The 922,746-nt window shown below is 35.4% G+C and carries 830 protein-coding genes, 16 tRNA genes, 3 rRNA genes, 3 pseudogenes and 2 riboswitches (2 of these 854 cut by a window edge); of the genes and pseudogenes, 446 read left to right on the top strand and 406 right to left on the bottom strand.

Features of this window, described 5'->3' with window-relative positions; translation table 11 throughout:
* The 3 genes from LNQ34_RS05675 to LNQ34_RS05665 form a co-directional block, all read right to left on the bottom strand.
* Window positions 1–230: the 5' end (the start) of a YqjF family protein gene (locus LNQ34_RS05675; protein WP_202703390.1), read on the bottom strand. Its footprint begins 508 nt before the window's first position; the window shows 230 of its 738 coding nt (coding positions 1–230); it begins with the start codon at window positions 228–230; its stop codon lies off the left edge, out of view.
* Between the two features lie 407 nt (window positions 231–637).
* Window positions 638–976: a hypothetical protein gene (locus tag LNQ34_RS05670; protein WP_202703389.1), complete on the bottom strand. Its 339-nt coding sequence runs from the start codon at window positions 974–976 to the stop codon at window positions 638–640.
* A 57-nt stretch (window positions 977–1,033) separates the two neighbouring features.
* Window positions 1,034–1,537 carry a GbsR/MarR family transcriptional regulator gene (locus LNQ34_RS05665; RefSeq protein WP_202703388.1) on the bottom strand — a complete coding sequence of 168 codons (504 nt, stop codon included), beginning with the start codon at window positions 1,535–1,537 and terminating at the stop codon, window positions 1,034–1,036.
* Between the two features lie 332 nt (window positions 1,538–1,869).
* Between LNQ34_RS05665 and LNQ34_RS05660 the strand changes: the two genes are divergently transcribed.
* From LNQ34_RS05660 to LNQ34_RS05575, 18 genes are all read left to right on the top strand, one after another.
* Window positions 1,870–2,529, top strand: a complete 660-nt coding sequence (locus tag LNQ34_RS05660) for a hypothetical protein (RefSeq protein ID WP_202703327.1) — start codon at window positions 1,870–1,872, stop codon at window positions 2,527–2,529.
* An 88-nt stretch (window positions 2,530–2,617) separates the two neighbouring features.
* Window positions 2,618–2,794: a DUF1843 domain-containing protein gene (locus LNQ34_RS05655; RefSeq protein WP_017495081.1), complete on the top strand. Its 177-nt coding sequence runs from the start codon at window positions 2,618–2,620 to the stop codon at window positions 2,792–2,794.
* Between the two features lie 74 nt (window positions 2,795–2,868).
* Window positions 2,869–3,042, top strand: a complete 174-nt coding sequence (locus tag LNQ34_RS05650; protein ID WP_017495080.1) for a DUF1843 domain-containing protein — start codon at window positions 2,869–2,871, stop codon at window positions 3,040–3,042.
* Window positions 3,043–3,225: 183 nt separating this feature from the next.
* Complete coding sequence (locus tag LNQ34_RS05645; protein ID WP_202703325.1) at window positions 3,226–4,656, top strand: radical SAM/SPASM domain-containing protein; 1,431 nt, start codon at window positions 3,226–3,228, stop codon at window positions 4,654–4,656.
* Between the two features lies 1 nt (window position 4,657).
* Window positions 4,658–5,224 carry a tRNA (guanine-N(7)-)-methyltransferase gene (locus LNQ34_RS05640; protein WP_229998928.1) on the top strand — a complete coding sequence of 189 codons (567 nt, stop codon included), beginning with the start codon at window positions 4,658–4,660 and terminating at the stop codon, window positions 5,222–5,224.
* Window positions 5,225–5,294: 70 nt separating this feature from the next.
* The gene (locus LNQ34_RS05635) at window positions 5,295–6,107 is read left to right on the top strand and encodes a hypothetical protein (protein ID WP_202703323.1); all 813 of its coding nucleotides are present in this window, start codon (window positions 5,295–5,297) and stop codon (window positions 6,105–6,107) included.
* Window positions 6,108–6,155: 48 nt separating this feature from the next.
* Window positions 6,156–7,382, top strand: a complete 1,227-nt coding sequence (locus tag LNQ34_RS05630) for a hypothetical protein (protein ID WP_229998927.1) — start codon at window positions 6,156–6,158, stop codon at window positions 7,380–7,382.
* 7 nt (window positions 7,383–7,389) lie between these two features.
* Entirely contained in the window at window positions 7,390–8,304 is a 915-nt protein-coding gene (locus tag LNQ34_RS05625; RefSeq protein WP_229998926.1) for a glycosyltransferase family 2 protein, read from the top strand.
* A gap of 11 nt (window positions 8,305–8,315) precedes the next feature.
* Window positions 8,316–9,512: a phenylacetate--CoA ligase family protein gene (locus LNQ34_RS05620; RefSeq protein WP_229998925.1), complete on the top strand. Its 1,197-nt coding sequence runs from the start codon at window positions 8,316–8,318 to the stop codon at window positions 9,510–9,512.
* A gap of 259 nt (window positions 9,513–9,771) precedes the next feature.
* On the top strand, window positions 9,772–11,616 hold the full coding sequence (locus LNQ34_RS05615) for a hypothetical protein (protein ID WP_229998924.1): 1,845 nt from the start codon (window positions 9,772–9,774) through the stop codon (window positions 11,614–11,616).
* A 104-nt stretch (window positions 11,617–11,720) separates the two neighbouring features.
* The gene (locus LNQ34_RS05610; protein ID WP_202703318.1) at window positions 11,721–12,134 is read left to right on the top strand and encodes a DUF1842 domain-containing protein; all 414 of its coding nucleotides are present in this window, start codon (window positions 11,721–11,723) and stop codon (window positions 12,132–12,134) included.
* A 184-nt stretch (window positions 12,135–12,318) separates the two neighbouring features.
* Entirely contained in the window at window positions 12,319–14,139 is a 1,821-nt protein-coding gene (locus tag LNQ34_RS05605) for a hypothetical protein (protein ID WP_229998923.1), read from the top strand.
* Between the two features lie 671 nt (window positions 14,140–14,810).
* Complete coding sequence (locus LNQ34_RS05600; protein ID WP_229998922.1) at window positions 14,811–15,482, top strand: helix-turn-helix transcriptional regulator; 672 nt, start codon at window positions 14,811–14,813, stop codon at window positions 15,480–15,482.
* 369 nt (window positions 15,483–15,851) lie between these two features.
* Window positions 15,852–16,073, top strand: coding sequence for a hypothetical protein (locus tag LNQ34_RS05595; RefSeq protein WP_229998921.1), 222 nt, complete (start codon window positions 15,852–15,854; stop codon window positions 16,071–16,073).
* Between the two features lie 163 nt (window positions 16,074–16,236).
* Entirely contained in the window at window positions 16,237–16,947 is a 711-nt protein-coding gene (locus LNQ34_RS05590) for a hypothetical protein (protein ID WP_202703315.1), read from the top strand.
* Between the two features lie 91 nt (window positions 16,948–17,038).
* Complete coding sequence (locus LNQ34_RS05585; protein ID WP_229998920.1) at window positions 17,039–17,764, top strand: hypothetical protein; 726 nt, start codon at window positions 17,039–17,041, stop codon at window positions 17,762–17,764.
* Between the two features lie 259 nt (window positions 17,765–18,023).
* Window positions 18,024–22,172, top strand: coding sequence for a glycosyl hydrolase family 18 protein (locus LNQ34_RS05580; RefSeq protein ID WP_229998919.1), 4,149 nt, complete (start codon window positions 18,024–18,026; stop codon window positions 22,170–22,172).
* 216 nt (window positions 22,173–22,388) lie between these two features.
* The gene (locus LNQ34_RS05575) at window positions 22,389–25,787 is read left to right on the top strand and encodes a T9SS type B sorting domain-containing protein (protein ID WP_229998918.1); all 3,399 of its coding nucleotides are present in this window, start codon (window positions 22,389–22,391) and stop codon (window positions 25,785–25,787) included.
* Window positions 25,788–25,823: 36 nt separating this feature from the next.
* Here the strand turns inward: LNQ34_RS05575 and LNQ34_RS05570 are convergent, their stop codons facing one another.
* From LNQ34_RS05570 to LNQ34_RS05545, 6 genes are all read right to left on the bottom strand, one after another.
* The gene (locus LNQ34_RS05570) at window positions 25,824–26,483 is read right to left on the bottom strand and encodes a SanA/YdcF family protein (RefSeq protein ID WP_229998917.1); all 660 of its coding nucleotides are present in this window, start codon (window positions 26,481–26,483) and stop codon (window positions 25,824–25,826) included.
* A 144-nt stretch (window positions 26,484–26,627) separates the two neighbouring features.
* Window positions 26,628–28,655: a M3 family metallopeptidase gene (locus tag LNQ34_RS05565; RefSeq protein WP_229998916.1), complete on the bottom strand. Its 2,028-nt coding sequence runs from the start codon at window positions 28,653–28,655 to the stop codon at window positions 26,628–26,630.
* Window positions 28,656–28,783: 128 nt separating this feature from the next.
* Window positions 28,784–29,266, bottom strand: coding sequence for a 5-(carboxyamino)imidazole ribonucleotide mutase (gene purE / locus LNQ34_RS05560; RefSeq protein WP_111285019.1), 483 nt, complete (start codon window positions 29,264–29,266; stop codon window positions 28,784–28,786).
* A 104-nt stretch (window positions 29,267–29,370) separates the two neighbouring features.
* Window positions 29,371–29,589 carry a hypothetical protein gene (locus tag LNQ34_RS05555; RefSeq protein ID WP_202703308.1) on the bottom strand — a complete coding sequence of 73 codons (219 nt, stop codon included), beginning with the start codon at window positions 29,587–29,589 and terminating at the stop codon, window positions 29,371–29,373.
* A gap of 103 nt (window positions 29,590–29,692) precedes the next feature.
* Window positions 29,693–30,841 (bottom strand): 5-(carboxyamino)imidazole ribonucleotide synthase, encoded by a 1,149-nt coding sequence (locus LNQ34_RS05550; protein ID WP_229998915.1) that lies wholly within the window; start codon window positions 30,839–30,841, stop codon window positions 29,693–29,695.
* 137 nt (window positions 30,842–30,978) lie between these two features.
* On the bottom strand, window positions 30,979–31,530 hold the full coding sequence (locus LNQ34_RS05545; RefSeq protein ID WP_229998914.1) for a hypothetical protein: 552 nt from the start codon (window positions 31,528–31,530) through the stop codon (window positions 30,979–30,981).
* A 213-nt stretch (window positions 31,531–31,743) separates the two neighbouring features.
* On the opposite strand from LNQ34_RS05545, the gene LNQ34_RS05540 reads away from it, so the two are divergent.
* From LNQ34_RS05540 to LNQ34_RS05520, 5 genes are all read left to right on the top strand, one after another.
* Window positions 31,744–32,274 carry a phosphoribosyltransferase gene (locus tag LNQ34_RS05540; protein ID WP_229998913.1) on the top strand — a complete coding sequence of 177 codons (531 nt, stop codon included), beginning with the start codon at window positions 31,744–31,746 and terminating at the stop codon, window positions 32,272–32,274.
* A 75-nt stretch (window positions 32,275–32,349) separates the two neighbouring features.
* Window positions 32,350–32,922, top strand: coding sequence for an adenylate kinase (locus LNQ34_RS05535; protein WP_229998912.1), 573 nt, complete (start codon window positions 32,350–32,352; stop codon window positions 32,920–32,922).
* Window positions 32,923–33,133: 211 nt separating this feature from the next.
* Complete coding sequence (locus tag LNQ34_RS05530) at window positions 33,134–34,408, top strand: hemolysin family protein (protein ID WP_202701713.1); 1,275 nt, start codon at window positions 33,134–33,136, stop codon at window positions 34,406–34,408.
* Window positions 34,409–34,550: 142 nt separating this feature from the next.
* Entirely contained in the window at window positions 34,551–35,552 is a 1,002-nt protein-coding gene (gene obgE / locus LNQ34_RS05525) for a GTPase ObgE (RefSeq protein WP_229998911.1), read from the top strand.
* 227 nt (window positions 35,553–35,779) lie between these two features.
* Entirely contained in the window at window positions 35,780–37,924 is a 2,145-nt protein-coding gene (locus LNQ34_RS05520; RefSeq protein WP_229998910.1) for a S46 family peptidase, read from the top strand.
* 176 nt (window positions 37,925–38,100) lie between these two features.
* Here the strand turns inward: LNQ34_RS05520 and LNQ34_RS05515 are convergent, their stop codons facing one another.
* On the bottom strand, window positions 38,101–44,622 hold the full coding sequence (locus LNQ34_RS05515) for an alpha-2-macroglobulin family protein (RefSeq protein ID WP_229998909.1): 6,522 nt from the start codon (window positions 44,620–44,622) through the stop codon (window positions 38,101–38,103).
* Window positions 44,623–44,833: 211 nt separating this feature from the next.
* Here LNQ34_RS05515 and LNQ34_RS05510 point away from each other — a divergent pair, with 211 nt between their 5' ends.
* Entirely contained in the window at window positions 44,834–46,189 is a 1,356-nt protein-coding gene (locus tag LNQ34_RS05510; RefSeq protein WP_229998908.1) for a UDP-N-acetylmuramate--L-alanine ligase, read from the top strand.
* Between the two features lie 75 nt (window positions 46,190–46,264).
* On the opposite strand, the gene LNQ34_RS05505 is transcribed toward LNQ34_RS05510, so the two are convergent.
* Window positions 46,265–46,894, bottom strand: coding sequence for a DUF1287 domain-containing protein (locus LNQ34_RS05505; protein WP_229998907.1), 630 nt, complete (start codon window positions 46,892–46,894; stop codon window positions 46,265–46,267).
* A 127-nt stretch (window positions 46,895–47,021) separates the two neighbouring features.
* Here LNQ34_RS05505 and radC point away from each other — a divergent pair, with 127 nt between their 5' ends.
* From radC to LNQ34_RS05490, 3 genes are read left to right on the top strand one after another with little or no spacing between them, the layout of a single operon-like run.
* Window positions 47,022–47,759, top strand: a complete 738-nt coding sequence (gene radC, locus LNQ34_RS05500) for a RadC family protein (protein ID WP_229998906.1) — start codon at window positions 47,022–47,024, stop codon at window positions 47,757–47,759.
* Between the two features lie 3 nt (window positions 47,760–47,762).
* A complete protein-coding gene (locus LNQ34_RS05495) occupies window positions 47,763–48,449 on the top strand; it encodes a YjjG family noncanonical pyrimidine nucleotidase (RefSeq protein ID WP_229998905.1) in 687 nt (228 codons plus the stop codon).
* Window positions 48,450–48,451: 2 nt separating this feature from the next.
* On the top strand, window positions 48,452–49,198 hold the full coding sequence (locus tag LNQ34_RS05490; RefSeq protein ID WP_202701701.1) for a hypothetical protein: 747 nt from the start codon (window positions 48,452–48,454) through the stop codon (window positions 49,196–49,198).
* 15 nt (window positions 49,199–49,213) lie between these two features.
* Here the strand turns inward: LNQ34_RS05490 and LNQ34_RS05485 are convergent, their stop codons facing one another.
* The gene (locus tag LNQ34_RS05485) at window positions 49,214–50,491 is read right to left on the bottom strand and encodes a replication-associated recombination protein A (protein WP_229998904.1); all 1,278 of its coding nucleotides are present in this window, start codon (window positions 50,489–50,491) and stop codon (window positions 49,214–49,216) included.
* Window positions 50,492–50,710: 219 nt separating this feature from the next.
* Between LNQ34_RS05485 and LNQ34_RS05480 the strand changes: the two genes are divergently transcribed.
* A complete protein-coding gene (locus tag LNQ34_RS05480) occupies window positions 50,711–51,475 on the top strand; it encodes a rhomboid family intramembrane serine protease (protein WP_202701697.1) in 765 nt (254 codons plus the stop codon).
* Window positions 51,476–51,633: 158 nt separating this feature from the next.
* Here the strand turns inward: LNQ34_RS05480 and rlmB are convergent, their stop codons facing one another.
* From rlmB to LNQ34_RS05440, 8 genes are all read right to left on the bottom strand, one after another.
* Window positions 51,634–52,368, bottom strand: a complete 735-nt coding sequence (rlmB, locus tag LNQ34_RS05475) for a 23S rRNA (guanosine(2251)-2'-O)-methyltransferase RlmB (protein ID WP_229998903.1) — start codon at window positions 52,366–52,368, stop codon at window positions 51,634–51,636.
* 86 nt (window positions 52,369–52,454) lie between these two features.
* A complete protein-coding gene (locus tag LNQ34_RS05470) occupies window positions 52,455–53,897 on the bottom strand; it encodes a SusD/RagB family nutrient-binding outer membrane lipoprotein (RefSeq protein WP_202701695.1) in 1,443 nt (480 codons plus the stop codon).
* A 17-nt stretch (window positions 53,898–53,914) separates the two neighbouring features.
* On the bottom strand, window positions 53,915–56,995 hold the full coding sequence (locus LNQ34_RS05465) for a SusC/RagA family TonB-linked outer membrane protein (protein ID WP_202701693.1): 3,081 nt from the start codon (window positions 56,993–56,995) through the stop codon (window positions 53,915–53,917).
* Window positions 56,996–57,544: 549 nt separating this feature from the next.
* Complete coding sequence (locus LNQ34_RS05460) at window positions 57,545–58,978, bottom strand: SusD/RagB family nutrient-binding outer membrane lipoprotein (RefSeq protein ID WP_229998902.1); 1,434 nt, start codon at window positions 58,976–58,978, stop codon at window positions 57,545–57,547.
* Between the two features lie 15 nt (window positions 58,979–58,993).
* Window positions 58,994–62,179, bottom strand: a complete 3,186-nt coding sequence (locus LNQ34_RS05455) for a SusC/RagA family TonB-linked outer membrane protein (RefSeq protein WP_229998901.1) — start codon at window positions 62,177–62,179, stop codon at window positions 58,994–58,996.
* Window positions 62,180–62,493: 314 nt separating this feature from the next.
* Entirely contained in the window at window positions 62,494–63,996 is a 1,503-nt protein-coding gene (locus LNQ34_RS05450; RefSeq protein ID WP_229998900.1) for a SusD/RagB family nutrient-binding outer membrane lipoprotein, read from the bottom strand.
* Between the two features lie 11 nt (window positions 63,997–64,007).
* Window positions 64,008–67,220 (bottom strand): SusC/RagA family TonB-linked outer membrane protein, encoded by a 3,213-nt coding sequence (locus LNQ34_RS05445; protein ID WP_229998899.1) that lies wholly within the window; start codon window positions 67,218–67,220, stop codon window positions 64,008–64,010.
* A gap of 275 nt (window positions 67,221–67,495) precedes the next feature.
* Entirely contained in the window at window positions 67,496–69,211 is a 1,716-nt protein-coding gene (locus LNQ34_RS05440; protein ID WP_229998898.1) for a BamA/TamA family outer membrane protein, read from the bottom strand.
* A gap of 169 nt (window positions 69,212–69,380) precedes the next feature.
* Between LNQ34_RS05440 and rpsL the strand changes: the two genes are divergently transcribed.
* The 37 genes from rpsL to ctlX all read left to right on the top strand — a co-directional run bounded on the left by rpsL (window position 69,381) and on the right by ctlX (window position 93,146).
* Window positions 69,381–69,764 carry a 30S ribosomal protein S12 gene (gene rpsL / locus LNQ34_RS05435; protein ID WP_007136570.1) on the top strand — a complete coding sequence of 128 codons (384 nt, stop codon included), beginning with the start codon at window positions 69,381–69,383 and terminating at the stop codon, window positions 69,762–69,764.
* A 119-nt stretch (window positions 69,765–69,883) separates the two neighbouring features.
* Entirely contained in the window at window positions 69,884–70,360 is a 477-nt protein-coding gene (rpsG, locus tag LNQ34_RS05430) for a 30S ribosomal protein S7 (protein ID WP_017495022.1), read from the top strand.
* Between the two features lie 11 nt (window positions 70,361–70,371).
* Window positions 70,372–72,528: an elongation factor G gene (gene fusA / locus LNQ34_RS05425; protein WP_202701687.1), complete on the top strand. Its 2,157-nt coding sequence runs from the start codon at window positions 70,372–70,374 to the stop codon at window positions 72,526–72,528.
* Between the two features lie 11 nt (window positions 72,529–72,539).
* On the top strand, window positions 72,540–72,845 hold the full coding sequence (gene rpsJ, locus LNQ34_RS05420) for a 30S ribosomal protein S10 (RefSeq protein WP_007803605.1): 306 nt from the start codon (window positions 72,540–72,542) through the stop codon (window positions 72,843–72,845).
* A gap of 405 nt (window positions 72,846–73,250) precedes the next feature.
* Window positions 73,251–73,868: a 50S ribosomal protein L3 gene (rplC, locus tag LNQ34_RS05415; protein WP_017495020.1), complete on the top strand. Its 618-nt coding sequence runs from the start codon at window positions 73,251–73,253 to the stop codon at window positions 73,866–73,868.
* Window positions 73,868–74,497 (top strand): 50S ribosomal protein L4, encoded by a 630-nt coding sequence (gene rplD, locus LNQ34_RS05410; RefSeq protein WP_089055327.1) that lies wholly within the window; start codon window positions 73,868–73,870, stop codon window positions 74,495–74,497. The genes rplC and rplD overlap by 1 nt, the downstream gene beginning before the upstream one ends.
* A gap of 7 nt (window positions 74,498–74,504) precedes the next feature.
* Window positions 74,505–74,795, top strand: a complete 291-nt coding sequence (gene rplW, locus LNQ34_RS05405) for a 50S ribosomal protein L23 (protein WP_017495018.1) — start codon at window positions 74,505–74,507, stop codon at window positions 74,793–74,795.
* Between the two features lie 9 nt (window positions 74,796–74,804).
* On the top strand, window positions 74,805–75,629 hold the full coding sequence (rplB, locus tag LNQ34_RS05400) for a 50S ribosomal protein L2 (protein WP_017495017.1): 825 nt from the start codon (window positions 74,805–74,807) through the stop codon (window positions 75,627–75,629).
* Window positions 75,630–75,635: 6 nt separating this feature from the next.
* On the top strand, window positions 75,636–75,914 hold the full coding sequence (rpsS, locus tag LNQ34_RS05395) for a 30S ribosomal protein S19 (RefSeq protein ID WP_031456039.1): 279 nt from the start codon (window positions 75,636–75,638) through the stop codon (window positions 75,912–75,914).
* 6 nt (window positions 75,915–75,920) lie between these two features.
* Entirely contained in the window at window positions 75,921–76,334 is a 414-nt protein-coding gene (gene rplV, locus LNQ34_RS05390; RefSeq protein ID WP_007803631.1) for a 50S ribosomal protein L22, read from the top strand.
* Window positions 76,335–76,339: 5 nt separating this feature from the next.
* Window positions 76,340–77,101 (top strand): 30S ribosomal protein S3, encoded by a 762-nt coding sequence (gene rpsC / locus LNQ34_RS05385; protein ID WP_007803635.1) that lies wholly within the window; start codon window positions 76,340–76,342, stop codon window positions 77,099–77,101.
* Window positions 77,102–77,120: 19 nt separating this feature from the next.
* Window positions 77,121–77,546, top strand: coding sequence for a 50S ribosomal protein L16 (gene rplP, locus LNQ34_RS05380; protein WP_017495016.1), 426 nt, complete (start codon window positions 77,121–77,123; stop codon window positions 77,544–77,546).
* Between the two features lie 13 nt (window positions 77,547–77,559).
* Entirely contained in the window at window positions 77,560–77,751 is a 192-nt protein-coding gene (gene rpmC / locus LNQ34_RS05375; protein ID WP_007803639.1) for a 50S ribosomal protein L29, read from the top strand.
* A 17-nt stretch (window positions 77,752–77,768) separates the two neighbouring features.
* Window positions 77,769–78,029, top strand: a complete 261-nt coding sequence (rpsQ, locus tag LNQ34_RS05370; RefSeq protein WP_007803646.1) for a 30S ribosomal protein S17 — start codon at window positions 77,769–77,771, stop codon at window positions 78,027–78,029.
* 2 nt (window positions 78,030–78,031) lie between these two features.
* The gene (gene rplN, locus LNQ34_RS05365) at window positions 78,032–78,400 is read left to right on the top strand and encodes a 50S ribosomal protein L14 (RefSeq protein ID WP_007803649.1); all 369 of its coding nucleotides are present in this window, start codon (window positions 78,032–78,034) and stop codon (window positions 78,398–78,400) included.
* 11 nt (window positions 78,401–78,411) lie between these two features.
* A complete protein-coding gene (rplX, locus tag LNQ34_RS05360; protein WP_007803650.1) occupies window positions 78,412–78,726 on the top strand; it encodes a 50S ribosomal protein L24 in 315 nt (104 codons plus the stop codon).
* A gap of 2 nt (window positions 78,727–78,728) precedes the next feature.
* A complete protein-coding gene (gene rplE / locus LNQ34_RS05355; RefSeq protein WP_017495015.1) occupies window positions 78,729–79,280 on the top strand; it encodes a 50S ribosomal protein L5 in 552 nt (183 codons plus the stop codon).
* Between the two features lie 3 nt (window positions 79,281–79,283).
* Window positions 79,284–79,553, top strand: a complete 270-nt coding sequence (rpsN, locus tag LNQ34_RS05350) for a 30S ribosomal protein S14 (protein ID WP_008464305.1) — start codon at window positions 79,284–79,286, stop codon at window positions 79,551–79,553.
* Window positions 79,554–79,657: 104 nt separating this feature from the next.
* Entirely contained in the window at window positions 79,658–80,056 is a 399-nt protein-coding gene (rpsH, locus tag LNQ34_RS05345; protein WP_017495014.1) for a 30S ribosomal protein S8, read from the top strand.
* Window positions 80,057–80,074: 18 nt separating this feature from the next.
* Entirely contained in the window at window positions 80,075–80,617 is a 543-nt protein-coding gene (gene rplF / locus LNQ34_RS05340; RefSeq protein ID WP_202701685.1) for a 50S ribosomal protein L6, read from the top strand.
* 11 nt (window positions 80,618–80,628) lie between these two features.
* Window positions 80,629–80,979 (top strand): 50S ribosomal protein L18, encoded by a 351-nt coding sequence (gene rplR, locus LNQ34_RS05335; RefSeq protein ID WP_017495012.1) that lies wholly within the window; start codon window positions 80,629–80,631, stop codon window positions 80,977–80,979.
* 3 nt (window positions 80,980–80,982) lie between these two features.
* Entirely contained in the window at window positions 80,983–81,507 is a 525-nt protein-coding gene (gene rpsE, locus LNQ34_RS05330) for a 30S ribosomal protein S5 (RefSeq protein ID WP_085950926.1), read from the top strand.
* A gap of 12 nt (window positions 81,508–81,519) precedes the next feature.
* Complete coding sequence (rpmD, locus tag LNQ34_RS05325) at window positions 81,520–81,702, top strand: 50S ribosomal protein L30 (protein ID WP_017495010.1); 183 nt, start codon at window positions 81,520–81,522, stop codon at window positions 81,700–81,702.
* A gap of 11 nt (window positions 81,703–81,713) precedes the next feature.
* Entirely contained in the window at window positions 81,714–82,166 is a 453-nt protein-coding gene (gene rplO, locus LNQ34_RS05320; RefSeq protein WP_017495009.1) for a 50S ribosomal protein L15, read from the top strand.
* A gap of 13 nt (window positions 82,167–82,179) precedes the next feature.
* The gene (gene secY / locus LNQ34_RS05315; protein ID WP_017495008.1) at window positions 82,180–83,526 is read left to right on the top strand and encodes a preprotein translocase subunit SecY; all 1,347 of its coding nucleotides are present in this window, start codon (window positions 82,180–82,182) and stop codon (window positions 83,524–83,526) included.
* Between the two features lie 7 nt (window positions 83,527–83,533).
* The gene (infA, locus tag LNQ34_RS05310) at window positions 83,534–83,749 is read left to right on the top strand and encodes a translation initiation factor IF-1 (RefSeq protein WP_007136545.1); all 216 of its coding nucleotides are present in this window, start codon (window positions 83,534–83,536) and stop codon (window positions 83,747–83,749) included.
* A gap of 84 nt (window positions 83,750–83,833) precedes the next feature.
* On the top strand, window positions 83,834–83,950 hold the full coding sequence (ykgO, locus tag LNQ34_RS05305; protein ID WP_002987490.1) for a type B 50S ribosomal protein L36: 117 nt from the start codon (window positions 83,834–83,836) through the stop codon (window positions 83,948–83,950).
* Window positions 83,951–83,952: 2 nt separating this feature from the next.
* Window positions 83,953–84,327, top strand: coding sequence for a 30S ribosomal protein S13 (gene rpsM, locus LNQ34_RS05300; protein WP_012022478.1), 375 nt, complete (start codon window positions 83,953–83,955; stop codon window positions 84,325–84,327).
* A gap of 8 nt (window positions 84,328–84,335) precedes the next feature.
* Window positions 84,336–84,719, top strand: coding sequence for a 30S ribosomal protein S11 (gene rpsK / locus LNQ34_RS05295; RefSeq protein WP_007803677.1), 384 nt, complete (start codon window positions 84,336–84,338; stop codon window positions 84,717–84,719).
* A 91-nt stretch (window positions 84,720–84,810) separates the two neighbouring features.
* Window positions 84,811–85,416: a 30S ribosomal protein S4 gene (gene rpsD, locus LNQ34_RS05290; RefSeq protein ID WP_008464326.1), complete on the top strand. Its 606-nt coding sequence runs from the start codon at window positions 84,811–84,813 to the stop codon at window positions 85,414–85,416.
* A gap of 21 nt (window positions 85,417–85,437) precedes the next feature.
* Window positions 85,438–86,430 carry a DNA-directed RNA polymerase subunit alpha gene (locus tag LNQ34_RS05285; RefSeq protein ID WP_026109818.1) on the top strand — a complete coding sequence of 331 codons (993 nt, stop codon included), beginning with the start codon at window positions 85,438–85,440 and terminating at the stop codon, window positions 86,428–86,430.
* Window positions 86,431–86,466: 36 nt separating this feature from the next.
* The gene (gene rplQ, locus LNQ34_RS05280) at window positions 86,467–86,955 is read left to right on the top strand and encodes a 50S ribosomal protein L17 (RefSeq protein WP_202701683.1); all 489 of its coding nucleotides are present in this window, start codon (window positions 86,467–86,469) and stop codon (window positions 86,953–86,955) included.
* Between the two features lie 249 nt (window positions 86,956–87,204).
* Entirely contained in the window at window positions 87,205–88,323 is a 1,119-nt protein-coding gene (gene carA, locus LNQ34_RS05275) for a glutamine-hydrolyzing carbamoyl-phosphate synthase small subunit (protein ID WP_017495006.1), read from the top strand.
* A gap of 102 nt (window positions 88,324–88,425) precedes the next feature.
* Window positions 88,426–89,718 carry a phosphopyruvate hydratase gene (gene eno / locus LNQ34_RS05270; protein ID WP_017495005.1) on the top strand — a complete coding sequence of 431 codons (1,293 nt, stop codon included), beginning with the start codon at window positions 88,426–88,428 and terminating at the stop codon, window positions 89,716–89,718.
* Between the two features lie 158 nt (window positions 89,719–89,876).
* Window positions 89,877–91,154 (top strand): citrate synthase, encoded by a 1,278-nt coding sequence (locus LNQ34_RS05265; RefSeq protein WP_017495004.1) that lies wholly within the window; start codon window positions 89,877–89,879, stop codon window positions 91,152–91,154.
* A gap of 66 nt (window positions 91,155–91,220) precedes the next feature.
* Window positions 91,221–92,135, top strand: a complete 915-nt coding sequence (locus LNQ34_RS05260; protein WP_202701679.1) for a dimethylarginine dimethylaminohydrolase family protein — start codon at window positions 91,221–91,223, stop codon at window positions 92,133–92,135.
* Between the two features lie 75 nt (window positions 92,136–92,210).
* Window positions 92,211–93,146 (top strand): citrulline utilization hydrolase CtlX, encoded by a 936-nt coding sequence (gene ctlX / locus LNQ34_RS05255; RefSeq protein ID WP_229998897.1) that lies wholly within the window; start codon window positions 92,211–92,213, stop codon window positions 93,144–93,146.
* 76 nt (window positions 93,147–93,222) lie between these two features.
* On the opposite strand, the gene LNQ34_RS05250 is transcribed toward ctlX, so the two are convergent.
* On the bottom strand, window positions 93,223–93,852 hold the full coding sequence (locus tag LNQ34_RS05250) for a MarC family protein (RefSeq protein ID WP_173967247.1): 630 nt from the start codon (window positions 93,850–93,852) through the stop codon (window positions 93,223–93,225).
* Window positions 93,853–94,004: 152 nt separating this feature from the next.
* Between LNQ34_RS05250 and LNQ34_RS05245 the strand changes: the two genes are divergently transcribed.
* The 67 genes from LNQ34_RS05245 (at window position 94,005) to LNQ34_RS04920 (ending at window position 165,939) form a co-directional block, all read left to right on the top strand.
* Window positions 94,005–94,370, top strand: a complete 366-nt coding sequence (locus LNQ34_RS05245; RefSeq protein ID WP_202701675.1) for a CoA-binding protein — start codon at window positions 94,005–94,007, stop codon at window positions 94,368–94,370.
* Window positions 94,371–94,455: 85 nt separating this feature from the next.
* Window positions 94,456–95,076, top strand: coding sequence for a recombination mediator RecR (gene recR, locus LNQ34_RS05240; protein ID WP_202701673.1), 621 nt, complete (start codon window positions 94,456–94,458; stop codon window positions 95,074–95,076).
* 70 nt (window positions 95,077–95,146) lie between these two features.
* Entirely contained in the window at window positions 95,147–95,941 is a 795-nt protein-coding gene (locus LNQ34_RS05235) for a polysaccharide biosynthesis/export family protein (protein ID WP_202701671.1), read from the top strand.
* A 15-nt stretch (window positions 95,942–95,956) separates the two neighbouring features.
* Complete coding sequence (locus LNQ34_RS05230) at window positions 95,957–98,398, top strand: polysaccharide biosynthesis tyrosine autokinase (protein ID WP_229998896.1); 2,442 nt, start codon at window positions 95,957–95,959, stop codon at window positions 98,396–98,398.
* 10 nt (window positions 98,399–98,408) lie between these two features.
* A complete protein-coding gene (locus tag LNQ34_RS05225; protein ID WP_229998895.1) occupies window positions 98,409–99,392 on the top strand; it encodes an SDR family oxidoreductase in 984 nt (327 codons plus the stop codon).
* A gap of 28 nt (window positions 99,393–99,420) precedes the next feature.
* Window positions 99,421–100,812 (top strand): UDP-glucose 6-dehydrogenase, encoded by a 1,392-nt coding sequence (locus tag LNQ34_RS05220; protein ID WP_229998894.1) that lies wholly within the window; start codon window positions 99,421–99,423, stop codon window positions 100,810–100,812.
* 82 nt (window positions 100,813–100,894) lie between these two features.
* The gene (locus tag LNQ34_RS05215; protein ID WP_229998893.1) at window positions 100,895–101,359 is read left to right on the top strand and encodes a UpxY family transcription antiterminator; all 465 of its coding nucleotides are present in this window, start codon (window positions 100,895–100,897) and stop codon (window positions 101,357–101,359) included.
* 269 nt (window positions 101,360–101,628) lie between these two features.
* Window positions 101,629–102,942 (top strand): nucleotide sugar dehydrogenase, encoded by a 1,314-nt coding sequence (locus LNQ34_RS05210; protein ID WP_229998892.1) that lies wholly within the window; start codon window positions 101,629–101,631, stop codon window positions 102,940–102,942.
* Between the two features lie 31 nt (window positions 102,943–102,973).
* Complete coding sequence (locus tag LNQ34_RS05205; RefSeq protein WP_229998891.1) at window positions 102,974–103,981, top strand: mannose-1-phosphate guanylyltransferase; 1,008 nt, start codon at window positions 102,974–102,976, stop codon at window positions 103,979–103,981.
* Window positions 103,982–103,993: 12 nt separating this feature from the next.
* On the top strand, window positions 103,994–105,040 hold the full coding sequence (gene rfbB / locus LNQ34_RS05200) for a dTDP-glucose 4,6-dehydratase (RefSeq protein WP_229998890.1): 1,047 nt from the start codon (window positions 103,994–103,996) through the stop codon (window positions 105,038–105,040).
* A 49-nt stretch (window positions 105,041–105,089) separates the two neighbouring features.
* Entirely contained in the window at window positions 105,090–107,609 is a 2,520-nt protein-coding gene (locus LNQ34_RS05195; protein ID WP_229998889.1) for an SLBB domain-containing protein, read from the top strand.
* A gap of 8 nt (window positions 107,610–107,617) precedes the next feature.
* A complete protein-coding gene (locus tag LNQ34_RS05190) occupies window positions 107,618–108,691 on the top strand; it encodes a Wzz/FepE/Etk N-terminal domain-containing protein (protein ID WP_229998888.1) in 1,074 nt (357 codons plus the stop codon).
* A 150-nt stretch (window positions 108,692–108,841) separates the two neighbouring features.
* A complete protein-coding gene (locus LNQ34_RS05185) occupies window positions 108,842–110,383 on the top strand; it encodes a lipopolysaccharide biosynthesis protein (protein ID WP_229998887.1) in 1,542 nt (513 codons plus the stop codon).
* 4 nt (window positions 110,384–110,387) lie between these two features.
* Complete coding sequence (locus LNQ34_RS05180) at window positions 110,388–111,380, top strand: glycosyltransferase family 92 protein (RefSeq protein WP_229998886.1); 993 nt, start codon at window positions 110,388–110,390, stop codon at window positions 111,378–111,380.
* Window positions 111,381–111,388: 8 nt separating this feature from the next.
* Window positions 111,389–112,507, top strand: a complete 1,119-nt coding sequence (locus LNQ34_RS05175) for an EpsG family protein (protein WP_229998885.1) — start codon at window positions 111,389–111,391, stop codon at window positions 112,505–112,507.
* 3 nt (window positions 112,508–112,510) lie between these two features.
* On the top strand, window positions 112,511–113,326 hold the full coding sequence (locus tag LNQ34_RS05170) for a glycosyltransferase family 2 protein (protein WP_229998884.1): 816 nt from the start codon (window positions 112,511–112,513) through the stop codon (window positions 113,324–113,326).
* Between the two features lie 2 nt (window positions 113,327–113,328).
* Complete coding sequence (locus LNQ34_RS05165) at window positions 113,329–114,219, top strand: glycosyltransferase family 2 protein (protein WP_229998883.1); 891 nt, start codon at window positions 113,329–113,331, stop codon at window positions 114,217–114,219.
* Window positions 114,220–114,225: 6 nt separating this feature from the next.
* Complete coding sequence (locus tag LNQ34_RS05160; RefSeq protein ID WP_229998882.1) at window positions 114,226–115,272, top strand: glycosyltransferase family 4 protein; 1,047 nt, start codon at window positions 114,226–114,228, stop codon at window positions 115,270–115,272.
* 2 nt (window positions 115,273–115,274) lie between these two features.
* Window positions 115,275–116,312 (top strand): polysaccharide biosynthesis protein, encoded by a 1,038-nt coding sequence (locus tag LNQ34_RS05155; RefSeq protein ID WP_229998881.1) that lies wholly within the window; start codon window positions 115,275–115,277, stop codon window positions 116,310–116,312.
* Window positions 116,313–116,353: 41 nt separating this feature from the next.
* Window positions 116,354–117,475, top strand: coding sequence for a non-hydrolyzing UDP-N-acetylglucosamine 2-epimerase (gene wecB, locus LNQ34_RS05150; protein WP_229998880.1), 1,122 nt, complete (start codon window positions 116,354–116,356; stop codon window positions 117,473–117,475).
* Between the two features lie 19 nt (window positions 117,476–117,494).
* Window positions 117,495–118,340 (top strand): sugar nucleotide-binding protein, encoded by an 846-nt coding sequence (locus LNQ34_RS05145; RefSeq protein ID WP_229998879.1) that lies wholly within the window; start codon window positions 117,495–117,497, stop codon window positions 118,338–118,340.
* 3 nt (window positions 118,341–118,343) lie between these two features.
* Window positions 118,344–119,546: a glycosyltransferase family 4 protein gene (locus tag LNQ34_RS05140; protein WP_229998878.1), complete on the top strand. Its 1,203-nt coding sequence runs from the start codon at window positions 118,344–118,346 to the stop codon at window positions 119,544–119,546.
* Window positions 119,547–120,446, top strand: coding sequence for an NAD-dependent epimerase/dehydratase family protein (locus LNQ34_RS05135; RefSeq protein ID WP_229998877.1), 900 nt, complete (start codon window positions 119,547–119,549; stop codon window positions 120,444–120,446).
* Window positions 120,446–121,417 carry an MraY family glycosyltransferase gene (locus LNQ34_RS05130; RefSeq protein WP_229998876.1) on the top strand — a complete coding sequence of 324 codons (972 nt, stop codon included), beginning with the start codon at window positions 120,446–120,448 and terminating at the stop codon, window positions 121,415–121,417. Before LNQ34_RS05135 ends, LNQ34_RS05130 begins: the two co-directional genes overlap by 1 nt.
* On the top strand, window positions 121,407–121,832 hold the full coding sequence (locus LNQ34_RS05125; RefSeq protein WP_229998875.1) for a cupin domain-containing protein: 426 nt from the start codon (window positions 121,407–121,409) through the stop codon (window positions 121,830–121,832). The genes LNQ34_RS05130 and LNQ34_RS05125 overlap by 11 nt, the downstream gene beginning before the upstream one ends.
* On the top strand, window positions 121,825–122,964 hold the full coding sequence (locus LNQ34_RS05120) for a DegT/DnrJ/EryC1/StrS family aminotransferase (RefSeq protein ID WP_229998874.1): 1,140 nt from the start codon (window positions 121,825–121,827) through the stop codon (window positions 122,962–122,964). Before LNQ34_RS05125 ends, LNQ34_RS05120 begins: the two co-directional genes overlap by 8 nt.
* Before the next feature lie 29 nt (window positions 122,965–122,993).
* The gene (rfbC, locus tag LNQ34_RS05115; protein WP_229998873.1) at window positions 122,994–123,542 is read left to right on the top strand and encodes a dTDP-4-dehydrorhamnose 3,5-epimerase; all 549 of its coding nucleotides are present in this window, start codon (window positions 122,994–122,996) and stop codon (window positions 123,540–123,542) included.
* Window positions 123,542–124,387, top strand: coding sequence for a dTDP-4-dehydrorhamnose reductase (gene rfbD, locus LNQ34_RS05110; protein ID WP_229998872.1), 846 nt, complete (start codon window positions 123,542–123,544; stop codon window positions 124,385–124,387). The genes rfbC and rfbD overlap by 1 nt, the downstream gene beginning before the upstream one ends.
* 70 nt (window positions 124,388–124,457) lie before the next feature.
* Complete coding sequence (gene rfbA / locus LNQ34_RS05105; protein ID WP_229998871.1) at window positions 124,458–125,342, top strand: glucose-1-phosphate thymidylyltransferase RfbA; 885 nt, start codon at window positions 124,458–124,460, stop codon at window positions 125,340–125,342.
* An 85-nt stretch (window positions 125,343–125,427) separates the two neighbouring features.
* A complete protein-coding gene (locus LNQ34_RS05100) occupies window positions 125,428–127,398 on the top strand; it encodes a polysaccharide biosynthesis protein (RefSeq protein WP_229998870.1) in 1,971 nt (656 codons plus the stop codon).
* A gap of 202 nt (window positions 127,399–127,600) precedes the next feature.
* Window positions 127,601–128,464 (top strand): ABC transporter permease, encoded by an 864-nt coding sequence (locus LNQ34_RS05095; protein ID WP_229998869.1) that lies wholly within the window; start codon window positions 127,601–127,603, stop codon window positions 128,462–128,464.
* A 23-nt stretch (window positions 128,465–128,487) separates the two neighbouring features.
* A complete protein-coding gene (locus LNQ34_RS05090; RefSeq protein ID WP_229998868.1) occupies window positions 128,488–129,771 on the top strand; it encodes an ABC transporter ATP-binding protein in 1,284 nt (427 codons plus the stop codon).
* Window positions 129,772–129,774: 3 nt separating this feature from the next.
* On the top strand, window positions 129,775–130,728 hold the full coding sequence (locus tag LNQ34_RS05085; RefSeq protein WP_229998867.1) for a glycosyltransferase family 10 domain-containing protein: 954 nt from the start codon (window positions 129,775–129,777) through the stop codon (window positions 130,726–130,728).
* A complete protein-coding gene (locus LNQ34_RS05080; protein WP_229998866.1) occupies window positions 130,725–131,324 on the top strand; it encodes a CatB-related O-acetyltransferase in 600 nt (199 codons plus the stop codon). The genes LNQ34_RS05085 and LNQ34_RS05080 overlap by 4 nt, the downstream gene beginning before the upstream one ends.
* A complete protein-coding gene (locus tag LNQ34_RS05075) occupies window positions 131,314–132,243 on the top strand; it encodes a GDP-L-fucose synthase family protein (protein WP_229998865.1) in 930 nt (309 codons plus the stop codon). Before LNQ34_RS05080 ends, LNQ34_RS05075 begins: the two co-directional genes overlap by 11 nt.
* On the top strand, window positions 132,240–133,334 hold the full coding sequence (locus LNQ34_RS05070) for an acyltransferase family protein (protein WP_229998864.1): 1,095 nt from the start codon (window positions 132,240–132,242) through the stop codon (window positions 133,332–133,334). The genes LNQ34_RS05075 and LNQ34_RS05070 overlap by 4 nt, the downstream gene beginning before the upstream one ends.
* Window positions 133,331–134,506, top strand: a complete 1,176-nt coding sequence (locus tag LNQ34_RS05065) for a DegT/DnrJ/EryC1/StrS family aminotransferase (RefSeq protein WP_229998863.1) — start codon at window positions 133,331–133,333, stop codon at window positions 134,504–134,506. The genes LNQ34_RS05070 and LNQ34_RS05065 overlap by 4 nt, the downstream gene beginning before the upstream one ends.
* Window positions 134,507–135,328 carry an alpha-1,2-fucosyltransferase gene (locus LNQ34_RS05060; protein ID WP_229998862.1) on the top strand — a complete coding sequence of 274 codons (822 nt, stop codon included), beginning with the start codon at window positions 134,507–134,509 and terminating at the stop codon, window positions 135,326–135,328. It begins immediately after the preceding gene.
* A 3-nt stretch (window positions 135,329–135,331) separates the two neighbouring features.
* Window positions 135,332–136,405 carry a GDP-mannose 4,6-dehydratase gene (gene gmd, locus LNQ34_RS05055; RefSeq protein ID WP_202703968.1) on the top strand — a complete coding sequence of 358 codons (1,074 nt, stop codon included), beginning with the start codon at window positions 135,332–135,334 and terminating at the stop codon, window positions 136,403–136,405.
* Window positions 136,405–137,430 (top strand): glycosyltransferase family 2 protein, encoded by a 1,026-nt coding sequence (locus LNQ34_RS05050; RefSeq protein WP_202703967.1) that lies wholly within the window; start codon window positions 136,405–136,407, stop codon window positions 137,428–137,430. The genes gmd and LNQ34_RS05050 overlap by 1 nt, the downstream gene beginning before the upstream one ends.
* Window positions 137,427–138,269, top strand: a complete 843-nt coding sequence (locus LNQ34_RS05045) for a glycosyltransferase family 2 protein (protein WP_202703966.1) — start codon at window positions 137,427–137,429, stop codon at window positions 138,267–138,269. Before LNQ34_RS05050 ends, LNQ34_RS05045 begins: the two co-directional genes overlap by 4 nt.
* Entirely contained in the window at window positions 138,270–139,181 is a 912-nt protein-coding gene (locus tag LNQ34_RS05040; RefSeq protein ID WP_229998861.1) for a glycosyltransferase family A protein, read from the top strand.
* A gap of 25 nt (window positions 139,182–139,206) precedes the next feature.
* Entirely contained in the window at window positions 139,207–140,352 is a 1,146-nt protein-coding gene (locus LNQ34_RS23525) for a glycosyltransferase family 4 protein (RefSeq protein ID WP_229998860.1), read from the top strand.
* Window positions 140,345–141,289 (top strand): glycosyltransferase family 2 protein, encoded by a 945-nt coding sequence (locus LNQ34_RS05030; protein ID WP_229998859.1) that lies wholly within the window; start codon window positions 140,345–140,347, stop codon window positions 141,287–141,289. The genes LNQ34_RS23525 and LNQ34_RS05030 overlap by 8 nt, the downstream gene beginning before the upstream one ends.
* Before the next feature lies 1 nt (window position 141,290).
* Entirely contained in the window at window positions 141,291–142,295 is a 1,005-nt protein-coding gene (locus LNQ34_RS05025; RefSeq protein WP_229998858.1) for a glycosyltransferase family A protein, read from the top strand.
* A gap of 4 nt (window positions 142,296–142,299) precedes the next feature.
* Entirely contained in the window at window positions 142,300–143,205 is a 906-nt protein-coding gene (locus LNQ34_RS05020) for a glycosyltransferase family 2 protein (protein WP_229998857.1), read from the top strand.
* A gap of 34 nt (window positions 143,206–143,239) precedes the next feature.
* Window positions 143,240–143,908 carry an acylneuraminate cytidylyltransferase family protein gene (locus LNQ34_RS05015; RefSeq protein WP_229998856.1) on the top strand — a complete coding sequence of 223 codons (669 nt, stop codon included), beginning with the start codon at window positions 143,240–143,242 and terminating at the stop codon, window positions 143,906–143,908.
* Window positions 143,909–143,923: 15 nt separating this feature from the next.
* A complete protein-coding gene (gene neuB / locus LNQ34_RS05010) occupies window positions 143,924–144,964 on the top strand; it encodes an N-acetylneuraminate synthase (RefSeq protein WP_229998855.1) in 1,041 nt (346 codons plus the stop codon).
* Between the two features lie 45 nt (window positions 144,965–145,009).
* Complete coding sequence (locus LNQ34_RS05005) at window positions 145,010–146,119, top strand: acyltransferase family protein (protein ID WP_229998854.1); 1,110 nt, start codon at window positions 145,010–145,012, stop codon at window positions 146,117–146,119.
* 10 nt (window positions 146,120–146,129) lie between these two features.
* Entirely contained in the window at window positions 146,130–147,257 is a 1,128-nt protein-coding gene (gene neuC / locus LNQ34_RS05000; protein ID WP_202703957.1) for a UDP-N-acetylglucosamine 2-epimerase, read from the top strand.
* Window positions 147,257–148,198 (top strand): polysaccharide deacetylase family protein, encoded by a 942-nt coding sequence (locus tag LNQ34_RS04995; protein ID WP_229998853.1) that lies wholly within the window; start codon window positions 147,257–147,259, stop codon window positions 148,196–148,198. The genes neuC and LNQ34_RS04995 overlap by 1 nt, the downstream gene beginning before the upstream one ends.
* Entirely contained in the window at window positions 148,192–148,986 is a 795-nt protein-coding gene (locus tag LNQ34_RS04990) for a hypothetical protein (protein WP_229998852.1), read from the top strand. The genes LNQ34_RS04995 and LNQ34_RS04990 overlap by 7 nt, the downstream gene beginning before the upstream one ends.
* A gap of 66 nt (window positions 148,987–149,052) precedes the next feature.
* Window positions 149,053–149,961: a polysaccharide deacetylase family protein gene (locus LNQ34_RS04985; RefSeq protein WP_229998851.1), complete on the top strand. Its 909-nt coding sequence runs from the start codon at window positions 149,053–149,055 to the stop codon at window positions 149,959–149,961.
* The gene (locus tag LNQ34_RS04980) at window positions 149,958–150,794 is read left to right on the top strand and encodes a GNAT family N-acetyltransferase (RefSeq protein WP_229998850.1); all 837 of its coding nucleotides are present in this window, start codon (window positions 149,958–149,960) and stop codon (window positions 150,792–150,794) included. Before LNQ34_RS04985 ends, LNQ34_RS04980 begins: the two co-directional genes overlap by 4 nt.
* 6 nt (window positions 150,795–150,800) lie before the next feature.
* Window positions 150,801–152,189: a hypothetical protein gene (locus LNQ34_RS04975; protein ID WP_229998849.1), complete on the top strand. Its 1,389-nt coding sequence runs from the start codon at window positions 150,801–150,803 to the stop codon at window positions 152,187–152,189.
* Window positions 152,186–153,247: an acyltransferase family protein gene (locus tag LNQ34_RS23620; RefSeq protein ID WP_428979058.1), complete on the top strand. Its 1,062-nt coding sequence runs from the start codon at window positions 152,186–152,188 to the stop codon at window positions 153,245–153,247. Before LNQ34_RS04975 ends, LNQ34_RS23620 begins: the two co-directional genes overlap by 4 nt.
* Window positions 153,240–154,328, top strand: coding sequence for a glycosyltransferase family 4 protein (locus tag LNQ34_RS04970; protein WP_202702440.1), 1,089 nt, complete (start codon window positions 153,240–153,242; stop codon window positions 154,326–154,328). Before LNQ34_RS23620 ends, LNQ34_RS04970 begins: the two co-directional genes overlap by 8 nt.
* Before the next feature lie 18 nt (window positions 154,329–154,346).
* Window positions 154,347–155,780, top strand: coding sequence for an MBOAT family O-acyltransferase (locus LNQ34_RS04965; RefSeq protein ID WP_229998848.1), 1,434 nt, complete (start codon window positions 154,347–154,349; stop codon window positions 155,778–155,780).
* A complete protein-coding gene (locus tag LNQ34_RS04960) occupies window positions 155,780–156,661 on the top strand; it encodes a hypothetical protein (RefSeq protein ID WP_229998847.1) in 882 nt (293 codons plus the stop codon). The genes LNQ34_RS04965 and LNQ34_RS04960 overlap by 1 nt, the downstream gene beginning before the upstream one ends.
* 3 nt (window positions 156,662–156,664) lie before the next feature.
* On the top strand, window positions 156,665–157,816 hold the full coding sequence (locus LNQ34_RS04955) for a glycosyltransferase family 4 protein (protein ID WP_202702442.1): 1,152 nt from the start codon (window positions 156,665–156,667) through the stop codon (window positions 157,814–157,816).
* Between the two features lie 4 nt (window positions 157,817–157,820).
* The gene (locus tag LNQ34_RS04950) at window positions 157,821–159,359 is read left to right on the top strand and encodes a glycosyltransferase (protein ID WP_202702443.1); all 1,539 of its coding nucleotides are present in this window, start codon (window positions 157,821–157,823) and stop codon (window positions 159,357–159,359) included.
* Window positions 159,360–159,362: 3 nt separating this feature from the next.
* The gene (locus tag LNQ34_RS04945) at window positions 159,363–160,358 is read left to right on the top strand and encodes a glycosyltransferase family 2 protein (protein WP_202702444.1); all 996 of its coding nucleotides are present in this window, start codon (window positions 159,363–159,365) and stop codon (window positions 160,356–160,358) included.
* A 9-nt stretch (window positions 160,359–160,367) separates the two neighbouring features.
* Window positions 160,368–160,922 (top strand): serine O-acetyltransferase, encoded by a 555-nt coding sequence (locus LNQ34_RS04940; RefSeq protein ID WP_202702445.1) that lies wholly within the window; start codon window positions 160,368–160,370, stop codon window positions 160,920–160,922.
* Window positions 160,922–162,040, top strand: a complete 1,119-nt coding sequence (locus LNQ34_RS04935; protein WP_229998846.1) for a glycosyltransferase — start codon at window positions 160,922–160,924, stop codon at window positions 162,038–162,040. The genes LNQ34_RS04940 and LNQ34_RS04935 overlap by 1 nt, the downstream gene beginning before the upstream one ends.
* On the top strand, window positions 162,037–163,122 hold the full coding sequence (locus tag LNQ34_RS04930) for a glycosyltransferase (protein ID WP_229998845.1): 1,086 nt from the start codon (window positions 162,037–162,039) through the stop codon (window positions 163,120–163,122). The genes LNQ34_RS04935 and LNQ34_RS04930 overlap by 4 nt, the downstream gene beginning before the upstream one ends.
* 16 nt (window positions 163,123–163,138) lie before the next feature.
* On the top strand, window positions 163,139–164,488 hold the full coding sequence (locus LNQ34_RS04925; RefSeq protein ID WP_229998844.1) for an O-antigen ligase family protein: 1,350 nt from the start codon (window positions 163,139–163,141) through the stop codon (window positions 164,486–164,488).
* A 56-nt stretch (window positions 164,489–164,544) separates the two neighbouring features.
* A complete protein-coding gene (locus tag LNQ34_RS04920) occupies window positions 164,545–165,939 on the top strand; it encodes a sugar transferase (protein ID WP_202702449.1) in 1,395 nt (464 codons plus the stop codon).
* Window position 165,940: 1 nt separating this feature from the next.
* On the opposite strand, the gene LNQ34_RS04915 is transcribed toward LNQ34_RS04920, so the two are convergent.
* The gene (locus tag LNQ34_RS04915; RefSeq protein ID WP_229998843.1) at window positions 165,941–167,077 is read right to left on the bottom strand and encodes a lipoprotein N-acyltransferase Lnb domain-containing protein; all 1,137 of its coding nucleotides are present in this window, start codon (window positions 167,075–167,077) and stop codon (window positions 165,941–165,943) included.
* 37 nt (window positions 167,078–167,114) lie between these two features.
* Entirely contained in the window at window positions 167,115–168,182 is a 1,068-nt protein-coding gene (locus LNQ34_RS04910; RefSeq protein WP_487312997.1) for a putative type IX sorting system protein PorV2, read from the bottom strand.
* Between the two features lie 212 nt (window positions 168,183–168,394).
* Here LNQ34_RS04910 and LNQ34_RS04905 point away from each other — a divergent pair, with 212 nt between their 5' ends.
* Both LNQ34_RS04905 and LNQ34_RS04900 read left to right on the top strand, forming a co-directional pair.
* Entirely contained in the window at window positions 168,395–169,111 is a 717-nt protein-coding gene (locus tag LNQ34_RS04905; RefSeq protein ID WP_229998842.1) for a CDP-alcohol phosphatidyltransferase family protein, read from the top strand.
* A 10-nt stretch (window positions 169,112–169,121) separates the two neighbouring features.
* Window positions 169,122–169,982, top strand: a complete 861-nt coding sequence (locus LNQ34_RS04900; protein ID WP_202702452.1) for a glycoside hydrolase family 25 protein — start codon at window positions 169,122–169,124, stop codon at window positions 169,980–169,982.
* 21 nt (window positions 169,983–170,003) lie between these two features.
* Here the strand turns inward: LNQ34_RS04900 and LNQ34_RS04895 are convergent, their stop codons facing one another.
* The 5 genes from LNQ34_RS04895 to LNQ34_RS04875 all read right to left on the bottom strand — a co-directional run bounded on the left by LNQ34_RS04895 (window position 170,004) and on the right by LNQ34_RS04875 (window position 173,257).
* Window positions 170,004–170,228, bottom strand: coding sequence for a DUF5808 domain-containing protein (locus LNQ34_RS04895; RefSeq protein WP_202702453.1), 225 nt, complete (start codon window positions 170,226–170,228; stop codon window positions 170,004–170,006).
* 74 nt (window positions 170,229–170,302) lie between these two features.
* Complete coding sequence (lptB, locus tag LNQ34_RS04890) at window positions 170,303–171,043, bottom strand: LPS export ABC transporter ATP-binding protein (RefSeq protein ID WP_202702454.1); 741 nt, start codon at window positions 171,041–171,043, stop codon at window positions 170,303–170,305.
* Between the two features lie 87 nt (window positions 171,044–171,130).
* Window positions 171,131–171,484 carry a carboxymuconolactone decarboxylase family protein gene (locus tag LNQ34_RS04885; protein ID WP_017494918.1) on the bottom strand — a complete coding sequence of 118 codons (354 nt, stop codon included), beginning with the start codon at window positions 171,482–171,484 and terminating at the stop codon, window positions 171,131–171,133.
* Window positions 171,477–172,292, bottom strand: a complete 816-nt coding sequence (tatC, locus tag LNQ34_RS04880; protein ID WP_202702456.1) for a twin-arginine translocase subunit TatC — start codon at window positions 172,290–172,292, stop codon at window positions 171,477–171,479. The genes LNQ34_RS04885 and tatC overlap by 8 nt, the downstream gene beginning before the upstream one ends.
* Window positions 172,292–173,257 (bottom strand): KpsF/GutQ family sugar-phosphate isomerase, encoded by a 966-nt coding sequence (locus LNQ34_RS04875; protein WP_202702457.1) that lies wholly within the window; start codon window positions 173,255–173,257, stop codon window positions 172,292–172,294. The genes tatC and LNQ34_RS04875 overlap by 1 nt, the downstream gene beginning before the upstream one ends.
* Before the next feature lie 87 nt (window positions 173,258–173,344).
* On the opposite strand from LNQ34_RS04875, the gene recQ reads away from it, so the two are divergent.
* The 3 genes from recQ to LNQ34_RS04860 are packed head-to-tail and all read left to right on the top strand — an operon-like array spanning window position 173,345 to window position 176,731.
* Entirely contained in the window at window positions 173,345–175,540 is a 2,196-nt protein-coding gene (gene recQ, locus LNQ34_RS04870) for a DNA helicase RecQ (RefSeq protein ID WP_202702458.1), read from the top strand.
* A gap of 8 nt (window positions 175,541–175,548) precedes the next feature.
* Complete coding sequence (locus LNQ34_RS04865) at window positions 175,549–176,307, top strand: hypothetical protein (protein ID WP_229998841.1); 759 nt, start codon at window positions 175,549–175,551, stop codon at window positions 176,305–176,307.
* Window positions 176,308–176,311: 4 nt separating this feature from the next.
* Window positions 176,312–176,731 carry a hypothetical protein gene (locus LNQ34_RS04860; protein WP_229998840.1) on the top strand — a complete coding sequence of 140 codons (420 nt, stop codon included), beginning with the start codon at window positions 176,312–176,314 and terminating at the stop codon, window positions 176,729–176,731.
* A gap of 111 nt (window positions 176,732–176,842) precedes the next feature.
* Here LNQ34_RS04860 and LNQ34_RS04855 read toward each other — a convergent pair whose 3' ends face one another.
* A complete protein-coding gene (locus tag LNQ34_RS04855; protein ID WP_017494914.1) occupies window positions 176,843–177,082 on the bottom strand; it encodes a hypothetical protein in 240 nt (79 codons plus the stop codon).
* Window positions 177,083–177,584: 502 nt separating this feature from the next.
* Between LNQ34_RS04855 and LNQ34_RS04850 the strand changes: the two genes are divergently transcribed.
* Window positions 177,585–179,144: an NAD(P)/FAD-dependent oxidoreductase gene (locus LNQ34_RS04850; RefSeq protein WP_229998839.1), complete on the top strand. Its 1,560-nt coding sequence runs from the start codon at window positions 177,585–177,587 to the stop codon at window positions 179,142–179,144.
* Window positions 179,145–179,414: 270 nt separating this feature from the next.
* Complete coding sequence (locus LNQ34_RS04845) at window positions 179,415–180,497, top strand: DUF6630 family protein (RefSeq protein ID WP_229998838.1); 1,083 nt, start codon at window positions 179,415–179,417, stop codon at window positions 180,495–180,497.
* An 87-nt stretch (window positions 180,498–180,584) separates the two neighbouring features.
* Here the strand turns inward: LNQ34_RS04845 and LNQ34_RS04840 are convergent, their stop codons facing one another.
* From LNQ34_RS04840 to msrB, 3 genes are all read right to left on the bottom strand, one after another.
* On the bottom strand, window positions 180,585–181,544 hold the full coding sequence (locus LNQ34_RS04840; protein ID WP_229998837.1) for a quinone oxidoreductase family protein: 960 nt from the start codon (window positions 181,542–181,544) through the stop codon (window positions 180,585–180,587).
* A gap of 148 nt (window positions 181,545–181,692) precedes the next feature.
* Window positions 181,693–182,310: a peptide-methionine (S)-S-oxide reductase MsrA gene (gene msrA / locus LNQ34_RS04835; protein WP_229998836.1), complete on the bottom strand. Its 618-nt coding sequence runs from the start codon at window positions 182,308–182,310 to the stop codon at window positions 181,693–181,695.
* Between the two features lie 8 nt (window positions 182,311–182,318).
* Window positions 182,319–182,873 (bottom strand): peptide-methionine (R)-S-oxide reductase MsrB, encoded by a 555-nt coding sequence (gene msrB / locus LNQ34_RS04830; RefSeq protein ID WP_229998835.1) that lies wholly within the window; start codon window positions 182,871–182,873, stop codon window positions 182,319–182,321.
* Between the two features lie 292 nt (window positions 182,874–183,165).
* On the opposite strand from msrB, the gene idi reads away from it, so the two are divergent.
* The 6 genes from idi (at window position 183,166) to LNQ34_RS04800 (ending at window position 185,328) form a co-directional block, all read left to right on the top strand.
* The gene (idi, locus tag LNQ34_RS04825; RefSeq protein ID WP_229998834.1) at window positions 183,166–183,693 is read left to right on the top strand and encodes an isopentenyl-diphosphate Delta-isomerase; all 528 of its coding nucleotides are present in this window, start codon (window positions 183,166–183,168) and stop codon (window positions 183,691–183,693) included.
* 22 nt (window positions 183,694–183,715) lie between these two features.
* On the top strand, window positions 183,716–184,129 hold the full coding sequence (locus LNQ34_RS04820) for a 6-pyruvoyl trahydropterin synthase family protein (protein ID WP_017494907.1): 414 nt from the start codon (window positions 183,716–183,718) through the stop codon (window positions 184,127–184,129).
* Window positions 184,130–184,588 (top strand): peroxiredoxin, encoded by a 459-nt coding sequence (locus LNQ34_RS04815; RefSeq protein WP_202702467.1) that lies wholly within the window; start codon window positions 184,130–184,132, stop codon window positions 184,586–184,588.
* Between the two features lie 143 nt (window positions 184,589–184,731).
* Complete coding sequence (locus tag LNQ34_RS04810; protein ID WP_202702468.1) at window positions 184,732–184,998, top strand: hypothetical protein; 267 nt, start codon at window positions 184,732–184,734, stop codon at window positions 184,996–184,998.
* A 78-nt stretch (window positions 184,999–185,076) separates the two neighbouring features.
* A tRNA-Thr gene (locus LNQ34_RS04805) sits at window positions 185,077–185,150 on the top strand.
* A 104-nt stretch (window positions 185,151–185,254) separates the two neighbouring features.
* A tRNA-Thr gene (locus tag LNQ34_RS04800) sits at window positions 185,255–185,328 on the top strand.
* 151 nt (window positions 185,329–185,479) lie between these two features.
* Here LNQ34_RS04800 and LNQ34_RS04795 read toward each other — a convergent pair.
* A complete protein-coding gene (locus tag LNQ34_RS04795; protein WP_428979061.1) occupies window positions 185,480–186,433 on the bottom strand; it encodes an ISAon1 family transposase in 954 nt (317 codons plus the stop codon).
* Between the two features lie 22 nt (window positions 186,434–186,455).
* Entirely contained in the window at window positions 186,456–186,803 is a 348-nt protein-coding gene (locus LNQ34_RS04790; protein WP_229998832.1) for an ISAon1 family transposase N-terminal region protein, read from the bottom strand.
* A 372-nt stretch (window positions 186,804–187,175) separates the two neighbouring features.
* Between LNQ34_RS04790 and LNQ34_RS04785 the strand changes: the two genes are divergently transcribed.
* On the top strand, window positions 187,176–187,634 hold the full coding sequence (locus tag LNQ34_RS04785) for a hypothetical protein (RefSeq protein WP_202702469.1): 459 nt from the start codon (window positions 187,176–187,178) through the stop codon (window positions 187,632–187,634).
* Window positions 187,635–187,694: 60 nt separating this feature from the next.
* On the opposite strand, the gene LNQ34_RS04780 is transcribed toward LNQ34_RS04785, so the two are convergent.
* From LNQ34_RS04780 to htpG, 3 genes are all read right to left on the bottom strand, one after another.
* Window positions 187,695–188,411, bottom strand: a complete 717-nt coding sequence (locus LNQ34_RS04780) for a DUF4369 domain-containing protein (protein WP_229998831.1) — start codon at window positions 188,409–188,411, stop codon at window positions 187,695–187,697.
* Window positions 188,412–188,542: 131 nt separating this feature from the next.
* Window positions 188,543–189,373: a hypothetical protein gene (locus tag LNQ34_RS04775; RefSeq protein ID WP_229998830.1), complete on the bottom strand. Its 831-nt coding sequence runs from the start codon at window positions 189,371–189,373 to the stop codon at window positions 188,543–188,545.
* A 187-nt stretch (window positions 189,374–189,560) separates the two neighbouring features.
* Window positions 189,561–191,444: a molecular chaperone HtpG gene (htpG, locus tag LNQ34_RS04770; RefSeq protein WP_229998829.1), complete on the bottom strand. Its 1,884-nt coding sequence runs from the start codon at window positions 191,442–191,444 to the stop codon at window positions 189,561–189,563.
* 204 nt (window positions 191,445–191,648) lie between these two features.
* Here htpG and LNQ34_RS04765 point away from each other — a divergent pair, with 204 nt between their 5' ends.
* The 3 genes from LNQ34_RS04765 (at window position 191,649) to LNQ34_RS04755 (ending at window position 193,922) form a co-directional block, all read left to right on the top strand.
* Window positions 191,649–192,152: a lipocalin family protein gene (locus LNQ34_RS04765; RefSeq protein ID WP_026109809.1), complete on the top strand. Its 504-nt coding sequence runs from the start codon at window positions 191,649–191,651 to the stop codon at window positions 192,150–192,152.
* Window positions 192,153–192,170: 18 nt separating this feature from the next.
* Window positions 192,171–192,866, top strand: a complete 696-nt coding sequence (locus LNQ34_RS04760; protein ID WP_202702473.1) for a YiaD family glycine zipper/OmpA-like lipoprotein — start codon at window positions 192,171–192,173, stop codon at window positions 192,864–192,866.
* A 105-nt stretch (window positions 192,867–192,971) separates the two neighbouring features.
* Window positions 192,972–193,922 (top strand): ABC transporter ATP-binding protein, encoded by a 951-nt coding sequence (locus LNQ34_RS04755; RefSeq protein WP_202702474.1) that lies wholly within the window; start codon window positions 192,972–192,974, stop codon window positions 193,920–193,922.
* A 97-nt stretch (window positions 193,923–194,019) separates the two neighbouring features.
* Here the strand turns inward: LNQ34_RS04755 and LNQ34_RS04750 are convergent, their stop codons facing one another.
* Window positions 194,020–196,431: a S9 family peptidase gene (locus LNQ34_RS04750; RefSeq protein ID WP_229998828.1), complete on the bottom strand. Its 2,412-nt coding sequence runs from the start codon at window positions 196,429–196,431 to the stop codon at window positions 194,020–194,022.
* Between the two features lie 264 nt (window positions 196,432–196,695).
* On the opposite strand from LNQ34_RS04750, the gene LNQ34_RS04745 reads away from it, so the two are divergent.
* The 4 genes from LNQ34_RS04745 to LNQ34_RS04730 all read left to right on the top strand — a co-directional run bounded on the left by LNQ34_RS04745 (window position 196,696) and on the right by LNQ34_RS04730 (window position 200,485).
* Window positions 196,696–197,703, top strand: a complete 1,008-nt coding sequence (locus tag LNQ34_RS04745) for a 3-oxoacyl-ACP synthase III family protein (RefSeq protein ID WP_229998827.1) — start codon at window positions 196,696–196,698, stop codon at window positions 197,701–197,703.
* A 469-nt stretch (window positions 197,704–198,172) separates the two neighbouring features.
* Complete coding sequence (locus tag LNQ34_RS04740; RefSeq protein WP_229998826.1) at window positions 198,173–198,496, top strand: GIY-YIG nuclease family protein; 324 nt, start codon at window positions 198,173–198,175, stop codon at window positions 198,494–198,496.
* 575 nt (window positions 198,497–199,071) lie between these two features.
* Window positions 199,072–199,743, top strand: coding sequence for a copper homeostasis protein CutC (locus LNQ34_RS04735; protein WP_229998825.1), 672 nt, complete (start codon window positions 199,072–199,074; stop codon window positions 199,741–199,743).
* 529 nt (window positions 199,744–200,272) lie between these two features.
* Window positions 200,273–200,485 (top strand): SymE family type I addiction module toxin, encoded by a 213-nt coding sequence (locus LNQ34_RS04730; protein WP_202702479.1) that lies wholly within the window; start codon window positions 200,273–200,275, stop codon window positions 200,483–200,485.
* Window positions 200,486–200,607: 122 nt separating this feature from the next.
* Here the strand turns inward: LNQ34_RS04730 and LNQ34_RS04725 are convergent, their stop codons facing one another.
* Together LNQ34_RS04725 and LNQ34_RS04720 are read right to left on the bottom strand one after the other, a co-directional pair.
* Window positions 200,608–203,022 (bottom strand): TonB-dependent receptor, encoded by a 2,415-nt coding sequence (locus LNQ34_RS04725; RefSeq protein WP_229998824.1) that lies wholly within the window; start codon window positions 203,020–203,022, stop codon window positions 200,608–200,610.
* Window positions 203,023–203,407: 385 nt separating this feature from the next.
* Complete coding sequence (locus LNQ34_RS04720) at window positions 203,408–205,822, bottom strand: TonB-dependent receptor (RefSeq protein WP_229998823.1); 2,415 nt, start codon at window positions 205,820–205,822, stop codon at window positions 203,408–203,410.
* Window positions 205,823–206,136: 314 nt separating this feature from the next.
* Here LNQ34_RS04720 and argS point away from each other — a divergent pair, with 314 nt between their 5' ends.
* Window positions 206,137–207,915 (top strand): arginine--tRNA ligase, encoded by a 1,779-nt coding sequence (argS, locus tag LNQ34_RS04715; protein ID WP_202701589.1) that lies wholly within the window; start codon window positions 206,137–206,139, stop codon window positions 207,913–207,915.
* A 422-nt stretch (window positions 207,916–208,337) separates the two neighbouring features.
* Window positions 208,338–209,030: a YgdI/YgdR family lipoprotein gene (locus tag LNQ34_RS04710; RefSeq protein WP_229998822.1), complete on the top strand. Its 693-nt coding sequence runs from the start codon at window positions 208,338–208,340 to the stop codon at window positions 209,028–209,030.
* Between the two features lie 506 nt (window positions 209,031–209,536).
* Here the strand turns inward: LNQ34_RS04710 and LNQ34_RS04705 are convergent.
* Window positions 209,537–210,439, bottom strand: a complete 903-nt coding sequence (locus LNQ34_RS04705) for a DUF6607 family protein (protein WP_202701587.1) — start codon at window positions 210,437–210,439, stop codon at window positions 209,537–209,539.
* A 104-nt stretch (window positions 210,440–210,543) separates the two neighbouring features.
* Between LNQ34_RS04705 and LNQ34_RS04700 the strand changes: the two genes are divergently transcribed.
* The 12 genes from LNQ34_RS04700 to LNQ34_RS04645 all read left to right on the top strand — a co-directional run bounded on the left by LNQ34_RS04700 (window position 210,544) and on the right by LNQ34_RS04645 (window position 227,711).
* Window positions 210,544–212,697, top strand: a complete 2,154-nt coding sequence (locus tag LNQ34_RS04700) for a TonB-dependent receptor plug domain-containing protein (RefSeq protein WP_229998821.1) — start codon at window positions 210,544–210,546, stop codon at window positions 212,695–212,697.
* An 8-nt stretch (window positions 212,698–212,705) separates the two neighbouring features.
* A complete protein-coding gene (locus tag LNQ34_RS04695; RefSeq protein ID WP_229998820.1) occupies window positions 212,706–214,112 on the top strand; it encodes an HmuY family protein in 1,407 nt (468 codons plus the stop codon).
* Between the two features lie 77 nt (window positions 214,113–214,189).
* Entirely contained in the window at window positions 214,190–215,485 is a 1,296-nt protein-coding gene (locus tag LNQ34_RS04690) for a T9SS type A sorting domain-containing protein (protein ID WP_229998819.1), read from the top strand.
* A 249-nt stretch (window positions 215,486–215,734) separates the two neighbouring features.
* Window positions 215,735–217,219: an SGNH/GDSL hydrolase family protein gene (locus LNQ34_RS04685; RefSeq protein ID WP_229998818.1), complete on the top strand. Its 1,485-nt coding sequence runs from the start codon at window positions 215,735–215,737 to the stop codon at window positions 217,217–217,219.
* Window positions 217,220–217,301: 82 nt separating this feature from the next.
* Window positions 217,302–218,633, top strand: a complete 1,332-nt coding sequence (locus tag LNQ34_RS04680) for a GDSL-type esterase/lipase family protein (RefSeq protein WP_229998817.1) — start codon at window positions 217,302–217,304, stop codon at window positions 218,631–218,633.
* Between the two features lies 1 nt (window position 218,634).
* A complete protein-coding gene (locus LNQ34_RS04675; protein WP_017494883.1) occupies window positions 218,635–220,320 on the top strand; it encodes an MBOAT family O-acyltransferase in 1,686 nt (561 codons plus the stop codon).
* A 781-nt stretch (window positions 220,321–221,101) separates the two neighbouring features.
* Window positions 221,102–222,454: a signal recognition particle protein gene (gene ffh, locus LNQ34_RS04670; protein ID WP_017494882.1), complete on the top strand. Its 1,353-nt coding sequence runs from the start codon at window positions 221,102–221,104 to the stop codon at window positions 222,452–222,454.
* Between the two features lie 130 nt (window positions 222,455–222,584).
* Window positions 222,585–223,469, top strand: coding sequence for a bifunctional 5,10-methylenetetrahydrofolate dehydrogenase/5,10-methenyltetrahydrofolate cyclohydrolase (locus tag LNQ34_RS04665; protein ID WP_017494881.1), 885 nt, complete (start codon window positions 222,585–222,587; stop codon window positions 223,467–223,469).
* A gap of 656 nt (window positions 223,470–224,125) precedes the next feature.
* Window positions 224,126–224,743, top strand: coding sequence for a hypothetical protein (locus tag LNQ34_RS04660; RefSeq protein WP_202701581.1), 618 nt, complete (start codon window positions 224,126–224,128; stop codon window positions 224,741–224,743).
* Window positions 224,744–224,751: 8 nt separating this feature from the next.
* Window positions 224,752–225,042, top strand: a complete 291-nt coding sequence (locus LNQ34_RS04655; protein WP_017494879.1) for a winged helix-turn-helix domain-containing protein — start codon at window positions 224,752–224,754, stop codon at window positions 225,040–225,042.
* A 144-nt stretch (window positions 225,043–225,186) separates the two neighbouring features.
* A complete protein-coding gene (locus LNQ34_RS04650; protein ID WP_229998816.1) occupies window positions 225,187–226,572 on the top strand; it encodes a DUF4153 domain-containing protein in 1,386 nt (461 codons plus the stop codon).
* Window positions 226,573–226,784: 212 nt separating this feature from the next.
* Entirely contained in the window at window positions 226,785–227,711 is a 927-nt protein-coding gene (locus LNQ34_RS04645; RefSeq protein WP_202701579.1) for a magnesium transporter CorA family protein, read from the top strand.
* A 73-nt stretch (window positions 227,712–227,784) separates the two neighbouring features.
* Here LNQ34_RS04645 and rluF read toward each other — a convergent pair whose 3' ends face one another.
* From rluF to LNQ34_RS04620, 5 genes are all read right to left on the bottom strand, one after another.
* On the bottom strand, window positions 227,785–228,597 hold the full coding sequence (gene rluF / locus LNQ34_RS04640) for a 23S rRNA pseudouridine(2604) synthase RluF (protein WP_017494876.1): 813 nt from the start codon (window positions 228,595–228,597) through the stop codon (window positions 227,785–227,787).
* A 285-nt stretch (window positions 228,598–228,882) separates the two neighbouring features.
* A complete protein-coding gene (locus tag LNQ34_RS04635) occupies window positions 228,883–229,230 on the bottom strand; it encodes an antibiotic biosynthesis monooxygenase family protein (RefSeq protein ID WP_202701577.1) in 348 nt (115 codons plus the stop codon).
* Between the two features lie 133 nt (window positions 229,231–229,363).
* Window positions 229,364–230,218, bottom strand: a complete 855-nt coding sequence (locus tag LNQ34_RS04630) for an alpha/beta fold hydrolase (protein WP_202701576.1) — start codon at window positions 230,216–230,218, stop codon at window positions 229,364–229,366.
* 193 nt (window positions 230,219–230,411) lie between these two features.
* Window positions 230,412–231,191, bottom strand: a complete 780-nt coding sequence (locus tag LNQ34_RS04625) for a zinc ribbon domain-containing protein (RefSeq protein WP_026109806.1) — start codon at window positions 231,189–231,191, stop codon at window positions 230,412–230,414.
* A 4-nt stretch (window positions 231,192–231,195) separates the two neighbouring features.
* Window positions 231,196–232,290, bottom strand: a complete 1,095-nt coding sequence (locus tag LNQ34_RS04620; RefSeq protein WP_229998815.1) for a Nif3-like dinuclear metal center hexameric protein — start codon at window positions 232,288–232,290, stop codon at window positions 231,196–231,198.
* Window positions 232,291–232,416: 126 nt separating this feature from the next.
* Here LNQ34_RS04620 and lpxK point away from each other — a divergent pair, with 126 nt between their 5' ends.
* Complete coding sequence (gene lpxK, locus LNQ34_RS04615; RefSeq protein ID WP_229998814.1) at window positions 232,417–233,433, top strand: tetraacyldisaccharide 4'-kinase; 1,017 nt, start codon at window positions 232,417–232,419, stop codon at window positions 233,431–233,433.
* Window positions 233,434–233,464: 31 nt separating this feature from the next.
* Here the strand turns inward: lpxK and LNQ34_RS04610 are convergent, their stop codons facing one another.
* The 3 genes from LNQ34_RS04610 to lipA all read right to left on the bottom strand — a co-directional run bounded on the left by LNQ34_RS04610 (window position 233,465) and on the right by lipA (window position 237,657).
* The gene (locus LNQ34_RS04610) at window positions 233,465–235,633 is read right to left on the bottom strand and encodes a tetratricopeptide repeat-containing hybrid sensor histidine kinase/response regulator (RefSeq protein WP_202701573.1); all 2,169 of its coding nucleotides are present in this window, start codon (window positions 235,631–235,633) and stop codon (window positions 233,465–233,467) included.
* Window positions 235,634–235,659: 26 nt separating this feature from the next.
* A complete protein-coding gene (gene gap / locus LNQ34_RS04605) occupies window positions 235,660–236,658 on the bottom strand; it encodes a type I glyceraldehyde-3-phosphate dehydrogenase (RefSeq protein ID WP_229998813.1) in 999 nt (332 codons plus the stop codon).
* A gap of 132 nt (window positions 236,659–236,790) precedes the next feature.
* Window positions 236,791–237,657 (bottom strand): lipoyl synthase, encoded by an 867-nt coding sequence (gene lipA / locus LNQ34_RS04600; protein ID WP_202701570.1) that lies wholly within the window; start codon window positions 237,655–237,657, stop codon window positions 236,791–236,793.
* 331 nt (window positions 237,658–237,988) lie between these two features.
* On the opposite strand from lipA, the gene LNQ34_RS04595 reads away from it, so the two are divergent.
* Window positions 237,989–238,852, top strand: coding sequence for a M48 family metalloprotease (locus tag LNQ34_RS04595; protein WP_202701569.1), 864 nt, complete (start codon window positions 237,989–237,991; stop codon window positions 238,850–238,852).
* Between the two features lie 65 nt (window positions 238,853–238,917).
* Here the strand turns inward: LNQ34_RS04595 and LNQ34_RS04590 are convergent, their stop codons facing one another.
* The 7 genes from LNQ34_RS04590 to hisC all read right to left on the bottom strand — a co-directional run bounded on the left by LNQ34_RS04590 (window position 238,918) and on the right by hisC (window position 245,422).
* Window positions 238,918–239,298, bottom strand: a complete 381-nt coding sequence (locus tag LNQ34_RS04590) for a PH domain-containing protein (RefSeq protein ID WP_070907786.1) — start codon at window positions 239,296–239,298, stop codon at window positions 238,918–238,920.
* Between the two features lie 165 nt (window positions 239,299–239,463).
* Window positions 239,464–240,285, bottom strand: coding sequence for an energy transducer TonB (locus LNQ34_RS04585; RefSeq protein WP_202701568.1), 822 nt, complete (start codon window positions 240,283–240,285; stop codon window positions 239,464–239,466).
* Window positions 240,286–240,440: 155 nt separating this feature from the next.
* Complete coding sequence (locus LNQ34_RS04580) at window positions 240,441–240,992, bottom strand: RNA polymerase sigma factor (RefSeq protein WP_017494864.1); 552 nt, start codon at window positions 240,990–240,992, stop codon at window positions 240,441–240,443.
* Window positions 240,983–242,089, bottom strand: coding sequence for a glycosyltransferase (locus LNQ34_RS04575; RefSeq protein ID WP_202701567.1), 1,107 nt, complete (start codon window positions 242,087–242,089; stop codon window positions 240,983–240,985). Before LNQ34_RS04575 ends, LNQ34_RS04580 begins: the two co-directional genes overlap by 10 nt.
* An 83-nt stretch (window positions 242,090–242,172) precedes the next feature.
* Entirely contained in the window at window positions 242,173–242,787 is a 615-nt protein-coding gene (locus LNQ34_RS04570) for an FMN-binding negative transcriptional regulator (RefSeq protein ID WP_089077495.1), read from the bottom strand.
* Window positions 242,788–243,178: 391 nt separating this feature from the next.
* Window positions 243,179–244,192: a UDP-N-acetylmuramate dehydrogenase gene (murB, locus tag LNQ34_RS04565; protein ID WP_229998812.1), complete on the bottom strand. Its 1,014-nt coding sequence runs from the start codon at window positions 244,190–244,192 to the stop codon at window positions 243,179–243,181.
* A 129-nt stretch (window positions 244,193–244,321) separates the two neighbouring features.
* Window positions 244,322–245,422, bottom strand: a complete 1,101-nt coding sequence (hisC, locus tag LNQ34_RS04560; RefSeq protein ID WP_202701565.1) for a histidinol-phosphate transaminase — start codon at window positions 245,420–245,422, stop codon at window positions 244,322–244,324.
* A 122-nt stretch (window positions 245,423–245,544) separates the two neighbouring features.
* Here hisC and LNQ34_RS04555 point away from each other — a divergent pair, with 122 nt between their 5' ends.
* Window positions 245,545–246,255 carry a hypothetical protein gene (locus tag LNQ34_RS04555; protein ID WP_229998811.1) on the top strand — a complete coding sequence of 237 codons (711 nt, stop codon included), beginning with the start codon at window positions 245,545–245,547 and terminating at the stop codon, window positions 246,253–246,255.
* A 103-nt stretch (window positions 246,256–246,358) separates the two neighbouring features.
* On the opposite strand, the gene LNQ34_RS04550 is transcribed toward LNQ34_RS04555, so the two are convergent.
* From LNQ34_RS04550 to recF, 4 genes are all read right to left on the bottom strand, one after another.
* Window positions 246,359–247,420, bottom strand: coding sequence for a glycosyltransferase (locus LNQ34_RS04550; RefSeq protein ID WP_229998810.1), 1,062 nt, complete (start codon window positions 247,418–247,420; stop codon window positions 246,359–246,361).
* A gap of 344 nt (window positions 247,421–247,764) precedes the next feature.
* On the bottom strand, window positions 247,765–248,442 hold the full coding sequence (locus tag LNQ34_RS04540) for a DUF2461 domain-containing protein (RefSeq protein ID WP_229998809.1): 678 nt from the start codon (window positions 248,440–248,442) through the stop codon (window positions 247,765–247,767).
* Window positions 248,443–248,452: 10 nt separating this feature from the next.
* A complete protein-coding gene (locus LNQ34_RS04535; RefSeq protein WP_229998808.1) occupies window positions 248,453–249,151 on the bottom strand; it encodes a thioredoxin domain-containing protein in 699 nt (232 codons plus the stop codon).
* A gap of 143 nt (window positions 249,152–249,294) precedes the next feature.
* Entirely contained in the window at window positions 249,295–250,389 is a 1,095-nt protein-coding gene (gene recF, locus LNQ34_RS04530; RefSeq protein WP_202701557.1) for a DNA replication/repair protein RecF, read from the bottom strand.
* 387 nt (window positions 250,390–250,776) lie between these two features.
* Between recF and LNQ34_RS04525 the strand changes: the two genes are divergently transcribed.
* The 6 genes from LNQ34_RS04525 to LNQ34_RS04500 all read left to right on the top strand — a co-directional run bounded on the left by LNQ34_RS04525 (window position 250,777) and on the right by LNQ34_RS04500 (window position 257,165).
* The gene (locus LNQ34_RS04525) at window positions 250,777–251,556 is read left to right on the top strand and encodes a tetratricopeptide repeat protein (RefSeq protein WP_229998807.1); all 780 of its coding nucleotides are present in this window, start codon (window positions 250,777–250,779) and stop codon (window positions 251,554–251,556) included.
* An 81-nt stretch (window positions 251,557–251,637) separates the two neighbouring features.
* Window positions 251,638–252,210, top strand: coding sequence for a 6,7-dimethyl-8-ribityllumazine synthase (gene ribH, locus LNQ34_RS04520; protein WP_202701555.1), 573 nt, complete (start codon window positions 251,638–251,640; stop codon window positions 252,208–252,210).
* 218 nt (window positions 252,211–252,428) lie between these two features.
* The gene (mutL, locus tag LNQ34_RS04515) at window positions 252,429–254,381 is read left to right on the top strand and encodes a DNA mismatch repair endonuclease MutL (RefSeq protein WP_229998806.1); all 1,953 of its coding nucleotides are present in this window, start codon (window positions 252,429–252,431) and stop codon (window positions 254,379–254,381) included.
* Window positions 254,381–255,193, top strand: coding sequence for a rhomboid family intramembrane serine protease (locus LNQ34_RS04510; protein ID WP_202701591.1), 813 nt, complete (start codon window positions 254,381–254,383; stop codon window positions 255,191–255,193). The genes mutL and LNQ34_RS04510 overlap by 1 nt, the downstream gene beginning before the upstream one ends.
* 43 nt (window positions 255,194–255,236) lie before the next feature.
* The gene (locus LNQ34_RS04505) at window positions 255,237–256,100 is read left to right on the top strand and encodes a rhomboid family intramembrane serine protease (RefSeq protein ID WP_202701553.1); all 864 of its coding nucleotides are present in this window, start codon (window positions 255,237–255,239) and stop codon (window positions 256,098–256,100) included.
* 18 nt (window positions 256,101–256,118) lie between these two features.
* Window positions 256,119–257,165, top strand: a complete 1,047-nt coding sequence (locus LNQ34_RS04500) for an endonuclease/exonuclease/phosphatase family protein (protein ID WP_487312996.1) — start codon at window positions 256,119–256,121, stop codon at window positions 257,163–257,165.
* A gap of 412 nt (window positions 257,166–257,577) precedes the next feature.
* Here the strand turns inward: LNQ34_RS04500 and LNQ34_RS04495 are convergent, their stop codons facing one another.
* Window positions 257,578–258,423, bottom strand: coding sequence for an AraC family transcriptional regulator (locus LNQ34_RS04495; RefSeq protein WP_229998805.1), 846 nt, complete (start codon window positions 258,421–258,423; stop codon window positions 257,578–257,580).
* A gap of 178 nt (window positions 258,424–258,601) precedes the next feature.
* On the opposite strand from LNQ34_RS04495, the gene LNQ34_RS04490 reads away from it, so the two are divergent.
* The 9 genes from LNQ34_RS04490 to LNQ34_RS04450 all read left to right on the top strand — a co-directional run bounded on the left by LNQ34_RS04490 (window position 258,602) and on the right by LNQ34_RS04450 (window position 276,419).
* The gene (locus LNQ34_RS04490) at window positions 258,602–259,516 is read left to right on the top strand and encodes a dihydrodipicolinate synthase family protein (protein WP_229998804.1); all 915 of its coding nucleotides are present in this window, start codon (window positions 258,602–258,604) and stop codon (window positions 259,514–259,516) included.
* A gap of 246 nt (window positions 259,517–259,762) precedes the next feature.
* Window positions 259,763–261,349: an aldehyde dehydrogenase (NADP(+)) gene (locus LNQ34_RS04485; RefSeq protein ID WP_229998803.1), complete on the top strand. Its 1,587-nt coding sequence runs from the start codon at window positions 259,763–259,765 to the stop codon at window positions 261,347–261,349.
* Window positions 261,350–262,360, top strand: a complete 1,011-nt coding sequence (locus LNQ34_RS04480) for a 4-hydroxyproline epimerase (protein WP_229998802.1) — start codon at window positions 261,350–261,352, stop codon at window positions 262,358–262,360.
* A 72-nt stretch (window positions 262,361–262,432) separates the two neighbouring features.
* Window positions 262,433–263,668 (top strand): NAD(P)/FAD-dependent oxidoreductase, encoded by a 1,236-nt coding sequence (locus tag LNQ34_RS04475; RefSeq protein ID WP_202701543.1) that lies wholly within the window; start codon window positions 262,433–262,435, stop codon window positions 263,666–263,668.
* Window positions 263,669–263,671: 3 nt separating this feature from the next.
* On the top strand, window positions 263,672–264,967 hold the full coding sequence (locus LNQ34_RS04470) for an aminopeptidase P family protein (RefSeq protein WP_229998801.1): 1,296 nt from the start codon (window positions 263,672–263,674) through the stop codon (window positions 264,965–264,967).
* Window positions 264,968–264,970: 3 nt separating this feature from the next.
* Window positions 264,971–267,133: a S9 family peptidase gene (locus tag LNQ34_RS04465; protein WP_229998800.1), complete on the top strand. Its 2,163-nt coding sequence runs from the start codon at window positions 264,971–264,973 to the stop codon at window positions 267,131–267,133.
* A gap of 262 nt (window positions 267,134–267,395) precedes the next feature.
* Window positions 267,396–270,602 carry a SusC/RagA family TonB-linked outer membrane protein gene (locus LNQ34_RS04460; protein WP_202701540.1) on the top strand — a complete coding sequence of 1,069 codons (3,207 nt, stop codon included), beginning with the start codon at window positions 267,396–267,398 and terminating at the stop codon, window positions 270,600–270,602.
* 12 nt (window positions 270,603–270,614) lie between these two features.
* The gene (locus LNQ34_RS04455) at window positions 270,615–272,072 is read left to right on the top strand and encodes a SusD/RagB family nutrient-binding outer membrane lipoprotein (protein WP_229998799.1); all 1,458 of its coding nucleotides are present in this window, start codon (window positions 270,615–270,617) and stop codon (window positions 272,070–272,072) included.
* Window positions 272,073–272,570: 498 nt separating this feature from the next.
* The gene (locus tag LNQ34_RS04450; protein ID WP_229998798.1) at window positions 272,571–276,419 is read left to right on the top strand and encodes a M43 family zinc metalloprotease; all 3,849 of its coding nucleotides are present in this window, start codon (window positions 272,571–272,573) and stop codon (window positions 276,417–276,419) included.
* 76 nt (window positions 276,420–276,495) lie between these two features.
* Here LNQ34_RS04450 and LNQ34_RS04445 read toward each other — a convergent pair whose 3' ends face one another.
* Complete coding sequence (locus tag LNQ34_RS04445; protein WP_229998797.1) at window positions 276,496–277,716, bottom strand: M24 family metallopeptidase; 1,221 nt, start codon at window positions 277,714–277,716, stop codon at window positions 276,496–276,498.
* Window positions 277,717–277,890: 174 nt separating this feature from the next.
* On the opposite strand from LNQ34_RS04445, the gene LNQ34_RS04440 reads away from it, so the two are divergent.
* Entirely contained in the window at window positions 277,891–279,201 is a 1,311-nt protein-coding gene (locus LNQ34_RS04440; protein WP_229998796.1) for a S28 family serine protease, read from the top strand.
* 157 nt (window positions 279,202–279,358) lie between these two features.
* On the opposite strand, the gene LNQ34_RS04435 is transcribed toward LNQ34_RS04440, so the two are convergent.
* From LNQ34_RS04435 to LNQ34_RS04400, 8 genes are all read right to left on the bottom strand, one after another.
* Entirely contained in the window at window positions 279,359–279,976 is a 618-nt protein-coding gene (locus LNQ34_RS04435; protein WP_202701533.1) for a WbqC family protein, read from the bottom strand.
* A 90-nt stretch (window positions 279,977–280,066) separates the two neighbouring features.
* A complete protein-coding gene (gene lepB, locus LNQ34_RS04430; RefSeq protein WP_202701531.1) occupies window positions 280,067–281,620 on the bottom strand; it encodes a signal peptidase I in 1,554 nt (517 codons plus the stop codon).
* A 66-nt stretch (window positions 281,621–281,686) separates the two neighbouring features.
* Window positions 281,687–282,388: a 4-hydroxy-tetrahydrodipicolinate reductase gene (gene dapB / locus LNQ34_RS04425; protein ID WP_229998795.1), complete on the bottom strand. Its 702-nt coding sequence runs from the start codon at window positions 282,386–282,388 to the stop codon at window positions 281,687–281,689.
* Window positions 282,389–282,428: 40 nt separating this feature from the next.
* Window positions 282,429–282,989, bottom strand: a complete 561-nt coding sequence (locus tag LNQ34_RS04420) for a DUF5683 domain-containing protein (protein WP_202701530.1) — start codon at window positions 282,987–282,989, stop codon at window positions 282,429–282,431.
* Entirely contained in the window at window positions 282,989–283,891 is a 903-nt protein-coding gene (locus LNQ34_RS04415) for a ParB/RepB/Spo0J family partition protein (protein ID WP_202701529.1), read from the bottom strand. The genes LNQ34_RS04420 and LNQ34_RS04415 overlap by 1 nt, the downstream gene beginning before the upstream one ends.
* A gap of 5 nt (window positions 283,892–283,896) precedes the next feature.
* Window positions 283,897–284,664, bottom strand: coding sequence for a ParA family protein (locus LNQ34_RS04410; protein WP_202701528.1), 768 nt, complete (start codon window positions 284,662–284,664; stop codon window positions 283,897–283,899).
* 237 nt (window positions 284,665–284,901) lie between these two features.
* A complete protein-coding gene (locus tag LNQ34_RS04405) occupies window positions 284,902–286,134 on the bottom strand; it encodes a hypothetical protein (protein ID WP_229998794.1) in 1,233 nt (410 codons plus the stop codon).
* On the bottom strand, window positions 286,121–288,646 hold the full coding sequence (locus tag LNQ34_RS04400) for a DUF2339 domain-containing protein (protein WP_229998793.1): 2,526 nt from the start codon (window positions 288,644–288,646) through the stop codon (window positions 286,121–286,123). Before LNQ34_RS04400 ends, LNQ34_RS04405 begins: the two co-directional genes overlap by 14 nt.
* Before the next feature lie 201 nt (window positions 288,647–288,847).
* Here LNQ34_RS04400 and LNQ34_RS04395 point away from each other — a divergent pair.
* The 5 genes from LNQ34_RS04395 (at window position 288,848) to LNQ34_RS04375 (ending at window position 300,648) form a co-directional block, all read left to right on the top strand.
* A tRNA-Pro gene (locus LNQ34_RS04395) sits at window positions 288,848–288,922 on the top strand.
* A gap of 872 nt (window positions 288,923–289,794) precedes the next feature.
* Window positions 289,795–292,185: a cadherin-like beta sandwich domain-containing protein gene (locus LNQ34_RS04390; protein ID WP_229998792.1), complete on the top strand. Its 2,391-nt coding sequence runs from the start codon at window positions 289,795–289,797 to the stop codon at window positions 292,183–292,185.
* Between the two features lie 411 nt (window positions 292,186–292,596).
* Window positions 292,597–293,538 (top strand): pentapeptide repeat-containing protein, encoded by a 942-nt coding sequence (locus LNQ34_RS04385; protein WP_229998791.1) that lies wholly within the window; start codon window positions 292,597–292,599, stop codon window positions 293,536–293,538.
* 441 nt (window positions 293,539–293,979) lie between these two features.
* Entirely contained in the window at window positions 293,980–296,376 is a 2,397-nt protein-coding gene (locus tag LNQ34_RS04380; RefSeq protein WP_229998790.1) for a cadherin-like beta sandwich domain-containing protein, read from the top strand.
* A gap of 531 nt (window positions 296,377–296,907) precedes the next feature.
* A complete protein-coding gene (locus LNQ34_RS04375) occupies window positions 296,908–300,648 on the top strand; it encodes a cadherin-like beta sandwich domain-containing protein (protein WP_229998789.1) in 3,741 nt (1,246 codons plus the stop codon).
* Window positions 300,649–300,818: 170 nt separating this feature from the next.
* On the opposite strand, the gene LNQ34_RS04370 is transcribed toward LNQ34_RS04375, so the two are convergent.
* Window positions 300,819–302,708, bottom strand: coding sequence for a carboxylesterase family protein (locus LNQ34_RS04370; protein ID WP_229998788.1), 1,890 nt, complete (start codon window positions 302,706–302,708; stop codon window positions 300,819–300,821).
* Window positions 302,709–303,034: 326 nt separating this feature from the next.
* Here LNQ34_RS04370 and trxB point away from each other — a divergent pair, with 326 nt between their 5' ends.
* Window positions 303,035–303,982: a thioredoxin-disulfide reductase gene (gene trxB, locus LNQ34_RS04365; RefSeq protein WP_202704381.1), complete on the top strand. Its 948-nt coding sequence runs from the start codon at window positions 303,035–303,037 to the stop codon at window positions 303,980–303,982.
* A gap of 366 nt (window positions 303,983–304,348) precedes the next feature.
* Here trxB and LNQ34_RS04360 read toward each other — a convergent pair whose 3' ends face one another.
* The 5 genes from LNQ34_RS04360 to LNQ34_RS04340 all read right to left on the bottom strand — a co-directional run bounded on the left by LNQ34_RS04360 (window position 304,349) and on the right by LNQ34_RS04340 (window position 308,819).
* Window positions 304,349–305,224: a GIN domain-containing protein gene (locus LNQ34_RS04360; protein ID WP_229998787.1), complete on the bottom strand. Its 876-nt coding sequence runs from the start codon at window positions 305,222–305,224 to the stop codon at window positions 304,349–304,351.
* Window positions 305,225–305,310: 86 nt separating this feature from the next.
* Window positions 305,311–306,045 carry a head GIN domain-containing protein gene (locus LNQ34_RS04355; RefSeq protein ID WP_229998786.1) on the bottom strand — a complete coding sequence of 245 codons (735 nt, stop codon included), beginning with the start codon at window positions 306,043–306,045 and terminating at the stop codon, window positions 305,311–305,313.
* Between the two features lie 3 nt (window positions 306,046–306,048).
* Entirely contained in the window at window positions 306,049–307,782 is a 1,734-nt protein-coding gene (locus tag LNQ34_RS04350; protein ID WP_229998785.1) for a PspC domain-containing protein, read from the bottom strand.
* 3 nt (window positions 307,783–307,785) lie between these two features.
* On the bottom strand, window positions 307,786–308,118 hold the full coding sequence (locus LNQ34_RS04345) for a PadR family transcriptional regulator (RefSeq protein ID WP_017498072.1): 333 nt from the start codon (window positions 308,116–308,118) through the stop codon (window positions 307,786–307,788).
* Between the two features lie 221 nt (window positions 308,119–308,339).
* Window positions 308,340–308,819: a DUF4870 domain-containing protein gene (locus LNQ34_RS04340; protein WP_229998784.1), complete on the bottom strand. Its 480-nt coding sequence runs from the start codon at window positions 308,817–308,819 to the stop codon at window positions 308,340–308,342.
* Window positions 308,820–309,050: 231 nt separating this feature from the next.
* Here LNQ34_RS04340 and LNQ34_RS04335 point away from each other — a divergent pair, with 231 nt between their 5' ends.
* Window positions 309,051–309,503, top strand: coding sequence for a DUF4442 domain-containing protein (locus LNQ34_RS04335; RefSeq protein WP_229998783.1), 453 nt, complete (start codon window positions 309,051–309,053; stop codon window positions 309,501–309,503).
* A 354-nt stretch (window positions 309,504–309,857) separates the two neighbouring features.
* Here LNQ34_RS04335 and LNQ34_RS04330 read toward each other — a convergent pair whose 3' ends face one another.
* From LNQ34_RS04330 to LNQ34_RS04305, 6 genes are all read right to left on the bottom strand, one after another.
* Entirely contained in the window at window positions 309,858–310,052 is a 195-nt protein-coding gene (locus LNQ34_RS04330; protein ID WP_229998782.1) for a hypothetical protein, read from the bottom strand.
* 198 nt (window positions 310,053–310,250) lie between these two features.
* Window positions 310,251–312,488, bottom strand: a complete 2,238-nt coding sequence (locus tag LNQ34_RS04325; RefSeq protein ID WP_229998781.1) for a multicopper oxidase family protein — start codon at window positions 312,486–312,488, stop codon at window positions 310,251–310,253.
* 469 nt (window positions 312,489–312,957) lie between these two features.
* The gene (locus tag LNQ34_RS04320) at window positions 312,958–313,518 is read right to left on the bottom strand and encodes a helix-turn-helix domain-containing protein (RefSeq protein ID WP_229998780.1); all 561 of its coding nucleotides are present in this window, start codon (window positions 313,516–313,518) and stop codon (window positions 312,958–312,960) included.
* 2 nt (window positions 313,519–313,520) lie between these two features.
* On the bottom strand, window positions 313,521–314,051 hold the full coding sequence (locus LNQ34_RS04315) for a DUF3347 domain-containing protein (protein ID WP_229998779.1): 531 nt from the start codon (window positions 314,049–314,051) through the stop codon (window positions 313,521–313,523).
* Between the two features lie 165 nt (window positions 314,052–314,216).
* On the bottom strand, window positions 314,217–314,603 hold the full coding sequence (locus tag LNQ34_RS04310; RefSeq protein WP_229998778.1) for a hypothetical protein: 387 nt from the start codon (window positions 314,601–314,603) through the stop codon (window positions 314,217–314,219).
* Between the two features lie 67 nt (window positions 314,604–314,670).
* Window positions 314,671–315,504, bottom strand: coding sequence for an AraC family transcriptional regulator (locus LNQ34_RS04305; RefSeq protein ID WP_229998777.1), 834 nt, complete (start codon window positions 315,502–315,504; stop codon window positions 314,671–314,673).
* Between the two features lie 102 nt (window positions 315,505–315,606).
* Between LNQ34_RS04305 and LNQ34_RS04300 the strand changes: the two genes are divergently transcribed.
* The 4 genes from LNQ34_RS04300 (at window position 315,607) to LNQ34_RS04285 (ending at window position 324,230) form a co-directional block, all read left to right on the top strand.
* Entirely contained in the window at window positions 315,607–316,773 is a 1,167-nt protein-coding gene (locus tag LNQ34_RS04300; protein WP_202701505.1) for an MFS transporter, read from the top strand.
* An 824-nt stretch (window positions 316,774–317,597) separates the two neighbouring features.
* A complete protein-coding gene (locus LNQ34_RS04295) occupies window positions 317,598–320,828 on the top strand; it encodes a SusC/RagA family TonB-linked outer membrane protein (protein WP_202701504.1) in 3,231 nt (1,076 codons plus the stop codon).
* Window positions 320,829–320,846: 18 nt separating this feature from the next.
* On the top strand, window positions 320,847–322,643 hold the full coding sequence (locus tag LNQ34_RS04290; RefSeq protein WP_202701503.1) for a RagB/SusD family nutrient uptake outer membrane protein: 1,797 nt from the start codon (window positions 320,847–320,849) through the stop codon (window positions 322,641–322,643).
* A gap of 33 nt (window positions 322,644–322,676) precedes the next feature.
* Window positions 322,677–324,230: a DUF5123 domain-containing protein gene (locus LNQ34_RS04285; protein WP_229998776.1), complete on the top strand. Its 1,554-nt coding sequence runs from the start codon at window positions 322,677–322,679 to the stop codon at window positions 324,228–324,230.
* Between the two features lie 149 nt (window positions 324,231–324,379).
* Here LNQ34_RS04285 and LNQ34_RS04280 read toward each other — a convergent pair whose 3' ends face one another.
* From LNQ34_RS04280 to LNQ34_RS04215, 14 genes are all read right to left on the bottom strand, one after another.
* Window positions 324,380–324,580, bottom strand: a complete 201-nt coding sequence (locus LNQ34_RS04280) for a hypothetical protein (protein WP_017498086.1) — start codon at window positions 324,578–324,580, stop codon at window positions 324,380–324,382.
* 70 nt (window positions 324,581–324,650) lie between these two features.
* Entirely contained in the window at window positions 324,651–325,571 is a 921-nt protein-coding gene (locus tag LNQ34_RS04275) for a helix-turn-helix domain-containing protein (protein ID WP_229998775.1), read from the bottom strand.
* Window positions 325,572–325,574: 3 nt separating this feature from the next.
* Window positions 325,575–326,138, bottom strand: a complete 564-nt coding sequence (locus LNQ34_RS04270; RefSeq protein WP_202701519.1) for a DUF6642 family protein — start codon at window positions 326,136–326,138, stop codon at window positions 325,575–325,577.
* A 179-nt stretch (window positions 326,139–326,317) separates the two neighbouring features.
* Complete coding sequence (locus LNQ34_RS04265) at window positions 326,318–326,716, bottom strand: hypothetical protein (protein WP_202701496.1); 399 nt, start codon at window positions 326,714–326,716, stop codon at window positions 326,318–326,320.
* Between the two features lie 451 nt (window positions 326,717–327,167).
* Window positions 327,168–327,425: a hypothetical protein gene (locus LNQ34_RS04260; RefSeq protein WP_017498092.1), complete on the bottom strand. Its 258-nt coding sequence runs from the start codon at window positions 327,423–327,425 to the stop codon at window positions 327,168–327,170.
* A 519-nt stretch (window positions 327,426–327,944) separates the two neighbouring features.
* Window positions 327,945–328,688: an adenylate/guanylate cyclase domain-containing protein gene (locus LNQ34_RS04255; RefSeq protein ID WP_229998774.1), complete on the bottom strand. Its 744-nt coding sequence runs from the start codon at window positions 328,686–328,688 to the stop codon at window positions 327,945–327,947.
* Between the two features lies 1 nt (window position 328,689).
* A complete protein-coding gene (locus LNQ34_RS04250) occupies window positions 328,690–329,211 on the bottom strand; it encodes a Pycsar system effector family protein (RefSeq protein ID WP_229998773.1) in 522 nt (173 codons plus the stop codon).
* An 84-nt stretch (window positions 329,212–329,295) separates the two neighbouring features.
* The gene (locus LNQ34_RS04245) at window positions 329,296–329,655 is read right to left on the bottom strand and encodes a hypothetical protein (protein ID WP_229998772.1); all 360 of its coding nucleotides are present in this window, start codon (window positions 329,653–329,655) and stop codon (window positions 329,296–329,298) included.
* Window positions 329,656–329,657: 2 nt separating this feature from the next.
* Window positions 329,658–330,197, bottom strand: a complete 540-nt coding sequence (locus tag LNQ34_RS04240) for a hypothetical protein (protein ID WP_229998771.1) — start codon at window positions 330,195–330,197, stop codon at window positions 329,658–329,660.
* 590 nt (window positions 330,198–330,787) lie between these two features.
* Window positions 330,788–331,045 carry a hypothetical protein gene (locus LNQ34_RS04235; protein ID WP_017498092.1) on the bottom strand — a complete coding sequence of 86 codons (258 nt, stop codon included), beginning with the start codon at window positions 331,043–331,045 and terminating at the stop codon, window positions 330,788–330,790.
* 388 nt (window positions 331,046–331,433) lie between these two features.
* Window positions 331,434–331,715 carry a helix-turn-helix domain-containing protein gene (locus LNQ34_RS04230; RefSeq protein WP_229998770.1) on the bottom strand — a complete coding sequence of 94 codons (282 nt, stop codon included), beginning with the start codon at window positions 331,713–331,715 and terminating at the stop codon, window positions 331,434–331,436.
* Between the two features lie 4 nt (window positions 331,716–331,719).
* Window positions 331,720–332,139 carry a hypothetical protein gene (locus tag LNQ34_RS04225; RefSeq protein ID WP_229998769.1) on the bottom strand — a complete coding sequence of 140 codons (420 nt, stop codon included), beginning with the start codon at window positions 332,137–332,139 and terminating at the stop codon, window positions 331,720–331,722.
* A gap of 11 nt (window positions 332,140–332,150) precedes the next feature.
* Window positions 332,151–332,591 carry a hypothetical protein gene (locus tag LNQ34_RS04220; protein WP_229998768.1) on the bottom strand — a complete coding sequence of 147 codons (441 nt, stop codon included), beginning with the start codon at window positions 332,589–332,591 and terminating at the stop codon, window positions 332,151–332,153.
* A 61-nt stretch (window positions 332,592–332,652) separates the two neighbouring features.
* Window positions 332,653–333,339 (bottom strand): LexA family transcriptional regulator, encoded by a 687-nt coding sequence (locus LNQ34_RS04215; protein ID WP_229998767.1) that lies wholly within the window; start codon window positions 333,337–333,339, stop codon window positions 332,653–332,655.
* A gap of 377 nt (window positions 333,340–333,716) precedes the next feature.
* Between LNQ34_RS04215 and LNQ34_RS04210 the strand changes: the two genes are divergently transcribed.
* The 30 genes from LNQ34_RS04210 (at window position 333,717) to LNQ34_RS04065 (ending at window position 354,281) form a co-directional block, all read left to right on the top strand.
* Window positions 333,717–333,998, top strand: a complete 282-nt coding sequence (locus LNQ34_RS04210; protein ID WP_229998766.1) for a hypothetical protein — start codon at window positions 333,717–333,719, stop codon at window positions 333,996–333,998.
* 28 nt (window positions 333,999–334,026) lie between these two features.
* Window positions 334,027–334,257, top strand: a complete 231-nt coding sequence (locus tag LNQ34_RS04205; protein ID WP_229998765.1) for a hypothetical protein — start codon at window positions 334,027–334,029, stop codon at window positions 334,255–334,257.
* Between the two features lie 102 nt (window positions 334,258–334,359).
* Window positions 334,360–334,581 carry a hypothetical protein gene (locus LNQ34_RS04200; RefSeq protein ID WP_229998764.1) on the top strand — a complete coding sequence of 74 codons (222 nt, stop codon included), beginning with the start codon at window positions 334,360–334,362 and terminating at the stop codon, window positions 334,579–334,581.
* A 74-nt stretch (window positions 334,582–334,655) separates the two neighbouring features.
* Window positions 334,656–334,877: a hypothetical protein gene (locus tag LNQ34_RS04195; RefSeq protein ID WP_229998763.1), complete on the top strand. Its 222-nt coding sequence runs from the start codon at window positions 334,656–334,658 to the stop codon at window positions 334,875–334,877.
* A gap of 229 nt (window positions 334,878–335,106) precedes the next feature.
* On the top strand, window positions 335,107–337,113 hold the full coding sequence (locus tag LNQ34_RS04190) for an ATP-binding protein (RefSeq protein ID WP_229998762.1): 2,007 nt from the start codon (window positions 335,107–335,109) through the stop codon (window positions 337,111–337,113).
* 208 nt (window positions 337,114–337,321) lie between these two features.
* Window positions 337,322–337,531 (top strand): hypothetical protein, encoded by a 210-nt coding sequence (locus LNQ34_RS04185; protein WP_229998761.1) that lies wholly within the window; start codon window positions 337,322–337,324, stop codon window positions 337,529–337,531.
* Between the two features lie 4 nt (window positions 337,532–337,535).
* Window positions 337,536–338,273 (top strand): phage recombination protein Bet, encoded by a 738-nt coding sequence (gene bet, locus LNQ34_RS04180; protein WP_229998760.1) that lies wholly within the window; start codon window positions 337,536–337,538, stop codon window positions 338,271–338,273.
* On the top strand, window positions 338,273–339,016 hold the full coding sequence (locus tag LNQ34_RS04175; protein ID WP_229998759.1) for an MBL fold metallo-hydrolase: 744 nt from the start codon (window positions 338,273–338,275) through the stop codon (window positions 339,014–339,016). The genes bet and LNQ34_RS04175 overlap by 1 nt, the downstream gene beginning before the upstream one ends.
* A 10-nt stretch (window positions 339,017–339,026) precedes the next feature.
* Window positions 339,027–339,467 carry a hypothetical protein gene (locus LNQ34_RS04170; protein ID WP_229998758.1) on the top strand — a complete coding sequence of 147 codons (441 nt, stop codon included), beginning with the start codon at window positions 339,027–339,029 and terminating at the stop codon, window positions 339,465–339,467.
* Window positions 339,464–339,751: a helix-turn-helix domain-containing protein gene (locus tag LNQ34_RS04165; protein WP_229998757.1), complete on the top strand. Its 288-nt coding sequence runs from the start codon at window positions 339,464–339,466 to the stop codon at window positions 339,749–339,751. The genes LNQ34_RS04170 and LNQ34_RS04165 overlap by 4 nt, the downstream gene beginning before the upstream one ends.
* A 14-nt stretch (window positions 339,752–339,765) precedes the next feature.
* Window positions 339,766–340,359, top strand: coding sequence for a hypothetical protein (locus tag LNQ34_RS04160; protein WP_229998756.1), 594 nt, complete (start codon window positions 339,766–339,768; stop codon window positions 340,357–340,359).
* Entirely contained in the window at window positions 340,359–341,519 is a 1,161-nt protein-coding gene (locus tag LNQ34_RS04155) for a DEAD/DEAH box helicase (protein ID WP_229998755.1), read from the top strand. The genes LNQ34_RS04160 and LNQ34_RS04155 overlap by 1 nt, the downstream gene beginning before the upstream one ends.
* A 5-nt stretch (window positions 341,520–341,524) precedes the next feature.
* Window positions 341,525–342,238, top strand: coding sequence for a DUF7833 domain-containing protein (locus LNQ34_RS04150; RefSeq protein ID WP_229998754.1), 714 nt, complete (start codon window positions 341,525–341,527; stop codon window positions 342,236–342,238).
* A gap of 11 nt (window positions 342,239–342,249) precedes the next feature.
* A complete protein-coding gene (locus tag LNQ34_RS04145; RefSeq protein WP_229998753.1) occupies window positions 342,250–343,227 on the top strand; it encodes a P-loop NTPase family protein in 978 nt (325 codons plus the stop codon).
* Between the two features lie 53 nt (window positions 343,228–343,280).
* Window positions 343,281–343,505: a hypothetical protein gene (locus LNQ34_RS04140; RefSeq protein ID WP_229998752.1), complete on the top strand. Its 225-nt coding sequence runs from the start codon at window positions 343,281–343,283 to the stop codon at window positions 343,503–343,505.
* On the top strand, window positions 343,498–343,935 hold the full coding sequence (locus tag LNQ34_RS04135; protein ID WP_229998751.1) for a hypothetical protein: 438 nt from the start codon (window positions 343,498–343,500) through the stop codon (window positions 343,933–343,935). The genes LNQ34_RS04140 and LNQ34_RS04135 overlap by 8 nt, the downstream gene beginning before the upstream one ends.
* Before the next feature lie 68 nt (window positions 343,936–344,003).
* A complete protein-coding gene (locus LNQ34_RS04130) occupies window positions 344,004–344,258 on the top strand; it encodes a hypothetical protein (RefSeq protein WP_229998750.1) in 255 nt (84 codons plus the stop codon).
* Window positions 344,242–346,839, top strand: coding sequence for a DNA methyltransferase (locus tag LNQ34_RS04125; RefSeq protein WP_229998749.1), 2,598 nt, complete (start codon window positions 344,242–344,244; stop codon window positions 346,837–346,839). Before LNQ34_RS04130 ends, LNQ34_RS04125 begins: the two co-directional genes overlap by 17 nt.
* Window positions 346,820–348,292, top strand: a complete 1,473-nt coding sequence (locus tag LNQ34_RS04120) for a DNA cytosine methyltransferase (protein WP_229998748.1) — start codon at window positions 346,820–346,822, stop codon at window positions 348,290–348,292. Before LNQ34_RS04125 ends, LNQ34_RS04120 begins: the two co-directional genes overlap by 20 nt.
* A 75-nt stretch (window positions 348,293–348,367) precedes the next feature.
* Window positions 348,368–349,483, top strand: a complete 1,116-nt coding sequence (gene dnaN, locus LNQ34_RS04115; RefSeq protein ID WP_229998747.1) for a DNA polymerase III subunit beta — start codon at window positions 348,368–348,370, stop codon at window positions 349,481–349,483.
* A 57-nt stretch (window positions 349,484–349,540) separates the two neighbouring features.
* Entirely contained in the window at window positions 349,541–350,074 is a 534-nt protein-coding gene (locus LNQ34_RS04110) for a DUF1643 domain-containing protein (protein ID WP_229998746.1), read from the top strand.
* A gap of 4 nt (window positions 350,075–350,078) precedes the next feature.
* The gene (locus tag LNQ34_RS04105; protein ID WP_229998745.1) at window positions 350,079–350,423 is read left to right on the top strand and encodes a coiled-coil domain-containing protein; all 345 of its coding nucleotides are present in this window, start codon (window positions 350,079–350,081) and stop codon (window positions 350,421–350,423) included.
* Entirely contained in the window at window positions 350,416–350,694 is a 279-nt protein-coding gene (locus tag LNQ34_RS04100) for a hypothetical protein (RefSeq protein ID WP_229998744.1), read from the top strand. Before LNQ34_RS04105 ends, LNQ34_RS04100 begins: the two co-directional genes overlap by 8 nt.
* 10 nt (window positions 350,695–350,704) lie before the next feature.
* Window positions 350,705–351,145 (top strand): hypothetical protein, encoded by a 441-nt coding sequence (locus LNQ34_RS04095; protein ID WP_229998743.1) that lies wholly within the window; start codon window positions 350,705–350,707, stop codon window positions 351,143–351,145.
* Complete coding sequence (locus LNQ34_RS04090) at window positions 351,138–351,518, top strand: YopX family protein (protein WP_229998742.1); 381 nt, start codon at window positions 351,138–351,140, stop codon at window positions 351,516–351,518. The genes LNQ34_RS04095 and LNQ34_RS04090 overlap by 8 nt, the downstream gene beginning before the upstream one ends.
* Window positions 351,519–351,722: 204 nt before the next feature.
* On the top strand, window positions 351,723–351,989 hold the full coding sequence (locus tag LNQ34_RS04085) for a hypothetical protein (RefSeq protein ID WP_229998741.1): 267 nt from the start codon (window positions 351,723–351,725) through the stop codon (window positions 351,987–351,989).
* Between the two features lie 4 nt (window positions 351,990–351,993).
* Window positions 351,994–352,284 (top strand): hypothetical protein, encoded by a 291-nt coding sequence (locus LNQ34_RS04080; protein WP_229998740.1) that lies wholly within the window; start codon window positions 351,994–351,996, stop codon window positions 352,282–352,284.
* Window positions 352,281–352,754, top strand: coding sequence for an ASCH domain-containing protein (locus LNQ34_RS04075; RefSeq protein WP_229998739.1), 474 nt, complete (start codon window positions 352,281–352,283; stop codon window positions 352,752–352,754). The genes LNQ34_RS04080 and LNQ34_RS04075 overlap by 4 nt, the downstream gene beginning before the upstream one ends.
* A 659-nt stretch (window positions 352,755–353,413) precedes the next feature.
* Window positions 353,414–353,920, top strand: coding sequence for a hypothetical protein (locus tag LNQ34_RS04070; RefSeq protein ID WP_229998738.1), 507 nt, complete (start codon window positions 353,414–353,416; stop codon window positions 353,918–353,920).
* A 22-nt stretch (window positions 353,921–353,942) separates the two neighbouring features.
* A complete protein-coding gene (locus tag LNQ34_RS04065) occupies window positions 353,943–354,281 on the top strand; it encodes a hypothetical protein (RefSeq protein WP_229998737.1) in 339 nt (112 codons plus the stop codon).
* A gap of 11 nt (window positions 354,282–354,292) precedes the next feature.
* Here LNQ34_RS04065 and LNQ34_RS04060 read toward each other — a convergent pair whose 3' ends face one another.
* The 7 genes from LNQ34_RS04060 to LNQ34_RS04030 all read right to left on the bottom strand — a co-directional run bounded on the left by LNQ34_RS04060 (window position 354,293) and on the right by LNQ34_RS04030 (window position 357,927).
* Window positions 354,293–354,607 (bottom strand): hypothetical protein, encoded by a 315-nt coding sequence (locus LNQ34_RS04060; RefSeq protein WP_229998736.1) that lies wholly within the window; start codon window positions 354,605–354,607, stop codon window positions 354,293–354,295.
* A 12-nt stretch (window positions 354,608–354,619) separates the two neighbouring features.
* Window positions 354,620–355,249: an SOS response-associated peptidase gene (locus LNQ34_RS04055; protein WP_229998735.1), complete on the bottom strand. Its 630-nt coding sequence runs from the start codon at window positions 355,247–355,249 to the stop codon at window positions 354,620–354,622.
* A 35-nt stretch (window positions 355,250–355,284) separates the two neighbouring features.
* The gene (locus tag LNQ34_RS04050; RefSeq protein WP_229998734.1) at window positions 355,285–355,596 is read right to left on the bottom strand and encodes a hypothetical protein; all 312 of its coding nucleotides are present in this window, start codon (window positions 355,594–355,596) and stop codon (window positions 355,285–355,287) included.
* A gap of 759 nt (window positions 355,597–356,355) precedes the next feature.
* Entirely contained in the window at window positions 356,356–356,550 is a 195-nt protein-coding gene (locus LNQ34_RS04045; RefSeq protein ID WP_229998733.1) for a hypothetical protein, read from the bottom strand.
* A gap of 95 nt (window positions 356,551–356,645) precedes the next feature.
* Entirely contained in the window at window positions 356,646–357,290 is a 645-nt protein-coding gene (locus LNQ34_RS04040; RefSeq protein ID WP_229998732.1) for a DUF3560 domain-containing protein, read from the bottom strand.
* Between the two features lie 59 nt (window positions 357,291–357,349).
* Window positions 357,350–357,571, bottom strand: coding sequence for a hypothetical protein (locus tag LNQ34_RS04035; protein WP_229998731.1), 222 nt, complete (start codon window positions 357,569–357,571; stop codon window positions 357,350–357,352).
* A gap of 50 nt (window positions 357,572–357,621) precedes the next feature.
* Entirely contained in the window at window positions 357,622–357,927 is a 306-nt protein-coding gene (locus LNQ34_RS04030) for a hypothetical protein (protein WP_229998730.1), read from the bottom strand.
* Window positions 357,928–358,076: 149 nt separating this feature from the next.
* Here LNQ34_RS04030 and LNQ34_RS04025 point away from each other — a divergent pair, with 149 nt between their 5' ends.
* The 17 genes from LNQ34_RS04025 to LNQ34_RS03945 all read left to right on the top strand — a co-directional run bounded on the left by LNQ34_RS04025 (window position 358,077) and on the right by LNQ34_RS03945 (window position 376,586).
* A complete protein-coding gene (locus tag LNQ34_RS04025) occupies window positions 358,077–358,703 on the top strand; it encodes a terminase small subunit (RefSeq protein WP_229998729.1) in 627 nt (208 codons plus the stop codon).
* 70 nt (window positions 358,704–358,773) lie between these two features.
* Window positions 358,774–358,876, top strand: a tRNA-OTHER gene (locus LNQ34_RS04020).
* A gap of 318 nt (window positions 358,877–359,194) precedes the next feature.
* The gene (locus LNQ34_RS04015; RefSeq protein WP_229998728.1) at window positions 359,195–359,497 is read left to right on the top strand and encodes a hypothetical protein; all 303 of its coding nucleotides are present in this window, start codon (window positions 359,195–359,197) and stop codon (window positions 359,495–359,497) included.
* Between the two features lie 39 nt (window positions 359,498–359,536).
* Complete coding sequence (locus LNQ34_RS04010) at window positions 359,537–361,006, top strand: phage terminase large subunit (protein ID WP_229998727.1); 1,470 nt, start codon at window positions 359,537–359,539, stop codon at window positions 361,004–361,006.
* A 2-nt stretch (window positions 361,007–361,008) separates the two neighbouring features.
* Complete coding sequence (locus tag LNQ34_RS04005; protein WP_229998726.1) at window positions 361,009–362,454, top strand: phage portal protein; 1,446 nt, start codon at window positions 361,009–361,011, stop codon at window positions 362,452–362,454.
* Window positions 362,455–362,593: 139 nt separating this feature from the next.
* Entirely contained in the window at window positions 362,594–363,244 is a 651-nt protein-coding gene (locus LNQ34_RS04000) for a hypothetical protein (RefSeq protein WP_229998725.1), read from the top strand.
* An 18-nt stretch (window positions 363,245–363,262) separates the two neighbouring features.
* Window positions 363,263–363,661, top strand: a complete 399-nt coding sequence (locus tag LNQ34_RS03995; RefSeq protein ID WP_229998724.1) for a hypothetical protein — start codon at window positions 363,263–363,265, stop codon at window positions 363,659–363,661.
* A gap of 3 nt (window positions 363,662–363,664) precedes the next feature.
* The gene (locus LNQ34_RS03990) at window positions 363,665–364,951 is read left to right on the top strand and encodes a major capsid protein (RefSeq protein WP_229998723.1); all 1,287 of its coding nucleotides are present in this window, start codon (window positions 363,665–363,667) and stop codon (window positions 364,949–364,951) included.
* 1 nt (window position 364,952) lies between these two features.
* The gene (locus tag LNQ34_RS03985) at window positions 364,953–365,531 is read left to right on the top strand and encodes a hypothetical protein (RefSeq protein ID WP_229998722.1); all 579 of its coding nucleotides are present in this window, start codon (window positions 364,953–364,955) and stop codon (window positions 365,529–365,531) included.
* 3 nt (window positions 365,532–365,534) lie between these two features.
* Entirely contained in the window at window positions 365,535–366,053 is a 519-nt protein-coding gene (locus LNQ34_RS03980; RefSeq protein ID WP_229998721.1) for a hypothetical protein, read from the top strand.
* A gap of 16 nt (window positions 366,054–366,069) precedes the next feature.
* Entirely contained in the window at window positions 366,070–366,954 is an 885-nt protein-coding gene (locus LNQ34_RS03975; protein ID WP_229998720.1) for a hypothetical protein, read from the top strand.
* Complete coding sequence (locus tag LNQ34_RS03970; protein WP_229998719.1) at window positions 366,954–367,169, top strand: hypothetical protein; 216 nt, start codon at window positions 366,954–366,956, stop codon at window positions 367,167–367,169. Before LNQ34_RS03975 ends, LNQ34_RS03970 begins: the two co-directional genes overlap by 1 nt.
* Window positions 367,105–367,554, top strand: a complete 450-nt coding sequence (locus tag LNQ34_RS03965; protein ID WP_229998718.1) for a hypothetical protein — start codon at window positions 367,105–367,107, stop codon at window positions 367,552–367,554. Before LNQ34_RS03970 ends, LNQ34_RS03965 begins: the two co-directional genes overlap by 65 nt.
* Window positions 367,551–368,144, top strand: coding sequence for a hypothetical protein (locus LNQ34_RS03960; RefSeq protein ID WP_229998717.1), 594 nt, complete (start codon window positions 367,551–367,553; stop codon window positions 368,142–368,144). The genes LNQ34_RS03965 and LNQ34_RS03960 overlap by 4 nt, the downstream gene beginning before the upstream one ends.
* A 1-nt stretch (window position 368,145) precedes the next feature.
* The gene (locus LNQ34_RS03955; protein ID WP_229998716.1) at window positions 368,146–372,303 is read left to right on the top strand and encodes a hypothetical protein; all 4,158 of its coding nucleotides are present in this window, start codon (window positions 368,146–368,148) and stop codon (window positions 372,301–372,303) included.
* Window positions 372,303–374,543: a hypothetical protein gene (locus tag LNQ34_RS03950; RefSeq protein WP_229998715.1), complete on the top strand. Its 2,241-nt coding sequence runs from the start codon at window positions 372,303–372,305 to the stop codon at window positions 374,541–374,543. The genes LNQ34_RS03955 and LNQ34_RS03950 overlap by 1 nt, the downstream gene beginning before the upstream one ends.
* Window positions 374,544–374,546: 3 nt before the next feature.
* The gene (locus LNQ34_RS03945) at window positions 374,547–376,586 is read left to right on the top strand and encodes a hypothetical protein (RefSeq protein WP_229998714.1); all 2,040 of its coding nucleotides are present in this window, start codon (window positions 374,547–374,549) and stop codon (window positions 376,584–376,586) included.
* 39 nt (window positions 376,587–376,625) lie between these two features.
* On the opposite strand, the gene LNQ34_RS03940 is transcribed toward LNQ34_RS03945, so the two are convergent.
* A complete protein-coding gene (locus tag LNQ34_RS03940; protein WP_229998713.1) occupies window positions 376,626–376,949 on the bottom strand; it encodes a hypothetical protein in 324 nt (107 codons plus the stop codon).
* A gap of 419 nt (window positions 376,950–377,368) precedes the next feature.
* Between LNQ34_RS03940 and LNQ34_RS03935 the strand changes: the two genes are divergently transcribed.
* From LNQ34_RS03935 to LNQ34_RS03915, 5 genes are all read left to right on the top strand, one after another.
* Complete coding sequence (locus LNQ34_RS03935) at window positions 377,369–379,231, top strand: hypothetical protein (protein WP_229998712.1); 1,863 nt, start codon at window positions 377,369–377,371, stop codon at window positions 379,229–379,231.
* Window positions 379,232–379,311: 80 nt separating this feature from the next.
* Window positions 379,312–379,836, top strand: coding sequence for a hypothetical protein (locus LNQ34_RS03930; protein WP_229998711.1), 525 nt, complete (start codon window positions 379,312–379,314; stop codon window positions 379,834–379,836).
* Between the two features lie 2 nt (window positions 379,837–379,838).
* The gene (locus LNQ34_RS03925; protein WP_229998710.1) at window positions 379,839–380,306 is read left to right on the top strand and encodes a M15 family metallopeptidase; all 468 of its coding nucleotides are present in this window, start codon (window positions 379,839–379,841) and stop codon (window positions 380,304–380,306) included.
* 4 nt (window positions 380,307–380,310) lie between these two features.
* Window positions 380,311–380,958 (top strand): hypothetical protein, encoded by a 648-nt coding sequence (locus LNQ34_RS03920; protein ID WP_229998709.1) that lies wholly within the window; start codon window positions 380,311–380,313, stop codon window positions 380,956–380,958.
* Between the two features lie 79 nt (window positions 380,959–381,037).
* Window positions 381,038–381,244 carry a hypothetical protein gene (locus LNQ34_RS03915; RefSeq protein WP_229998708.1) on the top strand — a complete coding sequence of 69 codons (207 nt, stop codon included), beginning with the start codon at window positions 381,038–381,040 and terminating at the stop codon, window positions 381,242–381,244.
* A 12-nt stretch (window positions 381,245–381,256) separates the two neighbouring features.
* Here the strand turns inward: LNQ34_RS03915 and LNQ34_RS03910 are convergent, their stop codons facing one another.
* Both LNQ34_RS03910 and LNQ34_RS03905 read right to left on the bottom strand, forming a co-directional pair.
* Complete coding sequence (locus tag LNQ34_RS03910) at window positions 381,257–382,483, bottom strand: tyrosine-type recombinase/integrase (RefSeq protein ID WP_229998707.1); 1,227 nt, start codon at window positions 382,481–382,483, stop codon at window positions 381,257–381,259.
* A 122-nt stretch (window positions 382,484–382,605) separates the two neighbouring features.
* A tRNA-Met gene (locus LNQ34_RS03905) sits at window positions 382,606–382,679 on the bottom strand.
* A 155-nt stretch (window positions 382,680–382,834) separates the two neighbouring features.
* Between LNQ34_RS03905 and LNQ34_RS03900 the strand changes: the two genes are divergently transcribed.
* A complete protein-coding gene (locus tag LNQ34_RS03900) occupies window positions 382,835–383,227 on the top strand; it encodes an START-like domain-containing protein (RefSeq protein ID WP_017498093.1) in 393 nt (130 codons plus the stop codon).
* Between the two features lie 54 nt (window positions 383,228–383,281).
* Complete coding sequence (locus tag LNQ34_RS03895) at window positions 383,282–384,121, top strand: aminotransferase class IV (protein ID WP_229998706.1); 840 nt, start codon at window positions 383,282–383,284, stop codon at window positions 384,119–384,121.
* On the opposite strand, the gene LNQ34_RS03890 is transcribed toward LNQ34_RS03895, so the two are convergent.
* The 6 genes from LNQ34_RS03890 to LNQ34_RS03865 form a co-directional block, all read right to left on the bottom strand.
* Complete coding sequence (locus tag LNQ34_RS03890; RefSeq protein ID WP_202701492.1) at window positions 384,118–384,678, bottom strand: YqgE/AlgH family protein; 561 nt, start codon at window positions 384,676–384,678, stop codon at window positions 384,118–384,120. The genes LNQ34_RS03895 and LNQ34_RS03890 overlap by 4 nt on opposite strands.
* Before the next feature lie 128 nt (window positions 384,679–384,806).
* Complete coding sequence (locus tag LNQ34_RS03885) at window positions 384,807–385,079, bottom strand: HU family DNA-binding protein (RefSeq protein WP_017498096.1); 273 nt, start codon at window positions 385,077–385,079, stop codon at window positions 384,807–384,809.
* Between the two features lie 179 nt (window positions 385,080–385,258).
* Window positions 385,259–386,206: a methionyl-tRNA formyltransferase gene (fmt, locus tag LNQ34_RS03880; protein ID WP_229998705.1), complete on the bottom strand. Its 948-nt coding sequence runs from the start codon at window positions 386,204–386,206 to the stop codon at window positions 385,259–385,261.
* A complete protein-coding gene (locus LNQ34_RS03875) occupies window positions 386,206–388,101 on the bottom strand; it encodes a RecQ family ATP-dependent DNA helicase (RefSeq protein WP_229998704.1) in 1,896 nt (631 codons plus the stop codon). The genes fmt and LNQ34_RS03875 overlap by 1 nt, the downstream gene beginning before the upstream one ends.
* Window positions 388,102–388,166: 65 nt before the next feature.
* Complete coding sequence (locus LNQ34_RS03870; RefSeq protein ID WP_229998703.1) at window positions 388,167–388,700, bottom strand: AAA family ATPase; 534 nt, start codon at window positions 388,698–388,700, stop codon at window positions 388,167–388,169.
* Between the two features lie 390 nt (window positions 388,701–389,090).
* On the bottom strand, window positions 389,091–390,002 hold the full coding sequence (locus tag LNQ34_RS03865; protein WP_229998702.1) for a carboxylesterase family protein: 912 nt from the start codon (window positions 390,000–390,002) through the stop codon (window positions 389,091–389,093).
* 288 nt (window positions 390,003–390,290) lie between these two features.
* On the opposite strand from LNQ34_RS03865, the gene LNQ34_RS03860 reads away from it, so the two are divergent.
* From LNQ34_RS03860 to LNQ34_RS03845, 4 genes are all read left to right on the top strand, one after another.
* On the top strand, window positions 390,291–390,587 hold the full coding sequence (locus LNQ34_RS03860) for a DUF493 family protein (RefSeq protein ID WP_202701482.1): 297 nt from the start codon (window positions 390,291–390,293) through the stop codon (window positions 390,585–390,587).
* A 3-nt stretch (window positions 390,588–390,590) separates the two neighbouring features.
* Window positions 390,591–391,313 (top strand): DUF4290 domain-containing protein, encoded by a 723-nt coding sequence (locus LNQ34_RS03855; protein WP_202701480.1) that lies wholly within the window; start codon window positions 390,591–390,593, stop codon window positions 391,311–391,313.
* Window positions 391,314–391,410: 97 nt separating this feature from the next.
* Complete coding sequence (gene murA / locus LNQ34_RS03850; RefSeq protein ID WP_202701478.1) at window positions 391,411–392,724, top strand: UDP-N-acetylglucosamine 1-carboxyvinyltransferase; 1,314 nt, start codon at window positions 391,411–391,413, stop codon at window positions 392,722–392,724.
* A 99-nt stretch (window positions 392,725–392,823) separates the two neighbouring features.
* On the top strand, window positions 392,824–393,699 hold the full coding sequence (locus tag LNQ34_RS03845; RefSeq protein WP_229998701.1) for a cation diffusion facilitator family transporter: 876 nt from the start codon (window positions 392,824–392,826) through the stop codon (window positions 393,697–393,699).
* Window positions 393,700–393,933: 234 nt separating this feature from the next.
* Here the strand turns inward: LNQ34_RS03845 and LNQ34_RS03840 are convergent, their stop codons facing one another.
* The 3 genes from LNQ34_RS03840 to LNQ34_RS03830 all read right to left on the bottom strand — a co-directional run bounded on the left by LNQ34_RS03840 (window position 393,934) and on the right by LNQ34_RS03830 (window position 397,850).
* Window positions 393,934–396,423: a DUF5686 and carboxypeptidase regulatory-like domain-containing protein gene (locus LNQ34_RS03840; RefSeq protein WP_229998700.1), complete on the bottom strand. Its 2,490-nt coding sequence runs from the start codon at window positions 396,421–396,423 to the stop codon at window positions 393,934–393,936.
* Window positions 396,424–396,697: 274 nt separating this feature from the next.
* Complete coding sequence (gene aroQ / locus LNQ34_RS03835) at window positions 396,698–397,111, bottom strand: type II 3-dehydroquinate dehydratase (protein ID WP_230000574.1); 414 nt, start codon at window positions 397,109–397,111, stop codon at window positions 396,698–396,700.
* Window positions 397,112–397,289: 178 nt separating this feature from the next.
* Window positions 397,290–397,850, bottom strand: a complete 561-nt coding sequence (locus tag LNQ34_RS03830; RefSeq protein ID WP_229998699.1) for a porin family protein — start codon at window positions 397,848–397,850, stop codon at window positions 397,290–397,292.
* Between the two features lie 403 nt (window positions 397,851–398,253).
* Between LNQ34_RS03830 and LNQ34_RS03825 the strand changes: the two genes are divergently transcribed.
* The 3 genes from LNQ34_RS03825 to LNQ34_RS03815 all read left to right on the top strand — a co-directional run bounded on the left by LNQ34_RS03825 (window position 398,254) and on the right by LNQ34_RS03815 (window position 401,481).
* Entirely contained in the window at window positions 398,254–398,832 is a 579-nt protein-coding gene (locus LNQ34_RS03825) for a porin family protein (RefSeq protein WP_202701472.1), read from the top strand.
* Between the two features lie 79 nt (window positions 398,833–398,911).
* Window positions 398,912–399,808, top strand: a complete 897-nt coding sequence (xerD, locus tag LNQ34_RS03820) for a site-specific tyrosine recombinase XerD (RefSeq protein WP_202701471.1) — start codon at window positions 398,912–398,914, stop codon at window positions 399,806–399,808.
* A gap of 152 nt (window positions 399,809–399,960) precedes the next feature.
* A complete protein-coding gene (locus tag LNQ34_RS03815; RefSeq protein ID WP_202701470.1) occupies window positions 399,961–401,481 on the top strand; it encodes a PAS domain-containing sensor histidine kinase in 1,521 nt (506 codons plus the stop codon).
* A 320-nt stretch (window positions 401,482–401,801) separates the two neighbouring features.
* Here the strand turns inward: LNQ34_RS03815 and rny are convergent, their stop codons facing one another.
* From rny to LNQ34_RS03800, 3 genes are all read right to left on the bottom strand, one after another.
* Window positions 401,802–403,364, bottom strand: coding sequence for a ribonuclease Y (gene rny / locus LNQ34_RS03810; RefSeq protein WP_202701469.1), 1,563 nt, complete (start codon window positions 403,362–403,364; stop codon window positions 401,802–401,804).
* 209 nt (window positions 403,365–403,573) lie between these two features.
* Window positions 403,574–403,867: a cell division protein ZapA gene (locus LNQ34_RS03805; protein WP_017498112.1), complete on the bottom strand. Its 294-nt coding sequence runs from the start codon at window positions 403,865–403,867 to the stop codon at window positions 403,574–403,576.
* A 10-nt stretch (window positions 403,868–403,877) separates the two neighbouring features.
* The gene (locus LNQ34_RS03800) at window positions 403,878–404,168 is read right to left on the bottom strand and encodes a hypothetical protein (RefSeq protein WP_202701468.1); all 291 of its coding nucleotides are present in this window, start codon (window positions 404,166–404,168) and stop codon (window positions 403,878–403,880) included.
* 179 nt (window positions 404,169–404,347) lie between these two features.
* Between LNQ34_RS03800 and LNQ34_RS03795 the strand changes: the two genes are divergently transcribed.
* From LNQ34_RS03795 to LNQ34_RS03785, 3 genes are all read left to right on the top strand, one after another.
* Window positions 404,348–406,042, top strand: a complete 1,695-nt coding sequence (locus tag LNQ34_RS03795; protein ID WP_229998698.1) for a M23 family metallopeptidase — start codon at window positions 404,348–404,350, stop codon at window positions 406,040–406,042.
* A gap of 11 nt (window positions 406,043–406,053) precedes the next feature.
* Entirely contained in the window at window positions 406,054–408,513 is a 2,460-nt protein-coding gene (locus LNQ34_RS03790; RefSeq protein ID WP_229998697.1) for a TonB-dependent receptor, read from the top strand.
* Window positions 408,514–408,652: 139 nt separating this feature from the next.
* Complete coding sequence (locus LNQ34_RS03785) at window positions 408,653–409,375, top strand: hypothetical protein (protein WP_229998696.1); 723 nt, start codon at window positions 408,653–408,655, stop codon at window positions 409,373–409,375.
* Between the two features lie 194 nt (window positions 409,376–409,569).
* Here the strand turns inward: LNQ34_RS03785 and LNQ34_RS03780 are convergent, their stop codons facing one another.
* The 6 genes from LNQ34_RS03780 to LNQ34_RS03755 form a co-directional block, all read right to left on the bottom strand.
* Window positions 409,570–410,271, bottom strand: coding sequence for a DUF2971 domain-containing protein (locus LNQ34_RS03780; RefSeq protein WP_202701464.1), 702 nt, complete (start codon window positions 410,269–410,271; stop codon window positions 409,570–409,572).
* Between the two features lie 132 nt (window positions 410,272–410,403).
* The gene (locus LNQ34_RS03775; RefSeq protein ID WP_229998695.1) at window positions 410,404–412,233 is read right to left on the bottom strand and encodes an ABC transporter ATP-binding protein; all 1,830 of its coding nucleotides are present in this window, start codon (window positions 412,231–412,233) and stop codon (window positions 410,404–410,406) included.
* Window positions 412,230–413,270, bottom strand: coding sequence for a PDDEXK nuclease domain-containing protein (locus LNQ34_RS03770; RefSeq protein WP_202701461.1), 1,041 nt, complete (start codon window positions 413,268–413,270; stop codon window positions 412,230–412,232). Before LNQ34_RS03770 ends, LNQ34_RS03775 begins: the two co-directional genes overlap by 4 nt.
* 4 nt (window positions 413,271–413,274) lie before the next feature.
* Window positions 413,275–415,002 carry a phospho-sugar mutase gene (locus LNQ34_RS03765; protein ID WP_230000573.1) on the bottom strand — a complete coding sequence of 576 codons (1,728 nt, stop codon included), beginning with the start codon at window positions 415,000–415,002 and terminating at the stop codon, window positions 413,275–413,277.
* 129 nt (window positions 415,003–415,131) lie between these two features.
* Window positions 415,132–416,088 carry a glycosyltransferase family 2 protein gene (locus LNQ34_RS03760; RefSeq protein ID WP_070907617.1) on the bottom strand — a complete coding sequence of 319 codons (957 nt, stop codon included), beginning with the start codon at window positions 416,086–416,088 and terminating at the stop codon, window positions 415,132–415,134.
* 9 nt (window positions 416,089–416,097) lie between these two features.
* Window positions 416,098–416,628, bottom strand: a complete 531-nt coding sequence (locus tag LNQ34_RS03755) for a DUF4199 domain-containing protein (protein WP_202701459.1) — start codon at window positions 416,626–416,628, stop codon at window positions 416,098–416,100.
* A 261-nt stretch (window positions 416,629–416,889) separates the two neighbouring features.
* Here LNQ34_RS03755 and LNQ34_RS03750 point away from each other — a divergent pair, with 261 nt between their 5' ends.
* The 3 genes from LNQ34_RS03750 (at window position 416,890) to LNQ34_RS03740 (ending at window position 420,497) form a co-directional block, all read left to right on the top strand.
* Entirely contained in the window at window positions 416,890–417,144 is a 255-nt protein-coding gene (locus LNQ34_RS03750) for a type B 50S ribosomal protein L31 (RefSeq protein WP_008464817.1), read from the top strand.
* Between the two features lie 287 nt (window positions 417,145–417,431).
* Window positions 417,432–418,607, top strand: coding sequence for a GlmU family protein (locus LNQ34_RS03745; protein WP_202701457.1), 1,176 nt, complete (start codon window positions 417,432–417,434; stop codon window positions 418,605–418,607).
* A gap of 255 nt (window positions 418,608–418,862) precedes the next feature.
* Window positions 418,863–420,497 carry an ABC-F family ATP-binding cassette domain-containing protein gene (locus LNQ34_RS03740; RefSeq protein WP_017498126.1) on the top strand — a complete coding sequence of 545 codons (1,635 nt, stop codon included), beginning with the start codon at window positions 418,863–418,865 and terminating at the stop codon, window positions 420,495–420,497.
* Window positions 420,498–420,573: 76 nt separating this feature from the next.
* On the opposite strand, the gene LNQ34_RS03735 is transcribed toward LNQ34_RS03740, so the two are convergent.
* Genes LNQ34_RS03735 through LNQ34_RS03725 form a run of 3 tightly spaced genes read right to left on the bottom strand, consistent with a single transcriptional unit; the run spans window position 420,574 to window position 424,082 of the window.
* Window positions 420,574–421,731, bottom strand: coding sequence for an ABC transporter permease (locus LNQ34_RS03735; protein WP_229998694.1), 1,158 nt, complete (start codon window positions 421,729–421,731; stop codon window positions 420,574–420,576).
* Between the two features lie 2 nt (window positions 421,732–421,733).
* On the bottom strand, window positions 421,734–422,687 hold the full coding sequence (locus tag LNQ34_RS03730; protein ID WP_229998693.1) for an HlyD family secretion protein: 954 nt from the start codon (window positions 422,685–422,687) through the stop codon (window positions 421,734–421,736).
* Between the two features lie 12 nt (window positions 422,688–422,699).
* Window positions 422,700–424,082, bottom strand: a complete 1,383-nt coding sequence (locus LNQ34_RS03725) for a TolC family protein (RefSeq protein WP_229998692.1) — start codon at window positions 424,080–424,082, stop codon at window positions 422,700–422,702.
* A 267-nt stretch (window positions 424,083–424,349) separates the two neighbouring features.
* Between LNQ34_RS03725 and LNQ34_RS03720 the strand changes: the two genes are divergently transcribed.
* The 3 genes from LNQ34_RS03720 (at window position 424,350) to LNQ34_RS03710 (ending at window position 428,169) form a co-directional block, all read left to right on the top strand.
* A complete protein-coding gene (locus tag LNQ34_RS03720; protein WP_229998691.1) occupies window positions 424,350–425,540 on the top strand; it encodes a DUF3300 domain-containing protein in 1,191 nt (396 codons plus the stop codon).
* A 98-nt stretch (window positions 425,541–425,638) separates the two neighbouring features.
* Entirely contained in the window at window positions 425,639–426,718 is a 1,080-nt protein-coding gene (locus LNQ34_RS03715) for a porin (RefSeq protein WP_229998690.1), read from the top strand.
* Window positions 426,719–426,738: 20 nt separating this feature from the next.
* Window positions 426,739–428,169 carry an anion permease gene (locus LNQ34_RS03710; protein WP_229998689.1) on the top strand — a complete coding sequence of 477 codons (1,431 nt, stop codon included), beginning with the start codon at window positions 426,739–426,741 and terminating at the stop codon, window positions 428,167–428,169.
* On the opposite strand, the gene LNQ34_RS03705 is transcribed toward LNQ34_RS03710, so the two are convergent.
* Window positions 428,166–428,450 carry an N-acetyltransferase gene (locus LNQ34_RS03705; protein ID WP_413614494.1) on the bottom strand — a complete coding sequence of 95 codons (285 nt, stop codon included), beginning with the start codon at window positions 428,448–428,450 and terminating at the stop codon, window positions 428,166–428,168. The genes LNQ34_RS03710 and LNQ34_RS03705 overlap by 4 nt on opposite strands.
* A 317-nt stretch (window positions 428,451–428,767) precedes the next feature.
* Between LNQ34_RS03705 and LNQ34_RS03700 the strand changes: the two genes are divergently transcribed.
* A complete protein-coding gene (locus LNQ34_RS03700) occupies window positions 428,768–429,427 on the top strand; it encodes an alpha/beta hydrolase (RefSeq protein ID WP_017498816.1) in 660 nt (219 codons plus the stop codon).
* Window positions 429,428–429,763: 336 nt separating this feature from the next.
* Here LNQ34_RS03700 and LNQ34_RS03695 read toward each other — a convergent pair whose 3' ends face one another.
* Window positions 429,764–430,279, bottom strand: a complete 516-nt coding sequence (locus LNQ34_RS03695; RefSeq protein ID WP_202701444.1) for a DUF2892 domain-containing protein — start codon at window positions 430,277–430,279, stop codon at window positions 429,764–429,766.
* Here LNQ34_RS03695 and LNQ34_RS03690 point away from each other — a divergent pair.
* The 3 genes from LNQ34_RS03690 (at window position 430,271) to carB (ending at window position 433,611) form a co-directional block, all read left to right on the top strand.
* Window positions 430,271–430,492, top strand: coding sequence for a hypothetical protein (locus tag LNQ34_RS03690; protein WP_202701524.1), 222 nt, complete (start codon window positions 430,271–430,273; stop codon window positions 430,490–430,492). The two genes, LNQ34_RS03695 and LNQ34_RS03690, sit on opposite strands and share 9 nt — an antisense overlap.
* Complete coding sequence (rpmH, locus tag LNQ34_RS03685; RefSeq protein WP_008464848.1) at window positions 430,446–430,607, top strand: 50S ribosomal protein L34; 162 nt, start codon at window positions 430,446–430,448, stop codon at window positions 430,605–430,607. The genes LNQ34_RS03690 and rpmH overlap by 47 nt, the downstream gene beginning before the upstream one ends.
* 148 nt (window positions 430,608–430,755) lie before the next feature.
* A complete protein-coding gene (carB, locus tag LNQ34_RS03680) occupies window positions 430,756–433,611 on the top strand; it encodes a carbamoyl-phosphate synthase large subunit (protein WP_229998687.1) in 2,856 nt (951 codons plus the stop codon).
* Between the two features lie 67 nt (window positions 433,612–433,678).
* Here carB and LNQ34_RS03675 read toward each other — a convergent pair whose 3' ends face one another.
* From LNQ34_RS03675 to LNQ34_RS03645, 7 genes are all read right to left on the bottom strand, one after another.
* The gene (locus LNQ34_RS03675; RefSeq protein ID WP_229998686.1) at window positions 433,679–434,776 is read right to left on the bottom strand and encodes a T9SS type A sorting domain-containing protein; all 1,098 of its coding nucleotides are present in this window, start codon (window positions 434,774–434,776) and stop codon (window positions 433,679–433,681) included.
* A gap of 221 nt (window positions 434,777–434,997) precedes the next feature.
* Complete coding sequence (locus tag LNQ34_RS03670) at window positions 434,998–436,131, bottom strand: T9SS type A sorting domain-containing protein (RefSeq protein ID WP_229998685.1); 1,134 nt, start codon at window positions 436,129–436,131, stop codon at window positions 434,998–435,000.
* A 251-nt stretch (window positions 436,132–436,382) separates the two neighbouring features.
* Complete coding sequence (gene yiaA / locus LNQ34_RS03665; RefSeq protein WP_017498692.1) at window positions 436,383–436,781, bottom strand: inner membrane protein YiaA; 399 nt, start codon at window positions 436,779–436,781, stop codon at window positions 436,383–436,385.
* 162 nt (window positions 436,782–436,943) lie between these two features.
* Window positions 436,944–437,483: a DUF4252 domain-containing protein gene (locus LNQ34_RS03660; protein ID WP_070907610.1), complete on the bottom strand. Its 540-nt coding sequence runs from the start codon at window positions 437,481–437,483 to the stop codon at window positions 436,944–436,946.
* Window position 437,484: 1 nt separating this feature from the next.
* Window positions 437,485–438,060: a DUF4252 domain-containing protein gene (locus LNQ34_RS03655; RefSeq protein ID WP_229998684.1), complete on the bottom strand. Its 576-nt coding sequence runs from the start codon at window positions 438,058–438,060 to the stop codon at window positions 437,485–437,487.
* A gap of 17 nt (window positions 438,061–438,077) precedes the next feature.
* The gene (locus LNQ34_RS03650) at window positions 438,078–438,536 is read right to left on the bottom strand and encodes a P-loop NTPase family protein (protein WP_202701437.1); all 459 of its coding nucleotides are present in this window, start codon (window positions 438,534–438,536) and stop codon (window positions 438,078–438,080) included.
* Window positions 438,523–439,032 (bottom strand): RNA polymerase sigma factor, encoded by a 510-nt coding sequence (locus LNQ34_RS03645; protein WP_202701435.1) that lies wholly within the window; start codon window positions 439,030–439,032, stop codon window positions 438,523–438,525. The genes LNQ34_RS03650 and LNQ34_RS03645 overlap by 14 nt, the downstream gene beginning before the upstream one ends.
* 162 nt (window positions 439,033–439,194) lie before the next feature.
* Between LNQ34_RS03645 and LNQ34_RS03640 the strand changes: the two genes are divergently transcribed.
* Entirely contained in the window at window positions 439,195–440,667 is a 1,473-nt protein-coding gene (locus tag LNQ34_RS03640) for a S41 family peptidase (RefSeq protein ID WP_229998683.1), read from the top strand.
* Between the two features lie 61 nt (window positions 440,668–440,728).
* Here LNQ34_RS03640 and LNQ34_RS03635 read toward each other — a convergent pair whose 3' ends face one another.
* The 7 genes from LNQ34_RS03635 to LNQ34_RS03605 all read right to left on the bottom strand — a co-directional run bounded on the left by LNQ34_RS03635 (window position 440,729) and on the right by LNQ34_RS03605 (window position 448,524).
* Window positions 440,729–441,781 (bottom strand): YncE family protein, encoded by a 1,053-nt coding sequence (locus LNQ34_RS03635; RefSeq protein WP_202701431.1) that lies wholly within the window; start codon window positions 441,779–441,781, stop codon window positions 440,729–440,731.
* Between the two features lie 4 nt (window positions 441,782–441,785).
* Window positions 441,786–443,639, bottom strand: coding sequence for a TonB-dependent receptor plug domain-containing protein (locus LNQ34_RS03630; RefSeq protein ID WP_229998682.1), 1,854 nt, complete (start codon window positions 443,637–443,639; stop codon window positions 441,786–441,788).
* Window positions 443,640–443,666: 27 nt separating this feature from the next.
* Window positions 443,667–443,869, bottom strand: a riboswitch (cobalamin riboswitch).
* 67 nt (window positions 443,870–443,936) lie between these two features.
* A complete protein-coding gene (gene cobC / locus LNQ34_RS03625; RefSeq protein WP_229998681.1) occupies window positions 443,937–444,470 on the bottom strand; it encodes an alpha-ribazole phosphatase in 534 nt (177 codons plus the stop codon).
* The gene (locus tag LNQ34_RS03620; RefSeq protein WP_229998680.1) at window positions 444,455–445,240 is read right to left on the bottom strand and encodes an adenosylcobinamide-GDP ribazoletransferase; all 786 of its coding nucleotides are present in this window, start codon (window positions 445,238–445,240) and stop codon (window positions 444,455–444,457) included. The genes cobC and LNQ34_RS03620 overlap by 16 nt, the downstream gene beginning before the upstream one ends.
* Window positions 445,241–445,297: 57 nt before the next feature.
* Window positions 445,298–446,977: a nicotinate-nucleotide--dimethylbenzimidazole phosphoribosyltransferase gene (gene cobT, locus LNQ34_RS03615; protein WP_229998679.1), complete on the bottom strand. Its 1,680-nt coding sequence runs from the start codon at window positions 446,975–446,977 to the stop codon at window positions 445,298–445,300.
* Window positions 446,978–447,096: 119 nt separating this feature from the next.
* The gene (gene cobU, locus LNQ34_RS03610; protein WP_229998678.1) at window positions 447,097–447,606 is read right to left on the bottom strand and encodes a bifunctional adenosylcobinamide kinase/adenosylcobinamide-phosphate guanylyltransferase; all 510 of its coding nucleotides are present in this window, start codon (window positions 447,604–447,606) and stop codon (window positions 447,097–447,099) included.
* A 555-nt stretch (window positions 447,607–448,161) separates the two neighbouring features.
* Complete coding sequence (locus LNQ34_RS03605) at window positions 448,162–448,524, bottom strand: C1orf53 family protein (RefSeq protein WP_017498679.1); 363 nt, start codon at window positions 448,522–448,524, stop codon at window positions 448,162–448,164.
* Between the two features lie 178 nt (window positions 448,525–448,702).
* Between LNQ34_RS03605 and LNQ34_RS03600 the strand changes: the two genes are divergently transcribed.
* The 3 genes from LNQ34_RS03600 (at window position 448,703) to LNQ34_RS03590 (ending at window position 451,776) form a co-directional block, all read left to right on the top strand.
* A complete protein-coding gene (locus LNQ34_RS03600; RefSeq protein WP_229998677.1) occupies window positions 448,703–449,845 on the top strand; it encodes an ABC transporter substrate-binding protein in 1,143 nt (380 codons plus the stop codon).
* Window positions 449,846–449,910: 65 nt separating this feature from the next.
* Complete coding sequence (locus LNQ34_RS03595; RefSeq protein ID WP_428979060.1) at window positions 449,911–450,879, top strand: iron chelate uptake ABC transporter family permease subunit; 969 nt, start codon at window positions 449,911–449,913, stop codon at window positions 450,877–450,879.
* 120 nt (window positions 450,880–450,999) lie between these two features.
* Window positions 451,000–451,776: an ABC transporter ATP-binding protein gene (locus LNQ34_RS03590; protein ID WP_229998675.1), complete on the top strand. Its 777-nt coding sequence runs from the start codon at window positions 451,000–451,002 to the stop codon at window positions 451,774–451,776.
* 62 nt (window positions 451,777–451,838) lie between these two features.
* Here the strand turns inward: LNQ34_RS03590 and LNQ34_RS03585 are convergent, their stop codons facing one another.
* The 4 genes from LNQ34_RS03585 to LNQ34_RS03570 all read right to left on the bottom strand — a co-directional run bounded on the left by LNQ34_RS03585 (window position 451,839) and on the right by LNQ34_RS03570 (window position 453,767).
* Complete coding sequence (locus tag LNQ34_RS03585; protein ID WP_229998674.1) at window positions 451,839–452,297, bottom strand: tRNA (cytidine(34)-2'-O)-methyltransferase; 459 nt, start codon at window positions 452,295–452,297, stop codon at window positions 451,839–451,841.
* Between the two features lie 106 nt (window positions 452,298–452,403).
* Window positions 452,404–452,985: a pseudouridine synthase gene (locus LNQ34_RS03580; protein ID WP_229998673.1), complete on the bottom strand. Its 582-nt coding sequence runs from the start codon at window positions 452,983–452,985 to the stop codon at window positions 452,404–452,406.
* Between the two features lie 53 nt (window positions 452,986–453,038).
* A complete protein-coding gene (locus LNQ34_RS03575) occupies window positions 453,039–453,251 on the bottom strand; it encodes a hypothetical protein (RefSeq protein WP_229998672.1) in 213 nt (70 codons plus the stop codon).
* A 39-nt stretch (window positions 453,252–453,290) separates the two neighbouring features.
* Window positions 453,291–453,767, bottom strand: a complete 477-nt coding sequence (locus tag LNQ34_RS03570) for a copper resistance protein NlpE (protein WP_229998671.1) — start codon at window positions 453,765–453,767, stop codon at window positions 453,291–453,293.
* A gap of 507 nt (window positions 453,768–454,274) precedes the next feature.
* On the opposite strand from LNQ34_RS03570, the gene LNQ34_RS03565 reads away from it, so the two are divergent.
* Window positions 454,275–457,610: a T9SS-dependent choice-of-anchor J family protein gene (locus tag LNQ34_RS03565; RefSeq protein ID WP_229998670.1), complete on the top strand. Its 3,336-nt coding sequence runs from the start codon at window positions 454,275–454,277 to the stop codon at window positions 457,608–457,610.
* Window positions 457,611–457,722: 112 nt separating this feature from the next.
* Here the strand turns inward: LNQ34_RS03565 and LNQ34_RS03560 are convergent, their stop codons facing one another.
* The 5 genes from LNQ34_RS03560 to LNQ34_RS03540 are packed head-to-tail and all read right to left on the bottom strand — an operon-like array spanning window position 457,723 to window position 461,973.
* A complete protein-coding gene (locus tag LNQ34_RS03560) occupies window positions 457,723–458,244 on the bottom strand; it encodes a MepB family protein (protein WP_229998669.1) in 522 nt (173 codons plus the stop codon).
* Window positions 458,245–458,295: 51 nt separating this feature from the next.
* Window positions 458,296–460,092 (bottom strand): hypothetical protein, encoded by a 1,797-nt coding sequence (locus tag LNQ34_RS03555; RefSeq protein WP_229998668.1) that lies wholly within the window; start codon window positions 460,090–460,092, stop codon window positions 458,296–458,298.
* The gene (locus LNQ34_RS03550; protein ID WP_202702918.1) at window positions 460,089–460,640 is read right to left on the bottom strand and encodes an RNA polymerase sigma factor; all 552 of its coding nucleotides are present in this window, start codon (window positions 460,638–460,640) and stop codon (window positions 460,089–460,091) included. Before LNQ34_RS03550 ends, LNQ34_RS03555 begins: the two co-directional genes overlap by 4 nt.
* A gap of 50 nt (window positions 460,641–460,690) precedes the next feature.
* Window positions 460,691–461,089, bottom strand: coding sequence for a hypothetical protein (locus LNQ34_RS03545; protein ID WP_229998667.1), 399 nt, complete (start codon window positions 461,087–461,089; stop codon window positions 460,691–460,693).
* 8 nt (window positions 461,090–461,097) lie between these two features.
* The gene (locus tag LNQ34_RS03540) at window positions 461,098–461,973 is read right to left on the bottom strand and encodes a protease complex subunit PrcB family protein (RefSeq protein WP_229998666.1); all 876 of its coding nucleotides are present in this window, start codon (window positions 461,971–461,973) and stop codon (window positions 461,098–461,100) included.
* 181 nt (window positions 461,974–462,154) lie between these two features.
* On the opposite strand from LNQ34_RS03540, the gene LNQ34_RS03535 reads away from it, so the two are divergent.
* The 5 genes from LNQ34_RS03535 (at window position 462,155) to LNQ34_RS03515 (ending at window position 465,682) form a co-directional block, all read left to right on the top strand.
* Window positions 462,155–463,528: a DNA recombination protein RmuC gene (locus tag LNQ34_RS03535; RefSeq protein WP_202702921.1), complete on the top strand. Its 1,374-nt coding sequence runs from the start codon at window positions 462,155–462,157 to the stop codon at window positions 463,526–463,528.
* 63 nt (window positions 463,529–463,591) lie between these two features.
* Window positions 463,592–464,140: an acyl-CoA thioesterase gene (locus LNQ34_RS03530; protein WP_026110234.1), complete on the top strand. Its 549-nt coding sequence runs from the start codon at window positions 463,592–463,594 to the stop codon at window positions 464,138–464,140.
* Window positions 464,141–464,174: 34 nt separating this feature from the next.
* The gene (locus LNQ34_RS03525) at window positions 464,175–464,369 is read left to right on the top strand and encodes a hypothetical protein (protein ID WP_229998665.1); all 195 of its coding nucleotides are present in this window, start codon (window positions 464,175–464,177) and stop codon (window positions 464,367–464,369) included.
* An 81-nt stretch (window positions 464,370–464,450) separates the two neighbouring features.
* Window positions 464,451–464,843 (top strand): VOC family protein, encoded by a 393-nt coding sequence (locus LNQ34_RS03520; protein ID WP_229998664.1) that lies wholly within the window; start codon window positions 464,451–464,453, stop codon window positions 464,841–464,843.
* A gap of 269 nt (window positions 464,844–465,112) precedes the next feature.
* On the top strand, window positions 465,113–465,682 hold the full coding sequence (locus LNQ34_RS03515; RefSeq protein WP_202702923.1) for a YceI family protein: 570 nt from the start codon (window positions 465,113–465,115) through the stop codon (window positions 465,680–465,682).
* Here LNQ34_RS03515 and LNQ34_RS03510 read toward each other — a convergent pair whose 3' ends face one another.
* Entirely contained in the window at window positions 465,683–466,594 is a 912-nt protein-coding gene (locus tag LNQ34_RS03510) for a TIGR01777 family oxidoreductase (RefSeq protein ID WP_229998663.1), read from the bottom strand.
* Window positions 466,595–466,692: 98 nt separating this feature from the next.
* On the opposite strand from LNQ34_RS03510, the gene LNQ34_RS03505 reads away from it, so the two are divergent.
* Complete coding sequence (locus LNQ34_RS03505) at window positions 466,693–467,352, top strand: TetR family transcriptional regulator C-terminal domain-containing protein (protein WP_202702925.1); 660 nt, start codon at window positions 466,693–466,695, stop codon at window positions 467,350–467,352.
* Entirely contained in the window at window positions 467,352–468,656 is a 1,305-nt protein-coding gene (locus tag LNQ34_RS03500) for an ABC1 kinase family protein (protein WP_229998662.1), read from the top strand. Before LNQ34_RS03505 ends, LNQ34_RS03500 begins: the two co-directional genes overlap by 1 nt.
* Window positions 468,657–468,801: 145 nt before the next feature.
* On the opposite strand, the gene LNQ34_RS03495 is transcribed toward LNQ34_RS03500, so the two are convergent.
* The 13 genes from LNQ34_RS03495 to LNQ34_RS03435 form a co-directional block, all read right to left on the bottom strand.
* A complete protein-coding gene (locus LNQ34_RS03495) occupies window positions 468,802–470,097 on the bottom strand; it encodes a cryptochrome/photolyase family protein (protein WP_229998661.1) in 1,296 nt (431 codons plus the stop codon).
* A 51-nt stretch (window positions 470,098–470,148) separates the two neighbouring features.
* On the bottom strand, window positions 470,149–470,613 hold the full coding sequence (locus LNQ34_RS03490) for an SRPBCC family protein (RefSeq protein ID WP_202702928.1): 465 nt from the start codon (window positions 470,611–470,613) through the stop codon (window positions 470,149–470,151).
* Between the two features lie 645 nt (window positions 470,614–471,258).
* Window positions 471,259–471,699 (bottom strand): sterol desaturase family protein, encoded by a 441-nt coding sequence (locus LNQ34_RS03485; RefSeq protein ID WP_229998660.1) that lies wholly within the window; start codon window positions 471,697–471,699, stop codon window positions 471,259–471,261.
* Window positions 471,700–471,764: 65 nt separating this feature from the next.
* A complete protein-coding gene (locus LNQ34_RS03480; protein WP_202702930.1) occupies window positions 471,765–472,604 on the bottom strand; it encodes a phytoene/squalene synthase family protein in 840 nt (279 codons plus the stop codon).
* A gap of 3 nt (window positions 472,605–472,607) precedes the next feature.
* Complete coding sequence (locus tag LNQ34_RS03475; RefSeq protein WP_202702931.1) at window positions 472,608–474,074, bottom strand: phytoene desaturase family protein; 1,467 nt, start codon at window positions 474,072–474,074, stop codon at window positions 472,608–472,610.
* Between the two features lie 37 nt (window positions 474,075–474,111).
* Window positions 474,112–475,011, bottom strand: coding sequence for a MerR family transcriptional regulator (locus LNQ34_RS03470; RefSeq protein WP_202702932.1), 900 nt, complete (start codon window positions 475,009–475,011; stop codon window positions 474,112–474,114).
* 72 nt (window positions 475,012–475,083) lie between these two features.
* Window positions 475,084–476,046 (bottom strand): ion channel, encoded by a 963-nt coding sequence (locus tag LNQ34_RS03465; RefSeq protein WP_202702933.1) that lies wholly within the window; start codon window positions 476,044–476,046, stop codon window positions 475,084–475,086.
* A 128-nt stretch (window positions 476,047–476,174) separates the two neighbouring features.
* The gene (locus tag LNQ34_RS03460; RefSeq protein WP_026110192.1) at window positions 476,175–476,675 is read right to left on the bottom strand and encodes a tetratricopeptide repeat protein; all 501 of its coding nucleotides are present in this window, start codon (window positions 476,673–476,675) and stop codon (window positions 476,175–476,177) included.
* 126 nt (window positions 476,676–476,801) lie between these two features.
* Entirely contained in the window at window positions 476,802–477,746 is a 945-nt protein-coding gene (locus LNQ34_RS03455) for a DUF4421 family protein (protein ID WP_229998659.1), read from the bottom strand.
* 272 nt (window positions 477,747–478,018) lie between these two features.
* Window positions 478,019–478,091 (bottom strand) — tRNA-Lys (locus LNQ34_RS03450).
* A gap of 38 nt (window positions 478,092–478,129) precedes the next feature.
* A tRNA-Lys gene (locus LNQ34_RS03445) sits at window positions 478,130–478,202 on the bottom strand.
* A 521-nt stretch (window positions 478,203–478,723) separates the two neighbouring features.
* The gene (locus LNQ34_RS03440; protein ID WP_202702935.1) at window positions 478,724–479,920 is read right to left on the bottom strand and encodes a DUF4374 domain-containing protein; all 1,197 of its coding nucleotides are present in this window, start codon (window positions 479,918–479,920) and stop codon (window positions 478,724–478,726) included.
* Between the two features lie 34 nt (window positions 479,921–479,954).
* Complete coding sequence (locus tag LNQ34_RS03435; protein ID WP_229998658.1) at window positions 479,955–482,300, bottom strand: TonB-dependent receptor; 2,346 nt, start codon at window positions 482,298–482,300, stop codon at window positions 479,955–479,957.
* Between the two features lie 692 nt (window positions 482,301–482,992).
* On the opposite strand from LNQ34_RS03435, the gene LNQ34_RS03430 reads away from it, so the two are divergent.
* Window positions 482,993–484,132 carry a PepSY-associated TM helix domain-containing protein gene (locus tag LNQ34_RS03430; RefSeq protein ID WP_229998657.1) on the top strand — a complete coding sequence of 380 codons (1,140 nt, stop codon included), beginning with the start codon at window positions 482,993–482,995 and terminating at the stop codon, window positions 484,130–484,132.
* A gap of 101 nt (window positions 484,133–484,233) precedes the next feature.
* Here LNQ34_RS03430 and LNQ34_RS03425 read toward each other — a convergent pair.
* From LNQ34_RS03425 to LNQ34_RS03415, 3 genes are all read right to left on the bottom strand, one after another.
* Window positions 484,234–484,316 (bottom strand) — tRNA-Leu (locus tag LNQ34_RS03425).
* Window positions 484,317–484,357: 41 nt separating this feature from the next.
* Window positions 484,358–484,430 (bottom strand) — tRNA-Lys (locus tag LNQ34_RS03420).
* A 38-nt stretch (window positions 484,431–484,468) separates the two neighbouring features.
* Window positions 484,469–484,541, bottom strand: a tRNA-Lys gene (locus tag LNQ34_RS03415).
* Between the two features lie 127 nt (window positions 484,542–484,668).
* Between LNQ34_RS03415 and LNQ34_RS03410 the strand changes: the two genes are divergently transcribed.
* Window positions 484,669–485,187 carry a shikimate kinase gene (locus LNQ34_RS03410; RefSeq protein ID WP_229998656.1) on the top strand — a complete coding sequence of 173 codons (519 nt, stop codon included), beginning with the start codon at window positions 484,669–484,671 and terminating at the stop codon, window positions 485,185–485,187.
* Here the strand turns inward: LNQ34_RS03410 and LNQ34_RS03405 are convergent.
* Window positions 485,179–485,679, bottom strand: coding sequence for a phosphoribosyltransferase domain-containing protein (locus tag LNQ34_RS03405; RefSeq protein ID WP_202703885.1), 501 nt, complete (start codon window positions 485,677–485,679; stop codon window positions 485,179–485,181). The genes LNQ34_RS03410 and LNQ34_RS03405 overlap by 9 nt on opposite strands.
* Window positions 485,680–485,708: 29 nt before the next feature.
* Window positions 485,709–486,098: an RNA-binding S4 domain-containing protein gene (locus LNQ34_RS03400; RefSeq protein ID WP_202703884.1), complete on the bottom strand. Its 390-nt coding sequence runs from the start codon at window positions 486,096–486,098 to the stop codon at window positions 485,709–485,711.
* A gap of 79 nt (window positions 486,099–486,177) precedes the next feature.
* On the opposite strand from LNQ34_RS03400, the gene bamM reads away from it, so the two are divergent.
* Entirely contained in the window at window positions 486,178–487,383 is a 1,206-nt protein-coding gene (gene bamM, locus LNQ34_RS03395; protein ID WP_229998655.1) for a BamM family beta-barrel-assembly machinery protein, read from the top strand.
* A 304-nt stretch (window positions 487,384–487,687) separates the two neighbouring features.
* Here bamM and LNQ34_RS03390 read toward each other — a convergent pair whose 3' ends face one another.
* The 3 genes from LNQ34_RS03390 to LNQ34_RS03380 all read right to left on the bottom strand — a co-directional run bounded on the left by LNQ34_RS03390 (window position 487,688) and on the right by LNQ34_RS03380 (window position 490,626).
* Window positions 487,688–488,641: a transketolase family protein gene (locus tag LNQ34_RS03390; RefSeq protein ID WP_017498449.1), complete on the bottom strand. Its 954-nt coding sequence runs from the start codon at window positions 488,639–488,641 to the stop codon at window positions 487,688–487,690.
* Window positions 488,642–488,716: 75 nt separating this feature from the next.
* On the bottom strand, window positions 488,717–489,565 hold the full coding sequence (locus tag LNQ34_RS03385; protein WP_229998654.1) for a transketolase: 849 nt from the start codon (window positions 489,563–489,565) through the stop codon (window positions 488,717–488,719).
* A 200-nt stretch (window positions 489,566–489,765) separates the two neighbouring features.
* Entirely contained in the window at window positions 489,766–490,626 is an 861-nt protein-coding gene (locus LNQ34_RS03380; RefSeq protein WP_229998653.1) for a polysaccharide deacetylase family protein, read from the bottom strand.
* Between the two features lie 504 nt (window positions 490,627–491,130).
* Between LNQ34_RS03380 and tgt the strand changes: the two genes are divergently transcribed.
* From tgt to LNQ34_RS03320, 12 genes are all read left to right on the top strand, one after another.
* Window positions 491,131–492,261 (top strand): tRNA guanosine(34) transglycosylase Tgt, encoded by a 1,131-nt coding sequence (tgt, locus tag LNQ34_RS03375; RefSeq protein ID WP_017498446.1) that lies wholly within the window; start codon window positions 491,131–491,133, stop codon window positions 492,259–492,261.
* 66 nt (window positions 492,262–492,327) lie between these two features.
* Window positions 492,328–493,416 carry an LptF/LptG family permease gene (locus tag LNQ34_RS03370; protein ID WP_202703879.1) on the top strand — a complete coding sequence of 363 codons (1,089 nt, stop codon included), beginning with the start codon at window positions 492,328–492,330 and terminating at the stop codon, window positions 493,414–493,416.
* The gene (locus LNQ34_RS03365; protein WP_229998652.1) at window positions 493,403–494,296 is read left to right on the top strand and encodes a DMT family transporter; all 894 of its coding nucleotides are present in this window, start codon (window positions 493,403–493,405) and stop codon (window positions 494,294–494,296) included. Before LNQ34_RS03370 ends, LNQ34_RS03365 begins: the two co-directional genes overlap by 14 nt.
* A 47-nt stretch (window positions 494,297–494,343) precedes the next feature.
* The gene (locus tag LNQ34_RS03360) at window positions 494,344–496,275 is read left to right on the top strand and encodes an LTA synthase family protein (RefSeq protein ID WP_229998651.1); all 1,932 of its coding nucleotides are present in this window, start codon (window positions 494,344–494,346) and stop codon (window positions 496,273–496,275) included.
* Window positions 496,276–496,347: 72 nt separating this feature from the next.
* Entirely contained in the window at window positions 496,348–496,935 is a 588-nt protein-coding gene (locus tag LNQ34_RS03355) for a dual specificity protein phosphatase family protein (RefSeq protein ID WP_229998650.1), read from the top strand.
* 142 nt (window positions 496,936–497,077) lie between these two features.
* Window positions 497,078–498,031 carry an acetyl-CoA carboxylase carboxyltransferase subunit alpha gene (locus tag LNQ34_RS03350; protein ID WP_017498443.1) on the top strand — a complete coding sequence of 318 codons (954 nt, stop codon included), beginning with the start codon at window positions 497,078–497,080 and terminating at the stop codon, window positions 498,029–498,031.
* Window positions 498,032–498,170: 139 nt separating this feature from the next.
* Window positions 498,171–499,715 carry a replicative DNA helicase gene (gene dnaB / locus LNQ34_RS03345; protein ID WP_202704264.1) on the top strand — a complete coding sequence of 515 codons (1,545 nt, stop codon included), beginning with the start codon at window positions 498,171–498,173 and terminating at the stop codon, window positions 499,713–499,715.
* Window positions 499,716–499,853: 138 nt separating this feature from the next.
* On the top strand, window positions 499,854–500,231 hold the full coding sequence (locus tag LNQ34_RS03340) for a hypothetical protein (protein WP_202704265.1): 378 nt from the start codon (window positions 499,854–499,856) through the stop codon (window positions 500,229–500,231).
* 144 nt (window positions 500,232–500,375) lie between these two features.
* A complete protein-coding gene (locus LNQ34_RS03335; RefSeq protein ID WP_202704266.1) occupies window positions 500,376–500,876 on the top strand; it encodes a hypothetical protein in 501 nt (166 codons plus the stop codon).
* A 1-nt stretch (window position 500,877) separates the two neighbouring features.
* Window positions 500,878–501,669, top strand: a complete 792-nt coding sequence (locus LNQ34_RS03330) for a sensor histidine kinase (protein WP_229998649.1) — start codon at window positions 500,878–500,880, stop codon at window positions 501,667–501,669.
* 114 nt (window positions 501,670–501,783) lie between these two features.
* Window positions 501,784–502,449, top strand: coding sequence for a response regulator transcription factor (locus LNQ34_RS03325; RefSeq protein ID WP_017498438.1), 666 nt, complete (start codon window positions 501,784–501,786; stop codon window positions 502,447–502,449).
* Window positions 502,450–502,787: 338 nt separating this feature from the next.
* A complete protein-coding gene (locus LNQ34_RS03320; protein ID WP_229998648.1) occupies window positions 502,788–504,047 on the top strand; it encodes an asparagine synthetase B in 1,260 nt (419 codons plus the stop codon).
* Between the two features lies 1 nt (window position 504,048).
* On the opposite strand, the gene LNQ34_RS03315 is transcribed toward LNQ34_RS03320, so the two are convergent.
* The 12 genes from LNQ34_RS03315 to thrS all read right to left on the bottom strand — a co-directional run bounded on the left by LNQ34_RS03315 (window position 504,049) and on the right by thrS (window position 514,413).
* The gene (locus LNQ34_RS03315; RefSeq protein ID WP_202704269.1) at window positions 504,049–504,852 is read right to left on the bottom strand and encodes an endonuclease/exonuclease/phosphatase family protein; all 804 of its coding nucleotides are present in this window, start codon (window positions 504,850–504,852) and stop codon (window positions 504,049–504,051) included.
* A 132-nt stretch (window positions 504,853–504,984) separates the two neighbouring features.
* Window positions 504,985–505,239, bottom strand: a complete 255-nt coding sequence (locus LNQ34_RS03310; protein ID WP_346432358.1) for a hypothetical protein — start codon at window positions 505,237–505,239, stop codon at window positions 504,985–504,987.
* 80 nt (window positions 505,240–505,319) lie between these two features.
* Window positions 505,320–505,988 (bottom strand): DNA-binding transcriptional response regulator, encoded by a 669-nt coding sequence (locus LNQ34_RS03305; RefSeq protein WP_229998647.1) that lies wholly within the window; start codon window positions 505,986–505,988, stop codon window positions 505,320–505,322.
* Window positions 505,989–505,998: 10 nt separating this feature from the next.
* A complete protein-coding gene (locus LNQ34_RS03300; protein WP_229998646.1) occupies window positions 505,999–506,520 on the bottom strand; it encodes a sensor histidine kinase in 522 nt (173 codons plus the stop codon).
* Window positions 506,521–506,528: 8 nt separating this feature from the next.
* The gene (locus LNQ34_RS03295; RefSeq protein ID WP_229998645.1) at window positions 506,529–507,626 is read right to left on the bottom strand and encodes a hypothetical protein; all 1,098 of its coding nucleotides are present in this window, start codon (window positions 507,624–507,626) and stop codon (window positions 506,529–506,531) included.
* 155 nt (window positions 507,627–507,781) lie between these two features.
* Complete coding sequence (locus LNQ34_RS03290; protein WP_229998644.1) at window positions 507,782–509,512, bottom strand: tetratricopeptide repeat-containing sensor histidine kinase; 1,731 nt, start codon at window positions 509,510–509,512, stop codon at window positions 507,782–507,784.
* Window positions 509,513–509,676: 164 nt separating this feature from the next.
* Entirely contained in the window at window positions 509,677–510,111 is a 435-nt protein-coding gene (locus LNQ34_RS03285; protein WP_017498431.1) for a carboxymuconolactone decarboxylase family protein, read from the bottom strand.
* 215 nt (window positions 510,112–510,326) lie between these two features.
* Window positions 510,327–510,899: a Crp/Fnr family transcriptional regulator gene (locus LNQ34_RS03280; RefSeq protein ID WP_229998643.1), complete on the bottom strand. Its 573-nt coding sequence runs from the start codon at window positions 510,897–510,899 to the stop codon at window positions 510,327–510,329.
* Window positions 510,900–511,033: 134 nt separating this feature from the next.
* Window positions 511,034–511,378 carry a 50S ribosomal protein L20 gene (rplT, locus tag LNQ34_RS03275; protein ID WP_007810721.1) on the bottom strand — a complete coding sequence of 115 codons (345 nt, stop codon included), beginning with the start codon at window positions 511,376–511,378 and terminating at the stop codon, window positions 511,034–511,036.
* Between the two features lie 183 nt (window positions 511,379–511,561).
* Window positions 511,562–511,759: a 50S ribosomal protein L35 gene (rpmI, locus tag LNQ34_RS03270; protein ID WP_007810722.1), complete on the bottom strand. Its 198-nt coding sequence runs from the start codon at window positions 511,757–511,759 to the stop codon at window positions 511,562–511,564.
* Between the two features lie 133 nt (window positions 511,760–511,892).
* Window positions 511,893–512,444 carry a translation initiation factor IF-3 gene (infC, locus tag LNQ34_RS03265; RefSeq protein WP_072974136.1) on the bottom strand — a complete coding sequence of 184 codons (552 nt, stop codon included), beginning with the start codon at window positions 512,442–512,444 and terminating at the stop codon, window positions 511,893–511,895.
* Between the two features lie 22 nt (window positions 512,445–512,466).
* The gene (gene thrS, locus LNQ34_RS03260; protein WP_229998642.1) at window positions 512,467–514,413 is read right to left on the bottom strand and encodes a threonine--tRNA ligase; all 1,947 of its coding nucleotides are present in this window, start codon (window positions 514,411–514,413) and stop codon (window positions 512,467–512,469) included.
* Window positions 514,414–515,525: 1,112 nt separating this feature from the next.
* On the opposite strand from thrS, the gene LNQ34_RS03255 reads away from it, so the two are divergent.
* The 6 genes from LNQ34_RS03255 to pafA all read left to right on the top strand — a co-directional run bounded on the left by LNQ34_RS03255 (window position 515,526) and on the right by pafA (window position 523,708).
* Window positions 515,526–517,039, top strand: a 16S ribosomal RNA gene (locus tag LNQ34_RS03255).
* Between the two features lie 126 nt (window positions 517,040–517,165).
* A tRNA-Ile gene (locus tag LNQ34_RS03250) sits at window positions 517,166–517,239 on the top strand.
* Window positions 517,240–517,386: 147 nt separating this feature from the next.
* Window positions 517,387–517,460 (top strand) — tRNA-Ala (locus LNQ34_RS03245).
* Between the two features lie 214 nt (window positions 517,461–517,674).
* Window positions 517,675–520,555 (top strand): 23S ribosomal RNA (locus tag LNQ34_RS03240).
* Between the two features lie 177 nt (window positions 520,556–520,732).
* Window positions 520,733–520,842, top strand: a 5S ribosomal RNA gene (gene rrf / locus LNQ34_RS03235).
* Together the 16S, 23S and 5S rRNA genes with 2 tRNA genes alongside form the textbook arrangement of a ribosomal RNA operon.
* 1,249 nt (window positions 520,843–522,091) lie before the next feature.
* The gene (pafA, locus tag LNQ34_RS03230; RefSeq protein WP_202704482.1) at window positions 522,092–523,708 is read left to right on the top strand and encodes an alkaline phosphatase PafA; all 1,617 of its coding nucleotides are present in this window, start codon (window positions 522,092–522,094) and stop codon (window positions 523,706–523,708) included.
* 124 nt (window positions 523,709–523,832) lie between these two features.
* Here the strand turns inward: pafA and ald are convergent, their stop codons facing one another.
* Complete coding sequence (ald, locus tag LNQ34_RS03225; protein ID WP_202704483.1) at window positions 523,833–524,948, bottom strand: alanine dehydrogenase; 1,116 nt, start codon at window positions 524,946–524,948, stop codon at window positions 523,833–523,835.
* A gap of 200 nt (window positions 524,949–525,148) precedes the next feature.
* Between ald and LNQ34_RS03220 the strand changes: the two genes are divergently transcribed.
* Entirely contained in the window at window positions 525,149–525,607 is a 459-nt protein-coding gene (locus LNQ34_RS03220; RefSeq protein WP_017498637.1) for an Lrp/AsnC family transcriptional regulator, read from the top strand.
* Between the two features lie 118 nt (window positions 525,608–525,725).
* On the opposite strand, the gene LNQ34_RS03215 is transcribed toward LNQ34_RS03220, so the two are convergent.
* Window positions 525,726–527,174 carry a glyceraldehyde-3-phosphate dehydrogenase gene (locus tag LNQ34_RS03215; protein ID WP_229998641.1) on the bottom strand — a complete coding sequence of 483 codons (1,449 nt, stop codon included), beginning with the start codon at window positions 527,172–527,174 and terminating at the stop codon, window positions 525,726–525,728.
* A 304-nt stretch (window positions 527,175–527,478) separates the two neighbouring features.
* Complete coding sequence (locus LNQ34_RS03210; RefSeq protein WP_229998640.1) at window positions 527,479–528,879, bottom strand: trypsin-like peptidase domain-containing protein; 1,401 nt, start codon at window positions 528,877–528,879, stop codon at window positions 527,479–527,481.
* A 140-nt stretch (window positions 528,880–529,019) separates the two neighbouring features.
* Between LNQ34_RS03210 and dapF the strand changes: the two genes are divergently transcribed.
* The 5 genes from dapF (at window position 529,020) to LNQ34_RS03185 (ending at window position 533,110) form a co-directional block, all read left to right on the top strand.
* Window positions 529,020–529,802 carry a diaminopimelate epimerase gene (gene dapF, locus LNQ34_RS03205; protein ID WP_229998639.1) on the top strand — a complete coding sequence of 261 codons (783 nt, stop codon included), beginning with the start codon at window positions 529,020–529,022 and terminating at the stop codon, window positions 529,800–529,802.
* A 53-nt stretch (window positions 529,803–529,855) separates the two neighbouring features.
* The gene (locus tag LNQ34_RS03200) at window positions 529,856–530,389 is read left to right on the top strand and encodes a GNAT family N-acetyltransferase (RefSeq protein ID WP_202701029.1); all 534 of its coding nucleotides are present in this window, start codon (window positions 529,856–529,858) and stop codon (window positions 530,387–530,389) included.
* Window positions 530,390–530,399: 10 nt separating this feature from the next.
* Window positions 530,400–531,440: an endolytic transglycosylase MltG gene (gene mltG / locus LNQ34_RS03195; protein ID WP_229998638.1), complete on the top strand. Its 1,041-nt coding sequence runs from the start codon at window positions 530,400–530,402 to the stop codon at window positions 531,438–531,440.
* A 2-nt stretch (window positions 531,441–531,442) separates the two neighbouring features.
* Window positions 531,443–532,363, top strand: a complete 921-nt coding sequence (locus tag LNQ34_RS03190) for a DUF2279 domain-containing protein (RefSeq protein WP_229998637.1) — start codon at window positions 531,443–531,445, stop codon at window positions 532,361–532,363.
* Window positions 532,364–532,462: 99 nt separating this feature from the next.
* The gene (locus tag LNQ34_RS03185) at window positions 532,463–533,110 is read left to right on the top strand and encodes a peptidoglycan-binding protein LysM (RefSeq protein ID WP_202701034.1); all 648 of its coding nucleotides are present in this window, start codon (window positions 532,463–532,465) and stop codon (window positions 533,108–533,110) included.
* 335 nt (window positions 533,111–533,445) lie between these two features.
* On the opposite strand, the gene LNQ34_RS03180 is transcribed toward LNQ34_RS03185, so the two are convergent.
* The 12 genes from LNQ34_RS03180 to dnaA all read right to left on the bottom strand — a co-directional run bounded on the left by LNQ34_RS03180 (window position 533,446) and on the right by dnaA (window position 544,772).
* A complete protein-coding gene (locus tag LNQ34_RS03180; RefSeq protein ID WP_229998636.1) occupies window positions 533,446–533,760 on the bottom strand; it encodes a GIY-YIG nuclease family protein in 315 nt (104 codons plus the stop codon).
* 396 nt (window positions 533,761–534,156) lie between these two features.
* Entirely contained in the window at window positions 534,157–536,295 is a 2,139-nt protein-coding gene (gene scpA / locus LNQ34_RS03175; RefSeq protein ID WP_255664149.1) for a methylmalonyl-CoA mutase, read from the bottom strand.
* A gap of 296 nt (window positions 536,296–536,591) precedes the next feature.
* Window positions 536,592–536,828, bottom strand: a complete 237-nt coding sequence (locus LNQ34_RS03170; protein WP_202701038.1) for a hypothetical protein — start codon at window positions 536,826–536,828, stop codon at window positions 536,592–536,594.
* Between the two features lie 44 nt (window positions 536,829–536,872).
* Complete coding sequence (locus LNQ34_RS03165; protein WP_202701040.1) at window positions 536,873–538,237, bottom strand: methylmalonyl-CoA mutase subunit beta; 1,365 nt, start codon at window positions 538,235–538,237, stop codon at window positions 536,873–536,875.
* Between the two features lie 16 nt (window positions 538,238–538,253).
* A complete protein-coding gene (locus LNQ34_RS03160) occupies window positions 538,254–538,586 on the bottom strand; it encodes an FtsB family cell division protein (protein WP_202701042.1) in 333 nt (110 codons plus the stop codon).
* 132 nt (window positions 538,587–538,718) lie between these two features.
* Window positions 538,719–539,327 carry a uridine kinase gene (udk, locus tag LNQ34_RS03155; protein WP_017498626.1) on the bottom strand — a complete coding sequence of 203 codons (609 nt, stop codon included), beginning with the start codon at window positions 539,325–539,327 and terminating at the stop codon, window positions 538,719–538,721.
* A gap of 218 nt (window positions 539,328–539,545) precedes the next feature.
* Window positions 539,546–540,427, bottom strand: coding sequence for an SDR family oxidoreductase (locus LNQ34_RS03150; RefSeq protein ID WP_202701043.1), 882 nt, complete (start codon window positions 540,425–540,427; stop codon window positions 539,546–539,548).
* A gap of 77 nt (window positions 540,428–540,504) precedes the next feature.
* Window positions 540,505–541,632 carry a methionine aminotransferase gene (locus LNQ34_RS03145; RefSeq protein ID WP_229998635.1) on the bottom strand — a complete coding sequence of 376 codons (1,128 nt, stop codon included), beginning with the start codon at window positions 541,630–541,632 and terminating at the stop codon, window positions 540,505–540,507.
* Window positions 541,633–541,682: 50 nt separating this feature from the next.
* Window positions 541,683–542,099: an energy transducer TonB gene (locus LNQ34_RS03140; protein WP_202701046.1), complete on the bottom strand. Its 417-nt coding sequence runs from the start codon at window positions 542,097–542,099 to the stop codon at window positions 541,683–541,685.
* Between the two features lie 20 nt (window positions 542,100–542,119).
* Complete coding sequence (locus LNQ34_RS03135; RefSeq protein ID WP_017498622.1) at window positions 542,120–542,833, bottom strand: SAM-dependent methyltransferase; 714 nt, start codon at window positions 542,831–542,833, stop codon at window positions 542,120–542,122.
* 34 nt (window positions 542,834–542,867) lie between these two features.
* A complete protein-coding gene (locus LNQ34_RS03130) occupies window positions 542,868–543,335 on the bottom strand; it encodes a low molecular weight protein-tyrosine-phosphatase (RefSeq protein ID WP_202701050.1) in 468 nt (155 codons plus the stop codon).
* 9 nt (window positions 543,336–543,344) lie between these two features.
* A complete protein-coding gene (gene dnaA / locus LNQ34_RS03125) occupies window positions 543,345–544,772 on the bottom strand; it encodes a chromosomal replication initiator protein DnaA (RefSeq protein ID WP_017498620.1) in 1,428 nt (475 codons plus the stop codon).
* A gap of 187 nt (window positions 544,773–544,959) precedes the next feature.
* On the opposite strand from dnaA, the gene LNQ34_RS03120 reads away from it, so the two are divergent.
* Window positions 544,960–545,364: an acyl-CoA thioesterase gene (locus LNQ34_RS03120; protein WP_070907522.1), complete on the top strand. Its 405-nt coding sequence runs from the start codon at window positions 544,960–544,962 to the stop codon at window positions 545,362–545,364.
* Between the two features lie 31 nt (window positions 545,365–545,395).
* Here LNQ34_RS03120 and LNQ34_RS03115 read toward each other — a convergent pair whose 3' ends face one another.
* The 3 genes from LNQ34_RS03115 to ribD form a co-directional block, all read right to left on the bottom strand.
* Complete coding sequence (locus LNQ34_RS03115; RefSeq protein ID WP_202701051.1) at window positions 545,396–546,028, bottom strand: IMPACT family protein; 633 nt, start codon at window positions 546,026–546,028, stop codon at window positions 545,396–545,398.
* A gap of 183 nt (window positions 546,029–546,211) precedes the next feature.
* A complete protein-coding gene (locus tag LNQ34_RS03110; protein ID WP_229998634.1) occupies window positions 546,212–546,814 on the bottom strand; it encodes an HAD family hydrolase in 603 nt (200 codons plus the stop codon).
* Window positions 546,807–547,856: a bifunctional diaminohydroxyphosphoribosylaminopyrimidine deaminase/5-amino-6-(5-phosphoribosylamino)uracil reductase RibD gene (gene ribD, locus LNQ34_RS03105; protein ID WP_230000571.1), complete on the bottom strand. Its 1,050-nt coding sequence runs from the start codon at window positions 547,854–547,856 to the stop codon at window positions 546,807–546,809. The genes LNQ34_RS03110 and ribD overlap by 8 nt, the downstream gene beginning before the upstream one ends.
* Window positions 547,857–547,965: 109 nt before the next feature.
* On the opposite strand from ribD, the gene LNQ34_RS03100 reads away from it, so the two are divergent.
* Together LNQ34_RS03100 and prmC are read left to right on the top strand one after the other, a co-directional pair.
* Complete coding sequence (locus LNQ34_RS03100; protein WP_202701053.1) at window positions 547,966–548,451, top strand: GNAT family N-acetyltransferase; 486 nt, start codon at window positions 547,966–547,968, stop codon at window positions 548,449–548,451.
* A gap of 85 nt (window positions 548,452–548,536) precedes the next feature.
* Complete coding sequence (gene prmC, locus LNQ34_RS03095; protein WP_229998633.1) at window positions 548,537–549,391, top strand: peptide chain release factor N(5)-glutamine methyltransferase; 855 nt, start codon at window positions 548,537–548,539, stop codon at window positions 549,389–549,391.
* A gap of 194 nt (window positions 549,392–549,585) precedes the next feature.
* Here the strand turns inward: prmC and LNQ34_RS03090 are convergent, their stop codons facing one another.
* Window positions 549,586–550,830: an ABC transporter permease gene (locus tag LNQ34_RS03090; protein WP_202701058.1), complete on the bottom strand. Its 1,245-nt coding sequence runs from the start codon at window positions 550,828–550,830 to the stop codon at window positions 549,586–549,588.
* Window positions 550,831–551,181: 351 nt separating this feature from the next.
* Between LNQ34_RS03090 and LNQ34_RS03085 the strand changes: the two genes are divergently transcribed.
* From LNQ34_RS03085 to LNQ34_RS03020, 14 genes are all read left to right on the top strand, one after another.
* Window positions 551,182–551,901, top strand: a complete 720-nt coding sequence (locus tag LNQ34_RS03085; protein ID WP_202701060.1) for a helix-turn-helix transcriptional regulator — start codon at window positions 551,182–551,184, stop codon at window positions 551,899–551,901.
* Window positions 551,902–551,950: 49 nt separating this feature from the next.
* Window positions 551,951–552,499: a GyrI-like domain-containing protein gene (locus LNQ34_RS03080; RefSeq protein WP_229998632.1), complete on the top strand. Its 549-nt coding sequence runs from the start codon at window positions 551,951–551,953 to the stop codon at window positions 552,497–552,499.
* Window positions 552,500–552,685: 186 nt separating this feature from the next.
* Window positions 552,686–554,113, top strand: coding sequence for a histidine--tRNA ligase (gene hisS / locus LNQ34_RS03075; protein ID WP_229998631.1), 1,428 nt, complete (start codon window positions 552,686–552,688; stop codon window positions 554,111–554,113).
* 730 nt (window positions 554,114–554,843) lie between these two features.
* A tRNA-Trp gene (locus LNQ34_RS03070) sits at window positions 554,844–554,914 on the top strand.
* A 469-nt stretch (window positions 554,915–555,383) separates the two neighbouring features.
* Complete coding sequence (locus tag LNQ34_RS03065) at window positions 555,384–555,962, top strand: nucleotide exchange factor GrpE (protein WP_017495096.1); 579 nt, start codon at window positions 555,384–555,386, stop codon at window positions 555,960–555,962.
* Between the two features lie 108 nt (window positions 555,963–556,070).
* Window positions 556,071–557,183, top strand: coding sequence for a molecular chaperone DnaJ (gene dnaJ / locus LNQ34_RS03060; RefSeq protein ID WP_229998630.1), 1,113 nt, complete (start codon window positions 556,071–556,073; stop codon window positions 557,181–557,183).
* A gap of 169 nt (window positions 557,184–557,352) precedes the next feature.
* Window positions 557,353–558,273 carry an ABC transporter ATP-binding protein gene (locus tag LNQ34_RS03055; RefSeq protein ID WP_202701068.1) on the top strand — a complete coding sequence of 307 codons (921 nt, stop codon included), beginning with the start codon at window positions 557,353–557,355 and terminating at the stop codon, window positions 558,271–558,273.
* Between the two features lie 102 nt (window positions 558,274–558,375).
* Window positions 558,376–559,692, top strand: a complete 1,317-nt coding sequence (locus LNQ34_RS03050) for an ABC transporter permease (RefSeq protein WP_229998629.1) — start codon at window positions 558,376–558,378, stop codon at window positions 559,690–559,692.
* Between the two features lie 108 nt (window positions 559,693–559,800).
* Entirely contained in the window at window positions 559,801–560,964 is a 1,164-nt protein-coding gene (locus LNQ34_RS03045; protein WP_202701071.1) for a sigma-54-dependent transcriptional regulator, read from the top strand.
* Window positions 560,965–561,067: 103 nt separating this feature from the next.
* The gene (locus LNQ34_RS03040; RefSeq protein WP_229998628.1) at window positions 561,068–561,730 is read left to right on the top strand and encodes a DEAD/DEAH box helicase; all 663 of its coding nucleotides are present in this window, start codon (window positions 561,068–561,070) and stop codon (window positions 561,728–561,730) included.
* A gap of 59 nt (window positions 561,731–561,789) precedes the next feature.
* Window positions 561,790–562,569 (top strand): alpha/beta hydrolase, encoded by a 780-nt coding sequence (locus tag LNQ34_RS03035; RefSeq protein ID WP_229998627.1) that lies wholly within the window; start codon window positions 561,790–561,792, stop codon window positions 562,567–562,569.
* A 31-nt stretch (window positions 562,570–562,600) separates the two neighbouring features.
* Window positions 562,601–562,822: a putative signal transducing protein gene (locus LNQ34_RS03030; RefSeq protein ID WP_017495103.1), complete on the top strand. Its 222-nt coding sequence runs from the start codon at window positions 562,601–562,603 to the stop codon at window positions 562,820–562,822.
* An 89-nt stretch (window positions 562,823–562,911) separates the two neighbouring features.
* Window positions 562,912–563,715, top strand: coding sequence for a Cof-type HAD-IIB family hydrolase (locus tag LNQ34_RS03025; protein ID WP_229998626.1), 804 nt, complete (start codon window positions 562,912–562,914; stop codon window positions 563,713–563,715).
* Between the two features lie 5 nt (window positions 563,716–563,720).
* Window positions 563,721–564,248: a GNAT family N-acetyltransferase gene (locus LNQ34_RS03020; RefSeq protein ID WP_229998625.1), complete on the top strand. Its 528-nt coding sequence runs from the start codon at window positions 563,721–563,723 to the stop codon at window positions 564,246–564,248.
* 113 nt (window positions 564,249–564,361) lie between these two features.
* Here LNQ34_RS03020 and LNQ34_RS03015 read toward each other — a convergent pair whose 3' ends face one another.
* On the bottom strand, window positions 564,362–564,877 hold the full coding sequence (locus LNQ34_RS03015; RefSeq protein WP_026109828.1) for a hypothetical protein: 516 nt from the start codon (window positions 564,875–564,877) through the stop codon (window positions 564,362–564,364).
* Between the two features lie 501 nt (window positions 564,878–565,378).
* Between LNQ34_RS03015 and mtaB the strand changes: the two genes are divergently transcribed.
* Window positions 565,379–566,713 carry a tRNA (N(6)-L-threonylcarbamoyladenosine(37)-C(2))-methylthiotransferase MtaB gene (mtaB, locus tag LNQ34_RS03010; protein WP_202701077.1) on the top strand — a complete coding sequence of 445 codons (1,335 nt, stop codon included), beginning with the start codon at window positions 565,379–565,381 and terminating at the stop codon, window positions 566,711–566,713.
* Window positions 566,714–566,894: 181 nt separating this feature from the next.
* On the opposite strand, the gene LNQ34_RS03005 is transcribed toward mtaB, so the two are convergent.
* The 9 genes from LNQ34_RS03005 to LNQ34_RS02965 form a co-directional block, all read right to left on the bottom strand.
* Window positions 566,895–567,404, bottom strand: coding sequence for a hypothetical protein (locus tag LNQ34_RS03005; RefSeq protein WP_202701078.1), 510 nt, complete (start codon window positions 567,402–567,404; stop codon window positions 566,895–566,897).
* A gap of 92 nt (window positions 567,405–567,496) precedes the next feature.
* Complete coding sequence (locus tag LNQ34_RS03000; protein ID WP_202701079.1) at window positions 567,497–568,213, bottom strand: 3-ketoacyl-ACP reductase; 717 nt, start codon at window positions 568,211–568,213, stop codon at window positions 567,497–567,499.
* Window positions 568,214–568,324: 111 nt separating this feature from the next.
* Window positions 568,325–568,912, bottom strand: coding sequence for an LURP-one-related family protein (locus tag LNQ34_RS02995; protein WP_202701080.1), 588 nt, complete (start codon window positions 568,910–568,912; stop codon window positions 568,325–568,327).
* 131 nt (window positions 568,913–569,043) lie between these two features.
* Window positions 569,044–569,364 carry a hypothetical protein gene (locus LNQ34_RS02990; protein ID WP_229998624.1) on the bottom strand — a complete coding sequence of 107 codons (321 nt, stop codon included), beginning with the start codon at window positions 569,362–569,364 and terminating at the stop codon, window positions 569,044–569,046.
* Window positions 569,365–569,372: 8 nt separating this feature from the next.
* Entirely contained in the window at window positions 569,373–571,538 is a 2,166-nt protein-coding gene (locus tag LNQ34_RS02985) for a VWA domain-containing protein (RefSeq protein ID WP_229998623.1), read from the bottom strand.
* Between the two features lie 92 nt (window positions 571,539–571,630).
* Window positions 571,631–572,596 (bottom strand): hypothetical protein, encoded by a 966-nt coding sequence (locus tag LNQ34_RS02980; RefSeq protein WP_229998622.1) that lies wholly within the window; start codon window positions 572,594–572,596, stop codon window positions 571,631–571,633.
* A gap of 2 nt (window positions 572,597–572,598) precedes the next feature.
* Window positions 572,599–573,099, bottom strand: coding sequence for an RNA polymerase sigma factor (locus LNQ34_RS02975; protein WP_202701084.1), 501 nt, complete (start codon window positions 573,097–573,099; stop codon window positions 572,599–572,601).
* A 362-nt stretch (window positions 573,100–573,461) separates the two neighbouring features.
* Window positions 573,462–574,298, bottom strand: a complete 837-nt coding sequence (locus LNQ34_RS02970; protein WP_229998621.1) for a DUF6929 family protein — start codon at window positions 574,296–574,298, stop codon at window positions 573,462–573,464.
* A gap of 24 nt (window positions 574,299–574,322) precedes the next feature.
* Entirely contained in the window at window positions 574,323–574,808 is a 486-nt protein-coding gene (locus LNQ34_RS02965; protein WP_229998620.1) for a hypothetical protein, read from the bottom strand.
* Window positions 574,809–574,954: 146 nt separating this feature from the next.
* Here LNQ34_RS02965 and LNQ34_RS02960 point away from each other — a divergent pair, with 146 nt between their 5' ends.
* The 6 genes from LNQ34_RS02960 to LNQ34_RS02935 all read left to right on the top strand — a co-directional run bounded on the left by LNQ34_RS02960 (window position 574,955) and on the right by LNQ34_RS02935 (window position 582,247).
* Window positions 574,955–575,836, top strand: a complete 882-nt coding sequence (locus LNQ34_RS02960; protein ID WP_229998619.1) for a PPK2 family polyphosphate kinase — start codon at window positions 574,955–574,957, stop codon at window positions 575,834–575,836.
* A 196-nt stretch (window positions 575,837–576,032) separates the two neighbouring features.
* The gene (locus tag LNQ34_RS02955) at window positions 576,033–577,484 is read left to right on the top strand and encodes a PhoX family protein (protein WP_229998618.1); all 1,452 of its coding nucleotides are present in this window, start codon (window positions 576,033–576,035) and stop codon (window positions 577,482–577,484) included.
* Between the two features lie 94 nt (window positions 577,485–577,578).
* Entirely contained in the window at window positions 577,579–579,351 is a 1,773-nt protein-coding gene (locus tag LNQ34_RS02950; RefSeq protein ID WP_229998617.1) for a cytochrome-c peroxidase, read from the top strand.
* Window positions 579,352–579,521: 170 nt separating this feature from the next.
* Window positions 579,522–580,115, top strand: a complete 594-nt coding sequence (locus LNQ34_RS02945) for a porin family protein (RefSeq protein ID WP_229998616.1) — start codon at window positions 579,522–579,524, stop codon at window positions 580,113–580,115.
* A gap of 124 nt (window positions 580,116–580,239) precedes the next feature.
* Window positions 580,240–581,289 carry a sensor histidine kinase gene (locus LNQ34_RS02940; RefSeq protein WP_229998615.1) on the top strand — a complete coding sequence of 350 codons (1,050 nt, stop codon included), beginning with the start codon at window positions 580,240–580,242 and terminating at the stop codon, window positions 581,287–581,289.
* Between the two features lie 244 nt (window positions 581,290–581,533).
* Window positions 581,534–582,247, top strand: coding sequence for a LytR/AlgR family response regulator transcription factor (locus tag LNQ34_RS02935; RefSeq protein ID WP_229998614.1), 714 nt, complete (start codon window positions 581,534–581,536; stop codon window positions 582,245–582,247).
* A 2-nt stretch (window positions 582,248–582,249) separates the two neighbouring features.
* On the opposite strand, the gene LNQ34_RS02930 is transcribed toward LNQ34_RS02935, so the two are convergent.
* The 5 genes from LNQ34_RS02930 to LNQ34_RS02910 all read right to left on the bottom strand — a co-directional run bounded on the left by LNQ34_RS02930 (window position 582,250) and on the right by LNQ34_RS02910 (window position 586,845).
* Window positions 582,250–583,185 (bottom strand): DUF6268 family outer membrane beta-barrel protein, encoded by a 936-nt coding sequence (locus tag LNQ34_RS02930; protein ID WP_229998613.1) that lies wholly within the window; start codon window positions 583,183–583,185, stop codon window positions 582,250–582,252.
* A gap of 221 nt (window positions 583,186–583,406) precedes the next feature.
* Window positions 583,407–584,033 (bottom strand): hypothetical protein, encoded by a 627-nt coding sequence (locus tag LNQ34_RS02925; RefSeq protein WP_229998612.1) that lies wholly within the window; start codon window positions 584,031–584,033, stop codon window positions 583,407–583,409.
* A gap of 11 nt (window positions 584,034–584,044) precedes the next feature.
* Entirely contained in the window at window positions 584,045–584,671 is a 627-nt protein-coding gene (locus LNQ34_RS02920; protein WP_229998611.1) for a hypothetical protein, read from the bottom strand.
* Window positions 584,672–584,673: 2 nt separating this feature from the next.
* Window positions 584,674–586,077 carry a hypothetical protein gene (locus tag LNQ34_RS02915; protein WP_229998610.1) on the bottom strand — a complete coding sequence of 468 codons (1,404 nt, stop codon included), beginning with the start codon at window positions 586,075–586,077 and terminating at the stop codon, window positions 584,674–584,676.
* Window positions 586,078–586,341: 264 nt separating this feature from the next.
* The gene (locus LNQ34_RS02910; protein ID WP_202701104.1) at window positions 586,342–586,845 is read right to left on the bottom strand and encodes a hypothetical protein; all 504 of its coding nucleotides are present in this window, start codon (window positions 586,843–586,845) and stop codon (window positions 586,342–586,344) included.
* A gap of 189 nt (window positions 586,846–587,034) precedes the next feature.
* On the opposite strand from LNQ34_RS02910, the gene LNQ34_RS02905 reads away from it, so the two are divergent.
* The 4 genes from LNQ34_RS02905 to LNQ34_RS02890 all read left to right on the top strand — a co-directional run bounded on the left by LNQ34_RS02905 (window position 587,035) and on the right by LNQ34_RS02890 (window position 591,439).
* A complete protein-coding gene (locus tag LNQ34_RS02905; RefSeq protein ID WP_202701106.1) occupies window positions 587,035–588,420 on the top strand; it encodes an MATE family efflux transporter in 1,386 nt (461 codons plus the stop codon).
* Between the two features lie 104 nt (window positions 588,421–588,524).
* Window positions 588,525–588,752, top strand: a complete 228-nt coding sequence (locus tag LNQ34_RS02900; protein WP_017495128.1) for a hypothetical protein — start codon at window positions 588,525–588,527, stop codon at window positions 588,750–588,752.
* Window positions 588,753–588,789: 37 nt separating this feature from the next.
* On the top strand, window positions 588,790–590,730 hold the full coding sequence (locus tag LNQ34_RS02895) for an LTA synthase family protein (protein WP_229998609.1): 1,941 nt from the start codon (window positions 588,790–588,792) through the stop codon (window positions 590,728–590,730).
* A gap of 172 nt (window positions 590,731–590,902) precedes the next feature.
* Window positions 590,903–591,439, top strand: coding sequence for a hypothetical protein (locus LNQ34_RS02890; RefSeq protein ID WP_229998608.1), 537 nt, complete (start codon window positions 590,903–590,905; stop codon window positions 591,437–591,439).
* 21 nt (window positions 591,440–591,460) lie between these two features.
* Here LNQ34_RS02890 and meaB read toward each other — a convergent pair whose 3' ends face one another.
* The 5 genes from meaB to LNQ34_RS02865 form a co-directional block, all read right to left on the bottom strand.
* Window positions 591,461–592,552, bottom strand: a complete 1,092-nt coding sequence (gene meaB / locus LNQ34_RS02885; protein ID WP_202701110.1) for a methylmalonyl Co-A mutase-associated GTPase MeaB — start codon at window positions 592,550–592,552, stop codon at window positions 591,461–591,463.
* 178 nt (window positions 592,553–592,730) lie between these two features.
* On the bottom strand, window positions 592,731–593,372 hold the full coding sequence (locus LNQ34_RS02880) for an NAD(P)-dependent oxidoreductase (RefSeq protein WP_229998607.1): 642 nt from the start codon (window positions 593,370–593,372) through the stop codon (window positions 592,731–592,733).
* Between the two features lie 57 nt (window positions 593,373–593,429).
* Window positions 593,430–593,837: an Rrf2 family transcriptional regulator gene (locus LNQ34_RS02875; RefSeq protein WP_202701114.1), complete on the bottom strand. Its 408-nt coding sequence runs from the start codon at window positions 593,835–593,837 to the stop codon at window positions 593,430–593,432.
* Between the two features lie 128 nt (window positions 593,838–593,965).
* Window positions 593,966–594,445: a DoxX family protein gene (locus tag LNQ34_RS02870; RefSeq protein ID WP_229998606.1), complete on the bottom strand. Its 480-nt coding sequence runs from the start codon at window positions 594,443–594,445 to the stop codon at window positions 593,966–593,968.
* A 53-nt stretch (window positions 594,446–594,498) separates the two neighbouring features.
* Window positions 594,499–595,065 (bottom strand): Crp/Fnr family transcriptional regulator, encoded by a 567-nt coding sequence (locus LNQ34_RS02865; protein WP_202701118.1) that lies wholly within the window; start codon window positions 595,063–595,065, stop codon window positions 594,499–594,501.
* 106 nt (window positions 595,066–595,171) lie between these two features.
* Here LNQ34_RS02865 and LNQ34_RS02860 point away from each other — a divergent pair, with 106 nt between their 5' ends.
* The 4 genes from LNQ34_RS02860 (at window position 595,172) to LNQ34_RS02845 (ending at window position 599,338) form a co-directional block, all read left to right on the top strand.
* Window positions 595,172–596,083, top strand: a complete 912-nt coding sequence (locus LNQ34_RS02860) for an AEC family transporter (protein WP_202701120.1) — start codon at window positions 595,172–595,174, stop codon at window positions 596,081–596,083.
* Window positions 596,084–596,195: 112 nt separating this feature from the next.
* Entirely contained in the window at window positions 596,196–596,834 is a 639-nt protein-coding gene (locus LNQ34_RS02855) for a peroxiredoxin (RefSeq protein ID WP_017495137.1), read from the top strand.
* A 383-nt stretch (window positions 596,835–597,217) separates the two neighbouring features.
* Window positions 597,218–598,165, top strand: a complete 948-nt coding sequence (locus tag LNQ34_RS02850; protein ID WP_202701122.1) for a hypothetical protein — start codon at window positions 597,218–597,220, stop codon at window positions 598,163–598,165.
* Between the two features lie 9 nt (window positions 598,166–598,174).
* Window positions 598,175–599,338, top strand: a complete 1,164-nt coding sequence (locus LNQ34_RS02845) for a chitinase (protein WP_202701124.1) — start codon at window positions 598,175–598,177, stop codon at window positions 599,336–599,338.
* A gap of 84 nt (window positions 599,339–599,422) precedes the next feature.
* On the opposite strand, the gene LNQ34_RS02840 is transcribed toward LNQ34_RS02845, so the two are convergent.
* The 3 genes from LNQ34_RS02840 to LNQ34_RS02830 form a co-directional block, all read right to left on the bottom strand.
* A complete protein-coding gene (locus tag LNQ34_RS02840) occupies window positions 599,423–601,660 on the bottom strand; it encodes a cation:proton antiporter domain-containing protein (RefSeq protein ID WP_202701128.1) in 2,238 nt (745 codons plus the stop codon).
* Window positions 601,661–601,888: 228 nt separating this feature from the next.
* Window positions 601,889–603,235 (bottom strand): adenylosuccinate lyase, encoded by a 1,347-nt coding sequence (gene purB, locus LNQ34_RS02835; protein ID WP_017495141.1) that lies wholly within the window; start codon window positions 603,233–603,235, stop codon window positions 601,889–601,891.
* 132 nt (window positions 603,236–603,367) lie between these two features.
* Complete coding sequence (locus LNQ34_RS02830) at window positions 603,368–604,066, bottom strand: SIR2 family NAD-dependent protein deacylase (RefSeq protein ID WP_229998605.1); 699 nt, start codon at window positions 604,064–604,066, stop codon at window positions 603,368–603,370.
* A 175-nt stretch (window positions 604,067–604,241) separates the two neighbouring features.
* Here LNQ34_RS02830 and cysC point away from each other — a divergent pair, with 175 nt between their 5' ends.
* The 8 genes and pseudogenes from cysC to LNQ34_RS02790 form a co-directional block, all read left to right on the top strand.
* A complete protein-coding gene (gene cysC, locus LNQ34_RS02825; RefSeq protein WP_202701132.1) occupies window positions 604,242–604,775 on the top strand; it encodes an adenylyl-sulfate kinase in 534 nt (177 codons plus the stop codon).
* Between the two features lie 122 nt (window positions 604,776–604,897).
* On the top strand, window positions 604,898–605,578 hold the full coding sequence (locus tag LNQ34_RS02820; RefSeq protein ID WP_202701134.1) for an aspartyl/asparaginyl beta-hydroxylase domain-containing protein: 681 nt from the start codon (window positions 604,898–604,900) through the stop codon (window positions 605,576–605,578).
* A gap of 13 nt (window positions 605,579–605,591) precedes the next feature.
* Window positions 605,592–606,560, top strand: a complete 969-nt coding sequence (locus LNQ34_RS02815; RefSeq protein ID WP_229998604.1) for a sulfotransferase family protein — start codon at window positions 605,592–605,594, stop codon at window positions 606,558–606,560.
* 108 nt (window positions 606,561–606,668) lie between these two features.
* Window positions 606,669–607,337 (top strand): TrmH family RNA methyltransferase, encoded by a 669-nt coding sequence (locus tag LNQ34_RS02810; RefSeq protein ID WP_202701138.1) that lies wholly within the window; start codon window positions 606,669–606,671, stop codon window positions 607,335–607,337.
* 1,093 nt (window positions 607,338–608,430) lie between these two features.
* Window positions 608,431–609,312, top strand: coding sequence for a hypothetical protein (locus LNQ34_RS02805; protein WP_229998603.1), 882 nt, complete (start codon window positions 608,431–608,433; stop codon window positions 609,310–609,312).
* Between the two features lie 163 nt (window positions 609,313–609,475).
* The gene (locus LNQ34_RS02800; RefSeq protein WP_229998602.1) at window positions 609,476–610,024 is read left to right on the top strand and encodes a hypothetical protein; all 549 of its coding nucleotides are present in this window, start codon (window positions 609,476–609,478) and stop codon (window positions 610,022–610,024) included.
* A gap of 49 nt (window positions 610,025–610,073) precedes the next feature.
* Complete coding sequence (locus LNQ34_RS02795; RefSeq protein ID WP_229998601.1) at window positions 610,074–610,343, top strand: hypothetical protein; 270 nt, start codon at window positions 610,074–610,076, stop codon at window positions 610,341–610,343.
* A gap of 146 nt (window positions 610,344–610,489) precedes the next feature.
* Window positions 610,490–611,006 (top strand): annotated as a pseudogene (locus LNQ34_RS02790) (TrmH family RNA methyltransferase); the annotation flags it as partial.
* A gap of 1,150 nt (window positions 611,007–612,156) precedes the next feature.
* On the opposite strand, the gene LNQ34_RS02785 reads toward LNQ34_RS02790, so the two are convergent.
* The 12 genes from LNQ34_RS02785 to LNQ34_RS02730 form a co-directional block, all read right to left on the bottom strand.
* Window positions 612,157–613,044 carry a YARHG domain-containing protein gene (locus LNQ34_RS02785; protein WP_229998600.1) on the bottom strand — a complete coding sequence of 296 codons (888 nt, stop codon included), beginning with the start codon at window positions 613,042–613,044 and terminating at the stop codon, window positions 612,157–612,159.
* Window positions 613,041–613,676, bottom strand: a complete 636-nt coding sequence (locus tag LNQ34_RS02780; protein ID WP_229998599.1) for a DUF2306 domain-containing protein — start codon at window positions 613,674–613,676, stop codon at window positions 613,041–613,043. The genes LNQ34_RS02785 and LNQ34_RS02780 overlap by 4 nt, the downstream gene beginning before the upstream one ends.
* A gap of 588 nt (window positions 613,677–614,264) precedes the next feature.
* Complete coding sequence (locus LNQ34_RS02775; RefSeq protein ID WP_229998598.1) at window positions 614,265–615,224, bottom strand: transporter family protein; 960 nt, start codon at window positions 615,222–615,224, stop codon at window positions 614,265–614,267.
* A 166-nt stretch (window positions 615,225–615,390) separates the two neighbouring features.
* Window positions 615,391–616,452, bottom strand: coding sequence for a cytochrome-c peroxidase (locus LNQ34_RS02770; protein ID WP_229998597.1), 1,062 nt, complete (start codon window positions 616,450–616,452; stop codon window positions 615,391–615,393).
* A gap of 3 nt (window positions 616,453–616,455) precedes the next feature.
* Window positions 616,456–617,238: an MbnP family protein gene (locus tag LNQ34_RS02765; RefSeq protein ID WP_202701150.1), complete on the bottom strand. Its 783-nt coding sequence runs from the start codon at window positions 617,236–617,238 to the stop codon at window positions 616,456–616,458.
* A 28-nt stretch (window positions 617,239–617,266) separates the two neighbouring features.
* Entirely contained in the window at window positions 617,267–618,307 is a 1,041-nt protein-coding gene (locus LNQ34_RS02760) for a cytochrome-c peroxidase (protein ID WP_202701152.1), read from the bottom strand.
* Window positions 618,308–618,536: 229 nt separating this feature from the next.
* Window positions 618,537–619,340: an MbnP family protein gene (locus LNQ34_RS02755; protein ID WP_229998596.1), complete on the bottom strand. Its 804-nt coding sequence runs from the start codon at window positions 619,338–619,340 to the stop codon at window positions 618,537–618,539.
* A gap of 280 nt (window positions 619,341–619,620) precedes the next feature.
* Complete coding sequence (locus LNQ34_RS02750; protein WP_229998595.1) at window positions 619,621–619,965, bottom strand: hypothetical protein; 345 nt, start codon at window positions 619,963–619,965, stop codon at window positions 619,621–619,623.
* A gap of 239 nt (window positions 619,966–620,204) precedes the next feature.
* Complete coding sequence (gene secA / locus LNQ34_RS02745; RefSeq protein WP_229998594.1) at window positions 620,205–623,546, bottom strand: preprotein translocase subunit SecA; 3,342 nt, start codon at window positions 623,544–623,546, stop codon at window positions 620,205–620,207.
* Between the two features lie 87 nt (window positions 623,547–623,633).
* A complete protein-coding gene (locus LNQ34_RS02740) occupies window positions 623,634–623,855 on the bottom strand; it encodes a DUF2795 domain-containing protein (RefSeq protein WP_007138072.1) in 222 nt (73 codons plus the stop codon).
* A gap of 214 nt (window positions 623,856–624,069) precedes the next feature.
* Entirely contained in the window at window positions 624,070–624,639 is a 570-nt protein-coding gene (locus tag LNQ34_RS02735) for a cob(I)yrinic acid a,c-diamide adenosyltransferase (protein WP_089076597.1), read from the bottom strand.
* A gap of 70 nt (window positions 624,640–624,709) precedes the next feature.
* Window positions 624,710–625,414 (bottom strand): ABC transporter ATP-binding protein, encoded by a 705-nt coding sequence (locus LNQ34_RS02730; protein WP_017495157.1) that lies wholly within the window; start codon window positions 625,412–625,414, stop codon window positions 624,710–624,712.
* Between the two features lie 302 nt (window positions 625,415–625,716).
* Here LNQ34_RS02730 and LNQ34_RS02725 point away from each other — a divergent pair, with 302 nt between their 5' ends.
* Window positions 625,717–626,376 carry a DUF6565 domain-containing protein gene (locus LNQ34_RS02725; RefSeq protein ID WP_229998593.1) on the top strand — a complete coding sequence of 220 codons (660 nt, stop codon included), beginning with the start codon at window positions 625,717–625,719 and terminating at the stop codon, window positions 626,374–626,376.
* A 75-nt stretch (window positions 626,377–626,451) separates the two neighbouring features.
* Here the strand turns inward: LNQ34_RS02725 and LNQ34_RS02720 are convergent, their stop codons facing one another.
* From LNQ34_RS02720 to LNQ34_RS02700, 5 genes are all read right to left on the bottom strand, one after another.
* Entirely contained in the window at window positions 626,452–627,306 is an 855-nt protein-coding gene (locus LNQ34_RS02720; RefSeq protein WP_229998592.1) for an alpha/beta hydrolase family protein, read from the bottom strand.
* A 50-nt stretch (window positions 627,307–627,356) separates the two neighbouring features.
* Window positions 627,357–628,148 (bottom strand): class I SAM-dependent methyltransferase, encoded by a 792-nt coding sequence (locus LNQ34_RS02715; RefSeq protein ID WP_229998591.1) that lies wholly within the window; start codon window positions 628,146–628,148, stop codon window positions 627,357–627,359.
* A 158-nt stretch (window positions 628,149–628,306) separates the two neighbouring features.
* Window positions 628,307–628,765: an FKBP-type peptidyl-prolyl cis-trans isomerase gene (locus LNQ34_RS02710; protein WP_229998590.1), complete on the bottom strand. Its 459-nt coding sequence runs from the start codon at window positions 628,763–628,765 to the stop codon at window positions 628,307–628,309.
* 163 nt (window positions 628,766–628,928) lie between these two features.
* A complete protein-coding gene (locus LNQ34_RS02705) occupies window positions 628,929–629,297 on the bottom strand; it encodes a four helix bundle protein (protein ID WP_229998589.1) in 369 nt (122 codons plus the stop codon).
* Window positions 629,298–629,457: 160 nt separating this feature from the next.
* On the bottom strand, window positions 629,458–631,320 hold the full coding sequence (locus tag LNQ34_RS02700) for an ABC-F family ATP-binding cassette domain-containing protein (protein ID WP_017495162.1): 1,863 nt from the start codon (window positions 631,318–631,320) through the stop codon (window positions 629,458–629,460).
* Between the two features lie 520 nt (window positions 631,321–631,840).
* On the opposite strand from LNQ34_RS02700, the gene LNQ34_RS02695 reads away from it, so the two are divergent.
* Window positions 631,841–636,205 carry a PKD domain-containing protein gene (locus LNQ34_RS02695; RefSeq protein WP_229998588.1) on the top strand — a complete coding sequence of 1,455 codons (4,365 nt, stop codon included), beginning with the start codon at window positions 631,841–631,843 and terminating at the stop codon, window positions 636,203–636,205.
* Between the two features lie 8 nt (window positions 636,206–636,213).
* Window positions 636,214–637,203 (top strand): PorP/SprF family type IX secretion system membrane protein, encoded by a 990-nt coding sequence (locus LNQ34_RS02690; protein WP_202700879.1) that lies wholly within the window; start codon window positions 636,214–636,216, stop codon window positions 637,201–637,203.
* A gap of 62 nt (window positions 637,204–637,265) precedes the next feature.
* Here LNQ34_RS02690 and LNQ34_RS02685 read toward each other — a convergent pair whose 3' ends face one another.
* Window positions 637,266–638,231, bottom strand: coding sequence for a T9SS C-terminal target domain-containing protein (locus LNQ34_RS02685; RefSeq protein WP_229998587.1), 966 nt, complete (start codon window positions 638,229–638,231; stop codon window positions 637,266–637,268).
* 160 nt (window positions 638,232–638,391) lie between these two features.
* On the opposite strand from LNQ34_RS02685, the gene LNQ34_RS02680 reads away from it, so the two are divergent.
* The gene (locus LNQ34_RS02680) at window positions 638,392–639,810 is read left to right on the top strand and encodes an undecaprenyl-phosphate glucose phosphotransferase (protein WP_202700877.1); all 1,419 of its coding nucleotides are present in this window, start codon (window positions 638,392–638,394) and stop codon (window positions 639,808–639,810) included.
* 6 nt (window positions 639,811–639,816) lie between these two features.
* On the opposite strand, the gene LNQ34_RS02675 is transcribed toward LNQ34_RS02680, so the two are convergent.
* Window positions 639,817–640,554, bottom strand: coding sequence for a tyrosine-protein phosphatase (locus LNQ34_RS02675; protein ID WP_229998586.1), 738 nt, complete (start codon window positions 640,552–640,554; stop codon window positions 639,817–639,819).
* A 115-nt stretch (window positions 640,555–640,669) separates the two neighbouring features.
* On the opposite strand from LNQ34_RS02675, the gene LNQ34_RS02670 reads away from it, so the two are divergent.
* Complete coding sequence (locus LNQ34_RS02670; protein ID WP_202700875.1) at window positions 640,670–641,854, top strand: DUF5009 domain-containing protein; 1,185 nt, start codon at window positions 640,670–640,672, stop codon at window positions 641,852–641,854.
* A 99-nt stretch (window positions 641,855–641,953) separates the two neighbouring features.
* Here the strand turns inward: LNQ34_RS02670 and LNQ34_RS02665 are convergent, their stop codons facing one another.
* Together LNQ34_RS02665 and LNQ34_RS02660 are read right to left on the bottom strand one after the other, a co-directional pair.
* Complete coding sequence (locus LNQ34_RS02665; protein WP_229998585.1) at window positions 641,954–642,343, bottom strand: hypothetical protein; 390 nt, start codon at window positions 642,341–642,343, stop codon at window positions 641,954–641,956.
* A gap of 12 nt (window positions 642,344–642,355) precedes the next feature.
* On the bottom strand, window positions 642,356–642,937 hold the full coding sequence (locus LNQ34_RS02660; RefSeq protein WP_229998584.1) for a hypothetical protein: 582 nt from the start codon (window positions 642,935–642,937) through the stop codon (window positions 642,356–642,358).
* Between the two features lie 219 nt (window positions 642,938–643,156).
* Between LNQ34_RS02660 and LNQ34_RS02655 the strand changes: the two genes are divergently transcribed.
* The 10 genes from LNQ34_RS02655 (at window position 643,157) to ftsY (ending at window position 650,971) form a co-directional block, all read left to right on the top strand.
* Window positions 643,157–644,320 (top strand): glycosyltransferase family 2 protein, encoded by a 1,164-nt coding sequence (locus LNQ34_RS02655; RefSeq protein ID WP_229998583.1) that lies wholly within the window; start codon window positions 643,157–643,159, stop codon window positions 644,318–644,320.
* 84 nt (window positions 644,321–644,404) lie between these two features.
* Entirely contained in the window at window positions 644,405–645,718 is a 1,314-nt protein-coding gene (locus tag LNQ34_RS02650; RefSeq protein WP_202700871.1) for a dihydrolipoamide acetyltransferase family protein, read from the top strand.
* 217 nt (window positions 645,719–645,935) lie between these two features.
* Window positions 645,936–646,706: a 3'-5' exonuclease gene (locus LNQ34_RS02645; RefSeq protein ID WP_229998582.1), complete on the top strand. Its 771-nt coding sequence runs from the start codon at window positions 645,936–645,938 to the stop codon at window positions 646,704–646,706.
* A gap of 90 nt (window positions 646,707–646,796) precedes the next feature.
* Window positions 646,797–647,408 carry a fumarylacetoacetate hydrolase family protein gene (locus LNQ34_RS02640; RefSeq protein ID WP_202700869.1) on the top strand — a complete coding sequence of 204 codons (612 nt, stop codon included), beginning with the start codon at window positions 646,797–646,799 and terminating at the stop codon, window positions 647,406–647,408.
* A complete protein-coding gene (locus LNQ34_RS02635; protein ID WP_140505522.1) occupies window positions 647,408–647,752 on the top strand; it encodes an Hpt domain-containing protein in 345 nt (114 codons plus the stop codon). Before LNQ34_RS02640 ends, LNQ34_RS02635 begins: the two co-directional genes overlap by 1 nt.
* A gap of 122 nt (window positions 647,753–647,874) precedes the next feature.
* Window positions 647,875–649,128 (top strand): CinA family nicotinamide mononucleotide deamidase-related protein, encoded by a 1,254-nt coding sequence (locus LNQ34_RS02630; RefSeq protein ID WP_202700868.1) that lies wholly within the window; start codon window positions 647,875–647,877, stop codon window positions 649,126–649,128.
* A gap of 71 nt (window positions 649,129–649,199) precedes the next feature.
* On the top strand, window positions 649,200–649,436 hold the full coding sequence (gene rpmB, locus LNQ34_RS02625) for a 50S ribosomal protein L28 (RefSeq protein WP_008468080.1): 237 nt from the start codon (window positions 649,200–649,202) through the stop codon (window positions 649,434–649,436).
* A gap of 27 nt (window positions 649,437–649,463) precedes the next feature.
* Window positions 649,464–649,646, top strand: coding sequence for a 50S ribosomal protein L33 (rpmG, locus tag LNQ34_RS02620; protein WP_017495179.1), 183 nt, complete (start codon window positions 649,464–649,466; stop codon window positions 649,644–649,646).
* 50 nt (window positions 649,647–649,696) lie between these two features.
* Window positions 649,697–649,849, top strand: a complete 153-nt coding sequence (locus LNQ34_RS02615) for a DUF4295 domain-containing protein (RefSeq protein ID WP_008468081.1) — start codon at window positions 649,697–649,699, stop codon at window positions 649,847–649,849.
* 168 nt (window positions 649,850–650,017) lie between these two features.
* Window positions 650,018–650,971 (top strand): signal recognition particle-docking protein FtsY, encoded by a 954-nt coding sequence (gene ftsY, locus LNQ34_RS02610; RefSeq protein ID WP_017495180.1) that lies wholly within the window; start codon window positions 650,018–650,020, stop codon window positions 650,969–650,971.
* Between the two features lie 271 nt (window positions 650,972–651,242).
* Here the strand turns inward: ftsY and LNQ34_RS02605 are convergent, their stop codons facing one another.
* The gene (locus tag LNQ34_RS02605; RefSeq protein ID WP_229998581.1) at window positions 651,243–652,313 is read right to left on the bottom strand and encodes a serine hydrolase domain-containing protein; all 1,071 of its coding nucleotides are present in this window, start codon (window positions 652,311–652,313) and stop codon (window positions 651,243–651,245) included.
* Between the two features lie 262 nt (window positions 652,314–652,575).
* On the opposite strand from LNQ34_RS02605, the gene LNQ34_RS02600 reads away from it, so the two are divergent.
* Both LNQ34_RS02600 and LNQ34_RS02595 read left to right on the top strand, forming a co-directional pair.
* Complete coding sequence (locus LNQ34_RS02600; protein ID WP_202700866.1) at window positions 652,576–653,016, top strand: hypothetical protein; 441 nt, start codon at window positions 652,576–652,578, stop codon at window positions 653,014–653,016.
* Complete coding sequence (locus LNQ34_RS02595) at window positions 652,997–653,293, top strand: DciA family protein (protein ID WP_017495184.1); 297 nt, start codon at window positions 652,997–652,999, stop codon at window positions 653,291–653,293. Before LNQ34_RS02600 ends, LNQ34_RS02595 begins: the two co-directional genes overlap by 20 nt.
* A gap of 170 nt (window positions 653,294–653,463) precedes the next feature.
* Here the strand turns inward: LNQ34_RS02595 and LNQ34_RS02590 are convergent, their stop codons facing one another.
* The 3 genes from LNQ34_RS02590 to bshC form a co-directional block, all read right to left on the bottom strand.
* Window positions 653,464–653,883, bottom strand: coding sequence for a nucleoside-diphosphate kinase (locus tag LNQ34_RS02590; RefSeq protein ID WP_017495185.1), 420 nt, complete (start codon window positions 653,881–653,883; stop codon window positions 653,464–653,466).
* Window positions 653,884–654,093: 210 nt separating this feature from the next.
* Window positions 654,094–655,365, bottom strand: coding sequence for an acyltransferase family protein (locus LNQ34_RS02585; protein ID WP_229998580.1), 1,272 nt, complete (start codon window positions 655,363–655,365; stop codon window positions 654,094–654,096).
* Between the two features lie 110 nt (window positions 655,366–655,475).
* The gene (gene bshC, locus LNQ34_RS02580) at window positions 655,476–657,065 is read right to left on the bottom strand and encodes a bacillithiol biosynthesis cysteine-adding enzyme BshC (protein WP_229998579.1); all 1,590 of its coding nucleotides are present in this window, start codon (window positions 657,063–657,065) and stop codon (window positions 655,476–655,478) included.
* Window positions 657,066–657,408: 343 nt separating this feature from the next.
* On the opposite strand from bshC, the gene LNQ34_RS02575 reads away from it, so the two are divergent.
* Complete coding sequence (locus tag LNQ34_RS02575; protein ID WP_229998578.1) at window positions 657,409–658,686, top strand: MFS transporter; 1,278 nt, start codon at window positions 657,409–657,411, stop codon at window positions 658,684–658,686.
* Window positions 658,687–658,741: 55 nt separating this feature from the next.
* Here the strand turns inward: LNQ34_RS02575 and LNQ34_RS02570 are convergent, their stop codons facing one another.
* Window positions 658,742–665,221, bottom strand: a complete 6,480-nt coding sequence (locus tag LNQ34_RS02570; RefSeq protein WP_229998577.1) for a T9SS type B sorting domain-containing protein — start codon at window positions 665,219–665,221, stop codon at window positions 658,742–658,744.
* 255 nt (window positions 665,222–665,476) lie between these two features.
* Here LNQ34_RS02570 and LNQ34_RS02565 point away from each other — a divergent pair, with 255 nt between their 5' ends.
* A complete protein-coding gene (locus LNQ34_RS02565) occupies window positions 665,477–667,711 on the top strand; it encodes a B12-binding domain-containing radical SAM protein (RefSeq protein WP_229998576.1) in 2,235 nt (744 codons plus the stop codon).
* Between the two features lie 24 nt (window positions 667,712–667,735).
* Here the strand turns inward: LNQ34_RS02565 and LNQ34_RS02560 are convergent, their stop codons facing one another.
* From LNQ34_RS02560 to LNQ34_RS02550, 3 genes are read right to left on the bottom strand one after another with little or no spacing between them, the layout of a single operon-like run.
* Entirely contained in the window at window positions 667,736–668,500 is a 765-nt protein-coding gene (locus LNQ34_RS02560) for an MBL fold metallo-hydrolase (protein WP_229998575.1), read from the bottom strand.
* Window positions 668,501–668,554: 54 nt separating this feature from the next.
* Complete coding sequence (locus tag LNQ34_RS02555; protein ID WP_089078417.1) at window positions 668,555–669,238, bottom strand: response regulator transcription factor; 684 nt, start codon at window positions 669,236–669,238, stop codon at window positions 668,555–668,557.
* Window positions 669,235–670,497 (bottom strand): sensor histidine kinase, encoded by a 1,263-nt coding sequence (locus LNQ34_RS02550; protein WP_202700858.1) that lies wholly within the window; start codon window positions 670,495–670,497, stop codon window positions 669,235–669,237. Before LNQ34_RS02550 ends, LNQ34_RS02555 begins: the two co-directional genes overlap by 4 nt.
* A 151-nt stretch (window positions 670,498–670,648) precedes the next feature.
* Between LNQ34_RS02550 and LNQ34_RS02545 the strand changes: the two genes are divergently transcribed.
* Entirely contained in the window at window positions 670,649–671,065 is a 417-nt protein-coding gene (locus LNQ34_RS02545; protein WP_017495198.1) for a DUF1573 domain-containing protein, read from the top strand.
* A gap of 250 nt (window positions 671,066–671,315) precedes the next feature.
* Entirely contained in the window at window positions 671,316–672,698 is a 1,383-nt protein-coding gene (locus tag LNQ34_RS02540) for a sialate O-acetylesterase (RefSeq protein ID WP_229998574.1), read from the top strand.
* A gap of 99 nt (window positions 672,699–672,797) precedes the next feature.
* On the opposite strand, the gene LNQ34_RS02535 is transcribed toward LNQ34_RS02540, so the two are convergent.
* A complete protein-coding gene (locus LNQ34_RS02535; RefSeq protein WP_202700856.1) occupies window positions 672,798–673,133 on the bottom strand; it encodes a DUF5615 family PIN-like protein in 336 nt (111 codons plus the stop codon).
* Window positions 673,133–673,363 (bottom strand): DUF433 domain-containing protein, encoded by a 231-nt coding sequence (locus LNQ34_RS02530; RefSeq protein ID WP_017495201.1) that lies wholly within the window; start codon window positions 673,361–673,363, stop codon window positions 673,133–673,135. Before LNQ34_RS02530 ends, LNQ34_RS02535 begins: the two co-directional genes overlap by 1 nt.
* 104 nt (window positions 673,364–673,467) lie before the next feature.
* On the opposite strand from LNQ34_RS02530, the gene mgrA reads away from it, so the two are divergent.
* Together mgrA and LNQ34_RS02520 are read left to right on the top strand one after the other, a co-directional pair.
* Complete coding sequence (gene mgrA / locus LNQ34_RS02525) at window positions 673,468–674,424, top strand: L-glyceraldehyde 3-phosphate reductase (RefSeq protein WP_229998573.1); 957 nt, start codon at window positions 673,468–673,470, stop codon at window positions 674,422–674,424.
* Between the two features lie 879 nt (window positions 674,425–675,303).
* Entirely contained in the window at window positions 675,304–676,377 is a 1,074-nt protein-coding gene (locus LNQ34_RS02520; protein ID WP_229998572.1) for an outer membrane beta-barrel protein, read from the top strand.
* Window positions 676,378–676,709: 332 nt separating this feature from the next.
* On the opposite strand, the gene LNQ34_RS02515 is transcribed toward LNQ34_RS02520, so the two are convergent.
* The 5 genes from LNQ34_RS02515 to LNQ34_RS02495 all read right to left on the bottom strand — a co-directional run bounded on the left by LNQ34_RS02515 (window position 676,710) and on the right by LNQ34_RS02495 (window position 682,450).
* Window positions 676,710–677,615 carry an N-acetylmuramoyl-L-alanine amidase gene (locus tag LNQ34_RS02515; RefSeq protein WP_229998571.1) on the bottom strand — a complete coding sequence of 302 codons (906 nt, stop codon included), beginning with the start codon at window positions 677,613–677,615 and terminating at the stop codon, window positions 676,710–676,712.
* Between the two features lie 36 nt (window positions 677,616–677,651).
* Complete coding sequence (locus LNQ34_RS02510) at window positions 677,652–678,215, bottom strand: hypothetical protein (protein WP_202700852.1); 564 nt, start codon at window positions 678,213–678,215, stop codon at window positions 677,652–677,654.
* 43 nt (window positions 678,216–678,258) lie between these two features.
* The gene (gene rimO, locus LNQ34_RS02505) at window positions 678,259–679,572 is read right to left on the bottom strand and encodes a 30S ribosomal protein S12 methylthiotransferase RimO (protein ID WP_229998570.1); all 1,314 of its coding nucleotides are present in this window, start codon (window positions 679,570–679,572) and stop codon (window positions 678,259–678,261) included.
* A 215-nt stretch (window positions 679,573–679,787) separates the two neighbouring features.
* Complete coding sequence (locus tag LNQ34_RS02500; RefSeq protein WP_229998569.1) at window positions 679,788–681,377, bottom strand: OmpP1/FadL family transporter; 1,590 nt, start codon at window positions 681,375–681,377, stop codon at window positions 679,788–679,790.
* 44 nt (window positions 681,378–681,421) lie between these two features.
* Window positions 681,422–682,450 carry a hypothetical protein gene (locus LNQ34_RS02495; RefSeq protein ID WP_202700850.1) on the bottom strand — a complete coding sequence of 343 codons (1,029 nt, stop codon included), beginning with the start codon at window positions 682,448–682,450 and terminating at the stop codon, window positions 681,422–681,424.
* Between the two features lie 101 nt (window positions 682,451–682,551).
* Between LNQ34_RS02495 and proS the strand changes: the two genes are divergently transcribed.
* From proS to rpsT, 5 genes are all read left to right on the top strand, one after another.
* Entirely contained in the window at window positions 682,552–684,030 is a 1,479-nt protein-coding gene (gene proS, locus LNQ34_RS02490) for a proline--tRNA ligase (RefSeq protein WP_229998568.1), read from the top strand.
* Window positions 684,031–684,110: 80 nt separating this feature from the next.
* Window positions 684,111–684,182, top strand: a tRNA-Glu gene (locus tag LNQ34_RS02485).
* A 40-nt stretch (window positions 684,183–684,222) separates the two neighbouring features.
* A tRNA-Glu gene (locus LNQ34_RS02480) sits at window positions 684,223–684,294 on the top strand.
* Window positions 684,295–684,338: 44 nt separating this feature from the next.
* Window positions 684,339–684,410: transfer RNA gene (locus LNQ34_RS02475), tRNA-Glu, on the top strand.
* Window positions 684,411–684,568: 158 nt separating this feature from the next.
* The gene (rpsT, locus tag LNQ34_RS02470) at window positions 684,569–684,820 is read left to right on the top strand and encodes a 30S ribosomal protein S20 (RefSeq protein WP_017495211.1); all 252 of its coding nucleotides are present in this window, start codon (window positions 684,569–684,571) and stop codon (window positions 684,818–684,820) included.
* 138 nt (window positions 684,821–684,958) lie between these two features.
* Here rpsT and LNQ34_RS02465 read toward each other — a convergent pair whose 3' ends face one another.
* Both LNQ34_RS02465 and LNQ34_RS02460 read right to left on the bottom strand, forming a co-directional pair.
* Entirely contained in the window at window positions 684,959–685,372 is a 414-nt protein-coding gene (locus tag LNQ34_RS02465; RefSeq protein ID WP_017495212.1) for a response regulator, read from the bottom strand.
* Window positions 685,373–685,377: 5 nt separating this feature from the next.
* A complete protein-coding gene (locus LNQ34_RS02460; protein WP_202700848.1) occupies window positions 685,378–687,087 on the bottom strand; it encodes a PAS domain-containing sensor histidine kinase in 1,710 nt (569 codons plus the stop codon).
* Window positions 687,088–687,255: 168 nt separating this feature from the next.
* Between LNQ34_RS02460 and typA the strand changes: the two genes are divergently transcribed.
* Window positions 687,256–689,052, top strand: a complete 1,797-nt coding sequence (gene typA / locus LNQ34_RS02455; RefSeq protein WP_202700847.1) for a translational GTPase TypA — start codon at window positions 687,256–687,258, stop codon at window positions 689,050–689,052.
* A 121-nt stretch (window positions 689,053–689,173) separates the two neighbouring features.
* On the opposite strand, the gene LNQ34_RS02450 is transcribed toward typA, so the two are convergent.
* Genes LNQ34_RS02450 through LNQ34_RS02440 form a run of 3 tightly spaced genes read right to left on the bottom strand, consistent with a single transcriptional unit; the run spans window position 689,174 to window position 693,295 of the window.
* The gene (locus LNQ34_RS02450) at window positions 689,174–691,528 is read right to left on the bottom strand and encodes a T9SS type B sorting domain-containing protein (RefSeq protein WP_229998567.1); all 2,355 of its coding nucleotides are present in this window, start codon (window positions 691,526–691,528) and stop codon (window positions 689,174–689,176) included.
* A 15-nt stretch (window positions 691,529–691,543) separates the two neighbouring features.
* On the bottom strand, window positions 691,544–692,380 hold the full coding sequence (locus tag LNQ34_RS02445; RefSeq protein WP_229998566.1) for an ABC transporter permease: 837 nt from the start codon (window positions 692,378–692,380) through the stop codon (window positions 691,544–691,546).
* Between the two features lie 3 nt (window positions 692,381–692,383).
* Entirely contained in the window at window positions 692,384–693,295 is a 912-nt protein-coding gene (locus tag LNQ34_RS02440; RefSeq protein ID WP_229998565.1) for an ABC transporter ATP-binding protein, read from the bottom strand.
* Window positions 693,296–693,405: 110 nt separating this feature from the next.
* Between LNQ34_RS02440 and LNQ34_RS02435 the strand changes: the two genes are divergently transcribed.
* Both LNQ34_RS02435 and LNQ34_RS02430 read left to right on the top strand, forming a co-directional pair.
* Window positions 693,406–694,458 carry a hypothetical protein gene (locus tag LNQ34_RS02435; protein WP_202700843.1) on the top strand — a complete coding sequence of 351 codons (1,053 nt, stop codon included), beginning with the start codon at window positions 693,406–693,408 and terminating at the stop codon, window positions 694,456–694,458.
* Window positions 694,459–694,528: 70 nt separating this feature from the next.
* Window positions 694,529–695,389: an SdiA-regulated domain-containing protein gene (locus LNQ34_RS02430; RefSeq protein ID WP_229998564.1), complete on the top strand. Its 861-nt coding sequence runs from the start codon at window positions 694,529–694,531 to the stop codon at window positions 695,387–695,389.
* Window positions 695,390–695,490: 101 nt separating this feature from the next.
* On the opposite strand, the gene LNQ34_RS02425 is transcribed toward LNQ34_RS02430, so the two are convergent.
* Window positions 695,491–699,225, bottom strand: coding sequence for a metallophosphoesterase (locus LNQ34_RS02425; protein WP_229998563.1), 3,735 nt, complete (start codon window positions 699,223–699,225; stop codon window positions 695,491–695,493).
* A gap of 26 nt (window positions 699,226–699,251) precedes the next feature.
* Here LNQ34_RS02425 and LNQ34_RS02420 point away from each other — a divergent pair, with 26 nt between their 5' ends.
* Window positions 699,252–700,430 (top strand): Pycsar system effector family protein, encoded by a 1,179-nt coding sequence (locus LNQ34_RS02420; protein ID WP_229998562.1) that lies wholly within the window; start codon window positions 699,252–699,254, stop codon window positions 700,428–700,430.
* Between the two features lie 15 nt (window positions 700,431–700,445).
* Here the strand turns inward: LNQ34_RS02420 and LNQ34_RS02415 are convergent, their stop codons facing one another.
* On the bottom strand, window positions 700,446–702,815 hold the full coding sequence (locus LNQ34_RS02415) for a GAF domain-containing protein (RefSeq protein ID WP_202700839.1): 2,370 nt from the start codon (window positions 702,813–702,815) through the stop codon (window positions 700,446–700,448).
* Window positions 702,816–703,040: 225 nt separating this feature from the next.
* Between LNQ34_RS02415 and LNQ34_RS02410 the strand changes: the two genes are divergently transcribed.
* Together LNQ34_RS02410 and LNQ34_RS02405 are read left to right on the top strand one after the other, a co-directional pair.
* Complete coding sequence (locus LNQ34_RS02410) at window positions 703,041–703,793, top strand: SDR family oxidoreductase (RefSeq protein WP_229998561.1); 753 nt, start codon at window positions 703,041–703,043, stop codon at window positions 703,791–703,793.
* A 73-nt stretch (window positions 703,794–703,866) separates the two neighbouring features.
* Window positions 703,867–704,448, top strand: a complete 582-nt coding sequence (locus LNQ34_RS02405; protein WP_229998560.1) for a TetR/AcrR family transcriptional regulator — start codon at window positions 703,867–703,869, stop codon at window positions 704,446–704,448.
* 85 nt (window positions 704,449–704,533) lie between these two features.
* On the opposite strand, the gene LNQ34_RS02400 is transcribed toward LNQ34_RS02405, so the two are convergent.
* From LNQ34_RS02400 to LNQ34_RS02355, 10 genes are all read right to left on the bottom strand, one after another.
* Entirely contained in the window at window positions 704,534–705,592 is a 1,059-nt protein-coding gene (locus tag LNQ34_RS02400) for a nucleoid-associated protein (RefSeq protein ID WP_202700836.1), read from the bottom strand.
* A 44-nt stretch (window positions 705,593–705,636) separates the two neighbouring features.
* Window positions 705,637–705,996, bottom strand: a complete 360-nt coding sequence (locus LNQ34_RS02395) for a four helix bundle protein (protein ID WP_202700835.1) — start codon at window positions 705,994–705,996, stop codon at window positions 705,637–705,639.
* Window positions 705,997–706,090: 94 nt separating this feature from the next.
* Window positions 706,091–706,630 (bottom strand): IS1096 element passenger TnpR family protein, encoded by a 540-nt coding sequence (locus LNQ34_RS02390; protein WP_017495227.1) that lies wholly within the window; start codon window positions 706,628–706,630, stop codon window positions 706,091–706,093.
* A gap of 117 nt (window positions 706,631–706,747) precedes the next feature.
* A complete protein-coding gene (locus tag LNQ34_RS02385) occupies window positions 706,748–707,350 on the bottom strand; it encodes an HPP family protein (protein WP_202700834.1) in 603 nt (200 codons plus the stop codon).
* A 6-nt stretch (window positions 707,351–707,356) separates the two neighbouring features.
* On the bottom strand, window positions 707,357–708,637 hold the full coding sequence (locus LNQ34_RS02380; protein ID WP_202700833.1) for a chloride channel protein: 1,281 nt from the start codon (window positions 708,635–708,637) through the stop codon (window positions 707,357–707,359).
* Window positions 708,638–708,774: 137 nt separating this feature from the next.
* A complete protein-coding gene (gloA2, locus tag LNQ34_RS02375) occupies window positions 708,775–709,164 on the bottom strand; it encodes an SMU1112c/YaeR family gloxylase I-like metalloprotein (protein WP_229998559.1) in 390 nt (129 codons plus the stop codon).
* A gap of 7 nt (window positions 709,165–709,171) precedes the next feature.
* The gene (locus tag LNQ34_RS02370; protein WP_229998558.1) at window positions 709,172–709,738 is read right to left on the bottom strand and encodes a sugar O-acetyltransferase; all 567 of its coding nucleotides are present in this window, start codon (window positions 709,736–709,738) and stop codon (window positions 709,172–709,174) included.
* Between the two features lie 9 nt (window positions 709,739–709,747).
* A complete protein-coding gene (locus LNQ34_RS02365; RefSeq protein WP_202700830.1) occupies window positions 709,748–710,206 on the bottom strand; it encodes a YciI family protein in 459 nt (152 codons plus the stop codon).
* A 49-nt stretch (window positions 710,207–710,255) separates the two neighbouring features.
* Window positions 710,256–710,747 carry a hypothetical protein gene (locus LNQ34_RS02360; RefSeq protein WP_229998557.1) on the bottom strand — a complete coding sequence of 164 codons (492 nt, stop codon included), beginning with the start codon at window positions 710,745–710,747 and terminating at the stop codon, window positions 710,256–710,258.
* Window positions 710,748–710,757: 10 nt separating this feature from the next.
* Window positions 710,758–711,216 (bottom strand): DinB family protein, encoded by a 459-nt coding sequence (locus LNQ34_RS02355; protein ID WP_229998556.1) that lies wholly within the window; start codon window positions 711,214–711,216, stop codon window positions 710,758–710,760.
* A gap of 137 nt (window positions 711,217–711,353) precedes the next feature.
* Between LNQ34_RS02355 and LNQ34_RS02350 the strand changes: the two genes are divergently transcribed.
* The 10 genes from LNQ34_RS02350 (at window position 711,354) to LNQ34_RS02305 (ending at window position 718,826) form a co-directional block, all read left to right on the top strand.
* Complete coding sequence (locus LNQ34_RS02350; protein WP_229998555.1) at window positions 711,354–713,513, top strand: TonB-dependent receptor; 2,160 nt, start codon at window positions 711,354–711,356, stop codon at window positions 713,511–713,513.
* A gap of 341 nt (window positions 713,514–713,854) precedes the next feature.
* Window positions 713,855–714,262, top strand: a complete 408-nt coding sequence (locus tag LNQ34_RS02345) for a DUF2141 domain-containing protein (protein ID WP_202700826.1) — start codon at window positions 713,855–713,857, stop codon at window positions 714,260–714,262.
* Window positions 714,263–714,305: 43 nt separating this feature from the next.
* A complete protein-coding gene (locus tag LNQ34_RS02340) occupies window positions 714,306–714,929 on the top strand; it encodes a hypothetical protein (protein WP_202700825.1) in 624 nt (207 codons plus the stop codon).
* Between the two features lie 21 nt (window positions 714,930–714,950).
* Window positions 714,951–716,309: a 2TM domain-containing protein gene (locus tag LNQ34_RS02335; RefSeq protein ID WP_229998554.1), complete on the top strand. Its 1,359-nt coding sequence runs from the start codon at window positions 714,951–714,953 to the stop codon at window positions 716,307–716,309.
* Window positions 716,310–716,311: 2 nt separating this feature from the next.
* Entirely contained in the window at window positions 716,312–716,626 is a 315-nt protein-coding gene (locus LNQ34_RS02330; protein ID WP_202700823.1) for a 2TM domain-containing protein, read from the top strand.
* Window positions 716,616–716,945 carry a 2TM domain-containing protein gene (locus LNQ34_RS02325; protein WP_202700822.1) on the top strand — a complete coding sequence of 110 codons (330 nt, stop codon included), beginning with the start codon at window positions 716,616–716,618 and terminating at the stop codon, window positions 716,943–716,945. Before LNQ34_RS02330 ends, LNQ34_RS02325 begins: the two co-directional genes overlap by 11 nt.
* Before the next feature lie 2 nt (window positions 716,946–716,947).
* Complete coding sequence (locus LNQ34_RS02320) at window positions 716,948–717,253, top strand: 2TM domain-containing protein (protein ID WP_229998553.1); 306 nt, start codon at window positions 716,948–716,950, stop codon at window positions 717,251–717,253.
* Between the two features lie 10 nt (window positions 717,254–717,263).
* A complete protein-coding gene (locus LNQ34_RS02315) occupies window positions 717,264–717,635 on the top strand; it encodes a 2TM domain-containing protein (protein ID WP_229998552.1) in 372 nt (123 codons plus the stop codon).
* A gap of 18 nt (window positions 717,636–717,653) precedes the next feature.
* Window positions 717,654–718,022 (top strand): 2TM domain-containing protein, encoded by a 369-nt coding sequence (locus LNQ34_RS02310; protein WP_017495242.1) that lies wholly within the window; start codon window positions 717,654–717,656, stop codon window positions 718,020–718,022.
* Window positions 718,023–718,058: 36 nt separating this feature from the next.
* Window positions 718,059–718,826: a LytR/AlgR family response regulator transcription factor gene (locus LNQ34_RS02305; RefSeq protein WP_202700819.1), complete on the top strand. Its 768-nt coding sequence runs from the start codon at window positions 718,059–718,061 to the stop codon at window positions 718,824–718,826.
* A 291-nt stretch (window positions 718,827–719,117) separates the two neighbouring features.
* Here the strand turns inward: LNQ34_RS02305 and LNQ34_RS02300 are convergent, their stop codons facing one another.
* From LNQ34_RS02300 to LNQ34_RS02290, 3 genes are read right to left on the bottom strand one after another with little or no spacing between them, the layout of a single operon-like run.
* Window positions 719,118–720,143: a COX15/CtaA family protein gene (locus tag LNQ34_RS02300; protein ID WP_202700818.1), complete on the bottom strand. Its 1,026-nt coding sequence runs from the start codon at window positions 720,141–720,143 to the stop codon at window positions 719,118–719,120.
* A 23-nt stretch (window positions 720,144–720,166) separates the two neighbouring features.
* Window positions 720,167–721,594, bottom strand: coding sequence for a CCA tRNA nucleotidyltransferase (locus tag LNQ34_RS02295; RefSeq protein WP_229998551.1), 1,428 nt, complete (start codon window positions 721,592–721,594; stop codon window positions 720,167–720,169).
* Window positions 721,595–721,607: 13 nt separating this feature from the next.
* Window positions 721,608–721,982 (bottom strand): GxxExxY protein, encoded by a 375-nt coding sequence (locus tag LNQ34_RS02290; protein ID WP_229998550.1) that lies wholly within the window; start codon window positions 721,980–721,982, stop codon window positions 721,608–721,610.
* A 468-nt stretch (window positions 721,983–722,450) separates the two neighbouring features.
* Between LNQ34_RS02290 and yaaA the strand changes: the two genes are divergently transcribed.
* Window positions 722,451–723,209 carry a peroxide stress protein YaaA gene (yaaA, locus tag LNQ34_RS02285; RefSeq protein WP_229998549.1) on the top strand — a complete coding sequence of 253 codons (759 nt, stop codon included), beginning with the start codon at window positions 722,451–722,453 and terminating at the stop codon, window positions 723,207–723,209.
* Between the two features lie 245 nt (window positions 723,210–723,454).
* Here the strand turns inward: yaaA and LNQ34_RS02280 are convergent, their stop codons facing one another.
* The 26 genes from LNQ34_RS02280 to LNQ34_RS02155 all read right to left on the bottom strand — a co-directional run bounded on the left by LNQ34_RS02280 (window position 723,455) and on the right by LNQ34_RS02155 (window position 748,740).
* Window positions 723,455–725,041: an MDR family MFS transporter gene (locus tag LNQ34_RS02280; protein ID WP_202700814.1), complete on the bottom strand. Its 1,587-nt coding sequence runs from the start codon at window positions 725,039–725,041 to the stop codon at window positions 723,455–723,457.
* Window positions 725,042–725,045: 4 nt separating this feature from the next.
* Complete coding sequence (locus LNQ34_RS02275) at window positions 725,046–726,125, bottom strand: HlyD family secretion protein (RefSeq protein WP_229998548.1); 1,080 nt, start codon at window positions 726,123–726,125, stop codon at window positions 725,046–725,048.
* Between the two features lie 12 nt (window positions 726,126–726,137).
* Window positions 726,138–727,457, bottom strand: a complete 1,320-nt coding sequence (locus LNQ34_RS02270; RefSeq protein WP_202700812.1) for a TolC family protein — start codon at window positions 727,455–727,457, stop codon at window positions 726,138–726,140.
* On the bottom strand, window positions 727,447–728,076 hold the full coding sequence (locus LNQ34_RS02265; protein ID WP_229998547.1) for a TetR/AcrR family transcriptional regulator: 630 nt from the start codon (window positions 728,074–728,076) through the stop codon (window positions 727,447–727,449). The genes LNQ34_RS02270 and LNQ34_RS02265 overlap by 11 nt, the downstream gene beginning before the upstream one ends.
* A gap of 291 nt (window positions 728,077–728,367) precedes the next feature.
* Entirely contained in the window at window positions 728,368–729,129 is a 762-nt protein-coding gene (gene trpA, locus LNQ34_RS02260; RefSeq protein ID WP_229998546.1) for a tryptophan synthase subunit alpha, read from the bottom strand.
* 73 nt (window positions 729,130–729,202) lie between these two features.
* A complete protein-coding gene (locus LNQ34_RS02255; RefSeq protein ID WP_229998545.1) occupies window positions 729,203–729,940 on the bottom strand; it encodes a carbon-nitrogen hydrolase family protein in 738 nt (245 codons plus the stop codon).
* Window positions 729,941–729,949: 9 nt separating this feature from the next.
* Window positions 729,950–730,270: a gamma-glutamylcyclotransferase family protein gene (locus tag LNQ34_RS02250; RefSeq protein WP_202700808.1), complete on the bottom strand. Its 321-nt coding sequence runs from the start codon at window positions 730,268–730,270 to the stop codon at window positions 729,950–729,952.
* Window positions 730,271–730,283: 13 nt separating this feature from the next.
* Window positions 730,284–731,465 carry a tryptophan synthase subunit beta gene (gene trpB, locus LNQ34_RS02245; protein ID WP_202700807.1) on the bottom strand — a complete coding sequence of 394 codons (1,182 nt, stop codon included), beginning with the start codon at window positions 731,463–731,465 and terminating at the stop codon, window positions 730,284–730,286.
* Window positions 731,455–732,117, bottom strand: coding sequence for a phosphoribosylanthranilate isomerase (locus LNQ34_RS02240; RefSeq protein WP_202700806.1), 663 nt, complete (start codon window positions 732,115–732,117; stop codon window positions 731,455–731,457). Before LNQ34_RS02240 ends, trpB begins: the two co-directional genes overlap by 11 nt.
* Before the next feature lie 174 nt (window positions 732,118–732,291).
* A complete protein-coding gene (gene trpC, locus LNQ34_RS02235; protein WP_229998544.1) occupies window positions 732,292–733,071 on the bottom strand; it encodes an indole-3-glycerol phosphate synthase TrpC in 780 nt (259 codons plus the stop codon).
* Between the two features lie 85 nt (window positions 733,072–733,156).
* On the bottom strand, window positions 733,157–734,149 hold the full coding sequence (gene trpD, locus LNQ34_RS02230; protein WP_089076427.1) for an anthranilate phosphoribosyltransferase: 993 nt from the start codon (window positions 734,147–734,149) through the stop codon (window positions 733,157–733,159).
* Window positions 734,150–734,234: 85 nt separating this feature from the next.
* Window positions 734,235–734,642, bottom strand: a complete 408-nt coding sequence (locus tag LNQ34_RS02225) for a GNAT family N-acetyltransferase (protein WP_229998543.1) — start codon at window positions 734,640–734,642, stop codon at window positions 734,235–734,237.
* 72 nt (window positions 734,643–734,714) lie between these two features.
* On the bottom strand, window positions 734,715–735,281 hold the full coding sequence (locus tag LNQ34_RS02220; protein ID WP_229998542.1) for an anthranilate synthase component II: 567 nt from the start codon (window positions 735,279–735,281) through the stop codon (window positions 734,715–734,717).
* Window positions 735,282–735,363: 82 nt separating this feature from the next.
* The gene (locus tag LNQ34_RS02215; RefSeq protein ID WP_202700802.1) at window positions 735,364–735,813 is read right to left on the bottom strand and encodes a hypothetical protein; all 450 of its coding nucleotides are present in this window, start codon (window positions 735,811–735,813) and stop codon (window positions 735,364–735,366) included.
* Between the two features lie 148 nt (window positions 735,814–735,961).
* Entirely contained in the window at window positions 735,962–737,362 is a 1,401-nt protein-coding gene (locus LNQ34_RS02210) for an anthranilate synthase component I family protein (protein WP_202700801.1), read from the bottom strand.
* Between the two features lie 301 nt (window positions 737,363–737,663).
* Entirely contained in the window at window positions 737,664–738,944 is a 1,281-nt protein-coding gene (locus LNQ34_RS02205) for a hypothetical protein (RefSeq protein ID WP_202700800.1), read from the bottom strand.
* 207 nt (window positions 738,945–739,151) lie between these two features.
* The gene (locus LNQ34_RS02200) at window positions 739,152–739,718 is read right to left on the bottom strand and encodes a YceI family protein (protein ID WP_202700799.1); all 567 of its coding nucleotides are present in this window, start codon (window positions 739,716–739,718) and stop codon (window positions 739,152–739,154) included.
* Window positions 739,719–739,748: 30 nt separating this feature from the next.
* Window positions 739,749–740,381, bottom strand: coding sequence for an NAD(P)H-dependent oxidoreductase (locus LNQ34_RS02195; protein WP_202700798.1), 633 nt, complete (start codon window positions 740,379–740,381; stop codon window positions 739,749–739,751).
* Between the two features lie 4 nt (window positions 740,382–740,385).
* Window positions 740,386–740,847, bottom strand: coding sequence for a MarR family winged helix-turn-helix transcriptional regulator (locus LNQ34_RS02190; protein ID WP_017495265.1), 462 nt, complete (start codon window positions 740,845–740,847; stop codon window positions 740,386–740,388).
* Window positions 740,848–741,286: 439 nt separating this feature from the next.
* Window positions 741,287–742,018 (bottom strand): MIP/aquaporin family protein, encoded by a 732-nt coding sequence (locus LNQ34_RS02185; RefSeq protein WP_229998541.1) that lies wholly within the window; start codon window positions 742,016–742,018, stop codon window positions 741,287–741,289.
* Between the two features lie 28 nt (window positions 742,019–742,046).
* Window positions 742,047–743,543 carry a glycerol kinase GlpK gene (gene glpK, locus LNQ34_RS02180; RefSeq protein ID WP_202703921.1) on the bottom strand — a complete coding sequence of 499 codons (1,497 nt, stop codon included), beginning with the start codon at window positions 743,541–743,543 and terminating at the stop codon, window positions 742,047–742,049.
* A 230-nt stretch (window positions 743,544–743,773) separates the two neighbouring features.
* The gene (locus tag LNQ34_RS02175; protein ID WP_229998540.1) at window positions 743,774–745,351 is read right to left on the bottom strand and encodes a glycerol-3-phosphate dehydrogenase/oxidase; all 1,578 of its coding nucleotides are present in this window, start codon (window positions 745,349–745,351) and stop codon (window positions 743,774–743,776) included.
* A gap of 193 nt (window positions 745,352–745,544) precedes the next feature.
* On the bottom strand, window positions 745,545–746,066 hold the full coding sequence (locus LNQ34_RS02170; RefSeq protein WP_202703919.1) for a GNAT family N-acetyltransferase: 522 nt from the start codon (window positions 746,064–746,066) through the stop codon (window positions 745,545–745,547).
* 74 nt (window positions 746,067–746,140) lie between these two features.
* The gene (locus LNQ34_RS02165) at window positions 746,141–746,617 is read right to left on the bottom strand and encodes a DUF6691 family protein (protein WP_202703918.1); all 477 of its coding nucleotides are present in this window, start codon (window positions 746,615–746,617) and stop codon (window positions 746,141–746,143) included.
* A gap of 10 nt (window positions 746,618–746,627) precedes the next feature.
* A complete protein-coding gene (locus tag LNQ34_RS02160; protein ID WP_229998539.1) occupies window positions 746,628–747,191 on the bottom strand; it encodes a YeeE/YedE family protein in 564 nt (187 codons plus the stop codon).
* A 133-nt stretch (window positions 747,192–747,324) separates the two neighbouring features.
* Window positions 747,325–748,740 (bottom strand): MBL fold metallo-hydrolase, encoded by a 1,416-nt coding sequence (locus tag LNQ34_RS02155; RefSeq protein WP_229998538.1) that lies wholly within the window; start codon window positions 748,738–748,740, stop codon window positions 747,325–747,327.
* A gap of 211 nt (window positions 748,741–748,951) precedes the next feature.
* On the opposite strand from LNQ34_RS02155, the gene LNQ34_RS02150 reads away from it, so the two are divergent.
* The 4 genes from LNQ34_RS02150 to LNQ34_RS02135 all read left to right on the top strand — a co-directional run bounded on the left by LNQ34_RS02150 (window position 748,952) and on the right by LNQ34_RS02135 (window position 754,356).
* The gene (locus LNQ34_RS02150) at window positions 748,952–749,545 is read left to right on the top strand and encodes an HD domain-containing protein (RefSeq protein WP_229998537.1); all 594 of its coding nucleotides are present in this window, start codon (window positions 748,952–748,954) and stop codon (window positions 749,543–749,545) included.
* A gap of 270 nt (window positions 749,546–749,815) precedes the next feature.
* Window positions 749,816–751,159, top strand: coding sequence for a cytochrome ubiquinol oxidase subunit I (locus LNQ34_RS02145; RefSeq protein WP_173966394.1), 1,344 nt, complete (start codon window positions 749,816–749,818; stop codon window positions 751,157–751,159).
* Window positions 751,160–751,161: 2 nt separating this feature from the next.
* On the top strand, window positions 751,162–752,238 hold the full coding sequence (gene cydB, locus LNQ34_RS02140) for a cytochrome d ubiquinol oxidase subunit II (protein ID WP_202703914.1): 1,077 nt from the start codon (window positions 751,162–751,164) through the stop codon (window positions 752,236–752,238).
* A 1,671-nt stretch (window positions 752,239–753,909) separates the two neighbouring features.
* Window positions 753,910–754,356 (top strand): GNAT family N-acetyltransferase, encoded by a 447-nt coding sequence (locus LNQ34_RS02135; RefSeq protein ID WP_229998536.1) that lies wholly within the window; start codon window positions 753,910–753,912, stop codon window positions 754,354–754,356.
* Window positions 754,357–754,608: 252 nt separating this feature from the next.
* On the opposite strand, the gene LNQ34_RS02130 is transcribed toward LNQ34_RS02135, so the two are convergent.
* Entirely contained in the window at window positions 754,609–755,394 is a 786-nt protein-coding gene (locus LNQ34_RS02130) for a sulfite exporter TauE/SafE family protein (RefSeq protein ID WP_173966397.1), read from the bottom strand.
* Window positions 755,395–755,616: 222 nt separating this feature from the next.
* On the bottom strand, window positions 755,617–756,243 hold the full coding sequence (locus LNQ34_RS02125) for a Crp/Fnr family transcriptional regulator (RefSeq protein WP_229998535.1): 627 nt from the start codon (window positions 756,241–756,243) through the stop codon (window positions 755,617–755,619).
* Window positions 756,244–756,912: 669 nt separating this feature from the next.
* Here LNQ34_RS02125 and LNQ34_RS02120 point away from each other — a divergent pair.
* From LNQ34_RS02120 to LNQ34_RS02070, 11 genes are all read left to right on the top strand, one after another.
* Window positions 756,913–757,224, top strand: a complete 312-nt coding sequence (locus LNQ34_RS02120; RefSeq protein ID WP_202702604.1) for a rhodanese-like domain-containing protein — start codon at window positions 756,913–756,915, stop codon at window positions 757,222–757,224.
* A 77-nt stretch (window positions 757,225–757,301) separates the two neighbouring features.
* On the top strand, window positions 757,302–758,882 hold the full coding sequence (locus LNQ34_RS02115; protein WP_229998534.1) for an NADP-dependent glyceraldehyde-3-phosphate dehydrogenase: 1,581 nt from the start codon (window positions 757,302–757,304) through the stop codon (window positions 758,880–758,882).
* Between the two features lie 215 nt (window positions 758,883–759,097).
* Window positions 759,098–760,969, top strand: a complete 1,872-nt coding sequence (locus LNQ34_RS02110; RefSeq protein ID WP_229998533.1) for a M1 family metallopeptidase — start codon at window positions 759,098–759,100, stop codon at window positions 760,967–760,969.
* A 113-nt stretch (window positions 760,970–761,082) separates the two neighbouring features.
* Window positions 761,083–762,339, top strand: a complete 1,257-nt coding sequence (locus LNQ34_RS02105; protein ID WP_229998532.1) for an alpha/beta hydrolase-fold protein — start codon at window positions 761,083–761,085, stop codon at window positions 762,337–762,339.
* Between the two features lie 21 nt (window positions 762,340–762,360).
* On the top strand, window positions 762,361–762,753 hold the full coding sequence (locus tag LNQ34_RS02100; RefSeq protein ID WP_229998531.1) for an ACT domain-containing protein: 393 nt from the start codon (window positions 762,361–762,363) through the stop codon (window positions 762,751–762,753).
* Between the two features lie 177 nt (window positions 762,754–762,930).
* On the top strand, window positions 762,931–763,542 hold the full coding sequence (locus LNQ34_RS02095; RefSeq protein ID WP_202702599.1) for a hypothetical protein: 612 nt from the start codon (window positions 762,931–762,933) through the stop codon (window positions 763,540–763,542).
* 89 nt (window positions 763,543–763,631) lie between these two features.
* On the top strand, window positions 763,632–764,036 hold the full coding sequence (locus LNQ34_RS02090) for a GNAT family N-acetyltransferase (RefSeq protein WP_229998530.1): 405 nt from the start codon (window positions 763,632–763,634) through the stop codon (window positions 764,034–764,036).
* 260 nt (window positions 764,037–764,296) lie between these two features.
* Window positions 764,297–764,683 (top strand): hypothetical protein, encoded by a 387-nt coding sequence (locus LNQ34_RS02085; protein WP_229998529.1) that lies wholly within the window; start codon window positions 764,297–764,299, stop codon window positions 764,681–764,683.
* Between the two features lie 176 nt (window positions 764,684–764,859).
* Complete coding sequence (locus tag LNQ34_RS02080; RefSeq protein ID WP_017495288.1) at window positions 764,860–765,942, top strand: efflux RND transporter periplasmic adaptor subunit; 1,083 nt, start codon at window positions 764,860–764,862, stop codon at window positions 765,940–765,942.
* 24 nt (window positions 765,943–765,966) lie between these two features.
* Complete coding sequence (locus tag LNQ34_RS02075) at window positions 765,967–769,134, top strand: efflux RND transporter permease subunit (protein WP_229998528.1); 3,168 nt, start codon at window positions 765,967–765,969, stop codon at window positions 769,132–769,134.
* Window positions 769,127–770,575, top strand: a complete 1,449-nt coding sequence (locus tag LNQ34_RS02070; protein WP_229998527.1) for a TolC family protein — start codon at window positions 769,127–769,129, stop codon at window positions 770,573–770,575. The genes LNQ34_RS02075 and LNQ34_RS02070 overlap by 8 nt, the downstream gene beginning before the upstream one ends.
* A 98-nt stretch (window positions 770,576–770,673) precedes the next feature.
* Here LNQ34_RS02070 and LNQ34_RS02065 read toward each other — a convergent pair whose 3' ends face one another.
* From LNQ34_RS02065 to LNQ34_RS02055, 4 genes and pseudogenes are all read right to left on the bottom strand, one after another.
* On the bottom strand, window positions 770,674–771,231 hold the full coding sequence (locus LNQ34_RS02065) for a YybH family protein (RefSeq protein ID WP_229998525.1): 558 nt from the start codon (window positions 771,229–771,231) through the stop codon (window positions 770,674–770,676).
* A 148-nt stretch (window positions 771,232–771,379) separates the two neighbouring features.
* A pseudogene (locus LNQ34_RS23615) lies at window positions 771,380–771,481 on the bottom strand (helix-turn-helix transcriptional regulator); the annotation flags it as partial.
* 75 nt (window positions 771,482–771,556) lie between these two features.
* Entirely contained in the window at window positions 771,557–772,366 is an 810-nt protein-coding gene (locus LNQ34_RS02060; protein ID WP_229998523.1) for a helix-turn-helix domain-containing protein, read from the bottom strand.
* Window positions 772,367–772,538: 172 nt separating this feature from the next.
* Entirely contained in the window at window positions 772,539–773,288 is a 750-nt protein-coding gene (locus tag LNQ34_RS02055) for a DeoR/GlpR family DNA-binding transcription regulator (RefSeq protein ID WP_070907378.1), read from the bottom strand.
* A gap of 84 nt (window positions 773,289–773,372) precedes the next feature.
* Here LNQ34_RS02055 and LNQ34_RS02050 point away from each other — a divergent pair, with 84 nt between their 5' ends.
* The gene (locus tag LNQ34_RS02050; protein ID WP_229998522.1) at window positions 773,373–773,921 is read left to right on the top strand and encodes a 5' nucleotidase, NT5C type; all 549 of its coding nucleotides are present in this window, start codon (window positions 773,373–773,375) and stop codon (window positions 773,919–773,921) included.
* 149 nt (window positions 773,922–774,070) lie between these two features.
* Here the strand turns inward: LNQ34_RS02050 and LNQ34_RS02045 are convergent, their stop codons facing one another.
* Both LNQ34_RS02045 and LNQ34_RS02040 read right to left on the bottom strand, forming a co-directional pair.
* Window positions 774,071–775,681, bottom strand: coding sequence for a tetratricopeptide repeat-containing sensor histidine kinase (locus LNQ34_RS02045; protein WP_346432357.1), 1,611 nt, complete (start codon window positions 775,679–775,681; stop codon window positions 774,071–774,073).
* A gap of 166 nt (window positions 775,682–775,847) precedes the next feature.
* A complete protein-coding gene (locus tag LNQ34_RS02040) occupies window positions 775,848–776,030 on the bottom strand; it encodes a hypothetical protein (protein WP_229998518.1) in 183 nt (60 codons plus the stop codon).
* Between the two features lie 331 nt (window positions 776,031–776,361).
* Between LNQ34_RS02040 and LNQ34_RS02035 the strand changes: the two genes are divergently transcribed.
* Window positions 776,362–776,979 carry a hypothetical protein gene (locus tag LNQ34_RS02035; protein ID WP_202702590.1) on the top strand — a complete coding sequence of 206 codons (618 nt, stop codon included), beginning with the start codon at window positions 776,362–776,364 and terminating at the stop codon, window positions 776,977–776,979.
* A gap of 313 nt (window positions 776,980–777,292) precedes the next feature.
* On the opposite strand, the gene LNQ34_RS02030 is transcribed toward LNQ34_RS02035, so the two are convergent.
* The 13 genes from LNQ34_RS02030 to LNQ34_RS01975 form a co-directional block, all read right to left on the bottom strand.
* Window positions 777,293–778,645, bottom strand: coding sequence for a GH1 family beta-glucosidase (locus LNQ34_RS02030; protein ID WP_202702589.1), 1,353 nt, complete (start codon window positions 778,643–778,645; stop codon window positions 777,293–777,295).
* A 215-nt stretch (window positions 778,646–778,860) separates the two neighbouring features.
* Window positions 778,861–779,070: a hypothetical protein gene (locus LNQ34_RS02025; protein WP_229998516.1), complete on the bottom strand. Its 210-nt coding sequence runs from the start codon at window positions 779,068–779,070 to the stop codon at window positions 778,861–778,863.
* 11 nt (window positions 779,071–779,081) lie between these two features.
* A complete protein-coding gene (locus LNQ34_RS02020; protein WP_229998515.1) occupies window positions 779,082–780,137 on the bottom strand; it encodes a type I restriction endonuclease in 1,056 nt (351 codons plus the stop codon).
* A 164-nt stretch (window positions 780,138–780,301) separates the two neighbouring features.
* Window positions 780,302–781,201 (bottom strand): hypothetical protein, encoded by a 900-nt coding sequence (locus LNQ34_RS02015; protein WP_229998514.1) that lies wholly within the window; start codon window positions 781,199–781,201, stop codon window positions 780,302–780,304.
* Between the two features lie 5 nt (window positions 781,202–781,206).
* Window positions 781,207–782,475, bottom strand: coding sequence for an ABC transporter permease (locus tag LNQ34_RS02010; RefSeq protein WP_202702585.1), 1,269 nt, complete (start codon window positions 782,473–782,475; stop codon window positions 781,207–781,209).
* A gap of 3 nt (window positions 782,476–782,478) precedes the next feature.
* On the bottom strand, window positions 782,479–782,874 hold the full coding sequence (locus LNQ34_RS02005) for a hypothetical protein (RefSeq protein ID WP_229998513.1): 396 nt from the start codon (window positions 782,872–782,874) through the stop codon (window positions 782,479–782,481).
* A 22-nt stretch (window positions 782,875–782,896) separates the two neighbouring features.
* Window positions 782,897–783,196, bottom strand: a complete 300-nt coding sequence (locus LNQ34_RS02000) for an excalibur calcium-binding domain-containing protein (RefSeq protein WP_229998512.1) — start codon at window positions 783,194–783,196, stop codon at window positions 782,897–782,899.
* A gap of 2 nt (window positions 783,197–783,198) precedes the next feature.
* Entirely contained in the window at window positions 783,199–783,429 is a 231-nt protein-coding gene (locus LNQ34_RS23610; RefSeq protein ID WP_370528118.1) for a DUF4236 domain-containing protein, read from the bottom strand.
* An 8-nt stretch (window positions 783,430–783,437) separates the two neighbouring features.
* A complete protein-coding gene (locus LNQ34_RS01995; protein WP_229998511.1) occupies window positions 783,438–783,644 on the bottom strand; it encodes a hypothetical protein in 207 nt (68 codons plus the stop codon).
* A gap of 210 nt (window positions 783,645–783,854) precedes the next feature.
* Complete coding sequence (locus LNQ34_RS01990; protein WP_229998510.1) at window positions 783,855–784,508, bottom strand: hypothetical protein; 654 nt, start codon at window positions 784,506–784,508, stop codon at window positions 783,855–783,857.
* Between the two features lie 580 nt (window positions 784,509–785,088).
* Window positions 785,089–785,757, bottom strand: coding sequence for a response regulator (locus LNQ34_RS01985; RefSeq protein WP_202702581.1), 669 nt, complete (start codon window positions 785,755–785,757; stop codon window positions 785,089–785,091).
* A 7-nt stretch (window positions 785,758–785,764) separates the two neighbouring features.
* Window positions 785,765–787,468: a tetratricopeptide repeat-containing sensor histidine kinase gene (locus LNQ34_RS01980; protein ID WP_229998509.1), complete on the bottom strand. Its 1,704-nt coding sequence runs from the start codon at window positions 787,466–787,468 to the stop codon at window positions 785,765–785,767.
* 59 nt (window positions 787,469–787,527) lie between these two features.
* Window positions 787,528–787,704 carry a hypothetical protein gene (locus tag LNQ34_RS01975; protein ID WP_229998508.1) on the bottom strand — a complete coding sequence of 59 codons (177 nt, stop codon included), beginning with the start codon at window positions 787,702–787,704 and terminating at the stop codon, window positions 787,528–787,530.
* Between the two features lie 342 nt (window positions 787,705–788,046).
* Between LNQ34_RS01975 and LNQ34_RS01970 the strand changes: the two genes are divergently transcribed.
* A complete protein-coding gene (locus tag LNQ34_RS01970) occupies window positions 788,047–789,039 on the top strand; it encodes a hypothetical protein (protein WP_229998507.1) in 993 nt (330 codons plus the stop codon).
* 131 nt (window positions 789,040–789,170) lie between these two features.
* On the opposite strand, the gene LNQ34_RS01965 is transcribed toward LNQ34_RS01970, so the two are convergent.
* Window positions 789,171–791,519, bottom strand: a complete 2,349-nt coding sequence (locus LNQ34_RS01965; protein ID WP_229998506.1) for a mechanosensitive ion channel family protein — start codon at window positions 791,517–791,519, stop codon at window positions 789,171–789,173.
* 389 nt (window positions 791,520–791,908) lie between these two features.
* On the opposite strand from LNQ34_RS01965, the gene LNQ34_RS01960 reads away from it, so the two are divergent.
* Window positions 791,909–793,510, top strand: coding sequence for a Na+/H+ antiporter (locus LNQ34_RS01960; protein WP_229998505.1), 1,602 nt, complete (start codon window positions 791,909–791,911; stop codon window positions 793,508–793,510).
* A 3-nt stretch (window positions 793,511–793,513) separates the two neighbouring features.
* Here the strand turns inward: LNQ34_RS01960 and LNQ34_RS01955 are convergent, their stop codons facing one another.
* The 6 genes from LNQ34_RS01955 to LNQ34_RS01930 form a co-directional block, all read right to left on the bottom strand.
* Complete coding sequence (locus LNQ34_RS01955) at window positions 793,514–794,362, bottom strand: thiopeptide-type bacteriocin biosynthesis protein (RefSeq protein WP_202702575.1); 849 nt, start codon at window positions 794,360–794,362, stop codon at window positions 793,514–793,516.
* A 2-nt stretch (window positions 794,363–794,364) separates the two neighbouring features.
* A complete protein-coding gene (locus tag LNQ34_RS01950; RefSeq protein ID WP_229998504.1) occupies window positions 794,365–796,563 on the bottom strand; it encodes a lantibiotic dehydratase family protein in 2,199 nt (732 codons plus the stop codon).
* A complete protein-coding gene (locus LNQ34_RS01945) occupies window positions 796,560–798,293 on the bottom strand; it encodes a S8 family serine peptidase (protein ID WP_229998503.1) in 1,734 nt (577 codons plus the stop codon). Before LNQ34_RS01945 ends, LNQ34_RS01950 begins: the two co-directional genes overlap by 4 nt.
* Window positions 798,290–799,966, bottom strand: coding sequence for a S8 family serine peptidase (locus LNQ34_RS01940; RefSeq protein WP_229998502.1), 1,677 nt, complete (start codon window positions 799,964–799,966; stop codon window positions 798,290–798,292). The genes LNQ34_RS01945 and LNQ34_RS01940 overlap by 4 nt, the downstream gene beginning before the upstream one ends.
* A gap of 11 nt (window positions 799,967–799,977) precedes the next feature.
* On the bottom strand, window positions 799,978–800,139 hold the full coding sequence (locus tag LNQ34_RS01935; RefSeq protein WP_202702571.1) for a hypothetical protein: 162 nt from the start codon (window positions 800,137–800,139) through the stop codon (window positions 799,978–799,980).
* A 105-nt stretch (window positions 800,140–800,244) separates the two neighbouring features.
* The gene (locus LNQ34_RS01930) at window positions 800,245–802,164 is read right to left on the bottom strand and encodes a helix-turn-helix domain-containing protein (RefSeq protein ID WP_229998501.1); all 1,920 of its coding nucleotides are present in this window, start codon (window positions 802,162–802,164) and stop codon (window positions 800,245–800,247) included.
* Window positions 802,165–802,364: 200 nt separating this feature from the next.
* On the opposite strand from LNQ34_RS01930, the gene LNQ34_RS01925 reads away from it, so the two are divergent.
* The 8 genes from LNQ34_RS01925 to LNQ34_RS01890 all read left to right on the top strand — a co-directional run bounded on the left by LNQ34_RS01925 (window position 802,365) and on the right by LNQ34_RS01890 (window position 810,608).
* On the top strand, window positions 802,365–802,499 hold the full coding sequence (locus tag LNQ34_RS01925; RefSeq protein ID WP_229998500.1) for a class IIb bacteriocin, lactobin A/cerein 7B family: 135 nt from the start codon (window positions 802,365–802,367) through the stop codon (window positions 802,497–802,499).
* Window positions 802,500–803,464: 965 nt separating this feature from the next.
* Window positions 803,465–804,094: an ATP-binding cassette domain-containing protein gene (locus tag LNQ34_RS01920; RefSeq protein ID WP_229998499.1), complete on the top strand. Its 630-nt coding sequence runs from the start codon at window positions 803,465–803,467 to the stop codon at window positions 804,092–804,094.
* Between the two features lie 1,222 nt (window positions 804,095–805,316).
* Entirely contained in the window at window positions 805,317–805,487 is a 171-nt protein-coding gene (locus LNQ34_RS01915) for a class IIb bacteriocin, lactobin A/cerein 7B family (RefSeq protein ID WP_229998498.1), read from the top strand.
* An 18-nt stretch (window positions 805,488–805,505) separates the two neighbouring features.
* Window positions 805,506–805,643: a class IIb bacteriocin, lactobin A/cerein 7B family gene (locus tag LNQ34_RS01910; protein WP_173966434.1), complete on the top strand. Its 138-nt coding sequence runs from the start codon at window positions 805,506–805,508 to the stop codon at window positions 805,641–805,643.
* 253 nt (window positions 805,644–805,896) lie between these two features.
* The gene (locus LNQ34_RS01905; RefSeq protein ID WP_229998497.1) at window positions 805,897–806,364 is read left to right on the top strand and encodes a CPBP family intramembrane glutamic endopeptidase; all 468 of its coding nucleotides are present in this window, start codon (window positions 805,897–805,899) and stop codon (window positions 806,362–806,364) included.
* Window positions 806,365–806,746: 382 nt separating this feature from the next.
* Window positions 806,747–806,893 carry a hypothetical protein gene (locus LNQ34_RS01900; RefSeq protein ID WP_229998496.1) on the top strand — a complete coding sequence of 49 codons (147 nt, stop codon included), beginning with the start codon at window positions 806,747–806,749 and terminating at the stop codon, window positions 806,891–806,893.
* A 420-nt stretch (window positions 806,894–807,313) separates the two neighbouring features.
* Complete coding sequence (locus LNQ34_RS01895) at window positions 807,314–808,456, top strand: HlyD family secretion protein (protein ID WP_229998495.1); 1,143 nt, start codon at window positions 807,314–807,316, stop codon at window positions 808,454–808,456.
* A gap of 1 nt (window position 808,457) precedes the next feature.
* Window positions 808,458–810,608: a peptidase domain-containing ABC transporter gene (locus LNQ34_RS01890; RefSeq protein ID WP_229998494.1), complete on the top strand. Its 2,151-nt coding sequence runs from the start codon at window positions 808,458–808,460 to the stop codon at window positions 810,606–810,608.
* Between the two features lie 173 nt (window positions 810,609–810,781).
* On the opposite strand, the gene rhuM is transcribed toward LNQ34_RS01890, so the two are convergent.
* Complete coding sequence (gene rhuM, locus LNQ34_RS01885; RefSeq protein WP_229998493.1) at window positions 810,782–811,765, bottom strand: RhuM family protein; 984 nt, start codon at window positions 811,763–811,765, stop codon at window positions 810,782–810,784.
* A gap of 641 nt (window positions 811,766–812,406) precedes the next feature.
* Here rhuM and LNQ34_RS01880 point away from each other — a divergent pair.
* On the top strand, window positions 812,407–813,861 hold the full coding sequence (locus LNQ34_RS01880; protein WP_229998492.1) for a glycosyltransferase family 2 protein: 1,455 nt from the start codon (window positions 812,407–812,409) through the stop codon (window positions 813,859–813,861).
* A gap of 981 nt (window positions 813,862–814,842) precedes the next feature.
* On the opposite strand, the gene LNQ34_RS01875 is transcribed toward LNQ34_RS01880, so the two are convergent.
* Together LNQ34_RS01875 and LNQ34_RS01870 are read right to left on the bottom strand one after the other, a co-directional pair.
* Window positions 814,843–815,877, bottom strand: coding sequence for a hypothetical protein (locus tag LNQ34_RS01875; protein WP_202702399.1), 1,035 nt, complete (start codon window positions 815,875–815,877; stop codon window positions 814,843–814,845).
* On the bottom strand, window positions 815,868–817,109 hold the full coding sequence (locus LNQ34_RS01870) for a hypothetical protein (RefSeq protein ID WP_229998491.1): 1,242 nt from the start codon (window positions 817,107–817,109) through the stop codon (window positions 815,868–815,870). The genes LNQ34_RS01875 and LNQ34_RS01870 overlap by 10 nt, the downstream gene beginning before the upstream one ends.
* Before the next feature lie 612 nt (window positions 817,110–817,721).
* Here LNQ34_RS01870 and LNQ34_RS01865 point away from each other — a divergent pair.
* Genes LNQ34_RS01865 through LNQ34_RS01855 form a run of 3 tightly spaced genes read left to right on the top strand, consistent with a single transcriptional unit; the run spans window position 817,722 to window position 819,844 of the window.
* Complete coding sequence (locus LNQ34_RS01865; protein ID WP_202702401.1) at window positions 817,722–818,318, top strand: TetR/AcrR family transcriptional regulator; 597 nt, start codon at window positions 817,722–817,724, stop codon at window positions 818,316–818,318.
* Window positions 818,319–818,324: 6 nt separating this feature from the next.
* A complete protein-coding gene (locus tag LNQ34_RS01860; protein ID WP_202702402.1) occupies window positions 818,325–818,552 on the top strand; it encodes a hypothetical protein in 228 nt (75 codons plus the stop codon).
* Window positions 818,553–818,572: 20 nt separating this feature from the next.
* Complete coding sequence (locus tag LNQ34_RS01855) at window positions 818,573–819,844, top strand: MFS transporter (RefSeq protein WP_202702403.1); 1,272 nt, start codon at window positions 818,573–818,575, stop codon at window positions 819,842–819,844.
* A gap of 329 nt (window positions 819,845–820,173) precedes the next feature.
* On the opposite strand, the gene LNQ34_RS01850 is transcribed toward LNQ34_RS01855, so the two are convergent.
* From LNQ34_RS01850 to LNQ34_RS01775, 16 genes are all read right to left on the bottom strand, one after another.
* Window positions 820,174–820,554 (bottom strand): DUF5367 family protein, encoded by a 381-nt coding sequence (locus LNQ34_RS01850; protein WP_202702404.1) that lies wholly within the window; start codon window positions 820,552–820,554, stop codon window positions 820,174–820,176.
* Between the two features lie 116 nt (window positions 820,555–820,670).
* Complete coding sequence (locus LNQ34_RS01845) at window positions 820,671–821,498, bottom strand: SDR family oxidoreductase (RefSeq protein WP_229998490.1); 828 nt, start codon at window positions 821,496–821,498, stop codon at window positions 820,671–820,673.
* A 71-nt stretch (window positions 821,499–821,569) separates the two neighbouring features.
* Window positions 821,570–822,448, bottom strand: a complete 879-nt coding sequence (locus LNQ34_RS01840) for a helix-turn-helix domain-containing protein (RefSeq protein WP_229998489.1) — start codon at window positions 822,446–822,448, stop codon at window positions 821,570–821,572.
* A 776-nt stretch (window positions 822,449–823,224) separates the two neighbouring features.
* On the bottom strand, window positions 823,225–825,153 hold the full coding sequence (gene nagB, locus LNQ34_RS01835) for a glucosamine-6-phosphate deaminase (RefSeq protein WP_229998488.1): 1,929 nt from the start codon (window positions 825,151–825,153) through the stop codon (window positions 823,225–823,227).
* A gap of 46 nt (window positions 825,154–825,199) precedes the next feature.
* Window positions 825,200–825,994 (bottom strand): gluconate 5-dehydrogenase, encoded by a 795-nt coding sequence (locus LNQ34_RS01830; protein ID WP_202702409.1) that lies wholly within the window; start codon window positions 825,992–825,994, stop codon window positions 825,200–825,202.
* A 222-nt stretch (window positions 825,995–826,216) separates the two neighbouring features.
* Window positions 826,217–827,347: a BT3233 family polysaccharide utilization protein gene (locus tag LNQ34_RS01825; protein WP_229998487.1), complete on the bottom strand. Its 1,131-nt coding sequence runs from the start codon at window positions 827,345–827,347 to the stop codon at window positions 826,217–826,219.
* 253 nt (window positions 827,348–827,600) lie between these two features.
* Window positions 827,601–831,644 carry a hybrid sensor histidine kinase/response regulator transcription factor gene (locus LNQ34_RS01820; RefSeq protein ID WP_229998486.1) on the bottom strand — a complete coding sequence of 1,348 codons (4,044 nt, stop codon included), beginning with the start codon at window positions 831,642–831,644 and terminating at the stop codon, window positions 827,601–827,603.
* A 165-nt stretch (window positions 831,645–831,809) separates the two neighbouring features.
* Window positions 831,810–834,488, bottom strand: coding sequence for a DUF4962 domain-containing protein (locus LNQ34_RS01815; protein ID WP_229998485.1), 2,679 nt, complete (start codon window positions 834,486–834,488; stop codon window positions 831,810–831,812).
* Between the two features lie 12 nt (window positions 834,489–834,500).
* The gene (locus LNQ34_RS01810; RefSeq protein WP_229998484.1) at window positions 834,501–837,191 is read right to left on the bottom strand and encodes a DUF4962 domain-containing protein; all 2,691 of its coding nucleotides are present in this window, start codon (window positions 837,189–837,191) and stop codon (window positions 834,501–834,503) included.
* Window positions 837,192–837,204: 13 nt separating this feature from the next.
* Window positions 837,205–838,584, bottom strand: coding sequence for a sulfatase family protein (locus tag LNQ34_RS01805; protein ID WP_229998483.1), 1,380 nt, complete (start codon window positions 838,582–838,584; stop codon window positions 837,205–837,207).
* A 559-nt stretch (window positions 838,585–839,143) separates the two neighbouring features.
* Window positions 839,144–840,109, bottom strand: coding sequence for an ROK family protein (locus LNQ34_RS01800; protein ID WP_229998482.1), 966 nt, complete (start codon window positions 840,107–840,109; stop codon window positions 839,144–839,146).
* Window positions 840,110–840,394: 285 nt separating this feature from the next.
* Entirely contained in the window at window positions 840,395–842,281 is a 1,887-nt protein-coding gene (locus tag LNQ34_RS01795; RefSeq protein WP_229998481.1) for a RagB/SusD family nutrient uptake outer membrane protein, read from the bottom strand.
* Between the two features lie 16 nt (window positions 842,282–842,297).
* Window positions 842,298–845,450, bottom strand: coding sequence for a SusC/RagA family TonB-linked outer membrane protein (locus LNQ34_RS01790; protein ID WP_229998480.1), 3,153 nt, complete (start codon window positions 845,448–845,450; stop codon window positions 842,298–842,300).
* Window positions 845,451–846,569: 1,119 nt separating this feature from the next.
* On the bottom strand, window positions 846,570–848,552 hold the full coding sequence (gene hepC, locus LNQ34_RS01785; protein ID WP_229998479.1) for a heparin-sulfate lyase HepC: 1,983 nt from the start codon (window positions 848,550–848,552) through the stop codon (window positions 846,570–846,572).
* Between the two features lie 45 nt (window positions 848,553–848,597).
* Entirely contained in the window at window positions 848,598–851,381 is a 2,784-nt protein-coding gene (locus LNQ34_RS01780) for a polysaccharide lyase family 8 super-sandwich domain-containing protein (protein ID WP_229998478.1), read from the bottom strand.
* 263 nt (window positions 851,382–851,644) lie between these two features.
* The gene (locus LNQ34_RS01775; RefSeq protein ID WP_229998477.1) at window positions 851,645–852,847 is read right to left on the bottom strand and encodes a glycoside hydrolase family 88 protein; all 1,203 of its coding nucleotides are present in this window, start codon (window positions 852,845–852,847) and stop codon (window positions 851,645–851,647) included.
* Between the two features lie 572 nt (window positions 852,848–853,419).
* On the opposite strand from LNQ34_RS01775, the gene LNQ34_RS01770 reads away from it, so the two are divergent.
* Both LNQ34_RS01770 and LNQ34_RS01765 read left to right on the top strand, forming a co-directional pair.
* On the top strand, window positions 853,420–854,292 hold the full coding sequence (locus LNQ34_RS01770; protein WP_229998476.1) for an AraC family transcriptional regulator: 873 nt from the start codon (window positions 853,420–853,422) through the stop codon (window positions 854,290–854,292).
* 96 nt (window positions 854,293–854,388) lie between these two features.
* Window positions 854,389–855,756, top strand: a complete 1,368-nt coding sequence (locus tag LNQ34_RS01765; protein ID WP_229998475.1) for an amidohydrolase — start codon at window positions 854,389–854,391, stop codon at window positions 855,754–855,756.
* A gap of 221 nt (window positions 855,757–855,977) precedes the next feature.
* On the opposite strand, the gene LNQ34_RS01760 is transcribed toward LNQ34_RS01765, so the two are convergent.
* A complete protein-coding gene (locus LNQ34_RS01760; protein ID WP_202702420.1) occupies window positions 855,978–856,961 on the bottom strand; it encodes a beta-ketoacyl-ACP synthase III in 984 nt (327 codons plus the stop codon).
* Between the two features lie 442 nt (window positions 856,962–857,403).
* Window positions 857,404–857,604, top strand: a riboswitch (cobalamin riboswitch).
* 115 nt (window positions 857,605–857,719) lie between these two features.
* Here LNQ34_RS01760 and LNQ34_RS01755 point away from each other — a divergent pair.
* The 4 genes from LNQ34_RS01755 to LNQ34_RS01740 all read left to right on the top strand — a co-directional run bounded on the left by LNQ34_RS01755 (window position 857,720) and on the right by LNQ34_RS01740 (window position 865,110).
* Window positions 857,720–859,768 carry a TonB-dependent receptor gene (locus LNQ34_RS01755; protein WP_229998474.1) on the top strand — a complete coding sequence of 683 codons (2,049 nt, stop codon included), beginning with the start codon at window positions 857,720–857,722 and terminating at the stop codon, window positions 859,766–859,768.
* On the top strand, window positions 859,765–860,910 hold the full coding sequence (locus LNQ34_RS01750) for a YncE family protein (protein ID WP_202702422.1): 1,146 nt from the start codon (window positions 859,765–859,767) through the stop codon (window positions 860,908–860,910). The genes LNQ34_RS01755 and LNQ34_RS01750 overlap by 4 nt, the downstream gene beginning before the upstream one ends.
* Before the next feature lie 699 nt (window positions 860,911–861,609).
* Window positions 861,610–862,821 carry a cell surface protein gene (locus tag LNQ34_RS01745; RefSeq protein ID WP_229998473.1) on the top strand — a complete coding sequence of 404 codons (1,212 nt, stop codon included), beginning with the start codon at window positions 861,610–861,612 and terminating at the stop codon, window positions 862,819–862,821.
* 24 nt (window positions 862,822–862,845) lie between these two features.
* Entirely contained in the window at window positions 862,846–865,110 is a 2,265-nt protein-coding gene (locus tag LNQ34_RS01740) for a T9SS type A sorting domain-containing protein (protein ID WP_229998472.1), read from the top strand.
* Window positions 865,111–865,455: 345 nt separating this feature from the next.
* Here the strand turns inward: LNQ34_RS01740 and LNQ34_RS01735 are convergent, their stop codons facing one another.
* The 25 genes from LNQ34_RS01735 to LNQ34_RS01615 all read right to left on the bottom strand — a co-directional run bounded on the left by LNQ34_RS01735 (window position 865,456) and on the right by LNQ34_RS01615 (window position 884,335).
* On the bottom strand, window positions 865,456–865,647 hold the full coding sequence (locus LNQ34_RS01735) for a hypothetical protein (protein ID WP_202703936.1): 192 nt from the start codon (window positions 865,645–865,647) through the stop codon (window positions 865,456–865,458).
* A 21-nt stretch (window positions 865,648–865,668) separates the two neighbouring features.
* A complete protein-coding gene (locus LNQ34_RS01730; protein WP_229998471.1) occupies window positions 865,669–866,754 on the bottom strand; it encodes a hypothetical protein in 1,086 nt (361 codons plus the stop codon).
* An 82-nt stretch (window positions 866,755–866,836) separates the two neighbouring features.
* A complete protein-coding gene (locus LNQ34_RS01725; protein ID WP_202703934.1) occupies window positions 866,837–867,247 on the bottom strand; it encodes a hypothetical protein in 411 nt (136 codons plus the stop codon).
* 40 nt (window positions 867,248–867,287) lie between these two features.
* Window positions 867,288–867,755 carry a phage holin family protein gene (locus LNQ34_RS01720; RefSeq protein ID WP_202703933.1) on the bottom strand — a complete coding sequence of 156 codons (468 nt, stop codon included), beginning with the start codon at window positions 867,753–867,755 and terminating at the stop codon, window positions 867,288–867,290.
* Window positions 867,756–867,776: 21 nt separating this feature from the next.
* The gene (locus tag LNQ34_RS01715; RefSeq protein ID WP_229998470.1) at window positions 867,777–868,241 is read right to left on the bottom strand and encodes a hypothetical protein; all 465 of its coding nucleotides are present in this window, start codon (window positions 868,239–868,241) and stop codon (window positions 867,777–867,779) included.
* Between the two features lie 74 nt (window positions 868,242–868,315).
* Window positions 868,316–870,823: a fibronectin type III domain-containing protein gene (locus LNQ34_RS01710; RefSeq protein ID WP_229998469.1), complete on the bottom strand. Its 2,508-nt coding sequence runs from the start codon at window positions 870,821–870,823 to the stop codon at window positions 868,316–868,318.
* A 70-nt stretch (window positions 870,824–870,893) separates the two neighbouring features.
* Entirely contained in the window at window positions 870,894–871,574 is a 681-nt protein-coding gene (locus LNQ34_RS01705) for a hypothetical protein (RefSeq protein WP_229998468.1), read from the bottom strand.
* Window positions 871,575–871,589: 15 nt separating this feature from the next.
* Entirely contained in the window at window positions 871,590–872,579 is a 990-nt protein-coding gene (locus LNQ34_RS01700) for a hypothetical protein (RefSeq protein WP_229998467.1), read from the bottom strand.
* Window positions 872,580–872,775: 196 nt separating this feature from the next.
* Window positions 872,776–873,078, bottom strand: coding sequence for a hypothetical protein (locus LNQ34_RS01695; protein WP_202703928.1), 303 nt, complete (start codon window positions 873,076–873,078; stop codon window positions 872,776–872,778).
* Window positions 873,065–873,352 (bottom strand): hypothetical protein, encoded by a 288-nt coding sequence (locus LNQ34_RS01690; protein ID WP_202703927.1) that lies wholly within the window; start codon window positions 873,350–873,352, stop codon window positions 873,065–873,067. The genes LNQ34_RS01695 and LNQ34_RS01690 overlap by 14 nt, the downstream gene beginning before the upstream one ends.
* 222 nt (window positions 873,353–873,574) lie before the next feature.
* A complete protein-coding gene (locus tag LNQ34_RS01685) occupies window positions 873,575–873,907 on the bottom strand; it encodes a hypothetical protein (RefSeq protein WP_229998466.1) in 333 nt (110 codons plus the stop codon).
* 4 nt (window positions 873,908–873,911) lie between these two features.
* Entirely contained in the window at window positions 873,912–874,382 is a 471-nt protein-coding gene (locus tag LNQ34_RS01680; protein WP_229998465.1) for a hypothetical protein, read from the bottom strand.
* A gap of 5 nt (window positions 874,383–874,387) precedes the next feature.
* Complete coding sequence (locus LNQ34_RS01675; protein ID WP_202703924.1) at window positions 874,388–874,870, bottom strand: M15 family metallopeptidase; 483 nt, start codon at window positions 874,868–874,870, stop codon at window positions 874,388–874,390.
* A 746-nt stretch (window positions 874,871–875,616) separates the two neighbouring features.
* Entirely contained in the window at window positions 875,617–875,928 is a 312-nt protein-coding gene (locus tag LNQ34_RS01670; RefSeq protein WP_229998464.1) for a hypothetical protein, read from the bottom strand.
* An 87-nt stretch (window positions 875,929–876,015) separates the two neighbouring features.
* Window positions 876,016–876,534, bottom strand: a complete 519-nt coding sequence (locus LNQ34_RS01665) for a hypothetical protein (RefSeq protein ID WP_229998463.1) — start codon at window positions 876,532–876,534, stop codon at window positions 876,016–876,018.
* Window positions 876,535–876,802: 268 nt separating this feature from the next.
* Complete coding sequence (locus LNQ34_RS01660) at window positions 876,803–877,180, bottom strand: hypothetical protein (RefSeq protein WP_229998462.1); 378 nt, start codon at window positions 877,178–877,180, stop codon at window positions 876,803–876,805.
* 9 nt (window positions 877,181–877,189) lie between these two features.
* The gene (locus LNQ34_RS01655) at window positions 877,190–877,384 is read right to left on the bottom strand and encodes a hypothetical protein (RefSeq protein ID WP_229998461.1); all 195 of its coding nucleotides are present in this window, start codon (window positions 877,382–877,384) and stop codon (window positions 877,190–877,192) included.
* 92 nt (window positions 877,385–877,476) lie between these two features.
* A complete protein-coding gene (locus LNQ34_RS01650) occupies window positions 877,477–877,899 on the bottom strand; it encodes a hypothetical protein (protein ID WP_229998459.1) in 423 nt (140 codons plus the stop codon).
* Window positions 877,900–878,687: 788 nt separating this feature from the next.
* The gene (locus LNQ34_RS01645) at window positions 878,688–879,407 is read right to left on the bottom strand and encodes a hypothetical protein (protein ID WP_229998458.1); all 720 of its coding nucleotides are present in this window, start codon (window positions 879,405–879,407) and stop codon (window positions 878,688–878,690) included.
* On the bottom strand, window positions 879,404–880,564 hold the full coding sequence (locus LNQ34_RS01640) for a hypothetical protein (protein WP_229998457.1): 1,161 nt from the start codon (window positions 880,562–880,564) through the stop codon (window positions 879,404–879,406). The genes LNQ34_RS01645 and LNQ34_RS01640 overlap by 4 nt, the downstream gene beginning before the upstream one ends.
* A gap of 35 nt (window positions 880,565–880,599) precedes the next feature.
* Window positions 880,600–880,944: a hypothetical protein gene (locus LNQ34_RS01635; protein WP_202704257.1), complete on the bottom strand. Its 345-nt coding sequence runs from the start codon at window positions 880,942–880,944 to the stop codon at window positions 880,600–880,602.
* A 357-nt stretch (window positions 880,945–881,301) separates the two neighbouring features.
* A complete protein-coding gene (locus LNQ34_RS01630; protein ID WP_035684757.1) occupies window positions 881,302–881,727 on the bottom strand; it encodes a hypothetical protein in 426 nt (141 codons plus the stop codon).
* A 138-nt stretch (window positions 881,728–881,865) separates the two neighbouring features.
* Window positions 881,866–883,197 carry a DUF2586 family protein gene (locus LNQ34_RS01625; protein WP_229998456.1) on the bottom strand — a complete coding sequence of 444 codons (1,332 nt, stop codon included), beginning with the start codon at window positions 883,195–883,197 and terminating at the stop codon, window positions 881,866–881,868.
* Window positions 883,198–883,483: 286 nt separating this feature from the next.
* The gene (locus LNQ34_RS01620) at window positions 883,484–883,663 is read right to left on the bottom strand and encodes a hypothetical protein (protein ID WP_017498028.1); all 180 of its coding nucleotides are present in this window, start codon (window positions 883,661–883,663) and stop codon (window positions 883,484–883,486) included.
* A 96-nt stretch (window positions 883,664–883,759) separates the two neighbouring features.
* Window positions 883,760–884,335: a hypothetical protein gene (locus LNQ34_RS01615; RefSeq protein ID WP_229998455.1), complete on the bottom strand. Its 576-nt coding sequence runs from the start codon at window positions 884,333–884,335 to the stop codon at window positions 883,760–883,762.
* A 263-nt stretch (window positions 884,336–884,598) separates the two neighbouring features.
* On the opposite strand from LNQ34_RS01615, the gene LNQ34_RS01610 reads away from it, so the two are divergent.
* Window positions 884,599–885,420 carry an XRE family transcriptional regulator gene (locus LNQ34_RS01610; protein ID WP_229998454.1) on the top strand — a complete coding sequence of 274 codons (822 nt, stop codon included), beginning with the start codon at window positions 884,599–884,601 and terminating at the stop codon, window positions 885,418–885,420.
* Between the two features lie 103 nt (window positions 885,421–885,523).
* Here the strand turns inward: LNQ34_RS01610 and LNQ34_RS01605 are convergent, their stop codons facing one another.
* The 22 genes from LNQ34_RS01605 to LNQ34_RS01500 all read right to left on the bottom strand — a co-directional run bounded on the left by LNQ34_RS01605 (window position 885,524) and on the right by LNQ34_RS01500 (window position 907,789).
* Window positions 885,524–886,237, bottom strand: coding sequence for a hypothetical protein (locus tag LNQ34_RS01605; RefSeq protein WP_202704260.1), 714 nt, complete (start codon window positions 886,235–886,237; stop codon window positions 885,524–885,526).
* A 30-nt stretch (window positions 886,238–886,267) separates the two neighbouring features.
* Window positions 886,268–886,915: a hypothetical protein gene (locus tag LNQ34_RS01600; protein WP_202704261.1), complete on the bottom strand. Its 648-nt coding sequence runs from the start codon at window positions 886,913–886,915 to the stop codon at window positions 886,268–886,270.
* A gap of 19 nt (window positions 886,916–886,934) precedes the next feature.
* A complete protein-coding gene (locus LNQ34_RS01595; RefSeq protein WP_229998453.1) occupies window positions 886,935–887,402 on the bottom strand; it encodes a hypothetical protein in 468 nt (155 codons plus the stop codon).
* 56 nt (window positions 887,403–887,458) lie between these two features.
* Complete coding sequence (locus LNQ34_RS01590) at window positions 887,459–888,184, bottom strand: toxin-antitoxin system YwqK family antitoxin (protein ID WP_229998452.1); 726 nt, start codon at window positions 888,182–888,184, stop codon at window positions 887,459–887,461.
* Window positions 888,185–888,210: 26 nt separating this feature from the next.
* Window positions 888,211–888,945 (bottom strand): toxin-antitoxin system YwqK family antitoxin, encoded by a 735-nt coding sequence (locus LNQ34_RS01585; protein ID WP_229998451.1) that lies wholly within the window; start codon window positions 888,943–888,945, stop codon window positions 888,211–888,213.
* Window positions 888,946–889,022: 77 nt separating this feature from the next.
* Window positions 889,023–889,736, bottom strand: coding sequence for a toxin-antitoxin system YwqK family antitoxin (locus LNQ34_RS01580; protein ID WP_229998450.1), 714 nt, complete (start codon window positions 889,734–889,736; stop codon window positions 889,023–889,025).
* A 110-nt stretch (window positions 889,737–889,846) separates the two neighbouring features.
* Window positions 889,847–890,692, bottom strand: coding sequence for a toxin-antitoxin system YwqK family antitoxin (locus tag LNQ34_RS01575; RefSeq protein WP_229998448.1), 846 nt, complete (start codon window positions 890,690–890,692; stop codon window positions 889,847–889,849).
* A gap of 614 nt (window positions 890,693–891,306) precedes the next feature.
* Window positions 891,307–891,936, bottom strand: a complete 630-nt coding sequence (locus tag LNQ34_RS01570) for a toxin-antitoxin system YwqK family antitoxin (RefSeq protein WP_229998447.1) — start codon at window positions 891,934–891,936, stop codon at window positions 891,307–891,309.
* A gap of 65 nt (window positions 891,937–892,001) precedes the next feature.
* On the bottom strand, window positions 892,002–893,030 hold the full coding sequence (locus LNQ34_RS01565; protein ID WP_229998445.1) for a toxin-antitoxin system YwqK family antitoxin: 1,029 nt from the start codon (window positions 893,028–893,030) through the stop codon (window positions 892,002–892,004).
* A 137-nt stretch (window positions 893,031–893,167) separates the two neighbouring features.
* Entirely contained in the window at window positions 893,168–893,893 is a 726-nt protein-coding gene (locus LNQ34_RS01560; protein ID WP_229998444.1) for a toxin-antitoxin system YwqK family antitoxin, read from the bottom strand.
* 64 nt (window positions 893,894–893,957) lie between these two features.
* Entirely contained in the window at window positions 893,958–894,236 is a 279-nt protein-coding gene (locus tag LNQ34_RS01555) for a hypothetical protein (protein WP_229998443.1), read from the bottom strand.
* A 98-nt stretch (window positions 894,237–894,334) separates the two neighbouring features.
* On the bottom strand, window positions 894,335–894,883 hold the full coding sequence (locus LNQ34_RS01550) for a toxin-antitoxin system YwqK family antitoxin (protein WP_229998442.1): 549 nt from the start codon (window positions 894,881–894,883) through the stop codon (window positions 894,335–894,337).
* Window positions 894,884–894,947: 64 nt separating this feature from the next.
* Window positions 894,948–897,194, bottom strand: coding sequence for a PAAR-like protein (locus LNQ34_RS01545; protein ID WP_229998441.1), 2,247 nt, complete (start codon window positions 897,192–897,194; stop codon window positions 894,948–894,950).
* Between the two features lie 2 nt (window positions 897,195–897,196).
* A complete protein-coding gene (locus LNQ34_RS01540) occupies window positions 897,197–898,204 on the bottom strand; it encodes a hypothetical protein (RefSeq protein WP_229998440.1) in 1,008 nt (335 codons plus the stop codon).
* Window positions 898,205–898,216: 12 nt separating this feature from the next.
* Window positions 898,217–899,515, bottom strand: coding sequence for a hypothetical protein (locus LNQ34_RS01535; RefSeq protein ID WP_229998439.1), 1,299 nt, complete (start codon window positions 899,513–899,515; stop codon window positions 898,217–898,219).
* A complete protein-coding gene (locus LNQ34_RS01530) occupies window positions 899,508–900,065 on the bottom strand; it encodes a DUF6046 domain-containing protein (protein ID WP_202704154.1) in 558 nt (185 codons plus the stop codon). The genes LNQ34_RS01535 and LNQ34_RS01530 overlap by 8 nt, the downstream gene beginning before the upstream one ends.
* A gap of 14 nt (window positions 900,066–900,079) precedes the next feature.
* The gene (locus tag LNQ34_RS01525) at window positions 900,080–900,550 is read right to left on the bottom strand and encodes a hypothetical protein (protein ID WP_202704155.1); all 471 of its coding nucleotides are present in this window, start codon (window positions 900,548–900,550) and stop codon (window positions 900,080–900,082) included.
* Window positions 900,551–900,577: 27 nt separating this feature from the next.
* Window positions 900,578–900,772: a hypothetical protein gene (locus LNQ34_RS01520; RefSeq protein ID WP_202704156.1), complete on the bottom strand. Its 195-nt coding sequence runs from the start codon at window positions 900,770–900,772 to the stop codon at window positions 900,578–900,580.
* 384 nt (window positions 900,773–901,156) lie between these two features.
* Entirely contained in the window at window positions 901,157–903,226 is a 2,070-nt protein-coding gene (locus LNQ34_RS01515; RefSeq protein WP_229998438.1) for a hypothetical protein, read from the bottom strand.
* A 98-nt stretch (window positions 903,227–903,324) separates the two neighbouring features.
* On the bottom strand, window positions 903,325–904,782 hold the full coding sequence (locus LNQ34_RS01510) for a hypothetical protein (protein ID WP_229998437.1): 1,458 nt from the start codon (window positions 904,780–904,782) through the stop codon (window positions 903,325–903,327).
* 127 nt (window positions 904,783–904,909) lie between these two features.
* Window positions 904,910–905,599, bottom strand: a complete 690-nt coding sequence (locus LNQ34_RS01505; RefSeq protein WP_229998436.1) for a hypothetical protein — start codon at window positions 905,597–905,599, stop codon at window positions 904,910–904,912.
* A gap of 141 nt (window positions 905,600–905,740) precedes the next feature.
* Window positions 905,741–907,789 carry an autotransporter outer membrane beta-barrel domain-containing protein gene (locus LNQ34_RS01500; protein ID WP_229998435.1) on the bottom strand — a complete coding sequence of 683 codons (2,049 nt, stop codon included), beginning with the start codon at window positions 907,787–907,789 and terminating at the stop codon, window positions 905,741–905,743.
* Between the two features lie 337 nt (window positions 907,790–908,126).
* Here LNQ34_RS01500 and LNQ34_RS01495 point away from each other — a divergent pair, with 337 nt between their 5' ends.
* The 8 genes from LNQ34_RS01495 to LNQ34_RS01460 all read left to right on the top strand — a co-directional run bounded on the left by LNQ34_RS01495 (window position 908,127) and on the right by LNQ34_RS01460 (window position 917,849).
* Window positions 908,127–912,032: a glycoside hydrolase family protein gene (locus LNQ34_RS01495; RefSeq protein ID WP_229998434.1), complete on the top strand. Its 3,906-nt coding sequence runs from the start codon at window positions 908,127–908,129 to the stop codon at window positions 912,030–912,032.
* The gene (locus tag LNQ34_RS01490) at window positions 912,016–912,876 is read left to right on the top strand and encodes a hypothetical protein (protein ID WP_229998433.1); all 861 of its coding nucleotides are present in this window, start codon (window positions 912,016–912,018) and stop codon (window positions 912,874–912,876) included. Before LNQ34_RS01495 ends, LNQ34_RS01490 begins: the two co-directional genes overlap by 17 nt.
* Window positions 912,877–912,962: 86 nt before the next feature.
* Window positions 912,963–913,451: a hypothetical protein gene (locus LNQ34_RS01485; RefSeq protein WP_229998432.1), complete on the top strand. Its 489-nt coding sequence runs from the start codon at window positions 912,963–912,965 to the stop codon at window positions 913,449–913,451.
* Window positions 913,452–913,502: 51 nt separating this feature from the next.
* Window positions 913,503–914,192 (top strand): hypothetical protein, encoded by a 690-nt coding sequence (locus tag LNQ34_RS01480; RefSeq protein WP_229998431.1) that lies wholly within the window; start codon window positions 913,503–913,505, stop codon window positions 914,190–914,192.
* A gap of 203 nt (window positions 914,193–914,395) precedes the next feature.
* The gene (locus LNQ34_RS01475; protein WP_202704043.1) at window positions 914,396–915,082 is read left to right on the top strand and encodes a hypothetical protein; all 687 of its coding nucleotides are present in this window, start codon (window positions 914,396–914,398) and stop codon (window positions 915,080–915,082) included.
* Window positions 915,083–915,265: 183 nt separating this feature from the next.
* Window positions 915,266–915,991 (top strand): hypothetical protein, encoded by a 726-nt coding sequence (locus LNQ34_RS01470; protein ID WP_229998430.1) that lies wholly within the window; start codon window positions 915,266–915,268, stop codon window positions 915,989–915,991.
* Between the two features lie 171 nt (window positions 915,992–916,162).
* Window positions 916,163–916,804: a hypothetical protein gene (locus tag LNQ34_RS01465; protein ID WP_229998429.1), complete on the top strand. Its 642-nt coding sequence runs from the start codon at window positions 916,163–916,165 to the stop codon at window positions 916,802–916,804.
* Between the two features lie 49 nt (window positions 916,805–916,853).
* Complete coding sequence (locus LNQ34_RS01460) at window positions 916,854–917,849, top strand: hypothetical protein (protein ID WP_229998428.1); 996 nt, start codon at window positions 916,854–916,856, stop codon at window positions 917,847–917,849.
* Window positions 917,850–917,919: 70 nt separating this feature from the next.
* Here the strand turns inward: LNQ34_RS01460 and LNQ34_RS23605 are convergent.
* A pseudogene (locus LNQ34_RS23605) lies at window positions 917,920–918,193 on the bottom strand (JAB domain-containing protein); the annotation flags it as partial.
* Between the two features lie 58 nt (window positions 918,194–918,251).
* Here LNQ34_RS23605 and LNQ34_RS01450 point away from each other — a divergent pair.
* The 5 genes from LNQ34_RS01450 to LNQ34_RS01430 all read left to right on the top strand — a co-directional run.
* Window positions 918,252–919,001 carry a hypothetical protein gene (locus LNQ34_RS01450; protein ID WP_229998427.1) on the top strand — a complete coding sequence of 250 codons (750 nt, stop codon included), beginning with the start codon at window positions 918,252–918,254 and terminating at the stop codon, window positions 918,999–919,001.
* Window positions 919,002–919,351: 350 nt separating this feature from the next.
* Window positions 919,352–920,224 carry a hypothetical protein gene (locus tag LNQ34_RS01445; RefSeq protein WP_229998426.1) on the top strand — a complete coding sequence of 291 codons (873 nt, stop codon included), beginning with the start codon at window positions 919,352–919,354 and terminating at the stop codon, window positions 920,222–920,224.
* A 96-nt stretch (window positions 920,225–920,320) separates the two neighbouring features.
* Window positions 920,321–921,298 (top strand): hypothetical protein, encoded by a 978-nt coding sequence (locus LNQ34_RS01440; protein WP_229998425.1) that lies wholly within the window; start codon window positions 920,321–920,323, stop codon window positions 921,296–921,298.
* A 45-nt stretch (window positions 921,299–921,343) separates the two neighbouring features.
* Entirely contained in the window at window positions 921,344–922,312 is a 969-nt protein-coding gene (locus tag LNQ34_RS01435) for a hypothetical protein (protein ID WP_229998424.1), read from the top strand.
* A gap of 175 nt (window positions 922,313–922,487) precedes the next feature.
* Window positions 922,488–922,746, top strand: partial view of a hypothetical protein gene (locus LNQ34_RS01430; protein WP_229998423.1) — the 5' portion only. It continues 779 nt past the right edge of the window; the window shows 259 of its 1,038 coding nt (coding positions 1–259); its start codon is at window positions 922,488–922,490; the stop codon falls past the right edge of the window.

Raw genomic sequence — 922,746 nt, 5'->3', positions numbered from 1 at the left:
AATCTTTTGACATAAAATCTTAAATTAATTTCTTCAAAGTCAGTATGAAAAGGAATCTTTAATCCCAGAACTTTGGTGTCTTTAAATAAGAATCCTACCAAACTCACATAACATTTGTTGTCCCAAATATCTATTTCGGTACCGCTGGGAGTATATTTTTCTAAAAGTTTAGCATCAATTTCATAATTAAAAAGTGCTAAGTTTTTCCATTCTGCTTTTAAGAAATTCATTGGTGTGCTTTTTTAAAGATTATTACAGAGAGATAAATTGCGATAAAAGGAGGTATGCCAAATAGGGTAAAACTGAAAAAATCATGTAATTCCAGTTTGTAAAAGAGGAAGAGTGAGAAAAAAAACAGCACAACGCTTCCTATATAAATTTTAAGATTCTTATCCTGAGGTTCATCCCGTATCATTTGTATTCCGATAGTAACCTGAAATATTCCGGTTAGAATTGTTGAAAGCATTCCTAAAAATATAAACTCCTCGATTATTAGCGATAGCGAATAGAAGATTAATGGTAATCCAACAAAAAAGTAATTTAAATAGTTTAGGTTTTTCATAGTTATTATTTGTTTTAAACTTTCAGAAAAATATGAAATATAAAGCTTTGTTTTTTAAATTCCTGAGAATTATAATTATCGTTTTATATAAACTAAAAAAGAGAGATAAAATGAAAGCAGAAAAGGAGCAGGGACTAAGATAACAGTTAAAAAGTTATCATAACCAACAATGTGATTGCGTAACCATAGTAGGAAGAAGATCAGCACACCCGCCATGTATATATGTATACTTGTATCCCTTGGATTTTCTATAAACATTACTACCGCTAAGCAAAATTGAATAAAGCCGGTAGCAGCAATAGCTAATATAGCGTATAAGAGAACACCTATATCAAAAAACGGATAGGTTAATGCAATTAGTAAAGGAAGGGCAATGGCAAATGTATTGATGTATTTTAAATATGCGGTTTTCATAGTTGCTTGAGTTGTTTTAAACTTTCAGAAAAAAATGAAAGTTATGATTAAATTTTTTTATTTCATGATTTTAAGGACAAGACGTCCCAGCCAATTTTCATTAAATTCGGTCATTTTATCCATCATATTATCTGCCTTTAAAACAAAATCATACAATTTAGAAGTCTGATCGACAAAGTGTTTTTCTTCAGCAGTATCATTTGCTCCAATTGTAGAAACTTCTTTTAATATTTTAAGAGCAGGTTTAATTTCTCTTTTGCTTCTTTCTCTGGCAATTTTTACGGCCAGTTCGTCAAGATCTTTTTCAGCAGTAAAGAATTCCCTTCTTTCTCCGGCTTTGAACTCTTTGTACACAATTCCCCAATCCATTAAAGCTCTCAGGTTCATGCTGGCGTTTCCGCGTGAAATTTGTAATTCCTCCATGATGTCTTCCATAGAAACAGCTTCGTGCGAAACCATTAACAGCGCATGAATCTGCGCCATGGTTTTATTAATACCCCACTGAGAACCTAATGCTCCCCAGGTTTGTACGAACTTATTTTTTGCTTCTTTGAATTCCATGAAACAAATGTAAGTAAAAGTTTTTAAACTTTCAAAAATAAATGAAAGTTTGTTTGATGAGGTTTTTCTAAGAATTATCTTATGTCTTGTTTTTTGTCTCTTGTGACAGATAATTCTCATTTTATAACATTTTTTCGATTAGATCTTCATATCTAAAATAGCTTTGATATAGAAATTTAATGAAAGAAAATTATCTAATTAACTAGTTAATTATTAATTAGTTGAGATTGAAAAAAGTGGAGCAGAACCCACTTAAAAAAACGGACTGTTTCGCACAGTTAAAAGCGAAGGCGGATCTGAAAAGCCTCATGAGTAGGACAAAAACTATTATTATGCAACCAATACCTGTAAAAGTTAAAAATGTAAATGTGTATCCTTATGTAGAATGGCATGGAGGAGGAGTTGGACCCGTTATTCTTCCTGTAGTTGAAGGAGCTACTGGTACCTATGCGGTGGGAACACTTATTAAATCAGTGTTTTATAACCTGGATTTGAACACCCTGTCTGAAAAACCAAAATTGGGTGTACACCAAAGATATATAGCAAGCGGAGAGACTGAAGATGGGACTCCTTTTACTACTCCGTGGATGTATTGTACAGATGCGGGAACACAACCTGAGTTTGGAAGAACTATTACGCTTGGTAAACCTGAATCCGAAACTATTAATGCTGAAACTTTACCTCCTTATATCACACTGGGAGAACTTACTGACATTACAGTTTCTCAGTTATTTCCGGCACCGGCAATAGGACAGAGAGTGTTAATCGAAAATGGAACCGGAAATGTTATCGCTACCAGAACAGGAACACCTCATGAAATGGGAAGCGAAGTAAATACCGGAAATCGTTTAGGCAAATTAACGGCTGGAGCGAAGAATATTATTATCACCGGAAAAAATAACGAAGGCAGAACAGTGACTTTAGGTAATTTGACTTGTTTGAGTCCAAACGAACCGGCACTTTTCCTACATCAGTTTGGTTATAGTAATTAAGGAATCAGAAAGTTTCTCCGGTAGAAATTTTTTCCTGAAAAAGGATAAATCCTCAAACAAAACAAATAATAACTAAAAAACAACAACTATGGGAATAATCATGCCTTATGGTGTCGCAGTTAGAGAAGCACTTGCCTCTAATGACCTGGCCAAGATGGAAGCTGTTGCCAAGCAAGCAAAGCAAACAATTAGAGATCATGGAGATCTGACTGTAGCTTTATTAGACTTATTGGACGCAATAGATTCTCTAAAGAACAAGAAATAAGCTGACTTGTACAGAAAAACAAGGGGGTATCTGAAAAACCTAAAGAGTAGGAATAATCCAAAAAACAAAATAGTATGGCAACAGTACTTTACGGAGTAGGAATCAGAGAGGCGATTGCCTCGAATGATTTAGAAAAAATGGTTGCGGTAGCGGAACAAGCTAAGAAAACCATAAGAGAACAAAAAGATTTGCATGTAGCATTAGTAGAATTGCTTGATGCTATTGATGCCTTGAAAAAGAAAAGGTAATCTAAAAAAGACGGTTTATCAAGTTTTACTTTTTAAACCGTCTTTTAAATAATTGTCAAACCATAAACAAAACTAATACCGATTGTGTATTCAATATAGTCCAATTGCATTGCGCTATTTTCATATTACATCGGCATTATACCAGAAAGCATTGAACTAAAATATAAGTAAAATTGATATAAGATGGATACTAGTAAGACTTCAACAAGATACAGAGTAAGGGATGATTATGCAACGGCTACTCCCGTACATGTCGTATGGGAAATTACGCTGGCTTGTAATTTGAAATGCTCGCATTGCGGATCGAGAGCCGGAAAAGTAAGACCGGGCGAATTAACTACAGAACAATGTTTTGGGGTTATTGATAGTCTTAAACGTCTTGGTACCAGAGAAATTTCGATTATTGGTGGGGAAGCTTTTTTAAGAAAAGACTGGATTGAGATTATCGAAAGAATACATCAAAGCGGGATCGAATGCTCTATGCAGTCCGGTGCCTATAATTTAAACGAAGAAAGAATCATTGCTGCAAAAAAAGCAGGAATAAACAATATAGGGGTTTCCATCGATGGAATGCCGGATACCCATAATAAAATAAGAGGAAGAAGAGATTCTTTTGAACATGCCGTTAATTGCCTGGAACTCCTTAAAAAGCACCATATAACTTCCAGCGTAAATACAGTAATTACAAAAAGAAGTAAAAATGAGATGAATGAGCTTTTGGATGTTTTGATTGAAAATAACGTAAAAAACTGGCAGATACAACTTGCCGTTGCTATGGGGAATGCCGTAGACAATGCAGATGAGCTGATCGTTCAGCCTTATGAATTAATTGATTTTTACGATGAGCTTATTGTGATTTACAGAAAAGCCTTAGCTCATAATATCCTAATACAGGCAGGAAATAACATAGGTTATTTTGGACCGTATGAACACATTTGGAGACAGGGCAATGAAAAATATTACACAGGATGTTCAGCAGGGCATACCGGAATAGGGATTGAAGCAGATGGTAAAATTAAAGGCTGTCCTTCCTTACCAACAAGTGCCTATACAGGAGGAAATGTAAAAGATATGGCACTGGAGGATATTTGGAAATACAGTGAAGAGATGGTTTTTTCCAGATATAGAAATAAAGAAGAATTATGGGGCGGTTGTAAAGGCTGTTATTATGAATCTTCCTGTCTGGCGGGCTGTACCTGGACAAGTCATGTATTGTTTGGTAAGAGAGGGAATAATCCTTTTTGCCATCATCGTGCTTTAGAATTAAAAAAGAAAGGGCTTAAGGAACGAATAAGAAAAATACAGGAAGCACCAGGTGACTCTTTCGATATGGGACTTTTTGAAATTATCGTGGAAGATGAAAATGGCGTAATTGTAGAAATACAGTCACCTTATAGTGAAACTCCTGTTCCTATTGTTGATGTGACAGCAAGAGTTCCGAGAATACCTAAAGCCTTAAAGTTATGCAATGGCTGTGATAATTATGTCTATGAAGAAGAAGAGGTTTGCAGTTTTTGTAACAGCAACGTGAAAGAGGTAAATGATGAATATGCCGCTAAAATGGAAAAAGCAAAACGCTCACTGGAAAAACTGGAATTCTTAATGATGAAATAGTATGGAGCAATTAAGAAGTATTCAATCAGAAATTGATCAGTATTCGCATCATATTGAAGAGGGTTTAAGTCTGTCGGAAATTACGATTAAGTACGGACTAAATTCTTACCGATACGGATCTTCCAGTTTCTTAGAGGCTCTTTTTGACCCGCTTCCAATGGCTCCACAAACGGTATTTTATGATCTGGGTTCCGGTTACGGAAATATCATTTTATACGGCGCCGTAAAACATCCGGATGTTCAGTTTAAAGGAATCGAAATTCTTGAAGAGCGAAATAAAGTTTGTGTTGCTTTAATCAAAAAAGAAGGGCTAACGAATGTTACAGCAATTTCAGGGGATATTTTAAAAACAGATATCTCAGATGGAAATGTTTTTTATCTGTACAATCCTCTTTACGATTTTCAATATGCTGAATTGTTAGATAAACTCTATCGCATCTCTCTCCATAAAAACATTATTGTCATTGCCGAGTCCAGCTGCATCTTTTTCGATGAAGCCGACTGGTTAGAGCAATATCACTTTAAAGATATTGATGTGCTTCGGAAAATTAAATACTACCGCTCTTAATCGGTTCATTAAAAACCACCAACATACCATAGAAATCAAAATCATTAATTAACCTAAAATCAAAACAGTTATGGCAAGTTTAAGTTCAATTATTCTTCCGGTTCTTGAAGGAATGGAAGAATCACATTTAAAAGACCAATTATTAAAATTCCTTCCAAATCAGGAGGAAGCATTTTCAAAAATTGAGAAAAGTTTCAATCAGCTGACCTCTAAAGTTCAGGATAAAGAACGTTTACAGCGTTTCTTTCATAGCTGGAGCCAAACGAATAACAGTGCAATGACAGTATCCGGAATCAGCAATCGTATGACCATGCTGGTTCATAAAAATCAACCTATTGCAGATGAAAAAGCACTATTGCAATCGATCACCAGTTTAAACCGTATCGTTGATGAAGATCTGGCAGTGGTGGGCAGAATTTTGCATTCGCAGCTGTTTTATACTATGGCCACTACAATCTGTACGGATGATGACTGGCTTTCCCGACGTTATCTGAATCAAAGTGCCTGTGATTTTAAAACATGGAAAGATCAGAACTCATTACGGAATAAAGACATCATGATTGCTTTACTGACAACTTTGATACATGAAATTTATACGCATGGAGAAGTAGAACTGATCTTGCCAAAATTCCAGTCCTGGTTGATTAATGTTTACGGTTACACAGAAGAAGAGTGCGATAAAACATTAGCATGGATAAGTGTTCACTGTGGACCAACAGAGAAAAATCACTTCTTTTTTGCTGTTAGTTCAATTTTTCACTACGCCAAGGCAATGAATATCGATCTTGAATCGTATGATCTGGAAGCAATTGTCAACGACTATTTAGCAAAAAAATCGGCCGTGATGGTGGATCTTTTGGAAGTGGAAGAATTGAGTTTTTAAATCGGCGTATCTAATAATCTATTGCAAAAAAATAAACTTCAATCTTATATGTCAAAAATTAAACTACAGCAAAACCAAGCTGATCAACAGGAAAAATGGAATCAGTTGTTTTTTGAATATTTTCAGAATATCAACATATTAGGCAGAGATGCTTTTGCTAATTCGTCTGTCGTCCTGTCTCCGGAGTATAACAAACCGATGGATCGCCTGTGCGCTGTTTTAAACAAAGCTTGTACAGCAATTGTTTTGAATTATTTTGAAGACAACAGAATCCGGAACTATTATCAACTGGAGAATGACCTTGAAGCTTTATTAAAAAAGTGTAATAGCCAAAGCTATAATCAGGGTTTTTATCGCCCTGATTTTTTATATGATAGTAATGATCAGGCAAAAATTTGTGAAATAGGAGCACGTTATCCGTTAAATGGATGGATGATCAGTTATTATTTACACCTGATCAACAATCAAACCAATGAATATAAAGATCAAATAGCTGCAGGAGGTACAGATTTAAAAAATCTTATCGACGATCTGTCTCAGCAGTTTGCTCCCCATAAAAAAGTAGCTCTTATTCATGATGATGAAAAAGGCAGCGATATTTTTAATGCACAAAGAGAGTTGGCAAAATTAAATATTGAATTAATTTCTGCAAAACCTCAGGAACTCGCGATTGTAAAGGATTCAATAGAAGCCAACGGAGTACCGGTTTCACAATTTATACTCGAAATGGATCGGGAAGAAATAAAAAAAATTAGTCCCGATGTATTAGACAAGTTAATTGAAGAGAATTGCTATTTCAATGACATCCGAACTTTAATCCTTATTCATGACAAAAGAGTTTTGGCTGTTATGTATGATGCCGGGATTATGCAGGACTACCTGAGTAAGGAAGAGTACAATTTTTTGAAAGAGTACCTTATTCCAAGCTTTGTTATTACCGATCCTGTTGAATGTGATGAATTTACAAATACAAAGCAAAATCTGATTTTAAAACTAAACAGCGGTGGAAGGGGAATTGGAGCCTACGTGAAAAGCGATTGCACTGATGAAAACTGGAATACTATAGTGAGAGAAAACTGGAACAGCTATCTGATTCAGCATTTTGTAGATCAAAAAGAGTTTGACGATGCTGAAAACAATCGTCAGATTTATTTAGTGGGAATGCTGTTGTGTAAAGACGATAAAAATTATGGATCCGGTATGTTTCGGGGATCAGATGAATCTGTTGTGAATGTGCATCAGGGAAGAGCTTTGATTTATCCAATAGCACAGTAGTCAAAATATGAAGCATACCGTTGTGATACCTCTTTATAATAAGGAAGCTTACATTTATGATACCATTCGTTCTCTGGCTTTTCAGGAAAAAAAGGTGTCAGAGCTTATTATTGTCGATGATTGTAGTTCAGACCTGAGTTTGGTATACCTAAAAGACGCGCTTTCTTTTTTTTCCCCTCAATTTTTGCAGACAGATGTTCAGATCATCGAGCTGGAAGAGAATAAAGGTCCGAGTAATGCCAGAAATATTGGAATTGAGCTAGCAACCGGAGATTTGATCAGTTTTCTGGATGCAGACGATTGTTATTTACCAACTTGTTTACACGATAGTAGTTCTATGATGGAGGAGGAGAATCTGGATGTGCTGATACTTGGCATTCTGCTCCTCCCCTCAAATCATTACTTACCGAATATTAAATCATTTGAAAAAGAAATGATTCCCTTTTCAGAGGAACTATTTTTAATTCCGGATCCATTGCATACGATTAGTTCTCCTGATTTTATTATGGGTTTCGGGAGTAATGTTGTGATCCGAAAAAAACATCTTGAAGATATTTTTTATGAAAGGGATGTTTCGATAAGCGAAGGCATTGATTTATGGTACCGTGTCCTAAAAAAATTACCTCAACGCTCCAGAGTTGGATTACTAAATAAAGCCTGCATCGAAGTACGGGAAGTGGAAGGAAGTTTGTCCAGAATTAGTCCCACAGATTGGAAAGCAATTGAAATCCCGATCATCATAAAGCGGTATCGAAAAAGTTCCAATCGATACGATCAGCAGTTAATGGGAATGTATTCGCAACGATGGCTGGAACACGCCATGGAGCGATTGCCCTCCTGGCAGCAAAAAGGGCTGTTTATTTTCAATCATTTCACATTATTGGTCAAGAACAGTTATTATTTAAAAAGAAGAAACTCCTAAAACGACTCCTTATGTATCCCGTTTGTATCCCTCCAAAAATAGACCATTCTGAATTACAGGAGTACTTTGAATTGGCCAAACAAAATCCGTTGTATATTGAATTTTACAAAGGAAATGATTTTGCTGCCGGAGCTCCTGTACTCAGTAAAAAAGAGTTAATGCCAATTTTAGAGACAAAGTTTAAACTTGAGGAAGAAAAAACAGGAGTGTATCTCGTACGCTCAGGCGGAAGCACTCAAAAGCCACTGGTTTTTCCGGTTGATATTCAGGAGAATCATAATCAGCGTCTTGCATTGGCAGGCGAACTCACCCGAAATAATTTTTTTACTCCTAAAACAATTGCCCTGAACATTTTTGGTTATTCTGATATGTATCGCACGGCAGCTATTATGGATGATATTCTTGAAAAATGTCAGGCAACCACTTTGGCATTAAGTGCCCATGCCAGTTATGCCGATATGGAACAGGCAGCCCGTTATTTCAAACCTGATTTTATATTTGGAACCCCTTCAAAACTAATCTGCTTTGCTCATTTTTTACAAAGGAACAACAGACAAATAGAAATTGGGAAGTTGTTTTATGCAGGAGAGTTTTTACGACCTAATACACAAAAGTTTTTGCAGCAGGTATTGGGTTTTCAGGAAGTGTATTCCATGTATGGCTCTGCCGAAACCGGAATTTGGGCCTGGTCACATTGTACTAAAACGCCATCCTTGTTTTCCGTTATTAAAGGTATTATTGTTGAAATCATAAATCCCGATGAGGAAGGATACGGTACAATAGCGGTTACAAATACATTCCGTAAAAGATTTCCGGTTTTTCGATATGCCATCGGAGATATAGGCCGATGGGTGGAACTGGATGGAAAATCTTTTTTGGAATTAAAATCCAGAGAGGCAAAATCTTTTATAGTTTGTGAACAGCATTACGACTTAGATAAATTTCTGTCGCTTACAAATGAAGCAACCGCTTTTCAGATTCAATTGTCAACAAATAAAAATTTTAAGGATGTTGTAAAGATGTTAATTGTACAAAATGTTTCTGAAGATAAAAAAGAAGCTTTCGTTGAGGAAAAAGATGCAGCATTGAAAAAACTATTGAACTACGAAGATGGTTTTATGGATGTTGAGGTTTTGCTGGTGATGGCGGCAGATCTGTACATAGATCCCAATACGACTAAAACACCCGTGCTACTGGATCGGAGATAGTGGTTTTGTGCAGGTTTGCAATTTTTATTCCCTTTTTAAAAGAATTCTATTCCATTGATTATTCGCTTTATGGATAAAAAAACCAGTCTCATGACATTTTTTTATGTAGGATTTCTTATGCATTGTAATTTTAATCGGGAAAATTAAAAATGCTGGTTTTGTATAGTTATTCTAAAGGAAATCAGAAAGATAAGATTATCCGTTGAGAATCAAAATAATATCAAACAATCCGAATTAGTAACCCCAAAAGCAAACTACCATGAAAGACTTAGCCTCTTCCTCGAAAACATGCGTGGATCCGATACCAGATTCAAGATATCCGGTTTTGGAGCCTTTTACAGGGCCTCAGCCCAGACTTCCACAATTTTGGAAATGTACTTGCGTACTTCACCCTTTTAGCCCCTTGCAGAGTAATAGTACTACTGCCGACAAAGAGAGCCCATTTTTTGAAATTTGTACCGCTACGGTTTATTATGCCGAAGGACTTGGATTAAACGCTTTGCTGGTAGGTGCTTCCGGCAGAAGATGGTGGTACAGAGTAACGCCCACTCAAACAGAAGTATCGACCGACGGAATCCGCTATACACCGATCAATGTAGGTTGGAGAATTCCAACGACAAACTGGTTTGGAAATGAAAGCAGTAGAGCAAAATGTTCCGGAACCAGTTATCTGAACTGGATGAAAGCACAAAAAGTAGATTGGTGGAAAATTCCGGTAGGGAACAGCAGTCCTGCACCTGCTACCTGGATGTGGTTTGACCATAAAACCAATTTTCCGGTGCGTCTTATGTTTGGACAAGGACCTGTTGCACGCCCGGGTTTAGGAGATGTTAATCAGCTGGCCTTATTTCAAATGTTCTCCTTTAGTTATTTCTCTACTTTTGAGAAATTATCAAGCAATCCTTTAAACTCACCTTTGGTACTTCCGGTTGTAGAAGGTTTTTCATTTGGAAACCGTGATAACTATGAGCTATTTACATGGAATACTAATTTTGGGATGACTGTTTTCATGACACCGGTCAATGAAGCATTCAATCCTCTTCCTACGAGGGTTTTATACAATTGGAGGGACAATTCGCAATATCGCGTTTCATCAGACAGAAGTCAGAGTACACTGATGAAATATACCTACAATCCCACAAATCCATTTACTGCGCAACAAGCGCTTCTTACCGGACCAACTCCTACCGGAATGACTCCTCCGCCTAATAGTGGAGCAGGATTTTTAATTAATTATTTAGGAGACAGAATCACAAATGCGATTGGTTTTGGAAATTTTCCATTCCCGCAGCAACCGCCAAACTGGGTTCAGATTCCGGCGGTACAAGGAAAAATTCATGCCACTATTGTGAGAAATCCTGCGCTTTGTCCGGGTAATACAGCCACTGTTGTTGGTGTGCATTTTCCACCTTCGGGAAATAATTATCCTGATTCTACTTATTTATGGACCTGGTATAGCCCTTTCGATCGAACCGGAAGACGCAGCCGACCAATAACCTTTATGCAATCGCAGTCAGGTGTAGGTCTAGGAACGAGTCTTGCTTTGGCAGATTATTTTGATTATGAGGAATTTACAACGCCAATTCCGGCTTGCAATTTTGCGGTTCCGCCAGTTGATTTTACCGTTCAGGCAAAACCGAATCCAAGTACTCCTGATAATCCTAATCCTTCTTATCCATGGTTGGATACAGGTGTTCGATTGAATCCTAGTAGAGTTGCTACCATAAAATACAAAGATGGTCTATGGACGGCGAATCCAAATATCAATAACGGTCATTTGTACAATTCGGCCGGAAACCCAACTTTTATTAGTGCTAAACCCGGTTATGCGCTTCCAGGGGCAAACGAGGGAGCATTGGTAGGTAAAATTGGAGATGCTGTTTTCTTAATCGGACTGGGAGCAAACACGCCACCGGGATCAGTTGGAAAATTAGAATTATGCATTAATGACGATTTAAAAGGTATTTACGGTGCAGGTCTGACAGATAATATAGGACAGGTAAACGTGCAGATAAGTGTTAGTTCTCCAAAAAAAGAAAAACTTGAACCCGTAATAGAAAGTGGGACAGAACCCACTCTGGAAAACGAGCCGGTATCTGAATAAGGAGAAACTTGATCCAATGATAAAAAGTGGAGCAGAACCCACTATAAAAAACGAGGCGGTATCTGAAAAGCCCCACGAGTAAGAAAAATTTAAATTAAAAGATTATGGCAGATTTATTAGCAGGTGCCTATTTAGCAAAAGGCACAATCGGGAATGTAGGAACACCAGGTGCTCCAATTGCATCATTTAGTTTAGTTGTTGTACCGTCACAACATTCTGTTTCGGGTACAGTAGTGATTACACAGGCCATTCCAGGTCCTGATAGTCATATCGTTGTTCATGTTAAAGGAAGAATATATGCAACCGGATTCGGTAAAATTACTCAGGTAGTTAGCCTAAGCGGACAATATGTTCAATCTGTTCCTCCTCCTGCAATTGGTTCTTTTTTGGCCAATTTTGAGGCACACTTAGCAATCGATAGTTCATGGAACGGAACAGGAGGATTCTCTTATTGGAATCACCACATCGAGAATGTGCCTGTAAAGTCAGCAAAGAGTTTGAAAAAGGAATTGGCATAGAAACTAAATTCTCCCCAAACAATTCAATACAGGAATACTGAATTAAGAAAAAAATCTTATTCCATTGAAATCTAATGACCGCCTGTTTCGGGCGGTTTTTTGTTAAAAGAGGTTCTGATAATTAAAAACTTCAGACGATTCAAAAAAAACAAACAAAAGAAACACCCATTAACGACACCAAATCATGAAAAAAATAAATATAAAAACAACAGTTATGGTTATCGCGGTTTTTGCCATCTTAATCCTTGGGTGCAAAAAAAATGATATACTAGCAAAGGTTGATTCCGATTACGAATATCTGCCACAAGATGTACAGGATTCATGCAGTGTTTCAGAAGAGGAATTCAAGTCCTGGTTTAAAACAAAAAAAATTACCGAAAATGGACTTGTTGAACCTGCAAACAGTGTTGATTTTCCACATAGAAATAATTGCGATTTTTATAAATGGTCTGAGCAAATGTTTTTATGGATTACTTCTCCAGTTTCCGACGGTGACTATAAAGGTGGTGGCACTGTAATAGAATCTCCCGTTTTCTATAATGTTTCTGCAGAAGATCCGGTTACCAAAAAACGTGTTTTAACACCACATAAACCAAATACTTTATTGAGTGCTGTGAGCAATATTAGCCAAACAGGACCAAACAGACTTCCAATTATAATTGATAAAAAAGGAAGAGCATTTGAAGTAGAACCTCAAAGTAAAAATGAAGCGGTTAAAGATGCGTCAAATAAATCTGTGATAGTAGGTGGGGTTATTGCCAATGCCAATGGGGTGCATTCTTTTATAGATACAAAAGGGAAAGCTATTTCTAAGCCTAAAGCGATAATAGATACTAAAGGCCATCGTGAAAACATTGTACAGGAGTTTACAACTAAAGATAATAAAACTTTGTTTCTGGATGCAAAGGGAGATGTAATTGATACAGAACAAGGACAGGCTGGTTCTAACGGAGCGTTAGTTGCGGTAAATAAATCACTGGTGTATTACATAACAATGGTAAACGATGTTTATGCTTATTTCCTGACAGGTGTACAAAACAAGAAATTAAATGGAAATCAGTTTCCTACTACAGCCAGTGCTAGAGATAGTATTCTTGCCTATGCAAAGAGCAGCGGTTTTGCCGCTCCACCGGATCCGGATGCTTTGGCAATAGAATTAAAAACATCATGGGTAGAAGTAAAGGATTTACCAAATCCGGAGAGTTATGTTACAATCAAAGCTAAGATTCCTGTATACGACAAATCAGACCCTAAGTTGTGGAAGCTAACAAATAAAACCACAACAGCAACACTGGCGTTGGTTGGAATGCACATCGTAGGAAGTGTTGCAGGACATCCTGAAATGATCTGGGCAACTTTTGAACACCAAAAAAATGCACCAAACGAAGCGTATTCTTATAGAGATGTTAATGGTAAAATCAAGCAAGTAAAAGCGGATGGAGGAAAAGACTGGCTCTTTAATGTTAATGCCGACGATACAACAAAAAATACGCAGAAGATGACCGTTAAAAACAATACAATTGAAATTACTGACTCAACGATAGACAAGCCTAATATAAAAAGAGTGATGGCTTGGGGAGTTGCTTCTGATACTGTTCCTAATCAAGAGAATAGAACTCCTGCAGATTCGAATAGTGAAGTTATTGCTATTAATAACAGTATACGTAAAATGTTGGTTGGTAATGATATAAGAAAGAATTATTTGCTAATAGGTGCAACCTGGACTTTTGGTGGTGCAGGGCCCAATGGTAATTCATATCCTTACGGTGGAAATAACGGAGATGCAATTGGAACTGGGCGATTAGCAAATAGTACTATGGAAACCTTCTTTCAGTCTCCAAGCTCCAATTCTGTTCCGGATGGAAATTACAAATCAGTTACGTCCTGCTTTTTTTGTCACAGTGGTGGAAATAGTGTAAAACCAGATAGTCTGAGTCATGTGTTTACTCATATAATACCATTGTCTACAAAGACGAAAGATTTGCTTAAAAGAAAAATAAATTAATTCAACAAAAGCCGGAACTAAATTTTAGTTACCGGCTTTTAATTTTGTAAAAGGAATGTTGAAGATAAGTAAATTTATCTTTGGTATTGGTAGTCAGATCGAATCATAAAAACCGAAGCATTTCTACCCCGGTTTTAAATACATCTAATAATCTTAAAGTAATCCGGCTCTTTTCAATAAACTTCCTGTTTGAGTTTCTGACCAGCGAACAGTTCGCAAAAAAAAAATATAAGTTTTAGAGACTTTTACAATTACAGCATTAAGAAAAATCTTATGACTGATTTATTTGTTTTCGTGCCATCATATAGAGATCTCGTGACATTTTCCGGTGTTAAATTGAATGGCTCGTTTAGTTTTGAACAGATAAAGATATAAAAGCCATAGATTTAGTATGCTGCCCCCCAAACAGTATGGAACATCCCTTTTTGAAAATTAGTTCGACACTATTTTTTTAGTTGGTTTTTAAATGTTTTTCTGTTTTACAGTTCTTTTTCTCGGCTTGTCTTTATTTAAATATGATAAAGTATTATTTAAAGCGTACAAACTATGAAAGAACTTGAGATTGAAAAAAGCGTTAGTTTATCGGACGAAAATTTTTTAAGGCAGATTGATGCCATCATGCAAGAAAAAAAACGGACCCTTCTTTTGGTGTTTCCCAATTAGCAGATCAATTGAAGATCAGTAGAGCACAGCTTAACCGTAAAGTGCAAAATCAAATGAGTTTCTCGCCAGGGAAACTCATTTTGTGTTATAGGATGCAGTTGGCCAAAGATATTTTAGAAACCAATAAATACTCCATTGAAGAAACGGCTCTTTATTGCGGTTTTAGTGGTGTGGCCACTTTCAGTCGTAAATTCAAACAAGAGTTTGGACTTTCTCCTTCAGCATATCGCGATAACTGTTTGATTACAGGATTTAAAGAGGAGGATTGGAAAATTCCTTTAAGCAATGAGTGTTTTAACAAGCTGATTCAGTTAAAAGAAGAATACAAATGGCTGGCGAAATTACTGATCATCGTTATCGATAATCTTGATAACGAGGCATTCTGTATGGAGATGCTGTCAGCGAAACTTTTTATGAGTCCGTCAAATCTTAACCGCAAGGTGAAATCATTATTTGGATTTCCGGCTATACGGCTGTTACGTGATATACGACTTCAATTTGCTGCTGAGGTATTAGTGGTACAGAAGAAATCAGTTACTGAGGCAGCCTCTCTTGCCGGCTTCTTTGATATCGCTCATTTTTCCCGTGTTTTCAAACAGAATTTTAATTATCCACCAAGTAAGTATAGTACAGATAACCATTTATTTCCATTTGTTAATTTATTAAGAAAAGTGTTATGATTCAAATTGACAAAAAGTAGCTTATTCTGTACAAATAAAAGCAGGAATAAACAGATAATTTTGACTTATTAGAATTAAGGATTGTACAACCTGAATCTAAAAAACTCATGGAGGGATACTGCAGATCACAAAAATGAGAAAATCAATAGTAAGGCAAAAATGTAATTCGTCTCAACAATGTAAATGGGATTTTTATCTCAAAGAAAAAAGAAAAATACAGCTTGATTGATACGGACACAGGTTGTTTTACTGACTCAGGAAGAAAGTACAATCTTGAAAAGGGCAGTGACCACAAATGTTTTGAATTTCATCGTAAGGCTATTATGATAAAAGTCACGACTCTTATTGTTTAATTTAAAAACCAGAATTATGATTGATGTATTAATTAAAAATGAGCTTGGAAACAAACCAGTGGCTACAGGCAGAAGTAATGATGCTATTAACGCTATAGATTTAAGAGTTACGGGTATTGACCCCGCAGAATTTATTAAAGTAGGAGACCACTATATGGTAGGTTTAGATAATGGCAGCAACATGACAGGCCGTACTTGTACAGCTAAAGCGGGAAGCACTGCAACATTTACAAAATAAGTAAAGTTTGCGTTTGCGGATGATTTGGTTTGCTTCTTAAAAATAGGGTATCAAAAAGAGTGGAGCAGATCCCACTTTAAAAAACGAACTGTTTGCATTCAGAAAATAATGTAAGGCGTTACCCGAAAAGCCTCATGAGTAGGGCCAAACAAACAAATAAATTATGTCAACTTTCACAACAACAGTTAATATTAGTCCTGATGATGTAAAAATTTTAAAAGCTGAGGGGTATTCTTTATACGGATTTAAATCAGTATCAGCATCAGGTGATGGTTCTCCAACCGTATGGTTTCATTTACCGGCAGAAAAATTACTGACCAAAACTAAAATTACCTGGCAGGAAGACTTTCAGGCTTACAATTCAACAAGTACGGTAGCACCTCAGGTTCTAATTGAAGCGAGTAATACAATCAAAGTCGATTTAGGTCAATTGGTAACTATTGAAGAGGGTTCCGGTAATATCACAAAGAGTAAAAACGGTTATCCGGGAACAGTATCTTTTTTAAACGAGGATAAACAGCGTTTTACAATTGGTATTAATCAGTTAGTAAATGGGAAATCAAACATTTTGTGTGCATTTCCAATTTTAGGAGCAGGGTCTGCCAGAGTGATCACGCCAATTACTAAAATAGCGCTTATTTTTTCAACAGAGAAGATAGAAACGGCGACTGTAATCACCAAAGCAATGTCGGCCGGTGCCTTTATTGATCTGACCGATTCGGACTCACGTGATGTTGATTATACAGTAAATGAGGGCTGGGAAGCAGATGGAGGTACCTGGTTGCAAAACTTTAATGCTTATACAGATTTGAAAAAGCTATTGATTGAAAACACCAGTAGCAGAGAGAAAGAACTAAGCGAAAGAAGCAAGTAATAATATAGGGTAGTGTTGTTTGAATTACTCTTCATCTGAATTTGGATGAGGAGTAATTCTTTTGTTTCAATTTTAATTTAAAAAAAACAGGATGACCAATAGACTAATAATTAACTTCTCTCAGGAAACCGTTGAGGTATTAAATAAAGGAAACTATAGTTTATGCTGTTTTCTGGCCTCAAGGTCCAGAAATGTTTCACAGTTCAGGCCTCTGTGCTGGAGCGTGACCAAAAATTTCCTCAGATCGGTAATGATCGAATGGGAATATCGTCTTAGTGCTTATGCATCTACCAGTGAGATTATAGAAAATCAAACCATATACATTCCACAACCGGAGACTGATAGATTGATGTCAAGATCAACTTCAAGAAGCAGTATAGGGGGGACAAATTATAAAATAGAATTAAAACAACGATTGCTGATTCAGGATTTTGGAGCTATGTCAGTAGATACCAATAATGACAACTCAACAGTACTGATTCAAAATGATTCCGGTACAGTGTATGCCACTGGAATTTGTATCTATAGTTCCAATGACGGTCAATACTATGGCAGCTGTACGTTTAAAACATTCGGGAAGCAAAATATCGAGGTTGCTCCTGATAATAAAGCTTTCTTAATGTTTAGTGACAACAATCCTCAAAACAATACGGTAATGCTTATTTCACAAAGTCCGGGAATATTGGTTGATTTTGATTTGATGAATGATTCCAGAATAGTCACATTTGATGTAGATAAGGGCTGGAGTTCAAATGAGGAAGCATGGGGGAAACAATATCCTGCGGGCACAAACCTGCAAGCCTTGTTAATTTCTTAAAGCCGTAAAAAATCCTTTTGCAGGTATCTTTTCAAACTTTATTATTTATTCCAAACTTTCACTATAACGACGAATTTAAAAAGAAATACCTCATATTTTATAATGTTTCGACAAAGCAGTCTTTTTTTTGAAGCAGAAAATTTCCCTGCCAAATATTAAGTGCTTCGGCGTAAGCTGCTAATTATTACATGTAATTAGCCAATTGTAACACTGTGAAAGTTAATTCTATAACATAGCTTTAATTTTGAAAAAAAAAGTTATGAAACAATACTACTTACTATTTTTATTTTCAGTTTTATTTCCAACCTTATTATTTTCTCAGCCGAGTCATAATAAAAAAGTAGTTGGATATTATGCACAATGGGCTATTTATGGCAGGGATTTTAATGTCTCTAAGATAGATGGAAGTAAATTGACACATTTAAATTATTCTTTTTACGGTACAAGTTATGATCCTGCCCGTCCGGAGAATACAAAATTACAATGTTTGGATACCTATGCCGATTTTGAGCATATGGAAGACGGAATTCCGTGGGATGCTCCCGTGAAAGGAAACTTTTATGGCTTGATGAAGTTAAAAGAAAAGTATCCTCATTTGAAAGTTTTAATCTCTGTTGGAGGATGGACCAAAGGTCAGGATCTTTCTCCAATTGCTGCAAGTCCTGTGGCAAGAGCTGCTTTGGCTGCAGATATGGTAAAATTCATTGCTACTTATCCCTTTATTGACGGATTTGATATCGACTGGGAATATCCGCTATCAGGTGGTACAGATGGTACAGAGATTCTTAATGGTGCCCCGGTTCCTCCTCAAAAATACAGTCCCGACGACAACAAAAATTTAGTTTATTTATTAAAGGCAATGCGTCAGGCAATGCCAAATAAATTAATTACAATCGCGGCTGGGAACAATGTTCGAAATGTATCCAAACAATATCTTGGACCAAACAACAGAGCCCAATTCGGAATGACAGAAGATATTTCGACCTATTGCGATTATATTACTTTTTTTGGTTATGATTTCGGTGGAAACTGGTTCGATAAAACCTGTTACAATGCGCCATTGTATGCAAGCGGAAACACAAACGATCCGTTTTATGGTGCAGAGCAGTCGGAATCATTAGATGAATTAACTACTCAATATTTGAACGTAGTTGGTTTCCCTGCCAATAAATTAATCATGGGATTGCCTTTTTATGGAAAAAAATTTGATCATGTGGCCAATAATGGAACCAATCCTAATTTACCCGGACTATTCGTTGCTGCACCAAGAGATGTACTTTCGGCCTGTAAAAATCCGCAGCCTCCTCTTGGAACGTGGGATACGGGTTCTCCATGTGAAAATTCAGGAAGTATTGAAATTTGCGATTTAGTAGGGAATTCCGTAACCACTCCGCATCCTTATTTAGATCCGAATACCATGATGGTTACACCAAAGGCAGCTTCGGCAGGATGGGTACGATATTGGGATAACACCACCAAAGTTCCTTATTTATACAACTCGACACTAAAACAGTTTATCTCTTACGAAGATAAACAATCGATGGATCTTAAAGCTAAATATATAACGTCTAAAAACCTTGCCGGAGGTATGGTTTGGGAGTTGTCTCAGGATACCAGAGGTGCTGTACCTAATGCATTATTAAATCAGATAGATGCTTCCTTTAAGGTTGCCGTTGAGGGAACTTTAACCATTAGTGGTACTGCAAAAATGGGTACCAATTTGGTTTCGGATGTCACAGTTCAGCTAAAAGATGAGAATGATGCCGTTATACAAACCGTTAAATCCTCAGATGGGAATTTTACTTTTACTAAAGTAGTTTCAGGAGCAAATTATGCGGTTACAGCTTTAAAGGTTTCCTATACTTTTACGCCGGTAAAATTAACAAATGTTACTGCCAACCAAACCGGTATTGTTATACAGGGTACACAACCTCTTTATACCATTACGGGAACCGTGCTAAATGGTATTACGGCAGTTTCCGGAGTAACCGTTACTGTAGCTTCGGCAACAGCCAATGTTACTGGAGTTTCAGATTCAAAAGGAGCTTATAGGATAAGCGGTTTAACAGCAGGAGCAGACTATACCATTACTGCTGCCAAAACAGGAATGACATTTTCACCAGTTTCTACTTTATACAGTGCGTTAAGTGAAAACAAAGTTTTAGATTTTAATCAAAATGCCACTCCAACTAATAAAATAAGCGGAATGGTCAAAAATGGTTCTGTGCCAATCGCAGGTGCAAAAATTGAACTAAATCTTCCATGGACAGATAGTACACATCCTTATGCTACCTTTGTTGCTACAACAGATGCCTATGGAAAATATAGCTTTGACAATGCAATATTTTCGGGTTATACCACCATTTCAAGTTTAAAAATGAATGCCTGGGATAACAACTCTGTTGTTTATTATCCTACAGATCTGGCCAATTTGCCAATTCCGGTTTCGTCAAAAGAATATAACTTTAATTCAAGTGCTGCTGCCCCTCAAGTGACAATTACGAGCCCGTCTGCTGCAAATCTTACTATAGTTCCCGGAGCAGTTATTCAGCTTAAAGCAAATGGAAGCATGACTACTGATGATGGAAAGATTACAATAGCATCGGTTGTATTTAATGTAAATGGGTTAAATATTACAGGAACGCCTACAACAGGTATAGAGTATACGGCAACATGGACACCGGCAGTAGCTGATTTTAATAAAAATTACACGCTAAAAGCTACAGCTACAGCCTCTAATAATGCTACAGCCGAAAATAGTTTTCCATTTTATTTGCAATGTTCAGGTACAGCATGTCCAAATGTATTGCCGGAAATTACCTGGCTTACACCTGCATCTAATACAGTCAATCAAGCTTCCGGTTTTCAACCAGTTTCAATAAGTGTTAATGTTACAGATAGAGATGGTACAATTTCAAGTGTTGCAGTAAATGTAAACGGAACTTATTTTCCTATGATAAAAGGTTCTGGAGACACGTATAGCTATACTTTTACTCCTAGTAGCTATAAAGAATATCCAATAATTGTAAAAGCAATTGATAATAAAGGCGGTGAGAATTTATTGAATCAATCGATTACTATTGTTAACTCAAAGTTTAATCCTTTGCCAGCTAAAGTTATTGTTGGTTATGCACATGGATGGGAGAACACAAGTGCGCCGTTTTTGTACTTTAGACAAATTGCAGACAAGAAATACAATGTTGTTGTTTATTCATTTATAGAAACGGTGAATAGAGATGGTTATACTCCGGTTTTAGTAGTAAATGAACCAAGATTTTTTACTAATGGAGTCTTTGATCCGCAATTGTTAAAAAATGATATCAAGAGCTTAAGGGATAAAGGTATTCCGGTAATTGTGTCAATTGGTGGACAGAATGGTCATGTTGTACTAAACACCATTAACCAAAAAAATATTTTTGTAAACGGAATAAAAGCGATTGTTGATCAGTATAATTTTGATGGTGTTGATATTGATTTTGAAGGTGGTTCTATGAATTTTGGAGCAGGAGCGCTAAAAGATTTTTCTTATTCGGCGATTTCGGCCTACCCAAAACTTAAGAATGTAATTGATGCTTTCAAGGAATTAAAGGCTTATTATGGAACAGGTTTTATTTTAACTGCTGCTCCGGAAACCTATTATGTACAAGTTGGATATTCGGTGTATGGAGATGGAGCCGGATCTTTTTTGCCGGTAATTCATAATTTGCGTAATGAGCTGGATCTTTTGATGGTGCAATTGTATAACACCGGATCTTTAAATGCTTTAGATAACACAGCCTATTCTCAAGCCACTCCGGATTTTTTAGTAGCCATGTCAGATATGTTAATGAAAGGATTCAATGTAGCCTCTACAGGATTTTATTTTCCACCATTGCCGGCTTCTAAAATAGTTATTGCAATTCCGGCTTGTCCGGGAGCGGCACCGGCAGGAGGATATCTCACACCTGACAAAGGGATTGATGCTTTTAATTACTTACGATTTGGGACTACCTATTCCGGAAGAAAATATACCATGAAATCTTCTTTGCAGCCGCAAATGAGAGGAGTTATGACCTGGTCTATCAATTGGGATGCCAGTTGTGGCAGCGGGTATGAGTTTTCTAATAAGTATCACGACTACTTCAGTAAATCACTTTCAGTAGATCATTTTGATAAAACGGGTGATAAAAATATAATTGCCCATTTTAAAAATAATGTATTGGAAATAGCTGTACATAATGAAGCAACAGAAATTGACCATGTTGAGGTTTACAATATTCTTGGGCAATCTGTACTAAGCTATAAAAACAGTCAAAACCATAGAAATTTATGGTTAGAAGATAGAAGTTTCCTGACTAAGCAGCTATTTATTGTAGTCATAACCGATAATTTGGGACAAAGAAAATCGTATAAGCTGGTTAATTTTTAGGATTAAATAATATTCAATTTCCTGAAAAATGAAGTTGGCTAACGGAATTAAATTCGTTAGGTCATCTAATTCTTTATGCTGATCGAAAATGAATTGTTTCGTGATCCTTTATAATACAGATAAATAATGATGAAGTTTTACAAAATACAATTTCTTTTACTGTTTTTTTTATTGAACCTAAATAACGCATATTCTCAAGTAAGTTATGAGTTTTGTATGACAGGTAAGCATGGAAACACGATTGTTTTGGATTTTAAAGTTCACAATAAAACGAATACTTCCATACCGGACTATAGCTTTGTTTTCAATTGGAAAGGAGTTTCTAATGTTGTCATGTGGTCCGGAATGGATGTCATTCAAAACGGAAATAACGGTATAGTTGAGCTTAAAAAAACTACCTGGGGAGATGTTCTGCCGGTTGGTACTACAATTTATAGTGTCACGATGAATTATGTGCCGGGAATGTTTCCGCCGGGCCAGGGTACATTAAATGGTACTCCTATAAAAGGAATTACTTGCTATACCCCACCAGCTACCGAGAATTTTAAGTGCGAAAAAAGTTTTAGCAGTATCTGCGCCATAAAGCCTGCGGGACCTAATGGTAATGAAATAAAAATCGGCGAAGGCTCGGTTTGGGCGTGGGGTGAACGAGTAGATGTTTATATTCCTGAAAACAGAAAAGGCTGGGCTATTGGTATGGCCGTTTCTCACAGTTTGTTTACAAACCTGATGGGATTTGAGGCGATGAGTATCAATGAGTATTTTGCAACAACGATTCAGGAAATAAATGCAGGTTGCGAAGGGAGTAAACTTATTGCTCCAAGTTGGGTTACAAAAAAATACCCAAATCAGGATTTAATTAATGGTGGAGTCAATTGTTATGATACTACAGGCAAGGTTGCGGCAGGATATTTTCAGCAAGAGATGGGAGGAAGCTGGATGGAGATGTTTATGAACTATCCTTGTTTTATACCTCAGGTTTCTAAGAATAGTTTTATAGGCGATCCGGCCATAGGGGCAAGTTTTGAGTTTCAGTCTATTATAAAAATGTATCATGATTACAGAAATATTGCTTTTTGGCAATATGTTAAATGCTGGAATCCTATAGGGTTCATAAAAGACTCAAAAGATCCTTATGCAGCGGTTAAAATTTTAGCTTTGGCTTATAATCAGGGAATGAATAGTGGTGCTTTTGAACCTGTTTTTGTTAAAAATCGTGCGAATGCTGTCGCTGCAACAAATTTGATGGATTATATCTCTCCGGCTTCACCTTCCGGCTTGGACCGGCTTTATGCAGAACAAATTAACAGGCTGACAAAAGTATTAGACGACAGGGTCGCAGATATCAGCTGGACTGATGCTGCTATTTGGGGAGTAACCGATAGATCGGCTCATACATTTAGAGGATTTTATGACTCACAAATTGAATGGAGTGACGTAGACGAGTATATAAAAAAAGTTACGCCATTTTATGCTGCTTTCGGAGTAACAGAAGCAAATTTCAGAGCCACAATCAAACCCGTTTTTGATCGTATCAATGGAGGGAATTCTATATCTTTCAGATACCAGATGCATGATGTAGTAGAGGCAATAGTTGTCTTTTTACCAGCCTTTGATCCTAAAAAAGGAATGTCTGAAACATATGGTAACGAATCAAACGGTTGTTTTGCTCCTACAGCCAGAATGGAAGGATTTGACGGAGGTTGCGGAAAAGATTTAGGATTAACGGTTTATTTCTCAGGGACAGCTCCCTATAAATTTACTTACAAGAGAACAGATGTATCTCCGGAAATTGTTTATCCCGAAATAACCACTTCACAAAATCCTTATTCGATAAATCCGGCATCCTTGTCAGAAGGAACATATGCTATTATTGCGATCAGTGATGCTAATTCTGCCGGAGAAGTTGTGTGCGAGCCTATAGAAATAAAAAATGTTGGAGTTGCAATATCAGCAAAATTAGTTAAAGACGGAGGAGGAACATGTACGGGAACAGGAGCGGGGGTCAAGGTTGAAATAAGAAGTACCGGATCCGGTCCTTTTACAATAGAATATGAAATAAACGGAGTGGCTCAATCTCCCGTAACAATAAACAATACAGGTTTGTATTCCTTAATAGTGGCTCCGGCTAAGGAAGGGACTTATCGATTGACTAAAATTTCTACAGGCGGATGTAATTCGATGCTTGACGATACCATTGTTATTGATAAAGGAATTCCGGTATCAGCCGGTGCTAAATTAGTGAGATATGGAGGAGTTTCTTGTTCAGGGTTAGGCTCAGGGATTCAGGTATACATAACAAGTACAAAATCGGGACCATTTAAAATAGAATATGAAATTAACGGAATCGGTCAATCTCCTGTAACGATAAGTAGTGCAGGTTTGCACAGATTAATAATGGCTCCGGCAAATGTTGGAACTTATCGATTAACAAAAATTTCAGTTGGGGGTTGTGATTTTTTACTGGATGATACTTTAATTATTTATGGAGGAGTACCTCCTAAAGCCAGTGCGAGCCTAATTAAATACAGAGGGAATGCTTGTTTAGGAGAAAATTCAGGAGTACAGGTAGAAATTACGAGCCCCGATTCAGGTCCTTTTGTAATAGAGTATGAAATTAACGGAATACTGCAATCTCCTGTAACTATAGAAGATGTGGGTTTATATACATTAGTAACAGCTCCAGCTCAGGCCGGAATCTATCAAATTACAGAAATTTCAACTAGAGGATGCCGCTTTTCATTAGATAATATTCTTGTGATTGATAATGAAGAACCATTTACTGCAAACGCTAAATTAGTCAAATATGGGGGAGATTCTTGTTTAGGAGAGAATTCAGGTATTCAGGTAGAAATTACAAGTAAAGATTCGGGGCCATTTACAATCGATTATGAATTAAATGGGATAGTTCAATCTCCGGTGACTATTGATAGTAAAGGTTTATTTATAGTAATAGAGTCTCCGGCTCCGGTGGGAACTTATCGATTAACCAAAATTTCAACAAGAAGTTGTAGTCTTTTAATGGATGACGTTCTGATTATTGAAGAGAATACAGTGTTAGTAGAGGCTGTAATTGAAGGAAATTTAATGATTTGCAAAGGGGACAGTACTGTTTTAGAGGTGAATATTCCTTCCAATCATATCATTAAGTCTTATCAATGGGAAGTTGATGATACTGCTATCTTCGGAGCCAATACGAATACTTATGTTGCAACTCAGGAAGGAAATTATACCGTTAATATTATTACCAGTAAAGGATGTTATTTATTTTCGCCTCTGGCAAAAGTGATTTTTTTAAACAAAGAAGATTGTGAGTTAGAAAAACCTGAGTTAACCGAATGGGATTATCCTAAGTTTTTTACGCCTAATAGTGATGGATATAATGATACCTGGCATGTAAATAATTTGGAGATTTTTAATAAATTAGAGATCGATATTTTTGACAGATATGGTAAGTTCATCACTCGTTTGACTAAAGATACTCCGGGATGGAATGGTACTTATAGGAACAGTCCTGTTTTTGCTTCAGATTACTGGTTTGTTCTAACTTATGAAGAAATAAATAACCCAGGTATTGCAAAACAGATTAGAAGTCATTTTTCTTTAAAAAGGTAGTGTTAGAATTTTTTTGGGAAGCAAAAAAAGTGTTTGTTATCGTTTATCCTCTTTTGAATAATTGGAAACACCATTAATATTAATTTCGTTTCCTAAAAAACGAGGCTCGCGATTTCTTAAAACATCAAAAAAAGATTTAAAAATAGAACCGAATTCTCTAAAAGTCACATATGGATATCCCAGATATTCTCCTTTGTTGGCAGAAAATCCAATTGATTTTACGCCCAGTTTTTGTCCAATGTAAATGGCCCTGTTCAAGTGATATTCCTGAGAAATTAAAGTTGCTTTTTTTGTTTTAAAAATATGTGAGGCCCTGTACATAGTTGAATAGGTGTCAAAGCCGGCGTAATCAATAAATATTTTAGCAGTGTCAACTCCGTGGTTGAAACAATATGTTTTCATAACGGTAAGTTCATCATATTCATCTCTGCCATTGTCGCCTGAAAGCAGAATTTTATCTATTTTATGGGTTTTATACAATAGGATTCCGGCATCCAGTCTGTCTTTTAAATATTTACTGGGCTGGTCACCGTTGATTCCGGCTCCAAAAATAATTCCCACTTCATTTTTGGGAATATTATTTACAGTGTGATAAATCAAATTACTAGTTGAGGATTTAACATACCAATTAACAGAAATGATTGCAATAACCCCAATGATGAAAAGGTAAATTAGTTTTTTGAGAAGTTTTTTCAATTTGAATTTCGAAGATATGGGTTAAAAAAATGGTGAAGATAAGTAAAATTATTTATGGTATTTGTAGCTAGATCGAATCAAAAAAACCGAAGTATTTCTACCTCGGTTTTAAATATATCTAATACGTTAAGAAGTCTAAAAATCTTAAAGCAATCCTGCTCTTTTCAATAGAGCTTCCGGTTTTGGTTCCTGACCTCTGAAACGTTTGTATAATGTCATCGGATGCTCAGTTCCGCCTTTAGAAAGTACATTGTCTCTGAATTTTGCAGCGACTTCGTAATTGAAGATGCCGTTTTCCTGAAAATATTCAAAAGCATCAGCATCCAGTACTTCTGCCCATTTATAACTGTAATATCCTGAAGAATAACCGCCCTGGAAAATATGAGAAAAAGCAGTACTCATTGCATTCTCTTTTACATCAGGGTATAATTGAGTGTTTGCAAATTGCTCTGTTTCAAAAGTTTTTAGATCTGTAATAGCTGTCGGATCTTGCCCGTGCCAGGCCATATCCAAAAGACCAAAACTCAATTGACGCAAAGTGGCAAGACCTTCTTGAAAACTGGCACTTTCTTTAATTTTTTGAACATATTCGATCGGAATAACTTCATTCGTTTCGTAATGATTAGCAAATAAAGCCAAAGCTTCAGGTTCGTAACACCAGTTTTCCATAATTTGACTTGGTAATTCTACAAAATCCCAAAATACAGAAGTTCCGGACAAGCTAGGGTAAGTGGTGTTGGCAAGCATTCCGTGTAAACCGTGACCAAATTCGTGAAATAAAGTAGTAACTTCATTAAACGTCAATAACGAAGGTTTGGTTTCTGTTGGTTTTGTAAAGTTGCAAACGTTCGAAATATGAGGTCTTTCGTTTGTCCCATCTTTTATAGATTGCGATTTGAAAGAGGTCATCCAGGCTCCGTTTCGTTTTCCTCTTCTAGGGAAAAAATCAGCGTAGAAAATAGCAACTAAATTGTTCTCTGTATCTTTTACCTCGTAGGTCATCACTTCTTCGTGATATTTGTCGATATCAAAAACTTCGGTAAAAGTTAATCCGTAAAGTTTTTGGGCAACCGTAAAAGCTCCAGCTAAAACTTTTTCTAATTGAAAATAAGGTTTCAGTTTTTCGTCATCTAAGTTGAAAAGCTGCTGTTTTAATTTTTCAGAATAATAAGCACCATCCCATTTTTCCAATTGTTCAATTCCGTCCAAATCTTTGGCAAAAGAGGCTAATTCAGCAAATTCTTTTTGAGCTGCCGGTTTTGCTTTAGCCAGCAAATCATTTAGGAAAGAGAAAACTTTTTCCGGACTCTCGGCCATTCTTTCCTCTAAAACAAAATGAGCATGAGTTTTGTACCCTAATAAATTAGCTCTTTTAAAACGTAATTTGGCAATTGCCAGTACGTTCTCCTGATTGTCAAACTCGTTATTTTGAAAAGCTTTTGCACCAAAGGCAATCGCCATTTTTTTGCGTAATTCACGATTATCGGCATACGTTACAAACGGAATATAACTTGGATAATCTAAAGTGAAAATCCATCCCTCTTTTTCCTGACTTTTAGCTAATAATCTCGCCGCTTCGATTGTACCTTCCGGTAAACCAGCTAGATCTTTCTCGTCGGTTAAATGCAACTCAAAAGCATTGGTTTCAGCCAAAACATTTTCGCCAAACTGCAGACTTAATTTCGACAATTCTTTATCGATCTCACGTAAGTTTTCTTTTTTATCCTCAGGTAAATTGGCTCCGTTTCTCGAGAAGCTTTTGTATTTTTTATCCAAAAGCGTAGTTTGCTCCGGATTTAAATTCAGCTTTTCTTTTTGCTCGTGAACGGCTTTGATTTTAGCAAATAATGCTGCATTTAAGGTAATGTCATTTCCGAACTCTGAAAGTAAAGGAGAAACTTCCTGTGCAATTTTTTGCATCTCATCAGTGGTTTCTGCCGAATTTAGATTGAAGAAAATACTGGAAAGACGATCCAGAACATCACCTGTAAAATCCATTGCTACAACGGTATTTTCAAAAGTAGGTTCGTCGGGATTGTTTACGATGGCATCAATTTCGGCTTTAGCCAAAGCAATTGCTTCGTTGAAAGCAGGAACATAATCTTCGATTTTAATCTGCGAAAAAGGTGCTGTATTGTGTTTCGTATTGAAATGTTGTGTTAAGATGCTCATTTTTTTTAGTTTTCAGTCTCCGTCTCAGTTTTCAGTGCGAACTGAGACTAAAGAGTTTATTTTTTTTGAATATTCAGTCTCAGTTTTCAGTCTCAATTTTTAGTGCTTACTGAGACTGAGACTGAAAACTATTTAAGGCTCTCAGCCGCTTTATTAACTGCCGCTTTTAATTCTTCTTTATACGAAATAATAGTATCAAGTACTTTTTTATCGTGACTTCCAATGATTTGTGCTGCTAAGATTCCGGCATTTTTAGCACCGTTTAATGCTACTGTTGCAACAGGAACTCCGCCTGGCATTTGAAGGATCGATAGTACCGAATCCCAACCATCAATAGAATTGCTTGATTTTACCGGAACACCAATTACCGGAAGCGGCGACATTGAGGCAACCATTCCGGGCAAGTGCGCAGCTCCCCCCGCTCCGGCAATAATTACTGAAATTCCGCGAGTGTGTGCATTTTTACTGAAATCAAATAGTTTTTCCGGCGTTCGGTGTGCCGAAACGATGTCTACTTCAACTTCAACATTAAATTGTTTTAATATGTCGATGGCATCCTGCATGACCGGCATGTCAGAGATACTTCCCATGATGATGGCTACTTTGCTCATTTTATTTTTTTGTTTCAGGTTTTTTTGTTTCAGGTTTTTTTTGTTTCAGGTTTCAGGTTTCAAGTTTCAGGTTGATCAAAACTGAAATTTAGAAGTTATTTTGTTTAAGACTGTTTTATGGTTTTAAAAATTAGAAATATAATTCCAAGACCTAATACAATTAAGAACAATGTTATAAATAAGAATCCAATAAAATATTTGATTCTCTCACCAACATATTCATTTTTATCAATAAACTTTTCAACGTAATTTTTAGTTAAATTTTGGGTTTTACCTGCCTTTGAAGCATTGTTTAATAAATCAAGAAGATCAAGAAATCCCATTTGTAATATTTTTGATTCAAGTTGTTGTAAACTGTTGACTGTGAATGAAAACTACTTGTTCTGTTTCAGGTTTCAGACTGTTGACTGTGGCTGAAAACGGCAACTAATTACTAATCACTCTAATCGTATTCTTAACATCCTCGGCAATTCTTCTGGCCTCAGACATATTTTCATTTACGATGGTAACATGCCCCATTTTTCTGAAAGGGCGTGTTTGTTTTTTACCGTAAATATGTGGGGTAACACCGTTCCATCCCAAAATGGTTTCGATATTTTCATAAACAACATCTCCCGAAAATCCTTCGGCACCTACTAAGTTAACCATAATCCCGGCAACTTTACTGTCGGTATTTCCCAAGGGAAGATCCAAAATCGCACGCAAATGATTTTCGAATTGCGAAGTATAACTGGCTTCAATCGAGTAATGTCCTGAATTGTGCGGACGCGGAGCTACTTCATTTACTAAAATAGCATCGTCATTAGTCTGAAACATTTCAACAGCCAAAAGACCAACATGATTGAATTTTTCCGAAACATTTAAGGCAATCGCTCTCGCTTTTTGGGCTACTTTCTCCTCAATTCTGGCAGGACAGATTACATATTCTACCTGGTTGGCTTCCGGATGAAATTCCATTTCAACAACCGGATACGTTTTTATTTCTCCTGATGGATTTCTACAGACAATAACAGCCAATTCGTTTTTAAACGGAATCATAGTTTCTGCAATGCATTCTACATTTGGCAAACTGTCCAGATCTGAAACCTGACGAATTACTTTTACGCCGTTTCCGTCGTAACCAAACTCAGTGCATTTCCAGACAAATGGTAGTTTTATATCTTGAATTTTAGCTTTAAGACCTGCTAAATTTTCAAAGCGCTCAAATGGTGCTGTTGGGATATGGTGATCCGCGTAAAATTGTTTTTGAATTCCTTTGTTTTGAATTCCTTTTAAGGTTTTAGGTGAAGGATAGATTTTCAATCCTTCATTCTCTAATTGTGTCAGGGCTTCCAGGTTAACCAGTTCGATTTCAAAAGTCAGAACATCTACTTGTTTTCCAAAATTATAAACCGTTTCATAATCCATTAAATCCCCCTGAAAGAATTTATTGCAGGCAAATTTACTTGGAGCTTCGTCGCTTGGGTCAAGAATATAAGTTTGGATGTCAAATTTTCGGGTGTCAAACAAGAGCATTTTACCTAATTGTCCGCCGCCTAATATTCCTAATTTAAAATCAGAAGAAAAATAATTCATTGTAGTTGTGTTTTTGCAAAGATACTTTTTAATCTTTTTTTTGCCACGAATTTCACAAAATTCACAAATTTTTTCAGGTTATAATTTTAAGAACAATATAATTAATACAATCTGTATAGGGTTTATGCGTAATAAAACTACTCGATTTTCTTTAAAACTTCTTTGGCAACGGCTTTGTAAGCAGCAGAATGATCGCCATAGTCCTTATTCAGAATAACTTGCAGTTCCGGGTGTATCCAGTCATAATGGTTGCCTAGTAGGTATAAAGTTCTTATTGAATAGGCCTTGGTCGCTACTTTTACATCATTGATAAGCCAGTCAAATGACGCTTCGATACAATCCTGCAAATTAGTTTCGGAAAGAGAAATGCCGTTTTCGAATTTGCTATAGTGAGCTTTTACGAGTAACTGAACTACTTTTGCGATAGGGCGGATGGCACTTTCGTCTTTTAAAACTTTCAAATTCGAACAGAAAAAATCAAGATACGGTTGCAGCCAGATCAATTCTTCGTATGAAACAAATTCCATAATCCAGCAGGCTTTGTGATTGTTTTTGTCTGATGGGGAAAAACAAATGGAAACAAGTTCTTTAAATAAGGATGGGTTTTCTAAAACTTCGTTTGCCACATTAAGACGGTTTTCCCGATAAGCTTTTACGTAATCTAATTTCGTTTGTAATTCAGAAGACATTTTGATGAGTTTTGGACAGGTCTAAAATAAGTAATTTAAGGTTATGGTTTTAAAATCTGTTGATTTAATAAAATCAGACCTGTTTTAAAGAAAAGATTTCTAAATAGTAAGTGATATTTAATATTCTTAAAAAAATAGGTATGTCCTATATTTTGATACCCGCAGTTTATTTCTAATTCTGTATCTTTGCCCATTATTTTAAATGTAAAAATAATGATACAACTTCACGATAAACAATTTGTTCCGTTTATTTCGGCCAAAGAAATTGATTTCGCTTTAACTAAAATAGTAGCACAGGTAGAAGATGATTTTGGAGACGATACCCCAATTTTTATTGGTGTTTTAAATGGGGCTTTTATGGTAGTTGCCGATTTTTTGAAGAAATACAAAGGCCTTTGCGAGGTTTCATTTATCAAAATGGCTTCTTATAAAGGAATTGAAAGTACCAATACGGTAAAAGAATTAATAGGGATCAATCAGGATTTATCAGGAAGAACGGTTATTCTTATTGAAGATATTATTGATACAGGAAATACAATTGAAGAATTGAAACAACTGTTTAAAGCACAAAATGTAAAGCATTTTAAAATTGCTACTTTGTTTTTTAAACCGGAAGCTTATAAAAAAGACATCAAGATAGATTATATCGGAATCAGAATTCCGAATAAATTTATTGTAGGTTACGGACTGGACTATGATGGTTTGGGAAGAAACTTTCCCGAAGTTTATAAATTGGCAGAATAAATTGAAACACGCACACAACTATATATTCATTTAAAACTTCTTGTAAAAATAGAAGTCACAACACTTACTCATATTATGATTAACATTGTTTTATTTGGAAAGCCAGGGGCAGGTAAAGGAACTCAGGCAGAATTTTTAAAAGAAAAGTACAAATTAACACATCTTTCAACAGGAGATATTTTTCGTTTTAACTTAAAAAATGATACAGATTTAGGAAAACAAGCAAGAGTTTTTATGGATAACGGAGCGTTAGTTCCGTGTGAAGTAACTACCGCAATGTTAATTGATGAGGTAAAAAAACATCCTGATACAGCAGGGTTTTTGTTCGACGGTTATCCTAGAACTTTAGATCAGGCGGAAGCTTTAGATCAATTTTTACCAACGATTGGATCAAGTGTAACGGCGACTGTTGCATTAGAAGCAGATGATGAAATTCTAGTGGCTCGTTTGTTAGAAAGAGGAAAAACAAGCGGAAGAGCTGACGATCAGGACGAAGAGAAAATTAGAGTAAGATACCAGGAGTACAATGAAAAAACAGCTCCACTAATTGGATATTATAAAGAACAAAATAAGTTTCATGCCGTAAATGGTATCGGAACCATCGAAGAAATTACAGAGCGATTAACGTCAGTTATAGATAATTTGTAGAAGCTTTTTTCGGCTGTCGTTTCATCCCGACTGCGATCGGGACTTTTAAGAACTATTTTTCTTGTCATAAAACAGGCATTTTTGTGGTGCTGTTTTCTGGGAAGAAAAATTAGTTTTTTAAGACAGGATTCTTTTGAATGATAGGGAGACGAAGTTTTAAGATGACAGAATTATCTTGATGAAGACAATTTTATAACGAATAAACCAAAAATTGGAAATACTAATAATATTTTTTCTAATACTATTGAATGGTGTTTTTTCCATGTCAGAAATTGCATTGATTTCGGCTCGGAAAAACAGACTTGAAACTGCCGCAAAAAAAGGAAACAATAGTGCTAAAATAGCACTTGATCTGGCCAATTCTCCAAATAAATTTTTGTCAACCGTACAAATCGGAATTACTTTAATTGGTATTTTGACTGGTATTTACAGCGGTGATAAAATAACAATGGACGTTGAGGTTTTTGTTAGCGGATTTGCATTTTTAAAACCCTATGCTCATTCTGTTGCAGTGGGTATTGTGGTCGTGGTTTTGACATTTTTCTCTTTGGTTTTAGGAGAATTATTGCCAAAGCGAATTGGTTTAAATTATCCGGAGGCGATTGCCAAAATGGTAGCGCTGCCTATGAAAACCATCTCGATAATTACAGCGCCCTTTATCTGGCTGCTTACTTCTTCGACAGATTTTTTACTGAATGTATTTCAGATTAAACCAACTGCCGATGGTAAGGTAACCGAAGAAGAAATTAAAGCAATTATCAAAGAAGGTACTGAGGGTGGAGAAGTTCAGGAGATCGAGCAAGATATCGTAGAACGTGTTTTTCACATTGGGGATCGAAAAGTAAATTCGTTGATGACACACCGTAAGTCAGTTGATATGCTGCCTTTCAATGCCGATAAAACGAAGATTAAGGAATTGGTTTTGCAGGATTTGCATACTGTTTATCCGGTGTACAGAGACAATTATGATGATATTGTGGGGGTTGTAACCCTAAAGAATATCTTTGCAAACATTGAAAGTGAACATTTTGATTTGGCGGGAATCATGATTGATGCGCCTTACCTAATGGAGCAAACAACGGCATACAAAGCGCTGGAGAATTTTAAAAAAACAGGGATTCATTATGCTTTAGTTTCTGATGAGTATGGTGTTTTTCAGGGAATTATTACCCTAAATGATATTCTGGAAGCTTTAGTAGGAGATGCATCTGATTTTTATAAAGATGAATTCCAATTAATTGAAAGAGAAGACGGTTCGTGGCTCGTTGATGGGCATTATTCGTTGCACGATTTTTTAACTTATTTTGAGTTAGACGAATTGACAAACGATTATGAAGTAAACACGGTAAGCGGAATGATTATGACCGAGCTTTCGCATATTCCAAAAGAAGGCGAAAAATTAATCTGGCAAAAGTTTGTGCTGGAAGTAATCGATATGGATGGCGTAAAGATTGATAAAGTGTTGGTAAAAGCGCTTAAAGAATAAAAAAATAGTTTTCAGTCACAGTTTTCAGTCATAGTTTGGTACTGAAAAAGGTGACTGCAGCTGAAAGATAAATAAAATAGAATTTAGAAATAGAAGCTAGAGAAATCTAAAATTTAAAATCTAAAATCTGAAATTCAGAAAAATGACAGAAGGAAATTTTGTAGATTATGTTAAGATTTATGTTTCTTCCGGTAAAGGAGGTAAAGGATCTACGCATTTACATAGAGAGAAATTTATTGAAAAAGGAGGCCCAGACGGAGGTGATGGTGGTCGTGGAGGACACGTGTATTTGGTGGGGAATAAAGGACTTTGGACATTATTTCATCTAAAATTTGCACGACATATTAAAGCGGGCCACGGTGGAGATGGAGGAGGAGACCGTAGTACAGGTGCTGACGGAGAAGATAAATTTATCGAAGTACCTTTAGGAACTGTTGTAAAAGACAAAGAAACAGGAGAAACTTTATTCGAAATTACCGAAGACGGTGAAAAAAGAATCCTCTCAAAAGGAGGAAAAGGAGGTCTGGGAAACTGGCACTTCAGAAGTTCAACCAATCAAACACCCCGTTATGCTCAGCCGGGTTTACCGGGAGTAGAAATGGATGTAATTTTAGAGCTTAAAGTATTAGCCGACGTTGGTTTAGTAGGTTTTCCAAACGCCGGAAAATCAACCCTATTGTCTGTTTTAACTTCTGCAAAACCAAAAATTGCCGATTATCCTTTTACAACCTTAAAGCCAAACTTAGGAATTGTGGCTTATAGAGATTATCAATCTTTTGTAATTGCAGATATTCCCGGAATTATTGAAGGAGCTGCAGAAGGGAAAGGTTTAGGTCATTACTTTTTGCGTCATATCGAACGTAACTCAACATTATTGTTTCTAGTTCCGGTTGATACACCAGATATTAAAGCAGAGTATGATATTTTGGTCAATGAATTAACCAAGTACAATCCTGAAATGTTAGACAAAGAACGTCTTTTAGTAATCTCTAAATGTGATATGTTGGATGACGAATTGAAAGCTGAATTGAAGACCGAATTAGACGTCGCTTTCAAAGACGTTCCATATATGTTTATCTCATCAGTGGCTCAGCAGGGTTTAACGGATTTGAAAGATAAGCTTTGGAAAATGCTTAACGACTAAAAAAATAATTTGTAAAAAGGTGTTCTGGAAACAGAGCACCTTTTTTGTTTTGTGTACTATTCATATAACATGAAAATAACAGATTTTCGTAGGCCAAATTAAATACATTATAGGTGTTAAATTCGTAATGAAATGCTAAAAAATCACTGAGATGTCTAATTTCGGCAGGAATTTCGGTAGTATAATTATGAAAATGAATTATATTCGCATCACTTAAACAAAATAACATGAAAAAAATAGTTTTATTCTTGACCATGTGTCTGATGGCTTTTCCTGTAAGAGCTGATGAGGGAATGTGGTTTTTGATGTTTATCGAAAGATTGAACCATAGAGATATGGAAAAAATGGGCTTGCAATTGACAGCCGAAGAAATTTACAGTATCAACCATCATAGTTTAAAAGATGCTATTGTACAATTTAATGGAGGTTGTACAGCAGAAATTGTTTCTAAAGAAGGATTGGTTTTAACCAATCACCATTGTGGTTATGACGCAATTGCAGAACTATCTTCGGCAGAGCAAAACTACTTAAAAGACGGTTTTTGGGCAAAACAAAGAAGTGCCGAAATGAAACCGAAATCATTGTATGTACGTTTCTTCGTGCGTATGGATGATGTTTCTAAAAGAATTTTGTCAAAAGTAAATGATAAAATGACAGAGACTGAAAGAAGTAAAGCGATTCAGCAAGAAATTGCTTTGATTGAAAAGGAAAACAATGAAGGTGGAAAATATACCGTTTCTGTTCGTCCTTTCTTTCAGGGAAATGAGTATTACTATTTCGTTTACCAGGATTATACAGACGTACGTTTAGTAGGAACACCTCCTGAAAGTGTTGGTAAATTTGGTGGAGATACGGACAACTGGGAGTGGCCTCGTCAAACAGGAGATTTCTCTATGTTCAGAGTGTACGCAGATAAAGACGGAAATCCGGCAGCATATTCTAAAGATAATGTGCCTTTGAAACCAAAACACTACTTACCAGTAAGTATTAAAGGAGTTAAAGAGAATGATTTCGCTATGATCTTAGGGTATCCGGGAAGAACAAACCGTTGGATGCCGGCTGGAGGAATTGAGCAAAACGTTAAGTTTGCTTACCCTGCTTGGGTTGAAGGTGCTAAAACCGGAATGGATCAAATGAAAAAGTATATGGACAAAGATGCAACAGTTCGTTTGCAATACGCGTCTAAATATGCTTCTACAGCAAACTACTGGAAAAACCGTCAGGGGATGATCGATGCTTTAACAAAAGCGGGAACAGCAGAGGTTAAAGCGGGACAAGAAGATAAATTTTACGAGTGGGCTACTAAACCGGCTAATAAAGAAAAGTATGAGAATGTAATTCCAACTATTAATGATTATTACAGATCTACAAATGTAAAATCAACTCATGACAATTACCTGACACAGCTTTTACGTACATCAGCTTACGCAACCGGACCTGCTAACCTAGGAAACGCATTGATCGCTTATTACAACGAAAATGATGCTAAGAAAGCTGAAATGCTGCCTAAGATCAACGCAATGATCGAAAACATCTATGGTGAATTTTATGCGCCTCTTGAAAAAGATGTATTAACAGCACAATTGAATTTATACGCTTCTAAAGCTGCTGAATATGGTTTAGCGACGCAAGTTGCTAAAATGAAATCAGGGAACAATGGTGACTTTACTGCCGATGTGGCAAAAGCAACTGAAATCAGTTATTTTACTTCTAAAGACAAAGTATTGGCATTTATGGCTAATCCTAAACCATTAGCAATTGTACACGATCCTTTGTATATTATCTCTAACGATTTAATGACAAAATACCGTGCTAAAACAGACGATCAGTTGAAAGCTGATGACGGTTTCGCAAGTGCTTACCGTAAATTGGTAGAAGGTTTAAGAGAATCTAAACTGAATGCTATTCAATATCCTGACGCTAACTCTACCTTGAGACTAACTTACGGAAAAGTAAGAGCTTTACCTGCTGATCCGCGTAACGATGCTAAAATCAATAATTATACAACCATGGAAAGTATGGTTAAAAAATATAAAGCAGGAGATCAGGAATTTGATTTACCAAAACGTTTGTTAGAGTTGAACAAAGCAAAAGATTTTGGGCAGTATGCAGATAAAGCGGGTTATATGCCGGTAAACTTCTTAACAGATAACGATATTACTGGCGGAAATTCAGGTTCTCCGGTATTGAACGGAAAAGGAGAATTAATTGGAGTTGCTTTCGACGGAAACATCGAAGCGATGGCAGGAGATGTTATTTTCGATTCTAAATTACAAAGAACAATCAACGTAGATATTCGTTACGTACTTTGGATTATTGACAAATACGCCGGAGCTAAAAACATTATTGACGAAATGACGATTATTAAATAATTCGATTTTTTTTATTGAACAAACACCCGACAGGTTTTTAAAATCTGTCGGGTGTTTTTGTTTTTTTCGCCACGGATTCACGAATATTAATTAATTAATTCGTGAATTCATGGTGGAATTCTTTGTAGCATTCTTTTGGAATTTGGGATTTTATTTTTTGGAATGTGTACCAGTTGTTAATTGACTTTTACTCTAATTCCGTCAGTATGACTTGTAAATTCCGGTGCATACATACTTTCAATTGTTGTAATTCCGTTAGAGAATTCTCCGCTGTTGTTTACACGAATATCGTATTCTATTACATAAGTTCCTTTATTGATTGTATCAAAGAAGAAATGAGTTGCTGCATCTTTGGTACTCATATAGTATCCCAAATAATCTTTATACTGATACTGAGAAAGCACATTTACAGGCTCAAAACAAGAAGCTCTCATGTCTTTTAAATGAATATATTCGGTGTCTTCTTTTGCAGTAATGATCAATCGTACTGTAACTAAATCTCCGGTTTTTAAAGAGTTTTTAGAACTGATCTTTTCTAATTGTTCTCCTTTTAACGTGCTTTTCTTTAGATATAGTTCTTTCGAGACTGAGAGGACCGATCCTGAATTGGTTTTAATTTTATCCAAATCTTCAAAATACTGCCAATAAACACCTCCAAAACCAGGAACTTTAGATTTGTTTTGAATACTGATTGAAGCCATTTCTTTTTTAATTTCATCGGCCTTCCAGCTTAGTTTAATATAACCGGTTTCAGCTTCTTTTTCATTTTCAGTCAGTTTTTTAGTTAGAATTTTTTCATCTCCAATTTTAATAACGGTATTGTCTTTCACACTTAACCAGTCATTTCCTTGCATTAATAAAGCATAAATAGCTTCGGTAGTAGATTTAGTTGTTGGCCAATTTTTGGTTTGTTTGTTTTTTAATAACCATACTTTCATTGCATCAACAGATTTGGTATCGTTATTCACTTCCGCGAAAGCCTCAATTAATAAAGCCTGTGTTTCTATTGGCGCCTGATACCAATACCAGCCCGATTTATTGACGATCCAGTACATTCCTAAATCTTCGTTGTTTGATGACGTTTCTTTTAAACTTTCTATGATTTTTCTGGCAGTTTCTTTTTCGCCAAAACGATTCAAAGTTAATGCAGCTAATCCTTTTTCGTAGAGAGAATAGTTTAACCAATCTTTTTTAGCTGTTTCTAAATAAAGTTTGGTGGCTTTTTTTAAAGTGTCTGAAAGAGGATATTTCTCTAAATAAAAACTTCTTGTATATAAATAATGCAGATCAGAATACGGATTGATCCAAATTAGTTTCTCTACAGCTTTTAAACCTTTGGTTCTGTTTTTATAGTATTCTAAAAATTTATTGTCTAAAAACGGAATACCAGTTTTTGCAATTTGGTCTATTTTATTGTTATCACTACTTTTAGTTAACTTTGATAAATGACCCAATCCAGCCAGAATATGTCGGGTAATGTATTCATTTTCGTTCCCTCCGTCAAACCATAAAAATCCTCCTGATGCTTTTTGCTTTTGTTTTAATTTTTCGAAAGTAGTTTCCTGTGAAGTTTTCATTTTCTCCAGATCAAACAAAAGTGCCAGATTTTTTTTCTTTTCGTTTTCGCTTTGCGCATCATTTAGCCACGGAGTTTCAGCAAGAATAATCGATTTTAACTCTTCATTTTCTTCTAGTTTAGAAGTTAGCTTTCCATTTTTTTTCCAATTTTCAAAAACAGTCGCAATCTTCGGATTATTTGAAATAATCTCCGTAGCCAAAGCATTGGCATAAAAACGGGCAAAAGTTTGTTCTGCACATTCATGCTCGTACTCCATTAAATAAGGCAAAGACTGAATAGCTATCCAGGATGGATTCGAAGTATATTCGAATGTAAATTGGTGATTCTTTAAAGTTGTTGAATTGTTGTTTTTTAGATTATTAAAGGTGTACTCTTTGGTTGAGTTTTCACGAACCCAGATAGGAATACTTTCTGTAACAAGCATATTGTTTGTCAAAACCGGCAGAATGTTTTCTTCTCCGTCGGAAAAATTGCCTGATTTAGCCAGGATTTTATATTGTAAACCCTGCAAACCTTCCGGTATTGAAACGGTCCAGGTTACGGTTGTGTTTCCGAAAGCACCAACAGTAAAGTTTCTGATGTTTTGTGCATTGAGCATTTTAGCATCGATCGGCTGTAGGGTTGTAGCATCAAAAAACTGTAAAACAGCAATTCCGGTTTTCGTTTCGTTGGTAATATTCGAGATCTTGGCATGGAGTACAATCGTGTCTTTTTCTCTAAAGAAGCGTGGGAAATTTGGTAAAAGCATTAACTCTTTTTGAGTCACAACACTTTTCTCCAGATAACCGGAAACGGCATCTTTGTTATGTGCCAATAAACGAAGTTTCCAAGTCGTTAAAGCTTCAGGAGAGCTAAAGTTAAAACTCACTTTTCCGTTAGCATCCGTTCTTAAATTAGGTAGGAAAAAAGCAGTTTCAGATAAATTTTTTCTGGCTTTTACTTGTGTTAAGGCTTCTAAGGCTTTTTTGGTTGTAATGATTATGGCTCCGTTTGCACCTTTGTTTCCGTAAAGTACTAAGGCTTTGTCGGCTTTTAATGTGTCAATTGAAATTATTTCTGAAGGACTCAGATTTTTTAAAGTTTCTTCATTAGAAATTTCTCCATCAACTATAATTAGTGGTTGTGTTGCGGTATTAGAAGCTGCACCACGAATCACTATTTTATCTGAATCAGTTTTGGTAATCTCCAGACCACTTATTATTCCTGAAAGCATGGTAGCCGGGGCGCCATTTACAGGAGCATCTTCTGATATCGACTCAGCGCTTACTTTTCTAACGGCATAAGAAAGTGATTTTTGTTTTTTTTGTATTCCATAAGCAGTTACAACAACTTCGTTTAAGGCACTTGAATCTTCAACTAAAATAATATCTATATTCTTTTTATTTTCAACAGACACCGTTTTGTTTTTGAAACCAAGATAACTGAATATAATTTCTTCATTTTCGGTGGCTTCAATTTCGTAATATCCGTCAAAATCACTCTGTGCTATTCTTTTTGTTCCATTGATCATAATAGAAACTCCGGGCAAAGGAAGCCCTGAAATCTCGGTAATCACGCCAGAAATCATTTTTGCATTCAGCGGCTTTTTGGTCTTTTTAGAAAGTTGCCTCTGATACTCTCTTTGCAGCTGTAAATTGTTGTTTTGGTTCGCAAAATCAAATCCAAACCATATTAGTTTGGTAGTTTCGTTATAGAGTTCTACACGATTTAGAGGTGGATTTAGATTAATAATCGATGTTGAAGTCTTTTCGAAACCTAGAGCGGTTTTGGTATTGTTTTGATTATAGTTGTAATCATAAATGCCCAGATTTAGCCAATCTTTTTGGGTAAATTGATCCAGGGAACTGTCATACATTGAAGCTAAAATTTCAGCTTCTTTTTTTGCGTTAATGGATTTTAGCTTAAAAGACCAGTTTTCATTGCTTCCAGGCTGTATTTTATTTCTAAAGGTTTCAACATTAAACTCCAATTTTGAGATTAGTTCTTTTAATGTTACATCTGTTTGAAGGTTAAAAGTTTCATTTTCAAAAACACTTTGAAATCCAATCTGTATAGTTTTTTCAAATTCATTTTTTAAAGGAATTTTAATTATAGTCTCGTTGTTTTGTAGATGATAGGTTTCTTCAAAAAAGATTTTACTGTTATAACTCCCAGTTGCAATGATGTAAAGTTCCGGTATAACAGAAGTTAATTTGATTAATGCAAAACCGTCTTTTTTAGCGTCGCGATTAACCTGTTCGAAAGTAAAAAGTTTACTTGGATTGAACCTGTCTTTACTTTGCTTAATGTCAAAAGGGGTGATGCTTTCAATAGTATTGTTATAACGGTCTTTTGCAGAGAATACAATTTTGTATTTTCCGGACTTGTAATTTGTAATAAAATCCAGAACTATTTTTTTGTCCTTTTCAGTATCAACTTTTTTTGAATAAACCAGAACTTCAGTTTTTTCATTTGTTATGTCACTTTTGTTTTGTTCGTATGGAAATAATTTTTCAAATTCTTCATTACTTATGGTTTTAATTTCAGGCTTACTCCATATGTTTTGTTTGAATTTGCTTGAAAACGGACTAATAAAGTAGATTTTAACGTCACCTTTAGCAGCTAAGAATTCTCCATTTAAATTAGTACTTTCCAGTTTAACTTCATTTTTATCTTTAGTTCTAATTTCAGGGGCGATAAAGGTCTGTAGAACCAAATCGTGATAGCCGACTTTTACGGTAGTTTCAGTTTCATGTGTTTCACCATTTATATCGGTAACCGAGGCTTTAATGCGATAATTAAAAACAGGCAATTGCTCTTTGTTGCTGTTTTTAGAAGGTACTGCGACAAAATCAATAATAAATTTACCCGAGGCATCGGTTTTTGTTTCCCCGGTTGAAATAGTTTCAGTTAGTTCGTTACTGTAATGATTTCTGTAATAATCGACATAACGAGTTACCGAATACGTAACCTTCGCGTCAGAAATCACACTCCCGGCAAATGCTTTTGCATTACCTTTTACTTGAATCGACTGATTGATTTGAAAGGCCTCTTTTTTGGATTCAAAAGTGACTTCAAATTTTGGGCGTTTGTATTCTTCTACTCTAAAATCAGTTTGAGAATTTTCAAAGTTAACATGGTCCCAGAAAGGATGGTCCCCATTTTCTTTGTCATAGATAATGTCTTTTTCATAATCATGTACGTCATCAGCTTTCATCGTAAAATTGCCTGTTAATCCGGTTTTAGGCAAGATAAATTCGCCAGAAAAAGAGCCGAACTCATTTGTTACTACTGCAAATTCTTTTATCTCGTTATAATCAGAATCTTTAACGCTGATGTTAAAAGAGGTGTGAGGCACAATACTAGTGATGTTTTGTTTTTTTTGGATTGCAATCCCTTTGTAGTAAACAGTTTGCCCAGGACGATAAATTGCGCGGTCTAAATAAAATTCGACTTTTCCTTTAAAGTCATTGTTGTCAGTAGTGTCAGAAGGATCATATTCGCTGCTGTAAAAAATGTAGTTTTTATAAACGGAGACAGTATCATTTGCGGTGGAAATTTGAATTGCTTCATTGTTATAAGTATATTTCTTTTCCTTATAAACTGCAATTCCCTTTTTATTTGTTACAAGGTTAAGGTAAGTCGACTTAAGAATTGCGTTGGGTATTGGTTCTCCCGTTTTTCGATCTAAAACCTGATAGGTTTCTTTAGCATCACCCTGAGAAGCTAAGGCCATTATATTTGTCGTAGTGATGGTTTCATATGCAAAGGCTTTCTTATTCTTTTCATCTGAATCACTTTCAAAGTAAACTAAATAAGATCCTGTTTTTAAATTTGGTAGTAGAACCTCGGTCGTATACTCAAAAAAGTCTTTTTTATTTGTGAGCAGATATTTTTTGCTTACAATAGGTTGTGCTTTTTTAATGATAGCCTCAGTTAAACTATCTTTTTTGGAATATAGGGTTCTAAATTCAGCAAGTTGTTTTTGATTGATTTTAAAGAAGGAAATTGTTAAATGATCTAGATTTTTGTATCGAATAAAAGCTCTCGTATTTTCGTCAGTATAGGTGTATTTTTGAAGTTGTACATTTAATGATTTGGAAATAATGTTTTCTTTCTTTTGGCGGGCTAATTTATAGGCATTAGATCTATTACTGATTTCTAGGATACTATCTAGAGTCGTAATGGCTTTTATGTTGTAATCAGGATGAATGTCTTTTGATGCCTGACTATTTAAAATGAAAGCTTTTTCTAATTGAATTTTCTGGATTAGGAGTTCGTCTTTGATGTCTTTTTGAAATTGAACTAAATAGTTAAAATAGCGATCGTTTGGTAGTGATAATTTTGTTTTGCAAAATTGTATGCGATCCCATTCATTTTCTTTTGTTGGATTTGTACTTTCTCTTTTTTGATACAGGGATAATGATTGTTTTAGATTATCATCGGTGATAAAATCCAGATTCAGTTTTATGAAATCCGCGGAATTTCCGAAAAGGGCTTTTTCATAAGATTCAAAATCATTTTTTTGAATTTCCCAGTTGTTAATTTTGGAATTGTATGTTATGATATTTTCATTAATTATATAATCGAACAAGCTTTGATTTTTAAAATTCCCCAAAGTAGGGTAATCAAAAATAAGGTCATATTTTGCCAATAAAGTATTCTTTAAAACAGTTTCGTTCTCAAGAGATTGTTTTAAAGAAAGATTTATCTGATCAGTAAAATTGAGTGTGGTCCAGGTTAAGAAATTAGTATCTGGTACTGTGGTTGTAGTTCTTCTTTGGATGGAATATTTATTTTGATTGTAATAATCATTTAAACACTTCGCATAAATCAAATTCAAAATTGCTTTTGAAGGAATCGAAACACGATCGATATCTGTTTTAAGATTGTTTAGTATTTTAGTTTGCGCGTTTTCATCAATAATCTGTAAGTATTTTGATTGATAGAAGAAGCATTTTAGCATTTGAACTTCATCTTTTCTTGCGATCGCTTTTCTGTAAATTTTGCTTACGACTTCATTGGCTGATTTAATTTTTCCATCATTTTCGTAAGTAACAACTTCATCCCATTTTTCATCTGTTCTTTGTGCAAATAGTGCAGTGGATAACAGTAAGAAAACAAATAGTATATTTTTCATAAGTTAGTTTTAATAAAGAGAGTGTTATTTTTCACTAAAGGTTGGGAGCGTGCTCAAATAAATGTTGTACAAATTACTAATTTATCCCTAAAAGCAAATGTGACATTTTATAATTCCTTATTTTTGAAAAATAATTAACCGATTTAAGCGTGGAATTGTACTTTCGTTTCTCGAAGAAACAGTTCAACAAACAAACGATTTAACGTATTCAATGAAAACACATTTCATCGCCATAGGCGGAAGCGCCATGCACAATTTAGCACTTGCATTGCACAATAAAGGATATCAGGTAACAGGAAGTGATGATGCTATTTTTGAACCTTCAAAATCAAGATTGGAAAAGAAAGGAATCTTACCGGCTGAACTGGGTTGGTTTCCTGAAAAAATCACTGCCGATATTGACGCCATAATCCTCGGAATGCATGCAAAAGCAGATAATCCGGAGTTGCTAAAAGCGCAGGAGTTAGGTTTGAAAATTTATTCTTATCCGGAATTTTTGTACGAGCAGTCGAAGAATAAAACTCGAGTGGTAATTGGAGGTTCTCATGGAAAAACAACCATCACTTCGATGATTTTGCATGTCATGCATTATCATAATATCGAAGTAGATTATATGGTTGGTGCGCAGTTAGAAGGTTTTGATACAATGGTGCATCTTACTGAAGAGAATGATTTCATGGTTTTGGAAGGGGATGAGTATTTGTCTTCTCCAATAGACAGACGCCCTAAATTTCACTTGTATCAGCCGAATATCGCTCTGATTTCCGGAATAGCCTGGGACCATATCAATGTGTTTCCAACCTATGAGAATTATGTTGAGCAATTTGAAATTTTTATTGGAAAAATTACAAATGGAGGGATTTTGGTGTACAACGAAAATGACTCGGAAGTAAAACGTGTGGCCGAAGCCGCTACGAATCCAATTCGCAAATTAGCCTATTCCACTCCGAATTATACGGTAAGTGATGGCGTAACTTTATTAGAAACTCCTGAAGGCGATATGCCAATTGAAGTTTTTGGGGCGCATAATCTGAACAATCTGGCTGGAGCCAAATGGATTTGTCAAAATATGGGCGTTGACGAAGCTGACTTTTACGAAGCAATTGCCAGTTTCAAAGGAGCTTCAAAACGATTGGAGAAAATTGCTGAAGGAAAAGGAAAAGTAGCGTACAAAGATTTCGCACACTCCCCAAGTAAAGTTGCTGCGACTACAAAAGCAGTAAAAGAGCAATATCCAAATAGAACCCTAGTTGCTTGTTTGGAATTGCATACCTATAGCAGTTTAAATGCAGAGTTTCTCAAAGAATATGAAGGAGCTCTTGAGTATGCAGATGTGGCGGTAGTATTCTATTCGCCTGATGCTGTAAAAATTAAACAGCTGGAAGAAGTGACCTATGAGCAAATTGCAAATTCTTTTAATCGCGAAGATTTGATTATTTATACAAATCCTGCTGAGTTCAAAGAATATCTGTTCAATTTGAATCTTGAAAATTCGGCATTATTGCTGATGAGTTCCGGAAATTACGGAGGGTTGAATTTTGATGATGTGAAAGGGCTGATTAATTAGTCATTTTGAAAATTAGATAGTGTGCCAATTGCAATTTTGCAGTTGGCATTTTTTTTTTAGAACTTTTACAGATGTTTATTTCCAATAGGTATAATGTCCGGTAATTTTATACTGAAACAAACAGTCTTCAAGAACTTGTCCATTGCCAATGTTGTGTACAATTAAGTTTCGTTTTCCGTCTTCTGATTTTTTAGCTGTGACAATTCCAATATGGTCCAGTTTGTTATTAATCAGCCAGGTAACAATTTCACCTGTTTTATAATCATTTGCATTTTGAGTTACAGGAAGCTCTTTTCCTTTTCTTTCAAAGAAAACGGCCAAATTAGGAACTCTGCGATGGTCTATATTAGTGTCGGTAGAAGTCAGTCCCCATTTTTGTAAAGACGGATAAGCAGAGAAATTTGCCGCCATATCTTCATGTACTTCTTTCTGTAAGTCAATATTTAATTTTCGATAAGATCGAATTACAACATCGGTGCAGACTCCTTTGTTTGAAGGGATATCCCCATTAGGATAAGGTATTGAAAAGTAAGCCGGGTCGTAAACTGTCGAGGGATCAATAATTAATAATGCTGCATTGGATAATTTTTCAGGAAAAGTTTTTGCAATATCCAACGACAAGCTTTCTGTTACAGCAGTTTTGCTCTCTTTTTGATTGCAGGAGAGCAGAAGAAGGAAGAGAGGAAAGGCACCTAATATTTTCATGCCGTTAAGGTAAGGCATTTAGATGGGCCATTTATATAGTTAAAATAATTAATTTGAGATTAACATTGTTTTTATTTGTGAAGGATTTTTCTTATTTTTATGTGTTAACTTCTAAGAGTATTGTAAAATGAGAGCAAGTTTAAAAGTTGTAAAAACAACAAGTGAAACCCCGGATTTTGTGGGAACTTATTTTTCTATAAGAGATTGGTCTGAAGAAGATCGTCCCCGCGAGAAGTTGATCCGTAAAGGGAAAGAAGCATTGAGTGATGCGGAGTTAATTGCTCTGTTAATTCGCTCAGGTAGTCGAAATGAATCGGCAGTACATCTGAGTCGAAAGATTCTATTAAGTGTTGATAGTCTCAATGCTTTAGGCAAACTATCGATTACACAGTTGCTAAAATACAAAGGAATAGGAGAGGCTAAGGCTATTGCAATTATTGCTGCTCTGGAGTTAGGACGAAGACGAAGATCGGAGGATGCCGCTCAGTTGGCTAAAATCACTTCCAGTAAAACGGTTTTTGATATTATGCAGCCTCTCATCGGAGAATTGCCACACGAAGAATTTTGGGTGCTTTTTCTGAATAATTCCAATAAAGTAATTTCTAAATCCCAAGTGAGTAAAGGTGGGATTACGGGAGCCGTTGTGGATGTGCGTATTGTTTTTAAACTGGCACTTGAAATTGGTGCTACAGGATTGATTTTGTGTCACAATCATCCGTCAGGAAATTTGCTACCCAGTGATGCCGATAAAAAGGTGACAAAAAAGATAAAATTAGCAGGGGATAGTTTAGATGTTAAAGTTTTGGATCATTTGATTATAACTGAAGCAAAATATTATAGTTTTGTAGATCAAGGAATTTTATAAATTATGAATACCACTATTACCGATGTCTTTTTTGATTTAGATCATACACTTTGGGATTTTGACAAAAATTCTGAAATGGCTTTTGATCGAATTTTTAAAAGTAAATATCCCGAAATTAAAACAGAAGATTTTATCGAGAAATATGCTCCAATCAATCAGGAGTGTTGGAAATTATACCAGAATGATAAAATAACACATTTGGAACTCCGTTACAATAGATTAAAGTTTTCATTCGATGCTTTAAATTACACCATGTCAGATGAAAGTATCAATGAGATTGCCAATGATTATATTGAATTTTTAACCGACAACAATCATCTTTTCGAAGGAGCAATTGAAGTTTTGGAATATTTAAAGCCTAAGTACAAGTTGCATATTATTACTAATGGTTTTGCAAATGTTCAGGATAAAAAAATAAATAATGCGGCGCTTTCGGGTTATTTTGAAACCATTACAAATTCTGAGTTGGCTGGTGTGAAGAAACCAAATAGTATTATCTTTGATTATGCACTTAGTGCTGCCAAAGCTTCAAAAGAAAACAGTGTCATGATAGGAGATTGCCTGGAAGCTGATGTCAACGGGGCCTTAAATGCAGGTATTGATGCTATTTTCTTTAATGAAAAAAGAATCGAAGCTCCGCAAAATATTAAACAAGTAAACCATTTATTAGAACTAAAAAAATATTTATAATTATGAGAATAAAATTTTTGTTGATTGCATTTCTTGCATCAGTTATAGGATTTTCACAATCGGTTAATGATTACAAAGCGGTTATTGTTCCCTTAAAATATGATTTCCTTAAAACAGAAAATCAATATAGAACGTCAACAATGACTAAAGCTAATTTAAACAAAGCCGGTTTTCAGGCTTTTTATGCTAACGAGGTACTTCCGGAAGGTTTTGGGGATCGTTGCGATCTTTTGTATGCTGATGTTAAAAAAGAGAATGGTTTTTTAATTACCAAGCTTTTTTTAGAGTTTAAAGATTGTTACGGCAAAGTGATTTTTACATCTGCAATAGGAAAAAGTAAAGAGAAAGAATATGAAATGGCTTATAGAGAGTGCCTTGATCTTGCGTTTGTTTCAATAAACGCTTTGCGTTATAAGTACAGTGGTAAGAGTGTCAATACGACGAAATCTTCAATTCCGGCTACTCCGCTGACCACTTCAGTTGTAGCTGCTAAAGTGGTAGAAGCGACTCCGGTGGTTGACCTTAAAGATCCAAATTTATTGTATGCACAACCAACAGAAAATGGTTACCAGTTAATTGATAAAACGCCAAAGGTGATTATGAAATTATTGAAAACCTCTCGTCCAGATTCATTTATCGCTATAAAAGACGGAGTTCAAGGAACTCTAAATGCAAAAGACAATCAGTGGTTTTTTGAATATTATAAAAACGATCAGTTAGTTTCTGAAAAAGTTTCAGTTAAATTCTAAAAATAGAATACGGTTTTAATAACCGTATTTATCTTTCCAACGGTTCTTTAAAAATTCGCGGTTGCTGTTCTCTCTTGAATTGTGCCCCGGATTATAAAGAACCGTTTCTTTTAGGGCATCTGGTAGAAATTCCTGCTCAGCAAAATTATTGGCATAATCGTGCGAGTATTTATAATCATCACCATAACCCAGTTCTTTCATAAGCTTGGTGGGAGCATTTCGTAAATGAATAGGAACAGGTAGATCCCCGGTTTGTTTTACTAATTGCTGAGCATTGCCAATCGCCATATACGAGGCGTTACTTTTAGGAGAAGTTGCCAGATAAATAGCGCATTGACTCAGTATAATTCTGCTTTCCGGATATCCAATTGTAGTTACGGCCTGAAAGGTATTATTGGCCATAATAAATGCGGTCGGATTGGCGTTTCCAATATCTTCACTCGAAAGAATAAGCATTCTGCGGGCAATAAATTTCACATCTTCACCACCTTCAATCATTCTGGCCAGCCAGTAAACAGCTCCATTAGGATCACTTCCACGAATGGATTTTATAAAAGCAGAAACGATATCATAGTGCTGTTCGCCACTTTTGTCATATAGTACTGTGTTTTGTTGCACCAATTCAAAAACACGATCGTTGGTGATAATAATTTCATCTCCGGCAGAAGCGTTGATCACAAGTTCAAAAATATTAAGGAGTTTTCGCCCGTCACCCCCTGAAAGTCGCAGTAAAGCTTCTGTTTCTTTTAAAGTGATATTTTTTGAAGCCAGATGCATATCCGTTTTTAGCGCCCGATGCAATAAAGCTTCTAAATCGGCTTTTGTGAAAGCATTTAGGACATAGACCTGGCAACGTGACAATAATGCAGGAATGACTTCAAAACTTGGGTTCTCGGTCGTCGCACCAACCAATGTAATCCAGCCTTTTTCGACAGCGGCCAAAAGGGAATCTTGCTGTGACTTACTAAAACGATGGATCTCATCAATAAACAGAATGGGATTTTTAGCCGTAAATAATCCACCGCTTTGTTTGGCTTTTTCGATCACATCACGAATATCTTTCACACCTGAATTGATGGCGCTCAGGATATAAAACGGACGCTTGGATTCCTGCGCAATGATTTGCGCTAAGGTGGTTTTTCCTGTTCCGGGAGGGCCCCAAAAGATCAACGACGGAATTATTCCTTTCGAAATTTGCTGCGTTAAAGATCCGTTTGGGCCAACCAAATGACTCTGACTGATATAATCTTCTAAGTGTTGTGGGCGAATACGCTCGGCTAAAGGTGCTTCCATTTTGTAAAATTACAGTTTTCGGTTTTAATTTTATAGTTTTTAGAAGCTATTCCTGCTGTTTGCTGTATCTTTTGCGTCCGCTGCTGCGGACACAAAAGGATGTCGCTTCCATCAGGGCTAGAACAGGGTTTAAGAATATTCCAATTAGCTGACAAATTATCAGTAAATTGTAATTGGATAGTTTTTTGATGTCATCATTATAAATTTACCTTAAAAATTATGAACGACAACCATTTTAAATTTACGACTGCAGTTATTGGTCTTCCGGTATTTTTTGTTCTTTTTTTATGGATCGTGTACTGGGTTCAGATACGCTTTGATTTCGACTTTTATCAATATGGAGTCTATCCAAGAGATCTGTCAGGTTTGCAGGGTGTTTTGCTCAGTCCTTTTATTCATGAAAATTTAAGCCATTTATACAATAACTCTATTCCTCTTTTGGTATTATTGGCGGCGCTGCAATTTTTCTATCCTAAACAATCCTTTGCAGTGATTGGTTATGGCATTTTGTTTTCAGGACTAATTACCTGGATTATTGGTCGTGAAAATTTTCATATTGGTGCCAGCGGATTGATTTACGTCTTAGTCAGTTTTATTTTTTTTAAAGGAATCCAAACTGGCTATTATCGTTTAGTGGCGCTCTCATTATCTGTTATCTTATTGTACGGTGGAATGATTTGGTATGTCTTTCCGGAGGTGGATAAAACTATTTCCTGGGAAGGACATTTGGCAGGTTTCATCACTGGATTTGTTATGTCTTTACTTTACAAAACCCCTGAGTATGCAAAACCTATTATTTATGAATGGCAAAAACCGGATTTTAATCCCAATGAAGATGCTTTTATGAAGCATTTTGATGAGAATGGAAATTTCGTAAATACGGAGATCGTTGAGGAAGAACCGGAGGAATTAATGACTTATTTTAATTCAGATGTTTCGGTTAATTATATTATGACTAAGCCTGAGACAAAGCAGGATAGGTAATGTTGGGCTTAGGATGTTTATTTGCCCGTAGCTTAAAGGTGTAAGTAACACTACTACAATTAAGCTACAGGTTTTAAGAAAGAATAGTTTTTGAGGATATTTGGAAGACATTAATTTGTTTTTAATTTGTCATCGTAATTCTCAATTCTATATATTATTTAACTTCTTTGGCGAACAGCTTCATATAAAAATGCACCGCAGGCAACAGAAACATTCAAAGATCCAATGGATCCAAACATAGGTAATTTTGCTTTTTCATCAACAATTTTCAGAACAGAAGGATTTATACCTCTGTCTTCAGACCCCATTATGATGGCTACCGGTTCATTTAAAGGTACGTCGTATATATTTTGGTCTGTTTTTTCGGTAGCAGCCACTGTTTTGATACCTGACCCCTGAAGGTAAAAAATGGCATCTTTGATATGTTCAACTTTGCAAATTGGAACATTGAATACCGCTCCTGCCGAAGTTTTAACCGTGTCTCCGTTTACTGGAGCAGAACCCGCTTTTTGTACAATGATTCCATTTACACCGGTACATTCAGCAGTTCTGATAATAGCACCAAAATTTCTGGCATCTGAAATCTGATCCAGTATTAAAAATAAAGGTTTTGATCCGGATTCGATTGTCGATTCAACCAAATGTTCCAGTTCAATAAAACCAATAGGGGAGATGGTCGCTACCGCTCCCTGATGATTATTTGGAGTTAATCGATTAAGTTTTTCTACAGGTACATAAGAGAAATTAATGTTAGCGCGTTTCATCACTTTCATTAAATCTTTCATTAATTCTCCGGAAATTTCTTTTTGAATAAATACTTTATCCACTTCTTTTCCTGCCTGAATGGCTTCTATAATGGCTCTAATTCCAAATATTTGATGTTCTTTTTCCATGTGACAAATATAGGTATATTGTTGGTATAAAAAAAAACCACTCTGAGTGAACAGAGTGGTTTAGTATATTTATAAAGGTTTAAGGATTAATTATCCCACCATACTTTTGTTAAAAATGTTACATAAGGAACGGGAACACCAGGACCAGCAGCTAAAGAAGCACCGTTAACATTAATTTCTTTTTGAGGATATGGTAATCTTCTTGGAGTAACTCCGTTAGTACGGTTAGTTGTAGGGGGAGTTAAAACAGGGAATCCAGTTCTTCTCCAGTCTACAAAAGATTCATAAGAAGCTTGATACATCGTGATCCATTTTTGTTCCATAATTCTTTGCAATGTATTGTTGTAAGCAACTAATGGGTTAGCAGTGTAAGTTGCTAAACCTGTAGCTCCTATTGCAGCAAAGTCATTTGTTATAGCTTTGTCATAAGCTATTTTCGAATTTACCAAATCGTTGGCTCTAAAATAAACTTCGGCTTTAACAAATTCTACTTCTGCAGCACTAATAAGAGTAACGGGAGAGTTAATTGAAGCATAAGCTGATCCTACGCGTGAAAATAAATTCTCTCCTGCGTCGTCTAAATCCTGCCCTGGAAGGTTACCAAGGTATTGCCCCTGTAGTCCTGCAAGGTTGTTTTTAACAGGTAAGAAGTATAGGGTTAGTCTAGGATCATTTAGTGCTTTCATATTGTTGACAATCGTACTACATACTGCCTGATCTTTTCTACCCGATAAAACATCAAATTGGTAGATTGGATTTGCATTATTTGCAGTAGTTCCAAACACTACTTTAGCATTGTCTGTATTTGTGCTAATTAGTTTTGGGTTAGTTTGTAAAAATGCCAACGCTTGTCCTGGATTTCTTTTACTAAGGTGATTTAATAATCTTAGTTTTAAAGAGTTTCCAAAGGCTTCCCATTTTGTAGCATCGCCACTATATAATAAGTCGGCAGTTCCTGGTTTGGCACCAGTATTGCTTTTCACGCTTACGATTGCCTGATCTAATATCGTAAGTAAAGAAGTGTAGATTGCTTCTTGTTTGTCGTAAGCAGGAGTAATATTTGATGCCCCCTTTAAACTTTGGGTATAAGGAATGTCTCCAAAAAGATCTGTTGCTACGCTGAAAGTGTAAACTTGAAGAATTTGAGAAGCTCCAAGGTAAATATTGTCCCCTGTGATTTTAGTTTGATCTTCAATTGATCTCAAGTCGATTAATATGTCATAGATGCTTGCCCATAAACCATCAGTATCACCTGAGGTGATATTGTATTGTCCGTAATTTAAAGGCTGTCCTCTATGTCCGGAATAATGCTGTACAATACTTGCAGGCATTCTTGTTCCGTCTCCACCAAGAGTATAAGCTAAATTAACTTCTGCAGCTGATAATAAGGTTGCAAATGGAACTACTGTTGGATTGTTTGGGTCATTGTTTATGTCTAACTCATTTTCACAAGATACAAATACCGCCGCCAATGTAATTAAGCCGATATGAAATATTCGCTTAAAATATTTGTTGTCAATTTTTTTCATTTTCATTAATTTTAGTATTAGAATTGCGCTTTTAGGTTGAAACCAAAAGTTCTTGTAGTTGGGAATGCAAATCTGGACACACCTTGTGCATTACCAGTTCCAAATGAGCTTGATTCCGGATCGATATGAGGAACATCTGTCCAGATAAATAAATTACGTCCATATACTCCCAAATCCAAAGAACGAATATATTTATCTTTTAACTTGAAAGTGTATCCAAGAGTAACTTCTCTTAGTTTAACCCAATTGTTTTCATAAACATATTGTTCATTAGGATAAGCGCCTAATCCATACCAGTTTGCATCACGTTTCACCACAACATTATTTGGAGCTCCTGTGGTAGCATTTACTCCAGGGAAAATATAGTCGTCATTACGTGTTAAGGTTTGCTCACTAACACCATAAAAATCTAATAATTCACCAGTTCCACTGTATAAGTAACCACCTTGTCTTATGTCGGCAAGTGCTGTGAAGTAAATGTTTTTGTAGTTAATAGCTGTACTTAGACCTCCAGTCCAATCGGCTTCAGTATGGCCAAGAATTTGTCCGTCTAATACAGAAGGAATACCATTGTCGTCTACTAATACCTTTCCGTTTGCGTCTCTTTCGTATCCGGTTCCGATTATTGTTCCTAATCTTTCACCTTTTACAGCAAAAATAGCTGGGTTTCCACTAAATCCACCAAGATAAATTCTATCTACACCTGGATAAGTTTCGTCAACATGTGATCTAATTCTACTGAAGTTGAAGGACACATCCCATCTGAAATCTTTTGTTTGAATAGGTGTTGTTCTTAACATAAGTTCAAAACCTTTCGAGCTAGTTTGTCCACTATTGATGATTGTTGCATTAGCACCTGCTGCAGGAGAAATGTCTAACGGGATAATACCATCAGTATTTACGTTTCTAAAGTAGGATGCGTCAATACCTATTCTGTCTTTGAATAATTTTAATTCAACACCCACTTCGTATTCTGTTGTGAATTCAGGGGTTAAGTTTGGATTACTAATTGTATTTTGGATGGTATATCCGGCAAGGTTATTAAATGGGAATTCTACACCTGGTGTGAAACCATCTCCAAATATTGCTTTTCTGTAAGCAGGTTGTGTTAAATATGGATCAGCATCTCTACCTGTCTTCGAAACACCTACACGTAGTTTACCGTAAGTAAGTATGTCAGATTCGATTTTGAATGCATCAGTGAAGATAACAGAAGCACTTACTCCAGGGTAGAAGAAACTTCTATTGTCTTTAGGTAATGTTGAGCTCCATTCGTTTCTGGCAACTACATTTAAGAAAAGATAGTCGTTGTAGCTAAGAGACAGGTCACCAAATACTCCAAACAAGGTTCTTCTTGAATTGTATAAATAGGCAGGAGAGAATGTCTTGATATTGTTTGTATTGATAATTCCAGGAAGTATTAGTTCAGTACCAATAGTTTGTGATTGTTCAAAAGTTCTATTATTGTAATCTTGCCCGGCTGTTAAAATGGCTTTGAATTTCTCCGTAATATCTCTCTTGAATGTAGCAGCTAATGTAGAAGTTGTTTCTTGACGAGTAACATTATCGTAAGTCAAGTTTCCTAATGGATTACCTCCAGTGTTAATGTCTTTAAAGAGAATTCTTTTGTCGGCTAAATAGTCATTACCAAGACGATAAGATATTTTGAAATCTTTAGCTACGTCAAAGGCGAAGTTTAAACCTGTAATATATCTTTGGCTATCCGTACGTGCTGAGTTTTTGTTAGCAGTCCAGTATGGGTTGTCAAAGGCTCCTCCACGGAAGTTAATTTGTGTTCCGTTCGGTCTTTGATATCCGTAGCCTTTTAAATCCCATGAAACAGGAGCGTGGAATAAGGCGAAAAATGGATTTGATCCGTCTTGTCCTGCATAGGCAAGATCTCCTTTAGAAGCATTGTAGCTTAGGTTAACTCCGGCAGTAAATTTACTACTGAATTTATAGTTACTGTTAAAACGACCATTGAATTTTTGGTATCCCTGATTAGGAACAATAGAAGTTTGTTTTGATTGTCCGATAGATACAAACATATCGTAGGCATCTGTTGAATTTGAAAGAGATATGTTATTGTTGTAGGTTACTCCCGTTTGAAGAAATTGTTTTCTTGGATCAAATACTTTTAACTGAATTTGTTGTGGGCCTAATCCTAATGCAGCACCTGCAGCAGGACTTGTCACAGTTTGTCCTGTAATTCTAGGTCCAAAAGATCTAGATCCTCCTTCTTGGTATACACCATTCGCTCCCTGTGCATATTCAGTTTGAAAATCAGGTAAAACAAGAGCGTTATCCACACCTACAGAACTAGTGAATTCGATAACAGGTTTTCCTGCTTTATCAGAACCTGTTTTTGTGGTAATTAAGATAACACCATTCGAACCACGATTTCCATATAATACGGCTCCGGCAGCACCTTTAAGTACTGTTACAGTTGCAATATCATTTGGGTTGATATCGGCTGCTCTGTTGGGGCTGTTAAATCCTGTTACAACATTTTCGTTACCGTCGTTGGCATTACTCATTGGGATTCCGTCAATAACATAAAGAGGTTCATTGTTTCCTGTTATTGATTTGTTTCCTCCTCTGATTACTAATCTACTTGCCTGACCTGGAGCACCTCCTGAAGCAGTTACTTGTAGACCAGAAACTTTTCCGCTAAGACCATTTACAAGGTTTTGACTGTTTCCTTTATTAAGGTCATTTCCGGATACCTTTGTTGTGGCGTAACCAATAGCTTTATCTGCTTTTTTTATACCTAACGCTGTTACTACAACACTTTCAAGTTCCACCGAATTATCGGCCAACTTTATGTTAATAGAAGTTGAAGTAGCAGCTAGTTCCTGAGATTTCATCCCAATGTAGCTAAATACCAAAACCTGGTTTGAAGAAGCTTTGATAGAGTATTTACCATCAAAGTCTGTTTGTGTTCCTGTTTTTGTTCCTTTAATCAATACACTAACACCTGGTAAAGGCATTCCTGTATTGTCAGAAACTGTTCCAGAAACAGCTCTTTCTTGCGCAAAAGTAAGTTGCGCTACTAGTACTAATAAAAGTACTAGGAGTCCATTGAACTTTAGTTTCATTTTTATGTGTTTTGAATTAGTCTGGTAAAAATCTTAATTATTTGTTAATCTACCTAATATAAAAAGCTTTTTTTTTGTTCATTTTGCAGTTTTGTTGTGAGATGTGTTTTTTTAATGTTAAAAAGTAAGGGTTAATATTGTCTTGTTTGTTTTTTATTTAACATGTGTTAATGCTTGATTTTGCTAGGGTTTTCATGATTTTTATCCATGTTATAAGATGCTTTTTTGAGTGTACTTTTGCCTTTGTCATTTTGAAAATAAAAAAGAGGTCATCCTGATATGAACAACCCCAAAAAGTTAGACGCTATTTTGTTGCAATAGTCTGATAAAGCAAAAAAAATGAATCTTTGATTTTTTTTATATTGAGAAGTAAGTTGTGAAAATTAATTTGTAGAAAGATCTCTTGTCAAATAAGTTATTGTGTTTTAAGGGACTAGCTGTTTGAGTTTTGTTTTTTTATAGTTTCAGCAAAGTTATTCATGACAAAAAGGGCGCTCATCATATGATAAGCGCCCTTTTTAGGAGTTGTTTTGCAAGTGAAAAATACTATTATCTAGTACCTCCAGCCCACCAAACTTTTTCTTTGTATACGTAAGTACCGTCTCCGTATAGTTCTTTAACGTTTGAATTCGAAACAACGTCAGATTGACCGTAAGCAAATCTTTGTGGGAATAATTCCGGTTTAGGATTTACCATAGGAATAAAACTTCCGTTACCCATTGCTTGTAGACGTCTAATGTCGTTATAAGATTCGATACCTTCATTTTCATAGAAAGAAATATGTTTTTCTACCATTATCTTTTTCAATAAAGCATCACCCGTTAAAACTCCTATAGAAGCAATATACGTATTAGCCTGACCTGCTGTAAAAGTAACTACTTGTTTTTTAGTATAAGCCGCTGTAATGGCATCATTCATAGTAGCCTGTGCTTCAGGTAAACCTAATCTAGCCTGAGCTTCAGCTTTCAGGAATAGTAATTCATGGTAGCTTAACAAGTAAATAGGGTTTCTTTCGTTTATGAAAGCCGAGATAGAATATAATCTTTGCCCATCTTTGTCTATGATTGAATTATTAAAAGGCTTGACAGCACCGCTAATTTTTGTGAAAGAAGCAGCAGTACGAGCATCAGCTGGTCCATTTGCAAGCATGGTGTCATAGAAGCTTTTTGCTACACTTATAGCAGCTCTGTCAGTATTGAATCTTGCATAAGGATTTGGGACACTGCTGTTTGTAACTTTAAATTCGTTGTCAGCATCTGCAAAAGAAGCATTTACATAGTCAATTACACCTTGATAATCTGCTTTTCTAAGAGATAATCTCATCGTGTATCTTGCCATTAACCCATTAGCAGCTTTGATCCATTTTGAAGAAACTCCACCGTAAATTACGTCTTGTGATCCTAAACTTGCGTAAGCTGAGGTTTTGTTTAGATTGGCAATCCCTTCTTTTAGATTTTTAAATACTTCTGAATAGATAGCTTCTTGTTTGTCAACTTTAGGTTGAAAGATTACTCCTGGTTTTAATGCCTCAGTATAAGGGATATCTCCAAAAAGATCTGTAAGAACTGCTAAATTATAAGCTAATAATATTTGAGCTACACCAAGAGTCTGATAGTTATCTTTTTCATTTCCTGTAGTACATTTCTCAACGATTACCTTCAATGCTCGTAGTTGTTCGTAGCTGTTATTCCAGTTATTGTTATAAGTGGAAGCTAGTTGTGGGTCGTTTCTTCTAATTTGTGCTTCATACATTTGGCCATGGCTTCCTGCATTTAGCTCAGAATATATTCCTCCGTAGAATGATGCATCCGATCCGGTTACAGCAAAAGCAGAGTTTACCATTACATCAGTAATGATGAAACGGGCAGCAACTTCAGTCGGATTGTTTATATTCTTATTTATCTCATCCATTTTGTCTTCGGAACAAGATTGGAATAAGAATAAAGCCATTACGGCTGTTATTGTTATTTTTAAATTTTTCATTTGATTTTTTTTAGATTAAAATGTAAAGTTCAGTCCAAAACCAATACTCTTAGTTTGTGGCATTGTCCATTGCTCAAATCCACCAGAGAAATTGTTGTTTCCTTGTGTTGCTTCAGGATCAAGGTTTGGCATTTTAGACCAAAGAAGGATGTTTCTCGCAAAAACAGAAGCTTTAAGATCTACTGTGTTGTTTAGTAATTTAGGGAATTGGTATCCTAATGTAACTTCTCTTAATTTTACAAAACTTGCATCAAAAATACCAGCTTCAGCAATTCCGCTTAAAGTTGAATATAGATCTTGTTGTGTTTTAGCTCTTGTACCACCTATAACAATATCATTTTGAGTTCCGTCATCTTTAACTCCAGGGTATACAAATTCTGTAGTTCTGTCTGCAGTTCTCGCATCTACACCGTAAGTGTTCATCGTATTGTTTGATCCGCTATACATTTTTCCACCGTTTTTCCAATCAACAACAGCTCCCAATGAAACTCTTTTGTAGGTAAACTGAGTAGAACCTCCTATGATGAATTTAGGAGCAACTTCTCCTAATGCTTTTATAGCACCAGCTCTAGGAAGACCATCTTTGTCGACTACAATATTGTTGTTAGCATCTCTAAGGTAACCTGCACCGTAAATAACCGGGAAACGATCTCCTACACTAGCTCTAAGTTGTGGAGTAGTAAATCCTCCTAAAAAGATGTTGTCTACACCTTCTTTTAGAGATAGTACATAAGAATCTATTTTAGAGAAGTTTGCGTTAAATGTCCAGTTGAAATCTGCTGTACGAATTGGATTAGTGCTTAAAGTTATTTCGTGTACTTTGTTAAGCATTTTTCCACCATTTGTTACTTGAGCACTTGCTCCAGTAGAACCAGCTAATGGTACGTTAAAGATTTGGTTTGTTGAATTTTGTTCAGAGTACGTATAATCAAGTCCAACTCGGTTGTTGAAAAACTTCAAATCAACTCCAACTTCGTATGATTTTGTGTTTTGCGGTTTTAAGTTTGGATCATATAATAAATTGCTTGGTACATATGAGCTAGTACCTCCTGATAATGGATAATTGATTGGTGATCCTGACCAGAAACCTCCACGGTAATCAGGTGCATCATAATAATTACCTACGTAATTTCCTGCTTGTCCTACTTCTGCAATCGATCCTCTAAGTTTAGCATATGAAAGGAAAGATTTTCCTTTTAATCCTTCTAGTTCTGTTAGTACAAATCCTAAAGAGGCTGATGGGTAAATAAAAGATCTGTTTCCTCTTGGCATGTTAGAAGCAATGTCTTTACGGATAGTACCACTTAAGAAAACCATGTTTTTGTAAGAGAACTCAGCATTGCTAAAGAAACCTACTGTACGGATTTGTCTACGGTATTCGCTTGCAGTTACTGTTCTTGCGTTACCAATTGTTGGCCAACCACCAAAGTTTAGAGCAGTTCCTAGATCGTCATATTCTTTAGTGTTTTGATGATTGTATTCATTTCCAACTAATACATTCAAATTGAAATCATCTGTAATGTTTAAGTTGTAATTTACTGTTAGTAAAGAGTTGATTACATCGTTAGTTGTACCACGAAGTCTTGCACTACTACTTTGACCTGTTAAATCTTGTTTGTTTCCGTATTCAAAAATATCTCTGTAATTGGTAGTCCAAGAATCTATACCAGCTTGGTATTTAACGGTTAACTTTTGGCTTCCGTTTTCACTAATAACTGGAGAGTATTGAATGTAAGTATTTCCGTAAACACGGTTTGTTTTTTCGCTGAACTCGTTGTTTTTAGCAGCCCAGTAAGGATTGTTAAAAGTAGTTGGTCTGAAGTGAATTTGATCATAAGCATTTAGTGGATTAGCATAACCAATTCCCTTTAAATCATAACTTCTTGGAGCTCCAAATACACCAACAATAGCACCGTCATTTGCAGATGTACTTTTGTTGATTTTAGTTTGCACATAGTTGAAAGAAAAACCAGTTTTCCATTCATTGTTTAGTTTAGTGTCAACAACAGCTTTTGCTGTGTATCTGTTCATTCCTGTTTCAGGGATGATACCATCTTGTTTAGAATTTCCAATACCAAAAGAATAATTTGTTTTTTCTGTTGACTGAGAAATGTTTAACGTATTATTGATTGTAAATCCTGTGTTAAAGTAATCGTTGATGTTGTCATAAGCCTGAGGAGTAACCCATGGGTCTAGTCCAGCTTTTGCTCTTTGAGGCACATAGTATTTACCAGGTCTAAGAACTCCACCATTGATTGCGTTGGCAACGTTTCCTCCATAAGTAAGGTCGTTTGGTAATTCTGAGATTTTTGGTCCCCAGTTCAAAGATTGAGTTGGATCGTAAACTCCTCTTGAACCTTGAGCGTATTCATTTTGAGTGCGCGGTTTTTTTGAAATGGTTTCAAAACTTGTTGAAGTATTGAAAGTGATAGTTGGCTTACCGCTTTGCGCTAAGTTCTTTCCACTTTTTGTAGTGATTAAGATCACACCATTAGAGGCTCTAAGACCATATAAAGCTGATGCAGCTTGTCCTTTAAGAACGTTGATAGACTCAATCTCATTTGGATCAATGTCGACAGCTCTGTTGGCAACGTCTGCTCCACTAACTCCATTTCCAGTGCTGAAGTCCGCTTGTGAAGCAACAGGCATACCGTCAATAACGTATAGAGGTGTATTGTTTCCTGAAAATGAACGGGCACCACGAATTACAATTTGAGAAGAAGCTCCAGGAGCACCACTTGAAGGAGTAATTTGTACACCAGCTAGTTTACCTTGTAAAGCTCCAGCAAGACTGTTGTTGTTTGCTCTTGTAATGTCTGCTGCTTTTACTTCCTGAGTTGCATATCCAAGTGCACGTGCGCTTTTCTTTACACCTAATGCCGTTACCACAACACTTTCCAATTCTACTGAATCGTCTTTTAATTTTGTGTTAACAGTAGTAGAACTAGCGGATACTTCTTGGGCTTTCATCCCAATGTAGCTAAAAACTAATACTTGATTTGGTGCTGCTTTGATAGAGTATTTTCCATCAAAATCTGTTTGCGTTGCTGTCTTCGTTCCTTTAACTAATACACTAACACCCGGTAAAGGTATTCCTGCATTGTCAGAAACTGTTCCAGAAACAGCTCTTTCTTGCGCGAAAGTAAGTTGCGCAACTAGTACTAAGAAAAGTACTAGGAATCCATTGAACTTTAGTTTCATTTTTAAATATTTTGAATTAGTCCGACAAAAATCTTAATAATTAGTTAATATACCTAATCAAAAAAGTTTTTTTTTCAGTGAAACGGCATTTTTGCTGACAGGAGTTATTTTTTTATCGTTAAAATGCATTCAAAAATAATGAATTGTCAATTTTTTACTTAAAAAGCAATGGATAGTTTAGTTTGTGTCTGCTGAATTAAATGTTAAATTTTATTGGAAGGATGATGAATTTCAGTTTTTTCTGCGTTTTCAACAAAAAAACCACCCCGAAAGGAGGTGGTTTTGTGTTAAATTATGTTATTTTTTGGTATTTCCTATTTATCCCAAAAAATCTTTGTGCTTAGTTTGTCTCCTCCAATCGAAGTTGATGCAGCGGTATAGTTTGTTGCATTTAATGTTTGTTCTCTAATTGGATATGCCATTCTGGATGGTACTTTACCTTCGGCAGCTGCATCTGCACTTGCTGGTGCTGTTAGAACAGGGAAGTCTAGTCTTCTTGTGGATGTCCAACCTTCAAATCCTCTGTTGAACAATGCATACCATGCCTGTTCTCCTACTTTTTGCTGCCAGGTTCCTGTAGCTGTTGCATAAGCTACGGCTGGTTGAGCAAGATAGGCGTTTGCATCTGCCGGCGAAACTCCCCAGTCTTCCATAGAAGCTAGAATTGCTGCATTGTAATGTGAAGCAATAGTGCCTCCAACAGCTACACCTCTACCTACTGCTTCTGCCAGTAAAAATTGTACTTCGGCATAATCCAATAAAGTACCACTAAAGTCCGGAGCTTTAATTTTGTCACTTGCATGAGTGTATCTTGATTGAGAGTTTTTTATTCCAACAATTCCGCCTCTGTAACCTGTTACAGTGATTAAGTCACCTGCGGCATTTGTATCTTTATAAGTTGGTCTGAAGTAAGGTGTTTTTCTTGGATCATTTAATGCGACCAATTTGTCTACAAAGGGTTTTGCTACAACAAAGTCATTTCTTCCTGAGAATACCATATCTACATAAAGTGGGTTGGTGTTTGGAAGATTTAACATATAAGGAAGTTTTGCATTATCAGCATTTGATGAAAATCCGCCCGCTGCGCCGGAGATGATTGCTGCGTCTGCAATTGCTGATTCAAGGCCAGATGATTTTAAGTTGATCCCTAATTTTAGTTTGATGCTATTGGCAAACTTAATCCAGGCAGTTAGATTGTCTTTGTAGATAACTTCGGCAGAGCCAAAGGCTGGTTTTGAGGTGTCTAATCCTGTGATGTCTTTGTTTAAACGCACGATTAAGTCTTTGTAGATGTCTACGGCTTTATCGTATTTAGGCAGATAATCTTCCGATCCTTTTAGGGATTCTGAGTAAGGGACATCGCCAAAAGTGTCTACTAAAATTTGGTACGTATAAACCATTAATATGTCAATAAGGATCAATTGATTCTTTTTGATTATAGTTTTTTGTGCAAATTCCGGATCTGTAGGTGAGATTACATCTTTTTCCAGAAAGCCCTTTGCTTGAGATAAATCAGCAAGTGGTCCTGCATAAAGTCTGTCCCAGTGGTTGTCTGAAATTTTACGGGTTACCCAGTTGTAATTAGATTCATCCAGATAGGTGGTTTCAGTCCATTGTTGGTTTACTAGTCTGAATATGTTTCTGTTTACATTGGTGTTGACAAGTTGCTCTGTTAAGTTTTTTTCAGCATTTGTAAATAAAGTGCTAGGGGGTACTACAGAAGGGTTTTTTACATCTACATTTAAGTCTGTTAGGCTGCTGTCGTCACATGAAACTGTGAGAAGCATGATTCCTAATGCATATAGTATTTTTTTCATTTTGTTCTGTATTAAAATTTGAATGTTAAGTTAAAACCAATATCTCTGGTAGTTGGAAGAGATCCAACTGAATAGCCTCTTGAGCTGTTTCCTGATGATAGTCCACTTTCTGGGTCTGCGTATGGTAGGTTTTTATGAATGATCCATAAGTTAGAACCAACTAAACTTGCTGATGCCGCGTTTATGAATGTGTTTTCAAACATGCTTTTAGGGAAGTTGTAGGTGATAGATACCTCTCTAAGTTTAACAAACGAGGCATCGTAAATAAAAGCTTTGTTTGGCGCAGCCTGATATCCCATGCTGTTTGCAATTGATCCGCCTTTTGTTTTTACAGTGTTTGGAGTTCCGTTAGGAGCTACTCCAGGATTTAAAAGACCATTTTCTCTAATGTCCCCTACAGCTGTTTCTTTGTATAATCCGGATGCAAGTCCGTAGTACATATCTAATGAGAAGATATCTCCGCCTTTTTGAGTGTCAATTAAGAATCCAAAAGTTAGATTTTTATAAGTAAATTTGTTTCTTACTCCACCAATCCAATCCGGTGTAATGTTTCCGATTGTGTTGCTTGAAGATGTAGTGATCATGTATTTACCTGTGGTTTGATCTATTGTTGGCTGTCCGTTTGTGTAAACGAAATCAGTTCCTTTTAGGGCGCCATAAGCTTCACCGGGAGCTGCATTGACTGTAACGCCACCTTGGAATGAACCTAATTGAAGATTATCTAGTCCATTTGGTAATGTGATAACTTTACTTCTATTGTTTGACCAGTTAACGATTATTTCCCAGCTAAAGTCTTTTGTTTTAATTGGAGTTCCGTTTAATTGAATTTCAAAACCTTTGTTTTCGATGTTTCCACCGTTAACAAGTGCGTTTGTGAATCCTGATCCTGAAGAAACAGCAGCTGCCACAATTTGATCAACTGAGTTTGTTTTGTAGTAGGTAATGTCAAACCCTAGACGTCTGTTTAATAAACTTGTTTCTAAACCAACCTCGAAAGATTTTGTTCTTTCCGGTTTAAGGTCTGGATTTTTGTTGATGCTACGGAATGGAAGCAATAAGGAGTTTGTATAAAGAGGTTGTCCTTGAAAGTTAGGAACTCTTGTATAGGTATTGTTTAGTTGAAGTGCATCGGCGTCATTTCCTACTTCAGCATAGTTTACTCTGAATTTTCCAAGATTTAACCAGTCTGCCTTTACTACGTTTGAGAAAAGGAATGATCCGGAAACTGCAGGATAAACATAAGAGTTGTTATTGTCAGGTAATGTAGAAGAAACATCTCTTCTGATAGAGGCATCTACAAAATAAGTATCTAAATAACCAACAGATGCTTGAGCGTAGATACCATTAACACCTGAGGATATTTTGGCTTCTCTTGGGAATGGTAAGTCTAAACGTGAGTTAGATAAGGCATAAATTCCAGGGGTAACTAAACCTCCGATGGTTGAAGAAAGTACATTGTCTCTTTTGTTTCTTCTGATATTGGTTCCAATTACTCCATTTAAACTAATGTCTTCGCCAATTTTTTTGTTGAAGTTTAACATGAAATCATAGTTGATTTCCTGGAAGTCGATTTCGTTTCTTTGGTATCCTGATGATTCATTAACGGGAGAAAGACCAAATCCTGAAGCAATTGATCCGACAGCTCTTCTTTCTTCCTGAAGTTGTTTATAGGTGTCAAGTGAGACTCTTCCTAATGCACTTAACCATGGAGCGATCTCGTAATTTAGGGAAGCGTAGCTGAATAAACGAGTTCTGTCATCAGAAGAGTAATTTTGATAACGTGTGAAATAAGGATTGTCCCAGTATGCTGGTGTCAGACCTGAAGGATCTGTCGGGTCGGTCCAGTTCCAGGTTACGTTTTGACCGCCTGATGCAAAGTAAACATCTTTTTGCGCTTGAACGTCAGTGTTGGTTTGCCACCATTGTCTGAAGTTACCCATAACGTTATCGTTATAACCGGTTGAGTTTCTACCTACAGTGCTTTGAAGGGTAACGGCTGCATAAGCATTAGCGGTAAGTTTATCAGTAACTTTTTGGCTAAATCTTGCACTTATCTGATTTTTTTTCAATTCACTGTTTGGAAGAATACCAGTTTGATTTGTGTTTACATAGGTTAAAGATAAACTGGATCTGTCAGTTGATTTCTCTAATGCGATACTGTTAACGAATGTATGTGCATTATTAAAGAAAGTTACAGGGCCATTTTTTGCAGCCGTCCATGGAGTAGCTTTTCCGTAGTTTGGCGAGAAAGGAGTAAAAGCATCCCATTGGTAAACTGGTTGGTTATCGAAGGCGTCTCCGTCAGAGGCATCATTTGATGTGTCTACCGTATCAGGTGTGCCTGTTCCTAAAAATGAGGAGCCAATGCCATATCCTGATCCATATCTGTTTTGGTATTTAGGAAAAGTTGATTTGTCTACACTTCCATTTGTGAACCCGCTTGAGAACGAAAATCCAATTTTGTTGTCTGATTTACCTTTTTTGGTAGTAACCATTACAACTCCATTTGCAGCTCTGGATCCATATAATGCTGTTGCAGCTGCTCCTTTTAGGATGTTGATGCTTTCAATATCTTCCTGGTTGATATCCGAGGCATTGTTACCGTAATCGTAACCACCTCCACCAACTTGTTGCGAAGAAACGTTGGAGTTGGAGTTGTCAATTGGCACCCCGTCAATAACCCAAAGCGCCTGGTTGTTTCCGGTAAGAGATTTGTTCCCTCTGATTACAACGTTTGTAGAACCTCCAAAGTTGTTGTTTCTTTGAACTTCCACACCCGCGGCTTTACCTGATAGTAAATTGGCAACGTTAGTGTTTCCGGCTCCACCATTAACGTCTTTGCCTGAAATCTGTTGAGAAGCATATCCAAGAGATTTTTTTTCTCTTTTGATACCCATCGCTGTAGTTACGACAACTCCTTCCAGTTGCTGGGCGTCTCCGGATAGCTTTGTGCTTACTTGTGATGAGCTGGCGGCAATTTCCTGAGTCTTCATGCCGATGTAGCTAAATACTAAAATTTGACTTGTTGTTGCTTTGATGGAGTATTTACCATCAAAATCGGTTTGCGTGCCGGTTTTTGTTCCTTTGATTTGTACGCTTACACCTGGTAGGGGCATACCTGCGTCATCGGTAACAGTTCCCGAAACGGCTCTTTCCTGCGCAAAGGTTAGTTGCGCGAATAGTACTAAAAGTAGTACTAAAAATCCATTGAACTTTGGTTTCATTTTTGTAATTATTTTGAATTAGTCTTACAATATTCATAATAATTTGTTAATAATCCTAGTATTGTGTTGTGGAATTTTCTCACAATGTTAAAATTTAACATTGTAACATATTGTAATTATTGTGTTAAATAATTGGGTTTATTGGATCTTTTGCCTGTTATTGCTGAGATTAATCTGATATATTCGGCTTTATTATTTGGAATTTTTCGGTAGTTTTAATTTCTTAATACTTTGTTAACAATAGCAATGTTGATTTGGTGAATTTTCTCACAAGGTTAAAATTTGACATTGTAGCATATGTTGACAATTGTGTTAAATAATTTAATTTCCTGAAGATTTTCCCCGCCATTGCTGAGATTAATTCGGAGTAGCCCGCTCGTTGTCTGGATGGTTGTGCCGATTCCGACTCCTGATAATTTTTGTAATTTATTAAGATTTTGACTGTTGGTTAAATCCTGGTAAATGGCAAAATCAATAATGGAATTGATATACAGGTTGTTAGAGACTTTGTACCTGTATTCAGTGATTAACATAGAGGCGAAATTGCCCTGAAGACTGTTTTCTGCAAAACCTCTAATAGAGTTTGTTCCTCCAAATCGGAACAATTCGTTGGTAATGTAGTTTTTACTTTTCAGATAAAGAATTTGTGGATTTATGTAGATGAAGTTTTTCTTGTTTAGTTCAAAATTATAAGAGAGGTTAAGGGTGGTGTAGAATTGTTTGCTGGATTCGACGGTGTTAGGGCTGTTGTTGGTGTCTCTTTTCCCATAGCCCAAAAGAAGGTTAAGAGAGGCTTTTTTGGAGAATAAACTTTGGAGATAATCTGTTTTTTTATACTCAAGTGTAGAAGTGATGTAGGAATTTTTGTAGTCGCTTATTGTGGTGTTGTTTGTGTTTTGAATGTCGCTCGATTCTGTCGATTGATAGCCTAGGTATAATCGTGTATTGTAGTTTAAAAAATAACCCAGATCAATAGCGGTTTTGGTGTTTTGAAAAGTACTGTCCTGTTTGAAAATGTTTAATTGTGCTTTGATGCCCAGTGAGGATTGAAATATGTAGGGGATTTCAATTTTAGTATTGAAGGTTTTTTGCTGATTTCCGTCACTTTTCCAATATAGTGAAAATTGTTCTCCTGCGTGAAGAGTGTTTAATAAGGATAAGTCCAGATAACCATTCAGGGTTGTTTTTTTATTTTCGTCATTAGAAAAACCAACGTAGCCATCAAAAGTGTTCGCTTGTCTTTTTTCTACATAAGTGTATATTTTTGTAGAATCAGTTGTGAATAATACTTCAGGATATTTGGTTTGAGAGGTGAATTCAAATGCATTGATGTCGTTATACAATTGTTTTATGGTTTCCTGATTGAAAGTCTTGTTTAGGTATTTCTTTTTAAGCTGTTTTAGATGCCCTTTTGGAAAATAATCTCTTTTTGTCAGGTCAGTCTGAGTTAGAATAATGGAATTTACGATGCGTTTTTTTTCGGATTTATAGTTTAACTCCGCGTAAATAATTGAATTCTTTTTTTGTAGGTTTTCAAGTTTTAGTTTGTTTAAGGCGAAACCTGCTTTTTCAGCGTCTAATGTTTTTTGGTTTAGATAGCTTTCCAGCTCTTCATATGCTAGAATTAAAGTGTCATTTTTGATTTTTGCTTCATCAAAAAAGCTGTGATTGGTTCCTATATATATATGGACTTCTTTTGTTTTGCTTTTTAAATCGATTTTGGAGATAAAAGTACTATCGTTTGTTTTTTTTGTTTCAAGTATAACATGGTCGAGATATCCCTGTCTGGTTAATTTTTCAGATACATTTTTAACTTCTTCGAAAAGTGATTTTATGTTAGTGTGGTTTTCTGAGTAATTCAGTGAATCAATAATTTGCGTTTCGGTTTGGTTTGTTCCTTTAATTTGTAAATGAAGATTTTGAGCATAAGAAGAGATGCCGACTAGAAAAAATAGGAGGGGTAAAAGTTGTTTCAAAAGCAATTGTTTCATTAAATTAAAAGTATTACAAATATCTATTGTTTGTTTGTAAAATCATATGCTTAAATAATGTTATTGAAAATTAATGAATTAACGTTTGTATAGTGAAAAATATTTTATACATTTGCAACCCCGTAAAAAGCGGGAATTTAATATACATAATAAATTTTTAGTATTAATTATGCCAACAATTCAACAATTAGTAAGAACAGGAAGAACTCAGATCACTAAGAAGAGTAAATCGGTTGCTTTAGATTCTTGTCCTCAAAGAAGAGGGGTTTGTACGCGTGTTTACACTACTACACCAAAAAAACCAAACTCTGCAATGCGTAAAGTTGCGCGTGTACGTTTGACAAATGGTAATGAAGTGAATGCTTACATCCCTGGAGAAGGACACAATTTACAAGAGCACTCGATAGTATTAGTGCGAGGTGGAAGGGTAAAAGATTTACCAGGTGTTAGATATCATATCGTTCGTGGAGCGCTTGACACGTCAGGAGTTGCAGGAAGAACGCAAAGAAGATCTAAGTACGGTGCTAAACGCCCAAAAGAAGCAAAAAAGTAATTTAAAACGTTAAGAGTTGGAGGTTAGGAGTTAAGGGTTGGGGTTTTGAGTATGTACTTGAAATCTGTAACACATAACATTTAACGGATAACCTATAACTTTTTATTTAAAAAAAAGACATGAGAAAAAGAGCGGCAAAGAAAAGACCACTTTTACCAGATCCAAGGTTTAATGACCAATTGGTAACACGTTTCGTGAACAACTTAATGTGGGATGGTAAGAAATCTACAGCTTTCAAAGTATTTTATGATGCAATTGATATCATCGAATCTAAAAAGCAAAATGATGAGAAAACTTCATTAGAAATTTGGAAAGATGCTTTAACAAACGTTATGCCTCACGTAGAAGTACGTAGCCGTAGAGTAGGTGGAGCTACATTTCAAATTCCAATGCAGATTCGTCCAGACAGAAAAATTTCTATGGCAATGAAGTGGTTAATACTTTATTCAAGAAGAAGAAATGAAAAATCTATGGCACAACGTTTAGCGTCAGAATGTTTAGCAGCTGCTAAAGAAGAAGGTGCTGCGGTTAAGAAAAGAATGGATACTCACAAAATGGCAGAAGCTAATAAAGCATTCTCTCACTTTAGATTTTAATTCGTAAAGAAATGGCTAGAGATTTAAAATATACAAGAAATATCGGAATTGCTGCTCACATTGATGCTGGTAAAACAACAACAACTGAGCGTATTCTTTTTTATACTGGAAAGTCACACAAAATTGGTGAGGTACACGATGGTGCTGCAACAATGGACTGGATGGCTCAAGAGCAAGAAAGAGGTATTACAATTACTTCAGCAGCTACAACTTGTGAGTGGAATTTTCCAACTGAGCAAGGGAAATCGTTGCCTGAAACATTGCCTTATCACTTTAATATTATTGATACTCCTGGACACGTTGACTTTACGGTAGAGGTAAACCGTTCTTTGCGTGTATTGGATGGTTTAGTATTTTTATTTAGTGCTGTTGATGGTGTTGAGCCTCAATCAGAAACTAACTGGAGACTTGCTGATCAATACAGGGTTCCACGTATGGGGTTTGTTAATAAAATGGACCGTCAAGGATCTAACTTTTTGGCAGTTTGTCAACAAGTTCGTGATATGTTGAAATCTAATGCTGTTGCGATCACTTTGCCAATTGGTGAAGAAAACGATTTTAAAGGTGTTGTTGATTTAGTAAAAAACCAAGCTATTGTTTGGCATGATGCTACTCAGGGAGCTACTTTTGATATCGTGCCTATCCCTGAGGATATGGTTGCAGAAGTAAAAGAGTACAGATCGATTCTTATTGAGGCAGTAGCTGATTATGATGAGAATTTGTTGGAGAAATTCATGGAGGATGAAAACTCTATTACTGAGGAAGAAATTAATGTGGCGCTTAGAGCTGCTACAATTGATATGGCTATCATTCCTATGATTGCTGGTTCTTCTTTCAAAAATAAAGGGGTTCAGTTCATGTTAGATGCAGTATGTAAGTATTTGCCATCTCCAATGGATAAAGAAGGTATCGAAGGGATTCATCCTGATGATGCTGAATTATTAGAAGAAGATCAAACTAAAATCTTGCGTAAGCCAGATGTTAAAGAGCCATTTGCAGCTTTAGCATTTAAAATTGCTACTGACCCGTTCGTTGGTCGTTTAGCTTTCTTCCGTGCTTATTCTGGTCGTTTAGATGCTGGTTCTTATGTGTTGAATACACGTTCTGGTAGTAAAGAAAGAATTTCTCGTATTTACCAAATGCATGCTAACAAACAAAATCCAATCGAATATATTGAGGCTGGAGATATTGGAGCTGCTGTTGGATTTAAAGATATTAAAACCGGAGATACATTGTGTGATGAAAAACACCCAATTATTTTAGAGTCTATGAAATTCCCTGCACCGGTAATTGGTATTGCTATTGAGCCAAAAACAAAGGCTGACGTAGATAAAATGGGTATGGCTTTGGCTAAATTAGCTGAGGAAGATCCAACTTTTACAGTTAGAACTGATGAGGCTTCTGGTCAAACAATTATCTCGGGTATGGGTGAGCTTCACTTAGATATCTTGGTAGATCGTATGAAACGTGAATTTAAAGTTGAAGTAAACCAAGGTGAGCCTCAAGTTGAGTATAAAGAAGCGTTTACAAGATCTGCAACACACAGAGAAACTTACAAAAAACAATCTGGAGGTCGTGGTAAATTCGGTGATATCGTATTTACACTTGAGCCTGCTGATGAAGTTGATGGTAAGGTTCCAAAAGGATTACAGTTTATTAATGCTGTAAAAGGTGGTAACGTTCCTAAAGAATATATTCCATCTGTAGAAAAAGGTTTCCGTGAAGCTATGAAAACTGGTCCTTTGGCTGGTTATCAAGTGGATAGTTTGAAAGTAACTTTGACAGACGGATCTTTCCACCCTGTCGATTCTGATGCGCTTTCTTTTGAGTTAGCTGCCAGAATGGGTTATAGAGAAGTAGCTAAAGCTGCTGGTGCAATTGTTCTTGAGCCAATCATGAAAATGGAGGTTATTACTCCTGAAGAAAACATGGGAGATATCGTAGGTGATATCAACCGTCGTAGAGGTCAGGTTAATGATATGGGGGATAGAAATGGTGCAAAAACTATTAAAGCTGATGTGCCGTTATCAGAGATGTTTGGATATGTTACGACATTGAGAACATTGTCTTCTGGTAGAGCTACTTCAACAATGGAGTTTTCTCACTATGCAGAAACGCCTTCTAATATTTCAGAAGCGGTAATTAAAAAAGCAAAAGGTAACGCTTAATTCTTAAGAAAATGAGTCAAAAAATCAGAATAAAACTAAAGTCTTACGATCACATGTTGGTAGATAAATCTGCTGAAAAGATCGTGAAAACAGTAAAAACTACTGGTGCAGTTGTAACAGGTCCAATACCGTTGCCAACTCACAAAAAACTTTTCACTGTGTTGCGTTCTCCGCACGTTAACAAAAAAGCGAGAGAGCAATTTGAAGTAATGTCATACAAGAGATTGATTGATATTTATTCATCTTCATCTAAAACTATTGATGCTTTAATGAAACTTGAATTGCCAAGTGGTGTTGAAGTAGAGATAAAAGTATAATTTTTTTATATTTTTTATATAAAAAGCGAGTCAGAAATGTCTCGCTTTTTTTTGTTTTAAAATAATGCTTTTTTACGATGTGATTTTGAGGTTTTTTTATTTTTAATTTTTCTGCAAATTTTCATAAAGTCCTTTGTTTTAAGGGGATTCGAGTGTTTTTTGTTGTGGTTTTATTAATTAATTGTTAAGTGTGAAAGAGTTGAAAATGTAAAAAATGATTTCAGTATTGGAAAAAAACAAGGTTGTTTTTGAGGTTGTTTTGAAGCTTGGTTTTTGATAATGAGCTATTTAATTTTTCTAACTGTTTGGTATATTCAATTTTAATATCTACTTTTGCACTCCCTGTTTGGAAATTTCTGTTATTTTCAAATTGAAGGGAATTTTAGTAATTAATAATTAATATTTATGTCTGGGTTAATTGGTAAAAAAATCGGCATGACTAGTATTTTCGACGAAAACGGGAAAAACATTCCTTGTACAGTAATCGAAGCTGGTCCTTGTGTTGTTACCCAAGTCAGAACCAAAGGTGTTGACGGGTACGAAGCGTTGCAACTTGGTTTCGATGACAAAAACGAGAAACATTCCACTAAAGCGGCTTTAGGTCACTTTAAAAAAGCTGGAACTGTAGCTAAGAAAAAAGTCGTTGAATTTCAAGATTTTGCAACTGAGCAAAAATTAGGAGATCTTATTGATGTTTCTATTTTTTCTGAAGGAGAATTTGTAGATGTACAAGGTGTATCTAAAGGTAAAGGTTTTCAAGGGGTTGTTAAGCGTCACGGATTTGGTGGTGTTGGACAAGCAACTCACGGTCAACACAACCGTTTAAGAGCGCCAGGTTCTGTAGGAGCATCTTCTTATCCATCTAGAGTATTCAAAGGAATGCGTATGGCTGGAAGAATGGGAGGAGACAATGTAAAAGTTCAAAACCTTAGAGTTTTAAAAGTAGTGGCTGAAAAGAACCTACTTGTTATTAAAGGATGTGTTCCTGGACATAAAAACTCTTATGTAATCATTCAGAAGTAATGGAAGTAAAAGTATTAGATTTCAACGGAAAAGATACTGGAAGAAAAGTTCAACTTTCTGATTCAGTATTCGCAATTGAACCAAACAATCACGCTGTATACCTTGATGTTAAGCAATATCTTGCTAATCAAAGACAAGGGACTCACAAAGCTAAAGAAAGAGCTGAAGTGACAGGAAGTACACGTAAGATTAAAAAACAAAAAGGAACTGGTACAGCTCGTGCGGGAAGTATCAAAAATCCATTGTTTAAAGGTGGTGGAACAATTTTCGGACCAAGACCAAGAAGTTATTCATTTAAATTGAATAAAGGCTTGAAAAGATTGGCAAGAAAATCAGCTTTCTCAATCAAAGCAAAAGAGTCGAATATTATCGTTCTTGAAGACTTTAATTTTGAAGCGCCAAACACTAAAAATTTCATTAACGTTTTGAAAGCTTTAGGGTTAGAGAATAAAAAATCCTTATTTGTGTTGGGAGAGTCGAATAAAAATGTATATTTGTCGTCACGCAATTTAAAGGCTTCTAATGTCGTAACTAGCTCAGAATTAAGCACTTACGCTATTTTAAACACTAACAATTTAGTGCTTTTAGAAGGTTCTTTGGAGTTAATTGAAGAAAATTTAAGTAAATAATAGGAATATGAGTATCATAATTAGACCTATAGTAACGGAAAAAGTAACCAAAGAAAGTGAAGTTTTAAACCGCTTCGGATTCGTTGTTGACAAAAAAGCAAACAAAGTTCAAATTAAGAAAGCTGTTGAAGCTGCTTATGGAGTAACTATCGTTTCAGTTAACACGATGAACGTAAGACCGGATAGAACTACAAAATACACTAAAAGTGGTTTAATCAGTGGAAAGACAAATGCTATTAAAAAAGCAATTGTACAAGTACAAGAAGGAGAAACAATTGATTTTTACAACAATATCTAAGATAGAAAAATGTCAGTAAGAAAATTAAAACCTATTACCCCAGGTCAGCGATTTAGAGTTGTGAATGGTTATGACGCCATTACAACTGATAAGCCGGAACGCTCTTTGATAGCGCCGATAAAAAACTCTGGAGGTAGAAATAGTCAAGGAAAGATGACCATGCGTTATACGGGTGGTGGTCACAAGCAGAGATATCGTATTATTGATTTCAAAAGAACTAAAGTTGGAATTCCAGCTACTGTGAAATCAATCGAATACGATCCAAATCGTACTGCATTTATCGCTTTATTAGCTTATGCTGATGGAGAGAAAACTTATATTATCGCTCAAAACGGATTGAAAGTTGGTCAGAAATTAGTTTCTGGTCCAGAATCTCAACCAGAGATTGGTAATACATTGCCTTTAAGCAGAATTCCTCTTGGAACTGTTATATCTTGTATTGAGTTACGTCCAGGACAAGGAGCAGTTATTGCTCGTTCAGCTGGAACTTTTGCTCAGTTAATGGCAAGAGACGGAAAATACGCTACAATTAAAATGCCATCAGGAGAGACAAGATTAATCTTGTTAACATGTTCGGCTACAATTGGAGCTGTTTCTAATTCTGATCACCAATTAGTTGTATCTGGAAAAGCAGGTAGAACAAGATGGTTAGGAAGAAGACCTAGAACTAGACCAGTAGCGATGAACCCAGTTGATCACCCTATGGGAGGTGGTGAAGGACGTTCTTCTGGAGGGCACCCACGTTCAAGAAACGGATTGCCAGCTAAAGGTTACAGAACTCGTTCTAAGAAAAACCCGAGTAACAAGTATATCGTAGAACGTAGAAAGAAATAATAAGATATGGCACGTTCATTAAAAAAAGGACCTTTCGTTCATTATAAGTTAGACAAGAAAGTTCAGGAAAACATTGAAAGCGGAAAAAATGGAGTAGTAAAGACTTGGTCTAGAGCTTCCATGATTACTCCAGACTTTGTTGGACAAACTATCGCAGTTCATAACGGTCGTCAATTTGTACCGGTTTACGTAACAGAAAACATGGTAGGTCACAAATTAGGAGAGTTTTCACCAACTAGATCTTTTAGAGGTCATGCTGGAGCAAAAAATAAAGGTAAAAAATAAGAAGCAATGGGAGTTCGTAAAAGAGAAACAGCAGATGCGAGAAAAGAGGCTAATAAGTCTATTGCTTTCGCAAAATTGAATAACTGCCCTACTTCACCTAGAAAAATGCGCTTAGTAGCGGACTTGGTAAGAGGTCAGAAGGTAGAAAGAGCACTTAACATCTTAAGATTCAGTTCTAAAGAAGCTTCAAGAAAATTAGAGAAACTATTATTATCTGCAATCAACAACTGGGAGCAAAAAAATAGTGAAGGTAATTTAGAAGAAGCTGGATTATTTGTTAAAGAGATCAGAGTAGATGGTGGAATGATGTTGAAAAGACTTCGTCCAGCTCCACAAGGTCGTGCACACAGAATAAGAAAACGTTCTAACCACGTTACAATCGTGCTTGGAGCTATCAATAACACACAAAGCAATTCTTAAGCAGCATGGGACAAAAGACAAATCCAATTGGAAATAGACTTGGTATCATCAGAGGGTGGGACTCAAACTGGTATGGTGGAAATGACTACGGTGATAAACTTGCCGAAGATCACAAAATCAGAAAGTATATCCACGCTCGTTTATCAAAAGCTAGTGTATCTAAAGTAATCATCGAGAGAACTTTGAAACTTGTAACCGTTACTATCACTACTGCTAGACCTGGTATCATTATCGGAAAAGGTGGACAAGAGGTAGACAAGTTAAAAGAAGAACTTAAGAAAGTTACTGACAAAGAGGTTCAAATCAACATCTTTGAAATTAAAAGACCTGAGTTAGATGCTTATCTTGTGGCGACAAGCATCGCTCGTCAAATCGAAAGCCGTATTTCTTACAGACGTGCAATCAAAATGGCTATTGCTGCTTCTATGCGTATGAACGCTGAAGGTATCAAAGTTTTGATTTCTGGTCGTTTGAATGGTGCTGAGATGGCGCGTTCAGAAGGTTTCAAAGAAGGTAGAATTCCTCTATCAACTTTCAGAGCTGATATTGACTATGCTTTGGCTGAAGCTCACACTACTTACGGTAGAATGGGTATCAAAGTATGGATCATGAAAGGTGAAGTTTATGGAAAGAGAGATCTTTCTCCACTTGCAGGAATGGATAAAAAACAATCTGGAACTGGTGGTGGTAAAGGTGGCGATTCTCCAAGAGGAGACAGAAAGCCTTTTAATAAAGGTGGAAAACCAGACGCTCGTAAAAGAAAGTAAATTTTTAAACTAAAGAAAAATGTTACAGCCTAAAAGAACAAAATACCGTAAGGTACAAAAAGGTAAGATGAAAGGTAACTCTCAAAGAGGGCATGAACTTTCTAATGGAATGTTTGGTATTAAATCTGTACATGAAGATGGAATGTTCTTGACTTCTCGTCAAATCGAAGCTGCACGTATCGCTGCAACTCGTTACATGAAGAGAGAAGGACAATTATGGATTAAAATATTTCCAGACAAGCCTATTACTAAGAAACCTCTTGAAGTACGTATGGGTAAAGGTAAAGGAGCAGTTGAGTATTGGGCTGCTGTTGTTAAACCAGGAAGAATTATGTTTGAAGTTGGAGGAGTTCCATTGTCAGTTGCAAAAGAGGCTTTACGTCTTGCAGCGCAAAAACTTCCAGTAAAAACTAAATTCGTCGTTGCTAGAGATTTCGAAGCATAATTAAATTTATATTATGAAACAATCAGAAATAAAAGATCTTTCTGCAGCGGAGTTGCAAGAAAAACTTAGTCAAACTAAGAAAATATATGCTGACCTAAAAATGGCTCACGCTATTTCTCCAATTGAAAACCCACTTCAAATTAGAAGTGTAAGAAGAACAGTTGCAAGATTGGCTACAGAGTTAACTAAAAGAGAGTTACAATAATTGTATTCTGCTGAAAGATGGAAGAAAAAAGAAATTTAAGAAAAGAAAGAATAGGTGTTGTTACTTCAAATAAAATGGATAAGTCTATTGTTATTGCTGAAGTAAGAAAAGTAAAACACCCATTATACGGTAAGTTCGTGTTGAAAACTAAGAAATATGTTGCACACGACGAAACAAACGACTGTAACATTGGAGATACTGTAAGAATTAGCGAAACGCGTCCTTTAAGTAAAACAAAATGTTGGAGATTAGTTGAAATCTTAGAAAGAGCTAAATAATTATGGTACAACAGGAATCAAGACTAAAAGTAGCAGATAACACGGGAGCAAAAGAAGTTTTAACTATCCGTGTTTTAGGAGGTACCAAAAGAAGGTATGCCTCTGTTGGTGACAAGATTGTAGTATCTATTAAAGATGCAACTCCAAACGGTAACGTGAAAAAAGGAGCTGTTTCAACTGCAGTTGTTGTACGTACCAAAAAAGAAGTGAGAAGAGCTGATGGTTCTTATATCCGTTTCGATGATAATGCATGTGTTCTTTTGAACGCTGCAGGGGAAATGAGAGGAACACGTGTTTTTGGTCCGGTAGCAAGAGAACTTCGTGAAAAACAATTCATGAAAATTGTATCATTAGCACCAGAAGTGCTTTAATTCGTTTTAAGATGATAAAGCTAAAAATTAAATCAGGAGATATCGTAAGAGTTATTGCTGGAGACCATAAAGGTGCTGAAGGTAAAGTATTACGTGTTTACCGTGAGAAAAATAAAGCGATAGTTGAAGGTGTAAACATGGTTTCAAAACATACAAAACCAAGTGCTAAAAACCCTCAAGGTGGTATCGTTAAGAAAGAAGCTTCTATACAAATATCTAACATTTCACTAATTGATCCTAAAACTAAGGAAACAACTAGAGTTGGTATTAGAGTAGAAGGAGATAAGAAAGTAAGATTTTCAAAAAAATCTAATCAAGTACTATAGTAATGGCATATACACCTAGACTAAAAGAAGAATATAAGAGTAGAGTAATCTCTGCTCTTAAAGAAGAATTCGGATATACAAACGTAATGCAAGTTCCTAAACTTGAAAAAATCGTTTTGAGCCGTGGAGTTGGTGCAGCTGTATCTGATAAAAAACTTATTGACTATGCGGTTGATGAGTTAACAAAGATCACTGGACAAAAAGCAGTATCTACAATTTCAAAGAAAGACGTTGCGTCATTCAAATTGAGAAAAGGGATGCCTATTGGAGCAAAAGTTACTTTACGTGGAGAGAGAATGTATGAGTTTTTAGATAGACTTATTACTTCTGCTTTACCACGCGTTAGAGATTTTAGTGGTATCAAAGCTACTGGTTTCGACGGAAGAGGTAATTACAACCTTGGAGTTTTAGAGCAAATCATTTTCCCGGAAATTGATATTGACAAAGTAAACAAAATTTCAGGAATGGATATTACTTTTGTTACTACTGCAAAAACAGACAAAGAAGCAAAGTCGTTATTGGCTGAATTAGGTTTACCTTTTAAAAAGAATTAAGACATGGCTAAAGAATCAATGAAAGCCCGTGAGGTGAAAAGAGAGAAAACGGTAGCTAAGTACGCTGAAAAAAGAAAAGCTTTATTAGAAGCTGGAGATTATGAAGGCTTACAAAGATTACCTAAAAATGCTTCACCAGTTCGTTTACACAACCGTTGTAAATTAACAGGTAGACCAAGAGGTTATATTCGTCAATTTGGTATTTCACGTGTAACTTTCCGTGAGATGGCAAATAATGGATTAATCCCTGGAGTAAAAAAGGCTTCTTGGTAATCTCGCAATAAGTTATTACTTTTGCAAACCGAAAAATAATTTTAATTGATTAAAGGTTCGGGAGACGGGTGTCTCCCGAAAACCATAATCGCAATCAAATACATATGTATACAGATCCTATTGCAGATTATTTGACTAGAGTTCGTAACGCTGTGGCTGCAAACCACAAAGTTGTTGAAATTCCAGCTTCTAATCTAAAAAAAGAAATAACTAAGATCTTATTTGATCAAGGTTATATCTTGAGTTACAAATTTGAAGACAACTCTGTTCAGGGTTCAATCAAGATCGCTTTGAAGTATGATAAAGATACTAAAGAGCCTGTAATTAAAGATATCCAAAGAATTAGTAAACCTGGTTTACGTAAATACGCAGGTGCTGCCAAATTACCAAGAATCCTTAACGGATTAGGAATTGCTATTGTTTCAACTTCAAAAGGTCTTATGACTGGAAAACAAGCGAAACAATTAAATGTAGGTGGTGAAGTAATTTGTTACGTATACTAATTTTAAAGACTAAATAAGATGTCAAGAATAGGTAAAAGCCCAATTGTAATCCCTGCTGACGTAACTGTAGAAGTTAAAGACGGTATCATTACAGTAAAAGGAAAAAAAGGTCAACTAACTCAGGAGTTTTCGGACGTAACTGTAACAGTTGAAGGCGATCAAGTACAAGTTGAAAGATCGTCTGATCATAAAGACCAAAGAGCAAAACACGGATTGTACAGATCTTTAATCAGTAATATGATTGTTGGTGTATCTGAAGGTTTTACAAAAGAACTTGAATTAGTTGGAGTTGGTTATAGAGCTTCAAACCAAGGTCAAAAGTTAGATTTAGCTCTTGGATATTCTCACAATATTGTTTTAGAAATTGCTCCAGAAGTAGCTTTAGAAACAATATCTGAAAAAGGAAAAAACCCTATCGTAAAATTAACATCATTTGATAAACAACTTTTAGGTCAGGTTGCTGCGAAAATCAGAGGTTTCCGTAAGCCTGAACCATACAAAGGAAAAGGTGTTAAATTTGTGGGTGAAGTATTAAGAAGAAAAGCAGGTAAATCAGCTTAAAAAATAAGATTATGTCATTAACAAAATCTGATAGAAGACAGAGAATTAGATTCAGAATTAGAAAATCGATTAGTGGTACTGCTGCTAACCCAAGACTATCTGTATTTAGAAGTAACAAAGAAATTTACGCTCAACTTATTGATGATGTAAATGGAGTTACTTTATTAGCTGCATCTTCAAGAGAAAAAGAAATAGGAAAAGGTACTAACGTTGAAGTAGCTGCTGCTGTTGGAAAACTAGTTGCAGAGAAAGCGTTAAAAGCCGGGATCGATACCATCACTTTTGACAGAGGTGGATATTTATACCACGGTCGTATTAAATCATTAGCAGAAGGCGCAAGAGCGGCTGGACTTAAATTCTAATATATTATGTCTAAATACAAAAATGTAGAATTGGTAAAACCAAGTGGTCTTGAACTTAAAGATCGTCTGGTAAGTGTTAATCGTGTTACTAAGGTTACAAAAGGTGGTAGAGCTTTCGGTTTTTCTGCTATTGTAGTTGTAGGTGATGAAAACGGAGTAGTTGGTCATGGATTAGGAAAATCTAAAGACGTTTCTGAAGCAATTGCGAAAGCAGTAGAAGATGCTAAGAAAAATTTAGTGAAAATTCCTTTGAACGGACAATCTGTTCCTCACGAACAAAAAGGTAAATTTGGTGGTGCACGTGTATTCTTAATTCCTGCTTCTCATGGTACAGGAGTTATTGCTGGTGGAGCTGTTCGTTCAGTTCTTGAATCAGTAGGTATTCACGATGTATTATCTAAATCTCAAGGATCATCAAATCCTCATAACGTGGTAAAAGCAACTTTTGATGCTTTATTACAAATGAGAAGCGCTCATACTGTTGCAAAACAAAGAGGTGTTTCTTTAGAAAAAGTTTTTAAAGGTTAATTCAAGGAAATTATGGCTAAATTATTAGTAAAACAAGTAAGAAGCAAAATCAACTGCCCTCTTTCTCAAAAAAGAGGTTTGGAAGCTTTAGGTCTACGTAAAATGGGACAAGTTGTAGAGCATGATTCAAATCCTGCAATCCTTGGGATGATAAACAAAGTTAAACACTTAGTTTCTGTAGAAGAAGCTAAATAACAAATACTGTTATGAATTTAAGTAACTTACAACCAGCTGAAGGGTCAACACACAATCAAAATAAAAGATTAGGTAGAGGAGAAGGTTCTGGAAAAGGTGGTACTTCTGCAAGAGGTCACAAAGGAGCAAAATCTCGTTCTGGTTATTCTAAAAAGATTGGTTTTGAAGGAGGACAAATGCCACTTCAAAGACGTGTGCCTAAGTTTGGTTTCACAAACATCAATCGTAAAGAATACGAAGGTGTTAATTTAGATACGCTTCAATTATTAGTAGACAATGGTGTGATTACTGATTCTGTTTCTATGACAGATTTCGTAGCAAATCGTCTAGCTACCAAAAATGAAATCGTTAAGATTTTAGGTAGAGGAGAGTTGAAAGCAAAATTAAAAGTAACTGCCCACAAATTTACCGCTACTGCAAAAGCTGCTATCGAAGCTGCTGGTGGAGAAGCTGTAACTATATAACTTATCTATTAAGATGAAGAAATTTATTGAATCAATAAGTAATGTTTGGAAAATCGAAGAACTGAAAAATAGAATCTTAATTACATTAGGATTGCTTTTAGTATATCGTTTTGGTGCACACGTTACGCTTCCTGGAATTGACGCAACTCAGTTAACAGGTTTAGCGGGACAAACTAAAAATGGTTTAGGATCTATCCTGGACATGTTTACAGGGGGTGCTTTCTCTAAAGCTTCAGTTTTTGCTTTAGGTATTATGCCTTATATTTCTGCATCTATTGTTGTTCAGTTAATGGGAATTGCGATTCCTTATTTGCAAAAACTTCAAAACGATGGAGAGAGTGGTAGAAAAAAGATTAATCAAATCACTCGTTGGTTGACTATAGCTATTACACTGGTTCAAGGTCCAACTTATATCTATAATTTGTACAGAACATTGCCTGGTAGTGCATTCTTACTAGGCTTTAATTCACCTGAATTTTTGTTCTCGTCAGTTATTATCTTAGTTACAGGTACAATTTTTGCTATGTGGCTTGGAGAAAAAATTACAGATAAAGGTATTGGAAATGGAATTTCATTATTGATTATGGTTGGTATTTTAGCGCGCTTACCGCAAGCTTTTATACAAGAATTCACAACCAGAGTTACCAATAACAATGGAGGTCCAATGTTGTTAGTTATTGAGATTATCGTGTGGTTATTAGTAATCATTTCTTGTGTATTGCTTACAATGGCAGTACGCAGGATCCCGGTTCAGTACGCTCGTCGTACGACAACTGGAGATTACGAGCAGGATTTAGCTGGTGGTAACAGACAATGGATTCCTCTTAAGCTTAACGCTTCAGGAGTTATGCCAATCATCTTTGCTCAGGCAATTATGTTTATTCCTGCAGCTGTAGCTGGATTGTCTAAATCAGACACATCACAATCTATTGTTGGTGCGTTTAGTAATATGTTCGGATTTTGGTACAATTTTGTATTTGCAACTTTAATTATTGTATTTACATTCTTTTATACTGCAATCACTGTTCCTACTAACAAAATGGCCGATGATTTAAAAAGAAGCGGTGGTTTTATTCCTGGAGTTCGTCCGGGAGCTGAAACTTCAGACTTCCTTGATAAAGTGATGTCTTTAATAACTTTCCCAGGATCTTTATTCCTTGCTTTGATTGCTGTGTTCCCAGCTATTGTTGTAAGTATTATGGATGTACAACAATCTTGGGCAATGTTTTTTGGAGGTACCTCATTAATAATTATGGTTGGAGTTGCAATAGATACTATTCAACAAATCAATTCGTACTTGTTAAACAAACATTATGATGGTTTAATGAAGACTGGTAAAAATAGAAAAGCGGTAGCTTAATATATTTATGGCAAAACAATCAGCAATAGAACAAGACGGATCAATCATCGAAGCATTATCAAATGCGATGTTCCGTGTAGAGTTAGAAAATGGACATATTGTAATTGCTCATATTTCCGGTAAGATGCGTATGCATTACATCAAGTTATTACCTGGTGATAAAGTGAAATTGGAAATGAGTCCTTACGATTTGTCAAAAGCAAGAATTACTTATCGATATTAAAAAGCTGTAAGCAATAGGCAATAAGCATTAAGCAATAAAACTTATGCCTAAAGCCTAAAGCCTAAAGCCTAAAGCAAATTCACTATGAAAGTTAGAGCATCAGTAAAAAAGAGAAGTGCCGAGTGCATTATCGTGCGTAGAAAAGGGAGATTGTACGTAATAAACAAAAAGAATCCTAGATTTAAACAAAGACAAGGATAATTATGGCAAGAATAGCAGGGGTAGATATCCCAAAAAATAAGAGAGGTGTTATCGCACTTACCTACATCTTTGGATTAGGAAAAAGTAGAGCTATTGAGATTTTAGAAAAAGCTCAAGTTAGCCAAGATAAAAAAGTTCAAGATTGGAATGATGACGAGATCGGAGCAATTCGTGATGCAGTTTCATTTTACAAAATTGAAGGAGAATTACGTTCTGAAGTTTCTTTAAACATCAAACGTTTAATGGATATTGGTTGTTACAGAGGTATCCGTCATAGATCTGGTCTTCCGTTAAGAGGGCAAAGAACTAAAAACAACTCTAGAACAAGAAAAGGTAAAAGAAAAACTGTTGCTAACAAGAAAAAAGCAACTAAATAATAAGTAATATGGCTAAAGCAACTGCAAAAAAACGTAAAGTTATCGTTGAATCAACGGGTGAAGCTCATATTTCTGCCACTTTCAACAACATTATCATTTCTTTGACTAATAAGAAAGGTGAAGTTATTTCTTGGTCTTCAGCTGGTAAAATGGGTTTCAGAGGTTCTAAAAAGAACACTCCGTATGCAGCTCAAATGGCAGCAGAAGATTGTAGTAAAGTAGCTCTTGAGGCAGGACTTAAAAAAGTGAAAGTTTATGTAAAAGGACCAGGAAACGGACGTGAGTCTGCTATCCGTTCTATTCATAACGGTGGAATTGAAGTTACTGAGATTATCGATGTTACTCCAATGCCTCACAACGGATGTCGTCCTCCAAAGAGACGTAGAGTTTAATTTTATTTATTCATAGTATAAACAAGGTAGAGCATAGATTATCGAAGGATTAGACCTGAATTCATAATCTCTACCTTAAATTTTTTTTAAAATGGCAAGATATACTGGTCCTAAAACCAAAATCGCTCGTAAATTTGGCGAAGCAATCTTCGGAGATGATAAATCATTCGAAAAAAGAAATTACCCACCTGGACAACACGGGATGGCTAAAAAAAGAGGAAAAAAATCTGAGTACGCTGTTCAGTTAATGGAAAAGCAAAAAGCTAAATATTCTTACGGAATTTTAGAAAAACAATTCAGAAATTTATTCGAAAAAGCATCAGCAACTAAAGGAGTAACTGGTGAAGTTTTATTACAATTATGTGAAGCAAGATTAGATAATGTTGTTTTTAGAATGGGAATTGCCCCATCTAGAAGAGGTGCGCGTCAAATCGTATCTCACAGACACATTACTGTTAATGGTGAAGTTGTAAATATTCCTTCTTACCACCTTAAGCCTGGTGATAAAGTAGCAGTTCGTGAAAAATCTAAATCTTTAGAAGCTATCGAACGTTCTTTGTCAAATTCAAGTCATGTTTATGAATGGATTACTTGGAACAATGATCTTAAAGAAGGAACTTTCGTTTCTGTGCCTGCAAGACTACAAATTCCAGAAAACATTAAAGAACAATTAATCGTAGAGTTGTACAACAAATAATAATTGACTTAGTCGAAATTTATGGCAATATTTAATTTTCAAAAGCCCGATAAAGTTATCATGATCGATTCAACCGATTTTGAAGGTAAATTTGAATTTAGACCTTTAGAACCTGGTTACGGATTGACAGTTGGTAATGCACTTAGAAGAGTTTTGCTTTCAGCATTAGAAGGTTATGCAATTACATCTGTTCGTATCGAAGGTGTAGATCATGAGTTTTCTACTATTTCAGGTGTTGTTGAAGATGTTACCGAAATTATCCTTAATCTAAAGCAAGTGCGTTTCAAACGTCAAATTGAAGATATCGATAATGAAGCAGTTACAATTTCTGTTTCCGGTAAAGATCAATTGACAGCAGGTGATTTTCAAAAATTTATTTCAGGTTTTCAAGTTTTGAATCCAGACCTTGTTATCTGTAATTTAGATTCTAAAATCAAATTGAACTTCGATTTAACAATCGAAAAAGGTAGAGGATATGTTCCTGCTGAGGAGAACAAAAAACAGAATGCTGCAATTGGAACTATTTTTACAGATTCTATTTTTACTCCGGTAAAAAATGTAAAATATGCAATTGAAAACTTCCGTGTTGAGCAAAAGACAGATTATGAAAAATTAGTTTTTGAAATTAAAACTGATGGTTCTATTAATCCTAAAGATGCTCTTACTGAAGCTGCTAAAGTTTTAATTCACCACTTCATGTTGTTCTCTGACGAAAGAATTACACTCGAGGCTGACGAAATTGCACAAACAGAATCGTATGATGAAGAGTCATTGCATATGAGACAATTGCTTAAAACTAAGCTTGTTGATATGGATTTATCTGTGAGAGCATTAAATTGCTTGAAAGCGGCTGAAGTTGATACACTTGGTGATTTAGTATCGTTCAATAAAAATGACCTAATGAAATTCCGTAATTTTGGTAAAAAATCTTTAACTGAACTTGATGAACTTGTTGCAGTGAAGAATTTAACTTTCGGAATGGATTTAGCTAAATACAAATTAGATAAAGAATAATTCAATCCGCTACGGCGGGTTAAATTTAAAATAGCAATGAGACACGGAAAAAAATTCAATCACTTAAGCAGACAGACTGGACATAGAAAAGCTATGTTGGCTAATATGGCTTGTTCTCTTATCGAGCACAAACGTATTAACACTACTGTTGCTAAAGCTAAAGCGCTTAAACAATTCGTTGAGCCTTTAATTACAAAATCGAAAGAAGATACGACTCACAACCGTCGTATTGTTTTTGCTTACTTACGTAGCAAATATGCGGTAACTGACTTGTTCAGAGACGTAGCTGCTAAAGTTGGTGACCGTCCAGGAGGATACACTCGTATCATTAAAGTTGGAAATCGTTTGGGAGATAATGCTGATATGGCAATGATCGAACTTGTAGATTTCAATGAACTTTACAATGGAGGTAAAAAAGAAGTTAAAAAAGCAAAAAGCCGTCGTGGTGGTAAAGCTAAAAAAGCTGAAGGTACTCCTGAAGCTCCAGCAGCTGAAGCAGAAACGACTACTGAAGCTTCTGAATAATTATGAAAGTAATGATTCTATAGAAATCAAGGATAAACTAATTTTTAGTTTATCCTTTTTTTTTGATTTTTTTGGAGTGAAATTAAAATTTAACTTATCTGACTTTTTAGGTTTTATTTTTATAGAGGAAAGTTTTAAAAAATCTTGGAGGCACTCTTTTAAAGAAGTAAATTTGCAAAATATCTAATTACAATTGAAAAACCTATCGGGGATTTCATGAAACAATTAAAAAACAATACAAATTAAAGAATGAAATACACAACACGACAAAGCGCCATTTTATTACTTAGTGATGGGACTATTTTTCACGGAAAATCTATCGGAATTAGCGGTAAGACTTTTGGTGAAGTTTGTTTTAATACGGGAATGACCGGATACCAGGAGATTTTTACAGACCCTTCTTATTTTGGTCAAATAATGGTAGCGACTAATACTCATATTGGAAATTATGGTGTTAATGATTCTGAAGTTGAATCAGAAAGCATCAAAATTGCCGGTTTGGTTTGTAAAAATTTTAGCTTTAATTATTCCAGAGAAGATGCTTCCGGAAGTCTGGAAGATTATTTTACGAAACAAAACTTAATTTGTATTTCTGATGTTGATACCAGAGCTCTTGTAAGTTATATTCGTGACAATGGGGCTATGAATGCTGTTATTTGTACCGATGGTACTTCGATTGAAGATTTGAAAAAAGAATTGGCAAATGTGCCTAACATGGAAGGTTTGGAGTTGGCATCAAAAGTTTCAACTACTGAACCTTATTTTTTTGGTGATGAAAATGCTACCTACAAAATATCTGCTTTAGATCTTGGGATAAAAAAGAATATCTTAAGAAATCTGGCTAAAAGAGATTGTTATATTAAAGTGTATCCATACAACTCAACGTATAAAGATTTGGCAGAATTTAATCCGGATGGATACTTTTTGTCTAATGGTCCCGGAGATCCGGATCCGCTTTTTGGAGCTATTGAAGTGGCAAAAGAAATTTTAGCAAATGATAAACCGCTGTTTGGGATTTGTTTAGGACATCAGGTAATTGCTTTGGCAAATGGTGTTCAAACGTATAAGATGTTTAATGGTCATCGTGGAATTAATCATCCTGTGAAAAATTTAATTACAGGTAAAGGTGAAATAACTTCTCAAAATCACGGTTTCGCTGTAAACAAAGAGCAGTTGGATAATCACCCTGAATTGGAGATCACACATCTGCATTTAAATGACGAAACGGTTGCAGGGATGCGTATGAAGAATAAGAATTGTTTTTCAGTACAATACCACCCTGAAGCAAGTCCGGGACCACATGATTCCTCCTATTTGTTCGATCAGTTTGTTGAGAATATAAAAGAAGCTGCTGCTAAAACGATGTAGTTAATAAATAAAGACGTTTATTGGTTAGAATACGTTTTTACTATTAAATATTTTTATAATTTCGAAAAAAAAATATAATTTATTAATAAAAAAATAAAAATAATGAGTATTATAATTAAAGTTCACGCTAGACAAATTCTTGATTCCAGAGGTAATCCTACTATTGAAGTTGATGTAGTAACTGAAAATGGTGTTTTAGGTAGAGCAGCTGTTCCATCTGGAGCATCAACGGGAGAGCATGAAGCTGTTGAATTACGTGACGGAGGTAAAGCTTATCTTGGAAAAGGAGTTTTAAATGCAGTGAACAATGTAAATACTGTTATTGCTGAAGAATTAGTTGGTACTTCTGTTTTCGAACAAAATACAATTGACCAGTTAATGATTGACTTGGATGGAACTCCAAACAAATCTAAATTAGGAGCTAATGCTATTTTAGGAGTTTCTTTAGCTGCTGCAAAAGCTGCTGCTAACGAATTAGGGTTACCATTGTACAGATATGTTGGTGGAGTTTCTGCTAACACTTTGCCAGTACCAATGATGAACATCATCAACGGAGGTTCTCACTCTGATGCGCCTATCGCATTTCAGGAGTTTATGATTTTCCCTGTAAAAGCAACTTCTTTTACACATGCTATGCAAATGGGAACTGAAATCTTCCATAGCTTGAAAAAAGTATTACACGATAGAGGTTTAAGTACCGCTGTAGGTGATGAAGGAGGTTTTGCGCCAAACTTGGCCGGAGGTACTGAAGATGCTTTGGATACTATCAAATTGGCAGTTGAAAAGGCTGGATATTCTTTCGGTGATGAAATTATGATTGCACTTGACTGTGCTGCTTCTGAGTTTTATGTAAACGGAAAATACGATTACACTAAATTTGAAGGAGAAACCGGAAAAATCAGAACTTCAGAAGAGCAAGCGGATTATTTAGCTGAATTGGCTGCTAAATATCCAATTATCTCTATCGAAGACGGTATGTATGAAGACGACTGGAATGGATGGAAATACTTAACCGATAAAATTGGAGATAAAGTTCAGTTAGTAGGTGACGATTTGTTCGTAACTAACGTAGCTCGTTTGTCTACAGGAATTGAAAAAGGAATTGCTAATTCAATTTTAGTAAAAGTAAACCAAATTGGTACTTTGACAGAAACTATTGCTGCTGTGAACATGGCTAAAAATGCAGGATATACTTCAGTAATGTCTCACCGTTCAGGAGAAACAGAAGATAATACAATTGCTGACTTAGCAGTTGCTTTAAACTGTGGGCAAATTAAAACAGGTTCAGCTTCACGTTCTGATCGTATGGCAAAATACAACCAATTGTTAAGAATCGAGGAAGAATTAGGAAGTACAGCTTATTTTCCTGGCTTAAATGCTTTTAAAATTAAATAATTGTAAGAGTTATATATATTCAATTTAAACCATCCGCCACGGCGGATGGTTTTTTTTTGGAGTTTTAACAAATTCATAGCAGGATTCTTTTTTTAATTAGTCTTAAATTCATTAGATTTGATAAATTATTATTTTATAAGATTTATTTCCGATATATTATGTCAAAAATAGCTACATTAGAAGTAGATGGTCAAAAAATTGAACTTCCGGTAATCACGGGGAGTGAAAATGAATCAGCTATCGATATTAACAAATTACGTGATTTAACTGGTATTATTACTTTAGACCCGGGATACAAAAACTCTGGTTCTTGTAAGAGTGAAATCACCTTCTTAGATGGAGAATTAGGGATTTTGCGTTACAGAGGATATTCAATTGAAGATTTGGCTGAAAAAGCAAGTTTCTTAGAAGTGTCTTACCTTTTAATTTTTGGGGAATTACCAACTGCTAAGGAATTAGAGCAATTTGAAAATGGTATTAAAAAGCATACTTTGGTAAACGAAGAAATGAAAAATATCATTGACGGTTTTCCAAAAACAGCTCACCCAATGGGCGTTTTGTCTGCTTTGACTAGTGCTTTAACGGCATTCAACCCAAAAGCAGTAAATGTTGAAAATGAAAAAGAGATGTACGAGGCCATTTGTAAAACAATGGGTAAATTTCTTGTAATTGCAACATGGACTTATAGAAAATCTATGGGGTACCCGTTGAATTATTACGATAATACAACTGGTTACGTAGAGAATTTTATGCAGTTAATGTTTAAACTGCCTACAGGACCATACTCTGCAAATCCAATTGTAATTGATGCATTAGACAAACTATTTATTCTTCATGCTGATCACGAACAGAATTGTTCTACTTCAACAGTAAGAATGGTGGGTTCTTCTCATGCCGGTTTATTTGCTTCTATTTCCGCAGGTGTTTCTGCGCTTTGGGGACCTTTACACGGTGGTGCAAATCAGGCTGTACTTGAAATGTTGGAGGAAATCAACAAAGATGGTGGAGATACGGATAAATTTTTAGCAAAAGCTAAAGACAAAAATGATCCATTCCGTTTAATGGGATTTGGTCATAGAGTTTACAAAAGCTTCGATCCTAGAGCGAAAATAATCAAAAAAGCGGCTAAAGAAGTATTAGATACATTAGGTGTTGAAGATCCTATTTTAGAAATCGCTAAAAAATTAGAGTCAGCAGCTCTTGAAGACGAATACTTCAAATCAAGAAATTTATATCCTAATGTTGATTTCTACTCTGGAATTATCTACAGAGCATTAGGAATACCAACAGATATGTTTACTGTAATGTTTGCTATTGGAAGACTACCAGGCTGGATTGCGCAATGGAAAGAAATGCGTGAAAACAAAGAGCCAATTGGCCGTCCAAGACAAGTTTATACTGGACATCCATTGAGAGACTTTAAGTCAAACAAATAAAAAAAAATTAAAGCTTCACTTAACCTGTGAAGCTTTTTTTATCTTTGCCCAAAATACAATATAGTTATGTTGCAATTAAATATAAAGAACGAAACGTCTAGACTGCGGGCAGTAGTTTTGGGTTCTGCAGTTCATAATGGGCCAACTCCATCTTTAGAGGAAGCTTATGATCCTAAATCATTGGAACATATTAAAGCCGGGACTTATCCAATCGAAAAAGATATGATTGTCGAAATGGATGCTTTTAATGCTGTTTTTCAAAAATATGATGTAAAAGTATATCGTCCGGAAATGATTGAGAGTTACAATCAGATTTTTGCCCGTGATATAGGTTTTGTGATAGATGATACTTTTGTGAAATCTAATATTCTGCCAGACAGAGAACGTGAGTTGGATGCAATTCAATACGTAATCGACCAGATGGATCCGTTAAAAGTAGTTCGTCCACCGGAGGAAGTTCATATTGAAGGTGGAGATGTAATGTTGTGGAATGATCATGTGTTTATTGGAACTTATAAAGGAAGTGATTATAAAGATTACATTACGGCAAGAACTAATATGCATGGTGTTGAATATTTAAGAAAAATGTTCCCGAATAAAATTGTCAAAGAATTTGATTTGGTAAAATCTAAATTAGAAGCTCGTGACAATGCCTTACACCTTGACTGCTGTTTTCAGCCTGTTGGAAAAGATAAAGGAATTATCTACAAGAGAGGCTTCCGTGAAGAAGCAGATTATTTGTATCTGGTGAATCTTTTTGGAAAAGAAAATTTGTTTCATATCGAAAGAGACGAAATGTATAATATGTTTTCAAACGTATTTTCGATCGACGATAATGTTGTAGTTTCCGAAAAGAATTTTACCCGTCTGAACAATTGGCTGCGTGCTAATGGTTTTATGGTAGAGGAAATTCCATATGCAGAAATTGCAAAGCAGGAGGGATTGTTGAGATGTTCCACTTTACCATTAATAAGAGACTAAAAAAGTTTTAAGTTTCAGGTTTCACGTTCCGCTAACATGAAACCTGAAACTTGAAATGAAAAAAAAACATATAAAATGAAACAAACTACAAATGCGATCGTAATGATTCGGCCAGTAGCTTTCAGAATGAATGAGCAAACGGCAGTAAATAATTATTATCAAAAAGTATTAGACGGACTTTTACCAAGTACGGTAAATGCAAAAGCACAACAGGAATTCGATTCTTTTGTTGAGAAACTCAGAGCAGTTGGAGTTGATGTCACTGTTATTGAAGATACTTTAGAAACCGATACCCCGGATAGTATTTTTCCAAATAACTGGATTTCATTTCATGAAAATGGAGATGTGGCACTGTATCCGATGTTTGCAGAGAATCGTCGTCAGGAGCGCCGTGAAGATATTTTAGATACGCTTGAAGAGAAAGGCTTTGAGATCTCAAATATAGTTGACTATACATCGGCAGAAGAAGATGGCTATTTTTTAGAAGGAACCGGAAGTCTGCTTTTGGATAGAGCAAATGCAAAAGCGTACTGCGCTTTGTCTCCTCGTGCAGATGAAGAGCTGTTTATCGAATTTTGTGAAGATTTTGATTATGCCCCGGTTATTTTTGAAGCTTTTCAAACGGTTGACGGAGAACGTAAATTGATTTATCATACGAATGTAATGATGTGTCTGGGTGAAACATTCGCTGTTATCTGTGCAGATAGTATCGATGATAAAAAAGAACGTAAAATGGTTCTTGAAAATCTAAAAGCGGATAAAAAGGAAGTTATTCTAATCACCGAAGCACAGGTAAATAATTTTGCCGGAAATATGCTGGAAGTTCGAGGTACAAATGATAAGAGATATATTGTAATGAGTGCATCGGCACATCAGAGTCTGACCCCGAAACAAATTGCACAATTAGAAAATCATGCGGAAATTTTAAGTTCCAGTTTGGATACTATCGAAGCTTGTGGAGGTGGAAGTGCCCGCTGTATGATGGCTGAAGTATTTTTGCCAAGAAGCTAAATAGGTTTTTAAATATAAAAAAAGGGGATAAAACTATGTTTTATCCCCTTTTTTTATAGATGTATGTTGATCGTGTTTACATCAGGTTTCCTTTAACAATATTGATGATGGAGCTAACGATATATTGAATTCCAATTGAAATTACAATAAAACCGACAATTCTGGAAATAGCTACGATTCCTGAAGCACCAAGTATACGCGCTAAATAATGAGCACTTTTAAGGATTGCAAAAATTGTAAATGCAATTGCCAGGATAGCGGAACATGAAATTATAATTTCGTTTATTCCGTGGTGTTCCTGATAAAAAGCAATTAATAGAGACATTGATCCCGGTCCTGCGAGCATTGGTATTGCCAAAGGCGTTAAAGCGATGTCGTTTCTTTGTTGTGCGTCCGTTTCGATTTTTTTATTGATTCCTCGTTTTTTATTGAATTTTCCTGAAAGTAAAGAAAAACCGGAATTTACAATTACGATTCCCCCCGCAATTCTTAAAGCATCAATGCTTATTCCAAAAAAAGTCAAAACATACTGACCGATAAAATAGGAGACCAATAAAATGATTCCAACATTAATAGCGGTCCAAAGTGAAATTCGGGAACGTTCTTTTTGAGAATCGTGTTGTGTCAGTCCAACAAAAATAGGCACGGTGCCGATAGGGTTTAATACTGAAAACAGTGCGGCAAATAAATAAATGAATAAATCCATAGAGTTTAGGTTAGTGCCGTAAAAATAGACATTTTTTAAAACTTCGAGCTAAGATCATGTAAGGATATTGTTTTTTACTGCTTTTAATTCTAAAAAGATAACCTAAAATAAGCTCATTCTTTTTGATTACTTTTGCAGTATATTTAAAAATAATGAGAAATAAGAAAACACTTGTTCTTGGTGCTACTACAAAACCGGAACGTTACGCTTTTAAAGCTATAAATATGCTGGTTGAAAAAGGACATACTGTATTGGCAATTGGTCAGAACAAAGGCGAAGTTGCCGGCGTGAAGATTCATACAAAAACAATTCCGGTAAAAAATATTGATACTGTTACGTTGTATTTAAATCCTGCCCGTCAGCGCGAATATTACAATTATATTATAGAAGCACAGCCTAAAAGAGTTGTTTTTAATCCAGGGGCTGAGAATCCGGAATTTTATCAATTGTTAGAATTAAATAATATCAAGGCAGAAGTGGCCTGTACTTTAGTTTTATTGGCTACAAATCAGTATTAAGTTTTTTGTTTTTGACCTCAGAAAATTGAGGAGTTCATTTTTAATCGGATCAGAAAAGAAACATTAATGTATTACTTTTGTCGTCATGGAATTTTCATCAAAATTAATAGAAAAAGCAGTAAGTGAAATGTCGCAATTGCCCGGAATTGGTAAACGTACGGCGTTGCGATTAGTGCTGCATTTGTTAAAACAGCCTAAAGAACAAACCGGTTTTTTATCTCAGGCTCTATTGAATATGCGTGAGAATATTAAATTTTGTCAAAATTGTCATAACATCTCAGATACCAAAGTCTGCGAAATTTGTGCTAACTCATCAAGAAACCATCAAACGATTTGTGTTGTCGAGGATATTCGTGACGTTATGGCGATTGAAAACACAGGTCAGTATAAAGGAATTTATCATGTACTTGGAGGGAAAATTTCTCCAATTGAAGGAGTTGGCCCCAGTCAATTGAATGTTTCAAGTCTGGTCGAAAAAGTAAAGGCAGGAAAGGTGGTGGAAATTATTTTTGCACTCAGCTCTACAATGGAAGGGGATACCACTAATTTTTACATCTATAAACAAATTGCCGAATCGGAAATCATAATTTCTACCATTGCAAGAGGAATTTCGGTGGGAGATGAATTGGAATATGCGGATGAAATCACCCTTGGTCGAAGTATTTTACATCGGGTTCCATTCGAAAAAACTTTCAAAAACAATTAAATAAACCCAAATAACGCTTAGATTTTCTGAAGATTAAAGGAAAAGCTATATTTGCGATAAAATTTTACTAATGACAAAAAAAGGCTTTTATATCCTGCTATTGATTAGCATACTATTTACATCTTGTATTCCTGTTAAAGACATGGTTTATTTACAGGATAAAAATAATTCCGGAGAGCAGAAAAATATTGCTGCTGTGGAGTCTAAGCCTTACAGGCTACAGGTAAACGATGTTTTGAGTATTGATATAAAAGCAATTGATCCTAAGTTAGTTTCGATTTTTAATACTACGGAGAGTGCTTCTTCGGGAACAGGAAAATCGGAATCAGGGTTATATTTTAATGGATTTACGGTTGACGATCATGGTAATATCAGAATGCCGGTTTTAGGAGAAATTAATGTTATTGGGTATACCCTTGAAGAGATTCGTGTTCGAATTGAAAAAAAACTACTGGAAGAATATTTTAAAAGTGAAGCGAATATTTTTGTTACGGTAAAATTGGCTGGTTTTAGATATACCATAAATGGAGAAGTAGGTAGTACCGGAACTAAAACGCTGTTTCAGGAACATGTAAATATTATGGAAGCTATTGCAAATGCTGGAGATATCTCCATTACAGGTAATAGAAAAGCGGTAACTGTAATTCGTCAAACTCCAACAGGTGTTCAGATGCAGGATATCGATTTGACGGATATAAATGTGATGAAATCGCCTTATTTTTATTTACAGCCTAACGATTATATTTATGTAAAACCAGTTAAGCAAAAATCTTGGGGAACTGGAAAAACGGGGATAGAATCTATTACTACAATTATTACGGTTTTGTCTTTGGCGACAACGGTATATTTGTTGCTTAAAAACTAAAATTAAATTCAAAAGATGTTAGATATTAAAGATTTTTCCATTTTTGAAAATCATTCAAATTTTGATTTTAAGGGATTCTTACTGAAAATCGCCAGTTACTGGAAATTGTTTTTAGTCAGTCTGATAATAGCTTTTGCTATTGCTTATCAGGTAAACATTCGTAAAGAAAAAATTTACGGAATGCAGACTATGGTTTCAATTAAGGAAGAACGAAATCCTTTTTTTACCTCCAATACAAGTTTAGTTTTTAATTGGGGTGGTGTTTCAGATCAGGTAAACGGAATCACAACTGTTATACAATCAAGATCACACAACGAGCTGGTTGTGGATAAATTACAGTTTTATATTGATTATCTTGTTCAGGGAAAATATAATTTAGTTGATGCTTACGGTGCGGTTCCTTTTTACGTGAAAATTGACAAAACAAAAGCGCAGCTCGCTAATACATTAATTGGTATTAAGTTTTTGAGTCCAACTGAATATGAAATTCGAATTCCATTTGAAAGTAATTCAGTTTCATTAATTACGTATTCCAATAAGAGCTATAGTAATACAACCGTTCAGCCTAAAGAGTATGTGAGAAGGTGTAAAGCTGGAGAACAAGTCACGCTTCCTTTTTTAAACTGGAATTTACAGATAAATGATAATCCGGGATTTTATACTGGAAATGAGTATTTTGTTAGATTTAATGATTTTGACGGAACAGTATCGGGTTATAGAGGTGTGAGTGTCAACGCTGATGAAAAAGGAGGATCAATATTGACTCTGGGGATGCAAGGTACCAATAAAGCCAGGATGGTTGAATATTTGAATTCGACAGTAAAAATGTTAATCAAAATTCAGCTGGACGGAAAAAATCAGTTTGCAACAAATACTATTCGATTTATTGATAGTACTCTTATTGCTATGGAAACGCAATTGAAGCAAACAGGTAATGAGTTGAAATCGTTTAGAAAAGATAAAAATATTTACGAAATTGAAGCTGGAGGAGCTAAGGTTTCGGATAAAATAATGGATTTTGATGTTGAAAAAGATCAGGTCACAAGAAAAATTGCGTATTATAATTCTTTAAAATCGTATTTAAATAATAGCAACGACTATTCAAGACTACCGGCTCCTACAGTAGCAGGGATTGAAGATCCAAATGTTGTTGTGAATGTGTCGAAACTTATTGCGCTATCTACACAAAGATCAGAAATGGCTTACGCCGTAAAAAGCGATAAGATTTTCAAGGATTTTGATAATCAAATGCAGGCTATAAAAAGTGTTTTATTAGAAAATATAGCTTCTGCGAAAGGATCGTTACTGACAGATTTGGCTATGGTAAATGCAAAAATAGGTCAGGCAGAAAGTACTGTAAAAAAACTTCCGGAAGAACAACAGGAGTTGCTGAAAATTCAAAGAAAATATGACTTAAGTGACAATATTTATACTGAATTTTTGAAAAAAAGAAACGAAGCTGAGATCGTAAAAGCATCCAATTTGTCGGACATTCATTTTATTGATCCTGCAAAAGATATCGGAGGAGGATTAATTGGCCCGAAAACTTCTGTAAACTACGTATTGGCATTGTTTTTAGGGATGTTAATTCCTTTGCTGTTTGTTTTTGGAATTTTCTTTATCAACAACTCGATCCAGAATACTGAAGATATTAGTAAATTGACACAAATACCGTTAATTGGTATCATCGGAGTAAATAAAGATTCGTTAAGTTTGGCGGTATTAGACAAGCCAAAATCGGCATTATCGGAAGCATTTAGAGCTATACGTTCCTCTTTACAGTTTTTATACAAGAAACAGCAGGTGAGTGGTTCGAAAACTCTTATGATTACGTCGTCAATAAGTGGTGAAGGAAAGACATTTTGCTCCATAAATATTGCTACAGTATTTGCTTTAAGCGAAAAGAAAACGGTAATTCTTGGTTTGGATTTAAGAAAACCGAGATTGGCAGATGAGTTCAATTTGAAAAATCAAATCGGTGTTGTGAATTACCTCATAAAGCAAAATAGTTTAGAAGAAATTACACACCATACAGGAGTTCCAAATCTTGATGTTATACTTTCGGGGCCAATTCCGCCAAATCCCTCAGAGTTAATTTTGAGTGATGTGATGAGAGAGATGATCCTAGAGCTGAAGCAAAAATATGATTATATTATTCTGGATACACCTCCGGTTGGGTTAGTTTCGGATGCGTTAGAACTTGCACAGTTTGCAGATGTAACTCTTTATATAGTAAGGCAAAATTATACCAAAAAGGATATGATTACATTGCTAAATACCAGAGTTAAAAGAGGGGAACTGAATAATGCCAGCATTGTGTTAAATGGTTATGAGAATAAGGCAAAATATGGAGCGGCTTATGGATACGGTTACGGAGCTTATGCAAACGGTTATCACGATGAAGAGAAAAAACATAGTGTTTGGAAGACGATTTTGAGTAAATTCAATAAAAAATAAGTGGAAGCAAATGAGTACATCAAAACAACATACAATTTTGATTACAGGTGGAGCTGGATTTATCGGATCAAATTTATCGGAATATTTTTTAGGACTTGGGTATAAAGTGGTTTGTCTGGATAATTTTTCGACAGGTCATCGTCATAATTTAAAGGATTTTATTTCAAATTCAAATTTTAGATTAATTGAAGGAGATATTCGAAATTTTGCCGATTGTGTGTCAGCTGTTGAAGGCGCTGATTATGTTTTACATCAGGCCGCTTTAGGTTCTGTTCCAAGATCAATTAATGATCCTATTACGACAAACGATGTGAATGTTTCCGGTTTTTTAAATATGCTGACCGCTTCTCGTGATGCCAAAGTTAAAAGGTTTATTTATGCAGCAAGTTCTTCAACTTATGGGGATTCTCAGGGATTACCGAAAGTTGAGGATGTAATAGGAAAGCCTTTGTCTCCATATGCCATTACAAAATATGTAAACGAACTCTATGCCGAGATTTTTAGTAAAACTTATGGGTTAGAGACTATCGGATTGCGATATTTTAATGTTTTTGGCAGAAAGCAGGATCCTAATGGAGCTTATGCTGCTGTAATTCCGAAGTTTGTTATGCAGTTAATGAAATATGAAAGTCCTGTGATTAATGGGGATGGAAATTATTCAAGAGATTTTACTTACATAGACAATGTAATTCAGATGAATGAATTGGCTATGACGAGTCAGAATCCGGAAGCCATAAATACAGTTTATAATACCGCTTTTGGTGATCGAAACACTTTAAATGATTTAGTAGGTTATTTAAAGGAGTACTTAGTAGCATTTGATTCTAAAATTTCTGACGTGGAAATAGTTTATGGGGCAAATCGTCCAGGAGATATTCCACATTCATTAGCAAGTATTGATAAAGCAAGAAAAATGCTGGGATATGATCCTAAATATTCTTTACAGGAAGGATTGAAGGAAGCTGTGGGCTGGTATTGGAAGAATTTGAAATAAATTAAAGATCAAGATAATAGTATAGTAAATGAAAATTACAAAAATTTGTTGCATTGGTGCTGGTTATGTTGGAGGTCCAACTATGGCGGTAATTGCTCAAAAATGCCCACATATTCAAGTGACTGTTGTCGATTTGAACGAACAAAGAATTATAGACTGGAATGACCCAAATACGGATAATATTCCGATTTATGAACCTGGGCTTTCGGAAATAGTAGCGGAGGCCAGAGGAAGGAATTTGTTTTTTTCGACAGAAGTTGAAAAAGCAATTGATGAGGCTCAGGTGATTTTTATTTCAGTAAATACACCAACCAAGACTTATGGTAAGGGAAAAGGGATGGCAGCCGATTTAAAATACATTGAATTATGCGCCCGACAAATTGCAAAAGTAGCCAAGGAAAACAAAATTGTTGTTGAGAAGTCAACTTTGCCAGTACGTACAGCGGAAGCTATTAAAAGCATTTTGGATAATACAGGAAATGGAGTTCAGTTTCAAATTTTATCGAATCCTGAATTCCTGGCTGAAGGGACTGCGGTTACTGATTTGTTGAATCCGGATCGAATTTTAATAGGTGGAGATACAACACCAGAAGGTGAAGAAGCAATTAAAGCATTGGTTGATGTTTACGCAAACTGGGTAGACAAAGAAAAAATTTTGACGACTAATGTGTGGTCGTCAGAATTATCAAAATTAACGGCAAATGCATTTTTGGCGCAACGTATCTCGTCTATAAATGCAATGTCAGAATTGTGTGAAAAAACAGGTGCTGATGTTAATGAAGTTGCCCGTGCCATTGGAATGGATAGTAGAATTGGACCAAAATTCTTAAAAGCATCAGTTGGTTTTGGAGGTTCTTGCTTTCAAAAAGACATTCTTAATTTAGTGTATATTGCAAAATCTTACGGATTAAATGAAGTAGCAGATTATTGGGAACAAGTAATTATAATGAACGATCATCAGAAGAAAAGATTCTCAAGTAAGATTGTTCAGACTTTATACAATACTGTAGCCGATAAGAAAATTGCATTTTTAGGTTGGGCTTTCAAAAAAGACACCAATGATACAAGAGAATCTGCAGCAATTTATGTTGCGGATGATTTGATTAATGAACAGGCAAGGATCTCAGTTTACGATCCGAAAGTTTCAAAGACTAAGATATTAAATGATCTAAATTATTTAGAGACGAGGTCAGTGGAAGAGAACAATCTGGCAGTTTCAACCTTTGCTAGCGCTTACGACGCATGTAAAGATGCTCATGCAATTGCTATTTTAACAGAATGGGACGAGTTTACAACATACGATTGGCAAAAGATATACGATTCTATGCATAAGCCGGCCTTCCTTTTCGATGGTAGAAATATCTTGGATGCAAAAAAACTAGAATCAATTGGTTTTATTTATAATGGGATTGGTTCCTAATTGAAAAAGATATTGAAGTGAAATTCAATAGAAAATAGGAAAGTGAGGATGTTGGAGATTTTATTCATTGTAAAGGAAAATTATGAATTGGTATGTTGTTTATACAAAACCGAAATGGGAGAAGAAAGTTGCGGATAGACTGATTCAAATGGGGATTGAATGTTATTGCCCATTAATTACGAAAGTGAAAGATTGGTCAGACAGAAAGAAGAAAGTTGAAGTTCCCCTTTTTAATTCTTATGTATTCGTTCAATTGAAAGATATTGATCGAAATTCAGTTTTCCAGATAGCAGGGGTAGTCCGTTATTTGTTTTGGTTGGGGAAACCGGCCATAGTTCGCAATGAAGAAATTAATAGTATAAAAGCAAGTCTGAGAGCTCCAAATATAAGCGATATATCAGTGACTTCAATTCAGAGCGGAGACCGAATTAAAATAGAATCCGGAGCTTTTAGTAATCAGGAAGCGATAGTTCAGGAAGTTTCAAATACACATTATATATTGGTTTTAGAATCTTTGGGATGTGTGCTTAAAATAAAATACAAATAAATTAGTTATAGTTTAATTATTTTAGTTAAAACAGAGGGTAAAATTCTTTAATTTGAGATTTTATTTCTCTGTTTTTTTTATAATGTAATTTTTTGCAAGCTGATTGATAGAGGATTGTTGGATTAAGTTTTTTTTAATAGTCCGTTTTTTTGGGTATTACGGGAAAGCGTATTGATTAACTTGACTTAATATACTATATTTGCCGAAAATAATTATAGGGTGTCTGTGTCAAAATATTGTGACTCAGAAGGGCGGAGCCGTGAATTGAAATGACTGAAGTGGATAAAAAAGAATACAAATTGGATGAAAACATAAAAATAGCGGTTATTGGCTTAGGTTATGTTGGTTTACCTTTGGCCAGATTATTTGCTACAAAATATGCCGTTGTAGGCTTTGATATCAATAAAGGACGAGTTGCTTCTCTGAAATCAGGTACAGATACTACATTGGAAATAGATGATGAAACCTTGCAGAAGGTTTTGATCAATAATTCTGATGACCGACAAGGGTTGTACTGTACAACTTCTGTAGAAGATATCGCAGATTGTAATTATTTCGTGATAACAGTTCCTACTCCGGTAGATAAAAATAATCGTCCTGATTTGACTCCATTATACAAATCTAGTGAAACAGTTGGGAAAGTATTAAAAAGGGGTGATATTGTTATTTACGAATCGACTGTATATCCCGGTGTAACAGAGGAAGAGTGTGTGCCGGTTTTAGAAAAGATTTCCGGTTTAAAATTTAACGAAGACTTTTTTGCAGGATACTCGCCTGAGAGAATAAACCCTGGTGATAAGGAACATACTGTTGAGAAAATTCTAAAGGTAACCTCAGGGTCTACTGTGGAGATCGGTCAAAAAGTAGATGCTCTTTATAAATCGGTAATTACTGCCGGAACACATTTGGCACCTTCAATAAAAGTAGCGGAGGCCGCTAAAGTGATAGAGAATTCACAACGAGATATTAACATTGCCTTTGTAAACGAGTTAGCCAAGATATTCAATCTGATGGATATTGATACTCAGGAAGTATTGGCAGCAGCTTCCACAAAATGGAATTTTTTACCCTTCAAACCCGGATTGGTTGGAGGACACTGCATTGGTGTAGATCCTTACTATCTGGCACAGAGAGCTCAAGAATTTGGATATCATCCTGAAATAATTTTGGCAGGACGACGTTTAAATGACAGTATGGGGGAATATGTGGCTGCTCAGGTGGTAAAACTGATGATAAAAAAAGGAATTTCTGTTAATGGAGCTAATCTGTTAATGCTTGGAATTACTTTCAAAGAAAACTGCCCGGATGTCAGAAATACAAAGATTGTTGATGTAATCAAAGCATTAAAAGAATACGGAATAACAGTCACATTATATGATCCTTTAGCCAGTATAGAGGAAGTTAAAAAAGAATACAAATTACAAACTATTAATTCTGTACCAAAAGAAAAATTCGATGCTGTTGTACTTGGAGTAGCACATGCTGAATTTTTAAAACTGGATTTTTCAGAGTTGCAGAAAGAAAATAGTTTATTATACGATGTAAAAGGAGTCTTAGGTACTTTAGCTGATAACAGGCTATAGTAAAAAAGGCTTTTTTTATTTTTTTAAAAAAATGGAAGTAAATAATTCGATCATACATGTTATTTTGACCGGAGGTATTGGGAGCAGACTTTGGCCATTATCCAGAAAAAGTCAACCCAAGCAATATTTGGAAATGTTTGAAGGAAAGTCTTTATTTGAATTGACAGTCGATCGCAACAATCATTTAGCTGATAAAGTAATGGTTGTTGGCAATGTAGACAATCATTCTCTTAGTGCCAAAGTAATGGATAAGTCTAAAAGAGAGTATGTTAATATTGTTGAAGCGACTCCTCGAAATACAGCCGCGGCGATTGCATTTGCTGCATTTGCTTGTGATCCTGATGATATTTTAATTGTAACCCCGTCTGATCATATTATTGAAAAGATGGAAGATTACAATAAAGCGATAGATGAAGCTATTGTAAAGGCTAAAGAAGGTTTTATAGTAACTTTTGGGATTATTCCAACTAAACCGGAAACAGGATATGGTTACATTGAATCAAAAGGCGATAAAGTAGTTTCATTTCGTGAAAAACCAAATGAAACCACTGCTAAAAATTTCATCGCAAGAGGTAATTTTCTATGGAATAGTGGTATGTTTTGTTTTAAAGCTGGAGTTCTTTTAGAGGAATTGAAACAATTTCAACCGGACGTTTTTGAGAAATCTAAAGCTGTTTGGCAAGCTAATAACGAGGGCTTTTTAGATTTAGATTTGTCTTTAGAAATCCCATCCATAAGTATCGATTATGCTGTTATGGAACGCAGTAAGAAAATAAAAGTTGTTCCTGCAGCGTTTTCATGGTCGGATCTGGGATCATTTGAATCCGTTTACGACTATTTAGTGTCAAGAGGACATTCTATCGATGATAATGGGAACATGATTATTGGTACCGAAAAATATACCGCATTCTTAGGATTAAAAAACACCATTTTTGTCTATACAGATACTGCCAATTTAATTCTGCAAAAAGAGAATTCGCAAGATGTAAAAGACTTATATGGTGAGCTGGAAAGGCAAAATTCAGAATTATTAAATTAATTAGAAAGTAAAATGAAGAAGATTCTTATAACTGGCGGTGCCGGTTTTATTGGTTCACACGTAGTAAGACGTTTTGTAAATAAATATCCAGAGTATCAAATCTTTAACTTAGATGCATTGACTTATGCGGGAAATCTTGAAAACATTAAAGATATTGAGGATAAGTCTAATTATACCTTTGTAAAAGGAGATATTGTGGATGAAACTTTTATAAATGAACTTTTTTCAGAACATAATTTTGACGGCGTTTTGCATTTGGCTGCAGAATCTCATGTCGATCGTTCTATTGAAGATCCCTTAGCTTTCGTTAAAACGAATGTGATAGGGACAATGAATTTACTAAACGCGGCGAAGAATCAATGGAAAGGGAATTTCGAAGGAAAACGTTTTTATCATATCAGCACTGACGAGGTTTACGGCTCACTTGGAGCTGAGGGACTTTTTACAGAAACAACTTCTTACGATCCTAATTCTCCTTATTCTGCTTCTAAGGCAAGTTCAGATCACTTTGTGAGAGCTTATGGAGAGACTTATGGTTTACCTTATGTGTTGACAAATTGTTCCAACAATTATGGCTCTTATCATTTCCCAGAGAAATTGATACCTCTTTTTATTAATAATATTATAAATAACAAAGCTTTACCAGTTTATGGTGATGGTAATTATACACGTGATTGGTTATTTGTTGAAGACCATGCTATTGCTATCGATTTAGTTTTTCACGAAGGTAAAAATCATGAAACTTATAATATTGGAGGTTTTAATGAGTGGAAAAATATAGATTTGGTTAAACTATTATGCCAGATTATGGATCAGAAACTAAGTAGACCTGAAGGAACTTCACAGGGATTAATTACTTATGTAAAAGACAGACCGGGACATGATTTGCGTTATGCCATAGATGCATCAAAAATTAATAAAGAATTGGGATGGAAACCCTCAGTTACTTTTGAAGAAGGCTTAGAAAAGACAATTAATTGGTATTTGAATAATGGAGAATGGTTACAGAATGTGACTTCTGGTTCTTATAAAGATTATTACCATAAACAATATTCATAAAATGAACATTTCGTTTCAACCAAACTTAAGGTTAAATTTTAACTCAAATATGAAAAAGATAATATACGTTCTTGCTTTGTTTTTTATTTTGCTAGCGTCTTTTAATGCAAATGCTCAGGATCTAATAAAGTCGAAAGATTTAAGTACCATAAAAGTAGATTATTTATCGGATGACGAAATCGGTAAGATTGTTGCTCAGTTAAAAAGCAATAATGCAAACATTAACGATGTTCAGTCTATGGCTTTGTCAAAAGGAATGGCTCAAAGTGAATTCGATAAATTAAGAACACGAGTAACAGAGTACGAGAAAAAAAACGGTAAAGACAAAGATAAGAACTCGAAAGATAAGGATAAAAAGAAAGACGATAAGTCAAAAGAGTTTGATAAAGATTCTGAGTTTGGAAGAAAACAAGAGAAGATTAAAAATGAAAAAATAAAAGATTCATTAAATGCTTTGATTTTTGGATCCGAATTGTTCGATAATCCAACTTTAAATTTTGAGCCGGATTTGAAAATGGCGACACCTGTAAACTATATTTTAGGACCAGGTGATAAGTTAGAAGTTAGTATATATGGTATTCAACAGTTTGATGATACTGTTCCGGTTAATTTTGAAGGTAAAATTGCCATTCAAAATGTTGGACAAATAGCAGTAGCCGGAATGTCAATCGAAGCTGCTTCACAAAGAATAAAAGCTGCAGTAGCAAGAGTTTATAGTACGGTTCGATCCGGACAATCTCAGGTTAGTGTTAGTTTAGGTGATATTAGAACAATTAAAGTAACAATTGTTGGAGGGAAACAACCAGGTAACTACTCTGTTTCGTCTCTTGCCTCTGTATATAATGCACTTCATTTAGCAGGGGGGCCAGGTAAGAATGGTAGTTATAGAAATATTGAATTGATTAGAAATAACAGAGTCTATAAGAATGTTGATATCTATAAGTTTCTGGTAAAAGGCGATCAGTCTGATAACGTTAGTTTAAAAGACAATGATGTTATTAGAATTCCTGCTTATACGCAAAGAGTGACAGTTGAAGGAGAGGTGAAACGACCTGGTATTTTCGAGATGAAAAAAGGAGAAAAGTTTTCTGATCTTTTGAGTTTTGCATCAGGATTCAATGAGTTTGCTTATACTGCTTCAGTAAATGTACTTCAGAAAACAGGAAAGGAATTTAAAGTTCATGATATCAACGAAAGTGAATATGGCTCCTATGTTCCGCAATCAGGAGATGTTTTTAAAGTGACAAAGATCTTGAACCGATTCGAAAATCGTATTAAAATTGAAGGAGCTGTTTTCAGACCAGATTATTACTCTTATAGTGAAGGAATGAGAGTCTCAGATCTTATTACCAGAGCTGAAGGACTTAAGGAAGATGCTTATAGCAAAAGAGCAAGGATTATTCGTTTGAAGACCGATTTAACAACTGAAATTGTTAATGTGGATTTAAGTGCTGCTTTATCTGGAGATTTAAATGCTGATTTGGAGCTTAGAAGAGAAGATATTGTTACAGTGTATTCTATTTTAGAGTTTAGAGAGGAGTATAAAGTAACAATTGACGGAGAAGTTAAAAATCCCGGCGAATACGAGTATTTTGAAAATCTAACTTTAAATGATCTTGTAGTACAAGTTGGTGGTTTGACTGGATCGGCATCAAAAAGAGTGGAAATAGCCAGAATGGTAAAATCTGATGTAATCGATGATGCTGACCCAAAAAAAATTGAATTGGTTGAGCTTGAAATTACCGCTGATAACAACGAGCAGATCAAAAATTTTGTATTAAAGCCTTTTGATGTGATCAACATAAGAAGAATGGCAGTTTACGAAAAACCTGAAATGGTTAAGGTAAGTGGAGCTGTTACCTATCCGGGTAAATATGTTTTGGCAAATAAAAAAGAAACTGTTTATAATGTTGTGATGAGAGCAGGAGGTTTAACATCTATTGCGAACCTGGATGGTATGAAAATAAAAAGGCCAATAAAGCAAGAACAAATTGAACAATTAGAAACTGTAAATCTTAATTTGGATAAAAAACTGACTGCGGAAGAAGAAGCGCTGAAACCAAAACAGGAAGGTCTGAATGCAAAAGAAAAAGACACACTTAGTTCTAAACTATCTAAAAAACTCAGAGACGAGTTAAAATTTGCAACTATTCCTGTGAATTGGGAAAAGATTGTAAAAGATAAAAATCACTATTCAAACGTTACTTTGTTTCCTGGCGATGAAATTGAGGTGTCAGTTTATAATGAAGGAGTAAAAGTAACGGGGAATGTATTGTTAACTTCCGAAATTCCGTATAGAAGTGGTAAAGGATTTAAATATTACATAAACTCTGTAGGAGGTGTGGATAGCAAAGGATGGAAGAGAAAAGCTTATATTATTTATCCAAACGGTAAGGCTTCTGTAACGACATCATTTTTGTTTTTTAGATCTTATCCTAGAGTGGAGCCTGATTCGCAAATTGTAGTCCCTGAAAAACCCCAGGGCAAAAGAATGACGGCTGGAGAGTGGGCTGGTCTTGGTACGGCCTTTGCTAGTTTGGCATTATTAATTGTTACTGCTTTTAAATAATTTTTTTGATGGAAGGAAAAACTATTAAAAACGATGAAATTTCGTTAAAGGAGTTGTTAGAAAAAGTAAAACTATGGTATAATTATTTACTTTCTAAATGGAGAATAATCATATTAGCTGGAGTAGTAGGAATTGTTTTGGGACTGACATGGTCGTTCATAAAAGAACCTATTTACACCGCGACATTGACTTTTGCGCTGGAAGATGAAAAAGGTGCAGGTGGAGGTTTAGGAAGTGCTTTAGGTTTGGCAAGTTCATTTGGGATAGATGTTGGAGGAGGAGGAGGAGGAGTATTTTCTGGTTCCAATTTGACCGAATTATTTAAATCTCGTGCCATGGTAGAACAAACTTTACTGACTCCTGTTACAGTTAACGGTAAAGTAATTTCTTTGGCAGAAATGTATATACAGAAAAATAGTTGGAGAGATAAATGGAATAAAAATCCAAAATTGAGTGTGATTCAATTTTTGCCTAACGTAAATCGCAAAGATTTTACTAGAGCTCATGATAGTATACTTGGAGTAATTTATCAAAATTTGTCTACAAACTCGTTGTTTATAGCTCAGAAAGATAAAAAAGTTTCAATTATCACTATGGACGTATCCTCCAATGATGAATTATTCTCTTTTTATTTTTGTAAAGCATTAGCAAGTGAAGTAGGGAAATTTTATATTGATACAAAGAGTAAAAAATCTCGTGCGAATATGAGTATCTTAGGACGTCAAGTGGATTCTGTTCGTAATGAACTTAATAGTGCTATTGCAGGAGTTGCTAGAGCCAATGACAATACTTTTAACTTGAATCCTGCATTAAATGTTCGTCGGACTCCATCAGTTAGAAGACAAGTTGATGTACAAGCTAATACAGCCATTCTTACTGAGTTGATAAAGCAAAGTGAGTTGGCTAAAGTTACTTTAAGAAAGGAAACGCCCTTAATTCAAGTAATTGATAAACCAATTTTGCCATTACCTAAAAATCGTTTGGGTAAATTTAAGGGAATTGTTTTAGGTGGAGGATTAGCCAGTTTTCTTATGATATTAGCGTTAATTATACGCAGATTTCTTAAAATTATTGCGGAGTAATTAAGAAAAAAATTTAATTAATAAAAGATTATAATAGTTCTGATTTAGTACAATAAGCTTGATTTTTTTTCTTGATATAGAGATACTAAATTCTTTTTTAATCATCGAAAGTTAAACGAGAATAAAATAATTGAGCTTTATGCCAAATTTATGGAAGACAATTCTAGAGTAAAAAAAAGCCTAAAAAACGCGCAGTTTGCATTAGTTTTTTATTGCTGTAATCTAATACTTCAATTTTTTTATAGAAAAGTGTTTCTTACTTATCTGGGATCTGAAGTCCTGGGTTTAAATACAACTGCAATGAATTTACTGCAGTTTCTTAATTTAGCAGAATTAGGAGTAGGTGCTGCAATAAGTTACTCTTTATATAAGCCATTAGCAACGAATGATCACAATCAAATTAATGACATTGTATCTGTTCAAGGATATTTATACAGTAGAATAGGTATTATCGTGGGAGTATTAGCGATTATTCTCATGTTCTTTTTTCCTTATTTTTTTTCAGATATAAAAGTACCTCTTTGGTATGCATATGCAACTTTTAGTGTTTTACTAATATCTGCATTAATTGGTTATTTTTTGAATTATCAACAAATCGTTTTGGTATCGGACCAAAAAGAGTTTAAGTTAAATTATGCATTACAAGGCGTAAAAATTGTAAAAGTTATTTTTCAGATCCTATGTATATGGCTTTTAAGTAAAGGATATTTGTGGTGGCTTTTTTTGGAATTAGTTGCAATTATAGCCACTGTTGCTGGAATAAAATATATTCTGCATTTAGAATATCCATGGTTAAAAACTAGTATTTCTTCAGGAAAAAAGCTATTAACTCAATATCCTCAAATTACGCATAAAACAAAACAATTAATCACTCATAAAATTGCAGGTTTCGCATTACATGAAAGTAGCCCTTTGATAATATTTGCATTTACAAGTTTATCATTTATTGCAAGTTATGGAAATTATTTGTTAGTAATTGCCGGAATCACTGCTCTTTTAGGAGCTGTTTTTAATAGTACAAATGCCGGAGTTGGAAATTTAGTATCGCAAGCCGATAATAATAGAATCTTGGTTGTTTTTGAGGAATTATTTACTCTAAGGTTTTTTTTGACAAGTATAGCGTGTTATGGGGTTTACAAGTTCACTCCAATTTTTATTACATATTGGGTAGGCAAAGAATATTTATTAGAAAAGTCAAATTTAATATTGTTGGTCATTATAATGTTCATAAATATTACGAGACTTACTGTTGATTCTTTTTTAAATGCTTACGGACTATTTAGAGACATAGCAGCACCAATTGTCGAAACAGTTCTTAATATTGGTATTTCTATATTATTAGGATATTTTTACGGTATTAATGGGGTTCTCACTGGAGTTTTAGTAAGTTTGTTTTTTATTGTATTGCTATGGAAACCTTTCTTTTTATTTAAAAGTGGATTCAAAACGAATATAAGCTTTTATTTTTTGCTGTATCTGAAATTAACTGTTATTGCTTCAACAGTATTTTTCTTAACGGAATATTGCAGTAATTTCGTAAGAATTGATCCGTATTCTTCAATAGTAAACTGTATCGGTTACGGTTTTATTATTACTTCTATTTTTTTTACATTTTTAACATTATTATTTTTTTTGTTTACTACTGGAATAAGGCAATTTTATTTCAGATGTAAAACATATTTATACAGATAACATTATGTCGGAAGATATTCAAGATTATTATGTGGATGGTAATTTTATTACTAGAGAGCGCTTCAAACAGACATTTTTAAAAAATTCTTTCACTCGTTTTATTGCTTATTTTATAAAAATTGTTTTTTTAAAACTTGTGATTTTAATAAATAGGTTGGTTAAAAGACAAAATAAAAAGTTCAAATATTCAGTTAGTTTTTGTTGTATATTTAAAAATGAAGCAAGATATTTTGATGAATGGATTCAATATCATTTGGTAACAGGAGTGGAGCATTTTTATCTCTATAATAACAATTCAGATGATAATTATTTAGAAATTTTGCAACCCTATATTGAAAAGGGTATTGTTGATCTTATTAATTGGCCATTTGATCATTCTCAAATGCTGGCTTATGAAGATTGTTATAAAAAGCACAAGGAAGATACAAATTGGCTAGCTTTTATAGATGTAGACGAATTTGTCTGCCCTTTAGCTATAGATAATATCCAGTTGTGGTTAGAATCGTATGAAAATTATCCGGGAGTTGCAATTTATTGGAAGCAATTTGGGTCAAATGGTAAGTTGAAACATGATGATAATAAATTGGTTATAGAGCAGTATACACAATGTTGGCCCAAACCAAGTGTGTTTACAAAAATGTTCTGTAATATGAACTTTCCTATTTCGGAATTTAGTAATCCACATCTTATCAGTTCAAAGATGTTTGGTTTAAGAATACCTCCTGTAAATCAGTTTAAGAATTTTACAAGTTTTGGAATAAATCTTCGTCTTCCTTTTCAATCAACAACAATACAAATTAATCATTATTGGGGTAAAGCTTACGACTGTTTTGTTGAAAGCAAAATTAATAGAAGTGATGTTTATCATAAAAATGATATTAAAATGGGACAGGCTAGAAAAAGATTATTGCGGTCTCATGAAAGCATGTGCACTATTCAGGACTATTCAATTCAACGTTTTCTTTTGTATACCAAGTTGAGAAATAATTTAAACTAGTAAAATTGATGATTTTTTATATCATTCCATTCATAGTCACTTTTTTTGCTGCTATAGTATTTGATATTTGTAAGCATAAAGATAGCAGTGAATATTTTGTTTGGGTTGGTCTCTACGTTTACTTAACGGCATTAATTGGGCTGCGTTATATGGTGGGTGGCGACAGCTATTTTTATATGTTATATTTTAATAATATTTCCACTAATAATATACTGGATTTTTCCTGGGATTCTGAATATCAGCCACTTTTTACAATTTTAAATTCTTTTGCAAAAGCTATTTATCCTAGTTTTACATCTTTTCAAATTTTACATGTATTAATTATTAATAGTTGTCTTTTCTATTTTATATGGAAAAATTCAAAACTTCGTTTCAGTGTTTTGTTTTTGTGTCTATTAATGTTTTACATCAATTTTACTGTTGAAATTTTACGGGAATCTCTTGCGATAATGGTTTTTATAATTAATTACAAGAATCTTGAAAACAACAAACTGGTTAAATATTATTTGGGTGTATTTATTGCAGTTATGTTTCACCTCTCGGCAGTATTTCTAATCATTTTGCCTTTTTTAAAATTTTTGCGTATCAATAGAAATTATATTTTATTGCTGATTGTGCTTTTATTTGCTCTTAATCAGCTTAATTATCTTTTTACTTTTTTTGAGAATATTGAGAAAATAAACAAAAAAGTTAACGATTATTCAGAAGCTTCTTATGGTTGGAAGTCTACTATTTTGTTTTTTGCTACAAGGACGCTTATTCCGATTGGATTTTTTTATTGGGCGAAAAGTAAATTTAATATCTCGATAAGATATGAGTATTTGGTCTGTATATTCGGTTTATTGGGAGTTTGTTCCATTTTCAATACTATAATCTTTACTCGTTTTACTAATTATTTAATGCTGTTTTACTGTATTGCACTAGCGGATGTAATGATTCCATTTTTTAGACAAAAAATACTGTCTTCAGATAAAATATTTGTGGCTGTGACATTTGTTTTTGTTTTATTAACAAGTGCTTATACCTCATTTTATTGGCCTGCCGGGTATTATATGAAATGGATTCCTTATTATTCGGTTTTTAGTTATGAATCTGAGAATAACAAATTTATTGATAGAGATTATTAAATTATGATAGCAATATTATTGTCAACCTATAATGGGGAGAAATATTTACGCGAACAATTGGAAAGTTTGTATCTTCAAACGTATAAGGAATTTCAATTATTCGTGAGAGATGACGGTTCGACTGATTCTACAATAAATATTTTGCAGGAATATAAGAGTAGATACTCAAATATTACATTGTTTACAAATGAAGGAACCAACATGGGGGCTTGTATGAGTTTTATGTGGTTATTAAAAAATGTAGAAGCAGAATATTATATGTTTTGCGATCAGGATGATATTTGGTTTTCTTCTAAAGTACAAATTAGTTTAGATGCCTTAGAATCTGAAAGCAAAAGATCAGAAGACAAAGCAATAATAGTACATACGGATCTTATAGTTACAGATAGTAAATTAGATATTACTGCTTATTCACTATGGGAAAACGACAATACGCATCCCTCTAGGATAACCAGAAAATATTTGAAGCTGGTTAATTATGTGACAGGATGTACAATGATTTTTAACCGTAAAGCAAGGGATCTATCTATAGATTATACTGGAAATATTCTAATGCATGATTTTTGGATAAGCATTTGTGTAGATTCTTCTAAAGGAGCAATTGTATCTTTACCTGTTCCAACAATTTATTATAGGCAGCATTCTAATAATACAATCGGAGCCTCAAAAAAGCAATATAGATTCCCGATTCTTCAAAGATATTTTCACATGCCTGATTTTAGTTATTCTAAGAATTTATATAATATAATTCGTATAAAGTACGGTTTTGGCTTTGTTAAGTATTTGTTTCTTAGAATAAACTATTATCTAAAATTTTAAAGATGGAAGGAGTAAATGTTTCTGTAGTTATTGTAAATTACAATACTGTGAAAATGACGAATGAATGTATAGAAAGTTTATACAAACATACTAAGAATGTTAATTTTGAGATTATATTAGTTGATAATGCATCAACAGATGGGAGTAAGGACTTTTTTTTAAAAGACGAACGGATTAGATATTTTTATTTAGACAAAAACATTGGTTTTGGCAGAGCGAATAATGTTGGTGCCAATGAGTCTCAGGGGAAATATATTTTTATGTTGAATTCTGATACAATTCTTTTAGATGATGTCATTAGTAAACTCTTTAATTTTGCAGAAAATCATTTAGATGATGATTTAGGGACTGTTGGTACATGTTTGATTAACTCAGATAAGGAAGATGCGCTTTCTTTTGGGCAATTTATAACTTCTAAAAGAATCTATAGAAGATTATTGGAAACTTTAAAAATCTATAAAAATAAATTTGAAGTAGAAACATACACTAAACTTAAGGAGAAAGGATTTTTAGAAGTTGATTTTGTATCAGGTGCTGATTTGTTTATTCCTAAAACAATATTTAATCAAGTAGGTGGTTTTGATCGTGATTTTTTTATGTATTATGAAGAAACTGATCTTCAAAAACGCATTTCTAAATTAAATCTAAAGAGATATATCATTGATGTACGAGACATAATTCATTTAGAAGGAGGAAGTTTTGAGGAAAAGTTGCCTTTTAGAAGAAAAATGATGATGACAAAAGGAATGAAACTTTATATTAACAAGCATTTTAAAGGTATTTATAAATTTCAGATTATTACGCTTTCGTTTTTAATTTTAGTGAAAGATTTAATAAAACTTAACTATTCAAATGAACAAAAATTATCCTTGATTAAGGAAGTTTTTAAATAAAAATACATGAAAATTGCTTTTATATTGCCTAGTTTGATAAATACTGGGCCAATTGTTGTAGTACATAATATAGTTAATTATCTAAAAGATAAGGTTGATTTGATTGATGTTTACTATTTAGATGATGAATCATCAATATTGAATTTTGAGTGCAATACTTTTAAGATTGATAAACGAAATCCGGTTAAATTTAATGACTATGATATAATACATAGTCATACGTTAAGAGCTGATTTATATGTTTATAAATGGAGAAAAAAGATTTCTCGTGCAAAAATTGTAAGTACAATTCATCAAGATACGTTTAAAAGTTTCGCGATGGAGTATAATAATTTCGTGTCTTTTTTTTTAACCCATTATTGGTGTTTTATTCAACGCAAGTTTGACGGTGTTGTATCTATATCTAATCAGATAAAAGATAGATATAACAAGTTGCTGTCTAATAAGCTAACTACCATTTATAATGGATGTAGCATAGATAATATAAATACTGATGAAGAAATTGAAAAATTGATTAATGGGTATAAAGAAAAGGGATATAAAGTTCTTGGGTCTTACGCTTACATCACAAAAAGAAAAGGGCTTTCACAAGTTGTTAAAGCTTTAGAGCAACTACCTGATTATGTTTTTGTCTTAATCGGCGAAGGGCCGTATTTGGCAAAAATTAAGGAAAACGTAGAAAAGTTAAATCTTTCAGAAAGAGTATTATTTTTACCTTACATGCAAGCTCCGTATTCCTATTTAAAGTTTTTTGATGTTTATATGATGCCATCTTATTCAGAAGGATTTGGTTTAGCGATGGTGGAAGCAGCTTTAGCACAAAAATCGATAGTTTGTTCTAATTTACCTTCTTTCAAAGAGATTTTTAATTCTGAAGAAGTGTGTTTTTTCGAATTAGATAATTTATCTTCATTACAAGAATCTATTCAAATAGCTTATTTAGAGCGCAATGAAAGAGGAGAACGTGCCAATTCTAAAGCTGTTATGAGTTTTACCGCAGAAAAAATGGCAGAAAACCATTTGTCATATTATAAAAAAATATTAAAAAATTAATTATGCCTAGTTTTAAACAAAAAATACTTTTAATTACAGGAGGAACCGGATCTTTTGGTCATGCAGTTCTTAATCGTTTTTTGCATACGGATCATTTTAGTGAAATACGTATTTTTTCCAGAGATGAAAAAAAACAAGATGATATGCGTAATCAATTAAAAAACGATAAACTTAAATTTTATATTGGAGATGTAAGAGATTATAGCAGTGTAGAACGTGCTATGAGAGGAGTTGATTATGTATTTCATGCCGCTGCTTTGAAACAAGTTCCTTCATGTGAATTTTTTCCATTAGAGGCAACAAAAACTAATGTTTTTGGAACTCAAAATGTAATTGATGCAGCTGGAGTTAATAAAGTAAAGAAGGTAATTTGTTTAAGTACTGATAAAGCTGCATATCCTATAAATGCAATGGGGATTTCTAAAGCTTTAATGGAAAAGGTTGCTATTGCGGCTGCCAGAAATCTCACCGATACCGTAGTTTGTTTGACAAGATATGGAAATGTAATGGCATCGAGAGGCTCCGTTATACCGTTGTTCTTAAAACAGATAAAAGAGGGTAGTACGATAACAATAACGGATCCAAAAATGACACGTTTTTTGATGTCTCTAGATGAAGCTGTTGAGTTAGTATTATTTGCTTTTGAAAATGGAACGGCTGGAGATTTGTTTGTTAATAAAGCTCCCGCAGGAACAATAGGTGATTTAGCACAAGCACTTAAAGATCTTTGTCAAGCAGATACAGAAATAAAAATCATTGGAACACGTCATGGTGAAAAGTTATATGAAACTCTTTGTACTAGAGAAGAAATGATAAAAGCAATTGATATGGGAGATTTTTACCGTATTCCTGCTGATAACCGTGATTTAAACTATGCAAAGTATTTTTCGGAAGGGGAAGAAGAAATTGCAGCAGCAGAAGATTATCATTCTCACAATACAGAACAGCTTGGAGTATCTGGGATGAAAAAATTATTATCAAACTTACCATTAATCCGAAAAGAAGTTTTTGGAGAAGATGTGTTTGTGTCTGCTAATTAGAGATCTAGTTTCGATAGAAAATATTTTAAATAAAAATGAATATGAAAAAAATTAAGGTGGCAACTATAATGGGGACACGTCCCGAAATTATTAGATTGGCAGAATGCATTAAATTATGTGATCAATACTTTGACCATATTGTTATACATACAGGACAAAATTATGATTATGAATTAAATGAAATATTTTTTGAAGATCTTAACCTTAGAAAACCTGATTTTTTTTTAAATGTAGCAGGAGAACATTTAGGGGAAACTATAGGTAATGTAATTTCAAAATCTTACGAGATACTTGCCAAAGAAAAACCAGATGCTTTATTAGTACTAGGTGATACGAATAGCGTATTAAGTACAATTGCGGCAAAACGATTAAAAATTCCTATTTTCCATATGGAGGCAGGAAATAGATGTTTTGATCAAAATGTGCCTGAAGAAATTAATCGAAAAATTTCGGATCATATTTCAGATATCAATCTTACTTATACAGAACATAGTCGAAGATATTTGTTGAGTGAAGGTTTTAGAAAAGATCATGTATTTGTTACAGGTTCGCCATTATTTGAAGTTTTAAAGAAAAACGAGATCAAAATTCAAAATTCAAATATTGTTGAAAAATTAAATTTAGAAAAAGGAAATTATATTGTTGTAAGTGCTCATCGAGAAGAAAATATCGATTTAAAGAATCATTTCGAAATTTTGGCTGATTCGTTAAACGCAGTAGCAGAAGAGTATAAAATGCCAATTATTTTTTCAACACACCCAAGAACACGTAAAAGAATAGAAAATTCAAATGTTACTTTTAACCCTTTAATTTTAAGTGTTGCTCCTTTAGGTTTTTTTGATTATGTCAAATTGCAGAAGGATGCTTATGTAGTTTTGTCTGATAGTGGTACGATTAGTGAAGAGGCTGCTATGATGGGATTTGCTGCTGTTAGTATTAGAACAAGTACTGAAAGACCTGAAGCGGTTGATGCGGGTACAATTGTTTTGGGAGGTATAACAAAAGAGAGTATGATTAACTCAATTAAAATTACGAAAGGTCTTTCTATTAATGATGACTCACAGTTGCCATTTGAGTATCAAATTAAAAACACTTCAGAGAGAATAGTAAAGGTAATTCAAAGTTATACCCCAATAATAAATAAGGTTATTTGGGATAAATAATTTTTTTAAAATCATTTAAATGAAGAAAATATTAATAATTGGCATCAAAGGGATGGCAGGACATGTGTTGTTTAAAATGTTGCCAACTTTGGGAGAATATGAAGTTTATGGAATTGCAAGGAATATTGAGGTAAGCAATAGAGTTTTTAATCTTGATGTATACAATACTGAAGAATTAAAAAAAATCATCAATATGAATTTCGATGTAATAATTAATTGTATTGGAATCTTAAATAAAGATGCCGAAGATCATCCTGAAAAAGCAATTTGGTTTAATAGTTACTTTCCACACCTATTAGAATCACTAACTAAAAACTCAAAAACTAAAATAATAAGTATTAGTACAGATTGTGTTTTTTCTGGAAAAACAGGCAACTATAATGAATCTGATTTTAAAGATGGTCAGGGTTTTTATGCAACATCGAAATCTTTAGGGGAAATTGTGAATGAAAAAGATTTGACAATAAGAACATCTATTATTGGGCCAGAACTTAATAAAGGAGGTATAGGTTTATTTCATTGGTTTATGCAACAAACTAAAGAAGTCAATGGATATTCTCAGGCTTTTTGGTCAGGAATAACAACAGTAGAATTAGCAAAAGTGATTCATCAGGCAATTTTACAAGATTTAACAGGATTGATTGTTGTTTCAGGAAAAAAGAAAATTGATAAATTTAGTTTGTTGAAAATCTTTAATAAAGTATTTAGAAACAATTCATTGACTATTTTAGAAAATGCAAATTATAAAGTAGATAAAAGCATGCAGAGTTCTAGAAAAGATTTTGATTACGATGTTTTACCTTACGAAGAAATGATTTTAGAAATGAAAGATTGGGTGGATAATGGTAATTATGATTATAATTAGCGGATGAAAATATTAATTGTTACACAATATTTTTGGCCTGAAAGTTTTAAAATAAACGATTTAGCATTAGGGTTAAAAGAAAGAGGGCACGAGGTTGCTATCTTAACAGCTATCCCTAATTATCCCAAAGGTTTTTTTTTTGAGAATTATTCTTTTTGGAAAAATAATGATGAAGAATGGAATGGAATAAAAATTTACCGATCAAAAATATTTTCTAGGGGAAAAGGAAGTCTGCGATTAATGCTCAACTATATTTCATTTGTTTTTTTTTGCAGCATAAAAGTTTTTTTTATAAAAGAAAAATTTGATAAAATATTTGTTTACGAACCTTCTCCTATCACTGTTGGTATTCCTGCTATAGTTGCAGGTCGAAAAATGAAAATACCCTTTTATTTTTGGGTTCAGGATTTGTGGCCAGAAAGTCTTTCTGCGGCAGGTGGAATAAAAAATAAGTTTATTCTAAACGCTTTTGATTGGATTACAAAGAGAATATATCGTAACGCAGAAAAGATTTTGGTACAATCAAAAGGGTTTGAGGATTATATCAATGGACAGGGAGATTTCAAAAGTAAGTTGATTTATTATCCTAATTCTGCAGAGAATCTATACAAACCTTTGATTCCAACTGTAGAATATGAATCTAAGTTGCCTGAAGGTTTCAAACTTTTGTTTGCAGGTAATTTAGGAGAGGCACAAGGAATTGATACATTGATTGAAGCAGCCGAAATTGTTAAAGAAAACAATATTGAAGTGAATTGGATCTTTTTAGGAGATGGACGTCAAAAACAATATTACATCAATAAAGTAAAGGAAAAAGGTTTAGAATCTAATTTTTACTTTCTTGGCTCATTTCCAGCAGATACAATGCCTAGTTTTTTTTGTTGTTCAGATGCTTTAATAGTTTCATTGAAAAAAGATAAAATATTTTCATTGACGATTCCTTCTAAATTACAATCTTATCTGGCATGCGGAAAACCAATTTTGGCTTCATTGGATGGAGAAGGTGCTAAAATAGTGCAAGAATCAAAAGCAGGTTTTGCTTCTCCTGCAGAAGACGCTCAGACATTTGCAGCAAATGTTATTAAATTTTATAATTTATCATTGAAAGAAAGAGCCCAAATGCAGGAAAATGCGTTAGAATATTTTAAAAATGAATTCGAAAGGGAAAAATTGATAGATAAACTTCTTGAAATATTAAAAAAATAGATGAAAATAGTCATATCGGGTGCTTCAGGTTTTGTGGGACAGAATTTAGTTAGTTATTTATCTGATTATAATTTTTTAATCAAGACGATCTCGCTTAAAAATCAGGAAGGGGAAGTAAAGTTAGAAAGTGACGCCATAATTCATCTTGCAGGAAAAGCACATGATACCAAAAAAACAAGTGATCCTTCTGAATATTTTAAGGTAAATACAGATTTAACTAAAAAATTATTTGATTCTTTTTTAGAAAGTGAGATTAAGGATTTTATTTATTTCAGTAGTGTAAAGGCAGTAGCAGATTCTGTAGACGATATTCTTTATGAAGATGTTTTACCGCTCCCAAAGACTCCTTACGGACAATCAAAACTAAAGGCTGAGGAGTATATTTTGTCAAAAGAGATCCCAGCGAGTAAAAGAGTTTTTATTATTAGACCTTGTATGATTCATGGTCCGGGAAATAAGGGGAATTTAAATTTACTTTATAATGTGGTAGAAAAGGGAATTCCATACCCTTTAGCTGCTTTTAAAAATAAGAGATCGTTTCTTAGTATCGATAACCTTAATTACATGATCAAAGAAATCTTGGAGAATAGAAATATTGCTTCTGGTGTTTACAATTTTGCAGATGATGAAGGCGTATCCACAAATGATTTAGTTAGAATTATATCTTTAACGTTAGAAAGAAACAATAGATCGATTTCAATTCCAAAGCCAATCATAAATGGAATTGCCAAACTAGGAGATATCGTTAATTTTCCATTAAATTCTGAAACGGTTCAGAAATTAACGGAAAACTATAGGGTTTCAAATGAGAAAATTAAATCCGCTATTGGAATTCAAAAGCTTCCTTTTTCAGCTGAACAAGGATTACAAAAAACAATAAAAAGTTTTATAACTAAATAATGGAATATACAATTCTAGGAATTCTTTTAATGATTATAATGCTGCTTTACTTTAAAGTAGCAGATCGTTTTAATATAATAGATAAACCAAACCAGAGAAGTTCTCACACTGAAATAACATTGAGAGGCGGAGGGGTCATCTTTTGGTTTTCTGCTTTGCTATATTTTGTTCAGCAGATTCAAAATAATTATTTTTTCTTTACAGGAATAACTTTAGTAAGTCTGGTGAGCTTTTGGGACGATATTCAAAGCTTATCGAATAAGATTAGAATTGGTGCACATTTTTTGGCTATTAGTTTGATCTTTTATGATTTAAATCTGTTTCATTTAGTTCCAATTTGGGGAGTTCTAATTGCTTATGTTTTAGCAATAGGCCTTATAAATGCTTATAATTTTATGGATGGCATAAATGGTATTACAGGGTTGTACACATTAGCTGTCATGGGATCATTATTGTATGTCAATACAAAAATTCAACTTTTTACCGATGGAAGTTTTATTAAGTATGCGATGATGGCAAGTCTTGTTTTTCTTTTTTTTAATTATAGAAAAAAAGCAAAATGCTTTGCCGGAGATGTAGGAAGTATTGCTATAGCTTTTTGGGTAATTTATTTAGTGTTAAAATTAATCCTGAAGACAGAATCACTTCTTTGGTTGTTATTTTTGTCCGTTTATGGAGTTGATGCTGTTTGTACAATTCTGCACAGACTTTATCTTAAGCAAAATATTTTTGAAGCTCATAGATTGCATTTATATCAGGTACTTAGCAATGAGTATAAGATACAGCACAGGCTGGTATCTCTTCTTTATGCTTTAGCTCAGGCAGGAATTTCGTTTGTAGTCATTTTTCTTTATCAAAAAATGGAGGATGCAATTATATTCGCAATTGTAATTTTGCCTTTAGTACTTCTATATTCAGCAAAATTTTATTTATTAAAAAAAAGTAATTTACGATTGAATCATGGAACCTAAAATTATACAAGGAGGACAATTTTCAGATCATAGGGGGAGTATCTCGTATGTAAATGATTTTACTTTTAAAGATATTGAAAGATTTTATATAATTAGTAACTCTGTTGAAAACCCTATTCGGGCTTGGCAAGGGCACAAATTAGATGCTAAAAATTTTTATTGCTTAAACGGTCGTTTCAGAATTCATTTTATTAAAATAGATAATTGGGAAAGTCCTTCAAAAGATTTGCTTATCGAGACTGTCGCAATCTCAGAATCTGACAGTAAAATAGTTCATATTCCGGCAGGTTACGCAAATGCTATTGAATCCTTAGAACCAGGTTCAAAATTGATATCGTTCTCTACTTTACCATTAACCAGTGTAAATGAAGACGATGTTCGTTATCCCTTAGATTATTGGTCTATAAATGGATAAAAAAAGGATTTACTTATCGTTGTCGAAACAAACTGGCTTTGAAAATGAATATATTCAAAAAGCATTAGAGACAAGTTGGATAACTTCTGGAGGACCAAATGTTGAGGAGTTCGAAAGTAAACTTGAAAATTATTACAAAAATGATTCATTTGTAACAGTATTAAATTCAGGGACATCTGCAATTCATCTAGCCTTAATTTTGCTTGGAGTTAAAGCAGATGATGAGGTAATTTGTCAAACCATGACATTTTCAGCATCCGCTAATCCTATTTTATATCAAGGAGCAAAACCTATTTTTATTGATAGTGAAAGTGATACCTGGAATATCTGTCCTGAGAGTTTGGAAATTGCGATAAAGGACAGGATAGAAAAAGGAAAGAAACCAAAGGCAATAATTGCAGTTCATTTATATGGGACTCCTTATAAAGTTGATGAAGTTCATGCAGTCGCTGATCGTTATGAAATACCTGTTATAGAAGATAGCGCCGAAGCTCTGGGTAGCACTTATAAAGGAAAAAAATGTGGCAGTTTTGGCAGTTTTGGAATTTTATCCTTTAATGGTAACAAAATTATTACCACTTCATGTGGAGGGGCATTAATTTCTAATTCCAAAGAGATAAAAGAACGAGCCATTTTTTATGCAACACAGTCAAAGGATAAAGCTGTTCATTTTCAACATAGTGAAATAGGTTATAATTACAGAATGAGTAATATTTGTGCAGGTGTTGGTCTGGGACAAATGAGAAGCTTGGAAGCAAATATCGAATCAAAAGTTATAAATCATAACTTCTATAAAAATATTTTTAGTTCAATAGATAATGTTGAGCTTTTTGAAGTCTTTAACGAAGATCATTTTTCAAATTACTGGCTAAATACTATTTTGATTGATCCGGATATTACTAGTAATAGAAATAGAGAAAGTTTACGATTGGCTTTGGAAAAAGAAAATATTGAGAGTCGTCCGCTTTGGAAGCCTATGCATTTGCAGCCAATTTTTGAAACATATCCGTATTATGGAAACAAAATTGCAGAAGACTTGTTTGAAAAAGGATTATGTTTACCTTCAGGCTCAAACCTTACAAATGAAAATAAAAATAGAATTGAGGAAGTGATAAATGCTTTTTTTAAGTAATAATTTAGTTTAAAGAATATAATATAAAAATGAAAATAGAGGAAACATTTATAAAAGATCTAGTGATTGTAGAACCGACCATTTTTGGAGATGAACGTGGTTACTTTTTCGAATCTTATAGTAAAACTAAATTCGAAGATTTAGGAATTGATATTGAATTCGTTCAGGACAATCAGTCCTTTTCAAAAAAAGGAACTTTGAGAGGTTTGCATTATCAGAACCCTCCGTTTGCTCAAACAAAATTGGTTCGTGTTTTGGAAGGCGAAATTATTGATGTTGCGGTAGATTTAAGAAAAGATTCACCAACTTACGGAAAATCGTTCAGCGTTTTATTATCGGCAGAAAATAAAAAACAGCTATTAGTTCCTCAAGGTTTTGCTCATGGATTTTCTGTGATAAGCGAAACAGCATCTGTGATGTATAAATGTGACCAGTTTTATAATAAAGCTTCCGAAGGAGGAATTAAATTTGACGACCCTTCTTTAAATATTGATTGGGGGATGAATTTAAAAGAAGCTATCGTTTCTGAAAAAGATCAAATTCTTCCTTTTATTGAAAATTGTAATAGCTTATTTTAATGAAAAAAATTCTTGTAACAGGAGCAACCGGACAGTTAGGATCTGAACTTTCAGTTTTATCTACTTCTTATTCTCAATACGAATGGATTTTTGCTGACCGAACAAAAGCGACTTTAGATAATTTAGAATTATTGCAATTTCAATTAAACGAAATTAGTCCAGATATTATATTTAATTGTGGAGCTTATACAGCAGTAGATAAAGCCGAAAATGAAAAAGAGTTGGCATTTACTGTAAATTGTGAAGCTGTAAAGTTAATAGCAAAATATAGTAAAGAGAATAATGTACATTTACTTCATGTTTCAACAGATTATGTTTTTGACGGAACTTCATCAGTTGCTTTAGATGAAGAGGCAGAAACGAATCCGGTAAATGTTTATGGAGAAAGTAAATTAGCTGGAGAAAATTGCTGTATAAAAGAATGTCCTAATTCAATTATTATTAGAACTTCATGGGTTTATAGCAAATTCGGAAATAATTTTGTTAAAACCATGCAACGTTTGATGCAGGAAAGAGACGAGATTAACGTGGTCAATGATCAGGTAGGCTCACCCACTTATGCTGCAGATTTAGCTCAGGCAATGGTAAATATTCTTGAATCTTCAAAATGGATTCCAGGGATATATAATTATTCAAATGAAGGAGAAATTAGCTGGTACGAATTTGCATTAAGTATTAAAGAATTTGGAGCTTATAACTGTAGAGTGGGAGGGATTCCATCGGCATCTTACCCAACTCCTGCAAAACGTCCAAGTTTTTCATTGTTGAATAAAGAAAAAATAAAAACTCTTTATAATTTAGATGTACCAAATTATAAAGAAAGTTTAAAAAAAATGTTTGTTTAAAAATCTAACATTAGAATTTTAGCGTTTTGAGTAATCAGAATCTAAAATCTAAAATCTAAAATTAAGATTTATGAAAGGAATTATATTAGCAGGAGGCTCTGGCACCCGTTTGCATCCTTTAACACTTGCCATGAGCAAGCAAATGATGCCGGTTTACGATAAACCGATGATCTATTATCCTTTGTCAACATTGATGATGGCTGGAATTAATGAAATTTTGATAATTTCAACGCCTCATGATTTGCCAAATTTTAAGAAGCTTTTAGGTGATGGGAGTGCAATTGGGTGTAAATTTAGTTATGAAGAGCAACCAGATCCTAATGGACTAGCTCAGGCTTTTGTAATTGGAGAAGATTTTATTGGTAATGATAAAGTGGCATTAGTTCTTGGAGATAATATCTTTTTCGGAACCAATATGCAACAATTATTAAAAGATAATGCAGATCCTGAAGGAGGCGTTGTTTTTGCTTACCATGTTTCAGATCCTGAAAGATATGGGGTGGTTGAATTTGATGAGAATAAGAAGGCTGTTTCTATTGAAGAAAAACCTCTGGAGCCAAAATCAAATTATGCCGTTCCGGGATTATATTTTTATGATAATTCGGTTGTAGAAATTGCGAAGAATATTAAACCTAGCGCAAGGGGAGAGTACGAAATTACTGACGTGAACAAAGTTTATCTTGAAAAAGGAAAATTAAAAGTTGGTATTTTAAGCAGAGGAACGGCTTGGTTAGATACAGGGACTTTCAATAGTTTGATGCAGGCTGGCCAATTTGTGCAGGTACTTGAGGAAAGACAAGGTTTAAAAGTGGGTTGCATTGAGGAAATTGCTTGGCGACAAGGGTTTATTAATGATGCTCAATTAGAGGAACTTGCATTACCTTTAGTGAAATCAGGATATGGAGCCTATTTGTTAGACTTTTTAAGACAAAAGAAAAAAGGTGTTAAAATTTAATTTATATAGAGGAATAATTTTTTAAAACCTTTAATTTGTACTTTTGTAAGTTATACAAAGTTTACAAAATCAAACGAAACCAGAATTGGATACTGATAAATCAACCAAAATAGCTTCTATATTGCATAATTCTTTCTCACCAAGAAACTTGCGGGCTAGTATTAATAACCTAAGTTATTTGCCTAGGTGGATCATTATTGCCATTGATATAATGGTTTTGATCTTCTCGTTTACTTTTACCTATATGCTGTTTGAAGGGACGGCATTAGGCTATATTATTACCTCTCATCAGTCTTTTTTCGTCTCGAGTTTAATAGGGATTAATATATTTTTCTTTTGGTTATTTAGGACATACTCAGGTATTATAAGACACTCTTCCTATATAGACGCTATAAAATTATTGTTTTCTCAAATGTCAGTTTTGGTGTTTTTCTTGTTTTTTAATTTAGTCTTTGAACTATATACAGGACATAAAGCATTTTTAAACACCGCTCTTTTTATTAATTTGGTATTGTCCTTCTGTGGATTGTTTTTATATCGTGTGATCGTGAAGCAGACATTTGAACTTTACTTTTCTGAAAAAACGACTACCAAGTTAATTAGAACTGTAATTTACGGAACAGATGCCAATGCAATTTCTGTTGCCAACGCATTGAAGTTTGAAACACCTTCGAGATTTAAAATTGTTGGATTTGTTGATAAAAATAATCAGAATGCATCTAAGCGAATGTTAGATTTGCCTATTCTGATTTTAAGAAAAAAATTACCGGCTTTAATGCGTTCTGTAGCTGCAGAAGGTGTCATTATCGCTGATAAAAGTTTATCTAAAGATGAGCAATTAATTATTGTAGATCAATGTTTGGAGTTCAATTATAGAGTATATACCGTTCCGTTGATTTCGGATTGGGAGAACCAAAAAGAGATTTCTCAAAAAGTAAAAAATATTCAGATTGAAGATTTATTAGAAAGAAAACCTATCGTTCTGGACAGTAAGTCAATTTCGAAACAATTAAAAGATAAAACCGTTTTAATTACTGGTGCAGCAGGATCTATTGGAAGTGAAATTGTTAGACAGGTTCTTGGTTTTAATCCTAAAATGGTTGTTATTTTGGATCATGCCGAAACGCCACTTCATAATTTGTGCTTGGAAACTGCAACATTTGGTTCCGAATCAAAAATTATAGCTGTAGTTGCTGATGTTAGAAGCAAAAAAGCGTTGGAAAAAGTTTTCAAAAATTATAATCCACATGTTGTTTTTCATGCCGCTGCATACAAACATGTTCCATTAATGGAAGAAAATCCGGCACAGGCAATTCATACCAATATTAAAGGTACTAAAAATCTAGCCGATCTATCCTGTAAGTATCATGCCAAAAAGTTTGTTATGGTTTCAACAGATAAGGCCGTGAATCCTAGTAATGTTATGGGAGCGAGTAAAAGGATTGCTGAAAAGTATGTTCAATCTCTATTCCTGAAAAATCAGAGAGAGAATGGTGGTGAGAGTGTAACCAAATTTATCACAACACGTTTTGGTAATGTACTAGGCTCAAATGGATCAGTAGTTCCTTTGTTTACGAAACAGATTGCAGAAGGTGGTCCCGTAACTATAACGCACCAGGATATTATTCGTTATTTTATGACTATTCCTGAAGCTTGTCAGTTAGTTCTGGAAGCTGGAGCAATGGGTAATGGAGGAGAGATTTATATTTTCGATATGGGTAAACCTGTGAAAATTATCGATCTGGCTAAGAAAATGATTAAATTGGCAGGCTTTATTCCTGATAAAGAAATAAAGATTAAAGTCGTTGGTCTTAGACCTGGAGAGAAGCTTTATGAAGAGTTGTTAAACGATACTTCTAAAACTTTACCAACGTATCACAACAAAATTATGATCGCTCAGGAAATTCAGGATGAGTATGAGAATTTGCATATCGAGATCGATGAACTTATTGGAATAGCTGATTTCTATGATAATGAAGATATTGTAGCCAAAATGAAGAAAATTGTTCCTGAATTTAAAAGTATGAATTCTACTTTTGAGGTTTTGGATAAATAAATTGACTTTGTTTGGATTAGGATTTAATTTTAAGATATTAAAAGGTGTTTTTTAAAAACGCCTTTTTTGCTTTTTTGAACATTTTTAACTGCATAGTAATCCTGTTAATTATATATGATTGATCGTAATTAAAAAAAAAATGAGTTTTTAGAAAATAGTTTTATCAAAAATTTAGCTGCAATGTGTTTGTAGCAATTATTAAATGAACAACATTAGCCCCGATGATTGGTTGTTTGAAATAACACCTAAAAATAAGTTCTTCTCGTTAAACTTAAAAGAAGTTTGGCAGTATCGAGACTTATTATTTCTTTTCGTAAAACGTGACGTAATCACGGTTTATAAGCAAACTGTTTTAGGTCCGCTTTGGTATCTGATTCAGCCATTGTTTACTTCAATAACTTTTACAATAATATTCAATAATGTTGCTGGGATTAACACAGGAACAGTTCCTCCATTTTTATTTAATCTGGCAGGAATAACAGTTTGGAATTATTTTACTGCTTGTCTTACCGGGACATCAGACACTTTTAAGGCTAATGCCGCGATTTTTGGGAAAGTATATTTTCCCAGAATCATTACTCCCCTGTCCGTTGTAATTTCAAATCTTGTAAAGTTTGGAATTCAATTTTTAATTTTTATTGGATTCTATGTTTTGTACTATTTTCAAGGAGCAGATTTAAGTTTAAATGGTCTTGTTTTAGTTTTCCCTATTTTAGTAATTATAATGGGAATTTTAGGATTAGGCCTCGGAATGCTTATCTCGGCAATGGTAACAAAATATCGCGACTTTAGTCATCTAATTGGTTTTGGTATACAATTATTGATGTATTTATCAGCAGTGATGTATCCTATGGAGCTTATTAAAGACAAATTACCTAGTTACGGTTGGCTCGTCGAATATAACCCGTTAGCTTATATTATTGAGACTGCCCGTTTCATGTTATTGAATGTTGGGGGAATTTCGATTTTAGGACTAGCGTATACTTTAGTTGTCACTATAACAGTATTTTTTATTGGACTTCTGGTTTTTAATAAAACGGAGAAAAGTTTTATAGATACTGTTTAATTACTGATTTACCATTTACAATTTTGGAAAGAGATATAATATTAAAGGCCGAGAACATTTCTAAACAATATCGTTTAGGAGAAGTAGGTACGGGAACTTTGAGTCATGACATCAATAGATGGTGGCACAAAATAAGAGGCAAAGAGAATCCATATTTAAAAATTGGTGACACGAATGACCGATCAGTTAAAGGCAATTCAGATTATGTCTGGGCACTGCAAGACATTAACTTTGAAGTGGAACGAGGAGAAGTTCTCGGAATTATTGGTAAAAACGGAGCAGGAAAATCAACACTTTTAAAGATACTTTCAAAAGTAACAGCTCCAACTACCGGAAGTATAAAATCTCGCGGCCGTATTGCTTCACTTCTCGAAGTCGGAACTGGTTTCAATGGAGAAATGACCGGAAGGGAAAATATTTTCTTAAATGGGGCGATTCTCGGAATGACTAAAAAAGAAATTTCCTCTAAGCTTGATGAAATTATTGAATTTTCAGGTTGTGAACGTTACATCGATACACCCGTAAAAAGATATAGCTCTGGAATGACAGTGCGCTTAGCTTTTGCTGTAGCAGCATTTTTGGAGCCCGAAATATTAGTGGTGGATGAGGTTTTAGCTGTTGGTGATGCCGAGTTTCAGAAAAAGGCTATTGGCAAGATGCAGGATATATCGCGTGAAGGTGGCAGGACTGTTTTGTTTGTGAGTCATAATATGGCGGCTGTAAAGAGTTTGTGTACAAGAGGAATAGTTTTAGAAAATGGAACTGTAAAATTTAATGGGGACATTAATGAAGCTCTAGATGTATATTCAAATAATAGTAATGCTACTGATCATACTGTTGTTTTTGATTCAGATACAAAACGAACTGGTAGCAGAAACATAGAGTTTCTCTCTGTAGAGATAAGAGATCAAAACCAAAAGCTAAATCACGAGTTCTCTATTGGAGATGATTTAATTATTAAATTCAGACTACAAAATAATACAAACGAAGCAAAATCTGAGGTCGGAATTCAGATAAAATCTTCAGACGAAATGCCTATTTTTCATATTATGGGGAGAGATTCAAATTTTGAATTAACCCATGTAGAAAAACAAGAAGAGTATGTTGTAAGCGTAAAAGACATAAGACTTTTCCCGGGGATATATACCATCAGCTTTACAAGTAATACTACTACAGGACACCAGATATTTGACTGTATTGAAAATGCATTGTCTTTTCAAATTATAGATGGAGGAAAATATACCATTAGAAGTTTGCCAAGAGCAGCCGGTCTTTTCTTTTTAAATCCGGAATGGAAAAAATTGTAAATAATGAAAATAGTTAAGCTAACATTTAATTACGATTGGCCTCTTTTTAGACAAACTCCAAATTTCTCTCAGATTTGGGGAGACTATAAGTTTGTTATCGATGATAATCTGAAAGAGTGTGATTTTTGGATTGTATATACCGATTATAAAATAAAAACAGAGATTGTAAAGTGTGATCCCGAAAATGTAATTTTTATTCCAGGAGAATGTTACAATACTAGTCCTAAGTTTAGTCAAAAATTTTTAGATCAATTTGGTACAATTATTACGGTACAAAAAGAGCTAAAACATAGAAATATTATTTATTCGCACAACGCGAATCCATGGTTTATCGGGAAATCATTTGATGAGTTAAATTCTCTCGCAACGCCTGATAAGACGAAATTAATTTCTGTTATTTCATCCAATAAGGCTTTTACTGAAGGTCATCGAAAAAGAATGGAGTTTGTTGAAAAACTCAAGGAATATTTTGGGGATCAGTTGGATGTTTATGGCAGAGGTATAGCAGATTTTGAAGATAAATGGGATGTTTTAGCCAACTATAAATATTCAATAGCCATAGAAAATGATTATTGCGACGATTGGGTTACTGAAAAATTATTTGATTGTATTTATACTCATACTCTGCCATTCTATTATGGATGTCCAAATTTAGAAAGTATAGTTAATAGAGAATCTTTTATCAGAATTAGCATAGATGATTTTGAATCAAGTGTAAAGATAATTGAGTCCGCGATTAAAGAAAGTGAATTTGAAAAAAGATTAGAACTACTTAAAAAAGAGTCAATTGATAGTCTTCATCGCGATAATTTTTTTCCTTTTTTAGTTAAAATTTTAGATGATAAAAACATTCTTTCTAAAAAGAAATTTGTGAAATTAAAATCTGATTTTGAGATAAATAAGAGAAATGTTTTGGTCGGATTCTTAGGCAAAATAAAAAGAGTTTTGGTAAGATGAAAAAAATAGTAAAACGTATTTATAGAGCTATTAATCGCAGGTTCGCTAAAAGAGAAAATTTGTTAGTGAACCCAAATCAGGGTAAATTCCATAATGTGGAGATTATGTCTTCGACAATATTAAGTGGTGAGAATGAAATTGGAGAATATACTTATATTGGATTTAATAGCATCATAACCAAATCAAAAATTGGAAGATACTGTTCTATTGCAGGTAATGTTAGTATTGGTATAGGGGAACATAAAATAAGCAGGGTCTCTACAAGTAGTCATTTTTATAAAAATGCCTGGGAAACACTGACTGAAAAAGAATGTGTAATTGGAAATGATGTCTGGATTGGTACCAATTCAGTTATAAGAAGAGGTGTTACTATAGGTGATGGTGCAGTAATTGGTGCAAATTCATTTGTAAATAGAGATGTAAAACCTTTTGAAGTTGTAGCAGGCGCACCTTCAAAATTCATTAAGATGAGATTCCCGGCTTTAACAATAGAGCATATTCTGGAATCTGACTGGTGGTCTAAAGATCTAAATGAAGCTAGGATGATAATAGAAAAATTAGAGCTAACAGGATTATTCGAGCAAGATGATAAATAAAAACGCTAAAATATATATTACTGGGCATACGGGAATGTTGGGCAGTATAACTTTAGATCTTTTTAAGGAAAGTGGGTATTCTAATATAATAACGACAACACACAAAACTTTAGATTTAATCAATCAACAAGAGGTTGATGCTTTCTTTGAGAGAGAAAAACCGGAGTACGTCATTCATATTGCGGCTAAAGTTGGAGGTATTAAAGCTAATATTGATAATCCGGCAGTTTTCTTGTATGACAATTTAATGATACAGTCAAATGTAATTAATTCGGCATATAAGCATCATATTAAAAAGTTTGTTTTTATTGCAAGTTCTTGTATCTATCCAGCAGCTTCTCCACAACCTATGAGAGAAGAATATCTTTTAGATGGTAAACCTGAACCCACAAACGAAGGTTATGCAATTGCAAAAATTGCCGGCATTAAGTTATTAGAAAGCTATAATAAACAATATGGTTTTAACGGGATTAGTTTAATTCCGAGTAATTTATACGGACCAAACGATTCTTTTGATTTAAATCATGCACATGTTTTATCATCATTAGTAAAAAGATTTACAGATGCTAAAACCAATAATGATCCCTCTATTAGTTTATGGGGCACCGGAATTGCACGAAGAGAGTTTTTGCATGTAGAAGACTTTTCTAAGGCAATTTTATACTTTTTCGAGAATTATAATTCTCCCAATTTTATTAATATAGGTCCCGGAACGGATATCAGTATAAAAGAATTAGCAGCCTTGATCGCTTCAAAAGTAGAATACTTAGGACAAATTTTGTGGGATGATACTAAACCAAACGGAATGCTTAAAAAATGCATGGATGTTTCTAATATGGTAAAAGAAGGATTTAAACCTGCTAAATCATTAGAAAAAGGAATAGAAGAGGTAATAGAAAGTTATAAAAAATTAAAATGATTAATAATGCCCTAAAGTTAAACCCTAAAGCGAATAAATATTCTTTCATTGAAGGATTACGGGGTTTTGCTATTTTGTTAGTGTTTGGGGTTCATTTTTTCGGAAAATTTCAAAAGGAAGATTACTTTTTAAGTGAAGATTCTGTTTTTGAGCCAATTATTAAATTTTTACATTCTGGTCATATTGGTGTAGATTGCTTTTTTTTAATTAGCTCATTTTTAATCTACAAATCTTTAACGAATCCTAATAATAAGATATCTTTTATCCAATTTATGTACAAAAGATACTCTCGATTATTACCCGTAATTGTTTTTATTTTAATTATCCCTTTTATAATTTATAATGGATTCCATCTAAAGGTTATTTTAGATAATATTTTCTTTTTAAATATTTTTAATTCAAGTTCAAGTATTGTCGTAGTCACGTGGTCGTTGGTTTACGAAATATACTTTTACATTTTAGCAGGAATATTATATATTACCCTACCAAATAAAATTACTACAAGTATTATATTTCTACTATTGATATTTACATCAATTTTATTAATTCATTTTTTTATTGAACAACATATAATAGGAGAACCCGTTAGATTTTTAGGGTTCTTTTTTGGTGTTTTTTTAGCAAAATACCATGAGGAGATTAATCGATCTAAAGTTTTATTTAAATACAAAGAATTAATTGTTATTGCAGGTTTTTCTATCATATTTTTTCAAATGTATGGTTGGTTAAACTTTAACTGGGTAACATCTGTTACGACAGATAAACTGTATAGCGCATTATTTTACATAACAGTTCAAATGGGTTTCTTCTTGATAATTCTTGGGAATTTAATAAAAGGAAACAAATTGGAGTTTTTACTGGTTAATGGTTTTATGCAATTATTAGGAATGGTTAGTTATTCTTTTTATGTTATACATTGTTTTGTAATTACAAAGTTAAATCTTACTTCCAAATTGACGATGTATTTAAATATATCAAGTTTTATATCCATGATAATAGAATATATGGTATCATTTTCTTTCGCTGTTTTATTGTCAATTTATATTTATGAATATTTAGAAAAACCATATTTTAATAAAATTAAAAAATGAGAATACCCTTAATGCGAAAAGCATTTCTTAAAGAAGAACAAACTAAAAAAGCCTTGGCTGATTTCATTCTTAATGCAGACAGATTAAGTATGGATATTGAATGTAAAAAATTTGAAGATAAATTTGCTCAATATCAAAAATGTAAACATGCAGTATTATTTAATAGTGGAGGTAGTGCGAACTTAGCGATGTTACAGGCCTTAAAAAATTTAGGAAAGTTGAAAGATGGTGACAAAGTAGCTTTCTCAGCATTAACTTGGTCGACCAATACAATGCCAATTATTCAGTTAGGAATGGTTCCGGTTGCTCTCGATTGTGAGCCTGATACATTGAATACCATGTCCTATCATCTTTTGGAAAGATTGAAAACAACAGATTTAAAGGCTTTGTTTATCACGAATATTTTAGGTTTTACAGGAGATATAGATGTCATAAAAGAAATTTGTGATCAAAGGAATATTATTTTAATAGAAGATAATTGCGAATCATTAGGAACGGAACTGCCAGAGGAAACTACCGGTAATTTTGGAATTGGAGGGAGCTTCTCTTTTTTTGTTGCCCATCATATGTCAACTATAGAGGGAGGAATGGTTTGTACAAGTGATGATGATTTTGCCGAAATGCTTAGAATTGTAAGAGCCAATGGCTGGGACAGAAATCTTACTGCTGAACAACAGGAAAAATGGAGAGGGAGATTTGATATTCAGTCAGAATTTCAGGCCAAGTACACTTTCTATGATTTAGGATACAACTTCAGACCTACTGAAATTACAGGCTTTTTGGGGCAATATCAAATGCAGTTTTTAGAAGAAAATATAAGTAAAAGAGAACAAAACTATTTGCGAATAGAAAATATTATAAAAGACAATTCCGACTTTGTTTATCTAAAACACAATCATATCAACAGATTGTCTACCTTCGCTTTTCCGTTTGTTTGTAAAACGCCGCAACTAAGAGAATATTATCTGGATAAATTTACAAAAGCTGGAGTCGAAATTAGACCAATGATAGCCGGAAATATGCAGGAGCAGCCTTTTTACAAAAAGTATGTAAGCGAATTATATGAAATGCCAGGTGCAGATATGATGCATGCAAATGGATTTTATTGTGGAAATTATCCAGAACTACTGGAGGAAGATTTGTTAATTATCGAAAATTTATTAAAAAAATAAATGATCGTCGTTCAGTTAATTGGTGGTTTAGGAAATCAGTTGTTTCAATATGCAGCAGCTAAAGCTCTGGCATTACAAACAAAACAAAAGTTTTCTCTTGATATATCGCAATTTGAGAGCTATAAATTGCATAACTATGCATTAAGCCATTTTAATGTCATTTCTAAAAATTATAAAAAGCCCAATCGATATTTAAGAAAAATAAAGAGTTTTTATCAAAAAAATGTATTTTATAAAGAAGTCGATTTTGGATATAATTCTGATCTGATTCATTTAAAAGGAGATATTATATTTCTGGAAGGTTATTTCCAATCAGAGAAATATTTTATAAAGTATGAAAAAGAAATTCGGGAAGATTTTGAAGTGCGGACACTGCTAAAAAAAGAGACTAAAGCTGCAATTGCAAAAATTGAGTCTGTAAATTCTGTTTCGATACATATTCGAAGAGGAGACTATATAAATAATCCATTGCATAATACAAGTAAAGAAGAATATTATAACAAAGCTTTGGAGATGGTTGAAAATAAGGTATATAATCCTGTTTATTTTGTCTTTTCGGATGATATGGATTGGGTAAAAGCAAATTTTTCGACCAAACAAGAAACAGTATTTATTGATTTTAATGATGCTTCAACAAATTTTGAAGATTTAAAATTAATGGCATCTTGCAAGCACAATATTATAGCAAATAGTAGTTTTAGCTGGTGGGGTGCATGGCTGAATAAAAATCCTAATAAAATTGTAATTGCTCCAAAACGATGGTTCAATGACGATTCCATAAATACGAATGACATAATCCCGACAAATTGGGTTAAAATATAGAAAATGAAAAAAGCATTAATAACCGGAGTTACTGGTCAGGATGGAGCTTATTTAGCCGAATTTTTATTAGAGAAAGGTTACGAAGTTCATGGTGTAAAAAGAAGAGCTTCATCATTTAATACGCAACGAATTGATCATTTGTTTAGAGACCTTCATGAGGAAAACGTTCGATTCATTCTTCATTATGGGGATTTATCTGATGCTACCAATCTAATAAGAATAATTCAGGAAGTTCAACCTGACGAGATCTATAATTTAGGGGCTATGTCTCATGTAAAAGTTAGTTTTGATACTCCTGAATATGTCGCAAATGTTGATGGTTTAGGAGCCATGAGATTACTAGAAGCGGTAAGAATTTTAGGTCTGGCAGAAAAAACCAAGGTCTATCAGGCTTCAACTTCAGAGCTGTATGGTTTAGTGCAAGAAGTACCACAAACCGAAAAAACACCTTTTTATCCTCGTTCGCCTTATGGTGTGGCAAAAATTTATGCCTATTGGATAACTGTAAATTATCGAGAGGCGTATAATATGTTTGCCTGCAATGGAATTTTATTTAATCATGAATCGCCTCTGCGAGGAGAAACATTTGTTACCCGAAAAATTACTATGGCTACAGCTAAAATAGTTTTAGGTTTGCAGGATGCATTATATATTGGGAACTTAAACTCGCAACGAGATTGGGGCCACGCGAAAGATTACATAGAAGCGATGTGGTTAATTTTACAGCAAGATAAACCAGATGATTTTGTTATTTCAACCGGTAAAACTACTCTGGTAAGAGAATTTGTTCGAATGGCATTTTTAGAATGTGGTATTGAACTGGAATTTGTGGGAGAAAATGAAAATGAAGTTGGAAAAGTTAAATCTTGTTCGAATCCAAAATATCAAATTGAGATTGGCAAAGAAGTAGTAAAAGTTGATCCTACTTATTATAGACCAACAGAGGTTGATTTGTTGATCGGAGATTCTACAAAGGCAAGAACAGTTTTAGGATGGGAACCAAAATTTGATTTGAATGATATAGTAAAACAAATGGTTGCATCAGATATAGAATTATTCGAAAAAGAAGTGAAATAATGTCTTCAAGCCCCAAGATATCAGTTCTAATGCCTGTCTATAATTGCGAACTTTATATAGAGGAAGCAATAGATAGTATTTTGAATCAGACTTTTTCAGATTTTGAATTTATAATAATTGATGATGCTTCTCTAGATTCAACAGTATCAATTATAAAAAACTATAATGATCCCAGAATACAATTAATCGTAAAACCTCAAAATTCAGGTCTTACGAATAGTCTGAATTTCGGATTGAGCATTGCTAAAGGAGAATATATTGCCCGTATGGACGGTGATGATATAAGTCTGCCGGAACGTTTTGTTAAACAAGTTGCTTTTTTAGATAAAAATCCTGAAACAGTACTTATTGGCACATACTTTAAGATAATTGGCAAAGATAAAATCGTTGTTGTTCCTGAAGATCATGATGATATAAAATTGGCAATGCTTAAGGATTGTTGTATAGGACATCCAACTGTAATGATGAGGAAAAGTTATTTGGATAGATTTGCTTTAATTTACGATACCCAAAAAGAGCCAGCCGAAGATTATGATCTCTGGACAAGATTGTTAGCCGTGGGAAAGCTGTACAATTTGCCGGAAGTTTTACTTAATTATCGTGTTCACAATTCGCAAGTTTCTCATAAAAGAAATGAACAACAAGCAAATACTGCACTGGAGATTAAAGTTAATTTACTGACGAATCTCAATTTTGAAAGAGATGATGAGACACAAGATTTTCTAAAGAAGATAATATCACGAAGAGAATTTGTTTCTTTTAGCGAAATAAATCGATTCGAAGATTTAAAAAACAAATTGCTTTTGGCAAATCAAACTTCTTTTTTTGAAAAGACAGGTTTTGAAAAGTATCTGTTAGAGATTCAGAACAATTTGTATAAAGACTATTTTTTTAAAAAAGAAAAATACTCTCCAAAAGTTTATTTGCAATATTTAAAAATTAGAAAAAAGTCACCATTTAAATTAAAATTATGGCACGAAACAAAACTGTTTGTAAAATCAATAACTTTCTATAGTAAAAAATGAAAGATCCAATAGTTTCTATAGTGGTTCCATGTTATAATCAGGCTCAGTATTTGGATGAAGCTTTACAATCTGTTTCAGACCAGACATTTGAAAACTGGGAATGTATTGTAGTAAATGACGGAAGCTCTGATAATGCAGAACAAATAGTAAGAAAATGGATCGAACAAGATGTAAGATTTAAATACTATTATCAGGAAAATGCAGGGGTTAGCAGTGCCAGAAATCTTGGTATAACAAACAGTGTGGGCCAATTTATCCTGCCACTTGACGGAGATGATAAAATTGCTAAAGACTACATCAAACTAGCTATAAGAGCATTTGAAAATGATGAGTCATTAAAACTTGTTTATTGTAAAGCAGAAAAATTTGGTGATGAAACAGGAAACTGGAATCTGACACCATTTTCACTCAAAGAGTTGGCACTAGATAATATGATTTTTTGCTCGGCAATGTACCGAAAGAAAGATTGGGAATTGATTGGAGGATATGATAATAACATGCTCGATGGTCTTGAGGATTGGGAGTTTTGGATATCACTTCTAAAGAATGGAGGAAATGTATCATGTTTAAATATTATAGGATTCTATTACAGAATAAAATTAGTGTCCAGGCAAAAAAAACTGGATGGTACTATAAAAGAGAGACTATTCAACTATTTAAGTATAAAACATGCCGATTTTTTTGTAGAACATCTGGGATCTTTTGGGGCATTAAACTACAACTTACAAAAAGAAAGGGAAGGGTTTTCTGCAAAACTTAAAAGTGAAAAATTTGTACTTGATTTGTTTTGTAAAACCTTTTTTGGGTTTACAATTTTCGGAAAAATAAATAAGGGATAAATGCTAGCGATTGTAATTCCATATTATAAATTGATTTTTTTTGAAGAAACCTTAAAATCACTATCGGAGCAAACAGATAAAAGATTCAGAGTATACATAGGAAACGATGCCAGTCCGGAAGATCCCTCTTTACTTTTGGAGGAGTACAAGGACAAAATTGATTTCGTTTACCAGATATTTGAGGAAAATTTAGGAGGAATATCACTGGCGAAGCATTGGGAACGTTGCATTGCCCTTGTTAAAGAGGAAGACTGGATAATGATTTTGGGTGATGACGATATTTTAGAGAAAAATGTTGTAGCGTCCTGGTATGAGCATTACAATGTTTTTCATACAAAATCAAATCTGGTAAGATTTGCTTCAAAATCATTAAACATGAATTTGAACGGAAAAATAAGTCATTCATTTACAAATCCGGTATGGGAAAAAGCATCCGATTCCTATTTTAGAAGATTTAAAGGATTGACAAGGAGTTCTTTGTCTGAATATACATTTTCAAAAAGGGCTTTTCAGGAATATGGCTTTTTTGATTTTCCTCTAGCCTGGCATAGTGATGATGCAGCTTGGTTATTTTTTTCTGATGATAAACCTATTTACTCTATAAATGAGAGTAATTTATTAATTAGATATTCCAGTTCGTCCATATCCGGAAAACAGAATAATCAAAAATTAAAAGATCTTGCGAGCGAAAATTTTTACAAACAATGTATTGTTGAAAAAATGGATTTTTTTAGTAAGCCGCAACAGTTGGATTTGATATTAGAATATGAAATTTCAATCAAAAAGAACAGGAAACTGAGATGGACCGAATGGCGTTATTTACTTCTTTTTTATCTTTCAGCAATGCAGATGAATGCCTTTATAAAGTGTTTAAGAAGATGCTGTTTAAGTTTTAGACAGAAAAAGATTTAATGAGTAAGTTAAAACTATAGATCAAGTGAAAATACTTTTTGTATCGATGCCGTCTATCCACGTGCTCCGTTGGATTGAAAACTTAAAAGATAAAGGTCATGAACTTTATTGGTTTGATGTTTTAGATCGGGGACCGCTAGAGAATTTAGATTATGTTCGTCAATTCGTAGATTGGAAAAAAAGAAAATATCCCTACATAAAAGGAGAATATTTTTTGAGGAAAAAGATGCCTTCGGCGTATGATAAAATAATTCCTTATTTAGAAGTTTCTGCCAATGAAGGTTTCGAGAAAATTATACAGGAAATTAAGCCCGATATAGTTCATAGTTTTGAATTGCATTACTGCTCTTATCCCATACTGAAAGCAATGAATAAAAATCCGGGGATTAAATGGATTTATTCTTGTTGGGGAAGCGATATTTTTAGACATCAGGTTCTTAAAAATGACATTCAGAAACTTGAATCTGTTTTAAACAGAGTTGATTTTTTAATAACAGATTGTGAAAGAGATTATGATCTAGCAAGAAAGTATAATTTTAAGGGAGTTTTTTTGGGAGCTCTTCCCGGAGGCGGCGGATACCATATAACAGATATTCAAACAAGTTTTCGGGATATAGAATCCAGAAAATTAATCCTCATAAAAGGCAATCATAATGAAACAGGAAGAGCCCTCTATACCTTAAAAGCTATAAAAAAAATAATTGATCTGTTAGATGATTTTCATATCGCTGTTTTTTCAGCAGGAGAAAAAGTCAGAGAATTTATTAAATCAGATTCAAAACTGGAGGGAAAAATTAAAATAATAGAAGGAATAAATCAGTCGGAGCTTCATAATTATTTTGGAAAAGCATTTCTTTATATTGGAAATAATTTTTCAGACGGCATGCCAAATTCATTATTAGAAGCTTTATTACTTGGGGTAATTCCTTTGCAATCCAATCCGGGTAATGCCACAAAAGAACTTATAGGAAAAAAATATTTTGGAGAAATAATCAATGATCCTGAGAACTCAGATGAAATAGCTGAAAAAATATTAGGTCTTATCCGTAATAAAGATAATAATGTTCAATTTGCCAAAAGTAACCATCTCAAAGCTATTGAAGATTATAACTACGAAAGAATAAGAGATTCAATAAACAATTTATACAGTACAGTAGCCATAGATGAATAAGCCTTTAGTTTCTATTATTATCCCCGCTTACAATCGGGCACATTTGATTGGTGAAACACTCGACAGCCTAATTGGACAAACTTATTCTAATTGGGAGTGTGTTATAGTTGATGATAATTCGTCCGATAAAACAGAAGAAACGATAAAGCTTTACAAGGAAAAGGATAATAGATTCAAACTGATATTAAAATCAAAAGAAGATAAAAAAGGAGCAAGTGTTTCCAGAAATATTGGACTAAAAGTTGCAAAAGGCGATTATATCCAGTTTTTGGATTCAGATGATATACTGGCTGCAAATAAACTCGAAGAACAAATTCTGCTAGTGTCGAATGAAGATGAATTTGTTATTTCAACATGCAAATGGGGAAGATTTGATCATATTAGCGAAACCCTTAAATTGCATGAAAATAATCCTGATTATAGAAATTTTGATTCTGCAAAAGAATATTTTGATTTGATAGGTCTACATGGAGGCTTTTTTCCTTCACACAGTTTTTTAATGAATAAAAAACTAATAACATTTTCAGGTGACTGGAATGAAAGTTTAACAATGAACGATGATGGGGAGTTTTTTTTTAGAGTATTATCGAATTGCAGTAAAATAATCTTTGCCGGTAATACTTATGTTTTATATCGAAATAATGTGTCCGGTGAGAATTTAAGTTTGTTGCAAACCACCGAAAAAGCGTATAGTCTTGTTAACAGCTGGAAAATAATAGAATCACTGTATCAGACAAAGTATGGCGATTCAGATTCTACTTTCTTAAATAAAAAAAAGCAAGGTATATATTTTGGGATCAAAAGAGAATTTCCTAAAGTCATTAGGGAGAATAAGGTATTTTTTAAGCAACAGATTAAAAATGATACCGTTTCTCTAAAATTAGCAAAACTAAAAAAAAGGATTTTTCATAAACTGAAAATTATATTTAAGAAATAAGATGCGGGTAGGATTTAATCCATTTAAAGATGAACCACAAAAAGATTCTGAATTTATTCATCAGATCATAATCCCTGTTTACATACCTAATCAGGAAGGTTATTTTAAAGATAGTTTTGCAATTTTAAAACTTTGTCTGGAATCTTTATTGGTTACAGTTCACAAAAAAACATTTATCACTATTGTTAATAATGGAAGTGATACAATTATAAAAGAATATTTAGATTTTCTTTTAAAGCAAAATAAAATACACGAATTAATTCATACTGATAACATAGGAAAACTTAATGCTATATTGAAAGGTTTGGCGGGGAATCATATAGAATTGGTTACAATTTCAGATTCAGATGTATTGTTTTTACCGAACTGGCAATCTGAAACAGTAAAAGTTTTTACAAATATTCCTAATGCGGGAGTGGTAGGCATTGTACCGCAGTTTAAAATGTATGAACAAAATTGCGGAAATGTTATCTGGGATAATTTATTCAGTAAAAAATTAAAATTTATTCCCGTAAAAAACAAAGAAGCTTTAATTAGATTTTATGACAGTCTTGGTTGGGATAGAAATTATAATCAGGATTATTTAGAATATAATTTAGGTTTGGAGATTAGTCCAGACTTAAAAGTGTTGATTGGTTCGGGACATTTTGTCGCAAGTTATAAAAAGGATATTTTTGATGAAATCGTAAGTTATATAGGCTTTAAGATGGGAGGAACCAGTGAGGGGTATTTAGATAAATCGCCTCTTAAGAAAAATTACTGGAGAGTAACAACTCAGGATAATTACGCCTGTCATTTAGGAAATACTTTAGAGGACTGGATGTCTGTTCCGAAAGCTTCTAATACTGACATAATTCAATGCGGATTTAATAAAAATATAAAATTAAATCCAGTTTTGTATTTTATAAAAAACAGAATATTTGTAAAATTTATTTCAGTCAAATGGATGAAAAAGATATTCTTGCGATATAAAAAGTTACCACAACCAATGATTAGAAATTATTAAGTAAATGCACATTCAGAAGAAGTTTTCTATTCTCATTACCACCAAAAACAGAAAAGAGGATCTGAATTTTACATTGCGTAAAATTCAGCATTTACTGGATAGAGAAGATGTATCTTGTATTATTTGTGACGACGGTTCAACAGACGGAACGTATTCATTGATTGAAAAGAATTATCCGGAAATTCAATTAGTTCGGAACAATAAAAGCGAAGGACTGATCTATAGTCGGAACAGAATGATGGATTTGGTTACGACTGATTTTGCCATTTCGATTGATGATGATTTACATTTTATTACCACAAATCCTTTAGAAATTATAGAAAAAGCTTTTGAAGAGAATCCTAATGTGGCACTCTTTAGTTTTAGAATCTATTGGAGTTTACAAGAACCGGAAATAACGACCAGTGACGACGTTTTACATCAAATGAAAAGTTTCGCCGGTGGAGCTAATGTCTGGAGAATGTCTGCCTGGCGAGATGTTCCTGATTATCCGGAATGGTTTGTTTTTTATGGAGAAGAAGATTTTGCGTCATTTCAGTTATTTAAAAAACAATGGAAGATTTATTATTTACCGGAAGTGTTAGTAAATCATAGAGTAGATTTAAAATCCAGAAAAAAGAATGCCGATTATAGTTTACGCCTCCGACGGTCATTGCGTTCCGGCTGGTATTTGTATTTTTTGTTTTATCCTCTTAAGGTCATTCCAAAAAAAATAACGTATTCTGTTTGGATGCAGCTTAAATTAAGAGTTTTCAAGGGAGATTTTAAAGCTTTGAAAGCATTGTTTTTGGCAACAATAGATTTAATTTTGGCATTTCCTAAAATAATCAAAAATAGCAATAGACTATCCATACGAGAATATAAAATTTATCAGGAGCAGGAAGATACAAAGTTGTATTGGAAACCATAAAATAATATTGTTGCAATTCTTTTAAACATTAAAAATGAAAACGATCGCTATTATTCCGGCACGTGGAGGATCTAAAAGATTGCCTCAAAAAAATATAAAACTGCTTGGAGGAATCCCTTTGTTAGCACACAGTATTATGTATGCTAAGGCAAATAGCGCTATCATTGAAGAAATTTATGTTTCGACTGACGATGAAAATGTAAAAAAAATAGCTTTAGAATACGGAGCAAAGGTAATAGACAGACCCGCAGATATTTCGGGAGATCATGAGGCGACAGCTTCGGCATTAAAACATGTTTTACAAAATATTGATCATGAAGTAGAGAATGTGGTACTGCTTCAGCCTACAAACCCTGTTCGTCCGGAAAGTTTGCTAAAAGAAACATTTGAAATTTATCAAAAGGAAGACAGCGATAGTTTATTTACTGTTTCAAGAAACTATAAAAAGTTCGGAAAAATAACAGATCAAAAGTTTGTTCCGTACAATTACAAAATTGGTCAGAGAAGTCAGGATATGGAACCGATTTATTTTGAAAATGGGTTGTTATATATCACAAAAGCATCATTAATTCTTGAAGATATAATTATTTCGGAAGATGCTTTTGCTTTCAAAATAGATCATATTTTTGCCAATGTTGATATTGATACGCAGGAAGATTTTGATTTCGCCGAGTTTTTATTCCACAAATATATAAAGCCCTAATTAACAAACTAATTTATGAAACCCTATCTAGAAATTGCAGGACGAAGAATTGGACAAGATTTTCCACCTTTAGTTATTGCCGAAATTGGAATTAATCACGAAGGTTCTTTGCAAGTTGCAAAAGAAATGGTCGATGCAGCAAAACGAGCAGGTGCCGAGGTAGTAAAACATCAAACCCATATTGTTGAGGATGAAATGAGCGGAGCCGCTAAAAAAGTAATTCCGGGTAATGCAGATGTTTCTATTTATGAAATTATGGAACGTTGCTCTTTGAATGAAGCTGATGAATTAGAACTCAAAAATTATGTTGAAAGCAAAGGCATGATTTTTATTTCAACACCATTTTCACGGGCAGCAGCAGAAAGATTAAAAAAGTTTGATATCCCTGCTTATAAAATTGGTTCTGGAGAATGCAACAATTATCCGTTATTAGAGCATATAGCTTCTTTTGGAAAACCGGTAATTTTGAGTACAGGAATGAATACAATTGAAAGTATTACAAAAGCAGTGGCTATTTTTGATAAACATAATATTCCTGTTGCACTTTTGCATACCACAAATCTATATCCAACACCCATTCATTTAGTACGTTTTGGTGCCATGACAGAATTGCATGAAGCTTTTCCGGATAAAGTATTTGGTTTAAGTGATCATACCTTAAACAATAATGCCTGTTTAGGAGCTGTAGCCCTAGGTGCTAGTATTCTGGAAAGACATTTCACAGATCATATGCAACGAACAGGTCCGGATATTGTTTGTAGTATGGATGAAAAAGCGTGTCAGGAACTAATTATTTCAAGTGCCGAAATTGCATTGATGCGTGGTGGCACAAAAAAACCTGCAGAAGAAGAACAAGTGACGATAGATTTTGCTTTTGCTACTGTTTGTGCAATAGCACCAATAAAAAAAGGCGACAAATTATCTAAAGAAAATATTTGGGTAAAAAGACCAGGAACGGGTAAAATACTGGCAGAACATTTTAATGATCTGATAGGAAAAACGGCCTCAAGAGATATTGAAAATGATGAACAATTAAATTGGGAGGATATAAACTAGTTTTTAATTACAATACCATTTACTTTTTAACCCCAATTTTTAATTTTGAAGCAAAATATTAGATTAAGAGAACTTGATTTTTTAAGAGGGATCGCAATTATTTTGGTCTTAATGCGCCACCAGTATATAACAGACTGGACCACAAAAATGGGCTGGATAGGCGTTGACTTATTTTTTGTTTTAAGCGGATTTCTTGTTTCAGGACTCTTATTCAAAGAGTATCTAAAATTTGGAAATATAAAACCAGGTTTGTTTTTAGTACGAAGAGGATTTAAAATCTATCCCATATACTATTTAACCTATTTTTTATACTTAACCCCTAAGATTATTAAACATCAATTTGAATGGAAAGGTTTCTTATCAGATATGTTTTTCATTCAGAACTATGTTTGTGCGTGGGGTTATGCTTATACAGCTAGTTGGTCATTAGCAGTCGAAGAACATTTTTATTTTGGTTTTGCCGTACTATTATGGTTCGTTCTTAAACATGCTTGGATTAGTTTAAAACCAAATCAAGCAAGTAAAACAGATAAGTTTGAGGTTTTGATCTTTCTAATGATACTTTTATCATTGTGTTTAAGAATTGTCAGTAATGTTTATTTTCCTGAAAATGGAGATAAAAATTTTACAATGTCTCATTTAAGAATGGATTCACTATTTGCCGGAGTTTTTGTTTCATACCTATATTATTTTAAAAATGAGAAGCTAACGCATTTTTTTGAGTCAAATAGAATACGATTAATGATAATCTCATTTTTAGCTCTTATGTTTACACCGTTTATAGACTTTGAAGAATCATTTTTCGTAAGAACATTTGGGTATTCACTTCTTTATATCGCATTTAGTATTATACTTGTGTTTTTTCTTGTAAGTACAGAAGTAAATAAAAAACTTGATAGCCTATTTTCAAACAGAATAGTAAATATTATTAGCAAGATTGGATTTTCCTCCTATAGTATTTATATTATACATGGTTTCGTAAATTTTTTCTTTGCCTTAGTAAATAATTTTGTTTTAAATAAATTCTTTAATCAGATTTCTATATTTTTTCTTACCTGTATCATAAGTGTTTTATGCGGAATTTTTATGACACTTAATATAGAAAAGTATTTCTTAAATTATAGGGATAAATATTTTCCCAGTCGAATAAACTGATCACCACTAAATGAAAAAAATCCTATTTCTTACAGGCACCCGCGCTGATTTTGGAAAGATAAAATCACTAATTTCAATTTTAGAACAACAATCTGAATTTGAGGTTTTTGTTTTTGTGACCGGAATGCATTTGCAGGAACAATATGGTTATACGCTGATCGAAATAGAACGCTGCAATTTTAAGAATGTTTTTACTTTCGAAAATCATACCCATGAAACAACAATGGACTTAACTCTTGCAAAAACTATTGAAGGATTATCAGGTTATTGCAAAACCATTAGTCCGGATATGATAGTTGTTCATGGAGACAGAGTCGAAACCTTAGCGGGCGGAATTGTTGGTTCATTAAACAATATTCTGGTAGCGCACATTGAAGGAGGTGAAGTTTCAGGAACTGTAGATGAATTAATCCGCCATAGTGTTAGTAAACTAAGTCATATTCATTTCGTTTCAAACAAACAGGCGGCAAAAAGGTTGATACAAATGGGAGAGATTAAAGAATCTGTTTTTACAATTGGTTCTCCTGATCTTGATATTATGTTTTCTGATCAGTTGCCGGATTTAATAACGGTAAAAGAATATTATAAGATTGATTTTGAAAATTATGCAATCGTAATGTTTCATCCCGTAACTACAGAAATCAAAGAAATGCAAAAATATGCCGAAAACTTTGTATCCTCTTTATTGCAGGACAACCATAATTATATTGTTATTTTTCCAAACAACGATCTGGGAAGTCAATTTATTATTGAGGCTTATGAGAGATTAAAAGAAAATCAGAGGTTCAGAATTTTTCCGTCTTTGCGTTTCGAGTATTTTTTAACCCTATTAAAAAATAGCCAATTCATTATTGGTAATAGCAGCGCAGGGATCAGAGAAGCTCCGTACTATGGAATTCCAATTATTAATATCGGAACCCGTCAGCAAAACAGAGCGGTTCATGCTGATATAATCAATACAAATTATTCTGAAGAAGGTATAATGGAATCACTTGCTGTTATTGATTCACATAAAGTTCAAAATGTAGAAGATGATTTTGGGAAAGGAAATAGTAATGTACTGTTTCTGGAATGTCTTCAAAAAGAAGATATTTGGCTATTGAACCATCAAAAACAATTTAGAGATTTATCTAATTAATGAAAGCTAAATTTAAAAGTATATATTACAAGTTGAATAAACTCAAAAACCGATTGCTTTATGGTAAGCCGGTTTTTGTTGCCATGTATCACAGAACCAGTAATGAAGTTAGAAGTGAGTTGCAATACTTAACTGTTGATCTTGCTAGTTTTGAAAAGCAACTTCATTATTTTAAGGAAAATTATCAGATTCTTAGATTATCTGATGATTGGAACTCATTAAAGAAGACAGGAATAGTCATTACATTCGATGATGGATACGCAGATAATTTAGCAAATGCTTTACCCCTATTGGAGAAGTATGAAATACCGGCTACAATTTTTGTAACGACATTAAATATAAATACTAAAAAAGAGTTTTGGTGGGATCGTTTTGTATTTGACTATAACTTCTGTGATCCGTTTTTCTATCTTCCTGATGTAAAAGAAAAAGTATCCAAACAAACACACTCGTTTAGCGATTTAAACAAACTTATGGGCAAACTATCAAATGAAGAAAAGGAAATTTGGTTTTTAGATTTTGAAAGTTTAAATAAAATTCCTTTTCACGATAATGAAGATTTCAGATCATTAAGCGATGAGGAGCTTAAACGTTTGTCTGAGCATCCATTAATAGATATTGGTATACATACTCATAATCATTATCCCTTTGGGAATCTAAGTTATGAGGAACAGAAAAAAGAGTTAAGTTTTTCAATTGAAAAACTAGATAAATTGGTTACAAAATCAGTAAAGTATTTAGCATTACCTCATGGATCATATAACGAAAGCACACTTAAAGTGATAGAAGAGTCAGATTGCTTAGGAATGCTGATAGCAAATAATGATTATTCCAATTATAAAAATAAATCAGGTAAAAAAATAAATCGAATTTTGATTCCTAATATTAAGGATAAAGAATTGGTGAAATTTATGAATAGATTTGACTTTAAAATATGGTAGATAACAGGTCTAATATAGCCATACTTTCTACGGTTATAAATTTTGATTTATATGATAAAAGCTCCCCGTTTTTTCCGAAAGATGTTCAGAAATATGTGATAGATGGTAGAAATGGAATGCATGGTCTAAAAAGCATTTTTTATATGATGAAAATGCTTAAAAATAAAAACATTGAATGGCTGATCATGGCAGATGAAGATGTTTTGTTTCAGGATTCAGGGATTGTCTTTGACATTATCAATAAAATGAAGTCTGAAGATTATACAGTATGTGGTGTGCGGGACGGAGGAATGATTGCACACAGAGCATATAATCCGCATGTGATTAATACTTTTTTTTCTATTTTAAATTTTAAAGAACTTGAGAAAATTTGGAATAAAGACGAAATTTTTAAAAATGATTACAGTTTAGAAAATGAGTTTGATGATGATTTGACAAATCTAAAATGGAATTTTGATACCAAGAGTCTTTACGAACCTTATTACTGCTTTTATCTTTGGTTAAGAAGAAAAAACAAAAAGTTTCTCTTTTTGAATACAGAAATGAACGAAGATCAAATTACAAATTCAATTACTTACCATAATAAAGTACTTTTGCACCATACCTGGTTTGCCAGGGCATATGGTAAAAATGATGAGCAAACCAAAAGAATAAATGTGTTATTTGATTTGTTGAACCCGAAAGATGGTAAAACCTCTGAACCTGTAATGTTTAAGGATAAAACATTTTTACTTATTCAAAAAATAAAAAAGACATATAGAAAAATTCTCATGAGACTTAAGCGCTAGAAAATGAAAAGTAAAGAAAGAACAACTGAAAACAGTCTCGTTTTAAGGATTTTATTTTAAGAGAACATGCTTACAGTTAGTAATTACCATTATATCAGATCAGATTTTAAGACTAAATATCCCAGTATATTCGGTCTGACTCCAAATGAGTTTAGACAACAGCTACTATTGCTGAAAAACCAAGGTAATTTTGTTCATCCCAATGATCTGGTTTCTGATTTACGTACAATATTAGAATCAGAGGATAACAATTTACTTGTTACTTTTGATGACGGTTTAAAAGAGCAGTTTGATCTCGCTTTGCCTATTTTAGATGAACTAAACATTCCTGCAGTTTTTTTTGTAAATTCAATTAATTCTGAAGAAAAAAAGGTAACAACCGTACATAAAATTCATTTGTTAAGATCGATTATTTCATCTTCGGAGTTTTTAGATAAATTTATTGATGTGCCTTTTTCTCCGTCAGAAAAGCAAAATGCTCAAAGCATTTACAGGTATGATGATGAAAAAAGTGCGGTCTTAAAATACATCTTAAATTTTAAATTAGATTTTAGAGAACAGGAACAGATTGTCAATAGGTTATTTGATCTTTATTTTGAAGAAGCTGCGATTTTTGAATCGCTTTATATGACAGATCAAAATTTAAAAGAATTGGCCAATAAGGGGTATTTAGGTAGTCATACACATAGTCATTATCCGTTAGGATTATTAGACAGTGAAACTATAAAAAAGGAACTTGAAAAAACAAAAACATATTTAGATACCTTAACCCATTCCAATATAAAGATGGTTTCCTATCCGTATGGGACTCCTGAAGTTTGTACAAATCAGGTAGCAGATCTGGCTAAGGAAACCGGATACAAAATAGGTTTTACAACCAAAAGAGGTATTAATACTGCAGAAGAGAATCCTTTGTTACTAAACAGATTTGATTGTAACGATTTAGCAGGAGGAAAAAACTATAATAAAATATGATCACCAGAGAAGCAACAATAGAAGATTGGGAAATCCTATACTCCTTTTTCAAAATAATTTACCGGGAAAATCATCCGCTGCAGAACAAAGAATTTTGGGAATGGCAGTTTGGAAATAAAGAGTATGGACGCTCTTTTATTTGTTTAAACGAAAAAGATGAAGTAGTAGGACATGTTGGAGCCAATTTTGGAGGTGGACTGGCGTGGATTATTAATGTATATCTCAATGAAGAATGCAGAGGTAAAGGTGTGTTAGGAAAACTATATGGATTAGCCCGAAATTATTATCCTCTTGCGGCAACAGCAGCAAACGAAGCAGGCTTAGGATTGTATAAAAACATGCGTTGGGTCAGATACTATGATTTAGTTCGCTATGTAAAAATAAACCCTGATCTCGTTGAAACCGATTTTGAGACCGTCTGCAGGAAAGTTGAGGTAAATGTAGATCACTTAATAAAAAAAGATACACATTATTTTCAGCAACCTTCGATAAAAGGAATTGTTTTAGAAGATGGCTCCAGAGCGGTAAGTCAGGAAAATGTTGGAGGACTAAGAATTACGGATATTGAAAATCTGGGAAAATTAGAAGCGCAAGCCTGGCAATTAGGGTATTTATGGATAGATTATATAACATCCTGGAATGATCTGAAAACAAAAGACCTGGAGAAAAGCGGCTGGACTTTAGATTACAAAAATACTGTGCCATGGAGGTTAAATCCTGTTGAAGAAAAATATTTTTGCGATATAACATTTCTTTCAGAGAAACCTTTGGATAACGAATTTATAGTGCATAGATCTTACTCGGATCATGGTAGAATAGGAAGCTTAGAATAATAACTGATGAAGAATTTAGGAGTTGTCATAACTGATGGGGTTGGGTTTCGTAATTTTATATTGAGTGATTTTATTCAGGAAGCTAAAACCAATTTTAAGGAGGTAATCATTTTTTCCTGTTTACCCAAAACGGTTTATAAAGATTTTGATTTAAATTGTAAGATTATAGAACTAGAAGTTTTTGAAGAATCATTTTACACTTGGTTTTTTAGAAAAGCTAAAGAAGTTACCCATTTGCAGTTGCATGCAAAAGGCAATTTTGGTATTTCAGATAATTTAAATATTACCCAATCAAAAGCCAGAAATCCCAGAGGTTATGCCACGAGATTTATTCATTGGTACTCCAGGTTATTTCATTCTGAAAACCGGATCCTTCGATACAACAGATGGCAACAGCAAACGTTTCGATCTAATGCCATTACAAAACAATATACAGAACTGTTAAAAGAGAATAATATTTCGTTATTGTTTTTTACACATCAGCGTCCACCGTTTATCGCACCGCTTATATTTGCTGCCGAAAAATTAAAAATTAAAACATCGGCTTTTATTTTTAGTTGGGATAACCTTGCATCAAAAGGAAGAATGGCCGGTAATTTTGATTTTTATCTTGTTTGGAGTAATTTGATGAAACAGGAATTACTAACTTTTTATCAATCAATCAAAGAAGACCAGATTGCTATTGTCGGAACCCCGCAGTTTGAACCTTATGTTTTAAATAAATATGGCTACGACAAAGAAACGTTTGATAAAAGATTTAAAATAGACCATAACAAGCCAACTATATTTTTTACATGTAATGATGCAAGCAGTGAGAACGACCCTGTTTATTTAGAAATATTGGCAGAATTTATGGCGCAACGAAAGCTTGTGAAAGAGGTTAATCTTATTGTGAGAACATCTCCGGCAGAAGAACCTGTAAGATTCAAAAGATACATTGAAAAATATCCTTTTATAATATGGAATTTTCCGGATTGGAACATTAGCAGAGAAGGGCATCAGGAAGCATGGACGCAAAGAGTGCCATCTGTTGCGGATCTCAATGATTTAAAATCTTTATTACAACATTGCGACTTGTCCGTAAATGTTTTGTCAACCATAACATTGGATGCTTTTATTTTCGATAAACCTGTTGTAAATCCCGTTTTCGGGAGTGAAACAAACGGATGGTTTGATGACCAAAAGTTTTTAAAATATGAACATTTGTCCAAATTAGTAGATTCAGATTCGACCCATATTGTGAAAAATGATGATGAATATCTTGAAGCTATAAATAAAATTTTGAGTCATATTGATCCTAAAAAAGAGGAACGGGCTAAATTTCTAGAACTACAGATAGGTGGATCATTGGAAGGTACAAGCAAAAGAATCTCTCAAATTTTGGAAAAAATATGATTAATAATGAGAAAGACAGAATTTCTGTTCTCGACGGTTTTAGGGCTATAGCAATTCTATCTGTTATTTTGTATCATTACTTTTATCGCTGGAATGACTCAAGATATCCTTATTTTGGAGGAAATTATTTTCATTATGGTTTTAAAGGAGTTCCCTTTTTCTTTATGATAAGTGGATTTGTAATTTGTTATTCGTTAGAAGGCACAAAGGACTTTATATCTTTTTGGAAAAAAAGGTTCATTCGCTTATTTCCTTCTATATTAGTTGCTTCGGTATTAACATATTGTATTTTATTAATATTGGATCACTATAATACATTTCCAGATAATCATTTTAGAAATTTAATCATAAGTATTACCTTTCTTCCGCCTCATATTTATAATTTATTTTCTGAAACTCCGGAGTACTTTAGTTATATCAACTTCGATTATTGGAGTTTATGGCCGGAAATTCAGTTCTATCTCTTTACCAGTATTATTTATTTTTTTAGCAAAAAGAATTTTAAGAGAAATTTTATCATAGTCTGTTTTGCATTCTTACTTTTATATAATGTATTACTTTTTTATGGCTTTGATCAAATTAAAATCGTAAGTAAATTTTTTAATCTATTTAATCTTATAAAGTATCTCATCTTTTTTCTATCAGGAGCATTGTTTTATATGTTGTATAATAATAAAACATTTAAACTATACCTATTTTTACTAATAGTAAGTTTTTTAATCATTAATCATGCTTTTGATTTGTCTGAATTTATTTCAGCAATAATCATGTTTTTATTATTTTTTTGCTTTATATACTATCCTGGATCCTTACAATTTTTAGAAAACAGATTCATTATTAAAATTGGAGTGTCATCTTACTTTCTTTATCTTATTCACGACTATATTGGAGTAGTGTGGATTAAGAACATAGTTAGCTTTTTCTATCCAAACAGTTTTATCGCGCCAATCTTAATTATGATTGTAATGATTACTTTAAGTATTTTTTACACGCAAAAAGTAGAAACTAAGATTAGTAGATATTTACATAAATGTTTATTAAATAAGAATAATGACTAAGGTAGCTGTAATTTGTAATTATAAATTACTTCCGGAAAGAGTAGGAGGTATGGATTATTTTTTCTGGGATTTTGATAAGAAATGTAAAGAAAATAACATTGATATCGATTGGTTTTTTCCTAATAGTTCCAATCATGGTAATTATCCCAATCTAACTATTTACAGCAGTCAAGAACTAGCTCCTGAAAATAATTTTCTTTCTTTTTGCAAAGAACGTAAACCAGAGTACACGCATATCATTACTCATTTCGTAGAATTATGCACCTCCTTTTTTTATAAGGTAAAGAAAGTTTCAAATGCTGAGGTCATTGCTGTAGATCATAATCCAAGACCTTTAAACGGATATTCATTAAAAAAGAAAATAAATAAAAGACTCAAAGGAATTCTATTCTCAGGATATATTGATGTTTTTGTTGGGGTATCCAACTATACTGTAAAAGAAATTTTAAATGACTTTGGAACTCATATAAAAGCAAAAACGATCACGATTTATAACGGAGTAATTATAGATTCAATTTTAACAAGAGCCAACAGAGCTAACACTCAACCCGTTTTTTTAGTTGCTTCTCACCTTAGAGAATCTAAAGGAATTCAGGATTTAATTGAAGCAGTATATCTTCTGTCTGCTGAAATAAAAAAGGAGATTAAAATAGGGGTATATGGTGAAGGACCTTATGAACAGCATTTATTAGAAAAAGTTAAAGAATATAAAGTACAGGATTGTTTCATTTTTATGGGTAGTAAACCTAATTTAAATGAAATTTTTTCGCAGTACGATTATATGTTGCAGCCGACCCATATGGAATGTTTTAGCCTGTCAATTCTGGAAAGTCTTGCGGCAAACGTTCCTGTAATTACGACTAATGTAGGTGGAAATACCGAAGCAATAACCTCAGGAGAAAATGGATATATTTTTGAGACCAAAAATGTAAAAGCACTGGCAGGAATTCTTGAAGATGTTTATTCAGGGCGCAAAAAGATATCCATTAATACAAGAGAATTAATTGCGAATTCCTTTTCTTTGCCGAAAATGGTCGAAAATCATTTTGCACTACTCAAACAAAATGGATTAAAATTTTAAATTACTGTAAACAAAAATATGTTTTTTAATTCCTTAGCATTCGCTATTTTTTTGCCAATCGTTTTCTTTCTATACTGGTTTGTATGTAATAAAACAAAAAAAGCTCAAAATGCTTTATTAATTATCGCAAGCTACTATTTCTATTCCTGTTGGGATTGGAGATTTTTATTTTTACTCATTTTCTCAACTTTTTTAGATTATTATACCGGGATTCAAATCGAGAAAGGGAAATCAGAGCAAAGTCGAAAGTTTTGGTTTTGGCTCAGTATTTCAGTTAATTTAGGGTTTTTAGGAATTTTTAAATACTATAACTTTTTTGCCGCATCTTTTTCAGAATTATTAAATTCGGGGGGATTCAAAGCAAGTCCGATATTGTTAAATGTTATTCTCCCTGTTGGAATTTCATTCTATACTTTTCACGGACTATCTTATGTTATTGATATCTATTACAAACGTATAAAGGCCGAATACAACTTTGTTGATTATTCATTGTTTGTGAGTTATTTTCCATTACTTGTTGCCGGACCAATAGAGAGAGCAACGCATTTACTGCCTCAGGTAAAAGTTAAGAGAGAGTTTAATTTTCAAATCGCCAAAGAAGGTGTGTATCAAATCATTTGGGGATTGATCAAAAAAGTAGTTATTGCAGATACATGTGCTACTTATGCCAATGCTGTTTTTGACAATTATTCTTCCATGAATTCATTGTCGCTTATCTTAGGGGCCATATATTTTGCATTTCAAATTTATGGTGATTTTTCAGGATACTCTGATATTGCATTGGGAGTTTCAAAATTGTTTGGATTAGATTTACTTAGAAATTTCAATTATCCCTATTTTTCAAGGGATATTGCAGAATTTTGGCGTCGCTGGCACATTTCTCTTTCCTCATGGTTTCGCGATTACCTGTATATTCCGTTGGGAGGAAGTAAAGGAGGTATTTGGATGAAAATCAGAAATACGTTTATCATTTTTATAGTAAGCGGATTTTGGCATGGAGCGAACTGGACTTACATCACCTGGGGATTTATAAATGCCATATACTTTCTACCATTGCTGTTATCCAACAGTAACCGCAATAATATAGACGAGATTAAACTTAGTTTTAATACTGATTCTGTAAAAGTGATATTCAATATTCTTTTTACATTTTTTATCACTTGTATAGCCTGGGTGTTTTTTAGAGCAAAAACAATTACGGATGCTGTATCCTACTTAAAGCGAATGATTTTTAATGGGGATTTTTATTCTCAATATCTTGATAACGAGCGTTACAATTATGAGGTATTGCCTATGATCGTATTATTTGTTTTGGTCGAATGGAATAACAGAACCAAAGAAGAGCCTCTTTCAGGAAAAAGAAGTATGTTGAGGGTGATTTTGGCCCTAGGTGCTATACTGGCATTTGGAACTTATTCAGATTACAAAGAATTTATATATTTTCAATTTTAATGAAACGATTTTTAATTTATACAGCCAAAATCTTAATAGCGGTAATTTTGATTGCCGTAATACTGGATGGTTTGTATACCGCTATTTTTTTTCAATCTAAGAACAGAGGGAAGGTAGAGTCTGTTTTTAATTCTGAAGCCTGTAAATATGATGTTGTAATTTTAGGTTCTTCGAGAGCCAACAATCATTTTGTTTCTCAGATGTTTGAAGAGAAAGGATTGAAAACATTTAACTATGGTATGAGCGGAGGGCATTTGTTTGAAGCTTCATTGATGTTAAAATTAATGATCGAACGAAAATATGAAATCAAAAACGTAATTCTTGAAGCCGATTTGAATCTTTCTAATGATCAGGAATCAGATGGAGTTTCTGCAAAGTTTTTACCTTATATGCATAACTCAAAGCTTATAAAAGATCATTTCTCCGGTCAGAACAATTTTAACGAACTGTATTACATCCCTTTTTACAGATACATAAAATTTGATTCAAAAATTGGCTTTAGAGAAATTTACAATATAGCAGGAGGCAAAGCAACAAATGCATTAGATAACTTAGGATATTATCCATTGGTAAAACACAAAAATGGGAATATGAAAAATAATATTGTTAATCTAAATCCTTTGCCTAAAAATAAATACTACGAAGAAATCAAAAATATTTGTAAAGCCAATAATATAAATTTTATTGCGGTAATGACACCAATGTGTGAGAATGTGGTAGGTATGAATTATTTTGATAAAGTTAAAAAAGCATATCCGGAAATTCATAATTATGAGAATGTTGTGGTAGAAAATAAATATTTTTCTTCCTGCGGACACATGACAGATGCAGGAGCAAGAATATTTACCACGCGAATCTTAAAAGACTTTTTCAATCGATAAATTATGAAAATAGCTTTTTTAACACCAGAATATCCTCACGCTGCTACTGGAAACTCAGGCGGTTTGGGAACAAGTATTAAAAGCTTAGCGATTGGACTTTTAGAAAAAGGAGTTTCGGTTCGTATTTTGGTATATGGTCAGCATAAAGATGATATTTTTATGGATAACGGGATCATTATCCAACAAATAAAAAATAAGAAATTAAAAGGATTATCGTGGTTTCTGACCAGAAAAAAAATAGAGAACATAATCAATCAGTTATTTTCTGCTAAAGAAATTGACTTAGTAGAAACGGCAGACTGGACAGGAATTACTTCTTTTATTCAGCCTCAAAAATGTCCGGTTGTAATACGACTACACGGATCTGATACCTATTTTTGTCATCTGGATAATCGTCCTGTAAAATGGATTAATAAGTTTCATGAAAAAAGAGCTCTGAAAAAAGCAACAGCCCTGTTATCGGTAAGCCAATTTACAGCAGATACAACAAATCAGGTTTTTGGTCTGAGTAAAAAATTTATAGTGATTCCCAATCTTGTTGATCTAAATTTGTTCCAGCCTTCAAACAATTCGGTCCCTGATGATAAAAGCATATTTTATTTTGGGAGTCTGATTAGAAAAAAAGGACTTTTAGAATTGCCTTTAATTTTTAATGAGGTGGTAGAGAACGATCCCGCAGCAAAACTCATTTTAGTAGGGAAAGATGTTCCGGATATTATTTCCGGTAATTTGTCGACCTGGCAAATGATGCAGGATCTTTTTTCAGAAAGAGCCAAAGCAAATGTTTCTTATTTAGGAAGTGTTTCTTATTCCGAAATTAAGAAGAAGATTGAACAGGCTACAGTTTGTATATTTCCTTCGTTTGCAGAAGCTTTTCCGGTTTCCTGGCTTGAAGCTATGGCGATGCAAAAAGCAATTGTGGCGTCTGATATTGGTTGGGCAGGAGAAGTGATTATTGATGGAGAAAGTGGTTTTTTAGTTGACCCAAAGAACCATAGTTTGTTTGCAACCAAAATTCTTCACTTTCTTGATAATTCAATGTTGACAAAAGTGACAGGAGAAAAAGCAAGAAGCAGAGTGGAACAATTTTTTAGCACCGATAAAATAACAAATGACAATATTAATTTTTATAAAAAAATAATAAATCCGGAATAGAGAAATGGAATTGAATGAGTTTAGAACAAGTAGTGGAGAGATTATTCTTTACAATGGGCAACCTGACTTAGAGAAACTGGAAGTTTTGTGTTCTGGCGCCGGAGATATTTGGCATAGTTCATTTGAACAAGGTTATAAAAATGCTTTCCCGGAATTGGTTTATCAAACGGCTACTTTTTTTTGGTATATCAATGATTTTGATAATCTGGACGAGTGCGTGAGCTGGCGGATTAATTCAAATGCATTTGCCATTCGAAAATCTGTCTGGGAAACTTTAGGCGGGTTTGATCCTGAATATCAAAATCATCAAATTCAGGCATTAGATTTTGGGTATAACGCATTACGGAATTCTGCTGCAATTCCACTTTATATAAAAGGTTTATTTACGGATAATATCAAAGAGAGAATTAATATAACAGCAAAAGACAGATACATTTTTTTTAGAAAAAACTTTAAAAAAGAACATTCATTATTCATGCTTTATCGGGAAGGTTTCTGGAAGACGAAAGAATGGAATGCTTTTTTTTATGCTGCGAAAAATTTTAAGAGAAGCTCTGAAAAACCAGTTATTAAACCCCGTGAGTTAAATTGTATCGAAGGTAAACCATCTGTTAGTTATATCATTCCAACAATGATGCGCCAGGATTTTACCTTGCAATTGTTAGAAGATTTGAGCGTGCAGAGTTATCCCGTTGCACAAGTAGTGGTACTCGATGCAACTCCCGAAGCGCTCAGAAATGAAAAATTGTATTCTGAAAAAGATTTTCCTTTTGAGTTAATTGTTAAATGGCAGCAAACAAAAGGAAGCTGCAGAGCCCGTAATGAAGCTATAGAGTTGTGTACGGGTGAATATATCGTTTTTGGAGATGACGATGTTCGTGTACAGTCAAATTTCATTGAAAATCATATCAGGTTAATGCAAACCTATAAAGTGAGTGTCTGTAATGGCTTAGATGTCAGAGCAGATAATGAACAACAGGAATTAAAAGATTTAGAAGTTAAACTTGAAAAATTAGGAGAGAAAAGATGGAAATCTGGTGCATCCTCAACTTTTAGTAATGCCAATTCTTGTGTGAAAACTGAATATGTCAGAAAGCTAACAGGCAACGATATTAACTTTGATGGAGGTTATGGTGAAGATACTGATTTTGGAATATCGTTAGCTAAATTAGGACAAGTGGTTATTTTAAACCCTTTTTCTCCAAATTTGCATTTAAAGCCACCTGCTGGCGGGTACCGTTTTTGGGGGAGTCAGGCTAAAATCACAGGGAAAAAGAGAAAAACACAGCCATGGGAATTAGATACTCCGGTAAAGACAATTCGTCCCGTACCAAGTCCGACAATAATGTACGGTATTGTAAAGCATTTTACTCCTCAGCAAGTAATCGAGTACAAGTACAAATATTTTTTTCTATACCTCTTTAAAGGTTCCAAAAAAGGTCTTTTGTATCGATTTTTTAGAATTCCGTACAAAAATCTTCAGTTTAAAAAATCACTATTTTATGCTAAGAAATTAAACGATTTGGGAGTCAGATATAAATAAAACATGAAATTTTCCTTAATCATTTGTACTTATATGCGTCCTCAGCCTTTGCTGGAGTTATTGCAATCCGTAAAGACACAAACTTTATATCCGGATGAAATTTTAATTATTGACGGTTCATTAAATAAGGAATCAGAAATTATTTTAAGTCAGAATTCATTCCAAAATTTAAAGTACTTTTTAGTCGATGATCAAAATCGCGGACTCACCAGACAAAGGAATTTTGGTATTGGTAAAGTTGGTCAGGATATGGAAGTTGTTTGTTTTTTGGATGATGACACAATTCTGGAATCAGATTATTTTGAAAAAATATTACAAACCTATAGTGCGTTTTCGGATGCTATGGGCGTAGGAGGTTATATTACGAATGAAGTAAAATGGGAAAAAGCAACAGAAAATTACATTCCTCAGATTAATGAATTTTATTTTGACGGATGGAAACGCAAAGATGGGAGTAGATTTGTTTTGCGAAAAAAACTTCATTTAGACAGCAATTGTCTTCCCGGTTTTTCTCCTTTATTTTCACACGGCAGAAGTATTGGTTTCTTACCACCCAGTGGTAAAACATATGAAGCTGAGCAATTAATGGGAGGTGTTTCTTCCTTTAAAAAAATAGTTTTTGAGAAGCTGTCATTTTCGACCTATTTTGAAGGATATGGTTTATATGAAGATGCTGATTTTACTTTAAGAGTTGCAAAAATTGGCAAACTTTATGTAAATACAGCTGCAAGATTAGGTCATTTTCATGCCGAAACAGGAAGACCCAACCGGTATTATTACGGAAAAATGGTCGTTAGAAACGGATGGTATGTCTGGCGTGTTAAAAACCCCAATCCGAATTTTAAGGATAGATGCAAGTGGAATGCAATTACATTACTTTTGATCTTAATTAGATTTAGTAATACATTTACCTCAAATAATAAAAAGGCCGCTTTTACAGAAAGTCTTGGCAGAATTTTAGGCTGGTTTAGTTTAATTTTTAATAAACCTGGAGAATAAAATAGTTAGATGAATCTATTTCAACTTATAAAGTCAGATTATAGGAAGTACCGCAAGTATGGCGGTCATTTCTTTGTAATTGTATTTTTTACTCAGGGCTTTTGGGCTACTTTTCAGTATAGGATCGCCCATTATATTTATACTAACATTGCCTGGAAATTATTTAGACTTCCTCTGTTGTTCTCTACTTTAATGTGGCAAAAAACTATTGAAATTCTCACAGGGATTTCTATAGCATCTTCTGTAAAAATTGGACATTCCTTTTACGTAGGTCATTTTGGGGGTATTATTATCAATGCAAAGGCTATTATTGGAGATAATTGTAATATCTCACAAGGCGTTACTATTGGAGTATCAGGTCATGGTGAAAAGAGAGGAACACCAATTTTAGGGAATAATGTATACATTGGAGCTAATGCAGTAGTTGCCGGTAAAATTACTATTGGTAATAATGTACTCATTGGTGCCTGCTCGATGGTTAAAGATTCTTTACCGGAGAATGCTGTTGCAATGGGGGTTCCGGCGGTAATCATTTCTCAAAACGGTTCAAAAGGATATATTTAATGAAATTATTAATTGTCTCATCGGCGCCATTAATTTATAAAAACCAAATTCCATTTGCTTATAGTCCTTATGTGAAGGAGCTAATCGTTTTAGAACAGTTTAGCGATGATTTTATTTTCTGCTGTCCGGTTTGGGAAAAAGACAGAGGGCTTTTAATTACTGAAATCCCTTTTACTTTTAAAAAGCATTTTCAGCTTAAAGATTTTAATTTAAGTTCTTTTTCAAATATTCTGAAATCCTTTTTTTTTAGTTTTTATAATATTTTGATTCTATTTAAAGCAATGAAAAATGCAGACCATATTCATTTGCGCTGTCCCGGAAATATAGGTTTGTTGGCATGTTTTGTTCAGGTGTTTTTTCCAAATAAACCTAAAACAGCTAAATATGCGGGTAATTGGGATCCTAAAAGTAAACAACCTTACAGTTATAAAATTCAAAAATGGGTTTTAAACAATACTTTTTTGACTCGAAATATGAAAGTTTTGGTATATGGAGAATGGAAAAATCAGTCGCAAAATATTAAGCCTTTTTTTACGGCGACCTATGCTGACGCAGAAAAAGAAAGTGTTAAAAAAAGAAGCTTTGAAAATAGGATAGAATTTATTTTTGTAGGAAGTCTTGTTATAGGGAAAAATCCTTTATATGCCATACAATTAGTTCATGAATTATTAGAAAGAGGATATAATGTAGTGTTAAGTTTATATGGTGAAGGGGCTGAAAGAAATTCTTTAGAAAAGTATATCGAAATCAATAATTTAGAAAACGAGATTGTTTTACATGGAAATCAGGATCTGGAAACAGTAAAAAAAGCCTATCAAAAAAGTCATTTTGTCATCTTGCCATCAAAGAGCGAAGGCTGGCCAAAAGCAATTGCTGAAGGAATGTTTTGGGGATGTGTGCCTATTGCAACAAAAATATCCTGTGTTCCCTTTATGCTCGATTATGGTAACAGAGGCCTTTTGTTAGAAATGGATTTCGAGAAAGATGTTAATCAAATAAGCGGAATACTGGAAAATCAAATGCTCTTTTTTAACAAAAGTAATTTAGCTGGCAAGTGGTCACAAAATTATACGACCGATGTTTTTGAAGCCGAAATTAAAAAACTCTTGTCAAAATGAGAATCGTACAAATAATAGACTCCCTAGAAGCTGGCGGAGCAGAACGTATGGCTATTAATTATGCCAATTCGTTATCAAAAAACATATCGTTTTCTGGTTTAGTTGTTTCCCGTAAAGAAGGATTGTTGGTCAATCAAATAGATCAAAAAGTTTCTTATTTGTTCCTGAAGAAAAAAAAAACAATAGATCTTCAGGCTGTTTTCAGGTTACGAAAGTATTTAAAGAAGAATAAAGCAGATCTGATTCATGCTCACAGTTCCTCGTTTTTTATTGCCGTTTTAGTGAAATTGACGTTGCCCAAAATCAAAATTATATGGCACGACCATTATGGTATTTCGCAAGATCTGTCTGCCCGGAAAAATTTAAGCTTAAAAGCAGGCTCCTTTTTCTTTACAGGTATTATTGCAGTAAATTCAGCTTTGAAAGACTGGGCTAAATCTTATTTATGGTGTTCAAACATTGTTTATTTCCCTAACTTTATAATTGATGCTGTTTCTACTGAAAAACAAATTTTAAGCGGTGTAGCAGGCAAGCGAATCATTTGTGTAGCGAATTTACGCCCGCAAAAAAATCACGATTTATTAATTGATGCTGCCAATTTGATTAAAGACAAATTCGCTGATTGGACATTTCATTTATTCGGTAAAGATTTTGATGACACCTATTCAGAAAAACTGAAAAAAAAGGTCAGTGATCTAAAACTTCAGGAAACAGTTTTCTTTTATGGAACAAGCGGTAATGTTAGCTCAGCATTACAACAATGCGAGATAGCTGTTTTGCCATCACTTTCAGAAGGGCTTCCTTTGGCTGTCTTAGAATATGGTTTGCATAGAGTACCCGTTGTGGCAACCAATGTAGGTGAAATCTCAAAAATAATTACCTCTGAAAAAGAAGGATTAATAGTAGAACCTGATAACTTAAAAGAGTTTACCGTAGCAATCGAAAAATTAATAGTATCTGGTAAATACAGAGATGAAATGGCTTTAGGATTGTACAATAAAGTTCAGTTAAATTATAGTGAAAGTGCGATTGTAAAAGAATATCTTTTATGGTTAAAATCTTTACCTACTTTTGCATCTTGAAACAATAGACATATAAATGAAAAATAAAAAAGAATATTACATTCTTCTGCTTCTAATTCATGCAGTAATTGCCGTGGTCGTTTTTGCCATGCCTTTTTTATCGAAAATATATGCGCTTTTAATTCCTGTTGTTGGTCTTTTTATTGTTTACCGGACTAAAAATGCAAACAATGAAGTACTGATAGTAGCGGCATATTTAGTTGGCGTTGAGGTTTTTTTGCGGATGACCGGAGGGAATTTTAACAATGAATATGTTAAAGTCAATGTCATTTTTTTCATGCTGTTGGGTATGATATACCGTAATTTCTCGACAAATGCCTTTATATATTGGTTTTTTTTGATTTTGCTGATTCCAGGTATCTTAATAACATCTACCACTTTTAATCCTTCTATAGATGTTAAAAAATCATTGGTGTTTAATTTATCAGGACCCTTATGTTTAGCAATATCTTCAATTTATATGTTTAAAAGAAGAATTTTGTTCCCGGATTTGCAAAAAGTGTTAGTTGCAATGGGATTACCCATATTGAGCACAACAGTATATTTGTTTTTATTTAACCCTAGCGTTAGAGATGTAGTCACCGGAACACAATCTAATTTTGAAACTTCCGGAGGATTTGGTCCTAATCAGGTTTCTACCGCTTTGGGTTTAGGGATGTTTGTGTTTTTTACACAATTGATATTGTTTTCAAAATCGAAAATGAAAATTATTTTAAACGGAGTTTTGCTAATATTTGTGACCTATAGAGGTATTGTTACTTTTTCAAGAGGAGGAGTTCTAACAGCAGTGGTTATGATTGTTTGTTTATTATTCTTGCTATATAAGTACTCAAATCTACGAGGGAAAAATAAATTCGTACTGGTTTTTATTCTTACGGGATTAATAGGTATGGGAGTTTGGGCGTACTCTTCTTTTCAGACCAAAGGACTTATAGAAAAACGGTATGCCAATCAGGATGCTAGAGGACGGGATAAAAAAGACCGTTTAGGAGGAAGGGAGCAAATTATGAATGAAGAGTTTGCCCTTTTTAGCGATAACCCCATTTTAGGAGTTGGAGCAGGTATGGGGAGATATGCTAGGGCAGAAAGATTTAGAGATGACGCTGCTTCCCACAACGAAATCACCCGTATGTTGAGTGAACATGGTTTGTTTGGAGTTTTTGGACTGATAATACTATTTCTGACCCCTTTTGTTGTCTATATAAGTAACAAGCAGCATCTCTACTTTTTATCATTTTTTGCCTTTTGGCTGTTAACGATTAATCATGCTGCCATGCGTACCGCAGCACCGGCTTTTGTATATGCACTATCATTACTTTTTGTGCAGGTTAAAATTCCTGAAAAAGCAGAAAATTCCGTCGATTAAGTTCTTTTTTTTATAATATATTCGCCTCAAGTTTAAGCCCCTAACAAACTTATTAAATGTTTTCAAATCATAAAATGCATTTCGAAATTTCGGAAAGAAAAGTATTACTTCTTCTTTTTGATGTTGTTTTTATTTTATCCGCATTATACTTGTTAAGTTTAGTATTTCATTATAACTATTTTGTTTTTGATAAAAGAAATTTTCCCGGTATACTTTTATTTCTGACTTATGTATACACTTTTGGTGTAATATTCGAAATGTACAATTTACAGGTAGCCAGTAATCAGTTGCAAATTCTTCAAAGTGTAATTTTTACGGCCACAGCTTCAAGCCTGGCGTATTTGTTTACTCCAATTTTATCTCCGGAATTACCTAAGCAGCGATTAATTATTGTAATTTTTTATTTTACGATACTTGTTACATTGTTATTGTGGCGTTTGTTTTATGTTTATTTTTTGGCGTCACATCGTTTTTCTCAGAATGTAGTTTTAATATGTGATCAGAATCAGGTGGAAGAATTGGTTTTAGGACTTGAGAATGTTGACCCGCATTATAAAATTATTGGTTTTGTAAATTCAGACGCAATTTCAGAAGAAGATTCAAACTTTCATTATGTAAAAGAAGTTAAAAAGAAAGATTTAGAAGAGTTTGTAGCTCGTAATAGGGTTTCGGAGATTGTCATTGCTTCTCAAAAAACAGATGGAATCACAGCCGATTTATACCAGCAATTGCTTCACTTATTAGAATCAGGAAATATCATCAGAGAGTATACTCAGGTTTACGAAAGTAAAACACAGCGTATTCCGGTGCACTATATAGCCCGCGATTTTTATAGATTCTTTCCCTTCAGCAGAAATAATAGTAATAAATTATACTTGTTTTCTGTTCGTTTCATCGAGTTGTTGTTCTCCATTACAGGGCTGTTGGTTTGTTTTCTGTTTATCCCTGTTATTCTTGTTACAAATTTGTTAGCGAATAAAGGAACTTTGTTTTACACGCAGGAACGCGTAGGTAAAAACGGAGTTGTTTTTAAAATCTATAAGTTTCGAACTATGGTAGAAAACTCGGAGTCTAATGGGATTGTTTTCGCTACTTCAAATGATAAACGGATTACGCCTTTCGGTAAAATGATGCGCAAATCAAGAATCGATGAATTGCCACAGTTTTTTAATATTTTAAAGGGTGATATGGCCGTAATAGGGCCAAGACCTGAGCGACCATTTTTTGTGGCAGAAATAGCCCGTATAATGCCTTTTTACGAAACAAGACACGTTGTGAAACCAGGACTTACCGGTTGGGCGCAAGTAAACTATTCTTACGGAGAATCTATAGAGGAGAGTTTGATCAAACTGCAGTACGACTTATACTACATCAAGCACAGAAGTATCTTTTTAGATTTGAGCATTACTTTTAAAACGATTACTACCGTTCTGTTTTATCGCGGACAGTAAATTAGATAATAATAGGAATACGTTTTTTATTTCGAATAGCGACTCTCACCAAAACAAATCCACTAGTTATGATCATGGGCAGAACAATAAAGAAGTGTGCTTTGTTGATCATGAAAATGGTATAAACGATCAAAAAAAGTAAATGTAGAACTGCGAATCGATACGACCATCTTTTGTTTTTTAAGAGCGAAAAGAGGATTAATACCAATAAAAGCGGACTTAATAAAAGTACATTATAGTTCATTGCCAGTTCCTGATGAAGGGAATAAAAACCAACCGTAATAAAAAAGATTCCTATTAACGATAAGATAAAAAGATATATTTTATCTACCACTTTATGGTGTGCCAAAACTACAAAAGCCAATAGCAGGAGGTAAGTGTAAATATTATTCCACCATGAGCTTGGAATCTCTTTTTCAAAACTTAGCAGCGTTTTGCTTTTACTTACTAAAGGCTGGTTTTGAAAAGTAGTTTTTTCTAAACTGTTTTTTAATTCAAAGGGTAAAAAGATTTTCGTACCTGCCTGGTCTACTTTTGTTCCGAAAATAATACTGGTTCCCAGCTGCTCATAAAAATGATCTTTGAAGTAAGGAAACAGAATAGATCGGTAGGTTTCAGCCGTATCTCCTTTTTTAGTTACAATATTTGCATTTAAAGATTTATTGATGACATCTACCACCATCGAAGTACAGTTTTTGTCGATAAATTTATAGGTATAATATCGTTCTTCAGAGAATGCGGCTGCATTTAAATTGTCAAAAAGTTTTTGTTTTAAATCTGGAGAGATGAAAAGTTCCTGCTCGAAAACACTTCTTTTTTCGTTAGTATAATCGTTTATAAACTCAGGAAACGATCTTACGCTGACAAAATACTGTAAATCGCCCTTTGCGAATTTAGCGACAAAATTGGGTGTTCTAAAATCAAAATTACCATAATTATAAACAACATCAATAGTGTTCGCCGGATCGGCGACGCGAATGGCAGTATGACCAAAATAAGAGTAGCTTTCATTACCCAGTCCGCAGGTAATAACACTTATTTGAGCTTCTTTTGATAAGGGCACATTTTGGCTGTAACCCAAAAAACTTGATAATAATAGTAAACTAAAAAGTGTTTTTTTGAAAAGGACATTTTTCATAATTTAAAATTTTAAGAAGTTTAAGAGTTAACAAATATTATCTAAAGATACCTAAATCTACTTTTAATGAAAAAATATTAGAGTATAAAGCGGTACTTTGATTTCCTAAATCAGTCAGGGCATAATCGACCTGAATGCCTTTGTATTTAAAACCAAGACCAATGTTTGGTTGAAAATTTAACTTTTCGGTATTGTCCAACTGCGTTACATTTTGAAAATTTCCTGCTCCGGCTCTTAAAAATACAAGATCAGTATAACCAAACTCAAACCCCAAAGCAGGATCTATACTAACGACTTTTGAGGAAATAATATCATTGGTTTGCTCGAAACGCATGTTTAAATTCGTAGCTACCAAAAGACTGTAATCGCCGTGAAACTCAATTTTTTTAGAAACTCCCAGTTGAGCTTTTGGTAAAGTAATTTCGGTACTTTCTGGTAATTCGTTGTTTTCTCCCGGAATGGCATTGGCAATTTTCTTGTATTCCTCTTCATCAATATTCCAAACATTATAAGTAGTGGTAATATCGCGAAGCATCAAACCAAAGTTCCATCCATTTCTTTCAAATTGAAGACCAAAGTCAAAGCCAAAGCCCCAGGAATTGGCAAATTTTCCAATAACCCTTCTGATTACTTTTGCATTTACACCATACTGAAAACCATCTACAGGTAATTTTCTCGCGTAAGAAAAAGTAAAACCATAATCGGCAGTAGAGAACAGTCTGATTCGGTTGTAATCTATATTTCCCTGATTGTCGATCAATTGAGTGGTGTCCATGATGTCATCAACTCCAAAACGAATCATCGAAATTCCCCAGGCACTTCTATCATCAATCGGACTGGCATATCCAATGTAGTCGTATTGTGCAATATTGGCAAAGTAATTGGCGTGCATCAACGAAATTTGATGATCCTCAAGATGAGTAAGACCAGCCGGATTCCAATAAACGGAATTGACATCATTTGTAGAAGCGACAACAGCACCCGACATTCCTAAGGCGGCTGCATCAACGCCAATATTCATAAACTCATTCGAATATTTTCGAACGGTTTGTGCATACTGTAAGGTGCAACTCCACAATAATACAAATACAAAGATTTTCTTCAACGGATATATTTTAGCAAACCGGAGTCTGTTTTAATTTTTATCAAAAATATAATATTTTACTCATCTAATTGAAATTATTGTAAAACTTAAATTTTTCATGAGAAAATGCTTATGAAGCTTTTGAAAGGCGAGAATTTTAATAGAAATTTTTGCTATTAATGTCGCTTATTTATACGAAATTTGCCCTTCACCATTTGTTAAAAATATAAATCATGAACATTAAAAAACACATTCCTAATTTAATCACATTAATCAACTTGTTCTGCGGCTGTATTGCTGTTGTTTTTGTTTCTCAAGATAACTTTTTAATGGCTTTTTGCATGGTTTCCTTAGGGATCTTTTTTGATTTTTTTGATGGTTTTTTTGCCCGATTGTTCAAAGTTTCAAGTCCGCTTGGATTGCAGTTAGATTCGTTAGCAGATATGGTAACCAGTGGTGTTGTTCCGGGTTATGTAATGTACAGTTTGTTCTTAAAAAGTGCTGACCCGAACAATGAAGTTGCCTTAACAATCGTTCCTTTTCTTGGATTTATTGTAACATTAGGTTCTTGTTACCGATTGGCTAATTTTAATATTGATACACGTCAGACTGATTCGTTTATAGGTTTGCCAACTCCGGCGAATGCGCTTTTTGTTTTAAGCCTTCCATTGGTTATCGATTTCTCGGATTCATTGATAATATTTGAAATGTTAACCAATCATTGGGTTCTTTTGGGAATTACTTTATGCAGCGCTTATATTTTAAATGCCGAAATTCCATTGTTTGCCTTAAAGATTAAAAAGTTTACGGTAAAGGATAATGTTCTGCAAATTGTATTTTTATTGATTTCTCTGGTTTTGGTGGTGTTGTTACAGTACATGGCCATTCCGTTAATTATTATTATTTATGTGTTGCTTTCAATAGTGAATAATATCTTTTTGAAAAAGTAGTTTTATTGGAATGGCAAGAAAAACGACTACCCGAAGAACTTCTAACTCCCGTAGATCGAAACCTCAGAGGTCGATTTTAGCGAGCGGACTTCGTTTTATTATTTACTCTTTTTTAGTACTGCTTTTTTTCGCAACAGTTTATCATTATCGTGATGGATTGGCTTATTATCTTGGCTTTAAATCAAATAAAGTTCTGGAAGAGGATGCGGTAGAAAAACATCTTTCTGATGTTAGAAATGTTCAGGTTCTGGAAAATCACAAAGGAAAAGTAATCGGTATTGATGTTTCTGAATTTCAGGGAACCGTGCATTGGAGTGATGTTGAGGTTTTGGAAGAAAAATATCCGGTTCAGTTTGTTTTTATCCGGGCTACAGCAGGAAATAATAAAGTAGACCGACAATTTATGCACAATTGGTTAGGTGCGAAAAAACATAAAATTATTCGAGGGGCTTATCACTATTACCGTCCCAACGAAAATTCGATAGAACAGGCAGATTTGTTTATTAAAACAGTAAAATTACAAAAAGGGGATCTGCCTCCGGTTTTAGATATCGAAAGATTACCTAAAAATCAGTCATTAGACAGTTTGAAGAAAGGATTAAAACGTTGGTTGAATAAGGTTGAAGCGCATTATCAGGTGCGTCCGATTATTTATACCGGAGAGCGTTATTATGGTGATTTCCTGAAAGAAGAATTTGGAGAATATTTATTCTGGATTGCGAACTATAATTTCTATAGAGAGAAAATTGAAGACGATTGGTTATTTTGGCAATTTACCGAAAAAGCATCTTTGCCAGGAATTAAACACACTGTAGATGTAAATATCTATAACGGTGATTTAGAGCAATTACAGTTTATAACAGTGGAGTAAGAATTCAGTCTTAGTGGTGGTTTATTTCAATAAAACTAAAACGATCATTATTAATAGCGGCAATAAAAGTAAAACGGAGTAAGGATTGGCGAAGTTTATGGTGTAGCCCATCCATTGAATTCTTTTTGGAGGGAGTAATCGTTTGTCTTTTGGGTTGTAGTAAAAACAGCCCAAATACCAATTACTTGGGTCTTTATGCCAATTGTCGTAATCTTCCTGAGTTGGTTTCGGTTCTTCTGATTTCATGCTAATTGTAAAATTTAAAAAAAAATGGTAAAAAGTGATTTACATTTCGCTTTTTACCATTCACATATAACTTCTTAAAATTCAAGTTTCTTTTTACGAAGTTCAAAATTTTGTCCCAGATAAACACGACGAACCATTTCGTCTTCCACTAATTCTTCCGGAATTCCGGCTTTTAAAATTCCACCTTCAAACATTAAGTATGTTTTATCGGTGATGGCTAAAGTTTCCTGAACGTTGTGGTCGGTAATTAAAATTCCGATGTTTTTATTTTTCAACTGTGCTACAATTCTCTGAATGTCTTCAACCGCAACCGGGTCAACTCCTGCAAAAGGTTCATCCAGTAAAATGAATTTTGGATCGGTTGCCAGAGCACGTGCAATCTCAGTACGACGACGTTCTCCTCCTGAAAGTAAATCTCCACGGTTGGTACGAATGTGTTCTAAGCTGAATTCTTCAATTAAACTTTCCATTTTGGCGATCTGCGCTTCTTTTGATAGCTTAGTCAATTGTAAAACACTTAGAATATTGTCTTCAATGCTTAATTTTCTAAAAACAGAAGCTTCCTGTGCTAAATAGCCAATTCCTTGTTGAGCACGTTTGTACATAGGATAATCGGTAATATTCAGATCGTCCAGATAAATGTTCCCTGAATTAGGTTTAACCAATCCTACAATCATGTAAAACGAAGTCGTTTTTCCGGCACCGTTAGGTCCCAAAAGACCTACAATTTCTCCTTGATTAACTTCAACAGAAATTCCTTTTACAACACTGCGCCCTTTATAGGTTTTTATTAAATTATCGGCTCTTAATTTCATTTTTTAAGTTTAATCGTTTAAACGTGTGAATCGTTTATTCGCTACAAATTAACAAATAAACGATTCAACAAATAAACGTATTAACAATTATTTAGTTTCAGCTTCTTCTAAAGCTTCCCAAAATTCGTATGCTCTTCTCAAATGTGGAATTACGATGGTTCCGCCCACTAAAGTTGCGATCCCCATAGCTTCCATCATTTCTTCTTTCGTAACGCCTTCTTTATGGCTGGTTTCAAGATGGTATTTTACACAATCATCACAACGCAAAACGGCTGAGGCTACTAATCCTAAAAGCTCTTTTGTTTTAACATCAAGAGCTCCGGGCGCATAAGCATTTGTATCAAGATTGAAAATCCTTTTTACAATTTTATTATTGTCAGCCAGCAATTTTTCGTTCATTTTAGAACGGTAATCATTAAATTCTTTTATGATATCAGACATTTTCTTTCATTTTATTTCGATAAACAATCTTAGAAATCAGGATGCTCACTTCGTAGATAAGCAACATTGGTATCGCTACTATAGTTTGACTCACTACGTCAGGAGGTGTTACAATTGCCGCGATAATCAAGATGATAATGACTGCGTATTTCCAGTACTTTCTTAAGAATTCAGGGGTTACTAATCCTAATTTGGTTAAAAAGTAAATGGCAATTGGCAGTTCAAAAAAGATAGCGCTTCCCAGTATACTTGTTTTCACCATTCCCATATAAGAGTCTAATGTGAATTGATTTTTTACAACATCACTCACAGAAAAAGTGGCAACGAAATTTACTGACATTGGGATCACGACGAAATATCCAAACAGTACCCCTAAAAAGAAAAGTAAGGAGGAGGTGAAAATAAATACTTTGGCATTTTTTCGCTCTTTTTCATATAAAGCAGGACTGATAAACTTCCAGATTTCCCATAAAATATAAGGGAAACTCAAAATAAAACCGGCTAAAAGACACATCCATACAAAGATATTTACCTGACCTTCCATTTCTGTATTTTGGATAATGAAATTCAGCTGTGTGATACAGATGCTGTCGGCAAAGCCTAGTTGGTGTGATAAATCACAGAACCAAACATAAGTAAAAAAAGTAGGTCGGGTTGGACCAAGAATGATTTTATCAAATAAATAGTCACTTATAAAATAGGTCACAAATGCCATTATCATAGTGGCAATTGTACTTCTAACCAATAACCATCTTAATTCTTCAAGATGATCCAGAAATGACATCTCGCCAAGGTTTTTTTTTGCCATTATACGATTCCTTCTTTTAAAATGTCATGTAAATGTAGTACGCCTTTGTACTCTCCATTGTCAGCAACAATAAGCTGTGTTATCGAAAAATCTTCTAAGATATTCAAAGCGTCAACCGCCATTGTTTCAGAAGACACTACTTTAGGATTTTTAGACATAATATCTTTTGCAGTTAAATCAGCAATAGTATCTACGTCATTTAGCATTCTTCGGATGTCTCCGTCAGTAATGATTCCGATAATTTTATCATTTTCAATTACCGCAGTTACACCCAGTCTTTTTTCAGAGATCTCAAAAATCGCTTTTTTGATTGAGGTATCAGGAGTAACCATTGGTTTTAACGAATGCTCAATCATGTCTTTAACACGAAGTAATAGTTTTTTCCCTAAAGCTCCGCCAGGATGATAAACCGCAAAATCTTCAGGTTTAAAATCGCGCATTTCCATCAAACAAACTGCTAAGGCATCTCCCATAACAAGTTGAGCAGTGGTACTGCTGGTTGGTGCCAGATTGATTGGGCAGGCTTCTGTTTCTACAGTTGTGTCTAATACATAGTCAGAGCCTTTAGCTAAAAATGAAGTTACATTTCCTGTCATTCCAATCAGGATGTTTCCGAAACGTTTTAACAGAGGAACCAGCACTTTTATTTCAGGACTGTTTCCGCTTTTTGAAATACAGATTACGATGTCTTCATTTTGAAGCATTCCCAGATCACCATGAATGGCTTCTGAGGCATGTAGGAACATAGAAGGTGTGCCGGTTGAGTTAAAAGTAGCGACCATTTTTTGAGCAATAATGGCGCTTTTTCCGATGCCTGTAACGATCAATCGGCCTTTAGTTTCGTAAATGCGCTGGACAGCTTCGTAGAAATTTTCGTCCAGAAAATCAATTAGCTTTGTAATTGCTTCACTTTCAGATAGTATGGTTTTTTTGGCGATCGCCAATATATTTTCTTTTGTGATCAAAACAGAATATTTAAAATTTGTATGTATAAAAGAAAGTTGTATCTTTATGTGTTGCAAATTTATACAAAATATCCATTAATATAAAGAATGAATTCAAACGAAATTGAAATACACAAGGAATTAAAGAAGTATTTCGGCTTTAGCCAATTTAAGGGCTTGCAGGAGCAAGTCATTACGAGTATTTTAGAGAAGAAGAATACTTTTGTAATTATGCCAACTGGCGGTGGAAAGTCTCTTTGTTATCAATTACCCGCTTTAATTCAGGATGGAACGGCCATAGTTGTTTCTCCTTTGATTGCTTTGATGAAAAATCAGGTTGATGCTATTCGAAGCCTTTCGTCAGAAAACGGAATTGCCCATGTGTTAAATTCCTCTCTCACCAAAACAGAAATTGCCCAGGTTAAAAAAGACATTACTTCAGGTTTGACTAAACTTTTGTATGTAGCGCCTGAATCGTTGACAAAAGAAGAGTATGTGGCTTTTTTACAAAGCGTATCCATTTCCTTTGTAGCGATTGATGAAGCGCACTGTATTTCAGAGTGGGGTCATGATTTCAGGCCGGAATATCGTAATCTGAAAAATATAATCAAACAATTAGGAAAAGTACCCATTATTGGACTTACCGCCACTGCAACCCCAAAAGTTCAGGAGGATATATTGAAAAATCTTGAAATGGCCGATGCAAATACTTTCAAAGCGTCGTTCAACAGACCGAACTTGTACTACGAAGTTCGAACAAAAACAAAAAATATAGAGTCGGATATTATTCGATTTATTAAACAACATAAAGGCAAATCCGGAATTATTTACTGCTTAAGCCGTAAAAAAGTAGAGTCTATTGCCGAAGTTTTACAAGTTAACGGGATCAGTGCTGTGCCGTATCATGCAGGTTTAGATGCTAAAACCCGTGCCAAACATCAGGATATGTTTCTGATGGAAGATGTTGATGTGGTTGTGGCAACTATTGCATTCGGAATGGGGATTGACAAACCGGACGTTCGGTTTGTAATTCATCATGATATTCCAAAATCACTGGAGAGTTATTATCAGGAAACAGGTCGTGCTGGTCGTGACGGAGGAGAGGGACATTGTCTGGCGTACTATTCCTATAAAGATGTGGAGAAGTTGGAGAAATTCATGTCCGGGAAGCCAGTAGCAGAACAAGAGATTGGATTTGCTCTTTTGCAGGAAGTAGTAGCGTATGCCGAAACTTCAATGTCACGCAGAAAGTTTCTATTGCATTATTTTGGTGAAGAATTCGACAGCGAGACCGGAGAAGGCGCAGATATGGATGACAACGTTCGTAATCCTAAAACAAGAATTGAAGCCAAAGAGCAGGTTGTTAAATTGTTGGAAATTGTTCGGGATACCAAGCATATTTATAAGTCAAAAGAAATTGTGTTTACCTTAATTGGCCGTGTAAATGCTGTAATCAAAGCACACAAAACAGATGCCCAATCGTTTTTTGGGTCGGGTTCTGACCACGATGAGAAATATTGGATGGCCTTGCTTCGACAAGTTTTGGTAGCAGGTTATCTGTCAAAAGATATTGAAACTTATGGTGTAGTGAAAATCACAAAAGAAGGTTTGAACTTCATTAAAAAACCGGTTTCATTTATGATGTCTGAAGATCATGAATACAGTGAATCTGAAGATGAAGCAATTGTAACTGCAGGAAAATCGTCAGGAACAGCCGATGAAGTCTTAATGGGCATGCTGCGCGAATTGCGTAAAAAAGTAGCTAAGAAATTAGGAGTTCCTCCGTTTGTTGTTTTTCAGGACCCTTCACTTGAAGATATGGCTCTGAAATACCCAATCACTTTAACGGAGCTATTTAATATTCATGGTGTAGGTGAGGGGAAAGCTAAAAAATATGGTGGTGATTTCGTTTCTTTAATCAGCAGATATGTTGAAGATAATGATATCATTCGCCCGGATGATTTAGTAGTCAAATCTACAGGAGTCAACTCCGCTAATAAATTATATATCATTCAAAACATCGACAGAAAATTGCCGCTAAGTGATATTGCTTCTGCAAAAGGACTTTCGATGGACGCTTTGATCAAAGAAATGGAACAAATCGTTTATTCGGGTACCAAGCTAAATATCAAATACTGGGTTGATGACATGCTGGATGACGATCAGCAGGAAGAAATTCATGATTATTTCATGGAATCGGAATCGGATAAAATCGAGGATGCTCTTAAAGAATTCGATGGTGACTATGATATTGATGAGTTGCGTTTGATGAGAATTAAGTTTATTAGTGAGGTTGCAAACTAGGTTGTTTTATGAAGTTTTTAAAAGCTATTTTTATTTTTGTCGTATTGATATCTACCAAATCGTTTGCAACTGCTCAGGTTTCAGATTGTTTGATTATTGATAAAGATACATTGCGAATTCAGTCAAATCCATTAGAAGAATATTTCAAGATACATCCTATCCCTGAAAATTTAATAACTACCGTCTCTAGTGCAAATTGGAGAGGTTATATCGCCTATTTTAAGTTTTTAGAAGGAAAACTGGTTGTTGAAAATATATATAAGAAGGATTACAAGAAGAATAGTAAGGGCGAAAGCGATTTTTTCTTGACTTCTATTTATGAAGCTATTTTTGGTGAAAACAAAAATTTTGAATGTAAATTTTATTCTGGTCTTCTAATTTGTCCTTCAGGAAAAATGTTGCAGTATGTTCATATGGGATATAGTTCTATATTTGAAAATTATACTTTGATAGAACTAAAAGATGGAGTAAACGTAAAATCTAAAAAATTAACCGCCGAAGAATTTGTGGATTTTAAAAAGAAATATTTTAAATATTATAAAAAGACTGACGAATACAAACAAAAAGCAAAAGAATTTAAAGAAATCACGGTTGAAAGTGATAAGGTTTTAAACAAATTGACACTTGAAAACTCAAATAGTAATAATAAAGAAAATAAATATTTAAAGCAAAAAGAAGCTGATTACAAAGCCGATAAGAAAGTGGAATCTTTTATGTTTATTTTTTCAAACGATTATATGAAAACAATTGAAATCCCTCTAAACTAATTATATGAAAAAAACATCATTTTTATTTACATCACTTGGTCTTCTGCTATTGGCGATGTTAATTTTTAGTTTTTCGACAGGAAGTAAAGAACAAGATTCTAGATTAATTGGAGTCTGGAAAGGTTTTGAAGTTGAAAAACAGATTGAAGGCGTAGAAAAGCACTGGATACAACAAAGATTTGAAAACGGTACCTATGTGATTATGTTTACTACAAAAGAGGATTGCCAAATAGAAACTTTTACTGAAAAAGGGAAATGGTGGACAGAAAAAGGAAAATTTTATGAATTGTCTTCGAGTGCAAAAAATCCAGAAGTGTATAGTTATGAAATAAAGAATGATGAAGTAGTAGAATTTAAAAGCATAAAACTTTCAGGAGAGAAAAAGGATACCTATATATTTAGCGATTATAAAATTAATTTCTAATTGCTGTAAAATAAAAAAAAAACTCAAGATATAAATTCCAAATTCCAAGCTGGTTAAGCAATTGGAATTTGGAATTTATTTTTATTGGAATTTCATCCCAAAAATTAGAATTTACCCTTCAAATACTTCCCCTCGATGCGGCTTCAAAGCATCTCTTACGGGAATCATATTTTCATCGGTAACGACCATAAAAGCGATCGCATGCATATCGTTTATTATTGAAAACCCCGTAATGTTCAACGGAAGTTTTTCGATGGCGATATATTCTTTTAAGTGAATTTCATGATGTTCAGCTGTTTTAGCAGAAGCCGGCCCACGGAAATCCCAAATTAGTTTTATTTTTCTGGACATTATTTATAGGTGCAAAGTTTCAAAGAGGCAAAGGTACAAAGGTTAGTTTGAAATTTCACTTTGAAATTGTCTTATTGTCCGTTCGAGCGAAGTCGAGCCCCCTTATCAGTCCAAGCGGAGTCGAGACCCCTTGTCAGTTCGAGCGAAGTCGAGATCTTTTGTCAGTTCGAGCGAAGACGAGAACCCTTGTCCGTTCGAGCGAAGTCGAGACCCTTTGTCGGTCCAAGCGAAGTCGAGACCCTTTGTCAGTTCGAGCGAAGTCGAGAACCCTTGTCCGTTCGAGCGAAGTCGAGCCCCCTTTGTCAGTTCGAGCGAAGTCGAGACCTCTTGTCAGTTCGAGCGAAGTCGAGAACCTTTGCTACATTTTGACTTCACTCAATGTGAAAGAACGTTATCATCCTAGTTCAGATAAAATTTTCAATTGATGTATTTTCATTTCAAAATAGTACTTTTGCATGTTCTTTTCATAGAAAGAAAAGCTAATTTGAATAAATAAAATACAATGCCAAGAGAACTTTTACTTCAGGTAACACCGGAAATAGCAGCAAACGAATTGTTGTTGAAAGACCATTTGTCTAAACAAATAAAAGTTTCTCCCAAAGAAATTCAATACGTTTCGATTTTGAAACGATCTATTGATGCGCGTCAAAAAGCGATCAAAATCAATTTAAAAGTTATTATCTATTTGCAGGGCGAACCTTTTCAGGAAACTAAAATAGAATTGCCTGTATATAAGGATGTTTCGTCTGCACAGGAAGTAATTGTAGTCGGAGCAGGTCCGGCAGGGCTTTTTGCGGCACTTCAATTAATAGAGTTAGGTTTAAAACCAATTGTACTGGAGCGCGGAAAGGATGTACGTGGACGTCGTCGTGATTTAAAAGCAATAAATCGTGAACATATCGTTAACGAAGATTCTAATTATTGTTTTGGTGAAGGTGGAGCAGGAACCTATTCAGATGGGAAATTATACACACGTTCTAAAAAGCGTGGAGATGTAACCCGAATCTTAGAATTGCTTGTTGCTTTTGGAGCTTCTGAAGACATTTTGATAGAAGCGCATCCACATATCGGAACCAATAAATTGCCAAAAATTATTGAAGATATTCGAAATAAAATCATAGAGTTTGGTGGTCAGGTTTTATTTGATACACGCGTTACTGATATTTTGGTAAAGAATAATGAAGTTGAAGGTGTCGTTACTCAAAACGGCGACAAGATTTTGGCCAATAAATTAATCCTGGCGACAGGACATTCGGCACGTGATATTTTTGAGTTATTAGACAAAAAGAAAATTTTTATAGAAGCAAAACCATTTGCTTTAGGAGTTCGTGCAGAACATTCACAGCAATTAATTGACAGTATTCAGTACAGTTGTGATTATCGAGGAGAGCATCTGCCTCCTGCACCATACTCTATTGTAAAACAGGTCAACGGTCGCGGAATGTATTCGTTTTGTATGTGTCCGGGTGGTGTAATTGCACCTTGTGCAACGAGCCCGGGTGAGGTGGTTACTAATGGTTGGTCACCTTCGAAACGAGATCAGGTTACGGCAAATTCAGGAATTGTAATCGAATTAAAGTTGGAAGATTTTAAGCCTTTTGCAAAGTTTGGAGCTTTGGCCGGAATGGAATTTCAAAAAAGTATCGAACAAAAAGCATGGCATTTGGCAGGGCAGACTCAAAAGGTTCCTGCTCAGCGAATGATCGACTTTACGCAGAATAAAGTTTCAGCTGATATTCCGAAAACTTCTTACGTTCCCGGAACAACATCGGTTGAGATGGGGCAGGTTTTTCCAGGATTTTTGTCGCAAATTTTACGTGAAGGCTTTAAAGAATTTGGAAAATCAATGCGCGGTTATTTAACCAATGAAGCAATTTTGCATGCTCCGGAAAGCCGCACGTCATCACCAGTTCGAATCCCTAGAGATCCTATGACTTATGAGCATTTGCAAATTAAAGGCTTGTACCCGTGTGGAGAAGGTGCCGGATATGCCGGAGGTATTATTTCTGCAGCCATTGATGGAGAAAAATGCGCTTTAATGATTGCTGAGGCTTTAAAATAGAATGTTTTTTATGTGTTTTAACACGTTCGGTATAATTAGCAAAAAAATGATTTAACAAATAGTCCCGAAGCATCGGGATAGGTGTAAAAAGAGAACAAAAAAAGAAATTTATTTCTTTCACATAAGAGGCTATGCCTATTTAAATAAAGTGAAACGCCTTTTTTATAGATATAGTGTCTATGTTTCTATGTGTTAAAAGTAATTCACCCAACGGGTTAAAAGTAGTATGTTTGTAAAACCTGTTTTTAACTTTATACTATAGTATTTTTTATGAAAAACTTCTTTTCTAACTTCTTTGGAAGAAATAACAATCCGGAATCAATCGTTTCTTTTGATGTTCTGGATTCTATCTATACTTATCTGCAAAATGAGTCAAGTCGAGTGGATTTTAAAATGAAAGGAATTCACGACACAGTTTCTGCAACGATGTATTCTTTTCCGGATTCATTTGATCATGAAGAAGGCAGGGCTGAAGTAAAAAAGAGCGGATTTAAAAATTCGCATGAAGTTTTAAACGAATTGTATAAAAAGGTGAATATTGCTCCACTTTCTGATGATGAAATGCTGGAGGAACCTGTTTGCAATTATCTTCATATTGAGTTTTACTCGGAGCCTTCATTAGAGATGAAAAAACATTTGAAGCACGTTTTGCAAAATTTTATTATCTTCTTTTGTTGTACCAATAGTATGGAGACGAATGATTTTAGGCTGCTGTATTCAAACAGTTATTTTTATGACTATACTAAAGGATTTTTGGAAGCCGAACCAATTGATATCGAAGCGCCAAAGAATCAACTGCAAGAAATAGGTTTTAACGATTTCAAAACAGTACTTCAGGGAATTTGCGAATACATGGGCATCGAGTTGGCACCAACAGTTATTCGTCCTTCTGCCGAAAGTTTAATGCCGGATGAGGTTTCAGTCGGGTATTTTAGAGAGTTTTTGCAATTGCTTTCTCGAGGAGATATGGAAGAAGAGTTATTGAAAGATCAGTCTCAGACGCTTTTTGATAACTTTGGATTGGAGGAAGAGGATGAAGAATATGATTACGAATTCGACTTTTTTGAAGGAATAAATTCCTGGCACAGCGACTGGAAATTTGATCCGGAAGATGCTGAATATTTCATCTCAGAAATGATTGGTGAAGATTTTACTTTTGAATATCCTGAAGAAACGTACAGTCATGATTTGTTTCCGTATATTCAAGAGGAATTGGCAAAACAAGATTTAGAATTAATGAGTTACGATACGCAAGGTGATAGTTATTTGTTTTTTGTAGCTAACAAAAAGGATGTAACCCGACTATTAGAATTGTCCGAAATAACCGAAATGGGAATTGACAGGTTGATTTAAGAGGAATCTTTAGGGGTTTGCGTTAAAAAAAATGCTACGAATTCACGAATTTTATTTTAAATGATTCGTGAATTCGTGGCAAAAAAATTAAGGAATCAGAATAATTTTTCCGGTGCTTTTTCGGCTTTCGAGATAATCGTGGGCTAGTTTTCCTTCTGATAATTTGAAAGAAGTTGGTTCGGAAAGTTTGATTTTTCTGTCAGAAATCCAGTGGAACAATTGCATTGCTCTTTTGATTCTTTCTTCTTTGGAATTTAAATAGCTCCATAAATCTCCCCCGGTTAAAGTTTTAGAACCGTCCATTAACATTCTCGGGTCTACCGGTTCCGGATCACCGCCTGCCATTCCGAAGAAAACAACTTGTCCGCATTCTTTCGTAACTTCAAAACTCTCAGTTAAAGTGCTTCCGATACTGTCATAAACAACATCGACGCCTTTTGGAGTCATTTCGAAGACTTGCGATTTCCAGTTTTCGTTGTAAAGGAAGACATGATCAGCACCTTGTTCAAATGCTACTTTTGCTTTTTCTGAAGATGAAGTCAAGCCAATTACTTTTGCGCCTAAAAGTTTGCTGATTTGTGTTAGAATTTGTCCAACTCCCCCGGCTACAGCGTGAATCAATACTGTTTCATCTTTTACGGTTTTGTGACTGTCGGTTGCTAAGTAATGCGCTGTTAAACCTTGTAGTAAAACAGCTGCTGCAGTTTCAAAAGAAATCGTATCGGGTAAAGGTAAAACGTGGTTGATGTTTACCGCGACTAATTCTGCATTTGCAAAAGGAACATCGGCGAAAGCTACGCGATCACCAACTTTGTATTCGGGATGATTGTTAGGGTCTGTTACAATTCCGGCACCTTCGTAACCGGCAATAAAAGGAGGGGTTCCTTTTAAATGATAGTTCCCTTTTCGTCTGTAAACATCGGCAAAGTTTAATCCGATGGCTTTCATTTCGACTAAAATCTCATCGTTTTTTAATTGTGGATTCGGAATTTCAATGTATTCCAAAACATCAGAATTTCCGAAAGAAGAAAAGGTAAGTGCTTTCATTTTTACATTATTTTGAGAATACAAATTACGGTAAAATTAGTTTGCAGTTTTAAAAGAGTTCTTAAAGATGTGTTTTGGGGAGAAAAGGTAATAAAAAAACCGTCCACGAGAGTGAACGGCAACTTGTATTAACCTTCATAAACAAGTATTATTTCTTTTTGAGTTTGTCTTTAAAAACTTTTTCAAATTTTTCTATTTTGGGCTGAATGACCATTTTACAATAGGGTTGGTTCTTATTGTTAGCATAATAATTTTGATGATAATCCTCAGCTTTGTAAAAAACTTTAAAGGGTTCTATTTTTGTTACAATAGGGCTGCTGTAGACTTTTGCTTTGTTCAGTTCGGCAATAATACTTTCTGCGGCCTTTTTTTGTTCGTCATTTTTGTAAAAAATAACAGATCGATATTGCGTACCAACATCTGCCCCTTGTCTGTTTAAGGTTGTTGGATCGTGAACGGTAAAGAAAACTTTGAAAATTTCATTGATATCCGTAACGCTTTTATCGTAAGTAATCTGGACTACTTCGGCATGCCCCGTTGTTCCTGTGCAAACCTCTTCATAGGTTGGATTAGCGACTTTTCCTCCTGAAAAACCGGAGACTACAGATTTTACCCCTGCCAGATTTTCATAAACGGCTTCAACGCACCAATAACAGCCACCTCCAAGTGTAATTGTTTCCGGATTTGAGGAGCTTTTTGTTTTGCTGTTTTGTGCAAATCCATTTATGGACAATGCAAATAGACTAATTAGGAATAAGTTCTTCATTTTTAGTTTTATTTAGTATCGGGAATAAAGTCAAGTGCAATCGAATTCATGCAGTAGCGTTTTCCGGTTGGTGGAGGTCCGTCATCAAATAAATGACCTAAGTGTCCGCTGCAACGTCCGCATAGTGCTTCAATTCTTTCCATACCAAGGGAGTTGTCATTTTTGTAAACAACGCTTTTTTTGTTGTCTTGTTCGAAGAAACTGGGCCATCCGCAGCTGCTGGCAAATTTAGCTCCCGAGCGAAAAAGTTTATTGCCGCAGGAAGCGCAATAATAAGTTCCTTTTTCATCTGTTTTCCAGTATTTTCCGGTGAAAGGTCTTTCGGTGTCCGCTTCGCGCATTACAGCATAAACATCTTCAGGGAGTACTTTTTTCCATTCGGCATTGCTGACGTTGAGTTTAGTTGTGTCGGTATTGGAATAATAAGGATTTCCGGGCTTGCTGATTTTGTTTTCCATGGCCGTCGTTGTTGTATTTTGTTTTTTTGCATTTTGCCCGCATGCTTGTAGTATAAAGAGCGGAATTAAAAAGCAAAGGCTGAGAAATTGAGTTTTTGTTTTCATTGTTAGGAATGCTTTAATTCTGTATTTCAAAGATACGGCTAGATTTCGCCTGGAAATGTCGCGTAGTTTACAATTCAGATTTTTTTAAGTATGTTTTAACTTTTATTATTTACGTAAAACAAAGGAATTCAGTTTTAAGGCTTGTATTTAAAGAGTTTTGAAGATTGATTGGTTTGTATTTTGTTGATAGCTAGTTTTTTGTGTGATTCTAAGCTCGTTAAACTTTTCACAATCTCTTTCAGGATTTTCAAGCCATTTCTTTTTTCGTATTTTTGTTTGATCAATAAGCCCTATGATAGAAGAAAACGTAATACTAGTAAACCAACAGGATGAACAAATTGGCTTAATGCCAAAATTGGAAGCACATGAAAAAGCGATGTTGCATCGTGCTTTTTCGGTTTTTGTCTTAAATGATAAGAATGAAATAATGTTACAACAACGTGCTCATCAAAAATATCACTCACCTTTACTTTGGACAAATACATGCTGTAGTCATCAGCGTGAAGGAGAGACAAATGTCCAGGCCGGAAGCAGGAGACTTTTTGAGGAAATGGGGTTTAAGACAGATTTAAAGGAACTCTTTCACTTTATTTATAAAGCTCCTTTTGATAATGGCTTGACAGAACACGAGCTCGATCACGTTATGATTGGATATTTTAATGATGATCCGGCGATCAATACAGATGAAGTGGAGGATTGGAAATGGATGAAAATAGAAGATGTAAAAGAAGATATTCAACAACAGCCCGAAATTTATACCGTATGGTTTAAAATAATATTTGATGAATTTTATCATTATTTAGAAGACCATAAACTTTAAACTAAACCAACCACCAACCAAAATGAAAGTAACCATATCTAGAAAAGCACATTTTAATGCTGCACATCGATTGTACAGGAAAGATTGGACATTTGAAAAGAACGATGCCGTTTTTGGAAAATGCAATAACCCCAATTTTCATGGTCATAATTATGGTTTAACAGTAAGTGTTACAGGAAAAATTGACCCCGAAACCGGTTTTGTTCTGGATGTGAAAGTATTAGCGGATATCATACGTGAAGAAGTAGAGATTCCGTTCGATCACAAAAACCTGAATCTGGATGTTCCGGAATTTCAGGATTTGAATCCAACAGCGGAGCATATTGCTGTTGTGATATGGAATAAAATTAAAAAGAGAATTCAACCCGATTTCGATTTAGAAATTGTTTTGAATGAAACCGACCGCAATTTTGTAACTTATAAAGGAGAAGAATAAATGTCATTAAAAATAGGAGATATAGTTCCGAATTTTACTGCTAAAGATAATCATGGAGAAGTTTTCGAAAGCCAAAGTGTTTTGGGACGAAAGCCGCTCGTGATTTATTTTTACCCAAAAGACAATACACCGGGATGTACGACAGAAGCTTGTAGTTTTAGAGATCAATACGAAGATTTCAAGGACTTGGGCGCTGAAGTTATTGGTATAAGCAGTGATACTGTAAAGTCGCATCATAAATTTGCCAACAAACATCAATTGCCTTTTATACTATTGTCTGATCAGGATAAAAAATTACGACATCTTTTTGGGGTGCGTAACACACTATTTGGTCTTTTGCCGGGAAGAGTTACTTATATTATCGATAAGAATGGAGTAGTTATTCTGATTTTTGATAGTATGAATGCGGCAAAACACATTCAGAAAGCAATGGAAACGATTAAAGAGCTAGTATTGTAGAGTAGAAAAGGTATTCGTTTCAAGCTGAGATAAATGCATTTCTTTTAAATGGAAATGCTTCAATTTTAGAAATTTACATTTCATAGCGCGTAATAAAAAGATTATATGTACTTTTGCAGTCGCAAATTTAAATTAAAATAAAAATGGCAAACGTTAAAAACTTAAAGAAAGACATCAATTTCGTATTAGGAGATATTATTGAGGCAATTTACTTATTTGAAATGTCAACAACAGGAAATCCTACTCCTGAAACGAACGCTTTGGTTGATCAGGCTATCGCTGCATTTGATACTTTGATCACAAAAGTAAACGCTAAGAATGTTGAAAACAAAAAAGCGCACTTCAAGCAAATCAATATCGAATTGGAAGAAACTGCTAATCAATTGATTGCTAAAATCAACGAATTGTAAGCAAAAAAAAGCATAAAAAAGTGCAGATTTATTTTGGAAAAACGAAAAACCGACTTATATTTGCACCCGTAATGAGACGCCAGCGTAGCTCAGTTGGCTAGAGCAGCTGATTTGTAATCAGCAGGTCGTGGGTTCGAGTCCCTCCGCCGGCTCAACACAAAACCATCACTGCGAGTGGTGGTTTTTAATTGAAATAAGCAGTAGATTTATTTTGGAAAATTTAAAATCCATTATACATTTACAAACGTAATGAGTCGCCAGCGTAGCTCAGTTGGCTAGAGCAGCTGATTTGTAATCAGCAGGTCGTGGGTTCGAGTCCCTCCGCCGGCTCAACGTGAAACCATCACTTTTTAGTGGTGGTTTTTTTTTTGCTCTTAAGTGAAATTAATAGAGATTCGAGTTTTTGTGAAATGAATCTGCATATGGTTTTTTAACCGCAAAGAGCGCAAGGTTTTACGGGATCAGGTTCAAAAGTTGGGGATTAAGCAAAAAGATTAGATAATCTGAACAAGAAAAAATCTATATTGCTCACTCCTCTAAATTGACTTCTAAAAGCTTTTATTTTAGCATTGAAAGATTCTGCCGAAGCATTTGTGCTTCTATTATCAAAATAGTTTAAGATTGACTGATAATTAATAGTTATGGTATTGAGTAGAATATTAAAGTTTTTAAAACCTGATTCTTCTACATTTCTATACCAATGTGCCAGTTTGGTCATGGCAATATGTTTGTCATTGTAGTTATTGTAAATTCCTCGAAGCTGTTGGTTTAAATTGTAAGCTGTTTTAATGTCAGGATATAGTTCAAATACCATTTGTGCTCTTTCTTCTTGGCTCCGAGTCCATTTTTCGCGAGACTTATAAAGTAGATACCTGCTTCTGGCTAATAACTGTTTAACAGAATCTCCGTTAGGTAAAAGCTGGGGAATGTATGTTTTGTTTTCTAATTTGGCTTGTAGTATCGATTGATTCTCAAAGTCCATAGCTTCCCAGCGATGTTTGATTCTAATCTCTTGTACTGCTTCGAGCGCTAATTTTTGAACATGGAACCGATCTGTAACCTGTATGGCTTTAGGAAAACATTTCTTAGAGATTAGCTTCATGGAATTAGCCATATCGAGCGTTATCTCTTTGACAAAAGATCTTTTCTTGTAATCAATCTTTCTGATGTGTTCTATAACCTGGTCTGCTTTAGTTCCGGCAACAATAGCTACCAAGCAACCTTTTTTGCCTTTGAATTTCTTGTTGGTCAGGATAGTGTAAAGTTCCCCCTGAGACAAAGCCACCTCGTCAATGGATAAATGAGTGCCCATGTTTTCAGGGTAAATCATCCATTGGTGCGCATGTTCGCGTGGAGCCCATGTATTAAATGAGCTTAAATGTTTTTTGTATTGTCTTTGGAGTCTCTTTCCGTTAACCCCGAAAAAGCCTCCAATGGTATGACAATCTGTGGCACTCTTATCTATTAATTTCTTTTAAAAAAGTCGCAAACTCCTGAGTCATGCGAGTTCCTTTAGCAACTAAAGTCCAATCTCTTTTGATGATTTCTCCATTGGTTTTATTAGTCCAACGGCGTCTTTTGATGTGTAAATACACAAATTTACCTCTTAATGGAAAATCCTGAATAGTAATCTCATCAAGAAACCCCTTAGAAATCAATTCAAAAGAATTAAACTCTTGTGGAGGTTTTATTTTTTCTTCAAAATACAGATGCAATACTTCTTCTGTGTTAGTGGTAGAAACTACTTCAAAGTATTCTATTAAAAAATCAGGAAGCATAAATTTTAAAAGCTCTATAGGTGTCATATCTAATTCTTAGATTACAAATTTCTAATTTTATTTTGACATTCCTCCCCAGGTTTTGTTCTTGATCCGTTTTACGCAAAGTACACGGGTGTAGTATTCTTTGGAATAAAAATCCGTGGAGATCCACGTTTTTGTGAAACGAATTGGTGTAATCCGTGGGCTTTTTTTTTCTAACCCTAAAGAGAGCAAGGTTTTGTGTAAAGTATGCAGGTGCAGTATTGGAAGCGTCTATAAGAAATCTGTGCGAAACTCGCTGGGAATTAAACGAAATACCCTGGAAGCTGTCTTTTTTGTATCTGACCTATTTTTGATGGAGGTGTTTGTAGTGCTATTTTTCTTATGTTTGTTACTTAACCAAAAAACATATTAATAATGGAAGAAACATCAGTTTTTGAAAAATTTGAATTGCAGCTTGACCAAACTGCTAAAGACTTTTTAAAGGAAACCGCCAAATGGGCTTATTTCCTGTCTATTTTAGGATTCGTAGGAATTGGGTTGATGGTTTTAATTGCCGTTTTTGCAGGAACTATTTTTTCGGCTATGGGAAATAGCATGTCGGGAATGGGAGGTCTTGGAGGCTCTTTTGGAGCGTTAATGGGATTTGTCTATGTTTTTATTGCGGCGATCTATTTCTTTCCGGTTTATTATTTGTACAAGTTTGCTGTAAATACAAAGAGAGCTTTTAGAGAGAATGATTCAGAGTTGTTGACCAGTTCTCTGGGGTATCTTAAATCACACTATAAATTCATCGGTATTTTCATGCTGGCTATTCTTGCTTTATACGGACTTGTATTTGTATTTGGAATTTTGGGTGCTCTGCTTGGAAGATAGGGGGGATGAAATTTGATATAAAAAAAATGTCCTGAATAGTCAGGACATTTTTGTTGGATTTTATTTTTGTTGCTCTTTCTTGATGTCGGAAACGTATTTTGTTAGTTTTTTACCGTATAATGAATTGGCTACTTTTGGTGTCATTGATTTCTGAATCGTGTCCAAAAACTTAACATTGATATCGTAAATCTCAGCTAAAGCAATGTAAGGAGCGATTTCGTGATCTTTGTTGTTTAGGGCAAAGTTAGTAGCGTATAAATACTTTCTTTTGATGTTAGATTCCTGTTTGGTGTTAATACTGTCAATGGCTTTCTGGTCTTGTCTTTTTACAGCCTTAAATCTCGATTCTACCATAGCAAGGCTTTCTTCATTAAAACGGGAATTTATCTTTTTATACTCATCGTACAATTCCTGATTTTTAGATCCGGTAATTTTTGCACCATAAATAAAATTATCAAGGTTCGTGTCGATGTTGATGTTCCCAGGTTCTGCGAAAAACATAACATTGTTATCCAGTGAATTGGTTACTCCGCGATCCAGGAATAAATATAACATTTCAGGAGATTCCAGTTTTATGTTTGTTTCAAATGCAGAATTTCCGTCTATTTTAATGCTGTCAATAGCAACAAGTGATGTGTCAACGATTCTTTGAATATATAAAGTTCCGTTTTTTAATCCTTTTATGTTTCCTGTAAGGTGCAAACCGTCAGTTGATTCTTTTTTGCTGCAGGATGCCAATAGGGCAAGAGCAACAAAAGCAATAATTGATTTTTTCATTGGTTTTTTAGATTTTGCTGCAAAATAAAGAAAATAGTTTGAATGTACTGTGGTGGCATTCAAATTTTGCCAAAAAATAAATCCCAATCTATTTCTAAATTGGGATTTGATCTTTTTAGGAATAAAGAGTATTACATGGAGAGATTAAATGTAGTTCCGTTTTCGTTTGTGTAAGTGAATTTTTTGTCGCAATCATTATTGCCATAATCAACCACTCCGTTTAGTAGATTGCCCTGAACTTTTAGTTTTCCTTTGGAAATAAAATCGCAAGTATATTTTTTAATTAATGATTCCTGAACGGTTAAGGTTAATACGGCTCCGTTTGAGCTGGTGATGGTGTGGTTTCCTTCAGTCATTTCATACGTATTGTCTTCCAGAACATAAGGAGTATCGACACCTGCAGTTTGTTTTACAGTCCAGTTTCCTGAGTTAAGGTAAACTCTGCCTTCTAAATCAGTGAACTTTCCGTTGGTCACTTTTCGGCTCCATTGTGGTACAGTTGCCACAGTTGTTGTGTTGGTGTATTCTATTGTTCCTTCCAGTTTTATGCCATTAAAAGAATAGTCGATTCTTTCGATGGTTATTTTACTTCCGGTAGTAATTATCGGTCCTGAAAGCGTGATTTTTAATTTCCCTTTTCTGTTGATCAGATTGTCAGTGCATCCGGTTCCGTAATCAACTGTGAAAACTTTCGGATAAGAGGTTGGGCTTTGTTGTGTGATTGTAATTGCGCCACAGATTCCCGGTGTTGTCTCGTTTGGTTTTGCTGAGGAAGTGTTTTTTGTTGTAACGATTAACCCGGTTTTGATGTCCATATCGTTAATGGCATCGATGGTAAGAGAAGCTCCAACTGACGTGACATCAGATTCAGGTTGTTTTTTTGTGTCATCATTGCCAGAGCAGGAAAGTTGTGTTAGTGCTGTTGTACAAATGGTTAGGAGTAAAAATGCTGTTTTTTTCATAGTAGTTTTTGTTTTTTGATTAGATTAAAAGGCAATCAAATGTAACGAAAAAAATGAAATACGATAAAAAAATCCGCTTGGATTCAGTGGGGCTTAATTGAGGCTTGTTTTTCTAAAAATAAAAAGCCCCGCAAGTTTACTTGCAGGGCTTAAATTCTAATTTTGAAAACTTATATTGCTAAAAGTTTTATTTAATCATTTCAAAACTTCTTTTTACGAAAGCGGTTAAAGCTTCTCCTTTTAATAAGTTTTGTGACAATTTTGCTAAGTCTAAAGCTTGTTTTACCAAGTGTTCCTGATGTGTTTTGTCTTCTGTGTTCAGGATGCTTGACGCTAAGTCTGAATTAGTATTTACAATCAAATTGTACATTTCCGGCATATTGCCCATTCCGAACATTCCGCCACCACCTGACTGACTCATTTCTTTCATTCTTCGCATGAATTCAGGTTGGGTGATGATAAATGGAGCCGCCTGACTGTCCATTGCTTCCAGTTGTACAGAGTATGCTTTAGGGATGTAAGTTTCTAAAGATGTTTTTAATGTTTCTTTTTCTTCATCTGACAATTTAGAAATGGTGTTTTCTTCTTTCTTGATTAAATTATCAATGTGATCAGAGTCTACACGTACAAAAGTTAAACCACTATTGTCACTTTCAATTTTTTGAATTAAGTGTGAGATAATAGGTGAATCTAAGAGTAATACTTCATATCCTTTTTCTTTTGCTGTTTCAATATAAGAATGCTGTGCATCTTTGTTTCCGGCATAAAGGACGATCAGTTTTCCGTCTTTGTCAGTTTGATTTTCTTTTAATTTTTCTTTTAATTCTTCCAGAGTAAAGTAGGTATCATCAACTGTTGGGTACAACACAAACGCACCGGCTTTTTCGTAGAATTTATCTTCAGAAAGCATTCCGTATTCTAAAACGATTTTAATGTCGTTCCATTTTTGTTCAAAATCAGCACGATTTTCATTGAACAAAGCTTTTAGTTTATCAGCTACTTTACGAGTGATATAGTTTGAGATCTTTTTAACAGCGCCATCAGCTTGTAATCCTGAACGGGAAACGTTCAATGGAATATCCGGAGAATCAATAACACCTTTTAACATCGTTAAAAATTCAGGTACAATTCCTTCTACATTATCTGTAACGTAAACCTGGTTTTGGTACAATTGAATTTTGTCTTTTTGAATCTGCATGTCCGAACCTAACTTAGGGAAGTACAAAATTCCGGTTAGGTTAAAAGGGTAGTCTACATTTAAGTGAATGTTGAACAACGGCTCCTCAAACTGCATTGGATATAATTCTCTGTAAAAGTTTTTGTAGTCTTCGTCAGATAATTCAGTTGGTTGTTTCGTCCATGCCGGATTTGGATTGTTGATGATGTTGTCGATTTCAACAGTTTCATTGACATAATCTTCAGGAGCATCTTCCGGTTTTGGAAGTGTTTCTGTTCTGGTTCCAAATTTAATTGGCACAGGCATAAACTTGTTGTACTTGTTCAATAATCCACTGATTTTTGAATCTTCTAAAAATTCAAGAGAATCTTCAGCAATGTGCAGGATGATTTCAGTACCACGTGAAGTTTTATCAGCAGGTTCTAAGGTAAACTCAGGGCTACCGTCACATGTCCAGTGAGCTGCAGGTTCATCTTTGTATGATTTTGTAATGATTTCTACTTTTTCTGCAACCATAAAAGCGGAATAAAAACCAAGACCAAAGTGACCAATAATTCCTGAATCTTTAGCAGAATCTTTGTATTTGTCAAGGAATTCTTCAGCTCCTGAAAAAGCAACCTGATTGATGTATTTTTCCACTTCGTCAGCAGTCATTCCAAGACCCTGATCGATAATGTGGATTTTTTTTCCTTCTTTGTCTACTTTGATTTCGATAACCGGATTTCCGTATTCTACTTTAGCTTCGCCAATACTAATAAGATGTTTTAGTTTTAAAGTAGCGTCAGTTCCGTTGGAAACAAGCTCACGTAAGAAAATTTCGTGATCGCTGTATAAGAATTTTTTGATTAAGGGAAAGATGTTTTCTACCGAAACATTAATTTTACCTGTTGTCATATTTTTTTATTTTTTAGTTTAATGTGATGATTTTCATTTCTTCAAATAGAATACCAATTGTTTTTTGGGTGACAAAATGGCGCAAGTGTTAATTTTGAAAGAAAATAATTAGATTCTGAAACCCGAGATATCCCTATGAATTGTATCTTTGTGGTATAATAATTGTTAAACGTGTCAGTATTAACTCTAAAAAAAATGTACAAAATGAAGAAAATTATTTTCATTTGCATGATGGCCGCGATGTTTTTTGCGTGTAAATCAGCTTCGTCTACAACAGCTTCAAATGGAGCACCCACACTATCGACTAAACTTGACAGACCTACTCAGGTAGCTATTAAAGGAAATTGGGTTTTAACCAATGTTTCTTATCCCGGTTCTGAATATATCAAGGTAAATTCTTTTGATCTTGCAGATTCTAAATGCTTCATCGGAAGTACGTGGAATTTCATTTCAAATAACAACAAAGGGTCAATGGCTTTGACAGCAGCAAGCTGCACCGGATTTAACTCACCAATTGTTTGGAGTGTTAATAATCAGGGAATGTTTGTTCTTAAAATTTTAGATGCTGGGATAAAAGCTAAAAAGGTAAGAGATGGATACCTATTAAAAGTTGCAGGTTTGACTGATAATTCATTTCAGTTGATCGATAACATTAACGTAGGTGGACAAACAAAAGATGTAGTGTACCAATTTCAAAGAGCCAATTAAAAATAAAAATATAAAAAGATGAGAAAGATAACCGTTTTAAGTTTGAGTTGTTTGCTAGTAGTAGCAAGTTTTTTTACAAGCTGCGATTCCGTAAAAAATGCAAATAACACACAAAAAGGTGCCGGAATTGGAGTAGTTGCGGGTGGTATCATAGGTGCTGTTTTAGGAAATAACCTAGGAAAAGGTGGAAATGCTGCTTTGGGAGCTGCAATTGGAGCTGCTGTAGGTGGAGGAACTGGTGCTCTTATTGGAAACAAAATGGACAAACAAGCCCGTGAAATTGATCAGGCTTTACCAGGTGCAAACGTAGAAAGAGTAGGAGAAGGAATTCACTTAACTTTAAATGAAAATGCAGTACGTTTTGATACTAATAAATCTTCTTTGACGCCTCAGGCTAAAGCAAATTTAGATAAACTGGTACCGGTATTTAACGAGTATGGAGATACTGATATTCAAATTTTTGGATATACTGATAATACAGGAAGACCGGAATACAATTTGACACTTTCAGGACAAAGAGCTGCTTCGGTACAGGCTTATTTAGTTTCAAAAGGATTAAAATCAAGCCGTTTCAAAACTTCAGGCTTAGGTATTGTTGATCCAATTGCGACAAACGACACACCGGAAGGAAGAGCACAAAACCGTCGTGTAGAGTTTTCTATCACTGCAAACGACAAAATGGTAAATGATGCTAAAGCTCAGGCTGGAAAATAGTTTCAATCTACAATAAAATTTCTTAAAAGCTGTTTCATAAATTGAAGCAGCTTTTTTTGACTTTAGAAATTAAACATTGTAAATTTGAACTTTCAAATATAACCCATGCTCGACATTCAAAATATCTCTTTTTCGTACACCGAAAATCCTGTTATAAAAAACGTTTCTTTTACCATAAATAAAGGTGAGAATATTGCCATTATTGGAGAAAGCGGCTGCGGAAAAAGTACACTTTTAAAACTCATGTACGGTTTGTATAACCTGGATGAAGGCAAGATTTTTTATAATGAAAAACCTGTTTTGGGACCAAAGTACAATTTGATTCCCGGAATGCCATTCATGAAATATCTGGCTCAGGATTTTGATTTGTCTCCTTATGAAACAGTTGCGGAAAATGTTGGGAAGTTTCTTTCGAATGGTTTTGCAAACATGAAAAAACTGCGTGTTCAGGAATTATTGGAGATGGTAGAAATGGAGCAGTTTTCAAACGTGAAAGCTAAATTTTTGAGTGGGGGTCAACAGCAGAGAGTGGCGCTGGTGCGAGTTTTGGCTTTAGAACCCGAAGTGATTTTATTGGATGAGCCGTTCAGTCAAATTGATGCTTTCAGAAAAAATGCATTGCGCCGAAATTTATTTCGCTATTTGAAGCAAAAAGGAATTACCTGCATTATTGCTACACACGATAGTACGGATGCTTTGTCATTTGCTGATGAAGCGATTGTAATGCGTAACGGAGAGGTCCTCATTAAAGACAACCCAACAAAAATTTATGAAGACCCTGAAACGAAATATGTAGCCTCACTTTTTGGAGAGGTCAACGAAGTTCCTACTCATGTTTTGGTTCCTTACGAAGATCAAATGCATAAAACTCTAGTTTATCCACATCAGTTTAAAATGGTTACCGAGTCTAATTTACCGGTAAAAATCAGAAGAACTTATTTTAGAGGGAATCACTATCTCATCGAAACGGTTTATAAAAGACAATTAATCTTTTTTGAAAGTGAAATTGACCTGCCTCTCGAACAGGAAATATTTTTAGGTTTGAACTATCTATAAAATAAAAGCCATAAATTAATCGATTAAGTTTATGGCTTTTTTTATTATTAAACCGGACAGGTTTTTAAAATCTGTCCGGTTAGTTTTTTGTGGTGATTTAGTTTTTCAGATATTTTTCTAAAAACTGATCTTGTTCCCAAAGTAAGTGTAAAATGTTTTCTTTGGCAACATAACTATGTGCTTCTTTTGGTAGAATAACCATTCTTGCGGTTGCTCCTAAGCCTTTCAAAGCCTGATAGTAACGCTCTGTTTGTAAAGTGAAAGTTCCTGGATTATTGTCGGCCTCACCATGAACTAACAAAAGTGGTGTTTTCATTTTGTCGGCATTCATAAAAGGAGACATTTTAGTATACACTTCCGGAACCTCCCAGTAATTACGTTGTTCTGTTTGGAACCCAAAAGGAGTCAGCGTTCTGTTATAAGCACCGCTTCGGGCGATTCCACAAGCAAAAAGGTTGGAGTGAGTCAGTAAGTTGGCAGTCATAAATGCACCATACGAGTGACCTCCAATAGCTACTTTTTTACGGTTAATGTATCCTAAAGCATCAACAGCATCAATTGCAGCTTCAGCATTGGCTACTAATTGTGGCATAAAGTTATCATTAGGTTCTGTAGTGCCTTCACCAATGATAGGGAAAGCAGCATCATCAAGAACAACATACCCTTTGGTTACCCAATACACAAACGATCCGTAATAAGGAGTAGTGAATTCATTTGAATTTTGAGTCGATTGTCCGGCACTGTTTCTGTCTTTGTATTCAGCTGGATAAGCCCAGATTAATAAAGGTAACTTTTCTTTCTTTGCTTTGTCGTAACCGGCTGGTAAATATAAAGTTCCTGAAAGTTCAAGACCATCTTTACGCTTGTATTTGATCACTTCCTTACTCACATTTTTAATGCTTTCAAACGGGTTTTTGAAAGAAGTAATTGGTGTTAAGCTGTTTTGTTTTTTGATATTTCTAAAGTAATAATTCGGATATTCACTCTTAGACTGAATTTGTACCAAAACTTTCCCTGCTTTAAAATCTTCAATTTCAAGTAAATCTTCTTTTTTGTCTTTATACGGTGAGGTATAAATACGTTTGGATTGTAACGTTTTTAGATTGAATTCATCAATAAAAGGAAATTGTCCTTCTTTCGTATATCCATCTCCAATACGATAAGCGTTGTCTTTTTCAATCGCCAGAACATATTTGTTGTATTCGTTCTTTCTGGTTTCAAAAACTCCAGGATCTGAGTAAACATCCTGTTGGTTTCTGTCTGTAATTACTTTTGGCTGTTGAGCTGGGTTTGCCGGATTGATCAGGTAGGTTTTGGTATTACGGGTGTCGTACCATTGATCTGTTAGAAAAGCCACATTGTCATTACCCCAAATAATATCGTCGTAACGCTGTGGAACTTTTGCTAAAGAAGTTGCTTCGCTTGTAAAAGGAGCGTTCCAAAGAAAAACTTCATCTCTACAATCAACCTTATTGGCAGGATCACCTTCATCTAAAGCCACAACATAAGATAAGGTTGCAGGTTTATCATTTCTCCATGCCATTTCTCTTTTTCCTTTTCGAACAGCCATAAAACCTTTTGGTATTATTTCGTTTAACGGAACTTCATTAACTATTTTGATCTCTTTTCCTCTCGCATCATAAACAATAGTTCTGGATGGGAATCGGTATAAAGGAACTACGTAAGAAAATGGTTTTTGAATCGTGGTCAGCATAATATAATTACCGTCTGGCGAAATTCTTTCTCCGTAATACATTGCAGCTTCTTTAAACAATGTAGCATTTCCGTTAAGATTAACTTTGTAAAGTTCAGAAGTGGTGATGTTTTCAAAATTAATTTCGTCACTTTGATTTTTCAACATATCAGGAAACGTTCTGTTTTGAGATTTTGTTCCTGCTGTATTAGAGATAATTGGACCGGTTGGTAAATCATTTTTAGGATCCAATAATGGTTTTCTGTTTTTTGGAAGCATTTTTACCAAAATAGTCTCATTGTCTAAGAACCAGCTAAACGGATTTCCTAAATTGGCATTAACAGTTGCCTCAGTAAGTTTCGTTGCTTTTGCAGTTTCAACATCCAGAAACCAAAGTTCGACACCTGAATTTGTGGTGTGAGAGAACACTATTTTCTTGTCATTTGGAGACCAAAGGATGTTGCTTATTTTTGGATTTTGAGGTAATCCCGAAACCTGAACTTCTTCTTTACCGCTAATTTTTCTTAGCTTTAAATTTGTCGTATAAGTTACAGAGCTGGAAATGTTTGTTACCGGATTAATTCTTAAACCTCCTAAGCGAAGTTCGTCCTGGTTTAAATCATCGAGTGTTTTGTATGTACTTCTGTACATTAATAACATATTCTCCTTTTTAGTATCCATCGATACTGTAGGAGCTTTTTCGTAATCGGCTAAATCTAAGATAGATTTTGATGGTTTTTGGTAAGTGAGATTTTCTTGTGCAAAGGCAAAAAAGCCAATGTTAAGAAACAAAAGTAATGTAACCTTTAATTTCATAATGTGAATTTTAGGAGTTTAGAGTTTGGTATTCCTATATGTTTGACTAAAATACTTCAAACTTGTTACATTTTAGGTGTTATTTTTGATACTTTTCACATTTTTCAGGTAAAAATTGTTTTTTCAGAATATAAACTGTCAGAATCCTATTTATAATTAAAGTATATTGAATTGCCAATTACGAAAAAAACACTAATTTGGACGTTAATGTTTTAAAGTATACTTAAATTTGCATTACAATTTTTTAACAAATAATAAAACAATATGTATCATTCAAAAATAGCGGGCTTAGGATATTATGTCCCTTCAAATGTTGTGACCAACGATGATTTGTCTAAGATAATTGATACCAATGACGAATGGATTCAGGAGAGAACTGGAATTCAGGAGCGTAGACATATTATTCGTGGGGAAGATACCACAACTACAATGGGTGTAAAAGCAGCTAAAATTGCTATAGAACGTTCTGGCGTCGCCAAAGAAGATATTGATTTTGTAGTTTTTGCTACCTTAAGTCCGGATTATTATTTTCCAGGACCTGGAGTTTTGGTACAGCGTGATTTAGGATTACGTACTGTAGGAGCACTGGATGTTAGAAATCAATGTTCTGGTTTTGTTTATGCATTGTCGGTTGCCGATCAGTATATCAAAACCGGAATGTATAAAAATATCCTGGTAATTGGTTCAGAAGTACATTCGACAGGACTGGATATGACTACTCGTGGACGTGGAGTTTCGGTAATTTTTGGAGATGGAGCAGGAGCGGCAGTTATAAGCCGTGAAGAGGATTTGACCAAAGGAATCTTATCTACCCATTTGCATTCAGAAGGACAGCATGCTGAAGAACTAGCTCTGCAGGCACCGGGAATGGGAGCGCGCTGGGTAACCGATATTATAGCAGATAATGATCCTAATGATGAGAGTTATTATCCGTATATGAATGGACAGTTTGTATTTAAAAATGCAGTGGTTCGTTTTGCTGAAGTAATCAATGAAGGATTAGAAGCAAATGGTTTACAGGTTTCAGATATTGATATGTTGATTCCTCATCAGGCGAATTTAAGAATTTCACAATTCATTCAAAACAAATTCAAATTGAGTGACGATCAGGTACACAATAATATTCAGAAGTACGGAAATACTACTGCAGCCTCTATTCCGATTGCTTTGACTGAAGCATGGGAGCAAGGAAAAATCAAATCCGGAGATACAGTTGTACTGGCTGCCTTTGGTAGTGGTTTTACCTGGGCAAGTGCAATCATTAAGTGGTAAATTAATTCATCTTGCATTATATTTCATAGCCTGCTCTTTTTTAGAGCAGGTTTTTTTGTGCACTGCATTGTCCGGCTGAGCGAAGTCGAAGCCTTTACGGTTTGTGAGCCTTCGACTCCACTCAGGGTGATATTTGTACTTCAAGAGGATAGCGACAACGTTTGTCCGGCTGAGCGGAGTCGAAGCCTTAACGGTTTGTGAGCCTTCGACTCCACTCAGGGTGACATTTAGGTTTCAAGAGGATAGCGACAACGTTTGTCCGGCTGAGCGGAGTCGAAGCCTTTACGGTTTATGAGCCTTCGACTCCGCTCAGGGTGACATTTGTACTTCAAGAGGATAGCGACAACGCTTGTCCGGCTGAGCGGAGTCGAAGCCCACGTTCCAATAGGCAAATCAGTTATATTATAAGTATATATTTTTTAAAAGATTTTTCTTACTTTTAGTTAGGTTTAATTAAAAGGTATATGTTATGAAATTGTATTATGTCTATATCCTTAAATGTTCTGATAATAGTTATTACACCGGAGTTACAAATAATATTGAAAGAAGATTCGATGAGCATAAGTCGGGTTTAAATAAGGGGTGTTATACTTTTAATAGAAGACCTTTAGAACTGGTTTTCTATACTGATTTTAAGTATGTGCTTCAGGCCATTTCATTCGAAAAACAAGTAAAGGGGTGGAGTAGAAAAAAGAAAGAAGCCATTATAAACGATAGATGGGATGATTTAAAACAACTGGCCGAATGTCTAAATGAAACGAGTCATAAGAACCACGTTAATAAGAAACTTTAGTGGTAAATAAGCCTTCGACTCCGCTCAGGATGGCACTCGGGTTTTGTTTGCAGCCTTTTGTCTTCTACAATTAGTGTCCGGCTGAGCGGAGTCGAAGCCTTAACGGTTTGTGAGCCTTCGATTCCGCTCAGGGTGACATTTAGGTTTCAAGAGGATTGCGACAACGATTGTCCGGCTGAGCGAAGTCGAAGCCTTAACGGTTTGTGAGCCTTTGACTCCACTCAGGGTGACATTTAGGTTTCAAGAGGATAGCGACAACGTTTGTCCGGCTGAGCGGAGTCGAAGCCTTTACGGTTTGTGAGTCTTCGACTTTGCTCAGGGTGACATTTGGGTTTCAAGAGGATAGCGACAACGCTTGTCCGGCTGAGCGGAGTCGAAGCCTTTACGGTTTGTGAGTCTTCGACTCCACTCAGGGTGATATTTAGGTTTCAAGAGGATCGCGACAACGATTGTCCGGCTGAGCGGAGTCGAAGCCTTTATGGTTACTCTAACCTTTGATTTGCTTTGATCGTTCAGTTTTTAATTTATATTTTTGTTTGGCATCATCAAGCTGGTGCCACTTTTAAATCAATCAAATGAAAAAAAATCAATTGGAGATAGCCTGTTTCAATTACGAATCGGCAATAATTGCACAAGACAATGGAGCAGACAGAATCGAATTATGCGATGATATGCGACTTGGCGGAACAACGCCAAATTTGATAACAGCAGAAAGAGTTCGGGAAAAACTAACCATTAAAATGCACGTTATCATCAGACCTCGTGGTGGTGATTTTGTTTATACCGAAGAAGAGTTCCAGGAAATGAAACAAGATATTAAACAACTTAAAGCACTGGGAGTTGATGGTTTTGTTTTCGGGATCCTAAATCAGGATGGCAGTGTTAATAAAGAGCAGAATCTGGAACTGGTGCAATTGGCCAGTCCGCTTTCCTGTACTTTTCATCGTGCATTTGATGTTGTGAATTCGATAGAACAAGGATTGGAAGAGGTAATTGCATGTGGTTTTCAAACGATACTGACTTCAGGACGTGGGAAGAATGTTGAAGAAGGAATTTTGGATTTACAATTGATTCAGAAATTAGCGGGTGACCGAATTGAAATCATGCCCGGAGGTGGTTTGCGCTCTTCGAACATTAAGTTACTACAGGAAAAATTGCAGCCTACTTTTTATCATTCGTCTGCGATTACAGATCAAAACGAAAAAGCAAATCCTGAGGAAATAAAAGAATTAAAAAACTTCCTGTAAACGGAAGCTTTAACATAAAGTCGAAGTTTTAAAGACAGGGTTACGTTCGGACAAATGTTATGTTTTGTTAAGTCACAGACTAGATAGATTAAAATGATTCCTTAAATATTTTTTTTGAATGAAACATCTTGTATGTGATGTACGAATCAATATAAGAGAATTTTCAAGATTAATTTATCTAATTTAGTAATCAAAGATAAGACCTGGTGGAGAGCGGGTGCAAGTCCCGTACTATACAAGTTCTCTTGTTGGTTCGTGGCATCATCAGGCCTCTTTTTAAAAATATCTGTTAGATGAAATTTTTAAAGCCACAGATTAGATAGATTAAAATGATTTTTAAATAGTGTTTTTTTTGAAAGAATTATCTTATATTTGATATGCGAAACGATTAAATATAAATTATGTACAATTCATCAAATTTAAAAATCAAAGATAAAGCCTGGCGAAGAGTAGGTGCAAGTCCTATGCCTTCAAACTATGTTTGTCGTTTCGCAGCATCGTCAGGCCTCTTTTTAAAAAATATAAGTTTATGCGAAACGACAAACGAACAACAATCAGACGCCCGGATGTGCGTAGTCTGAAAATTCAACCCAAAATGAGATTTAATGAATACAGTCAGAAAAAAGTTCCTGAGATCAAACTCTGCGGAAACTGGCTACAGAAACTTGGCTTCGAATTTGGAGGAAGAGTAATTGTGACTTGTATGCCTAATCTGGTGATTATTCGACCGATCGAACAGTAAAATCAAAAGGGATCAATTAAGTTAACAGAAAATAGAATTCAACAAAAAAAAAATCCGGAATTTGTAAACTCCGGATTTTTTATTTTTAATTAAATAATTAAACTTTAGTGATGAATACGGTATTAAAGAACTCCACCGCTACTGCCAATATTGTTCTCTTCTCTATTTTTACGGTTCATACCGTTAATTTTTGCTCCTCCAAAATTGTAGGTCAGACCTAAATAAACCGTTTGACTTTCCCAGGTGCTCAGCCCTGAGTGCGGGTAAGGATATTGTGTGTCGAAAGAATATTTCATAGTATCGAAAACATCATTAAAACGAAGGCTGATATTCATTTTATCGTTCAATAAAGTATAACGCGTGCCTATGTCCATTTTGTACATTTGGTGGCTGTTGCCCTGAAGACCGTCACTTGGCCCATTATAAAGACCAAATAGTAAAAAGCTCATGCGCTTGTTGACTTTAAAATTAGAGTTTATTCTACTGGTTAAAGCAGAAACTGTAATTTTTCGATCGATTGGCGTTCCTGTGTTTGTGATCGGGTTTAATGAAAAAACAATACCTCGTTGATTGATACTTGAATAGTCAATCGACGGCGAGATATCCCACCATTTTGTGATTTTATAATTAAAAGAAGCTTCAAATCCATAAGCCGTATTATGATCAAAATTGGTATAAGATACGATTAGTTTGTTGCCCACTGCCTCATTATAATCCGTATCTATGACTCTGCTGATCTGATCGTTGATACCTCTGGCATAAATTCCCAAATTTAAACTCCCTTTTTCTAAGGTCTTAGTGTAATTTATCTCTACAGAATTAGTGAATTGAGGTCTTAATTCAGGATTCCCCAATGTCGTTACCATGGGTGTCGAAAACTCACGAATAGGTCTTGTTTGTTCTAAACTCGGGCGATCTACACGACGGCTATAACTCAATTGTATGGTGTTTTTCTCATTTAAATTATAAGTAAAATGAGCAGATGGATATAGCGTGATATAATCGTCATTAAACGTATCCTGACCATGATTAAAACTGGCAGCTGCTTTGTAGCTTTCAAAACGTGCGCCTAATTGATAACTGAATTTTTTGAATTTCTGACCGAATGTTACATAAGCCGAGTAGATATCTGTATCGTAAGTGTAATAGAGCAGCTGATCCTCGGTTGGGTTAGCAGGGTTTATTCTGGCATAATCATTTGCTGATTTTGTGATTCTGGCTTCGGCACCTAATTCCAAAGTTGTTTTTTCGTCCAACGGATTAACATAATCTACATTAAATGTATTTAGTTTACGATGACTTTTGTTTAAATCTGTATAATTTACATTTTTGACAGTGTTGTCAGGAGCACTGTTTTGGGTGTCAAAATGGGCTTGTTGCGAGGCATTGTATTTACTGAAGTTTCCTTCAAAATCTAAAGTGTGGCCTTCTTTTTTAAAGAGATGTTTGTAAGCCAGATTATAAGTTTCCATTTTTTGAGGGCCGAAGTATCTGGAATTTTGCGAGATGTTGCTGATTTCAGGATTATTGTTGTAGTTGATATTAGCGTCAACAAATACGTCCTGATTGTATTTGCTTTGATTCGTGTAGAAAGAAATCGTATTCTGTGCGTCAACGAAATAATCCATTCCGATTTTATACAGATGAGAGTCGGCATTCGATTTAAAGTCTATTTTTTGATAAAGATCCTGATCGAATCTTTGAAGAGAACTGTCGAAAAAATAGGTTCCTAAATTTTGACCGGCATTTCCATAAAAATTTACTTTTCCGTTTTTGTAATTCAAATTCAGCGATTGATTGTGTTTGGTAGCTTCCCCAAAAGTGATTCCTCCGCCGTAACTTCCGTTGAAACCTATATTGGTATTTTTAAGTAAAATAATGTTGATGATTCCCGACATTCCTTCCGGATTATATTTGGCACTCGGATTGGTAATTAGCTCAATTTTTTTGATAGAAGTTGACGGGATTTGTTTTAGTAATTGAGCAGGATCAATATTACTGGGTCTTCCGTCAATCAATACTCGGACATTATCATTTCCGCGAAGCGAAATTTTTCCGTTTTGATCTACATTGACAGATGGAATGTTATTCATAATCTCAGAAGCTGTAGCTCCGGCAGTGGTCAGGTCTTTACCGACTGTGATTACTTTTCGATCCAGTTTTTGCTCAATGGTTGAGCGTTCGCTAATAACATTAACCCCTTTAAGTTGTGTCGCTTCTTCTTCAAGAGCAATTTTAAGACTAGCCTCTTTTTGATCCTCACTTAAAATAACAGATCCCGTGTATTTCTTAAATCCGATATATTGAATTTCAATCGTGTAATTTTTTAAAGCCAGATTTTTAATGGTAAAATCGCCGTTATCATCAGTGTTAACTCCTAAGACAATTTTTCCATTGTCTTTAAGCGAAACTGTAGCATAAGAAATAGGAGCATGGTTTGATTTTTCGGTAACTTTTCCAGAAACAGTTCCGGAAGTTTGTGCCTGCAGAGTTGTCATTGTAGTCAGTAAGACTAATAAAAGTAATTTTAATTTCATGAACATGTGATTGATTTGATTGATGATTGTTTCTTTTTGAAATACTTCAAAATGTATCACTAGAGACCGTCTTTTCAATCCGATGTTACAGTAAAAATTAAAATCAGAAATGTCTTTTTTGTGATGCGCTGTTTTAGAGTAAATTAGTTTTTGAATTTTTGATAATTTTAACAATTTGTAGGTTTAGCTTCCGGATGGATTTTCATTTTCTTCAGTAGAATAAGGAGGTAACACGGGAGGCGTGTCTTATTATTGTAAGTATGGCAGGAATAAAAACAGCGATTCAATTTTAACTAAATGTGCCAAATATCCATAAAAAAAAGCCCGAAGTTGGCAAACTCCGGGCTTTTTAAAAAACTATTAAAATCGATTAGTAAAAGTTGGATTAGAACAATCCGCCTCCACCTTTATTGGTGTTGTCTTCTCTTTGTTTACGTTGCAGGTTTTTGATTTTAGCACCTCCAAAGTTGTAAGTTAACCCTAGGTAAACTGTTTGGCTCTCCCATGTAAATTGCCCTGAGTGTGAATAAGGATACTGAGAATCAAAAGCGTATTTCATTGTATTGAACACATCGTTAAAACGTAAACTGATGTTCATTTTATTGTTTAACAAGGTATAACGGGATCCCATGTCCATTTTATACATGGCATGGCTGTTATTTTGAAGACCTTCAACTTCTCCTCTGTAAAATCCGAATAATAAGAAACTTAAACGTTTGTTTACTTTAAAGTTAGAATTCATACGTCCGTTGAAAGCACCTACTGTGATTTTTCTTTCCAGCGGACTGCTTTTTTGAGTTACAGGATCGTATACAAACACGATACCTTGTTGGTTAATGCTTGAAAAGTCAATAGATGGTGAAATGTCCCACCATTTTGCAATTTTATAAGTGAAAGAAGCTTCAAAACCATAAGAGGTATTACGGTCAAAGTTGGCATACGTCAGGATTTGTTTGTTACCACTTGGATCTGTATCGTCCGGAAGTAAAACTCTGCTGATTTGGTCGTTGATGCTTCTCACAAAAACACCTGTAGTAAAGCTTCCTTTTTCGAAAGTTTTAGTATAATTTACTTCAACAGAATTCGTAAACTGAGGTCTTAATTCAGGATTTCCTAATGCTGTAATTAAAGGAGTAGAAAACTCACGAATAGGTTTTGTCTGTTCTAAACTCGGACGGTCTACACGACGGCTGTAGCTTAACTGTAACGTATTTTTCTCATTCAGATTGTAAGTCAAATATGCTGACGGGTATAACGTAATGTAATCGTCATTGAATTTGTCAAGACCATGATTTAAATTCGCAACCACTTTATAACTTTCGAAACGAGCTCCTAATTGATAACTGAATTTTTTGAATTTCTGTCCGAATGTTACATAAGCAGAATAAATATCAGTATCATAAGTATAATTAGAAACGGGAAGTGCTGCTAACGGATTTCCGGTGATATAATCGTTATCTGTTTTTGTAATTCTGGCCTCGGCACCTGCTTCAAGAGTCGTTTTGTCGTTTAATGGATTTACGTAATCAATGTTTAAAGTACTTAGTTTACGAGTGCCGGCAATATAATCGTTATAAGACTGATTGTCTAAAGTATTGTCTTTTTTTCTTATTTGCGTGTCAAAACCTGCATTTTGGGTTTCTTTATTGTCGCTATAGTTTCCTTCAATATCTAGGGTATGACCTTCTTTTTTAAAGATGTGTTTGTAAGCTAAATTATAAGTTCCTACGTTATCCGGACCAGTATATTTTGATTTTTGTAACATGTTAGCAATATCAGAACTGCTTACATTGCTGTAATCAATATTGGTGTCTACAAAAAACTTTCCGTTTGATTTGTTTTGATTGGTATAAAAAGAGATCGTATTGTGATCATTGATAAAATAATCCATCCCGATTTTATACAAGTAAGAATCATTTTCGTTCACAACATCAATTTTTTGACGAATGTCCTGATCGTATCTGTTGATGAAACCATCATTGTAATAAGTTCCAAAATTTTGTCCTACGTTTCCAAAGAAATTTACTTTTCCTGTCTTGTAGTTCAAATCTAATGACTGATTGTATTTTGCTACTTCTCCAAAAGTAATTCCCCCACTGTAACTTCCGTTGAAACCGGTATTGGTATTTTTGTGTAAGATGATGTTGATGATACCAGACATTCCTTCCGGATTGTACTTGGCACTTGGGTTGGTAATCAACTCAATTTTTTTGATTGACGTTGATGGAATTTGTTTCAACAACTGAGCAGGATCAATGTTTGAAGGTCTTCCGTCGATCAATACACGAACGTTATCATTTCCGCGAAGCGAAAGTTTTCCGTCCTGATCTACGTTTACAGAGGGAATGTTGTTCATGATGTCAGAGGCAGAAGCTCCGGCAGTAGTTAAATCTTTTCCGACAGTAATTACTTTTCGGTCAATTTTTTGCTCGATTGTCGAACGCTCACTTACAATGTTCACTCCTTTAAGCTGAGTAGCTTCTTCTTCAAGCGATACATTAATGGTAGCCGTTTTTTTGTTATCACTTAAAAGTAAAGAGCCTACATATTTACGAAATCCAATATATTGAATTTCGATAGTATAACTTTTTAAAGCCAGATTTTTGATAGAGAAATCTCCGTGATCATCAGAATTAACTCCTGCGACTACTTTTCCGTTCTCTTTAACCGAGATGGTGGCATAAGAAATAGGAGCGCTGTTTGATTTTTCAGTAATTTTTCCGGAAACACTTCCTGAGTTCTGTGCATTTGCTGTTGTCATTACACCCAGTAATACGAACAGAAAGAATTTTAGTTTCATAATGCAATAATGATTTTTTGATGGATTGATGATGATTGTTATTTTGTTTTTGTTTTTTGTCCTCAAAACTAATTTGAAGTCTCTATTAAGACTCGTTTGCTAAGGATATGTTACAGAAAAAAGTGAAAAAAAATATTTCTTCCGTAAGATCGTCTGTTTTATAATGGGTTAGCGTTTTGGTTTTTGCATAATTTTAACACTTAAATGGGGAGGTTTTTTAAGAAATTAGAACCGCTTTATTCGATTTAATATGTTTTTGATTTTCTGTAATTGGTGAATAAGCAGTATATTTGCACACTTTAAAATAAGTTTACATGTCATTATCACAAATTCTTACACCTTCTATACAAAAAGCAATACAAGCATTATTTGATGTTACTGTTGAGAAAATCGAATTTCAAACCACCCGAAAGGAATTTGAAGGCGACATCACAATGGTGATTTTTCCTTTATTGAAAGTGATTAAAAGCAATCCTGTCGAACTGGGAAATAAAATTGGAAATTATCTGGTAGAGAACGTTTCTGAAGTAGCACGCTTTAATGTGGTTTCGGGATTTTTGAATATTGTCATTGCGGATAGTTACTATTTGAATTTCTTTAATGAAATAAAAGACAATACCAAGTTCGGATATGTAACACCAAATCCGGAAGAGAAAGCAATCATGGTTGAATATTCTTCGCCAAACACCAATAAACCTTTACACTTAGGTCACGTACGTAACAATTTGTTAGGGTATTCTGTAGCTGAAATTATCAAAGCATCAGGAAAAAAAGTATACAAAACACAGATTATCAACGACCGTGGAATCCATATTTGCAAATCGATGCTGGCCTGGCAGAAGTTTGGAAATGGTGAAACTCCCGAAAGTTCAAATCTAAAAGGAGATAAATTAGTAGGGAAGTATTATGTTGAGTTTGATAAAGCTTACAAAGGGGAGATTTCTCAACTTATGGAAACCGGAAAAACAGAGGAAGAAGCCAAAAAACAGTCTCCAATCATTATTGAAGCACAAGAGATGCTTAAAAAATGGGAGTCAGGAGATGAAGCGGTAATTTCGCTTTGGAAAATGATGAACCAATGGGTTTACGATGGTTTTGCTACTACTTATACCAATCTGGGCGTTAATTTTGATAAATACTATTACGAAAGCAATACTTATTTATTAGGAAAAGATGTGGTTCAGGTAGGTCTGGACAAAGGCGTTTTTGAAAAAGACCCTGACGGTTCCGTTTGGATTGATCTTACCGATGAAGGTTTAGATCGTAAAATTGTTTTGCGTTCAGATGGAACTGCAGTTTACATGACACAGGACATTGGAACCGCAATTCAGCGTGTAAAAGACATGCCGGATGTGGGCGGAATGGTATATACAGTTGGTAACGAACAGGATTATCACTTTAAAGTGCTGTTTCTTATTCTGAAAAAACTAGGTTTTGACTGGGCTTCAAGCTTGTATCATTTATCATATGGAATGGTTGATTTGCCTTCAGGGAAAATGAAAAGCCGTGAAGGAACCGTTGTAGATGCTGATGATTTGATGCAGGATATGACCGATACAGCGAAACAAATTTCTGAAGATTTAGGAAAACTGGACAGTTATTCAACCGAAGAAAAAGCTAAATTGTACCAAACTATTGGTCTTGGGGCATTGAAATATTATATCTTAAAAGTAGATCCAAAAAAACGTATTTTGTTTAATCCTGAAGAATCTGTTGATTTTGCTGGAAATACAGGGCCGTTTATTCAGTACACTTACGCGAGAATCCAATCGATAATCCGTAAAGCTGATTTTGATTTTTCAGCTCAGACGAATACCGAAGAATTACACGAAAAAGAAAAAGAGCTGGTAAAACAAATCGAACTTTTCCCGGAAGTAATTCAAAATGCGGCACATAATCATAGCCCGGCTCTGATTGCTAATTATACTTACGATTTGGTAAAAGAATATAATTCTTTTTATCAGTCGGTACACATATTAGGAGAAGTAGATTTAACTAAAAAAGTATTCAGAGTACAGCTTTCGCAAAAAGTAGCTGAGGTTATCAAAGCCGCTTTTAGTTTGCTGGGAATCGAAGTTCCGGAGCGCATGTAATTGCTGTACAAAAGATAAAATGCAAAGAGTCGATAATTATAAATGTAATTATCGACTCTTTTTTTTTGTCAGCTCAAAATCAAAAAATCTATTGGTTTTCGAGAGTAGAAAGGGAAGGTTAGCTAAAATGTTGCCATCCAAAATAATTTGTATTTTATTAGAAAACGTAAGGTAATTAAGACGAAAAACAGGCAAAGGTTTTTGGGGCGAATTTTCGTGTAAAAAATACAGTTTAACATTTGTAAATCTTGTTTTTATAGCTATGTTTACGGTAAGAAAATAATTTATAAAAAAAGTTTGTGAAGCCAATAAATACAGGGTGTTAGCTAAAAATTTCCTGTTAAAATAATAATCGAGGAAGCCGAAAATCGCAAGAGTAGGCAAAAAAATTAACCAAAAAACAAATGATTAAAAATTCCTTTTTGCTACTAGTGTTTCTAGTAGTGTGTTGTTCTGCAAATGCGCAAGATTTGATTTCTCCTTCTTATGGATTTTCTCACAGTAAAACGGCTTACATTACTTTGGCTGATGGTACCGAAATAAATGGTACTATTAAAGATATCGACAGAGACAAAGGTTTAATTGAGTTCATCAAATTACAAGATGGAACTGGTAAAAAACACAAACTAAAACCAGAAGATATTAAATTCATGTACTTGCCACCAAGCGGATTGGATAACTTAGGAAAAAAATTAAATTTTCTGCAAGACTTTAAAAAATGGAATGACGATAAGTTAAACCAGGATTTCTTAAACGATGGGTACGCTTATTTTGAAACTGCTGATGTAAAAATCAAAAAGAGAAACAGCAAATTGTTAATGCAGTTACTTAACCCTTCATTCAGTAAAGAGTTTAAAGTATACTGTGATCCTCATGCAAAAGAAACGACTTCATTAGGAGTTGGCGGGGTTAAATTTATTGGAGGTGATGCAAAATCGTATTATGTTGCCAAAAAAGATTCTCCTGCATTTTTATTGAAGAAGAAAGATTATAAAAAAGAATTTGTGCCATTATGGGGAAGCTGTGAAAAAGTAATTGCTGCAAATCCTGAGCCGAAATGGACTGATTTAACGAAACATATTGTTTCCTATTCTGAGTGCGCAGAAGCTAAATAATAGTTCATATAAGACATATTTTTTATAGATAGCATGAATCAAAGGGCTGATAGTTGTAAAACTATCGGCCCTTTTTGTTTTTTTGTAGGTTCCTTAATTATACTGCCTTGTGCAATGTCGTCAAAATACTGGATTTTAGTCTTATAGAAAAAAGTAAAAAAATAGTGCCTTATTTATTTGTATGGGATTAAATAATATATTAATTTTCCTACTTTAATTAATGAAATATTACAGGATTCTAACATCCTTATCTACAGACTCTAATATCACCTCAAGAGTTTTTTTAAGCATATCCGAGATGATTATTCCAGAATATCGATCGTAAAAGATTAAAGATACCGACCTCTTATTAATTTTATGCTGTTTTGAATTAGTAAGCTAATAGCCTAATTAAACATAGAAGGTAGCAGACCGTTTGAAATTATTTTCAGACGGTTTTTTTATGCATAAAAAAGCCGATAGTTTGTTACTATCGGCTTTTAGAATATAAGTAGAAAAGGAATTTCTTATTTTACGAACTTGTTGATGATTGCATCACTTTCTGCTTTTGTAGCAGTTGGTTTTAAATCAAACAGAAGAGAGTAAAGTGCTTTTCTGTCTACTTTAGCTTCTAAGTTTAAGTCCTGATGTCTGTCAAAAAGAGTTTGCCATTTGTCACGAACATTCTTCCAAAGCGCGTTGTTTTCCTTCCACCATTTTTGAGCAGCGATACATTTAATATCCGGAACTTTAGTGTAAACGTCCAGCCCTTTTTCCTGCGCTAATAAAACATCTTTTCCGCTGTCGTCACGCACCAATTTGTCATTGTCCTGCTCATGATTCCATCCTGTAGCTGTAATTTCGTGAATGTTTCTTCTTTTTAAAACATTATAGTCATTACGTTTGGTTTGCTCTCTTCTTGGAAGTGGTGCATCAGCAATGTTTGCCCAGTAGTTTTGTCCGTCTACATGTACCCATGTCGAAGATCCTTCGTAACGTGGACTATCATCTACCTGAAATACTTTTTGTGTCCATTGACCTTTTACTGCTTTTTTGTCCAGTTTTTTGTATTTCCAGGATGTTCCTTTATTAAAGGTATATAAGTCGGTGTTTTCATACAACCAGTCTTGTCTCCAGTGTTTGATGATCATATCGTCACTCACTATTAGTAAGTGTTGCATTACAATTTTGTTAGGAGTGTCTTCTAATAATTCCACCCATTCTAATGCAGATTCGTGTTTTGTTTCAGATGGTTTATAAGTTGCAGAATCTTTAGCGTATTGAAAAGTTTCTGCGAAATTAAACTTCACTTCGTAGCAACCACACATAGATTTGATGGATTTGATGTCTTGTTGTTTTTTATCCTGACTGAAACCAAGGCTACAAGTCAAAGCCATAACAGCTGAAAAATAGAGGCTTTTTGAAATCATAACGTAATATTTTGTTTTTAAATTTTCGCAAATATATGTATTTAATTTAGAACAAATAAAAATAGTTTATATATTTGCGCCATTATTAAGAATGAATAAAAATAATGAAAATCAAATTTATCTTTTTTACAGCTTTTCTTTTTTGTCAAATCTCCTTTGCACAAAAGAAAGATACCACGGCTGTAAATAAACTTTCTGAAGTGGTGGTTACCGGGCAATTAGAGCCCCAATCTATAAAAAAGTCAGTGTTTAATGTTCGTGTGATTTCAAAGGAAGATATTAAGCAATTGGCAGCAAACAATCTTGCAGATGTTTTAAATCAATACTTAAATATAACGATTAGGAATAGCGGGAGTGATGGACGTTCAACCGTTTCTATGTTTGGATTAGATTCACAATATTTTAAAATATTAATCGATAACATTCCATTAGTGAGTGATACCGGAATGGGAACCAATGTAGATTTAACGCAAGTAAATCTTGACGATGTTGAACGTATCGAAATTATTGAAGGTTCAATGGGAGTAACTCATGGAGCAAATGCCGTAAGTGGTATTTTGAATATCATAACTAAAAAAGGCGGAGGATACAGATGGCAGATTAGTACGACTGTTCAGGAAGAAACCGTAGGTAATGAATATGCTCTTTTTAATAAAGGCCGCCATATTCAATCAGCGAAAATAGCTCATAATTTTAACGAAAACTGGTTTGTTAATATAGGAGGGAACCGCAATGATTTTGCTGGTTTTTATGATAATATGAAGGGGAAAGATTATGCCATGAATAATGGGTTACGAGGTTATAAATGGCTTCCGAAAGATCAGTTAGTTGGTAATGGGCTTTTAGGTTATCAAAAAGGAAATTTTAAAATATTTTACAAATTTGATTACTATGGTGAGGATGTTCATTTTTACAATCCAATTTTAATTCCGCAAGATAATTATCCTTTTCCTGAAACCTATTATGCAAATGATAAACGTTTTATAACCAATAGATTTTATCATCATTTAAATTCTAACGGGAAATTGTTTTCGAAGTTAAATTATAATGTTTCGCTTTCCCATCAGAAACAAGAACGTGATTTAGAAAGGTTTAACTATCAAATGGAAACAGGAAAGGAGTTTGATAATAACAGACAAACTTACCAATCAAAAGAAGTTTTCTATTCTACAGGAACGTTGAGTAATTTTTTCAATAGTAAAAAGGTCGATTTTCAATTGGGTTATGAAATTACAAATGAAAATGGATTTTATGATGCGACTGCAGGTACTTTTAAGGACGATCAGCAACAGCTTAAAGACATAAGAAAGCGACTTGAAAATTATGATATTTTTACTGTGGCAGAGGTCAATCTGACCGATAAATTTTCGATTCGTCCAGGACTTCGTTATTCAATTCAATCTAATTTTGACAATCAATATGCTAGTTCGTTAGGACTAAGATATATTTTTAAAAAAGGATTAGAGACGAGAGCTTCTATGGGGAAATCATATCGTACTCCTAACTTTGATGAGCTTTATACTTATTTTGTAGATTCTAATCATAATGTTCAGGGGAATCCTGATTTAGTTCCCGAAAATAGTACTTCATATGAGCTAAGTTTTAAAAGATCTTGTCAACTTCGTTCAGGAGCGCAAATTTCAAATAATGTAGCCTTTACCTTTATGAATGTCGATGATAGAATCGATATGGTTTTGACTCAAGTTGTTCCTTCATTAAGTTATCGATATGTTAATATCAATGCCTATAAAATGTGGAATGCGTCAACTACTGAGCAATATTCATATAAAAACTGGAATGTAAAAATTGGTGCGGCTTTAGTAGGTATTTCCCGAAAATTAGATTTGGCGGCACTAAATCTAACTACTGATGATAAGTATCTGTACTCATTTCAGTTGAATTCCAGTATTTCTTATAATATTCCAAAATGGAATACCCTGGTAGCATTGTACTACAAGTATAATGGACAACAGCAACAATTTGTGGCTGGAACAGACACAGACGGAAGTGCTAAATTCTTTTTGAATGAAATCAAACCTTATAGTTGGATGGATGCTTCTGTTCGCAAATTGTTTTTCAAAAATCAGTTTGAAGTAATGGTTGGCGCCAGAAACTTATTTAACATTACAGACGTTCAATCTGTGAGGAATGGAGGAGGTTCAACCGGAGGGGCACATGGTTCCACAAGTTCAGACTTAATGCTTGGATATGGACGCTCTTACTTTATTAAACTTACGTATAATCTAAATTTTAATTAATATATATCATGAAAAAAAACTTTATTTTAATACTTTCTTTCGTATTACTGGCTTTTACGGCTTGTAATAACGACGATAATGGCGGAGAATCTGTGGCTGTCGCATTTGCGGAGTCTTCCTATAATTTAACAAGTGCCGCAACTCCAGTTCAGATTAAGTTTGCTGCTCCGGCTCCTTCTGCAGGAACAATTACAGTTTCGTACACGGTTACGGCTGCAGTTTATACTACAGATTTTACAACTGCTCCCGCAGCAGCTGCAAATAAAATAGTAATACCTTTTGCTCAAAATGCGACATCTGCTGAATTTACTTTTAATAAAATTAAAAATGCAGTAGGTGCGGAGGTTAAGAATGTAATTTTTACAATTGATGGTTCTTCTATTAATGTTAATGTAGTAGGGAACAAAACAATCCAGTTGAATTTTAATGAAACGGCTTCATTAGGTACAGCTTTGGCTCCTTTGGTTGGAGGTTCTGCAGAACCAAATCAGGTTTATGTTGATTTAAGCACAGGAAAATTAACAACAGTTGTAAGAACTTCTTGGGACTTAGGTTTTTATTCTGGTTCAGATTTTAGAGTAGTACTGAATGGCTCATTAAAAATGTCAGCAAAGAAATTGACAACAACAAATATTGATGAAGTACAAACACCGGACGAAACTATGATTATTACTCCTGGAAATGGAATTGTAAGTCAAGTTGACGGTCCAGCAGGGGATATTCTTCAAACAGCTATTGCAGGTGTTTCATCAACTGATTCTGAAAATAAAGTTTATTTAATTAACATGGGAAGTAACCCTGCTACTGCAGCTTTAGGTTCTGAAGGTGTTGGAGCTGGAACTTCTAGAGGATGGAAAAAAATTAGAGTTCTGAAAAGCGGAAGTGATTATAAGATTCAATATGCAGATATAGCTGCTACGACGCATGATGAAGTTGTAATTTCGAAAAATAGTGCATACAATTTTACATTCTTTAGTTTATTGGATAAGAAAACGGTTAATGTTGAGCCACAAAAGAATCAATGGGATCTTAACTTCACTTCATTTACAAATGTAATTCCTGGTCCGACAGGTTCGTCGCCTTATCTTTTTGCTGATTATGTTGTTAATAACGTAAAAGGTGGGGCGCAAACATATCAAGTTCTTACAAGTGCTTTTTCATATGACAATTTTACATTAGCGAATGTAGAAACTTCAAAGTTTAATGACGATCAAAGAAATATTGGATCTAACTGGAGAGGAACAAGTGTTGTTGGTCCTAATGGTACGCCAGTTTCGCAATTCGTTTTAAGAACTGATCGTTTCTATGTAGTTAAAGATCCTGCTGGAAATGTCTACAAGTTGAAATTTACTGGTGGAACAAAAGAAGATGGTGAGAGAGGATATCCTAAATTTCAATATGCATTGTTGAAATAATACTATAATGTAGTAACCCCGAACTAGCTAAATTTAGTTGGTTCGGGGTTATTTTTTAATCTTTTATTTAATTTAACATGAAAAAAATTACTTTAAGTTTTTTGTTTTTGATGCTCTTTTTTATACAATTAGCGTTCTGTCAAGGTAGTGTAAAGTACGATTCTAAAACAAAATCCATCGATGTCGCCTCAGGAGTTGAAGGTACAGCAAGTATTCTGGTAAAATTTTATGGTAGTACTGAGAGTACTCCTATTTTTCTTGAAACCATGTCCTGTGGCAATACGGATGGTTTTCAGTTAGTTAGCTATTCGAAAGGAAGCATAATGAATTACTATCAGAACGAAACAAACATTGTTTTTAAATTTAAAAAGACTGTGAGTTCTGATACTCAGGTTATTTATAAATTTTCAACTAATGGGAGTTGTTTTCAGAATGAAGCTGATATGATTAAGATTACCGTAAATTACAAGGCAACAGTTACCAATCCTACAAATCCAACGTTTGATAATCAAATTACAATTTTTCATAATTACAAGAATACAATAATTTCGGATTTAAGTATTGATAGGGGGAGCACAGCTCCTTTAATCGGGGGTACTTTTGTGTCATTAGGATATGAGTATCAATGGGATAAAAAAAACATTAATGGAGTTTGGATGCCGATTCCAGGAGAAACAAAGGATTTCATTTTACCTGGCATTCTTTTAGAGACAACTCAGTACAGAAGAAGTGCAAAAAAAACAAGTAGTACCATGAATGTACCTATAAGTAATGTAGTGACCATAACTTTACCTCACGTTCCTGCTATAGAAAATAATATCATATCAATAAGTGGCACTACAATAACAGGGAGTCAGCCAACTGGAGCATTTGGCGATTATAAGTATTCATGGTTTTTGGGAAGCCAAGAAGATCCAATTATATTTGATGAAACGACAAAGGATTTGGATTTGACACCATATTGGCGTGCAATAAGTATTTTACAGAATGATCATACTGCATTCATATTAAGAACTGTTCAATCTGTAAATAGTTCACATAGCTCGAATAGTAATAAGATAAGATTGTATGGTACCTCTCAATTACAACAACAAGCTTTAAAGGCTCAATCAGAAGAAGATTCGTTGTTAATCTACCCAAACCCAACAACCGAAGTTGTAAATTTTGCAACAAATTTCTCGACTAACAAAGAAATAGAAATCGTAGTTTACTCTGAAAGCACAAGAAACGAAAGATCCGTTTTTAAAGGAACGGTAACGCCTAATCAGGTGGTAAGCTGGAATATTCCTTCCGGTTATGCGAAAGGAATTTACTTCTATAAGATTCGTTCAGGGAGCAAAGAAGTGAAAACGGGTAAAATTATAGTTCAATAAATAGGCAAGGAGCAAATTATGCTCAGTATATTTTCAAAATTTAGTTAATCATTAACTTTGTTTTTTTTATTTTTTTTTGATCAAGAGGCTGGATTCGTTCAGCCTCTTTTTTTTGTATTATTTTAATGTTAAAAAGAACCTAGAAATTAATTGTTTAATTCTATCTTTGCGGGTATTTTTTATAAGGAATTAACAGGAATTTTGAAATCAAATTTTTAGTAAATCCTTTCTTCAAATTTATTATTACGAGTGAATACAAAATCTTATTTTTTTCAGTCTTTTGCCATTGTGGCACTGGCATTTATAGCTTTCATCGGATTTAAGCAAGTCTTGCCCGACAAGATCTTTTCGGATAGTAAAGTAGATTCTAAAAACGTACTAATTGATAGTCTGCTTTTAGAGTCAGTCGCAAATGATTCTCTGGAGCAGAATGGAGACAGTCTGACCGAAGAGGAGAAAAATGAAATGAGGGAAAAGATTGTTTTCGATGCTTCGGAAGGAATCGAATTTCCATCTGAAACTTTCGATAACTACAAAGGATACCAATACCTGATTTCTTTTTACGAAAAATTATACCAGCTGGAGAATAATCCGCAATCCAAAGTCAGAATTGCCTATTATGGAGATTCCATGACCGATGGTGATTTAATTGTACAGGATGTCCGCGCCAATTACCAGGAACGTTTTGGCGGAAGCGGAGTTGGTTTTGTGTCGATCAATTCAGAATCTGCAGCATCACGTGGTTCTGTAAAATCTTCGGCTTCCAAAAACTGGAAAATGCAATCGTACTTAAACGTAAAACGTCCAACGAGCCCTTTTGGTGTAAACGGACACGTGTTTTTTGCCAATGATAAATCAAATACGACCTGGGTTCAGTACGAAGCAGGTTTAAACAAACACGCAACAACTTTAGATAGTCCGACTTTGTATTACGGAAGAGGAACTAAAAAAGGAAATGTGAATTTCATTATCGGAAAAGATACCTTGCGAAAAAGCCTTGTGCCAAACAATCTGATCAATACTCTAAAAGTAACTTCAGGAAGCATAAAAGGATTCAAAGCCAATTTTATTCATGCCGATTCCATTCCAATCTATGGGTTTAATTTTGATAACGGAAACGGGGTTCATGTAGACAACTTCTCACAAAGAGGGAATTCAGGTTTGCCGATTTCTACTTTTAATGCGAATGTGATGCAGGGGTTCAATAACAGTTTAAAATACGATTTGGTTATTCTGCATTACGGAACCAACGTTTTAAATTATGGAACCAAAAATTACAATTGGTATCAAAGAGGTATGACCAAAGCGGTGAATAAAATTAAAGAATCTTTTCCGGGAGTTTCGATCCTGATCATTTCGACAGCCGATAAATCAACGAAATACGATTTAGAAATGAAAACTGATTCAGCCGTTGTTCCATTAATGAGAGCTCAAAAAAGATACGCACTTGAAACCGAATCCGGATTTGTGAATTTGTACACCTTAATGGGAGGTGACGGATCAATGGTGAAATGGGTAGACGAATCTCCGGCCAGAGCCAATAAAGATTATACACACTTTAACCAGCGTGGGGCAAAAGCTATTGGTAAATTAGTATACGATCAATTGAACAAAGGTTACGAGCAATATAAAGTATTACGGGTAAACAGAGAGGCGGATACCAACAAACGGAAAGCAGCCAGGAAGACCAATACAGATTCCGTAGCGGTAAAAACAGATAGCGTAAATGAATAGATTAATTATCTTCTTTTGTTGTCTTTTTTTCTCAACAAACGATAAAACACCAAAGACAGATTTAAATCCAATTACAAAAAATATGATGCATAAAGCCGATACAGCCGCTGTTGATTCTTTTTCAGGAGACAGGATTTATAATGCAGAAGTCTTAGTGCCGTTTTTTTTGAAATTGAAGTCGAACGAAAGTCAAAATAGTCAGAAAATCAATATGGTACATGTGGGAGATTCGCACATTCAGAGTGATTTGATGACCAATGAGATTAGAAAAAAACTGCAGCAAAAGTTTGGTAATGGCGGCCGCGGGTTAGTTTTTCCGTATCAGCTGGCGAAAACAAACGGTTCTTATAACGAGCGGTTTCGTTCCAACAGAGGCTGGGAAAGTTACCGAAACATTCATCCTGTCAAAAATGTTCCTGTTGGTTTAAGCGGAATTGCACTTTGGAGAGACAATGGCGGTTTCGCTGTTGAATTGAATGTTAAAGATGCTGCGTATAATTTCAATACCATCAAAATTATTACGCCTCAAAATCAGAACATGTTTGATTTAGCGATATCCTCTCAAACCAAAACAATTCAGTCTACAGAGCGAAAAGTAATTACGCACAAGATCAAAAAAGGAGAAGCGATCTCGACAATTGCTGACAAATACAATGTTTCGGTAGCCGATATTAGAAAAGACAATCGTCTGAAATCGAATAACATTCGCGCGGGAAGAACGCTTAAAATCCGAACAAACGAGACTAAACCCAGAAATATTACGAGTTCAGAATTTGTTCCTTTAAATTTGGAATCGGATTCGTTTACTCATTATTACAACTCTGAAAAAACGTTGAGTCGTATTTTTCTACTTCCCAATAAAGAAGCTTCAAAGTACGAATTGAGCGGGATCGTTTTAGAAAGAGATACACCCGGTTTAATTTACAGCAGCATTGGGGTAAATGGAGCCAAGTTTTCAGATTATAATAAGTATCCGTTATTTTTTGAACAGCTAAAAGCATTGCATAGCGACCTTATAGTTCTTTCGTTGGGAACAAATGAAAGCTACGATCATATGGAAGCTTCGGCATATATAAAGGAATTGCGAGATTTTATAAAAAATGTAAAAGAACACAATCGTACGGTTTCTATCCTTGTGATGACTCCGCCTCCTTCATTACTCAAAGCAAGAAGACCTAATGTTTATATTCGCGATTACGCAAAAAGTATTATTGAAATAGCAAAGACAGATGGTTTTGCAGTTTGGGATTTATACGATGAATTGGGAGCGATGGAAGGAATCCGAGGTTTAAAGTCTTCGGGATTAATTGGCCCGGATTGGGTTCATTATTCTAAAAAAGGATATGAAAAACAAGGGGACTTGTTTGCAGAAGCATTTTTAAAAGCATACGATAATTTTAAATTAAAGAATTAAGTTGATTACAATAGATAGCATAAATAATTGGTTCATTCAGAATTTTGGAGCGATTACTCCGGAGCAGGTTCAAAGTTGGTTTATATACAATCCTGAAGAAAAATTACTGTTTAATACCGGTTTGTTCCTGGGATTATTTCTGGTTTTTTATTTTGTGTATGCCTTTTTACGCAAAACATTTTATTTGAGATTAACATACGTTATCCTCTTTTCGCTTTTCTTTTATTACAAGTCAAGCGGGATTTACTTTTTACTCTTGTTACTTTCGTCTGTTGTTGATTACGGTCTGAGTCAGATTATTTACAGAGAAGCAAAAGACAGTACAAAGAAAATTTATCTGGTGATCAGTGTAATCCTGAATCTGGGATTGTTGGGGTATTTCAAATACATGAACTTCATGATTGTTACTTTCAATGATATGTTTCATGGAAATTATGAACTGCACGATATTTTTCTGCCGGTTGGAATTTCATTCTATACCTTCCAGTCGATGAGTTATATTATCGAAATCTACCGTGAAGAAATTAAACCAACCAAAAATTATATCGAATATCTGTTCTTCGTTTCATTCTTCCCTCAGTTGGTGGCAGGACCAATCGTTAGAGCAAAGGATTTTTTACCTCAGATTTATCAGAAATTAAACCTGACCAGAGAAGATGTAAACAACGCTTTGTTTTTGATTATAGGTGGATTGATTAAGAAAACGGTAATTTCGAATTACATCTCTATAAATTTCGTTGATCGTGTTTTTGATACCCCGATGAATTATACCTCGTTTGAAAATTTAATGGCGTCTTATGGGTATGCGATTCAGATTTACTGCGATTTTTCAGGATATTCAGATATGGCAATCGGAATCGCTTTGCTATTAGGATTTAAACTTCCGGCGAACTTTAGAACGCCTTATAAGTCAACCTCTATAACTGATTTCTGGAGAAGATGGCATATTTCACTATCCACCTGGCTGAAAGACTTTTTGTATATCTCGATCGGTGGAAATCGTGAAGGAACATTCGCAGGGTTTTTATTCCCAAGTTTATTCTTCTTTGGATTATTGCTTTGGGGAATTTCAAACATAAACGAGAGTTTCATTCCACTAGGGATTGCAATTGGAGCATTAGTGCTTTTCTGTCTGACCTTTTTACTTTCAAAAAAGAAAAACCAAACCTTGGTGACCAATTTCAATTTGTTTACCACGATGTTGTTAGGAGGGTTGTGGCATGGAGCCGGAGCACAGTTTATTGTTTGGGGAGCCTTACACGGATTGGCATTAGCCGTTCATAAAATTTTCATGGAATTCTTTCCTCCCAAAAAAGAAGGTAAAGGTTCTGGATTTTTATGGAAATTCTTTTCAATCGTCATTACCTTTCATTTTGTTGTTTTTTGTTGGATATTTTTCCGTGCCAGAGATTTTGAAACAGCACTTCAGGTTATCAATAATATTGGTCAGTTGACTTTTGAGCCGGAACATTGGCAGGCAATCATAATAGGTTACAAAAATGTCTTTTTATTGATGCTATTCGGATACGTTTGGCATGTCTTGCCGGAAGCTATTACCTCTAAAATGAAATTAGTTTTTGATAAAACACCTCTGATCGGAAAAGCAATTATTCTGGGATTCACGTATTGGATCGTTTATGCAACAGCAGTTGCCGGTTCGCAACCGTTTATTTACTTCCAGTTTTAGAAAATAGGTGCAAAGGGACAAAGTTACAAAGACGCAAAGGTTTTATTCTTTGCGTCTTTTTTTGTTCTCGCAGACTAGACAGCTGCTTTGTTCTTAGATTAAGTATGAAAAAAATCAGCTATATCTGCCAAATCTGCGAGAGTTAAAAAAGTTAGTTTGAAAAATCCGTGAAATCCGTGAAATTCGTGTGATTCGTGGCAAAAAAACTTTGCGTCTTTTTTGTTTTCGCAGATTAGACAGCTGCTTTGTTCTTAGATTAAGCATGAAAAAAATCAGCTATATCCGCTAAATCTGCGAGAGTTAAAAAAGTTAGTTTGAAAAATCCGTGAAATTCGTAAAATTCGTGTGATTCATGGCAAAAAAACTTTGCGTCTTTTTTGTTTTCGCAGATTAGACAGCTGCTTTGTTCTTAGATTAAGTATGAAAAAAATCAGCTATATCTGTCAAATCTGCGAGAGTTAAAAAAGTTAGTTTGGAAAATTCGTAAAATTCGTGTGATTCGTAAAAAAAAAACTTTGCGTCTTTTTTGTTTTCGCAGACTAGACAGCTGCTTTGTTCTTAGATTAAGTATGAAAAAAAATCAGCTATATCTGCTAGATCTGCGAGAAAAGAAATTGCGACTTCGCGTCTTTGCGTGCAAAAAAAACATAGCGAACTTTTCGTAAAACTTTGCGTTCTTTGCGGTAAAATCAAAACGTACTTCAAGTTTAAATGTGATTAAATAAAAATTGCCTGAAATGCCTAATTAGATTATCTTTGCACTTCAAATAAAGAAAAAAGTATGTTTGATAATTTAAGTGATAAGTTAGATAAAGCCTTCCATATATTAAAAGGACACGGTAAAATTACAGAAGTAAACGTTGCCGATACTTTAAAAGAAGTTCGTCGTGCCTTACTTGATGCCGATGTTAACTTTAAAATTGCTAAAGATTTTACCACTAAAGTAAAAGAAAAAGCAATTGGTCAGGACGTTTTAACAACGCTTCAGCCGGGACAATTACTGGTGAAGTTAGTGAAAGACGAACTAACCGAATTGATGGGTGGTGATGTTGCCGGTGTTAATCTTTCCGGAAATCCTTCTGTTATTTTAATGTCAGGACTTCAGGGATCGGGAAAAACGACCTTCTCAGGGAAACTGGCCAATTTCTTAAAGACAAAGAAAAATAAAAAACCACTTTTAGTAGCGTGTGATATCTACCGTCCTGCGGCGATTAATCAGTTACATGTTGTGGGAGATCAAATAGGCGTTGAGGTTTATTCAGAGCCGGAAAATAAAAACCCTGTTGAAATTGCTCAAAACGCAATCAAACATGCAAAAGCTAACGGTTTTAACGTAGTGATTGTCGATACAGCTGGTCGTTTAGCAGTAGATCAGGAAATGATGGACGAAATTGCTCGTGTTCATAAAGCAATTCAGCCTCAGGAAACCTTGTTTGTTGTGGATTCTATGACAGGACAAGACGCTGTAAATACGGCAAAAGCCTTCAATGATATTCTGAATTTTGATGGAGTTATTTTAACAAAATTAGATGGTGATACACGTGGGGGAGCTGCAATTTCGATCAAATCGGTTGTAAACAAGCCAATCAAATTTGTAGGTACGGGGGAGAAGATGGAAGCAATTGATGTTTTCTATCCGGATCGTATGGCTGAGCGTATCTTAGGTATGGGTGACGTTGTGTCGCTTGTAGAGAGAGCACAGGAGCAATTTGATGAAGAAGAAGCCAGAAAACTTCAAAAGAAAATCGCTAAAAACGAATTTGGTTTTGATGATTTCCTTACGCAAATTCAGCAAGTAAAGAAAATGGGTAACATGAAAGACTTGGTCGGAATGATACCGGGAGCTTCAAAAGCCATGAAAGACGTAGAGATAGAAGATGATGCTTTTAAACATATTGAGGCGATCATCCACTCGATGACCCCGATAGAAAGAAGTAAACCTTCGATAATCGACGTGAAAAGAAAAGCCAGAATCGCTAAAGGTTCCGGAACCAAAGTCGAGCAGGTAAATCAGTTAATGAAGCAGTTTGACCAAATGAGCAAGATGATGAAGATGATGCAGGGTCCGGGCGGAAAAAATCTGATGAAGATGATGGGCGGAATGAAAGGAATGCCAGGCGGAATGCCGAGATAAAATAAAAAAGTTTCAAGTTTAAGGTTTCAGGTTATGAAACTACAACTTGAAACTTTTTTGATTAATATAAATAGGTGTTTCGCTTTTAACGTGAAACCGGAAATTTTAAATCAGAAACTAAAATAAAACAATGCAACTACTAGACGGTAAAAAAACAGCTGAAGACATTAAAAACGAAATTGCAGCCGAAGTTCAATCGATAAAAGATGCCGGAGGGAAAGTACCTCATTTGGCAGCAGTAATCGTGGGAACGGATGGAGCAAGTTTAACTTACGTAGGAAGTAAAGTGAGATCTTGCCAGCAAATAGGCTTTGATTCGACTTTGGTGAGTTTACCCGAAACAATTACAGAAACAGAACTACTGGCAAAAATTAAAGAACTGAATGAAGACGATAATCTGGACGGATTTATTGTACAATTGCCTTTACCAAAACACATTAGCGAACAAAAAATTCTAATGGCTATCGATCCGGACAAAGATGTTGACGGCTTTCATCCTGCGAATTTTGGAAAAATGGCTTTAGAGATGGACAGCTTTATTCCTGCAACACCATTTGGAATCATGCAGTTGTTAGAGCGTTACAATATTGAAACTGCAGGAAAACATACTGTTGTTATTGGCAGAAGTCATATCGTGGGCCGACCAATGAGTCTTTTAATGAGCCGTAAAGGAAATCCGGGAGATTCTACAGTTACGCTAACGCACAGCAGAACCCAAAACATTGAGGAGTATACCAGAAGTGCTGATATTATTATCACGGCATTAGGAGTGCCAAATTACTTAAAAGCCGACATGGTGAAAGATGGGGTAGTAGTAATTGATGTTGGAATTACAAGAGTAGAAGATGCTTCACATCCAAAAGGTTATGTAATTACAGGTGACGTTGATTTCGACGGAGTAAGTAAAAAATCATCATTTATTACACCGGTTCCTGGTGGAGTAGGACCAATGACCATTGCAATGTTGTTGAAAAATACACTTTTAGCAAGAAAGATGCGAAGCGCTAAAAATTAATAGTGTAGAAATAAATTTTAGATTAAAGCCTGTTCGAGAGAACGGGCTTTTTTTGGGATGGGGTGAAGTTAATGTTGGAATCTGAAGGTGTAGTCCCTACGGGACAAGACGAATCAGGTTAGTTGTTGTGTTACCTTTATTTGATCCCTATGGGATAAGTTCTTTCAAGAGTTTAATGTTAGTGTAGAAAAATGCTGTAATGGCTATTATGTTGTAATTACCTATTGTCTACGATATAGACTCCGCTAGGAGTCACATATCTGCAGAAAAATGGTAAGTTATCTGTTGTTGTTAGCGTTTATTTATTCGCTACAATATAAACTCCGTTAGAAGTCACATTTCGGTAGAAAAAATAAGAAAAAATGTCCTATAGGGACTATCCATGTTTTATAAAGTTGGGATTTGGATTTTTTTTTAGAAAAGAATGCATAAAAGACTCCGTGCATCTCTGTGCCAGCTTTGTGAGTCTTCGTGGGATTTTTTTTGTTCCGCAGAGACACACAGAGTTTACACAAAGCTACACAGAGCTACACAGAGCAATATAGAAATCTTCGCGTATCTCTGTGTCAACTCTGCGCATCTCTGCGAAATTTTTCCAAAAATTAGCTTGTCAATTCAAATTAATATTTAACTTTGTATCTCAAAGTACTTTATTTATGAATCAGAAGCACCAAGAAGATTTAGCCCATATTCGTTCCATGATGGAGCGTTCTTCAAGATTTATATCATTAAGCGGCCTTTCAGGAGTATTTGCGGGACTTTCGGCTTTAATTGGTGGATTGTATGTTTACCAATTGTTTAAAGCAAACGGGACCGAATATTTTGGTGGAGATTATGAGAAGCAATATTCTGCTAACCTGGTTTCAGAACTGGTCTTTACAGGTTTGATTATTTTAGCTTTTGCTTTTAGCTTCGGTTTGTTTTTTACCGTTAGAAAAAGCAGAAAACATAATTTACCTATTTGGACTTCGGCTACCAAAAATATGCTTTTGAACCTGACAGTTCCATTATTGGCCGGAGGTATATTTTGTCTGGCGCTGATCTTTCATGAGGTTTATGGTTTAATTGCACCGGCTACTTTAATTTTTTACGGACTGGCTTTAATAAATGCTGAAAAGTATACTTTTTCTGATATTAAGTACTTGGGATTTTGCGAGTTGGTTTTAGGATTTATTTCTCTTTTTTTTATTGGGTACGGTTTGATTTTTTGGATCATTGGATTTGGTATTTTGCATATCTTGTACGGATTAATAATGTTCAAAAAATATAAATAATCCATTCGATGGGAATTATTGATAAACTAAATAAAGATTTTGAAAGCCGTGTCAGATTGGGTATTATGTCCATTTTGATGGTCAACGAGTGGGTAGATTTTACTGAAATGAAAAATCTGCTGAATATTACGGACGGAAATCTGGCAAGTCATTCCTCAGCTCTTGAAAAAGCGGAATATATCGAAGTAAAAAAAGAGTTTGTAGGCAAGAAACCTAAAACATCTTACCAGGTAACTCCCAGAGGGCGTGCGGCTTTCAAAGAACACCTTTCTTTTCTCGAAAAATTAATGAAATCGTAATAGCTCTATTTTTTTTGCCTAATAACTTTGAAATGCAAAGTACTTTTAAATTTAAAATAACACAATCGTCACAAAAATATTGCAAAGAAAACCAATAAAAGGGGCGATAATCTACATGACTTCTAATACATAAATTCAACAACAATGAAAAAACACCTAGTTATCCCAGCCTGCAGTTTGATCTTTATCCTGCTTTTTTACCATGAATCAATGGGAGTGAACCTCGCCATTTTTGGACTATTGTTAATCGGCCTGATTTGTTATTTTTTTCAGGATAAGTTTACTGACCGATCTCATTTGGTTTTGGTGGTTACATCCGTACTGTCGTGTCTGGCCTTTGCCTGGTACGGGGATTTTGCTTCATTTTTAGCACTTTCCATGTCTGTTTTGTTCTTGCATTTTAGAATACAGGATCCGGAGCTAAAGATACTTCAGGTTTTTCCTCTTGTATTCTTAAATGCATTTGCTTCAGCAGGACGTGTTTTTGTGTTCAGTCAATGGCTTCCGGAAAGAAAAATCGATAATAATTTTGCGAAAAAGCTTATTGCTTATGTGGTGATTCCGTTGGTCTTTTTGATCGTGTTTTTTACGGCCTATTCGTTCGGAAGTGAGCATTTCTCCTCTCTATTAACGGATTATACTTTAGATCTTGATATTTTCGAAGTAGTTCTGATAGGGGTTTTAGGGTTTTATATTTCATTTAGTTTCTGGAATTATTGGGTTCCCGAACTGTGTTACGAGAAAAATAAACTTTTAGACAATGAGTTTAGTAATGTTGTCGAAATCAAAAATCAGAATACATTTTCGTTTTTAGATTTGGACTTTGAAAGAAAAAGCGGCGAGATTACATTAGTCTTATTAAATTTTATGCTCTTGGTTTTTATTATCACCTACAATTATGAGCAATTTTTTGAGGCTGTCGAGACCTCTAAACTTAGCTCAGCTACTCACGAAAGAGTGAATGCCGTAATCTTTTCGATAATTATGGCGGTTGGAGTGATACTGTTTTATTTTAAAGGAGGATTTAATTTTGATAAAAAAGCAGCTCATCTTAAAAAACTGGCTAAAGTATGGATTGTTTTAAATGGCGTATTAATAGTGAGTACCATTATTAAAAATTCAGAATATGTGTCATTCTTTGGCTTAACTTATAAAAGACTGGGAGTTTATGCTTTTCTGATTTTAGCGGTAATTGGTTTGATTTTTACCTTTTTAAAAATCACCAGACAAAAAACAAACGCTTACCTTTTTAACCAAATGGTCTGGTGTTTTTACGGAACGATACTTTTATGCAGTTTTGTGAATTGGGGAAATCTAATTACAAACTATAATGTCTCAGTAAATAAAGGAGTTGATCCCTGGTTTTTAAGAAACTTGCACTTTAACGATGAGAGCCGCGATGCTTACTTTTCAACAATAAATATTGTTGGCGAAGGACAAGGTTATCTGGAAGAGAATCGTATAGAAGATCACAAGGATGATCCTTTTCTTTCAAAAGCACTTTATTACGAATTTGTAGAAAAAAAGTAGTAAATACTTGTAAAAACCGCCCTGTAGAATTTATATAGGGCGGTTTTTTAATAATTAATTAGTAGTTTAAAGTTTTTCGTTTTAAAAATAAAGAATACTTTTGCAACACTAAAAAAAAACTTCTCCAATGGACGATTATTATTCGTTAGTATTTAATTAAAGTAGCTTTTGAATTTTTTCAAAATGCTACGCTAAACACCTGCAATTTTGAAATGAAAGCCTTTTACAAAAACAACAACGGACTAATCGAGATACAAGAATGGACTCCAAACTGCTGGATCAGCATTGAATCTCCTTCAGAAACAGAAAAAAAATACTTACTGGAAGAACTTCAGATTCCTGAAGCCTTTTATAACGATATTGAGGATATCGACGAAAGACCCCGTATGGAGTCTGAAGACGGCTGGACTTTGTTTATCATGAGGGTTCCTATAAAGAGTAACGATGTTAAGCTTCCTTTTCAAACCATACCTTTGGGTTTGATTTTTAAAGATGATGTTTGCGTTACGATTAGTTTTTATGAAACCGAGATAGTTTCTGATTTTCTGCAATATACAAGACGGAAAAATATAGTGATCAAAGACAATTTCGATTTAGTGATGAGGTTACTTCTATCGTCAAGTGTCTGGTATCTAAAATACTTAAAGCAGATCAATCAAAAGATAAAACTGGCTGAAGACAACCTGGAGAAATCGATCAAGAACGCAGAATTACAGGCGCTTTTACAGATCGAAAAATGTCTGGTGTTTTTTATTACTTCCTTAAAAGGGAATGATGTTTTATTTCACAGAATCAAAAATCTAAAAGCTCAAAGAGAGCATTTTGATCCGGATTTACTGGAAGATGTTGATATCGAATTAAGTCAGGCACAGGATACTGCAAACATTTACAGCAATATCTTGACGGGGATGATGGATGCGTATGCTTCGGTAATTTCCAATAACATGAATAATATTATGAAGCAAATGACGTCGATTTCTATTATTCTGATGATTCCTACGTTAATAGCGAGTTTGTATGGAATGAATGTGCCGAATGGTCTGGAAGAAAGTAAATACGGTATTTGGATTCTTCTCTTAGTGTCTGTTGTCTTATCATCAGTCGGAGTGTTTTTATTCAAAAGAAGAAGATGGTTCTGATAAAAAATACAATTTCTCATATTAAAGAAAATCCCTTTCGTTTTATCGAAAGGGATTTTTTTATGCGAATATTTTAATAGTCTCCTCTTTTTTTAAATCGGGGATCGTGTTTCGAAATAAATTCGGTTCTACGTTTTGGAGCTTCCTCTTTTGGGAGACTGGCTTCCTCTGTTTTACTGGACGGTGCGATCAAATGATTCAGTTCTTTAATTTCAGCATCGGTTAAATCACGATAACGACCCACCGGAACATCCAATGAGATGTTGATGATGCGGATACGTTTTAAAGCAGTTACATCGTATCCTAAATATTCACACATTCTACGAATCTGACGGTTCAGACCTTGGGTCAGAATAATTTTGAAGGTGTATTTACTAATTTGTTCTACTTTGCATTTTCGGGTAACCGTGTCCAAAATTGGAACACCATTTCCCATTCGCTGTATAAAACGATCTGTAATAGGTTTGTTAACGGTAACGGTATATTCTTTTTCGTGATTGTTTCGTGCGCGTAGAATTTTGTTGACAATATCACCGTCATTAGTCATAAAAATCAATCCTTCACTCGCTTTGTCCAAACGCCCAATCGGGAAAATACGTTTCGGATAATTGATATAATCTACAATATTATTTCGAACCTCGAGATTGGTTGTACATTCAATTCCAACAGGTTTGTTGAACGCTAAATAAACCATTTTTTCGTTTTTCTCGACAATCAGCTTTCCATCGATACGTACTTCATCATCCGGTGAAACCTTTGTTCCCATTTCCGGTACAGCACCATTTATTGTTACGCGTCCTTCTTCAATTAGTTTATCGGCTTCACGACGAGAACAGTATCCTGTTTCTCCTATAAATTTATTCAGACGTTTTAAATTCTCTTCCATAGTGCAAAAGTAGTCAAAATTTGGACTTCTTGGGTCGTTAGACTTCTTAGATTATTAGATTGTTGGATGGTTAGATTTCTTAGATTATTAGATATTTAGATTGTTAGATATTTAGATTATTAGATATTTAGATTGTTAGATTATTAGATATTTAGATAATTAGATATTTAGATTATTAGATATTTAGATTGTTAGATTGTTAGATTTTAACCTTAGAACCTCAGTATCTCAGAACCTTAGAACCTTAGAACCTTAGAACCTCAGTACCTCAGTACCTCAGAACCTTTACTTCTTATGAAAATCGGAACTGTCTGTAGGGGTTTCTTCGCGGTCAAACATTCCGTAATCCCGAACTACGGCAGCAATTCGTAAGTGATAATCTTTAAAAATTTCTTTACGTCCCCTGGCTTGTGCATGGCGATGCATTTCTAAATTTCTCCATTGTTGAACGCTTTCTTCGTCTTTCCAAAAGGACAATGACAAAACTTTCTCAGGGTCACTGAAACTCTGAAAGCGTTCGATTGATATAAAACCTTCTATCTTGTCCAATTCCGGTCGTAAACTTGCGGCAATTGACAGATACTCTTCTTTTTTTCCTTCGTTTGGAATTACTTCAAAAATTACAGCGATCATTTTTTTAGATTATTAGATGGTTAGACTTCTTAGATCTTTAGATTCTTGGATGATTAGATTGTTAGATTGTTAGATTGTTAGATTGTTGGATTTTGTAACCTTAGGATCTTAGCATCTTAGAACCTTAGCACCTTTATTTAGAAGCAAACAAAAACTCAATAACCTTTTGATACAATTCATCGTCATGCATTCCGTGACCCAAGCCTTTAGTTTCAATAAACTGACTGTTTTTCCAATGACTGGCGATTTTTTTGCCCTCCTCAAAAGCAACAATCTTGTCTGAAGTGTCGTGGGCAATTAACCCCGAAACATTAAATTCTGAGGCAAATCGCTGTCCTGAAAAATCTTCCAGTTTAAAATTGAAACGATTCATGAATTTACTTTCCAAAAGTGAAAACATTTTGGTGTTCAGGCTTAACATTGAGATATAATTGTCAATCAGTGTTTTTAGATCAGAGGGAGCTCCCAGAATGACCATTTTGTTGATGCTGGTGTGGGGAAACAAATACTGATGATAGACACATGCTGCGCCACCGATGGAATGACCAATAATAATGGCAGGCTGGTATTTTTCGACCGCTTTATTGATAAATTCAGCATACAGAGGAACGTTAAATTCTTTACCGCTGCTTTGTCCGTGTGCCGGAGCATCAATTGCAATAATGGTACTGCCTGATTTTTGAAGGTGCGGTAAGGTTTTTTTCCAACGAGAAGCATTACTTTCCCAACCGTGAACAAGCAATATTTTGGTTTCGTTACCTTTCCAGACATACGTTTGAAAATGATGTTCGTTATGGTGAAACGTCTCTGTTTCTGTATTTCTTAATACTTTGGGCAGTGCTTCTTTCTTTAGTCTTCCAATTCTGGGTTGGCTAAAAAGGGCATAAGAAAGCTCCATCGCTTTTTGCGGACGAACATAGCTCAAAAAGTTAATATAAGACCCAACCGATTTTAAAGTGATAAAACGGATTCCTTTTTTAATTCCCAAAACAAATAATTTAGTGATAAAAATAATATTCGGGAATCGACCTAAAAAAGTTTCGCCACGAATTACACAAATTTAGCGCGAATTTTTATTCTTTACTGTATCAAAATAGAAATTGGCAAAATTAGTGTAGTTCGTGGCAAAGAAATAGTGCTTAGACGCAAAAAAAAAGTCCCGATCAGATCGGGACAGTTATTTAGATTTTAGAGAACAATTGTTCCATTTTTTCTTTTTCTTCTTCAGCTAATGCGCTGTCAACCAGAATTCTTCCAGAGTGCTCATCAGTGATGATTTTTTTTCTTGAAGCAATTTCTACCTGAGTTTGTGGAGGAATTGTAAAGAACGATCCCGCTGAAGCTCCTCTTTCGATAGATACTACCGCTAAACCATTACGAACACTGCTTCTGATTCTGTTGTAAGCCGCTAATAAACGCTCTTCGATTTGTGAAGCAAACTCTGCTGATTTCTCCGTTAAGAAGATTTCTTCTTTTTGAGTTTCAGCCATAATCGCATCCAGTTCAGATTTTTTATGTTTTAAATGCGAACTTTTTGCGTCAAGTTTTTCTTTTAAATTAGAAATAACTTCTTTTTTATGTTCGATAGAAGCTTTCATTTCTTTGATTTGCTTTTCAGCCAATTGAATTTCTAATTCCTGAAATTCAACCTCTTTAGTCAAAGAATTAAATTCTCTGTTATTACGAACTGATTCTTGTTGTTTCGTGTATTTTTTGATCACCTCTTTGTGCTCATCAATGGCAATTTTCTTCCCTTTGATTTGCTCTTCAATCACTTCAAGTTCTCCTTTCAGTTTCTCTGAACGTGTGCTTAAACCAGCAACTTCATCTTCTAAATCTTCTACTTCTAAAGGAAGTTCTCCTCTTACGTTTCTGATTTCGTCAATTCGGGAGTCAATAAGCTGTAAATCGTATATTGCTCTTAACTTGTCCTCAACACTTAATTCTTTCGTATTCGCCATATTCTTATAAGTACTTAACTGGATTTGTATTTTCTTCTGATAAAATGATGGCAAAATTAAGGATTTTTTTTCGAAGATAATCAACAATATAGTTTTTTGTATACCGTTCGCTCTCAAAATGACCAATATCGGCTAAAAGAAGTCGGTTTTCTGCTTCGTAAAATTGATGGTATTTTAAATCGGCAGTTAAAAAAGCATCTGCCCCTGCCTGAATAGCATTTTTTATGGCAAAACTTCCTGAGCCGCCTAAAACAGCGACTTTCTTTATTTTTTTTCCTAAAAAAGCAGAATGACGAATTCCGTCTGCAATCATTTTGTCTTTTACGGAATATAAAAAGTCTTTTTCATCCATTTCAGTTTCAAATTCACCAATCATTCCCAATCCAATATTTTGATGGGCATTTTTCAGATCATAAATTTCATAAGCTACTTCCTCGTAAATATGGCTGGAAAATAAAGCTTTTAAAATTTTAGACTGTAAGTGTTTTTCAAATACAACTTCGATTTTTATTTCAGTTCCTGTATGTAGTTTTCCTTTCTCTCCAATTACAGGATTGCTGTTTTCATTTCCCTGAAAAGTAAAAAAGCCTTCGGTATTAAAACTACAGTTGTCATAATTTCCAATCGTACCAGCGCCGGCCTGAAACATAGCATTGCGAACTTTTTCTGAATTATCAGGGGTGGTATAGGTAACCAACTTTTGAATGAAACTTTGTTTAGGGATTAAGACTTTAGTGTTGATCAGGCCTAAAGCATCACAAAATATTTTATTAACTCCCTGAGAATGGTTGTCTAATGCAGTATGAACGGCATAAATAGCGATGTCGTTTTTGATTGCCTTTAAAATGGCACGCTCCACATAGTTTTTACCGGTTATTTTTTTAATTCCCGAAAATAAAATAGGATGAAAGCAAACTACCAGATTACAGTTTTTGGCTATTGCTTCTTCGATTACAGTTTCTAAAGCATCATGGCAAACCAAAACTCCGGTACTTTTCGTTTCGGTATCACCCACTAAGAGTCCGACATTGTCAAAATCTTCGGCATAAGCCAAAGGAGCCATTTCTTCCAGAACAGCTAATATTTCTTTGATTTTCATTTCTACTTTTTGTTTGAAGTTTCAGGTTTTATTGGTTTCAAGTTTCCTGTTACTGGAAAATCTGAAACGTGGAACCTGAATCAAATTCATAAAACAAATTAACGAAAAATATTATACTTTCGTAAAATGAATGTACTTAGAAAAATACTTTTCCCGTTTGCGATTTTATACGGATGTGTCACTGCAGTGAGAAATTTTCTTTTCGACAAAGGAATTTTAAAATCGACTTCATTTGATATTCCGGTTATTGCGGTTGGAAATCTTAGTGTTGGCGGGACAGGTAAAACACCACAAATAGAATATCTTATCCGATTGTTATCTCAGAAATATAAAGTTGCCACTTTAAGCAGGGGCTACAAAAGAAAATCAGAAGGTTATGTATTAGCTAGTGATAATTCTAATGCCGAAATCTTAGGCGATGAACCGTTTCAGTTTTATCAAAAGTTTCCCAATATTCAGGTGGCTGTTGATGCGAACAGAAGAAACGGAATTACACAATTGCTTTCGCAAAAAGAAAAACCCGAAGTGATTTTGTTGGACGATGCCTACCAGCACCGAAAAGTGAAAGCCGGGTTTTATATTCTGTTAAGCTCCTATGATGATTTGTACGCAGATGATTTTATGCTGCCAACCGGAAATCTGCGCGAGAGTCGAAGTGGGGCTGATCGTGCCAATATTGTAATTATAACAAAATGTCCAAAAGAACTGTCTGAAGGAAAGCAGGAAGAAATTAGGTCGAAATTAAAGTTAAGGAGCTCCCAGCGGCTGTATTTTACGTTTATTAACTATGATGATTTTATTTATAGTGAAGAAGAGCAACTTGCTGTAAAAGATATTCAATCAGAATCAAAATTACTTTTAGCCGGAATCGCAAAACCTACGCCGTTTTTTGATTACTTGAAAAATGATAAAGATGACTGTTTGACTTTTTCCGATCATCATCATTTTTCTGATGCAGATGTGACCAATATTCTGGAAAAAGCCAATCATAGAAAAATCATTACAACAGAAAAAGACTATGTTCGGCTGAAAGATTCCAAACTGATTTCACAATTGTATTATTTGCCAATAAAAAGTACGTTTATCAATAACAGTCAAAATTTTGATACTGCGATTCTGGAGTATGTACAAAAAAAAACGTAGTGACTTAGAGCCTTAGCTCCTTAGTACCTTTCTAAAAAAAACGGGCTATAATACTGTAGAATTCGTCCGGAACAAATGGTTTTGTAATCACATCGTTCATTCCGTAAGACAACAGCATGTCTCTGTTTTCGTCTAGTGAAATAGCTGTAAGGGCAATAATCGGAGTGGTTTTGTCAAACTCTCTGATAAGTTTTGTAGCCGTTGTTCCGTTGATTCCCGGTAAATGAACATCCATGAGGATCATGTCAAAACGTTTTACTTTTAAAAGCTCAACCGCATCTTCACCGTTGTCGATGATTTCGCAGCTGATGTTTTTATTTTCAAGCATTTTTCGAGTAATCATTTGATTGATTTTGTTGTCCTCGATCAACAGAATTGATTTGTTGTTTAATTGTACGTCGTTGTATGGTTTTATTTCTTCAATCGTTTTCAATTGTTCTTTATTGATCTTAAAATTTAGTTTGAATGTAAAAGTTGAACCCTTGCCAACTTCACTTTTTAGTTTGATCTCTCCACCCAAAAGCTCAATTAGTTTTTTGACAATCGTAAGTCCAAGGCCGGTTCCGCCATATTTTCTGTTTACTTCTATTGATCCTTGTGAAAAACTTTCAAAAACAGTCTGAAGCTTATCTTCCGGGATGCCAATTCCAGTGTCTACAATCTCAAAGTAAATGGTTGTGTTGTCTTCTTCCAATTCATATAATTTTGCAATTACATTGACATGTCCGTTTTGAGTAAATTTTAAAGCATTGTTGATTAAATTCAGGATGATTTGGGACAGTTTTGTAGGGTCTCCAATTATATTATCCGGAATAGCCTCGTCTATTTCAAGGTTAAAGTAGTTTTTGTTGGCGGTAGCCAGTTCCTTTAAAGAGCTCTGAATGTTAAAAAGAAGCTCTTTCAGGTTAAAGCTTATGTTTTCTATTTCGACCTTTGTCGAATCAATTTTATTGATTTCCAGAATCTCATTGATAAAAGTAGTCAGGTAATTTCCCGAGAACTTCAAAGATTCTAAATATTTGAGTTGTTTTTTCTTAGGGTTATCTTCCAGTAATAAATGAGTGATTCCGTTAATGGCATTTAAAGGAGTTCGCAGCTCATGACTTACAGTCGATAAAAACTCAGATCGGGCTTTAGAGGCCTTTTCAGCTTTATTTTTGGCCAGAATGAGTTCTTTGTTTTTCTCTCTTAACAGTAAATTATTCTGATTTCTAATAATGTTGTTTTTGTACAATGCTAAACTCAAAAGAGATAAGATCGAGATAAGGGCAATGGCCAGAATACTTACCAGTTTGGAATACCGGTAGGTTTTTAGCTGAATTTTTTCTTCGCTTTCCTTTTTAATACTGGCTTTTAAGGACTCGTTCTTCTTGAATTTTTCGAATTCATCGTGATCCGTTTGAGTGTTTTTTAGCTTTAAGACGTAATTCTCTAACTGATAATGTTCTTCCAGGTACGAGTAAGCAAGATCGAATTTTTTGTTTTGCCTGTAATATTGACTGATTGCCAGAACGATTTTTGATTTTTGGGCCAGATTATTTGTTTTGGCATTATAATTTAAAGCATTTTCAAAATAGACTATAGCCGAATCATTTCGTTTCAGTTGTGTTTCGAGTAAGCCTAGTTGATAATACGAATCGGCTTTGGTTTTTAGGATTTCAGTATTGTCCGGCCGTTGTGTTATTTTGTGAAAAGTTTCAGCTGCTAAAGGCAGGTTTTTAGCAGTTTTTAGAGCTATTGCTTTTTGATAGCTTAGTATTTCAGCATGATCCTTAATCTTTAGCTGGTTTAAAAGCTCTTCGGCTTTTCGGTAGTAGATTGCCGCAGTTTCGTAATTGCTTTTTGTGGTATTGGTTAGACCAATATAGTGCAATGCCAAAACTTTTGTGCAGGTTGGCTTTGTGTTTTCAAACAAAGCAACGCTTTTATGAAAATTTTTTAGAGCTTCTGCGTAATTTTTTTGATGGTAATAAATTTTCCCAAGCTTAAAAGTCTGATTGGCCAGGTTCTCTAATTTATTGTTCGCCTCGCAAAAATCAATTGATTTTTCGGTGTAATAAATTGCCTTTTCGTATTTTTTATTGCTGAGATTGGTGTCCGTTAGTTTGTTGTAATAGGAAATGCTATCCGTACTCTTTTTAGATTGAGAGTACAAAAACGAATTTAATAGACAAACAACAATAAAAAGATAATGTTTCATGTATGGCAATGCTTTTACAATGAATCTTAGGTTTTTCTTATTAGTAAAATTAAATCGATCAATCTTGATGAGTATCCAATTTCGTTATCGTACCAACCCACAACCTTTACCATTTTGTCAATAACCGAAGTTAATTGAGCATCAAACAAACACGAATGTGTGTTGCCAATTACATCAACAGAAACAATTGGATCTTCCGTGTAATCCAGTATTCCTTTTAAATTTGTTTTTGAGGCTTCTTCAAATGCTTTATTTATTTCTTCAATCGTAACAGCACGTTTTACGTTAAACGTAATGTCTGTTAAGGAACCATCGGGAACAGGAACACGAATTCCACATCCTCCGATTTTATGATGCAAGTTAGGGAAAATTTTTGTTAATGCCTTAGCTGCACCTGTAGTTGTTGGAACAATCGACTGGCTTGCCCCTCTTGCACGACGTAAGTCCTTATGTGGTTGGTCATGAAGGCTTTGGTCTGTGGTGTAAGAGTGTATCGTTGTGATATAAGCCTGCTCAATTCCACACAGTTCATCGATGATTTTTATCATTGGAGCCGCATTGTTTGTCGTACAGCTTGCATTCGAAACAATGTTTTCGCTTCCGTCAAGAATGGCTTCGTTAACTCCTAATACTACTGTTTTGATGGTGTCAACTTCTGATGGAGCCGAAAGGATTACCTTTTTTGCTCCGGCTTCAATATGGGCGTTTAGTTCTTCGTGTGTTTTAAACTTTCCTGTTGATTCAATTACCAAATCTATATTGTGGCTTTTCCAATCCAGATTAGAGATACTTTTTTCATGAAAAAAGAAAAAATGTTTTCCATCAACAATAATTCCTTCTTCGTCATGACCGACTTTAAAAGGTAAGACTCCGTGAATGCTGTCGTATTTTATCAAATGCGACATGGTTTTGTTGTCAGCAATGTCGTTAATGGCAATTACTTCAATTTCAGGATGGTTTAAAAGTAAGCGAAATAAATTTCGGCCTATTCTTCCAAAACCGTTTATAGCGATTCTTGTTTTCAAGCTTTTCGATTGTTTGTTAAATCGTTAAATCGTTTATTCGTTTAGTTGTTTAATCGCATCTACCAATAAACATTTAGTGGTTAAACGACTTACCCGATTAAACAAATAAAACGGTTAAACAGTTAAATCTTTTTATAAAATGTGTTTTTGTGCTTTGTAAGAAGAACGAACCAGTGGTCCGCTTTCTACGTGACGGAATCCTAATTCAAGACCAAATTTTTCATATCGGGCAAATTGATCAGGCGTTATAAATTCTTTTACAGGCAAATGTTTTTTACTTGGTTGAAGGTATTGTCCAATAGTAACCACATCAACATTTGCATTTCGTAAATCAGTCATCGTTTGAAAAACCTCTTCTTCAGTTTCTCCAAGCCCCAGCATAATTCCGGATTTGGTTCTGTTGATTCCTTTTTCTTTCAGATAACGTAAAACTTCCAGACTACGATCGTATTTTGCCTGAATACGTACTTCACGAGTCAAACGACGAACAGTCTCGACATTGTGTGAAACCACTTCAGGATTGGCCTCAACAATACGATCTATATTTCTTTCGATTCCCTGAAAATCAGGAATCAGGGTTTCAAGAGTCGTATTCGGATTCATTCTTCGGATTGCTTTTACCGTTTCAATCCAGATAATTGAGCCGCCGTCTTTTAAATCATCCCTGTCTACGCTTGTAATTACGGCATGTTTAATGTTCATAATTTTTATAGAACGGGCTACTTTTTCCGGTTCATCCCAATCTACCGTTTCAGGACGTCCGGTTTTTACACCGCAGAAACCACAGGAACGGGTACATACATTCCCCAATATCATAAAAGTAGCGGTACCTTCACCCCAGCATTCTCCCATATTTGGGCAGCTTCCCGAAGTACAAATAGTGTTTAGACTATACTTATCAACCAAACCACGAAGTTCAGTGTATTTTTGTCCAATAGGAAGTTTAACCTTTAACCATTTAGGTTTTCCTGTTGGTATATTTTCAATGACTGTTTCCATATATCAAAATTCAAAGTACAAAGATAAGCAATGTAGTTTATTTGGAGATTCGTTTAAGATTTAATTTGGTATTGAAAGACTTGGAGTTTTTATAATGCACTTTTGGTAATAATAGTGTAAGTGTGTTAAAATTTTATTCTTAAAGCATTGATGCGGGGTAAAATGCCTCTTTTTTATTGGCCAATTCGAGTTGGAGTGATGATTTTGTTTGACTGCTCATTTTTACTCATTTAAAATTTATATCTTTATTTGTTAAAAAATTAGTCGAAATGCAATTCAAACGGAATTGGGTTTGTACTACATTTGTTGTTAAATTGTAATCACATAGAACATGAAAAAGAAATTTATAGTATTGGGAGTTTTGTTTGCCGCTTTTGGTTTTACAAAAATAAATGCGCAGATTAATTTTGGTGAAAAAGCATTGGGTGCTGTTCAAAAAGGAGTTAGCGGTTTTACTTTTAGTAATGCTGATGCTGCTGCTTTATCAAAAGCTGCTGTTGATAAAATGGATGCTGAACATCAGGTTGCTGCTGCGACAGATCCATATACTTTAAGACTGAACAGAGTTTTTGGAAAGTATACTGCGGGTGACGGTTACACTTTGAATTATAAAGTTTATAAAGTAAAAGAAGTTAATGCTTTCGCAACTGCTGATGGAAGCGTGCGTGTATATTCAGGATTGATGGATATTATGGATGACAATGAATTACTGGCAGTAATTGGTCACGAAATTGGTCACGTAGCCAATCAGGATTCCAGAGACGCGATAAAAGCAGCTTATAGAAAAGAAGCTTTGTTAGAAGGGGCTGCTTCTCAATCAGCTACGATTGCAAGTGTTACCGATAGTCAGTTGGGTAAAATAGGTAGTGCCATTATTGATAGTAAGTTTAGCCGTAAGCAAGAAGCAGAAGCTGATTTGTTTTCGTATGAATTTTTAAAGAAAAACGGTTACAATGTAAATGCTGAAGAATCGGCATTTAGAATTCTGGCGAAGATGAGTGAAGGTAATGAAGCTTCCTTTATCGATCAGATGATGAGTTCACATCCGGATTCCAAACAAAGAGCTGAAGATGCTAAGAAAAGAGCGGAGAAAGATGGTTTGTATAAACCGTATGTACAGCAGAAAATTGTAAATACTGCTCCGGCTAAAAAAGGAACTCCTGCCAAAAAAGCTCCTGCTAAAAAGAAAAAATAATTTTATTTTATCTATTATCAAATCCGACAGGTTTTTAAAATCTGTCGGATTTTGTTGTATAATGCTTAACCTAAAACGTGAAATGCCAGTACTTTTTGTACATCGTATACATTTACCGATTTGTTAAATTGTTTTACAATGCTTGGTTGTAATTCGCTTGCCACCCAGATTTTTAGTTCGGCATCCAAGTCAAAAGTTCCTGCTGTTTCTACACTGAAACGTGTAATACTTTTGTAAGCAATAGATTTGTATTCTGTTTTGCTTCCTGTTAATCCTTGTACATCAACCAGGATTAATCTTTTGTTCGTGAAGATAAAAGTATCGCGAAGTAGTTTAAAACCCATTTCGATTTCTTCTCTGTCCGTCAAAAGCTGTCCGTATTTTTTTAATAACTCTTCCTGACTAACAGAGCCGGCGTTGCCTAGAATAGCTGAAAATATTCCCATTTTTTAGTTTTTAATTTTAATAGATTTGATTTTTCTCTTATGGAGCTGTAAAAGTAATTTATTTTGTTAATTTTTTTTACTGCTTCGGGATTTAATTAAGATGGGCATAATACTTAATGAAATAAAAAAAGCAGAACCTAAATTCTGCTTTTTCGTTTTTTATTGTTATTCTGTTTTTATTGTGATGGGAAGGTTATAGGCAGTTCGAACGGGATTTCCGTTTAAAATACCCGGGCTCCATTTTGTTTTTAAGGATTTCAATACCCTGATAGCCTCTTTTCCGATTCCGTATCCCGGATCGTTTTTTACCATAATGTCGGTAATCGAACCGTCTTTTTCAATTACAAACGATACATACACTCGTAAGGTTCTTTCCGCATCCAGTTCCGGTCTGTTGAAATTGTTTCCAACATAAGTATAAAACTTAGCCATTCCTCCCGGAAATTCTGGTAGTTTGTCTAGGATGGCTACATTAACAGGATCTTTACTTTCTCCGGTTAAAGCTGTAGTTTCTACGCCACCGCCACTTGCGGGTAATGCATTTACGGCATTTCCTGTTCCGGTATTTGCATGGTCAACAACAGGATGATTGTCTGCATTTGTTGCAATAACATCGGGTGTGGCCTGAGTTGCGGCTGTTACAACCGGATTTACCAATTGTGTACTGGTAACGGGTGACGCAGCTGCCGTTTGCTGAGGCGCTACAGGTGGAGCAGGTGATTGTGGTTGTACCGGAATTGGTATGTCTGTAGGTCTTATTGGAACCGAAAAAACAGTAGGTTCTGTTTCTACAGGACCATGTGCCCCAAACTTATTAATCAACACCGACGCACTTCCCAAACCGGCCAATAATAGCAATCCCGCAAATAGCGCTGTAACTGTGTTTTTTGAACTCTCCTGGCGTAATTGATAAGCGCCGTACTCTTTGTTCTTGTTTTCGAAAACAAGATCGGTCCAATTGGTTTCGTAGATGTTTGATTTAGTCATGATTTTTGGATTTTAAGGTTAGGTAACGTTAAATCATAGGCAGTACGGTTTTGGTTTTAGCTAAAAACGGAGATGTTGTTGTTTTAGTGTGTGAATAAATAGGTGTTTTGAGAAAAAATACGTGGATATTTTATTCTTTACCTAAAGATAATGAATTATCTATTGCGTTCGATGATTTCTGCTAATAATTTTTTAGCACGGAGTAATTTTACTTTGACATTGCTCAAAGGTTCGTTGATTTTCAGCGCTATTTCCTGATAAGTCATTTCCTGGAAATAACGAAGTTGAATGACTTCCTGGTAGTGAGGTTTTAATTCTTTGATGCATTGAAGCAGGCGCGAAAGATTTTGTTCTTTAATTAAAGCATCTTCGGCAGAAGGAGTAGGGTCGGCAATATTGTAGGCCTGTTGGTCTTCGTTGTCTGTGATTTCTATAAAAAGACTGGTTTTCTTTTTACGTAACAAATCAATATAAACGTTTTTTGCAATAGCAATTAGCCAGGTGTTGAATTGAAATTCAGAATTGTAACTGGCTATTTTGTCGAAAGCTTTAGAGAAGGTTTCGATGGTAATATCTTCGGCGATGGTTTCATTTTCGGTACGCTTCAGCATAAAGCTGTACACTTCATTCCAGAAATAATCTAATAAAAAAGTAAAGGCGATCTGATCGCCTTTTTTAGCTTTTTCTATTTTAGAATTTATTTCCAATATACCGGTTTTGAAAAGATATTAGTTATAAAGATATTAATTTGCGTGAATATAAGAATGATTTCAACAACAGGAAACCAAACTTTCAGGTCATTTTCTTTTAATTTGCCGGCAGAAAATCCTATAACGATCCATGCTACAGTGTAACGTGTTGCTAAAATAGCCAATACAGCGATCCATTGAAACTGAAATGCTAGCAATACAATTGCTGATAAAAAGAAAAATAATTGTGAGGTAAAAAATAGCCCCAATTGCATTTTATCAAAAAACTTGTAATGTTCTGCGGTAGAAACATGTCTTCTTTTTTGAGTAAACCATTCTCTGTAAGTTTCCTTTGGTTTAGAGTAAGTGAAACTTTCAGGAGTGTAAGCAATGGTCGTGTTGCTTTTAGTTGCAGCCTGATTGATAAACAAATCATCATCACCTGAACGAATCTGGATGTGCTCGATAAAGCCGTTTACATTAAAAAATTCCTCCTTTTTATAGGCTAAGTTTCGACCGACACCCATGTAAGGAATTCCCAGTTTAGCCCATGAAAAATATTGAACAGCCGTTAAAACGGTTTCATAACGTATGATTTTGTTTAATAAAGAACGTTCCACTTTTTCATAACCGCCATAGCCTAAAACAATTGTTTTGTTCATGGTGAATCTTGAAGTCATTGCAGTGATCCATTCTGTCGAGGTTGGATAACAATCAGCGTCGGTAAAAAGTAAGTAGTCTTTTTTTGAAGCTTTGATTCCTAAAGTTAATGCATACTTTTTGTTTCCCCAGAAAGCCTCATTGTTTTGCACTTTTACCAAACGGATATTGCTGTATTGTTGTTCGAATTCTTCAAAAACCTCCAGAGTTTCATCACTTGAGGCATCATCAATTAAAACAATTTCAAAATCAGGGTAGTTTTGCTCCACAAGAAGAGGGATGAACTTTTTTACATTTTCTTCTTCATTTTTTGCACAGACGATAACAGATACCGGAATTTTCTTTGGAGTTATTTCCTGAGGTTTGCCGAAAGCGAACTTTCCAAAAATCCCTAAGTAATAGAAAATCTGAATGAAAACAATAGCAATAAAGAAGTAAAATAAAGTTATAAGCATCTGATTTTAATGTCTTTTAATTTCTGAATCTTGCGAGTGCAAATGTACTCATGAAATCCTAATTTTCAATGCCGAAAACGGATTTACTTTCGGCATTTTGCCATTTCTTTTGCAACAGCAATAGCCTGAGGGTTTTCGGTTTTTTCTAACTCCGAAATTATGTTTTTATAATTGTGATCGTCCCTGTTTTGGGAGAGTTTTTTAGTAGCCTGAATTTCGTCAATTTCAATTTCGAAGCCAAAAATACCTCTGGCTTCCCGCATGGTTTTGGCAGATAAATTTTCAACACGAACCGGATTCACTGAATTCGCTTCGTATTTGTCGACTAATTTTTTTAGCTGTTCTATGGAAGTGGCTTCGTCGACAATTTTGATTCGGCCATAAACATGTACCGCTATATAATTCCATGTGGGAACATTTTCGTGATCGTACCAGGACGATGAAATGTAACTGTGCGGACCTGTAAAAACAGCCAATACCTGATCATTTTCGGCAAAACCTTCTGCTTGCGGATTGAGTTTGGAAAGATGGCCTTGTAAAATTTCTTTTCCGTCTGAATTTACTTCAAGTTCTATCGGAATATGTGTCGCGCATAATTTTCCGTGTGTCTGATTGATCAGGATGCCAAAACTGTTTTCTCTTAGAAAAGCTCGGATCGATTCCGGATCTTCGTTTTTGTATAAGTCAGGTGTGTACATTTTTTCTTTTTTTTAGGTTCAAAGGTTCAAAGGGACAAAGGTTCAAAGGGACAAAGGGACAAAGGGACAAAGAAGCAAAGGTTCAGAGGTTCGCCAAAGATACTAAGATACTGAGATTCTAAGAAGTCTAACCATCCAACCATCTAAAGATCTAATTTTTCAATCCGTTAAAAGTTCAATAATCCAATTAATCCAGCAATCTAAGTAAAGGTGCTAAGATACTGAGGTTCTAAGACTCAAAGGAACAAAGGTTCAAAGATTCAAAGAAACAAAGGTTGAGATGGTTGAAGTTTATTAATTTTCCAATCGGTTAAAAATCCAACAATCCGATAATCTAACTCTCCAATAATCTAACGATCTAATGATCTAACAATCTAAGTTGTCTAAAGATCTAAATTACATTTACTTCTGCTTCAATCTGAATTCCAAAAGTATCAAAAACAGTTTTTTGAACATCTTTGGAAACCGCCAGGATTTCCTGTCCCGTGGCATTGCCATAATTGACTAAAACGAGTGCCTGATTTTTGTGAATTCCGGCATCACCGAAACGTTTTCCTTTAAAACCGGCTTGTTCAATCAGCCAGCCAGCCGGAACTTTTACTTCGGTTTCCGAAACTTCGTAATATTTCATTTCAGGAAACTTCTGGTGTATTTTTTCGAAATCGGATTTTAGTAAAATCGGATTTTTAAAGAAACTTCCGCTGTTTCCTAATTCTTTCGGGTCCGGCAATTTACTTTGTCTAATGGCAATTACAGCATTGCTCACGTCTTTTAAGGTTGGAGCAGTAATGTTGTTTTTGGCTAGTTCTGCCGTAATATCTCCATATGAGATGTTGATTTTATGATTTCGTTTTGTTAGTTTATAAATGACTGAGGTAATGATGTATTGGTCTTTTACCTCGTTTTTGAAGACACTTTCTCTGTAGCCAAACTTACAGTCGGTATTAGTGAATGTTTTCATTTCCTGAGTGGCAATATTGATCGCTTCGCACGAAACAAAAGTGTCCTTGATCTCTGTTCCGTAAGCACCGATATTCTGAACCGGTGTGGTTCCCACATTTCCGGGAATAAGTGACATGTTTTCTAAACCTCCGAAATTATTGTCGATCGTCCAAAGAACAAAGTCGTGCCAGGTTTCTCCGGCCTGACTTTCAACCCAGACAAAATCATCGTCTTCTTTGAGGATCGTTTTTCCTTTTAAATCAATATGAACGACCAAAGCGTCGATGTCTTTGGTTAAAAGCATATTGCTTCCTCCGCCTAAAATAAACTTTTGTTCGTCTTTGTTTTCTTCTAAAATAGTTTTCAGTTCAGCGACCGTATGTACGGCAACAAATTGTCTGGCTTTGGCTTCGATGCCAAAAGTATTGTAGTTTTTTAAAGAAAAATTGGATTGGATTTCCATAAATAAAAGGCTTTTTTGAAGAATTAATTCTGACTCCAAAAGTAAGGATTATAATTTATTTGAATTGAGTTTCTAAAAAATAACCATTATTAATTAGGTTGCATAATAGCTAAGATCTTTTCTCTGATCTTATTTTAGGGCTTGAATAAATCGTTGCATTTCTTTCATGGTACCGATAGTAATTCGGGTCCATTTGCCGTTTTCTTCGTAAATTCTTGTTCCTGATATGTTGTGGTCTTTTAGTTGTTGGAAATAGTCTTTTTTGTAATTTTCTAAGGAGAAGTAAATAAAATTCGAATGCGAAGGGATGCAGGTTAAATGAAGAAGATTCAGTTGTGTTGTGGTGTATTTTTTTACTTCTTCATTGGAGGTGCGAACCTGACGAATAAAGCTTTCATCGTTTAAGGAGGCAATCGCTGCGGCAATAGAGACAACACTGAGGGATAAGTTGGGAGACGATTTTAAAATACTCAATTCTTCAATCATGGCAGAATGTGCGAGAGCATAGCCAATACGGGCGCCTGCCAGACCATACATTTTAGAGAAAGTTTTGGTAATAATCAGATTTTTATGGGTGACCACTAAATCGCTTAACGATTGTTCGTCTGTAAAATCGATGTACGCTTCATCAACAAAAACAAGTGTTTTTTGAGTTGCTTCTTTGATGAAAGAAATCAGATCTTCTCTTTGGCATAGCGTTCCCGTGGGATTGTTTGGGTTGCAGATGTAAACCATTTTGGTGTCGGCATCAATGGCTTTTAGCATGGCAGCTAAATCGTGTTTTTTGTCTTTGGTTAAGGGGACGGTGATTTTTTTTATGCCTAATTTTTCAGCAGGAGCTGTCCAGTAGTCAAAGGTCGTTTCGGCGATTATAAAATTGCCTTTTTGTAATGCGGTATATTGAAGTATTAAATCTAAAATTTCAGTGGAACCGGCACCCAGAAGAATGTTGTTTTCTGAAACCGTATTTTTTTTTGCCAGTAGCGTAATGAGTTCCGGTGAAAGATTCCAGCCGTATCGATTGCTGATGTTGATACTTTTGGCCATTGCTTCCCGTGCCTTTGGTGACGGGCCATATGGGTTTTCGTTGGAACGGAGTAATATGGGTGAATTATCTGTATAGGGTAGTATAGACTCTGTAGTGCCGTTGGCAAAGGTTTCAAAAGGGTAAAGCCCCAGTCCAATAGTTCCCAGGCCAATTTGTTTTAACCAAATTCTTCTGTTGTTCATTTTTTTATCAGATTAAATTAAACAATTCAATGAAATGAGTAGGTCGTTTAGAGGGGAGAAAAGTTACGAGTTATTTTCTAGATTTTCTTTTGTAAGTTTGAATGAATTAAAAAGGTATCTTGATGTTCCAGTCCATTTCTAAGAATAAAACTGCAGTTTTTTTAGTTGTATTTTTCTCAATCGTTTCTAATGCTCAAAGTAATATGTTTGGAGATTGGAGAATTGATAATATTATCGGAATTTCTGACATTAAAGAATATTCTATGGTTAAACAAGAGGAGAATAATCGTTCAGGGCATTTATTGACATTGAATTTGGATGGAACATTCGTAAGTAGAAATTTGCCTCAATGCGGGAATGATACCTTCTTGAGTGCTTTTGGTAATTTTATAGTAATTGACGATACTCATATTCGCTTTATTCTACGAAAAACTTCCTCAAGGAGTTATAATAAAGTTCATAATTTAGAATCAGATTTGAGTAGGGATTTAGGGATTTTTTATATTTATAAAGATTCAGGATCAGTTCGATTAATTGCAAGTAATGGAGTTTTGGAAGATGATAAAAATAAAATTTTGTATACTAAACTGATGGATTCTTTTAATTGGCGATTGTATGATTTTGTTTGGAATAATACAAAAGGAAATAATCCGGAAGAAATCGTAAAAGATTGTATTGATTTAGAAAAGCGGATTGATTTTTCTCATTGCAAAGTTGTCTTTTCAAAAAAAGAAAATTATGGTGATGTTATTCTGGTGCAGGAAAACAGCAATTTCCACTTTGTGATTTATGATGATTTTAAAAAGAAGGTTTCTTTGGCTTATCCGAAGTAGATTTTTTTGGTCATAAAGTTCATGAGATTTTTTATGGATGTGATTTTATAAACCGCAAAGTTCGTAAAGCTTTATGTTGATCTTGACTTTGCGAACTTTTCGGTTAATTTTTATGAAGATTCAGCAACTCATGATAGCGGTCAGAAATAATTTTCATGTTGGTGCTGTAATTTGCATTTTCCTCGACAAATTTTTGGTTTTGAAGAATAGCCTGATTTCGTAATTCCGAATTTTCAAAAGACCAGATTAGTTCTTCAGCAAGCATTTCGATATTGTCAATTTCAATCAATTGCCCGTTTTTGCGGTGTCTGATCCAGCTTTGGTTTCCGGGAATGTCTGAAACTATTGGATAACAGTTGCAGGCCATGGCTTCAAATAAGGATGCCGATACCCCTTCGGTAATAGGCATGCTGATGTAGGTATTGGATTGCTGTAATAGTTTAGGAAGTTCAGTGTTTGGAATTCTTCCGGTGAAAAATACCTTGTTTTCAATTTGTAATGCTGCGGTTAAGTCTTTCAAAGATTGCAGTCGGGTTCCGTTACCTACAATGGTTAATGTAAAGTCAATTCCTTTTTGGTGTAAAATACCAAAGGCTTTTAAAATGGAATCATGACGGTATTCCGGCTGTAGCGAACGCGTAACAATCGCTTCGATTTTTACCGAATTATTGATTGATGGTGTGAAAAGGGATAAATCAATTCCTTTTGGGAGCACTAAAACTTTGCTCATGTCTACACCAATTGCTTTCATCGAAATGGTCATAACAGGTCCCCAGGCGTGTATTAAATCTGCTTTTTTGAAGGCGTGTTTCTGAATGAATTTTTTAAAGGGGAGCAGGAGTGAACCTTCCGGCCACAGATCGGTTCGGCCTTGTTGTGCAATTGCAATAGGATGCATTCCTGAAATTGCTGCCAAAAAACCATAACTGGTGGTTCTTTCGGCAATAATCATGTCCGGTTTTTCCTGTTTGATTTTTTTTCGAATCGAAAGAGGGGAGAAAAGATATTCTAAAATACGTTTGTATCGGCTGAGTTTGGAATGGTTGGGTGTTTGAAGTTCCCAGCTGCAAATTTCAAAATCACCAAATTCTTCAAGGCCTTTCATCCATGTAATGGCGTCAGCACGATAAGATTCTCCAAGAAAAAGTATTTTTCTTTTTTTCATTTGGCAAACTTAATTTTTTTGCCACAGATTAAAAGATTTTTAAAGGATTTTTTGATGTATAGCAATCGGTGAAATTTGTCGTCAAACTTTATCTCGCATTTCTGGGGCGCAGCATATCCTTTTTGAAGTTTTCTCGCCACGAATTCACGAATTAATTTAAAAAATTTGTGAATTCGTGGCGAAGTATCTTTTCTAAAATTCTTCAGTGTCTAAGGCGCGATTAAAGAATTCGTTTAAAGGTTTTAAAGCGATGAGTTTTTGGCTTATTTTCGAAACAAAGTCTTTTTGCCACGAATTCACGAATTAGTTTGAATAATTTGTGAATTCGTGGCGAAGTATCTTTTCTAAAATTCTTCAGTGTCTAAGGCGCGATTAAAGAATTCGTTTAAAGGTTTTAAAGCGATGAGTTTTTGACTCATTTTCGAAACAAAGTCTTTTTGAGTCACCTCGTCGATGTTGTATTTTTGGGTAGCGGTAAAGCTTTTTAGTTTTAAAAACGCAATGGCAGGATGGTCTTTTTCATACCCTCTTGGCGGGTTTTTGAGAGCGTTGTTTTCGTTGACATCCAGACTGTCAAATTCCTTTTTGAAGTTTTTATCGGTCAGTATGGCTTCGAGATCCTCGTGAAAAAAAGCAATTTCTTTGCGTATTTTTTTCAGATCTTCGGCTTCAGGCGAATAAAACCCTCCGGCGATAAAACTGGCTCCTTTTTCAATATGTACATAATATCCGGCTCGGTTGAGGCCTTTGACGGCTGAAGACATCCAGATTCCTAAATGTGCTTTGTATGGGGATTTGTCTTTAGAAAACCGAATATCACGATTGATCCTGAAAGTACAGTTTTTGACTTCTAATAGTTCCAGTGCAGGATCCAGAGGTTTCATCGCATCCAGTAAATCACTAACTAATTGGTGATAATCTTTTTTGAAAACTTCATATCGTTTCTTGTGGTCCAGAAACCAATCCCGATTGTTGTTCTTCTTTAAATCGTCTAAAAATTGCAATGATTCTTTCGTTAACATATCTTTTCTGTTATTGCAGTTGTTTTTTTAAGTCTTCTTCTTTGATGAAACCGATGTTTTTCCATTTTTCGGCTTTGTTTTCGTACAAAATCATAGTAGGAAGCTGTTCGATTTTCATCTGAGTTGCTAAAGTTTCGTTTTTGTCCACATCAATACGAATGATAACCACTTTGTCTGCCATTTCTTTTTGCATCTTCAAAAGGTACGGTTCCATTTGTTTGCAGGGACCACACCATTCGGCGTAAAAATCTACCAGAACTTTTTTGTCTGTATTTAACAAATTGTTAAACTCATCCATTGTCATTCCTGCGTGAGCTGTTGAAGCTTTAGAAAAACCTTCTGCGTTCCATTTCATGATGCCGCCTTCTAATTCGTAAATAGTGGTAAAGCCCAATTCGTTCAGTTTTGAAGCTGCTTTTTTACTTCTTCCGCCGCTTAAACAATAAACAAAAACAGGTTTCGATTTATCGTAAGCCGCCACTTTGGCTTCAAAATCATCACCATTCCAGTTAACATTTACCGCATTGTCAATATGATTGGATTCAAATTCTTCCGGAGTTCGAACATCCAGTATTTGAGCATTTTCGGTGGTTTTAATTTTTTCGGCAAAATCCTTCGGAGTAATTTCTTCAATGATACCGGATTTTTTTTCATTGCAGGAAATGAATACGACCGAAAGTACAAGGAATAGAATTTTAGAGAACTTCATAAGATTGTGTTTTTAAAAAATAGAATTGCTAAAATAATGATTTTTAATTAGTCAATTAGATAATGTGCCAATGAGATAATTCAAAATCATTATCTAATCATCTAAATTATCTCATTATCTAAATTATCTCATTATCTAATTATCTAATTGGCATAATTGTCTAATTTGAATATTTTGTAACTCTGATGCGTTGATTTTACAATAGCTTCGGTACGTTCAGGATGCGTGTCTGAGATAAAAAGCTGTCCGAAAGTTTCGCTGTTGACCATTTCGATAATTTTAGCCACACGGGTTTCATCTAATTTATCAAAAATATCATCAAACAACAGCAGAGGTTTTACACCGCTTTGTTTTTTTAAAAACTCAAATTGAGCCAGTTTCAAAGCAATCAGGAAAGATTTTTGCTGCCCTTGAGATCCGAATTTTTTAATGGGATGTGAATCAATTTCAAAGGAGAGGTCGTCTTTGTGAATGCCTACGCTGGTGTATTGTAATGCCCGGTCTTTGTTGATGTTCTCCTTAAGCAGGGTCAATAAGTCTTTTTCGAACAAATTACTTTCGTAAACCAACTGTACGGTTTCTTCCGATCCGGTTATGGCCTGATGGTGTACATTAAATATAGGTATAAATTGTTCCAGGAAATCTTTTCGTTTCTCAAATATCGATTGGCCAAAAGTATTCAGCTGTTCGTTGTATATGGATAAAGTATCATTGTCAAAAGTATGGTTCAGTGCAAAATATTTCAGTAGTGCATTGCGTTGTACAATTACTTTTTGATATTGAATAAGCTGGTGCAAGTAAGTGGAATCCAATTGTGAAATCACACTGTCCATAAACTTACGACGTGTTTCGCTTCCTTCCACGATTAAATCACGGTCGGCAGGGGAAATAATAACCAGCGGGATGAATCCGATATGATCGGAGAATTTATCGTAAGCTTTACCGTTTCTTTTTAAAACCTTTTTCTGTCCTTTTTTTAAACTGCAGACAATCTGTTCGGTTCTGTCGTTTTTTTCTAATTCGGCATCGATTACAAAAAACTCTTCTCCATGTTTGATATTTTGAACAGCCAGCGGATTGAAGTAACTTTTCCCGTAGGCCAGATGATAAATGGCATCAAGCACATTGGTCTTTCCAATTCCGTTTTTGCCGACAAAACAATTGATTTTGCGGTCGAAATCAAAATTGATTTCGGAGAAGTTTTTATAATTGAATAAAGAAATTTTGTTTAAATACATTTTTTTGGAAACTCTAAGGGTAAAATCGGATGTTTGTTAATTAGATCTCGCGTTACTGGTTTCTTTTGCTGCAGATTAAATGATTTTTTTGTTAAATCCAGCATGATAATTTTGTAATCTGTGAGAATCTGTGAAATCTGTGGCAAAAAAACGAACTAATAGCCAAGAAAAATCCTGTTTTGAACATCAAAAATTTGAGGGTGCAAATTATCGAAAATTATCGATATAAAAGGCTTTTGATCGGTTTGAAGCGGAATTATTTTCCGCTTGAGGAGGAAGGACTTGCTGTTGATGAAATTATTTTTTTTAAAATAGTGATAAAATTGATTTTTTTTACGTCGGTTTCAATAAAAATTTTATTTTTGCCGTTCACTAAATTAATTTTAAATGGCAACTTACAATAAAAGAGGATATAAAGCACCGAAAGAGAAAGAAGTTAAAGAAGTAAATGAGGAAACACAGGTAGTTATTGACGAGAAAGACAGTACGACAGCAGGTGTTTTTTCAAAGTTAGATGAAACTGCTTCAAAAACTGAGGATTGGGTAGCTAAAAATCAAAAAATCATTATTGGTTTAGTTGCTGGTATTGCAATTGCTACTATAGGATATTTAGCATATCAGAAATTTGTTGAAAATCCTAAGCAGGATGAGGCTGCAAGCGAAATGTTTGTTGCTCAGCAAAACTTCGAAAAAGCGACTAATGGTGTAGCAAGTGATTCTCTGTACAAATTGGCTTTAAATGGTTCTGAAGGTAAATTCGGTTTCGTTAAAATCGCTGACGAATATTCAGGAACTGATGCTGGAAATTTAGCGAACTATTACGCAGGTATTGCTTCTTTGAACATTGGTAAATACGATGATGCAATTAAATATTTAGGAGAATTTAAATCAAAAGAAGTTATTGTAGGAGCTTTGGCAATTGGTGCTATTGGAGACGCTTATTCTCAAAAGAACCAACAAAAAGAAGCTTTAGACTATTACGTGAAAGCGGCTGAATCTAATAAAAATGATTTCACTACTCCTCGTTTCTTGTTAAAAGCAGGTAAAACAGCTTTGGCTTTAGGTCAAAAAGAAGACGCTTTGAAGTACTTAACAGATATCAAAGACAACTACGACACGACTCCGGAAGCTGCTGCTGTTGATGTATTGATCGGATTAGCACAATAAAAATTTTAGACTTTAGATTTAAGATTGTAGATTTGTATTTCACAATCTGAAATCTAATATCTAAAATCTTAAATATAAAAGATGGCTACTCAAAATAAAAATTTATCAGAATACGATAAAAACACAATCCCAAATGCGAAAGATTTTCGATTTGGGATTGTTGTTTCTGAATGGAATGAAACGGTTACAGAAGGACTTTATAATGGCGCTTTTGACGCTCTGACAGATTGTGAAGTTCCGGCTCATCAAATTATCCGCTGGAATGTTCCGGGAAGTTTTGAGCTTGTTTACGGTGCCAAGAAAATGCTGCAAACACAAAACGTTGATGCGGTAATTGTAATTGGATGTGTGATTCAGGGAGAAACAAAACACTTTGATTTTGTATGTGAAGGTGTTACTCAGGGTATAAAAGATTTGAATGTTCAGACTGATATTCCGGTTATTTTTTGTGTTTTAACAGACAATAACATGCAACAGTCCATTGACAGAAGTGGAGGAATTCACGGAAACAAAGGAACTGAGGCGGCAATCGCGGCAATCAAAATGGCTTATATTCGCCAACAGGCTTCTATGTCACACCCGTTCAATCAGCCATTGTTGTCTTCAGGAGCACTTCAGATAGAAGATAAGCCAAGAGAAATCGAGAACGAATAAAACACAATTGTTTTAATAATACTAAAACCTATGCTGTGTAAAATAGTATAGGTTTTTTGTTTTTTTTATGATAGCTGTTGTTCAAAAAGACAACAGAAATTCATTAAATTTGTACACCTTGGTTTTAAAAACCAGAATTGAAATAATAATATTACCCTGAGATTTTGCGAATTATTTTCGATAAAAATCGATGGACAACCTTTAACCCAAATTTTTTAATGTCGAGTATCATTCAATTACTTCCTGATCACGTTGCGAATCAAATTGCTGCCGGAGAGGTGGTTCAAAGACCTGCTTCGGTTGTAAAAGAGCTGTTAGAAAATGCTGTTGATGCGAAAGCAACTGACATTAAATTGATTATTAAAGATGCCGGAAAATCATTAGTTCAGGTTATCGATAATGGAATGGGGATGAGTGTAACCGATGCACGTTTGTGTTTCGCACGTCACGCTACTTCAAAAATACGCCAGGCCGAAGATCTTTTTTCGCTTCATACTAAAGGGTTTCGTGGAGAAGCATTGGCTTCTATTGCGGCGATTGCGCACATGGAAATGAAGACGAAACAGGATCAGGAAGAACTGGGAACACACATTGTAATCGAAGGAAGTAAATTTGTATCGCAGGAAGAAGCTGTTTTGCCTAAAGGAACTTCTTTTGCGGTTAAAAATTTATTTTTTAATATTCCTGCACGTCGTAATTTCTTAAAATCGGATACGGTGGAGTTTCGTCATGTTATGGACGAGTTTCAGCGTGTGGCGATGGCGCATCCTAATATTCATTTTACTTTTTACCACAATGGAAGCGAATTGTATAATTTGCCTGCAGCAGGTTATCGTCAGCGAATTGTGGGGATCATGTCCGGTAAAACCAATGAAAAATTAGTTCCGGTTAGCGAAGATACAGAGATCATTAACGTTCAGGGATTTGTTTGCAAGCCTGAGTTTGCGAAGAAAAGCAGAGGAGAGCAGTTCTTTTTTGTAAACGATCGTTTCATTAAAAGCGGCTATTTGCATCATGCGGTAATGGCGGCTTATGACGGGCTTCTGAAAGACGGTTCGCAGCCAAGTTACTTTCTATATTTGAAAGTCCCGCCCAATACAATTGATATCAATATTCATCCTACGAAAACAGAAATTAAGTTTGATGATGAGCAGGCTTTGTACGCCATTTTAAGAGCCTCTATAAAACACAGTTTAGGACAGTTTAATGTCGCACCGGTTTTAGATTTTGAACGCGACGCCAATTTAGATACTCCATATCATTATAAAGATTTAGAAGCCGAAACGCCAACGATTCAGGTTGACGGGACTTTTAACCCATTTACAGATGATAAAACCAATCAGCATTATACAAAATCGGGCTCAGGTTCCGGTTTTAGTTCGGGTTCTGGTTTTAGCTCAGGAGCCGGCTCGGGTTCCAGTTCAGGTTCAAGTTTTAGCTCAGGAGCAAATTCGTATTCCGGTTATTCTAAAAGAGTCGAGCCAACGGCAAGCTGGGAAAGTTTGTATACCGGTTTAGATACAGAAAGTATCGAAAGTTCACCGTTTACCTTTGAAAACGAAGAAGTAACCTCCTCATTATTTAACGATAATGAAATTGAACAAGCCAGTCAGGGAACCTATCAGATTCATAAAAAATATATAGTCTCGCCAATTAAATCCGGAATGGTGATTGTCGATCAGCAAAGAGCGCATCAGCGTATTTTGTACGAGCAGTTTTTGTTGAATATGACCGTTAACCAGGCTTCTAGTCAGCAATTATTGTTTCCGTTGAATTTATTTTATTCTTCGGCCGAAATGAAACTGATCGAAGAACTGAAACCTTCTTTAGAAACAACCGGTTTCGTTTTTGATGAAGCTCAAACCGATCATATTGTGATTTCGGGAATTCCGGTAAACATTACCGAAAGCGAAGTTTCTCTGGTTATTGAACAATTATTAAGTGATTTGCAAGACGGAATTCCGGCCAACAGTTACAGCCAGAATGATACCATTGCGAAATCAATGGCTAAAAGTTTAGCGGTTAAAACCGGATCGTATTTAACCGAAAAAGAACAGGACAATCTGGTTAACGGATTATTTGCCTGTAAAGATCCAAACATTTCACCTTTTCAAAAACCTACCTTCATCACAATGCGTGTAGAAGATATAGATAAAAAGTTTGCCTTATGATGAACAACATGACTCCTGTCGTAAAACAACTGCTTATAATTAATATCATATTTTTTATTGGTGCTCAGTTAGTGCCTGTTTCCGAGCAGTTTTTTGCATTATTTTTTCCAGAAAGCGATTTTTTTAAGCTTTGGCAGCCTATAACACACATGTTTATGCACGGTGGTATTTTGCATATTGTCTTTAATATGTTTGCGATGGTTTCTTTTGGATCGGCCTTGGAACATTTTTGGGGAGGAAAGAAGTTTATTTTCTTTTACATCTCCTGTGGATTAGGTGCCGCTTTATTGCAAATTGGAGTAAATTATTTGCAATTCCAGGCAGCTTTAGAGCCGGTAAGAAGCTTAGGGCTATCCGATGCGACATTACACCAGATCTTAAATGTAAATTTTAGTGACGGAACGGGTTTTAGATCCGATTTGTTTTTTGATCAGATTAAGCCAATATTGGAAGGGGTTGGAAAGACCAATCTTACTGAAGAAGGGTTTAAAGGATTATTTAATGCGTCTGTAATTACTCAGGTACCAATGGTAGGAGCTTCCGGAGCTATTTACGGACTTTTAGTAGCTTTTGCTTTTATGTTTCCAAATGCTGAGCTTGCTTTGATGTTTATACCAGTTCCGATTAAGGCGAAATATTTTGTTCCCGGAATTTTAGCCATTGATTTGTTTTTAGGTTTCAAAGGAGATTCTATATTTGGAGGAGGAGGTACAGGGGTCGCTCACTTCGCTCATATTGGAGGTGCGGTCATTGGGTACTTCATGATGTGGTACTGGAAAAAAAATCAGTTTAATAACAATCGTTGGAATTAATTTTTAACTTTAATATTGCAAATAAAAACTAAAGAAAGCTTTTATGAACATTCTGGATGATTTAAAATTACAATATCGATTAGGCGGAATAGCCATGCGTGTTATTTTTTGGAACATTGGTTGTTTCCTGATTTCATTAGTGCTATTCTATAACTTTTCTACAGCTCAGTTTGCCTTTCCGAATTGGCTGGCGTTGTCATCAGATCCTGCCGTTTTTATGTTCAAGCCCTGGACATTTTTGACGTATGCTTTCTTTCATTATGGCTTTCTGCATTTGTTGTTTAATATGATGGTGTTGAATTTTGCAAGTAATTTATTTCTGACTTTCTTTACCCAGAAACAATATCTCGGGCTGTATATTTTAGGTGCCATTTTTTCAGGGATTGTTTTTGCACTGAGTTTTTATTTTTTAAATATTTCGGCGCCTATCGTAGGAGCTTCGGCTGCAATCATGGCAATCCTGATGGGGGTTACCACTTATCAGCCTTTGATGAATGTGCGTTTGCTGCTTATAGGTAATGTAAAGCTTTGGCACATTACAGCTGTGATACTGGTTCTTGATTTAATGCAGTTTCGTTTGGACAATACTGGAGGACATATCTCGCACTTGGCAGGAGCTTTCTTTGGATTCCTTTTTATCAAGCTGCTTCAGAACGGTACAGATCTTAGTAAAATTGTTTCCAAAACATTAGACTTCTTTGCCAGTCTATTTAAAAAATCCCCATCGACCCCATTCACAAAAGTTCATAAAAATTACAAAAAACCTACTGAAAAAGTGACGTCAAGAATTGTTACGAAAGACAAAACGCAACAACAGATTGATGAAATTTTAGATAAAATCAGCCAATCCGGTTACGATTGTCTGACAAAAGAAGAAAAAGAGTTTTTATTTAAAGCTGGAAAATAATCGTTTTAGGCCCGCAATATGAAGAACCTTTCATGGTTTAATAAAATAATGTTCTTTTTGAATATAGTGCTAACTGTACTGACGTTTAGTATTTATATTTTACCATTTCTGGCACCAAAGAGTTTTCCGCTTCTATCGGTTTTAACGCTCTTTATGCCGGCTTTCTTCGTTCTCAATGGTTTGTTTTTTGTCTATTGGGGAATTCAGTTTAAAAAACGTCTTATTCTTTCCGGTTTGGTACTGTTAACCGGAATTACTTTTATCAGTAAATTTTATAAATTCTCGGCAAAAGAATATGTTAAGGACGAAAGAGATTTCTCTGTAATGAGTTATAACGTGCGTCTTTTTAATGTTTTTAAATGGCTCGACCGCGACGATATTCCTTCCAATATAAAAGCTTTTATCGACGAAAAAGATCCGGATATTTTATGTATTCAGGAGTATTCCAATTCGGCTCATCTGGATTTGAAGGTGTATCCGCATCGTTACATTTTCATCGAGGGAAATAAAATTAAAACAGGTCAGGCGATCTTTTCAAAATTTCCTATTATTGATCAGGGAAATATCATCTTTCCAAACTCAGATAATAACGTAATTTATGCCGATATTAAAAGAGGTAAAGAGGTTATTCGTGTGTACAACATGCACCTGCAGTCTATAAAAATTTCACCGGATGTAAGTGATATTTCAAATAATATCGATCATGTCAATCAGGAAAAATCGCAGTTAATTTATACCCGAATCAGTAAAGGATTTAGACAACAGCAGGAACAGGCAGAGATCTTTAAAGAAAATATCAAACAATGCAAAAACCCGATTATTATTTGTGGAGATATGAATAATAGTCCGTTTTCGTATGTGTACCGAAATATCAAAGGAAAACTCAAAGACACCTTTGAAGAAGCTGGAGAAGGATTTGGAGCCACCTATAAGTTTCGTTATTATCCGGCACGTATTGATTATATTTTTACGGACAGTAAAATGAAAGTCAAACAATTTGAGAGTTTTTCTGACTTTGAAAATTCAGATCATTATCCGATTATGACGAGGCTTTCAATTGAATAGTTTTTTTTAACCGCAAGGCACGCTAAGGTTTACGCAAGGCACGCAAATTTTTTTTATTCAAGTTTAAAAGTAAAACGCAAAGTTCGCAAAGCTACAGGGTAAAGCTTTGCGAACTTTGCGTTTATATAAAATCTAACAAGAAGAGAATTTTGCGTCCCTTGCGGTTTATATTTTACAGACAATAAAAACTCAAATCATTATCTCATTATGACGAGGCTTTCAATTGAATAGTTTTTTAACCGCAAGGCACGCTAAGGTTTACGCAAGGCACGCAAATTTTTTTATTCAAGTTTAAAAGTAAAACGCAAGGTTCGCAAAGCAATAAGATAAAGCTTTGCGAACCTTGCGTTTATATGTGTAAACTTAGACAAAAAAACTTTGCGCCCTTTGCGGTTAAGCAGTACTAAACTACTTATAGATTCAGTTTTCGGTATTGCAACGGAGAAGTCTGCTTGAGTTCTTTAAACTTTCTGTTAAAATTGGAGATGTTGTTAAAGCCGCATAATTCGGCAATTTCGAGAACCGAAAGTTCACTGTTGTTGGCCAGCAGTTTGGAAGCATGTTCGATTCTCACTTCTATTAAAAATTGGAAAAAGGACTTGTTGGTCCGGACTTTAAAATACCGGCAGAATGCATTTTTAGTCATATTAGCAATCGAAGCAATCTCATCCAGGTTAATGTTTTTTTGGTAGTTGGTCATTACGTGTTCGAATACCGTCTGCATTCGTTTGCCTTCATTATCCGTAATTTTTTTATCGTACAAATGGTTGGAGAGCTGTTCTCTCTCACTGTTAGAAAGCCACTTTATGATTTCCAGAAACAAAATGAAGCGTTCGTAGTTGTCTGATTTTTTTAGTTTTTTGAAAGATTTGACGATTTTTTTAGGGGGATTGTGGGTGATAAACCCATTTTTGCTGTTTTCTAAAAAAGGCTGGATGTTTTTGAAAGTGGTTAGGGAGAAGAAATCTTTTCCAAACGAGCCTGTAGTAAAGAATAAGGTACGCATAACGGAAGATTCATTGTCATATACTTCACTTCTGAAAACATGAGGTAAATTGCTTCCAATCATTAAGATATCGCCTTCGCGGTAATGCGAGATGGTATCTCCTGCAAAAATGGCGCCCTGTCCTTTTTCGATAAAACTAATTTGTATTTCTTCGTGTTGATGGAGTTTGTCGTAAAAAACAATCTCTCTATCCTCTTGATATATAAGAGGATCTTCTCCCGATTTAGGGATTTTAAATGGAAAAACTTTCATGGTTGGTCAAGGTTAGTTCATTCAAATATATTTTATTTTGTCAAAAAAATAGCAATATATTAATTGGTTTTTTGTGTAATCAGTTTATATAGGGTAATATAGTATTGTTTTGAGGTAATTTTTCAGCCTCTTGCTTTGTTCAATATAAATAATTTTGGTTTTAATTAAAATCGATATTATGAGTATTCAATGGAAAGGCGTTATGCCGGCAGTAACAACCAAATTTACTGCAGATGATAAATTAGACTTCAGAATGTTTGAAGTTAACTTACAAGCACAATTAGAGGCAGGTGTTGATGGAATAATTCTGGGTGGAACATTAGGAGAAGCCAGTACTCTTTTGGAAGAGGAAAGAAGAGAATTGGTGAAAAATACTGTAAAGCTGGTAAACAATCAGGTGCCGGTAATTATGAATATTGCAGAGCAAACTACACGTGCCGCAATTTTAGCAGCCAATAAAGCCGAACAAGATGGAGCAAAAGGATTAATGATGCTGCCTCCAATGCGTTACAAAGCTTCTGATTTCGAAACGGTAACTTATTTTTCTGAAGTCGCAAAAAATACATCACTTCCAATAATGATATACAATAATCCGGTAGATTATAAAATTGAAGTTACACTGGATATGTTTGAAGATCTGTTAAAATTTGATAACATTCAGGCCGTAAAAGAATCAACAAGAGATATTTCGAATGTAACCAGAATGATTAACCGTTTCGGGGATCGATTAAAGATTTTATCAGGAGTAGATACCCTGGCTTTAGAGAGTTTATTGATGGGGTCTGACGGATGGGTTTCAGGTCTGGTATGTGCTTTTCCTAGAGAAACAGTTGCAATATACAAATTAGCCAAAGCCGGTAGAATTGATGAGGCCTTGAAGATATACAGATGGTTTCTTCCTTTATTAGAATTAGATATTAACTCATTTTTAGTACAAAATATTAAGCTTGCAGAAGTAGCAACAGGTATCGGGACAGAATATGTTCGCGCACCAAGATTACCGCTTCAGGGAGCTGAAAGAGAAAAAGTTTTAGACATTATTGCCAAATCCTTAGCATCAAGACCAACTTTGCCTGATTATAAAAACTTGTAACAGTATATAGGCTGATACAATTGGTTTTACAAATTTCTTCTTTAAGAGTCTGTTTCAATTTTATTTGTTGGCTTTCTTATGATGATTTTCGGCTGTAGCGTCGTTAAATTTTACTACAATAGCGCTGCTATTCTATTAAAATTTGCCTCTTTTCGCTCGAAAATCCTTTGATAATAAATCTCAATAATAAATTTTAAACAGACGCTAAGAATTGTAAAGTATTTATTCAAACAACAAAAAAGAAATATGATTACAGGAAAAAATTACGTGGGAAGTACACTAAAAGCTGCTGGTAATAAAACGTTTAAAACATTTAATCCACAGCAGAATGTCGAAAATCCTTGGGTTTTTACAGAAGCAACTCATGAAGAAATTGAAGAAGCAGTTGCTTTGGCTCATCAGGCATTTGGAACGTATAAAAAATATTCCGGTTTAGAAAGAGCTGGTTTTTTAAATGCTATCGCTGACGAAATCGTAGCTTTAGGAAATGATTTGTTAGTTCAGTATTGCAGTGAATCCGGCTTTCCAATGGGCAGAGCAGAGGGGGAGCGCGGAAGAATGGTTGGTCAGCTACGCGCGTTTGCCCAAATGCTCATTGAAGGGAGCTGGGTTCAGGCTGCAATTGATACGGCAATAACAGACAGGGTTCCTGCGCCAAAAGAAGATTTGCGTAAAATTTTGGTACCTCTTGGGCCGGTGGTGGTTTTTGGGTCCAGTAATTTTCCGTTTGCATTTTCAACAGCTGGTGGAGATACCGCTTCAGCATTAGCGGCGGGTTGTCCTGTGATTGTAAAAAGTCATTCGATGCATGTGGGAACAGGCGAAATGGTTGCTTCGGCTATTATAAAAGCAGCGCAAAAAACAAATATGCCGGAGGGTGTTTTCTCCAATCTTATTGGTGGGGGTACAACGCTTGGAACCGCATTGGTGAAACATCCGTTAGTAAAAGCAGTTGGTTTTACCGGAAGTATCCGTGCCGGAAGAGCCTTGTTTGATCTGGCAGCACAGCGACCAGAGCCAATTCCGGTTTTTGCCGAGATGGGAAGTGTAAATCCTGTGGTGCTTTTGCCAAATGCCGTAAAGGTAAACAGTCAAAAATGGGCTACGGCTTATGCGGGATCGATCACGCTTGGAGCAGGTCAGTTTTGTACCAATCCGGGATTACTGTTTGGAATTAAGGGAGCTGAGTTAGATAAATTCTCAGAAGAATTAACACAGGCTATTGAGAAAATTGAGCCATTTTGTATGTTGCATCCCTCAATGAAAAATGGTTTTGAAGAAGGATCAGCAACAATGCTGGCACAGAAAGGTGTGGTGAAAATTGCAGAATACAAAGGTGACGCGGCACCAAATTACGGAGTACAGAAAGTGTTGACTGTAGACGGCAAAACTTTTTTAGAGAATAAAACCTTAAGTCATGAGGTTTTTGGACCTGTTTCGGTACTGGTGCAATGTGATGATGAACAACAATTGCTGAGCATTATTAATCAATTGGACGGGCAGCTAACAGGTACCATTATTGGAGAGCCTGAGGAATTGAAAAATCAGGACGAATTGGTTGCAGCGATGCAGAGTAAAGTGGGACGATTGATTTTTAACGGTGTTCCTACGGGAGTTGAAGTTTGTCCTTCAATGATTCACGGAGGGCCTTATCCGGCTTCTTCCGATTCGAGATTTACTGCCGTTGGAATTCATGCGGTTTATCGCTGGGTTCGACCGTTTAGTTATCAGAATTGGCCCAATGAATTATTACCTGCAGCATTGCAAAATGAGAATCCATTACAGATTTTAAGAACTTTAAATAATATTCAAACAAAATCCCAAATAACATAAATGGTAAAGAAGACTTTTTTTTGTGTAGATGCACACACTTGCGGGAATCCTGTAAGAGTGGTGGCAGGCGGTGGGCCGAATTTGACGGGCGCTAACATGAGCGAAAAACGCCAGCATTTTTTAAAAGAATTTGACTGGATCCGAAAAGGACTAATGTTTGAACCTCGCGGACATGATATGATGAGCGGAAGTATTTTATATCCACCAAGCGATCCTGCCAATGATTTTGGGATTTTGTTTATCGAAACTTCCGGTTGTCTGCCAATGTGCGGTCACGGAACCATTGGTACCATTACCATTGCCATTGAAGAAGGTTTGATTACTCCAAAAGTACCGGGAAAAATAAGAATGGAAGCTCCTGCCGGCCTCGTGAATATCGAGTACCAGCAAACCGGAAACAAAGTCGACTGGGTACGTCTGACTAATGTAAAATCGTATTTGGCAGCAGAAGGATTAACTATTGATTGTCCTGAACTGGGCGAAATTACTTTTGATGTGGCATACGGGGGAAACTATTATGCGATTGTGGATCCACAAGAAAATTTCTCCGGAATTCAGAATTTCTCAGCCGGTAAAATTATCCAGTTGAGTCAGGAAGTCCGTAAGAGAATTAATGCCAAATATCCGGACTATTTTATTCATCCGGAGAATGATACCATTCGTGATGTCAGCCATATGCTTTGGACGGGAGAGCCTTTGGATCCGACATCGTCAGGTCGAAATGCTGTTTTCTACGGAGACAAAGCCATCGATCGTTCTCCTTGCGGTACCGGAACATCAGCGAGAATTGCACAGCTGCATGCCAAAGGAAAACTTAAAGTAGGAGAAGATTTTATTCACGAAAGTTATATTGGCAGCAAGTTTATTGGAAAAGTGGTGGAGGAAACTTCAATTGGAGAAATTCCCGCGATTGTACCGAGCATTCAGGGCTGGGCAAAAGTATACGGTTACAACACCATCATCATCGATGAAGAAAATGATCCGTATGCTCATGGTTTTCAGGTGATTTAAAAAATATTAAAAATTTAGATTCATTGAAGGAGGATAAGATTCTTCTTCAATGAATTTTTTAATTTCGTACAAATGAAAAGAGTAAGTATAGTTGGAGGAGGTATAATAGGCTTGTGTACCGCTTATTATCTGGCTAAAGAAGGATTTGAGGTAACTGTTTTTGATCAGTCTCCTATGGATGATGGTTGTTCTTATGGAAATGCCGGAATGATCGTTCCGTCGCATATTATTCCGTTGGCACAGCCCGGTATGATTGCTCAGGGAATCAAATGGATGTTCGACAGTCAGAGTCCGTTTTATGTAAAACCGAGATTAGATGCCAATTTGATGAAATGGGGGCTGCAGTTTTACAAACATGCCAATGAGAAACACGTCGCAAATGCAATGCCGGCACTGCGTGATTTGTCATTGTTGAGTAAGGAATTGTATCAGGATTTTGCCAGAGAAAACAATTCGTTTTTCTACGAAGAAAAAGGACTTCTGATGTTGTACAAAACGGATAAAACAGCACATGAAATGTTTCATGAAGGACGAGAAGCCGAAAAGCTGGGTTTAAAAGTAGACTATCTTTCTGCAGCAGCAGTTGCAAAACTGGAGAACGGTACTAAAACCGATATTTTAGGAGGGATACACTATAAAGGCGACGCGCATTTGTATCCACAAAAATTCATGCAGTTTATCAAAGAAGAATTAAAGCGCTTAAAAGTAGAAATTCACTCCGGTACCACAGTACAGGATTTTACTTTCGATCATCATAAAATTACGAAGATCGTAACAGACAAAGGTATATTTGCCACAGATGAAGTTGTGCTGGCGGCAGGTTCCTGGAGTCCTTCACTGGCTAAAAAACTCGGGATTTCAGTTTCTATTTTACCGGGAAAAGGATACAGCTTTACACTGAAGGACCAAGATCACAAACCTTCGATTCCTTCGATTCTATGCGAAGGAAAGGTAGCCGTAACCCCTATGAACAATGATATTCGTTTTGGGGGAACTATGGAGATTACTCATACCGGAGATACCAAAATCAATAAAAACAGATTACAGGGAATCATAAACAGTATCAACGAGTTTTATCCCGATATGCAGGTGGGAATGCCTGAAAATAAGGATACCTGGTTTGGTTTCAGACCTTGTACACCTTCGGGAATGCCAATCATTACGCGTGCCAAAAAAGTTGTAAATTTGACTTTCGCCACCGGACATGCGATGATGGGGTTAAGCCTTGCACCGGCAACCGGAAAAATAATTACAGAGATTATTTCAGGCAAAACAACTTCGGTTGATACTAAAATGTTTCAATTATAAATTATGAGATACGATTCAATTCCGGCTTCTTTATTCGAAAATAACCGTAAGAGGTTTGTCGAAAAAATGCAGATTAACAGTTTGGCTATTCTTACTTCAAACGATGTGATGCCCAATAATGCAGATGATGTCATGGGGTTTGCACAAAATAATGATTTGTTTTATCTGTCCGGAATTGAGCAGGACGAAACTATTCTGGTGCTCTATCCCGATGCTTTTAAAGAAGAAAACAGAGCTATTTTATTTGTAAAAGAAGTCAGTGAACATACGTTAATCTGGGATGGAGATTTCTTGACCAAAGAAAAAGTTACAGCTCTTTCCGGAATTAAAAATGTAAAATGGATACACGAATTTGAAAAAGTCCTGCAGCTGTTTGCCTTCGAGGCCGATGCCATTTATCTGGGACATAACGAGCACATTAAAAGAATAACTTCGGAAATGAATACCCGCCAGGATCGAATGATTCAGTGGTGCAAGCAAAAATATCCGCTGCATCACTACGAGCGAGTGGCCAAAATAACGAGAGAGTTGCGTCCTGTAAAATCAGATGAAGAGATCGCTTTAATCCGAAAAGCCGTGGCTATAAGTATCGAAGGATTCAAAGCATTGTTAAAAGCGGTACAGCCGAATGTAAAAGAATACGAACTGGAGGCTGAACTCGCGTACCATTATATTAAAAACGGAGGAAATCGTCATGCCTTCAAACCTATTATCGCTTCGGGCAAGAATGCCTGTGTCTTACATTACAATACCAATGATTCGGTTTGTCAGGACGGCGATATGCTTTTGGTCGATTTTGGGGTTTGTTATGGCAATTACAATTCCGATACTACGCGCTGTCTTCCGGTAAACGGAAAATTTTCAGCCCGTCAGAAAGAAGTTTACCAATCGGTTTTGCACTGTCTGAAAGAAGGATCAAAATTTTTAAAACCGGGTGTTTTATCGAAAGAGTACGAAGCGCAGATGGCAGGTCTGGTGGAAGTCGAACTGGTAAAATTAGGTTTGATTACTTTGGAAGAAATTGCAGTGCAAGATCCCGAAAATCCTGTATACAAAAAATACTTCATGCACGGAACGGCTCACTTTTTAGGACTGGATGTTCATGATGTGGGGTTGTATTCCAAACCTTTTGAAAAAGGAATGGTGCTTACCTGCGAGCCTGGAATTTATATTCGGGAAGAAGGAATCGGCTGCCGACTGGAAAATGATTATTTGTTAACCGAAGACGGAAACATTAATTTATCCGAAGATATGCCTATTGAAATTGAAGAAATAGAACAGCTATTAAATACGAAATAAACCATGATTAAAAAACACTTCTTACTGCTTCTTTTGGTTTGCTCGGGCATTTGGGCTCAAAAGGATATTGATATTAACGAATTAAAGTGGCTGCCCAATTCACATTCGTTTTGGGTAAATTCCGGAAAGGATATTTTGGTATATGATGTGGATAAACTCAATCAGAATACCACTGTTTTAACCAGACAGCAATTAACAAATGCAGGTTTTAACGGAGAAGTAGAAGAATTAGTCTGGAACCAGAATAAAACCAAAGTTCTCGTTTATACCAATTCAAAAAAAGTGTGGAGAGCCAATACCAGAGGTGACTATTGGTTTTTTGACTTGACGACCGGAAAAGGAAGAAAATTGGGAGCCGGCTTAGAAGAGTCTTCTTTAATGTTTGCCAAATTTTCTGCGGATAACGAAAATGTAGCTTACGTTTCAAAACACAATATTTACCTTGAAAATCTGGCGTCAGGAAAGATTACCGCTTTAACGACAGATGGAACTGATAAGGTAATCAATGGAACTTTTGACTGGGTTTACGAAGAAGAACTGGCCGCACGTGACGGATTTCGCTGGAGTCCTGATGGTAAAAGTATAGCTTTTTGGCGTGTAGATGCTTCGGAGACAAAGTTTCACTTAATGATTAACAATACAGACGCTTTATACCCATTTGTAATTCCGGTAGAATATCCAAAAGCTGGAGAAAAACCTTCTGCTGTAAAAATTGGAGTTATTGATATCGCTTCTTTAAAAACCAACTGGCTTGATATTCCGGGTGAACCGGATAATAATTATTTGGTTCGTATGGAATGGGTGGCAAAAGATGAGGTAATGGCTATACAATTGAATCGAAATCAAAATCAGGCTTCGATTTACAATTGCAATACGCAGTCTGGGAAAGCAACTTTAGTGTATCAGGAAAAATCAGCAGAATGGATTGATGTTTTTGATATTTCCTCTGGCGTGTACGATGGTTTTCCTTGTCAGTTTGTAGACAACGGTAAATCTTTTTTATGGAGTTCAGATGCCGATGGCTGGATGCATGTGTACAAAATAAGCCGTGACGGAAAAAAGAAAAAACTGATCACAACTGGAAATTTCGATGCTTATTTTAAAGCTTATAATGACAAGACAAAATCAATTTATTATATCGCAAGTCCAAAAGATGCTACGCAGCGTTATCTGTATGAGACGAATATTAATTCGCTTAAAACCAAAAGAATAACTCCGGAAGTATTTGAAGGAACTAATGAATATGAGTTTTCGACAGACGGATCGTATGCCAAACACACCAATTCTAATATCAATCGCGATTTTAATGTACGCTTAGTTTCACTTTCCGATCATAAAAAAATACTGCCAAAAGAGGCTGATGTTTTGGTAAAACCAACACGTGACTTTTCATTAGAGAAATTCAAAGTAAGCACTGTCGACGGAGTTGAAATCGATGGAATCATGGCAAAACCTCTTGATTTTGATCCGACAAAAAAATACCCGGTGTTCTTTTACGTTTACGGAGAGCCAATGGCTTCGGTAGCGAATGACATGCCTTATTTTAATGGATTTATTGACTTTTTAATTCCTAAAGGCTATATTGGAATTGCAATGGACAATAGAGGAACTCCGGTTTTGAAAGGAAGAAAATGGAGAAAATCAATTTACAAAAATATTGGAATCATCAACACCCGTGATCAGGCTATGGCGGCCAAAGAAGTACTGAAATGGAACTTTATTGATGCGAACAGAGTGGCCATACACGGATGGAGCGGAGGTGGAGCCGTAACTTTGAATCTAATGTTTCAGTATCCTGAGATCTATAAAACCGGAGTAGCCATCGCAGCAGTTACCGATCAGCATTTTTACGATAATATTTACACCGAACGTTATATGGGATTGCCGGACGAGAATGAAGCTGCCTATATTCAGGCTTCACCCGTAACACACGCAAAGAACTTACAAGGAAATTTGCTTTACATTCACGGAACCGGCGATGATAATGTGCACTATAAAAATGCAGAAGTTTTGATTGATGAACTGATCAAATACGACAAAGTTTTTAATTTAATGATCTATCCAAATCGTACGCACAGCATTCATGAAGGCGAAGGAACCCGAAAACATTTAGTCGATACTTTTATAAAATTTATAGAAGAAAAGTGTCCTCCGGGAGCGAAATAAAATCATTTTAAAAGCATAAAAAAGGGGAGAATTTCTGTAAAAAGGATTTCTCCCTTTTTTTGTGGTCTAAAATCAAGTGAAAAAAGACAAAAAGTAAGAAAATAAGCACGTATGTTGTTCGAATTTGAAAGGGTAAGATAATACATGTAAAATATTAAATATGTAATAAAAGGGTAATATAATAGGTTTTTGCGATAATATATTATCATAAAAATTATCAAAAAAGCAAAACATTTGCCAATACTAATTATAAAACCATTTTATGAAATTCAAGTTTTTTCAAAGAAAAACGGTAGTACTTTTTTTTGTACTGCTAGCACAATTTGCGCTCGCACAGGAGCGGGTTGTATCGGGAATTGTTTCAGATAATGCAGGCTTACCTTTACCGGGTGCGAGTGTATTGATCAAAGGAACAAAAACAGGAGCTCAAACTGATTTTGACGGTAAATATTCTATAAAGACAAGTCAAAACGCTGTTTTAATCTTTAATTATATTGGAATGAAGGCTGTAGAGGTAACCGTTACGGGGAATACTGCCAATGTTTCTTTATCTCCTGCTTCAGAGCAGCTTGGGGAGGTTGTTGTTACGGCGTTGGGGCTTAAAAGAGAAAAGAAATCTTTAGGTTATGCCACTCAGGAAATTAAAGGAGAAGACCTGACCAAAGTAAACAATGGTAACGTAGCCAATGCAATTTCAGGTAAAATTGCCGGTGTACAAATCAGACGTAACAATAATATTGGAGGTTCAACGAATGTGGTGATTCGTGGTACTACTTCCTTAACCGGAAACAATCAGGCGTTATGGATTGTAGACGGTATTCCGTTGAATAATGACAATACCAATAGTGCCGATCAGAAAAGCGGAGGTAACACAGGAGGATACGATTACGGAAATGCCGCTTCGGATATCAATCCTGACGATATCGAAACGATGAACGTACTGAAAGGAGCTGCAGCTTCTGCTTTGTATGGTTCAAGAGCTTCAAACGGGGTGATCCTTGTAACGCTAAAAAAAGGAAGTAAATCTAAAGGAGGTTTAGGCGTAAGTTTTAGCTCCGGAGTTACTGTTGGTGTAGTCGATAAAAAAACCTTACCAGAGTATCAAAATCAATACGGTGGAGGATATGGTGACTTCTACGGAACAGTTGATTTAGGAAGTGGGGTACATCCATATGCTGCAACCGATGATGCCTCATGGGGACCTAAATTTGATCCTAATTTGTTAGTGTACAACTGGAGTTCTTTCTACCCTGAATTACCGGGTTACGGAAAAGCTACGCCCTGGACAGCAGTAAAGAAAAATCCAAATGATTTTTACCAAAAGAGCTTGACGTTCATTAATAATATTGCTTTTACCGGATCAGGTGAAAAAGGAGATTTCAGATTTGGTTATACGAACTATAACATGAATCAGGGGATTTTGCCAAACAGTAACAATCGTAAAGACAATTTTAACTTCTCCGGAAGCTATAACATTCTGCCTAAAACTAAAATTTCGGCATCGGCTAATTATTTAAAAGCAGATGCGAAAGGAATGAATGAAACCGGTTACGGTGATGGTGGAAACAACTATCTGAGCAGTATCAGACAATGGTATTCTACAAGTGTAGATTTTCAGGATTTAAAAGATGCTTATGATCTTACAGGAAAAAATACAACCTGGAGTGTTGGAGGACCAAATGATTTAACACTGCAGTTTCATGACAATCCTTATTTTCAAAGATACAACAACTACAATACTTTAAATCGTGATCGTTTTTTCGGAAACTTTGCTTTGAATACACAAATCACCGATTGGTTTGAGATTACAGGTAAAGGTGCTGTAGATACCTATAATCAGTTACAGGAAGAGCGCATTGCTGTGGGATCAAAAAGAACACCAAATGCACTTGGACAATATACCAGATTTGATAAAACGTTCAGAGAGATCAACTTCGATTTGATCATGAATTTTAAAACTAATATTACAGACGGAATTAAGTTCAACGGAATGCTTGGAGCTAATTCAAGACGTTCAGTGAGTAAGTCCATTTTTACAGCGACAAATGGCGGACTGGTAGTGCCTGGAATTTATGCTTTGAGTAATTCTATTGATAAAATCAACAGCCCTGGTGAGTCAGAAGTAGCCATCGGTACCAACAGTGTTTATGCTAATGCGAGTTTCAATTTTATGGAAACTTATTTCTTAGAGGGAAGTTATCGTGTAGATAAATCTTCAACGTTACCATCAAGTAATAGTACTTATACGTACCCTTCGATTACAGGAACTTATATCTTTAGTAACCACATTAAAACAAATTGGTTGTCTTTTGGAAAACTTCGTTTGAATTATGCAGAAACAGGTAATGATGCTCCGTTTGCTGTCATTGCAGCAACTTATCCAAAAGGTGATAATTTTGGACCTGACGGAATTCGTTTCTCTACAGAAAACAATAAAAGTAACTCTAATTTAAAAAGTGAGCTGACAAGAGGTCTTGAAGCCGGTATAGAACTTAAATTGTTCAATAATCGTGTAGGTCTTGATTTCTCTTACTACAAAAGCAATACAACCAATCAGATTCTTTCAGTGGAAACACCTACACAAACCGGATACACCAGAGCCTGGATAAACGGAGGTGATGTTCAAAATAAAGGATATGAGGTAACCTTGTCTGTAATTCCGGTAAAAACGGCCAATTTTAGCTGGGAAGCAAAAGTAAACTGGTCTACCAATAAAAATGAAGTAATTTCATTAGGAGGAGCTGACAGAATTTCGTTAGGATCTTTCCAGGGAGTAGGATATGTTGCTGAGGTTGGAAAACCAATTGGACAGTTGATCGGTTCCGGATTTACTTATTTAAACGGAGAAAAAGTAATTCGTTCAAACGGAAGATATTTACAAACGGCCGGAGCAACAATTGGGGATATAAACCCGGATTGGATTGGTGGTTTGAACAACGTAATTACCTATAAAAATTTCTCATTGAACTTTTTGATTGATGTGAAAAAAGGAGGAGACGTTTATTCATTAGACCAGCGTTTCGGACATACTACAGGTATTTATGAAAGTACGGTTTCGAACAACCATTTAGGAAATCCACAAAGAAATCCGATCGCAAGCGGCGGAGGGATTCTGTTGTCTGGGGTTAAAGAAGACGGAACTCCAAATGATAAAGTGGTAAGTGTAGAAGGAGCAAATGGATATTCATTTTACAACTCCATGCCGGAACAGCAATATGTTTACGATGCTTCTTATGTGAAATTACGTGAATTAGGATTAAGCTACAGATTGCCATCAAAATTCCTGGCGAAGACTTTTATCACCAACATGATTTTGTCAGTTAATGGAAGCAACTTGTGGATTATTCATAAAAATCTGCCGTACGCTGATCCGGAAGCAGGACTTTCGTCAGGAAATCTTCAGGGCTTTCAAACTGGAGTTTTGCCTACCTCAAAAGAGTATAACTTTAATATGAAAGTTCAATTCTAAAAACAAAAAAAAATGAAAATAGTAAAAACGATATTTTTTGCAGGAGCCATCTTACTTTCGGTAGCCTCTTGTGATAACTTAGAAGATTTAAATCAGGACAAAAAAGCCTATACCACCGTTTTGCCGGGGGCACTTATGAGCAATGCACAGGTAAATTATGCCTACTTCCTGACCAATGCTTCAGTAAACAGCAACAATTTTAGAGGATATGCTCAGTATTGGTCTACCACAACCTATACCGATGAGGTGAACTACAATATGGAAAGAAGAAATTTAGGAAGTTCTCTTTCAACGTTGTTATACAGAGACGTTTTGCAGGATTTGGTGAACGCTCAAAAAGACATAAAGAGCAAAGAAGCTTTAGGAGCTGTTGATACTGCAATTAAGAAAAACAAAATCGCAGTACTTGACGTTCAGATTGTGATGGCGTATCAGGCGCTTGTAGATTTGTTTGGAAACGTGCCTTACAGTGAAGCTTTGGATATTAATCTGTATCCTTATCCAAAATACGATGATGCCAAAACCATTTATTTAGATCTAGCTGCCAGATTAGATGCTGCTATTGCTGCTATGGACGGCAGTAAAGAGAGCTTTGGTAAAGCCGATTTAATTTACAAAGGCGATGTGGCAAAATGGAAAACATTAGCGAATAGTGTGAAATTAAAACTTGGATTACACCTTGCAGACATTGAGCCCGCTAAAGCAAAAACAATAGTAGAAAGTGCTTACAATTCAGGAGTAATGAGCAGTGAAGAGGAAACAGCATTGTTCCAGTATTTTTCATCACTTGTTGATATGAATCCGTTGTATGATACTTTGGTAAACGAAAGTCAAACGATTCCGACTGAATATTTTGTGAATCAGTTAAATGGAAAAAATGACCCAAGACGTGATATATTCTTTAATCCAAATTCTAAAAAAGGCGGTAGCTATAAAGGAGCTCCTTATGCCAAACAAGTAAGTTATGGCGATTTTTCAAACATGGGATCAAGATTGAAAGAAAGAACAAACCCGGGAGTAATTTTTGATTACACCGAAACCTGTTTCCTTTTGGCAGATGCTGCAAACAGAGGATTTAGCGTAGGAGGAACTCCGGAAGAATATTATAAAAAAGGAATTTTGGCAAGCATGAACTTTTGGGGAGTTGCGAATGCTGATGCACAGACCTATGTAAACAGAACAGATGTTGACTTTGCAACTGCTGCCGGAACAACAAAAGAAAAAATCGCTTACCAGCTTTGGATTGCTTATTACAACAGAGGATTTGAGGCATGGACAGAATACAGAAGACTGGATTTTCCTGTATTGTTAGCCCCTTCAACTGCTGTTGATGCGGCAAAAGGAAAAGTACCGGTTCGTACTATTTACTCTCTTTTTGATAAAACCTTAAACAAAGGAAATTATGAGGCTGCTGCTGCTGCCATGGGAGGGGATTTGATGACTACAAAAATTTTCTGGGATAAATTTTAATTTGAATTAGTTTTCCTGTTTTTAACCGGGGCCTTTAATTAGGTTCCGGTTTTTTTATTTTTATTTAATCCCATAGTCCGACTGAGCGAAGCCAAAGTCTTGTTTCCCGAGCCTCATTGTCCGACTGAGCGAAGTCGAAGTCTCTTTTTGCATTGCATTGTCCGACTGAGCAAAGCCGAAGTCTTGTTTCCCGAGCCTCATTGTCCGACTGAGCGAAGTCGAAGTCTTTATTGAATCCCATTGTCGGACTGAGTGAAGGTCAGGTCTTACTTATTGAATCCTATTGTCCGACTGAGCGAAGTCGAAGTCTTGGTTTTGTTTTATTTAAAAAATAGCCTAATTTATTTGTGAATGCTTGATTTATTTGGTTTATTTTTTAATTATGTGTTTTTTTAAAGTTAAAAAGTTGTTAATTATATATTGTTTTTAAATAACATAGTATCAATAAAATAGAAGCTATGCTGGTAATTTTGGTGGCAACAAATTAACCCAAAAAAAATGAAAACAAAACTACTAGTATTAATGCTCGTTTTTTCGATAGGGAAAATGAGCGCGCAGGGACTTCCTTGCCGGACGACAGAAGAAAACGCCAAAGTGTATCGGAATAGCCCCAAATCACTTCAGGAAAAAAAAGATTTTGATGCCTTTACCAAAACATTTATCCTTCAGCGTAAAAGCAACACTTCAAAAACAGCAGCAACACCTACTTATGTTATCCCCGTGGTTTTCCATATTTATGGAGACGTTCAAAGCGGAAAAACCATTACCTATGAAAAAATCGTCAATCATTTGGCTCAGTTAAATGACGATTTCAATGGCAGGAATGCCGATTACCAAACAGTTGAGCCCTTTTTTCAAGCGAGAAGAGGAACATTAAACATCGAATTTAAACTGGCGAAAAAAGACCCTAATGGCGGATGTACCACGGGTGTTGTTTTCCATGCGGCCAAAAACGGTTACGGAAATGGCGGTGGTTACGATGATCAGATTGCTGCGGATGCCTGGGACAATAAAAAATATATGAACGTTTACATTCAGAATGATTTGTATAACGAAGGAGTTTTTAACAATTCAGGAGTTGCCTGGTATCCTGATTCTGGTATGACGGCCAATAACACAGCACGTGTCGTTTTTAACGGAGCTTATCTTTACGACAACTCCTACAGCAAAGAATTTTCGGCAACCCTTACACACGAATTTGGACATTTCTTAAACCTGATTCACACTTTTGAAGGAGGCTGCTCCGGCACAGATGAAGTTGCCGACACTCCTGCAGAAGATGCTAAGCATACTCTGGCTTGTACACCGGGAACTAATTGTACAGGAGATAAAGTAAACATCGAAAATTATATGGGGTACAATGGTGCACAAGGCTGTTATAAAATGTACACCCAGGGTCAGATTGACAGAATGCTGGCAGCCTTACAGCATCCGGCAAGGATTACGCTCTGGCAGCCGCAAAACTTAATTGATACCGGAGTGAACACGACTGAAAGCAGTTTAGTAGCAACCGGAACTACTTTTAAAGAAGCTGTTATCAATGATGGATCTTTTGATACAGCCTCAGTGGTAACTTTAAGCGGAGGAAAGACTTTTGCACTAAGTTCAGGAACTTTGTCAGCAGGAACCCATTTTACACATACTTTTCCAGCCGGAATCACACCAGTTGTTACTGTAAATTCAAATGGTCAGGTGACGGTAACACTTTCAGGAAAAGCAACAAATCATGCAGCAACGCAAAATACAACTGCCGGAATCACATTCTTACCTGCGGCATTTACAGGAGGAACTGCAGGTTTGTCTTGTACTGCTTTGTTTTACAATTTAAGATTTACGGATCCTTATGGAATCTTCTTTGTAGACATGCCGGATATTAACATCTCTTCAAATTTAACCTGGAAGTTTTTTGATATTGCAAAAGGAGACGACACTTCATTCGGAGGTTGGCGTTATGCGGCCAATGCATTAAAAATTGAAACTTATGGCAAAAGATTAACTTGCGAGAGTGGTAGCCGAAACATTACCTTATTAGCTCAAAACACCGCAGTTGGTCCGACAAGTAATATGACTGCTCCGGGAGCATACCCAAATCAATTAGATCTAAGAACAGCGAGTTATACCGCCTGGGATGGAAAATCGGGATATGTAGGTTTTGAATACAAAATCGATGGATTGCCTTGCTATGGCTGGTTCAAAATAAGCGTTGCGGCAAATGGAGACGGTTACATCATTTCTGAATATGCCTACAATACACAACCCAATGCGCCTATTTATACCGGTGTGACTAATAAAACGGCGGTTGTTTTATCAGAAAGTATACTGTACGAGGCGGAGGCAAATGACGGTGGTGTTACCACGACCAGTACAATTTCGTTATCTACTAACAATGGAACTTTTACAAAAAGTACTGGAACCTTAACTGCTGGAACTGATTTTGCTATTACAGGAGTTCCTTCAGGATTAACCGCTGTATTGACACTTCAGGGAAATAATAAAGTAGTGGTTTCCTTTACCGGAAAAGCAAGCACACATCTTCCTGCAAATGATGCTGCTGTAGTCATTACATTCAAAGATGCTGCAATCACAGGAGGAATTGCGACTCTTGATACGTCATCAAAAACGATCAATTTGAAATTTGATGCACCTTACGGAGTTTTTTATGTAAACAATCCTGATTATGTTGCTTCGGCAGCCCAAACCTGGCAGTATTTTGATTTAGGGATTGGAGATAATACGGAGTATGGAGCATGGCAGTTTGCTGCTGCTGCTTTAAAAGTAGAAACTTATGGCAAAAGACTGGTAGGACCTACAGGTACACGTAACATTAGTTTAATTACAGAGGGAACTACAATTGGTGCCGCAAGTAATTTTGTAACCCCCGGAGCGGCATATCCGGATCAGTTAGATTTAAGAACGGCAAGTTATACAGCCTGGGACAACCAAACAGGTTATATCGGTTTTGAATATAAAAGCAGAGGCCGTACCTGTTATGGCTGGATGCATGTTAAAGTAGAAGCAGGTGGAGTTGGTTATTCCGTTTTAGACTATGCTTACAATACGAAGCCAAACGAATCCATTCAGGCCGGAACTCAGGCACCTGTAACTGTTTTGGCACCTACAAGTCTGACGGCTGCAGTAAACAACACCAGTTTACAGGCACAATTGACATGGGTAAACAACGCAACTAATGCGACAAACATTGTAGTAGAAAGAGCAGGAGCAGATAATGTTTTTGCCGAAATAACAACATTACCAAGTACAGCGGCTACGTATACCAACACAGGTCTGACAGCCGGAAGTACTTATAAATACCGAGTACGTGCAAAAGCAAATAGCATTTACTCCGCCTATTCTAATGAGGTTACAGCTACTCTTGCAGCAGGCTCAGCGTATTGTACTGCTCAGGGGAATAATAATTACGAATACATCAATTCAGTAACTATTGGAAGTTTTACCAATACATCCGGTAAAGATGCAGGGGGGTATGCTAATCTTACGTCTAAAACTGTAACTGTAACTCCGGGAGTAGCTACAAATGTTAGTCTGGCGGCAGGTTTTTCCGGAGGATCTTATTTAGAATACTGGGGAGTGTGGATCGATTACAATAAAAACAATGTTTTTGATGCTTCTGAAAAAGTGATTGACGGAATTTCTTCTACCGGAACAGCTACAGGCAGTTTTACACCAATTGCGTTTACCGGAACGACCAGAATGCGCATTGTAATGAAATATTATGCGAACCCGTCGGCTTGTGGAAACATTGGAGATGGTGATGTGGAAGACTATACGGTTGTTGCAGGTTCGACACCTAATCCGACAACTTTGCCGACACCAGCCAATATTGGGAATTCAGGAGTGTATTCATCCGGATTTTATGCTTCATGGAATACAGTGGCGAATGCAACAAGTTATGAAGTACAGTTGAATAATGCTAGTACAGGCTGGACCACTTTCGGAACTTCCACAACCTATTATTTATGGGTTCCGAAACAAGGCACACAAACCGTTTATCAGTTTAGAGTTAGAGCTAAAAATGCAACTGAGGCAAGTAACTGGAGTGCTCCGTTGACCATTGATTTGCAAAACGGAAGTGCAGGAGCAGATCAGACTGATTTTACAAAATCATTTACGATGTATCCTAATCCGGCTTCGGAAGTGGTTAATTTCAACTTCGCTAATTTAAACCTGGCGGATACTAAAATCACCATCTACGACAGTACAGGAAATGTTATTGACATTGTAAAAAACACAGTTTCTTATCCGGTACACCGTCTTAGAAAAGGAGTTTATATAGTGGTAGCTACAGATGGAAGCTTCACAGATACTAAAAAGTTATTGGTTAAATAAATAATTTGGTTTGTAAAGAAGAAAAGGGAAACGATATTGTTTCCCTTTTTTTATGCTTTTTAAAATTAAATACAGTTTAATTGATGTCAATGCCAAACGGATTATCAATACTGTGCATTGGAGTAGTGAACCATTTTGGGCCTTCAGCGGTCATATAAAAATGATCTTCATGACGAATCCCGAATTGACCCGGGATGCAAAGCATCGGTTCGTTACTTACTACCATTCCTTCTTGCAGAACAGTAGTATTGCCTCTTACCAAATATGGATGTTCGTGAATATCTAATCCTGTTCCATGACCCACGCGATGAGGTAAGCCCGGCAATTCGTAATCGGCACTCAAACCACCTGCTGCAATTACTTTGCGTGCCGCATCATCGACCGAACCGCAGGTTGCCCCTAATTGTGCGGCATCAAAAGCGGCTTTTTGTGCGGCCTTTTCTAAATTCCATATTTTGATGTGTGCGTCTGTTGGAGTACCGTACACATAAGTTCGGGTGATATCAGACAGATAACCTTCCAAACGACAGCCTGTGTCGATAAGTACAACATCGTTATCTTTTAAATCCTGAGGAGTAGTAACCCCATGAGGATATTGAGAGTCATCGGCAAACAACACAATACAAAAATAAGAACCTGAAGCAATTCCTGCTTTGATATGTGCCTGATTGATAAAATCGACAACCGTTTCGGCTTTTATGCCCGGATACAAAATGCGTGCAGCGGCACGTTGAACCACCATCGTAATTTCTTTGGCTTGTTGGATGATTGCAATTTCATTGGCTGATTTCTGAATACGACAGCCAGTTGTAACCGGTTGGGAATTTTCGAATTCGTAATTTGGATTGGCTTTTACGATCGCATCAACTAAAAAATAACCGGCAGATTCGTCCAGTGCAATTTTACCGTTGTTTATGCCTTTGGTCTCCAGGATCTTTCCAAATAAAACAGCTGGTGATTCATGCTCTTCCCAGCAATTTAAATGGCCTTCAATTTTCATGAATTTCCTAAAAGTACCTTCTTCAAATTTCGGAACAATATATTCCAGGCTGCCGTCTTCAAACAATAAGGCTCCAACCATCCTTTCAGAGGGATTCCATTTGGTTCCGGTAAAATAGTATAGATTGGTTCCTGCGTTCACGAATAAGGACTTAAAACCTGCTGTTTTCATAAGCGACACCGCTTTCTGAATACGCATTTGATATTCCTCCGGCTGAATGGCCTTGACATTCAGGGTCATGTTTTGTATTTTTTCTAATTCTGCAATTGCGTTAGATCCGCCAACTCCAATGGTCATAGCTGTTATTTTAAGGTTAGTTGTTTTTTTTATTTTGGATTAAAAATAAGCCAATATTTTGGGATAGTGGTATTTTAACTTAAAGTAGATAAAATAGAATAATTTAAGGGTAATATACTATTGGATTTTGGGTTGTAATGCCTGTATTTTTAAAGATCAATTAAAACTTAAAAAATGAAAAGTATACAGCGTTTAGTATTGCTACTGTGTGTTGTTCTGAGTTCGTATTTTGTGTCAGCGCAGAATAAATCAGATTTGTATCAGAAGCTCACGGTATTGTTTCCAAAAGCCGAAATCACAACGATAGAAAATTTAGAAGGTTATGCAGAGTCGTACCAATTGATTCTAGATGAACCTTTAGATCATAAAAATCCGCAAAAAGGAACTTTCAAGCATTATGTTTACCTCTCGCATCTGAATTTTAATAACCCAATGGTTATTGAAACTCATGGTTACAATACCAATAATATCAAAAGTGAGGTGAGTAAACTGTTAAACGCTAATCAGATTGCAGTCGAATACCGCTTTTATGGAAAGTCGCGACCGGAACCACTTCCGTGGGAATATTTAACAAACGATCAGGCTATCGCCGACTATCACAATCTTGTAACAAAACTGAAGCAGTTGTATACCGGAAAATGGATTTCGACCGGAATAAGCAAAGGCGGTGAAACGGCTTTGATTTACAAATCAAAATATCCAGATGATGTGGATGTGGCAATGCCTTATGTAGCACCGTTAATTAATACCCAGGAAGATCCCCGAACAGTAGAGCATACTAAAACAGTGGGGACAGCAGAATGCAGGGCTAAAATTACAGCCTTTCAAAGAGCAGTTTTAGAAAATAGAGAAGCCGTTTTAAAGGAGTTTAAACAATATGCAGAAGGAAAGAAAATGACTTTTACCGAAGTACCTTTCGCTGAGGCATTAGAATATGCGGTTTTAGAATTTCCTTTTTCTTTTTGGCAATGGGGAGGAAAATGCGAGGCTATACCGTCAGTAACGGCGAGCCCGAAAGAGCTGTTTGCCTATTTGGATGAGGTTTCAGGCGTAAGAACTTATAACGATAAGATGTATTTTCATTATTTGCCATCCTATTATCAGCATTTAAAAGAATTGGGATACTATGGTTTTGATTTTTCTCCGGTTGCCGATTTGCTTCAAGTGGTAAAAAGTACTTCCAATGATCGATTTGCACCTAAAGGAGTAGTGATAAAATACAATCCGAAATACATCAAAGAAGTGCGAAAATATGTAGAGAATAAAGGCAATAAAATTTTGTACATCTACGGCGGTTACGACACCTGGTACTCGTGTGCTCCAACACCAGATTCCAAATTAGATGCATTAAAAATGGTTCTTCCCGGGGGGAGTCACACCACGAGAGTAAAAGATTTTCCGGAGAACGATAAAAAACGAATCATGGAAACATTATCAAGATGGCTCGACTTAAAAGCACTTAACGATAAGGCCGAAATAAATTAAAAAGAAAAGGAGTGGTGAGTTTTTCTTAATGAGTTTAACCGCAAAGCACGCAAGGATTTTTAATGGCAAAGATTCTATAAAACCGCAAAGTTCGCAAAGTGATGATAATCAACTTTGCGAACTTTGCGTAAATCCTTGCGTGCTTTGCGGTTAAATATTAAACCAGTAGTTTTTGTGTTTTCAAATAATCCATAGCAAACTTACCCTCATTAAAAAGTAAATCCAAAACACTTAAATTGTTGATAAAACCATGTTTGTCGTCAAAAACCTGAGTGTACTTTTCGAATGAATTAAGGTCTTTTTTCCCGTTAGCCAAAACTCTGAAATCGGAGATATTTTCTGCCTCATGAAAATACTCTGTGGTTTTGCCGAACGCTAATTTCATGCGCAGGCACTTGGTAGTGATGTCCAGAACTTCCAGATTCAAATCCATTAAAAAAGTGTGCTGCTTTTCAAAAACAGGACGAATATCATCTTCAAAAAACTCAAAAAAAGGAGAACTTCTGTAAGCGGCTTCCAACGATTTGAAATGCTGTTTTTGCCAGTCAAATTCATTCTCGATTAAAACATCTTTTGTCTTCTGATGAGCTGATTTCGAATGTTTAACCGGGATATTTAGTAGCTGAATTCCGTTCGGGCTATAGATGTAGGTGCGGTTTCTGTTAGTTTGTTTCTGGAAATTATCTTCCATTTCAAAAGTAATATTTTCAGATTGTGCCATAACTGCAAAGTGGCTGATCGATGGAAAATAAGTAGGAAGTAATAGAGAGTTCATTTTTAATTGCTTTAAAAGTTTCAGGTTTCAAGTTTCAGGTTGTGAGTGAACCTGAAACTTGAAACCTGACACAAAAATAACTTTTTTTATTTATGCTTTGTTTTGTTTTCTTTTTCTCCAGAAATATTCTCCAACAAAGTAGGCTGCAAGAATAAACAGGAAATACTTAAAGTAAGATTGTGGTTGGCCTTCACCATCAACAGTTGTGAAAACTCTGCTCCAACGAATTTTGTTGATTCCTTTACCATTAGTATCCCAGCTCATCCAGATGAAAACCGGTTTTCCTACAATGTGATTTTCAGGAACATAACCCCAGTAGCGGCTGTCTTCAGAGTTGTGACGGTTGTCTCCCATCATCCAATAGTAATTCTGCTTAAAAGTATAAGTTGTAGCAGGTTTACCATTGATTAAGAATTTAGAGCCATCCAGCTGCAAAGTGTTTCCTTCATAAGTGGTGATAATGTCTTTGTAAAATGGTAATGATTCATTGGTTAAAGCAACTGTTTTTCCTGCTTCCGGAATATAAATCGGACCAAAATTATCCTGATTCCATTTGTTGATGTGCGGGAAAATAGCGTTGTCATTTCCGTGGTCAATTTCTCTTGTAACGGCAGTAATGCCAGGAGTGTTTTTTAGACGTTCTGCACTTGCCTCTGTTAAAGCTCTGAAATAAAGAGTGTCTCTTTTTTCGCTTTTAAATCCTGCCCCGTCTGTAATATCAAGCTCTCTTACCAAAGATTCAAAATCAATAGGGATTTTTGGGTCTATGGCTACTGAATAAGAATATTGCGGTTTTGCTCTTTCCGGTAAAACTAATTTTTTTCCGTTAATGAAAACAAATCCATCTTTAATCGATAAGCTGTCTCCCGGAATACCTACGCATCTTTTTACGTAATTTGATTTTTTATCAATTGGTTTGATGACACCCGGTCTTCCTTTTGGTTCGTAAAAATAGTGAACCGTATCTACCGGCCAGTTGAAAACGACAATATCAGTTCGTTTTATTTTTTCTAAAGCAGGCAATCTGAAATAAGGCAATTGTGGCCATTTCAAATAGGATTTTTGTTTTACAAACGGAATAGAGTCATGTACCATTGGTAATGCAACCGTAGTCATAGGGACTCTTGGACCGTAATTTACTTTACTTACAAACAGGAAATCCCCAATCAATAAAGATTTTTCTAAAGAAGAAGTAGGAATTGTATAAGGCTGTACTAAATAAGTATGTACCAATGTTGCTACAATAACGGCAAAAAGTAAAGAACTCAGGGTGTCTCCTGCTTTATTTTCAGAAGTTAATTTTCTGTCAGCGTTGTACACTAATTTTTGAGTGTAGTTAACATAATAGATATAGAAGCCTAAAGTGAAAATACCTAGAAGAGTATCTAAAGTTGTTTTTTTGCCAAACGTTCTTAAAGTCTCTACCCAAACCACCGGAAACATAATCAGGTTAATAATAGGAATGAAAAGCAATAAAGTCCACCAGGTTGGGCGGCTGATTATTTTCATTAAAACGATTGAATTGTATACCGGAATCGCAGCTTCCCAGCTTTTTCTTCCGGCAGCCTGATATAATTTCCAGGTTCCGATAAAATGAATAACCTGAACGGCTAAGAAAAATACAAACCAAAGATATAGTGTCATAATATTTTATTTAAAGTTTTAGGTTCGGGACTTAATTTGAAATTTTACCTAAACCTTCATAACGGTTTATTTTAAATTTAATACGTCTTTCATAGAATAGATTCCTGTTTTTCCGGCAAGCCACTCTGCTGCGATTACCGCTCCAAGAGCAAACCCTTCGCGGTTGTGTGCAGTGTGTTTTAATTCGATGCTATCTACAGGGGAGTCGTAGGTTACAGTATGAGTTCCTGGTACTTCGCCAATTCTTTTAGCTTCAATATGAATTTCGTTGTTTTGTGCTTCGTCTAGAGTCCAATTGGTGTATTGGCTGTTTTCGATAACTCCTTTGGCTAAAGAAATTGCCGTACCACTTGGAGCATCCAGTTTTTGTGTATGATGAATTTCTTCCATCGTAACTTTATACGAATCCAGTTGAGACATGATTTTAGCTAAGTATTCGTTCAGTTCGAAGAAAATATTAACCCCTAAACTAAAGTTAGAGCTCGAAATAAAAGCGCCCTTCTTTTCGTTGCAAAGCGATATCATTTCGTCATAGTGTTCTAACCATCCTGTAGTTCCTGAAACTACAGGTACATTAGCATGAAAGCAATTGGAGATATTGTCAACGGCAGCAGTAGGGACGCTGAAATCGATCGCGACATCGGCTGTTGAAAGTCCGTCATAAGTACTGAATTCGTCTTTTTTCAAAACAATTTCATGACCTCTTTCCAAAGCAATTCGCTCGATTACTTTACCCATTTTTCCGTATCCTAAAAGCGCAATTTTCATTTCGTGTATTTTTTTTTAAAATTCAAGTAACCGGAGTTATTTAAAAGTGGTAATTAAAAGTTAGTCCAACATTTGGTCTGAAAGTTACAGCGTCAGGGTAAATTTCCGGGCGCAATGATAATCTTTCGTTTACGTTAAACTGAATCAATGCAGCGTCAACGTTGGCGTCGATAATGTTTAAGGCATAAAAACCAACGACAAATAATAGTGATAAATCTCTGTTTCGCTGATAAAATTTCTGACCGGCAATAAGTCTGCTGTCGTCCAGGAATTTATATTTATCGTCATTGTAGCCTTCCAGTCTTCGTTTGTAGGCTTCGCGATAATCGTGGTATTTTTTGTTATTGTCAAGATAGAAGTATAAACTCGTACCAATCGCTCCGTAGACCAAAGGGATTTTCCAGTACTTTTTATTGTATGCCTGACCTAAACCCGGTAAGATTGCCGAGTAGAATGCTGCTTTTGCAGGTGTAAGCGGATCGATTTCCTGCAATTTGCTAGTGTCTTTAACAACCAAAACCGTGTCTTTTTTTACCTGGGCAAAAAGAGAAACGGTTCCTATGAGAAAGAACAATAGGCTTATGGGGACAATTTTATTCACTATCCGTTGATTAATTTTATTATTCTGTTAAAGTCGGCTTCAGAATCAAATGGAATGGTGATTTTTCCTTTACCCGTACCGGCGACTTTTATATCAACTTTCGAACCAAAATAATCGTTGAAAGTGTTTTTTTGTGTTTCTCTAACCACAAAAGAAGACTCTGCTTTAGGTTTTCCTTCTGCTTTTGGTTTTAAACTTTCGTGATAGTTTTTTACCAGAGTTTCGGTTTCACGAACAGATAAATTCTGACTTACTATTTTTTGGTAGATATCAGTCTGAATGTCTAAGTCTTCAATATTAATGATTGCTCTGCCGTGCCCCATACTGATAAAACCGTCACGGATACCTGTTTGAATGATCGGATCCAGTTTTAAAAGACGTAAATAATTGGCAATTGTAGAGCGTTTTTTTCCAACACGCTCACTCATTTGCTCCTGTGTCAGTTGAATTTCGTCAATCAGACGTTGGTAGGAAAGTGCGATCTCAATCGGATCTAAGTCATGACGCTGGATGTTTTCCACCAAGGCCATAACCAAGGATTCGTTGTCGTTGGCAATACGAATATAGGCAGGAACATGTGTTAAGCCTACTATGGTCGAAGCACGTAAACGACGCTCTCCTGAGATTAGCTGATATTTGTTGAAATCTAATTTACGAACAGTAATAGGTTGAATTACACCAAGTTCTTTAATAGAGGTGGCTAATTCGCGTAACGATTCTTCATTAAAATTGCTTCGGGGTTGAAACGGATTTATTTCGATAGCACTTATTTCAAGCTCAATGATATTTCCAACAACCTTGTCAGCATTTTTATCTTCTACTGATGTAATGTCGTTTTCCGGATCTTTTAATAACGCTGATAATCCTCTTCCTAAGGCTTGTTTTTTAATTGCTTTTGTCATAAAAACTATTTGCTGTTTTTCTTTATAATCTCCTGAGCTAAGTTAATGTAATTAACGGCTCCTTTACTGGTTGCGTCATAATTAATGATGCTTTCCCCAAAACTTGGTGCCTCGCTCAGTTTAACATTTCGTTGAATAACGGTATCAAAAACCATATCATTAAAGTGTTTTTGAACTTCTTCTACAACCTGATTAGACAAACGCAATCTTGAATCGTACATGGTTAGTAACAATCCTTCGATGTCAAGATCCGGGTTGTGTATTTTTTGAATACTTTTTATGGTGTTCAATAATTTTCCTAATCCTTCAAGTGCAAAATATTCGCATTGGATTGGGATAACCACAGAATCAGCAGCTGTTAAAGCATTCAAGGTTAATAAACCTAGAGAAGGAGCACAGTCGATAATGATAAAGTCATATTCGTCTTTTACGCTTTCTAACGCTTTTTTAAGCATATACTCTCTGTTTTCTTTGTCAACCAATTCGATTTCGATGGCAACAAGGTCAATGTGTGCAGGTATCACATCAACATTTGGAGCTGTACATTTTAAAACGGCTTCTTTTGGTGTTATACTGTGTTCCAGGATTTGATAAGTTCCGGCTTCAACTGATTCTACGTCAATCCCAAGGCCAGATGTAGCATTGGCTTGTGGATCAGCATCGATCAACAATACTTTCTTTTCTAAAACGCCTAATGAGGCTGCAAGATTTACAGATGTTGTAGTCTTTCCAACGCCTCCTTTTTGATTAGCAATCGCAATGATTTTGCCCATTTATTTTCTGAATTTTGAACCGTAAAAATACAATTATTTATGGTTTCTGAAAATCTATTTTGTTAACATTTGTGAATCTTCGTTTAATCGTTGTATGGTGCGTGTTTTCTGGAATTGATTTTAAGGATAATCAAAAAACAAGAACGAAATTTCGTTCTATTTTTTGATTTCGTTTAGTCTAAAAAGAACAAAAGCTTACTTTAGTCAGAAAAATGGAATTAAAAGTGGGGGTAAATTTTACTGCTCATTTTTCTTTTTCAAATCTTTTATAAGGCTGGTTGTGAAAAATAAAATAGTTGTACCTCCTAACAAAATGCATAGCCACATAAACCAGGATTGCTGCCAAAAAGATTTGTTTTTCGCTTGATTCTTTAGGGGCGTTTTTTGCTGGATATCGTAAATAAACGTTTGTGGTAAATTGGTGGCAATACTACTTTTAAAAGAAGAAAGGTCATATTCCGGGGCGGTCATGGATTTGTTTCCGGTTTTAAGAATATAATTTTCGTTTGAGTTTAGTTCAGCAACTATCGAAACCGGGTTTTGATTGAATTTTACTTTTAAGATGGATAGCGGTTGATTGTCGTTGTTTTCTATTTTTATAAAAAGCTCTTTTTCGAATATTTCCGAGATCGTAAAGATGCTTTTTGCATCTGAATTTAATTCGAAAGTTGCGATTTCATCTTCTATTTCTATTGATTTTCTCTTTAATTGTCTTTTTTCCTTTTTGTATAAAACAGCTTTACGGCTGTAATAAGTGGGTTTTGTAATTTCAAATGAAATTTGGTTGATGATTTGCGGGGCATCAAAAAGCACATGAATTTGTGTTTCTTTCGTTGAATGATTTTCTGTCACAGTTGATTTGCCGGAAGTGATTTCCTGTAAAGGTCTTTGATGAATCTGGTTGGTAAAATTACCGGCTTTTAAGAGGTTAACAGGAAGCGTTTTTTGATCGTCAAAATCAATCTTTAAGTAACGGTAGGTGTTTAAAGGATATGATATCGTTTTAATAACACTAGTTTCTGACGCACTGCTTAAGTCATCTAAAATTTGAGCATTGGAGATTCCGAACCATTCTGTTTGATCATCACTTCCGGAAACCGTATATCTTTTTTCGGCATCGGAATTTGCGATAAAAAGGGAGATCTGATTGTGGTTTTTAGCAGACGGAATTGCAATGATAATAGAGGTGCTTTTTTTGGGAGTGACTGTTTTTGAGATAATGGTATACTCTGTAAAAGTGTTTAGCCTATTGTTTTTAGTAGTCTGGATAAAATACGGAACCTCATTTCCTTTTGAGTCAAATAATCTGATGTCACTAAGATCTTGTTTGGAATAAGATCTAATTTCGGGAGATAAAACAATTTCATGAAAACCTTTCTCCGAAACGGGTTTTATTTTTCCGGTAGTCTGATGTTGCCCAAAAGAAAGGTTTGCAAAAAATAGAAGTAAGATGAATTTAGTTAGTTTCATTGTTGTTTTTTGGTTTGTCTTCGTCAATAACTAAGACTTTGATTTTTTGATATACAAAGGAGATAATTAAAATTAATATTCCCAGGAGGATAAACGATATGATTTTTCCGGTTTCGGAAATGTTGCTGATGTCGTATAAGAATAATTTCAGAATGGTTAATCCTAGCAAAGATAAAGCGATAATACGTAAAGATTTTTGTTGTTTTTTGATGCCGATAATTAAAAACACAAAAGCCAGAACTCCCCAAAGAATAGGAAATCCGGTTTTAATTATTTTAATACTCGCCAGATGAATAGAGTCTCCTGCTACTAATTCACGCAGATAAGGTAAATTAGATTTGTAGCCTGTGTAAGTACTTGTTTGTAGGTCGTGAAGAGAAACAGACGAATTCATAACCACAAGTCCGTGAAGCATTACTTCTGAGCTACAAATATAAAGGATGAAAAAGGCGGCACCCCAGATGAGGTATCGGCTAGGAAGAAAAGGGAAATTTGTTTTTTTGTAAATCTGAAACAATTGATAACCAAAGTAAACGGTGATTAGCAACGAAATATAATGAAGATAAAAAGCAATTGATGTTCCAACACCTAAAGTAATAATATCCCTGTGTTCTAAAAATGGATAATTGGAAAACCAGAAGGTAAATAAAACAATATTTGAAAGAGCTATTAACAAGGCGCCCTGATATCCTGCTGCTGTTTTTCTCCCGATTAGAAATGTAGTGTATAATGCAGAGAACAGTAAGTGATATAAAATGGGGAGTGCAATCGAACTGTATAGGTTTTCGATATAATGATTAGATTGATAAATAACTTCAAATAAACCAGTGAAATAACCTATTCCAACAGCTGCTGCAGCGACAAATTTCCTGTACGTTTCCGGATTGAAAGTGATGTTGAAGAGGGTTGAATCTTCGGTTTCATTTTTTAACAAATACCAAATTGCAGACAAAGAAGCTACAGCGAAAATACCAGTTATAAAAATTGGGTTTATGACGATGCTTAGAGGCAGATCGCTACTGTAGTAATGATTCCAATCCATGATCAGACTAAAAAGCATTAAGATATGAACAATTACAGCACCGAATCGATAGCTTGTAATTTTTGATTTTTGTGCCAGCCAAAGTAATAAAACGGCTTCTGTAGCCCAGAATAGCGTGATATAATTTCCTTCAAATTGAATTGGAATCGCTAATGTTACAAAAGTCAGGGTTAGTCCAATAAGCAGATAAGCCGCTTTTTGGTCGAGTTCGAATTTCTTGTATAAAAACCAGGCGTAGATTAAGTTTAGAAGTGCTAAAGCAGTGGTGAATAGACCTTTTAATTCAGTATGATAAAAGGTTAAGATAGCCATTCCAGCTGCATAGAACAAAAATGTATTGCTTGCCAGGATAGTAAGCTGAGTTTTTGAAAACTCGCCTTTTGATCGGATATTGTTAATGATATTCATTAAAATGAAGATAAAGTAGAAGAGGAATCCAAACAGAAAACCTCCGGCGTAATGCGGCTTGTCAGAATTTAAATCCTTCGATAACCAGGCTGCAAACAAAAGAACCGTAAAGATGTAAGAAAGAATATTAACCAGATTCCATTTTTTATAAGAGGCGATAGCCAGAATTCCGATGTTCAAAATCGCAATATAGGTAAAAAGAACAACGTAGTTTCCTGCACCGGTGCTGACCATAAACGGAACGGCAAATCCTCCAATAAGAGAAAGTACCGCTAATTCGATTCTGTCGTACGATAAGGAGATTAAGGCGCTAAAAGCAGTAATGATTACCATAATGCTAAAAGCAACCGTTTGATTGAACAAGTGATAATCGTGAAAAGCAATTCCAATAGTGAAATAAAAAATGGCAATGGAGCCTGCAACAATAACAGAGCTGAATGCAGCATAGTTTTTACGTAATTTATGCGCTATTCCCATAACTATTGCTCCGCATAAAACGCCAATTCCAACACGTGCGGGTTCATTAATCCAGTCTTTGTCGATGGCATATTTTACAAAATAGCTTATTCCTAAAACAAGAATTAAGATTCCAATTTTGTTAATTAAGTTCTCTCCGATAAATTTTTCCAGATCCGGATTTTTTTCTTTAAAATTCTCCCAGAATGATTTTTCAGGTGCTACAGGAGCGATTTGTTTTGGAACTGTTTTTTCAGCTACCGGAGCAGGTTGTAATGCTGCCGGAGCATGCAGTTTTTCAGGTTCTGGAGTCTTAATTTCTTCTGTTGGTGTTGCAATAGAAATTTTTTCCTCGACAACTTCGGGTTGAACAGGTTCAGGAATATTTTGATTCGATTGTTCCGGGATTGTCCTGAAATCTTCTTTTTTGACAACCGGAATGGGGGCAACCGAAATATTTTCAGTAGATTTTTCCACTGTTTTTAATAAATCAATTTTTTTACTGAGTTTTTGAATATCATCTTCAAGATGATCAAAACGACTTTTTATGGTATTAAGAATATAAAATAAAAAGCAAAACAACAGGGCTAAAAGAAAACCTTCCATTTGGAAATGAGTTTGATATTATGATTTTGTAAATATAATAACATTTTCATATGATGAAGGCTTTTAAGCTTTTTTCGTGTTAATTCAATAAAAAGTATTTAGCTTTTGAAGCCTTGGTTTTATTTAGAAAATAAAAAAGGCTCTTAATTTTTGAAATTGTTTTGGATAAGTAAAAAATAGTTCTATCTTTGCACCCGCTTACGGGGTGTAGCGTAGCCCGGTTATCGCGCCTGCTTTGGGAGCAGGAGGCCGCAGGTTCGAATCCTGCCACCCCGACAAAAGTCTTTTCATTTTTGGAAAGACTTTTTTTTTGGTTTAAACTGAAATCATATAGCTGAACTGTTATCGCGTCCCGATCGGAATCGGGAAGGCCGCAGGTTCGAATCGGGCCACCCCGACAAAAGTCTTTTCATTTTTGGAAAGACTTTTTTTTGGGTTTAAACTGAAATCATATAGCTGAATTGAATCATATAGCTGAACCAAAATCATATTAGTTAAAGAGTTATGGCGTCCCGATCGGAATCGGGAAGGCCGCAGGTTCGAATCGGGCCACCCCGACAAAAGTCTTTTCATTTTTGGAAAGACTTTTTTTTTTGGTTTAAACTGAAATCATATAGCTGAACTGTTATCGCGTCCCGATCGGAATCGGGAAGGCCGCAGGTTCGAATCGGGCCACCCCGACAAAAGTCTTTTCATTTTTTGGAAAGACTTTTTTTTTGGTTTAAACTGAAATCATATAGCTGAATTGAATCATATAGCTGAACCAAAATCATATTAGTTAAAGAGTTATGGCGTCCCGATCGGAATCGGGAAGTCCGCAGGTTCGAATCGGGTCACCCCGACAAAAGCCTTTTGATTTACTTTTCATTTTCTTTTTTTTTTGCAAATAAGCATCTCAAGATAACCAGTGCTCCAAACCTTTTTTGTTGCTCACTTTCCCGTGTATTACATGAATCGACCAATTATTACATCTGTAGTTGTGTTTATTGAATTGCAAACTCTTCTTTGTTTTTTTACTGGTTCCTTTGTCTTTGTAGCGATTTAACTGTTAAATAAATAATTGCATCGTCAAAAGTGCTAAAAGTACTAAAAAATGGCACTGCAAGAAATTTCGATTTAGTTTAAAAACTTAAAAAAAACATTTTGTTATGACTCGTACTTTTATTTTCTTTTTTCCGAAAAAGCCTTTTTGGGGTTATATGATCACTTTTTTGTCGGTTTTTCAGACGATGTTGGCGCAGCCTACAGTACAATGTTCCAATCTTGCTTTTACAAATACTACAGCAACAAAATCGACTATTAGTTGGCAACCTGGAGATGTAGGTTTTAGTACCGTATTTGTCCGCAAAGGAACAGGCACCAGCTCCAATGCTATTCCGGTAGATTATGTTAATTATAACGCTAATACTGCTTTTGGTTCAGGAGATCAAATTGGTACGTCGGGCTGGTATTGTGTTGCTGATACTAGGATGACTAATGCGGAGGTGACAGGTTTAACTCCAGGGACTACCTATCAGGTACAGGTGTTCGCTAGTAAGTTTTATGGAGTTGGTAGTAATATATATTATTTAAGAACAGTCAACTCCGGTAATTCTGCAACATTGACGACACTAAACAATGTCGCTACTTTGAGTAATGTAAGCCTGAGTTCCGGAGCACTTACTCCAGTTTTTTCCTCTAAAACTACAGCTTATACAGCCAGTGTATCTAATGCCGTTAGCAGTATCACGGTTACACCGGTCACTACTGATACCCATGCGACTATAAAAGTAAATGGGGTAGCGGTGAGCAGTGGAAATCCTTCTCGGACGATTGATAATCTGGAAGTAAATAATGTGGATGCTAAGGCAAATCGTATTGCGATCGAAGTTACGGCTCAGGACGGTACGGTAAAAACCTACACCATAAAAGTGCTCAGGCTTTCTGCGCCGCCAACGATTCAGGCCACTAATCTTACTTTTACCAAGACCACAGCAACCACTACTACTGTGGATTGTACCAATGGAAATGGAAATCAAAGGATGCTTTTAATGCGTGCAGGTACAGGCGATGGAACTACACCTGTACCGGATAATTTATATTTCAGAGGAAGCACTATTTTTGGCTTGGGAGATCAGATCAGTACAACAGGTTGGTGTTTAATTCGCTATGGGTCAGCGCTTTCTGATTTAGAAGTCCAAGGTTTGGCGCCTGGAACAACTTATCAGGTCATGGTTATGGAGTTTATTGATGATGGAGGGGATTATCCATCCTATTTAACCACAACCAGCACCGGTAATCCGGCAACAGTCACTACACCACTGAGTAATGTCGCTACTTTAAGCAATTTGGGTATTAGTTCAGGAGCTTTGGATCCGGTTTTCTCTTCAGAAACTACAGATTATATGGCCAGAGTATCTAATGCCGCTAGCAGTATCACGGTTACGCCGGTCACTACTGATACCCATGCGACTATAAAAGTAAATGGGGTAGCGGTGAGCAGTGGAAATCCTTCTCAGACGATTGATAATCTGGAAGTAAATAATGTGGATGCTAAGGCGAATCGTATTGCGATCGAAGTTACGGCTCAGGACGGTACGGTAAAAAACTACACCATAAAAGTGCTCAGGCTTTCTGCGCCGCCAACGATTCAGGCCACTAATCTTACTTTTACCAATACAACGGGAACCGCAACGACAGTGAACTTTACAAAAGGGAACGGAGCGATGAGAGCTGTATTTATGCGTCTAGGTACAGATGACGGCCCTACACCTGTACCGGATAATGTATTTCTTAGGGAAAACATTGTTTTTGGTCAGGGAGGTCAGATCGGTACAACAGGCTGGTATCTCATTTATTATATGGCAGGCAATGTTGGTCTGGATGTCAAGGGTCTAATGCCCGGAACAACTTATCAGGTCATGATTATGGAGTTAAATACGAGTAGTAGTTATCCATCCTATTTAACCACAACCAGCACTGGTAATCGGGCAACAGTCACTACACTGAGTAATGTCGCTACTTTAAGTAATGTGAGTCTGAGTGCCGGGGCGTTGAGTACCGTTTTCTCCCCGGAAACTACAGTTTATACGGCTAAAGTGCCTAACGGAGCTAGCAGTATAACGTTAACACCAGTTACGACTGATAGCCATGCGACCATAAAAGTCAATGGGACAGTAGTGGCCAGCGAAGATCCTTCCCAAAAAATAGATTTGGCCTCTGGAGCGAGTACTATTGTTATTACAATAGAAGTTTTAGCTCAGGATGGTACAGCAAAAACCTATACGGTAACAGTCGAAAAAAGTAGTTTAGGAGTAGTTGATAATAAAATTGAAGGTTTTGCAGTGTATCCCAATCTTATACAAAAAGGAAAGGTATATGTAGAAACTAAATCAACTGCTGTGAAAAATGTAAAAATATTTGATATGTCTGGAAAAATGGTTTTATCTGTTCAGACAGCTGGCAGAGAAGTAAATATTGGGGACTTACAAAAAGGAGTTTACATAATGAAAGTCAATCAGGATGGAGCTGAAGCAACAGAGAAATTAATTGTAGAATAAGATTGGGTTGTTTTTTGCGTTCTGTTTCGTAAGGAAAACGGGTATAGAATTCTGAATTCTGTATCGGGTCGTATATTTTCAGGAGCTAAAATGAATTGGTTTAGAATCCGGAAAAAAGTCTTTTCAGTCCTCTGAAAAGACTTTTTTGTTTTTTGCTCGTTTTGGTTTATTGTGGAAAATCTTCAAACGGTCTTGTACTATTTTATTTGGACAAAAAAATCTTTAATTGCTGCTTATTTTTTTCTACGATTACAGTTTGTTTGGCGGGTATAGTCTTTAAATTTGTTAGTGGCTACCCTCAGTTGCGAGATGCAACTATAAGTAGCGTGATTACAACTATAGGGAGGGTTGTTTTTAAGGTTTTAGAGAATAGGTCAAACTAATTTTGCGGTATCACAAAAGATAGTATTTATGAAAGCTAACAAAATCGGCAACAAGATTGCCAAAGTACGAAAAGAGCAAAACATGTCTCAGGCGCAACTTGCTCAACTTTTATTTATCAGTCCGCAGGCAGTGGGGAAATGGGAACGAGGAGAATCCTTTCCGGATATTGCTACTTTAGACCGACTTGCAGAAATTTTAAACGTTGACCTTAATTATTTTTCAGAAAATCTTCAAACGTTAGAAAATGCGTCAACTTCCAAAGTAATAAATGCTACTAAGGAGCAGGAACAAAAAGAATCTAAAGAAGTGGATACTTCTGACAGACCGGAGCGGCCATTATTGATCAATTTTAGTGGCAGTGCTCTTGCAAAAACAGATTTAGCGGGAGTTCGTCTGGCCAATAGGAAATTTGTTGGAAGCGATTTGCGTGACAGCGACTTTTCAAATGCAGACCTGACAGGCAGTTTGTTTAAAGGCAGTGATGTGCGTGAAGCTAATTTTACCAGAGCGAACTTGACAGATTGTACTTTTTCTGCACTTGATCTTTCCAATGCCAGTTTCATTAAAGCCACACTTGTGCGTACTGAATTCAGTGCTTCAGAATTAGGCGGAGTAAAGTTTATGGATGCAGAATTGGTTGATGTAAAGTTAGTCAGAGCTGATCTTCGAAAAACAGTATTTGTAGACTGTATTTTTAATGGGGTTGACTTTAAATATTCAGATTTGTCGGGGCTTTGTCTTGACGGACATATTTTTATGGATGTGAACTTCTCTAATGCGGCATTGAATAACGTTTCGTTTAAAGGAGCCGTTTTTAGAAATGTTTCGTTCCGTCCGGCATTTGCACTGACAAACCGATATTATAAGACACTTCAGACCATCTGTTTTGACGGAGCGGTAATGGACAAGTTAACTTATGCAGCCCTTAAAGGTGTTGGTGTCGATTTGTCGAAGGTAACAACGATCTAGTTTAAAAGTTAAAAAAAGCAAAGTTTAGTTTAAACTTTGCTTTTTTTAAATAGTTTGTATTCTTGTTTCTAATTGGTATTCAGTGTGTTGTCTGTATCATGGAATAATTTTGGAGGTAAATTACTAAAATTCTCTCTTTAAATTATAGCGTGTGGTTTTAGCCTCGGGCTTACGTATCGAATTCCCTATTTACGTGTAATTCGAAAATACGGTGAGACAGATTTTAATTGGGGTCACAATAATAGGTTTGGATCGACTTTTATTTCAAAACATTGATTTTTTAAGTGTGTTTTTGCGATTATTTAAAATACCATGCCAGTTGTTGATAATATTGTTACGGTTATTACTTTTGAAAAAGAGGTACGTTTTTTTTTGTGTTATTTTACCAATGGGTATAATTAGGAATTATCTTATAATTAATAGCTAAAAAAACATTTTGATATGACTCGTACTTTTACTTTCTTTTTTTCGGAAAAGATTTTCTTGGTTTATAGGATCATTTTTTTGTCGGTTTTTCAGACGATGTTGGCGCAGGAGACTCCGCCAACAGTACAATGTTCCAATCTTGTTTTTACGAATACCACAGCAACAACAACGACTATTAGTTGGAAAAAAGGGAATGGAAAATATAGTTCAGTATTTATGCGTAAAGGAACAAATCCCGGCCCCGGTGCCATACTAGAAAATAATTCTTCTTACTCCGCTAATACTGTTTTTGGTCAGCAGAGATATCAAATTGATCCATCAGGCTGGTATTGTATTTGTGTGGCTGATACTGGAAAGGAGACGGTGCAGGTGACTGGTTTAACTCCCGGAACTACTTATCAGGTAGGTGTGTTTACTAATAATTTTGTTAATCCTTATACATATTACTTAAAAACAATAAGTACAGGTAATTTTGCGGCAGTGACTACCTCGCTGAGTACTATCGCTACTTTGAGTAATGTAAGCCTGAGCGCCGGAGCCCTTACTACCGTTTTTTCTTCGGGAACGACAGATTATATAGCCAATGTACCTAATGCCGTTAGTAGTATAATGCTAACACCAGTTACGACCGATACCCAGGCGACGGTAAAAGTAAATGGGGTAGCGGTGACCAGTGGAAATCCTTCACAAGTGATTGGTAATCTGGAAGTAAATAATGTGGATGCTAAGGCGAATCGTATTGCGATTGAAGTTACGGCTCAGGACGGTACGGTAAAAACCTACACCATAAAAGTACTCAGGCTTTTAGCACCGCCAACGATTCAGGCCACTAATCTTACTTTTACCAAGACGACAGGGACGAGTACTACATTGAACTGGACCAATGGGAATGGGGCGGCAAGAACGGTATTTATGTGTGAAGGTGCAACTTCGAGTAATCCTGTACCGGATAATACTTATTTTAAAGACGATCAAACCTTTGGTAAGGGTGATCAGATTGGTACAACAGGCTGGTATGCCATTGTTAAGACTAGTGAAGGTAATGCGTTAACGATTAATGGTTTGAGTCCGGGAAAGACCTATCAGGCAATGGTGATGGAGTTTAACGGTTCCCCAAGTAATCCTTTCTTTTTAACCACAACCAGCACCGCTAATCCGGCAACAGTCACTACACTGAGTAATGTCGCAACATTGAGTAATGTAAGCCTGAGTACCGGAGTTCTTACTCCATTTTTCTCCTCCGAAACTACAGCTTATACGGCCAGAGTATCTAATGCCGCTAGCAGTATCACGATTACGCCGGTCACTACTGATACCCATGCGACTATAAAAGTAAATGGGGTAGCGGTGAGCAGTGGAAATCCTTCTCAGACGATTGATAATCTGGAAGTAAATAATGTGGAAGCTAAGGCGAATCGTATTGCGATCGAAGTCACGGCTCAGGATGGTACTGTAAAAACCTACACCATAAAAGTACTCAGGCTTTTAGCACCGCCAACGATTCAGGCCACTAATCTTACTTTTACCAAGACCACAGCAACTACTACTACTGTACATTGTATCAATGGAAATGGAAAACAAAGGATGCTTTTAATACGTGCAGGTACAGGCGATGGCACTACACCTGTACCGGATAATTTTTATTTCAGTGGAAGCACTATTTTTGGCTTGGGAGATCAGATCGGCACAACAGGCTGGTATTTAGGTATTTATAATTCAGTGATTTCTGGGTTCCAAATCGAAGGTTTGGCGCCCGGAACAACTTATCAGGTCATGGTTATGGAGTTTCTAGATAATGGAAATTATCCATCCTATTTAACCACAACCAGCACCGGTAATCCGGCAACAGTTACCACACTGAGTAATGTTGCTACTTTGAGTAATGTGAGTCTAAGCGCCGGGGCACTTACTACGGTTTTCTCCCCGGAAACTACAGCTTATACGACTAAAGTGCCTAACGGAGCTAGCAGTATAACGCTAATACCAGTTACGACCGATAGCCATGCGACCATAAAAGTCAATGGGACAGCAGTGGCCAGCGGAAATCCTTCGCAAAAAATAGATTTGGCCTCTGGAGCGGGTACTACTGTTATTACAATAGAAGTTTTAGCTCAGGATGGTACAGCAAAAACCTATACGGTAACAGTCGAAAAAAGTAGTTTAGGAGTAGTTGATAATAAAATGGAAGGTTTTGTAGTGTATCCGAATCCTGTACAAAAAGGAATGCTTTATATACAAACTAAATCAACTGCTGTGAAAAATGTAGAAATATTTGATATGTCAGGGAAAATGGTTTTATCTGTTCAAACCACAAAAGATGAGGTAGCTGTTGAGGGATTGCAAAAGGGAGTTTATGTTCTGAAAGTCAATCAGGAAGGGGCCGAATCAACCGAGAAACTTGTAGTAGAATAAGATTGGTCTGATTTTTTAGTGGATTCTTTTTTGAAATATAAAAAGACAAAGCAATTCCAACAGACTAAGGTCTCTTTTAAAGAAATTTAGAAGAGGCCTTTTGTTTTTTCTAATGGTTTATTTTTTTTCTCTAGTTCGCAGAGTATCAAAAGAGTATTTGATATGTTTTCGAAGTCATGGGAACATTTAATTTGTAATTTAAGTGGTGAGTCACTAAAATTCTCTCTTTAAATTATAGCGTGTGGTTTTAGTTGTGGGCTTACGTATCGAATTCTCTTTTTAGGTGTAATTCAAAAGTACAATGAGACAGATTTTAATAGGAATCACAATAATAGTTTTGGATCGACTGTTATTTCAAAACATTGATTTTTTAAGTGTGTTTTTGCGATTATTTAAAATACGATGCCAGTTGTTGATAATATTGTTACGGTTATTACTTTTGAAAAAGAGGTACGTTTTTTTTTGTGTTATTTTACCAATAGGTATAATTAGGAATTATCCTATAATTAATTAGCTAAAAAACATCTTGATATGGCTCGTACTTTTACTTTCTTTTTTTCGAAAAAGGTTTTCTTGGTTTATATGATCACTTTTTTGTCGGTTTTTCAGACGATGTTGGCGCAGGAGACTCCCCCTACAGTACAATGTTCCAATCTTGCTTTTACGAATACTACAGCAACAAAATCGACTATTAGTTGGCAACCTGGGAATTCAACTTTTAGTGCAGTATTTATCCGCAAAGGAACAAGCACCAGCTCCAATGCCATTCCGCTAGATAATGTTAATTATAACGCTAATACTGCTTTTGGTTTAGGAGATCAAATTGGCACATCAGGCTGGTATTGTGTTGCTAGTACTAAGATGAATAATGCGGAGGTGACTGGTTTAACTCCTGGAACTACTTATCAGGTAGGTGTGTTCGTTAGTAATTTTTATGGAGCTAGTGGTCATACATATTATTTAAGAACAGTCAACTCCGGTAATTCTGCCACATTGACGACACCTGAAAATGTTGCTACTTTGAGTAATATAAGCCTGAGTGCCGGAGCCCTTACTACCGTTTTTTCTTCGGGAACGACAGATTATATAGCCAATGTACCTAATGCCGTTAGTAGTATACTGCTAACACCAGTTACGACCGATACCCGTGCAACGGTAAAAGTAAATGGGGTAGCGGTGACCAGTGGAAATCCTTCGCAAGTGATTGGTAATCTGGAAGTAAATAATGTGGATGCTAAGGCTAATCGTATTGCGATCGAAGTTACGGCTCAGGACGGTACGGTAAAAACCTACACCATAAAAGTGTTCAGGCTTTTAGCGCCGCCAACGATTCAGGCCACTAATCTTACTTTTACCAAGACGACAATGACGAGTACTACATTGAAATGGACCAATGGAAATGGGGTGGCAAGAACGGTATTTATGCGTGAAGGTGCAATTTCGAGTAATCCTGTACCGGATAATATTTATTTTAAAGACGATCAAACCTTTGGTAAGGGGGATCAGATTGGTACAACAGGCTGGTATGCCATTGTTAAGACTAATGAAGGTAATGCGGTAGAGATTAATGGTTTGAGTCCGGGAAAGACCTATCAGGCAATGGTGATGGAGTTTAATGGTTCCCCAGGTAATCCTTTCTTTTTAACCACAACCGGCACCGCTAATCCGGCAACAGTTACTACACTGAGTAATGTTGCTACATTGAGTAATATAAGCCTGAGTGCCGGAGCCCTTACTACAGTTTTCTCATCAGAAGACACTGATTGCTACGCCAGAGTGCCTAACGAAGTCAGTACGATAACGGTAACGCCGGTCACTACCGATGCCCATGCGACGGTAAAAGTAAATGGGGTAGCAGTGGTGAGTGGAAATCCTTCGCAAGTGATTGGTAATCTCCAAGTGGGGAATCTTAATGTCGCTTCTAATTTGATCAGGATCGAAGTCACCGCTCAGAATGGAGACATAAGAACATATACCATAAAGGTCTACAGACTTTACCCACCACCGACGGTTCAGGCCAGTAATCTTACTTTTACCAGTACGACAGCGACGAGTACTACATTGAACTGGACCAATGGGAATGGGGCTGCAAGAACGGTATTTATGCGTGAAGGAGCAGGTTCCGCTCCCGTGCCGGATAATATCTATTTTAAAGACGATCAAACCTTTGGTAAGGGTGATCAGATCGGTACAACAGGCTGGTATGCCATTGTTAAGGCTAATGATGGTAATTCGGTAGTAATTAATGGTTTGAGTCCTGGAAAGACTTATCAGGCGATCGTGATGGAGCTTGATTTCATCCCGAATTATCCATCCTATTTAACGACAACCAGCACGGGTAATCCCGCAACAGTTACTACATTAAGTAATGTCGCTACTTTGAGTAATGTAAGCCTGAGCGCCGGAGCGCTTACTACAGTTTTCTCATCAGAAGACACTGATTGCTACGCCAGAGTGCCTAACGCAGTCAGTAGTATAACGGTAACGCCGGTCACTACCGATGTCCATGCGACGGTAAAAGTAAATGGGGTAGCAGTGGTGAGTGGAAATCCTTCGCAAGTCATTAGTAATCTGGAAGTGGATAATTTTCTTGCCGCTTCTAATTTGGTCACCATCGAAGTTACCGCTCAGAGCGGTGCTGTAAAAACATATACCATAAAAGTACTCAGGCTTTTAGCACCACCGACGGTTCAGGCCAGTAATCTTACTTTTACCAATACGACAGGGACGAGTACTACATTGAACTGGACTAATGGGAATGGGGCGGTAAGAACGGTATTTATGCGTGAAGGAGCAGGTTCCGCTCCCGTGCCGGATAATATCTATTTTAAAAACGATCAAACCTTTGGTAAGGGGGATCAGATCGGTACAACAGGCTGGTATACTATTTTTAAGACTAATAACAGTAATAAGATAGAAATAACGGGTCTAACCCCGGGAAAGACCTATCAGGCAATGGTGATGGAGTTGAATGGAGATCCTTTTTATCCTTCTTATTTAACCACAACCAGTACCGCTAATCCGGCAACAGTTACCACGCTGAGTAATGTCGCTACATTGAGTAATGTAAGCCTGAGTGCCGGGGCACTTACTACAGTTTTCTCATCAGAAGCCACTGATTACTACGCCGGAGTGCCTAATGAAGTCAGTAGTATAACGGTAACGCCGGTCACTACCGATGCCCATGCGACGGTAAAAGTAAATGGGGTAGCAGTGGTGAGTGGAAATCCTTCGCAAGTGATTGGTAATCTCCAAGTGGGGAATCTTAATGTCGCTTCTAATTTGGTTACCATCGAAGTTACGGCTCAGAGCGGTGCTGTAAAAACATATACCATAAATATCTACAGACTTTACCCGCCACCGACGGTTCAGGCCAGTAATCTTACTTTTACCAATACGACAGGGACGAGTACTACATTGAACTGGACCAATGGGAATGGGGCGGCAAGAACGGTATTTATGCGTGAAGGAGCAGGTTCCGCTCCCGTGCCGGATAATATCTATTTTAAAGACGATCAAACCTTTGGTAAGGGTGATCAGATTGGTACAACAGGCTGGTATGCCATTGTTAAGGCTAATGATGGTAATTCGGTAGTAATTAATGGTTTGAGTCCTGGAAAGACTTATCAGGCAATGGTGATGGAGTTGCATAGAGATCCTTCTTATCCTTCTTATTTAACCACAACCAGCACGGGTAATCCCGCAACAGTTACTACATTAAGTAATGTTGCTACTTTGAGTAATATAAGCCTGAGCGCCGGAGCGCTAACTAAAGTTTTCTCATCAGAAGCCACTGGTTATGTAGCCAGAGTGCCTAACGAAGTCAGTAGTATAATGCTAACACCAGTTACGACCGATAGCCATGCGAGCATAAAAGTCAATGGGACAGCAGTGGCCAACGGAAATCCTTCCCAAAAAATAGATTTGGCCTCTGGAGCGGGTACTACTGTTATTACAATAGAAGTTTTAGCTCAGGATGGTACTGCAAAAACCTATACGGTAACAGTCGAAAAAAGTAGTTTAGGAGTAGTTGATAATAAAATTGAAGGTTTTGTAGTGTATCCGAATCCTATACAAAAAGGAATGCTTTATATACAAACTAAATCAACAGTTGTAAAAAATGTAAAAATATTTGACATGTTGGGTAGAATGGTTTTTTCTGTTCAAACCACAAAAGACGAGATAGCTGTTGAGGGATTGCAAAAGGGAGTTTATGTTCTGAAAGTCAATCAGGAAGGGGCCGAATCAACCGAGAAACTTGTAGTAGAATAAGATAGGTCTGATTTTTTAGTGGATTCTTTTTTGAAATATAAAAAGACAAAGCAATTCCAACAGACTAAGGTCTCTTTTAAAGAAATTTAGAAGAGACCTTTTTCTTTGGATTCAATTATTTTTTTCTTGTGGTTATCAGATTTTTGCGGATTTTTTTTACATCAGAAGCGTCACTTTTCGGTGATTTTGGTCAGCCACTCAAAATAGATACTGTTCGTCTCGTCATCAGGATACTCATGAGTTTTGTCCTCCATTATTCTTTCGGTTACAAAGATTCCTTTCGATTTAAGTTTGTGTATTAATTCTTCCGCTTTGGCAACCGGTAAAGCACCGTCTTTTCTTCCATGATAAACAAAGACCGGAGTTTTTGAAAAAGGAATAAGAAATTTATCGTCTAAAAAATTCGGATGTCCTGCTCCCAGCCACTCGTTTGCCAAATCGGGATGTCCTGCGAAAACAGCTACTCCTTTATAGTATTCAGGATGTTGATAGTAGGTTCGCAAGGCTCCATAACCTCCCATAGAAAATCCGGCAATAACGATTCTGTTTTTATCACCTGAAAAATAGAGCAGTACATCTTCAATGGCTTCAATAATATCATTTTGCGAACCTTCAGAATCATAACAATTATACCTATCTCTGGCAAACGGAGCAATCTCAATAAAATTACCGCTGCTTCTGGCCTGATTTAAGACCGTCTGTTCATCTTGTCCGCTGCCATGAAGAAAAACCAGTAGAGGATATTTTTTTGCAGGATTATAGTCATGCGGTAATTTTAGGGTGTAAGGCTGAAAAGTAGCATCGTATTTTGATTGGAAGGCTCTTCGATAAGGTTTTAAAATTCCTATGTAAGGATCAGTGCCTTTTAAAAAGGAATTCAATTCCGTTTCAAATTGGAGATATTCTTTCCATACATTTTTTCCGTTTTCGTAGGATTTCAAATGGTTGTAATGCTCTTGGACTTCGTTTGTTTTAAACAGCAGGGTATTTATAGTGCCTTGCTGTAAATGGTATGGATTTCGGGTAATTTGTGAACGAATGCTGTCGAAGTTAAACTTAGGAAAAATGACAAAATCGTACGATGCAATTGTATCAGAGGCTGAACGAATGAGAAAATTATAAGGACCCGGTTTTAGATTATGAGAGTCAAAGGGTACTAATTTATGCTGCAGTTTGTTTTTTAAACCGACCTTTATTTTTTTATCAGGAAATATTTTGGAAGAATCATTTTGGATCGTAACGGCAATGGTTTTATTCAGAGCTGTTTTTGCTATTGTTATTAGGTTTAATTGCAGAGGTTCATCAGCCTGCATATTTCTTTTGGCCAGTTGAGCTGCTATAATGGATTGATTTACCTTTTTAGGCTTTTCAAAAACGATTGGCATGAAATTCCTTTTTGGAATTTCTTCATCCCAGATTCCTTCATCCTTAACAACCGAGTAGCCATTTGCAGCGTTGTTTGGTATGGCTTTCGCAAAATACAGATTATATCCTAGTTGTTTAGAAAACCAGGGATGGTAAGGATATATGTCTTTCCATGCCAATAGTACCTCAAAACCGCATGTACCATTATCAGAGATTTCTTCATATCGGGTTTCGCGACTTAGTTTTTTACCATGGTTTTGGTTTCGGTTGTAGTCCCAGATTCTTTTTCGAGCCCAGTATTTTTTGTCTTTAGAAGGGGAGAAAGCAATGTCGTAGTATTCGTTTGTAAGTGAATCATTTTGACGTTTTGCGAGAAGTAATTTAAAGCCGTCCCCATTGATAAATCCTCTGTCGCGATAAGTAATACTATCCGTTTTAGTTTCGATATATAAATAAAGATGTGTTGCAGTATAGCCCAACAGATAATTTACTGTAGTGGGTGTGACTGCAGGATTGTCAAACTGAAAAAAATGGTTGAATTCCTTTTTTTTAAGATTTATTAGTTTGTCGTCCAGCTTTCCGTCAATAACAGGAGTGAAATCCAGAAAGCGTATCGCTTCTGATTTTGAAGATTGTGCCTGCATCAGTTGAAAAATAAACAGCACCAGACAGATCAGTTTTTCTTTTGTTTTCATATCCTGAAGGTATAATTTTGTATTAACGGTACATTTTATAAGGATTTAAGATAGAATAGATTGGTTTGAGGTTTGTTAAGGCGTTGAAAAGGATGGGTTAAGTTTTTGAAAATGAACACTATTAATGGTCAAATATAGTCAAAAGGAAAAAGTCTTCTGTAATTAGAAGTTGGCTTTTTAAAGCAGGAGTATTCCGTTTCTATTTTTAATTTCCCTTCGGAGGTTAAAGCCTCTATTGAGAAATAGTTAAAACTGATTTAATCTGTTCCGTTTTCCAACAATAAAAACTTATTTTTGTGACCATTAATTAATAATACAATCATATTATGTCAGATACAATCGAAAAAATTAAATGCCTTATTATTGGTTCAGGTCCGGCGGGTTATACTGCTGCTATTTATGCTGCCAGAGCAAATATGAATCCGGTTTTATATCAGGGAATGCAGCCAGGGGGTCAATTGACTACAACGAATGAAGTAGAAAATTTCCCGGGTTATGTGGATGGAGTTACCGGGCCGGAAATGATGATTCAATTACAAGAACAAGCAAAACGTTTTGGTGCTGATATTCGCGATGGATGGGCTACCAAAGTTGATTTTTCGGGAGATATTCATAAAGTTTGGATTAACGATACGATCGAATTGCACTGTGAGACTGTTATTATTTCTACAGGAGCTTCGGCTAAATATTTAGGATTGCCTTCAGAGCAGCATTATTTACAAATGGGTGGAGGAGTTTCTGCTTGTGCTGTTTGTGATGGATTCTTCTACCGTAATCAGGAAGTGGTTATTGTAGGGGCTGGAGATTCGGCTTGTGAAGAGGCACATTACCTTTCTAAACTTTGTAAAAAAGTAACCATGTTGGTAAGAAGTGAGAAATTCAGAGCTTCAAAAATTATGGAAGAGCGCGTTCGTAAAACTGAAAATATCGAAATTTTAATGAACCACGATACCGTTGAAGTTTTGGGAGACGACAGCGTAGTACATGCCATAAAAGCAAAAAACAAAACGACTGGTGAAATTTTCGACATTCCGGCAACCGGATTTTTCGTTGCCATTGGTCACAAACCCAATACAGATATTTTTGCAGATTACATCACATTGGATGAAACCGGTTATATTGTAAATGTTCCGGGAACTTCTAAAACAAATGTAGAAGGTGTTTTCGTAGCCGGAGATGCTGCCGATCACGTATACCGTCAGGCCATTACTGCTGCAGGTACAGGATGTATGGCTGCTTTGGATGCTGAGAGATATCTTGCGGCAAAAGAGTAGGGGGAAGGTTCTGAGGGGCTGAGGTTCTGAGGAGCTAAGGCTCTGAGGTTCTAAGTTGCAGAGCTGCAAAGGTACAAAGGTACAAAGTTGCAGAGGTTACCTATAAAAAAATCCATTCGCGCAGCGAATGGATTTTTTTATAGTAAGAATCTAAGAATCTAAGAATCTAAGAATCTAAGAATCTAAGAATCTAAGAATCTAAGAATCTAAGAATCTAAGAATCTAAGAATCTAAGAATCTAAGAATCTAAGAATCTAAGAATCTAAGAATCTAAGAATCTAAGAATCTAAGAATCTAAGAATCTAAGAATCTAAGAATCTAAGAATCTAAGAATCTAAGAATCTAAGAATCTAAGAATCTAAGAATCTAGCCCTGCAATGGCGTAGTTGCCTTCGCTTTTACAGGACTTGGTTTTTTGATGAGTTTTGCTTCTTCGCTAAAACGGGTAAGTTCGATTTTTGGACTTCCAAACAGTGAGACCTCTGATTTATCGCCGGCTGCGATGGCTAAATTGTTCTCCACTAAAATAGTAGCGACAGAAGAGCCTTCGGTGGTAACATTAGCCTCTTTTAAAGTAAATTTTATTCCTGTAAAAACAGTGTTATTGTCCAAACGAATTGTTGCTTTTTCGGCGATACCTTCAATGGCGGCAGTTGTTTTTTGGTACAAATCACATTTGAATTTTATGGCAGAAACTAATGTTTTAATCGAAGCGTTTTTGCTTAGCTGTAAGGAAGCATCTTCTGATTTTAAGTTTAGTTCGGTTTTGGATCTGTCATCTGCAAACAAACTGAATTTTTTCGAATTTACGTTGAGCAGTAATTTAGCGTAGTCGAAACTATGAAAAGTGATATCGTCTAACTTAAGTTCCTGAATGGCATAGACTACAGCCTCATTTTTGGCAATTACGGTTTTTAATGAACCGGTATAAATAACATGAACAACCAATTTTTTGAAGATCGTACTTTCTTTGGCAGTATAGAGGCGAAGTACTTTTTCTCTTAAATCCGTTCCAATGATTTCATGCAGATTATCATCGGCTTCAATTCTAATTTCGTTTTTTTCTCCTCGTTCCAGGTAAACTTCCAGATTGTCATCCGCTTCAATGCCATCAAATTCACCAACTTCTTTTACCGAAGTGGTTACGATTTTAGATCCTTTTATTTTTTCTCTTCGCTGTGCGAAAGTTAAGGTTGTGATCAATAATAATAATAATAGAAGAAGGGCTGTATTCTTTTTCATTAATTCTAAGATTTGATTTGGACAAATATAAAAAAATCATCCACTTTCGATGAATGATTTTTTTACATTTAACAGATAAATAAGGTTTATCCCTGGCTAATCGTTCCTCCCGAACTTGAAGTTTTTTCAATTGTTTTTGGAGTGATGTCATAATTGATAGTTCCTCCGCTGCTGGCTGAGGCTTTCAGATTTACAATTGGATGAACATTTACGTCTCCTCCGCTTGAGGCTTCTGCATGAATTTCATTTGCCAATAGTTTACGAGCACTAACACTACCACCGCTTGAAGCTGAAGCCTGCATTTTTAATGCTTTTCCTTCGAGGCGGATAGAGCTCCCGCTGTCTGAATCACAAGTAATGTTATCCGATTCGATATTCACATCTACAGTTGAAGCACTTGAAGCTTCAATATTAATATCCTGACCCTGAATTAGGCCTTTACTTATGATAGATGCGGCGCTCCAGGCGACTAATTTGTCGATAACAGGCATTTTTACGGTTACCCTTTTTGTGGCAATATCCTGAAAACTATTGTATTTGCATTTGATGTATAACGTTCCGTTTTCCACTTTTGTTGTGATTTCCTTTTGTATGTTATCGTCAGCTTCCACAACAACTTCCGTAGAATCAGATTGGATAATAACAAGATCTATCGCATTGCTAACCGACACTTTTGTAAAATTGCCAGGTATGGTTCTTTTTTCAGTAGTAACATTTCCGCTTCCTTTAATACTATTCACATTAAAGTTACAAGAGGCAAACAATAATGCAGTAACTGCTGCAATAATGAATTTTGTAATATGAATGATTATTTTTATCATGGCCTAGTTAATTTTGATTACAACTCCGTTTTTATCAGTGGTTAATCTTCCGTTGGTTTTCTTTCCGTTTAAAATTTCTTTTCCATTAACTTTAATAGAAACTTCGTTTACGGTATCGTTCTCCATAACACTTTCTTCAGTCGTGTCGTCATACTCATCTCCATACTCGTTTTCTTCGGCAGGGCAGTCAAGACATTTAATTTTTGAACCTTGTACTTTGTAATTGTAGTTACCGCTAAAGTGTAAGTTGAAAAAATCATTGTCAGAATCGTCATAATCTTGTACAGATGAATCCGGCTTGAATAATTGTCCTTCAGGTAAGTACAAATATACATCGACTTCCTGTCCTCTGAATTTATTTTTTACATCTGTCAGGAAATAATTGTCTAAAATCAAATGGTTTCCGTTAAGCTCAAACTTGTAGCTAATTTTTTCTGCTCTTTGTTTGGCATTGATAAACGAGTTTCCTCTGGCTGTTTTTTCAATTTGAATGTAAGGAGCAGCTTCATCTGTAGGTAAAACATGTAAGCGAACATCGTTAGAATAGATCAACTGATTGTTGGCTGAGTCCTGTACAAATTCAAAATCACTGTGGTGGTCCAGATCTTTGGCATAATAATCATTGTATCTGAATTTTACGAAAAGAGTATCTTTTGGAGTAATGTTGATTGATTTTTTCTCGACCATTTTGTTGTCGTATGAAAGTTCTGTCGCTTGTTTGATTCCAATGCTGATTGCGATAGCAACTGCAATAATCCAAATGGCTAACAAGGTATATTTGGTAATGTTTCCAATAGACTTCAGGTTTGGAGATAACAATTTGAAACCTAAAAGGGTCAAAAAGAAAAATGGAATTCCAACAGCAAAGAACATTAATAAACCAAATGACCAAAGCGGATAATCTGTAAAGTTTCCGGCATCTACAAAGTTTTGCCATGGAAAATCAACAAAAACATTAGTTCCCAAAGTGAAAACTCCAATTAACAACATAATCAAAGTACTGATTCCGGATATGATTAAAATGACTCCCAAGAATTTGGCAAATATTTTAAAAACCGTCATGATAAAGTCTCCAAATGAACTACTTATTCTCTCAGCTCCCGACTTTACCTGGTTTCCCATTGCGTCATAATCTGCATTTTTAAATTTATCAGATAAGTTTTCAATTTCTTCACGAACTTTTTTCTCAATGTTCGAGATCGTTACCGGTTCACCAGTCATTTCCAGTTTCTCCGAAGTAGTAATCGCTTCAGGAGTAACGATCCAAAGAACGAAGTACGCTAAGATTCCGGTTCCAAAACCTGCGAAAACAAATATTAAGAAGATAATTTTGATCCAAACAGCGTCAATTCCAAAATAATGCCCTAAACCGGTTGCTACACCACCAATCATTCCTTTTTCTTTGTCACGGTATAATTTTTTGTGTTTTCTTGTTCCGTAATCATTAAAAGACTGACTAGTTTTTTCTTCATCTTCCAGAATATAGTCTTCTGGCTGCCCCATAACGGTAATCACCTCATCCACATCTTTCAGTCCTACAACATGTTTATCGCTTTTTTGTTTCTCAATTAATAATTCTGAGATACGCATTTCGATATCTTTGATAATTTCATCCTGTCCGGACGAGTTGGTAAGAGATCGTTTTATGGCGTCAAAATAGCGTGTCAGTTTTAGATATGCATCTTCATCGATGTGAAAAACCATACCGCCTAAGTTAATATTTACTGTTTTGTTCATGACTTATTGATTTTGATTGGTGATTAGTTTTACGGCGTCAGACAATTCTGTCCAGGTACCGCTAAGTTCGTTTAAAAATGTTTGTCCTATTTCGGTTAATCCATAATATTTCCTTGGTGGTCCTGAAGTAGATTCTTCCCATCGATAATTAAGCAAACCGTCGTTTTTCAGCCTAGTTAAAAGTGGATAAACTGTTCCCTCAACAACTAGTAATTTTGCGTTTTTTAAAGTGTCTAATATTTCTGATGTGTAGGCATCTTTTTCTTTTAATACAGATAAGATGCAAAACTCAAGAACACCTTTGCGCATCTGTGCTTTTGTGTTTTCAATGTTCATAATTTCATTTTGTTTTTTTTGATTGAACAATTCGTTTTTTGATTGATGATGATTGATTGATGATGATTGATTGATGATTGATTGATGATTGAGATGCCGGTTTGCCCTTCCGGCTCGGGTGATTGATGATTGATGATTGATTTCGGAACTTTTCTGATGATGGTCAATAAGGTTCCGACTATAACTTTTAATTTTTATGTTAGACTGAGCGAAGTCAAGGCCTACTTGATAAAAGGAATTGTTATCGGATACTTGTATAATTCTCCGTTTGATGCTTTTATTGAAGCATAAATCACTAAAAAGAATTCAACAAATTTTAATAATCCAAAAAGTAAAACGGCTGTTGCTCCAATACTTAATAATGCAATGTTTCCATTAAAGTCAAAATTTCTGATGATGAAATCTTCGTCGTTAAATACAGCTTCCATAGGAATATTTTGTAAAAAAACAGTGATGAAGATCGGGATGGCAATTAAGGCCAAAACCAGAGTGTAAAGCAGAAGACTTAGTTGAAAATTTAAAGTCTGTTTTCCATGGTGGTTTACAAATTCTGATTTGTCTTTGTAACTCGTCCAGATTAATATCGGGAAAATGTAATTCCCAAATGGAATGATGTACTGACTTAAAGTGCTTAAGTGTGTGAACGTTGCAGTGTTCTTTTCTGATGAAGTTTCCATGATGAGTGGTGTTGTTGTTTCCATGATTAAAAGTATATAGTAATTTCTTATGCAAATATATATCTAAAAGACAGTATCTTGTTTTGCATAGTACCAAATATTAACAAAATATTAACAAGTTTAAAATGGTTTAAGTACGGATAAAACGCTGAAAATCATCCGGAGTACCTGATTTTATTGGTAGTCCTTGAAAGTAGTTGTAATTTATTGTGCGCGCATAGTTTTTTTGTATTTTTACATAAAAAAATAAACATCATGGGATTATCGGTTTCTAAACTCAATAAATTTGTATTATTCAAACTGCCGTCGGCCTACATTTGTGGCGTTCGTGTAAAGGCAATCGACAAAGACAGATGCGTCGTAAGTGTTAAGCACCGATGGATCAATCAAAATCCGTTCAATTCGATGTATTTTGCCGTTCAGGCAATGGCAGCAGAGTTAACTACCGGAGCATTGGTAATCTCTCAGATTCAACAAAGCGGGAAAAAGATTTCGATGTTAGTCGCAAACAATAAAGGTAACTTTACCAAAAAGGCGACAGGAAGAATAACATTTGTTTGTAATGACGGACACTTAATAGCCGATGCGATTAAAGAAACAATCAAAACCGGTGAAGGACAAACCTTCTGGATGAAATCAATTGGAACAGACGAAAGTGGTACTCCTGTTTCTGAAATGGACTTTGAGTGGAGCGTTCGCGTTAAATAGTTTTTCGCCAAATTCCGCCAAAGGGAACGCACGAAGTGATTTTGCAAATTATTTTTTGCAAATGTTCAGATATCTGGGAGGAGCAATGATGACCTTTGATGAAATTTAGAGCTTGGTTAAGGGAATAGAGACAGGCATTTGGTCATGAATTAGTATGCAATTTAAAGTCAAATGATAGATGTCGAATGTAGTTTGTGACAATCGCTTTACGCGTTCCCTTTGGTTGGGGCGTTTTTTACAAGGAGATTTAGCGGATTTCGCAGATTTTTCTGTTATCGTTGATCTTAGTCGAAAGGACGGGGAACAAAAAAAGAGGCTAATGATAGCCTCTTTTTTGTTGAAAGTAAGTTTCGTTTATTTTTTAGCGCAACAAGATTTCTTGTCTGATTTTGCAGTATCTGTCTTTGCAGTGTCAGTTTTCGCATTGTCTATTTTTTTACAACAGGATTCTTTTTTAGCTTTTTCTTTTTTTGGAGCTGGCTTAGTGTCTTGAGCCTGAACACCAATTGTAAATAAAGCAACAGCTAAAACGGCAAATAAGTTTTTCATTTTTGTTTAATTTAAGGTTTTACGATTTTGTTTTTTAATTGAAGATAGAAATTCAAATATAAAAAGACTTTCTAAAGTTAACTCTTACGGTTTAGTTAATGTTTTTGTAATAATTCATTTTAAAACGGGGCATAAAGAGAAGGTTATTATAGCATTTCTAGGCTATACATTTGAGTTAAAGTAGATACGCCGATCTGTTTAGTAATTGAGATTTACTCCGAAACCAACTCCCATATCACTGTCATAATGCGTTGTGATTCCGAAATTTCGTCCAACGATGTATTTCAGACCGGCCATATACTCCTTATCTGTATTCCACATCAAATTCATACGCAGACGTCTGGCAAGGGGAATGTCTTTTCGCTCAAACTGAATTCGGACATTTCCATCCGTAAAAACCTCAACTTGTGCTTTTACCAGCATAGGTAAGGTGTACTCAATACCGGCGCTTAAAACCGAACGATGGTCTTTGGTATTCTTCTGTCCAAACATATTTTGTTCCTGTTCGTCAATTCCCATTTTTCTGTAACGCCAGTCAAAACCGATGAAAGGCATAAACCATTGCATTTTGCCTATGTAGCGTCCAATGTGTGTCTCAGTTTCGAAACCGTTTTTGTTGTTATAACCTAATCTCCATTCGGTACCAATACTCCAACGCGTACTGCTTAAAAGAACTTCTCCGTCATTTCCGTTGGAAGCAAAGTCATTTTCGGCTCTAAAATGAAACATACGATCGTCCATCTTTAGCATCTTATCGGCCATTTTTTTATCGTGAATTAGCGGATTGGGTGCCTGATTCTCGTAAGTAAAAATACGTCCCATTCCGGCCATCATGTGGTACAGGATATGACAATGAAAAAACCAGTCTCCTTCGGCATTGGCTTGAAATTCGATGGTATCGGTTTCCATTGGCATAATATCAATCACATTTTTTAACGGAGAGTAATCGCCATGTTCGTTCAAAATTCTAAAATCATGTCCGTGTAAATGCATGGGGTGCCGCATCATGGATCCGTTGTACAATACGATTCGGACGTTTTCGCCTTTTTTGATCAGGATTTTATCGGTTTCAGAAATAACTTTATTGTCTAAACTCCAAACATAACGGTTCATATTTCCGGACAATTCAAAACGCAGTTCTTTTACCGGTGCATCTTTAGGCAGCGTTGTTATGGTTGGTGATTTCAGCATTCCGTAATTCAGAGTAGTAATTCCGGCAACCTCAGTGGTGTCTGTAGCCATGTTCATGCCTTCCATGTTGTGATTGGAGTGATCTTCCATTTTCATAGGCTCGCCGCCTCCGGTAATCTCAGGATACATAACGGCATTCATATCCATTTTGTTCAGCGACATTTGCATGCCCATATCGTTCATGTCACCGTTCATTTTCATCATATCGTTCATCATTTTCATTCCTTCGAAATATTTTAATTTCGGAAGATGGTTGACAGACTGTTTCGTTCCTGCTCCTAAAAATAATGAAGCAGATCCGGTTCTGTCTTCGGCTGTAGCCAAAAATGCAAAGGATTTTTTATCTTCAGGGATAGTAACCACCACATCATAGGTTTCCGAAACCGAAATAATCAAACGGTCAACTTCTACGGGCTCAACATCATTTCCGTCACTCGCCACAACAGTTATTTTTCCACCGCCGTAGGTCAGCCAAAAATAACTCGAAGCGCCTCCGTTTGCAATTCTCAGTCTTACTTTATCGCCTGCTTTAAATTGTGAAAGTTGTTGTTCGTTTTTACCGTTGATCAGAAACTTTTCGTAATAAATATCACTAACGTCCATGGCATTCATACGTTTCCATTCGTTGGTTACCTTTGTGGCAAAGTGGCCTTGTTTAATGGCTTCGGCATAACTTTGTGTCGTCCCTTTTTTTATGGCGAACCAATCGTCGGCATTGTGTAGCATTCGCTGTACATTTTCCGGTTTCAGATCCGTCCATTCACTTAGAATAACCGGAATTGTCGGTAAATCATCGATTCCTTTTCTGATAGTAGGATCGTCTTTCTTTTTATTGATGATAAAAAGACCGTACAAACCAATTTGTTCCTGTAACCCCGAGTGGCTATGATACCAATACGTTCCATTTTGAATAATAGGAAAACTGTATTTGTGCGTTGTTCCTGGTTTTATGGGCATTTGGGTCAAATAAGGAACACCGTCTTCCTTATTCGGAAGGAATAATCCGTGCCAGTGAAGTGCGGTGTTTTCTTTTTTTAAGTCGTTGTGGACGTAAATTTCTGCTATATCTCCTTCCGTAAAAGTCAGAGTGGGCATCGGAATTTGTCCGTTGACCGTAAGAGCTCTTTTTTCTTTTCCGGAAAAATTCACAATAGTGTCCCGAACATGCAGATCGTAACGAACCACTTTTTGCGCTTTTGCACTAAAAGTGATTAAAAAGAGAAGTATAATAGTCTGTAGTTTCATATTGATATTTTAAAGGTTTGGATTTCGTAATCGTAAAGTGTTTACAATTACTAAAACCGAACTTGATTTTTAGCTGCGTTATTTGGGTGCTTTTGATCTCCATTCCGCTTCAGGTTCCCATTGTCGTAATTTTTCCCTCGGGCTGTAAATGTCATTTTTTCAATGTTTTAAGTGTTACAATGCAAATTTCCGAAGTAAAGCTTACTTGGGGGTTGTACAATTTTGAGAATGATTTGTAAGATTTCAAAAAACAGCCAGTCACAAAGCTCGCGAGGGCTTATGTAAAGGGTGTAATCATTTATAGGAACCCTAATTTTTTTGTCATGCAGATTTTAAAAGATTTTGAACAGATCTTGCGGATTATTTAGGAGCAAATTTTTAAAATGTAAACCTGCTCAATCTGCAGAATCTGCTCAAAACAAAATCTTTCAAATTCTTTTAGTTACGGGTTAGAATAAATGAAAGAGGGTTACAAATTCTCAATCTCAATGCTTTTTTTGTCCTTCAATTGTTTAAAGCTAGTGGGTGTAAAGCCCGTAATTTTCTTGAATTGATTGCTCAAATGCGCTACATTGCTATAGTTCAGTGTATCTGCAATCTGACTTAACGACAGTTTACTATAAAGGAGTAGCTCCTTTACTTTTTCTATTTTTTGGCTGATAAAGTATTTTTCAATAGTTGTGTTTTCCAGTTCTGAAAATAAATTGCTCAGTGTGCTGTAATCCTGGCTGAGGTTTTTAATTAAGTGATCAGACAAGTTGACTTTGTGGTCGTTGTTTTTAGAATGAATCAGGTCAGCGATGCCTTTTTTTATGCTCTCCACCGTCTTGCTTTTTTTGTCATCAATAAAATCAAAGCCCAGTGTTTGTAAACTTTTCAGCAGCACTTTTTTTTGACTTTCGGAAATAGAGTCCTGTAGTTTGACTTCGCCTAATACCACAGAAATTGGATGGAGTCCGAGTTTTTTAAACTCAGACTCCACAACCATTATACATCGTCTGCACACCATGTTTTTGATGCAGAGTGTCATATTTACTTGATCGTTTCTACCACACTTCCGCAAGTTAACATTGACGAACCGTAATAAGGATTTTTAATCGTCTTTTCTTTGCTCAGCCAGTCGGCATCGACCATCGGGCAGTGTTGTTTGTATACCGCCTGATCTGATTTTGACACTTTAATAAGTTCGTAAGTGTTTTTGGAGAGCGATTTGAAAGTTTCACGCTGTTTTTTAAGATCTGTGGTAGCCGAAATACTTTTAGCGTCAGCCGTTATTTTCTTCATGACTTTCATCCAGGTGTTGTGTTCGTCACCCTTTAATTGGTTCATTTTTATAGCTGTGATGGCATCCAGTAAATCTTTGGCTTTTGCCGAAGTGAGTTTGGCATCGCTTTTAATTAAGGCATCTTTTACCGTAAAATAAGCATCATAAACAGTTTGTAACTGACTTGAATCGGCAACTTCTATGGCAGTAGTTTCTCTTTTTATGGAAGTGGCCAGAATAATATTAGCAGAAAAAGCGACTAAGATTACTATTACTATGGTTAAAATTGATTTTTTCATTGTATCTGATTTTATTAGAGCGTTAAATTCCCTCTAAGTTAAATAATTTAAGATTGATTATTGCTAATTATGGTCTCGTAAATAATCTGAAGCACAGTGTATTACTTCTTCTGTGAGAAATAAAAGCTTCGTTACAAAGCGCAACTTTGGCTGTCAGAGATACAATTATTTTATTTTTGGGGGTGACCAAATAGATGTAAAACCATCAGAAATAGGGATGTTTTTGTAGTAAGGTATTGTTTTCTCCAGAGAGAAATTGAATAGATTTTTTTCAAACTCAAATTCATTCTTTGTCATTAAACTGAATTGAAGTCCTGATGGGGTACAGCCCGAATGATCACATTTTCGGTTACAGCCGTGCTCCTCATTTTTTGGGCCGTTATCTTTTTGGCAACAGTTTTTTTGAGAAGTATCAGCCGTCTCATGTTTTGAAACTGCTTTCTTTTCGCAGGAACTTTTCGCGTTCGTTTTTCCGCAGGCATAACCTTCACTGGGCATCAGTAAGAAGCCAAAGGTCATGATTAGAAACACTATGTAAATTTTTCCTGTCAATGAAAATGTTTTAGAATTACAAATTTAGGTATTTTTTTTTACTCTTGCGTTTTTTGAAATTCCATACTCACAGTTTTTTATAATCGGTAGGTTTCATGTTTTTCCTTTTTTTAAAGTAATTCGAAAGGTGGCTTTCATCGGTAAAACCAAATTCATGAGCAATTTGTTTAATGGGCAGCTGGTTGTTGTGAATTCGTTTTTCGATTAAAGTGGTTCTCAGATGGTGAATGTACTCGCGATAGCTTATGGCAAAAGTTCTTTTAAAGTAAGCGCTGAAATAAGTTTGGGCAATATTAAAATGATCGGCAATAACTTTAATCTGAACCAATTTGGGGTTGTAAATGTTTTGATGAATATAGGTTGCGATTTGTTCGTTGTCTATGTGAGTCGATTTCAGTTGCAGATTCATGCAGCGGATGGTTTCTTTAATCAATCCAAAAATGGAAAGAATCTGATAAAAAACAATTGGCGAACTCGAGACATCGGTCTTACAATTGTAGGCGGTAATGTTTTCGATTGTATTTTTTAAGATGGTTTTACAAGGATCGTCTAGTTTTAAAATGGTTTCCTTTAGCAATTTGTTCCGCATAAAATCCTCCGGAGTGTTCAGCAGTAAATCATCACAAAAAAGATTCCTGTTCGAATCAAAATAGTTGTCAGTAAACTTGATGTAAACAAAACGCGTTCTTTTTTTAATATCGAAGTAATGCTCGTCTTCCGGAGAAATCACAAAGAGATCACCTGATTTATAAGGCAATAAGTTGTGGTTAAGATGGTGAATTCCGTTGCCTTTTTTGATGTAAATAATCTCATAATAGGTATGAGTGTGCGGAACATGTGGAAATACGTCATCTTCGAACTCATGAATGACAAGCTTTTCAAACTGATTGAATTTAGGCATAACTTAAATTTACAAGTTTATGTCGTAAATGTACAATTTACTTTCCGCTTAACGGTGTTAAATTTGCAGCATAGAAATTCTATTCCTTTCTATTACAAACAAATGAAAAAAAGTCTTATTGCACTCTCATTAGGAGGTTTGACTATCGGAATTACCGAATTTGTCATGATGGGTTTGCTGCCTGATATTGCTTCAGATATGAAAGTTTCGATTCCGGTTGCCGGATATTTAATCTCTGCTTATGCACTTGGCGTTGTCATTGGTGCGCCTTTATTGGTAATTCTGGGAAGAAATTTTGCGCCCAAAAAAATGCTTTTAATTTTGGCTTTGATGCTGACCGTATTTAATGCTCTTTCGATTATTGCGCCTGACTATAATTTTCTATTCGCTTCAAGATTTCTTTCGGGATTACCGCACGGAGCCTTCTTTGGAGTAGGAGCTGTAGTTGCGAGCCGTTTGGCCGATAAGGGTAAAGAGGCTCAGGCGATCGCCATTATGTTTTCGGGTTTGACACTGGCGAATTTAATAGGTGTGCCTATTGGCACTTATATAGGACATAACTTTATCTGGCGTTATACTTTTGTTTTAATTGCCGCTGTAGGTTTGCTAACGTTTTTGTTTATTTCGTTATGGATGCCAAATCTGGAAAAGAGCGGAACGGTCCATATGAAAACCCAGTTATTGTTTTTTAAGAAAACAGAAGCCTGGCTAATTATTGGAATCACAGCCATTGGATTCGGAGGTCTTTTTGCATGGATTAGTTATATCGCACCTCTAATGACAAATGTTTCGAAGTTTGCGCCTGAGGATGTGTCTTATATTTTGATTTTAGCTGGTTTAGGAATGCTGGTGGGCAATTTTGCCGGAGGTAAACTGGCTGATAAATATTCTCCGGCACCTACTGTATTGGCACTGCTGTTTGTTATGGCGATTGATTTAATTATGGTATACTTTTTCTCCTTCAATCAATACGTATCTTTATTCCTGACTTTTTTAACGGGTGCCGTTTCTTTTTCAGTGATTGCTCCAATTCAGATGTTAATGATCAAAACTGCTAAAGATGCTGAGATGATTGCTTCGGCAGCGCTGCAGGGTAGTTTTAATATCGGAAATGCGTTGGGAGCCTTTTTGGGAGGTTTGCCATTGTCTGCAGGGTACAGTTATGCTTCGCCAAATTTAATCGGTTTGGTTATGGCGTTAAGCGGAATGGTAATCACTTTTGCTTTAATGCAGAAACATAAAGGGAATTTGCAGTTGCAAAAAGCGTAATGATGCTGTTGTAATCTTTGAGAACCTATTGTTACTGCTTGAATTTGTGTTATGTGAAAGAAATGTATTTCTCTTAGACAACCTTTATCAGACTAGAAACATAGATATTAGGATGTGTGCAAAAGAATATATAAAAGAAATACATTTCTTTCGCACAGATTGAAAGAAGAATTAGTCAGGATTAATATTTGCAAATTATATTAAAAAAGAGTCTTTGAACTTATCGGGTTCAAAGACTCTTTTTTTTGTCTTTTATTGTTTTTTGATTCCTCCTAAGCAGGGTTGTGGGATGTCGTGTTTTTTTTAGTAAGAATATGGTGTCTTTGTAGTGATAGTGTGACTTCAAAAGCGATATTTTTTGTGACAGGAATACTGTTTTTTGTTGTTTTTTTTGAAAAAACAGCCATTAAAAAAAAGCAGGAAAAAGGAGTTGACAATATCGCAATGAGTTTCGTTGTAATCGATTGTTTTTTTTTGTAAAACCACGGCAATCCGCTAAAAAAATAAAAATATATTTACTATTTATATCGAACTTAAATTGCATTTGTGATATAAAAAGGGGACTTTATTTTGGGTATGTCATTTATTTTGGGAAATTTTTATGACTTTTAATTTTTTATCTCAAAAAAATATTTAAGTTTGTGTAATCGATTACAACTTTTTTTAAGGCTTAAAAAAGGACCTTATTTCGAAGGTCAAAAACAACCTAAAAAAGAAACTGTTGTCCTAGAAGTGAGGCTTTGACAATCAGTTAAAAAAGAGGTAACCTGATAAAAACGAAATAACCACTTTGAACAAACAATTAATAACTTAAACAATCAATCATGAATTTTAAAGATTTATTTAACAAAGGAGCAAATTGTTGCTTTGCAGTTGTTTTCTTATTGTGCTTACTGGCCGGCAATCAAATGCATGCGCAAAGTATTACACTCGAAGGAACCGTTAAGGATGCTGCAGGACTCACGTTGCCGGGTGTTAATATATTAGAGAAAGGAACAAAAAACGGAACTTCCTCAGATTTTGACGGACGTTACAAATTAAAATTGACCAATCCCAAAGCAGTTGTAACCTATTCGTTTATAGGTTTTAAAACCAAAGAAGTCAATGCTGTCGGAAAAACGAAAGTTGATGTTGTTTTAATCGAAGATTCAAATGCTTTAAATGAAGTGGTTGTGGTAGGTTATGGTACCGTTAAAAAATCGGATCTGACAGGGGCTGTTTCTTCCATTTCAGGAAATGACCTGAAAAAAGTTCCGGTTTCTAATATAGCCGAAGCTTTAACAGGGAGAATCGCCGGAGTTCAGGTTAGTTCAAGCGAAGGTTCACCGGATGCCGATATTAAAATCAGAGTACGTGGAGGCGGGTCTTTAACACAAGATGCTTCCCCATTAATTATTGTGGATGGTTTTCCGGTAAACAGCATGAGTGATATTGCGGCTTCTAATGTTGAATCGATGACGGTTTTGAAAGATGCTTCTTCTACTGCAATCTATGGATCAAGAGGAGCAAACGGGGTTATTATTATTACGACTAAAACCGGTAAAGACGGAAAAATGGCTGTGAGCTATAATATGTTTTACGGAATGAAAACCATGGCCAAAGAAATCGAGGTTCTTCCGGTTGATGATTTTGTAAAATGGCAATACGAATACGCTTTATTGGATCAGACGGATAAAACGATCTTGAGCAATCCAAGTTCCTATACCAAGTATTTTGGTAACTGGCAGGATCGTGATCTGTATAACGGTTTAAAAGGAACGGATTGGCAAAAGCAGGTTTACGGCCGTCGCGGTGAAGTAAACAGCCGTGATTTAGGAATTCGTGGAGGGAATGAAAAGCTTAGTTACAACTTCAACTATGCGTATTACGATGAAAAAGCAATTATGGCAGGTTCAAATTTTAAAAGAAATAACCTCTCATTGGCCTTGAAAAATAAAGCAAGCGAAAAAATAGACCTTGGATTTACAGTGCGTTACTCTGATACTGATATCAATGGTGGTGGTGCAAACGATCAAAATCAGGCTTCATCATTAGACAGCCGTTTGCGTCATAGTGTGGGTTATGCACCTGTTCCAATGCCGGGGTTAACTACTGATAATGATGACCAGTCTGTGAACAGTTATCTGGTTAATCCATTTTTAGCTATAACAGACAATGACCGCCAGCAGTACCGAAAAAATTATAATTTATTAGGAAGCTTTGGATGGAAGCTGGCCAAAGATCTAAAATTTCAAAGTGATTTAGGATTGGACAATTCCAACTATTCTGATTATCGTTTTTATGGGTCTTCTACTTATTTTTCAAGTACAGCCAAGATAGGTGCAGGAAAACCAGGTATGGTCATGAGCGATCGTAAAGATGTGCGTTTCAGAAATGCCAATACTTTAAACTATGATTTTAAAAATATTCTGGGAGACAATCATCATTTGACGGCGCTTTTAGGAGAAGAGATGATTACGACAACCTCAAATACTGTAACCACCACGATTTTAAATTATCCGAAATTTTTTGATTTAGATCAGGCTAAGAAATTAACGACACAGGGAACGCCTTTTTCAGTGGACAATTTTTACAGTGCGGATGATAAATTACTGTCCTTTTTCGGACGTTTAAATTATGATTTCAAAGATCGCTATTTAGTAACAGCTTCTTTTCGTGCAGACGGTTCCAGCAGGTTTTTAGGAAACAACCGTTGGGGGTATTTCCCGGCAGCGGCGGCAGCATGGAAAATTTCTGAAGAGAATTTCCTCAAAAATGCTTCCTGGTTAAATCTTCTAAAGCTAAGACTTAGTTATGGTGAGGCGGGTAACAATAACATTCCTGTTGGACAAACCGTTCAGAGTTATTTGTCCAGTACAAATGGGTTCATAAACGGTTTCGATAGCTATTGGTCTCCATCGAGTGTTTTGGCAAATCCGGATTTGAAGTGGGAGACTACTGTAACGCAAAATATCGGTCTTGATTTCGGGTTTTTCAAAAATCGTCTGAACGGAACTTTTGATGTGTACAAAAATGTAACGAAGGATTTACTGATTGAATTTCCGGTAGGAGGTACAGGTTACAAAACCCAGTTTAGAAATATGGGTGAAACACAAAATACCGGTTTTGAAGCCACCCTGAATTTTATAGCCATCGAAAAGAAAAATTTTGGTTTGAGCTTTTCTGTGAATGTTGGAATGAATAAAAACCGAATTAACTCTCTTGGAGTAATGGATAATTTTGGGACAAATACCAATTGGGCGTCTACCGATGTTGGGAATGATTATGTGGTAAATGTAGGTTCTCCAATGGGATTAATGTACGGGTATCAAAGCGACGGACGCTATGAAGTTTCGGATTTTGATTATACAGGAGGAAGGTATACTCTAAAAGCAGGAGTTGTTGATGCAAGCAGTGTAGTAGGTGCTCTGCAGCCGGGGATGATGAAGCTGAAAAATACAGATGGTTCTGCTGATAATAAAGTGACAGCATCGGATCAAAAAGTAATAGGAAACTCTAATCCAAAACATACCGGAGGTTTGGTTATTAATGCAAATGCTTACGGTTTTGATCTTTCTGCTGCTTTCAACTGGAGCGTTGGTAATGATATTTACAATGCCAATAAAGCCGAGTTTTCAACAGCAAACCGAAACGGGCAATACAAAAATTTAAACACCGAGATGGCAGATGGCAAAAGATGGACAAATTTAGATCCTGCTTCGGGACAATTGGTAACAGATCCTACCGCTTTGGAAGCGTTAAATGCCAATACTACCATGTGGTCTCCTTACATGCAAAAATTCATGTTTACAGACTGGGCAGTAGAAGATGGTTCGTTCTTCAGACTGAATACGCTGACTTTAGGGTATAGTACACCGCAAGCCTTAACCTCTAAGCTGGGAGTAAGTAAATTGAGATTCTATTTTACAGCAACGAATGTGTTTGTAATTACAAATTACTCTGGTCCGGATCCTGAAGTATCAACAAGAAGAAAAACTCCGCTAACACCGGGAGTTGATTATTCGGCTTATCCACGCAGCAGGCAGTTGGTTTTTGGTTTAAACCTTAATTTCTAATTTAAAACGTATCACAAAATGAAATATAAAGTAATAATAGCAGGATTGATGATCTCAGGTTTGTTGACTTCTTGTCAGGATTTCGGGGAGGAATATTTTGATACACCGGCACAGTCAACCTTAGACGAACAGCTTATTTTTTCTACTGCCGGATTAGCTCAGGGTGCTGTCGATGGAATAAAAGTCTCATTTGGAGAGGAGCAATCTTATAGAGGAAGACTTTTGACTTACCAAGGACTAAATACAGATACAGAATGGCTTTTGACTTCTTCGAGTGACAATGTCAAATCGGATCTGGTAGTTTACGATGCAAAATCGGATAATACAGAAATGAATTCGCCAAAAAATGCATGGGCCATGATGTATGAAGGAATTGAACGTGCTAATTTGTGTATTAGAGGTCTGCGCAAGTACGGCAATCCATTACCGAATACAGAAATGGGGCAGTTGTTAGGAGAAGCACTGACTTTACGAGCCATTTATTATGCTGATCTGATCAGAAACTGGGGCGATGTCCCAGCTCGTTTTGAACCTGTTTCTACGTCGACAATCTACGTGTCTAAAACAAGTCGTGACGAAATTTACAAACAATTAATTGCCGATTTAGGCGAAGCTTCAAGTTTAGTAGCATGGCCAAATGAAACTGCAGTTACAACAAGCACAGAGCGTATCAACAAGGCTTTTGTAAAAGGTTTAAGAGCCCGTTTGGCTTTGATGTCCAGTGGCTTTCAACAATATCCCGACGGAGTGAGAAGAAGTACAGATCCTGCACTTTCAGTAGCGGCAATGTACAAACTGGCATTAGACGAGTGTCGTTCTGTAATTGCCAGTGGTTCTGCACGACTAGAGCCTACTTTTGAAGGTTTGTGGAGAAAATACAATCAGGAAAGTATAACAGCCGGAGGAGAATCGCTTTGGGAAATCCCTTTTGCAGCCACACGTGGCAGAATGTTATTCACTTTTGCGGTGCGACATGATGCTTCGGATCAGTTTCAGCAGATGGGAACTAATAAAGGCGGTGTAAACGGACCGTTGCCATTTGTTTTTTATGACTACGATCAGGCCGACAGCCGCAGAGATGTTACCTGTGTGCCTTACAAATGGGGAGCCGCGGTAAATGGCAAGTCTAAACAGGAACTTACAGATTTACAAACCTGGTATTTTGGTAAATATCGTTTCGAATGGATGAATCGTATCGTTTCGGCGCCAAGTGACGATGGGGTAAATAAAATTTATATGCGTTATGCCGAGGTACTTTTAATGGCTGCTGAAACAGCAAATGAATTGGAAGGCCCGGGATCTGCTGCGGTCTACTTAAAAGAAATCCGCCGCAGAGCGTTTGCTTCGCAAAACCAAGCGGTAAAAGTAGACGCTTATGTAGACGGTCTGACAAGTAAGCAAGCCATGCTGAACGGTATTATTGAGGAGAATAAATATGAGTTTACCGGAGAAATGGAACGTAAGTTTGCGCTGATCCGTTGGAACTTGTTAAAAGTAAAATTAGATGAAGCAAAGGTTAAAATGACTCGTTTAAAAGCACGCAGTGATGAATATGCCAATGTACCTTCAACACTTTATTATAAATACAAAGCAGATAATACTACACTTGAAATTTATGGTTTAAACCGTGGAGAAACTCAGGCGCAGGGTACTGATTATACCTCAAAAAGCTGGGATAAGCTGGATGATAACAAAATAAGTACATTGTATAAAGCCGGAGTTAATCCTGATAAAAGACAATTTTGGCCAATCTGGCAAACGTTTATTGACGGAAGTAATGGACAGTTAGCCAATGACTGGGTTTTTGGAAACTAAAAACAATTAACAAATAAACTATAGTTTAGAATTATGAACGCAAAATATATATTTAAAGGATTGCTGGCTATGTTTTTATTGGTAATTGCCGGTTGCGAAAGTTACAATGAAGCAGTGCTGGAAGATATAGGAGCCAATAGAGTATTTTCTCCAATAGAACTGAAAGCGGTAGTGAAAAATCAAACCACGGTGGAATTAAACTGGACTGCTAAGGAAGATGTTGATCATTATACGGTAGAATTTAGTGCTGATGATCCGGATTTCAAAACAATTTACAAAACGGTTAATGTTACCACAAAAGAACTTCCGGTAAAAGTAGCGTTAGAAGGAGAAACGGTTTATTCGATAAGAGTAAAAGCGGTCAGTGCCTCAGGACTTGCCGATTCGAAATGGTCCATAACAACAGCAGCAACATTAACGGAGCAAATCTTCTTCCCTGTGCAGCCTGCCGATATCGAAGCAAAACAAGTGACGTTAAGATGGACGCCTAACAGTTCTGTTACCCAAATTACTGTGGGGCCGGGTGGAATTACTCACACGATTACAGCAGCCGAAAAAACGGCCGGTGCAGCGATAGTTACGGGATTTACAGGAGAAACGGCCTATACTGCCACTTTATTTAACGGAACCAAAAAGAGAGGAGTGGTTACTTTTACTACAGGAATAGATATTGGAACAGCTACTTTAGTTAAACCTACGGATGATTTGAATGCAAAAATCGCAGCGGCAGATCCTGATGCAGTATTGGTATTGATGCCGGGAGAATACAATGTTTTTGTTGGTGAAATTATTTTGAATAAATCGATTACGATTAGAGGTCTAAGAAGCGATAATAAGCCTTTGCTTCATAATAAATTTACACTAAACGCAGGCGCTAAATCCGTTAGTTTAATTGATTTGGATATTAACGGAGACAAAACTCAAAGTGATGCTGTAAAATACAATGAAGTAAGTACTGCTTATGGGGCACTTTTAATTAGTGGTTGTAATGTTCATGATTTTGTGAAATCGTTTATAACACAAACGGCAACAGGTATTACTAAAATTGTTTCGGTGACGGTTGAAAATAGTGTTGTTACTAACATATTAACGGTACAAGGTGATTGTATCGATTTTAGAACCTCGCATTTGGCATCGTTAACCCTTAAAAACAGTACTTTTAACAATTGTGCTACAGGCCGCGATTTTATCCGTGTCGATAACGCACCTAACATTACCGGGACGGGTTTAACAACTACAGTATTGGTAGATGCCTGTACCATTTCAAATAAAGCGATGACAGCTTCTAATAGAATTCTGTACGTACGTTTTGCCAGTAATGCTTCGACAATTCGTAACACGCTTTTTGAAACACCATTAGCGATGTATACCAATCAGACCTTAACGACAGCACCTACTTTCTTGAATAATAACTATTTTAATTCGGCTGCATTACATACAGCCGGTGTTGCTGCGGTAAAATATGATGCTTCGGGAACTTACGGAACGTTGGATCCTCAGTTTACGAATAGTGCAACAGGAAATTTTACACTTAAAAATCAAACGTTAATTGATAAAAAAGTAGGAGATCCGCAATGGAGACAGTAATTAGTTTATAAGTTGTTTAAAAAGGAACAGGGATGCAATTGGTTTTGCATCCCTGTTTTTTTTGGTATAGAGGAAAAAAATTACTGACCACTCAAATCAAGCTTTTCTAACAAACAGGCAAGTGTTGTATACTATACTTTTTTTTGAATTTATTCTAATTCGACACAATCGAAAATCGCATTCTTGAGAATCTTTTCATTTATTTCAGCCTCACTGTCAATTCTTAAGATATTATCGCAGTCCTCAAGGTCAAAATTCCATATCGCATTTGGTATCCGTTCGTCAAGTAATGCACTTGCGAATTCCAGCTTTGATGGTGTGTCAACGGATGTTTTGAAAACGTAAATCATAATTTGCTTTTTTTAACGGAACAAATTTCAATAAACGTTTTTCAAGTTTATAGGATACAGGAAGCAATAATTAGGACTTATCAATCAATTTACGATATTGAATAGGAGTGATTCCTTCATGTTTTTTAAAGAAACGGCTAAAGTAAGAATGATCTTCGTGTCCTACCTGCATGGCGATTTCACTTACAGAAAAGGTAGTTTGGTACAGTAGGTATTTAGCTTCTGTTAAAATGGTCTCATCAATCCATTTGACTGCAGACTTACCGGTTGCCGATTTGACCGATTTGTTTAAATGATTGGGGGTAACATTCAGTAAAGAGGCATAATAATTTACCTGATGATGCGTCCTGATATTAGCGTAAATGAGTTTTTTGAACTTAGCAAAAATAACAGCTGCGGCTGTATTGCTTTTAGATGTTTTGGGAGCATTTTTATTCATCTCAAAGAACAAAGCCATTAAATAAGACTGAACGATATCAGCATTGTCGATTTCAGTTTCAAGATAAGCGGCCTGTAAACGCTTAAAGAGATTCACTATAAAATGAAAGTGGTCCGGAGAGATTATAATTTTTGGATTTCCTCCAATTTTAAGAAAGTCGAAATCATTTAGCATTTCACTGTTGCCATATTTGCCGATCAAAACATCCGGATGAAACTGGCAAATAAAACCAATATGTTTCGTGTTAATATGCTCAATAGAGAAAATCTGCCCGGCCGGAACAATAAGCATTTCATTTGGATTGGTTTGGTATTCTTCGAAACCAACCTTTGCAACATGAACTCCGGAAGTCACAAAAAGTATAGTATGACAACTGTGTTTTGAAGGAGGAACAGCGTAACGAAGCTGCATCATTTCTTCCATTTCCAGACAAAAAAAATGGTCAGAGCTGGATTTAAACAATAAATGCATGGGATTTTCCTGTCCCAGAAATTTTTCACGAAACACTTTCGCGCCATAGGTTTTTATCTCTCCGTCGGCATTGCTTTTCATAATTTAATAATACAGTCTAAAATCAAGTAATTTGCAAAGAGCATAATGCTTTTGATAAAGTTCTTCCACCACTTCAGTAATGTCGTCATTTTCCTGATACAGACTAAAAAAAGCTTTGTCGATGGTACTACAGCTCGCTATCTTATTATAAGAAGAGCCGTAACCCGAAATCGCCCGTGCACCAGTAATGTCCAAAAAGTACTGCGCTTCTTCGTCGTTTAAGTCAAGTACTTTTAAGTTGGCAAAATGAATAATTTTTCCTTTCATTTTTCCTTCAAAAAGTTCTGCGATTTCTTCCAGACTATAATAGTAATCATGCAGGCAGATATTGTTGGGGCCGCCTGGCATTACCAAATAAATAATTTCGTAATCTTTAAAATTGTGATCTTCATAAAGTAAAACATTCAGGCTTTCTTCTAAGCCTTCAATGGTGTCGCAAGTTTTGTAAATACTGGCGATACCCTGATCAATAGCGATTTCTTCCAGGTTTTTTACTACCTGGGTAACAAAATTGTTTTCGATGTCAGGAACACCTTCGAGGCAGAAGATGAATTTTTCGGAATCCATACCAATGTGTGTTTTCGTTCTCACAAAAGTATTTTTAATTGTCGAAGAATTGTTGTCCGAAAGCTATTTTAACGCATTTTTTACATTAAAAAAAAACAGCTGTATATTCCTGAAAGCAGAAAATCCACTTTTAGTACAACTAAAAATGGATTCCAGGATTGATTTCGTTTTCTTGATTTTTATAAATTTAAATCCAGTTTTGCAATTAAAGTACTAACAGCAAGCACTGGCTGACTAATGGTGTTTGATTCCAGTAGTTTTTGCCACCATTTTTGTTCCTCTTCTGTAAAGGTGTGATTACTGTTGGTTACTGTAGCTGTTCTTTTGTGTCCACAGGCTGCACAAAATTTTGCCTGAGGAGTTCGGTAAGGTTTAGAACAACATTCACAAGGCGGACCGTAAAGATCAATTCGATGATGCATAATAGCATTGGGATTGGTTTCTTTAAATCCGGTCAGTTCTTTATAGTAATTTAGAAGTTCACTGAATCGCTCTGTTCTGGTCATATTACATTTTCCATGTTCAAAGCCATTACGATAGAGTTTAGTTGCAATTTGATATTCTTCTGTATGTAACATAGGAACTTCTGTTTTGCAACGCCAACACCAAAGTTTTTCCATGGTTCGTTTTTTTGGTTTTTATTTTATGGTTAAGTATTATAGTTTTCTTTTTGTGATTTTTATTCTTTTTAATACGCTAAGTTATATCAGTTTTCAGAGAATAACTTACGGTTTCACGTAATTCGCAACAAAAATCGTTTTTTAATAGATGAATTCACTAAGTAGAAATACCTGATTTTGGTTTGGATTTTGAAGTAAGTTTTTGATTTTCGTCTCGTAAAAGACAGTGTGAGCCTCAGATTAAGGTTTTGGAGAAGTTATTTTTGAATAACAAAAGCCGGAGATTAGAATTTGGATGTCCTGAAATTGTTTAGAATCTAACAAAAAAACAAAAAAAAAGAGAAAATCTCACGGTGTGCAGACTTCCTCTTTTTAGAAAATAAATTTTCAATGATATACTAACGATGGTTTATTTTTCCTGCTCCAGATTATCAGCAGCAGAAATCTGATCCAAAATGTTAGTTTGATTAGGTGAAATATAGTTTTTAATCTCAGGATGAGTTTCTTTTTTAAAAAGAAGGTCCAGGGCATTGTACAGTCTTAATAAAACCTCTCTGTCTTCTTTTTCAATCTCTAAAGCAGTGTTGAAATTAAAAACGTAGTTATTCGAATTGCGTACTTCTACTTTTATCGTTTTTGACGTGATTTTAAATTTAACTATATCCATGTTTTTATAAATGATTTAGCTTATAAAATACTATTCTGAACTGTCCGCATACTTTTCTTATAAAAAAAGAAGAAGTATAAAGTCTGAAGTCCGCTGTCGTATTGTTTACATTGTTCGAATTCCAGTTGCTTTTTTTAATTTCCTCATTCTAAATCAACTGGTTAGAGAGGGTGTAAATTTAAATAAAAACCCCTAATCAATTGATGATTAGGGGTTTATTTTTTGTAGCGAGGACGGGAGTTGAACCCGTGACCTCAGGGTTATGAATCTTAGAATTAATACATTATGTATGCTAATTCCAGAGATTTTCAAAGTTTAAAATCGTTTTGAAATGGTTTTGACAGTTTTCGTCACTCCTTAATTTTATTATTAAGTAGATTTTCCTACTATCAGATTTGTATCAGAACATTTGTAATTTTGGATGGCTAAAATATGTAAATTTTATTAATTTTAATTGGTTTAAAAAAGATAATTCTATTAGAAAAGCAGTCAATCCAGACAACTTATAATTAGGTACATTTAGTCGATTGTCCAATAATAATGTGTTTTGTAAAAAGTTTCATAATGACCATTGTAGAAAACTTGATAAGAAGTCCACATATTTACTTTTACGTCTTGTCCCCATGAATTTTTTTCAGTATGAAATTTTACGTTGTCATTTAAATTAGCATAAACACGGCTAGAAATCCCAATGTAATAACTTGCTTTACATTCGTCACTAATTACAACAGATTTATTGACAGGATTTCCTATCCAGATTAAATCTTTTGTATTTGCATCTCCTCCGACACCCACTTTAACACAAAGTATATGTCCATCATCGATTCCAATTCCAAAATCTACTGCTGAATATTTTGCCAGTAAAGTATTAATTCCTGATTCCGTATTAGCTATCATATATCGAATCTTCATTGCAGCTTCTACGGCATTACTTAAGGTATTTTTAGTTGTTCCTTGAAAGAACGCTAGTACGCTGTCGCCATTAAAGCTTCGAACTTCTCCACCTAGAGATTTTGCTATTCTTACTGTTGTATATAAATATGCTTTATGAATTTTAGCAATTGTGGATTTATTATGTTGATTAAGGATTTTTGTTGAATCTCTTAAATCAATGTAGAGGACGGTTGCTTCAAATTTTAATCCTTTATTTAAAAAAGTTAGTTTACTGTCAGTTATCTCAGGTACATATGTAACATCCTCGATTAGAAAATTGGTGTCTAAAATTTCTTTTACTTTATCTGTTATTTCGCTTTTTAATCCCATATTATCTATCTTGGTCTAATAATAATTTAAATATTAAGTAACTAAGTGGACTTAATAATCCCATAAACATGAAAGTTATTGCTATGTTGTAAAGTTTAAACTTTCTAGCGGCAATTTGACTTGTAATAATTACCTGATTAGCTAAATCTCTTTCATGATTTTCATTTGACCTTTCGCAACCATAATTTTTAGCAATTTTCTCTATTAGTTCTGTATCTGATAAGTGAGCAAGTGTTACATAAAATAGTAGGTTATTGCTTTTGTTGAGAGCGATATTATTTGTAGTGTGCTTTATTTTTGCTATTAGTGCGGAGAAACAAATAAAAATTGATATGGAACACATCGCAATGGCATAAATTAAGTAATAGTGCAAAAAACAGCTTAACTCATCAGTAATTAACTTTGATATTCCAACAATAATAGCACCATTGAATGCGATTAAAGCAATATTTTTTGATTCTCCAAATTTGACCATTTCAAATGCGTGAGTATATTGTTTTTCTAAATAATCGATGGTTTTCATTTATAATTTGGTAGTTATGATTATGAGTATTTCTGTATGACAGGATTGTAAAGGACAGTATGCTTTTCTAAACAAAAAATAATTTTAACTTAAAAATGAATCAAAAAATTCATCAGCTCCTGAAGCTTTATACAGAATTGTATCATATAAATCGGAAATAGCTCTTTCATAAGGGAAAATCCATTCTCCTTTACCTCTATCATCAATAAATTCTAATCGGAAATCTGGAATGTAATCATATGCATCTTCATCATGATAATGTCTATATTCAAACTTATATAGTCTTAATTGTTTTTTGTTTACAGATGTAGTATAAGAATTTCCAATCATTCTTTCACTTCCCGTTAACGAAATTGGGTCAAATCGTGAAGTTTCCCAAGTTATTTCATCATCTTTGGTTAGTTTATTTAATTTTAGAATTGTATTTGAAGCTTTAGATGCCATATTTATAATGATTTATCCTTGTTATTTTTAATGTTTTCAACTTGACGTATAATTTCATGAATTTTAAAATATACTACCCAAACATCTTCAGACGTTGTTTTGTGGGTTCGATGAATGTATTTTAAAAGAAATTTTCCCAAACCTGGCTGTCTTATTATTTCATTTTCAAATGTTTTTCCCAAACGGCTATTAATGAACCAAATTAAGCGTTGTGATTTTAAGCTGTCAAAAAAGCCAAGTTTACTTTTTAAATCTTGTAATTCTGATTTACATTTTGATAATTCGAGTTGTATATTTCTAATGTTGGAATTATAGTCGTTAAAGAACGTGTTTATATTAGTTGTGGATTCCGAAAGTTTAGTAATATGCTTTTTAATGGTTTTATCAAAAATGTAACCTATCTTTAATTTTGTTATTTCAGATTTCAGAAGTATAGTTATGCATAATGAAAAAATTGAAATTGTGAAGCCAACAATTTCTAAAACGTTCGCCCAAGTGTCTAATTTCCAATCTTCCAATAAGTCTTTTAATATTCCTTCCAAATTTTTCTATTTTAGATTGTAACTATTATATCGTTCATAGAATTATTTTGAAGTTCACGAACTATACCAATTTGTTAAAAGCAAATATAAAGATATTCATGTTAATAATATAGGAAATTAAAATCTTGATTAAGTTTTGGTATGGGCGATATAAGAATATGACTTTTGGGGACTAATTTATTTTACTTCATTTAGCATTTTTTTTATTTTAACAATTGTATTATTCGATAAATTAGTGATTGATGCCAGTTTTCTAATTGAATAGTTTTTATCTTTTATTAGTTCTAAATGTGATTGATTGCATTTTGATAAAAAATGTTGTGGTGTTTCAGTAGTATTTAACTGTCTGCCTTTGCTGGTTTCTTTTGTTTTAGCAATTAAGACATCTTACTTTTTGTCTTTTCAATAATGATGTTCTTTCTATTTCTGCAACATTACTTAATATATTAGTAATCATTTTGTATATTAGATTTTGTTGTCCTAAAAATTGTTTGGAATCTAACAAAAAAACAAAAAAAAGAGAAAATCTCATAATGTGGAGACTTTCTCTTTTTTAGAAAATAAATTTTGAATGATAAACTAATGATGGTTTATTTTTCCTGCTCCAGATTATCAGCAGCAGAAATCTGATCCAAAATGTTAGTTTGATTAGGTGAAATATAGTTTTTAATCTCAGGATGAGTTTCTTTTTTAAAAAGAAGGTCCAGTGCATTGTACAGTCTTAATAAAACCTCTCTGTCTTCTTTTTCAATCTCTAAAGCCGTGTTGAAATTAAAAACGTAGTTATTCGAATTGCGTACTTCTACTTTTATCGTTTTTGACGTGATTTTAAATTTAACTATATCCATGTTTTTATAAATGATTTAGCTTATAAAATACTATTCTGACCTGTCCGCATACTTTTCTTATAAAAAAAGAAGAAGTATAAAGTCTGAAGTCCGCTGTCGTATTGTTTACATTGTTCGAATTCCAGTTGCTTTTTTTAATTTCCTCATTCTAAATCAGCTGGTTAGAGAGGGTGTAAATTTAAATAAAAACCCCTAATCAATTGATGATTAGGGGTTTGTTTTTTGTAGCGAGGACGGGAGTTGAACCCGTGACCTCAGGGTTATGAAATCAACCCCCATGCTTTCAAAAAATGTAGTCCCTAGTATTTACAATGCTTTTCACGTGGTGAAAAGACAATTTTTGTTATTAATTTTTCTTTTTGTTGTCTGTTTTGATTGCCGGCAATACTTATGCGTCAATCCCTGTTATTTCAATGCTTCGCGCCATATTGAATACCTTTTTTTCTATGCCAAATATCCAGTTTGCATTTACATTGAATTGGTGACAAATTTGTTCAATATGAGAAACTGTGAAATGAGCTGTTCCCTTTTTTATTTTTGTCACGGTCTGAGGTAGCATTTCGATTTCTCTACAAAAATCTATTTCGCGATTAATTTTATTCTGTTCAATCAGAACTTCAATTAAGCGCAGTATTCTGCGATCTATTATGTTTGTCACATTTTCATTCATTAATTTAAGGATTGTAAACAAAATCTAAGATTGTAGGCTTCAATATGCCATTTGCGTCAGCACCAGCAATAGTGCTTGTAGAATTGACTAGTTTTCCATCTACATAAAGATTAAAAGATTCTATTTTATCTGCTTTACTAAGATAAGACCAGGCCGATATTGTAATACATTTACATGATGTATTGCTGATTTCATTCCCAGTAGTAAAGTAAGTGTAAGCGCCTTCAAACGGTAAATTTACATTGGTCCATTCTTTAACATTTGAGGAGTTTACTGAAATTGAAGTTTTTGGGCTTGTGCCTGAACTACTTTTGATAACGATTTTTACATCAAATTTTTCAGGTAAACTTTTTTTAGATTCGTTATTATCGGATGAGCACCCTAAAATTGCAATTAGAATAAATAGTAGAGTAAATTTTTTCATAAGTAATCGTTTTATAAATTTTCGTGTAATTTGTTTTGATCTCGCTTGGATAGTATAATAAATTGCTCATTCATGATTGAATCCTTAGAATACAGTTCGTTTTCCTTCAATATGTAAATAACATTATTTGTGATTTTAGCACCATATTTATTTTCAGAATCAAAGTAAATGTGAACTTGCCATTTCTCAGAAGTTGAATCATTAATCTGTATCATTCCGTAAACATCATCTAAATCTTTATTGTAGTACTTGGTATTTTTTGAAATTTTAAAAGCATCTGTCAATAATGAATCGTATTTAATTGTGGAAGGACTTGGACTATTTGCTTTAACATCAAGCTTGCAAAATTCAAGAGCTAACTTTTCTTTTGTTTTAGGTGTTTTTTCTTTTCGGTTATTCTTATTGCATGAAATAAGAGTAACAACAGTTATTAAATAGATAATTTTTTTCATGTAAAAATAATTTGATCTAACTTATTAAAAACCACTTTTTATTTATTACGGAAATCCGTAACTACCTTCTATTTCTTTTTCTCTGAATATCCACAATATTAAATATTTTGGAAACATTTCTTAGATCAATATCGAAATCTTCATAATAATCATTTAAGGAATGACATGTAATAATGCCATTTTCTACATCATGTTTGATAATTCGTTTAACACAAATCCCACTGTTTTTGTCAATTATAACAAAATCCCATTTATCAATGTGTAGTTTACTTTTCCAGAAGTCTCTTCTCACATTTCTGCACAATAGTATATCTCGCTCTAAGTAACTTTCGTGAGTACCATCATCCATACTATCGCCTTTTACTTCAAAACACATGTATTCTCCTTTGTGCTCTTTTTCAACGATAAACGGAATTTTAGGTAATTCTTCAATAAATTCTGGATCATTAAAACCATTCATATAGCCTGCGTATGCGTATTGATTAACTAATGGTACATGCATAACATTAGTTGAAAATAATAGGTTGTTTGCATTACTTGTTATGTTTTGTTGGGTAATGCTGTTTTTGTTGTTAGGGTAATTGGTTAAAAATTCTTCCAACATCTTTAATGTTGACTTTCTAGGGTTTTGTGAACTACCATTTAGAATTTTATTGATACCAACCTCGGTTAACAGCGTGCTTTTAGCTATTTCGTACGCTGTTATGTTATGTTTTTTAATTGTTTCAACTATCTCTTTTAAATCCATTTTATTTAGAACCGTTATAAATTAATAACTTGTTATGTAAAAAATACATAATATGTTTTGTAGATACATAATAAGTTATGTATTTTTGCTCTGTACAAATGACCCGTGCAAATGTACTAAAAAAAGTTCTTTGAAATATTGGAGTTTAAATAATAAATATCTGACGAATAACGGTAGGGCAATGTAGAAACGATTTACGCGTAAATCGCATATAGGTGGAACTCCTTTCATACATCTTAAAATATGGGCGGTACAAGGATATGTAAGTTTAAACGAATCGCCACGAGGGGCGAAAATACCTGTCACATGCCCTTCACAAAGAATGGTTCCGGATCGTTACCGGGAAGGGCTCTAATTCTATTCTAAATCTTATTCTAATGAGAAAATCAATATTTAAAAAAGCGTGGGAATTATTTAGAAAGTTCCAAATGACTTTTTCCCAGGCTCTAATTGAAGCGTGGAAACTTGCAAAAAGAGAACTGCTGATAAAAGCATACAATAAAATTCCTTCGACAAGAAGCTTTCAAAAGAAAAAACTTGAAGCAAAGAAATGCTGGCAATCTATAGAAACTATCGCATATAAGCTGAGAGGACACTTAGTCGCAAATAATTCTGGTGCTGCCGCATATTACGGATTAGGCAGATATAATGGAGATTAATTAAATACAAAACTAAAATGCGCAAGATATGGCAACAACTACAACAAAAAGTAAAAAGAAAAAGCTTAAGGGTGAAATCTATACTATCATCCGAAACGATATTCCACTACGTAAAAAAATAGCAGATGCGCTCATCATTGAAGTAAATTCTGTGTATGAAGCAGCAAAAAGAAAATCGGCAAGATTCAGTCTTCCTAATGTTTTGGAAATTATCGCGAAGCATACTGGGATACCGAAAGAAGAATTAACTGATGACTAGTTTAATTACTATTGAAGATGTCATTTGGTTTTTTGTAATTCTAATTATCCTTTTGGGATTAATTAATGCAATCAATTTCATCATCAAAAAAATCAATTTCTGATGAATAAGCGAGAACAAGTTCAATTTTGGAAAAAACAAATTGATTCATCAAAGACGATGCAAGCTTTGGCTATGCAGAACTACAATTTAGCTACACAAATCGAAAGTGAGGCGACTTCTGCTCTAAAAATGTTGGGAGCATCTTTAGGGCAGACCCGGAAGGGTGAACACACACTATCAGATGATAAAAAACTGTCACTGATTGGAAGTTTGACAAAATAAAAAAAGCCACTCTGACAAGTGGCTCCAAATTAAAAATTAATAATCGGACCTCGAATCCTAAAATCAAATTAATTATGAGTGCAAATTTAGTACAAAGGTTTTGTAATACCACATTATCAAATAACAAAACTAAAGAACTTTTAGGCAAGTGTCTAAAAAAAGCATTTGATGAAAGCATAGATGATGCTTTAGAATCTGAAAATCTTCTTGGCTTGGCTTGGAAATTTCAAGTGCCGCAGTTTGATGAAATGTTTACAGATCATCAAAATCATTCTTATCCACCTTTTACTTGCTAGGATATGGAACTAAAGAAAAATCAAACCTTCAAAACGCCTGCCGGGTTGTATTTGAGGGTAAAGACAATTCGGGAATCTGGCTTTCATACTCTGTCGCTGATTGATAACTGCGGAAAAGCCATGTCTGAGCAACGAAACACAAGGGGACACATAATTCAGCGTACGGAACGAATGTGTTCTGAGGAAACTATAAGATCATTTAAAAAAATAACTATCAAAGCAAAATCAAATGAAAACAATTGAGATAAAGGGTTTAGTAATTAACAATTTTAAAGGCATTAAAAATTTAAGTGTAAATTTTAAAAAGAACACTGATGTTTTCGGTGCAAATGGAACCGGAAAATCAACAATTTATGATGCATTCTTATGGTTACTATTCAATAAGAATGCGGAAGAGAAGAAGGATTTCAGTATTAAAAATACTATTGACACCACACTGAATAGACAGGATCATGAAGTTGAAGGTTTATTTGTAATTAACGGAGATCCTGTTGCATTAAAGAAGGTTTACAAAGAAAAGTGGCAGAAGAAAAAAGGATCTGAAGTTGCAGAGTACACAGGAAACGAAACTGTTTATTTCTGGAATGAAGTTCCGATGCAACAGAAAGAGTTTCAAGGAAAAGTTAGTAATATAATGGATGAAGTCATTTTTAAGTTAATTACAAATCCTTTTGCTCTTAATTTAATGAAATGGCAGGACCGCAGAGGAATTATTACGCAGATGGCCGGTGAATTTACTGATGAACAAATTGCAGCCGGTAATCCTGAGTACGAAAAGCTACTTGCGAACCTTACACAGGATAAGACAATGTCTGAATATCTAAAACAGATCAAAGCGTCTGTTGACAAACAAAAAAAGGAACTTAAAGAAATTCCAACACGAATTGATGAAATTTCTAAAACAAAACCTCAGGGATTCGATTTTCAAAATCTTAAAAACTTGCTTACTGCAAAACAAAATCTGCTTAATAATAAAGAAGAGTTGATTTCAAATAAATCGGAGGCCTTAAATGCAGTTTTAGAAAGTAATGAAACTGCTAAACGCACTGCATCAAATCTTAAATCAGAAATTTCACAAATTGAAACTGAGACAAGATCTAAAGCAAATAACTCGAATAAAGTTGACACTTCTGTTTTGACTGGGTTGGAATCTTCATTGACTGCTAAGAAAGGCGAGTTATCTACAGCTAATAGTGCTTTGGTTACTGTAAATGGTTTAATTACTTCTAAAAAATCTGACATTGAGGCTTTAGAAATTAAAATGAAGGCCAAACGTGCAGACTGGACAACTGAAAATGCAAAAGAACTAACTTTTGAAGAAGACTCTTTCTGCTGTCCTACCTGTCAGCGTGCTTTTGAAGAATCGGATATTGAATCAAAAAAATCTGAAATGATAACGAAGTTTCAGAATGATAAAGCAATAAATCTTGCTGAAATAAATCGTCAAGGAGGATTGCTGAAAACCGAAAAAGAGAATCTTGAATCAGAGTTAGAAACGTTAAAGACTAGATCTTCAAATGGTGAAATTTTAATCACAAATTTAAAAAGTGAAGTTGAAACAATTGAAACAAATTTAGCTGCTGAAAAGGCAAAAACGAATGATGTTGTTCCGGTTGATATTGAAGAGGTGTACAATAATTTACTTCTTGAAAACACAGTGTATACTGATAAGAGAACAGAACTTCAGAATGTTGAAGCAAAAATTCAAGAAGAGCCAAAAGTTGATGATGCTCAATTGAAAGAAGAAAAACGAGTTCTTTTAGAAGAAATGGAGGAAATCAAAGTCAACCTGAGAAATGAAGAGCAGATTAAAGCTGTTGATGACAGAATTAATCAGTTAAAAGAAAAGGAAACCGAACTGGCACAGGAAATTGCTAATGTTGAGAAAACTCAATTCTTAATTGAGCAATTTGAAAAAGATAAAATGTCAGCGATCGAAGCAAATGTCAATTCTAAATTCAGAATCGTAAAATTCAAAATGTTTGAAGATCAGGTAAACGGCGGCGAGAGTCCAGCTTGTGAAATTTTGGTCAATGGAGTTCCTTTTTCAGATACAAATACCGCATCAAGAATTAACGCCGGTATTGATATTATTTCTACTCTCTCAAAATTCTACCAAGTATCAGCTCCTATTTTCATTGATGGAGCTGAATCAATCCATGACATTTTAAGTACGGATAGCCAGCTTATAAGATTGGTTGTAAGTAAATCTGATAAATCATTGCGTGTTGCGTAATGAACGGCTACAAGATTAAAAGAGACTCCGATGGAATACCTACTGAAAATTGTAAAGAAAACATCGGAGTTAAAATTGGAAGCTTTGATTGTACGGCCACTTGTCCGCATAATCAAAACACCAAAAAAGAAATCCAAACGGAAGCTTTCGAATTGCGATTTGTAAAGTGTTCCAAAATTCAACCTAATCTACTTTTATTCGAAATATAATGAATTACACCCTTCAACAACAGAGGACAGATTTGGCAGAAGCTTGCATGATGCTTGAAGCTAAAATAGAGGAGATGAAAATTCAAAAAAACATCCTTACGAATGCTTTTAATTCTATAGACCAGAATCAAGAAAATATATTAGAAAGCGGAAGCATACTTGCACAAGAAGCAAGGTCGATAATGAGAAAAATAACAACTAATTTTTAAAATAATGAGTACAGAAAATACCCAAGTAGCAGAAGTTAAGGATAGAGATAAAGGAGCCATTACCTATCAAGTAGCAGGACAAGATGTGAAATTATCGTATCAAATTGTACGAGACTTTTTGACAAAAGGAAATGGCCAAGTAGCAGATCAAGATTTGACTCAGTTTATTTCTATATGTAAGTACAATCAATTGAATCCTTTTTTAAATGAGGCATATCTAGTAAAATTTGGTACAGCACCAGCGCAAATGATAGTTTCAAAAGAAGCGTTTATGAAAAGAGCAGATGCTAATGAAAATTATGAAGGTATGAAAGCTGGAATCATTGTTCAAAGAGATAATCAGATTTTAGAATTGGAAGGAATGTTTTATTTAGAGTCTGATAAATTACTTGGTGGATGGGCCGAAGTTTACAGAAAGGATAGAAGATTTCCTATTATATCTAAAGTAACTCTTCAGGAATATGATAAAAAACAGTCGACTTGGAATGAAAAACCTTCAACTATGATTGCTAAAATTGCAAAAGTTCAGGCGTTGAGAGAAGCTTTTCCAGCTCAATTAGGGGCTATGTACACCCAGGAAGAGAGTGGTACTACCATTGATATTGATCATGAAGAAGTTCGTGATAAAGAAATTAAGAGTCAGGCCAATAAACAAAAATTAGATTTTGAAAATATTCCTGAAGCTGAATTAGTTTCTGGCGAAGAGCACCAAGATTCTATTAAGGATAAACCTAGCTTCTAATGAAACTAAAAGTAATTTCTACTGGAAGTAATGGTAACGCTTACATTCTCGAAAACGAGAATGAAGCGTTGCTTATCGAGTGTGGTGTTAATTTTAAGGATATTAAAAATGCACTCAATTTTAATTTTAGTAAGGTTGTTGGATGTATTGTAACACATGAACATGGTGATCATTACAAATCAATTCAAAGTGTGTTGGATTGTGGTATTGACGTCTACTCCACACAAGGCACGTTTAATTCGACAATTTTCCCTTCGTTTGGACACCGGAAAAATGTAATTGAAAAGCTAAGGGTATTTAGAATTGGAGGTTATAAAATTATGGCATTTGCTGTTCAGCATGATGTAGCCGATCCAGTTGGTTTTTTAATTGATCATCCGGAATCCGGAAAAGTACTTTTCTTAACTGATACTAATTACTGTAAGTATACATTTCCCGGGTTAAACAATATTATAATTGAAGCTAATTTTTCCAAAGAAATTATTGATCGAAAGTTTGGGGCAGGTAGCGCAAAAGAATTTTTACGAGATCGAGTTTTGAGATCACACTTTTCATTAGAAAACTGCAAAGACATGTTGGCGGCAAATGACCTATCGGCAGTTAACAATATTGTTCTAATCCACTTATCCGATAGTAATTCAAATGAAAAACAATTCGTAAAAGAGGTTTATGAACTGACTGGAAAAAATGTCACAGCTGCTGTAAAAGGCTTGGAAATAGAATTTAATAAAACACCATTTTAAAAACATTATTATGCTTTACAACCCAGAAAAACCGATCGATGTGAAAAGAGCTGTTGAGAAGTTCAACTTTTTTGTGAAGCATAATAAAGTTTTTGAATTATCGGCCAAGAAAGTTCCCAAGACATATCCGCAGCTTAAATATGTGCATTTAATAATGTCATGGTTTGCGTGGGAATACGGAGAATCTGTCGAGTACATAAAACTTGAGTTCTTCAAAAAACTTGTCAATCCTACCATTTTTAAATATGAGTTTGTAAATCGTAAAAGTGGAGAAATAAGAGATGAGTACAAAAGTTTAGCTGACCTTACTAAAGATGAATTGTCAATCGCAATTGATCGATTTAGAGATTATTCGAGCAAAGAAGCGGGAATCTATCTTCCTGAACCCTCTGATTTAGCTTTTATGAGAGAATTGGAAATTCAAGTTAAAAATGTAGAGCATTTATTATGAATCAACAGGAAATAAATTTTGATGAGCTTTTTCATTTTGAAAACAAAATCAGTAACCAGGAACATTTTGAACGAAACAAAGAGCGCTTCTCCAATCAATGCAGAATTGTATATGAGGCACTTTTAAGAGGCGAAAGGTTGACAACTGCAGGTGCATTGTTAAAATACCAAATAGGTGATTTACGCCGGAGAATAAAAGATCTGAAAGATATCTGGAATGTTCCTATTCATTGGGAGTACAAACAGGGAAAATTCAAGGAATTCTTTTTAAAAACTAACGAATAAAACATATTAAAATCATGGGAACAAAAACTATCACATTAGATTCAGAAAAATTTGTAAACGCTTTAGAGAAGCTAAATGATAAAGAAGTCGAAATAAAAGGAGCTTCAATCAAAGATGCATTATGTACATATTCTTATGCACTTTTAAAAGGTCCAACTAAAGGAGATACTTTAAGTAGAAACGGAGCACATATTGTTCATGATGACTTACTGATGAAGTTTGACCAATTAGATGTATTCTTTGCTCATTTAGATGATGCTTATACAGGAAATAAGAATACTACACCTTTAGCTGAATTGGAAGCTGAAATTGAAACCGAAAAGTATCATGTAACTGGTTTTAATATTTCCGGAGTTGAAGAAAATAAATCAGTTATTCTTTCGGGTTGGAAAGACGTTGATAATGGAATTATAAAATTTTCAGCTCCAAAAATTAAGTATTCTAGTGCTTATTTGTACATAAGTGAACTTAAAGAGAGAATTGAAAATGCTGTTGATGAGGTTGAGCAATATATGAACGGTAAGACAGCACCGCAAGAAGATCCAAACCAACAAGTAATGACTTTCGCACAGGAAGATGATGCTTTTGAAAATGGAAAGGTTGTATAATGGCTTTTCAATTACGACCATACCAAAGTGAATCAATTAATACCAGTGTTAGTTTTCTAAAAGGAACTGAGAAAGGAAATGGTTTGGTTATTCTTCCAACTGGATCTGGAAAGTCAGTTGTAATTGCAAAGATATTGGAACCACTGGAGGGCAAAACAATTGTTCTCCAGCCTTCCAAAGAAATTTTGGAACAAAACTATGCTAAGTTTTTGAATTATGGTAAGGCTTCAATTTATAGTGCTTCTGCAGGTGAGAAAAGAATTGATAGAGTTACTTTTTGTACAATTGGTAGTATAATTAATAAAAAGCATTTATTCAAAGGATTAAAAAATATTCTTATTGATGAATGTCACAATGTTAATTCTGATGCAGGAATGTACAATGAGTTTATTCGCGCTTTTCCGGAGGCTAACGTTTTGGGATTAACCGCGACACCTTATCGACTTGAACAATCACCAACTGGTCCGCAGCTTACTTTCTTAACCAGAAGTACACCAGCCATTTTCGAGAAAGTACTTTATTATGTGCAAAATGATGTTCTATTTAATGCCGGTTTTCTGGCTCAGTTAGAATATTACAATTTTGATGTTATTGACCGAAGTAAGTTAGCGTTAAACAGTTCGGGAACCGATTTTACTCAAACTTCTTTAAGAAGATATTACAATTCAATAGATATGCCATCAAGGATAGTAAGAACAGCTTCAACTATCCTTAAAAAAAGAAATAATCTTTTAGTCTTTTGTTCACTTTTAGAAGAGGCCAGAGCTGTTCAAAAAGGAATACCAGGATCTGAGGTTTTAACAGGAAATACCAAAACCGAAGAGCGTGAGAGAATTCTAAGTCAGTTTAAAAACGGAAAAATAAAATGTCTCATTAATGTTGGCGTCTTGACAACTGGGTTTGATTACCCAGGACTTGAAGCGGTATTGATGGCCAGATCTACAATGTCACTTTCACTTTACTATCAAATTGTTGGCCGGGTAATGCGAATTTTTACCTATCCAGATGGCACAAAAAAAATCGGGTGGTTCGTTGATATGGGGGGTAATATAAATTTCTTTGGAAAAATTGAAACAATGCAGATAAAGGTTGATTCTGAAGGTCGATTTGCTATTTGGAACAATGGCAGACAATTAACTAATGTACCATTTGTAAAATAAAAAACATGGCTGATGATAAACTAGATTATTTCAAACTTATGCGGGATTTTTGGGATTATGCATTCAGAAATCCTGAAAATATAAAACCAAACCATTGTGCAGTTTATGCGTACGCAGTTGAGACATGTAATCGGTTAGGATGGAAAGAGAAGTTTGGTTTTCCAACTTCGATGGTGTTAGAAGCTGTTGGTATTAAAAGTTACTCAGTGTATAAAAAAACCTTTGATGATCTTGTCTCATTTGGGTTCTTTGAAGTAGTTGAATATAGCAAAAATCAATATTCTGCCAATATAATTGCTTTGAAAGAAAATTGCAAAGCACCTACTAAAGCACATGTAAAAGCACCTGATAAGCATGTTGCAAAGCACATATCAACGCACCTTACAACGCATAGTGAGTATAATAAAACTATAAAACAAGAAAACAGTAAAGACCTTTTAAAACCTTTAAAACAAAAAACAAAAAATGAAATGTTTGGAGATGAGCTTTTAGAAAGTCCTTCTTGGTTGGAAACAATTGCAATGCAAAATCGAATAGCAGTTGAAGATGTTGGAGCATGGATGTCAAAATTTAATCAAAAATTAGTTGTTGAGTGTGATGTTAAAACAAACAAACAAGATTATGCTGGACATTTTTCACGGTGGCTCCCGGGTGAAATCTCCAAATCAAAAAAATCAGGAGTAAATAATCACTCTGATGATTTAATTCATACAAACTAAAATTCATAGAAATGGAAAAAGTTACTAACGATAGCATCGGTATTAGAAAGTACAATTTTCTAAAACAAAAGCAAGTTGATTTTGATAATTTCAATTTTATAAATCCAGATAAAGAGCCGCGTAAGCTATCAGAAAACGAGTTAAAACAAATTGAAACTTTTGAGAGTAAAAATGTTAAACGGAGTGCTCAGCATTTTCAGAATGCACTGGAATATTGGGAAGAAGTTCACTCAGATTCAAAGAAAATTGTTGAACTCAAAGAGGGAATGCTGCCAGACAAGAGAAACATTTACAAGAATTTTTTAATCGCATACAAACACTTAAACAATTGCGATTTTGTGCTTACTGAGGAATCTTTAAAAAATATTGAGCCTATAATCAAATACTTTTCTTGTGACCCAACATTCTTCCAGTGTGAAAATTCGATTCAGATTGTTGGCAATAAAACTTTAATTCCATCTTTCAATAAGGGCCTGCTTCTTATTGGAAATGTTGGAAACGGTAAAACATCAGTTATGAAAGCAATTCAGTACATGGTTGATTTTTATTTTAAAAGGGCAATTTCTGAAAAATGGGATACTTCTGGCGACTGGAACAGATTACGATTCAAATTTAAAACAACTGAATCTTTGGTAACTGAGTACGAATTTTTGAAATCCGGCCAAGAGAAGGAAATGTTCTTTTCCAAATATTCAAAGGGAAATTTATTTCTTGATGATATGAAAAGAGAGAAAGATGCTTCAAATTTTGGGATTACCAATGTTGTAAAATCCATTTTAGAGAAGCGATATAATCATCAAAAGAATTATTCTGATGTAAGCCTGAATAATGTGAAAACTTTTGGTACTATGAATTTTCATGATGCATATCCGGATGATATCAAGTATGCAATTCAGGAATGTGGAGTAAGATATGGTGCCCATGTTTACGATAGAATGTTTGAAATGTTCAACATTATTGAGTTTAAGGGAAAATCATTTCGAAAATGAACCATGTTACTTCGAAACTCGTCAAAGCAAATCTAACTTTAGAACAATGTAAAATGGTAAAAAATGAAATCATAGAGAAATTGATTGAAATAAAAAACAATCTTGGAAAATTAGGACTTGAATATCTGGAAACGCAAATGCCAGTGGCATTATCTGATGTTGGTTTGACTTTAAGGCCATTCACAGGAATTGATACAGCAATTAATTCAGCTCTTAAAAAACTAAGCGAAGAAAATACAGGATCTATACCCAAAGCAAATAATTTAAACCGTGAGTAGATCAAAAGAAAAATACCTCATCGGAATTGATCCGGATGTCGACAAGTCTGGAGTAGCTTTTTTAAACGCAAACCAGCTGCAGCTTGATAATCTAACATTCTTCGAATTGTTTGATTATTTTAAAGAAAAGAAAAGCCAGTTTCCAGAATTGGAAGTATATGTTGAATGTGGGTTTTTAAACAAATCGAATTGGCATAAAAGACACGACCGGTCCGCGGCTTTTAATTCTAAAATCGGGGAACATACTGGAGCAAATTTCGAGACTGCAAAAAAGATAGTCGAAATGTGTGAGTATTTAAAAATAACACATTATAAAGTTAAGCCGACTCAGCACAAAATTTCAAACAATTACTTCAAAGAAATTACTGGATTTACAGGTCGGACCAATCAGGAACAGCGCGACGCTTTCATGCTAATTTATGGAAGATAATTTACAGGCTCTCATTTGAGAGCTTTTTTATTGCTAACTAATTAAAATAACCCTTGAAAATAATCTACATGAGTTTAGAGAAATTAAACATAGAAAAAATCGAAACCGAAAAAATAGTTAAAAGTGTTTGGATCGCAAAAACAACAATATACACTCCAACTAAAACGGATATAGAAATGAAAGGTGAAAGTGAGATCAACGCTTATGAAAAGCTAATCTCCTTTTTAAAATGCGATCAAAAGCCCAAAGAGGTTAAGGAGTTGCCAAACGGAAATAAGATCTATTACTTCAAAAAAACACCAAACCATGATAAAGCCGTATGATGAATTTCTGCAATCAAAAATTAGAATAGCTCAAAAAGAAGGATTTGAATTAGATCTTTCCGATATCAATCCGAAGCTTAAAAATCATAACAAACTTATGGTGAAATGGCTCGTTGAAGGGGGGCGCCGCGCGTGTTTTGCTTCGTTTGGCCTTCATAAAACAGTAACTCAATTGGAAGCAATCAGGTGCACGTTACTTAAAACTGGAGGTCGTGGATTGATCATTGCTCCCTTGGGTGTTCGGGCTGAGTTTTCAAAAGATGCTGTTAATATTCTTGGATGGGATGCCGGGCCAAAATTCATCCGGAGAATCGAAGACGCTTCCGAAACTGGAATTTATATTACCAATTATGAAACTGTTCGGGATGGAAAATTAGACCCTAGATTGTTTCAAGTTGCCAGCTTAGATGAGGCTTCAATTTTGCGCGGTTTGGGTGGCTCTAAAACATTTCGAGAATTTATGAGATTATTTACTGGTGATGCGGGACCTAATGGAGATCGCCGGGGAACTGAATGTGTTCCTTATCGGTTTGTTGCTACCGCTACCCCTTCACCAAACGATTACATTGAATTACTAGCATACGCTGACTTTTTGGGAGTTATGGATGTTAGCCAGGCTAAAACAAGGTTTTTCAAAAGAGATAGTACAAAAGCTGATAAATTGACACTTCATTCACATAAAGAAGAAGAGTTTTGGTTGTGGGTTTCTTCCTGGGCTTTATTTGTTTCTAAACCTTCAGATATCACCGGTAACCAGAATGATGATGCAGGATATATTTTGCCTCCCTTAGATATTAGATGGCACGAAATTGCTTCAGATCATGCCGATGCTGGAAATGACAAACGTGGCCAGTTTCAAATGTACAATGAAGTAGCTATTGGCTTGGAAGGTTCTGCAAAAGAAAAAAGAAAAAGTCTTAAGGATCGAGTAAGCAAAATGCTTGAATTGCGAAGTGAAGACATTTCAGCTCATCGAATTTTATGGCATGATTTGGAAGACGAAAGGAAACTAATTGAAAAGTCAATTCCCAGTTGTAAATCTGTTTTTGGAAGTCAAAAACTAGAATTAAGAGAAGAGATTGTTTTGAACTTTTCGAATGGTGAGTTACAAGAATTAGCCGGAAAACCTTCAATGTTAGGGTCCGGAACGAATCTTCAGAAACATTGCTCATGGGCAATATACTTGGGCATAGGCTTCAAATTCAATGATTTTATACAGTCGATACACAGGCTTTTAAGATTTGGGCAAACCGGAACAGTCCGAATTGATTTAATCTATACTGAAGCCGAAAGAGAGATCAGGAAACAACTTGAACGAAAATGGAAACAACACAACTTAATGGTAATTAAAATGACGAACATTATCAAAGAATATGGATTATCTCAATCTGCAATGGCTCAACATTTATCCAGAAAGATAGGAGTTGAAAGAATTGAGATCAAAGGTAAAAATTACACAGCTGTACAAAATGACAACATAAAGGAACTACCACTTATTGAATCCGATTCAGTTGGTTTGATACTTACATCAATACCTTTTGCAAATCAATATGAGTATTCGCCAAACTATGCAGATTATGGTCATTCATCAAATACTGAGGAATTTTTTAATCAAATGGATTATTCAACGCCTGAAGCTTTTAGAGTACTACAGCCGGGTAGAATTGCAGCAATTCATGTTAAGGATAGAATTATACCTGGTGGATTGTCTGGGTTGGGGTTTCAAACTGTTTATCCTTTCCATATTGACACTGTAAATCATTATCGTAAACATGGTTTTGAATACATGGGAATGAAAACAATTGTAACAGATGTTGTTCGCGAAAATAATCAAACCTATCGCTTGGGATGGACTGAACAATGTAAAGATGGTTCAAAGATGGGGGTCGGGATGCCGGAATATCTTCTCTATTTCCGCAAGCCGCCAAGTGATAGCACAAATGCATATGCAGATATTCCGGTGGTAAAAGAAAAGCGAGAGTTTGATAAAAATAGTAGTGAATTCAATAACAATGGATATTCAAGAGCCCGCTGGCAAATGGATGCTCACGGTTACACTCGTAGTTCCGGAGAGAGACTTTTAATTCCTGATGAGGTTGCTAAACTTGAAGCGGATCAAATATTTAAACTTTTTAGAAGCTACAGTATAAATGAAGTTTGGGATTTTGAACAGGTAGTTAAGATTGCAGAAAATCTTGAGATTCAAGGGAAGTTACCTTCAGGATTTATGTTACTACAGCCGCAGAGTTGGTCGCCAGAAGTATGGACTGATATTACAAGAATGAGGACTTTGAATGGTTCTCAGTGGAGTTTGGGTAAAGAAATGCATATCTGTCCGATGCAGTTTGATATTGCTGATCGAGTTATTGAACAAATGAGTAATCCGGGAGATCTTGTTTTGGATTATTTCGGTGGACTAATGACGGTACCACTTCGAGCTATAAAAAAGAACCGTCGCGGATATGGAATTGAACTTAATCCAACTTACTTTTTGGATGGTGCCAATTACCTAAAATCAGAGGAACTAAAACAGAATGTCCCAACCTTATTTGATTTAGAATATGACAACATCAGCGCTTAAAAACAGAAAGCCTTTACAAAAAAGGCGTCATAAACAACGAACAAATGATCTATTAAAAAATCATTTTACTTTTCGTGAGCGAGCAGTTTTAAATATGCAGATTTCAATATTTATAACATATGTTAAAACTATTCACGATGTAAATGATTTCATTCTCTTTTGGTTCGATTTATTTTGTGGTGCTGGTGGTACCTCAACAGGAATTCATCATTCTGGAACTAAATCAATTGTTGCCTCATGTGTAAATCATGATTTTTTTGCACTTGCAGCACACGCCAGAAACCACCCTCATACTTTACATTTTAGAGAAGATATTCGAGATTTTAAAGTAGTTATAAAATTGAGATATTTTGCAGAGAAACTTCAAAGAGCATTTCCAAATTCAAAATTAAAACTGTGGGCAAGTTTAGAATGTACAAATTACAGTAAAGCTAAGGGAGGTCAAGCAAGAGACGCTGATAGTAGAAGTTTAGCTGATCACATGCCAATGTATTTGGAACATTTGAACCTAGTTTCGTTTTGGATTGAGAATGTTCGAGAGTTTATGTCTTGGGGGCCACTTGATGAGAATGGAAAACCGGAATCGAGAACTGCTGGAAAAGACTATATACGATGGATAAAAAAAATTGAATCATTCGGTTTCAAAAATGACCACAAAGTCCTTAACGCTGCAAATTATGGTTCATATCAGTCCCGGGAACGTCTATTTGTTCAATTTGTGTCAAAAGGATATCCTGTGGCATGGCCAGAACAAACTCATACAAAGGATCAAATAGAAAGTACACTTTTTCCAATGGATAAATGGAAGGCTGTAAAAGAAGTGCTTAATTTAGAAGATGAGGGCAAAAGTATTTTTGATAGGAAAAAACCGCTCGCCAATAATACATTGGACGTTATTGCAAAGGGTATCGCAAAAGCTATTAAAGAGAATGAATCTACTTTCATTTTTAAATATTATGGTACTGGAGATAATTATAGTTCGATAAATAAGACATCTGGAACTGTAACATGTAATGATAGATTTGCTATTATTCAGCTGATCTTTAATCAGTATAAGACTGGGCACCTCTCATCAATTGATAAACCGTCCGGAGCTGTAACCTGCAACCCAAAACAAAATATTCTGACGTTTATTTTAAATCCTTCTCACGGTGGTCATACCACATCCATTGATAAATCTTCCCCAACTATAATAGCAAGACAAGACAAAGCTCCATTGTATATCCTAAAGGCAATAATGGGAGAATATGGAATTGTAGATATTAAAATGAGAATGATGCAGATACCGGAATTATTGCAGATTCAAGGGTTTCCAAAACATTACAAATTATATGGTAACCAAAAGCATCAGAAAAAGCAAATTGGAAATGCTGTCGACGTTTGGCAAGCAAAAGCTATTTCAAAATGTACTTATGATACGTTAGAACAATATCTATTAGAAACTGCAGCTTAACGTACCGGTAGAACTTAACTCATGTTATCAAAAATTTAAACACACAAAACAATATTTAACTAAAATTAAAAACTTATGACTCTAACATTAAACAGTAAAAATTTACTAGAAAAACTATTGGTATTGGTGGGCGTAATCAATTCATCAAATACTCTTCCAATTCTGGACTGCTTTTTATTTGATATTGATGGAAATCAATTGAAGATTACCGCTTCAGATCTCGAAACAACAATTAGTTCTACAATGGAAATTACCTCAACTGATCGAGGTGCTATTGCGGTACCGGCCAGAATGCTGATTGACATTTTAAAATCATTTCCGGATCAGCCATTAGCGCTATCTGTTTTGGTGAACAGCACAATCGACATTACCTCAGTATCCGGAATTTATTCAATTGCTTATTCTCCGGCAAAAGAATTTCCAAAACCGGTTTTAATTGAAAATGCTCAGTCTGTAAAACTAAACTCAAAAGTTATTGCAAAGGCTGTAAGTAAAACAGTTTTTGCAACCGGTACCGACGATTTACGGCCGATTATGATGGGGGTTTTATTTCAGTTTACTGCTTCCGGATTAAACTTTGTTGCGACAGATGCGCATAAGATGGTAAGGTATACGCGAAGGGATGTTGTAATGCCAGAGCCGATTGATTTTATTGTGCCAAAGAAACCTTTGAACGTTTTAAAAGGAATCCTTTCTTCACTGGATATCGACGTTGACATTTCATTTAATCAGACAAATGCAATTTTCAGTTTTGAAGCTTATGTAGTTATTTGTCGACTTGTGGATGGAAAATACCCAAATTACGCAGCGGTAATCCCAGTAGATAATCCAAATAAGGCACTAATAAACAGATCAACACTTTCAAGTTCTGTAAAATGTGTTGCCATTTTTTCCAACAAAACAACCAAACAGCTTGTTTTAGGATTTAACGGAAATGAGATCCATTTGTCTGCAGAGGATATAGATTACTCAAACAAAGCAAATGAACGTTTAACCTGCAGCTACAAAGGCGATGACACTCGAATAGGTTTTAATTCAAAATACCTGTTAGAAATGATCAGTAATTTATCATGTGAGGAAATAAATTTTGAGTTTTCGCATCCAAATCGAGCAGCTATAATTACGCCGGTCGATGGTGAATCTGAAGAAGAGAGTACTCTGATGCTCATCATGCCAACACTTATTTCGTAAACACTTACTGCCGCCCTAATTAGGGCGGTTTTTTATTAACTGTTAAATCATACAATTATGGAATTACCGCTATATGATAGTAAAGTTGATTCAACCCGAAACGCTGTTATTTCTAAATGCGAAAAATTCAGATACACTTTATTTCGAAAATGGGATGATTCTAAGCCATTAGTAATGTTTATCATGCTTAATCCGTCTACAGCTGATGCAACTTATGATGATCCGACAATTCGTAGATGTGTAGGTTTTGCTAAAAGTTGGGGTTTTGGTGGATTGTATATTGGGAATTTATTCGCATACCGTGCAACTGATCCTAAAAGTCTTTTGACTTCTGAAAATATAATTGGAGTCGATAATAAGTACTGGCTTGATAAAATGGCTTCCTTATGCGAGAGTGTTGTAGTTGCATGGGGCAATTCTCCTATTTTAAGTAAGCTTGAAAAAAAAATGAGTAGCAATTATAGACCATTGAAGGGTATTGAAAATTTGCACTATATCGAATTTTCAAACGATGGAACTCCTAAGCATCCTCTTTACTTGAAAGGAGATTTGAAACCAAAAAAAGTAGTAGAAATTAACTTTAAATTTTAGAAGTATGGAATTTATAGACGGTGAATTTGAATATGAACATTCTGAATTTGATGATATGGAGATGCCAACACCTTGCCAGAAATGTGATAACTGGTTTGACCTCAACGATGGAGTAGGTTCTGAAAAATGGTATCCTAGAACTGTTATTTGCCCAGAATGTGGTGAAAAGGAACAGACCATTGTTGAACTTGAAAGTGAAATAGAAGATCTTCAGATTGAACTTGAAGAGGCGGAAGGCGATATTGTTTCGGCCAATGAAAGCATTAACTCAGCCAATAAAGTTATAGCGAGAAATACTTCAAAAATAACTGAATTAAAAGACAAACTTAAAGTGCTTGAAAATGAGTGAAGATGTTAAAATTATAGCCATCGGCCCCGACACGGGTAAATTGATTTCAATTATGGAAAGGTTAGCAAAGGAAGCTGGGGTTACACTTATTGATTTTCAGCAGGCATTTGAACGTGCAACAAATCAATTACAAAAGGTCAATGAGTTAAATGAAATTAACATTAATGAATTAGCAACAGCTTTTAATCATTTAAAGAGTGCCCATGAGTTTGATAAGCCAAAGTCGAAGTACATCAACAAACCTCAACGTAATTACAGAAAACGATATTAAAAAAGTAATCATGGAAAATACAATTAAGAATATGGAAATTTTAAAAAAGGTTTTTGATAATATATCAAATTCTCAATTATTAAGTGATGATGCAAAAGCGATTGTAAAAGCTTTTATAGCGAACGAAGTAGAGTTTTTAGATAATAATCCCATAACTGGTGTTGAAATGATCAGTATTGAGCGTGAGAGACAGATCAATGAATTAGGATGGACAAAAGAAGTTCAGGAACAACATCCGGAATGGTATGCAACAAATGAGTTGGCAGATGCAGCAATTTGTTATTTAGTTGATCCTGATCAAAGAGATTCCGCACCTTTTCCGTGGCCATGGGATGAAAAAACCTTTAAACCAACACCAGAAGACAGAATTAGAGAACTTGTAAAGGCAGGAGCTTTAACTGCCGCTCAAATAGATTACGAAATTTTAAAATTACAGCAAAATCATGGCTAGAATACCTCAATTCAGATCGTATAATCCGGAAAGTAAAAAGATGTTTCATGATTTCGACCAAGATATTAAAGAGGTTGGACTTGGAAAAAGTATTCATCAATTTGTTTACGAGACTGGATTATGCTTCGGCACATTAATGCAGTTTTTAGGACTAAAAGATAAAAATGGGAAAACATATTGTCAAGATGATATTGTAAAATACAGAGGTAAATTTTATAGGCTTTCGAAAGGTAACTATATGTTTTTATTAGCTGGATTTAATGAATCGGGACAAGATAATCCTTCTGATTTTTTTAGTGAAGATGCTTTTTTACATGGTGAAATTGTTGGAAACATTTATGAACATCCAGAATTACTTATTGATGTAAAATAATGAAAGTTGTTTTTAAAAACCCGGTTCCTGTGGTTGAAGCAGTTCTTAAATACTACAAATGCATTAACTGTAAATCTGAGTTTAGATGGACAGACGAGTGTTTGAGCCGGACCATGATCGAAGACAAATACAATGATCGAACCGAATGTCTTTGCGAAAAATGCTCAGAATTATATCTAAACAAACACCTTAAAATTTAGAATTATGAATACAAATAATATTATTTCAAATGCGAACTTGGAGTTCAATATTACTTTAAAACTATCAGAATCTGAAGCAAGAGCATTAGAACAGCTTACTGTTTATGGTACAGATGCATTTTTGAAGGTGTTTTACCAACACCTAGGGAAATCAACTTTGGGGCCACAAGAAAAAGGTTTGATATCTCTATTTGAAACTATAAGAAAAGAACTTCCGAAACATTTTAATAAAATGGATAATGTTAGACAAATGTGGAATAGTAAAAAATAAAATCATGAAAAATAAAAGAATTGAAATTAAAAGTGAGCAGGACCTAAACTGTATTCTAAGTGAAATGATCGATGATTTTTTAGAAAGTATGGTTGGCATTGAAAAGTATACAAGAGAGCCAACTGACGAAGAATTTGGAGATTTTGAGTTTTCCGAAATAGACCTCGGATTTATTTATACTCCAAAAGCTATTGATTTACTTGAACGCTACAAAACTAGAGTAAAAAAGATTTTTGCAAAGTATTTTGATGAAGATCGATTTGATTTGAACTTATATAATATCACTTATTCATGAAAACACTATCAATAAAACAACCGTGGGCACATTTGATTTGCACACCAAGAGTAGATAATCCACTTTTAGGGATAAAGGATATTGAAAATAGAACCTGGCAAACGCATTTTCGTGGTAGGATTTATGTTCATGCTTCTGGCTCTCCTGCAAAAGAGCCTTATAAAATATTTACAGACGAACAAGCATCAATATTTATTGATTCATATTTAGATTTTAAAATGCTTGAATCATACAAACAAACTTCTCAAATTATTGGAGAAGTTGAAATTATTGATTGCGTGATAAATCATCCTTCTATTTGGGCCGAGAAAACGGAGGTTATCGGAACCACAGTTGAAGGTGTTCCACTATACAAAGGTAAACCAATCTGGAATTGGGTGTTGGCTAATCCGGTTCTTTATGACAAACCAATCCTAAACGTAAAAGGAAAGCTTTCTTTGTGGGAATATAATAAGGAATTAGTTTTTTAACAGATTGTTATTGTGTGTAATAAATGAATAACTATTAAATCTAATGTATTAAATTTAATAGTTATTTTTGATTAAAGGGGTATTGTAATCAAAAAAATAGTACTACTTTTGTATTGTAAAAAATACAAACCCCCATTTTGTTTTAAATAAAATGGGGGCTTAAATAAAATTACTTTTTGGTTTTTTTTTCGTGATACTTTCTGAGCTCACGTAGAAGTTTACCAGAAACTCCTAGTAATAAAATAAGATAACTAATGTCGATCATTGGGTTATATATTTAAGGTTAGTAATTCAACCTTTCGAAAATGCTTTAGGCTGCAACCTTTAGCATTTTTTTTTGGCAGCTAATGACTTTCATTAGAATTTCAAAGATAGGCTATATGTGAATAATCTTAAAACTTAATTATCAACAATATTTTGTGAGAACTCGACTTGCTAATTCAAAGTATTTTTCTATAGTTTGGTAAAAATAAGACAATAATTGCTATTTAAAGTAGTTTTATATTATTACATGTTATTCTATTTTTTTCGAATGTCGCAATCAAATTTATAGTTATTAGTTTATATTGAATTTCTACGTATTTCCAAGAAATTTTATACTTGGATGTTTTTTTATTATATTTAAAATGTAATTAAATCTAATCTAATAAAGTGCGATTATGAATGACGACATTGCTGAAGAAATATTCGAGATTATTCAAAGAACAGGATACTGTGAGCCAATTACAGATTGGGAGCAAATAAAATGCGCCGTTGTTTTAAAAAACCAAGGATATTTGAATACTCCTCGCGTTAACACTGAAATATATGAGTCTACAGTATTAGGGCAGGAGGTTTTGCAAATTGGGAGTTGGAAAAAATACATCAAAGCAAAAAATAAAAAGCAAAAAAATTTAGAAAGAAAGGAGTATTACGATAGTTTGATGTCAAGACTAAAGTTTTACACATTTTGGCCTGTGCTTATTTTAGGTGCGATTGGAGGAGTAAATAGTATTATCGATGTAGAAAAAAAATATAGAGAAAATACATCAACCCTCCCAGGCTCAGAGGAGGAACAATCCAAACATAATACTTCATACAAAGGCCAAAACAAGTTGATTTATTCTCCTGCAAAAGTTGTCGATACTCTTTACGTTCAGAAGAAAATAAAAAGTAAACATAATTAAGTTTTTTTATTATATTTATCCTATGATGAATAATACAATTATACTTGAAACTTACAGGAAAGAAATTCCAATCGAACCATCTGTGGATTTCGTAGTTAATTTGATTGTAAAAGACAGGCCTATTATTGAATATTTTGGGATAGAATTAGACAACGAAGCTGACTATGTTTCTCGCGAGATGCTACAAAAGATTAGTTTGACGACAATAATAACTATTAATTTTGAAAGTAGGGATGAGATTAACTACAATACTTATACTCCTGATGAAGTGTATGATTTGATTTGCAAATATTTTTCATTTACAATGGAATCTAAAATAAAAATTGATTCTGATGGTAAGGATATAACAATTAATTTTTAACTAAATTTCATTTAGTTGTAATCAACTTCTATTTTGTCAATGTAATTATCGATTTCTGGAAGTAATGTTTTAAAAAGTTCTGTTCTCTTTTCATTAAACAGCTTGGTTTCTTCTTCTTCACCTGCAGCATTTCCGGATTGATTTATTGAATGTCTTATTAATGCATTCAATTTGGCCTGTGTCTCTTGAATATGTTTTCCATACTCTTGTTCCGGATCGAAGAACTCGTCTGAATCATCGTGCTGCACGAATTTGGTTTTAGAATATAATTCCTCCAAAAAGTACTTTGTAAAAGCATTATTCGTCATTCCATTAAAAAAGTCCATTGATTATATTTTTTAAGTTGTTGGAAAAGCAATGATTTTGCTCTCATATGGCAATGCGAAATCGGAAATGTTTTTGGATGGATCTAGCCAGGACAATTCATCCTCTCGTTTTAAAATAATCGGCATACGTTGTTTATGATTGTGCACATAACGCATAAGTTCATTGGCAGCGGTCGTGACCATTGTAAATGTTTTAAAATTAACCCCAGTTAGTGGATTGACCCAATTGTCATACAATCCCGCAAAGCAAAATATTTCGTCAATCTGGGAGGAAATAAAGTACTTTTCTTTTTTAGTACCTTTTACGTCTAACCATCGCCATTCATAGAACCCTGTTGATATTATCAAACATCTATTGGAAGTTATATTTTTATATGATGGTTTAGTATGAATTGATTCAATTCGAGCATTCAAAGTCTTTTTTTTTTGAAAGCTATCGTCTTTTGCCCATGATGGGATTAATCCCCAAGTTGCGTCAGTTGTAACAAAATCGGAGTTATTATTTGTAATAATCGGCAAGTTTGGGTGATCGAATCCACGGACAAACATTCCTTCGTAAAAATTTCCCGTATCATTTACAGCAATGTTAAATCTAATTTTAACATCGCGTCTTGAAGATTTTTGGTCAACATAATAACACATAACTATCTTTTTTCCACTAATTTACAAAAAGTTGCTTATAATCCTTTGCGGCGTTCGTAATAACTTTTTTCCTCTTCTGAAGGTGGAGCTTTTAAATGCATTACATTTTCATAGTATTTAATAATTGCAGCTTCAGTGAGTACTATTTTGTTTCGAACCAATTCAATATCCAACCCAAGCAAAATACAACCTCTTCTAATATCAAGTAGCAATACATGATTAAACATTAGGCTCGATTCTTCATTTAAGAATAATTGTTTGATTGCTTTATATCCGACACTCTTTTCCCCTAATCCAGAAGCCTTCAATAAGTGTGCTTCCACCTCGTTTTTTACTTTGCTATTCATGGCTCAATAATTTATTGGTACAAAATTAGCATAGATTATAACAAGTGCATTTGTACCGAGTGTTCTAAATTGGAACAAATTGGTGAGTAGGATTATTTAGTAGATAAAAAAGGACTTACTGAAGTAAATGATAAGTAAGGTTTTTAAGTATATCTAAGTGATGTTATTGTAGAAGTGGTAAGGAAAGATTCTAGTTATGAAAAAAAAGAAGCACTTATTGTTGATAAAAATAGAGTTAACTTTTGTTCCTAAACTGAGAACATATGTTTTGTTTGTATATATTTGTAAAATAAAAACCACCCTCAATGAGGATGGTTTTGAGCAAATCGGTTTATGACAATTTTATTATTTTTTCCACATTTGTACAACATAAGACATTGTACTGATAATGTTTAAAACAATTGATGAAAAAGTCAACCAATCTTGTGGGTTTTGAAGATCCATAATTAACAAGATTTATAAAAAGCTACAGTTCCAAGGCTGTGGCTTTTTTTTTGGTTTTCGTTGACTACAAAGTTGGCTCTTTTCTGTCGAAAATAAAAGCCTAACTTGTTCACAATTGCCCGTAGTTTTTAACAACAGCGAAAAATTGAGATATTTTTCATACAATATTTATATTGCTGAATATCAGTAATATAAGTTGTTTAGGAGTGTTTTTTTAACCGTAAAATATAGACTTTTTAGAATAAAAAGCAAATAATTCTTACCGATTTATTTCTTTCTAATAGCTTTTGTTTTGAGTGGATTTCTCTTTATTGCCTAAAGCTTATTTGCTAGATCTTTTATAAAGGAAAGTAGATCCTGGTAATTCTTCTCATTGAATGAATGGCGTTCATTCTTCCCGGTCTTTTTGCTTCTAAAAGTGTTATAGGTAATTCCCATTGCTTCGGCCGCTTTAACTCCGCTCATTCCAAAATCATCTAAGACTTTATTTATTTTTTCAATTGGATCCATAATGTGTATATTTGTGCCAAATTTAATTTTAATAATTAAGTTTCCTTTCTACAAAAGGTAAAAACCTCTCTTTCGAGAGGTTTTTTTTTGATAACTTATTCCCAAAGCTTTTTTGCAGTGGCCAGATTCTTTTCGGCTTCATTTACTGCCTTTTTCGCATAGGTTAAAGAAAAAGAGTGTGTACGTTCGTACTTTCCAGACTTAAGACCTTCATGACGCTCTTTTGTTTCTTCCACTTTGTACTCATAATATTCTACGCTTTCAGGCATCGACAGATTAATTAGATGTGCTTTCTGATTCCAGTAGTCAGCTTTACTTTCGTGCTGTTCGGCTATTTTGGTTTGCTCAACTGATTTACTCATTCTGTTATGATTCCTTTCAATTAACGCTCTATGTCGTTTTTCAGAATGATGTCCAATTTTGATTGGTTCGGCCAATACAAGGAAATCTTTGCCTTCGTGGGAAGCTTCCCAATATTCAGTGCTTTTTTTCTCAGCAGATGCGGACCATTTTTGGTATCGATCGGCTTTCTGTTTACAATATTCTTGATAATTGAAGCCATCTGCCCAGACGATTGAATAAAAGAAATTACCATCTTTATCTTTCGCAACTAGATTAAACACAATGCAATCGTGTTCTTTGCCATACTTAGTAGTAAGTGTTATTGTTTCGCCTTTTTCGTGCATTTCAGGGCATTTTGCAACAAAGACATTAGGGGCATATTTTGAGTAAGTATTCATGATGTTATTTTTTAAGGTTTGTTTAAACCCGTCCTTAACGACGGGTTGCTGATTTCTTATTATTTGTTTTGTTCTTCGTGAATAATAAAACTGTAGTCAATAAAGCGTTTTCCTCCAGTCTCTTTGGCTATTGCTTTTGCTCTTTTTCTATAAGTGAAGCCGGTAATGTATTCACCATCATCGCCTTTTTCGCTTTTAATTCTGTAATATGGATATCCAAGTATTACGGCTTTCCACCAGATAATGATTCTTTTGAATGTATATTTTATTATTGTAATCATCGATTTTTGTTTTTAAAGAGAGGTCTTTCGACCTCCCTTGATTAGTAAGTTTAAATTAATTTGAAGTGTTTATTTGAAAATCGGTGCCACTTCTTTACTCCTTTATCGTTCGTAATCTCGAACTGTGTCCATTTAACTCTTAGTACTTCATACTTTTCGTCCTTTGTAAAGCTACTTGCGCCGTGTACGTTGACACATTTTACGAAGTCGCCAGGTTGAACATCTTCTAAATTCCTGAACGTTTCTTCAGTTTTGCGATTGATAAGTTCTTTAACTTCTATCGCCTCTAATCTAATTTGCTCATGGTACTCATTTACAATACCGAGAGCCTTTTCGTACTCTTCTGTAGTAATCATTGTTTTAAAATTTAATTGTTAATAATTGTTTCAATTCTACCATACAAATATACGACGCATTTTTGTGTCGTGAAAGAGAATTGTAAACTTTAACATATTTTGTTATTAAATTATTTAAAATGTTATTTTTGTAAATTAAATGAGGACCGATGAAAACAAACAATTTGACCATATTACAAGAGGCTATTGCGCAGGCATATGTACGGTTAGGGGTTAAGTCAGATGCGTACAAAGAGGCCGGATATTCGTATAAGAATAAGTCTGATAAATCGATTCATGAAGCAGCGTGTAGGGTGTTGGGTAATAGCAAGGTATCGGCAAGGGTAAAAGAATTGCAATCGGTTGTGGCTGATATCGCGAAAAAGGAGTTTAAGATCACTTCTGAAGAGATGCTTCGTCATTTGGATATTCTTCGCCGGGCGCGAATCGATGAGTTTGTCGAGTACTATGAATATGATGTTCCGGTAACTACAACGTCCGGGACCGGAAAGAATAAAGTTGTTACGACGATAATTGAAAAGCGTACTGAGCTAAGGATAAAGTCGTTTGATAAGCTTTCCGAATCGCAAAAGATGTGTATTGAAGGGATAAAGCAGACTAAGTATGGTATTGAGATTAAGCTTCATGGTAAGGAATGGTCTATTGAAAAAATCAATAAGCACATTGGGTTTTATGAAAAGGACAATGAGCAAAAGAATCCAGGTGAAGTTATGGATCCGGACAAACGTGAGGCGAGAATTGCGGCTTTAATGGCAAAGCTAAATGGTAAAGTCTAATTGAAAAATTCATAACAATATATGTTGGTATTAACTAATATATATTGTTATTTTGTATAACTAAAATGATGGGGGAGTAGCTCAGTTGGATAGAGCACTACGCCAGTAATCGAAAGTACTACGTACGAGGTAGATTCAAGTAGAGGTCATTGGTTCAATTCCGATCTTCTCCACAACACTCAAAATAAAGTAGCTGCCGAAAGCACTAAGTAGGAAGAGGTAATAAATGCGAAAGTGTTTCTTAATTGTAAGTAAGATAGGCGGTGAAAAATGAAACAAGCTAATCAATTTTCAATATAAAGTAATTTCATCCTGATAAGCCAGGACATAGAACCATTCGGGCGATCGTTAAATCATTCTATGATACGTGGATTATTGGTGTGGCACGTAGATAATCTGGACCGTTTTGCGTTATGCGATGAGTTATAAGTTGTAATTGCAGTAAACCAGATGTGAAATTACTTTATGTGAAAATTAAAACTACCAAAAAGATGAATATAGAAATTGTAAACGGGCGCATTATTGTCGAAGGAAGAGAAACCATTAATCCGGAAATGATCGGTTACGCTGTATTGGATGCTGTAGAAAATGGTGAAGTAGTTATATGTGAGTCTTCACAGATTGATGAGGTTGTAACTAAAGCTTTCGATGCTGGTTTTAAGGCCTCAGAAGCTTTAAAAGGTATGCAAATTGGAAGTATTAAAGCTGAAGAAAAATTAAAGCCTACAGAAGTAAAATCTTTTCGCTGTCCCTGCGGAGGTATCGTCGGTCCAATGCCGCACAGTTGCAGATAATTAATCAATTTCAAAGATATAGTTAACCAATTTAAATGAATGTCATTAACAGATTCTGAAATATTAGAATTAGAGGAACTTTTGGCGGCACGTGATATTGATATGTCACGTAAACGCCTTACTGCTGTTGATGAGGAAACAAATCCGAATTATACTTTACTTTTCAATGCTATTCAAAACCAAAAATATGAAGAAATTGATGGCAAATCAGAATTAGTTTCCGGATATCGTGGCGCGGGTCTTGAAGGATCATCTCGTTCAGGTAAAACGTGGTCCGGGATTGATATTATTATTTGGTTATGCTTGTTTTATGAACCAAAAGGCTGCACAATCAATATCTATCGTGAAACCTACAATGAGTTTAAGACAACTCTTTATGATGACTTCAAGCGCCGATTAGATGACTATGGATTGCCAAACAAATTCAAAGATAATGATGAAATAAAATCATTTAAGATTGGCAATAGTAAGATCTTTTTTATTGGTGATGGAAAGCATGGTGGTGGGTGTGATTATGCATTCTTTAATGAGGTTATGTTTATCAAGAAATCAGTATTTGACCAGGTTAAGATGCGTTGTCGAAAATTCTGGTGGGCTGATTACAATCCATCTTTTACAGAACACTGGTTCTTTGATAGTGTCCTAAATCGTCCGGATGTTGCATTTTTAAGAACAACATTTAAAGACAACAAATTCATTTCTGCTCAGGAAAGAAACGAAATTCTAATTACTGAACCGTGGAAACCGGGTTCATACATTGTCAAAGACGGTGTTATTCAATGTTACAATAAAGAAACTAATAAGGTTGAACCGTTATCTCCGACCAATCAACCGTTGCCACATCCTGAAAATATAAGGAATGGTACTGCTGATGAAAGTTATTGGCGAATTTATGGTCTGGGTCTAAGAGGTGCAATGAAAGGATTGATTTTTCCATTTGTAAAATGGATTGATAAGTTTCCAGAGGATAAAGCTCCGATATATCCAAATGACTTTGGCTTCACTACTGATCCAAACACTTTAGTTAAATATGCCGAAGATGAATATAACATATGGATTGAACCATTAAGTTATGAACCAATTGAAACTCCTGAAGCACTATCAATGCTTCTTGAAAGTTTAGGAATTGATAAGTCAAAGGATATTATTCCTTGTGATTCGGCCGATAAATATACGGGAGAAAACAAGGGAACTGTTGAGATGGTTAAGGGTTTAAAAAAACTTAAATGGATCAATGCTTACAAAATAAGTAAAACTAAATCAGTTATGTTTTGGTTGGCTTCAATGAAAAAGAAGAAGATTCATATTGTGAAAAATCATCTATATAAGGAAGCTTTAAAGGAACAACAGAATTATAAGATGCGTGAAATCGCAGGTATTTCAATTAATCAACCTTTAGACAAATTCAATCACATATGGGATAGTGCAAGGTATGGTCATATTGCTCATAACTCAAAACCTAAAACTTATACCACAAATGCAGAAACAATTAAATCAGTAAATTATTAGATATGTTAGATATTAAAGGAGGATTGACCTCAAATACAGAAAAGACAATTGAAAAATTGTTTGCTAGTGGCAAAAAGCCTGAAGATATTCAAAATATCAGAAAGGAATTTAACAATAGAGATAGATCTATTCGAGAAAGTCAGGTTGGTAAAACTCAAAAAAATAAAGAGGTTGGTACTGGGGCACAACAACGAACTGTAGTTGCTGTTCGTATTGCAATAAATTTTGCTAAAAAAATATGTCGAGTTGCAACTTCGTTTGAAGTAGGAAAACCAGTAACTCTTATTCCTTCAGAAACAAATAAACTATCACAGTTAATTAAATTACTGTGGAAAACGAACAGGATTGATAGTTTATTGGTAAGGTTTGTATTTCAGAAAAAATCAGAGACACAATCAGCCTTACAGTTTTATATTGCTGATGTAAAGCCTGGCGGACTATTTATGAAAATTATTTCTTTTGTTGGAGCGAAACTTGGCATTAGTTCTCAAAATAAAGAAATTAAGATTGCACTTCTCGAGAATAAAAACGGGAATATGGCACCCTACTTTGATGAGACTGGAGATATGAAAGCTTTTAGTTGGAAATTTACTTCAAGAAATGATGAGGATAAGGATCTTGAAAACGTAATGGTCTGGGATGACTTAACTGTTTACAAATTGGATAATTCAACTGGTAAATTAACAATGTCAGAGGGATACCCAAAACCTCATGGGTTTGATAGGATTCCAATTGTATATGATAATCAAGATGAACCGGAATGGTTTGATGCTTTAGATCCAGTTGATAGATATGAAACTATAATATCAAAACTCGGTGGCTCTAACGATCGTACAGCATATCCATTAATGAAGTTATTTGGTGAACTTAGTTCGTTTCCTGAAGCTGACGATAATGGAAAGATTTTGCAGTTCCCAATAAAAGTAGATGAAGATTCCGGAAAGGAAATTCATGGGGATGCTGAGTTTATGACAAACCCAAATGGCCCAGATAGTATTAAACTTGAACTTGAGACATTAGAAAAAGCAATTTATGGCATAACATCTACACCTGATTTATCTTTTGATAATGTAAAAGGGCTTGGTGCTATTTCTGGAATAGCATTAAAATTAATGTTTTTGGATGCCATGATAAAAGCTTCAATGAATGAAGGTGACAACAGAACTGTTGTTGAAAGGATAATTAATATTATGATGTCAGGAATCACTAAAACAACAAACACTTCATTAGCTGTAGAAAGCAAAAACCTTTACTATGATGTAGTTTTCAATAGTATTCTTCCCGATGATTTAAAGGAGTTGGTTGAGACTATGAGTTCTGCAAAAGAAGCTGGCCTTGTTGCTACAAAAACAGCTGTAGAGCGATTGGGACTTAACGAAGATATAGATGAAGAAATGCAAATGATTGCTTCAGATGCCGCAATAAAAGAGCCTTTGCCAGTAGTTTAGTTTATAAAAATTACATAGTGAACCACTTCGAAAGAGGTGGTTTTTTTTATGTTTTTTATTTTCTTATTTAGAATGATTCTAAATAAGAAAAACTTTATTACTTTTGTTTCTAATATTTAACAATTTAAAATCAATTCTTATGGCAGTTAAACCAGAACAGATTAAGGCACGACTTAAGGTAAAATATCCTAAGGCGAACTTGTCGACTAAAAGGATAGACGCAATTGCGGCTAAACTATGTTTGAAACCAGCAGACGATGCAGATGATGATGCGATTGATGCAGTATTGGAAACAGCTAACGACTTTATGTCTTTTGAAGAAATTGCCCGTGAGGACGATAGAATCAGAACATTAGAGGCGAACCAAAAGCCAAAAACCGAACCAGCTCCATCTCCAGCACCTGCCCCGGATCCTGATCCAAGCAATCCGACCCCTAAACCATCAGAGGAAGCTCCTGCATGGGCGAAGAAAATTCAGGAAGATCTGGAAGCTATTAAATCAGAAAAAATAATTGGATCTAAAACTCAAACGGCCCAGTCAATAATTGACAAGTCAGAAATTTTAAAAGGTCTAAAACCTGAGATAAAAGCGAATTGGCTTAAGAGAATTGACTTGGATTCTGAAACTTCTTTTGAAGATCAAGTAGCAGCTTTAGAAACAGAGTATACTGAACTTGTCCAAGGTGTAGCGGATTCAGGAGATTATGCCGGACGTGCTCCGCAAGGAAAGCCGGACGCTGCAAAATTCTCAGATGCTGAAGCTGAAAAAATTGTCGAAAACATTTTATAAACTTAAAATTACAAAATCATGGCAGGAACTACTGCAAATTTAAGCAACGATCCGGTGTACGGCGACATGGGTAACGAGGGAATCGTTATCCAAAAAGTTGTTGATACAGTTCCGGGAGGTCGAACTTTGGATGTTACTGGATTTACTCCATCGTTCATCCCACAAGGCCACATTGTGATTGAAGAAACGGCAACGGGTATTTTAAAGCCGATGCCGATTTCAGGAACTGCATACGCGGCACTTCCATCTGGTCACACATATAAGTACATCGTAATGGCTGGAATTCCTACAGCAAAACCATTTGCAGGTTTATTGCGAATCGGAACTGTTAACTGGAAAGCTATGAAGTATGATGCTACTTCGATTCTTAGCGCTGTAAAGACGGCGATTCCTTCAATCTATTTTACAAAAGACTAAACTATGTTAAGTATTTTAATTCAATACATCGCGGCCTTTAAGGCAATGATGAAAGCGGTCGAATTACGTGTAAATGGTTCAAAAGATCCTTTGCAATATACGTTCACAACTGAACTTAAGAAAGAGTTCAGCGCTGATATGACATGGAATACCGGAAGCATTGATAACACAGTTGTAACTGTTGATTTCGTTGCAATGGATTCTGATTTGCCTTTGGCAAAATGGGATAAATTAGGAGTAGCTACTGGTGAGGTTCCTAAGTTTGGTAAGAAAATCGTTCTCTCTGAAAGGCTTTTGAGCGATATCGACAATATGATTGCCAAAAGCGCAGACACTGCTACTGTTGCTGAAAAATTATTTTCAGGGGCAGTTAAGTTGGTATCTGGTGTTGCTGAAACAATGCAGTTCAGATATGATCAGGCATTATCTTCTGGTTTAATGTTGGTAGATGATGAAACTAATGTTGGTACAGGTTTCAGAGTTAACTTCCGATATCCAAATTCTAATAAATTTGGTGTTGTCTTGCCTTGGTCAGATCCTAATGCAAAACCATTGAACGATATATCACGTATTCTAAAAGCGGCAAAAGCAAAAGGAGATGTAATTTCAATCTTAAAGATGGATGATGCAACCTTTGATAACTTTTCAAGAAATAACCAGGTAAGAGAACAATTTGCATTTTACAACAATTACGTTGGTGCTGTTCAAAATGTGCCATCACTTGATTTGGAAAAAGTGAATTTAATGTTAAAGAATAACAGTCAGTTCAAAATTCAAATTCAGATTATGGACCGTACGGTAACTTACGAAAGAAATGGTGTAAGAACTACTGTTCCAACTTGGACACCAAACAAAGTTGTATTTCTTACTTCAACAAAAGTAGGCCGTCTTGTGTGGAGTAAATTAGCAGAAGCCAGTAGACCTTCCAAAAAGGTTGAATATACCTTTGTTGATCAATACATCATGACTAAGCTTTGGAGAGATGAAGAGCCATTCGCTGAAAACATTTCTGTTCAAGGTTTAGCACTTCCAATCATCGACAATGTTGGTAGTATCTACTTGCTAGATGCAGAAGAAGCTGTTATTGATTCTCAAACTGAAGGGGATGCCAATTTCAATTACAAAACTGTTAACTATACAAAAACTTCTGTGATTGCTGCTATTAATATGGCGACTGGAAAAACAACTGCTAAAGCAAATAATGCAGATACAACACTTCAGAAATACATCAACGAATTAACTGAAGAACAGGTATTGATTTTCGAAGCAAACATTGTAGCATCGGTATAGTATGTACAGTCAAGAAGCAATAGATGTGCTCATAAACCGAATTGGTTGGTCAGAATTATCTTCTGGCCTTCCATTCAGTTTGTCACAAGAGAACAAAACTGCTGACTCTAAAAAAATGTTCAATTGGTATCACTCACTTGTTTTGATTGATAATGTTTATGCAGCGGTTCCGGAAGTTGAAATGTCAGATGTAAAGTTTAATGATTATCTATTTGAGGTTAAAAAACAGGCAGTATTGACAGTTCTATCGTCTATTCTTGATACGCATGAAGATTATCTTCCCGATTTTGATTATGCGAATGTTATAACGCAAAGGTCAGTTTTATTTGATGATAGCATCGGTTATGCTGTTGCAATAAAAATGATCGAATTGTTTCTTTCTACAACACGTTCGAACTTCAATGAAAGAAGTGCAAAAATGAGCTATCAAGCATTGAAAGTTGAGTTGGAAGGGGCAAGGAATGACAATGGACACTTCATTGCAAAAGGCCTTGTTTACAAGCTTGAACAAAGCATTCGAAAAGCACAAAAAATAATTTTCCCCTATAGAGTAATAGTTAACGGACCTTCAGTTTGGTAGAATATGAATCATACAATTGTAAAACCAAAAGGGATTGATAAAGAAATCCAAATTATTCAAAATGCTTTGTTTTCAAAACTAGACTGGCCCAAAATGGATATTTATGGACGTGTTCATAAAAACTTATCAAAGGATAAAGGTTTTGTTCCTGAGTTCTATATGGGTAAAAATGAGTACAAGGATGTATTCACAAATGATTTACAGGCCTCAAATATCTTTTTCATTGACGACGATACTCATACTACCGAAAACCGGGTATTTTATTTCAGCGATGTTAAGATTGTGTTTATGGTTGATCTAAAAAAGATCAAACCAAACATAAATCACCGGGCTGATATGGAAGTTGAGGTTGAGGCACTGAAAATAGTGAAACAACATAGAATGTTCCAGATTGACGGATTTGAAAAGGGGGTTGAAACTGTTTTTAAAGGGTTCAATATTGATCACATAAAAAAGCTGAACATACAGCCTTATCATGTGTTCGCCTTGACTGGAAAATTGAAGTACAAAATTAATTGTTAATTAAAAAATAGAAATCATGGTTTACCAAGAGTGTAAAAACAAGAAGAAAGCCAAAAAAAACACTGGTGCCAAAGAGCAGTGTCTTGAAGGGCTTACAATTAAAACCGCGGTGCACGAACCGGGATTTACTTTTGATAGCATCGAAGATGCAAAGGATAAGACAAAATGGAATGCTGCGGTTGCCGATAAACAAATAATTCCTTTATATGAGGTTGAGGAATTGGCCTCCGCAAATACGGAAGATACCGTTTTTGAAGGAAGACGAAACCAGTACATTACTTCAACTGGTAAAAAAGTAACTACCTACAATAGTTTTCTAAGCCTTTGTTCACATTCTGCACTTAAAACTTATCACAAAGCTGATTTAGGATTGTTTGAGTTTACAGAAGATGGTGCAATCAAAGGCGTAATTAATGAAGATGGAACTGTAAAAGGCCAGGCAATTGTTATGAATGTAGGTAAGCGTATCGATCCGACTTCAGATAGACCGGCATCAACTCAAGTAACACTTAATTACAAAGATTACAACGAGTTTGAAGATGATGGTGCGATTTTACGCCCAGAGGGTTGGGGTGCCGATGATATCTTTGGAATCTTTGACGTCACACTTAAACAAGTATCAGCTTCAGCTTCAGAAATTAAATTCACTGCAACAGATGGTTGTTCTGGTGGCGATGAAGAGATTACCTCATTTGTGGGCTTAAACTTTATATTGAGAGATACATCTGGGGCAGTTGTAACACATTCATTTGTGCCGGCAGCTCCTGATGGTATTTATACGCTCACAGGAACAGGATTCACTGATGGGTTTACTTTATCCCTAAAAGGTGTTGTTACTCAAACTGGGACTGGAACTTCTTACGAGACGCCAACTCCTTTAGTAATTAAAGTAACTCCTTAATGCCAGAATATAGAGGGATCATTTTTGCGGAGGGCTACAACAAGCCCTTCGCAGAATTTAAAGAAGAGTTTGCTTCAACACATATCTTTAAAGAAATCCCATCCGCAGAAAGAGAAGCCGAATTGATAAAAGCACACAAAATCGCTACCAATGGCAACATTTCAGCAACAGTTAGAAAGGGCAAGGAAACTGAAACCGAAAAAGCTGGAGATTGATCTTTTTAAATTCATCAGAAGTATCGAAAAAGATTTACTGGATATTCAGAAAAAAAGAATTTCACAAGACAGTAAAGATATTTTCGGAAATCCAATAGGTTTTTATTCATACTGGACAGAAGTAATTACAGACGGCAGGAAAAAACAGGGACAGCCCTTTACCGGTATTGATTCCGGAGATTGGATGAAAGGTTTTTACATGCAAGAAGTTTCTGGAGTGTTGAGGTTTAGTTCAAGAGACCCTAAAAATCAAGACATTTTAAATAGTGATCACTGGCTTTCCGATGAACTTTTTGGACTTTCTGACAAAGAATTAAAGGAAGTAATCACATCCAGATTACTTCCTTTTTTTATTAAAAACTCACGCGACATACTTAACTTATGATTTACGATTCTTTAGATACAATCCCATACAAGACATTTCTTAAAATAGTAGAGACTGGAAACCTGTCTCTTCTTTCTCGTACAGAAACAAAAGAGGAAATTCTAATAGACACCTGGGCCGCAATTTATGAAGAACATGTAAATCGAGAAAATGCAACTCCACAAGGAAAGAAATTATTCAGGATTTCCAAAGAGATAGAGTCTTTAGAATATCAACTTAAAGTTGTCCTGTTTTCATGTGATGCTTTGAAGTTCGAGTATGATGAAGATTTAGATAATCTCCTAACAGTTGAATATGGTTTCATTTTAAGAACAACAGATGAGGTAGTCTACTACGAAGATATTGCCCAAATAGAGCGTGAGTCAAAGGCTTTTAAAGTAAAGATTGGGGTTCTTAAACAACATCTTCCAAAGTTAGAAGCAGGACAACAATACACTATTGATGATATCCTGGCTTCCTACTGTTCAATATTAGGCTTTCACATCGGAGATTTTAACTCTATAACGTACAATGCTTATTTCGGGTATGAAAAGCAGGTAAATGCTAAGATAGAAGCAAGCAAAAAACAAGAGACTACAAAAAAGAAGTAAAATGGCAAACTCAAAAGGAATAATTACTCGTAAAGAAATCATTGAAGAGGAAGCTTTGACATGGGGACCTGAGTATGCTAAACAAACTCAAATTGCCATTGATAAAAACAAGGAGTTCGTTCAAGGTATTCTTCAGATTGCGACTATTCAAAAACAAATTAAAGAAGCATCAAGTAATTCAACATACAATGCAGCTTTGCAACAAGGAATTTTGGCAACTCAGAAAGCGATACTTGCTATAAAGGAGCGAGAAGCAGCCGAAATATCGGGTAATAAAATTAGGATGTCTACAATTGCTCTTGAAGAAAAAGAACGTAAAGCAAAGGAGTCATCCAATAAAGCAACATTAGAAGAAAAAATTCTTCTTGCAGAAACTAACAAGCAATTAAAACAGGCTGCAAGAGAGCGACTCGGACTTGTTGGCGCGTATGGTAAATTGAACCAAGCCAGGCTTGATGCTCAAAAACGTTTGGCTGAATTACTTTCTGCGGAGAAGAAGAATACCGCGGAAATCATTGTTGCACAAGCAGAGTTTGATAAACTTGATGCCAGAGTTAAGGCTGTCGATGCCGCAATTAGAAATTATACCAAGAATATTGGTAATTATGGCAGTGCGTTCGAAGGTCTCCGAGGAACTTTAAAAGACTTGATTGCAACTTTTGGACTTGTTACCGGTTTAGAATTATTCGGAGTAGTTGTAAAAGATATTTTTAGTATCGTTTTAGATTTTGACAAACAGTTAATCGCGGTTGGCAAAACTACCAATATGACTGGAGAAGAGTTAAAACAATTTGGGCGAGATCTTGTTGATTTAGGAGACAAGAGCAATGGTATTACAGTTGCTGGTCTTATCGAATCTGCAGAGGTTGCCGGTCAGTTGGGTGTAACTGGTACCGCAAACATTCTAAAATTTTCATCTGCCATTGAAAAATTAAAATTGACCTCAGATATTGACTCTGAAGAAGGTGTCGCACAATTTGCAAAGTTTATTGAGGTATCATCTGACAGTTTTGAAAATGCAGATCGATTGGCCTCAGTAATTACTCAATTAGGAAACTCTTTTTCAACTACAGAAAAGGAAGTGTTATCCAACTCAACAGAAATTCAAAAAGGGGTTGCAGTATATAATACTTCGGCACAGGGAGTTTTGGCGTTGGGAGCGGCAACTTCATCTTTGGGATCTGAGGCAGAAGTTTCAGCAAGTTCAATTCAGAAAACATTTGGAGTAATTAATCAGTCCATTGCAACTGGAAAGAATTTGGAATCAATTCTAAAACTAACCAATTTAACCCAAAAGGAACTTTCAAAACAATTCAACCAGGATGCCACCGGTGTCTTTGTAAAGTTTGTTAAAGGTTTGAATGCTGCCAAAAAAGAAGGACAAAATTTAGCTATTGTACTTGGTGAATTGGGATTAGATGAGGTTAGATCATTTAAAACGATCGGTTCACTGGCAGCAAATTATGATTTATTGGCGAGTGCAATGGCTCAAGCAAAGAAAGAGTATGAGGAAAATGTTGCATTAAACAAGGAAGTCGAAGCTGCTTCCGAGAGTTTATCTTCTATTCTGGCTGACATAAATGATCGCTGGGAAGCATATGTTTTAATGGCAAATGACGCTAGTTCCGGCTCCATTTACTTGGCTAAAGTCTTAAAGTTTGTGAGAGATAACTTTAAGGAAATTATGGATTTCATAGTAAAATTTGGAACTGTCTTGATTACTTACATAGGGACTTTGCGAACTGTAAATTTTGTTATGGTAACCTATAGTGCGTTACAGGCAGCGGCAACTGCAGCACAGATTCGATTTGCATTAGCAACCGGTATTGGTACAAGATCCATTCTTGCTCAAGCAGCTGCGGCCAGACAAGCAATGGTTGCTCAGGAAGGTTTAAATGTTGCAACAAAGGCTACTCCGTGGGGCTTGATATTGGCTTTTTTGTCAGCAGCGGTTGTTGCGTACATGGTTTTTAATGACGAGATGAGTGATGCAGAAAAAAACATTAAAAAAATTGTCGATGCAAATAAAGAATTAGAGGATTCTGAAAAAGCGTTTTCTGATGCCCGGGATCAATCAAATAACGAAAGATTTAAAGAAATTGAACAAGATATAAAGCTTAGAAAGGCACAGGGGGAAAATTCGGATAAATTGGACAAAGAAGAAATTGCCAGAAAGAAAAAGATTCTGATAGCCTCTTTGGAAGTTTTTACTGAGTTGAAAAAAGCGGAAGCTGAAAGAACCCAAACGGAAATTAATAGTTCAAGACAGCGTATTGCACAGTTTCAAATAGAAAAGAACTACCTCGAAAAAGGAAACTGGCGTGTTAGTAAAGAAGGCCACAATAGCGATGAACTTGATGATCTTATTAAAACTGAAAGAGATAAAATAGCATTCAAAAAGGCAACCGGAATAAAAAATGCCCAATTAACAACTGAAGAACAAAAGAGACTTGCTAAGCAGTTAGAAGATTTGGATAAAGATGCTGCAATTAAAGATGCTGAGTTTAAAAAGGAAATGAGCAAGAAGGAATTGGCTGCTTTAAGAAAGAGATTAAAGGATGCTTTTGAATTGTGGAAAAAAGGACTTGAAGATCAGTTTAAATTACAACAGTTTCGTCTTCAGGCCGCTTTAGATATGGATGATGAAATATTGGGTAATGATAAAATATCATATGATAAAAGATTGGATGCATTATCAAATTACAACCAGTTAGCATCTGAGCGAATAAGAAATGCTGCAGAGTTTGAATTGTTTCAATTAGGGAAATACAATGAGAAAACGGGAAAGCTTATGCGCGAACTTTCTGATTTGGAAATTAAAGAACTTTTGGAGACTGGTAAGATAAAGAAAGATTTAACAAACGCTCAGAAGTTAATCTTGGAAAAGTACCAAGATGATCAGAAAAAGCTAACATTAAAAGGGGCGAAAGATCGTCAAAAGATAATTGATAGCGAAGTTGAGGCACTTAAGAACAGGAATGATGCTGAAGTATTGGGTTATGATACGAAACTAAATAAGGCACTGGAGGCTGAAAATATTTTATTCAATGCTTCATTGAAAAAAAACACAAATCTGGAAGAAGCGCAAGAAGAACATGAACGTAAAATTCTTGAGATTAAAAGAGCCTTTGCAAAAGAAGGTTTGAACGTGCAAATTAAAGCAATTGAGGATCTTTTAAGTGCGCAAGACCGGATTCCTGCTAATGAAAGAATTTCAGCCGAAAAAAGAGCGCAGATTGAAAATGAGCTTTCAAAGCTTAAAACTGAACTTTCTGAAATTGATATAAATAATAACGATAAAGCAACAAAAATAAAGCTGTTTTTGGAGTCAAAGAATTTCAAAGATATCGAAGAAAAGGCTAATGAATTTAATCAGGTACTTTCAAATTTAGGAAATGCAATTTTTGACCGCAGAGTACAAAACATTGAAATTGAGCAGGCAAAAAATGATGAGTATTACGCACGACAGATTGAATTGGCAGGTAAAGATGAACGTCAAAAAGATATTCTGCAAAAGGAACGTGATAAAAAAAATGATGCTTTAGAAAAGAAGAAGCGTAAGGAGCAAGAAAAACAAGCAATTTTCAACAAAGCTTTGGCAATTACAGAAGCAAGTTTTAACACTGCAAAGGCAGTTACTTCAGCACTGACTGCTGGACCAGGAATTGGGTTAGCACTTGCGGTAATTACTGCAGCGGTAGCAGCTGTTCAGTTAGCAGCTATTGTTGCAACGCCAATTCCAAAATATAAAGATGGACGTAAAGGAGGACCAAAAGAAATTGCAATGATCAATGATGGTATTGGACCATCCGGAGGTTATGTTCAGGAAGTAATCGAACGTAAGTCGGGAGCAATTGAAGTGCCAACTGGAAGTAATAAAATAGTTCAACTATACGAAGGAGATAGTGTGCATAAATCAGTAGACGATTTTAATAAAATTCAACGTGCCTCAATAATGGCAAGTCTTAATATGCAAGGGCAAAAAATGAGTGATTTTCAAGCGACTCAATATTTTGAGACTGCGTACGGGAAAGAAATGCTTGAGGAAATGAGGTTGACAAGAAAAGCAATCCAGAATCAAAAACAAACAGTTATTAACGTACCGAAAATAGATATTCCACATGAAATATGGAAGTCTAAAAATACAAATTGGAACTAATGGCAGAAATAAATCCACAATATAACGATCGCGTTCAGTATATCTTAAAAAGTAAAGAGATGGGTGAACTTATTATTGTCGAACCGATTGGCTGGAACGATGATAATAAAGAGTATTCCAGGAACGAAGAGTACCACGGTATTTTTCCAAAATTCTCCAATTCATTGCAATTTGTAAAAGAAGGTGCTGAGTATATTCAATTGGGGTATGATATCTATGGAATTATGATGGAAATTGAGTTGATCAGAAACGAGAGACATCCGCAAACAGATGTTTGGACACTTACTTACTCCGGATATCTTGATCTGTCAACATGGGGCCGTTCCAATGGTCAAGTTAAAGTAAAATTTAACTCTGGAGGACTTGAACAAGAACTTAAAGCAAGAAATTCGGAAACAGTTGAGGTTGATCGGACTACTACAATCAATGATTCCGTAATCCCAGAGCTGGAAACTATAGATGTGGAACTTGATGGTAGAAAAATCTTTCTTCAAACAAAATTTGTAACCAAGGAAAGTGAAAACTCTATTCAATTAGTTAATACTTCAACTGACGGTAATACGAGAGGCTCAACGATTTCCGTTCCAATGGCTCTAATCAATAAGTCTCATGAAAGTGCGCAAGCGCCCATTGCGGGATCTTTAGTTGGTGATAATTCTTGGGACAGGACTGGAAACGGGAGTGCAAGCAATTTGTTTTTTGCTCTATCTGATCGTGACCGGGATTTAAAAGTAAAGTTAAAGTTACAATTCAAAGTGAATATTAACACATTTGATGATATTCAGAATTTTAAGTTTTGCGTTAGATTGGCAACATACAAAAATGGAGGAGATCTTGTTTTAAAAGAAAATAGATTTTTGTTTGAGAAAACTTCACATTCAGATTTGCATGACAAGACATTTCAGATTGATTTTGATGATACTATAAAGATTCTTGAGAAAGAAAGCTTAGGATTGCTTTTTGATCAAAATGTTGATTTTGCCAATACCAGATCACAAAGACTTGAAATTTCAGCTGAAAATATAGTTTGTAATTTGGATATTGATGAAGAAAGTTTTGAGGAAAAGTCCACAACAAAAGCAATATTAGCACATGAATTAGCAGATAGGTTGGTAACCATCGCTACTAATAAACAAGGAGTTTTTTACTCTGACTATTTTGGGCGAAAAGATTTAGGATATCCAGTTGACGGAAAGGGCGCATACATAGGATTTACGCACGGTTTCTGGGTCCGAAAGTTCGATAAATTTCCATTACCACAAGGTGAAACCAGTACTTCACCAAAAATCACAAATTTGTTTAAACCGGTAACGACTTCTTTTAGTGATTTCACAACGTCAACGAAGGCAGTTTTCAATTTGGGGATTGGAATCGAAAATATAGGGAACAAGGAAAGAGTACGTATAGAGGAGTTGAGTTATTTCTATAATAAAAATGTAACAATCAGGCTTCCAAATCAGGTTAAAAATGTGGACCGGAATGCGGCTCCGGATAAATACTATTCAGCAATTGAAATTGGCTATGAAAAAGGAGGAGATTATGAAGAAGCATTTGGATTGGATGAATTCAATGTGAAGTCCAATTACTCAACTTACATAAGCCGATTAAAGAATACCTACACTCAGATTTCAAAGTACAGAGCTGATAGCTATGGGATGGAATTTGCACGAAGAAAACCAAAGTCATTGAATGAAACTGAAGATTCGAGTTATGATGAGGACATCTTTTTTCTTGATCTTAAAAAATCGGGATCAAATACGTTTTCTCAACGTAAATGGCAGGACGATTTTGATAAGGCACCGAGTGGTATTTTCAGTCCAGATACTGCGACTAATCTTAGACTATCACCAGTAAATTCCCTGTTGCGCCACGGGTGGTGGATTTCAGCTTCAGTGATAAAGTATGCTACGAACAAATTAAAATTTGGCTCATCAACAGCAAACAGACAACTTAAAACTCAGCGTTCAGGAAGGCATGAGTATGCGGAAAATGGCGACATTATCAACGCGGAACTTGAGCCAGCTAGATTCATTCCGGAAACTATCGACTTTGAGCATGTGTGCGATTTTGACGTGATGCAGCAAGTTAACGGAAGTACAATGATTTTGGGTAAGAAAGTTATGAATTTGTACGGACTTGTCGAATTCATAAATGAAGACGGTCAAAAAGAGAAAGGTTTTTTGTTAAACTTAAAGCCAAATGGAAAAGGATCTTGGAAAGTATTAAAATTTAATAGATAAATCATGGCAAATTCAAAAATAACAATTCAATTTAATTCAGTTCCCGGTTTTAATGAGTCGGTATATTTTGACGTGAATAGTGGTAGTTATTCAGTTTTCTGTCGCGAAACCTTCGTACGACGAAGATTAGGTCAATATCAGGTGGAATTACCAACAGTAATTATTGATGACATTACCACTGAAGCTAGTTATCAGGGTTATGCCTCAGATTTTTATAAGCGAGCATTTGAATTGGATTTTAACAGCTCTAATTTGTATACAGTAGAATCAATAAGAGGCGATGTTGGATCTGGAATCGGAACTGTTATAATAACTGCAAATTTTCCAAATGCGATTTTTTCAGAACAATCTGCTGATGGAGATGTAACTTTTATAATTGAAAATGAATCGGCTTTACCAGATTTTAATATTACTAATATTAGCTTTAGCCAGGCCTTATCTACTCCATGTCAGAAGGCTAGAGTTTTAGTAACAACAGATAATTTAGCTGTAAAAGTGTTAAATCCTGTCTCAATAGTTCCTAATACGAGCAATCCTTTCGCTTTCGATTGGTTGCGTGGAGAGACAGTTAACTTGTTAGTTGAAGATGCAAATGGAAAACAAGCAAGTAAAAGTGTAACATTGCCGAGTTTACTTTCGGCTGCCAATTTTACTATCAAAGTGAACAACAGCCCCAATGGTGCTACGGTTTTGGTGGAAAATGCTAATTCGACTGGTTTAGTTTTGCAATTTTCACTAGATAATGTTTCCTGGCAATCCTCTAATATTTTTACGGGGCTTGATGTTGGTAGTTTTACCTTATATGTGAAAGATCAATTAGGTTGCTCTTTTACTAAATCATTTTCTGTGGATGAATTTGGTATTCAGTCACCGTATTTTTACATTTCTAAATCAAATTCAATTCGATACGCACAGAGAATTATATGGGGTGACTCAGGTAATTATAAAACTGATGAAAATACTTTAAGTTGTGAGGTTGATGTTGAAGATATAAATGGGCCATGGACTGAAGTGCAAGAATTTCTGAGTGCTGATATTGTACCCACACAGTTTAAATCAAATTATAGTAGTAATGTCGCTAAAATAATTAGAGAAGATTTAAGCGAAGTTATAGTCCCAATTGAAAAAAAGTCAAATAATATTGGAATAAAGGATAGGCGGGATGCGCGAAAATACAATGTTGGCGGTGGGCAAACAGGGATTTATTTTATATCCGGGAATATTTATGATTATGATACAAGTTCTGTTACTGGAAACTACTCTTTAAATGGTAGTCTTCCGGAATGGGCCGTTTCTGGGAATTATATTGTAATATCGAATGCTTGGTTTTTGATTGAGGAAATAGTTTTTGATGAATCAAAGAATTCAGATGTGATAATTATTTCAGAAAACTTTTCCGGGTCCGAAACTAGTATTGTAGTAGGTTCTATTTTTAACCGGTTCAATTATGAAATATATGAGTACTTCATCGATATGGTAAATTTTATTGATCAAAAGTTTCATGTTCAACTTGTAAATTCAGATCCTAATTTTGATACTATTACGCACTTAAGTGAGGAATTATGGTGTAAAGTAAAGCACGAAGATTTATTGGAAGTGAAATATCATAATACAACAAATACTGATGTTTTTTATGCGACCGGAATTGAATTTAAAATAAGGATACCACTTACAAGTCAAAAAGGACTTCCTGAAGAAGATAGCGAAGTTCATAAAACAGATACTGCAGCTTTGCTTTTAAGTGCTGATCTGTATGAAGTCGATCAGTTTGTTTTTGAGCCGGTGACCAAAGAGATCTGGCGCAAATTAATGATTGCATTATCTCACGAGAAAGTATGGTTAAATGGAGTGGGTTATGTAAAAAACGGAAGTTTTAGCACTGAAGGCCCGTTGGGGAAATCCAATCTCTACGTTTTGACAGCAAACATGATAAAAACTGGTAATGTCTATAACTCTCTCGGAACAGGAAACATTGATTTGGATGGAGGACAAGTTGAGGTGCCAGGTTTAATTTCAACAGAATTGGGGTATTTAAGTTACTAAAAAAAGCCTCTAATTTTAGAGGCTTTTTTTAGTATTTTTTTATGCGATAGTCTTTTTTTTAGCTGAAAGCTTATTACCTATTGCTATTACCTGACTTTTTGATTCACTGTGTTTAACTACCAGATTAATATATTCATAGTTTGACTTCAAATCATTATAACTTAGAGCTGTTTCAAAAGTAATATTTTCAAATGTTTCCAATGAATTTAAAGAAGTGGGTACAGAATATCCTAATTTAATTAGAACTATAAAAAGGTCTCTCTGTTCAGGTTTGATCTTTCTTTCGAAGTCTTTTTTCCAAAATGCAAATGCATACGGATTTGCGACAAATTCTAATTCTTTTATAAAATCTGGGGTGGTCATTTTTTCAAATCTTTAAATTGATTCCCATCAACATGAATACTGCGATTGTCGTGGTAATGATGGTGATGGTGGTGAACAATATTTGTTGATCTATCAATATATCGTGACTGATTTTGATCAGGAAATAAAGAATTCCCAGCAGCTTTGCCGATTTTCCAGCAACCACCAACTATAACTACAAAAAGTACAAATAGAAACATCATATAAGCAAAGTTATTAAATATTAATCTCTTACAAAGTTGATTTTGTTATTTATAATCATTCTAAATAAAGAATTAATTTTTACATTTGTAGGATAAAAAATTATCATCATGAGCTTCCAATCAATTATTACTAGACAAGTAGCTTTATTGACCGAAAGATTAAATGCGATTGCAACTAATGCGAAAAAAATAGTAGAATTACCTTGGCAATCAGTATTGCGTCCAAGTTCTGAAATTCATGTGAGCGATGCGGGTACTTCGTACAGAATTAAAATTCAGCAAATATTTGATTGGTTTAATTCTGTACGGCAAAATCAGTTATTATCTGCAAATGTTTCAATCATTTCAAACAATATTACTGTTGCTACTGGAGCGCAATGGATCATTGATAATGTAAATTATGCGACAGTAAGTACCACTTCATTTACTATCCTGTACGCTGAAACTGGCTATACTAGAAATGATATTTTGGTTGCTAACAAAGACAATCAAATAATTCGCGTCTTAGGCCTTGAAACGCAAGGTATTTCTCCAACGCCCCCAACACCAGTTGATACAGTATTGGTTACAATTATTAATGTGACAGATTCAACTATTGGTAATACACCACCAATCATAGGAGGTGATTATGAAAAAGTAGTTAATAAAGCAACAAATTTCACTACCGTAAACAATACTTTATATCCAACCGTAGAGGCTGTAAAAACGTATGCAGATAACTTACTCGTTGGTGTTATAAATCTTAGAGGTACTTGGGATGCTTCGACCAATTTATTTCCTACTACGGGAGGAAGTGGTACAGCAGGAGTAGTACGTAAGGGAGATTTGTGGTATGTTTCAGTTCCTGGAGTATTGGCAGGTAAGTCTGTAAACGTAGGTGATAGTTTTTTTGCTTTTATAAATACTCCTGGCCAGACCTTCTCCAATTGGAATGTGATCGAGTCTAATATTGGGTATGTCCCTGCTGATGACTCAAATGTTTTGCATAAAACGGGAGATGAAGTGTTTTTAGGAATGAAGAGTTGGTCTAATACAAATGCAGCTTTTTCAATGTTGTTAGGCTCAAATAGTCGGCCTCAAAGCAGTTCGGCAGCTATGTCACTTGATACAAGTGGTAACGGTGCCGCAGCGATCTTTACTAATTCTGGTCCTGGACCTTCTATAAGGGCAGGAAATACATCTACCTCCACAACAGGAGATGTTATGTTTTTGTCTAACAATTCAAATTCTGCTGCAGCACTTCGAGTAATTAATGCAAATGGAGGAATAGGCTCTATATTTACTACTATTTCGGGTATAGGGTCTATGTATGTATCTTCCGGATCAGGTAATGCTCTTGTATCAAATGTTTTAAATGGTGCTACAGGTTTAGTATTTGTTGGTCAGGATAATGGCTTTAACACATTCACTATAAATAAAACAGGAGACACAGTTCTTAACTCAATAACGATTACTACCGCACCTACAACAAGCGCTGCTACTTATGATTTGTTAACTAGAAATATTTCTACAGGGGTAGTAGAAAAAATATCTAGTTCTTCCTTTGCTTTGGATAGTGCTGTCGTAAAGACAACAGGTAGTCAGACAGTGTCAGGGGTTAAATCTTTAACCGAGAGACTACAATTTGCGACAGATCAGGGATTCACTAGTGGAGGCTCTATGCCTTTTGTACATAGATCTGGGGATCATATCGCGATTTGCTCAACCACTTTGGCGGGAACTGCTAGATTAGATACTAAGAGTATAACGACCTCTTCACCAAAAACATTTACATTTCCAGATGCAAGTGGGACCTTTGCTTTAACCTCTAATTTACCAGTAATATTAACTGGGTCTGCTACTTTAGACTTTCCAAATACGGTTGCTGGTACTTCCCAAGATTTAAATATTACTGTTCCGGGTGCTGCCCTTGGGGATGTAGTATCTCTTGGTGTGCCTTTTGCTTGTGTGGAGCCAAATAGTCACTATACTGCTTTTGTAAGCGCACCTAACACAGTAACTGTGCGATTTGGAAATTTTGACACATCAGTTGCAAGAAATCCTGCATCAGGTGACTTTAAGATTAAAGTAATCAAGTAGGAAACACTTTGCCAAACAGAGAAACATGAAATATAATGCACCCAAAACTATCACATATCACAACTAAACCTATATATATTATGATCCTTAAGTTTTTGAGTAAGATTGCATTGATTGCAGATAATCAGCAAAATTTTATAGAAAGGCTAAAATATTTTTTACAAGTTATTTCGACGCTCGGGCCGATTGTAATGATTTTGGAAGGTTTGTCAGGATGGTTTGTTGAAAATAGAAGATTCTCAGTTTTTATATTCGCAGCTTTAGTTGGTAATCTTGTAATTGGCGTAATATATCATCTTAGAAAAGGATCTTTTTCATGGGAACAATTTATTTTCAAAAATTGTAAAATGGCTGCGATTTTAGTTATTGCTTACACAATGCTTGAAATGATTGCAATTACTGCTGGCGAAAATATATTGGCAGACGGTTACCGAACAGTTATACAAGTTTCTACTCTCCTTTGGCCGGGAGGGAAGATTTTAAAGAATCTATACATTTTATCTAATAAGCAATTTCCGCCGGCATTTATTATGGAAAGATTGTACAACTTCGAAAAATCTGGGAATATCAACGAATTGTTTCCCGAACAGAATAAAACTGAATAATTATGATAACACAAAAAAGATTACTTGAAAAATACGGTGTACCTAATAAAACGGGTGCGGGCTACATTGTAACAATAGACCTTCCATATCCAATGTTTTTGAATTGGGAAACTAAAACTTATGTAAAAAAGATAAGCTGTCATAAATTGATCGCTGAAAAACTAATAGCCGTATTTCAAGACATTCTTGCTCATTATGGAATGCAAGAAATTAAAAGGTTACAATTAGATGATTTTGGAGGATGTTTCAATTATCGTTTAATGAGAGGAGGAACGGAATTATCTGTTCATTCTTGGGGATGCGCTATAGACTTAGATCCTGATAGGAATCTATTAAAAGAAACTTCTAAAACTGCAAGATTTGCACGACCAGAATATAAAGCAATGATTGATATTTTTTATAAACATGGATTTGAAAGTCTTGGCCGTGAAAAAAATTATGACTGGATGCATTTTCAAATTAAAGACTAATATTATGCAAATCGATTTAAATAAGTTACCAATAAAAGAATTCTTGAAATTGTTTGGATGGATTTTGCTTTTTGTTTCCCTATGGTTTAAGGGATGTTCTAAGGAGGGAAAGTCTGAAACAATAGTAAAGGTAAAAGTGCCAGAAGTAAAAGCGGTTCTCGAGGCAAAAAAACCTGATCAGAAACCTATTGATTTTCCTAAAAAAGGAGAAACAATTTACCGGGACAATCCTTTAAATGCTAAACTTTCTGACGAAAACGAAAAACTGAAGTTGGATTACGCGAAAATGAGCGATTCTCTTAGATCAAAGGCTTATGAAATGGCAATTGAATTAAATAATTTTTCAACCAAGTTTGAAGATGAGAATTTACTTTTAAATATAAACGGTACAGTACGCGGAGAAGTTCAAGAAGTTACTCCGAGTTATGTCATAAAATCGAAAGAACTGTCTGTGCCATTGAAACAAAAGGAATCTGTTTTTAGGGTGCTCGGTGGTTTGGAAATGGGAAATACTCTACAGTTAGATAATTTTAAAGTGAAAGGAAATTTGATGTTTCAAAATCGAAAAGGAAATATTATTTCTACTTCTTTCGATACTCAGCAGACATTTTGGGTAGGTTACAACTTCTCAATTTTTAATATCAAAAGGTAGTTTGTTTTTAATTGGTTGGTTAGTAAGGTAGAAAAGCGGTTCAGAAATGGATCGTTTTTTTTATATTTGAAATAAAAATATGGCAAAGAGATATATTAAAATCGAATTAAAGGAGCCTTTGGAATTAAACTTGAATAATTTAAGTAATGTGGCATTTAAAACTGAACTGCTATGTAGAATAAAAGAAATTCTTAATGTAGTAGATGTTCAGGATTACTATGCGTATGAATCTAATGGGGATCAGGAAATAACATTACAAATAGATAACGAAAAAAGCGATCAATAAGATCGCTTTTTTTTATGCAAATTTGTTCTGAAGGCCTTTCAATCGTTCGAACTGTCTCTCTTCTTCTCCTACTGCGTAATGATTTTTTACCATTGAAATGGTTTTATGCCCAGCCATTTTTGCAGCATCCTCCAGCGAAAGTATAGCTGTTGTTTCGTCTAAATTCAGGTGCTTTAAAGCATAAAAGTCAGCAGTAATACCGAGTTTGTCTTTTACGTGAGTTTTCCATCGCCTATTAATTTGTTCTCGACGTATTTTTTCGGGACCTGGTCGGAGGCCAACCGAAAAAACATAATCGTTTTTATTTGCACCATATAAAGATTTTATCCAAAAACCTAAAGCAACATCTTTAATTATACGATTTACCCATTTATATTGTCTGCCCTTTTTAACAAAAACTTGATACTTTTGTTGATCTAATTTTACATCTTCCACTTTTAAATTTAGCAATTCCGATATTCGACCACCGGAATGGAAAAATAAAATTGTAAATCTCCAAAAATCTGGGAAATGTTCTTTTAAGTGATTGTTTACGCGGACCCTTTCATCTTCAGTAAGTATATCCCGGATCTTTGTTTCATGGACACGTTTTTGAATTTGAAGAACAATATCATTTTCTACAGCTTCAAATTCTAAGAGTTCTTTAAACAAAGTTGACAGATAGCCGCGATATTTATTGAATTTGTGCGCTGAGAAGGTAGCCTCTGTTTTTTCAAGATGATCGAGTGTAAACCTAATGTGCTTCCTTTTTACATCACTAATTTTTAGTTCATGATATCGGAGTTGTTCGGCCGCTGGATTAAACTTTGCCAGCATGTATTTTATATCCTTATAAGTGCTGTCAGCAACTTTTATGCTTTCATGTGCCAATTTAAGGGCAATTAAAAAGGGGGTTTCGGGGCATATTTCAGTTAAATAATTTTCTTCAGGAATAACTTCAGCAACTTGTTCAATCATATATTGCTTAGTGATTGGATTAAATCCGAGATCCTGGAAAAGCTTGGGGATTTCCTGAAGTAGTATTTTTGCGGCTGCCTTTCTATCGTCTAACGTTTTGAACTTATTTAGTTTTTTTCGAAATGGAAAGCCTTTTGGGTATTTGTCTTTAAATAATGGATCATAGTAAGTACATTGTACATACCATTGTTTGTTTAAAGAAGCTTTTGATGTTGTTGTTTGCCAGTTTTCAGGCGATACCCATAGTTCAGTGCATGAGCATCCATTAGGTAAATTTTTCATTGATTGTGTAGTTGTTACATTGCCGTTTACATTGTCGTTTACTGTAACTACACATTTCGAAAGTGATTTGAAGAAGGCTTAAAACCCAAGTTGGGAGTGGGTTTTAAGCTATTTTCTTCTAGTAGCGAGGACGGGAGTTGAACCCGTGACCTCAGGGTTATGAATCCTGCGCTCTAACCAACTGAGCTACCTCGCCAAGACTGCAAGTAGAACCGTGTTCCTCATTGCGGGTGCAAAGATAGAAATAATATTAAAGCTTGCAAGCATAAAATGAAGAAAAAAAAATATTTTTAAAAATGTGTTGTTTTTGGACATATATTCTTATATTTCCAAAAAAATTAAAAGTAGCACATGGATCCAAAAATACGTTACGAAATCGAGTTTCCGATCAATTCTTCGCCGCAACTATTGTATCAATATATATCAACTCCGTCAGGATTATCAGAATGGTTTGCTGATAATGTAAATTCAAGAGGAGAATTTTTCACTTTTATCTGGAACGACTCACAGGAAAAAGCGCGTTTGGCTTCCAAAAAAACAGGTGAAAAAGTCAAATTCAAATGGGTGGATGAAAGCAGTAAAGACACCGAGTATTTTTTTGAATTGCACATTCTGGTTGATGAACTTACCAAAGACGTATCGTTAATGGTAGTAGATTTTGCTGATAAAGAAGAAGTAGGAGAAGCTAAACAACTGTGGGAGAATCAGATCTCAGACCTGAAACATCTTATCGGATCTGTTTAGTAAAATTCTATTTTATACCTTATATTTGCCCTGAACAAAATTCAGGGTTTTTTTATGATTAATTTTAACGGAAATATAGTAGCAGAAGAAGATAATATATTAACTCAAAACCGCGCATTTTTATACGGAGATGGTGTTTTTGAAACAGTAAAAATTATCAATAATAAAATCTTGTTCCTGGAAGATCATTATTTCAGATTAATGGCTTCTATGCGTGTGGTTCGAATGGAAATTCCGATGAATTTTACCATGGAATATTTTGAAGAGCAGATTTTAAACCTTGTTCAGCAAAAAGGAATTTCGGCATCTGCCAGAGCCAGAATTACTGTTTTTAGAAAAGAGGGCGGGTTTTATCTGCCTAAAACAAATGAGGTTTCGTATTTGATTCACGCAACAGTACTTGAAGATGTTTTATATACTTTAAATTCAGCTGAATACGAAGTGGATTTGTATAAGGATTTTTATGTGACTAAGCAATTGTTATCGTCGATCAAAACTACTAATAAGATGATAAACGTTACCGGAAGTATTTTTGCTCATGAAAATGGTCTGGCCAATTGTATTTTGCTTAACGATACTAAAAATGTAGTTGAGGTATTACAGGGGAATTTATTTATGGTTGTGGGTAATAAACTGATAACTCCACCGGTTTCTGAAGGTTGTCTGAACGGTGTGATGCGCAAGCAGATTTTAGCTTTGGCTAAAAAAGTAGAGGGCATAGAAGTAGTGGAGGAAATAATTTCACCATTTGATCTTCAAAAAGCTGATGAATTATTTCTGACTAATGTGATCACGGGGATACAGCCGATCACGAAATATCGAAAAAAGGACTTTACAAGTAATTTGGCTCAGCTGTTGTTACAAAAGCTGAATGAATCCATTTCTGAAAATTAATTCAGATATGGATTTTCAGGTGCATTTGACCAGATGAGGTAATCGCCTCCAAGTTCAATGATTTGCTCTTTCCAGAAATGGGTGGTTGATTTTCCGATAATTTTATTTTTATAATTATTATCGGCAATAATCCAGGAGTTCCCCTGCATTTCATTCTCAAGCTGATTTTCATCCCAACCGGTATATCCTAAGAAAAAACGAATGTTATTTTTACTGATAGATCCGTTGTTTATTAAGTCCTTGGTCGATTCAAAATCACCTCCCCAATAAATTCCATTAGAAATCTCAACACTATTCGGGATTAACTCTGGAATATTGTGAATAAAATAAAGGTTGTCCTGTTCAACAGGACCTCCGTTATATATCTTGAAAGAGGCTTCAATCTCAGGAATCAGGTCATTAATAGTGTACTTTAAAGGTTTATTAATGATAAATCCTATTGATCCTTCTTTGTTATGGTCTGCTAATAAAATTACCGATCTATTAAATGATAAATCTCCAATTATAGAAGGCTCGGCAATAAGCAGGTGTCCTTTTTTTAATTTTTCTGAAATCATACGGCTACAATTTTTATTAAATTTAATCATAAAATTTCTAAAATCCCAAATAAAATCGTTGAAGCGCAAAAAAAAACCCTTCATAAGAAGGGTTTTGATTATATTATTAGTTTAGAGAACTTTCTTACTTAGTTCACTGCACCTTCTAATTCAGCTCCAGCTTTGAATTTTACAACATTTTTCGCAGCGATTTGAATAGTTTTTCCTGTTTGTGGGTTTCTACCGTCTCTTGCAGCTCTAGCAGATACAGACCATGATCCAAAACCTACTAATGAAACTCTCCCACCTTTCTTTAGAGTAGCTCCTACGTTCCCTAAAAATGACTCTAAAGCTAATTTTGCCGCAGCTTTTGTGATTCCTGCATCAGCAGCGATAGCATCGATTAATTCTGATTTGTTCATAATATTAGTTATTAATTGTTGGTTAAAAAAAATTGTTAATACACAAATTTAATAGGAAATCCGTTCCTTGCAAGTGTTTTCTTTATTTTTAGTAAAAATTGTTAATAACTTGCTTTTTTTGTTCATAAAGCAGAGCGTTAGTTGGTCAAAATCAGGTAGAAACCCCTGTTTTATTGACCTTAATAGACTTTGGCACTTTCAGAAAAAGTGATTCCATTTAGTAATTCTGCTACCTGCATTCTTTTTTTTCCGGGTAGCTGTAAACTTAAAAGTTGAATGTAACCATCTTTAACTGCAACTTTGATTTCTTTTTTGCTGCAAATCAGACTTCCAGCTTCGTGAGAATGTGTCTCAGGAAGCAGTTTTGCCTCATATATTTTGATGGTTTGTTCTTCTTCTTTGTCTTTTAAAAAGCACCAGGATGCAGGATACGGACTTAAACCGCGAATGAGATTGTTGATTTCGGCACCGGATTTGGTCCAGTCGATTTTGCAGTTTTCTTTGTTTAATTTGTAAGCGGTTTTTATTTCGGCGGTGTCTTCCTGAATGGTAGTTTTTACATTTCTGCTTTCAATAACTTTTAAAGTGTCAATAACAGTTTCGCTTCCTAATGCCATAAGTCGGTCGTGTAATTGTCCGGCATTTTCTTCCGGCTCAATTGCAATTTCCGAATTCAGGATCATTGCTCCGGTATCTATTTTGTCATCGATAAAGAAGGTAGTGACTCCGGTTTTGGTTTCTCCATTAATAATGGCCCAGTTAATTGGTGCGGCACCACGGTAATTTGGTAATAAAGAAGCGTGAAGGTTAAATGTTCCAAATTCCGGCATTTCCCAGACTACTTTTGGAAGCATTCTGAAGGCAACTACAATTTGTAAATTTGCATTCAGCGCTTTTAACTCCGCTAAAAAAGTCTCGTCTTTTAAGTTTGTTGGCTGAAGTAACGTAAGGTTATTTGCTAATGCATATTCTTTTACTGCTGAGTATTTTATTTTTTGTCCGCGTCCTGCAGGTTTGTCTGCTGCAGTAATTATACCCACGACATCGTAGTTGTTTTTAAGAATGGTGTCCAAAATGCCGACAGCAAATTCGGGAGTCCCCATGAAAATAATTCTCAATTTTTCCATTATGATTTTAAAGTGTATTTATTGTTCGCCAGTATGGTGATATGATTGTTTTCTAATAATTTCTGAAGTACCAAAATAATATCATTGGCATCCATTTTAATTTGAGACTGAATTTCTCTAGAAGTCAAAGCGGTTGATTTTAACAAATACAGAATTTTATCTGCAATCGAATCGGCTTCAGTGATTTTGCCTTTTAGCGTAATGCAATAGGAGCAAACGCCACAATTTTCGTTGGTTTCTTCTCCAAAATAATCCAGAATCAATCTGTTTTTACAGGTTTTGTTTTCTTTTATATAATAGAGGACGGAAGAAAGTTGTTCTTTTTTGAGTTCATTCTGTTTTTCCAGATATTTAGAAACGCGATTTATAGTTAATTCGTCTTCACGCACTTCATTAAATAACACAGTTGAATCGTTGTTTTTGGCTTTGTATTCGATAATTTCTTTCTCTTTTAATTTTTCTAAAAGAGATAAAACCTGTTCTTCTGTATGGTGTGATTTTTTTGCAATCAGCGAAAGATTAAAAGGAGTTTTAATTTCATAAACTCCGGGGTAAGTTCTTAGAATTGCTAATATAATTTCCTCGTCGTTTGGATTGAGATTCATGTATCGAATCACCTCTTTAGATTCGATTATAAATTGTAAAGTAATTTTTTCTGAGAATTCCTGCGACAAAGTAATGATTCCCTGTTGGTTTAAAAACTGCAATGCATTGTATGTTTTTAAAGTGGGGAAATCGTATTTGTTGCAAAAGTTATTTAGTTTAAAAGAAAAGGACTCGTCTAAACCTTCTCCGTACGCAATTTGAAAATAGTTACAGAGTTTTATATACATTGCTTTTAGAAACTTTTTATCGGGCAGAATGCTTAAAAACTGCTGTTCAGTCTGAGTGGCATCTGAATTATTAAAGAGCAATACCGAAAAAGCTTTTTCTCCATTTCGTCCGGCTCTTCCGGATTCCTGATAATAGTTTTCTAAGTTTTCGGGTAGTTGTGTGTGAATGACTGTTTTTACATTGTCTTTGTCGATTCCCATTCCAAACGCATTAGTCGCTACAATTACCTGTGCTTGTTCCGACATCCAAAGCTGCATGTTTTTGTCTTTTTCTTTAGCCGAAAGTCCGCCATGGTAATAGGTTGCAGTAAAACCTAATGATTGTAATTGAGAGGAAAGGTTGATGCACGATTTTCGATTTCGTACATATATAATAGAGGGCTGCGGGTTTTTCTTTAAGATTTGTTCGGTGCGATACAGCTTGTCTTCGACTTCAAAAACCATGTAGGCAATATTTTTTCTTTCAAAAGATTGCTGAAAAAGTACGGGGTCTTTTAATCCCAGTTCTGTTTTAATGTCTTCGATGACTCTGGGTGTTGCTGTTGCAGTTAAAGCTAAAAACGGAATCTTTGAAAAATATTTTTTAAGTTCTGAAATTTTCAGATAGGCAGGGCGAAAATCGTGTCCCCATTGTGAAACACAATGCGCTTCGTCGATTGCAATTAGATTAATAGGAAGGTTTTTAATGCGTTCCAGTATCCAGTCTGATTGCAGTCTTTCGGGAGAAAGATATAAAAACTTGTAATTGCCGTATTGGCAATTGTCAAGAAGATCTATGATTTCTTCGGTATGAATACCTCCTGTTAGTGCAATAGCTTTTATGTTGCGTTTTTGCAGGTTGGCAACCTGATCTTTCATAAGAGCAACCAAAGGTGAAATGACTAAGCAAATGCCTTCCAGCATCATACTTGGAACCTGAAAACAAATCGATTTTCCTCCACCTGTCGGCAGCAGGGCAAAGGTATCCTGACCGTCCAAAACAGAGTCAATAATCTCCTTTTGCATCGGTCTGAAACTGTCGTGTTTCCAGTATTTTGAAAGAATTTCCTGTGCTTGTGGCATTGGTCGTGTTTTAAAGTTAAAAAATTTAGAAATCAGTTTCTAGTTTTGCAACTTTAAACGCCTGCCTAAATTTTATCTAAGATATAAAGAATTCTGTTTTCAACCGTATCTTTAGGTACTTCAATTAATTCGTAGCCATATTTTTTATAGGTATCAACAAGGTGTTTTTGGATTTTTTCGGCCTGCTCAAAATTTTCGTAACGCTCGGTGTCGCTTTCGTAAATTTCTTCCCATGGCGGTAAAATGAAAGTTTTTGAATATTTATAATCCTCACAGGCTTTTACAAAACTTTCAGGATAATCATCATTAATGTAATCCATGTAAGCTACAACATCGGGAATTCCACGGTCGATAAAAACTACATTGTGAGGTTCTTCAATCGCATTTTCAAATTGTTTAATACGGCCATTCAATAACATTTCGCTGAACAATAAAGGTTGTTCTAAAAATAATTGCTCGATGCCTCTTTGTTGCGCTTCGAGTGTAACTTGTCTTGAAATTTCAGGGTAACAGCAGTAGCCACGAGCTACCAATTCGTTGATTAGAGTAGATTTTCCCGTTCCCGGGCCACCAATGAGAACTATAATTTGTTTTTGCACTTTCTAAAAATAAAGCGCAAATTTACCTAAACTTATTGGTATTTAAAAAGATTATTTTGTCTTAAACGAACGATTTCGCAATTTAAAATAAATATAAGCTTCGGCTGTTTGTTAAAAATCTTTTGTTTTTTGAATTTCAAGAAGCTCCGAAGGAGCGATATATTTATAGAAACCCCATTGGGGAGAAATAAATTTTAGCCGGGATATATCGCTCCGTTGGAGCTTTTGGTATTGGGAAATCGTATTCGTTAGAGATATTGTGCTGCGCTGGAGCAGTTTCAAAAGATGTCTAGATTTCAGGATTTTTTTGAAAAGCCAATATATTTTAGAAAATATTGATAAGTTCTATCGGGACGTAATATCTATAGAAATCCTACCGGGGTGAAATGATTATTCACAAAATAAATAATTCCCGGGGCTTTTCTTTTGTGAAGGAATAATCAAATGCGATTCGATTTTTTTGCCTTTCAAAACGTTATTTACAAAATCCAGAACATATTGTTGTCCTTCATGAAATAAATATCCCGAAAATTCGTGCCCGCCTCCGCAAAAAGTAATCAATTCTATATTTTTATGTAAGTCTTTCATGTGATTGTATACGGCATAAGATCCAAATAAAATCAGCCAGCCAGAAGCATTTGGTAGGCAGGAGCGATGCGAGCCTGCATTGTAAGGAACCGTTTCGTCGTTGTTTCCGTGTGCTAACAGCATTGGAATGGCTTTTTCTTTGGTAATTAGATTAATGTCCATAATAGCACCCGAGCCACCAATGAAACCGGCATATTTGAAATCAGGAGATAAATTGTTTGGGTACAAATTCATCAGTTTGTAATCCCAGAAAGAAGCGTGAAAGCCAATTTCGGCACCTGCGCTGATCCCTGAAATAAAGAATTTTGAGGTGTCGAGATTGTATTGGGCTGCATTTTCAATTAAAAATGAGGTGGCTTGCCACATATCACTAACGCCAATTTGAATTGCTTTTATCTTTTCGGTTAAAGTGCCTTTACAGCCAAAATCTTTTCCTTTCATGTACAGGCTGTAGGAGATGCTGGCAACTGCGTAGCCGTTTTTCGCCATAAAAAGGCCAAAATCTTTTTCACTGGTTCGTTCTCCACCCGAAAAACCTCCTCCAAATGCGAATAAGATTAATGGAGTTTTTTCATTTGTTTTTTTTGGGGGCAGGTATAAATCTAAATCCAGTCTGAGTGTGTCGTTTTGGAAATAGGTTAAAGTTTTAATTTCCTGTGCGTGAATGTTGTGAAAAGTGAGAGTAGTAAAAAGAAAGATGATAATTTTTTTCATTGTGGTGTGGTTCAATCCCGTAATCCTGATAGCTATCGGGAGCAAAGGTGTGAAGTTTTTCAAATATAAAAGTTTGCCACGAATTCCACTAATTTCTGCTGCTTTTTTTAGGTAGTAACTTGTTTTAAAATGGTGCAAAAACTATAGTTTTTATCTGTTGTTTTAATTAGTGATAATTAGTGGAATTTGTAGTAAAAAAACAATCATTATTTCCTTCTGAAAAATCTAAAATCTAAAATCGAAAGTCTGAAATCAAAACCGTATATTTGCGTTTATTTTTAATTACGAATGGAGAACGATAAAGAAAAAAACACCGCTGAATTTTACGAAAGATTAAAAGTTGAGTTAGACAATTCAAATACCTGGCCAGCAGAATACTTGTATAAATTCATAGTTCCTTCAGTAGACGATAATGTTGAGCGAGTAGAAAAAGCTTTTGACAGTATGGGAGCGGTTATCAAAACCACAAAATCTAAAACTGGTAAATTTACCAGTGTTTCGGTTGATGTTACCATGCATAGTGCTGAGCAGGTGATTAGCAAATACAAAGAAGTTTCTACCATAGAAGGTATAGTTTCATTATAACTTATGAACGAAAAATATAAAAAAGAAAGTGCGAATGACGTTGTTTTTAATTTAGAATACAATTCTGAAAGACAACGGTTAATCATTCCGGAATACGGTCGTCATTTGCAAAAATTGATCGATCAGGCTACTGCAATTGAAGATGCCGAAACACGCAACAAAGCTGCTAAATACATTATTCAGGTAATGGGAAGTCTGAATCCGCATTTGCGGGATGTGCCGGATTTTCAGCATAAATTATGGGATCAGCTTTTTATTATGTCTGATTTCAAATTGAATGTTGATTCGCCGTACCCAATTCCGTCTCGTGATGTTTTGCAGTTAAAACCGGATGCTTTACAGTATCCGCAGAATTTTCCAAAATACAGATTTTACGGAAACAATATCAAGTACATGATCGATGTTGCCAATAAATGGGAAGATGGCGAGATGAAAAATGCTTTGGTAATGGTGATTGCCAATCACATGAAAAAGTCTTATTTAAGCTGGAACAAGGATACCGTAAAAGACGATGTGATTTTTGAGCATCTGTATGAGTTGTCGGGAGGTAAAATCAATTTGCTTCAAAGTTCAGAAGAGCTTTTAAATACAACTGATTTATTGCGTACCAATAAGCGTATGTCGAATAAGATTACACCGGCAGGACAGCCAAAAATCCAAAACAATAAAAACAATAAAGGTCCAGGGAAACCGAAACCTTTTCAGAAAAATAATAATCAGAAGTAAAAAATTAGCTAAGATGCTAAGGGACTGAGGTACTAAGATTTTTTCTTAGAGTCTTAGAACCTGAGAATCTCAGAACCTTAGAACCTAAAAAAGAAATATGGGAATTTTTAAAATCGAAGGAGGAACACCTTTAAAAGGAGAAATCACTCCGCAAGGAGCAAAAAATGAAGCATTACAAATTTTATGCGCCGTGCTTTTAACGGGGGATAAAGTGAGAATTAATAATATTCCCGATATTATTGATATCAATAAATTAATTACTTTATTGGGTAATTTAGGTGTGAAAATCCAACGAAATGAGCCAGGTTCGATTACGTTTCAGGCAGATGAGGTTAATGTAGGTTATCTGGAAACTGAAGCTTTCAAAAAAGAAGGTGGAGCTCTTCGTGGATCTATTATGATTGTTGGACCGCTTTTGGCACGTTTTGGTAAAGGATATATTCCAAAACCTGGAGGAGATAAAATTGGGCGTCGCAGATTAGATACACACTTCGAAGGTTTCATTAATCTTGGAGCAAAATTCAGATACAACAGAGAAGATCATTTTTATGGAGTAGAATCTCCTGAAGAAGGTCTTACCGGAACAGATATGCTGCTTGATGAGGCATCAGTAACCGGAACAGCAAACATTGTCATGGCTGCTGTTTTGGCAAAAGGAACAACAACTGTTTACAATGCTGCGTGTGAGCCTTACTTACAGCAGTTGTGTAAAATGTTAAACTCTATGGGAGCTAAAATTACCGGAGTAGGTTCAAACTTATTGACTATTGAAGGGGTGGAAAGCCTTGGTGGATGTGAGCACACAATTCTTCCGGATATGATCGAAATTGGTTCATGGATTGGTCTTGCGGCGATGACAAAAAGCGAAATTACGATCAAAAATGTAAGCTGGGAAAATTTAGGTTTAATTCCAAACACATTTAGAAAATTGGGAATTACCATTGAAAAACGCAATGACGATATTTACATTCCTGCTCATAAAGACGGATACGAAGTAAAAACGGATATTGATGGTTCTATTTTAACTATTGCTGATGCACCATGGCCAGGATTTACTCCTGATTTATTGAGTATTGTTTTGGTTGTAGCAACACAAGCCAAAGGCGATGTTTTAATTCACCAGAAAATGTTTGAAAGCCGTTTGTTTTTCGTAGATAAATTAATCGATATGGGAGCAAAAATTATGTTATGCGACCCGCACAGAGCGGTGGTTATGGGACATAATTTTGAGTCTCAACTGAAAGCAACAACCATGTCGTCTCCTGATATTCGTGCAGGAATCTCATTGTTGATTGCCGCTCTTTCAGCAAAAGGAACAAGTACGATCCAAAATATCGAGCAAATTGACCGTGGTTACGAACGTATCGATGAGCGTTTGAGAGCCATTGGAGCAAAAATCGTGAGAGCGTAAGCGTAGAAATATTTGCCACGAATTCACGACTTTGAACTAAGATTATACTTTTTTGTATAATTCGTGAATTCGTGGCAAAAAAAGTATAAACGTAGTTAAATGACAGATGAACAAAAAGCTGTAAAAGCTACTTATTTCAGTATTATAGGAAACACCTGCTTAGCCATCTTAAAAGGGCTGGCAGGTTTTTTTGGCAATTCATATGCCCTAATTGCCGATGCGATCGAATCGACAACCGATATATTTTCGTCATTTTTGGTTCTGTTCGGAATTAAGTATTCGAATAAACCGGCAGACGAAAATCATCCTTATGGTCACGGTCGGGCAGAACCTTTAATTACGTTTTTGGTGGTTGGTTTTCTGATTACTTCAGCGACTATTATCGGATATGAGAGTATTGCTAATATCCAGACTCCGCATGATTTACCAAAACCCTGGACACTTTATGTTTTGGGAGCTATTATCATATGGAAAGAATATTCATTTCGTTTGGTAATGAAAAGAAGCAAGCAAACCAACAGCTCATCATTGGCGGCAGATGCCTGGCACCATCGTAGTGACGCGATCACTTCGGTAGCAGCGTTTGCCGGAATTTCGATTGCCTTGATTATGGGGCAGGGGTATGAATCAGCAGATGACTGGGCGGCGCTTTTTGCTGCTTTTTTTATCTTATACAACAGTTATAAAATTTTCAGACCGGCCTTGGGTGAAATTATGGACGAAAATCTGAACGATGATTTAGTCGAAGAAATCCGTGTAAAGGCTTTAACAGTTCCGGGTATTCTGGGTACCGAAAAATGTTTTATCCGTAAAGCAGGAATGCGATATCATGTAGACCTTCATGCCATAGTTTCGGCTAAAATTTCGGTGAAAGAAGGGCATGAGTTATCACACAAACTACAGGATACCTTAAAAGAAAAAATTCCGCAATTGGGCAATGTGTTGATTCATATTGAACCGGATGATTATCATTGAGGAGAAAGACTCTAAGTGGCTAAGGACCTAAGATGCTAAGGTTCTGAGATGCTAAGGAAAAACTTAGAATCTTAGAACCTTAGTTTCTCGGTAACTTTTTCAAATCATTTTGCTGGATTCTTCCTATAGAATAGGAGATGATTATATTGAGGGGAAATACTCTAAGTGGCTAAGGTTCTAAGATGCTAAGGAAAAACTTAGAATCTTAGAACCTTAGTTTCTCAGTAACTTTTCCTAGTCTAGAACATTCAAAATCTTCAATCCAAAGACAACGCCATTTTGCTGAATGCCACCCTGATAAGAATGAACATAATCTACTCTGAAGATTTTGAACTTCCCAAATCCTAAATTGTCTAAACCAGCAGTAAACTCAGTGTAAGGTTTTCTGTTCGGTACGGCCAGTGAATGAAAACCAATGTTCATCGTTGATTTTAAAAGATTCAAAAGCGGGATTTTATTCATAATGTAGCCTTTGTCGTTGTGTTCCAAATGCATTTCTAAATAACTGTCGTTGGTGCTGTTGGTGTAGTAAGGCATCAGGTTGAAAACATTCAGGTAACGGCTGCTTGTGCCAATGTGAGTCTGGTTTCCGTTAAAATGTTTGTAATCGACAAACGAAATGTTATCAGCATTAAAGAATTTGGCGGCTTTAAAACTCATTCCTAAAACACCTTTATTGCCCAATGATAAATCGTAGAGTACGGCAGCTCCTACTTTTTCAAATTCATATTTCTTTTCGCTTGCTGCAAAGGCTTTTTCAATATTTAAGAAGAGTGTTGGGAATTTGTCGTTTTTAAAATTATATCTTCCATCTGGTCTCGAAATGTATTTGTTTCCAAAGTTAATTCGAGCACTTAAAGCTGTTTTGAACAAATGATGTTTTTCAAATGCAGGAGTGGTGAAATCGTTTGGAGCTAATGGATTGTTGGAAGAGTATAAGTCATCTCTTTTGAAGAAAGAATAATCGGTGGTGTTAAAAAGCGGTTTTCGCTGCTCATAACCCAATTTTGCATTGAGACTGACACCATTTAGAACGTTTTGCGAATAGTTGATCTGTGCAAACTCTAAATTATACAGTTTCATGTAATTGTCTTTAAAAAATAAAGAACTTATAGAATTGATCAACTTGGTTATGGGTTCGGCACTATTGAATTGTGCTACTTTAGTTCCCCCTGAGGCACTAATCGTAGCGTGATTTATATTGTTGAATTTATGACTGAATTCTCCGGTAATCCTAAAGTGTTCATCTGAAAAGCCATAATTAAAAGTGGTACTTAACGAAGTCGTTTTACTTTCGTCTTCACTCCATTTCTTAAAAGAGAAACCGGAATCCAGATTAAATCCCTGAATGGTATTAAAACTTAGCGAGGCCAAATTCAACAATCCTTTATATTCGAAAGAATGTCTTTTGTAGGTGTTTTTATAATCGTAGCCCATTAAGACATCCAGAACTTTAAATTTGTTGTTTTTGGCATCAACGGAGTCCGTATATTTTTGAGATTTTCTGATTATTTGCAGACTATCCTTTTTAGTGTAATCGTTACTTTCTTCAATGGTTAGAGGAATTGGACGAATGTTGTTCCAGAAAGTATCATCCTTTTTGTTTGCGTTGAGTTCGAAAGAGACAATTTCATTACCGAATGTTTTGTTTTCAAACGAAGCCGGAAAGTCGTAATTGGAATATATATAAGCAAATTTTCCGGAGAATTTAATACCAAAAATACCGGCAGTGAAATCTAAGGTTTGTGCATTTTTAATCCAGATTTTATTTTGTGTATTGTAGGTAAAATTTTGTTTTAGATTCATTACCTCCGTGAATTCGTTTTTCATGCGATAGCCTTTGATGTCCAAATCGATGGCGTAAATGGCAAAGCTATCATCTACAATGTAAATGTAGCCTTCAAAAACAGGTTCTTTATCGCGTTTTGGGATTACCTTGATTTTGTAGATCTGCTGTTTATTGTCGTCAAAAAAAGTACCTTCGAGTTTGTATTTATAATAAGCGAAAGCATTGTCGGCAATAGGAGAAATGAGTTTGGTGTCGAAGTTTATCGTGTTTTCATAAAAATCATAAGTCGACCGTGAAGCAGTATTGTAACTGTATCCTCTATTGTTTCCCGAGATTTTAGAAGCGATAATGCGTTCTTTTAATTTGTTAGGTTTTTCAAAAGTAACCTTAGAAATGGTTTCGGATAAATATAAAATACCAGTTCCGGTAGAATCTAAATTTGATGCAAGATCGTCACCCAGATCTACTTTTTGTCCCAAAATCTTCTTAGGTAAGTCTTTGACTTTAAACATTCCTTTGGAGTAGAAATCGGCGGTATATCGCGCAATTTTGTCGGAGTTGTCTTTTTTGGCCGCCATAGCACTTTTAATAATGGCGTTGGCAGGATTATTTTTTGGGTCAATCACCACCTCATTTAAAGCAAAACTTTCCTCAGACATTTTCACATCCGGCAGTGTCGTTTTTGCGTCAGCAGGAATTGTTATTTTTTGAGTTTTATATCCCAGGTATTGAAAAACGATTTTGTTTTTGCCCGGCTCTTTTACGGTAAGCTGGTATTTTCCCTGCTCGTTAGAAGTCGTGCCGCTATAGGTGTTTTCTTCAAAGACGGATACGAAGGGCAAAGGTGTCCCTTTTTCATCGGTTACGGTTCCCTTAATTTGGGCGAAATTTGAAACGGAAAAGAATAAAAAGGCAAGTAAAGTATAGTTTTTCATGAGAGTCGTATCTCTCACAAAAATAGAATAAGTTAAAAATGAGGCTATTAAAAATTTGTTAAATGTAAGATGTTAAATGTAAGATGTTAAATGTAAGATGTTAAATGTAAGATGTTAAGTGTGAAATGTGATCTGAAATATTTTATTTGTTTAAATAGTAAATCCAGGAACATAATACATTTGGGCGCGATTTAAGAATCAAAAATCGTTAATCAAAATTATTTATTGGTAATAGTTACCTATCCTACACGGTTCTCATTTTACATCTCATATCTCATAGAAAAGACTGAATGGCCAGTTCGTAGCTTTTTAGTCCGAAACCAAGGATAACACCTTTAGCATTTCCGGATAAATACGACTGATGTCTAAAACTTTCACGGGCATAGGTGTTCGAAATGTGTACTTCGATTACGGGAGTTGTAACGGCTTTCATGGCATCGCCCAATCCTATAGAGGTATGCGTGTAGGCTCCGGCATTCAGAATAATTCCGTCAAAAGTAAAACCACATTCCTGAATTTTTCCAATCAATTCGCCTTCAATATTGCTTTGGTAATACGAAAGTTCAATGTTTGGGAATTTGGCCTGTAACGTTGCAAAAAAATCTTCAAAAGTTTGACTTCCGTAAACTTCCGGTTCTCTTTTTCCTAAAAGATTCAAATTGGGTCCGTTGATGATGCAGATTTTCATGGATAGTAAGGTGTGATATGTAAAATGTAATATGTAAAATGTGAAACGATTGATAGTATCATTGAATTTTGACATTGCCATTGCCATTGATTTTTGCCATCGCCATTGAACAGTTGTAAAAATAAAAAAACCGTTCCAATTAATAGAACGGTTTTGGTAAAAGTATGTGATATATTTTTTAGAACAAGAATCCTGCAGAGATCTGGAAAGTTGAGTTTTTAACATCAGCATTTTTAGAAGCTTCAGTTAACCCTAGACCATAACGACCCTGAACAAAAATGCTTTTAGTAAGTTTTACTCCTAATCCGGCATTAAGACCAAATTCAAAAGTTTGTGCATCTTTAACATCAAACTTATTCTTTTCACTTAATAAAAAGGAAGCCTGAGGACCTACTTCTAAGCTAAAAGTGTCGTTTAGGTAAAATTTAGCCATTACAGGAATAGATAAGTAGCCTAATTCATTTTTAAATTCACTTACAGCATTTTTGTAAGTTGCTCCCTGAGTAGAATATAAAAGCTCCGGTTGAATCGCAAATTTGTCTAACAATTTAAGTTCTGCAACAACTCCTACGTGGTAGCTAGTGATTCCTTCTTTGTCAAATGCTACACCCTGAAGACCTGCGTCTCCGGTTTGGCTTGCAAAGTTAACCCCTGCTTTAACTCCAAATTGTACTAATTGTGCCTGAATTGTAGCTGAAGTTGCAATAAACAATACAGCTGCTAAGATTATCTTTTTCATAAAAGTGGTTTTAAAATTTGTTTTTTTTTAAATGTTATTTATTAGTCAAAACTACAGAATTAGGAATTTATTGTTTTATATTTTGGTTTAAATAATTACTAAATTTCCCATTTTTATTGGTTTTAGGCTTGTAATTGGCTCTATTTAAGAAGTTTATTTGTGATCGGTTTTTTAGGTTATATTTGTTATTTAGTCAGATTTATAGTTCAAATTGTGTTTTGAAACTTTTTTATTTCGTAAGTTTATTTTGATATTCTGGATTTGATATTGGGTTATAATGAAGAAGAAAGGTCTGTTCATATAGACATAAAACGGTATTTACAATTTATTAATTAGCATCCAAGTTCTTTTTTAATAAGGTTATCTTTATATTTGGGGTGAATAACTCAAAAAACAAATTGTAATGAAAAGAATAATTTTGGCTGCTATGGCAGTAATGGTATTTGGTTTTGCTAATGCACAAAAGACGAGATTCGGAGTAAAAGGAGGTCTTAATATTTCATCAGTAGTTGGAGGAGATGTTGAAGATACTAAAGCTCTTGTTGGTTTTCACGTTGGAGGTTTTGCAGAAATTCATGTGGTTCAAAGATTTTTTATTCAGCCTGAGCTTTTATTTTCTGCTCAGGGAACTAAAGTTGACGGTTCATTGAATGACACGGATATTAAGTTGAACTATTTGAATATTCCTGTAGTTGCGAAGTATTATATCATTGATAAAAAATTCAATGTTGAAGCGGGTCCACAGCTTGGCGTTTTGTTATCGGCTAAAGTAAATGGTAATAACATTAAAGATTTGACCAGATCGGTAGATCTTGGTTTTAACTTAGGAGCCGGATACAGTTTTACGGATAATCTTTCAGCAGGGCTTCGTTATACAATCGGATTGTCTCCGCTTTCTGATAAAGATATTGATAATTCAGATGATTATTATGATAGTGCTAAAAACAGTAACCTTGCGTTATCTTTAGCCTACAAATTCTAATTTTATCCAATAATAAAATTTGTAACCTTCCCTAATCCGGAAGGTTTTTTTATGCCTGAAAATGTTTTACTTTGTAGCTATGAATTGGACCCGTTACATAAAAGATTATCAGTCGTATTTGCGCATCGAGAGAGGTTTGTCTAAAAACACGATCGAAAACTATGGTTTTGACATCGAGCGTCTGTGTCTTTTTCTGGAAACCAATAGTATAGAGATTTCTCCCATAAAGATTGATGACGAAACGGTTCAGCAGTTTATTTATGCGGTAGCTAAAGAAGTCAATCCACGATCACAGGCGAGAATTATTTCGGGATTGAAAAGTTTTTTTAATTATCTGGTTTTTGAAGATTACAGAAACGACAATCCGATGGAGCTGATCGAAACTCCTAAAACAGGGCGGAAATTGCCCGATACGCTGTCTTTAGATGAAATTGATTCTCTTATTGCGGCAATTGATCTGAGTACCAATGAAGGTGAACGAAATAGGGCAATGCTAGAAACTTTGTACGGCTGCGGACTTAGGGTTTCGGAATTGGTTTCTTTAAAAATTTCAGATTTATTCTTTGAAGAAGGGTTCGTTAAGATTACCGGAAAAGGAAATAAAGAGCGTTTTGTTCCGGTGGGTAAATTCGCTCAGAAATACATCCAGATTTATCAGAAGGAGATTCGGGTGAATCTTAAAATAAAAAAAGGTTGTGAAGATACTTTATTTTTGAACAGGAGAGGTAATCAGCTTACACGCGCCATGATTTTTACCATTATAAAAGATCTTGCTGTAAAAATTAACCTCCATAAAAGTATTAGTCCACATACATTAAGACATTCTTTTGCAACTCATTTACTTGAAAATGGTGCCGACTTAAGATCAATTCAGTTGATGTTAGGGCACGAATCGATTACTACGACCGAAATTTATGTGCATTTAGACAGGAGTTTTTTGAAAGAGGTAATGTTATCTTTTCATCCACGGAAGTAATTTTTGAAGCCGGAAGTCGTTTTTAAATCAAAAAAGTAATATATTGTATAATATTTTGTGGTAATTAGAGAATAAAAGAGCCAGTTTCAGCTTTTGTTTTTTACTATTGGGATCATTGTTTTAATATTTCAATCTACATAAATAAGTGATATATGGTTTTTGATTTATATGGAAATGAGAATTGCTTAGAGGTAAATAATTTTTATAAAAAATTGCTTGCCGAAATGCCGGATCTGCTGTTTCAGTTTGTTGTGGACAGCGAAAACAGGTATACTTTCCCTTTGGTTAGTAAATCAGCTGACGATATTTTTGAACTTAGTGTAAAAGAGTTTACCAATGACATTAAATTGGTCATTTACGACCGGATTTTTCCTCAGGATCGTGATGTGTTTTTTCAGTCTTTAGTCAAAGCACGTAAAGAAGCAAAGCCCTGGAATGTTGAATTTAGAGCTGTTTTACCTAAAAAAGGGATGCGATGGTTCAAGGTTTCTGCCAAAACAGAGCAGTCCGCTGACGGGTGTGTTAGCTTTTTTGGACATGTTTCGGATATTACGGAATTGAAAGATAAGGAAGAAAAACTACGTATTTCTGAAGAGCGTTTTCAATTTGCTCTAGAGGCCTCTACTGCCGGAATTTGGGATTGGGATATGGTAACCAATAGGGTTTTCTATTCGTCATTGTCGTTAAAAATTTTAGAATTAGATTCCGCTGATATTTTCGATGATCCGGAACGTTGGGATAAGATTGTGCATCCCGAGGATCTTCCAAAGTACTATTCGGATATACAGGAGCATTTTGATAATAAGATCCCATATTACGAAAATTACCATCGCGTCATGACTTCAAGTGGTAATTATAAGTGGATTCTGGATCGTGGAAAGGTGATTGAAAGGGATGAAAATGGAAAGCCATTGCGTGTGATCGGGACACATACTGATGTTTCTTTGCAAAAAGAGAAAGAGTTGGAGCTCTTAAAAACGATGAAATTGTACAGTGATCAAAATAGCCGATTGGTGAATTTTTCACATATCGTTTCACATAATTTGAATACGCAGGCCGGAAATATAAAGTCGATCCTCGATTTCATTGACGCGGATGTTGACAAACAAACTGTAAACGAAATGTTAGAACATTTGCGAACTGTTTCTAATGATCTGAACGATACGATTGCCAATTTAACCCAGATTGTAAAGACACAAAGTAATATCAATATTGCTGTGGCGCCATTAAAGCTTTCAGAATACATTGAGAAAACAATTTCAACGATTAGAGGGTATGACAAGGATAAGAAAGTTACCATTGTAAATAATGTTCCAAGGTATTTGACAATTAATTTTAACCCGGCTTATCTGGAAAGTGTTTTACTGAATTTTACAACAAACGCTATAAAGTATGCGCATCCGGACAGAGATCCTGTTATTGTTTTTGATTTTTCAATCGAACCGGACGGTTACAAGTCGTTAAAAATTACGGATAATGGTTTGGGAATCGATTTGGCGGTGTACGGTGATTTGTTGTTTGGAATGTATAAAACTTTTCACAAAAATCAGGAGGCAAGGGGAATTGGACTTTATATTACCAGGAATCAAATCGAGGCAATGAAAGGGAGTATTTCAGTAGAAAGTACAGTGGGAGTAGGAACGAGCTTTAAAATTATCTTTAACGATATTTAGGGGGTGTTGCAGTCTCAGTCGCAGTGACAGTAGTCATGGCAGTAGTTTTATTGATAATGTTAGTATCAATATTTAGGACGGTTTATCACGGTTGTCGTCCTGAGTGAAGTCGAAAATGTGAGTCTGAGCGAAGATTCGAGTATCAGTCTGAGCGAAGATTTGAGTGTCAGTCTGAGCGAAGATTTGAGTGTCAGTCTGAGCGAAGTCGAAGACTGATGAGCTAAGTGTAAATTACCAGACCGTAGTGGTAGTGATATAAAAAATAAAGGCTATCCGTTTTAGAAGATAGCCTTTATTTTTATGAATAATATATAGAAAGATTACTTTGCAATATTAACCGCTCTGGTTTCTCTAATTACAGTAACTTTTACCTGACCCGGATAAGTCATTTCAGTTTGGATTTTTTGTGAAATCTCGAAAGATAAATTCGCAGCATTGTCATCAGAAACTTTTTCGCTTTCTACAATTACACGAAGTTCTCTACCAGCCTGAATTGCGTATGCATTTTTCACACCGCTAAATCCGTAAGCAACTTCTTCAAGATCTTTCAAACGCTGAATGTATGAATCTAAAACCTGACGTCTCGCCCCTGGTCGTGCACCTGAAATAGCATCACAAACCTGAACAATCGGAGAAAGTAAAGATTTCATTTCGATCTCGTCGTGATGCGCTCCAATAGCGTTGCAAACTTCTTCTTTTTCGCCATATTTCTCTGCCCACTGCATACCTAGTAAGGCGTGAGGTAAATCACTTTCAGTATCCGGAACTTTACCAATATCGTGAAGTAAACCAGCTCTTTTGGCTAATTTTACGTTTAAGCCTAATTCGGCAGCCATGATACCACAAAGTTTAGAAACTTCTCTGGAGTGCTGTAATAAGTTTTGTCCGTAAGAAGAACGGTATTTCATTCTACCTACAACTTTAATCAATTCAGGATGTAAACCGTGAATTCCTAAGTCGATAACAGTACGCTTACCAACTTCGATAATTTCGTCGTCAATTTGTTTCGCTGTTTTAGCAACTACTTCTTCAATTCTTGCAGGGTGAATACGTCCGTCTGTTACTAGTTTATGCAAAGATAAACGGGCAATTTCTCTACGAACAGGGTCAAAACAAGAAAGGATGATCGCTTCAGGTGTGTCGTCAACAATGATTTCAACTCCCGTTGCAGCTTCAAGAGCTCTAATGTTACGTCCCTCACGTCCAATGATTCTACCTTTTACATCATCAGATTCAATGTTGAATACTGAAACGCAATTTTCAACTGCTTCCTCGGTTCCAACTCTCTGGATCGTATTGATGATAATTTTCTTCGCTTCTTGCTGCGCAGTAAGTTTTGCCTCTTCGATAGTGTCCTGAATGTGAGACATTGCTTTGCTTTTAGCTTCGGCTTTTAATCCTTCTACTAATTGCTCTTTTGCTTCTTCGGCAGAAAGTCCTGAGATTACTTCAAGCTGTTGCAGTTGACTTTTGTGTAATTTGTCAACTTCAGTTTGTTTTTTGTCTAAAACGTCAATTTTGTTGTTGTATTCCTGTGTTTTGGATTCAAACTCGTCGTTTACTTTTTTTGCCTTCGAAAGTTCGTTAGAAACTTGTGATTCCTTATCGCGTACTCTTTTTTCAACCTCCGCTACTTTTTTGTCTCTCGCTAAAATAACTTGTTCGTGCTCTGATTTTAGTTCGATAAAACGCTCTTTTGCCTGAAGAATTTTATCTTTTTTGATATTTTCTGCTTCTAAATTAGCATCTTTTAAAATGGAAGCTGCTTCTTTTTTGGCGTTTTTAATGAGGTTAGAAATATTGCTTTTTTCGATAATTTTAGCAATTGCAAAACCTACCGCAATTCCTATAATACCTGAAATAATGATCGTTATTATGTCCATGTTTGTAAAAATTTATATATAAAAAAAGCCTACATTAATTGCTTGAATAAACTCGTAAAGACAAGTTTTGAGCTAACTCACTGTTCAAGTTTCCAAGCCGAAGCATGGCATACTATAGTAGCGACGATTTGCTCATTCTAAATTGTTAGTGTTGAGTTTACCAATTGTGAACTAATGTAGGCAGTATCTTAGTTGTTGTAAAAGAACGTTTAATTTTCGAGATATTGATCTAATAGCGCATTTAATCTTTTAATTCTTTCGATAGTTTCTTCTCCATCGATCGCATTGTCAATTTGTTTTTGTTCGACTTGCGATGCAAATTGCAGGGCACACATCGCCAGAACATCTTGTTTGTCACGAACCGCGTAACTTTCTTCGAATTGCTTAATCATAGCATCAATTTTTTTAGAAGCACTTCTGAGTCCTTCTTCCTGAGCAGGTTCAACCGTTAAAGGGTAAACTCTGTCTGCAACTGATATTTTAATTTTAAGCTTTCCGTCCATGTCGTCTTGGTTAATCGGATAACTGTGCTATACAGTAGTCAATTTCGCGAATTAATGAATTTATTTTAAGCTTTGTCTCTCTCTTGTTGTTGTCACTGCCGAGTAACGAATTGGCGATCTTAAGTGTTTCATGTTGCCTTTTCAAAGCTTCAATTTCTTCAGATTGTTTCTGGATAATTTGCGCAGCTTTGGCTAATTCTAATTGTAAAGCCTGATTATTATGCTCCAAGCCTTTCGATTTCTCAAAAAGCTTTTCGACTTTATATTCAAGAGTATCAATTATTTCGGCAATTACACTCATTATAAATCCTATTCATTACTTAATCCTACAAAGTTAGTATTCCTTTTTATTAATGCAATTTTTTATCGATTTTTTTACATTAAAAATAAACAAACGAATGAAATTCAATCGATTGTATTTTTGTGGCGTGATACTCGGTTTTCGCTTCTTAATTTTTTATCTTAGCAAAAATGTTACTTATGAGATTTTCGTTACTTGCCCTGCTTTTTAGTCCGTTTATTTTTGCGCAGACGCAATATCCAAAAGATTATTTTCGTCCGCCACTGGATATTCCCATGCAGCTTTCCGGTAATTTCGGGGAGTTGAGGCCAAATCATTTCCATGCGGGGTTTGATTTGAAAACGAATCAGAGAGAAGGATTAAATGTCTACGCCATTGCTGACGGATATGTGTCGAGAATTAAAATTTCGACTTTCGGCAACGGTAAATGCATCTACATTACACATCCAAACGGATACACTTCGGTATATGGACATTTGCAAACTCCGGTAGGATCCATTTTGGATTATGTGACAAAAACGCATTATAAAGAAAAGGCCTATGAAATTGAAATGTTTCCAAAACCCAACGAACTACCGGTTGCAAAAGGTGATCTGATTGGACTTTCCGGCAATACAGGTTCATCAGAAGGACCGCATCTTCATTTTGAAATTCGGGATACTAAAACAGAATTTGTGATTAATCCCCTATTTTTTGGCTTCGATAAAAATCTAAAAGACACTAAAAAGCCTGGTATTTCGAGTGTGTATGTTTATCCGATGGATAATGCAACGGTAAATCAGTCCAAACAGCCTTTGTTACTGAATGTCGCCTTGCAGAAAGACGGGACTTATCTGGCTGGTAAAGTAAAAGCCAATGGTAGAATTGGTTTCGGAATTTCTGCAGTAGATTATGATGATGTTTCGTTTAATAAAAATGGTGTTTTTAATGTTTCTACTTTTCTGAACGGAAATCAAAATTACAATTATCAATTCAATACCTATTCCTTCGATGAGATGCGATACATAAATGCTTTTATCGATTATGGTAAATATAAAAAGTCGGGTCAGCGGGTTCAGAAACTCTTTATGAAAACACCTTACGCGTTGAGCATTATTAAGACTGATTCCTTACGTGGAATTGTTTCAGCCCAACCTAATTTAGCATCCACTTACAGAATTGAGGTTTCGGATTATTTTGGAAATTTAAGCACGGTTACTGTTCCGGTTGAATACGACACGGCAACGCCAATTGTCAAAGAGGAGCCAGTAACTTCAAAATACTTTATTAAAGCCAATAAAGATTCAAATTTTGAAAAAGACAATATGTCTGTGTTTTTTCCGGCTGGAACTTTTTATGATGATTTTAATTTAAACTTTGATGTTAAAAATAATCGTATTTACGTTCACGACGATACCGTTCCGGTACACTCCAATTTTACCATTACGATTAAGGACAGCTCGTTTCCGGAAACCCTGAAGGATAAACTTTTTATTGGAAGATTTAGCGGAAACTCTGCCAGTTATAACGGAACAGTGAGAAAAGGAGATGTTTTTACTGCCAAATCAAAAATATTAGGGCAATTTGGATTAGTTCTGGACACTATAGCGCCTGTCATTAAAATCGTAAAACCAATTCAGGACAAGTGGATTACGGGAGTTAAAAAGATAGAATTTACCATTAATGATGCTTCTTCCGGAATCAAATCGTACAACGGTTATCTTAATGGGAACTGGATTCTGTTTGAATATGAAAGTAAATCAAGAAAAATAACGCATACTTTTGATGATACTCTCCTTGCAGAAGGAGCAAATGATTTAAAAATTGAAGTGATTGATAATGTAGGAAATTCTGCTATCTTTGAGACTCATTTTTTTAGAAGCCAACAAAAATAAAACCCAAACACTTGAATCAAATTAAGTTAATAGCCGTTTTCCTTTTTTTATGCACGACCAGTATTTCATTTGCTCAGAAGGCTCATGTAAAAGGTGTTATTCTGGATGAGCAGAAACATCCTGTGGCTGGAGTAAATATCAGTTCTTCCGGGAATGTTTCGCAATCTGATTCAGATGGTTTTTATGAAATTATAGTGCCGTCAGGTAAAAAGATTTCGTTGATTTTTACCCACGTCTCTTTAAAAATGATGAGTCTGACCGTACATTTAGCCTCAAATGAGATTTTCGTTTTTAATCCCTTAATGAGCAGTTCCGAAGAACAAATGGGAGAAGTTTTTGTTTCTTCTAAAAGTAAGAAGAGGATTCAGGGTATCGCAAATGTCGATGTCGCTACCATTAAAAAAATACCGGGAGCCAATGCCGGAATCGAGAATATTTTGAAAACACTGCCAGGTGTAAATTCCAATAATGAACTGAGTACACAATATGCTGTTCGGGGTGGAAATTACGATGAAAATCTGGTGTATGTGAACGAAGTCGAAGTCTATCGCCCGTTTTTAATTCGTTCCGGGCAACAGGAAGGATTGAGTTTTACCAATACCGATTTAGTGCAGAATGTTGACTTTTCGGCAGGAGGATTTCAGGCAAAGTTTGGAGATAAATTATCCTCTGTTTTAGACATCACTTATAGAAAACCAACGCAGTTCGGCGCTTCGCTTGAAGCCAGTTTGCTTGGCGGAAGTATATCGGTCGATGCGGTTTCTAAAAATAAGAAATGGTCGGCTGTAACCGGAGTTCGTTATAGAAATAATAGCTTGTTGGTGAATAGTCAGGACACGCAAACGAATTATACTCCAACTTTTGCAGATATTCAGACCAATGTTAATTATGATATTTCTAAAAAATGGCAAATGAGCTTTTTAGGGAATATCTCCCAAAACAAATATTTGTATCAGCCTTTAACCCGTGAGACAAAATTCGGGACCATAGATCAACCGATGGCGCTTGCCGTGTATTATGAAGGCAGGGAACGGGATCAGTACAATACCTACTTCGGTGCCTTGAAAACGACTTACAAAGCTTCACCTACTTTTACTTTGAAATTAATTGGTTCCCTTTTTCATACCATAGAACAGGAGCATTTTGATATTCTCGCACAATATCGTTTGGGTAATATAGAGAATGAAGACACCTCAAATGTTGATTTCACTCGTGGAATAGGTTCGCAATTGAGCCATGCCCGAAATGATTTGGATGCGTTAATTGCCAATGCAGAAATCAAAGGTTTTAAAGAATGGAAAAATGACAGCCAGTTGGAATTTGGTTTGAAATATACGCGTGAATCGATTCGGGATCGAATTGTAGAGTGGGAGATGATTGATTCGGCTGGATTCTCGATTAATCCACCTATCGCTTTTTTACCGAAGAACAATCAGCCTTATAAGCCTTATACGGGGCCGTTATTACCGTATCAGGAGGTACGAGCGACAAATTTTAATACCATAAACCGCTTTTCGGGATATGCGCAATGGAATAAAAAATCAGAAATAGGATCCAGTCAGGTTTGGTACAATCTCGGAGCTCGTTTTCAGAGTTGGAATGTTTCAGGAAGTGCTGTTGAAGGTAAGACTCAAACCGTTTTCAGTCCGCGTGCCCAATTTACTTTAAAACCGGATTGGGATATGGACATGCTCTTCCGACTTTCCGGAGGATTGTACCATCAGCCCCCTTTTTATAGAGAGCTTAGGGATTTAAATGGTGTGGTAAATCCAAATGTGAAAGCGCAGGAATCCGTTCATATCGTTTTGGGGAACGATTATAATTTTAAAATGTGGAACCGTCCTTTTAAATGGGTTACAGAACTTTATTATAAATCGCTTTCGGATGTAAATGTGTATTCGATCGATAATGTCAGAATTCGATATGTTGCCAACAATAATGCAAAAGCTTACGCGCAAGGAGTTGATTTCAGACTGAATGGCGAGTTTGTACCCGGAACAGAATCATGGATTAGCTTTGGGTATTTAAAAACTGAAGAAAACTATGAAAACAAAGGTTATATCGCGAGGCCTACAGATCAGCGATTGAAATTTGCGATGCTGTTTCAGGATTATATGCCAAGTATTCCAAGTGTAAAGTTGTATTTGAATCTGGTTTATAATACCGGTTTACCCGGAGGAGCACCGGCCTATTCAGATCCATATCTGTACCAAAGGAGATTGAATGATTATCGCAGAGCCGATGTTGGTTTTGCGAAAGTTTTTGTAGATGGAAACACGAAAGTTGCTAAGGCTAAATGGTTGAAGAATTTTAAAGAATTGTCTGTTGGAGTTGAAATTTTTAATCTTTTCAATAATCAAAATGCGATTACCAATACCTGGGTTCGTGATGTGTATTCTAAAAACCAGTATGCAATTCCAAATTATATGACCTCAAGGGTTTTTAATGTGAAGCTGAATGCGAGATTATAAAATATTGATTTCGTTCTTTCTACTAAGCAGGCAAGTATCTGCGTGAACAACTTATAGAAGTGGATTCTAGTAAAATTCAATAAAACTAGATAATACAATCAAAAATACTATATTTGATATCCTAATAGAATTAGCATACATGAAAAAGATCTTAACCTATATAGCCCTGGCAAGCATCGGAACACTTACAAGTTGTAAAGATGAAGTGAAGAAACCTAAAGTAATTTACGATACCGCCAGTAAAACGAGTACTGTTGCAAAAACAGATTCTACACAGATTGAAATAGCCGATTTGCCGATTCAAATGGAAGGAACAAGTTATTTGATTCATCCGGTTGGAGACTTGCGTGTTTTTGAAAAAGGAACAAAAGCCCGTTATGGCTCTTCGAGTGTAAATGATGTAAGTTTTACAATCTCTAATTTAGGAGAATTTGAAATCACGGGTTATTTGCAGAACCTGAAGTTTCAGAAAGTTGATTCAGATTCCATACGTCCTTTGACAGATAAACCAGCCCTGATTTTGACGGCTACTTATTTAAAAACGGTTGCTGATAAAACACAGAATCAGATTATGGTCTATACTCTGGCCGACTCAGATACCAATAAAGATGGTAAAATTGATACTAGTGATATTAAGACCTTGTATTTAAGTAATATCAGTGGTGAACACTTTACTAAAGTTTCAGAAGATTTTCAGGAATTGGTAGACTGGAATTTAATCGAATCAAGAAATCGTTTGTATTTTAGAACGATTGAAGATACCAATCAAAACGGGCAGTTTGATAAAAATGATGTTTTACACTATAACTATATTGACTTAGCTTCAAAAAAATGGGAAGTGAAGAGTTATAAACCTATTTAGGAGGTTCTAAGGTGCTGAGATTCTAAGATCCTAAGATTTTGAAACCAGAAAAAAGGCTTTTAAAAATTAAGTAAATTAATTTTTAAAAGCCTTTTTCTTTGAGATGATGCGTAAAATCCTTTTAACCTGTGCAATCTGTCGCAAAAAAAACTTAGAACCTTAGCATCTCAGAATCTCAGCACCTTTAAAAAAAACTATATCAAAATATCACTTTCCAGATCCGATTTCTCAATATCGAGATCAAATCCCAGGCGTTCCGTTAAATCAATTACCAGTTTTTTGTACCAGTTTTCGGATTTTGGATGAATGTAGATCTTTTCGATCAATTGCTTTAGGTCAACGTTGATTTTTAATCCATCGTTTAGTTTAATGTCACTTTTTGAAGTATCGGTAAGAATTCGAACTTCGCGCTCATATTGAAAGCTTTTGCGCTTAAATAAAAAGGGGAAAAATAAATTTTCAAACGGAATGTATTCTTTTTTGTAGTCGATATAATTTACTTCGCCAATGTATTGATCGAAATTGTTTTCCGGTTTTACAGCATTCTGTAATCTTCTAATGGTAGACTGAATAGCTAAGCCCTCATTGTTTTTGGTGAAAATCTGCCACATGGCAAACGATTCATATTCGTTGATGTGCCAGCTGCTTATGGCTACCTGTTCGCGATGGGTTTTGTAGTAATTTAAAAAATCAGGATTGTCTATGGCCAGTTTTTTAATCTCTTCAAAGGTTGGCTCGCTAAAAGTGCCCTCGTACTGATCCTCAAACTTGTCAGAACGGGACATGAATAGTTTTTTGGACATTAATAAATCAAGGAATTTAGATAAGTCTAAGTATTTCCAGACAATTGTATCCGGGTCATCCGGAAGTTTTATGTTTGAAGTATTAAGGTACATTTTTACGGATTTAAGAATATTCGAAATAAAAAAGCCACAAATTATACAGATAAATATAAGATTTTAATTCGTTGAGAGAAAAATAATCTGTGGTAATCTGTATAATTTGTGGCTAAGCCTGTCTGCTTATGTTTATGATTCGAAAGATTGCATAGTCACCAGTTTGTTGTAGGTTCCGTTGTGGGCAATCAATTCGTCATGAGTTCCTTGTTCTACGATTTTACCTTTTTGCATCACAACAATGACATCCGCTTTCTGAATGGTTGAAAGTCGGTGAGCAATTACAATTGAAGTTCTGTTTTGCATCATGTTCTCTAAAGCCACCTGAACAAATTTTTCGCTTTCAGTATCCAATGCCGATGTGGCTTCATCCAGAATCATAATTGGCGGGTTTTTTAAGACCGCTCTGGCAATTGATAATCGTTGTTTTTGTCCTCCTGAAAGTTTGTTTCCGCTGTCGCCAATGTTGGTGTAAATGCCTAAAGGAAGGTTGTTTACAAATTCAAAAGCATTTGCAATTTTTAAGGCCTCGATAATTTCATCGTCTGTAGCGTTTAGTTTTCCTAAGGCGATATTGGCTTTGATGGTATCATTGAATAAAATGCTGTCCTGAGTTACCAGTCCCATCAAACTGCGAAGAGACTGTAAGTTCATATCTTTTATATTGATGCCGTCAATCGAAATTGTTCCGTCGTTTACATCATAAAAACGGGTTAATAAATTGGCAATTGTGCTTTTTCCGCTACCGGATTGTCCAACAAGTGCAACGGTTTGTCCTTTTTTGATGTCAAGAGAAAAGTCTTTCAGAACTGTTTCATCTTCGTATTTGAAGTTGATATTCTGAACGCTAATGTTACTGTCGAACGTTGTTTTTTCAACTGCTTTGTCTTTAGAGGTAATGGTGTTTTCCTGCTCTAAAATTTCAAGAACACGTTCTGCAGCGGCGTTTCCTCTTTTTACCCCGTAAGAAGCCTTAGAGATTGCTTTTGCAGGAGTTAAAATATTATAAGCTAATCCCATATAGGCAATAAAAGAGGGACCGTCGAGTGTTTTTTCAATCAGAACCATTTGGCCTCCGTACCAAAGTAATATTGCAATTACAGTAATTCCCATAAACTCACTGGCAGGCGAGGCTAAGTTTTGGCGATTTCCAATACTGTTGGACAGTTTGAAAAAACGTTCCGTTGAATTTTGAAAGATAGTATTGAAATAGTTCTCAGCATTGTATCCTTTTACCACTTTTAAACCACCAATCGTTTCTTCGATAGTCGATAAAAAGCTGCCTTGTTCCTGTTGAGCTTTACCCGACTGTTTTTTTAATTGTTTTCCGATTAAGGAGATAATATATCCCGAAACAGGAATAAAAACAAATACAAACAGGGTGAGTTTAGCACTGATGATTAACATAGCACATATGGTAAAAACAATCGTTAAGGGTTCTTTTACGATAAGTTCTAAGATCGCTAAAAACGAAGTTTGAACCTCATTGACATCAGCAGAAATTCGGGAGATAACGTCTCCTTTTCTTTTTTCAGAATAAAAAGCCAAAGGCAGTTCCAATGTTTTTTTATACAATGCATTTCGCATGTCTCTCAATACACCATTTCGTAAAAAATTAATGAAAAACATAGCGAGATAGTCGGCTAAATTTTTCAGTAAAAAGATCGAAATGATAAGAGCAACCATCACAGAAAGTATAAATCCGGGATTATTAGGATCGGTATTCTTTGTAATGTAATAGCTCAGATAGTTTTCGGCAAATTCTTTTGCATGAGTAATTCCGTCATAAGTGGGCATTACATAATTCTTCTTCGTTTTGTCAAACAAAACCTGAAGCATCGGAATTAATGCCATGAAAGAAAGCGTGCTAAAAAGTGCATACAAAATATTAAAAAAGATATTTAAGAATGCATATCTTTTATACGGGTATATAAAAGGAACTATTTTTTTGAAATTACTCATTTATTTTTGATGTTATTTTCTGCTATGGCAATTGCTTTTTCTAGCTTTTCTAATAATAATTTTTTTTCAGGTAATTGGGTTAAATAGGCTGAGACTTTGATTTGTTCGTCATTGTCCAGCATTAGATAATTAATCTGTTCGGGTGATTTCTCACTGCATAAAATTAATCCAATTGGTTTGTTTTCTCCTTCTTTTTGTTCGTTTTTCTCTAACCAGCGTAAATACAATTCCATTTGGCCTTTATAGCCGGCTTTAAATTTTCCAAGTTTTAGATCAATAGCGACCAGAGATTTTAATCCCCTATGGTAAAAAAGTAAATCAATATAAAAATCTTCATTATCAATAGTGATTCTTTTTTGACGGGCTAGAAAAGCAAATTCACTGCCCATCTCTGTGATGAAGTTTTGTAATTGAGCTAAGATGGAACTTTCTAAGTCTTTTTCGGAATAAGTGTCATGTAATCCTAAAAAATCTAAGAAATACGGATCGCGAAAAGTTAAGTCCGGACTAATTAGTTTTTCGTTTTTGAGTAAAGCTAAATCATTAATGATTGTTTCTTCGGGTTTTTTGCTGATCGCAGTTCTTTCAAAAAGCATGCTGTCCACGCGGTCTTGTAAAGTTCGAACGCTCCATCTTTCGTGAATACTCATTTGGATGTAGAATTCACGTTTTATATTGTTGTCAATGCTTAGTATTGAATATAAATGAGACCAACTCAATTGTGCAGACAGTGTCTGCACAATTGTAAAGTCTTGAAAAATAGTGTTAAGTTTTATAAAACTATGAATGTTTCTTTTACTAAACCCCGTTCCGTATCTTTTGGATAATTCCAGGCTTAAGATTTGAACTGTTTTTTTTCCATAATCGGCCCGATCATTTTTTAGAATCTCTTCATTAATCGTTTTTCCGATTTTCCAATAAAGTATTGTTAATTCCTGATTAACCGTTTTGGCAACAAAATGACGTGTCTGATCTATTAGTCCAATTATCGAGTCTAATAGTTCAGGTTTGTCATTTGTGTCAGGCTTGTCACTCATTGTTTTATTTCAATTGCATACCTGCAATAATGCTTTGTATCTTTTCGTCCAGGTAGCTTTCTGCCGCATCGAAATCCTCAACGGAATCCAACTGTGCATTAACACTAATGTAGAATTTAATTTTTGGCTCAGTTCCACTTGGTCTTGCGCAAATTTTAGAACCGTCTTCAGTGTAATAAATCAATACATTTGATTTTGGAATATCCATTACAGATTCTTCTCCGGTCAATAAATTCAAAGCAATTGATGTCTGGTAGTCTTCCATCATGATCACACGTTGTCCGCTGATTTCTTTCAATGGATTTTCGCGCAAACTGATCATCATTTGGTTGATCTCTTCCAGACCCTGCATTCCTTTTTTTGTTATAGAAATCAAATGTTCTTTATAGAAACCGTTTTCAACATAAAGCTGAAGAAGTTCTTTGTAAACACTGCTTCCTGCTGCTTTTGCCTGAGCGGCAACTTCACAGATTAATAAGGTTGCAGCAACGGCATCTTTATCTCTTACGGCATCACCAACCATGAAACCAAAGCTTTCTTCACCGCCTCCAATAAATTGAAGTTGAGGAAAATCTTTGATCATTTTGGCAATCCATTTAAAACCTGTCAATCCTATTTTGCATTCAACACCATAATTAGTGGCTAATTCCATCATCATCGGAGTGGAAACAATGGTAGATCCAATGAATTGTTTTCCGTTAATTTTACCCGCTTTTTTCCATTGTTTCAATAAGAAAGCAGTCATCATAACCATAGTTTGATTTCCGTTCAGTAAAATCAGTTTGCCTTCGTTGTTTCTAACAGCAACTCCAAGACGATCGCAATCAGGGTCTGTTCCGATTACAATATCGGAATTCGTTTTATCAGCCAAAGCCAAAGCCATAGTTAAAGCTTCAGGTTCTTCAGGATTTGGAGATTTTACCGTTGGGAAATTTCCATCAGGAATAGCTTGTTCCGGTACGATGTGTACGTTTTTATAACCTGCCTGCGATAAAGTATCAGGAATAGATTTTATAGAGGTTCCGTGCAAAGAAGTAAAAACAATATGTAGGTTGTCTTTTGCTTTAGCAGGAGTATTGAAGCTTGCGTTTTCGATAGACGATTTTACAAAAGCTTTGTCAATTTCGCTATCGATATACTCGATCAGGCTTTCGTTAGCTTTAAATTTAATTTTATCATAACCTAAATTCTCGATCGTGTCGATAATTGCAGTATCCTGTGGAGGTACAATTTGTCCGCCATCTTCCCAGTATACTTTATAACCGTTATATTCCGGTGGGTTGTGAGAAGCCGTTAATACAATTCCACATTGGCAGCCTAAATATTTAAGAGCAAAGGATAATTCCGGAGTTGGTCTCAAATCTGAAAATAAATACACGTGAATTCCGTTTGCCGAAAAAACATCTGCAACAATCTTTGCTAAGGTATTGCTGTTGTGACGACAATCATACGCAATAACTACTTTTAATGGTTGGTTTGGGAATGCAATATGTAAATAATCAGATAAGCCCTGAGTGTTTTTTCCAAGGGTGTATTTGTTAATTCGGTTGCTTCCAACACCCATCACACCACGCATTCCGCCAGTTCCAAATTCCAGATTTTTATAAAAACTTTCCTCTAGTTCCTTTGGTGAGGTTGTCATTAATTCTTTAACAGCAGCTTGCGTTTCGCTATCAAATGTAGGGGTTAGCCATTCGTTTACTGCATTTAGAATATTAGGTGCTATATTCATCATTCGTGTCTTTTTGTATTAAAATAATAAGTTTTTTATAGAGCTTATTCCCGCTATCCGTTTCAATCTTTTTCTTTTTAAAGGAAAAAGAAAAAGGATTTTCACTACTATCGGGGCTAAGGTTTTGCGTTAAAAATTAACCTCTCGGGCTACTTTGTAACGAGCTTCGTTGTTTTTGGTTCTCAGGATAATTTCACCCAGAAAACCAGCCAGGAACAATTGCGTTCCCAGTATCATGGTAGTCAAAGCAATGAAAAACCATGGATTATTGGTGATTAGGCTGTATTTCATTCCGTTATACATATGGTATAATTTTGAAATTCCGATATAACCCGCCAGTAAAAATCCGATGATAAACATCAAAGATCCAATGGCACCAAACAAGTGCATAGGTCTTTTTCCGAAACGGGATAAGAACCAAATCGTAATCAAATCAAGAAAGCCGTTTATAAAACGTTCCATTCCAAATTTAGTTTCACCATATTTACGGGCCTGATGAATAACCACTTTTTCTCCGATTTTATTAAAACCGGCATTCTTGGCCAAAACCGGAATGTAACGGTGCATTTCGCCCGAAACTTCAACGTTTTTAACTACTGCATTTTTATAAGCTTTCAATCCGCAGTTGAAATCGTTTAACTCGACACCTGAAGTTTTTCTGGCGGCCCAGTTAAATAGTTTTGAAGGAAGATTTTTTGCTACTACAGAATCGTAACGTTTCTTTTTCCATCCTGAAACCAAATCAAATTTCTGAACTGTGATCATTTCATATAAACCCGGAATTTCGTCCGGGCTATCTTGTAAATCCGCATCCATGGTGATGATAACATCTCCTTGTGCTTTGGCAAAACCGGCATGCAGAGCCTGCGATTTTCCAAAGTTTTTCATAAAACGAATTCCTTTTACATTCGGATTTTCGTTAGAGAAACTTTCAATGATATTCCAAGAATCATCCGTACTTCCATCATCCACAAAAATGATTTCATAAGAGTAATTGTTAGATTGCATCACTTTAATAATCCACGAATAGAGTTCTTTTAGTGATTCCTCCTCATTAAGAAGCGGTATAAGTATAGATAAATTCATTTATTTTTTTTATTCTTGTGTAGTTTTGCTTTTAAAAAATGCGGCGAAAATTAATCCGAAAATGGCACTGATAACAATTGCAAAAACAGATCCCTTTAATAATTCAAAAGTCGAGTAAGGGCTGCTTTCTTTCATTTTGCTAATGGCTTCATTAATTGATGAAGCAGGAGCTCCAAATTTCTGCATCATGTTTGCAGTGTATTTGATCATGATTTCGTTTAAAGTATCTTTTGCGCCCGGATCAATAACGTTAAATAAAACAATATTAAATAAAGTAGAAATTAGAACCCCAATTACAGCTGCTATAAAGTAAGTGGTAAAAGCATCTTTGAAAGGGAAAACTCCTTTTAATTCTTTCTTGGTTTTAGAAAGTAAAACAATGCTGATTGTCAAACTGATTACAATACCTATGATACCCATCCACCAGGCTGTGAACAGATTCAGATCAATCGCGTATATCGTAGCAGTAAATAATGCAGATGCAATTCCAATCATTACACCGTAAGTAATTCCATTCTTTTTAATAACTTCATTGATCATATTTGTATATGTTTTAAAATTAATCCACAAATATAGTAATTACGAGTACACAGCAGATAGATATTAAAAATTTTAATGCAAATCGCCGACTCGTTAAAAATATTGATTAAAAGATTTGTTAATTCGAAAAAAGTTGTAAATTTGCACACTTAAAAATAATTAAAAGTTTTAAACAAAAAAGAGTATCGTTGTTTACACCTTTTTCTAACCATGGAAAAGCTTCAAAATAAAAATGCTCTAAACAATAAATAAAATAAAAAGATGAAAAAAGGAATTCACCCAGAAAATTACAGATTAGTTGCATTTAAAGACATGTCAAATGACGAAGTTTTTATCACTAAATCTACTGCAGATACAAAAGAAACAATTGAAGTTGACGGAGTTGAGTATCCAGTTGTAAAAATGGAGATTTCTAGAACATCTCACCCATTTTATACTGGTAAATCTAAACTTATCGATACTGCAGGACGTATTGATAAATTCAAAACTAAATATGCAAAACACGCTAAAAAATAATAGCGGTTTAAAATTATACAAAAGCCTTCCACTCGGAAGGCTTTTTTTATTTACAAGTACAAGGTTTCATGTAAAGTCTCTATTTACAAAGCTTTGCGAGCTTTGTCTCCTTAAAAAGGCATACCTGAAAATATAACTTGGCGAACTTTGCGTAAAATCTTAGTGCACTTAGCGGTTAAAAAAAATGTACTATATCTGTTACAGTACAAATGACACAAATAAAATAATTGTAACTTTGAACCCGATAACCAAATCAAGATTTTAACAAGTATCAAATTTAATTATTTATGAATTACATTCTTTTTGACGGTCCCGTCCGGAATGCATTATTACCTTTTACTTTTACAAGACCTGTTGCCGATATATTAATTGGAATTATGACGATTCGTCAGAAATGGGAAGCGCGTTTAGGTTCTACTATAACGACCATTACTGAAGATTATTTATCGGAAAAATTTCCAATGGTAGAAATGGAAGAGAATGTAATGATCAATGCAGCGTATTTACCAAATGATGCACTTGCTGAGATGGTTTCAGATTTAAAGGCTAATCAGGCTATTTTTAAAGGGGATGATGTAATTGCTTTTTTTACGAATGAAAATCAGGAAGAAGTTGATTTTGATTCGTATGAAATCATTCCATACAATGACGCTTGTCTGACCGTAGAACATACCTGGGATATTTTTTCTAAAAACGATGCTGCGATCCGTGAAGATTTTCAGTATTTGACCGAAGACAGAAAATCGCAGCCAATCCCAAAAAGTGTAAACGTTATTGCTCCCGAAAACGTATTTCTGGAAGAAGGCGCAAAATTAGAGTTCGTAACACTGAATGCTTCTAATGGGCCAATATATATAGGTAAGAATGCAGAAATTATGGAAGGAACCGTAATTCGCGGACCTTTTGCTTTATGTGAGAATGCACAGGTGAAACTAAACGCCAAAGTTTACGGAGCTACAACAGTAGGTCCCGGATCGAGAATTGGTGGAGAAGTTAAGAACTCGGTGCTTTTTGCGAATTCAAACAAAGGTCATGATGGATTTTTAGGGGATTCTGTTTTAGGCGAATGGTGTAACATTGGTGCAGATAGCAACAATTCGAACCTGAAGAACAATTACGAAGAGGTGAAATTATGGAGCTACGAAACCGAAGGTTTTGCTAAAACCGGACTTCAGTTTTGTGGTTTAATGATGGGAGATCACAGTAAATGTGGTATCAATACCATGTTCAATACCGGGACAGTAGTTGGAGTAAGTGCTAATATTTTCGGAAGCGGTTTTCCGCGCAATTTTGTTCCAAGTTTTTCCTGGGGCGGGGCAGCTGGTTTTACAACTTATGTGACCAAAAAAGCTTTTGAAACAGCGAAATTAGTTATGGGACGCCGAAATATTGAATTTGACGAAACAGAAGCTTCAATTTTAGAACACATTTTCGAAGAAACTAAAAAATGGAGGAAAGATTAAAATTAGACTTCTTGGATTTTTAGATCTTTAGAATATTTAGATTTTACGACTACAAGATAATTTATTTAAAAGCTTCGCAGATTTATACTCTGCGAAGCTTTTCTTTTAATTTGAAATTGGGGAAACTAATAATCTAAGAAGTCTAAAAATCCAACAATCTAATTGCCTAATTATCTAATTAATCTATCTTTGCACCACGAAAAAAATGGGTTGTCAAATAAACGATTAACCGATTAAACAAATTCACAGAAGATAATGATTACAGTTAACGATATTTCGGTTCAGTTTGGTGGAACTACATTATTTAGCGATGTTTCTTTTGCTATCAATGAAAATGATAAAATTGCCCTTATGGGTAAAAATGGTGCGGGAAAATCGACACTTTTAAAAATAATTGCCGGTCAAAGTAAACCTTCTACCGGAAGTGTTTCGACTCCGAAAGATGCTGTTGTGGCTTATTTGCCTCAGCATTTGTTAACAAAAGATGGTTCTACTGTAATGGAAGAAGCTTCTAAGGCTTTTGGAGAAATTTTTAAAATGAAAGCTGAAATCGATGAAATCAACGAGCAATTAACGGTTCGTACTGACTATGAAAGTGATGCTTACATGAAACTAATCGAGAGAGTTTCAGATTTAAGTGAGAAATATTATGCGATCGAAGAAGTAAACTACGAAGCTGAAGTTGAAAAAATATTAACTGGTTTAGGTTTTGAGCGCGAAGATTTTACTCGTCAGACTTCTGAATTTTCAGGAGGATGGAGAATGCGTATTGAATTGGCTAAAATTCTTCTTCAAAAACCGGATTTGATTTTACTGGATGAGCCAACCAATCACATGGATATTGAAAGTATCCAATGGTTGGAAGAGTTTTTGGTTAATTCGGCAAAAGCAGTAGTTGTGATTTCACACGATAGAGCATTCGTAGATAATATTACGAATCGTACTATTGAGGTGACCATGGGAAGGATTTACGATTACAAAGCGAAATATTCTCATTATTTAGAATTGAGAAAAGACCGTCGTATACACCAACAAAAAGCATACGATGAACAGCAAAAAATGATCGCTGATAATAGGGCTTTTATTGATCGTTTTAAAGGAACATTCTCAAAAACAGACGCCGTTCAGTCTCGTGTAAAAATGCTGGAGAAGCTTGAAATTGTTCAGGTTGATGAAGTAGATACTTCTGCATTACGTTTAAAATTCCCGCCAGCGGCACGTTCGGGGCAATACCCAGTTATTGTAAAAGAAATGTCTAAGGCTTATGGAGACCATGTGGTATTTAAAGATGCTAATGTCGTTATCGAACGTGGTCAGAAAGTAGCATTTGTGGGGAAAAATGGAGAAGGAAAATCGACCATGATCAAAGCGATCATGAAGGAAATTGGAGTTGATTCCGGAAGTGTTGAGATTGGACATAACGCACAAATTGGATATTTTGCACAGAATCAGGCTTCTTTATTAGATGAAAATGCTACTATTTTTGAAACGATCGATGCTATTGCGGTAGGAGATATCCGTACTCAGATTAAAAATATTCTGGGAGCGTTTATGTTCCAGGGAGATGATATTACCAAAAAAGTAAAAGTGCTTTCAGGAGGAGAAAAAACTCGTTTGGCAATGATTAAATTATTGTTAGAGCCTGTAAACTTATTGATTCTGGATGAGCCTTCGAATCACCTGGACATGAAAACCAAAGATATTATTAAAGATGCCTTACGTGATTTCGACGGAACTTTAATTTTGGTTTCTCACGACCGTGATTTCCTTGACGGCTTGGCTACTAAAGTGTTTGAATTTGGAAACAAACGTGTAAAAGAGCACTTTGAAGATGTTGCAGGATTCCTGGCACATAAGAAAATGGATTCTATGCGAGAAATCGAAAAATAATTTTCGTTTACTCTTAAGATACAAAAGCACAGGAATTGAATTTTCTGTGCTTTTTTTATGTCTCATAATAAAGTAGCTAAATTTCTTTAAGTGCTTCTTTCTTTTTAAAGTATAAGGCAATGTAGGCAGCTATGGCACACACGAGTCCAATGATGATCATGTTGCGTATAGAGGCTGTGGTTTGTGAAAAGGTACCGTTCTCTATAATTAATATTCTGAAAGCTCGTAAAAAATGGGTGAGCGGAATTACATTGGCAATGGCTTGTACTGTCTGTGGCATTTGACTTAAGGGCCAGGTAAAACCACTTAAGATAAAGCTTGGTGTGGCTATTACCATTAAAATCTCAGTTGCTTTTAACTGATTCGGAACTACGATGCTCACCAGGATTCCGATGAAAGAAGCCGCCAGCACAAAAATTCCGGCAATAAAAGTAAGAGGGGCTAAGTTTTCGTAAAATGGCAGTCGGAACCACAAAGTGAAAAGCCAGTAAATGATCCAGATTCCAAAGCTCATGATCAGATAGGGAATGATTTTTACAGTTAGCATTTTTAAGATTGATGGGCATTTTTTCACAAGGTCTTTAAAAGTTCCATTCTCAAATTCTGATGCAAATGAAAGCGCCAGTCCTAATAGTAAAACCTGTTGAAGAACAGTCGCCAAAACCCCCGGCCAGAGAAAATACATATAATTAGTACTTCGGTTGTACTTTTTGATAAACGTAGTTTTGAAAGGTTCATATTGGGAGGCAAGCAAGTTTTCCGGAACTCCTTGTTTTCTTAAGGTTTCGATCTGAACTCCCGCCTTTAGAGTACCTAGGCAAATTTGTATGGCTGTTGAGGCATAGTTAGCAGTGAGTACATTAGAGGTGTTAACGATAGTTGTAATTTCAGGATATTTTTTGGTGAGCGTCATTTTTTCAAAATCTTTCGGAATGATAACGACGCAAGTGGCATCTTTCTGTATGGCAAGTTTAGAAAGATTGTTCTGGTCGTATAAAATGGAGGAGACGGATAATACTTCGTTGTCTTCAAACATTTGAATGACTTTTGAGCTTAGTTCAGAACGGTCCTGATCGACTACAAGAATGGGTAAGTCGGTAACTTTGCCCTTTCCGTAAACGTAGCCTAATAAAACACCATATAAAATAGGTGCGCCGATAAAAAGGATTCTCAGGACTTTGTTTTTCCAAAACAATTGAAATTCCCGTTTAAGCAATGAAAAGAAATTTTGCATAGTTAAAGAGATAAGGTGACAGTTGTTTTTGTAATCAGATCCTTGGTTTGTTCTATATTAACAGGTGTAATTTTTATTTCAAACAAGCTTTCCTGCATTTCATAATCAGGATAGGCCGTAGCAATATTTCCATAGGCTCCCAGTTGTTTTATCGTTGAGATTCTTCCTTTTATGTTTTCATTTTTATAGGGAACATGAACGGTAATTTCCTGTCCTTTTTTAAATTCTCCCAATTGATTTTCGGGAATCGTAAAGCGAAAATAAATGCTGTTATCGATATAACCATTAAACAAAGTATAACCGGGTAGGGCCAGTTCGCCAAGATTTAAGGTGATGGTTTCGATACTCATATTTTGCGGAGCAATGATATAGCGTTCCTTGTCTGCAGTTTCTACTTCCTGTAAAGCGCCAAGTGCCCGGTCCTGTTGTCCGAGTGCCATCGTTTGCTGTTCGATTCGGGCTCCTTTTTTAGCGTCGTCTAATTCCGCGACAACAGCGTTATATTGTGCTTGTGCGCCCTGATATTTGGCGAAAGTTTCATCATAAGTTTGCTGTGATATGAGAGAATCTTTGAGCATGTTGGTCAGTCGTCTGATCGATTTTTGAGCAAATTCGTATTGTTCTTTCAGCCCCGTTCTTTTAGCTTCCAATTGCTTGATTTGGTTTTCCGTGGCTCCTTTTACAGCCATTTTGTATTGGGCTTTTGCTGAGACAACAGCTCCTTCGGCCTGACTTTTTTTAGCGTCTACTTCGGGAATATCCAAAACGGCGAGCGTGTCTCCTTTTTGAACCAAATCGCCTTCTTTGACCCATATTTTTAAAATCTTGCCCGGAATTTTACTCACAACGGCAATTTGTTCCTTTTCTATTTTCCCCTGAATTAAATTTCCTTTTTCTGTCTTTTGACAGGCTACGAAAAGAAAAATGATTGTGGTGCTAATGATTGCTTTTTTCATAAAACAGAACTTTTATTTGGATAGTTTTTTCGACAGATCGCCAGTGGCAATTATGGTTTCAATAGCAGCAAGTCTTTGCTCGATTAAAGTGGTGGTTTTGTTTACTGCCGCTTTATAAGAATCGTTTTCTGCTTCAAGTCGTTCCGATATGTTGATGAGGCCTTCTTTGTATTGTTTTATAGCCAGATTCAAATTATTACTGGCGACTTTTTCCTGTTGCTGGGTGATGTCTATTTTTTGAGTCAGAACCGTATAATCAACAAGATTTTTTTCAAGAAGCAGTTCAAGTTTTTCTTTCGTATCATCAATTTGATTTTGTACCTGTTCAATGTTAATCTTCGCTTCGTGTACTTTGTGTTTTCTTTCAAAACCGGAAAAGACTTCCCATTTCATAGCTGCTCCCACGACCCAGTTCTGACTTATGGTCAGTTCATTAAGGCCTAAATTTAAGGCCTGATTGATTCCTGTAACAATGGGAGTCGTTGCATTGGCATTGAATAAACTGGAATAGGATACACCTCCAAAAGCTCCGAGTGTGGGTAAGTAAGTTCCTTTTTCCTTTTTTAATAAATATTCATAAGCTGATTTGAAAGATTCTAAAGCTTTTACTTCCTGCTTGTTTTGTGTGCTTAATTTCTCGTCCGTAATCAGATAAGGTGTTAAGGTATATTGAACATGATCTATCTCGGTAATCGAATAGCCGGTTAAATATTGAATTTTTTTATAAATTAGTTTTCGTTTTCCATCCAGTTCAATTTTTTTGGAGGAAAGTTCCAGTGCCGCTAGTTTGATCTTATCTCTGTCATACGGAATAGCAAGTCCTTGTTCAATTGCTTTTGTAACACGTTTGGTTTCCATATCCAGTCGGTTTTCACTTTCTTTAATAAGTTTGTCTATTTCCTTTAGCAGCTCCAGTTGGTCAAAAGTGTTGATGACTTCTTTTGTGATGGCATCTTTTTCGGTTTCTTTTAAAAATACCGTTCCCTTCGTTTTCTCTTTGATGGCTTTTGCTCCGTTTGGGATTTGCATGCCGCTGAATAGTACCGTTTTGGCCATGACACTTCCTGTAAAAATGTTGCCATAGTTTTTAAAAGCGGTTTTTCCGTCAAACAAAGGATAGTTTACAATTGGAATGGTAGCCGTAGGAAGATCGACCGTGAGTTTGTTGTCAAAATATGAATATAAGGCACTGGCTTCAATTGTTGGAATGTATTTGTTCCAGACGCCTTTCTCCTGAAGATTTAATTTTTCAATATCTAAATCTTTATTTTTTAATGAAGTACTTTTTTCAATAGCCTTCTGAATGGCTTCTTCCAGAGTTGAAGAAACTGCAATCTGACTTTGTACAGAGTGGAAAGAAAGAAAAAAAAGAAAAGGGAGTAAGTGTTTTTTCATTACAATTTTTATTTCTGTTATTAGACAAATCATGAAACAGGTTTTGTAAGATAGTACAAGAAATGGGAAGGAATCGAAATAGCGATTATTACAAAGTTAAGAATATAAGTCTTACATTATCAAGGTTGAAGGAATTAAAAAGTAAACAGTGATTAGAACTTTTTTAGTATTTTATACTTGTATTACAGAAAGTTATCGGCTTGCATTGGAGTTTGTCTGTTTTTTCATACCTTAGTAAATGTATTTCCAAATTAACTTATTTTTAACATGAAAAAGAGTTTTTTATTTTTGGTAGTTTTGATAGCCTATTTGTTTAGTTTGCCATTGTTTTCTCAAACTGATAACGAACCTGTTGCTTTAGGTTTGCCGGGAGATAATCTTAATTTGTATGCTGTTTTAGACGTCTTTCAGAAATCAAAAACTTTAGAAGATTTTGAAAAAGTTTTAAATGAACAGGATAGTAAGGTGAATAATCTGGATTTGAATAATGATGGCGAGATTGATTATATCGAAATCGAAAGTCAAAAGAAAGGGAATACACATGTGATTGTACTTCAGGTGGCGGTAAGCAGTACAGAAAAGCAGGACGTTGCCGTTATTGAGGTAGATAAAGATAAAAAGAATAATGTACATGTTCAGATCATAGGAGATAAGGATTTGTATGGCAAAAATTATATTGTAGAGCCTTCAGGTGCTGCAGCCGGAACACCTAATCCCGGATATAAAGGAGATGCTCCCGTAATTGTAAATAATAATACAATCAATAATTATAATACAACAGCCGGTAATCCGGGTTATGTGACAACAAACATAAACGTATGGCCGGTTGTATTGTACTTGTTTTCTCCTGTATATGTAGTGTACCGATCTCCGTGGTATTGGGGATATTACCCTCCTTATTGGCGTCCGTGGCGTCCGGTTTATTATCATGATTATTGGGGATATCACGGGCATTACTATAGAAATCCTTATTACAGAAGAACGATCACTATAAGAAACCAGCGTTATTATAATAATTATACAACCAGAAGAAATTCATCGGCTGTAGTTCGAAATTATAGAACCAGCGGTCGTTATAATGCAACTTATAACGGAAGGGATTATAAGAGACCTGCTCCGGTTACCAATACAAGAACAACGAGACCCGCTACCACTCGTCCCGTCAATCCGTCAACAAGACCGGTAACACGTCCGACAAATCCGTCAACGACGAGACCGGTGGTCCCAACAGATCCATCAACCCGACCAGAGGCGAGACCATCTCGGCCAGAGAATCGGCCAACAAATCCATCAACCCGACCAGCGGTAAGACCATCTCAACCCGTGAATCGGCCAACAAACCCAACTACAAGACCAACGACCCGGCCGGTAACACGTCCCGCGACCCGACCGGCAGGTAATAGAAGTATGGCAGCGCCACCAGCTTCCAATCGTGGTTCTGGTGCCAATAGGAGGTAAGGTTAGATTATAAATATTAAGCTAATTTTTGATTTACAGCATTTATGAATAAAACGCTACTACTAAAAATTATTTTTCTCTTTATAACGTCATTTTTTATGAATGCGCAAACAGCCGCTGATAAAGAAAGTGAGGTTAAATATCCACAATTTCAGTTCAAAGGCCTTCTACAGGCACGTTACTTGGAAAACACCGGAAAAAATGTAGATGTTTTGGGAGTTCATCATTCTACGGGTGAAGTAACACAAAGCTCCTTTGATATTAAAAGAATGCGTGTTGGACTCAATACCAAATTAAGCGAAGCTACAGAAGTCGTAATTCTCGTAAATCTTGCCGATTTTAAGTCTGATCCCAAATCTAAAGTTCTTGAAAATGCTTATGGAAAATATACTTTCAGTAAATATTTAGCCTTGACAGGTGGTCAGTTCCGTCCTGCATTTGGTATTGAAGAGTTGGTTCCTGTTGATATTATAAAGTCATTTGATTTTTCCAATCAGTACTATGAGTTTGGTAAAAACGGATGGACAAGTTTTCAGATTGGAGCTTCGGCAACGGGAGCTTTTGATATTGGAAAGATTCCGGTTAACTATGCAGTTTCTGTTTTAAATGGTAACGGAAAAAATCAGGAAAAAGATAATGATAACGGAAAATTGTATACAACCAGATGGGGTTTTGGTCTGTCTAAGGAACATAAGATTAATCTGGGCTTAAATGGTGGAATCGGGAAAAGATCCAATCAGAAAGTTTTTGCTTTAGGGATTGATATTACCAGTGACTTTAAACTTACTGACAGGCTGACTTTTGATTTGCAGATTGAATACAAGCAGGGAACCAATCATAATTTGTATTTTTCATTACCGGCAGATGCGAGAACGTCAAATGTTGACGATTATCAAATGCGGGGAATTTACTTTTTGCCTAATTTGAGATACTTGGTCGATTATAAAAAGTTAACTTCACTGGAACTGTCCTGTCGTTTTGAATCGTTTGACAATAATTATAAAGTCAATTCAAATGTACGTCAGACGTATACGCCTATGTTGAGTCTTGAATTTGGAAAAGCGTATACGGGACGAATAGAATTGGGATTTGAAATAGATCGTTTCGATAAAAATATTCCTGACACCTCATTTTATAATGATAATCTATTCCTGCTTCAGTTACAACTTCGTCTATAACACAATTTAATTTCCTTTTTATGAAAGAAGTACAAATACCTCAAACCCTGATTACACTTGCCGTTGGAGTTGCAATTTGGTTTATTCCGGCACCGGATGGTGTTGTTGCAGAAGCCTGGCATTTGTTTGCCATTTTTGTGGCTACTATTCTTGGAATCATTTTAAAAGCGGCCCCTATGGGCACTATGTGTATGATTGCGATTGCATTAACCGCTTTTACACAGGTACTGGCTCCTGGAGATGCCGGAAAATCAATCACTTTGGCTTTGAAAGGCTTTGGTGATAAGGTAATTTGGCTTATCGGAATTTCGTTTTTTATTGCGAGAGGATTTATCAAAACAGGTTTGGGGAACAGAATTGCTTTTTTGTTTATCAGGATATTTGGGAAAAGTTCACTTGGACTGGCTTATGGCCTTGGACTTGCCGATTTGGTTTTGGCTCCGGCAGTGCCCAGTAATACGGCAAGAGGAGGGGGGATTATTTACCCTATTATGAAATCAATGTCGATGAGTTTTGGTTCGATGCCGGATCAGCCTGAAACACATCGAAAATTAGGATCGTATCTTACCCTGAGCAGTTACAATGCAAATCTGATCGCATCATCAATGTTTTTAACAGGAACGGCAAGTAACCCAATGTGTCAGAAGTTTGCGTTGAATCTTGGGATTAAAATTAGCTGGATTTCGTGGGCAACAGCAGCGATAGTTCCGGGTCTGGTCGCTTTTTTTGTAATTCCTTTGGTGTTGTACAAGATATACCCGCCGGAATTGAAAAAAACAGGAGATGCTCCGCAAATTGCAGCTCAGAAACTAAAAGAAATGGGAGCGATCACGCGAAACGAATGGATGATGCTGTTAACCTTTTTTATTCTGTTGTTTCTTTGGATGACTGGTGATCTGTTTTCTATTGACGCGACAACTACTGCTTTTATCGGCTTGGTTATTTTATTGCTGACTTCGGTATTAACCTGGGATGATGTAAAAGCCGAAAAAGGAGCCTGGGATACTATAGTGTGGTTCTCGGTTTTGGTGATGATGGCAAGTTCTCTCAATGAACTTGGATTTATTGGCTGGTTTAGCGATGTGGTAAAAGCTGAAATAGGAGGTTTAAGCTGGCAAATGGCATTTCCTATTATTGTATTGGTATACTTTTTTAGTCATTACCTTTTTGCAAGTGCAACAGCTCACGTGGCTGCCATGTATGCTGCGTTATTGGGTGTTGGAATTTCACTTGGAATTCCGGGCTTGCTGTTGGCTTTTATGTTGGGGTTTGTGGGTTCTCTATATGGAACTTTAACCCATTACGGACATGGGCCGGCACCAGTTTTCTTCGGAAGCGGTTATGTCGACCTGAAAAGCTGGTGGGTCAAAGGTTTGATAACCGGTCTGGTTATGCTCTTTATTTATATGGTGATAGGAGGGTTGTGGCTCCGGTTAATTGGGGATTTCTAAATGCGGATTCCCGGAGGAAGTAACTCTTTGTATTCCGGATTCTTTTTAATAAACAATACAATTTTTGGATGGATAGGCATTATTCGGAATTTCTTTTCGCTAACAACTTCCATGATGCCTTTTAGTAAAGTGTCAATTGTAGCTGGATTATCAAAGCCTTCAGGGGAGTTGATTTTGGTTAAGAAAATTTTCTTTTCCTGAAAAGAATACTCCACAGAAAGTAAGCCTTCAGGGACTATGGTTTCAAATTGTCTTGCAAAAGTATTGTCTTTGATTTCCATAGTTTCAATGTGTTCCATATTTGTCATGTTTTGGGGGATTGAATTTAAAAAAATAATAGAAAAGAACATTTGGTAATTTTATAAAGAACATTCTGGAAAAAATGTTTCAATATAAGTTAACGGGATTGCAAAGTTAATCAATTGATTTTCAATATAAAATTATTTTTTATTCCCCTGAAATAGCTCTGAATTGTGCATGTTTACTGCTTTTGTTTGGTTTGTGGAGTAATTTATGGTGTAAGATTTGCATTGGATATCGCTAAAAAAAGTAATTTTAGCTTAAAAAAAGCGGTAACCTTAAATTCTCTTGCAGTCAAATGAGTAAAATTCCTGTATACTTTATGCCCGGTCTTGCGGCTAGTCCCGCTATTTTTGAGAGAATCAGTTTAGACGAGTCTGTTTTTGAAATGTGTTTGCTGGAATGGGAGATTCCGCAGCCGAAAGAATCTTTGTCAGATTATGCTCTTCGAATTTCTAAAAACATTAAACATGAGAATCCGGTCCTGGTAGGGGTTTCTTTCGGAGGTGTTCTGGTTCAGGAAATAGCAAAACATATTAATGCCCGAAAAGTAATTATTATTTCGAGTGTAAGAAGTAATAAAGAATTTCCAAGACGAATGAAAATCGGAAAAACAACAAAAGCCTATAAGCTCATTCCGATGAAGTTAATTTTGAATATCGAAAATCTGGCGAAATATTCTTTTGGAGAAAAAGTAAACAAACGTATTAAGTTGTATGAAAAGTTTCTCGCGGTACGAGATCTCAATTATTTGCAATGGGCGGTCGAATCGATTATTTTATGGAACAGAAGTGAAATCGATCCTAAAGTGATTCATATTCACGGAGATCAGGATGATGTTTTTCCTATAAAGTATATTAATAGCTGCATTGTAGTCAAAGGAGGAACACATATTATGATTCTTAATAAATACAAATGGCTCAACGAGAATCTGCCTTCGATCATTTTAGAAAATTAAAATTCTAAGCTTCAGGTTTCAAGTTTCAGGTTTCAGGTTTCAAGTTTCAGGTTTTAAGTTTCAGGTTTTAAGTTTTAAGTTTCAGGTTTCAAGTTTCAGGTTTTAAAGTTTTTAGCCGTAATCTTGTTATCCCGAGGAACGAGGGATGGCACCAGAAATTTTGTAAGCTGAATCGTGAATCTTTGTCGAGTTAATTGTGTGATCCCTCGTTCCTCGGGATGACAATATTGGTCGAAATGACAAATTCAACGTTAATCTTTATATTAGAAAGAAGATCTAAATAAAAAATCCCAAACTCTTGTGGAATTTGGGATTTAAAATATTGGAATTGAAAAATTAGATTTTCTTCATTTGCTCTTTCATCATGGAGATTTGCTCTTTTAGCATTCCCTGTTTGTCTAATTTTTTAGCTTCGTTTAATAAATTAGTTGCTTCAAGCTTTCTTCTGCGTGACATTGCCACTCCGGCAAGGTTTAATTTTGCAACCGCAAGATCCATATCCATTGATAATCCAAGTTCAATTGCTTTTTTGAAATGTTTCTCAGCCAGATTGATATTGGTTTGAGATAACATGATACCGTGCAGGTAATTGAAGTATCCTTGTTGTTTTCTTACTAAGGCAGCTTCAGGGTTTTTGATATAGGCAAGCCATTTTTTAGCCCCTTCAAAGTCTTGTTTTCTTAATTTAAGGAAGGCTAAAAGGATAAATTCGTTTTTGAAGTAAAGAAAAATAGGAATTGCAGTTAATAATATGAGGAAAATACCATTTCCGATATTGCTCTCTGTAAATTGCCAAATACCAGCGACTACAAGAAGTCCGGCTAAAATAAGTTTAATATTTTTGTGAAACATAATGATTGTAAATTTGTGATTGCAAAGATAGCAAAAGGAATTAAAAATATTTTTATAAAACTACTTGCCAGAAAAAAAAGTCTTTGTATATTTGCACTCGGTTTTGGAATAATGATATTCAAAAACAGAAAAGAGATATTAGATACCATTTTAAAGATACAAAACAATGAGCAAAAGAACATTTCAACCATCGAAAAGAAAAAGAAGAAATAAGCACGGATTTATGGACAGAATGGCTTCAGCGAATGGAAGAAAAGTTCTGGCGCGTAGAAGAGCTAAAGGAAGACATAAATTAACTGTTTCTAGCGAACCTAGACACAAGAAATAATGTTTCTATAAACATAAATAAGGCGTTACTTTTTTAGTATCGCCTTTTTTTATACCTTGTCGGTAAAAAAATCTGCAACGTTCTAGTTTAGAATACACTACGAATGTTTTTTGAAGTACTTTTATAATAACTACACAATACAAATAAAATGCCTAAAGACACATCAATAAAATCAGTTTTAATAATAGGGTCAGGACCTATTGTTATTGGTCAAGCTTGCGAATTTGACTATGCAGGTTCTCAATCTGCACGTTCTATTCGTGAAGAAGGGATTGAAGTTATCTTGATAAATTCGAATCCAGCAACAATTATGACCGATCCAAGTATGGCCGATCATATTTACTTGAAACCATTAACGACAAAATCGATTATTGAAATTCTGAAAGAACATCCACAAATTGATGCCGTTTTACCTACAATGGGAGGACAGACCGCATTAAATTTGTGTTTGGAAGCTGAAGAAAAAGGAATTTGGCAGGATTTCGGAGTGAGATTAATTGGAGTTGATGTCAATGCCATTAATATTACAGAAGACAGAGAGCAGTTCAAACAGCTTTTAGAAAGAATAAATGTACCAACTGCACCTGCAAAAACGGCGACTTCTTATTTAGAAGGTAAAGAAATTGCACAGGAGTTTGGTTTTCCGTTAGTAATTCGTCCTTCTTTTACTCTTGGAGGAACCGGAGCTGCGGTAGTTTATAAAAAAGAAGATTTTGATGAGCTTTTAACCAGAGGTCTTGAAGCTTCTCCAATACATGAGGTTTTAATTGATAAAGCTTTAATGGGATGGAAAGAATACGAGTTAGAGCTTTTAAGAGATAAAAATGATAACGTTGTGATCATCTGTTCAATCGAAAATATGGACCCAATGGGGATTCATACAGGAGATTCGATTACAGTTGCACCGGCGATGACATTATCGGATACAACATTCCAAAAATTACGTGACTATGCAATCCTGATGATGCGTAGTATCGGAAATTTTGCAGGAGGCTGTAACGTACAGTTTGCAGTTTCACCAGATGAAAAAGAAGATATCGTAGCGATCGAGATCAACCCTCGTGTGTCGCGTTCATCTGCTTTAGCATCAAAAGCAACAGGATACCCGATTGCTAAAATTGCTTCTAAACTGGCTTTAGGATACAACTTAGACGAATTACAAAATCAAATTACAAAATCAACTTCGGCTCTTTTTGAGCCAACTCTAGATTATGTAATCGTAAAAATACCACGTTGGAACTTTGATAAATTTGAAGGTGCCGACAGAACTTTAGGACTTCAGATGAAATCTGTTGGAGAGGTAATGGGAATCGGACGTTCGTTCCAGGAAGCATTACACAAAGCCACCCAGTCTTTAGAAATTAAAAGAAACGGTTTAGGTGCTGACGGAAAAGGATATAAAAACTACGAGCAGATTATCGAAAAACTGACTTTTGCAAGTTGGGATCGTGTTTTCGTAATTTATGATGCCATCGCAATGGGAATTCCGTTGAGCCGTATTCATGAAATCACAAAAATCGATATGTGGTTCCTGAAACAATACGAGGAACTTTATACTTTAGAGAAAGAAATTTCAAATTATAAAATAGCGACTCTTCCGAAAGAGCTTTTGCTTGAAGCCAAACAAAAAGGTTTCGCCGACAGACAAATTGCACACATGATGAATTGTCTGGAAAGTGAAGTACACACTTTGCGTATGGACAAAAGTATCAACCGTGTGTTTAAACTGGTAGATACCTGTGCGGCTGAGTTTAAAGCTAAAACACCATATTACTACTCGACTTTTGAGGCAGAAATTGAAAAAGCAAACGGTGAGCGTTATGTAGATAACGAAAGTGTTGTAACAGAGAAAAAGAAAATCATCGTTTTAGGTTCAGGACCAAACAGAATTGGACAAGGAATTGAGTTTGATTATTCTTGTGTACACGGAGTTTTAGCGGCCAAAGAGTGTGGTTACGAAACCATCATGATCAACTGTAATCCTGAAACGGTTTCGACTGATTTTGATACAGCGGATAAACTATACTTCGAACCGGTTTTCTGGGAACATATATACGATATCATTCAGCATGAGAAACCGGAAGGTGTTATCGTGCAGTTAGGTGGGCAAACTGCTTTGAAACTGGCAGAAAAATTATCTAAATACGGTGTGAAAATCATCGGAACTAGTTTTGATGCACTTGATTTAGCCGAAGACAGAGGAAGATTCTCGGATTTGTTGAGAGAATTACACATTCCTTTCCCGCAATTCGGAATTGCAGAAACGGCTGATGAGGCTTCTGCACTGGCAGATCAGCTGGATTTCCCACTATTAATTCGTCCTTCTTATGTATTAGGAGGTCAGGGAATGAAAATCGTGATCAACAAGAAAGAGTTAGAGGAGCATGTGATCAATTTATTGAAAACGATTCCCGGAAATAAACTGCTTTTAGACCACTATTTGGCCGGAGCAATTGAAGCGGAAGCGGATGCGATTTGTGATGCAGACGGAAACGTTTACATTATCGGAATTATGGAGCATATCGAACCTTGTGGAGTGCACTCCGGAGACAGTAATGCTACTTTGCCTCCTTTTAACTTAGGAGAATTCGTAATGCAGCAAATCAAAGATCACACAAAGAAAATTGCCAGAGCTTTAAAAACAGTGGGTCTGATCAACATTCAGTTTGCGATAAAAGACGATACCGTTTACATTATCGAAGCAAACCCGAGAGCTTCCAGAACAGTACCGTTTATTGCTAAAGCTTATGGTGAACCTTATGTGAACTACGCTACCAAAGTAATGTTAGGACACAATAAAGTAACTGATTTTGACTTTAATCCACAGTTGAAAGGATATGCGATCAAACAGCCGGTATTCTCCTTCAGTAAATTCCACAATGTAAACAAAGCATTAGGGCCTGAAATGAAATCGACAGGAGAGAGTATCTTGTTTATTGATGACTTAAAAGACGACCAGTTTTACGAATTGTATTCCAGAAGAAAAATGTACTTGAGTAAATAATCTCAAATTCTGATAAAAAAAGCTCCAAATAACTAATTTGGAGCTTTTTTAGTTTAATAAAAGAGTATTAATTGATTGTAATCTTTTTAGAAGTATTGTTAATTTTTAAAATATAGTTTCCGGAAGTTAAAGCCGATAAAGCAATTGTATTGTCTTTGATCTCAGAAGGGTTGTAGTTTTTTATTAGTCGACCCGTAAGGTCGTATAATTCAATTGTTTTTATCAATTCGTTTTTGCTTTCCACATGCAAATAGTCGCTTGCTGGGTTGGGGTATATTATAATGTCTTCAGTAGTGGGTTTGTTTATAGTATCAATTCTTAAAGTTTGTGGTGTTATTTTTATCACTTTGCCCTTTTGATCTAAGGGGGTATAGTCATCGTAAACGCTAACGTAAAGATTTCCGTTGTAAATTGTCATCCCGTATAGAGTGCAACGTAGACCGAAATCGTAAACTAGGTTTAGAGTACCAGTGGCATCGTCAGCAGCTAAACGAAAAATCTTTTGATTAAAAGCAATGTACAAATCGCCGTTTGAAGCAAGAGAGAGAAATTTTTTATTTGTCGTTTTTGGAGGTAAAGAGGTAGAGATTTTGGTAATCACACCAGCCGGATTTATTTTTTTAAGAGGGGTATCGCTATAGTCAGTAACAATTAAATTTCCGGTTTTATCGAAAATCATTCCTGATGTAAAGTCAAGGCTATTAGGATCTAAAAAAAAAGTGCTGATGGTACCAGTGGTGCTTATTTTTTTGATCTCACCAGTATTTACTCCAAAATTTTGTTCTGAGTAAAATAGGTTTCCGGCTGCATCGGTCGCAATTCCGTATGCAGATCCACTGGCGGTGTAACTCGTTGCAGCACCCGAAGGGGGAATTTTTGTAACTTTTTGGTTAAGCTTGTCAGCTTTATCTACTTCGACTGCCCAAAGATTGTCGTTAGCATCAAAAGCTAGTTGCCCTACGTAACCATTTGTTGTTGCAAAAGTACTTTGTACCTGACTTGGGGTTACTTTGATAATTTTATTAGCAGCATCGCCAATATATAAGTTTCCGGTTGAGTCAAATGCAAGTCCGGATACATCAGGAAGTCCTGTTACATAATCTGAAGCGGTCTGTGCATTAAGGCCATAGGCCGATAGTAATGCTAAGAGGAGGATTTTTTTCATACAAGAAATTTAAATAGCTAAAGTAAGTTATGTATGGTTAATTTATTGTAATTTGTAATAAATGGTAGTGATGATGTATTTTTCGTTTGATAAATGGATTTATTTGGTTTGTTGTGATTGCTTTAGTAACACAACGGGAAATGATGTTCGTACAAACCACAAAATACGGTCATAAAAAAAAGCTCCATAACTGGAGCTTTTTTTAGTTTAATGGAGGTTGTTTAATTGATTATAATCTTTTTAGAAGTATTGTTAATTTTTAAAATATAATTTCCGGAAGTTAAAGTCGGTAAAGCGATTTTATCCTCTTTGACTTCAGCAGGTTTGTAGCTTTTAAGCAGGTGTCCGGTAAGGTCGAATAATTGGATTGATTCAATAACTTCGTTTTTACTGTCAATAGACAAATAGTCGATTGCAGGATTTGGGTAGACTGTAATTTCTTTAGTAATAGATTTGGTTGCGTTTTCAACTCCCAGAATTTTAGGTGCTATTTTTACTACTTTACTTTCGTTTTTTGCATATATACTTGCATAAAGATTTCCATTGTAAATAGCTATTCCATTAATGGCACTGTCAGGAAAATCGTAAAAAAGTATTAGCTTACCACTTACATCAGCAGCAGGTAAACGAAAAATTTTAGCAGAAAAATTATTTTCACTTGTAATTCCAGAAATGTATAAGTCGCCATTTGAAGCAAAAGAGAGGTATCCATTTTCTATTATTTGTGATGTCTTTTCAAAAGTCAAAGGAATTTTTGTAATGATACCGGCTGGACTTATTTTTTTGAGGGGATTATTACCATCACTTTCATCAATAACGAATAAATTTCCTGCCTTATCAAAAGCTAATCCTGATGGGGATTTAAGAGTAGCAGGATCTGAAAAAAAGGTGCTAATTTCTCCTGTGGTACTTATTTTTTGAATTTTCCCAGTCCTTTCTGAATAAAAAACGTTTCCCGTTGCATCGATAGCAATTCCCCATATGTCTGCAGAAGTAGGATAACTTATTACATCGCCGGGGGTTATTTTTGTAATTTCGTTTTCACCTGAAAAAAGTTTATACCCATTTTCAGTACGACTGATTACCCAAAAATTTTGGTTGGCATCAAGAGCTATTTGCCTAGGAAATTTTTTTAATGAAATAAAGGTACTTTGAACCAGATTTGGAGTCATTTTGGTAATTCCTAAATTTTTATTATAATCATTATTAGCAATATATAAGTTTCCAGTTGAATCAAACACAAGTCCAAATGGGACGGCGTATGCAGTTTGAAGAAAATCTGTCGTGTAATTTGAGACGGTTTGTGCATTAAGGCTAAAGGCTGATACTAATGCTAAGAGGAGATTTTTTTTCATACAAAAATATTTTAAACTGCTAAAGTAAGTTATGTATGGTTAATTTTATTGTAATTTGTAATAAATGGTTGTGATGATGTATTTTTCGTTTGATAAATGGATTTATTTGGTCTGTTGTGATTGCTTTAGTAACACAACGGGAAATGATGTTCGTGCAAACCACAAAATACGGTCATAAAAAAAGCTCCATAACTGGAGCTTTTTTTGTGGTTAATTTTGGAAGTTGTTTTTGATTAATTCTAGTTGAAATATTATTCATTTGAAGAGTACGCCATATTGTCTCTCGTGTTTTTTTGTACCGAAATAGCTCCAAAAAGAGCCAGTAAAAAAGCAAAAGCATAAAAACCTTTTTCACTTGGTAAGATCGTAGCGTTCCATAGACCCACAATTAATAATACAATAGATAAAAGAGTTCCGAACCAGCAGATTCCGTAATACATATCAGTTACCGGAAGTTTTTCCAGTCGGTCTCTAACACTTTTTTGTAACGAGACAACAGCAAAAAGACCAAACATTAAAACGGTGAAATAATATCCTTTTTCGTTTAAGAGCATTTCGGCTCTGGCAAGTCCTACTATAAATCCAACTGTTCCTGCTCCAAGAGCTACCCATGATGCCGCTATAAAGGCGTTCGATGTTTTTTGTACCATACTTAGTTTAATAATTTTGTTTTGGTTGATGAACAAATATAGATAAATTCGGGTCATCTTAAAACAAACACATGCGATATTATTCAGTATAATCTTCTAAAAATGTTAAATAAAAAAAGCTCCGGATTACGGAGCTCTCTTGTTTTACTGTAAAGTAAAAGGTTATGGTTTCATTAATTGCTGCAAAGGCTTTAGTTGATCCATGTTAATATTGGATTGTTTCATAACCGACATCAAGGTCATAATGTTGTTAGGGTTCATGTTTTTTCCTAACACACGTACCACTACAAAACCGCTTTCTTTTTTGTTGGCAAAAACCACAAATTCTTCGATGTTGTCGTCGGCTCCTACATAACTTATCGATGCGCCGTCTTTACCTGAACCGACCTTCATTAGTTCCTGATATTTTGGATTTTTCAGGATCTCTTTCAGTTTGCTGCGTTCTGTTTCAAATTGCGCCTGATTTTTTGAGGTTTCTTTGAAAGCCAGAATATTCATTTTATCGAACGATTTTAAAGCTTCATTTTGCTCTGCAGATAATTTCGCTTTCTCCACATTTAGAATCGATGATGAAATGTCAAGTGCAATAAAATCTTTATTGTCTGTGTTTTCAACAAAATACTTCTGCAATGAAGGGGTAGAATTACAACTTACCAAAGTTAGTAAAACTAATAGGGCTGAGGTAATAACGCTTGCTTTCATCTTATTTTTTGCCTTTAGAAGCTTTTTTTAGGTCAGAACCTCCAGGAAGCTGCATCTTATCTGTTAGTACTGAGATTTCGTTTAAGTCAAAGTTACCAATAAGAGACAGTAATACCGTTTCACTGCCCTTAGCTCCGTCGATGTACATTAGTAATTCTTTTACCTGCGTATCGCTTGATCCTGATTTGATTAGAATTCTAACATTTTTACCGCTGTCGTTCACTCTCATTAATTCTTCTAAACCGGCAGTTTTTATATATTTATCTGCAGAAGCTTTCATGTCAGCTTCAATTTTAGGGTTTTTAGTGGTAAACACTTTTAGGTAGTCTAATTTTTTAATCAGATTAATGTATTGCTGCGTTTCTTTATCTGAAGTGTCAGCTTTTACCTTACTCATTAAATCAAACATTTTTTTGTTTACGATTACCGAGGTTACGTCGTCCTGACCATCAAATTTGTCAAATGCTCCCTGAGCGTAAAAAGCATGGCTAATGAATACTAAAACTAGTGTTATGATAAAATTTTTACTCATGCTTTTTTTATTGTTTTTTCTGTATTCGTGAATCGTTGATTTCATTTTGATTGAGATTTAAATTACTGTTTAAAAATTTTGTTTTTTGATTGTTCGTATTCTTTAATGTATTGTACACTTTCAATACCTACATTAACATTGTTTGATAATAAGGCCAAAGCTTTTTGCGTTGCGGCAAGTGCTTCTTCCGGATCATCATAGGTTCCCAATTCTGTTTGAGCTGTAACCGGAGTTGCATTTTTTTCGCTCGTATAGAAATAGGTTCCAATTCCCAGCAAAACAACAGCTGAAGCTGCAATCGATAACCACGCCACATTTCGTTTTTTAGTTTTTAGTGGGATCGTCTGCGTCGATTTCTGTTCTTTTACCTGAGAGAAATAACCAAACATTGGTTTGTATTGCTCCAAATGCTGCGCAACATCCGGTGAAGAAAAATATTCTTTTAATTGATTTTCTTCGGCAATCGTGGTTTCTCCCTGAAAGTATTTTTCTAGTATATTTTCTATTTTATTGAATTCCATAACTGTGTGTATTAACCATTGATTCTCTTATTTTTTTTCTCGCTCTTGAAAGGGCTACGCGTATAGCCGTTTCATTCATATTGACAATTTTTGCAATCTCGTCAAATTCATATTGTTCTACATCCCGCAATTGAATTAATATTTGTAATTGTTCGGGTAATTGGCTTATAATTTTTTCAACCCATTCTAAACTATTCGAATCCTCCAGTTTCTTGTCCAGTTGAGGTTCCCGGTCCGTATAATTGTTGTGAACGATTTTGAGATTCCCGGCCCTTTTCGATTTCAACTGATCCAGACAATAATTCTTGGTCATTGTCATTGCAACAGCTTCAACACTATTGTAAGAATCCAGAGTGTCTTTTTTGTTCCATAACTTTACCATAACTTCCTGAGTGGCATCTTCAGCCTCTTCGGTGCTGGTTAACAATCTTTTTGCCAGACGAAAAACTTTGTCTTTAAAAGGATTTATTAATTCTATAAACACATTCTGATTCATAAAATTGGTTGGTTATTCGTTAGCTTATATAGTGAAGACGAGACACTATTATTTTTGTTACACGGGGGATTAATTTTTTTTGCAATAAAAAAAGCAATAAAACTCTTAGAGTTAAAACTAAAGATAGTATTTTTACGTTACTACTAGATAGATATTTACTATATGAAGACAATATTAAGAAGTGTACTGTTATTATTTTTACTTGCTTTTTCTTTGCAATCTTGTGAAGATCAGGATGATGTTGCGGCTCCGGCCTCATTGCAGGTTAATGATTTTGTATGGAAAGGACTGAATCAGTTTTATTTATGGCAAGCTGATGTTCCTACTTTGGCGGATGACCGTTTTAGCAATCAGGAAGCATTAAATGCATTTTTGAGAGGATATTCTAAACCGCAGGATTTATTTCAGGATTTATTGAATAAACCCATAAGTAAATTTCCAAAAGGTCAGGCAATTGATCGTTTTAGCTGGATTGTTGACGATTATACGGTTTTGGAACAGGAACTTCAGGGAACTTCAAAAAATAACGGTATGGATTTCAGGCTTAGTTACAAACCGGGAAGTACTACTGATTTAGTGGGTTACGTACGTTATATTATACCTAATTCTGATGCTTCTAAAAAAGAGATCAAGAGAGGCGATCTTTTTACAGGGATTAACGGAACTTCTTTGACGGTTTCAAATTATCAGTCGCTATTGGCAACGGATAGTTATACCCTGAATATGGCTACTTTTAACGGTACCGGTTTTGATGGTAATGGAAAAACAGTGGTATTAGTAAAAACAACTTTAGATGAAAATCCTGTTTTTATCAATAAAGTGATTACATCCGGAGGTCGCAAAATCGGTTATTTGATGTACAATGGTTTTTATGCCAATTATGATGCGCAGCTTAATGCGGCTTTTGGAGAATTAAAAGCGCAGGGGGTTACGGATTTGGTTTTAGATTTAAGATATAACGGAGGAGGCTCGATACAAACTTCAACACGTTTGGCCAGTATGATTACCGGACAGTTTACCGGGAAAGTTTTTTCGAAAGAGAAATGGAATGCCAAAATCAACGAATATTATCAAAGTGAAGATCCTGAGTCGGTGCTGAATAAATTTGTAGATAAAATGGACGGTGCTGCGATTAACAGCCTGAACCTGACTAAAGTTTATATTTTAACCACAAGTGGTACAGCATCAGCAAGTGAATTGGTTATAAACGGTTTGGTGCCTTATATCTCTGTAGTTCAGGTAGGAGAGACTACTGTTGGTAAAAATGTAGGATCAGTAACCTTATATGATTCTCCAACTTTTGGAAAAACGAACCGTAATCCAAATCATAAGTATGCGATGCAGCCTTTAGTTTTAAAAATTGTAAATGCATCTGATTTTGGAGAATACACAGACGGTTTGAAACCAACGTATGAAAAATTAGAGCGCATTACAAACTTAGGAGTTCTGGGAGATCCAAATGAACCGTTACTGAGTGTAGCAATATCTCAAATAACAGGAATCAGTGCGAAAAAAGCAGGAGACGACAGTGGGGTAGTATTGAAAGCGTTTACAGATGCTAAAGCAATGGACGGAATTAAAAATCAAATGTATATTGATAAAGCTCCGGAAGGACTTTTACGAGCATTGAAATAATAAAAAAGGCTTTCAGAAATGAAAGCCTTCTTTATGTCATAATCCAAACGAGTTACTGGAATTAATCATTGAAATAAAAACCGTTTGGTCCAACACCAACTGTTAATTCTTTTTGTAATGTTCCGCTTAAATTGTAGATGTAAGCTTTGCTGTTTGATTTAAAATCACCTCCGTCAGCAAGATATATACGATTATCGTTTACTGCAAATCCGTATAAATAACCTACAGGAGAAGTTAAGATTGGTGTAGTAGAAGCTGTTGTAGCAGTAGTATTCATAACATAAACAGAACTTGAAGCAGTATAATAAATCTTACCACCTTCAATATCTAATTGACCAGCATTTCCTAAATTAGCAGGCAAAGCAATTTTGGAAACAGATTTGTCTGAAATTTTTACTTTTACAATTTCTCCGGCAGCACCGTAAGGTTTTCTAAGGATAAAAAGAACTCCGTTTTCTTCTTCAATAGAATCTGCATCTGAACCAATAGTAACAGTTTCTACTGTTTTGGTTGTAATGTTTACCACCAACAACTTGTCGCTGTTATTTGGCTCAGTGATGTATAGTTTTCCATTATCTAACACAATTCTGTTTCCTGTACCTTTCAATTCGATTTTAGATTCAACAGTATTTGTACTCAGATTAATTACGGCAACATAATCGTCAATATTGGCGTTAGGGTTTTTTTCCGGGTCAGTGTAGCTAGGATAGGTATTAGCATTAGTTACATAAGCTTTGCCATCCTTAACAACACCATAGCGAGGATTAGCAAGTCCGGTGTCAATTTTTGCAATCAGCTTAAAACTATAGCGGTCTACTACATTAATAACATTTGAACCACCGGCAATAATATAAGCCTTGTCTCCGTCAAAAAAGATGTTTTGAAGATATTTTCCAACGAAATCGCTCGTATTTACAGTTTTGTAAACATCTTTCGTGAAAGTATTTAAATCGTCAGATGTGAAAGAAACGGAACCACCGTCAGTAAAGTTTCCTTCATTTAAGATGAAAACGCCATTATCATAAACTCCTTTAGGTCCATCAGAGTCGTCATTAGAGCAAGAAACAAAAAGCGATGCGCTTAATGCTAGTAAGAATAATCTAGTTAGTTTCATTATTTTAAAATTTAAAGTTTAAGTACAGGTTATAATTTCTTCCGGGCATTGGTCGGTATTCCAGACTTTGATAGAAGGTATTCCAAACATTCAAAACCTGAAAACCTACTTTGAAAGAAGATAAAAATTTAAAATCGTAGTCTACACCAATATTAGAAACGGTGTAAGCCGATACGATTTTTTCGGGGTCATTGTCAGCTTGTGTGTACACAAAGCCATTATAAAGAAATTGATAATGGGCTGATAGGTTATTTCTTGAGTAAGCGATGGCAGCGGTTACTTTATGAAAAGGAACAAAAAACAATTGCTTTTTGGTTTCTACATTTTCTGAAATTGAATAGGCATACGTCGCATTTGCAGTCAGGTTGTTTTTGCCAAAACTCTTTTTCCAACTCAATAGTGTTTCGGCGCCGTAACTATTAACTTTGTCTGTGTTTTGCGGTGACCAGATACCATTAGCTCCCGGGACCCACTGCAATAAATCTTTTATTTTGATATAATAAAAAGTCTGAGTCAAAGAGAAGTTCTGAATGGTGAAAACGTTTCCAATTTCGGCCTGATAAGAACTCTCCGGTTTTAAATTAGGATTTCCGCCTTGTTCCCAGTACAAATCATTGAAAGTTGGAATTCGGAAATTACGGGATACATTCAATTTTAAATTGTACAGTTTCCCAAACTGATAAGAAGAACCTGCCGAGAATAGTACCGGAGATTTATAATTGTCTGTAAATTCTTTACGAACCCCAAATTCGTTTTTCCAGTTTGGAGAAACCTCTTGTTTTATAAGTAAAGCCGCAGAACTTATTTCTCTAACATTATCACCAAAACCACTTCCGTATCCTTTAGTTCGGTTGTAGTCCAGAATACCATTTACTTGCAGCGATTCTAATAACTGATATCCTAAATCGGTTTTTGTAGTCAGGCTTTCTGTTTTTCCGTAGGTATAAATATTGCTGGAATTGTCGGCATAATATTTATAATTCTCAAAAATATAGGCTGTTTTGAAATTGGTTTTGAATCTGCCAAAATCACCATCATACTCTAATAAGTTCCGATTAAAGCCATTGACATATTTGCTTTTAGTTTCAGATTCCGAAACCAATGAAGTATTTCTGTCCGTGTTTGAAGTTTGGGTATATAGCTTTAAACTGTTTTTGGCATCGATTTTATATCCTGCATTAGCACTTAGGGTAATAACATCATACTGACCGTTTTGATTCCAACGCTGTTCGCCTTTCCAGTTGTATTGGTTCAGATATTTATAATCGTTTGTAGAACTGTTTTTGGAAAAACCAATTTGAGTACTCCATTTTTTATTGGAGATATTTGTTTTATAATTAATCCCGATAGTATTGAAACTTCCGTAATCCAATCTTAAACTGTTTTCAAATTTATTGTAAAAAGCGAGATCCGTATTCAAGTGTACGGTTCCTCCAACGGCTCCGCTGCCGTAAATAACACTTCCTCCTCCTGCTTTTACACTAATAGAATTATAATCGGATCCGGAAATGGTATTAAAATCAGTACTTCCGTTCATTTGGGAATTAATGTTGATTCCGTTCCAGATTACAGCCGTTTGCGATGATGTTGTACCTCTAAAAGCAACTGTAGAAAGCATTCCGCGGCCGTACTCTTTAAAATAAATGGTCGAATTAAAGTTTAACAAATCCGTTAATAAGGCTTCATTCTTGCCAATAACAGAGTCATTTAGTTTTAAAACCGATTGTGAATTGGAGTATTTTTTAAGATTAGCGTCAGAAACGACTACTGTTTTAAGTTTCGTAATAGAATCGCTCTGCGCCACGGTAATCTGGCACAACAATAAGAAACAAAGAGCAAAAAGTTTTTTTAAAGTCATAATTTCTACACTCTTTTTCCCGAGAGCTCGATATTGATTACAAAGGCAGGTCTCCTGGCTTGCGTCTTGTTGTTTACCTTCCCATTCGTCAGAGCGAGCAGTGGTTTTGTAGTTAACAACAAGCATTCTTTTCAGAACAAAGCTTACAGTTGCGGGTACAGCTCAAGATTTATGACTTGATTCCCTTTTAATGTGTATGAATGAACACAACCTTAATTTTCTGCAAAGATAAAGTTAAAATTATTGAATTTTCAAATTTGTTTTCGTTTTAGAGAGGGATTCTGAACAAATGATCATTTAAATCACTATTTTAATAACCTGTCCGAATGCGACTTTATTGGTAAAAGCGTCTTTTAAAGGCAATCCGGACTGATGACATAAAATACTTCTGATCACACCTGCATGTGAGACAATGACTACAGGAGCAGTTTGATTGAAAACGTAATCCTGTAAAAACGCACCCACTCTTTCGTGAAGTGTTGTAAAAGATTCGCCGTTTGGGACTTGCGTGGTGACAAAATCTTCCATCCAGGGATTAAGTTCTTCCGCAGGAATTGCATCCCAGTTTTTCAATTCCCAATCGCCAAAATTCATTTCCATCAGACGATCGTCCATAACAAAGGAAAGAGGTTTTACAGTATTTTGGATGTATTGGGACAGTAGGGTACAACGTTTCAATGGACTTGAAAAGAGTAGGGCCTCAGGAGGTAATTGCGAGACAATATCCTTAAAGATTTCCTCGAATGGAATAGCCAAATCTACATCAGTCTGACCGTAGCAGATTCCTTTTGCGCAGGTTGTTTCGGTATGACGAACTAGATAAATTTCCATATCAAAAGAATGCTCAAATAGTAAATAACTTCACAAACCTGTTGCGTTGCTCCCAGACAGTCGCCCGTATAACCATCAATCCATTTTTGGAAATAGCGGGCTAAAAAATAACGCATGATGAATACCGGAATAATTGCCAAAAGAAATTCAGATTGAAAAAATGAAAATGCCAATAATGGAATTAGTCCGAAGAAGAACGAACCTGTAATTTCTTTCCAACTGTGTTTCTTAGCGATAGGTTTGCTTTTACTCGTCGCATCATCGCGGGAGTATTCGTGCGTAAAAATAATAGATATTGCTGCAAGACGACTTAAGGAGTGAGACGAAATAAACAAAAGGAAAATTAGAAAAATGTTAGTGGTAAAAAGTGAAATGGATTCTGAAAGCAGTTTGAATTTTAATAGAAATAGTAAAACCAAACCGATAGCTCCGTAGGCTCCAATCGCACTGTCTTTCATGATAAGCAGAATTTTTTCTTTGGTCCAGCCGCCTCCAAAACCATCACAAACATCAGCAAAACCATCTTCATGAAAAGCTCCCGTGGTTAAAATTGAGGCGATAATAGCCAAAAGTACTGCGGTTTCAATAGATAGAAAAAGCGAGAAAAGATAAAAAGCCAGAAAGGAAATACTCCCAACAATCCAGCCAATGAAAGGAAAATAGCGTGTTGCCTTATTTAAATAGTCAGGATCATGATTGATGTTTTTAGGGCACGGGATTCTGGAGTAAAACATTAAGCAAGTAAAGAAAATATGCAGTTCTTTTTTCATTTAAGATAATTGATTAGGGCAAAATTAAAGGATAAAACTATAAACTGAGACTGAAAACTATTTCCTACTCACTCCCGCACTTTCGAAACTGGCCATTTCATTCAGAAAAACTTCAGCTGATTTCAGAATTGGAAAGGCAATCGCACAGCCTGTACCTTCACCCAAACGTAAATCCAGATTCAGAATAGGTTTTGCATTTAAATAATCTAATAATTTCTGATGCGCTTTCTCGGCAGAACAATGACAGAAGACCGCATTTTTATGAATAGCAGGATTTATTTTTGAAGCAATTAAGAAAGCAGTGCTGCAAATAAAACCATCCACCAGAAGGAGCATGTTGTTCTCAAAAGCAGTTAACATTCCGCTGGCAATTTGTATAATTTCAAAACCTCCAAAGTAGGCCAGCTGCTGTTTTAACTCGGCCGGACCGGTATAATTTTCAATAGCTTTTCGCAGTAAGTTTTGTTTTTGCAGTAATTTTTCATCTTCAACACCTGTTCCTTTTCCTACGCATTCTTCGATAGAGAATCCGGTTAGAAGGCTCATCAATACCGAGGCAGTAGAGGTGTTTCCAATTCCCATTTCACCAAAACCAATACAATTGGAACCTTTTCTCGCAAGGTCTTCCACAATTGATTTTCCTTTTTCAAAGCACAACTGTAACTCTGCTTCACTCATTGCGGGAAGGTGCAGAAAGGATTGTGTTCCTTTGGCTATTTTGGCATTAATCAGATTGGCATTGGTTGGAAAGTCATAATTAACACCGGCATCAACGATGGATAACTGAATGTCATTTTGCTTGCAGAAGACATTAATGGCAGCGCCGCCTTCCAGAAAATTAGTCACCATTTGTCTTGTGACATCCTGGGGGTAAGCACTAACACCATGATTGGCAATACCATGATCGGCAGCAAAAACGACGATAGCAGGATTTATGATTTTGGGGTTTAAGGTTTCGAAAACAGTTCCCATTTGAAAAGCCAAAGTCTCGAGAGTCCCCAAAGCGCCAATGGGTTTGGTCTTCGAATCTATTTTGTCTTGTAGCTGAGTGCTGAAGTTGAAATCTTTTGAGTTTGCTGTTTTTGGGTTTAAATTTAAATTCGGAATTAGATTTTCAACGGTAGTTTTGATTTCCTTACAATCGGGAGCCTCTGATTTTTGTTTCCAGTGTAATTGCTGCAACATGGGTTGATTATCGTAATTCGTTGCAGGTTTTCCGATGCAGAAATACCCTAAGGGCTCAATGTTTTCAGGTAAATCGAGAATCTTTTTAAACTGATAATAGTTCAGAATAGACACCCAGCCCATTCCGTAACCCTGCTCAGTGAGAGAGAGCCAGATGTTCTGAGCAGCACAAACCGAACTGAATTTTACCGCTTCATTGCTGCCAACCGTTCCAATCGTAAATTGGTTCAGTACAGATCGGTCATAAGCGATAATGAGTCCGATTGGAGCTTCCTCAATGGCCTCCAGTTTTAAGGATTTATAGTGTTCCTTTTGTTCGTGATTGTCGGTAAGTTCCTCCGCTTTTTTGTTATAATCTAAAAAAAGATTTTTGATGGTACTTTTAACCGCAGCAGATTTAATAAGATAATATCGGGTGGCATCTGTTAATCCAACTGACGGAGCCCAATGTCCGGCTTGAAGTGCTTTCTGAATGACTTCATCAGGAACTTCATCCTTTGTAAAATGGCGGGTATCACGACGTGATTTTAGTATATCGTCTAAATGGCTCATTTTTAAATTCCAATTTTTAAATTCCAAATTCCAAAACTTTGGGTTGGGGGAATAGTAACCGTAAAGATAAAGTATCGTATTGGAATTTGGGATTTAAAATCTGGATTTTCTTTTCATCATTATCCTTTTATTTTAACAGGGATGCCCGAAACCATTAGAACCACTTCATCCGCGTTTGAAGCCAAAAACTGATTCATCCAGCCCTGAAGTTCGGTGAATTTTCGGCCGATATGAGTTTCGGCATGAACCCCCATTCCGATTTCATTTGTGACAATAATCAGCGTAGCATTTTCCTGTTGCGCGATGGATAGAAATTCTTTTTTTGCTTCCTCTAAACTTAAAGTAACCTCATTTTTATGATCGACAAAAAAGTTGGTCAGCCAGAGGGTAACACAATCTATTAAAGCCACTTTTCCGGAAAAGTCAATTTCGCTTAAGTATTTCTCTTTTTCAATATTGGTCCAGCGTTCGTCACGTTCCTGTTGGTGTCTGTCAATTCTGTTTTGAAAATCAGAATCCCATTTTCTGGCTGTCGCTACATATATAGGTGTATCTGAAAGTTGTAAGGCCAGGTTTTGAGCGTAACTGCTCTTTCCTGATCGTTCGCCGCCTGTAATTAGGTAGATCATTTTTGATTATGAGTTATGAGTTATGAGTTGTGTAGGTTAGTCGAATGTCAGGCTGAGCGAAGTCGAAGCTTTTGTTGAGTTTTGAGTTATGAGTTATGTGGGTTAGTCGAATGTCAGGCTGAGCGGAGTCGAAGCTTATGTTGAGTTTTGAGTTATGAGTTATGAGTTATGAGTTATGAGTTATGTGGGTTAGTCGAATGTCAGGCTGAGCGAAGTCGAAGCTTTTGTTGAGTTATGAGTTATGAATTATGAGTTGTGTGGGTTAGTCGAATGTCAGGCTGAGCGGAGTCGAAGCTTTTGTTGAGTTTTGAGTTATGAGTTTTGAGTTATGAGTTGTGTGGATTAGTCGAATGTCAGGCTGAGCGGAGTCGAAGCTTATGTTGAGTTATGAGTTTTGAGTTATGAGTTTTGAGTTATGAGTTATGTGGGTTAGTCGAATGTCAGGCTGAGCGGAGTCGAAGCTTTTGTTGAATTATGGGTTAAGAGTTATGGTTTTAAGATTTTAAGGTATCTATATATAATAACTCATAACTCATAATTCAAAACTCATAACAATTAATAAGGACAATGTCGGCATTCGTTTCCGCAGCAGCTTCCTCTTTTTAAGTGAAACCATGCTTTGAAAACATAATTTCCGTCTTCCAAATAATAATCAATTCCTTCGATTAGCTTTTCTTGTTTGGGTAAAGATATGGCTTTATTTTTAAGAGCTTTTTGTGGGGTAAGCGTTTCTACGTAAGCGTCAATTTTATCTTCGCAGGCTTCTTTAAAACAAACAGGGCAAAGACAGTCGCCTCCTTCGGAAAGATTAAAAATAGGGGGAAAATCATTACACCAACACTTGTTTTCATTTGAAGTATCTCCACAGCTGAAAGAAGATTCACAGCTCGAGCAGACTTTGGTTTTTATGGGATTCATTAGGGAAAAATGATGTTTATTTGATTTTGTAGGAATAAAGGTAGATAAAAAAAATAGAAATTGCGTTACCTTTGTCAGTAATGAAATTGTAAAATTTATAAGGAAGACGATTCAAATTATATGCCATAAAAGCAGCGTGATGAAACTGAGCCCTTTAAAAAAATAATAGAACTTATATATGAGACATTTATTGCCCAAAATGATTTTTGTTTTACCTTTTTTTCTTCTTATCGGATGCAAAAAAAATGAATCTTCGGAGATTGTAAAAACGGAAACCGAAAAAAATAGTATCGAATATGCGTCCGGACTCTCGATTATAAAGCACGAAGGTTATTCGGTAGTAACCGTTTCAGATCCTTGGCCGGATGCCCATACCAAGTTTACTTATATACTGAAAGAGAAAGAGGCGAAAGTACCGGACAGTTTGCAAAAGTACACAACTATCAAAGTCCCTTTAGAGTCAATTGTAGTGACTTCAACGACTAATATTCCGTTTTTGGAGATGTTGGAAGTAGAAAATAAATTGGTAGGTTTTCCTCATACCGATTACATTTCTTCAGAAAAAACCAGGGCACTGATAGACAAAGGTGCCGTTAAAAATGTGGGGCAAAACGAGAAATTAAATATCGAACAATTGATAGAGTTATCTCCGGATTTAATAGTGACTTTCGGAGTAGACAATAACAATGCGATGCTTGATAATTTGAAAAAAAGCGGTTTAAATGTTTTGATTCAGGCCGACTGGATGGAGCAATCTCCCCTTGGAAAAGCAGAGTGGATTAAACTTTACGGTGCTTTATTTGGTAAAGAAGAACAGGCGAAAGAGTTGTTTGATAAAATTGTTTTGAGTTATGACCAGGCTAAAAAATTAGTAGCGGGAAAACCGGCAACTTCAAGTGTTTTATACGGTTCTATGTACGAAGATACTTGGTATGTTGCTAAAGGAAACAGTTGGGTGGCGCAGTTTATGAAAGATGCACAGGCCAATTACCTATGGGCGGATTTGAAAGGCACGGGAAGCGAAGGCTTGTCTTTTGAAAAAGTCTTAGTGAAAGCCAAAACAGCTAATTTCTGGATCGCTGCGGGTTCCTTTAAAAGTTTGGACGAATTCGGAAAAAGTAATCCTCATTATATAGAGTTTGATGCCTTCAAGTCTAAGAATGTTTATACGTTTGAAGGTAAAGCGGGAGCAACGGGAGGAACAGTTTATTATGAGCTGGCGCCAAGCCGTCCTGATTTAGTATTAAAAGATTATATCAAGATTTTTCACCCGGAGTTGTTGCCAAGCTATGAATTTACTTTTGCTTCTAAATTAAACTAAGTTCATTGATTCATAAAAAACGAAATATAATGCTGTTTTCGGTACTCGGTCTGGCCTTATTGTTTATGTTCTTTTTAGACATTAGCCTGGGATCAGTGACTATACCTTTTAAGGAAGTATATAACAGTATGACGGGAAGCCATGCCAGTAAATCGACCTGGGAATATATTATTGTCAATTATCGTCTGCCTAAGGCTATTACAGCCATGTTGGTGGGTATTGGTTTATCGGTGAGCGGTTTGCTGATGCAGACTTTGTTTAGAAATCCACTCGCAGGACCTGATGTATTAGGTTTAAGTTCGGGAGCAATTCTGGCTGTTGCGATTGTGATTTTAGGAGCGGGTTTTTTGCCTTCATTTTTAAATTCGATTTTATTGTCGCCGTATGCAATTGTACTGGCTTCGACAATAGGAAGTGTTTTGGTTTTATTATTGGTTTTATTGGTAGCACAGCGTTTACGAAATACGATGGCAATTTTAATCGTCGGATTAATGTTTGGCAGTTTTACCAGTGCTATTGTTGGGGTCTTGACGTATTTTAGTTCAGCGGAACAATTGCAGAAATTCACCTTTTGGTCTCTGGGGAGTCTTGGGAATCTTTCCTGGACTTCGATCTTGATTTTGGCAGTTTGTGTTGCTTTGGGTCTGTTTTTGAGTGCCGGAAGTATTAAACCTTTAAATGCCTTGCTTTTAGGTGAAAATTACGCCAAAAGTATGGGGTTGAATTACAAGAGAGCCCGATTGATCATTATTTTTGCAACAAGTATTCTGGCCGGAAGTGTTACTGCTTTTGCAGGACCGGTTGCATTCATAGGTTTGGCAGTGCCACATATTGCAAAGCTCACTTTTCAGACCAGTAATCATACAGTTTTATACTGGAGTACTTTTTTTTACGGAGGAATAATCATGTTGTTTTGCGATATGGCATCACAAATGCCGGGACTAGAGACTACGTTACCTATTAATGCCATCACGTCTATAATTGGCGCACCAATTGTCGTTTGGCTGCTCATGCGCAAAAGAAATTTCCAGTAAATAAATTAGCCACAGATTAAGCGGATTCAACGGATTTTCGCAGATTGATTTTTAAAAATTAAAAGCGGTGAAGAAAAAACTTAGAACCTTAGTAGCTTAGAACCTTAGTACCTTTAAACAATGACTACTATTTTAAAAAGTGCAAACCTTAGTATCGGCTACAAGTCCAAGAAAGGAGTTGTGACTATTGCTGAAAATCTAAATCTGAATTTAGCTTCGGGTAAACTCATTTCGTTAATTGGTGCAAACGGAATTGGGAAATCGACTTTGCTTCGCACGATTACCGGAATTCAGCAGCCGTTGAAAGGGCATGTTTTTCTAAATGAAAAAAATATAAGTACTTATAAACCTCTGGAATTGGCTCAAAATTTAAGCTTAGTTTTAACCGAAAAGCTACCGCCAAGTAATTTGTCTGTTTTCGAATTAGTAGCTTTAGGACGTCAGCCTTACACCAATTGGATTGGGACTTTAAGTCAGAATGATATCGAGAAAGTTCAGGAAGCTTTAGAGTTGACTCAAATAGAGCATCTGGCACAGAAAAAGCATTTCGAAATTAGTGACGGACAATTGCAGAAGGTTTTAATTGCGCGGGCTTTGGCACAAGATACTCCATTGATTATTCTGGACGAGCCCACGACACATCTTGATTTACTGCACAAAGTTTCGCTATTCAAACTCCTCAAAAAACTAACAGAGGAAACGCAGAAATGTATTTTATTTTCGACTCATGACATCGATCTGGCAATTCAGTTGAGTGATGAAATGATTATTATGACTCCTGAATTGGTGGTACAGGACGCGCCATGCAATTTAATCTCAAAAGGAAGTTTTGCAACCCTATTCAAAGGCGAACATATTATTTTTGATGCCGAAAAAGGAAAGTTTGTAATTACATAGCAGACTTGTCGAACACTTTACAAAGAGACCGGAATAGCGTTTAAAACTAAAGGAATTAAGGACTAATTATTTTTCAGTCCGATTTGTCTTTTTGCTTCCCCTACCACAAAAGCCACAGAATTGGCAATATTAAAGCTTCGGATTAATTTTGACATGGGAATGGTGAGGTGATTCTCAAAACGTGCCAGTACTTCTTTACTTAAACCTACACTTTCTTTACCAAATACAAGCCAGTCTCCGTCTTGAAAATCAGTTTCGAGATATGATTTTTCGGCATGAGAACTCATCAGAAAAACACGTGACTGATCAGGAATCTGTTCAATCCATTCTTCTATATTTTGGTATTCGGTAACGTCAAGATGTACCCAGTAATCCAGTCCCGAACGTTTCAGGTTTTTATCGTTAATTACAAATCCGAAAGGGTGAATTAAATGTAACCTGCTTTCTGTACCCACGCACAAACGTCCAATGTTTCCAGTGTTATTAGGGATTTCAGGTTCTACAAGAACTATGTTTAGCATTTTTTTGAGTTATGAGTTATGAGTTATGAGTTATGAGTTTTGGAATTTGCGATTTGATTATTGAGTTATGGGCAACTAATTAAGCGCCCCGGCAATTATCTAATTATTAAACGGCCTCATTATCTAATTCAAATTGGGTTACTTCCATCACTTCTCCGGCTTTTAAGTTTTGCAAAGATACATTTCCTATGCGAACACGAACCAGTCTTAAAGTTGGAAATCCAACAGCCGCGGTCATTTTCCGCACCTGACGAAATTTTCCTTCTCTTATTGTAATCGACGCCCAGGAGGTTGGACCATGGCGTTCATCTCTGATTTTTTTGGCTCTTGGACCAAAATCCGGAATTTCAGTAACGATAAAAGCAGTGCAGGGTCTGGTTTTGTATTTACCGCCATCAAAACCTATTTCAACGCCTTTTTGTAAGGCCTCGATTGCTTCGGGAGTGATGATTCCGTCGACCTGAACGTAATATTCTTTGTCTACCTTTTTGCTTCTTACCAGTTCGCTTATCCTTCCGTCTGTCGTCAATAAAAGTAAACCTTCAGAGTCTTCATCAAGTCTTCCGATGGCCATAGTACCTTCGGGGAAATTATATAATTCCCCTAAAAGCTTTTTCTTCCTTTTCAATTCATAAATAAACTGACTTAGATAGCCGTAAGGTTTAAAAAGAAGAAAATGATGATGCATATTTGTTTTTTGACTGCAAAGATAACTTTGTTTGCAGAGTTTAAAAGGAAATCTTAAGATTTAGATTTTTCATGTTTCATTTTTTTTAGCCATTGAAGAACAAACCAGATTGCCGTAATTGCAAATAGGAGTAGAATTGGGAAATAATAATTTTTGAAAAAATCATGAAAGTAACTTCCAATTAATACGTAAGCTGAAGCGATACACAATTTGATTCCAATAAATTCAACATTAGACCAGGAAGTTTTGATTTTGAAGAAGTTCATAATTCTGGATTGAATCGTTAGTAACTACTGTTAAAGAGCTTATTTTTTTAAAGTCAGAAAGTAATTTAGATTAGATTTAATCCTTTTTCTGTCTTTATCCAGTAGATAGATCTTTTCAGGATTAGAACTATAATAACCATAGTACAGCTGTTTTTCCTCCGGCTGATCCCAGTTTAGGACATAAATTGTACCGTCCGGATCTTTATCTAATCCTCTTTCGGTATTAAAATTACCTTTCTGGGTAAAGACATTTCCGGGTTCTTTTCCCTGATAGACACTTATTAATTCGAATTTATTGTTCTGCGAAACACTATAATCGGTGTAGATTTTCAAAGTCATTTGAATTCCGCTACAATCAGCACACGGAATTATTCCTTCATAGATTGTTGTTTTGCTGAAACTGTTGTTGGTTTTAGTGACCGTTTCCTTGTTTGTAGTATTGTTTTCTTTAGTTGTTTTTGTATTGCAGGACAGTAGCAGAGAAAATAGAGCCGAAAAGATAAATAACTTTTTCATGTTGTATCGTATTAGTTAAACCTAAAACGATTTTAGGGTAAAGAAAATTGTACAGATAGAAAAAGGGAAGTTAAATGATTTATTTTTCAGCTTTAGAAGTGCTAATCGTACAGACTAATGAGAAAAAATAATGTCGTTAAAAAATATTTAGGGGGTAAATTAAGCCCGATTGGTTTTGAGACAGAGAAATTTTAAAAAAGAAATAACTTGTTAAATTGTGATAATCTCTTAATTCATACAAAAACCAAATGTTTTGTGAAGTCCCGCCAGATCTAAGAATAATGGAAAGAACTGACGGATAATTTGTTTATTGTTGGAAAATTTTCACAAAAGCGCGATACGATAAGTTTATGTTTTCACAATATTCTGTTAACTTTAAAGAATATAAATTTGATTTCTAAAAACTCTATTTTTAAATTACTTATGAAAAAACTTTACTTTTCTCGCCAGCTTTTGGCTTTTTTATGTTTTTCTGGTTGCTTTTCTGGAGCGGTTTTAGCTCAAACTATGCCTCCAGTGCAGTCCATTCCGTATAAACAAAGTTTTGATGGGTTACCGGCCGCCGCCGACACTTATGTTGATATTCCTGGTTTTCAGGGTTGGACAGCTAATGGCGGAAATCAAAATACTGCTGTCTGGAGTACAGGATTAACTGGAGATAGGGCATTAGTGAAAAATAGTAACTCTAATGTCAATTCGGGAGGGATTCATAATTATGACGATAAAATCGGGTTTTTGAATTCAACATCCGGAGATTTTGCAATTGGTTTTGCATTTTCAAGTTTGGGGAGCCAAACAGTTAACGTATATTACGATGCGATGATTATTCGTAATTTATATGATGGAGGAAGCAACAATCGTTTGCAAGAAATGGCATTACAGTATCGTGTTGGAACTACCGGTGCTTTTACCACTTTATCACCTGCATATTCAAACAATAGTACAACCTTGCAGACTACAGCAGCAGTTATAACTCCATTAGACTTAAGAACTACACGTATTAAAGTAACATTACCTGCGAGTTGTGATAATCAGCAAATAGTTCAAATACGATGGATTGCCCGACTGATTTCCGGATCTGTAGGTTCACGTCAATCTTTCGCAATAGATAATATTGATATTAATGCGGATCACATTGCACCGGTAAACGAAGCAGGGTTCCCGAAGGCAACAAATATTTCATCCACTAATTTTGATTTTTCAGATAAGTTAGATGAAATAGGAAAAACTTATTATGTATTGCTTCCTGGCGGAAGTACTGCTCCAACTGCCGCTCAGGTAAAACTGGGACTTGATGCTAGTGGTACTGCAGCTCTGCAGTCAGGATCTTTAAATATTGTTGATAAAACTCTGGCTTATACTAAAAATTTTGCAGGTTTATCAGCTGCGACGTCTTATTCCGTATTCTCGGTTTCTGAAGATGCATACGAAAATATTCAAAGTACAGTAACTAAAGTAGACGTAACGACAACGGCAGTTGCATTACCAGAGATAACAACAACAGTTAGTGCACTTGATTTAGGTGCTTCTGAGACAAACTTTGAATCAGGCTCTAAAAGCTATCAAATTCAGGCAAGTGACCTTAAAGACAATTTAGTGTTAAGTGTTACTCCAAATTTTTCAATTTCAAAAGATAATGTAACCTTTGGTTCAACACTAACATATACTGCAGCTGACTTTGCATCAAATGCGTCCAAGACGGTTTATGTAAGGTTTAATCCAAATTTATTAGGTGCCTTTACAGGTCAAATTACACATGAATCTACCGATGCTGTTGCGAAACATATATCACTGGCAGGAAGAGGAATTAACCCGTATATTCAAAATTTTGATGACTCTAATGTGTTATCTAACAGCGGATGGACGCAATACAATTTGGAAGGAACTGCCAATAAATGGACTTATACTAATGCTGCCAGAAATATAAATTCTGGAACAGGAGCAGTTCTTATGAATGGATTTTCGGATAGTGGAGCAAGTAAAGATTGGTTGATTTCTCCAAAATTGCGTTTAGATACATTTGACAAATTACCATTATTGTCTTTTTATTCTCGTAAGTTTTATGCGGGACCTGGCTTAAAATTAATGGTTTCTACAAATTACGACGGTGTTAGCAGTCCGGAAACAGCGACTTGGACAGAAATTGATGGAAGTTTTCCAACTACTACAGGAACTTACACGGCATCTCAATATATAGAATTAACAGCTTATAAAACAAATAGTACTTATCTGGCGTGGGTGTACGAAACGACAGCAGGAGGATCTAACAATGCTTCAGAGTGGTCATTTGATGATTATGCAATTGCAAATGAAACGGGTTATGTAGCTTCAAATCCGGTTTTAGATTTTGGGACTGTAGATCAAAATACGGTTTCGACATCACAATCTTTTGCTTTTAAAGCTAAAGGATATGGAGACGTTACGATTAAGGCACCGGTTGGTTATCAAATATCTTTGGATAATACTTTGTTCCAAAATAGTTTTACATTGTCAGAGACAGATGCTTTGGCAGGAAAAACACTTTATGCGCGATTCATACCTACTACAAAAGAATTTAAAATTGGTGGTACATTAACAGTAACAGGAACTTTGTTAAACAAACAAATAGGTTCTTTAACGGGATCTTCTCTTCCAAAAGCAGAAACTTACGATGTGGTGACTTATAATTTGGAGTTTTTTGGTGCTCCAACTGCGGCTTACGGACCAACGAATAAAACGTTACAATTGGAAAATGTAGCAAAAGTTATGAATAAACTTGATGCAGATGTATATGTAGTTCAGGAAGTTTCGAGCGATGCTCAGATCGATGCTTTGATTCAGAAAATAAGTGTGAATGGAAAAACATTCGATAAAAGTATTTCTACGTCATGGTCCTATTCATGGGATCCGAATTCAGATCCAAGTTTTCCTCCACAAAAATTGGTCGTAATTTATAATACACAAACTACCACAGTTAAGAAGACACGTGTTATGTTTAAGAAATTTTATGATGAATTACGCGCTGGTACCAAAACTTTGAATAATTATCCGGGAGGATCCAGCAGCAGTTTTTTCTCATCTGGTCGTCTGCCATATATGGTTACAGTTGAAACTAACTTAAATGGAATTAAAAAAGAAATTAACCTGGTCGATCTTCATGCACGTGCTAATAGTGGTTCGGACATTTCCCGTTATAACATGCGTAAATATGATGCGCAGGTGTTGAAAGATAGTTTAGATGTTCAATACCCAAATGCTAATATTATGATTTTAGGAGATTATAATGACGATGTAAGTAAATCAGTTATTGCACCAAATCCATCTTCTTACGAAAGTTTTGTTACAGATACAGCCAATTACAAAGCATTGACTTTAGAAATCAGTCAGGCTGGGGCATTTAGTTTTCTAAGTTCAGGCGGATTTTTAGATCATATTATGATTTCTAATGAGTTAACGGATCAATATATTTCAGGTTCTACTGCAGTATATGATCCTCGAAATGATATTGCAAGTTACACCACCACAACTTCAGACCACGGTCCGGTAATTGCCCGTTTTATATTGAACTCTTCAAATCTGTCAACAATCGATTTTGAAACCAAGAATGGTTATGCGGTTCAGGCTTATCCGAATCCGACTACTGATGTGGTGAATGTGATCGTAAAAACCAATACAGATAAAAAACTGAAATTGAAGTTCTACGATGTTTCAGGTCATTTATTAGGGAATCCGGTTGATATTAATGCAACACAGGATGTAAGTACTACGGCTGTTCCGGTAAGTTATTTGCAAACGGGGATTTACTTTTATACGCTAACCGAGAATAATAAAGTAGTTTATAAAGGGAAAATTATTAAAAAGTAAGAAGTGAAATGTGAGGAGGAAATTGATTTGTGGTTTCTTTTGAACAGTTTACAATAGCTTTCAGTAAAAAAGTAAAAGCAGTCCAAGGTAAAATTTGGGCTGCTTTTTTTATTTAGAACAAGGTTTTGAATGGTTTCAGATTTGTTTCGGGCGTAATGGAGTAAAAGTAATTCAATTGCCATTGTTGCGTTTTCTGCGCTTGTTTACTTGTTGTTTCATCCCAGGGAGGATATACTCTCGTGGCTCTTTTACCTTCTTTGGTCGAAGTGGTAAAAATACCTTTCTCTAATAAAACAGATTTAGGAAAGACAAATTGTCCAAAGAGTTCGTTATTTCGAACACTGACGATCACAAAGTCAATAGCGTCTGTGAAATCAAATGGCTCAATAATTCCCGTCGTATTGCGTTTCCATAAAGTTACAAACTGACCTGTTTTGGTGGGCGTGATTTTCGCTTTCCTGTAACAGATGTTTTTCTGATTCAATCGAAAACGGTAAGCATCGTACTCATTGCTTTCAGCTTCCGGTTGAGGTTGAGTGAGTTCAAAATCGCAACAATCGTAAAGTATTTCTTTGGCAATTCTAAGATCTTTAGGGAGTGACTCCGGATCAGTCCAATTGTTTTTGAGGATCATTTTATCGTTTTTTCTAAGTAATTTTTGGGTAAAACTACCACAAAAAGAACTTTAAAAAGTAACATTCAATCCAAAATTTAATCCCCATTGAAACTGATTAAACGATTGGCTGTTTAACGGATTAACGTAATAATTCATAGCAGGCTCCACAAAAACACTTGTTTTCTTGTAAACGCGATATTGCAAAGTACTACTTAATGTAGAACCGTAGATGAAATCATTGGCATTGACATTCTGACCGATCGAATTTCCGTTTAAGGCCATGTTATTTGAAATCAGTTTTCCCACAAAACCACCGGTATTGATATTGATGTTGGTCCTGTTTTTACTGAAAACAGAATACGAAACCTCTAAAGGCATTTCGATGTATCTTAAGTTTTGATCCAGATTCCCACTTTCAATAGAATTGCTTTCAATGTTATTTTGTTTTAACGCATTTGTAGTGTTTTTAGAAACAAAAATGTAACCTGAACTAGTGCTAATTTGAGGAGCTGCTGCGACTACTGTTGCATTTTGATTAAAATAGTCATTAGAAGTCATGCCAGCATTAGGCGGACCATTGCTTATGTACGAAACATCGGCAACACTTTGTCCTAATTCGTTGATCTTAAAACCTGAACCAACGGCCCATTTTTTGTTGATTTTATATTTTGTTTTAACACCGTAAGTACTTCCCTGTTTAGAGTCGTTTACATTGCCCAGCGTTTTGTCATTTTTATAATTCTCCGAGTTGGCTAATCCGGCAAAAACTTCAACGGCCCATCTTTCTCCTTTAGAAATGGTCGTTTTCTTTTCTTTCTCGTTTTTCTCCTCCGGATTAATAATGCCTTTTTCTAAGTTTTGAAGTTCTGCCAACTGAATGGAATCCTGCTTGCTTAAAACGGTACTGAATTTCGAACTGTTTTTTGAATTACCTGTTAATTCTCTGCCTGGGAATGCGTTTTCAATAGCAGTTTTTTGATGTTTGTCAGACAGCGGGTTCACAACACTTAAAGCTGTACTAATGCTATTTTTAGCAGGCAATTGCTCTTCGAAAACAGAACCCGACACCTTATTTTTTGAATTTGGATGGAAAGGGTTTCCCTTTCCTGCATTAAAAGTTTGTTCCGCTACTATTTGATTAGCAGCTTTTTTATCAGCACTAATAGGATAATTTTTTGAATAAGAACCCAATCCATTGTTTTTGTTGATAGTATATACTTTCTCAGCTACATTTTGATTGGAACTCTTTCGCTCTGGATTTAAAAATTGATTTGTTGAAGCAGAATTGAATGCATTTGATGGATTTGAAAGGGCTGTATTTGTTTTTGCAGAAACAATTACTTTTTGGGTTGCAGTATGATCTTCATTTCTCTTTTGAAGAGTGGAGTTCAGATTCGCATTCCCTGAATTAGCCTTATTCGTTACATCAGAATGAGCAACTGCCGTTTTTTGATTGTGTTTTTTTATAGAAAGCTCAGACGAATTCGTACTGTTCTTCAGAGAAGAATTACTAACGGTATCATTTGATTCTTGCTGAGTGGTACTTACAACAGTATTGTTTTCTTTACTTTGAATTGTTTGGTTAGAGCTTGGATTGTTTTTTTTCTCATCAAGAACCACACTATTGTTTTCTATCGCGCCATTTTTTACCGTTTGAATTGCCGAAGTAGAAGTAAAATGTAAAACAGAAGGAAGCATCAAGCCCAATAATAAGCATGCAGCAGCCGACCACCAAAGAATAGCTTTCTTCTTCTTCTTTTTTGGCTGGTCCAATTTTTCTTCAATCTGGCTCCATAATTCAGGAGGAGGAACACTTGAAAAGTTTTCCATTGATGAAAAAAGATCTTCTATATTTTGCTTTTTCATGCTATTTTAAAATTTTTTATGCTCATTATTTTTTTTTGCAAAATGCTTTTGGCCCGATTTAGATTTGATTTTGATGTTCCTTCAGAGATTTTTAAAAGTTCGGCAATTTCCTTATGCTTTAGTTTTTCAAAAACATACAGGTTGAAAACGGTGCGGTACTGATCCGGTAGGTCCCGAATGTATTCCAGCAGTTTCTCCTGTTCGACCGGAGCAATATCCAATTCCTCCTCCTCGACAAAATCAGTATCCGGATCAAAAACGTCCAAAAAGAAACTCTCTTTTTTCTTCTTGTTCAGAGTTTCAATCAGCTTATTAATGAAAATACGTTTAAGCCAGCCTTCAAAACTTCCTTCAAATTTATATTGGCCGATTTTCTGAAAAACGATGACAAAAGCCTCCTGAAATACATCTTTGGCATCGTCTTCATTTCTCATATACTTCAGGCATATACCATATAAAACAGGAGAGAACAACTGATAGATTTTCAGTTGTCCTTCTCTGTCATTTTTGATGCACAGTCGTATGTATTTTTCTAAATCGTCTTTCAAAAAAGTGGTTTGTTTGGTTTTGCAAAAATAGTTCTTATAAGCTTATAAAACTACCTTTTGTAAATAGTACGTGATGCATCGGTATTATTGCTGACAATGGTTAGGTTTTGATTGTCAAGGTTTTCTATGATATAAGTCTTGCCTTCAAAAGTGATTAAGTCATGTTCGGCCTGATCAAAGTAACCAATACCTTTTTCAATTGTATAGGTGCTATTTCTTATTTCAACATTGTTTTTGTATGTGATTACTCTTCCGTTTGGTGTAAAAATGACTTTTTTGTTAAATCCGATTGTTTTAGGAGTTGCCGTATAAGGGTTACTGCTCCCTCCAATCGATTTTTCCCAAATCCAGGTGTTTACAATCGAACCCGAATTCATACCCGTAGATTCCACTGAATATGCCGACGAAAAGAGACCGCATACAATGATAAATAAGAAACATTTTTTCATAAATCAGATTATTTTAGACTTGTTATTTTTTCCTGAATAGCCTTTTTAAATGCCTTTATCTCGGTACTTTGATCGGCAGTATCTTTGTTGTCGATCGTAATTTTAGTGACCATTATGCCCTGACGTAATTCAAAATATACCCCTCCCTGATCTGCAGCGTCCGGAGAACCATATGTTTTCGTTTTTCCTTTTAAAGCTAAAATCTCAGCAGGTACCGATTTTAAGAATAGCGTGTAATCTCCTTTTTTAGTAGCCGCCGTATAGCGATATTGATCGAAATCGTAAGCACCGGCTTTAACGTTTAAGAATTTTTGGATATTAAAATCATTGATCTGATAGAATTTTTGACAATCGGCACCTGTACATTGACCGCTGAAACTTCCTATTACGACATTGTCACGGTTGTCTGCTACTTTATTGAATAGTATTGTTTTAGTTGTTTTTGGTATCAAAATGAAATCTGACGGATACGTTGCCCCAGGAGCAACTGTCTCACCCACTTCAGGTTCTTTTTCGTAGTAATTGACCAAAATCTGACATTTGTTTTGAACAATGCTGGTTATTTTAATTTTAAAACCGCTTGTAGGTTTAAGTCCTGAGAAAATACCAACAATCATTTCTTTTGTAAAATCGATAGGTGTAACGGTAGCGTTTGGACACGTATTCTCTTTTTTAGAGAAGTAAGCATTCAATCTTTCTTCGGAAGCAGCTAAAAATGCAACAGGATTGGTAGGTAAAGATTTAACACTATAGTTGCATAAAAGTGGAATTCCTGTAAAAGCTAAGTCTTCACTTTCTCCGCAAACTACATTCATATCTTCATTATTAAGGGAGCAGGCACTGAATCCAAAAGCTATAAACAAGCTTAGCATTAATTTTTTCATAACAATATTTTAATAGTTTATAATTAGTAGATGTCTTCTTTTGGAAATGGTTGCGTGAAATTTTTTATTTTTTTAAAAAATAATGATTTCATTTTTCGAGATTAGGGATTCGTGAAATTTCTAATTTAGAATAAAGCACTGCGTATTATTGTGTACTTTTACTTTATATAAAAATGTAATTATGTTTGAATTTCTTCCGTATTTGTTAGCCTTTGTAGCTGCGTTATTTCTAGGGATATATTTAGGAAAGACGTTATTTGCTGCGCGATTTCAATCCGAAAAAGTGAGCCTGGAAGAAAGGTTGAGTGCTACCACAAATCAATTGCAAATTCAGAAAGAGCAGTTTGAAAACGAAAGAAGAAATTTCGAAAAGCAGCTTCATCTGAGCAGTTTTGAAAAAGAGAATATCCGAACCGAGAAAGACAGTCTCGCGATTCAGCTTTCTAAAAAAGAAGTCGATTTTGAAAACTTGTGGGAACGTCATAAAGAACAAAAGAATGAAGTAAGCGAACTTCAGGAGAAATTTACCAAAGAATTTGAAAACTTGGCGAATAAAATTCTGGAAGAGAAATCGGCAAAGTTTACGGAGCAGAATAGCGAAAATATGAAAAGCATCCTGCTGCCTTTGCAGGATAAAATTCAGGGATTCGAAAAAAAGGTAGAACAAACTCACAAAGAAAGTATTGATTATCATGCGGCTTTGCGTCAGCAGATTTTAGGATTGAGTGAAATGAATGCCCAAATGAGTAAAGAAACCCTGAATTTAACCAAGGCGTTGAAAGGTGACAGTAAAATGCAGGGGAATTGGGGCGAATTGGTTTTAGAACGTGTTTTAGAAAAATCCGGTTTAGAAAAGGGGAGAGAATACGAAGTACAGCAAAGCTTTACAAATGCTGAAGGAAACAGAGTTTTGCCCGATGTTGTAATCAATTTACCAGATGGTAAAAAGATGATCGTCGATTCGAAAGTTTCTCTGGTTGCTTATGAAAAATGGATCAATGAAGAATCTGAAATTCTTAAAATGGACTTCCTGAAAGAACATGTGAACTCTATTAAAAGACATGTCGAGCAGTTGGGAAGTAAAAATTATCATGATTTGTATCAAATCGAGAGTCCGGATTTTGTCTTATTGTTTATCCCCATTGAACCTGCGTTTGCGATTGCTTTAAATGAAGATTCGACCTTGTACAATAAAGCGTTTGACCGAAACATCGTTATTGTAACTCCTACAACCTTGCTGGCGACTTTAAGAACTATTGATAGTATGTGGACCAATCAAAAACAACAGGAAAATGCCTTTGAAATTGCCAGACAGGCAGGAGCATTGTACGACAAATTTGAGGGATTTGTTACCGATTTGGTGCGCATTGGAAATAAAATAAAAGACACAAAAACGGAATACGAAAATGCCATGAGCAAGTTGGTAGACGGAAGAGGAAATCTGATTTCAAGTGTCGAAAAATTAAAGAAAATGGGAGCAAAGGCTAAAAAATCGCTTCCTGAAAATATTATTGCCAGAGCTTCTAATTCAGATGAAAATCAATCTTTAAATTAAAAATGTAGTTTCATCAAAGCTGTTCGCAAAGAAACTTTCCCATTCAAATACAAATAAAAAATTATGACTGCAGATTTCAAACACGTTTCTTCATCGAAAATAAGCATATCAGAATTAATGCTGCCTTCGCATACTAACTTTAGTGGGAAAATCCACGGAGGATATATTTTACAGCTGTTAGACCAGATTGCTTTTGCATCAGCCTCAAAATTTAGCGGTAACTATTGCGTAACCGCTTCTGTGGATACGGTAAACTTTTTAAAACCTATTGAGGTTGGAGAATTAGTAACCATGAAAGCATCGGTAAATTACGTGGGAAGAAGCTCTATGATTGTGGGAATTCGTGTGGAAGCTGAGAATATCCAAACGGGAGCCATCAAACATTGTAATTCTTCTTATTTTACCATGGTAGCTAAAGATAATGAAGGGAAAAGCGTGCCTGTTCCCGGACTTATTTTGTCTAATTTAGAAGAGGTGAGACGCTTTAGAAAATGCATCAAACAAATCGAATCTAAAAAAGAAGTAGAAGAACATGCAAGAATGACAGACGTTAATTCTATCGAAGATCTGGCAAATTTAAATCAGTACAACGTGCTTTTAGAAATTCACTAAGAGAGGACTCGGAGGTGAGTTCTTTTGGTAAATAGTGAGGTGGGTTTTTAGGAAGAAGGAAGAAGGAAGAAGGAAGAAGAAAGAAGGAAGAAGAAAGAAGGAAGAAGAAAGAAGAAAGAAGGAAGAAGGAAGAAGAAAGAAGAAAGAAGAAAGAAGAAAGAAGGAAGAAGAAAGAGAGAAACGAAGTCTTCTGCGTTTTATTACAAGTGAAACGCCTTTTTTCGGTTAGGAAACTATGTTTCTATGTGTTAAAAGGTTTTTATGTTCCTTACACCCAATTAATATATTTTTAGAATCCAATCAAAAAGTAATGGTAAAGTTTGGCTATACAATTTTATACGTTGAAGAAGTAGAAAAATCGGTTTCATTTTATGAAAATGCATTTGGATTTTCAAGGAAATTTGTAACTCCGGAGGCGGATTATGGCGAATTGAGTACAGGAGAAACAACCCTTTCGTTTGCTTCAAAAGAACTAGCAGCCCAAAATCTGAAAGACGGTTTTATCGAAAGTAAACCGGATCAGAAACCTTTTGCCATCGAATTGGGGTTTATAACCGATGATGTTGAGGAATTGGTGCAGAAAGCAATTGGTGCAGGAGCGACACTGGTCAAAGAACCTGCTCAGAAACCATGGGGACAGGTAGTGGCCTATGTACGTGACCCGGATGGATTTTTAATTGAAATCTGTACGCCAATGCAATAAGATTTCGTGGAGTTTCTGATGTCATTATTGGAGTGCCTGTAAACCGGATCAGAATTGATTTTTAGTCAGGTAAAACATTCACAAATATTTAGCAGTAAATCGACAACCGTAATGCTGAAAAAATCGTAACTTTAAGTATAAATGATTGGGTTACTGTTTTTTCACGGAGTACTGCCATTCTATTTTTTAAACTTATCTTAAGTCCAGTTATTTCTCTTCTTAAAAATAGAAAAAGATCGAATGACATAATTGTTTAATTATTAACGATTATGAAAAAAATTACATTACTTATTTTACTGTTTATCGCTTATTCCGTTATGGCTCAGGATAAATTTTTTACCAGTACGGGAACCATAAATTTTGAAGCATCAGTGCCCTTTTTCGAAGATGTAAAAGCGGTAAACAGACAGGTCACAATTGTTGTTGAGCCCAAAACGAGTACACTTATCTGTACCGTTTATATTAAAGATTTTCGTTTTAAACTAGACCTGATGCAGGAACATTTTAATGAAAATTATATGGAAAGCCGTCGTTATCCGAAAGCTGTTTTTAAAGGAAAAATTCAAAAATTTGATCTAAAAAACATAGACGAAATCGAAAAGGAATATCAAATTAAAGGAAAACTTTCGATGAAGGGAAAATCTAGAGAAATTCTGGTAAATGCACTCATTAAAAAAGTGGGTGACGGAATCCAGATTGTTTCCGATTTTCCAATTTTGATCTCTGATTATAATATCGAAATTCCAAACAGAATAGCCGCTAAGATTGCTAAAACGGTAAATACCGAATTAACGGGAGTAATCAAAAGTGATGATCCGGTATATCTAACGCTAAAATGACTAATTAAGGCAGTTGACCAGCGCGCTTTCTAAATCGGTAAATTGAAATTCAAATCCTGTCTTTTGTATTTTTTCAGAGGAAACCCTCTGTCCTTTTAAGACAGCCTCGCTCATTTCGCCTAAAACAATTTTAAGAATAAAGGCGGGTACTTTTGGGAGCCAGATTTTATAGCCGTATAAGCTGGCAAGCATTTTTGAAAAACTAAGGTTCGTAGTATTGTCTGTCACACAGGCATTGTACGGACCTTTGATCATTTCATCGGTAAGGGCTTTTAAATAAATCTGACATAAATCATCAATATGAATCCAGGGAAGATATTGTTTTCCCGTGCCCAAAATGGCACCGAAGCCGGCTTTGAAATTGGGTCCCAGTTTTTTTAGAAAACCTTCATTTCTTCCCAAAACAATCCCCGTTCTGATTTTAGCAGTCCGAATTCCTAAAGAAGTAATTTTATCTACGGCCTGTTCCCATTCAACACAGGTTACCCCTAAAAAATCGGTTGCAGGGGGCTGGTCTTCCTTACAGATAACGGAACTGGTAACTGCTCCGTAAATTCCAACCGCCGAAGCTGAGATAAAGGCATCCGGAACTTTATTGTTTTTCTTTAAGATCGAATAAATAAGATCGATGGGTTGTACACGACTTTCTACAATGACTTTTTTACGTCTTTTAGTCCATCTCTTCTCTACAATTCCTTCACCTGCTAAATGGATAATATAATCAGCCTGAAGAATTGCTTCTTCGTTGATATAATTCGTTTTTAAGTTCCATTTATAATAGGTGATTAATGAGGTGTTTTCTCGTGCGTTACGGCTCAAAATCGATACCGTAAAACCACTGTCAGTGAGTAGATCGGTAAGTTGTTTTCCAACAAATCCAGTGCCTCCGGTTAATAAAACATTTTTTGCCATGATAGTTTATAATATATTTAACAGTGCATTTTGTTTAAGGCAAAGTAAAGGTACTTAAACATTCCTTACCTTTAAGGCAAATTCTAAATTTTAATGAAATGGCAACTAAAAATAAGGCTATCACAAGAGAAGATATCGTTTCAAAATACATGGATGAAGTTTTAGAAAAGGAACAAAAACCAAAATCAGTTTATCATTTTGCAAAAGAAAATGGTTTTACGGAAGCGGAGTTTTATGCTTTTTTTGGAACATTAGAAGGTTTAGAAAAAGAAATATTCAGACTGTTTTTCGCGAATACAGTTGATTTGCTGCACAAAAATGCAGATTATCAGGAGTATGATATGAAAAACAAGATGTTGAGTTTCTATTATACATTTTTTGAGATTTTAACGGCCAACAGAAGTTATGTCCTGCAATCTCTTAAAATAGACAGAAATCCACTTAAAAATTTAGTACAACTGACTTCACTTCGCGAGGCGTTTAAAGAGTATGTTTCAGAGATATTGACTGACGACTACAGACTGGAACAGGAAAAATTTCAAAAATTTCAGGAAAAAGCTCTTCAGGAATCGGCCTGGCTGCAATTAATGATGACCATAAAATTCTGGATGGAGGATTCTTCGGCAGCATTTGAAAAAACGGATATTTTTATTGAAAAATCAGTCAATGCATCCTTCGAATTGATGAATGTAGCCCCAATGAATCATTTAATTGATTTTGGAAAATTTCTGTTTAAAGAAAAAATATACAGTAAGTAATGAAAACGATCGATTATATACCTACCTCAAAAATAGAAAGAGCCAGTAAATTAGTGCAAACCGGTGCAAAAATCGGAGTGAACTATATTAAGCATTATGCTGAGAAAATGGTAAACTCAGATTTGACCCGTGACAAGCTGAATGAAAACAATGCGGAAGATATTTACGACGGACTCAAAAGTTTGAAAGGAAGCGCGCTTAAAGTGGCTCAGATGCTGAGCATGGACAAGAACTTTTTACCTCAGGCTTATGTAGAGAAATTTTCATTATCGCAATTTTCAGTACCGCCGCTTTCAGCACCATTGGTCCTGAAAACCTTTAAAACCAATTTCGGAAAAACACCCTATGAAATTTTTGATGAGTTTAATGCCAATTCTGTCAATGCAGCCAGCATTGGTCAGGTGCATTTGGCGGTTAAAGACGGTAAAAAACTAGCTGTTAAAATTCAGTATCCGGGAGTTGCCAACAGTATCTCGTCTGATTTGGCTCTGGTAAAACCTATTGCAATCAGAATGTTCAATTTGCAGGGAAAAGATTCTGATAAATATTTCAAAGAAGTTGAAGATAAACTGATTGAAGAAACCAATTATTTGTTGGAACTTCAACAAAGTCAGGAAGTGGTACAGGCCTGCAGTAAAATCGAAAACATACTTTTTCCGAATTATTATCCTGAGTTTTCATCGGAGAAAATCATCACCATGGACTGGATGAGCGGTCTGCATCTTTCGGAGTTTACCGCTAAAAATTCAGATCAGGAAGTGGGAGATAAATTAGGGCAGGCGCTTTGGGATTTTTATATGTACCAAATTCATGTTTTAAGAAAAGTGCATGCTGATCCGCATCCGGGAAATTTTCTGGTGAATGAAAACAATCAGTTAATTGCGCTGGATTTTGGCTGTATGAAGCAAATTCCGGATGATTTTTATGTGCCTTACTTTGAATTGATCAATAAAAATGTAATTACTGACGAGACACTTTTCAATGAGAAATTATTTGAACTGGAAATCCTTCGTCCCGATGATTCGGCTTCTGAGATTGCTTATTTTACGGAAATGTTTCATGATTTATTGTCCCTTTTTACCCAGCCATTTCAGAAAGAAACCTTTGATTTTTCAGACGAGACTTTCTTTGACAATATAGCCAAATTAGGAGAGCGTTTTACCAACGATACCAATCTTAAAAAAATGAACGGAAACAGAGGTTCCAAGCATTTTATCTATATGAACAGAACTTTCTTCGGATTGTACAATCTGATGTTTGATTTGAAAGCGAAGATTGTTGTAGAGAATTATTTGAAGTATTAAATAGAGTTTTTTTGTTTCAGGTTTCAGGTTTCACGTTGCAATAGAACCTGAAACCTGAAACTTGAAACCTGAAACTTGAAACCTGAAACTTGAAACCTGAAACCTGAAACCTGAAACTTAAAACCTGCAACTTGAAACAAAAAAACTATTTCAAAATCCCTTTTTTATAAGTTTCAATGGCGCGATCTCTTGCAAACGCATGATCCACCATTGGTTCGTTATAGCCTAGATCAAATTCTGGAATCCATTTGCGAATGTAGATTCCTTTCTCATCAAACTTCTTTTGTTGAATTTCGGGATTGAAAACTCTGAAATAGGGTGCAGCATCACAGCCCGTTCCGGCTGCCCACTGCCAGTTGCCTACATTGGAAGCCAATTCGAAATCCAGTAATTTTTCGGCAAAGTACGCCTCGCCCCATTGCCAGTTGATGAGCAGATGTTTGCATAAAAAGCTGGCCACCACCATGCGAACCCGATTGTGCATATACCCCGTTTCGTTTAGCTGACGCATTCCGGCATCGACCATGGGGTAACCTGTAGTTCCGGAACACCAGCGTTTAAAATCTTCTTCGTTATTACGCCATTGAATTCCGTCGTAAGCCGATTTGAAATTGTGATTCACAACATTTGGGAAGCTAAATAAAATCTGGATGAAGAATTCTCTCCAAATCAGTTCGCTTAAAAAGGTTTGGTTTTTTCGATTGGCCCAATTAACCAGTTTGCGAATACTAACCGTTCCAAAACGCAAATGCGGTGAAAGGTAGGAAGTACTGTCCTCAGCCGGGAAATCGCGTGTTTCTTTATAATTAGAAATTTGACTTAAATCCGGAGGAAGTACTTTTATAACGCTTTTCTCAAAACCAATTTCAGCTAATTCCGGAAAAGCAAACTGATTTTTACTGAAGTTCTCATAACCAATTTTGGTGTCAAATTCCGGAGCCTGCCCTGAAAGATGGTATTTTTCCAGCCACTTGTTTTTGTAGGGTGTATAAACGGTGTAAGGAAGTCCGTCAGCTTTTGTAATTTCCTTTTCTTCAAAAATCACATGATCTTTGAATGAGGACGCTGTGATATGGTGTTGTGCTAATAATTGCTCAATAGCAGCATCACGTTTGATGGTAAAAGGCTCGTAATCTTTATTGAAAAAAACGTGCTGAATGTCAAATTCAGTTGTAAGTGATTCCCAAACCTTACTTGTAGTTCCTTTTTTAATCAGAATGGAAGAATCAATTGCTTTTAGTTGTTCGTTTATTTTTTGAAGTGACTCCAGAATAAACTGAACGCGTGCATCATTTTTGGGAAGGTTTTCCAGAATTTCATCATCAAAAATAAACAACGGAATTACAGGAAAATCCGATTGCAGGGCATGAAATAGTCCGGTATTGTCTTCTAAACGCAAATCGCGTCGGAACCAGAAAAAGGAAACTTTTTGTTTTGTCATGGTATGATGTTCTGCTAGATTTTTTATCTCAGCTAAGAGATTTATACTGATTTAAGCTTTTGAATTGAATAGTTCTTCGATTTTATTGTAGCGATAATCAAAAATAGTTTTGAGTTTGTTTTTTACAATAAGACTGTTCATGATTCTGCCCAGATACCCTAATGGTAAAGCGTAGTGCACCACATCAATCATTTTGGTTCCGGTTGCTGTGGGCTCGAAAAAGTGTTTGTGATGCCATAAAGCGTAAGGACCAAATCGCTGTTCGTCGACAAAATAGTGGTTCTCCTTTGAAACCGTGATGATCGTCATCCAGTTAATTTTAATGCCCAAAAGAGGTTTTAAAGTATAGGTAATAATTTGTCCGGGATACATGCGCTTATTGTCAAAATCCTGAATTTCGAAACTCATATTATCCAGTGTTATCGTTTGGAGATTTTTCGGACTTGAAAAAAAATCCCAACATTCTTCAACAGTAGCGTTTACATGTTGTACGGTCTCTATTTTGTATACTTTCATAAAATCAGTTTTAATTTTAACTCGTTGGATGCGATTAATTTTAATACCTGCTGACCTGGGGGCTGTATTTCTAAAATCTATGTGTTATCATTTTTTTTGTTAATGACACTAACGGGTTAGATTAATCCCGAAAACAATATGTGTCGAGCCTACGGCTCTTTTATTGCGATGCCTTTTTTACGACGGATTAAAATCCGTCGCTACAATATGGTTCGAGCCGATGGCTCTTTTATTATGATATCTTTTTCTATGATGGATTAAAATCCATCGCTACAATATTATTCGGGCCAATGGCTCGTCTACGACACTAGAGTTCCGAAGGAACGACAAATTTTGTAACAACGGATTTTAATCCGTTGAAAATAAAGCGTCATGAGAATGAGTTCCAGCGGAACGATACATTTTACACAGCTTTAAACCACAACAACGATCTTCGTTTCTTTTTTAAATTTAATTACCATGAGTATAATTCATTTTAACACATAGTAACATAGTTTCTGTGTCCATAAAAAAGGCATTTCGCTTCATTAAAATGCACACAAGCTCTTATGTGAAAGAAATATATTTTTTTTTTGTTCTCTTTATGCAACTAAAATCTATGTTTCTATGTGTTAAAGCATTTTTTTGTTGCGGACACCTAGCGGGTTAAATTTTATAATATTTAAAAGGAACAAACAACATTCCGAAACATTCTCCGTCTTCTTTGTCTAAATGCTTGTGGTGTATTTTATGTGCTTTTCGCAGGCCAATCAAGTATTTGTTTTTGGTGTTTTTAAACCATTTAAAACGCTGATGAATCAAAACATCGTGAATCAAAAAATAACACACCCCATAAAGCGTTACTCCACAGGCAATAAAAAATAAGTAGTTGAATCCACCCTCAACACCAAAGTAAAAAAGAATAATACTGGGGATGGCAAACAGGACAAAGAAAATATCGTTGCGTTCAAAAGTGTTTTCGTATTTGGGTTGATGGTGATCTGCATGAAAATACCACATCAGCCCATGCATGATGTACTTGTGAGTGAGCCAGGTGACACATTCCATGAATAAAAAAACACCTAAAAAAATTAAAAAAGAAATCATTTTGTATGTCTTGAATTTACGTTTTAGCTTATAAAAGTTAAGTTTCTCTATATTGGGAATTGATCTTAGACTAATTTTAATTTATAGGTTACAAAAGACTGTGCTAAAAGCCCGGCTTTGGTATAATTAGAAACTCTGATTCTCGAATTTCCAATTTCGTAATAAGGGGTGTTTTTAAGCTTCTGAAGCAGTTTTCGGTAATAAATATAAGCAGTATAAACACCAAATTTAGCGTCGATAGGAAGTTTTACAATACCCTGAAAAGCGATTCTGAAATCTTCTTCGATTTCGGCAATAATATTCGTTTTAGCTTCTTCGTCAAAGGAATTTAAATCAATTCCCGGAAAGTAATTTCGGTTCAAAACCAAATTATCCTCTTTTAGATCTCTCAGAAAATTAACCTTCTGAAAGGCCGATCCCAATCGCATGGCTTCATTTTTGAGTTGTTCGTATTTTTGTTCGTTTCCTTTTACAAAAACCTTTAGACACATTAGGCCTACTACATCGGCCGAACCATAAATGTAATCTTCATATTCAGTATGAGTAGGGTAACTTGACTTCACAAGATCGAGTTTCATGCTTTTTAAAAAGGCCTGAATCAGATCATCAGTAATATTGTACTGCTTTACGGTATGCTGAAAAGAGTTGAGAATAGGGTTAAGGCTGATACCTGTTTGCATCGCTTTGTAATATTCTTTCTCGAAATCATGGATGAGGTTCTCTTTTTCAAAGTCATGAAATGAATCGACAATTTCGTCAGCAAAACGTACAAACCCGTAAATGCTGTAAATAGCATCACGAATACCCGGTGACAACATTTTAACGGCCAATGAAAATGAGGTACTGTAACTCTGAGTAACCAGTTTGCTGCATTTGAAAGAAACAGTGTCGAATAGTGATTTCATTTGTTAAGAACTAAAAGATTTTTGAATTAACTCAGCTGCTAATTTTCCTGAAATTAAAGCAGGTGGAACACCAGGGCCGGGAACCGTTAACTGTCCCGTAAAATATAAATTACGAACTTTTTTACTTTTTAGTTTGGGCCTTAGAAAAGCGGTTTGCAATAGTGTATTGGCCATTCCGTAAGCATTGCCTTTATAGGCATTGTAATCGTCGACAAAATCGTTCTTACAAAATGATCTCTTAAATATAATGCTATTTTTTATTTGTTGATCGGTTAATTGTTCGAATCTGGAGATTATTTTTTCAAAATAGACTTCACGAAGTTGTTCATTGTCTTGTATTCCGGGGGCTAACGGAATGAGGAAAAAACCGCTTTCCATTCCTTCCGGAGCAGCAGTTAAATCTGTTTTAGAAGGGAAATTGGCATAAAACAAGGGCTGTTCGGGCCATTTCGGATCGTCGTAGATGTCGGCTGCGTGTTGGTTAAAATCAACATCAAAAAACAAAGAGTGGTGTGTGATGTTGGCTATTTTTTTATTGAATCCCACAAAAAAGAGAAGAGAGGAGGGGGCAAAAGTACGGCTTTCCCAATATTTTTCTGAATAAGCACGATGTTCGATATCCAGTAAAGTTTCGGTATGTTGATAGTCAGCACCGCTTAAAATAATATCCGCTTCTATGGTTTTTCCGTCAATTAAAAGTCCTGTGGCTTTTTTGTCTTTAACAATAATCTTTTCAATAGGAGAGTTGGTTGTAATCGTTACGCCTAATTCCAATGCCAGTTTTTCGATTCCGCGTACCACATCGTACATTCCGGTTTTTGGGTGCCAGGTTCCTAAGCCAAAATCGGCATAATTCATAAAATTATAAAAAGATGGGGTTTTTGTAGGTTTTGCACCTAAAAACAAAACGGGAAACTCCAGTATTTGGATGAGTTTTGGATTCTTAAACTGCTTTCGGATATCGGCGCTAACCGTACTAATAAACTGATTCAGTTTGAAAGCTGTTTGGACTGTGATTAATTCCAGTGCCGAAACTCCGGGACGATAGACTAAATCTTTGATGGCAATATCATAATTGCTTTTGGCGTGATTGATGAATTTTTGAAGTTTCTCACCGCTTCCTGTTTCAATCTGTTCGAAAGTGTTTTTTATTTCTTCTAAATTGTCATAAATGCTGATGAAATCATTTAAACCAAAATACACTCTGTAAGCCGGATTCAGTTTGATGAGCTCGTAATAGTCGGAAGAGTTTTTATTGAAATCCTGAAAAAAGCGTTCGAAAACATCCGGCATCCAATACCAGCTTGGTCCCATGTCGAATGTAAAGCCTTCTTTCTTAAATTGTCTGGCTCTGCCTCCAATAGTTTCATTTTTCTCATAGATAGTTACCGTATTACCTTGCTGTGCGAGATAACATGAAGCGGCTAGAGAAGAAAAGCCTGAACCTATTATTGCTATAGTTTTTTTCATTTGTTTAACAAATATACAAAAACTTTAAACAAAAATATTACAGCATGCTGATTGTTTCTTCCATAGAATCAAAAACGCGTATTCTTTCCGATAAAATTTTCTGATCGATATGTTCGACCATGTTTCCCATAAGCCAAATCTCGTTGTTCTTTTGAAGCAACTTTTGTCCCATCGATTTGACATATTGGTTGATTACGTTGCGATCTGGTTGAACAGTCATGAAAGATACAAAAGTAATGTTCTCGAAATGTTTGGTTAAATCCTGGAGGTTTTCGATAGGCATGCTTTCGCCCAGATAAATGGTTTTGTATCCTTTTAGTAAAATCTCGTACTGCAAATAAAGTAAGCCTATTTTATGGATTTCATTCAAAGGAAGAGAAAGTACAAAAATTCGATCGGTTTTCGTGGGTCTTAGAATTTGCAGGCTTTCTGTATAAATTAATATTTTCTGCTTAATCAAATGACTCATAAAATGCTCATTTGCGGGAGTTATGGTTTCGGATTGCCATAATAAACCTAATTCTTTTAGTAAAGGAAGAAAATTGTCTTTGAAAACTTCTCTAAATGATTTTTCAGAAATAAGCCAGTCGAAAGTATTGAAGAAGATTTCCTGATCAAAATTCATCATCGCCATCTTGAAGGAAGTAATGGCGTAATTTTGGGAGTTTTTTTTGGAGATGATTTCGCGAACTAATTGTGGAATTTTTTCTTCGGGATAGGTCGCTATTTTAGATATTTTATAGCCGTATTCGTGTAATAATGTGATGTTTAAAAGCTTTTGAAGATTCTGTAGATTATAAAGCCTGATATTGGTATCGGTACGCATGGGCTCTAAGATATTGTATCTTTTTTCCCAGATGCGAATGGTATGTGCTTTTATTCCGGATAAGTTTTCAAGATCTTTTATGCTGAAAACCGTTTTTATATTGTTTATCATTTTTCGCTAATTGGTGAACAAAAATAGAATAAAATCTCAAATTGCCTTTATAACTTGGTTGAAATCCACAGGTTAAGAGAGATTTACAGATTGATAATGATTTAATTTGTCTAAATGAAGGATCGTTTTAGAACCATCTTTACTTCTGTTATACATCGTTTCAAATTTGGCGCCGTAAATTACTTCATCAAAAGTATAAGAAGTTCTTGCAGCTACAGTATTGCTGTACATATCGTCGAAAGTGGTAATAAAAACCAGTATTTCGCCATGTACTTTTTTAAAATCTTCTTCTGTAAAATTATACAACGGACTGCTTTCTGTAATGGGATGTACCAGTGTCCAGCTTAAAGAAAGAGCGTTTATGCGTTCCAGTTCAAGGTCTAGGTTATAGAATTTATTGGTTTTTTGACCATTTTCTTCTAAACTTAATCCCAGAGTCATTCTGGCAGTAGCATCGGTGAAATTGGTGTTTTTAAAAGGAACAAGGCGTACCATGAGTCCTCTCTTGTCTTGGTAAGGTGAAATTAATGCATGATCGGCAAACTTTAAAAAAGCGGTTGGTTTGCTAAATCTTCCAAAGAAAAGACCGGTTGCTATGGCAAAGCTCAGCAATCCAATCAAAGCTTCGGCAGCAGAAAGAGCACTTGTTAAAAATCCGGTAGGGCTGATATGTCCGTATCCTACAGTGGTAAAAGTTTGAGCGCTAAAAAAGTACGCCTGTCCGAACTGAATCAGTATACCTTCTGATTGCTTAATTCCGTTAAGATTTTCAATTCCGATAACATAGTAAGCAAGTGCAAAAATAAAATTGATACCGATATAAAACGAAAAAAGGATAAGCATGAATTTCCAGTTGGGCATATCGATCATGGTGTGGTACCAGCTAATGCGACGAAGGATATGCATTCCTCTTTTTTCGACATTAGGTGTTCCGTTTTTGTTTACAAAACGGCTTCCGTAGCTGTTTGCATTTGATCCGAAACCGGAATTAATATCGGGTTGAGCTTTCTGGTTTATTTTCTTGAGAAGCGCCATTGCAGATTGGATTTAACAACAAATGTAAAAATATCTGTGAGATGAGGAAATGGGCTGTAAAGAAAAAGCAATCTGTAAATAGAAATACTACAGATTGCTTTTGTTTTTATTGCGATAAGATTTTAACTCTATTTGCAAAAAGTTGATTTGTTTTTGATAGCGCTTTGACTGCCTAATTCTATTGCTTTTGTAAAATCTTTGCAGGCATTTTTCTGATCTCCGATTTTGTTATAAGCCAAGCCTCTCAGGTTGTAAGCGATATAATCTTTTGGATTTAAACCCAGAGATGAGGTGCAGTCTGCAACGGTTTCTTTAAAATTCGTTAACTTGTAGTTTACGTTTGCTCTTCCGGTAAAGGCGTCGGCATTCATGCTGTCCAGGTCAATGGTTTTGCTAAAATCAGCAAGGGCGCCTTTAAGGTCGTTGAGTTTTAGTTTGGCAACACCGCGATTTTGATAGGCCTCTACAAATTTTGAATTCATGCTGATGGCTTTTGTATAATCGGCAATCGCTCCTTTTGTATTGCCGGCTTCAGCTTTTTTAAGGGCTTTGTCAAAATAGCCGGTTGCAGATTGTGCCCAGGTAGAGCAGGTGATCATAACAAATGATACTAATAGAAATTTTTTCATAAACCAATTTGGGATTAGTTAGTAGGTTAATAATTTAGGAAACGAATTTAAGGAAGTTTTGTTTTGTAAGAGAAGTGCTTTTGTCAAATATTTATTATTTTTTTTGCGAAGAGAAGGATCAGTATTTTATTCTGGTTTCTTCTTGCTTAAAAAGGGGCTCGTGTTTAATCTCCAGATGGCGCCAATCTGGAAATTTCCAGAAGACAAGCTAATGTTGTTTTTGTTATTGTCGGAGAAAGCAGAGAATGTTGAATTATTGAGATAGGACAGGCCGAGTGACCATCTCTCTTTGTTATAGCCTAAGGCAATTCTGGGAAAAAATGTGGGGTAAATTTCGATCTTTTGTTTTCCGAAATCATTTATTCTTTCGGTGCCAACATTTGCACCTATGGTTACTGATCCGCTGGTAAACCATCTTTTGCTAATGGCCCAGGTGTACGCATAACCTCCGCTAATTCCAAATTGAAAATTGCGCAGTGAATTTTTAGATTTGTGTACAAAAGAGCTATCAGAGCCTATTTTCGAAAAATAAACTCCTCCGCCAAGCAGGAAGCTTCCGGCTGATTTTAATTGTCTTTCGTTTTGAACAAAGGCCGCTTTATAGGAGAATTTTTTGTTGTTAAAAACATATTGTCCAAAAGCGCCATATTGCTGGATTTTGAGATCAGGGTATAATTGTATGTTTTTGTCAGCATCATCCTCCGTATAGAAACCGTGGTATTTTTGAATGAAAAGATCAATTATGAATTTTCTTCCGTAGTTATGAATCTGAAAATCGAGTGCTTTGGTTCTTCCTTTTTCTTTGTCTTTCAGGAAACTTAGTCCGTAACCGTAACTAAAATCGATTATGGTATTTTTTACAGAAACACCAAAACCTAAGCTCATGGGAGTATTGGGCATGAATCTTTTCATATCTCCTTCTGTTTCCTGTTGCAGTGAAATGAATTTCATCGATAAATAGGTTCTTACGGAAGCTTTATTTTCAAAAGGTTTGATGTAAGTTGTGTCAATCTGTGCAGTGCAGAAATACGGAAAAACAAAAATAAGCAGCAGCGAAAAATAGAATTTCATTAGATTTTCGAAAAGTAGATGATTTAAGGTTGTGCTTTGTTTAATTTGTTTTGGTCGTTTTGGTAGGTTTATAGTTCAAAGGTATTTAAAACATTCGATCTTCTGTTAAGTTTTCTGACTTCAAATCCGGATTTATTGATTTCAAGGTTGTAATAGGGAGTGACTTTAATGGATTGTAAATTTTGGGGTTTAGTTTGCCACAATAGAGTCTGCTGTTTTAAGGTAAGGCTTAGAAATAAAAAAGGTCAAGTAAATGAATACTTGACCTTTTGTGACCCGACTGGGGCTCGAACCCAGGACCCCATCATTAAAAGTGATGTGCTCTACCGACTGAGCTATCGAGTCATTGCTTTCAAGAAACTTGTATTGTGAATCACAGTTTGTGACCCGACTGGGGCTCGAACCCAGGACCCCATCATTAAAAGTGATGTGCTCTACCAACTGAGCTATCGAGTCATATTCGTTTCTTGAACGCGGGTGCAAATATAAGAAGTTATTTTGGATATATCCTACCTTCTTTGAAGTAAAATTTAATAAAGAATTAATGATCTGATAAAGAGGTTGTAAGAGAAGAAAGGTAAATGCTTTTTGACGTGTTTTTCTTTTTACTAACGATAATGACGTATAATTTAAACGATTTTTTGGAGAGGATAAAAGGTTTTTAATCAGTGGCTAATATGAAGTTTTGTTCTTTTGTAAGGGAATAAATCTTAAAATTCAAATAAAACTAATACTGTGTTTTTATTTGATTGTTACAGGACTTCCGCCGTTTAATTAAACAATTTTATACTTTTTAAGGTAATAGTATAGAGTGTTGTCTTTAAATCAGATGTAAAACCAATTTCTTTATGTAAGAGAGAAATGGAAATACGTGATATGAAAAAGCCTGCAAAATATCTATTTTGCAGGCTTTTAGTTTTTGATGAGAGGGCAGTTTAATTCGTTTAACCTGTTTTAGGAACCTCACCCGTAAAGCTTTATTTGTTTAATCTTGAGATCCAGTTTACATAATCTAATCCTTTAACTTCGATACCTTTAGTTAAGCTGCCGGAATTGATATCATAGGTGTAAACAAAATTTCCGTTTGCTTTAGATGATACTAAAATATAAGCTTTGCCATTTTCAACCAGAACAGGTGAAGCACTTACATATTGGCTTAAAGGTAAATTTAATTTTGTTTTAGTTTTGGAAACTACGTCAACAACATAATACTCAAATACGTCCGAAGCGTTGTAATCATCAAAAGTTAAAAGAACCTCTTTTTTTCCTAAACGAGTTATCCCTTTTCCGTTTCCTAAATCGTAAAGACCGTAGAATTCTTTGTTCCCATTGCTGCTGGTTGATAAATCAAAAAAGTAATCGGCATTAATTTCTGTTGAGCCGTTGCTTACTTTGAAAATAGCACTTGGTTTATCAGCAACTGATCCCCAGCGATCACCACAATCAGTAATAATGTAAAGGTCATTATTGTATTTTATTGTACCTCCCATTAAAGTAGAAAATGTACCTAAAGCACCGGAACGGTTGTCCGTGTCAATCTTTAAATTGCTCATAGAAGGGTAATCTACAGAAGCCAGGTAAGCTACAGAAGTACTGGTCCATCCGGAGTGGTATACCGTATAAGGTAAATATAGTTTGCCATTGTTTAAAACACATCCTGAAAGGTAAATAGCTTTATCTGTAGCCTGTAATCCTGTAACTGTTAAAGTTCCTGATTTTGCTACCGATAAATCATCTGTGTTGACAATGTTGTATGTGAGATCAGCATTTGGTGCAGATGTTGTTCCGTTCCATACAATAAGGGTGTTGTCATTTAACCAGTATGACCATAAAGCGTTACCGGCTAATGTTATTTCTTTTGACAAAGTCAATAAGTTTTTTTCAAATTTGTATTTAGAAAGTTTTCCGCTGGCTATTTTATAGTAAAATCCATTTTTGAATAGTCTTCCGTTTCCGGTTATTTCTGCACCATTTCCATTAGCAGATGTAAAACCGGTGGCTAATGTTCCTGCTGTAAGCATATAATTTGCCGATGGATTATTTACGCCTCCTGAAAAAACAAATTCTTCTCCGGTTGTAGTTGCATCAGTTTCTTTTTTGTCATCATTGCTACAAGATGAAAAACCTATCAATGCAATGCTTAATAGACCTAGAAATTTTAATTTAGTATTCATTATTAGTTGTTTAAGTTAATTTTTATTTGATTTATTATTTAATGAAATATCTTAGCTTTATATAGAAACCTCTTCCGGCTTTTTGTAACTTGTAATTATCATAGGCTTCTGTGTCAAAAATGTTTGTACAGTCTAATGCTATATTATAAGTTCCGTTTTTTAAGGAATAGCTTATGCTTGCATTTTGAATAAACTGGGTTGGGATTCTGCTTTTGCCAGCTTCGAAAGCTTTGCTTGGCCATGTTAGATAAAACCAGTGAATATATTGAGAGTACCAGTCAAATTGAATTTTGGTGTCTTTTCCTAGCCAGTTTTCTTTTCCATATCCCAGACTTCCGTTGGCAAAAAGCCAAGGTTGATTTGGTAGTCTGTCTAAATAGGCAGAAGAGGCTTTGTCTTTATTTGTAGAATTATTATAACTTGCGTTAAATGAAGCGTTAAGGGTTTTGTAGTTGTATTTTATATCAGTATCAATACCTGTGATATCTACTTTGCCGACATTGTTGTAATTAGAGAAAATGCCTCCGGGTAGTAAAAGAATAAAATCCTGAGCCTTTCTTATAAAGCCATTTGCTTCAATTGCAATAGAGTGGTTGTCCTGTAATATGAATTTATAGTAAGCTCCAAGATTAAAATTATCGCTGCTTTCAGGTTTTAATTTTGGATTTGCGAGTATGTTTATACCGTCACCTAATAATTCTTCAACTTCCGGAATCCTGTACGTGTGTTCGAAAGAAGCCTTAATACCACTGTTGTCATTGAATTTGTATCTCAAAGCAGTCCCATATCCAAAATAATTATTGGTAAGTTCTGATTCTTCTTTTTTGTAACCTGTAGAATTATAAAATACCGCTTCTCGGATATAGGTATGCAATCGATAATTTTTTACAAATACAGAGGTGCTTAATCGATTATTAAAGGCCTGATTTTCCCAACCCAATCCTGCAATTGATTTGTTTAATTTGTTAGGTACGTCTAAGGCGTTCGACTCCTGATTGTTTAAATTATAATGATTTATTCCTTTTCGGGTACTGTTGCTTAAATTGTAATTGAAGCTGAATACATTATTATCATTCAATTTATAGCCAAAGTTTGCCCGGACAATTGCAAATTTATTCTCGTACTTAAATATTTGAAATGATCCCTGCTCTCCAAAATTTGGATGAGTATCAATTACTTCGCCATTCCAGTCATACTTATTGATGGAGGTATCGATATTTGTGCTTTTGTCAATTGCATAAGAGGCATACAAATTAGCGCTTAACCCATTGATTAAAAAATGGTCTTTTCTGTATTTTATGCTTGGCAGAATAAAATCGCCTGAGGAATGTACTTTTCCAAAAACAATTTCCTGATCAGCACCAGTCTGACGTTCTTTATAGCGGTTGGCATATTGAAATCCGATAAGGAAAATATCTGCCCATTTTTTATTTCTAAAACCAGTTTCAACCTGTACCATAGTGGATTCAAAACCATCATTAAATCTTCTGAAGTTGCGAGGAGTGCTTTCTCCAGATAGAGTGATATTTTTCATGATGTAATTGTTATCCGAAAAATTGTAAAAGCCATTTACGCCAATTGTAAATCCGCTTTTCTTGCTGGTGTATCTGCTTGATAAAGCGGTTCTGTGGGTGTTAAATGATCCGTAGCTGTAACTTGCATCCAGAAAAGTATTTATATTTTGGTTGGTGACAATATTTACCGCACCTCCTAAAGCATCTGCTCCCAGAGAAACCGGGACTACACCTTTGTAGACTTCGATACGTTCGGCTAAGTTTATTGGTATATTGTTTAAAGACATGGTGCTTCCGAAGTTTTCCATCGGAATCCCGTCAATAAAAAACTTGATTTGTTTGCCGGATAATCCGTTTACAGAAAAGTTGAAATCACCTCCTAAACCACTTGTTTCTCTGATTCGAATCCCTGAAGTACGATTTAGAACCTGATTTAAATCTGCAGATGTATTGTAGAGTTTCTTAAGTTCAATAGCGTTCATGTTAAAAGCTTGTTCGCGTGCACGTTCTTCCTTCGATTTTCCGGTTACTTTGACCTCGTCTAAAGAAGCGGTGTCTTCTTCAATAATTACATCGGTAAGCTTTTTGTTTGATTCGTCTATGTTGATCTTAATTTGTTTGGATTTAAAACCTACATAGCTTATTTGTAGTACATAATTTCCTGACTCCGCAGTAATTTCGTATTGACCGTATTCATTTGTTAATGCAGAATAAGGTGTTCCTTTTAATACTACCGAAACACCTTCGGCAGGTTTACCATTATTTGCTAAAACGACACCGCTTAATACTACCTTGCCTTTTTGTGCGAAACCCTGAATTGAACAAATCATGATCAACAACAAGGTTGCAATTCTTTTTATCTGCATTAGTTTGAATTATTTGGAATTAGATTTTGACGCAAAATTAATCCCAACAATTGTGTTTAGCAAATTATTTTTAATTATTCTAAATAAAAAAAAGAATAACTAAAAAATAGGTGTTTTGTTTTGAAAAATTAAGTAAATCTTAAGATATAATTAATTTTAAATTAAAAAAATCTTAAAATTCGAAATGAGTCCAGAGAGTATTGAAAATGAGTATTGTTAAAAAACTTACAAAACCCTAGAGAAAATATCTCAGATAAAAGATTTTTTTTAAAAAAAAGTATCAGCAAATCAGTGTTTTGTTGATCTGTTTGGAATTGAATATTGGTAGTTTTTTTGTTTTTTTAAATATTGTATTTCTGTTTTGGGTATGATGATGAAGGGTTAAGGGGAAGTGTGTTTTGTTTGTGTGTTTTACTGGTATTTCTTAGTGAATGCAAATATATGAAGTGCTGATGTTGTTTTAATATTATTTGTATATTTTATTTGGAACAAATTAAAATAATTTACTTTTGGTAAAAAAAAAACATGAGAAGAATGAGGGGGTGTTGCTGAGTAGTTTTGCAATCACTTCGAGTCATATTTTGACACGTAATGCTTAGGTGAGAATATAGTTATCAGGGAAATTTTATCGACGTATCAGGTGGTTTTCTTTTTAGTGTTGAGGTTAATTTTTAATTTTTGGAATAATTTAGATGAGAAAAGTATTAAATAAAATACATCTATGGCTTGGGCTTATGTGTGGACTTGTTGTATTTGTAAGTATGTTGGCAGCCAGTATTTATGTATGGGAAAAAGAATTGTCTTCATGGTATCATAAAGAAAAATTATTTGTACCTGAAGTAAAAGAGGTGGTTTTACCATTGGATAGTCTTATGGTGATTGTTCAGAAAAAACATCCACTTGCTGATTATGTGGAGATTAGTAAAGACCCGAAAAAGTCCTATGTTTTTACAAGTTATGAAGAGAATACTAAGCCGCATTGGACGGCTGCTTCTGATTACGCAAATTATAGTAGTATTTATATAGATCAATATACGGGGAAAGAATTAGGTGAAGTTGATTTAAGGTACGACTGGATATCTAATATGAGGCTGCTCCATCAGAATCTATTGTTGACCTACGAGGTAGGACATTATATTGTGGGATTTTCAACTGTGTTTATTTTTATTCTGGTCTTAACTGGTATTTATTTGTGGTGGCCTAAAAATAAAGCAGCATTGAAACAAAGGATATGGTTTAAATGGAAAAATACCACTAGGTGGAAGCGTAAAAACTATGATATTCACAACATAGGAGGGATTTATACTTTTATATTCATTCTGATTTTTGCTATTACCGGTTTAGTTTGGACTTTTGACTGGTGGACGAATGGGATATACAGGCTTTTAGGGAACGATCCGGAAAAGGTATGGGCTAAGGTTCCTGAAATCTCCAATAAGGAGGTTGTACAGGTAAAAGATCCCTTAGAGTATATTGTTAGGGATTCTAGGTTTAAGACATCTGAGTGGATTTCTGTTGGTTTGTCTTTGCCTGAGAAATCTTCTAAGGAAGCGGTTCCGGTTACTACTTATGTTAAACATGAAGGGAATTCAGGTTGGGATGAATCTGATAGTTATACTTATAATAGTCTTTCGGCTGAAAATTATTTTACGGTAACTCAAAACGATAAAACCCTTGGGGCAAAATGGAGGAATAGTAATTATGCTATTCACACGGGGAGTATTTATGGTTTTCCTACAAAAGTATTGGCGACATTTATTTCTTTGTTCTGTGCGTTACTTCCGGTGAGTGGTTTTTTGATATGGTGGGGACGAAATAAAAAGAAGCGATAATTTAGGATCGTTTTGTGATTGTTTCTAAAGGGATTAACAAGACGTAATTATCGAAAAAAAAAGCCTGCAAAATAATTTTTTGCAGGCTTTTTAATTTAAAGTGACCATGGAGGGATTTGAACCCTCACGCCCTTGCGAGCACCACCCCCTCAAGATGGCGAGTCTACCGTTTCTCCACATGGCCGAAAATTAAAAAAGGTCAAGTAAATTAATACTCGACCTTTGTGACCCGACTGGGGCTCGAACCCAGGACCCCATCATTAAAAGTGATGTGCTCTACCGACTGAGCTATCGAGTCAATGCTGTCAAGAAACTTGTATTGTGAGTCACAATTTGTGACCCGACTGGGGCTCGAACCCAGGACCCCATCATTAAAAGTGATGTGCTCTACCAACTGAGCTATCGAGTCATATTCGTTTCTTGAACGCGGGTGCAAATATAAGAAGTTTTTTTTATTATTTCCAAGCTTATTTATTATAAATTTGTCTTTTTTTAAGTAAAATTTACAACCTCTTAGTTTATAAGGTATTATTAAAATGAAAAAAATTATATTGTTAGGATATATGGGGTGCGGTAAGTCAACGATTGCCCAAAATATGTCAAAAATTACAAATATTCCATTTCTGGATTTGGACAAATGCATCGAAGAGAGAGCTAATTTATCAATAAAGGAGATTTTCGAGAAACAGGGAGAGATTTATTTTAGAAAATTAGAACATGAAATGTTTGTAGAATTGCTCCGGTCTCCTGAAAGAAGTATAATAGGTTTAGGAGGGGGAACACCTTGTTATGCCAATAATCATGAATTATTAAAAGGGAAAGATGTCATTTCAATCTATTTAAAGGCTTCTATCGAAACTTTATACGGAAGATTGGTTCACAATAAAAGCAAGCGTCCTTTAATTGCTGAAATGAATGAAGAGGAAATGAAAGAATTTATCGCGAAACATTTGTTCGACAGAAGCTTTTATTACAACCAGGCCCAATATAAGGTTACGGTTGATGATAAAACTGTCGAAGAAACGGTTCAGGATATTTTAGCTGTTTTAGCTTAAGAAGGCATAGTTGTCGCCGTTATCATCAAAAACAACCTGTACATGTTCTAATAAAGAAGTAGACAAAGAGATTCCTTTGAAATCGGCTTTTACCGGATACTTCTTATGGTTTCTGTCAACCAATACTGCTGTCTTGAATTTCTTAAGCGGAACATCTAAGAAATGACGGACAGCATAGATTAAAGTAGTACCTGAATTTAAAACGTCATCTACTAAAACCAGACCTTTGTTTTCGTATTCTTCTTTGGTTAATGAGGTGTAGATAGGTGATTGTGGATTTTGTTTGTCGATTTTAACTTCGCAAAGAGAAACTTTAAGTGTTGAAATGCGGGTTAAGGACAAAGCAAGCTTTTGAGCAAAAACAGAACCATTCGAAGCAATTCCTGCAATTACGACTTCGTCTTCATCCACAAAAGTTTCGTATATCTGATAAGCGATACGTTTTATTTTGTGTTCGATTTCCTGATTGGTTAAAATGATATTTTTGCTCATGATTTATTTTTTTTGCTAATATAATTAATTTAAACTTCTTCTTCCTCATCAAATATTTCGTTGCCGTATTCGTCAATATCACGACGGTCTTTTTTGGTAGGTCTTCCGGTACCGCTTTTGCGATAATGTTCTTTGGATAGTTTTAGTAATTCCAGATGAGCATATGTTTCAGGCGGAGTTTCGTTTTTTCGGTATATGTCAACCAATTTTGCTCCAACACGGCTTTCAGGGATGTCGAGTACAGTTATAATTTGTGTAATCTGATCTTTTCTAAAAGTAATTCTGTCGGTTGGAAAAACCTCTTTGGATGGTTTGGCAACCTGCCCATTTACAGTGATATGGTTCTTTTTGCAGGCTTCCGTAACCATGTTTCTGGTCTTGTAATATCGTACACACCAGAGGTATTTGTCTATTCTCATAATTTTTCTAAAATCGAAGTTAAAATCTTTACAAAAATAAATCAATATTGTATCTTGCGCACCTAAAAAATTAACAATAATGAATAAATTTAAATATTATTTTATTTTATTGCTTGCAGGTATTTCGTTTGTTTCTTGTAATAAAAAGGATGATGATGAAGTGGTGGTGGCTCCTTTAAAAGATTATCAGGAACAATTTAATATTGATAATGCAAATATTGAGGAATATTTAAAGACAAATTATATTACGGTAGTTGATAAGCCTGGAGATTTAACAGATCAGGATGTTACATTTACGAAGATTACTGATCCTGCGACGCAGCCTTCAATCATGTCTTATTTAAATAGTGCTACGTTTCCTAAGTTGTTAACTAGAAATGTGGATTTGCATGGAATAAAATATAAAATGTATTATTTGGTCTTGAGAGAAGGAACTGGTATATCGCCAATGAATACAGACGGTGTAGTAGCAGCTTATAAAGGGGAGTATTTAAAGCGAGTTGAGAAAACAGCTACGGATCCCGAGAAGTTAACCACTACATTCTTTGAGCAAGTTGTATATGTAAATAATATTGTGGATTTGTATAGTGCAATTATGGGATGGAGTGAAGTTTTTCCTCAATTTAAAAAAGGGACAAGTAAAGCGAATGCTGATGGAACTATGAGTTATAAGGACTTTGGTGCTGGAGTATTGTTTATTCCTTCGGGATTAGGATATTATGCAAATCCGCCTTCATCAGGCTCAATACCTGCTTATGCGCCTTTAATTTTTACAGTTAAATTGTATGATTTTAAAAGATTAGATCACGAAAACAATGGTTATTCCAGTGCGGGTGTTTTGATTGAGAATCCAGATGGGGTTTTTGATTATCAGGAAGATCTTAACGGAGATGGTTATGTTTATGATTACAGAAACACAACGTTGTATCCTAAAGCTCCTGAAAATTTGGATGATACTGATAAAGACGGAATTCCGGATTTCTTAGATCAGGACGATGATGGAGATGGTTTTACGACTCGATTTGAAGTTACTAAACCTACTGACGCTCCATATTCTGGTTTGAGTAAGTATTATCCGTATGATCCAATTTTAGATAATCCATCTACACCTAATATTGATGAGTCTGAGACTTGGGGAATACCGAGCAGGCCAAGTGGGGCTCTTACTGATCCTAGTAAGCCGGAATCTATAACAAATCCCAAAAAATTTGTTCCTGCAGATTATACGACACCAGGTAGAAAAAGGATTCATTTGGATAATACTTATCCATATAAACAAAATTAAGTTTTAAGTCATATTAAAATGTAGAACCTCGAAAGTGATTTCGGGGTTTTTTTATGGTTGACAGATGAGGGGATTTGAGCTTTTAGATTGACAGAGTTTTAAAAAGTTTGTTTCTCGTAGATGCTGTAGATGGAGGGTGTTTTTTTAATGTAGAGAAAAAGAAAGCTTAGTGTTTCATGGAATATATATGGAGGCTTATGGGTGTTCTATGTTTAGTGTTCTTTTTTTCTAGAGGTAGGATCAAAACAAAAGACCCCGAAAATTGCTTTTCGGGGTCTTTTTATTAAGTAAGAAAATGAAATGATTATTTTCTTTTGATTACTCTTTCTACAGCTTCAACGATCGCCTGATTGTTTAGTTTGTATTTTTCCATTAGTTGTTCCGGAGTTCCGGATTCACCAAAACTGTCGTTAACAGCAACAAATTCTTGCGGTGCAGGATTGTTTAGAGCTAATACTCTTGAAACGCTTTCTCCAAGGCCTCCAAGGATGTTGTGCTCTTCGGCAGTTACCACACATTTTGTTTTAGCCAATGATTTTAGAATAGCTTCTTCGTCAAGAGGTTTGATCGTGTGGATGTTGATTACTTCAGCAGAAATTCCTTTTGCTTCAAGGGCTTCAGCGGCGATAAGTGCCTCCCAAACTAAGTGTCCTGTTGCAACGATAGTTACGTCAGTTCCTTCGTTTAGTAAAATTGCTTTTCCAATTACGAAAGGCTCATCAGCAGGAGTGAAGTTAGGAACTACCGGACGACCGAAACGTAAGTAAGCCGGTCCGTGATGATCTGCTAATGCTAAAGTAGCAGCTTTAGTCTGATTGTAATCACAAGTATTGATTACAGTCATTCCTGGCAACATTTTCATTAATCCAATATCTTCAAGGATTTGGTGTGTTGCTCCGTCTTCACCTAGTGTTAAACCGGCGTGAGAAGCACAAATTTTTACGTTTTTATCAGAATAAGCAACTGATTGACGAATTTGGTCGTAAACTCTTCCTGTGGAGAAGTTAGCAAAAGTTCCTGTAAAAGGAATTTTTCCTCCAATAGTTAAACCTGCAGCGATTCCAATCATATTCGCTTCAGCGATTCCGATTTGAAAGAAACGTTCCGGGTGATTTTTTTTGAAATCATCAAATTTTAATGATCCAATTAAATCAGCACATAATGCCACAACATTTTCGTTTTTTTGACCTAGTTCAGTCATTCCCGCTCCAAAACCCGAACGAGTATCTTTACTTCCTGTATTTGTATATTTTTTCATTTTTGTTTTTTTGCTGTACGCGATAGGCTGTAGGCAATAGGCATAAAGCTTACTGCTTAAGGCTTAAAGCTGTTTTTAATAGTCTGCTAAAGTTGATGTGTTTTGAGCCAGAGCACTTGCCAACTGATCGTTGTTTGGTGCTTTACCGTGCCATGCATGTGTGTGCATCATAAAATCAACTCCGTTACCCATTTCTGTATATAGCAAAATGCAAACTGGTTTTCCTTTTCCGGTTTTTGATTTCGCATCGTTTAAACCTGCAATAATAGCTTCTATGTTGTTTCCTTCTTTAATTTCAAGAACGTCCCAGTCAAAAGCTTCAAATTTTGCACGAAGGCTTCCCATTGCTAAAACTTCGTCAGTTGTTCCGTCAATTTGTTTCCCGTTAACGTCTACAGTTGCAATAAGGTTGTCTACTTTTTTAGCAGAAGCATACATGATCGCTTCCCAGTTTTGACCTTCTTGTAATTCACCATCTCCGTGTAAGCTGTAAATTAAATGATTGTCACCATTTAATTTTTTTGCCTGTGCTGCACCAATAGCTACAGATAAACCTTGTCCTAGTGAACCAGAAGCCATGCGAATTCCAGGTAATCCTTCATGAGTTGTTGGATGTCCTTGCAAACGAGAGTTTAGTAATCTGAAAGTAGCAAGCTCTGAAACAGGGAAATAACCGCTACGTGCTAATACGCTATAAAAAACAGGAGAAATATGTCCGTTTGAAAGGAAGAAGATGTCTTCTCCGATTCCGTCCATATCAAAACCTTCTTTACGTTCCATAATGTTTTGGTACAGTGTTACCAAAAATTCAGTACAACCTAATGAACCACCTGGGTGACCTGAGTTGACAGCATGTACCATGCGAAGAATATCTCTTCTTACTTGGATAGTTAAATCGCTTAATTGTTGTGTGTTAGGCTTCATTTTATGTGTAAAAGTTAAACTGGTGCAAAAGTAATTTTTATTTTGCGGGGAGACAAATGATTTTCCGGTTTAGTTTGCGCTAATGATGAAATTATCCCACTTTTTTGTGTCAATATGGAGAAAAAATGGGTTGTTTTGGTTTTGTAAAGCCCAAAAAAGGCAAGGCCATGATTTCAAAGGGGAATGGGCTAATTGTCAAATTATCTAATTGATGCAATCTCTCGCCAGGTCACTAGTTGAATGTTATTTTCTTTCAGCTTTGCCCCGCAGTCTTCACTGGTGAAAAAGTCAAAGTCAATTTGTCGCCAGGCCGAACCAAAATTGGGATGATTTAGGGTGATGCCCTGCATTTCGAAATCGTCAAAAGCAGGGTGAAGCAGAAATACATTTAATCCCGGAATAACATTGTCCAGCGCCTTGGAGTATGATTTCCTTAATTCTCCTTTTTCAAAGTCCGAAAAATATCCAATCAATAAATGATCAGCGAGAAGAGTGTCTTCAAAATGGTATTTTTCGTTAGATAAACTGATGGATTCAACAAATTGTTTGTTAATGAAAACCGGAAGATTATATTGTTTTCCGAGTTCTTTATAGATTTCTAAAATTTCAGGAGTTACACCCACGCTGCACATGTGTGAATCAAGATGGGTAGGCTGTATTCCAAATTGTAAAGCTTTTTCGATTTGAGCAGTAAGTTCTTTCCTGATTTCAGGAAGTTTGGCATTATTTCTAAAATCAGTTCTGTTTTTGTAGAAATGACCATTTTGATCAGTTAAACTTGAAACCTCAGAAAGCGGAAGGACCGGACCAAATTTGTAATACTCCCACTCGCAGGTTAAGGTGAGGTGAATACCACAATCGTACTGTGGATTGTCTTTGGCAAAATTAGCCATTTCGAAAAACCATGGACAGGGAACCATTATGCTGTAAGAGTTTACAAAGCCATTTTGCAGTGTTTTTATGGTCGCCTGATTTTCAGAATGAGACAGACCAGCATCATCAGCATGAATAATTAATAGTTTAGTGTTTTCAGGATATCCAAGTTTTTGTGCTAGGTTCATTTTTTAGTTGTCTTTTTGTATAGAGGAGATTAAGAGGATTTTCTGTTTTATCAAATTTAGATTTTTTTCATGATAAATGTGTATTATGGTTTTAAGTTTTAGGTTTCACGTTTTAGGTTTCAAGTTTTAGGTTTCAGGTTTCAGGTTTCAAGTTTCAGGCTTAAAAATTTCAAGTTTCAGGTTTCAAGTTTCAAGTTTCAAGTTTCAAGTTTCAAGTTTCAAGTTTCAGGTTTCAGGTTTCAGGTTTTAAGTTTTAAGTTTCAGGTTTCAGTCTTAAAAGTTTCAAGTTTCAGGTTTCTTTCGCATTAAAAATAAAGTTGTCTAAATAATCAGACTATCCAACAATCCAACAATCCAACAATCTAACAATCCAATAATCTAACAATCCAGTAATCTAACAATCCAGTAATCCAACATCTAAATGATCTAATTTTCTAATTGCCAAATTATCTAATTAATTTTCCCTGAAATTAGCTTATCTTTGCCGACTGAAAAAAGAAACAGATGAAGTTTGATTTATTACAAAGAGATCCGCAATCTAAAGCAAGAGCGGGAAGTATTACTACAGATCACGGTGTAATCGAAACGCCTATTTTTATGCCAGTTGGGACGGTGGCTTCTGTAAAAGGAGTGCATCAGCGAGAACTTAAAGACGATATCAATCCGGATATTATTCTTGGAAATACCTATCATTTGTATTTACGTCCGCAGACCGAAATTTTGGAGAAAGCAGGTGGATTGCATAAATTTATGAATTGGGATCGTAATATTTTAACAGATTCTGGAGGATATCAGGTGTACTCTCTTTCTAATAACAGAAAAATTAAGGAAGAAGGAGTAAAGTTCAAATCTCATATTGATGGTTCGTACCACTTTTTTTCGCCGGAAAGCGTAATGGAAATTCAACGTACTATTGGGGCCGATATTATTATGGCTTTTGATGAATGTACGCCATACCCATGTGATTACAGATATGCACAGCGTTCGATGCACATGACCCACCGCTGGTTAGATCGTTGTATCAATCACTTGGATAAAGTGCCTTATAAATATGGATACGAGCAAACATTTTTTCCAATTGTTCAGGGAAGTACTTATAAAGATTTACGTCGTCAGTCGGCAGAATATATTGCCAATGCAGGACAACAAGGAAATGCAATTGGAGGTTTGTCTGTAGGAGAACCTGCAGAAGAAATGTATGCCATGACCGAAGTAGTTTGCGAAATTTTACCGGAGGACAAACCACGTTATTTAATGGGGGTTGGAACTCCGATTAATATTTTAGAAAATATTGCTTTAGGAATCGATATGTTCGATTGTGTAATGCCAACCCGTAATGCCAGAAACGGTATGTTGTTTACAGCAAACGGAACCATCAACATCAAGAATAAAAAGTGGGAAGCTGACTTTTCTCCAATCGATGAAATGGGACATACTTTTGTGGATACAGAATACACAAAAGCGTATTTACGTCACTTATTTGCGGCTAATGAGTATTTAGGAAAACAAATTGCGACTATTCACAATCTTGGTTTTTACATGTGGTTGGTTCGTGAAGCCAGAAAACATATCTTAGCAGGCGATTTCAGACCATGGAAAGAAATGATGGTTAAAAATATGAGTCAAAGACTATAAAAAAGTTGATTTGTTTAATCGATTATTCGGTTAAACGATTAAACAAATAATCGATTAAACTTTGCTATGTTAACGATAATAGATAAGTATATTTTAAAAAGATATTTAGCCACTTTCTCGGTGATGATCTTGTTATTTATTCCAATTGGAATTGTAATTGACGTTTCTGAAAAGGTGAATAAGATGTTGGAAAATAAAGTTCCGTTTACTGCAATTGCGATTTATTATTACAATTTTACGGTTTATTTTGCGAACTCCCTCTTTCCGATCTTTTTGTTTTTATCTGTAATTTGGTTTACTTCAAAACTGGCCAATAATACAGAAATTATTGCTGTCTTAAGTTCCGGAATTTCATATTCACGTTTTTTAAGACCTTATATTATTGGCGCTTCAATCGTTTCGGTTTTTGTGCTTTTATTGGGATTTTTTATTGTTCCTGCGGCCAGTGAAGGTTTTAATAATTTTAGGTATACTTACTTAAAAGGTAACGGAAAAGTAGAGATGTTGGGTAATAATACCAATGTATATCGACAAATTAATGACAACGATTTTATTTTTGTCAATAGCTTTAATGAAGAGTCTAAAACAGCCTTTAATTTTACATTAGAACATTTCGAAAATGAAAAGCTGAACTATAAAATTACGGCCAGCCGTATCAAATGGGATCCTAAATCTAAGACTTATGCTTTGTATGATTATACAAAAAGAACTCTGGGAGAATTAAACGATCAGATCGAAAAAAGTCCTGAGAAAAGAGTTGCTTTCAAGTTTGAACTAGCCGATTTAACTCCCGTAGTTTACATTGCAGAAACCTTACCGCTTGGAAAACTGATCGATTTTATTGAAAAAGAACGTAAAAGAGGTTCGGGGAATATTAATACTTATTTAGTTGTATTGTACAAAAAATACAGTGTACCCGTTTCTGCTTTTATTCTGACTATTATCGCGGTGGCGGTTTCATCAATGAAGCGCCGTGGAGGTATGGGGACGAATCTGGCGATCGGAATTGCAATTGCCTTTTCGTTTGTGTTTTTTGATAAAATATTCGGAACATTAGCCGAAAAATCTACCTTCTCACCTTTATTTGCTGTTTGGTTCCCGAATATTGTTTTCGGAATCCTGGCAGTTTACTTATTACGTAATGCGAAACGATAATTTAAAAAGTTATTTAAATCTTCATTTAATTGTTTTTATATGGGGTTTCACGGCCATTTTGGGTGCTTTGATAACTATTGATGCCGAAAATCTGGTTTGGTTCAGAATGCTTCTCGCGGGAGTTTTTCTCGCAGCATTTATTGTGTACAAAAAACAATCATTTGTAATCTCGGCGACTTCCTTTGCGAAACTGATTTTTGTAGGATTACTGATTGCGCTTCACTGGATTTTCTTTTTTAGAGCGATACACGTTTCCAACGTTTCTATAACACTTTCGATATTCTCACTCGGTGCATTTTTTGCGTCGTTACTGGAACCTCTTTTTTACGGAAGAAAAATTTTATTCTACGAAGTTTTCTTCGGATTGATTATTATGGCCGGTTTAGCATTGATTATGCAGGTCGAGGTAAAGTATCTGCATGGAATGTATTATGCCTTAGCTGCTATTATTCTGGGGGTTTTATTTACTTTAATGAATGGAAAATTGATAACAGAACACCATCCTTCTGTAATTACTTTTTATGAGTTTGCCGCCGGAGTATTCTTTATTTCAATTTATTTTTTAGTACAGGGAAAATTCACTGCCGATTTTTTTAGAATGTCACTAAACAACTGGGCTTTATTGCTTGTTTTGGCTTCGGTTTGTACCGCTTATGCCTTTACTGCTTCAGTGAAAGTGATGCAGAAATTAACGCCTTATACCGTGATGTTAACGACTAATTTAGAGCCTGTTTACGGAATTATGCTGGCTTATTTTATTCTTGGAGAAAAAGAAAAAATGAGCACCGAATTTTATATTGGCGCCCTGATAATTGTAGTTACGGTTATTGCGAATGGTATGATAAAACATTATTTAGAAAATAAAAAAGCTAAAAAGTAAGATTTGTCTTATATTTGCGTTTTGTTTGAAAAATAATGTTGCGCAAAATGTATGATAATTTCCGATTAAATGAGTTAAAGGTTCTTCTTTACAGACTTTCATTAGCTTATATTTTTTATTTCCTTGCGAGGATTCTCTTTTATTTGTTCAATAAAAATTTGCTCAAAGTTGATTCTGTTCTCGAATTGCTGAGACTTTCTTATTATGGGCTTGCTTTTGATACAACAGCTATTTTGTATGTCAATTTGCTTTTTATTGTATTATCAATTCTTCCATTAGTTAAAAACACCAGTAAAGGATATCAAAAAATCCTTTTTTATCTTTATTTTGGTACGAACTTAACCGCCTATGCAACCAATTTTGTAGATTTCATTTATTACAAGTATACTTTTGCCAGAACTACAATGGCGGTAATGAATGTTCTGGAACATGAGACGAATAAAAAGATATTAGCTTTTAGTTTCATGATCGATTATTGGTATGTCTTTCTTTTGTTTTTTGTTTTTGCGACACTTTGGATAGGATTGTACAACGAAGTGAAGGTTAAAATGCAGATTCATCTGAATAGGATTTATTATTTTGGATTTTCGATTCTTACCTTTTTACTTATTATTTTATTAGTAATTGGCGGTATCAGAGGAGGAGATTTTAAAAAATCAACCAGACCTATTAATCTTTTGGATGCCAGTGATCATGTAACCCGTATTGCGCATTCGGATATTGTTCTTAATACGCCTTTTGCAATTATCAGAACATTATTTACCAACAGCTTTGCCAAACCTGATTATAAGGATGTAAACGAAGAAGTGATACTTGAAAAAGTGCAGCCTATAAAACAGTACGCCAATAATCCGGTTACGAAACCCAATATTGTTCTTTTTATACTGGAAAGTTATGGAAGAGAATATATAGGTGCTTTTAACAAAGAAGCTAAGATTCGCAATTACAAAAGTCATGCGCCATTTTTGGATTCTTTGTCTCAGCATAGTTTGATTTTTACAAATGCCTATGCAAACGGACGACAGTCGATACATGGAATGTCGTCTGTTTTGGCTGGAATTCCGTCTTTTAAGGATGCGTTTACGTCATCGCCTTATCCCAAACAAAAGATTGAATCGTTGGTTTCTACATTAAAAGGGATTGGCTATACTACTTCTTTCTTTCATGGTGCTGCTAATGGTTCGATGGGATTTTTGGGTTTTGCGAACATTCTGGGCATTGATCATTATTATGGAAGAACGGAGTTTAATGATGATTCTCAGTTCGATGGTTATTGGGGAATTTGGGATGAACCCTTTTTGCAGTTTATGGAGAAAACCCTCAATAAGGAGCAAACGCCTTTTTTTGCCAGTGTATTTACGGTTTCTTCTCATGAACCTTATATTATTCCCGATAAGTATAAAAACAGATTTAATGAAGGTGGCGTACCCATACATAAATGTGTGGAATATACAGATTATGCCCTGAAGAGATTTTTTGATGAGGCTAAAAAGGCTCCCTGGTTTTCTAATACCATATTTGTTTTTGTGGCCGATCATTGTAATCAGGTTTATTACGACGAATATCAAAAGGCAATAAATCATTATGCTGTTCCAATTATTATATACCATTCTAATAGTAAATATGTAGGTGTTGATACTGATTTTGCCCAACAAATTGATATTTACCCTACGATTCTGGATATGATAGGTTATCGAAGACCTTTTAGAAGTTGGGGAAGAAGTTTATTGGATAAAAAAGATTCAGCTCCGTTTGTGATCAATTCAACCGGTACAATTTATCAGTTTTCTAAAGGAAATTACATCTGTACTTTTGATGGGCAAAAGGTTTTAGGTTTCTATGATAAGAATGATAAAGATTTAAAGAAAAATTTGATAGGCAGTAGAAATGCGGAGATGAATGAGATCGATGTAAATTGTAAGGCTTTTATTCAGGACTATTATGATCGAATAATGGATCACAAATTATATTACGAATAAGAAAGTGGTTTCTTTTTTACTTTTATTGCTTTTTTTGTAGTAATTTCGCTACAAAAAAAGTGAAGTATGAATATGAAAAAGAAAATTATTGCCTCTTTGGTTGTGGCAGTTGCGCTAGTTTGGATTGTAAAATATGTTTATGATGTACATGTCAATCATAATTTTGAGACCATAACAAAGAATAAAGTGTACAAATCCGGTGTAATTCCGCCTGATCAATTGGAACGTTATATTAAGAAATACCATATTAGATCGGTTATTGATTTGCGTTTTCCGGGAACGCAGGATTTAAAAAACAATCCGGAAATTCCTTCAGAACTAACCGCTGAAAAAAATGCGATTGAGAAAATAAAAGGAGTGAATTATTTTAATAACGGATCCGATCAGATTCCTACTCAGGAGAATCTGGATGCTTTTTTTAAGATAATGGATAATGAAAATAACTATCCGGTTTTGATCCATTGTTATCATGGTATTGGCAGAGCTCAGTTGTATTCGGCGTTGTATCGTATAGAATATGAGGGTTTTGCAAATGAAGCGGCTCGCAAAAAGATCAGAATGATACTTAAATTTAGCTCTTTTGACGATGGTACTCCAAAAGGGGAGTATCTGAAAAACTACAAGCACAGAAAAAAGTGCAAATTGAAAGAAGCAATTTAAGGACTAGTATGACAGGTTCTAAAAGAGCATTTTGAAGTAAATCTTAAATCTATTTTTTTATACTTTAATATTAAATTAGAGAAATAAACAGTTTAATATTTTTATATTTGCGGTTCGATTTACAAACAAAATTCAAAAATCCATGGAATATTTAGATTTTGAGCTTCCGATTAAAGAACTTGAAGAACAGTTAGAAAAGTGTGTCATAATTGGAAAAGAATCTGATGTTGATGTAACACCAACCTGCAAGGAAATCAACAAAAAATTAGAGCAAACTAAGAAAGAAATATACAAAAACCTTACAGCCTGGCAACGTGTTCAGCTGTCAAGACATCCAAATAGACCTTATACTTTAGATTATATCAAAGCACTTTGCGGAGATACATTTTTAGAGCTTCACGGAGACAGAAGTTTTAAAGATGATAAAGCGATGGTGGGTGGATTAGGAAAAATAAACGGACAGTCGTTTATGATCGTAGGTCAGCAAAAAGGTTTCAATACCAAAACCCGTCAGTACCGTAATTTTGGTATGGCAAACCCTGAAGGATACCGCAAAGCTTTGCGTTTGATGAAAATGGCAGAGAAGTTTGGAATCCCGGTTTTAACTTTAGTAGACACTCCGGGTGCATATCCGGGACTTGAGGCTGAAGAAAGAGGGCAGGGAGAGGCCATCGCCAGAAACATTTTTGAAATGGTTCGTTTGCAAGTGCCTATTATCACTATTATTGTTGGTGAAGGAGCTTCAGGAGGAGCATTAGGAATTGGTGTAGGAGATAAAGTGTATATGTTAGAGAATACCTGGTATTCTGTAATTTCTCCAGAATCTTGTTCTTCAATTTTATGGAAAAGCTGGGAGTACAAAGAACGTGCTGCCGACGCTTTAAAATTGACTTCATCTGATATGAAAAAACAAAAATTAGTTGATGATGTGATCCCGGAACCATTAGGAGGAGCACACTACGATCGCGAAACCACTTTCAAAACAGTAGCGGAGTACATCACTAAAGGATATAATGAATTGAAAGACTTATCAACACATGATCTGATTGCCCAAAGAATGGACAAGTACAGTAAGATGGGGGAGTATAAAGAGTAAATTCTTACAAAATGAATTAAAATCCGAAGCCTTACAGTTTCGGATTTTTTTTTGGTTATGAACAAAAAAACATATTTATAAACAATTAATAGTTATAACTCAATAGCAATTTTTTTTTAAATTTTGCTACTTTCGCTATATGGAAAATTTCAAGAATGTAAATCCTGTAAAGGTAGATAAAACCACAATTATTAATTTAGAAAAAGGAAAACTTCCGCCGCAAGTGCTTGAATTGGAGGAGGCTGTTCTTGGTGCGATGATGATTGATAAAAAGGGGGTTGATGATGTAATTGATATTTTACAGGCTGATGCTTTTTATAAAGAGGGACATAAATTTATTTTTGAAGCGATCGTTCAGCTTTTTACCGAAACACAGCCAATCGATTTGCTGACGGTTTCGGCACAATTAAAGAAGAATGGAAAATTAGAGTTAGCCGGAGGAGATTTTTATTTAATTCAGCTTACTCAAAAAATTGCTTCTTCTGCGCATATCGAATTCCACTCTCGTATTATCCTTCAAAAATTCATTCAAAGAAGTTTGATTCGAATTTCGTCCGAAATTATTGAAGCCTCTTATGATGAAACAGCAGACGTGTTTGATTTGCTGGATCAGGCCGAATCTAAACTTTATGAAGTAACACAAGGAAATATCAAACGTAGTTCTGAAACGGCTCAGAGTTTGGTACTTCAGGCTAAAAAGAAAATTGAAGAGATTGCGAAAAAGGAAGGATTGAGTGGTGTGGAAACCGGTTTTCATAATTTGGACAAATTGACTTCAGGATGGCAGCCTAGTGATTTAATTATTATCGCGGCGAGACCTGCGATGGGAAAAACGGCCTTTGTACTTTCAATGGCGAGAAATATAGCCATTCAGTACGGGCATGGGGTGGCTTTGTTCTCTCTGGAGATGGCATCCGTTCAGTTGATTACAAGGTTAATTTCGTCAGAAACTGGATTGTCATCAGAAAAACTTCGTACCGGTAAATTAGAACCCCACGAATGGGAAATGTTGAGTACCAAAGTAAAAGATCTGGAAAAAGCACCTTTGTTTATTGATGATACACCTTCGCTTTCTATTTTTGACTTGAGAGCAAAATGCCGTCGTTTGGCTTCACAGCACGGAATTAAAATTATTATTATTGATTATTTGCAGCTGATGACTGCCGGAGGAAATAATAAAGGAGGTGGAAATCGTGAACAGGAGATTTCTACTATTTCCCGAAACTTAAAAGCCCTGGCAAAAGAGCTAAACGTTCCGGTAATTGCACTTTCGCAGTTATCGCGTGCCGTTGAAACGCGTGGATCCAGTAAACGTCCGTTGCTTTCGGATCTTCGTGAATCTGGAGCTATCGAGCAGGATGCCGATATCGTTTCGTTTTTATACCGACCGGAATACTACAAAATTGAAGAGTGGGATGACGATGAAGCATCACCAACTGCAGGTCAGGCAGAGATTATGATCGCCAAACACCGTAACGGGGGGATCGAAAACATTCGATTGAAATTCTTAGGACATCTTGGAAAGTTTGATAATCTTGATGATTTTTCAGGTAGTTATGACGATTTGCCATCAAAAATGAATCATGACGATAATTCTTTTATAACTAAAAGCCTGCCTTCGGCCAATGAAGCTTTCGGCAGTAATTTAAATGACGACGATGACGACAACGATGTTCCGTTTTAATAAAACAATTTAGCCTCATTTTGAGGCTTTTTTTATGCTTTTATATTAATACTTTTCCTAGAAAATTCTGTAGTTTAGCTAAACAATTGCGTAAAGCGATTAATGAATTAAACTTTAACCCAAAAACAAATTTAAATTATGTCAGAAGAAAAAAAATTAGGATCAGTTGAAGTCAGTTTGGCTGTTGGTCAGGAATGGGCTCGGAAATTTCGAAAGTCCAAAGAAGGTAAAGAGAAAGTAGATGCTTATCTGATTCCGTTAGAGAGTATCAAGTTGGTATTAGACCAGGACATTGACGCCGTGCGTGCTTATGTAGGGATTAATAATGCCGGAGAGCAAAACTTAATGCTTGTGGGTACAAAACTAGATCCAAAAACAGGTGTTTATGTAGATGTTTTCAAAAAACAGCTAGCCGCAGCGGGAGCAAGAACTGCCGGAGATGGTGAAGATGTACTTTACGATGCTTCTCGTCCTTGTCCTCCGTACACCGACCCGAATAGTCCAATGAATCAATAGTTGATGGATAATTTTCTAATATATTCAGGTTATTTGGTACTCTTACTTAACCTGATTTTATATACATATAGCTTTTTCCTACGGGAAAAAGCTAATGTTTTTTTTACAGTTTATGTCGTGTTTTTATGTGTTATTCAATTCACGATGGAGCTGTTATACCGTTTTCAGATTGAAAATTTATTTTTTGTAAACATCTATTTTATTGGTCAAATGGTTTTATTAGGATTGTTTTACAAATCAATTTTAGGACAAAAAAGACAAAAAGCATTTGTAGACTGGAGTCTGACTTTAATGTTGTTCGTTTTGGCCGTCCAGTGTTTGATTAATACAGAACAATTTTTTAAATTTAATTTGTTTGCCATTACGGCGACTTCCTTGCTAAGTGTTGTATATGCTTTATTGCATTTTTATAATATGCTGACCGATGACAGGAAGTACTATTATTTTACAGTGGGATTGTCTTCTTATTTACTGGTAAGTACGGTCCTTTTTTTAGTGGGTAATCTTACCCTCGGATTAAGCGATGATTTAAAATATTTTACATGGAGACTAAATGCTTTTTTCGTACTGTTGTATTATCTATTTATCTTATACGAATGGAAAGTAAGTTTTAATCCAAAAAATAAAATTAATAATCAGATATGATATGAGTGGAAGCCCGGTTTACGAAAAAGAGATAGTTGCCATCATCTTGTACACATCATGTTTTTTTATGGTTGTGGCATTTTTCTTAGTGGCCTTCTTTTATTTTTCGAGAAAGAAAATTATTCAGAAGGAAGTAGAGAAAAGAGATTTGGAAATTCAGTATCGAAAGGAACAATTGCATGCAGTTATTGTTACTCAGGAAGAAGAGCGAAAAAGAATCGCTCAGGATTTGCATGATGACATCAGTTCTAAGCTCAATATAGTTTCATTAAATTCACATTTACTATCCTCCCCAAATTTAACGGAAGCTGAGACAAATGAAATTACGGATACAATTATTAGTCTAACGGCTAAAGCATTAGAGAATTCCAGAAAAATTGCCCATAATTTATTACCCCCGGTTTTTGAAAAGTTTGGTCTGAATGCCGGAGTCCGGGAACTTTGTGACGAATTTGAAAGTTCTAAGGCGGTAAAAGTGCATTATCATAATGGAATTGATTTTGACTCGAATCATAATGACCGACATTTACATATTTTTCGAATTCTGCAGGAATTAATGAACAATTCTTTACGCCATGGTAAAGCTACCGAAATTTGGATTGATTTTAAAGTAGAAAATGAGATTCAGACTTGTTATTATAAAGATAATGGAATTGGTTTTGACAGCGAAAATGCCGAAAATCAGAAGGGATTGGGTATGAAAAATATAGATAGCCGTATTTCGTTTTTGAAAGGAATAATCGAAATTCATTCGGAAATTGGTAAAGGTATTAGCGTAGTTTTTACTTTTTAGGTTAAAAAAGGGCAATAAAATAGGTTTTTACCTAATATATTGTGGTTGTAGTACTTTTTTCTGCTTCATATTTTGTAATTTCGGTGTACCAAAAGACCAAAAACAAAAAATCAAATGAGTGCCGCTATTAAAATTGCTTTAGTAGATGACGAAGTTTTGTTCCGTAAAGGGATTTCTTTTTTATTGCAAAGAGAAGATAATATCGATATTATTTTTGAAGCATCAAACGGAGAAGAACTTCTGTTAAATTTAGACAACAGCGTGATCAAGCCTGATATTATTATCATGGATTTGAAAATGCCCATTTTAAATGGTGTCGAGGCTACAAAAATTATTCGGAAATCATTTCCCGAAATTAAAATTATTGCGCTAACCAGCTATGATACAAAATCATTTATTGCCAATATGATTCAGGTGGGAGCTGTAGCTTATCTGATAAAAAATACAACTCCAAAAGATTTAATTCATACCATCAATCAAGTAGCAAAAAAAGGTTTCTATTACAATGAGAGTGTACTGCAAACCATTCAGGAAACTATTATCTCCAGTAAAACTTCAAAAGGAAATCTGGAAACCGGTTTTCTTTCACAACGGGAAATAGAAATACTTCAGCTTATTTGCCAGCAAAAAACAACTTCAGAAATTGCAGATCATCTTTACTTAAGTCCCAGAACTGTAGAAGGGCACCGTAACAACTTATTGCTTAAAACAGAATCCAAAAATATAGCTGGTTTAGTAGTATATGCGATTCAGAATGAAATTGCTGTTTTAACGCTGTAAATCTAAGCTTGCTAAATATTGAATGGAGAGTACGTAGTATAAAATTATAATTAGCACGAGTATAACTATTCCTATTTTTTGTATCATACTTAATCCCTTAGGTTCTTGGTTGCTATCATTAAGCTTCATGCCTTTGTCTTTTTCATTGATTAAATTTACGCCCGGGGGAGAGCAAATGTAAGAATAATGTGCTTTTACAAAATAGGTGTTTCTACGTGATTTTGGCCGTGTATTTAATTATTTTCAGGTGTTTTTTTAACATTTGTCTACTTATAAAAGCGAAACAACTGTTGTGTTTTTTGAAGGTTCCTTTATATCTTTACTAAAATAATTTTCTAATGAAGAAGTGCTTAGTTTATATTTTCATATTGCTACTTTCATTCACGGCAAAAGCCTCGTTTATCCTACTTCCGATGGACGAAACCACACAGCAGAATCATCTTAAAGCCTACGGAATTACCTATTGGTGTTTAAGTAGAGACTATAAAGCAAGTTGGTTGTTAAATTATCGCGGAGGTTCATTTTTACTCCCGGATGCCGATGAAATCCGTAAAGAATGTAAAATAAGAGGAGTAAGTTTTGAAATTCTTTCAGATACTGAGGAGGCTTCGATATTAAATGATATTTCAAGTCCATCCCAAAATATGGAATCTGTTATTTTAGAAAAAGCACCTAAAATTGCGGTTTATACACCAAAAGGGAAACAACCCTGGGACGACGCCGTAACTTTAGTTTTAACTTATGCTGAAATTCCTTTTACACCAATTTATGATGAAGAGGTTTTAAGTGATCAGCTGCTTCTTTACGATTGGCTGCATTTGCACCATGAAGACTTTACCGGACAATACGGTAAATTTTACTCTGCGTATAAAAATACACCCTGGTACATTGAACAAAAAAAAGACGCTGAGGCTCTGGCTGTAAAATTAGGGTATCCTAAAGTATCTCAGGAAAAAGGAGCAGTTGCAAAAAAGATCAGAGATTTTGTAATCGGTGGTGGATTTATGTTTGCGATGTGTTCTGCAACGGATAGTTTTGATATTGCACTTTCGGCAGATGGAGTTGATATCTGCGAAGCCATGTTTGACGGAGATGCCAGTGAGTCCAATTATCAGTCAAAATTGAATTATGGAAATTCGTTTGCCTTTAAAAATTTTACTTTGGAACGAAAACCGGAAGTTTATGAATTCTCAGATATTGACATGACCTCAAAACGCAGAATTCCTATGGAGAAAGATTATTTTTCTTTAATGGAGTTTTCCGCAAAATGGGATCCAATTCCTAGTATGTTGTGCCAGAATCATACACAATTAGTAAAAGGATTTATGGGCCAGACGACCTCATTTGATACCGATTTGATAAAATCAAATGTCCTGATAATGGGGACTTGCGAATTGAATGGAGAATCAAGATACATTCATGGCGAGAAAGGAAAAGGGATGTTTACTTTTTTTGGAGGACATGATCCTGAAGATTTTCAGCATCAGGTTGGAGATCCGCCTACCGTTTTAGATTTACACCCAAACTCTCCGGGGTACCGTCTCATTTTAAATAATGTTTTGTTTCCTGCAGCAAGAAAGAAAAAGCTGAAAACATAATCTAGTTCAGTGAAAATTCAATCCAGATTGGAATATGATCGGATATTTTTCGGGCTTCCTGAAGTGAATTAAAGTTTTTATAGAACGAAACAATACCGGAATTTATATAGTTTACTGACTTTTTGTGATAAAAAATATTATCAAATTCTGATGCCAGGCAAACAGTCTCTTTGCATTGTTGCTTTAAAGTAGTCTTTTGATTCTGTAAAGTAGAATGGTATCCCATTTTTTTTAATGGAGTAAATACAGAGTGAGATTGCGGGCAGTTAAAATCACCAACAAAGACCAAATTTAAGTTGGAATATTGTTCAGGCAGAAATTTAAAATATTTGATCTCCGTCTCAGGTTGCTTCTTTTTAGTGATAGCATGAAAATTGACTAATGTAATGCTCTTTTTATTGATTTCAAAAGTGCCCAGATAAGGCTCACGATCAATTTCTGAATGGTATTTTTTTTCCAGCCAGGCGTTACCTTTCAGTTTTACCTTGCTTGTTTTCCAGAGATAAGCGTATCGTTCTGTTTTATAGCTGTTTCCGCTTGTTGGGTTGCTTATGGTATAGTCCCATTTTGAGCCCTTATTGTTTAAAATTGCAGCAAGTTTTGCAACAGCCTGTGAACCGCCATATCCGGCAACAACTTCCTGAATTGCGATAATATCATAAGCAAGAACAGTATTTGCAATGAAATTCAGTTCTGATTCGGATTTTGATTTTCCTAAGTTCTCAATATTCCAGGATAGAATTTTAGTTTGTGAGTACGTGAGAACAGAAAAAAGGAAGAAAGTAAGACTTAATAAGTATTTCATGCTGTATTTAAAAATTCAAATATAGGCATTTCAAAATTCGATTATCGTTTAGTCGAATTCTGTTTCTAGTTTCAATGAGAATCTGTCTTAAAAAAGATTCTCATTGAAATTTAAGCATCAATAAATTTAAGATTAATGCTTTTTATACCTGTTTTTTAGAGCAGTACCAATTATAATGATTTGCAAAACAAGCAGAGCCGGAATAAAAATAATTTTCCAATCTACTTCCAGCCATCCTGTTTTTTCAGAAACGAAAGCAAAACTTAAGGATAGAAAAAGACAAAGTAACATTGTTTTCATTATGATCTTGTTTTTAGTTGTATTAATCTTCGAAACAAAAACCTGTAGAAAATTTCTTTTAGAGCTATTTTTGTATTTGATTTTCATTAGTTGACTAATAGATTACAGACAAAAGTAGATTTATTTAAAAACATTTCCTTACGGGAAACCGTAAAACCAATTAAAAATTAAATCAGACCAAAATCTTTGGCAATAGCAATTAGATGTACATTGTTATTTGCCTTAAAGTAAATCTTTAGTTTATTAATGCGTTTTTCGATACTGCTGGTCCCGTTTGGAGTGATCGAAGTTGCTTTAAATTCATTTGATATGTTATCTAAAATATAGCCTTGCGACAGAAGTTTTAAGATTGAAATGTCGTACGATTCAATTTCAAACAATGATTTTTCGTTGAAATTAAAAGACAAATCAGAAGAAAGTATTTTTTCTTCATTTCTAAAAGTTCCTTCAATCGCTTTTTTTAATTCGACGATACTATTACGCCCTTTAGAAACATAGGCACTAATGCCTAAATCATAAAAAAGAGATTTTATACGATAAGATTTGTCTTCTATAGAAAATACTATCTTTTTTATTTTAGGCTGAACTTCATTAACCGCTTCGATTAACTCTTCGCCACCGTTTAGAATAGTTTTACGATGATCCTTTTTAAAAGATAAATCAGTGATTAATAAATCGTATGGTTCATTATCCATAATAGCTTTTTTTACTTTATTTAATCCGTCGTCACAATATTTGACATGGTCAATTACAGGAACGTTTAGTTCTTCAAGCGCTTGAATTACGGCAATGCTGATACTGTCTAAATCTTCGGCAACTAAAATTTTTTTGAACATATTATTTTGTTTATTTGGGGAAATTGAAACTTAATTTAAAACCTGTTGTAGAATTTGAGTCAAAAATAATATTTCCATTTATAGTTTTAATACGGTTTTCCACATTTTGTAATCCTTTTTTTAGAATTATTGATCTATTAGTGGTTCCAACGCCATTATCATTATAAATTACAATCAATTTTTTTTTGGTTTTTTTTAAAGTTAAGATGACTAATGTGGCTTGACTGTGTTTTTTCATGTTTCCAAATAGCTCCTGAAGAACCCTGTAAAGGATTATTTTTTTGTTTTTTTCAAGCACTCTCCAGTTAATTGTGTCGAAACCATTAAGTATAATATTTAAATCAGGTGTTTTGTATTCTATAAGCATCTCTTTTAATACAAGACCATAGTTTTCATTGGTGTCTATAGCGCTATTTTCTTTTGAAATATTTCTTGTTTTGGAGTAGACTGTATTAAGATCATTCAGTAATTTTATTTTATTTTCTTCTTGATTGAGATTGGTATTTGATGAGAAATCTAATATCTGGTACATATTATCCGTTAATTCGTCACTAAGCTTTTTTGATATTCGTACTTCACTTTCGAGAACTGCATATTTTTTTCTTTTCTGTTTTTTGAGCGTAAGTGCATAAATGTCAGCATGCATAGCATTGTGATCACAAAGATGATAACGTATGAAATTATAGACCTGTTTTTTTGTTTTTCGAGTTGCAGTTCGTGTGCCGCTTTTTGAATTTTAAGTTGTAAATTTTCTTCTTTGCTTTGATTGAGATTGTATTTAATTACGGAAAATTGATTTTTCGTTTTTTTCTGGGCAACTGACATACTATCGATAAGTTTAATGTAAGCATTGGAGTATTTTTTCAAGTCTTTTGCGGTACTGGTTGCTATTAAAAGTTTTAGGGATTTTTTTTTGGTTCCGAAAGCGTTTATTTTGCAGGCAGCCTTGTATCCCATGGTTGCATATTGGTTGGACAGGGCTGTTTTTTTTGATAAATAATATTCGGAAAGATGATTAAAACTAAAGGGTAATGCTTCATCAGCTTTTACTTTTAATCTTATTTCCAATGCTTCATTAAAATAGACTAAGGCCCGAGGGTTTCTTAGTTTAAACAAACAGTTTCCCAAATTGTCTATCATGGTTGCATATTCAGTATAATCATAAGCATCAAGAGTATGCTGCTTTTTTTTATCGGCATAATATCCTTGTGTTGTAATTTTAAGATAGAGGTCTGTTGCCTTCTTGTAATGGTGTTGTTCTATATAAATAAGGCCGATATTGCTTAAAGTTTCAAGTTGTCTCCACGGGTTTGTTTTTAGGGCTAAAGCTTTTTTTAGATATAAAAGCGCATTGTCATAATCTTTGGTAGCAAGATAATTTAAACCCAGAATATTATAAGTATTCCAGGCAAATCTTGTTTTTTTTAAATGTGGGAGTAGAGGTAAAATTTTTGTAGTAACGGCCTCGCTATTGATATAATCACCTTGCGAATGATGAATATATCCCATGGCGATTAGGGCATCTGCATAATCCACAGTATTATTTTTAATATCAGCGAGTAGTATGATTTTATTATAGTTGTGAAAAGCACTATCAAGTTTGTCTTCTTCATATTGTCTGTCAGCAATAACTGTCAATCTTTTTACTTCCCGGGTATGATCTGTTTTTTTAGATTCCGTATCTCTTTTTTTCGAGCAGGATTCTAGGAAAAAGAATATACTTAAGGCTGTTAGAAGGCTTATTAAACAGTTTGTAATATTCTTGTTTGATAAGAACGTAAATATCAATTTTTTCATCGTATTATAGGGAATTTAATAAAAACTTTGAATCCCTTGTCAGGAAAAGAATCGATATCAATAGAGCCGTTTATAGCAAAAATTCTATTTTCGATATTGTTTAAACCATTTTTAGTAAGTACTTGATTTGCATCAATACCTTTACCGTTATCGACGTAGATAATTAGTATGTTTTTGTTTGTTTTTTTGAAAGTTATAAGGACTGAGGTTGCGGAGCTATGTTTCTTCATATTGACCAATAATTCCTGAATAGTTCTGTAGACAGCTACTTTTTTATTTTTTTTAATTTCACTCCATAAAATTGTATCTAAACCTTTAGTTAGAATATTTGTTTCGGAATTATTAAATTCTGAGATCATTTCATTTAAAGAAGCAGCATAATTTTTATTAGCAACAAGTGGGCAGTTTTCCTTTGAAATATCACTTGTTAGCGAGTAGATGTCTCTTAGGTTTTTTAATAAATTTTCTCTGTTTTTCGCTATAGAGAGATTTTTGTTTTCGATAAATGCCATAGTGTGATAAACATCGTTTGCCAGTTCATCGTGGAGTTTCTTTGAAATACGGGTCTCACTTTGATAAGTTGCTTCGATCTTTTGTCGATTTGCACGAGATGTGAGATAAAAATACAGGATTACAACTAGACTTAATGCCACAAGAATTATGATGTAGGATATAATATTTCTATTCTCCTGTCTTTCTATTTGTAATTCATTTTCGATTTTTTGAGACTTTAGCTTTAAGTTCTCTTCTCGCTCTCTTTTAGAATCGTACTTGATTCTTGCAAATTGATTTTTTACTTTCTGTCTTACTTCAAATATACTATCTACTATATTTACATACTTTGTAGCATATTTTCTTAATTCCTGATCAGAAGTATTTTTAATCAGCAGCTCCAGTGAGGACATTCTGTCTTCGACACTATTGGCAGCAGTGAATTTTTCATAGCTTAACAACATGTATTCTTTTGCTAAAGCAGAATTGCTTTTCTCGTAGAATTTTGCAAAATGAAGATAGCTTTTACCTAAATCAAAAGGACGGTTTTTTCTTTGCCTTATTTCAAGACTTTTGTTAAAATATAAAAGAGCTTCGTTCGGATTGTGTGTTTTAAAGTAGCAGAATCCAATATTGTCCAGTGCTTTGTTTTGAAACTCATCGTTGTTAAGAACTTCTTTCTTTGTTGTCAACGACAAAAAGATCTGGAGAGCTTCATTGTATTTCCCTTCTTCCATTAAGATAACAGCGATGTTATTTCTTGCTGCTAGTTTTCGCCACTCTTCTGTTTGTAACCGTAAGGCTTTTTGGTTGTATAATATGGCGTTCTTGTAATCGTACGTATTTAAGTAGTTGATGCTTAAAATAACATAAGTGCTCCATATTTGCGATTGTTTTTTTGCATACTTAAGATAAGGCAGTACTTCTTTAATGGTATTTTCGCTGCCTGTATAATCAGCGTGATCTTGCTGTATCTCTGCCATTCGGTTCAGAGAAGTAATGTAGTTTTCCGAATCTGTTACCGGATTGCAAATCGATCGTAGTTTGTTGTAATAAAAAAAGGCGCTGTCAAATTCTTTTTGGCTGTAAAAGCGATCTGCAGTTAGTATTGCTTCTTCAATTTCGGGTTTTGTGTTTTTGGGTTTGGGAGTATTTGAGGTTTTTTTCTGACAGGATTGCAGGGAAAAAAAAGTAAAGATAATAAATAGGAAAATGCGCATTCTGTAAGGTATCATGCGCCAAAAGTAAAGAATTAAAGTTCTTAAAAAAGCGTATAAATACCTGTTTTTCTATAAAATTTGATTTTATTTTTTAGGGTTGATTTTTAGGTAAGTACAAAGAAAGCTTTCAGGTATGAAAGCTTTCTTTGTACTGTCGGTATGATTTATTTCTGAAACAATTATGAAACTCTTAATCCTGTTGTGATCGCAATTCTATTCCAGGAGTTAATGGTAATAATAGTAAGGATAATTTCGGCAAGGTATTGATCGTTGAATAGACTTGCAGCATTTTGATAGGTTTCATCAGAAACGTGATGACTAATTAGTGTTACTTCTTCCGTCAGAGCTAAAATAGCTTTTTCCTCCTCAGTATAAATATCCGTATCACGCCAGGCGCTTAGTAAATAAATGTACTGTTCAGATATGCCTTGTTTTCGGGCATCGGTTGTGTGCATATTAATACAATGCGCGCAGCCGTTTATTTGGGAAGCACGAATTTTAATTAATTCTTTGTGTACTGGTGTAAGTGAAGTAGTAGAGATGTATTTTTCTAAGTTAAGTAATGCTTGGTAAGCCTGCGGTGCAACTGTTGGGATAACGATTCTTGGTTTCATTTGAAGTGTTTTTAAAGTTTGATACAAAGATCATGGATGTCTGCTTTGAAAAACTTGAACTACTTCAAGAAAACTATCGAGTTGCTGAAATTCTGAGGTACTAAGGTTCTGAGTTCGCTAACGAGGTATATAAATGGACAAGATTAATTTTTTTGATACTCTAAAACCAGTAGGAGCTTAGTGGTTTAGTATTTGAGAATCGTAGTTTCTCAGAATTAAACTTTACCGGCTCTGATTTTGCTCATAAATTCAGCTGAGAAATCAAGGTAGGAGGCAAGCATGTATTGCGGAACGCGCTGAACGAACTCAGGATTCAGATTATTAAAGTGATGATACCTTTCTTCTGCGGACATGGTGAACAGAAACTTAATTCGCATTTGTGCAGCTCCAAATGACTTCTGGGAAACAATGCGAAAGTAGCGCTCCAATTTTGGAACTTGAATTAGTACAGACTCCAATACAGACTGCTCTAAGGCAATAACCTCAGAATTCTCTACCGCCTGAATATAAAAATGAGAAGGAACGTGGTTGTGGTAGCTTAAGTAATCTGTAATCCACCAGCTTTCTATTCCAAATTGTAGTGTTTGTTCAGTTCCTTTCGAATTAATGATATATTGACGCATGCATCCTTTAACGATAAAATATAGAGTGTTGCAAACCTGACCTTCCCGAAGTACATGGTCTTTCTTTTTAATGATTGCTAAACTTAAAACCGCTTCTAAGAGATCAATCTCAGAAGCTTCCAGAGTTACAAACTTTGCGATATGAGTAAAAAGAGCGGTATACATTTTTATAGGTTTTATACAAATGTAGTTTTAAAAATTATAATTTGGCAAACCAGTATAAAGCAAAAAACCATCCCGTTTAAATGAGATGGTTTTTCTATGATAAGTAAGTAATCTAAATTGAGTTTATAAAACGTTTATTTTACTTTATTAAGTATTGCTTTGAAAGCTTCAGGGTGGTTCATCGCTAAATCTGCAAGAACTTTACGGTTCAATTCGATTCCGTTAGCTTTTACTTTCCCCATGAATTGAGAATAAGACATTCCTTCTAATCTAGCTCCAGCGTTAATACGTTGAATCCATAGAGCACGGAAATTTCTTTTGTTTTGTTTTCTATCGCGGTAAGCGTAGCACATTGCTTTCTCTACTGCATTCTTAGCAACTGTCCAAACGTTTTTACGTCTACCAAAGAAACCTTTGGCTTGCTTCATTATTTTTTTTCTTCTTGCTCTTTTAGCAACTGAATTTACCGATCTTGGCATAATTTTAATGTGTTTTTGTAGCAGGCGTCCTGAATTGAATCAAAGGAACTTAAAAGCCATACTCCAAGGTTATATAAATAATTTTAAACCTAAAGAAATTCTCTAGTCTAAGGTTTTTAAGTCAAATGTTTAAAGTCAGCTACTGACTTTTCAACTTTATGACTTGCTAACTTTCGACTTTTATTAGATAATTCTTAATTGTTGTTTGATGCTTTTCATATCTGTAGAGTGAACTAGCGCTGAGTGTGTCAAAGCTAATTTACGTTTTTTAGATTTTTTAGTCAAGATGTGACTTTTAAAAGCATGCTTTCTTTTAATCTTTCCAGAACCAGTAACTTTGAAACGTTTCTTGGCGCTAGATTTTGTTTTCATTTTAGGCATTTTTCCTAGTGTTTTAATTTATTCTTACTTACTTATATCTTCAAAAGCTTTAGGCTTTAGGCTTTAAGCTTTAAGCAGGAGTTTAAATAAACTATTTGCTTAAAGCTTAAAGCTTATTGCTTAAAGCAAATAATTATTTTTTCTTCTTCGGAGCAATGAACATAATCATTCTCTTTCCTTCTAAAACGGGCATCGCTTCAACTTTACCGTGCTCTTCAAGGTCTGTTGCCAAACGTAAAAGTAAGATCTGACCTTGGTCTTTATAGATGATAGAACGTCCTTTAAAGAATACAAATGCTTTCAGTTTAGCGCCTTCTTTCAGGAACTTCTCCGCATTTTTTCTTTTAAATTCGTAATCATGCTCATCCGTTTGAGGTCCAAATCGAATTTCTTTTACGACAACCTGCGTAGACTTAGCTTTTAACACCTTATCACGTTTCTTTTGTTCGTACACGAATTTCTTGTAATCCATGATTTTACAAACCGGTGGCTCAGCGTTTGGCGAGATCTCAACTAAATCAAGTTCAAATTGATCTGCTAATCGTAAAGCTTCAGCAAGCTTAAATACACCTGGTTCGATGTTTTCGCCTACTAATCTTACTTCTTGTACGCCACGAATATTATTGTTTATTCTGTGGGCATCCTTTTTTTCTACTCGAGGTTGGTAACCTCTGTTGCTTCTTATTGCTATGACTTTATAATTTAAGTTAAACTGTAAAAACTTTTAATGTCTTTTTTATCTCTTCGTTTACAATAGCGACAAATTCATCGATTGTAACTGTAATATTACCTTTTCCTTCTTGCCCATGACGACGGATAGAAACCGTTCCGTTTTTCTCCTCTTCCTCACCAACAATTAGCATAAATGGAGTTTTTTGCATCTCAGCATCTCTAATTTTCTTACCGATAGTCTCGTTTCGGTTGTCAATTAGGGCGCGAATTTCGTGATTTTCTAGCAAATCTAAAACTTTTTTAGCATATATTTCGTATTTCTCGCTCAAAGACAAGATTATAGCTTGCTCAGGCATTAGCCATAGTGGGAAATTTCCTGCGGTATGTTCCAGTAAAATTGCAATGAAACGTTCCATTGATCCAAAAGGAGCTCTGTGAATCATAACCGGACGGTGTAATTCGTTATCGGCACCTTTGTAAGTCAATTCAAAACGTTCCGGAAGGTTGTAATCTACCTGAATAGTTCCTAATTGCCACTGTCTGCCTAAAGCGTCTTTAACCATAAAGTCAAGTTTCGGACCGTAAAAAGCAGCCTCGCCATATTCTACAACCGTATTTAGTCCTTTGTCGGCTGCTGCATTGATAATTGCGTTTTCAGCTTTTTCCCAGTTTTCATCAGAACCAATGTATTTCTCTCTATTCTCCTGGTCTCTCAATGAGATCTGAGCTGTAAAGTTTTCAAAACCTAAAGAACCAAATACATATAGTACTAAATCGATTACCTTTTTGAATTCTTCATCCAACTGTTCCGGAGTACAGAAGATATGTGCGTCATCCTGAGTAAATCCTCTCACACGAGTTAGTCCGTGTAACTCACCAGATTGCTCGTATCTGTAAACTGTACCAAATTCTGCATAACGTTTTGGTAAATCTTTGTAGGACCAAGGTCTTACATTGTAGATTTCACAGTGGTGGGGACAGTTCATTGGTTTTAATAAAAATTCTTCACCTTCGGCAGGAGTGTGTATAGGCTGAAAACTATCAGCTCCATATTTTGCATAGTGTCCTGAAGTAACATAAAGTTCTTTTTGTCCAATATGTGGAGTAACAACTTGTTCGTATCCGGCTTTCTTTTGAGCTCTCTTTAAAAATTGCTCTAATCGATCTCTAAGGGCAGCTCCCTTAGGTAGCCATAAAGGTAAACCTTGTCCCACTTTCTGAGAAAAAGCAAACAATTCAAGTTCTTTACCAAGTTTACGGTGATCGCGACGTTTAGCTTCTTCAAGAAGTTCAAGATATTCAGTTAAATCTTTTTGCTTAGGGAAAGAAGTTCCGTAAACTCGGGTCAACTGCTTGTTTTTTTCGTCACCTCTCCAGTAGGCCCCGGCTACACTCATAACTTTCATGGCTTTGATAATTCCTGTATTCGGAATATGTCCACCACGGCATAGGTCGGTAAAAGTAGCATGATCGCAAAATGTAATAGTACCGTCTTCAAGATTTGAAATCAATTCAGTTTTGTAAACGTTGTCTTTGTACATTTTTAAAGCATCAGCTTTGCTAACCGGACGCATTTTGAATTCGTGTTTTCCTCTTGAGATTTCAAGAACACGATCTTCAATCTTTTTGAAATCAGCGTCAGTAATTTTTTGATCTTCAAAATCAACATCGTAATAAAAACCATTTGCAATTGCAGGTCCCAGAGTTAGTTTGATTCCAGGGTACAATTCTTCAAGGGCTTGTGCCATTACGTGTGAAGTAGAATGCCAAAAAGCCTTTTTTCCTTCCGCATCATTCCATGTATATAAAGTAAGACTACCGTCGGTCGTCAATTGGGTTTCGGTTTCAATTGTTGTACCATTAAAAGATGCAGAAATCACGTTTCTTGCAAATCCTTCACTAATGCTTTTCGCAACCTCCATCGGAGTTGCGCCTGAAGCGAACTCTCTAATTGACCCGTCGGGTAAAGTAATCTTAATCATTGTTTATAATTTTGTGAATGCAAATATAACGCATTACAAAAATACATACAATACATATATACATGTTTATACTAATATATAAGAGTAATATTTATAATTATCCTCAAGCATATTTTTTGTTACTATATATAAGAGCGTGTTTATTGATTCTGGAGATAGGTTTCTGGGAAGTATATTAGTTTTTGTTCTCTCCTATATATAAGGTAAAGTTTTATATCTCGATTCCGACAGTTTAGATAGTAGGAGCGACCATGTCTGGCTGAGCGAAGTCGAGGTCTTTGGAGTTTGAAAAATTTGGAATTTAGTTTTAAGGATCAGGAGCTATTTCCTGCTATCCGCTCCAATCTTTTGTGCCGAACCCCGGCACAAAAGGATTTTCACTACTATCAGGGCTAGGGGACCAGCTTTCAGAAGAATTTTTGAGATAAAATGAAAGAAAAAACGTCCAAAAAAATAAAACTTAGCGCCTTTGTGTCTTTGCGAGATTAAAAAGAAGTCAAAATGTAGTCTTGAGTTCCTTGCGAAACAAACTCAAAGAGAAGAATTCTTGGTTTCTTTGCGGTAAAATCAGCTCAAACCATTCAAAACTTTAAAAGTATCAAAAAATTTCAGTCTGTAAAAAACACCAAGTCAGTCACTTATGAAAAAGATTGAAAATAGTTTGAAAAAGCTATTGTTTAACTGAATAAAGTGCCTATTTTTGCACCCGCAACAGCGATAAACGTTCACCGAAATACTGACAAGCAAACGAATTAAGACGAAAAGAAATTTTCAAAAAAAGATTCCAAAAAGCTTGCAAGTAAAGAAAGAAAGTTTTAAGTTTGCACCCCGCAAAACAAGGGAAGTTCATTGAAAGATTGGTAAGGAGGGAAGTTGAAAACGAAAAGAAATTTTCTAAAAAAAAACTTCAAAAAACTCTTGCCGATTAGAAATAAGTTTTCTACTTTTGCACCCGCTTTGAGAGACAAGCGAAACAATAAAAAGAACACGTTCGTAGACATATTGAATTGACAGCCGTTTCGATGAAAATCGGAACAAAAGAATAAGAGTAATAGAATCGTAAGATTCGAAAAGAACCGATAGATATTCATCGCAATATAATATAAAAATATACGATGAAGAGTTTGATCCTGGCTCAGGATGAACGCTAGCGGCAGGCTTAACACATGCAAGTCGAGGGGTATATGTCTTCGGATATAGAGACCGGCGCACGGGTGCGTAACGCGTATGCAATCTACCTTTTACAGAGGGATAGCCCAGAGAAATTTGGATTAATACCTCATAGCATAGCAGTCTCGCATGAGATCACTATTAAAGTCACAACGGTAAAAGATGAGCATGCGTCCCATTAGCTAGTTGGTAAGGTAACGGCTTACCAAGGCTACGATGGGTAGGGGTCCTGAGAGGGAGATCCCCCACACTGGTACTGAGACACGGACCAGACTCCTACGGGAGGCAGCAGTGAGGAATATTGGACAATGGGCGCAAGCCTGATCCAGCCATGCCGCGTGCAGGATGACGGTCCTATGGATTGTAAACTGCTTTTGTACGAGAAGAAACACCCCGACGTGTCGGGACTTGACGGTATCGTAAGAATAAGGATCGGCTAACTCCGTGCCAGCAGCCGCGGTAATACGGAGGATCCAAGCGTTATCCGGAATCATTGGGTTTAAAGGGTCCGTAGGCGGTTTAGTAAGTCAGTGGTGAAAGCCCATCGCTCAACGGTGGAACGGCCATTGATACTGCTAAACTTGAATTATTAGGAAGTAACTAGAATATGTAGTGTAGCGGTGAAATGCTTAGAGATTACATGGAATACCAATTGCGAAGGCAGGTTACTACTAATGGATTGACGCTGATGGACGAAAGCGTGGGTAGCGAACAGGATTAGATACCCTGGTAGTCCACGCCGTAAACGATGGATACTAGCTGTTGGAAGCAATTTCAGTGGCTAAGCGAAAGTGATAAGTATCCCACCTGGGGAGTACGTTCGCAAGAATGAAACTCAAAGGAATTGACGGGGGCCCGCACAAGCGGTGGAGCATGTGGTTTAATTCGATGATACGCGAGGAACCTTACCAAGGCTTAAATGTAGTTTGACCGGTTTGGAAACAGATCTTTCGCAAGACAAATTACAAGGTGCTGCATGGTTGTCGTCAGCTCGTGCCGTGAGGTGTCAGGTTAAGTCCTATAACGAGCGCAACCCCTGTTGTTAGTTGCCAGCGAGTGAAGTCGGGAACTCTAACAAGACTGCCAGTGCAAACTGTGAGGAAGGTGGGGATGACGTCAAATCATCACGGCCCTTACGCCTTGGGCTACACACGTGCTACAATGGCCGGTACAGAGAGCAGCCACTGGGTGACCAGGAGCGAATCTATAAAACCGGTCACAGTTCGGATCGGAGTCTGCAACTCGACTCCGTGAAGCTGGAATCGCTAGTAATCGGATATCAGCCATGATCCGGTGAATACGTTCCCGGGCCTTGTACACACCGCCCGTCAAGCCATGGAAGCTGGGGGTGCCTGAAGTCGGTGACCGCAAGGAGCTGCCTAGGGTAAAACTGGTAACTAGGGCTAAGTCGTAACAAGGTAGCCGTACCGGAAGGTGCGGCTGGAACACCTCCTTTCTAGAGCCTTAATGTTAGCCTAGTGCACGTTAAGGAAAAAAGATGATTATTTATGGGTCTCTGAATTGGAGATTGTATTACTCTTGCTGTTAATTTAAAAAAATGAAAAGAATTAAGTAAAAACAGAGTCTCGTAGCTCAGCTGGTTAGAGTACTACACTGATAATGTAGGGGTCGGCAGTTCGAGTCTGCCCGGGACTACTTTTTAAAACAATTGACAATTGATAATTAACAATTGATAATTAATAACTAAAAAGACTGTAAGTTTAATTTAAAAGGAAATTTTAGAGGTTGAGTGACCGTTTTAAGTACTGTTAACTGAGAACTGTTAACTGACAACTAAAAAATGGGGGATTAGCTCAGCTGGCTAGAGCGCCTGCCTTGCACGCAGGAGGTCAACGGTTCGACTCCGTTATTCTCCACTAAGGGCTATAAGCTATAAGCTGTAGGCCGTAAGCTAAAAAGCTTAAAGCGTATTGCTTAAAGCCTAAAGCGAAACAAAGTTCATTGACATATTGAGATAAGAAAATAATAAGAAAGTAGAAAAAACACTTTTAGACGAAAGTCTTAAAGTTGAAAGTCGAAAGTCTTCGGGCTTTATGACTTTAGACTTTATAACTTTAGACTAAAAAAGTACAATAAGCAAAATAAGGGCGTATGGGGGATGCCTAGGCTCTCAGAGGCGAAGAAGGACGTGATAAGCTGCGAAAAGCTACGGGGACGAGCACACATCGATTGATCCGTAGATATCCGAATGGGGCAACCCACTATGTTGAAGACATAGTACACCGATAGGTGGGCAAACCCGCTGAACTGAAACATCTAAGTAGGCGGAGGAGAAGAAAACAAAAGTGATTCCGTAAGTAGTGGCGAGCGAACGCGGATTAGCCCAAACCAATGATGTTACGGCATTGTTGGGGTTGTAGGACCACGACATTTTATGTACAAGGAACCAGAATCGACTGGAAAGTCGAGCCATAGAGAGTGATAGCCTCGTATGGGTAACAAGTATAATAGATAGTGGTATCCTGAGTAGGGCGGGGCACGTGAAACCCTGTCTGAATTTGGCGGGACCATCCGCTAAGGCTAAATACTCCTGAGAGACCGATAGTGAACCAGTACCGTGAGGGAAAGGTGAAAAGAACCGTGAATAACGGAGTGAAATAGATCCTGAAACCATACGCTTACAAGCGGTCGGAGCCCTTTAGTGGGGTGACGGCGTGCCTTTTGCATAATGAGCCTACGAGTTAACGTTGCTGGCAAGGTTAAGTGATTAAGTCACGGATCCGTAGCGAAAGCGAGTCTGAATAGGGCGCTTTAGTCAGTAGTGTTAGACGCGAAACCGTGTGATCTACCCATGGGCAGGATGAAGCGCTGGTAACACAGTGTGGAGGTCCGAACCGGTTGACGTTGAAAAGTCTTCGGATGACCTGTGGGTAGGGGTGAAAGGCCAATCAAACTCGGAAATAGCTCGTACTCCCCGAAATGCATTTAGGTGCAGCGTTATTTTAGTTATATAGAGGTAGAGCTACTGATTGGATGCGGGGGCTTCACCGCCTACCAATTCCTGACAAACTCCGAATGCTATATAATGATTGATAACAGTGAGGGCTTGGGTGCTAAGGTCCAAGTCCGAGAGGGAAAGAACCCAGACCATCAGCTAAGGTCCCCAAATATATGCTAAGTTGAAAGAACGAGGTTTGTCTGCCCAGACAGCTAGGATGTTGGCTTGGAAGCAGCCATTCATTTAAAGAGTGCGTAACAGCTCACTAGTCGAGCGGACGAGCATGGATAATAATCGGGCATAAGCATATTACCGAAGCTATGGATTTTGTAGTAATACAAAGTGGTAGGGGAGCATTCTAACAGGGTTGAAGGTGTATCGTAAGGTATGCTGGACTGGTTAGAAAAGAAAATGTAGGCATAAGTAACGATAATGCGGGCGAGAAACCCGCACACCGAAAAACTAAGGTTTCCACAGCTATGCTAATCAGCTGTGGGTTAGTCTGGTCCTAAGGCGAACCCGAAAGGGACAGTCGATGGCCAACGGGTTAATATTCCCGTACTACTAATTACTGTGATGGGGTGACGGAGTGATGAAAGCGCCGCGAACTGACGGAATAGTTCGTTGAAGTACCTAGCTATATTCTCTATAGGCAAATCCGTAGAGAATGGTGAAATACGATAGTACTCGGAGTCTTCGGACAAAGAGATAGTGCGCCTAAGGGCTTCCAAGAAAAACCTCTAAACTTCAGGTAATTAGTACCAGTACCGTAAACCGACACAGGTAGTTGAGGAGAGAATCCTAAGGTGCTCGAGAGATTCATGGCTAAGGAATTAGGCAAAATAGACCCGTAACTTCGGGAGAAGGGTCGCCCCGAGTAATCGGGGCCGCAGTGAAGAGGTCCAGGCGACTGTTTATCAAAAACACAGGGCTCTGCAAAATCGTAAGATGAAGTATAGGGCCTGACACCTGCCCGGTGCTGGAAGGTTAAGAGGAGATGTTATCTTCGGAGAAGCATTGAATTGAAGCCCCAGTAAACGGCGGCCGTAACTATAACGGTCCTAAGGTAGCGAAATTCCTTGTCGGGTAAGTTCCGACCTGCACGAATGGTGTAACGATCTGGACACTGTCTCAGCCATGAGCTCGGTGAAATTGTAGTAACGGTGAAGATGCCGTTTACCCGCAGTGGGACGAAAAGACCCTGTGCACCTTTACTATAGCTTAGTATTGACCTTGGATAAATGATGTGTAGGATAGGTTGGAGACTGTGAAGTGGCGTCGCCAGGCGTTGTGGAGTCATTGTTGAAATACAACCCTTTGTTTATCTGAGGCCTAACTCTTCGATGAAGAGGACAGTGCTTGGTGGGTAGTTTGACTGGGGTGGTCGCCTCCAAAAGAGTAACGGAGGCTTCTAAAGGTTCCCTCAGTACGCTTGGTAACCGTGCGTAGAGTGCAATGGCATAAGGGAGCTTGACTGAGAGACATACAGGTCGATCAGGTACGAAAGTAGAGCATAGTGATCCGGTGGTTCCGCATGGAAGGGCCATCGCTCAAAGGATAAAAGGTACGCCGGGGATAACAGGCTGATCTCCCCCAAGAGCTCATATCGACGGGGGGGTTTGGCACCTCGATGTCGGCTCGTCACATCCTGGGGCTGGAGAAGGTCCCAAGGGTTGGGCTGTTCGCCCATTAAAGTGGCACGCGAGCTGGGTTCAGAACGTCGTGAGACAGTTCGGTCTCTATCTACTGTGGGCGTTAGAAATTTGAGTGGATCTGATTCTAGTACGAGAGGACCGAATTGGACAAACCTCTAGTGTATCTGTTGTCCCGCCAGGGGCACCGCAGAGTAGCTACGTTTGGAAGGGATAAGCGCTGAAAGCATATAAGCGCGAAACCCACCACAAGATGAGATTTCTTTTAAGGATCGTGGAAGATGACCACGTTGATAGGCTATAGATGTAAAGGCAGTAATGTCATAGTCGAGTAGTACTAATAATCCGTAAGCTTATGTACACCCTTTTCCCTCCGAGCAATCGGAGGGAGGAAACTTTCTTAACAAAAAAACTTATTTGTTTCTTTATCTCAGTATGTTAAAATATTGTCCGCACGCGGAAAGTGACTAGTGAAGAGTAGCTAGTAAAGAGTCTAAGGACTAATTACTAAGGGCTAATAACTAATTACTAATGACCTTAAGGTGGTTATTGCGGCGGGGCTCACCTCTTCCCATCCCGAACAGAGAAGTTAAGCCCGCCTGCGCAGATGGTACTGCAGTTATGTGGGAGAGTATGTCGTCGCCTTTCTTTTAAGAACCCTATCCAAATCGGATAGGGTTTTTTGTTTTATAACGTTTTTTAAATCTTTGCGTGCTTTGCGTAAATCTTCGTGCTCTTTGCGGTTAAAAAAAATTTTACACGGATGATACAGATTCGCCAGGCGAAAACGCGGATCAGAATGGATTTTTTTTTGATTTGCAGAAATGAAAATTGCTTTTGCCCTTTCAGGGCGAAATGACATTATTTTTATTTATTTCATGGTGCTTTGCGCCATGCTCTTTGCTTTTGGGGCTTTCAGCCCTTTTTTCTTGCGTGCTTTGCGTAAACCTTCGCGGACTTTGCGGTTAAAAAAAATTGTACACGGATGATACGAATTCGGCAGGCGAAAACGCGAATTGGAACGGATTTTTTTTGATTTGCAGAAATGAAAATTGCTTTTGCCCTTTCAGGGCGATAGTTGCGGCTCATTTTGGTTTATACATAGTGCCCCGCACCATGCTCTTTACTTTTGGGCTTTCAGCCCTTTTTTCTTGCGTGCTTTGCGTAAACCTTCGTGCTCTTTGCGGTTAAAAATAATAGCACACGGATGATACAGATTCGCCAGGCGAAAACGCGGATTGGAAGGGATTTTTTATTGGATTCAAATTGCTTTTACTCTTTCAGGGCGATAGTTGCTATTTATTTTGGTTCAGATATAGTGCCTCGCATCATGCTCTTTGCTTTTGGGGCTTTCAGCCCTTTTTCCTTGTGTGCTTTGCGTAAATCTTCGCGCTCTTTGCGGTTAAAAAAAATTGTACGCGGATGATACGGATTCGGCAGGCGAAAACGCGGATCAAAACGGATTTTTTTATTGGCTTTAGATGGCTTTTGCCCTTTCAGGGCGATAGTTGCTGTTCATTTTGGTTTATACATAGTGCTTTGCACCATGCTCTTTGCTTTTGGGCTTTCAGCCCTTTTTTCTTGTGTGCTTTGCGTAAACCTTCGCGGACTTTGCGGTTAAAAACTTTAGTCCCTTTTTTCTTTAAATATTCTTTTTATCGTTGATTGCGTTAGGGATGGGAGCGATATCCTTTTGCGATGACCGTACATTTGAAAAATCCCTGAAACTTCTATCGCAAAAGATTTAGCGGACAGCCCGACCCGGAGGGGGAACGCCATAATTAGTTTATTAATTTTGTTTTTGTTAAAATACCGTCATTTTTTGTTTTTTAAGATGGTGTGATAGATTTTTTTAAATGCTATTGAGTATTTTTGTTTGAAACATTATAATTTAAGTATGAAAAAAACTATTGTATTGTTGACACTGTTTGTAATTTCAAATTTAAGTGCTCAGCAGCGCCCTAAGTTGGTGGTAGGTATTGTGGTAGACCAGATGAAAATGGAATATTTGTATCGGTTCTCAGATGATTTTTCGTCTAATGGATTTAAGAGATTGATGAATAATGGATATACTTTTCAGAATATGCATTATAATTATATGCCTACTTACACTGCTCCTGGTCATGCGTCTATTTATACCGGGACTACTCCGGCAACTCATGGAATTGTAGGAAATGAATGGTTTAGCAGGACACTTGGTAAAGATACCTATTGTACGGATGATGCTAGCGTGAAAACAGTTGGCGATGGTACTGCTGAAGAAGGGGCAATGTCTCCTAAAAACTTACTAAGTACTACTATTACTGATGAAGTAAGAATGGGGACTAATTTTGAAGGTAAAGTGATCGGAATGAGTTTGAAAGATCGTGGTGCGATTTTACCAGCAGGACATTTTGCGAATTGGGCTTTTTGGTACAGTAAGACAGGTTCTTTTATTTCGAGTACTTTTTATGGTGAAAAGTTGCCAGAATGGGTTGCGGAATTCAATAATGAGAAGCGTTATATGACATATATCAATAAGGGGTGGGATTTATATAAGCCACTTTCGGTTTATAATGAAAGCTTACCGGATAATAATCCGTACGAAGGGAAGTTGTACGGAAGTGCAGCACCGGTTTTTCCTTATGATTTAAAAGGTATGTATGAGAAGAATGATGCGGGGGTTTTAAGAGCTACTCCTTATGGAAATGACTTGTTGGCAGAATTTGCGATGAAGGCTATCGAAAAGGAAGAGTTAGGAAAAGATAGTATAACTGATTTTCTAACAGTAAGTTTTTCTTCTACAGATTATGTGGGGCATTTACTTGGGCCAAGATCGATGGAACTTCAGGATACTTATTTAAGATTGGATCAGACAATTGCTGACTTTTTAAATTATTTAGATAAAACGGTTGGGAAAGATAATTATTTGTTATTCTTAACAGCTGATCATGCAGGTGCTGAGAATGTAATCTATTTAAAGGATCGAAAATATAATGTAAACAATTATCCGGTTAAGGATGTTAGAAAAAGTCTACAGGATTTTTCAGTGAAAACATTTGGTGTAGATTTGATTTTAAATTATTCGAACTTTAATGTGTTTTTGAATAAGCCAGTTCTTAAGAAAAAAGGACTTGATTTGGTAAAAGTAAAGCAGAGTTTTAAGGAGTTTTTGATTTCACAGCCACAAGTTAAAAGAGCATATACAGAAGAGGAAATTTTAGCAAATTCCGGAAAGGATTATTATCTTGATTTTATAGCGAAAGGTTATGATGTAACTCAAAACGGAGATTTGATTATTCTTGATAAACCTGGAAATATTGAATATTCTACTACAGGAACATCACATGGAACTCCTTATAGCTATGATACACATGTGCCTGCTATTTTTTATGGATGGCATATTAAAAAAGGAGAGTCATACGACAAAAAGGCTATAACTGAAATTGCGCCTACAATAGCCCAAAAAATTAAAGTAACTTTTCCAAATGGAACAGAAGCAAAAGTGTTGCAGGAAGTTCTGGATGAAAAATAGTTTTTCTGTACTTGAAATAGAGCCTGTCATGTTTTGTGACAGGTTTTTTTATGCAAAAAAAAGGCTTCTCAATTAAGAAAAGCCTTTTGATAGTGTTTAGTAAGCACTTATTTTAATGTTAGCATTATGCGTTTGCTAATACTTCTTCGTTGAAAGGTAAATTCCAAGCTTCTGCAACTCCTTTGTAAAGGATTTTTCCATTAGCAATGTTTAACCCTTTTTTCAATTCTTCGTTTTCGTTACAAGCAGTCTCCCATCCTTTGTTTGCTAATTGTACCGCATAAGGCAGAGTAGCATTTGTTAAAGCTAAAGTAGAAGTGTAAGGAACAGCTCCTGGCATATTTGCTACGCAATAGTGAACAATATCATCGATGATGAAAGTTGGATTTTCGTGAGTGGTAGGAGTACAAGTTTCGATACATCCACCTTGATCTACCGCTACGTCAACAACGACAGTTCCGGGACGCATTAATTTTAACATGTCACGAGTAATTAAGTGAGGTGCTTTTGCTCCCGGGATCAAAACGGCACCAACAATTAAATCAGCTGTAGCGATTGCTTTAGTGATGTTGTAGTGGTTAGACATTTCTGTATTCACGTTAGCTGGCATGATATCATCTAAATAACGTAAACGTGGTAAGCTTAAATCCATGATAGTAACCTGAGCACCTAAACCAGCAGCCATTTTAGCAGCTTGAGTTCCTACGATCCCTCCTCCTAAAACCAATACTTTTGCTGGTGGAACACCTGGAACACCTCCTAAAAGAATTCCTCTTCCTTTTAATGGTTTTTCAAGGTATTTTGCCCCTTGTTGGATAGCCATACGACCTGCAACTTCGGACATTGGTACTAATAATGGTAAACTACGGTCTGCTTTTTCAACAGTTTCGTAAGCTAAACATACAGCACCTTTCTCAAGCATAGCATGAGTTAATGGCTCTGATGAAGCAAAGTGGAAGTAAGTGAATAATAATTGATCTTTTTTGATTAATGGGTATTCAGAAGCAATAGGCTCTTTTACTTTAATAATCATTTCTGCAATGGCATATACTTCTTCAATAGTTCCTAAAACTACCGCACCTGCATTTGCATATTCATCATCACTGAAACCACTTCCTAAACCGGCTGTAGCTTGTACGTAAACAGTATGTCCGTGTTTTTTCATTTCAGAAACTCCTGCAGGAGTTAATGCTACACGGTTCTCATTGTTTTTGATTTCTTTTGGAACACCTATTATCATTTTGTTATCTTTTTTATTTTTTGTTGAAATTGTTTTACAAAACTACAGATAGAGAATATATTATTGATTAATGTGGAATAAATAAGAAAATATTATTTTATTTTATACTTTTACAGAAAAATATACTGTTTCTGGAAAGTAAATTGCCTCTAAAAAGAAAAAATGACTAAATTTTATTAATCAATGAAAACGTTTTCGTTATGGCTTTAGATGAAATTGACAAGAAAATCTTACGACTTTTACAGGAAAATGCGCATTATACTTTAAAAGACATTGCGAACAAGATAAACCTGTCTCTGACACCGGTTCATGATAGGGTGAAACGTCTTGAAAAAGAGGGTGTTATAGAGAAGTATGTCTCTATTTTAAATAAGAAAAAACTCGGTAATAATTTAACGGTGTATTGTCAGGTGACCCTCACGAAGCAGACTTATGATACTTCGGAAGGATTCAATCAGTCGATTTTGAATTTACCGGAAGTGGTGGAGTGTAATTATGTTTCGGGAAATTTTGATTATATGTTGAAAGTTGTCATTCCCGATATGGAGAGCTTTCATCACTTTCATCAAAAAAAATTAGCAGTTCTTCCTGAAGTTTCTCTGATCAATACTGTTTTTGTAATTTCAGAGGTAAAGAGTACGACAGTTTTGCCCATATAGTTTACAAAAGTGCTATGGATTCATTTTAATCGAGTAGAATTGAAGTGACTACAACTAAAATACAAAAGCCATCAAGAAAACTTGATGGCTTTTGCTGTATGAATGGTTTTGGTGTATCCTAGTAATAAGTAAAACGTCTTACTTTGGCAATGTATTTCGCCAGACGAATTACCTGGTGGCTGTAGCCGTATTCGTTATCGTACCAAATGTATAATACAATGTTTTTACCATCTTTAGAAACAATTGTAGCGTTACTGTCATAGATTGAAGGAGCTGAAGTTCCTACAATGTCAGATGAAACCAATTCGTTGTTCAGTGAATATTTGATTTGCTCCACCAATTCACCTTCCAAAGCGTATTTCTTCATGATCTTGTTGATAGCCGGGATCGAAGTTGCTTTTTTAACTTCTAAGTTTAAAACGACCAATGAACCGTTTGGAACTGGAACTCTGATGGCATTAGAGGTTAATTTTCCTTCTAATGATGGCAATGCTTTTGCAACGGCACTTCCTGCACCAGTTTCGGTAATGACCATGTTTAAAGCTGCTGCTCTTCCACGACGGTATTTTTTATGCATATTATCAACCAAATTCTGGTCGTTTGTATAGGCATGGATGGTTTCTAAGTGTCCTTTTACTACTCCTAAAGTATCTTCAACAGCTTTTAATACTGGTGTGATAGCATTTGTCGTGCAGGATGCAGCAGAGAAAATATCAATTTCGTCAGGATTGTACTCGTTGTGGTTTACTCCGTGAACGATATTTGGAACTCCTTTTCCAGGTGCAGTCAATAGAACTTTACTGGCTCCTTTAGAAGTTAAGTGTCTTCTTAGAGCTTCTTCTGTTGTAAAAGCTCCGGTATTGTCAATTACTAAAGCCTCATTGATTCCGTATAAAGTATAATCTATTTCTTCCGGTGAATTTGCTGTAATGATATGAACAGTGGTTCCGTTGATAATTAATGCATTGTTCTTTGGATCGGCAGTAACAGACCCCTGAAAATCTCCATGTATTGAATCGTATCTTAAAAGAGAAGCTCTTTTCTCTAATGTCGAAGCGTCATTTTTGTCTCTGGTAACAATCGCTCTCAGTCGCAATTGATTTCCTTTACCGGTTTTAGACATTAATTCTCTCGCTAATAAACGGCCAATTCTTCCAAAACCATATAAAACAACATCTTTTGGCTGAATTTCTTCTGAAGATTTTGCTTCTTTCAATTTATCGATTACAAAATATCGCGCATCAGGATATTTTTCATCTTCTAAACGATATTCGTAAGTTAGTTTTCCCAGATCTAATTTTGCAGGTGGAAGATCTAAAGATAAAATAACTCTCGCGATTTCCACTGAATCAAAAATGGTGATTGGCTTGCCTACAAATTCACCTGCATATTGATGCAAATTGATAATATCGCTGACATTTTGATCCAGTAATTGGTTTTTGAAAAGAACCATTTCAATGGATTTGTCATACCATAAATCGCTTATGATTTTAATTAATTCGACACCAGCTCTTCTTCGGTCGACTTGTAATGATACCTCTTTTTGGTACAAAGATTTTTTGCTCATAATTGATTGAATTGAAAAAATAAATAGACGACTATTTTTAAATTTTGCGCAAAAGTACCCATTTCAATCGATTTCGTAAACTGTTTTATGATTTATTTTTGAAATTTATATAAAAAATAATTTTTCCTAATGGGTTAAAAATAGAGCTAATGATAATGAAAATGGGAGTTTATTTGCGAAGAAAAACAAAAAAGTCATCTTATTTCTAAGATGACTTTTTTTAGGAGTTTTCAGTTTTCGGTCACAGTTTTTAGCAAAAAAAAACTGTAAACTGTGACTGAGAACTGAGACTGTAAAGAGAGAACTAAATTATAATTCTGAGAATTTCTCCCGATTTACTGATCATTTCAAGACGAACACTTTGTCCGTCATTTTTATTGTTTAAAAGTTTAGAAACAGTTTCAATGTTGGTTGCTTTTACATTATCAATACTTAAGATAATATTGCCTTGAAGTTCATTTTGATACTGCATTAAGTTTTCGTTAGTGATGCTTCTGATTTTTACACCATAATCAATTTTGAATTTCTTTTTATCTGAGGCATCGATGTTTTCCAGCTCGATTCCTTTAAATTCAGTACTGAAAAATTCATTTTTACTTAAAGTTACCGGAACTGTTTTTGTTTTTCCATCTTTAATGTAGGTCACTTTTACAACATCATTTGGACGTTTGGTGTTTATATAACCGGACAGATCTGCATAAGTGGCAATGTTCTGGTCGTCAAGTTTGATGATGATATCACCTTTACCCAATCCTGCTTTTTCGGCTCCGGAATTTTTAGAAACTTTGCTAATGTAGAAGCCTTGTGTTTCTGTAATTCCTAATTCTTTAGAAGCGGTACTGTTTAACTCACCACCTTCAACACCCAAAATACCTCTTTGTACATTTCCGAATTCCATAATGTCTTCGATTATTTTTCGGGCAATATTAGACGGAACGGCAAACGAATATCCAACATAGGAACCGGTCATAGAGGAGATCATAGTATTGATACCAATCAACTCACCTCTGGTGTTTACTAATGCACCACCACTATTTCCGGGGTTTACAGCCGCATCTGTCTGAATGAATGACTGAATTCCGTTAGTATCCAGATTTCGGGCTTTTGCCGAAACAATTCCAGCAGTAACCGTAGACGTTAAATTATACGGATTTCCTACTGCCAAAACCCACTCTCCGATTTTTACAGAATCAGAATTGGCAAAAGCAGTATAAGGCAATTTTTCATCAGTATTAATTTTCAGTAAAGCGATGTCCATTTTAGAATCGGTACCTATTAATTTAGCTTTGTATGATTTTTTATTGTTTAAAGTAATTTCGATTTCCGTAGCATCTTTAATTACGTGATTGTTGGTTACAATGTAGCCGTCTTCCGAAATAATAACTCCGGATCCGGTTCCAACCTGTTCCTGCTGTTGTTGACCTCCATAACCGTAGAAAAATTCCATCATAGGATTGCTGACGGTTCTTCGCGAGACATTTTTTACGTGAACAACAGTGTGAATGGTTTTGTCTGCAGCTGCTGTAAAATCAACCGTTTCAGCAGATAGTGCGACGTTTTTTCCAAATGAGTTCGGGGCAAGAGTAACAACAGAATTTCCTCTTCCAAAAAAAGAATTGCTGCTTTCAAATAATAATTTGTAAGCACCAAGGGTAGTTGCACCGCTAAGCAGTGAAACTAAAAATAAGGTTGAAAATCTTTTCATATTACAGTTTATATTATTGGTTATTTTAACGTAAAAATACTTCAAAAAATTATCTGAGAAAATGGTTTAACGCTCTTTAACAATGATTAACATTTCATTAATTATTTGTTCGTACTTTTGTGTCAGTTAATGTAAAAAAAATGCAAATAGAATTTTATAAATATCAGGGTACCGGGAACGATTTTGTTATGATTGACAACCGTTCAGAGTTCTTTCCAAAAGAGAATATTAAATTGATTGAACGACTGTGCGACAGACGTTTCGGGATAGGTGCTGATGGACTGATCTTGCTCGAAAATGATACTGAAACGGACTTCAGAATGGTCTATTATAATTCAGACGGAAACCAAAGTTCGATGTGCGGAAATGGTGGTCGTTGTCTGGTAGCTTTTGCCAATCAGTTGGGGGTTATTGACGACAAAACTACCTTTATTGCAACTGATGGATTGCATCATGCTTCGGTCGGAGAGGATGCTATTATTTCCTTGCAGATGATTGATGTGGATGAAGTAAAAAAATACGATTCTTATACTTTTTTAAATACAGGCTCACCACATCATGTACAGCTTGTAGAGGATTTAGAACATTATAATGTGAAAGAAAATGGTGCAGCAATTCGTTATGGCGAATTATATGGTGAAAAAGGGAGTAACGTTAATTTTGTAAAAAAAGTAGACGATAGTACTTTTTCATTGCGTACTTATGAAAGAGGTGTTGAAGATGAAACTTTGGCTTGCGGAACCGGAGCAACGGCAGTGGCAATTGCAATGAATGCTATTGGTTTGACAGATAAAACGTCAATTGATCTGAATGTTGAAGGCGGAAAATTGGTGGTTTCTTTTGATAAGTCAGACGAACATTTCACCAATGTTTTTTTAACCGGGCCAGCCAAATTTGTTTTCAAAGGAGCGATCGAAATTTAATTAGTCTAAAACGATCCAAAATCAGCAATCTAAAATCTACAATCTACAATCAAATGATAACACTCAAAGGGGACTCGATTTATCTGCGTGCATTAGAACCCAATGATCTGGAGTTTGTGTATGCCATGGAGAATGATGAGAGCATTTGGGAAGTCAGTAACACCCAAACGCCCTATAGCAGGTTTTTGATCCGCCAGTATCTCGAAAATGCACAGCAGGATATTTATGAGGCCAAGCAATTGCGTTTAGCGATCTGTCAGGATCAGGACTTTCCGGCGATTGGATTGATTGATTTGTTCGAATTTGATCCGAAAAATAACAGAGCAGGCATTGGCATTGTCATTCAAAAAGACGAAAACAGAAATCAAAAAGTTGGATCTGAGGCATTAGGGCTTTTAATTAAGTATGCATTTCACCATTTAAACTTGCATCAATTATATGCAAATATTGCTGTGGGAAACGCACCAAGTGTAGCTCTTTTTACTAAATTTGGCTTTGAGAAAATAGGAATTAAGAAAGATTGGATTTTGCTCCACAACCACTATCAGGACGAAGCAATGTTTCAGTTAATTAACAAACAAATTTAAATTTAAGACTTTGAGCATAAAAAAAATCATCACGTTAACTGCTGTTGCCGTAATTTCAGTTTTAATGGTTTACGGATTTATTTTAATTAGTAAAATCTTCAGTGCCAATACCAAATTCGAGGATAAAGAATTGTACGTGTATGTTCCGACAGGAGCGAATTATACGGATGTGAAGAAAATATTGGAGCCCTATATCAAGAATTTTGAAGATTTTGAAATGGTGGCTGACAAAAGAAGTTATCCTGAAAATGTAAAATCAGGTCGTTTTTTGCTTAAAAAAGACATGAACAATATGGATTTGGTTCGCGCTATGCGTTCTAATGTACCGGTAAAATTGGCTTTTAACAATCAGGAACGTCTGGAAAATTTTGCCGGAAGAGTGGGTTCTGAAATCGAAGCAGACAGTTTGTCGTTATTGAAAGCCTTTAGAGATCCGGAATTTTTAGCCGCAAATGGTTTTAATGAAGAGAACGTCTTCGCTATGTTTATTCCAAATACTTATGAAATTTACTGGAATACTTCTGCAGTGAAATTCCGTGATAAAATGATCAAGGAATATCATAATTTTTGGACTGCTGAGAGAATCGAAAAGGCAAAAAAACAAGGATTAACTCCGGTTCAGGTTACCATTTTAGCATCGATCGTTCATAAAGAGTCCGTAAAGAAAGATGAAAGGCCTCGTATTGCCGGTGTTTATTTGAATCGTTTGCGTTTAGAAATGCCATTACAGGCTGATCCAACGGTAATTTACGCTTTAAAACTTAGAGACAATAATTTCGATCAGGTAATCAAAAGAGTTTTTTACAACGACTTGATTATGAAATCGCCTTACAATACTTACGTGAATATCGGCCTTCCCCCAGGACCAATTGCAATGCCTGATATTACAGCCCTTGATGCTGTTTTAAACCCGGAGAAAAACGATTATATTTATTTTTGTGCGAGCGTGGAACGTTTCGGATACCATGAATTCGCTGCTACTTTGGCAGAACACAATGTAAATGCAAAAAAATATTCAGACTGGATTGCCAGTCAGGGCGTAACAAGATAGTTTTGAATTTTAAAAGCATATTTTTTTTATCGGTTTTAGGGTTTTGGAGTGTTTTTTCTGTGAACGCTCAAAGCAGGGTTGAAAGTTTTTTAACACCTGCGGATACTTTAAATAAAAAAAGACAAAATACAGTCATAATTACCGAAGCTACTCTGGCTTCGGTAACTTTACTAGGTTTGAATCAGCTTTGGTATGCTGATTATCCTCGTTCTAATTTCCACTTTATAAATGATAATAACGAATGGCTTCAGATGGATAAGGTGGGGCATATGTATTCGGCCTATCATTTAGGAAGGTTGGGTGCTGAAATGATGAAATGGAGTGGTGCTGATCAAAAAAAACAATTAATTTACGGTGCAGGTTTTGGCTTTGCCTTTCTGACGGCTGTTGAAGTATTGGATGGATTTTCATCAGAATGGGGGGCTTCTTCAGGAGATGTTATTGCTAATGCTACCGGTACTGCTTTATACGTTTCTCAGGAATTACTTTGGAAAGAACAGCGTATTGTTCCAAAATTCTCTTTTCATACTACGCAATATGCGAATTTAAGACCTAAAGTATTGGGAAGTTCGTTAAATGAACAGCTTTTGAAAGATTATAATGGGCAAACCTATTGGCTCTCTGTAAATCTTCATTCTTTCGCGAAAGAGAGTAAAATTCCAAAGTGGTTAAATGTAGCTTTTGGATATGGAGCTGACGGAATGTTAACCGGAAATTTACAAAATGATAATCCTGATTTCACACAAAACCCGAAAAGATTTCGTCAGATTTATCTTAGTTTTGACGTAAATTTGACGAAAATTGAAACAAAATCACATTTTTTAAAGACTATCTTTTCGATTTTTAACACGATAAAAATTCCGGCGCCAACTCTCGAATACTCCGCCAATAAAGGGCTTAAAGCGCATGCCTTCTATTTTTAGAAAACATTAACTTGTTGATTATCAGTATAATTTGTTTTTTATTACCTTTGCACCGTAGAAATTTCAAAAAGGTGACAGCGTTTTGAAGAAAAACAATTTATGATAAAGAAGTGGTATTTTTATGCGAGTTTGATCGTTATTATTACATTTTTGACTTTGGGTTTTAAACCCTTTAATCTGGAAACCAAACCCTGGTTTCTAATAGAAAAAACAGATGGATCTGAATACGTATTTCCATCACAGGAAGAGGATGATTATCCTATCTTACACAAATTAAACACCCCATTTACCGGAAAACGCCTTATTGGATTCAAAGAAGCTGTAGCTTTTAAAGAATCTCAAGGGAAATATCGTTTGGTAAATTCGTTAGGTTATATGGGGAAATATCAATTTGGGACTCAGGCACTGAGAGCTATTGGTGTTCAAAACAACAAAGCCTTTTTAAAAGACCCTGCCTTACAGGAAAAAGCATTTCTGGTGTTATTGTCTAAAAACAAATGGATTTTACGCAATGAGATCGAAAAGTATGAAGGGAAAATTATTAACGGAATTGAAATTACAGAGTCTGGTATTTTAGCTGCCGCTCATCTTGGTGGTGCAGGTTCAGTTAAAAACTTTTTTAAGAACAAAGGAGGCCAACACTTTAGAGATGCCTACGGAACTTCTTTAAAAAGTTACCTTAAAGCCTTTGGAGGTTATGATTTATCTTTTATTGAAGCAGATAGTAATGCTACAATACACCATTAATAAAGTGTAAACTTTATAAAGAAAACCTGCTGTAAAAAGCGGGTTTTTTTATGGCTGTTTTTAATTAGTAACGGTTATTGAGATTTTAAGATGTGAATTGCCCCTTGTGTGTCATTTCGACGAAAGAGAAATCACAAACATAGCTCGACAAAGATTGGTAGTTTCTTCGTGGAATTTCTTTGAGGAGTTTCTTTGTAGAATGGCTTGTGTGATTTGCTTCGCCTGTTCGCTATCTCTCGAGTCTCCTTCGTCGAAATGACACAATGAGTCTTAAAATGGATGGTGATTTTCTTTATAGCATGCTAGAGATCCTATTGTAAAATTTACGTTTACTATTAAAAATAATGATTAAGAAACTCAAATACTGGATTTTGTTCTTTAATTAATGCTAGTTTTTTATCTCTATTCCATTTTTTTAACTCTTTTTCTCGTGTAATAGCCTCGTGAATCCAAGTGAATTTTTCATAGTATACTAAAAATTGAATATTATATTTTGATGCAAATGTTTTTGTACCGTTTTCTATATTTTGTTTGTGCTGATGTAATCTTAGTTTTAAATTGTTAGTAACACCAATGTAAAAAGTCGAACGATGTTGGTTGGTTATAATATAGACGTAATAGGTATGAAAGCCAGATTGAGGATTGAACATAATATATTATTTTGTACGAATATACTTTGTTTTGTTGTTTGTTTTAGAAGTTTTTTTACGCTGTGTCATTTCGACGAAGGAGAAATCACATAAGAAGCTCGACAAAGATTGGTGATTTCTTCGTGGGTTTTCTTTGTAAAGTTTCTTCATAGAATGGCTTGTGTGTCATTTCGATGAAGGAGAAATCCCATAAGAAACTCGGCAAAGATTGGTTGTTTCTTCGTGGAGTTTCTTTATGGAATTTCTTTGTAGAATTACTGTTGTGATTTCTCCTTCGTCGAAATGACAATTGGGGTGTGAGAATTGGAGCCTGGCAAAGATTGAAAGTTTTTTTGTTGAGAAAAATACAGAATAAAAAAAGAGAGGCAATCGCCTCTCTCGTAATGAATTTATCTTCTAATCAATTAAAATTTCTAAGATTTTAATGGCTGCTTCGCTAATTTTTGTTCCTGGACCAAAGACAGCTACTGCTCCGGCATCAAAAAGGAATTGGTAATCCTGAGCAGGAATTACTCCTCCTACAATGACCATAATATCTTCGCGGCCGTGTTTTTTAAGTTCTTCAATCACCTGAGGGACTAAAGTTTTATGTCCTGCAGCAAGTGATGAAACCCCTAAGATGTGAACGTCATTTTCAACCGCTTGTTTGGCAGCTTCAGCCGGCGTCTGGAATAGCGGACCTATGTCTACGTCGAAACCTACATCGGCATAGCCTGTTGCAACTACTTTTGCACCTCGGTCATGTCCGTCTTGTCCCATTTTAGCAATCATAATTCTGGGACGTCTTCCTTCTTGTTTGGCAAAGGCATCTGCTAATTGTTTTGCCTTTTCGAAATTCTCGTCATTTTTTATTGCTGCACTATACACACCGCTAAAGGATTTAATTTGTGCTTTGAATCTGCCGAATACACTTTCGAGGGCATCGCTAATCTCTCCTAAAGTCGCTCTGTTTCGGGCTGCTTCAATTGCGATTGCGAGTAAGTTGCCTTCTCCGGTCTTTGCACAATGAATTAATTTTTCGAGTGATTGATTTACTTTTTCAGTATCTCTGGTTTCTTTAATTTTTTGAAGTTGATCCACTTGTTGCTTGCGAACCATTTGGTTGTCAACATCCAGAATGTGTAGAGGATCTTCTTTTTCTAATCGGAATTGATTTACACCAACAATTATATCTTGTCCGCTGTCTATTCTGGCCTGTTTTCTTGCTGCAGCTTCTTCAATTCTTAATTTCGGAATTCCCGCTTCAATAGCTTTTGTCATCCCGCCTAATTCTTCCACTTCTTCGATAAGTTTCCAGGTGCTTTTGAGAATTTCATCGGTTAAGCTTTCCACATAATAACTTCCTCCCCAGGGATCAACGGTTTTGGTAATTTTAGTTTCTTCCTGTAAAAAGATTTGAGTATTACGGGCAATTCTTGCCGAGAAGTCAGTAGGTAAAGCAATAGCTTCATCTAATGCGTTTGTGTGCAAGGACTGTGTTCCTCCAAAAGCAGCTGCTGTGGCTTCGATACAGGTTCTGGCAACATTATTAAACGGATCCTGTTCGGTTAAACTCCATCCACTAGTCTGACAATGTGTCCTCAGGGCTAAAGATTTGTCGCTTTTAGGATTGAATTGCTGCACCAGTTTTGCCCAGATCATTCGACCTGCTCTCATTTTGGCAATTTCCATAAAATGATTCATTCCGATAGCCCAAAAGAAAGACAATCGGGGAGCAAAGTCATCAATACTCATTCCGGTGGAAAGACCGGTTCTAATGTATTCCAGACCGTCGGCTAAAGTGTAGGCCAATTCGATATCGGCAGTGGCACCTGCTTCCTGCATGTGGTATCCTGAAATTGAAATAGAGTTGAATTTAGGCATTTTTTGACTCGTAAATTCGAAAATATCAGCAATGATTTTCATCGAAGGAGTCGGAGGGTAGATATAGGTGTTACGCACCATGAATTCTTTCAGAATATCGTTTTGAATGGTTCCGGATAATTTGCCAATAGCTACGCCCTGTTCTTCCGCCGCAACGATATAAAAAGCCATAATAGGTAAAACGGCTCCGTTCATAGTCATTGAAACAGACATTTCATCAAGCGGAATCTGATCGAATAGTATTTTCATGTCTTCGACAGAATCGATGGCTACTCCGGCCTTTCCAACATCACCAACTACTCTTTCATGATCGGAATCGTAACCACGATGGGTAGGTAAATCGAAGGCAATCGAAAGACCTTTTTGTCCGGCAGCCAAATTTCTTCTGTAAAAAGCATTACTCTCTTCAGCGGTCGAAAATCCTGCATATTGACGAATCGTCCACGGACGTCTTACATACATGGTAGCGTAAGGCCCGCGCAAGTTGGGTGCAAACCCGGCTCCAAAATCAAGAAATTCTAAATCTTCAAGATCCTTTTCAGAATATCTCTTTTTGAGCTCAATTCCTTCGGCCGTGGTGAAGTTGTGAGTTCCGGGTTCTGAGTTATGTGTCAGTTCGTCTAACTTTTCACGGTTAACATCTAACTTAATATGTGTAAGGTCTTTTCTCAATTGTAAAAATGTTATTTAGAATAAGTTTAATTCACTATCTCTCGATGTGTGAAAAATAGATTTAATTACGATGCTGTTTTTATAAATAGAATAATGTATCGCGTATGGAAACGTTTTTAAAAATAGGATTCGAATATTGTCATATCTAATCTGAAAAGATAATGTGTTACTTTTGAGGATTGAGATACTTTTTTTAAAAGAATCATTAAATCTGTTACCTAATTTTGGATGTATATTTTTATAATAAAGGCAAGAAGTTTTCATAATCTGCCTTTGCCTCTTCAATAATGACTATTTTATCGATCATTTTCGATTTCTTTTAAAAAATCATCAATGTCAGAGACATTATCAGGGTTTTTTAAATAGTTTTCGGTTCTTTCTCTAACCTGATCAATTTGCCATTGTGGAATTTTATAGTCATCATGCTGTACCGGTAAAATAATTACTTCAACTTCATTTGCTACAAAATCCTCCGGCAGAATTACAGTTACAGAATGATTTTTAACGGATAGTATTTGTCTGATCGCTTCCATAATTATTTTGATTTATACTCAAATATAGTTATTTGAAATTAATTTCATTCAAGCTCCAATCGCTCCTGCTCCAGTTTTTCGGCTAATCTTTTTTCTATTATTGGAGTAATTAATGTTTTTCTCGGTTTTATTTTTACGAAAGGAAACAATTCTAAATCATGTTTCATTTTGTCTTCTTTGTTCGGATGTTTGTTGGTACCTAACAGAATTTCCTTTTTTGAATCGAATAATTCCTGTTCTTTTGCAGCACTTTCCTGAATTTTCTTCTTGATCGTTCCGTCATTTAAAAGTTTTAAGAATCCTCCGTTTGCTTCAATGTCTTTAAACAACGTTAAACTTTTTTCGGCCAGCTGCATCGTCAGACTTTCAATGTAATAACTTCCGTCTGCCGGATTATCAACCTTGTCAAAGTAACTTTCGTGTTTTAAAACTAGTAATTGATTGCGGGCAATACGATCGCCAAATTCATTGTCTTTATGATACAAAGAATCGTAAGGCAGGTTGGCTACAGCATCTGCACCGCCTAAAATAGCCGACATGCATTCTGTGGTTGTGCGCAACATATTAACATTGTAATCGTAAATCGTTTTATTTCGTTTGGTAGGAGTTACTACTAAATGACATTCTAAGTCAGGGTTATATTCAGCAGCGATTAATTTGAAAAGCATGCGCAAGGCACGAAGTTTCGCAATTTCGAAGAAATAATTTGTTCCTACTGAAACTTCAAAAACAATTGGTTTTAAAGTATTCGGAAAGCGGTTCAAATATTCATTGGCATGAGCCAAACTATAAGCAATTTGCTGCGTGATAGTAGCGCCTGCATTTTGATACAAACCCGAGTCGATACTTAAAAATGAAATATTGGTTGTTGCTTTTGAAATTTTTTCCAGACCTTCAAAATTATTTTTATCTGCTGTAGAAAACCAGTTTCCTTCTCTTGCCAATTGTCCAATAGGGTCAATATTGCAGTAAAAAGTGGCCTTCTTCTGAATTGAAATCTCGTCCAATAGCTTTACGAAATCGATTGAAATGAAATTCAGATTAAAGTAAACAATTCTATTTTCTAAAGGAAGTGTCTCTAGTAATTTTTGAACATCAATGGTTTTGTCTTCAATTGTGAAACGCAGGCTTTCAGCGCCTCTTTCAATTGTATTGATGGCTCTCTGAATTGATTTGTCAATGTCATAAACAAAAATGTTCTGGCAAATTTTAAAGTTGGATACCTGAGTTTTTACCGTTGCGGCCTTTGTAAATTCATCTGTGTGGTAAAATGGTTTTACCTGAATGTCTTCAGGAGAATTCCAAATTACAGTTTGGTTGTAATCGGCTCCATCTAATTCAAACTGAATTTTTTGTTTCCATTGTTTGGATGAAATCGGACTAAAATCGTCGAACAGGGTAGTGGCCATTGTGTATTTTTTCGGGTTATTCTTTATCTTGAATGGTATCTCCTTCAAAATGTATGATGTAAATATCTTCGCTGTCTTTTTTCATAAAGTACTTTTCGCGGGCATATTTTTCAATTTGTTCAGGATTTTTGAGCTGTTTGATCTGTTCCTGATCTTTTTTTATTTCGTCCTGATAGTATTTTTTATTGTCTTGTAATTCATGAATCTGGTTGTCCAGAAAACGATGATCAAAATAAGAATAATTATCTAAGAATAACATCCATATTACAAAAAAGAGCAACACCCAAACGTATTTGTTGCCCAGGAGTTTAAACCATTTTTTGTCTCTATATGGGTTTTTTATTTTCATTTAACCGATTGCGTTTTATAATTTCGATTGATGTTTTGGTTGTGATAGAAGTGATACTCCTTTTGTGCCATTGTCAGGCACAAAAGGTGAAATGTATCTTCTAAGTTTGATGCATTAAATTTACAATAAAAATTATAAAATTCGCTGATTAATTACAGCCCGGACTACATCTATGGCCACGGTATTGTATTTGTCGTTTGGAATTATAATGTCGGCGAAAGCCTTAGAAGGTTCTATAAACTGTTCGTGCATTGGCTTTAAGGTGTTTTGATAACGTGTTAAAACCTCGTCAATATCACGTCCGCGTTCTGAAATGTCTCTTTTTAAACGACGGATTAATCTTTCGTCTGAATCGGCATGAACAAAAATTTTGATGTCAAAAAGATCACGTAACTCCGGATTGGTCAGAATTAAAATTCCCTCAACAATCATTACTTTTCTTGGGTGAGTTGAAACTGTATCATCGGTTCTGTTGTGCTGTATAAAAGAATATACAGGCTGGTCTATCGTTTCACCTGCTTTTAATGCTTTAAGGTGTTTTACCAGTAATTCAAAATCGATCGCACGCGGGTGGTCGAAATTGATTAATGCTCTTTCGTCAAATGACAAATTGTTAGTCTCTTTATAATACGAATCCTGAGAGATTACACCCACTTCTGTGTCTGGTAATTCATTCATGATTTGGTGTACTACTGTCGTTTTTCCACTTCCTGTTCCTCCTGCAAGTCCAATAATGAGCATAAAATTTGTGTTATATATTTGTTCGGCAAAAATAATAATTTAAGTGGATTCCTAATGGAATCCGAACTTTAAAATTGAATTTATGCGGATAAGTTTAACTAAGGTTTTGAAAGGATTACGAGAACTATGCAAAAAAAATCCCGATAGCAATGCCATCGGGATTTGGTGCAATCAGTATAGTTTTAATAAAATATTCTGAATTTAGTAAGCACTTGTAATTATTTATTCTTTTTTGCTTTAATCATCATTTCAAGCTGATCCCAAAGTTCTTCCGGGATTGCTTCCAGTAAATTAAATTGTCCGGCACCTTTTAACCACTCTCCACCATCAATTGTAATAACGTCTCCATTTACATAAGCTGAAAAATCTGAAACTAAATAAGCTGCCAGATTGGCCAATTCCTGATGATCGCCTACACGTTTCAATGGTACTTTTTTAGCCATATCGAATTTTTCGGCAAGATCTCCCGGTAATAATCGGTCCCAGGCTCCTTTTGTAGGGAATGGTCCCGGAGCAATCGCGTTAGAACGAATTCCGTATTTTGCCCATTCAACGGCCAAACTGCGTGTCATTGCCAGTACTCCCGCTTTTGCGGTTGCACTTGGTACTACATAGGCCGAACCTGTCCAGGCATAAGTTGTAACAATATTTAAAATCGTAGCAGAGGTTTGTTTGGTGTCAATCCAGTGTTTTCCAAATGCAAGTGTACAGTTTTTTGTACCTTTTAATACAATATCAATAACGGTATCAAAAGCATTCGCAGATAAACGTTCTGTTGGTGAGATGAAATTTCCGGCTGCATTGTTCAAAAGAACATCTACTTTTCCAAAAGTTTTTAAAACTTCCTGAAGCATGTTTTCCACTTCTTCGTAATGACGAACGTCACATTGAAGCGGTAAACATTTTCCTCCGGTTTCAGTTTCAAGTTCAGTGGCAGTGTTTTTAAGCTTTTCTAAATCTCTTGAAGTAATGGCTACCTGAGCCCCTAATTCTAAAAAGTATTTGGTCATGGCTTTTCCTAAACCGCTTCCTCCACCTGTAACAACAATGACTTTGCCTTTTAAAGCGTCATCTCTTAACATTTTATCTGTATAGCTCATATGTATTTCTTTTTATTACAATATTAATTAAATAAATAGGATGCACGCATAATAATGTTATAAAATTTTAATAAACTTTAAATATCACCTAATTTTTTTGCGGCTGCTTCCAGTGTAAAATTGTCTTTAGCAAAGCAAAAGCGGATGAGCTTTTGATCTTTGTGGTCGGAATAGAAAGTAGAAATCGGAATTGCGGCGACACCATGTTCTGTGATTAATTTTTTACAGAAAGTAACATCGTCATCGTTTGAAATATTGGCATAAGAAGCCACCTGAAAATAAGTCCCCTCGCAGGGTTTTAATTCAAATCGGCTATTTTGAAGTAGTTTTTGAAAATAATCCCTTTTTTCCTGGTAGAACTTTCCAAGTAAATTGACATCAACAATCTCCAGATATTGACTGATGGCAGCTTGTGAAATGCTGTTCACACTAAAAACCAGAAACTGATGTACTTTTTTAATTTCCTTCATTAAATGTTCCGGAGCAACGCTGTAGCCAATTTTCCATCCCGTAATATGGAATGATTTTCCAAAAGAAGAAACCATGATACAACGGTTTAAAAGAAAATCTTTGGTATGTGCCGAAATGTGTTTTTCTTCAAAAGTAATGTATTCGTAAACTTCATCAGACAGAACAAGGAGATTAGGATGTTTGGATAATAATCTCTCTAAGTGAGAAAAATCATCCTGAGTCAAAATTTTACCTGTTGGATTGTGCGGATTGTTGATGATAATCATCTTCGTTTTTGAAGAACAGGCTTTTCCTATTGTTTCCCAGTTTGGGGTATAATCATCGTTTAAAGCGACACGAACAGGTTTTGCGTTGCACAATAAAACAGGAGATTCATACGAATCATAGCTCGGATCCAGGATGATGACTTCATCACCGGTTTTAACCAAAGCCAAAATTGTAGTGAAAATTCCCTGAGTGGCTCCCGCTGTTACCAGGATTTCGGTTTCAGGTCGAATGGTTCGGCCATAGGATTTTTGAACCAATTGTGCTATTTGTTCCATCAATGGGGGAAATCCTGCCATTGGAGTATATTGATGCACGTTTTCTTTTGCTAATCTCGCAATGATATCGGTCAATCTTTCATCAACAGGGAAATTCGGGAATCCTTGCGAAAGATTTATGGCGTTGTATTCCGATGCCATTTTAGACATGACCGTAAAAATACTTGTCGTTACATTGGGAAGTTTACTCATGATAAAGTTTGATTAGGGGGAAACTTGTGAGTGATATAGGGGAATCTTGTCTAGCTTATGGTTATCGCGCCTGTATTCAAGGTTCTTACTTCTTTTTCTTTATGTTTACCGGGCTTCCATTTTGCAGCAGACTTTAAAACACGTATTGCTTCATCTCCAGTTTTAAAGCCAAGATCTCTTATGATCTTTATATCGCTAACAGAACCGTCTTTTTCGATGATAAAAGTGAAGTAGACTTTTCCTTTTAGAGTTGGTTTTTCAACGGGTTTTATAAAATTTCTGTTAAGGAAGGAAGTGAATTCAGTGACACCGCCAGGGTATTCGGGTTTTACCTCTATTCCATTGAGATCATAAATAGTATCGTCATTCGAAATTGAACTTGCTGTTGTTTTTTCAGATTCTTTATTGGTTTGCGAAAATGTAATTTGAACAAAGCAGATCAGAAGTAGAAGAAGAAACTTTTTCATTATGAATACGGTTTAATGGTTTACATTTTATGAATAATAAAAATTGTAGGGCGTTTGTCAATATCTACTTTTAGCTTTTTCCAATCAGAAACCCGCATTGTTTTAATAAATTCTGTTGGTAAAGTAATATCTGTTGCAATACAAAGATGCGTTGACGGATTTAAAATCTGTAAAAGATCTTCGATTAATTTGTTGTTTCTATACGGAGTTTCAATAAAAAGCTGTGATTGGTTTTTGTCTTGTGATAATCTTTCGAAATGACGAATTGCTGATTTTTTTTCGTCTTTATCAATAGGTAAATAGCCATTGAAAGTGAAACTTTGTCCGTTCATTCCGGATGCCATCATGGCCAATAAAATAGAAGATGGTCCCACTAAAGGTACCACCTGAATTCCTTTTTCATGTGCCAGTTTTACAATTACGGCACCGGGATCAGCAACACCGGGACAACCGGCTTCACTCATTAAACCAACGTTTTTTCCTTCTAGTAAAGGTTTGATGAAGTCTAAATGTTCGCTTGTTTCTGTGCGTTTATTAAGGGTAAAAAGAATCAGTTCGGATTGTTTTTTTTCCGGCGAGACTGCTTTTATGGATTTACGGGCCGTTTTTTCGTTTTCAACGATATAATGATCTATAAAATCGATACTTCTTTTGACAGTTTGAGGTAAAACATCCATAGGGTCGCTTTCGCCCATTGTTGTTGGAATTAAGTATAGTTTTCCCAGGAGTTTCATAGATGTCTTTTTATTTTGTTAGGAAAAGAAGAACTTATAAATGTTTTTCGATAAGTTTCTTCGAGATGATGTCGGTTACTTCGTCTAACATTTGATATACATTTTCAAATCCGTTGGTAACACCAAAGTAAGGATCCGGAACATCTACGTTTTCATCGGGAAATAATTCGTCTAAAATCAGACGGACTTTGTTTTTATGTTCTTCAGTCTGAGCCAGTTTTATAACATCGTCATAATTAGAAGAATCCATCACATAGATGTAATCAAAAGTATTGAAGTCAGCAGGTTTGAATTGTCTTCCTTTTTGGTTTCCAATGTCCAGGCCGTTTTTTTTGGCTACTGCTATAGATCGTTTATCAGGGGAGTGTCCTACATGCCAGGATCCGGTTCCGGCTGAGTCAACGATGAAATTATTTTTGGGTAATTTTGAAGCTAAAATACCTTCAGCTAAAGGGGATCTGCAAATGTTTCCCAAACAAACCATTAAAATTTTTACTGGCATGATGCGCGTTTATAGCGTTAGTTTTTTGTTGATGTCTTCGACAAATTTTTTGAATTGTTTGTCTGTAGAAACTAAATTGTCAACTGTTTTGCAAGCGTGTAATACGGTAGCGTGGTCGCGATCTCCAATTTGTGAGCCAATGTTTGCCAAAGAAGCTTTTGTAAATTTCTTTGCAAAAAACATGGCCAATTGTCTCGCCTGTACCACGTGCCTCTTTCGGGTTTTAGATTGAAGTGTTTCAACATCCAACTGGAAATAATCAGACACAATTTTTTGAATATAATCGATAGAGATTTCTCTCTTTACATTTTTAACAAATTTCTCTACAACACTTTTGGCTAACTCAATAGTAACTTCTTTTTTATTGAACGAAGACTGAGCAATTAAGGAAATAATAGCTCCCTCTAATTCTCTAACGTTACTCTTGATGTTACGTGCCACATATTCAATAATATCTTCCGGCATTTCAACACCATCACGATATAGTATGTTTTTTAAGATAGAAATACGAGTCTCGTAATCTGGTTGGTGCAGCTCGGCAGAAAGACCCCATTTGAAACGGGATAATAAACGCTGCTCGATATCCTGCATGTCAACAGGTGCCTTGTCAGAAGTAAGGATTACCTGTTTTCCGTTTTGATGTAAATAATTGAAAATATGGAAGAATACATCCTGAGTTCCTGATTTTCCGGATAAAAACTGAACGTCGTCAATAATTAAAACATCGATTAACTGATAAAAATGAATAAAATCATTACGATTGTTCTTTTTAACAGAATCAATATATTGCTGCGTGAAAATTTCGGCAGAAATGTATAAAACCGTTTTTTCAGGGTATTTGTCTTTCACTTCTACACCTATAGCATGTGCCAAGTGTGTTTTTCCTAATCCTACTCCTCCAAAGATCAATAACGGATTAAAGGAGGTTCCTCCAGGTTTGTTGGCAACTGCCATACCTGCAGAACGGGCTAAACGGTTTGAATCTCCTTCAAGGAAATTATCAAAACTGTAATTTGGATTTAACTGAGATTCAATTTTTAAATTTCGGATTCCCGGAATTACAAACGGATTCTTAAGTTCAGGATTTAGGTTTTTAAACGGAGCATCAACCTCTTGAGGTTTCATTGGAACTCTGTTGGAACTTGGCAGCTGCTCGGTAAACGGCTGTTTATTTCCATAAGTGTTCTCCATTTTAATTTTATAGAGTAACTTTGCGTTTTTTCCCAGTTCTTTGGTAAGTGCAACTTTCAATAATTTTACGTAATGCTCTTCGAGCCATTCGTAGAAAAATTTACTTGGTACTTGAATGTATAACGCGTTATCGGTTAGTTCAACTGACTTGATTGGCTCAAACCAAGTTTTGTATGCTTGATCTTGAATATTGTCCTTTATAAAAGACAAACAGTTTTCCCATACCGATTGAGCAGTTTTAGTCATAGATTCAAATAAATTTTCTTATTATTGATAAAGATTCTCCTAATAAAAAAGGAGCAGTTTTATTCCGTATTTCGGGATAACAAATATGTGAACAAATTTCTGTAAAAAAAAATATTTTGAACTCTAATTTTATAAAAAAAAGTTGTAAGTAAACTTTTTAAACTTAATTTTTTTTAATCTGAAAATAATGAAAAATCATCAAACGCAAGTGCGTGTCCGTTACTCTGAAACCGATCAAATGGGCGTTGTTTATCACGGAAATTATGTGCCCTATTTTGAGATTGGACGCGTGGAATGGCTTAGAAATAAAGGGATTTCATATAAAAGCATGGAAGAAAGCGGTATTGGATTGCCAATTGTTTCGATGCAGATAAATTATAAAAAATCGGCACGTTACGATGAGCTTCTTACTATTCATACAGCTTTCAAAAGTCAATCATCTGTTAAGATTGAATTTGATTGCGCAATCTATAATGAAGCAGATGAGTTATTAACAACTGCTGTGTTTATTTTGGTATTTATTTCGTTAAAAACGGGTCGTCCTACAGCGCCTCCAGATTATATTTTAGAATTATTTAAAACGCTGGTATAATTGTTATAATGTGTCCCCTTTTAATGTCAAATTATATAATTTTAATATCGATTTCAAACATTAAATCAAAAATGTCGAATATTGTTTCGGCATTTTTTTTTCGTGTTTTGGTTGTTATTTTGCCAATAGGGAGTCCCGAGTCTTCATTAATCTCCATTTCCTGAGCCGTAATTTCCAGTTTTTTTTCTTTTATAACCCGCATTACCCGATTCATATTTTTGTAATCAAAGGAGATTAAAAAGTGAACGTCTATTGTCTTTTCTATAATCTCGCAGGCTTCCAGTGCCATTTGTGCCGTTGTTTTGTAGGCAGTGATCAGACCGCCAACGCCTAATTTAATTCCTCCGTAAATCCGAACCACTACTACTAAAACGTTAGTTACTCCAAAAGATTGTATCTGTCCGTAAATTGGTGCGCCTGCAGTATTACTGGGTTCTCCGTCGTCATTGGCGCGGTAGGAGATTTTGGGAGCGGTTCCTAATTGGTAAGCATAACAATAGTGTACAGCATGTGGATGCTGCTTTTTTAAGTTCTCAATAATAGGTTTTACCTCGTCTTCACTTTCGATTGGATAGGCATAGCCGAAGAACTTGCTGCTTTTTTCTTTTAAAAGCACTTCTTCAGATTCAAAAGAAATGGTCTGGTACGTATCGTTAAATTCCAAAAGTAAATTTCTAAATTATAGTTAATGTTTTTTAGCCACGAATTGCGCGAATTAGCACAAAATTTTCACGCAGATTTAAAAAGATTTAAGCTGATGCTCGCAGATTATAATTAAAATTGAATCTGCTCGAGTTTTTTTAAATCTGCTTGAAAAAAAATCTGTGACGAAAAATATTCTTAATAGTTACAATATTTTTTTATCAAATAAGTCAACAACATCTTCCTGTCCAACTTGTAAATTCCAGACATGAAATCCTAGTGCTGCTGCCGAATCTGTATTTTCTTTTTTATCGTCTACAAACAAAGTTCTTTTTGGGGATAGTTCGTGTTTGTTGATGAGATATTGAAAAACTTCAGCATTTGGTTTTCGCATGCCAATTTCAAATGAAAAATAAACTTTTTCAAAGCATTGATAAAAATCACTGTAAAATGAAATGCCGGTTTTGTTCTCGAAAGTTTCAATGTGTATAGAGTCGGTATTACTCAATAGAAACAAGCGGTATTTTTGAGACAGCAGTTGTAAAAATTCCAGTCGGTATAGAGGGAAGTCTGCTAAAATGGCGTTCCATGCTTCCAGAATTTGTTCGGTAGTGGCGTTTGGAAGTTGTTTTTTAAAGCCTGTCAAAAAATCCTCAGGTGAAATGTCTCCGGTTTCAAACAGAAGATTCAATTGATCTAATTCTGCATTCCATTCTTTTAGTCCTAATTTCTGTAATCCTGAAATAGTTGCCTGTTTGTCCAGATTGATGAAAATATCTCCAAAGTCAAAAATTATAGTATCAATCATGATTTCTAATGTTTAATAATTCGTCGTCAAGAATATTGGTTTTTGTCCCGTTTTCTTTTGGAATAAGTGGTGCTTTAGTTCCGTTTTTGAAAGAGGTTTTTCCGATGAAAATGCGGGCTTCGTCCCAAATATTCTGGTCTATAAAGGATTGTAAAGTCTGAGCGCCTCCTTCGATAATAACAGACTGAATCTGATTTTGATACAAAGTAGCTACGATCTGAGGTACAATGCTATGATCAAAATCGATTACTGTAAAGGTAGTGTTTTCTGTTGAAAGGCTGGTTTCGGATTTTGTAAATACGATGGTTTTTACGCTATCGTCAAAAACAAAACTGTCTTTCGAAATGCGGTTATTTTGATCTAAAATAACCCTCACCGGATGGTTTCCTGACCAATCTCTCGTATTTAATTTCGGGTTGTCATCTATAATGGTTTGAGTTCCCGCTAAAATTGCCTGTTCTTCACTTCTCCATTTGTGAACCAATTGTCTGGAATAGGAATTGGTAATCCAAATTGGTTTTCTCTCTGTATTTTTTTGTTTTTCAGGAGATAGAAAGCCATCCTGACTTTCTGCCCATTTTAATAGTATATACGGTCTCTGCTTTTGGTGAAAAGTAAAAAAACGTTTGTTAAGTTCGTAGCATTTTTTTTCTAAAACTCCAACCGTAACATTTGCTCCGGCTGCGATTAGTTTTTTAATACCGTTTCCTGCTACTTTTTCATTGGGGTCAACAGTTCCAACAACCACATGTGGGATCTTATGCTCTATAATTAAGTCACAGCATGGGGGGGTCTTCCCAAAATGGCTGCAAGGTTCTAAACTAACGTATATCGTCGCTTTGCTTAACAGCGATTTGTCTTTTACAGAACGTACGGCATTCACCTCTGCGTGTGGTTCTCCCGCTTTTTTATGCCAACCTTCTCCGATGATTTGATTGTCGTAAACAATTACGCTTCCAACCATTGGGTTCGGATAAGTAGTCCCAAAACCGTTTTGAGCCAGTTCTATGCAGCGTTGTATGTATTTTTCATGTATATTCACCATACAAAAGTAGTTAATTTTGAGATTAGTCCCGATAGTTTTGGGGTAGTTAAGCAACTATCGAAAAAGTATTTTTACTTTTGTAATGACATTAAAGGAGTGATAAAATATGGAAAATTGGACTATTAGAACTATTAAGAAAGAAGACAATCAGGCAGTTGCATATTTAATACGATCCGTTTTTGATGAAATGGAAATCCCTAAAGTAGGGACTGCTTATGAAGATCCGTATTTAGATTTAATGTTTGAAGAATACAATAAGCCGAAATCAGTTTATTATGTGGTTGAAAAGGAAGGTGAAATTATAGGCTGCTGTGGCGTTGCCCCTTTAGAAAATGGTTCTCCGGAGATTTGTGAGTTGCAGAAAATGTACTTCTTGCCAAAAAGCAGGGGCTTAGGAATTGGAAGTGAGATGATGGAGAAGTGTCTGGAGCAGGCGAAAATTTTTGGTTTTGAAAAATGTTATATAGAGACAATGCCTTTCATGCATGCCGCGCAAAAATTATATGTAAAATCAGGTTTTGAATATTTAGAAGCTCCTATGGGTAATACAGGTCACGGTTCCTGCCCCGTTTGGATGTTGAAAAAATTATAAGAAAATAGTGTAGTAAATTTGCGTTACAATACTTATCTTGTAATACAGTTGCCCTTGACTGAAAAATAATGCTCAAATACCCAAAATGAAAATCAAACAATATCGGACTCAGTTCATTAAAGATTTATCGCCTTTTTACGACGCGTATGAAGCGGAGAGTTTTTTTTATTTAATTCTTGAAGATAAGCATCAATTGCGACAAATTGATTTGGCATTGAATCATGAATTGGCTTTTTCAGAAGGTGATTTTCTGATTTGGGATTTTTTAGTGCTGCAATTAAAAAAAGAAATTCCAATTCAGTATTTATTAGGTAAAACTCATTTTTACGGTTTAGATTTCGAAGTCAATGAAAATGTTCTGATTCCCCGTCCCGAAACAGAAGAACTGGTAGAATGGATTATAAATGATAATTCAGGAGGGACTAAATCAAAAAAAATCAAGATTCTTGATATTGGAACCGGCAGTGGCTGCATTGCAATTTCTTTGGCAAAAAACCTTCCTGATGCAGAAGTGTATGCCATTGACGTTTCTAAAAAAGCAATAGCAACAGCTAAAAGAAATGCAGTCCGGAATAAAGTTGAAGTTACTTTTATGCTTCAGGATATTTTAGAGACAGAAGAATTGAAGTACAACTTTGATGTCATTGTTTCAAATCCGCCTTATGTGCGGAATTTAGAAAAAGAAGAGATTAAAAAAAATGTATTGGACTATGAGCCGCATCTTGCTCTTTTTGTAGACGATAACGATGCTTTGATTTTTTACAAAAAAATTGCCGAACTGGCCAGGGAAAATCTTTTACAAAACGGACAATTGTATTTCGAAATCAATCAGTATCTGGGGAAAGAGATGATTGATTTATTAGAAAAGATGAATTTCAAAAATATTGAACTGAAAAAAGATATTTACGATAATGATCGTATGATTAAGGGAGCTGTTTGAGTTTGCTGTCGCAGTCTCGGTTTTTAGTCTCAGTTTATAGTCTCAGTTTTCAGTCATAACTAATTGCAAACTGAGACTGTAAACTGAGACTATAAACTGAGACTATAAACTGAGACTATAAACTGAGACTGTAAACTGAGACTGTAAACTGAGACTGTAAACTGAGACTATAAACTGAGACTGAAAACTAGAAATTATTCATATCGTAATGCCTCAATCGGATCCAGTTGTGATGCTTTTATAGCCGGATATAAACCTGAAACTATAGCAACCATAAAACTGGTAGCAAAAGCAGCAAAGATAGCCACCCACGGAATTACAAAAGCAAAGTTCATTGCGGCTGCAAAGGCAAATCCGACAAGAATTCCCAATACAATTCCAACCAAACCGCCTATTTGACCAATTAATAAGGTTTCGATAAAAAACTGTACTGAAATCGTTACTTTGGTAGCTCCCAGGGCTTTTCGTACGCCAATTTCACGGGTTCGTTCTGTAACCGAAACAATCATAATGTTCATTAAAGCAATGGATGACCCCAGGATCGTAATGATACTAATAATCCAGGAGGCCCATCCCAGATATTTGGTGATTCCCAGAATTCGGTTAATTAAATCGTCACTTCTTCCAATTCCGAAATTGTTGTCGCGAACAGGGCTTAATTTACGAACCCTGCGCATCGTACTTGTAGCATTGTCTACAGCTTCGTCCAAAAGTTCTTTTTTTGAAACCATCACACTAATGGTGTAATTGATTTTTGGGGTAGTAAACAAAGATCGCGCGACCTGAATTGGAACTAAAACACGTAAATCCTGACTGTTTCCGAAGGTTGAGCCTTTTTCTTTTAAAACACCGATTACTTTAAATCGGGCTCCACGAATAGAGATAATTTTATCAATTGGGTTAACGTCTTTTAGTAGGCCTTTTTCAAAATCAGAACCGACAACACACGAGTAAGTATTGTTTTCAATGTCGAATTGGTTGAAAGAACGGCCTAAAGTAGTTTCCAGACCTGAATTAGAGATAAAATGTTCGTCGACACCAACAATCGTAATTTCCGGATCGGTTTTTTGGTCTAAATATTTTACTTCCGCTTTTGAGGTAGCGGTAAATGATAGAGAGGTTTCGGTAAAAGGATATTTGTATTTGTTTTTGAAGGCTACCGCCTCTGGGTACGAAATAATCGGATTGACGATTTCGCGTTCGTTTCCTCCTCTGTTTTTAAGGTTGTTTTCGTATTGATTGATGTTAAAGGTGTTGGCACCCATTGATGCAAAATTGGTCGAAACCGTATTTTCAAGTGCCGTAACGACCGTCAGGATTCCCACCAAAGCGGTAATTCCGATAGCAATAATTAAAACAGTAAGAATCGTACGTAGCAATTGAGTTTTGATAGAACCAAAAGCAATTCGGATATTTTCTTTAAATAATTTTAGCATCATGATCTATTTGTCACGAAAATACGTTTTTTGTTACAAGTTTGTTTTCGAAGTGGTATTATTTATTTTAAAGTTTTTAAGGGAAAGTAGTATTACTCCAATACATTAAAAGTCATTGTCTTTAGTTAATAGTTTTGGTTTGATCGCAATGTCTTATCTTTATTTGTTAAAATGGAATTCTGAAGGTTTGTGACCTTTCTTTATGATGAAGATAGTATTTCTTGCTTCGGGGTTATTTAGATACACTAGATTAAAGAATCCTTTTTTCGTTATTATTGAAATTTTCAGATACCGGGATGTTTTAACTTTTTAAAATAAAAAAACAAGTAATAAAAAATCAACAGCTTAATCCATATGAATGATAGTGATCTGAAGAGGCTTTCACGTCTTACAGCAATCCTGATAATATTACAGACTAAAAGACTTTTGACGGCCAGTGAATTGGCTGAAAAATTTTTAATTAGTAAAAGAACAATTTATAGAGATATCAAAGCTTTGGAACAAGCAGGAGTTCCTATTTTGACAGAAGAGGGAAAAGGCTATACGTTAATGGATGGTTATAGGATTCCGCCCGTAATGTTCTCCGAAAGCGAAGCCAACGCTTTGATTACTGCTGAGCAGTTAGTTCTGAAAAATAAAGATGCTTCGTTTGTAAAAGAATACACAGCAGCCATTAGCAAGATAAAATCGGTACTTCGAAACAATACAAAAGACAAAGCCAATCTGCTTTCAAATCGTATTGTTTCTGGGCAGAATAATAACAATGACCGGACAAGTAATAATTTGTCTGCTCTTCAATTGGCATTGACAAACTTTAATCTTGTTCGTATCAACTATTTTTCACCGGATAATAATCAAACAACCAATCGTACAATAGAGCCCTTCGCTATGTATACTTTTGAGGAGAATTGGTTGTTAATTGCATTTTGCAGATTAAGGAAGGATTACAGAGCTTTTCGTTTAGACCGTATTGCAGGTTTGACGGTGGAGGATGAAGTATTTGAGCCGCATAAAATTACTTTTGAAGAATATTTTGATCGCACCAGGAAAAAATGTCTTCCACCCTTGCCATAACGTTGTCGCAGGTGTCTTTTAATTTTGCTGTGAATCAAAATAAAAAAAAATGATAACAATTAAAATTCGTAGTGTAATGTTACTTGCAGTTACACTTTTATCCTTCACAGCTCAATCACAAAAACAATCAAAAACGATGGACAATCCGACTATTCAGAAATTTTACGTAATTGGCATAGCAACTAGAACTATAAATGAAAAAGGAAAGTCTGCCGTAGACATAGAAGCGTTATGGACAAGATTTTGGGGTGAGGAAATTCAAAAACAAATACCAAATAAAATCAGTAATGATATTTATGCTGTTTACAGGGATTACGAAACAGATTTTAATGGGGCGTATACGCTAATTATAGGCTCCCGCGTAAGTACATTAGAAAATGTTCCCAAGGGTTTTGTGGGCATAACAGTTGAAACCGATGTTTACCAAAAATACCTTTCAAAAGGTAAAATGCCCGAAGCTGTTTTTAATACGTGGCTTGAAATATGGCAGGATAAAAGTTTGAATAGGGCTTACAAGTCAGACTTTACTATTCATGGGGAAAAGTATTATGATGGAAATAATGCTGAGGTCGAAACATATATTTCAATACTACATTAGCTATTTTTAATCTTTGATGGATTTTTACTGAAAATTTATTTTAAAAAATAAGATATTTGCAGTCGTTCAGAATCTGAGAATAAGAAGTTCTGAAAATACAGTAATTCATACGAAGATTTTTAAATTTTAAGATTCAAAAAAAATCTAATAATCTAAAGATCCAAAAATCTAATAATCTAAAAAAAAATGGCTTCAAAACCAAGCATACCACAAGGAACAAGAGATTTTTCACCAGCGGAGGTGTCAAAACGTCAATATATTATTCAGGTTATCAAACATAATTTTGAGAAATTTGGCTTTCAGCCGATTGAAACCCCTTCATTTGAAAATTCAGATACTTTGATGGGGAAGTATGGGGAAGAAGGAGATCGTTTGATTTTTAAAATATTAAATTCAGGAAATTTTTTCTACAATAAAAGCAAAATTGAACTGCCAAAATCTATCGAGCAGCTTCAGGCTGTTTCTGCTGATAAAATTACTATTGCAGAAAGAGTTGAACTAAATTCGTTTACAAAACAAATTTCTGAAAAAGCATTGCGTTATGATTTAACAGTTCCATTTGCAAGATATGTGGTGCAGCACCAGAATGAAATTGAGTTTCCGTTTAAAAGGTATCAGATTCAACCAGTTTGGAGAGCTGATCGTCCGCAAAAAGGGCGTTTTAGAGAGTTTTTCCAGTGTGATGCCGATGTGGTTGGTTCAAAATCGTTGTGGCAGGAAGTAGAACTGGTGCAATTATACGATACCGTTTTTACTGCATTAGGTTTAGAAGGGGTAACCATTAAAATCAACAACAGAAAAATTTTATCCGGAATTGCTGAGGTGATTGGTGCTTCTGATAAATTAATTGATTTTACGGTCGCTCTTGATAAACTGGATAAAATCGGTGAAGATGGTGTGAAAAAAGAAATGATCGAGAATGGTATTTCTGAAGAAGCATTGGTAAAAGTGCAGCCTCTTTTTAGTTTTACCGGAACTTTTGCAGATAAAATCAATCAGCTTTCCGATTTATTAACAGCGTCAGAAGAAGGAATGAAAGGTGTGGAGGAGCTTAAATTTATTTGTGACAATGTGGCAACTTTAGGATTGTCGACAGCTACTTTAGATTTAGATGTGACTCTTGCTCGTGGATTAAACTATTATACCGGAGCCATTTTCGAAGTAGCGGCCCCAAAATCAGTTTCGATGGGTTCTATCGGAGGTGGTGGAAGATACGACGATTTGACGGGTATTTTTGGTTTGAAAAACATGAGTGGTGTTGGGATTTCTTTCGGACTAGATCGTATTTATTTGGTTTTAGAAGAACTGCAGTTGTTTCCTGAAACTGTTTCGGCGACTTCAAAAGCATTGTTTATTAATTACGGAGATACAGAGGCTTTGTATGCATCACAGGCCATTCAGAAATTACGTCAGGAAAATATCAAAGTAGAGCTTTATCCGGATAACGTAAAAGTAGGAAAGCAGTTTCAGTATGCTGATAAAAGACTGATTCCTTTTGCCGTAATTGCGGGAGATCAGGAAATCGCTTCAAATTCGTATTCACTTAAAAATCTGGTAACAGGCGAGCAGATTACGGTAGATTTTGAAGGATTGAAAAATGCTTTGCTGGCTTAGGTTTTTATGCTGAAATACAATATTTTTTGCGCAGATTCAATCGAATTTGCGCATTTTTTTTGCTTAAACGAAATCTAAAAAAATAATAATTCGAGTATTCGTGGCAGAAAGAAGATAAGTCCGGTGTGATTTTTTTTCACGCAGATTCGGCAGATTTTTTGTTTTTACGTAAGCGTGTTAAGAACTAATTCGAGAATTTGTGGCAGAAAGAAGATAAGTCTGGTGTGGTTTTTTTTTCACACAGATTCGGCAGATTCGGCAGATTTTTTGTTTTTACGTAAGCTTGTTAAGAACTAATTCGAGAATTTGTGGCAGAAAGAAGATAAGTCTGGTGTGGTTTTTTTTACGCAGATTCGGCAGATTTTTTGTTTTTACGTAAGCGTGTTAAGAAATAATTCGAGAATTTGTGGCAGAAAGAAGATAAGTCTGGTGTGGTTTTTTTTCACGCAGATTCGGCAGATTAAGCAGATTTTTTGTTTTTACGTAAGCTTGTTAAGAGCTAATTCGAGAATTTGTGGCAGAAAGAAGATAAGTTTGAAATGATTTTGTTTCGTTCAGCTTTATTTTTAAATCCGATAGTAAATAGTCTGTTCAAAGAATGTTTTTTGTAATTCGTTGCAGAAGAAAAAGTTAGGTAAAGGGCTGTAGCGTTGCTGATTTTTTATTGAATTAAAAGCAGTGAAATAGTTGCCGGAAGAGAAAAAAAGCGTTTAATTTGCGACTTCAAAATACGGGCGTAGTTCAAGGGTAGAATAGCGGTCTCCAAAACCGTTGATGGGGGTTCGAATCCCTCCGCCCGTGCAATAATAATCTTGTTTCCTTTGTTAAAGATTATTGCTTTACTGACTTAGTACTTTTATGTCAGTTGGATAAGTTGGAGTGCTTTTTGTCTCTCGTAAATTCTGTAAATTTATTTTGGTTGAAAAGCTGCATTAGAAATAATTCGTGGTAAACAAACCGTGTACTACCTATAAATCATAAAAAAAAAGCTTCGTCTCATAAGGCGAAGCTTTTTTTAATATAAGGTAAACTTGAATTAATAATTATTTATAAAGCCGAGGCTAACCCTTAAATTCAATTTTGATAGGTAATAATTTAGTTTTCAATTGGATTTCAAATATACTATAATCTATATCGTGATAGTCTTAAAATTATACTAAATTTTAAAAGGTTGTTTTTGCTTTTTAAATGACTCAGTCTTAAGAAAGTGACAATTTGACATTTTGAAAGATTTGGCAGTACTTTTGCAATCCAAAAGAAAGAATAAAAAATGAAGTTTAAGAATATCTTTAAAAATAAAAGTAATATGACTACGGAAAATACAGAATTCGATCAGGAATTAGATGATGTAACGTTAGAGAACAACGCCAACGGTGAGCAGTTAATTGTTGAAGAATTAAGTGTTGAAGAGCAATTGGCTCAAGACTTGGCAAAAGAAAAAGATAAGTTTTTGAGACTATTTGCTGAATTCGAAAATTACAAAAAAAGAACTTCAAAAGAACGTATCGATTTGTTTAAAACTGCAAATCAAGATGTTTTATTGGCCATGTTGCCAGTTTTAGATGATTTTGACAGAGCTATAGTAGAGATCAATAAATCGGAAGATGAAACTTTGACAAAAGGAGTTGAATTGATTCATGAAAAATTAAAAAATACTTTAGTTTCTAAAGGTTTAGAGCAAGTTGAATTAAAAGCAGGTGATGCTTTTGATGCTGATTTTGCTGAGGCAATTACCCAAATTCCGGCTCCGTCTGAGAAATTAAAAGGGAAAATTGTTGATGTTATCGAAAAAGGGTACAAATTAGGAGACAAAATTATTCGTTTCCCTAAAGTTGTTATCGGGAACTAAGAAAAGCAAATGACATATTCTGAAAGTCAATTTTTAAAGTATTGGAATTCGGAATTTTAAATTTGGACACAAGCGCTAGCGAACTGGCGAAGCAATTTAACCTAAATTATGAAAAAAGATTTTTACGAAATACTAGGCATTTCAAAAAATGCTGACGCTGCTGAAATTAAAAAAGCTTATAGAAAAAGTGCATTAAAATATCATCCGGATAAAAACCCGGGCGACAAAGAGGCAGAAGAAAACTTTAAATTAGCGGCAGAAGCTTATGAAGTACTAAGCGATCCTAACAAAAAAGCGAAATACGATCAGTACGGACATCAGGCATTTGATGGTTCTGGTGGATTTGGCGGTGGTCATGGTGGTATGAATATGGATGACATTTTCAGCCAGTTTGGTGATATTTTTGGAGGTGGATTTGGTGGTTTCGGCGGAGGCGGAGGCGGTGGCCCTCGTCGTGCTAAAGGAAGCAATCTTCGAATTAAAGTTAAACTGACTTTAGAAGAGATTGCAAATGGTGTTGAGAAAAAAGTAAAAGTAAAACGTAAAGTTCAGGCTAAAGGAGTTACCTATAAAACATGTTCGACTTGTAACGGACAGGGACAGGTAATGCGTGTAACCAACACCATTTTAGGAAGAATGCAATCTGCGTCAACTTGTCCTACTTGTGGCGGATCTGGTCAGATTTTAGATAAACGTCCATCTGAAGCGGATGCTCAGGGAATGATTTTAGAAGACGAAACCGTTTCAATCAAAATTCCTGCGGGAGTGGTAGATGGTATGCAGTTAAAAGTTTCCAATAAAGGGAATGATGCCCCGGGAAATAGTATTCCTGGTGATTTAATTGTTGCTATTGAAGAATTAGAACACGAGTTTCTGAAACGTGAAGGTGAAAACATTCATTACGATTTATACATTAGTTTTCCGGAAGCCGTTTTAGGAGTTTCTAAAGACATCGAAGCGATTAATGGAAAAGTTCGTATCAAATTAGAAGAAGGAATTCAATCCGGAAAAATCTTAAGATTAAAAGGAAAAGGTATTCCAAGTATCAATGGTTACGGAAATGGAGACTTGTTAGTTCACGTAAATGTATGGACGCCAAAAACGTTGAACAAAGAGCAAAAACAATTTTTTGAAAATGCACTTAACGACGATCACTTTATTCCGAGCCCTGAAAAATCAGAAAAATCATTTTTTGAAAAGGTAAAAGATATGTTTTCGTAAATCGGACTTTTTCTAAAAGGAATCAACAATAAATTTAAGAAACCCATTCTATAGCAAACCGTAGAATGGGTTTTTTGTGTGAATAGTACAAGATTTCGATACTATTTATTTACTTTTACATCCATAATGCCGCAATGGTCAAACTGACGCAGAAAATCTTAATTATAGCATGAGCAACTTACTCGAAGTACATAAAGTCGTAAAACAATACGGTGATTATGTAGCGCTTAACGAAGTTTCATTAAATGTACCAAAAGGTAGTATTTATGGACTACTTGGTCCCAATGGAGCCGGAAAAACTTCCCTGATCCGAATTATAAATCAAATTACTTTACCTGACGGTGGTGAAGTGATTTTGGATGGAGAAAAATTACAGCCCAAACACATACAACATATTGGTTATCTTCCCGAAGAAAGAGGATTGTATACTTCAATGAAAGTTGGAGAACAATGTTTGTATCTGGCGCAAATGAAAGGACTTTCTAAAGCTGAGGCAAAATTACAATTGGAATATTGGTTCGATCGTCTTGGAATTCAGGGCTGGTGGAACAAGAAAATTCAGGAACTTTCTAAAGGAATGGCGCAAAAAATTCAGTTTGTAGTTTGCGTGCTGCACAAGCCTAAATTGCTGATTTTTGACGAGCCTTTCTCAGGATTTGATCCTGTGAATGCAAATATAATTAAAGATGAAATCTTAGCACTTAAAGAACAGGGAGCTACCATTATTTTCTCGACACACCGTATGGAAAGTGTAGAAGAACTCTGTGATCATATTGCCTTAATTCATAAATCAAATAAGCTTATTGAAGGAAAAGTAAGTGATGTAAAGCGTCAATTCCGAACCAATAGTTTTGAAGTGGGAATTTTAACGGACAATGTAGAAGGCCTGATGTATGACGTTACACAAAAATTCACCGTGTCGCCAGCAAGTTTTAAATCCTTAAATGACGATCTGAAACTGGATATTCAAATTGGAAACGCAGCGCCAAATGAGCTATTGCATTTGCTAACGCAACGCGGACAGGTTACCCATTTTGTAGAAAAAATACCAAGCATAAACGATATTTTTATTCAAACAGTAACGGGATAGATTGTTGGATTTTTAGATTTCAGGATTCGTAGAATGAATCAGGAGATCTAAAAAAAAAAAACTAATAATCTAAGAAGTCTAAAAATCTTATAATCTAAATAAATGAGTATAATTTCATTAATTATAAAAAGAGAGTTTATTGCAAAAGTGCGCAATAAGTCTTTTGTTGTCATGACCTTTTTGAGTCCGTTATTGTTTGTGGCAATCGCAGGATTCATTGGGTATCTGAGTTCGATGAAAGCAGAGACGAAAAGAATTGCCATTCATGACGAAACAGGTTTGTTTGCGCAGGATTTTCTAAAACAGAATAAGGATGAAGCCGAGTTTAAATATCTTAATTTGTCTGAAATTGATACAAAAGCCCTAAAAGACAGTATTACTAACGAAAGCTTTGACGGTTTAATTGTTATTCCAAAAACCGGTAATTTATCAGATTTAGAAAGTAAAATTGAGTTTATCTCGAATAACAGCCCCAGTATTTCTTTTATCGAAAAAACACAGGATGTAATCGCATCAAAAATTACCAAAATAAATCTTGAAACGGCAAAACTGGACACTTTGGCCATTCAAAAAGCACAGTCAGATGTGAATATTCATTTGGTAAAAGCATCCGGAGAAGAGAGTTTAAAAGGATTGAATGAGATAAAAATCGGAATAGGAGGTGCTTTTGGTTATCTGATTATGATGTTTATTATCATTTACGGTAATATGGTCATGCGAAGTGTGATCGAAGAAAAAACCAACCGAATCATCGAAATTATTATTTCGTCGGTAAAACCATTTCAGCTGATGATTGGTAAAATTGTGGGAACTTCACTTGCAGGATTGCTTCAATTTATGATTTGGGCAATTATAGGTTTGGGATTAATGTTTGCGGCATCGGCTTTTTTTGGAGTAAATGTTGGTCCAACAGCCAGAATATCACCGGAATTAATGCAGTCTGCCCAGCATGAAATGTCAGGAACAGCTCAAATGTATATTCGCGAATTATGGAATTTACCAATTGCCAGTATCCTAATTGGCTTTGTAATTTATTTCATTGGAGGGTATTTTTTATACAGTTCGTTTTACGCAGCTATCGGTGCTGCAGTGGACAACCAAACGGACTCACAGCAATTTCTTTTGCCGATTATTATGCCATTGATTTTGAGTGTCTATGTTGGTTTTTTTACGGTTGTAAATGATCCTCACGGAACCATTGCTGTGGTATTTTCGATGATTCCGTTAACGTCACCAATTGTCATGTTAATGCGACTTCCGTTTGGAGTGCCGTGGTGGCAAATTGCGATTTCGGTATCATTATTGTTTGCTACCTTTTTCCTTGTAGTATGGTTCGCTGCCAAAATTTACCGAATAGGGATTTTAATGTATGGTAAAAAACCAACCTGGAAAGAATTGTATAAATGGCTTAAATATTAATTTTTAAAGTTGCTAAGATACTAAGGTTCTGAGTTGCTAAGTTTTTTTAGCTTCTTAATAGAAAAACCTTAGAACCTTAGTGACTCAGAACCTTAGAACCTCAAAAGAATGAGTAAAATACTAATTATAGAAGACGAAGCATCCATCAGAAGAGTTTTGGTAAAAATTTTATCGGAAGAGAATGATACGTATCAGGTAGATGAAGCTGAAGATGGCGCGGCAGGTCTTGAGAAAATAAAAAGCAACGATTACGATTTGGTATTGTGCGATATCAAAATGCCAAAATTAGACGGAGTTGAAGTTCTGGAGGAAGTAAAAAAGATTAAGCCGGAAATTCCGATGGTTATGATCTCTGGTCATGGCGATATGGAAACCGCGATTCACACGATGCGTTTAGGAGCTTTTGATTATATTTCGAAGCCACCAGATTTGAATCGATTGCTGAACACTGTTCGTAATGCTTTAGATAAAAAACAACTCGTAGTAGAGAATAAGATTCTGAAGAAAAAGGTCAGTAAAAATTATGAGATGGTAGGGGAAAGCGAAGCGATCAGTCATATTAAAGTAATGATTGATAAAGTAGCCCAAACCGAAGCCAGAGTTTTGATTACAGGCCCAAATGGAACCGGAAAAGAGTTGGTAGCACATCAGTTACATGAAAAAAGCGAGCGCTCCAATTTTCCTTTGATAGAAGTAAACTGTGCGGCTATTCCAAGTGAACTGATCGAAAGCGAATTGTTTGGGCACGTAAAAGGAGCCTTTACATCGGCGGTGAAAGATCGTGCCGGAAAGTTTGAAGCGGCCGATAAGGGAACTATTTTTCTGGATGAAATTGGAGACATGAGTCTTTCGGCACAAGCCAAAGTATTACGTGCGCTACAAGAAAATATGATCACAAGAGTAGGGGCTGAAAAAGACATCAAAGTTGATGTGCGTGTGGTAGCAGCGACCAATAAAGACCTGAAAACTGAAATTGCAGAAGGTCGTTTCCGTGAGGATTTGTACCATCGTCTGGCAGTAATCTTAATTAAAGTGCCGCCATTGAATGAGAGACGTGATGATATTCCGGCATTGATTACTCATTTTACCGAGAAAATTGCATCAGAACAAGGCAATTCGGTAAAAGTGTTTTCGCCAAAAGCCATAAAACTATTGCAGGAATACGATTGGACAGGAAATATCCGTGAACTTCGAAATGTAGTGGAAAGATTAATCATTTTAGGAGGCAGTGAAATCTCGGAAACCGATGTAAAAATGTTTGCAAGCAAGTAAATGCTTCGCGCAATACGCTTTAAGCTTTAGGCTTTAAGCTTTTATAAAAACGAAATAAATTTTTGCTTACAGCGTACAGCTTAAAGCTTAAAGCATAAAAAAAATGAAACTGAAAAAAATAAACGAGAAGTTACAAGACGCTTTAATTGAGAATGGTCTAACGGAAGCAAATGCGTTGCAGCAGGAGACTTTTTCGACGATTAAAAGTGGGGCTGATTGTATCATCCTTTCTCCGGAAAAGAGCGGAAAATCGACAACAATTGTATTAAATGTCATTCAACAATTGGCAGGGAAAACGGAAGAATCGCCACGTGCTTTGATTATTGTTGAAGACAAAGTTAAAGTGTTGGAAATGGAAGCGCTTTTTGAAAAATACGGGAAGTATACTAATCTTGAAGTTTATGGCGTACACGACAAAGGCGATATGGATTATGATAAAAATTATGTTTCTACGGGAGTTGATGTTTTAATCGGGACACCAAATAAATTAAGTGATATGTTTACGACAGCGGGCTACAATGTAAACCGACTGAAAATGTTTATTCTGGATGATGCCGATCCGATTCTGAAATTACGTCATGAAACTAAAATCATGCGTATTTCAAACAGTATTGCGAAAGTACAGCGAATTATTTTTGCTGAAGAACTGACAGAGCGTATCGAAATCCTGGCCGACAAAATGTTAGTGGAGCCCTATTTATTTGATATGGAGGAAGAAGGAGAAGAGGAGCTTGATGAAGACGAAGATGATATCGAAGAGGAATAAATTTCTGAAATAATAAGTTTTGTATGGAGGTTTTCAAGACACTTAAATTTTTAATAATTGTGCTTTTAGGATTTTTTGTTACAATTTATGTTTTGATCGTTTCCTATATTTATTTCAATCAGAGTGAATTGGTTTTTAAAAGTGCTTCGCTTCCGAAAGATTATAAGTTTGATTATCAGCAAAAGTTTGAAGAATTAAATATTAAATCTTTTGATGATGTGAACTTAAATGGTTTGCTTTTTAAAACCGAAAATTCTAAAGGTTTAGTTTTTTATCTTCACGGAAATGCAGGAACATTAGATACTTGGGGGAAAATTGCCAAAGTCTACACTAATCTGGGACATGATATTTTTATTTTGGATTATAGAGGTTTTGGGAAAAGTGAAGGTGAAATAGAAGATGAAGATCAGTTAAATAAGGATGTTGCGGTAGTTTATAAGACATTGTGTAAAAGATATCCTGAGAATAAAATAATTATTGCGGGCTATTCTATTGGTTCGGGATTGGCAACAATTTTGGCTTCTGAGAATAAACCAAAAGCCTTATTGCTTCAATCGCCTTATTTTAGTTTTACTGAATTATCAAGCAGCAAAGTACCCTTTTTTCCAAATATTATGAAGAAGTTTCATTTCGAGACTTTCAGATATGTGACAAAAGTTAAAGCACCGATTTATATTTTTCATGGTATTGATGATGAATTAATTTCATGCGATAATTCTGTTCGGTTAAATAAATTATTAGATTTTAAAGGGCATTTTTGCGGATTAAAAAATCAAGGTCATATTGGGATGAATGAAAATGAAGTCTTTCAAGAAAAGTTAAGAAGAATATTAGAATAAAAAGAAAAAATAATAGTAAAAATAAAATGTCATGGGATTAATGAAAGTGTTTTCAGGGAGTGAAGTGTTAGCAATTGCTTTGAAAGAAAGATTAGAAGAAGCCGGGGTAGAAACGGTAAAAAAAGATAACATCCAGTCAGCTCGTATGGGAGGATATGGCGGATCTGATTTAGCAGTAGAAGTGTTTATTCAGGAAACTGATTTCGCCAAAGCAAATCCGGTTATTGAAGAATTTAGAATGAATATTCAATAGCGGTATCTTTTTGTAAGATGTAAAATGTGAGATGTGAAAAGTTTTAGTGTACAGAGACTGTACGCTGAGACTGCAAACTGAAAAAAAATATGCAATATAAAATGTTAGTGCTCGACATGGATGATACCTTGTTGACAGACGATCATAAAATTTCGGACCTTAATAAAAAAGTACTACTGGAAGCACAGTCAAAAGGCGTTTACGTTGTTTTGGCTTCGGGCAGACCGACATCGGCAATGACTGCTTATGCTAAGGAGTTAGAGCTGGATTTGAATGACTCGTATATAATTTCGTTTAATGGAGCGATCATTAGTACGGTTAAAGATGATGTTATCTTGTTCGAACAAAAATTAACCGTTGAACAAATCCATGAGCTGTATGACTACAGTGTAAAAAAGAAAACTCATATCATTACGTATCTGGATGGTGAAATTATAAGCGAAACCGATTCGGAATATATTGATGTTGAAAAAGAAATTACCGGATTACCACATAATAAAGTAGCTGGTTTTAAAGAAGCGGTTACAGAACCTGCGGTAAAATGTATTTTACTGGCGGAACCTTCTTATCTAAAAGAAGTAGAAGCTGACTTAAAAGCAGCAATGCCTCATCTGAGTGTTGCCATGTCAAAACCTTTCTTTCTGGAAGCAGCACAGAACGGAATCGATAAAGCGGCCAGTTTGAAACTTTTGGCAGAAAAACTAAACATTCATCAAAGCGAAATCATTGCGGTAGGAAATGCCGGAAATGACCTGACCATGATCGAATATGCAGGTTTAGGGGTCTGGGTCGATAACGTAACCCCGGAATTAAGAGACAGAGCAGATTTAATCGTAGCTTCAAATAATAATGATGGAGTTGCTGAGGTGGTGCAGCGCTATATTTTAAATTAATTTGTATGAAAGAACCAATTGAAACAGAACGACTAATTTTAAGAGAATTACTTCTTTCGGATGCTGACGGAATGTTTGAATTGGATTCGAATCCAAATGTGCATCTTTTCGTTGGAAAAAAGCCTGTAACAACTATTGAGGAAAGTGTTGCCCAAATCGAAAATATTCAGCAGCAATACAAAGATTTTGGAACGGGCCGCTGGGCAGTTGTGCTAAAAGAAACGAATGAGTTTTTAGGCTGGTCAGGTATAAAATTTATCACCTATGAAATTAATGGTCACCAAGATTTTTACGAAATAGGATATCGTTTCATCGAGAAACACTGGGGGAAAGGCTATGCTACTGAGGCGGGAAAAGCATTTGTTGATTATGCATTTAACAAGATGAAAGTCAAAGCTCTTTACGCTTATGCCGATGAAGGAAACGAGGTCTCAAGAAAAGCGTTGGAAAAATTAGGTTTTCGCTACGCGAATTCTTTTGAATATGAAGGAGAGCTGGAAGTTTGGTATGAATTGAAGCATTCAGACCTGTAAAGAGATAAAATGAAATGTGTTCCAAATCTTTGTAAACTCAAATTGCTTAAGATTTGCAAAGATTTGGAAAACAGTTCTTAGTTTTTTAATACTTAAGAAAGAGGTATTAAATATTATTTTTTAGCTACTGAAACAAAATATTTGTTTCCGTCACCCATTGTCAATTTTACACGTTCGTCGCAAAGATCGATAGCGAAGTTGGCGCTTTCGTAGCAAGTACAAGTTGTATTTTTGTCTTTAGACATTTCAGTTTTACAATTGTTGTTTTTAAAAGTTGACAATTGTGGAGTGTACAAGCTTACTAAATCAGTAGAAGCAGTTACTAACGAAATGATACTTGCTGAATTGTTGTTTGTAATTCTGTAAACGATTCTATCCGTGTAATTTACTTCGTTTACGGTTACTTTACGAATATAAGTGTAAGCCGTTGAGCCTTCACCTGGTTCTTTTACTTCAAATTTAAATCCAACCGCACGAATGGCAATATCAAATTGAGATTGAGAGTTTAAGCTCGCCCAGTTTGTCAATGTGCTGATAGATGGAAATGGATTAGCAGCCGGAGCAGTTTGTGCCTGAGCGCTAAAAAGGGTTAAGAACATCAAGCAGATTGTGGGTAAAAATGCTTTCATATGGAGTTTTAATTTTTAATTTTTGCCTACTCTTTATGGTTTTCGGCCTGCCCATTTTTATGATAACAAAACAACAACATAACGATGGGAAATCAAAATTGTTATGCGCTATTTATGATTTTGATGCTTTAGTTTTTGGTTCCTATTTTTTGACGAAGTGAAATTACTTCTAAAAATATTTCCAGCAAAGTTAAATGTAAGAAAATTTTAATTTAATATCTTAAAAAACGCACTTAATCGATGTTATTTGCGTTTAATCGATCCGTTTGTCGTTTTATTCTTATTGAATTGGGTTGCATTTTTTTTTAGTTCAATTTTTTTTCCTGACGATTTGGTTTGATTTACAGTTTTTTGAAACGAATTAAAATAGTAGGTTCTTGCAAAATATTGATATATAGTATATTATTGATTTTATTTTAAAGAATATTGTATGTAAATTTGCAAACTCTTCAAAAGAGATGTAAATATAATATCTTACTACTTAAAACGTAGTTTATTCCTATGGAAAATAGAAAAAAAGTTGCCTTTTATACGCTTGGTTGCAAACTGAATTTTTCAGAGACTTCAACTATTGCCCGAAATTTTAACGATGAAGGTTTTGATCGTGTTGATTTTGAGGAAATAGCCGATATCTATGTTATCAATACCTGTTCGGTTACAGAGAATGCTGATAAGCAGTTTAAGCAGGTGGTGAAAAAAGCAATGAAACTGAATGAGAAAGCTTTCGTAGCAGCTGTAGGTTGTTATGCCCAGTTGAAACCGGAGGAATTAGCAGCTGTTGATGGAGTTGATTTGGTTTTGGGAGCTACAGAAAAATTTAAAATTACGGATTATATTCATGACCTGAGCAAGAATGACATGGGCGAAGTACACTCTTGTGAAATTGCTGAGGCTGATTTTTATGTGGGAAGTTATTCTATTGGAGACCGTACCCGCGCTTTTTTGAAAGTTCAGGACGGCTGTGATTATAAATGTACCTATTGTACCATTCCGTTAGCGAGAGGAATTTCTAGAAGTGATGCTCTGGAAAATGTATTGCAAAATGCCAAAGAAATCTCTGCTCAGAACATCAAAGAAATTGTTTTAACGGGAGTTAATATTGGAGACTACGGTAAAGGGGAGTTCGGGAATAAAAAACACGAGCATACTTTTTTGGACTTAGTTCAGGCTCTGGATGAGGTTGACGGGATCGAGCGTTTGCGAATCTCCTCTATAGAACCTAATTTACTGAAGAATGAAACTATTGAGTTTGTCTCTAAAAGCCGAACTTTTGTGCCGCATTTTCATATTCCGTTACAATCCGGAAGCAATGATATTTTGAAATTGATGAAGCGCCGTTATTTGCGTGAAGTGTATACTGAACGAGTTCATAAAATTCGTGAAGTAATGCCACATGCCTGTATTGGTGTAGACGTGATTGTTGGTTTCCCGGGTGAAACCGACGAGCATTTTTTAGAAACCTATCATTTCCTTAACGAAATGGATATCTCTTATCTGCATGTCTTCACGTACTCCGAAAGAGACAATACAGAAGCGGCAAATATGCCGGGAATTGTTCCGGCAAATGTAAGAGCGAAACGCAGTAAAATGCTACGTGGATTATCCGTTAAAAAACGTCGTGCTTTTTATGAAAGTCAGTTAGGATCTAACAGAACCGTTTTGTTCGAAGGAGAAAATAAAGAAGGATATATTCATGGTTTTACAGAGAATTACGTAAAAGTAAAAACACCATGGAATCCTGAATTGGTCAATACCCTACAGGAAATAAACCTGACTAAGATTGACGAAGACGGAAGTGTTCGCCTGGAGTTCTTGAATAAGCTTACTGAGGCTTAAGTAAAAAGAAATAAAACATACATTTAGTATGTCATTTCGACGTGAGGAGAAATCACACTAGAAACTCGACAAAGATTGGCGAATTTAGGAACGGAATTATTGGTGTGATTTCTCCTCACGTCGAAATGACAATAAACAGAAAAGTCCTTTTATACAAAGGGCTTTTCTGTTTTTAAAATAATTACTTAGCATTCTCCGGAATTAGTAATTTCAACGAATTAATGTAATCGGTATCAAATTCAATTACCCTTATCTTTTGTGGATTAAAGCTTAATTCACCGCCAAACTGACCTTTTATGTCCAGGAAATCGATAGTAAGTTCCTCATCCGTCAATTCGATTAGTTTTCCCAAGTAAGCTGATTTTGCTGATTTTTTAGCAATCTGGAAAATACCGTATTTGTTAGTGATAAAATGGATGATCGAATTCAAATCGCGTATAGGAATGATATCTTCGGCATTTGTTTTCAGACCTTTTAAACGGATTACTTTTTCGGTAAATTCCAGATCCTGATCTCTGTGTATGGCTTCAATGTTTTTATTTTTCAATAGTACAAAACCATCCAGTATAAAATCTACCGGATTGTTTCGCAATAAAATCCAGTCATCCGAATAGTCAATAAGAAATCCGGTATAAAGTTCTTTCTTATCGGTAAATTCTATGGCAATTAATTGTCTTAAATAGTTTTCCATCGTTTAGTTTTTAGAAATTACAACATTTAAATTCCAAATTCCAGCTTGCAGCATTTGGAAGTTGGAATTTTTCAAAAGATTGGAATTTATTTTTAGGGATTAGTAGACCAGATACTGCTGTTTTTAATGAAAACGCGACGACTCAGTTTCAGTTGTGCAACAATCAGTTCGGCAATATCTTCGGGCTGCATTACTTTTTCAGGGTTTCCGTCTGTCAGATTTAAATCTTTAGCCATATCGGTAGCTACTGTACTTGGTGTTAAAGCAGTAACCCGAATATTGTGTTTTCTCATTTCCTGCATCAAAGAATCCGTTAGACCCAGAACAGCAAATTTTGAAGCACTGTAAGCGCTCGTAAGGGCGTTTCCGTTTAAACCTGCTGTAGATGAAATATTAATGATGTCACCTGTTTGTCTTTCGATCATATTTGGAATAACGGCGCGGGTGGTATAATAGGTTCCCATAAGGTTGACCTGAATGATTCTTTCCCAGGCGTTTGGTTCTAATTCCAGGAATTTCCCAAAAGCACCAATTCCGGCGTTGTTGATTAAAATATCGATACTTTTAAATTCGGCTAATGCTTTTTCTACAGCATTATTTATAGAATTAATATCAGAAACATCAGCAGCTAAAGCCAATGATTTTACACCTAAGTTATTAATTTCGATTGCCAGCTGGTCAACATCTGCTTGCGTTCTCGAAACTAAAATTACATTAACTCCCTCGTTGGCAAGTGCAAGTGCGATTGCTTTTCCTATTCCTTTTCCGGCTCCTGTAATTAGAGCATTTTTATTTTTTAAGTCTGTCATGATTGTCATATTAGAAATGCGAAAGCATCATTTGAGTACCACAAAAATAAGGCTTTTGCTTCCTAAAATGATGCTTTAGATGTTTTCTTAATCTAAGTTTAACAACTTTTTCTATTCTTTCAAAACCATATCGATACACATTACAGCTGCCAGAATTAACTGCCTTTGCGGACTGTCCTGTGCTACAGTTTCTTCAATTTGAAGAACATAATTATCGGCACTGGTGAAGAGTTCTTTCCCCATTCCTGCCCATTTTTTACTTACCTGAGCCAACTGCTTATTTTCGTGGGTAAATTTGAAATCCCATCCTGTCCATTTTCCCTGAAGTGTAGCAACCGGTTTTTCGTTTTTATCTAAAATTTCAAATCTGCCGCCAAAAGAAAAGAACTTTTGTTTAAAGGTTCCGATCAGTCTCTCTTTATCGTCAAAAACTTCAACATTCGATCTGAAAACGGCAATACCTCTTTTTACCGAAATTAGTTTTTCACCAGAAGCTGCTGCGATTTCAACATTAAAAGGTGTCATTCTTTTGTAATCGGTGAAACGCAACATTTTAGTGAAGAATCCCAGATTATTTTCTCTACAGTTTAAGATGATCTGATTGCTTTCCGGATTATAAATGTCATAGTTGTTTGATGCTTTAAACATGCCAACATGCTCTTTTACTAGAAATAAATTCTGATTTAAAATAGGGTTCATTAAATAATGTGTGAAAATGATTAGTAATAATATGATTGATCTCCTTCTGAAAGGGTTTCAAAAGGAGATCAAATGTAAAAATAATTTTGTTAATAAACCGCTGTTAAAAATGAAATCTGTGTTATCAAATTTCAGTTATTTTTCTTTGTTGTGATAATTATAGCACCATTTATTCCTTTATTTCCGTAGACTGAAGTTGCTTCAGTTTCCTTTAAAACTTTCATCTCTTTGATAGTATTTGGGCTCACTTTAGGAAAATCTTTAAAATTGATTATAACTCCATCAAGAATTACCAAAGGTGGATTAATAATAGTTTTTTTTGATGGGGCACATAGTATGATCTGACTATCGGCATTTACAGGTTTTGTATGGGATACATCTTTCTCCTGTGCATGTGTTACGAGACAGAGAAATATAGAAAAAGCCAATGAAGCAAGTTTTACATTTTTCATCGTAAAATTTAATCGAATTTTGCAGCCTCAATTAAACGGATAAATTCTGCTTTATATCCTTCAGTATCACTTGAAAGTCCCTGTTTGGCTAATTTCAGAATAGCATCCGGAGATTTATCCGAAATGAGTTTAGAATCTCTTAGTTTCAGACCGAACCAGGCCACTGAACTGCTGAATTTAAAATCATCTGAGGCTTTTTCCAATGCAACCGATTTGTTTTCGATTACCTGTACCAGTTCAATACTTTTATCACCGTCCGGTTTTTTATAACGGAATTTTATGGTAGCAAGTTCATTGCTGTAATTTGTTCCGGCTTCTTCTACTTTGGTATATTTCAAAGCATCAGGCTGCTGTGCTAAATAATCGCTTTTTACTCCGGCGGGAACAATTTCATAAAGAGCCGTAACGGTATGGTTGCTTCCAAGTTCTCCCGCATCAATAGCATCATTTTTAAAATCTTCCGGACGCAGTTTTCTGTTTTCATAACCGATTAAACGATAAGCCTGAACTTGTTTCGGATTAAATTCTATCTGAATTTTTACATCTTTAGCAATTGCAAACATGGAACCTTTAAATTCTTTTCCCAGAAAGCGATTAGCCTCCTGAATGTTGTCGATATAAGCATAATTTCCATTTCCTTTATCGGCTAAAGTTTCCATCTTACTGTCTTTGTAATTCCCCATTCCGTACCCCAGGCAGGTCAGGAAAACGCCCGTTTTTCTTTTGTTTTCAATTAGCTTTTCCATGTCGGCATTAGAAGTATCTCCGACATTAAAATCACCATCAGTAGCCAGAATCACTCTGTTGTTTCCGTTTTTGATAAAGTTTTCTGCAGCAATTTTATACGCCAGTTCAATTCCGGCTCCTCCCGCAGTGCTTCCTCCCGCATTTAATTTTTCAAGAGCATCAATAATGGTTTTCTTTTCGTCACCTGAAGTTGGAGGTAAAACCAGTCCTGCTGCACCGGCATAAACGACCATAGCAACTTTGTCTTTCGGGCGTAACTCATTTACCAGTATTTTTAATGATTGTTTCAGCAAAGGCAATTTATTCATGTCGCTCATCGATCCTGAAACATCAATTAAGAAAACTAAATTAGATGCAGGTAAATTTTCGGTTGGGATGTTTTTCCCCTGTAAACCAATTTTAAGCACTTTGTTTTTGGCATTCCATGGAGAATCACTTAGTTCAGTATTAATAGAAAACGGGTTTTGATCTTTTGGCTGTGGATAATTGTATTTAAAGAAGTTAACCATTTCTTCTACGCGAACGGCATCTTTCGGAACTGCTTGTCCGTTATTGATAAAACGTCTCACATTGGTATACGAAGCATTGTCAACATCGATAGAAAATGTGGAAAGAGGTGCTGTTTTTGGACTCTCGAAGGCATTTTCGACAAAAGTATTGTAATCTTCCTCATTAGGTTCTACCGGTTGCGGAACCCTTATTTTTTTCAGTTTGGCATTTAATTCTTTCTCCGTAAGGTTTTTGTAAATGCCGTTCTTTGTAGCAACAATAACAACTCCGTTTGAGGCTCTGTTCCCATAAAGTGAAGTAGCTTCTGCTTCTTTTATAACTTTTACTTCTTCCACATCATTTGGATTGATTTTTGAGAATTGATCAGATTTCACCGGAACACCATCGATTATATACAAAGGTTCATTTTTAGAAGAAATAGCTGCAGTCCCTCTTATAATGATGTTTTGATTAGGTGCAGGCTGAACATAATTACCCGTAATTGGTAATCCGGCAACTCTTCCCTGAAGCGTTGAGGTAATAGTCTTAGCAGCCATTTTCTTGTCACGACGACTGTAATTAGAGCTTTCGTAGTCGGCGTTTGAAGATCCATAGCCTACGACTACTACTTCTTTAAGCGATTCCTGATCAATACTCAGTTTAACATTAATCACATTTTTGTCATCCACAGTTTGAGTTTGAGAGTTGAATCCGATATAGCTGAATATCAAAATGTCGCCTTTTTGAGCTTTGATGGAATAATGACCATCAAAATCGGTTTGTGTTGTGTTTTTGGTATTTTTAATCACTATAGTTACTCCCGGAAGCGGTATGCTGGCCTTGTCGGTAACGATTCCTGTAATGATTTTCTCCTGTGCTGATGCTACGAAACATATAAGCATAGATAGGGCTAATGAAAGAAGTTTTACGTTTTTCATGGTAGTAATTTTTAGATGAATAATCGGGTTGATCGTAGTCTAGGCCTTAGGCTTAGGAATGATTTTTTGAAATTAAATTTGAGCTTTTACTGTTAGTTTTTTGCTGCGGGTTTTCCTTTTCGGGTAGTAATGATTACGACACCTTTTTTCCCTTTATCGCCATATTTAGAAGTGGCTTCGAGGTCCTGAAGAACAGTGATGGTCTTGATTTCCTGTTTGTTTAAAGGGGCATACGGACTGGTTGGATTATTGCCAAATAATTCGCTTTCGGAATAGTATATGCCGTCAATGATGTACAATGGCGCATCCAATACCACAAGAGAATCTACATTTTCGGGCTGTAAATTTGGAAGCTCTGCCTGCATCATTTTGTCTCTTTTTGTATCGTCATTGTGCGACATGGCATTTCCGTTTAAAACAATTAGCGGAGCACTTTTTTTAGCCATTTGTACAGGTTTTTCGGCATAAGCCATTTTGGCGGATTCTCTTCGCGCTGCTCCGGCATAACCATAGTTTTGAATGGCTTTATCTTTGGCAGCGTTGCTATCTGCCTCTTCTTCTTTAAAATATCCAGATGACGCAGCTACCGGAGGAATTATTTGATCTGCACCGGAAGCAGGACTGGCTTGTGTAACAATAGCATTGTTGGCTGCATACTGTATTTCCTGTACCGCTACTTTTTGCTGTTGTTTGATTTGCTGATCCAGGATTTTTACAGCTTCTGCTTTAGGTATTATTGGTGAATCTGAAGAAACAATTGCCTCTTTTTTCTCTAAAATGGGCTGTGTTGCTTTTTCTTCTTCGTTCACTACAACTTTAGGAGTCAGAGCAGGAACTGTTTTGTCAGACTTTAGAAATTGTGCTCCCAAAGAAAGGAGTAATAAAAGAGAAGCTGCGACCGCAATTTTTTTCCATAACGAAATGGTTTTTTTGTCTTCCTTTTTGTCCAGTTTATCTTCAAGGCGTGACCAGACTTTTTCCATTCCTGGAAAATCTTTAGATTCCGAGTGGTGTGCGGCCTCTTTAAATTTATCGAATATTTTATCTTGATTGTCCATGACTATTTTGCTTTTTGGTAATACAATTTATTTACTAATTCCTTTAATTTGGTTTTAGCGGCATTCAATTGTGATTTCGATGTGCCCTCAGAAATGTTTAGCATAGCGGCTATTTCTTTATGACCGAAACCTTCGATAACAAAAAGATTAAAAACCGTTTTACAACCGTCCGGAATATGGTTTAGTAAATTCAGCAAATCTTCTTCTTCCAATGCGTTCACTTCTTCGGTAAAAGGCTGTGAAAGCAATTTGACATCATCAAGGTACATATTGAAATTGGTGTTTTTCTTGATGGTTGCCAAACAATGGTTGACGGTAATTTTTCGTGCCCATGCTTCAAAAGCTAAAAGCTCCTTAAGCTGATCCAGCTTTGTAAATATGGTGTAGAAAGCGTCAGCCATAGCTTCTTCAATTTCTTCTTCCTTCTTAAGGTATCGTTTGCAAACGCGATACAGTTTTGGAGCCATATGCTCATAAACCTGACGCTGAGCATCACGGTTCATTTTTTTGCAGTTGGATATGAGAGTTTCGTTTATCACAATTGTTGTCTTTATACTAAAGAGGGCTTAGAAGGTAAAAAGGTTGGGAGAGCAATGAAAAAAAGTTCAAAAAAGGCATTTATTTTTTTAATTTGCATCCTGTTGAAGGACATTGCAGCACTTATAAAGTACCACAACTATTCACAAACTTGTCATTCCGAGGAACGAGGAATCACACGCGCTGATCGATAAAGATTGGTGACATTCTGTGTCGGGCTCCTGGTGTGATTTCTCCCTTCGGTCGAAATGACAAAAATAAGGATTATTTCTGTATGAATTTATTCGTAATTATTATAACACAGATATTCAGTAAGTTCCGAAAATTTTTATTTAACAGGTAAACTCAATTTATAAATCTTTGTTTCTAAAACCTCTGTATCATTATCCTCGCAAAGCAAAAACTCGATTGTATTGTTTTCTTTTTTATAGAAAGTCAGACCTTCGAATTTATGGGTTGCCGTAATTTTTTGAGTGAAATCAATTTTCATGGTTTTAAGGTCGATTCTTCCTATGAAGCTTCCCAAAATTTCACCATCATCATAAGTTGATTTAGTGTTTTCTACTGTAGAAAGGAAATAGATTTTATCTTCCACCAAAATAGCATCGGTAAAACTGGATCGAATGCCTTTTATTTTTGGAAGTTTATAATTAGTGGCAACCAGAGCAAATTCTTCTCCCAGACTTTTAGCATGAATGGTAAAAATGGTGTTTTTGTTTGAGATTCCGTTACCGCGATTGAACAGGTACCAGTTCTCGCCATCAAAAATAGAACCTTCCAGATTAAAATCTTCCGGTTTTATTTCGCCAAAACTTTGCATTAATGCGTATAAATCAACCAGATTATTTTTTTGCAGTATAGTTTTCTTTTTAAGATCGAATGCAATCATTTTGTTTCGGTTTTCGGTAGAACCGGAACCAAAAACATAAAGCGTATCGTTATGGTTGGTTAAAGACTCAAAATCAGGTTTAAGATTTTTGGCGATATTTTTCGTCGGATTGTCAATTAAAGGGTGTTCGTTCAATTGCTGATTCTGCATGTTGTATTCGTATAGAAAACCGCTGTTATCTCCAACAAGGTAAAGTGAATTGTCAGTAAAAAATAATCCAGATGCTGATCCGATTCCGATGATTTGAAATAATATTTCTAAGGTGAATTTTTCCATGAATGTTGTTTTGAAAACTTCCGTTTATTTTTTTGATTTATAATTCTTAATTAACTTCATTGTTTCTTGATTTACAGCTTTTTGAATTGTTATTAAAGAATGCGAAACAACACATTCTGCAATACTTATATAAACTAGATTATTGTCATCAGTTAAATTTTGATTGTACCAATCTGCTTGATTAGAGCTGTTTGCTCCATATGTTAAATATACTGGAGTTCCTTCATTATAAAGTCGAGTAGCAATTTTAATGGCTCTTTTTATAATTGCTTTCTCAATATCTTTTGCTTTTTCTGTGTATCCAATTCTCGAAACACATTGGTACATAGAGCAAAATTTTACATTTTTGTTTACAGGAATAACATCTCTGGTTCCTTTAATTTGGTTTAAATCTTTAAAGCATTTTCCAAACACATCAACTATGATTTTTTCGGAGTTTGTATAGTTGTCATCCTGAGAAAAAACTTGATTTAAAGTAAAAAGAAAAAGAAATAAAAAAATGTTTTTCATTAAAGATTCAACTTTTAGTTTGTACAATAAATTTTATTTCAAAAACCAATAGCTAGCCCTGATAACAATAAAAAAGTATTACAAGGTACAGCAGGGATATGCTTTGTAAAAATAGTATATTTACTATTACGAAAAAACTCATCAACATGAAATCAATAGATCCGAATGATTTTAAAATCACAGATAAAATAAAATTATCAAAGATTCCTACTTTGCTCGACCTTGATGCAGACAGTGAGGAAAAAGAAGCTAAACTCGATAAAGTTCAGGCTAAATTGAGTAAACAGCAAGATGCCATGTATGCTCACAACAGATATGGCGTTTTGATTTGTCTGCAGGGAATGGATACTTCCGGAAAAGACAGTCTGATTCGGGAAGTATTTAAAGAGTTTAATCCGCGTGGAGTAGTGGTACATAGTTTTAAAACGCCTACCTCGGCAGAGTTGGAACACGATTATTTGTGGAGACATTATGTGGTTTTACCTGAAAAAGGGAAATATGCGATTTTTAATCGTACCCATTATGAAAATATTTTGGTTACCCGCGTGCACCCTGAGTATGTATTGAATGAAAATTTACCCGGAATTGAAAAGGTAGAAGATATTCCGAAGGATTTTTGGAAAGACAGAATGGAGCAAATCAATAATTTTGAAAAGCATATTACGCAAAATGGAACAATTGTACTGAAGTTTTTCCTGCATTTGAGTAAAGAGGAACAGCGCAAACGTTTGTTAAGAAGATTGGAAGAAGAAAAGCACAACTGGAAATTCTCGGTTGCGGATTTGAAAGAACGTGCACATTGGGAAGAGTATCAGGATTATTATGAAGAGGCTATAAATAAAACTTCGACAAAAAATGCTCCGTGGTATGTAATTCCGGCCGATGATAAGGAAATGGCCCGTTACATTGTGGCTAAAACCATTTGGGAAGAAATGCAAAAGCATACTGACATTAAAGAGCCTGAGTTACCGGAGAGTATAAAGGCTAATATTAAAATATATAAAGAGCAATTAGAAAACGAGTCTTAGAAGTAAGGCTCTTTTTTTGGCGCTAATGTTACTGTAAGTTTATGAGTGTTTTGTAGTACTAATTTAATGTTAACGTTTTTTTGGGATTTTAGCATTTTTTCAATGAACTATTGTTTTTTTGATAATATCTAAATCATTTTAAGTTAAAGAGGAGAGGGTTTCTTTGTAAAAAAAATAGAAACCAATTTTTAACTACATGAAAAGAATTATTTTACCCCTAATTATGTTAGGTTCGTTGCTTACATCTTGTAATAACGATTCTAAAGACGAAGCAGAAACAACAAGTGTTGTACTGAAGGATCAATCTGTAACACCAAGTTTAATAAAAGCTCAGACGGGATTTGAAAGTTTGAAAATTTACTCTCTTTTTAGTTCAGATGATGTTTTTGCAGACAGTCCTAAATTTGTTTTTGGAGGTTCTGCTGATGGTTCTGGTCTATTGAAAAATACGGACGGAACTTTTACTTTCTTAGTAAACAACGAAGACAATTTTGCGGTTTCAAGAATTACTTTAGATAAAACATTCAAACCAACAAAGGGAGAATATTTATTAAACTCTAGTGGAGGAACCTGGAGATTGTGCGGAGCTACTATGGCTACGCAGGCCGAACACGGTTTTGGACCGCTTTATTTAACTTGTGGAGAGTCCGGAGAAGAATCCCGTACACATGCTTTAGATCCGTACGCTAGTGCCGGAGGAGCTTCGGTTTCTAAAGAATTGGCAGGATTTGGACGTTTAAGTGCCGAAAATGCTTTACCATTGCGCTCTACTGCTTACAAAGGAAAAACAGTTGTAGTAATTGGTGATGATGACTCAGGAACTTACGGAGGCCAGGTTTTTATGTATGTATCCAACACAGTTGGTGATTTAAGCGGAGGATCTTTGTACATGTTAAAAAGAAATGACAGCAATCAAAGAGAAAAAGACATGACTGTGGATCAAACGTATCCTGTTTCTTTCGTGAAAATTGACAACCATACGACTTTAACTGGAGCTCAGATCAATGCATCTGTAAATACTTTAAAAGCAATCAAATTTGGTCGTGTTGAAGATTTAGATTACCGCAAAGGAGGTAATAATGCCGATCGTGAATTGTACTTTAACGTAACCGGACAAGATATCACAGGAACAAATGCCGATGCTTCAAGAACAAAATACGGTAGAGTTTACAGATTAAATCTTGATGCTACCGATCCGTTAAAAGGAACTTTAGAAGTGGTTTTGGACGGTGACAACCGCAGTGGAAAAGCTGGGAAATTCCAAAACCCGGATAATATCTGTGTAACTAGTAACTATGTTTACGTTCAGGAAGATGCAAACGGATACGGTGATGAAACACACGATGCTTACATCTATCAATATAATATCGCTACAAAAGAATTGAAAGTGGTATTGGAATTGGATCACCGTCGTACTCAGGCTGATGCTGCCAAATACAACATAGGTAAACTATCAAAATTCGGAGATTGGGAATACGGTGCTATGATCGATGTATCAGATCAGTTGGGCATTCCGGATACTTTCATGTTAAGCATCCAGCCTCATACCTGGACTGGCGAAAAATATAAAGGAGTTGACGGAGGAACAAATCGTCCGAACGAGCAACAAGCAAGTCAAATCGTAGTGATTAAAGGTTTAGCGAGATAAATTTTTAAAGCATTATAAAACAGTCATCCACTATCTCAATTTGAGGTAGTGGTTTCTGTTTTTCTGAATATTTCCCTTTTAATTTTTAATACACATGAAAAAAATATACGGTTTGTTTTTCCTGCTGGTATTGGTAGCCTGTCAGAAAAAAGACAAACATCAGGAAGTAAATGAATTGTTTCAGTCTGATATTACTTTACTGATTGAGAAGGTTGCTAAACTTAAATATTCCGTGCAGTCAGATTCTACCGAAGTACAAATTCAGAGACAATTTCTGGAAGCACATCAGGGCTACAAAAAGGTCGAAATGATAAGCGAGTATTATTCGCCTGCAGTTTCCAAAGCAATAAACGGTCCTGCAATACCTGAGTTTGAAGAAAATGACAAAGTGACTGTTCCGCCTGAAGGATTTCAGGTTATTGAAGAATTGGTTTTTCCTAAATATGACAAAGAGCATAAAAAAGAATTGCTTCAGGAGCTGGGTATCTTGTCGGCTAATTTGGCTCGTTTAGAAAAAGTTTCCAAATCCAATCAATTGACGGACGCGCATGTTTTTGACGCCATGCGATTGGAAGTATATCGAATTGTTACTTTAGGAATAACCGGATTCGATTCGCCTGTGGTATTGAATTCACTTCCTGAAGCTGTGGCAGCTTTAGAAACCATCGAGAAATATTACAAAGTATATGTCGAAGATAAGTCCGTTTCAAATTCGAATCAGGTGCTTGCAATATTGAAGAAAGGACAGCACTATTTAAAAACAAATACCAATTTTAATGCTTTTGACCGGGCGTATTTTATCAAAGAAATAGCCAATCCGTTAAACAAAGGGCTGTTTAAAACCAGATCAGAATTGGGTATTCCGCTCATGAAAGAGCAAAGAGGATTAAAAACAACGGCACAAACGTTATTCGATTCCGGAGCATTTGATCCCGAGGCGTTTTCAGGTTTCCCTGATTATCAAACAACTCCGGAGAAAATTGCGTTAGGAAAAAAGCTATTCAATGATCCGGTTCTGTCGGGTAACAACTCCCGCTCCTGTGCTTCGTGTCATCATGCCGATAAAGCTTTTACCGATGGTTTGGAAAGAGCCGTTACATTAGATGGAAAATCGATGCTGCAGCGCAACACGCCAACATTGAATCATATTGCTTTTCAGCGCGTATTTTTTGATGATTCCAGAGTAAGTTATCTCGAAGATCAGGCCATTGCTGTGATTAAAAATGAAAATGAAATGCACGGTTCTCTCGAGAAATCAGCTTTAGTACTTCAGAAGAATCCAAATTATGTAAGAGATTTCAAAAAAGCATTTCCGAAAGGGACCATCAATGAATTTGAGATCAAGAATGCTTTGGCTTCTTATATTCGGTCATTGAGTCAGTACGATTCAAAGTTTGACGGGTATATGCAAAACAAAGAGAATTTCACGCCGGATGAAAAAGCAGGTTTTAATTTGTTTGCAGGGAAAGCCAAATGTGCGACCTGCCATTTTATTCCGTTAACCAACGGAACTGTTCCTCCTAATTTCGACCGATCGGAGAGTGAAATATTGGGCGTTCCCAATAAAAGCAAAAAGCTGGACGGAGATTTGGGTAAGTTTGTAATCACGCAGGCGGCCATTCATAAACATTCGTTTAAAACGCCAACGATCCGAAACATTACACTTACCGCTCCCTACATGCACAATGGAGTTTACAACACTCTTGAAGAAGTGATTGACTTTTATAATGAAGGAGGCGGATTAGGTTTAGGATTCGATGTTCCGAATCAAACTTTACCCGAAGACAAGTTAAACTTATCAGAGTTGGAGAAAAAACAGCTCATTGCCTTCATGAGAACTTTGACAGATAAAAAGTACCTGAAGTAAATAGTAGGGTATATCATCTAAACCCGACAGGTTTCAAAAACCTGTCGGGTTTGTTGCGTAGAACAGCTAGGGAAGTCCGTTAGTCAAAACCTAACTGCCGTTCATCAAACTAATTTTAGTAGCGTTTCAGGTTTGTGCTCCTTTGCATCAAATTAATAAACATTATTATCATGAACACGTACAAATTATTAGGGTTGGCGGTTATTTTTACATTAATCTCTTTTCAATCAAATGCACAATCTCCACTTCCTATTCATGTTGGAATAAAAGCAGGATCAAATTATTCCGAACTTCCCGTTTCAAAAAGTTCTGATTCAAAGTATGCAGTGGGCTTTTTTGGTGGTGCTATGGCCCGATTTGATTTCAAACGTTTCTTTATTCAGAATGAAATTCTCTACAGTGAGAAATCTTCTAAAATTGAAAAAACAGCTTCTTTACCTTCTAAAAATGTAAAATGGAGAAGTCTCGAAATGCCATTGGTTATTGGTTACAAAATAATTGATCAATCAATGCTCAATGTTAGAGTTTTTGGAGGAGGAGTTTATTCTTATGTGCTGGATGAAAATGTTTCTTCTGTGAATCAATTGAAAACTACCTATGGGAAATTTAACAAATCCAATATAGGCTATCAGGTTGGAGCAGGAATCGAAATTTCGAAATTTACTCTGGATGTTACGTATCAGGGAGGGTTAAATAACGTAAGTAAAGAGTTTAGTTCGAAGCCAAATTCGTTTAATATTGGGGTTGGTTATTTTATATTTTAAACAGGCTTTTTTGGTTTGGCCTTGTCAGCAGCAAAGAATCTTTTTGGGTTCTTTGCTGTTTGTTTGAAAAATATAGGGTTATTTTTGAACGCGAAGTTTCTCATCAATTTTTTATTTTTTTAGAATGGTTGTAATAAATAAAAACAGACATCGAATATTTTTAGTTTTTTTCTGGTGTTTACTCGGAATAACGATCTGGTCGCAGATGATAGAGGCTTACGGCGCTCGATCGGCAGCTTCTCAGGCTTTTTTGGTTTTACTGTGTTCAAGTCTTTTGGCGCATTTTCTTAGCGATATTGTATTGCCTGTTGCATTGCGCAAAAGAAGAATGGCACTATTTGCAGTGCAAAGTGTCATGGTAGTTTTGATACTTTCATTTTGCCTGGCCATTATTTATACCGTCTTTTCAAATTCGCATACCCGGGCACGATTGTATCCCGACGAAGCAAACATGACCATGATTGAGTTTTTATTTGCGCGATTCTTTGGCAGTATCCCTGCAGCTATTTTGATTTGCGGTACTGCCTGCGGGCTTCGATTTTATCAGGAGCATAATATAATCGAAAGAAATCATGCTCAGCTGCAGCAGGTTCATCTCGAGGCACAAATCAAGATTCTTCAGGATCAGATTAATCCGCATCTCATGTTTAATGTGCTCAATCACATTCACATTTTGATGCAGAGTGATGTAAAACTGGCTTCGGATTTGCTCATTCGGTTTTCGGATATTTTGAGGTATCAATTGTACGAATGCAACAAAGAATATGTGCCGCTGCATCTCGAAGTAAAATACCTGAAAGACTTAATTGGAGTCGAAGAAACGAGATGGGGCAATGAATTAAAAGTAAAATGTAAATGGAGTATTGAGGATGCCCAGCTTCAGATTGCACCATTGCTTTTAGTCCCTTTAATAGAAAATGCATTCAAGCACGTTTCAAGGCTTCCGGGTCAAAAAGGATATGTGCATTTGGGATGTAAACAAACGGTGAAACAGCTGCATTTTAAGATCGAGAATTCCTATACGGAACAATACAAAACCCCTTCAAAGAATCAAGGGCTCGGACTTGAAAATGTCAAAAAAAGACTGACGATTCAATATCCTGAAAAACACCAGTTAAACATCATTAAAACCGATTCTGATTTTACGGCAGTTGTGGTTTTAGATTTGAAGTAAAAGATTTTGCCGTTTCCGATAGCCAATGTCATGAAAGATTTTAAATTGAAGATTAATGATTGCAGATTTTTGATTGGGTATTGGCAAGGGTGGAATGGGATCTGTTTTCCTGAATTTTACCTCCCGGAAATCAAAGATCAGCAATCATTTTAGCTATTGGGATATAATGAAGAACAGTAAAAAATAAAGAAGAAAAAATCTGTAAGATCTGCGGGAAAAAATAAAAAAGTAAAAAAAACAAAATATGAAAATGAAATGCCTTGTTATCGACGACGAACCTATTGCAAGAAACGGAATCGTAGATTTTGTTTCTAAAATCGATTTTCTTGAAGTCGCAGGTACCTGCGCGTCCGCATTAGAAGCCACTTCGTACATTCAGGAAAAAGAGGTCGATTTGTTGTTTCTGGATATTAATATGCCGTATCTCACGGGGCTGGAATTTTTGGAATCGCTGGACAATCCGCCGTTGGTTATTTTTACGACAGCTTATTCTGAATATGCGCTTGAAGGGTATCGTTTACAGGTGGTCGATTATTTATTAAAACCCATTACGTTTCAGCGTTTTTATCAGGCTGCTTTAAAAGCAAAACAATGGCATCAGATGCTGGATACTCCCAAGCAGCATCAATTAGATCCCTATTTGTATGTGCGTCAGGAAGAAGGATTTCAGAAGATTTCCTGGCTTGATATTCTCTATATCGAGGGAATGCAGAACTATGCAAAGCTCCATTTTAAAGATAAGGTTCTGGTGATTCATCAAACGATGATTTCTTTGGAAGAAACACTTCCTACGGAAATCTTTTTTAGAATTCATAAATCTTTCCTTATCAATATTACCCATATTGACTCCGTTTCCGGTGGACGATTGTTCATAAAAGGACAAGAACTACCCATTTCAAGAACACGCCGCGAAGCATTACTGAAAGAGGTAGTCTATAAAAACTTATTAAGCCGATGACCCTAGAATTGCCATTTTAGGGCTACCGCTCCGTAAAATGTAGTCGTAAATCTTGGATTGGCCATGTCTTTCTCCTTGAAAATATCCTTAATTTTTCTATTAGTACTGGAGAAACTGCGTAAAAGTGTCGATCCTGCTGTCGGTTGCAGTGTCCAGTGTTTGCCAAGCTTAATTTCAGGCTGTATACCGGCAATAATTTGCTGATAACCTAATAGTGATGTTTTGTTGTTCACTTTTGTTTCTGCCGTCATTCCGCTTAACTCGACCACCGCTTTTAAGTCAAAGTTTTCTGAGATTCGATACCCGAATTGAAGACCTTCAGGAAACGTGATTTTAAAATGCCACGAACCTCTGGACTCCCAGTTGAAATAAATTCCCGGAAGTACCATCGGAACACCAAAACTGTTGGTTAGTACTGGTCCCATACCGAATGCCATATTGGGATTGAAATGCTTGATGAAAAACACACCACCCTGAAACAATACATCATCTTTATTGATCTCGACCATATCCGTGTAAACCCCCACAGAAGCCATTATCATTAACGACCAGGTTGGTGAGATAGAACGTAAATGTTTGACTCCGATTTGCGCATTCAGCATTTCATTAGGAAAGCCACCCTGAAATTCTACCGGAAGCGACTGAATTTCGTAATTCTTGTTTTCCATTTTGGCATAACTTCCGTTTGCAAAAAGAGACCAGAGTTTTGGACGGTGGTATTGGTCCATTTCCAGAGAAAGAGGTATTTCAAAAGCAATTTGTGCCCTTTTAAAATTACTTTCAGCACTTGTTTTAGTACTGTCCATTGGACGGACATAGTTGGAGAACGGAACATAATCAACTTTAAGTTCTCCTGCTATTTTTGATTGTGATTGTGCAGCAATACTAGTCAATAAAAAAAGGAAAAGCTGCGATAGATAAAAGATTGTTTTGTTCATGATTGGATTAATTTTCTGCGAATTACCGCGTTCTAAACCAATCACGAAAAATCATTTGACTAATGGCAGTTCTCTTTTGACCAATGGTAAAGGACAGAATAAAATCTGTCTTGTTTAGTATTAGTTACAGAGAAGCACTAACAATTTATATTTTAAATAATCCTCATATTTCCGAAACATAAGTAAACAAATTACACATGACAATAATCTAATGTCTTAGGTTAATAATACTGATAGGGTTGTCCTTTTTCAATAACGGTCCATCTATTATTTACTTTTTTCATTACGATGACATAATCATTAAGATAACCAATAGGAGTGGTATCTCCAATGGCAACAGCGATAACTAAGTACTTTCTTCCTTTATAATACATAGGTTCAGATAAAGAGATCATTTGTGTAGTGTAGGGGTAATTAGGTATTCCTTTTCCCATTTTATAGATTATAGTATCAAAAGTTTCGAAAAAGATATTTTTAAACTTAAAGTCTTCAGGATTCCACTTTGCATTCTTAGCGAGATTGTATTTGCCATCATTTACATCATCCTGATATTTCTTACGCATTTTCTGAAAATCATTTTCCTTATAAAGAGGTTCTAAAATTCCTCCAAGTCTTTCCTGGATACCATTTACCCTATTAAAAGGAATATCATTAAGTTTCCCTCCTGAAAACAACTTTAAAGCTCCATTTGAACTCATTTTTTCTTTGATTATTACAATTGTTTTAGTTGTGTCTTTAATTATTGATGAGAGATAAGTATTGATGGCGTTGTATTTATCTTTCTTTGCTTGTGGATACATTATAGTAACGCAAATCATCATTAATAGAACAAAAAGTTTTTTTTTCATCACAAAAAAAGTTATTCAACCCAGTATTTCTCACCTCTTTTAATCACCTGCCACCTGTTATTTATTTTTTTCATTACAACAACATGATCATCAAAATACCCCAGAGGACTCGTATCTCCAATAGCAATAGCAATTACCAAATGCTTTTTATCTTTATAATACATTGGTTCTGATAAAATTATTAATTGTGCATGATACTTATAATCAAATAATTCTTTTCCTTTTTTGTACATAATAGTATCAAAAGCTTCAAGATAAATATTTTTTAACTTAAAATCTTTCGCACTCCAATTTGCATTTTTTGCAAGTTCATATTTACCCTCATTTGTGTCATCTTGATATTTCTTTCTCATTTTCTGAAAATCAGTTTCATCATAAAGGGGCTCTAAAATCCCTCCTAATCTTTCCTGAATACCATTTACTCTGCTAAAAGGAATACCATTAAGTTTTCCTCCTGAAAACAACTTTAAAGCTCCATTTGAACTCATTTTTTCCTTGACTACCACAATTGTTTTCGTTGTGTCCTTAACTATTAATGAGAGATAAGTGTTAATCGCATCATACTTATCTTTGTTTACTTGTGGATACATTATAGTAACACAAATCATCATTAATAGAACAAAAAGTTTTTTTTTCATAGCTACTTACTTTTTATATAATCATCACACTTTGAACCAAGCGGATATTGTCTTTCTCCTCCATGATTTTGGGTATCAATCCCTTGTTGTTCACAAATAAGTCTATTTAAAATTCTACTCCTGTCCGCCGACCCTTCCGGAAAAGTTTGATCGAACACAGGTGTTTTATATAAACCTCCCCAAGCCAAATCTAGATATTCCTGTTTGATAGAAGTCGCGGCACTATTTCCCGTTTGAAATTCCTGAAGGGCAGCTGCAATGGCATTGACATAGGTTTCTGCCATTTGTTTGTGCTGTAAATCAGGAGTCATCCAGGCACCCTTGGGAGCTTTTTGTTGTATGTATACCTCAAAAAGAGCAGGGAATTCAGTTAGCGGCGCAGAGCTTCCCTGAGCGGCGACCTGATCCTGAAGGCTAAAAAAATAAGCATGTACCACTTCATGAAGAATATTTCCGGCCAAAGACAATGCTGTTCTGTCCGTATAATCGTTACTAATGATCGTCGTATAATCAAATCTTGATATAGGAGATTTTTGCGTATATCTGGTAGTGGCCGGTTCTTTAAAATCTCCTGTTGTGATATTCAACGTATAAGGACTATTGGCTCCCAATCTCGCAAGCATTCTGGCGATATCGACATTTTTGTTGGCTTTTAGTTTTTCGAGTACTGCTTTCTGGCAGGGCGTCAGGTTTTTATCGGTTATTCTTTTTTCAATTTCGTTAACCATTGCTGTGGCATAATAACTGGCAAAAGCCACTCCCATACTGGCATAATTGGTCGGACTGCCTTCGCCTCTAAAGCGATAGCCCGGTTTAATATAGGGAAAAATGATGTCAGTTATTTTAGGTTTAGGATATACATTGACGTTGTTCAGCGGAATCGGGTCAGGACCCGGAGACTTCACTTCTCCAAGCAAATTTCCGGATTTATAAATGAAATCGTTCAGAACGGCCCCTCTCAAATCGGTAACCACAACAGCACCGCTAAATTCACCATAACGCTCTATCACCTTTCCTGTTTTTTTATTATTGAATCCCTCTTCGGGAATTAAATTAAAAAGTACAGTCTGCAATTCTCCATTGATCCTGATTTGTAAAATACTAGAATCTACATTGTCCAGGCCAGTTTCTGCCTTCACAACCGTTAGTTTAGCGTCAGTATCCGTTATATCAATCTGTTCTATAGATTGAAAATCTATTGTCAGGTTAAAGTTAGCGTTTTTTTGGGTAGACTGCTGTTGCTGAAAATCTTTTAAAAAAGTAACCGATTCTGTGGCGGATACGGTCTTCAAATGGTTCTCATCAGTGTTTACAGCTGCATTTTCCGTTTGTACAACTTCACCATCATCACAAGAGCAAAATAGCACTAGTGTAAAAAATACGGGCATTAAAAATTGCTTTTTCATAACATCTGGCTTTTAAATAAGAATAATACCATTAATTTACTCAATAATTAAATCTGATGCATATAAAAAAGAAAGAAAAAACCTATATAAATTATCAGGTTTTACTGATCATTAAAAGAGTAGCCCCAAAAAAACAAAATCCGACAGGCTTTTAAAACTTGTCGGATTTGATTTTGTACCGTGTTCCTAAAAACACCAAACCCGATAGAATTTAACTTCTACCGGGTTCATACCAAAAACAAAAAAATAAATTAAACTTAATCTTTATAAATCAAAACCATAAGCTAAACGTAAAGCAACCTGATTGGTTTTGAATTTATTATAATCTTCATAACGGACACTGATATCAATGTATTTGTTGGCATAGCCAATTCCCGGTGCCCATAAAAAAGTAGTATCGTCATACCCGTTTGTGACAGCAAAACCGGCACCTACTTCTCCCAAAACATAAAACTGATCTTCCCAGATAAAAGCTTTAAAACCTGCTTTTGCCGGAATGAATCCAAGATCTTTTGCGTCATTTTTCATAAACAGATTTGTAAAACCTGTTGTTAAGGTTAGCGATGTTTTTTTAGATAAATCGTACTGCAGACGAACATCTCCGCCAAGTGACCATTTATAGTCATTATCCGTCGGGATACCACCATTTAAACCAAAGCCTAATCTAAAACCCTGATCATAATTCTTAACGGTACTGTCCTGAGCGAAAGTGGTATTGGCGTATAAGAAAGCAAAAGCAGCAAGGCATAACATTTTTAAATTTCTCATGACAATCATTTTTGAATTTCTAATAGTGTAAAATTAGTTTCAGAATCTTAACATTCTGTTATATAATTTTTAGGATTTGTTATATAATATCGGTGTCTCTTAAAAAGCACTTAATATTAGCTTATGTTTTTAATCGTAACAAAGAATCCAAAGCTTCTGATTATCTTTGCCGACTAAAAAAGAAGTGAAGTGAATTTTAAGCAGTATACCAAAGAGTTTTCATATAATTTAAAATTAGCATACCCCATTATATTAGGAATGGTCGGACATACCCTAATAGGAATTGTCGACAATATAATGGTAGGAAAGTTAGGAAGTACAGAATTGGCAGCCGTTTCGTTAGGAAACAGTTTGATTTTTATCGCCATGTCGTTAGGGATTGGTTTTTCGACTGCCATTACACCAATTGTAGCAGAAGGTGACGCCGAAAAAAATGATAGTAAAATTCGTTCCGCGTTTCATCACGGATTGTTTTTATGCATCTTGTTAGGACTGATACTTTTTGGAGTTATTGTTTTGGCCAAACCGTTAATGGAGTTACTAGAGCAGCCAGCCGATGTAATTGCTCTTGCGAAACCGTATCTGGATTGGGTTGCCTTTTCTTTGATCCCATTAATTGTGTATCAGGGGTACAAACAATTTGCCGACGGACTTTCACTGACCAAATATTCCATGTATGCGATGATTATGGCCAATGTGCTGCACGTTGGAATCAACTACATGTTGATCTACGGAATCTGGATTTTTCCAAAAATGGGAATTATCGGAGCAGCATTGGGGACGGTGATTTCAAGAATATTTTTAGTGATGTTCATGCACATCATGCTTTCAAGAAGAAACGATTTGAAACGTTTCTTTAAAAACTTTAGTTTTAATCAAATCAAAAAAGAGACCCTTAAAAAAATAATCAGTATCGGATTTCCATCGGCAATGCAAATGCTTTTTGAAGTGGTTTTGTTTACTGCGTCGATCTGGCTTTGCGGAAACATTGGAAAAACCAGTCAGGCCGCCAATCAAATTGCTTTAAGTCTGGCGTCAATGACTTTTATGTTTGCTATGGGATTAAGTGTAACTTCGATGATTAGAGTAAGCAATCAAAGAGGTTTGATGGACTATAAAAACTTAGTGGTGGTAGCGCGTTCGATCTTTTTGCTCGCGATTATCATCGAAACATTCTTTGCGATTCTCTTTGTAGCGTTTCATGATTTCCTGCCTCATATGTTTTTGAATATGGAAAACGGAGGGCAGCTTCTGGATAACAACGAGGTAATCGGTATCGCGTCAAAATTACTTTTAATAGCAGCCGTTTTTCAAATTTCTGATGGAATTCAGGTGGTTGTTCTGGGAGCATTACGTGGATTACAGGATGTAAAAATCCCGATGTACATTACATTTGTAGCCTATTGGATCGTTGGTTTTCCGATTTCCTATTACCTTGCTGAATATACAGAGCTAAAAGCGCAGGGAGTTTGGATAGGACTTTTGGCGGGATTAACGACTGCTGCAATATTTCTTTATCTTAGATTTCATTACCTGACTAAAAAATTAATCAGAAATTCAGTTTCAAATACTTAAATTTGGACTGCAAAAGAATCAGTTGCAGCTAAAAAGAGATTTTAAAACCCCTTAAAACCGCTGCAATTGGTGAGCCAATACATAAAAATAATAAATCAATACAAATGGAATTACCTAAATTTTTACTCGGAGACAATACTGATTTTCCAGATGATATTTTCATCATTCACCTGGATTATCCAAGATTCATTATCAATTTAAAAGATGATGAGGTAGAATTCATGGAAGAAGCAGAAGATCTTGATGAAGCAGAGTTAAATGCTGAAATGGAAGGCCTAATTGTTTTGGCAAACGAGTTTTACGATCGTGAAATAAACCGTTACGAAGAGTAAATTCCGCCAGTTTTTTACGTTAAAATACCACACATTAATGAAAAAATTAAGTTTTTTAAAACCCATCGTCAATTTTATTGCGATTGGGTTACTGATTACTACCTTAAGCCGATTATTTTTGTTTTTTATTTTTAAAGACAGAGTAACAGAAACACCAAATTTCTGGTACATTTTTCCAATCGGACTTCGAATGGATTTGATTTTACTTTGCTATATGTCTTTCCTGCCGGCAGTTTTAATTACTTTTCTGCCTGATAAAGCATCGAAGTTTACCAATAAATTTCTTGTAATTTATAGTTTTTTATTGTTGTTTCTGATTCTGTTTGTAGAGTTGGCAACGCCGGATTTTGTAAAACAATACGACACCCGTCCTAATAAGATTTTCTTAGATTATCTGATCTATCCAAAAGAAGTAGTCGGAATGCTTCTTAAAAGTTATCTGACTTCGATCATTGTGACTTTTTTAATTTTGGGAGTAGTCTTGTATTTTGCCTTCAAAAAAGGAAAAAAATACTTCTACACGAGTAGTTCAGACTATAAATTTAAATTAATGGTTTTTCCGTTATTGGCTTTTTTATTGTTTTTTGGAGCACGTTCAAGTCTTACCTCAAAACGTCCGATCAATGCCAGTAATGCTGTTTTCTCAACAGATCAGTTGACTAATACTTTAGGGTTGAATTCTTTTTATACCGTTGCTTTTGCGGCGTATTCCATTAAAAACGAAGGAAACACCAAGATGTATGGTAAGATGGAAGAAGCCGAGGCCATTGCCCGTGTTAAAAAATACATGATCACCGGACCTGGTGATTTTACAGATGCTGAAATTCCGTTTTTACATGTACAGCAACCGGACACACTTTTGAAGAAACCTTACAATTTGGTTATTTTTCTACAGGAGAGTTTAGGAGCGGAGTACGTTGGAATTTTAGGAGGGAAACCTTTAACGCCTGAATTCGATAAACTGTCAAAAGAAGGATTATTGTTTACCAACTTGTATTGTACAGGAACCCGAAGCGTACGTGGAATCGAAGCAGTAGTGACCGGATTTTTACCTTCGCCTTCAGAAAGTGTTGTGAAATTAGGAAACTCGCAGCAAGGATTTTTCACCTTAGCCGATGCACTGAAACAAAAAGGGTACGAAACCAGTTTTATTTATGGCGGAATGGCGAATTTCGATAATATGGCTTCCTTTTTTAACGGAAATGGATTTCAGGATATCGTAGATCAGGAAGATTTTGAATCAGACGGAAACAAATACGCTTTTAAAGGAACCTGGGGGTATTCAGATGAAGATCTGGTAACCAAAGCCAATAATTATTTTAAAGCAAAAGGAGATAAACCATTCTTTTCTTTAATGTTTTCGACTTCCAATCATGAACCTTTTGAATATCCTGCAGGACGTATCAAACCTTATGATGCTAAACCTGCAACGGTAAATAATGCCATGAAGTATGCCGATTTCTCGATTGGTAAATTTTTCGAAATGGCTAAAAAAGAGCCTTATTTCAAAAACACCATTTTTATCGTAATCGCGGACCATAATACCAGAACCTATGGTAAAAATTTAGTGCCAATCAATAAGTTTCATATTCCGGCTCTGATCATGGGACCAGGAGTTAAAAAAGGAACGGTTTACAGTAAATTAGCAAGTCAGATTGATATTCCGCCAACTTTGTTGAGCTATTTGGGATTACCGTTTGAAACTCCGATGGTAGGAAGAAATCTAAATAAATTAGATCCAAAAACGCAGGGAAGATCAATTATGCAGTTCAATGATATCAATGCCTTCAGAGTCGAGAATCAGGTGGTAATTATGCAGCCTAATTTGAAACCTTTACAGTTTGAAATCAAAAACGACACCACTTTAATTTCCGTTAAATTAAATGAAGATTTAGCAAAAGATGCTTTGGCACATGTTATTACAGCAGGAAATTTATATAAAGAAAATAAATATAAACTGAGGGATAAGAAAAAGTAATTTTCAGTTTATTGTAAAAAAAAAGCTGCTAAGTATGGAAGTACTTAGCAGCTTTTTTTTGTTAAAATCTAAAAATAGGGGTAACAAAGAATAAATTTAATTGATCTATACTAAACCAAAAGGCGTAACCCGAAAAGCCAAAGATAGAGTAGGGACAATTAAATTATTTATTATGAAAAGAATACAACAAAAAAAATCTGAAGTGCTAAAAGTAATGTTAGTTTTTGTGTCTGCTGCTTTTTTTATAAGCTGCAATAACGACTCTGTTGAAGATCAAAATGCTCAATTATCAAACACTGAGCAGCAAAATCAGCCCAATACTCAAAGAAGATTACCTCACTATGAAGGCGTTATTGTGCGAGATTGGGGAGCACATAATGTTGACTGCAGCCAACCGGAAGGTTTTTGTAATTTTATTTTTTACATATGGGGAAACTTTAGCTTTGTACAACCAGCCCCTGATGGAACACCGGTGCGTGTTACAAATGTTAAAGGAAATTTTGTTATGGAAATTCAAAAAAGTGCTTTAACCCCAGAACATAAAAAAGTATTATTACGAAACGGAGAAGTTTATGTAATACCTGAAGGACAGACTATAGATCCTGAATTAGTTAAATCTTTAAAATTCAATTCAAACATTTTAGTTCCCGGTAAATACTCTATTAAAGAAAGTGAAGAAACTTATACACTTGTTATTAATGTGAAGTAAATGAAAAAAAGTTTTAAGAAATTAAAGGCTGTTTTTGTATTCATTTAATAAGAACTGAGCGGCTGCAAAAGGTGATATTTCATCATTTTGCACCGCTTTTTTGATTTGTAGCAATTGCCCAATAATCTCAGGATGATTGTAAAAGTTTGATTTCAAATGTTCGTCAATGGTTTCCATCATCCAGAATTGGTTTTGCTCTTTTCGTCTTTCCTGAAAGAAGCCGGTTGAGCCAGTTGTTTCCGTATAATCAGAAATGGTGTTCCAGATTTCAGAAATGCCCTCTTTGGTAATGGCGCTGCAGGTAGTGACTTTTGGCTGCCAGTTCGATTTTTTTGGTGGAAACAAATGCAAAGCCCTATTGAATTCCAGTTTGGCCTGATTGGCTTTTTTGATGTTATCGCCATCGGCTTTGTTGATTACGATTGCATCTGCCATTTCCATAATGCCGCGTTTGATACCCTGAAGTTCGTCTCCTGCACCTGAAATTTTTAGTAGTAAGAAAAAGTCCACCATACTGTGAACAGCAGTTTCACTTTGTCCTACACCAACTGTTTCTATAACAATCGTGTCAAAACCTGCGGCTTCACATAAAATAATCGATTCCCTTGTTTTACGAGCTACACCACCCAAAGTATCTCCCGAAGCACTTGGTCTGATAAAAGCATTTTCGTCTTTTACAAGTTCTTCCATTCGGGTTTTATCCCCTAAAATACTGCCGTGTGAAATAGAGCTGCTGGGATCAACAGCCAGAACGGCTACTTTTTTTCCCAATTGAGTCAGGTAACTTCCGAAAGTTTCAATAAAAGTACTTTTTCCAACACCGGGAACTCCTGTGATTCCAATTCGGATCGATTGATTGGCATGCGGTAAACAACCTTTTATAACCTCGTTTGCTTTTGCGGTATGCTCCGGATTCGTACTTTCAACCAGCGTGATAGCACGACTCAGAGCCGTGATATTTCCGGTTAGTATACCATCAATTAACTCCTTTGAAGAAGGTTGTTGTCTTCTGTTTTTTTTAATTTGCTGAATAGCAGAAACATTGGTGATTTCTGGGGGAGAAATTCCGGCTTTTTCGTGTAAACTGCTTGATCGTTTTTTTGAAGCTGACAAAGTATACTTTTTGGTAGTGTAAAAGTACAGAAAACAAAAACAGTTTCAAAAAGGATTTTTTTTAGCTGCAAAGGTTCAAAGGTTCAAAGCTACATAAGTACAAAGGGGCATAGGTACAAAGATACAAAGTGATAAAACCTTTGCCCCTTTGCCCCTATGTGCCTTTGCGCCTTAGGATTTAGTAAGCTGCGGTAAAACGAACCTGATGGTGTTTTGGAGTTTCAGCTTCGTCAGCAATAACTACTGCCAGATCTTCTACGGATAGAATACTTCTCTGATCGTCATTAAAAACCGGATTTTCTAATCCTAGACGGTATTTTCCAGTTCGTCCGGTGGTGATTCCCTGATGCATTTCGAAAGCAGGACTAAAGAAAGCCCAATCCAGTTCTTTTTCTTCTTTTAAAATATTCAGATAATCTCTAGCTGCCGTTGCTCCTGCATGGTATTCTTTTGGAAAATCAGGTGTGTCAACTGCCTGTAGGCCCGGAGCAACAAACAAACTTCCCGCTCCTCCGATAGTAATAAAACGTTGTACCCCCGATTTTTTTACCGCTTCCTGAATGGCTTTTGACCCGGCAATAAAATCATCATAGATATTTGGATTGGTCCATCCCGGATTGTAAGCATTGATCACGATATCATTTCCTTTCAAAATTTCAGACAAAGCTTCTACATTAAAAATGTCTGCACTTTTCCACGTTGCATTTGAGTTGTCTTTTGGGTTTCTGGCAATAGCCGTAAGGTCATGATTTCTGTTAGCCAGTTCGTTTAAGATTGCGGTACCTACAAATCCGGTTGCTCCAATAATTGCGATTTTCATAATATATAAATTTAATTAGTAATAAAAAATGTTACAGTTTTGTGTAAAAAAATAGTTTTAGAATTGATTAGAAAAATCTTCCAAGGAAACTCCCTCTAATTGTAAACTAACTTTTTGATTCATTTCAGCATACAAAGAGCTCAAATTTTGATTGATCTTTTTTCCAACCGGACAATCCGGATTAGGCTGATTTTTGGCATAACCCAGATTGATCGTTTCAAAAGTCATTTCAAATATTTCTTTCAATGTAATTTTCGAAGGATCAACCGCAAGTCTTGTACCGCCGTTTTTACCTTCTTTACTTTCAACAACATGATGTGCTTTTAAATTGGCAATTTCTTTTCGCACCAAAACCGGATTCAGATTAATACTTCCTGCAATAAATTCCGACGACAAAAAATCGTTCGGGAATTTAGTGAGCAAAGTTAAAATGTGAATCGTTATGGCAAACTTACCTGAAATCATACTGTAATAAAATATGTTACAAATGTATGGTGTTTTTTGAAACAAAAAAAAGTTTTAACTAAAAATTAATTTTATTTTGAAACTATGCTGCAAAGAAGTTCAGGTTAAAGTGACACAAAATGCGAGTTTTAGTAAGTTGTAACTGCTTTATTACTAGATTGCTTTTTGATGGAAGAGAGGTATACCCAGCTAATAAACAAAAGTTGCAGCGGTACTCTGAACCATAAGTAAGAAATGCCTTTTCCGCTATAATTGGCTGTTTGTAAATTGATACTGTGTGCGGCTGCATAGATATTGGCAGGAAGTAAAACGATAAAAAATACAATCAGCAGTTTTGCGGTAAGCACTCTCGTTTTTGGAATCAATAAGCCCACTGCTGCCATGAGTTCTATAATTCCCGTTGCATAAACAATTGTTGTTGGCCAGGGCAAAAAAGAGACCATCATCGCCATTCCCCTGGTAAATACAAAATGACTTACAGCTGTAAAAACCAGCATGACAGCCATGGCAATTCGGGCTGACTGAAAAATTTCAATTTTTTTTGAGATTAGCTTTATCAAAAGCAACGTAATGGTAAAAACACCTAGTAACACAATTAAAGTTTCCATATCTTTTTTTAACAAAGTTGCGCAGTAAAGCAATTGAAAACAATGAACCTGGGTTAATAAATGCGTTTTCTGATTCTGCTCAAAGCTTGTGGAGTGATGCCAATATAAGAGGCAAGATATTTTTGAGGAATCCTTTGTATGAGCTGTGGCTGTTCTGTAAACAGATTCAGATAACGCTGCTCGGCGGATTCGTTCAGCAGCGAAAGTTCTCTTTTTGTTTTTTTAAGAAACAATCCTTCACTGGCAAAGCGTCCAATTACATTACCAATCTTAGTTTCGGCATAAATATCCTGAAGATCTTCGTAAGATATACGCCAAAGAACGGTTTCTGCGAGGGTTTCAATCGTGTATGTGACAGGTAATCTTGTGATAAACGAATCATAACCACTTGTAAATTCGCCATCGAATACAAAAGTAAAAGTACGGTCGTGATCTTCACCGGGAATGTAATATCTTACCAATCCCTTTTCGACAAAAGAAAGATAATTTTCGATGGTACCCGCTTTCAGTATTGGGGTTTTCTTTGGAAATTCTTCCCGGATGAGCTTAGATGAAAAAGTATTCCATTCGGCATCTGAAAGTCTTGCCATTCGTTCAAAATTGTCTCTTATCGATTGCATTTGTTTTTGAAATTAGATCTTAAAAGTAGCAAAAAAAGAATTGAAGCGGTCTGATTTGTGTGATGCATCCCATAATAAATGTCTATTTTTGTGACTACTAAATGATATGAGCAACTTTATTCAAATATTTCTATTTCTTGCACTGGGTTTACTTTTACAACGCATAAAGCAATTTCCAACTCACCTTTATAAGGTTTTAAATAAGGTCGTTCTTTATGTCTGTCTGCCTGCAATTACATTGTATCATATTCCGAAAATAAAATGGAGCAATGAATTATTGTTCCCTATACTGTCGGGCTGGATTGGTTTTCTACTGGCCCTTGTATTTTTTCATTTTCTCGGAAGAAGATTAGGCTGGTCAAACAAATTGATTGGCTGTTTGATTTTAACTGCGGGACTATGCAATTCTTCTTTTTTAGGCTACCCTATAATTGAGGCTCTGTTTGGTAAAAAAGGCTTAGAAACTGCAATTCTTGTAGACCAGCCGGGAACGTTTGTAGTGGTTTCTACACTTGGAGTTTTTGTAGCAGCTTTTTATTCTAAAGGAAGCGCGGATTCCCTTAGCATTTTAAAAAAGATCATCTTATTCCCTCCGTTTATTACATTTTTAGTGGCCTGTTTGTTGAATGTTCTTCAATACGATTTAGATACCAATATTCAGTCTGTTTTAGTCAAAATAGGGAGCCTTGTAACTCCTTTGGCCTTACTTTCGGTTGGATTACAGCTTACTTTTGACCGAAAAAGCCAGCATTGGCAATTTTTGCGCCTCGGACTTTTCTTTCGGCTTGTAGTAGTTCCGTTGGTCATTTTGGTTTTATACGTTTTTATTTTAAAGCAGCATTCTGAAGCCATAAAAATAACCATTATGGAAATGGCCATGGCTCCCATGATTACAGGTGCGATCTTAGCTTCGACTTATGGATTGAAACCGAGATTGAGCAGTATGATGATTGGTTTCGGAATCCCGATTTCATTTGTTACCCTTAGCATTTGGTATTGGATTCTGAGTTTAATTTAGTTTTAAATACTAATTAGATAGAGAATGTAGAACTTTAACTTTTTTTTAGAAAATCGGTGTTTTCTTTGTGCTTTTTTTGACTAATTTTAGAGAAACTAAAAAATATACTATTATGTCAACATTAAGATTAGGAGATATCGCTCCGGATTTTCATGCAGAAACCACCGAAGGACCCGTTAAATTTCATGAATGGTTAGGTGATTCCTGGGGTGTTTTATTTTCGCATCCTTCAGATTTTACTCCAGTTTGTACTACCGAATTGGGAACAGTTGCCAATTACCTTCCGGAGTTCACCAAAAGAAATACAAAAGTTATCGCGTTAAGTGTAGATGGTTTAGACTCCCATTTAGAGTGGATCAAGGACATTAACGAAACTCAGAATACAACCGTTAATTTTCCAATCATTGCGGACGAGGATAAAAGAATTGCGACTTTATACGATATGCTGCATCCAAATGCAAGTGATAAATTTACGGTGCGCTCTGTGTTTGTAGTAGGTGCCGATAAAAAAATCAAACTTACTTTAACCTATCCGGCTTCAACTGGAAGAAATTTTGACGAGTTACTGCGTGTTATTGACAGTTTACAATTAACAGCCAACTATAGTGTAGCCACTCCCGCCAACTGGAAAGACGGAGAAGATGTGGTGATTACACCGGCTGTTCCGGATAGTGATATTCCTGCGAAATTTCCAAAAGGATATACACCAATAAAACCTTATTTGCGTATTACACCGCAGCCTAATAAGTAAGGGGCTGAGTTTTTTAGTCATTGGATTTAATAAAGATTCCGAGTTTTTAAGAGTTTTTTCTTAGAGGTTCGGAATCTTTATTTTTTCCGGATTCAGGGGTCGAATAATAATTTTGGGATTATGCGGTTTAGAGTAGACACAAAAAGTGATTAATCGCCCGCTTATGAAACAAAAGTTGCCAGCTATTGAATTGTTTTTCTCAATAAAAGATTTGTATTGTAAGTTCGCTGTATGAATGCTTAAACAAGGATTTCTTTGTATGGCTCACGATTGAAATCTGAATTGCGCCAAAAGATTTGGATCTTATTTCAGTTTGCAAGAGTCGATAATAAAAGCAACTCCTTTATGGTATTCAAAAAAATGTAACTAAACCTCAAAATAATATGATTTCTAAAACAAACTTCAGAACGATCGGTTCGCTCGTAAGTATGCTATTTCTTTTCAATAGCTGTGAGAAGGGAGATAGTTCTGTTGATTCTGAATCAAAGACTCCTGATACTACAAATCCCGAGACAAAGACACCTCCATTAGCTGTTACCGCAAACCTGAGTATAGAATCCTCCAATACGTTTGGAATTTTAAAAGTATCACAAAACGATTTTAATTACTGGAACAGCCATACTGTTAATGAAACAGCAGCCGTAGAAAAACTAAAAACGCTTTGTAAAACTGAAATTTATCAGGTTTTGAAAGATGATTTTGATTTCATTGTGATCGTATTAAATAATGCAACAAGTACTCCTCCTGCCGGAATGCCTTATGGTATTTATCAAAGGGTAAAAAATGATGCACAGGGTATCGGACTTAGTATGTCAGACAACACAAAAGATTATGGTTCTGCGGGTAAACTACAAGGAGTTTATTTTCTTTACCTAAACAATATCCAGGGCGGACCTATTTTACATGAGATGTTTCACAGATGGGCCAATTATGCTGTTCCCCAAAATTATGTATACCATTGGGATAAAGTAAAAGGAATACTTAGCGGAATATCCAATAACATTGCCGATATTGAATTGTATCTTGCAGGAGCGATTTCTGCTTCAGAGATTAAAGATGCCGAGAGTCTGGCTATTTATAATGATCCCCGTTTTACCAATAAAACAAGAATACCGAACAGTACTAATTCGCAGAAAAGTTTTAAATCACTTTTGGTAGTCATGAATCCTACCACTCTGACAGATGCCGAAATAAAATCATACAAAGATCAAATTGCGAATGTCACCCGTACACCTGCACAAGGAATCACTACAGGCTACCAGAATTTGTATAATAAAAGCAGAGGATTACTAACGTTAACCATCGGAAATTTGGACAAATCCAAAAAATAAAATTGCATTATGACTAAAAAACACCATACGAATTGTAAAGGCGATGTTACTAAAAAACAAACCTTATTAAGGAGGTTTACGCCACTTGTTTTCTTACCTGTTTTATTTTGTTTCTTTTCGGTACTATTTTCTTGTAGTCATGATAATCTGCAAGAAAAGAAGGATCCTACGATAGAAAATCCTAAACCTGGTGAAGAACCTCAAAAGCCGGATACTCCAAGTACTCCAGGGAATAATGCAGGGCTTAAAGACCTTATAAGTAAACAGCAATTTCAGGAGTTGTTCCCTTATCGTTATGGAGCAGAGCAGAGCAATAACTGGATAGTGAATCCTTCAAAAGATTTTTATACCTACGATGCGTTGATGAAAGCAGTTGATCTTATGGCAGACCTAAAGGTTGTTATCGAAAGAAAAGGGTGGTTTCAGAAAATAACCCGTACTAAAAAATCGACTAATGAAACAAAAGTGATTAAAGAAGATGCCGATTTCAGTGCTTCCTGGAACAATAATACTGTAGTGAGACAAGAAGTTGATTATGCAGATTTTATAAGCATTGGTTCTTTGGAAGTACGAAAAAGAGAACTAGCCGCTTTTCTTGCTAATATATCTCATGAAACTACGGGTGGCTGGTCAACGGCACCGGGAGGAGCCTATTCATGGGGTTTACACTTTCGTGAAGAGGTAGGCTATGATGAAAATAGTACCACAGGTTACAGAGATGAGAATAACGTGGCTTATCCTCCGGTAGTAAAGAAATCCTACCACGGTCGAGGCCCCATACAGTTGAGTTGGAATTATAATTATGGGCAGATAAGTGAATTTTTATATGGAGATAAAAACGTACTGCTTAAGAATCCTGAAAATGTAGCCAAAGATGCGGCTTTGGCGTTCCAGACTGCTATATGGTTTTGGATGACACCACAGGCTCCTAAACCTTCGTGTCATGCGGTAATGGTTGGTCAGTGGCTGCCTACCCAACAGGATATTAATGAGGGACGTAAACCCGGGTTTGGAGCGACAATTAATATTATCAATGGTGCTTTAGAATGCAATAAAGCAGATAGTGATAAAACACAATCAAGAAGAGGTTTTTATCAAAGATATTTAACTGTTCTCAACACCAGTGACCCTAATTGTGAATGCCAATGCGATAAAATGCAACCGTTTAAATAAGGTATTACTATAAAAAAGCTCCATACATTTTTTTGTATGGAGCTTTTTTTTCTTAGCATCTTAGGACCTTAGTATCTCAGCGCCTTAGTGACTTTTGACCAATTCGGCCATTTTCTTTTTATCTCCTACAACCCAAAGAATATCATTTTTTTCTAAAATTAAGCTTGATTCCGGATTCAGAATCCTATTTCCATTTCGCTCAATTCCAACCACCATACCATTGGTTTTTGTACGGAATTGACCAATGCTTTTTTGTACAAAATCTTCGGGAGAAACTTCAAATTGACGTAAAACAATATCTGTTTCTTCTACTTTTGCCGGAGCCTCAATTTCATTTTGATTGAGGTATTTATTGAATTCAGTAACCTGAGCATCGGTACCGATAACACAAATTTCATCACCGGGAAACAGACGTTCGTTTTTAGTTGGAATTGGAATTGTAATATCTCCTCGTTTGATGTAAGCAATATTGATTCCCATCGATTCACGAATACGCAGTTCTTCTAGAGTTTTACCCACTAAATTGGATTCTGTCCCAATATCAAAAAAAGACATGTGACCGTCCCATGGCATTAAATTAGCGTAACGTCTGTCGATTTTTTTGTTTTCGCGATCATTTAAATTTTTAAGAAAATGGCTTTCAATTTTATGGTATTGTTCGTTTAATTTTTTAGGGAATATTTGATAGACCACAATAGCAACAACCAAAGCAATAAAGGCAACTAAAGGAGAGAAGAAAATGTTTAGTAAAAATCCGATTAAGAACAATCCGAGACTCATTCTAATGAGAATCAGCATCAATATTGCACCACGGTATTTACGTTCTTCCCATAAAGAATCGACTTCTTCTACTGCCACTCTTCGAAGGGAGAGTGCCCATAAGAATGGCGCAATAATTACCAGGGTGATAAGAGCTGCCAATGTATTTCCGAATCTTGTTTCAGCAACTAAAGGCGCAACAAATTTTACCGATAATAAAATAATTGCTGTAATAATAATAGTATGCAGAACGATTTGAATGATATAGGCATTAAGCACTTTTTGCCAAACACTGACTGATTTTATCGCCTGTGCATTGACACTGTAACGATTAATGTTTTTAACCCATCTTTTGGGAAGTTTTCGTTCCAGAAAATCAGAAAATGGCACGGCATATTTGACCATAAACGGCGTTGTAAAAGTAGTGATGGCCGAAACGGCAACAACTACCGGATATAAAAAGGAGCTGGTTACATTTAGTGTCATTCCCAATGTAGCAATGATAAACGAAAACTCCCCGATTTGAGATAAACTCATCCCTGTTTGTACAGATTGTTTTAAAGGTTGTCCGGCCAGTAATGCACCAATAGTCGAACTGACAGACTGACCTATGATGGTTACCAAAGTTAAAATAGCGACAGGCAGTGCATGCGTGTATAGCATTTTAGGGTCGATAAGCATTCCAACTGATACAAAGAAAATAGCTCCAAATAGATCTTTTATAGGTTTTATAAGATGTTCGATGTGCTCTGCCTGAGTCGTTTCGGCAATGATAGATCCCATGATAAAAGCGCCCAAAGCAGGTGAGAAACCAACATTTGCGGCAAAACTTACCATAGTTAAACAAAGGGCAAGCGAAATAATCAGCAACATTTCGTCTGTTAGTAAATGTTTGGCTTTTTTAAGTAAGGTTGGGATAAAAAAGATTCCGCCCAGAAACCATACGGTCAGGAAGAAAATCAGTTTTAGCACAGACATCATCAGTTCACTTCCTGAAAATTGCTGACTTACAGCAATGGTTGAAAGTAACACCATCATCAAAATAGCAACAAGATCCTGCACAATTAAAGACCCAATTACAATTCCGGCAAATTTTTGAGCTTTTACGCCTAGTTCATCAAAGGTTTTCAGGATAATAGTTGTCGAAGAAATAGAAAGTATAACACCTAAGAAGATACTGTCCATTTGTTCCCAGCCCATCCAGCGCCCGACCATATAACCCATGACGACCATCGTTACAATTTGAGTAATAGCTGTTATGGAAGCGGTTCCTCCAACTTTCATTAGCTTTTTAAAACTAAATTCAAGACCTAAACTAAATAGTAAAACGATTACACCAATTTCTGCCCAAACTTCAACACTTTTCATTTCAGTAATGGTAGGAAAGAAATCAAAATGATTTCCGGCCAAAAAACCCGCTATTAGATAACCTAAAACCAGAGGTTGTTTGATTAATCTAAATAACAGAACGGCAATTCCTGCAGTCAGCAGGATGAGACCTAAGTCGCTAATTAGAGGTTGTAAGTGGTGGGTAGATGCGGTGGCGGCGTTTAATGCGATCATAGAGTAGTGTTTTTTGTTAAGAAAATCATCCGGCTTTTTGTTTCAGTGTTTTGCTAAAAAAGATACGGCGTTTGGAAATAACAGTTTTTCATGGCAAATAAATTCACTGAACTCCTTTGAAAAACAAAAGTGGAGTGAATCAACAGGACTAATTTTTTAATACAATTTGTAAATAAAAAAAGCTATCGATAAAGATAGCTTTTTTTGAGAAAATATTTTAGGTTTTCTTTAAATTCCCACATAATTACTAGGGGTAATGGCTAATAATTCGGCTCTGACAGCATCAGAAACTTCTAAAGTAGCAATAAAATTATGAATGGCATTTTTGTCAATTGCTTCATTTGTTCTGGTTAAACCTTTCAAGGCTTCATACGGATTTGGATAAGCCTCACGACGAAGGATTGTTTGAATTGCTTCGGCTACAACAGCCCAGTTTTTCTCTAAATCTTCAGCAAATTTAGCTTCATTCAGCAATAATTTGTTTAAACCTTTTAAAGAAGCCTCAAAAGCAATAATGGTATGTCCCATTGGAACTCCGATATTACGTAAAACGGTGCTGTCTGTTAAATCACGCTGCAATCTCGAAACCGGTAATTTTGCGGCTAAATGCTCAAAAATAGCATTCGCAATTCCTAAGTTTCCTTCTGAATTTTCGAAATCAATAGGGTTTACTTTATGTGGCATAGCAGAGGAGCCAATTTCTCCCGCTTTGATTTTTTGTTTGAAATAATCCATCGAAACATACGTCCAGATATCACGATCTAAATCGATGATGATCGTATTGATTCTTTTTAAAGCATCGAAGAATGCAGCAAAATGGTCATAATGTTCGATTTGAGTGGTAGGGAAGGAATGGTGTAAGCCAAGATCCGTTTCTACAAATTTATTACCAAACTGTTTCCAGTCGATCTGTGGGTAAGCTACGTGATGTGCATTGTAATTTCCGGTTGCACCACCAAATTTAGCAGCAAACGGAATATTAAATAACAAACGCATTTGTTCTTCTAAACGCTCTACAAAAACTAAAATTTCTTTTCCTAAACGAGTAGGAGAAGCAGGCTGTCCGTGTGTGCGTGCCAACATTGGAATAGCTGCCCATTCTACGCTTAGTTCTTTTAATTTAGAAATTAAAGCAATTAACGAAGGCATATAAACCTGCTCAAACGCTTCTTTTGTTGAAAGTGGAATCGCAGTGTTGTTGATATCCTGAGAAGTTAATCCGAAGTGAATGAATTCTTTGTATTGAGATAAACCCAGTTTTTCGAAAGCATCTTTGATAAAGTATTCTACGGCTTTTACATCGTGATTGGTTACTTTTTCGGTTTCTTTAATCCAAAGAGCATCTTCAGTAGAGAAATTTTTATAGATGTTTCTTAAACTTTCAAACAGATCAGGATTTACGTCCGAAAGCTGTGGCAAAGGTACTTCGCACAAAGCGATGAAATATTCAATTTCAACCAGTACCCGGTATTTGATTAAAGCTTCCTCAGAGAAAAATGGTGCTAATGAAAGGGTTTTATTTCTATATCTTCCGTCAATTGGAGATATAGCATTCAATTCGTTTAAAGTAGTCATTGTTATGTTGTTTGTTCGAAAGGCACAAATATAAACAGAATTTGTGGATAAAAAAGGATAGTTCTTAGTGATTAGTGATTAGTCCTTAGATGTTTGTTTTATTCTCGAGGCTAAGGACTAATCACTAAGGACTTAAAAACTAAAACCAGATTTTAAACGATCTCTTAAAGTGGCTACACCTTTTGAGGCGACTTCGGCAATTACGTCTACTTTATTACGAAGGTTTGGGATGCTGATTGGATTTGGATCAATATAGAAAACAGGTGTGACAGAGGGCGTATATGAAATTAATCCTGCCGCCGGATATACTTGTAGCGATGTTCCAATAACGGCAAAATAATCAGCTGTTTCGGTAATGTTGATGGCTTCTTCAAGAGCAGGAACGTCTTCGCCAAACCATACAATATGAGGGCGAAGCTGATGTCCGTTTGGGTCCAGATCACCAGTATAGAGGTCTTCTGTCCAGTCTAAAATTAAGTTGCGATTTTGAGTGCTTCGTACCTTTAGTAATTCTCCATGTAAATGCAGGACTTTGGTGCTTCCGGCACGCTCATGCAGATTGTCTACATTTTGGGTGATGATGTGCACATCAAAATCATGCTCTAGTTCGGCTAGAATGTTATGTCCTGAATTGGGTTCTACTTCCTTAAGCTGCTGGCGTCTTTTGTTGTAAAAGTCCAGAACCAATTCCTGATTTTTTCTCCAGCCTTCAGGAGTGGCAACTTCCATCACATCATGACCTTCCCATAAACCATCACTGTCGCGAAAAGTTTTGATCCCGCTTTCAGCACTAATTCCGGCTCCGGTTAAAACCACTAATTTCTTTTTCATTGTAGTGTAATTAAAGGATAAAAATAGTGATTTCTCCATTTAGTTTCAGAATAGCAGTATTACCATTACATTTTTTTTAATAGTTTAGATAACCGATAAAAGCGTATTTATACTTATTGTTTCGGTCTTACAAATTATCTAGTTTTAGTGAGCAATAAAAGAAAAGAAATTTTAAATGATTTTAATACAATTTACAGGATTATCGGGTTCGGGTAAAACAACATTAGCTGAAAATGTTCGACAGCTTTTAATAGAAAAAAAGTATAAAGTCGAGATAATTGATGGCGATGTATATCGGAAAACCATCTGTAAAGACCTGGGATTTTCTAAAGAAGACCGCTGCGAAAATGTCAGACGTCTTTTTAATGTTGGACGAAATTTTGTTGTATCGGACACGATCGTTTTGATGTCAGTTATAAATCCATATGAAAACCTGAGAAACGAATTGCGCAATCATGAATTTGTCAGAACTGTATATTTAGATTGTTCGATCGATAATTTAATCGAAAGAGATCCTAAGGGGTTGTATAAAAAAGCATTATTATCGGATAATGATCCTGATAAAATAAAGAATTTTACCGGTATAAGCGATATTTTTGAAACTCCGTTACAACCAGATTTAGTGCTGAAAACTGATGTAGAAAGCGTTCCGGTTTCGACTCATAAACTGTATCATTTTATTTTAAACAGTTTACCTGATTTGGCTTGATCTTTAAAATCAGGTTCCCAAATACTATTTATTTTACTTATTTCTTTGATGATAAAGCGTTTGTAATTTTTTTATATTTACAAACCCCAAAGCATACCGTCTAATTTAATTTTTTAATGCTTATGAACCCTTCTTCCAGTAAACTTCCTGTTTCTTTTTTAGCAGATAAATTGCAAAAAGAACTGGCAATATGCGAAAATGATCTCTGGACGCCCCATTTTAATACTGGCGACTATAGCGGCAATTGGACAAGTGTATCCTTAAGGTCACAGTCCGGTTTAGTAAACGATATTACCTCTTTTGCTAATCAAGAGTATAAAAACACAGCATTACTGGAGAAATGTCCTTATTTTAAGGAGATCATGGATTGGTTTCAGTGCGAGAAGGAAGCTGTGCGTTTGCTCAGGTTAGGACCGCAAAGCGAAATAAAAGAACATACGGATAACGATACCTCTTATGAAGATGGGTTTTTTAGAATTCACGTTCCGATCATAACCAATTCTGATGTACTTTTTTATGTGGATAAAAAACTGGTTCCCATGAAAATAGGGGAGTGCTGGTACGCAAATTTTCAGCTTCCCCATAGTGTAGAGAATAAAAGTGCTGAGGCACGTATTCATCTTACGTTGGATTGTGTCCGAAATGACTGGTCCGATCAATTGTTTGCTGAAATGGGCTTTGATATTCATTATTCCCGAGAAAAAGAGCAATATTCTGATGAGGTAAAACAAATGATTATTGCAGAACTTTCCCGAAACCCGTCGGCAGCTGGAGCTCAGATTATTGCCGATTTGCAATCCTAATAAATACCGAAGAATGGAAAACACAAATCATCCTTTACTAAATTGGATTCCCTATAAATTAATCGAAAAAGAAAATGAAGTTTATCTGGAATGGCTGTACCTGGCTGATAAAAGATATGTCGATCCTTTTTTTGATGAAACCATTTCGAAATGTAAGAGTCATGCCTATAATTCAACATCATTTAAAATTGTTAGTACGGTAGAAAATTTAGTAGACTGGTCAAACGAATTGGTTTCGGCAGATTTAAAATCACTCGTATTTCATGTTTCCCGATGTGGTTCTACAATGCTGAGTCAATCGCTGGCAACTTCGAAGGAGAATATTATGATTTCGGAAGCACCTCTTATCGATGAAATTTTAAGGAGTCATAATTTTGGAACAGATAAAAAAAGCGTGCTTTTACAATCGGCTTTGAAATTCTTAGGTCAAAAAAGATTTCCGGAACAAAAGAATTTAATTGTAAAATTAGATGCCTGGCATATTTTTAAAGCCGGATATCTGAGGTCAATATTTTCCGGGCTGCCTTTTGCTTTGCTTTTTAGGAATCCGGGTGAAGTCTTAAAATCACATCAAAAAATGATGGGGATGCACATGGTTCCAAATTTATTACCGCCGGAAGTTTTTGGGATTACCGCCAGAGAAATTAGCGAGATCAGTTTCCAGCAATATGGAGCCTTGGTCTTAGGGAAGTATTTTCAGGGTTTTCTGGATTTTTATGAAACAGATCAAAATGTCGTAAAACTCAATTATAACGATGGTATGAGAAGCGTCATCGAAAAGTATATTTCCTTTATTAATATTGATTACAGTACCAATGAACTTGAAAAAATGTATGAAAGACTCAACAGACACTCTAAAAATGGAAATGCCACTTTTGAAGGCGATTCGTTTAAAGAGGAAGCCTTAGAAATCGATTTGACATTGGTAAACAATTTGCATGAAAAACTGGGGAATATTTTTGTAGAAGATGCGTCACATTGAAAAAAGATCTCAGTTTTTCTTTTTGTTTTATCTGAAGGTGTTTTTTCTTACAAAAAAATAAATCTCTTTAATAAATAAAGTGTATTTTTGTGGCAAATTAAGATGGAAATGATTGATTTAGATTACCTCGCTTTTCTTGAAAATATATTAACAGACAACCGCAAAGAACGATTTTTGGATGTTCTGGCCAATCGCACCAAACATTTTACAGTTGCTGTAGAAGATGTTTTTCAGATGCACAATACTAGTGCTGTGATGCGCAGTTGTGAGGTTTTCGGAATTCAGGAACTGAATATTATTGAGCAGCGTTTCGGAAAAAGAATCGATAAAGAAATCGCTCTGGGTGCACAAAAATGGGTTGACATCAATCGTTTTGATACCGTAGAGGGCTGTATGACTTCTTTGCGAAACCAAGGATATCAAATTATTGCGACAACTCCGCATGAAAACGATTGTTTAATTCAGGATTTCGATATCACAAAACCAAGTGCCTTATTTTTTGGAACAGAAAAAGACGGATTATCTCCTGAAATTATGGAAAAAGCGGATGGTTTTCTTAAAATTCCGATGGTAGGTTTTACAGAAAGTTTAAACATTTCCGTTTCGGCAGCCATTATCATTCAAAACCTGACCAACCGATTGCGAAATTCAGATATCAAATGGCAATTGTCAGACGAAGAAATTCTAGAAAAACGATTGATTTGGGCGAAAAATTCGATTAAAGATATTAGGCGTATTGAAGCACGATATTATTCTGAGAAAGAAACATCAGATTAGTATTTTTGGAGATCTTCGCAATGTAAACGAAATACTCCGATTGTATTGAATAATGATAATGAAATGATTTAAATTTTTTTTCAATAAAAAAGAGTTGTCGAAATTCGTGTTGCAAAACAGAATCATTTTAATGCCACTCCTTCTGTAAATGGTACCGGACAACGATAGGATAAAAATAGAGGTTATCTTTAAACTGGAATGCTTTGTCTTTTAGCTAATGACAACATTATTAATTCTTAGCTTTGGATTTGCAAGATTTTTAATAATGGTAAATACGGTCTGATAATTTAAAATTGTCTTACCAAACAAATCCTCAAACTGTCTGTAATTTTCATTGAACATTTGTTCCTAATTTAGGATAGAATACGGGGCACTATTTCTACTCGATGACTCCCTCCGGAAGGAACTCTCTGTTTCCTAATAACAGATGCTCTGCTGTTTCTAACTCTATTGTATTTTTATTCTATAATTATGTACAGATTTTAAGAAAGGATTGATTTTTTGTTTGCCATAACGATTCTAAGCCTTTTTCTGGTGAAAAATGTTCGGAAATTTTTATAATCAAATCATGGATTGTGAGAATTTTAAAAAAGAAATCTCATACCATAAAACTTGTCTAAAGTTTGAAAAGTAGCCTGTTTGTAATGTTTTCAAACATAATTATTCAGACTAAATTTATAAAACTAACAATTGTTTGTTTAATAATCTGTAAGAGCTTCCAAAATAATTTATTAGGCTTATTTTTTTTAAAGAAGAACTATCTGCTTTTATCTTTTTTTTTTCGTGTTAAACTTTTAAGGATACTGCTTTGTTTATAGGAATATTCTTATTTTTGAATTTGAAATCTTGTAATTCCGTATAACCATGTTAAAAATAAGGGTATATCAGTTGTTTAGTCCCGGAATACCTTTCCGTATTGGGGATATGACTTGACTGTTGGGAAAACAAGTAAATTCAGGGAATATTAATTAATAACGACAGCCAAAGAAATTAATGTACGTGATGAAAGTGATGGTGTCATCGCGTTTGATCAAAAAAACATTCATTTATTTTGAAAGTATGTTGTTTAGTATATTATAAAAATGAAAAAAGAATGGATAATATAGAAAATCTAATTGATAAAGGTGATAATAAGTTAACCTTAAAGGATGTTCGAAACGAACTGAGGATATCTAAAGAGATTGTAATTGAGTCTACAGAAAACCTGACTAATGAAAGTGATAATAAGTTAACCTCAGCAGAGGATGTTCAAAGCGAATTAGGAATATCTAAAGAAGTTATAGCTGAATTGAATAACGATATTAACAATATGATTTCTTTTGCCGTACATAATGGTATAATAGTTGACCCGGAGATTAATAGTCTTGTTCAAAACAGTAATATTGATAGTTTGCTCAAAGCATATAATATATTGTGCAAAAATATTTCTCCCGTTACTCCCAAATCTATATCGTTTTGTAAATTGATGGCTAGTAAGTGGAATAGTAAAAATATATTTACTAAAATGCCTATAACAAAGAATTTATTTATTACTTCCTGTTGTTTTCTTATTGCTTTTATTTGTACAAGTTTATCTTCTGAGGTTAATATGAATTCGTTGGACGAAGGAGTATTGAACAATGAAGGCATATCGGGTTTGTTGAACTTATTATATTTAATTTCTCTTGCAGGTTTAGGGGTTATGTTTTATTTACTGAGAAGTATAAATTATTCTATTAGAAAAGGCACCATTACACCCGAAGATTCCGCCTACTTCCCTATAGTAATTATTTTAGGATTGATTTCAGGCCTTATTATGTCTGAGATTCTTTCATTCCAGTTTTTTGATCATAAAGATTCCGGTCTGTTGTTCAATAAAAGTTTGCTTGCTATTCTCGGAGGGTTTGCATCTGATGTTCTTTTCAGTATTCTGTACAGTTTGATTAACAAAATAAAGAAAACGTTTGAGGTTGTGCCTATAAAGAAAGAATCATGATTTGTGAATCTTCTTTCAGAAATGAAATATCATCCAAATAAACCGGAAGAATATTTTACACATTTAAACTATAGTATCAAAACTCATTGACGGAGTTTACAATGACATAGAAAGTGGGATTTTACTTTGAGAATGTAATAAACTTAATATATAAACTTCTAATATGATGAGATTTTTTAGCCTCTATATTTCCATATTTGGTTTTGGATTGCTTATCTCTTGTAGTGTGCTTCCTGATTCGACGACTATTTTAACACGAGAAGTTATCAAGGAGGGAGTCGGTATGCATGATTTAAATATAGCATTAACCAATCAACTTTTTACAGAACGGAAATTAAGATTGGACTCTTTTATTCAGGAAAATTGCATCCCTGCTATCATAGAAAATTATCAGAAAAGGATTCCCGATTCAGTTAACTATAAAAAGGAATTTCCTAACATTGTAATGGGTATCCTTCCCGTTATTTACCAAAAGAAAGATTCTTTACAAAATGTATTAAATATACAGCAGCAGGAGATTATTGGCCAATTAAACAACAGTTTTGGTAATTATACTGAGGCAACAGCTTCTCTGCAAGATTTAATTGACTCTAATATTCGACTAAAGAATGCTAAAGAAAATGCTTCTAATTCCATTTTCAAACTCATTACTAAAGATAAACTGGATGTGAAAAAAATAGAAGAAAGTATTGAAAAAGTATTGAAAAAATAATTGAATACTGTAGTTGTAAAATATACTTAATATCATAAAAATGGAATTTATGTCAGCAATAGATTGGAATGCACTTGCTGCCAGTGCGGCAGCTCAAACGGATAATGAGTTTAAAAATAGTTTAGCAGCTTTAACCAACTTAAAAGTTACTGAAATAGATTGCTTTATAACTCAAAGTAATATTAGTAATGCTAACATACTAAAGGTTTTGGATGAGATCAATAATGCTACAAAGTCAAATAATGAAAAGAGTAAGGACATTATTGGCATTGAGAATGGTGTTAGTTTCTTGGTTAGTTTGGCTTCTAAAATAGTTTAATCCTACTTGGGTGAGTTTAATCTGTTGAATAGTAAGTTGATAGATTTGAAGAAAACGTTTTTTTTAATAATAAGATTCATCAACAAATTGATGTATTAAGCCTCCCCAGAAGATTGTAGCTATTGTACGTGTTGCAAAATACCTGCACCGCAATACGCAGTTGCAAGGTTTTCGGGATTCAGGAACTTAATATTGAGCAGCGTTTTGGAAAAAGAATCGACAAACAAATCGCTTTAGGTGCACAAAAATAGGTTGACATCAATCGTTTTGATACCGTAGAGGAGGGTATGACTTCTTTGTGAAACCAAGGATATCAAATTATTGAGAACTCCTGATAAAAACGATTGTTTAATTCCGGATTTCGATATCACAAAACCAAGGACCTTATTTTTCGGAACAGAAAAAGACAGATTATCTTCTGAAATTATGGAAAAAGCGGATGGTTTTCTTAAAATTCCGATGGTAGGTTGTACAGAAAGTTCAAACATTTCCGTTTCGGCAGCCATTATCATTCAAAACCTGACCAACCGATTGCGAAATTCAGACATCCAATGGCAATTATCAGACGAAGAAATTCTGGAAAAGCGATTGATTTGGGCAAAAAACTCAGTAAAAGATATTAAACGAATCGAAGCAAGGTACTACGAAGAAAATCCCAGGTAATAAAAATAGCCACAAATTCATGAATTTTAGTAAAAATGTATTCTTGAATTCACAGCAAAAAACCTTTGCAACTCTGAGCCTTTATCGCTTTGAACCTTTTGAAGATTATAGTAGATAGAAAAAAATAGCCACGAATTCACGAATTTTAGTAAAAATGTATTCTTGAATTCACAGCAAAAAACCTTTGCAACTCTGAGCCTTTACCGCTTTGAACCTTTTGAAGATAATAGCAGATAGAAAAAAATAGCCACTAATTCACGAATTTTAATAAAAAAAGCATTCGTCAATTCGCGGCTAAAAACCTTTGCTCCTTTGAATCTTTGCAGCTTTGTACCTCTACAAAATCAGAAAAGATTAAAAAAGAACATTCGTGAATTGCTTCGCCCGTTCGCTATCGCTTGGGTCGTGGAAAAAAAAACTTAGTCCCTCTGTACCTTTGCCACTTTCAACCTTTTGAAGATAATAGCAGGTAGAAAAAAATAACCACGAATTCACGAATTTTAGTAAAAAAAGCATTCGTCAATTCGCGGCTAAAAACCTTTGCTCCTTTGAGCCTTTGCCACTTTGAACCTTTTGAAGATTATAGCAGATAGAAAAAATAGCCACGAATTCACGAATTTTAATAAAAAAAGCATTCGTCAATTCGTGGCTATAAACCTTTGCTCCTTTGAATCTTTGCAGCTTTGTACCTCTACAAAATCAAAAAAGAACATTCGTGAATTGCTTCGCCTGCTCGCTATCGCTTGGGTCGTGGAAAAAAAAACTTTGTCCCTCTGTATCTTTGCCACTTTGAACCTTTTGAAGATAATAGCAGATAGAAAAAAATAGCCACGAATTCACGAATTTTAATAAAAAAAGCATTCGTCAATTCGTGGCTAAAAACCTTTGCTCCTTTGAATCTTTGCAGCTTTGTACTTCTACAAAATCAAAAAAGAACATTCGTGAATTGCTTCGCCTGTTCGCTATCGCTTGGGTCGTGGAAAAAAAACTTTGTCCCTCTGTACCTTTGTAGCTTTGTACCTCTACAAAATCAGAAAAGATCAAAAAAAAAGCATTCGTCAATTCGCGGCTAAAAACCTTTGTTCCTTTGAACCTTTGCCACTTTGGGCCTTTTTTAAAGTGAAATTTTGGGCTAAAAACACCTATAAAACTATCTTCCAAAAGAGTCATAATTGTCTTCGGCATATTTTTCAAAGCGTTTTAACAATACGATGTTTTCTTTTTCAGTAGTGGTTAGTTCGTTGTTTACGTTGTCTGAAACAGGAATATACCATTCTACACTATCAAAAAACTGACGAACTGTTTTGGTTTTAAAAGTCAGTCCGTGTCTTGCGAAAATGGTGTTTCTTAGAATCTCTAAATCAATTTTCTTTAAATTTTTTAAATCTGATTCTTTTAATTTTTGCGTAGACGAGTTTATCGTCATAATGCTTTCCGATGCAGCTCTGAATACCGCTTCTATGTAAGTTTCAGCTTCTTTTCCCTCTTCAACCTCTAAATCTGTTACTTGTTCTTCTCTTGGGTTTTCATAATCAATATACATCCCGTCTTTCGGAAGCATCACATTAGGATCATACTTAAACTCTTTTTTAATAAGTTCAAATTTCCTTTTAGAGACTTCTTTCTTAGGATTATTGGCTACCCAGATTCCAGTTAAAAGAGTGTCATTTTTGATCTCAAAATCAAAAACACCATCATTTTTATCATCACCAGGTTCTTTAAGTATAAAATGAACGGTGCTGCCTTTTGTAGTCATTGTACCGGTAAGGGGCCTGCTATTTCCGGCAACAATACTTTGTCCTGTAACTTTTGAGGATGTGATTCTTTTTATTACAATATTGATTTTGTTGATGTAATTTTCTTTCGCTGGTTTGCTGGTATCGCGTTCCAAAATAGTAAAGTCACCTACGTAAGAACCATACAAATCGGTTCTAATTTCTTTTGGCAGGTCTTTGGTAATGTCTTTTGTCGTTTTTTTCTCTTTAGAATTACAGGAAAAAAGTAATATTGATAGTAGTAGACAAAAAAGTTTTTTCATTTTTTTAATTGGTTATAAAGATAATACTCAACGATTAATAAATTGGGAATCCAGCCTAACCATGCAATAATCTGATACAAATCCATTGGTGCGGGATGAAACAAATATACAAGAATAACCTTCCAAAAACGTAGTGTTACGGCAGAAAAGGTTAGGGCAAAACTTCGTAGCATAAATGCTTTATGTTTCAGAATGTTTTTGTTTTTTATAGCCGTAAAACCTTTAAGAGTGAAGTAAAACCAATAAATTGACAAGGCAACAAAAGAGATCTTGGCGAAAAGTCCACCGTTAGCGAAAAGACCAATAAATAATCCCGACGGAGCACTAAAAAGGAGCACTGTAAAAACATAAAATTTTCCAATATTTCGATGAGTTGCAGGATGTTTTTTTAAGAGAATATCACTGAATTGGAAAAATCCGGCGAGCAAAACAAAAATTGCAGTATATACATGTATGTAAAAGAAAGTAATGTAAAATGGAATTTCGGAAACTTCAGTCTGTTTGATTTGAAGAAAAGCAATGTTTTTTTTCAGTGGAACATATTGTAACGTGAGCTGTAACATTAAAACATAGAAGTAACTAAAAAGGAAAGTCCCAATTAATTGCAATGAAAATCGAATATTCTTTTTCAATTTTTTTTTGTAAAGGATTTATTAGTTTTCAAATATAAAAAATCCCTAATTGTAAAAGCGGTTGACGTTAGCTATTTTCAAAATTTCCCAAAAAAATAGTTCCGAATTCACGAATTTTAGTAAAAAATGCATTCTTGAATTCACAGTAAAAAACCTTTGCGTCTCTGAACCTTTGCAGCTTTGAACCTTTTGAAGATAATAGCAGATTGAAAAAAATAGTCCCGTATTCACGAATTTTTAAAAGCATTCGTGAATACGTGGCTAAAAACCTTTGCAGCTTTGAACCTTTTGAAGATAATAGCTGATAGAAAAAATAGTCCCGTATTCACGAATTTTAGTAAAAAATGCATTCTTGAATTCACAGTAAAAAACCTTTGCGTCTCTGAACCTTTGCAGTTTTGAACCTTTTGAAGATAATAGCTGATAGAAAAAATAGCCACAAATTCACGAATTTTTAAAAGTATTCGTGAATTGCTTCGCCTGTTCGCTATCGCTTGGGTCGTGGCTAAAAAACTTTGCTCCTTTGAACCTTTGTGCCTTTGTACCTGTGAGCCTTTGCTGCTTAGAATCTTAGAGACTTAGAACCTCTTACAAAGTATAATTCAAATTAATACTCCATCTGTAATTGGCTTCCATGTTTCCATTTGAAAGGTTCTGAGCAATTGGCAGCATTGCATTTACACCAATCGAGAATTTATCTTTTCCGGCTTCAAGACCAAATTTCCCAAACAAAATATCGCCGGCTGTATTGGGTAAATTCAGATTATGCTGTTTATTGGTTTGATAAAGTTCACCTGCCAATCCGGCTTGCGGAACAATTTGAATTGATTTTGTATTAAATAAATAAAAGAAAGTGGCAGCATAATTAAACTGATCACCGTACTGATAATTTTTGCTGTTTTGGGTTTTAAAAATATAATTCAGAGTAGTATTTAGTCCCAGATTTTTGCGTTTTACCACATACTCAGTGGCCAACGGAAAGTCCCAGCTTCCGGTCCCCAATTGAAAACTTTGGTTGATACTTCCTATATTATTGGCTTCCGTAAATTTTCCGGTTGGAATTTTAACACCACCGCCGAGGCTTACTTTATGTGTAAAAATGGTGCTGTCTTTTTGAGTTTCAAAAACAGTGTACAAAGCCATTACCGTAATATCGCCCAAACCGGCAATATTTTCGGTTCCTGCAGTTAATTGTCTTTCATGAAAATGATACGGAATCAATGCTGAAATTTGTACTTTTTCTGTAACTGGTATACGTGCCCATGCCTGAACAGTATTGAAATTTTCGTCAATCCACGGAGAGTTTGCAAAGATTCCGTCGCGGCTGGTATAACTTTGTTTGAAATATCTCAGACCTACAAAATTGTTGTTCAGCATAGAGCTAAATCCCATACTCCCTCCACTTGCCGAACAACCACAGGCGTCACAATCGAAATCCTCCATCAAAGCCATACGCTGAAAAGTGAAGGCGGAAATACTATCTTTCGAAGTAAAACTAAAGGCTGATGAACCAGTCAAAAGGGCGAACATTACTATTATTTTTTTCATCTTAATTATTTTTAGAAGCTAATCCCGCTTTCGGCTTTATCTTTTTGGGTGAAGAAAAATCACCCAAAAAGGATACCGCCTCTATCGGGGCTAGGACTTCGGTTTTCATTATGTTTTTTATTACAGCTTATATATTTCTACAGTACAATAATCTGCGGCCGTATTTTTAAAATTCTGCAAAACGTTTATCAGTTAAAAATGCTGTATCCGTTAACGTTTTTAGGAAAGCTATGATTTGTTTTTTATCCGTTTCGGAAAGTGTGATTCCAAACTTTCCGTTTTGTTTTAGGATTACATCTAAACTAGGGGAATCTTTAACTCCTTCAGAATAATGATTAAGTACTTCATCTAAAGTTGCAAATCTTCCATCATGCATGTATGGACCCGTCTTTTCAACATTGCGTAAAGTAGGCGTTTTGAACTTGCCCAAATCATCCGCTAAATTTGTAACCCTGGCTCTCCCTTTTTTGATCATAAGCTCAGTGTCATCAGTAAAATTGCTGTCAATCCCGTTGTTGTGATACAAATTGTCAGTTAATAAAGGAGTCTTATGACAAGAGAAGCAAAATTGTTCCGCAAGTTGGAGCCCTTTTAATTCATTTTCATCTAAATGGCCCCCGGTTTCTCCACGGACATATTTGTCATATCTTGAGTTTCCAGAAATCATAGTTCGCTCAAATTGCGCTATTGCCTTTACAATATCAGCTTGATTAATCGCTTTTCCAAATGCTTTTTGAAACATTGCAGGGTAATGAGCATCCTCATTTAATTCCTCTATTAACTCTCCTAAATTCTGATGCATTTCATCTTCGTGAGCTAGTGGTGCAAAAGCTTGAGATTCTAAATTCGTAGAACCTCCATCCCAAAATAGCCCGTTAGTAGTCCAGGCTAAATTCATTAATGCAGGGGAGTTTCGCTCTAATTTTTTTCCGGAAATACCATTATTAGTTAAGGCAAAACCATCAGAAAAGGCTAAATTTTGTTGATGACAAGTTGCACATGAAATCTGATTGTTTCCAGAAAGTCTTTTATCAAAGAACAATTTTTTTCCTAATGCAATTCCGTCTGCACTGAGAGGATTTGTTTTAGAATCAATAAATTCAGGGAAATTAGCAGGAATCGTAACCAATGGTTGTAGTTCCTGATAAGAATCATCAAGATCATTACAGGAAAGGCTTAGAAAAACCAATCCCATAATGCTCCCAATTTTAATGCTTTTGTTTGTCATTAATTATTCGATGCTTTTAAATGTAAAAACATTGTTTTTGTAATTATCGGCTGCTTTAGCCATTAATTCAGGCTTATTGGCAGACACTTTTGGATTGGTAACTAAATCAATGTCCTTAACAATTTTCTCAACATCAACATTTAAGTTCAATTTAGCTGTTTTGCTTGCGCTTACTACTAAAGCAGTTGGTAAAGTAATTTCTACTGTTTTGTAATTTGTATTCAGGCCTGTTTCTACAGAAATGGCTACGGGTGTAGTTGGTGTTACATTTTTACCAATCAAACTAGAGAAAATATAACTTGTATGCCACATCCATGAAACATTCGTCATTCCGTTAAGTTGAGATAATTCACCATTCTGAATACTCATATTATCATTATGAGTTGCGTCAACACCAACAGAGAAAATAAGTTTTGTATAGGAACCCGACGGTACATTTGCTAAGTCTATCGTTTCTCTTTTGGCCGCTGCATATTTGTATTTTTCCTGAATTAAAATTTCATTTGTTTCTTCCATCAAAAAGAAAGAATTTGCTAACGAATAGGTTTTGTTTTGATCGCTTACCAATTTCATATCACTTACCCAATAACGTAAACGTTCAAATTTGTAAGATTGTCCGGCAATGGTAAATGGTGTGTTTAGGGCAAAATCTGTGGTTCCTATTTTTGAATCAAAAGTGATTTGTGTATTTCCACTAACATCAGGTGCCTGTGCATCGTCACTAGAGCATGCGCTAAGAGCTATTAAAGAAATAAGAATTAAGGTTATGTTTTTAAGTTTTGTCATTTTATAAGTTTTTATAATAAATTGTTTTTTAAAATTCCGAAAAACGTTTGTCAGTTAAATAGCTTGTATCGGTTAATGTTTTCAGGAAGGCTATGATTTGCTTTTTATCGGTTTCGGAAAGTGTGATTCCAAATTTTCCGTTTTGTTTTAATATCGGATCCAGAGTTGGTGAGGATTCTATTCCTCTTGCATAGTGATCCAGAACACCTTCCAGAGTTCCGAATCGCCCGTCGTGCATATAAGGTCCGGAGACTTCTACATTCCGTAAACTGGGCACTTTAAATTTGTAGTAATCGCTCGCCAGTTCGGTGACTTTGTATCTTCCGACATCATTCACCATTGGGTTCACAGCCAGACCATTGTTTCGAAACGAATTGTCGGTTTGTAAATCAGTAGCATGGCAGGAAGCACATTTTGATTGGAACAAATCATATCCTGCCAATTCGTCTGCAGTTAAAGTTCCGCCGGCCTCCTTACGTCTGTATTTGTCAAATTTTGAATTAGAAGAAGTAACCATAACCATAAACTGCGAAAGCGCTTTCAGCATGTTTTCGGTTGAGATTTCTTTGTCAGTAAAAGCCTGTCCAAATAATTTTTGGTATTCTTTGTCGGCTTTCATCATTTTTAGAATAGCATTCAGATTCCCATTCATTTCTATAATACTCGTCAACGGAATTATAGGCTGCAGGTCTAAATGATCCGCAGAACCATCGTACATAAACACAGACTGGTAAGCCAGATTTTGAATTGGTGGTGTATTTCGTGTTCCCTGAGCATCGTTTACACCATGACTAACCGTGTGTCCGTGATGAGTGAAGGCATTAGCCTGTATGTGACAAAAGCCACAGGAAACAACTCCGTCTGACGCTAAACGTCCGTCATAGAATAGTTTTTTGCCCAGTTCAAATCCTTTTACTGTTGGAGGATTCTGAGCAATATTGTACGCTAAAGCGGGGAAATTAGAAGGGACTTTAAATTCTAAAGGAATATTTACATATTCTTCCTCTTCATTCGAACAGCTCCATATTAGTGGAATCAATAGCCAAAGAAAGTATTTTATTTTCAGCATGATATTTTGGGTGTAAAAAGAGTAAAGAGCATTTTTTATTACTACCTGCGTGAGTTAGCACAAAGTAGAACAAACTAAAAATTACCGGGATTACTCTTTGATTTGCAGAAGTATCTGTGTTTTTTTCCGTTACCAATATACTCTTGTGTCCATTTTAGCGGACACAAAAGATACGGTATAGTGGATTGTTTAGGTTTTGCCTAAAGGTTTGTACTTCTTAAAAAATAAATTAATCGTTGTGTACGTGGTCAATTCTAAACATTGTTGAAATGTTTTGAGTGATTAATGGCAGTTTTGCGCCACCCATAATCATGGCACCCATACCACCCATATTATTATCGGAAAGTTTGATTTTGTTCTGACCGTCAATTATTTTAGAAAGATCTGTTATAATATGAACAGCAGGAGTAATGTTAGAACGAACCAAAGCTTTTGTTGGAAAATCGACAGTTACTTCAGTATAGTTGTAATCTGTTCCTGTTTTTCCGGTATGGATCATAAATGGCGTAGCAGTTGTAACAGTCGATGAGGTAAAAGTACCTTCGAAAGCAAGAAATTTATATCCGGCAGCCCATGACCACATCATACCGGCAGCGTCTGCCTGTGCAAGAAAATCTCCCTGACCCGCAGCACCCAGTTTCCATTGCGCTTCGTCAACTCCGATTCCGAATTTTACTTTCACATAATCACCTGCGGGAACATCTGTTAGTTTAAATTGCTGACCGGCAGTGGTAGATTCGTCAGCAATAAAGTAGCTTTTGCTTTTGGGATAGGTAAAAGTCGTTCCGTCTGCTTTTGTGAAAACAACATTGCTCACGATATACTTCACAAGGTTGATTTTTAGTACTTCGTTGTTTGAAGTTATATTACCCTGTGTGTTTAAAATAAGATCGTTTGCACCATAAGCATTGTCGAATTTTAAAGTGATGTTTCCATTTCCTGAAACAGTTTCGTTATTGTCTTCGTTTGAACAGGAAAATAAAGATATAGATAGTGCTACAATAGCAAGGGCTTTGTATAAAGTATTTTTCATTTTAAGAATTTTATATAATTGTAATTTTAAATTTTTGGGTGCGAGCAAGCACATTTTTTATTGTTTTTTAGGTACAATAAAAAATCATTTCAATTGATAATGAAACGGGATTTAAAAAATTATATGACTGTCCTCAATGCACACCAAGGGTACTTTTTCGCCACTGATTTTGCAGATTTACATAGATTTTATACACAATTAATAAAGAAATCTGTGGAAATCATTCTAATCTGTGGCTAATTTTACCAGCTTGGTATTAGTCACGAATAGTCATAAAAAATTATATAAAATAGGAGGGAGGATGAAAAGTAGTAATAGAAACCGAAATAGGTTTTTCGTCTAAAGAAGCATAAATTTTTACTTTAGATTCTATAGGTGCTACTAATTTAAAATCGGCTGTGGTTGTATTTTGAATGTAAACGATCTCTGATTTTTCTTTCAGGTTGTTTTGCATTTTCTTTTCGTTGTCAGCGTATTTTTTTAAACTTTTCTGAAGTTCGCATCGACCGTTACAGGTGTTAAAAATTAATTTACGCTGCACACAAATCGTTTTTACGATCTCGTCCTGATTTAATTTGAAAGAGGTATAAACAACAAAACTGCCGAATGAGGGCACTAGGAGCATACAGGAAAGAAATATGGTAAATAACTTCTTCAAGAGTAGATTTCGTTGTTTCGAATGCAAAAATACACTATAATCGTTTTTTGAACGAACAAATGCTGTTTTTTTTTCAAAAAAATAAATCCGACACGTTTTTAAAACCTGTCGGATTTGATAATTGTTTTCGTAAATCGGATGATTTAAAAAGATAAACCCGACAGGTTTTTTGAAACCTGTCGGGTTAGCTTAATTAAAAGTCTTTATTATTTAACGATAACCCATTCGCCTGAGGCTACTAAAGATTCCGCTTTTTTAAATTTCATTGTTTCTGTTTTGCCGGTTGCAACTTCCTGAACAGTTACGGTATCATTACGATTGATTTTTGGCATATCTCTTACAATCGTTTCTGTAACCTGACGCTGTTGTGTTTCTCCGGCTTCACGGTTGATTTCCTCGCTGTTTACGATTTCGTCTTTGCTTAATTTGAAGTTTTCTTTTTGACGTACTTCTTTAGCTTCGTGAATTTCAGGAACGTTTTGAGCCGGTAAATCCCCTTTGAACAAGAATGAAATAACTTCTCTGTTAACGTTGTCTAACATTCCTCTGAACAAATTGAAAGCTTCTAATTTGTAAATAAGCAATGGATCTTTTTGCTCGTGAACGGCCAATTGAACTGATTGTTTCAATTCGTCCATTTTGCGTAAATGTTTTTTCCAGGCCTCATCAACGATAGAAAGAGTAATGTTTTTCTCGAAATCGGCAATTAACTGAGCTCCTTCGCTGTCGTATGCTTTTTTCAAGTCGGTTACCACATTCAGTGTTTTGATACCGTCTGTAAATGGAACTACGATACGCTCAAAATGATTGTTTGGCTCTTCGTAAACTCCTTTAATGATTGGGAAAGCTTCTCTGGCGCTTCTTTCTGTTTTTTCAGTATAGAAAGTCAAAGTCTCTTTGTATATTTTTCCTGTAATTTCGATGTCTGATAATTTCGTAAAATCAGCTTCAGAAATTGGAGAAGTGATAGAGAAATAACGGATCAGATCAAATTCGAAAGTTTTGAAATCATTAGCTGCTTTATTTTGACTTACGATTAGCTCACAAGTATCGTAAAGCATGTTTGCGATATCCAGTTTCAAACGCTCACCAAACAAAGCATGACGACGACGTTTGTATACTACTTCACGTTGAGAGTTCATTACGTCATCATATTCTAATAAACGTTTACGAACACCAAAGTTATTTTCTTCTACTTTTTTCTGTGCACGCTCGATAGATTTCGTCATCATAGAATGCTGAATTACTTCGCCTTCCTGAAGTCCCATTCTGTCCATCACTTTGGCTACTCTTTCAGAACCAAATAAACGCATTAAGTTGTCTTCAAGTGAAACATAAAACTGAGAACTTCCCGGATCTCCCTGACGTCCTGCACGACCACGTAACTGTCTGTCTACACGACGAGAGTCATGACGCTCTGTACCCACGATGGCTAAACCTCCGGCAGCTTTTACCTCTGGAGTTAATTTAATATCGGTACCACGACCAGCCATGTTGGTTGCAATCGTTACTACTCCGGCTTTTCCTGCTTCTTCTACAATTTGTGCCTCTTGTTTGTGCATTTTAGCATTCAAAACGTTATGTGTAACGCCTCTCATTTTCAACATACGGCTTAATAACTCTGAAATCTCTACAGAAGTTGTTCCAATAAGAACAGGTCTTCCTGCATTTGATAATTCAGTTACGTCTTCAATTACAGCATTGAATTTTTCACGTGTTGTTTTGTAGATATAGTCTTCTTTATCTTGTCTCGCAATCGGACGGTTGGTTGGAATTTCAACAACGTCTAATTTGTAAATCTGCCATAACTCGCCAGCTTCTGTAACAGCTGTACCGGTCATACCACCTAATTTACTGTACATTCTGAAATAATTCTGTAATGTAACAGTTGCAAAAGTTTGTGTAGCAGCTTCGATTTTTACATTTTCTTTAGCTTCGATCGCCTGGTGTAAACCGTCAGAATAACGACGGCCATCCATGATACGGCCAGTTTGCTCATCGACAATCATAATTTTGTTGTCCATGATCACATATTCTACATCTTTCTCGAAAAGAGCGTAGGCTTTTAAAAGTTGAGTTAGAGTATGAATACGCTCGCTTTTTACTCCAAAATCCTGGAATAATCTTTCTTTCGCTTCTGCTTCACCATCTTTGTCTAGTTTTTGCTTTTCGATAGCGGCAATTTCAGTTCCGATATCCGGAAGTACGAAAAAGTCAGGATCAGTATCTCCTGAAAGATATTGGATACCATTATCTGTCAATTCAACCTGATTGTTTTTTTCTTCAATTACAAAATACAAAGCTTCATCCACTTTATGCATTTCGCGATTGTTGTCCTGCATGTATTGATTTTCGGTTTTTTGAAGCAATTGTTTGATTCCTTCTTCACTCAAAAATTTAATTAATGCTTTATTTTTAGGTAAACTTCTGTAAGCTCTTAACAATAAGAATCCACCTTCTTTAGTATTTCCTTCTTTGATTAATTTTTTTGCTTCTGCTAAGAAACCGTTTGCCAACTGACGTTGTTGTGCTACTAAGTTTTCGATTTTTGGTTTCAGCTCATTAAATTCATGACGGTCTCCCTGAGGTACCGGTCCTGAAATAATAAGTGGTGTTCTGGCGTCATCAATCAATACAGAATCGACCTCATCGACAATAGCATAGTTGTGTTTTCTTTGTACTAAATCGCTTGGCGAATGTGCCATGTTATCTCTTAAATAGTCAAAACCAAATTCGTTATTGGTTCCGTAAGTGATATCGGCGTCGTATGCTTTCTTTCTTTGTTCCGTACTTGGCTGGTGATTATCGATACAATCAACAGTTAAACCATGGAATTCAAATAAAGGTGCTTTCCATGTACTATCACGTTTGGCAAGGTAATCATTCACGGTTACTAAGTGAACTCCGTTCCCGGTCAAGGCATTTAAGTATAATGGAAGTGTAGCAACTAAAGTTTTACCTTCCCCTGTTTGCATCTCGGCAACTTTACCTTCGTGCAACACCATACCGCCAATTAACTGAACATCGTAGTGAATCATATCCCAGGTGATGTCTTTTCCGGCAGCATTCCATTTGTTAGCCCAGACAGATTTTTCGCCATCTATAACAACGTATGGTTTTGTTGCCGAAAATTCGCGGTCTTTTGCAGTTGAGGTAACTTCAATATGAGAATTTTCTTTGAAACGTCTTGCAGTTTCTTTTACTACAGAGAAAGCTTCAGGAAGGATTTCCAATAAAATTTTTTCTGAGATTTCGTAAGCTTCTTTTTCAAGAGTATCAATCGCATCATAAAGATCTTCTCTTTTGTCGATGTCTTCGATGTTTTCTACTTCTGCTTTAAGCGAAGCAATTTTAGCATCTTTATCAGCTCTGGCTTCTTTTATTCTTTCCTTAAAAAATACAGTTCTGGCCCTTAATTCGTCGTGAGACAAGCTCATTAGGCTGGTTTCGAATGTTTTAATTTTGTTTAAGTAAGGCTGTAAAGCTTTGACATCTTTCTGTGATTTATCACCTACAAAGACTTTAATAATACTGTTTATGAAACTCATGATTTATTGTATTTCTATTTTATGTAAATGTGTATTTGAACCAAAAAAAAAGCCTCGGTGATGAGACTTTTTCCTTTGGTTTATTTTTTAATATTCATCCTCATTCCAAAGATAATCTTCGTCTGTTGGATAATCAGGCCAAATTTCTTCCATTGATTCATATATCTCGCCTTCGTCTTCAATCGACTGAAGGTTTTCTACCACTTCTAATGGAGCACCAGCTCTAATAGCGTAGTCAATAAGTTCATCTTTGTTAGCAGGCCATGGCGCATCACTTAAATAAGATGCTAATTCTAATGTCCAATACATCTGTTATCTGTTTAGTTTTGTGCAAAAATAAATTTTTTACTGAAAAAGACAAGTAAAATTTGATTTATTTTAATAAAATTTAAGAACGTCTTTGTTAGTTATCAGTTTCCGGTCACAGTTGACAGTGAGTACTGAGAGCTGAAAACTGTGATTGAATTACTTTTTTTAGTAATTCGCTTTTCAATGGAATACTGTGACTGCGACTGTAAACTGTTTACTTTCTGGGAATCCATTTCACTTCCTCCGCGTTTAAATCTGAGGACAACTTCCGTGCCAAGACAAAAAGGTAGTCAGAAAGTCGGTTTAAGTATCGAATTGCGATTTCAGGAACAGCTTCATTATGGCTTAAATGTACTGCCAAACGCTCGGCGCGACGACAAATACAACGTGCTATATGACAATGTGACACAGTAGGATGTCCTCCAGGTAAAACAAAATGAGTCATTTGTGGAAGACTTTCTTCCATTTGATCAATTTCATTCTCTAATAATTCGATATCGGTATCGATAATTCCAAGGTTTTTTAGACGAAGTTCCCCATTTTTAAGAACCTCTTTTTCTGCCGGAGTAGCCAAAATGGCACCAACGGTAAACAGACGATCCTGAATTTCAATTAAAATAGTTTTATAATGTGCATCCATTTCCTGATCACGAATAAGCCCTATATAAGAGTTTAGTTCGTCTACAGTACCGTAACTGTCAATTCGGATATGGTCTTTGGGAACACGGTCACCGCCAAACAGAGCAGTAGTTCCTTTGTCTCCTGTTTTTGTATATACTTTCATTTTTTTTTTGAGGTGCTAAGATTCTAAGGTGCAAAGGTTCAAAGGCTTTTCTTTGCGATTAAACGGTTAATCAACTAAACGATTTAACTTCTTTTTGGGTGTCACTTTCGATTAATCCGTCTCTTAAGCGTATTACACGATGTGCATAGGCTGCAATGTCTTCCTCGTGTGTTACCAGAATTACGGTGTTTCCCTGTTCGTGAATGTCGCCAAAGAGTTTCATGATCTCCACAGAAGTTTTACTGTCTAAGTTTCCGGTTGGCTCATCGGCAAGAATAATAGAGGGTTTATTGACCAAAGCTCGTGCAATGGCAACACGCTGACGCTGTCCTCCTGATAGCTGGTTGGGCTGATGGTCCATTCGGTCGGCAAGATTTACCTGCTTTAAAACTTCTTCGGCTCTTTTAACACGTTCTGTTTTGGAGTAACCGGCATAAATCATAGGCAAGGCAACATTGTCTAAGGCTGTAGTTCTAGGCAGCAGATTGAAGGTCTGAAATACAAAACCAATTTCTTTGTTTCGAATTTCAGCCAGTTCATCATCACGCATTTGACTGACATCTTTTCCATTCAATACGTATTGTCCGGAAGTTGGCGTATCCAAACAACCCAGTAAATTCATTAAAGTTGATTTTCCGGATCCGGATGGGCCCATTAAAGCCACATATTCTCCTTTGTTGATTTGCAGGTCGATTCCTTTTAAAACATAAACAATTTCATTACCCAGAACGAAATCTCGTTTGATGTTGGTTATTTTAATTAATGGATTTGCCATTTCGATTTACAATTTTGGATTTAAATGTACAAAAGACTTTTCAATAAAAGTATGAGTAGTCGAGATTTGGTTTTTGTTACAAATTGTCTTTTGTTTTTATTCATCTGAAAATAATCAAAAAACATATCTTTTTTCGACAGAAGAGCGTTATGTTGTTTTTGGTAAATTTTACATAATTAACATCGAATTTTGTATTTTATAGTTTTAATATGTTTTTAAGGTTTAAAAGATGATAATTGTGTAATTTTTTAGGTTAGGTTTTAGGTAGATTTGTTAAGATAGTAACTAAAACAACTAAGATTATGAAAAATATATCATTATTATCCGGAATTGCGGTAATCGCATTAGGTTTTGTATCCTGTAAAGATGAAAAACAAGAACAGGCCGAAAAAACAATCGATTCTTATGTTGCCTATGTCGATTCTGTTAAAAATGTTAAGGCTGATGATTTAAAGGCTGATTGGAAAGCGGTTGAAGCCGAGTATGAAAAAAGAGCTACGAATGCTCAACTGGCACTTGCTGATATTAAAGAAAATAATGCCGCGACAGAGAAAATAAATACGAGTAAGATCAAATACGAAGAATTTAGAAATAATATGGTGACTATTCTTGCTCCTCCGGCCCCAAGTCCAAAACAGCAATTGCGTAATGCTTTATTTGGTGAAGGAAAAATTGGAGAAGATATGAGTTTTGCCTGGGTGAATGCTAAAAACATTCATAGTGTCTACCAACAGTTTGTGCATACGGTAGAAAAAAATAAAGACAGTTACTCCCGTGAAGACTGGGACGAAATTAAATTGATGTATGAAGCACTTGACAGCCGAAAAAATACAGTAGAAAAAGAAGGCTTAACAGGCGAAGACAATCGTAAAATTGCCGGTTTGAAATTAAAATTTGCGCCAATGTATACTTTAAACAGAATGGGGGCGAAGTCTGAAGAAACGGCAGCGGCTAAGAAGTAAGTTTTAAAATTTTGAATTAGTAAAAAGATGGCAGCCAGAAATGGTTGCCATTTTTTTTATCTACTATTTTGTAAATTATTGAGATTGAAATCTTTTTAAATCTTCTAAAAAAATAGGCCAGATCGTATCTTTAAACTGACTTCTGAAAAAACCGAAATGACCTATGTCTTTTACGCCAAATTCTTCTGCTTTTAAATGAATTCTGCTTACTTCAGATTTTTTAAATTTGGAAGCAATCCAATCAATTGCCGATACAGTGGCATAAAAATCGTTGTCGATACTATAGGATTTAATGCTGCAGTTTATTTTATCGTAATGTTCTTTTGCATTTTCGATGCAGTCAAAATGGTAGTTGGGTTTCTTGCACCATTTGGCCCATTCAATCGCCATTCCTTTTGGTAGATCTTCCATTCGGGTGAAGTGACTGGAAGGGAGGTAATTGAAGATTTTAGTAAGAGACGGTATAATTGCATACCACAAAAACTGCATTTTTAATCGGTCAAATCCTTTCCAGTGTATCCAGCTTCCGGATTGTGATGCCACCATTATAACGCCGTCAAATAAATTATTCGAAGGAACTAAGCCAATAAGCTGACCGCCAATACTATGTGTTATGATGAATAATTTGCTGTTTGGAGTTTTATTTTTGACATATTTAACTACACTTTCAAAGTCGTTTTGTGCCCAATTTGAAGCTGTTGTAGAAAACTTAGAAAGAGGTTGAAGTTTAGAATCGCCAATTCCGCCATAGTCAAAAGTAAAAACAGAGTAATTGTTTTTAGATAAAAACTTTGAAAAATTCTGATAATAATTTTGCTTGACTCCTGTGGCAGAAGCAATAATAACACAATTGGCATTTGGATTGTCTGAAAGGAATTCAGTTACGGCTATAGAGTATTCTAAAGGGGTATCAATTTTGATTGCATTCATATAAACTTCGTATAGTAACAAATGTAATAAAAATTGTATACTGAAATTTGTCAAACGCGAATCACAAAATGTTCTTTTTCCTGTTCGTATCTAAAAAATACAAATCCCCATTGAAAAGTGTCTATAGTGACTTTTACTTTTGGATGATTTTGGATGATTCCCCAGGCTTCTTCCATTTCTTCTGACCAATGAATGTCGTCAAAGATCCAAACCGAATCATTATTGATTGTTGGTAATAAAAGCTCAAAATATTCCAGAGTTGCTTTTTTAGAATGATTACCGTCGAAATAGATTAAATCGAAGTTTTGAGCCTCCGTATTCAGTCTCCGTTGAATATCCTGAAGATAGTTTTCAAATTCTGTTACAATTGAATTTACATTCAAACAATCAAATTCCGTAAATTGATTTTGGGCAACATTTGCTGTATTTGGACAACCTTCTAATGTAATAACTTTTGCTTTTGGATTCCCTAAAGCCAAAGCTGCAGTTGCCAAACCTAATGATGTTCCAATTTCTAAAACATTCTTAGGCTGAAAATAATTGGTTACGCGAAATAACAATTCAGCTCGTTTTGGAGAGATTCCGGCTGTTGAAGCAATTTTTGAGATTTGCCTGTTGTTGGATTTAAAAATTTTTGAACCCGCTCCAAAATCGGTTACTTCAATGAAGTTTTTATTTTCTAAAAGTGATTTTCGATATTTTTTTAGAATTAAATATTCCGGTTTTGGTTTCCTGTCGTAAAAACATTTCGTCAATAGATGGAATACAAACGGAGAATGAACAGCATGCTCGTTTTTAGAGTTCCAAAGAAATTTGAGATATGATTTTATTGTATGTAGCATTTTTTTGTTTCGCAGAGATTCACAGAGAAATGCAAAGATTCGCAAAAAAAATTTCTGCAGCTCGCTTTTTTTGCGAATCTCTGTGTATTTGTTTGAGTATTTGATTCTAAATTAAAGCCCTTAATTGATCTTTGTAGAATCATTTTGTTAATTGAAGCTTATTTGTTTACCTTGATTAATTTAACATCAAAAATAAGTACTGAGCCTCCGGGGATTTTATTATTTCCTTTGCTGCCATAGCCCAAATGCGAAGGAACAAGAAGAATCCCACTTCCACCGGTTTTAAAATAAGGAATGCCTTCTGTCCATCCTTTTACCACTTCATCTAAATAGAACGAAATTCCATCTGAATTACTTTGATCGAATACCGTTCCATTGGTAAAAGAGCCTCTGTAAGCTACAGTTACATTAGATTTTGCCGTTGGCTGAATTCCTGTTCCCGGAACATCAATAACGTAGTAAAGTCCTGTGCTGGTTCTTTGTGCAGTTAGTTTATTTTTTGCAATATAATCCGTAATTTCTTTTTCGTTTTGAGCGGTGTAATCCTTTTCTTTTTCATCTTTTGAACAAGAAATAAAAAGCATTACGGCAAATAGTGAAGCTAATAATTTTTTCATTGTGGTGTTTTTTTAAGGGTATAAATATAATGAATTGGTTCGCAGTCACAGTATTCAGTCACAGTATTCAGTCTCGGTGTTCAGACTCAGTTTACAGTCATAATGTTCAGTCACAGTTTTCATTATTCAGTTGCAACTGTTGACTGCGACTGTAAACTGCAAACTAAATCGAGCACCCAAATTTCTCAGGATTTTTTATCATGTAATTAATGAGCTTTCCAATTTCTCTAGTTTTGACGTTAAGTTCGTTAAAAGTTTTTTGATTAATGTAATCGCATCTAAGTGAAAACTCCAGCCAGACGTTAGTTTCCGAATTCTCAGCATCACTGTCAGTCAATTTACTTATAAAATGATTTACATATCTTCTTTTTCGGTATGATTCAGCAATATTAGCCGAAACACTCCTTGAAGAACGTCTAATTTGATCGGTCAGAGAATATTTTTCCTCTTTAGGAAATGTTTTTGAAAGATCAAATATTTGCATCGCCAGTTCAAATGATTTTTGATATGCTAATAGTTCTTTAAAGTCCATAATGTAGTTGTAATTTTTTACATAAAGACAATAAATATATTAAAATTATTCTTACAAAAAAAACATCTTTCAAACAAAAACGACACCTGTGATTGAAAACCGAGACTGCAACCTGTAACTACGAACTGAGACTGAAAACCGAGACTGAAAACTAAAATAACTATCCCTCAATCTTAGCTGAAAGCTCGAACCAACGTTCTTCTTTCTGATCTATTTTGTTGATGATGTTTTGTAATTCGTTTGCCTTTTTCTCGATATCAGCATCGGCAACTTTTCCGTCAGAGAATAATTGTTCGATTTTAGTCTTTTCGATTTCTAAATCTTTGATTTCTCTTTCCAGTTTCTGATATTCTTTCTGCTCGTTGAAACTTAGATTTCCGGTTGGATTGTTTTGCTTCCAGTCTTTCTTTTCGGCCTTGTTCTCTTCTTTCTGAGCCACATCGGCACTGTCTTCGTAGGCTCTGAAATCAGAGTAGTTTCCGGGGAAATTTTCGATTTCGCCCTGTCCTCTGAAAACAAATAAATGATCGACAATTTTATCCATGAAATAACGGTCGTGCGAAACTACCAGTAAACATCCCGGATAATCTAAAAGGAAACTTTCTAAAACGTTTAGCGTTACAATATCTAAATCGTTTGTAGGCTCATCTAAAATTAAAAAGTTAGGATTCTGAATCAGAACCGTACATAAATACAAACGTTTTAATTCTCCACCACTTAATTTGTCAACGTAATCATATTGTTTTTTGGCGTCAAAAAGAAAACGCTCCAATAATTGTGAAGCCGATATAATTTTGCCTTTGGCTAACGGAATATATTCTCCGTATTCTTTAATAATATCGATAACTCTTTGTCCCGGTTTCGGATTGATTCCGCTTTGCGTGTAATAACCAATTTTGATGGTGTCGCCTTTTACAACTCGTCCACTGTCCGGTGGGATCGTTCCTGTAAGAAGGTTTAGAAAAGTAGATTTTCCGGTTCCGTTTTTACCAATAATTCCAATTCTCTCGCCACGCTGAAAATCAAAACTAAAATGATCGAGTATAACTTTGTCTTTGAATTTTTTAGAAAGTTTGTGAAGCTCAATAATTTTGCTTCCCATACGTTCCATATTAATTTCAAGTTCTACTTTATTTTCTTTACGACGGCTTTGTGCCTTTTCTTTGATCACGTAAAAGTCATCCTGACGGGATTTTGACTTTGTAGTTCTTGCCTTAGGCTGACGGCGCATCCATTCCAATTCTTTAACGAATAAGTTTTTGGCCTTGTCAACACTGGCATTTTCAGAAGTAATTCGCTCCTCTTTTTTCTCTAAATAGTAAGAGTAATTTCCTTTGTATTGGTATAATTTTCCGTTATCAAGTTCGATAATTTCGTTACAAACACGCTCTAAAAAGAAACGGTCGTGCGTTACCATAAAAAGGGTAATGTTTTCTTTGGCAAAATAACTTTCCAGCCATTCGATCATTTCTAAATCAAGGTGGTTGGTTGGCTCATCCAGAATCAATAAATCAGGGCGATTGATCAAAATGATCGCCAATGAAAGACGTTTCTTTTGTCCTCCTGAAAGATTTTTTACTTTCAGTTTAAAATCCTCCAGTTTTAGTTTGAATAAAATCTGCTTGTATTGTGTTTCAAAATCCCAGGCATTGTGCTGATCCATTCCGTCAAAAGCTTTTTGGTAAGCTTCTTCGTCATTTGGGTTCTCTAATGCTTTTTCATAAGCTTCAATAATCTTAAGCGTTTCATTATCGGAAGCAAAAATGCTTTCTTCGATAGTTAATTCGTCCTGTAGGTTATTGTCCTGAGAAAGAAAAGCCATTCGAATGCCTTTTCTCAGAACGACCTGCCCTGTATCCGGTTCGTCCAAACCATTGATAATGCTCATAATGGTCGTTTTTCCGGAACCATTTTTTGCGATGAAGGCAATTTTTTGATCTTTATTGATTCCAAAAGAGATGTTTTCGAATAAGGTTTTTTCGCCAAATGATTTGGATATGTTTTCTACAGATAGGTAATTCATGTTGTAAAAGTGCCTAAAACAAGGCTTTTTTATTTATTAAAAATTTTAACGAGGTCTCTAATTAGATCTCTAAATTTTTAATAGGAATTTAATTTTGACGGTGCAAAGATACCTTTTTGGATCAAACAAAAAAATAGCTTAAAAATAGTGTTCGAACATAAAAGATGCAGCAACTTTAAATGTCAAAGCTTTTGAATAGATTCTCTTTGTTAGAAATACGATAGACAATTGTTAGTCGCTGGTATTGAATAAAGTGGAATTACCGTATTCTGGTTCAGTTGAAAAATACCCTTTACTCTTTTACATCCAACGGTTTTTTTAAGACTTCTATTTATCCAGTTATGTCTTAAAAGATGTCGATTATTACACTCAAAGACCGGTTATTGCATCTAAAAAAATAAATAAGGGTGTTCTTGTTAATTTTGATTTTATGAATGGCTGCTTTGGTTTTTTTAATGACAAGATAAAATGCTAATTATGAGCTTAATTATATTTCTCTAATCAAATAATCAAAAAAATAATGAAAAAACTTTATTTTTTAATGCTATATTTTTCATTAGCTATTACTTCTTTTGGTTATAGTTTTACGAATAGTATTGCTACTAATACTGCTCTTTCAGAAAGGAATTGTAATTCTCTTTCAGTACCTCCCGGCGTCGATTTTAGCTTCACCAATGACAACTCTTGTTCAGGTACCCTTATTACATTTATTTCAGCTGTTAACGGTAATGGTCCTTTTCAATATTCTTGGAATTTTGGAGATGGAAAAACTTCAACCAGCAGTAATCCCTCTCATACTTTTGAAGCGTTAGGTTGCGGGACTCAAAATTTTACCATAAAATTGACTGTTACTGATGTCAATGGTGAAGCAAGCACTATTGCAAAAACGATTACAGTAAAACAGAAACCAAATCTAAGATTCATAAACTTAGATAACTCAGGAACATCTTTTGAAAAATGTGGAGATAGCCAGAATCCCAAATACACTATTAATGTTGGCAATATATCTAATTCAGTATCATGCATTAAATCCTATGATGTGGATTGGGGAGACGGAAGTTTAGAAAACAATATTACTTTTCCTAAAACGCATGCCTATTTAAAATTAGGATCTTATAAGATGGTGATTACCGGAGTGGGAGCTAATGGCTGTAATAATTCTGTTACCTATATAGTCAATAATTCGACCAGTCCAAAGGGAGCTCTTATAACTCCGGGTAATACTACTAATTTATGTCTTCCGGTTGATACAATGGAATTCGAAATAGTTTCATGGGGTTCTAATCCATCAGATACACAATATGAAATTAATTTTGGGGACGGTACCATTGAGACTTACAGTCAAAAAGACATGGAGAGTTCCATACAATATAATTCTACGAACCCTTCGGCTTCTCTAAACTTTCCTGTATTACATCAATTCACAAAGGCAAATTGCCCCTTAGGAAATACGATCAACTTAAATATAATAACAACATGCGGACGCAGTACTTTTACAGTAGGTCCTGTTATTATATTAGATGTTCCTAAAGTAGACTTTGCCGTTAATGCTATCTTATGTTCTAATACACCTATAATATTTATCAATAAATCTAGTGCAGGATATGGTAATAATTGCGGTGCTGCAGGTGTTTACACCTGGGATTTTGGAGACGGAAACATATCAAATGAAGGTAGTCCAGAACATATATATTCAACACCGGGCACTTATACCATTAAATTAACAGCAAGAACACCTTGCGGTGCCGGTAATGAAGTTACAAAAACAGTTTGTGTTGAACCGGTACTGCAACCTCAATTTACTTACAGTAATGCATGTGTTTTAAAAGATGTTATTATTACAAATAATACAGATGCAAGTCAGGGATGTAGTATTGAAAGTTATAATTGGGAAGTTATCAGATATAGTGAAGAATTTTGTGGGGGATCAGCAGCATGGAATTTTGTAAACGGAACCAATGCTTCGTCTAAGAATCCGGTTTTTAATTTTGCAAATCCGGGAACATACTATGTAAAGCTAACTACTAGGAACGCATGTGGAATTTTCCAGTCTGTAACAGAAATGATACAAGTAAAAAAACCTCCTGTCATTACGCTGAATCCTATTCCTGATTACTGTAACTCTATATCTATTAATCCCGTTGCGACTGTAGATCAAAATTGTTCTCCGGGTTCAGAAATCAGCTATCTCTGGAGTTTCCCCGGAGCCACACCTTCTTCATCTACCTCACTTAATCCCGGGGCAGTAAATTATGCCAACAGTGGTAATTATACCGTTACATTTAGTGTAACCAACAGTTGTGGGACTACTACAAAAACAGTTCCTTTTTCGGTAGCTTTAACCCTTAAGCCTATTATAAGTTCAAAGACAGTAAAGGTATGCAGCAAAAACACCTTTCAGGTTACACCCGTCACCAACACAACAGAGAATGTACCAATAGGGACTACTTATGTATGGTCTGAACCTATAATTTCTCCTGCCGGATCTGTAAGTGGTGCAAGTGCACAATCCTCGCCAAAAGACAATATTAGTCAGACTTTAGTAAGTAATATAGACAGTCCGGCAACAGTGACTTATACAGTAACACCTATGTCAAAGGCCTGTACCGGAGCAAATTTTACAATAACAGTTACAGTCGATCCATTAATAGAAGTAATCGAAACGGTAAAAAAAAGTACCTGTTTTGGGGCAAATAACGGTTCTATTGATCTGATTGTAAACGCAGGTATTCCTTTTATAAACGTAAATCCGTATGCATTTCTATGGACAGGCCCTGATGGTTTTACAAGTACTAATGAAGATATTTCGGGCTTAAAACCCGGTGACTATGTTTTAAACGTAACTGACAATGGTAATTGCCCCTTCACAAAGATTTACAACGTTGCTGAGCCGGAATTATTTCAATTTTCGGCAATTAAAAATGATATAAGCTGTTTTGGTTTAAATGATGGAAATATCAGGCTATCGGTTAAAGGAGGAACACAACCTTACACCTATGAGTGGAAAAAAAACGGAAATCCTTATCCAGAAACTGTTGAATATATAGATAATCTCAAACCTGGAACATATGATGTGATAATTACAGAAGTAAACAATTGTAACCTACTTAAAGGAACTTATACAATCGAAGAGCCTCCAGTATTAAAAGTAAATCTGACCAAACAAATGAATATTTTTTGTTATGGATATTCTACAGGTGAAATCGAAATAAATACAGTTGGAGGAAGACCTATCGAAACATCTTCGGGAGTCTTTGATTACAATTATAGCTGGACAGGTCCAAATGGCTTTACAAGTAATCTTCAAAATTTGAAAAATTTAGCTGTAGGGACTTATAATTTGATTGTTACAGATAAATCAGGTTGTACAGATCATTTGCAAGTCATATTAACCCAAAATGCAGAAATCGTTTTTAATTACACTAAATCCGAAATATCGTGTTTTAATTCTGCAAATGCTTCTGTTAGTATTGACAATATAAAAGGAGGAGTTCCTTTCACTACCGGAGATCCCTACAGTGTAAAATGGAGTAATTTGGGTACCGGACTTACACAAAATAATTTATCAGCAGGATCTTATACCATTACAATTACAGATTCATTGGGCTGTTCAAAAGAATCATCATTGATCATAGAAAATGCCCCTGTTTTTAGTATAAAACCGGATATTAAAGACATTTCCTGTTTTGGTGCAAAGGATGGTTATATCCACTTAAATCTTTTAGGAGGTAAAGCGCCAATTACTTTAGTTTGGGATGATAATCCATCGGCCGGAATAGAACGGAATAATATTGGACCGGGAAAATATAGCGTGACAATTACAGATTCTAAATCATGTGTAATAAAAGAAACCTTTACTATTTCAGAACCTTCATTATTGAAACTAAATGCAGATGTTTCGAACCCGTTAGATTGTGCAGATGCCAATACAGGCGTTATTAATTTAATTGTAACGGGAGGGAAAGCTCCATTTACATACGAGTGGTCCAATGGTGCCAAAACCGAAGATTTAAATAAAATTCCGCCGGGAACCTATCAGGTAACCGTTACTGATGTAAATGGCTGTAAAAAATCCGGCGAGTGGAAAATTACCCGATTTGAAGAGCTAACACCTACTATCGAAGTTAAAACAGATCTTAATTGCGAAACCAAGTATATAAATCAAACCTATATCGGACATGTAAAAGGAGGGGTTCCTCCATATAGATTAAGTTGGTCTGATGGAATTGTCACAGGAGATAACAATGAAATAATGAATACAAATAAAGAAGGACTGATTACGTTTAGTGTGACTGACAGTTTTGGTTGTACAGCTACTATTCCTTACAATGTTAAAAAAACTGTTTTGGGTATAGCCAATTATACTACTGGTTCATATACTAAAGATGTTTATGATACATATTCTGTTTATGACCCAATTTTATTCACAAATTTAGCTACGGGAGATTTTATAAATACATCTTGGGAGTTTGGGGATGGTAATTTTTCTAATGAAGTAAATCCAAAACACATTTATACAAGAGAAGGGACGCATGCTGTTACACAGACAGTTACTTATTCTTTTGGATGTCAGTACAAATATACATCCACATTGATCATCACAAAAGGATATAGTATAATGATGCCGAATTCCTTTACTCCAAACAATGACGGTTACAATGATATATTTACACCCGTATTTACTGGCTTAGAGGATATTAGTCTGATTATTTTTGATAACTGGGGAGGTGTTGTCTATACTGAAACAGGAAAAAATATTAGTGGATGGAACGGGAAGATAAAAGATGTGGATGCTCAGAGCGGGAATTATTATTTTATGCTCACCGGAAAAACTTTTTACAATCATACGGTAACCGAAAAAGGAGCATTTACACTAATTAAATAAAGTACTGTATGAAATTAAATCTTTTTATCATAATCCTGGCATGTTGTTTTTTTTCAGAAACAAGAGCTCAGGATCCCATTTTTACACAGTATTTCTTAATTCCGGAAACACTTAATCCCGGTTTCAGTGGGTTTAGAGAAACTACTTACGCAGGTATTATTCATAGAGAACAATGGCCGGATTTAGATCTAAAAATGGATACCGATTATGCCTTTATTAATACTTGGAATGAAAATATGAACAGCGGTTATGGATTGAGTGTTTTAAATCAAAGACAGAATGTAAACCATTATAGTTATACACAAATTAATGGGAACTATGCCTATAAAGTAGAGTATAATGATACCTGGGTTTTTCGACCGGCAATTGAAGTAGGTTTTGGGGTAAAGTCATTCGGTTTTCAAAATCTATTGCTTGAAGATCAGATAAACATAAAAACAGGTACAATTAACCCCACTTCAATTGATCCAATACTAAAAAATGATAAAATCAATTTCTTTGATGTATCAGCGGGAATGGTTTTCAATACCGAAAGTCTATGGATTAGTTTGTCTATGAAACATCTTAACAGACCCGATATATCTTTTACAACAAACGGAAATGCACGTTTAGATTCTTTCTTTTCTTTAAGCTCAGGTTACAAATTTCTATTGGCGGATTATGTCGATGTCGTATTTTTGCCGTATGAAGCCAAGATGCTTGTTACATCAAACTATATGCAACAAGGGCGTTATAATCGATTTGATATAGGTACATCAGTCCTATTCGAAAATATATATTTTGGAGCAACAGTAACTACTAACCCGTCAAAAAACGATATTGGGAATCAATTACTGACTTCGATAAATTTTTTTACAGGACTACAGTACGAAAATTTGAAATTAGGTGTTTCTTATGATATGAATACCTCTAATATTGGAAGGACAGGGGGTGTTTATGAAGTTTTATTAACCTATCAATTTGATTCTTATGCAAAATGTTTCGGTTGCCCGCATTAAACAGAGAAGCAATCGTTTCAATTTTCATTGATTGTGAAACTGAAAGAGATATTATTTGTGAATTAATTATGAAGGTAGAAACTTAGTAGAGAACTCAAATCGAAATAATGAAGCTGCTGGGGTACATAAAGGATCGGTTTTCGAATGAGGGATTCATTGGTTAAATAATAATGCAGACCGTCATGAGTTGCAATTCCTTCTATTTGATGGAAGGGTAGCTTCAGTTTAATCCTTCGTTTATTTCCCGACAGAAAATCAGTGTTTTTGAAATCGTACAAAAGATACAAAAAGGGTTTGCCAAGTTTAGAGTACCCACAAAGAACAATTGTTTTTTTAGACGCTAAATAAGTCGCGCCGGTCACCAGGCCTTTTGTGTTTAAGGTGTGTTTTAGTCGTGCAACGTGAGAACCCGCTTGGTTAGACAAAACGTAAATGTTGGTTTTAGATGTTTTCCATTGTTTGGTAAATAAATAAATGCTGTCTTTGGACACGATGAATGCTTCGCAGTCAAAATTAGCAGTGTTTGGTTTTTTTGCAGAAAAATCAGTTTGGTCGGCGTATTGAAAGGAAATTTTTTCAATTGCAGGATTTCCTTCCAAGAACGATTTTTTCTCTATTTTTAGAATGTTCAGATCGGTTCTGTTACCGAAGTAGTTGTTCCCGAAATCTCCAAGGTATATAAAAGAACTGTCTTGTGAAATCTCTTCCCAGTCGTGATTGATAACCTGTTTCAGAACAACTTTTTTTCGAATTTTACCCACTGAATCCAATCCGTAAATTGTGGTGTCATGATCGTCATTGTGCGTCCAGAGTAAATTATCGAAAGCAATCAATCCAGAGGTTTCTTTAATCGAATCGCTCAGGAGTTTAGAATATAGGGGGCTGAGGTGGATTTTTTTATAGTTGCAGCTTCCGTCGTTAACTGTCGCAGCGGTATTGTAATTTTTAGAAAGCGGGTCGGTACAGCTTAAAACTTGAGCATTAGCAAAAGAGACAGTCAGGCAAAAGAGTAAAAAAGTCTTAATCATGGTCTGCAATATTAAATTTGCATAATATAAAAGTAAACTTTTAAAGATAGATTTTAAATAATGCTGAAAAATATAATTAAAATACTATTTTGCACTATTAATTTTTTAACTGATTTTTAATCAGTTTTTATTTCGCTTAGAGTAAGTATATATCCCCGATATGGAAATTTTACAGAAACTGTCGCATTATCGTTTTTCGCGCTATTTCAAGCTTTTATTTGTTTGCGTTGATGTTGTGTTGTTAAATCTGGCAACAGTACTTTCTGCACTGACAAGATTTGGCAGTTTAGACAAGCTTTTATTAAAAGAAGAACGTACAGTTTCATTGCTGGCAATTTTAATTTGGGTAGCCTTATTGTTTCAAAATGATTCCAATAGAAGCGTAAGAGTAGAACCTATCGAATCAATATTGGTCAGAACTGTTAAGAAGTTAGTGATTCACGCTGCTTTGATTTCCATTTTTGTGGTGTATCTCAAATACAATGAGATCTCAAGACTCAGACTGCTTTCTTTTTATTTGATTTTTTTTGGATTACTGATGATCTCCCGCTATTTGTCCATGAAACTTTTAAAGTACATCAGAAGTCGTGGGTATAATTTTAAAACATTTATTATTGTAGGAGCAAACGAGGCAGGAGAAAGAATGCGTAAGATACTCGCAAAAGATCTGACGTACGGTTATAAATTTTTAGGTTTTTTTGATGAGAGCAGAAGTCACTCAATTATTGATGCTACTTCAGTGTTAGGCGATTTTAGTGCCATTCATAAATTTGTAGTCGGAAGAAAGGTCGACGAAATGTACGTGGCACTGCATATTGATCAAATTGAGGTTATTAATAAATTGACACAGATTTGTGAGCAAAACATGGTGCGTATTAAGTTTATTCCCGATTTTCAGCAGTATACAAAGTCCAGTAAGGTAGAAGTGACGTTTTATGAAAACACACCGGTTTTGATGTTCCGAACGGAGCCTTTGGAGTTTGCTGTGAACCGACTGATAAAAAAAGTTTTTGATGTTGTTTTTTCACTTTCCGTAATCTTGCTGGTATTTCCGTGGCTCTTTCCTGTTATTATGCTGATCATTAAAATTGAATCGCCGGGACCTGTGTTTTTCAAGCAGGAAAGATCGGGGCGCGACAACCGGTCGTTTATGTGTTATAAATTCAGGAGTATGCGTGTTAATCGTTTGGCCCATAAAAAACAAGCTGAGAAAGGAGATAGCCGTGTTACAAAATTTGGTTCTTTTATTCGCAAAACAAGTATTGATGAGCTGCCACAGTTTTTCAATGTTTTCTTAGGAGATATGTCGGTCGTAGGGCCGAGACCTCATATGGTGAATCTCGCTAAAGAATACAGCGATTTGATTAATAATTACTTAGTGCGTCAGTATGCCAAACCCGGAATTACTGGCTGGGCACAGGTCAATGGCTATCGTGGCGAAACCAAAGAGTTAGTCGATATGGAAAACAGAGTGGAATATGACATTTGGTATATCGAGAACTGGAGCCTGATGCTGGATATTAAAATCATTATAAAAACGATCATCAACATCGTAAATGGAGAAGAAAACGCCTATTAGTATGCTCTAGAATTTAAAAAACTGATTGTTGGCAATGACTTCTTTTAAGTTAACAATATTGCCGTTTTTTATTTTCTGGTCAAAAGCTCTGATGTGATTCATGTGATGGACATCAGTTCCGGTGAAATCATACATTCCTTTTCTAAGAAGTTCTTCAGCAGTTTTACAAATATGCTCTCCATAATACCCTACGACAGCCAATAAATTTAATTGAAATAAACATCCTACTTTCTTCAGTTTCTCATATTCATTAAAATCTTTTCGATAGTATACATAACGTTCCGGATGTGCCAGAACCGGAATATATCCTGCGACCTGTAGTTCAAAAAGAGTTTTATACAAGTGAATAGGAGCGTTTTGATAGGAGAGCTCTACCAGTACATAATTGTCTTTTAAAGTGAGAAGTTTTTCGTTTTTAAAATGATTTTCAAACCAATCATCGATAAAATATTCTGCAGCAGCCTGAAAAGGAATTTGAATGTGGTTTTCTTCCAATAAAAGCTTAGTTTCTTGCTGTTTTGTGGTAATAATCTGAGCCGAATTATTCCATACATAATGATTGATATGCGGAGTGGTGGTAAATTGTGAAACTCCCATTTCCTGAAACGCACGGACAAGCTTTATGGTATCGGTTATGGTTTTCGCGCCATCGTCAATTCCGGGTAACAGATGTGAGTGAATATCAACGTAAGGATCAGACAGCAGATCTTTTAAAAGAGGTTTTGATTTAAAAAAGGATAACATGTTGCAAAAGTATGCAAATAAGAAGAATTTGTGATGGATTAATTTTAATGAAACTAATACAATTGGTCATTTCATAAAAATATTATATTTGAGATTCCTAAAAATCTAATCATTTATGAAAGTAAAAGAAAATTTATACCATCAAAGGATCATTTCGATAGACGCTTTGCGCGGAATCACAATTTTTGTTATGATTTTTGTAAATGAATTGGCCAGTGTTGTAAATGTCCCTCAATGGATGAAACACATGCCGGCAGATGCTGATGCGATGACTTTTGTAGATTTGGTTTTTCCGGCTTTCTTGTTTATTGTCGGAATGTCAGTTCCGTTTGCTTTTAATGCCCGATTGATTAAAGGAGATAGCGTAAGAACAATTTGGACACATACTTTGAAAAGAGCTTTGGCTCTGATTATTATCGGTGTTTTTATGGTCAATGCATCAGATGGTTACGATGCTGCAAAAATGGTTATTTCACCCGCATTTTGGGGATTTTTAGCTTTTGCAATGCCAATACCAATTTGGAACAAATATGCGAAAGACTTTCCTGTTTGGTTAAAAAATACACTTCAGTATGGCGGAATAGCAGTTCTGATAACACTTTACTTTTTATATGTTCAGACTGATGGTACTATTGGGATGACGCCTCAATGGTGGGGGATCCTGGGGCTAATTGGCTGGGCTTATCTTATTTCAGTAATTTATTATTGGCTGGTTTCAGGCAAATTGTGGGCAATGATTGTCTTTTTAATACTATGTGTTTCTCTAAACTCCGCTAATTTGACCCAAAGTTTACATTTACCGGAGTGGCTGCGTTTTATTGCCGGACATTTAACACACGCTACCTTGGTAACGGCAGGAATAATAATTTCATTATTGTTTTTTGATCAAAAAATCGAAAAGAAAATCAACTGGCCTGTTATTGGGTTCATTGCATTGTTTTTCTCATTCGGATTTTTTCTTCGTCAATATTATGGAATTTCAAAAATACAGGGTACTCCTGCCTGGACATTGCTGTCAGCCGGAATTTGTACGGTTTTGTTCTATTTTCTGTTTTGGCTGATGGAAGTTAAAAAACAAACCCAATGGAGTAATTTCTTTATGCCCGCTGCTGCAAATCCGTTACTGATTTACATTTTACCGGGGGCTATTTATTATTTCTGCAAAGCTTTGAATATTCATATTATTCCGGGTTATTTTCGTGAAGGAGTTCCGGGGATCATCTGGTCTTTAGTTTTTTCGACGATCATGCTTTATGTGATGAAAATCTGTAACAAATACAAAATTCAGCTGCATTTGTAGAGGGAAAGGATTTTCAAGTCTCAGGTTTCAGGTTTCAGGTTTCAGGTGCAGTTTGAACTTGAAACCTGAAACTTGAAATTTTTCAACAAGAACAAACGCTCAGCGTACCCTTTTAAACGAAATCGGCCCCGTTCTGTTCTTGTTGTCGATAAAAGTGCCTTCCAGTGTATTTCCATCTTCAGACAAAATCAGCGTATGTGTTCCCTGAGTTGCCCAGCCCTCAATAGGTAAGGTGACATCTACGGTATAAACAATGGTGTTTCCGGTTCTTTTCCCCGTGCCGCTTTCCACAAATTTTTGCCCTTTCCATTCCAGGTAATGGGAGAAAATTACTTTTCCGTTTTGTTCCGATACAATTGCGACAGCGTTTTGTACGCCCGGATTAATGTCTTCCCAAACGCCGTTAATATCGATTTTTTTCGATTGGCTATAGCTGTTATTTGAAAAGAATAGAGCAGTAAAAAGTAAAAGACAAAGCTTTGTTTTCATATTTTTTTTAAATTAAAGAGTAACTGATTTTATTTCTAAAAAAGCTCCTGAAACCGGATGGTAATTCACAAAATTGAATTTGCATAAATTATGAATGTTCAGAAGTTTCCCGTTTGGAAGACCGTCCTGTCTGAAAGCTGTCCATTTAATTTTGATCGTTTTAAACTGATTAGGAGATGCAGGTAAATCAACTCTTGGGTGAGAACCGCCATGTACACAACCGGTTCCTTCTTCGTTTCCTTCACGCGCCTGAAGTTTGATGAGGTGAGAAGATTTATACGTAATGCTCACAAATTTAGAAGCATCTGATAAATTGGTCGGAGCACCGTCATTAGAATCAGAAGGGGTAATCAGGACGTTCAGTTCAATTTCACCCGATGGATTGTCTTTTGCCGTGACTTTTACAATCCTTTTTTCTTGCCGAACCTGGTTTATGGTTTCCTGACTCTCAACAGCAGGGCCGGCAATATACCAAGTAGAAGTTTGAACTAAATTTGCTTTTGGACTTTTAAAAAGGGTAAAGGCAGTTAATAGAAAAACGATACTTGTTAGCACGAGTAAAGAAGGAACTTTAATTGGAGTTTTGATTTCCATACAGAAGTTTTTAATCAAAAATATACTTTTTTGAATTGCGTTGCTGTTTTTCTTTCGGATTCAGTGGGAATATTTCAGATTGCTTTTTCAGCCTGTTTTTAGTTTTTCGAGTTAGAAGTTTGATAGCCTATTTTGATGTTCGTAAAAAACGACTGATCATTATCATCAGGATTGGCTGAAAATTTCTAACTTTCCAAAAAATCTATTTCGTTATTTTTCATGCAATTATCGGTTATTATTCTCAATTATAATGTACGTTACTTTCTGGAACAATGTGTTTTAAGTGTTCAGGAAGCTATTTCGTCACTTGATGCTGAAATCATTGTGGTTGATAATAATTCATCAGATGAGAGTTGTTTGATGATGAAAACGAAGTTTCCGGGAGTAAAACTAATTCAGAATGATACCAACTATGGTTTTCCAAAAGGGAACAATATCGGAGTGGCGGAGGCTCGCGGAAAGTACGTTTGCATTCTGAATCCCGATACGGTTGTTGCTGAAAATACGTTTAAGAAAATTTTGAATTTCGCTGACAGACAAGTCAATTTAGGGATTGTAGGTTGTAAACTAATCGATGGTACCGGAGTTTTTTTGCCCGAAAGCAAACGCGGAATTCCAACTCCCTGGGTAGCTTTTACCAAAATTTTCGGACTGTATAAGATCTTTCCAAATTGGAAATTGTTTAATCAGTATTATGCCCAGCATTTAGGAACAAATGAAAGCGGGAAAGTTGATGTTTTAGTGGGAGCCTTCATGTTAATGACGCGTGATTTGTACATTGAATTAGAAGGTTTTGACGAAAAATGTTTCATGTATGCAGATGATATTGACTTGTCGTATCGTGCACTGCAAAAAAAGAAATCCAATTACTATTTTCACGAAACGACCGTTTTGCATTATAAAGGAGAAAGTACGGTAAAAGACGAAAAATACATGAAACGTTTCCAGGAGGCGATGAATTTTTTCTATCAGAAGCATTTCAGAAAATCATGGTTTTTTGAATTTTTCATTCAAATTGGTATTTGGTTCTTTTCATTTGTAAAAATGTTTGAGGGAAAAACAAAATCAAAACCCTTACCTGAAAGAGTCCTTTTTTACTCTTCAAATCGAATTTTGTCTGAAAAATTACCTGAAATTCTAAAAAATAAAGTCCGCTTTTTAGATTTCAAAAAAGAAAAAATGGTAAATTCGTGCCAGCTTTTTGAGGGTAAAAGAGTTGAGATTATTTTGGATAATCAGTATGTTTCATTCAAAAAATGTATCAAAATCATAGAAACTCTTAAAGATAAGAACATTACTTTTAAGATTTTCCCCAAAAATACAAATTTTATTATTGGGAGTAATTCACGGAATGACAGAGGGCAAATCGTAAAAATCGAGTAAAAAATTATATTAAGTGTAATTTATATTCAAAATATTCAGTAATTTCGCAATCTGAAAATCAAAATCACCTTTTAGATTAACAATATGGCAAGATTTGAATTGAAACTTCCTAAAATGGGAGAAAGTGTCGCTGAAGCAACTATTACAAACTGGTTGAAAGAAGTTGGAGACAAAATTGAAGCTGATGAAGCAGTACTGGAAATTGCAACGGATAAGGTTGACAGTGAAGTACCAAGCGAGGTATCAGGAGTTTTGATTGAGCAATTGTTCGGTAAAGACGATTTGGTTCAGGTAGGACAAACTATTGCAATTATTGAAACAGAAGGTGATGCACCGGCTGTTAAGGCAGTAGAGACTGCTGCTCCGGCAGAAGTTACTGAAATCGAAAAAACTATCGAAGTTGCTAAAGATGCTGTAGCTGCACCGCAGGATTTTTCAGGATCGGATAAATTCTTTTCTCCATTAGTAAAAAATATTGCTAAAGAGGAGGGCGTTTCTGTAGCTGAATTAGAGCGTATTGCAGGTTCAGGCAAAGACGGCCGCGTAACAAAAGAAGATATTTTAAAATATATTGAAGCTCGTAAATCGGGTGCTCAGGCTCCGCAAGCAGTTGTCGAAGCTCCAAAAGCAGTTCAGCCTGCAGCTCCGGTTCAAAAAAGCCAGCAAGCCGTTCCGGTATCTGTAAACGGAGGTGATGAAATTGTTGAAATGGACAGAATGCGTAAGCTGATTTCAGGTTACATGGTAGCTTCGGTACAAACTTCGGCACACGTACAATCGTTTATTGAAGTAGACGTAACTAACATTGTAAAATGGAGAGATAAAGTAAAAAGCGCTTTTGAGAAGAGAGAAGGCGAGAAGCTTACGTTTACTCCAATTATGATGGAAGCAGTGGCTAAAGCTTTAAAAGATTTCCCTGGTATGAATATTTCTGTTGATGGCGAATACATCATCAAAAAGAAAAATATAAATTTAGGTATGGCGGCAGCTTTACCAAACGGAAACTTAATTGTTCCGGTAATTAAAAATGCCGATCAGCTGAATTTGGTTGGAATGGCTAAAGCGGTGAACGATTTAGGTAACCGTGCAAAAGCCGGAAAATTGAAACCGGACGATACACAAGGCGGAACTTATACGGTGACTAATGTTGGAACTTTCGGAAGTGTTTTCGGAACTCCAATTATCAATCAGCCACAAGTTGGAATCCTGGCTTTGGGAGCTATTCGTAAAGTGCCTGCGGTTATTGAAACTCCGGAAGGAGATTTTATCGGAATCCGTCAAAAAATGTTCTTATCACATTCTTACGACCATAGAGTAGTAGATGGTGCTCTGGGAGGAAGTTTTGTGAAAAGAGTTGCTGAATATTTAGAAGCTTTTGATGTGAACAGAGATTTTTAAATTCTGTTTTAAAAATAAGTTAAACCCGGGAATTTGTATAAATTCCCGGGTTTTTTGTTTTGTAAGAAAAGGTTAAGAAAACAAACATTAGCCGACTTTGCGAACCTATTTAAAAGTTAAAATCGCGGAATTACGCCCCTTTTTGTTTAAAAAAGTCGGGAATAGAAGAGGAATTTCGGCTTTAAAAATTACATTTGTAATCTTATAAAAATTAAAAATGGAACTCAAACTCAACAAACCAATTTGCTTTTTTGATCTTGAAACAACCGGAATTGATATCGGTAAAGATCGAATTGTAGAAATTTCGATATTCAAAGTTTTTCCAAACGGAAATAAAGAAAGTAAAACCTGGTTAGTGAATCCTACGATTCCAATTCCGCCGCAAACAACTGCTGTTCACGGTATCACGGATGAGAAAGTAGCAAATGAACCTGCTTTTTCAGAATTGGCACCACAGGTTTACAATATGATTAAAGACAGTGATTTGGGTGGTTTTAATTCAGATCGGTTCGATATTCCGTTGTTAGCAGAAGAATTGCTGCGTGCCGGAGTTGATTTTGATATGAAGAACAAAGTTTCGGTGGATGTACAAACGATTTTTCATAAAATGGAAGAGCGTACTTTAAGTGCTGCATTGAAATTCTATTGTGGAAAGAGTCTGGAGAATGCACATTCTGCAGAAGCCGATACAATGGCGACCTATGAAATCCTAAAAGCACAATTAGACCGTTATCCGGAATTGGAAAACGATATGAAATCGTTGTCTGAATTTACCACCCGTAAAAAAATCGCCGATTTTGCCGGAATGATTGCTTTTGATAAAGACAACGAAGAAATTTTTACTTTTGGAAAACACAAAGGTGCTAAAGTAGATAAAGTCTTAGAAAGTGAACCTGGCTATTTCAGCTGGATTCAAAATGCCGATTTTCCTTTGTATACCAAAAAAGTACTTACGGCTATAAAATTAAGAAAATTAAATACGAAATAAGGTTCTGAGTTGCTAAGGTTCTGAGGTGCTAATTTTTTTGCATAGTTTCTTAGAGTCTTAGTGGCTTAGAGTCTTAGAATCTATAGAAAAATGAAAATCATCTGTATCGGTAGAAATTATACCAATCACATTGAAGAGCTAAAAAACGAGCGTCCTGCAGAACCGGTAGTCTTTATGAAACCGGATTCGGCAGTTTTATTGAAACAGCATCCGTTCGTAATCCCCGAATTTTCTGAAGAAATTCATCACGAATTAGAAGTAATTGTTAAAATTAGTAAGGTTGGAAAATACATCGAACCTAAATTTGCACACAAGTACTATGACGAAATTAGTGTTGGGATTGACTTTACAGCCAGAGATTTACAGGAAAAATTAAAGGCGAAAGGATTGCCTTGGGAAAAAGCAAAAGCTTTTGATGGCTCTGCGGTTATTGGAGAGTTTTTACCAAAGAGTGATTTTGTTTCGATGGAAAATCTTACATTTGAGCTGACGAAAAATTCTGAAACCGTTCAAAAAGGAAATACGAGTTTCATGCTTTGGAAAATTGATGAGCTTGTTTCGTATGTGTCGCAGTTTTTTACATTAAAAATTGGAGATATTATTTTTACAGGAACACCGGAAGGTGTTGCTGCGGTTAAGCCGAATGACGTTTTAGAAGGCTTTTTAGAAGATAAAAAATTATTCAGAATACAAGTAAAGTAATGGCTTTAAAATACAACCTTTCGAAAGTATATGCACTTTCAGACAATGATCCGGAATTTGTAAATGAAATTCTTAAATTGTTTGTTACTGAAGTTCCTGAAGATTTAAAACAAATCAAAGAAGGGATTAAAAAGAAGGATCATAAGTATGCCTATTCTTATGCACATAAAATAAAACCTACATTGGACTTAATGGGGTTGAATGTTGCTTTTGAGGAAATTCTTCAAGTAGAAGCCTGGACCAAAGCCGAAGGCAAGAAAAAAGAAATTATCGAAACTTTTAAGAGTATTAAGTTACAGGTAAAAGAAGCTATCAAAGAGATTAAAAAAGACTTTGATCTGTAAATCTTTGATCTGATTCTTTTTTTTGCAAAAGCAAGCCATGTCTGGCATTCGTATAAAATCACGGCAGCAATATTCTTTATTATAATAATTGGACTTACGATAAGTAAAAATAATTCACAGCTATGAAAGCAAGCATTATTACTATTGGAGATGAAATTTTAATAGGTCAGATTGTAGATACTAACTCGGGTTTTATTGCAAAATCACTGGATCGCATTGGTGTCGAAGTTCATGAAATGATTTCGATAAGTGACGATAAAAAACATATTTTAGACACATTTGCCCAATTGCAGAACAAAGTTGATCTGGTTATTGTAACCGGTGGTTTGGGGCCTACAAAAGACGACGTCACAAGAAAAACATTTTGCGAGTATTTTGAGGATGAGCTGGTGGTGGATGCTAAAGTTTTGGCTCACGTGACGGAGTTAATTGAAGGTTTTTACAAACGCCCAATTTCGCAGTTGAATAAAGATCAGGCTCTGGTTCCTTCCAAATGTACCGTTTTGCACAACAAAGTGGGTACGGCTCCGGGCATGTGGATGAAAAAAGAAAATACTGTTTTTGTTTCGCTTCCGGGAGTTCCGTATGAAATGAAGTATTTAGTCGAAGAAGAAATAATTCCTAAAATAATTCGCGAGTACAAGCGTCCGTATATCATTCATAAGACAATTTTGACTTATGGTCAGGGCGAGAGTTTAGTTGCAGAACGTATTGAAGACTGGGAGAATAATCTGCCGGAATTTATCAAGTTGGCCTATCTGCCCAATCCCGGGCGAGTGCGTTTGCGTTTGTCGGCCAGAGGAACCAATAAAGAAGAGCTTGAAGCGGCAATTGAAGAAAATGTAAAGTCTTTAGATGCTATAATTCATGATATTATAGTGGGATATGAGGATAACGAAACTATTGAAACGGTAGTGGGTAAGATCTTAACCAAACAAAATAAAACGATCTCAACTGCCGAAAGTTTTACCGGAGGAAAAATTGCCTCCATTTTGTCGGCAATTCCGGGAGCTTCTGCTTATTTTAAGGGCAGTGTGGTTTCCTATGCAACAGAGGCGAAGGTCAATGTTCTTGGGGTTTCACAGGACTTGATTGATAAGTTTTCGGTAGTAAGTGCTGAGGTTGCGTCGGCTATGGCTTTGAATGTGAAGGAGATGCTGAAAACAGATTATGCAATTGCGACAACCGGAAACGCCGGACCGACAAAAGGAGACTCTGAAGCTGAAATTGGAGCTGTTTTTATCGCTTTGGCAACTCCGGAGGGTATAATCGTAGAAGAATTCAACTTTGGTCAACCCCGTGAAAAAGTGATAGATAGAGCAGTGAATAAGAGTTTAGAAATTTTGAAGAAAGAAATTTTAAAAATTGTGCAATAATTTTTTGCTACAATGGTTTATTTTTCTTTTCTTTGCACCCTGATTTTGAATAACGATAAAAGTAAAGTATAATGTCAAGAGTTTGTGACCTTACAGGTAAAAGAGCGATGGTAGGAAATAACGTTTCTCACGCTATGAACAAAACTAAGAGAAAGTTTTCTGTAAACTTAGTTAAAAAGCGTTTTTATCTTCCAGAAGAAGATAGATGGATTACTCTTAGAGTAGCAGCATCTACGATAAAAACAATTAATAAAAATGGAATCACTGCTGTTTTGAAAAAAGCACAGTCAGAAGGATTTATCAAATAATCTTTTCCTAAATAAATATATAGCAAGATGGCAAAGAAAGGTAATAGAATCCAGGTGATTTTAGAATGTACTGAACACAAGACTTCTGGTGTTGCAGGTACTTCAAGATACATAACAACTAAGAACAAGAAAAATACTCCGGACAGATTAGAGATTAAAAAATTTAATCCAATCTTGAAACGTGTAACTGTTCATAAAGAAATTAAGTAATTAATTAGAGATTTTTATTTAAATTAAAAATTTCAAATAACATTTGAATCATGGCAAAGAAAACCGTAGCATCGTTACAAACATCTTCTAAGAGATTATCAAAAGCCATCAAAATGGTAAAATCTCCTAAAACTGGTGCATATACATTCGTAGAATCTATTATGGCTCCTGAAGAAGTTGATGAGTTCTTGAAAAAGAAATAATAACAATCACAGTATATAGAAAAGCTACTTTCATTCGGAAGTAGCTTTTTTATTTTTTATATTTGTCTAAAATTTAAAGAAACATGACTAATTTTAAGTTTCCTTAAAGATTAAAGATTATTTGGGTTTTATTATCCCATAATCTAAAAAACTAACAACCTATAAAAAATGAGTTTTTTTAAAAAATTATTCTCTACTGATAAGAAAGAGACTTTAGACAAAGGTCTTGAAAAATCAAAAACTAGTTTTTTCTCCAAGTTAAGCAAAGCTGTCGCGGGAAAATCTAAAGTCGACGATGATGTTCTGGATGATCTGGAAGAGATTTTAGTAGCTTCTGATGTTGGAGTCAACACAACGCTGAAAGTAATCTCCAGAATCGAGAAACGTGTTGCCGCAGATAAATATTTAGGAACAGACGAGCTGAATCAGATTCTTCGTGAGGAAATAGGTGCTTTATTGTCTGAAACCAATACAGGCGAAGCAACGGAATTTGAGATTCCAAAAAATAAAAAACCATACGTTTTAATGGTTGTAGGTGTTAATGGAGTAGGTAAGACTACTACAATTGGTAAATTAGCGTATCAGTTTAAAAAATCCGGTTATAAAGTCGTTTTAGGAGCTGCCGATACTTTTCGTGCTGCTGCTATCGATCAATTGCAGGTTTGGGCAGATCGTGTAGATGTTCCAATTGTGAGACAAAATATGGGTAGTGATCCTGCTTCTGTCGCTTTCGACACGCTGCAATCTGCCGTAGCACAAAATGCCGATGTGGTGATTATAGATACAGCCGGACGTTTGCACAATAAAATCAATTTGATGAATGAGCTTACAAAAGTAAAACGTGTCATGCAAAAGGTTGTAGAAGATGCTCCGCATGATGTGCTTTTAGTTTTAGACGGTTCTACAGGGCAAAATGCTTTTGAGCAGGCCAAACAATTTACTGCTGCCACCGAAGTTACTTCTCTTGCTGTAACTAAACTTGACGGAACAGCTAAAGGCGGTGTGGTAATTGGTATTTCAGATCAGTTTCAGATTCCTGTAAAATACATTGGAGTTGGAGAAGGAATTGAAGATCTTCAGGTCTTTAATAAATATGAATTTGTGGATAGTTTTTTTAAATAATTTATAATGGGTTTCGAATCTTTAAAAAATATATCAGCGATAGCTTTTTATTTTGCCAGTGTGATATGTTTTGTTTTAGCAAATGTATTGAAAGATAGTAATCTTTCCGTTTATTATGCTTTGCTGGTAATCGGAATAGTTTTATTCTTTTTAGGAGTTTTTAAAAGAATGCGAACTAATCGTTAATAGCAGCACACAGATATTATTTCAAAAAAATAACAAGCTTTAAATAGTAATGTTTTCGAAAGCATTTCTATTTAAAGCTTTTTTGTTACTGATACAAAGCATTAATCTTCTCCCATAAAGTTTTGTCAAAATCGGATAAGGCCAGATTAACACTGTCCGCAGCATCTCCCATTCTGATGACTACCATTTTTTTACCGGGTATGACATATATTTTTTGGTCATTTTTACCTAAAGCCATAAACATATCGGTTGGTCCGCTTGGGATTATGCTTCCCTGAAAAGTAAGTTGTGATTGAGGTAAATGATAAGAACTTTTTCCGTTCAGCCACCATAAATAACCGTATCCTAAATTGATGTTCTGAGAAGTTGTAGTTGCTTCATTGAAATAGGCCTCGTTGAGTATTGTGTTATTTTCCCATTTTCCTTTGTTCAGTATTAAAAGTCCAAAACGCGCCATACTTCTGGAGGTGCTGGTGTAAACGCTATTGGCACCAATTTGTACCCAATTTCCATTCATCCCGATTTTGTCTCTTAATTTGGTGTTGAAATAATTTTCCCAGCTTTGTCCGCTTGCTTTTGCAACAACATCTTGTAGTTTTACATAAACATTATGATAGGCCCATCTTGTTCCGGCGTCGGCTTTATAGACTAGATTAGCAGGATTTACATCGTCTGTGCTGTCGTCCAGCCCGGAGGTCATAGTCAATAAATGTTTACAGGTAATTAAATTTTCTTTGGGTAAAGTTTCACTTGTCCATCCTTCTCCCAAATACTGGGAAACTTTATTATTGATATTTAACAGATTTTCTTGTTGGGCAATTCCTGTAACAGTAGAGGTTAACGTTTTTCCGGCGCTGGCCCAATACCAATTGGTAGTTGCTGAATGCCTGTTAAAATAGTTCTCTAAAACAATTCGCCCGTTAACCAGTATAATGAACGATTTGGAATGTTTTAGTTCCAAATAATCTAAAAGTGGCTGAACAGCAGCCTGATTCCATTTAAGATCAGCGATTGACTTTGTTTCCCAGTTTGTTCCGGTTACTGGAGGGAAATACATGTTTTCTGTGGGAACTGTAATTGGTTCTGACTCAGACGAATCTTTGCTGCAGCCTGTTAAGAGGATAGCAATCAGTATGGTGCAAATAGCTTTGGTCATGTTTTTTTATTTTGGTTTGAGGTTTGACCAGAAAGATATAAAATAGTTTAAATGGTTTTGTGATTTTTTGCTTCTTATGAGGTTTTTAAGTTTAACTTTGCAGGTTCATCTTTCTTTTGAAAAGAGAAATTTCAGTCCGCTGGAAAACATTGTTTTTTTGTACTATTTACTGTAAAAATGAAGGTATATAGCGGTTAATTGTTTTTTTGGACCGGGATTTTTCAAGGAGAAAAGAGAAGAGTAGAATTTTAAAAATTATAGTATGAGAAACACTTTTATGATTTTGGTTTTATCGCTTTTGTTGATAAGCTGTAAACAAGAAATTAAACCTGCTGATATTGCAAAACTGAATGGTTATTGGGAAATTGAGAAAGTAGTTTTTGATAAAGGTGAGGACAAAGATTACGGAATGAACGAAAATTTCGATTATTTCAATATCAAAGGAACTAAAGGAACACGAACCAAGGTGATGGCGCAGCTGGATGGAACTTTTTTAACAACAGATACTTTTGAAGATGTATCGGTTCGATTTAAAGGAGATCAGGTTTTCCTGGATTATAAAACAGATTATGCAAAGTGGAGCGAAGAATTGATTTCTATTTCTGACGAGACTTTTGTAGTAAAGAACGATCAGAATAAAGAATATCATTATAAAAAAACCGGACCTGTAAATTTATTAAACGATGGCAAAAAGACTAAATAGTGAAAGCACGATTGGAGCTGTTTTGCAGCAGATTATCCAAGTGAATAAGTTAGGTGCCGGAATGGACCAGATTGATGTAAAAGAGGCCTGGAGGCAGTTGATGGGGAATGGCGTGAATACGTATACCAAAAATGTTGTTCTGAAAGGAAGTACATTGTATGTCGAGCTGGGATCGGCAGTTTTGCGTGAAGAATTAAGTCACGGTAAAAGCAAGATTGTAAAAATGATCAACGAGGAGTTAGGCCGTGAAGTGGTGAAAGAAGTTGTTTTACGTTAGATTTTTTTGACTGGCTTAGACTAACTTAGACTCCTTAGGTTTTTAAATGTTTGATTTTGGCTGGGATGTTATAAAAGAAAACCCGTTTCATTTGAAACGGGTTTTCTTTTATGCCTTTTCTAAGATCTAAGAAGTCTAACATCTAACAATCTAAGAAAGTCTAAAAAATATTAGAATTGCTCTCTTCCTGCGAAGTGGAATGCACCTTCGATAGCTGCATTTTCATCGCTGTCAGAACCGTGTACTGCGTTTTCTCCGATTGAAGTCGCGTATGCTTTACGGATAGTTCCTTCAGCAGCTTCAGCTGGATTTGTAGCTCCAATTAAAGTTCTGAAATCTTCTACTGCATTGTCTTTTTCTAAAATTGCAGCAACAATTGGTCCGCGAGACATGAATTCAACTAATTCTCCGTAGAAAGGTCTTTCTGCGTGAACTGCGTAGAATGCTTGAGCATCAGCTACAGTAAGTTGAGTTAATTTTAATGAAACGATTTTGAAACCTCCATTAGTAATCATTGCTAAGATATTTCCGATGTGTCCGTTTTGAACTGCATCCGGCTTAATCATTGTAAAAGTTCTATTTGTTGCCATTTTATTGCTTATTTTTAATTTCGTGCAAAAGTATACTTTTTTTATGAATTGATTTTAATAAATTCATAATTAAAACTCTAACAAATGATGTTTTGGTAAAGAAAAATGAAAAATAGTACTCATAGGAGTTGTCAATTTGTTTTAATGTGAGGAAGAAAAAAAGAGACGCGTTTTTGCGTCTCTTGTAATCGAAGTGGATATAGCTTATTTTTAAACTTTAAAAATCAGTTTGTTTTTGTAGAAAATCCATAGTATAAAAGTCCAGATTCCAACATAAGTTAATGCTCCTGCTAATGAGGCTGTCATTGGATTGTTAAAGAAAGGAGCAATACCGAATTGGTACAAATAATTTAAAAGATTGATCTGTTCTTCTGGATGTTGCGGGTTCTTAAACTGAACCATCACTAATGCCTGAGGGATAATCTGAGAGAAGAAAAATACAATCATTGGATTGACTCCCCAGATTAAAAACAATTTTAGACCCTTTTTGTAGGCTGCAATGTCAATGATGTAATATAGGAATGCTAAACAAGCAGTTGCCAGTCCTGTAGTGTATAAGACATAACTGCTGGTCCAAAGCGATTTGTTGATAGGGAAGAAGGCGTTCCAGATTAGCCCTCCAATGATTAAGGCAACACCTGCAGCTATCATTTTAACGGCTTTCTGTTTTGGTGTAATTTCACGCTGTAAAATCTGACCAATCAATAAACCAATGATTCCGTTCACGATTGACGGAATGGTACTTAGAACTCCTTCAGGATCCCAGGTTATGGTTCCGCGATACATATGTCCTTCCAGTAATACACCATCGAGCCAGGAAGCTAAGTTGGTTTCTTTTTCTAAATTAGGCGCTCCGATTCCGGGAACGGGAATTAAAGTCATTATGGCCCAATAGCCCAGTAATAAAGTAATACCGGTTATGATCTGTGTTTTTTGAGTTGTTTTTAAGTACAATAGAGAAACGACAAAATATACAATCGCAATTCGTTGTAAAACACCCGGTAATCGCACATCGTGGTAGGCTTCGATCCCGCTGTAAGCCAGAAACAGATAAACAAACAAAATTGAAAATGCCAGTATGTTTTTGATTTTCGAACTGAAATTGCCCATCAAAGCATAGCCAACTGCCACAGTGATAATCAATCGGCCGATAAGAAGCGGAATTCCTTCAAGGCCAAAAAGCTGTATTTTTCCAAAATAATTAAAGAAAATTCCAAGGCCGAGCATGCGTAGCGAACGAACCAGAATTTTGTTGAAGGTAGTACTGTCCCAGGTTTTGGTTGGCATTGCCAGGGGTACCGCAACTCCCATGATGAAAATAAAAAACGGAAACACTAAGTCGGTTGGCGTACAGCCATGCCATTCGGAGTGTAGTAACGGGGCGTAGACATTTCCCCAATCTCCCGGGTTGTTTACAATAGTCATTAATAAAATAGTCAATCCTCTAAAGACATCTAATGATATCAGGCGCTCTCTGGTCATAATTTTGGTAAATAGGTTAATTTTTTTTTTTAAAGGTTACTATTTGGTTAGAGCCGCAATAATTTCAGAAGAGGCGGTTATTTATTCTGATGACTATTACTTTTTTATTTTTAGATCGTGATAATATTAAAATTCGTTTCTAAAGGTTTTAAATTTTGTATTAAAAGAGGAATCAATTCTTCTCCTTTTTCCAGATAAAATTCAGAAAAATTGGTTTGACGCTCCTGTAAACTCTGATTGGGAAACAATTCACATTGTAAATCAACAACGCGTTGTATTTCTGAATCCAGTTTTCGTTTTTGTGCTTTCAATAATCTTTTCTCGAGATTGTCTAAGCCTTTCTTTTGCTTTACTTCCTGAGCTTTTACAGCTCCCGTAAAGGATTTATCAGTTTGTTGTGCTAATTCGTAAAGATATTCAAATTGTTTGACCAGCATTTCTTTTTGTGGCGTTAAATCAATTGGAAAACCAGATAATTTATGTGTAATAGCATTTACTAAATCTGTGGGTTTAGTAAATAAATCTTTCCAGTGAAGTCCAAGTGTATCTGCTTTTTTAGCTTGTTTTTCGGTACTTAAAAGTACTGAATTACGAACCAGTAACATTGGGAAAGTAATGTTCACAGCATCAAAAAAAGATTTTAATTCCAGCCAGTAAGCAATTTCTCCTCCTCCGCCAATGTAGCATAAATTTGGAAGAATAATTTCCTGATATAACGGACGCATGATTACATTCGGACTGAATTTTTCGGGATTGCTTTCGAGTAGATTGAAAATTTCTTCTTTCGAAAATGATATTTTAGTATGGTTGACAACATATCGGTCTTTTTCTACTATAATTCGCTCACGGAGTTGGTCTTCAATGTAAAACAAATTGATTTCACGAGGATTTACCTGAATGGTGTAATCATTAAATTTTGAGATTGTTTCCTGAACCGCTTTGAAAGCCGTTTGCTGCTCCAATTCTTCTTTAATATACGGAATGAAAGCGCGTTTTAAATCTGCTGAATCTGCGTCTAAAATCACTAAACCGTACGATTCGAATAAGCTGTTTGCCAGAAAACGTGTGGCATCGGCAAGATTTTCATGCTTCAGATAGGCTTCTTCAAAGAGTTTTTTTAAGAAGTTGGCATTTGTACTCGAACCCAAATCTTTGGAGTAGATTTCAAAAAAATCTTCTAAACCTTCTGTCGATAGTCTTCCAACCGGACCGGTGCTTTCTTTGTTCCAACGGAATTTTTTTCCTTTAAAATTAAAATAATTAATCTCTTCAAAATCGTGATCTTCAGTTGCCATCCAATAAACCGGAACAAAATTATGAGCAGGATATTTTGATTTCAGTTCCGTAGTGAGATTAATCGTCGAAATGATTTTGTATAAAAAATACAAAGGACCGCTAAACAGGTTTAGCTGGTGTCCGGTTGTAATTGTAAAAGTATTTGGGAGTGCTAAATGCTCGATATTCTCTTTGGTCGAATCTGAAATTTTGATGTTTTCGTATTGCTTTTTTAGCGTTTCAACAAGGGGGACACGGTTTGCATGGTCGAAATTAGCCTGCTTGTCAAGGATTTGTTTCTCAAAGTTTTCAAGCGTAGGAAAGTGATTGTACAGTGATTGTAATTCGGGTTTTTGATCTAAATAATCTTGTATCAATTTAGAGAAATATCCTGAGTTTTGATAGCTGATACAGTCGGTAGGCATAGTTTTAGGTTTATTTTTGATAGCTGTAAATTTAATCAAAATATGTACTTAAATCCTTTTTTAACGAATGCTTAAGATTTGATTTTTATGCTTTGAATTAAGTTGTTGTAAATCAGTGTTTTGATTTTGTTGTCTCTTTTTTTATTGTAAGAAATGTTTTGTGAATGATTAGGGTGTTTGATTTGTTATTTTTGTTAAAATTCTGAGAGTAATTTAAAAGTATTGTTTGGTTATGGGTGTTATTAATAATGAAATTCTATTTTTGCAAACAAATATTTGTTGTGCAGAAGAAGCTGATTTATTTTTTGCAGTAATAGTTAAAAGAAAACAATAGTAAAGCCGAATGGAAAATAACCCGAAACAGAAGAACTCCTTAAAACATGTTCTCTTTGGTTCCTTGATTGGTACCACCATAGAATTTTTTGATTTCTATATTTATGCCAATGCTGCCGTATTGGTTTTTCCACAACTATTTTTCCCCGGTTCAGACCCGACTATGGCAACCCTGGAATCTTTAGCTACCTTTTCGATTGCTTTTTTATCACGCCCGTTAGGTTCCGCTTTTTTTGGACATTATGGAGATAAAATCGGGCGTAAATTTACTTTGGTGGCAGCATTATTAACGATGGGTATTTCAACGGTTACGATAGGATTTTTACCCGGTTATGCCAGTATTGGTGTTGCTGCTCCTTTATTGTTAATGCTGTGTCGATTTGGGCAAGGTGTAGGTTTAGGAGGCGAATGGGGTGGTGCTGTTTTATTGGCGATCGAAAATGCACCTCCGGATAAACGTGCCTGGTACGGAATGTTTCCGCAATTGGGCGCTCCTATTGGATTGCTGCTTTCGGGTGGAACTTTTTTAATTCTTACAGACACGATGACCAATGAAAACTTTATGGATTATGGCTGGAGAATTCCTTTCATAGCAAGTTCGCTTTTGGTTGTTGTGGGGTTTTATATCCGAACAAAAATTACCGAAACGCCTTCATTTGAAAGCGCTAAAAAAGAAAAGGAAGAAGTTAAAGTTCCTTTTTTAACTTTGATTAAGTCGTATCGAAATCAATTGATTTTTGGAACATTGTCGGCTGTTACCACCTTTTTGGTTTTTTACCTGATGACCGTTTTTACTTTAAGCTGGATCACTTCAGATTTGGGGATTACCAAAAGAGATGCATTATTGGTTCAGCTGTTCTCTGTTTTGTTTTTTGCTCTTTTTATTCCGGTTTCGGCAGTTGTTGCCGATAAGATCGGACGACGCAAAATGTTACTTATTGCAACCGCAGCCATAGCGCTTTTCGGGTTTTTGTTTTCTTCTTTTTTAAGTAAAGGAAATATCATTCTCATTACCACTTTTGCCTGTACCGGAATGGCTCTGATGGGATTCACTTATGGACCTTTGGGAACTTTCCTGTCGGAATTATTTCCAACAAATGTCCGTTATTCCGGAGCTTCCTTAACGTTTAATTTGGCCGGAATTCTGGGTGCGGCGTTTGCGCCTATGATCGCCATTTGGCTGGCAAGTACTTACGGTTTAAATTATGTTGGATTTTATCTGACTGGTGCCGCGCTAATTTCGTTGGTTTCTTTTTTAATGATTAGTAAAGACGAACATAAGTTTTAAGTGTAACAGAAACATCGCAAAGTTTAGTATTGATAAAGCTTTGCGATGGCATATTTTATCGTTTCAGACTAAAATGTCCTCTAGCTTCTTTTCCATTTATTCTTGTAACAGTAAACCAATAATCTGAAGATGGTTCCTGTTGTCCAAGATATGTCCCATCCCAGGGATTGTCTGGTCGTATTTCTTTGATAAACTTTCCGTAACGGTCAAAAATTTTAATTCCGGTATTTGGGGCTAAATAGATAAAATCAATAGTCCATGTATCGTTATAGCCATCATTATTTGGGGTAAAGAATTTAGGATAAGGAAGTTCATCTACAAAATAGATACATTCTCCTATTGTCGCTCCAAGAATATTGATTGTAACGGGGGTTTTGTCACTCTCGCAACCACTAAAAGACTGAGAAGCATAGTACGTGATTCCGTCTACAAGTTCAGTTATTTCAGATAAGCTTATAGTAGATGAAGGAGTTTCGTACCATTTAATATTTTGCCCTGTTATTTTAATATCCCTAATTCTTGCATTTTTCTGAATACAGAATTGTTGAGGAGAATCGGCATTAGGTATAGGTGTGTTTTGAACTTTTACTGGTACAGGAAATCTTAGGCTTTCGCAATTGTTTAATGTTTGCGTAGCGTAATAAATTCTGCTGTCTAATAAAGTTGTTTTTGGTAAAGTGTTTCCGTTTACTGGTGCATCATACCATTTAATATTTTGTCCTGTGATCGTAATTGAATTTAACGTGGCATTTTGTTCAATACAGAATGTTTGGGGACCGGATAAAGCTGGATTTTGAGTGAAATTTGTAAAAGGAATTATAGTAACTGTGGTTGCATTTGAAGAACAGCCCTTATTATTTTTTACCTTAATAAAATAGGTGTCGGGAGCAAGATTCGATTTCATTGCAGTTGTAGTCCAGCTAACACCATTATCGAAACTATATTCAGATGCAGCATCGGTAATTGTAATAGCACCATTAGGATTACTGCAATCAGGCTGGATAGTTGTAAATGCAGGTTCGTTCGGATAATCTGTTGGACGGTTAATGGTTGCAGATATTGGAGCAGATTCACAGCCGATGCTATTTTTAACACGAACCATATAGGTTCCGACGATTAAATTTCCTGAATTTGGACTGGCTGAATACGTTTTACCATTGTCAAAACTATATTGATCAGCAGGGTTTGTAATTAAAATTGAGCCAAATGGATTGCTGCAAGTGATAGGTTGTGTAATAGTAAAAATTGGAGCTGCGGGAGCATTTGGCGCTGCATTGATGGTGGTTCTATACGGAATAGATTCACAGCCATTTGTGTATTTTATTCGAACAGAATAATTTCCGGGAGATAAACTGGCAGTATTGCTGTTGTTCCAGGTAAGGCCATCGTCAAAACTATACAGATTTGCAACCGTTGAAACCGTAATAGTGCCTGTAGGATTACAGCCAGTTGGGTTTGTGACTACAACTTGTGGTGCTTCAGGAATTGCAGGTGCGGCTTGTATAGTAATGGCAGTGGCAAGAGAAATACAACCCGAATTATATTTAACAATCAAATTATAGGTTCCTGCAGACAGATTAGATTTTGTATTGGAGGTCCCAAACGTGATTCCGTTATCAAAACTATAAAAATCGGCTACGGTATTAATTGTAATTGACCCTGTAAAATTGGTGCAAGTAGGTTGAACTGCTGTAAAGTCAGGAGCAGCAAGCGGTAATAATGGCGAGATCGTGACCGGAGCAGCATCTGAAATACAACCTGCTGAATTTTTAATTTTTATGAAATAAATACCCGGAGGAAGATCTGTTTTTGTATTAGAAAAAACATAGGTTAATCCGTTGTCAAAGCTATAAGTAGCAGCATTTGTTGTAATGGTAATAGAGCCTTTTGATGAGCTGCAGTTTGGCTGTGTGGTAGTAAAAACCGGAGCTGCAATTGCAGGACCAGCACTTAAATTGACAACAGCTGTTGATGACTCGCAACTATATGAATTTGTTTTGATTTTAATAATATAGGTACCAGCCCCCACATTTATTTTCGTAGGACTTGTTGTCCAACTGTTTCCATCATTGAAACTATAACTTATAGCTGGTGTAGTTATGGTGATGCTGCCATCAGTAGCATCGCAGGAAGAAGGTTGAACTTTGGTTACAGCAGGTGCAGCAGGAATTGCAGGAGGTGTATTTATATGGATATAGCTGCGGCTAGAGGTACAGCCCAGAGTGTTTTTTATTAATACATTGTAGGGGCCGCCTGCTAAATTTTTCTTTACAGGACTTGTAGTCCAGGTTATTCCTCCATCAAAGCTATATTGGTCTGCAGTAGTATTTACTATTATAGTTCCCGTAGTAGTACTACAGTTGGGTTGAATAGCGGATATATTTGGTGAGGATAGATAAAATTTGTTTATGTTGACATATTGTGAATTTGATTTACAACCTTTTGCATTTTTAATAAGAATAGTATAATACGAGCTTGCAGGATTTAATAAAATTGGATTTGTAGTCCAAGTGCTGCCTCCATCAAAACTATAATTGTCAGCAGGAGTTGTAACGGTAATGCTTCCTCCATTTCCGCAGCTTGGTTGTGCTACTTTTATATTGGGATTAGGAAGATAATAAGGAGCAATACTTATTGATAAACCATAAGATTTACAACCCGCTGCATTTTTTATCATGATGTTGTAATAACCAGAAGTAAGTCCTGAAAGAGTTGGGTTAGTTGTCCAGGTATTACCATTGTCAAAACTATAAGAACTTGCAACTGTTGCAATAGTAATACTTCCATCAATGCCGCACGTTGGCTGAATTAATGTAAAATCTGGATTGGGTAAATAATATTGCTGCAAGTTGGCATATACACCGTAAGACGAAGATGTGCATCCGGTAGCATTTTTTACTAATAAATAATAAGTGTTTGGACTTAGATTAGTAAATACAGGACTAGTACTCCAGTTTCTGCCTCCATCTATGCTGTATTGTGCTTCAGTTGAAGTAAAGGTTATGCTTCCTCCAACTCCACAAGTAGGCTGTGTTGTTTTAAAGGTGGGTGCCGGGAGAAAAAACTCTTGAAGTGATACCCCGTTTGAGCTGGAAATACAACCTACGGCATTTTTAATCGCTGGGAAATAATATCCTGCCGGAAGATCAGAAAAAATAGGATTTGTTCCCCAATTTACCCCGTCAATACTATAAAAGCTGGCAGTCGTATTAATTTTAATACTGCCTTTTGTACCGCATCCTGGCTGTGTGATGGTTAAATTAGGTTGTGCCAGCTTAGAGGGATCCAAATAAATGTAAATGGAATTAGATGTACAGTTACTCTTTTTTATAATTAAATTGTAAGATCCCTGGCTTAAATTATTAAAAACATTACTGGTACTCCAGTTTGCACCACCATCGATACTATAATAATCTGCAGTAGTGTTGAATGTAATATTACCAATATTTCCACAACTTGGATTCGTAACTGTATAATCCGGAACAGGGAGCTTTGGGGTGTTAATTGAAACACCTACGGAGTTAGAAACACATCCTAAACTGTTTTTTATTGTAAGGTTGTAAAATTTATAAGAATTAAGATTTGATAAGGAAGAAGAAGTTCCCCAGGTATAACCTCCATCAAAACTATAGAAACTGGCAGCTGTATTTATTGTAATGCTGCCCGACGACGTACAAGTAGGTTGAACAACAGTATAATCAGGTAGATCTATATTGGGATTGTTTAAATAAACGCCAGTTGGATATGAGGTACAGCCAAGATTATTTTTTGTAATTACGGTATAAACACCAGGAGGTAATGACTTAGAATTAAGAGTTGTCCAGGTCGCACCATTGTCAAAACTATAAAAATCGGATAATGAGTTAATAGTAATTTTTCCGTTTACACCACAAGTTGGGTGTTCTATGGAAGTAATTGGTGAACTTATATAAGGTTGATTTAGAGAAGCATAATTAGCGGAGCTGATACATCCCGCACTGTTTTTTATTTTTATTTGATAGTTTCCAAAAGGTAAAATTTTAACATTATTGCTTGTCCAGGTTACTCCATTATCAAAACTGTACAAATCTGCTGGTGTAGTAATTGTAATACTTCCGTCTACTCCGCAAATAGGTTGTTCAGTTGTATATTGAGGATAGGAATCTTTAAAATTATTTAAATACGCATAAGTATAATAGGAAGTACAGCCTAAGGCATTTTTAATTCCTAAAGAATAGCTTCCCGCATTTAAATTACTCATTGTATTATTGGTAACCCATGTAGTTCCTCCATCAAAAGTGTAAAAATCAGAAAGAGTATTGATGGTAATACTTCCTTTTGTACTACAAGCGGGTAATACGATTGTATAAGTGGGAGTTTCCAGCGTATTGCTGCTGATGAGTACATTGTTTGCCGACGAAATACAACCTTGTAAATCTTTGGTACGAATTTTATAATTTGCCGGTGAAAGATTGTTAGCAGTAGAATTATTTACCCAAGTTGCGCCATCGTCAAAGCTATAGTATGCAGCAGGAGTTGTAATGGTAATACTTCCCTTATCTCCGCAAAATAAAGGATTGATATAAGTGTAATTTGGATACAGAGTAGAAGCAGCTGTAATAATTACACTTTGAGAATAAGAAGTACATCCATTCACGGTCTTTATTTTTACTAAATAGGTTCCGGGATATAAATTACTCTTCGTATCGCTTGCGCTCCAGGTTACGCCATCATCAAAACTATATTGTGATGCCGTCGAAGTTACTTTTATTGTTCCTGTAGTGGAAAAACAAGAGGGCTGCGTAATCTGTAAAGTAGGAGAAACGGCAGTTTGACTTGGTTCGATAGTAACATTGGCATTGCTGGAGCATCCAAAAGAATCTGTAACAGTAACAGAGTAATTTCCTAACGAAGTTACGGTAATACTTTGCGTAGTTCCACCGGTATTCCATAAATACGAAGCCCCTGGCGAAGCGGTTAATACAGTGCTTCCAGAGCAAACATTTAGGATACCTGTAATATTTGCTGTGGGATTTCTTACCTCTAAATTGGCAGAAATTATTTTGTAGCAAGTGGCATCCTTGCTGACTCTAACAAAAATAGAAGCACTTGAACTTGGATAACTTGTAAAATTGGTAATAGCATTCAAATTGGACTCCGCCTCATTGTAATTTTTGAAATAACTAAAGTTTAAGCCCGCTGTAGAAGGAACTATTAAAGAATTTAATCTAGATAAATCAAAATTTTCATTTCCATCACGGTTTGCGTCACATTGAGATATTTTGGCTGTCGTAACATTAATGGTACAACTTGAAGAACAATTCAAAAAAGAAATATCCCAGCCAGGATTTGCATCGGGATCTATAGCAGAATCAAATGTGGTTCCTGAGCAAGAAGTTCCGGAAATATCATAATCTATTTGTACACCTACATTATAATTAGCATTTGTAATATTTGGAAGATCACTGCTTTTTAATGTAAAACAAAATTTTTTGTTTGTTGTGTCCAGGTTTGAAGTAGTTGATGTGTTATAAATTGACACATTATTACTGTTGTAAACATTTAAAGTGATTTTTTTTACTGAGGCAGAAATTCCTCCGGAATTAGGAATCGTATAACTACCGCATACTGAAATTGGTAAAGTTGGACAAACTTTATTCAAAGGATCAAGCTCTATAGAACCTTGTAAGTTTTCTGCGGATTGTAAGATACAAACATCATCAACATACATATATCCGAAATGTCCTCCCAATCCACATCTGGAAGCCATAAACTCAACGGTAAATTCTTCGTAATTAGGAATTGATGAAATGTCCAGTATTCCTGATTGCCAATTGGGAGTGTATAAAGTAACATAACCGGAATTTTGACTCGGAACCTTACTGAAAATGCAATTTTTTTCATCTCCTACCAAACAAAATTCGCTAACAACGGTCTTATTTTTATCTAAAATTCGGGCTTTTACAAAAGCCTGATTATCAGTGTGGCTATTGTCGTACACACTTTGTAATACCGCTTTGTAGTTAAATTTCAGATAATTTTCATTGTTTGTTTTAAACCTTTTACCTTGAACAATAGAACCATAGGTAGAGGAGTTCTCATGATTAATTTTAAGAGTATATTGATCAAATGCTTTAATGTCTCCTATATAGGGGTCAACCAAATTGGAGGAAACACTGGTCGCCATAATGTTCATATTATTAGGGTTATAGCGATTGATGTATGAATCGGCAGTATTGGTAATCGATCGGCACTGCGTTGGACCGGGAGGATCACCTATTGTATAAAGAAAATTCTTAAGATAACTGCTTCCGTTTATAGTTTCATATTGCTCAAAACCTCCATTTGTACATATTTCTACTCCTTGAAGAGTAGCGGCAGTTTTTGAAGTCGAATTTCTCCCTTTCGAATTCAAAATTACTTTTTTTAAATTCAGGATTTCAGCTTTCATCTTTGCCTCCCTAATTTTCAAAAATTGTTTTTGCTCTTCCAAATTTTGAATGAGATGACCATGTTTATCTTCTAATAAAATACTATTAGATGAATTAGTATTCATTTCTTGCGCAAAAACACAAGAACATTTGATAAAAACAATAAATAGGAGTAAAGTTCTTAGCATCATTTAGAGAAAATTTGTAAGCAAATATAACCAAAAAACGATGCTGTAGATTATGAAATACAAATGTTTGCAAGTTTTATTTCAATAAATAAAAACTTATAACATTTGATGACGTTAACGAAATAATTAGATTTATTTCTTTTGTCAAATGATTATAAATATCCCGTATTTTTGCAAAAAAATAAATTCCTTTTGAAAACAAAACTTTTTGTAATTACGCCACCTTTTACGCAACTGAATACCCCGTATCCGGCGACGGCGTATATAAAAGGTTTTCTGAATACCAAAAATATCGAATCGGTTCAGGCTGATTTGGGTATTGATGTAATTCTGGAATTGTTTTCGAAGAAGGGTTTAATTGATTTGTTTCTTTATTCTGAAAATCTTTTTAAAGATTTGTCCTCCCGAGCGGAGTCAAGGGATGACATTTCAGATAATTCCAAACGTATTTTTGCATTGCAGGACGAATACATCAAAACAATTGATGCAGTAATTCAGTTTCTGCAAGGGAAAAATCCAACTTTGGCCTTACAGATCTGTCAGGAAGATTTTCTGCCCGAGGCCTCCCGTTTTGCACAGTTGGAAGAATTGGATTGGGCTTTCGGAACCATGGGAACACAGGATAAAGCCAAGCATCTCGCGACCCTGTATCTCGAGGATATTTCGGATTTTATTGTGGAATGTATCGATGAGAATTTTGGTTTCAGCCGATATGCCGAACGTTTAGGACGAAGTGCCAATTCGTTTGATGAATTGTACGAAGCTTTACAGCAGGAACCAACCTACATCGATGCCATTTTAATTTCGATTTTAAAAGAAAGAATAGAAATTGTTCAGCCTACATTTTTTTTGATATCCGTTCCTTTTCCGGGGAATTTGTACAGTGCTTTCAGATGTGCACAATGGGTAAAACAGCATCATCCGGAAATTAAAATTTCGATGGGCGGAGGTTTCCCAAATACTGAATTGCGTTCACTTTCGGATCAACGAGTTTTTGAGTTTTTTGATTTTATTACTCTGGATGACGGAGAAGTTCCTATTGAAGAACTTATTGAAAGCTTGTCGTCCCGAGCGGAGTCGAGGGAAGAGAAGCGATACAAAAGAACTTTTCTGCTGGAAAACGGAGAAGTAGTCTACAAAAACAATTCCTTAAAACACGATTATAAACAGTCTCAGGTTGGAACTCCCGATTATTCGGATCTGCCTTTGGATAAGTACATTTCGGTAATCGAAATTGTGAATCCCATGCACCGGATGTGGAGTGACGGACGTTGGAACAAACTCACTATGGCGCACGGTTGTTATTGGGGAAAATGTACCTTTTGTGATATCTCATTAGATTATATAAAAGTTTACGAACCGGTAGCGGCTAATTTATTGTGCGATCGAATGGAGGAAATGATGCTGCAAACAGGGCAGAATGGATTTCATTTTGTAGATGAAGCAGCACCGCCGGCATTGATGCGTGCTTTGGCTTTAGAAATTTTGCGTCGGAAATTAGCAGTAACGTGGTGGACCAATATTCGATTTGAAAAAAGTTTTTCGAAAGATTTGTGCTTATTACTTAAAGCTTCGGGCTGTATTGCAGTGTCAGGTGGTTTAGAAGTGGCCTCAGACCGATTATTAAAGTTAATTGACAAAGGTGTAACAGTAGAACAGGTTGCTAGAGTAACCCGAAATTTTACCGAAGCCGGAATCATGGTTCATGCTTATTTGATGTACGGTTATCCTACTCAGACCATTCAGGAAACGGTGGATAGTCTCGAAATGGTTCGTCAGTTATTCGAGGCAGGGATTCTGCAGTCGGGATTTTGGCACCAGTTTGCGATGACAGCTCACAGTCCGGTTGGATTGTATCCGGAAAAATTTGGTGTCACAAAAGCAACGGAAGCTATCGGAACTTTTGCCAATAATGATATTGATTATACCGATTCTACAGGAATCAATCACGATAAGTTTAGTTTTGGATTGAAGAAATCACTTTTTAATTTTATGCACGGAATCTGTTTTGATTACGAATTGCAGGATTGGTTTGATTTTAAAATACCGAAGACCAAAATAGATCCCGACTTTATTTTTAATGCCCTTGAAGAAGGAAATGACTTCAATACCAAACCGAATGCAAAAGTTGTCTGGTTAGGTGGAAAACCATTTGTGGAGCATTTCACAAAATCTAAAAAAGGAAGAAGCTGGGAAATGATGAGTTTTACTTTCCATGATAAAAAAGAAAGTTTCAACATTCAGACGAATAAAGAAGAAGGAGAATGGCTGGTTCAAATTTTAAGTAAAATGGCTATTTCAAATACTAAAAATTACACTTTTCAGGAAGTGAAGAATGATTTTGAGACCAATTTAGACGATTTCGAGCTATTCTGGTATTCCAAACCCGTCAATACTTTGCGTGAGTTCGGATTATTGGTTTTGTAGTTTTTCTTTGTGCTAAATGAAGGGTTAGTATGCTACACAGGTACCGTCAAGTGGAATCGAAACTTTATCCAAAAGATTATTGTCCAGAAGTGCTTGTTTTAATGCTGTTCTTGTGGTCGGACAGTGATTTAAAGCTTCCAGATGATTGGCAAATACTTTTCCGGGAGCAAGTGCGGCAAATTTTAGAATGTCGTTCATTCGCATCAATAAGGGCTGACCGAAATCTAATCTGGCAGTTCCGCAGGCGACAACCGAAATGTCGGGTTTAAACTCAATCAGGACTTTTTGTACATGTTCCGTAAAAATAGTATCAGAACTGATATAAATAGATTTTTGATGGGGTAATTCGATATGAAAGCCCATAACGTTTCCCATAAGTTTGGCAACAAACCCATAACCATGAACGGCGGGAATTCCTGTTATTTTACCTCCCAGAAATTCCTGAGGTTCCCAATAGTTTAAGGTTTGTACGATGCTTAAACCTCTTTTTGATAAAACACTTTGATCTTTGCTGCTGCAAATGACCGGAATACTTTTGCGTCTTAAAAAAATCTCGCCCGCTTTATCGATATGGTCAGGATGTAAGTGAGTAATAAGGCAGACGGTTACTTTACTCAAAATATCTCTACTGTTTTTGGGTAAAGCGATAAGCGGGTTTCTTTTGGGTTTGTAACGGAAAATAGTAAAAGGTGCAATCGTTTTCTTTTTTCCCAACATCGGATCAACCAATATAACATCGGTTTCAGTTTCTATAACTAAAGTGGCGTTGCGTAAATGATGTAATTTCATATTGGAGAAAATAAGTACTAAAATACAAAAAAAGGAAGAATTTAAGCCTATAAATTACATGGTAAATCGAAAACCAATTCCGTGAAGGTTCTCAATAGAAATGCCTTTTTCGTTGCTTAGAATCTTACGAAGACGTGAAATAAAAACGTCCAGACTACGTCCCATAAAATAATCATCGGTTCCCCAAAGAGAGGTAAGGATTTGTTCTCTTTTTAAAACGGAGTTTTTATTGTCAAGGAATAATTTCAATAATTCGGCTTCGCGCTGTGTAAGACTGATTTTTTCACTTTCGTTGAAAAGAACAAAGTTGCTCGTGTCAAATTGATATTTGCCAATCTCATAAACCGGTTTTTCAATCAGAATGTTTTTCTGTGAACGCTTCAGAAAAATTTCAATTTTCAAAAGAAGTTCCTCAATGCTAAAAGGTTTTACGAGATAATCATCGGCACCCAAACGCAGTCCTTTAATACGGTCTTCCTTTAATGTTTTGGCGGAAAGAAAGATAATCGGAATGTCGCTGTTGCATTTTCTGATTTGAGCGGCCAGTTCAAAGCCATCCATCTTAGGCATCATGATATCAAGAATACAAATGTCAAAATTTTCTTTTTTAAAGTTTTCGAGACCCATTTGTCCGTCACGGCAATGATTCACTTCATAGTTGTTCTGTTCCAGATTGTCTTTGGTCAGAAATGCCAGGGTTTCATCGTCTTCAGTATAAAGTATTTTGAACTGTTTCATTTTTTATATGGAATTGATAAAGTTATAGTGATGCCTTTTTCGGAATTGTTCTCCGCTTTTATTTTCCAGTTATGCAAGTTGCAAATTTCTTTTACATAATACAAACCTAGTCCAAAACCGGTTACCTCATTGCTTTTTTCGTTTTGAGCGCGGTAGAACTTATCAAAAATAAAAGAAAGGTTTTTAGATGAAATTCCAACTCCATTGTCTTTGAAAGCCAGTTTTAAAACCGAATTTTCGGCCGTTATTCCAATTAGAATGAGACATTCTCCGGAACAATATTTAACGGCATTATCAAGTAAATTATAAACTAAATTCGAGAAATGAAAAACGTCCGTTTCGATCTTGTGCTCCTTGGAAAGAGTTTCAATTTTGATATTTGCCTCCGGATATTTTAAAAGGATGTTTTGAATTACTTCTTCAATAATCGGAACAACTAAAACCGCCTCCTTCTTTAATTCCAGTGGTGCATAATCTGATTTAGCCACATTTAAAATCTTTTCAATATGACCATTCAGTTTGTTGCTTTGGTTGATAATGATGTCAGTGTACGTATACAGTTTTTTGTCTTCTTTAATAGGTGTCTGCTCGATCAGATATTTAGAGGCAATCAGAATGGAAGATAATGGGGTTTTAAACTCATGCGTCATATTGTTGATGAAATCACGCTGCAGTTCGGAGTATTTTTTTTGTTGTAAAAGGGTGAAAATCGAGTACACATAAATTAACAAAATAAGAATCAGAGCAATCGAAAGAATAAACCAGAATCGCATCGAACTAAACAAATAGGTCGTCTCATTTGGAAAACGTATGGCGAAATAATAAACCAGGTTCTTGTGTTTTGGAAAATAAACCGGTTGCTTGATTGTCTTTTTTTCAGATAGAGAAATATAATTCCCATACACCATTTCGTCACTCTGACAATTGTACATCGCATATTCAAAATCAGTCGTAATGTTCATTTTTTTGAACTCACTTTTCAGGTAAAATTCAAGAATATCAGGTTCAAAATCATTGTCAATATTTACGATATAATAATCGTTGGCAATCTTTTGAACAGGATTTTGTGCCGGAAGTTCATGATTGGTTCCTTCGTATAGTTTTTTAGCGACTTCAAGCAAAGCGAGATGTGCTTTTTGACTGAGTTTTTTTTGTTCTATAGTAAAAGCTTCTTTGGTCCAAAGCAGCTGTGTTACCAGTATACTGATAATAGCCACTAAGCCTAATAAAATGATGCTATTGAGTTTGTTGAGTTTCAAGAAAACAGTTTTTTAAAGTGTAATATTAATCAAATTTATAGTGAAAAACGCCAATTAACAAGTCGTTAACAAAGATTTGAAAGCGGTTAACAGCGATTTGATCAGTTCAGAAGTACTTTTGAAATATCATTAACCAATAAAATATTTAGCTATGAAAATGATTAAAATTTCGATGTTAGCTTTGGCACTAGGTTTAATGTCTTTTTCGGCAATCGCACCGTTAAAGTCATTAAATTCTGAAACAAAAGTTGCTGCAGCAGCAGCTTCAACTGTAGTATGGAAAGCTGAAACTATAGATGTAGGAGAAATTCCTCAGGGAACTCCAAAAGCAATTGTTTACGAATTTAAAAATACCGGTAAAACTGCTGTTGTCATTACAAATGTAGTGGGGTCTTGCGGTTGTACAGCAACAGATTATACCAAAGAACCTATTTTGCCTGGAAAATCAGCAAAAGTTACTGCGACTTATAATGCTGCCAATAAAGGTGGTTTTACTAAAACAGTTACAGTAACCACAAGTGCCGAAAGCACTCCAAAAGTCCTTACACTAAAAGGCACAGTGATCTAAGAGTTTTAAATATATTAGTTATAAAGCGAGAAGCTCCGGATATGTAATGTATCCGGAGTTTTTTTTATGTTGTTTTTTTATCCTTTTAAAAATTAATATCTTTAAGAACGATGTTTTTTATGGAAAGTGTAGAGCGTTTTTTTACAATATCACCGGACTAAAACAGGTGAAATTGTTAAAATGCAATAGGTACTTAAAAATTAAGATGGCTATAGTCAGACTAAGCAGGTTCTCTTAAAAAAGCGATACGATGAAAAATAATATGTTTAAGTTTGTTCTCTTTCTGTTGATTATTCCCGGTTTTATGATGGCAAATGTCTCTCTACCCAATATTTTTGGTGATAATATGGTTTTACAGCGCAATGCTGAAGTTAAGATTTGGGGTTGGGCCAATCCACAGGAAGAAATCAGATTAGTGGTTGACTGGAGCAACATCGAGTATAAAGTTAAAGCAAACAATCTGGCGCAATGGGAGCTGAAAATAAAAACACCCGAAGCCGGTGGTCCTTATGTAATTTCTATCAAAGGGTACAACGAAATTATTCTTAAAAATATTTTGATTGGCGAAGTTTGGGTCTGTTCGGGGCAATCGAATATGGAAATGTCATCAAGCTGGGGGATAGACAATGGGGAGGAAGAAACTAAAAATGCAGCAAATCCTAATATTCGATTTTTTAACGTTCCGAAATTAACAGCTACAACACAACAGAACAATCTGCTTGGTAACTGGACAGAATCGACTTCCGAAACCATGAAATACTTTAGTGCTGTTGGTTATTTTTTTGCCAAACGCTTAAGAGAAGAACTAAAGAATGTTCCAATTGGGTTAATATCTTCTAACTGGGGAGGTACTCCCGCAGAAGTCTGGATACCCGAAGAAGTCGTTCAGAAGGATCCTGTTTTGTTAGAAAATGCAAGAAAATTAAATGAGCAGGAGTATGGACCCCGACAGCCGGGACGTGCGTACAATGCGATGATCTATCCTTTTGTTGGATACAAGATTGCCGGAACAATTTGGTATCAGGGAGAATCGAATGTTGGTTCTTTAGTATATGACAAAACATTATCGGCTTTAATTGCTTCATGGAGGAAAGTCTGGAACGATGATTTTCCGTTTTATTATGTACAAATTGCCCCTTTTAAAACAGGAAGTAATAATTTTCATAATGCCATCATAAGAAATTCACAAAGAAAATTACTCAAAGAGGTTTCGAATACCGGAATGACTGTAACCAGTGATATTTCAGATGTAAAAGAAATTCATCCCAAAGATAAAAAGACAGTAGGAGTCCGTTTAGCCAATCTGGCTTTGGAAAATACTTATAAAATTACTGTTGGGCTGGTCAATGGACCTCTTTTTAAGAGTTTTAAAATCGATAAAGAGGTAATAACTCTTTCTTTTGACTATGCCGATGGTTTGTATTTTAAAAATAAGCTGTCCAACCAGTTTGAAATTGCAGGAGCAGATGGTATTTTCTATACGGCCGAAGCTTTAATTAGAAACGATCAGGTCGTAGTAAGCAGTAAAAAAGTTAAAAATCCGGTTAAGGTTCGTTTTGCCTGGGGAAATACAATTCAATCTGATCTGTTTAATAAAGTGAATTTGCCTGCTTCTTGTTTTAGTACGGAATGAAACAGTTATAAAATTTGATTTGTAATCAAAAAAGCCAAGTATTCATGTCTTGATAACAAAATTTTACTTGTTCATAAAACCGGTCTTGAAGCAACACAATTAATAAATCTCTAAGATCAGTAAGTCATCATTTGAAATAAAAGAAATAATAGCTTCCCTTTTTGAGATTAAAAGCTCAGCAATTTGGTTCGTATTTTTGTTGAAAGTCTTTAGAATTATTACTTTTGGCGGCGCTCCCTTTAAAAGCAATAGTTTTTCAAAATCATCATCGTGAGTAAGTATGGTGAAATTGTTTTGTTTGGCGAAATTCCAAATCTCAATATCTTTTGCAGGCTGGTTTATTCGAATATCTTTGCAATGCAAACAATTTGAAAATTCATTTTCAATGCTCTTAATTACCCTCCATGAGATATTTGCATCCAAAAGTAATTTCATTAGGCTGCGATTATTTTGGTTATATTTTCCCTGTTTGCAGCAAAGGCTAAAGCCGCTAAAATATGCTCTTTTTTTAGTTCGGGAAAATCAGCTATAATTTCTTCGAAAGTCATAGCTGTAGATAGCCAGGAAAGAATGTCTGAGACGCAAATTCGGGTTCCTGCAATCACAGGTTTACCAAACCGAATGTCCGGATCGATTGAAATTAAGTTTTGCCAGTTATTTTCCATAAATTTATTGTTTAAACAAATTTACAAAAATAAAGCACTATTTGCTTTTAAAATAATAGGGTTTGTTTCTACCTTTAAATGCTATAAAACTTATAATTACAACAATGAAATATAACAGATGTGGAAAAAGCGGATTGTTACTGCCTCAGATTTCTTTAGGATTGTGGCATAACTTCGGATCGGTAGATAATTTTGATACTGCGGAATGTATTGCCGTTGAAGCTTTTGATAAAGGAATTACACATTATGATCTGGCCAATAATTATGGGCCGGTTCCCGGATCTGCAGAAACTAATTTTGGAAAAATACTCTGGCATAACTTTCAGGGAAATTTAAGAGATGAAATCATTATCTCGACCAAAGCTGGTTATACCATGTGGGATGGCCCTTATGGAGATTGGGGTTCTCGTAAGTATTTACTGTCAAGTCTGGATCAGAGCTTAAAAAGAATGAAGGTAGATTATGTGGATATTTTTTATTCACATCGTCCAGATCCTGAGACTCCAATTGAGGAAACGATGATGGCTTTAGATTATGCTGTGAGAAGTGGAAAAGCTTTGTATGTGGGAATAAGTAACTATTCGGCAGAACAAACCAGAGTGGCTGTAGATGTTTTGAAGCAATTGGGGACGCCATGTTTGATCCACCAGGCCAAGTATTCTATGCTGGAGCGTTGGGTAGAAAACGGCTTATTAGATGTTCTCGAAGAAAAGGGAGTAGGTTGTATTGCTTTTTCTCCTTTGGCACAGGGACTTCTGACGGATAAATATCTAAACGGAATCCCTGAGAATTCAAGGGCACATAATCCAAACGGACATTTGAAAGAAGATGAGGTGACACAGGAACGCATCCAGAAATTAGTTCAGTTGAACGAAATTGCCCGAAACAGAAATCAGTCTTTGGCTCAAATGGCTTTGTCATGGCTCCAAAAGGACAAACGAATTACTTCAGTTTTGATCGGAGCAAGCTCTGTAAAGCAATTGAATAATAATATCGAATGTTTGCAAAATCTTGATTTCGCGGAAGACGAAATAAATGCAATTGAGAAAATTTTAGCATAGATCAAATTTTAGATACTTTAAAAAAAACAGGGCTGTCTCAAAAATGAGTCAGTCCTGTTTTTTTTAATTAGATTTTTTCGGAAGTAACTATTCTAGTTTTTTTTTCGAAACTGCTCCAGCAAAGCAAAAGGTTTGTTGCAAATGTAATTTTCCGATAGTAGAAAAGTTCCAGCGGAGCGAAACGTAAATGGTTTAAGAGAGCATTTTTTTTGTTTGATAAACTTTGTGCAGTCTCTCATTACCCAAAAAGTATTTTCATATTTACTTTTATTTGACCGGAAACATACTTTTTATGGAGTTGTTATGGTTTGCTTTTTTTGTAAAGCCCGTTCAAATTAGAATGGGCTTTGTTGTTTTTGGCAATGAGCGTTAACCGTTGAATTTTTGTTTTTCAGGATTTAAATTTGTAGGAATTTTTTCTTTTTTTGATATCGATTTTTTTTACCTCTTTAGTGGTGAGTGGTTTTTGTTGTATTTTTTGTTGTTTTGAATTAGGTGGTATTTTTTATGGGGGTGTGTTTTTTTATTGCATTGGTTTTTGATGTTTTTGTATTTTTTTTTATTTTATTTTTTATGTGAACCTATTCTTTTGTGTGGTTTGTTGTTATTTGTGTGTTATGTATTTTTTAAAAATGAACAGCTAATAATATCAAATAACGATTATGCAGAGGTTAATTTTTGTAATCCGTAATTCTTGCTTAAAAACGTCAAAAAAGTAGATTTGAATTCTTTTACTCATGCAAAAGTTAATAAATTCGCTACTGAAAATGAAGAGGTTTTAGAGGGAATAAGAGGTTTTAAAAGTGACTTATAGTATTCAATTGCCTATATAAAAGATTAACTAACCAAAATCAATTAATAACCAAAACCAATTAAAACATGAAAAAAGTAGTACACATTTTAGCCGTGATGTTAACCAGTTCTTTTGCTTTTGCTCAAGATGAAAAGGAAGCTGCGACTTCACCGGCGACCACTTGGGGAGGATCGGCAGATGCTTATTATAAATATGATTTTTCAAAACAAATGAACGGATTGACGAGTTTTACCAATTCTCAGGATTCATTCGAATTAGGAATGGCTTCTGTTCAGGCAGGACATAGCTTTGGAAAAGGGGCTGTCTTTGTTGATCTGGGCTTTGGAAAAAGAGCAGGAGAGTTCTCCTATAACGAAACTACAGATAAAGACATAAATGCAAAATTTTTGATTAAACAATTATTCTTCACCTATCAGGTTACCGATAAATTTAAGTTTGTAGCGGGTAGTTTCGGAACACATATAGGTTATGAGGTATTAGATGCTGTCGGAAATAAAAATTACAGCATGTCTTATGCTTTTTCTTATGGTCCGTTTTTCAATACAGGTCTGAAAGCCCAATACACATCAGGTAAGTTCACGGCTATGCTTGGTATTACCAATCCGACCGACTTTAAATCAGCAATGGATGCAGGTTCAAGTCAAAAAACATACATAGCACAAGTAGGGTATATAGGAGAGACCGGTAGTGCTTATTTGAATTTTACTTCGGGAAGTACTAATCCGGTTTCTGATGAAAATAAAACACAGATTGATTTTGTAGCGTCTAAAACAATAACGGATGTCTTTTCTTTAGGGTTTAATGCCACGTACGCTAAAACGAATAATGATATTGACAGTGCGCTCGATGGTGATTGGTTTGCTTTGGTAGGGTATGCCAATTATACTTTCAAACCAAATTTGAGTCTGGCCTATAGAATGGAGTATTTCGATGCAAAAAAAGCAGCGGCAAGTTTAGGAACATTAACAGGATCAAATGTTTTTGCAAACACCGTTTCTTTGAATTATAAAGTAGGGAAATTGACTATTATTCCGGAGTTAAGATACGACGCTGCCTCTGAGGATATTTTTTTAGATAAAGATGCTGCCCCAACCGGAGGATCATTCTACGGATTGATAGCTACAACATACTCTTTCTAGAGATAAAGATTGATATTTTTTTTTTTTTTTTGGAGCTGTCGAAACATACTTGTGTTTTGGCAGCTTTTTTATTTTTTTAGAGGAGATGTGAGTTATGGGTAAGCTTTCTGTGTGTGAGTTTTGCTTATACTTTTGAGATTAAATAACCAAAAAGCTTGTCATTTCGACCGAAGGGAGAAATCGCATTAGAAACTCGACACAGAATGTTGCCAATCTTTGTCGAATCCCGCGTGCGATTTCTTCCTTCGGTCGAAATGACATAAAATGAGAAAAAACTTTACGAATCTTGCCTTAAATCTTAGCGTTCATTGCGGTTAACCTTCAGGTGTAAATTACTGAAGCTGTTTTTTATAAATCGAATAAATGGTATCTATTGTTTTTCGATCCAAAGTTGGTGTTACATCAGTTTGAATGTAATGTAATTTGAATGCCATAATAGCTGCTGAAAGATTCTTGGTATTGTATCCAATAATCCTTAGCGCCTGTTCAATCTTAAAATCAAAAGGAGCTTCCTCGAGAATTTCGTCTGACCAGATTCCAAATCCTTTCTCGGCCAGAGTTTTCCAAGGGAATAAGGCACTTGGGTCCTGTTTCCTTCCCGGAGCAATATCAGAATGTCCTAATATGTTTTGAGTTGGAATATTGTAATCTTTCTTTAGTTTCGTTAATAGCGCCACTAAACTGCTGATCTGAGCCTCGGTAAAAGGTTTAAAACCGTTGTTGTCAAGCTCTATTCCGATAGAAGAAGAATTTAAATCTGTATTTTTCCCCCAGGTAGATGCTCCTGCATGCCATGCTCTCAAGTAATCGTTCAGCATTTGAACTACTTTTCCGTTTTCAGATATGATGTAGTGAGCACTCACCTGAGTTCTTGTTTTGGTAAAAGTATTAATCGTCTGTTGAAGTGAATCCTGAGCCGTATGGTGAATAATAATAAAACTTGGTTTTCTTAAGTTAAAGTTTACTGTTCCGATCCATTCTGTCTGTATGCCGTTTAATAAAGAAGTAGAGCCGGTTTTTGATAAAGTATCTTTTATAATGCCAAGCTGCTGTGCATAAGTCGTATCAATAACGATACGTGGTACTACAGGAATTGGCTGAGCTTCTTTACTGGTAATTTGGCCTTCTAAAGTTTTAAGCTGCTGATCGTAAACTTTTTCAGTGTTTTTATATGGATTTGTAGAGCAAGAAGTAATAATAATTGCTAAGATCAGGTAAAAAAAAAGTTTTTTTGCCATGGTGGTATTTGTATTTTGAGGTGAGGTTGAAAAAAACTAATCCTGAGTTTTGATCGTTTCAGAGTCTTCTTTTACTTCTTTTGAATCTCTATCTTTTGAATCTTTTTTCTTTTTTGATTTAGAGGTCTTTTTGATCTCTTTAAAATTATCCATAAATGCAGTGTACTTGGGGATCTGATCTGGATTTAAGAAAGCGGTAATCTTTTTTGTGGTGCTTTCTCTTAATGCTTTAATTTGTTCGATCTTTTGATCCTGGCTACTGCTCTCATTTTTTAGTAAAATCCCTTGTTCTCTCATGCTGTCTACTAAAACATTTGAAATAGCGATAACTTGCAGTTCGTCGAGATTTACTTCAGGTTTCATTTGTTCTACAATTTTACCGACAGTTTCCTCTACAGGTACCTCTTTTGGTTTACTGGTATTGGGTTGTGGTCCACCCATCATGCTTCTGTCCATTCCCATTCCGCCACCTCTTCCGTAGCCATTACCATAACCGCCACCACCGTAACCGTTATTGTATCCATTTCCGTATTGAGCTGAAACAGAGTTAAAACACAATAAGGTAAAAAACAAAATAAATAAAGATTGTATTGGTTTCATAAAAGTGTATTTTATCTAAAATTGATACTTGTTTAGCGTAAATTTAAGCAGGTTCTCCGTATAAATCAAATTCTGTCGCTTCTATTATCCTTATATTAACAAAATCTCCTGTTTTTACATAATGCTTAGAAGCGTCAATCAAAACTTCGTTATCAACATCCGGACTGTCAAATTCAGTTCGTCCTACAAAATGAGCCCCTTCTTTTCGATCAATAATACATTTGAAAACCTGTCCTACTTTTTCCTGATTTAAGTCCCATGAAATTTGCGATTGTAATTCCATGATCTCGTTCGCACGGGCCTGTTTTACATCGTCCGGAACATTATCTTCCAATAAATAAGCATGTGTGTTTTCTTCGTGAGAATAGGCAAAACATCCCATTCTGTCAAATTTCATTTCCTGAACAAAATCTTTCAGAATCTCAAAATCTTCCTGAGTTTCGCCCGGATATCCAACAATTAAAGTCGTTCTGATTGCCATTCCCGGAACTGCAGCACGGAAATCTTTTAATAATTGTGTCGTTTTCGCCTGAGTAGTACCACGACGCATCGATTTTAAAATGGAATCAGAAATATGTTGCAGCGGAATATCGATGTAATTACAGATTTTTGGCTCACGTTTCATTAATTCTAAAACATCCATTGGGAAACCTGTTGGGTAAGCATAATGAAGACGAATCCATTCGATACCTTCAACATTGGCTAATGCTTCCAGAAGTTCGGCAAGATTTCGTTTTTTATAAAGATCAAGACCATAATAAGTTAAATCCTGAGCAATTAGAATTAATTCTTTTACACCATTTTTGGCTAAACCTTGAGCCTCTTTAACTAGTTTTTCGATCGGTTGCGAAACATGCGAACCTCTCATTAACGGAATGGCACAAAAACTGCAAGGTCTGTCGCAGCCTTCCGCAATTTTCAAATAAGCATAATTCTTTGGAGTTGTAGTCAAACGCTCTCCCAGTAGCTCGTGTTTATAGTCAGCACCAAGAGCTTTAAGCAGCTGAGGCAATTCAGTTGTACCAAAATATTGATCGACATTTGGGATTTCCTTTTCTAAATCCGGTCTGTAACGTTCAGACAAACATCCGGTAACGAAAACTTTATCTACTAATCCTTTGTCTTTTTTATCAGCATATTCCAAAATCATGTTTACCGACTCTGCTTTGGCGTTGTCAATAAAACCGCAAGTGTTGATCACAATAATGTTTCCTTCTTCCTTAGCAGGTGCCTCATGTTGTACTTCTTTGCCATTAGCGCGAAGTTGTCCCATTAGCACTTCACTGTCATATACATTTTTCGAACACCCAAGAGTGATTACGTTAATTTTGTTCTTTTTTAAAGACTTGGTTCTCATACTTTTATAAATTGGAGTGCAAAATTACACTTTTTTATTCAAACACCGCTTGTTTCCTTTTCTTTTAGGTGATTTTTATGAAGCTTATCCTGCTGTTTGCCATATCTTTTGTGTTCGCAGCGGCGGACACAAAAGGAAGTCGCTTCTATCTGGGTAAAAAAAATCCGTCAAGTAAGAGCCTGACGGAGATTTTAATTCATTCTATTTATTTTTAATTACAATTCAAATAATAAAGTAAGCGTAACGTTGTTTAGTTTTGAGGTAACGTTTGCTCCATTAGTAAATCCGGTTGCAAAAAATCCCTGATTCGATTTTCTTTCTAAATAAGAATAGGCTAAATCTACTTTAGTGCCTCCAAAATTATAACCTAAACCACCTGAGTAACTGCTTAAGTCTCCAATCGTAGTTCCGTCTTTGTATGGACTCTCTTCAAAACGATATCCCCCACGTAAACTCAATTGTTTTATTTTGTATTCGGCTCCTATTCTTAATTCACCAGCATTGGTCAGTTGATCACTTAGTTGATTGTTGATTCCTGTAAAATCACGGCCAGGTTTGTATTTGGTATTGCTATAGTCTTTAATTGCATAATCAATACTGATTAATCCAGATTTTCCAAATACATAAGCGGCACTAAAAGTGGTTTTTCCTGGTGTTTGCAAGGTGTAGCGTTCGTAAATATTTACGACATCAGGATTAACTGCTTTATTAATAGGTTGTCCACCGGTTGCTTGTAATGTTGTGTATAAACTTTGTGAAAGTTCATCGTAAAGTTCGTACCAAGTGTTGGATTCGTAAGCTAGTCCAAGTCGGAATTCTTTAGTGACTTTGGCGATGGCTCCAAGTTGAAAAGAGAAGCCATTTCCGTAGGTATAAAGGTTGTTGTTGAAGCGTAAACTTGATATCGTTGGGGTTGCTTGTGTTGGGTTATCATTGTCTTCGTAGAAACTACTAGATCTTCTGTAATCTGTGATATGTACATTTAGATTAGCACCTAAATAAAGTCTGTCTTTGTAAGAAGTTGCAATGTTGAAACTCAATTTACTATTGTAGCCAGTCGTGAAAATTTCATTTTCTTGGTAATAATTTCCTTTCCCCGGGGTATTTCCTGCAGGTACATTTGTGGTGTAAGTGCTGTTCGGGTTATTCGGGTCAGAAGCGTTTATGACGAATCCCTGGTAGCCTAGCATGGCTTGTTGTGCAGAGAATCCGGATAAATTTCGGTATTGACCATTTGGTAAGTTCGAACCTAAATAGCGATAAAGGTCACTGATTGATTCGTTATTTGCCAGGTTTACAAATTCTTGTGGCACTGGTGCGCCTCCGTTTCCGTTATTGGCATAAGATAAAAAATAACCGTCAATAGAATTTGTTGGGTTTGTTCCTACTGAAACAATTCTGTTGTCAAAATTATTGGTGTTTTCGTAAGAGGCTCCAATCGTAATTTTTTTCCAGTTGTTGTTTGGGTTGTGATCGTGAAAAACAAAAACAGCGCCTGCCTGATTGAGTGTAAAAGAATTTTTGCTTTCGCTAATTCCTGTTTCAAAATAGTTGGAGTTGTTTTTGATGTTTTGATTGCTAAAACTTACTCCAACCTGATTATTAGAGAATATTGCCGATCCTGCAGGGTTTACGGAAATAGCGGAGAAATCTCCTCCAACGGCTCCAAAAGCACCACTCATGGCTCTGAATCTTGCAGTTCCGGTTAAATTGTCTTGTGCATAACGTACAGCATCTGATACTTCCTGAGAATGTGAGACGCTGGCAGTTAGTCCTGTAATAAGTAGGAATAATATTTTTTTCATTTGGATAGTTTTTAGTTTGATTTTGTGATTAACGAAAGAGGCGATTATCTTCTTCCGCCTCCTCCGCCACTGTATGATCTTCCTCCACCGCCGCCACCGCCGCCGCTATATGATCTTCCTCCACCGCCACCGCTGCTATTCATAGAACGGGATGGGCTAGGAGAGTAGCTTCTTGTTGGTGCAGAATTGTTATTGTTGTAGTTGTAACTTCTGTTAGTGTTGTAGTTACTTGATGATCTTCTGTTGCTGTAATCAGTACTATTGTATTGAGTTGAGTTTCCTCTGTTTGTAAAGTTTGGTGAGGAGTTGTTGTAGGTTCTTCCGTTTGTAGACGCATTTCTTCTTGAATCAGAGAAATCACTTCTGTTTGTGCTGTAGGTTCTATTGCTGTTATAGCTGCGGTTAGTACTGGTGTAGTCTCTGTTAGAGTTGTAAGTTCTGTTGGTGTTGTAGCTTCTGTTTGTGGCATAGCTTCCAGAAGAATAGTTTCTTCCTCCGTAATAAGCGGCAGAACCTCTTCTTCCATAGTTATAAGAGTAGTTGTTGTATCCATATCGGTGACCAGATCCCCAATAACCAGGGTAACCCCATCCCGGGTATCCCCATCCTGGATATCCCCATCCGCCTCCCCAGTAGCCAGGGTATCCCCAATAGTTGTCCCAGTATCCTCCGTAACCCCAACCATAGTAAGGGTATCCGTAGCCAAAGCCAAATCCTAACGACCATGAAGGGTTAGAATATACATTTACAGAAACATCAGTGGTTGCGCTTCCCCAGGCAGGGTAGTTGCTAACGGTCTTTGTGCTGTCATTTACAGCATAATTGCCATAGCTGTCAACATCTGTAAAAATTTCCGTTGGCTGATTGTCGTCTTGTAAGGATCTAAAGTAATCTTTATATTGATTATTTGTGGTATTTGCTTGAGCATACGTTCTTGGTGAACCTCCGTAAATTCCATCGTTGTCATGGTAGGAAGTGTTTTGGTAAGAACCACACGATGCTAATAGAAAACTCAATAATCCAATTAAGTAAAAATGACTTGAGTTTTGGCGGAAAGAAATAGAAGTTTTCATATCTGTGGTGTTTTTTATTGTTGCACATTACAAAAATAGTTAGTTTTGTCAAACTATTTAGTTAAAATTATTAAAACAAAATTTGTGCCAAACTATTCGATATGAGTAAGAACCTCACTACAAGATCAGAAGATTATTCAAAATGGTATAACGAGCTGGTTGTAAAAGCGGATCTAGCTGAAAATTCAGGAGTTAGAGGATGTATGGTTATTAAACCTTACGGATACGCTATCTGGGAAAAAATGCAGGCGGAATTGGATCGAATGTTTAAAGAAACAGGACATCAGAATGCGTATTTTCCTTTATTTGTGCCTAAGAGCATGTTTGAAGCGGAAGAGAAAAATGCAGAAGGATTTGCAAAAGAGTGCGCTGTTGTAACGCATTATAGATTAAAGAATGATCTGGATAAACCCGGAAAGCTTATTGTAGACCCAAATGCTAAATTGGAGGAGGAGCTTATTGTTCGTCCAACAAGTGAGGCTATTATTTGGTCTACTTATAAAGGTTGGGTGCAGTCTTACAGAGATTTACCTTTGTTGATTAATCAATGGGCAAATGTGGTGCGTTGGGAGATGCGTACGCGTTTGTTTTTAAGAACTGCTGAGTTCTTGTGGCAGGAAGGGCATACGGCTCATGCTACAAAAGCTGAAGCTTTAGAGGAATCTGAAAAAATGATGCATGTGTATGCTGATTTTGCACAGAATTTTATGGCGATTCCGGTTGTAAAAGGTTTTAAAACCGAAACAGAACGTTTTGCAGGTGCTGATGAAACGTATTGTATTGAAGCTTTGATGCAGGATGGAAAGGCATTGCAGGCAGGGACTTCTCACTTTTTAGGACAGAACTTCGCTAAGGCATTTGATGTTAAGTTTGCCAACGCCGAAGGAAAACAAGAGCATGTTTGGGGAACTTCATGGGGAGTTTCGACTCGTTTGATGGGAGCGTTGATTATGACGCATTCTGATGATCAGGGATTGGTATTGCCTCCAAATTTAGCGCCAATACAGGTGGTGATTGTTCCGATTTATAAAACAGACGAGCAGTTGGTAGAAATTACGGCTGCAGTTAATGAATTGACGGCTAAATTAAGAAAGCTGAAGATTTCTGTTAAATATGATGACCGAACGACTCAGAAGCCTGGGTTTAAGTTTGCAGAATGGGAATTGAAAGGGGTACCAGTTAGAATCGCGGTCGGACCAAAAGATCTGGAAAATGGAACTTTTGAAGTTGCCAGACGTGATACATTGACTAAAGAGGTTGTTTCTAATGACGGAATTGTAAATTATGTAAATGATCTTTTGGAGCAGATTCAGGTCGATTTATTCAATAGAGCATTGAGTTATCGTGATACACATATTACGGAAGTAAATAGCTTTGAGGAATTTAAAGAAATTTTAGATGGAAAAGGTGGTTTTATATCGGCTCATTGGGATGGTACCGCAGCTACTGAAGAGAAGATAAAAGACTTGACAAAAGCAACGATTCGTTGTATTCCTTTGGATGCTGTTGAAGAAGCGGGAACCTGTGTGTTTACTGGGAATCCATCTTCTAAAAGAGTGCTTTTTGCTAAGGCATATTAAAAAAAAATAAAAAAAATTGCATCAGCTATTGTGCAACTAAAAAATAGATGTATCTTTGCATCCGCATTAGAGAAACACACGGTCCGTTCGTCTATCGGTTAGGACGCCAGGTTTTCATCCTGGTAAGGGGGGTTCGATTCCCCCACGGACTACTTTTTTTTTCTGCGACAAAGTTATTTAACTTGATGTAATGGTCCGTTCGTCTATCGGTTAGGACGCCAGGTTTTCATCCTGGTAAGGGGGGTTCGATTCCCCCACGGACTACAAATTTCAATTTCTTTAAATTGAAGAAAACTTAGTACGATGATGGTCTGTTCGTCTAGGGGTTAGGACTCCAGGCTTTCGTCCTGGTAACAGGGGTTCGATTCCCTTACAGACTACAAAAAATTAGTTGTAAATAAGTTTTGTAAAATAAAAATTGGTGTCTCGATTTTTGTTTTATTAGTTAAAACCAAAGTGATTGTTTTATAATTGTGGGAGGTTTTTCTTTTTTAACTAGTATTTATAATAATTATTACATCTAAAAAATTAAAAGAAAATGGCAAATCATAAGTCAGCATTAAAAAGAATCAGAAGTAACGAAAAAAGAAGAGTTCTTAACAGATACCAGCATAAAACTACTCGTAATGCTATTAAAGCGTTAAGATTAGCTACTGATAAAGCTGATGCATCTTCTAAATTATCAACTGTTATCTCTATGATTGATAAATTAGCTAAAAAGAACATCATTCATGATAATAAAGCTTCTAACTTGAAGTCTAAGTTAACTAAACATGTTGCTAAATTGTAATTAATTGCAATTTGATAAAAATATAAAAAGTCCTCTTTTGAGGACTTTTTTTTGTTTGTATTATTGGGATGCTTTTTAAGGTTCAATAGTATTTGATTGTGGCTTGGAATTTAGGATTTAAAATTTAAAATTCCAGGGTTAGATTCCGATTTTCTTTTTAAGATACTCCAGCATTGGAAGAGTGATTGGTTTTGAAAGGAAATCGATTATAATGGGGTATTTTTTCGCCTTGGCCAAGTCTTCAGGATCAATAGTAGAGGAGAGGACAATTACATTAGCGGTATTGAATTCTTTGTAGGCCGGAGAGGTAAAATGATCCAGGAATTCCCAACCGCCCATTACGGGCATGTTTAGATCTAAAAAAATCAGTTCCGGTTTTTTGTTTGCTTTGTTTTTGTTGTTGGTATATTTAAGTGTGTTGAAATGGTGTAATGCTTCCTCGCCATTCTGAGCTGTGATGATTTCTTTGGAGAATGATGATTTCGAAATTACTTTTTTGCATAACATCAACGTGATAGGATCATCGTCTATACATAAAATTTGCTCCAGCATATGAGTTAGTTTTTGAATGTTATTGTAAATGTGGTGCCTTTGTTGACTTCACTATCAACACTGATGGTTCCTCCCATAGTTTCGACTTGCGATTTTACAAGATATAGTCCCAGTCCTTTACTGTCGGGGTAGTTGTGGAATCGTTGGTACAGTCCAAAGACTTTGTCGCGGTTTCTTTCTAAATCAATCCCAATTCCGTTGTCTTTGAAAGTTAGAACTGCTTTTTGGTCGACTTGTTCTGCTGTAATCGATATTTTTAGTTTTCTGTTTTCTGATTTGTATTTGATGGAATTGGTAAGTAGGTTTAGTAAAATGCTCTCGATATAAGCTTTGTTTGTGTTTAGTAATGGGACTTTGTCGAATTTGAGTTTGATAATGGGTTTGTGTAGTTCGATTTGAAACGATAGCTGGCTAAATACATTTTCAAAAACTTCTTGTAGGGAGACTTCTTCTTTTTGCATAGAAGGGTTGTCTTTGATGATGATTACTTTTACTAAGTCGTTAATGGTTTCGTTTAGCAAATGTGTTGATTTCGTAAAACCGGACAGGATTTCTTCGAGTTCTTCGTTTTCGACAGGTATGTCCTCAATAAGGTTTAATAGTCCGATTAAATTGGATAGTGGCGCACGTAAATTGTGTGAGGTGATGTAGGAGAATTGTTTTAAGTCTTTGTTGTTTTGAGTTAATTCTCTAATTAAGTGTTCTTTTTCTGTCTCTAGTTTCTTTTCATCGGTAATGTCTCTTTGAATGGAGATCCAGTGTGAAATGATGCCTTCGGTATTGAAAATAGGGATCATGGAGAATCTTACCCAGTATTCTTCTTTTGATTTAGTATAGGTTATAGTTTCAATTAGGCACTCTTCTTCGTTTTTTATAGCTCTTAAGAGTTTTTTTAATTCTTCTGAATCGGATTTTGGGCCTTTGAAGATGTTGGGTGATTTTCCAATTATTTCATTTGACATGTATCCTGACATTTGCGAAAAAGCAGGGTTGACGTAAACAATTTTAGGTATTTTTCGATCCGGGGAATTAGCTTCTGTTATTAATATGGAGTCTTTAGATTGTGTAATTACAGTTTCTAAAAGTCTTAAACGCTGCTCTTCTTCCTTTTGTTTGGTGATGTCCTGGATGGCTCCAATCATTCTGATGGCTCTTCCGTTTTCATCTTTGAGTAGAAAACCTCTGTCCAGAACATATTTGTAACTTCCATTGGCGCATTTAAAACGATACTGATCCTGCCATTTTTCTGTTTTTTGTTCTATAAAAGAGTATAGTTTGATAGACATTCTGATGCTATCTTCCGGGTGAATCTTGTCAAACCACCATTTGGATGTCTTACCAACTTCTGCCGGATTGTACCCAAAAACGTTTTCTATTCCTTTGTTCCAATTGATGCTGTCTTCTTGGATTTTCCAATCCCAAATGGTGTCACTTGTTGCTTTGGCTACAATGTCATATTTTTCGTTTGATTCCTTTATTTCTTCGTTTGTTTCCTTTAATTTTTTGAAAATAGTAATGTTTTTTTTCTCATTTTTAGAAAGTATGTATCTGAAAAACAGTGCAGTGCTAAGGATGAAAAAAATGTCCTTTAAAAAAAAAACAGTGTAGTAATCGGTCTTTGAAAAGTAAGTCGTAAGTAATTTATGACAGATGATTGCCACAAATAACGATATGATAATATAAACTAGAGTAATTTGGAGAGTTTTACTTTTCATCACTCAAATATAGTTAAATTAACTATAATTAAACAATAACAAAAGTTCAAATTAGACTTAAATTTACATTGTTTTTGGGTGACTAATTACTTGTCTCTACGCAAACTATCGCAGAAACGTTTTTTATATCAAAATAAAGTGTACCTTTGCACCCATTAAAAATCACAGATGGAATCTATTAGAAACATTGCAATTATTGCCCACGTCGATCACGGTAAAACCACTTTGGTTGATAAAATTATGTATCACTGTCAATTATTTCGTGACAACGAAAACACAGGTGATTTAATTCTTGATAATAACGATTTAGAGCGTGAGAGAGGTATTACTATTACTTCAAAGAACGTATCAGTTCAATATAAAGGAACAAAAATCAATATTATTGACACTCCTGGCCACGCGGATTTTGGAGGTGAAGTAGAACGTGTATTGAACATGGCCGATGGTGTATGTTTGCTAGTGGATGCTTTTGAAGGCCCAATGCCACAAACTCGTTTCGTATTACAAAAAGCGATTGACTTAGGTCTTAAGCCTTGCGTAGTTATCAATAAAGTGGACAAAGAAAACTGTACTCCTGAAGAAGTTCATGAAAAAGTTTTTGACTTAATGTTTGAATTAGGTGCTGAAGAATGGCAGTTGGATTTTCCAACCGTTTATGGTTCTGCTAAAAACAACTGGATGTCTGACCACTGGGAAAACGTAACGGATAATGTTGAAGCATTATTGGATATGGTGGTTGATAATGTACCTGCTCCTAAAGTTTCAGAAGGAAATCCTCAAATGTTGATTACATCTTTAGATTTCTCTGCTTTTACAGGACGTATTGCTATCGGTCGTTTAGAAAGAGGTATCTTAAAAGAAGGAATGCCAATTTCTTTGGTAAAAAGAGATGGTGCCGTAACAAAATCGAGAATTAAGGAATTACATACTTTTGAAGGTCTTGGACGTAAAAAAGTAACAGAAGTAATTGCAGGAGATATTTGTGCTATTGTTGGTGTTGAAGGTTTCGAAATTGGTGATACTATTTCTGATTTTGAAAATCCTGAAGGTTTAGCATCTATTGCTATTGATGAGCCAACAATGAGTATGTTGTTTACTATTAATGACTCTCCTTTCTTTGGTAAAGAAGGTAAATTTGTAACTTCTCGTCACATTAGAGAAAGATTGACAAAAGAATTAGAGAAAAACCTTGCGATGAAGTTAGGTGAAACTGATTCTGCTGATAAATTCATGGTTTTTGGTCGTGGAGTACTTCACTTATCTGTTCTTATTGAAACAATGAGAAGAGAAGGGTATGAGTTACAAATTGGTCAGCCACAAGTTATCATCAAAGAAATTGATGGTAAAAAATGTGAGCCAATTGAGGAATTAACAATCGATTTGCCAGAGAATCTTTCAGGTAGAGCGGTAGAGTTTGTTACCATGCGTAAAGGTGAAATGTTGAGTATGGAAACTAAAGGGGAACGTATGATTGTTAAATTTAATATTCCATCACGTGGAATTATTGGATTGCGTAACCAATTGCTTACTGCAACAGCTGGTGAGGCTATTATGGCACACCGTTTCATTGGATATGAGCCTTATAAAGGAGAAATTGCCGGACGTAACAAAGGTTCGTTAATTTCTATGGAAAAAGGAAAAGCTATTCCTTATTCTATTGATAAATTACAAGATCGTGGTAAGTTTTTTGTTGAACCAAATGCCGAAATTTACGAAGGTCAGGTAATTGGAGAAAACTCTCGTAGTGATGATATGTGTGTTAACGTAACGAAAGAGAAAAAACAATCTAACGTTCGTTCTTCCGGAGCAGATGATAAAGCGAGAATTATTCCTCCAATCATTTTCTCTTTAGAGGAAGCATTAGAGTACATTCAAAAAGATGAATATGTAGAGGTTACTCCAAAATCTATTCGTTTGAGAAAAATCTATTTGACAGAAACTGATAGAAAAAGATTTAAATTCTAAGGAGTTTAAAATTCAATATAAAAAGCCAAATTCCAATTAGTGGGATTTGGCTTTTTTTTTGTCTTGGAATTTTCGAACAGGAATTTCTTTGCAGATTTCCGGAATAAGAAGTGCTAAGTTTTTATCTTTTTAAGCTGAAGTGACCTTTTATGACTCTGCCGTTAACAAATTGAAGGTTGAACCAATAGTCATCTGAAGGCAATTGCTGGTTGTTAAACTGGCCATTCCAGCCCAGAGTATTTTGATCCATTTGTTTGAGTAATTTTCCGTAACGGTCAAAAATGAAGATTTTAAAAGCCGGAAGCTGGTCGGAGTTTTTAATTAGCCATAAATCATTATAACCATCTCCGTTTGGAGTGAAAAATCTCGGATAGTCTGCTATGTAAACTTTATATTGGTTCGATATTCCGCAGCCATTTTTATCTCTTGCGATAGTATTGTAAACCCCGGGTTTGACATTAGTGAATAATGGAGCATCCTGAAAAACACTTCCATCCAATGAAAATTCATAATTACCAACCCCTGTGTATTGAATTAAAACAGAATTTTCATCACCAGAGAAATCTTTTGTGTCTGCGCTGGTTATAAGTGCAGGTTCGGAGAGTATTACTTTGAATTTTTTGGTTTTTTCACAGCCGTTAGTATCTTGTACGAGTACTGAATAATCACCTACTGTGTTTACAGTAATGGAGCTTGAGGAAGCGCCGGTATTCCATGAATAGCTGGTAAAACCAGTGGCGACATCCAGAGTAATCTGCTCCCCTTTACACAGGTATTTTGATTCGTCTTGAAAATTAGCGGGATCAAAAGTATTTACAACAAGAGTTATGGGAAGAATGTCGTAACAATCGGGCCCATTTGTGGCTTTAGCATAAATAGTTTGGGTAAAAGCGGTAGTGTTTTTAAAGATATTAGGTAATGTATTTGTAGCTGTCAGAGCATCATTTGCATTTAAAAAATAACTGAAAGTGATGCCTGGAGGTAAACCTGTCGAAAGTTGAGGGGTTACCTGTGTATTAAGATCAAATTGATAAAATCCATCTTGTTTGTCATCTCTGTCGCAAGTTGCAAATGGATTTTGAGGGGCAATTGTGGTGTTGGAAATTTGCAACGTCACTTCTACAGTTTTACTACAGCCGTATTGGTTTTCAAGTCGGACGTAAATGACCTGATTTTGGGATTTATTAGTGTACTTTTCAGGAGTTGAGATTGGATTCGTTTTAGTTTGAGCATCAGCTAGTGATTCGTAGTATCCTTTGATCAGCGTTTCAGCAACATTGTTTTTAACAATATTAGCGGCCTTTGTAAGGTCGAAGATTGATATTCTGTCGGTGTCATCATCACATTGTACTAATGTGGTATTGGTGGACAGAATTTCAGGAGCAAACTCAATTTTACTTTTTCCGGTGGCAACACAAGTTGTTCCTATTAGTGTGGCTTCAACTTTATAATTCCCTGTCGTATTTACAGTATAAGCAGAACCGGTTTCTGCCGGAGAAATTTCTACATAGTTATTAGTGGTAGTTTCTTTAAACCATTTAAAAGTGTAAAGATTGCTGTCGAGCTGTGTATCTAAGACGATACTTTCTCCAAAACAGGCCGGATTTTTATCGGCAATTGTCCTGTTGTTTCCAAGATTTATTCTAGAGACAAAACTACCTGCTTCTATAAAAACAGCCGAGTTGTATTGCCCGGTCGGATCGTCAGCAATTACCAGTTTTAAATGGTATTTTTTGTTGGGAATTACATCTGTATAAGCATTCATAACTACAGTTTGTCCAGCATAATTTATGGGGCTATTAGTGGTGTTGTAGCCATTGAAAAAACTTTCATTTAAAGGGTCACATCCCTGATGATTGGTGCCATTGGCAAAAACGGGTTCGATTTTAGTATGAACGGTTGTAGAAGAAACCGGGGTTGTTGTATTGGGTAAGACGGCTAAATTTTTATAAGGATCGCTAGTGCCTGCTTCTTTTATTAAAAAAGCAAAACCATCAGAATAGATGCAGGGATAGTATGTTTGATATTCGTTTGAAGCAAAAATATAATTAAAGCTGATGGAGTTGGCTAAAGCAATAAAATCAAATTCGAGCACAGTTGCCTGTTTACTCCTGTTATTGTTTAAGGCCTGATTTAAGTCTGAGTCACCCAGCCACTTATCGTTTGTAATGCCTATAGAGTTTGATCTTATAAATGGACCTGAAGCATTTGAACTTGGTGATGTACTTAAAACAATACCTCCTGAAAAGGGAAAACTACCTCCACCTGAATTAAAGTAAGCATAACTTTTACCAGTATTGGCAGGGTTTCCGGTTGCATTAACACTGCTAACATTGATACAAGCGCTGTTGATTAAAACATTTTTTGCTAAATCTTCAGGGGTTCTGGTGTCGTCTACACTAATATTTTGTGCGTTTACTTTTATAGAGAGCAAACACACAAAATAGACTAGTGATAAGATTTTAAAATAGTTCATAGTACAGCAAATATACTACAAATCCCTCTTTTTTAATAGCTTGTATGAGAAGTAAACAAATAAGAAGGTCCAGATCAAAACGATTATAACCGAGGTATAGTGTACACCATAATCTTTGGTATTTTCTACCCCAATTTGTGTTCCTATTGAACGAATTACTGATAATCTTGAAAAAGGCTCAATGATTAGATTTGCCATAGCTTCCAACGGGAAAAAATTCATTATTGTCTGGCCTACTGAACTTTCAGGGAAAATTTTAAAGATCAAAATTCCTTTCACAATTCCTTCTGTTATACTCCAAACCAAAAGAAAACCCAAGGCAAAAGCCGAACGTTTTACCAAAATTCCCAAAAATAAACAGAATGCAAAGAAGCCAATGAGTTTTACGAAAAAGGCAAGAAGATAGTCTAAATCCATCATAATCACATCAAATTCGGTATAGGATGAAAAGCACAGTCCAAGAATTAAGCTCATGACAAATACGAAAAGGGTAGAGGCTAATGCAAACAGTACGACTGTCAGGAACTTGGACAGAACGAATTCTTTTTTGCTTAAACCGTCAATCAGGTTTTGTTTTAAAGTTCCGTAACTGTATTCATTGGCCATCATAGAAACAATAACGATTGCGAGGAAAAGTTTAAGTAAGGCGGCTACATAAGAATTGAAATGCCAAATGAAAGGGAAGTTGAAAATACCCATTTCTGCCAAATGGAATTTAAATGGACCTATGTCAAATTTGATCGAAGCCATTAAAGCGATAAACGAAAGCAGTATGAAATAAGTTAAAGTGAGGATGCGGCTGGCTTTGTTTTTCCAGATTTTTTGTAGTTCTATAGAAATTAGTCTGTTCATGGTTTAGTTGTTTTGGATAATGGCGTTCTTGGTTAATTCTAAAAATTGCGCTTCTAAACTGTTTTTGCGTTTTACCAGATGGCTCAAAGCGATATTTTTAGAAAACAGAAAATGATTGAGTTCTGAAGCGGATAAATCAGAGTGTAAATAAACCAGGATTTTCCCGTCTTCTTCGGTGATTTTTTCAACTGCCGGATGTGTTTCCAATATGGTTTTCAACGCCAGATTATCATCAGACTGAAGTTCAAAGAAACCATCATTGGCTGACATTCCGTCTACTGAACCAGAGTATAAAATTTCTCCTTTACGTAAAACAACTACATGCGAACATACTTTTTCTACTTCGTCCAAAAGATGAGAGGCCAGTAAAATAGTGGTTCCTTGTGACGCAATTTTTCGAATAATGTCTCTGATCTGATGAATTCCCTGTGGATCTAAACCATTTGTTGGTTCGTCTAAAATTAAAATTTCCGGATCATTTAAGAGTGCCGAAGCAATGGCAAGACGCTGTTTCATTCCCAAAGAAAAGGTGCTGAACTTGCTGTCTTTTCTCTCGGATAGCCCAACTAAATCAAGTTTTTCACTGATCTTAGAATAATTGATGCTTTTTATTTTGCAAACCAGTTTCAGGTTTTCTTCGGCAGTCATGTACGGGTAAAAGTTGGGTCTTTCGATGATGGCGCCTACTTTTTTTAGTGCTTCATGTGTTTGTACCTTTCCTCCAAACCAGGTATAGTTTCCCGAAGTTCTGTTCACAACATTCAGGACAATTCCTAAAGTGGTCGATTTACCGCTTCCGTTAGGGCCTAATATGCCATAAACGTGGCCTTTTTGTATTTCAAAAGATACATTTTTTAAGGCCTGAATACGGCCGTATCTTTTGTGAAGATTCTCGATAGTAAGTATGGTTTCCAAATTTATTTCGGTTTTAGTTTTATGTAAGACGATTCAACTTTTATTTTGTTACGCTAAATTTATTTATATGATGCTATTCATTTAAATTTGTACTAAAGATATTCAAAAATATGAGCGAACCTTTAATGGTTTTGAAAAAACCGTCCTATCCTTTAATGCCGTCTCTTCTTAGTTATTTAGAGCGATACGAACGTATTTCGAAAGTATCGGTGTTCTATGATGATCTATTGCGATTTTCAGGTTCGGTTAACGTTTATGATAAAAATGAAACGGATACTTTATGGATCAGAGTGTATTACAGCGAGTTTGAGAGAAATGAGATCGATTTGAATCTGAAAAAAATCTATTCTCTTTTGCATTCTGATGGAAATAACGAGATCATTCAGTATTTGAATATTGATGCAATTGATTACTGTACTTTTGGAAATTCTAAACCTTTCCGGATAAAAGTGCGTAATATTCTCAATGATAATTATGTTCATTTTTATATCAAAAAAGCAGATGCTTCAAGAATTTACGGATTAGAGCTGGAGGATATTCTCTCACCGGATAAAATCAACTTTTTGGTTTTTAAGGATACTTTAATTGAAGAGCATATTATCGGAATCCCGGGTGACGTTTTTATGGATACTTTATTAGACAGTTGTACGGAAATGGAAAAGTCGCAAATTGCAAAAGAATTTGTGAAGTTCAACGAACGCTGTATGATCAGGCTTTTGGGGGATATGCGTGCTTACAATTATGTGATTGTTCCCATTCATGACTTCGATCAGGTAGTTTATAAAATCCGTCCAATTGATTTTGATCAGCAATGTTATGAAGGGAACTTTAAAGTGTATCGCCCGCAGTTTTTCAAAGAAAATTATCCGATGATCAAATTGATTAAAGAAAAACTGGAGGACCGGTCAATTATTCAGTACAAGGACGAGGAAAGAGCGATTTTGGCGAAACGTATCCATTCTGCCGAAACCAGAATCAAAAAATTGCTGAACATTATGTGTCACGATACGATTTCGACAGAAGAGCATCTGAATCAACTAAAAATGGAATTGTACCGTTATACCAATGATATGAAGTTCAAAAATGCCAAATCTATGGGACATATTATGTTTGCCGCTTTTGAATTTATTACACGCAATTTTAAAAATACAAACCTACCTTAAATACTGCACTCCATAAAGATGTTGGGTTGTTAGCAGGTTTTAGTTAGGTTAAATATTAAAAGAAGATATTATGAAAAAATTTTTTTTACTCGGGGCTTCTATTGCCTTACTGGCTTGTCAGCAACAATCCAATTCAAATTTAAAAACGTTGTACGCCCTTCCGAAGAAGCTAAAAGAAGTTTCGGGAATTACTTATTTTCCTGAAACGAATTTAATTTATGCGATAGAAGACAGTGGTAATAAAAATGAAATTTATGCGATAAAATCGGACGGGAAGATTGCCAAATCGATTGTTGTTTCAAATGCAACTAATGTAGATTGGGAAGATATTACCAAAGACAAAAGCGGGAATATTTACATTGGAGATTTTGGAAATAACGACAACGAGCGCAAAGATTTGTGTATTTATAAAGTCAATAAGAATCAGTTGAATAAAGATTCAGCAGTGGCAGAGTATAAGGTTTCATTTTCTTACCCGGAACAAAAGGAATTTCCTCCGAAGAAAAAAGAAATGTTCTATGATGTCGAAGGCTTTTTTGAGCACGGGAATTATTTTTATCTGTTTACCAAAAACCGTAGTAAGAATTTCGATGGAACTGCCTTTATTTATAAAATTTTAAATGCTCCGGGAACTCAGAAGGCGATTAAAATAGGGGAGTTTAAGACTTGTGATAATTACAATCATTGTGTTTTAACCAGTGCAACCATTAGCCCTGATGGTAAAAAAGTAGCTTTGCTGAGTCATGATAAAATCGTTTTGTTTAAAGGGTATAAAAATGATTGGTTCCATAAAGGATCACAAACGGAGATTAAATTGGATCACTTTTCGCAAAAAGAAGCTATCGTTTTTAAAGACAACACTACTTTATTGATTGCCGATGAAAAGGCAAATAAAACAGGAGGCAATGTTTATGAGTTTAAGCTAAAATAAAAAGGGACTAAGGCGCTTAGGTTCTGAGGTGCTAAGTTAAAGGGGAAATTCATGGCAAAAAAACTTAGAACCTTAGTAACTCAGCATCTCAGAACCTCTAGTTAAAAACTATAAGCCGCTCCAAAAATGACTCTTCCTGTTTCGTCAGGAGATTTGAAATAAGTGATTCTTGCGGTTAGCACATTGATCGCGTTCAGCCAAAGTCCGCCGCCATAATCCTGATGCCATTTTTGGGAATTTTCACCGTCAAGCCAGATTCTTCCATAGTCAAAACCACCCAGTATTCCGTAGGTTAACGGAGCAATTGTTTTTTGGATTTTACCAATGCTAAGACGTAAATCAGTACTTTGCGAAAAATAAGAACTTCCCAGAAAGCGTTCGTTTCGATAACCGCGTAAGTCTGTATCGCCTCCTAAAGACGCACCCTGATAAAATTCGTAATTGTTATTTAGGATCGCTTTTCCTTTTAAAAGAGTGGCCAAAACCAGCTTTCCGTTAGAATCAATTTTATGCGTAAATCCTAAAAGACTTTCAAGAGTCGGAAAGTTTTGCCTGGTTTCATTTAGATTGGCTAACCACGCTGCCGAGATCATGAAAGTAACTCCCAAAGTAGGTTTTGCAGCAAAGTCGGAGTTTTTGAAATGGTACTTGATTTTCGCACCACCAAAGGTCTGACTTTGAAAAATTTCCGGATTAATGATGTTTGGAATATCAATAAATCGGTTTTTAGTTTCTTCTACTCTCATTTGTTGAAACATGGGCTGGATGCTAAACTCGCTTCCATATCGCCCAACATGTCGGATCGCCGCTGAAACATTAAACTTCTGAATGCGAACGCGGTTGTAATCCATTCCGAATTGCTCTGTATTATTGATTGTTTCATTCCCATATCCGAAATAATTCACCGTAAAATTTGGAGTTGTATATTGCGATTCAACATCAATAACCCACTTGCCAAGCAAGCCTGGAAAATGTGCGGCGTAATTCAATTCAAAACCTTCCGTTGCGAAGTAGTAAAAACCGTTTAACACATGTTTTTGTGTGTAAGGGTTTTGTTTGAAATTGTTTACGGTATAGTTCAGATTAAAACCAAGCTTTACACCATCGTCAGGATTGTACCCCATATTCGGAAGCCCTGAAATCACATTATATTTTGGTTTTTCGTAATTGTAAAGGTTAACGTCGTAATCGTCTGTTAGTTGAGTTCCGGTTTTTGAATCCAGATTATAGGTATTTTGTTTTGATTTAAAATCATAAACGATCACTCTTTTTCCGTTTTCGATGTTATAGGTATCATTGTTTTGTCCGCCAATTAACCGAATTTTTATCTTCGATTTTGCATTGCCGGTTACCTGAAAAGTATCATTATCATCTAAACCGTAAATCCATAAGTTGGAAGTTTTAGCATCGGTAATGGTTTTAGTGTATATCAATTCGTCGCCCTCTTTTTTAACTCTGAATACCTGAATTTCGAGTGTTTTTTTGGCGCTATGGCGAATTACAAACTTGTCTTTTTTATCTGTTCCGGCGATCATTACAGTATGACTCAAAACGTCAAAGTATTGGGACGCATATTTTTGAAGGTCTTTTTTTCTGCTTTTCAATTTCTGTTGAATGTCTTTAATCGTCTCGTCCTGAACCTCTTTTGGTAGACTTTTAAAAGCATTGTCAATATCCGTATCCGATAAATTTTCCTGAATGTATTTTGCCTGAGCAATCCAGTCTTTTTCTTCGGCAGTTTTTAAAAAGGCCAAGTCAAGCGGGTAAGGTTCTCTGTTAAGCCATTTTACATTGTCGATTTTGTCTTTAAAAGTACGCATGTGGCGCAGTGCAGGAATGTTCATCAACAGTGCAAGCAAAGTTCCGTCATATTTCGAAAAAGCCTGATCGCGATCTCTGGGAATAGGTTTGTAAGTTACCTTTCCGTCTTTTTTATATTCTCTCCAACGCCATTGGTCGTCGTGTCGGTCCCAATCGCCAATAAGCATGTCAAACAAACGGGCTTTTATATATTCGTTTTCGTCAACGGTATATTTTTCATCTTTATGCAGGTTTTTCATCATGTCAGATGTGCTGATAATATTGGTTGGATTTCCAAAGTTCTTCCCTTCCAGATGATTGTCGGCAGGCCTTTCTTCAACCATGTACAATTCATCTCCAAAATTCGAATTGAATTCTTTTAAAGTATTTTGTTTCGGAATGTAATATAAAATCGGGTTGCTGTGTGCCAGCCCTATTCTATCAGCCAGATTGCCTACTGCAAAGGGAGTATACGGATGTGAAGTAGTATAAAAGTCCAATAAGAAATTCTCTGCATAGGTATTCTCAAAATCATTAACAATGTACTGATCTTTAAAAGCTACAGATTGTAAAAATTGTGTAGCACTTTTTTTCATAGCACGCATTACATATTCACGGCCTTTAGGATCCGATACTCTTAAAGATTTAGACTGATGTCCGCCACCTTCACGAATGGGTTTCAGACCTCCCATTAAAGTGTCTAAAGTTGCGGTTTTAGCCTCAATAGGTAAGCTGTAATATTTTCTATAGTGGTTTCCGAAGAGAAACTTATGAAACAGACTTTTCTGAGTCATTTTTTGAGAATAGATAGAAGTCGTAATTTTAGGAGGGAAATTATTCGGAATATCAGCAGCCCAGTTGATTTCTTTGGCCTTTATGATTTCCCGCTCAAAAAGTAGCTTCTCGTGGTTGTTTTCATTTCCGAAGAAAGAAACTTTCGCATCTCCGCTTTTGAATAAAGTTAAGGTAGCATAACCGTTTCCTCCATAAGAGAAATCATTTGAATTAATGGCCCTTGCAGCTTCGGATTTTGATCCCGCACCGCTAATAATCTGCTTAATATTTTCCTTGTTGACATACTGCAGATTATGATCGTGGCCGGAAACTACAATCACATTTTTTTGTTTTTGCAGCAGCGTTTTAATGCGCTTGGCATAAGCAGTATATTGTTTGTTCTGAATGTCTTGAGGACTGGCACCTGTAGTTTTTCGCAGTAAATTAATAAAGGAACCAATTACCGGAAGCGGAATTTTTTGTTCCAGAGGGAACAGTTGTTTTTCCAGCGAATATTGACCGCCATGGGATCCGTTGCTCATAAGGGGGTGATGTAGGGCAAGAATGACTGTTTTCTCCTGATTTTTATTAAGAACACTTTCCAGTTCGTCAAAGAAATCTTCTCTGGTTTTAATATCACAATTGTCATTTATAGTAGGGTGGTTGTTCCAGTCTTCCAGAAACCATTCACTGTCAATCGTTACTAAAGCAGTTGTACTGTCTATTTTAACAGCTTCGATAGCGCAGCTTTTTCGGGGTAAAAAGGCTTTTTTATCGTTTAAATATTTAGTAACAAATTCAGCCTGAAGTTCAAGGCCTTTGATGCCATTGTACCAATCGTGGTTTCCGGGAATGACAATCGTTTTTCCCTTAAATCCCTCGGTAAGTTTTAATTGATTGGTCAGTTTCGTTTCGGCCAAAGCCTTTTCCGGCCCCTCATTATGGGCAGGAAAACCTTTCGGATAGATATTATCTCCTAAAAAAAGCAAGGTCGATTTTTTATTCGCTTTTTTTAGCTTTTGGTGCAGTAGTTCAAGAGTTTGCTGTGCTTTTTCTTCGTCGGCGTTTCCGGCATCACCCACTAAATAAAAAGTGTGTGCAATTTTTATGGTATCTGTTGCGTTTTCCGTTTCGTTAGCACTGACATTTTTACCATATTGTGCTTTATGAGTCGCACAGGAATAGGTGAGCAGCAAGACAGTTATTGCCAAAGAACAGGTTTTAATTTTCGCAATAAAATGATTATCCAAAAACAATTTCATAATTTAGTGGTGTAAAAATATTCTTTATGAATTTAATAGAACAATCCGAAGATTTTGTTAGTAATTTACTCAAAGATAAACTTTCTAATTTATATTCTTATCATAATTTCAACCATACTTTAACGGTCGTAAATGCTGTAAAAGAGCTTTGCAAAAAGGAAGATGTTACGGCCGAAGAGAAGGAAGCACTTTTAGTGGCAGCCTGGTTTCATGATAGCGGGTACATTAATGGTTATGAAAAACATGAAGAAGAGAGTGTGAAAATTGCTACGGCTTTTTTGAAGGAAAAGGGACTGTCGGATGAATTCATAACACAGGTTTCCGGTTTGATTCTGGCCACGGTAAAAGAGTATACTCCGAAAACACATTTGGAGAAAATAATCAAGGATGCCGATTTTGCTCACCTTATGGGGACTGAGTATGCAACGACTTGCGAATTATTGCGTATTGAATTAAAGAATACCTGGAATTTAAACTTTTCAAATGCCGAATGGGCAAAAGAAAATCTGAATTTTCTAATGAACAAGCACCGTTTTTATACGGATTATGCGCTTAGAAAATGGCAGCCTTTAAAAGAGAAAAATCTGTTAATGGTTCAGAAAAAGATTGAAAAGCAGGAAAAAAAAGAGGCCGAAAAAATCGAAGAAGAGAATAGAAAGAGAGATAAAATCGAAAAACCGGATCGTGGTATCGACACCTTGTTTCGTGTTACCTTGGGGAATCATACGCGTTTAAGCGGAATTGCCGATAGTAAAGCGAATATTTTATTGTCTGTAAATGCTATTATCATTTCGATTGCACTTTCTACGATTATCCCTAAATTAGACAGTCCGAAGAACGCGCATTTGGTTGTTCCCACTTTTATCATGCTGATTTCAAGTGTGGTGACCATTATTTTTGCGATTTTATCTACACGACCAAAAGTAACAACCGGTATTTTTACACGTGAGGATATCGAAGCCAAGAAAATTAATTTATTATTCTTTGGGAACTTCTACAAAATGCCTCTTGAAGAATATGACTGGGCGATGAACGAAATGATGAAGGATAAAGATTATCTGTATTCTACCATGATAAAAGATTTGTATTATTTAGGATTAGTGTTACAGCGCAAATATAATTTACTGCGTATTGCTTACAATCTTTTTATGATCGGTATCATTGTTACCGTAATCTCTTTTGTAATTGCGTTTAAATCCATATAAAAGCTCAACTAAAAATTAGTTGAGCTCATCTAATAAGTCCTGATAGGTAATTTTTTTCGCTACGGGATTTGTATTGTTATTGATTACTTTAACACGAATGGCTCTTAGACCCGAAACTCCCTGAAGGTCTTCAACTTCAAATTGTTCGATTGAAGGTTCGAGAATTTTTTTGTGCTGTAAGTATTTGATGTATTTTAAATATTCAGCTTCCTCACTGTTTTGAGAATACACAATGGTAATTTTCTCTTTCTCCGTAATACGGTCTTTTGTGCCTTTGATATTCGATTTGTCGATGCGTTTTTTCACCACTTCGTATCTGGCATTGTAGGTTCCGTCGACATCAAAACGTTTTTCATCCATTCTGAAACGGATCGAAAGCGGAGAAGTAAACACTAATATTAAAGAAGTCACGTCCAGTTCGTACGGGAGTGATTCTTTAAGCTGATGATGTTCAAGTTCCATTTCGCACAAGGTTTGTAACTGCCACAAACGCAAGTTGTGCAAGTACATCATATCAAAGGGTTGATTTGGAGCAATAGAGGCTCCAATATAGAGGTTATGCTCAACACCATCTGTTTTAAATCGTTCGTAATAATGTGGATAAATCTGTTGCGCTTCGAGTTGTTTTTTGTCCAGAACCGAGGCCAGTTTTTTGTTGATAATAGACATCGCATTATCGAACTTCTTTCGCTCCTGATAAAACAATCCGCTTTTTGCGTCAAGACTCTCAAAGTATTCTCGTTCCAGTTTTTCGCTTTTTTGTGTTTCTTTTGTATTCTTTAAAAGAGGATGAATTTCTTCTTCAATGTAACGCTGAATGTATTGCTCGGTATCTGCTTTTAAAGGAGCGTCAAGCTCATCCCGAAAAGATTCCAGTTCAAATTTGCGCTGTTCCAGAAGGACCAGATTGTGGTTTGTATTCTGAGATTCGAAAATTTTCAGCAAAGCAGTCAATTGATTTTTAAGGTCGATCTTAACCGTTTCATTTCGATGTTCGGAAGAACCTTTGATATCAATTTGCCCGTAAAGTGGATATACGTTCTTAAAGACAATTTCCTTAAAAATATAATCCTTGGTATGATTGATATTTTGGAAATAGTTTTGCGATTCTTTTTTGAATTTCCAGTACACACTTGGGTGAATGGTGGTGTACTCGCGCTGAATAATGGCTTCAATCTGATGCTGCATATCCGTATTGTAACGATCAATAGTATCGGTTAAATAAGGAAGTACCAGTTCTAGTTTGGTAGCATTAATCGTATTGAGTGCTTTTTGTTGAGAAGAAACCAGTTCAACAACGCCCAGTAACTGCCCGTCTTTTATGACAGGAGCAAAAACACAACTTTGGATCCCTTGTTTTAACAGATGCTCCCCTAATTTTATATTATGTGATTCGGCAATGAATTTTTCGACGTTAGAAATTACCAAAGGTTCTTTATCGTTTAATAATTTCTCGAAGGTACATCCGAAAAAAGCATTCTTGCAATCAATTTCCTGATCTTTTGAAAGTAGAAAACTCTGCATCTGAGTGTCAAATTTAACAGGTCTGATAAATTTTTCTTCCTCCGGACTGTATACAATAAACCCCACCTTTAAATCAGGAATTTTAAAGATCGATTTAAAAATATTGAATACAATTTCATCTGTAGCAGCTGTTTTTGAATCAGATTTTAATAAGTTGCTTTTCAGGTTTGAAATCGCACTTTCTGTGGTGGCGTCGAACAAAGAAACAATTCCAAAACCTTTTAAAATCCAGCTTCCGGCAGGGAATTTTGATTTCCAGAGTTCAAGATCGTGGTAGTTGTCCAGTAATAAGTCAATATCATCCTGAGTTAAAGCTATTGATTTTTCTGTTGGAATAACTTCCATGAAATCGGCATTGTACAGAATACGATAGTGCTTTTCTATTCCATTTTCATCGGGAATGTCATAGAAAAAAGGGTTGTTAAAATCGATACGCTGTTTGTAATAGGCACCTAAAATAATGCAGCAGTTGTTGACATAGAACTGATGATCGTCGAAATCGCGAATTTCCATATCAAACTCTGATCCTGCGTTGCTTAAGATCTTTTTAAAGCGTTCCGTATAGTTGAAATATAAATTCTGAAAAGGTATGGTAACCGCTTTTATTTCGTTGTTTGTCAAAGCAGTTGGGAAGATATCAGCCAAAAGATTCCTGATTAAAGCTTCATTGTCTTTAATGGTGGCGTAGTCCTTAATTCCGGTTCGAAGTTCCGGAAGGGCCTCTATTTGTTTTAGAATGGCTTTTGCGTAGTTAGCCCTGTAATCAACATCCGACAAAGCAATTTTCTCAAAAGATTCAATAAGCTTATGAAAGGAGATGATCGTTTCGAAAGGACTTTCGTTGTATAAATGAATATCCATCTGAATTGGTTTAGACTGTAAATTTAAGCATAAATTAAGAATTTTTAGCATTTCATCATTTCTTTCCTTTATGATAGCATAGAGCAAAAGCTGATAAACAGCAGGGTTAAAAGCAAGTCTTTTTATTTAACAAAATATTAACTCGATTAATTACGGAACGATCGTTCCGTAATGATATCTTTGTGTCAGAATAATCAAAGAATCAGTAATTTAAAAACAATTAAAATGAAAAAATTAGAGAATAAAGTAGCCATTGTAACAGGAGGTAATAGTGGAATAGGGTATGCGGCTGCAGCGGATTTGGCAGCAAATGGTGCAAAAGTAATTGTGACGGGAAGAAACAAAGAAGCCTTAGGAAAAGCAGAAGCTGAATTGAAAGTAACCGGAATTGCATCGGACCAATCCGATTTAAAATCAATTGACGGTTTAGTTGCCGAAGTGAAAGACAAATTTGGTAAAATTGATATCGTGTTTTTAAATGCCGGAATCGCTTCTTTTGCTCCCTTGGAATCTGCTTCAGAAAGTCATTATGATTCGATTATGGATGTGAACGTTAAGGGAGTTTATTTTACACTTCAAAAGTTGCTGCCTATTTTAAACGATGGAGGTTCTGTTATTTTTAATACCTCGATAAATGCCAATGTTGGTATGGAGAATTCAGGAGTTTATGCGGCAAGTAAAGCAGCTCTGTTATCTTTGAACCGTGTTTTTGCAACAGAACTGGCACCCAGAAATATCAGAATTAATGCGATTTCACCGGGGCCTATTGAAACGCCTATTTTTGGAAAATTAGGATTAGAAAAAGCAGAAATCGAAGGATTTGGTGCAGCGTTAAGCGATAAAATTTTATTGAAACGTTTTGGTAAAGCTTCCGAGATTGCTAAGACAGTAACTTTTCTTGCCTCAGACGATGCTTCGTTTATTACAGGAACCGAAATTGTGGTAGACGGTGGGCTTACAGTAAACACAGTGGTTTAATTTTTTGCTCCAATTACGGAACAATCGTTCCGTAATTTTTCGTATCTTTGTAAGAGAATTTAATTATGAAGTTATGGCCAGAACAAAAGAATTTGATGAGGATAAGGCTCTGGATAAAGCGATAGAAATTTTTTGGTGTAAAGGATATAACGGTACTTCGGCACAGGATCTGGTAACGCATTTGGGGTTAAGTCGTTCGAGTTTGTATGATACTTTTGGAGACAAACAGAAACTTTTTTCAAAAGCTTTAAGAAGATATCTGGAACATGGGCAGGAAGCCACAAGAAACCTTTTGAACCAATCAGAAGATATAAAAGAAACCTTAACTGAGATTTTTAAACAGGCGGTTATTGAAAGTCTGGATGACCGAATGACAAAGGGGTGTTTTGTAGTAAATGCTGCTGTTGAACTCGCGATGCATGACGAAGAGATTGCTAAAATTGTGAGCGATAACCGACAAACAGTGGAGGAGATTTTTTTGACAGCAGTAAAAAAAGGACAGCAGGCAGGACAAATTTCAACGCAATTAGAAGCAAGAATGCTGGCTCGTTTTATCTTTAATAATTATACCGGAATCAGGGTGTTGGCTCGCTCCGGAGAGAACGATAAGAAGGTTTACGATGATATTCTGAAAGCGATGTTTTCAGTATTGTGACTTTGAAATAAAGTATAAAAAAACGGCAATTACTAGTGTAGTTGCCGTTTTTTATTTTAAGTAAGTAATAGAAAATGAATGACTCTTAGCTTTTCTCTTCTTTATTGAAATACACTAAGTAGTAATACATTTGTTTTTCTTCATCCCAGCCTTTTTCAACAAATTTTTCAGCACTTTCCGGATTGATAAAATCCATTTTGATCTGAATGTGTGTGTCCAGGTTAATCACGTTTTTGATCGATTTTCTGGCGTCTGAAACTGCTGCGTTGGCAATAGGGAATGAGGTTACATCTTCGATGCTGTATTTTTCTCCTTTATCCACTTTATAGTTTTTGAATTCAGGAATTAATTCAGGATTGTCTAATACTTCGTTTAAGAAATTTTGTTCTTCAAACTGATCGTTTTTTGCGAAATAATTCACAGATCGGTTCATGAACATTACTTCTTCTTTTTTGTCTTCTGCCGGTAAAACGACATCTTTGGCGAAGTTCTGGCAGAATTTTAAGTATTTTTTAGTGATGAAGTTTTCATCTTCAAAAGCATCAACAGATAAAAAGTGCTCTAACCAGTAGCGCGCGTCATAACGGTTGCTGTCAACGGTTAGGATTTTGTATCCTTCTTCTTTTTTATAGTTAAAAATCAAACATCCTTTATCTAATTTACTTAAGTTGATTCCTTGTTGCAGGACCATTTCAAGATTGCTTCCTTTCTCTTCAAATTGCAAAAAGTCGGCTTGTAACTCGCTTTTAAAAATTCCAATAGCATCCACAACATTATTGTCGATACTTAGATTGGTAAGATAAGTGATGTAAACCTCTCCATTTTTAATATGCGGGTGATTGGATTGCTCAAATAAATGCGTAGTAATTTTTTTTGAAACCTCGTGTAAATTTCCAGGGTTGCTAAAAATTTCTGTAGCATATTTAAACATGTCGTTGTAGTCTAAATCAACTTCGTGCGCAAACTGATAATAGTTTTCCTCTTTCTCTCTGAAAGGCTTAAAAAAGTACTCTTTGATCAAAGGAACAATTTCATCATTTAAATTAAATGGTTGTTCCGATAAAAAAATCGCTTCGTTTCTGCTTTTGTTCCCTACGCGGTGTATCGAAAGCGTATCGATGTGGGTGTTGAATAAGTTGATCATATTTTTTTAGGTGCTGAGGTTCTTAGATGCTAAGTTACTAAGGTTTAGTTTCTTTGTTTTATTTTTTTTATAAAAGAAACTAACATCCGTTCTACTTCGCGACTGTCCTCGTATAGATTGTTAAAATCGTCTTCTTTTAAATAAGATATGTTTTTTGCAATTTCAAGTTGGGTTTGCATTTCAAACAATGACCCAACGGAAATACTCAAAAAACGTAAAAGATCTTTGTCACTTTCTCTTCCAAATCCCTCTGCAATATTGCTGGGGATAGAGATGGAGCAACGCCTAATTTGTGAAGTCAATCCGAAGATTTCTTCTTTTGGAAAATGTTTTGTTGAAAAATAAATTTTGGTAGTGAGAGCCATTGATTTTTGCCAGATAAGCAGATTTTTAAAATTACTCATGAAAATATTTTTAATTTGAAAAATTAAAAATAAGAAAAAACTTTCAAAGTAAAAACCTTAGAACCTTAGCGCCTCAGAACCTTAGTAACTTACACTAATTCCAATTTTCCTCAAATCCGTAATCTTCAAAGCTGTCATCGCCTTCGAACATGTCAAGATCATCTTCATCAAGATCGTCTTCAAATTCTCCGTAGATATCGTCGTGCATGTCGGCTTCAAAGTTCTTTTCTGTAGCTTCGTCCGGCATTTCTCCATGTGAAAATAATGTTTCAGGATATGGAGCTCCTGCGATTTGATCTTCAATAGCAGCTAATTCAACTAAGAATGTCCACATATTGATGAAATCATATACATAGATAATTTTGGTATTTTGTTCGTCTAAAATAGAAGATAACGGATAATCGCCCATCGTTCTTTGCTCACCGGGAACGTCACCAGTATCAAAAAGTGGAATTTCATCTTCCTGATTCCAGGTTTCATCACAAGTATAAAACGAAGCCACTTCCATTCCGTCAAAACCAAAAGCGTTGAAGATAGCATTGTGTAAATCCTCAAGAGTATCGTCTTCAAGAATAGCAATGTCTCTAAAAATATCTTCTTCGGCGTCTAGAATTACTCTAAATTTATAAACCATAATCGTTGTTTTTATTGAAAGGGCAAAGGTAAAGTATAATTAACGATTTACGAATTTTGATTTACGAATTGTTGAAAATATTTTTCTTTCCTTTAAGAGAAAGATTGGTAACTCTTATTATCCCTTTCTACTCAGACGTTTTCTAATCTTATGGTAGTGTTTGTGGTAGGTGCTATGACTTGGGTAAATTCTGCTGGAAGTCATGTTGTTGAAAATCAAAGCGGTCACAAATAAAATCAACACTCCAACTAACACAGGAGACAGCACATACATATACCCTAGATTTTTTATTTGCGGGGAAGCGGTGACAGCGATAAGGGCAGTGGCTCCTCCGGGTGGGTGAAGTGTTTTGGTAATCTGCATGAAAATAATAGAAAGAGATACCGCCAAAGGTGCCGCGATCCAGACAATATCCGGAACTAATTTATTTACAGAAACCCCAATAATTGCTGAAATCAAATGACCGCCAATTAAATTTCGGGGTTGTGAAAACGGACTTTGTATGATTCCGTAAATCAAAACACTTGAAGCGCCAAATGAACCAATAAGATACACAAGGTCACTTCCTCCAAAATGTATCGACTCCAGATAAGCCAAAATTCCAATTCCGACAAAAGATCCCAGAAATGACCAAAAATGTTCTTTGTAGTCAATTAAAGTTTCTTTGTAAAGGATATAACGTGTTTTGCGGTAACCTCTTTTTATGTTGGGAACGGGCATGATGTATTATTTTGAAATGCTGGGAGAATAAGAATATACAGTGTAAGGATATATCATTTTTGCAGTATATTTAGAAATCAGGCAAACTACGAGAATAGGCAGAAATAGAGTATAATCGTTGGTTAAGCCACAGACTAAGAATATTGCTGTAAAAGGAGCGTGGATGCTGGCGCTTAATACAGCTGCCATACCAATAATCATAAAGTTTACCGGAATTACGTGTACATGAAAAAAGGTATTCAATACAGAGGCCAATAGTAATCCTAAAAAAGCACCAATGAACAAGCTTGGAGCAAATACACCGCCATCGCCTCCGGAAGCCAATGTGATTGAGGTAACGATTGGTTTTAGAATTAATATACCAATAAAGGTTAGTGATAAAGTCAGTGTTAATGGAATTTCAGAAGTAGTGGTGAATATTCCTTTTATAGCGTGATATCCTTCTCCATACAATTGAGGGAAAATAAAAAGAGAAATACTTAAAACCACTGAACCAATTAAAATTTTATAATAATGCGTATCGATTCGTGAGAATTGAGATTTAAAAAATAAAACGCAACGGGTCAGATAAACAGAATTTACTCCGGCCAGAATTCCTAAAAGAATGAAGTAAGGAATGGCTTTTAAATGCCAGGTGGTAATAGATACGGCAAATAGCGGCTCTTCTTTCAAGATAGTAAGTAAACCAAAAGCAATGGAAACGGCAATAATATTGGAAATAATAAAAGCGCGTGTTACTTTTCTGGAGATTACTTCTAAAGCAAATAAAATTCCCGCAATCGGACTGCTGAATAAAGCGGTTACTCCTGCTGCAACTCCTGCACATATTAGTTCGGTTTTGTATTGGCGAAAGACATTTTCTTTTTGTTGTGCAACAGAGCCAATGGTGGCGGTGGCCACTACGGTTGAAACCTCAATTCCGGTAGAACCTCCAAAGATAACCGTCAGTAATCCGTTGATGAAGTGGGACGGAATTTTATAAGAAGGCAAGTTTTTGGAAGAGGATTTGGTGCTTTCGAAAACCTCTTTAATGCCCTTGTTTTCTTTTTTCTTAAAGAGATATTGTCTGAGAAAGTAAATAACGGATAATCCAAAAACAGGGAAGAGGATATAAAAAACAGGATTTACGGAGACTTCATGAAAGAAAATTTCTTCGTAATATTCGGTGATTTTTTTGAGTGAGATTCCTAAAAAGGCAGAAAGAAAGCCAATTAACACGGAAACAATAACTAATTTTTTGAGGACAATAAATTGATGATTTTTTTTGATTTTCGCCGTTTTGTTCATCAGAGATCGATTTTGAAATCGCAATTTTTTATGCGGATTACAAAATTAGTTAATCAAATTCGGTTTTTAATACAAATCGCTCCCTATATTGTGTTAAAGTTATCAGTGAAAGAAAATGTTTTCTGTTCGTTTTCATCTTATCTTTCATAAAATTCAATAGGCAATTCGTCTGGATCGGCAATAAAAGTGAATCGCTTATCGGTAAACTCATCGATTCGGATAGGTTCTGATTCGATATTTTTAGTGTTTAAAAAAGCGATGGTTTCCTCTAAGTTAATGACTTCAAAAGCCAAATGACGCAATCCGACAGCTTCGGGTCTTGAAGGCCTTTTTGGAGGATTAGGAAACGAAAACAATTCGACGATATAAGTACCATTCAGAGCCAAATCGAGTTTGTAGGATTGACGCTCCTCGCGATAGATTTCTCTAATAATGGTAAGTCCCAAAACTTCGGTATAGAATGTTTTAGATTTTTGATAATCCGAGCATAAAATGGCAATATGGTGAACTTTATTTAAGGTAAGCATTGTTTAATTATTGGGGTTCCTGATTTAATTTTCGAATAATTTTTGCCGGATTTCCAACGGCCAGTGAGTTGTCGGGAATATCTTTGGTCACTACTGATCCTGCACCAATCACACAACCTTTTCCGATGGTGATCCCCGGACAGATTACCGTATTTCCGCCAATCCAGCAATCGTCCCCGATAGAAATGGGTAAGGCATTTTCGAGTGTTTTTCTGAGCTCAGCGTCAAGTGGATGCGTGGCGGTATAAATTTGAACGTTTGGTGCAAAGAACACATTTGAACCAATATTGACCGGAGCACAGTCCAGAACAACACAGTTTACATTAAAATAAACGTTATCGCCACAGGAAATATTGTAGCCATAGTCACAATGAAAAGGAGGTTCTATATAAAAACTCTTGCCTGCATTCGGAATCAATTCTGCTAAAATTTCCTTGGCTTTTTTGGTCATTCGGTATTCGGTGACGTTTAAGCGCTGCAGTAAGTTTTTGGCTTTTCGGCGTTCTTTTACTAAAATAGGGTCACCTGCCAGATAATATTCTCCGGCAATCATTTTTTCCTTTTCGGTTTTCATAAAGTGTTTTTATATTTTTTTCTTGGCAATTTTGTCGTGTATTTTTAAGGTTTCCTGCAAAGCTGCTGTGGCGTACCAAGGGGTTAATTCGGCTTCCAGCAGATTGGCTTTTATGGCAGGATCTGTAGCTACCAATGCTTTTGCTTCCTCTATGGTTTCAACATTAAAAATGTAGATGCCGCGATAATTTCGATCGTTTTTCATAAAAGGACCGGCAACAACCAATTTTCCTTCTTTGGCTAATTTTCCAATATTTTCCATATGACCTTCAAACAGTTTCTTGCTTTCTTCTTTGGATGCGGTGGTGTTGCTTCCGGATTTTAAAAGGCAGAAGACATATTTTTTCATTCCATATTCGTCGGCATTCAGAGATTTAGCGAGTTTTTCATCGAATTTAGTTTCTGATTCCTGAGAAAGAGCGATAGTATTAACTATAAAGAATGTGAGTAAAAAGAGATTTTTTTTCATGAGAGAAAAATTTAAAGTTACAGTAAAATATTGTGAAGTCTTTGAGACGTTATTCATTGAAATCATCATCTTCATATTTCAAATCTGTAAAATTTGGAATTTTTATATCACTATTTTTAACTTCCCAGCTTTTGAAGGTGAAATCTTCAATTTTGCGGCTGGTATCAAAATCCAGTTCCAGATTAGTTTGTCTGCAAAAAGCTAATATAGCGGCATAGCCTACAATTGTAGGATTTGTGTCTGTAGCAATTAGTCCTTCTACTTTTTTTATCTTAACAGTCCATTTCGTATCAGTTTTAGAAAAAACAAATTCGAGGCCCTTGATAACTGCTTTTCTCCAATTTCTAAAATGTGCTTTACCAGGTTCATCTTTAGCTGGGATGCTTACAAAATTGCCCATTCCGCCCCAGCCTTTACCGTCGTATTCTTCTATGATTTCATTTTGATTATCGTTTTTACTGATTTCAAGATTCATAATAGCAAGAAAAGGTTTTCCATTTTTAATTTTCTGCCATCGGTAATCTAATTTTTCATCAATCATTATAAAATTTTTAAAGAAGTTTTTTCAAGATAACAATTTGTCCTAAATGATACACATCATGCTGAATAATTCCGTGAAGATGTTCATAATAAGTATGACCATTATGCACATATATTTTAGCCAAATCGGCATCATCAAAATCCTGAAAGAAAGTACTCCAGGCTTCCTGTGATTTTGCCAGACTTTGAAGTGATTGCTCCCAGGCCGCTTCTGATGGATCCAATACAGGCACAAAATAGTTGTGATCCGGCGTTATTACCGTCTCTCCCTGCATACGGTTTAGAATGTTTCTTCTCCATTGGATCAAATGGTTGGTAATTTCCCAAATGGTATTTAAGTTAGGATTTATCTTCCGGTAGGCCTGTGCGGCAGTTATATTTTCTAAAGTTCTGGTTAAGTTAACTTCCAGCCATGGATCACCATTATAAATGGATTGATACAGATTTGAAATTCTTTTGCTTTCTGACATAAGTGAAGATTTTAGAATTCATAGCTAAGATACAAATTAGATATTTACAACTCATCCTTAAAATTCTACAATTGGGTTATTTAATATTTTTTAACAGGAAATGTTAAAATACATTTGCTCTATCAAAAACCAAAATCATGAAAACCAAAATTACTTTTATTTTATTATTCTTTACCATTTTTACTTTTGCCCAGAATACGATTTCAGGAAAAGTGGTTGATCAAAAAGGAAAGCCGGTTCAGGGCGCTAATATTTACATAGACGGAACTTATGACGGAGCGACAAGTGCTGAAGATGGTAGTTTTTCATTTGAAACCAGTGAAAAAGGAAATAAATTTTTGGTAGTGAGTTTTTTGCTTTTCGAAACTTTCAAACAGGAAATAGATGTTACCAATTATAAAGATCAAACGGTAAAACTAAGAGAGAATGTAAATGCACTTGACGCCGTTGTTATTACTGCAGGAACATTAGAATCAGGTGATAAAGCAAGAGTTTCAGTTTTAAAACCTCTGGATATTGTGACTACTGCCGGATCAGCGGGAAACATTATTGCAGCTTTACAAACTTTACCGGGAACACAAAGTGTTGGCGAAGATGGACGTTTATTTGTTCGTGGAGGGGAGGCAAGCGAAACACAAACTTTTGTAGACGGACTTCGTGTAGCACAGCCTTATGGCGCAACGACTAATAATTTACCCACCCGAAGCCGATTCTCTCCATTTTTGTTTAGCGGAATTGCGTTTTCAACCGGAGGATATTCCGCAGAATATGGCGAAGCTTTATCAAGTGTTTTGTTGCTAAACACTCAGGATGAACCGGATCAGAATAAAACGGATATTGCTTTAATGACTGTGGGTTTAGGAGTAGGGAATACTCAAAAATGGAAAAAAAGCTCGTTCAGTATCAATACCAATTATATTAATCTGGCACCTTACCAGGCTGTAATTCCGCAAAACGTAGATTGGAATAATCCGTATCAGTCTTTGGGAGGGGAAGCTGTATATCGCTATAATTTTGAGAGAGGAATTTTTAAATTCTACGCTGCTTTTGATGCAGAGAAATTCGATTTGAATCAGAAAAATGTCAATTTCGCTAATCCTATCCGAACGGATCTGGACAACAATAACTTTTATCTGAATGCCTCTTATAAAGGAGATTTTGGAACAGGTTGGCAACTCACATCTGGAGTTAGTTACGGATACAGCAAAAACAAAATTAAGTTTGATATTAATGATGTAGACAACAATGAAAATGCAGCACAGCTAAAATTAAAATTGAGAAAAAACATCTCGAATTATTTCAAGTTGTCATTTGGAGCCGATTATTTCATCACAAAGTTTAATGAAAATTTTACGGATAATAATACTATAAAAACGGCAAATGGCTATGATTCTAATATTGCCGCTTTTTACACCGAAGGAGATATTCTATTCTCGAAAAAACTGGCTGCAAAAGTAGGTTTCCGACTTTCAAATAACAGTTTGCTGAACGAAACCAACATTGCACCAAGAGCTTCTCTGGCTTATAAAATTTCAAAAACCAGTCAGTTTTCATTTGCTTACGGAGATTTTACGCAGACACCAGTAGTTGATTATATTAAATACTCCAAATACCATCAGTTTGAAAGTGAAAAAGCGAGACATTATATCTTAAATTATCAGTTCACCAAACCGGGGCAAACTTTTAGAGCAGAGGCCTACTATAAAGACTATAGCAATTTAGTACAATACAATACGAGAGAAATTCAGTATAATTCGGTTTTCAACAACAACGGTTCGGGTTATGCAAAAGGATTGGATTTGTTTTGGAGAGACAGCAATCTGCATAAAAACCTGGAGTACTGGATTTCTTATTCTTATATCGATTCAGAGAGACAGTACAAGAATTTTCCAGCGATGGTAACTCCTAGTTTTGTGGCTCATCATACCCTGTCTGTCGTAACCAAATATTTTATTACCGATTGGAAATCTCAGATTGGTTTTACTAACAGTTTCAGCTCCGGACGTCCGTACAATGATCCAAATCAGACGCAGTTTATGAATGGAAGAACAAAAGCATATAATAGTTTGAGCTTCAACTGGGCTTATTTGTTAACCACTCAAAAAATTCTGTATTTCTCTGTTTCAAATGTATTGGGAACTCAAAATGTTTTTGGATATGATTATGCAAGGAATCCCGATACCAACGGAGTTTACAACAGACAAGCCGTGATACCAACCGCCGATCGCTTTTTCTTCGTTGGTTTCTTCTGGACCATTAGTCAGAATAAGAATGAGAATCAGTTGAAGAATCTCTAAGTTGCTGAGGTTCTGAGAGACTAAGGTACTAAGATACTTATGACACTGAGCTATTTAGAAGAAACCTTAGTACCTTAGTCTCTCAGAACCTTAGTACCTCAAAAAAAAACAATTCAGTCATCAAAATCAACAACTCGGTATCATTTAATTTTAAAAGAATAAAATCCGATATACTTTTGAAGTATAAATTAAAAGGAATAGAGAGAGAGGTTAAGAATTACAAAATCAAAACCTTTGAGCCTTTTGTCACCCTGAATCTTTGAACCTAAAAAAAAAAGAGTTTTAATCATCATCAGAAAAAATCAGAGTTTTAGTCATTTAGAACCTTAAAAAAAGAAATCATGGTCAAAATTATCACTTTACTTATGCTGTTTATCTGCAGTTTGTTATCTGCGCAGAATGTAAACCTTACAGTTGCTGTTTCAGGTTTGAAAAACAATAAAGGAACTGTTAGAGTAGGTTTGTACAATTCCGATACAACATTTCTTAAAACGACTTACAAAAGCATAGTTTCCGAAATTAAAAATAATGAAGCTACGGTAACTTTTGTTGGGGTTCCCAAAGGAGAATACGGAATCTCGACTTATCATGACGAAAACAGCAACGGAAAACTGGACCGCAATATGATGGGAATTCCTTCTGAAGATTATGCCTGTTCGAATAATGCCAAAGGATTTATGGGACCTCCAATCTATAACGATGCTAAATTTAGCGTAAACAACGATTCAAAAGTTAACATCGTATTTTAAAACATCTAAAACTAAAAACAGTAACCAATTTAACACTATCAAAATGAAAAGAATTATTACCACAATCGCATTATTTACCGTATTGCTAACTTCGGCACAAACACAATTTGAACAAGGAATGGGAAAAGCTTTCGGGCTTTGGAAAGAAGGAAAAAATACGGAAGCTTCGGCTATGTTTGAGAGAATTGCTGCAGCAGAAAAAAACAGTTATTTGCCAAATTACTATGTAGCCTTAATCAATACTACAGCAGCATTTTCTGAAAAAGATAAAACGAAAATCGATTTGTTGCTGACGAAAGCGCAAGATGCACTGGATACAGAATTTATTAAAGATCAAAATAATGCCGAGCTTTATGCGATGCAGGCTTTAATCTATACAGCCTGGGTAGTAGCTGATCCAATGACAAACGGAATGAAATATTCGGCTAAGGTGATGGAAGCTTATGCAAAAGGAAAAGCGATAGACCCGAATAATCCGAGAATTGTTTTTGGTGAAGCGGATTATCAGATTGGAGGAGCAAAATGGTCAGGGGTTGATACCAAACCGTTATGTGCACAAGTGGATAAAGCTGTCGAACTTTTTGCTACTTTTAAACCAGCGACACCTTTTTCTCCAAAATGGGGACTAGAAAGAGCTTTGGAAACACAAAAGAATTGTAAAAAATAAATTTAATACCAACAGAATAGAATGAAAGATCATAGAAACTCATTTGCTGATTTAAAAAGTGGAACAATTATGTGTTTCAAGATTTCTATGGTCTTTACCATTTTATTCTGTGCCTTTCTTGGTACCGATTTAAATATTGAAAATGTATTACTAACCTTCGGGATAAGCTGCCTTTACTCTTTTGGATTGGGCTTTGGTAACGGATTTATTAACGTTCTTTTAGATAAAAAATGGGATTGGCTGGAACAAACCAATCTAAGGGTGTACTACGGAATTTTGATTACCATATTGTATACCGTTCCGGTTGTTTTGGGAATCAATTATGTTGTTTGTGTATTTGTTCAGGACCTTCCGCCGGATCAGTTTTTTAGTGAAAGAATGATTTGGGCACACCTTTTTTATGTGATTCTGTCTCTCGGAGTATCAACTTTCATGCAGGCCCGAAGCTTTATGGTGAAGTGGAAACAGGCATCCAAATTTGAAGTAACACAGCAAAAGATTATTGCAGGAACGGCCAATGCAAAATTCGAAAGTTTAAAAAATCAAATAGACCCGCATTTTCTTTTTAACAGTTTAAACGTTCTTAGTTCTTTAATCGAAGAAAATCCGGATAATGCACAACGATTTACGACCTCTTTATCTAAAATCTATCGCTACGTTTTAGAGCAAAAAGACAAGGAGCTGGTTTCTGTTGAAGATGAACTGTCGTTTGCTAAAACCTATATGAATTTGCTTAAAATGCGATTCGAGAACAGTTTGTTTTATGAATTACCAACGAGCAATATCAATCCCGATGCAAAAGTAGTTCCGCTATCCTTGCAGCTTTTATTAGAGAATACAGTAAAACACAATATCGTTAGCGAGCAAAAACCTTTGCATATCAGGATTTTTGTAGAGGGAGATTATCTGGCGATACAAAATGATTTTCAGAAGAAAGAAGTTTTGCAGGACAGGCAGGGAGTAGGATTGCAGAACATTGTGAACCGATATTCAATTGTAACTAACAGAAAAGTTCTGATTGAACAAAACGAAGAAAATTTCACCGTTAAAATTCCAATTTTAACCAAACAAATTACAGTCATGGAAACAAGTGCAGAATATAGCGACGAAAATAAAGCTTATTTCAGAGCTAAGAAAAGAGTAGAAGAACTAAAAGGTTTTTACGGTAACGTAATTTCATATTGTTGTGTGATACCATTTTTAATTTTTATAAATTTGAGGTATTCTCCTGGATTTCAGTGGTTTTGGTTCTCGGCTTTAGGCTGGGGGTTTGGGGTTGTCATGCATGCTTTTAAAGTATTTGGGTACAGCTCAGATTGGGAAGAACGAAAAATAAGAGAGATTCTGGAACGGGAAAACAAACAAAAAAACTGGAAGTAGCCATGGAAAAGGATTTTATTGAAGCAGAACGTTTTTATCAGGCCAAGAAAAAAGTAAAAGAAATTAGAGAGTTTTACGAGCACCTGGCGGTTTTTATACTGGTAAACATTATTGTGATAGCCGTAAATCTTATAACCTCGCCCGAATATTTATGGTTTGTCTGGTGCGTTTTGGGTTGGGGAGTAGGAGTAGTCATTCATGGACTGACAGTGTTTGATATCCCGCCATTTTTCAGTAAAGACTGGGAGGAGAAGAAAATCAAAGAAATTTTGGAAAAAGAAAGAACCAGCAAATCTAAAAATAATTATGGAAACTAATTTTAATAAAGAACAGGAAGATTTTGAACTTCAAAAGATGGCAAGTAAAAAGGTGGTGAAGTTAAAGGCTTTTTACACTCATGTGATTTTCTATAGTGCAGGTCTTATACTTTATATTTTAAAAGATTATTTTGGGCTTCCGCTTAATATTTTTCCTGTACAATATCTGAACGGATTTGTCATGTGTATTTGGACTACTGTTTTTGTAGTATCGGCAATAGAGATATTCGCTTCTTTTAAAATTTTTGGAGAAGAATGGGAAGAGCGTAAAATGAAAAGCATTTTAGAGAAAAAGGAAAAAAAACAAAAATGGGAGTAATCATGGAAGTAGATTTGAATGAAGAGGATAAATATTACCTCGCAAAAAAGAGAGTGGAGGAAATCAAAGGTTTCTATGGCAATCTAACGGCATACGTTATTGTAAATCTGGTTCTGATTTTTATCAATCTTTATACATCACCAAGACATTTATGGTTTTACTGGCCCTTAATGTGGTGGGGAGTTGGAGTGGTTTTTCACGGTTTGAAAGTCTTTAAAGTGTTTCCGGTTCTCGGAAAAGACTGGGAAGAGAAAAAGATCAAAGAACTGATGGAAAAAGAGAGAGAGAATAAAAATAAATGGCAATGATTATAGTAAAATGAGACGATATAGAAGAGACAGGTATGAAGCTTTCAGGGATGAAATTAGTACAGACGAAAACTATAATTTAGCCTACAGAAAAGTGAAAAAAATCAAAGGTTTTTACACGCACTTAAAAGTGTATTTGATTGTGAATGCCATTATTATAGTTTCTAATTTAAACAGAGATTATTTCAGCCATAGTGTTTATGAAAACGGATTGTTAGACTGGCGTACCTATTCGACAGCGATATGCTGGGGAGTAGCTTTAGGCATTCATGCTTTTACCGTATTTGGCCCTGATATTTTTTTCAGCAGTGAATGGGAACAAAAAAAGATCCAAAAGTATATGGAGAGAGAGGCACAGAACAATAATAAAAAATGGCAATAATTTTTAAATCAAAATAATATGGGACAGTTTAGAAGACAGATGTACGAAGAGTATTCACATGAGTTTAGTACAGACGAAAGTTTCAATTTGGCATATAAAAAAGTAAAAAGAATTAAAGGCTTTTATTCGCATTTAAGAGTTTATATATTGGTGAACATTATCATCATTGTTTCAAGTCTGAATCAAAGTTATATAGGAGATCATTTTGTCATTAGAGGATTCCGTGATTGGGAAATTTACTCGACTGCATTTTTTTGGGGGATTGCTTTAGTGATTCATGGAATTTCCGTTTTTGGCCCTGATGTTTTTTTCAATAGGGATTGGGAGCAAAAGAAAATTCAAAAAATAATGAAGAAAGAGGCTGAAAATAAAAATAAATGGAAGTAATTTTAAACTGAATTTTTAATTTTTGCATCTTACAAAATGACCACATTAATTATAGAAGACGAAAAACCGGCGGCAAGATTACTACAACGAAAACTCGAAAAGTTAGATATTGCTGTAAAGACCATGTTACATTCTGTTGAAGAATCCGTTTATTGGTTTGAAAATAACGAACATCCGGATCTCATATTTCTGGATATTCAATTGTCTGATGGTTTATCGTTTGAAATTTTCGAAAAAATAAATATTCAGAGCGCCATTATTTTTACCACGGCTTATGATGAATATGCTTTAAAAGCATTTAAATTAAACAGTATCGATTATCTTTTAAAACCCATTGATGAAGATGATCTGGAAGTTGCTGTTGCAAAATTCAGAACCAGATTACCAAAAACAAGTTCAGAAAATTCAAATTTGCAACTTGATTTTGAACAAATTCGTCAAATGTTGTCAAACCCCTTTGAAAAGAATTATAAAAAACGATTTACAGTTAAAATCGGACAGCACTTAAAGGTTATTACCACAGACGAAATTGAGTGTTTCTTTAGTGAAAATAAAGGAACCTATATTCATACTTTTGATAATCGAAATTATTTAATTGATTCGACTTTGGAAATCCTGGAGCAGGAAATCGATAAAAAAGATTTCTTTCGCGTTAGCCGAAAATTCATTGTTCCGCTTACCGCGATAAAAGAAATTCAGGTATATACCAATTCACGGCTAAAGGTAATTTTACCTACTTATAAAGAGGATGAGGTAATTGTGAGCCGCGAGAAAGTACAGGACTTTAAAAACTGGCTGGGGTAAACTTATTTAATACATGTATCGTTCCTATGGAACTTTTTTGTGGGTTGAATTTATTTTTCAATGGATTAAAATCCATTGCTACAATATTGGTCATTCCTTCGGAATTTTATAATGTGCCTGAACAGTTTTAATAGTTAAGACAAAGAGCCATTGGCTCGACGCATTTTGTAGGAGCGGATTTTAATCCGCTTTAAAAAAAAGGTTATCAAATATAGAGAGCCTTGAGTTCGGGCCATATTCTAAATAAAAAAGAGCTGGAATTTTCCAGCTCTTTCTATATAATTTAAGTTATTATTTACTCAATCGGTGCAAAGTGTAGGTCATGGCACTCAAAAGGAAAAAAGCCATAATTTGATGAATTAATCCTAAAGCTAAAGGAACGCTGTATAAAAGTGTAAAAACGCCCAGTAAGAACTGAATGAAAACAAAAACAAGAAGAACGTCGATTCCCTTAGACTGATTTCTGGTTAGAGAAAATCGAGTTCCTTTGTAATATAAGAAAAGGATAAGCGCTACTACTACATAAGCAAAAGTTCTATGCACAAACTGAACTCCGCTTTTTCCTTCGATTAAGTTTTTAACCAAAGTTGGTTGTTCAATAAAAACCGAATCGTGAATAAATTGTCCGTCACTCATTAAAGGCCAGTGATTGTGTATTAAACCGGCATTAAGACCTGCTACAAATCCGCCGTAAATAATTTGAATCAGTAAAGCGACAAGAGCAATTCTTGCGATATTACGAAGCGGAATTATTTTATAAACATTGCGTTCCGGATAAATTAAATCTAAGGCAACCCAAAGTGTATATGCAAAAGTAATAAAGGCAAAAGTAAGATGAAGAGAAAGTCTGAAATGACTAACATCCGGATTGTCGATTAATCCGCTGCGCACCATAAACCATCCTAAGAACCCCTGAAAACCTCCCATTGCCAGAAGAACAATACATTTGTTTATGGTTGGACGATCGAGTTTTTTTCGAATTAAAAAATAAACAAAAGGAACAAAGAAAACCAGTCCGATGATGCGTCCAATGAAGCGGTGGAACCATTCCCAGAAATAGATGAATTTATAATCTGAAAGCTGAAAATCGTTGTGAATATTAATTTTTTGGTATTCTGGGAATTTCTTGTATTGTTCAAATGCTTCATTCCATTTTGCTTCTGTCAGTGGAGGAAAAGTATCTGTTACCAAATGCCAGTCGGTCATGGATAAACCTGAATTGGTCAGACGGGTAATTCCGCCAACGACAACCATTAAAAACAATAAAGCACAACCCGATAGCAACCAGATGATTACTGATTTATTTTCTTTTTTCATTTTATAAAATAATACTTAATTCTTTATACTTTTTTTAAGCCTAATTTTTCAGCTCTTTTAATCACAAAATCATAAGCAGCCTGATACTCATTTGGAATGTCACCTTCAAGAATTGCTTCTTTTACAGCTTCTTTCAAAATTCCGATTTCTCTTGAAGGCTTCAGATCAAAGATTTCCATAATTTCTTCACCCGAAATGGGCGGTTGAAAATTACGAACATGATCGCGTTCTTCGACTTCAACGATTTTCTTGCGGACGAGCTCGAAGTTTTTATGGTATTTTTTAAACTTTGACGGATTTTTGGTGGTGATATCTGCCTCACACAAAGTCATTAGATTTTCGACATCCTCACCGGCATCAAAAACCAAACGACGCACTGCACTATCGGTTACGATGTCGTCAGCCAAAACAATAGGGCGTGAACTCATGATAACCATTTTTTGTACAAATTTCATTTTGTGATTCAACGGCATGTGCAGACGTTCGAAAATCTTTTTAGTCATTTTACCACCTAAAAACTCATGCCCGTGAAAAGTCCAGCCTTGTTTTTTATTGAAACGTTTTGTCGGTGCTTTTCCAATATCGTGCAATAAAGCTGCCCAGCGTAACCAGACATCATCTGTATTTGGGCAAATATTGTCGACCACTTCCAGCGTGTGGTAAAAGTTGTTTTTATGGGTATGACCTTCAATTTCTTCGACCTGATTTAATGCTGTTAATTCAGGTAAAATTAAATCTAAAAGTCCTGTTTGGTACAATAGTAAAAAGCCGGTTGAAGGTTTAGGAGTGGAGAGAATTTTGTTTAATTCGTCAACAATTCTTTCACCTGATATAATTTTAATGCGATCGGCATTTTTTGTGATGGCATTCAATGAATTTTCTTCTATTTCGAAATTCAATTGTGTGGCAAAACGAATCGCACGAAGCATGCGCAACGGATCATCAGAATAAGTGATGTCCGGATCTAAAGGGGTCTTGATGACTTTGTTCTCTAAATCAGACAAACCATTAAAAGGATCAGAAAGATCTCCGAAGTTTTTTTCGTTTAATGATAAAGCCAAAGCATTAATGGTGAAGTCGCGACGGTTTTGATCGTCTTCCAGGGTTCCGTTCTCCACTACCGGATTTCGGCTGTCAGAACTGTAAGATTCTTTTCTTGCTCCGACAAATTCAATATCAGTATCTTCAAAACGAAGCATGGCGGTTCCGTAAGTTTTAAAAACCTGTACCTTTGGTTTGTTGGGCAATAATTCAGAAACTTTTAATGCCAATTCAATACCGCTGCCCACAGCAACAACATCAATATCTTTTTTAGAACCTCTGTTTAAAAGTAAATCCCGAACAAAACCTCCGATGACGTAACTGTCAACGTTAAGTTCCCGGGATGCCTTCGAAATGATATCGAAGATTTTATGTTGTAATGCAGTTTTATAATTTGTTTGTATAGCCACGAATTCACTAATTTTATAAAATAATACGTTTGTATTCAAGTGAGACAGAATTGAAGTTCGCTAAAATTGCTAAATGCGTTTTAGAAACTTTGAGATAATTAAGACATTGCGAAATGTATTTTGGATGTAAAAATTCACTCGATTTTACTTCAAGTACAATTTTATCGAACAAAATAAAATCAGCGTAAAATCTGTGATTCAATATTATGTCTTTATAGTTTACCAAATATTCTTTTTCTCTTTCAAATGGAATATTCTCTTTCTTAAATTCATATTCTAAAGCATCTTTATATACGATTTCAGAAAAGCCTCCACCTAAATTTCTATGAACATCAAATAAAATTCCCATTATTTGATAACTTTCCAGCTGGTACAAGATCTTTGTCATGTTCTAAATTTTTATCTGCCACGAATTCACGAATTATTTTTAAAAAAGTTAATTCGTGGCTATTATTTAGAATACAACTTTCAATTTTGCATTGAAAATGTTTTTGGAATTTTATGGTTGCAAATTTACGACATAGAAAATGCCTATTATAATCTAAGGCTCACTTTTTTGAATAAATTCACAGTTTGAGTGCTAGGATTTTATTAATAGAAGAAAGGTTGCCACTAATTACACGAATTTCTGCGAATTAGATTAGGTATAGAAACAGAAATTAGCGAAAATTTGTGGCAAAATAAATATTTAGTAATGCGAACGTGCGAAACAACTCACGGATTTTATTTAATTTAAAAAGTTAATTCGTGAATTCGTGGCGAAAAGGAACCTTTATAATGCGATCGAACAAATCAATTCAGATCTGTTATTTTTAAAAATTCAATTTGTATTTTTGGAGTATATAAAAATGTACACATGAAAATTGTTATATCGCCTGCAAAGTCACTGAATTTCGAAAAAGAATTACCTACTACTCAACATACAGAACCTCATTTTTTAAAAGAAGCACGTGAGGTTCATAAAATCTTAAAGACTAAAAAACCTGCTGAGTTATCTGAATTAATGTCGATTTCAGCTAAATTATCAGATTTGAACTGGAAAAGAAATCAGGATTGGAAAACACCATTCACACCTGAAAATGCCCGTCCGGCAGTCTATACTTTTGATGGAGACGTTTATACGGGTTTAGATGCTTATACTATTCCGGTGGAGAAACTCGACGTTCTTCAAAGCAAACTTCGAATTCTGTCAGGGCTTTACGGCGTTTTGAGACCATTAGATTTAATGCAGGCTTACCGTCTGGAAATGGGAACAAAATTGCCAGTGGGGGAGTATAAAAATCTGCACGAGTTTTGGAAACCAACCGTGACAAAAGCATTAAATAAAGAGTTGTCTAAGGGAGAGCTGTTCGTGAATTTAGCAAGTAACGAGTACTTTTCAGCGGTAGATGTAAAAGCTTTAAAAGTTCCTGTGATCACACCGGACTTTAAAGATTATAAAGACGGAAAGCTCAAAATGATCAGTTTCTTTGCCAAAAAGGCAAGAGGGATGATGGTGCGTTATATTATTGATACGAATGCTGAAACTATTGAAGACTTAAAAGGATTTAATTATGAAGGGTATCAGTTTGATGGTAATCTTTCAAAGGGAAATCATTTGGTGTTTACGAGATAGGTTTTTTTTAAGGTTCTGAGGGGCTAAGATGCTGAGATACTTAGGTTTTTAACCGCAAAGAACACAATGATTTACACAAAGTTCGCAAAGTTTTTACACAAAGCTTTGCGAACTTTTCATATTTAAAGCTTCTTAGAAATAAATTCTTTCCGTGCTTTGCGGTTAAATTATTAATGTTTGAAAAAAATAAACGCCGAGTTACAGGAATGAACTCGGCGTTTTTACGTATTATAAATCAATTATTATTAATGCATTGCATCAGCAGGATTAATCTTGTTTTTTCCTTTTTTGATTAAAAGAATAATTGGAATACAGCATAAGAACATAATTCCCAAATACATGAAAATATCCATATAAGCCATTACGGTACTTTGTTTCATTACAGAATATTCAATGGCTTGGTAGGCTTTTTTCAATGCAACGTCTGCGCTATATCCTTTAGACATAAAAGCTCTTTGCATTCCTGCAATACGCTGTTGTACTTCATATTTTGCAGGATCTAACTTGGTTAGTAAGTTCACTCGGTGTTCCTGTCCTAAACGAGTAATAAACGTGGTAATAATAGCAATACCAAACGAACCTCCTAGTTGTCTCATCATTCCGGTAAAAGCAGCTCCTTCACCAATATGTTTTCCTTTTAAGGTTGATAGAGAGAGTGTCGTAATAGGTACAAAAAGTAATCCTAAACCAACTCCTCTTAAAATTAGAGGCCAATACATATGTTCAACTCCGGTATCAGGAGTCATACGGGTCTGCATCATAAAGGTAAAGAAAAAGAATACCAAAAATCCTACTCCAACCATATAGCCCTGCGGAACTCCTCTCTGAATCATGTTCCCGACAAAAGGCATCATGATTGCTGTGGTAATAGATCCCGGAATCAATAATAACCCGGCATCGGTTGCGGTCCATCCTAAAATAGATTGCGTGTAGATTGGTATAATTAAAGTCGATCCGTACAGACCGAAACCAAGAATGAAACACATTACAGTTCCTATTCTAAGGTTTCCATCCTTTAGAACACTTAAGTTTACGATTGGATGTTTATAAGTAAGCTCTCTCCAAATAAATAAGACCAATCCTAAAACCGTAACCACACTTAAAGTTATGATAGTTGAATCGTTGAACCAATCGTCTTGTTGCCCATGCTCCAGAACGAATTGTAGAGACCCGATAAAGGCTGCAAGCAATATAATTCCCCACCAGTCAACCTGATTGGCTTTTAATTTTTCCCCATACTTAGGACTTCTTACGAAGGTTAATGCTAAAATTGTAGCAATGATACCCAATGGAATATTAATGTAAAAAATATAAGGCCAGGAGTAGTTGTCTACTAAATAACCTCCTAATGGCGGTCCTAAAGTTGGTCCAACAATTACCCCCATTCCGTAAATAGCCTGAGCCATTCCACGTTTTGCTACGGGATAACTTTCGGTGATAATGGTTTGTGCTGTTACCAGTAAGGCACCTCCACCCATACCCTGAACAAATCTAAAGGCTACCAGTTCCCAAATATTGGAGGCGTTTCCGCATAAAAAGGAACAGACCGTAAATATTATGATAGAAGCCACAAAATAATTACGTCTTCCAAATTGTTGTGAAAGCCAGCTCGTCATCGGAATTACAATCACATTCGCAATGGCGTATGCTGTAATTACCCAGGCCACATCAGTCAAAGTAGCACCAAGGCTACCTCGCATGTCTGTTAGTGCTACGTTTACAATGGTCGTGTCGACGATTTCAAGCAGGGCACAAAGTACCGCCGTAATCGTAATAATGACACGTCTGAATCCGTATTCTACTAAATCATCGTCTGCTTGTACTGCTGCCATTATGTTATTTTAAATGTACATCTACATCAACATTCATCCCTGGTCTTAGTAATTTTACTTTCTCCGGATCGTTTGATTCGTCTAAACTAATTTTTACTGGTAGTCTTTGAATTGTTTTTACGAAGTTACCGGTTGCATTATCAGGAGGTAATAAAGAAAAACGAGATCCCGTTGCAGGAGAAAAAGAGGTTACAGTACCTTTAAATTCATAGTTTGGATAAGCATCCACTTTTAGACTTACTTTTTGTCCGGCAACCATTTTGTTTAATTGCGTTTCTTTGAAGTTAGCTACAACCCAAGCTTCATTGTTGTTGATGATGTAGAATAAAGATTGTCCCGGTTGAACTAATTGTCCTGGTTGAATGTCTACTTTAGAAACCTGTCCGTCAATTGCAGCAGTTACAACCGTATAGCTAAGGTTTAAATGAGCAACGTCTAACATTGTTTTCGCTTTTTTGATATTAGCGGAAGCTACTTCAGTTTGTTTGTCAGAAACTTTTGATTTCGATTGAATTACTGATTTTTGGTAAGAACTAGCTCGTTGTTGATCTTGCAAAACACGTACCTGGTTTTCGGCTTCTTCTTTTGCAGATAGAGCCTGTTCGTATTGTTGTTTTGTAATCGTATGTGTTTTGTACAAATTATTGTAACGGTTGTAATCGTTTGTAATCTGTCTTAATCTAATTTTTGCACTTTCGATAGAACCTGTTGCAGATCTCATTTGCGCATCCGATACAGAGATGCTTGCACTAGCGCTTCCAATGTCAGCTTTTGCGGCTTCGTATTGTCCTTCAGCGCCTAATAAAGCAGCATTAGCCTCATCTATTTTTAACTGATAATCTCTTTTATCAATCGTAAACAAAGTATCACCTTTTTTTACAAAATCATTATCTTTTACGTATACTTTACTAATATATCCCGATACTCTTGGAATAATCGGATTCATTTTTTTCTCGATTTGAGCATCGTCCGTTTCTTCGTGAGCTAAAGAATGCATGTACTTAGTTATTCCGTAAGTTCCGCCCACTAAAACCAAAACGGTTAGTATAATGATGAATTTAGTATTTGTTTTTTTCTTTTCCATGAGAGCTGTCGATTATATTTTAGAAAGATTGAATGATTGTGATAATTGTCCGGATACCGAAAGTAATTCGTAATATTTTTGAATGATAGTAGCTTTTGATAATGCGGTATTTATTTTAGCGCTTAATTGTTCAACGTCAGCTTCAACCAAATCATTAGTATCTGATAAACCATTGTCAAACTTATCTTTTACAAGTCTGTAATTTTCACTTGCCTGTTGAAGAGCTTCATCGTAAACCACACTTTGATTTATAGCCAAATCATAATCTTCAATTGATTTTTGAACTTCGATTTTAATACGGTCCGTCATTACAGCCTCACTATTTTTAACTTCCAGAGCTTTGCTTTCCGCTACTCGTACATGGGCACTGTTTTTGTAAATTCCGGATAAGTCATAAGTTAAACCTAATCCAAAGTTCATAGCATATCTCACCGTTATGATGTCTTTAAGGTCCAGTGCCGTATAACCGCCAAGTAAGGCTAATGTAGGATAATAGGCAGCCTTTGCTACTTTGATATTTGACTCAGTAGCTTTTTGCTGCAAACGAATTGCTTCTAAATCTTTTCTGTTTTCAAGAGCTATTGCATCTGATGTTGGCGCATTGCTTGTTTTTAAGTTGAAAAAATCAGCTTCATTAACCTGCAGTTTTGTGTTAGGGTCTAACTTTAATAAAGTCGTTAGATAGAAGTTGATATTGTTAAGATTGTTAGTGGCTTCATCAATAGATAATTGTGTTTTTGAAACCAGTAATTGAGACTTTAATAAATCATTTCTTGGAATAATTCCATTCTTCTCCAATTCTGTAAAATCAGTAACACGTTGTTTCGCACTTTTTTGATTTTCATTTAAAACATCCAATGTTTTTTGAGCTTTGTACAAAGCAGTGTAATAGGTAATTACTTTTAAAGCAACATCCTCTTTCGTTTTGGCAGCAGTAGCATTTTCCGCTTCGTACAAGTTATCGTAGGCTTCAATACTATTCTGAATTTTGAATCCTGAAAATAAAGGAAGACTCAAAGTTGCCATTCCAAACATTGCTCTGTCCGGAGATGCGATAGATGCATTTTCACTTTGATTTGGCATAGTAATCGATGCCTTTGTAAGACGTTGGTATTGACCGGAAATTTTAATATCCGGATATTGATTGTCTTTTACGCTTTTTAATTCGTATTTTTTTGTGTTTACCTTAGAGTTGGCAAGTGTAACTTCGTTACTTTTTTCCCAAGCCATTTTTACGGCCTCGCCTAAGGTTAAACTTGTTTTCTCTTGTGCTTCTATTGACGAAATTCCGATGAAGAAAACCCCAAAGAGCATTAATTGACTAATTTTCATAAACAAGTAGCGCTTTTATAGTTTGTTGAATGTGCTTTGTAAGACTGGTTTTGATGTACTCGTTGTACATCTCTTCTGTTTTTAAATTTAATAGTTCCTCAAAAAAAGGCCTATTCATGTGAAAGTGAAAAAAGGTTCCAATGATGGTAGGAGTAATGAGTGGAATAATTACATCTTTTCTAAAAACTCCTTTAGACTGACCCTGTGCAATAATACTCTCAACCGATTTTAAATTTCCTTTTTTAAGTTCTGTGAAGGCGATCATACTTTTCTCTCTTTTTTTAGAGTTAAGTTCAAAGTGTAAAACTCTGAAAATCCCTTTGTTACAGCTTATTCTCGTAATGTAAATTTCGATTAATTTATTGACTTTATCGAGAGGTTCAATATTTTCCTGTAATAAATTTTCAAGTTGAAGCTTTAAATCGGCAGTTTTGTAAATAATAAGGGCTTCCAGTAGTCTTTCTTTAGAGCCAAAGTAATACGAAACCATTGCAATATTAATTTTTGCATGTTTGGAGATATCCCGTATCGAAGTCCCTTCAAATCCTTTTTCTGAGAATAGCTTTTCAGCAACTTCCAGAATTTGAATTTTTTTATCGTTTAATTCGAAGTTTAACATGGTATTGTTTCTAATCGGGTACAAAATTAAACAAGCGTTTAAATTAAACAGTTGTTTAATTTTATTTTAACAAAATATTAACACTTTTTAAGCGTGATAATTTTGCACAAAAAAAGCTGAAAACAGACCTGTTTTCAGCTTTTAATGGTTTTTTGTTATTTCGACCGAAGGGAGAAATCACATAAGAAATTCCTCATGCATAATAGTCAATCTTTGTCGAATTACGAGTGTCATTTCGACGGAGGAGAAATGACAAACTAGACAGTATTATATATTTAGTAGAAAAATTAATTATCGAATCTCTCCAACAAATTCTCTAATTTTTCCAGAACCGCTTTCACTTAAATGTTTGATAAACGCACTTCCGATAATAGCCCCTTTGGCATATTTAGTAGCCTGATCAAATGTTTCTTTGTTTGAAATTCCAAAACCTACAATTTGTGGGTTTTTAAGATTCATTTGGGCAATTCTTTCGAAATAACTTTCCTGAGTATTTCCGAAACCGGCCTGAGAACCCGTTACGCTGGCTGAACTCACCATATAAATGAATCCATTTGAAACGCTGTCGATAAAATGTATACGCTCTTCTGACGTTTGAGGGGTAATCAGGAAAACATTGATTAAACCGTATTTTTCGAAAATTGCTTTGTATTCGTCTGCGTAAACATCAACAGGTAAATCCGGAATAATTAAGCCGTCGATACCAATTTCGGCACATTTTTTACAAAATTCTTCGATTCCGTATTGCAGCATCGGGTTGAAGTACCCCATAATAATTAACGGAATTTTTACGCTTTCGCGGATGTTTTTCAACTGATCAAAAAGAATTTGGGTAGTCATTCCATTGTGAAGAGCCTGTGTTGAACTCGCCTGAATGGTTGGACCATCAGCCAAAGGATCACTAAAAGGCAAGCCAATTTCGATTAAATCAACACCATTTTTTTCTAAATCCTGAATGATGGGAACGGTATCATTCAAATTGGGATATCCCGCTGAGAAATAAATAGAAAGAATCTTTTTATCTTCTTGTAATTTTTGAGTTATTCTGTTCATTGTTTTTATTTTTTCTCCTAACAAAAGTTAGATAGGTTTAAATTTTATCTTCTCCCGGATTAAGGGATTTGTACTAATTTTTTACAACTTTACTGGTCCAGTTTTCGTTTTGATATTCCACCAATAAAAGTCCGGTATCTGTATCGTTCATTTGTTCAATAAGTTCACCTTTATTATTCCAGAAAGCACTTTGTCCGGCCGATGGTGATCCCCACGATTCTCCGCTGAAATTAGACATCAGCACATTCAATTGATGTTTCTCGGCATAACTTTGTAAATGCCTGTAAGCATTTGGAATCCCGTTTGGCGAAAAGAAAATACTGGCAATATAAATATTTGCTTCTCTCTTACATGCATTTTGCGGATGCTGTGGATGGTCAATATCAGCACAAATAGCAAATGAAATTTTCTGATTTTCAATTTCAATCATCGGATTATAATCAAACGAAGATTGAAAAAAATCGTCTTCTCCTTCATGCAAAAATTGCTTGGTGTATATCGAAACAGAATTGTCCGGAGCAATAATAAATTCGCCGATAAATAATTTTGTTTCAATTTGGATTGGTGCTCCTGCAATGATGACGATATTATTTTCTACGGCTAATTTTCTTAAACGATCTAATCTCGAATCGTCTTTTTGAAACGCCAGTTTTTGAGCGTACTCTCTTTCGTAACCCGTGATTGACATTTCAGGAAATGCAATTAATTTTGCTCCATTCTGAACGGCTAGTTCAACAAGACGGTAGTGCTCTAATAAGTTGGAATCAATATCCCCGCGGAGTGGTTTTGTTTGTGCTGCTGCCAGAATCATGGTATAGAATTATTTGTTTTCGATATAAATCCAGGCAACTGTTCCGGAATTCAAGGTTACCTGAACTCTTTTATACGCATTAGATTCGAATAGATCTACTTTGGCTAAATCGGCATTTGTGACGTCAAAAACAACACCGTGTATAGGGTCCGTAGAGGATGCGCTTGGTACAACTACAACATAATCTGCCATTCCAAATTCTTCTTCGATTTGCAGACTTTTTAGTTTGTGACCATGAAGCTGATCTCGGGTTCCGATTAACACCTTGTTAAAAAGGCGCATCTGAATTTCTTTTGATCGCAATGTTCCGTAAGAGAATAACTTTTCCATAGTTGCTATCTTATTACAATTTAAAATAATCAATATAATTGTCTAAATCCTTATCTCCACGACCAGAAAGACTGATCACTACAATATCGCTTGGCTTGAATTTCTTCTGATCTAAAACAGCAAAAGCATGTGCACTTTCAATTGCCGGAATAATTCCTTCCAGTTTGGTAAGCTGTAAACCTGCGTTCATTGCATCATCATCAGTTACAGAAAAGAATTCCCCGCGACCGGTTTGCGCCAGATGGGCATGCATAGGACCAACTCCGGGATAATCAAGACCGGCAGAAATAGAATACGGTTCGGTAATTTGTCCGTCCGGAGTTTGCATCAAAAGGGTTTTACAGCCGTGAATAATTCCCATTTTCCCTAATTTACTGGTGGCGGCGCTATGACCGCTGTCTACACCTTTTCCGGCAGCTTCTACGGCAATAATTCCCACTTCAGGTTCGTGTAGAAAGTGATAATAAGTTCCGGCCGCATTACTTCCTCCACCAATACAAGCTACTACATAATCAGGATTTTCACGTCCTTCTTTTGCTTTTAACTGCCATTTGATTTCTTCTGAAATGACACTTTGAAAACGGGTAACCATATCGGGATAGGGGTGTGGTCCAATTGCTGAACCTATGATATAATGTGTATCTACGGGATTGTTAATCCAATCACGAATCGCCTCATTGGTAGCATCTTTTAATGTTTTGGAGCCTGAAAGTGCCGGACGAACTTCGGCGCCTAACATTTTCATACGTGCCACGTTTGGTGCCTGACGTGCGATGTCAATTTCACCCATATACACGATACATTCCATTCCCATTAAAGCACATACTGTAGCGGTTGCCACACCATGCTGACCGGCACCAGTTTCGGCGATAATTCTTTTTTTACCCAAGCGTTTGGCAACCAGAATTTGTCCAATAGTATTATTGACTTTATGTGCCCCGGTATGATTTAAATCTTCTCTTTTCAGATATATCTTAGTATTGTACTTCTCCGACAAACGTTTTGCAAAATAAAGCGGACTAGGACGACCTACATAATCTCTTAGTAATTGGTCAAATTCTGCTTTAAAATCTGGCTCGCTTGTTATTTTTAGATAATTCTGACGTAATTCTTCTACATTCGGATAAAGCATTTCGGGTATATAGGCGCCTCCAAACTCTCCGTAATATCCTTTTTCGTTAACATTATAATTCATTGTATAGTTGTTTTGGGTTTAAAGTAGCAGGTTTTAGATTTTTCTGAAACTTTCTTAATAGACTTATATTCTTTAATCCTGGTTCTGTCTCAAATTTACTGTTTACGTCGATAGCGTAAATAGGTACTTTGAGGTTCTTTATCGCAGGTATTTCTTCAATTCCGATGCCACCGCTCAAAAAGATTGGTTTCTCAGATTTATAATTTTCCAGTATTTTCCAGTCAAAAGTGGTTCCGTTTCCGCCCGGTAATTTTCCTTTTGTATCAAACAGAAAATAATCGCAAACCTTTTCAAAAGGTGCCAGAATTTCAAAATCAAAATGTTCATCTATCGAGAATGTTTTTATGATTTCAATAGTTACATCAATTTTGGCATCGATCTTAGCTCTCAGTTCCTGGCAAAATTCTACGGTTTCCTTTCCATGTAACTGAACGGCTTGTAAATGATACTTGTCTGCTGTTGATAATACGTTATCAACCGTTTCATCTACAAAAACACCAGTTTTCTTGATGGTATGAATCAATTCCGGAATCGTTCCGTCAAAATAACGTGCGGATTTTTTCCAGAAAATAAATCCCATATAATCGGGCAGGAGTGCTCCTGTTTCGAGTATATTGTCGGGATATTTCATGCCGCATATTTTTAGTTTCATTTTTTTTTATTTTTATGCTTTAAGCAATAGGCATTAAGCTATAAGCTTTTGTTTCATGCCGTATTATTTTTTATCGATTGGTTAGAGTTTAAGCAATAAGCTTTAGGCTAAATTAGTAATGTTAAGAAAGTTTTTCGGTTTTCAGCTTACGGCTTAAAGCTTAAAGCCTACAGCCTACAGCTGTCTAATAAATTCAGTTGCTGCCTGACCGGCATTATCTGTTTTCATAAAGTTTTCTCCGATTAGGAAACCACTGTAACCATAGGGTCTTAATTCCGAAATGGCTTCAATAGATGAAATTCCGCTTTCTGAAACTTTTACAAAATCATTTGGGATTTGAGCGGCCAGTTGTTTGCTGAAATCCAGACTTACTTCAAAGGTTTTCAGATTTCTGTTGTTCACGCCAATCATATCTAAACTCGGCATTATAGATTTCTCTAATTCTTCCTGATTGTGTACTTCCAGTAAAACTTCTAACCCTAATTGTTTGGCAAATTCCGATAAGGATTTGATTTCTTCGCGGGTTAAAACGGCTGCAATCAGTAAAATTAAATCGGCTCCGTATGCTTTGGCTTCTAAAATCTGATATTCATCGACGATAAATTCTTTTCGCAAAAGCGGAATATTTACACTTGCTCTTGCCAGAAGTAAATCGTCTAATGAACCGCCAAAGTATTTTCCATCAGTTAAAACTGAAATTCCACAGGCGCCTGCATTCTCATATCCTTTAACAACTTCTTCTACTGTGAAGCTATGATTGATTACAGATTTAGACGGAGAACGGCGTTTGTGCTCTGCAATTATTCCTGTCGAACTTGTCTTCAGTTTTTGACTTAAAGAAATCGTTTCTCTTCCAAAAAATACAGAAGCTTCCAATTGTGAAACGGGAATGATTGATTTTTTCAGAACGACTTCTCGTTTTTTATCTACAATTATTTTATCTAAAATGTTCATTGTTTTATTGGTTTCAGGTTTCAGGTTTCAAGTTCCCGGTTTCAACAACTTGAAACCTGAAACAAAAAAGACTTGAAACTATTTTTTACTTACTTAGTTCTTGTAATTTTTTAAGCACTTGATGCCCTTTTCCGGAAAACAAACTTTCTTTGGCCTGCTTAAAACCTTCCTGAGGAGAGCATTTGGTTACGGTTGAAATGGCCATTGCGGCATTTGCACAAACCACATTATTCTGAGCTTCACTTCCTTTTCCGGAAATAATACTCACAAACATATCGGCTGATTCTTCGATGGTTCTTCCTCCCTCAATTTCTCTTTGCGATAAAAGGCGAACGTTGAAATCCTCGGGTTTCAACATGCCTTCCATATCGCTTGTAATGATTTTTGTCGGACCGGTTAACGAGATTTCATCGTAACCGTCAAGCGAATGCAGGATGGTAAAATTAACGTCGGTGTTTTGATATAAATAAGCATACATTCTCGCCAATTCTAAATTAAAAACACCAACTAATTGATTTTTAGGGAAAGATGGATTTACCATTGGACCTAACATGTTAAAAAATGTTTTTACCGCTAGTTCTTTTCGGATTGGTCCTACATTTTTCATAGCAGGGTGAAATAAAGGAGCGTGTAAAACACAAATTCCTGCCTGATCAATGCATTTTTCTAAAAATGACGGATCGTTGCTGAATTTTATTCCCATTTTTTCCATCACGTTGCTTGATCCCGAAATAGAGGAGACCCCATAATTTCCATGTTTTGCTACCTTTATTCCTGCTCCGGCAGCTACGAATGAAGCTAAAGTCGAAATGTTGAAAGTATCTTTTCCGTCACCACCCGTTCCGCACAAATCAATAGCGTTGTAGGCCGATAAATCCACACGAATGCACAATTCTAATAAAGCTTCGCGAAATCCGGAAAGTTCATCAATGGTAATGCTTCGCATCATAAATACAGTCAAGAATGCCGAAATCTGACTTGGGTTGTAAGCCCCGCTTGAGATGTTGATCAACACGTCTTTGGCTTCCTCTTTCGAAAGTACTTCGTGATTGATTAATTTATTTAGTATGTTTTTCATTTTTTAAAGTTGCTAAGGTTTTGAGGTACTAAGATCCTAAGGTTTCACTAATACTGGATACTGAGACTGAGACTGTAAATTTTTTCTAATGTTCATTCCCCTGATAAATCCACATGGGCTCTGTTTTTCCCGCGCGTTCAAATCCATTCTTTTTATAGAAGTCAACTGATTTTCCGTCAGCAGTCAGCATTTGCATATGAAAATGACGATATTTTTCGAGCATCTTATCCAAAATTAATTTTCCGATCCCTTTTCCCTGATATTCCGGAAGTATTAGTAAATGTGGATAATAAACGGTTAAATGCCCATCAGAAATAGCATTTCCTAGTCCTATTAATTTTTTTCCTTCCCAGGCTGTTATTAAAGTTTCAGAATTTAAAAGACCATTGTACAATTCATTTGGTTTGTGAGCAGAACTCCATTCGTTTGCTTTGTACAGTACTATTATTTCCTCAATATTAATATCTTTAGTTTCTTTGATTTGTATTTCCATCGTTATTCAGTGTCAGGTTTCAGATTTCAGGTTACAATAACTTGAAACCTAAAACTTGAAACTATTTTTTTACTAACTCTTAATCCAATTCTCTAAAATCCTTTTTCCTTTTGGTGTCAGAACACTTTCCGGATGAAATTGTACACCTCTTACATCAAAAGTTTTGTGTCTTAAAGACATGATTTGTCCGTTTTCATCAACTGAAGTGGCTTCAAGAACATCGGGCAAGTTGGCATCAACAACCCAGGAATGGTAGCGACCAACTTCGAATTCGTTACCCAAACCTTCGAACAAAATTTCGTCTGAAACTACTGTTTTTACATTTGTAGCGACACCATGATATACCTTGTCCAGGTTTGAAAGTGTTCCTCCGAAAACTTCTCCGATAGCCTGTTGTCCTAAACAAACGCCTAAAATACTTTTTGTTGGAGCATATTTCTGAATCACCGCTTTTAATAACCCTGCTTCATCCGGTATGCCGGGACCTGGTGAAAGTAGTATTTTTTCAAAAGATGCAATTTCATCAATATCAAACTCATCGTTTCTGTATACCGTAACTTCACAGTTTAAATCTTCCAGATAGTGTACTAAATTATAAGTGAAACTATCGTAATTGTCTATAACTAATATTTTTTTCATTTTTTTAAGGTTCTAAGTTGCTAAGATTCTCAGGTGCTAAGTTTACTGAGACTGAATACTGTGACTGGCAACTGATTTCTGTTTATTTCTCCCGAACGTACTTTTCAGTGATAATACGATCGATTCCTAATTTTTCTAATTTTTCGATTCCCTTTTGAATCAGAGTATCGTTTTTAATTTTTACAACAAACTCAAACTTATTGTTTTCCCATTGACGGTTATTGAAGTATTCCAGATTTTCGGTATAAATACTGTCTTTTAAAGTATATTTTCCACCTCCGCCAAAGAAAACCGCATTCGTTGAATCCTTACCGCTATTTAAATCATGATTAAAAAAAGCAAAATGGCTATCATTTATAATTTTAATCATTTTTGTTTTCGGATTGAAAGTTGAGAACGTAGAATCTTTTTCGGTGGTTTCAGCTGATATCAGACGCCAGGTTCCGCTTAAAGGAAGTGTGTTTGATTCTTTTTTAGCTTCACAGGAAGTAAATAATACAATGGCAATCAAAAATGGAATAATGTTCTTCATCGTTTTTTTAGGTTGGGTTTATGGTTGTTTTTTTAGTTTTGTTTCAAGCTTCAGGTTCTTTTTGTTTCAAGTTTCAAGTTTCAAGTTTTAAGTTTTAAGTTTTAAGTTTCACGTTGTTGTAACGCAGACAAACCTGAAACAAAATGACTTATATTTTCTCTGCCATCTCTAAGGCTGTATTCAAGGCTCTTAGTTTGTTGTAAACTTCCTGCATTTCACTTTCTTCATCAGAACTGGCAACAATTCCGGCACCAGCCTGGCAGTGTAATTGGTGGTTTTTACTCAGGAAAGTTCGAATCATAATAGCGTGATTGAAATTACCTTCAAAATCCATGAACCCAATGGCTCCTCCGTAGAAATTACGATTTGTTTTTTCATAATCTTCGATCAGTTGCATGGCTCTGTGTTTTGGAGCTCCACTTAAAGTTCCTGCCGGGAAAGTATCGGCTACCACCTGCATAGTGGTTGCTTTTTCATGTAAATAACCGGTTACTTTGGAAACCAAATGAATTACATGCGAGAAAAACTGAACTTCTCTGTATTTTTCAACATTTACATCATGTCCATTTCGGCTTAAATCATTTCTGGCCAAATCGACAAGCATCACGTGTTCACTGTTCTCCTTTTTATCTTCTGATAGTTGTTTGGCTAAAACAGCGTCCTGTTCGTCATTTCCGGTTCTTTTGAAAGTTCCGGCTATAGGATGAATTTCGGCTTTTCTGTTTTTTACAATTATTTGTGCCTCAGGTGAAGACCCAAATATTTTGAAATCACCATAATCGAAGAAGAATAAGTACGGAGAAGGATTTATACTTCGTAAAGCTCGATATACGTTGAATTCATCGCCTTTGAAACCTTGGGTAAAACGACGTGAAAGTACCAGTTGAAAAACATCTCCACGGAAGCAGTGTTTTTTGGCTAAAGCTACATTGTGTTTGAATTCGTCATCGGTTAAATTAGAGAAACCTTCGCCTTCCTTGCTGAATTTGTAAGATGCTATATTTCTCGATTGTAATAATTGTTCGATCTCCGAAATATTATTTCTTCCATCAACACTATGACAAAAAATGTACGCTTCGTTTTTAAAGTGATTGATGGCAATGATGTTTTGATAAACAGCATAAAATACATCAGGAATTGAGGTAGCTCTGTCTTTTTTGGCAATCGAAACTTTTTCAAAATAACGAACAGCATCGTAAGAAATGTATCCAAATAAACCATTATTGATAAATTTAAAATCATTTTTTTCTGATTGGAATTGGCTCGAAAATTCCTGAATAATTTCCGGAATATTCGTTGAACTGTCGATAGTGATTCGTTCTTTCGTTCCGTCAGGAAAAGTTTTTGAAATGATTTCGTTCTCAATTTTAATGGTTGCAATAGGGTTGCAGCAGATGTAAGAGAAACTATTATCATTTCCATGATAATCACTACTTTCCAATAGTAAGCTATTTGGGAATTTGTCTCTGATTTTAAAATAAACACTTACCGGTGTAATGGTGTCTGCCAGAATTTGTTTGTAGTGTGTGTTGAGTGTAAATGGTTTCAAAGTTTTTCGTTTTTTTATTTTTAATAGATTTTCTTATCAGAGTTCAGACCAAAAAAAAAAGGCTTGTCGTGATGACAAGCCTTTTATATTTATAGTTTTATAATACCATAGGAAGCTTTGTTCACGACGTTTCACGTAAATTCTTCCACCACCAAGTATTGTTCATTATTGTTTTCATATCTTATATTGATTTCACAAATATATAAATGTAATTTGAATTACAAGGTATAAAAAGTAAAAAAAAACTTCTTTAAATTTTAAAATTTGTTAAATTTTGTTCTTGTAAGGTTGTTTTAAGGTCTTAGTTGCCAATGGCTATGGTATTGTTTACGTTCATCCTAAAGTCCGGACTTCCTTTGATATTTGGTGTTGTAAACAATTCGCTGTTTTTGATTTTAGTAAAGTTAATGTCAAAAATGGGATTGTTGTAATAATTTTCAATTGCAGTATTTGCTCCGCCGGCTTCGCTTGTGATTCCACCATTACAGTTATTGACGATTAAGTTTTTGAAGGTAATTTTTCCTAAATTAACTTCGCCGTTTCCAATATTTCCTTCCAGTAGAACAAAAGGTGTAAATCCGGAAACAATACTGTTCGTAAAATTAAAAAAAGTGTTTTCTCTCACATAGACTGATTCTCTCACAAGTCCCTGATTATTTTCTTCCAGATTTATAAGTGTAATGTTACTGGCGTTTATTTTAGTTAATTTTTTGCTCATGTCTGTATTTCCGATTTTGTCATAAGAATCAACTTCGAAACATCTTGAGCCCGAAATATCCGATGAAAAGGGATGACGAATGGCAATACTGTTATTGATGTTGATTTGTGCACCCTGAGTAAAATCAAAATCATCATCGGTAGTTCGATAAGAAACCAGATTATTCAGGTTTAAATCTCCTCCGTAACATTCGAAAGAGTCATCATTAGAGTAACTGATCTGAATGTTGCTTAAAATTGTTTTTTTTCCTACTCCGGCAAGCGAAAGTCCATTAAGTTCTTTGGCAGCACTTAGTTTTCGTCCGGAATATTCAATTCGAATATATTTTAAAACTCCCGAGTTGTCTTCGGCATCCTGACCGCCATAGTGGTTTAGCATTGGTTCGAGATCAAAAGGTAAAGTATGTACTCCTCCAAGTGTATTGATTGGTGCTTTTCCCAAAATGATAATTCCACCCCAGTCTCCCGGTTTTCTTTGGGTCGTTTCTTTATTGGATGTAAAAACAATAGGGTCTGTTTCTAAACCTTCGGCTACAATTTTGGATCCGTTTGTAATTACCAAAGTTCCACATGTTTTATCGTCGCCTCTTATTACAGTTCCCGGTTCGATAGATAATACGGCATTGTTGGTAACGTAAACAACTCCAACTAACTGATACGTATTGCGTTTAAGGAGTTTGGTGTCTTTGTTAATAGTTCCTGCAATAATGTTTGTGGCTTCGCTATATTCGGTATTGGCAGGTTTAAAATTGGTCCAGTTGTTCATCCAGTTTGAGGTACCAATAATACCTTTAGGCTGTTGTTGTGCCTGTAGAAAAAAAGTACTAAGAACCGTGACAACTATAAGATGTATTTTTGCTTTCATAACTATGATTTTGATTTCCAGTTTTTGATTTTTAATAAGTTCAAAAGTAGAAGGCCAATGTTAATCAAAGTCCAGTATGGTATTACGAAAGCGTTAGGGGAGTATTAAGAATGTTATTTTTTTGGGAAAAATATAAAAATAAACCCCAATAGTGTTAAACTATTGGGGTTTTTCTTATAAAATAAGGAATTGCTGATTTTTATGCTATTAGAATTTTAAAGCTACAGTCAATTCAAATTCGTCATTGATAGTTTTGTCTCCTAAGTTTTGGAAGAAATTACCAGAGTTGTATTTGATATCGTATTTAGTTCTGTCTACTTTGAAAGCTGTTGTAGCAGTATTTCCTTTTACAGCGATATCAAAAGTTACAGGTTTAGTGATTCCTTTTATAGTTAAATCAGCAGTTACAGTGTATACATCAGTTGATTTTGCTCCGATAGTTTTGAAAACTAATTTTGCAGTTGGGAATTTGTCAGTTCCAAAGAAATCGTCAGCTTTTAAGTGGCCGTTTAATTTTCCTTGGTATTCTCCGGTGATATCAGTTGCTGTTAATGAAGTCATATCAACAGTGAAGCTACCACCTGTTAATTTTTTTCCTTTGAAAACTACTGCACCTTCTTTGAAGTTTACAGTTCCTGAGTGCTCTCCGGTTACTTTTTTACCTACCCATTTGATAGTACTTGCTTTTACATCGATTTTTTTAGTTTGTGCGTTTACTGAAAGTCCAGCTACTGCTACGAATAATGCTATTGCAATTGTCTTTAAATTTTTCATTTTGTTAAAATTGATTTTGATTAATAATAATTATATAGTGATAAATAAATCCTCGTTTGATTTTCTAACTTTTTTGTAGTGCTGAGTTTCGTCCTCATCATGTCTGTATCCTACAGTTGCGATAACAGAAGTGTTTAATCCTAATTTGTCAAAACCTAATATTTCATTAAATGCAGCAGCATTAAATCCTTCCATTGGAGTCGCATCGATTTTTAATTCAGAAGCAGCACTCAATAAAGTACCTAAAGCGATATAAGTTTGTTTTGCTGTCCAAATATTTTTTGCTTCAACTGAAAGATTTGAAATAGTACCTTTCATCATGTCACTGAATCCGCCTAAAGCGTCAGCAGGAACACCTCTTGTTTCACTGATGGTGTTGATGTAAGCATCTACAGAATCTGCTCCAAGATTTAAGTCGTTGGCGAAAATAAATATTTGAGAAGCATCTGTAATTTGCGTCTGTCCGTAAGCAGCAGCTTTTAATTTTTCTCTGATTTCCGGATTTTCAACAATAATAACTTTGTAGGGTTGTAATCCGTATGAAGAAGCACTTAATCTAACAGCTTCTTTTAAAGTGTTTAAATCTTGTGAAGATATTTTTTTGGTGGCATCAAATTTCTTTGTTGCATATCTCCAGTTTAGATTGTCTAATAATGTACTCATAATTTTAATTTTGTTGGGTTCTGTATTTTTCTAATAATTGGTTTAATAATTCTAATTCTTCTGGACTTATGTTCTTGGCAAACAAACGCTCGTGCTCGTCTACTTTCGGATCTAATTCTTTCAATACATCCAATCCCTTTTGGGTGATTAGAACTTCAATTTTACGTCGATTACCGGGACAAACATTTCTGGTAACGAAATCTTTCAATAATAATTTGTCTACTAATCGGGTCGTGTTGCTCGTTTTGGCCAGCATTCGCTCCTGTATCACACACATATTAGCAGGGTTTCCTTTTTGTCCTCTTAATATACGCAGTACATTGTATTGCTCTCCGGACAGATCATACGGTTTTATCAATTCGTTGAAATGATCCTGAATCACATTTTGCGTGTACATGATATTCAGAATAACTTTTCTCGCATTATCCATCTTAACTGTACTTTTTATAACCTCTTCAATTGTCATAGTCGTAAGTGTATAATTTGTATATACAAATGTATAACTTTTCATATTTGTATATACAAATGTATTGTTAATTTTTTGTTAATTAAAAATAACACTACTTTTAAACTTTATATACCCTATAGAACTATAGTAAAAATAGTATAAGTTTTTAATTTAATGCAAGATTGGGGAATTATTTAATGATTATTTAAAACGAACTAAGCTTTTTCAAAAATTTAAAACCTTGGCAAAACCTTATATAAAGAAGTAATTTAATGCTGAGCAGGGCGTGCCACCATCCCGATAAGAGGGCAAAGTTACGTTGTGCTTATACGCCCTCTTATCAGGATGCTGTCGGGCTATCCGCACTGCTTCGGCAGATAGCTTCTATCCCTCACGCGAGCTCATAATAGGAGAAACCCGCGAGCCCTAAATTTCAGAACTCTCCGTTTGTTAGGCATTAATTAATCGTCAAATATAATGCGGCAGCTAATCCCGAACCAATTATGGGTCCTACAATTGGAATCCAGGCATACGTCCAGTTACTGCTTCCTTTTATAGGTAAAATAGCATGCATGATCCTCGGGCCTAAATCTCTTGCGGGGTTTATGGCGTAACCTGTAGTTCCTCCTAACGACAGACCAATTGCCCATACGACTATTGCTACCGGAAGCGCTCCAATGGTTCCTAAACCAATTGTTGCATTCGCATCGGTTGCGATTTGCAAACTTGGTCCGGCAATATAAAAGACTGAAAATAGTAAGACAAAAGTCGCAATTACTTCACTGATTAAGTTGGAGAGATTGTTTTTGATTGCCGGTGAGGTAGAGAAACAGGCCAGTTTAACTCCTTCATCTTCGGTTGCTGCAAAATGATCTTTATGAGACAGCCACACTAAAAAAGCACCTGACATTGCTCCAATCATTTGAGCAAGGATGTAAGCAGGAACCAGATTCCAGGTAAATTTTCCAATCAGGGCCAAACCTAACGTAACAATAGGATTTAAATGAGCACCGCTAATGGGTCCCGCGATCGTAACGCCCACAAAAACGGCAAATGCCCAAGCTGATGTGATCACCATCCAACCCGAATTGTTTCCTTTGGTATCTTTAAGTAATACGTTTGCCACAACGCCATTTCCTAATAAAATCATAATCATTGTGCCTAAAATTTCTGCTATAAAAGGAGTCATTTTTTACGGTTTAGTTAGTAGTTAAAAATTATTCTTCAATCCAATGCGATGCGCGGCCAACAGCTCTGTCCCAGTTTTTCACCAGTAGCTTTACTTTAGCCTGATCCATTTTTGGAGAAAATACTTGGTCGATCGACCATTGTTCTTTCAGATCGTCTAAACTCGACCAATATCCCACGGCTAGTCCTGCCAGATACGCGGCTCCCAAAGCGGTAGTTTCTAATGTGGTAGGTCGGGTTACATTAGACCCAAATATGTCTGATTGAAATTGCATTAATAAATTGTTTGCTGCTGCACCACCGTCTACTCGTAGTTCTATTCCTTTGTATCCGGAATCTGCTTCCATAGCTTTGAGGAGATCGTTTACCTGATAAGCAATTCCTTCTAAAGTAGCTCTGGCAATATGTGCATTTGTCGTCCCTCTGGTGATTCCAACGATGGCGCCTCTTGCGTATTGATCCCAATGTGGTGCTCCTAAACCGGTCAAAGCAGGAACAAAATAAATACCGCCATTGTCAGGCACGCTTGCTGCGAGAGCTTCGATTTCATCTGATGAATTGATTATTTTTGCGCCGTCTCGTAACCATTGTACGGCTGCACCTCCAACAAAAACGCTGCCTTCTAACGCATACGTAGTTTTTCCGTTGATTTTCCATGCAATTGTAGTCAATAAGTTGTGCGCTGAAAAAATAGGTTTTTCACCGGTATTCATCAGCATAAAACAACCTGTTCCATAGGTGTTTTTAATCATTCCGGAATTGGTACACAGCTGACCAAAAAGGGCTGCCTGCTGATCTCCGGCAACCCCGCTAATCGGGATTTTTGTTGAGAATAGGGTAGTGCTCGTTTCTCCATATATCGCGCTGCTTTCTTTTACTTCAGGCAGCATGGCTCTCGGAATATCAAATAATGCCAGCAACTCGTCGTCCCAGTCCAAAGTATTTATATTGAATAATAAAGTTCTGCTGGCATTAGAAACGTCCGTCATAAACAATTTACTTCGGGTTAGTTTCCAAATCAACCAGGTATCTACAGTTCCAAAACAAAGTTTTCCCTGTTCTGCTTTTTCGCGTGCTCCGGGAACATTGTCCAATATCCATTTTACTTTGGTTCCGGAAAAATAAGCATCGAGAATTAATCCGGTTTTCTTCTGGATCATTTCTGTATGACCTTTTGCTTTTAGTTCGTCGCAGTATTTTGCCGTTCTGCGGTCTTGCCAGACAATAGCCTTGTAAACAGGTTCGCTTGTTTCGCGATCCCATACAATGGTAGTTTCCCGCTGGTTGGTAATTCCTATAGCAGCAATTTCGCGGCCCGTAATTCCAACTTTTGCTATTACTTCGGCAGCGACACTAACTTGCGAAGACCAGATTTCGTTAGGATCATGTTCGACCCATCCCGGTTTTGGAAAAATTTGTTTAAATGGCTTTTGAGAAATACTGACTATTTCTCCTTTGTGATTGAATACAATGGCTCTGGAAGAAGTAGTTCCCTGATCCAAAGCCAGAATTAATTTGTCCTGCATGATCGCATATTTTTAAGTTAGCCCGGTGGGTGAAATTGTTTTAACACATAGTAACATAGTCTTTGTAAACTTAAAAAAGGTATTTCACTAGTTAAAAAGCACATAATATACTATGTGAAAGAAAGGTGTTTCTGCTTTGCCTTCCTCTTTTGCATATTAATACCTATGTTACTATGTGTTAAAATTAAATGTAATTCAATTTCACTCAACAGGTTTAAGTTAATATAAATCTATTGAAATTCTTTTAGAAGAAAGCCTTTTGCAATTCCATGAAAGTTGGTTATTTCTCTAAGGATCCAGGTTTCATCATGACCGAGTTCCTTTGCCAGAAGGCGCGCTGTTTTTTCAGAAGAAGCTATGGCAGCTCTGGCATCTAAGAACAACAAGCGGACACGTCTTGCGAGAATGTCATCTACTGTTCTTGCCATTTCATATCGAATAGCCCAAACCACTTCGGCCATTATGAATTCGTGATCCGGATGTAATTTTTCTTTCAGTTCAGGTTCTCTTTGCAGCAATTCTACTATTTTAGGAAGGTCTGATCCATAGATATATAAATGATTTGTTCTGTCTGAATTTGTAGTGGCTTTATTTCCATGAATGGGAAGCTGTTCGGTAATACAAGCTTTTTTAGGCAATTTGCCTATTTTGATAGCCTTATCAATAATATCCTCAGAAATTTTTCTGTAAGTAGTCCATTTGCCTCCGGTAATTGTGATTAATCCGGTTTCTGAAACTATGATTTTATGGCTTCGGGAAACTTCTTTGGTGCTTTTGCCTTCTTCTTCCGGTGCAGCTAAAGGTCGTAAACCGGCAAAAACAGATAAAACATCGGCTCTTGTGGGTTTTTTAGCCAGAAAACGTTGAGCAGTTTCCAAAACAAATTCAATTTCACTCTCTAACGCAATGGGTTCGAGACTGTGTTTTCGAATTAAAGTATCAGTAGTTCCGACTACAATTCGATTGTGCCAGGGAACGGCAAACAAAACTCTTCCGTCACTTGTTTTAGGAATCATCAAAGCGTGTTCGCCCGGCAAAAAGGATTGATCAAATACAAGATGAATTCCCTGACTTGGCACAATGTATTTTTTGTATACCGTGTCGTTTAGTTTCATGATGGCATTTGTAAAAACACCCGTTGCATTGATAATAGCCGACCCTTTGATTTCGTACTTTTTGCCTGTTTCATGATTTATGGCTTCAACACCGATGATTTGGTCTTGATCGTTCTTTAGTAAATGAACAACTTTGACATAATTTAAAAGGCAGGCTCCTTTTTCAATGGCCGTTTGGGCAATGTTTATCGCCAGTCGGGAATCGTCAAATTGGCCATCATGATAAATTACGCCATTGGTTAGATTTCTTTCTGCTACAGCAGGAAGCATTTCAATTGTTTTTTTTCTGGAAAGGTATTTTGATCGCCCCAAACTTAAACGCCCTGCCAATAAATCATAAACAGTCAATCCGATGGTGTAGAATAAACCGGCAAAGAAGTTGTAATTAGGAATTATAAAAGATTGATTTTTTACTAAATGGCCGGCATTTTTAGCCAGTAATCCTCTTTCTTTCAGGGCTTCGATGACCAGATGGATATTTCCCTGCTCTAAATAGCGAACACCACCGTGAACTAATTTGGTACTTCGGCTGGAGGTTCCCTTTGCAAAATCGACTGCTTCAAGCAGAATGGTCTTATAACCCCGGCTTGCGGCATCTAGAGCAGTCCCCAAACCACTTGCTCCCCCGCCAATTATGATTACATCCCATTGTTCCGTATTTTCTAGTTTCGACAATTGTTCTGAGCGTTTCATAGGGCTGTGATTGGTTCGCTGTTTTTGTAAGATTAAATCTGGTATTGTAAACTTAATGAAAGTAAAAGGAAGATAATACTCTTAGTCGAAAAAAATGTCTTAAAAAACTATAGAACTTAATCACAGGCAAAATAAAACCCGACAGGTTTTAAAATCTGTCGGGTCCGTTTGTTTTATTTTGTGATTTTATTTTCTAAATCAATTTTTTTTCAAATGCTTTTCGTGCTCCTCCTCTGAAAAAAACTTCACCACAATAGGTATATTTCAGTCTGTCTAAAATTTTAAGCATTGGGATATTGTCAAAATTCGTGTCTACCTTTATACTGTATATGTTTTGTTTGAGGCATAAACTTTCTATCTTTTCAAACAGTTTGGTTGCAATACCTTTACCTTTTGCGAGTTTCGATACGGCAACACGATGAATAGCTCCATAATCACCGTCAGTGAGCCATTTACCTTGTATGATTTCGTAGGCTGGTTCTTTATCAAAAAGAATCGCCGCATAAGATAATATAGTGTCATTTTCTGTAAGCACATACCCATGATCGTTTTCAATATCGGTACGAATGGTTAGCTCATTAGGATAACCGTCCTGCCATTGTGTACTTCCGTCCAGTCTTCGCTGTTCAATAGCATCTTGCAGAATACTCCATATTTGTGGTATTTCAGAGGTATCCGCTTTTCTTAAAATTAAATTTTCTGTTGTGTGGCTCATCTGTTAGTTATTAGTAAACCCGACAGGTTTTTAAAATCTGTCGGGTTTGATGTGTATGATATTAAATAAGAATATTAATGAGGCAATTTGTCTTTAATAAAACCATAAACCCAGGTTCCTAAGATGGCACTTATCAGCGTTACAACAATAACAGTTGCACCGGTACCAATTTGGGCAAATAAAGGTCCCGGACAAGCGCCTGTAATGGCCCATCCAAAACCAAACAACAATCCGCCATAAATTTGCCCTTTGCTGAACGTTTTGGGCTGAATTTCGATTTTTTCGCCTTGCAGTGTTTTTATGTTGAACTTTTTAATAAGAAATACTGAGATTACTCCAACGGCAACAGCACTTCCAATTACACCGTACATATGAAATGATTCAAGATGAAACATTTCCTGGATACGGAACCAGCTTATGATTTCAGTTTTTACGAATAAGATTCCGAAAAAGATACCAACGATTAAATATTTAAGATTTCCAAAGACTGTTTCTTTTTTCTGGCTGGCATTGATTCCTTCGCCGTCGACTGTTTTGTTTTCTAAACTCATTTTTGAAATTTTAAAGTGAAAGAATATAAGGTAAGATCAAAAGTGTCATTACAAAACCTCCAATCATAAAACAGATTGTCGCTACCAATGATGGCCATTGTAAATTTGAAATTCCCATAATGGCATGTCCGCTGGTACATCCGCCGGCATAACGTGTTCCAAAACCTACCAGAAATCCGCCTGCCACAATCATGATAAAACCACGAAGCGTGAATAAACTTTCCCAGGAAAATAATTGTGCAGGAACTAAACCGTTGTAATCGGTAATTCCGTAGGCAGCTAATTTCGTTGATAATTCGGGACTAATTTCTATTGGATTTGGATTCGCCAGAAAATAAGCCGCAATGACTCCGCCCAGGAAAATTCCAAAAACGAAGAATAAATTCCAGCTTTCTTTTTTCCAGTCGTATTTAAAGAAAGAAATATTGGCAGGAATACAAGCCGCGCAAATGTGACGAAGAGAGGAACTGATTCCGAAAGATTTATTTCCAAGAATCAATAAAACAGGAACTGTTAATCCGATTAGCGGCCCGGAAACGTACCAAGGCCAAGGTTCTTTTAAGATTTCAAGCATTTTTTTTGAGGTTCTAAGTTACTAAGATTCTAAGGTTCTGAGTTGTATTTTTAAGTGTTTTAGTAATAAGGTCTCGTCGTTAAATTTCAAAGGTAAAATCTTAGAATCTTAGCGACTTAGAGCCTAAGTGATTTTATTTCAGTACTTTACTTTGACAAACAAAATCTGATTTCGGAATTTCTGTTTTAGAAATGGCTCCAAAACCGCCTTCAATTTCGCTAAAATTTCTGAAACCGCGAGCCTGTAAAATTGAAGCCGCGATCATACTGCGATATCCTCCGGCGCAATGCAGATAAAAATGTTCGTTTGGGTTAATGTCTTTTACCCAATCATTAATGTAAGCCAGTGGTTTGCTGTACGCGTCTTCGATGTGCTCTGCAGCATATTCTGTTTCTTTACGAATGTCGATTACTTTGTGTTCTCCGAATTTGAACTCATTTGAAAATTGTTGCGCAGTGATTCTGTTTACAGTGTCTACTTCGTAACCTGCTTTTTGCCAGGCTTCAAAACCGCCTTCCAGATGACCAATAATCGAATCAAATCCTACACGGCTTAAACGGGTTACAGTTTCTTCTTCAAGACCGGTTTCCGTTACCAATACAATAGGCTGTTTTACATCACCAATTAAAGTTCCAACCCAAGGAGCAAAATCACCATTGATTCCAATATTAATAGATTGCGGAATAAACCCTTTACTAAAATTGGCAGCACTTCTGGTATCCAGAATCAAAGCACCTGTTTCTTCGGCTACGGCTTCAAATTCCTCTGCTTTGATGGTTTTCATTCCATTGTACAAAACTGTTTCAAAACTTTCGTAACCTTGTTTGTTCATCGCCACATTCATACTGAAATAGGCAGGAGGAGGCAATAATCCGTCTGTGACTTCAGTAATAAATTCGGCTTCGGTCATATTAGCGCGCAACGCATAGTTGGTTGCTTTTTGATTTCCTATTGTAGAGACCGTTTCTTTGCTCATGTTTTTACCACAGGCGCTTCCCGCACCATGGGCAGGATAAACGATCACATCATCAGCCAAAGTCATAATTTTATCTCGTAACGAATGATATAAAATCCCGGCTAATTGATCCTGCGTCATCCCGGCTGCTTTCTGAGCCAAATCTGGGCGTCCAACATCTCCAATAAATAAAGTATCTCCGGAGAAAATGGCGTGATCTTTTCCGTTTTCATCAATCAGTAAATAAGTGGTGCTTTCCATGGTGTGACCCGGAGTATGCAGCGCTTTGATCGTGATATTTCCAATTTTGAATTCCTGTCCGTCTTTTGCCGAAATACAGTCAAATTCGCAAGCAGCATTTGGGCCATAAACGATTGGCGCCTGAGTTTCTTTACTTAAATCAACATGTCCGGAAACAAAATCGGCGTGAAAATGCGTTTCAAAAATATATTTCAATTTTACCTCATCGCGCTCTAAACGGTCTAAGTAAGGCTGAATTTCTCTTAACGGATCAATAATTGCGGCTTCGCCATTTGAAGTAATATAATAGGCACCCTGCGCAAGGCATCCGGTGTAAATTTGTTCTATTTTCATGATTTGAAATCTAAAATAATGTGATACAAAGGTAAGTCTGTTTTTCGGGAAATTACGTGACTATTGTTACAGAAATTTAAATTCCGTGTGAAATAAAAAGCGGATTTTATCATAGAAGTTATATTATTTGATTTAAACCCTTGCAATTAAGCTTTAACTTATAATTTTGCACATGACGAATGTCATTTTAAAACAAATAAACAGTTACAAAATGAATACAGAAGACTTATTGAATCAGATTGCTTTTATAAAAGAAATTGATAAGGTAAAATACATTCAGCGAAAAACGAAGCTGTTTCATAGTGACCGAAACGAAAATGACGCAGAACACAGCTGGCATTTGGCTTTAATGGCAATCGTTTTGGCCGAACATTCAGATGAACCAATTGATGTCTTGAAAGTGGTGAAAATGGTTTTGATACACGATATTGTAGAAATTGACGCAGGTGATACCTTTATATATGATTCACAGAAAAATCATTCGAATACCGATGAAGAACGATTGGCGGCGAATCGTATTTTTGGTTTGCTACCGAAAAAGCAGACCGAAGAATTAATTGCTATCTGGGAAGAATTTGAAGCAGGTGAGACCAACGAAGCTAAATTTGCCAGATCGATGGATCGTTTAGAGCCTTTATTACAGAATACTTCTAACAATGGCGGAACCTGGAAAGAGTTCGGTGTAAGTTATGATAAAGTGTACGAGAAAAAGAGCGTGATAAAAGAAGGTTCTAAAACATTATGGAGTTATGCTGAAGGATTAATAAACGAAAGTGTTGAAAAAGGGATTTTGAAGAAAGAATAGTATGGATAATCTTGTCATTTCCACCAAAGGGAGAAATCGCGCGCAATGACACAAGAAGCTCGACAAAGATTGGCAATTCTGTTTGTGGGTTTTCTAATGCGATTTCTCCCTTCGGTCAAAATGACAATTCTGGTTTAAAAACATAAGTGCAGTTTGTACAACTAAATTGTTGAAAAGTTTAACAATTATTAGGGGATAAACTTTTTTTAAAGGCAGGAATTTCGGGTTTTAATGGGTAAATTTGTGGGACTTCATAAATAAATTACCACTATGGAAGAAATGCTTTTTTATGACCGAATGCAATTTGCCTTCACAATTACTTTCCACTATCTTTTTCCGCAACTTACAATGGGTCTTTCGCTGATCATTGTGTACTTCAAATGGAAATATCTCAAAACTAAAAACGAACAATACAATCACGCCACCCATTTCTGGATGAGAATCTTCGCCCTGAATTTTGCGATGGGGGTGGTAACCGGAATTCCGATGGAGTTTCAGTTTGGAACCAACTGGGCAAAATTCTCCGAGTTAACCGGAGGGATTATCGGACAGACATTAGCCATGGAAGGCATGTTTTCGTTCTTTTTAGAATCTTCCTTTTTAGGACTGTTTTTGTTTGGAGAAAAATTACTGGGACATAAATGGCATTTTGTCACCGGATTACTAATTTGTATCGGTTCCTGGGCCAGTGGTTACTTAATTATCGCAACACATTCGTGGATGCAGAATCCCGTAGGTTACGAGATTCTGGAGAACGGAAAATTTGTGTTGACCAATTTCAAAGCACTGTTTCTAAATCCTTGGCTGTGGCCATCGTATCTGCACAATCAGGCCGCGTCTTTAGTGACAAGTTCTTTTGTTGTGGCAGGAATTGGTTCTTTCTATATTTTAAGCAAAAAGAATATTGTTTTCGGAAAACTGTTTCTTAAAACGGGAGTGATCTTTGGATTGATTGCCAGTATGATTGTGGCTGTTCCAACGGGAGATTTACTAGCCAAAAATGTGGTGAAATACCAACCTGTAACGTTTGCGGCTATGGAAGGAATTTTTCATACTGAGAAAAAGGGTTCTGAAATTGTTTTAATTGGACAGCCGGATGTTAAAGATAAAAAACTGGACAACAAGATTGCTGTACCTAATATTTTAAGTTTCCTGACTTATGGAAACTGGGAGCAGGAAATTAAAGGTTTGGATCAGTTTGAAGAAGATCTTCATCCTACTAATATTTCAGGTTTGTATTATGCGTATCATATTATGGTGGGACTTGGAACGCTTTTTATTGGTTTGATGTCCTTGGCCTTGTTTCAATTGATCAGAGGTAAATTGTACGAAACCAAATGGATTCTCTGGTCCTTGCTTTTTATGATGCCATTCCCCTACATTGCCAATACGACTGGCTGGTATACGGCGGAGTTGGGCAGACAGCCCTGGCTTGTTTATAATTTAATGCGAACAGCAGCCGGAGCCTCTCCAACTGTTTCTTCCGGAAATACACTATTTACTTTACTGGGATTTATAGGATTGTATCTTTTACTTGGAATGCTGTTTTTGCTTTTGATTGGAAAAATTATCAATAAAGGACCTCACACTGAAGTCATAACTGAAAATATATAAGTATGGAATTTTTTTGGTACGTAGTTTTAATGGGAATTTTGGCCGTTTATATTGTCTTAGACGGTTATGATTTTGGAGCAGGAATTATTCATTTATTTTTTGCCAAAACAGAAAAAGATAAAAAAGCAATTACAAATGCAATCGGTCCGTTTTGGGATGCCAACGAAGTTTGGATTATCGCCGCTGGTGGTGTTTTGTTTTTTGCTTTCCCTACTTTGTATGCTTCTTCTTTCAGCGGATTTTATCTGCCTTTAATTATGATTTTATGGTTGCTGATCTTTCGTGCCATTGGTTTGGAAATGCGAGGACAGGTGCATCATCCCATGTGGGAAGCAATCTGGGATAAGGCTTTCGGAATGGCGAGTTTACTGTTGGCTCTATTCTTCGGAATTGCCTTGGGTAATATTGTACGCGGTGTCAACCTTGGTATGGTTACCAACGGAGTTTCAACTCAGGAGGCGCATTATTTCTTTTTGCCTTTGTGGAATCCAACATTTAGTCCACAGGCAAGTGAATTGGGGATTATCGACTGGTTTACACTTTTTCTGGGAATTGTGAGTGTGGTTTCCTTAACCATCCACGGTGCGAACTGGATCATCTTTAAAACCAATTCAGCTTTGAATCCACAGCTTAAAAATGTTGTTTTTAAATTGAATATTGTCTTGTTGGTTTTGGTGTGTATTTCATTGCAAATCTGGCACTTTATTGAGCCAAAGCCTTTCCATAATTTTGTAGAGAATCCAATTCTTTGGTTTTTTCCATTGATGACCTTTGTTGGGATTTTAGGATTATTCAAAGTACGTTCGTGGAAAAAAGACGGTTATGGATTTTTGTTTTCATCTCTGTTTTTGGTAGGTGGATTTGCTTCAACAGCTGTTTCCATTTTTCCAAATGTTTTGCCTTCTACAAATAAAGTGAATCCGTCCTTAACCATTTACAACACTGCGGCGCACGAATACGGACTGAGCGCTGGGATGAATTGGTTTTTCATCGCATTGTTTTTGGTGATTGTCTATTTTGTTATTCAATACCGTGTTTTTAGTGGGAAAATGGATGATATCGGGTATGGGGAACATTAGATTTATAGTCGCGAATTCACAATTTTTCACGAATTAATGATATGCATAGCCGTTGGTTTTAACCAACGGTTTTTTTTGTTTGATTCCGAGATGGCTTTAGCAAAAAAAGAGTTGTTAGGTAAAGTTGGAAAAGAATATTTTTATAAATTTTGTGATTTGAGACCTTTAAAAATAGGCTGAAAGCCTTAAAGCATTAGAGTAGTGCATCGCACTACGAATTAAGAAGAAGCAAATATTGCCCTGAAAGGGCAAAAGCAAATGAGTAATAGATTAAAGAAGAATGAATGTTTCTCAAAAATATATAATAAATATTTTTTTGAGATTAGGCTTTCGCCCTTTCAGGGCTTATCATCATATCTTTTTTCATTCATAGTGCTTCGCACCATGTTGTTGCTAAGGCTCTTTCAGAGCGCAAGGTTTCGAACGTAGGTAATTTTTAGTTTGTATTTTCTTTGGGTTTTCATCTTGATCAAAATTCAGGGTTTAACAACGGCGCAAGCGATAGCGCACGGCGAAGCAATTCACGAATTAATGATATGCATAGCCGTTGGTTTTAACTGAGACAGAATATAAGTAGAGACCTTTAAAAATAGGCTGAAAGTCTTAAAGCATTAGAGTAGTGCATCGCACTACGAATTATGAAGGAGCAAATATTGCCCTGAAAGGGCAAAAGCAAATGAGTAATGGATTAAAGAAGAATATATGTTTCTCAAAAATATATAATAAATATTTTTTTGAGATTAGGCTTTCGCCCTTTCAGGGCTTATCATCATGATCTTTTTTCATTCATAGTGCTTTGCACCATGTTGTTGCTAAGGCTCTTTCAGAGCACAAGGTTTAGAACGTAGGTAATTTTTAGTTTGTAATTTCTTTGGGTTTTCATCATTTTAGACAAAAATAGGCTGAAAGCCTTAAAGCATTAGAGTAGTGCATCGCACTGCGAATTAAGGAGAAGTGAATATTGCCCTGAAAGGGCAAAAGCAAATGAGTGATAGATTAAAGAAGAATGAATGTTTCTCAAAAATATATAATAAATATTTTTTTGAGATTATGCTTTCGCCCTTTCAGGGCTTATCATCATATCTTTTTTCATTCATAGTGCTTCGCACCATGTTGTTGCTAAGGCTCTTTCAGAGCACAAGGTTTCGAACGTAGGTAATTTTTAGTTTGTAATTTCTTTGGTTTTTCATCATTTTAGACAAAAATAGGCTGAAAGCCTTAAAGCATTAGAGTAGTGCATCGCACTACGAATTATGAAGGAGCAAATATTGCCCTGAAAGGGCAAAAGCAAATGAGTAATAGATTAAAGAAGTATGAATGTTTCTCAAAAATATATAATAAATATTTTTTTGAGATTATGCTTTCGCCCTTTCAGGGCTTATCATCATGATCTTTTTTCATTCATAGTGCTTCGCACCATGTTGTTGCTAAGGCTCTTTCAGAGCGCAAGGTTTCGAACGTAGGTAATTTTTAGTATGTATTTTCTTTGGGTTTTCATCTTGATCAAAATTCAGGGTTTAATAGAAATAGTAAAAGAGATAATTTGTTTTTTTGTTTAAGAATCTCTTGAAAAGAATTAAGTTCTGGATGATCCCGTTTTATGAAATCTGGACTATAAAAGAGTTTAAGTTTTAGAATATTTTCGTTCTTTTAATCTCAAAATTTACAATAATGAATTACCAAATCAAAAAAGCAAGTTTAGAAGATCTCAATGAAACAGCTGAACTTTTTGACCTCTATCGTGTTTTCTATCGTCAGAAATCTGATGTTGAGGCAGGGAAAGTCTTTCTTAAAGAACGATTGTTACATAATGAGTCGGATATTTTTTTAGCGATTGCAGACGGAAAAGCAGTTGGTTTTGTGCAGCTCTATAAATTATTTAGCTCTACTAAAATGCAAAGACTATGGCTGTTAAATGATCTTTTTGTACATCCTGATTATAGAGGTAAAGGATTTTCTGTGGCATTAATTGATCGCAGTAAAGAATGGTGTGAGGAAACCAATGCTTGTGGTTTGATGCTGGAAACCGAAAAAACAAATGATATAGGAAACCAATTATATCCGCGCTGTGGTTTTGAATATGACGGTCAACATAACTATTATTATTGGTGGAAGTAAAAAAGGCTTAAGTGTAAAGTTAGCCTGTACACTTTTGTCATTCCGAGGTACGAGGAAACTTCGCAAGTAACTCCGCAACGAAAGTCAATCTTTGTTGAGCTTCTCGCGGAGATTTCTCCTTCATCGAAATGACAATGATTGTGATTATTTGGTTTAAAAATAAAGTTTTTATGTTTTTTTTACATCTTTAGTAAAGATATTCTACACTTAACTAAAATAAAAATCTGCTTTATCTGCGAGAAAAAAATAAATTTAAAACAAAACTTCCTTTGTAATAATATAAAACCCCATCACCAAAACAAACCATCCGAAAATGGGTTTTAGTTTTGCACCGTCGATTTTTTTAGAAAGCTGACTTCCTATAAACATTCCAAAGAGTGCCATTGCAGAAATTCCTAGTAAAAAGGTATAATCTATGGGAGTTCCGATGTATAAATCGCCGCCGAAACCTATCGAAGAGTTAATCGTAATAATCAACAATGAAGTTCCAACGGCTTGTTTCATGGGTAAATTGGCAAAGAAAAGCAGTGCAGGAATAATTAAAAAACCACCTCCGGCACCCAAAAATCCAGTCACAATTCCAACTAAAAATCCAATTAGACTTAATTGAACATAATTAGTTTCGGTGGCTTTTGTTTCGGGTTTGTTTTTTCGGATCATTGAAATTGCTGCTGTAATCATCAATACAGAGAAGATAATCATAATGAGAAAATCTTTGGAAACCGAATATGAAGCTATAGAAAACAGGGTAGAAGCAATTTGAGGAAAAATAACTTCCCGAATAATCAAAATCGAAATGACAGAAGGAATCGCAAAATACAAAGCTGATTTTAATTTAAGATTCCCCATTTTGTAATGACTGTAACTTCCAAACATGGCAGTTAATCCCACAATAAATAAAGAATAAGAAGTAGCCTGCTCCGGATTTACTTTGAACAAATACACCAAAATCGGAATGGTTAATATAGATCCGCCGCCGCCAATAAGGCCTAGTGAAATCCCGATAATGATTGAAGCAAAATATCCCAAATATTCCATTGCAGTTGTTTTAATGCAAAGATGCTTTGTTGGAAAGAAAACTACAGTAACATTTATCACATAAGTTTTTTTTCTGCCACGAATTACACAAATTTATTGGTCAGTTCGAGCGGAGTCGAGAACACGCAAAGCATTTCGATTTCGCTCAATGTGACAATCGTTGTCTTTAACTCTTAATTTTTCTTAATCTCTTAATGGTTAAGAACAAAAAAGTAAATGTTTTTACTTTAAAAGCTCAATCTGATTGCGGTTGAGTTTGACCAGGCCTCTTTGCTCCATTTTTTTAAGGAGTCGGGAAATTACCTCTCTGGAAGTATTCAATTCCGTTGCAATTTCCTGATGCGAAAGATTTACTTCAGAGCAGCCACAAGCATCCGAATGTCGTTTGAGGTAAAACTCCAGACGCTCGTCCATGGAACGGAAAGCGATATTGTCTACTACTTCGAGAACTTCTTCAAAACGGCTGCGGTAGGTATCAATTACAAATTCATACCAGGTTCGGTGTTCCATCATCCATTTGTCCATCATTTGCAAGGGAATCATCATAACCGAAACATCTTCGACAACTTTTGCCATTATCTGGCTTTTTTCGCTTTTAGCGGTGCAGATCATCGAAATAGCGCAGGCTTGCCCGGGTTGTAGGTAGTACATTAAAAATTCACCGCCATCTTCACCTTCGCGGTAAATTTTAATTTTCCCTTTGGTAATTAACACCGTGTTTTTAATGTATTGTCCGGTTCGCATTAAGATGGTTCCGGCTTCAAAATCCTGCAGAGTTCCGTTTTCTTCAATTGTTTCGATAAGTTCATCGGAGAAATTGGGAAATATATTTTTTAGTGAGTTTTGCATTGATAATAGGAGGGAATTAATGCCCACGGGTTTTACGATTTGAACAGGTTTACACAGATTTTATTTTTTGAAATCAAGGCTTAAAATATTTTGACGCATAGAAACATAGTTTTTTAAGCTTAAAAAAAGACGTTTCACTTTACATGAACACACATCGCTATGTGTAAATAATGTATTATTTTATTTTGTTCTAAACTTAGAAATTAAATCTATGATTCTATGTGTTGATTTTTTATTTTTTTGTACAACCCGAGCGATAGCAAACAGGCGGACCAATTTCAAGAATCAATGTGAATTAATTTGTATTAATTCGTGCGATTCGTGGCAAACAATTTTAATCAATCTAATCCTTTTATGCTGTGGCAAAAAAAACATTCGTAAAGAACATTTTTATTAAATTAAAATTAAAATCTATAATTTATTACAAAGATAGGGGATTGCAATGGTATAAATTATCAGAAAATTATATTTAAGAGGTGTTTTGTGTAAATGAAAAAATCCTATTTTCTATCGAATTTATAGACTATATTTTTAAAAATAGTAAGTAAATTTGCTTTTCACTGATTATAGTACTTTCTCTAAAACGTTTTCTGAGAATAATAATCGAAATCGCATTTGGCACGTTTTTAATCAATAGAAACGTCGTAATTTTACAAAAACACATTTACTATGAATTTATCACAAGAAGATTGGGTTAATCAGCTGACTGCTGACGAGAATGCAGTTATACTGGACGTAAGAACTGAAGACGAATTTAATGACGGCTATATTGAGAATGCCGTAAACATCGACATTAATAAAGGACAAGGGTTTATTTATGAAATCGAAGAGCTTGATAAAAACAAAAATTATTATGTGTATTGCCGTTCTGGTGCCAGAAGTGCCAAAGCATGTCAGATTATGAATGAGTTAGGGATTAGTAATGCCTACAATTTGCTTGGTGGAATTCTGGATTGGGAAGGTGAAACCGTAAACCCATAAGAGAGAAGAAGAGGCCTATAAAGCCTCTTTTTTCTTTTTCAAATGCTATTAATAACCAAACTATAACAGACCAAATTATGAGTTTAATACCCGAAGAATTTCAAATTAAAAGTTTGATCAATCAAGATACTTATCTTGTAAATGGAGAATTAAAACCATGGACGGGACAGACAACCCCGGTTTTTTCGACCATTTCCTCAACCGAAAAATACACACCAACTTTATTAGGATCGATTCCGTTTATGGAAGAGAAAGAGGCTGCTGAAGTAGTGGAAGCTGCCAATACCGCTTACAACAAAGGTCAGGGTTTATGGCCAACGATGAAGGTGGTTGACCGTATTAAATGCATGGAAAATTTCGTAAAACAGATGAAGGAAACCCGCGAAGAGGTGGTGAAACTTTTAATGTGGGAAATTGGAAAGAATCTGGGCGATTCGCAAAAAGAATTTGACAGAACCGTTGAATATATTCGGGATACCATTGATAGTTATAAAGAACTGAACGGACGTAGTTCTCATTTTGAAAAAGTGCAGGGTGTAAATGCGATGATTCGTCGTGGGCCACTTGGGGTAGTTTTGTGCCTTGGACCTTATAACTATCCTTTGAATGAGACTTTTTCATTGTTGATTCCTGCTTTAATTATGGGAAATACTGTGATTTTCAAACCGGCAAAACATGGTGTTTTATGTATTTCGCCTTTGTTGGAAGCGTTCAGAAGCAGTTTTCCTAAAGGAGTCATTAATATTGTTTACGGCCGTGGCCGAGAAGTAGCTTCGCCTATTATGAAGTCGGGAAAAATTGACGTTTTGGCACTAATTGGAAACAGTAAATCAGCCATAGCATTACAGGATCAGCATCCAAATAAAAACAGATTGCGTTTGATTTTAGGTCTGGAAGCGAAGAATCCTGCTATTATTTTACCCGATGCCGATTTAGATCTGGCGATTCAGGAATGTATTGCAGGAACTTTATCTTTTAACGGACAACGTTGCACGGCATTAAAAGTTCTGTACGTACATGAATCTATTGCGGAAGAATTCAATAAACGTTTTGCTGAAAAGGTAGACGGTCTGGCATTTGGAAATCCTTGGGAAAAAGGAGTTTCTTTAACACCGCTTCCGGAAACGGACAAGCCAAAATACATTCAGGGCTTAATTGATGATGCCCTACATAAGAGCGCAAAAGTATTGAATGAAAAAGGTGGGAAGCATAGTGAAAATTATATTTTTCCGGCAGTTTTGTATCCCGTAAACAAAGAAATGCGCGTGTATCATGAAGAGCAGTTTGGACCGGTGGTTCCTATTATTTCATTTAAAGATATCAAAGAACCACTTGAAGATATGGCCGAATCCAATTACGGACAACAGGTGAGTTTGTTCGGAAAAGATATTACAACTTTGGCACCGCTTATTGATGCCTTAGTTAATTTAGTATGCAGAGTAAACCTCAACAGTTCTTGTCAGCGTGGCCCTGATGCTTTCCCGTTTACAGGACGTAAAGATTCTGCGGTAGGAACTTTAAGTATTCCGGATGCCTTGCGTTCTTTTTCTATCCGTACGTTTGTGGCTTCAAAAGACATCGCTTATAACAATGAAATTTTGCAGGAATTGCTAAACAGCAGAGAATCGAATTTTATTAATACCGATTATATTTTGTAGTTATCAGGGTTATATATTAATTGTAGAGGCCGTCTTTTTCTTTTTTGAATTGGACGGTTTTTATTTTCTTTTTAAGTCTTTGATTTTCTGTGTGATTGAGGTTCTGATTTTATTGTTTATTTTTAGAAATAATTTTTTTGAATTATGTAACTTAAAGTTAAAAATGTCATCTAACTACTATAATCAATCAAACCACCAAAATCTTAAAACAAGTTATGGAAAAAAAATCACTTCAATTGCTATTTATAGCGTTTTTGTTTTTAGCACAAAATAGTTTTGCACAGGAACTTTACATGCCAAGAAATATTAAAGAATCTTATACGAACGGTGTTCGTTCTATGGATGGAAAACCCGGGAAAAATTATTGGCAAAACCATGGTAAATATGACATGGCTTTGACTGTAGATGCCAATACAAAAGTAGTTAGCGGGACCGAAACGATCGTGTATGAAAACAACAGTAATGATACGTTAAGAAATTTGCGAATTAGATTTGTGAATAATATTCATAAAAAAACCTCGCCACGAGCGGTATTAAATAGCGAAGGTTTTTTTACAGAAGGATTGACAATTACAAATTTGAAAATCGAAGGCGAAGTTTACAAAGAAGATGCAAAAAGCTGGGGTACAGTTGGGAGCGTAAAAATGAAGAAACCTTTGCCGCCTCATAGTAAAATTACAATTGATATCGATTGGAATTATCCGCTATCAGAAGTGAGCGGGAGAGAGGGGCAAATCGACAACACTACTTTTTTTGTAGCCTATAGTTATCCTCGTGTTTCTGTTTTTGATGATTACAACAAATGGGATAACCTGCCTCATACTTCAGGTCAGGAGTTTTATAATGATTTTAATGATTATATGTATTCTGTAAAAGCACCTAAAAATTATGTGGTTTACGGAACGGGAGATTTATTGAATCCGGATGAGGTTTTACAGCCTGAATTTGCTGCACGTTTAAAAAAATCATACGTAACAGATGAAATTTTACACATTGCCAATGAGCAGGAAATGAAAAGCGGTTTGGTAACAAAACAAAGCGATTGGAACGTTTGGAAATTTGAAGCTAAAAACATTACAGATGTGTGTTTTGGCTTAAGTGATCATTATTTATGGGATGCCGGAAGTGTAATTGTGGATAAAAAAACAAAGCGACGTGCCAGTATCCAAGCAGCTTATGATGTAAAAGGAACCGATTTCGAAAATTCGATTAAGTACAACCAATATGCTTTGGATTTCTTTTCACACAATTGGCCGGGAGTTCCCTATCCGTATTCTAAAATGACGGCTTTTCAGGGCTTTGCAGATATGGAATATCCAATGATGTGCAATGATTCGCAAATGGGAGATCCTGTTTTTGCACAATTGGTTCAGGATCATGAAGTAGCTCATACCTATTTTCCTTTTTATATGGGAATCAACGAAACGCGTTATGCTTTTATGGACGAAGGCTGGGCGACAACTTTTGAATATTTGATAGGAATCGCGGAGCATGGAAAAGAAGCTGCCGATAAGTTTTATAAAGAATTTCGAGTAGAGCAATATATAAATGACCCGTCTACAGAAGAAGATCAGCCTATCATCACGATGTCGTCTCAGTTATCAGATTCAGGTTATGGCAATAATTCATACGGAAAAGCTTCTTTGTCTTACCTGGCTTTAAAAGACTTGTTGGGTGATGATTTGTTTAAAAAAGCATTGCATGCCTATATGGACAATTGGAATGGTAAACACCCGGTTCCATGGGATTATTTTAATTCGATCAATACAGCTTCGGGTAAAAATTTGAATTGGTTTTTTGATAATTGGTTTTTCACGAATAATTACTTAGATCTTTCCGTTAAAAAGGTGGCTAAGAATGTTATTTCTGTTGCCAATGTTGGTGGTTTTGCCATTCCGTTTGATGCCATTGTGACCTACGCAGATAATACGACAGAAACAGTTCATAGCACACCGGCTGTTTGGCAGGTGAATCAAAAACTGGCCGCAGTTACAGTGAAGAGCAGCAAGCAAATTAAAAAAGTAGTTCTAGATGGTGGTATTTTTATGGATGCTACTCCTGCCGACAATACCTGGTCAGGAAAATAAAAGAATACCACAGAAGTCGTTTTTTTTTAACTAAAAAGACGACTTCTGTGTTTTATAAAAGCAGCACAATAAGTTTTGAATTTTTAGTAACGAATTGAAAAAGTCCATAAGAAATGAATAGTCTACAAATTGTTTTTGGAAAAAAGATACTCTTCTTCAGTTTATTTGTATTGTCAACGAGTTTGGCATTTGCTCAAAATAAAAATAGAATTGAAATAGGAACCATAGATAGTATTTCGTCTAAAATTTTAAATGAAAATAGAAAAATATGGATACATCTTCCTAAAAGTGCCCGAAATACTGGTTTAGCAAAACAAAAGTATCCGGTCGTTTATTTACTCGATGCAGAGGGACATTTTAGCTCCGTTGTTGGGATAATTGAAGAAATGAGCGAAGTGAACGGAAACACAAATTGTCCTGAAATGATTATAGTGGGTATAACAAACACCAATAGGAATCGGGATTTAACCCCAACCCATTCGGAAGTTGATCCCCCGTTTGTACCCCAAAGCCTGAGTGATCAGTCTGGGGGAGGAGAAAAATTTGTTGAATTTCTTCAGAAAGAATTGATTCCGTATATCGACGGTAAATACCCCACAGCACCTTTTAAAACTTTGATTGGACATTCTTTTGGAGGGTTGACAGCCTTGAATATTCTGGCTAATCATACGGATTTATTTCACTCTTATATTGCGATCGATCCAAGTTTGTGGTGGGATCGTCAGAAGTTTTTAGCAGATACGAAGAAAAAATTAGCCAATAAAAACCTGTCAAAAGTTTCCTTATTTATGGCGGCTGCAAATACTATGGATGAGGGGATGAATATTGAAAAAGTTAGAAAAGATACAACACTTCTTACCAAACATATCCGCTCCATTTTAGATTTTAATGATTTTTTGGAGAACAATAAAAAGAGTAATCTGAATTATGAGTACCAGTATTACAGCGATGATAATCACGGATCTGTACCATTGATCGCAATCTATGATGGTCTGCGTTTTCTATTTAAGTTCAATCAGTTAAAACTTTCCATTACGGAACAGTTTAACTTTAATAAAGCGGTGTTTACTAAGATTGAAAAGCACTTCCAAAATGTCTCAAAACATTTAGGTTATACCGTTAATGTTCCTGAAAATACCGTTAATGCATATGGCTACCAGTCTTTGGGTAAAAAAGATATGGAGCTGGCAGGTTATCTGTTCAGGTTAAATGTTACCAATTATCCTCAAAGTCCAAATGTGTATGATTCCCTTGGAGATTTTTATGAAGCTAATGGTGATAAGAAAAATGCAATTGTCAGTTATGAAAAGGCGCTGCTGTTGGATAAAAATTTTTCGGAAGCAAAGGAAAAGCTGGGAAAACTAAAATAACCCATTTAATAAAAACTTAAAATGTCAGGAGAAAAAGATTTGGAAAAATTGCTAAAAAGCATGAAACCTCAGCATAATTTAGGAGATTATGTTTTCTGTAAAGTAGAAAAGATCGAGAACATAGCTATGGATGATATTGTAATGTTGTTCAAAGAAAATGAAGCAATTACTCTGATTTTGAAAAAAGAAACGGCAGATACCTTAAAGCTGGATTACTCAGTTGTAATGTCCTGGATCACACTCACTGTGCATTCGTCATTAGAAGCAGTTGGTTTGACAGCAGCATTTTCAAAGGCACTTTCTGAGAATGGAATAAGCTGTAATGTTGTGGCTGCTTTTTACCACGATCATATCTTTGTGGCTAAAAAAGACACAGACAAGGCTATGGAGGTTTTAAATTTATTTTCAGTCTAAATTAGGGTAAAATGGTAAAAAGTGGCGGTAAATATAAGAGAGGCAGAGTTATTGAATTTTCACCCTGACTATCTGTAAGTTAAATCTTAATGTTCGTATTAAAAAAAGTTAAAAAGGATGTGGAAGTCTGCTATTAAAAAACTAGGTTTGCAAAAAAAATGAAAACCTACATTATTAATGAAAAAGAAACTATTTTTTATTGTTTTATTAATCTCTTTTAAAAGCTTTGCCCAAAACAATCCTAAAATCGCATTTCAGAAAAGCAGATACGAATTAGCTTTAGACTACTACGAAAAAGCGGATTATAAGAAAGCGATTGATTTATTTTATATTGCCTTTAAAATTAAACCTGATAATGAAATAGGTCAGGAATCGATTAAAAAAGTAGATACCTTAAGAACAGTTTTGAGAGAACATCTTTTAAAGCAGGCCATTGGTACCTGGAAGATGGTTGGAGATAAGCCGGTTTGGGCTGCTAATCAAAACAATGCAGCTTCTCAGAAAGATTTTGAGGAATTAATTGAGATCAAGGATAATGAAATCTCTTCGTATGAGAAAAATAAGAAAACGCAGGAAAAAAAACTTATCAAGTCTGAAAAATTAGTGTATTACAACAAAGAAAAATCAGATGCATTGTTTTCGGATATTATTTTATCTGATGGTACAGTTTGGAATTGCACCATAAATGGAAACGAATTGCATGTTATTAATGTTGCTAAGAAAGGAGATGGGGGTATTGAAAAAATAACCGACAATAATACAGAGCGATTTTATATAAAAGTAGAATAGTAAAAAAGGGAATCAACTTAGATTCCCTTTTTTGTTTTTATGAAATATCTTTATGTGTAAAAGAGTAATCTGGAGTAATAAGCAAAACAATGAAAATCAAAACAATATTAGCTTCGGAGACCTGGCAGATCAGGCATGAAGTAATGTGGCCCGATCAGCCGTTTGAATTTGTACAGTTAGAAGAAGATGCTTTAGGATTACACTTTGGCTTTTTTGTGCAGGATAAGTTGGTTTCAATTGTTTCCTGTTTCATCAGTGATGACGGAATGCAGTTCAGAAAGCTGGCGACACTGGAAGAATGTCAGGGGAAAGGCATTGGTTCTGAGCTTGTAAAATATATTTTGCAATTAGCAAAAGAAAAGAAATTGAAGAAAGTTTGGTGTAACGCCAGAGTTAACAAAAAAGCTTTTTATGAGAAATTGGGCATGCAGGATACAGGGCAGATTTTTACAAAAGCCGGACAGGAATTTACGATAATGGAAGTTTTAATTTAAAAAATAAAATGCATTTTTAATCGTAAAATCTACATCCTCAGGTATTTGAGATTTTGATGTTTTTTTGCTGGTTTTTAGAATGTTATCTATTTGATTCTGAATCAGACTCAATTTTTTATGATTTTTTGATAAGAAAGCATAACTTTTAATCATAATTTGAGTGCAATAAAATCCTGAAAACGTTTTCGTATTTTAATAAATGTTAAAGCTTATAAAAAAATCTTTTTTTCTTTCGATACTTTCCTTACTTTCGCAACCAAATGAGAAAGTTAATAGTCTTTTTAGTATTTATGAATTTGCTTCTGCTTGGCGGAGGGCAATATCTTAATGCGGGTACTCCTAAAGACTCCCATTCTCATCATCTTGAGAAAAGACACCGTGTGAAATTCACCAATCAGGATCAGGGCAGTTCGATCATAGAAGATGCGGACTGTGATACTGAAGAAGAATGCCTGGGAAGTGATGATCTTAAAGGTGGTCTTTCCAACCATTTGTTCGCAACAAACTACAGCTTACTTGACAGTTGGTATCTTTCCTTTGCTACCAGTCAAACTGCTGCAAACGATTATAATCGTTTTAAAATCTTCCTGCCATTCTTTGGCAACTCAAATCCTATCTACATTACTCAACGAGTACTAAGAATTTGATTCAACAATATATACATCGGTTGCCTAAGTTGTGATCTGCATATTTTGTTGATGTATTTTTTTGCTACTTCATCTTATATGAAAGTTAAGTTCTGACTAAGGGCACCTGATGCATTTTTTCATCTAAAGGAATCACTGTATTCCAAGCACTCAATCGCTTAATTTCCATTAAAATCATGAAAAGAATTATCTTGTTCACAGGCTTAATTGCCCTGGTGTGCCTAACTAGTTGTACAACTAAAAAAGAAGAAAAAGAAGAAGTAGAAAAATTTGTTGTTACCAATCCGGTAAAAATAGACACTTCGTTTACGAAACAGTACGTTTCACAAATCAAATCAGTACGTAACATTGAGATCCGTGCTCAGGAAAAAGGTTTTTTACAAAACATCTTTGTGGATGAAGGACAATTTGTAAAAAAAGGACAGCTGTTGTTTAAAATTATGCCCAATATGTATCAGGCAGAATTACTAAAAGCACAAGCTGAACAAAAATCAGTAGAAATAGAACTTCAAAATGCCAAATTACTGGCAGATAAAAATATCGTTTCTAAGAACGAATTAAGTGTAGCACAGGCAAAATTGCAATCTGCAAAAGCCGAAGTAGCATTGGCAAAACTTCATTTGTCATTTACAGAAATCAGAGCGCCGTTTGACGGAACTATCGATCGTATTCCATTAAAATTAGGAAGCCTTATTGATGAAGGTGAATTGATGACAAGTCTTTCAGACAACAGTCAGATGTTTGCTTATTTCAATGTTTCAGAACCGGAATATCTGCAGTATCAAACCGATGTAAAAGACCGTGCTGATAACAGAGTAAGTTTGGTTTTGGCTAACGGTGAAACTTTTAAAGAAAAAGGAAATGTAGAAGTTATCGAAAGCGAATTTAATAATGAAACCGGAAATATTGCGTTCAGAGCACGTTTCCCTAATTCAGGAAAATTGCTTAGAAATGGAGAAACAGGACAGGTTCAGATGATTGTTCCGCTTAAAAATGCCATTGTAATCCCTCAAAAAGCGACTTACGAAATTCAGGATAAAAAATACGTTTTTGTAATCGATAAAAACAATAAAGTAAATTCAAGAGAAATCACAATAACAGGCGAAATCCCTGATTTGTATGTGATCAGAACCGGACTTGCCGATACCGATAAAATTTTACTTGAAGGAGTTCAAAAAGTAAAAGAAAACGACAAAATCAAATATGAATTCCAATCTCCTAAAGCGGTAATGAACAATTTACGCTTAAAAGCAGAATAGGTTTAATCATTAAAAAAATAAAAAATGTTTAATAAATTTATTCAAAGACCTGTACTGTCGATAGTAATATCGCTTATAATTGTCTTTTTAGGAGTATTGTCGGTATTGAATTTACCTATCACACAATTCCCTACAATCTCACCGCCAATGGTGAATGTTACTGCAGATTATCCCGGATCTAACGGTGAATTGATGATCAAAGCAGTTATCATTCCTTTAGAAAGAGCTTTAAATGGAGTTCCGGGAATGAAATACATGTCTTCTGATGCCGGAAATGATGGTGAGGCGACTATAAAAGTAGTTTTTAACTTAGGAACAGATCCCAACCAAGCGGCGATTAACGTTCAGAATCGTGTAGCTTCGGTTACCAATAAATTACCTCCATTGGTAATTAGAGAGGGTATAAAAATTACCCGAGAAGTACCAAGTATGTTGATGTACGTGAACCTTTACAGTACAGACAAAAATACCGACATGAAGTTCTTGTACAACTACGCTGATATCAACGTACTTTCAGAATTGAAAAGGGTAAATGGTATTGGTTCCGGAGATATCCTGGGAACTCGTGAATATGCTATGCGTATCTGGCTGAAACCGGATCGTATGCTGGCTTACAAAATTTCCGCCGATGAGGTAATGGAAGCATTGTCAAGTCAAAGTTTGGAGGCGTCTCCCGGTAAAACAGGAGAAAGTTCGGGTAAACGTTCTCAGGCATTTGAGTATGTATTGAAATATTCCGGACGTTTTACCACAAAAGAGCAATATGGAAATATTGTCGTAAAATCTAATGCTAACGGAGAACTTCTGCGTTTGAAGGATATTGCTACTATTGAATTTGGAAGTTCGATGTATGATATTTACTCGAACTTAAATGGTAAACCTTCAGCAGCTATTGTATTGAAACAATCTTTTGGTAGTAATGCCAATCAGGTTATTGAGGAGGTAAAAGCGAAATTGGAAAAAATTAAGCAGAAATTCCCAAAAGGAATGGATTATGAGATTTCATACGACGTCTCCAAATTTTTGGACGCCTCTATCGAAAAAGTAATCCACACGCTGGTAGAAGCTTTTATTTTGGTAGGTTTAGTGGTCTTTCTTTTCTTGGGAGACTGGCGTTCGACTGTTATTCCGGCAATTGCGGTACCGGTATCGTTGATCGGAACCTTTGTATTCATGACTTTCTTAGATATTTCATTGAACTTAATTACTTTGTTTGCTTTAGTATTAGCAATTGGAGTCGTCGTCGATGATGCGATCGTTGTGATCGAGGCAGTTCACGCCAAAATGGAAGAAGAACATCTGTCGCCTCTTAAAGCAACTAAAAAAGCGATGCATGAGATTGCAGGGGCAATTATAGCGATTACATTCCTGATGGCGGCGGTATTTATTCCGGTGGCTTTTATGTCAGGTCCTGTTGGGGTGTTTTACCGTCAGTTCTCAGTTACTATGGCAACGGCGATTATACTTTCGGGTATTGTGGCTTTAACCTTGACACCGGCACTTTGTGCTATGATGTTAAAAAATAATCATGCTCTGCCTAAAAAGAAAACACCTGTTAATGTTTTTATAGATGGTTTTAACAATAAGTTTAATCTGGCTCAGGGGAAATATCAAAATGTATTAGGTAAGATCGTAAACAGAAGAGCCGTTACTATAATTGCTTTGTTAGGATTTTGTGCCGGAACATGGTTAGTGAGCAGTACCGTTCCTTCCGGATTTATTCCGAATGAGGATCAGGGAATGTTCTATGCTGTAATTCAGACACCTCCGGGTTCTTCATTAGAAAGAACCAACAATATTGCAGAGCGAGTTCAGAAAATTGCTGAAGATATAGACGGAGTAAAATCAGTTTCTTCATTGGCAGGTTACGAAATTCTTTCTGAAGGTACAGGAGCAAACTCAGGAACTTGTTTGGTTAACCTTAAGGATTGGAGCGATCGAAAAGAATCTGTTTTGGAGATCATGCATGAAATGGAGGAAAAATGTAAAGATATTGCAGGAGCTAATATCGAGTTTTTCCAACCGCCTGCTGTACCGGGATATGGTGCTGCCGGAGGATTTGAACTTCGTTTATTGGATAAAACAGGTTCCGGAGATTACAAAAAAATGGAAAAGGTAAATAATGACTTTGTTGCTGAATTGAACAAACATCCGGAATTGTCTAACGTGTTCAGTTTTTATAGCTCGAGTTTTCCTCAATACATGATGAAAGTCGACAATGATCTGGCACAACAAAAAGGAATTTCCATCGAAAATGCCATGAATACCTTGTCAACTCTTGTAGGAAGTAACTATGAAATCAGTTTTATTAAATTCGGAATTAACTATAAAGTAATTGTTCAGGCTTCTCCGGAATATCGTGCTCAGCCCGATGATATCTTAAAATTGTATGTGAAAAACAACCGTGATGAAATGGTACCTTATTCCGCTTTTATGAGATTGGAAAAAGTATACGGACTTTCTGAAATCACAAGACATAATATGTACACTTCCACGCAAATTAGTGGTTCGGCTGCAGCGGGATATAGTTCCGGTACGGCAATTAAAGTTATTCAGGAAGTTGCTGCTAAAAAATTGCCTAGAGGATACGACATCGACTGGGCAGGTATTTCTGCTGATGAGGTGGCACAGGGGAATCAGGCAATCTGGGTATTCCTGATCTGTTTAGGATTCGTATATCTGGTACTGGCTGCTCAATACGAGAGTTTTATTTTACCATTGTCTGTAATTCTTTCTTTACCGGCAGGTATTTTTGGAGCTTTCTTTTTACTGAAATTAACAGGATTAGAGAACAACATTTACGCACAGGTGGCCATGGTAATGCTTATTGGTTTATTGGGTAAAAATGCTGTGTTGATTGTAGAGTTTGCAATCCAGCGACATGCTGCAGGTAAATCAGTTCTGGAAGCAGCAATGGAAGGAGCCAAAGCAAGGTTCCGTCCAATCTTGATGACTTCCTTTGCTTTTATTGCGGGTTTATTACCACTTGCATTTGCTACCGGTCCCGGAAAAATTGGTAACCGTACGATTGGTACTGCTGCGGCAGGAGGTATGCTTATCGGAACGATTTGTGGGGTGTTTTTGATTCCTGGATTGTATTACATCTTTGGAAAAATAGCAGAGAGATACAAATTAGTGAAACATGAAGAAGAGAATCCATTAACAGAAGAAATTGATAACAATCATGTATAAATTCAAATCATATCAATATAGTATTGCATTGAGTGCATGTCTCATGGTTGCAGGGTGTAAAACCCCTGCTCCTGAGACTACAACAACAAGCACACCAGTTCCAGAGTCGTTTGGTACAACAACTCAGAGTCAGGATGCAAACAGCAATACGGCAGTATTAGCATGGAAAGATTATTTTAAAGATCAGAATCTGGTAGAGCTAATTGATGTCGCGCTTAAGAACAATCAGGAATTAAACATTACTTTGCAGGAAATCGAGATTGCAAGAAATGACATTCGTGTAAAAAAAGGACTTCTACTGCCTACTGTTGGTGTTCGTGCCGGAGCGGGAGTAGAGAAAGTGGGGCGCTACACCAGTCAGGGTGCGGGTGATGCCAATACAGATATCAAACCAGGCGTAAAGACCCCGGATCCATTGGGAGATTTTACTATTTCGGCCTATGCAAACTGGGAAGTTGACATCTGGAAAAAACTGCGCAATTCTAAAAAAGCAGCTTTAAACCGATATTTAGCAACAGTAGAAGGGAAGAACTTTGTAATTACGAATCTTATTGCCGAAGTAGCCGATTCTTATTATGAGTTACTGGCTTTAGATGCCCAATTGGACATTGTAAAACAAACCATCAAATTACAGACGAATGCTTTGGAAATTGTAAAAATTCAGAAGCAGGCGGCAAGAGCAACCGAACTGGGCGTGAAGAAGTTTGAAGCAGAGGTTTTAACTTCAAAAAGTCTGGAATTTGGAATTCTTCAGCAAATAAAAGAAACGGAGAATAAAATCAACTTTTTATTGGGAAGATATCCACAGGAAATCAAAAGAACCAATACAAACAACTTCCTGAGCTTACTACCGGCTGCGGTGAGTTCCGGAATTCCGTCTCAATTACTGGCAAATCGTCCTGATGTGAAACAGGCCGAATTAGAATTGGTCGCTTCAAAATTAGATGTAAAAGTAGCACGTGCCGAATTCTATCCTTCATTGGATATTTCGGCTGCGATAGGAGTACAGGCGTTTAAACCTTCTTATCTGTTAACATTTCCGGAGTCACTTCTGTATTCATTAGCCGGAGATTTGGCTGCACCACTGATCAACAGAAATGCCATTAAAGCAGAATTCGCCAGCGCAAATGCCAGACAGCTTCAGGCTTTGTACAATTACGATCGTACCATTTTGAATGCTTATTTAGAAGTGTCCAATCAGCTTTCAAAGATCGAAAACTTACAAAAAGGGTATGATCTTAAATCGCAACAGGTAGATGCTCTGAACACTTCAATAGATGTTTCTAATGATTTGTTTAAATCGGCCAGAGTAGATTATTTTGAGGTTTTAATGACACAACGAGATGCATTAGAAGCCAAACTGGAATTGGTAGATACTAAAAAAGAACAATTGAATGCTGCAGTCCATGTTTACAGAGACTTAGGCGGTGGTTGGAAATAATATTGCTTTTTAATTTGTAGACAAAAGCCTTTCAAGATTTTATACTTGAAAGGCTTTTTTAATTGCGGGTGAAAAGAATGTAAAAGAGATTATTTCAATTATTTAGCTTCTCGATTACTGCTAAAAGAATCTCTGAACATTTTCCAGCCTTTTGAAGTTTTCTTCCAGAGAACCAAAAATTTCCCGTCATCCATTAATTCACCTTTGGAGTTTAAGGATTGCCACAAACCTTCTTCGGTAACATACTCTACACCGTCACCGTATACTGCTGTGGTAATAAACTTTCCGCCTCTTAGACCATATTCATCATAAGCTTTTCTGAAAAATTTGGCAGCACCTTCTTTTCCATAAATTTGTGGTGCGTTCGGGAGTAAGATAGAAGCATCTTCAGCATATCGGTCTATGAATAGGGAGGGATCATTATTTTTAAAAGAATCAAAATAAATGGCATTGCTTTCCTGTATTGCTTTTTTTGCTTCGCTTAAATCTGCTGTTTTATTTTTTGAAGAAGAAGTACAGCCCGAAAGTAATAAGACAACTGCAATGAATTTGAATGTCGGATAAATGAGATTTCGACTAAAAAATAGGTTGTAAAAATCGACTAAGAAAAAGGCCGATTTTGGATTCAATTCTGATGTAGTGGTAAAAGAATTCATAGTATAAAGTTTTTTGATTGACTATTATTTTTGTCAAAGATAGTCAGGTTAAAAACGTCTGAATTGTACAAATCGGAACTGAATTTTAAATAAAGGGGCTTAGTTTCTAAGGTACTAAGAATTAATTCTGTAATGCAGTATATTCTTTTTAGATAATTAATTGATTGATAGGGGACTGGTTTTCTAAATAGGAAGTTGGCGTAGTTTCCGTAAAGGATTTAAAATCCCTTATAAAATGGGATTGATCAAAATAGCCGGAATCTTAAATAAAGGGGCTTAGTTTCTAAGGTACTAAGAATTAATTCTGTAATGCAGCGTATTCTTTTTAAATAATTAATTGATTGATAGGGAACTGGTTCTCTAAATAGGAAGTTGGCGTAGTTCCCGTAAAGGATTTAAAATCCCTTATGAAATGGGATTGATCAAAATAGCCGGAATCATAAGCAATAGAAGTAAAGGGATATTCGGTAGTGTTAATGAGCTTAAGACTGTGTTGGAAACGTTTGATTTTATTGAATGCTTTTGGAGCGAGTCCCGTATGCTGAAAGACTAGTTTATGAAGATAACGGGGCGTTATACCATATTTTACCGAAATACTGTTGATATTACTTTCCGTCGGGTCGTTGAGTAAACTCGATAAGATGTGAGCTACTTTTTCAATCTTATCCGCTCTTTTATCGTTTGTTATAATTTTTTGTATCAGGAATGCTTCGATCAGTTCGATCCTTTTTTTTATATCAGAAGTTTCTAAAAGCTGTTCGTGTAATTTTTTTATCAGATTACCAACTATATCTTCGAGATCGAAAATCTGATTGTTGAATATTCCGATATCATCCTTAAAAAAATAAGCTGCAGTATGAGTATAAAACCGAATTCCTAACATCATATGTTTGCCTTGTGACTTTATGGAAAGAGGTTTAGTGATCTGCCCCCAAAATTCAATTTTTGGAGTTTTGTAGAAAGTCTGGTCAACCAATGATTCCCAAATGCCATCGCCAAGATTGAAAATAATTTCCATTTCGCCACTCGGAAATACCGTGTCTTCAAACTCCTTATCCGAATCTGATTCAAAAATATAGTAATGTTTGATATAAGGCTTCAGGATTTCTGATGGCAAAAAATATTGGAATTGCATTTTACGGATGTTTAATTTTCAAATAGTAAATGGATTTTTAGGATTAATTTATTGATAGATGTAAAGTTATGAAAAATAGTAAGGCGAATTTTATCGTGGGGAACAGAAATTAAAGACGCACTTTTAGGTTTATAATTCTGATGTTATAGTGTGTAATGAAATCCAAAAGTTTTTAAACAAGTGTCACTCCTGCATTTTGATAAGGTTTTAAAGTTTCATCCTCCGGATCAATATTGGTCACCAGTACGTCAATATCTTTAATCGGACAAACGAAATAAGATTCAGCAGTGCCTACTTTTTCGATAGAGCCCAGAGCGATCACAAAATCAGAGTGTTGAATCATGTTTCTTTTTATTTGAGAATCATCGTGTAAAACTCCCGTAACACCACGTTCGTGATGAATGCTGCAAAGACCGAGAATACAAATGTTGGCTCTAAAATTTCGGAAAAAATCTATGGTTTCTATACTTGCAGTCGCGAAAGAAGTTTTGCACATTCTTCCCCCTGCAAAAATCAATTCGATATTGGGTAAATCTTCGATTAGAGCCGCTACGGGGAAACTGTTGGTAATAACCGTTATTTTCAAATCATAAGGGAAACTGGCCACTAAAGCTAATGAAGTGGTTCCGCCATCGATAAAAACAACCTGTCCGTCTTTTAAATAAGAGATTGCTTTTTCGGCGATTATTTTTTTGTTTTCAAGGTCATGTTTCTCTCTGTTTCTAAAGTGAAGCGGAATCGGAGACGGGGCAACCGCACCTCCGCGAACTGCCTTTAACAATCCCTGATCTGAAAGTTCTTTTACATCCCGTCTTATTGTGTCTTCAGAAACATTTAAGTAGACGCTAAGTTCCTGTAAGGTAAGTCGATGTTCTTTTGACAAGTATTCTAAAATTACTTTTTGACGTTCCTCTTTTTTCATGTTGTGCAAATTTATATTGCAAAAATAAGTTAAAATTGCAATACTTTGCAATATTTGCGTAAATTTGTTGCAAAATTAATCGAAATGAAAAAGAAAACTATTGCCATCGATATGGACGGCGTACTCGCTGACATTGAAGCACAATTAATAAAACAGTATAACGAAGAGAGCGGAACCTCACTTTCAAAAGAAAGTATTCAGGGATTAAGCGAAGAAGAAGCTTTTAGTGACAGGGTACTTTTGCGTAAAGTTTTGAATGCAGATAATTTTTTCAGAAATCTGCCGGTACTACCAGACGCAGTCGAAAGTTTACGCCGATTACAGGAAAACTTTGAAATATTTATTGTTTCTGCTGCGACAGAGTTTCCGGTATCACTGGCTGAGAAAGTAGCCTGGCTGGCAGAGTATTTTCCTTTTATCACATGGGAAAACATCATTTTATGTGGCAGCAAACGAATTATCAATACCGATTATATGATTGACGATCACAGGAAAAACTTAGATCATTGCATGGGAAAACCAATTATGTTTACCGCATTTCATAACGTTAATCTGACGCACCATGTAAGGGTAAACAACTGGAAAGAAGCCGTTGAAGTTTTGGAAAAAGATATTGTATCTAATTTAAACTAAGGTTTATTTGCCTTAGAATGACGAAATAGTATACAGGATTAGTTTTTTTATTAGCCTGTTTTTTGAAGGGAAAGAGCCTTTTGAGAGTAATCTTGAAAGGCTTTTTTTGTATAGGCAAGTTATTAGATAGTCAAATTATAATATTGAATTTATTTGGGTATAGATAGCTTTGCTTTAAATCCTTTATCGGGTGCTGTATCAAAAGTAATAGTTCCTTTAACGGCCTGGATGCGTTGTTCCATGTTTTGCAGACCATTTTTTGCAATAGAGGCCTTTTCAAAACCTTTACCGTTGTCGGTATAGTTTATAGCGATTGATTTCTCGTTATTTTCAAATTTTATTCCAACAATACTGGCATTACTGTGTTTCCTCATATTCACCATTAATTCCTGTAAAATTCGGCTAATGGTGATCTTTTTAGTATCGTTAATCGTTTCCCAGTTGATGCTTTCTAAATTGGTGACAATAATGTTTCTTTCGTTAGTTTTGTAAGTCGAAAGCATTTCTTTAATGCTGTAAGTGAAATCTGCACCGGTCTCAATCTTGTTATTTTCTCTGGAGATTCCTCTTACACGTCCGTAAATATCATCTAGTTTTTGGAGTAGGTTTTCTCGGGTGTTTTCTTTAGATAAAGGCTGTGACTCTGCAAAAGCAATTACGTTATAGACATCGTTTGCCAATTCATCGTGGATTTTTTTCGCGATTCGGGCTTCCGTCATGTACGAGGTTTTAAATTCAATCGCCTTGTTTTTATTTTTGTAGTAACGTACTACAATTACAATTAGAATGGCTAAAAAAACAAAAGCAATAGCAAATACAATTCGCAGATATTTAGCTTTTTGGAGAGACAATTGATTTTGGGCTTTTTCTAAACGAAGTTTGGCATTTTCATCTTTCTCTACTTTAGCATCATATTTAATTTTAGCAAACTTATTTTTAAAGTTGTTGCGAACCTTAATGATACTGTCGTTTAGTTTGAAATATCTTTGTACATATTGATTGGTCTTGGGGCTGTGATCATTTGAGATTAAAATTTGGAATGCTTCTAATCTTTCGTCTACACTGTTTAGTTTTGTAGCTGCCTTATAAGCGTTAAGAGCATTTTCATCTGATTTTTGAAGGTCTTTTTTAGCATAGTAATCGGCAAGATGCAGATAACTTTCAATACTGCCGTAGGTATCTTTAGCTTCATTTCTGATCCTGAGTGCTTCATTCATTAGTTGAAATCCTTTTTCATCCGCTCCATTCTTAAAATAGGCATAACCCAGGTTATCTATATTTGATGAATTTTTAATTGGACTTTTAGTACTTAATGACTTTTTTCTTAAAATTGATTCTAAAAGAATAATTGCTTTATCGTATTTTTTTTGTTGAATATAAATTGGTGCAATATTGCTCAAGGGGCCTAGTTTTTCAATAGGATCTGAATAATCTTTTGCAGCTTCTTTGTAATAATGAATGGCATCATTATAAAGAGAAAGTTCTTTGTCGGCAATTCCTAATCGATTATTTATTTCAGCAGTATAAACACTATTCTTTTTTACGTAGGATAATGCTTCAGTAACGGTTTCCTTACTACCGTAGTAATCTCCATTGACTTGCTGAATTGTCGCCATCATAATAAGTATATAACCGATATTGGCACTATCTTTTTTTCCACTTTCTTTTAAAGTTTCATAAAGTTGTTTTGATTTATAGAATTGATCAAAAGCGATATTAAAGTTCTGTTTATCGTCGTTTTCAATGGCTTTGTTTCGCAAACTTAATGCCTTCTTACGGATAGCTTCTGTGTTAGTTTTTAAGCTCTCTTTTTCTTTGCAGGAAAACAGAGAAAGAAGGATAATAAAATAAAAAAACGGGGACCGTAACATACAAATTTACTTTCCCCGAAAATAGTAATTAATTTAGATATTAAAAATTATAAATTTATTCGGCAGGAGGCGGTGGTTTCCCAGCACCACTATCACCAGGACCATCAGCAAAAGTTGGTTTTGCCGGAATGATTGCTTTTTCTTTTTCCTGTTTGGTTGGAGTTTCGTATTCATCTGGTGTACAGGAGAACATAGTGAATAGTATCGTGAAAGCGATAAAAATTATTAGCTTTTTCATTTTATTTAGATTTAGAAATTAGACATGGGTATTGCTGACCGGAAATAGTCCGGAGGTTGGTTAGGGCAATACCAATTTGGTTTTTGGGAAGTACAATGTGTAGAACTGTAAGACGTTTTTTATACTTCCCGAATAAAATCGGTCTTACGGTTTTTTTTACACTGTTAATTTGAACTAGTTTTATATTTTTGTTTTAATCTGCAGATAAAACTTGAACTAATTTCTATGGCAAAGAAAAGACACTTTAAAGCCTTTAATGGTAAGGGATTCCCAGAATTCCCTCGTTTTCCTGAGATTCCCAACAATTCCCGAAAATTCCCAAAAAAATACCATGCATAGCCAGACATTAGAAGAATATAAAAAAGCGATTAAGAGCAAATACGAGATCGAAAAAGAAGGTGAATACTTTGATTATTTGTACAACCCTTCGCGCGCAAAGCTCCGTGACTTATGTTGGCTTATTTTTGAAAATAACCCGACTCAGGACGACTTAAATGTTTTCAGAAATTTATTGTGTTTGGATTTTGATCATACACGAAAAAATAAGTTTAATGAACAAAAAGACAAGTTCAGACCGATCGAAACTTTCTTTAAAGGAGAGACTGATCCATCAAATATTGATGCCATAAATCTGGCAGCAATTATGGTAGACTTTCAACCTCGTCCTTTTAAAAAGTACAATGAAAAGTGCCGAATTAATGAGGTCAAACACATGATAAGTGTGGTCGAAATTAATGCAGCTGCTGAGGTCGAGATCATAGAAGAAGGCAACCTCATAGAAAGTTATCCCGAAAAAGGAAATCGTTTCTATAATTTTAAGTATGTACTCTCAAAAAAAATAGTTAAGAAGATCTATCCCAGAAAAATAATTACAGCTACAGTTGGGGCGGTCGCTTTTGTGTCTTCTGCACGTTTATACTTTGTGCGGAAAAAAGATCAAACGGAATAGTTTTGAAATGAAGGTGAGAAGCATTTTGAAAAATAAAATGCAGGAAGAAGTAAAATGAATCATTTTTTGAAACAAAATTTAGGCGTGTAAAGAGCATTTTTTTTGGCATATATTGGCTGTTATTTATACTATAAAGATAAGAAAAAAACACCAGTAAACCTAATGAAATCAAGGGTTTTTGGTGTTTTTTTTGCTTTTTAACAGAGAAATTTTATAAGATTTCGTTGTCGTATTTTTTACTTTTTGAGCCAATAAAATTTGTTCTAATTTCGTCAATGAAAGTGTAGGGAAATTACTTTATACAGCGTTTATCTTAAGACAAGAAATCTTTGAACCACAATCCGGAATGCTTGATGGTTCTTTGTTGGGTATCGAAATCTACATGTATCAATCCAAAACGGGCGTTGTAACCTTCGGCCCATTCAAAATTGTCAGTAAGTGTCCAAACAAAATAACCATCAACATTTAGACCCTCTTTTTTAGCTTTCAGAATTTGCTCCAAATGGTCCTGAATGTAGTGCGTACGTTTAATATCATATACCTTTCCATTTTTTAAAGTATCCGGAAAAGCGGCGCCATTTTCGGTAATAATAATCTTTTTGATGCCATTGTAGGCATTAAATTTTTTAAGGACCTCGTAAAGAGCAGGAGGGTAAACTTCCCATCCCATATCGGTTGAAATGACCTTTCTTTTTTCGGCACTGATTAATTCGGCACCGATATACGGAATAAGTAAAGACGATTTTACAACTTCACGGGTGTAACATTGCAGACCAATAAAATCAAAATCAAAAGACAAATTATTGAGATCATCTTCTACAATATAAGCATTGAGTTTCTTTAATACCGGTAAATCACCTTGGGGATAACCCAATCCTAAAATGGGTTCGATAAAAGTTCTGTTTAATAAAGTGTCTACTCGTTTTGCTGCTTCAATGTCTTTAGAAGACTGAGTTGCGGGTTCAATATGCGTACAGGAAAAAGTTGTTCCAATGTGAGCGTCCGGGATACGATTTCGTATTATTTTGGCACCTGCTGCTGTAGCTAAAGTGACATGGTGCATGGCTTTCAGGTAATTGGTAATGCCTTTTTTTCCCGGAGCATGAATACCCAAAAAATACCCCGCACCTGTAAAAACGGAGGGTTCATTGATTACCATCCAGTTTTTAACGCGATCACCAAAATTTTGCACACAGATTTCAACGTAGGCCGAAAACCAGTTAACCGATTCGCGATTGGTCCAGCCCCCTTTTTGCTCTAAATCATGAGGCAAGTCCCAGTGGTATAGTGTAATCCAGGGTTCAATTCCGGCTAATAGCAGAGCGTCAATGATTTTGTTGTAATAGGCTATTCCGGCCTGATTAATTGGAGGAACCCCGGTAGGCATGATTCGGGGCCAGCTGATCGAAAATCGAAAGTTCGGAATATTCAGCTCGCGAATTAAATCGATATCGTTTTGGTACGAATTATAAAAATCGCAAGCAGTTGAAGCATGATGTCCGTTCTTTATTTTTCCTTTCTGAGAGGTAAAAACATCCCAGATAGAAGGACCTTTTCCGTCGGTATCGTGTGCGCCTTCAATTTGGAAAGCGGCGGTTGAAACACCCCACAAGAAATCATCTCCAAATTGGTTTTTGTGCAAAAATGAGGTCTCAACTTTATTCATTCAATGGTACTTTCCTTTTTAAAATTGTAATTTATTAATGCAGGAAAGAAGATTGCATCGCTCTTAAAAAAAGCCATTCTTTGAATGAAACCAGAAAATTTAGATTAAAGAATTTCATAACGTTTAGTTTTATTCAAATTAATAAAACTAATGTGAATTAAATGTAAAGTCATTATTATCAAATGTTTAAGATAATTTTTGTTGCTCTGTAAAGGTCAATCTTCCCAGCCGCAAAGGGTGAGTCCAAGACCTTGTGCACGTTTAATAGACACTTTGGAAATTTCATTACGACAGGAAGTCAGACCGCGACAGTTTTCGTTGTAATGGTATTTTTTAGCACCTGTCGCTCCACAGATGTATACTTTGGTTTCAAGTGGATGAAAAGAAGTTAATAGTACAAGAAAGAACAGTAAAGTGTATTTCATAATAATAGTTTTTATTCGGTTTCATAAAGTCCAACAGTATCGAGTAATTCCTTCCCGAACTGGTAAATATCGTCGATTGATGCAATCGCGGTTTTTGTTTCATTTTTGTTATCATTAAAAAGACTGATGTATTTTTTTCCTCCGTTAAGATGAAGACGGCAGAGCGGTTTACGATTGTTATCGTCTAATAAAATTCCGAAATACGACTGGGTGTCACGATATACGATTCGGCTTGTCGGAAGTTTTTGTCTTAATATGGCAACTATAATGCGATATCCTTCTAATTCTTCCTCACTGGTGTAGATTTTACTTTCTTCTTCAAGGGGAGTAGCCTGTTCTTCCTGTTGCTTGATTGTTTCTTTGGTCAGCGCAGCATTTAAGCGATCGTTAATTCTCTCGTTAATATATTGACTGATGGATTTCTGAACCAAATCTTTAAACTCATCCATTACTTTTTCGGTTAATCTTCCGGTATAGACTTTACTGGCGAAAAGTTTGGTAAAATCGTTAGAAGGGTTTTCAAGTTCTGCATTAATTTGCTTTTTGATTTCCTTGATGTATTTTAACGAACTTGCATTGCTAATGATATTATCAATATTAAAACTGCTTTTGTGAAACTTTGAAATTTCGCTGATCGTGTTTTCTTTGAGGTTGGTAATGTCAAATTCCAGAAATGGTTTTTCATCCATTTTGTTCTGATCGTCCAAATCAGTAAAAAACTGATAATTGATACCATTAGTCAAGAGAGCGAACCGGGTTTTGGTGACATGAAAGTAGCGGAACAATTGTGAGTTGTGTACCGTTAAGTTTTCTTTCCAGCTTTTACATTCCACAATTATAATAGGCTCACCATTTTGAAAGATGGCATAATCTACTTTCTCTCCCTTTTTTAAGCCCAGGTCGGCGGTAAATTCCGGAACAACTTCCAGGGGATTAAATGCATCATATCCCAATGCATGAATGAAAGGCAGGACAAAAGCATGTTTGGTAGATTCCTCAGTTTCAATTTTGCTTTTAAGCTGTGTGATTTTGTCTGCTAATGATTTGAGTTGAAGGTTAATTTCCATGGGTTCTATAGTTTAAGTTAGAGATTCAAAAGTAGAACCATTCAGATTCTGTATTTTACGGAAAACCATAATGTGAGGTGAAATTTCGGTAGGATGTTACCGTTTTTATAAATAGAAAAAAGAGGACGATAAAATTCCTCTTTCAATGTTTTAGTTTTGTTGATTTACGATTTGTTCAGAATAAAGTTTTTAATGATCTGATCCATGTTGGAAGGCAAATCAGCATTCTTGATTTCAAAACGGTTTACTTTCATTTCAGTGAACCATTTTGTCCAGTAGGCTTTAAGCACTTTTTCTTCGTATGGATTATTTTTGCCCGGATTAATTCCTAGAACCAGTATTTCGAGATTGGGTAAACTTTCTCCTATTTTAATAAAACCATAATCTTGTTCGTGTAATTTTTTATTCCAGTCTTTGGTGTTTAGTTTGTTTTTTCGGACGAATTCAGGTGTAATATAAGTGGTTCTGTTTCCTTCGGCTATTACAGTGTTTTCATGATACATATAGCCATCGGTCAATACAATTAATATGTTTCTATATTCGTTTTTGATACATTGATCTTTTACTTTGGTATCAAAAAAGTTCCAAATATCAGAACCAATAAAATGATTGTCTTTTATGGCGGAATTATAGATTTTAGATGTTTGTGCTGTATAATTTGTATTGATGGAATTCAATAAGTTTTTAGAAGCATTATTTTTATCCATAACAATTCTCAAATTTTTAGCAGTTGTATTGATTTCAGGATCCAGAGGTTCAGGATTGAAAAACAGTTGCATTTTATCGTCAATCTGCCTTATTCTTTTAGATTTTAAATGTTGTGTAAAAGCTTCAGATACAGATTTTATATACCCCAGATCTCTTTGAAAATATTCCATTGTTGGATTTGGATTTTTCTCCAGACTGATTCTGTCTGATAAATCAAGAAGGATACTGATATTATAGTTTTCTGATACGGTATTTTTGGATGAGGTATCCTTTTCGCCTTTATCAGATTCCTGTTTGCAGGAGATAATCGAAATAAGCAATAAAGAAATTGCCATTAAGTTGAGACTACTTTTCATCGTTATTAGTTTTTAGAATAGACTAATTGTTGAAAATCAGGATCAACCAGGTTTAATCTGTTTAAGTGTTCTTCAGAGGAAAGTTCGCAGTTCTGTAATAATTCGCTTTTTTCGTTGTAGGGAAGTGCTATTTCAGTACTAATAGCCTGAAACCATCCTTCTTTGTATTGATGATGATAATGAAGATATTCTTTTACAGGAAACACAAAACCATCTATTTTAGATTGTAATTCTGAAATTTTTCCGTTGATGGTAACATTCTGTTGTTTGAAATCATTGATTTTGTTGAGGTATTCTGCTTTTAGTTTGTCTAAATCGAGAAGGTTCTCCTTTTTACCTCTGATGAAAGCTCTGATTTTGTCAATGTTTTCAAATTCTTTCATGACAAAATCAAAAACAAGTCCCCAGATGATATAGACTACAAATCCGGCAAAGATGATCATCCAAAATTCAGCTTCACCTAATGCAATGTTCAGGTTGTAAGGAGCGGAATCTGTAGTTTTATTAAATTCATATATTTTTTTCTCAATCTGATAGGCCAGTAAGGCATCAAATAAAAAGGTGGTGACAAATAAAGCAATCATTCTTAAAATGTTCTTTATACCTTTTCCTTTTTGTACCATATGAATTACATATCCTAATCCCATAAAAACAAAGGGAATGGTAATGACCAAAACACCTTCGAGCCAGCTTGCTTCAAAAGAATTGGTTAAAGCGTTTGCATCAAAAATAGCCGCCGTGAGACTATCATTGGCAAACTCTTTGAAAAAAGCAGAGTAGGATGCCGAAATATAAAACACCAGTACATAAAGTGTAATTGGAAGTAATAGAAACAAACCAATATAGAATTGGGCTTTAAGGCCTTTTCCATCTTCAATTCCGTATTTATCAGGATTGCGTTTTACTTCGATTATTTCCTCTTTTATCTGATCGATTTCGTCATTGATATCCTGCTCTTTTTTTTCATAAATACCAATGGCCGCTTCTGACTTTTTGAGTTCGGTTCGGTTTTTTTCCTGTTCTTCTTTGTAAGGCTGCTTTAATCGGTCTTGCTCCAGCTTTTGTTTTCGGCACTGGTCTTCAAAACTCATATACAAATTTTGTAAACAGGCTTTTAGAACAATTGGTTTCCCCGTCGCTTTTATAGAGGCCGCAAACCCACTTTGATAGTAGGTTATTCTAATTTGCTCGCGATCATTTTCATTTTCCTCAAGAGTATTTGCCTGAGTATCGTCTGCTTTTTTTAAACTAAATAGTTGTGTAAGTGATTTCATTAGTTATGAATTTAGCTGATTAATAATTTCTTGTTTTCCGATGTTTTTTTGAACACAATCAATGAGATAATCGGAGAGTTCATTAATGTTTTCGTCCCGAAAATTAAATTTCCTACAGTATTTTTTGAGCATATTAAGTTCGTCTTCTGTGATTTTTCCATCAGCCCAAATGATTCTTGTAAAATCATACAGATACTCTATTCTGGTGCTTACTTCTTCAGGAACAATTAATTCTGTACTTATTGGATTTAGAAAAAGTTTGTCCAATTCCTCTCTGGGAATTCCTCGTTCGTCTGCAAAGTGATATAACATTTGCAGTTCTAATACGTCAAACTGATCGTCGGATAATGCCATTTGATACAATCTCAAAAAGTGGCTTTTTAGTTCTAGTGTTATCATTGTTTTTAAATATTTATTTAGATTATTTTTCGCAAGCGATTCCATCTCCGTCAGAATCCAGGTTTTTGTAACAGTTTTTATTGCTGTTGTACGTTGATTGCGCCAGTGCCTGAGTGGTAAAATCACCACAAGTTTTGGTTGGACAGTTTGAGTTTGAATCCGATGATTCTGAACAAGAAACAGCCAATCCGAATGTCATTGTGATAAGTAATAGTAACATACAGCCGCTATTCTTTTTTGAATAAGATCTTGATCTTGTATTGGTAAAATGCGCTTGGACATATGTCCCGTCTTTTTTAAAGTAACCTTTTCTGTATCCCATAATTATAAATGTTTTATTGTAAAAATTAAAAATGATATAATTCCCGTAAATGCAATTAGTGTAATGCATCCGCTATTTTGATATCGTAGTCCTGATATTCCGGTCTTCACAGAATAACCACTTTTGCTGAATGTTCCCATTTTTGTTCTTAAACTGGGAGAAATTCCGGATCTGCTTAAGTTTAAGCCAAAACCTCCTCCTAGTTTTATTCTTTTTTGAAATCGAAAGCCCATGATGAAAATTATCTTTTGTGACATTCACGACAGCAATAGGCACAACCGTCAGAGTTGGGATAAATTTTTTTGGATTGGCTAACGGCATCTTTGCAGTTTGAAAAAATGCCTAGGAATGTTTTGCTTGCAATTGATTTAAAATAAGGACATTCATCAGTATGAACTTCGTGATCTCCGCTCTTTTGTTCTGTGTCATTTACGTAATAAGTTTTCATTGTTTTTGAGTTTAAATGGATTTATAATTCAAACTTAAATCTATTTGAAACCAGTATTTTACGGAAATCCATAATCCATTAAATTTATATTCAGGCCATAAAAAAAAGCCCCTGAAGGAGCTTTTGAAAATGTGTCTGAAAGTTTAAAATATAGAAGGACTTCAGTCTCTAACAAAATTAGATTTATCCTTTTTTTTAGCGTAGAGTGATTTAGTTGAAACTCATTAATTCTGAATCGTCAGGAGAATCAATTTCATAGTATGTATAATCATTATCATATTTATACCATTTGTAATTAACTCTTGAAAAACGAAACATTTTTAATGCTTCCTGTAATGTCTCTTGTGTTTTCATTTTATTACCATTATTTGCAAAATATCCTCCTGTAAATTGAATTGTTTTATTTTTGTTTCCTAATACTTGTGTTTCAATGTTTTGTTCCCATAACTTTTGATAGACAGCTTTTGCGTAGGCTTTTCTTAAAACAGGAAATTCTTTTACCTGAATGTTTTTTACTTTTCTTTCTAATTCTTCACCCAAAGCATTAATCTCGCTATTTTCTGAAATTAATGCTTCGTTAATGGTTTTTGCCCATGCCGCGAATAATACTAATTCCATTTGTGTAGCCTCTATTGTATTTCTATAAGTTGAGAAATTGACACCATCTTCTATTGAAACTAATTCACGTTTTAATTGAGCAATTTGATTAGGAACATCATTGACTGTTTCTTCCCGTGCTGTTGTAGAAGAAAATGATTCAGTTGAGGTTTCAGGTTCTACTTGGCTATCTTCACTTCCAAATGCAATGAATATAAATCCTGCAAGAGCAATTGCAGAAAATAAATGTTGTACTTTTCTTTTCATTAGTGTGTTAAATTTATGGTTATTGATTTTTTATAAATTATAAATGGAAAAATGGTTCCTAAGAGATACATAAGTAAATCTGAAGAATCAAAAGTGCCGGGAGTAAATTTTAGAAGCTGTCCCAATTCAGAAAAAATTGAGATTATAGGAATTATAAAAATCCAAAATAGATTTTCATATTTGATTTCGTTTTTCCATAAAAATAAAACAAGAGTAATATATGAAAACATCCATAAACCGTCAGGTAATGAATAAAGAATTACATTCGGTAGACCGTTAGAATAATTAGTGCTAAAACTTCTTAGATTATTTATGAAACTTAAGATTCTTAATTTATCAAACCACGTGAACATTTTTAAGGTTGAAGTTCTGAATAAGATGTATATTGAACTTCCGCACATTAGCGTGAGAATATGCCCTATATATAATTGTTTAAATTTCATCGGTTATTTCTTTTGTTCAAAAGTAAAGCCAATACAACCCAGTGTTTTACGGAAATCCATAATCCATTAAATTTATATTCAGGCCATAAAAAAAGCCCCTGAAGGAGCTTTGATAGTATAGTGAGTAGAAGAAACTTTTAGATAATTCCCATGTCTTTGGTAATGGTAACCAAATGAATCGTATTGTTTGCCTTAAAAAAGTCTTTAAGTTTTGACAATCTTTTTTCTACGGCACTTTTACTATTGGGTTTAATATCGGTGCTTTTAAAAATTTCTATGATTTCATCCTGTGAAGTTCCGGCTGATAAGTATTTCAGAATTTTAATATCGACATCATCAATTTCGAAGTTGCTTTTTTCCTGAAGTGCAGAAGCGACTTCGGGTGAAATAAACTTTTGATCTGTGGTCGAGATGATGTGAATCGCTTTTTTTAGTTCTTCGATGCTATTCAGACCTTTTGCTACAAAAGCATCTATTTTTGCATTCTCAAAAAGGGATTTAATGCGGTAGCTTTTATCTTCGACCGAATACGCAATGATCTTAATGTTGGGCTGTAATTCTCGTACTTTTTGAACCAGTTCATCTCCGTTAGCAATTTTTACTTCGCGATGATCTGTCTTGAAGGAAAGATCACTAATAAGCAAATCATAAGGCTCATCATCCTGAATGGCTTTGCGCATTTTTAGAAAGGCTTCATCACAATATTTTGATTGTTGAAAATGGTTGATATTTAAATCCTTCAGGACTTGTTCAATTCCTAAATTCATAGTATCAAGATCTTCGGCAACTAGTACTTTTTTAAACATAAGTTATTTATTTAGGCAGTGTTATTTTTACTTTAAAACCTTTGTGGGGTTCAGTGTCAAAAGTAATAGTTCCTTTTGTGGCCAGAATACGGTTTTCCATATTTTGAAGGCCATTTTTGATTATTTTATCTTTTTCACAACCTTTACCATTGTCAGAGTATTCAATAAGTATTTTGTTGGCAGTATTTTCAAATTTCAAAACGACTACTAATGCCTCGCTGTGCTTTTTCATATTGACCATTAATTCTTGTAGAACCCTATGTACAGCAACTTTTTTGATATCATCAACTAAATCCCAGTTTACTTTTTCAATATTATTAATAATGACATTGGTACTGGGGCTGTTATATGTCGAAAGCATTTCTTTTAAGTTAACCGCATAATTGGCTTTTGTATCAATTTCATTATTTTCCCTCGAAATTCCACGAACTCTATTGTAGATCTGATCCAGTTTATGAACTAAATTTTCTTTTACATTGGTACTTTCCAGGGACTGTGTTTGCGTAAAGGTGATGGTATTAAAAACATCATTTGCCAATTCGTCATGAATGTCTTTGGCAATCCGGGTTTCGGTATCGTATGCCGCTGTTAATTTTTCGATTCGGTTTCGGTTTTGATAAAATTTTCTCAAATACAATAATAAAAGACACAAAGCAGCGATTCCAATTATAAAAAACGCCCTTTGGTACTTGGCTTCCTGAATTGAAAGTAAGTTCTCGGCTCTTTCTAAACGAAGTTTCTGATTTTCATCTTTCTCTTTTTTAGAATCGTACTTAATTTTGGCAAACTTATTTTTAAAATTGTTTCGGATCTTAATAATACTGTCGTTCAGGAAAATGAACTTTTGGGCATACTGTACGTTTTTAATTCCGGAATCATTAGACATTAACAAGGACAAAGCCTTTAAGCGTTCATCAACACTATTGAAATGTGTTGCAAGCTGATAGGCTGCCTGAGCATATTGGTTAGATTTTTGGGAATTTGATTTGGAATAAAATTCGGCTAAATGTAGATTACTTTCGATACTTCCGTAAAAATCTTCGCTCTGAGTTCTCATCTTATGCCCTTCGTTCATCAGGGAGTATCCCTTTTCCGTCTCACCCATTTTAAAATAGGCATAACCCAGATTGTCTAAAACCCTTGCTTTTTTAGGAGGTTCCTTATCTAAGAGTTTTTTATCCAATATGGTGTTTAAGATATTGATTGCTTCAGTATATTTTTTCTGCTGAATGTAAACAACGGCAATATTATTTAAAGGAGATTGTCTGGAAGCGTCATCGGTACAATCTTTTAAAGCTTCTTTATAGAAGAAAATAGCGTCATTATAGATAGAGAGTTCTTTGTCAGCAATGCCAAATAAATTATTGATGGCAGCACTATACACATCTTTCTTTTTGAGATAAGGCAGTGCTTCGGTTAAGGTTTCTTTGCTGCCGTAATAATCTCCGTTGATCTGCTGTATATTGGCCATCTGAATAAGACTGTACACAATATTGGCACTGTCTTTTAAGGTTTCGCAGGCTATTTTTGCTTTATTATATTGGTAGAATGCAGTATTAAATTTTTTATTTTGAAAATTCTCCATCCCTTTACTGAGATAACCTCTGGCTTCTTTTGCAATTGAAGTTGTATCAACAGCATCGATGTTTTTTTTTCTGCAGGAAAGAAGCAGCAGAAAAAATAAAAAATAAAAAAAAGGGGATCGTACCATAAAAGTTACTTTCCCCTAAAAATAGTAATTAATTGCAAATGAAATATTCTAATTCACCATTATTTTATTGGCGGCGGCGGTGGCGGAACCGTTATAGGTTGATCTCCGGGACCGTCAGCATATACAGGTACTGCAGGTTTATCATTAGTTTTTGCTGTATCGTATTCGTCAGCGGTACAAGAATATAAAGAGGCACTAAGAAGCACAATTGCTCCCATCAAATATAAATTTTTCATGGTTTTTGGATTTAAAAATTATATGCGGCATACCCGTTCAGAACCTTTCTGAATCTTGTTATGGCAATGCCAATTTTGCTGGGAAGTGAAGTGCGTAGGCCGTAAAATTTTCATTTATACTTCCCGGGATAAACTCCGTTTTACGGTTTTCCGCACTTTTTTAACTGAACTAGTTTTGTACATTTGTTCTAATCGCGAAATCGAACAGGAACTAATTTCTGAGGCAAAGTAACGACGCTTGTAAGCCTGTATTGATACGGAATTCCGGGAACTCTTAATAAGTTTTTTCAAATCCTAAAAAATCCTAAAAAGTCATAGAAAATTCCAAAAAAACAAAAGCCTATGCCAAACAATACACCAAATGATTATAAAGAAGCAATTAGAATTAAATTTGAAAGAGAGAAAGATGATGGGATTTACTCCGATTATTTGAGTAACCCTTCACAAGCTAGTTTGAGAGATTTATGTTGGAGGATTTTTAAATCTGATATTATCAACTCAGATGATTTAGCGATATATTATAATTTTTTCAAATTTAACTTTGACCCAAATAATGAGAATACTTCCACTAGTTATACTGATAAGTTTAAAAAGGTTGGAGATTTTTTAAAAAGAGAAAAAGAACCAGCAAAAATAGATACTGTAAATCTAGCAGGGATCTTGGTAGGGTTCGAATTAAGACCTTATCAAAAATTTAATAGAAGTTTAAGGAATGAGGGTAAAGAACCTGTTAATGATTCTAATAATGGAGAGCCATCAAGTGATGTAGAAGAAATAATGAGAGGTTGTAATCTGCCTCAGTCAGATCCTGATGAAAAAGGAGAAAAGAATGAAAGTGGTGTAGATAAAAACACTGAATTGGTATTAGTACAAAAGAAATCAGAGGGAGCAATAGCAATCTATTTGTTTAAGAGTTTTATAGAAAAGATTTGTTATAAGTTTTCCAAAAGAGTCTTGAGGACGATTTCTATTACTGTCATTATTTTTTTGTGCGGATTTTTGATCAGTCATTATGCTTTTCCTGATAAAGAATGTATGCAGTGGTCAGGGGATCATTATGAAATGGTAGATTGTGATCTAAAAATACAAGGCCTGGTTAAGTCTGCAAATATTGAAATATTAGACCCAACGCTTGTCCATCTTAAAAAGATTAAGGTTTGTGATACGACCACTTATTTTGATAAAAATGGAGTAGCGATTATATGGTATGCTAAGACGGCAAATGGAGTTGATTTTTTTGATGCGCACGGCAGACATCCGGAGAATAATAGTCCGTTGAGACCGGTAACACGTTATATTTTGAATAAGTATGTAAGAAGTGAAACCGGAAAGTAATTTTAAAGCCGGATCTAAAATAGTTCAGACTGATTTTTTATTTTTTTAAGGAGAAAAGCAAAAACGGAAATAACTTTAAAAAGTCATTTCCGTTTTTTTTATGCATTTGAATTTGAAAAGTTGGAGTATATTTAGGTAGACAATGTTAACCCTTTTTCTTTAAAATTACTGAAAAGAACCTGTCTTGCATTGCTGATCGTTTCTTCTGTACGGTAAATGCTGCACCAGAATTTTATCTGCAATTTGAATTTTCCATCTGAGATAGAACTGTAATAAATCTGAGGAACTTTTGTAGTATTGACCAATGCCATGCTTTCAAGAGACTCCAGAATAATAGCATTGATTGCTTCGGGAAGAACATCACCGGTAACTTCGGCTGTAATTTCAACGAGTTTAAAATTATCAGTATACGTCCAGTTGGTAATATTTTGTGACAATAAGTTACCATTTGGGATAATGATTTCGGCACCGTTTGAGGAATTGATTTTAGTGGTACGCAATCCCATGGATTTTACCCGGCCGGATTCGGAACTAATGTCGATGACGTCTCCAATCTGGATTGGTTTGTCAAAAATTAAAATAATACCCGAAACAAAGTTGTTAACCACATTCTGAAGTCCAAGACCCACACCGACACCCAAGGCTCCCAGTAAGATGCTTAGTTTGTCCAGTGGCATTCCTGAAGCAGCTACAGCTAAAAGATAACCACTTATTAAAACGACAAGTCTTGTGATGAGTAATTTAGAATGCTGTCTTTTATTGATGGTTTCTTCGTTTTCATCGTCAACTTCTCCAAAGAAATAAGCCACATAGTTTTGTAGTAAATGAGCAACCCAAATAATGATAAAGAACAACACTATATTCCCGAGAGTAAAAGTGATACTTCCAATCGTATTTGGATGACTTAGTAGTGAACCCAAACCGGTACGCAAAGATTCCCAAATGTTTAAATTGGCTGCGATGACCACAATCCACATATAACTGATTACAATAATGAATGGTCTTTTTAGCGTATCGGACAGACTTTCATGATCAAAAATCTTTTCGATACCGCGTTTAATTCGGGTGGTATAAATTTGCAAAAGAATGATTTCTAATACGATTTTTAAGAGTACGCTGAGTGCTACAATTTGCGTGAGTGATATAAAGGCGGTTAGGCTTAACATATTCGCAAGAGAGACTCTTCCCAAAAGATTATCGATAAGGGATAAAACATTTAAACCGATAAAAATGATGGTGGCCCATTTAAAAAAACCTTTGATGTAAAGCTGTTCTTTTAACGTTTTAATTTGTACTAAACCGTATCGTATTCCTAAAATATTAATCACAATAAAGGCGCTGCGCTGTAGAAAGCCAACCGGGATAAACAAATCCAGAAAGCATAACATAAAAAATAAGACTAACAGAAACAACCAGTTTCGCATCGCGACACCCGACCATTTGTTTTTGAAAAGCACGGTTAAAAGCCCCAGAAGAACCAATTGAATTGACTCAATAAACAGGGCAGGAGCGTATAGATTGCTTACCACGGCAATGTTAAGACCAATGACAGCGACCGGAACCACCACTCCTCGATTTAAGTATTTAAAATTAAACTGAGTCAGATTTTCAGCATGTGCATTATTGTTGAGGTATTTTAAATTACGGGAAATGTACCAGCCCAGTAATCCCATCAGTAAAACCAGTGTAATTAAACCGCCGGCTCTGTAGCTTAAATAATACTCTGCGACGTTTTCTTCAATTATTATTTTGGCTTTGATGTTTTTGCCTACGATCTTTTTTGCTACAGAATCGTTTGTACTCCATAAAACTGGGTACTCTTTTTTAAGCATACGGATTCCGGATTTTTCCAGTTTGTTTTCTACAGTAATTAGGGCATTTGATACGGCAATTTTTCGTTCAACGGTTAATCGTTTATTATGGTTTAAAATCCCCTGATTTTTGGTCATCAGACTGTCGGTACTCAGGTATCTTCTTTTCAGATTTGCAAATTCACTTTTAAATTGCTTGCGTCGAATGGTATCTTTCAAAAGTCCCATCAAAGTTTTATCCTTGCGCAAATCAATTACCCTGTTTTTGATTTTTTCAAGTGCCAGATTGCGCGAGTTTATGGCTGTATTTTGTTCGTTGAGTTCCTGCTCAATTTCTTTGAGTACGATACGATACATTTGTTGGTTGCGTACGTTTGGATTTGCACCTTTTAAGCTGGCCAGGATTAGATCAAGTTTACTTTGTGTTCCTTTGATTTCACTAAACAAACGATGGCTGTTTCCATCAAATTCAGTATCGTTATGGGCAGATTCCAAAACCTCTCCGGCTTTTTCGATTGCTATTAGATAGTCACTGTCCGTAGTCGTTTCTTCAAATAGTTTTGATTTCGTTTCTGCTTTTGGAGGAGTAGTTTGAGAATAGGCAATCGGTGTATTAATAAAGACAGCCAGTAAGGCGATTACACTGATGAAATTTCTTTTCAGGATCATAATTTGGGATATGAATTAAGGTTCAAATGTAATTTTTTTTAAAGTATTTATAATGTCGGATGCAATAAAATTTGGTTAAAGGAGATCTAACAGTTTTACATAAAGTTTTATGGTGTTTATTTATGAAACACATAGAAACATAGATTAAGAATGCTTAAAAAGTCGTTTACTTAACATAAATTCTCATAGGCAGGTTATATCAGGGATTTTTAGTTTCGTTATAGAGTATAAACTATGTGTGAAAATCATGATTTTTTTGAATAGTCTTCACGAATAATAATTAAATCTCTGTTTCTATGTGTTTCATAAAATGTATGCTGAATAATTTCCAAAGATCTAAAAATAGTATATTCGTAGTAGTATAACCGAAATACCAAAACAATTCGAAAATGGAAAATATTACTGTAATCATCATGTTGCTATTTGGAGTCGCTTTTTTGAGTCTCGTTAGTAAAAAGTACAACTTTCCAATTCCGATTGTACTGGTGCTTTGTGGTGTGGTGATTAGTATTATACCCGGGCTTCCGGTAATTGCTTTGAGCCCTGAGGTGGTTTTTATTATCTTCTTGCCACCGCTTTTATACCACGCCGCCTGGTACACAAGCTGGTCCGATTTTAAACAAACAATTCGTCCCATCACTCTGGCAGCTGTTGGTTTAGTACTTTTTACTACAGTAGCGGTAGCCTTTGCAGCTCATATGCTCATTGATGATATTTCCTGGCCTTTAGCCTTTCTTTTGGGGGCGATAGTTTCACCGCCGGATGCCGTTTCTGCGACTTCCATTACTAAAGGATTGGGTTTACATCCCAGGTTGATTGCAATTCTAGAAGGGGAAAGTCTGGTGAATGATGCCAGCGGTTTGGTAGCGTACAAATACGCATTAACCGCCATTACAGCCGGTAATTTTGTGCTATGGCAGGCTGGATTAAACTTTGTTGTGATGTCGGTAGCGGGAATCGCAATCGGTTTGGCTGTGGGGTATATCATGTGTTATATTCACAAAAGATTTGTCTGTGATGAGGTGATCGAAGCTACTTTGACTTTGCTAACGCCTTTTGCCTCTTATTTAATAGCAGAGCATTTTGAATGTTCGGGAGTTTTGGCCGTAGTCGCTACCGGACTTTATTTGTCAGCCCGATCCGGAACTATTTTTACGCATGAAAGCCGAATTATGGCCGGAACGATTTGGAGTGTTTTGACCAATATTTTAAATGGTTTGATCTTTATCCTAATCGGACTTCAGCTGAGACAAATTATTACCGGAATTGGAGATTACTCCGGTTGGTCCTTGTTTGTTTGGGGGGCTTCGATAAGTGTAGTGGTGATTTTGGTTCGGTTTTTATGGGTGGTTCCGGCAACTTTGCTTCCGAGAATGCTCAGTAAAAGAATCCGTCTGAAAGAAGAATTTGATTATCGCAACATGATTATTTTCGGCTGGTCCGGAATGCGAGGGGTAGTATCCATGGCGGCCGCGCTGGCTTTACCGTTAATGATGAATAAAACAACCGAATTCCCCTTGCGAAACCTCATCATTTATTTGGTATTTTGTGTGATACTTTCCACTTTGGTCATTCAGGGACTTACTTTACCGTGGCTGATTAAAAAGTTAAAAGTGCAGCCCTATTCGATTCTTGCCGAAGAATATGAAATCCGAAATACCATCGTTTCGCAAACCATAACGCATATCGAGGATAATTTTTCGTTACTCAACGATGATTTATTGCACAACATAAAAAGTAAATATGAAGTCAAATTCAATCGTCTTCAAAAAACGGAGCTCCCAGCCAATTTCTTCGGAAAAGGAAAAGTTTTGGGAGGGGAGATTTTCAATGATTTTACTAAACTGCAGATCGATCTTTTAAACATAGAACGTGATAAACTCGAATTGATGCACAAAACAGGCTCTGTTCACGAAGAGATTTTCAGGAAAATTGAAAAGGAACTGGATTTGGAAGAGACCCGTTTGTGGATGGAGATGTATGAAGAGTGATTTTTACTTTTTGTAACATAAAGTTTTATAATAGCGATACAAATGGTCGTAGACAACAAGCTCATAGGTTCTTTGTTTAGAAGTATATTGCCTGTTAATCATCATATGAATATGGCTCGATAAAAAATCATCTATGGGAATTTGAATTTTATCGATTATTTCAAAAACCTTTTTCTCGATAAGATTTGATTTTCTATTGACAATAGAAAAGATTTCAGGAAAATTATCCTGATTTTCAGCTTCCAGAAAAAGTTTGATTTGCGGATACAGTGATCGGTAATGGATATCCATTTCCTTTTTCTGAATTTTACCTATTTCAAATTCTTCTTTAAAAGCAATTTGAAGTTTATCCATTAAAGTTAATTTTTCCGAATTTGACAGCCTGAACGAATTAAGGAAAGAATCAACCATCAAAAGGCTAAAACAAATAGACGTTTCTTTTGCCAGGAAAGAAGTTTTCAGACTCAGATAGCTTAAAATCATTTTACTGTCTTTCCAGAATAGAAATTCAGAATCATAGATGGTCTTTTTACCATACCGTTCAATTTCTCTTTGATAGGTATCGGTTTGGATTTTCCAAATTATATTTTCATCCAGAAGTTCTTTAAAAATAGGATAAAATGAATTGATGAGTGCGGTCATATTTTCAGCGTCGTCTATTAAAAAACGAATTCGCAGATGTTCCTCAGGATCCCGATATCGAATAAAAAACCACTTTTGGATTTTTTTCTTTTTTTCTAAGTAGGTTATAACAGGGGCTAATTTTTCAATTAAAATATAATCAGCTGTTTTTACACCGGTATAAATTTTATAATACAACCACTGACTGCCTAAACAAGAATTTCTCTGCATTTTTATTCTTTGTAAAATGATAGTATAAATTGATTGCAATAACCAGCTGTATTTTGATTTTGTACGACAGATTTTTTCGTAAACAGGAATTCTTCCAAAGTGATTTTGTCTTTATTTTTGACTGAATTTAAAAATAGTTCAACTCCTATTTGGGTTTCAAAATCAAACAAAAGTGTATGGTCATGATTAGCCCAATTGACATAACGGGGAATATTCCTTTGGGAACGCCATTTTAAAAAACCTTCCAAAAGCTGTTTATCGTTCATTTTTGAAAAACGCATAATTTCTTCTTTTACTACAATCCACTTGGCTTTTGATAAAATGATATCGCGATACAGTACTCTTGGAAAATAGATGTAATGATTTCTTAAGACTCCCCAATCAAAAGAATAAATCGGTTTGGTATGCTGAGACTGTAAATCACATAAAAAATGATAAAGTGGCAGCGAATTTTTAGAAAAATTATGAGCGTTTGACAAACAGGGAATGATCTTTTTCTGGTGCTTTTTAGAAAACAGAATTATGGTATCATTTTCTATAGAAATCCACAGATCATTTAAAGGAATGGTATCATTTTCGGGCACTCCGGATTTTGCTAAATAGCTGATTTCATGTTTTCGTAAAACAGGCCTGCGTAAAATATTTCCCGTTCTGGATTCAGGAACATGTACCACCTCTGCCATTATCCGATTGGCATGAAAAACCTCTTCTTTTTCTATGATTTCCCTGGTTAGTTTATGGATGGATGCATTACCGTTGCAGAATCGTCCTAATAGTTTGGCTGCGCTTACATTTCCGGAAGATTCAATTACAATTTTTTCCTCATTTAAAACTTCAAATAGTACAGAAAATGTGGCCGGAGCGTTACTAAAATCAGTATTGAAGTTGGGAAAATCTTTCTCCGTTAATGAAATTTCTGTCCCTCCTTTTATCAGGCACTCTTGTATCTTTTTCTGAAGAATATAATCATAAGATGTCCAAAGTTCGTTTTGGTTCTCCGTTTCTTTAGACTTAAGAGAAAGAAACTCTAAAACCTCATGACTGTCATTCATTTCTTGATTCTGCAGATAACCAATTCCAATTTCGGTATCCAAAACGGTTGTCAATGGCATTACTCTGCTTTCGTATCTTTGAGTAAATGCTTTTTTGAAACTTTCCTGATTCTGAAACTTCTCTTTCATTTGAATACCATTCAAAAACTCAACGGCCCTTAATACTTTTTGGGAAACATTTTTGTTTAAAGTATTTACTGAGGTACTTGAATTTAGATCGGTTTGAAAAAGATACTTTTCATCAAAGTCAATTTCAAAACGTTTTATATTGTTTTTAATTTTCTGATAGGTCTTTTCAGTAGGAACAATTTTTTTATCTAAGGAAAGAAGCTCTTCCAGAATTTTTTCTAACATTTGATATTCGTTCTCCAGAGCCGGAATTTTTTTCAAAACATCTAAAATCCTTTCCCCGTTGTCAATTCCTGTAACAACAGCATCCAATTCACTTACCAAAAACTGAAAATCAATAAGTTTTAAAACATATTCATGAGCTTCTTGTTTTTCATCTTCGTCATCCGATAAAAACGTGACCATTTCTTCAACAGTCATCCCTTGTTGTATGGAGTCAAGCAGTTCTGTTAGTAGGGTAGCTACCCGTAAGGCCGAAATACTGTGTTCCCGCTTTGTCTCTATACTTTTGTATTCGATGTAACGATAAAAATCTCCAATTTTGTAAATACTATTGTTAGGGTAATATTTCAAATGTGGAATTACGTCTTTTTTTTGGGAAATTTCCTGAAGCAGCATTACCCAGAATTGCATATCAAATTGAGTAAAACGTTCAAACCTGTCTGTATCTTCCAGAATAATTTTCGTTTCAGCAGCTGTTCTCCCCACGGAACAGCCCGAAAAAAGCCCAAAAGGAGTACACCTGGAGGACATTCTGGCCAAATATTTTAAGAATGTTAGTTCTAACTTTTTAGCCTTTTCAACAGACAGGTTTGAATCGGTTTTCATCCATTTATCCAATTCTTTTGTCAAATCCGGAGAAGCTAAATGAATAGCTTCCCGAATGAGTGGATTTTGATATTGTAGTTTTGCTTTTTCAGCCGAATAATGTTCCACTGTGCTGAGGTATAAAGACAATGGAAATAAGGGAGTTCTTAATACATAAGCATCAAAGGATGCTATCTTGAAATTCGATGTCATTTTTTCTTTTTGCTGACTTTTTCAGCAAGTTTCATAGCATTGTAAACATTTAAAACCTTACCTGATTTCGACAATTCTGAAAAAGGAACTTTTTTGTCTTCTGTACCAGGAACAATAACTTCGATATCATAAGCTGTTCCCGAATCTAGTATGATTTGTTTTACCTCAGCAGCAGTAAGTTTAGGATAATAGGACCAAATAAGAGCTGCAGTTCCTGAAATCATGGGAGCAGCTATAGAAGTCCCTGAATCAGATTCATAATTATTATTCTTAGCAGTAGTGTAAATTTCTTCTCCAGGCGCAAATAAATCTACATTTAATTTACCATAATTTGAAATGGAAGATACGAATGTGCTATCTAATCGTGAAGATATTGAACCAACATTTATAAAATTATTGCAAATTTCAGAAGTTTCTTCAAAATTACTGTCACTTGGGTAATATGGATTTTTATCTGTATCAAAAGAATTATTCCCTGAACTATGGACCAGTAACACATTACGTTTTTCAGCGTATTTAAAAGCATCTGAAACCCAGTTTTGATGGATAGAGAATTCTTTTCCGAATGACATATTGATTACTTTTGCTCCATTATCGACTGCATAATAAATAGCCATAGCAATGTCTTTGTCATGTTCATCTCCTGAAAAAGAAATAGCAAGAGGCATAATTTTGATATTTTGAGAAAAACCTTTTACGCCTTTATGATTATCTCTATTGGCAGCTATGATTCCTGATATTTTAGTAGAATGCCCTTGGATATTCTTAAAGCCATTTTTAAGAATACTAATACGACCGGAGCCATATCCTTTTTCAAGTACATTAGGATTATCTCCTATTAATAATCTTTCATTATAGTCTAAGTTTAAATTTTTATTTGTAACTGAATCAACTTCCCTTTCCGTTTCCTTCATCTTTTCAAGGGTTTCTTCACCATATTCAAATCTAGTTTTCATAAAACCGATCATTGCACCTAAATCCCGATCATTATCTTCTCTTCTTTGTCTAAAGGTTTTGTCATTTATTTTATGTATCTTATATAAACTGTCTAGTTGCTTATAGCTATAATCTTCATTTGGGAAATAGTGTTTTAAGCTATCTTTTACAATCGGAAACATGTTTACGCTATACTTTGAAGCTTGTAACCAATTTTGATAGTCAGATTTTTCTCCTTCATAGATTTTTAAAGCTCTAAGATATTCTCTGTATTTTGGCAAATCATCAGATTTAATTTGATCCAAGGTTTTATTTTTGAATAAATTTCCCCATTCTCTAATCAGTCTGACATATTCAAAATTTCCCCAAACAATATAATCCCCATTTTTATTTGAGGTAAAATTCCAGCCGTTTACATCATCAATGTATCCATTATGGTCGTCATCTATTCCATTATCTGGAATTTCTTTTGCATTAAACCAAATTTTATCTTTTAAATCCTCATGATTTTTATCAATCTGTGTATCAATTACAGCAACGATAATTGTATTTTTAGGATTCTTCTTATTTTGATTGTACCATTTATCTAGTGAAATTCCGGGAACTCCATCTAAAGCATAATCTTTTTGATACCAGTTTTTAAGTTCTGAAGATGTTAATTCTGTTCTAATAGAATTAATTGTAGAAGCACTTAAATTTTGTTTGCTTTTACAGCCAATTAAAAATAATAGTAAACCCAAAAAAAGGTATACTTTTACTAATGTTCCCTCACTAGCAATTTGCTTTTTCTTCATTTTTTGTTTTTACTGATTTTTTCAGCAAGTTTCATAGCATTGTAAACATTTAAAACCTTACCTGATTTAGACAATTGTGAAAAAGGAAGTTTTTTGTCTTCTGTACCAGGAACAATAACTTCGATATCATAAGCCGTTCCCGAATCTAGTATAATTTGTTTTACCTCAGCAGCAGTAAGTTTAGGATAATAGGACCACATAAGTGCTGCTGTTCCTGAAACCATTGGAGCTGCTAATGAAGTCCCTGAATCAAATTTATAGGTATTGCCAGCTGCAGTGGTGTAAATTTCGTTTCCGGGAGCAAAGAGATCAACATTATACTTACCGTAATTAGAAAAAACAGAAACAAAATTCTCATTTAACTTATTTGTTGTGGAGCCTACATTAATGAAGTTATGACAAATTTCAGGCGTGCCATCAAAATTAACATCACTAGGATAAGCAGGATTTTTATCAACATCAGAAGCGTCATTTCCGGCAATATGTACCAGTAAAACATTATGTTTTTCAGCATATTTAAAAGCTTCAGTGACCCATTTTTGCCTTAACGAAAATTCTTTTATAAAAGACATATTTATCACTTTTGCACCATTGTCAACAGCATAATAGATAGCCATTGCAATATCTTTATCGTGTTCATCTCCCGAATAAGAAATAGTAAGTGGCATAATTTTTACATTTTCTGCAATCCCTTTAATTCCCAGATTGTTGTTTCTGTCAGCGGCAATAATCCCTGAAACTTTTGTATTATGATCCTGAAAAGATCTGTGTCCTGCTTTAGAAATGCTTATATACTTGCTACCATAGCCTTTATCTAATATGTTTGGATTGTCTCCAATAAACTTTCTTTCATCAAAATTGATATTCAGATTTTTATTAACAATGGAATCGGTTTGTATTTTACTCTCGATAACCTCGGATAATGTAGTTTCATATGACTCCAGTCTAAACATCAGAAAACCAATCATTGCTCCCAGATCTCGGTCATCATTTTCTCTTCGCTGGCGAAAGGTTTTATCATTTATTTTATAAATCTTGTACAAACTGTCCAGTTGTTCAAAAGTATAATCCTCTTTTGGAAAATAGTGTTTCAAGCTGTCTTTCGCAACGGGAAAAATTTTAGTACTATATTCTAAAGATTTTAATCTATTTTGATAATAACTCAATTCTTCTTCCAACTTTTTTTTCGCCCGAAAATATTCTTTATAATCAGATAAGTCACTTTTTGAAATGCTGTTTTCTGTCTTATTTTCGAACTTGTTTTTAAATTCTCTTATTAACCTGATATATTCAAAATTTCCCCAAACAACATAACTGTCTTTTTTTGCAGCAAAATTCCACCCCTGCGTATCGTCTACGTATCCATTATGGTCGTCGTCAAGGTTATTGTCGGGTATTTCTTTTGTATTTGTCCAAATTTTTTCTTTCAAATCCTCATGATTCTTGTCAATCTGTGTATCAATTACAGCAACGATAACTGTATTTTTAGGTTTCTTTTTATTTTGAATGTACCATTTATCTAGCGAAATTCCAGGTACAGTATCTATTTTATAATCTTTGGTGTACCAAGTTTCTTTCGAATCTTTTGGTTTTTTCGAATTGATCGTAATTTTTGAAGGTTTACATCCAGATAATATAAGAAAAAGAGAACAGATGATATATATATATTTCATTATGAGTTTGGTTAATCTTGCTTTTTTTTAGGATCGCAACGACGACTAGTTCCTGTACCTGTATCTGGATCGTCACCCCCGCCAATAATCAAATACATATTCTTTAATTTTGCAAATTCCATTTTTTCTAAATCGAATTTTTTACTATCTTTTTTAGTTGTCTCAATTTTCATTTTTGCTCTTTTTAATAGTTGTACTGCAAATATAAATTTTGTCAGAAAAGATAATGTCTAATACAAAAAACTATTTATCGAAATTCAGGAATTTCGATATTAAATCTACTGATTAATATTGATTAATAAGTGGTTGTGTTTTTTTCTTAATTCTTCTAATTGTTTGATAAAGTAAACCGGTTTGATGCCGGTTTTTTTATAAAACGCAGTTGAAAATGATTCCGCATTATTAAAACCGAACTCAATAGCTAATGCCTGAATGGTGTATTTCTGTAATTTAGGATCTTCTTTTAAAGATTCTAAAGCATGTTCGATTCTTAGATCATTAATATATTGTATAAAAGTTTTTTCCTTATAGGTATTGACTACTTTAGATACGTATTTACTATTCGTTTCAAAAGTATCAGATAAGGACTGAACGGTAATGTTTGATAATAAGTATCCTTTGGTTAGTTCAAAGTGAGTTAGCTTTTTTAATATCTGTTCAACTAGTTCTTCATTGATGCCAATATTTTCGACTCCGGATTTAGCTGTATTGATTTCTTTTTTATTCATTTCAACGGTTTGTATCTCATTATCAGTTGATTTGGCCATTATTTTTTCAAATTGAGAGGACTGTCTCTTTTTGATACGATATTGATAGGCTCCAAAACTTATTGCGATAATTACCAATAGAAATAATAAACCAATACTCCAATACGATTTGGTCTGATCGTTGGTAAGTGATCGTATCAGGTTCTCTTTTTCTAAAATTAAATTGGGAGTATCGTATTCTTTTTGCAGTTTTTTAGTGAGTTCTTTATAATTGGTTTGTAGAACACTGTCAATATGCATGTATTGTGTAAGGTACTTTAATTGATTTTCTTTATCTTTTTTGTTTTTAAAGTAAGAAATCAAATAAAGATACCCACTTGTAAACTCTGGCGTAATTTTTTTTGTTTTGTCATAAATGGAATCTACTTTTACAAAATTTTCAACGGCCAGCTCCTTTTTTCCTAACCCATCATAGGCCTTACCTAAATAATAATAAGCCGCTAAAGTGTTTCCTGTGTCTTTATCGTAAATTACTTGTGGTAAAGCTTTATTGATACTGTCTATAGCTGTTTTGTATATTTTCTTTTCTACAAAATTAGCTCCTTCATTTAACACAAAAAGGGCATTATACCCATAATCTTTGGTGAGTTTTGATTCCCGATATCCTAATTTATTGTAGTAAGTTGCAGAGTCTGTTTGATGTAGAGCCTTATAAGCATCAGCTAATGCAAATAAAACATCCTGATAGGCGTAGGAATATTTTTGATTTTTCACATCTTTTCCTTTGTAATAACCGAAACACTCTTTGTATAGTTGTAATGCTTCGCTTATTTCACCTAATTCTTCAGATCTTAAAACCGCTATCGAAAATTTTACTTCATAATAAAAGTCGGGATTATTTTTTTTTGCAATACTTTCTGCAATTAGGAAATTATCGATAGCTTCTTTATATTTTGACTGAGACTTTAATACATAGGCTTTGCTGGAATAAGCATAAGCAGGATACTTTGAATCGTTTAAATTTTTGCTGTATGAAATGGAGCTGTCTAAATATTTTATTGCTACTTCGTTAGTTGATATTAATGAAATCAAATAAGCACCTCTTGCTTTTTCAATGGGATTATTTTCGCTTTTTGCTTTGTTATAAAAAGCATTAGCATACTCGAACTGCTTTTTTTTATTTCCTTCGTTATTCCAAAATGTGTCTTTAAGTTCTTTGTAAGAAAGTCCTACTGTGGCTTTTTTAGGATTTTGTGCACATAAGAGAGCAGTAAAGAGTAATAAAAAATTAAGATTGTAGCGCATATAAGGAATCATAACTATTTGATTTCTTACAAAAGTATAGTTTATTGCTAAAAAGCTAAAATGAAACGTAATAAAATTAAATTTATTTAACGTATTGATTTTTAGTAGTTTAAGATTGTTTTTGGGCAGAATTCCTGAATTCAGTATCGGGATTCCTGAATTTCGATAGGCAACGTTTGTAAGCATTAGTATGTTTGCCTAGTTTTGGCAATAAGAAAGTGAGACATTTTTTACAGTAAGACGTCACTGCAAGAATTAGATTATTTTCTTAAATGTAATTGGCCATTACAATACGATGATTCAAGAGTTAATGAATCTAAAAAAAAACTGAATATTGCGGAAAAAATAAACCGCACAATTATTAAACACTTTAAAAACATAAAATAATGAATTTAGAAAATTTAAATTTGGTAGAGCTTAATGCTCAGGAAGTGCAAGAAGTTGAGGGTGGATTTTTACCTTTGGCAATTGTAGTTGCGTGGTATTTATTAGGTCCTTACGGTACTCATAAGGCATATTAAGCTTAATTGTGCCAAGTGTAGAAATACGCTTGGTACATATTTATAATATTCAGATTAAAAAAAAACATATTGCGTACCATTTTACAATATTTACTTCTTGTTCGTTTTAGAAAATTAGTTTCTAAAAATGATACTATTGCCATATTTCTAATAGTTTTTTTTTATTTCATAGCTATATTCTTAGTTTATGAAAATTCTGAATCTTTTCGCAAATACATTCTTTTTTTATTTCTAGATATTATAGTTTATCATTTACAAAGGTCTGATATAGAATTTTTAAAAACTAGAAAAGACTACAAATTACTATTGTTTACAGAGTATTTTATTTACTCGTTACCATTTTATTTTGTTTTATTGTTTAAAAAGGAATTCATCCTTATTATATCGATTCTATTATTTAAAATTGTTTTAATCAGCTTGCCTAAATTCAATTTAAAAATAATCCCTTATCCGTTTCAGACCTTTAATATTTTTTGGCATATTAGTTTCAGAAAATACAGACTTGTTTATCTTTTCCTTATTCTAGTATTTTTAATTTTCGTTGCTGTAAAGTATAAAAATGAAAATCTTATATTCATAAGCTATTTAATTTTATCACTAATAGCATGTATTCCTTCATTTGAGCGGGAAAAAATAAGCGAAATAAAGTTAAATCCTTTTGAAGCTAGAAAGTATTTGCTGAATCAATTTAAAAATTCAGTTATTAACACGATTTACTTATTAATTCCAGTTGTGATAGTATTATGCTTTTTTCTGCAATTTGAGAAAATAGTATTCCTCTTGTTTGTCTTCATTCCTCCTTTGATCAATGTGTTATTAAGATATATCTATTTCAATAATAGTTATTTGCAACAAATTGTCTTTGTATTGTTTATTGCGTTAATTATTTTGTTATACGGAATTCCTTTACTTACTATTCCTTTATGGTATAAAAAAGCTATCAAAACCTTAAACGATTTAAAACTATGTTGATTATAAATATCAATCAAAAAAAGTATAATGATAAGATTGTATTGCAAGATATAAATATCAATATTGATAGCCCGGGAATTTATGGCATTATTGGAAAAAATGGTGAGGGGAAAACCACACTATTTAAATGTTTGGTCGGATTAGAAAAATTTCAGGGAAATTGTACTATTGGTGAAAATAAAGTTTTATTGCAAAATGTAGCTTGGGTTCCTACTGAACCCACAATTTATTCTGAGCTAACAGCAAACGAATTTTATGATTTTTATATTCATTTATTAGATCTAAAAAAAACAAAATCGCATTTACTATTTGAGGTTCCTGAAAATCAATTGATAAAGGAGTTTTCTACAGGTATGAAAAAAAAGACCTATTTAAATGCTGTTTTTCAAAAAGAATTTTTGATTTATATTTTGGATGAGCCTTTTAATGGTCTTGATTTAGAGTCAAATTATTTATTAATGACTTATATTCGAGAACTTTCAAAGACAAAAATTGTTTTTATTTCCTCACATATTCTTGAGATTCTCTATAAAGACTGCAAAAGTATTTTTTTGATCCAAAATACAAAAATAAAAGAATTTAAAAAGGATGAATATTTTAGAATAGAAAAGGAACTTTTTTAAGTAAAGGATTTTGAATTTTAGTTTAAAGTACGTAATCTCAAAAAAATAATTTAAAAAGGTTGGTGATAACATTTCTGCTTATTCAATAGAGAGGAAGAGGCTATCATTTAAAACAACTATTAATCGCTGAAAAGTAAACTTGAAAATATTGATCAAAATGATATTATGAATATTCTAATTTTAATTAATACCAATATTTTTGATTCCAAATTTAACTGCTTTAACTTTTCCTGTATTTATTTCAAAAGTGTCGATTCCATCATACCTTGGTATCCTGATAGGCATAGGAGTATTTTGGAGCTTGCATCTCTTTTCCTTTATAATTAAAATATTTCTGTGTATAGTTTTAAAGCTTCGGTTATTTCACCCAATTCTTCAGATCTTAAAACCGCTATCAAAACTTTATTTTATAATAAAAATCAGGATTATTTCTTTTGGCAATACGTTTAGTAATCAAAAAAATTATGGATAGCTTCTTTATAGTTTGACTGATCTTTTAATACGTGGACTTTGCTGGAATAAGCATAACCAGAATACTTTATATCATTTAGATTTTTAGAATAGTGAATTACACTGTCTAAATAACAAATTGCCTACTCTCCTGTATATAATAAAGAAAGCATATAGGAGCCTCTTGCCTTTTCAATCGGATTGTTTTCGCTTTTGGCTTTGTTTAAATAGATGTTAGCCTATTCTAACGGTCTTTTTTTATTTCCCTGATTATTCGAGAAAGATTCTTTTAGTTCTTTGTAAGAAAGTTTTGCAGGTTTTTTTTAGATTTTGTGCGTATGGAAGGGTAGTAAAGAGTAATAAAATTTTGAGATTGTAGTGCATATAAGAAATCATAACTATTTGGTTTCTTACAAAAGCATAGTTTATTGCTAAAAAGCTGAAATGGAACCCAATAAAACTTAGTGTGATCTCTGTTTTATAATGTGTTGACTTGTAGTGTTTTAATGTTTGTTTTGTAGAGGATTCCTGAATTCAACATCGAAATTCAGGAATTTCGATAGGCAACATTTGTAAGCATTGGTATGTTTGTCTAGTTTTGGCAACAAGAAAGTGAGACATTTTTTACAGTTCGGCGTCACTGCAAGAATTAGATTACTTTCTTAAATGTAATTGGCCATTACTATACCATGATTCAAAAAGTAATGAATCTAAAAAAAAGGATGCGGAAAAATAAGCCGTATAAGTAATTAACACTTTAAAATTAAAAATCATGAATTTAGAGAAATTGAATTTAGTAGAGCTTAATGCTCAAGAAGTACAAGAAATTGATGGCGGTGTTTGGGGGGAAATTGTTGCAGTTGGAATTGCACTTGGTGGAGGTCTTGCTTGGGCTTTCGATAAGGGAGAGGCTTTTGGAAGACATTTAGCTCAAGCATATTAACTTTTAAAACTTAAAATTATGGAAAATTTAAAATTGATTGAATTAAACGAAAAAGAATTAGTAGAAACGGAGGGAGGTTTTGGTCCTCTTTATTATCTGTTTGCCGGAGCCTGGGCAGCTGGAGTTGCATACGGTTATATAACGGAAAAAGCATAATATGAAATTTTTCAAAAGTAATTCGTTTTATATTATGGTTACAATTTTTGCAACCTTATTATTTTTAGTTTATGTCTTTAATAAAGGAGAGATTTTTGGTAGAGCATTAGCCAGATAAATTAGGGGTCAAAAGTAAAATATGATATAATGTCAGTTTTAAAAATTGATTATTATATTTTGTACCATGTAGAAATTCTATTGTAAAATCTAAAGAGGTTGTTTAAAGCAGCCTCTTTATTGAACACAATAACATATGATATTAAAAATAAAAGAAATTATTAAGAGTCTTCAACAATGGCAATTGGTATTAATTGTAGTTCTGATAAACCTTTTGAACAGTTATAGTTTTAGCGTTCTTGCGAAGTTCTTTACTAGCGATTTAAACAAAGGCTTTGATGAAAATTACACTATTAATGAAAAACTGGTTTTATTTGTTATCGTAGGCCCGCTTCTCGAGACTTGTTTGTTCCAGTATGCGGTTATTGAAATTTGCAAAAGCCAAAAAATGGCGCTCCGATATTGTTGCTTAATATCTGCTTTGGTTTTTGCCGCAACGCACCTTTATAATGTTTATTATTTCTTATTTGCTTTTATTACAGGGGTGTTATTAGCTTGTTTGTATGTAACGGGCAGTCGCGTAAGAGACTCTTTCTTATTAACATTAATTGCACACACGATTTATAATGGTATTGTATTTATCATGAAAATTTACTTTCCATAAGATTTGTTTGGGGGTAATTCTATTCCTGAAAAGAAAACATAATTTAAAAGAAATAATATGAAAATTTTTAAAAGAAACTCGTTTTATATTTTAGTCACAATTTATGTCATTCTATTCTTGTTGGCTTATGTGTTTGATCAAGGAGAAATTTTTGGTCGGGCATTAGCTAGATAAAGTTGGGAGTAAATTGTAAAATGTAAGATGTATAATGGGATATCATAACTTTTTTGAAAAGGAGATTTATATTTGGTCGTTTCAGTATAGAATTATTTTGGAAAAATTAATATTACAAAGGAGGAGTACTTCAGAATACAATAAGCAGAATACGTTCTAGAGCTATTTAATAACAGAATTTTTAAGTAAAAGAAAAAAACTAATATTTATGAAAACTAATGTAACAAATGAGACTTTTTTGAATAAAAAAGACAACGAAATAACGTATTTAATTTATGCACTAATATTCTTTCCGGTGGCGCTTTACTTTGTAGGAGCCGTGTGCGGGGAGGCATTGTATTATTTATTAAACTAATCACATTCTGGAAATTATGAATCACGATTTAAAACTATTAAAACGTATTAACATTGTCATTGCAATTGGAACAGCGATCTATTTCATTGGATATCTTACGGGGTATATTTTAAAATAAATTTATAAACCTCCATTCATAACTTTGACCATTATCACTTTGCATTATTGGCAGGTAAGTCAATGTTTAAAATCTAATTTGAATGATAGTAACAAGATAAAACACTCTCAATTTTAGAGTGAAAATTTATCGGGGAGGCTTTTCTGTACCTTAAATTTTTCACGCATTTTTTTATAGAGGTCAAAAGACTTCTCTTTTCTGAAAAAAGGGAAGTGGATTTCTATTGCCTTTTTGAAAATTTACAGCTTACTTTTTTAGACTAATTTTTACAGAATAATCTGTATGTAATACATTGATATCTCATGAACTTCAGTTCAGACCCAATAAATACCCTTGAAAATCTCATTGCTAAAAACAAAACCAAAAGCTTTTCAATCTATCTCATTATTCTTTTGGCGGTTATCGTTTTTTTAATGCTTTTGCCGGTCATTAAAGTTGACATTAGCAGTCAGAGTCGTGGTATTGTTCGCAGTAGAACGGATAATGTACCTGTTGCAACGATGGTTAGTGGAAGGGTGAATTGGATCAATTTAAAGAATAACGCAGTTGTACAAAAAGGAGATACTCTTTTAAAAATTGCCAAAGAAAATCTGGAGAGTGATAAAAGAACTCAGGATACTTTATCAAAATCTGTTTCAGCACTGCTCAGAGATGTTTCAGACCTTTTGCAGAATAAAACAAATCATTTATTGACGACTGCCGCGCGAGAGGATCTATTGAAATTTCAGTCTGGGAAAAATGAACTGCAAAGTAAAATCTCGCAGGCACAAATCAATTATGACCGCAATAAAATTTTATATGATAAAGAAATTATTGCCAAGGCCGATTTTGAAAAACTTGAGTATGAATTACGTTTGTCCAAACAAGCCTTGCAAAGTTTCATAAGCCAGCAAAAATTAACCTGGGAAAATCAAAAGAGAGATTTAGAAGATCGCCTAAAGAACCTCAATGGTGCTGTCGCTAAGATAAATGCAGAATCAAATAATTATGTTGTTTTGGCTCCAGTTTCCGGAACAATCGAAAACTATTCAGGCATTCAAAAAGGCTCTTTTATAAATGCTTCCCAATCTATTGCAGCCATTTCATCGGCAGATCATCTTATTGTCGAATGCAATGTTTCTCCCAATGATATTGGTCTTATTAAGAGAAATCAGAAAGTCAAATTTCAGTTAGATGCCTTCAACTACAACCAATGGGGGTTGCTGGAAGGAAAAGTGATTGATGTTGATCGTAATATCACGCTGCAAAACGATCTGGCTTTTTTTAAGGTGCGATGCGCCTTAAATTCAAGAACCTTACAACTTAAGTCTGGTTACGAGGCCAACATTTCTAAAGGAATGACCTTAACAGCAAGATATATAATTACCCGAAGAAGTTTGTTTGATTTGTTGTTTGACAAAATAGACAATTGGTTAAACCCAAAACAAATAACAAATATTAAGTAAAATGAGTTCAATAAAAATAAAACAACATGATGTTAAAGATTGTGGTGCTGCTTGTCTGTCTTCTATTGGAAGTCATTTCAACGTTAATCTGCCTATAGCGAGAATACGCCAGTTTGCTAATACCGATAAACGAGGCACCAATGTTTTAGGTATCATTGAAGGTGCTGAGAAAATGGGCTTTACGGCTAAAGGCGTCAAAGGCGGTTTCGATGCCTTGGATAAAATTCCGCTTCCGGCAATTGCACATATTGTCATAAAAGAACAGTTACAGCATTATGTGGTAATTTATAAGGTAGAAAAATCTAAAATCACGGTCATGGATCCGGGTTTAGGCAAAATGGAGTACTATACCTTCGAAGAATTTCAGAAAACCTGGTCGGGAGTATTGATTCTTTTTGCACCAAATGATGATTTTAAAACAATAAACGAGAAAACGGCGCCTCTAAAAAGACTCTGGAATTTAATTCAACCCCATAAAACGATCTTACTTCAGGCTCTGGTTGGAGCCATTTTGTTCACCGTTTTGGGACTGGCGATGTCTGTTTACATCCAAAAAATAACGGACTACGTTTTGGTAGATGGCAATAGAAAATTGCTTAATTTATTGAGCCTTTCTATGATAGCAATAATTTTGCTGCAAGCTTATATTGGCTCCAAAAAGAGCGTTTTTGTGATGAAAACGGGACAATTAATCGACGCAAAATTAATTCTGGGGTACTATAAACATTTACTGCATTTGCCACAGCGTTTTTTTGATACCATGCAGATAGGGGAAATTACTTCAAGAATAAGTGATACGGTAAAAATTCGCTCGTTTATAAACGAAGTAGCCATTGAAATGATTGTCAACCTCTTTATTGTTGTTTTTTCATTTGTATTAATGTTTACGTATTATTGGAAACTGGCGTTGGTAATTGTTTTGGTGATTCCGTTCTATGCCGTGATCTATTTTGTTTTAAATAAATTCAACAAAAAAGTGGAACGAACTATCATGGAGAATGCTGCCGAACTGCAAACACAATTGGTCGAAAGTATTACCCATGTCAGGACAGTAAAGGAATTTGGAATCGAAGATTTCTCTAATCTAAAGACGGAAAACAAATTCGTGAAGCTGTTATTTACGACCTACAAATCCGGTTTAAACGGAATCTTTGCAGGAACTTCGACACAATTTTTAGCTTCGGCTTTTACTATAGTTTTAATGTGGATCGGATCGGGTTATGTAATTGACAGAGCCATTACTCCGGGAGAACTTTTCTCTTTTTATGCGCTGATTGGTTATTTCACTTCGCCGGTTGCCTCTTTAATCAATATGAATAAAACAGCACAGAATGCCTTAATTGCAGCAGACCGACTCTTTGAAATTATGGATCTGGAAAGAGAGGAAACAGAAAATAAAATAGAATTGCAGAAGGAGCATTTAGGAGATATCAGGTTTGAAAATGTCTCTTTCAGATATGGATCCCGTCTGGAAGTTTTTAAAAACTTTAATGCGGTTTTCAAAAAGAATCAAACAACAGCCATAGTAGGAGAAAGCGGTAGTGGTAAAACAACTTTAATCTCATTGCTTCAAAATTTGTATCCTATCAAAGAAGGTAAGATTTATATCGGAGAATATGATTCACAGTTTGTTCATTACCAGAGTTTGCGAAAAGTGATAGGAGTTATTCCGCAACAGCTGAATTTATTTTCCGGAAACATTATCGAGAATATTGCTTTAGGGGATTCGTTTCCGAATATTCAAAGAATTTTAGACTTGTCGAAACAACTGGGAATAACTCAATTCGTTGAGAAATTACCTAACGGATTCGAAACGCAAATTGGAGAAAATGGAGCTATGTTGTCGGGTGGTCAAAAACAAAGAATTGCCATTGCCAGAGCTCTTTACAAAAATCCTGAGATTTTGTTGATGGATGAAGCCACAGCATCATTAGATACGGCCTCTGAAAAAATGGTAAAAGAGGTGATTGATAATTTTAAAACTCAGGGAAAAACAATCATTGTTATTGCTCATCGTTTAAGTACAATTGCCAACGCAGATACCATATTGGTTATGAAAAACGGAGCGATCGTCGAATCCGGAAATCATTTTGAATTGTTAAATCAGGAATCGGAATATTATAATCTTTGGAGTAAACAAAATTTGGTTTAGATGGGTTTTTAATTAGAACGATTGATTTTGTGCCATAAAAATTTCTTGTACGTGTAATTGTCCTAGCCCTGATAGAAGCGGTATCCTTTTTCTTGCTTCTTTAGCAAGGAAAAGATATTAGTGGATGGTTTCTAAGTGTTTATTAATCTTTTGTTTAATTTGTTTTGATGCAGTTATTTCTTCAATTTTTTAATATCGGCTTCAATTTCTTTCAGGCTTTGTTCGATTTCTAGTGATTTTCTACTTTCTTTAAATTTTTCAAATTCCTGGGTAGATTTATCCAGAGCCATTTGATGACTAATTTTACCGGCGTGCGACAACAACTCTCTTCCGTTGAGTTGTAAAATACTGTCGAGACGTTCTGCCCAATCTTTCATGTACATGGGGGTTTGCTGTTGAGCCATGGTCTCAGCAAAAGCTAAATATTGCTCTACTAATAAGCCTAGAAGTTTTATTTCATCTTCAGTAAGGTAATTTTTGGCGATGCTAACATCTGTTTTCTGAACTGTTTGATCATTTTTTTTATCAAAAGACTGCATTCCTAATAATGGTAAAGAAGCGTCTACTCTTCGGTAGACTAATTCAGCTGCAGTATTTTGAGAAATTGCCCACAGCAATTTATTTTGCACCATTTTGAAAAATGAAATTGTTTTTTCGTCTTTGGCATCATAATCAATACTTGTGGTATAAATGTCTTTTATTTTTTGGTAGAAGAATTTTTCAGATATTCGAATCTCACGAATGCGTTGTTGCAATTCGTTAAAGTAATTCATGGTATTACCTGATTTAAATCGGTCGTCATTCAATGCGAAACCTTTTACAATGTATTCTTTTAGTCTTTGGGTTGCCCAAATACGAAATTGCGTTCCCTGAAGCGATTTTACTCTGTAACCTACTGAAATTATGACATCAAGATTGTAAAAATTTGGCGCTTTTTGCTGAAATTCGGAATTTCCGAATTTGTGCATACACAAGCTTTCCTGAAGTTCTCCTTCTTCAAAAATATTTTTAATATGTTCGTTAATAGTAGATTTGGCTTTCCCAAATAATTGTGCCATCTGGTCCTGAGTTAACCAAACTGTTTCTTCTTCAAGTCGTACATCGATTTTAATCGTACCTTCCTGATTTTGATATATAAGTATTTCTCCCGTGTTCATATTTATACTATTCTTTCATAAAATTCGTTCCTATATTCTTTACTTCCGGACTGTTGATGCGCTACTGCAAAAAAATAATCTGATGGCTAAAGTATTGAATAAAAAGTTAAGATTAGTAGATAAAATGGTAAAGCATGTCAATAGATGTCTATTTTATGAATGAATTTCGCATTAGTTTTGTTGAGTAAATTCTTGTAAAAAAGTATTCTCTAGCCCTGATAGAAGCGGTATCCTTTTCTCTTGCTCCTTTAGCAAGGAAAAGATACTAGCGGATAGCAGGAAATAGCTCCAGAAAAAGAAATTCCCAAATTCAAAAATCCTTCGACTTTGTTCAGGATTACAATAATAAACACCAGAAAACGTTATTTCTAAACTTCGTCATGCTCCAAGGCCACAAAACCTCAGCTTAAAACCTCCCAAAACCCCAACAAAAACTGTATACTGTATATGAAAACGTGTAATAATTACACACTTGAAAATGACGCGAAACCGCTAATTCATTAGAAATCAGTAAAAGAATAATTATGGCATAACGCTTGCAAAATGGCATTAGTATACAATTCTCTCCATTAATCAAAATGTAGCATCGGAGGGAAAGAATTAAATAAGAGCCATTAGAAAGCAATCAAAAGTAATGTCATATGAAAAGTGAAACCTTAACATCAGAACAGTTTTATACTTCAAATCCAGATCTTAATAACCAACAAGCCTTAAACAGTTCCATTTTTCGTATTAGTAACGCCAATGCAACTTCAAATAAAATAAGCGAACGAACCAAAAGTAAGACGGGGTTGTTTGTATTGATAAGTACATTTATCCTTATGTTTATTGGAGCTTATACTGCTTATCAGCTGCAATCTGACTTTGATCAGTTTCAGTTGGAGCGAATAAATTCAAGCTGGGGATTCCCTTTCCTGATACTGGCAGGGGCATTGTTTGTGTTTCAGGCCGGAGTTTTTCTGTACAATTTATACTTGTATTTTACTTATAAACCAATCGAGTCTGTTTCGGATGAAATGTTACCAACTTGTACTGTGATTGTTCCTGCCTATAACGAAGGGAAATTGGTTTGGGATACTTTAATGAGTTTGGCAGAGAGTGATTTCCCGGAGCAAAAGATGCAAATATTAGCGGTTGATGACGGAAGTAAAGACGATACCTGGTACTGGATGCAGCAGGCAAAAATAAAATTGGGAGATCGTTTGACGATTTTTCAACAACCTGAAAATAGAGGAAAACGTCATGCTTTACACCGTGGATTCGAATTGGGGACAGGAGAGATCTTCGTTACGGTAGACAGTGATTCAATCGTAAAAAAAGATACTTTAAGAAACTTAGTGAGTCCGTTTGTAGTAGATGAAAAATGTGGTGCAGTAGCTGGAAATGTTCATGTACTGAACAACAAAAAAGCAATTTTACCTAAAATGCTGAATGTAAGTTTTGTGATGAGTTTTGAGTTTATGCGTTCTGCCGAAAGTCAGTTAGGGTCTGTGCTTTGTACTCCGGGCGCAGCGGCAGCTTACAGGAAAACCTCGGTTTTTGCTTGTCTGGACGAATGGATCAATCAAACTTTTATGGGACAGCCCTCAGATATTGGTGAAGATCGTGCCATGACCAATATGATTTTGAGACAAGGGCAGCATGTGTTGTTTCAGAGAAATGCTTATGTATTGACCAACGTGCCGGAAGAATATACGGGATTGTACAAAATGTTTATCAGATGGAGCAGAAGTAATGTGCGTGAGAACATCGCAATGGCAAAGTACGTTTTTACTGATTTCAGGAATGAATCTAAATTCGGAGCACGTCTTTTATTTGTGAGTCAATCGATGAAGATGATTATGGCGTATCCGTTTATGTTTTTTATGTTCTTTTTCATCGCGGTACATCCGATATTATTTTTAAGTTCTACACTTTTAGCGATTTTAATCGTATCGAGTTTTCCGGTATTGTTTTACACCAAAAGATATAATTTTGCTGATTCACTTTGGGCTTATTCGTACAGTGTTTTTTATACCTTCAGTTTGTTTTGGATTACACCGTATGCTATCGTTACAGCCAATAAAAAAGGCTGGCTGACCCGCGGATTGGCATAGAAAAAAATATTGTAATTAAAAAAATAGAAATTGATTTGTTTTTTTAGGACTCCTTCTCATCTGAGTGGGAGTTTTTTATTTTTAGAAGAATTAGGAATTGAGATAAAAAATGAATGCGTAAATCTTTGTGTTGCTTTTAACCGCTAAGAACACAAAGGTTTACGCAAAGATCGCCGGAATTAATAATGTATGTAATGATGGTGAAAATCTACTGATCAGTAGGATGGGAGAATAGGGAAACAAATCTGAATGATTCTTGTGTTGCTTTTAACCGCTAAGAACGCAAAGGTTTACGCAAAGATCGCCAGAATTAATAACGTATATAATGATGGTGAAAATCTATTGATCAGTAGGATGGGAGAATAGGGAAACAAATCTGAATGATTCTTGTGTTGCTTTTAACCGCTAAGAGCGCAAAGGTTTACGCAAAGATCGCCAGAATTAATAATGTATGTAATGATGGCGAAAATCTATTGATCAGTAGGATGGGAGAATAGGGAAACAAATCTGAATGATTCTTGTGTTGCTTTTAACCGCAAAGAACGCAACGGTTTACGCAAAGATCGCCAGAATTAATAACGTATATAATGATGGTGAAAATCTATTGATCAGTAGGATGGGAGAATAGGGAAACAAATCTGAATGATTCTTGTGTTGCTTTTAACCGCAAAGAACGCAAAGGTTTACGCAAAGAACGCCGGAATTAGTAACGTATATAATGATGGTGAAAATCTATTGATCAGTAGGGTGGGAGAATAGGGAAACAAATCTGAATGATTCTTGTGTTGCTTTTAACCGCAAAGAACGCAAAGGTTTACGCAAAGAACGCCGGAATTAGTAACATATATAATGATGGTGAAAATCTACTGATCAGTTGGGTGGGAGGATAGGGAAACAATCTGAAAAACAGGTCATGTTTCAATAAAAAAACCTCTAAAGTTTTAAGTTTAGAGGTTTCAAATATTTTAAAAGTGTGAACGATTATTGCTGCTCCGCAATGGTTGCTTTATTAAGCTTTATAACTCTGATTTTCTTGTTGGTATTATCAGATAAATACAAACGATCGTTCAATTGTGCTACACCAACAATACTTCCAAATGGATTTTGTCCCATAATATCAAGAGCATTTATTCTTGGAGTATAGATTCGATCCTTGAATTCTCCTTTTGGATACAGTCGTAAGTAGTTATTACTCCCTATATTTTCGGATGTAATAGTCCAGTCTTTAGAAAAACTTATGGCAATAGGCTCTGCGGCGGCAAAAACTGCTGTTACGGGTTTTATGGGTTCAGTTAAAGAGGCAGCAGCATTAGTTTTAATAGACTCAATGTTGTAATACAAATAACTTTTAGCATCTCTTCCGGCTACTACTAAATTGCCTGCATCTATATCCATAGCATACACTTCATCCCAACCATTTAAAGTGTTTAATTTAGCAATGGGCTTTAGATTCCAATCACTGCTATCGGTAATTTGGGTAGTTTGAAAAACTTTGATTGAAGTTTGTTTTTCTTTTACGAAGATCAAACCATCTTTAACCACAACACCAAAAACGTGCACAAAAGTATTCCACCACTGACCGTTTCCAACGGTATTGATTCCGGCATTTGTAATCTCATCCAGTACAAAAAGTCTGGAATCGACACTCCCGACATAAAGACGGCCGCTATCTACACAAACTGAAGTAAGTTTGGTAAACGGAATCGTAGTCGCTCCTTTTGTATAAGCCGAGATCGTTTTGATGTAAGCCATAGAAACAGCATCAAAAACTTCTAGTACGTCACCATTACAAACGTATAGTTTATTGTTGGCAACCGTAATTCCTTTAGGATCTAAAGTTCCTGTTCCTGCCCCAATTTGAGCCGCTGTGATGGAAGCTTCTTCCGTTGGAAAGTAATAATCGTATTTTGTTGGTTCACTGCCGTTTGAAGAATCATCGCTACAAGCTGTAAAAAGACAGAGTAGGAGGAATAAAAAAGGTATTTTGTTCATGATAGTTTTGTAGGTTATTTCCATTTTCCTTCTCCTTTATATTTTACTAAAAATGGGTTTTTAGGATCAATTTTGAAAACAGGTTTTTTATAAGATTTACTTAGATAGCTCGTTTTTGTATATCCTTTTAATATATCAGGATCTGTAAAAGGAAGGTCATTGAGATAAATTAAATACTTATAAAGATCAGTAAGCATTTCCTGCTGACCTCCACCTTCACCACTGTTGGCTAAATTACTGCTATGGCTGTAGCCCGAATGATGAGAGTATTCATGTGACCAAACCGACATTTCACCTTGCCAATGACCAGTCACATAACCGGATTCCCATTGTGAAGACAAAGCTCCTCCTCCCCAGGCAGAACCACCTCCTACCATGGCCATATTCATAGTTCGGCTGTCGATATAAGTATTATAGGCTTGTTCGATTTGGGCTTTGGTCAGATAATCGTAAACACCATCTTTGTCTTCAGCATTTCCGTGCCAGTTTAAAGCACCATTTACAGTATTTGTTCCTGCCGCTGCTGCTTGTTCTTTTTTATAACGGTCAAAATTCATAAAAGTGTCATAATACAAAGGATGACTTATAGCGTAGGAGTAGTTAATAATCATAGCGATCGCTTCTTTAGCCAAAACAGGATTCATTGGTAAAAATTTGTTAGGATCATCAGCAGGATTATTAAGGTGATATTGGGTGCTGAATTGTACGAGTCGATTTGACTTGATTCTTTTGAACATAGCAAATAAAGGATCGGTTGATTCTATCGAAAATTCGATTGTTCCCGAAGAGAAACCATCAATTTTATCAATGGTAACAGCCTTGCCATTTTCAAGCTGATAGTCATGAGTTCCGTTTACTAATGGAATTTGATGCGCAGAACGGTGAAAAGCAGGGATAGTTGTAAATTCAAAAAGCAAAAATCGCTTGTCATAGTTCGGTAATTTTGCGTACACTTTTACATCTTTAAGTCCAACTGGAGAATAAAGAGAAACTTGTACAGAATCTTTCCCTTTTTGAATGACTTGCATAAGCTGATTCATGCGAAAAAAACGGTCTTTGTTGTCATACATTTTTGAAGAACTTTCACTGTCTTCAAACATGGTCATTGGTCGATTTTCTTTGGGTAAAGTTGTCGCATCAATGGCAGGTAAATAATTTGCTTTGTAGCTGTCACCTTTTGAATCATCATCGCTGCATCCGAATAATATGCCTGCGAAAAAGACAAATGGTAAAAAATAAGAAATGGGTTTTCTCATAGGGTTAGTAGGTTAAATTTGGGGTTATATAAAAAAATAATGTTGTTTAAATAAATTTTTAAGCGTTGTTTTTGAGGCAATTTCGGGCAAAATTAAAAAACTTGTTTGTATTTCATTTGTAGTTTGTAGCTACTGATATCGTTTGTGTAATAATTGGTTGTTTGATTCGTAATCTGCTGCTATCTCAGGATAACATGATCTAAAAAGGGGCTAATATACTCAATAAAAAAGTAATTTGGCTGAAAGAAATTTGGGTTCTACAGTTTAAAAATTGTGCTTTTTTAGAATTTTTGTTTAAAACGAAGATAGGAATGAATTTATCTAAAGACTTTTAAATTGGTGTAAAAGTCTTTAAGTTTTGTGCAGAAAAATGAAGCGTTTGTGATTACTGTCTCGTGCCTTCTACGTCCAAATTCGAATAAATTGACTAGTGCAAAGATGTTTTTGTAGCGAGTTGTTTCCAAAGTTGGTAAAGGGTTGTATACCAATAGAAACTATTTTAAAGGTGATAATAAAGCAGGATTCTAAATTGTTTTCTTTTTTTACAAAAAAAACAATAATAAAAGAATGTTCATTCATTTATTATATTATATTTGTGCTAAAATAATCAGTATGAGAGCAAGAGATGTCGACAAAGAAAAATTAGTAATCGAAATGGCAATTGATCAGATTGTTCAGGAAGGATTTCAGGGTTTTAGTATGAACAAGCTGGCGAAGGCCTGTTCTATTTCTGTTGGCACGCTTTACATCTATTACAAAGACAAAGATGATTTGATTCAAAAAATAGGTGCCATTATCGCGCTGAAGTTTTTTACCAGCACCGTGAAGAACTTTTCGCCTGAAATGTCATTTGAGGAAGGTTTATGGAAACAGTGGGAAAACCGCGCCAACTTTACCATGAAGTATCCCAAGGAAGTTGCATTTTTTGAAATTGTCAAACATTCCCCTCATTCAGAGATCATTCTGGATTCTATTCAGGAGTTTGCAGATTTTAGAAGGATTATGAAAACGTTTATAGACAACGGCTTACGCAATAACGAGCTGATTCCTATGACATTTGAGGCTTTTTGGAGTGTTGCCTATGGGCCTTTGTACACTTTATTGAACTTACATACTGAAGGTAAGAGTATGGGAGGAAAACCCTTTACACTTACTAAGGAAATTATGAAAGAAGCCTTTCAGGCCACTGTAAAAGGACTAAAACCATGAAAAATTATGGAAACAAATTTAAGTACAATACATATTTTTAAAACAAACATTGGCGACAAAGACCCCAATTGTCCCATCCGTCAAAAACTTGACACTCATACAGACATTCAGCAATGGAGCATTGACTGCGAAGATGTTGATTGCGTTCTCAGAGTTGTTTCAGAAACATTACATCCTGAAACTATTATTGATATGGTCACATCCTTTGGCCATGAATGTCAAGAGTTAGACTAAACTAATACATTTTATAAAGAATGAAAAAAAACACTACAGAAAGCCCGGCTTTCTCGACACACCAAAAAATCATTATTGCGATATTAGCACTTTTGCAGTTCACCGTGATACTCGATTTTATGGTTATTTCTCCCTTAGGAGATATTTTAATGAAAACCCTGAACATGACACCGGCAAATTTTGGTTTTACCGTTTCTGCCTACGCCTTTAGTGCAGGAGCTTCAGGATTACTCGCTGCAGGTTTTGCAGATAAGTTTGACCGAAAGAAACTTTTAATTTTCTTTTATATCGGATTTATTATAGGCACCGTTTTCTGCGCACTTTCAACCAGTTATGTAATGCTGCTTTTGGCAAGGATTGTAACTGGACTTTTCGGAGGGGTAATAGGATCTGTTTCCCTGGCGATCGTAACGGATTTGTTCGTGATTCACCAACGCGGACGTGTGATGGGATTTATTCAAATGGCATTTGCTTCCAGTCAGATTTTAGGAATTCCGGTAGGCTTGTATTTTGCCAATCACTGGGGATGGCATTCGGCTTTTATTATGATTGCAGTTCTGGCGGTATTGATTCTTATTGCTATTATCACTCAGATGAAACCGATCACCAAACATTTAGAAGTGCAGTCAGACAAAAGTCCTTTTTTACATTTGTGGCATACCCTGAGCAACAAACAATATCAGGTTGGTTTTATGTCTATCGCTTTTCTCTCGGTTGGAGGTTTTATGTTACAGCCCTTTGGAAGTGCCTTTTTAGTCAACAATATTCACATCAGTCAGCTCGAATTGCCAATGGTCTTTTTCTTTACCGGACTTTCGGTACTTTTCATTATGCCTTTGGTGGGTAAGTTGAGTGATAAAGTAAGTAAGTTTAAACTGTTTGCGGCCGGATCTATACTTTCGGTTATTATGATTATCATTTACACCAATCTTGGTCCGGTACCTCTTTGGGAAATCGTAGTGTTTACGATGATTATGTTTATGGGGATTATGAGTCGAATGATCCCTGCCACAACATTAAATACAGCTATTCCGGGATTGGAAGATCGTGGTGCTTATATGTCGATTTCGTCTTCTTTGCAGCAGATTGCAGGTGGAATTGCCGCGGTTTGTGCCGGGTTTATTGTTCATCAGAAAACAAAAACATCACCTCTCGAAAACTATGATATTTTGGGATATGTAATTGCGGTAATTACACTTTCGACAATATTTTTGATTTGGAGAGTCAATAAATTGGTGGAATCAAAAGATACTGCTGCTCCTAATCCGGTTCCGGAAATGGCAGAAGTTTAATTTTTTAGATTTCAAATGATAAGAAAGCTTGTCTGTTAACGACAAGCTTTTTTGTGTATAACCATTTTAGATTGAATTACAATCGAAAAGCAGTTTCTACCTGATCAATGAAAATTCTGAATCTTAATTCAACGCTGATCTAACGGATTCGCTATCGCGAAGACACTGATCAAAACGGATTTTAAAATTAAAAATCTTTCAAATAAGGAAGAATCCGTTTTCATTCGCGTTTTCACGAAGTACACCCGTTTTATCCGTGTCGAATAAAAGGAAGTATTTGAAACAATACTATCTGTTCTTTGTTGCACTGCTAAACCGGAAGTGGATGATTAAGTTTTAATTTTTCTCTTCCAATACAGATACACCGAAAAAGCGTTTATAACAGCCAGTGCCCATAAAATGGGACTGGTGAAAAAGCTCTCATAACTTCTTCCTTCGGGAATTTCAACAAAAGGAACGGTTATCAAAACGTCCAAAAACAATGCTGTTCCCGACATTACTATTCCAAGCGTAAGACCATTGGTGTTGTATTTTTTCTGATAATAGAATTTTGCGCCAATGATGGCATAAAAAATAATAAATACCATAACGATTGCGGCTTGTATTAGAAAATAATCTTTGAGAAGGGAAGTATTACCTAAAAGATAAAAAGAAAAACTAACGCACAACCAAACTATAAATCCTGAAAATATTCCTCTGCTATATTTCATAATCTTATATCAATTTTACTTATATTTTAGTCCAATGTTTTCCGATATAATGCCGATGTAATATGAAAATAGTACAATGCAATTGGACTATATTGAATATACAATCGGTATTAGTTTTAAGAGTTCCAGATTTTGGTCTTGGCAGTTTCTTTTGCGTAGGCGGAAAAATCTTTTGCTTTTCTGCCCAAAATGTTTTCTATATCTGAAGTGATACTCGAATTTCGTCCATCCAAAACCTGTTCAAAAAGATAGTTGATGAGCCAAATATGATCTTCCGGAACCTGATATTCCTGCAAAAGCTGATTGTATTGTTCTAACGATAGTCCCTGAAAGGTAATATTTCGACCACTGGCTTCGGCAATTTCATTTACGGCTTGTTGGAACGTCAGTAACCTTGGACCGGTTAATTCATACGTTTGTCCGTTGTGTTTGTCTTCTAAAAGAGCGGCCGTAACCACATCGGCAATATCATCGGCATCGGTAAAAGGTTCCAGTGCTTCTGCCCTTGGTAAGGCCACTATTCCGGCTAATATCGGATCTAAAAAGAAACTTTCACTAAAGTTCTGATTGAACCAGCTGGCACGAATAATGGTCCAGTTTTTGGCAGCCGATTTAACGATTTCCTCACAAAGCTGTGCTTCTTTTTCTCCTCTTCCCGAAAGTAAAACCATTTTTTGTACACCCAATTTTGTGGCAAGACCAGTAAAATTCTGAATAGTTTCTACCGCTGAAGGAATGGCTAAGTCTGGTTGAAAAGTAATATAAACGGTATCGATATCCTGAAGGACAGCTGCCCAGGTTTCCGGTTTTTCCCAATCGAAAGGTAGTTTTTCATTTCGGGAACCCAAACGAACTTCAATACCTTCAATTTGTTCTAATCTTTCGGCTACTCTGCGTCCTGTTTTTCCATTGGAACCCAGAACTAAAATTTTTGTATTTTTCATATCAGTTTTTTTTAAAGGATTACTGATACAAAGTTGTTGAGATTAAAACAGATTCATTTGTCGTAAAAGAATTATGATTTGTTTGAAAAGAATTGCTGTCGAACTTCATTTGGGCGCCTACCAAATTTTTTATGAAAGGCATTCGAAAACGAACTCAGACTGTCATAACCCACCTCCCAGGCCGATTCCTGAACTGTTTTTTCGTTGTCACGCAACAGTTCGTAAGCTTTGTGCAGTCTTTCTTCCTGAACGAATTTGAAAACAGGAATGCCAAAAAGTTCTTTAAAATTCTTTTTGAGTTTGTTACTGTTCAAGCCTACCATTTGCGATAATTGTGTGATCGATGGCGGTTTTGAATAGCTGTTGGTTACAATTTCTTTTGCTTTGAAAAGTTTGTTTTTATCAATTTCCGAAAGATCAATTTTGGTACCTGTTGCGAGCAACGCATAGAAGTGAGCCAAAAGTTCGTTGACCTGACTTCTTAAAAACAGTAATCTCGTATTGCCGGTGTAGGTGGTATTGAAAATCTTTTGAACCGCTACCTGCATCTCCAAAGTCATATAAAAGGAAGGCCCCTGAACAAAATGTTCCTGCGGATTTAATAATTCCGGAAGATAATTTTCAAAAATTTCTTTCTCGGCCTGAGGCAGGGAATGTAAATGTTTTGGTTTGGTGAAGATGCTGATGGACTGTAGTGGTTTATCTGGTTCTATTTTATGAGAGAACCCGACCTTTTGATTGCCAAAAAAACAAATGGCGAGTCCGGTTGTATTGGTCAGGTATTTAGTCTGATTGTTGTGTTTGATTTCCAGTTCAACATTTCCGGAGCCATAAAAGGCAAAGCCAACAGCATCTCCGTCGATTTCACATTGCTGTATGAAAGGTTTTGAGGTGTTGGATTGTTCGATTAAAACAATAAAATCATTTAATTCTATAATGTCTGTTGTCATTGGTTTTTAAGGATTTGACTCGAAATTGTCTGAAAAGTTACCATTTATTTTTAATATGTGCCATTCCTACGGAATTCAAATGCCGTGGTATCATTTTATTCAACGGATTAAAATCCGTTGTTACAATATCGGTCGTTCCTCCGGAACTTTAGGGCGAGAGCCTTTGGCTCGGCCAATTTTGTAGGGATGGATTTTAATCCATGTAGAATAGATCGGCTGGAAGAATTGAATTCCGTAGGAATGACCTATGCTAATGGATATAATATGTGCCATTCCTACGGAATTCAAAATCGTGTAATATCATTTTGTTCAACGGATTAAAATCCGTTGTTACAATATGAGTCGTTCCTTCGGAACTTTGCGGAATTTTGATGATGGGTACTTTTTATTTTCGATGGATTAAAATCCGTTGTTACAATATGGAGCGTTCCTTCGGAACTTTATGGGATTTTGGTGATGTGTTTGTTTTTTTTTGAACGATTAACATCTGTTGTTACGACATAGACGGTTCTTCGGAACTATTGGGAGAGAGCCCTCGGCTCGACCAATTTTGTAGCAACGGATTTTAATCCGTTGAATAAAAAATTATCATAACAATTGAATTCCGGAGGAATGGCGCATATTAAAAACGCCAATCTACACATTCCAAAACATTGCCTGAATTTTAAAACAAAAAAACCTTCCCAAAAAATAATTTGAGAAGGCTCCTTTTTAAGTAGTCGATCTTGCAACCGACCCACTTTTAAACAAAATAAAGATATAATTGAATTAGTAAGCTAAAATTCCCAGCGCACAAAAGCTTCCATTGCGGCATAACGTGACAAACCTAACTGATTGTACAATTGAGCTGTTTCGCTATTTCGGTCTTCGGCTCTTTGCCAAAATTCTCTGGCATCGGTACCCTGAAAAACAACACCGTCTTTTTGCGACTGATGTTTGAAAATTCCGTGGCGTTTTGCGAGTACTTGATCAGGACTCATGGGTACGGCCATTTCGACCTCATCGATTCCCCATTCCTGCCAGGCACCCCGGTAGAGCCACACCCAGCAATCGTTCATAAAAGGTTTTGGCTTTAGTGTTTTTACAGCTTCAAAGATCGCATCCAGGCATACTTTATGCGTTCCGTGCGGATCGGCTAAATCTCCTGCCGCATAGATTTGATGCGGTTTGATTTTTTCGATTAAATCAATAGTCAGTTGGATATCCTCACAGCCCAAAGGTTTTTTTTCAATCGCTCCGGTTTCGTAAAAAGGAAGTTCCATAAAATGAATCTGTTCTTCCGGTAAACCTACAAATTGACTGGTGGCGCGTGCTTCTCCTTTTCGGATCAGTCCTTTTAAATAGCGAACTTCCGGAATATCAATTTCACTGGCTTTTTTGTTTTTTAAAAAGTGTTCCGCTTTTTTGCAGATGGTTTCAGCTTCGATACTTTGAATTTTAAATTTGTCATTGTAATCACAGACAAATTTGGCAAATCTCAAGGCTTCATCATCGGCAACGGCAATATTTCCGGAGGTTTGATAGGCCACATGTACCTCGTGTCCCTGTTCCTGTAAACGCATAAAAGTTCCACCCATACTGATAATATCATCATCAGGATGTGGACTAAAAAGCAATACTTTTTTTCGGACTGGTTCTGCTCTTTCCGGGCGATGGGTGTCGTCAGCATTTGGTTTACCTCCCGGCCAACCCGTGATTGTATTTTGAAGTTTATTAAAAATCCTGATGTTAATGTCGTATGCCGGACCTGAATCGGCCAGTAAATCGCTCATCCCGTTTTCAATATAGTCGGCATCGGTAAGCATCAAAATTGGTTTTTTTAAATCGAGCGCCAGTCCTAAAACTGCTTTTCGGATCAGTTTATCGGTCCAGATGATTTTTTCAACCAGCCAGGGTCTGTTGATACGCGTTAGTTTTGAGGATGCTTCTTTGTCCAGTACAAAAACAACCTGGTTGTGTTCCTGTAAAAACGAAGCGGGAATTTGATTGGTGACTTCTCCTTCAACCGATTTTTTTATGATATTGGATTTTCCTTCTCCCCAGGCCATTAAAATAACCTGTTTGGCTTCCATTATTTTTTTGACTCCAAGTGTAATGGCGGTTCGGGGGGTATTACTCAATCCGGAAAAGTCTCCGCTGGCTGCTACTCTGGTAATGTGATCCAGTGCTACCAGACGTGTTTTGGAGTTTTGTAGCGATCCCGATTCGTTAAATCCAATATGACCGTTTCCGCCGATTCCAAGAATTTGCAGATCGATTCCGCCCAAAGCTTCAATTTTAGCTTCATATTCGTGGCAGTAATCCGCGATTTCTTCTTTGGATAGTTTTCCGTTGGGAATGTGGTAGTTTTCAGGTAAGATGTCTATTTGATCCAGCAACAATTCTTTCATAAATCGAACATAACTGTTAACCGAATCCGGTTCCATCGGATAGTATTCGTCGAGATTGAAAGTAATTACGTTTTTGAAACTTAACCCATCTTCTTTGTGCAAACGGACCAGTTCGGTATACAATCCTTTTGGAGAAGAGCCGGTTGCCAAGCCTAATACACAAGATTCGTTGTTTTTTTGTTTGGATTGAATAAGTGCCGCAATTTGCTGAGCGACTGCTTTAGAGGCTTCCGTTGAATTTTCGAAAACAACCGTATTGATGTTTTCGAATCGTTTTTCGAAACCCGTTGCTTTATCGATGTTACTTTTTATCATTTTAGTTTAGTTTTGACCTTTTAAGATAGTATCCAAAGAAAAAGTATTAGTCTTCGTTTGAAGGTTTTCCTATGGTTGCCAATATTCCGCCGTCAACATACACAATATGACCGTTTACAAAATCACTTGCTTTTGAGCTTAAAAAGATGGCGGCTCCCTGTAAATCGTCCGGATCTCCCCAACGTCCTGCGGGAGTTCTTCCCATAATAAATTCATTAAACGGATGCCCGTTTACTCTGATAGGTGCTGTTTGGCTAGTGGCAAAATAACCCGGCCCAATTCCGTTGGTCTGAATGTTAAATTTAGCCCATTCGGTGGCCATATTTTTGGTCAGCATTTTAAGTCCACCTTTTGCAGCAGCGTAAGCGCTTACAGAGTCTCTTCCCAGCTCGCTCATCATTGAACACATGTTGATGATTTTTCCTCCTCCGCGTGTGATCATGCCTTTTGCCACATTTTTTGAAACAATAAAAGGACCGGTCAGATCTACTTTTACTACCGCTTCAAAATCGGCAACTTCCATTTCTATAATGGGAGTTCTTTTGATAATTCCGGCATTATTGATTAAAATATCGATTGGTCCCACTTCAGCCTCTATTTTGCTGATAGCGGCAATTACAGCAGCTTCATCTGTTACATCAAACAGGTATCCGAAAGCCTCAATTCCTTCTGATTTGTATTCAGCGATTGCATGATCAACAGCTTCTTGCGAAGAATGATCGTTTACTACAATTTTTGCCCCTGCATGTCCCAGCCCTTTGGCCATTGCCATTCCTAGACCATGAACTCCTCCCGTAATGAGTGCTGTTTTTCCCGTTAAATCAAATAAGTTAATTGACATTTTTTGTTTGTTTTTGGTGATTAGTAATTTTAATTTGTTATTGTCTTGTTCGTTTATTTAACCACATAGAAACATCGATTTTTTGAAAGTAAAAGGATACTAAAGAGACCCCCCATTTCTATCTCATAGTTCTTTGTCTTTTATTCCGGGTGAAACGTTTTTGATACGTCACATAAATCCTGTTTCTATGCGTTAAAAAATGTAGGTAAAGTTGTTTTATGACTATTTTACATTGACCGTTAATGGATTTTTAAGCTCTTCATTAAAATGATCGAGGTAATTGAACCATTGTCTGGCCGAAGTAATTTTTCCGGCCTTGTCCCAGGCTGCGCCAGTATAGTAGACAAGAGGTTCGTTGCTTTTGACGGTGGTTTGGGTAAGTAATTGTTCTTTGGTTACCCACATGGCATTTGCGGGTGTCGTTAAGATTGATGCCACTCCGGTAGTACCTTCTTTATCAAAAGTGGGTTCCCAATACCCCATAATACCTTGTTGTTCGTTTAAAGAAAGAACTCCGGCTTTCGCTCGTTTGATAATTCCAACTACAACCGGTAAAGGGTTTTTATCCTCGAATGTATACGTGTTCTCTATTCGGTTGAGCTGTGAACCGGCATCTATAGAAATAATTTTAGTGGCTTTAACGGGTATTCCACCGGCATTCCAGAGGTCATATGTCAGTTGAAAAGTGGTGCGGAGAGGTCCATTGTCTAAAATTTTCCATTGGTGGTAATTGCCCGAATATCGGATGGTATCTTTTACGTACGGAGCCATATTTCCTGCACCTAAAGTGTGTCCTACGTGATAATAATCCAATCCGTCGCCATGGTCGATATGATAGTCGTTGCGTTTGTAGCGATCGTTGAGGACGAGTTTATCGGTTCGTTTTACCCAAACATCATAACCGTACGCATCACCTTCAGTTTTTTCAAGAGCCTTTCCATAGGCACGGAAGGCAATTTTATCATTTTCCCAGGCAAAATCGTCCAGACGTTCCGGTACATAACGGGCATAGGTTTTGACAGCAAAGGCTTCCGGTTTTCCTTTTTGAACGGTAAGATTCAGAGAGGCTTTGGCTTTTAAATCAATTTGGACCAATAAATTTTGAACGGCAGCATTCCCGCGATGTTCTAACTGATACGGAATTTGCTTTTTGGTGAGGGTATTCAATACGACAAAGTTTGCGGTGTCAATTTGCGGACAGGAGGAAAGTACCGATTTCCAAGGGATGGCTACAACCGTTTCTTTGCGATCCAGAGCCGAACTATTGTGAAGGATTATTGTTGCTTTTGTTTGTGCAATTGTAGTGACCGGCAAAATAAAAGTCAGTATAAGAAGGAGTTTCATTATTTTCATAAAGGGGTATTTTAATTTTTAAACGTTGATTTGGGATTGGCATTTTTTTCAGAAAAACAGTTCCGTAAAGGCATAGTTCGAGCCTTCCTGTTCCAAAATGACTGTTTCATCTGGATTGGATTCTGATTTTCAAAACTGAAATTCGGAATGAGCTAAGGCTTTTTAAGGCCTTATTTTAGCTGATGTCTAACGCAATAGTGTCAGAATTTTATAAAGTTTTTTTTGCATGGTATGGTAGTTTGTGTCGTTTAAATTATTCTTGTGTATCGTCGATTTTTGCTAAATATTCACTGGGCATACAGCCATAATGCTGCTTAAAGGCGGTAGAAAAATAAGAAGGCGAGTTGAATCCGCACATATAAGTGATTTGTGCAATCGTATAGCGTTTGCTCTGCATCAATTCGACCGCTTTTTTAAATCGGATTCGTTTGATAAAATCCATAGCCGATTCTCCGGTAATGGCTTTTAATTTTAAATACAGATTCGATCGGCTCATGCCAATTTCCCGGCTAAACTGGTCCACTGAAAATTCAGAATTGGCTAAATGATCTTCAACAATACGAATGGCCTGTTTTAGAAACTCCTCATCCAGCGTATTAAAAGCAATATTTTCCGGAACCATTTCTTTTCCAACCGCATAATATTCTTTCAGTCTTTTTCGGGAGCGCAACAGATTGGTGATTTTTGCGGCGAGTAAAGGTGTCGAAAACGGTTTGGTAATATAATCATCGGCACCCATTTCGAGTCCTTTTATCTGCTGGCTGGTTTCGGTTCTTGCCGTTAAAAGCATTAACGGAATGTGCGAGGTGTTAATGTTTTGTTTGACGCGTTTGCAAAAGTGTAAACCATCCAGTTCGGGCATCATCACGTCGCTAATGATCAGGTCATAAGGCTGAATTTCCAGAAGTTCCAATGCCATTTGTCCGTTATGAGCTACGGTGACCTCGTATATTTTACTGAAATAGTCCTGCAGATAATCTAAAATTTCTTTGTTGTCGTCGACGATCAGAAGCTTAACCGGTTGATTTTTTTCGATGATTTCATTTTCTTCCGGCAGTAAAGCGTCTTCATTTTCAAGGTCGTTGTCGGACAGGATTGCGAGGTCATAAGCAGATTCCTCCACATGCTGATCGTTTTTATAAACAGCATCCGAAATCGGAATAGTGACCGTAAAACTGCTTCCTTCCTGCATTTTACTTTCGGCAGTAATTTCACCGTGATGCAATTCGACCAGACGTTTGGTAAAGGCCAAACCAACACCCGAACCCAAATTCATTTCGCGATTGTTTACCTGATAAAAACGGTCGAAAACCTTGGATAAATCTTCCGCACTAATTCCGACCCCCGTGTCAGTGACTTTTATTTGTACCGTATCCTTTTTCTGTAATAGTGTGACAGCAATACTTTGGCCGGTTTTAGTATATTTAAAAGCATTGGATAAAAGATTGAAAAGGATTTTTTCCATAGCATCTTTGTCAAAATAAAATGACAATTGCGGCTCTTCAGAATGATAGGTATAGTGAATGCTATTTTTCTCTGAAAGCGGTTTAAAAGACTCAAAAATCTCTTGAGTAAAGTTCACAATATCACCTTTGCCTATTTTTAATTGTCGCGTACCCATTTCGGTTTTTCGGAATTCAAAAAGCTGATCGACCAAATTATACAGTCTTTTGGCATTGATAAACATGAGTTCATGTTTCTTTTTGGAAACTTTATCGGCAAAAGGCATTTTTAAAAGTTCTTCCAAAGGCGCTAAGATCAGGGTTAGTGGTGTTCTTAATTCATGAGAAACATTGGTAAAGAAATCCATTTTAACCTGATTGATGTAGTTTACGCGTTCTTTATCGATTCGTTCCAATTTTAATTGCTGAACGGCTTTTATTCTTTCTTTTATAATTTTAAAACCAATATAGGCTGCGGTACCAATGATGGCGAGCAATAACAATGAAAACCAGATGGTTTTATACCAGGGTGAAAGTATAACAATTTTTAAATTTCGAACAGCACTCATTTCTCCGTTTGGTCCAATGGCTTTGATCTGGAAGTTGTAGTTTCCTGCGGGTAAGTTGCTGTAACTTACTTTAAGCTCATCTGTTCGCTGCCAGTCTTTGTCGATTCCTTCCAGTTTGTAATAATAATAAGTTCGATTGGAAGAAATATAATTAAACGTATTAAAGAAGATGCTGAACTGTTTGTATTCAGGTCCAATTTCTAATTCGCCGGTTTGGTCAATATGTCCTTCAAGTATGTCGGTATCGTCACCGGCGACAACCGTTTTGTTCAATACTTCTAAAGCGGTAAAATTTAATTTTAAAGGAAGTGGCTGCTGTTTTATCAGAGCGGGATAGAAATAGGAAAGCCCTTTGATCCCGCCAAAAAGCAGCATACCGTCTTTGGCTTTACAAAAGGCATAATCGTTGAACTGCTTGTTTTGTAAACCGTCACTTTCGTCAAAAGTCTGTACAGAACCTTTGTCCGGATTAAATTTGATTAAGCCGCTGTTGGTTGAAATCCACAAACTTCCTTCATCGTCCGGAATAATACCGTAAATGGTTTCTTTGACGAAATCTTTTCGCGCTTTAATCGTTTTGAAAGATTCCTGCGTTTCATCATACAAACGTAATCCTTCGCGGGTGCCAATCCAGATTCGGTGTTTTGAATCCTCGGTTACACAGTTTACAATATCGTCGCTTAATTTGCCGTGACCGATAGTGGCAAACAGATTAGTGTCCGGATAAAAAAGGGTGACGCCATTAGTGGTTCCAATCCAGATTCGGTGTTTGCTGTCTTCAAAAAGAAAAGTAATATCATCAGATGCCAGACGTTTTCCGGCTTTGTCTAAATGAAGGTGTGTAAACGATTTTGTTTCGGGATGAAACTGGTCCAATCCCGATCGTGTACCTACCCAGATACGCCCCTTAGAGTCTTTTAATAAGCTGTAAACCAAATCGCCTGCGATCGAGTTGGGATTGTTTTCATCATGGCGAAAACGCTGTGCCAAACCGGTATTGGGGTTGAGTAGATTCAACCCGCCGTTGTGGGTACCAATTAATACATTTCCGTTTGCATCAAATTCGATGGCTTTGATATTGTTGGAACTTAAGCTGTTTGGGTTGTTCTCACTGTTCGAAAAATAACTGATGGTATTGGCATTTTTGTTCCAGTAATTCACGCCTTTGTCATTACTTCCAATCCAGAAATTGCCTTTTGCATCCTGTTTGATTGCGCCAATAACCTCATCATTCAAAGAGGGGTTTCCGGAGTTTTGACTTAACAAATTGAACTTAATATCGCTTTTGTGGTAATAATTTAGACCTCCGTAATATGTTCCCAGCCAGATTCCGTTTTGCTTGTCTTTAAAGAAACAACGAACAGAGTTTTGACTGATGGTGTAAGGCTGTGCTATTTGATGGTAATAGTTGCTGAAAACGTTGGTTTTAGGATTAAAAACAGTAAGCCCTTTAAAAGTGCCGAACCAGATATTTCCTTCGGTATCTTTTCCAACACATCTGATATTGTTATCGACAATACTGTTTGCTCCGGTCGAGTGGAGCAGAGATGTAACCTGACCATTTGCGGCATTGTAACGAATGACACCTTCGCCTTCTGTCGCGACCCACAACTGTTTAGCATCAGCATAAACAGCGTTGATATAAGGTTTTTTGACTCCCAGGTTAATTTTTGTCAGCTGATGCGAATTGGGATTTAGTTTAAACAGACCAACATCGGTTCCCAGAATTATTTGTTTTTGCCAAAGACCGATGTAGGCAATTTTTTTGATTTCGTGTGAAGAAGCATTAAATCGGATGGATGAAAAATTCTGTTCTTCAGGGTTCAGCACAAAAACTTCTCCGGTAATTGAGGTGGCCCAAATCCTGTGGGCAGGGTCTTCTGTGATCGACGAGATGTACCATTCGCCAATAGTTCGCGGAAGCTTGTAATTGGTAAAGCTGTCGGTACTGTAATTGTAAACGCTAATTCCCTGATTACCGCCCACCCATAATTGCCCTTTATGATCGGTAAACAAGCTTCGGATGTAGTACGATTGCAAACTGTTTTTGACATTCCTTACGGGACGATACACTTTAAAACCTTTACTGTCATAACGATTTAGTCCGTCCTGAGTTCCTATCCAGATAAAACCCAGCGTATCTTGTTCAATAGCAAAAACGGAACTTTGCGACAAGCCTTTATCAACCGAAATCGTACGGAAGTATCGATCCTGTACCTGAGCCTGACTTTTAACGGCAAAAAGTATAAGATAGAAAAGCACAGCTAGGGCAATCGTTTTCTTCATGAAAGTTTCAATTTTAATGGTTTGTGTTTGTTTTTGTTTTCTTTTGAAATAATAGCCGTTGTTCAAGGGAATTAAAAAATCTGCTAAATCTGCGTGAAAAAAAAACAGTAGAAATATAGATTTTAAACTCTAAATTTAAAGAAAAAGCAAACGTCTTTTTTGTTTTTAATTTTTGTCGTATTTGGCCACATCCGGTAATTCGTCAACAGCTTCCTGTTTGTTTAGCTTAGTACCATTCATTTCCAGTAAGACCGAACTTCCTTCAATTTTAGGAGAAAATGTTTTACCTTCAAATGTAATGGGTAAACTTCCGTAGCTAAATAATGATTTTGCAGTTTTTCCGGTAATTTGTAAAGCAGCCGGTTTTTCGCCGTCCAATTGTACCTGAATGTCCCAGTCGTCAATCTGAAAATGGGATAAACCGTTGTTGTCTGATCCTGTTTTAATGACTTCTGTTTTACCGTCTTTTACTTGTATAATGGTCAGGTATCTGAATTTTTGTCTGGGTTCAGAAGTGATTCCTGCATGCCATTGGTCTTTAAATTCTTTGATCTGACCTTCGTCGTTGGTTACTTTATTCCAGTTGATAGCGGCTTCATAAAATTTATGGTGTACGGCCATTTTTAGCGGACTATTAGCAAAAACACTGGCGTTTACATTTCCTAAATCGGTTTGTACTGTGAAGTTTTGCTGTTTGGCATTTGCCGAATTTTGCCCTTCAATGGTATAGTACGGACAATGAAACTGAGTCGTCCATTTTACCGGGGTTTTAGCTTCCAGTTCGTCGTATAAAACAATGTACCCGCCTTCTAGCTGCAGCATATGTCTGCGGTACAAGGAGACACCCGATTCTCCGTAACCGTTTGCTTTATTAGGTACTACATTAATTTGTTTGAATCTGTTGAGCCAGAAATCACTTTTTATGTTTCCATAAGCATTGCTGGCATCTCCTAAAGCGTATTGGATGCGTTGACCGGAAATCGCTCTCGGAATCCATCCGTAACCTTCTTCTCCAATTTTTTGGTTCAGACTGTCGGCTAAAATGGTGTTGTATGCTTTAGAAGATCTGTAATCTAAAAGATTGTGTTTGTCGCTGAAATTGCTGTAATAGCCTGTTCCGCCAAAGAGCACTTTCCCTTTATAATTAATCGTAAAGGCATTTTGCGAAGCGTGACCGTGTCCCGAAGAGCCAAACGGACTGCTGAACAAATAGCTGCTCAGGGTTGTATTGGCTTTGGTCAGATCTTCGTGCATGGCTACGACACCCACATCGGCAAATTTTCGAGTTTTAGGGAGTTTTTCGGGCGAGGTTGCTGGTAAGTTTCTATTGGGTTTGTAGTTCAGTAACCTGAAAAATAAGAAATCATCGGTGCCGTGATAGTAGGACGGATAGTCTCTTTTGATTGCACCAACATACCAGTTCAGATAAGGATCATTCATGCGGTAGGTCAAAGCATCTGCAAACCAGGCTTCGCCTTTTACGATGTACGGAATGTTTTCCCACATGTCTCCAATAGCAGTACTTGCCGCACCGTTTGGATGGGTGTAAAGCATATAATACGGTAGATTCTGCATCCACGGTAATTTAAAATAATCAACACCGCTAAAATCACCAAACATTTGAGACAGGTAAATAATCGATTTAAAGTTGACTCTGAAATAGCCGTTTCCTTCATGCCAGCCACCATCGGTAGTGCCCAATACCGGAAAACGTGCCGACCAGACTTCGTATATATAGGTAAGCCATTCTTTGGCTTCAGGGACATCATTAATTACCGCTACGGTTGCAATGGCAAGGTTGCGTAAGGTGATTTGCCAAACGTGGTTGTCGCTTACATGCAGCTCAAAACGATTGGGCAAATGGTCGTAAACTCTTTTGGCTCTGATCGTAATGCTATTTTTTAAGGTTTCTTTTTCCTGAGGAGTTAAAAAAGCATAACCGCTATCGTAAAACCAGCCCAGGGCTTCCAGTACGGCACCACTTGTAAAATCGTCACCTGTTGCCAGGCCGTCAGGATTCATGTTGGCAAGGTTTAAGGCTCTGCGTTTGGCATCTAAAATGAAACGTTTGTCTTTGGTGAGCTGATAGGCGATGCATAAATTGCGAACCGGATTTCCAACAGCATCTCCAAAACCGTGGTACATTCGTTCTACAATAATTTTCTTTTCTAACGGATTTTTGCCTGTGGTATCAATTACTCTTTGTGGTTTTTCTGTTGGAAGAGGAGCCTCCATTAATTTTTCGGCGAAAGCAACAAATTTTTTGGCTTCGGGATTGTCCAGATTGTTGCGGTAAAAATCTTCACCAATTCGGTTCATGTCCCATAAGAGCGGGTGTGCACCTTCGTTTCTTTTAAGGACTTCGCTAATGGGAGGAGCTACTTTTAGGGCAGCATATTGGGCATCAATGACAAAATCGTAAACAGGCGACCAGGTCCATTGACTGCTGCCTTTTAAAGCGTAACCATATTTCCAGTACCATTTTCCGGCTTTTAAAGCCTGATGCAACGGGTAAACTGCCCAACGTTGTTCGGCACTGGTGAACGGGTTTTTAGTGAAGTTTTTGTCGCTTGCGAGCATCACTTTGTAGCGTACATTGCCAATATTCGGATCTTCCGGAATATCACTTCCGCTTTCCATCGGTGTTACCATTTTTTTTCCATTGGTTCCCGGCCAAAGCAGGGCAGGAGCATTGGTGGGTACCGTAATTCCGTTTACAGGATAAGGCCATTCACGTACTCTTGAATGTAATTTTTCGGCGGTGAGCTTAATTTCGGCAGGTTGTTGTGCAAATGCTTTACCGCTTAGAATCAGTAAGATGGAGAAGCTTATTTTTTTTATCATAACAATCATTACTTATTTTTTAAAATCATATTTTGCGACATCTGGTAACTCGTCGATTACTTCTTGTCGGGTTGGTTTGTTATTGGTTATTTCAACAAGCATTGAGCTTCCGCTGGTTTGGTGCTGATAGGTTTTCTTTCCTAGTTTAAGGGAAGAAGTACCGTAATTAAAGGCCGAGTTTAATTTTTCATTTTTAATGTCCAGCATCGGGGCTTCATCACTATTTAATTGTGCAGACAGCTGCCAGTTGCCAAAATTCAGCCGAAGGATTCCATTTTTTAATACTACGGATTTTATGGTGTCTTTAGCTTTGCTATCGATTTGTATGAGGGTCAGAAAGCGCATTTTTTTACTGGATACAGAAGTTATTCCGGCATGCCACTGATTTTTATATTCGAAAACTTTTCCGTCTGCCCCAGTTACTTTGTTCCAGTTTACGGCTGTTTCGGCAAATTGATCATGCACCTGCATTTTAAGGTCATTATGAGCAAAAACACTGGTAGTGACTAAGCCTACATCTGTTTTTACGGTAAAATTCTGCTGTTTATTGCTGACCGTTTTTTGGGATTCGATGGTATAATAGGGCACTTGAAATTGGGTAGTCCATTTTACCGGGTTTTCAGCTTCCAGTTCGTCGTAAATCACAACATAACCTTCTTCTAATTGCAGATAATGTCTGCGATAAAGTGTAATATTTCGTTCTCCATATCCATTTGCTTCATTGGGTACGACATTAATTTTTTCAAAACGATCCAGCCAAAATTCATTGGTGATAGGGCCGTAAGCTTTTGTGGCATCACCAAGCACATATTGAAGGTGTTTTCCTGTAATGAAGCGTGGTGTCCAGCCATAGCCGTCTTCGCCAATTTTCTGTCCGAGACTGTCGGCCAGGATGGTCGAATAGGCTCTGGAACTGCGATAGTCTAAAAGGTTATGACGATCGCTAAAATTACTGTAATAGCCAGTACCTCCAAATATGGTTTTGCCTTTGTAGTTAATCGTAAAAGCATTTTGTGAAGCATGGCCATGTCCGGAAGACCCCATAGGACAGCTAAAAAAATAACTGCTTAAATTTTTAGAGGAATCCGATAAATTTTCATGCATGGCAGTCATCCCAACATCTTGAAACCAACGCGATTTTGGCAGTTCGTTAAATGAAGATTCCCGCAGGTTTCGCTCCGATTTGTAATTTAATAAGCGGTAAAGCAATAAGTCATCTGTTCCTGTAAAATAGTTTGGATAATCTTTTTTAATGGTTGCTACATAAGTATTCAAAAAAGGATTGTTTATTCGATACGTAAGCGCATCGGCAAACCAGGCATCTATTTTAGCGATATTAGGCTCCTTTTCCCACATATCGCCCATAGCCATACAAGATGCTGCCGACGGATGTGTGTAAAGCAAAAAATAGGGAAGGTTTTGCATCCAGGGAAGTTGAAAATAATCGACACCACTCAAATCTCCTAATAATTGCGACAGATAAAGAAAGGACCTGAAATTGACTTTAAAATAGCCGCTGCCTTCATGCCATCCGCCATCAGTATTACTTAAAATAGGGAATCGGGCCGACCAGACTTCATAAATATAAGTCAGCCATTTATTGGCTTCAGGCATTTCATCGACTGTAGCAACAGCGCCTATTGCCAGATTTCGCAACGTAATTTGCCAGATGTGATTGTCGTTGATATTGATTTCAAAGCGATTGGGAAGATGACGGTAAATACGCTCACCTCGTAATTTGATAACAGATTTTAAGAATGTTTTTTCATCCGGACTTAGAAATTCAAATCCGGTATCGTAAAACCATCCAATGGCTTCTAATAAAGCACCTCCTGTAAAATCATCGCGAGTAGCCAGACCGTCAGGATTCATGTTGGCGAGGTTTAGGGCTCTGCGTTTGGCATCCAAAATGAATCTTTTGTCTTTGGTCAACTGATAAGCAATGCAGAGATTGCGTACAGGATTACCCACCATATCTCCAAAACCATGGTACATGGCTTCAATGTTGATTTTTTTCTGAAGTTCAGATTTGCCGGTTGTATCAATGTAGCGTCTCGGTTTTTCTTCAGGAAGTGGTTCGAGCATTAATTTTTCGGCGTAGGCTATAAATTTTTTAGCTTCCGGATTGGACAGGTTTTTCAGGTAAAATTCGTTACCTGTTTTGTTCATATTCCAAAGTCTCGGATGCGGACCACTAACACGCTGTAATACCGTACTGGCTGCTGGTGAAACCGGATTGTTTGCGGCTGTTGCATTAACAATAAAGTTATAGGAAGGCGACCAAACCCAATTTGGTGTGTTTTTCTGACGATAGCCATATTTCCAGTACCACATTCCGGATTTCAAAGGCTGATGTAGTGGATACATGGCCCATTCCTGCTCTTCGCCAGTGATTAAATTTTGTTTAAAATCAGGATCAGAAGCGAGCATTACTTTATAAACCACATCGTGAATTTTTGGATCGATCGCAAAATCATCTCCAATATCTCCCGACAGTACAATTTTTTTTTCGCCATTTGTTCCCGGCCATAACAAAGCCGGTGCATTTGTATGGATCGTTGCCCCATTTGCAGGATAAGGCCATTCTCTTAATCTGCCATGCAGTTTTTCAGCTGTCAGCTGAATGACCGGCGGCCGTTGGCTATAGAGTTGAAGTGTTAGCACACACAGCAATAGTATACATATTTTTTGTTGTGACATCATCTTGTTTGTTGATTTATAAGCCGGATTGAAAAGGGTCTCCGTTCTTTTTGCACCATTCTTTTAAATAGCGACGCAGGGCAATTAGTTGTTTTTTATAGGCCTTGTTTACTGCAAGATTGGTGATTTCTCCCGGATCTGTCGTCAGATTGAAAAGCTGTTCTTTTAAATCGCCTTTATTGTAAACGATATATTTAAAATCTTTAGAAATTACAGCGCGTCCGCTAATGTTTAAAAGTTCTTCGTTATCGGCAAAATCGGTTTCGATAACCAGAGTATCCCGCAGGATTTCGGTTGGATTGGCTATATTTTTACTGATGTCAATTCCTTTCAAATAGGCTGGTTTGGGTACTCCGGTAAAGCCACAGATGGTTGGAATAATGTCGGTACCATTACAAACCAGAAGAGCATCGGTGCGCGGTTTCCATTCGCCTATTTTCGAAATGATAAAAGGTATTTTAGCAGATTCTTCGTAAAGTATTTGTTTCTGATTCCAGCTATGGCCTGCATAGTCGTCGCCATGATCGGCCGTAAAAACGATAATGGTGTTTTTTTCGATATTGTATTTTTTCAAAGAAGCGAGTACCATTTGGATGTAACCATCTACTTTTTCAACTAAGCGATTGTAGGCCCAGCGGTATTGACGCCATTGATCGGCAGTCCAGTTTACAGTAGGGTAGGTTCTGAAGCTTACTTTTTGCTGCTCTCGGACAATTTTAGGTTCATAGTCAGGGATTTTCCAGTTGGCGGGTAAGGGTGGACACTGAGCTGGCGGTGGTGCTTTTTCTAATACATCCATTTTTAAATCTTCGTCTCTGGCCCATTCGCAAATGTCATGCGGATTTAAAAAAGAAGCGACCAAAAGAAAAGGAGTGTTTTTGTTTTCTTTAATGAAGCGGGCACAGAAGGAAGGTGTCGCCGCATCGTTGTAATCCTGAAAATTGGTGTTTTCGATGTATTCAAAACCATGCTGGCTTTTTTTGGCAGTGGGAACCGGAAGGTGCCATTTGCCTACGTAACCGGTTTTGTATCCTCCGTTTTGGAAAATTTTCCCCATCATTAGTAAATCGTCCGGCCATTGACCGTCTTTTTCAGGAGCGTTGCCCACAAAGCCGGTTTCAAAAGGCATTTTCCCGCTCATGATGGCCGTACGCGAAGGGGAACATAAAGGCTGAGCACAATAGGCTTTGGTAAAACGGACTCCGTTTTGAGCGAGTTTGTCCATTGCTGGGGTATGGAGGTCCTTGTTTCCTGCAATACTCATCGCATCGGCAGTTTGCTGATCGGTCATGATGATCAGGATATTTGGTCGTACGGCGGTTTGGGCATTGCCGGAAAAAGGAATAGCCAGTGCGCCCAATAAACAAACAAATTCTATGACTTTTTGAAATATCATATCGGCCTAATTTTTATAGATTACGTTTTGCCTTTTAAATTCTTAAATGCAAAAACGAAGTTAATCATCGGGCTTCAATTGGGGTTTTGAATTTGTTTAAAATGCTATTAATTTTATCTAAAAGCCTTGATGTTCCGGTAAAAGCACAGAAGAGCAAAGTCTTTTGTTCAGATTTTTCGGTGCTTATTTTTTTTGAGGTACATATGTTTCTCTAAGGTATTCTTATTTGCTTGTAGAAAACTTAGCATCAGTGTGGTAAAATTTTTCTCTCGCAGATTGTGCTGATTTTATATGGTTTATAATTCTTTTAACCTGTGGTATTTATTTCAACACATAGATACATAGATTTTCTGGTTGAAGTTAGGACGTTTCACTTTTAATAAAACTCAGGGCACTATGCGAGGGAAATGAGTTTCTTTTATAAATTCTTTACCATTTCACATTTCGTATTTTCCGTAAATAGATGTTTTTATCTGGTAAAACGAACCGCAGCGTTACAAGACGGATGGTTCTGTAACGCTGCGGTTTTAGTAAAAGATTGGTTTGGTAAGAAATCTTTTTATGTTGTGCTGTATTTCAAATCTTTAAATTTTTGAAAAGCATTGGCACAGGCTCCCAGTAATCCGGCTTTGTTGCCTAAATCTGCTGCTACGATGCTGGTATGCGCAAAGGCAACCGGAATAGCAAAGGTTTTAACTCTTTGGGTTAGTTCATCAATGTAAAACTGACCTGCTTCGCTGATACCGCCTCCAATGATTACTTTTTGCGGACTAAAGATGTTGACAAAATTAACAATTCCGGCAGCCAGGTAATCAAAATGATGCTCCATGGTTTTTATCGCATGATTTTCTCCGGCAAGGTATTTATCGATGATGGTTTTGCCGTCAATATTTTCATCTGCAGCCGTATCTTGTGACTGATAGTATTTGATTAATGCCGTAACAGAGGCATAGGTTTCCAGACAGCCACGTCCGCCGCAATTACAGGCGATACCATTTTGTTGAATTACGGTATGGCCCAGTTCTCCACCGCGATTTTTGAAACCGCTATACAAGCCTTTATTAATCATAATGGCACCGCCTATGCCTGTACCAATCGTTAGAAAAACGGCATCGGTACTGTCTTTGGCTGCTCCGTAAATTAATTCGGCAAGTCCCATTAAGTTGGCATCATTATCAATTACAACATGATGTCCGGTTAAATCCTTTAGAATTTTACCCAAGGGCAATTGGTCAAAACCGGGTAAGTTTACGCCACCGCCAATGATCACATCATTTTCAATCAGACCCGGAAAGCCAATTCCGATACCCACAATGGGTTCTTTTAGCTGATCGGTACATTGTGTGATGGCATCTATCATTAAGCGGATGATTTCTTTTTCGGTACGGGCTTCTTTTAAAGATACTATAAACGAAAATAAAATTTCTCCGAGTTCATTCACAACACCACATTTCAGTGAAGTACCACCAATGTCGATTCCAATTGCGTAGGATTTTGACAGTTGTGTATCATTTTTGGTAACCATATTGTTCTTTATTTTTAGTAGTTTTCTTTTCTGTTACAAACAATTAATGCAGAACAAAGTCCTGCATTAACGGTCATAAACTTATTCATTTCTAAATAATGTTGCATCATTTATTTTTAATAATTTGAGTTTTTCAAAATAAACCTCATTATTTAGTGGGGTGTACATGATTTTTTTCACTTAAGTCTTACGCGATTTATTAAAAGTAAAACGCTTTTTTTAGCGGTGTATACTATGGCTCTCTGTGTAAAAAATAATTGCGACACCTTTTTTAGGGCTGTTTGCCTAGTATTTTGGATTCTGACGTGTGATGTTTTTGTTCACGTCTGTTTCATTTTGCGGATAAGGGTACAATTCATGTTTTCCGGCTACAAAATTAGTAATCGCAGGGAAGAAATAAGTCGATCGGATTTGTTTGACCGCGGCACTTGTTTCGATCAGTTTATCCCCTAAGATTCCCCATCGGATCAAGTCGGCTCTTCGCATTCCTTCGCCCGAAAGTTCCCAGGCTCTTTCCTGTTGAACGGCTTTCAGGAAATTGTCTTTGTTCAGACCGGCTGGCAAACTCATTTCGGTTGTGGTTGGTTTGGTCAAGAGTCTTGCGGTTGCAGTTGCTCCGGTACCTTTTCCGTCTGTACTGGTAATGGTTACAGTTGGAACAGTGGTATAACCATCACCGGAACGCAGCATTCCAATAGTATTTACCCCTCCGGCCGAAAGGGTGATTACTGCCGCTGCTGCATCGGTACCTCCACCGCCTGTGATTTGTATTAAAACATTGGCTGCATTGGTATATCCGCTACCTTTTGTTTTTAAGTCAACCGCAATTCGGCTTCCCTGTATGTCGGCACCAAAGGCTCTTTTGCGAACCTGATTGATGGCGTCGTAAGCAATAGTATTAGGACCCTCGTTTAGTTCGTTTTCTACCTCAGCACGCATTAGAAGCAAATCGGAATAACGCATGATTACCCAATTGATGTGGGTATAAACACGTTCCGCCGTTGCATTGGTCTGGTATTCTCTGCTCCATTTACCAACGGTCCATCTTTCGTCCTGATTGGTGGTTAAAAGCGGAAGTTTGTTCCCCAGATTGTTGATGGAGTAGGTGGCAATAGAAAAATCTCTGCGCTGGTCGGCCGCATTAAAACTATTGTAAAATGGTTTTGGAACTAAACATCTCGAAATATTGGATGGATAGAAACCAGCGGCTGTAGCCGGACCGTTGAAGTTTCCTACCCAGGAGGCATTTCCTATGTTTCCTGACGGATTATAGAAAGCAACCTGAAAAATATTCTCTGTAGGTTCTAATACATGCTGACACTGGTTTTTAAATACTTTAGCATAAGACGGGTTTAGTTTATACGGATTTTGTGCCATAACATCATTAATCTGTTGCTGCGCCAGTTTGTAATAGTCTTTATAGTTTGCAGGACGTTTCATCGTTCCGTCTGCACTTAAAGAGTTACCTCCGGCAAAAAGTGCCACTCTGGCCAACATGGCTTTGGCTCCCCATTTGTTGATACGTTCGTCTGTAGGCAGCTGCTCCGGAAGCACAAGCGATGCTTCGGTCATGTCTTTGATGATCTGGGTGTAAATTTCCTGACGGTTTACCAGACCTCCTTTTAGATTGTCTCCAGATTGTGAACTTTTTGTTTTAAAAGGCACGTCTCCCCATAAACGTACAAGTTCTGAATAATAGAAACCACGAAGGAATTTTGCTTCACCCAAGTAGCGGTTTAGCTGTTCTTTTTGGGCAGCATTTCCATTTGAAAAGAGCTCCATTTGAGGAATGCGTTCGATTACTACATTGGCTCTGTCTATTCCTTCATACAATTTACTCCAAACGGTGTAAAACATATTCGTTTGAGAAATTCCCTGATAGTGTGCTATGGTTCTCCAGTCATCAGCACCAATTCCGGTCATTTGTTCGATATCGGTATCAGCATCAAAAACTAAGGAAATGTTCCAACCATAGCTGTCCAGTGACGACATAGATTCGTAAACGCCAAGGGTAGCCATATTGGCTTCGTTTGCATTCGAGAAAAAGTTGGCAGTGGTAAAGTAAGAATAGGGGGTAACTTCCAGTTCTTTTTCGCAGGAATGAAGAGGTAATAAGAGGCAGGCAATACCGGCTGCTATAAGTGTTTTGCGGGAAAATATATTGTTTTTCATCTTTGTAAACTTTAAATTATAGCGAAATATTTAGTCCTGTGATAAACGATTTACTTCTAGGGTAAGCACTAAAATCGACTCCGCGGGTTATGGCATTGTTGAGTACATTTACCTCAGGATCGTAGCCCGAATATTTAGTGAATACGTACAGATTGTAAGCGGTAAAATAAATCCTCAAATTTGAGATTTTAGATTTTTTAAGCCATTCTTTTGGCAAGGTGTACCCGAGACTGATGTTGTTGATTCTTAAAAACGAGCCATCCTCAATAATATCGCTGTACAAACGTCCGGTAGCGTTTCCGTTAAAGGCAGGATTGGTTTTGCCTTCGTTAAGCGCAGCCAGTTCAGTAGGATCAGTTACACGTTGTCCTGCTGCGTTAATGGTTGTCCATCTGTCTGTATAAATCGCCAGTGTGTTTAAGTTGTCGAGATTCAGTCTTGAATTGTTTAATACGTTGGCATTATAAATGTCATTTCCTACCGTAAAATCAAGGAATACGCTCAAATCAATTCCTTTGTAGCTAAAGGTGTTGTTAAGACCTCCTGTATATTTAGGATTGGCATCTCCAATGACAGTTCGGTCTAAATCATTAATTACACCATCCGGTGTACCATTAGGACCGCTGATGTCTTTAAATTTGATAAAACCGGGTTGTGCAACGATATTGTCGCTTACTACACCTGGTTTAAGGGTGTACGTGCTAGTTGTTGCATTGTAATTAAAATCGTTTACCTGATACAATCCGTCTCTTACATAACCGTACATGACGCCCACCGGTTTTCCAACCTGCAAAATGTAGTCGTTTCGATCGGTATAACTATTGGTGATCAACGAATTTTCGCCTTCACTCAAACTTAGTACTTTAGTTTTGTTAAAAGCAATGTTGAAAGTTGTACTCCAGTTAAAACTATTGGTTTTTACGTTTACCGCGTTCAGCGTAAATTCGATTCCGCGATTGGAGGTGGCTCCGATGTTTTGAAATTGTTTTTTGAAACCTGAACTTGCCGGCACACGGGTATTGTACAGTAAATCCTTAGAACGGTTTTCGTATAACTCTGTGGTAAGCGCGATTCTTTGTTTAAAGAAACCAATGTCAAAACCAATGTTAGCCGATTTTGTAGCCTCCCATTTTAAAAAGGGATTTGGAAGATTGTTCTGAAATGCCGTGATATTCATTTGATTGTTCAAAGGATAAGACCCTGAATTAAAAATACCCAAAGCAGCATAATTGGCAATTCGATTATTTCCGGCTTCCCCATAACTCAAACGAAGTTTTAAGTCAGAAAAAGCAGGTAATTTATCCATAAAAGGTTCTTCGATAATTCTCCAGGCAGCTGAAACGGAAGGGAAGTATCCCCACTGATTTTCTGTGCCAAATTTAGAAGACCCGTCTGCTCTTAAAGTGGCAGCCAGTAAATATTTGTTTTTGTACGAGTAGTTGGCTCTTCCAAAAAAAGATATTATTTTATCATCTTCTGCATAGCTTGTCGGAATTCCGGCAATGGTGCCCAGTTGTAGTTTATCCCAGCCCAGATTAACATCAGGAAAAGCGGTAGCCGAAGCAGTAATTCCTTCTGTATAATTGTAGATGTACTCTTGTCCGAGAGAAGCATCAAATTTATGCTTTTTGTTAAAAGTCTTACTGTACGTCAGAACGTTGTTGTAATTTAATCGGGTACCAATATTGTGTGTCACTCCGCCATTGGCACCACCACTTCTGATGGCTTGTATACCTCTTGAATCGTTAAAATATTTGCTCTTCATGCTATTGTCGGTATAACTGATTAATCCACGATAGATTAAGTTTGGCGTGATGTTGTATTGCAGCTGCAAACTCATGTTGATGGCTCTGGTAATGGCCTCTCTTTTTTGACTGTCGATGGTAATCAACGGACTCTGGAATGTTGGAGAATCCTGATTGTCCAACGGATCTACGGTTAAGGTTTTAAGATCTTCATCTGATCCCGTTTTTCCAATGGTCGGCCTGTACTGTAACAAGTTTTGCAGCATACTCAAACGTGCATTTCCACCATCATTTGTTGATAATCCGGTTACTTTTTGATTGGAGTAGTTTACAATTGCGGTAACCGTAACCTTTTTGCTGATCGAATTGGTTACGTTTAGTTTTGCGATATTTTTTACCGATCCGCTTCCCAGCATAATGCCCTGATCGTTATTCACCGAGTAGAAGGCATTGTATTTGGTATCATTTTCACCTCCGCTGATGCTTAGCTTGTGGTATTGACTTTCCACGGCATTTCCAAAAACCTCATCCTGCCAGTTGATGCCTTGTCGGTCTTTGTAAAGGCCTTCAAGCTGATCATAAGTTCCAAAAGCACTCACAAACTTCTGCATTCTGGCATCATCAGTCGCTGATTCATAAAGTAATTGGGTGTATTGGTAAGGATTCATCACCGGAAGGGTTTTGGCAATAGTCTTGATCCCGGCATAAGTGTCATAACTTAAAGTGAGTTTTCCTCCCTTTGCTTTTTTGGTGGTTACCAGTACAACTCCGTTAGCGCCTTGGGCACCATAAATAGAAGTTGAAGAAGCATCTTTTAGTACATCGATTGATTCAATATCCATCGGATCTAAAAAGCTTAATCCTCCGGTTTGAGCTACACCGTCAACGACATACAAAGGTTCATTACTTTGAGTAATCGAAGTTCCGCCCCTAATTCTAAGGGACGGTTCAGATCCGGGTGTACCGTCGGACATGGTCACCTGCATACCGGCAATACGGCCTTGTAATGCCTGTGCCACATTTTGAACCGGAATTTTAGCGAGTTCCTGTCCCTTAACAGAAGAGATGGCTCCTGTAAGATCTTTTCTCGCTTTGGTTCCGTACCCTACTACAACTACCTCATCCAGATTATTGGCGTCATCGAGTAATTTAGTATTGATAAGCGTTCTGTTTTTAACAGGTTCTTCTTTAGTTTTAGTTCCGATGAACGAAAAAACTAAAATAGCATTTGATTTTACCTTAATTTGATAATCACCGTCCATAGCAGTAACAGTGGTGTTTTTGGTTCCTTTTTCAGAAACAGTTGCTCCCGGCATAGGCATGTTCTGAGCATCGGTTACCACCCCTTTTACAGTAATAATATCCTGCCCGTACATCACTTTGCAGGTGGTAAGCAGCAAAAATAAAAATAGAGTCCTTTTCATAATTTTTTTTAAACCGGAATAAGGGCAACCTTACTTCCTAAATTGATGTTATATAAGTTGATATCTGGTCTTGCTGCATAATTAGAAACCACTCTTCTGAATCATTTATCTTCTTCTTATTATTGCGTGACCGAAATTCCGAATTACTGTTGTAATAAGTTTGAGATCGACTGCCGTTTGACATTATTGTTTAACCAATCGCTTCATTATTTTTAATGGACGAAAATTATAACAATTTATTAACTGAGGAAATTCGCAGAGGAATTTTCCGCCTGACAATTAAAAATAGATTCTGTAGTTGCTGGTTCATTTTTTTGGAATTGGTCATGTTTTTTTTGATTTAATAAAAACAAATATATAAATCGACTATAGAGGACAGTTTTGAAAATGTCCAAATTGCTATTGATTTTGATTAATTGTACTTTTAAAACCCTTTGAAATCCTTGTGAAATCAAGGTTTTATAGCATTTTTGAGATTTTGTTTTCAGCAGGAAAGTGCTGTTTTTACTGCGCTGTTTTGAAATAATTTGTGTTGGGCAAAAGTTAAATTAAATGGAATAACAGATTAACGAAAACGATGTAATTTTTGATGAATTTATAAAGGAAGGAAAGCGATTTGTCATTTCTTTTTCAGATAAAACTGATAAAAGTGTTGTGTTTTTTTATTTTTTTAGGATAAATGGAACAATACGTTTACAATAATACCGATAAAGAAACGCGCGGATTTTTTTTATATGGGTCATTCCTGCGGAATTCAAATGTCGGGGGCGAAATTTTTGTTAAATGGATTAAAATCCATCCCTACATAATTGACCGAGCCAAAGGCTCTTTTTAGTAGTTCCGAAGGAACGAATAATGTTGTAGCAACGGATTTTAATCCGTCGCATAAAAAATAAACACAAAGTCCCATAGGGACTTCATATTTGTAGAAAAAACGGTATCCACCACATTAGAACCCCATCGGGGTGGTACAGGATGATAAATTATATTGCGTAAAGAATATACAAAAACGGGTTATTTCCCATCTGGGATATTATTACATTATTGTCTGCAAAAAAAAGCGCCTAAAATTTAGACGCCTTTATAAAATATAATACTCTGATGAAAAAACACATTTCCTTAATCATTCAGATTTGTTTTTACCTCACTTTTTTTACCATCAATTTGTAAACTCATATCAATAATTCCCTTTTCGAAATCATTAGCCTTATTCATCTTAATGCTGATCTCTGGCGCTTTAGTTCCGTCATACGGATAAACTACCGTAATAAAACTTTGTGCTGCAGCAGTGGTTTTCGGCTTTTCAAAAACAAAAGCAGGGCGTGCAATTTCTTTGGCGTACTGATAGGAAACCTTACCGTCTTCTTCATTTAGGGTTACTCTATCGGTATTTAAAGATTGTATCAAAAGATTGTTGCCATCTTCGTAAGTGGTTGTAACACTATTGTTTGTTTTGTTGAAAACGGGTTTGCTGTCTTCTTTTAATTGAAAGTGAACTCCTAAGTTTCCGGTAGCTTTTCCAATTGCTTTATCCAAAATTAAAAAGTACTTCTGATCTATAAAAAGAATGGTACGCTGGTGGTTTAAGTCAGTATAACTTGGATTGGTATAGGTTAATTGATCTAAGTTTTTAGAGGTACTCCATTTGTTTTCTTTGGCTTTGGTAATGATCATGTTCTGATTGTCAAGTGTCAACGTGCTGTGTACTCTGGTTTGACGGTACCAATTTCTCATTTTGGTTACCTCAGCATCACCACTGTAAATGTAGCAGCCTGTATCTGGTGTAAAATTGCGTCCTTTTACCCAAAGTTCAAACGTACCGTTGTCGGGCTGTGCGTGAAATTCGGCCGGAGGCCCTGCTTTAACAATCATGACGGTTGATTTGTCGTTCCATCCGTTTCTAAAAGTATAGAAACCTCCGTCTGATAAGGCATGGGATCCATAATTGGGTAATTGTCCTTCAGCACCAGCTGTACCCAAATATTTCAGGAGTCCGTTTTCAGGAAACATTTTTGACCAGTTTAGAAATTGTTTTATTCTGCCATTTTTATCAAAAGTCCAGGAGTCGCCAAACATTGGTGTACTGTAATCGGGGAAAGAAATATTGGCTGTCGCCACCATCATTTTTTCGATTGTTTTGGAGTAGGTTTCGGGAAATTCTTTAGCTACACCCGCCATTTTAGCCGAGTTGTAGGCTTTTAAAAAGATTTCGATACAGGCAGCATGATAAATCGGTGAAAGCTCCCATTGTACGCCATCAGGGAGTACTTGTAGTTTTATTTCGCGATTGAGTATTTCGATGCCGCTTTTACGCCATTCTTCTGCTGCCTTGAGTTCCGGGAAAAAGGCTCCTGCACTCAGGATGCGCTGTGCTTCAAACAATAGATGATTGCCTTCTTTGCTGTAATTCTTAGGAATATAAGCCGTCTGTTTGGAGAAGCTGTTTAAGAATTCCATTAAAAAAGCGGGTGTAAAATTCGATGAAACTACAAACAGGTTGAAGGTTCCCGGAAGACTTTGTATACGCTCTGATACTTCTAACGGACGCCAGGCAAATTGGTCATTTTCTTTCGAACGTCCTAAAACGTTTTTTTTCTCCCAATCGCGAAACTGTGAAACCCATTCTTTGGCATATTTTTCATCGCCGCTGCTTCTGTAGGCCATTCCCATAGGCTGCCACCAGGTTACACGATGCAGCTGCCAGCGCACTTCATTGTCTTTTACCGGCCAGTAATCCCAGTTAATATCGGTTCCGTAATCAAAATAACCATAGCCTTTATGAGGCTGAAACTGATGCAACAAAGCATTATCGGCCTTTAACTGATTGGCTTTTCCAATATCTTTTCCTCTAAATCGGGTTTCATCGCCCACATTAAAATCAGGGCTTTTGATCTTTCTTCGCTCACGGTAATAATTGAGCAACGCTCTGGCGGCTTCGTCATATTTACCGGAAGTAAAAAGCTGATTTACATTCTCCAAACCCGGATAGTGAAGGTTGACAACATCAAAACTTTCTTTGGTCAGTTGTTTTTCCTGTGCATGAGTAAAATAAGCGGTGGTAAATAGCAGGAGTAAGGTTATTGTTTTTTTAAGGTTTTTCATTAGTATTTAGTTATCGTTTTTTAAATTCCAAATTCAGTTAATCGTTTATTGTTTTATTAATTTGACGGTTTTCTTTTGTTTGCCCTGACGTATTTCGGCAAAATATATTCCGGGAGTCCAGTCACTGCCCAGAACGATAGTTTGTCCATAGTTTGATTTTAGGGTGCTGACACGTTTTCCTAAAGTATCGAACACATTTACAAAAATAGTCTGCCCGGCTTCACCTGTAACATTGATTTTAAAATCGGATAGGGAAGGGTTGGGAGCAACCATAACTGCTAAATCTTTAGAAGCTTGCTCCGTCGGATCATGGATACCCAATGTGGATGATTTTACGAGTTCGGTTTGAATGGTAAGTCCGTTAATTGTAGTAAAAGTAACTTCTGTATTAGCACCATTGATAGTGGTGGTTATATTTGATGCTGGTGCGGACAATTCCCACTGACCGACAAGAGTTAGCTTTACAGGGTCTGTTTGTGCTACTCTGTTTAAAATGGAGTTTTGACTACTGATCTGGCTCCAGGTGTAGGTTTCATTCGAAGTCAAAAGTCCTAAGTTTGGATTGGTCAGGCTAACTTTCAATTTGTTCCCGTTGTCCGTCTTTTGAGTCATCACAGCGGCCGGTTTGTTTACACTTACTACTACATCATAAGTAAATATAGTATTTGGAGTAAAAATGACATACCCAAATATGGCGTCCGGGAGGTATTGCACAATGTGTGCCTGACTGTTTTGATGGTGAATTTTAAAGTAAGAAGTAAAATTAGCCGCCAGTTGTTGTGTAACGGTCTGTCCGCCCTGCAATACGACCGCATATTGAAATTTGGCTGAAACAGGGGCAGTACCATGATTGATATAGGCACTGGTAAAATTACCCGAAGTATTAGCGGTATTGCTGTTGTTGCGGGAGTTTTGCTCCAATCGGTTAATGGTTATCGCATCGGTATTACTTGAATTTCCGGGAACCACGTAGCCATTGCCTAAAGCATCTGTCGCCCAGAAGGCTCCTGTTTGGGTAAGTGTATAAGTATTGCCTGTAGTGGCCGTACCGTTCACATAAGTTGCTGTTGCTGTATTGGCTAGTGCTGTTTGAAACAGAGTAGTATGAATAGGGTAGGTTCCGTTGGTATCCCTGATATTAGAACCCAGACAAAGAATCATATTTTTGAAGAAAAAATTAGACTTCAAAGCCGTCATTCCGGTAGCCGAATTATAATCTTTATAGTCCATACCAAAAATGCCGTTATGGTCTAAAGAACCAACCGTCAGAAATGATTTTCCGTTCATCTCCCTCATAGTACCCGTTTCAACTATGTTTAACGGAAGGTAGGCCACAGTTGTTCCGGGAAGATGCGACCAATCCCAGCCATTTTCGGAATAACCGTTTGAAGCTCGGGTCACGGGAACTCCGGTGGTCAGCAATTCCATAGCGCCTGCAGAGGTATATCTGCCAAAAACATTTTCTGTGGCCGAATCCTCGAAATGCCAAATGTGTTTACTCGTTCCTTTGATGCTTGCCTGAAAGCCATTGTATTTGTGAACGCTCAATCCGGCAAAAGGAAAATTAAATTGTCCTTGGGTTATTTCGGGAAGTGGACTAATTCCTGCATTTAAAGTTTGCAGCAGGTCCATTAAACTGCCAGGCGTATGAACCAGTGTGATCGATAGGGCATTTTGTCTCAGTAAATTAGTATTAGCGGTTGCAGAAAGGTTCCAAAGGCGAACAAATTCTCTTCCTGCTTCCAGATTGGCTACAGGATCGGCTACATATAAAAATGCCAGTGCAGGTCGTAAGTCGTTAAGCGCATCAGTGTTGGTGAAGAATCTTCCGGCAAGTCCTAAAGGCATTTCAAAACCTTTACTGAATTTGCTGTAGTTTAAAATGGCATTTTTTAAGTTGCTTTGTGCTTCGGCATTTAATTCATAGGAGGTGTTTTTCAGCATCATGTTCATAATCGAAGATTGTTGCAACGCTTCTACTCCGTAGGAATTTGAATAAGCACCTCTGTGATGATAGGTAATAAAATCAGGCTTAATACAATCGTTCCAGCCGTTGCTTATTTTGAGAGCATTGTCAATAAATCGTTTCAGGAAATCCATATCGGTCACTTTTGTAGTTGAAGCATCGTCCTGAGCCAGTACATAACAAAATCGCTGCTGAATGGAAGAACGGATAATATCGGAATTAAAACCGGGATTGGTGAAATTGAAATTCGGGTAATCCGGAGAAATAAAAGCCGTTAAGCTTTTCAGTGCTCCGAGATGATGTGTAAATTCTCCGGAAGCAACCAGTTCGTCTTTCATCAAAAAAACGGAAGTTGCATACCCTGAGGAGCGCAAACATATCCCGTGACCGCTGGTAATCACTTCTTCCGTGGCAGGAATGGAGAGATAAGCAAAATTAGTAGTACTGCTGATGCCTTTAGCTTTCATATAGTTGAAAAGTGCCAAAATAGAATCTCGCAGTGCCGGACTGTGATAATCGGGATTAGGACTGGCAGCCGACCCTTTCAGCTGGTACAAAAAGACTAAGCGGATGAGTTTTTGTTCGACCAAAACCTGATACGCAGTCTGATCGGCACTGACGGTAAAATTCCATGCCGGACCAGGATTGGAAAAATCGTATGCCGAGAGGTTTTTGGCAGCTATACCATTGCTTAGAAAACGGCTGTATCTTTCGTTGACCTGTGGTTTAGAATAATCGAGATTCTCCCCTGTGAGCCAGTTTCGATATTTGACGGCAATCTCATTTACAACACTCAGCTGAGCGTACGAAAAGTTAAAAACTAAGGCTATTAGCCCGACAGATAAAAATAATTTTTTGTGCATAAGAGTGGTTATTAATAGATTAGTGGTTAGTAATTTATTGTATTCTTAGCAACTAACCCGCAAAACTTCCAACGGTTAGAATCGGAGGTTTTGCGGGCTTGTAATGAAGTTATTTGATTAGGAATTACGCTGAGAAAATACTATCGCGAGTAATTTTCGGCAAACTGTTAATTGTTCGGTCGAGTATTTTTTGTAATTCCTAAAGTAAAGAACTTCCTGTTTTATTTTTTTCGCAGACAGCGTATTGCACAAACTGTTTACTTTTAGATTTCTATTTTTTTAAGAGATGCGTATCTTTTTAAAGCTTCTAGATAATAATAATCGGCATAGTCAAGTGGTGTATCAATTTCTGAATTGTATAAAAAGGCACCCACGCTGTGTTTCAGTAAAAAATAATTGTTTTCACCCGGTTTCGCGAGATAAGCATCAGACGATAAAGATTTTAAAATGGCTTCGGCATAGCTGATGTATTTTTTTCCATCCTTAACCTGAGTACTTAAATCAAGCAATGCTGAGGCAATTACGGCTGCTGCCGAAGCATCTCTGGGAGCAAGTTCAGCAGTATCCAGAGCGTTATGTACATCAAAATCCCAAACCGGTATTTTGTCTTTTGGCATACGCGGATGATTCATTAGGAAGGCAGCAATACTTTCGGCCTGTTGTAAAAATTTAGGGTTTTTGGTATTAGCATAACACATCGTATATCCGTACAATCCCCAGGCCTGACCTCGTGCCCAGGCCGAATCGTCAGTAACCCCCTGATGCGTTCCTTTTCGTAATACTTTGCCTGTTTTCGGATCGTAATCAACCAAATGGTAGGAACTGAAATCTTTTCTAAAATGGTTTTTTATCGTGGTCAGCGCGTGCGTATTGGCGGCGGTGGCATATTCCGGTTTGCTAAAGGCGCTGGCACTCCAATACAAATATTCAAGGTTCATCATATTATCGATAATCACCGGATAATGCAACCATTCAAAATCCCAGGAGCGAATAGCTCCTACTGTTGGACTAAATCGGGCGTAAAGATTTGCTGCCCCGTCAGCCAGTGCCGGAAGATAAGTTTTGTCTCCCGTAATTCTGTAAGCATTTCCATAAGAACAGTACAGCATAAAACCTACATCATGTGTATTTTTTATATTTCGTATAGAATCTAAAGCAAGTGTAAATTTTTTAGCCTCTTCAGCCAGAATTTTATCCCCGGTGAGTTCATAGCCATACCACAGACTTCCCGGAAAAAAACCGGTAGTCCAGTCTGTCAAACCTGCTAATCTAACTGTTCCGTCAGGATTTACGGAACGCGGATTTTTCCCAGGTTTGTAAGTCTGTGCCGCTTTGTTTAGCTGGAAGCGAATGGTTTCGGTTGTTTTTTTAAACCAAACCAATGAAGGATCTTCTTGCTTGAGATTGGCAAAGGAGTTTATGGTAATAGCAGAGAGTGCTAGTAATAGACTTAATTTTTTTTTCATTGTTTACTCTTTTGGATTTATAATCTGTTTGTTCTAATGCTTTGATGAAGCGAAGTTAGATTTGAGATTCAAAATCGTCTTTCAGTTTTTATCATAAAACTTTCAAATTTGTGTAAAGAGTCTGTTTTTTACAGCATTAATGAGGGTTTTGACCTGCTCGGTTTATGCGGCGGCGTAAAAATGTGATATTGAATTTTATCAAAGCCAAAAAATAGTTTTATAGGTGTTGAAGCATTAGCCACCGATTAATGGATTAAAATGATTAGCAAAAATTTGCTAACCATAGCAATAGAGAACAGGCGGAGCAATTTGCGTGAAAAAATGATTCAACACATAGAAACATAGTTTTTTTATAGCTTAAAAAGAATGTCAAAAAGAAATACATTTCTTTCACATAGAGCTATGTCTTTTATTTAAAGTGAAACGTCTTATTTTAAGTTACATGATCTATGTTTCTATGTGTTAGAACAATTATCACAAAAAAGAAGGAGCAACAAATAATTTAGCACAACAGGTTACCTATCGATTAATTACATAATTTTGAAAATAATAAACCAACACTATCGATTCCTTTGAGCAAAAATGCCATACCCACTTTGTCTGTTTTAAATATACTTGGCGAGCAAACGTTTGGTATCACCCTGTTTCGGCATAGTGTAAAAGGGCGTAACGAATTCGAGCAGCCTCATAAACACGATTTTTACCTTGTTTTTTTCGTAGAGAACGGTTCCGGATTTCATAGTGTAGATTTTAAACAAACGAGAGTAGAAGATTATCAGATTCATTTTGTGGGAGCAGGACAGGTACACAATTGGTCACTTGATGTCAATACGAATGGTTTTCAGCTCATGATTTCTCCTGCGATCATGACCGTTTTTTCTAATTTGTCGCAGCTGCCTTTTTTCGGACAAAGTTCGCCTTTCTGTCTTTCTCTAAACAAAAGCGGTTTTCAGAAAATTAAAAGCCAGCTAGAAGAAATCGAAACGGATTTACTTAAAGATGATTTGTTGACCAAAGAAATAGTACTGCTGAGATTGCATCTGCTGTTTAAATTATTGCAAAAAGATTACGTGCTTCAATTTCCGGATCATGATGTTGCGGCCAAATCAGAAAAAATTATAAAAAAGTTCAAGACACTGATTGAAGATCATTTTACAACCCAATTCTCGGTGAATTTTTACGCCGGAGAGTTGAATGTGACTTCTAATTATCTGAATATTCTCTCCCAAAAATTCCTGAACAAATCGGCTGGCGATGTTATAAAAGAAAGAACCATTCTGGAAGCCAAACGATTGTTGATCAGTACTGATTTGTCGGTAAAAGAGATTGCTTATCAGTTAGGATTTAGCGATAATGGCTATTTTGCCAAAGTGTTTAAAAAGTATATCGGAAAAACTCCGACCGATTTTAAGGAAAATTATAATCTGTACCATTCTTATCATTAATCTTCCTGCTCCGGTTTTAAAAAAATAAGTGAATTTTGCAGTTCACCATTATTTCCTGAGCATCAGTTTTTTAGGAATATTTCACACTATTAACCAATGAGCGACAACAAAATAAACCGAAAGCAATTTTTAAGAATGGGAGCCGCAGCAACAGGGGCTGCCTTGTTTTCCGGAATAAGCAATACTGCAATGGCACATTCTCCGGAAGAGCCCGAAAAGAGTATAGCCTCTGCTAAAGAATATATTTTAACCAATGTAAGACTGGAAGACGGTTTTGAGTACAATGAAAAAAAAGAAGTAATTGCCACCAAAACCAATTTGTACAATGTGCATATAGCGGATGGGAAGATTAAAAATATTACAATCGACAAACCTGATGGGAAACTAAAAAAAGTAGATGCCAAAGGTCTTTTGATGCTTCCGGGATTGCGTGACATGCACATCCATATTGATAAAACCTTTTACGGTGGGAAATGGAATGCTGCTCCCAGAAAAGGATTTACGGTAAAAGATATGATTACGCTGGAACAGAAAATTATTCCGGATTTGCTTGTGGATTCTCAGTACAAAGCAGAGCAGGCTATTCAGTTGATGAAAAGTCAGGGCAGCTATTTTGCCCGTTGCCAATGTAATATTGATCCTGTGAGCGGATTAAAAAGTCTGGAGCATTTGTTGAAGGCTTTAGAGAATAATAAAGACAGTTTTGGATGGGAGATTGTGGCTTTTCCGCAGCACGGAATTTTATATTCGCAATCAGAACCTTTACTGAGAGAAGCCGCAAAAATGGGGGTAGATTTTATTGGCGGACTTGATCCTACAACGGTTGATGGAAATATGGAGAAATCACTTGACAGCATGTTTCAAATCGCGATAGACCATAATAAAGGCATTGACATTCATTTGCACGAATCGCCTCCTTCAGGAAAATCGGCTATAGAATACATCATTAAAAGAACCGAAGAGAATAAACAATTACAAGGAAAAACCTATATCAGCCATGGTTTTGCATTGGCCCGAATGGATCCGAAAGATTTAGAAGGAATTGCCGAAAAAATGGGAGCACTTGGAATAGGAGTTATTTCGACAGTGCCGATAGGAAAAACCATCATGCCCATTCCGACTTTAAAGAAGTACGGTGTGAAACTAATGACGGGTACTGACAGTATTGTAGACCACTGGATGCCTTTTGGAACTTGTGATATGCTGGAAAAAGCAAAATTATGCGCACAGCTTTATGGCTGGACAGACGAGTACAGTTTGAGTCGTGCTTTGCACATTGCCACCACAAACGAGGTGCTGCCGCTTAACGATGCAGGTGTACGCGTATGGCCTGCAACAGGAGATGACGCGCATTTTATTTTGGTAAAAGCAAGCTGTTCAGCCGAAGCAGTTGCCCGTTTGCCAAAAAGAGAAGGTGTGTTTTTTAAAGGTAAAATGATAGCAGGACAGATGACCGGATTGTAAAAAAAATTGAAAGCGTATTTCTTACTGTCAATAGGCTGACCAGAAGAGATACAGTTGCCTGCAAAAGAATAATGGTTTGGATTTTATGTTTAATCTGAATTGAAAGCATAAAAAAAACAATCAGTACACGTACTGATTGTTTTTTTTTGTTTGAAATCGATATTGAATTTATGATGAGTTACCTCAGCATAAGAATTTAGCGTAATTTTTTTATATACTATTTACCATTTGATGTACATACTGCCCCAGGAAAATCCTGCTCCAAAAGCCGTAATAACAAGATTATCTCCTTTTTTGAAATCGTTTTTGAAATCCCAAAGACATAACGGGATGGTTGCCGCTGTAGTGTTACCGTATCTTTGAATGTTTATTTTAAACTTCTCAATACCAATACCAATTTCTTCACTTACTGCCTGAATGATTCTTAAGTTAGCCTGATGAGGGATTACCCAGTCTACCATATCCGGAGTCAATGAAGCTTTTTCCATTAGTTCTTTCGAAGTACCGCTCATGTTTCTCACAGCGTGTTTAAAAACGGTTCTTCCTTCCTGATGTACAAAGTGCTGTTTGTTTTGAATGGTTTCTTCTGTTGTGGACAAAAGGGAACCTCCGGCACGTACAGAAAGGAATTCAGCACCTGTTCCGTCTGTTCTGAAAATATTTTGATGAATACCGCGTCCGTCTGTAGTAGGTTGTAAAAGTACAGCACCTGCACCATCACCAAATAAAATGCAGCTGTTTCGGTCTTCATAGTTCACGATCGAACTCATTTTATCGGCACCAACTACGACAACATTTTTGTATCTGCCGCTTTCAATAAAGCTTGCGCCTACCGAAAGTGCATATAAAAAACCACTGCAGGCAGCGTTAAGGTCAAATCCCCAGGCGCTTTTCAGTCCTGCTTTTTCGCATACCAAACTGGCAGCGGGAGTAAGAATATGATCGGGTGTTGATGTGGCGAGTATAAGGCAATCAATATCCAGAGGATTTATATCATAATTTTTTATTAAATCTTTAATGGCGAAAGAAGCCATATCTGAGGTTGCCAGTGCCGGGTCATCCAATATTCTTCTTTCTTTTATGCCTGTTCGAGAGGTAATCCACTCATCTGTTGTATCTATTCTTTTTTCTAAATCAGTATTGCTTAAAACCGTTTCCGGTACATATCCTCCAATAGCAATAATGGAAGCCTTTGTTGTATTCATTGAATTTTTTGTTTCTCTTTTAGTGTTCTTTTAATTTTGACTTTCGGCCCAAAACCTTTCTCCAGTCCATTTTACAAGAGTTTTTCGAAGAATATGTAGTACGAGGGGCATCTTCATTTACAGGGGCGCAATTTAACAAATATAAAGACGCAAAAATCTCGGGATTTGTTAATTTACTTTTAATATTTCTGTTTCACTTCATTATTAATAAAATCAAATCCTGTTTTGAATGATTTTGTTTCAGTTCTTCAATGTTTATAAAAAAGCAATCCAACTGAACTTATTATTAGTCGCAATAATGCTTTTTTGTTACAGTTCAGTTTAAAAAAGTAAAGAATATTTAAGATAGCATTCTTTTAATAAATGAATAAGATTTGGTCTCATTCATTGTCAAAAGTGTAATATGAACTAATTAACTCTTGTTTTTATAAAGATAATTCTATCTTTACGGCCAGATTAAGGTCTGTTTTTTCTTTAGAGAAAACAGTTAAAAGGGAATCAGGTGTAAATCCTGAACAGACCCGCTACTGTAAGTTCTGTAAAAGTCTTTAACGTTACTCATGCCATTGTCCCGCTTTGCGGGATGAGAAGGCTGTTTAAAGATGGAACAAGTCAGGAGACCTGCCGGAATCACATAGTTTAAGACTTTCGTGGAATAAAGTTGAACAACAATAAACGGACCCGTTATTTTGTAATGGGATCCTGCCTTATTGCTTTTTTGACGATCACATCCCGAAGTTTATTTAATTAAATCAGTGATGTGTAAAACCAGAAAATTACTTTTATTTCTTTTCGTATTGTTAGCTCCCGTCGTACTTCGCTCACAGACTACTAAGGACAGTCTGAGGGTTTTGAAAGAAGTACTGTTAAAAGCAAAACCTTATCAGGAAGTGATTCCCGTACAAAGCCTCTCAGGAGTACTGCTTGAAAACTTAGCCAGCCACAATGTTGCCGATGCACTTCGTTATTTTGCCGGAGTACAAATCAAGGACTATGGTGGTCTGGGCGGACTTAAAACGGTGGATGTACGCAACATGGGAACGAATCACGTGGGTGTTTTTTATGACGGAATTCAGTTGGGAAATGCACAAAATGGAGTTACGGATTTAGGAAAATACTCTCTCGATGATATGGAATCTCTCACCATGTATAATGGTCAGAAGAGCGAAATATTTCAGTCGGCTAAAGACTTTGCAGCAGCTTCTACTATTTATTTGCGCACCAAACGGCCTGTTTTTGAGAATAACAAAAAGACCAATTTCTTACTTCGGTATAAAACCATGTCCATCAATTACAATGATCTTTCTTTCAGATTGGAGCATAAATTAAGTGATAAAGTAAGCTGGAGTGCCAGTTCTGAATACATAAAATCTAACGGAGAATACAAATTCAGATACAAAAGAAACAATCTCGACGGTACTGTGGCCTACGATACCTCAGCCACGAGACACAATAGTGATATAGAAGCATTTCGTTTCGAGTCTGGTCTGTACGGGAAAATAAAAAATGGTACCTGGGATGCCAAAGTGTATTATTACGGTTCCGAAAGAGGAGCACCTGGAGCTATTGTAGAAAATAAATTTTCGGATGGTTTTAGACAGTACGACAAGAATTTTTTTGCGCAGGGGACCTTTATAAAAGACCTTAGCGAAAGATATAAATTTCAGGCTAAGGCAAAATATGCTTATGATTATACTCATTATGTAGCCAGAGACACCACCAGTGTACTGGGTGAAGTGGTTACCGAAGGCGCTCAATCTGATGATAGTTATTACCAGCAGGAATATTATTTTTCAGCAGTCAATCTGTACAAGATTTTACCCACCTGGGACGTTTCGTTGTCAACTGATTTTCAGTACAACCGCCTTAATGCAACCAGAAAAGGCATAAAGACCCTGTTCTCTTATCCGGAGCGCTACACCGCTTTGTTTGCGCTGGCAAGTTCCTACAGACGGGATGGTTTTAAAGTTCTGGGCAGTGTTGTGGGAACGCACGTGCAGGAAGAAGTGCGTTATAATGCCAAAGCTCCCGATAAAACAGAATTCACTCCCGCCCTATTTTTGGGTTACACTCCTTTTAAAGCGTACGATTTTAATGTAAGAGCTTTTGCGAAACGTATGTTCCGAATGCCCACTTTTAATGATTTGTATTATACGATGGTCGGTTCCAGTACCTTAAGGCCCGAATACATGAATCAATATGACATTGGATTTACCTACAACATACCAATGGAGAAAGGTTTCCTGGATCAGTTTTCTCTTCAGGTCGATGGATATTATACCAATACAAAAGATAAAATAATTGCCGCTCCAACTGGAAATTTATTCCGTTGGATGATGACCAATATCGGGCAGGTGAAGGGAAAAGGAATAGAGTCGGCTGTGGATATGAAAATGCATTTCGGCAAAGTAAATCTGACTACTCATTTAACCTATACGTATTCAGAGAGCAGAGATTACACCAAGTTTGCCGGTTTGGAATTATCCTCTTACGGAGATCAGATTCCTTATACTCCCTGGCACAGCGGATCAGGAATTCTAAATGCAGATTATAAGTCATGGAATTTTAACTACAGCTTTATATACGTTGGAAAACGATACAATGGAAATGTAAACAATATTAAAATTAATGAAGTGCAGCCTTGGTACACCCATGATTTGGCGGTTCAAAAAATGTTCTCCTTTCATCAGTATAAAATAAAAGGAACGATCGAATTGAACAATGCCCTTAATCAGCAGTACGAGGTAATTTATAATTATCCGATGCCGGGCCGTACTTTAAAATTTATAATCAGTATGGCACTATGAAAAAGAGAAGTACCCGATTCCTGCTTAGTTTATTTGTTGCTCTTCTTTTGGTTTCCTGTAGAGAAGAAGAAACTATTTTTCCCTCTTCAGATAAAAGTGTTGCCGCACCAAGAAGCGATGGCAACATAGAAGGATTTTACCTTTTGAACGAAGGTAATATGGGAATGAACCGCGCTAGTATTGACGTGTTCAATTACAGAACAGGGAATTATACCACCGATATTTACTCCGAACGCAATCCAACAGTAGTAAAAGAACTGGGCGATGTGGGTAATGATATAAAAATTTACGGGAGTAAAGTGTATGCGGTAATCAACTGCTCCAATAAAGTTGAGGTAATCGACAAATGGTCCGCAAAACGAATCAAAAAAATAGACATTCCGAATTGCCGATATGTCGCTTTCTACAAAAATAAAGCTTACGTAAGTTCGTATTCAGGCCCTGTTGCTATTGATCCGAATGCCGAAATTGGATTTGTAGCTGAGATTGATACGACATCCTTAGAAATCAAACGCAAAGTGACCGTTGGTTATCAGCCGGAACAAATGGTGGTGCATAACGGAAAATTGTATGTGGCTAATTCAGGAGGTTACAAAGTACCTAATTATGACCGTACCGTATCCGTTATCGATCTTGAAACCTTTACCGAAATAAAAAAAATTGATGTGGGGATTAATCTTCATAGCATGCAGGTAGACAGCAGAGGTGATATTTATGTGAGTTCCAGAGGCGATTATTACAACACACCGTCTAATCTTTTTGTGATTGATACGAAGACGGATGAAAAGAAAATGAAGCTTGATATTCCCGTTTCGGCAACCTGTCTGGTCGATGATTTGCTCTACTATTACAGTGTTTCATGGAGCTATCTGACCAACAGTAATAAGGTTACGTACGGAATATTAGATACAAAGACCAAAAAAGTGATTAACGATAAAATCATTACAGACGGCACTGATAAGCATATCATGATTCCTTACGGTTTACAGGTAAATCCCGAAACGAAAGAAATATACATTACCGATGCCCAAAATTATGTAGTAACAGGCTACATCTACTGTTTTACTCCCGAAGGAAAATTAAAATGGAAAACTACAGCCGGTAATATTCCGGCACATATTGCTTTTATAACTAAAAAGTGAAATGTAAAGGGTGAAGAGTGAAGGGTGAAGAGTGAAGAGTGAAGAGTGAAGATTGAAGAGTGAAGGGTGAAGGGTGAAGGGTGAAGAGTGAAGAGTGAAGAGTGAAGAGTGAAGAGTGAAGAGTGAAGAGTGAAGAGTGAAGAGTGAAAAGTGAAGAGTGAAAAGTGAAAAGTGAAGAGTGAAGGGTGAAGGATGAAGAGTGAAATGTGAAGGGTGAAGAGTGAAGAGTGAAGAGTGAAGAGTGAAGAGTGAAGAGTGAAGAGTGAAGAGTGAAGGGTGAAGGGTGAAGAGTGAAGAGTGAAGAGTGAAGAGTGAAGAGTGAAGAGTGAAGAGTGAAGGGTGAAGGGTGAAGGGTGAAGGGTGAAGGGTGAAGAGTGAAAAGTGAAGAGTGAAGGGTGAAGAGTGAAGGGTGAAGAGTGAAGAGTGAAGAGTGAAGGGTGAATAGTGAAGAGTGAAGAGTGAAGAGTGAAGAGTGAAGAGTGAAGAGTGAAGAGTGAAAAGTGAAGAGTGAAGGGTGAAGAGTGAAGGGTGAAGAGTGAAGAGTGAAGAGTGAATAGTGAAGAGTGAAGGGTGAAGAGTGAAGGGTGAAGAGTTAAGGGTGAAGAGTTAAGGGTGAAGAATTATATGTTACGCCCACTGGAAATTTATTTTGTTGTACCTCAACAATCATGTGTCATTAAAGAATAAAAATAGAAAAATATGAAAAGAGTCCCTTTTGCACTTTTAAAGAGTACGCTAGTATTAACCCTCTTACTGGGATTTATTTCCTGTGGAACCGATCGGGAAGATGATTCTGGAAATCAAAATCAGGGAGACGTATTAAAAGAATCCTATACCATTGACCGTTTTAAAGTGCTCAATATTGATTTAAAATTAAATAGTAATTCAAAATTAACCTGGAGTATTAAAGATTCAGTGATCTCAGAAAGCCTTCAACTGGATTTTATCAGTCCATATGCAAAGAATTACCCCTTAACGTTAAAAGTGGAGACCAATGGTGTTGTAAAAACATTCCAATCGATTATTAACGTAACAAAAGAGACTGGGAATTATAGTAAGTACATCTCTAATGTACTGGAATTTCGTCCCGGAGTTGGTCAGTTTACCAATGAACTTCCATTATACGCGCCGGGAAATACCGAAAGTAATTTGATCAATGCCGCAAAAAAATCACTTGTTGGTTCTAATGCCAGCATGATATCCTTAGGCGGATTTGGAGGATATGTTGTATTTGGTTTTGATCATACGATTCCAAATGGGAATGGCCGTGATTTTAAAATTTTAGGAAATGCATTTTGGGCTAATGACACAAAGGAAACTCGTTCAGGTTCTTGTGAACCCGGAATTATTCTGGTGGCTTATGATAAAAATAAAAACGGGAAACCCGACGAGGACGAATGGTACGAAATAGCCGGAAGTGAATATTTTAAAAGTACCACCGTGAAGAACTATAGTGTGACTTATTTCAAACCGGATCCTAACAAACCGGCTGTTGCAGGTCAGGATTTTTGGCAGACCGATGTGCAGTACATTAAATGGGAAGACAATCTGGGGAATTCAGGATATAAAACCAAAAATGGATTTCATGAACAAAGCTACTATCCGCTATGGATTCCGGAGGCTTCTTATACCTTGAAAGGAACGAGAATTAAAGATAATTTTTATGATCAAAGTGGTACCGGAAACTATTGGGTAGGTACAGGATTTGATTTTGGTTATGCAGATAATGCACCCAATAGCGACGAAGGTTCTAATATTGATATTTCCTGGGCAGTAGACAAAAACGGAAAATACGTAAAACTTCCCGGAATAGATTTCGTCAAAATACATACCGCAATCCATCAGGAAGCAGGTTGGCTGGGAGAAGTTTCTACAGATGTTGCCGGAGCTTATGACCTGTATCTTAAATAATAAAAAATTAAAATTAAATTGAATATGAAGAAAAATTACTTGTTAGTATTGATGTTCCTTTCTGTCTTTTTTATGCGAGGTCAGGTGGTATCGGAGGGCACAATTCCAAATAATAATAAACAAACAGCAGCGAAAAATAAAATTGCCCAAAACACGACTGCGGCGACAACCTTTGATGATATTAAGTACTGGATAGGTACAGGCTCTAATCGGGCGGCTTTTGCGGTGCAGTGGAATGATGGTAAAAATACCGATGCTTTAGTCTGGGGATTCAGATGGGAGGGTACTGCCACAGGCGAAGACATGTTAAAAGCCATACTAAAAGCAGATCGTCGTTTTTTCGCTCTGTTGTATAAGGGAGCTCAAACAGGATCTTTGACAGGAGGATTGGGTTTTGATCTGAATGGAATTAAAACGATCGGACTTTATAAAGGCACAGATTATACTTATCCTCTTTATCCAACAAATGGCTTTGTGAATACAACGGCTTACGATTTTGACAATTATAAAGCAATAGATACAAACGATCACTGGCAATCCGGATGGACAAATGGAGAATGGACGTATTGGGGGAAAAATCCTGCCGATGCTGATTTTACTGCCGTAAGTACAGGGGCATCTGGTCGTATTCTGCAAAATGATTCCTGGGATGTTTGGAATTATGCACCGTCTAAAAATGTGCTTCCTATTGCCGGAACTTTTACTCCGGTTGCACCTTATGTGGAAGCAACAGATTTTACGAATGGATTTTTTATGGTAAACGAAGACTGGTTCGGACATACCAATGGTTCTGTGAATTTTATTAATAAAGACGGAAGTACTAATTACCGAATTTATAGTATAGCGAATAACAATGAAACCTTTGGCGTGACCACCTGTTACGGAACAATTTACGGAGATAATTTTTATTTTATTTCCAAACAGGCAGCAAGCGGAGGAGATCAAAATTTTAGTCCGGGCGGAAGATTGGTTGTTGCTAATGCAAAAACTATGAAAAAAATTGCAGGATTTGCAAACATTGGAGCAGATGGACGTTCGTTTGTTGGAGTTAATGAAAACACTGGATATATAGGTACTTCAAAAGGTATTTATCTTTTTGATATTGCCAATCTGAAGGTGGGAAGTTTATTAGCAGGTACAGGTACTGCAGGACAGGTTGGTAATATGATTCGTACGTCTCAGTATGTATTTGCAGTAACACAAAGTGGAGGAATGCTGATAATCGATCCTGCTACTCATACTTTGATTAAGACTATTACCGGTAAATTCCACTCTGTAGTTCAGGCCAAAGACGGAAGTGTATGGGGAATTCAGGATCAAAAGTTAATCAATATTAATGCAACAACTTTTACGGTAACCGAATATGCGATTCCAACAACCAAATACCTGGGTTCCTGGGGAGCCTGGAATGCGGGGAGTTTTACGTATAGTACTCAGGAGAATGCTTTGTTTTGGATAAACGCCATCAGTTCTTTTACTTCAGGAACAAAAATTGTAAAATTTGATATTACTTCAAAAACCTTTAATGAGAATTTTGCAACCATTCCGGGACAAACAGATGCTTTTAAACAAATTCCTTACGGTGCAGCCCTGCGTATTGATCCGGTTTCAGATGAGTTGATTCTCAATACTACAGAAAACGGATTTGGAGCACATTATCAGAAAAACTGGGTTCATACTTTTGATCGTACAGGAAGTTTAACCCAAACAAAAATTTTGGATGACTATTATTGGTTTCCCGGAACGACCGTTTTTCCGGATAATGCAGCACCTGTAGTGAGCAATACTCTGCCTTCGGAGGTTTCGGTAAAAGAAGCAACTGTAATCGATTTAAAAAATATTGTTTCCGATACTGATAATTTGTCGGCAGCGATCGTAAAATCTGTAAAGTCAGTTAGTGATACAGAGGTGGTTTCGGCTGTAATAAATGTGAATGACGAATTGGTTCTGACTCCAAAAACTCAGGGTACTGCAACAGTGGTGATTCGTTTTAATTCCAATGGCAAACTAGTTGAAAAATCAATCATCGTAAACACAACTACTAATTTAGGTACCGGTGAGTTTACGAAATTAGAACTAGCAGTTTATCCTAATCCGGTTTCAGATGTATTGAACATTAGAACAGAAGACGAGGTGTTAAAAGTAACGGTCTATGATATTTCGGGTAAATCAATTAACGCTCAGATCAGTAACAATAAGATTAACGTTAGTGATTTTTCAAAAGGAATGTACATCATCAATATAGTGACTGATAAAGCAAACTATGTACAGAAATTTATTAAGAAGTAGGTTGTAAAATGTGAAATGTATAGATATAGCCCCTCTTACGGTTTTGTAAGAGGGGTTTTTGATTTTTAATTGTTATTTCGGTAGTAGTAGAATAATTACTGATTTTATAAAAATATCTCAACAATTGTTTTCTTAATGCTTGTAGGAAAGTATATTAGAATCAGAAATGAATTGTTATAGGGTAAAGGAGATTTTAGTATTTAACTTTATCATTTCTTTCAGCGCAGTATGTTGCCGGGAATATAAGGTAAGAGATGTAGTTACAAATTTAGGCAAAGGTTCTTTCTTTAAGATAGAAATAATTGCTTTAGGTCAATTTTTAATGTTTTCCGTAGAAATTTCTTTTTACTTTTCTTCTTTTGAAAGTAGAGAGCTGATTCCTGGTAATACTGCCGTCAGAATCAAACCAATGAGTTTAATTCTATTGATAACTATTTCCGACAATCCTGCATCCTGTAACAGATCGAATTTTGTGTCGATGAAACCTGTTAAAACAATTAAAAGACTCACGGTTACTGCGATTTTTGATTTATTCATGTTTTAAAGTTTAAGGTTATTTTATTGGGGATTGTAAACAATTGATACAGAGATTTCCAACCAGCCCGTCTGAGTTTTCTCATAAATAAGCGCACCTGTCGAAATGGATGGGCAATGTACCCTATAGCCATTTATTGCATTTGGATATGTGGTATTTAATTCAGTAAGTGTTAAACTTGACACGGTTGGATTATCTGTCGCTAAATCGCTTGTTGTTGCCAATAAATGTTCTCCTGACTTAAATGGAATTTTTACTAAGGACTTACCTGATGAAGTCATAGGCTCAAAAACTAATATGTTTTCAGCGGCTTGGCCTCCTCCAGGAAAGTATTGTATATACCTTAAAGCCATTTTGTGATTTTCGCCTACACCGCTATGGTCTGGGTTCATAAGTATTTCTCCAAAGCCATTTGCTGTAGAGGCAAAGGCCTGAAATAACCCTCCTCCTCCTAATTCAAGCATAGAACTTTTAAACTGTTCATTAGTCACATTAAAACCAACATGTCGGTTTCCCCCTTTATCGATGTTTAATATTTGAGCATAGTTACCATTATCTAAGGTCGCAACTGCATTATTGTCAACTAATTTTTGGAAATTGATGCTATCGACATAGGCTTTATCGACAATACTTCTCGCTGTCCAATGTGTTGACATGTCTGAACCATAGGTCAGACCATTGTTTTGTAATTCTATGGAATAGGTTGCACCAGTAGCCGGCGAGCTGTGCTGTAAAATAAAGTTTTCGGGTGTCATTGAAATGGAATTTGCTGTTACACCATTCAATGCAGTAACCCCAAAATCAATAGAGGGAGCCTCGTTGGAAAGATTTGGAATAAACCAGCTATAATTGTTTGGACTTAATGCTACATTACCCGTATTAAGCACTGACTTCAAATCCTGAAGGGCACTAGTCCCGCCAAATTCACTTCGGGGAACAAATTTGATAATTTTATCAGAACCCCGAACTAATACAGAATCTGTTTTTGTACCAGGATTAACAGTTCCCAATCGTAAAGGTTTTTGAATAGTGTATTCTTGTGGTATTTGAACTTGCGCGAATGCTGTAAATGACACAGCAAGGAGTAAAAATAAAAATATTCTTTTCATAATTTAAATGTTGTGATTAGTAATGTTTATGGCTCTTTTTTCAAGAACTATGAGGATTTTCTTTTTTATTTGGTATTTACATTTATGCATTTGTATTTACACTAAAGCTTTCAAGTAAACTTATGTCGCCGCCAATGTAATATCCATTTATCCAGGTTTTTTCAACAAAGCCCTGGACGAGATCATTTATTTCAAGTATGTATTCTTTTGTTTGATCAGTATTATTGGGATGCTTGAAAATGGATAATTCCCCAGTTTTAATAAACTTAGCTCTAATAAACAATTCTGAGTGTGCGTTTGAATCAGCTTTGTGGTTTTCCAAAGCTTCTAAATCGGCTTTATGATCTAAAAGGCCCTGTAAGCCTTCGATTTTTTCTGTTGGAATCTGCTCATCTTTGTGCCAAAAGCTTAACCAAGTGGCGCGAAATTCTTCCTGAGTAGGTTTTGATCTGGTTTTGAACCAGCTCAGAATAGTATTGATATTTGTTGTCATTATTGCTTGTTTTATTTTTTTGTTTATAAAGCGTATTGGATTATTCTTCTACATGATATCTGGGGTCAATTGTAATCAAAATTCTCTTGAAAAGTTGTATTAAACGATTTCTTATGGACTTTAAGATCAAAGTCATGGCATCGAAATTCTCGACTTCTTTTTTTGTCTTTATAGCTATTATATTGCTGATGATTGAAATGCCATCGCTTACGATCAGCAAATCCATTACAATGGTTACAAACCATTTGAAGTTGTAATTGAGGCCTTTGCTCATTAAGGCCAGAGCTGTTGGAATCAATAGTACAGCCAGCTTGGAAACAAATCCTAAGGCCAGTTTTTTAAAGCTAAAAGGGTTATTTAATACGATGGTTTTGACAATGCCTAAAAAAGTATCCAATACCATTAAATAAAACAGCACTTTAACAATTTCTGCATCCATTTCCAGGTAAATAAAAATTCCGTAAAGCAGTAATTTTAATTCATTTGAATATTCTGTAATTCTATGCATTATCATAGGTTTAAGGTTGAATTAATCTTCTACTATAGATTTTTTGGCGTGATCAAAATCAATTACGCCAAGCAGATTGGTAAATCTCTTTCCAAAAACGGATAAGGTATGGTCTCTTTCGTTTTCGCCTAAATTGTCGCTGATCGTTTCCTGAACAACGCCAAATTTATGGACGGAATTGCTCGTAATAAAGTTGTCGTTCAATAAGGCCCCGGCGACCATATTTCCTGTGATATCAATACTTAAGCTGAGTTTTCTTAAATAATTTAGAAAGCCTTTCCATTTGATGGCGGCATAGATAAAAGAAATGGGGTAAACGCCAAAAGAGCAGATTAAGGCAAATGTAAAGAGGATCCATTCGGTGTAATGTTTTTTCGAAATAAAAAGAATTGGTAGTATAAGGATGGCTACTTGTACCATGATCAGGATGGTTATAAAAAGCCACAGCAATGCCAAAGCGGTAAAAATAAATTTTACAATTTTCATAGAGTCAGTTTAGGTTAAAAAGGAGAGATGAGGAATCTTTTGGGGGATATATTCCCCCAAAAGAGTATCAGATGTTATTCTCTAGGTTGGGAAGGTTTATTGTTGTGAACTACAATTCCCGAGATAACATAATTATCAACATTTTCAACATCCAGAAGAGCGACCTCAAGAGGTTCTTCTCTGAATAATATCGATTCAATGGCTTTGGTTTTTCCCAGTTTATCAATCAATAACATATTTTGTGCTACATTTTTGGCACTTACCCATTTAAGGCTTTCACCATCTTCAGTGATTAGTAAAGGATGCTCTCCCGTAACTTTAATGATATTGTCTCCTGTTTTAATTTCATAAAAATTGGGTTGAATACTTGTTTTTTTGTCTACTACAGTTACTTCTGTCTTTATAGCCTCATTTCGTTTTCCGTTCCACAAGAAATAATCGCCGGCTGATTCGTCAATCTCATTTGGGAAGGAGAATCCCTGGAGTTTATCACCAATGACAATATTTTTTAGCTTTTTGGTTTGCCCTGATGCCATAGTTACCGGAGATTCGACGTCAAAACAAGCGACCATCATCGGTGGCAAAACCACTTCAACTGGCTCAGTAAAAGGAGATTCATTTAAGGCAGCATCGATTGCTCTTACTTTGTAGAAGAATCTGACCGTATTGTATTCGTTACCTTCTCCATAATCTTCAGAAGCTAATTGGGATCCGAGTCGTCTTGCAGCTAACTCATGATATTCTCCATCATCTATTTTTTTAAAAAGCTGATAAGTAACAGGTTCTGTGTTTGGAGCGGGTTCCCAGTCAATGTGAATATAATTAGGGGTTTTTTCGTAAGCGGTAATTGATAAAGGCATAGGAGGATTGATTGTGTCAGTTGCAGTTGTAGTTGCATCTTTGAAAACACTATCCGATAAGTTTCCTGCTTTGTCTCGTGCTTTAACAGAAAAACTGTAGCGCGTACCCGGATTTAAACCAGTAACCGGATAAGATGAAACATCACCTAGTGTAACTATTAGTTCATTGTCTTTATATACAAGATAATTAGTAACCCCAATATCATCACTTGATTTGATCCAGCTCAAAATTAGACTTTTATTATCAATGTTTGTTGCGATTAGGTCTGTTGGACTTGTCGGTTTTGTTGTATCTTTTGGCCGCCCGGTATATTCGATGAAGTGAATTACACGATAAGGGTTCATAACAGAAAAAGGCACTCCGCTTCCACTTGGTTCCGTTTCCAGATTGACTAGTCCTGTATCATCGCTTGCATTACTTCCGAAACGCATACCGCTTCCTGTGACATAATGGTCAGCAGTGAATTTATGTGAATGTGAAGGCATTTCGCTAAGAAGTATTTTTTTCTTAATATGTCCACCATCATTTAATATGGTATCAAAAGGATATATAGTATAACCATCATTGTCATAATAATAAGTAACACCTTCACCACGACCTTCTCGTTGGTCTTGTGTTTTTTCATCACCAGTAGGGTCATAAAATCCAACAGGCATTCTTCCTCTCAATGGCACATACTCTTCCCAGCCTTCCGGGATTTGACTAGCAGGTCGCCCCCAAATAGCGATCATTCCTTTAGGTATGGCAGATTCCGCTGGTTTTTTCTCTTCTAATTTTGTAACACGGTTAATTAAATCGTCGACATGGCTAAGTAAAGGGTTGAGTAGGGAGTTACTTCTAATGATTTGATTTTGCTCGCCTAATAACAAAAAGGAACCATCATCAGCTGTCGCAGGGGCACTATCTAAATGTACTTTTCCGCCTATATGGATATGATCCCAATCCGCCTGATAATTGAGGGTAAGACTTGTGGTTGCGGCATCTTTGGTGCTATCTACCAAGGCTCTTCCCAGATAATTTTGACCATGTTTCATTCCTCTTCTTTCCAGTGATCCTAGTCTGAAATCGTATGCTCTTATATTTGCTTCAGGATTCTCGCCAACATCTAATCTTGAAATGTGATAAGTTCCCATATTCAGATTCCCTTTCATCGTTTTTGAGCCGTCAAGAGCGAGATATTCATCTTTTACTTTCGTAATTTCTTTTGCATTTGCTCTAACAGCAGTATCTAATTCAGTCAAAATCTTTTCCAGGGCGGCATGATCCAAAATTTCCTTAAAACTTCCCAGAATATGATAATTGGCTGCAAGTGTTTTATCCGTTTGTGAAGCACCGGTAGTATATTCAGCTTGTTCTATGTATACTGCTTCGTAATCAAAGTAGGCGGTTTGAGATTTTCCGGTCCCGTAAATCAGGTTAGTGTCTTTTCGGATGGTTTTTAAATATCCTGTTGGTTTCCCTTTTAAAATAGGGTATAAAATTCCTTCCGGAGTTTCTTCATTATATTCCGGATCTGTACAATCTTTTTTATCCAGATGGATAATAGCCCAGCCATTTTTTTTCTCTGTAGCAGTAGCGACAATATAGTTTTTGCAGGTTTCGATGCTAAAATGTGCTTTTAAAGCACCAAATAACTCCGTTCTGTAGGCGCTTTGAAGTCTTTCTAAAGTTTCCTGTTCAAGAGGGAAACCTCCTTCATGACTAAAATTTATTTGTTTCATTTTGTATTAATTTAAATTGCAGTTGTTTTTTGTTTCTATATTCTTAAATCTATTTTCTAGTATCTTTACTCTATATTCTAACTTCTCCAGTTTGCTTTTTCGGTTGATAGCGATAACTTTCATAGCTTTTGCCTGCCAGTTTATAAAAATTAAGAAGATTGTGATATTTTAAATCGGTCACTTCGATCGGTTCTGTTTTTTCTACAGTATTGTCCTGGTTAGGTTGAATAGTTATTGTTCGATCTTTAATTAGATTTTCGGGTATAAACACTCTAAAATTGGCATAATTTACTTTAGTATAATCTTTACGATGTACGAGATAAACAGGTTTGTTATCTCTGTTTTTAAGCTCATTATTTTTAAAGATGTTTAATTGCGGCCTCATTAAAGCTCCCTTTGTTACCTTTTTGTCGGGCAAAGTAATATCCGGTTCGTAGTATTCTTTGTGGAGATAGACATATTGAATTGCAGGTTTGATCGATTCGTCTATATAAATTAGCCCCTCTAATCGCTTTTGCTCCATACTTAGGTTGGGATCGTAATTTTTTGTGGGATTAAAAGCGTCGTTGAGTACTTTTTCCAGATAAATGACCTGCCCAGTATGCTGCATTTTGTATAATATCTCTTCATAAATCGTACGAAGAGGAGCCAGTAAAACATTGAGCCATTCCAGATGCGTTTTTTTTCTGACAACCGGCGGGATGAGCCATAATATTAGCTTTTCCCATTTTAAAACAGTGTATTTATTCATAGTATTGGTATTAGGCTATTGTTTGTCTCTGTAAAATGTATAAGGAATATAATTTACCAGTACCTCTAAGGCATCCAGATCAAAATAGCCTGAGTTAGGGATAAAGTATTCCGTTTTAGTGACATCTTCTAAAGAAGGGGCTGGTTGGTCATTCGGATTTTTAGCCCAGCTGGTTTCGACTTTATTTACAACTGGGATTTTAATACCCGGCGTATTCTGCAAAGCATCGACAAAATAGGTTTTTACAAAAGCGCCATTAAATTCAATACTTTTTAAATGCTCTTTGACAGCATCTTGTACAGGAAATATTTTTTCGTTCAGAATCAATGAACCATTTTTTGGATTTGCGGGATTTGCCGGATCAATATAGATATTCAAAGGATCAACGTAAACGGTTAAATTTAGTTTTAAGATATCACCATTATCAGAAGAGATATAAATATGATTTCCAGCATCTTTAATTTTAGCCATATATTCTTTGAAGGCGTAGAGTTCATTAGGAACATCAATTCTCGAGATTTTATCTCCTTTTACCGTGGCTACTTTTAAAAATACAACCCCTACTTTGTTGCGGAAGTAGTCCGAAAAAATAGTTTCCCGGTCTTTGTTTTTTGTGGGATCGAGTACTGTTTCCAAATCAATTTCGCTTACTGCGCAATGTTTGATTATTTTTAATTTTTCGATTTCTGTTTCGTCAAAACCTGTAGTGTCAAACTGATAGGAGCCCTCTTTCCAGATGAGTGGTATTTTGTTGTTGGGATCAGAGGGTAAAGACAGACCGTAATGAAAATTTAAGGCCTGACTTCTGTACCAGTTTAAGGTATGCGGTCTTGAGATGAGCGCATTTTTTTCTACTATTTTTTCATGAACCCAGATAGCGGTGGCCACTATGTTAATCCAAAGTTTCCAAATAGCAGTTTTTGAATCTGTTAAGTTGTTTAAGGAAGATTGCTTTCCTTTCTCCATCAGAATCTCGTTCTGTATTTCAGCAATTGTACGTGCCATATTTTAATTTTTTGAAATAGTTTAGCCTGTAAGACATGTGTAATATGCTTATAGTTAATTGTTTATGTTTATTTGTAAATACTACAGAGCAGTAGTTTTTTTGGAGACTTCCAAAAAGAGAAATAGATAAGTCTTGTTATTGGATAAGCTGAACTTTTGGTGCTGCTGTTCAGGTTATTATAGCCTAAACAAGTTACTAATAAATGATGAAATCGTCTTCAATAATCATATAATCGATTCCGGAGAAATTATCCAGTAAATACTGTTCTTCCTCTGTAATAGCTGTCGCAGGCTTTAAGTTTCGGGTATTGTAATATTCTACAATATCTTTTTTGAAAGCTTCACGGCCTATTTTTAAATCTTTGTAAACAGAAAGGTCTTCTGTAAGGTTAAATCTGTCGTTGTCGTCTAAAAGGTCGAATACTTTTTCAATACTTCCGTATTCTTGTAAAGAGACATCAAAAATGTTTTGATTTTCTTGTGGTTTAATAGTTTCCATCGATTTTAATGTTTTTTAAATCGTTGACATCTAGTATTTTTACGTGAAAGTTGTCATACGATAATTGTTTGTCTATTTCGTTTTCCAGTCTTAACCTGGAGGTTGCATCCGGGCTGTTAATGTATTTTTTTATTCCTACTCCCAGAATAGGGAACTCTTTATAACTTCCTTTTTGACTTAGCAATAGATGTTCTATGTTTTGCTGATCTGCATTTTTAATGGAGAAATCTCCATTGGTGATTAACAAGTCATCTTCTATGATAAAATCTCTCATATGTCGTTACTATTTGTTTTTTTGTTAATGAATAGCTCCTTTTGAATCTGCGCGCCATACTCAAAAAATGCCTTTTATTTGATACTGTAAAAATACGCCCGAATTTGTCTTTTACCAAGATTTTAAGGCTTATGAATCAGTAGTTTCAGTAAGTTAGGTGTTGGTTATAAGTTGTTGATTTGTAATGAATTGTGTTTGTTTTTTTTAAAGAAACACAAAAATTTAACCCTGTGGGATAACCATATCAAGGAGTACTTTGAAAATCATTTTTAGAATGTTATTTTTAATAGCATTCAGTTTTATTTTTGATATTCCGGTTGCTTGAAGTGCTTGAAATTCCATTAAATTGAATTGACTTTTTAACAGCCATTCTAAATCTTCTTCGGTTAAATTTCCGGTTGAGAAAAGAAAGAGCCAGCGTTCCATTTTCTCTCTGGAGATTTCTAGAAAAGTGTTCAGATCTTTCTCCAGTTCGAATTTGTTATCTTTATAACTTTCTGTTATAATAATTTTCAGTTTGCTTTTTAATTGGTCAAATAATGTATCGTTATGCATCGTTTCAGGTATTGCTGTTGATTAAATATAAAAGAGCATCTTTAGACTCTTTATCTTTTTTGGCTTCGTATTGAATCAGTAAATCGAGAGCTTGCAAAACTTGTTTTTCGGATTCTTGTATAAAAGCGGGAGATAAAATTCCTTTTGTTTCCCATCTTTTGAAAAAACCGACCAAAAGATTCTTGTCTTTATCGTTTAGGATTTTCCACATCGAAAAAGTGATTTCGTTATGGAGTTTATTTTTTTCATATTCAGTCAACTTTTCAATGTCAAGCAATAAAGCGTTTATTTCCATTTTATGAACCGCAAATGGGGCAGTAGCTTTCTCCATTAGTTTAATAGTTTCGGCTTTTACTGCAATTGTTTTTTGATAGGAATGAAGGTCGAATGGAGCTGTTTTTGTGGAAGTACAGGAGGTAATGGTAAAAGCCAAAACAAGTAGGAGAGCTGTACGTTTTAATTTGAAAGGTTTCATCTGCGTTATTTGTATAAGATTACATAGTTTTTTCTGTCGCGCTTTAATTTGCTAAGCACCTTCCAATCGCTGTATCCTTTTTTGTCAAAGTGTGGAAGGTCTTTAAAAGTTTTCCAGTCTCCGCCCCAATTCCAGTTGTGCTTTTTAAAAATTTCGACACATTCCTGCCAGTCCGAAATTTGGTCGTTGTCCCAGTCTTTTACGGTATCCCAGGAAGCTGTTTTACCATCTATAATTAAACAGATGTCGACTGCAAAGCCATAATTGTGAATGGATTGGCCTCCTTTGGCATTCGTTACTTTTTTTCCGGGTTTGGTGCGGCCAAAAGCATAAAGATCCTCCTGTTCCTGAAAAGATCGGAGTCCTTGTGTTATTCTGACTTTTGCTCTTCCGTCCAGCGCCAGATCACATTCTTCGATAATTTTGGTCACTTCTTCCCTGACCGAAGGATGCAGTAAATCAATGTGTTTTTTTGTAGTTTGATCCATATTTATAGGTATTAATGATTTTAAGTTTAGACCATAAAAAGCTCCTCTGGATTATTAGAAAACATCAGGGTTTTAAGTATTCGATAAGATTATTTGTTTTGAAATTTATTCAAGGTTGAAAAAAGGTCTTCAATAAATCTGAGATGTTCCTTTTAAGGAGGTTGCTATTGATGGTATATTGCCTTTAGCAGCACTGTAAAAATACGCCGAAATAGCCTGTTTTAAAAATGATTTTACTTTGTAAATCAGTAGTTTCAGTAGGGTGTTATGTGTTTTTTTGGGGGTCATTTTGCAGACAAAAACGAAAATAAATGATAAATAACACCCGTTTTTCTTCTTTGGAAAAAGGGATGTTTAATAGATTGAAAATGGAATTGTCTGGAGAAGATAAACAACCTTTTTTTAGAATTTTAGTTTAAAAATGGATCAAAATACAAAAACATTTTCCCTAAAAATATTAGATTAATGATAAGTAAAATAAGAGAAAAAATGAAATAAACTCTACTTCTAAAAAATCTAAGAAATAGATAAGATGAATATCCGAAAAGCAGGCATGTAATTATGTATAGCATTTTTAAGAATGCGACAGTATCTCCATCAATTACAATATAATTTCCTTCATTGATTTTATAAGGATCAATAATATAGCTGAAGAGAAAAAGAAAAACTCCGATAAAGAATAGAACTTTTGTTATGGTTTTCATTGTTTTATTAATGAGGGAAATTAAAAAATGTATTGGTTTTACTTAATAAGAGCCGTCAACCTCAATATATCCAGCTTTTTTCATTATATAAAGGAACTCTAAAGTTTCGGCATCAAAATAAGCAAAGCAGTACATTCCTTCGAAAAAAGAAACTACTTCGCCTTTTTCATTATACTCTATAGTAGTACTTTTTGTTTTAAATGATACTATGTAAACTTCTTTTACTGTTCCGTCTCTTAGATCTTTTAATTCTTTATCCCAGCAATTCAAAGGAATACGCTCATCATATGATATGACTTTTGTTTTTGTTAACCAATTTTTTAAGTTTTGAATTACTTGTTCTTTGATATTCATAATTGATTTTTTATGATTAACATTTAGGACGGATAAAGCAATAATAATTTTTGAAATAGAGAAACAACATTTTGGAAACAATAGCATTTAGTCTAATAAGATAGTTTCTCTAAGATAATTTGGCGTTTGAATTAAAAGTTCATTTAAACTTTTCGCTGAAATTTTAAAGTCTAATATCTCTTTGGGATTTATTGTTTCCCAAACTTTCCAGTGCCAAATATCATCTTTTAAATATCCTATAAAAACCCATAAATTGAAAAACCTACTGGTGAATGGAATTTTAACAGTATTGAACTTTTTATCAAATAATTCAATTTCCGGATCCTCCATTTCCTCAACTGTTTTGCTGTTAAAGTAGTTATTCCATTTTTTAATTAATTCATCGTTATTGATAGACCAGAAATAATCATCTTTAAATACTTTAGGATCGTTATCAATAGCAATTTTAAACACTTCAAAATCTACACATAGAAAACTAAGGTTTTCTTCTTCATTATATTTAAAATCATGTTCATTTATAACAAATACTATTTTTGAAAACCATCTGTTAGAGATTTTTTCGTCGATTGCTATAAAAATTTCGTTTTTAATTCCTATTTGTTTCATTTATATAGTTCTATAAAACTCTAAAAAAAATTGTTTACAAAATCTTCTATTGGATTTTTACCCCTATGAATATTACGAGTAAATAGGTTATAGGGATACAGGCATTTATAATTTTTGTACAAAATCATCAAAAAATCTATTTGCTCCTTCTTTTTCAGTAAGTTTAGTAATAAATCTTTGAGAGTTTATAATAATGTTATTTCTTACAACTCATTTATCAGTATCATTTAGTTTACTTAAATGTTGTGAGTGTGATCTATTTGTTATTTCATAATTCTTTTGATACAATAGACCAATTTAGCATTTTAACTGGTCTATTGTATTTTAAGTCTTTCATGAGGATACTGTCTTTATAAATTTTTTGAACTAAAAACCTTTTATCGCTTATTTTCAGAATACTATCATCTTTCGTAAACTTCCAATCCATAGAAGAATTATACTGATTTCCACTAAAGAATAAATTGACACATTTTCCGTTGGCATCAAACTTTAAATAGGTGAGAAACTTTATGCTGTCTTTGTCAAATTTTTTATCTGAGTCGAAATATACCCATTTTTTGACAGGGTTTGTCAATCCTAGTTCATCTCTATTTTTGCACGAAATAAGAATAAAAAATAGTGGTAATAGTAAAATTTTATTTGTCATAGTTGGTATTTAATGCAGTCCATCTAAAGGCTCACTTATTTGAATTAAAAGTAATTCTTTATTATTAAACAGTTGAGTTCCTCCTGAATTTCGATAATTAATATAATAACCTCCTAAAATTAGGGCTTCATTTTGTCTTGAAGCATAGTTAATGGATGTAATAAAATTAGCCATTTGGCCTTCGTAATAATCTTTATTTGTCATTTTAAACTACTATGCTGAAATTGCTTTAGATAAACCTTTGCATGCGCAGCGCTTTGTCTTGATAGGAAGGATTTTCTGATTGGTTACTAAATTTACAAATTAGGGATGTTGCCATCTTTAGAGATATTTAAATCTCCTTTTACTCTCACATAATAACTTTTGGTTTTATTTTGCAGACCAATGACATAAATTGTATCATCTGTGTATTTAATTATTTTATCCTTATCTCCCATAACAGTTAGAACAGAGTCTTTTGATACACTCCATTTACTAATATCCGGATCTTGAATATCCCAAAAAACGCTTCTTCTATTTTTTACTTTATCATAAGAGTACTTCTTTAGCTTTCCATTTTTACTTAGGCTAAACGTAAACCCATAATATTGAGCCCTATCTCTTGGCCATTCGTAATTCCAATATTGTACAGAATCTTTACAGATTAAATATTCCAATTCTTTTTGTTTGTTGCCACAACCAATCGATGTAAGCAGGATTACAATAAGTATCTTTTTCATATATCTATGTATTTATTCTTCTTCTGGGAAAATTCATTGTTTTTGTTTGTTCTAAAGGAACATTTGCATGTCTTACAAAAGTATAATTTTTGCGGTTTGATCCATAGTGGCTTGTCGTAATGATTTCAAGTTTTGGTAATAAAAACTCTCCCGACTGTTTGAAAACAAGCACGGAAATAGATAAGCGATAAGAGCATTTGTGGTTTTTAATTTATTTAAAGCTGAAAGAATGCCTTGAATAAATCCTGAAAATATTCCTTTTTAGAAAGATAAATTTGGTGGTGTAAGTGCTTTTAAGAACACCGAAAAAACACGCCGTAATAGTGTGTTTTGTGAAGTTATGGCTTTGTAAATCAATAGTTTCGGTAATATTTTGTGTGTTCTTACTTCGTTAGTAAAACGTCTGAAGATATATAAATACTCAAGATTGGTTTTTAGATTTTTATTAATAGTGTAGGTTTTTATACCATCGCTATAATTTGTCCTCTCGATTATTTTTTGAGTTTCAATTTCAATGCATAATCCAAATGGTTCATTGATAAAAGTATTTCTTGTACCTATTTTTAAATACTTTTGGTCTAATAATTCTACATTTCCAAAAAAAAAAATCATAGCCGCCACCAAAAGTATTATGATTCGGTAATCCGATTTTGTACAAGATATCCGCCGCTTCTTTTGATACAAACCGATTAATGAATTTGACCAAACTATTTGAAAAGTATTCTTAAATTTCAGTTAAGTTCGTTAGTCTTTAATTAATTTATTTTTTTGTGTTTTAAAGACTAAGATTATTTGGCTCTCTTTACTCTAAACTCAATTTTAGAAGGACAATCCCTAAACGCTATAAAATAATATTTATCTGTAACTCTTTTTATGTATGAAGTTTTTTCAAAATAATTATTGCGAGTACATTCTTGTTTATCAGTAAATGATTGAGGAATATCAACGAATGTCTTTACTTTTGTTTTTATATCATAAATGAATTTTTTATATTCATTATCTTCATCTGTATACAAAATGAGTTCATTTTTTAAATCAAAATCTAATTGTATTTTAAAATTACTATCTGTCAAAACTTCGAGACCAGTTTGTTTATCGTACAACCAGAAATACAAATTGCTTGTTCCTCCTCCATTACTATGCAAGGCAAAATAATTTTGAAAATCAATATTCCTAAAATAAGGAATATAATTTTCTTTGAGGTTATCACTTAACAAAAAACTTTTGTCAATTTTTTTACTTATAATCCTATAGTTTATAACACCGCATTTTTCTACAGAATCTTTCGTAGGATAAATTATTAAAGTATAGCTATTTTTTAATTTGAAAGTATCAGCTTTGATGATATTCCCATTATCTTCATATTTAAAAACAGGATTAATTATTGAATCGCTTTCTGAATTTTTCGATACAATAGGTTTCTGTATGCTTTTGTTTAAATCTTCTCTCGTGGTTGTTTTATTACATCCGAGAGTGCAAATAAATAGAATGTAAAATAATTGTTTCATAATTTATGATTCATATAATATTTCCATAAATATCCTTTATTATTAGGACTGTCATAATAAAATTTCCAAAAAATATGTTTTCCTAAAACTACAGTGGCTTTGTGCAATACTCTTCCGCTATTACGACCTGTTCCTAATGATTCATAATAATCTATATCTTTCTTTTTATTAGAACTCTGCCAAATAGTATCTTCTGTTGGGTGAAAATTGAAAATGTCATAGTAATCATTTTTAGGTGTGATTTCACTTTTATTTTTTTTAAAAGGGATAGTTGCTAATACTTCCTCTTTTGTTTTGTCATGTAATCTACCTTCAGGCGTAGTATGTCTATTTAATTTTAATACGCCGTTGCTGTCAGGTTTATATTCACTATTATTTACAAATTTGACCCATAATTCTTTTGTAATGTGTATTCCTCCTTCATTACCTGTTTTAGGATGTGGTCTATCACTTATTACTCCTCGATCAGCAAAATCGATTCCGTCCCACAATACAGCTCCTTCTGAGTAATCTTTTTTCCCTTGTAAAACATGAATTAGTCCTTTACGTGCATTTTTGCAAAGATTATCATTTTCGGTATCTTTTAATGATTCTTTCGATTTTGCTGTTGAATAGCCTGTAGAAAGAAGTTTTTTTGCAAATTTGCCTTGTTCTTCAATAGTCAGTTTTTCTCCTTTTTCAAATTTAACAGCATTAAAAGTTGCTTGAGTGGTTGCGGCGGCACTTTCAAAAGTACTTGAATCCTCAGATTTTATTACTCCGGCAATATAGCAAAAATTTTCATGTGTTATGTCTAATTTACTTACATTTAAAAAAGTGTCTTTTTCATTTCTTTTTCCGTCGCAAACGTACACGTCATTGACACTTCCTTTATTCTTCGTAGTATTTATTTTTCCCTCAAAAGTTCCATCTTTATTATAAAAATGACCATTTACATTTACAATAGGATCAAAAAGTATATCCTCGACCTGATCAAGTATAAGTGAATCGCCATAAGGTTGTGTAAGGTTATTTAGTTTGATATACTGATTCATGACGATTTCATTTTTATCATCCTCAATCTGCTGGCGCCAAATACTCAGCATGATTTGCCTGAACCTTGCCATTTCTGAAGTACTGGTATCTTTAAGTTCTATAGTATGGTTTTTAATAATCATTGAGATAGTTTTTAGGAAAGGGCAAAAGGTGTTTGTTACAAAATTTCGACTTTTACGGGTTTTGGTTGGATATGGTCTGAGAATGCAGTAGTGATATTGAGACGCAAATCGTCTTCTTGTTCGATTTTGGCATCACCACCCAGGTAACAGTTTTTGAATAATACTTCGAGGGCTTTAAATTCGTCCATTTTTGAGGCTTGCAATACAGCAGAACGAATAGCGATATCCGGTTTTTTGAAGTAGGCAAACAATGTGGTTTCGTCATCGTCAGCAATGGTGAGTTTAACTACTTTTTTATGTTTGTGTTTCCATTGGTTGAGCTGGGCTTGGGTAATATTTCCGTCAAGAATGTTGATGCTTTTTGCTTTTTCTATTTCCATTTTTGAGAATTTTTGTTTGTTTTTATGATAAGGTGGTTGATGTCAGATTTAGGGAGGCGGTTAGAGGAACCGACTGATTTGTTTTCTATGATTTATAGAAACTGAATTATTTAAGGGAGTAAAAAAAGAGGCTGCCTGAGTTATTGTTTTGGAGTTGAATAGGCTCATAGCAGCCTCCTGAAGAAGAATCCCTGTTTAAAACGGACTAATAAAGAGCTTGTAGAATAAGTTTGCTGGCAAAAATCATGTTCTTTGAACTCCTTTTTTGCATAACGCAGTTGAATATTGGGTTTCTCTTTGAAGTCGGTTTTAGAGACAGGGAAAGGGCATTATAGTTTTAGGAATTGATCAGGAGGATTAATTCCATTCAACATGAGAACAGATTAAGTCAAAAGAAACTGCGATTTTGGTATCTCCCTGGCTAATTCCTCTACTATTAGAGTTGAATTCACAGTTTCTTACTGTGTGAGTGATTACTTCGTTGCTATCGTCCAGGTAACTTACAATAATGCTGAACGGATTAATATCCTGCAATCTTTGCCCTTTTGGTAAAGCAGCCAGAATGGCTTCTACTTCGTAGTTGTATAAAGTAATGGAAGCTTTGGCCTCATATTTTCCTCTACCTCTGTGTACAGGCATATCGCCGGCTCCGTAGTGGTTTTCTTTTGATACTGAGTCGCTATAGTTGACAGCGGTAATACCGGTAACAATGTTACCTGCGATACTTACTTCGATTGATGACCAGCTGTGTTGTTGTCCGTTAATTAAGGGTAACTTATTCATATGTTTCTTGATTTTTTATTTTATAATTCTGATAACGCTCCAAGCCTATAATCGGATTCAGTCATTATTTGAGACGATTGAAAGACGACAATATCCTGATGAGATTTTATTGTTTTTGAGAGATAAGAAAAGCTTAAATTATGCTTTGTCGATTCCGAAAGGATTTTTGAAACCTAAATCAACTTTGATTTTACGGGCAGTTCCAACTGGTGTAATTTCGGCTTTTACTTTTAATTCTGAAGTTGCCAAAATGTTTTGTTTTGGATCTACATACACATCAAAAGCAGATACTTCCTGATTGGCTACCATTCCCTCTAAGGCACTTCTGCATAATCCTTCGAAACTTTTTGAAACCGATTGCGGTAATTTACCATCGATATCCACTAAAACCGGTGAAGCTAATTTTGGTAGTAAAGCGGTACGTAACAAACGGGTTGCTTTATTGATGGTGCGGTTGTTTTCTACATAAGCATAATCAGAGGTGCCTGTAGTGCAAGTGTGGCTGTCGTTGAAATAAAGACCCGGTAAGCCGGTATGTGTTTTGACAAAAATGTATTTTTTTTCATTTAAGGTTCTTGAATCTGCAAGTGATTTAATTGGCTGTCCTCCAATAAAACCTACCTTTGAAAAACCTTCACCGGTAAGATTGAATTTTTCGATCCAGGCAATGTTCTCCGATACTTTTGCTCTGGAAACAGCACCTAAGGCCAATCCAACTGCTGCGGTGTTTTTGTATACATCTTTGAAAGTGAATTCCAGATTGACACCATTTGCTTGTTTCAAGCCTTTGTCATCACTTACGTTATAAAGATTGGAAGAATTTCTTACTTCAACTAGACTTTCGTTAGCAGCCAAAGCATACAATTTGTCATCTTCTGTTGTGGCACCTTTTTGAAATAATTTTTTTTCCAGGGCTTTTTCAACATCCATAGCAACTACAACAGATACATTTTCTGCTTTTAATTCAGCCAAATTGGAAGCTGTATCAGGATCAAACCCCTTTCCTTCTAGAATAACTTCAAAGGGCATGAAATCTTTGTAAGCAAGAGCTGCTTGTGTTTGTGCTTTTTTTGCAGCAGCCTCTGTTTGTGCAAATGTGGTGGTTCCGGAAAAAATAATTGCCATTTGGCGAATATTCCCGTTTGCCTGTTCCTGCATAGCCATTGCTTTTTCAACGATATTTTGATAAGCATCTCCTCCAGTGATCATAATATACAAATCTCCCGATGGATTCATCCTGAAAAATTGTTGAATTTGATAGTAGGCCGATTGTCCGTTTACGTCATAATCAGCTGTAATTCCTAAAGCCTCTGCATCTTCTAGTGAAGCCAGACGTTTTATTTTTTCAAAAGCTAATTCTGAAGTTGGAATTCCGTCAAAAAGTAATCCTGAAACCATGTCCTGTTCCGGAGTTCTTCTTCCTAATCCGCCTGATAGTTTGGTAATCACTACATCGTTTAATGTACTCATAATATAGAATGTTTAAATGTTTAAAATTTGTTTTTTGTTTAAAAAAGGGCAAAAAGAAGCCTGTGATAAGTTGTTAAACTTCTCGTTTTTAGTTAATTGTTGTTTTGAAATAGTATTCGTAATCTAAGACCCAAAAAGTAGAAAAGATGCTTTTTGGAAGTCAATACAAGTTGGATTGTTACCTTAGATTAGGAGTGAATTTGTAGTCTGCCGGCGAGTACAAATTTAAGGCACAAAGTGTGTTTTTCCAATTTTTTGGATGGTCAAAGCCAGTAGTTTCAGTCTATTAAGCGCTGGCTTCCAAAGACAGTCCTTCATTGATAATCGTATAAATAGTACGCTCTGTTAGGAACAAAGTATCCGAAAGTTCCGAAACCACAACTTTCATTTGTTTAGCTTGATTTCTATTTAGATAATTAATAACATATTCTCTTCTTTTGTCTAATAGTGTTCTGCTTCTTTTCATTTGTGGAGTTTTAATGGTAAGGATTAGTTTTGTTTTTGGTAAGGTGCTGCTTAATGATCGGATTGGGATTGACTTTCTTAGATTGCCGACTAGGTTTTAGGGAGTGGTATCTAAATCTATAGTGCCTTTAACTTGGTTTGGATTTATGGAGATGATATCAGAGGTTAAATTGTATCCTAAGTCTTCCAAAGCTTCGTTGCTCAATCCGTTATTAAAGAGGATGTATTTCTTTTTTAAGGTATTTTCGATCAATGTGGTTTTGTAAGTGATCTCCCAAATAAAATAATCATTTTTATTCCAGTAGGTATGTTCGTTTGTGCATTGTTTTTCCCTTATTTTGAATGTTGAATTGGTATCAATATGGGTATTACTGTTGTTTTTAGATAATACCGCTTTGTCTATACGCAGTGCAAGATTAAATGCATTTGCGTAACTTGTTGATGAAATAGTGTCTACCGGTAATACAATATACAAGCAAAAAGATACATCGGCCTTATAGTTTTTTTCAGAGGATGTTTCCCAGTTGATGTTGTCGTATTTAAACATTACAATCGGTGTTTCGATAGCTGTTTTAAAAATAGCATCACTATAAAGTTGTACTGTTGGCGCATCAGAAGTAAACTCTGATTGAATTGCGTTTTTTTTCTCGTTATAAAAATCTTTTAAAATCATATGATGGATTATTTTTTGACAAATATACAACATATGTTTTAATAAATACAACATATTACAGTTTAAAATGCAATAGTTTCAGTAATATGATTTGTGGTTTTTTACTTTATATTCGAGCAATACGATAGGAAACAACTCTCAAATGTCTTTATATTCGGTAGTTATGCGAAAAAAAAATTAAAAGATGCGATTATTTGTTTTATATTATTTAGTTTTGCAACATATAGTGGAATATGTGCAGGTGTTAAAACATATTACATATAATGAATAAAGACAAGTACAACATGGAAATACATACTAAAATAAGACGTATTATAGACGAATTGAAGTTAAACAATAACTCATTCGCAAAGTTAATAGGAGTAACCAGTACTACAATCGATAGTATCACGATTGGAAGATTGCAATCTGATGGAGAAAGAAAAAGAACAAAACCTGGTTTTGATTTACTCCAAAGTATTATTACCCATTGCAATGTAAATCCGGAGTATTTTTTTGGAGCAAGCGATGAAATTTTTGTTCAGAAAACCAATGATGCGGTTGGCTTAAATTTACCAAAAATTATAACCGTAAATGAAGAGGGAGAGGAAAATATTAATTTTGTTGGCGTTAAAGCACGTGCGGGGTACTTGGATGGTTATTCGGATCCGGAGTATATGGAAACTCTGCCTTCGTTCAGTATGCCGATGCTTAAGAACGGAACCTACAGATGTTTTGAAATTAAAGGAAATTCGATGTCGACAACGATACATGACGGGGATTATCTTTTTGGTAAGTATGTCGATAATTTTGATGATATATTAGACGGAAGAATTTATGTGATCATCAGTAAGAATGACGGGGTAGTGGTAAAAAGGGTTTTGAACCGAATTAGGGAAAGTGGAAAATTGATCCTTAAATCGGATAACAGAGACGGGAATTACCCGATGTATTCTATTTATGCCGAAGATATATTGGAAGTTTGGTACGCCAGTATGTATGCCTCTAAACAAATGCCCGATCCTATTAATATTTATGAAAAACTTCATACCCTTGAAAGTAAGTTCTTCGAATTGGAAGAGACTTTGAGAAAGAAACAGAATTAGATAAAAACAGAAAAACTGCAACATTATGTTGCAGTTTTTTATTTATCATAGTATTTTTAGTTCAATATGTTTTGATACTTCCGGTGTGATAAAAAGAAGAAAATTAGTTTTCTTTATACTCATCACGCAATATGCCTGGTTCGTCTTCTAATACTTCATCACCACTTGGTTCTTCCAGATTGACACCAAACATTTCCATAATCTTTTTTTCTTTTTCAGCACAGAGATCTAAACCTTCTAATTCCTTATTCGTAAAGCTTGTTCTTCGAAATATTTGGCTGGGAAATGCGATGTAATCTTTCTTTTTTCCGTTTTTTACAAATAATAAAATAATTTTTGGATAAGTATCTTCTATGCTGTTGCAGCCTGTGATTTTGTATGGACGAATCGTTATATTATCATATTTTATTAGAAAGTGGTTAAACAAAATATCTGAAATTTTATTTAGTTGTTCTTGGGTAACCACTGTTTTTGAATCATGAAATTTTGTTTTGATATAATTCCGAGGTTCTTTATCAACATGATATTTTGGCGTAATGACGTATACAGAATCATATTTTGAGAAGGGAAATAACATCGTTCTTTCTTTTACCGGAATTTTGAAAAAAGAAACAAGTGAGTCTTCTTTTGTTTTTGGTTCTGGAGGAGCTGGCGGTAGATTTAATAAAGCGTTACGAAAGTTTAAATTTTCATGATAGAATTCGCAATTATTATTACAATAACTGTTTCTAAGCTGTGAGAGTTTGTTTTTTTGAGCATTACTAACGGTCATAAATGAAATAGTTAGTAGAAGTGAGAGGATCGTTTTTGTTGCCATAGTTTGTATGATTCTTCAATCTGCTTTAAATCATTTAGAAGGTGAAGTAAGAATTTCATACTTTGTCCTGACGCCCATTTCATTAAAATATTTTTCTAAATCATTGTACATATAATCGCTCAGATCTAAGTTTTCTATTTTTCCGAATGTTTCTTTTGTTTTACATTCAAAGCTTAGCTCTAAATATTCAAATACTTTCCCAGTCTCATCAAAAAATAAGATAGCATTTCTGGGCAAATAACAACCTCTAATAATCTGTGAACAATTAGTATTTAATCTCGAACAACTGTTATACAATATGTCCGATAATTTTTCTACTTGCGGAAGATTTAAGGTTTTAATTTGAGTTACATTTTCCAGAGAAAGTGAATCTAAATTATTTCTTGGCAGCTCAAGGCCAATATTGTAATCCAGAGTTGTTACAGTTCTTCCAGTTTCTTTATTATAAGTTGCTTTTGAGATTCTTGTCATACCATCAGAACTTAAATTGTACGATATGATTTTTATTTGCGAAGTTTTATTAAAAGGATAAGAATTTATTCGTTTTGAAAGATTAAAGTTTGCAGAAGTTTTATTTTGGGACCTGTTCTTTTCAGTTCCGGATGTTTTTGATACCTTAGGTTGACCATTTACGATAATTGCAGTGAACAAACTCAGATACAAAATAGTTTTTAGCATTTTTATAAAATTTGTAGATTCAATCTTTAATCAGTTGTATTGTTATTTTTCGATCTTTACCAGGTTTAACACGAATGCTATCTTTATTAAAAATTAAACCTATATCGCCACTTAATGCTTTTGTAATATTATCCTTGTTCCAAATGCTTTTTTCTTTATCTAAAATATTTGGAGAAAAATAACTTGTTCTAATAAGGAAAGAAAAGGTATTCTCTTTTCTAATTGGGGTTTTCCATACTTCATAAAAAAAATAATTTCTATCTTCCTTTTTAATTGAATATATTACAAACTCTCTTAGTTCTTTATTTTTAAGCTTTTTAGCTATAATTGAGTCATTGACTTTAATATTTATAATTACACCGGGCTGTTTTCCGTAATCTAAGTCAATATACTCAATTTTCTCTATAGAGGCAAGAGGTTGTATTTTTTTATCTTTGCTGCACGAAACAGCAAATAAGAATAAAAATAGAAATAGTACTTTTTTCATAAAGTGGTATTTTGTCCATTATTAATTTAACGTCCCTGACTTTGTAAAGCTTAGTTTTACCTTTTTAAGGTACTTTTTGCAAAGTGATCATTCTCAAATTCTTCCTTAGTTTTATAACGAAAAGTATTTCTAAAAGCTCCTTGTTTCAAATTTTTTAATTCGTATGAATCTACTTCTAAGTATGCACTGTCATTAGGATTGTATCTGTATCTTAAACACCAGTCATTTCCTATATAGTAAACCAAAACATCTTTTTGGTACAGACGTTTCTCAAAATTTTCACCTTCTTTATTATACAAACGGAGTGTATCTGTAAAATAACCGTCTTTGGTATAAGCTTCAAAATAAACTTTGCGGTTGTCATGAAATTCTTTCCATAATCCTGTGCCCATTTTAAAAGTGGTTTCGTAGATCACTTTGCCATCATTATCAAATTGTCTAAAAATGCTATCACGTAGACCATGTTTAAAATATTCTTCTTTGGAGAGCCGCTTGAGATTGCCTAAATTATCACAGCAACAGGCTTCAGTTATAAATCTTCCTTCTTTATAACCGTTTGATATACTGCCGTTTCTAATGCATCCATCTATAAATTCAGTTCTGATCTTGCATCCAGAATAATCTTTCTCTCTATTCGGAAAGTCTTTAAATAAGTAATTGCCATCGTTGTTGTCAATTGTCAGGCAGTCGACTTCTTCAAGGCTTGTTTTTACATCCTGTTTTTTTAATATACCGCAGGATACAATTATAAAAAAAAGAAAAGAGTAATATTTGTTTTTCATCTATTTGGTTGCAATTTTTTCTAAAATTATTTTTTCAACGTATTTTTTGCAAAGTGATCATTCTCATATTCTTCTTTAGTTTTATAACTAAAAGTATTTCTAAAAGCTCCTTGTTTCAAATTTTTTAATTCGTATGAATCTACTTCTAAGTATGTATGGTCATTAGGTTTGTATCTGTATCTTAAACACCAGTCATTTCCTATATAGTAAACCAAAACATCTTTTTGGTACAGACGTTTCTCAAAATTTTTACCTTCTTTATTATACAAACGGAGGGTGTCTGTAAAATAACCTCCTTTTGTTTCTATTTCATAATATAATACACCATTTTCATGAAAATCTTTTTCGATACCATTTCCATCTTTGAAATAAGTCGAATAAATTACTTTTCCATCTTTGTTGTAAATTTTATAAATGCTATCTCGTAAACCGTTTTTAAAATACTCTTCTCTTCCTAAATAATATTTTGTTTTAATGTAGCTCAAAGTATCGTAATAGTAATATCTTTCAGTAATCCATTGGCCAGATTGCCTGCCATTAGCAAAACTGCCTTTTTTGCGTCCTTGTAAGTCTTTGATTTTGAATTTATTAACTTCGCATACGTTTAAATCTGTTTTATACCAATTATAGAAAACATATTCTGGTTCATCCGAAAACATCAAAGTTGAACATGGATTTGGCTCTAGTGAAATTGTTTTTATTCCAATGCAACTTAATAGTATTACGGGAATAACAAATATTGTTTTTTTTATTGTTTTCACAGTCATTACGCATGGTAATTATTTGGTTATGTAAATATGTCTTTCTTTGATCAATATAATCTATAATGTTTTTCGTGCTACCTTTTTAGGGTACTTTTTGCAAAGTGATCATTCTCATATTCTTCTTTAGTTTTATAACTAAAAGTATTTCTAAAAGCTCCTTGTTTCAAATTTTTTAATTCGTATGAATCTACTTCTAAGTATGCACTGTCATTAGGTTTGTATCTGTATCTTAAACACCAGTCATTTCCTATATAGTAAACCAAAACATCTTTTTGGTACAGACGTTTCTCAAAATTTTTACCTTCTTTATTATACAAACGGAGGGTGTCTGTAAAATAACCGTCTTTGGTATAAGCTTCAAAATAAACTTTGCGGTTGTCATGAAATTCTTTCCATAATCCTGTGCCCATTTTAAAAGTGGTTTCGTAAATCACTTTACCATCATTATCAAATTGTCTAAAAATGCTATCGCGTAGACCATGTTTAAAATATTCTTCTTTGTATATTTTTCCTTTTGCAACGACATTTCCATTTTTATCAAAATCAGCGTCACCACTTAACCATTTACTCTCTTTAAGGCCATCTATGCCAGTTTTTCCTATTCGATATCCACATTCCGAGAAAGTTTCACGATAAAAATCTACCCCAATATATTCGCTGGGAAAATCTTCAAACATGTGATTATTAGATGAAATGTTAAAACCTTCAGTTGTAGGAGGTATTGAAACATATGTCTTGCAAGAATAAAAAAGAAGCAATGCGATAATTGGGTAAAAAAATATTTTCATTTTTGCTTTATTGTTTTTATTTGATAATCTAAAAATCTAATTTTATTAGAATCAGAACGCATCAGGCGAAGTTTCATAGCTTGCCCATATTAATTTTTTGCGCAGATGTTTTATCTTTTTAAGTTCCTTTTTGCAAATTGATCATTCTCAAATTCTTCCTTAGTTTTATAACTAAAAGTATTTCTAAAAGTTCCTTGTTTTAGATTTTTTGCATCGTAAGAATCGACTTCTAAGTAAGTACTGTTATTTGGATGGTGTCGAAATTTTAAACACCAATCGTCATCGCCTATATAATAAACCAATGCATCTTTTTGGTATAATCTTTTTTGATAAATTTTCCCTCTTTCATTATATAAACGGAGTGTATCTGAAAAATATCCTCCTTTAGTTTCTATTTCATAATATAATGCACCATTTTCATGGAAATCTTTTTCAATACCATTTCCATCTTTGAAATAAGTCGAATAAATTACTTTTCCATCTTTGTTGTAAATTTTATAAATGCTATCTCGTAAACCATCCTTGAAATATTCTTCTCTAAATTTATAATTTTTATAAATGTGATTTCCTAACGAATCTAAATAATAACTTCTTTTGCATTCCCATAAACCATGTTGTACGCCATTTTTAAATTCACCTTCTCTTGAACCAAAATTATATCCAAGAGTAGGATCATCTCTCCATATATCATTCATCTCTCCTTTTTTTACTATTATTCCAAAATTATCTTTAAGCATAAATGAATTTACTCTACAAACTTCCATTTTAACTTTATACCAATTATAAAAAGCAAAGTTTGTTATATAAGGTAAATCTGTGAAGCTACCTTCGTTAGAGGAAGCTAGAATTGTTGTGCATGGAGGAGCATCAACCGACAATACTTTATTTGATTTACTTTTGCAGCCAATCGTTAATAGTAAGATACTAATCGCAATAATATTAATTGTAGTTCTCATAGACTTTTCTCATTATAGTTATTTGATAACCTGCAAATTTAAGTCCTTCAACTGTATCTTTTCCCTGTAAAGTTATTTGTGAATAATCCATCATATTCAAAGTGCTTTTCTTAGTGAAATATAAATAATTTTGAATATCATTTCGCATGATTATAATTTGATTGTGCATAAAAAAAATCTTTTTTCGTTATTGTAATAATCCATCATGTTTTCTGTTGAAGATTGTTTAAACATGATATAATTGGAATTTACTTGATTAAGAACTAAATTATAATAGTCCAAATTTTGATTTAGCAGTTTCAAGTAATCCTTTTTTAAAAAATTGCCAACGACATTTAATGTTATATATCTTAAACCTTTTTGATTTGAAAGGTTTTCTTTTGCTAAATTATTTTCTCCAATTAACTTATTTGCCAGATTAATCCAATTATCACATACCGCTATATACTGCGCTTTTGTTTGAGAGGAATTAATTTTATCAGAATCCGAATAATTTATGTATTTAGCTTTTACTTTTTTTTTATCCTCTTTGTTTTTGTCTGAAATATTTTTAGTTTTATCTTTTTAAGGAACTTTTTGCTGAAGAAATTAAATTAAAGTAAGTGAATATGATTTTAATATTTCTTAGTCTCAATTAAATTTCCTTGATCGTCGTAATACTCGCATTCTCCGATTTTTTCCCCATAGATATACATTTCACACTGTTTTAGTTTCCCGTTCTTGTAGTAGATATCGCTTTCACCAAATAGTTCTCTATTTTCATAATAATGGATTGAAGCTAGTTGTCCATTGTCATAATAAGTTGTAAATTCTCCTGAATAATCGCCATTTTCATCATATCTTTCTACACTGCTTAATTGTCCGTTTTCATAATATCGTGTCCATTTTCCGGTTTTACCATTGTTGTTATAGTATCCAATTTCCGATTTTCTCCGATTTTTATGATATGAGATTTTTTTTCCTGTAAGTTTATAGTTTTTATATTTATAACAGGCAGCTAAATTACCGTTATCATAAAATGATTTTTCTTTGCCATTCTGTTTACCTTTTTTATATTTTTTTAAGGTAAACAATTGCCCATTTTCGCGGTATTCTTTCCATTTTCCGGTTCTATTATAATTCTTATCAATTTTCCCTTCTTCTTTTATTTTTCCGTTGGTGTAAAAGCTTTTATAATTTTCTTGCGCGTACGAAATAAAAACAGAGAAGACGATTGTTATGCAGGATAAAATAAGTTTATTCATTATGGTTTTTGTTGTAAGGTTTTAGTCCGTCTAAATCAAAATTGCTGTTGTGTAATTGTATTATTTCAATGGTTTTCTACTTTCGTCAGATTGCCTTGTTCATCATAATATTTCCACTCGCCTTTTTTGTATTCGTCTTCAAAATTCCCTATCATCCGCAATTGCCCGTTTTCGTAGTAAAATTTCCACTCGCCATTTTGCTTATTTTTTTCATAGCATCCCGTATTGCTCAATTGTCCATTTTCAAAATATTGTTTCCATTCGTCGATTTTCCCTCTTTCATCGTAGTTTCCTGTTGATGATAAAACTCCATTCCAACGATAATATTTCCATTCTCCTATGTTTCGGTCATTTTCATACCGTCCTATTGATTCTAAATTTCCATTATGATTTTCATTGCTTACTACTTCACTAGAAAAATATTCTTTCCATTCGCCTGTTTTTTTATTATCTTCATAATTGCCAATGCTTTCTAATTGCCCATTTGAATAATACACTCTCCATTCGCCTTTTTTTCTATATTTTTCGTAGTTTCCGATAAAAAATAATTTGCCATTTTCATGGTAACATTTCCATTCGCCTGTTTTTGTTCCATTTTCGTAGTTGCCAATTTCTCGCAATTGTCCGTTTTTGTAATATTGTTTCCATTCACCATTTGATTGACTACCATCTTGTTCAAATTTGTCAACATACATTACTCGTCCATTTGGATGATAATTTTGCCATTCGCCTACACAAGTTCCATTTTTGTAATTTCCAAACTTACGTAATAGTCCGCTTTCATAATACTCTTTCCATTCTCCTACGGGTCTGTTATCTTGATAATTGCCTGTTTTCGAGAGTTTTCCGTTTTTATAATAACGTTTAAAATCGCCAGTCATCATACCATTTTTGTAGCTTATAACTTTGTACAATTTTTTATTCTCGTCGAATGTTTTCCATTCGCCTGTTTTTGTTCCGTTTTTGTCAAGTTTTCCTTTTTCTGCAAAGGTATTTTTACTGGTAGATGAATGTTTCTTTTCAAAGACGGAACACGATCCACTAACTGAAATAATTAGAAAAAATAGTAAGGTATAGGAGATTAGTTTTTTCATTGTTTTATTTGATGTTCAAAATTCTAACTCTACTAGAAACAGGGTTCGCTTGGCGAAGTTTCATAACTTAGCCCATATTAATTTTTGGGTAGATTTTTTGTGTTAAAAAGGAATTTTGAAAAGAGTATTTTTAGTTTTTATCTTTTTAGGGTACTTTTTGCAAAGTGATCATTCTCAAATTCTTCCTTAGTTTTATAACTAAAAGTATTTCTAAAAGATCCTTGTTTCAAATTTTTTAATTCGTATGAATCTACTTCTAAGTATGTATTGTCATTAGGTTTGTATCTGTATCTTAAAGACCAATCATTCCCTGCATAGTAAACCAAAACATCTTTTTGGTACAGACGTTTCTCAAATTTTTTACCTTCTTTATTATACAAACGTAGTGTATCTGTAAAATAACCGTCTTTGGTATAAGCTTCAAAATAAACTTTGCGGTTGTCATGAAATTCTTTCCATAATCCTGTGCCCATTTTAAAAGTGGTTTCGTAGATCACTTTACCATCATTATCAAATTGTCTAAAAATGCTATCACGTAGACCATGTTTAAAATATTCTTCTTTCCAAATTCCACCTATTGCATAAACATTTCCTAAAGTATCAAATCCGGCATCGCCACTGAGCCATTTGCCTTCTTTATAGCCATCAATAATTTTACCATATCGTACACCTCCTTCTTCAAAGTTTTCTATATAAGAGAGTTCTCCCCAATTAGGGGAGTCCTCTTCAGGAAAGTCTGCGTACCTATAACTGCCTGCATTAATAAATGCCATACCTTTAGGAGATTCTTTAAAAGGAGTTATCCTTTTAAAAACGCAGGACGAAAAAATTACTATGATAATTAGAAATATGCTCTTTTTCATTTTATTGATTTGTAAAATTTACATAGGATTGCCAAGATAGTTTTGAATATTGGATTGCAAAATCTTAATTCGATTTTAGGTATTCAATAATTAAATCTATCGCAGTATCTTTCCAATAATTTTCAGTAGTACTGGTAAGGATTTCATTTATAAAGTTTATTTCTTTATTTTCTTTATTTTCTAACAATATAGATGCTTTAGAGTAAAAATCACTATATTCAGAGAAGGTTTTGTTTGCTGTGTTTTTTATTTTTTCTAATTGTTTCAAATAATATTGCTGTACTTCATCTGGAAAGTCATCCTTTATCAATTCGTATAAATCTTCATTACCTTTTAAAAACAATTCTTTTGCTTTAATTTTTTGTAATTAATTTAATAGTTCTTTTACTTGTCACAATAGTAAATGAGGTTTTTGCAGTTTCGCGATTGTAGCTTTAAATTCTAGTCACTAGGAACACTATCAGAGCGGTAAGGAAAGCAAGGTAATCCTTCATCATAAACCAACGAATCTTTTACATAAAGTCTTTTTCCTATAATTTTTCCTTTATCATCATGTAGTCTTAGCGTATCTGTAAAATACCCATCTCTAGTGTACATTTCAAAGTATAATTGCCCATTACTATGGAATTCTTTCCAGAGACCTGTTCCTTTTTTAAATGTAGTCTCATAAATAATTTTTCCATTACTATCAAAACGTCTATAAATACTGTCTCGCAAGCCATTTTTAAAATATTCCTCTTTCCATATTCCTCCTTTGGCATATACATTTCCATTTTCATCAAAATCAGCATCACCACTTAGCCATTTACCTTCTTTAGAATCATCAATCCCAGTTTTGCCAAAGCTGACACCGCCTTCCTTGAACCATTCTTCTGTTGGAGAAATTCCCAATCCGTTATTCTCTATTTTTAGTTTAGGAGGAAAATCTGAATCATATTTAGAGTGTAGATACATTAATGCCTTCGCAGTCCCCTTTATGGGATCTAACATTTTTTTTTGGTAAGATTTGCACCCTATGAAGAATGTGTACATAGTCAAGAATAACCCAAATAATTTAATAGTTTTCGATGTCATCACGCATGATTTTTATTTGATTATGAAAATAAACTAATCTGGAATTATGATAATCCATGATATTTTTAGTACTCCCCTGTTTAAACAATAAATAGTTTGAATGAATTTGATCAATAACAGAGTAATAATATTTTTTCGTTTCAATTAGAACTAATGAGTAATCAGAAGCTTTTAAGTTAATTTTATATTTATGTAATTGTATTTTATCTGTATGAATAGAATTTAATATTTGTAAAGTGCTTGTGTTTTCTTGTAAATAAGACGTGTTTTTGTCAATTTCATTTTTGCATACAGATAAATATTGGTCTTTTGTTTGTGTATTTTTGCCAGTTCCTGCTACTATAGTTGATCCGGGTTGTCCTTTATATTCTCTTTCAACATTAGTCTTCAATCTTGTGTAATAACTTGTTTTATATTGAAAATAAATATTAGTTTTCGTTATTTTTTCAATCAGAGTGCTTTTTTTTCCAATAATAGTTGTTAGGCTATAAATCTTATTTGTTTCACTTTGCAATTTTAGAATCTTCGTTTCTATAGGAGGAATAAACTTTTCATTTTTTGTTCCATCAGGATTATTGACTGGCAATCCATTTCCTAAAATATTTTCTCTAGCAACTTTATATTCTTCTTTTTCCTTTGAATCATAAAATAAATGGGGTAAGCCTAACATATGACCAATTTCATGAGAATAAGTATCTTTGTTATTTGTATTGGTAGAATATACGATTAAAGCATAATGATTAAGAGGACTTGTACGGCTATATGCTCCCGTCTTTTCATCTGAAGATTCGAAATCAGATAAAATAATAATCCCACCCTCATTGAATGGTTTTCCTTTATTTCTCAATTTTTTTTTGTATTCAGATATTGTTATTTCATCCATTTCGTTTGCTTTGTCAGGAAGTCCCAAATCTTTTTGATCATCTACTATTACCTCAGTTATAACTGGTTTTTTATTGCACTCTTTTTTTATAGGGTCCCAACTTTCTATCCTACAATTTCCGGTAACAGGATCAACATCTGGTTTTTGTTTAATAATACTCGCAAAATACTTTTTTCTAGTCCAATCTTCCTTATCAAAAGCATAAAAATAATCATCGACCTTACTGGCATCCATAGCCTCAAAATTTTCAATCTCCACTGCATAACCTGCTTGGTTAAGAGAGTTATTGTTTAGATACTCTTTGATACCTGCATTTTTAAACTTTTTAAACAAGGCTTTCGCTTTCTCATTTGGATTTCCTTCATTTGATACCAGTGCAATAACCCTAAATTTAAGTTTCAGTACTTTATTTTTCATCATGTTTAGACCACCTATTTCGCGTGGGCCTTTTGCACCAGTATGTAAAAAAAAGTATTTTTTGTCTAACGATTCTTTCGAACATTTTATTGTAAGTTGTAGCTGTTCATTAGCTACTATTTTTTTCTTTGTTGTTTTGTCGTTTTCATCCTTTCTTTCTTCTTCTCCGTCAATTTTAAAACTATAATATTCATCGCCTGTAATAGAGATATAATCATCCTGACTTTCCCCTTCAAAAAAGACTTCCAAACTCAATGTGACGGGCTCGCCTGGTTTTAGTAAAACAAAAGGCATTTCGAAATGATTGTCAAAATTAATAAGTCCGTAATTTTTCTGAATCGCTTTTATTGCGCCAGGTTTATCTTCGCCAATAGGTATGATGTTTCCTAAATCCTGAGCTGTGTTTCCTTTTTTATAAAAGTATTCTACTTTTTCAAAGGGCACACCTTGTATTTTTTGAATTTCCATTGTTTCCGGATCGACATCTACCCAATCAAAACCAAATTCTCCATTATAAGTTTCTAAAGTTCTGACTTTGGCATAAACCTTTGAAATCTCTTTTGGCTCTGAGGAGTAATCTCCAAATATAACATTTTTTGTTTGCGTTTGTTTTGAATCTATGATAGAAATTTCTCCTTGTCCAAAAGTACAGAAAGCAGTAGAAGCTTCTAATAAACCTTTGTGTTCACTCTGTAATACATTATTTTTTGTGCTTGACCAAGGAGCTTCAATAGCAGGTTGGCACGGAATAGGCGGATTTTGTATTTTACAGCTGGTAAAATTTGGAAAAACAAATGTTTTTTCATTTTCAGTAGCCATCAATTTATCCTGGATAAAAATTTTGGTTTGAGATTTTACCTCCAACGTACCATCTTCAGTGCCCAAAGTGCATTTGCATTGGGCACCGTTACATATATATTTTGCCATAATTAATTTATTAATACGTTTGCTCCTTTTATGGTTGTATCTCCTACTGCTTCTACTTTTATAGCCTTATTTGCTTTAATATTGATATTAGAGCTGGCATCTATATTTACATTATCTCCCTTTAAATTAATGTTGCCGGAAGTGAATATATTTACACCATTTTGACCTAAAAGTTCAATTAAATTATTAGCATCTTTCTTTAATTGGATTCTGTTTTTTTCTAAAAGAATTGTGTCGTTTGAGTCTGTAAGTTTTATTTCTGCTCTTTCATTACCGCTCATTTCAAATGACAGCTTTTCTTTTTCATGATCATTATATAAACGAGCTGAGATATTACTAGGTTCTATTAATAAATTAGTTCGTTTTTTACCGTTATCATCGTTTAATTTTAGATTGGTAGTATTTTTTGTCATTGTTAAGACCGAGCCTTCTGTTACAACATTGTTTTTAACCGAATTAAAAGTCGTTCTAAGACTATCAGGTGAAAAATGTGTAATTGCTAATGGGTTTTCTTTTTCATCAAAATAGCTAATCTTAAAGTTTTTGTCTTTGTCAAACTCTATTTTAGCAACATCAAGAATTTTTGTTTCATTAGTTTCTGTTGCAGTATCCGTTTTTATATAACGAATGTGCAGTTTGTTGCCATCGGCACTATAATCAAAAAATAACTTTGGGTCATTTGTGGCTTGTATTCTTCCCATTAGTCTGTCGACTTCAGAAAACTGCGAAACAAACGCTCTTGTTTCTACTCCGTCAATAATGGTCGCCAAAACCCAACTGTCTTTTTTAGGAATGGTAATAACTCCTTGTTCTACATCGAGGATTGAAGCTTTCAATCGTACGTTTTTAAGGATGGCACCATCGGCACGCATAATGTTTACGGTATAAGCGTCTTCAGGATTGTGAAATGATTCTATTTCATTATTTATTTCGATGACTTTTGCAGCAAAAGTTTCAATCATTTGATTTTTACTAGAGACATCTTTTATTAAATCGGTTATATTTCCCATGATATATTTTTATTAAACTTCTACTCTTCGACCTATGTAAATCCTTTGCCTGTAACCATTTTCGCCATAACTTCGCACGACCTTTTCGACCTGAAAGGTTCCATTTTTTTCTTTGTCTTTAGCATTTTCCAGAATTACCTTATCGGTTGGTCGCACAAAAGGCTCTCCAAAAGTGAGAAAGGAACCTTCAAATCCGCTGGGTTTAGATTCCATTGCTCGTAATGCGGCGTATTGATACAGTTCTGAAGCCACTTTTGTGGTTGTTTTTTCAAAAGCTGTAGGATCATTTGGTAAATCATCACTATCACTGTGTAATACGTGGGTTTTCACTAATTGCCCATTTGGGTCACCCAGTTCAATGTAAATTGGGGTGTTTGAATTTTTAAAGTATTTTTCTACTCGTGTACGGGTATTTTTTGTCGATTCATTAACTACGACTAACTTATCTTCAATAATGTTGTAACGAAATCTGAAACGTGCTTTCCCTAAAAAGTTCCCGGAAGCGGCTTGAATCGTTTTATTTAGTTGCGTACTCAAAAGTTCAAGTCCCTGATTGATTAGTTTTTTTACAATTGCCCCGGCCAAAGGACTTTGGATAAAATTGCGATCGATAAAACTGTTTAATTCTCCGGTTGTATGTTTTTGCGGGTTATTGGTGATTGTAAGTACAGGTCGGGCTTCTTCCATTTTAAAATAGGTGTAGATTCCCTTATCCTTTAGCATTTCGAAAACCTGAGCCAAAGTTTGACTTCTGTTGATCATTAGATTTCCTAAATCTTCATCCAAAGCGTTTATTTTTAACGGAAGATTTAACGGTTTGATTCTCTTCTCAAAAAAAATCTTAGGATTAAAATTTTCGACATTGGTTGTCGGATTGGTAGCTACAACATTTAGAGAATCATTTTTGTTTTGTACATCAGCATTATCTACTGCTTTTATTTTTTTGAAGGCGTACATTAAGTCTTCACAGGTTATAGTAGCATTGGTATCGGATTGTACTCCTGTGATATAACCCCTAAAAGCCGGTTTGTAATCTCCGTCGTATCCTAAAAATATTTCTATGAAATTTTCAACTTTAAAAAAATCATGAATTGTTTTTTGTTCACCGCTTGCATTTGCAAATAAGTTCTGATCAAAGCCTTTGGTATCGGTATATACTTTTTGAGGCATAACAATCGTGGCGGTATCGGTTAACGATTTGTAGGAGCTATTGATTTCTACGTTTTTGACATAGGTAAATTCATAAAATTTTGGAGTAGGGATAAGCCTTACCGTTTCATAAACTTTAATTTTAGCATTTAGTTTAAGCATTGTCTCTGATTATTAGTTCTACAGTTTCGTCTGATGTGGCGCTGGCCGTGAATTTTTGAATGTTTTTTGTTCCGGAAATTGAAGGAATAGAGTAGGAGTCTATAACCAGTTCGTAAATACCAAATCGGTTCAGAATAGCATGAGTTACTCTCAGGGCATAGGGAGCATTTAGAAATTGTTTCAATAAGAAAAGTTTCTCTTTTGGATATTCATCTCCACTTTCGTCGGCAATTAGTCCTTCAATCGAAATACTAAAATCACCATTGGTGATATGTTCTTTAATGGTTGAATCTCTGCCTTCTATTCCTTCTTTTCTGATAACTTTTGAGCGATTTAAATTAACTGTTACAGCATCTATGCGCAGACTCGGCAGATTGAGATCCTTCTTTACCAGAGGTTCAAAAATTAGGGGAGCAAAGACTCTAAGGTTAAATTCGCCTCCGGTTTTATCGATAATAAAATCTTTCGATTCCGATTCGTTATAGTTAATACCTGTATATTCAGTATCTTTTGAGTCTAAGATTTCGTTTACATTAAAATTGAATTTCATTGTTTTTTTAGTTTTTAGTTGGAGAATGTTTTAGCAAAGGCCGTAATAAAGGTATTTTCGAGTCTGGTTTCATTGTGTTTCTGCAGCCAAAGCGCTTCTTCGATGAGCTTATAAAATTCATCCATCGGTAATTGATAAGGATCTACCTGAAAAGCCTGACGAATCAGAGCTGCTGACTTTTTGAATTCATCTTTTTGAGGTGTTGCATTGATTTTAAATTCACTGTCTTTTTGAATCATGGTAACAATAGAATTTCCTGCAGAAAGCATGAATTCATCATCATAATTTTCTTTTTCCAGTAAACATTCTTCAAACAAAAACAAAATAGCTTCATGCGGATCATCATTGTATCGTTTTTGATAATTCAGAAATGTTGTGAGAGTTGGTTTTTTGCAATATGCTGTTATAGATTGGTCATCAGAGGTAAGTTTTAATACATTACCATATTTTTCTTTTAGTTTTTCGATTGCTGTTTCGTCTAACATTTTTTTGATTTTAAGAATTTTGATGTTTTAAATAGAACTGTCTGTACTTTCTCTTTTCAGGATTTCGGTAAGACTTTCAGTGCTTTGTGACTGATTCAAAGGTGTAATGTTAAAATTTCCAATAATAATGTTGCCTTCGGGTTGCTGCCCCAAAGGGTTTTTAAAATTGCTCATGTCTGGTGCCGAAGGTATTTCTCCTAAATCTCTGGATGTAGAATTCATGATTGATTTGATGTTTAAAGGTTGGTATTGCTGTTTAAGATATTCTCAATAGATGAGGTAGTTACTTTCGGGATATTCCCGTAAGTAAGCGGTGTTTTTATATTGATTTTGAGAGTGCTAACCGATTTTATTAGCAGCTGTAAAAATAAGAGATAAAGAGCGAAAAAGGGAAAAATTTGGTTGCTGCTTTCAGTAGTTTCAGTAGAAAATAATTTAATTAAAGTCTTGGTATGTAGTAGTTTGTGTTGAGGTTGTGAATAAGGGAGAAAGAAAAGAGATAAGCCTAAAAGAGTAAAAATAATCTCTTTTAGGCTTTAACATATTGGTTAAATAAAATTTGAGTTCAACAGTGATGAGTATATTTAAAAATGTTTTCTCTTTTTTCTATAATAAAGGAGTAGCATAAGTTTTAATACTTAAAGCATCTAAAGCATCACGTTCTTCATAAAATAATTTATGATTAAATTTATTCATCTGAATTTTTATTTCATCTAAATCTACTGAATTGATGTAAACATCTCTTCCGGATGCAGAGGAGGGAATATAATTGACATTGCTTGTGATGCCGTCAAATATAGTATTACCTAGTTTAGATCTGTTAAAAATGGACATCGAGAATATTAAGCAGTTGTTGAATATTAATTTACTATAAGCAGTATATGTAGGAGAAGCTTCGTTGCGTAAGTTATTATAGAAATACAAAGTACTATATTCGATTGTTGAGTTATTAAAATTATAATAGGGTAATGCTCCACCCAGAAGGACCTTGTTTAAGGATGAACTTTGTATATTCTCTATTCTAATCCACCTAACAGAAGGTTTGTTTCCACTACTGTAATTGTTAAGATTGACGCCAATCACGGAATTATTAATTCGGGAAGAAATCGATCCTTCAACCATAAAATTTGATAATGATTTTATGTTATTGATTATGAGTGATGTTTCAATACTATAAAAGGTATCCAAAAATAAGCTGTTGGATATTTGGTTAGAAATTCCGGTAATTACTGCTGAACATGCAAATGTTGTGTTTGATAATGTTACAGCATCTACATTTGTATCAAAATTAAGTTCTCCTAAATTGTTTTGAATTACTGTATTCTCAAATAATCCGGAAACTTTCATCATTTTGACACTAACAGGCTGATGATTTTGGTCTAGTTTAAAAATTGTAAAGTCTTTGGCATCATTATATGAACTGACTTCCATTGTAAAATCAACAATCTTTGTATTGGCATCGATTGTTAAAGATTTATGATCTAAATCATGAGCAACATAAAATCTTTCCGGTGTTGCTGTAGTTGATTTAGTTGCTGTAAATTGGTAAACACCATCAAATCCTGTTAAAGAAGTTACCGGTTGATCCTGATTAAGTGTTTTTAAAATAGAATCTGTTGAAATTTTCCATCTGCGGTAGCGTTGTACTCTCCAGTCGATTTTTAAGTCAATACCAAGAGCTCTGTTGTATCTTCTTAAGATTGTTCCTTTAGTAGCGACACTTCCCACGACAGGTAATTTATATTCAATACTATCGTCAGGATAGGTTACGGATTTCCCTTCTAATTCAAACTCTTTTGTCGATTTCGCCTTTAAAATAATTGATTCTAAAGGAACATTAAGATTTTCTTCTGCCGACATATTCATGTATGCGGTGCCATTGTGAACTTCAGTATTTAGTACCCCTCCTGGGCGTATTACGGGTTTTCCGTTAGCATCATTTACAACTAAATTGTCAACAATTCCGTTGGAATATCGGGGTATTGAATATTCAAATTCTAATCCTATGTGAGCTTGCATTCCGTTGGCAAAACGGAAATAATAACCCTGAGAGGCGACAAGACTCACGGTTGTTGTTGAACCAATCTGTAATGGACCTGTGTAACCATCAGGAAGTTTGGTTATAACAACGGTTTTACCCACAGTTAAATTTAAATCATAACCTACATCCAGAACAGCATACTTTGCCGGATAAGAATTTATTCGCCTTTTAAGTAGTGTTGGAGAAGAGTTTGATCCAGTAATGGTATAGATGGTTTGAAAATCATTGATCAAGTAATAATTGCCCGGGATCAATGAATTGGATTGTACCAGATTTAATACTTTTTCTGTATTTACATTATTTTCACTTTTTATAAGATTATTTACAAAATCGTAAACTGCTTTTGAAGACGGATAATCACTATTGCTTGATAAGGAAGAAAGGGTCAGACTTTTATTAGCAATGTTTTCTTTTGATGCAAATAAAGTTTCATGTGCTGTTTTGCTGGATTTATGATCTTCAAATTGAGTTCTTTCGGTTTTATTATTTAAAGTTTGTGACAGATGTTCAATAGAACTTTGAGGAATTTGTTCCTCTTTGTGCCAAAAACTTTGCCAGGAATCCGAAAATTGTTTTTGTGTTGGTTTTTTGCCGGTTTTGAACCAGCTTAGAATGGTATTGATATTTGTTGCCATATTTTTTGTTTTAATTTGTTAAAATCCGCGTTAGTTTGTTGTGCTTATATGATTATTATCTCTGTCTGCAATTGTATAACCCCACTAGAGAACAGGTTCTAACTTGATAAGGCAACAATTTTTTGCTCATTGTTGTTGTCTATATATGTGATTACGGAATCTCCATTTGGTTTGTTTAAAATAGTTTTGGGATGTTCTTTGAATAATTCTGTCCAATTGGAGGTGTCTAGTTGCGAAAGATGAAGATCATGTTGTATGTATATATTTTGCATACTTTTTAAGTTATCAACCCCATAGATAGAGAATGCATATGGAGCAGCTATAGAGCCTATATTAAAAGGGGTTTTAAAAACGGTTTCCCTGAAGCTTATACGTGCACAATTCATCTCGTATATATTTAGATATGTATTATTAGTAATGCCATACATTTGAAAATTATAGGTATTTATATTGTTTATATGCAATGTGTTGAATAAGTTGTTGACACTGTCTCCTATAGAAAAACCTTTAAAGTAACAATCACTCATCTGTATGTTTAAATTTGCTATATAACACTCCAAGGCCGGTATTTGAGTATTTGTGATAGTACCTCCCCATTTGAAGCCCTTTACGTAGCCTCCAATTTTATTATTACCAGTTTTATTGTTATAATCATTTTCTCTATAATAAATCTGATCACCTTCCCAATTATATCGTATGGGATCATAAACGGTAATCATTGCAGCAGTATCAATAACCCATTCAGAGGTATCTAAGCTTGACTCGTCCACATATACTCCAGGATTTCCATTTAGATTTCTCCAGTGATTATTACCCCAAATGACAATATCATTAATCGAATAACTTGGAGAATTTACAAAACCGGATACATCAGAAGTGGCTAAAGACTCAGAGCCCGTGATTGAAGAAGCGTCCGCCCAGTTTCCGGATATGAATTCAATAAATCCATAGCTTAAGTACTTTCCGAGCGCGCCGTTATTACTTGTGACATTTTCGCCTTTAACAAAATTTCCAACAACATTATTAAATGTCCCTATCATATTTTTAGTCCATAGACTATAAGAATAGTAATCCGGATTGTTGAATTTACCAATTCCGTTAGTTTCCAGAACATTGTTTTCGAGAGCTCTGAGTTGAACATCGCACCAGCCATTATCAACTCCGGTAATTTCATATAACTGGCCTTTTACTAATTTTGAATTGTTGATATACTCCTCTGCTTCTAATTTTGTCAATGTTAGTAGTGGATCCGGTAATTGATTTGAGTAAAGTTTTCCCAAAGCGTCTAATCCGGCATATCCATCTCGTTGGTTTTTATTTGTTTTGTCTTCTTTGACAGTAAAAATTTCAGGATGTGCATCACGATCTGTTTTGTGCGCATCAAATTGTGCTTTCTCGGTTTTGGCATTCAAAACCGAATCGAGATCTGAAATTGCGCTTTGCGGAATCTGTTCTTCCTTATGCCAAAAGCTTTGCCACGAATCCCAAAACTGTTTTTGTGTTGGTTTCTCGCCGGTTTTGAACCAGCTTAGAATGTTGTTGATGTTTGTTGCCATAAGATGTTGGATTAGTTATATAATTAAGTTTTAGAAAGAGGTCAGTTATTCTCTTTAAAAAATGACGAAAAAAGAGGTTTAAGCCATATCATTAGTCGCTACGTCATTTTTTAAAAGACTCAATAAATTATTGAATATTAGTGATGATACCATTTGTAACGGTTATCGTTTTTCCGTCACTGGTCGTGAATGTTGTGTTAATGGAGGACAATGAAATATTACCGGCATCGTCAGCAGCAGTTTGATTTACTTTTATTGGTAATGTGCAAGTTTCCGCTATGCCATTATTAAATTTTGGAAATAATAATTCGCATTTGTGATAAGTTTGCTGGCTAATTGGATATGGACCTGCGGTAAATGTAAATCTGTCTGCAAACATCTGACATTCGCTAAAACTTGTATCAAATTTCTTGAATATTGAAAAATATTCATGATTTATATCAAATCTCGTGGTAGGATCATAGATATCAGAAGCGTACTTTGCTCCATATATATAATGTGGACTTATGGATAATTTAGAAAAATCTGAAAAATTATCTGGCCCTGTGGGAATATATTTTAGAACAAATCCTTGATTAAGTACTACAGCAAAACCATAATAATTTTGATAATCAGCGCTAGCTTTGAAAACTTGTTGAAGAGTTGGAATCTTGCCACTAAATTCACTGAGCTTCTCATCAATTCCTTCAATATCAGTTATATCAATTTTTTCTTCTTTATGACGAAAGGAGTCCCAGGTATCCCAAAATTGAGTCTGAGTTGGTTTTAAACCAGTTTTGAACCAGCTTTTAATAGTGTTTAATGTTTGTAGAGCCATTTTTTAAATGATGTTGTTGTAGGTTATTAGGTATTGAAACAATAACAAATCTCCTTTTGATAATTGTTCATTTAGGATAAGATAAAATTCCTGAATAGCGATTAAAGCACTTTCAAGAGGTCTTTTTTTCTTGTCTTAAATTTAGGCGATCGAGGTAACGAGATGTTTAGCCCATCCAATAGCTGTTTTTTCGTAAACAGTCGAACCAGTATCAATAGAGAGGCATTGAACTCTTGAACCGATGCTAAAGAATGGGTATGTTGAATCTAAATATGCTCTCGATACAGGAGAAGTTGATGGATCGTCAACAACTTGTAGGGACTTACTGTCTACATATGCTTTTGTAGTTAACGAAGTGTTTCCTCCCGATTCAATAAGTTCAGGAGTTAAATTGGGAGCTTGTATTTCTCCATTTGTATTTTTTACTATTGCTCTATTTCCGGCGCCATCAGCGAGAATGATAGTGTTTGATGTCGTTGGGGACAAGCCTGTTATCTTACCTATGGCTACGTTTCCAGATCCAGTCGTAACCCCTATAGGAGTTATGCCAGCCGTAACTATGAATATATTATCACTACCTGTTGTCAAATTATTAGATACGGCACTATTGCTCGAATTACCTATTAAAACGTTTCTGGCTCCGGTGGTGATATTACCCCCTATTTGATGGCCAATTGAAATGTTTAAATCTCCTAGGTTTCCGACACCACCTAATGCTTTGTATCCAATTCCTATACTTCGTTTGAAATTAGAATCAACTCCACCGCCAGCGGCTGCACCTATAATTGTATTCTGGCTAGATGTTGTAGTATATGCTGATGCTAACGCTCCCAGAGCTAGATTATAATTTCCGGATGTATTACTAGCTAATGCGCTAGCTCCTAACCCTAAATTCTGTGTTCCGATGGTACTAGCGGAAAGAGCTTTCCATCCTATCCCTGTATTGAATGTGCCGGTGGTATTGTTAGATAAAACAAGTTCACCTAATGCGGTATTACCTATGGTATCAACAGCACCATTACCTTTGCCTATCCTTACTCCATTTATAAGTTTATCAACCCCTCCAAGTTCTTGTAGCGCTATGTTATTAACTATTCCAATTTGTGTAGCCGAAACTGGAGATCCTATTTCATCCGTAGTGGCTATAGTTCCTGATTTGGCAGGAAGTATAATCGTAGAATTTGATTCGCCTGGTTCAGCAAAAACAAGCCTATTGTGTACAGAGGCACCGTTGAAATAGAGGAATCCGTTTTTGGCAGATGAAAAATTACTATTAGTGGCTTTACCTACTGTTTGAAAGCCGTTTGCATTATATAACGTGAAGTTATTGTTGTTTGATGGATCAGTCATAGTAATTGTGGATCCGGATATTGTAGTTTGGTTATTTGTATCCGTATCCTCAATTTGCATAGCAATGCCATTAAGTATTGCAACTTTGCCTTGCGCCAGAACGTCTTGTAAATTGGGAGTCGTCGCCTTCGTAATTTGTTTCCATTCGCCATTTTGCCTGCCATATTGATTTCCGTTGATAGGAGCTTCTTCGATTTCTCCATTTATAACAATATCCCCTTCGCCAACGATAGATTCTCCATTGATAGTTTTAAAATCGTCTGTGGTGGCGATTGTATAAGTATTATTATTAAATCGTTCTAATTTTGCAGGAAATTCAAATACATTACTGGATACTGGGTCGGCAATTTTTATTAAGGTATGTTTTCCATTTTTATATTTTTCTAATGAAGGATCACCACTGAAGAGGGATATCTTGCCTTCATCTCCGGTTTCTAATACTCTGCAGCTAAGTGTTATTTGGTTTGTTAACTGAAATAAGGAGGTGCTGTCAAATTCACTTCCTACCGTAATATTATTATACTTATAGTTACCGTAGTTTCCCATTATAGTTGCATTGCTGTATCCGTGAGAATCAGTAGGGTAAGCAGCAATAGGATTGGTATCCAGCACTGATTTTAATCCTTGTGGGGCATGTGCATTTTTATCTGTTAAATGATCATTTAAAACTGTTTTATCTGCCTTAGCAGAAAGCAATTCGTCAATCCCTTCAATCTCTTTTACAGGTACTTTTTCGTATTTGTGACGGAAGGAGTCCCAGGTATCCCAAAATTGAGTTTGTGTTGGTTTAAAACCAGTTTTGAACCAACTTTTAATAGTGTTTAATGTTTGTAGAGCCATATTTTTTCTGTTTAATGATGTAAGTAAGATTTGTTTAAGAAGTTTTTTAAATTATCCTTATCAGGTATTTTGGGCCTTTTTTCCATGCTTTTAACTAATGTTTAATAGGATTGTGGGTAAGTTTTAAAGTTTCGAATGCCTATAAGAAAATAAAGCTATTTGATTTTTTGAGGGTGTAAAAGTAGAGCAGAACAATAGTAAAAAAAGAAAAAATAACCTTCTCTATTCAGTAGTTTCAGTAGAATGAGAACTTACTGAAACTACTGAATACAAACGTCTTGAAGTTTTAAAATAACAAACTATGAGACTACTTTTACACTCTGAAAAATAGCTACCGATGAGTAAAAACGTAATTCACAATTTCGATATTTTAATACAAGACAGTGCTGATGTAAAAAGTGCTGAACATTTAACCGATGTCATGATAAAAGAACTGGCAAAAATTTCAAAAGAAATGAGTCAGCAAAAGGATATAGAACAATTATGGCAGGAGCAGAAGAACCAAAATCTTTCTGTTAAAAACTCTAATTTCTCAGCCGAAGGGGGCGTGAACGATACAATTGCTAAAGCAGGAAATAACGCAGCATTATCGGTAAACAATACTCCTTCGGTTTTTGGAGAAGCAGGGCAGGCTTTTAATGATGTAACGGTATTGCCCGGAACTATTCCTTTTGGAACAACAAATTTTAATACTTCAATCGGAGAAGGCGTTGCGGATACTATAGACAGTACAATGATGAGTACTGTGATATCAGCTAACACTACTTCTCCGATATTCGGAGTTGAAGATGATGCTTTAAATTTAGGTAAAGGAGTAACAAGTCAGATTTATTCCGGTGTTGAGGTACAACAAATGCTAACGATACCGGAAAAACTGCAAACAAACGGTGAACCCACTCTGGAAGTTGTTAAACAAGCAATCAGGAAAAAAATAGAACAGGCTAATGCTATAAATGATAGAATAGCAGTAGAATATTGGACTAAAATTTCTAAGGCTTTAGATGAAGATAAAGGAGTATCTGTTCAGGATTTTGACGGTAAACCAAATCATGCATTATTTACAGAAATGTACGCCGCTCTTAAACAACTAAATTCTGTGGCAGCGACCCAAAATTTTAATTGGGAAATCGTTCGCGAAAAAATGATTAAAGCAATTGATACCAATATCTTGTTGGGGGAAATTTCAGAGGGAAGTAAAAAACGTTGGGAAACGATTAGAGACCAATTAAAAAAAGACACAATCAATGTAGCCAATCTTTTTGAACAATATAATGAGCTGTTTTTATTGCTAGGACAAGTAGAGGGACTGGATGACTTACCCGGTACAATTACTATAACCACTAAAACCAAAATTTATCCTAATTTAAGCGCAGACAGACTTTATGGTAAGATTGGAAGAGAAGCTGTCTATGTATTTTTAAAAGAAATAAGCAGTATAGATGCGCCCGGAAATGCGGTAAAAAACGGAGCGGTCAAAATAAAAAATACAACTGCTTCTTCCTTTATCGTAGGAGAAAGTTTGGAGTTTTTCCTTGACGAAACCCTGATCGTTCACAATGGAAATAAAAACGAAGGTATTAACTGGATTGTTTACAAGGCGAGAAAAGGTAAAAAATACGAAGAAACTATTTTTGAAGACGAGGGTACATCCTTTAGTTATAATTTTGATGCAGAAGGTGCTTATATAATCGAAGCTTATGGGTATGAACATGGAGCAAACAGTAAGAAAAATAAAAAGCCGTTCGCTTTTACAGAAGTAAAAATAGTGGCTCAGGAGCTTGTAATTTTACCTCCTTCCACAGTTAAAGGAAGATTGGTAAGACCTTCAGCGAAAGAGTTTATATTTAAAACAGCTTTAAAATACCCGAAAGTAAAATCACTAAATCCATTAAAACTTTACTATCAAATAGAGACTAAAATTAATAATAAAGGAACCACAATTTCAGACGAAAAAGAACTGGATTCAACAGGAAACATTAGCGTATTGATGCCTGATTTGGGAACTTATAAGATTAAAATAATCAGTAAGGATCAATATGCATTAACGCAGGAGTTTGAAGTTTCAGCAATTAAAAATGAAGTGACCAGTATTGGTCCTATCAAAGGAGAATCAAACAAGAATGTCTTTTTATTGGGCGGTTCAGATAAGACTTTTACTTTAGAAGCAAAAACTTTTAAAATACCTCCTACAGATAAAGAAAAACAGGATGTAAAATGGATCGTTTATGATTCTAAGAATAATCCGTATTTGACGTCAGGAGATATCTGGTATACTGAAAAGGGCGCTCCAAAAAGAAAGCACCTTCATAAATGGGAATCTTTTGGGATATCTGTACCCGATAAAGAAGGGCACTACACAATAGAAGCCTTTAGCGACGCAGCAAAAGGCGTCGATGCTAAAGCTACTTTCAAAATGGAGGTACAGCGTCCGCAGGTAACCGAGGCCTATTGGGCCTATAGTAATGGTGACAAAAAAGAAACTTCCGGTTTTTCGGGAGAAGTAAATCATGTAAAAGCGAAGATTCCGGACTATGACAATCAGAAAGTAAGAATTAATTTTTACTTAAACGGCAGTAAAGAGCCTTCTTATTATAATGAAACGACAACGAATGAAAGTGGTGAAATAAATAAGATTATAACTTTTGATGATACTTTTCAGAAGCGTTTTGGGGTTCAGGAAGGAAAAACAGCTAAAATTACCTTCAAATTAATGGGGATACAAAATGGCAGATTGTACCCATTTAAGAGAAATGCCGATGTTAACACCACTGCGGTTTTAAATGTTGTAACGAGTGAAAAAATAACAGCGGCCTATTTTCAGTACGATGGAAAAAGAGTCACGGCACAAGATGAAATTCCTCTTAGTTATGATGGCGAATATGTGACCATTGTCGCTAAAACACAAAACATGATCGGTAAAGAGATTGTACTAACATCCCACAAAAAAAGGGAAAAACCAAATTTTAGAAGTAAAGTAAAAATAGATTCAGAAGGCAATGCATCTGCGACTTTTAAAATAACCCGTCTTAAAGGAACAAAAGTCGGCGAAAAATGGAGTTACTATGTTGGTATCGAAGGGCATTCTACGAAACATTTGTCTTATAAAGGATTGAATATGGTTGTGGGAGAGAGTATAAAAAAGAAAGAAATTATTTTTCCATTATTAGAAAAGCCTACAAATAATACTGGCTCAAAATGGGGTAAAAACTATAATTGGACTGCTGCTGATGGACATAATCAAGCAACTTTTGATTCTTATAGAGATTATGGAGCAAGAAAACATGGAGGGAGAGATTTGTACACGGAGAAAAATGCAGAAGTGATTGCTATTGCTGATGGGAAAGTTTTAGAAACGGCATATTTTTATTCGCAAACAAATCAGGTCACAGTTTTACACAAATTAAAAGATGGCAGAAAGTTTATCGCAAGGTATGGTGAATTAAATCCTAAAAGTATAAAAGTAAAGAAAAATGATATTGTTAAACAGGGAGATACTCTTGGGCAAACAGGAAAGCTCGTAGGAGTTACAGTAATCACTGGACAAGATATTTATATGTTGCATTTTGAAATTTTTTCGACGGAAAATGGGGAAAACTTAGATAGCCCACTTACAAATACATTAAATGGATCTCCTTTCAAACGTAGAAAGGATTTAATTGATTCGGTTGATATCTTAATGGAAGGATATAAAAATGCATTTAATGGTAAGCAAAAGAAAGGACCACAAGGTAATAGAATGGATATACAAAAAATGAGGTTAAGTGAAAAAGGAAAAAAATTCATAAAAGACTGGGAACAGTTTAAGCCACATCTTTATAATGATGATGCAAAAGAACGCAATTGTTCAATTGGATATGGTCATTTAGTTCATAAATTTCCGTGTAATGGCTCTGAACCTCAGGAGTTCAAGGACGGTATTGATATAAAAAGAGCAACAGAATTATTCGAGCAAAGGGTAATACAATTCGAGAAGGCTGTAAAAAGAGATATTCATGTATATTTGTATCAAAATGAATTCGATGCATTAGTTAGTCTCTTATATAATACAGGTCAGAATTTTTTAAATGTAGGAGGTCTTAATGACGGAGTAACGAAGATAAAGAAAAAAATTAATTTAAAAGATTATGAGGGGGGAGCTGACGAAATGGGTGATGTGACAAATGGAGGATTAGAAGGATTAGTTGTTAGGAGAAAGGCCGAAATTAAAATGTTTAAATATAATGTATATGATTCAAATCACTAAGTTTTTTTATTTTAGAGCTACAGTTTTTTTAGTTTTATTATCTCTTTTTTCATGTAAAAAAGAGGAACACCAAAATCATGTAATAAATAAAGAAAAGAAAACGGAGATTACTGATATTTCAGCTAAAGTAAAAAATAGAAATAATTGGATTTTTTGTAAAGCTGTACCATTATTAAAAGACGAGTATGTTTGCGATGTTGAAAAGTTTAAGTCTTTAATCATTGATATTTCCGGGGATTCTGTATTTATTTCAAATAAATATTCTGATGAAGTGTACAGAAGTAGAATTTTATCGGAATCTTTTTTTGAACATAAATATTTACTTCGAGCATATCAGAAGATTTTGAAAGATGATTTCAAGATCATCTTGCCAAATAAAATTGAGTGTATTCGGAATAAAAAAGTGTATGACAAGAATTCTGAATTAGATAAATATTTTCAGGATGCTTTCTTTGTCGATAATTACATGTTTGTTGAAAGTGATGGGTGTGTAATTGCATTTGCAAAAAGTAGTAAAGATAAAAAATCTGCAGCTGAGTGTGAAGATGTGGCGGTAGAAATGGGAAGTGGTAAAGTCTGTACGATAAAAAATACAAGTTTGGCTAAAGTTTATGAGGAGATTATTTCAAGTAAACTAGTTGAAAAATCATCTGTTTTGCCAAAAAGAATACCAATGGTTGACAGTATAATGAACATCAACAAAAATGGGTTAATTGATGTTAAATTTAAAGTAAAATCTGGCAAAATAGAGGTCGTAATGAATTTTGATGGTGGAGTAACAGAAATAATATTAGAAAAAGAGGAAAAGAACATTAAAAGAAGTATCTATTACTATGCAGATTAATGATGATGCTGTGAAAGATCATTGAGATGGGCAATAGAAGATAAATTAAAACAAAGAGTTTTAATCAAAGGAATTAATGAATAAGAGTGCATGAAAAAAATAAAGTAGTTATTTATCTTCTCTCCCTCCTTCTCTTTGCTTGCCAAGATCAAAAAAAAGAAACCAATGAAATCAAACAAGTCAAAGAAATAAAGATTTCGGTAAACAAAAATAAAATTGCAGCAGTTAAAAATGATGCATTGTATGATTTTGAAGGAGAATACGAATATAAGAATAGTGATTCTTCAAATGAAAAGCTTCTTTTAATATTGAAAAAAGTTGAAACTAAAAGTATTCCCGATTTTGAAGAATCTTCATGGGAAGAGAAGAATGAAAAAGGAGAAAATGTTAGTACGACTCTTGCAGGATTGCTTTATGGGAATACAGATTTGTTTGAGGAAACGAGAGAAGGCTATGCACCAGGTTTTTTTGTTGTAAATGTTCAGGTTGAGCCATTTGAAAACAATTCATTAAAAGTGAATGTGCATTTTGATTCTTCAGACCTTATTAGAAAATTCTGTTCAACCACCAATTGAATCTACTAAAGAATTATTTGTAGTTTTAGATCCCAAAAAAGAAAAACAAATATGATGAATATAATAAAGAGTAGCTTTTGTTTAATTTTAGTTTCTTTTATGTGGGTTTCATGCTCAAAAGAAAAAAGCTTAGTAGAACCTGAAAAAATTGAAGCCTCGGAAAGTCTCAAGAATAAAATTCCTAAAAACTTAAAAATTGTAAAGACTGAAAAAGTAAACTTGAATAATGATTTGACTATTTTTATCTGTTTAACCTTAGATGAAAAAAAAGGAGAATATAACGAGTATTGGTTTTCGAGTAATGAAGAAATTAAACAGATAAATAAATTTTATTCTGAATCTAATAAAAAGTGGTTTGTAAATATCGACGAAGATCCGGAATTAGAAATGTTGAAAATTATAACAGAAGAAGGGGATATTGATTGTGCCTTTTATGATGTTGATAAGAATAGTTTCAATTCTAATGTTATTTTTAATTTTGATCCACTCATACTTAAAGATGATAAAAAATATTGGGGATTTTCTGGAGATATAGATGATATTATTCTGAAAGATAAAAAACTTCTAACAACGATTGAAAACAATATTCCGGATTATGAAGAGAAAAAGATGAGCGTAAATCAAAAAAAACTACCAATACTATATTTTAAGAGTGATAAAAAAGATTTAGATAGTATAGAAGAAAAAATAGGGAGTTTTGAATTTATGAATATTAATGAAATCAGAGAAAAAATAAAATAGAACAGAAGCAGCCTAACTTGGTTGCTTCTGTTCTATTATCCAAAACCAAAAAAATATCTATGCCCCCTTTTTCAGCAAAAGAATAATAACTTTCTAAGGCTATTTTTAGGATTATAAAAAAGCGTGAAAGTAAATCCAAATTCAAATAAAGAAAATCAGATATAATAGTACAAATGATATATTTAAATAAGAAAATATACGACATGAGAAAATTGCTGTTAATTTTAGCGCTTGGCTTTTTTTCTTGTAACCAAAAACAATTGCCCTCTGAGAAGGATGTAAATATTAAAAAATATTCAGATCAAGAAAAAAACGACCATAACCTTGAGAAGAAAAACGGAGATTTAAAAATAGGTGAGGTATTTAATGATTCAGATTTAAATATAGCAGGAATATATGCTAATTATAGTAGCGGTAAATATAAATTTGAACAAGAATACCCTGATTTTTTAATTGATTCAACCTTAACAGAAGATATGAGATATCAAAGTATATTGAATTTAGAAAGGGAAACAGTAAAGGATGAAAATGTAATTAGAATGAAAGACTTTGGAGTATTAAATAGTAATAATCAAGGAAATTTATTAAAAATCCTTTTAAAAAGAGAGAAAATTGACAAATGGAAAGTAATAGATATATTAAGCATTGGTAAAGCAATAAATAAGGATATGAACCAATATGTGATGGAGGGGAATAAATATTTATCCTTTAGCTGTTACAATAATAAAAAAGAGCAATATTTTGCGGTTGTAATCAATAAAATAACAGCATCAGGGAAATATGAAAAAGTGCTCAAGGCATTTAAATTCGACTTGGTAAAAGAAAAAATTATTGAAGTTGATTTAAAAAAGGAAAAAGTGGATTGTTTTCCGGAAATAGGTGATGAATAAAAAAAGAGCTGTATTCCAAAAAAAGAAATGCAGCTTTTTTTATAAATCCAATACTAAAAATAGCATCTATAAATTCCCTTTATTAGTGAAGGAATAATAACTTTCTAAGGCTATTTTAGGATTATAAAAAAGCGTGAATGTAAAACCAAATTCAAATAAAGAAAATCAGATATAATAGTACAAATGATATATCTAAATAAGAAAATATACGACATGAGGAAATTGCTGTTAATTTTAGCGCTTGGCTTTTTTTCTTGTAATCAAAAACAATTGCCCTCTAAGAAGGATGTAAATAGTAAAAGATATTCAGATCAAGAAAAAAACGACCATAACTTTGAGAAGAAAAAGGAGCTTAAAATATTTTCAATAGATAGAGTATATGATGAAAATGATTTTGATTTTTCTGATGTAAGAATTAATTATGGAACGGATAAATTTATAATTGACAGTAATTTTAATAAATTTATAATAGATTCGACTTTAGATGAAGATGTGGTATACAAAACATTGAAAGATTACATTTTAGATGAATATACTGATGATAGAAGGATTATTCGAATATCTAATTACACATTTTCACTTCAGAAAAATAATGGTTTTTTGAATATTGGACTTTTTAGAAGAACAGAAAGTAATAAGTGGAAATGTAAAGACCTAAAAGTACTTGAAACATATTCAGAGCTTGGTGATTATAATTATATCTTAGGGGATAATAAAGTATTTAGCTATACCTGTGAAACGAGTAAAGGACATAATTGTTTTGCTGTAGTAATTGATAAAGTAAATTCAAAGGGTAAATACGATAGAATTTTGAAAGCGGTAAAATTTGACTTAGTAAATGAAAAAATTATTGAGATCGATTTAAAAAAGGAAAAATTAGAATGTCTTCCTGAATCAGGAGAGGAATAGAGTATGATAAACTTTAAATCTATTGGATCTAAAAGCTACCTCTAGCAGGTAGCTTTTGTCTTTTCATATAAATTGAAAAACAGTGTTATTTATAAACTCCCAGTGCTTTATTAGACTGACTAAGGAGTAGAATTTTAAATTATTATTTTTGAGAAAAAAAAATGAAAAAAAATGAAAAAAAATAAAGTAGTTATTTGTCTTCTCTCTCTCTTTCTCTTTGCTTGCCAAAATCAAAAAAAAGAAATCCAGGAAATTAAACAAGCCAAAGAAATAGAGATTTCGGTAAATAAAAATAAAATTGCAGCAGTTAAAAATGATGCATTATATGATTTTGAGGGAGAGTACGAATATAGGAATAGTGATTCTTCAAATGAAAGCCTTTTTTTAATATTGAAAAAAGTGGAAACTAAAAGCATCCCGGATTTTGAAGGAACTTCATGGGAAGAGAAGAATGAAAAAGGAGAGAATGTTAGGTTGACCTTAGGGGGATTGCTTTATGGTAATACCGATTTATTTGAGGAGGTTACGGAAGGTTATACTCCTGGTTTTTTTGTTGTAAATGTTCAGGTCGAGCCATTTGAAGATAACGCATTAAAAGTAAATGTCTCTTTTGATTCTTCAGATGTTTTAGAAAACCCTGTTCAACCACCAATTGAATCTACTAAAGAAGCTTTGCGAAAAGGAAATAAAAAATGGGAAATAAGAGAATTGAATATTAATAGAGAACTTATCTTTGAAATAAAAAATTCTAAGGAATTAATACTCAAACCGGATTTAAATCCGGAGGATAAAACATTTAAAAGGATAAAATAATTATTGTTTTTTCAGATCACCCGGATCACTTTCATATTCAATTCAATTAATGTACTATATTTTAGAATATCCTATATTTACTTCAAACTTAATTATATTATATATGCGTTATTTGTTTATTGTTTTATTTTCTTTAGTTGTCGTTTCCTGTGTTAGAAAACAAAAAGATGTTGATAACATAGGTGTTAAAAAAGAAGAAAATACTAAAGATCAAATTTTAGGAAATAAAAAGATCAAAGAACTTGAAAGTCAGGTTTTTCATCTTGTACTTCATGAGAATAAATATTGTTACTTTTTGGGTAAAACAGGAGACTATCAGAATATAACACTTAATTTCAATGTTAAACGTTTGATAAACGAGGCAACGATAGATAATATTTTTTATGACAATGAGTTTAACCCTTTTAGGAATCAGTTGTATAAAATTAAAGATTATAGAGTAAAGAGTAGATCAAACTATGAGATAGCTGTTTTTGATGAATGGGAAGGTAAAAATGCGAGAATTAATTTTTGGCTTATCAATAAAAAGGATGATGTCTGGAAGTTCGAATTTCTACCTTCATGGAAAGAAGAAGAATCTAAGAGAGATTACCTTGCAAATCTTGACTTACGTGACAAGTATTTATTTGTAAATAAAAAAAATATTGACTCCATTACAGTATTGACTAAAGGGGGATGGAGTAAAGATGGTAATGACGAGAATTTAGATACTGTTTGTTATAAAATGCCCTATTATTTTAAACTAAAAGAGAAATACAAACATTGGAAACACTACAATCCAATTCGTTTTGTTTCTTCAAAAAACAAGGTTGCCATGTATACATCACCAGATGTATCGTCGGAAGTCGTCGAAAATTTAAAATATAATGACTGGATTATTATAAACGATACCGTAAAAAATGAAGCAACTGGTAATAATTCGTGGCTTGATGTTTATGATAGGGTAAATTTTAGGAAAGGTTATATTCTGAATAAGGATTTAGCTGAGAAACCAACTTATAAAAACTTGCTAATAAAAGGTGTAGGTTACGAGAAAGACAGATAATTATCAAAAACAAAAGCTCCCCTAAACCGGTAGCTTTTGTTTTTTTACATAAATTGAAAACCGGTTTTACTCATAAATTCTCCTTATCTGCAAAGGAATAGTAGCTTTCTGAGGTAATAATTAAATGATCTATAACATTAATATCTAAAAGAGCACCAGCATGTTTAGCTTTTTGGGTAATTAATTTGTCGGCAGGGGAAGGAAGTGTTTTACCTGATGGATGGTTGTATCATAATTACGATCAAGGCATTTGTCTTGAGCGCCGCGACAAAGACGAATCTAAGATCGACAGATGCTCCGGGTATTCCTCCCGCAGTCACTTCATAAATTCCCAGTACTTTATTGGACTGATTGAAAAGTAGAATTTTTAAATTACTATTTTTGAGAAAAAAGATAAAAAATATGAAAATAATGATATGCCTATTTCTTTCTCTATTTATGTTTTCTTGTAAAGATAAAGAAAATGGAAAAGTCAAAAATGAACTTAAATTAATTAAACCACAGGAAGTTGTAATAAATAAAGATTTAAGAGGTCTAATTCCTGATGTATATGAAAATGTTGTTACAGAAACTATTGATTTTGATAGTGACTCAAAGAAAGATTTCATTTGTACAGTATATGATTCAAAAAGAGATATAAATATAGAATATTGGATTACTTCCAATTATAAGTTATTCTTAGTTAACGAGTTCTATGGTAGTATTAATTATAAATTTTTCATTAATCTGGACGAGGATGATATGTTGGAATTGTTTAGATGTTCAGGAGAAGAAGATGGTATTGACTATGCATTTTATGATATTAAAAATAAAAAATTAGAGTCTCTTTTGTATTTTACTCCCATTTTAATTGACAAGGATAGACCGAATAATTATTTTTTTGGATATCCATGGGATATTTCAGAAATAGTTGTTTCAGATCATAAATTACTTTCTTCTGTTACTAATAGTATGGAAAGAGATGGAGAAATTTTAATTCCTGAAAATCAGAAATTTTTACCGGTTATTTTCTTTAATGGTAAAACTACTCAGCCAGAAATTAAATATGATAAGAAAATTAAAAAGGAATATTTTTCTTTGGAAAGAATTATTAATACTGTTAATAAGGTAGGTGAGAAGCAAAATTTGAAAACTATTGAAGCATTAGAATAAAATTGGCTTCATATAAGATAAAAAACAGAAGTTATATGCGACTTAAATAAAAGACTGAAATAAGGATTTTATATTAATTTTCGAGCCAAAAGAAACTTGGCGACTGGAGGAATACGGTTCTTATTTGATGAATTCTCTTATTTATGTAACGATAAATGCAGGTCAGAATAACTGGGCTATAGGATTTCCAATTCCCGTTCGATCTAATAGTATGGGAGCATTTCTTATTTTGAGTTTAAAGAAGCAGTTTTACTCATAAATTATCTTTGTCGCATAAGAAGTAGTACCTTTCGGAGGTAAAATCGCATCGATCGCGAGTGGTATGCGAAAACAAAATTTAATTAAAGAATATGAGAAATTGTACCAAACTGTTGGTTTTGTTGTTCGGAGTGTTATTAATAAGTTGTAGGCAACAAACACAGGAGAAGCAAAATGTAGCTTTAAAACAGGTCAAAACCGCTGATTCAAAATACCTTTTGGTAAAAGATAAAAATGATAATGTATTAACTTTATCAGGTATCCAGGGAAAATGGGAATTGAAGAAATCATCCAATACAAATTCTGATAATCTTGAAACTCATACTTTTGAATTATTAGATAGTGAATTCATTTTGGGTGATGGAACTGCTAATACTTACTTTGAGATCGATAGTATACACAATTTAGAATATCATACAGAAGGACATTTCTACAATCATTCGTTAGCAGAGGAAATGAAAAGCTTAGAGAAAAAAATCTATGATTTATTCAAAATTAAGCTCAATACATTTAGAGGCGTTATTATTACCAAGTGTTCACCTCCATTTCATAAAATATATGTGTTTGGGGACGATCTGCTGGTTTGGTATTCGGGCAATTATATGCAGTTTGTTAAAAGTAAGAATGCCAAAGAAATTCTTTTTAAATGCAAGGAAAACGACAATGGAATTTCCAGATATGAGGATCCTTTAAATAAAACTTGTGTTTGTAATGAAAGCACATTTAATAAGGCTTATGAGATATTTTATAATGAGTCACCTAATTATTTAAAAAAGGATTTGCTAAAAAAATTGCCGCAAAGTAATTTTAAAACACATTCGGAAGATGCTGAGGTTGATTATAAATGGATCTTACAGGATACCTTAAAAATTGAGATGAGTTTTCAGGGAGGTGAAAATCGATATGTTTTCTATAAAAATGATGACAATAAAATTGAATATAAAGAATATTTATCCTTGCCCTAATTCTTTCTTTGGATTTAAATAAATTGAAAAACTACCGCAATTGCTAGTTTTTTTCTTTAAAATAATGTGTTACTTTAGTCTGAAAACGGAAAAATTATGAAGAGATTAAAAGAGTACTGCTTGCTCTTTTTTTTTGTGCTATCTATTATTGGATGCAAAGATAAAAAGGTAGAGAGCAAAGAACAAAAAAATTATCAAAAGGAAAAAAATAATCTAAATTTTGATAAGGTGTTAAAAATGAGTAAACATGAATATATGTATGATACTTCTAAATATGGTAGTTTCTTTACAACATCTTATGATTATGGAGTTTTATATGCCCCTGAAAATGGTAATGATCTGGGGAATTTAGTCACTTTTTTAATACCTAAAGATTTCCTTTTTTTTGAAAAGTATTCAAAATATTTTAGTGAAGATGATTCTGAGAAGTTGGAGGCTTATGTTAACAAATTGAGCATTGAAGAATATAAAAAAGTATTTGACATTTATGTTTTTTTCATTGATAAGAAATTTCTAATCCCAACACCACATGCTGATTGTTCTATTTCGGTAAAAGAAAAATATAAGACAGATTTGTATCACTATAAAAATAATTCATGGGAAAAAATGGATTCTTTTGAAGTAGATTCAGATGAGAAGGTTAACGAAGAGATGCATTGGAAAATTAATTTTGTCGAAAAGAAGACCAAAGATTTACAAAAAACTTTCTTTAATTCTATTGCCAAATCAAAAATCGAGGATTCATGGTACAGGGATTATATTTTATCGCTGGACTCTTATGAATCAAATTATAATTACACCTACTATATTAAAGTATCTAAGGACTCCTGTTATTTTGTAGAGCGAGATTTTAAAGATTTGCTGGTACCGGTTCAAAAAGGTGATACCTTGTTTTTATATCACAGGAAAAATCTTCTTGAAGATAAAGAATATATAAACAGCAAGCATATTCCCGAGGTGAAGATTGTAAAACTGAAGGATAAGTATTATGTTAATAGCCCTATTTTTAATTTAAAAGAAAGTATTACTACTAAACCATTAAAATATGGTTTTATTAGTGATGAAATAAATTAAAAAAGGGTCTAATGAAAATAAGTATTACAGATAATTTAATATAATTTGAAAAAGATCATAAAAGTATCAGTCTTGCTGCTGTTGTTAAGTAGCTGCAAGCAGGAAGTAACAAGAGAGGCTGCTGAAAAAGCGAATAAAGAAACAGATAAAAAAGAAGTTTCAAAAGAGGTATATGTTGATTATACTATACCGCCTGTCAATTTTTTAGAAGCAAAATACAAGGTGAATGGGTATTATCTTCAGGATCATAGTCCAACGTTCCCGGTTTATTTTTTTGATCTCGAAGATTTGGGTTTTTTTAATGTGAATTACATTGGGAAATCAAGTTTGATTCAGGACTATTGGTCTGTTTATAATAAGAAAGGTTTTTTTTCGGAATTTAAAATCAATACAGGCGACGAAACTTCAAAAGAGATAAATGATAAAGTAAGCCAAATTTTAAAACAGAAATTAAATGAGTATTACATTATTGCGAGTTTCTTACCTAAAGAGGCGGTCTCAAAATACTACAATGACGGATCAGGAGATTTTGATTTAAAAGAGAATGCCTGTACTTATTTTTATATTCATGAAAATAATAAATGGGTTTTTCTAAAAAAGCTTTTAACAAATAAAATAACCAAAGAGGGAATTGATTTATATACGGAATTGTTGTTATCCTACAAATTAAAAAACCTTAAAGCAATTGATGAAATTTATCAGGGTAATTTTTCGGCAACTGTTGAGGAGGAATTAACAACCGAAGGTACGGGGCATTCAACATACAATTTTATAATAAGCGAGGATAAAATTTCATTAAAGTTGGATTCCTTTTATGGGCAGTCTATTGGCGAAGGAGATTATAAAGGAATAGAAGAAAATAATGTTTTGGAATTGTATTACAATGGAAATGATGATCGATGTATAAAATTAGATCCTACTTATTTAATAAAAAAAGAGGAAAATAAATACTTCATCAAAGGAGTTGGAGGTGAAGGAACCTTTCACGAATGGATAAAACTGGACAAAAAGTAAATTACATTATATTGGTTTTATAAAGCTGCCTTAACCGGCAGTTTTAATCTGTTATACTTCCATGAAAAAAGAGACAGTACCATTTAGGAAATAATATAAATATCAGGTTCAAATAAGAAAAATCAGAGCGAGTAATGGTAATATTGTTGTATAAAATTAAGAAATAAACGTATTTATGAGAAAAAAAGGATTGCTTCTATTTATAATATTGATTGTTATATCTTCCTGTAAGAAAGAAAAATCATCTACAGAGATTATTACTTCAGATGGAGTCGTTACAAATTTTGAAGGGGTCGATTTGTTTTCTACTGAAGATTTGTCTTCTAATAAAAAGTACCACTTGGATTATGCGTCAAAAGTTAAAATTGTGTCTTTTGATAAGGTTAAAAATAGATCAAAGATTCTATACAAAAATCAAGAGCTGTATGTATCTC

This window comes from Flavobacterium lipolyticum, assembly GCF_020905335.1.
GTDB lineage: Bacteria > Bacteroidota > Bacteroidia > Flavobacteriales > Flavobacteriaceae > Flavobacterium > Flavobacterium lipolyticum.
This window is presented reverse-complemented; position numbering and strand designations above follow the sequence as displayed.

Coding starts and splice junctions, on each gene's coding strand:
- LNQ34_RS03320 (WP_229998648.1), top strand. CDS start 502,788: ATGAAGAAGTGCTTAGTTTATATTTTCATATTGCTACTTTCATTCACG.
- htpG (WP_229998829.1), bottom strand. CDS start 191,444: ATGACAACAGGTAAAATTAATGTTTCGGTAGAAAACATCTTTCCCTTA.
- neuC (WP_202703957.1), top strand. CDS start 146,130: ATGAAAAAAATCCTATTTCTTACAGGCACCCGCGCTGATTTTGGAAAG.
- LNQ34_RS02540 (WP_229998574.1), top strand. CDS start 671,316: ATGAAAAATAATATGTTTAAGTTTGTTCTCTTTCTGTTGATTATTCCC.
- LNQ34_RS03965 (WP_229998718.1), top strand. CDS start 367,105: ATGGCAACATTTCAGCAACAGTTAGAAAGGGCAAGGAAACTGAAACCG.
- LNQ34_RS02675 (WP_229998586.1), bottom strand. CDS start 640,554: ATGTTATCCTTTTTTAAATCAAAACCTCTTTTAAAAGATCTGCTGTCT.
- LNQ34_RS05535 (WP_229998912.1), top strand. CDS start 32,350: ATGATTAACATTGTTTTATTTGGAAAGCCAGGGGCAGGTAAAGGAACT.
- LNQ34_RS04575 (WP_202701567.1), bottom strand. CDS start 242,089: ATGCTTATAACTTTATTTTACTTCTTTATTGCTATTGTTTTCATTCAG.
- LNQ34_RS02445 (WP_229998566.1), bottom strand. CDS start 692,380: ATGAACAGACTAATTTCTATAGAACTACAAAAAATCTGGAAAAACAAA.
- LNQ34_RS04475 (WP_202701543.1), top strand. CDS start 262,433: ATGAAAAGAGTAAGTATAGTTGGAGGAGGTATAATAGGCTTGTGTACC.
- LNQ34_RS02920 (WP_229998611.1), bottom strand. CDS start 584,671: ATGAAAAAAAAACTTTTTGTTCTATTAATGATGATTTGTGTTACTATA.
- LNQ34_RS04330 (WP_229998782.1), bottom strand. CDS start 310,052: ATGAAAAACTTATTTGCCGTTTTAGCTGTTGCTTTATTTACAATTGGT.
- LNQ34_RS02405 (WP_229998560.1), top strand. CDS start 703,867: ATGGCCAGAACAAAAGAATTTGATGAGGATAAGGCTCTGGATAAAGCG.
- LNQ34_RS03975 (WP_229998720.1), top strand. CDS start 366,070: ATGGTTTACCAAGAGTGTAAAAACAAGAAGAAAGCCAAAAAAAACACT.
- LNQ34_RS04505 (WP_202701553.1), top strand. CDS start 255,237: ATGAACATTCTGGATGATTTAAAATTACAATATCGATTAGGCGGAATA.
- LNQ34_RS03305 (WP_229998647.1), bottom strand. CDS start 505,988: ATGTTCAAAAAAATTTTAGTTGCCGAAGATTTAGACAGTATCAGCATT.
- LNQ34_RS04035 (WP_229998731.1), bottom strand. CDS start 357,571: ATGATTACAATAATAAAATATACATTCAAAAGAATCATTATCTGGTGG.
- LNQ34_RS04620 (WP_229998815.1), bottom strand. CDS start 232,290: ATGAAAATCAAAGAAATATTAGCTGTTCTGGAAGAAATGGCTCCTTTG.
- LNQ34_RS02590 (WP_017495185.1), bottom strand. CDS start 653,883: ATGGCAACAAATAGAACTTTTACAATGATTAAGCCGGATGCAGTTCAA.
- LNQ34_RS03895 (WP_229998706.1), top strand. CDS start 383,282: ATGATTAATTTTAACGGAAATATAGTAGCAGAAGAAGATAATATATTA.
- LNQ34_RS02880 (WP_229998607.1), bottom strand. CDS start 593,372: ATGAAAATCGCAATTATTGGAGCAACCGGATTTGTAGGTACCGCAATC.
- LNQ34_RS02195 (WP_202700798.1), bottom strand. CDS start 740,381: ATGAGTACATTATTAGACAATCTAAACTGGAGATATGCAACAAAGAAA.
- LNQ34_RS01825 (WP_229998487.1), bottom strand. CDS start 827,347: ATGAAAATAATGAAACTCCTTCTTATACTGACTTTTATTTTGCCGGTC.
- LNQ34_RS01800 (WP_229998482.1), bottom strand. CDS start 840,109: ATGGTTACCAAAAATGATACACAACTGTCAAAATCCTACGCAATTGGA.
- LNQ34_RS04755 (WP_202702474.1), top strand. CDS start 192,972: ATGCTCGACATTCAAAATATCTCTTTTTCGTACACCGAAAATCCTGTT.
- LNQ34_RS05045 (WP_202703966.1), top strand. CDS start 137,427: ATGAAAGATCCAATAGTTTCTATAGTGGTTCCATGTTATAATCAGGCT.
- LNQ34_RS03180 (WP_229998636.1), bottom strand. CDS start 533,760: ATGTTCAATCCTCAATCTGGCTTTCATACCTATTACGTCTATATTATA.
- LNQ34_RS04140 (WP_229998752.1), top strand. CDS start 343,281: ATGGTAAAAAATGAAATCATAGAGAAATTGATTGAAATAAAAAACAAT.
- LNQ34_RS02380 (WP_202700833.1), bottom strand. CDS start 708,637: ATGAACAAAACGGCGAAAATCAAAAAAAATCATCAATTTATTGTCCTC.
- LNQ34_RS04955 (WP_202702442.1), top strand. CDS start 156,665: ATGAAAATAGCTTTTTTAACACCAGAATATCCTCACGCTGCTACTGGA.
- LNQ34_RS02570 (WP_229998577.1), bottom strand. CDS start 665,221: ATGAATACTAATTCATCTAATAGTATTTTATTAGAAGATAAACATGGT.
- LNQ34_RS01515 (WP_229998438.1), bottom strand. CDS start 903,226: ATGGCAACAAATATCAATACCATTCTAAGCTGGTTCAAAACCGGCAAA.
- LNQ34_RS03815 (WP_202701470.1), top strand. CDS start 399,961: ATGGTTTTTGATTTATATGGAAATGAGAATTGCTTAGAGGTAAATAAT.
- LNQ34_RS03495 (WP_229998661.1), bottom strand. CDS start 470,097: ATGACAAAACAAAAAGTTTCCTTTTTCTGGTTCCGACGCGATTTGCGT.
- LNQ34_RS02200 (WP_202700799.1), bottom strand. CDS start 739,718: ATGAAAAATTTAAAGACAATTGCAATAGCATTATTCGTAGCAGTAGCT.
- LNQ34_RS03725 (WP_229998692.1), bottom strand. CDS start 424,082: ATGAAAAAACACTTACTCCCTTTTCTTTTTTTTCTTTCTTTCCACTCT.
- LNQ34_RS02855 (WP_017495137.1), top strand. CDS start 596,196: ATGTCAACATTAAGATTAGGAGATATCGCTCCGGATTTTCATGCAGAA.
- bamM (WP_229998655.1), top strand. CDS start 486,178: ATGAATAAATTTAAATATTATTTTATTTTATTGCTTGCAGGTATTTCG.
- LNQ34_RS03530 (WP_026110234.1), top strand. CDS start 463,592: ATGACTGCAGATTTCAAACACGTTTCTTCATCGAAAATAAGCATATCA.
- argS (WP_202701589.1), top strand. CDS start 206,137: ATGTCATTATCACAAATTCTTACACCTTCTATACAAAAAGCAATACAA.
- LNQ34_RS05125 (WP_229998875.1), top strand. CDS start 121,407: ATGGAACCTAAAATTATACAAGGAGGACAATTTTCAGATCATAGGGGG.
- rlmB (WP_229998903.1), bottom strand. CDS start 52,368: ATGGAAAAAGAACATCAAATATTTGGAATTAGAGCCATTATAGAAGCC.
- LNQ34_RS02750 (WP_229998595.1), bottom strand. CDS start 619,965: ATGCTCCTAGTGCCCTCATTCGGCAGTTTTGTTGTTTATACCTCTTTC.
- LNQ34_RS01580 (WP_229998450.1), bottom strand. CDS start 889,736: ATGAAAATATTTTTTTACCCAATTATCGCATTGCTTCTTTTTTATTCT.
- LNQ34_RS02025 (WP_229998516.1), bottom strand. CDS start 779,070: ATGAAATACACTTTACTGTTCTTTCTTGTACTATTAACTTCTTTTCAT.
- LNQ34_RS05020 (WP_229998857.1), top strand. CDS start 142,300: ATGCACATTCAGAAGAAGTTTTCTATTCTCATTACCACCAAAAACAGA.
- LNQ34_RS03740 (WP_017498126.1), top strand. CDS start 418,863: ATGATTACAGTTAACGATATTTCGGTTCAGTTTGGTGGAACTACATTA.
- LNQ34_RS03915 (WP_229998708.1), top strand. CDS start 381,038: ATGGCAAAGAGATATATTAAAATCGAATTAAAGGAGCCTTTGGAATTA.
- LNQ34_RS02345 (WP_202700826.1), top strand. CDS start 713,855: ATGGTCAAAATTATCACTTTACTTATGCTGTTTATCTGCAGTTTGTTA.
- LNQ34_RS04355 (WP_229998786.1), bottom strand. CDS start 306,045: ATGATAAAAATAATCATTCATATTACAAAATTCATTATTGCAGCAGTT.
- LNQ34_RS04905 (WP_229998842.1), top strand. CDS start 168,395: ATGAACATTAAAAAACACATTCCTAATTTAATCACATTAATCAACTTG.
- LNQ34_RS03460 (WP_026110192.1), bottom strand. CDS start 476,675: ATGAAAAAATTTCTATTAGTATCATTTGTTATGATCACCTGCTCTACC.
- LNQ34_RS01940 (WP_229998502.1), bottom strand. CDS start 799,966: ATGAAATATATATATATCATCTGTTCTCTTTTTCTTATATTATCTGGA.
- LNQ34_RS03440 (WP_202702935.1), bottom strand. CDS start 479,920: ATGAATACTAAATTAAAATTTCTAGGTCTATTAAGCATTGCATTGATA.
- LNQ34_RS03590 (WP_229998675.1), top strand. CDS start 451,000: ATGACTACTATTTTAAAAAGTGCAAACCTTAGTATCGGCTACAAGTCC.
- LNQ34_RS02850 (WP_202701122.1), top strand. CDS start 597,218: ATGATTTCTAAAACAAACTTCAGAACGATCGGTTCGCTCGTAAGTATG.
- LNQ34_RS04720 (WP_229998823.1), bottom strand. CDS start 205,822: ATGAAACTAAAATTCTTTCTGTTCGTATTACTGGGTGTAATGACAACA.
- LNQ34_RS03910 (WP_229998707.1), bottom strand. CDS start 382,483: ATGAAAAATTTACCTAATGGATGCTCATGCACTGAACTATGGGTATCG.
- LNQ34_RS03795 (WP_229998698.1), top strand. CDS start 404,348: ATGAGATTTTCGTTACTTGCCCTGCTTTTTAGTCCGTTTATTTTTGCG.
- LNQ34_RS02250 (WP_202700808.1), bottom strand. CDS start 730,270: ATGGAAAAGTTATTCTCTTACGGAACATTGCGATCAAAAGAAATTCAG.
- LNQ34_RS03215 (WP_229998641.1), bottom strand. CDS start 527,174: ATGAGCAAAAAATCTTTGTACCAAAAAGAGGTATCATTACAAGTCGAC.
- LNQ34_RS01480 (WP_229998431.1), top strand. CDS start 913,503: ATGATGAATATAATAAAGAGTAGCTTTTGTTTAATTTTAGTTTCTTTT.
- LNQ34_RS03635 (WP_202701431.1), bottom strand. CDS start 441,781: ATGAAACTAACTAGATTATTCTTACTAGCATTAAGCGCATCGCTTTTT.
- LNQ34_RS02240 (WP_202700806.1), bottom strand. CDS start 732,117: ATGAAACTAAAAATATGCGGCATGAAATATCCCGACAATATACTCGAA.
- LNQ34_RS02050 (WP_229998522.1), top strand. CDS start 773,373: ATGAAAAAGAAAACTATTGCCATCGATATGGACGGCGTACTCGCTGAC.
- LNQ34_RS01810 (WP_229998484.1), bottom strand. CDS start 837,191: ATGATGTCACAACAAAAAATATGTATACTATTGCTGTGTGTGCTAACA.
- LNQ34_RS05220 (WP_229998894.1), top strand. CDS start 99,421: ATGAAAATTACAAAAATTTGTTGCATTGGTGCTGGTTATGTTGGAGGT.
- LNQ34_RS02680 (WP_202700877.1), top strand. CDS start 638,392: ATGGAAATTTTACAGAAACTGTCGCATTATCGTTTTTCGCGCTATTTC.
- neuB (WP_229998855.1), top strand. CDS start 143,924: ATGAAACCCTATCTAGAAATTGCAGGACGAAGAATTGGACAAGATTTT.
- LNQ34_RS03045 (WP_202701071.1), top strand. CDS start 559,801: ATGAGTAAAATACTAATTATAGAAGACGAAGCATCCATCAGAAGAGTT.
- LNQ34_RS03785 (WP_229998696.1), top strand. CDS start 408,653: ATGAAAAAGATCTTAACCTATATAGCCCTGGCAAGCATCGGAACACTT.
- LNQ34_RS02030 (WP_202702589.1), bottom strand. CDS start 778,645: ATGAATAAAGTTGAGACCTCATTTTTGCACAAAAACCAATTTGGAGAT.
- LNQ34_RS03120 (WP_070907522.1), top strand. CDS start 544,960: ATGAAAAATCATCAAACGCAAGTGCGTGTCCGTTACTCTGAAACCGAT.
- LNQ34_RS02670 (WP_202700875.1), top strand. CDS start 640,670: ATGAAAGTAAAAGAAAATTTATACCATCAAAGGATCATTTCGATAGAC.
- LNQ34_RS03575 (WP_229998672.1), bottom strand. CDS start 453,251: ATGAACTTCTTCAAAATCAAAACTTCCTGGTCTAATGTTGAATTTATT.
- LNQ34_RS04255 (WP_229998774.1), bottom strand. CDS start 328,688: ATGGGATTAAAAAGCGAAATAACAGATAAAGTAAAAGAAATTTTAGAC.
- LNQ34_RS01990 (WP_229998510.1), bottom strand. CDS start 784,508: ATGAAAAGAAAAGTACAACATTTATTTTCTGCAATTGCTCTTGCAGGA.
- LNQ34_RS04925 (WP_229998844.1), top strand. CDS start 163,139: ATGAAAAATAAAAAAGAATATTACATTCTTCTGCTTCTAATTCATGCA.
- rny (WP_202701469.1), bottom strand. CDS start 403,364: ATGGACATAATAACGATCATTATTTCAGGTATTATAGGAATTGCGGTA.
- LNQ34_RS02980 (WP_229998622.1), bottom strand. CDS start 572,596: ATGGACAATCAAGATAAAATATTCGATAAATTTAAAGAGGCCGCACAC.
- LNQ34_RS01705 (WP_229998468.1), bottom strand. CDS start 871,574: ATGAATAAATACACTGTTTTAAAATGGGAAAAGCTAATATTATGGCTC.
- LNQ34_RS04030 (WP_229998730.1), bottom strand. CDS start 357,927: ATGATTACTACAGAAGAGTACGAAAAGGCTCTCGGTATTGTAAATGAG.
- LNQ34_RS02500 (WP_229998569.1), bottom strand. CDS start 681,377: ATGAAAAAAATATTATTCCTACTTATTACAGGACTAACTGCCAGCGTC.
- LNQ34_RS02770 (WP_229998597.1), bottom strand. CDS start 616,452: ATGACAAACAAAAGCATTAAAATTGGGAGCATTATGGGATTGGTTTTT.
- rpsH (WP_017495014.1), top strand. CDS start 79,658: ATGTATACAGATCCTATTGCAGATTATTTGACTAGAGTTCGTAACGCT.
- LNQ34_RS01840 (WP_229998489.1), bottom strand. CDS start 822,448: ATGACAACAGACATTATAGAATTAAATGATTTTATTGTTTTAATCGAA.
- LNQ34_RS04370 (WP_229998788.1), bottom strand. CDS start 302,708: ATGAAAACAAAAGAAAAACTGATCTGTCTGGTGCTGTTTATTTTTCAA.
- LNQ34_RS03720 (WP_229998691.1), top strand. CDS start 424,350: ATGAAAAAGAGTTTTTTATTTTTGGTAGTTTTGATAGCCTATTTGTTT.
- LNQ34_RS03160 (WP_202701042.1), bottom strand. CDS start 538,586: ATGAAAATAAAAAACCCATATAGAGACAAAAAATGGTTTAAACTCCTG.
- LNQ34_RS02060 (WP_229998523.1), bottom strand. CDS start 772,366: ATGCAATTCCAATATTTTTTGCCATCAGAAATCCTGAAGCCTTATATC.
- LNQ34_RS01665 (WP_229998463.1), bottom strand. CDS start 876,534: ATGAAACAAATAGGAATTAAAAACGAAATTTTTATAGCAATCGACGAA.
- LNQ34_RS04000 (WP_229998725.1), top strand. CDS start 362,594: ATGGCAGTTAAACCAGAACAGATTAAGGCACGACTTAAGGTAAAATAT.
- LNQ34_RS01925 (WP_229998500.1), top strand. CDS start 802,365: ATGAATTTAGAAAATTTAAATTTGGTAGAGCTTAATGCTCAGGAAGTG.
- LNQ34_RS01700 (WP_229998467.1), bottom strand. CDS start 872,579: ATGGCACGTACAATTGCTGAAATACAGAACGAGATTCTGATGGAGAAA.
- LNQ34_RS04790 (WP_229998832.1), bottom strand. CDS start 186,803: ATGACACCTATAGAGCTTTTAAAATTTATGCTTCCTGATTTTTTAATA.
- LNQ34_RS04700 (WP_229998821.1), top strand. CDS start 210,544: ATGAAAATCAAATTTATCTTTTTTACAGCTTTTCTTTTTTGTCAAATC.
- LNQ34_RS01695 (WP_202703928.1), bottom strand. CDS start 873,078: ATGGAAACTATTAAACCACAAGAAAATCAAAACATTTTTGATGTCTCT.
- rplR (WP_017495012.1), top strand. CDS start 80,629: ATGTCATTAACAAAATCTGATAGAAGACAGAGAATTAGATTCAGAATT.
- LNQ34_RS01970 (WP_229998507.1), top strand. CDS start 788,047: ATGCCAAACAATACACCAAATGATTATAAAGAAGCAATTAGAATTAAA.
- msrA (WP_229998836.1), bottom strand. CDS start 182,310: ATGAAGAACTTATTCCTAATTAGTCTATTTGCATTGTCCATAAATGGA.
- LNQ34_RS04780 (WP_229998831.1), bottom strand. CDS start 188,411: ATGAAAAAATCAATTATTGCTTTTGTTGCTCTTGCCCTATTGGCATCC.
- LNQ34_RS02220 (WP_229998542.1), bottom strand. CDS start 735,281: ATGAAAAAAATATTAGTTATAGACAATTACGATAGTTTCACTTATAAT.
- LNQ34_RS03490 (WP_202702928.1), bottom strand. CDS start 470,613: ATGAAAGTATACAAAATAGAGACCGTACAACATGTAAACGCTACTGTT.
- LNQ34_RS02845 (WP_202701124.1), top strand. CDS start 598,175: ATGACTAAAAAACACCATACGAATTGTAAAGGCGATGTTACTAAAAAA.
- LNQ34_RS03055 (WP_202701068.1), top strand. CDS start 557,353: ATGAGCAACTTACTCGAAGTACATAAAGTCGTAAAACAATACGGTGAT.
- LNQ34_RS04985 (WP_229998851.1), top strand. CDS start 149,053: ATGCTTACAGTTAGTAATTACCATTATATCAGATCAGATTTTAAGACT.
- LNQ34_RS01600 (WP_202704261.1), bottom strand. CDS start 886,915: ATGCTAAAAACTATTTTGTATCTGAGTTTGTTCACTGCAATTATCGTA.
- LNQ34_RS03485 (WP_229998660.1), bottom strand. CDS start 471,699: ATGATTTCTTTTTTAATTTTTTTAGGTGTTTTTTTATTCATGGAATGT.
- LNQ34_RS01645 (WP_229998458.1), bottom strand. CDS start 879,407: ATGAAACAATTATTTTACATTCTATTTATTTGCACTCTCGGATGTAAT.
- LNQ34_RS04070 (WP_229998738.1), top strand. CDS start 353,414: ATGAATGACGACATTGCTGAAGAAATATTCGAGATTATTCAAAGAACA.
- LNQ34_RS04980 (WP_229998850.1), top strand. CDS start 149,958: ATGATCACCAGAGAAGCAACAATAGAAGATTGGGAAATCCTATACTCC.
- LNQ34_RS04085 (WP_229998741.1), top strand. CDS start 351,723: ATGAATACAAATAATATTATTTCAAATGCGAACTTGGAGTTCAATATT.
- LNQ34_RS02350 (WP_229998555.1), top strand. CDS start 711,354: ATGAAAACCAAAATTACTTTTATTTTATTATTCTTTACCATTTTTACT.
- LNQ34_RS04490 (WP_229998804.1), top strand. CDS start 258,602: ATGAGTATTCAATGGAAAGGCGTTATGCCGGCAGTAACAACCAAATTT.
- rplO (WP_017495009.1), top strand. CDS start 81,714: ATGAATTTAAGTAACTTACAACCAGCTGAAGGGTCAACACACAATCAA.
- murA (WP_202701478.1), top strand. CDS start 391,411: ATGGGAATTTTTAAAATCGAAGGAGGAACACCTTTAAAAGGAGAAATC.
- LNQ34_RS04380 (WP_229998790.1), top strand. CDS start 293,980: ATGACTCGTACTTTTACTTTCTTTTTTTCGGAAAAGATTTTCTTGGTT.
- purE (WP_111285019.1), bottom strand. CDS start 29,266: ATGAGCAAAGTAGCCATCATCATGGGAAGTATCTCTGACATGCCGGTC.
- LNQ34_RS03985 (WP_229998722.1), top strand. CDS start 364,953: ATGTACAGTCAAGAAGCAATAGATGTGCTCATAAACCGAATTGGTTGG.
- aroQ (WP_230000574.1), bottom strand. CDS start 397,111: ATGAAAATCTGCATCATCAACGGACCCAATTTGAATCTTTTAGGAAAA.
- LNQ34_RS04740 (WP_229998826.1), top strand. CDS start 198,173: ATGAAATTGTATTATGTCTATATCCTTAAATGTTCTGATAATAGTTAT.
- thrS (WP_229998642.1), bottom strand. CDS start 514,413: ATGATTAAGATTACTTTACCCGACGGGTCAATTAGAGAGTTCGCTTCA.
- LNQ34_RS01820 (WP_229998486.1), bottom strand. CDS start 831,644: ATGAAGAAAACGATTGCCCTAGCTGTGCTTTTCTATCTTATACTTTTT.
- LNQ34_RS04810 (WP_202702468.1), top strand. CDS start 184,732: ATGGCAAACGTTAAAAACTTAAAGAAAGACATCAATTTCGTATTAGGA.
- LNQ34_RS04150 (WP_229998754.1), top strand. CDS start 341,525: ATGGCTGATGATAAACTAGATTATTTCAAACTTATGCGGGATTTTTGG.
- LNQ34_RS04375 (WP_229998789.1), top strand. CDS start 296,908: ATGGCTCGTACTTTTACTTTCTTTTTTTCGAAAAAGGTTTTCTTGGTT.
- LNQ34_RS04695 (WP_229998820.1), top strand. CDS start 212,706: ATGAAAAAAAACTTTATTTTAATACTTTCTTTCGTATTACTGGCTTTT.
- LNQ34_RS05155 (WP_229998881.1), top strand. CDS start 115,275: ATGCCTAGTTTTAAACAAAAAATACTTTTAATTACAGGAGGAACCGGA.
- LNQ34_RS03390 (WP_017498449.1), bottom strand. CDS start 488,641: ATGAAAAAATATACAAATACAGGAAGTAAAGATACTCGTTCGGGTTTT.
- LNQ34_RS04120 (WP_229998748.1), top strand. CDS start 346,820: ATGACAACATCAGCGCTTAAAAACAGAAAGCCTTTACAAAAAAGGCGT.
- LNQ34_RS04105 (WP_229998745.1), top strand. CDS start 350,079: ATGGAATTTATAGACGGTGAATTTGAATATGAACATTCTGAATTTGAT.
- hepC (WP_229998479.1), bottom strand. CDS start 848,552: ATGAAAAACCTTAAAAAAACAATAACCTTACTCCTGCTATTTACCACC.
- ykgO (WP_002987490.1), top strand. CDS start 83,834: ATGAAAGTTAGAGCATCAGTAAAAAAGAGAAGTGCCGAGTGCATTATC.
- LNQ34_RS04650 (WP_229998816.1), top strand. CDS start 225,187: ATGAAAAAACACCTAGTTATCCCAGCCTGCAGTTTGATCTTTATCCTG.
- recQ (WP_202702458.1), top strand. CDS start 173,345: ATGAATTCAAACGAAATTGAAATACACAAGGAATTAAAGAAGTATTTC.
- LNQ34_RS05225 (WP_229998895.1), top strand. CDS start 98,409: ATGAGTACATCAAAACAACATACAATTTTGATTACAGGTGGAGCTGGA.
- LNQ34_RS03290 (WP_229998644.1), bottom strand. CDS start 509,512: ATGATACCTTACAGAATGCGCATTTTCCTATTTATTATCTTTACTTTT.
- LNQ34_RS02020 (WP_229998515.1), bottom strand. CDS start 780,137: ATGGAAATTAACCTTCAACTCAAATCATTAGCAGACAAAATCACACAG.
- LNQ34_RS01850 (WP_202702404.1), bottom strand. CDS start 820,554: ATGAAATATAGCAGAGGAATATTTTCAGGATTTATAGTTTGGTTGTGC.
- LNQ34_RS04445 (WP_229998797.1), bottom strand. CDS start 277,716: ATGACCATTGGAGTTGGCGGATCTAACGCAATTGCAGAATTAGAAAAA.
- idi (WP_229998834.1), top strand. CDS start 183,166: ATGATAGAAGAAAACGTAATACTAGTAAACCAACAGGATGAACAAATT.
- LNQ34_RS01775 (WP_229998477.1), bottom strand. CDS start 852,847: ATGAAAAAAAAATTAAGTCTATTACTAGCACTCTCTGCTATTACCATA.
- LNQ34_RS05550 (WP_229998915.1), bottom strand. CDS start 30,841: ATGAATTATTTTTCTTCTGATTTTAAATTAGGAATATTAGGCGGCGGA.
- rpsC (WP_007803635.1), top strand. CDS start 76,340: ATGGGACAAAAGACAAATCCAATTGGAAATAGACTTGGTATCATCAGA.
- cobU (WP_229998678.1), bottom strand. CDS start 447,606: ATGATCTACCTAATTACAGGCGGCGAACGATCAGGAAAGAGCAGTTAC.
- LNQ34_RS03040 (WP_229998628.1), top strand. CDS start 561,068: ATGAAACTGAAAAAAATAAACGAGAAGTTACAAGACGCTTTAATTGAG.
- LNQ34_RS01710 (WP_229998469.1), bottom strand. CDS start 870,823: ATGAAACAAATAAATTTTAGTCATGAAGGAGGTTTCCCTCTTGAACAG.
- LNQ34_RS04645 (WP_202701579.1), top strand. CDS start 226,785: ATGAAAGCCTTTTACAAAAACAACAACGGACTAATCGAGATACAAGAA.
- LNQ34_RS04625 (WP_026109806.1), bottom strand. CDS start 231,191: ATGGCGAATACGAAAGAATTAAGTGTTGAGGACAAGTTAAGAGCAATA.
- LNQ34_RS02275 (WP_229998548.1), bottom strand. CDS start 726,125: ATGGAAAAGAAAAAAACAAATACTAAATTCATCATTATACTAACCGTT.
- LNQ34_RS04245 (WP_229998772.1), bottom strand. CDS start 329,655: ATGGCATCTAAAGCTTCAAATACAATTCTAAAATTAAATAAACTAACC.
- LNQ34_RS02090 (WP_229998530.1), top strand. CDS start 763,632: ATGAAAATCAAAACAATATTAGCTTCGGAGACCTGGCAGATCAGGCAT.
- LNQ34_RS05440 (WP_229998898.1), bottom strand. CDS start 69,211: ATGAAACAATTGCTTTTGAAACAACTTTTACCCCTCCTATTTTTTCTA.
- LNQ34_RS05180 (WP_229998886.1), top strand. CDS start 110,388: ATGTCGGAAGATATTCAAGATTATTATGTGGATGGTAATTTTATTACT.
- LNQ34_RS05465 (WP_202701693.1), bottom strand. CDS start 56,995: ATGAAACTAAAGTTCAATGGACTCCTAGTACTTTTATTAGTACTAGTA.
- LNQ34_RS04350 (WP_229998785.1), bottom strand. CDS start 307,782: ATGAACAAAACAGTAAATATTAACTTAGGCGGTATGGTTTTTCACATC.
- LNQ34_RS04390 (WP_229998792.1), top strand. CDS start 289,795: ATGACTCGTACTTTTATTTTCTTTTTTCCGAAAAAGCCTTTTTGGGGT.
- ald (WP_202704483.1), bottom strand. CDS start 524,948: ATGATAATAGGTGTTCCAAAAGAAATCAAAAACAATGAGAACCGTGTA.
- LNQ34_RS03560 (WP_229998669.1), bottom strand. CDS start 458,244: ATGATCCTCAAAAACAATTGGACTGATCCGGAGTCACTCCCTAAAGAT.
- LNQ34_RS04750 (WP_229998828.1), bottom strand. CDS start 196,431: ATGAAATTAAAGGTTACATTACTTTTGTTTCTTAACATTGGCTTTTTT.
- LNQ34_RS04480 (WP_229998802.1), top strand. CDS start 261,350: ATGGTAAAGAAGACTTTTTTTTGTGTAGATGCACACACTTGCGGGAAT.
- recR (WP_202701673.1), top strand. CDS start 94,456: ATGGAATTTTCATCAAAATTAATAGAAAAAGCAGTAAGTGAAATGTCG.
- LNQ34_RS01730 (WP_229998471.1), bottom strand. CDS start 866,754: ATGAAAAGAATATTTTTATTTTTACTCCTTGCTGTGTCATTTACAGCA.
- LNQ34_RS05485 (WP_229998904.1), bottom strand. CDS start 50,491: ATGGAAGCACCTTTAGCCGAGCGTATTCGCCCACAACACTTAGAAGAT.
- trxB (WP_202704381.1), top strand. CDS start 303,035: ATGTCAGATACAATCGAAAAAATTAAATGCCTTATTATTGGTTCAGGT.
- LNQ34_RS01720 (WP_202703933.1), bottom strand. CDS start 867,755: ATGCATAGAATTACAGAATATTCAAATGAATTAAAATTACTGCTTTAC.
- LNQ34_RS05670 (WP_202703389.1), bottom strand. CDS start 976: ATGAAAACCGCATATTTAAAATACATCAATACATTTGCCATTGCCCTT.
- LNQ34_RS05455 (WP_229998901.1), bottom strand. CDS start 62,179: ATGAAACTAAAGTTCAATGGATTCCTAGTACTTTTCTTAGTACTAGTT.
- LNQ34_RS02390 (WP_017495227.1), bottom strand. CDS start 706,630: ATGGTTTATAAATTTAGAGTAATTCTAGACGCCGAAGAAGATATTTTT.
- rplD (WP_089055327.1), top strand. CDS start 73,868: ATGGAAGTAAAAGTATTAGATTTCAACGGAAAAGATACTGGAAGAAAA.
- LNQ34_RS02975 (WP_202701084.1), bottom strand. CDS start 573,099: ATGAACCGTGATGCTCAGCGTCAGGTTTATGAGCATATGGCTCCAAAA.
- LNQ34_RS04900 (WP_202702452.1), top strand. CDS start 169,122: ATGGCAAGAAAAACGACTACCCGAAGAACTTCTAACTCCCGTAGATCG.
- LNQ34_RS04270 (WP_202701519.1), bottom strand. CDS start 326,138: ATGGATTCCGAAAAATTCATCTTCTGCCTCGAAGGTGTTCCTGACATC.
- LNQ34_RS04680 (WP_229998817.1), top strand. CDS start 217,302: ATGATGCATAAAGCCGATACAGCCGCTGTTGATTCTTTTTCAGGAGAC.
- LNQ34_RS03745 (WP_202701457.1), top strand. CDS start 417,432: ATGAATTACATTCTTTTTGACGGTCCCGTCCGGAATGCATTATTACCT.
- LNQ34_RS04510 (WP_202701591.1), top strand. CDS start 254,381: ATGAACAACATGACTCCTGTCGTAAAACAACTGCTTATAATTAATATC.
- LNQ34_RS01890 (WP_229998494.1), top strand. CDS start 808,458: ATGAGTTCAATAAAAATAAAACAACATGATGTTAAAGATTGTGGTGCT.
- LNQ34_RS01465 (WP_229998429.1), top strand. CDS start 916,163: ATGAAAAAAAATAAAGTAGTTATTTGTCTTCTCTCTCTCTTTCTCTTT.
- LNQ34_RS04815 (WP_202702467.1), top strand. CDS start 184,130: ATGTCATTAAAAATAGGAGATATAGTTCCGAATTTTACTGCTAAAGAT.
- LNQ34_RS04160 (WP_229998756.1), top strand. CDS start 339,766: ATGGGAACAAAAACTATCACATTAGATTCAGAAAAATTTGTAAACGCT.
- LNQ34_RS03400 (WP_202703884.1), bottom strand. CDS start 486,098: ATGAGAATAGACAAATACCTCTGGTGTGTACGATATTACAAGACCAGA.
- rplC (WP_017495020.1), top strand. CDS start 73,251: ATGTCTGGGTTAATTGGTAAAAAAATCGGCATGACTAGTATTTTCGAC.
- LNQ34_RS01955 (WP_202702575.1), bottom strand. CDS start 794,362: ATGCAGAGAAATTCTTGTTTAGGCAGTCAGTGGTTGTATTATAAAATT.
- LNQ34_RS05210 (WP_229998892.1), top strand. CDS start 101,629: ATGACTGAAGTGGATAAAAAAGAATACAAATTGGATGAAAACATAAAA.
- LNQ34_RS04965 (WP_229998848.1), top strand. CDS start 154,347: ATGTTTTTTAATTCCTTAGCATTCGCTATTTTTTTGCCAATCGTTTTC.
- LNQ34_RS04005 (WP_229998726.1), top strand. CDS start 361,009: ATGTTAGATATTAAAGGAGGATTGACCTCAAATACAGAAAAGACAATT.
- udk (WP_017498626.1), bottom strand. CDS start 539,327: ATGCTCATTATTGGACTTGCAGGAGGAACAGGAAGTGGAAAAACGACA.
- LNQ34_RS03705 (WP_413614494.1), bottom strand. CDS start 428,450: ATGGAAATCAAAGACAATACTTTTGCAAGACAATTTGAAACCATAGTC.
- LNQ34_RS01860 (WP_202702402.1), top strand. CDS start 818,325: ATGGAAACAAATTTAAGTACAATACATATTTTTAAAACAAACATTGGC.
- gmd (WP_202703968.1), top strand. CDS start 135,332: ATGAAAAAAGCATTAATAACCGGAGTTACTGGTCAGGATGGAGCTTAT.
- LNQ34_RS01630 (WP_035684757.1), bottom strand. CDS start 881,727: ATGAATAAGTTACCCTTAATTAACGGACAACAACACAGCTGGTCATCA.
- LNQ34_RS04210 (WP_229998766.1), top strand. CDS start 333,717: ATGAGAAAATCAATATTTAAAAAAGCGTGGGAATTATTTAGAAAGTTC.
- LNQ34_RS02535 (WP_202700856.1), bottom strand. CDS start 673,133: ATGAAATTACTTTTGGATGCAAATATCTCATGGAGGGTAATTAAGAGC.
- LNQ34_RS01920 (WP_229998499.1), top strand. CDS start 803,465: ATGTTGATTATAAATATCAATCAAAAAAAGTATAATGATAAGATTGTA.
- obgE (WP_229998911.1), top strand. CDS start 34,551: ATGACAGAAGGAAATTTTGTAGATTATGTTAAGATTTATGTTTCTTCC.
- LNQ34_RS03770 (WP_202701461.1), bottom strand. CDS start 413,270: ATGAGTGACAAGCCTGACACAAATGACAAACCTGAACTATTAGACTCG.
- LNQ34_RS01510 (WP_229998437.1), bottom strand. CDS start 904,782: ATGGCAACAAACATCAACAACATTCTAAGCTGGTTCAAAACCGGCGAG.
- LNQ34_RS04960 (WP_229998847.1), top strand. CDS start 155,780: ATGAAACGATTTTTAATTTATACAGCCAAAATCTTAATAGCGGTAATT.
- LNQ34_RS05165 (WP_229998883.1), top strand. CDS start 113,329: ATGGAAGGAGTAAATGTTTCTGTAGTTATTGTAAATTACAATACTGTG.
- LNQ34_RS01975 (WP_229998508.1), bottom strand. CDS start 787,704: ATGAAAAATTTATATTTGATGGGAGCAATTGTGCTTCTTAGTGCCTCT.
- cysC (WP_202701132.1), top strand. CDS start 604,242: ATGATTTTAATACAATTTACAGGATTATCGGGTTCGGGTAAAACAACA.
- LNQ34_RS01590 (WP_229998452.1), bottom strand. CDS start 888,184: ATGAAAAACAAATATTACTCTTTTCTTTTTTTTATAATTGTATCCTGC.
- LNQ34_RS02110 (WP_229998533.1), top strand. CDS start 759,098: ATGGAAAAAAAATCACTTCAATTGCTATTTATAGCGTTTTTGTTTTTA.
- LNQ34_RS01670 (WP_229998464.1), bottom strand. CDS start 875,928: ATGAATATCAAAGAACAAGTAATTCAAAACTTAAAAAATTGGTTAACA.
- LNQ34_RS03735 (WP_229998694.1), bottom strand. CDS start 421,731: ATGCAAAATTTCTTTTCATTGCTTAAACGGGAATTTCAATTGTTTTGG.
- LNQ34_RS04850 (WP_229998839.1), top strand. CDS start 177,585: ATGCCAAGAGAACTTTTACTTCAGGTAACACCGGAAATAGCAGCAAAC.
- LNQ34_RS01755 (WP_229998474.1), top strand. CDS start 857,720: ATGTGTAAAACCAGAAAATTACTTTTATTTCTTTTCGTATTGTTAGCT.
- LNQ34_RS05610 (WP_202703318.1), top strand. CDS start 11,721: ATGGCAGATTTATTAGCAGGTGCCTATTTAGCAAAAGGCACAATCGGG.
- LNQ34_RS03620 (WP_229998680.1), bottom strand. CDS start 445,240: ATGAAAAAAGAACTGCATATTTTCTTTACTTGCTTAATGTTTTACTCC.
- LNQ34_RS02425 (WP_229998563.1), bottom strand. CDS start 699,225: ATGAAATTGTTTTTGGATAATCATTTTATTGCGAAAATTAAAACCTGT.
- LNQ34_RS01950 (WP_229998504.1), bottom strand. CDS start 796,563: ATGACATCGAATTTCAAGATAGCATCCTTTGATGCTTATGTATTAAGA.
- yiaA (WP_017498692.1), bottom strand. CDS start 436,781: ATGGTACAAAAAACATCGAACGCCTTTATAGCGGCATCATGGGTAGCT.
- LNQ34_RS04725 (WP_229998824.1), bottom strand. CDS start 203,022: ATGAAATTAAAATTACTTTTATTAGTCTTACTGACTACAATGACAACT.
- LNQ34_RS03435 (WP_229998658.1), bottom strand. CDS start 482,300: ATGCAGATAAAAAGAATTGCAACCTTGTTGTTGATCATGATTTGTTCA.
- LNQ34_RS02650 (WP_202700871.1), top strand. CDS start 644,405: ATGGCAAGATTTGAATTGAAACTTCCTAAAATGGGAGAAAGTGTCGCT.
- LNQ34_RS02695 (WP_229998588.1), top strand. CDS start 631,841: ATGAAAAAACTTTATTTTTTAATGCTATATTTTTCATTAGCTATTACT.
- secA (WP_229998594.1), bottom strand. CDS start 623,546: ATGAGTTTCATAAACAGTATTATTAAAGTCTTTGTAGGTGATAAATCA.
- LNQ34_RS01830 (WP_202702409.1), bottom strand. CDS start 825,994: ATGTCAATTAACTTATTTGATTTAACGGGAAAAACAGCACTCATTACG.
- LNQ34_RS02465 (WP_017495212.1), bottom strand. CDS start 685,372: ATGCTGGAGCAAATTTTATGTATAGACGATGATCCTATCACGTTGATG.
- LNQ34_RS04845 (WP_229998838.1), top strand. CDS start 179,415: ATGAAAAACTTCTTTTCTAACTTCTTTGGAAGAAATAACAATCCGGAA.
- LNQ34_RS01540 (WP_229998440.1), bottom strand. CDS start 898,204: ATGGGAAATATAACCGATTTAATAAAAGATGTCTCTAGTAAAAATCAA.
- LNQ34_RS05655 (WP_017495081.1), top strand. CDS start 2,618: ATGGGAATAATCATGCCTTATGGTGTCGCAGTTAGAGAAGCACTTGCC.
- LNQ34_RS02715 (WP_229998591.1), bottom strand. CDS start 628,148: ATGCTACATACAATAAAATCATATCTCAAATTTCTTTGGAACTCTAAA.
- LNQ34_RS03580 (WP_229998673.1), bottom strand. CDS start 452,985: ATGCATCATCATTTTCTTCTTTTTAAACCTTACGGCTATCTAAGTCAG.
- LNQ34_RS04225 (WP_229998769.1), bottom strand. CDS start 332,139: ATGAAAAAATTTACTCTACTATTTATTCTAATTGCAATTTTAGGGTGC.
- LNQ34_RS04055 (WP_229998735.1), bottom strand. CDS start 355,249: ATGTGTTATTATGTTGACCAAAAATCTTCAAGACGCGATGTTAAAATT.
- LNQ34_RS05285 (WP_026109818.1), top strand. CDS start 85,438: ATGGCAATATTTAATTTTCAAAAGCCCGATAAAGTTATCATGATCGAT.
- LNQ34_RS02940 (WP_229998615.1), top strand. CDS start 580,240: ATGGTTGTAATAAATAAAAACAGACATCGAATATTTTTAGTTTTTTTC.
- dnaA (WP_017498620.1), bottom strand. CDS start 544,772: ATGACTAAAACTGCTCAATCGGTATGGGAAAACTGTTTGTCTTTTATA.
- LNQ34_RS02015 (WP_229998514.1), bottom strand. CDS start 781,201: ATGAAAAGTAGTCTCAACTTAATGGCAATTTCTTTATTGCTTATTTCG.
- LNQ34_RS05665 (WP_202703388.1), bottom strand. CDS start 1,537: ATGGAATTCAAAGAAGCAAAAAATAAGTTCGTACAAACCTGGGGAGCA.
- LNQ34_RS01995 (WP_229998511.1), bottom strand. CDS start 783,644: ATGAAAACTTATTACGTAAATGACACAGAACAAAAGAGCGGAGATCAC.
- dapB (WP_229998795.1), bottom strand. CDS start 282,388: ATGAAAATTGCGCTTTTAGGATACGGAAAAATGGGTAAAGTAATCGAG.
- LNQ34_RS03050 (WP_229998629.1), top strand. CDS start 558,376: ATGAGTATAATTTCATTAATTATAAAAAGAGAGTTTATTGCAAAAGTG.
- LNQ34_RS03640 (WP_229998683.1), top strand. CDS start 439,195: ATGAAGACAATATTAAGAAGTGTACTGTTATTATTTTTACTTGCTTTT.
- LNQ34_RS03960 (WP_229998717.1), top strand. CDS start 367,551: ATGATTTACGATTCTTTAGATACAATCCCATACAAGACATTTCTTAAA.
- LNQ34_RS04935 (WP_229998846.1), top strand. CDS start 160,922: ATGAAATTATTAATTGTCTCATCGGCGCCATTAATTTATAAAAACCAA.
- LNQ34_RS05070 (WP_229998864.1), top strand. CDS start 132,240: ATGATTAATAATGCCCTAAAGTTAAACCCTAAAGCGAATAAATATTCT.
- LNQ34_RS03325 (WP_017498438.1), top strand. CDS start 501,784: ATGAGTGCCGCTATTAAAATTGCTTTAGTAGATGACGAAGTTTTGTTC.
- LNQ34_RS03220 (WP_017498637.1), top strand. CDS start 525,149: ATGGCTTTAGATGAAATTGACAAGAAAATCTTACGACTTTTACAGGAA.
- LNQ34_RS04145 (WP_229998753.1), top strand. CDS start 342,250: ATGGAAAAAGTTACTAACGATAGCATCGGTATTAGAAAGTACAATTTT.
- LNQ34_RS05505 (WP_229998907.1), bottom strand. CDS start 46,894: ATGAAAATATTAGGTGCCTTTCCTCTCTTCCTTCTTCTGCTCTCCTGC.
- LNQ34_RS01635 (WP_202704257.1), bottom strand. CDS start 880,944: ATGGAAATAGAAAAAGCAAAAAGCATCAACATTCTTGACGGAAATATT.
- LNQ34_RS03715 (WP_229998690.1), top strand. CDS start 425,639: ATGAATGCGCAAACAGCCGCTGATAAAGAAAGTGAGGTTAAATATCCA.
- LNQ34_RS02085 (WP_229998529.1), top strand. CDS start 764,297: ATGAGAAAGTTAATAGTCTTTTTAGTATTTATGAATTTGCTTCTGCTT.
- LNQ34_RS04860 (WP_229998840.1), top strand. CDS start 176,312: ATGAAAAAAACATCATTTTTATTTACATCACTTGGTCTTCTGCTATTG.
- LNQ34_RS02095 (WP_202702599.1), top strand. CDS start 762,931: ATGAAAAAGAAACTATTTTTTATTGTTTTATTAATCTCTTTTAAAAGC.
- ctlX (WP_229998897.1), top strand. CDS start 92,211: ATGAAACAAACTACAAATGCGATCGTAATGATTCGGCCAGTAGCTTTC.
- LNQ34_RS04855 (WP_017494914.1), bottom strand. CDS start 177,082: ATGTCCAGAAAAATAAAACTAATTTGGGATTTCCGTGGGCCGGCTTCT.
- LNQ34_RS04785 (WP_202702469.1), top strand. CDS start 187,176: ATGGAAGAAACATCAGTTTTTGAAAAATTTGAATTGCAGCTTGACCAA.
- LNQ34_RS02785 (WP_229998600.1), bottom strand. CDS start 613,044: ATGAAAAAACTTTTTTGTCTACTACTATCAATATTACTTTTTTCCTGT.
- LNQ34_RS04485 (WP_229998803.1), top strand. CDS start 259,763: ATGATTACAGGAAAAAATTACGTGGGAAGTACACTAAAAGCTGCTGGT.
- LNQ34_RS02900 (WP_017495128.1), top strand. CDS start 588,525: ATGGAATTACCTAAATTTTTACTCGGAGACAATACTGATTTTCCAGAT.
- LNQ34_RS03005 (WP_202701078.1), bottom strand. CDS start 567,404: ATGGAAAACTATTTAAGACAATTAATTGCCATAGAATTTACCGATAAG.
- LNQ34_RS01610 (WP_229998454.1), top strand. CDS start 884,599: ATGAATAAAGACAAGTACAACATGGAAATACATACTAAAATAAGACGT.
- LNQ34_RS02705 (WP_229998589.1), bottom strand. CDS start 629,297: ATGGACTTTAAAGAACTATTAGCATATCAAAAATCATTTGAACTGGCG.
- LNQ34_RS04060 (WP_229998736.1), bottom strand. CDS start 354,607: ATGGACTTTTTTAATGGAATGACGAATAATGCTTTTACAAAGTACTTT.
- dnaN (WP_229998747.1), top strand. CDS start 348,368: ATGACTCTAACATTAAACAGTAAAAATTTACTAGAAAAACTATTGGTA.
- LNQ34_RS03370 (WP_202703879.1), top strand. CDS start 492,328: ATGTTAACGATAATAGATAAGTATATTTTAAAAAGATATTTAGCCACT.
- rpsL (WP_007136570.1), top strand. CDS start 69,381: ATGCCAACAATTCAACAATTAGTAAGAACAGGAAGAACTCAGATCACT.
- LNQ34_RS02640 (WP_202700869.1), top strand. CDS start 646,797: ATGAAAATCATCTGTATCGGTAGAAATTATACCAATCACATTGAAGAG.
- LNQ34_RS05545 (WP_229998914.1), bottom strand. CDS start 31,530: ATGTCTTCTGAATTACAAACGAAATTAGATTACGTAAAAGCTTATCGG.
- LNQ34_RS02965 (WP_229998620.1), bottom strand. CDS start 574,808: ATGAAAAACATTTTTTTATTTCTTTTTCTTTTTACTTTAAATCAAGTT.
- LNQ34_RS02960 (WP_229998619.1), top strand. CDS start 574,955: ATGAAATCAATAGATCCGAATGATTTTAAAATCACAGATAAAATAAAA.
- LNQ34_RS05135 (WP_229998877.1), top strand. CDS start 119,547: ATGAAAATAGTCATATCGGGTGCTTCAGGTTTTGTGGGACAGAATTTA.
- LNQ34_RS01960 (WP_229998505.1), top strand. CDS start 791,909: ATGGAAAATATTACTGTAATCATCATGTTGCTATTTGGAGTCGCTTTT.
- LNQ34_RS03660 (WP_070907610.1), bottom strand. CDS start 437,483: ATGAAAGCAAGCGTTATTACCTCAGCCCTATTAGTTTTACTAACTTTG.
- LNQ34_RS01865 (WP_202702401.1), top strand. CDS start 817,722: ATGAGAGCAAGAGATGTCGACAAAGAAAAATTAGTAATCGAAATGGCA.
- LNQ34_RS02120 (WP_202702604.1), top strand. CDS start 756,913: ATGAATTTATCACAAGAAGATTGGGTTAATCAGCTGACTGCTGACGAG.
- LNQ34_RS03455 (WP_229998659.1), bottom strand. CDS start 477,746: ATGAAATTCTATTTTTCGCTGCTGCTTATTTTTGTTTTTCCGTATTTC.
- bet (WP_229998760.1), top strand. CDS start 337,536: ATGAGTACAGAAAATACCCAAGTAGCAGAAGTTAAGGATAGAGATAAA.
- LNQ34_RS02035 (WP_202702590.1), top strand. CDS start 776,362: ATGCATAGCCAGACATTAGAAGAATATAAAAAAGCGATTAAGAGCAAA.
- LNQ34_RS05050 (WP_202703967.1), top strand. CDS start 136,405: ATGTCTTCAAGCCCCAAGATATCAGTTCTAATGCCTGTCTATAATTGC.
- LNQ34_RS01650 (WP_229998459.1), bottom strand. CDS start 877,899: ATGAAAAAGATACTTATTGTAATCCTGCTTACATCGATTGGTTGTGGC.
- LNQ34_RS04895 (WP_202702453.1), bottom strand. CDS start 170,228: ATGAAATCAGAAGAACCGAAACCAACTCAGGAAGATTACGACAATTGG.
- LNQ34_RS03755 (WP_202701459.1), bottom strand. CDS start 416,628: ATGATCAATGAAGTTATTAAAAAGAATGGAATTACTTACGGTGTAATG.
- rplW (WP_017495018.1), top strand. CDS start 74,505: ATGAGTATCATAATTAGACCTATAGTAACGGAAAAAGTAACCAAAGAA.
- bshC (WP_229998579.1), bottom strand. CDS start 657,065: ATGCCTACCGACTGTATCAGCTATCAAAACTCAGGATATTTCTCTAAA.
- LNQ34_RS04550 (WP_229998810.1), bottom strand. CDS start 247,420: ATGAAAAAAAGAAAAATACTTTTTCTTGGAGAATCTTATCGTGCTGAC.
- LNQ34_RS05480 (WP_202701697.1), top strand. CDS start 50,711: ATGAACGACAACCATTTTAAATTTACGACTGCAGTTATTGGTCTTCCG.
- LNQ34_RS02895 (WP_229998609.1), top strand. CDS start 588,790: ATGAAAAAATTAAGTTTTTTAAAACCCATCGTCAATTTTATTGCGATT.
- cobC (WP_229998681.1), bottom strand. CDS start 444,470: ATGGAAATTTATCTAGTTCGTCATACCGAAACAACCTGCGCAAAAGGA.
- rpmH (WP_008464848.1), top strand. CDS start 430,446: ATGAGCAAAAGAACATTTCAACCATCGAAAAGAAAAAGAAGAAATAAG.
- rplN (WP_007803649.1), top strand. CDS start 78,032: ATGGTACAACAGGAATCAAGACTAAAAGTAGCAGATAACACGGGAGCA.
- LNQ34_RS05195 (WP_229998889.1), top strand. CDS start 105,090: ATGAAAAAGATAATATACGTTCTTGCTTTGTTTTTTATTTTGCTAGCG.
- LNQ34_RS04570 (WP_089077495.1), bottom strand. CDS start 242,787: ATGTACACACCTGACTTATACAAAAACGAAGATCCGGAATCGATCCGA.
- LNQ34_RS04970 (WP_202702440.1), top strand. CDS start 153,240: ATGACTAAGGTAGCTGTAATTTGTAATTATAAATTACTTCCGGAAAGA.
- LNQ34_RS03920 (WP_229998709.1), top strand. CDS start 380,311: ATGCAAATCGATTTAAATAAGTTACCAATAAAAGAATTCTTGAAATTG.
- LNQ34_RS02520 (WP_229998572.1), top strand. CDS start 675,304: ATGAAAAAAGTAGTACACATTTTAGCCGTGATGTTAACCAGTTCTTTT.
- LNQ34_RS04865 (WP_229998841.1), top strand. CDS start 175,549: ATGAAGTTTTTAAAAGCTATTTTTATTTTTGTCGTATTGATATCTACC.
- LNQ34_RS04450 (WP_229998798.1), top strand. CDS start 272,571: ATGAAAACAAAACTACTAGTATTAATGCTCGTTTTTTCGATAGGGAAA.
- LNQ34_RS02810 (WP_202701138.1), top strand. CDS start 606,669: ATGATTGATTTAGATTACCTCGCTTTTCTTGAAAATATATTAACAGAC.
- LNQ34_RS04015 (WP_229998728.1), top strand. CDS start 359,195: ATGAATATAGAAATTGTAAACGGGCGCATTATTGTCGAAGGAAGAGAA.
- LNQ34_RS04285 (WP_229998776.1), top strand. CDS start 322,677: ATGAACGCAAAATATATATTTAAAGGATTGCTGGCTATGTTTTTATTG.
- LNQ34_RS02595 (WP_017495184.1), top strand. CDS start 652,997: ATGGCAAAAAGACTAAATAGTGAAAGCACGATTGGAGCTGTTTTGCAG.
- LNQ34_RS03015 (WP_026109828.1), bottom strand. CDS start 564,877: ATGAAAGCATTTTTACCCACAATCTGCTTGATGTTCTTAACCCTTTTT.
- recF (WP_202701557.1), bottom strand. CDS start 250,389: ATGTATTTAAACAAAATTTCTTTATTCAATTATAAAAACTTCTCCGAA.
- LNQ34_RS03805 (WP_017498112.1), bottom strand. CDS start 403,867: ATGGACGGAAAGCTTAAAATTAAAATATCAGTTGCAGACAGAGTTTAC.
- LNQ34_RS05540 (WP_229998913.1), top strand. CDS start 31,744: ATGATACAACTTCACGATAAACAATTTGTTCCGTTTATTTCGGCCAAA.
- LNQ34_RS02150 (WP_229998537.1), top strand. CDS start 748,952: ATGAATACAGAAGACTTATTGAATCAGATTGCTTTTATAAAAGAAATT.
- LNQ34_RS02925 (WP_229998612.1), bottom strand. CDS start 584,033: ATGAAAAAAAAACTTTTTGTTCTATTAATGATGATTTGCGTTACTATA.
- secY (WP_017495008.1), top strand. CDS start 82,180: ATGAAGAAATTTATTGAATCAATAAGTAATGTTTGGAAAATCGAAGAA.
- LNQ34_RS01575 (WP_229998448.1), bottom strand. CDS start 890,692: ATGAGAACTACAATTAATATTATTGCGATTAGTATCTTACTATTAACG.
- LNQ34_RS05490 (WP_202701701.1), top strand. CDS start 48,452: ATGAGAATAAAATTTTTGTTGATTGCATTTCTTGCATCAGTTATAGGA.
- LNQ34_RS02990 (WP_229998624.1), bottom strand. CDS start 569,364: ATGAAAAATGTAAAACTTGCTTCATTGGCTTTTTCTATATTTCTCTGT.
- tatC (WP_202702456.1), bottom strand. CDS start 172,292: ATGGCAAAAAAAAACCTTGGCGAGATGTCATTTCTGGATCATCTTGAA.
- rplX (WP_007803650.1), top strand. CDS start 78,412: ATGATAAAGCTAAAAATTAAATCAGGAGATATCGTAAGAGTTATTGCT.
- LNQ34_RS02410 (WP_229998561.1), top strand. CDS start 703,041: ATGAAAAAATTAGAGAATAAAGTAGCCATTGTAACAGGAGGTAATAGT.
- LNQ34_RS03865 (WP_229998702.1), bottom strand. CDS start 390,002: ATGAAAAAAATTATCATCTTTCTTTTTACTACTCTCACTTTTCACAAC.
- LNQ34_RS02225 (WP_229998543.1), bottom strand. CDS start 734,642: ATGGAAATACAAATCAAAGAAACTAAAGATATTAATATTGAGGAAATA.
- LNQ34_RS03825 (WP_202701472.1), top strand. CDS start 398,254: ATGAAAAGAATAATTTTGGCTGCTATGGCAGTAATGGTATTTGGTTTT.
- LNQ34_RS02515 (WP_229998571.1), bottom strand. CDS start 677,615: ATGGCAAAAAAACTTTTTTTTTACCTGATCTTAGCAATTATTATTACT.
- LNQ34_RS05635 (WP_202703323.1), top strand. CDS start 5,295: ATGGCAAGTTTAAGTTCAATTATTCTTCCGGTTCTTGAAGGAATGGAA.
- LNQ34_RS05510 (WP_229998908.1), top strand. CDS start 44,834: ATGAAAACACATTTCATCGCCATAGGCGGAAGCGCCATGCACAATTTA.
- LNQ34_RS05260 (WP_202701679.1), top strand. CDS start 91,221: ATGTTGCAATTAAATATAAAGAACGAAACGTCTAGACTGCGGGCAGTA.
- LNQ34_RS03470 (WP_202702932.1), bottom strand. CDS start 475,011: ATGATAAACAATATAAAAACGGTTTTCAGCATAAAAGATCTTGAAAAC.
- LNQ34_RS04920 (WP_202702449.1), top strand. CDS start 164,545: ATGTTTTCAAATCATAAAATGCATTTCGAAATTTCGGAAAGAAAAGTA.
- LNQ34_RS01870 (WP_229998491.1), bottom strand. CDS start 817,109: ATGAGAAAACCCATTTCTTATTTTTTACCATTTGTCTTTTTCGCAGGC.
- LNQ34_RS01740 (WP_229998472.1), top strand. CDS start 862,846: ATGAAGAAAAATTACTTGTTAGTATTGATGTTCCTTTCTGTCTTTTTT.
- LNQ34_RS02860 (WP_202701120.1), top strand. CDS start 595,172: ATGAGCAACTTTATTCAAATATTTCTATTTCTTGCACTGGGTTTACTT.
- LNQ34_RS04535 (WP_229998808.1), bottom strand. CDS start 249,151: ATGAAGTTCTCTAAAATTCTATTCCTTGTACTTTCGGTCGTATTCATT.
- LNQ34_RS01735 (WP_202703936.1), bottom strand. CDS start 865,647: ATGAATAAATCAAAAATCGCAGTAACCGTGAGTCTTTTAATTGTTTTA.
- proS (WP_229998568.1), top strand. CDS start 682,552: ATGAGTAAGAACCTCACTACAAGATCAGAAGATTATTCAAAATGGTAT.
- LNQ34_RS02005 (WP_229998513.1), bottom strand. CDS start 782,874: ATGATAACACTAGAACTAAAAAGCCACTTTTTGAGATTGTATCAAATG.
- LNQ34_RS05215 (WP_229998893.1), top strand. CDS start 100,895: ATGAATTGGTATGTTGTTTATACAAAACCGAAATGGGAGAAGAAAGTT.
- LNQ34_RS02795 (WP_229998601.1), top strand. CDS start 610,074: ATGTCAGCAATAGATTGGAATGCACTTGCTGCCAGTGCGGCAGCTCAA.
- rpsJ (WP_007803605.1), top strand. CDS start 72,540: ATGAGTCAAAAAATCAGAATAAAACTAAAGTCTTACGATCACATGTTG.
- LNQ34_RS03355 (WP_229998650.1), top strand. CDS start 496,348: ATGAAAAAGAAAATTATTGCCTCTTTGGTTGTGGCAGTTGCGCTAGTT.
- LNQ34_RS01805 (WP_229998483.1), bottom strand. CDS start 838,584: ATGATATTTCAAAAAGTCATAGAATTTGTTTGTTTATTGGGCGCACTG.
- LNQ34_RS02460 (WP_202700848.1), bottom strand. CDS start 687,087: ATGAAAAGTAAAACTCTCCAAATTACTCTAGTTTATATTATCATATCG.
- LNQ34_RS02945 (WP_229998616.1), top strand. CDS start 579,522: ATGAACACGTACAAATTATTAGGGTTGGCGGTTATTTTTACATTAATC.
- LNQ34_RS05120 (WP_229998874.1), top strand. CDS start 121,825: ATGGATAAAAAAAGGATTTACTTATCGTTGTCGAAACAAACTGGCTTT.
- LNQ34_RS01980 (WP_229998509.1), bottom strand. CDS start 787,468: ATGGTACGATCCCCTTTTTTTTATTTTTTATTTTTTCTGCTGCTTCTT.
- LNQ34_RS02000 (WP_229998512.1), bottom strand. CDS start 783,196: ATGGGATACAGAAAAGGTTACTTTAAAAAAGACGGGACATATGTCCAA.
- LNQ34_RS03945 (WP_229998714.1), top strand. CDS start 374,547: ATGGCAAATTCAAAAATAACAATTCAATTTAATTCAGTTCCCGGTTTT.
- LNQ34_RS04125 (WP_229998749.1), top strand. CDS start 344,242: ATGATAAAGCCGTATGATGAATTTCTGCAATCAAAAATTAGAATAGCT.
- LNQ34_RS04705 (WP_202701587.1), bottom strand. CDS start 210,439: ATGATTTCAAAAAGCCTCTATTTTTCAGCTGTTATGGCTTTGACTTGT.
- LNQ34_RS04760 (WP_202702473.1), top strand. CDS start 192,171: ATGAGAAAGATAACCGTTTTAAGTTTGAGTTGTTTGCTAGTAGTAGCA.
- LNQ34_RS03990 (WP_229998723.1), top strand. CDS start 363,665: ATGTTAAGTATTTTAATTCAATACATCGCGGCCTTTAAGGCAATGATG.
- LNQ34_RS23610 (WP_370528118.1), bottom strand. CDS start 783,429: ATGGGCTTTCGATTTCAAAAAAGAATAAAACTAGGAGGAGGTTTTGGC.
- LNQ34_RS02890 (WP_229998608.1), top strand. CDS start 590,903: ATGAAAAGAATACAACAAAAAAAATCTGAAGTGCTAAAAGTAATGTTA.
- LNQ34_RS05565 (WP_229998916.1), bottom strand. CDS start 28,655: ATGAGCATCTTAACACAACATTTCAATACGAAACACAATACAGCACCT.
- LNQ34_RS02600 (WP_202700866.1), top strand. CDS start 652,576: ATGAGAAACACTTTTATGATTTTGGTTTTATCGCTTTTGTTGATAAGC.
- LNQ34_RS04155 (WP_229998755.1), top strand. CDS start 340,359: ATGGCTTTTCAATTACGACCATACCAAAGTGAATCAATTAATACCAGT.
- LNQ34_RS02205 (WP_202700800.1), bottom strand. CDS start 738,944: ATGAAAGCAAAAATACATCTTATAGTTGTCACGGTTCTTAGTACTTTT.
- LNQ34_RS02575 (WP_229998578.1), top strand. CDS start 657,409: ATGGAAAATAACCCGAAACAGAAGAACTCCTTAAAACATGTTCTCTTT.
- LNQ34_RS05030 (WP_229998859.1), top strand. CDS start 140,345: ATGAATAAGCCTTTAGTTTCTATTATTATCCCCGCTTACAATCGGGCA.
- LNQ34_RS02420 (WP_229998562.1), top strand. CDS start 699,252: ATGAATTTAATAGAACAATCCGAAGATTTTGTTAGTAATTTACTCAAA.
- LNQ34_RS03280 (WP_229998643.1), bottom strand. CDS start 510,899: ATGTATACCGCTCTTTTTACTCATATCGCAAAGTTTGTAACTCTGGAA.
- LNQ34_RS05515 (WP_229998909.1), bottom strand. CDS start 44,622: ATGAAAAATATACTATTTGTTTTCTTACTGTTATCCACTGCACTATTT.
- LNQ34_RS05025 (WP_229998858.1), top strand. CDS start 141,291: ATGCGGGTAGGATTTAATCCATTTAAAGATGAACCACAAAAAGATTCT.
- rluF (WP_017494876.1), bottom strand. CDS start 228,597: ATGGAAGAGAATTTAAAACGTCTGAATAAATTTATAGGAGAAACAGGA.
- LNQ34_RS03855 (WP_202701480.1), top strand. CDS start 390,591: ATGAACGAAAAATATAAAAAAGAAAGTGCGAATGACGTTGTTTTTAAT.
- LNQ34_RS02605 (WP_229998581.1), bottom strand. CDS start 652,313: ATGACCAAAGCTATTTGCACCATACTGATTGCTATCCTCTTAACAGGC.
- LNQ34_RS02340 (WP_202700825.1), top strand. CDS start 714,306: ATGAAAAGAATTATTACCACAATCGCATTATTTACCGTATTGCTAACT.
- mutL (WP_229998806.1), top strand. CDS start 252,429: ATGTCGAGTATCATTCAATTACTTCCTGATCACGTTGCGAATCAAATT.
- LNQ34_RS03405 (WP_202703885.1), bottom strand. CDS start 485,679: ATGAGCAAAAATATCATTTTAACCAATCAGGAAATCGAACACAAAATA.
- LNQ34_RS01985 (WP_202702581.1), bottom strand. CDS start 785,757: ATGTTTAAAAAAGTACTAGTTGCCGAAGATCTTGATACTATGAATTTA.
- LNQ34_RS02760 (WP_202701152.1), bottom strand. CDS start 618,307: ATGCTGAAAATAAAATACTTTCTTTGGCTATTGATTCCACTAATATGG.
- LNQ34_RS03535 (WP_202702921.1), top strand. CDS start 462,155: ATGTTTGAATTTCTTCCGTATTTGTTAGCCTTTGTAGCTGCGTTATTT.
- LNQ34_RS02280 (WP_202700814.1), bottom strand. CDS start 725,041: ATGGCAGCAGTACAAGCAGACGATGATTTAGTAGAATACGGATTCAGA.
- LNQ34_RS04275 (WP_229998775.1), bottom strand. CDS start 325,571: ATGAAAAGCAATGCCGACGGAGAGATAAAAACCTATGGCGCGAAAGTG.
- LNQ34_RS01935 (WP_202702571.1), bottom strand. CDS start 800,139: ATGAAAATTGAGACAACTAAAAAAGATAGTAAAAAATTCGATTTAGAA.
- LNQ34_RS03845 (WP_229998701.1), top strand. CDS start 392,824: ATGACAGATGAACAAAAAGCTGTAAAAGCTACTTATTTCAGTATTATA.
- rpmB (WP_008468080.1), top strand. CDS start 649,200: ATGTCAAGAGTTTGTGACCTTACAGGTAAAAGAGCGATGGTAGGAAAT.
- LNQ34_RS02725 (WP_229998593.1), top strand. CDS start 625,717: ATGAAAAATATATCATTATTATCCGGAATTGCGGTAATCGCATTAGGT.
- LNQ34_RS03480 (WP_202702930.1), bottom strand. CDS start 472,604: ATGAAATCACTATTCGACACTGTTTCTTTCAAATGCAGCAAACTGGTT.
- LNQ34_RS02450 (WP_229998567.1), bottom strand. CDS start 691,528: ATGAACTATTTTAAAATCTTATCACTAGTCTATTTTGTGTGTTTGCTC.
- rpsQ (WP_007803646.1), top strand. CDS start 77,769: ATGGAAGAAAAAAGAAATTTAAGAAAAGAAAGAATAGGTGTTGTTACT.
- hisC (WP_202701565.1), bottom strand. CDS start 245,422: ATGAACAACAGAAGAATTTGGTTAAAACAAATTGGCCTGGGAACTATT.
- mgrA (WP_229998573.1), top strand. CDS start 673,468: ATGAAATATAACAGATGTGGAAAAAGCGGATTGTTACTGCCTCAGATT.
- nagB (WP_229998488.1), bottom strand. CDS start 825,153: ATGATAAAAAGTAACATCGATAAAGCAACGGGTTTCGAAAAACGATTC.
- LNQ34_RS03065 (WP_017495096.1), top strand. CDS start 555,384: ATGAAGTTTAAGAATATCTTTAAAAATAAAAGTAATATGACTACGGAA.
- LNQ34_RS04465 (WP_229998800.1), top strand. CDS start 264,971: ATGATTAAAAAACACTTCTTACTGCTTCTTTTGGTTTGCTCGGGCATT.
- LNQ34_RS04250 (WP_229998773.1), bottom strand. CDS start 329,211: ATGAAAACCATCGATTATTTAGAAAAACAATATACTCACGCATTTGAA.
- LNQ34_RS05620 (WP_229998925.1), top strand. CDS start 8,316: ATGTATCCCGTTTGTATCCCTCCAAAAATAGACCATTCTGAATTACAG.
- LNQ34_RS02070 (WP_229998527.1), top strand. CDS start 769,127: ATGTATAAATTCAAATCATATCAATATAGTATTGCATTGAGTGCATGT.
- LNQ34_RS03510 (WP_229998663.1), bottom strand. CDS start 466,594: ATGGCAAAAAATGTTTTATTAACCGGAGGCACTGGATTTGTTGGAAAA.
- LNQ34_RS02075 (WP_229998528.1), top strand. CDS start 765,967: ATGTTTAATAAATTTATTCAAAGACCTGTACTGTCGATAGTAATATCG.
- LNQ34_RS04325 (WP_229998781.1), bottom strand. CDS start 312,488: ATGAAACTACAGACTATTATACTTCTCTTTTTAATCACTTTTAGTGCA.
- LNQ34_RS05190 (WP_229998888.1), top strand. CDS start 107,618: ATGGAAGGAAAAACTATTAAAAACGATGAAATTTCGTTAAAGGAGTTG.
- LNQ34_RS01535 (WP_229998439.1), bottom strand. CDS start 899,515: ATGCTTAAACTAAATGCTAAAATTAAAGTTTATGAAACGGTAAGGCTT.
- LNQ34_RS01685 (WP_229998466.1), bottom strand. CDS start 873,907: ATGCATAACGATACATTATTTGACCAATTAAAAAGCAAACTGAAAATT.
- LNQ34_RS03465 (WP_202702933.1), bottom strand. CDS start 476,046: ATGGCGCTTCTCAAGAAAATAAACCAGAAAGCTCAACCCGATATTAAT.
- carB (WP_229998687.1), top strand. CDS start 430,756: ATGCCTAAAGACACATCAATAAAATCAGTTTTAATAATAGGGTCAGGA.
- cobT (WP_229998679.1), bottom strand. CDS start 446,977: ATGAGCCATTTAGACGATATACTAAAATCACGTCGTGATACCCGCCAT.
- LNQ34_RS01490 (WP_229998433.1), top strand. CDS start 912,016: ATGATTCAAATCACTAAGTTTTTTTATTTTAGAGCTACAGTTTTTTTA.
- LNQ34_RS01845 (WP_229998490.1), bottom strand. CDS start 821,498: ATGAAAAATACAAAAATTTTAGTTCTGGGTTCCAATGGAAAAACAGGA.
- LNQ34_RS02355 (WP_229998556.1), bottom strand. CDS start 711,216: ATGTCAGAAAGCAAAAGAATTTCAAATCTGTATCAATCCATTTATAAT.
- LNQ34_RS02665 (WP_229998585.1), bottom strand. CDS start 642,343: ATGAAAACAAAGCTTTGTCTTTTACTTTTTACTGCTCTATTCTTTTCA.
- LNQ34_RS04045 (WP_229998733.1), bottom strand. CDS start 356,550: ATGGATCCAATTGAAAAAATAAATAAAGTCTTAGATGATTTTGGAATG.
- LNQ34_RS02325 (WP_202700822.1), top strand. CDS start 716,616: ATGGAAACTAATTTTAATAAAGAACAGGAAGATTTTGAACTTCAAAAG.
- LNQ34_RS04110 (WP_229998746.1), top strand. CDS start 349,541: ATGGAATTACCGCTATATGATAGTAAAGTTGATTCAACCCGAAACGCT.
- LNQ34_RS02100 (WP_229998531.1), top strand. CDS start 762,361: ATGTCAGGAGAAAAAGATTTGGAAAAATTGCTAAAAAGCATGAAACCT.
- LNQ34_RS01965 (WP_229998506.1), bottom strand. CDS start 791,519: ATGATCCTGAAAAGAAATTTCATCAGTGTAATCGCCTTACTGGCTGTC.
- LNQ34_RS03380 (WP_229998653.1), bottom strand. CDS start 490,626: ATGAACCTAGCACAAAAACTTGGATATCCTGAAAACACTAAACTATTA.
- LNQ34_RS05615 (WP_229998924.1), top strand. CDS start 9,772: ATGAAAGACTTAGCCTCTTCCTCGAAAACATGCGTGGATCCGATACCA.
- trpC (WP_229998544.1), bottom strand. CDS start 733,071: ATGAACATTTTAGATAAAATAATTGTAGATAAAAAACGAGAAGTCGTT.
- ribH (WP_202701555.1), top strand. CDS start 251,638: ATGGCTACTCAAAATAAAAATTTATCAGAATACGATAAAAACACAATC.
- LNQ34_RS02585 (WP_229998580.1), bottom strand. CDS start 655,365: ATGACCAGAGAGCGCCTGATATCATTAGATGTCTTTAGAGGATTGACT.
- LNQ34_RS03200 (WP_202701029.1), top strand. CDS start 529,856: ATGATAACACTCAAAGGGGACTCGATTTATCTGCGTGCATTAGAACCC.
- LNQ34_RS05250 (WP_173967247.1), bottom strand. CDS start 93,852: ATGGATTTATTCATTTATTTATTTGCCGCACTGTTTTCAGTATTAAAC.
- LNQ34_RS04090 (WP_229998742.1), top strand. CDS start 351,138: ATGGCTAGAATACCTCAATTCAGATCGTATAATCCGGAAAGTAAAAAG.
- LNQ34_RS23620 (WP_428979058.1), top strand. CDS start 152,186: ATGATTAATAATGAGAAAGACAGAATTTCTGTTCTCGACGGTTTTAGG.
- LNQ34_RS02170 (WP_202703919.1), bottom strand. CDS start 746,066: ATGAGCCACACAACAGAAAATTTAATTTTAAGAAAAGCGGATACCTCT.
- LNQ34_RS03185 (WP_202701034.1), top strand. CDS start 532,463: ATGATAAAGAAGTGGTATTTTTATGCGAGTTTGATCGTTATTATTACA.
- LNQ34_RS01680 (WP_229998465.1), bottom strand. CDS start 874,382: ATGAAACCTTTCAAATTAAAACGTACAGCTCTCCTACTTGTTTTGGCT.
- LNQ34_RS02555 (WP_089078417.1), bottom strand. CDS start 669,238: ATGAAACAGTTCAAAATACTTTATACTGAAGACGATGAAACCCTGGCA.
- LNQ34_RS03800 (WP_202701468.1), bottom strand. CDS start 404,168: ATGAGTGTAATTGCCGAAATAATTGATACTCTTGAATATAAAGTCGAA.
- dnaJ (WP_229998630.1), top strand. CDS start 556,071: ATGAAAAAAGATTTTTACGAAATACTAGGCATTTCAAAAAATGCTGAC.
- LNQ34_RS02530 (WP_017495201.1), bottom strand. CDS start 673,363: ATGGAAAATAACTGGCAAAACTTAATTTCAATCGATCCGGACATTCGG.
- LNQ34_RS02930 (WP_229998613.1), bottom strand. CDS start 583,185: ATGAACAAAACAATCTTTTATCTATCGCAGCTTTTCCTTTTTTTATTG.
- LNQ34_RS05205 (WP_229998891.1), top strand. CDS start 102,974: ATGGAAGTAAATAATTCGATCATACATGTTATTTTGACCGGAGGTATT.
- LNQ34_RS04340 (WP_229998784.1), bottom strand. CDS start 308,819: ATGGAAACAACAACACCACTCATCATGGAAACTTCATCAGAAAAGAAC.
- LNQ34_RS02270 (WP_202700812.1), bottom strand. CDS start 727,457: ATGAAAATTAGTCAATTAATGCTCTTTGGGGTTTTCTTCATCGGAATT.
- LNQ34_RS04775 (WP_229998830.1), bottom strand. CDS start 189,373: ATGAAAAAAACAGCATTTTTACTCCTAACCATTTGTACAACAGCACTA.
- LNQ34_RS03645 (WP_202701435.1), bottom strand. CDS start 439,032: ATGAATCAGAATGTGTTTATAGAATTAATAAATCCTTTTAAAGACAAA.
- typA (WP_202700847.1), top strand. CDS start 687,256: ATGGAATCTATTAGAAACATTGCAATTATTGCCCACGTCGATCACGGT.
- LNQ34_RS02135 (WP_229998536.1), top strand. CDS start 753,910: ATGAATTACCAAATCAAAAAAGCAAGTTTAGAAGATCTCAATGAAACA.
- LNQ34_RS01760 (WP_202702420.1), bottom strand. CDS start 856,961: ATGAATACAACAAAGGCTTCCATTATTGCTATTGGAGGATATGTACCG.
- LNQ34_RS02560 (WP_229998575.1), bottom strand. CDS start 668,500: ATGAAATTACATCATTTACGCAACGCCACTTTAGTTATAGAAACTGAA.
- LNQ34_RS02310 (WP_017495242.1), top strand. CDS start 717,654: ATGGGACAGTTTAGAAGACAGATGTACGAAGAGTATTCACATGAGTTT.
- LNQ34_RS02985 (WP_229998623.1), bottom strand. CDS start 571,538: ATGAAAAACGTAAAACTTCTTTCATTAGCCCTATCTATGCTTATATGT.
- LNQ34_RS04735 (WP_229998825.1), top strand. CDS start 199,072: ATGAAAAAAAATCAATTGGAGATAGCCTGTTTCAATTACGAATCGGCA.
- LNQ34_RS01520 (WP_202704156.1), bottom strand. CDS start 900,772: ATGAATTCTACATCCAGAGATTTAGGAGAAATACCTTCGGCACCAGAC.
- LNQ34_RS02700 (WP_017495162.1), bottom strand. CDS start 631,320: ATGAATTACCTATCTGTAGAAAACATATCCAAATCATTTGGCGAAAAA.
- LNQ34_RS02950 (WP_229998617.1), top strand. CDS start 577,579: ATGAAAAAAATATACGGTTTGTTTTTCCTGCTGGTATTGGTAGCCTGT.
- LNQ34_RS04295 (WP_202701504.1), top strand. CDS start 317,598: ATGAATTTTAAAGATTTATTTAACAAAGGAGCAAATTGTTGCTTTGCA.
- LNQ34_RS01855 (WP_202702403.1), top strand. CDS start 818,573: ATGAAAAAAAACACTACAGAAAGCCCGGCTTTCTCGACACACCAAAAA.
- LNQ34_RS04100 (WP_229998744.1), top strand. CDS start 350,416: ATGAGTGAAGATGTTAAAATTATAGCCATCGGCCCCGACACGGGTAAA.
- LNQ34_RS04405 (WP_229998794.1), bottom strand. CDS start 286,134: ATGAAACTAACTAAATTCATCTTACTTCTATTTTTTGCAAACCTTTCT.
- LNQ34_RS04175 (WP_229998759.1), top strand. CDS start 338,273: ATGAAACTAAAAGTAATTTCTACTGGAAGTAATGGTAACGCTTACATT.
- LNQ34_RS04945 (WP_202702444.1), top strand. CDS start 159,363: ATGAAATTTTCCTTAATCATTTGTACTTATATGCGTCCTCAGCCTTTG.
- LNQ34_RS03925 (WP_229998710.1), top strand. CDS start 379,839: ATGATAACACAAAAAAGATTACTTGAAAAATACGGTGTACCTAATAAA.
- LNQ34_RS02710 (WP_229998590.1), bottom strand. CDS start 628,765: ATGAAAAAATTATTAGCTTCACTATTTGCCGTAATGCTTTTTATTTCT.
- LNQ34_RS03555 (WP_229998668.1), bottom strand. CDS start 460,092: ATGAAAAAGCAAAATATAGAAGATCTTTTTTCATCAATGGAAAACTTT.
- tgt (WP_017498446.1), top strand. CDS start 491,131: ATGAAGTTTGATTTATTACAAAGAGATCCGCAATCTAAAGCAAGAGCG.
- rpsG (WP_017495022.1), top strand. CDS start 69,884: ATGAGAAAAAGAGCGGCAAAGAAAAGACCACTTTTACCAGATCCAAGG.
- LNQ34_RS04460 (WP_202701540.1), top strand. CDS start 267,396: ATGAAATTCAAGTTTTTTCAAAGAAAAACGGTAGTACTTTTTTTTGTA.
- LNQ34_RS05080 (WP_229998866.1), top strand. CDS start 130,725: ATGAAAAAAATAGTAAAACGTATTTATAGAGCTATTAATCGCAGGTTC.
- LNQ34_RS02430 (WP_229998564.1), top strand. CDS start 694,529: ATGAAAAAATTTTTTTTACTCGGGGCTTCTATTGCCTTACTGGCTTGT.
- LNQ34_RS03000 (WP_202701079.1), bottom strand. CDS start 568,213: ATGACAGACTTAAAAAATAAAAATGCTCTAATTACAGGAGCCGGAAAA.
- LNQ34_RS05140 (WP_229998878.1), top strand. CDS start 118,344: ATGAAAATATTAATTGTTACACAATATTTTTGGCCTGAAAGTTTTAAA.
- LNQ34_RS03315 (WP_202704269.1), bottom strand. CDS start 504,852: ATGAAATACTTATTAAGTCTTACTTTCTTCCTTTTTTCTGTTCTCACG.
- LNQ34_RS04455 (WP_229998799.1), top strand. CDS start 270,615: ATGAAAATAGTAAAAACGATATTTTTTGCAGGAGCCATCTTACTTTCG.
- LNQ34_RS04950 (WP_202702443.1), top strand. CDS start 157,821: ATGGAATTGAATGAGTTTAGAACAAGTAGTGGAGAGATTATTCTTTAC.
- LNQ34_RS01595 (WP_229998453.1), bottom strand. CDS start 887,402: ATGAAAAAAGTACTATTTCTATTTTTATTCTTATTTGCTGTTTCGTGC.
- LNQ34_RS04540 (WP_229998809.1), bottom strand. CDS start 248,442: ATGTTAACGAAAGAATCATTGCAATTTTTAGACGATTTAAAGAAGAAC.
- LNQ34_RS03130 (WP_202701050.1), bottom strand. CDS start 543,335: ATGCCAGTAAAAATTTTAATGGTTTGTTTGGGAAACATTTGCAGATCC.
- LNQ34_RS01450 (WP_229998427.1), top strand. CDS start 918,252: ATGAAAATAATGATATGCCTATTTCTTTCTCTATTTATGTTTTCTTGT.
- LNQ34_RS05450 (WP_229998900.1), bottom strand. CDS start 63,996: ATGAAAAAAATACTATATGCATTAGGAATCATGCTTCTCACAGTTTCA.
- LNQ34_RS04095 (WP_229998743.1), top strand. CDS start 350,705: ATGGAAAATACAATTAAGAATATGGAAATTTTAAAAAAGGTTTTTGAT.
- trpB (WP_202700807.1), bottom strand. CDS start 731,465: ATGAATTATAATGTTAACGAAAAAGGATATTACGGAGAGTTTGGAGGC.
- LNQ34_RS04220 (WP_229998768.1), bottom strand. CDS start 332,591: ATGAAAAAAATTATCTATTTAATAACTGTTGTTACTCTTATTTCATGC.
- LNQ34_RS04415 (WP_202701529.1), bottom strand. CDS start 283,891: ATGACAAAAGCAATTAAAAAACAAGCCTTAGGAAGAGGATTATCAGCG.
- LNQ34_RS03700 (WP_017498816.1), top strand. CDS start 428,768: ATGAGTAAAATTCCTGTATACTTTATGCCCGGTCTTGCGGCTAGTCCC.
- LNQ34_RS04655 (WP_017494879.1), top strand. CDS start 224,752: ATGGGAATTATTGATAAACTAAATAAAGATTTTGAAAGCCGTGTCAGA.
- LNQ34_RS03410 (WP_229998656.1), top strand. CDS start 484,669: ATGAAAAAAATTATATTGTTAGGATATATGGGGTGCGGTAAGTCAACG.
- LNQ34_RS05470 (WP_202701695.1), bottom strand. CDS start 53,897: ATGAAAAAAATTGACAACAAATATTTTAAGCGAATATTTCATATCGGC.
- LNQ34_RS03210 (WP_229998640.1), bottom strand. CDS start 528,879: ATGAAAAGATTTTCAACCTTATTTTTAGTTTCACTGCTTAGCGGTGCA.
- LNQ34_RS04525 (WP_229998807.1), top strand. CDS start 250,777: ATGGCAACTTACAATAAAAGAGGATATAAAGCACCGAAAGAGAAAGAA.
- purB (WP_017495141.1), bottom strand. CDS start 603,235: ATGACTACTTTAAACGAATTGAATGCTATATCTCCAATTGACGGAAGA.
- LNQ34_RS03765 (WP_230000573.1), bottom strand. CDS start 415,002: ATGAATATAGCACCTAATATTCTAAATGCAGTAAACGAATGGCTAACC.
- LNQ34_RS01930 (WP_229998501.1), bottom strand. CDS start 802,164: ATGCTTACAAACGTTGCCTATCGAAATTCAGGAATCCCGATACTGAAT.
- LNQ34_RS04730 (WP_202702479.1), top strand. CDS start 200,273: ATGCGAAACGACAAACGAACAACAATCAGACGCCCGGATGTGCGTAGT.
- LNQ34_RS01495 (WP_229998434.1), top strand. CDS start 908,127: ATGAGTAAAAACGTAATTCACAATTTCGATATTTTAATACAAGACAGT.
- LNQ34_RS02155 (WP_229998538.1), bottom strand. CDS start 748,740: ATGAAAATAGAACAAATTTACACCGGATGCCTTGCGCAGGGTGCCTAT.
- LNQ34_RS03900 (WP_017498093.1), top strand. CDS start 382,835: ATGGATCCAAAAATACGTTACGAAATCGAGTTTCCGATCAATTCTTCG.
- LNQ34_RS03030 (WP_017495103.1), top strand. CDS start 562,601: ATGGGATTAATGAAAGTGTTTTCAGGGAGTGAAGTGTTAGCAATTGCT.
- ftsY (WP_017495180.1), top strand. CDS start 650,018: ATGAGTTTTTTTAAAAAATTATTCTCTACTGATAAGAAAGAGACTTTA.
- LNQ34_RS02615 (WP_008468081.1), top strand. CDS start 649,697: ATGGCAAAGAAAACCGTAGCATCGTTACAAACATCTTCTAAGAGATTA.
- LNQ34_RS01945 (WP_229998503.1), bottom strand. CDS start 798,293: ATGAAGAAAAAGCAAATTGCTAGTGAGGGAACATTAGTAAAAGTATAC.
- LNQ34_RS03695 (WP_202701444.1), bottom strand. CDS start 430,279: ATGTTTCACAAAAATATTAAACTTATTTTAGCCGGACTTCTTGTAGTC.
- rplB (WP_017495017.1), top strand. CDS start 74,805: ATGTCAGTAAGAAAATTAAAACCTATTACCCCAGGTCAGCGATTTAGA.
- LNQ34_RS04400 (WP_229998793.1), bottom strand. CDS start 288,646: ATGGAAGGTTTTCTTTTAGCCCTGTTGTTTTGCTTTTTATTTTATATT.
- eno (WP_017495005.1), top strand. CDS start 88,426: ATGAGTATTATAATTAAAGTTCACGCTAGACAAATTCTTGATTCCAGA.
- LNQ34_RS03710 (WP_229998689.1), top strand. CDS start 426,739: ATGAAAGAAGTACAAATACCTCAAACCCTGATTACACTTGCCGTTGGA.
- LNQ34_RS03505 (WP_202702925.1), top strand. CDS start 466,693: ATGGCAACTAAAAATAAGGCTATCACAAGAGAAGATATCGTTTCAAAA.
- LNQ34_RS04745 (WP_229998827.1), top strand. CDS start 196,696: ATGTATCATTCAAAAATAGCGGGCTTAGGATATTATGTCCCTTCAAAT.
- fusA (WP_202701687.1), top strand. CDS start 70,372: ATGGCTAGAGATTTAAAATATACAAGAAATATCGGAATTGCTGCTCAC.
- LNQ34_RS03600 (WP_229998677.1), top strand. CDS start 448,703: ATGAGACATTTATTGCCCAAAATGATTTTTGTTTTACCTTTTTTTCTT.
- LNQ34_RS04410 (WP_202701528.1), bottom strand. CDS start 284,664: ATGGGCAAAATCATTGCGATTGCTAATCAAAAAGGAGGCGTTGGAAAG.
- LNQ34_RS03860 (WP_202701482.1), top strand. CDS start 390,291: ATGGAGAACGATAAAGAAAAAAACACCGCTGAATTTTACGAAAGATTA.
- LNQ34_RS01795 (WP_229998481.1), bottom strand. CDS start 842,281: ATGAAAAACAATATATTTTCCCGCAAAACACTTATAGCAGCCGGTATT.
- LNQ34_RS03080 (WP_229998632.1), top strand. CDS start 551,951: ATGATAACAATTAAAATTCGTAGTGTAATGTTACTTGCAGTTACACTT.
- LNQ34_RS05085 (WP_229998867.1), top strand. CDS start 129,775: ATGAAAATAGTTAAGCTAACATTTAATTACGATTGGCCTCTTTTTAGA.
- LNQ34_RS05235 (WP_202701671.1), top strand. CDS start 95,147: ATGACAAAAAAAGGCTTTTATATCCTGCTATTGATTAGCATACTATTT.
- LNQ34_RS02215 (WP_202700802.1), bottom strand. CDS start 735,813: ATGAAGAACATTATTCCATTTTTGATTGCCATTGTATTATTTACTTCC.
- LNQ34_RS03165 (WP_202701040.1), bottom strand. CDS start 538,237: ATGGCCACTACCCTGTTCGACGATTTTAGTCCGATTTCATCCAAACAA.
- LNQ34_RS05265 (WP_017495004.1), top strand. CDS start 89,877: ATGTCAAAAATAGCTACATTAGAAGTAGATGGTCAAAAAATTGAACTT.
- LNQ34_RS03020 (WP_229998625.1), top strand. CDS start 563,721: ATGAAAGAACCAATTGAAACAGAACGACTAATTTTAAGAGAATTACTT.
- LNQ34_RS04235 (WP_017498092.1), bottom strand. CDS start 331,045: ATGGATATAGTTAAATTTAAAATCACGTCAAAAACGATAAAAGTAGAA.
- LNQ34_RS01875 (WP_202702399.1), bottom strand. CDS start 815,877: ATGGAAATAACCTACAAAACTATCATGAACAAAATACCTTTTTTATTC.
- LNQ34_RS02805 (WP_229998603.1), top strand. CDS start 608,431: ATGGATAATATAGAAAATCTAATTGATAAAGGTGATAATAAGTTAACC.
- infA (WP_007136545.1), top strand. CDS start 83,534: ATGGCAAAACAATCAGCAATAGAACAAGACGGATCAATCATCGAAGCA.
- LNQ34_RS03140 (WP_202701046.1), bottom strand. CDS start 542,099: ATGAAAAAGTTTCTTCTTCTACTTCTGATCTGCTTTGTTCAAATTACA.
- LNQ34_RS01505 (WP_229998436.1), bottom strand. CDS start 905,599: ATGGCTCTACAAACATTAAACACTATTAAAAGCTGGTTCAAAACTGGT.
- LNQ34_RS01745 (WP_229998473.1), top strand. CDS start 861,610: ATGAAAAGAGTCCCTTTTGCACTTTTAAAGAGTACGCTAGTATTAACC.
- LNQ34_RS01440 (WP_229998425.1), top strand. CDS start 920,321: ATGAAGAGATTAAAAGAGTACTGCTTGCTCTTTTTTTTTGTGCTATCT.
- LNQ34_RS04590 (WP_070907786.1), bottom strand. CDS start 239,298: ATGGGAATATTTTCAGCTATTCTAGGCAACGCCGGCTCTGTTAGTCAG.
- LNQ34_RS02820 (WP_202701134.1), top strand. CDS start 604,898: ATGAACCCTTCTTCCAGTAAACTTCCTGTTTCTTTTTTAGCAGATAAA.
- LNQ34_RS04280 (WP_017498086.1), bottom strand. CDS start 324,580: ATGATTTACGTTTTCAAAACATCCGTTGACACACCATCAAAGCTGGAA.
- LNQ34_RS01625 (WP_229998456.1), bottom strand. CDS start 883,197: ATGAGTACATTAAACGATGTAGTGATTACCAAACTATCAGGCGGATTA.
- LNQ34_RS04690 (WP_229998819.1), top strand. CDS start 214,190: ATGAAAAAAATTACTTTAAGTTTTTTGTTTTTGATGCTCTTTTTTATA.
- LNQ34_RS03650 (WP_202701437.1), bottom strand. CDS start 438,536: ATGGAATTCAATAAAATAGAAAATATACTAGAAAAATACTTTCAGGGA.
- LNQ34_RS04130 (WP_229998750.1), top strand. CDS start 344,004: ATGAGTTTAGAGAAATTAAACATAGAAAAAATCGAAACCGAAAAAATA.
- LNQ34_RS05650 (WP_017495080.1), top strand. CDS start 2,869: ATGGCAACAGTACTTTACGGAGTAGGAATCAGAGAGGCGATTGCCTCG.
- LNQ34_RS03840 (WP_229998700.1), bottom strand. CDS start 396,423: ATGAAAAACTATACTTTACTTGCCTTTTTATTCTTTTCCGTTTCAAAT.
- LNQ34_RS02970 (WP_229998621.1), bottom strand. CDS start 574,298: ATGGAAAAATTCACCTTAGAAATATTATTTCAAATCATCGGAATCGGA.
- LNQ34_RS04215 (WP_229998767.1), bottom strand. CDS start 333,339: ATGGATTTAAAAGAGATAGTTGAAACAATTAAAAAACATAACATAACA.
- LNQ34_RS04265 (WP_202701496.1), bottom strand. CDS start 326,716: ATGTTACATACAGAAGAATATCAAATTGCAACTAAACTCTATCGTAAT.
- LNQ34_RS04040 (WP_229998732.1), bottom strand. CDS start 357,290: ATGAATACTTACTCAAAATATGCCCCTAATGTCTTTGTTGCAAAATGC.
- wecB (WP_229998880.1), top strand. CDS start 116,354: ATGAAAAAAATTAAGGTGGCAACTATAATGGGGACACGTCCCGAAATT.
- LNQ34_RS02875 (WP_202701114.1), bottom strand. CDS start 593,837: ATGATTTCAGGTAAGTTTGCCATAACGATTCACATTTTAACTTTGCTC.
- dnaB (WP_202704264.1), top strand. CDS start 498,171: ATGGAAAATTTCAAGAATGTAAATCCTGTAAAGGTAGATAAAACCACA.
- LNQ34_RS01500 (WP_229998435.1), bottom strand. CDS start 907,789: ATGGCTCTACAAACATTAAACACTATTAAAAGTTGGTTCAAAACTGGT.
- LNQ34_RS02165 (WP_202703918.1), bottom strand. CDS start 746,617: ATGAGTTTAGAAAACAAAACAGTCGACGGCGAAGGAATCAATGCCAGC.
- LNQ34_RS04230 (WP_229998770.1), bottom strand. CDS start 331,715: ATGAATGAAAATGTGACAAACATAATAGATCGCAGAATACTGCGCTTA.
- murB (WP_229998812.1), bottom strand. CDS start 244,192: ATGGAAATCCAATCCAATTTTTCTTTAAAAAACTACAATACTTTTGGC.
- LNQ34_RS02735 (WP_089076597.1), bottom strand. CDS start 624,639: ATGAAAGTATATACAAAAACAGGAGACAAAGGAACTACTGCTCTGTTT.
- LNQ34_RS01655 (WP_229998461.1), bottom strand. CDS start 877,384: ATGACAAATAAAGATTATTACGAAGGCCAAATGGCTAATTTTATTACA.
- LNQ34_RS03955 (WP_229998716.1), top strand. CDS start 368,146: ATGGCAAACTCAAAAGGAATAATTACTCGTAAAGAAATCATTGAAGAG.
- LNQ34_RS02315 (WP_229998552.1), top strand. CDS start 717,264: ATGAGACGATATAGAAGAGACAGGTATGAAGCTTTCAGGGATGAAATT.
- rplP (WP_017495016.1), top strand. CDS start 77,121: ATGTTACAGCCTAAAAGAACAAAATACCGTAAGGTACAAAAAGGTAAG.
- LNQ34_RS03675 (WP_229998686.1), bottom strand. CDS start 434,776: ATGAAAAAAATCCTCCTCTTAGCATTACTATCGGCCTATGGCCTTAAT.
- rplE (WP_017495015.1), top strand. CDS start 78,729: ATGGCATATACACCTAGACTAAAAGAAGAATATAAGAGTAGAGTAATC.
- LNQ34_RS04435 (WP_202701533.1), bottom strand. CDS start 279,976: ATGAACTCTCTATTACTTCCTACTTATTTTCCATCGATCAGCCACTTT.
- LNQ34_RS01640 (WP_229998457.1), bottom strand. CDS start 880,564: ATGATTATTAAAAACCATACTATAGAACTTAAAGATACCAGTACTTCA.
- LNQ34_RS04840 (WP_229998837.1), bottom strand. CDS start 181,544: ATGAAAGCACTTACCTTTTCTTCTTTCGGAAATTCTGATGTTTTGGAA.
- rfbD (WP_229998872.1), top strand. CDS start 123,542: ATGAAAAAAATTCTTGTAACAGGAGCAACCGGACAGTTAGGATCTGAA.
- LNQ34_RS02265 (WP_229998547.1), bottom strand. CDS start 728,076: ATGTTAAACTTCGAATTAAACGATAAAAAAATTCAAATTCTGGAAGTT.
- LNQ34_RS02360 (WP_229998557.1), bottom strand. CDS start 710,747: ATGATTGATGAAAAATTAGATTACCGATGGCAGAAAATTAAAAATGGA.
- LNQ34_RS03430 (WP_229998657.1), top strand. CDS start 482,993: ATGAGAAAAGTATTAAATAAAATACATCTATGGCTTGGGCTTATGTGT.
- LNQ34_RS04930 (WP_229998845.1), top strand. CDS start 162,037: ATGAGAATCGTACAAATAATAGACTCCCTAGAAGCTGGCGGAGCAGAA.
- LNQ34_RS03630 (WP_229998682.1), bottom strand. CDS start 443,639: ATGACTTTAAAAAAACTTTTTGCTCTTTGTTTCTTATTGTTGTGCCAG.
- LNQ34_RS02065 (WP_229998525.1), bottom strand. CDS start 771,231: ATGAATTCTTTTACCACTACATCAGAATTGAATCCAAAATCGGCCTTT.
- LNQ34_RS03950 (WP_229998715.1), top strand. CDS start 372,303: ATGGCAGAAATAAATCCACAATATAACGATCGCGTTCAGTATATCTTA.
- LNQ34_RS05595 (WP_229998921.1), top strand. CDS start 15,852: ATGATTGATGTATTAATTAAAAATGAGCTTGGAAACAAACCAGTGGCT.
- LNQ34_RS02305 (WP_202700819.1), top strand. CDS start 718,059: ATGACCACATTAATTATAGAAGACGAAAAACCGGCGGCAAGATTACTA.
- LNQ34_RS04260 (WP_017498092.1), bottom strand. CDS start 327,425: ATGGATATAGTTAAATTTAAAATCACGTCAAAAACGATAAAAGTAGAA.
- LNQ34_RS01790 (WP_229998480.1), bottom strand. CDS start 845,450: ATGAAAAGGACTCTATTTTTATTTTTGCTGCTTACCACCTGCAAAGTG.
- LNQ34_RS03090 (WP_202701058.1), bottom strand. CDS start 550,830: ATGATGCTAAAATTATTTAAAGAAAATATCCGAATTGCTTTTGGTTCT.
- LNQ34_RS01570 (WP_229998447.1), bottom strand. CDS start 891,936: ATGAATAAACTTATTTTATCCTGCATAACAATCGTCTTCTCTGTTTTT.
- LNQ34_RS01780 (WP_229998478.1), bottom strand. CDS start 851,381: ATGCACAAAAAATTATTTTTATCTGTCGGGCTAATAGCCTTAGTTTTT.
- LNQ34_RS02730 (WP_017495157.1), bottom strand. CDS start 625,414: ATGGCAAATCCATTAATTAAAATAACCAACATCAAACGAGATTTCGTT.
- LNQ34_RS03970 (WP_229998719.1), top strand. CDS start 366,954: ATGCCAGAATATAGAGGGATCATTTTTGCGGAGGGCTACAACAAGCCC.
- LNQ34_RS04990 (WP_229998852.1), top strand. CDS start 148,192: ATGGTAGATAACAGGTCTAATATAGCCATACTTTCTACGGTTATAAAT.
- LNQ34_RS04660 (WP_202701581.1), top strand. CDS start 224,126: ATGAATCAGAAGCACCAAGAAGATTTAGCCCATATTCGTTCCATGATG.
- LNQ34_RS01895 (WP_229998495.1), top strand. CDS start 807,314: ATGAACTTCAGTTCAGACCCAATAAATACCCTTGAAAATCTCATTGCT.
- LNQ34_RS02800 (WP_229998602.1), top strand. CDS start 609,476: ATGATGAGATTTTTTAGCCTCTATATTTCCATATTTGGTTTTGGATTG.
- LNQ34_RS05605 (WP_229998923.1), top strand. CDS start 12,319: ATGAAAAAAATAAATATAAAAACAACAGTTATGGTTATCGCGGTTTTT.
- lptB (WP_202702454.1), bottom strand. CDS start 171,043: ATGAAATTAAGAGCCGATAATTTAATAAAAACCTATAAAGGGCGCAGT.
- LNQ34_RS02385 (WP_202700834.1), bottom strand. CDS start 707,350: ATGCCCGTTCCCAACATAAAAAGAGGTTACCGCAAAACACGTTATATC.
- LNQ34_RS01905 (WP_229998497.1), top strand. CDS start 805,897: ATGATATTAAAAATAAAAGAAATTATTAAGAGTCTTCAACAATGGCAA.
- LNQ34_RS03570 (WP_229998671.1), bottom strand. CDS start 453,767: ATGAAAAAGTTATTTATCTTTTCGGCTCTATTTTCTCTGCTACTGTCC.
- LNQ34_RS03300 (WP_229998646.1), bottom strand. CDS start 506,520: ATGTACCAGATATTAGATTTCTCATCAAATACCAATCTCAATCAAGAA.
- LNQ34_RS03930 (WP_229998711.1), top strand. CDS start 379,312: ATGATCCTTAAGTTTTTGAGTAAGATTGCATTGATTGCAGATAATCAG.
- LNQ34_RS03980 (WP_229998721.1), top strand. CDS start 365,535: ATGAATCATACAATTGTAAAACCAAAAGGGATTGATAAAGAAATCCAA.
- LNQ34_RS02080 (WP_017495288.1), top strand. CDS start 764,860: ATGAAAAGAATTATCTTGTTCACAGGCTTAATTGCCCTGGTGTGCCTA.
- LNQ34_RS01460 (WP_229998428.1), top strand. CDS start 916,854: ATGTACTATATTTTAGAATATCCTATATTTACTTCAAACTTAATTATA.
- carA (WP_017495006.1), top strand. CDS start 87,205: ATGAAATACACAACACGACAAAGCGCCATTTTATTACTTAGTGATGGG.
- LNQ34_RS01815 (WP_229998485.1), bottom strand. CDS start 834,488: ATGATAAAAAAAATAAGCTTCTCCATCTTACTGATTCTAAGCGGTAAA.
- LNQ34_RS05495 (WP_229998905.1), top strand. CDS start 47,763: ATGAATACCACTATTACCGATGTCTTTTTTGATTTAGATCATACACTT.
- LNQ34_RS02125 (WP_229998535.1), bottom strand. CDS start 756,243: ATGCAAAACTCACTAAAAAATATATTTCCCAATTTCTCCGATGAACTT.
- LNQ34_RS01675 (WP_202703924.1), bottom strand. CDS start 874,870: ATGGATCAAACTACAAAAAAACACATTGATTTACTGCATCCTTCGGTC.
- LNQ34_RS05065 (WP_229998863.1), top strand. CDS start 133,331: ATGAGAATACCCTTAATGCGAAAAGCATTTCTTAAAGAAGAACAAACT.
- LNQ34_RS04495 (WP_229998805.1), bottom strand. CDS start 258,423: ATGAAAGTTTTTCCATTTAAAATCCCTAAATCGGGAGAAGATCCTCTT.
- lepB (WP_202701531.1), bottom strand. CDS start 281,620: ATGACACTATATCTTTGGTTTGTATTTTTCTTAGCCGTTCAGGTTATT.
- LNQ34_RS05170 (WP_229998884.1), top strand. CDS start 112,511: ATGATAGCAATATTATTGTCAACCTATAATGGGGAGAAATATTTACGC.
- LNQ34_RS01880 (WP_229998492.1), top strand. CDS start 812,407: ATGAAAAGTGAAACCTTAACATCAGAACAGTTTTATACTTCAAATCCA.
- rplV (WP_007803631.1), top strand. CDS start 75,921: ATGGGAGTTCGTAAAAGAGAAACAGCAGATGCGAGAAAAGAGGCTAAT.
- LNQ34_RS03515 (WP_202702923.1), top strand. CDS start 465,113: ATGAAAAAAATTACATTACTTATTTTACTGTTTATCGCTTATTCCGTT.
- LNQ34_RS05590 (WP_202703315.1), top strand. CDS start 16,237: ATGTCAACTTTCACAACAACAGTTAATATTAGTCCTGATGATGTAAAA.
- LNQ34_RS04010 (WP_229998727.1), top strand. CDS start 359,537: ATGTCATTAACAGATTCTGAAATATTAGAATTAGAGGAACTTTTGGCG.
- LNQ34_RS05145 (WP_229998879.1), top strand. CDS start 117,495: ATGAAGAAAATATTAATAATTGGCATCAAAGGGATGGCAGGACATGTG.
- LNQ34_RS04635 (WP_202701577.1), bottom strand. CDS start 229,230: ATGATCGCTGTAATTTTTGAAGTAATTCCAAACGAAGGAAAAAAAGAA.
- LNQ34_RS03335 (WP_202704266.1), top strand. CDS start 500,376: ATGGAGCTGTTATACCGTTTTCAGATTGAAAATTTATTTTTTGTAAAC.
- LNQ34_RS03170 (WP_202701038.1), bottom strand. CDS start 536,828: ATGGAAGCGATCAGACAAATACTATCCGTTAAAAATCATTCTGTAACT.
- LNQ34_RS03520 (WP_229998664.1), top strand. CDS start 464,451: ATGGTAAAGTTTGGCTATACAATTTTATACGTTGAAGAAGTAGAAAAA.
- LNQ34_RS02915 (WP_229998610.1), bottom strand. CDS start 586,077: ATGAAAAAGCAATTTTTAATGCCCGTATTTTTTACACTAGTGCTATTT.
- LNQ34_RS03475 (WP_202702931.1), bottom strand. CDS start 474,074: ATGAAAAAAACTATAGCAATAATAGGTTCAGGCTTTTCTTCTCTAGCC.
- LNQ34_RS02690 (WP_202700879.1), top strand. CDS start 636,214: ATGAAATTAAATCTTTTTATCATAATCCTGGCATGTTGTTTTTTTTCA.
- LNQ34_RS05245 (WP_202701675.1), top strand. CDS start 94,005: ATGAGAAATAAGAAAACACTTGTTCTTGGTGCTACTACAAAACCGGAA.
- LNQ34_RS02685 (WP_229998587.1), bottom strand. CDS start 638,231: ATGATTAAGACTTTTTTACTCTTTTGCCTGACTGTCTCTTTTGCTAAT.
- LNQ34_RS04915 (WP_229998843.1), bottom strand. CDS start 167,077: ATGAAAAATGTCCTTTTCAAAAAAACACTTTTTAGTTTACTATTATTA.
- LNQ34_RS04585 (WP_202701568.1), bottom strand. CDS start 240,285: ATGACTAAATCAAACATCTACGAAACCAATTGGACCGATCTTGTTTTC.
- LNQ34_RS05520 (WP_229998910.1), top strand. CDS start 35,780: ATGAAAAAAATAGTTTTATTCTTGACCATGTGTCTGATGGCTTTTCCT.
- LNQ34_RS01690 (WP_202703927.1), bottom strand. CDS start 873,352: ATGAGAGATTTTATCATAGAAGATGACTTGTTAATCACCAATGGAGAT.
- LNQ34_RS04320 (WP_229998780.1), bottom strand. CDS start 313,518: ATGACACTCTGCATCAAAAACATGGTGTGCAGACGATGTATAATGGTT.
- LNQ34_RS04470 (WP_229998801.1), top strand. CDS start 263,672: ATGAGATACGATTCAATTCCGGCTTCTTTATTCGAAAATAACCGTAAG.
- LNQ34_RS03500 (WP_229998662.1), top strand. CDS start 467,352: ATGAAAACGATCGATTATATACCTACCTCAAAAATAGAAAGAGCCAGT.
- LNQ34_RS04080 (WP_229998740.1), top strand. CDS start 351,994: ATGAAAAATAAAAGAATTGAAATTAAAAGTGAGCAGGACCTAAACTGT.
- rplT (WP_007810721.1), bottom strand. CDS start 511,378: ATGCCAAGATCGGTAAATTCAGTTGCTAAAAGAGCAAGAAGAAAAAAA.
- LNQ34_RS03940 (WP_229998713.1), bottom strand. CDS start 376,949: ATGACCACCCCAGATTTTATAAAAGAATTAGAATTTGTCGCAAATCCG.
- rpsN (WP_008464305.1), top strand. CDS start 79,284: ATGGCTAAAGAATCAATGAAAGCCCGTGAGGTGAAAAGAGAGAAAACG.
- LNQ34_RS05445 (WP_229998899.1), bottom strand. CDS start 67,220: ATGAAACCAAAGTTCAATGGATTTTTAGTACTACTTTTAGTACTATTC.
- trpD (WP_089076427.1), bottom strand. CDS start 734,149: ATGAAAAACATACTAAATAAATTAATCAATCACGAAGTACTTTCGAAA.
- LNQ34_RS03775 (WP_229998695.1), bottom strand. CDS start 412,233: ATGAGTAATTTCAAAAAAATAGTTCCTTTTATATACCCGTATAAAAGA.
- LNQ34_RS04305 (WP_229998777.1), bottom strand. CDS start 315,504: ATGCCTAAATTCAATCAGTTTGAAAAGCTTGTCATTCATGAGTTCGAA.
- LNQ34_RS02995 (WP_202701080.1), bottom strand. CDS start 568,912: ATGAACCCTATTTTAAATCAGAATTTATTTCTAGTAAAAGAGCATGTT.
- LNQ34_RS01445 (WP_229998426.1), top strand. CDS start 919,352: ATGAGAAATTGTACCAAACTGTTGGTTTTGTTGTTCGGAGTGTTATTA.
- LNQ34_RS04595 (WP_202701569.1), top strand. CDS start 237,989: ATGAAAAAGAAATTTATAGTATTGGGAGTTTTGTTTGCCGCTTTTGGT.
- LNQ34_RS03750 (WP_008464817.1), top strand. CDS start 416,890: ATGAAAAAAGGAATTCACCCAGAAAATTACAGATTAGTTGCATTTAAA.
- rplQ (WP_202701683.1), top strand. CDS start 86,467: ATGAGACACGGAAAAAAATTCAATCACTTAAGCAGACAGACTGGACAT.
- LNQ34_RS02775 (WP_229998598.1), bottom strand. CDS start 615,224: ATGAAAAAAATAATAGTAATGTTCGCCCTTTTGACTGGTTCATCAGCC.
- LNQ34_RS03890 (WP_202701492.1), bottom strand. CDS start 384,678: ATGATTTCAGAAAAATTAAAAAAAGGACACCTGCTTATTGCCGAGCCT.
- LNQ34_RS01725 (WP_202703934.1), bottom strand. CDS start 867,247: ATGACAACAAATATCAATACTATTCTGAGCTGGTTCAAAACCAGATCA.
- LNQ34_RS02300 (WP_202700818.1), bottom strand. CDS start 720,143: ATGAAAAAAGAAAATAAATCAGTAATCATCTGGTTGCTATCGGGTTGT.
- LNQ34_RS02365 (WP_202700830.1), bottom strand. CDS start 710,206: ATGAAAAAAAATCTCTTTTTACTCACATTCTTTATAGTTAATACTATC.
- LNQ34_RS02290 (WP_229998550.1), bottom strand. CDS start 721,982: ATGACAAAGATCTTGTACCAGCTGGAAAGTTATCAAATAATGGGAATT.
- LNQ34_RS02935 (WP_229998614.1), top strand. CDS start 581,534: ATGAAAATGAAATGCCTTGTTATCGACGACGAACCTATTGCAAGAAAC.
- LNQ34_RS03830 (WP_229998699.1), bottom strand. CDS start 397,850: ATGAAAAAGATAATCTTAGCAGCTGTATTGTTTATTGCAACTTCAGCT.
- LNQ34_RS05175 (WP_229998885.1), top strand. CDS start 111,389: ATGATTTTTTATATCATTCCATTCATAGTCACTTTTTTTGCTGCTATA.
- msrB (WP_229998835.1), bottom strand. CDS start 182,873: ATGAAAACAAAAACTCAATTTCTCAGCCTTTGCTTTTTAATTCCGCTC.
- LNQ34_RS03545 (WP_229998667.1), bottom strand. CDS start 461,089: ATGAAAAAATGTTTCTTATTTATCATTGTATGCGGTCTCTTTTCGTCG.
- LNQ34_RS02815 (WP_229998604.1), top strand. CDS start 605,592: ATGGAAAACACAAATCATCCTTTACTAAATTGGATTCCCTATAAATTA.
- LNQ34_RS05185 (WP_229998887.1), top strand. CDS start 108,842: ATGGAAGACAATTCTAGAGTAAAAAAAAGCCTAAAAAACGCGCAGTTT.
- LNQ34_RS02115 (WP_229998534.1), top strand. CDS start 757,302: ATGAGTTTAATACCCGAAGAATTTCAAATTAAAAGTTTGATCAATCAA.
- LNQ34_RS04290 (WP_202701503.1), top strand. CDS start 320,847: ATGAAATATAAAGTAATAATAGCAGGATTGATGATCTCAGGTTTGTTG.
- pafA (WP_202704482.1), top strand. CDS start 522,092: ATGAAAAAAACTATTGTATTGTTGACACTGTTTGTAATTTCAAATTTA.
- LNQ34_RS04185 (WP_229998761.1), top strand. CDS start 337,322: ATGAATTACACCCTTCAACAACAGAGGACAGATTTGGCAGAAGCTTGC.
- LNQ34_RS05585 (WP_229998920.1), top strand. CDS start 17,039: ATGACCAATAGACTAATAATTAACTTCTCTCAGGAAACCGTTGAGGTA.
- LNQ34_RS05630 (WP_229998927.1), top strand. CDS start 6,156: ATGTCAAAAATTAAACTACAGCAAAACCAAGCTGATCAACAGGAAAAA.
- LNQ34_RS01605 (WP_202704260.1), bottom strand. CDS start 886,237: ATGGCAACAAAAACGATCCTCTCACTTCTACTAACTATTTCATTTATG.
- LNQ34_RS04975 (WP_229998849.1), top strand. CDS start 150,801: ATGAAGAATTTAGGAGTTGTCATAACTGATGGGGTTGGGTTTCGTAAT.
- LNQ34_RS02720 (WP_229998592.1), bottom strand. CDS start 627,306: ATGAATGCAATCAAAATTGATACCCCTTTAGAATACTCTATAGCCGTA.
- radC (WP_229998906.1), top strand. CDS start 47,022: ATGAGAGCAAGTTTAAAAGTTGTAAAAACAACAAGTGAAACCCCGGAT.
- rfbC (WP_229998873.1), top strand. CDS start 122,994: ATGAAAATAGAGGAAACATTTATAAAAGATCTAGTGATTGTAGAACCG.
- LNQ34_RS04440 (WP_229998796.1), top strand. CDS start 277,891: ATGAAAAGTATACAGCGTTTAGTATTGCTACTGTGTGTTGTTCTGAGT.
- gloA2 (WP_229998559.1), bottom strand. CDS start 709,164: ATGCTTACCTTAAATAAAGTTCACCATATTGCCATTTTATGCTCGGAT.
- LNQ34_RS05160 (WP_229998882.1), top strand. CDS start 114,226: ATGAAAATTGCTTTTATATTGCCTAGTTTGATAAATACTGGGCCAATT.
- glpK (WP_202703921.1), bottom strand. CDS start 743,543: ATGCAGGACAAATTAATTCTGGCTTTGGATCAGGGAACTACTTCTTCC.
- LNQ34_RS04300 (WP_202701505.1), top strand. CDS start 315,607: ATGAAAAAAAGTCTTATTGCACTCTCATTAGGAGGTTTGACTATCGGA.
- LNQ34_RS04765 (WP_026109809.1), top strand. CDS start 191,649: ATGAAGAAAATTATTTTCATTTGCATGATGGCCGCGATGTTTTTTGCG.
- LNQ34_RS01900 (WP_229998496.1), top strand. CDS start 806,747: ATGAAAACTAATGTAACAAATGAGACTTTTTTGAATAAAAAAGACAAC.
- rplF (WP_202701685.1), top strand. CDS start 80,075: ATGTCAAGAATAGGTAAAAGCCCAATTGTAATCCCTGCTGACGTAACT.
- LNQ34_RS04170 (WP_229998758.1), top strand. CDS start 339,027: ATGCTTTACAACCCAGAAAAACCGATCGATGTGAAAAGAGCTGTTGAG.
- LNQ34_RS05015 (WP_229998856.1), top strand. CDS start 143,240: ATGAAAACGATCGCTATTATTCCGGCACGTGGAGGATCTAAAAGATTG.
- LNQ34_RS03385 (WP_229998654.1), bottom strand. CDS start 489,565: ATGAAGCCTAACACACAACAATTAAGCGATTTAACTATCCAAGTAAGA.
- rpsM (WP_012022478.1), top strand. CDS start 83,953: ATGGCAAGAATAGCAGGGGTAGATATCCCAAAAAATAAGAGAGGTGTT.
- LNQ34_RS02955 (WP_229998618.1), top strand. CDS start 576,033: ATGAAAAGAATTATTTTACCCCTAATTATGTTAGGTTCGTTGCTTACA.
- LNQ34_RS03875 (WP_229998704.1), bottom strand. CDS start 388,101: ATGCCACAAGCACAGGAAATTCTTTCAAAATACTGGAAACACGACAGT.
- LNQ34_RS02330 (WP_202700823.1), top strand. CDS start 716,312: ATGGAAAAGGATTTTATTGAAGCAGAACGTTTTTATCAGGCCAAGAAA.
- rpsS (WP_031456039.1), top strand. CDS start 75,636: ATGGCACGTTCATTAAAAAAAGGACCTTTCGTTCATTATAAGTTAGAC.
- rpmC (WP_007803639.1), top strand. CDS start 77,560: ATGAAACAATCAGAAATAAAAGATCTTTCTGCAGCGGAGTTGCAAGAA.
- LNQ34_RS04195 (WP_229998763.1), top strand. CDS start 334,656: ATGAGTGCAAATTTAGTACAAAGGTTTTGTAATACCACATTATCAAAT.
- LNQ34_RS02655 (WP_229998583.1), top strand. CDS start 643,157: ATGCAATTATCGGTTATTATTCTCAATTATAATGTACGTTACTTTCTG.
- LNQ34_RS04050 (WP_229998734.1), bottom strand. CDS start 355,596: ATGAATAGCAAAGTAAAAAACGAGGTGGAAGCACACTTATTGAAGGCT.
- LNQ34_RS05130 (WP_229998876.1), top strand. CDS start 120,446: ATGGAATATACAATTCTAGGAATTCTTTTAATGATTATAATGCTGCTT.
- LNQ34_RS05645 (WP_202703325.1), top strand. CDS start 3,226: ATGGATACTAGTAAGACTTCAACAAGATACAGAGTAAGGGATGATTAT.
- lpxK (WP_229998814.1), top strand. CDS start 232,417: ATGAATGTACTTAGAAAAATACTTTTCCCGTTTGCGATTTTATACGGA.
- LNQ34_RS04165 (WP_229998757.1), top strand. CDS start 339,464: ATGAATCAACAGGAAATAAATTTTGATGAGCTTTTTCATTTTGAAAAC.
- hisS (WP_229998631.1), top strand. CDS start 552,686: ATGGCTTCAAAACCAAGCATACCACAAGGAACAAGAGATTTTTCACCA.
- LNQ34_RS04995 (WP_229998853.1), top strand. CDS start 147,257: ATGAAAGCTAAATTTAAAAGTATATATTACAAGTTGAATAAACTCAAA.
- LNQ34_RS05060 (WP_229998862.1), top strand. CDS start 134,507: ATGATCGTCGTTCAGTTAATTGGTGGTTTAGGAAATCAGTTGTTTCAA.
- LNQ34_RS04190 (WP_229998762.1), top strand. CDS start 335,107: ATGAAAACAATTGAGATAAAGGGTTTAGTAATTAACAATTTTAAAGGC.
- rpsT (WP_017495211.1), top strand. CDS start 684,569: ATGGCAAATCATAAGTCAGCATTAAAAAGAATCAGAAGTAACGAAAAA.
- LNQ34_RS03150 (WP_202701043.1), bottom strand. CDS start 540,427: ATGAGCTATACAGATAAAATGTTAAGAGATGACGCTTTAAAAGGCAAA.
- trpA (WP_229998546.1), bottom strand. CDS start 729,129: ATGAACAGAATAACTCAAAAATTACAAGAAGATAAAAAGATTCTTTCT.
- LNQ34_RS04335 (WP_229998783.1), top strand. CDS start 309,051: ATGGGATTATCGGTTTCTAAACTCAATAAATTTGTATTATTCAAACTG.
- LNQ34_RS04885 (WP_017494918.1), bottom strand. CDS start 171,484: ATGTCTGATATCATAAAAGAATTTAATGATTACCGTTCTAAAATGAAC.
- LNQ34_RS04200 (WP_229998764.1), top strand. CDS start 334,360: ATGAATAAGCGAGAACAAGTTCAATTTTGGAAAAAACAAATTGATTCA.
- LNQ34_RS01765 (WP_229998475.1), top strand. CDS start 854,389: ATGAGCGACAACAAAATAAACCGAAAGCAATTTTTAAGAATGGGAGCC.
- LNQ34_RS03365 (WP_229998652.1), top strand. CDS start 493,403: ATGCGAAACGATAATTTAAAAAGTTATTTAAATCTTCATTTAATTGTT.
- LNQ34_RS01475 (WP_202704043.1), top strand. CDS start 914,396: ATGAGAAAATTGCTGTTAATTTTAGCGCTTGGCTTTTTTTCTTGTAAC.
- LNQ34_RS02055 (WP_070907378.1), bottom strand. CDS start 773,288: ATGAAAAAAGAGGAACGTCAAAAAGTAATTTTAGAATACTTGTCAAAA.
- LNQ34_RS03760 (WP_070907617.1), bottom strand. CDS start 416,088: ATGAATTTATCTATACTTATACCGCTTCTTAATGAGGAGGAATCACTA.
- LNQ34_RS03605 (WP_017498679.1), bottom strand. CDS start 448,524: ATGAATCCCATAAAAACCAAAGTCTGCTCGAGCTGTGAATCTTCTTTC.
- LNQ34_RS03350 (WP_017498443.1), top strand. CDS start 497,078: ATGGAATATTTAGATTTTGAGCTTCCGATTAAAGAACTTGAAGAACAG.
- LNQ34_RS02185 (WP_229998541.1), bottom strand. CDS start 742,018: ATGACTCCTTTTATAGCAGAAATTTTAGGCACAATGATTATGATTTTA.
- LNQ34_RS02435 (WP_202700843.1), top strand. CDS start 693,406: ATGAGCGAACCTTTAATGGTTTTGAAAAAACCGTCCTATCCTTTAATG.
- rimO (WP_229998570.1), bottom strand. CDS start 679,572: ATGAGAACCAAGTCTTTAAAAAAGAACAAAATTAACGTAATCACTCTT.
- LNQ34_RS05640 (WP_229998928.1), top strand. CDS start 4,658: ATGGAGCAATTAAGAAGTATTCAATCAGAAATTGATCAGTATTCGCAT.
- rhuM (WP_229998493.1), bottom strand. CDS start 811,765: ATGAACACGGGAGAAATACTTATATATCAAAATCAGGAAGGTACGATT.
- LNQ34_RS02545 (WP_017495198.1), top strand. CDS start 670,649: ATGAAAATGATTAAAATTTCGATGTTAGCTTTGGCACTAGGTTTAATG.
- LNQ34_RS02660 (WP_229998584.1), bottom strand. CDS start 642,937: ATGGAAATCAAAACTCCAATTAAAGTTCCTTCTTTACTCGTGCTAACA.
- LNQ34_RS01470 (WP_229998430.1), top strand. CDS start 915,266: ATGATATATCTAAATAAGAAAATATACGACATGAGGAAATTGCTGTTA.
- LNQ34_RS03730 (WP_229998693.1), bottom strand. CDS start 422,687: ATGAAAAAAGCAATCATTAGCACCACAATCATTTTTCTTTTCGTAGCC.
- LNQ34_RS04500 (WP_487312996.1), top strand. CDS start 256,119: ATGAAGAACCTTTCATGGTTTAATAAAATAATGTTCTTTTTGAATATA.
- LNQ34_RS03995 (WP_229998724.1), top strand. CDS start 363,263: ATGGCAGGAACTACTGCAAATTTAAGCAACGATCCGGTGTACGGCGAC.
- LNQ34_RS03585 (WP_229998674.1), bottom strand. CDS start 452,297: ATGCTAAACATAGTTCTTGTAGAACCTGAAATCCCTAATAACACTGGA.
- LNQ34_RS01545 (WP_229998441.1), bottom strand. CDS start 897,194: ATGGCAAAATATATATGTAACGGTGCCCAATGCAAATGCACTTTGGGC.
- LNQ34_RS03885 (WP_017498096.1), bottom strand. CDS start 385,079: ATGAACAAATCAGAATTAATCGATGCTATCGCTGCTGATGCAGGAATC.
- LNQ34_RS04345 (WP_017498072.1), bottom strand. CDS start 308,118: ATGAACATTGAAAACACAAAAGCACAGATGCGCAAAGGTGTTCTTGAG.
- LNQ34_RS02395 (WP_202700835.1), bottom strand. CDS start 705,996: ATGAGTAATTTTAAAAATCTGCTTATCTGGCAAAAATCAATGGCTCTC.
- LNQ34_RS02255 (WP_229998545.1), bottom strand. CDS start 729,940: ATGATTCTGGCAGCAGCACAAACAAAACCACTCCGCGGGGATATTGAT.
- LNQ34_RS05660 (WP_202703327.1), top strand. CDS start 1,870: ATGCAACCAATACCTGTAAAAGTTAAAAATGTAAATGTGTATCCTTAT.
- LNQ34_RS05230 (WP_229998896.1), top strand. CDS start 95,957: ATGTTAGATATTAAAGATTTTTCCATTTTTGAAAATCATTCAAATTTT.
- LNQ34_RS01910 (WP_173966434.1), top strand. CDS start 805,506: ATGGAAAATTTAAAATTGATTGAATTAAACGAAAAAGAATTAGTAGAA.
- LNQ34_RS02865 (WP_202701118.1), bottom strand. CDS start 595,065: ATGCAATCGATAAGAGACAATTTTGAACGAATGGCAAGACTTTCAGAT.
- rpsK (WP_007803677.1), top strand. CDS start 84,336: ATGGCTAAAGCAACTGCAAAAAAACGTAAAGTTATCGTTGAATCAACG.
- LNQ34_RS02765 (WP_202701150.1), bottom strand. CDS start 617,238: ATGACAAAACTTAAAAACATAACCTTAATTCTTATTTCTTTAATAGCT.
- rpmD (WP_017495010.1), top strand. CDS start 81,520: ATGGCTAAATTATTAGTAAAACAAGTAAGAAGCAAAATCAACTGCCCT.
- LNQ34_RS01525 (WP_202704155.1), bottom strand. CDS start 900,550: ATGTTAGACGAAACAGCAATCGAAAAACTAAAAGAAAAATATGGTAAT.
- LNQ34_RS01530 (WP_202704154.1), bottom strand. CDS start 900,065: ATGAAATTCAATTTTAATGTAAACGAAATCTTAGACTCAAAAGATACT.
- LNQ34_RS03780 (WP_202701464.1), bottom strand. CDS start 410,271: ATGTACCTTAATACTTCAAACATAAAACTTCCGGATGACCCGGATACA.
- LNQ34_RS02645 (WP_229998582.1), top strand. CDS start 645,936: ATGGAACTCAAACTCAACAAACCAATTTGCTTTTTTGATCTTGAAACA.
- dapF (WP_229998639.1), top strand. CDS start 529,020: ATGCAAATAGAATTTTATAAATATCAGGGTACCGGGAACGATTTTGTT.
- LNQ34_RS03340 (WP_202704265.1), top strand. CDS start 499,854: ATGTCAGAAGAAAAAAAATTAGGATCAGTTGAAGTCAGTTTGGCTGTT.
- LNQ34_RS02105 (WP_229998532.1), top strand. CDS start 761,083: ATGAATAGTCTACAAATTGTTTTTGGAAAAAAGATACTCTTCTTCAGT.
- cydB (WP_202703914.1), top strand. CDS start 751,162: ATGGAATTTTTTTGGTACGTAGTTTTAATGGGAATTTTGGCCGTTTAT.
- LNQ34_RS05575 (WP_229998918.1), top strand. CDS start 22,389: ATGACAGGTAAGCATGGAAACACGATTGTTTTGGATTTTAAAGTTCAC.
- LNQ34_RS04360 (WP_229998787.1), bottom strand. CDS start 305,224: ATGAAAAAGAATACAGCCCTTCTTCTATTATTATTATTATTGATCACA.
- LNQ34_RS03110 (WP_229998634.1), bottom strand. CDS start 546,814: ATGATTGATACTATAATTTTTGACTTTGGAGATATTTTCATCAATCTG.
- yaaA (WP_229998549.1), top strand. CDS start 722,451: ATGAAAATTGTTATATCGCCTGCAAAGTCACTGAATTTCGAAAAAGAA.
- LNQ34_RS03025 (WP_229998626.1), top strand. CDS start 562,912: ATGCAATATAAAATGTTAGTGCTCGACATGGATGATACCTTGTTGACA.
- LNQ34_RS03145 (WP_229998635.1), bottom strand. CDS start 541,632: ATGAGTAAACTTCCCAATGTAACGACAAGTATTTTTACGGTCATGTCT.
- mtaB (WP_202701077.1), top strand. CDS start 565,379: ATGGAAAATAGAAAAAAAGTTGCCTTTTATACGCTTGGTTGCAAACTG.
- LNQ34_RS03310 (WP_346432358.1), bottom strand. CDS start 505,239: ATGAAAATCAAATACAAAAATAGCTCTAAAAGAAATTTTCTACAGGTT.
- LNQ34_RS02495 (WP_202700850.1), bottom strand. CDS start 682,450: ATGAAAACTTCTATTTCTTTCCGCCAAAACTCAAGTCATTTTTACTTA.
- LNQ34_RS02145 (WP_173966394.1), top strand. CDS start 749,816: ATGGAAGAAATGCTTTTTTATGACCGAATGCAATTTGCCTTCACAATT.
- lipA (WP_202701570.1), bottom strand. CDS start 237,657: ATGGAAACAGTCATTGAAAATATACCAACAGGAAAACCTAAATGGTTA.
- LNQ34_RS03540 (WP_229998666.1), bottom strand. CDS start 461,973: ATGAAAAAATTAATGCTAAGCTTGTTTATAGCTTTTGGATTCAGTGCC.
- LNQ34_RS05580 (WP_229998919.1), top strand. CDS start 18,024: ATGAAACAATACTACTTACTATTTTTATTTTCAGTTTTATTTCCAACC.
- LNQ34_RS02635 (WP_140505522.1), top strand. CDS start 647,408: ATGGCTTTAAAATACAACCTTTCGAAAGTATATGCACTTTCAGACAAT.
- LNQ34_RS04075 (WP_229998739.1), top strand. CDS start 352,281: ATGAAAACACTATCAATAAAACAACCGTGGGCACATTTGATTTGCACA.
- LNQ34_RS02010 (WP_202702585.1), bottom strand. CDS start 782,475: ATGAAATCACTTACACAACTATTTAGTTTAAAAAAAGCAGACGATACT.
- LNQ34_RS04555 (WP_229998811.1), top strand. CDS start 245,545: ATGTTCCAGTCCATTTCTAAGAATAAAACTGCAGTTTTTTTAGTTGTA.
- LNQ34_RS02130 (WP_173966397.1), bottom strand. CDS start 755,394: ATGGAATATTTGGGATATTTTGCTTCAATCATTATCGGGATTTCACTA.
- LNQ34_RS04610 (WP_202701573.1), bottom strand. CDS start 235,633: ATGAAACATTATCTTTTTATTGTTGTTTGTCTATTAAATTCGTTTTTG.
- LNQ34_RS02830 (WP_229998605.1), bottom strand. CDS start 604,066: ATGAAAAAGAAATTAGTGGTTTTAACCGGAGCCGGAATTAGTGCTGAA.
- ffh (WP_017494882.1), top strand. CDS start 221,102: ATGTTTGATAATTTAAGTGATAAGTTAGATAAAGCCTTCCATATATTA.
- LNQ34_RS03565 (WP_229998670.1), top strand. CDS start 454,275: ATGCCTCCAGTGCAGTCCATTCCGTATAAACAAAGTTTTGATGGGTTA.
- LNQ34_RS03330 (WP_229998649.1), top strand. CDS start 500,878: ATGAGTGGAAGCCCGGTTTACGAAAAAGAGATAGTTGCCATCATCTTG.
- LNQ34_RS05460 (WP_229998902.1), bottom strand. CDS start 58,978: ATGAAAAATTTAAAAATAACAATAACAGCCGTAATGGCTTTATTCTTA.
- LNQ34_RS03595 (WP_428979060.1), top strand. CDS start 449,911: ATGTTCTTTTTAGACATTAGCCTGGGATCAGTGACTATACCTTTTAAG.
- LNQ34_RS02160 (WP_229998539.1), bottom strand. CDS start 747,191: ATGCTTGAAATCTTAAAAGAACCTTGGCCTTGGTACGTTTCCGGGCCG.
- LNQ34_RS01620 (WP_017498028.1), bottom strand. CDS start 883,663: ATGAAAAGAAGCAGAACACTATTAGACAAAAGAAGAGAATATGTTATT.
- LNQ34_RS03670 (WP_229998685.1), bottom strand. CDS start 436,131: ATGAAAAAAAATCTCCTCTTAGCATTAGTATCAGCCTTTAGCCTTAAT.
- LNQ34_RS02040 (WP_229998518.1), bottom strand. CDS start 776,030: ATGAAAAAGCTAATAATTTTTATCGCTTTCACGATACTATTCACTATG.
- LNQ34_RS02415 (WP_202700839.1), bottom strand. CDS start 702,815: ATGGATATTCATTTATACAACGAAAGTCCTTTCGAAACGATCATCTCC.
- LNQ34_RS03100 (WP_202701053.1), top strand. CDS start 547,966: ATGGAAAATTGGACTATTAGAACTATTAAGAAAGAAGACAATCAGGCA.
- LNQ34_RS05075 (WP_229998865.1), top strand. CDS start 131,314: ATGATAAATAAAAACGCTAAAATATATATTACTGGGCATACGGGAATG.
- rpmI (WP_007810722.1), bottom strand. CDS start 511,759: ATGCCTAAAATGAAAACAAAATCTAGCGCCAAGAAACGTTTCAAAGTT.
- LNQ34_RS04065 (WP_229998737.1), top strand. CDS start 353,943: ATGATGAATAATACAATTATACTTGAAACTTACAGGAAAGAAATTCCA.
- fmt (WP_229998705.1), bottom strand. CDS start 386,206: ATGGAAAAATTGAGAATTATTTTCATGGGGACTCCCGAATTTGCTGTC.
- LNQ34_RS05040 (WP_229998861.1), top strand. CDS start 138,270: ATGCTAGCGATTGTAATTCCATATTATAAATTGATTTTTTTTGAAGAA.
- xerD (WP_202701471.1), top strand. CDS start 398,912: ATGAATTGGACCCGTTACATAAAAGATTATCAGTCGTATTTGCGCATC.
- LNQ34_RS04665 (WP_017494881.1), top strand. CDS start 222,585: ATGCAACTACTAGACGGTAAAAAAACAGCTGAAGACATTAAAAACGAA.
- LNQ34_RS05095 (WP_229998869.1), top strand. CDS start 127,601: ATGAACAACATTAGCCCCGATGATTGGTTGTTTGAAATAACACCTAAA.
- LNQ34_RS01565 (WP_229998445.1), bottom strand. CDS start 893,030: ATGAAAAAACTAATCTCCTATACCTTACTATTTTTTCTAATTATTTCA.
- LNQ34_RS02910 (WP_202701104.1), bottom strand. CDS start 586,845: ATGAGAAATTTAAAAATGTTATGCCTTGCTGCTTTTGCTTTCTTATAC.
- LNQ34_RS02755 (WP_229998596.1), bottom strand. CDS start 619,340: ATGAAAAATACTTTATACAAAGCCCTTGCTATTGTAGCACTATCTATA.
- LNQ34_RS02175 (WP_229998540.1), bottom strand. CDS start 745,351: ATGAAACGCTCAGAACAATTGTCGAAACTAGAAAATACGGAACAATGG.
- LNQ34_RS02510 (WP_202700852.1), bottom strand. CDS start 678,215: ATGAAACCAATACAATCTTTATTTATTTTGTTTTTTACCTTATTGTGT.
- LNQ34_RS05625 (WP_229998926.1), top strand. CDS start 7,390: ATGAAGCATACCGTTGTGATACCTCTTTATAATAAGGAAGCTTACATT.
- LNQ34_RS02740 (WP_007138072.1), bottom strand. CDS start 623,855: ATGTATTGGACATTAGAATTAGCATCTTATTTAAGTGATGCGCCATGG.
- LNQ34_RS02870 (WP_229998606.1), bottom strand. CDS start 594,445: ATGGAAACTTTAATTGTGTTACTAGGTGTTTTTACCATTACGTTGCTT.
- rfbA (WP_229998871.1), top strand. CDS start 124,458: ATGAAAGGAATTATATTAGCAGGAGGCTCTGGCACCCGTTTGCATCCT.
- LNQ34_RS04025 (WP_229998729.1), top strand. CDS start 358,077: ATGAAAACAAACAATTTGACCATATTACAAGAGGCTATTGCGCAGGCA.
- LNQ34_RS03360 (WP_229998651.1), top strand. CDS start 494,344: ATGTATGATAATTTCCGATTAAATGAGTTAAAGGTTCTTCTTTACAGA.
- LNQ34_RS05555 (WP_202703308.1), bottom strand. CDS start 29,589: ATGGGATTTCTTGATCTTCTTGATTTATTAAACAATGCTTCAAAGGCA.
- LNQ34_RS02335 (WP_229998554.1), top strand. CDS start 714,951: ATGAAAGATCATAGAAACTCATTTGCTGATTTAAAAAGTGGAACAATT.
- LNQ34_RS02370 (WP_229998558.1), bottom strand. CDS start 709,738: ATGAAAACCGAAAAGGAAAAAATGATTGCCGGAGAATATTATCTGGCA.
- LNQ34_RS01915 (WP_229998498.1), top strand. CDS start 805,317: ATGAATTTAGAGAAATTGAATTTAGTAGAGCTTAATGCTCAAGAAGTA.
- LNQ34_RS02190 (WP_017495265.1), bottom strand. CDS start 740,847: ATGACAATTGAAGAGGTTATAAAAAGTACAGTTAAGATGGATAATGCG.
- LNQ34_RS01660 (WP_229998462.1), bottom strand. CDS start 877,180: ATGACAAATAAAATTTTACTATTACCACTATTTTTTATTCTTATTTCG.
- LNQ34_RS03655 (WP_229998684.1), bottom strand. CDS start 438,060: ATGAAATCAACGATTCACGAATACAGAAAAAACAATAAAAAAAGCATG.
- LNQ34_RS02630 (WP_202700868.1), top strand. CDS start 647,875: ATGAAAGCAAGCATTATTACTATTGGAGATGAAATTTTAATAGGTCAG.
- LNQ34_RS04385 (WP_229998791.1), top strand. CDS start 292,597: ATGAAAGCTAACAAAATCGGCAACAAGATTGCCAAAGTACGAAAAGAG.
- LNQ34_RS01550 (WP_229998442.1), bottom strand. CDS start 894,883: ATGTTAGATCCCATAAAGGGGACTGCGAAGGCATTAATGTATCTACAC.
- LNQ34_RS02840 (WP_202701128.1), bottom strand. CDS start 601,660: ATGATCGCATTAAACGCCGCCACCGCATCTACCCACCACTTACAACCT.
- LNQ34_RS04315 (WP_229998779.1), bottom strand. CDS start 314,051: ATGAAAAAATCAATTTTAACCATAGTAATAGTAATCTTAGTCGCTTTT.
- LNQ34_RS04205 (WP_229998765.1), top strand. CDS start 334,027: ATGGCAACAACTACAACAAAAAGTAAAAAGAAAAAGCTTAAGGGTGAA.
- rpmG (WP_017495179.1), top strand. CDS start 649,464: ATGGCAAAGAAAGGTAATAGAATCCAGGTGATTTTAGAATGTACTGAA.
- LNQ34_RS02320 (WP_229998553.1), top strand. CDS start 716,948: ATGGAAGTAGATTTGAATGAAGAGGATAAATATTACCTCGCAAAAAAG.
- rfbB (WP_229998890.1), top strand. CDS start 103,994: ATGAAGAAGATTCTTATAACTGGCGGTGCCGGTTTTATTGGTTCACAC.
- LNQ34_RS04820 (WP_017494907.1), top strand. CDS start 183,716: ATGAAAGTAACCATATCTAGAAAAGCACATTTTAATGCTGCACATCGA.
- LNQ34_RS03285 (WP_017498431.1), bottom strand. CDS start 510,111: ATGAAACCAAGAATCGTTATCCCAACAGTTGCACCGCAGGCTTACCAA.
- LNQ34_RS03135 (WP_017498622.1), bottom strand. CDS start 542,833: ATGAAACTCCTGGGAAAACTATACTTAATTCCAACAACAATGGGCGAA.
- LNQ34_RS02400 (WP_202700836.1), bottom strand. CDS start 705,592: ATGATCAACTTATTCAACACCCACATCGATACGCTTTCGATACACCGC.
- LNQ34_RS01560 (WP_229998444.1), bottom strand. CDS start 893,893: ATGAAAAAGAGCATATTTCTAATTATCATAGTAATTTTTTCGTCCTGC.
- LNQ34_RS01715 (WP_229998470.1), bottom strand. CDS start 868,241: ATGAAAATTGTAAAATTTATTTTTACCGCTTTGGCATTGCTGTGGCTT.
- LNQ34_RS01750 (WP_202702422.1), top strand. CDS start 859,765: ATGAAAAAGAGAAGTACCCGATTCCTGCTTAGTTTATTTGTTGCTCTT.
- prmC (WP_229998633.1), top strand. CDS start 548,537: ATGAAAATCAAACAATATCGGACTCAGTTCATTAAAGATTTATCGCCT.
- LNQ34_RS03085 (WP_202701060.1), top strand. CDS start 551,182: ATGAATGATAGTGATCTGAAGAGGCTTTCACGTCTTACAGCAATCCTG.
- rpsD (WP_008464326.1), top strand. CDS start 84,811: ATGGCAAGATATACTGGTCCTAAAACCAAAATCGCTCGTAAATTTGGC.
- LNQ34_RS01615 (WP_229998455.1), bottom strand. CDS start 884,335: ATGATTTTAAAAGATTTTTATAACGAGAAAAAAAACGCAATTCAATCA.
- LNQ34_RS04940 (WP_202702445.1), top strand. CDS start 160,368: ATGAATCTATTTCAACTTATAAAGTCAGATTATAGGAAGTACCGCAAG.